Here is a 681,526-nt window from a genome sequence, read left to right as displayed (position 1 = left end):
GCCTTGCTTTCGCTGAAAATAGTTTCGTAAATTAGGGAAACCACTTTTTTATGACACCACACTATTGGTGCCATGTGGCCAAAATCAAATAAAAATTTAGCACATGAAATGGAGAAAATTCAATGGCGAGCACATACGCATCCCAATTAAGGATGAAGTGCGTGCCGCCATTATAAGAGAAACCGGCAGAGGCTTTCGATTGAAAGTTTGTGTTGGTACCGACAGCCAGGTTAAAGGAATGGAAACTGAATTTGCCACTGTTATTGTTTTTCTACGTGAAGGTCATGGTGGATTTATGTTCATCCACAACGAAAAAACAAGACAGAAGTATTCCATTAAAGAACGTATGCTTGTTGAAGTAGCTAAAAGCATCGAGATCGCTTACGAGCTTTGCGATCTTTTTACTGAGTATGATGTAGACATGGAAGTGCATGCCGACATCAACACCAACCCTCACTTCAAGAGTAACGAAGCATTGCGTGAAGCAATGGGTTACATTCTCGGTATGGGCTTTGCCTTTAAAGCCAAACCCGAAGCGTTTGCCAGCAGCAGCTGTGCTAATAAAATTGTAAACTGATCTTGCGGTTTACGGTTCTGCCTCCCAATCGTGCGAACCACGGTTCATAACTCTGTCACCTCTATTCTTACCGGATTTTTAATAATGTAGCTGCAACGATTGCAGCAGTTTCAGTGCGCAATCTCGTTTCTCCTAACATCACCGGTTTATAATCTTCTGCAATTGCAGTATTGATCTCAGTTGTAGTGAAATCTCCTTCGGGACCAATGAGGATAACGGAACTTTTAAATTTTTCAATTTGATAATTTGAAAATGGATTCTTCTCTGTTTCTTCACAGTGAGCGATAAGTTTCAAAGAATCTTCAAATTGCATCATTTTCAAATTTTCAAATTTTATCGGCTCATGCAAAAAAGGTAACCATGTTTGCTGGCTTTGCAACATTGCGCTCACCAAAATTCCTTTCATACGATCGTAACGAAAATGCTGACGTTCGGTTCGTTCACACAACAACGGAATAATTTCTGTTACGCCTATCTCTGTTGCTTTTTCCAGGAACCATTCAAACCTGCTTGCATTTTTCACTAATGAAACTGCAATGGTTGTTTTGCGTGCAGCTTGTGGTTTGTAGCTGGTTTCTTGTACTCTTACTGAACAATGTTTTTTATGCGCATCAACAATTGAAACAGTCAGTAGATTTCCTTTACCATCAGTTAAGTTCAATTGCTCATTCTCTTTCATTCGCAATACCTGCACAATATGCTTCGAAGTTTCTTCATTCAACGTAAGCAGTTGTTGCGATGCATCAAACGATTCAATATAGAAAAAAGGAAGTGCCATAAAAAAATGTCCCGCTGTTATGCAGCGGGACAAATCTATAATCATACATCTGAAATCTGAAATCTTTAAAACGGCGTTTCTTCATCGAAGTTCATATCATTCATCTTACTTCCTTTCTGCACAAACACTTTCGGGCCATCATCACTTGGTACAGGTTTCCAGTTGCCGCCACCCGGCATCATGCCAGGTCCGCCCGGTAATGGACCTTGTGAACCACCAAATCCGCCACTGCCACCCATGCTATCACCAAAATCATCTTCTACAAATTTCTGAATATGAAGTAATGCCCGCAGCTTAATTGTTTCCAGCGAACCATTCCTGTGCTTGGCAATACGCACATGTGTTTCGCCACGGTTGCTTTCTCCAAATTCATTTGAAGTAATATCGTAATACTCGGGACGGTACAGGAACATTACCATGTCGGCATCCTGTTCAATGGCACCCGATTCACGGAGATCACTCAACTGAGGCATCTTATTACCATCCTTACGTTTCTCCACTTCACGACTCAACTGAGAAAGTGCGATGATCGGAATGTTCAATTCCTTCGCCAGTTGTTTTAAACCCCTCGAGATCGTACTGATCTCCTGTTCACGGTTGGTGTTTTTATTCCCTGCACTTCCGCTCATCAACTGGAGATAGTCAATGATGATCAATCCTACTCCATGCTTATTCACCAAACGACGGGCTTTTGCACGTAATTCAAAAATATTCAGTGCCGCACTGTCATCAATAAAGATGGGCGCCTTGGCCAATGGTTCAATGCCTTTCTTGTACAATTGCTGCACTTCATGATCCTCGAGTTTACCACGTGAAATCTTTTCAAGCATGATCTCACTCTCAGCCGACAAAATACGTTGCACCAACTGTGCTGCACCCATCTCAAGCGAGAAGAATGCTACAGGCGTTGGTTTAACAGGATTAAGTGCCGCATAGCGCAACAGGTTCAAGGCAAATGCAGTTTTACCCACGGCAGGACGAGCGGCAAGAATCACAAGGTCGGAGGGTTGCCAACCGTAGATCACTTTATCCATGGTAGGAAAACCTGTTGGAACACCTGTTATGTCTTCCTGCTTATTCCGCATGTCTTCAATTCGCTGAATGGTTTTGATCAACACATTATCAAACGAATCAAAGTTTTTGCGGAGATAGTTATTAGTTATTTCAAACAGTTTACTTTCTGCATCATCCAAAAGATCGAATACATCGGTGCTTTCTTCGTATGCATCACCAATTGTTTCGCCACTTATGCGAATCAGTTCACGCTGCAAAAATTTCTGCAGAATGATACGGGCATGCGCTTCAATGTTTGCCGTTGAAACAACCGCATTGGTCAAACGGGTTACATAGTAAGCACCGCCAACCATTTCCAGTTCTTCACGCATTTTAAGTTCTTCCACCACCGTTAACAGGTCAATGGGCGAACTTTTTGCCGTAAGGCCCTGCATTGAACGGAAGATGCGCTGGTGAGCATCTACATAAAAACACTCGGGACGTAAAATTTCGCTGATGGCGTCGAAAGCACTTTTTTCGAGCATGACCGCACCTAATACTGCCTCTTCAAGTTCCTTTGCCTGTGGCGGAACTTTTCCATATACCATGGTAGAGAGGTCAAGCGGAGCCTTCCGCTTTGTTTTGCGGTCTTTATTGAGATTAGTAAGATCCATAGTTAATACAGGAAATACAATGGTTGAATTTGGGTTCTTTTCTTTCACAATCGTTAACCCAAACTTCATGTTAAGCAATTGTTACCGGAACAAGGGCGACGAATGTAAATGAGAAAATGATACAAGCAAAAACAAATCCCTTCCTTAATTTCTTCAACTCCAATTCACATTAAATTCACGGTTATCCACCGGTTTTGCTCCTTCATTAACACAAATCGGGCCCGTTATCCTCAATTTAAAATATTTTTTAGCCCAATCCTAAAGTATTTCCACACCGTTTGTGCACAAAGATTTTGGAACTATTTTTTGGTGGAATGATGCAGATTACAATATGCGATTTTACAGTTTTTTTCAGCTTTCCACTAAGTAAAATCCTTTACCAGCTTGCATTTGAAGCAGTGTAATATGTGTTGAAAACGATTGCAAAACAAATCTGCACTTGAGCATTACTGTTACTAGTATTAATGATAAAATATTTGCATCTTTTATTATCCGAATTGTCTGTTTATACTCTGAATTTTTGGTTGAATAGAGCGCCAAAACTCATTTACTCCTCAAGGCTTCAATCAATTATCTTTGCAGCTTTCCGAACAAAAGTTGAATTAGAACATGACGATCAGTTATAAATGGCTGCACGAATATTTGCCGGTGTCAGTTGAACCAGAACGTTTAAGTCGCATCCTTACCTCCATTGGCTTAGAAGTTGAAAGTATGGAGCCTTATGAAGAAGTGAAAGGCGGATTAAAAGGCCTGGTGATTGGGGAAGTACTTACTTGCGAAAAACATCCTGATGCTGATAAACTTTCGCTTACAACCGTAAATGTTGGTGCAGCTGAACCATTACAGATCGTTTGTGGTGCACCAAATGTGGCTGCGGGACAAAAAGTAGTGGTGGCAACCGTTGGCACTACTATCTTTCCTGCTGCAGGCGAATCAATGACCATGAAAAAAGCCAAGATTCGTGGTGTAGAAAGCCAGGGTATGATCTGCGCTGAAGATGAAATTGGTTTGGGTGCGAGTCATGCTGGTATCATGATCTTAAAAGATGATGCAAGAGTTGGCTCAGCAGCTGCTGATTATTTCCAGTTGTACACCGATTGGATCATTGAGATCGGGCTAACACCTAATCACATGGACGCCATGAGCCATATGGGTGTTGCAAAAGATGTGATCGCTTATCTTAACTTTCATGATAAGAAAAATTATACGCTCAAATCTCCGTTTACCAATGGATTTAAAGTTGACAATAAATCGTTGCCCATTACTGTAAAAGTGGAGAACAAAGATGCCTGTCAACGTTATGCAGGTGTTAGCATCAGTAATGTAACGGTTCAGGAAAGTCCAACATGGTTAAAGCAGCGATTGAAAGCAATTGGTGTGCGTCCGATTAATAATATAGTAGACATTACGAATTATATTTTGCATGAAACAGGTCAGCCACTTCATGCATTTGATGCCGATGCGATTACCGGGAAAGAGGTTATTGTAAAAAATCTTTCTGAAGGAACTTCGTTTGTAACGCTCGATGAAAAAGAACGCAAGTTGAGTGCAGATGATCTGATGATCTGCAATGCGGAAGAACCGATGTGTATTGCCGGTGTGTTTGGCGGTACAAAAAGTGGAGTAACAGAATCAACAAAAAATATCTTTTTAGAAAGTGCATGGTTCAATCCTGTCACTACACGTAAAACATCGTTCCGTCATAACCTGCGTACCGATGCGGCTACTCGTTTTGAAAAAGGTGTTGACATTAGCAATGCGGTGAATGTATTAAAGCGTGCTGCGCTATTAATAAAAGAATTGGGTGGCGGAGAAATTGCAAGCGACGTAGTGGATATTTATCCTACTCCAAAACAAAAAACACAGATCGCTCTTAAGTTTCATTACCTGAAAAAGATCAGTGGTAAAAATTATCATCCTGATACAGTAAAGAAAATATTTGAATCACTCGGTTTTGAATTGATAAAAGAATCAATTGATGAAATATGGGTTGCTGCTCCGTTCAGCAAACCTGATATGGAACTCCCTGCCGATCTTGCGGAAGAAGTTATGAGGATCGATGGGTTGGATAATGTGGAAATTCCTACCAGTATTACCATTTCCCCATCTACCGAAGCCGATCAAACAAGTTTTTCTTACAAAGAAAAAATCAGCAATATTCTTGCTGGGCAAGGTTTCAACGAGATATTCACTAACTCCATTGCCAACAGTGCATGGTATAGCGAAGAAGTATTGGCAACAACAGTAAAAATGTTGAACAACCTGAGTGCTGAATTGAACGTAATGCGTCCATCAATGCTTGAAACAGGATTGCAATGCGTATCGTTCAATCTCAACAGGAAAAACAGCAATCTCCGCCTGTTTGAATTCGGAAAAACCTACACAACTTCCGATATTGGCAAATACTTTGAAACAGATCATTTAGCTATTTACACAACAGGCAGCACCGAAGCATCATGGAAACAAAAGGCTTCTGCTGTTGATGTGTATTTTCTGAAATCAGTAGTAAGCGGCATTTTGAAATATGCAGGTTTAACTGCGGAAACAGACCTTGCAGATGCTGAAAAAGGTTTCAGTGCTTTGATCAGTTACAAGGTCAAAAAACAAGTGATCGCTAAAATTGGCATTGTTGATGCAGCACAATTAAAACAGTTCGACATTAAACAACCGGTTTACTTTGCTGATATCAACTGGAACATTTTGACGCAGCTCGCTTCTAAAGCAAAACTGGAATACAAAGAGATTCCACGTTTCCCTGCGGTTGAGCGTGATTTGGCAATTGTGATCGAAAAGAATGTAAGCTATGCAGAAGTGGAAAAAACCATCAACAATGCGAAAGTGGCAAGGCTGAAAGAAGTGTCGTTGTTTGATGTGTTTGAAAGTGAAAAAATTGGTGCCAATAAAAAATCAATGGCGCTGAATTTCATTTTCCAGGACGATGAAAAAACATTAGTGGATAAAGAAACAGAGAAGATGATGGATACATTGATCCAAGCATTGGAAAAACAATTATCAGCTGAGATCAGGAAATAATTTTACTAAACCATTCATGTGACAGTAATTGATCAACATATTCAATCGCTCCAGCAAAAAATGCAGCTGCTTGTTAAAAGGCATCAGCAGCTGGAAAAAGAGAATAAAAGGCTGAAGGATGAATTGAGTGGTTTAAAAGAAAAGCAGTTCAATAAGAAACAGGAGTTAGAAGTGCTGGAAATGCAGAATGCAATTCTAAAAGCATCACAACAACAGTTAGACGAAAAGGAAAAGAAGGAACTTGAAAAAAAACTCAATCTTTTTGTCAAGGAAATCGACCGCTGTATTGCTTTGCTGACGGAGTAAAATTATACACGTTTAACGATCCGCATTTTCATTTCGTCGTCACCTTGCTTTAATTCAATTGTGTAGACGCCATAAGGTAAATCATTCAATCCATCCCAGGTAAGGGAGCGGTGATTTGATACTTCTGATTCTAACCGGCGACATACAGATCCGCTCTCATCTTTCAATACTGCTTTCACTGCATTGTTATCCGTCGTCGAAAGTTCTAACGTAAGTGTGTCGATAAACACTTGTGGTTTAACTTTTGCAAACATGTTTCGAGGTTAAGTTGACTAAAAATAAACGGGAGGTATTTTCGAAGCCGGCAACGGATTGATAAGGAGCTTTTTTTTACGAGTGTCTAATATATAACAAGCTTTTTATATTTTAGTATGATGGAATCATTAATTCCCATAAATATTATCATTGGCGATCGTAGTTACAGGATCAAAGTAAGTCCCGAGCATGAGGAACATGTACGCAAAACTGTAAAAACTATCAACGAAAAGGTGTTGGAATATCGTACCAGTTTTGCAGGAAAAGACATGCAGGATTATATTTCTATGGTACTGATATGGTATGCCACAGATGTTACTGCAACAAATCCAACAGCTGCCGGCACAACGGATGAAACAGCTGCAGCAGAGTCCTTAAAAAAACTGGAGTTGCAGATCGATCAGCTTTTACAACAGAGTTAATTTCAGTTGCCTTTTTTATCAATCGTAAACCAAAAGCAAATCGGCAGCAAGCTTAAGTCTGTTAGTACTTCCCCCTTTTCCTACCTCTTTTTTCTGTATTTTCGCTCCCTATTGTCCCGCTATGAACTTTTATAACGCCATAGAAAGGAACGATTTGCATACCGAAAACAAACCAGTCAACAACAATGGAACCAGTAATATTATACGCTATAATAGGAGTACTATCATTAATCGTGGGGATAGTAGCAGGCAAAGTCATCTTCGCTAAAAACACAAAAAAACAAGTAGAGGAAGCCGAAGCGCAAGCACAGTCGATCCTCAAAGAAGCGGGATTAAGAGCAGAAACCATACGCAAGGAAAAGGAGTTGGAAGCGAAAGAGAAATTTGTTCAACTCAGGTCTGAGTACGACCGTGAAGTGACAGAACGTAACCGCAAGATTAACGAAAGTGAGAATCGTGCACGTCAGAAAGAACAATCGATCAATCAAAAGGACGCCAACCTTGACAAGCAGATTAAGGAAAACGAGGCCATTAAAGAAAACCTCAATCGTCAGATCGAAGTGGTGAACCTGAAACGGACAGAACTGGAAAAACACCAGGAAGAGCATATCCGCAGGCTTGAAAAGATCGCCGGACTTAGTGCTGAAGAAGCCAAGAATCAATTGGTGGAAAGCTTAAAGCAGGAAGCACAAACCCGTGCTTTGGTACTTCAACAGGAAATTATAGAAGATGCTAAATTAAAAGCAAACAAGGAAGCACGTAAGATTGTGATCCAGTCAATTCAGCGCACTGCGGCTGAACAAACCATTGAAAATACTGTAACCGTTTTCAACCTTGAAAGCGATGAAATAAAAGGCCAGATCATTGGTCGTGAAGGTCGCAACATCCGTGCTATTGAAGCCGCAACGGGAGTTGACCTGATCGTTGATGATACGCCCGAAGCAATTCTTCTTTCTTCTTTTGATCCGCTTCGTCGTGAAGTAGCCCGTTTGAGTTTACAACGTCTGGTGGCCGATGGTCGTATTCACCCGGCACGTGTGGAAGAAGTGGTAGAAAAAACCCGCAAACAACTGGAAGAGCAGGTGATGGAAATTGGTGAACGTACCGTAATCGAATTAGGTATTCATGGTATGCACAAAGAATTGATCAGGATGGTGGGGCGTATGCGTTTCCGTTCATCTTATGGTCAAAACCTGTTGATGCATAGCCGTGAAACCGCCAACCTCTGCTCTATCATGGCGGCAGAATTAGGAATGAATCCGAAGCTGGCTAAACGTGCCGGTCTGTTGCATGATATTGGTAAAGTGCCTGATGAAGAAACTGAATTGAGCCATGCATTGCTTGGTGCCAAGCTTGCTGAAAAATATGGTGAAAATCCAGCGGTAGTAAATGCTATCGGCGCCCACCATGATGAAATGGAAATGCAGTATGTGATCTCTCCTATTGTTCAGGCTTGTGATGCTATCAGTGGTGCAAGACCAGGTGCCCGTCGTGAAATCATGCAGCAATACTTGCAACGTATTAAGGATCTTGAAAACCTGGCGATGGCTTATCCCGGTGTCGAAAAGGCTTACGCTATCCAGGCGGGTCGTGAATTAAGGGTAATTGTAGAAGCTGAAAAAGTAACCGACGCTGAATCAGACAAATTGAGTTTTGAAATGGCTCAGAAGATACAAACCGAAATGGTGTACCCGGGCCAGATTAAAGTGACCGTTATTCGTGAAAAAAGAGCTGTAAACGTGGCGAGATAATAAATTTGAAATTTTCAATCTAAAATTTCAAATTTACCCCTACCTTTGCCGTCCTAAAAATTAAGAGTTATGAACGCCGCTGTTGCATTTGTACATGAACAATTAACTGCTAAGAAAGAACAACCAAAGTTCAAAGCAGGTGATAACGTTACTGTGAATTATAAGATCGTGGAAGGTGGTAAAGAACGTATCCAGGGTTTTCGTGGAGATGTGATCAAACGCCAGGGTCAAGGCGCAACTGCAACATTTACAGTGCGTAAGATCTCTGATGGTGTAGGTGTTGAGCGTACTTTCCCGGTAAACTCACCCAACGTTGATTCAGTTGAACTGAACAAAGTTGGTAAGGTAAGCCGTGCAAAACTCTTCTATCTCCGTGAAAGAAGCGGTAAGAGTGCCCGTATTAAAGAAAAGCGCATGAGATAATCATCGTTTTAGACATATTTGTATAAAGGGGGAAAGAAAACTTTCCCCCTTTATAATTTAAAAAAGCCAGAAAACGTTCTTATATTTAATCTCTGATCCGAAAGGATTTTTTCAATCCCATACCTTTTGAAGTAATCGTTACTCTATTTATTAACTAAATAAGTCGTCTCGATCATGAAAAAGGTATTAGTAGCTCTTGCAGTAATTACAATGTTTTTAATGTCATGCAACCGTGGTATCACTCCTTACCAGGCAGCAAACGGCAAAGCAGGTAAATGCGGCAAGAATTTTATCCGTTAATCTCTACTGAAATTAAACGCATTGAAACCTTCCCCTATGGAAGGTTTTTTATTTTTCTTTGCAAGGCTGCGTTACAAATAACTGTAACTTTGTGTTCCTTTAAAATTATTGTCATGAATTTTCAACCCATACTTCTCGGCGTTCTCGGTACCCAGGAAATCATCATCATTGCTATTATCATTTTATTGTTGTTCGGTGGTCGAAAGATTCCTGAGCTTATGAAAGGTTTGGGTAAAGGTATACGTGAGTTTAACGATGCCAAGAATACTGTTCGTAAAGAAATTGAGGAGAGCTCTACTCCTACTGATGCAAATCAGCCTAAGCAGTAATTTCTTTTTCCCTCATTTTCGTTTTTCACTTCAAATTTTTCTGAAGAAACTCTTCATTGTATCCTTTTACAACCATAAAAGTATACCAGCAGCATTTGCTTGATGGAACAAGTTCCTGTAAGCAGGCGGTTGAATTTTACCTGGCTCAAACGGAAAAGTATGCGCATCTCAATGCATTGTTGCACACGTTTCCTGAAGAAGCTTTGCAACGTGCAACTGAATTAGATGCACAACGAGCTGCAGGCAAGACACCAGGAAAATTGCACGGTGTTGTCATTAGTATTAAAGACGTAATTGCATGGCAAAATCATCCATTATCAGCATCGTCAAACATTCTCAAAAACTTTCATTCCATTTATAATTCAACAGCTGTGCAAAAGCTGTTGGCTGAAGATGCCATTATCATCGGCATTAATAATTGCGATGAGTTTGCCATGGGAAGCAGCAACGAAAATTCTGCTTTCGGGCCAGTAAAGAATATGCTTGATGAAGAACGTGTTCCCGGTGGCTCGTCTGGTGGTTCAGCAGTTGCAGTTCAGGCAAATCTTTGCATGGTGAGCCTGGGGAGTGATACTGGTGGCTCTGTTCGTCAGCCTGCAGATTTTTGTGGCATTGTTGGTGTAAAGCCTACCTACGGACGAGTGAGCAGGCATGGTTTGATCGCTTACGGTTCAAGCTTCGACCAAATTGGCGTGCTTGCTCATTCAGTTGAAGACGCTTCGCTGGTGCTTTCGGTTATCGCAGGGGCTGATGATTTTGATGCTACTGTTTCTACCCTACCTGTTCCGGATTATACTTCAGCAGTTGCACAAAAAAAATCAACCAAACCTGTTCTAGGTTATTTCAAACAAACATTGCAACATGCAGGTTTGGATAAAGAGATCAGGGATACACACATAAAGCTGATCGATCAATTAAAAGCTGATGGGTATGATGTAAACGAGCTCGACTTTGATCTGATCGATTATATCGTACCAACCTATTATGTTCTTACCACTGCTGAAGCCAGCAGTAATCTCTCCCGTTTCGATGGTGTTCGTTATGGCTACCAATCAACACCTGTAAAAGAAGAATTAACAGAATTTTACTCGGCTAATCGTTCCGAAGGTTTTGGTGAAGAAGTGCAACGTCGCATTATGCTGGGCACTTTTGTGTTGAGTGCCGGTTATTATGATGCTTATTATACCAAAGCGCAACAGGTACGTCGCAAATTATACGAACAAACAAAACTGGTTTTCAGCGATATAGACGTATTACTGATGCCCGTTTCTCCATCCACTGCATTTAAGATCGGTGAAAAAAGCAACAATCCTGTTGAGATGTACCTCGCAGATATTTATACTGTTTTTGCTAATCTTGTAGGTATCCCCGGCATTTCTATTCCACTCTTTCAGCACAGCAATGGTTTACCATTCGGACTTCAATTGATGACAAAGCATTTCGATGAAGTATCTTTGCTCCGCCTTGCTGATGTATTGCTAAAAAACTACAAGGCATCGTAAGTATTTTGTCGATGCATAAATTAATTCTTAGTTTCCTATTTATCAGTTGTTCTGTGTTAAGCTTTGCACAGAAAGATTCTTCTGTTAACGGCAATGTTGTTGATACTTCAGGTGAAAACAAACCAGGCGATGTGACAAAATATGGTTTCCAGGCGCTGTTTGTCAATAAGGAATTTAGCTCTTCCACTTCATATGATGCACAGATCCATCCTCAGGCCTGGGGATTTATCCAGGACTATCTCGACCGGTATGGGAAAAACCTACAGAAAATGAAAGGTTGGGGTATGCCTTATTTTACGTTGATCGATAATGTGCTTACACAATACGGCCTGCCACATGAATTAAAATACCTTGCTGTTATTGAAAGTGGTTTAAATACAAATGCCACAAGTTGGGTGGGCGCTCGTGGCCCCTGGCAGTTTATGCCTTACACGGCTAAGGAATATGGCTTGCATGTAAATGCTTTTATGGATGAACGTATTGATTATTTCCGCAGTACACATGCAGCAGCAAAATACCTTACCTATCTCTATAAAGATTTAAATGATTGGCTGCTCGTGATCGCAGCCTATAATGGCGGACCGGGAAGAGTTTACAGTGCAATGAAGAAAAGCGGCAGTCGTGATTTCTGGAAATTACAATACTACCTTCCAGCTGAGAGCAGGATGCATGTAAAGAAATTTATTGCCACCCATTTTATCATGGAGGGGAAAGGGGGTGTAACAACCGTGGTGAATGATGGCAAGCAGCCCATTGCCAATGAATTTGCACCGGAGAAAACTGACCCGAATATTGATGTACAGGCAATCGTAGGCAAATTCAGTTCGGTAGTAATGGCAAAGAACCTTGTGATTGATCTTCTGACGTTCAATCAACTTAATCCAAACTTTGATGCGGTGCTTGCAGGTAACAATGCATTTAATCTGCGGCTGCCAAAAGACAAGATGCTTGCATTTAACGCCAACCGCTACAATATACTCAACGAAAGCGTGCAATTGCTCATGCGCTTTTATGGCGAAGATGGTATGAAAGATATTTATCCAAAGGTTTCAGATTTACCGGAGGTGAAGAAGAAACCTGCACCTAAAAAGAAAGGTTAGCATTTTAAACAAAAGATATTTATAATTCCGTCCAATATCTCGACTTGGGATTAAATTTTACACTAATCTGTTGTTCTAATTTATTATCAAACTGAATAGCGCCATTATCTGAAAAATTATAAACTTTCTCTTCATAACATTTATGGATTGTTTTAATAAAAGCTTCTACCGAATCATACTTAGTAATTGTTATATCAAAATCAATATCCCCTATTGAATGGTATAATATCATTCCGTATTCACTGGAAGACGGGTTGCAGTCAACCAGGTAGAACTCACCTCCGCCGCTAACAAATAATGGAAATTTGTATTCATCCCACTGTATAACGTTATTCGCAGCTTCTTTGTAAGTTTCTAATGAAATATTGAATGGTAGAAAAATACCAAAATTGAAAAGCCATAATTTACCTAGCTCTAAACCCTCTCTAATTGTTGTACCGTTTCGCCACTTATAAAGTGCTTTTACTTCATTAGGCAACTTTTGAACGATGAAATCACCTTCAAATTTTTCAATCCCTGGTTGTAACAGGGAAAGAATTGGTGCATTAATTTCTTTGAGAAGGCTTTCGAATTGGTTTAATAGTTTTTCAAGATTTTGCATTGTTCTTATTTAGATGTTATTGTCGGATAATAGCGAACAAGGTATAATTCAGGAAAAATTTCAGGATCTAACATAGGTATTTGAAAATTATTAGGAATGATTCTTTCGAGGAATTTTTTCTCAGCAATGTCACTCCTTGTAGCCAAAAAATCTTTATGCACAAAAGCCCGGGGAGGACATTGCGTTTGATACCTGTTTTTATTTATGCATACGTTTACCAGAAACTACCCCAACACCTTCCTTATTGCATCAGCTTTCAACAAACATTCCTCGTATTCTTTCTCAGCATCACTATAAAACGTAATACCGCTGCCCACCATATAAGAAAGATAGTTTGTGGCAGCGTTATGAAAAATACTCCTGATCACCACGTTAAAATCAAAATCACCTGTTGGTGCAATATACCCAACAGCACCCGAGAACAATCCTCTTCTCGATTGTTCATATTGATCAATCAACTGCATCACTTTTCGTTTGGGGGCGCCTGTCATGCTGCCCATGGGAAATGTTGCACGCAGAATATCTGTAAAGCTGAATGCTTCATTCACTTCACCACTGATCGTGGAGATCATCTGGTACAACTGAGGAAAAGAATAAATGCCAAACAACTCATCAACTCTCACAGAGCCTTCTTTGCATACACGGCTCAGATCGTTACGCACCAGATCAACCACCATTACATTTTCACTCTGGTCTTTCTTACTGTTACGTAATTGTTCTTTTAATTCTTCATCTGTAACAACATCCGTTGCATTACGCTTCAATGTTCCTTTAATGGGTTGTGATATTAATTGCGAACCTTGTTTTCTTAAGAACCGTTCAGGACTTGCACAGAGCAGGTAACTGTTGTTCACTCTATAAAAAGCAGAAAACGGATTGGGTGAAATAGTTGTAAGTGCTGCATAGATCTGAAATGGATCAATGATGGCATCTTCAGCAAAAAATTCCATGCAGTAATTCAACTCATAACAATCGCCACGAAGAATATGCCTGCGTACAGCTTCAATTGTTTCAACGTAGTTTTCTTTTGAAACACGTTCTTTGATCTGCAATTCATTTGCAGCAACAGTTGAATTTATTTCTACCGTATTGATTTCATTCCATATAGATTCATGATCATCTTTCAATGATCCTATCCGCAGCTCCTGCTCATTGAATTGGAAAACATACTGCGGCACAAAAAAGAAAAGATCAGGGAAACCAATTCTGTCAATATGAGTGGAGCTAAGTTGTTCTGTTTCTTCTTTCAGATCATAATTCAAATGTCCAAAGATCCAGTTGCCTTGTTCAAGATCGAGCCATTGCTGAAGTTGTGGTAAAGCTGTGCCTGCATTTGCAGTAACGGATGATGTAACGCCGCAACCGATCAAACATTCATAACTATGACCGGGTAAACGGTAATGATGGTTATCCAGAAAAGAACAAATGTTGAACCGGTTACACCAGCTCAACATTTGACGTTTTGTTGCAGAGAAATCTGTTATTAAAAAAGATTGGAAGTTATGCTTCACAAATTGAATTAAAAATCATCATCGTCATCATCGAAGTCATCTCCGCCGCCACCCATCATATCAAACTCTTTAAAGTCATCATCCACTTTAAAGTCATCTTCTTCCTCTGCCCCTTTTTTCTTTCCGCCTGCTGCTTTGCCTTTTGATTTAGGAATATCAAACTCTTCAAAGTCGGGGTCGTAATCATCATCCTCTTCACCTTTATTCCAATCATCATCATCTTCATCATCTCCCGCATCATCATCATCATCGTCATCTTTAGCTTTCGATTTTGATGCTGACGCTTTCCCGCCTTTCTTCACTTCGGGTTCATCCTCTTCCATATCCAGATCATCATCTTCGTCTTCATCATCTTCATGATTCTTTTTTGGCTTGCTGTCAGCCTTCTTTGTGTTCTCCGGTTTTGGAGTAGATGAGTCGCCTGTTTTCTTTATTGACTTTGCCATTTGTAAGAATGATTATGCTGTAAAATTTCAACGGGTTTTTGAATTAGCCAAACTTTTTTTTAAAATTTTTTTTGTAAAGCTTTTTATTTAGACAGCCACTATCTGATCTCTTCCCGGACCGTTGGAAACATATTTCACTTCCACACCAAGATACTCATTAATAAATGCAAGATAAGTATCCATTTGCTCAGGAAAATCAGCCGACGTTTTACACTCAGCAGTCGGGTTACTCCAACCTTTAAATGCTTTATACACCGGTTCTATCTTTACCTTGCTGATCTCAAAAGGAATTTCAAGGGTTTCTTTGCCATTTACTTTATATGCTGTACAAACTTCAAGGTCAGCAAAACTATCAAGCACATCTGCCTTTGTCATCACAATTTGTGTAATACCATTGATCATGCAGGCAAATTTCAACGCCACAAGATCTATCCAGCCACAACGACGAGGCCTTCCTGTTGTTGCACCAAATTCGTTGCCAATTTTACGCAGCTCATCACCTGTAGCATCAAATAATTCCGTTGGGAAAGGACCACTACCAACCCTCGTACAGTAAGCTTTTGTGATACCTATCACTTCCCTGATTTTATTAGGTGCCACGCCCAGTCCTGTGCTTACACCAGCCGAAATAGTATTTGAAGAAGTTACAAACGGGAAAGTTCCAAAATCAACATCAAGCATGCTACCCTGCGCACCTTCGGCCAACACCCTTTTGCCTTCGTTGATTTTTTGGTTGATGAAATATTCACCGTTTACAATGTTCAATGTTTTCAGGAATTCCACTGCTTCAAAAAATTCTTTCTCCCACTCGCTGATATCTTCAGAGAAATTGTAATTGCCGAGCAATTGTAAATGTTTTGCCTTTAGCTTTTCGTACAACTTATTAAATTCAGGATCGAGCAGATCACCAACACGTAATGCATTACGACCAGTTTTATCCATGTAAGCAGGGCCGATACCTTTTAAGGTAGATCCGATCTTCTCATCACCTTTCGCCAGTTCAGCAGCTTTGTCCAAAGCTCTATGAGTTGGGATGATGATATTGGTACGTTGTGCAATAAAAAGATTCTCTTTTACATTAACACCCATGGCAGCTACTTTCTCACACTCTTTTTTTAATGTAACCGGGTCGAGCACAACACCATTACCAATAAGGTTAACGATGCCTTTGTGAAAAATTCCGCTGGGGATTTGATGAAGTACTACTTTTTCACCGTTTACGTACAGTGTATGTCCTGCATTAGGACCACCCTGGAAACGGGCTATCACATCATAATTTGGTGCAAAAAAATCAACGATCTTTCCTTTTCCTTCGTCGCCCCATTGGAGGCCCAGAATTACATCAACCATAAAATAATTTGAGTGGATAATTTGAAGCCGCAAAAATAAGTGAATCGAAAGGGGAAGAAGAAATAAAAATGCAGTTGGGGAAAGAAAATTATTGCTCGGTATCGTAACGTTCCACTTTCTGAATGCCCGTTAGTTTATACAGGCGGGAAACGAGTTCATCAAGTTCATCTTTATCGTGTACAAATATTTTGATGTTGCCTTGGAACACACCTTCTTTTGCTTCGATGGTAATAGCGCTGATGTTAAGACGCATTTCGCCACTGATCAAATTGGTGATCTTACTCACCACACCCACATCATCCACACCAATGATCTTAACACCTGTGAGGAAGGAGATCTCTTTGTTCTTGGCCCATTTTGTTTTCACCACACGATGACCAAAGTTTGCCAGCAATCTTGATGCATTCGGACAAGTAATGCGGTGAATGATCAATCCTTTACCGGTTGAAACAAATCCAAATACATCATCCCCAGGAATTGGTTTGCAACAATTGGCCAGAGTGTAAACGATCCTGTCGCTACTTTCTCCAAAAATGATCAACTCCGAATCTTTATGTGAGCCTGTTCTGTTAGGATCATATTCAGGCTTTGGTTCCATTGCAGGCTTCGCTGGTTTCGGAAGCTCCAGCTTATCGCCATGAAGATGGAGATCTTTTATTTCTTTCAGATCAATTGCCTTGGTGGCAATTTTATAAAACAGTTCAAGCTGAGAAGGTAGTTTGTAAAACAAAGTGAGTGTTTCTACATTGTTGATGTCGAAACTGGCGCCCATTTGTTCCAGTTTGCGTTGCAACACATATTTTCCTTCATCGGCCACTTTACGTTTCTCTTCTTTCAGCGCATCTTTTATCTTGCTCTTTGCTTTGGCAGTAACAACAAAGGCCAACCAGTCTTCACTTGGTTTTTGTTTGCTGCTTGTAATGATCTCGATCTGGTCGCCACTACGCAACTTATGTGCAATCGGTACAAGTTTATGATTCACTTTTGCACCAATACAACGGCTGCCAACATCGCTATGCACACTAAACGCAAAATCTAATGCGGTTGCTCCAACAGGGAGCATTTTTACATCACCTTTCGGTGTGTACACATAAATTTCTTCGGCAAGAAATGAACTTTTAAAATCCTGCAGAAAATCAAGTGAACTGCTATCCTGGTTATTCAGCGCTTCACGAATATTATGGAACCATTTGTCAAACCTGTCTTCATCACCGCTCCCCTCTTTGTATTTCCAGTGTGCGGCCAAACCTTTCTCAGCAATTTCATTCATACGCTTGGTACGTATCTGCACTTCCACCCATTTACCTTGCGGCCCCATCACAGTTGTATGCAATGCTTCGTAACCATTACTCTTGGGATTACTCAACCAGTCACGCAAACGTTCAGGCGATGGCGTGTACATATCTGTAACAATGGAATAAGCTTTCCAGCAATCTTCTTTTTCACGTTCACTTGGAGAATCAATGATGATACGGATAGCAAAGAGATCATACACTTCTTCAAAACTCACTCCTTTCTTTTTGATCTTGTTTGAAATGGAGTGTATTGATTTTGGACGACCATGCACATCATAGCTCGTAAAACCTGCACGGTCTAATTTTTCTTTGATCGGTTTGATGAACTCGTTGATGTAGCGACTGCGTTCCCTTTTTGTTTCTGCTAATTTCCTGGCAATTTCTTTATATGTATCCGACTCCAGATATTTCATGGAGAGATCTTCCATCTCGGTCTTGATATTATACAAACCAAGACGATGTGCCAACGGTGCATAAACGTACACTGTTTCGCTGGATACTTTCAACTGCTTTTCACGCTTCATACTATCCAGCGTACGCATATTGTGTAAACGATCAGCCAGTTTAATCAGGATGACACGTGGATCATCCGTAAGCGTCAATAATATCTTCTTGAAATTCTCAGCCTGCTGGGTTGAATTGGCATCAACAACAGTGGAGATTTTTGTAAGCCCATCGATGATCCGTGCAATTTCATTTCCAAATTCACGGGCCACATCCTCCAACGTAACATCAGTATCTTCCACCGTATCGTGTAACAACGCACAAATGGTAGAACGCACACCAAGACCGATCTCTTCCACACATATCTGGGCAACAGCCAGCGGATGTAAAATATAAGGCTCGCCGCTCTTCCGGCGCATAGTTTTATGCGCATCAGCCGCCATTTCAAAGGCAGTACGCACAAGTTCCTTATCGCCTTTTTTGAGTTTGGTCTTGAGCGAGCGTAACAAACTGCGGTAATGACGAAGGATTTCCTTTTTCTCCTGTTCGGGGGTAAGGGTATAGGCCGGTATGTTCGAAATTGTTTCCAGTAAAAGCGAATTTACGAAAAAGCAGTTTCTTAAAGCGTATGAATAACTGAAACCCCCTACCTTTGCAGCCCGTTTTCAAACAAAGCTCTTCCGGATGTGGTGAAATTGGTAGACACGTCAGACTTAGGATCTGATGCCGTGAGGTGTGGGGGTTCGAGTCCCTCCATCCGGACAATTCAAATTCAGTTTAAGGCTTAAGGTTGAATGTTTCAACGCTTGGCCTTCAGCCTTAAACTTTTAAACATTCAAACATTCAACGTTTTTATGGCAACAGTAACAAGAGAAAACATTGGTTTGTTAACCGACAAACTTACTGTTAAGATCACCAAGGAAGAATATTTCCCTGCATTTGAAAAAACCCTCAAAACTTATAGCAAGCAAGCAAATATCCCCGGTTTTCGTAAGGGTATGGTGCCAGCAGGTATGGTGAAGAAGATGTACGGCCCCGGCATTTTTACAGAAGAAGTGATCCGCAATATTGAAAAGGGATTGAACGATTATTTAGCCAATGAAAAGCTGGACATTTTTGCACAGCCTCTTCCGCTCAGCAATCTCGATTTCAAACCTAATATGGATCAGCCGGCCGATTACAGCTTTGATTTTGAAATTGGTTTGAAGCCTCCGTTTGAACTGGATCTGAGCAAAGTAAAAGCTCCTTACTACAAGGTGAAGGCAACCCCTGAAATGGTGAACGAAGAAATTGAGCGCCTGCAAACACGTTTTGGTAAAATGACTGAGCCTGAAACTGTGAGCAGCGATGACAATGTGCTGAATCTTACGTTTGAAGAAGTGGATGCAGAAGGTAACGTTGTTGAAGGTGGCATTAAAAAAGATAATTCTTTACTGGTTAAATATTTTACGCCTGCGTACCGCACGCAGTTGCAGGGTAAAAAGAAAGACGATACATTCGTCATCACTTTACAGGATGCGTTTGAAGAAAAAGAACGCAACTGGGTAATCAGTGATCTTGGATTAAAAGATGCTGCAGAGGCTGACGGAAAGAATTTCAAACTCACTATTACAAAAGTTGGTTTTATTGAAAAACGTGAATTGAACGAAGAGTTCTTTAATGAAGCATTGCCGGGTAAAGGTCTTACCACTGAAGCTGATTTCCGTGCGGCCATTGAAGCCGACATCCAGGCATACTGGGATAAGCAAAGCAGCAATCAGATTCAACATCATCTCTACCATGTATTGCTCGATGATACAAAAATGGAATTGCCTGAAAGCTTCCTGAAAAAATGGTTAGCTACTTCTGGTGAAAATCCAAAATCGCCTCAGCAGGTGGAAGAAGAATATCCAACATTCAACAATCAATTACGTTGGACGTTAATCACTGACAGAGTGATTACGGAAAACAAACTGGAAGTTTCTCCTGAAGAATTGAAAGAAAGCATGCGTCAGCAGGTATTAGGTTATTTCGGTAGCATGAACCTCGGCGATGGTAATCTTGAATGGTTAGATCAATATGTAGATGGTTTATTGAAAGATGAACAACAGGTTGATCAGACTTACCGCAGACTTGTAACTGAAAAAGTATTTGTATGGGCTGAAGGCCAGGTGCAAAAAGAAGAGAAAGAAGTAACAGCGGAAGAGTTTGCTAAGATGAACGAAGAGCACCAGCACCATCACCACTAAGAAGTGCGAAATACAAAGTTGAAAGTATAAAATATAAAACCCCGCTGTTAACTAACAGCGGGGTTTTACTTTACCCAAAACAATGCAAAAACTCTGCAAAAGTTCAAGCCATAATAACCGAATTACTCTCAGTTTCAACTTTCCACTTTCAACTTTCTACTCGTCCTCTGCCTTAATGTCCTGATTTTCTGCCTCGCATGGTATTTGAAAACATTTTATTCCAAACGATTTCCCTTAACTTCAAACCGGAAAAAAAACGAATATGGATTTCAATAAAGAATTTGAAAAATACGCCGTTAAACACAGAGGTATTTCCGGCGCCACACTGCATAATTATCAATCGGCAATTAATTACCCAACTAATCTTACGCCTTACATTATTGAAGAGCGTCCGTTGAACGTAGCCAGCATGGATGTGTTCTCCCGTCTCATGATGGATCGTATCATATTTCTGGGTGAGCCGATCAATGATTATGTTGCCAACATTGTAACCGCACAAATGTTGTTCCTTGAAAGTACAGATCGCACACGTGATATTCAGATGTACATTAATAGTCCGGGCGGTAGCATCTATGCAGGACTTGGCATTTATGATACGATGCAGTATATCACTCCTGATGTAAGCACGATCACAATTGGCATTGCAGCAAGTATGGGTGCGGTATTGATGTGTGCAGGCACAAAAGGAAAACGTACTGCATTAAAACATTCACGCATTATGTTACACCAGCCTTATGGTGGCGCAGGTGGACAAGCTACCGATATTCAGATCATGGTGAATGAAGTAAAGAAACTGAAAGAAGAACTTTACGAGATCATTGCTTATCATAGTGGTCAGCCAATTGCCCGAGTGAAAGAAGACAGTGATCGTGACTTCTGGATGAAAGCAAGTGAAGCAAAAGAATATGGATTAGTGGATGAAGTATTAGTGATGAACCCACGTAAATCAAAAGAAAGCTAAACCTCAAAACCAAGTAAACTATGTATCAGCATAATTTAAAATTTCCAATTCGTTTCGAAGAAGAGGAAGAAGATGAACCAAAAGAAAATCCGTTAGAGAATTTCACCGCTGCGGCGTTTGGACCTTACAACAAGAAATTTTTAGAACAACGCAAGATATTTTTCTGGGGTGTTGTGCACGATAACTCTGCAAAAGAGATCGTAAATAAATTATTGTATCTCGATGCAGTTAAACCTGGCGAAGAAATTAAATTGTATATCAACAGTCCGGGAGGGGTTGTAACAAGTGGCATGGTTATTTATGATACCATGAAGCTCATCAGTTCACCTGTAAGCACTATTTGTATGGGTATGGCCGCATCAATGGGATCGATCCTGTTGAGCGGTGGTACAAAAGGCAAGCGTTATATTTTCCCTAGTGGTGAAGTAATGATCCACCAACCAAGTATTGGCGGTGCACAAGGCACCAGTGCCGATCTGGAGATCATTGCCAATCAAATTGCAAAAACAAAGGAAATGGGCGCAAAAATACTGGCTGAAAACTGTGGCAAAACAGTGGAGCAGGTATTGAAAGATTTTGATCGTGATTACTGGATGGATGCAAATGAAGCCGTTCAGTACGGCATTGTGGATGGCGTTCTCGACAAGCTCTGATCATTCATTAACCGCATACAAAGGGATGGAATCTGTAGTATTCCATCCCTTTTTTATCATTATACTAGGGTAATTAAAAAGCATTGTTATCTTTGAGTTGGTTTTGTATAACCAAAACAACCTGAAAAAATCCATTTCAAATGGCGAAAAACAACATGTTGCACTGTTCTTTTTGTGGCAGAAGCAGAGACGAAGTAAAGATTTTAATAGCGGGGCAGGAAGGCCACATTTGCGAAAACTGTGTAGAACATGCCCAGGAAATCATTGCACAGGAATTATTACTCCGCAATGAAGCAACTACTTCCAACTTTAAGCTGAATGTAAAAAAACCGGTAGAGATCAAACGGTTTTTAGATGAATACATTATTGGCCAGGATGAAGCCAAGAAGGTATTATCTGTTGCTGTGTACAATCACTACAAACGTTTAAAGCAAAAAGCAGAAAGCGAAATAGAAATTGAAAAAAGTAACATTGTAATGGTGGGTGAAACCGGTACCGGTAAAACCTTGCTTGCTAAAACCATTGCACGTTTATTGAATGTTCCTTTCGCTATTGTGGATGCGACCGTATTTACTGAAGCCGGTTATGTAGGTGAAGACGTAGAAAGCATTCTCACCCGTTTGCTTCAGGTTTGTAATTATGATGTGGCAGCTGCTGAAAAAGGTATCGTGTACATCGATGAGATCGATAAGATTGCACGTAAAGGCGACAATCCGTCTATTACCCGTGATGTAAGTGGTGAAGGTGTTCAACAAGGTATGTTAAAGTTGCTTGAAGGAACTGAAGTATTGGTTCCACCACAAGGCGGCCGTAAACATCCTGAGCAAAAGCTTATCAAGATCAACACACAAAATATTCTTTTCATTTGCGGTGGTGCATTTGACGGTATTGATAAAGTGATTGCACGCCGTGTAAACACCAATGCCATTGGATTCAATGTTAACAAAGAAGAACAGGAAAGCATGAAGAAAAACCTGCTGCAATATGTAAATGCACAGGATCTGAAAAGCTTTGGTTTGATTCCTGAATTGCTTGGACGTTTACCGATTGTTACTTATCTCAATCCGCTTGATGCAGAAACACTCCGTGAAATTCTTGTTACTCCAAAGAATGCGCTCATTAAACAATACCACAAGTTATTTGAGCTCGAAGGCATTGAACTGATCATCGATAATGATGTGTACGATTTTATGGTGAGTAAGGCAATGGAATATAAACTCGGTGCAAGAGGATTACGCAGCATTTGCGAAAGTATCTTAACTGATGCGATGTTCGATTTGCCAGGTAGCGATGAAAAACAGTTTCATCTTACACTCGACTATGCTATGCACAAATTCGATAAGAGCAAACTTGGATTATTGAAAGTTGCATAACCAGTTACGGAAAACGAAGTAAGAAATACAAACAGAAGTATATTAACCTGCTGATAAATTTCAGCAGGTTTTTTATTTTAATTGATTCAACAGTTTAAACTTTTAACTTTCCACTTTAAACCTGACAACATGCAAGATCTCATCAACCGCTTAATGGCCGAAGGATTAACTGAAGAGCAGGCGTATAAATCAATTGAAGTGATAAAGAATTTTGCAAAAGAGAAGTTCCCGATTTTTGGTGGCGCTATTGATAAATTATTCGACAAGTATGGGCCGAAAGATGAAGATGATTTTCTTGATTAAATAATAAAGCCGCTCCTTTCGGAGCGGCCGCTTTCTCTCATGCTTAATTACTATTTTAATTGCTCCCTGGCAATGACGATCTTTTGTATTTCGCTGGTGCCTTCACCAATTGTACACAGCTTCGAATCTCGATAAAATTTTTCAACCGGAAAGTCTTTTGTGTAACCATAGCCGCCAAAAATCTGTACGGCATCATTACTCACTTTTACAGCAACCTCACTTGCATAATACTTTGCCATTGCACCGGCTTCGGTTACTTTCTCTCCCCTGTTCTTTAAGTCAGCTGCTTTCATGATCAGCAATTCGGCTGCAGCGATCTCAGTTGCCATGTCAGCTAATTTAAAAGAAATTCCCTGAAAATTAGAAATCGGCTGATCAAATTGATGACGTTCCTGCGAATATTTTAACGCTGCTTCAAATGCTCCTTTTGCTATACCCAACGAAAGTGCAGCAATAGAGATACGACCGCCATCTAAAATTTTTAATGCCTGGCGAAAGCCATCTCCCACTTCACCTATCCGGTTTGCATCCGGTATACGACAATTATCAAAAATCATTTCAGCCGTTTCACTGGCACGCATACCTAATTTATTTTCTTTCTTGCCTGCTTTAAATCCGGGCGTTCCTCGTTCAACAATAAATGCAGTTGAATTACCGCTTACTCTGGGCTCACCTGTGCGTGCAATAACTACTGCTACTTCTGCACTAATGCCGTGTGTGATCCAGCATTTCGTTCCATTCAACACCCAATCGTCACCATCCTTTACAGCAGTTGTTTGCATGTTACCTGCATCGCTACCTGTATTAGGTTCCGTTAATCCCCATGCACCGATCCATTCTCCACTTGCAAGTTTGGGCAAATACTTTTGCTTCTGCTCTTCGCTGGCACAATACAAAATATGACCAGTACAAAGCGAGTTATGCGCAGCAAGACTCAACCCGATCGATCCACAAACTTTAGCAGTTTCTACAATTGCGGCCACATATTCATAATAGCCAAAACCACTGCCTCCATATTGTTCAGGTACAAAAATGCCCATCAACCCAAGCTTGCCCATTTCCTGTAGCAGCTCTTTGGGAAAATGCTGTGTTTCATCCCATTCCATTACGAATGGCCTGATATGTTTAGTTGCAAAGTCTTTTGCCACCTGAGCTACCTGCTGCGTTACTTCGTTTTGTTTAAAATCCATCGTATTGTATTTATTCCTGACAGCTCCTAAAATAAGTTGAGCCATGAACTGTTTTAAGGCAGCACCATGACTCAACTGTTTTACATGTAGCAATCAATCGAAACGGCACTGCAAATATAGTGATCGCTAACACATGTTAGCCAAAATAAGAAGAAAAATTTTCCTCTCTATTTTACTGTAAGATAAGGACTGATTTTTCGATAAAGCGAAGCATCTATTGCCCCTATTTTCTGGAGGTCGTGTACCGCTGAAAAAAGACCATGCTCTTTACGGTATTGAACAATGGCATTTGCCACAGAATAGCCGATATAAGGGTGAGCATTTAGTTGATCAACACTTGAAGTATTGATGTCAATTTGATGGATTGATGAGTTGTTAAAACGTAACTGCTCTTTCACTTTCTGGAAAACAGAATCGGGCAGGCCGTAGGTTTCTGCAACTTGTTCAACGGAAACAAAACCACCCAGCTTGGTTCTGAAATTAACAATGCGCCTTGCATAAGCCGAGCCAATTCCTTTTAATTGTTTCCACGTTGCTGTGTCGGCATTATTAATATCAACCACAACCGCACTGTATTCTTTTCGTTCCGTTTTTATTTCTGTTGAAACAAAAGTGGGTTGAACTACAGCTTTTGTTTTTGCTTCAATTTGAATATACGGCGCCAACCTTTCATACTCATCAGTGTGCAAACCATAAATACGTTGCAAATCTTCGGGCTTATAAAATCTGCCGCCTTTGCTTCGATATTTTAGAATGGTTTGAATGGTTTTATCTCTCAAACCCAAACGCTTCCATTCTTCTGCTGTAATAGTATTTGGGTTGAATGAAAATAACTCGCCAACAATTTTCTCACGCCTGTATTTTTCAAATCTTGATTCTTTGGGTTGATAAGGATCAGCATCGGCAAACGAAGCTGATGACTGTTCCTGCTTATCGGTTAAAACTTCAAGTGAAGCCAACTCACGTTGTGCAAGGGTGTCCACAACCAATTCAATATCATTTTTAACAAGAAAAGGAAAGAGCGTGGGTAAAAGAGAGAACAGCAAGGCCAACAACCCGAGGGTGATAATGGCATTACGTTCTTTTTTTGTGAAGGAGAAATATTCCTTCACCCATTTTGTTTGGGTAAACTGCATACTCTAATATAGCAGCTGCCGAAGGAAAATGAAATACTACAAAGCGGGTAGTTGCTTATAAATTGAGTACTAATCCATCATAACCCAGATGGATACCTGATGGTAATTCTTTAGTGACTGATGCATGTAAACCTAATTGATGGCTGATATGTGTAAAATAGGCATCAGGAATTTTTAATTCCTGCACCAGCTCAATGGCTTCTTCCAGGTTGTAATGAGAAATATGTTTTTCTTTTCGAAGTACATTTAAAACCATCACCTCACTTCCCTTAATTTTTTCCTTTTCTTTTTCTTCAATAAAATTGGCATCAGTGATATAAGAAAACGGGCCAAACCTGAAACCGTACACCGGCATTTTCATATGCCACACCATGATGGGTTCAATATTAAGATCGTTGATGGTAAAAGGTTCTTCCGTGATCGTATTCAGGTTGATCTCAGGAACACCGGGGTAACGAGTATCAGAAAACGCATAATAAAAATCCCGTCGAAGAGCTTCTTCGGTGAGATAATTACAATACACTTCCATGGGTTTTTGACTGATGTAATTGAATGCACGTACATCATCTAACCCTGCAATATGATCCCTGTGCGGATGTGTAAAAATGATGGCATCTACTTTTTTAATACCAAGCCGAAGCATTTGGTAACGGAAATCGGGGGTTGTATCGACAATTATGGTTGTATTTTCTGTTTCAACCATGATACTGCTGCGGAGGCGGTTATCCCTGGGATCTTTTGAAGTACACACTTCGCAATCGCAACCGATCATAGGTACACCGCTGCTTGTGCCGGTTCCTAGAAAAGTAATTTTAATGGGGGGATAACTCACTAGCTAAAATTAAAAATGAAAAATTGAAAATAAGAAATGAAAAAGGTTGTAACGTAAACTGCATCTTCATTTTTTATTTCTCACTCTTCATTTATGATTCTTCATTGGTGGCTTTCGCTGCTGCCAATGCCATTACCTCTTCATACAATTTTTGTGAGCCGGCAGTGAGTGCATCGAAACTGATGTTTACCTGTGGAATAAGTTCAAGTAAGGTATTGATACGACTTTCCTGCATAAGGAATTTATTAAGCACCACCACTTTCTTTTGCTCAAGAATACAATAACCACTTTGGAAAGTACCACGCTCGTAACGAACAACGTAGCCGCTTTCTTCCAGAATATCTTCTAATTTATCTAATGTTGTCTGATTCAGTTTCATGCTCCTAATTCCTGAAGGGGATATTTAGTATGCTGCAAATTTATCGGTACTATAGCTCTTATCGGTTTTCAATAACTAAGACTTTTCCACAGCTTGGCCATCGTACTTCGTAGCTCCAACCTCCTGCTTCCTTACTTACTCGTCATCCTTACTACCGGAATGATCATTTCCTCAAGGCTTACGCCACCATGTTGAAAGGTGTTGCGGTAGTAATTCACATAATAGTTGTAATTATTCGGGTAACACAGATACATATCCTCCCTTGCAAAAATGAACGATGAATTTACATTCGGCATGGGCAAACCTGCTTCTGCCGGATCTCGGAAAGCCAGCACTTCTTTTGGCTCGAAATTGAGGTTGCGACCGTGCTTATAACGAATATTGGTAGTGGTTTCTTTATCACCAATTACTTTCGAGGGCTTCTGTACCCGAATGCTGCCATGGTCGGTTGCCATCACAATATTGATCTTCTTATCAGCGATCTTCTTCAATGCCTGGTTTAGCGGTGAATGCTCAAACCAACTTGCAGTGATGCTTCGGTAACTTTTCTCATCATTTGCCAGCTCTTTCAACACTTCCATTTCTGTGCGTGCGTGGCTGAGCATGTCCACAAAATTGTAAACGATCACATTAATATCGTTCTGTAACAGGTTGTGAATATTATTCACCAACTCCTGTCCCGCCTGGTGATTTAATACTTTGGTAAATGATACTTTCAAATCGCCCTTTCCAAGCCGCTGTAATTGTGCACGAAAAAATTCTTCTTCATGCAAATTCTTCCCGCCTTCGTCATTATCATTCTTCCATTGCTTTGGAAATTTCTTTTCAATCTCCACAGGCAATAAACCGCTGAAAATAGCATTACGACTATACTGCGTGGCTGTTGGCAAAATAGAATAGAATGATTCTTCTTCTGCTATGCGAAAATTCTCTGCAAAAATGGGTTGAATTGCTTTCCACTGATCAAAGCGCAAGTTATCGATGAGGATAAAGAACAAAGGTGTTCCTTTCTCCGCATGAGGTAACACTTTAAATTGGAAAAGCGTGTGACTCATGATTGGCGCCTCGGTTGATTTTGGTTTCAACCAATCAGAGTAATGCCTCGAAATGTATTTGAAGTATTCGTTATTAGCTTCGCTTTTTTGTTGCTGCAACACTTCACTCATTTCAGGGCTGTCGGCCTTGCTCATTTCCAGTTCCCAATACACCAGCTTTTTATAAATATCCATCCACTCATTATAGTTAGGATTACTATTAAGCGCCATAAACAAATTGCGGAACTGTTGCTGATAGGCCGATGTTGTTTTTTCGCTAACCAGTCGTTTATTGTCGATGATCTTTTTTAAACTCAGCAACACCTGGTTGGGGTTTACAGGTTTAATAAGATAATCGCTGATCTGGGAACCAATGGCATCATCCATCAGGTTCTCCGTTTCGTTTTTAGTGATGAGCACAACCGGTATCGATTGATTCACTTCCTTGATCTTTGTAAGCGTTTCCAAACCCGTAATGCCGGGCATGGTTTCATCCATCAACACCACATCAACAGGATTTTCTTTTACATAGTCAATAGCATCAAACCCATTTGTAAGTGTTTGCACTTCATAACCTTTATTTTCAAGAAACATTTTTTGCGACTGCAAGCTCTCTATTTCATCATCTACCCAAAGGATTTTTGCTAATGCCATGCTAATTGGTTTAAAACGAAAGATAAGTACCCAAGGTACAAGTTTCAGACCACAAGCCATTACCTTTGCACACTTGCAGTTTTTATATTTAACAGATTACAGTGAAATGAGCCTCAAATGTAAAACGGCAGCAATGTTCGTTTTTTGTGGCAAATAAATGTGGCAATAAACAGCAACTATAAATCAGCACATGAAGTTCAGGAAAATAGTTAATGATCCGGTGTATGGTTTCATCACGTTTGATGATGAGTTGATCTATCAAATACTATCGCATCCCTTTTACCAACGTTTACGTCGCATTCATCAAATGGCGCTGGCATATTTAGTTTATCCCGGTGCGGTACATACAAGGTTGCATCACAGTATGGGCGCCTACCATCTCATGTGCCAGGCGTTGCAGGAATTAAGAAATAAGGGAGTTGAAATAACAGCCGACGAAGAACAGGGCGCCAAACTGGCGATTTTACTACACGATGTGGGGCACGGGCCTTTCAGTCATGCACTGGAACATGTGTTGATCGAAGATGTGCATCATGAAGAAATTTCCTTACTCATTTTCGAACATCTCAATAAAGAGTTTAACGGTGCACTTGAACTGGCTATGTCCATTTTCAAAGGCACTTATCACAAATTATTTTTGCATCAGCTCATCAGCAGTCAACTCGACGTTGACCGTATGGATTATTTAACAAGAGACAGTTTTTACAGTGGCGTAAGTGAAGGCGTGATTGGCTACGACCGTATCATTAAAATGATGGTAGTGCATAATAACGAACTGATGGTGGAAGAGAAAGCGGTATACAGTATTGAGAAGTTTCTTGTTGCCCGAAGGTTGATGTATTGGCAGGCTTATCTCCACAAAACGGTGTTGAGTGCAGAAAATATGCTGGTAAAGATTCTTGAAAGAGCCCGGGTGCTGGCACAAGAGGAAGAAGGCTCATTTTCCTCCACTCCTGTTTTGGATGAGTTTTTACGTACAAAAGAATCAGCCAAGTTTATACGGAATAACCTGGCCAAGTTTTGCGACCTTGATGATTATGATGTAGTGGCGTCGGTGAAAAAATGGAAGCACCACCCCGATAAGGTATTAAGCACCCTCAGCAAATGGTTGTTAAACCGCAATATGCTTAAAACAAAATTGCAGATGCAGCCGTTTAATGAAAAAGAAATTGAGGCTGTGCAGCGAAAGGCAATGGAACAATTGTCGTTAACTAGCGAAGAAGTGAAGTATTTTGTTTTCAACGGTATTGCTGAAAACAGGATGTATAACCCCGGCAATGAACATATTAATATTCTTTATAAAGACGGAACGGTTAAGGATATTTCGGAAATAGAGTATGGTTTAATTCAGAAAGCTATCGATAGCCCCGTTCGTAAGTTCTATCTTTGCCGGCCTGCCCTCGCATAAAAAGTGCACAACTGGCAAAGTAAAAGATTGTTTCGAAACGTTTTTGAAAGTAACTTTAAAACATTAAGACAGGATACATGGAGTTTTCGGCCTCGCAAATTGCGCTCATCATTAAAGGTTCGGTAGAGGGTAATCCTAACGCAACAGTAAATTCTTTCAGTAAAATTGAAGAAGCCGTTGCCGGCCAACTAGCTTTTTTAGCCAATCCCAAATACGAAGATTATTTATATAGCACAGGTGCTTCTATCATTATCATTAATGAATCTTTGGAATTAAGACAGTCGATTGCTGCCACACTTATTCGTGTACCTGATGCTTACAGTGCTTTCGCCACGTTGCTCCAAGCTTATGAACAGATCATGGAACAGAAAATGGTGGGCATCCAGGAACCATCATTTGTCGCAAAATCGGCGGTCATCAGCGAAAATGTTTTTATTGGAGCTTTTACTTATATCGGTGAAAATGTAAAACTGGGGAAGAATGTAAAGATTCACCCTCATTGCTATATTGGTAATGGCGTTGTAATTGGAGATAACTCCGTTGTTAACCCGGGCGTTAAGATCTACCACAACTGTGTCATTGGCAATAAAGTCATCATACATGCAGGAACAGTCTTAGGCGGCGATGGTTTTGGTTTTGCACCGCAGGCTGATGGTACTTATCAAAAAGTACCTCAAATTGGCAATGTGGTAGTGGAAGATGAAGTGGAGATCGGCTCTAATTGCACCATTGACAGAGCTACCATGGGTTCAACCATTATTCATAAAGGTGCTAAACTGGACAACCTCATCCAGATTGCCCATAATGTTGAGATAGGTACTTACACTGTTATTGCTGCCCAAACCGGTGTAAGTGGCAGTACCAAGATTGGTAACCGGGTAATGATTGGCGGACAAGCAGGTATTGTTGGCCACATCACCATTGCTGATGGAAGCCGCATCAACGCACAAAGCGGAGTAAGCAAATCTATGAAGCAACCCAACAGCGTAGTTACAGGTTCACCCGCTTTCGATTATACCAGTACATTACGTAGCCAGGCCATTTTCCGCAACCTCCCCGACCTGGAGAAACGCATTGCCGAACTGGAATTCCTCATTAAACAATTAATGGCTGAAAAAGAAAGTATTTAGCCCTTTATACGCTTACGGTCGTTTCACCTGTTTTTTATTACTTTCGTGCCCATGAATCAGAGTAACGGCAACGGTAATTCCAATCAACATACACTGGCTGAGTCAATTACCATCTCCGGCGCAGGCATTCACACCGGAGCACCGGTAAATATGACCCTTGAACCGGCCGAGCCAAATACAGGTATTGTTTTTCAACGAATTGACCTCCCCGATCAGCCAACAGTAAAGGCTGATGTAGATTTTGTGGTGGAAACCAACCGCAGCACTACCCTTGCGAATAATGGCGCATCGGTAAGTACCGTTGAACATTTGTTGGCTGCTTTTGCCGGCTGTGAGATTGATAATGTGCTGATAAAAATAGATGGACCTGAAATTCCCATTCTTGATGGAAGTTCGCATCCTTTTGTTGAAGCTTTACAAAAAGTTGGACGCAAGAAACAGGATGCCATCAAAACCTGGTACAACATCGATCATAATATTTATTTCCTCGACGAGAACAAAAAGGTGGAAATGGTGGCAATGCCTGCTGACACTTTCCGTATCAATACACTCATCGATTTTAACTCACCTGTGCTTGGTACACAGCATGCACAAATGAGTAATCTTGCTGAGTTTAATAATGAAATCGCATCGTGCAGAACATTCTCCTTTTTTCACGAACTTGAATTTCTCTTAAAAAATAATCTCATCAAAGGCGGCGATCTCAATAATGCGATTGTTGTTGTTGATAAACCTGTAAGCGATGAACAGCTTGAAACATTGTCGAAAGCATTCGGCAAAGAAAAGTTTGCAGTAACCAGCGAAGGTTATCTTAACAATCTTCAGTTGCGTTTTCCTAACGAACCTGCCCGTCATAAACTGCTCGATCTGGTTGGTGATCTTGCATTAGTGGGCATGCCTTTCAAAGCACATATCATTGCTAACCGTCCCGGCCATGCAAGTAACGTAGAGTTTGCACGAAAGATCAAAGAACATATTAAGAAGAATCGGTTCAAAGTAAATGTTCCGGTTTATCATCCTGATAAACCACCTGTGCATGATGTGACTTCGATCGAAAAAATTCTTCCGCATCGTTATCCATTTTTATTGGTTGACAAAATCATTGAGTTGACCGACACTTATATTGTAGGTGTAAAAAATGTAACTTACAATGAGCCTTTCTTCCAGGGACATTTTCCCGGTAACTATGTAATGCCGGGTGTATTGCAGGTTGAAGCCTTGGCACAATGTGGTGGGTTGCTGGCAATACCAAAAGATACCGAAGACAAATACGATACTTATTTTCTGAAAGTAGATAATTGCAAATTCAAACAGAAAGTTGTACCCGGCGATACCTTAATTTTAAAAATGGAATTGAAAAATCCAATTCGCAGAGGTATTGTTGAAATGAGGGGAACCATTTTTGTGGGCAGCAAAGTGGTGTGCGAGGGAGATCTTACTGCTCAAATCGTAAAACGAACAAAGAATGATTAGTAATCTTGCTCATATACACCCCAACGCTCAGATTGGTGCCAATGTTACCATTGATCCGTTTTCTGTTATTCATGATGACGTGATCATTGGAGATGGAACACATGTCATGAGCAATGTCACCATTTTTTCCGCTTCCCGAATTGGAAAGAACTGTTCTATTTTTCCGGGTGCGGTTATTGGCGCTGTACCTCAGGATCTGAAATACCGTGGAGAATATACATTAGCTGAGATTGGTGATAACACCACTATTCGTGAGTGTGTAACTATCCATCGTGGCACCACCGATAAAAACACAACCAAGGTTGGCAGCAACTGTCTTATTATGGCCTATGCACATGTTGCACATGATTGCATTGTTGGCAGTAATGTTATTCTTGCAAACTCTGTGCAATTAGCCGGACATGTTACCATCGATGATTTTGCAATCATTGGCGGTATGAGTGCTGCTCACCAGTTTACACATGTAGGTAAGCATGCTTACATTGCAGGTATGAGCGCCATCCGCAAAGATGTGCCGCCTTATGTAAAAGCAGCACGTGAGCCATTAAGTTATGTTGGTATAAACAATGTTGGATTGAGCAGGCGTGGTTACAGCAAAGAAACCATTGAAGAAATTTTCAAGATCTATCACATACTTTTTGTGGAGAAACATATCGTATCAAAAGCGGTTGAGCTTATTGAACAAATGTTACCTGTTACCGATACAAGAGATGAAATTCTTGGTTTTATTAAGAAATCGGAGATCGGTGTGATCAAACGTAAATCACAAACCAGCGGCGATGAGGATATTGCTTTCTGATGCCGGTAAGCGATACAACAGGGAATGGATCTTTCGAAGCGTCACTTACGAATTTACTGATGCTGATGCGTATGCTATAACCGGCAACAACGGTTCGGGCAAATCAACTTTGCTGCAAATTATTGCAGGTGCCGTGCAACATTCAGAAGGCAGGATTGATTTTATAAGTGCTGAAAAAACGATTGCAGCAGAACATCATCATCAATACATCGGTATTGCAGCGCCTTACCTGGAACTACCTGAAGAAATGACGTTAACGGAGTTTCTTGAATTTCATCATTCGTTTAAACCTTTTCTTTCTTCATTTACTGTTAAGGGGATTATTCATTTACTTGGATTAGAGAAAGCAAGCGATAAACAACTCCGCAATTTCAGCAGTGGAATGAAGCAACGGGTAAAACTGGCGCAGGCTATTTTGAGCGATGTTCCCATTGTATTACTGGATGAACCTTGCACCAACTTAGATGCGGATGGCATTTCACTCTATCATCGTTTGATCAAAGACCACTGCAATAACAGGCTCGTGATTGTAAGCAGCAATGATGAAGTGGAATACAAGTTCTGCAATCACAAGCTTAGTATCATGGATTATAAACAATAAACTCATGTATTTCCATCATCTCAACTCGATCCACTCAAAAGAAATGTTTCCGGGCTACCATGGAAAATTTGTTCATACCGGAACATCGACTATTGCTTTCTGGCATATTGAAGCCGACTCTCCTATTCCGGAGCATTCACATGTTCATGAACAGATTATGCATTTAGTAGAAGGTGAATTTGAATTAACGGTTGATGGAAAAACAGAAATATTAACTGCAGGTGCAGTAATAACCATTCCTGGCAATGTAAAACATGGCGGCAAAGCCATCAGCACTTGTAAAGTGATTGATGTGTTTATGCCGGAAAGAGAAGAGTATAAGTAAAACTTGGTCTGCTTACAATTTTCAAATATTCAAATTACCTAATCGCATCTTATCCCCTGCTTGCAATTAATAAATTCAGATCGGTATATTTTAAATCAAAACGTTGACTGAGATAAAAATTAGTAAGCGATCCCTTGAAAAGATAAATACCGTTTCGGATATTCAGTTTGTGCCAGAGTAATTTTTCCAGCCCGCCTTCATCAGCAATTTCAATTAACAGTGGCATCAATACATTGCTGATCGCCTGCGATGCTGTGCGTGCAAAACCACTTGGAATATTTGGTACACAATAGTGAATAACACCGTGCTTGATAAAGATGGGACTTTCATGACTGGTTACTTCACTTGTTTCAAAGCAACCCCCACGATCGATACTAACATCCACTATCACACTACCGGGTCTCATCTGCGCCACCATTTCTTCAGTTGCAACAATAGGTGTTCTTGCACCACCAATGGAAGATAATGCCCCCACTGCAACATCACAGGTCTTTAACTGCTTCGCCAGAATTTTTGGTTCAACAACTGAAGTCCACATGCGGTGCCCAATAGCATTCTGCATGCGTTTGAGCTTGTATATATTATTATCGAACACCTTTACACTTCCACCCATTGCCATTGCTGTGCGTGCCGCATATTCACCCACAATACCGGCACCGATAATAATAACTTTGGTGGGCGGTATCCCACTGATACCACCAAGCAACACGCCCTTGCCATTATTGAAGTTGCTGAGATATTGCCCGGCTATGAGCATTACCGCACTACCAGCAATTTCACTCATACTTCGAACAATTGGATTATGGCCTGAATCATCTTTCAGGTTTTCAAACGACAATGCGGTGATTCGCTTCTCCATCATACCCGCCAGAATCTCAGGCTTCATCACCGCAACATGAATAGGGGAAATAATTGTTTGTCCTGGTTTTAAAAACTCAATCTCTTCTTCACAAACCGGAGCCGATTTAATCAAGATATCGCATTGATAAACTTCTTTGCGATCGTAAGCAATCTTAGCACCTGCTTCGCTGTAATCTTTATCGCTGAAATGCGAGCCTTCTCCCGCAAGGTATTCGATCATTACACGGTGGCCATTGTTCACCAAAACGCTCACCGCTTCCGGCGTTAGTCCGATCCTGTTTTCCTGGAACATTTGTTCACGTGGAATACCAATGAACAATTGAGCGCCTTTTGCTTTAATATCTAATTTTTCTTCTAAGGTCTCGTAACTGAACGAAGCACTCACTATTGGTTTTGATAACGCCATACAATCGCTGCCTGTTGATTTTTTAGAAAGAACCCAAATTACAAAACTAGTTCGGAACTTTTACAGTTATTCTCCTTGTGTTTATATCAATAATTTCAATAGAAAGATGAATGGTGTCATCAGGAAAGAGATCGGCAGCTTTTTCGGGCCATTCAACCAAACAAAGTTCGCCACTATAAAGCACGTCTTCCACTCCTGCCTGAATTGCTTCTTCCTCATCTTTTATGCGATAAAGATCGAGATGATAGATGACCTTTCCTTCATTCGACTGGTATTGATTGATGATTGAAAAAGTTGGACTGCCGACAGCATCACGCACACCCAACTCATCGCATACTGCATGGATAAATGTTGTTTTACCGTTCCCCATAGCCGCATCGAAAGCCCACACATTGAATTGGTTCAACTGCTGCAGCAATTCTTTTGCAACACGGTGTATATTATCCTTTGTTATTGTGTATTGCATGGGCAGATTTGAATATTGGTTGCAAAGATATTGATTGAAGCGCTTTAGCTCCGTCCGTAACTTTGCAATTGAAATAATCAGGCTATTATCTGGCTGAATTATTGGTTGGTTATATCAAAAGAAAGACCAATTGCAAAGACAATAAAAAAGAGCATTATGGAAAAGATGAATTGGAAAGTAGACGGTATGACTTGTGCAAATTGCGCTCTTACAATCAATAAATACCTTGAAAAAGAAGGTATGAAAAATGTAAAGGCCAACCCTGCAAGTGGCGAAGTATTGTTTGACCTTGTTGAAAATACAGATACAAATAAACTCGAAAAAGGACTTGAATCATTAGGCTACCAGGTGGCAGAAAGGAATGGAGTGTCTGCCAAACCGGAAGAGACGAAAAAAATGAACAGGTTCCTCAGATATGTTTTGATCTGTGCGCCTTTTACATTGGTGTTGATGCTGCATATGTTTGAAAAATGGATCCATATTCATTGGCTGATGAATCCATGGTTACAGCTGGCACTATGTATACCCGTGTATATTGTTGGAATGAATTTTTTTGGTCGCAGTGCATGGAAAAGCATCCGCAACGGCATGCCGAATATGAACGTATTAGTTGCCGTAGGTGCAACCGCAGCGTTTGTATATAGTTTGTATGGCACATTAACAGGCCAGGCGGAGCAGTATTTGTTTTATGAAACGGCAGCTACTATTATCACTTTAGTTTTTCTTGGCAACTATCTCGAAGATGCATCGGTGGATCAAACACAAAGAGCATTGAACAGTTTGGCGAAGAGCCAGAAAGTGATGGCCAATATGATTGCATTTGATGATCAGCACCAGGAACAAATTTTTCCAGTTGAAAATACGGTACTGCATATCGGCGATCTTATTCTTATAAAAAGTGGTGAACAGATTCCTGCTGATTCTAAGATCCTGTGGGGAGAAGCAACAGTGAATGAGGCTATCATTACAGGTGAAAGTTTACCGCTCACCAAAAAACAAAAAGATCAGCTGATTGGTGGAAGTATTTTAGTTGATGGTACAGTAAAAGCGCAGGTAACAGCAACAGCCAAAGATTCTGTTTTATCAAACATCGTAAATCTTGTAAAACAGGCGCAGGGCGAAAAGCCGCCGGTACAACAATTAGCAGATAAGATCAGTGCTATTTTTGTTCCTGTTGTATTGGGTATTGCCCTTGTAACATTTGCTGCAAACTGGATCATTTTAAAAGAGTTTACACCTGCATTAATGCGTAGCATTGCAGTACTGGTAATCGCTTGTCCTTGTGCGATGGGTTTGGCAACGCCTGCTGCCATTGCTGTTGGTCTGGGTCGTGCTGCAAAAAATGGTGTTCTGTTTCGCAATGCAAAAAGTCTTGAGTTGTTCAAGAACATTACACAAGTTGTGTTTGACAAAACAGGCACATTAACCACTGGTAATTTTGTGTTAGCAGACTGGAAAATTGTAAATGATCAATTGTCAATGGTCAACGGCCGGTCGGTAATTAACGACAAGCGACAAATTAGCAGCTATGCAGGCACGAACGAGGAACACACACCAACAGATTCTTCTTTTCGCCATTCAGCATTCAGCATTGACAACTCCGAATTTCAACGCATTGTTTATTCGCTGGAAAAATATTCAAACCATCCTATTGCAACTTGTATTTCGTCGGCATGGAAAACAAATAAAGATGAACGATGGGCTTCAATTGAAGAGATCAAAGGTTTGGGTATGAAGGCCAGAACAAAAGAAGGCGTTGAATGGATCGCAGGTTCATACAAAGCAGCAGCAACCGAAACAAAAGATGAAACACATAATGTGTATGTACTGAGAAACGGCAAGTTGGTTGGATGGGTTGATGTAAAAGACGAATTGCGGGCAGAAGCAAAACCGATTGTACAATACCTCAAAAGCAAAAGCATTAAAACTATCTTACTGAGTGGTGACAACCGATTAAAATGTGAAGCCATTGCATCACAGTTGGGCATTGATGAAGTTATTGCCGAGCAAACACCAGAACAAAAGTTACAGGTGATTGACCGATTAAATAAAGTTACACCTACTGCAATGGTGGGTGATGGTATTAACGATGCACCTGCTTTAGCGAAAGCAACAATTGGCATTTCATTAAGTGAAGCATCGCAGGTGGCCATGCAAACAGCCGATGTGGTATTAATGAATCATGGGTTAAAAAATCTGCCGCTTTCCCTGGGCTTAGGTAAACATACCTTCATCACTATTAAACAAAATTTGTTCTGGGCTTTCTGTTATAATATCGTTGCTATACCTGTTGCCGCATTTGGATTATTAACGCCAACTTTCGGTGCATTGGTGATGGGTTTAAGTGATGTTGTACTGGCAATCAACAGTGTGCGTTTGTTTGTGAAAAAGGTCGTGTAACTTCACGGCATTCATGCAGAATCTTTTTTCCATACTTCAACAATACTGGGGGTATTCATCCTTTCGTCCGCTTCAACAGGAAATAATTGAATCGGTGTTAAGCAGAAAAGATACACTTGCGTTATTACCTACCGGTGGCGGTAAAAGTATTTGCTACCAGGTACCTGCTTTGGCAAAAGACGGTATGTGCATCGTTGTGTCTCCACTAATTGCTTTAATGAAAGATCAGGTTGAAGCATTGCATCGAAAAGATATTCGTGCAGCAGCTATTTATACAGGTATGCCTTTCCCACAGGTGAAAGACATTTTGCAAATGGCCGTAAATGAGAAACTAAAATTTCTATATGTATCACCTGAACGCTTAGAAACAAATCTCTTTCTCGAATATTTGCCGGGGATGAACATTCAACTCATTGCTGTTGATGAAGCACATTGTATTTCGCAATGGGGTTACGATTTTCGTCCTTCATATTTAAAGATTGTAAATTTTCGGAAAGAATTACCTGGTGTTCCTGTACTTGCAGTAACTGCATCAGCAACGCCACAGGTGCAGGATGATATATGCAACAAATTACAATTCCGCAATCATCATATTTACAAAGGGTCGTTCCTCCGGCCGAATGTTTCTTTCAGTATATTCCGTGTTGAAAGCCGTATCAATAAAATTCTGCAAATACTTAATAATGTAAAAGGCACTGCAATTGTGTATTGCAAAAGCAGGAAAATGACACAGGAAACTGCACAACTATTACAACTCCATCATATTTCTGCGGATTATTATCATGCAGGGTTAACAAACGATGAACGTGGTAAAAGACAGGAAGCATGGTTGAAAAATGACACAAGAGTAATTGTGTGCACCAATGCGTTTGGGATGGGTATTGACAAACCAGATGTACGTGTAGTCATTCATCATGATACTCCCGACTGTTTAGAAAATTATTACCAGGAAGCTGGTCGTGCTGGACGTGATGGACAAAAATCCTATGCAGTACTATTGTATGAAGAAAAAGATCTCAGCGAATTAAAAGGTTTATCAGCTATTCGTTTTCCTCCGGTTGCAGAAGTAAAAAGAGTGTATCAATGTTTAGTGAACTATTTGCAAATCCCAAGTGGGAGCGGTGAATTGCAATGGATGGAATTTGATCTGAATGATTTCATCAAAACATTTAAGCTGAATATTTATACCGCAGTGTATGCGTTAAAAACATTGGAACAGGAAGGTTGGATCAGTTATGCCGAACAAGTTTTTCTACCTGCAAAAGTGGTGTTTACAGCAAACAAACAGCGACTGGAAGAATTTGAACAGGAGCATCAACAATTAGAGCCGGTTATGAAAGCCTTGTTACGTAACTACGGTGGCATTTTTGATATGGAAACATTCATATCAGAAAAACAATTAGTGAGTATTTTAAAAACAGATCTTGATACCGTTAAGAACGCTTTAATACAATTGCATCAGCATGGCATGATCAGGTACACCCCTCAAAAAGATAAACCCCAGTTGCAGTTTTTAGAAAATCGTCCTGCAGTTGAAGATTTGTTCATTAATCCATCAAATTTATTACAACGGAAAGAACAGTTGGAGCTGCGGGTGAACAAAATGCTGGAGTATATAACCAGCAACAACACCTGCAGAAGTAAAATGATTGGGACTTATTTTGGTGATGAAACGATTGATGATTGCGGTGTTTGTGATGTTTGTTTATGGAAAAAAGGGAACGACCTTTCACCTGGCGAGTTTACACAATTGCAGGAACAAATTCTCACTACAGCAAATGCTCAGGGAATTGTTGTAAAAGATTTTATCAGCCGATTAGGTAGTAAACAAAAAGAACGTGTGTGGAAAGTAATTGATCATTTACTGGCTGAAGAAAAAATAACCCTTACAAAAGAAGGGTTATTGAAAGTGAAATAATTCAAAGATGTATTAAAACCACCCCGTCTTCTTTCTTCTTGTGGTTCTGCCTCCCAAACCTAAAGCACCTAATAAACTTCTTGTAATTATACTTGCTGCAGTACGGCCCACCTGTTTCACTGTGGGGTTATCAAAAAAGGTTTCTTCCTTTTTTGCAGGTTTCTTCTTTTCTTCTTTTTCCTGAACCTTTTCTTCCTCGGCAGCTTTTGTTTTTTCGGCAGCTTCTTCCAGTTTAGCAGTAATGATCTCATGCGCACTTTCGTTATCGATTGTTTCTGCATATTTTTTCACCAGCTTGCTTTTTGCAACAAGCGCATCAACTTCTGCTTCTTCTAAAACATCCATCCGGCTGCGTGGTGCCACTAACATGGTATGCACTAACGGAGTGGGAATTCCTTTTTCATTCAACAGTGTAACAAAAGCCTCACCTATTCCTAGTTGTGTGAGTAATTCATCCACGTCATAGAATTCAGTTTCAGGATAATTTTCAGCTGCTTGTTTAATAATTTTTCTATCGGCTGCTGTAAAGGCTCGCAATGCATGTTGCACTTTTAAACCAAGTTGTGATAAAACACTTGCAGGCACATCCTGCGGGTTTTGTGTACAAAAGAAAATACCTACACCTTTTGAACGGATCAGTTTAATCACCGTTTCAATTTGTTGCAATAAAGCTTCGTTTGCTTCCTGGAACACAAGATGTGCTTCATCAATAAACAATACAAGCTTTGGTTTATCCATATCACCCTCTTCGGGCAATGTTGCATACAATTCTGCTAACAAACTCAACATAAAAGTTGAAAATAGCTTTGGCCTGTCCTGCAATTCCATTACACGCAATATGCTGATCATACCTCGGCCATCGTTGCTGATACGCATCAGATCATCTACTTCAAAACTTGGTTCACCAAAAAAAGCATCAGCCCCTTGCTGTTGCAGTTCTATTACTTTACGAAGGATGGTTCCGGTTGATGAAGTAGATATCTTTCCATAATCTTTTTCAATAGTTGATTTTCCTTCATCACTGATGTATTGAATGATCTTGATAAAATCCTTGAGATCGAGCAAAGGCATTTTATTATCATCGCAAAACTTAAAGATCATTGCCACTATACCCTGCTGTGTATCATTCAATCCTAAGATTTTTGATAATAGAATGGGACCGAACTCACTAACGGTAGCCCGCAGCCGCACACCTTTCTTATCATCACTCAACGTCATTAACTCAACCGGAAATGCAGATGGTTTATATTCTCCTCCCATCAGTTGTAAACGTTCTTCTATCTTGGTATTACTTGCACCTGCAGCCGCAATACCACTCAGATCTCCTTTTATGTCCATCAACACAACAGGTATACTCGCATCACTCAACCCTTCTGCAATTACCTGCAATGTTTTTGTTTTACCGGTACCGGTTGCACCAGCAATTAGTCCGTGCCTGTTCATTGTTTTCAATGGCAGCAATACAGTGGCATCTTTCACTACCTGTTTATCATACACGCCAACACCTAAGCGAAACGATTCGCCTTTGAATGTATAACCTTGTTGCATTGTAGTTGTGAACTGTTGAAGAGCGGCCATAGAAAATTAAATTAGCGTGATATAATAGGATGACAAGATAAAACTACCTGTTTGTTGTATTGACAGGAAAAGTACAACAGAATACTTTTACAACATCAAGCAATTTTCTCAGCAATCGTAGCAACGCTGCATTTTTATGCGGCGTTTTTTTTATACAACTTAACGGTATATACCGGAAAGTGGTATTGTAAAAAATAAAATATGAAAATAGCTTTGCCGCACATTAATCATTAAACCTTAAATCACAAATCATGAACAAGTTTTTTATGGCAGTAGTTCTTTGCAGTTTCGTATTTATTTCCTGCAAAAAAGATAAAGGGCCTGAAGCAGCATCTATTGTTGGATTTTGGAAAGGCAAGTGGGCATTTAGTGATGCTTACCCTACGTATGGATATGCAGCATTATTTCGTTCAAACGGAACTGTGCGCATTTTCGATGGAGCTGATACTGCAACTGCTGCCAAAGCTGAAGGTGTTTATACAGTTTCGGGAACAACAGTAACAGCAACTTATACTTACACCGGCTCATCAAGCTTAATGGCAATTTCTGCAACGGTTGATTCAAAATTCACTTTTCTTGAAGGAACATGGGGAAATAGTCCAAGCAGTACCAATGGAGGTAAATGGTTCCTTAATAAAAAATAATCTCTGGTTTCGATAGTAGTTATACGGCATCCTGTTTTTACGGGATGCCATTTTTATAATTCCTCTTCCCGTTCCAGCATAAGAATTGCACTTTGCGGAACAATAAAATAACGATCACCCTCATACATCACTTCTGTTGCACCACTCAGCAGGAAAATGGCCAAATCACCTTCTCTGGCCTGCAATGGCACATATTTCACTTGTTCATCTTCGTTTTTCCATGGCTCATCATCAACCGGCATTGGTATAGCATATCCCGGCCCGGTTTTTATTACATAACCTTGTTGTACTTTTTCTTTTTCCTGTACGCCGGGAGGTAAGTACAATCCACTGGCAGTGCGCTCTTCGGGCATTGTTGGTTTTATAAGAATACGGTCGCCAATGACAATAAGCTTTTTAAATCGGTTATCGAAAGTTATGCGCATATACTGTGTTTGAAATGCAAAAATAACAGCGAAGAACTATACGTGAACTTCTGCAAAAGGGGTTCTTTAACAAAAAATTAGACGGCTAAAGGATTTGCGCCAAAAGGTTTTATCTTTATTTGTCACTATAAATCAAGAAAAATGGAAGAAGCTAAATCAAAAATTTTATTAGTTGAAGACGATAGCAGTTTTGGAAATGTATTGAAGAATTATTTAGAGTTGAATGATTTTGATGTAACACTGGAACGTGATGGCCGTTTAGGGCTGGCTGCTTTTCAACGGGAGAAATTCGATATATGCCTGTTGGATGTGATGATGCCACATGTGGATGGTTTTACACTTGCTGAAGATATTCGTGATATAGATCCTGATGTGCCTTTATTTTTCCTGAGTGCAAAAACAATGAAGGATGATATTTTAACCGGTTATAAACTTGGTGCCGATGATTACATCACCAAACCTTTCGATAGCGAGGTATTGCTGATGAAGATCAAAGCCATTTTAAAACGTAACGAAGAAACAAAACACGAGACCGAAAATAAAGAGTTCGACCTCGGCATTTATCATTTCAATCCCAAATTGCGTGAGTTGACAGTTGAAGGAAAAACAAATACACTTTCACCGAAAGAAAGTGAATTGCTGCGCATGTTATGCGAGTACAAGAATGATCTTTTACCAAGAGAAACAGCATTGAAACGCATTTGGGGCAGCGATACTTATTTTAACGGCCGCAGTATGGATGTTTACATTGCTAAACTTCGTAAATACCTGAAAGACGATCCTAAAGTTGAGATCGTTAACATTCACGGTAATGGTTTCCGCCTTGTAGTGAGTGAATAAAAAAATTTCAGAACAGAAATAAAAAAAGGTCGTTCAGTTGGAGCGACCTTTTTTATTATCTCGTTATTTCTTTTTGTGTCACGATTTGGGCAGCTGCTTCTTTATTGCATTCTTCTATAAACTGGAGAATTTCTTTTCTGCCCCTGTATTTTACTGCTGAGCTTACAAAACTTTGTGGAAGAAATTGCCAGCTTTTGCCCAATGCTGCAAGAAACGATTTCACTTGTGCTGCTACCTCTTTCTGAGTTGTTTTATCGGCTTTGGTAAACACAATTGTGAAAGGTATTTCCCATTCGCCGAGTTGATTGATAAACTGCAGATCTATTTCCTGCGGTTTGTGCCTGCTATCGATCAACACAAATAAATTCAACAGGTTTTCACGCTTGCGGATATAATTTTCGATCATTTTGATCCACTGCTTCCGCTGGCCTTGCGCCACTTTTGCATAACCGTAACCCGGCAGATCCACCAGGTACCAATCTGTTTTTTTATTGCTCTTCTCATCAAGACTTTCAATTAAAAAATGATTGATCATCTGCGTCTTTCCCGGTGCAGCACTTGTTTTTGCCAATTTCTGGTTATTGCAGATCATATTGATGAGCGACGACTTGCCCACGTTACTTCGACCAATAAACGCATATTCCGGTTTATCAGGCTTAGGGCAATCCTCTACTTTGGGGCTGCTGATTACATATGTTGCTGAATGAATATTCACGGGTGCAAGATAGTTGAAGAAAGTGGATAGCCGATAGTTATTAGCCGAGAGCCTCGTCAAGACGACTGACCACAGTCTACAGACTATCGGCTACCGGTTGTATTCACTTCGCACTTTGTACTTCTTACTTCCCACTTGCCCATTCCCTCCTTACCTTTGCCCACCATGAGCGAACAATACGCACACGATAAGATAGTACCCGACAAAGCATCGGAACACAGCAAGAAAAAGCAGGTAGCGGAAATGTTTGATGACATTGCCCCACGCTACGATTTCCTCAACCGTTTTCTTTCGGCAGGCATTGATACAGGCTGGCGCAAAAAGGCATTGGCGAGATTAAAAGACCTTCAACCTAAACTAATGTTGGATGTGGCCACGGGCACCGGCGATGTGGCCATTATGGCTGCCAAACAGCTGCAACCGGAAAAGATCATTGGTATCGATATCAGCGAAGGGATGCTCGAAGGCGGTCGTGTAAAGGTGAAAGCCAAAGGGTTAGAACAGATTATAGAGCTCAAAAGCGGCGATAGTGAAACAATAAATTTTCCTGATAACACGTTTGATGCAGTAACTGTGGCGTTTGGGGTGCGAAATTTCGAAAACCTTGAAAAAGGCATCAGCGAAATTTACCGTGTGTTGAAGCCAGGTGGCCGGCTGGTGGTGCTGGAATTTTCGAAACCAAAACTGCCCGGTGTTTTACAGGCATACAATCTTTATATGGGATTGGTTGCTCCACAGGTGGCAGGCGCATTCAGTAAAAACAAAAAAGCCTATCAATATCTTAACAACAGCATCAAAGCATTTCCCGAAGGAAAAAATTTTGTAGCTGTTTTGAACAAAACCGGATTTAAAGACACTTCATGCAAACCTCTTACGCTCGGCATATGCAGTATTTATTGCGGCGACAAATAATCGTTACTCTTTTTCTTTTTTCATGTGCGTTTACCTCATTTGCACAACGTGAAATAAATCTGCCTAATCATGAATTGAAGTCGTACTACTTTGGCATTACACTTAGCGGTAACAGCGCTTACTTTCACATGAATCATCATCCAAAATTTTTGCAGGATGATAGTGTTGCAACTGTTGGTTCAACAAGCAGCGCAGGGTTTGGATTGGGTTTGCTGGGCACTTTGCGTTTGGTTGATCATCTGGAAGTAAGAACAAACCCGCAACTCATTTTTGCATCACGGGGTATTAATTATTATTTAAACTACCCACTTACGGGCGATAAAAACTGGCAGCAAAAAACGGTTGAGAGTATTTACATCAGTGTGCCGTTACAATTGAAATTCAGTAGCGATCGTATTGACAACTTTCGTGTTTATATGCTAGGCGGTGGCAAGTTTGATTATGATCTTGCGAGTAACAGCCAGGCACGCCGTGCAGAAGACCTGGTGAAGCTTAATAAATCAGCATTGGGTTATGAATTCGGGCTTGGTTTTCATTTCTACTTTCCCACTTTTATTATGAGTCCTGAAATAAAATTCAGCAACAGTATCAAAAGTGTGCATGCAAGAGATCAATATCTCATTTACTCAAATGTGATCGATAAAATGCAGGCGAGAATGATTGTGTTTAGTATTCATTTGGAAGGATAAGAAGATAGAAACACAGATTTCGCTGATCTAAGAGATTCTCCCTGATTTTTGAATTTGAATAAAGCAATGCTGAACCAACAAACAACTTAATTGACTAAACTGAAATTTGAATTTATATTTTTTATCTGTGTTTTCAGCGATTTAGTCATCAATAATCATAATCTCTATACCACAAATTCATCCTTACTCCCACACCAAACATGGTTGTGTTTTGGCTGGCAGCAGTTCCCTTCTTGAAACGACGAAGCAGTAAGTTGGCATCAATAAAAATATTTTCATACACTTCGTAGCTGGCAAGGAACAACGCATTTACTCCTTTACTTGAAACACCGTTTCCGGTAGTGTATCCATAGTTACTTGTGCGGCCGTCGGTATTCACACGCAAAATATCACTCCCGGCATTACGGCCACTGGCACTATCCAATCCCTGTTTCCAATAGATCAACCTGCCGGTTAAATTTAGCTTGCCGATCGGTTGATAGCGCAACACGGCAATCACTTCCTTAAAGTTTGCACCTAATGGATGCGCCAACGGTTGATTGTAATGTGTATAGCTCGATACAGAATCAAAATGCGAGTAAGTGAACGGGCGAACAGTATTCCATTCCAGCTGCAGATCAAGATTGTTGATATTGGCCACATCAATGTATTTCAACCCAAGCTGGCTACCTGTTTTATTTCCCCACCAGCTGCGATCATTTCTTAACTCACCAAAATTAAATTCATCGATCACCAATTGTCCATATAGTTGAACACGTTTAAAAAGATTTGCTTTAAAATCGGCACCTACCAATGCATTATCGCTACTGCCCAAATTTCCTTCAATCGTGCGATAGAAAATAATGGGGTTCATATAACCAAACTCAAACTTATCTTTTCTGCCAAACACTACTGCTTCAAACAAACCAACATTCAACCAGGGCAATATATTCATACTTAAATGATGCATGGCTGCATACTTCTTTGGAACCAGGTTATTATTATTGTTGCTTTTACTGGTAGTGTGCAATTCCATAAAGAGATTCTGGTAATTCAGTTTCCAGAAACGTGTATTCAACTTTACAAATAACTGGTTACCGGCAAACTCGCTCAACATTAAACTCCGATAGCCGTTGCCGATAAAATTGCGATCGTAACCAATCTGGAAATTGATATACTTTGCTGCATTGAATGTAAACGACCCTCTTGCATCAAAATAATCAACACCTGTTTGCTTAAAGGTTTTATGAAAGTTTGCACCTGGCACAGCATCGAGGCTATCGACCCAGTTCTGTACAAACAATGGCCCACGTTCCTGCACATCCATGGCCATGGCGCTGAAACCAACACGGTTACCTATATTTCCACGCACATTCAAACCACGTTGGTTGAGGAAAATATTCTGATCTGTATTATTCGCTTCTATCGATTGGCGATAACTAATCATTGGGTTAACAGCAATAAAAAAATCATCTCCGTATTTTTCAATAAGGCTGGCGGGTGTTTTATAAAAATGTTTAAGAAAAGGTTTTTTGCTGGCAAATACACTGCGATCGCCCTTTACCCATTCCTGGTTATTTAAATAAAGGCTGCGCAGGTTGTACATATCGGTCTTGCTTAAACGCAATGCCGTGTCCTGGTTATAAAAAAGCGGCGTTAAGCCAAGCATTGAATCGGCCTTTGCTCCCAGCCATTGCACAGCATAGCGCCGGTCGTAGGGTTTTGTGGAAGTGAAATTTAAATCACTGATATTACCGGTCTTTAATTCAAGCCGGTCGATAAAATGAAGGTGTTTTGATTGTTGCTGCAGGTACGTACTTTGTGCAGCGGAAAAAAAGGGTATAGCAAGAAGAGCTAACCAAAGACTGCATTTGCTAAATTGCATGCGGTTGTGTTTTGATCGTAAAAATAAGTGATACAGACGATACATCGTACCGAATTGTACAGAGTTTAAGAGCTGATACGAGCAAATTACACACCAATTATTTGAAATAACAGAACAACTCATGTCGCAACATTACCTCATTAAGAATTGCTTACTTGTAAATGAAGGAACGATCACTCCCACTGATGTGTTGATCAAAGATGGTCGCATTGAAAAAATTGCAACTTCCATCAGCAATGCAAACGGAGCAACAGAAATAAATGCAGAAGGCAAATACCTGTTGCCAGGTGCAATTGACGACCAGGTACATTTTCGTGAACCCGGTTTAACACATAAAGCCACCATTCATACCGAAGCAAGAGCCGCAGTGGCCGGTGGTGTTACCAGTTTTATGGAAATGCCGAACACTATTCCCAATGCATTGAATCTTGATTTGCTTGAAGACAAATACACCATTGCTGCAAACACATCGCTTGCTAACTATTCATTTTACATGGGCACCAGTAATACCAGTGCCGATGATACGTTGAAAGCAAATAATTTTAAGAACAGCATTTGCGGCATCAAGATATTTATGGGAGCAAGCACCGGTAATATGCTGGTTGATAATTACAATACCTTGGACAAAGTGTTTCGTGAAAGCGAAATGCTGGTTGCAACACACTGTGAAAGTGAAAGCATCATCAAAGAAAATTATGAACGTTTAAAAGCGCTGAAAGGTGAATTGTCGCCTGCGGATCATCCATTGGTACGTGATGAAAATGGTTGCTATGAATCATCACTAATGGCCATCCAGATTGCACGACAATACAACACACGCCTACATATTCTGCATATCAGCACAGCTAAAGAACTGGAGTTGTTTGGCAATATGATGCCGCTAAAAGAAAAACGAATTACCAGCGAAGTATGTGTGCATCATTTACATTACACTACCGACGACTATGCAACGCTTGGTTACCGCATTAAATGTAACCCGGCTATTAAAGCAAAAGAAAACAAAGAAGCATTATGGAAGGCATTGCTTGATGACCGTATTGATGTAATTGCAACCGATCATGCCCCGCATGCATGGGAAGAGAAACAAGGATCATACGAGCATGCACATGCAGGTTTACCCCTGGTGCAACATCCTTTGTTACTAATGCTACATTATTATAAAGAAGGTAGAATTTCTTTGGAACGTATTGTGGAGAAGATGAGTCACGCAGTGGCCGATTGCTTCCAGATCAGCGAACGTGGTTATGTGCGTGAAGGTTATTTTGCTGATCTTGTATTGGTTGATCTGAACAAACTATACACCGTATCTAAAGAAAACATACTTTACAAATGCGGATGGAGCCCCTTGGAAGGCTTTACCTTCCCGGCAACGGTTACACATACATTTGTAAATGGACATTTAGTTTATGGAAACGGCCGCATAGATGAATCACAGATGGGGCAACGATTGTTGTTCGACCGAAATTAATTTTATAGAGTCAGTACAACTTGGAAATAGACAAAGTCACATACTACGACCTTTCAATCTTCAATAGTGAAGAGGAATACTCGCTGTTGAACCGTATCAACTTCTGCAATACGTTTGGTGGTAAACAGAAACTGGAATACCTTTTAACGCATCCGCTTCACAATCTGAAAAAAATTGAGGATACGCAACAAACATTGAAACAAATCGGCGAAGTGATACCAAGTTGGCCAAAGGAAATTACTAACGGAACCATTCTCGTTTTAGAAAAATTCTATGGTTACCCGTTTGATAAAATCCCCGACAGTTATTCACCCATACCAGCTTTTTTTTATCGCTTGTTTGAAGCGCCTGATTACCGTTTGGTTCGTTACACTGTTGGTCATTTTATCGATTTCCTGAGAGGGATGAATCAATTGCAACAATTATTTAAGGAGAACAACAACCTCTCTCCTATACTTAACTTATTAGTTAATGATATAAAGAAATTGTTAGATCACTCCATGGTACAGGATATGATCAAACAACATTCATCCGCTACACTTGCTCCGCAAAAAATGTTGCGGTTCGGCAATTTTCTACGCATTGAATATAAACGACAGGCAGAACAACTGATTGATATTTATCACAGACTCGATGCGTATTACAGCATGGCGATGGCTGTACAACATTTTAATCTTCATTTTCCGCATATAAAGGAAAGTGTTGAACCGTTGATCAAAGCAAAAGGTCTTTATCATTTGTTATTACAGTCGCCGGTTGCTTATGACATTACATTGAACCCTCAAACGAATTTTCTTTTTCTCACCGGTGCTAATATGGCCGGTAAGAGCACGTTTATTAAATCAGTTGGATGTGCCGTTTACCTTGCCCATTTAGGCATGGGTGTTCCTGCTGCTTCCATGGAATTAAGTTTGTTTGATGGTTTGCTGAGTAATATACAGGTGCAGGACAATATTGTAAAAGGCGAAAGCTATTTTTATAACGAAGTGCAGCGCATCAAGAATACAGTCTTGAAAATTACCGACGGCAGAAAATGGCTAGTACTAATTGATGAATTATTTAAAGGAACCAACATACAGGATGCAATGCATTGCAGCACGGCTGTGATCAAAGGGTTACTGAAGATCAAAAATTCCCTATTTATTCTTTCAACGCACTTGTATGAAATTGGTGAAGAGTTGAAGCAATATCCCAATATCAGCTTCCGCTATTTTGAAACAACAGCAACGGATGAACAGTTGCAATTCAGCTACCAATTAAAAGAAGGTATAAGCAACGACCGTTTTGGATATTTAATTCTGAAACGGGAGAAAGTGGTGGAGATGTTGGAGAAATTATAGTAATCAAGAAATAGAATCACTGATGACACAGATGCAACTGATCTACATTAATATCTTCTTTGTGTACCTTGTGTGATCTTCGTGCCTTCGTGGTTCAAACAAATTTCAAAATGAAAAAATTCTTCATTCGTATAGCAATCATGATGGCTATTCTTCTTTCAGCCTACTTCATTTGGTCGCATACGGGTCGTGCAAAAGAAAAAGAAACAGGCTGGAGTAAACTACCCGAATTTAAAGCAAGGTTTGAATATGTAGAAGCAGGTGTCGACAGCGGCAAAGGAAATATCATCGGCATCCAACCTTTCCTAACAGCAACTAGTTATTCTACCGTTTTCAATTTTGAAATATCTCTTCGTTTTTATTTTGAGCAATTGAAGCGTGAGCAAAAGCTTACCAATAAATCAATTGTTGTATTGCCTGAATATGTTGGCACCTGGTTAGTAGCAACAAATGAAAAAGAAACGATCTACAAACAAGAGACCATTGAAAAAGCGATGACGACAATGGTTCGGTCGAACCTGTTCAGTTTCTTTTATGGTTATTTAAAGTCACCAGCAAAAGACAAATCGAAGTATGCCATTTTTCATTTGAAGGCAGAAAAGATGGCGATGCAATACCAACAGGTTTTTTCAACACTCGCTAAAGAATACAAGTGTACCATTGTTGCGGGTTCAATTGCGTTGCCCGATGCGTTCATTGATGCAGATGGCAAATTGAAAACAACGCAAGTTGCTCCTATTTATAATACCAGTGTTGTATTTGGAAATGATGGAAGAATCATCGCCCCATTGATCAAAAAAATGTTTCCTATTGATGAAGAGAATGGCTTCACTTCTCCCGGCGATACTTCGCAGCAACCTGTTATCAAAACAAAGGCGGGAAATATGGGGCTGTTGATCTGTGCAGACAGTTGGTATTCGCAGGCATTTAAAAATCTTACAAACAAAGCTGATTTTATTGTGGTTCCTTCGTTTAGCGGTACCGATAGTGTTTGGCTTGCGGCATGGAAAGGATACAATGGTTTTAAAGCTCCTGCAGATGTTGACACAACTGATTATAAAAAAATAAGCGAAGGAGATGCATGGCTGAAGTACAGCATGAACAAACGTGCTGCACAAGCAAATATTCATCAAGGTATGAATGTATTTTTCACAGGTAGGTTATGGGATATGAAACCGGAAGGCAGGGTATTGATTTTGCAAAATGATTCAACAACGGTATTACCTGCTTCTATTGGTAAAGGAAGAATTGTAAATCTTTATTTGCGTTAATCATTTATTGACAAGCTCCTTGGCTAATAGAAACAATGCGAGTGAAAGGATTGCGATCCGTCTTCGCTAAAGCTACGAACGGACAGGGCAACCCGGAATACCCAAGGGACTATAGCCGGTATTCAAATTTCTTATTAACTTGTTCTACTTCTCAAAAAACACAACTATAACTGCATGCTCGTTAAAACCTTTGGAAGCGCTGTATACGGAGTAAATGCTATTACTATTACAATAGAGGTGAATGTAAGCGGTGGACAAAAATTTTTCATGGTTGGTTTGCCCGATAGTGCAGTAAAAGAAAGTGAACAGCGAATTGAAAGTGCTTTAAAAACAACCGGACATTATTTTCCACGCACCAAAGTAATTGTAAACCTTGCGCCTGCTGATATTCGTAAAACGGGAACTGCTTTTGATTTGCCAATAGCTGTAGGCATTCTTGGTGCAACGGAACAACTTCCCAATGCTGAACGCTTGAGTGATTATGTGATCATGGGAGAGTTAAGTTTGGATGGAAGTATTCAATCCATTAAAGGCGCATTGCCAATTGCTATACAAGCCCGTAAAGAAAATTTTAAAGGATTAATCGTTCCAAAGCAAAATGCGAAGGAAGCCGGTATGGTGAACAACCTGCATGTGTATGGTGTAGAACATATCAACGATGTGATCGCATTCTTTAAAGATGAAACAAGCTTGCAACCAACTGTAGTAAACACAAGAGAAGAATTTTTTAATGCACAATACGAATTTGAATTCGATTTTAATGATGTAAAAGGTCAGCATAATATCAAGCGTGCATTAGAGATCGCAGCAGCAGGAAGTCATAATGCAATTTTAATTGGCCCGCCCGGTGCAGGAAAAACAATGCTGGCAAAACGACTACCAACTATTCTTCCACCTTTGAGTTTGCAGGAAGCATTGGAAACAACAAAGATCCATAGTGTTGCTGGTAAACTTCCGGAGAATGCAACACTCATTTCAAAAAGACCTTTTCGTTCACCACATCATACAATTAGCGATGTTGCTTTAGTTGGTGGAGGAACCAATCCGCAACCAGGTGAAATCTCATTAGCCCATAACGGTGTTTTATTTTTAGACGAATTGCCAGAATTTAAACGAACGGTATTAGAAGTGATGCGTCAACCAATGGAGGAACGACGGGTTACTATTTCAAGAGCAAAGATTGCTATTGATTTTCCTGCATCGTTTATGCTTATCTCTTCGATGAACCCCTGCCCCTGCGGTTTTTATAACCATCCCGAAAAAGAATGTACCTGCCCACCCGGTGCTGTACAGAAATATCTCAATAAAATTTCCGGTCCGTTGTTAGATCGTATCGATCTGCATGTGGAAGTAACGCCCGTTCCTTTCAGTGAATTATCAAAAGCGGAAAATAGTGAACCAAGTGCAACTATCCGTGACCGTGTGATTGCAGCAAGGGAAATTCAGGCTGAACGTTACAAAGATGTTGATGGTATCTACGCCAATGCACAAATGAGCAGCAAACAACTCAAGGAAATTTGTGTGATCTCGCAGGCAGGACAAACACTGTTAAAAGCAGCGATGGATAAACTGAACCTGAGTGCAAGGGCCTACGATCGTATTTTAAAAGTTAGTCGTACTATTGCCGATCTTGCACAAAGCCCCGATATAAAAGTTGAACACCTGGCGGAAGCCATTCAATATAGAAGTCTGGATCGGGAAGGCTGGGCAGGATGACTATGCAGCCATTTTCTTCATTCTGTAATGTTCCCTGAGGCCTTTTATCATCAATAGCCGTTCTTCCGTTAAAAGTAATTTAATAATTTGAACCACGGTTTGTTGAGCTGTTACCATGATCACTTTTATGTCTAACGCCGAACCGGCATTTCTCACATAATAAGCATCCCAGTTAAAACGCATCACAATACTTGTGGTAGTATTGGTAGGTCCTCTGAAACCACGGATCTGAGCCATGCCGGTGATTCCCGGTTTCACAAGGTTTCTTATTTTATATTCCTTTACCACTTTTGTAAAATCCTGGCAATCCTTGTGCATGTGCGGTCTGGGCCCAACAATGCTCATTTGTCCTGATAAAACGTTTAGAAACTGGGGCAGTTCATCAAGATTAGATCTCCGTAAAAAACGACCAACAACTGTAATACGGCTGTCATTTTCATCTGCCTGCTTAAAGTCGGCCTCAATATTCATTCTCATAGTTCTGAATTTCAGACATTTGAATGTTCGTCCATACCTTCCCACACGGCGTTGCACAAAAAAAACCGGGCCTCTGGAAGTCATCTTTATAGCAATAGCAAGTATGGGTAACAGCCATGACAGTACGAATAAAACAATCAAAAAAGAAATGATCTTGTCGATCAAATTTTTAAGGAAGAAGTAATTTTTACGAAGGCGCATATCTAAAAAGATAGCTGATTTCTGTTCATTACAATCAAGCAAATAGTTGCACGAATTGCTTGCTTTAGATATTGTTGTCATATGCGATTCTCTAGGTTTGGTATTTCTCAGGAAAATCAAAAAATAATTAAACTACATAGCTGACACCTAACAGAGTGTAACCGTTGCATTTAACGAGGGCGCAAGGTAAATCATTTGCAGGTTGCTATTTCTTAAAAAGAACAGATGCGCAACAAGCCCAATAAATGTGCCAATTGTTTTAATATCTGTGAGGTGATTCAATTGAAATTGACAATTAAAAAAGTTCACGGTAAAAACCCCACAGTTAATAGTAGTAATTACTTTTGCAACTGCACAATTACATGATTAAAAGATTAGCTGTTATTGGATCGCTTACTGGAATTGGACATATTTTTTCAATTTTTGCATTGAAACAAATTGCTGCAAATACCCCTGCAGAATCTTTCGCACAAATTGGCAGAGCAGATTCATTAATTTTTTTCCTGATTAACACAATAGCTTTCGGGCTACAGGCTTCAGCCATTCGGCAGATTGCAACAAAGGAAAGTTGGCAAGCGGAATACAAGCAAATTCAGTCTGCCCGGCTTACTCTTAGCTTTCTTTTATTTTTGGGAGTAGTTTTAAGCTATCGTGATACCACAAATATCGTTTTCCTTTTATCTCCTGTTTTAGCCTTAAGTGGTGATTATGCTGTGTACGCTTTAGGCACCCCAGTAATAGGTGCAATAATTGCGTTCGTAAGAGTTATTTTTCCCTATTCAGTAATTCTTATAACTAGTTTTTTTTACAAAGAGTGGGTATTTGAATCTTTTCTTGTTTCGGTGGCAATTATCTACCTCATCACAGATTTTATTATTGCCCGTGTTTTGAAAGTGCCTTTTTTTATTCAACCATCCTTCAAACAGCTACAATTGTATTTTAACAATGTTCCCTTGGGCATGGTAACAATTGCATTATACTTTATCGGGCTTGGTATAGTGTTGATAGTACCCTATTTCTATGATGCGCCCATTATTGCTGTTACCTTCCTTGGGCTCAAAATGTATATGATTTTTAAAGGTGTACTTCGCATCATACACCAGGCATTTATTAAAGAAATGACCAATCAAGCTTTTTGCATCGAGATCGATAGAATAAGCACTCAGATTGGCTTGGCTTTTTTCTTAATGCCCTTGATTTTTCCACAAGCTTTTATTTCCACGTTCATTGGTGAAGAGTACAAGAAAGAGCTCTATTTCTTTGTCATCCTTGGTGGCGCCGGGTTTGTTTATTCTTTATTCTCCAGCGTTACAACAAATGCCTTGCTTCAAAAAATTGACGTCATTTACGCACGCATTGCAATCAGTACTGCACTCTTAACCATCCTTTTGGTGATTATTTTTGCCTACATTAAACCTTCAGCAGCTTTCATTGCTATAAGTTTATTTTGTGGCGAACTCGTTTTTTCCACCCTTATGAAAAGAGCTTTAGGCAGCTATAATGACCTTAAAAACAGATTACAGGAAACAGCTCCGGCCATGGTTATCGTTTCGATTTTTATTTTCTGCAGGCTGGTAATGAAAGATAACGCACTTACACTTGTAACTGCTTTAACGATATTTGCAGGATATTTTGCCTGGTTTAATCATAAAAACTATAATCAAACTTTAATTTAAATGCTATAGAACATAACAGCTTTAAGTTTCCAAAATGATGAAGCCCCTTTTTAAATTTTATAAGAAAGAAAGCTTTCAACCCGGATTTTTGGCAGTGTTTATTAATCCATTTTTTTTTATTCGCCGCTCTTTGTACCTGGCCATAAAAAACACAGCGCCACAACTGTCGGGGAAAATGATGGATTTTGGCTGCGGACGAAAACCGTATCAGAATCTTTTTGTTGTAGAAGAATATGTTGGAGTTGATATAAAAGTATCGGGACATGATCACAATAATTCGTTAGTTGATATTTATTACGACGGAGAAACTATTCCCGTAGAAACGGAATACTTCGATTCCGTTTTTTGCAGTGAAGTGCTGGAGCATTTGTTTGAGCCAGATAAAATCCTGCGTGAAATAAACCGAACGATGAAACCAGGAGGGCGCATTTTATTAACGGCTCCCTTTTGCTGGAATGAGCATGAAATTCCCTACGACTATGCTAGGTACAGTTCATTTGGTATTCGGTATTTGTTAGAAAAAAACGGCTTTACAGTGATCAATGAACAAAAGACGGGATCCTTCATGCGGGTTATTGTACAATTAATAACACTCTATATTTATGAAGGACTGAAAAAATGGAAAGTTGCCGGTCTCCTAATTTCTCTGCTAATTATAGCACCTATTAATATCGTAAGCAGTTTTTTATTGCCACTGTTTCCCTCCAATAAAAGTTTGTATTTTAACAACGTTATAGTTGCGGCTAAAAACTAATGATAAAAAAAAATACGATAGCATTTTTTATCTTTCTGGTAGCTATTCTATACATCATCTCACCATGGTTTTTTGAAAAGAATTTTTTCTTTAATGAATTATTATCGCTTACCGGTTTATGTATTCTCATTTACAAGCGGTTTCGTATAGGTGCAGATAAAATAAGCGTCTCAATTGTTATATTGTTATTGCTGTGCCTCCTTCACGCTGTCTTTTCTATTGCGAAAGCAGATAACCTCTATTATTACCTGAGGAATCTTGTAATTTTTTATTCCATACTTAGCTATTTTGTAGGGTACTATCTCCAATCTTACTTTTTATCTGTTTTCAACAGCATTCGCAAAGTTTTTTTATTTTATACAGGAGGAGCAATGATAGCAGGCTCTGCCCGAATTTACTTTGAACGCTTTGGTGTTTCAAGCCTTTTCCCATATGCATTTAAAAATGTAAATAAATGTTCGCTATTCACACTAATACTGATAAACGTTGTTTATGGCTTTGCCCTTGACTCTGCAACAGCAATTTTCGTTTCTTTATTTTATTTATTTCTGCTAGTTTGCCCGGGCTTAAAATTTTTCCGCCAAATAATAATTCTTGCCTTTTTTGTCTTTACACTGTTTTTTATAGTCATTCAACCTGATTTAAATAAGATAGCTGATGGATTCAGCCTTTACAATAGCCTTGCCATCCATAACGTCATGAGGTCAAACTATTTGCTGAACATTGATGGAAATACAACCTGGCGCCTTGTGCTTTGGAAACAGGTGATTATTGATCAATTCCCATGGAACCTTGCGGGAATTGGGTTTGGAACTCCGATGTTTAAATATTTTCCGGTTGAAGATTACACCAAGCTGGCATCATTACCATATGTACTTGGAGCGCATAATTCGTTTGTATATCTCTTCGGCAGACTAGGAATTGTGTTTGTTATACTCATTTTATCTATATATGGAATAGTTTTCAAAGAATATTTTCTATTTAAAAGATTTCATTACCAAACGAAAGGCATCGCATTTTTTTGGAGTTTTTTTGCTGTCAGTATAATTGCACTGTTAAATCCCGTTCTCGAATCGCCCATTTTTGCCTCAGGCTTCTGGCTTATTCTTGGCTTACTTTCCCGTGTTATTGGTAACCGCTATAAAACAGAAAAACAAATTCTTTCTACGTGAAAATTCTTTTTATACATAACCGTTATCAAAATGCTGGCGGAGAAGATGTGGCCGTGCAACTGGAAATAAACATTCTAAACCAATTTGGCCACGCTACGGAGGTTCTCTATTTTGATAATACCCGCATTGCAGGTATACCTGGTAAGATAAAAAGTGGCATTAACTCCTTTTACAATTTAAGCTCAAGAAAAAAAGTAAGCGCTGCAATTGATGAATTTAAACCTGATGTCGTTCATGTTCATAATGTTTTCTTCCAGGCGTCTCCGTCAGTATTATTTGCTGCTCATCAACGTGGCATACCCGTAGTGATGACTTTGCACAACTATCGCCTGATTTGTGCAAATGCAATGTTATTAAAAGACAATAAGCCATGCATAGAATGTATTCACCAGAAAATTCCTCTTAGTGGAATAAAAAATGCATGCTACAGGGATTCAGTTATTGAATCAGTGTTAACAACAGCAGTTACATCTGTACATAAATTTACAAATTGCTGGACCGGTAAAGTCAGCAAGTACATCGCATTGACTGAGTTTGCTAAAAATATTTTCCTAAACTCTTCGCTGGAAGTTACAGACCATCAAATAACAGTGAAACCTAATTTTGTATTAGACAATGGCACAGGATTGGAAACAAGACACGACTTCTTTTTATATGTGGGCAGGTTTTCGAACGAAAAGGGAATAGTTCATTTACTGGAGGCTTTTGCTGAACTTAAAACACAAAACTTGTTTTTGGTCGGAGAAGGTCCCTTAGAATATCCATTGCGAAAGCAATATGAATCTTATAGCAACATTACATTCCTTGGAAAAAAAACAAGAAGTGAAGTTGTTGATCTGATGAAACAAACAAGGGCGCTAATGTTTCCATCCATTTGGTATGAAGGACTACCTTATACAATTATTGAAGCGTTTTCTACAGCAACTCCCGTGTTGGCAAGTAATCTTGGAGCAATGTCTCGAATGATTGTTGACGGTTATAACGGCCTTTTTTTTGAACCGGCAAATGTCGGCGACATTATTGAAACTGTTCAACGTTTCAATCGTTCAGCAAATAATTTCCTTTACATGAACGCAAGGAAAACTTACATAGAAAACTATCATCCCGATAAACATTATTCTGCAATAATAAATTTGTACGAATCACTCATAAGTAAAGAGAAGAGGAATACCGAATGAGAGAAAAATTAAAAATAATCAGTCTTAATGTTACGCATACTACATTTCACGATTGCCTTCAACAAGTATGTGAACTGGGTAAAACAAAAACTAATTCATTTGTGTGCTTTGCCAATGTACACATGACGGTGGAAGCATATAATGATAAAAGCTTCGAAGATGATTTAACCAAAGCTACCATCATTACTGCCGATGGAAAACCTTTGACTATTGCATGCAAATGGCTTTACAAAAAAGAGCAGGAGCGAATTGCGGGCATGGACTTTATGCCAGCCCTTATCAGCAGTTTAAATGATGACGGTGCAAAGATTTTTTTGTACGGTTCAACTCAAAAAGTATTAGAAACAATTGTGCAGAAAATAAAAACTGAATTTGCGGGTGTTGAGATTGCCGGATATCTCTCTCCTCCTTTCAGACCGCTTACTACAGAAGAAGAAAATAAACATATTCACCTCATTAATGAGTCGGGAGCACAATTTGTGTTGGTTGCCCTAGGATGCCCCAAACAAGAAAAATGGATGGCTAGAAATTTTACAAAGATCAATGCTGTGCTATTGGGAGTTGGGGGAGCCTTTCCTGTATATGCCAATCTGCAAAATCGAGCGCCGGTCTTAATGCAACGCTACGGACTGGAGTGGCTCTACAGGTTAATGCAGGAACCAAAGCGATTGATGCGGAGGTATTTATATACAAATTTGATGTTTATCTATTTATTAATTAAAGCTGTTTTTAAAAAGAAGAAACAGAATGCTTATGCCCGCTAATTGGCTGTCCAAATACTATAATAGTGAAAGCATTTTACTATACCTGTGTTTAGGTATTGCATTTACTGTATTCTGGTGGCCGCTGGCAAACACACTGCTAATCCTGTTATTAACTCTTTATTGGCTTTTCTTTTCGATGAAGAAAATTTCTATCAATAAAGGGAAGAAGATTATTGTTGCTTTTACGTTCACGTATGTTGTAGTGTTGTTAGGTGCATATTTTTCCGAAAACAGACACGAAACACTCTTCAGAATACAGCAAAAATCATCTTTGTTATTTTTACCTCTCATTTTTGGCACAACAGCGCTTTTAAGTGAAAATTTAATCAGACGTACTATAATCGCCTTTTCATTTTCCGCAGCCTTGATGAGCGCTTATTTTTTACTCTCTCAGGTACTTAATATGCTGTTGGGCAGGCCGGTTACATTAGTAGGGTATGATTTAATCGCATTCCCTCAAATGACTCCCAGCGCTTTTACAACTATGGCTTTGTTTGCATTCACCTCCATATTGTATTTGTGTTTTTACAGCTCTTTTCAACTCAGCGTTTCAAAAAAATATTTTTTCTGCGGGGCTGCGTTATTAATTTTAGTAACCCTGATTTTGGCAGGAAACAGATTAAGCATTATTATGGCGTTTGCAATTTTAGTTGCATTACTACTGCCGAAAATAAAAAAGAGTTTTTTTCTTATACCCCTAGTTGGCTTGCTCTTCATTTTATTGGTTGTTAAAAACAATTACCTCTCCGATCGATTTAAAAAACTATGGGTCTTTTCCAACGAATCTGTCATTCAACTGGATGTGGACAGTTCATTGGGAAAATCCTGGGATGGAAGCAGCATAAGGTTAGCTATATGGCGTTGTAGTTTTGATTTAATTAAACAACATGGGCTCATTGGATTAGGAACGGGAGACGTACAAGATGAACTTCAGAAAGCGTATGAAAAACGTAAATTCTATTTTGCCTCGAGGTATAATAACTATAATGCACACAACCAATACATTCAACAACTGTTAGCCCACGGTGTTATAGGCCTTTTTTCCCTGCTACTTTCAATGGGTATTGGATTTTACCTTGCGCTTAAACAGAAAAACGCCTTATACTTTTATTTTTTAATCATATTTGCAGTGATCTGCCTTACAGAATCATTTCTTGAAATTAACAAGGGAATTATTTGGTACTCTTTTTTTAATTCACTTTTTGCCTTTTCAAAAAAACAACTTTAAAAATGGAACCTGCACCGAAAACAAATCCTGACGAAATCGATCTCATTTCTTTATTGCGCTCTATAGCTCAGATTTTTAAAACATTTATTAAAATCATAGTCAAAAACTGGATCAGCATAGGTGCAATTATTGTGGTGTCTGTTGGTTTAGGGTATTTCTCCCGCTATATTTTGCCAAAAAAATATGATACTGATGCTATCATACTTACTCATGAAGTTCCTTCCGAGGTATGCATTATGCAATTGCAACATCTCAATAAATTAATTCATAGTAAAGAAGACTTTGCATTGGTGGCCAACCGACTTCAGATAAGTCGGCAAGATGCAGAAGAAATAGCAAATCTAACAGCCGAAAAAATTGCTGGTGAACATCAAGACAGTAGTGGCCAGTTTTTTACAATTCACTTAAGAATTACGGATAACACAGTATTAGACACTGTACAGGCGGGCATCATTCATTTTCTTGAAAACAATCAATATTCTGTAATAAGAAAAGAAACCAAAAGAGCGTCGCTAAATAAACTAAAAGTAAATCTGGAAAAAAATATATTAAGCCTTGATAGTTTAAAGACGGTTCTTAGCGCCGGCATTATTCCTAAAAATTACGGACAAGGTATTATTTTGGGCGAGCCGATTAACCCCGTAAGTATATACCAGGCAGATGTTGCATTGTTCAAGGAGCAGTTAAAGATTTACGAAAACCTGGAACGACTTGATAATATTGAAATAATTCAACCTTTTATCAAAATAGAAAAATCGAACTATTTAAATTTTAACCGCATAATAATATATTCATTTTTATGCGGACTCATTGTTGCAGGAATCGTGGTTATCGTTAAGGAAGGTTTTAAATAAACTTCGCTTTCAATTCAAATTCGACCCGGCGGGTCGCTGTTATAATGAATATTCAGTGGTGTTTACATGCGAACGAATTTAATGGCTAGGCAATGCCGTTGGAAATGCAGCCGATGTGCCGGCATTTTCACATATCTTTAACAACAAAATAGCCCAAATTAAATCGCCCTTGCCCAATATTATTGTTGATTGCGAACGCATGAAATACCCCAACACGGGGTTGTATTATTTCTGCAAGTATTTAAGCGAATCGTTGATCGAAGAAACACCTAAAGGCCTTCAATCGCCTGCATTTTATATACGTCCGAGTGAAACAGGATTTCTTCCTGAGGGCACACAATACTGTGCTCAAAAATGGTGGCACAAATACTTTCACCCATTTGCTTCAAACTTTAAGGTATGGCATGGCACCTATCAAGGCAGTAATTATTACCCGCACAGCAGGAAAGTAAAAAAACTGCTTACCATACATGATCTTAATTTCTTGTATGATAGCAGCAAGGATGTGGAAAAGAAAAAGAAATATTTAGAACGCACACAGGCAATGATCAATCGTTCTGACCAGGTTGCTGTGATCTCTGAATTTACACATCAATGTATTCGTGAGCATCTTGATCTTTCAAATGTGCAGGTGCACACAATTTATAACGGTTGCAATACACCTGTAGCCAATTCGGTTTTTCAAAAACCGGGCTTCATTAGTTTCGATTCCCCGTATATTTTTTCTATTGGTACAGTACTTCGAAAGAAAAATTTTCATGTACTGCCCTGCTTATTGGCAGGTAATAATTATAAACTTGTAATAGCAGGCATAACGCAGGATAAAGCTTATGTTGACGAAATAATGGCGGAAGCAACAAAGCATGGAGTGGCTGACAGAGTTTTATTACCAGGTTCGATTACTGAAAGTGAAAAATGGTGGTTGCTTGATAATATGTTGGCCATGGCCTTCCCATCTATTTCAGAAGGATTTGGGCTGCCCGTGGTAGAAGCTATGCATTTTGGAAAGCCGATTTTGCTTTCTACTCACACCTGTCTTCCGGAGATAGGTGGTGATGCTGCGTATTATTTCAATTCTTTCGACAGCGAAGACATGCAGCAAACGTTCAAGAATTCATTGCATCATTTTCACACTCATCCTGAAATGGCTGAGAAAGTTAAAAACCGGTCAGCATTTTTTAGTTGGGGGAAAGCGGCCAAACAATATTGGCAATTGTATCAACAATTGCTGCAAAACAAATAGTCCTATCATTAGAAAATTGATCTTATGCCTGCAAAAGGATTTAAACGATATATCCAGCTGTTCAAACATATTCAAAATCCTTTTGAGTATGTATTGAATAAGAATAAGCGATTTAAGCGCTCTCTCACCTTCACTACAAAACCAAACAATATCCGGTTTAAAGTAGCACTACCTTTATACCAGGTGTTTAAAGAAATATTTCTTGAAGACGTATACAACATTGAAGCAGTAGTAAAACAAATACCATCAAAACCTATCATCATTGACATTGGTGCAAATGCCGGCTTCTTTGACATCATGATACTTTCTAAAATAAAAGATGCACAAATATTTGCTTATGAACCAATACCACGCAACGTTCAGCATATAAATAAAGTGCTTGATGAAAACCCGTCTGTGAAGAATAATGTTATAGTTCAGCAGCTTGCTGTTACAGGAACAGGTAATGGTAAGATCGATCTATATATTGAATCAGAAGACGAGAACAGTGTTATTGCCAGTATTTTTTCAAACTTTAATAAGAATAATGCGAATAAGATTTCTGTTGATACGATCACATTAACCGATATTATTCTTAAGAATGATCTAAACGAAATCGACATTTTAAAAGTTGATTGCGAGGGAAGTGAATACGACATTTTCTACAATACCGATGCTGCCTTGATACGTCGGGCAAAAATAATTTTGCTTGAAGTACACGACCTCGACGCAGACCAGAAAAACATTAAAGCAATGAACAAATTTCTTATGGATACAGGCTATAATGTAACTCACGAGCCGATCAACAATTTTTGCCACGCCGTTGAAGCTGTACGAAAAAAATAACTGGTCAGGCTTTTATTTTTTTGTAGTTCCGGAAATCAAACAGCCGATGTCCTGTCGTTTTTTCGATCCAATACAAAATGCGGTTTTTAAAGCTGAATTTCTTTTGGTTGATATCTAATTCCACATTCCAGTTTTTTGCGGCGATACGGTTTTGCATTACTACGGGATGAGTGCCTTCAAATTTTCTCAACGAATCGAATTGATTGAAATCAAAATGATCTGATTGAACCGGGGCGACTTCAATTGATTTATCATCATGGTAAAACCGTGCGGTGATCTTTTGTTTCTGCCGCATTTGCTGCGGACTCTTCACCCAGCCGTAGTGATATACTTCAGCTGCAACAGGCACAACGTTTAATTTCACTTCACCTCTTCTGAAACCCTGTGCGTCTTTGTAAGAATTGATAGATGGATCGTTGCGAATGATACGCACTTCGTGCCGGTACCATTTTCTGCTGTCGCCAACATAATCATACGTACCATAAAAATGCAGATACTGAAATAAAAGTCCTTCCACACGTTTATCATCTTTATAAAGCTCAGCCGTTTGCCTGATGACCGCATGATATTTTTCATGTATCACTTCATCGGCCTGTATATAAAAGATCCAATCAGTATCGGGTGACACCTGACTTTTCACTTTATCAGTTTCAATAGCGTACACTCTTCCACCCTCCCGAAGCGTCATATCCCAGGTAGAGTAAATGATCTTTAATTTATCCGACTTTATGTTGCGAATAAGCCCATCTGTATTATCATCGCCTTTATCAATACTAACAATCATTTCATCAACCACCGGTAAAATGGAGCTGATGGCTTCCACAACCGGGAAGTCATTCAATACTGCATTTCGAACAATGGTTATACCTGTAATCTTCATACAAAAGAATATGTTCAAAGAACCGACTTTTTTTAATACAAAGTAAAAACGGCAGATGATCGTCTACCTGCTTGAGCGCCCGTCATGACAGGTAAAGCCTGAGTTAAGCTGAGTATGGTAAATAGCGGCGCCCTTTCCTGCAAACTTGTCTTATTTTTAAAGATGGTTCAAACTTTGACCATCATTCAGCTTTTATATAACAACAATACATGAAACTGCTTTTAAAATACTTAGCGCCGTATAAAGGCCTTATCACACTTACAATGGCACTTGCGGCCATCAATATTGGTTTTTCATTGATCGATCCTATTTTGTTTGGTAAGCTGATCAATTTAGCGAATCAGCATCAAGGCATCAATAAACCTCCCACCCACAATTTTGATTGGAACAGGTTTTTCTATTCTTTCAGTTGGAAAGAGCCCGGTGTTATTTTCGTTCTCACACTTTCTATCTCGGTTGCAATGGTGAGTCGTATAGCAAAAGCTTTCCAGGATTATTTTCAGAATCTCACTACACAAAAGTTCGGTACAAAGGTTTTTACAGATGGTTTGAAACATGCCATGAAACTGCCATACCAGGATTTTGAAGATCAACGCAGCGGTGAAACGCTTTCGATCTTAACCAAGGTAAGAACCGATACAGAAAAATTTGTCTCGGCTTTCATCAACATTCTTTTTCCTGTTATTATTGGTATCGTCATCGTATCATTATACGCATCATCTATTCACTGGACATTACCATTTATTTATTTCGGCGGCATTATTTTACTGGTTATTATTTCAAATGCTCTCAGCAAAAAAGTAAAATCAGTACAAAAAACAATTGTTGCGCAAACCACTCAACTGGCAGGTGCAACTACCGAATCGCTCCGCAATATTGAACTGGTAAAAAGTTTGGGATTAACTGACCAGGAAGTAACACGTTTAAATAAAAACACATTCAAGATACTCGGTTTAGAACTAACCAAAGTAAAACGCATACGCAGTATCAGCTTTGTGCAAGGCACGTTTGTAAATACATTGCGCCAGGTGATTTTGTTTATGCTGATGTGGACAATCTATAACGGAAGAATGGATGCGGGCCAGTTGGTAACTATGCAGATCTTCTCCTTCTTTGTGTTTGGACCTTTACAGGAGATCGGTAATATTCTTCTCTCCTACCGTGAAGCTGAAGCAAGCATCACCAACTTTCATACACTTATGGAAAAGAAACCGGAAGCCACACCGGTTAATCCACTCCATCTTGGAAGAATTGAAACCTTGTCGTTCAACAATGTTTCATTCAAACATCAAACAGCAGGACAAAATGCGATCAGCGATATAAACTTCAATGTAAAGGTGGGTGAAACAGTTGCATTTGTTGGCCCGTCGGGTTCAGGTAAAACAACATTGATGAAATTATTGGTGGGATTGTATCGTCCGCAGCAAGGCAATATTTTATACAATGGCAAAGATGAAAACTCCATCAACTTTGAAGACCTGCGAAACCAGATCGGTTTTGTAACGCAGGATACACAACTCTTCAGTGGAACCATAAAAGAGAACCTGATGTTTGTGAACCCAACTGCAACTGATGAAGAGTTGACAGACGCATTGCATAAAGCAAGTTGTCAGCGTTTACTGGCACGTGCCGAAAAAGGTTTGGATACGATGATTGGTGAAGGTGGTTTGAAATTAAGTGGTGGTGAAAAACAACGTTTGTCTATTGCACGTGCATTGCTGCGTAAACCACGCCTGCTCATTTTTGATGAAGCTACTTCAGCATTGGATTCTATTACCGAAGAAGAAATTACTTCAACCATTCGTGAAATTTCAGCTGGCGAAAACCAGATCACTATTTTAATTGCACACAGGCTCAGCACCATTATGCATGCCGACCGTATTTATGTACTGGAAGGTGGCGATGTGGTTGAAACAGGTAATCACCAGCAATTGCTGGAAGAAAAAGGTTTGTATTATGCCATGTGGCGTCAGCAAATTGGCGAACGCAAAAAAATAGTAGCAACTACTGCGTAAGAATAGCAGCTTGTCAACTTTTAATGGTAGCCTAAAAGTGACTGGATAAAGTTGGTCATCTTGTTAAAGGTGCTATTTATCACTTTCTTCTACTTCATTACAGGTTATATTTGCGCAAATTTTTCGCCCATGCCCGGCTCCCAGCTTAAGCCCAATTATTTCTGGAGTATGTTTTCGATGCACTGTCCACGTTGCAGAAGGGGCAAGCTGTTTAAAGATTACAGTGCTTACAATTTTAAACACACGTTTGACATGCATGAAGAATGTCCAGTGTGCAGGCAGAAATTTGATATGGAGCCAGGATTCTGGTATGGTACCGGTTATGTGAGTTATGCGTTAACAGTTGCAATATCAGTGGCAACATTTGTAGCATGGTGGGTATTGATTGGTGTTTCGTTCAACGATAACCGTGTGTTTTGGTGGCTGGGAATAAATTCAGTTTTCTTGCTTGTATTACAACCATGGCTCATGCGGCTGAGCCGAACGATCTATCTCTACTTTTTTGTGCGATATAATCCTGAATACGAAACTGCGGAACCGCACAGGTTTGATTATTAATGTCTGTCTGAACGTACAAGAGTGCGATGCAACTGGCGATGAAGAGAATTGCTAACGACCGTTATCAAAAAACCTCTAAATCAGTCAAAATTTCACACTCAGGTTAACGCTCAATCCAATACTTTTGCAGCCAAATTCTCCCCATGCCAAAAGATAATTCGATAACCAGTGTGCTGATTGTAGGCAGCGGCCCCATTGTGATTGGCCAGGCCTGTGAGTTTGATTATTCGGGTTCGCAAGCAGCCCGCAGTTTACGTGAAGAAGGAATTGAAGTGATCCTCATTAACAGTAACCCCGCCACCATCATGACTGACCCTATGATGGCCGACCGTGTGTACCTGTTGCCGCTTACTGTTGAAAGTATTGAACAGATCCTGGAAGAAAACCCGCAAATCAATGCGGTGTTGCCAACCATGGGCGGACAAACAGCCCTGAACCTTTGTAAAGAAGCTGATGAGTTGGGTGTTTGGGAAAAATTTAATGTGAAAATGATTGGTGTGGATGTGAAGGCCATCGATACAGCTGAAGACAGGGAGAAATTCCGCCAGTTGATGATCGATATTGGTATTGGTGTGGCACCAAGTCGTGTAGCCAATTCCCTGCTGGAAGGAAAAGAATTTGCGCAGGAAATTGGTATTCCGTTGGTGATTCGTCCATCCTTTACATTGGGTGGTACCGGTGGTGGCATCGTAATGCATAAAGACGAGCTTGATGCTGCACTCGACAGAGGTTTGAAAGCAAGCCCGATGCATGAAGTGTTGGTTGAAAAAGCATTGTTAGGCTGGAAAGAATATGAACTTGAATTATTGCGTGATAAGAATGATAACGTAGTTATTATTTGTACGGTTGAAAACTTCGACCCGATGGGTGTGCATACAGGCGACAGTATTACTGTTGCTCCTGCCATGACGTTGAGCGATACTGCTTTCCAGAATATGCGCAACATGGCCATTAAGATGATGCGGAGCCTGGGCAATTTCGCAGGAGGTTGTAACGTACAGTTCGCTTTGAATCCTGAAAACGAAGACATTATTTCGGTGGAGATCAATCCACGTGTGAGTCGTTCATCGGCTTTGGCAAGTAAAGCCACGGGTTATCCCATTGCAAAAATTGCTGCGAAACTGGCGATTGGTTACACATTGGATGAATTGAAAAATCAGATCACACAAACTACTTCTGCATACTTTGAGCCAGCACTCGATTACGTCATTGTAAAGATGCCTCGTTGGAATTTTGATAAGTTTAAAGGTGCCGATGACCGTTTAGGTTTACAGATGAAGAGTGTAGGTGAAGTAATGGCCATTGGCCGCAGCTTTACTGAAGCGGTACAAAAAGCTTGTCAGAGTTTGGAGAACAATGCTGTTGGCTTAGGTTACTACGGGCAAAGTGTAAAACATGCTGAAGAATTAATTGAATACATCAAGGTTCCGAAATGGGACCGCATTTTCCGGATTAAAGATGCGTTGATGGCCGGCGTAAGTGTGAAGACGATTGTGGAAGCAACCAAGATCGACCGTTGGTTTATTTACCAGATCCAGGATATTGTAAACATGGAAAAAGAATTGGCGAAGCACGATATGAAGACCCTGCCGAAAGAACTTCTTATAGAAGCAAAACGTATGGGTTTTGGTGATGAGCAGATCTGCAAGATCATGAAAGAAGATGCCAGCGAAGATGAACTCTACGAAAAACGTAAAGCCTGGGGTATTACCCGTGTGTACAAAATGGTAGATACCTGCAGTGCAGAATTTGAAGCCAAGACACCGTATTTCTACAGTACGTTTGAGTAACTAAGAGAGCGAAAAAGATAAAGTGAGCAGCGGAGATAATTCGCTGCTTTTTTATTGGAAGAAGAGTTATGGATAACACGGACGAAACGGATGGGCGCAAATTAAATCCGTGATCATCCGTTCAAATCAGCGTCATCCATGTTTCTATCACAAACAGTTTTTATCTTACAGCGCCATGATCAAAAACCTGAAAGCATTATTGTTTGGTTTGCTCGTTGCACTTGTGTTGTGCGAAATTGTATTGCGTATTTATAATCCCTTTACCAATTTCACAAAGCAAGGAAAATTGGTGTTACCGGCCAGTCAGCAAACTGTATTCGAGAATAAATGGATCAAACAACTGGATGCAAAAATTAGTTACAGTCGCAATGCATTAGGTTTTCGTGGACCAATGCCAACTGATAGCATTCCTAAACTCAATTCCATAATAACTGTTGGTGGCAGTACAACCGAATGTCGTTTTCTAAGCGACAGTACAACCTGGCCTTTTTTGCTGGGAGAACAACTGAAAGATTCAATACCGAACTTATGGGTGAACAATGCAGGTATTGATGGGCATTCAACCTTCGGCCATATGTTGTTGATGAAAGAATACCTCAGCAAACTAAAACCGAAATATGTTGTATTGCTTACAGGGGTAAATGATGTAGAAACAGAAAAGCCTGAACGTTTTGATGTTGCCAATGAAAATATATTACAATATGGCTCCGTCAAAAAGTTTGTAAAATCATTGCTGCAAAAAACAGAAATCGGTTCTACTTTCTACCAGTTTTACGCAATCCGTCTTGCCTATAAAAAAGGATTGATTCATAAAGAAGTTGACTTTACCTCTTTGAGAGACACAACTTACACACCTGCATACATTCAGGAAACAATTGCTAAACAAAAAAATTATCTCTTTGGCTACCAAGAAAGATTACAGGAAATCATCAGCATTTGCAAAGCAAGCAATATTCAGCCCATCTTACTCACACAACCATCATTGTATGGTTCGTTTACCGATAGCGCAACAGGAATAAAAATGGATCTGAAGTTTCATGACAGCAACCCAGGTAAAAACAATTTGTTGCAGGAACAGGTGCTGGAAGAATACAACAATGTTGTTCGTTCGTTCAGTACACAAGCAACAGTTATTGATCTGGCGAAGCTGATGCCGAAAAATACTGTTTACTATTACGACTTCATTCATTTTAATAAAGCGGGAGCAGCTAAAGTAGCGGAGATACTTGGAAAAGAAATAGAGTCACGGATAACGCTGACAAAATAGATGAACACAGGTCAATCCGTTTTTTATTCGTATAAATCAGCCTCAACCGTGTTTTTATAATCGCTTATTTTGCACACATGTACATTCTCGGCATCTCAGCTTTTTATCATGATTCCGCTGCTGCTATCCTGAAAGATGGTGAGATCATTGCCGCTGTACAGGAAGAGCGTTTCAGCCGAAAGAAACATGATGCCGGCTTTCCTTCAAAATCAGTTGATTATTGTTTAAGAGAAGCTGGTGTAACCATTGATCAGCTAGCAGCAGTTGTTTTCTATGACAAGCCGCTGTTGAAGTTTGAACGATTGCTTGAAACATACTATACTTTTGCGCCAAAAGGTTTTGCTTCTTTTTTAATGGCCATGCCTGTTTGGTTGAATGAAAAACTTTTTTTGAAAAAGAAGATTCGTGATGAGTTAAAGAAAATTCAACTCTACGATAAAAAAAAGTTGAAACTGCTATTTCCTGAGCATCATCTTAGTCATGCAGCATCTGCATTTTATCCATCAGCATTTGAAGAAGCCGCTATTTTAACTATTGATGGTGTAGGCGAATGGGCTACCACAACCATTTGCAAAGGCAATGGAAAGAATATTGAAATTCTAAAACAACTCAACTTCCCCCACTCTGTTGGTTTGTTATATTCTGCATTTACGTATTACTTGGGTTTTAAAGTAAACAGTGGTGAATATAAGTTGATGGGGCTCGCTCCTTATGGCGATCCCGATGCAGAACAAACAAAACAGTTTGCTTCCATCATTAAAGAAAAGCTGGTAAAAATTTATGATGATGGTTCGGTGTATTTAGATCAGCAGTATTTTAATTATGCTGTTGGCCTGCGTATGGTGAAGGATAAGAGGTTTGAAATACTGTTTGGTTTCAAACGGAGAGGAGAAGAAGAAAAATTAACACAGCAACATTGTAATCTTGCACTCGCTATTCAACAGGTAACAGGAGAAATTGTGGTAAAACTGGCAGCACATGCAAAAGCAATTACGGGTGCGAAGAATATTTGTTTATCGGGTGGTGTGGCGTTGAACTGTGTAGCAAATGGTAAACTTCAAAATGCTGGATTATTTGAAAACATTTTTATTCAACCTGCGAGTGGTGATGCAGGGGGCGCAGTTGGTGGGGCATTAGCAGTGCATTATATTTATTTCGAAAAAGAACGAAGCATTGCAACATCAATAGATACGATGAAAGGTTCTTATCTAGGGCCCTCTTTTTCTGCTGATGCAATTGAAACTGTTATTCATCAATATAAAGCTGTGGCAACAACATTCAGCAACAGAGATGAATTAAATAAAATTGTTGCCACACATATCCGCAATGGAAACGTCATTGGTTGGTTCCAGGGACGAATGGAGTTTGGTCCACGTGCGTTGGGCAATAGAAGTATCATTGCCGATCCTCGCAACCCGGAAATGCAGAAGAAGCTCAACCTCAAAATAAAATACAGAGAAGGTTTTCGTCCGTTCGCTCCTGCAGTGCTTGCAGAAGATGTACAGGATTATTTTGAGTTGAATACAACATCGCCTTACATGTTACTAGTGCAGCCGGTTAAAAAAGAATTACAACTAGCTGTTCCTGAAAATTATCATAAGTTAAGCTTAACAGAGAAATTGTATTTCCAACGCAGCAGTTTACCTGCCATTACACATATTGATTATTCGGCCCGTGTGCAAACGGTGCATCAGGAAACGAATCCTGCGTTTCATTCACTCATCAGTGCATTCAAACAACAAACAGGTTGTGCAGTGTTGATCAACACCAGTTTCAACGTTCGTGGCGAGCCTGTTGTTTGCACGCCGCAGGAAGCCTATCAATGTTTCATGCGCACCGAAATGGATTATCTTGTGATTGAAAACTTCCTGTTCAGCAAACAAGATCAACCGGAATGGAAAGAAAAAGATGATTGGAAGAAAACATTGACAAATGATTAAGCAAACCATTTAAATGAAAAAGAACCCGCCAATTTTTAAGAGGTTGTTGTATTATTCGGCATTGTGCCTCTTTTGTTTTCTTATAGCTGAAGCAGTTTTAAGTGTTGCATTTCATTATAAATATGGCAACAACAAACTTGCTGTTACTGATTTTGTTATAAGTGTAAAAAGCCGATTCATCAACCCCAAACTCAGCAGGCAGGAAGCTGATGTACAATACCATAATCAACAATTGGTTCGTAATGGAAATGCAGATGAATTAAGTAAACAGATTGTTCAGGAAATGGCAGCTGCCAATTCATTTGAATTTGATCCCTGGCTTCAATTCCGCAACACAGACATTATATCAAAATATGTAAATACAAAAGGTTTTGTAAGGAAAAGTATTCCGTCGTTAGTATCAAATGGAACAGATACATTTCGCATTTGGTTTTTCGGCGGTTCTACCATGTGGGGATTTAATGTTGCAGACGAGGAAACAATTCCTTCAAAATTTGCTCAGCTATACCGCAGTGCCGGCAAATACAAAAAAAGCTTAGAAGTAGTTAATTACGGAGTAAGATCATATATCAGCTTTCAGGAAATGAAACTTTTACAAGATCGGTTAATATACGGACAAGCACCAAATCTGGTTATTTTTTTTGATGGACTTAATGATGTGATTTCATCACCAACACCATTATTTCGAGAGCCCCTATACACGGGTTACATGCGGGAATACTTTAAGGGCAACTTTCCCATTGCAAGGGGAAAAAACATGAAAGACTCGATGGAAAAATACTACCAGCAATTTGGGTTGCCTTCAAAGAATGATATTGCCGATAAACTTTTTAATAATTACATTCTTACAATTAAAGGAATTGAACAAAGCGGCAAAGCGTATGGATTCAGCTCACTTTTTGTATGGCAACCTGTACCGTATTACAGTTACTCAAATCAAAAAAATGATCCAGTCTGCGATAAAGATTCATTTCCCGTTTATCAATTCCTGAATCCTGCTATTAAGTCATTATACGAAAGAATGGATAACAGTTTATACCTTGCAGATATGTTGAAGAAACCGGTGGCGTTTCCGTTTATTGACCGGGTTCATTACTCACCGGTTATGAATGAAGCGATTGCAAATAAATTGATACAAAAAGTAGATAGCCTGTTAATAAACTGATTATGATCGAATTTTTAAAAGACATGTGGGACTTTTTGAAAGAGCGTAAGAAATGGTGGTTAGCCCCAATTATTATAGTGATGCTATTACTTGGCGTGTTACTTATTTTCGGCGGCAGTTCTGCCGTTGCACCTTTTATTTATTCGTTGTTTTAATGAAGTGGAAGGCTAAACATACTTCACTGCTGGTAATAGCCATCGGCTTTGCCATTTTCTATTTGCTTTTCAAACGAGCCTGGATGCTAACACCAATAGGCGTTTGCGTTATTGGTTTCATCATTGGTCCGGTTGGCGATTTTACACATATCGTTTGGATGCAGTTAGCAAAAGTGCTCGGTTATATAAATAGCAGAGTTCTGCTTTTTATAATTTTCTTTATCATTCTTACTCCTATTGCTTTTTTGCGTAAACTCTTTGGTAAAAAAACAATACAGGATAAAAACAAGGTTAATTCGTATTTTCAAAACAGAAACCAAAATTACAGGGCAGCCGATTTGCAAAATCCTTGGTAAAGGAATAATTCCTAAAAGCTTTTAAATTGACAAACACAAATCCTCGTTCTTTTTACAGAAAATTTATTTACCTGCTAATCCTGTTTATAATTGTATTGTTCCTGATTGAATCATTTGCGAGCATTGCCTATTACCAAAAAAACGGTAAATATTTATCTGCAACAGTTGCATTGATTAAAAAAATACAAAGCAAATTTGCAACACCGGTATCTACTCCTAACATTGATTCGCATCAATTACTTATAAGGCGAGGCGCTGACACCCAGATGGTACAAACGCTTATACATGAAACAAAACAAGCATTAACCTTTGAATATGCAGCATGGGTGATGTACAAATCGGTAGATATAAAAGGCAAGTATGTGAACGTGTCTCAGTTTGTAAGAAAATCAGTTCCTGAATTTTCAAAAGCAAGCGGTGATTCTGCTATAACTATTTACTTTTTTGGAGGCTCTACCTTATTTGGAGTACATTCTGCAGATGATGAAACAATTCCATCTTACTTCGCAACTCTTTGTAAAGAAAAAGGAATTAAAAAAAACATACATGTTGTTAATTACGGAGTACCTACTTATTTCAGCTACCAGGAACTGATGCTTTTCTTACAATTGCTGCAACAAGGCAAAACACCTAAGCTTGCAGTTTTTTTTGATGGATTAAATGATTTTCTTTCCATCAATGAGGCCTCATATAATCAGCCGATGTTAAACCATTACTTTCAAACTATTTTTAATGGTTCGGCTCCCGTAAACCATGCACAAGAATTAGAACGATCTTTTCAATACAGTTTCCGTTTGCCATCTAAAGATTCGATATCTCTTTTGAGTGCAAAGCTTACGAAAAACTATTTAGAAAATCAAGGGCACATTCGCAGTATTTCAAAAGCTTACAATGTACAAACCTTGTTTTTTTTGCAACCGGTTCCTTTTTTTGAGTATGCCGGCGCTGGAAAAGATCCGGTTTGCGATAAGATTGACAGGCCACAGTTTCAACTTATTTATCCTGAACTGGAGAAAAAATCAACAAAAACTTCCGGGTTTTATTTTCTTGGACACATGTTAAAAGAAGAAACAGGTTATCCGTTTGCTGATGCATTGCATTACTCTCCCTCTTTTAGCAAAAAGATTGCTGCTGCAATGATTGAGCGAATGCTGCCTGTTCTTCAACAGCTATAATTTACTATGAAACAAAAACAACATTATGATCTATGGTTCATTGCATCAATCATCTGTTGTTTTTTATTAGTGTTGCTTCAGCTATTGTTAATTGAACAAGCTCCATGGACGGGTGATTACTGGGAACATAAAGCAGTTGTTCGTGAATTATCGCTCCATTTACAACATCCTTCCCATCCGGTATTAAAAGTTGACGCTCCACATGCTTTCTTCTCTCCTTATTTAGTTGTACTAGGAGCTGCAATTTCTGCAACCGGCATTGCAATTGGCACAGCATTGAACATTGCCATGATTGTTAATCTTATGCTGCTGCTTTTCGCACTTTACATTCTCCCCACTTTGTCTCTAGATAAAAATAGAAAACGTTCAAAAGCATTTTTCTTGTTTCTGTTGCTAATCCTTTTTTTCTGGGGACCGAAGGCACCGCTTTATAGTTCGTATCTGCATATCCGGTCTTTAGTTCTTACGTTGTCCTACCCATCCACATTTGCGTTTATCTGTTCGGTGTTTGCAGCAGCTGTTACAAAGCATTTACTTGTAAACACATCTAACATACAAAGGCAAGCAGCTTTATCTGTAACATTAATCCTGCTTCTTTCGCTCACATTACTTTGCCATCCTTTAACATTTGTATTTGCAGCATCATTGCAGCTTTACATTTACAATACTGCTCTAGCTCAAGATAAACTTACCAGCCAACAAATCTTTAGAAAAACAATATTGCTGTTTGCAGCAGTAATACTTTCCACGATGCTCGCAGGACTTTGGCCTTATTACCCCGTTTTTGCCCTGTTTAAATATGTTGAGGGGGGAAATCAATTTCATATTGATAGTGTTATTCTTTATCAATCCCTCATGAGACAAATATTCCCATTGATTTTATTACCTGTTTTGGTTTTCTTCAACGCATCCACAACTTTAAAAAAAGAATGGCCATGGCTCACCAGCGTTTCAATTTTGCTTGCTCTTTTTGCCATTGGCTATTTCACCAAAGCGTATGGGATGGGGCGTATGATTGCCTTCATTTTTATTTTCTGTCATTTATTTATCGTAAAAAATCTGATAAACATCAGACAATCAAAGGCATTTTGGTTTGCTTTAATGGTTTTTCTTGCTGGCCCTTATATCTTGCAAACCAAAGCTACTTTTAAATATCTCTTTGCATCAGAAGTTGCAGTAATTTCTGATGCCGATCAATTTCAGAAAGCCAGTCACCCCGTTAAAGCTCAACTCTTATCTTTTCTGGAACCCGTCTTTAATAAAAAAACATCTGTTGTGCTTACAGATATACCTACCAGTTTGTTTGTGCCTGCAATGGGCGGCAGAGTGGTGGCAGCAGTTTATCCTGTTTATTGGGTAGCAGATGCTGATGAACGTAAAAAACTGGTGCAACATTTCTTTTCTGTAAACGCTACAGAAACCGATCGGGCTAACCTTATTAACCGGTTTAAGCCCGATTATATCCTTCTCACTCCAGCAACAGCTTGGGTACTTCCTCATCTCACGTCATTTATTCAACCAGAGGTAGTTTCCAGCAACCACGGAATAAGCCTGTACAGAGTAAAGTGAGCATATTGACCTTTTACAACTCATAACCGTTAGCAAAATCAACCAAAATTTGGCTGAAAAAATCCCTCAAAATTTTTCCCGTACCCGTACATTTGCACCGCAATGGCAAATACGATCCTTCACAACGAATCCATTCCATCTCAGCGTAAAAAAATTATTGTTCTCGGTAGTGGCCCCAACCGGATTGGTCAAGGTATTGAATTCGACTACTGCTGTGTGCATGGTCTCCTCGCCATCAAAGAATGTGGCTACGAGGCAATCATGGTGAACTGTAACCCCGAAACCGTTAGTACCGACTTCGACATGGCCGATAAGCTGTACTTCGAACCGGTTAACTGGGAACATCTCTGGGAAATTATTGAGCTGGAACAACCTTACGGTGTCATCGTTCAGTTGGGCGGACAAACTGCCCTTAAACTTGCAAAACGCCTCCACGAAAAAGGCATCCGAATCATCGGTTCTTCATTCGACAGCATGGATATTGCCGAAGATCGTGGCCGTTTCAGCGACTTGTTGAAAGAATTGGAAATTCCTTATCCAAAATATGGCACTGCTTACACCACCGATGATGCTATAGAAGTAGCAAAAGAAGTTGGTTATCCCGTGCTCGTTCGTCCCAGCTATGTATTGGGTGGACAAAGGATGCGTATCGTCATCAACGAAACCGAACTGGAAAGTGCGGTATTGAGTCTCATCAAACATTTACCAGGCAACAAAATCCTCATCGATCATTTCCTTGATCGTTGCCAGGAAGCTGAGATTGATGCTATCTACGATGGTGAAAATTTCCACGTAATGGGTGTAATGGAGCATATTGAACCTGCAGGTATTCATAGTGGTGATAGTCATGCTGTACTTCCAGAGTTCAACCTCACTCCATTAGTTGTTGCAACCATGGAAGAATATGCAAAGAAGATTGCAAAGTCGCTGAAAATACAAGGTCTCATCAACATCCAGTTTGCCATTAAAGATGGTAAAGTGTTTGTAATTGAAGCCAACCCACGTGCGAGCCGCACCACGCCATTTATTGCAAAGGCTTACCAAATTCCTTACCTCAACATTGCAACTAAAGTAATGATGGGTGTAAATAAGCTCACCGATTTTACGTACGACAAAAAGCTCACTGGTTATGCTATTAAAGAACCCGTGTTCAGCTTCAACAAATTCCCGAATGTAAATAAAGAGCTCGGTCCTGAAATGAAGAGCACAGGTGAGGCCATCCGCTTTATTAAAAATCTGCGTGATCCTTACTTCCGTCAGTTGTACAAAGACAGAAGTATGTATCTCAGTAAATAAATTTCAAACTCCGCACATGCGGAGTTTTTTATTGGTCGGCACGGCCCTTAAGACGTCAGACCATTTGTTTGCCGGGAAGACGGAAAGAATATTTTATTGCCTTCCCGTCTTGCCGGCTATTTTTTTTTGACACCAACTTTTGTATTCTCTGGCTTCAACTGTTGTGCCTGCCCGTTCGTAGCTTTAGCAAAGACGGATCGCACACTTATACTGCATTGTATGAAGCTGCTATTCTTCTTACCTTAGAACAATGAACAATGAAGAAGTACATTCTATCATCACTAACCTTGAACAGGTATTAACCGGTGAGCCATGGTATGGGGAAGCAGTAATGCCTATGCTGCGGAAAATTCATCCTGCGGTTGTATATATTAACCCTGAAAATTCTCACGCTGCTATTGAAATACTTTATCACATGATTACATGGGCAGAGTTTAACTTAAACCGACTGCAAAAAAAGCAGGATTACGATCCTCAAACAGCTGAAGAAATGGATTGGCGCATGATCGATCCTAAAATTCATACCTGGGAAAAAGGTTTGAGCGAATTTGAACAACTGCACCAACAGATTGTTGCTGAACTGCAAACAAAAGATGATGCGTTCTTAAGCGAAAAGGTTGACCACCGTGAATACAATTTTCGTTTTATGTTGAATGGATTGATTCAGCATAATATCTACCACCTGGGTCAAATCGCTTTTCTAAAAAATCTGTTAGGAGAATAGCTCATTCACAGCTGTCGTAAAAATCAACACGGCTGTCGATTACTTTCTTCAAATTCTTCCACTGTACTTGCATTTTGCTTCAGCTGTTTTTATCTTATTGAAAACAGCTGACACCCATGATCCCCATTTGGAAAAACATCCCTTTCCTTCGCATTCTGCTTCCATTAAGTGCGGGCATTTTAACTGGTTGGTATTTTTCATTGTATTGGCATATAGCAATCATTGCAGCCGTTGTCGCTCTTCCCTTTTTTATTTATTTGCAGTTCAGCGGTGAACGCAGTCGTTATTATTCCGGTTGGCTTTACGGAATTTCTTTCAACATCATTTTCATTTCATTGGGCATTACACTGGTATGGCTGCAACAAAAACCACATCAACCTAAATGGGCCGGGCATTTTTATAAAAATGGTGATGTAGTGCAGCTACGTTTACTTGAACCATTAAGCGAAAGGGAGAAAACATATAAAGCCCTCGCCGAAATAAATATTGTTTATCATAACAGAAAAGCGAATAAAGTAACTGGCCGGGCAATGATCTATTTTCGGAAGGATAGCATCATTCCTGCCTTGCAATATGGCGATGTGATTCTTGTACGCAGTCATCTGCAGGAAATTAAAAATGCAGGCAATCCCGGCGGATTCGATTACAAACGCTATGCATTATTCAATAGCATCACGCATCAGTTATTCGTTAAATCCAATGAGTTTAAAAAGTTACCGCAACAACAAACATTGTTCTTCTGGCAAAAGATGTACGATGCAAGGAGTTATATTCTGCAAACCATCCGTAAATATGTAAAAGGTGAAATGGAAACCAGCATTGCTGAAGCATTACTCATCGGCTATCGTGATGATCTTGACCGGGATTTAGTACAAGCCTATAGCAATACCGGCGTAGTACATATCATTGCTGTAAGCGGCATGCATCTCGGTTTGATCTATGGGCTGCTAATGTTTCTATTTAAAAAGTTTAATCGCAACAGGCGTATGAAAATTGTAAGGGCCGTTCTTGTGATCGTATTGCTTTGGCTATTCAGTTTATTAACTGGCGCCAGTGCTTCTGTATTGAGAGCGGTGTTGATGTTTACCTTTATTGTGGGAGCGGAAGTACTCGATCGTAAAGGAAATGTTTACAACAGCATGGCAGCATCTGCCGTTGTGCTTTTACTCTTCAATCCGTTTTTATTGTGGGATGTGGGCTTTCAGTTATCGTATGCAGCAGTACTGAGTATTGTGTTGTTTATGAAGCCGATCTATAACTGGTTTGCTATTCAAAATAAATTACTCGATGGGTTCTGGAAATTAAATGCACTAACCTTATCAGCCCAAATACTAACGCTGCCGCTTTGCATGTATCATTTTCACCAGGCACCCACATTATTTCTTATTACGAATCTTGTTGCAGTGCCATTATCAAGCCTGGTGCTTTATGCTCTTATCTTGTTAATGATTGTTTCTCCCATTACCATACTTGCAAATGCAACCGGCTGGCTCATTACAAAAATGCTTTGGCTAATGAATCAGTTTATTCTTTGGGCCGATCATTTCACATTTGCAGTAATTGACGGCATTCAACATTCACCCATTCAAACTATTTTACTTTACCTCATTATTACTACTTCAGGTGTTTGGCTCATTCAGAAAAACAAAACCTCATTCACTTTATTATCAAGTTGCATCGCTTTCTTTTTCTTTGTTCAGTTTTATTACCGGTACACAACTTCAAAACAACAGAAACTCGTAGTTTACAATTTGTCGCAACACACAGCTATTGATTTTATGCTGGGCGATCAATATTATTTTGTGGGTGATTCGTTGCTCTTGAAAGATGGTTTCCTGCGCAACTTCCATTTGAAACCTTCCCGCATTGCTCATCGCACTTATCATCAGCCAAACATCAATGAAAACAAAACGTGGAAGATCAACAATAAAACCATCGTTCATATCAATCAATCTTACCGTTACGATTCAACAACGAAGATCAATGCCGATGTGGTCATTATCTCACAAAATCCCAAACTCTACCTCAACCAACTCCTAAAAACGATCAACTGTAAGTTGCTGGTGTTCGACAGCTCCAACCCGCAATGGAAGCTCAAATACTGGAAAGCCGACTGCGAAAAGCTGAACATCCACTATTTCTGCACAAGTGAACAGGGCGCTTTTGTGATGAACCTCTAGAAACTTACCTTTGCGGCTTCTAAAACAGCACGCCACCTCTGTGGCCCAAAAACTTTCTCCTTGTTATGAAGAAAATTCAATCGGCACTCATTTCAGTTTTTTACAAAGACGGACTCGATTCATTGGTGAAACTCCTGCACGAACAAAATGTAACTATCTATTCTACCGGTGGTACCCAACAGTTTATTGAAAAACTCGGCGTGCCTGTAGTGCCTGTTGAAAATTTAACCAGCTACCCTTCTATTTTGGGCGGACGGGTAAAAACATTACATCCTTCAGTATTTGGTGGTATTCTCGGCAAGCGTGATGATGAGCAGCATTTAGCTGAAATGAAGCAATACAATATTCCTGAAATGGATCTTGTGATCGTTGATCTTTACCCGTTTGAAGAAACCGTTGCTTCAACATCCGATGAAAAAGCGATCATTGAAAAAATTGATATCGGCGGCCCATCGATGATCCGTGCAGGCGCAAAAAATCACAAAGATGTGGTTGTGTTGGCAGCAAAGAAAGAATATGCTGTGTTGGAAAATATTTTGCGTGAACAGAATGGTGAAACAAGTTATGAGCAACGTCGTGCATTCGCCATCAAAGCATTTGATGTGTGTACTGCTTACGATACAGCTATCAGCAACTACTTCCATCAATCGGCTGTTGAAACACCTTTCAACAAAGAAGAAAAGATCATGCGTTATGGTGAGAACCCTCACCAGACTGCACGTTTCCACGGCAACCTTGATGAACTGTTTACACAACTAAACGGTAAAGAACTTTCATATAATAACCTAGTTGATGTGGATGCGGCCGTGCAACTCATCAAAGAATTTACAGATACTACGTTTGCCATCATCAAACACACCAACGTATGTGGTGTTGCACAACGTGCAACTGTGAAAGATAGCTGGGATACGGCTCTTGCAGGCGACAATGAAAGTGCATTTGGTGGTGTGCTTGTTTGCAATGGTGAAATTGATAAAGCAACTGCTGATGCTATCAGTGAAATTTTCTTTGAAGTATTGATCGCTCCTTCTTTTTCTGCAGATGCATTGGAAGTATTGAAATCAAAAAAGAACAGGATCTTATTGCAATTGAAAGCACAACCAAAAGCAAAAGAACAATACAAATCAATTCTCAACGGTGTGTTGGTGCAAGGTGTTGATGAAGGCAATTACACTGAGTGGAAAGAAGCAGGTGGTAGAGAAACAACTGCTGCAGAAAGAGAAGACCTGGTTTTTGCAAACCTCATCTGCAAACATTTAAAATCGAATGCCATTGCATTGGTGAAGAATAAACAATTGGTGGGTAAAGGTTGCGGACAAACAAGCCGTATCGATTCATTACGTCAGTCAGTTGAAAAAGCAAGACAATTCAATTTTGATTTAAGTGGCGCTGTAATGGCAAGTGATGCGTTCTTTCCGTTCAATGATTGTGTGCAGTTAGGTCATGCTGCAGGAATAGCTGCGTTTATTCAGCCCGGCGGTTCAATTCGTGATAATGATTCAATTGAATACTGCAAACAAAATAACCTGGCGATGGTGATCACAGGTATGCGTCATTTCAAACATTAATGCCAAGACTCGACATCAATAGAGCGTTTAATTACTCTGCTGATACTATAAAAAGTTTATCAGTCTTTAATCCTTTGACCATTCACAAAAAAGGAACAAAGGCAAAAGCTGTATTTGCTTTGGCGGTCGTATGTGTTCTTTGGGGCACCACATGGATCGCTTCAAAAGAAGGTGTGCGTCATATGCCCGCTATACAGTTGGCAGGTATACGTCAGTTATTAGGTGGTATTTGTTACATGATCTTTTTCCTCATCAAAGGAGCAAGCTGGCCAAAAGCAAAAGACCTGTTGCCTTTGTTCTTACTTTCTTTTTTGAATTTTGTGATGAGCAACGGACTTAGCACATGGGGATTGAAATATATTTCATCTGGTCTTGGTGCTATCATGGGTGCTATCTTCCCGTTATGGCTTGTGATCATCGGTTTGTTTTCTTCGAAAAGTAAAATACCTTCTAATGCTGTGCTTGGATTGATGGTTGGCTTTGGTGGTGTATGTATTATTTTTTATGAACACCTTGCCGACTTCTTTAATCCTGATTTTCGTTTCGGTATTTTTCTTTCGCTGATTGCTACATGGACATGGGCTTTCGGTTCGCTCTATACCAAGAAACATGCAGCACAATTTAATCCATACTTTGGTTTAGGTTTTCAAATGCTTATTGGTGGTGCTGCATTACTCGGTGTGTCAACATTCGACAAAAGCTTTTTACCCTTCACTGAAATACCTACAGCCTCATGGCTTGCAATTGGTTACCTGGTTGTGTTTGGTTCTATCATTGCTTTTGTGTGTTATTTATATTCACTGCAACGTTTACCAACTGAGCAGGCAAGTATTTATGCATATATCAATCCCATTGTAGCCGTGCTGCTGGGTGCAGTGATCTTTGATGAAAAACTCACACTCACATTAACCATCGGTGGCTTAGTAACATTGCTGGGCGTTTATCTTGTAAACAAAGCATTCAAACGCACAGCCGAAGAACAGCGGGAAGTGCTCGACAATTAAACCTGCTTACATTTGCGTTATGTCTGAAGACAAAATCAGCCTTAATAAATACATCAGTGCAACAGGTTATTGCTCACGCCGTGAAGCTGATAAACTGATCGACCAGGCACGTGTAACGGTGAATGGCAATATTGCACTCGCCGGCACAAGGGTTTCTTCAAAAGACAAAGTGTATATTGATGATGAGTTGTTGAAGGTTAAATCAACTGCCAAGCAGGATCAATTCATTATTGCGTTTAACAAACCGCTGAACATTACTTCTACAACAGATGAAAAGGATCGTACGAATATTATCCGTTTCATCAATCATCCTAAACGCATTTTTCCAATTGGAAGGTTAGATAAAGATTCTGAAGGGTTGATCTTTCTTACCAATAATGGCGATATCGTTAATAAAATTTTACGTGCCGGAAACGAACACGAAAAAGAATACATCGTTACTGTCAATAAAAAACTAACTCCTGACTTTGCTGCGAAAATGAGCAATGGTGTGCACATTCTCAACACTGTCACACTTCCCTGCAAGGTGAGAACATTAAGTGGCAAAAGTTTTTCCATCATTCTCAAACAGGGATTGAACCGCCAGATCAGGCGCATGTGTGAAGCGTTTGACTATGAGGTGGTGAGTTTACGACGTGTACGCATCATGAACATTCAACTGGGGAATATTGCAGTTGGCAAGTGGCGCTACTTAAGTGATCCAGAGATGAAAGAATTGATGCATATGCTGGAAGGTTCGAAGAATGAGCAATAGCGCTGTTATTCCGAGGCACGAGGAATCTGTTCAACATCTGCTACAGCTCAGGAGATACTTCCTTCATCGGGATGACATCAGCGATGAACTTTCCATACATCTCTCTCCAGCCTTTGAACATCGGCTCCGTTCCCAACATGTGATTATGAAAGATGGTTATAAATGTGCCGTTTGCTTTTTGTACTTCTGCACAAAGCTTTTTCATTTCTTCCAATGCTTCTTCGGGTGATTGATGCAATTCGTAAAACGAATTTGCTTCCATGTAGGCAAAGGGATGCACACGCAATGAAGTTGTTTCTTCTTTCTCCAGGTCGTACCATAAAAACGAATACGATGTAGACGCACGAAAACCATTGACCGTTCCATAGCCCATGCTATGTTCATCGGTAAAGCCATTTGCAATTAAGGTTCGGTATGAATGTGGTAAATGAAACTGAATATAGTGATTGCGGGTTTCTGTGATCGGCTTACGCACTATCCTTTGCAATAGTTCCTTTTCTTTTTTTAATGCAGTTGGATTTACTGCACTTTCTGTTGAAGGATGCAATGCTACAGTTGCCTTTGCAACAGTTGAACGGATCAATTGCTGTAATGCAGCTTTATCGGGCGAAATATTTTTATCGTACTCACTGTTACGTTCTGCCAGTAAGAAAAAATAGATCGGTTGCAATGTATATTGTTCATGCAATTGTTGCAGCCATACATATGTATCGTATGGATCTACTTCATTTCCACTCAGTACACGTATCCTCTTTGCAATTGTAGATGGATGCATAAATATTGCACCAACTGTTTTAAGCAAGCCTTTATGCTTGTAACTCCAGGCAATATCGATATCGTAAGTGGGGAGGAAGCTGAATGGTGAATGGTGAGTAGTGAGTAGTGAGTAGCGTTGCTTCAACTTCGCCTCAAACTTCATCAACCATACATCAATAATTGGCTGATGTAAGAATCCTTCTTTCCATGCCAATGAATTCCAGTGCGCATAGCGGCCGTATTCATCTGGTTCATATTCTAAATATTCTTCGTAACGGGAAATGAGATAGAAGATTGCAGAGAAAATGTCAAACCCAAAATCATCTGTTGTTTGAAAGAACGCTTTACCGTCTTCCCATTCAAAAATATTGAAGTGTTGTTTGCGGATACCGTGCTGCAAAAGTAAACCTGTTGATTGCAGAAAGAAGGATGATTCGTCTATGCATTTTTCGGCATACACAAGCTTAACATCAAAGCTTTGTTGAAAAAAGTTTATATCATCTGTTACGGCAACTTCTATTTGCCAACGTTCATTCAACAGTTGAATAATGTAATTGATGCGGGCTGTTATATGCGGAGTATAAACAAGCATGTTTGAATTTACAGCCCGTTTCGTTCACGCCAAAGTTGATTGAAACTTTTTTCAGGGAATTGCATTGGGCCATGATTACGTGTCCAGTCCTTTACGAATGTATTGATCACCCAGCTTCGCATTTTACTGCTGCCGGTATTCATAAGCTTACGACTCATCGATACTTTCTTCCAAACCTTCCATGCCATACGTTCACCAAACGAAACATATCCTTCTTCCACTGCTTCGTAACGGTTCTCTAGTAGCAATTCGTGCAGATTGATCCGTACCGGGCAAACCTCTGTACAATTGCCGCATAACGATGAAGCATAACTGAGATGCTTATATTCATCCAAACCGCTGAGATGTGGTGTAATAACTTTACCAATAGGGCCACTGTAAGTTGTTCCATAACTATGCCCGCCAATATTTTTATAAACCGGGCAAGCATTTAAACATGCGCCACAACGGATGCAATATAAACTCTCTCTTGTCTTTGGATTCTTCAGCACATTTGTTCTTCCGTTATCAAGAAGAATAACGATCATTTCTTCAGGACCATCTCTTTCGCCTTGCTGTTTCGGACCGAGAACGATGCTGTTGTATACTGTTACATTTTGTCCAGTACCAAATGTTGCAAGCAAGGGCCAGAACAAACCAAGATCGTTCATACTTGGTAATACTTTTTCAATGCCTACGATAACGATATGTGTTTTGGGAAAAGCACAACTCAACCTTGCATTGCCTTCATTTTCTGTAACTGCAATTCCGCCAACATCCGCCAAAATAAAATTAGCGCCTGTTACACCAACTTCGGCCTGTACATATTTTTCACGGAGAATTTTTCGTGCAGTTAACGTTAACTGTTCAGGTGTTGATTTTGGATCGGTACCGAGTTTTTCTGCAAAGAGTTTTGCTACGTCCTCTTTGCTTTTATGCATAGCAGGTGTAACAATATGATAAGGCGGTTCATCGTCTAGTTGCTGAATATATTCGCCCAGGTCTGTTTCAACACTTTCAATATTATGCTTGCCAAGAAAATCATTCAAATGAATTTCCTCCGTAACCATACTCTTGCTCTTCACCAACGTTTTGCAGTTGCGTGCTTCGCATATTTTCAATATTTCATCGCAGGCCTGTTGTGCATTTTCTGCCCATATCACTTTTCCCCCCCGGCGTGAAAACTGCGATTCAAATTCTTCGAGTTGCTGATCGAGTGTTTCCAATGCACGCCACTTTACATTCTTTGCACGCTCACGTGCGGTTAGCATTTGTGTAAACTGCAATTTACCTTCCGGTACTTTTGCATTGTACTTGCCTATGTTGAAGTTGATGGTACGCCTGTGATCAAGATCAGCAGCTTTCACTGTACTCTTGGCAATAAATTTATCTGCAGTCTGGCTCATTGATTAAAGTTACTTCTTTGCCTCTTTTGATGCGTAATACTGTTCTGCTATTTGCGTGAGCACTTCATAAAACTCTTCGCCGTATTTGCGAATGAGCGCTTCTTTCAAAAACACATATACCGGCACTTTCAATTTCTGACCATTTACACAACCGGGATTACACATCGGCTCTCTTGGCTCATAGTTCACATACTGCTGCTCTGTGTTTTTGCTTTTGCTGATCTTAATTGGATAAAGATGACAGGAGATTGGTTTCTTCCATTTTAATTCACCAGCATAATACTGATGTTCGAATGCACATTTTACAATACCTTTTTCATCAACCATTCCATATGCACACATACCATTGCTGATGGTGGGAGTAACCCAACCAAATTCCTGGTCGTAATGATAAAAGCCTTCTGTCTCCACTATCTTACGACCTTCTGCTGTTATCAGGTGTTTGATCTTTTCATATCCATTGATCACTTCCTGCAGTTCATCGTTTGTAAGCGGCGCACCTGCATCACCATCCACACAACAGCCGCCTTTGCACTTGTTGAGATCACATACAAACTGTTCCTCTACCACTTCGTCACTGATGTAGATATCATCGATTGCTATCATGCCGCAAAGATACGGTCGGGAAAGAGAATGAGGTTTAGTTTCTCCATTTCAGCGTTTGAATCAAATGCTGCATATCCTTATAAAGAAACTGTTCTACAGGACTAATTGAATCGTAGTTAGGAGTGGCGTCGAAGTAAAGTGCTCCACGTAAAAAATGTCTTGTACTATCCGTTACAAAAAACTGTTTGCCCGTTGCGGCATTACCACCTACATCAAAAATAAATCCGCTCACACCTGCTCCACCTTTTACGGGTATTTCATCGATTGATGTTGCCTTTAAACTGTGTTTGCTTGTCATTTTAAACGCATCCTGTACCAACGCATCAAACTTATTCGCTCCCCCTACTACTTTATAGCTGATGTGAATGCGGCCTGCCAGGTCAGGGAAATCAAGATTCACCCAATAAGGATTTTCTGCTTTTGCTTCAAAGAAGGTGCTATCCTTTAATACTTTTCCATAAGCTGGGTATTCGAATGTGTATGGATAACCAGGTTCATCAAACAAAACATATTTCTTTTCTGGAAAATCAATTTGAAAATATCCTTTTGGTCTTGGACGAGGATCAGAATTGCAGGCAATAAAAAAACTAATCAACCCAAGAATATAAAAAGTACGAAGTGCGAAGTAGGAGCTACGTAAATACATTTTTTTCATGTAGATCAATCGAGGGGTTTAATGGTCACTTTGACTTTTTCGATGCGGTTGCGGCTTACTTCCTGCACGGAAAACTGGAAATCGCCGGTTTCAATTACATCTCCCACTCTTGGCAAACGTTCGGCTAATTCCAATACAAGGCCTGCCAGTGATTCGCTTTCACCTTTCACTTTATCAAACGTATCTGTCGGGAGGTTCATTGTGCGGCACATATCATGCACCATGGTGCGTCCTTCAAAGATGTAATTATTTTCATCGAGTTTTTTGTTCACACTTTCATCATCATCAAACTCATCTTTAATATCGCCGATAATTTCTTCCACCACATCTTCCATAGTAACAATACCACTGGTGCCACCAAATTCATCAACTACCACTGCAAAGTGTATTCGCTTTTGCTGAAATTCTTTCAGAAGATCGTCGATCAGTTTTTGTTCCGGAACGAAAAAAGGTGTGCGCATAAGCTGTTGCCAATGAAAATCATCAGCATCATTAATATGTTGCAACAAATCTTTTGTTTGCAGTATGCCCACTACTTCATCAAGGTTGTTTTTATAGATGGGTATACGGCTGTAATGCAACTCCTGCACACGTTTCACAACTTCACCGAACGGGGTTTTATATTCAATACCACTAACATCAAGGCGTGAACGCATTACCTGCCGTACAGTAATATTGCTGAAATTTTGAATGCCTTTTAAAATTTGTTTCTCTTCAACAGTGGCTTCGTCTTCACTCATGAGATCAATGGCATAATCAAGTTCTTCCGATTTCAGTGAGGATGATTTCTGGTGCTTCGACATTCGCTTCTCAATTCCATCGGTATAACCAGCAAGCCAACCGCCGGTAGATTTGAAAATGGGATAAACAATTGCATCTATCCACCAACTGGCAAAGTAGGCAAAGAAAATATTGTTTTGTGATGCCCAGACTTTTGGTAACGTTTCGCAAAACAAAAGAATAAGCGCAGTAATAGCTGTTGCTTTTAAAATAAACTCAACCCACCACAAATTATGTCGAAGGTTGAGTGCTTCATCAATTAAAAAGTTTGTGAGAAAAACAATACACAAATTAAAAATAACATTCGCCGCCAATAAACTTGCCATCAATACTTTTGGCTCTTCAAGCAGGTTTACAATACGCTTTGCGGGAGCTTCGGGTTTTGTTTTTATAAGATTAAGATCTTTATAGCGTAACGAAAAGAATGCTACTTCAGCACCACTTACTACAAATGAAAAAAACAACAGTATTAAAAAAAGAATAACCAGTAATGTTAACCCCTGGCTGTTAATGGCCAGTAACACAGGTTTGATCGACAATAAAAAAGAAGTGTTGACTTGCTGATAATCCAAAGCATCAAGATTAAGTGAACAATGTACCGCTGTACCGGCAAAAATAAAGAACGCAACGGTATTTCCTAAAATGGAAGGTCAGCACTTGGTTCGCCTATTGGCGGTAAATCATCACCGTGATAACCACCTAATTGATCGTGAGTATCAGGTTTTCCTGTTCCATCAGCTCTTTTGTCAAGCATGATAAGGTTATCACCCACAACTTCAGTTGCGTATTTTTTCACACCTTCTTTGTCTTCCCAACTCCGGGTTTTCAATCGGCCTTCAATATAAACCAAGCTGCCTTTGTGCAAATATTTTTGGGCTAACTCCGCAAGTCCTCTCCAGAGAACCACAGTATGCCATTCGGTTTGGCTCACCAGTTTTCCGGTGCGGTCTTTAAATGTTTCTGTTGTAGCTAATGGGAATTTGGCGACGGCAATGTTACCTTCTAAAACCTGTACGTCAGGTTCTTTTCCAAGGTTGCCGATAAGCATCACACGGTTAACTCCTCTCATACGTATAAATTTTATTTCTGAAAGTTTAAATTACATCCTCACCCGTCTGTCACTCCTTCTAAATTACGTTTTTTGCTTTACTGTTGTATACCTCGCAGCAAATAATTCGAGAACACCAGCCTTTAAAAAATCATTCAACAATTTTGGAAAGGGCAATTGTTTTAATTCACTTAGTGTTTTCCATTCCCAATCCTTCGAAATAATTTCATTTCCTTTTAATTGAATCAGCACAGCGTTGCCGTAAATCAGTTGATGACTCAATTGCTGTTTAATGGGTTTTGTTGTTGACAGCAGAGAAAATGATTGTTTGATCTTATGATCTTTCAACCATTTTTCTGTTGATGAATTACCAGACTTTTTCCATTCTTTTTCTGTTTTAAATTCCTCCTTGGGAAACTCGTATAAATTTCCCCACACATCCTTTCCTGTTCGTTTTTGAACTGCAAATGTTCCACTCCTTTCAATGATATAGAACCTGAACCACCTGTTACGAATCTTGTTTTTTTTCTCTTTAACCGGCAGCTCGTTCACCCTGCCTGTTTCGAAAGCCACACATTTCGTTCTTAAAACGCAACTATTGCAATCAGGCAGATCAGGCTTGCAAACTGTTGCACCAAAATCCATGATGGCCTGGTTATAAGCTGCCGGCACCGTCACATCAAGGCATTGGTTAGCAAGTTGCTGAAACTGCTTTTTACCTTCTGTACTATCAATTGCGATATTGATGCCAAAAAAACGACTTAGTACCCTAAATACATTTCCATCAACCACCGCATGAGGAAGATCAAAGCCAAACGAAGCAATAGCGGCTGCAGTATACGGCCCAATTCCTTTAAATTCAATAATGGTTTCGTAAGTGTTGGGGAATTTTCCTCCCAATTCATGGGCAATGTATTGGGCTGTGCTATGAAGATTGCGGCAACGGTTATAATATCCAAGACCTTCCCACAATTTATAGACTTCCTCTAACGGAGCTTTCGCCAGCTTTTGAACAGTTGGGTATTTATTTACAAACCGTTCATAGTACTTCCAGCCTTGTTCGGCACGGGTTTGCTGCAGAATAATCTCACTCAACCAGATGCGATACACATCCTTTTCCCCTTTCCACGGAAGCTCCCTTTTATTGAGGGTGTGATGCCAATGAAGAAGTTTTTGACGAAAATATTTTGAACTGTCCATATCCTTTTTACCCCGCAAATGCGCACTGTTTCTGCAAAATAACAGCAATAACGTTTAACAATTGCACCCATTTTTTGTTCATAATCAACCAGTTCTGAAATATTTTTTGACCGATATGTTTCATTTTTTGAAATTAATTCAGGATATTAGTCCAATAATAACCAGAACCCTTAAATTTTTAAGCATGCGCAAAGCTGATCTTGTGAACCAAATCTCAGAAAAAACAGGCATTCCTAAAGTGGATGTTCTTGTTACTCTTGAAACAATGTTCAAAGAAGTGAAAGATTCCCTTTCTGCGGGTCAGAATATTTATATCCGTGGTTTCGGGAGCTTTATTACAAAGAAAAGAGCAGCCAAAATTGGCCGTAATATCAAACGAAACACGGCTGTTCATATTCCTGAACATTACATTCCGGCCTTTAAACCTGCAAAGGAATTTGTACAGGAAGTAAAAACAAGCTACAAGGGCGGTGCTGTGCAGAGCGATGAATCGGATGCTGAAGATTAATCGGCTCACAAAAGATTTTTAATACTTTCTTACTGTAGCTTTGCACTTCAATTTCTGAAGCGTGAACAGGCAACAAATAATTTCTGTAACTGCTGCAATCACAGCAGTTTTTCTTTTGTATTTTTTTGGACGAACAGTTCCTAAAAAGGTTGAAGATGATCATGCAGGTCACGATCATTCTGCAGCCACCCCTCCAGCAGGCGGAGCTAACACACAAGCAGTTACCCTCGATTTTCCGACCATGCTGGGGCTTGCCAAGAAACGTTTAAATGCCCAGCAGTTACAAAAGGTAACTGAATGGGAAAACTCGGTAGTAAGAGGCGACGTAAAAAATCAGCAAATACAAGTTTATCGTAAGCTATCAGCCTTTTGGATGGATACCATAGGTGCCTTTGTGCCTTATGCCAAATACATTGCAGAGGCTGCTAAGTTGGAAAATTCAGAGAAAAACCTCACCTTTGCAGCCCATTTGTTTTTAAGGGAGTTACAAACTGTATCGGAACAACCGTTACAGGTGTGGATGGCCAAGGAAGCAAAAGAGTTGTTTGAAAAAGCATTTGAATTAAACCCGACGAACGATTCAACAAAAGTTGGTCTCGGCAGCACTTACTTTTTTGGAGGTGCAGGTAATGAGGCTCCCATGCGTGGAATTGCATTGATTCGTGAGGTGGCGGAAAAAGATCCGCAAAATGCATTTGCTCAATATATGATGGGCGTAGGTTCAACCATCAGCGGACAATGGCCAAAAGCGATTGAACGTTTTGAAAAAGTGCTTGCACTTGAACCACAGAACCTGGAAGTGATCCTTCGATTGGCGGATGCTTATAAAACCAGCGGTGATAATGCAAATGCAAAAAAGAAGTACGAGTTGTTTTTGCAAACAGTTCGATCACTCGAAACACAGGGAAAATTCAGGAGCAGTCCTGAAATGATGAAACAGATAGAAGAACAGATAAAGTTATTATAAACATATTTTTTAACGAACGTAAAACGTATTAAACATGCCTTGCGGAAAAAAGAGAAAGCGTCATAAAATTGCGACGCACAAGCGTAAGAAACGTCTTAGAAAGAACCGTCATAAAAAGAAGAACAAATAAGATCTTCTGAATTGAATGGAGTCCCGCTTTTAAACGGGACTCTGCTTCGCTATGGCCATAGCAGAAAATTTGTTTACTTGCTTGTATACATTCTGTTGTTATGTGGCCTCCTTCCTTCTGATCAGGTGAAGTAGCATAGTTCAATTTAAAAGACTTTTGAGTGAATAAGGAACTGATCATTAATTCTGCCCCAACCGGGGTGGAAATTGCATTGTTAGAAGACAAGAAGCTGGTAGAGCTGCATCAGGAAAGTCACGATGCCAGTTTTACTGTTGGTGATTTATACCTTGGTAAAGTAAAAAAACTTGTGCCTGGTATGAATGCCGCATTTGTGGATGTTGGTTTTGAGAAAGATGGCTTTCTTCATTACACCGACCTAAGCCCTTATGTACGATCCCTTCTCAAGTTTACTGCACAATCCATTAACGACAAAGGCGAAAGCATTAGTGATTTTGGCAAGTTTCAAACAGAAGCTGAAATCATTAAAACAGGAAAAATTGGTGAAGTGCTTAACGGCAAACCAAATATTCTTGTACAAATTTTAAAAGAACCTATTGCAGCAAAAGGCCCACGCCTTAGTTGTGAAATATCGTTGCCAGGTCGCTTTGTTGTACTTACTCCATTTAATGATATTGTAGCTGTATCTCGCAAGATCCATTCAAGCGATGAGCGTAAACGTTTACAAAAAATCGTTGAATCAATTCGCACCAAAAACTTTGGTGTTATTGTACGTACTGCAGCTGAAGGAAAGAATACTGCGGAGCTTCACGAAGATCTCAACAATCTCGTAACTATGTGGCAACAGATTCAAAAGAATCTAAAGAATGCAGTTGCTCCATCTAAAATACTTGGTGAAACTGATAAAACTACCAGCATACTACGTGATCTGCTGAGTGCTGATTTTAACCGCATTGTTGTGAATGATAAAAATATTTATAACGATGCCCGTAACTATATTCAAAAAGTTGCACCAGATAAAACCGAGATAGTCAGTTTTTATCAAAACGGTTCACCCATTTTCGACAACTTTGGTGTTACTAAACAGGTAAAGGGATCATTTGGTAAAACAGTGAACCTTGCCAGTGGTGCTTATCTTATAATTGAGCATACGGAAGCGTTACACGTAATTGATGTAAACAGTGGTTACAAAAGTGTAAGTGCTAACCAGGAAGAAAATGCATTGCAAACAAACCTGGAAGCGGCCGAAGAAATTGCACGACAATTACGTTTGCGTGATATTGGCGGCATCATCGTGGTTGACTTCATTGATATGAAGTTGCCCGACAACAAACGTCGTTTAGCTGAAGCAATGGAAGAGTTTATGCGTGCGGACAGGGCTAAGCATGCTATTCTTCCTATTTCGAAATTTGGATTGATGCAGATCACCCGTCAGCGTATGAAACCTGAAGTGAACATCAACACACAGGAAGTTTGTCCAAGCTGTAACGGTACTGGTAAAGTTTCAGCTACGTTGATACTGGAAGATGAAATTGAAAAGAACATCAGCTACCTGGTGATGCAAAAGCATAAACAGTTAACCATTGCTGTGCACCCAATTATGGAAGCATACCTACGCAAAGGATTCCCTTCGAAGCGCATGAGATGGAGCTGGAAATACAAACAAAAAATTAAGGTGAAAGCAAATACTTCTTATCACCTTACTGAATATCATTTCTTCGATAATCACGAAGAAGAAATTAAGCTCTAAAAAAACGGTTGATCTTTTGATCAACCGTTTTTTTATCCTGCAGCTATCATGCTGATCTCTACATTTACATTTTTGGGCAAACCTTTTACAGCTACGGTTTCTCTCGCCGGAAAATCGCCGTCGAAATACTTACCATAAATTTCATTCACCTCACTAAACAAAGCCATGTCGGTAAGAAAGATGGTTGTCTTCACTACATTCCTGAAATCCATACCAGCTTCCTGCAAAACAGCTCTCAGATTATGCATCACCTGGTGTGTTTCTGCCTGTATATCGCTATTGTTCATTTCACCGGTATCGGGCTTAATACATATTTGTCCTGAAATAAATAAAAAACCTCCTGCAGCGACGGCCTGGTTGTATGGACCAATAGGTGCAGGTGCATGGTTGGTTTGTATAATTTTCTTTTCCATCATGCGGCAAACATAGTTTATTGGCCGAAGAAATAAGCAGGTTTACTTTCCTTAACTGTAAATTTGCCCCTATGCGTTTGACTCTCATCAGCTCTCAACCTATTACATATTTGTTTGGAAAAGAATTTCCTTTTGCAGGCATCGATTGTACAATTAGAGAAGCATTGTCGCCCAATGATCTGAAGACAAGCGATTGCATCATCGACCTTACAGTCGAAGAAAATCCTCATCTGATTGATCAATACCGGAACACTACAACACCCGTGCTCATAGGCTCAGTTGTGTTGACCTTAAAAGAATGGGGCCTTGATGCAAAACTGCCCATCGCCCGTTTCAATCACTGGCCAACTTTTGCCAACAGGAATTGTATTGAATTTGCGGTTTCTGATGACCAGATAGAAAATTTTCAATCCCTTTTCCAAGCTTTACACATTCCTTCGTTTAGAACAGCAGATCATCCCGGTTTTGTTAGTGCAAAAACAGTGAGTATGATCATTAACGAAGCATTTCTAAGCATTGAAGAAGAAGTAGCTACTGAAGCAGCTACTGACACGGCAATGAAATTAGGAACCAATTACCCAATGGGTCCGTTTGAATGGTGTAATGCAATTGGCATTGATCGTATAAAGGCACTTTTACAAAACCTGGCTAAAGAAGATAAACATTATCAACCCGCTTCACCAATTATTAAAACCATTAAGAACTGATATGGCGTTGTTGCTTTGCATTGATACCTCTACCACCCACGCATCAGTTGCTTTAGCAAAAGATGGAACTGTAATTGCTTTAAAAACCAATCAGAATCAAAAAGACCACGCTTCATTTCTGCAACCGGCCATCCACTCACTATTAAACGAAACAAACCAAACGCTTCAAGACCTTGAGGCAGTTGCTGTAACTTCTGGTCCGGGTTCTTATACCGGACTGCGGGTGGGTTTTGCATCTGCCAAAGGCCTGGCCTATGCATTGGACATTCCTTTGATTGCCATCGAAACCACGCTCGTCATGAGTGCTGCCGCCGTACCTAGCGTTCGAAACGATCCATCGGCGTTGTTATGCCCCATGATTGATGCCCGGCGCATGGAAGTATTTACCGCTCTTTATTCACCCGGTTTACAGCCCGTTTCTCCCATTTCCGCACTCATTTTATCTGCCGATTCATTCAAAAATGAACTGGCCAACACACGCATGTTCTTTTTTGGCGACGGCTCTGCCAAATGGCAAACTATTTGCTCAAGCCCTAATGGATCGTTTTTAGATATCGATTGGAATGCCGGCAACATGGCGGAATTAGCTGAGCGATGTTACCGTCAAAAGGAATTTATATCACTCGCTTATTCAATTCCTGTATACGGTAAAGAGTTCCATTCCACGCAGATATGAATTATGTCTTTTACGACTATTGAATACGTAATTTTACTGTTAGATTTACTGTATATAGATTTAGCACCCAAATTACCCAACCACAAAACTACCCTGAGATGGCAACGACTAAGAAAAAAGAGGGCTATGTTCCTATTTCTCTGGATTATCATGCTGTGAAGAAAGCCTCACTCATCCTTCGTTCTGTAAACCACAAACTGAGGCAACAAATTATTCAACTTATTAACGAGAATGGTCAAATGACCGTAACCGAGATTTATGTAAAGCTTCGGCTTGAACAATCGGTGGCATCGCAACATTTAGCAATTTTGCGACGCAGCAACATTGTAAAAACAACGAGAGAAGGCAAATTCATATGGTACACAGTTAACCACGACCGTTTGCAGGAAGTGAATGACTTTGTAACTCAACTCCTCGCCTGATCTATTCCCACACCTATTACCACTCTTGAGGCTGTTTAAGCAGACTAACGTACTTTTGCAAAAAAAGCAAAGAAGATTATGTACGTACAACAGCTGTATACAAACTGTTTGAGTGAAGCTGCCTACTATATTGAAAGTAATGGTGAATGCGCCATTATTGATCCATTACGGGATGTTGAAGTTTACCTCAACCTGGCAAAGGAAAGAAACGCTACTATCAAATATATTTTTGAAACACATTTCCACGCCGATTTTGTAAGCGGTCATCTCGATCTTGCACGCCAGTCGAACGCACCCATTGTTTATGGACCGCAAACAGAAACGTCGTTTCCGGTTTATGTTGCGAAAGATGGTGAACAGTTTAAGGTTGGCGATTTAACCATGGAAGTATTACACACTCCGGGTCATACATTGGAAAGCTCTTGTTATTTATTGAAAGATGAAAACGGTAAAGACCATTGTGTATTTACCGGCGATACATTGTTTGTGGGAGATGTTGGCCGTCCTGATCTTGCACAAGGAGGCGATATTTCCATGAGTGAGCTTGCGGGTAAATTATATGAGTCGTTACAACAAAAAATAATGCCGCTGGCGGATGATGTTATCGTTTACCCGGCGCATGGCCCCGGTAGTTCCTGTGGTAAAAGTCTTGGCCCCGAAACATCAAGCACTGTTGGTGAGCAAAAGCAAACCAATTATGCTTTGCAACAACCAGGTAAAGAAGAATTTATTAAAGCAGTAACGGATGGACTCGATGCCCCTCCAAAATATTTTCCTGTGAATGCCCGCATTAATAAAGAAGGGTATGGATCCTTAGATGCTGTGTTGAAGAAAGGCCTTACTGAACTGGATATTGCTTCGTTCAAACAAAAAGCAAACGAACCTAAAACGTTTATCCTTGATACCCGTCATGCAGATACATTTACACAAGGTTTTATTCCGGGATCGATCAGCATTGGCCTGGAAGGACGTTTTGCAGAATGGGCTGGTGCATTATTGCCGTTTGATGAAACTATTTTATTAGTGACCGATGAGGGAAAGGAAGAAGAAACCATTGTACGTTTGGCAAGAGTTGGATTTGATAAAGTGGGTGGTTATTTAAAAGGTGGGTTTGAAGCATGGAGAAATGCTGCTGAAGAAGTTGACCTGATTATTGAGGTGGAAGCAGATGAACTTGCAATGGATTTACCATTTGATGATAACCTTGTAGTAGTTGATGTGCGTAAGGAAACTGAATTTGCTGATGGTCATGTGAAAGATGCAGTATGCCTTCCGTTGGGCGATATTATGGACCCGGGATTAATGGCCAATATTGAAGAAAGGGACAACCTGTATGTACATTGCCAAAGCGGTTACAGAAGCATCATTGCTTCTTCCATACTTAAGCGCCAGGGTTTTCATAACCTACGCAATGTTGTTGGAGGTTTCAATAAAATAAAAGAACAGAAAATTGAAATAGTGAAAGAAAAAAGTGTTTTAAACTAATTGAAAATCCCGCCTGGCAGCGGGATTTTTTATACTGTTACGATACTGTTTTTTATAGCATACATCACCAGCCCTACCCTTGTTTTTACTTCAAGCTTTTCAAAAAGGATATCACGATAGCCATCAATCGTTCGTGGACTCAGATGCATTTTTTCTGCAATTTCTTTATACGTCAGCTCTGTGCAGGCATGCTTCAAAAATTCTATTTCCCGGTCGTTTAAATTGTTCAACATTTTTATTTCGCTCTTTTCATCATCCATTTTATTGATGGAATGGATCAAGCGGCCGGTTACAAGTTCAGAATAATAATATCCTTTTTTATAAACTGAATCCAATGCATTTTTTAATTCCGGTGGTTCGCTGTCTTTCAGGATATATCCTTTTGCGCCGGCTTTAAACATTCGTATAATGGCATTTTCATTATCATACATCGATAATGCAATTACATTCACTTGTGGGTGATGTTGTTTCAGCCATTTGGTTGTAGCATAACCATCCATGTCTGGCATGTTGATGTCCATCAGCACCAGATCAGGTTCGCCATATTTCTTTATCTGTTCTGTAAAATGCTGCCCGTTATCAGCTTCAAATAATACTGCATAGTCACCAAAACTATCTACCACTCCTGCAAGACCTTTCCTGAGCAAAATATGATCATCAGCCAATGCAACTTTTATTTTTTGCTCCTGCTTCATCATCTATTTAATTTAATGATACCTGAAGATAAAGTTTTGTTCCTTTGCCGGCCAAGCTGTCGATAGAAAAACGAGCACCAATTAATGTTGCTCGTTCGTGCATATTGCGTATACCTAGTCCGAACGATTTATTTCCCCGATCCTGTAGCGGTTGTAAATCAAATCCTTTACCATTATCCTCAATGCAAATTTCCATTGCATCATCACTGAATTTAACTGAAGCGTCTATTTTGCTTGCTTCAGCATGACGTATTACATTGTGAATTGCCTCTTGAACTATACGAAACAAAATGAGTTCTTTCTGCTTATCAAGTTTTATTGTAGCTCCGGTAATGTTGAAACTTGTTTGTATGCTCTCTGTTTTCTTCAATAATTCCAACTCATGTTCAATTGAACGAAGAAGCCCCATCTCTTCTACATAATCGGTATTGAGACTTCGGCTGAGATCACGAAGATCCTGTATGGCTTTACCAATCAATTGCTGACTCGTTTTTATTTTGTCCCTTGCACTTATATCTTCAACTGCAGTTGTAGCCAGATTAAGTTTTGCAAGTGTTAGCACCTGGCCAACGTTGTCATGAATTTCCTGCGATATATTCTTGAGCGTTTGTTCTTGTATCTCGAGTTGAGTTTGCAAAAGCGTTTGTTCATAAAGAAGCCTGGTTTGCTCCTTTTCTTTCAGGTAGTTATTCATACGCAAACGATAGATGATGACAAAGACAATGATAAAACATCCCAATAACAAAATAGCTATTGTGAAGGTGATCAGTAGTTGTTCGATTTCTGAATCCATTTTTTCTGCGCCAATGTTATAATGCCAATTGAAATAGTTGTATACAAGAGTACAACTAAATTATTGTTGATCTTGCTGATGATTGGTTTCCATTTTTGCCAATCACTAAAAACGATATGCGATAAAGAAACATACAAAAACTCGCCAGCATTAAATAAAAATAAACCGGAAGCGATCCAAAACATGGGTTCTTTAACAGGATTCAACGGAACTTCGGCCCGTATAAAATCTATGAAATAAAAACAGCAGAAAATGATCATGGCCAGGCTACCGATCTTAAGGAAAATGCTGTTGAACGTTGCTATTTCTCCTAGCACAGACAATTGCAAGCCTGCAAATACAAAAAAGCCGATTAAAAAAACCTGTGTGATCTTTACAAACACTTTACTTCGAAAGTATTGGCTGAGCAACCAGGCGTAGAATAAATATTCGACCGGCACTGAAAAATTATACAACCATGCATTGGGCTGGTGTAAAACCGATTTATAATACTTGCCGGTTACCTCCACGGCTACAATAAATAACAGGAAAAATGCCAGCCAGCGCAAAGGCGTATGTTTAATATATCGCCAAAATATTAAGCTGGCCAGCAAGGCTACTACTTCAAAATAATTATGTAACGCTAAAAACGAAAACATGCTGTGTTGATTAATTAAGCACCGCCAACTGTTGCACCGTCGCAATCGCTCGGACAAAGATCCCCATGGTTATAACCTTCTTTTCCATCCTCCTCCATTGCAAGCGCATCTTTTTCACTACCACCGTCGGGGTCACCTATTTCTTCTGAAAGTTTTTTTACTTCTTCTGCCGAAATATAATCATGATGGGTGCTTCCTCCATCTTTACTGTATGTTGGAACAAACAGAATGGTATTTTTATTTCCTTTCGCATTTTCAGCGGCATAATCTGGATAACGTCCATAATACAACCGAACGCCATCGCCAGTTTTACCACTTGCAGGATCGTTTAAGTTCTCAATTAGTTTAGTAATTTCCTGAATATCATTTAATGAAAACCAAACAGCTTTGGTATTGTGTTTTTCTCCGCTCTTTTTAAATTTTTTTACTAAGCGAACAACTTCTTTCTTAGAAATTTTTCCTCCTGGCATGATCAAGTAGTTTACAATTGAATAATTTGGGTTTGCGCTTAAAACTAATAAGTTTGTCAACACCAACCATATACTTGAACAGAAACCGTTAAATCATTTTTATTTACCGTTAAAACACGGTACGCTTATTTATCAATCCACATCTTGCGATACTCTTCTTTCCATTCATGCTTCCATCTTCTGTGGCTCCATAAATAATTTGCAGGGCGCTGGCGGATAGAATTTTCAATTTTGTCAACGATGAGGCGTGTAATTTGTCCTTCTTTGTATCCTGATGCATTTGCCGTCAGTAATTCAAGTTCGGCATTGTAATAGCCACGTTTTACCTTGTAAAAATTAATATAAATAACCACGTTGCTATTTCTTCTTGCACCCATCTCAGGTCCTCGTGGAAATGGCGCAGGCTTATTGAAAAAACTGGTCCAATAACCTTTCGTTGGATTTCCGGGACTTTGATCACCCACAAGAATCAATGCGTGTTGATTTTTGGTATGCTCTTTCACCTTGTTTTGGAAATCGGTAGCAGGCACTAAAATAACACCGGTCTTTCGCCTCAGGTCATACATAATTTTCTCCATGGCTTTATTGCGTATTGGCATATATACCACAACGAAAGGCAGTTTTGAAACGGCTCCTAAACCAAGATTAGCCATTTCCCAATTGAAATAATGACCCGACACAATGAGCACATTTTGCTCGTGCCCAACAAAATCGTTCATCACTTCAATATTACATGTAAACCTTTTTTTAATTTCTTCTGTACTCCACTCAAACATTTTAATCATTTCAATAAACGTATCACAGAAGTTGTGATAAAATTCTTTCATAATCTTCTTACGTTCCGTTTCGGTTTTTTCGGGGAACGCAATCAAGAGATTGTTCATCACAACTTCTTTACGATAACCAACAACATAATAGATGATGAAGTATGCAAAATCTGAAAGCAGGTACAGAACTGCCATTGGAAGAAATGAAAGCAACCGCAGGAAACCGTAAACGATATAATACATACAGCGAAGTTAGTGTTGGTGCATTCTCATCAATGCTTATAATACAATGTTCTGAAGTAACAAATCTTTTGATGGATAATCGGTGTTGAAATGCAAACCCCTGCTCTCCTTTCTAAACGACGCACCTTTTGTTATAAGATAGCCCACAGTGATCATGTTACGCAGTTCCATGATCTGCGGAGAGATCGAACTGCTTCTATATAAATTTTCTGTTTCTTCCCACAACAGATCTAAACGACGCATGGCTCTTTGCAAACGAATATCGTTACGCACAATACCAACATAATCGCTCATGACCTGTTGCAATTCTTTTAAGCTTTGCGTAATCAGGATCATCTCTTTTGGTTGACTTGTACCTTTTGCATTCCATCCCGGCAAGGCAGGCTGTTCAGCATTTAATCGTTTTATCTTTTCAACCCCGTCCATATAACTACGGTGAGCAAACACCATTGCTTCGAGCAACGAATTACTTGCTAAACGGTTGGCACCATGCAAACCTGTGCTTGCGCATTCGCCGGCTGCATATAAATTCTTTATGGATGTGCGGCCCCATTCGTCGGTTTTAATACCACCACAACTATAATGCGCCGCAGGGGCAACAGGGATCATATGTTTGGCTACATCTATCCCCAGACTTTTACATTTTTCATAAATATTGGGGAAATGATGAATGAACTTTTCAATATCCATATGCGTACAATCGAGCCACACATGTTCCGTACCGCCAATCTTCATTTCACTATCAATAGCTCTTGCCACAATATCACGTGGAGCAAGATCTTTTCGTTCATCATATTGCTCCATGAATGCAATTCCCTGGTGATTGCGAAGAATACCACCATCGCCACGAACGGCTTCAGTAATTAAAAACGCTTGTCCCTTTTGGCCTGCCTGGTATAATGCAGTTGGATGAAACTGGATGAACTCCATGTTTTCAATTCTGCCTTTTGCACGATACACCATGGCAACACCATCGCCACTGGCAATAATGGGATTAGTGGTGGTGCGATACACCTGGCCGTTACCACCGGCCGCAAGCAACGTGATTTTTGCCTGTATTACTTCAATGGCATTTGTTTGGAGGTTTAATGCATACACGCCATAACATTGCACATCGGGCGTTGCTTTGGTTACAAGAAAACCAAGGTGATGTTGTGTGATAATATCAACAACAAAATAATGATTCACAAACGTAATATTCTTGCTGCGTCTTATGGTTTCAAGCAATGCTCTTTCCATTTCAGCACCAGTAACATCTTTGTGATGAAGAATGCGGTTCTCACTATGTCCACCCTCTTTACCTAAAGAATAATCACCATCTGTTTCCTTATCGAACCTGGCGCCCCATTCAATAATTTCATTTACACGCAGCGCACCTTCCTTTACCACAATTTCTACGATCTCTTCGTCACATAATCCATCGCCAGCAATCAATGTGTCTTCAATATGTTTATCGAAACTATCATTCTCCAGGTCGTTCACCACAGCAATACCGCCTTGTGCATATTTGGTATTGGTTTCATCAGCATTTGATTTGGTAACGATCAGCACTTGCTTATCAGGACAAGCCTCCGCTACCTTAATAGCATATGTTAATCCGGCAATACCAGAACCTATAACAAGAAAATCTGTTTGCATCTGAACTTGGTTGAGGTAATAAAGATAAGAAGCAAAGGTTTCTATAAACTAGTCTCCCGATTTTTTGACCGGGTTAAAATATTATTAGAAAGCCGCCACTTTCAGGATCTTCTTTCAGTTCAGCAAAAGAAGTAGTGAAGAATACTGTTTTCTTATCGTCTTGCAGTTTTACGTTTTTTCCTTCTAATCGCTTCACAGGTCGTGGCAACTTTATAGTAGCACTCATGATCATTTGCGACATAAACATTTCAGCACCTTTCATTTGCTCACCCATGCTTTCTGTAAGATCTTCTTTTGACATCACGACACGCTGTATACTACTATCGGTAATCAAATAAGGCATTCCTTTCGATTGCATGCCCGACATCATACTCGTTATTCCTGATAAACCCGGAGCTCCACCGCCCCCGTTTGGCACTCCCTCTTCACCAGGCTCTGGTTCTTTTTTCTTCGATTTGTTTACTGAATCGACATATTGATTCACCACGAAAAATCGTTGCAAACCTTTCAGATCTTTAACCGGATATTTCATCTCCATGGTAAACTTATTGTCTACCATATTCATGACCATGTGCAGCTTACCATTCTTGAAATAAGCTTCATCTTCAGCACTAAGTGGTTTATCCAACGAATCAAGTTGAGATGCCAACGATATAACAGTGTCGATTGCTTTGTCTTTTAAACTATCAGGTATTTGACCGCCTCCCATACTTTTCATCATAGTAAGTACCTGGCTCATATCAGTATGAACAAGGTATTGACCTTTTCCTGGTGTACTCAAATCAATTTCTTCATTAAGCGTGCAACTTGCAAACGATGCAATAACTAAAATACCTGCAATGATCTTTACAATTTTCATTTTGTTGGTTATTGTTTTATGCCGGTTCAACCCAGGCATTGTTTTCTTTTAATAAATCAATAAGTTCATCTACGGCCACTTCGCTATCAACACTGCGCTTCACCACTTCTTTTCCTTTATACAATGTAATTTTCCCCGGACCGCTTCCTACATAGCCAAAATCTGCATCTGCCATTTCTCCCGGGCCGTTGACAATACATCCCATAATGGCAATCTTTACTCCTTTCAAATGATTAGTAACCGAACGAATCTTCGCCGTGGTTTCCTGCAGATCAAATAATGTTCTTCCACAACTCGGACATGAAATATACTCCGTTTTTGAAATACGAGTTCGTGTTGCCTGTAAAATACTGAACGCCGTATTATTGATGAACTGTTCAGGCGATTGGTTGCTTAGGTAATTTCTACCTGTTGTGTTTTGTGAATAGTTGGCGCTCTGCAAGGAATAACTGTTTGAACTCATGCCTAAACAAATACCATCGCCCATGCCATCAAGTAATAACGCACCGCACTCAGTAGAATAATGAATAAGATGTTCATCAGCAGTTTGCCAATTACTATCAGTGACCAATACAACCGGATTATTGATCTTACAATTCATCAATTCAATAAACATACGACGCACACTTTGCATGGCGTTTTTATTGGTGCTGCTTAAACAGATAACAACAGTTGGATCGTTTGCCAATGCATCGAGATAAGTATAATCGTTCAGTTCAATATCATCATTGTAACAATCGATCATTACAAAATTCATCAAACCATTCTTCACTTCTGCTTCTGCAAAACCACTGTCGGCAAAAATGGGAAAGTACTTCTGTTCACCCGCAACGGTTGCAGCAGCCGCTTTCCATGTTTCAGGATAAACGATCACTTTCAACGTGCCAGGTAACTCAAAGTTCAATGTTTGACTGGCGATGAAAATATAATCAGCTGCCATATCTCCAATAGTCCATTTGTCGGTTGCTTCATCATATTTATAACCTACACGTTCTAATTCTTTGGGTGTGATAGAATCAAGCTTGCTCAAATCGGCAATAACAACAGGCACTTGTTTACCGCCTACATTACCAACTGCGAAACTCTGCCTGCGTTTGTATTCAAAAGCAGAGTATGGTAAACCTGGACTGCTGATTGGAGGAACTTTACTGTAGACTGTCGACCGGCCGCTATCAACTGAATAACGTTTTACAAGGTCACGGCAAACAGGAATTTCAAATTCGGGATCTTCGGTTAAGCTTACACGTATCGTATCGCCAATTCCATCTTCGAGCAATGTACCGATGCCCGCTGCACTTTTTACACGACCATCTTCTCCGTCGCCCGCTTCTGTAACACCAAGGTGTAACGGATAACATTCATTGAACTCATCCATCATATGATTGATGAGCATACGATATGCCTGCACCATCACCTGTGGATTACTGCTTTTCATACTGAGCATGATGTTGTGAAAACTTTCTGCCCGTGCAATACGCAAAAATTCCATTGCACTTTCAACCATGCCAATGGCAGTATCGCCATAGCGACTCATGATACGATCGCTGAGGGAACCATGATTGGTGCCGATACGCATGGCAGTTCCGTATTCCTTACAAATTTTTACCAACGGAGTAAACCGTTCACGAATACGATCGATCTCTTCCAGATATTCCGCATCGGTGTATTCTATTTGTTCAAACTTTTTCTTATCTACATAGTTACCGGGATTGACACGTACTTTCTCAACAATACGTGCAGCTATTTCGGCAGCATTGGGTGTAAAGTGGATATCGGCCACTAACGGTGTGTTGTAGCCTCTTTTTCGTAGTTCGTCTTTGATGTTCTGTAAATTCTCGGCTTCTTTTTTTGACGGGGCGGTAATGCGTACCAACTCTGCTCCTGCTTCAATGCAACGAATACTCTGTTCAACTGTGCCGAGTGTATCCATTGTATCGGTCGTGGTCATCGTTTGCAAACGGATGGGATGGAAATTACCCAACAGCAAATCGCCGATCTTTACCTCTTTTGTAGCCAGTCGTTTATAATCAGTTAAGGAGGCAGTATAAAGAAACATCAATTTGAAAATTTGAAAATGGGACAATTTAAAAATCCACCATTACCTGGTTGGTGAAATTTCAGCACAAATGTAACAAAGAAAGGACTGCAAGGTTTAGATAAGATGCTACTCCCTGCATTTTCAAATTGCCGAATTTTTAAATTCATTACCAGTCTTTTTCCGGCTGGTTTGGAACGGCAGTTTTCTTGCGCACTTTTTCCTGGAGTTCACGCTCTTTTTGTTCAAGCGCTTTTAAGTATTGTTCTGCCTGCTTTTTGGTAAGCTTGCTTTTTTGCGGTTTAGGTTGTTGAGGCTTGGGCTCTTCTTTCTTTTTTTCCTCTTTCTGCTTCTTCTCTTTTTGCTCTTTCTTTTTCTGCTCCTGCTTCGGTTCCTGTTGCTTTTTTTGCTGAAGAGCCAATTGCAGATTTTTTCTTACTTCTTCATCACCAGGCGATAAACGCAATGCTTGTTTATAAGCATCAATGGCTTCCGTTAATCGATTGCCTTTATGCAATAAAACGCCTTTGTTATACAGTGCTTTTGTTTTCAGTTCAGGATCATCGGTGGCACCGATTACACCCTCAAATGATTTTACAGCATCATCAATACTTTCTTTTTTATACTGTGTATTGCCGAGGTTGTAACGTGCAATAAGATTTTCTTTTTTACTTAACGCCTTTTGGTAAGCTTCTTCGGCCTTATCATAATTACCTTCTTTGTAATAACGATTACCCTTCATTACTTCCCCTTCCTGCGCACGGGTAAGCAAAGCAATCATTAACAATCCTATGGTAAGAATGATCTTCATAATTTTTTCCGCTCCCTGATGAATAATTCAACAATCAATAACATCAAAGCAGCTGCCAGAAACCAAATGAAATAGTTAGAGTAATTAGTATTACTCACTTCTCCTTCAACCCCTTTCTTTTCAAGCTGGTTGATGATATCGGTTACTTCTTTCAGCATTTCATCTGTGTTCTCCAGGTTGCCGTATAATCCACCATTAACGGCAGCCAGTTGACGAAGCAACGGTTCATTCAATTTCGACACTACTGTTTGTCCAAGATTATCTTTCTTAAATTCTTTCGTTTCGGGGTCGGTGATGGGTGAACCTTCTGCTGTTCCTAACCCTATTGCTAATAATAAAATTCCACGGTCTTTTAACTGGCGGGCCATCGCTTCAGCAGCTTCATCATGATCTTCACCATCCGTAATCAACAGCATTACTTTGTATCGTTTGCTTTCTTGTGGAAAACTTTCAGCTGCCAATCGCATTGCTTCACCAATAACTGTTCCCTGGGTTGGCACTGCGTCGGGCCCGGCCGATTGAACATATAATTTAGCAGCACCCTGGTCGGCAGTTAAAGGCATAGGCAAATAGGCTTTACCGGCAAACCAAATAAGTCCCACACGATCATCAGGCAACTGGTCGAGAAGTTTATTGATGAATTGTTTTGCTTTATCCAAACGGGAAGGTTTTATATCATCGGCCAACATGCTTTTACTTACATCCATGGCAATGATAATATCTCTTCCCTTCCGGTTTACATTCTCTGCTTTGCCCGCAGTACGAAGATTAGCTGCACCCACTGCTGTTAATGCAATGGCAATAAGTATGAGAATAAACTTAGCGGTAAATTTTTTCGTGGAGTGATTTGCAGTTAACAGGTTCACCAACTCTAAGTCACCAATTTTCTTTTTCGTCTTTTTCTTCCACTGTTTGTTTAATACAAAAAATAAAATGACCGGTATAAGTACCACCAGTAATAGTAAATATTCGATATGTGCGAAGGAAGACAAGGATAATTGTGATTGAACTACAAGATACGGGTTTACCCTATGAAACAAAAGTTAAGCCAGATTTATTCAATTGGCAAGACATTTTTAAATTGAACAACTTGCCTATTGTTTATTGGCAGTTGCCTATTGTTTTATTTCTTCCCCTGCATAAAATCATAGTGCTTCAGGATATCTTTCAGCAATGCAAGACGATTGTTGCGCATGTCATAATTCTTATCGGGAGATTGTACAAGTAAAACAAAAAAGTAAGGATGACGATTTTCTTCTATCCATCCAACGATCCAACCTATGTTCTCTCCTTTTTCGTTGAAGCCCCATCCAGTTTTGTATGCAAGTTTATACAGTGAATTATCTTCCTGCATCATCACTTTCTTAACGATCTCTTGCGTACGTTTCTGAAAAGGAAGCTGACCAAAATACAAACGCTTCACTAAACCCAATTGCTCATCGGGAGATATTTTGATGGAATTGTTTAGCCAGAAAGAATCAACAGCGGTTCCCAGTTTCATATTACCATACTTGATCGAATCGATCCAGAACTGCATGGTGTCTCTACCAATTCGGCGGGCCACTTCCTGGTAATATGGAACCGATGAAACTTTAAATGCTTCCTCCATAGTCATATCCTTGTTCAACTCAGTGCGTTCTCTCACCACACCATCCCATTTGATCACCATTTTCTCATCAAATATTTTTCCTGTTTCTAAACCTATCAGTGAGTTTACGATTTTAAACGTGGAGGCCGGTGTAAAACGCTTCCTGAAATTGGCCGAATCATAAATGCTAAACTCTGCCTGGGCGTTATCAAACAACGCAAAAGATCCGGTTGCCTTGTACTTATCGAAATATTTTTTTAAATCATTATCAATCGAAAAATTATTGATTGAACAGGAATTGAAAAGCACAAGCAGGAGAAACAAAACAGGAACAAACCGCATGTTAAAAATTTTGCACAAAAGTAAAGTGAGAATGTGAATGGCCTCCTAAAAGTTTCGGGAAAACAATAAGCGCTTTTTCCCGGCGTTTAACAACTCAAACCAACCACTATGTACCGTACACTCCTGGCCTTGCTAAGCATTGCCCTGTTTACCAGCACAGGCTGTAAGAAAAACGAGACAGGCAACAGTTCAGCAAAACTAATCTTCAAATTTAAATTCGATTCTACGCAAACACGCTTAAATAATATTGGGCAGCCATCCACTATTCCTGCCGGTAATGCAGCCCAAAGTGGTGTGATGAATAAAATGAGTGCGCATTATATTGAGCTTGCACCCGGGGCACTTACCCTCCTCGGGAAAGGCGCAGTTATTTATCATGCTGCAGAAACAACCGCAGGCGGCAGCAATGCAATTGATTTTGAAAAAGCTCCCCAGGCCGGTAATAACGAAGTGTTTTTTGAAGTGCCCATCAACAAAATTGCTATTGGAGAATATGAATGGCTGCGTATTTCCCTGGCTTATCAAAATGGAGATGTGAAAATAAGAGTTGACACAACCATTAATGGTGTTTCGATTAACCAGGATCTAACAGCAACACTTGCATCGTTTATTGGTTTTAACAGCTATATTAAAACGTTTACAGTAAAATCGAAATCTGTAACGGTAAACGGTAACCGCTCACAAGGCTTTTGGGGTTTTGAAACAAATGTGCCGGTGCTGGGCACAAATATTCCTGTTGTAGAAAGTGGTTCGGCACCTGCGGGTGCAACTACTGTTGTCAACCCATTGTTCAATACATCACCCATACCTGCAGGAAGCTGTGTTGTAACCGCCGCTTTTGCGAATGGAAAACTGAAGATCACCGGCAATGAAACAAAAGATATTGTTGTAGAATGTAGCTTTAGTATTAATAAAAGCGTTGAATGGAGAGACTTAAATCCCAATGGAAAATGGGAACCGTTAAAAGGTGAAACATTAGTTGATATGGGCATTCGGGGTTTAATACCCACTATCAAATAATAACTAAAAGTTTTTAATTCTGCCGCTTCAGTAAACCTTGCTGCGTTCCAATTACTTTATAACTATCAACGGGTGGTATTTCGTTTGAAATACCACCCGTTGTAGTAATTGCTTTTGTTGAATAAGTGGTGAAAGAAACCAGCATTCCATCTGCAGTTAATTCATACCTGGCTACTATTGTGTTTCCTGAAACAGAAAAGACAGAAGTAAAACTCCGGCCCAGAAAATAACAATCAAGCACAATAGTATTGCGTTCATCTATTTGCCAATGACCTTTGGCAGTATCAACCGGAATTAATAAATAAGCACGATCATCAACCTTTTGAGAGGTTGAATCATCATCACTACCATAAATGATTTGCCATGTGTAACGGTTGCTGTCAACATGTTGAATATTCAGCCGCATTGCAAATTGTTGCGACACTTTTTCCGGACGGTTCCAGGTAAGTATTCCTTTCCAGTTGCCTACAAAAGATTGCGGAAAAGAAGATGGTTGTGCAGATAAACACACAACCATCACCATAAAATAAACAAAGAATATTATACGCCTCATGCTGTTACTTCTTTCAATACGCCTAACTCCTTACCCACTTTCGTAAATGCGGCAATAGCTTTATCTAAATGCTGCTGATCATGCGCTGCACTTAATTGTACACGAATGCGTGCCTGCCCTTTTGCCACCACGGGGAAAAAGAAACCGATCACATAAATACCTTCCTTCAGCAATTTGGCTGCAAAATCCTGGGCCACCACTGCATCGTATAACATGATTGGAACAATTGGATGATCACCAGGTTTAATATCAAAACCTGCAGCTGTCATTTTACTGCGGAAGTATTTTGTATTCACTTCAAGTTTATCACGCAGCTCAGTTGTTTCGCTCAACAGATCCATTACAGCAATGGATGCACCTACAATACTTGGTGCTAATGTATTACTGAAAAGATACGGGCGTGAACGCTGGCGTAACATTTCAATTACCTCCTTACGTCCGCTGGTAAAGCCGCCACTGGCGCCGCCTAAAGCTTTACCCAATGTGCCGGTGATAATATCGATCTTACCCATCACACCACGATATTCATGTGTACCACGACCGGTCTTACCAAGAAAGCCGCTGCTGTGACATTCATCCACCATAATGGCTGCATCATATTTTTCGGCTAACTCTACAATTTTATCAAGTTGGGCAATGGTACCATCCATGCTAAAACTTCCATCGGTTACAATCACACGGTTACGGGCACCTGCTGCTTCCTGCAATTTGACTTCAAGATCAGCCATATTGTTGTGTTCGTAACGGAAACGCTGTGCTTTACACAAACGCACGCCATCAATAATGCTGGCATGGTTCAATGCATCACTGATGATGGCATCCTGTTCGCCAAACAATGGTTCAAACACGCCACCATTGGCATCGAAAGCTGCTGCATATAAAATGGTATCTTCTGTACCGAGAAATTTTGAAATTTTCGCCTCGAGTTCTTTATGAATATCCTGTGTGCCGCAGATAAAGCGAACACTGCTCATACCGTAGCCACGCAGATCAACATATTTTTTTGCAGCATCAATCACCTTTGGATGCGAAGACAGGCCCAGGTAATTGTTCGCACAGAAATTCAGCACAATTTTCCCGTTCACCATGATCTCGGGACCTTGTGCACTTTCAATCACCCTTTCGGTTTTAAAAAGTCCGTTGGTCTTGATCTCATCCAGTTCATTTGCAATTCGTTGCACTAATTTCTCATTCATATAGGAGTAGTTTAAGCCTCAAAAATAAGAGGATTCGGAGGTTCTTTTATGCGTAACCGATTGCATGTTCAGGAAATTCACACAAATATGTGGTTCAAGTGTAACATTTTCCTTCTACCTTCGTCTCATCCTTTAAACAGGTGTTTATGAAAAAGCAAATCATCCTTCTTGTTGCCGTGGTCTTGGTTACCGTTTCTGCATGGGCATTGCTTAACATAACACCAACCAAGAGATCAGCTGCTACTTCTCCTAAATGCAGCAAAACATGCCAGGAAAAACCGGCGCCAAACAGCGCACCACAAACCGGCTTTTTTATTTTCGACTCGTTTTCAGGCACGCTCTAAAAATATTTTTTATTTCCTGTAACTTTTGTTTTTGCCGTCCGTAACACTGATAGTTAAACTTATCATCACGGATCACTAACTGATTTATGACCGCCAGAGAATATAATGAATGTGTGACCCGGTATGCCGACAACGTATACCGTTTTATCCTCAAAAATTTGGGGCACGAAGAAGATGCACGTGACGTTGTGCAGAGTGCTTTCGAAAAATTGTGGGTGAATAAAGACAATGTAGATAATGAACGCAGCAAATCTTACCTGTTTACCATTGCCTACAACCAGATGATCGATCACATTCGCAAACACAAACGGGTGAGCCTTCGGGAAGAATTTGCAGAAGAAGTGAGAGTACAGGACCGGCCGCAACATAATATGAAGAAAGTGCTGGAAGAAGCTTTGGCCCGTCTGAGTGAAACAGCGAGAAGTTTGGTTTTATTAAAAGATTACGAAGGATATAGCTACGACGAGATTGGTGAAATAACGGGATTAAACGAAAGCCAGGTAAAAGTTTATTTGCACAGGGCAAGATTACAGTTGAAGAATTATTTAGTGAGTATTGAAAATGTAATGTAAAAAACAAGCTATTAGCTTCAAGCTTTTAGCTACAAGCAAGAAACAATGAACATTAACCGCCATAATTACGAAGAGTTTTTCCTCCTGTATGTCGACAATGAGTTGACAGCCGGGCAGCGGAAGATTGTGGAAGCATTTGTGGCCACCAATCCAGATCTGCAGGAAGAGTTTGAATTGATACAGCAATCAACTTTTACATTTGATGCAAAGCTTGATGAAACATTTATCAGCTCTTTACTGAAACCGGTTGATGAAGAAAGTAATATCAGCGAAGAGCAATTGTTACTTTATGTGGATGGCGAATTAAAAGCTGATGAAAAAGCAGCAGTGGAAAAAGAACTTCTCTCAAACAACGCACTGCAAAAAGAATTGCAATGGCTTCGCCGCAGCCAGGTTAGCCCTGATGCTTCTATTGTATTCCCCGATAAATCTTTACTCTACAAACAAGCTGAACCTGCACGGGTATTTTCATTAAGTGTAACAGCAAGAAGATGGAGTGCAGCTGCAGCAGTAGCTTTATTGCTTGGCAGTGCTGTATGGTTTGCAATGGATGGAAATAAAACAACTGATAAGCCAGGCCAACTTGCTGAGGTTACAAAAACAACTGATACAAAACAAACTGAGCAAGTAAAGCCTTCAACCGTAAAAGATGTTGTGAATGAAACCTTGCAGGAACAGAACAATGAGTTCAACCAAACAACCGCAACAACCGTTGACGCTAAAGAAAAATCAAAAACATCAGTAACTGGTAATACATCTTTGGCAACAGTTAATGCTACAGAAACATCTTCACCTGCAACTGTTGTTGATAATTCAACCGATATTGCAAAAACAGAAGTAATTGAAACAACAACTGTAGAAAAAATTGATGCTCCGAGTAACATTTCTAAAACTTCAACCGTACAACCTATAGCAGACAACATCAGCTATGCTTCTTATAACAACGATGTTGCCGACGAAGAAGACGATGTTCTTCTTAACGAAGAAAGGCAACGCAAAAGTGGTATAGCAGGATTTCTGAAAAAAGCAAAACGGACTCTTGAACGTAAAACCGGTATTCAATCAAGCTCATCCGAAGTACGCTTTGCAGTGTTTGCGGTAAACACCCAATAACAAAAACTTTAAATGGAATTTTTTATGAAGCAGTCAATCTTATCATTGCTTGGTCTCGTTCTATGCCTCGGCCTTAATGCACAAAGCGATACCACAAAACCCCAAAGCGCCGACACAATTAAAGTGGGCAACATGATCATCATTAAAAAACATGATGGCAAAGAAAAGAAAGTTGAAAAAGACGAGAAAGATGACGACGACGACGATGATGGCGTATCAGTTGAAATTAAAAAACGCAAAGACCACAAAAAATCGAACGTAAGCACTAACTGGTTAATTCTTGATCTTGGCTTTTCCAATGTAAATGATCAAACCAATTATGCTTCGCCTGAAGCAATGGCATTTTTCCCTGGTGGCACCGGCAGCAAAGACCAAATGTCGTTACGCAACGGCCGTTCGATTAATGTAAACGTTTGGTTCTTTATGCAACGTGTAAACATTATTAAACATGTTGTAAACCTCAAGTATGGTTTAGGTGTTGAAATGAACAATTACAGCCACGAAAAAAGCGTTCGCTATAATACTGAACCAACAACAAACATCACTTTCGATAATTTCAAGTACAAGAAAAATAAACTCGCAGCCGATTATTTGACTGTACCTGTGATGCTCGATTTCAACTTCGCACCAAAACGCAAAAGAGGTTATGGCTTCAGTGCCGGTGTAAGTGCAGGTTACATGTACGCTGCACGTCAGAAAATGAAAAGTGAACAAAATGGTAAAGAAAAAGTAAGAAGTGATTTCAACCTTGAACCATGGAAGCTTTCTGCCATTGGTGAATTAAACCTGGGTGCAGTTCGTTTATACGGAAGCTATGCGCTTAATAACTTACATAAAAACGGCTTAGAGCAAATTCCTTACAATTTCGGTATAAGATTCAGCAGCTGGTAATACAGCTCACGCTGTATTCTCTGGCTAACCGCTTCTCTTAGGGGAGCGGTTTTTTTATGCTGTCGGGTAAGTGTTGGGGCAGGTATTTTCCTTTACTTTGCGAGACTAAAAAAAGAATCATGAGTTATAAAGTGATCGATATTGAAGGTATTGGAAGCAACTATGCAAAACGATTGGAAACAATGGCTATTTTCACCACTGATGATTTGTTGCTGCAAGGCGGAACAAAAAAAGGACGCATCGGCATTCATGAAGTAACCGGCATTCCTGAAAACCTGGTGCTTACATGGGTAAACCATGCGGATCTTCATCGCATAAACGGAGTTGCCGGACAGACAGCTGAATTACTGGAAGCTGCAGGTGTGGATACTGTGAAAGAACTTGCCACACGCAATGCAGAAAACCTTCACACCAAAATGCTTGAAACAAATGAGAAGTTTGGATTAACGGGAAAGGTTCCTTCAACAGAAACATTAGCTGCCATGATCGCTGAAGCAAAAACACTGGAACAAAAAGTTTTTCACTAAGCATTCCTACGCATAAGAAAGTAAAGCCGCTTCATAATCAAAGCGGCTTTATTATTTTCATGCCGAGGAGTTATCCACCACTTCTCCATAAAGGGATTGTTAATTAAATTCACGCTTATACTATAGCATAATTTTTGCCCGTTAATACCGTACTGTTTGAAAACAACGTGTAAATGAAGAGCCAGTCAACCCCACTTATTTTTTGTTGTGTATTGATGCTGACGCTGTCGGGTTTTAGTTTTTTCAGCCGCAGTAAAACAGCCTTGCACAAGCCTACTGTTAGAAAGTCAACCTATTATAAAGTAGTGATTGATAAAAGTAATTACGAATTGAAAGTATACGACCAGGAAGGTTGGCTATTCACCTATCCTGTTGTGTTTGGTTCCAGTGAACTGACGGATAAGATGATGGAAGGCGATCGTCGGACTCCTGAAGGCACCTATCATATTGTTGCTAAAAAACTCCATGCTGAGTGGGGACATTTCCTTTTACTTGATTATCCCACGCAAAGCGATATTGAAAAATTCAACGCACGCAAATCACGGGGTGTTATTCCAGCCAGTGCAAGACCCGGCGGAGGCATCGGTATTCATGCTACCCGACGAAACGAAGACCGCTTTGTTGACTATTATTACAACTGGACATTAGGATGCATTTCTACCAAGCGTGAGTATGCCAAAGAATTGTACAGCATCCTTCCTGTTGGCACTGAAGTAACCATTTTAAGGTAAAATACCGTCTCAAGGGTATAACAACAAAAAGCAAAAAATCATTCTTTTGGTTTCAAACCCCACAACATGAAACCAATCAATGTGCTGTTGCTTCTTTTTACATGCAGCAGCCTTGCAACACAAGCTCAACAACTTTCCAAAGAAGGCACCCACGAAATTTCTAAAAAAGCAAACAAAGGCTATTTATATGAGCCAACGGTTGACGAAGCAAAGAACGAGGTTACCATGACCTACGTTACAAAAGCCACGGGCCGTAAAGCCAAATTTGAAACCTACAAATTTGATATGGACTTCACCTTCAAAGGCATGGAAGAAAGTGAAGTACCGTTAGAAAAAATAAAAGGATTTAAAGCAGATAAAGGTGAAGAGTATTCTGTTGAAGCCGTTACAGTGGAACCCAATCTATTAGGTACGCTTATACTGAAGAGTAAAACCTATAAACGCAAATGGAATTGGTTTTGGGGAGGCTATGATACCAAGGTGAGTTTTGGTGAAAAAATAAAACCTAAAAGCGACGATGGCGGAAAGTTTCAATACATCGCTCACTCTGAGCAACAGGAAAGTGGTAACATTCTCATCTTCGCAGGTGATAAAGGAACAGGTCTCGGCAATGCTTTAAAGATGAACACTGAAATCCACATTCTTCGTTTTGATCATGACCTCAATAAAATAAGTGATAATCTATTGAAGTTTGATTATCCTCAAACTGTGGTGGCGGTAAATACGGATGACCAGGACGATGATAACGATACTGATAATGATGTGTTACTTCTGTTTGCACCCATGGGTGGTAAAGCTTATAAAAAGTCAGCTGATCCTGTTGCTACCAACTACACATTTGTAAGAGTTGGGAAAGATGGTACAGTGAAAGAACGTATAGCAGTTACTTCAAAGGCAGGCATTTTTAATGGTAACATGTTTGTAACCGTTGGAAATGATGTACTCATCATGGGAGCTACTGGTGAAAAGACAGATGATTATTTTGATGAAAAATTTGCTGCACCTGTTAATATGCGTGATGAGGAAGTGGAGAAATTTAAAGCGAAAGGTTTCCAGATCGTGAAAATATCAAATGGCAAAACTGAATTTGTAAGTAACAATACACTGGAAGACTTCGACAAAAAATCTCAGTCGCCACCATCACAAAAAAAGAACCCGGAATACACGGGCCGAAAATTCAAAGTTGCCGATATAAAACTTTTAAGCAACGGCGATATTTTATTGGCGGGTCAGAAATATACGAAAGCAAAAGGCGGAGGCCATGTAATGAAGTTCGGCAATCTTGGATCTGTTGGCGGAGGAAATGGCGGCGGTCCCGAATATGAAGATATCATCATGATGCATTTTGGAGGTAACGGATTGTTAAAAGCTTCTTATGGAGTACGCAGAGAAGAAAATGATAAGGAGGCAAAGACATCGCCCAACAATCAATTGATCATGGAAAGCAAAGATGGTAAATCGGTTTATTGGACCATTATGGAAATGAAAGGCTGGAGACAGGAAAAAGAATTAGGCGAAAGCAAATATAAATTTCTCATGTATCCCAATGTTGCTAAGATTGATGTAGCTAATGCAACAATTGGCGACTTCGTGCAAATGGGCCAGGGAAAATCAGACTATTATGTAAATAATAAATATCCGTCATTACCAATCGGCAAAGGGCAGGTTGTTTTCCTGGGCGAAAATAAAAGTGGAAAAACATTATGGTTTGCGAAAATGCCTTTGGATTAAAATCTTTCGGCATTAAAATACTTGCACGGATCGATACCCAAAACCCATGTAAGAAAGAGCCCCGATAGTAGGTTGTCGGGGCTTCTCTTTTTATAACTTTCCGTTTTTAATTTCATCAACAACTCCTGGATCTAAAAGCGTCGATGTATCGCCAAGATTTGCAATTTCACCCTCAGCAATTTTTCTAAGGATGCGTCGCATGATCTTACCACTTCTTGTTTTAGGCAGGCCTTTTACAAACTGAATTTTATCTGGCTTTGCAATGGGACCAATTACACGTGTTACAGTTTGCAGAATATCTTTTCGTGTGAGTTCTTCATCATCGTTATGCATGTGGCCGTAAATGACATACGCATAAATACCTTGTCCTTTTACATCATGGGGGTAACCAACTACTGCACTTTCAACCACACCTGCATGCATGTTGATGGCGTTTTCTACTTCAGCAGTTCCAATACGATGTCCACTTACATTCAGCACATCATCCACTCTTCCCGTAATGCGGTAAAAACCATTTTCATCTTTTAAAGCACCATCACCCGTGAAATATAAATTCTCATAGGTTGCAAAATAATTCTGCCTGCAACGTTCATGATCACCATAAGTGGTGCGGAGAATAGCAGGCCATGGTGCTTTAATGCAGAGATTTCCTTTGATGATGCCATGCTCATCTTTCTCTGTTACTTCTTTTCCATTTTCATCAACAAGAATTGGCTGCACACCCGGCATTGGTAATGTTGCCCAACTTGGTTTCGCTGGCGTAACCCCTGCCATATTTGAAATTAAGCAACCACCGGTTTCTGTTTGCCACCACGTATCAACAATGGGACATTTGCCTTTACCAACGTTTTCATCGTACCAATGCCATGCTTCTTCATTGATGGGTTCACCAACGGTGCCTAATATTTTCAACGATGAAAGATCTTTTCCTTTTAACGGTTCCAAACCAAAACCCATTAAACTGCGAATGGCTGTTGGGGCTGTGTAAAGAATATTCACTTTATGCTTATCAACAATATCCCAGAAGCGTCCGGCATCGGGCCATGTAGGAATACCTTCAAACATTAGTGATGTTGCTCCTGCACTTAACGGACCATATAAAATATAACTGTGCCCTGTTATCCAGCCAATATCCGCCGTGCAAAAATGGACATCGCCTTTGTTGTATTGAAACGTGTTAACGAAAGTGTAATTGGTCCACACCATATAACCGGCGCTGCTATGTACCACGCCTTTGGGTTTACCAGTTGATCCACTTGTATACAAAATGAATAATGGATCTTCTGCCTCCATTTGTTCTGCAGGAAATGATACTACTCCATTTTGTTCAACCTGCTGCTCTGCATGTTCCATTTCATCTTCCCACCACACATCTCTTCCCTTCAACATTGAAACAGGAGTGCGTGTGCGTGTATAGACGATTACTTTTTTTACAGTTCTGTTACCAATGAGCGCATCATCGATCACACTCTTGAGAGGAATATCTTTATTGCCACGGTAAGCACCATCGCAGGTAACAATAAATTCTGCCTGCGCATCATATAATCGATCAGCAATACTTTGTGCAGAGAAACCTCCAAAGATCACACTGTGTATAGCACCAATGCGTGCACAGCCTAATACTGCATACGCCAACTCAGGCACCATGCCCATGTAAATACAAACACGATCTCCTTTTTTTACACCATTGTTAATGAGCACCTGTGCAAACTGGCAAACACGTTTATGCAAGCGGTTGTAGGTTACAACACGAACACGTTCTTCAGGATTATTTGGCTCCCAGATGATGGCGGGCTTATCGCCCATTGTTTCGAGGTGACGATCTATACAATTCTCAGTGATATTTAGTTTTGCACCTTTGAACCATTCAATTTTAGGTTCTTTAAAATTCCATTCAAGAACCTTATCCCATTTTTTGTGGAAATGAAAATGTTCAGCAATTGATCCCCAAAATTCTTCGGGCTCTTCAACACTTTTTTGATAAGCTTCTTTGTACTCGTCGTAAGATTTTATCTGGTAAGGATATGACATCATTCGTTATTTGGGCCGTAAATATAAAAATATTGCCGCCGTATGCAGCGAATTTTATTCTGCAAGAGTCTTTTAATTGAAAGAAAACAGACAATACCCTATTGATCTGTTCGATGTCTGTTCATATGGTTGGTTTTTTATGAAAGCCCTTGTTGTTAAGCAAGGGCTTTTTGTTTGTACCGAATGAATGTTTACATTTAAAGCTCTTTAGCAAACGATGTATACCCCCAAGCCAGTCCCTCTTTTAATAGCAATTGTTAGTTTATGTTTATTAACTGTACAATCGTATGCGCAATGTTCAAGCAATGTTTTATTTTCTGAGAATTTTGGTGGCGATGTTAATTCTCCTTTAACAGCTTCGAGGCTTCCTGCCGGCGTAACAACCTATGCATTTGACTCCCTGGGTGCAATTGACGATGGGCAATATGGTATACGTAAAACAACAGCTGATATTGCTACCGGCCAACGCCAGTTCAGCACATGGCATATTGGTAATGACAGATCAGGTGGTAATATGATGATCGTGAATGCCGATTATACTGCCGGAAAATTTTATGAAACCCGTGTAAGCAATTTATGTTCGGGTTCTCAATTGTATTTTTCTGCCTGGCTTGCCAATCTCATTCCTTCGGGCAGCAGTAATCCACTCGATCCGATATTACGTTTTGAAATTGCAAGTGCAACATCCGGTAATGTACTTGCGAGTTTTATTACACCCACTATCCCACGCTTCAGTTCATTTACATGGACACAGTATGGATTTAATTTTTCGTTACCCGCCGGCGAAACAAATGTTATACTTCGCATTTTTAATAACCAGGCTGGTGGTATTGGAAACGATCTTGCTCTTGATGATATTGAATTTACATTGTGCGGTGCTACCATTGCTCCTGCAATTACCGGCACACAGTTGAATACAAATGATGCTTGTGTTGGAAGCAGCATCAGCATAAATGGAAATGTATCGAACATTTTTTATACAAACCCTGCTTACCAGTGGCAGTTCAACAATGGAACTGGATGGGCCAATATTCCTTCAGCTACAACTGCTAATTTAACGATCAACAATATTCAGAAAGCGGACAGTGGTAATTACCGATTGCTTGTTGCTGAGGCAGTGAACATCAATTCAAATAATTGCCGTTCTGTTTCTCAGCCAATTCCTGTTAATGTTTTTGCACCGGTTGCGCCGCTGTTGAAAAGTAATATGCCTGTTTGTGAAGCAAAAGAACTTTTGCTTACTGTTCCTGTTAATGCTATTGCCTATGTATGGACGATAAACGGAACGCCTTTGAACATGAGTAGTGATACGCTGCGGGTGAGAAATGTTACTTCAAATAACAATGGTTTATACCACGTGCGGCTGATTACCAAAGGTGGTTGTTCAAGCAGGGATTCAATTACTGTAACCATTCAATCAAATCCATTGCAAAGAACTATCCCAATTGATACATTGTTGTGTGATGCACAAACTTTGGATCTTGATGCACAGCAATCAACTGCAACATCTTATTTATGGAATGATGGAACAACATCAGCCCAACGAACATTGTCGGCTGCTGGAACTTATTCAGTAAAAACAAGTAATGGCATATGTGACCGTACGGATAGCTTTGCAATTGCAAGAAATTACACACCTACTGTTCAGCTGATCAGCGATACCACTCTTTGTATGAACGAGCCTTTGCTGTTGAATGCAACGCATCCGCTTGCTGAATTTTATTTATGGAGTACTAACGACACGGATAGCACAATCACCGTAACGTCTCCTGGAACTTATTCTGTTGCAGTAGGTAATGGTTGTGGTATTGCAGTTGATGATGTAACGATCGATTATAAAGATTGTGCCGATATGATCTTTGTACCAAATGCATTTACTCCCAACGACGATCGGTTGAATGATGTTCTATATGCAAAAGCTTATTTCACTATCGAAGCTTTTGATTTTAAAATTTATAACCGGTGGGGGCAACAGATATTTGCAACCAACTCTTTATTTACCGGTTGGGATGGACGCATGAATAACAGCAAAGCTCCTCCCGGACAATATATCTGGACGGTGAACTACAAACGCAATGGCAAAACCTACTCACAAAAAGGAACCGTGCTGATCATACCTTAACATCGGTCTCAAACCGTATATGCGTCATTTCATTTATTTTTGAGCCAAACAGAGCACATGTCAATTGAGGTCAATAACCTGGTGAAGCTTTACGGTGAGCAAAAAGCGGTGAACAATATTTCTTTTAAAGTAAATAAAGGAGAGATCGTTGGCTTTCTCGGACCCAATGGTGCAGGCAAAAGCACAACCATGAAAATGATCACCGGTTACCTGCAACCAACAAGTGGCAATACTGTAGTATGCGATGTAAAGGTGAATGAAAACCCGATGGGCAGTAAACAAAAGATCGGTTATTTACCAGAGAGCAATGCGTTGTATTATGACATGTATGTGAAAGAGTATCTTTCGTTTATTGCTGAAGTGCATGCTGTTGAAAACCCAAAAGAGAAAATTCAAAAAACAATTGAACAGGTTGGTTTAACACCTGAAGCACATAAAAAGATCGGGCAGCTATCGAAAGGTTATAAACAACGTGTTGGTTTAGCAGCAGCGCTCATTCACGATCCTGAAGTATTGATATTGGATGAACCAACAAGCGGTCTCGATCCAAACCAGATCATTGAAATAAGAGATGTGATCAAACAACTCGGACAAAATAAAACTGTTTTATTTTCTTCACACATATTACAGGAAGTGCAAGCCATTTGCGATCGTGTCATCATCATTAATAAAGGAACTATTGTTGCTGACGATCAGTTATCCAATTTATTGAAGAAAGTTCATGCAGGTGAAGTGATACTTGAACTGAAAGAAGAAGTGAATGAATCGTTGTTTGCTTCAATTCAAAATCCGATTCGCATTAATAGCACTACCTGGAAATTCAGAACAGATAATCCTGATGCAGTGAAAAAACAATTGCTTCAACTTTCAATTAAAAAAAATCTGAATGTGCTTTCATTGAAGAGTGATGAAAATTCATTGGAAGATGTGTTCAGAAGTTTGACGAATTAATTTTTCTTCATCAATCTCCCCACTCCTTTCATCAGTATCCATCCAACTAATGCGATCATCAGCACTGCAATTAAAATGGGTGCGGTAAAACTCAATGCCGTTCCACCAATGGCAGCAGCATTTTCTCCGGTTGATACAATCGCATTTCCTGTTCCCGCAGTTGTCTTTGTTGAAAACAAACGTAACAACCCTGTACCTAAGTGCACCGTTCCTGCTGCCCCGCCACCAGCGATGATGGCCAGTATCCATTTCAACATAGGACTGAATTCTGCAATGGGTAAAAAAGATGCGGCTAATACGGTTCCGGCTGCAACAGCTAAGGGTGTTGCAATTGCATCAAGCAGGTTATCAATAAAAGGAATATAATAAGCCCCAATTTCAAGAATTGCTGCTGTTCCAAAACAAATCAATGCAGGAAGGCTGCCCATCCATTGCATATCGGCAGGTAGCGCAAACCATTGCTGATGCGCTGCAAAACTTGCGCCGAGCATCGGCACAAACACACGAAAGCCACAGCAGGCACTAAGTGCAATGCCCATTGCAACAGAAGTAAGTAAAGCTGTGTCCATACAATCGTTTGTTGTAGTTAAAAATAATCATTTTCACTGCTTATAATCATTGTTCCTGCCGTTGAATGTCTTTTCTTTGCAGCGCAAACAAAAAGTCAGAAAAGAGAGAAGTTAGAAAGTCCGAAAGAACAACTCTGCTGATCTCCATCTTCGGAACGAACAGTCTTCCGGTCTTTTCTCTTCCCGACTTCCGGACTATAACATTAACTACAAACTGAATTTTATGAGTTTTATCGCAGACATTCATGCAAGACAAATTCTCGACAGCCGTGGTAACCCTACTGTAGAAGTAGATGTGATAACAGATAATGGTATTCTTGGCCGTGCCGCTGTACCAAGTGGAGCAAGTACGGGTAAACACGAGGCGGTTGAACTTCGTGATGGCGATAAAGGAAAATACCTTGGTCGTGGTGTATTAAAAGCCGTTGCAAACGTAAATGATGTTATTGCTGATCAGCTAATCGGTATTGATGTTACTCGCCAGGCTTATATAGATAATCTTTTGATTAAAATTGATGGTACTGAAAATAAAGCTTCACTTGGTGCCAATGCAACACTTGCTGTTAGTATGGCTGTTGCAAAAGCTGCTGCTGAAGAAAGTGGCTTGCCCTTGTTCCGTTACCTCGGTGGCGTAAACAGCACAGTGCTTCCTGTTCCGATGATGAATATCATGAACGGTGGTGCACATGCTGATAACAAAATCGATTTCCAGGAATTCATGGTAATACCTGTTGGTGCGCCAACTTTCAGCGAAGGTTTACGTTGGGGTGTTGAAATTTTCCATCATCTGAAATCTGTGTTGAAGAAAAAAGGCTTCAGTACAAATGTTGGTGATGAAGGTGGTTTTGCTCCTGAAATTCAAAGCAACGAAGAAGCCATTGAAACTGTACTTGAAGCAATTACCGCTGCAGGTTACAAACCAGGTGAGCAAGTAGGTATTGCAATGGATGCTGCATCAAGCGAAATGTATGATGAAGCAACAAATACTTATAAATTCTACAAGAGCAATCCTGGCAAAGTGATCAGCAGCGATGAAATGGTTGCTTACTGGACAGAATGGGTAAATAAATATCCCATCATTTCTATTGAAGATGGTATGGCTGAAGATGATTGGGCAGGTTGGAAAAAATTAACTGAAAGTCTTGGCAAAAAATGTCAGCTGGTAGGTGATGATCTCTTTGTTACAAATGTGAAGCGTTTGAAAGACGGTATTGACAAAGGCATCAGCAATAGTATTCTTATTAAAGTAAACCAGATAGGTACAGTTACTGAAACCATCAATGCCGTGCAAATGGCACAAAATGCGGGCTTCACAACTGTTATGAGTCATAGAAGTGGTGAAACAGAAGATACGACCATTGCTGATTTAGCAGTAGCCTTAAATTGCGGACAGATCAAAACCGGTTCGGCTTCACGTACTGATCGTATGGCGAAGTACAATCAGCTCATCCGCATTGAAGAAATGCTGGGCGAGAATGCAATTTATCCGGGCGGAAAGATTAAATTTGGTAAATAGCAACTAGTTAATGGTTCATAGTTCATGGGCGTTAACTGTGAACTATGAACCATTTTTATTTAGATAGCGTATGAAAATTTTGAGCAATATTCCATCGGTACTGAAAAACAAATATGTTTTAACAATTATTGGTTTTGCGGTATGGATGTTATTTGTTGACCGGAATGATTTTATTACCCAGATCAGTCGATTTAAGAAACTTTCAGATTTAAAGAACAGCAATACTTACTACGATAAGAAGATAGAATCGGCTAAAACTGAGCTGGAAAAGCGCAAAAATGACCCTTCAGCCTACGAGCGCCTCGCCCGTGAAAACTACTATATGAAGCGTGATAATGAGGACATTTTCCTCTTTAACGAATAAAAAGGCCTACCCCCGTACAATACAAGTTTACCAACAGCGTTTAATAGCAAAGCAAATCCTTTGAGAAGCCCCTACGCAACTAAAATCAGGATTGCTTATGACACATAAATTTACGCCGGAAGACTTGTTACAATATCTCTACCAAGAAACGACCCCAGCCGAGAATGCCGCCATCGAACAAGCGTTGGCCGAGGATTGGACCCTGAGAGAAAAATTTGAGGTGATCAAAAAAGCAGCTCAACGACTTACTCAGTTTAAATTTTCTCCCAGAACAGAATCTGTGTTGAATGTGCTGAAATATGCCAACAAAGATCTGGCTGCTTCTGACATTTCTTCATCAAACTGATCTTTCCCTAATTTCGCCGTCATTCCCAATTTAGAATGACTACAAAAGAGCGTTACCAATCTGTTATTGATTATTTTTCTGTGCATGCACCCGATGCAGAAACAGAATTGATCTACGATAATCCATTTCAATTACTCGTTGCAGTTATCTTAAGTGCACAATGCACCGATAAACGGGTGAACCTTACCACTCCTTCCATCTTTGAAAAATATCCTGATGCCGAAAGCATGAGCAAGGCAACTTTCGATGAATTGTTCCCTCTCATCAAAAGCATTTCTTATCCCAACAACAAAACAAAACACCTCATTGGCATGTCGCAAAAACTCGTAGCAGAGTTTAACAGCGAAGTGCCGTTGACAGTTGATGAACTGGTAAAGCTGCCAGGTGTGGGAAGAAAGACAGCAAACGTTATTACATCGGTTGTTGATGATCAACCTAACATGGCTGTTGACACGCATGTATTTCGTGTAAGCAAACGAATTGGTTTAGTGAAGCAAACGGCCACTACTCCTTTAGCTGTAGAAAAAGAATTGATCAAACATTTTCCAACGGAACTTATTCATAAAGCACATCACTGGCTCATTTTACATGGCCGTTATATTTGCGTTGCAAGAACACCAAAATGCAGAGAATGCGGATTACAACATTGCTGTAAGTACTTTGAAAAGAATAATCGATAAGAATTATTGCTTCGGAAAATGCGCAATCAACTCCACTTCCAATTTTGCCTCCGGCATGTATAAGCGAACGATCTGCACCCATGTTGCTGCAGGAAAATCGCCTTTGTAAAACTGCTTGCGTACATAGTTGAACTTCTGCATCGCTTCTATGTCGGTAGTATAAAGATTTTCTTTTACTACATGCTGAAAAGTTAAGCCGTATTGTTTGAGTGAACGCTCTAAACCTGCGTATACTTGCTTTACGCCTTTTTCGTTGAGCTCTGTTGTAACAGTTCCTGAAATGTATAACACGTCACCTACTCTCAAAGCTTGTGCATATCCTGCTGAAGTATCTTGTTTATTTGGATTACCCCAATGCCATTTTTCTTTTTCAATCGGCGTTTTTGTTTGTTGAGCAGTTGCCACTAAAGAGAAAAGCAGGGATACAACAAGGAATAAATTTCTGTTCATGATAATAAGATTTGAACGTAAGATAATTTCAACTTTATCAAATGAAAACAAAAAATCCATCAACGGGTATTGATGGATTTAGCTATGTTGAAGACTGGAAGTAATTTTACAAATACTTTCCAATCTCTTCAATCAATTCACCTTTAGTGATCGGTACACCTTTGATCTTGTTGTAGCCTTTTGCATCAACAAAATACACATCACGGATAATACGGATGAGCTGACCATTATTGATCTCGGGCACCAACACCGTATCATAACTCTTCAGGATGTCACCCAGATTTTTCGGGAAAGGACGGATGTAACGCAGATGGGCATGCGCCACAGATTTGCCCTGCGCCTGTAATTCAGCACAGGCACTTTTAATAGCACCATAAGTACTGCCCCAACCCAAAACCAACACTTTACCTGTTGCAGCTCCGCTATCTAATTTCTGTTCAGGAATATAATCAGCGATCTTATCAACCTTTGCTTGTCTAGTTTTCACCATGTGCTGGTGATTATCGGGATCGTAACTGATGTTACCAGTTACATCTTGTTTTTCAATACCACCAATGCGATGTTCTAAGCCCGGCGTACCAGGAATAGCCCAGGGACGAGCCAGTTTTTCATCACGCTTGTAAGGTTGTAATTTTTCTTCGCCTTCATCAAGTCCTTTCTTAAAGTTTACTTTTATTTCAGGCAAATCTTTTGTTTGAGGAAATCTCCATGGCTCAGCGCCGTTGGCAATATAACCATCACTGAGGAACATAACCGGTGTCATGTGTTGCACAGCAATGCGTGCTGCTTCATACACTGCATCAAAACAATCAGCTGGTGTTGAGGCAGAAATGATCGGCATCGGGCATTCGCCGTTGCGACCATAATAAGCCTGCATCAGATCGCTCTGTTCAGTTTTGGTTGGCAAACCTGTTGAGGGGCCGCCGCGTTGTATATTGATCACAAGCAAAGGAATTTCCAGCATCACTGCTAAACCCATTGCTTCACCTTTTAATGCAATACCTGGACCGCTACTTGTTGTTACAGCTAAAGCGCCGCCATAAGCAGCACCAATAGATGAGGTAATAGCAGCAATTTCATCTTCTGCCTGAAATGTTTTTACACCAAATGCCTTGTACTTACTGAGGTCGTGTAATATATCAGATGCAGGAGTAATCGGATATGAACCGAGGAACAATTGCAGTCCGCTTTTTTGCGATGCAGCGATCAAACCAAAACTCACTGCCTGGTTACCCATAATGGAACGATATAAACCTGGCTCCATTCTCGCCTTTTCAACTTTATAAGTAGTGGTGAATGTTTCTGTCGTGTCGCCATAATTGTACCCGGCTTTCATTACACGAATATTGCTTTCAAGAATATCAGGTTTCTTACCAAACTTCTCCGTAAGAAAACTAATGGTACTTTCCATATCACGGTTATACATCCAGTACAAAAAGCCGAGCACAAACATGTTCTTTGCACGGTCTTTTTCTTTCATACCCATGGTAAGATCAGTCAATGCTTCCCTCGTCATCTTGGTCACATCCATTTTGATCACTTCATAGTTCGATAAACTATCATTCTCAAGTGGATTAACGCCTTCTGGATAGTTGGCAAGACGAAGATTTTTCGCATCAAAACCATCGGTATTTACAATGATCTTTCCACCCTTTTTAATGGCTTTGAGGTTGGCTTTCAATGCCGCAGCATTCATGGCCACCAGCACATCACAATCGTCACCTGGGGTGTACACGCTATCGCTGCTGAAACGTAGTTGATACCCACTCACGCCGGCCAGTGTTCCTTGAGGAGCACGGATCTCGGCGGGGAAATCGGGGAACGTGGCAAGATCGATTCCCATGAGGGCGGTATTGTTGGTAAACTGGCTACCGGTCAATTGCATACCATCACCACTATCGCCGGCAAACTTGATGACTACATCGTTGAGTAATTCCTGAGTTCTTGTCATAGCATCGCAAAGTTAGGTATGCTCAATCTATGAAAAAATTCAATCTAAACTATTCTGTGCGTTTTTTTCAACAACAAACAAGTGGAAACTTTTATTTCCCTCGAATTCTGTCAAATGGCAGCTCAAACCCTGCTGAAAATCATTGTTAAACAAGGGAAAAAACGGGGTAACTTATTCCTATTTTATTTATTGATAGCAACCCGAATGCGAAACACTTTCATGAAATCATTATTAACCGCTGCAAGCAATATCTTTTCTCCATTTAATAGACGAATAAGCGACATGTCTTTTACATCTCCTTTTACTATAAAGCCACTTGTCGCCGGTGGAACTGGGGTAAAAGATTTATTGCCGCTTCCCCGAAGAAAACAGCCAAATGATGCATCATATCGTCCCGTCATTACTTCGGCCTGGTATTCATTTCCAGCGAGCAACAGATCTTTATAGCCGTCGTTATCCAGGTCATCGCAGATAATAGAATTCACAGGGGAGAACTGTGCTTCAACCGGCAATACATGTTTTACAAATTTGCCCTTCCCTGTGTTTTCAAAAAAGCAGGTACGGGTTTCATCGCAACGCAGCTTTAACATATTTTCCAACGCCTTGCCTTTGAAAATATCCTGGTAAGTGGCGAGTGCGTAATGTTCATTTAAAAGAAATCGTTTTTTTATTGCCGGCACACGTTCAGCAAAACGCCCCCTGCTAATTCCCGGATACGAACGCCTGACTCCATCGGCGTCTTTTATGTAATAAAAAAGAAAAGGATCTATACTGCCATTACCATCCAGGTCAGTTGCGAACAATTCCATTGGTTCCTGAAGGCTCACTTTGTATTCGCAATTCAAACCCAGGTTACCGGCTACAATATCAATATCGCCATCATTGTCCAAATCGCTGGCAGTTAAACTACGCCACATGCCATTCATTTGCGTAAGGCCCGATGCGGCCGTTGCGTCGATAAAATGGCCGCCACCGTTTCTGAAAAATTGCAAGGGCATCAAATCACCGGCAATGATAAGATCTGTTTGATGATCATTATCGAAATCTGTCCACACTGCAGCGGTAACCATTCCAGGTGTTTGCAAACCAGGGCAAATTTTTGCAGTAACATCAGTAAATATGCCTTTGTTATTATGCAATAAAAAACTCCTTGGTGATATGGGATAATTTTTTGACACTCTGCCACCAATAAACAAATCGGGATAACCATCGTTGTCAAAATCACCGGCGCTTACACAACCGGCAATCGTTCTTACTGAATCAGGAATAGCATCTGGCTTTAGTTTGAAATTGCCTTTGCCATCATTTATATATAAACAAGGCTTGTAGTAAATAGAATTTTCTTCGTACTGCATTCCGCCGTAGGTAACCAACAAATCGCTATCACCATCTTTGTCAGCGTCAAACAAAATGCAATCCTGGTCTTCCTCAAGTTTTAAACTGTCAGTAAGATTTTTTGATGTAAATAATTGTGCTGTGTTTTGTGTGAAAAATTTGCCTGAGAAATTAAATGCACCGCCGATAAAAAAATCTGTTGAACCATCATTATTAATATCGCCGGTTGTTATATAAGGCCCCAGCTGAGAATATTTGTGTGGAATTAATTGTTGACTGGCATAATCGTTATAAATGTTATCGGTGTGTTTATACAATAAACCATGAAAGCCGGATATATCTGAAAAAAGAAACGAAGGATCACCAACCTCATTAAAATTTACACCTGCGTTTTTCCATACAATTGAAAGACTGGTATCTGCTTTTACATTTTTCAACACTTGCTTCTTTCCGTCGGGCCATACAATCGCCAGCGAATCGGCATGATCATGTTGTCCTAAACCAAAAACAAGTTGCTGATCTACGGAGGAGAAATATCCCCTGACAGGATTTTGTTCCTGTAGTTGCATTTCTCCGTTATTAAACACAAATATTTTTGCACCAAATGCCTTCTTGTTAAGACTGTCTCCCGTTAACTGCACGGTTAAGAAATGAGAAGCAGGCGTTTTGTTTTTCTGATAAGTATTATTGAGAAAAACAAATGCCTTCCTGTTAATATTATTTACTACCAGGTCAAGATCACCATCATTATCCAAATCGGCATAGGCAGCACCGTTAGACATAGAGGGTTCATCAACACCTGCATTTTTTGATTCATCCGAAAACGTAAGGTCTTTATTGTTGATGTATAAATAATTGGGGAGGTTAACGTTTTTTAACGAGGCCAGTTTTTTCCGAATTGCTTTTTGCTGTTCTTCCTTTGTTAAATTATTATTGAACATATTATTACTGAACTCAACAAAATCGGCATCAATAAAATCTCTACCTATACCATTGGTCACATGTATATCTTTCCATCCATCATGATTAAAATCGGCCATCAATACACTCCAGCTCCAATCGGTGGCATGTATGCCGCTTAACCTTCCGATTTCACTGAAGAAAGGAATGCTGTTACTTGCTGATTTCAAGTTACCGTTATTCAACTGAAACATATTGCGCATAAATTCAGGTTCATAACCCATCGCTCTTTCCGATTCATACCGATCGTAATTCATAAAAGAGAGCGAAGTCTTTTTTCGCTTATTCGTTTCAGGCAGCATATCAAGTGTAATGATATCAGTTAAGGTGTCATTATTCATATCTGCCGCATCAGCACCCATGCTGGAGTAAGATTGATGCTGAATAGCTTTATCATTACAATTGGTGAACGTACCGTTGTGGTTATTCAGCCAAAGCTCATCATTGGATATAAAATCATTTGCTACATAAATATCAGCCCAGCCATCATGATTAAAATCACTTACCGATACGCCAAGCCCATAGCCATCTTCTTTAATACCGGCTGCAATAGATACATCTGTAAAAACAGGATGCCCCGCATTTCCACTAGCGCCATCATTACGGTACAGTTTATCATTAGCAGGAGAATAGCCACTTTTATCACGTGGCAAAATGTTGTTGGCATTATTAGCGGTTAGTAAATAGTTGGCCAGATACATATCGAGGTCACCATCTTTATCATAATCAAAAAACACAGCTTGAGTTGAATTACCATTGTTGGCGAGGCCGTATGATTCCGCTTCTTCTTTAAAACTAAGATTGCGTTGGTTAATGAATAAAAGATTTTTTGAACGGGTCACCAGGTCTTTACCAAACACGCAAACGTATATATCATCATAACCATCCTGGTTAATATCAACAATACTTACACCTGTGCACCAAACATTGGTAACAAGGCCAGCTTTGTCTGTAATGTCGTCAAATTGATTGTTGCCTTTATTGATATACAAACGGCTGCTTACCTGGTTGCCGCTAAAAAAAATATCTTTTTTGCCATCATTGTTAAAATCGCCAATGCCTACACCCCCACCCATATACCCAAACTCGTTGATAAATGAGTAAGAAGAATCGTTATCATGAATATCGTTGCTAAAGTGAATACCTGATGCAGTTGCTGCCAATGAGGTAAACAACGTGTTTTTTTGTTGACGGTTACACGACATCAAAAAAATAATGCCGATAAAAAAAACAAACCCTTTATTGTAAGTAAACATCTTGCTCATGCAGTTTACAAGTTATAGTTAAAAAAATAGAGGCTATAGAAATAGCCTCTATACGAATTGAACTATGCTGTTTATTTTATCATGGGGTTGGTTGACGTTTCAATTGCAGGAATAGGGAACAAGTCTACCTGGCCGGGCACAGGATCAGCTTTCAGTAAAGGGAAATAACCCTTTTTCCTCCAGCGCAAAACATCGATGCTTGCTACTTCTTCTCCACCCAATTCAACTGCCCTTTCATGCATTACTGCTTTAAGAGCATCGTTTTTTGTTGCAGGAGCCACAGGTGGCATAGCAACGCCCGGGCGGCTACGTACTTCGTTAATGTAAAGTGCCGCTTGTGCTGGTGTTCCCGCTTCCGCCTCGCATTCAGCCAACATCAACAATACATCGGCATAACGTATCACACGCTGGTTAACACCACCTGGATGAAAGCCGGAGTTTACGTATTCATAAATACTATACTTACGAAAGAACCGCTTAATTGTGACGCCGTTTTTTGTGCTTTTGGCGATATTCATTGCAGCTGCTGTGAGCTTTAGAGGCGGTGTTGCAGCAGGGTTGTTGATATTATCAACAGCACCGGGAGCTGTAAGAATATTATCACCTTCTTCGTAAATGGTGAATTTGTATCTCGGATCATTTGCTTCAAATTCATTTAAGAATTTATCGGACGGAATAACATTCCCCCAGGTGATGCCATACTCCTGGTTGCGTACTGTACTCAACGGGCTTGTTGAACCTTCACCGATATAACCCCAGTTAAAATTGTTATCGCCTTTATCAACAAACACTACTTCAAAAATAGATTCCGCATTAAACTCATGACCTGTTGTAATAGTTACACCGCCATCACTTTTAATATCGCCATCAAAATTCCACAGGTAGTTAGGAACAAGTGAATACTTCCCATACACTTTAAGCAGGGCTGTTTTGGCTGCAGCATAATCTCCTTTTTGCATGAGCACTCTGCCCAATAAAGAATTAGCGGCTCCACTTGTTGCTCTTCCATTATCTGCTGCGCCATAGCTGGAAGGTAACGCAGCTGCAGCTTCCGTAAGATCCTTAACAATAAAAGCATAAATATCTGCAACAGGCGATTTGCCTTTAAAGCCAATAGCTGAAGAAACTGTTTCAGTATATAATGGAACTTCGCCCCACTGTGATACCAATTCAAAATAAGCCCAGCCTCTTAAAAATTTCGCTTCGGCAACAACCCGATCTCTTAATACAGTATTATCATTTATCGCCGGTGCTTTTGCGAGAACAAGGTTAGCCCTGTTGATCATTTGATAGCAGCCACTCCAAACGTTTGACATTACTGCATTTGATGTGGCAGGCGATGGTTGTTTTAATAGCTCAGCTCTTGGTGCTTCTAACTGATCTCCACCCGACCAACATTCGCCACCTCTCATATCATGTGTAAAAAACCATTCCCGGCCAACCAGTTGAGCCGATCGCAAAGTTGAGTAAACAGCGTTTACACCATTCTGCAGTTCACCTGCAGTTTTAAAATAACTTTCTGTTGTTGGGTTATTTTCATCCAACACCTCCAGTTTTTTGTCGCAACCCTGCATGCTGATAATTGCAAGGGTTGCTGCTATTATTGATTTTATATTTTGTTTCATACTACTTTAATTGTTTTAGAAAATAAACGTGGATGTTATCATTAAAAGCTTGCCTGAATGCCTGCCTGGAACGATTTAGGCTGCGGATACACAGCGAAGTCGATACCGTTGGTTAATGATGAACCCGGAGTTCTGTTACCTACTTCCGGATCGTATCCAGTGTACTTTGTAAACGTGAGGATGTTTTGTGCCGATACATAAATACGCAAGGTTTTTACTGTTCCTTTTGTATGAGTTGCTAAGAAACCTACCGGTACAGTATAACCAACCATTATATTTTTCAGGCGCAAAAATGATCCATCTTCAAGAAACCTTGTTGAAGGACGTGCATTCCTGTTAGGATCAGATGAAATAGCACGAGGAATATTTGTGTTGGTGTTAGTTGGTGTCCATGCATTCAACACTTGTGTGCCCGCATTAAAGAAACGAACCATTCCCTCAGTAATAACCCTGGTAGCATTGTAAATTTTATTGCCCTGAACTCCCTGGAAGAAAAGTGATGCATCAAAATTTTTGTAGTTGCCACCGAGGTTAAATGCATAGGTAACCTTAGGAATAAAACTTCCGAGAAACTGCCGATCATCGTTGTCAATTTTTCCATCGCCGTTAAGGTCTTTAAACTTAAGATCACCTGCTGCGGTACCAGCAGTTTGTGTTGCATGCTTGGTAACCTCCTGCGCACTTTGAAAAATGCCTTCAACTACCCAGCCATAAAATCCCTGCACAGAATACCCGGGCATTGTATTGGTAATATTATCGCCACCAAAATCTGCGTCATTACCTCTCTCGATTTTTGTAACACCTTCCGCCAATTTTGTTACCTGGTTGGTAACAAAACTCATGTTTGTACTTGCGTACCATTTAAAAGCACCTTCTCTTTTATTATATCCCAATTGAAATTCAAACCCGTTATTTTTCATTGCACCAACGTTTTGCAATACGGTGCTGTTGATGTAGCCAAAAGAAGGAGGAATTGGTACTTCCAAAATCAGGTTATCAGTATTTCGCTTATAATATTCAGCAGAGAAAGTGATCTTATTTTTAAATAATCCAAGATCAAGTCCAATGTTTATTTGTTTTGTTTTTTCCCATTCCAATTCTTTGTTACCTAACCCGGGAATAGTAGAACCAGGACCTCCTGTAATTGAATTTCCAAAAGGATATGATGAGCTATTAGCAAGAACACTCACCAACCACGGCGTATTACCTAACACTAAGCCATTAAGGCCAGTAATTCCATAACCCACTCTCACTTTCAATTCGGAAACGCTTGGCATATTCTTCATAAAATCTTCCTGGTCAACTCTCCAGCCCACAGAAGCCGATGGAAATGTTGCCCATTTTTTTCCGGGAGCCCAAACTGAAAGTCCATCACGTCGCACAGCTACACTTAATATGTATTTGCTCCGGTAATCATAATTCAAACGTCCAAGGAAGGATAGCAATGTGTTTTCTCCAACCAATGTTTGAGCAGATATATTCGTTGCATTGTTTAATGTACGCAGATCATTAGATGGTTGATTGCCACTTGCGTTTTCCTGTTTTGTTTTTTGATCCTGTTGTTCATAAACGGCAATAACATTTACATGATGATCACCGAATGTTTTATCGAACGTGAGTTGCTCAGTAAACAATTTTACAGTGGAAACATTGCGGTTATTTGTGATGGTTGCCTGCGTAGCGCTTGAACCTGCAACAGCACCGTTGTCATTAAAAATTGGTGCAAAGCGATAATCCAATGCAGTTGCATAGTCAATACCAAATGTGGATTTAAATTTCAACCAGCTTGTAATATTCGCTTCCAAAAAAGCTGTTCCAAATATCTTTACTGTTGATCTTTTACCACGGTTTTTTAAAGCCGCATCTTCAACAGGGTTAGTAGGATCGCCACCGTCTTTTGTAGCATCAACTCCCCTGTAACCGCCATTAGAAGTTGGATCATACACAGGTATATGCGGCATCATTCTTATCACATTTACCAGGTTTGTTCTTGAGCCGGTTTCATTATTATCATAATCCTGCGTACCAGAAGCTATGTACAGGTTTTCACCGAAAGTGAACACCTTGCTTATGATGTGATCGGAGTTGATACGGAAATTATAACGACGATAAGCTACACTTGGTGCAATACCTTGCTGATCGGTATAACCAGCAGAAGCATGAAATCTTGATACATCGTTGCCACCACTCAAACCTACATTGTGTTGATTCATGGCACCTTTCTTAAAATAGGCGTCTTGCCAATCAGTATTTGTTTGACCATAAGTTTGCGATGCGCCAGTATAAACAGGTTGATTTATTTGAGGATCTGTAAGTCGGGGTACCTGGCTTCCTCTGTATGCAAGCGCATATTGTTTAAACTGTTCTGTATTGAGGAGTGGAAGACGTTTGGTTACTTCCTGTGTACCAAAATACGAATCAAGTGTAACACTCATTTTACCATCTCTTCTTCCTTTTTTTGTATTGATGATAATTACACCGCTTGTAGCTCTTGAGCCATAAATAGCAGCAGCAGATGCATCTTTCAATACGTCTACCGATTCAATATCTTTTACGTCAATTGCTGCAAGATTTCCTGTAGGAAAACCATCAACTACATATAATGGATCTGAAGCAAAACTGATTGAACTGATACCACGGATACGTACAATAGGTTCCGTACCAGGACTTCCGTTATTTGTTACCTGCAAACCGGCCACACGTCCTTGCAATGCCTGCGAAATAGTTAACGCCGGCAGTTCATTCAACGTTTTGCTGTTTACAGTAGAAACAGCACCGGTTACCAACGTTCTTTTTTGTGTACCATACCCAATTACCACCACCTCATTGAGTGCTTTATTTGTCAAAGACATTACTACTCTTACTGAGCTTTTGCCTTCAATACTTACTTCTTGTGTAACCATCCCAATAAAAGACAATACCAACATTTTGGCATTATCCTCAACCTCAATTGAAAATGAACCATTATTATCGGTAGTAGTTGCTTTGTCCGATCCCTTTACCTGCACAGTTACTCCGGCAAGGGGGTCTGCTGCTTCACCGGTTACGGTGCCCGTGATGGTGCGCATTATTACAGCACTTTCCTCCCCTTCTCTTTTCTCCGAGATAATGAAAACACCTGAAGTTTCATCAAACCTGTATTTTAATTTGGTTTGCTGCAATACTGCATCCATTACCTGCAACAGCGGAGTTTCTTTTGCTTTTACCGTTACGATTTTTCCCGGCGGAATAATATCGTTGGAGAATGTAAACCTGTAGTTGGTTTCTTTTTCAATTGCTTTAAAAAACGTGGTCATTTTTACCCCGTTCAGCGTAAGGGTTACTTTCACATCCTGAGAAAACCCTCCTGCATGTACCAGCAGATTACATGCAAACAGAAAAAATGCAGTCAGTTTCATAATTTTCAGCAGCTTCGTTAAAGGCGGATTTGCAATACTCCGCCTGTAGGGATGATTTTTTTTCATACCTTCAGTTTGGTTTTAATTTAAAAAATAGAAACTCTTTTATTTTAAAAGCGTTTCAAAGTTTTGGTACAGGTAGAATGCTGCAACATTCTCCTGTATTTTTTTATTTTGACAGATTTATGGTTAATGTTTCTCCTTGTTCAATTGTATAGTTAAAGTTTTTTGATTCTTTTAGGTAATCCAGTACAGTATTCAGGTCTTCCTTTTCATATGTTCCGGTAAAGCGATAGTGGCAAATTGCATTGTCCTTGAAATTAATTTTTGCACCGTACCATCTTTCTAATAAAATGGCGATGTCCTTAAACTCTTCGTCATCAAAAATCAATTTGTTTTCTTTCCATGCTATTTCTTTTATATCGCCGGTACTGGTTAGCACTAATTTTTTCGGAAGGCTGTCTGATAAATAAATTTCCTGTTTTGCCGTTTGTAAATTCTTACGTTGCTCCTTGCCAATTCCATTTTGCCATTCGATTTTTTGATTTGGATAAAGCAACATTTTGAGATTATTATTTTCTTTAAGCGTTACTTCCACCAATCCACTTATCAACGATGTTTCTGTATTCTTTTCATTCAGGTAGGCTTTTACATTAAAGGCTGTTCCCAATGCTTTTACATCCATTGCTGCTGTATGTACAATCAATGGGCGGGTGCTGTCGTGTTTCACTTCAAAAAAAGCTTCACCTTCCAGGTACACATCACGGGTTGCTAAACCGTACTTGTCATTGATCTTGATATTGCTTCCGGCGTTTAATGTAACAACTGATCCATCCGGCAATTGAATATTCTTCCTTTCGCCATAAACTGCTGCGTAAGTTTTAATGTTGCGTGATGTAACAACAAAATTGATGGCAACAAACAGGCCTGCCACAATGATAGCCGCAGCAGAAATTTTGAGCCATAGAGGAAATACCTTTCCCCGTTTTTGTTGCTCAAATTTTTCCATCTCAATAATCAATGTATCCTTTTTATGCCCAAGGCTGTTTTCTAAACGGGCGGTCTGCTCTTCCAGATCGGCCAACGCCAAAGCATTGAACAGCTGAATATATTTTTCTTTGGCCTCCTCAACCAGAAAAGCCTTATCGGGATTTTCTTGTATGTAATTTTCCCAAAAAGCAATATCAACCGCAGAAACGCCTTTACAGTAGTTTATAAACGATTCGTCGGAAAGTAGGTCTTCAATGGTTGTTTTATCAGGGGTCATAACGAAGTATTAATATCTCAGATATAAAGTAGAGTAATCTGCCCGTGTTTTTTACCCGTTATTTAAAAAAAAATTTTAGAAAAGGAAAGCCTTAATCCTATTGAGCCATAGAAATACTGGCAGCAGATGCCATAACTGTGAGGAGTGAGAGCAGCGCAGCACTCTGTGGACGATTGCTTTTTGCCATATCCAATTTGAGTTTCTTTAACCCTTCATGGATTTTATTATAAACCGTGCGATGAGATAAGCCGGTTCTTTGTACAATTTCCTGGTAACTCAGCCCTTCGTAAAATTTAAGCAGTATCAATTCCTTCTGGCGGTTGGGAAGTTCATTAATGCGCTCCATCAACAGGTGAAACAAATGGCTTTGTTCATCTTTACGAATCAGTTTTTCTTCCGGGTTAGGCTGAGGATCTTCCGGGTAGCTGCTCCACACAACTTCTAACAAACCCGATTGTTTGCTTTTTTTCCAGTCGACGGTAAGCTTTCGTAAAAATGAAGTAACCAGGTAAGATTTTACATCCTTCGCATCCTGTATTGTTTCTCTTTTTTCCCAGAGGTATAAAAATAATTGCTGGATGATGTCCTTCACCAAATGGGCATCTTTTATTTCTTTCAGACCAATAAATAAAAGTGTATGGTAATACTTTTTGTATAAAGCTAAAAACATTTCCCTATCACCTTGTCTTAGCCCTTGCCACAAGTTGTTATCATTATCCATAAGCAGTCGTTAAGAACGCCGGGACTACATTTTGGGGAAACTGTATCCGTCTATTCTTCGGGTAAATATATTTAATAGAAACATAGAAATGTCGAAAAATTACAAACATCAACGAAAGAACTGCATTAAAGTTTAGTTTTTGTATTTCTAGTTGTCCTGAATTAGATAGGACTGTTGAAAGAGAAATTGTATCGATCAACTAATCAAAATCCCTTCAAAATCAATACTAATTTGTCGATGTACAGTTTGTTGCATCTGCATTGCAATAGGGCAAAGTCAAACCGGTAAAACATTCTTTCAAGTTCATATTTTTTTCATAAGCAAGCGGTCAGAAAATTGTATATTCCGACCAACCAGATCATCGATCAAGGATCGTTTCAAATTACTGCTTTCGCAGCATATTTAGAACCTTAAAACAACAGCTAATGGAATCAGGCAGTCAGCAAACTATCACATTAAAGCAGGCATCACGGTACGAGAAAGCAAAGGCCTACAGGGAACGAAGAATTACTTTACAATCGTTAGGAAAAGATATTTTCCTGATGCTTCTGGGCATTTGCTCTGCTGCATTTGGCTTGAAAAGTTTTTTACTGCCCAGTAATTTTATTGACGGCGGAGCAACAGGTATTGCTTTGTTACTTGGAGAAACAACCAACTTAACTTTCCCCGTATTACTATTGTTAGTGAATACACCGTTTGTCATATTCGGATATACAACACTGGGCCGCAGTTTTTTTATAAAAACGTCGCTTGCTATCGTTGGTCTAGCATTGACCACAGCGTTTGTTAACTTTCCACACGTAACCAATGATAAATTGTTGGTGGCAAGTTTTGGCGGATTCTTTTTGGGTGCAGGAATTGGATTTGCCATCAGGGGCGGATCTGTCATTGACGGAACAGAAGTACTCGCTTTGTTTTTAAGTAAAAAAGTGGGTGGCTCTGTGGGTGATATTATTTTAATGATCAACGTTGTGGTGTTTTCTGCTGCCGCTTATATTCTTTCCATCGATACTGCTTTATATGCTATGATCACTTACCTGGCAGCCGCAAAAACAGTTGACTTTGTAGTAGAAGGTATTGAAGAATATACAGGTGTTACCATTGTTTCATCTCACTCAGGCGAAATCAATGAAATGATCACGCAACAACTGGGACGTGGTGTTACCAATTACAAAGGAAAAGGCGGATTTGGAACAAAAGGCCACACAACTGATAAAGATATTTTGTACACGGTAGTGACTCGTCTTGAAATAAGCCGACTGAAAACGGAAGTACAAAAGATCGATCCACACGCATTTATGGTGATGAATAGTATAAAAGATGTGAAAGGTGGATTGATAAAAAAGAGAAGATTGAAAAATAACTGATAAAAATCCCATTGGCATTAATAATTAACTGGACTGATAATTGATATAATACTTTAAAACTTACAACTATGGTCAACCCCAAACACATCGCAACTTTCCTGCTGGGCGCAGCAGCCGGCTATGCACTGTTTAAATACAACAGCATGACCGATGAAGAAAAAGAAAAAATGTATGCCGATCTGAAAGAAAAAGCCAACAAGCTAAAAGATGAGGCAGAACAATCGTTTAGTAAAGCCGGCGACTATTTTGAAGAGCTGAAAACAAAAGGCTCTGAAAATATGAAAAGCTATATGGGAGATGCCGAAAACTTTTTTAATGACGTGTTTAAGAAAAAACCGGCAGAAAGCAACGGCAATACGGGTAATGTTTAAGCCCCCAATCTCGTTGGATGCCATAAGGCTTTGTGAAGCTTTATGGCATCCCTATGTAATACCGATTTATCTGTTAACTTTAAGGCTTCAAAACCTCTAAAACATGTCAATATTTAAATCTGGTAATCCAACCCTCAACGAAAAACATTTTGATCAAACCGGCAGTGCTTACAGTGGCGATACAATGACTGTACGTGGCACCATGAATAAATTCGGTTTTTTGATACTGATGGTGATGGCCGGCGCCGCTTTTGCCTGGCAGTGGTTCGATGCAGGTAAAAGTATTTTTCCATTAATGATTGGTGGTGCACTTGGCGGTCTTGTAATTGCACTTGTTATCACATTTAAGAAAGAATGGAGTGGCTATCTCGCTCCTGCTTATGCTATAGTTGAAGGTTTGTTTGTTGGCGGCATCTCCGCTTATTTCAATTACATTTTCCAGGAAAAATATCCGGGTATCGTTACACATGCTGTGTTACTCACCTTTGCTGTAGCAGCAAGTATGTACCTGATGTATACTTTGCGCATTATAAAAGTAACTGAACGCCTGCGTTCTATTCTTTTTGTTGCCACTGCAAGTATTGCTGTTTTTTATCTGCTTACATGGATACTTGGTTTCTTCGGAATTAATTTTGGTTTCCTATCAGCCAACAACGGATCAATGTTCAGCATTATCTTTTCACTGGCAGTAATTGGCATTGCAGCATTTAACCTGTTGCTTGATTTTGATATGATCGAGAAAGGAAGTGAAATGGGTGCACCAAAGTATATGGAATGGTATGGCGCATTTGGTTTACTGGTAACCTTAGTTTGGTTGTATCTTGAAATCCTGCGTTTGTTAGCAAAACTTAACAGTCGTAAATAGAAACCATCAATGTATTTGTTAAAAGATCCCTGCGCTTAGCGTGGGGATTTTTGTTGTGTACATCATCCATCTATCTCTAATGAAGTTTTTCCTATCTTCCTTTTATTAAAAACAACTGCCGTATGTCTGAGCAAAAATTTCAACCCTTTGTTCCTGATGACAGCAAGATGCCCGAATTCACCATTAAAAGTGTATTAGTAGGCGCTGCATTCGGAATCATCTTTGGTGCATCCACAGTTTATCTTGCATTAAAAGCCGGTTTAACGGTGAGTGCCTCCATACCAATTGCAGTTATTGCAATTACACTTGGAAGATGGGCACTTAAAACGACTATTTTAGAAAACAACATCATTCAAACAACAGGAAGTGCCGGTGAAAGTATTGCAGCAGGTGTTGTGTTCACGCTACCGGGTTTTTTGTTCTTAAGTGAAAAAAACAGTGCAGAGTTTTTTAACTATTTCACCATCCTTACACTTGCCATTTTTGGTGGCATATTGGGTACATTGATGATGATACCGCTGCGGCGATCACTCATTGTAAAAGAACATGGCACACTTCCCTATCCTGAAGGTACAGCCTGCGCCAGCGTATTAAAAGCGGGTGAACGAGGCGGATCGTTTGCTAAAACAGCATTCATGGGCTTAGGGTTTGCATTTGCTTATGCTATTCTTCAAAAGATATTTCATGTAATTGCCGAAACGCCTTTCTGGATGACAAAGCAGGCAAACAAATTCTTTCCATCAGCAAAAGTGAGTGGAGAGATTACGCCTGAGTATTTAGGCGTAGGTTATATTATTGGACCAAAGATCAGTGGTGTGCTTGTTGCAGGTGGTGTTATTGCATGGTTTGCATTTACACCGTTGTTAGCCTCGCTTGTACCACCTGATACAATTGCTGCACAGTTAGCGAAGCTTGGATACTTAACAGATATAACAAAAGCTGGTGGGCCCGGAGGATGGGATCCTGTAACACATACGTTTGCCGATTATTCAACGGCGATCTATCGTGCATACATCCGTCAAATAGGTGCAGGTGCTGTGGCAGCCGGCGGTTTTATCACGCTCATCAAAACTATTCCTACGATTGTTTCATCATTCAAAAGCAGTATCGGTTCAATTAAGAAAGTAGATGGACAAGCAGTTGAAGTAAGACGTACTGAACGTGACCTCAACATCAAGATCGTTGGTATTGGAAGTTTAGTGTTGATTTTATTGATGGCTGTGTTACCACAAGTGCCCGGAGATAACATCGGCAGCAAATTATTATTAGGATTACTGGTAGTCATCTTCGGTGCATTCTTCGTTACAGTATCATCTCGCATTGTTGGCTTGATCGGTTCTTCAAACAACCCAATCAGCGGTATGACCATTGCAACATTGATGGGCACTTGTCTCATCTTTATTGCCGTTGGTTGGACAGGTAAAGTATTTGAACCAATGGCACTAGTTGTTGGTGGTATGATCTGTATTGCTGCAGCAAATGCAGGTGCAACATCACAGGATTTGAAAACGGGTTATATCGTAGGTGCCACACCTAAATATCAACAGATCGCATTGTTTGTAGGTGCAGTTGTGTCTTCAATCGCTATTGGTGCTACCATCAAAGTACTTGATACACCTACTGCTGAAATGGTTTCGCAAGGCATTACCCATGCAATTGGCACCGATAAATATCCTGCACCTCAAGGAACATTAATGGCCACATTGATAAAAGGCATTCTTTCATTTAACCTTGATTGGCAGTTTGTACTAGTGGGTGTGTTTATTGCTATTACAATGGAACTTTGCGGAATTAAATCATTGAGCTTTGCAGTGGGTTTATACCTTCCCCTATCCACTACACTACCCATTTTTGCAGGCGGTGCTATTCGGGGTATAGTTGACCGTAAGAAAAAGAAATCAGGTGAAGTATTAACTGCAGAAGAAGAAGATCTTGGTAAAGGAAATCTATTTGCAACTGGTCTTGTTGCAGGCGGAGCATTAGCCGGTGTGCTGGTTGCTATTTTATCAGTGAACGATAACGTTGCTGCTTCACTTGGAAAAATAAATGCTGAACACGGACTCGTAAACTGGTTGGGTGAAAATGGATATTATCTGTTAGGTGCTATCTTCTTTGCTGTAATGGGACTGGTGCTTTATCGCATCGGTATTCAGAAAACAGAAAAGATAGAAGAATAAATAGTAAACACCCTTAATAACAACATTCATCTTTTCGTTTGACGGAAAAAACAAAAGCCTCCTGAACGGAGGCTTTTTGTTTTAAAACTACAACTATGCGAACGGGTTGGTAAGTACAAATTTTAAATCAATCCAAGTAAAGAAGCAGCTGCTTTTGCCGGACGAAGAATAAAAAATTCCTGTGCAGGTTTTGTTGCAACTTCTTCGTACAGCTCGGTGTATTTGCTGGTAATGTTGTTGATGCTGTATTTGTAACGCATCTTCCAGCCATTGTTTACTAATTGATCACGGTATGCTTCGTTTTCAATTACATTTAAAATACCACGGCGGATATCAAGAACATTATATGGATTTACTTTACAAGCAGCATCATCTGAAATTTCATCCATTGGTGAAATGCGGCTTGTCACTAAAGGGCGACCAACTGCACATGCTTCAAGAATGGGTAAACCAAAACCTTCATAAGTTGAAGCAAACACAACCATATCACACAATTCATACTGGTGTTTCAACTGATCAAATGAAAGATTTGTATGCGTTTTAAAATCAATTTTATTTTCCTGCAAAATGAGTTGTGTTTCCACATCTAAACTTCCAATGATATGCAATTCGCAATTCACACCTTTCAATGCTTTCGCCAGGTTATGAATATTCTTATTTTCTTTTGTACCGATCTGGAGAATACGAGGCTTTTGTGCGTTAAATTGTTTTGGAGAAAACTCAAAACGTGGATCAAAAAAGTTAGGAACTACTTTCACTTTGTCTGCCTTTACCCCGGTGAGGTTAATCAGTTCACGTTTTGTTTTTTCACTGATCACCGTAATGGTGTTTGCACGCCACATCGGTAATTGATACCAGAAGAATTTGAATAACCAATATTTAAAATTGGTCTTGTTGTATTTTGTTAAGAACACACAGTCATGAATCGTCAACACGGTATTACGCTTTTTCATACCCAGCGATACATAATGAATATCACCAGTGATGTGGTTGATCTGTGATTGATTGCTGCGTGACTTAAAAATATTTGCAAAGATGTTGCGGATAGATGGCACTTCTACTTTGTTGGCTTTTATACCAGTAGTTTCTGCAACCTGGGCCTGCACATTATCGAATAATGATTCGATACTGAATGCGTGTAACCGCTTTTTACGGAAGAAGTAAGATACTTCCATAGGAATTGGACGATGTTTGGTTTCTCAAATAATTGGACAATACAAATATAAACTGGCCTTAAGCCCTACACAATAGGAGTTTTCACCTAAAAAAGAGACGGTAATTTTACTGCAACGTAGTATGTGTCACACTTACTGAATGGCTCATCACCTGTCGATTATTAAATGAAATCCAACGGTTTAATGGATTGTTTCAGAATTGCGTCTGCATCAGCTCCCATCCATTTATTGAGTACAGTTGCGTACACCTGCTTAAAATCCAGTTGGTATTTCAGATCACCATCATCAAGATTTTTCAGATCGGGCAAGGGATTATAAAGGCCGTGCTGCTTCAATCCACCGCCAACGAAAAACATATTATTGGCTTTGCCATGATCAGTTCCGTTGCTGGCATTTTGTGCTACTCTTCTTCCAAACTCAGAGAATGTAAACAGCAGCACATCATCAAAACGGTTATTTGCTTTCAGATCTTTTACAAACGCTTTTACTGCATCATTCAACTCTGTAAACAAACGTTTCTGCTGCCCATCCTGGTTGATATGTGTATCAAAACTTCCCAAAGAAATGTAATACACTTTGGTATTGATCTCACTAAAAATGAGTGAAGCAATTGTCTTCAACCCCTTGCCCAATTCTGAATTTGGATAAGCCTCTGCTGAAGGACGTTGTTTGCTTTGTTTGAAAATATAATCAGCACTTGAAATTGTTTCGGCCATTGTCTTATACAAATAATCAACCGGCCGCTCATGCTCTTGTTGATGCTGTTTCATTATTTCTTTGAAGTAACGTTCCTGGCTGGTTGTATACAATCGGCGTGGATCTTCCACAGCGATACCTTTAATATCATTGCCTTTCAATGCAAGACTTAACACATCATCAATTTCCAATGCCTGCGTTGGTTTATCACAACCTTTGCATTGATCATCTAAATATCTTCCTACCCAACCTGTATTCCAGTAATCACGGCTGTCGCTTGCAGTATGCCAGATATCCATACTGCGGAAATGACTTTTATCGGGATTAGGATAACCTACACTATTGAAAATGCCCATGCTTCCTTCATCATACAATTCTTTAAATGCCGTGAGCGATGGATGTAAACCAGCTTCATCAGTTAATGCCAATGCTGCATTGCGTTGAATACCTAAACGGGGACGGTTACTATAATACAGATCATTGCGAACAGGTATCACAGTATTCAAACCATCATTACCACCACTTAACTGTATAATGACAGTTACTTTATTTCCCGGAGGAACAAGCTTACCTGATTCAAATGCTTTTAAAAACTGTGGCATCAACATAGATGCTGTTGCAAGTGAACCGATTTGTAAAAATTCTTTACGCTGTATTAGCATGACCAATTATTTAAGTACGAAGTTTGAAGTGCGAGCTACGATCGAATTTCGTAACTCGTACTTCGTATTATAAATTTTGCTTTAGCACATTTGATATTCCGGTGTGCACATCAGCTGAATAATAGCTGTTTGAATATATCGTTCTCGTGATGATGCATCTACAAATTTTTCAACAGTGGCTCTATTCATCTTACTGCTATCAGTTTGCCAAACCAGTGATGCAATATTGCTGAGCAATTCCTCTCTCGATGTTTTTTCTAATTGTTTAATAGCTGGCTCCCACCTAATGGTTGTCTGCACTACCCTGCCTGGCATTTTTCCTGCACGGCCCATTTCCTGGTCATCATCACTTTTTGCCTTGAACTGAAATGCTTCTTTTGTTGCCATTAATTGCGGAATACGCATACGGAACATAAGCGATGAACTGTCGATCCAATTCAAACCACCGGGCCATCCTGCAACATTAGGCGGATAGAATAATATTTGTCCCAACACCTTCTGCAAAAACAATTGCGCATCTTCATTTTGTATCTCCATTGGCATTGTACGACGAATACCTACCAACAGATCAACCGGCGATTTTACTCTTGAGCCAATATTCTTCTCTTCGTAAAACCAGTCGCTGGTAAAAATATCTTTCAGTATTTCTTTAATCTCGTAGCCCGATTTATAGAACCGGTCGGCCAGCCATTTTACTTTTTCTGCATCAACTTCTTGGTTCACAAAGAACTTATACATCTTGGTACTGATGTAAGTGGCCGTTTGCTTTTGTTCAAGCAAAAGATCAAGAATATCATCGCCGCTAAAATTACCTGTGCGACCTAAAACAGTTTTAGGTCCATCGTCATGTATGTTGGGACGAAAAATAAATTCACCGTTGAGTTTAAATTGCCAACCTGTAAAGGCACGTGCCGCTTCTTTAATATCTTTCTCCGTGTAATTTCCACGACCCATCGTGAACAACTCCATCACCTCACGGGCAAAATTTTCGTTCGGTTTTTGTTTGCGGTTCTGTTGATTATTCAAAAAAGCAAGCATAGCGGCACTACGACTGACTTCTTTCAGCAATGTTCCAAAGTTGCCAAGTGCATTTGCACGGATCACCTGCAACAATTCCTGTTGATAAAGCGAATTAAGATTACGGCAGGCGAAATGTCCATGCCAGAAGTAAGCAAGTTTTTCCCGGAGTTGTTGCTCGCTGTTAACCATTTCATCGAGCCATTCAACGTTAAGATTGCGGATATCTTCTCTTGACTGCTTTTGCATTTGCTGGCGTTGTTCCTGCGTCAATTCTGTGCGCCTGATACCGTCAACTCCATTCATTAATCCATCAACAAAATTGTTGGCAACTTGTAACGGCATTGGTTCCTTGCGTGATGCTTTCTCCAATGCTTCATATAATTTAACCGGGGATGTTTTGCTGAGATCGTTCCATTGTTCAACGGCGGGGCCAAAGCCTGCACGCCACAATAAATGCTGATTTTTTAACTGAACTGATGCCGCCATAGATAAAAAGTGTTGCGTTAAGACTTGCTGAATAACAGATAGTTTAAAGGTAAACGATGAATTAGGTAAAATCTTTTAGATGGATTATGATCAAGGGTAGAGCCATTGAGAAAAAAGAGAGGCACCTTAACGGTGCCTCCGAAAAAAAATAGGTGCCCTTGTAATTTCTTTAATTGACCACAACGATAAGCATGAAACCTTCAACGGTTACTCATAAACTATTTCTTAGTATAACTTTAAGAATTAAGATTATACATACTTCTACAGGAATTCCCACACCTATTGCTCTTTTATACACGCCTATCGGTTCATTTGCAGCAATGTTTCAAAAATTAATCCAATGCCGCTAACGGTTGTAAGTGAAAAACAAATAAATTCACAAGTCTTTTTTTTACACATAAACCTAAACATGAAATACATGAAGAAAGTATCTCTACTAGCAGCGGCATCGCTGTTACTTTTTTTTGGATGTAGCAAATCTGTATCAGACAAAGAAAACATTGAGGAAGAAACAGACCAATCATTAACGCAGGGCCGTCAATGTGCCAGTTATGAAGTTTTGCAAGCGAAACTGAAGGAAGACCCTTCATTGCAAAAAAGAATGGATGAGATTGAAGCATTTACTGCACGTTATGCAGCTCAAAATGTTGCAGGTAGGTTAGAGGGGGATGTCATGGTCATTCCGGTATATGTGAATGTGCTTCACAGAACTCCTGCTGAAAATATTTCTGCTGAACAGATCCAATCGCAGATTGATGTACTAAACGAAGATTTTGCAGGCAGTAATGCTGATGTAAACAGCACCACCACTTACCAATCAGTTAAAGCCGGTTCAACTAATATCCGTTTTGAATTAGCAGGCGTTATTCGTAAACCAACTACAGTTACTTCATGGAGTACAAATGATGCAATGAAAAAAAGTTCACAAGGCGGTATTGATCCAACCAACCCAACTACTGCATTAAATATGTGGAGTTGTAACCTTGGTAGCTATTTAGGCTATGCTCAATTTCCTGGTCAATCTTCTGCAACGGATGGTGTTGTAATTCTTTACAGTGCATTTGGAAGCAGAGCTAAATATCCCCAAGGCACTTACATAAACACTTACGATTTAGGCAGAACTGCAACCCATGAAGTTGGTCACTGGTTGAACCTGCGTCATATCTGGGGCGACAGACGTTGCGGTGATGATTTTGTAGGCGATACTCCAGGCCATGATGGAGCAAACTATGGATGCCCGGCTGCAAATACAACCAGTAAGTGCAGTGGCAGACCAATTGAAATGACAATGAATTATATGGATTATTCTGATGATCGTTGTATGTACATGTTTTCTGCCGGCCAGGAAACACGCATGCGTGCAACTTTTGCAGTGGGTGGTCCTAGAGCGGGCTTACGTCCTTAATGGCTTTCGTAAATCAACATGAGAAAAATGGCCCCGTCGAACGACGGGGCTTTTTTATGAATAATTGCAAAGACGCTTTTATTGGTGCAACAAATATTGTAGCTTATACATCCGATTCATTTCATCACATGCAAATTGAATTTATATGAAAGCAAAATATGGATTACTGATAATGTTATTCATTTGGAGTTGCTCAAAACCAAATCAAGAAAGCTCAAAACTGACAGATAATGATCTTACATTATCAGCGGAAGGAAAAGGCTGCCGCACATACGAAGTATTTCAAGAACAACTAAAAGCCGATCCTTCTTTACAAAAACGAATGAACGAAATAGAGGCATTCACCAATAAATTTATGCAGAACCCTGCAGCCTTCCGCTTACTTGCAGATGGCACAATGGAAGTACCCGTTGTTGTGAATGTATTATACAGCACAGCTTCCGAAAATATTTCTGACAAACAAATCAATTCACAGGTAGATGTTTTGAACGAAGATTTTTCCGCAACGAATAAAGATTTGTTTTCAACAGCAACTTACAACAATGTAAAATCGGGTAATACAACAATAAAATTTGTTCTCGATAAGATTGTACGTAAAAACACAACCGTTACATCGTTCTCCACCAATAACGCAATGAAGTTTGCCAACCGTGGCGGCATTGATGCAACAAATCCTGAAACAACATTGAACATCTGGGTATGCAATATGGGTGGCGGCATACTCGGTTACGCACAATTTCCCGGGGGCAATAAATCAACTGATGGCGTTGTAATAGCAACACGTGCATTTGGACGGGGAAATAATTATAATTTATACGAAGACTATGACAAGGGCAGAACTGCTACGCATGAAGTAGGTCACTACTTTAACCTCTCACATATTTGGGGCGACAGGAAATGTGGCGACGACCATGTAGATGACACACCCGTTCACGCTACTTACAATTTCGGTTGCCCTGCTGCAAACAAAATAAGCAGCTGCGACGGTAGTATTGAGATGACGATGAATTATATGGATTATACCGACGATGCATGCATGTATATGTTTACAAAAGGCCAGGCGTTGCGCATGCAGGCAACCTTTGCCATTGGTGGTCCCAGGGAAACATTAAGATAACTTCCTGCAAATAAAAAACGCCCTTGTAAAATGCAGGGGCGTTTTCATTTATGAATGTCGCTATTAGCTCAAAACATTTGAACCAAAATAAGGTTGCAACACTTCAGGTATGTTGATTCCATTTTCGGTTTGATTATTCTCCAGCAATGAAGCAAGAATTCTTGGTAATGCTAAAGAACTTCCGTTCAATGAATGAACCAATTGCATTTTGCCATTTTCATCTTTAAAACGAACTTTCATACGATTGGTCTGGAAGCTTTCGAAATTACTTACACTGCTGCACTCAAGCCATTTCTTTTGTGCTGCACTCCACACTTCAAAATCATAAGTTAAGGCAGAAGTGAAACTCATGTCGCCACCACATAAACGTAGTATGCGGTATTTCAAACCCAGGTTTTGTAATAGCTTTTCAACATGCGCAACCATTTCATCTAATGCTGCATAACTTTTATCGGGATGAACAAGTTGAATGATCTCTACTTTATCAAATTGATGTACACGATTCAACCCCCGAACATCTGCTCCAAAACTTCCCGCCTCTCTTCTGAAGCAAGGCGTGTATGCAGTTAATTTTATCGGCAGTTCAGTTTCCTTTACGATCTCATCACGATAAATATTTGTAACCGGCACTTCGGCAGTTGGTATCATAAAAAAATTATCTTCCTGCATATGATACATCTGACCTTCTTTATCCGGCAGTTGACCGGTACCGTAAGCAGATGCCTCATTCACCATATAAGGCGGAATGTATTCGGTGTAACCTGCAGCGGTATTGTAGTCAAGAAAATAGCTGATGAGCGCCCGTTGCAACTTAGCACCCTTTCCTTTGTAAACAGGAAAACCTCTGCCAGTGATCTTCACACCTAACTCAAAATTTACAATATCGTACTGCTCAATTAACTCCCAATGCGGTTTTGCATTGGCAGGTAATACAGGTTCATCGCCACTTTCTTTTACATTCAAATTATCTTCGGGTGTTTTACCGGCAGGTACCAAAGTAGATGGAAGATTAGGCAAGCGCACCAGGAGATCGTTCACCTGCTTTTCCAACGCATTCAACTCGTCGGCAATTTGTTTGGATGATTCTTTATACTGGGCTACTTCAGTTTTCTTTTGTTCGGCTGCATCTTTTTGTCCTTTTCCCATGAGCATACCGATCTCTTTTGAAGCTGCATTCACTTTTGCGGCCAACTCATCATTTCCCAACTGAGCTTTCCTGCGTTGCTCATCCAGATCGATAATCTGGTCAACAAGATTTACATCAGCAAAATGCTTCACTGCCAATCTTTCTTTCACTAACTCCTTGTTCTGGCGGATAAATGCCAATTGTAACATAACTCAAAATTTGGGCAAATATAAACAGAAACTGTCCACTGGTTTTTGAAACCTGCGGACAACCCTATCCACAACATTAATTATTACCGGGGATAATTTGGATGGGCTTTTACTTTTAGTATCTGTTTTAGATGTCGGTCCGCATGACCAAACATGGTAATATACCGTTGATGAACACTGGGCCGGCCGGGATATTGAAAATAAAAACGCAGATCATCTTTTGTGGTCTTTATATAGTCAATTGATTCGTTCCGCATTTTCAAAACCCACGCCAGGTAATCCTTTCCTTCAGCTAAACCCATTGGCACTGTATAAGTAAATGGTTTTGTATACTCTTCAGCAATATGTGCTTTATCTTCTGTTATAAACGCATAATAAATAGAATCGGGTTTTGCTTTTTTGTTTAATTCAGGTTGACGTCCACCGCTTAGAGCACGGCTTATTTCATGAGTGATTAATAATTCCCAAATACCAATGTGTTCTGTAATTTGTTTGATGCTCCACCGATCAGGTGATTCTTTAAAATTCCATTGCTTATCTGTTAAGCCTTGAGTTTCTTTTATCAATGCTTCTTTAGAACGAGATAAATTTTGCAGCAAAAATGTTCTGTCAGCCTCTGTCCATATAGTTGTATCCTGTGCTTTTAGTTGAAATGAAAGTAAAAGAAAAATGATCGACAAACTGAGTATTATTCGATTCGGCATAAAACAATTTTTATTTATGTAAGAATGAAAAGTTGCTGATCCGAAAACTAAATTCAACAATTATTCAATAAAATGCAAGCTGATTTAAACAGCAGCAAACACTTATTCTACGGCTTTTTTGTAAATACCCGGCTTATGAATCTGCATCCAACGTTCCGGAAAAGTAAGTTCCGAAAATCCAGATTGCCTGTATAATCCATGTGCATCACGGGTGGCCAACATAAAGCGACGAAGACCTTGCAAATCTTCATGCGCCATAATTTCTTCCATCAACCATTTGCTCAATCCTTGTCCACGATATGCTTCATCAATAAACACATCAGCCAGGTAACCGAATGTTGCTTTGTCTGTAATAACTCTTGCAAAACCAATTTGCCTGCCCAGATGAAACACGCCAAAGCAAAGTGAATTGTCGATCGACTTTTGTACCGTTTCAATCGGGATATCTTCTGCCCAATAGGATTTCGACAAAAATTCATGAATGAATTCAACATTAAAAAAACTTGTTTCCGTTGTAATAGCGAAACCTTCACGTTGCATGCGTATGAATTTAGATAAGTAAAGCAGGTGAATTAGTGAAAAATCAACTTAAATATTTTCCAACAATTGGCACTCTCCTTCCTACACCAAAGGCTTTTGGTGAAACACGAATGATGGGACAAAACTGGTTGCGCTTATACTCATTCACGTTTACCATTTTCAATACACGATCAACAAGAGCTGCATCAAAACCCATTGCTTTGATATCATTGGGTCCTTGCCTGCACTCAATGTATTGATACAATATTTTATCAAGAATAGAATAATCCGGCAATGAATCGGAATCTTTTTGTCCCGGCCTTAATTCTGCACTTGGTGGTTTAGTGATGATATTCACCGGAATAATTTCCTCATTACGATTGATGTATTTCGCCAGTTCGTACACCTGCAGTTTATAACAGTCGCCCAGCACGCCAATACCACCAGCCATATCGCCGTATAACGTTCCATAGCCTGTTGCAAGTTCGCTTTTATTGGAAGTGTTCAATAAAATATAATTGAATTTATTAGCAATTGCCATCAGTATATTTCCACGGCTTCTACTTTGAATGTTTTCTTCAGCCACTGAAAAAGGTAAACCCTTAAAGATGGGTTTTAGTTCTGTTAAGAACGCATCGTAAATATTTTTGATCGGCACAATGTCGTAAGGATTGCCAAGATGCTTGCTCAGTTGTTCAGCATCACTTACACTATGACCTGTTGAGTATTGTGATGGCAATAAAACTGCCCTAACGTTTTGTTTTCCTAATGCTGTGCAAGCCAATGCAAGTGTAACAGCACTGTCGATACCGCCACTGCTTCCAAGAATCGCTTTTGTAAATCCCATTTTGCTGAAGTAATCACGAATACCCAGCACAATTGCATCGTGTATTTCAGCAATGCACAGGGTTTCATCCAAATCGATTGGATTAAGTTCTTCATTCGGTAATGTATCCGCAGTTGCAATGATTGGCTCTGCAAATGTGCCATCGTCATTTAACTCTACACTCACCAGCTCTTCGTTAAAGAATGATAAATGTTTCACCATGTTTGCATGCTTATCAAACACCAATGAACCGCCATCAAAAACAATTTCTGTTTGACTGCCGACACAATTGCAATACAGCATTGGCAATTTGTATTTCTGCACATTCAGTTTTACAATAGCTTTCCTGTCTTCAACATGCGTATAATCAAATGGCGAAGCAGACAAATTCAACATTACATCCGGTTGATATTTCATTAGCTCATCCATTGGGCAAGTAAGGTATAAAGGATTATCGCCCAGGTTCCAGATATCTTCACAAATAGTAATGGCTAACTTTTTGCCTTTAAACTCAACAATATTCCATTCGTAGGCTGGTTCAAAATACCGGTACTCGTCAAACACATCGTAGTTGGGCAAGCAGGTTTTATGCACAACAGCTTTTATTTCATTTTCGTATAAAAAATACGCAGCGTTATGCAAATCCTTTCCTTCAACACGTTTGTTACGATCAGGTGCACCAATCACCACCGCAATAGTATCGGCATGCTGTGTAATTTGATCGATAGCTTCTTTGCACTTATTCAGGAAATCATTGAACTCTAAAAAATCTCTTGGCGGATAGCCGCAAACGCTGAGTTCGCTGAACAGTATTAATTCAGCACCTTTTACTTTAGCCTCTTCAATTGCCTGGATTATTTTTTTCGTATTACTCTCGAAGTTGCCAATATGATAATTTTGCTGGGCAAGAAATATTTTCATTCATCAAATTTCACGAATTTCAGCCACAGAACCTCACAACATTCAAATGAAATAACCATAAAAAGGACCGAACTATAGCGAAGCCACTTTTTATGGTTGCTATGTGGCAAAAAACAAGAACAATTAACACATGAATATTCCGTTAGTGAACAGCATGAAAAATTTATTACCCCTTTTTCTACTTGTAGCCATTTTTTCTTGTAATGACAAAACGAATGCGCCTGATGTTTCGGGCATTAAGGTTGATCTTAAAGTGGAACGTTTTGAACAGGACTTTTTTGCTGTTGACAGCAACAGCACGAAACAAGGTCTGCAACAGTTACAACAAAAATATCCCACCTTCCTTGCGCTGTTTATTAATCATGTGTTGGGACTTGGACACGTAGTTGACAGTAATGCCCTGGCATTTGAAGGCAGCAAACGCTTTTTGCATCTTAATAAACCTGTCTACGATGCTTCACAAAAGCTATACAAGAATTTCAGCAATACCACAGAAGAACTCACCACCGGTTTTCGATATGTAAAACATTATTTTCCGTTGTACCAAATTCCAACCATTATTACTACCGTTGGACCGATGGATGCATTGGCACCGATGAGTAACAATGAACCCAGCCCTAATTACCTGGGTGAAAACTTCCTCGCTATTGGTCTGCAATTTTATTTAGGAAAGGAATATTCAATTTATAACGATGCGGGCTATATCAGCAGCATTGCGCCGCTATATCGTAGCCGCAGGTTTTCGAAAGAGTTTATTGCCAGCGATGTGTTTACATTAGTGATTGACGACCTTTATCCTGATAGCAGTAATCGCTATCCGCTCATTGAACGATTTGTTGAGAAAGGTAAACGCCTTTACGTTTTAAGTCACTTTCTTCCTAATACCAATGATACATTATTGATAGGCTATACAGGAAAACAACTCGATTGGTGTGAAGACAATGAACGCAGCGTTTACAATTTCTTCATCCAGCAAAACCTGCTTTATGAAATTGATCCTTCACGCATTCAGAATTTTATTACCGACGGCCCAACAACACAAGGAATGCCCGAACAAAGCCCGGGAAATATTGGCGCCTTTCTCGGCTGGAAAATTGTAAAGTCTTACATGAAAAAAAATGCTGCTGTTACGCTACCGCAATTAATGAAAACGCCGAACAAAATCATTTACAACGAATCGGGATATAAACCACATTAAGCAGTTTGCGGAGGACGGCCCATTTGTTTCATCATACGAAAATGAGAAACAATTGCAGCACGCATAGTTGAAATAGAATTGTAAGGCAACTTATACTCTTCACATTTCTGTTGCACTATTTTGCTGATTGCCGGGTAATGAATATGGCTGATTCGTGGAAAAAGATGATGCTCCACCTGGTAGTTTAAACCACCTGCCAGCCATGATACAATTTTATTGCGGGGGGCAAAATTTGAAGTTGTCTTTACCTGATGAACAGCCCATTCATTTTCGATAAGCAATGTATTATTTGGTCCTGCGTATTCAAATTCTGTTTCTTCCACCACATGCGCCAGTTGAAAAACAATGGCCAATACAAAACCAAGAACAATTTCCATTACCAGATAACCAATAAGCCACGGTGTAAACCCAAGCACCCATATCGGTAATATTGCATAGAAAAATACATACAACAACTTGCTCACCCAAAAAATGACATGATCACTCACTTTCATTTTTTGCATGGGTGTGCTATTCACTTTTCGCTTGAAGTATTTATCAAAATCAAGATAAGCTGCCCAGGCTAAAGAAGAAATTGCATAAAGAAATATAACATAAATGTGTTGATACTTGTGAGCCGGCTTCCACACCTGGGTTTGGCATTGACGCATTAAAGGGCTGCGGGCAATATCATCGTCTACACCATCAACGTTTGTATAGGTGTGATGTATAATGTTGTGTTTGAATTTCCAGATAAATGAATTTCCGCCCAAGGCATTTATAGTATAACCCAATAAATTATTCACCCACTTTTTCCTGCTGTAACTTCCGTGATTAGCATCGTGCATTACATTAAAACCAATACTTGCAAATACAACACCCAGTATTGCACACAACAACAACGATAGCCACGCAGGCATTGACACCGTTAATAAAAGAATATAGATAAGCACTGCCGCCGGTATTAAAACAATTGTTTTAATATAAAGCTTGAAATTGCCGGTTTTGCGGGTATTTGTATGCAAAAAATAATTCTCTACTGCTTGCTTGAGATCAGAAAAGAAAACCGAATTTTTATTATTGAAAGTAACTTTAGCCATTGAAACAAGCTGCAAAATGCAGTGTGTAAAGGTAGTTCAAAAAAATGATGAAATCAGTTGTGTATGGCTACTATACACAGCAATACTGTTAAAATAACAGATTAGTTATTTTTAAAAGGTGCAATCATTTCAAACATGGGTATGTTCACTTTAAATTGCTTTTTTGTGTGCAGGTTTTCCATGCTGTAGTTGCCCTCCATTTTTCCCATCTCAGTTTTAAGATTGCAGCCACTAACATATTGATATTGATCTCCCGGCAAAATAACAGGTTGCACCCCCACCACTCCTTCCCCTTCAATTTCTTTATAGGATCCGTTACTATCGAAAATATTCCACTGCCGTTGCAATAGTTTTACAGGAAACGTATTATTGTTTTCAATGGTTATACGATAGGCAAACATATATTCAGCGGCAACCGGATCGCTGTAATCTGGTTGGTAGTATGTTTCCACACTTACCTTTACGCCTTCTGAAATTTTAAATACCATATCTTAATTTACAATAAAAATAATCGATTTTTAGAGAACTGCAGCCATTGAGATGATGAATGGCTCCTAAAACAACTACCATCTGCATGCCAAAGTCAACACACAGCTATACAAACGGAGAAATAACGATTGTGTGGAAACCCGACACCTGTATTCATTCCACACTTTGCTGGAAAGGTTTAATGCAAGTGTTTAACCCCAGGAAACGGCCATGGATAGATGCAAATGCTGCATCAACGGAGCAAATTATTGATCAGGTGAACAAATGTCCAAGCGGTGCATTAAGTTATTTCCGTAATGATGAAGAGAGGAAAGAAGATTAAATGAGGATGATGAATATATCCCGCAATAGTTACTGAACCTCATCACTTATCGAACCACCACCCCATATTGGTTTTACTCAACAACCATGTTACCGACATACCAGCAACTAATAAGGAAGAAACGATCATTAAAATAATGGCCCTTTTCTTTTTACGTCGACGGGCAGATGAGCCTGAAGCATCATAAAACAGGAAGAAACTCCACACCAGGGCACCAAAGGCCAGGAAAAAGAAGAATTTAAACAGCTCAAGCCGGGCTGTGTATGCACCTAAAAGAATGATTGACATCACTGGTTAGATAGTTTGGTTCACTTATGTGTATTGTAAAAGTAATTAAAACCATGTTTGGTTCATCACTAAACGTCATCCCGACTTTTTTGTTTTACTGTAACCATTCTTAAGCAGGTATTGCACTACTTTATCCCGCTGATCGCCCTGCACAATAATTTCTCCTTCTTTTACTGAACCACCCGTGCCACAAACATTCTTGAGCTGTTTGCCCAGTTTCTCTGCGTCTTCGGCCGTGCCAACAAATCCGTCAACAAGTGTAACCATCTTTCCAGCCCGGTGCTTTGTTTCCAATTTTACACGCAGATTTTGCAAAGCCGGCGCCAGGGTTTCTATTTGTTCGTTTTCTTCTTCGAATCTGAAATTGGGGTCAGTGCTAAATACAAACCCTCTGCTGTCGGGTTTAACTTTCTTACTCATGGTTACTTTATTTACTTTCTCCAACTGCTTTTAAACTTAAATCGAGACTACGTGCCTGGTGAATAAGTGCACCTACGCTCACATAGTCAACACCTGTTTCTGCATAGGTTTGAATATTTGAAAGGTTAATGCCGCCACTTGCTTCTGTTTCTACAGTTTCACTTATTAGTGCAACTGCTTCTTTAATGAGTTCAGGTGTAAAGTTATCTAACATAATGCGATCAACTTTGCCTGTAGCCAATACTCTTTTTACGTCGTCAATATTTCTTGTTTCCACTTCTATTTTCAATCCCGGCTTCACCTGCTGAACATACGAATATGCTTTTTCAATGGCTGCTTCAATTCCGCCGCAATAATCAATGTGATTGTCCTTTAACATAATCATATCGTATAATGCAAACCTGTGGTTGTATCCTCCGCCAATTGCCACAGCTTCTTTTTCAAGCAAACGAAAATTAGGAGTTGTCTTTCTTGTGTCGAGAATGCGGGTTTTATACCCAGCTAATTTATCTGAATAAGTTTTTGTAAGCGTTGCAATTCCACTCATGCGTTGCATGCAATTTAACACCAGGCGTTCGCATTGAAGAATGGTATGTACACTTGCTTCTACTTCAAAAGCAATTTCACCAAACTCCATCAGGTCGCCATCTTTTTTGTGGGGATGAAAAACAATATCCGGCTGTTGAAAACGAAAAATGGATTCTGCTACTTTCATTCCGGCAAGCACACCTGCTTCTTTTATTTTCAAAACAGCTTTGCCTTTTGCTTCGGGAGCAATACAGCTAAGGGTTGAATGATCGCCTTCTCCAATATCTTCTTTTAAAGCTGAAGCAATAAGTTGCTGCAACAGTTCATCATAGTTTGCTACCATGCCACAAACGTACATGAAAATTTTTTCAACAAAATGCATACGAAAAAGCCCTCCGCAGAGCGAAGGGCTTATAGTACTTAACTTCCCGTTTGCTTAATTTTTTTGTTCAAACTCCACACCCTGTATCAACTGCTTGTCGCCTTTTGTGCGCATATAAACAGTTGTACGATAAGTGCCACCTGCTGTTGAAAGGTTACCAATAATAAAGTTTGATGAAGGATTACTGCCTGAGTGCTGCAATTCAAAATTCTTTACCTTATTCAGGTTAAAAAAATCTTTGATCACCAACTCTGCCTGCCCCTTGCTAAAAGCATTGCTTTTGCCCGGAACGGTTACGTCAATCGTATTGTCGAAATACTTCGACATTTTTTCGACATTACCCGTTTTTAAGGCGGCCACAATATCATCCTTCTGTGTAAACGAAACTGTAAACACAGCCAGGATAAACAAGGTGGCTATTTGTAGAAAATGGTTCTTTGTTTTCATACCGCTAGATTTACTGATTTATAACGAAAAACATGCCATAAAAACACTATTCAGACGCACAAAGTGGGCTGTTAGTTGTCAGCCCTTCTAAACAAATGATTTTAACCCAAATAAAGTAATTTTGGCCGTATGACAAAGAAAAAAGCAATTCTCGTGATAATGGACGGTTGGGGCCTGGGAAAAGTGCCTTCAGCCGATGCCATCCAAAATGCCAATGTACCGTTTGTTAGTAGTCTTTACAGCCAATATCCAAATACCACGTTGATTACCTGCGGCGAAGCAGTGGGTTTACCCGATGGTCAAATGGGCAATAGTGAAGTAGGTCATCTTAACCTTGGTGCTGGTCGTGTTGTTTACCAGGAACTCCAGCGTATTCATGTTGCCGTTGGCAGCGGTGAGCTAGCGGCAAATAAAACCCTTAACGACAGCATTGATTATGCCATTGCGAATAAAAAACCTCTACATATTATCGGGCTTGTGAGTGATGGTGGTGTGCATTCACACACAAGTCACCTGAAAGCCATTACAAGTTTATGCAAGCAAAAAGGACTCAGCAACGTGTTCGTTCATGCGTTTACCGATGGTCGTGATACCGATCCTAAAAGTGGTTTAGCTTATTTAACTGAAGTTCAAAATCATCTTGCTGCCACTACGGGAGTTATTGCATCAGTAACCGGTCGTTACTATGCAATGGACCGTGATAAACGTTGGGAACGTGTTAAGCTTGCTTATGATGCTTTGGTGAAGGGAGTTGGTGAAAAATCGACGGATGTATTAAAATCGCTTGCTGCTTCTTATGAAAGCGGCGTAACAGATGAATTCCTGAAACCAATCATTAACAGCAACACAGTTGATTCGTCGATTAAAGATGGTGACGCCGTGATCTGTTTTAATTTTCGTACCGATCGTTGTCGTGAAATAACACAGGTGTTAACACAATTTGATATGCCGGAGTTTGCGATGCACAAACTCAACCTGCACTATACCACAATGACGGAGTATGATAAAACATATAACAATGTGCATGTGATATTTGAAACTGACAACCTCAGTAAAACATTGGGCGAAGTGTTGGAAATGCATAATCGCTCACAGATTCGTATAGCTGAAACAGAAAAATATCCGCATGTAAGTTTCTTCTTTAGCGGTGGCAGAGAAAAAACATTTGAAGGCGAGAAACGCATCATGATCCCCTCTCCCAAAGTTGCTACGTACGATCTGCAACCGGAAATGAGTGCCGTTGAAGTAACCGATGCAATTGTTCCCGAGATTGAAGATGAAACAGCGGATTTTATTTGTTTGAATTATGCGAATGCGGATATGGTAGGACATACCGGTATTTTTCCAGCTGCTATTAAAGCAGTTGAAACAGTTGATGCATGCGTGAAGCGTGTTGTAACTGCAGCATTGAATCATGGTTATACTGTTTTTCTTACAGCCGATCATGGCAATGCCGATTATATGATCAACGAAGATGGTACACCTAACACAGCGCATACGCTTAACCCTGTTCCATTATTTGTGATCGACCGTTCATGGAAAGGAACCGTTAAACCGGGGAAATTGGGAGATATTGCACCATCCATTCTTACAATGATGGGGTTGCCAATCCCTAAAGAAATGACTGGCGATGTGTTGATCCAATAATGCAAATTATCAGAACGATAACTGCGATCTGTTTACTCATTGGCTTCGGTTTGCCGATGATTTCTCCTGTTTTGTTACAGCTCAATCAAATTTATGTTCAACAGGAAATGCTGGAAGAGTTAGAAAAAAAACAACTTGTCAGCATTCGTGTAAAAGCAAGTTCTGTTCAATGGGTAAAACCCAATAAAGAGTGTGTGCTTGGTACTGAAATGTTTGATGTAAAGAAAATAGTTGTTGATGGTGATGAGCTTGTTCTTACCGGTTTGTACGATGCAAAAGAGAAAGCGTTAAAGCGAATGATCCATCAACAATCGGAGCAGCAATCAAAACAGTCAAAACAAACAGTGCAATTTCTTTCTGCATTGGCATTACCATCTGAATCAGCTAACGTTTTTATTTATACAGCCGGAACAGGCATTTCAAAAAACCTGTTTCGGCAATCTTTTTATCATTCCCCTTTCCTGGGTTTTCTCACTCCTCCACCACGACCAGCGTAAATACATTTTAATCAAGTTTAAGAAATGATATCTGCAATGAGATCCTGTATGCGATCTTGTTTGCGGATACTATGTATTTATATTCTGTCAAACCAAAAGAATGAGAAAAATAATATTTGTCTTCCTGGCAAGCATTGCGGGGTTGTGTGCGCATGCGCAGGAACCAGTAAGCGATAGTACCAGAGAACTTTCAGAAGTAGTGATCAGTGCAAGCAAGTTTCCCGAAAAGAAATTAAATATTGCACAACGTATTGATGTTATTAGTTCAAAATATATCAGCAAAGTAAACGCTCAAAATACAGGCGATCTGTTGATGAATACCGGTAATGTATTCGTGCAAAAAAGTCAGCAAGGCGGGAGCAGCCCTGTTATCCGGGGGTTTGAAGCAAGTCGTGTATTGCTTGTAGTGGATGGTGTTCGTTTGAACAATCTTATCTATCGGGCGGGACATTTACAAAATGCTATAACTGTTGACCAAAATATGCTTTCAAGTATGGAGGTGTTGTATGGACCTGCATCAACTATCTATGGAAGTGATGCATTAGGTGGTGTGGTACACTTTCGTACAAAAGATCCCGTTTTATCAAACAATGGTACCACACTTGTAAAGGGTTCCGGTTTTGTACGTTACAGTTCTGCCAACAACGAAACAACAGTACACGAAGACATTAACCTCGGATGGAAAAAGTTTGCCTGGCTGCAATCATTTACCTACAGTGATTTTGGCGATATGATGATGGGTAAGAATTATAATGATGATTATCTAACATTCGGTCGCAGAGATTCTTTTATGACACGTATCAATGGAATTGATTCTGTTGTAAAAAATCCTGATCCGCAGGTGCAAAAATTTTCGGGTTACAAACAATGGGATCTATTGCAAAAACTGTTGTTCAAACAATCAGAAAAAGTTTCGCATTCGTTGAATGTTCAATACTCCACTACAACGAATGTTCCCCGTTATGATCGTTTGCAGGATAAACGTAATGGCACTTTGCGGTATGCAGAATGGTATTATGGGCCGCAGGAGCGTTTACTTGCAGCTTACGATTTAAGTATTGCAAAAGCAGGTTGGTTCGATAATATCAATCTTAATCTTAACTACCAGGCAATTGAAGAAAGCAGGTACACAAGAGATTATCGTCGGTATGATCGTTTAGATGGAAGAGTTGAAAAAGTGAACGTGGCAGGTTTTGTATTAGATACAAGAAAGATCTGGGGTAGTAACGAGTTAACACTCGGTGCCGATGGGCAATTCAATACATTGAAATCAACAGCATTAAGAGTGAATATCAATACGGGTGCATCTCAAAAATTAGATACAAGATATCCGAACGGAGATAATACCCAGCTGAATGCTGGTTTGTTTGCACAACACATCTACAAATTCAAGAACAAAAAATTGGTGCTGAATGATGGCCTGCGATTACAAACCATTCGTCTTCATTCAACCATTGCCGATAATTCATTTTTCAGCTTACCGTTTACTGAAATCAATCAAAACAATACAACTGTTACAGGAAATGTTGGATTGGTTTACTTACCAGTTTCGGGAACAAAACTGAGTGTCAATTTTGCCAGCGGTTTCCGTGCGCCTAACGTGGATGACCTGGCGAAAATCTTTGAATCAAGTACTGCGGCTCGGCAAGTAGTAGTGCCTAATGCCGAAATAAAACCGGAAAGAACATACAATATTGATCTTGGCATCAGTCAAACCATTTCTAATAGTGTTCGTATAGAAGTGAGTGCATTTTATACCTGGTTCAGGAATGCATTGGTAAAAGCTCCTTATCGGTTAAATGGTCAGGACTCCATTGATTACAACGGTGTAAGAAGCCAGGTGCTTGCTAATACCAATGCCAACAAAGCTTATTTGTATGGTGTATCAGCTGCGGTATATGCTACAGTTGCAAAGTACATCACTTTCAGTAGCCAGATCAACTTTACAAGAGGTCGCTTTGAAACAGACCAGAATAAGAACTCTTCTGTTTACGAAAAACAAAGCGATGGCAGTTATGCATTAGTGAGCAAGAAAGTTTCATCAAAACCTTTAGATCATATTCCGCCGGTGTTTGGTAAAACAAGTATCAGCTATCAAAAAAATAAGGTGATGGCTGAAGTATTTGCTTTATACAACGGATGGAAAAAACTGGATCAGTACAATGCCGATGGCGAGGACAATGCACAATATGCAACTGCAGATGGCATGCCCGGCTGGATCACATTTAACCTTCGCACATCTTACAGCTTTAAACCTGTAACCCTTCAGTTTGCCATCGAAAACATTTTCGACCGTAACTACCGCTACTTTGCTTCCGGCTTTTCAGCACCAGGCAGAAATTTTATTATAGCTGCCCGGGTTGAACTTTAAGCTCCGCTTTTGTGAAAACTACTGCTGCTTTTTTTAAAAGGAATGCAGCAGTAGTTTCAATTAATTTGTCTAAATTGAGGGTTGCAAACCCATCTGTGAATGACTGAGGAAGCACTCTTACAAGCATGTCTGAAAAATCAGCCCGCCGCACAGCAGGAACTATACAGTAAGTATAGCCCTAAAATGCTGGCAGTTTGTTACCGTTTTGCCCGTAACCGGGAAGATGCGGAAGATATGTTGCAGGAAGGCTTTATCAGGGTATTCACACAAATTCATCAGTTTCAAAACAAAGGCTCTTTTGAAGGTTGGATCAGGCGCATTATTGTTCACACATGTATTAATCACATTAAAAAGCACAAGAAGTTTAATGACAGTGTGGATATTACCCAGGCACATACGTTGCAGGTAAGAGAAGATAGTGTTCCTTCGATCATTCAGGCCAAACAGGTAATCGAGTGCATACGAATGTTGCCCATTGGTTACCGAACGGTCTTGAACCTGTTTGCAATCGACGGGTACTCACATCGTGAAATTTCAACGATGTTGGATATTGAAGAAAGTACCAGCCGATCGCAATACACAAGAGCCAAAGCAATGCTGGAACAGATTTTAGTACAGAAAAAAATCATTTTCCGGCCGCAGAAACAGGGTGAATGGGTAGCAGCAGCCCATGCTCGGTTTTAATAATCCGTACAACCAAAACAAAAACTGATTATGGAGCGCTTTATGTACCAGGACGAATCTTTTGAACAAATGCTGAAGGACAGCGCAGATGAGTATCGTATGTACCCATCCCAGCAGTCGTGGGAAAATATTCAGAAACGAATTCATCCTAAAAACAATCTTTTCAATTTCAAGTCAATTGGCTTAAGTGCTGCTCTTTTGTTGGGCTTTGCCATTTCTATTTCCGATGAGCAAACCACGAAAGATCGCAAAGCCCCCATTATTTCAAACTTTGTGGATGGCAATGAACTTCCTGTCACTACTGTTCCAGCAATAAAAAATACTGCGAAGGTTATTCCAATTACAGCGGCCATTAAAATAAATCCTGTTTCTTCTGAACTACCGGCAACAATTTCTGCTGAAGCAATCGAAACTGAAGCTGATGAAATCAACAATCAGCAAACTGAAACAGCCCCTGTGCTTCCAAACGTTGAAGAGATGCAATCTCTCACAAAGGCCACAATTGATATTGAACAAAATTCAATAGTTCCTTCTCTTGTTGTAAATACTATTGCTGAAGATAAGGTTACTGATGTTACAGTGAGTGAACCTTCGGCATTAAACGAACCAGCTCAAACTGAAGCAACTTTAACTGCCAACGTAGAACTGCCAGTAATAACGGTTCCGAAGCCAAAAAGACAATTACAATTTTACATAGCGTCTTCTGCCAGTTATCGTGTGCTCTATAGTGACAACAAACTCACCTTCGGTAATGTTTGGCAACAAGACCCCGAAAAGATCGCCAAGCATAGCCCTTCTGTTGGTGTAGAGTTTGGGGCAGCAATTCTTTTACCTTGGACTAAAAACATTAATTTCAGAACCGGCATTCAAATTAATTACACTCGTTATAATGTTGATTTGTACAGATCAAATCCACAAGTGGCAACTGTTGTCATGAACAACAACACTGGCGTAATTCAACGTGTCACCTCACTGAGTAGCCAAAATAACAACGGCCTCTATAAAAGTGATGAGGTTGCAAATGAAACTTACCAACTATCGCTTCCCGTTGGCCTTGAATTTAAGCTTGCAGGCAAAAGAAAATTGCAATGGCAGTTCGCAACCAATATTCAGCCAACCTATCTCCTTTCCGCTTCTGGCTACCTGCTAACCGGGAATTCAGAGAAATATATCAAAGCGCCTGATCTGTTAAGTAACCTTAATCTTAATACTTCACTTGAAACATTCCTCCGCTGGAATTTAAAGGATATTCAATTACAGGCGGGACCACAGCTACGTTACCAGTTATTTTCGAATTCTCAGGATGGATATCCCATCAAAGAACATTTAGTTGATTATGGTTTCCGGATCGGGATCGTTAAAACCCTCAAATGATTTGGGTTGATTAGACCACCCGCATTTTTCCGACTATAGTTTTCGATATTTTTACAGCATGATACGTTTTTTCTTTGCTGCAGTATTTGCTATTGCTTTGGTTACATTTACCAGTTGTAAAAATCAGAAAAAAGAGCCTAAGAATTTTATTGATGTCTCCTCCTATCTGAAAGGACAATTAAAATATATCGATTCTGTTCCTTTTGCTTTCCTCAAAGTAAACGTACAACAAGACAGCATTTATACCGATTCTCAATTCATCAGCAAAGAACAGGTAAGGGCAATTATTCAGCCCTTCCTTGTTAAAGAATTGGAGAAAAAGAATTTTGAAAAATACTTCAAAGAAACCTCCTTTGCTGATGCTACCATTGAAACAGTGACTATTACTTATGAGACTGAAAATGAAAAATTACCAGTATCAAGAGTTGATATTTATGTCAACCCCGAAAAGGAAATGATCAGCCAGTTATATCTTATTCGTCATGAAGAGAAAGGCGACTCACTATTTACGCAGCAATTACTTTGGAAGCATAATAAAAGTTTTGTCCTCATTACAGCACGTGCTAAGAAAAATGAACCTGAAACAATCGTTACAGAAAAAGTGATCTGGGACGATCGTGAAGACAATTGATCATGACGGAAGTTGAATTAAAAAAAGTTTTACCTGGCATTCCTGCACAACCTGGCATTTACAAATATTACGATGCAGATAAAAAGTTATTGTATGTTGGTAAAGCCAAACACCTGCGTAAACGTGTTTCATCTTACTTTAACAAAACACTTCAATCATACAAAACACAGGAACTGGTTCGTCGTATTAACAGCATTGAGTTTACTGTTGTTAATTCAGAGCAGGATGCATTCTTTTTAGAGAATTCACTCATCAAACAATTTCAACCGGTTTTTAATATTGATCTGAAAGATGACAAAAGTTATCCTTTCATTGTTATTAAACACGAAGCATACCCTCGTGTTTTTCTTACCCGGCGAAAAATAATTGACGGCTCAACATATCTCGGCCCATTTACGTCCGTTGCTAAGGTGCGTGATCTCATTGATTTTATACGACAGCATATTCCCATTCGTAATTGCAAGCTCAATCTAAGCGAAGCAAATATTAAGAAAGGGAAATTCAAAGTATGTCTTGAATACCATTTGGGCAATTGTAAAGGGCCTTGTGAAGGATTGCAATCAATGGAAGATTACAAGGAAAACCTTGAACAGGTAAAAAATATTCTGAAAGGAAATCTATCTCCTGTCATCAGGCATTTGAAAGAAGAGATGAAACAGTTTGCTGCTGATCTTAATTTTGAAAAAGCAGAGATCAACCGGAAAAAAATTGAGCACTTAGAAAGTTACCGTGCCACTTCAACTGTAGTTAATCCTAAACTTGGTGATGCTGATGTTATCTCACTTGTGATAGATGAAGAAAAAGCCTTTTTGAATTATATGATGGTGCAGAACGGCAGCATTATTCAAACTGAAAACCTGCAACTTGAAAGCAGGCTTGGGGAAAGTGAGAAAGAAATACTTGAGTTTGCTGTGAGTTATATCCGTAATAAGTTCGAAAGTTTATCGCCGGAATTAATTGTGCCTGTTGAAATTGAATTGCTCGATGAAGAACTAAAGATCACCGTGCCGAAAGCAGGGGAAAAGAAAAAGTTGCTGGAGCTATCTCAAAAAAATGCTGCTATCTTTTTTGAAGAATACAAACGCAAAAAAATATTACAGTTAACAGATAAACGAAAAGAAAGTAATCTAAAGATTATTGAGCAATTAAAAGATGATCTTCATTTACCTCAATTGCCCTTGCATATCGAATGTTTTGATAACTCAAATTTCCAGGGAGCTTACCCTGTAGCAGCAATGGTGTGTTTTAAAAACGGAGAACCAAGTAAACAGGATTATCGCAAATTCAATATTAAAACTGTGCAGGGCATTAATGACTTCGCTTCAATGAAAGAAGTAGTGATGCGCCGATACAAACGGTTAGTTGACGAAGAAAAACCTCTACCACAACTGGTGATCATTGATGGTGGCAAGGGACAGCTTTCGTCGGCCATGGAAAGTATAAAAGAATTGAACCTTGAGAATAAAATGACGGTGGTGGGGCTTGCTAAAAATGTGGAAGAAATATTTTTCCCTGGCGACAAAGAATCATTGAAGCTTGGTTACAATAGTGAGTCGTTACGATTGATCAGAATGATCAGGGATGAAGTACATCGCTTCGGTATAACTTTTCACAGAGCTCAACGAAGCAAAGGTGCTTTTAAAACGCAGCTGGATGATATTAAAGGCGTTGGTGAAGCCACGATTGAAACACTAATGAAAGAATTTAAATCGCTGAATAATATTCGTAACGCTTCTCTTAAAGATGTTGCAGCGCTGGTAGGAGAAAGTAAAGCACTGCTGGTGCAACAAGCACTGAAGGAAAAAAATGAAGAGTAAAGACAAAAAAATGGGGCCAGGATAGAAATCCAGCCCCGTCTTTAAAATCCAATATCCTATGAAAAACCGTAACGAAGATACAAACAGTTACTATAAAAGCAATACTTCAAAGCGGGTATTTTTCAAGATTGTTACGCATTTTTTCGCTGTAGTCATCAACGGAATTTATCGTGTGAACCCGGCTTAAAATACTATTCCGGAAAATGAACTAAATAAAAAAACCGCCCTGAAGGCGGTTTTAAAAATAATTTTATTTGCTTAGTACGACCACAAATCCTGCTCGTAATTGAATATCTTATCCTTGATATTTTCACCTTCAAGTAAGCGAAGGATCGGATCCTTGATATAATCTTTCAAACGGCGATCGTATGGATTGTCCATTGTTGATTTAGTAATGTAGCTACTGAACATACGGTTTTCAAACAATTCTTCCCATGTCATACGGGCGCCGAAGTTTTTACCGTTGAAAGCTTCATAGCGTGAAAGAACGCCACGTGCATCGGGATAATAAATCCAGAACATTGGAATCATACCAATAAACTGGCCTGAAGATGTGTACTGTGGTTTAATGGGAGAAATACCCAAAATACGCACAAACATTCTTGACGATTCTTTATCAAACACCCATTCTTCCTTTATACGGAACTGGTAGATGCTATCAGGATCGAATTCACGAGTTCGCACTTCATAACGCTCAATATTACCTTGCATGTCGTAAACAGGCACTGTATCTACACCACCCGCAAATGTTTCCATTACTTTAGCAGGGGTAAGAGGTGTAGTAAACCTATCATCGAGCGAAGCATCAAATGCTGTGATTTCCCTCTCACGGATCGCTTTCAGGATAATAGCAATAAAACGCTGGTTGCCATTATCCTCATCAGCTGCATAACGGAAAGGAAGGTTCATTTTTTCACGAGTATCAATTTCTCTCCAAACACGTTGGCGATAAACCGCATCGTCTTCACGAATATGTTCATAAGCCAATGGCTGACGATCTTTGATAAGGTTACGTTCAATAGATGCATCATTCCTTAAAGAAGGAATTACTGTATCCATTGAATTATTTCCAGATTTTGGAACGACAACAATTGGAATATTTGCCTGCGGCTGATTGCTTTGTTGTTGCTGGTTATTATTACCATATGCCGAGTTCTGCTGCGTAGGTTGCTGCTGGGTGGGAGTACCATAGCCCGAAGAACCATAGCCAGATGACTGCGTAGGCGTAGTTGTCTTGCGGGTGGTTTTTTTCCGCTGCTGTGCAGTGGCATCTCCTGTTGCAATCAACAGAAGAGTAGCAAGACCAAAACCCAGGTTTTTCATTTTCATTTTGCCAGTTTTATTCAGATTAAACGCAAATTTCTTTCAAATAATATATCAGAATACAATTAATAAAGGTTAAAGAAGATACCAGGAATCCTCCTGGAACCACCCGGACCTGTAACTCTTACCTCATCAAGCGTTACCGTTGTACCTGGTTTAGCTTTATTAATCAAATCTTGTACAGCATCAAACGAGTTACCACTTACCTGGCGAAACTGAGGATCAGGAAAACCAGCACCAGTTAAATAGATCACATATCCTGTAACGTTAAACTGAACACCTTCGAATACAAAATTCTCAAGATCAGCTCTAACACCACGTTGTGCTTTAAATACGTTTGATTGGATACGACCACCTTTACTTGCACCTACTACAGCAACTGGATCAGGCACTGTTTTAACCCTGAATTCAAAGCTACTTGGCTTTCCATCAGAATTAACTGTTACAATAGCTTTACCGGGTGTATTTGGCTTTGCAACGTAACGGCCAGGGCCAATTTTGCTCAAAGAACCATTATTGATGCTTACGCTTACTTTTTCATCACCCACGTTGCCACCACTCACAGCGAGTTCATTATCTAAACCAATGTATAATACTTTTACTTTTTCAGCACTTACAAAAGCACCAGTTGCAGTACCAACAGTATAAGCGATTTCTGTTTCTTTCGATTGTGGGTTACCATCCTGGTCGGTATAGTTTACAAGAACTTTTACTGAACCGCTTGTGCTACCAACTTTAATCTTTTTAACAGCCATACCTTTTTCGTTCAACTCAACCGGGGCGCCGGCGATTGAAACCGTAGGAAGTTTACTTTTACTGAAAGCACCAAGACCTGCAGTAATTTCAAGTTCCTGGCCAGGGAAAAGGTAACTTGAACTTGAACCAACAATTGGTTCAAATGCGTCAAAACGAACCACTACTTGTCCAACACGATTATGAAATTCGTTTACAAAACGGCTTTCAGTTGTTTTAACGTCGTTTTGGAATTTGCTGAGCATGGTTAATGCCGCAACAGTAGGTGTCATGTGGAAGTAAGCCGATGCCCAGGTTACTTTACCCATTTGACGGGTATTTGACTTAGGAATTTCAGTATTGATCGGCAGATTCTTTTCAAACATTTTAGCTACTTCAGGATCGATAGCCAGCATAGCTTTTTTATACTGGTCTAATTTAGCTCTGAGTTTTTCGCCTTCACCCTGCTTATCCATGATACGGGTAGCGATGTCGACATTATCTTCTTTGAATTTTGATTCAGGATCTTTTGGATCATATCCTGCTTCAACTTTCAATTTTAATTTTAATTGCTCAATATAATCGGTAACCTCTTTTGTTAACCTTACAGCAGTTTCAGCTTTTGGCATCCATACTTCAGCTTTCGCTTTTGATTCAGGTGCGGCAAGCTTCAGTTTAAACGATTCCATGATCGTTTCTGTAGAACGGTTAACAACGGAATTTGTAGTGGTAAGACTATTATCTACTACTTTGAATGCGTTGATGATCTCAGCTGATACGTTCAATGCTAACAATGCTGTTAACACGAGGTACATCAGGTTGATCATCTTCTGCCGGGGCTCTTTAGGTAGTGCCATCTTTTTCGGATTTTGGTTTTAAATCAGGAAATAGTTTTGGTTCATCTGTTGATTCATATAATTAACGTCCCTGCATTGCATTGATCATATTTCCGTAGATGTTGTTCAAGGTGCCGAGGTTTTTCGCTAAAGAACCAATTTGTTCCTGCGCTTTTTTCGCATCATCTACACTACCCAACATTGCTTCAGAAGCTTGTGTAAGGTTACCGTAGAATTTGTTCATTGCTTTCAGGTGATTATTGGTATCCTGTAATTCTAATTCGTAGATCGTATTTAAAGAACCGAGATTCTTTGTCATAACCTGTACTTGCTCATGGTATGCTTTTGTACCTTCTGCAGCAAGGTTGAATGAAGTAACTGTTGATGCAGCTTGCTGGTAAGCATCTTTCATACCATCCAATACTTTTGCAGCTTCTTTTGAAGATGCACTTAACTGACCGGTAGAAGAAACAACATCACTAACATCTTTAATACCACCAACTGTACTGTTAAGCTTTTGGAAGTTTTCACCAAGGCTGCGGAGGTTTGCAGGAGTAATATCTGCTTCAGTCATCATTTTATCTAAAGATGCTAATGCCGGAGTTCCTGCAGGACCTGCAACTTTATGGCCGTCATCATGCATACCATAGCCTTGCGTCGCCAGGTAAGCGTATACAACGAAGATACCCGCCTCGGTCAACAGACCTACGGTAAGCATCATATCTGCAAAAGAAAGGTGGAGGATCTTGGCCCACGCTCCGAAGATTACAACTGCTGCACCTGCGGAAACGATAATGTTTGTGATTTTTTCGGTTGATTTAGAAACTGCCATAAAAGTTGGTTTTAAAAAAGGTAAATCAATGATGGTTTGATTAGCACGAAAAACTTAGGTTTTTGGACTAAAAGGTAAATTATAAGGGTTTGAAATTTTGCTTTGTGATTAACGCTTACGCATCATGGGTGGCAGGTTGATCACACAACGGAAACCGATGTATGATTTTGCTGTATCCTGGTACTCATAGTTGCGGGTACTTGTTTGCAGGAAGTAACCAACACTCTGCCAGCTACCGCCACGAACCACTTTACGCTTCATGCGGGGAGGATCGCTGTCCTTCGCATTGTAGCGAATGTCTGGGTTCATATCATGTGCAAAGTTGTAAGCTCCTTCATAGTAAAGAGAACCTGTCCACTCTGCCACATTACCCGCCATGTTGTAAAGACCGAAGTCGTTAGGCCAGTAAGCATCGGCACGCACAGTATAGAAACCACCGTCTTCAGGATAGTTACCACGACCAGGTTTAAAATTGGCCATTAAACATCCTTTGCGGTTGCGGAGATAATAGTTACCCCAGGGGAACATTGATTGTGAACGTCCGCCACGGGCTGCATATTCCCACTCAGCTTCAGAAGGCAAGCGATAGCTTGATTCGGTAGCGTATCCTTTCTTATCGTTGAAATCATTGAGATGACGAGTACGCCAGTTACAAAAAGCATTTGCTTGTTTCCAGGTTGTACCAACTACAGGATAGTTAGCAAAGGCTGGGTGAGCAAAATAACGCTGGCTCATTGGTTCGTTATAGCTATAAGAGAAGTCACGAACCCACACCAATGTATCAGGATAAACTTTAATCGGGTTTTTGATAATGAATTTTGAACGTGGTTCATTTGGCTTGCGGTAAGCAGCTGCTTTATAATCCACATATTCTTCCTGGTAAATGAGTTTATCTGGATCGATTTCCATTTTACCGAAAATACGATCGTCAGGAGCCATCATCATCTGGCCAAGTTTCTCATATACATTTTTCTCTTTCCAGATACCAGCGGCCTTTTTCCAGTCGATAGCATTTGTTTTGGGATCGATGTAGTTCAACACAGTTGCTGCAATTGAATCCCTAACATAAAATACAAACTGCTTGTATTCGCTGTTGGTTACTTCTGTTGCATCCATCCAAAAACCACTGATCGATACCTGGCGGTTACGGGCAGTGTATGCATAGTTGATGTCTTCGTCACTTGGTCCCATATGAAAGGTACCTTGTGGAATCATCACCATTCCCAGATGTGTGTTGTTGTTTTGCTTAGCGCCATACGCTGCACCAACAAGTTGACCGTTGTTTGTAGACTTGGAAGAAGACTTCGATTTACCGCAGCTGACAGCCAGTACGGATAGGGCGGCGATTGTTAGGCAACTTAACAGTTGGTTCTTCATTTGTTAAGAATTTAATTTTCTTGATTAAGGTATTGGACAAATTTAAGTAGTCCTTTTCAGGATCGACCTTAAAACTTATCGCAATGCTAATACTTAATTTTTAATTTTTCAAAATGTTTTTACAGCTCGTCATCGATAACGGGGAATTGATTTTTTTATTGTTTTACCCTGTAACTGAACCCAAAACAGCCCGTATTTCCTGTGTTTCAGCAGTTGGACGAAGGCAGGCATATTCTTTACATAAGTATAAAAAGGTGTTACCATCAGGAGAGTCTCTGTTCAATAATAGCGGAAAACTACTATTGCTTTTTGTGGAAGACTGCAGGATTAAATTGGTTCGATACCAGCCCAAAATCTCGTCACGTTTCGACTCGTGACCCTCTCCTACAATGGCCAGTTCCCAAAAACCATTGATCCGGGTTTGCAAAAGGCCCGCCCAAACACCGAAAGAACCGGGGTAACGCACCATTACATCCTGCAAACCAAGCAACATTTTGGTGCTCCGCTCCATCCATTCCAGAATATTGAAATACAAGCCCAGGTGGTGAAGATTAACAGCCATTACGGCATTCCCGGAAGGCGTTGCTCCATCGTAAATTTCTTTTTTCCGTACCACAATATCCGGTTGATGGGCGGCAGTAAAAAAGAAATACCCTGTTTCTTCCTCACCAAACTGTTCTAAGGCGGTAGTCATCAACTCCTTTGCTTTGAATAGATATGCGGTGTCGGATGTTATTTCCTGTAACTGGAGCAAGGCTTTAATCAGGTAAGCATAATCATCGAGGAATGCCGGGTACTTCGCTTTGCCTTCTTTGTATACATGCCATAAACTGCCAGTATGTTCAAATGCCTGCAATAGGAACCTCATGTTGCTTGTGGCTTTTTGCCGATACTCCTCGTTTCCCAAAGCAGCGAAGGCACTGCTGTAAGCGTAGTTCATCAGGGCATTCCAGCTTAAAAGTATCTTATCATCAAGCAAGGGCTTAATGCGTTTTTCTCTCGCCTGTAGCAACAGATCAAGGCAGGCTTTCATTTTAGTTTGAAATTCTTCCAACTCCAACCCATTTTCTTTACAGAACTCAACTGAGGTTTGTTTGGTGCGGAGAATGTTAACTTCCTCCCAGTTACCTTCATCAGTTACATCATAAAACCTGCAAAACAGTTCTGCATTTTTTTTCAACAGTTCAACAACTTCCGCCTTTGTCCAGGTGTAATATTTTCCTTCCACTCCTTCACTATCGGCATCCAAAGCAGAATAAAATCCATTTTCCCTTGAAGTCATTTCCCGCTCGATAAAAACCAAGGTTTCTTCAATGGCTCGTTTGTATTGAGGTTGTTTTGTCAATTGCCATGCTTCGCTCATCACAATTACCAGCAAGGCATTGTCGTAAAGCATTTTTTCAAAGTGAGGAGCCAGCCATTCAGTATCGGTACTATAACGAGCAAACCCACCACCCGCATGATCATAAATACCACCTTCAATCATTTTATCGAGACTTAAACATGCCTGTTCAAGCGCTTCCTTATTCCCGGTGAAATGATAATACTGCAGCAAGTAACTGATGGTAAATGTTTGAGGAAATTTTGGTGCATTGCCAAAGCCGCCCCAAGTGCGGTCGGCTGTTTTCATGATGGCATCAAACATAAGATCGGCTTGTTTTTTTGGAAACAATTCTTCTGCCGGCAAATCAAACTTCAAAACGTTTTCTGTGCCAAATGAATTTGCGTTTTGTAAATGCTGCACCAGCTCATTTGCCTGGAGTTCTACCTCTTCCCGTTTCTCCTTAAACGCATTGCTAACTCCATATAAAACTTCTTTCCATGAACTACGGTTAAACGCTTTTACAGGTGGGTAATATGTTCCTCCATAAAAAGGTTTGAGATCAGGAGTGAGAAAAACATTGAGTGGCCAACCGCCACTTCCGCTCATGGCTTGCACGGCATCCATATAAATATGATCAAGGTCGGGGCGTTCTTCACGGTCAATTTTTATGTTGATGAAATGGCGGTTCATGATTTGAGCGGTAGCTTCATCTTCAAAACTTTCCCGCTCCATTACATGACACCAATGACAAGAAGAATAACCGATGCTTACCAATACTGGTTTATCTTCTTCAACAGCTTTTTTCAAGGCTTCTTCACCCCATGGAAACCAATCAACAGGATTGTGTGCATGTTGTAACAAATAAGGGCTGCTTTCCTGTGCAAGACGGTTGGTATGCGGCATAGAAACTGATTGCTGTTGATTTAACTGCAAACTACAACACAAATAATGTACTGAAAATTACTTTGAAGCCTGTCCAAGAAACTTGTCCAGGGCCGAAACCATACTTGGTGCCTGTGGATCGGGCGCTTTTATTTGCAATTGCAAACCTGCCTCTTCAACTGCTTTAAAAGTATTGGCGCCAAATGCCCCGATGAACGTGCCGTTCTGTTTGTACTTGGGCAAATTTTCCAACAAACTTTTTACGCCACTTGGGGTAAAAAAACAAATGATGTCAAAGTCACCTGTTGTGATCAGGTCCTTTACATCATTACTTACTGTTTTGTAGAGAATGGGCGTTGCAAATTCGCAGTTATGATTACGAAGCCAGCTGGTGATTTCGTTATCAATGTTTTCACTGCAGGGGTATAAAAATTTTTCGTTGCTTTTGTGTTTGTTCACTACATCAAACAAACTTTTATTTGTGCCATCTGCACCATAAAAAACTTTACGTTTTCTATAAAGAATAAATTTTTGAAGATAAAGGGCAACGGCTTCGGTAATGCAAAAGTATTTTGTCTCCTGGGAAATGGAAATTCGCATTTCTTCGCAAGTGCGGAAAAAATGATCAATTGCATTCCGGCTGGTAAAAATAACTGCGGAGTAAGCGGTAATGTCGATCTTTTGTTTTCTGAAATCTTTCGAAGGTATTCCTTCAATGCGGATAAAAGGCTGAAATGACAACTGGAGGTTGTATTTCCGGGCAAGCTCATAGTATGGCGATTTATCGGATTCAGGCCTGGGCTGCGTTATCAGGATGTTTTTGATCGCCTTCTCTTTTTGGGACTTCATACCGTGTTTTTCCATACTGGAAAAAGAAAATTTCTGCAAAGGTAAGTACAATTATTTACAAAAAGCCAAGGATGAGCTTATAGATAACCAGTAACGGAGCGATCTCAAACGCAAGGAAAAAGATGAAAAAATGGAACCGTCCAACCTTGATCTCGGCCTGTACAGGGCGGTAGGCACGCAAAAACCGGTAAAGAAACAGTCCAACAATTACCACCAGTGAAATGGTAATAGCTATGCCTGCCAGTTCCTTTTCGGCAAAAGCAATTACAAACAAGAACGGGAGCAAAATGATTCCCACAATCTTGTTGATCAGGAACACAATAAAGGAATAAGTTTCAGCCGCATTCTTCATTCCAAACAGCCAGCCACTAACCTGAAGAAAAATAAATTTGCCCAAATACATTAAGGCAATTGTGGCGGTTGTTACCAGGGGAATAAACAAATCGGGCAATTTCACCGACACGCTGAAATAACTGATGAGGAGGTAAACATAGGTGCCGGCTACTATTGCAAAAAACAGGTTGAATAATAAAGATTGTAACCCCGATTGTACCAATTGTTCCCTGATCTGGTTCACCCGCAAAGATGTACGGAAGAATACCCTGAACATGTCGCTGAAATAACGCAGGTAGGTGATACGCAACAACCCAAACAATAACGCAATGCCCAGGATATAGTAGAACAGCCAATCTTTATCTTCTGCCTGTTTTTCTTTTTCTATCTGGAACTGCGGTTTTGCAAAAAGATTCAAGCGGCTTTTTGCAAGGATGGCTTTGTAAGACGAATCAAAAGAAACCAAAGGTGCTGTGTGCATTATTGAAATGGTATCTTTTGCAACCGTTGAAGCAGCGCTATCGGGCTTCTGTTGCAGACCAGTTGTATCCTGTGCTGCAACAACAATTTGACCCAATAAAAGAAGTAAGATTAAAATTAAGCGCATGAGTTGTTTGCAAAAATAAACAAGCGATCATCAACATCAGAAAAAATTCACGTAACCAAAGTGAATTTTACTTTGGCGTAGATTTAAGGGCGAATCGTCTCTTTTGCCGGCAGCAAAAGCAATATTAAAAATGCCTGCCTTGGTTTCAAAAGCCATACCCAAACCCGAACCTATCAACGTATTACTTGTATTAGCAAACTGGCTGTTGTTACGCACCAACCCTCCATCAGCAAATGCGTAGATGTAACTGTTGAGTCCGATTAGAATACGGTACTCCAACGTTAGCACTGCGTAGGCAGATGCAAAAATGCTCTCTTCATCAAAACCACGTAATAAACGAAAGCCGCCCAACTGGTATAATTCGTTCCGGAAAATTCGTGGGCTTTGAATAAACCCTGCGTTAACTGCTGTTTTAAATGCGGAGTTTTTCCCAGCCTTTAAATAATGAGAAATATTTGTTTTAATGCGAAACGTATAGGCCTTTGTTCCAACAGAATCATAAAGCGACTGGTAATTAAAGCTAGCGTTGTTAGGATCTTTCAAAGAGGTGATATTGTTGTTGGGCCTTATGCGACGTATACCTGCTGAACCCGTGATCTTCATATCAAATCCTTTGCGTGGATTAAAACGATAATCGGTAGTGAACCATTCATACTCCAAGCCAATATTTGATGTTGATTGATCTATCTGATCAGGTAATCGTTTACTGTTGCGGATTGCATTTGTATCAACGTTCAACAAATTAGAAATCGATCGCTGGTAAAATACTTTGCCACTCCTGTTTCCACCAAACGCATACTGAACGCCTAACTGTAAATTGATGTTGAGAAAGCTGCTGTCTTTTTTAAACCCATCGAATGAAACATCCACTCCAAAAGGAGAACCAAACAAAAATGGTTGGAGGTAACCCATTTGCAAACGGGGCGATTGCACTTGTATCTGTTGAAACAAAACTGTCAATGCTTCACCTAAACCAAACCCGTTTTTCAGGTTCAGGTTAAAATCACCAGTTACTAATAATTTGTTGCCGCCGAGTTGATCATTTGAAGGAAGGAAACCAATGATACCATTTACCTGGCTGCTTTTACGTTCTTTCAAATAAAGATTAACAATTGAACCAGTTCCTAAAAAACTCATGTTCCATTTTTGTTCTTCCAGCAAGTAGGGCAACTGCAACAGGCGTGGACTGATGTTGAGCAATTTTTGTTTTTGATAAATTGAAGCATCCTGTATTTCAAGATAACGTTGCAGGAAACGGTTGCTGATCTTCACATCACCATACACACGGATACTATCAATCTTATATAAAGGACCTTTGTCAATTTTCAGTATTGCCGAAATACCTTCCTGTTGCAGATTGAAACTATCAAGATAGACATTGGCAAACGGATAGCCCGTGTTCTCCAGTTTATCAAGAAGACGTGTTTGTAATAATTGTACCGCTGCAAAATCAAGTGGCTGTTGCTTGAAATTTTTATCACGGTAGCCGGCTGCATTCAGCAACTCTTGTGGTACTGACGATGTATTGAGCAATGCCCAACGGTAAGTTTGCCCGAGGAACATTACTACTTCTGCTTTGGTTAAATCCATCTTCACGGAATCAATGGAAGCTGTGATATACCCTTTCTTCTGCAGCAGTTTAGGCAACTCAAAAATGTACTGACTGCATGCGTCTTTACCATCAAATTCATTCTGCAAACCAAGCGATGACGAAATATCAACCGTATCAGCAAACCGATACAGCAACTGATACTTTTTTTGCGCATGCGAAGGCAACACGAAAAACCAGCAACAGGCTGCAAGAAAAATAGCTTTGTAAAATGCTGAACGGATTTGAAGCACGAACGGTTAGTTTTGCAGTTTCGAAATTAAGGTTTCATTTGAGGATGGCAGGTATTTATATTCATATTCCGTTTTGCAGGCAGGCATGCAATTACTGTAATTTTCATTTCAGTACAAGCCTGCATTATAAGAACGATTTTGTTGCAGCTTTATTGAGAGAGATCGAACTGCATTCAAAAGCCAACTACCTGCAAAGCCAATCTATTGAAACAATTTATTTCGGAGGAGGCACTCCCAGCATTTTGCAGATCGAGGAACTGGAACAGATCATGCAACAACTTCACCAATATTTTTCAGTTGATGCTTCTGCTGAAATTACACTCGAAGCAAACCCCGATGATGTAACTGATGAAAAGCTTCAAGGCTGGAAACAACTTGGCATTAACCGCCTCAGCATCGGCATCCAATCGTTGTTTGAAGAAGATCTTCGCTGGATGAACCGTGCACATACTGCTGCTGAAGCAAAACAAGTGATTAGCAAAGCAAGAGTTGCTGGCTTCAATAGTTTTACTGTTGATCTTATTTATGGTACTCCCGGACTAACCGATGAAAAATGGTTGTACAATCTTAATTGGGTGTTGCAGCAAAACATCAACCACATTTCCTGTTATGCATTAACCGTAGAAGAAAAAACGCCGTTAGATAAACAGATACGACATCAGCAGAAACAGGATGTAGACCCCGAACAACAAAGCCGCCAGTTTTTATTATTGATGGATCATCTGCAACAAGCCGGTTTTGAGCATTACGAAATTTCCAATTTTGCCAAACCTGGTTACCGTAGCAAACATAACAGCAGTTATTGGAAAGGAGTGCACTATTTGGGATTAGGTCCATCGGCTCATTCCTTTAACGGCAGCAGCAGGCAATGGAATATAGCCAACAATCAACTGTATATTCAATCGCTGAAACGGGAAACGCTTGCGTTTGAGAGAGAAGAACTAACAACAACGCAACAACTCAATGAATATATCATGACGAGTTTGCGGTTGATGGAAGGAACCGACCTGGATTATATCAGCCAGCAATTTGGAAATGATAAATCTACAGAATTGAAAACTGCATCTTCCGCTTTCGAAGACAAGGGTTTGCTAACAGTAACAAATAATCATCTCATCCTCACCAAAGAAGGAAAATTATTTGCCGACGCTATTGCATCCGATTTATTTTTCTAAACCATCTCAGGCTTTACTTTTTCAAGGCTTTTTTGTAAATTAGAATGGATTGATTGCTGCCGCAAAAGTACACCTCATGCTGGAGCCGACTATTGATTTTGCGAATATGCCCTACTGGCATTTGTTTGGTATAAAGATATTAGAGCCGTTTACGGTTATTACCAATCTCTTTATTGCCCTTGCCTGCTTTTATGCTTATAGAAATCTTCAAAACAAAAAGCTAAATCAAACTTCTACTCATCGCCTGTTAAAGATGTTCTTTTTGTTGTTGGGCATTTCAACCATTATTGGAGGAGTTGTTGGTCATGCACTGTTGTATAAAACAGGCATGTACGGAAAAATTCCTGGCTGGTATATTGGCATGGCAGCAGTGGCGGTATTTGAACGTGCAACCATTCTTCACAGCCGTCCTTTGATGAATAAACAGATCGGGCAATTTTTTTCATGGTTCAACTATGCGGAGATACTTACGTTCATGCTACTTTCATTGATCACACTTCGTTTTTCTTTTGTGATCATGCATGCAATGTATGGTTTACTCATCGTTGTTTTTTCTTTTGAACTCTATGTTTATTACGTTACAAGGGATGCAGCCTTAAAACATATTTTTTATGCAACAGCCTGGGGATTTGCAGCATTGATTTGTCATACCATGCAATTAAATATCCATTACTGGTTTAATTATAATGATGTCAGTCACGTTGCAATGATTGCAGCTATACTCCACTATTACAAAGCAGCTGTTGGAATGCAGACAGAGTTACAAGAAAAAGAAATGATATCTATGCGACTGGAATAGGCGATTAAGGCGAAGGGGTTTTTGCCCGCCTGTTACTGATGATATGATTTACAACACCAACCACCAGCATCAGCAGCAGTACCCAAGGACCAAAACCTGTGAATGAAAATGGCATTGTAAATTATTTATATAAAGATACAAAGCTTACTGCTCGTATTGCAGCAAACAATCAATTTTAACAGACCACCCATCACTATTTCTGCCACACATACTCAGCGGCTGAAAGTTTCCATTGATGATCAAAGAAACCTGCCAGCTTAATGCCTTTGTCATCTCCCTTCAACATGTCGCTGTTAAAGATCATAAAATCAGGAAAGCCGCTGCCGCCTGCAAAATACTGGTTGGCATAAGCAGCTTTCATTCCTTTTACACCAGTTGCAGCCACTACCCCGATAAGCAAACGGGCATCTTTTTGTGGCCAGGTGAAATAGGCAGCTAGATCATTTCCAGACCAGCTTGCAACTACGGCTTTTATTTCGTTAGAAGTTACCTGAATGGGGCAATCATTCAGCAAAATTTTCCATGCGGAATTAGTAGTTGCGTTTCCGTACAGAATAACATTTCGCCCCGCATATTTTGCAGGATCGTATTCTTTATCTGTTATCATATCAACAGCACCATTGCCACGGTAATACCATGTTTCAGCATCATACACTGCTTTATTCATGGTTGTTTCTTTCTCTTCACTATTGCCGCCCGTGCCAACAACAAATAACATATTGTGATTAAATACTTCTTTAAATGTGCCATAGCGTTGAGGATTTTTTTCAAACGCAGCTGGCTTTTCCGTAAGCGCCCATTTATTATTTTCTTTTAGAACAAAAACCGTATCGTTGGCTGAAGTTGTTTTGTAATTAACAGCACTTGTACTGTCCAATAATATTTTCACATCTGCACCTGCACCAAAATCGTTTAAGGCCAAACGAAGCAGTAATACATTTTCGGTTAATCCGGTGATTGTATTAGCAACTCTATTTCTCTTTAATTGAATACGACTATATTGCAACGAATGCAGTTGTTGATAGACTGTTGCCCATCGATAGCTTGACGATATACCCGGGCTTGAAGTAGTAAAGTCAATATTGTTTACTGCAGTATCAAGTGCAATGCTATGCCATTTGAAAAAGTTGAAGATATGCGGCCAATCAACACTCTGGTCTCCAAACCAATGCTCACCACCGGGGTACTCATAGTAGTTATAATCGCTGTGAAAATCGGCTAATACTTTGCGCATCTGTCTTGCATACGTAACAGGCACTACCCTATCCGAATCACCATGCAAAATATATACACCAAGCGGTTTGTAGTTGAAAGCAAGCTTGGGCACATCACTTTGATTGCCTGCACGCAATAATATTTTTTCTGAAGCAGAGCGGCTGCTGTCAGGAATGCGTCCATCTGCTGAACCATAATCTTTTAAGGAAGCATAACCAGCTGCTGGTGCAATAGCAGCCCATTTATCTGGATAGGTAGCACCGAGAAACCATGTGCCATGTCCGCCCATCGAGTGACCAGTTAAATAAATATGTTGTGGATCAGGTTGAAATAATTTTTTTGCCAATCCCAATACTTCCAATGCATCAAGCCTTCCCCAATCTTCCCAATTAAAACCACGAGGTCGGCGATTGGTTGCAGCTACCAAAGTGCCCCAGTCTTTTGATTTGTATGCACGTGCTTGTCCAATTGCTTCGACACCTGCCCCATGTACTGAAAGAAATAATGCTGCATTATTTTTTGAGCCACCAACTTGAGGCGTTATAGCAAAGTATTGAAGACTTCCATCGATGCCACTGATAAATGTTTTGCTGTAATGACTGCCGTTATCAACCGCTTCAATCGTGATCGTTTTTTCATCGATCAGTTTTCCCTTTTGAAGCAACGAAATTTTGCAATCATGTTTTCCTTTTGCTTTGATTCCCGATGCATCAAACTCAAATATTATTTTACGTGTGCCAAGTGCCGGCACTGTTGCAATTGATACTATTACTTCCTTACCTGCAACGAATGTTTTCAATTGCAAATTTTTAGTTGAAGCTGATGAAGTGTTTGCAATAACAATTGCTCCTTTCAACTTTTCATTTTGATTAGTAACAACAACAGGTGCAGTAAGATCGTTGGTTAATAGCTCTACAGGCTTTACATTAAGAATAAGTACGGGTAACACATTTGCAGCACGAATAAAAAATTCATTCAATCCTTTTTTCAATCTCACAGGTACATACATGTAGGCTGAACTGTAAGGATCACCCATATGTGGCGCCCCATTCACATATACCGCACTGTTACCTGCTATATTCAACAAAGCAGTTTGAGCCGTTGCACTGTTATAGGTAATGTATAAATAATCACTTCCTCTATCGGCACTACCCGGGTTTAAGAATGGGTTGGTTGTACGTTGAAAATTTCTGCCAAATACACGAAAGCGGCCACTACTATCTGCGGCTATTTCACGCCATAAGATCTTCTCTCCTTTTTCACTTGTTGTGAACTCTGCGTTAGCTGCTGGTTTTGCCAATGTGCCATTATACATTTTCCATGCAAGCAAATCGGTATAAATTGCCTCACGACCATAGCGGCTGCCGCTGGCAACTGCAAGTCCCTTTGAAAAACGAATGGTATCCTGTGCTAAAATTTCATTACAGAAAAAAAGAATTGCAATGGCAACGAAGAACCGTAACATAATATTCAATTGAGAAATCAATATTGAGTTAGATCAATACCTGCTCCAGCTGTTCAAAAGCTTCAGCAGGTCGTACATCTTCCCATAAAATTTTGTAAATAGCTGTAGCAATGGGCATATCGGCACCAAGCTCTTTATTAATGAGGTAAAAACATTTGCTTGCATTGTAACCTTCGGCAACCATATTCATTTCAAGTTGTGCAGCTTTTACGCTAAACCCTTTGCCGATCATATTACCAAACGTACGGTTGCGGCTATACAACGAGTAACAGGTTACAAGCAAATCGCCCATGTACACACTGGCTGCATAGTTGGCTGATTTTCGTAAAGAGCTTTTCATTAACTGCACACCGGGAATGGGTTCTTTGTGCACACCCACTTCCATATTACGAATACCAACTTTACGTAAGAAGCCTGCCATTTCATCGGCAGCATTTGCAATAAGCACGCTCAGGAAATTATCACCGTACTCAAGTCCGTGAGCAATACCACTGCCTAATGCATAAATATTTTTTAAGATGGCAGCAAACTGTACACCATACACATCATCATTGGTTACAGTGTTGATATAATGATTGCGGAACTGATCAGCGATCCATTGAGTAGTTGTTTGATCAAGTCCTGTAAAAGTTAGGTATGATAATTTTTCCGAAGCCACTTCTTCTGCATGACAAGGCCCCATGATAGTATAATAATCCTGCGGATCAAAAGCAAAATCATTTTTTAAATAATCATTAAGCAGAATATTACGATTAGGCATAATGCCTTTTATGGCAGAGATGATCTGTTTCCCTTCAAAAATATCCTTGGGTAATTTATCAAGCACTTCTTCGGTATAGGCCGATGGAATAGCAAGTATCAGGTAATCCGACTGCTGAATTGTTTCTGTTAAATCGGTTGTTAACGTAAGCAACGAAGTATTAAATGTTGCCGAGCGGAGATAACTTGGATTGTGCCCGTATTTTTTTATCTGATCAATGATATTCTGGTTGCGAACACACCAATTAAGGTGCACGCCATTACCATTGAGAATTTTCGCAAGAGCCGTGGCAAAACTGCCACTCCCGATAATTGCAAACTGCTGATTAGTTCCTTCCTGTTTCAAACAATTAGTTTTCAGAACATCTAAAATAAAAGAATCCCGCCATCAGGCGGGATTTTATATTCTTTTTTTACGATTTATTTTTCGTCGTACACTTTATCCTTTGGCACTACGCTTACTTTCATGCCGTCTTTTAATGTTTTACTGATGGTGTTGTAAGGAGCACTCACCACTTCATCACCCTCTTTTAACCCGCTCATCACTTCAATGTATTCGTTATCCTGTATATTAGTGCGGATTGCTACCTTCTTAACGGTACCATCTTTCTGAACAATAAAAACCACTTCTTCCATTTCATCAGTAAGCACAGCATTGTTTGTTGCCACTTCCTGACCTTGTGCTTTCTTTTTCTCTGCGTCTTCTTTTGCTTTTACTTTCGATCCCTGTTCATTTTTATCACGTGTGGTTACAGCAAGAATAGGAACAGCTAACACATTTGCCTGTTTGGTGGTCATAATATCTGCACTTGCACTCATGCCCGGGCGGAAAGGAAGATTTTTTCCTTTTGAAGGGTCGATCAAATCAGCATAAGAAGCAGGATCGATACGGATATACACTTTATAGTTTGTAACATCACCAGATGCCGCCGATGCACCTGTTGCTTGCGCCGATGTACTGCTGCTGGAAATCTGCGTAACAACACCTTTGAACTTGCGGTCGTTATAAGCATCCACTTCAACAATGGCGCTGTCACCAATTTTTACTTTGGGTATATCATTTTCACCCACATCAACACGCACTTCAATTTTCGTCATATCGGCCACACGCATAATTTCAGTACCAAGACTAAAACTATTACCTGCCACACGTTCGCCTTTCTTTACAGCCAGTAACGAAACAATACCATCCATTGGTGAAATAACCGTTGTACGGGAAAGATTTTTATTAGCTGCCGTTAAACTTGCCTGTGCGCTTTGTACACTGGCTTTACCACTGCGAATGGTTTGTTTTGCTGCATCAAGATCTGCTCTTGCAGTTAAGTAAGCGCTTTCGGCCTGTTCAAATTCCTGGCGTGAGATTACTTTTTCATCAAACAATTTCTTTTGACGATCGTATGCAAGCTTAGCCTGGTTCAATCTTGCTTCAAACGAACGAAGCGAAGCTTCGGTATTACCAACCTGCGCCTGTTGCTGGTTTACAACAGATGCAGCACGGTCCCTGTCGGATGTTAATACATCGGCAAAAACTTTTGCAAGCAACTGTCCTTTACGTACACTGTCGCCTTCTTCAACATACATCTCCACCACTTCACCACTAACATCGGAGCTTACTTTACGCTCATCTTCAGGATATACTTTACCACTTGCATTTACAGTTTCAATAATGGTTCGCTTTATGATCTTTTCGGTAGCCACTTTGGTTGCTTCCTTTTTACCGATCACTTCTTTCTTCTTCAGAATGATAAGGATTATTGCCAGCACCAAGAGGATGCCAATGATCCACCATATTTTCTTATTCATATTGGGTTGTTGTTCCTTTGTTAATTAGATGAATATTTTATAATCTTAAACCGAGTCCTTTATAAAACTCCAACACTTTCATACGAAACACATAATCGTATTGGTTGGAAATTCTTTCAAGCCTCGCCCGGAATAAATTATTTTGATTTGTGATCAGGTCAATTGAACGTAACAAACCTGCATCGTAACGTTTTCTCGAAAGGTCGTAAGAATACTCTGCTGTTTGTACACTTTTAATAGATGCCTGGTAACGTTGAAACGCAGCCGTTGCATCGTTATATGCCTGGTAAATATTTTGTTTTAATGTTTGATTATCGTTGTTAACCTGCAGTTGTTGGTTTTGATAATTCAGTTTGCTGCGTTCCCATGCAGTACGTGCCTGTCCGCCATTGAAAATGGGAACAGTTAAACTAATACCAACAGACTGACGAAAGTTAAAATCGAGCTGGCGAAAGAAGTCAGCTTTTTGAGAACCGGATGGAATAAATGTTTGCGTAAATACATTTGGGTTTTGAGCCGAACCTGCACCCGTCCAACCAACCGGAATAGTAACAGGAATATTGGCACCTTTCGGGAGATTCTTTAGCGCACTTGAATAAGCTGAGTTCACGTTTCCAAACGCACCAATACTGGGATACATATTACCTCTTGCTGCTTTTTGAAATTTCTCCAATGCCTGCAAACGCAATTTGTTTACCCGTTGCAAAGGCATATTCGCAAGTGCTAACTGGTAAACCGGTTCAGGTTGTAGTTCTGCAAATGTTTCAACAGGTATTCTATCAACAGGAGGTGTTTCAAGTTCAATTGCGGTTGCAGGATCAAGATTCATCCAGATCTTCAGGTTCAGCAGGTTGGTTTGATAGGCCGTTACCGCAGCAATATATGAACTGCTGTCTCTTGCTAACTGTGCTTCAATTTCTGCGGCATTTAATTCCGGTAAACTTCCCGCATCGACTAATTTTCTTGTAGTGGCTAATTGCTCTCTTGTCTGGTTGATCTGAACAGTAGAAATATTAACCTGCTCTCTTGAAAGCAGGGCCTGTAGGTATGCACCTGCAACATTCAACGATATATCATTCTTCCAACGTTCAACCGTTGCTTCCTGGGCTTTTGTTTCCAGCTCATTACCCAGAATTGTGTTTTTCTGGGAGTTGAAATTGAACAGTGTTACACTGCTTGAAAGACCAAATTGCGAAAAGGTGATCTGCTGGTTAGTAAACCCGTTGGTTGCCGGATCAATAGAACGTCCGAACTGGAAACCATTGCTGTTTTGAAAATTAGCGCTGGGCCAGCGTTGCAGCTTACTTTGATTAAGCGTGAGCTGGCTGATCTTTGCCTGCACATCGGCCTGCTTAATATTGATGTTATTAGCTACCGCATACTCTACACAACGGCGGAGATCCCATTTTTCCTGGGCTTTGATAGTTATTACACTAAAGAGCAGCAGGGATGATAAGAGTGTAAGCCGGATAAGTTTCTTCATATATATAATAGTGATGACAATATAATGACTTTGGGGGCACGAATTTATTGTTTTTTGACCAGCGGACAGAAGCTATTATAAAACTTCTTTTAAGCAAGGCCGTTATTTTAGACCAGCTTTCTTGAAAGCCTGTTCTAAATCTGCCGTAAGGTAGGCGGCATCCTCCAAACCAACATACAATCTCATCATTTGATGTTCGAGATTTGAAGGGTCAAAATCAGCATCCTGCAAAGCGGCACATTTTGGCAACAGCAAACTCTCATGTCCTCCCCAACTTACAGCCATTTGTATATGTTGCAGGCTTTCGCAAAATGTTACAATCTGCTTCCTGCTTTCGGCCTTCACAAAAAAGGAAAATAAACCCGGTGCTTCTTTCATCTGTTGCCTGGCCAGCTCATATTGCGGAAAGCTTTCATCAAAAGGGTAAATAATTCGACTTACCGCCGGGTGAGCTTTTATAAACGCCACTACTTTTTGAGTTGTTTGATTGATTCGATCAAGCCGGGTGGGCAACGTACGCAAACCCCGGATCAGCAACCAGGCATTGAAGGGCTGAATACCGCTACCGATGTTGAGATACTCACTATCGAATATCTTTTTTATCATGGCATGCGATCCGCTTAACACTCCTCCCAGGGTATCGCTGTGCCCGCCGATATATTTTGTGGCCGTTTGCATAGCCAGGTCAATACCCATTTCAATTGGTTTTTGATAAAGCGGTGTGCAGTAACTATTGTCGATTAATGTTGTGATGTTTTGCTGCTTTGCATAAGCAGCAATGGCACGAATATCCTGCATGGCAAAATCCCAGCTATTGGGACTTTCGAGATAATAGAAAGTTGTGTTTGGACCCGTTGCATTGAAATAGTTATTCGCATCTCTTCCATCCACGTAAGTTGTAGTTACTCCAAAACGTGGAAGAATAATATCGAACATGCGCTGCACCCAACTATAGGGTTTGCTCACACTTACAATATGATCGCCTGCTTTAACATTAGCCAGAACGCCTGCAAAGATGGCTGCTGCTCCATTGTTGAAAATGAGACAATCTTCGGCACCATCTAAAGCTGCCAATTTTTTGCGCAGTATATCAACCGTTGGGTTTATTCCACGACTGTAGAGATAGGTACTCATCTCATCGGCAAATGCAGCACGCAGTTCATCTACTTTATTAAAACGGAAATTGCTTGTTTGTATAATGGGCGGAGCAATGGCATTAAAATAATGCTCACGGTCTTCGCCCAGTTCATTGAGGATATATGAAATGTCCATATAAAAATTTATGCGCCGGTGATAAAGCCAATATGATTACCAAATGGATCTTCTACAATTGCCACTTCTATACTGCCGCCAACATTATGTACAGGATCAATTACAACTGCACCAAGCGAAACAGCTTTTTCAACAGCTGAATTTATATCAGCAACACCCCAATAAGCAGTAGTGTGATTACCCTTTTCCGTTTGACTCATGTCGGGATCAAGTCCAAGTTCAAATCCATCAATATCAAACCCAACATAAAATACTTCAGCAAAATAAGGTTCTTTACCCGTGAGCGAACTGTACCACGATTTTGCAGCAGCAAGATCACTTGTGTGATAAATAACTGTGCGGAGTTTTTGAAGCATAGATTATTTTTTACGATGAAAAACAAAATAGATAATGATGAAACTTGCCAATACAGCAAGTCCCGTCAATGCTGCCGAAGGATCATCAATAGCAATACTTGTTCCTACAAATAAATAAGCTGCCATAAAGATTATCGGCATCAATGGAAATAATTTCATCTTATAAATACCTGTTCCTTCTAAATGTTTTGTTTTTTTCCTGAACCAGAAAATGGTGGCGCTGCTTAAGATCATACCAAAACAATCAAGAAAAATGGTGAAGGATAATATCTTCTCAAACTCCTGTGCAAAGAATAAGATCACAATACAAATAGCGGCAAACACAGTGAGTGAAAATGTAAGCACATTTGTTTTCTCGTTTTGTTTGGCAAATACTTTCGGCAAACTGCCATCGTCGCCCATGGCATACATTACACGTGGGTTACTCATGAGTAACCCATTTACATAAGCAAGCACACCTAAAAATAAAAATGCGGAAAAAACAGTGGCACCTGTTTTACCGAATATCTTATCGATCACCACATAAGCAATTTCTCTTTCGCCTTTCATTTGCTGAAAACCTACGAGGTTATAATAACTCATGTTTACCAGTAAATACAAACCAATGATAATGGCAATACCCATGAAAATACCTCTTGGAATATTCTTCGTTGGGTTTTGCACCTCGTTACCAAAATTTATGGTTTGCTGGTAACCTCCATAGGTAAACGAAACAGCAATTAAACTCACGCCTAAACTTTTTATCCAATCAATTGTACTGAATGAATTGGTAGTTGTAGATACTGTTTCCTGCACTGCATATTGATCGGGGAAAAACAATGCAGCGATCAACACCAGTATCATCCCGATCTTGATGATCATTAAAACATTCTGCGCCATCGAGCTCAGCTTCAAACCTCGCAGGTTTATAAAATAGAACACAGCAATGGCAGCACAACTCAGTAATGCTTTGTGTGTATCGTTCCAATCGCCGGGAAATAATTTCAACAAATAACCACTGCCGATCAATGCCACACCACTTAAGCTGGCAGCATTGCTCACTAATATCAAACAATTAATAGCAAATGCAATGCTTGGATGATATGCCTGTGCAAACACTTTGTAATAACCGCCCGTAACAGGAAATCGGCTGCCGATCTCGGCATACGTTAATGCTCCACACAATGCAACCAAACCACCTACCAGCCATGCACTGAAATAAACCGATGGATCAATGGCATCTTTTGCACTCGTTGCTGCGGTACGAAAAATACCCATCCCGATCACCAGCCCCACAACGATCATGGTAAAGGAAAACAGGTTGAGTTTGCTGTTTGTTGTCTTCATGCTTTTTCTTAGGCTTTGAAGATAGGAAAGGATGGCGGATATAGGATGTCTGATTTATGATTTGTTGCCGATTGCATATTAACCATTGCCTATTGTCTTTTTTTGCCCACTGATCATTGCGTTGTCTCTTGTTTCTTTCTCCTTAATTTTACCAAATGAAGAACCAATTACTAACCCTGCTTGCAGTAAGCTTACTTTCTATTTCTTCTTTTGCCCAAACCCAACCCGATTCAAGTAAAGAATTAGGTGAAGTAGTGATCACAGCGTTTGAACAGAACCGTAAGTTGATGGATGTTCCCGCTGCCATCAGTTATATCGGCAATAAACAACTCAACCGTTTTACACCCACATCCATTGTTTCGGCCATGAACACTGCTCCCGGTGTACGCATGGAAGAACGCAGCCCCGGCAGTTACCGTTTGAATATTCGTGGCAGTTCGCTTCGTTCGCCCTTTGGTGTGCGCAATGTAAAAGTGTATGTCAATGACATTCCGTTTACTGAACCCGGTGGATCAACATATTTAAATCTGCTGGGCTTTTATAATATCAACTCCGTTGAAGTATTGAAAGGACCATCAGGCAGTTTGTATGGTGCAGGCAGCGGTGGCGCCGTCTTGATCAAAACAAATACCAATAACCAAACTGCTGGAGTAGGCATTGATTATACATTCGGAAGTTTTGGTTTGCATAATGCCAATGTGTATGCACGTATTGGTGAAGGAAAAAGTCAGCAAACGATTGGCTTTAGCAAAATGCACAGTGATGGCTACCGTGAATGGACAAGACTCGACCGCAGCGTGTTTACATGGGACAGTCGTTTTACGATTGACGAAAAGCAAAGCATCCGTACTTATTTAATGTATGCCGATCTTTCTTACCAAACACCGGGCGGATTAACCCCTGCTGAATTTGCTGCAAATCCTAAATTGGCAAGACCAAAGGTTGGCGCCACACCATCAAGTGCCCAGGCCAATGCAAGTGTGAACCAGAAAAGTTTTTTAGCAGGCGTGAGTTACGATTATATCATTCTCAGCAACTTTAAAAATACCACATCCGTTTACGGTGCGTTCTCACAGTTTGCAAACCCAACTGTTCGTAACTACGAACGCCGCAGCGAACCACATACCGGCGGAAGAACAACATTTGCTTACACACCCACGGTTGGATTAGGTGAATTAAAGTTTGTTGCAGGTGCAGAGTTGCAACGTGGATGGTACAACATTCGTGTATATAAAAATATAAACGGAAAAAGCGATAGCCTGCAAACAGAAGATGAAGTGAACCCGTTTTTGTCGAGTGTGTTTGCACAGGCCGATTGGAAATTACCCAACGACTGGATTATTACTGCTGGTGCAAGCAGCAACCAAAACCGTATTGAAATTACAAGGCTGAATAAATTTCCATTGAGTCCGCAACGCCGCACTTACGCAAATGAAATTGCACCACGTTTTTCATTGTTGAAAAAATTCCGCAACAGCTTATCGTTGTATGCATCCGTGGCAAAAGGTTTTTCTGCACCAACTTCTGCTGAAGTATTACCAAGCACAGGAGTTATTTCAACAGATCTTAATGCAGAAGAAGGTTGGAATTATGAAGCAGGTGTGCGTTACAGTTACAAACAAAAATTGTTTGTAGATGTGAATGCTTTTCTCTTTAAACTTGACAATACAATTGTACAACGCAGAGATGCTGGCGGTGCTGATTATTTTGTAAATGCAGGCAGCACCAAACAACAGGGCATTGAAGCCAATGCACGTTATATTGTTGTAGATGATGCAAAGACTTTTGTTTCAAATCTTTCTGCATGGGCAAGTTATACGCTGAATGATTTTAAATATGAATCATTCAAACAAATCAGCAACGATTTTAGCGGAAAGAAATTACCAAGTGTACCGGATAATATTTTCGTGGCAGGTGTTGATTTGTTATTAAAACCCGGGATCTACGCCAATGTTACTTACACTTACAACAGCAAAACACCATTGAACGATGCAAATACATTTTACGGCAACCATTTCCATTTGCTAACTGCACGCATTGGTTTTAAACAAGTGTATGCAAAAGGTTTCCGTTTTGACCTGTTTGTAAGCGGCGATAATTTGTTGAATGAAATGTACAGCCTGGGTAATGATATTAATGCAGCTGCTAATCGCTTTTATAATGTAGCACCGGAAAGAAATTATGCGGTTGGCGTGGCGATGTTTTGGGGGACGAAGAAGTAATCTTTTAAGACCAGCAGATTCCTCCTTCGTCGGAAAGACAATTATGCTGAGCGTAGTGCCTTCACCCATCACTTCCACAAAGCCAAATAAACTTGTCATCCTGAGGCACGAAGGATTCCGCTGAAACAACTTAAACATACATCTTACCAAATATCTCCCTGATACACTTCCACTTCTTCTTTCCAGGTAGCGTAGGAGTTTTTGGTTTCGTACAACCGCAGTTCTGTTAGCTTTACATCATCAGGCAACTCATCCTGTATTGAACGTTTGATGTAGAGCAATAAATTTTCAGCTGTAGGTTCAGCTTCCCAGGCAACAAGATTTTCCTGTTCCATCACTTCGGGATGTTGTGCAATATAATTATGCGATAAAACAAGCTTATGATCAAACAGATCAACCACTGCCTTTTGTACGATCTGTTTCAGGTCTTTAAAATCGAGCAGAAAACCTGGGGCAGGTATATAAGCAAGTTCGTTTACAACAGTGCCAACCGTTACATGCAGTTCATACGAATGACCATGAATGTTTTTGCACAACCCGTTGTAGCCATCAATGGCATGTGCCGTTTCGAAATCGAAGATCTTTGTGAGTAATAACATAGTTGCCGTTTTTTAAAGCGGCACAAAATTATCAGCGTACGAGCTCTTGCATGCATTTACGAGGCTGATGTTCGTCAGCTTTTGGCAGTAAAATGATCATTCAAAAAAAACGACCAGCATAAGCCACAATTTGTTCGGGAATAATTTTCTATTGCCGTAAAGGTGGGCATTTCCATCCGGCATCTTTACCAAACTTGTAAGTAGCACCCAGTGAAATGCTTGAATAGGTATCCTTTCTTGTTGCGTTGGCGGAGCGGCTAAAGCCATCTAAATAATCGGTAAAGGTGTAGCGGTAAGTTGCTTCAAGATGCAAAAACCATTTATCACTTAATCCATATTGCAAGCCTGCACCAATGGGTATTACCGGCATAATGCGTGGTGTACGATGAGCCTGGTCGGTTGCAAGACCAGTTAAGAAATCACTGTCTTCAGCGAAGTAAGCTGCGTTCAGGTTACTCCAGTCACGCCTGATCTTTACAATTCCCACTCCCGCACCTGCAAACAAATAAGGTGAAAGACTTGCCTTGCCTTTTTTAGAAAAGTTATCAGCAAGAGGTTTCCACACAGCAAGTGCCGAAACTTCAAACAGGTTTGTATTGAAATTAAAATTGCGTTGCTGACGAAATGCAGGCGTTGAATATTTTGCATCATCGCCTTTTAACCTTGAAAAATTAAGATTGGCCCTTACACCCCACGATGCTGAAAGGTATCTTGTGCCGTATAAACCTAAACCGGGCTGCACCGTTTTAAATGATCCAAAACGGCTGGGCGCCAGGTCGCCCTGGTAAATGTAGGCGCCAATGTTAGCACCCACTTCATACTTCGATGCTTGTAACTGTGCGTTGGTTTCGGTTACTGCCAATACCATTAACACGAAAGACAATAATTGGAATGTTGCTTTCATTCAATGAATGTTTAATCTTGAAAAATGAAAGCAGAATAGTTTGGTGTGTATGCGAATGAGGTGGTTATACAGTCTGCAGCTGTAACGCCAAAAAAGAATTTTCATTTTACATGCTTTGTTAAAGCACCTCGGAATGAAAAGTATAACCGATGCAGAGTTTTAGAATTTAATCATATACAAAACGCATTGTGAGGTTAAAAACATAACAACAATTAAGCCGTACAATAAATAATGTGTAAAAGAAGGTTGAAAAACCATTGATCACCCGATTTCAACTCGCTTCTCTTCATGATATAAAAACAATTTGAGCAGATAAATGACCGGATCTTTTCTATCAACATGTGTAAAAACTTATTTTGACGAACAGGTACTGCTCCCCTACTTTTGCCCCGTAACGGTTCCCGGTGTTCATAGCCGGGATTAAAAGGGAAGTCCGGTGTAAATCCGGCGCTATCCCCGTAGCTGTAAGTTCTAATTGTGAATGGTCAATTGTCAATGGTGAGTGATCTCCGAAAGGAACCTCTACTCACCCTTCTCTAATCACCACTCACCTGCTGACTTCTACAAACCACTGTTGTTGAAAGGTGTTTGCCACATCAACGGGAAGGTGCTCAGCAGCGAACGAGCCAGAAGACCTGCCGGTATATTTTTTTAATCATTTGCTTTCGGGTGAAAGGCAGGAGGTGTAACAGCACATCGCTATTATATTTTCTAATTCTTTTTCTGAAAGCAGTCACACAAAACATTTTTATAAGAAATGAAAAAACAATTTCTTGTTGTGGCTGCCGGATTATTCATCAGCAGTCAGCTAAGTGCCCAGGACAGTACAGTTAAATCCTTAAATGAAGTCGTGATTACTGCTAACAAAGTAAATCAGAAACTTCTTGAAACGGGGAAAGTAACAACCGTTATCAATCGAAAAACCATTGAACAAAGTGCAGGTAAAGATCTTGCACAACTCTTAACCGAGCAGGCAGGCATTGTTGTAAATGGCGCTACCAGTAATCCCGGTAAAGACAAAAGTATCTTTATGCGTGGTGCTGGTAATGGTTACACTGTTATTTTGATTGATGGCATACCAGTGAACGATCCATCATTTTCGGGTGCATTTGATTTGCGCTTATTACCACTCGACCAGGTTGAACGTATTGAAATTGTAAAGGGTGCACAATCGACCAACTATGGTTCCGATGCAGTGGCTGGTGTTATTAATATTATTTCAAAACGTGGAGCGTCAAAGCCAGCACAGTTTTATGGAAATGCAGCAGCCGGTTCGTTTGATACGTATAAGTTCACGGCAGGCTTGCGTGGTACGGCTGAAAAAGTAAACTATAATTTTTCCTACTCACATAACGAATCAAAAGGTATTTCTGAAGCTGTTGATAAAACCGGTACCGGCAATTTTGATAAAGATGGTTTTCTTAATAACGCCATTAATTTAAGCGTTGATGCACCGGTAACAAAACATATCCGTGTACAGCCATTTACACGCTATAGTTATTTCAAAGGCGGTTATGATGATGGATCATTTACCGATGCTGCTAATAATTATACGTCTTCTTTGTTTACTGCAGGTTCGGCTGTTGAAGTAAAAACAGAAAAAGCCGGTGGTCGTGCTTATTTCAGTTACGATGAAATGGATCGCACATTTAACAGCGAAATGTGGGGACCTACAGCTTACAAAGGCACTAATAAAATTGTTGACCTGTTTGCATATTACCAGGTAGCTCCAAAAGTAAAATTGCTGGCAGGTGTTGATAACCGTTACCAAAAGAATCTTGATTCCAATGTTCGCATCAACAGTCCATACGCAAGTATATTCTTGCAAAACCTGGGTGGCTTTTATCTCGAAGCGGGTGCACGTTACAACAAACATTCAAAGTATGGCGACAATTTCACCTACAGCATCAATCCATCTTATGTGTTAAATGACAATGCAAAGTTGTTTGTTAACTATGCAACGGCTTTTCGTGCTCCCGGCATCAGTGCTTTGTATGGCGCATGGGGTGCTAATCCAAACCTGAAACCTGAACATTCGCAAACATTTGAAGCAGGTGTACAGGCATCATTGCTTGATGATAAAATTTCTGTTCGTGCTGTGTATTTCAACCGACATAATAAAGATGTGATCATTTACACTTCTAAATATGAGAACTATGATAAGCAGGACGATTATGGTTTTGAAGTTGAACCAACTATTCAATTCAATAAAAAATTAAAACTAGCTGCTTACTACAGTTTCCTCAATGGTGAAGTAACTACCAAAGGAGCTGGCGGAAAGGACACGAGTTATTTCAACCTCTTACGTCGCCCCAAACATTCTTTTGGTGCAACTTTAAGCTACCAGGTAACGCCTTCATTCTTTGTAAGCACGAATGTCTATAATTATGGCAAACGCACCGATATGGATTTCAGCACATGGCCGTCAACACAGGTGAACCTTGATAGTTATTTGCTTTGGGGCGTTCATGCAGAATACAGTTTTTTCAAAAACAAACTGGCTGTATTTGCTGATGGAAAAAACCTGTTGAATACAAACTATGTAGAAGTATTGGGATACAGTACACCTGGTGCAAACTTTATGGGTGGTATTCGTTTTAATCTTTAATAACAGCGAGTGGCGAGTAGTGAGTGGTCAGTTAACAACACTCGCTATTTACTACTCACCACTTACAATCTCATTTACATGTCAACACAAAGAATTAATCCACGTTTTGCAGTACTGACAATTATTATGATTGCAGTTGCAGCACTGCGTATTCCTAATGCGGCTCAGCTAGGTCCAATAAGCAACTTTACACCTATTGGTGCAATGGGTTTGTTTGGAGGCGCTTATTTCAGCAAGAACTGGAAAGCCTTTGGATTTCCTTTGCTTACCTTATTGTTGAGCGATCTTATCATTAATGTATTCGTGTACAACGGGCAGTATGGTATTATGTATGGAAGCTGGTACTGGGTGTACGGAGGCTTTGCGTTGATCGTTTTACTTGGTCGTTTGTTTTTGAAAAAAGTAAACGTACAGAATATATTACTCACAGGTGTTGCCGGTACATTAGTTTACTGGCTTGTGGTCGATTTTGGCGTTTTCGTTTTTGGTTGCACTGATATTACTACCGGCCAAACAATGGATCACAGTTTTGCAAGTCTCATCAAATGCTATGCGCAAGGTGCACCTTATATGAAAAACTTTCTGATAGGCACTTTGGTTTACAGTGGTATCATGTTTGGTGTATTTGAATGGATGAAGACTAAAAGTCCATCTTTACAAACCGCTTAACAGTTTCATGCATCCTTTTGATATGGCGAAAGAAAAAACATGCAGCAAATGTGGTATTGCTTTCGGATGCAGTACAGAAGATAAGGGCAATAGCTGCTGGTGCAATAAGTATCCGCCCTTGTTTACACCTGATCCTGTTATTAATTGCATGTGTCCTGACTGTTTGCACAATGCAACAAAAGAAAAGATCGATGCATATGTTGCAGAGATGACGATTGAAAAAGCACTACATAATAACATTGCTAAAGATTTGCCTCCTGCCAAACAACTGGTTGAAGGAATTGATTACTATTTAGAGAATACCAATTTTGTGTTCACTGCATGGCATCATTTGCGCAGGGGCTATTGCTGCAAAAGCGGATGCAGGCATTGTCCGTATGGATTTAAAAAGCAAACCACATGATCATCTTTGTAACGGGTGGCGCAAGAAGTGGCAAAAGCCAATATGCACAGGAACGGGCGTTATCTCTCAGCGATACACCTGTTTATGTAGCGACAGCAAAAGTGTGGGATGACGATTTTGAACAACGTGTAAAGCGACATCAAAATGATCGTGACCAACGCTGGACAAATTTTGAAGAGCAACGCAACGTTAGTGCCTTACCCATCGATAACCGTGTTACGATGATCGACTGTGTAACGTTATGGCTCACCAATTTTTTTGTTGATACAAAAAATGATATCGATGCATCGCTTGAATTGTTGAAGAAAGAAATTGATGCATTGAGTACTAAGACTGGCACTTATCTTATCATCAGTAACGAAATTGGTATGGGTGTACATGCAGAAACGAAAATTGGAAGAAAGTTCACCGACCTGCAAGGTTGGGCCAATCAATACATCGCTTCCAAAGCTGATGAAGTGGTATTGATGGTAAGCGGCATTGCAGTTAAGATAAAGTAGTTTTTAGTTTTTTGTTTGTAGTTTGCATGCCCTCAATTTTAGTTGACTATTGACTATTGACTATTGACTATTGACTATTGACTATTGACTATTGACTATTGACTATTGACTATTGACTATTGACTATTTACAATATGATCCCATCTATATTTTGCTGGAGCGGAGGTAAAGACAGCAGCTATGCTTTGTATAAAGTGTTGCAGGAAGGAATGTACGATGTAAAATATTTACTCAGCACGTTCAATGGCAACTACAAACGCTTATCGATGCATGGCGTGCGGGAAGAACTGATCGAAGCACAAGCAGCATCAATCGGTCTTCCGTTATTAAAAGCCTATGTGTATGAAGCAAGCAATGCCGAATACGAGCAGCAGATGAAAACTATTTTATTGCAGGCAAAAGCAGAAGGCATTAACCATGTGTTGTATGGTGACCTGTTTTTAGAAGACCTGCGTGCCTACCGTGAAAGTAAAATGAGCGAACTCGATATGCACTGTGTATTTCCCATCTGGAAAACCAATACACAATGGATGATCAACGATTTTGTTGCGAAAGGTTTTCAATCAGTGCTATGCTGTATCAACGATGGCTACCTGGATGAAAGCTGGGTTGGAAGAACTATTGATCAACAATTCATCACCAATCTTCCATCAACGGCTGATCCATGTGGCGAGAATGGCGAGTTTCATTCTTTTTGTTTTAATGGCCCCGTCTTTAAACAACCAATTCCTGTTGTTACCGGCGAAAAAACCTACAAAGCTTTGGAAATAAAAACCAGCGATCATCCAACACCCATCAAGGATGTTGGTACAAAAGGTTTTTGGTTTTGCGATCTTCTTTTACAAAAAACAACGCATGACAATCGAAGAACAACTGTTGCATAAGATCAACAATAAAACAAAACCTGTTGGTGCATTGGGTATGCTGGAAGAACTGGCGTTGAAGATAGGCAAGCTGCAAAACAGTTTATCGCCAACCATTAACAAACCGCATATTGTTGTGTTTGCGGGCGACCATGGTATTGCTGCAACTGGAAAAGTAAATCCCTATCCACAAACAGTAACAGCACAAATGCTGTTGAATTTTGTAAAGGGTGGCGCAGCCATTAATGTATTCACCAAACAACACAGCATTGGTTTAACTGTTGTTGATGCCGGTGTAAATGTTGATTTTGATAGATCGCTTCCTATTGTTCATGCAAAGATCAATCATGGTACTGCTGATTATAGTTTGTATAATGCGATGACCATTGATGAAGTGAATACAGCTATTGAAAAAGGAAGAAACATAGTGCGGGCATTGCATGATAATGGTTGTAATAGCATTGGCTTTGGTGAAATGGGTATTGGTAATACCTCATCTGCATCACTTATCATGCATCACATATTAAATCTTCAGTTGAGCGACTGTGTGGGGAGAGGAACAGGCGCAAATGATGAACAACTAAAACGCAAGCTTGCCATTTTAGAAGAAGTGAGTCGATTTCACGAACTGAATCATTACGACATCACCCCTCATCAACTACTTTGTCGCATTGGTGGTTTTGAAATTGCCATGATGGTAGGCGCTTATCACCAGGCTGCTGAACAAAAAATGATCATAGTTGTTGATGGTTTTATTGCAACTGCAGCTTTATTGGTTGCACAACAATATAGCGAGTCAATAACTGAACATTGTGTATTTGCACATTGTTCCGATGAAAACGGTCATCGTAAAATGCTTGAACATTTAAAAGTCAAACCCATATTACAATTGGGTATGCGTTTGGGCGAAGGTACCGGAGCTGCATTAGCTATACCCATCTTGCAAAGTGCTGTTGCATTTTTAAATGAAATGGCTAGTTTTGAAAGTGCCGGCGTTTCCGGTATAGAATAATTTAAACAACAACAGCAAAACAAATAGCATTGAAGAAACAGGTAGAGATATTTTTTACTTCGCTCATGTTTTATACAAGAATTCCCTGCCCGAAATGGGTTACGCATGATCCGGAATATCTCAACAAAGCAACCCGTTATTTTCCATTCATCGGTTGGATCGTTGGTGGCATTTGTGCCTTGGTTTACATGGGTACCGAATTTTTTGTTGGTGCTCCTATTGCTATTTTATTATCAATGATCGCAGGCATATTAACAACAGGTGCATTTCATGAAGATGGATTTGCTGATGTATGTGACGCATTTGGTGGAGGCTGGACCAAACAAAAGATCCTCGACATTATGAAAGATAGTCGGGTTGGAGCCTATGGGGTTATTGGCATGGTCATGATCCTGATGCTGAAGTTTACCTCATTAAGCTCAATTCCATTCAGTCAAATGTGGATGGTATTACTTGCGGCGCATAGTTTTTCCCGTTTATGTGCAGTTGTTGTTGTTGCCACAAGTAAATATGTTCGGGAAAATGACGATGCAAAAGCGAAGCCACTAGCTAAGTCGATTACCGCTGCAGAAATTATTCCGGCAATACTCTTTGGTTTAGCACCGTTGTTACTCTTTGAACGTGTAGATATTTTATACGCTCTCATTTTACCATTGATTGGCACGTTTTTTTTAAGAAGATATTTTCATAAATGGATCGGTGGATATACAGGCGATTGTTTGGGAGCAACCCAACAGGTGACAGAAGTTTTATTTTACCTGGGCCTCGTGGCTTATTGGAAAATTGAGTACATTCTTTTGTAAATACATGAACAAAGAAATCTATCTTATACGTCATACAACACCTTTGGTTGAAAAAGGAACCTGTTACGGACAAGCCGATCTTGATGTAACAGAAAGTTTCCTTGAAGAAGCCGCATTGATAAAAGAACATTTACCTGCAACAATTAAAGCTGTATATGCTAGTCCGCTGCAGCGTTGCAGCAAATTGGCCCAGCATTTATTTCCATCACACAACATTTCTTTTCATGATGACTTAAAAGAAATTCATTGCGGCGAATGGGAACTTTTAAAATGGGATGATATTCCGCAGGAACTTGTAAAGCCGTGGATGAATGATTTTGTGAATGTGCGGATACCCGGCGGTGAAAGCTATCTCGATCTGTTTGCACGTACAACGAACATTTTTCAAACTATTGCAGAAAAAAATGAAACCGCTGCCATTGTTTCGCATGGCGGTGTATTGCGTAGCATTCTTTCTCATCTCACACATACTGCATTGATCGATTCGTTCAATGTATTTAAACTGCAATATGGCTGCGTTATAAAATTATCGATGCAGGAAGATCAGTTTGTACATGAAGTGTTACATAATATTCAAAGTACATCCGAACAACATAAACCAAGTTCTAAGTAGAGGTAAGCCCCCGCATTCTTCAGGAACGGCTCACTGGCCACTTGAAAGATGATAGAAAAGTTATCTTTGCGGAAACAATCGCTATGAGCTTCGACTTCAGCCTCAGCCAACTGCTTACTGTTTCTTTTACTTTATTTGCGGTGATCGATATTATTGGCTCCATTCCTTTGCTGATTGCCATGAAGGATAAAATGGGCGCCATTCGTGAATTTAAAGCAACGCTGATTTCCGGTGCACTCATGATCCTGTTTTTATTTGTGGGCGAATCATTTTTGCAACTGCTGGGTGTCGATCGTCGTTCATTTGCCGTGGCAGGTTCCATTGTAATCTTTGTGCTGGGATTGGAAATGGTGCTGGGTCATGAGTTTTTCAAAAGCGATAAAAATGCAAAAAGCGGAACAGTAGTTCCTATCGCCTTCCCTATTATTGCCGGCAGCGGAACACTCACAACCATCATGTCGCTGGGCGCTAACTATTCCGACCTGGTGATTCTCATTGCCATACTTCTAAACCTCGTTGTTGTATTCATTGTACTGAAATCACTGCAATACATTGAAAAATTGTTGGGTCCTGCAGGTTTACTTGCTGTGCGGAAATTTTTTGGCGTAATATTGCTGGCCATTGCCGTAAAAATATTTGCAGGTAATGCCGGTGGGTTGATTAAGTAGTTTGAAAATGAACGTCTCCACACATTTTCAAATTTTCAAATTGATTCATTTTCAAAGTGACCGGCCTCGTAGTACAATGGATAGTATAAGAGTTTCCGAAGCTCCAGATTCAGGTTCGATTCCTGACGAGGCTACTAAATTTTGACTCATGTATTTTGCTTACGTTCTGAAAAGCATTAATCATGATTACTATTATAAAGGTCATTGTCAAGATCTTCAAAAGAGATTAGTGCAACATAACTCCGGAATGACCGAATCCATCAGACCATATGTTCCTTTTAGTATCGCTTATTTTGAAGAATTTGAAACTGAAAAGGAAGCAATTTCAAGAGAAAAATATTTTAAGTCTGCTGCTGGTAGAAGGTTCTTGAAAAAAAATCTTGGCTCGTAGTACAATGCCCGCCCGGCTAACGCCAGTCGGACGGGGATAGTATAAGAGTTTCCGAAGCTCCAGATTCAGGTTCGATTCCTGACGAGGCTACTAAATTGTTCAACCTTGCAGCTTACAACACTCCAAGGTTTTTTATGTTCCGGACTAATTGTTTGGTAACAAACATGCCGGTTCAGTTTTTAAATACCGTCTTTATCTGTTCCAGGAACAATTCTTTTTTCCTACGGCTGACTTCTATTTCTGCTTTATTATTCATGATCACAAAACCGCCTTCTCCCCTATGATATTCTCTTACGTGACTAAGATTGATCAGGAAAGATTTATGTATCCTGAAAAAACCTGCATCCTTCAGCATGTTATCATAATCGAGCAGCGGTTTTGACACTGTAAGCGTTTTGCCATCATCAAGATGAAATATCGTATAGCTTCGTTCTGCCTCACAATAAATAATTTCTTCCAGTTTTACAATAAGAAACCCTTTAAAGGTTGGCAGGCAGAGCCGCATTTCCATTGGCTTGCCCGCCTTTTCAATATTGTACAATAATGTGTCGGAGTGCTTTTCTTTTCTTCCTTCCTTTATCCGTTGTTCTGCTCTTTCCACAGCCTCTATCAACCTGTCTTCATCAACCGGTTTCAACAAATAATCCACTGCACTGAATTGAAGTGCCTGGAGCATATATTCATTATAAGCCGTTACAAATATTACTTCAAAATTCTTCTCCGGTAATTCAGCTAATAACTCTAAACCGGTTTTGCCGGGCATTTGTATATCCAAAAAAAGCAGGTCGGGTTGTGAAGCGGAGATTTCGTTTGCAGCAGTAAGGGCATTAGAAAAATAGTTGACCACATTTATTTGCGGGCAATGCACTGCAAGCATTTTTTGCAAAGTGCGAATGCCATTCATTTCATCATCTACAATTACTGCTTTCATGTTTTACAATTTACAGGTTAATTAAATTTAACTCCAATATCACTCTTGTGCCGCTTTGATCCAACCCACTTTCTCCTAAGTCTTTTATTTCAATAGTACATTCTGTTTTATATTTTTCATTCATGATCCTTATCCTGTTACGCAGGTTCTCCAGCCCCATGGAGCGATGCATGGGCCGGTGTTCTTTTCTCAATCTTTCCGATTGTTGTATGCCAATTCCATTATCTTCTATTACACACCTGATCCTGTTTTGATGTTGCGTAAATGATATCATTAATTTTTTTTCGCCTTGCGAATTCATTAAACCATGCCAGATCGCATTTTCCACCAACGGTTGTATCATCATGGAGGGCAGCATCGTTTCTGTAATGTCCACAAATTCATCAGTATATACCTGGTAGCTGAACCCATCATCAAAGCGTAATTTTTCCATTTCAAGATAGGCTTTCAGGTATTGTATATTATCCTGCAGGGTAACAAATGTAACTTTTGAATGTTCCAGCGTCATCCGTATCATCAATGCAAACTTGCTGAGGTATCTTGATGCTCTTTCGTTATCAGCATCGAGTATCATGAACTTGATAGAATTGAGTGCATTAAAAACAAAATGAGGATTCATTTGTGTTTGCAATGCACCCAACCGGGCTTCTGCCAGTTGTTCATTGATGCCTGCCAGTTCCTGTTTCTTTGCTTCCAGTGATTGTTCCGATTTAAGCTGCTTCAGTTTATTGCCAATGAGTGTGGCAATGGTGGTGAGAATTTTTATATCTCTCTCGTTGAAATAATTTGCCTGGCTATGTTCACTGTCAATTACACCTAGCAGTTCATCATTATCTATAATGGGTACCGCCAGTTCACTCAAACGAAATTCATCATCTATACGGTAACGTGGATCTTTCCTGGTATCATTCACCAGTAATGGTTTTTTTGTTTGAAGTACATGGCCAACAATACCTGCGCCTGGCTCCACTTCAAACGCATCAACAGAAAGTCTTTCGGGGCTCGATTTAGGGCCATAGGCGGCTTTCTGAACAAGTTTTGTTTTTTCTTTATTCCACAGGTAGATGATGCAGTCTTCATAGTTAAGTCTACCAATTAAATTAACAGCAACATCCCACAACACAGCCTCTTCTGTTTTCTTATCGGCCAATGATGATGAAAAATAATTGCTGATCTGCTCCAGTTCAAATTGCGCTTTATAATCTTCCGCCCGCAATTTTTCTATTTGTGTATTCTGCATTTCTTTTCGACGTACAACAGCAGATCGCCACCGCACATAATAATAAAGTAGTAAACCCAGCAGCAATAGCAACGCAGTTATAAACCACCTGTTTTGCCAGAAAGGAACAGACACTGATAGCTGCAACTGCTGGACCTGTTCCTGCCATCTGTTATTTGCTGCATATATTTTTACCTGCAACTGATGATTACCAGGAGCAAGTTTTGAAATACTAAAGCTGTTTTGATTACCGATATCAGTCCATAGAACACTGTCTTTGTCTGCAAGCCGGTAAGCATACCGTTGTGTTGAACCATCAAAAAAATTAATGCTGCCGATGGTAACGGTAAGCCCTTTGTTTTTCCAGGAGCTATGAATTGTTTTACCGGGCAAATAAACCAGTTCGTTACCGTTCAGCATTACACTTTCAATAAATGTGTTGGGCTGTGCATTAAATTTTAAAAGTTCCATGGGCTTAAACCTGGCGATGGCATCTTTGAAACCGATATACAGTTGTTGCCCAGCTTCATCATAAAAAAAACGTGAACCCTCACCAATAGTACCTGGAGGAAAACCATCAGCTTTATCAAAACTACTGATCTTAAAACTACGGGTATCAATGCAGGCAATACCAGAATGACAGGCAAGCCATAAAATATCATTCACTAAAATGGAAGAATGAATCAGGTCATCCGGTAAACCATCTTTTTTACTGAACTGCCGGTAGGTTTTTGTTTTTGTATCATAAACTATCAGTCCATTGTTTTTGTTGCCGAACCAAACACGGTTGTACTTATCAATGGCTAAAGATCCAACCTGCTTATCAGGCATTTTTACAAAAGGGAAAGAATCAAGATAATAATCAAACTTACCGGCACCGACATTATAACGTGTAAGACCATGGCAGGCAAACCAAATATTACCGGCGGCATCTGCTGCAGCGTTCACCGGTACATCTAATAGCTGCGAAAACTTTGGCAGCATGTGGAATTCTACTTTATCAATTTTGTACTGGTAAATATTTTTTGAGCTGATCCATATATTATTCCTGTTGTCTTTCAGTAAATCACTTGTCCAATCGTAAGGAACATCCCAGCCTTGTGGTGTTATAGCTTTTGCAGATCCTGTAACGGTATTAAAAAGAATTAACCTGCCTTGTACACCAACCAGCAACTTCTTTTCATCGATACCCGCCAACGCTCTTATATAATTGCCACCTTCATCAATACCATTGAACAATATGTTACGCTCAAAACGGAAAGTTGTTTTATCAAACACCGCAAGACCCGCTTCACGTGTAGCCGCATAAATTTTATTTCCTGCTAAATAAATATCATCAAACCTTGCGTTTGGAAATTGTTGTTGCAGCTCTATGGGAAGCATCGATGTTTCTACAAATGGCTTTTGTAATTTTTGCCGCAGCAATCCTTTATTGGTTCCAATCAATAAACGGTTATCTTTTCCTTTTACAATAGTATTACAGGAAAACATTTCCAATTGCTTTACAGGATCAAATTTTATTGAACCTGATTGACGGTTAAAACAAAAAGTATAAATACCCGATTGCTGGCTGCTGATATAATAACATGAATCGTTCATCACCAGCATTTTTGAACGCCAGCCAATTTCTGCAGCGGTATTTATCGTTAACATTGATGCAGATCTTTTCTTTTGCTGAAGATCAACATGCACCAGGAGATTGTCATTGACCCTGAAAACAAAAAACTCCCCAGGCTTTACCTGGAAAAAATAAAAAGGGGGATCAGGATAATTAATGAATTCGTCGAGCAAAGGAAAATCACCGGCCTTCATTTTATCAAGGCGTCTTTTGCTCTTATCATATACATACAAACCATTGACAGAAATAATCAGCAACCGGTTTTTATCTATCTCCAGCAACTCAGCACCAAAAACAAAATGATAAAGTGGTACTTCCTGTTCTTTATAATAATCAAACCTCGAAACAAGATTATTTTTTTTATCGAAATGATAAAAGCCCGATCGTGAAAGCACATACATACTGCCGTCATCATCGCCCAGCACAGCCATCGTCATGTTGAATTTGAACTGGTGTTTTTTCTCATGATAAGGAATGAAAACATTTTTTTGCTGGGCATTGGCTGTATTAACAATGTGAACAGCGGTGCCATAAATAGCAAAGCGTTTATCATCGAGCCACTTCATACGCCATAGATCGTTTGATGGAATGGAATTACTGTCGTTATTGCTGTAGTAATTCACAAAACGGTTTCCATCGAAGCGGTTTAATCCCCAAAGAGTAGATAACCATAAATAACCTCTGGTATCTTCAGCTATACCTGTTACTGCATTATCCGACAAACCATTTGCTGTTGTGTATTGCTCAAAATTTCCCGGTTTTAATTGCTGCGCACAGAGTTGTACTGTGCAGTAAAAAAGCAATATGAACAAAACGGAACGCAGCATTAGGTTGGTTTATTGAAAATAAAGTTAGTCAGTTCATCCTTCAAAAAATATCATTTCAATTCATCAAAAGACGGGTGCTGCCGTTGGGAGAATAGTGCCGGCCGTTCATTGCAGCCTGCTTATCGTTGGGTTACTGAGGGAGCAATAATTTTTTTCATCGGCTTTTCCGGTTGGAAGTAAAACACTGCCGATGGGCGAAAGGCAAAATAAAATGCGTGCTTACCGGTATAGGTTTGCAACCGAAACAGGAAGACGTCTTAAAAAAACTGTACAAAAAGTGAAGTTCAGCAATCACTCAAAAAAACGAGGCGAACCCGAAAAGCCATATGAGTAGGAACAAAAAAAAATGAATTATGCCAAAGTTTATCATCGAAAGAGAAATCCCGGGTTCTGGTGCATTAACCAAAAGTTCCCTGCAACAGATCGCTAAAGAATCATGTGATGCCATTACAAGCATTGGTACCGACATTCAGTGGATGCAATCTTATGTTACTGCCGACAAGTGGTATTGCGTTTATATCGCCAAAGATGAATCGCTGGTTCGTGAACACGGAAAACGTGGAGGCTTCCCTGTGAATGCAGTATTAGAAGTGATGGCCGTTGTTGACCCTGTAGATGCAGAAGACATAGCCGAACTGATCAATTAAGCGCCTATTAAACACCAACAGGCGTAACACACTTGCGCCTGTACTTTTTAAAAGCAAAAAAAATGAAAAAAACACTCTTTACAAAAAACACCTGGAAAATTACAAGTATGCTGAGCATCGCTGTTATTGCAATAACATTCGCATCTTGTAATAAAGACAACAGCGAACAACCTCAAAAAACTGCTATTGAAAAATACAGTGCTTATTTGCCAGCAGCAACCATGCAAGAGTTAAATGCAGCAAAAAACGCAACTCAAAAGTATCGTTCAATTGACTCGGCCATTGCAGATGGTTACGCAAACATCAATGTAGTGGTTGAGAACATGGGGTTTCATTACATGAGAGCATCACTGGCCGATACTGTTTTTCAACCAGAAAAACCTGAGATACTTGTTTACAACAAACAACACGACGGACGCATTGAACTGGTTGCTGTTGAGTATGCGGTTCCCATTCCGTTAATGCCCAACAAAGAACCAAGGGGTTTTACTGGTGGTGCCGATGTATGGACCTACAGTACCACTTTCAACCTTTGGTTGTTACATGCGTGGATATGGGAGTTCAATCCCTATGGCGCTTTCACACCTACCAATCCTAACGTTCACCTTCATTAATCATTAATCATTATCATCAAAAAAACAAACACATGAAACATTTATTGTTAGCAGTTATTACGCTATTTTCTTTCAGCAGCAAATCGCAGTCGCAAACCAATTATTACATGGATATTCATTACTTAGGCGCTGGCAATGTAAAATTTGAAGAGGTAGCAGCAGCACATCAGAAAGACCTTGCTGTACAAAAAACTTACGGCGTATCATTCTTAAAATTCTGGGTAGATGAAAAAAACGGGATCGTGTACTGCCTGTCCACTGCCAAAGATTCTGCAAGTGTAAAGAAAACGCATCGTCATGCACATGGTTTAATGCCAGCAGAAATTTTACAGGTGAAAGCCGGAGCAGAGTCATCAACAACCAACAACAATCCTTACTTCATGGATATACATGAAATGGGCGCTGGTTCTGTAACCGCTGAAGATGTAGCAGCAGCACATAAAAAAGATCTGGTTGTGCAGAAGGCCCATGCTGTGCATTTTATTAACTATTGGGTAAGTGAAGCAAAGGGTAAAATATTTTGCCTGTCGCAAGCACCTGCTGCATCCAATATTATAAATGCACATAAAGAAGCTCATGGACTTTTGCCTACTTATGTGGAGCTTGTTAAACAAGGCCAGTAATCACACATTTTAACGGCAACCATGAAAAAGAATAACAATGTAAAATGGATGGCAGGGTTACTCCTGCTTATCCTTGCATTTTCCTGCAAAAAGAAAGATGCATCTGTTACTACACCTGCAGATTATATAAAACAAAGTGAAAGCATCAGTATTCCTTCAGCTATTACATTACCGGTTAATGAACCAAACGGAAATACAACAGTAATCAGTTTGTTTGCAAAGGGAGTTCAGAAATATAAAACCAGGCAAAAGGCTAATGCGCAAACGGGTGTGTATGAATGGTATTTATCGGGGCCAAAAGCTGACCTATATAACGAGAGCAACAGCATCATTGGTATGCATGGCGTAGGTCCTTACTGGACTATATTTCCGGGAAGTATTGTTGAAGGAGAAGCGTTTGATCCTGTTCGTTCAGCAACAAGTAATGATGCAGGCAGTATCGACTGGTTATTGTTAAAGCGGAAACAAGGCACTACGCCATCTGGCGTTTTTCAAAACGTAGATTATATACAACGGATCGCTACCCGTGCTGGTAAAGCACCTGCTGCCGACCCGCTTTATTTAACAGACACTGTTGATATGCCTTACACCGCTGTGTACCGTTTCAGCAGAAAAAATCTTTAGCGTAGTTCCCTAATTATCCGGTGCCTGTGGCGCAGCAATGCGCCACTTTTTATTATTCATCATTTAAACATGTACAGATGGAATTGAATTTAATAAAAGCGTCAGCAGAACACCATTTTCTCCTGGATAATTTAATGCAGTTTTATATCTATGATTTTTCGGAATGGCTTAACCTGGATGTAATGAGAAATGGCTCGTTTGAAAAATATAAGGAAGCAGAAACTTATTGGCAAGAAAGAAACAAATCGATATACCTGGTAGAAAAAGAAAATCAATACGCAGGATTTGTGTTGGTAAAAACAATTGCTGAAAAGAATAAACAATACTTTTCAATCGCTGAATTTTTTATTCTTAAGAAATACAGGAAAAAGGGATTGGGCAAGCAGGTAGCATTTCAGGTGTTTGATTTATACAAAGGCAGCTGGCAGGTTTTCCAGTTAAATCAAAATGTGCCTGCCCAAATATTCTGGCACAAAGTTGTATCAGAATATACCGGGGGAAGCTTTAAGGGGTATTTTAAGGATGGCAGGTATTACCAGGAGTTTGAGAACGATTATAAATAACCCCGATGTTTACCGGGGCTATTTAAAGTGTAGCATTAAAATTGCAAAGCATTTTCATTTTATTCTGTTGCTAGATAACCGCTTACAGAAAAAGGAAGCTGGAACGAAAGTGAATCAGGTCACCCGGATATTTTTACCGACGTTGATGGAAGAACTTACTTGTTTTACCAGGCAATAACGATAAAGGCAAGACATGGTTTATTTCAAAGCGTGAAGTTGTGTGGAAGAAGGACAAACCGGTTTTACAATAGAACACAAACAAAAGAGTCGCATTGCTGCGACTCTTTTTCATTAAACCTTATCATCATCATTAACCTATTTTAACCGATGTCATCGTTAATGATCCGCCAACGGCTTTGTCATTAAAGATTGAAACATCTTCTTTGCTGTTTTGTAAACCTAACGTATACAATAATGGTAAGTAATGTTCAGGTGTTGGAATAGATAATTGTGCTTCTCTTCCAAGCAATGAATAATTGATGAGCCTATCGTGTGTTTTATTTCCAATCAATTCTTTAAATGTATTATTCATCTTCATGGCCCAATCATAACCATACTCTGGTACATCTAATTTATCCCAGGCCACCATCCTTAAATTATGTACCATGTTACCACTACCAATGATCAACACACCTTTCTTACGAAGACTGTATACCTCCTTTGCAAGATCGTAATGATATTGCGGTGCTTTTGTATAATCAATACTTAACTGCAAAACAGGAATATCTGCTTTGGGATACATGTGGCGGATGATGGTCCATGCACCATGATCCAATCCCCAATCGTGACTCAATCCCACATCAGCTGAATGAATCAATGCTTTTGTTTCCTGTGCAAATGCAGGAGAGCCAGGCGCAGGATATTGCACATCGAACAACGCCTGCGGAAAACCACCAAAGTCATGAATGGTTTCCGGAAAATCCATTGCTGTAATATGTGTTCCTTTCGTAAACCAATGTGCCGATACTACCAACACTGCTTTAGGTGTTGGAATTTCACTGGCCATCTTCGTCCATCTCCTGCTGAATTCATTGTCTTCAATACCGTTCATGGGCGAACCATGACCAATGAACAACACCGGCATCAACTGTTCTTCTTCTTTCAAATCATCTGTAAAACGATTGAACGCTGCCAAACCTGCCATACCTGCTGCTCCTGTTATTATTGTTGTTATAAATTGTTTCCGTTGCATGGAACGATCACTTAGTTAATACGCAACTGTAAAACGTTGCTGAATATGTTGCTTTTGCTCCACTTCATCAGCAATTGCAATTGCCATATCTTCCACCGATATCACACTTCTGTTGTTTGTATCAAACACAGGTGTCTCATTTCCTTTTCTATATGAACCTTTACGCTCGCCTGAAGTGCCTTGATGCATTTCCAATGCAGGACTTAAGAACGTCCACTTTAGATCCTTTTCTTCCCTTATCACATTTAAATAATCTCTTGCTGCCAATGCACCTGGTTTCCATTCTGCAGGAAACTGTGGCGAATCAACAAACTGGCTGCCATCAGCTGTATGTAAACTACCTGCACCACCAATCACAAATAAATGTTCAACACCTGCTTTCTTCACTGCTGATTGAATACGCTTTGATCCTTCAAGAAAATCAGTGTACAAATTCGGGTTAGCCCATCCTGCATTGTATGAGCTGATAACTGTATCATGTCCTTTTACTGCATTGATCAGTTCTTCTTCATTACTCACATCTGCTTTCACTGCTGTTACATTTTCTGCCGAAGGAAGTTTTTCTGTATTACGTGCTATACCTGTTATCTGATGTCCTCTTTGCTTTAATTCTTCTACGATTGCCGAGCCAACAAAACCTGTTGCGCCTATTACTGCTATTTTCATATTGCTTTGTTTAGTGTTTAGGTAATTACCTGTTTGTCCATGCAAGTGATGATTGCTTCCTGCGTTGTAATAAATAATCAAGTGAATACTTACCGCTTCCTGTAATAAACAATATCACATACAAAATGAGATATTGTAAACCGGGTTCTTGTTTTGCAAACGGATCAGCTGAATGTATATACAATACTGCTACCAACATTGTAATGATCAATGGTATTACCGCCAATCTTGTCCCAAATCCAAAAAGAATAAATACAGAACAGATCACTTCTGCAAATACGGTTAATGTTAACGAGAGTTCTCCGCTCATGCCAAGTACGGCAGGAAATTGTGCACCGTTACCTGATAAGAGCATGCCTAACTTTGGCAAACCATGCGATAACATTAATACCGCAGCAGTAATTCGTGTGAGAAGAATAGCCAGGTCAATTCCTTTTTGGCTGATGTTGATGCTTACTAATTTTTTCATGTCTGATTTTTGTTTAGTGTTTAGATCGTGTTATTGTGCAAATTCACCATCTGCTTTAATGAGTACTTCATCGCTGATCATTGGTGCAGGGAAACCATTACCCAATGCAAAGTCAGAACGCTTGATGATACCAGATATCTGAAAACCCGCTGTTGGTTTTTTGCTCATCGGATTTTCAATAATGCCCCTGTACACAAGATCTAATACAACAGGTTTTGTAATTCCCTTTAATGTAAGATCTCCTGCGAGTTTGTATTTGTCCTTACCGATTTTTTTAATACCAATACTTTTGAAAGTCAGTTCTGGATATTTTGCTGCATCAAAAAAGTCTGCACTTTTCAGGTGATTGTCTCTCATTTCAATGCGTGTATCAATAGAAGCCACTTTTGCTGAAAGTGTAAATTGAGCGTCGCTGAAATCAGGTTTTGAAGATTTTACTTCTACATCAAAATCATTGAATGTACCCGATACATCTGAAACACCTAAGTGTGTTACCGTAAATGCCAACTGAGAATGTGCTTTGTCATTTTTCCATACAGCAACGGTTGTAAATGCTGTTGCTAAAAAGAATACCGAAAGAATAATTACTACTTTTTTCATTTTGTCTTTTTTATTGGTTTATGTTGATTGATTGTTTAATTATTGTGGAGGATCTTCCAACCGGCCAGCCAGTTATAATTGTATTTCATGGTAAGTTGTATAAGCAATAACTGCATTGCTTCCAATGTGCGGCTTACGGATAGCTTACCTGCGATGATGGGATTGAAGCCCGTTGTCTTTACCAACTCTGCTGTAGTTTCCAAAGCAGCGTCATGATTACCCGCAATGAAGGCATCGGCCTGCTTGCCATCAATAACTGTTTGTGAAAAGTTTGCAGCGTAAGTTGTATTAAACGCTTTTACCACTTTTGCATGAGGCAATAACGCCTGCAATTCTTCCGCAGCACTCGTGTCAGGATTTGTAACGAGTGCATCGTATGTAGTGTTAAGCGGATTTGCAATACTGATAACGATCTTTTGATTTGCCACTTCACGAATGGACTCTGCAATTTCTGCCTGTGCTTCATAAGGTGTAGCGAGTATAATAATATCTGCTTCCCAGCTTGCATGCATCGGGCAAGCCATACCATCAATATCAGCTGAGGGATATTCTTTAGTAATAGACTGCTTCAATTCTTCAACTTTATCCTGTTCTTTACCGAACAGCAATAAACGATCGTTTCCTTTTGCAAGCGCCTTTGCAATAGCTGAGCCCATGTTACCGGATGCTCCTATTATTGCGATGGTTCTTTTTGTTTGCATATCATTGAATTTGATAATGCAAAACTACCTTCAATCACGCCCTTGCTCCCATGACATGTGATAAGAAAAAGCATTGACATCGGATAAGAAAACCCTTGACATATGTCAAGAAAAAATCAACGGGAAGCCATCTGCTTGCGTATACGACTAAGTGTTTCGGGGGTAATGCCGAGGTAAGAAGCAATTAAATGTTGAGGAGCACGATTAACAATAGTGGAGTATTGATCGACAAGTCGGACATATTTTTCTTCAGCAGTAAGACCAATGGTTCCTTCTATCCTTTGCTGCAACGCCACATAAGCATTTTGGTACAATATGCGTATATAGGTTTCGTACTGCCGTACGTTCTTCAACAGGTTTTCGTGTTGCTCATGATCGAGTAATAACAATTCGCAATCTTCCAGCGCTTCAATATTAAGTTTCGACTCTTCTCTTGTAAAAAAACTATAAAGATCCGAAATCCAGAAACCTTCAAATGCAAACTGCATTACACGTTGCCCGCCTTTTGCATCAGTAGTATAAGAATACAAAGCTCCCTTCTCTACAAACGCCATGCGGTTGCAAACATCACCTTCCTGTAATAAAAATTGTTTACGGCGTAGTTTCTTTGGTGTAAAATATGTTTTACATAAATGCAGATCCTCTTCCGTTGATGGTACTTTTTCCTGTATACTTTTAATGAGAAGTTCAAACATATTCACTCAATTGAATGTTCAAATGTACAGCAACACCTGCATTTAATTACACTAGTCGTGCTCTCTGCCAACAATCTTACCATTACGCCAGTTGTTATTTAGTTCTTCAAACTCCTTTAAATCTTCAGCTGAAAATTCTTTGTTGCTTAGTTTTTTCAAATCAGGCTGACCTGCATTCACCCATGCCGTGTACCAAAAACTGGCAACTGCAAAAATGCTTTGACGCATTCTCCGTTCAACCATTCCGTTTAACTTATTGTTGTAAGAAGTAGTGAAAGCAGTTGAATAGGTTCTTATTGTTATTCCGTTCCTGTTCTCAAATGAATATTTCTGATCGGCCGGGAAGCTTTGTGTCAGTTCTTTTTCAAAACGCAATACAGTATCAGCCGCTGCTGCACTTTCTAATACCCGTGCCCAAATAAATTGGCCGGGATTTTTGATGTGTATAGCTTTGTCCATCCAAAAGTCAAATTCTTTTTCTGCTAACAATTCAGGAATACGGCTTTCCCAAAAACCATGTATGCCGTTTTGATTGGTGAATTGACCGTTATGATTATGCGATGCATGTAAAGGCACATGTGCATCTGCAATGTAATGGCCGATCTCTGCGCTCAGCTTTAAGATTTTTGCCTGGTTTTTTTCTTTGAACGCACTTGTTAAACGCCACAACATGGTTTGCACCCACCACGGTACAATACCATACGCATTCACCGTATCGGCACTAAACCTGGCAACTGCGCTATCATAATTATGTGGTAGTTCAGTAAAAGGGAAAATACCATAATGATCAATGTCAATATAGTGGCGTGGGCCTTCTTCCGCAATTGCATAACGTCTTTTATCCGGATCAACGGAGTGCTCTGTTAAGAAATCAATATTTGTTTTGTAGAACCCGATCATATCGGGTGGCAACAGAAACACAGCCAGGTAGTTGATTTTACGATGCCCGAAAAATCCCCAGCAGAAACATTGCTGGCTAATGAGCATTAAGGTAATTACCACTATCGCTTTTTTCATGCGGCTTATTTATGATGCGTCGCCTCTTCTTTCAATATTTCCTCATTAATCTCTTCATCTAATTTGGTAACACCGCCGCTAATAGCAAATTTCATTGCTTCAGTTCCGGTCAATTGTCCTTCAAGTGATTTAATCCTGGTTGCCGGTATTAAATAAACATTACCTGCAATGGAATAACTCATGGGCACATACACCGCAACATAATCTTTCAAACCAAAATCCTGCGTGTCTTCTCTTGTGAGAAAACCTACACGCCACACATCGTTATCATCAATATTGGCGAGCACAGGCCGGTTGAATTTTTTCTTTTCACCAGCAAATGCTTCAAAAAAATCTTTTACGGTGGTGTAAATAAATTTTATGCCCGGTACTTTTTCCAGCCAATGATCGAACAAATTAAAGATGCGGCTCTGGATAAAAAAGGTGCTCAGGTATCCTACAAGACAAATGGCACCCACAATAAGAACGAATCCCAAACCAAAATTCCGAACAATTACTTTTCCTTGATCATCAGTAAAAGTAAAAATGGGGATCAGTTCGTCTATACTGGTCACGATCCAAAACAACGCATAGCCAGTTACCACAATTGGTGCTAACACTAGTAAGCCTTGCAAAAAGTATTGGAATAATCGTTTGTAATTAAAGGTTTTAAACATGTTGTTGCATTTGCCTTATCAAAAATACATCTTTCGAATGCGGTGCCACCGTATTAATTTTTTGTGACGAATGGAAAATAAATATGATGGAAACTTTGGCAACGAACAAAGTTTCCATAGTTTTGCGGTCCCGATAGCTATCGGGATGTGAATATGGAGACAAAAGAAAGAATACAAAAAAAGGCGCATGAAATGTTTTTGCGTTATGGCATCCGATCGGTATCGATGGATGACATTGCAGCACAGTTGGGCATGAGCAAAAAAACCATTTACCAGTTCTTTTCCGAGAAAGATGAGTTGGTAACGGCTGTGATGGATGAAGAAATTACTTACACCCAGCATAAGTGTGAGTTGTGCCAGGTAGATGCACGTAATGCCATTGATGAAATTTTTCTTACGCTGGAACGTGTACTTGAACAATTCTCGAACCTGAACCCGATGGTGTTATACGATGCAGAAAAATTTCACCCCAAGGCATTTGAAAAATTCAGGAAGATGAAAGAAGAGTTTATGCTGGAAGTAGTAGCGCATAACATACGCCGTGGAATTGAAGAAGAACTCTACCGTGATACGATCAATGTAGACATGATGAGTCGCTTCCGTGTTGAAACGATGATGATTCCATTTGCTATGGCCGCAGCATCGCCCAGTAAATACAATCTCGTTGATGTGGCAAGAGAAACCATGGAACATTTCCTCTTTGGACTCGCTACATTAAAAGGACACAAACTGATCATGAAATATAAAGAAGAACAACAAAAGAGAAAAAGTAAACCTTAACATCCATACTAACGCAACGATGATGAACGACCAGTTTTCATTTTTCGTGTGGATAGCGGACAATCACTAACTAAAGACAAGCGATGAAAAAAACAACAAGAAACAAGTGGCTCGTGTTTGCACTGCTGCTGCTTGCTTTTCAATCAACACAAGCGCAAACAGAATATCGACTGAGCGTTAAAGAAGCAGTAGACCTGGCATTAAAGAATGTAGCAGACATTAAAAATCTTCGCATTGACTCATTAAAGCAAGAAGCACAAAACAAAGAGATCTTAGGATCTGCTTTACCACAGGTAAGTGGAAGCGGCCAGGTGGCACATTATCTTACACTTCCAAAAATCTTATTCCCCAGTGCTGGTAAAACCGATGTATATACTGTATTGAACCAGGAAGGTGTAAAAGACGGAAGTGGTAATACTATTCAGCGAAAAAATGAATTTACTGTTCAGGAATTCAGCTTTGTACAACCGTGGAGTATTACTGCCGGTGTAAGCTTAAATCAATTATTGTTTCAACCCGATGTATTTGTGGGATTGATTGCACGCAAAACTTCTATAGAGTACGCAACAGAAAACATTAAAGTGCAGGAAGAAAAAACACGTGAACAAGTGCAAAAAGCATACTACCAGGTTTTAATTGGCGAACAACAACTGGAAGTGCTGCAAAAAACCTTACAACGTTTTCAAAAATTGCTGAGCGACCAGGAACAATTATTCAAAAATGGTTTTATTGAAAAACTGGATATTGATAAAACTACCGTAAGCTTCAACAATACAAAATCTACAGAAACACAGCTGAAGAATATGATTGAGCTGGGTTATGCTGCATTAAAGTTCAGCATGGGATTAAGCCAATCGCAAAAAGTTGTACTCACTGAAAAACTATCGGCACAAACAGTAAAAGAAAATATCCTTGATGATGGTTCTTTCAACTACAACAATCGCAGTGAAGTTCGTTTACTGAACACTGTTCAAAAATTGCAGGAACTTGACATCAAGCGTCATCGCTTAGGCTATTTGCCAACGCTGGCTTTCTTCTATCAATTTCAGCAGCAAGGTCAGTTAAATAAAAACTTTTCTGCGTTTACCGGTCAAAACTGGTTTTGGTTTAATTCCAATCTCGTTGGTTTAAACTTAACCGTTCCCATCTTCGATGGTTTTCAGCGTAAATACAAAATTCAACAGGCAAAATACACGCTAGACAAAACGGTGAATAACATCGACAATGTGAAGAAGGCGATCGATATGGAAAAAACGTCGGCACAAATCAATTTGAAGAATGCCATTTTAAATATGGATGTGCAGCAACAAAATCTTGAACTGGCAGAACGTGTATATAATACTACCAAGAAAAAATATGAACAAGGTTTAGGCAGCAGCTTCGAATTATTGCAAACCGATACTGAGTTTCAGCGTGCACAGGGCAACTACTTTGATGCTTTGTATAATGCGGTAGTAGCTCGTATCACTTATTTTAAATCCATTGGACAATTAAACTAATCATCAACCATTACTATAAATAAACAACACATGAAACGTATATTTCAATACACAATCATCGCCGGGTTTGCGGTTCTTCTTGTTGCTTGCGGACAAGGAGGAAAAGAGAAAAGGGGATCGCTTGGCGAGAAGAAAGCGGAACTCGAAAAACTAAGAACAGAACAAGTAACACTTGCAACAAAGATCAAAACACTGGAAGATGAAGTTGCAAAGCTTGACACTGCTGCCGGCAAAAGCGATAAAGCAAAACTTATTGCAGTATTGCCTGTAGGCTCTGAAGATTTTTCTCATTTCATCGATCTGCAGGGAAAAATTGATGCTGATAATATTTCTTACATCGCTCCTCCAAACGGGCAAGGCGGTCTTGTAACAAATTTATATATCAAGGAAGGTCAGCCAGTAAAGAAAGGACAATTGATCCTGAAGATGGATGATAAAGTATTACGTCAGCAGATCAAGATCTACGAAACACAATTAGCTCTTGCAAAAGAATTGTACAACCGCACAAAAAATCTTTGGGATCAAAACATTGGTACCGAAGTACAATTGCTCCAGGCAAAAGCACAGGTTGAAGGTTTAGAACGCCAGATTGCTACTACTAATGAGCAAATAAAACTTTACACTGTTTATTCGCCGGTAACAGGTATTGCTGATGCAGTAAATATAAGAGTGGGTGAATTGTTTACAGGTGCAGGTATGAATGGTGCGCAAATCAGTATCGTCAACAACAGTACATTAAAAGCGGTGGTACAGGTTCCTGAAAATTATATGAGCCGTGTACGTGTAGGTAGCCCCGTTATCGTTGCAATTCCCGACTTGAACAAAACATTTAACTCAACTATTAAACTTGCTTCTCAAACAATTGATCCTAATTCGAGAACATTTACAGTTGAAGCGGCTATTCCAGGTGGCAGTGTTCGACCTAATTCTCTGGCAGCTGTTCGTATTAAAGACTACAGTGCACCAAATGCTGTTGTTATTCCGGTGAATCTTGTACAAACTGACGACAAAGGAAAATATGTTTTCGTTGTAGAGAAAGATAGCAGGGGCCGCACTATTGCAGTGAAGAAACCTGTGGTTGTAGGGGAGTCGTATGGCGATAAGATTGAAATCAAAGCAGGTTTACAAACCGGTATGCAATTGATTTCCGAAGGTTACCAAACTGTTTACGACAAACAGGTTGTAGCAATTGGATAACTGTAATCCATTTACCAGTTACCATTAATTCTTTCGTTCCTAATTGTTGTAATGCAACACTCAGAAGAATAGATTAACCAAAGCTTGGCCTCCCACATCCTGACCATTGTCGAAGGACGTAGAGGGAATGAACAGAGGCCGTTACTATATAATATTATTATATGCAATCAAACTTAATAGAAGGGCTCAGCAAAAAGTTCAAGGAGTTTAAACCTACGAGCTGGAGTGTTGATAATCGCACGGCCATCTATATCATCACTATACTTATTACAGCGTATGGATTATTTAAATTCAATACGCTGCCCAAAGAACAGTTTCCTGATATTGTTGTGCCTACAATTTCAGTAGCTACTATTTATGTAGGTAACTCACCTGCAGATATTGAGAACCTTGTAACACGCCCCATTGAAAAACAACTGAAGAGCATCAGTGGTGCAAGGGTTATTAAAGTACAATCGTCATCACAACAGGATTTTTCGTTGATCGTGGTGGAATTTGATACTGATGTAAAAGTGGACCTGGCAAAACAAAAAGTAAAAGATGCGGTTGATAAAGCACGTACCGATCTTCCGCAGGATCTTACAGCCGAACCGGATGTACAGGAATTTGCATTTAGTGAAATGCCCATCATGTTTGTAAACATCAGTGGCGATTTTGATCCTGTTAAACTGAAACAGTATGCAGATAAAATGCAGGACCGTTTCGAAGAGCTGAAAGAAATTACAAGAGCCGATATCGTTGGTGCGCCTGAGCGTGAAATACAAGTGAATGTTGATCCTTACCGCATGGCCAGTGCAAGAATAACGTTTAGTGATATTGAAGGTGCCATTGCACGTGAGAACAATGATATTACCGGTGGCCAGGTTGAAATTGGTACCATGAAACGCACAGTGCGTGTTCGTGGACAGTTTAACAGTGCGTTCGACATCAACAACATTGTTGTAAAAGGTGTAAGCGGTGCGCCTGTTTATTTAAAAGACATTGCTACCATTAAAGACACGGTAAAAGAAAATGAAAGCTTTGCACGCCTTGATGGTAAGAATGTAATTACGCTTAACATCGTAAAACGAAGTGGTGAAAACCTGATCAATGCGGCGGATAACGTGAAAGCGGCTGTAGCCGATATGCAGGCAAATGATCTGTTACCAAAAGATCTGAAAGTAACCATCACCGGTGATCAGAGTAAGCAAACAAAAACTTCTTTCAATGAATTAGTAAATACAATTGTGATTGGTTTCATACTTGTATTGCTTATTCTCATGTTCTTCATGGGTGTTACCAATGCCTTCTTTGTGGCATTGAGTGTACCATTGAGTGTATTTGTTGCCTTCCTGTTTTTACCGGTTGCTGATTATATTGTTGGTACGGGCGTAACACTCAACTTCATTGTGTTGTTTGCATTGCTCTTTGGCTTAGGTATAATTGTGGACGATGCGATCGTGGTAATTGAAAATACGCACCGCATCTATCACAACGGTAAAGTGCCTATCATACGAAGTGCAAAAGAAGCAGCGGGTGAAGTATTTATTCCTGTGTTAGCAGGTACGGCCACAACACTTGCACCGTTCTTCCCTCTCCTCTTCTGGAAAGGAATTATTGGTAAGTTCATGATCTACTTGCCCACAATGTTGATCTTAACATTGGCAGCGTCATTAATTGTTGCGTTTATCATGAACCCTGTGTTTGCGGTAAGCTTTATGAAACCGGAAGGACGTGCCTATGATGATAAGAAAAGCAGCATCTTCCGCAAATGGTATTTCTGGGCGTTTATCATTATTGGTATCATTAACCATATGATAGGCAACCATGGCACAGGTAATTTCCTGTTCTTTATGGCACTGGCAAACATTCTTAATCGCTATGTACTTCGTGATGCGATTTATTTCTTCCAGGAAAGAGCATTGCCTAAACTCATGAACAGTTATGAAAACCTGTTGCGTTGGGTATTGAAGGGATGGAGACCTGTTTGGATGCTTGTTGCATTATTTTTATTGTTTCCTATTGCATTAGCATTATTGCTGGCACGTGGTAATTCTTCAACATTCTTCCCGAGTGGTGATCCGAACTTTATTTATGTTTATTTGAAGATGCCGGTAGGTAGCGATGTGAAGTATACTGATTCCATCACCAGCTTACTGGAGAAGAAAGTATATAAAGTACTGGAAAAAGAAAAACCAGGTGAAGAAGGTTCTATTGTTGAAAGTATTATTACCAACGTGGCCGTGAGTGCAAATAACCCTCGTGATAATAACCGTAGTACACAACCTAACCTTGGACGTATACAGGTATCGTTTGTGGAGTATGAAAAACGTCATGGCAAATCAACGAAATTTTATATTGACGAAATACGCAGAACCATCAAAGGTATTCCCGGTGCTGCTGTTAGTGTAGAACAGGAAGATGGTGGTCCTCCCACTGATCCGCCGGTGAATATTGAAGTAGTAGGTGATAACTTCAACAATATTGCGAAAGTTGCCACCGAGTTATTTAACTATCTCGATACAAACCGTGTTGATGGAATTGATAACCTGCAGTTGGATGTTGATCTCAACAATCCTGAAATTACTGTGAGTGTTGATCGTGAAAGAGCATTGATTGAAGGTGTGAGCACTGCACAGGTTGGTATGGAATTACGTACAGCATTATTTGGTAAAGAAGTGAGCAAGTTGAAAGATGGAGAAGATGAATATAAAATTCAGCTTCGCTACAGTGAATTGCAGCGTAACAACATCATCGACCTGATGAACATGAAGATCACGTTCCGTGATTTCAACACAGGACAAATAAAACAGGTTCCTATTAATGCTGTTGCAAAATTTGATTACACCAGCACAAGCGGTGGTGTTAAAAGGAAAAACCTGAAACGCACAATTCAGTTGCAGTCGAACATTGCTGATCCAACACAGGCAGCAGCCATCAATGCAGCGTTGAAAACAAAGATCGACGACTTTAAAAACAAAGTACGCATTCCTGAAGATGTAACCATTCGCCAGAGCGGGCAAAGCGAACAGGAAGCAGAAACAAATGCTTTCCTTGGTACGGCGTTGATCATTGCCATTGGTTTGATCTTCCTGATACTTGTATTACAGTTTAATAGTTTAAGTAAACCGTTCATTGTAATTACTGAAATTTTCTTCAGCATCATTGGCGTGTTATTGGGTTACGCTATTACAGGTAAAACCATTGCCACCATCATGTTGGGTGTGGGTATCATTGGCCTTGCCGGTATCGTAATTAAAAATGGTATCCTCTTAATTGAGTTTACAGATGAGTTAAGAGGGCGTGGTTATAAAACCAGAGAGGCAGCTATACAGGCGGGTAAAATCAGGATTATCCCGGTATTACTTACTGCATTAGCAACCATGCTTGGGTTGTTACCTTTGGCAATCGGCTTCAATATTGATTTCGTTTCGTTGTTCCAGCATCTTAATCCAAAGATCTTTATTGGTGGTGATAGTGTTGTATTCTGGGGACCATTAAGCTGGACGATCATTTACGGTTTGATCTTCGCATTCTTCTTAACCCTGATGATGGTACCAAGTATGTATATCATCTCTGAGCGTTTAAGAAGACCAATGGAACGTTTCTATGGCACCAAGTATATTGCATTGTTTGGTTTTCTTGGTCCTTTATTCTTCATCTTCGTTGGTATTATGTACCTGGGCCGGAGAATTCAGGGTAAGAAAGTTTGGGTAGGCCAACAACGTAAAACAGTTCCTTCGAAAATTTAAGAAACAGATTGATATCATACAAAACCCTCTCCTTTCCGGAGAGGGTTTTTCTTTTCTGTTTAACAAAATAATTATCAACTATATTTCTCTTCCTTTTAATTTCACAAAAAAAATTATCATCATGGCACAGGCACACGAAATTGATTACCGTATTGTGGGTGAAGAAATGCAATACGTAGAAGTTGAACTTGATCCCAATGAAACAGCCATTGCAGAAGCAGGGAGTTTTATGTTGATGGATGAAGGCATACAAATGCAAACCATTTTTGGCGATGGCAGTGCTAATGCACCAACAGGTGTGTTGGGAAAATTATTCAGTGCTGGTAAACGTTTACTCACTGGTGAAAGTTTGTTTATGACAGCTTATACCAATGTTGGCAATGGAAAGAAGCGGGTAAGCTTTGCATCGCCCTATCCCGGGAAAATTATTCCGCTTGATCTGTTGCGTTTGGGCGGCCCTGTTGTTTGTCAGAAAGATGCTTTTCTCTGCGCTGCAAAAGGTGTAAGCGTAGGCATTGCCTTGCAACGTAAACTTGGCACCGGTTTATTTGGTGGTGAGGGTTTTATTATGCAAAAATTAGAAGGTGATGGTTTGGCTTTTGTACATGCAGGTGGCCACGTGTTTGAACGTGAATTGCAGCCCGGTGAGTTAGTAAAGATCGATACAGGTTGTGTGGTGGCTTACACACATACCATTGATTTCGATATCCAATTTGTGGGAGGCATTAAAAATACAATTTTTGGCGGCGAAGGTTTGTTCTTTGCAACATTGCGTGGACCAGGTAAAGTGTGGATACAGACCTTACCGGTTTCAAGATTGGCCAGCCGCATTCTTTCTTATGGAACAACCAACCGCAAAGAAGAAGGAAGCTTGCTGGGTGGCATCGGCAATTTGCTTGATGGCGATGGATTCAGATAACATACCTTGACAGCGCTCCCCTCCCTGGGATGAGAATAAATTCTAAGCCGGAAAAATTTTTCCGGCTTTTTGTTTGGAAATTCAAAACGGTTAATCGTATATTTGCGATATAGAATTAAACAGACGACAAGTTCGTCTTTTTCTTTGAACATATTCATCGTAAAAAAACGATAAAACAAATGGCCATCCACAAGAAAGAAGAATTCAGTAGTAAAGAACAACACCTGGCATCATTTGCCAAAGCCCTTAGTCACCCGGCCCGTATTGCCATCTTAAGTGTATTAGCAAAACGCAATCAATGTATTTGTGGTGAGATCGTAGAGATCTTACCGCTGGCTCAAAGTACCGTAAGTCAACACCTGAAAGAATTAAAGAATGCCGGTTTGATCGATGGCGAAACCGATGGCCCCCGCAGCTGCTACTGCATCAACTGGAAAGCCTTTGAAAAATTCAATGCCGATTTTAATTCACTTTTCGAAAAGTTAAAAGAAGCAAACGCCAAATGCTGTTAATTATCATCATCAAATCATAGCAATATGAAACCATTATCATTACTCCTTATCAGTTTTATCATCACCCATTTCCTTGCTGCACAAAATTCAAAACTGAAACCAAACTACGCTCCTGCAGGTTGGGGTCATTACCAAAAACTTTCACAGTTACCAGTTACAGGAGAGCCCGGGCAACAGGCAACAGATCAACGCCTGTTTGAATTAACATCAGCTCACCGTCAAGTTACAGATCTTTCCGTAACAGAAGTATTTGGTTTGGGCCGTGTGCGAAAACCGTTTTATTTAAAAGGAACTGAAACATTTTCCATTGCTCCTCCACCGGCCAACAGTTCGGCACAAACAAAAGCAGAATTGAATTATTTATTGCAATTGCAACAACGTCGTTCTGAAGAAGATATTCGTGCATCAAAATATTATGCAACGGTTTATTACAATACGAATACAAAAAAAGGTGATGCTGACTATGAAAGAATGCAACGTAACCTGTTTCACATTGGCCGTTCTATTGGAACGTGGTTCAATGCAGATTCCTTGCCGATCACAGCAGTACTTGTAGCCAATGTTTGGAACGATGCGGGGTTTGTGATCTGGAAATACAAGAATTATTTTTTACGAATCAGACCCGGCAAACTTGAACCGGAGTTGAAATACCTCGAAGAAACACCATGGGCCGCTTACCCGAGTGGTCACGCTACCAACTCCTATGTAAATGCTTATTTGTATGCAGCATTGATCCCGGAATTTGAATCGTTCTTTTTAAAAGATGCTTTTGACATGGCACATTCAAGAGAAATTATTGGCGTGCACTACTTAAGCGATTCGGAAAGTGGTCGTTTGCTGGCCTATGAATTAATTCAACGCTTAATGCAGAACGAACAATTTCAAAAAGACTTTTCAGCTGCAAAAGCAGAGATAAAACAAGTAAAAAACACAAAAGGATTATAACCATATAAACTTACAACAATGTCAACAGAAACACAATTGAAAGAAATTGTAAAACAGAAGTACAGTGAAATTGCCTTGCAGGATAAAGAGACCAATCAATCATCTTGCTGTGGTGCAGGTGGTTGCTCCACTGAAGTATACAATATCATGAGCGATGATTATACCAATCTCAAAGGTTATAATCCTGATGCCGATCTGGGATTAGGCTGTGGCTTACCAACCCAATTTGCAAAGATCCGTCCTGGCGATACAGTTATTGATCTTGGAAGCGGTGCAGGTAATGATTGTTTTATTGCCGTTGCGGAAACAGGACCAACCGGTAAAGTAATCGGTATTGATTTTACACCGGCTATGATCGACAAAGCAAGAAGCAATGCAGAAAAAAGAGGATTGAATAATGTGGAGTTCCGTCAGGGCGATATAGAACATATGCCGGTAACTGCAGGTACTGCCGATGTAATTGTGAGCAACTGCGTATTGAATCTTGTGCCGAATAAAGATGGCGTATTCAAAGAAATGTTACGTGTGTTGAAAGCAGGTGGTCATTTCAGCATTTCTGATATCGTATTAGTTGGAAATTTACCTGAGGCGTTACGCAAAGATGCTGAGATGTATGCGGGTTGTGTTTCAGGTGCCATTCAGAAAGAAGTTTATCTCGAACTGATCAAACAAAATGGATTTGAACACATCACTATTCAAAAAGAAAAAGCAATTGTGATACCTGATGATATTCTGAAAAATTATTTGAACGAAGATGAGTTAGCTGATTTCAAACAAGGCTACACAGGCATCTTCTCCATTACTGTATTTGCACAAAAGCCTTCCTGCTGTGCACCAGGCAGCGGCTGTTGCTAATTCTTTTTTTCACTCATAAACCTTAGAATCATGAACAACAATCAAAATGATCCCGGCTGCTGCGGCGGCATCGGATGCTGTTAAAACAAAAAGGAGATACGGTTTGTATCTCCTTTTATTTTTTTATAAGAGTTGTTATAAAGTTGAACGCACCGCTCCACCATCAACCATAATCGTTTGGCCGGTTACAAATCCGCTTTGTTTGCTCAACAACCAAAGTGCCAATGCAGCAAAATCATTTGGATCGCCTAACCGACCAACAGGCATTTGGTTGATGGCTGTTGCTTTCACTTCATCAAAAGGCAAACCCGTTTGCTCACTTTTTTTATGATACAATCGATCTATTGCCGGTGTGTCATGACTACCCGGTCCAAGTATATTTAATGTAACACCACTCTTGGCAATTTCCTGGCTTAATGTTTTTACAAAACCAACAACCGCCAAACGGAGTGATGTACTCAATACTAAATTTTCAATTGGTTGTTTTACACTGCTGCTTTCAATATAAACAATGCGGCCATAACCTGCATTGATCATAGAAGGCACAAAAGTTTGTGTGAGTTCAACTTTCCAGCGAAGGATTTTCGCATAGGCATCATCCCAATCATTCAACGTTGTTTCCAAAACAGTTTTCGCTGGTGGCCCCCCCGCATTTACCAATATGCCATGTAATGGACGATCACCCACTTGTTGCTTTAATTGTGCTATCGTAAATGATTGTGTGATATCTCCCACCACCACTTCAGCTTTGCGATGCGTATCATATAATTCATGCAATTGATCCCTGCTTCTTGCCACTGCAATAACAGCAGCACCTTCATCAAGCAACTGATGTGCTATCGCTTTTCCAAAGCCACTCGTGGCTCCACCTACAACAAAAAGTTGATCGGTTAATTCAAGATTCATAAAATAGTTTTATGGGTTCATTCTGTTTGCATGGCGACTAACCAATAACCAACCATTCTGCCGCTTTGCATACACTTCAGTATATAGCAAGGAAATGTCTAACGGTTTTCCATCCATCAACACACTGAAAACGCCTTTTCCATTTACGATCACAAAACCTTTGTAAACTCTTGCATTTGCTTCAGTCACTTTCACACTCGTCATAGTGAGCTTACCACTTTTCATGTCTTCAATGATCTCTTTTTTGTTTTCCGTCCATCCGTTCGAATGAACATACTGCACACGCTCATCAAGTATTGCGTTGAGCGAATCAAATTGCTTGTTCACCATCCACCGAAATTTATTTTCATGAAGCCTCAACACAAATTTTTCAGTTGCAGATTCTTCTTTTGTTTTTTGGGCAAAAGAATTTACAGCGGAAAATAAAAACAAGAAAAGCACACATTGTTTCATGCAGTGATCATTTATCTATAACAAATGTAAACAGCTGCAAACAAAAAGCCCCGCATTTATTGCGAGGCTTAGTTTATTTTCTGACGGAAGCTTATGCTTCCATATGAACTTCAATTTCTTTTTGCAGCGATTCAAAAATATCATCGATTGTTCCTTCGCCTTCAATTTCAGCCAGTTTATCAAACTGCTTGTAATAGTCAGCAACCACAGAAGTTTTGGTGCGGTACTCTACAATTCTTGCACGAATGATCTCTTCATTTGTATCATCGCTACGGCCGCTGGTTTTACCACGGTTGAGCAAACGCTTCACCAGTTCTTCTTCACTTACCAACATGGAGATCATGGCGTGGATCTGGGTGCCTTTCAGCTTCAGCAATTTATCCAAAGCTTCCGCTTGTGCTACTGTGCGTGGGAAACCATCAAATAAAAAACCTTTGGCTTGCGGATTGGCTTCCAGTGCTGAACTGATCATGCCGATCACCACTTCATCGGGCACCAAATGTCCTTTATCCATCAACTTTTTTGCTTCAAGACCTAATGGCGTTTGTCCTGCAATTTCGCTGCGCAGCAAATCGCCTGTGCTCAGGTGCTTTAGACCATACTTTTCAATTAATTTCTCTGATTGGGTTCCTTTACCACTGCCCGGAGGGCCAAATAAGATCAAATTAAACATAGCAGAATGTAAGCTTGATGAAGTTGTAAATATAAACAGCATCGTTTAAAAATCTGCAAACTGAACCTAATTTGATTGCAATTTGTTTAACACAAGGGTTTGTTAAGATAAAAAGACTGTCATTTGGCAGACATCCGTTAGCAACCTCCCTTTCGTAACTTTATAAAACAAATCAAAAAAAGAACATGAAGCGGTTACTGGTGATTTTTGTACTTGCCCAGCTTACATTTGTTAGCTGCGAAGGGCAATCAACCCAATCAAAAGAAAAAAAGAATATTATGAGTGAAGAAAAGAAAAACCCGGTTTACTCTAAAAATGATTCAAGTAAAGTAAATCTCAGCGAAGATGAATGGAAGAAAATTCTTCCTTCCGATGTGTATTACATAGCACGACAAAAAGGAACGGAGCGTCCGTGGACAAGTAAGTTTGAAAAGTTTGATGAAGTGGGCACTTACTATTGTGCGGCTTGTGGTAACGCCTTATTCAAAAGTGATACAAAATTTGAAAGCGGTTGTGGCTGGCCGAGTTTTTACGAACCCATCAGCAAAGGTTCAATTATTTACACACCGGATAATACGCATGGTATGGCAAGGACTGAAGTACAGTGTGGCAGATGCAAAGCGCACTTAGGCCATGTATTTGAAGATGGTCCGCCACCAACAGGTTTACGTTACTGCATTAATGGCGTGATCCTTGATTTTGAAAAAGCAAAAGCAACAGAAAAAAAGTTCAACGAAAAGAAGGACTAAATTTTTAGTGTCGATAATTATCAAAGAAAACGAATCAGCAATGGTTCGTTTTTTTATTGCTCACACATAACATCGATGAACACTGATAAAAACCATTCTCAATTTAATCCTTTAAACTTTTATGGTTCAGACATCATCACTATCCATAAACGTTTTGAAAAGATTCGGGCGTTCTAATTCCATATCGCTTAATACCAGATCAATTGCTTTTGTACTAAGAATAATTTCAAATAAGGAAAAGATAAGCGACGTGAGCAGGCTTAACAGGCTTAAAGCAAAGACCCATTTTGATGCAGCATCGAAACCACGAAAGATAAGATACATGCAAATGATGCAAAGTAAAAAACTCAACACGCCCAATGCCTGCATGTTGCGAATAAGACTGATGCGTGTGCGCAGGTTGCTGATCTGTTTGTGAAGCAGATTACGATCTTCCACTTTCACATATTCATCGTGAAGTTTTCTTACCAGTGATGCAATGGCTAAAAACCGGTTGGTGTAAGCCAGCATCAATAAAGTGATGGCCGGGAATAATAATGCAGGGGTTGTAATGGACAATTCCATGCAATGAATTTACAATGGAAACCAATACTCCGCAAATGAGTTTTATTTCCAGTTAAATTCAAGTGGAACATTTAATTTGATACTGAAATTGCGACCCATATTGTACACACCTGTTTTACCAGTTGCCCGATTTTCACCTGCATACTTCAGGCGATTCAGATGATGCTGGTAAGAAACATCGGCCAGGTTTGATGCTACGAAATAAACAGCAGCAATTGTTTTGCTTTTTTTCTGAAACTCGGTACCAACCCCTGCATTCAGCAAAGTGAATGATGAAGTTGCCGTTTCTGTATTATAAGTGGTGAATGCATTCGCCTGTTTAAAATTATGATCAAGTTCCAGTTTAAAATAAGCATTGCGCAATGCTTTCTGCTGACCATGAAAAAGTTCAAACCTTAATTCACTTAATATTCTTGCTGCAGGCATGAATGGGATGTTGCGGTTACCTCCAACTTGTTCTCTTAATAATCCACGGACAAATGAAAATGAATTTTCGAAGTGCAGCCAGTCTAACGGATGCGGATGAATATCCAGTGAAAGTTCTAAACCATACAATCGTGCATCCTGCTGCACGAAACGGAAGAGATAAAAATTTTCACCATCGACTGTAACAATTGAATCAGTGCCCGCAACTGATGATTGTTTTTCGAAGAAGATGTAATTGTTGATACTGTTATGAAAAAGAGAAGTCGTGAGTGTAACGTGTTCGCTGTTTAGTTCAATGCCCGCATCGGCCTGGAAACTTATTTCTGATTTCAGATCATTATTCCCTACTTCAAAACGATTTGTTCCTTCATGTGCACCGTTGCTGCTTAACTCAGCCATGTTTGGTGCACGAAAACCTCTTGCCACATTAAAGCGAAGCAATACAGCTTTCGGAAACTCATAAGTAAAGCCTGCACTTGCAGAAAGATTGGAATAGTTGCGTTTAAACGAATTGAATTTTATCGTTGGGCCATCCAATAATTCTTTGCCATGCACAGTGCGGTTATCAAAACGAATACCCCCACTGAAATCAAAACCACCTGCTTTCTTTTGCAGGAATAGAAATGCACCGGCATCGCTCAAACTATAATCGGGTATAATAGCTTCTGCACCTTTGTTTGTATTGTGCTGGTTCATCCCACTGAGTCCAAATGAAAATTTCCAGTCATTGATCTGTTTAAGATGATATTGCGCATTATAGTTGATCGTCTTCAGATCAAAATATAATTCCTGTTCGGCCGGAACTTCTGCATTACCATATTCCCTGCGTTGATTACGCTGCACACCAACATTCAGGTTTAGTTTACCACCACGAATAAATAAACTGTTATCGCTCACTAATTTTTCGTGTGTGATATGTTGGTAAGGAATAGATGGGACAACAGATTTAAAATCATCTTCTGTTGCAACTGCCTCCAATGCAGTCCCGCCATATTTAATAAACTTTCCATCATTATCACGTTCGCCTTCTACCAAACCAAGTTTTTGATTGAATGTGCTGAACACAAGATGACTGTAGCCCCACTTTTTATTCAACCCAAGCATGGCCCCTGCATTTCGTTCATTGAACTTTGAATTGAATACATAACCATCTTCTGCATTCTTATAATCAGCCGCATCTTTCATTGATGCATATGCATTAAACAAAAATCCATTTTTATTTCCCGCAATATTTCCTGAGAAACCTCTTTGCCTGTTGTTGGTTTGATAATTACCGAACAGGCTGGCTTTTAGTTTACCTTCTGTTACAGGCACATTGCTGATAAAGTTTACAACACCTGCAATGGCATCAGACCCATACATCAGCGAAGCAGGACCTTTTAAAATTTCCGCTTTTTGCACGCTGTATTCATCCACTTCAATACCATGTTCATCGCCCCACTGTTGCCCTTCCTGACGTAAGCCATCATTGATCACCACCACCCTGTTATAACCCAAACCACGAATAACAGGTTTGCTGATTGCAGGACCAGTACTTGATTGACTGATGCCCGGCTTTCTTGTTAACGCTTCAATGATATTTGTTGATCCTGTTTGAAATAATTCCTGCTTGCGCATAACAACAACAGGTGTTGTTACTTTTCTTAATGAGGTTGCCGATGATACACCTGTTACCACCACTTCATTATGTTCTGCAACGGTAGGTTTTAACTGGTACGTTTCTTCGATATCATTTTTAAATTCAACGTTGAGAATAATGCTGGTGAAACCGCTGTAAGATATTTCAACCAAATGCCAGCCAACAGGAAGTTGCTTCATGTTGAACTTACCATTTGCATTAGCCGATGTTCCCCTGCGCAGATCAGGTATAAAAATATTAGCACCTTGCAATGCCTGTTTATCAATAGCATTCACAACAGTTCCGTTAAAATCAACTGTTTTATTTTGCGCCGACAAATGAATAATTGCCAGTAAACACACCGACAGAAGTATAATTTTCCTCATGCTCATTTTTTGAAACAACGTTGCAAATATATGCAGCGATGGTTTTCTTCCAAAAAAAATTTCTATGCCTAACGAACCTTTAACATGGGCTTCACCTGCTGAATACTACCATTTTGAAAGCGCATGTAATAAACGCCGGGGGGCAATGCATAAGCTTCAAAGGTCACCTGGTACTTGCCCGCTGCATAGTTTCTGTCGACTGGAGTTTGGATAACACGACCTAATGCATCCATCACCTGCACCAGTGTATGTCCGCCTTTTGTTGTAAAGCTGATGGTGGTTGAAGTAGTGAAAGGGTTGGGATAATTTGAAATAAGTGTGATGCCTGCATTACGAAGATCATTCACATCAGTTACGGCACTGCAATTGCCACTTGCACAAAGACCAAGTTGCTGAAAATTTTGCAGCATGATAGTGTCAAGTGTTGTACTATCAACACAAAACCAGTTTTGTAAAATAGTTGCATACACACTTCGGAAATCGAATTGCATCGGCACATTATCATTCACCGTGGCAGTGGTGGGAATAGTCGGATTAACACCAGAAATACCTGGATTTACTTTTGAACCAAACACAAACAATGGCGCTGCAGCTCCATGATCGGTTCCTGTGCTTGCATTTGATTTTATTCTTCGGCCAAATTCGCTAAAGGTCATGCCCATAACACGGTCTTCAATTCCTAAACCAACCAGGTCATCCTGGAAAGCTTTCACTGCATCGCTTAAACGTTGCATAAGTGTTGCATGATTTCCTGTTGATGTATCTGTATTTGTTTGAGCCGAGTGTGTATCAAAGCCGCCCATGCTTACCATGTACACTCTTGTTTTCAATCCGCCCTTTATTAAACGTGCAACAATCTTCAGTTGATCGGCCAACGTGTTATTGGTTGGGTATGTTCCCTGTGTTGGCACAGCTGCAGCTGCTGCAGAAATTCGTGTTGAATATTGATTTGATTGCTTGGCTACCAAACGAACATATTGCAAAGCATCACCAGCACGTGTTGGAGGAGCAGGATCTTGTATGCCGTTGATAAGATTATAAAAATTAGTAGCACTTGAAATACTAATGCCCATGTTTACACTTGGTCCCTGGAATGCAAGTGATGCGGAAGAACCAATTTGTATTCCTAACGGATCAGGTACAGTGGTATTGGGGTAACCAACAGGATAGTTTGGATATTGATCATTCAAATAACGTCCACCCCAGCCCGAAGTCAATTGCTCATCGCTATCGCTTGCACTCATCCAGATATCTGTTGCCCGGAAATGTGAAAAGTTTGGATTAGGATAACCAACAGCCTGCACCAAACGAAGCTTACCGCTATTGTACAAAGTTTGAAGACCTGTCATTGATGGATGCAATCCAACAGCATTTGTTCCAGTCAACGTTAATACTTTGTTTTGTGCAATAGCGATATTTGTTCTTGCATTGTAATAGTTGCTGTACTGATCCAATGGTATCACCATGTTCAATCCATCATTACCACCATTGAGTTGAATGATCACTAATACACGATCGGTTTCAACATAGGTATTCAGTAATGCATTCATCACCGGGTTATCGCCCAACACACGAAAAGAAAAACCATCCAGCAGCAATGGTAAGATCGCTGCCGGTATTATGTTCTGTAAAAAGTTCCTTCTTTTCATTTCGTGTTTTTGATATTACATCAACTGGTATTCAGCAAGGTTCATACAGTATTTAAATAATCCACGCAAACGTGTATTTACAATATTGTAGTTGGCTGATGTTGGTGATGAGATATAAATATTCCATGCGTTGCTCCAGTAATAATCCTGGTCCTGGCCAGTCAACAAAAAATCTTTCTTCAATTGATCTTTTGATTGTTGCGAAACAGGAATACGGAACAACATATCAAACAATTCACTGATCAATAAATTTGGATCAGCAGGATTGCCCAACATTTTTGTAAAAGCAACTGCATCGATTACAATCTTTTTTCCATTACGAGAGTAACCATTACCGATCATCAGATCACTGAATTGATTTCTTTTTGGAAGTGTATCTGTATTGATCCATAATTCATAAAACTGCGGAACCTGGTAATAAGCAGGCCAGCCTGCAACATTTGGTGGATCGCCTAAGTTCTGTTGATTGTTTGCTGCAACCGTCATCACATAATTCCACATACCGTATGCATCAGCATATTCTGTTATAGCATCAGGAAATACAACAGACCATTCCCTGCAAATAGCAGCAGCATGTTCAACGGGCGATTTTAACATCGCTCCCTGGTTCAATGTATCAAAAAAATGTTCACTCTTGAGCAATGCATTGAGTACAGGTTTTATTTCCCAGTTGTTGTTCCGAAGTATGGTCGCCAAAGGATCAATAACATTTGTTTCAGCAGCTGTATCAATTTCAGAATAAACAAAAAAGCGATAAAGTTTCTTCGCTATAAAGCGTGACACTTCAATATTCTTTGCAAAGATCATGTTGAGCAGATCGTCTAGTTCAAGATCACCTGCTGTTGTTCCTGTTCTTCCGGTAATAACTGTATTGCCGAAAAAAGAAGAAAAGATTTTATTGGTTGAATCGTGGCGTGATGATGTGAAAAAAGATGGAAATGTATTGACGTTACTATCAACACGCCAACCTGTAAGTACTTTGGCAGCAGCTTTTACATCAGCTTCGGTATAGTTGGGATTATTTTCTTTACCAAGTGTAAACAACTCCTGCAACTCACGTGAATAATTTTCATCTGCAGCAGTTGCAGTATTCAAACGTCCATTAAGATAAATGAGCATTGCCGGATCAAGCGTTATGTCCCGAACCAGCTGCCTGAAATTTCCCAATGATTTTGTTCGAAGGAGATTGACATGCTTGTAAATAAAATTCGCATTGCCTACATCAACCGTCTCCGTTGCAAAATGATTGTGCCAGAAGATGGTCATCTTTTCCCGGATGCTTCTGTCCTGTTGAATAATGCAACCCATCCACCATTTTTTTAATGCAGCTCTTCTTCGGCTTTGAATGGTACCATCATTATTTACACTGTTTATCCATGTATTGCCTGCAGCTACATCGTTATCGGGAGTAGTTGCACCGGTTACGCCATCATAATCTTTTACTGGTGGGGCTGGCAATGCTGCAGTGGGGTTCAGTAATTCATCAATTGCTTCACTCATTGTTTTGGAAGCGAAATAAGAAATGTCGGAAAGCTTTGCACCAAACATGGTGCGTTTAAGTAAATGCACCACTTCATTTTTTGTCCACGGACCGTTATAAGGATTCAGGCCAGAAAAAGTTCTTGCTTGAGTTTTTGAAATGCCCGGAGAAGCAGTTCCGGATCTTTTACCCGCAGTAAGAAACTCCCTGCGATCCATAGTTGATTTGGTTTGATGAGCGTATTGCTGAAAGCTTAGACTATGAATGTACAAAAAGTTTAACGGCGGCGGAAAGAAAGAACCGCAACAAAAAAGCCCCGTTGGAACGGGGCTATATAAAAACGAAGTGATGATTTCTTATGCAATGTTTTCAATAATACCGGCAATGCCCTGGCCGCCACCAACACAGGCAGTAACAATGCCGTATTTTTTATTGAGGCGTTTCATATCCTGTGTGATCTGTATGGTGAGTTTAGCACCAGTGCAACCTAATGGATGACCTAAAGCAATAGCGCCACCGTTAATATTCACAATATCAGGATTGAGATTGAGTGTGCGAATGACTGCTAATGCCTGCGATGCAAAAGCTTCATTCAATTCTATGAGATCGATATCATTCAGATTCATATTCGCCTGCTTCAACACTTTGGGCACTGCTTCAACAGGACCAATGCCCATGACACGTGGATGCACACCTGCCGAAACACAATTCACCAAACGTGCAATTGGTTTTAACCCAAGTTGATTCACTAAACGTTCACTCATCACCAATACAAACGCAGCGCCATCACTTGTTTGTGATGAGTTACCTGCAGTTACTGTTCCGTTAACTGCAAAAGCAGGTTTCAGTTTTGCCAATGATTCTGTATTTGTATCGGCACGCACTCCTTCATCGGTATCAATCACATAATTTTTTGTCTGCTTTTTTCCTTTTGCATCAAGCGCTACTTCTTCCACATTTATTGGAAGTATGCCGCCTTTGAAATAACCATTTTCAATAGCAGCCTTTGCTTTCATGTGAGAGTTGTAGGCAAAGAGATCCTGGTCTTCACGACTAACATTGTAATCTTTTGCCACAGCTTCAGCGGTTAAACCCATGCTTAAATAATAATCGGGTTCATCCTTGGCAATAGAATAAGCTGGCACCGTTTTCCAACCTGCTGTTGGCACCATGCTCATACTTTCCGTACCACCGGCAATAATACATTCTGCCATTCCCATCCTGATCTTGGCGCTGGCAATAGCAATTGTTTCCAAACCACTGGCGCAATAACGGTTCACCGTCATCCCGGGCGCATGAAAACCAACGGCACGTGCTGCAATAATGCGGCCCACCTGCAAGCCCTGTTCAGCTTCCGGTACTGCGTTACCTACAATCACATCATCCACCAGTTTAGGATCTAGTTGGGGCACACTCGCCAATAAACCTTTAATAACATCAATGGCGAGGTCGTCAGGACGAGTAAAACGAAACCCTCCTCTTTTTGATTTTCCAACCGCTGTGCGGTAACCGGCTACGATATATGCTTCCTGCATAGTAATATTTTTAGGTTCAATCGTTAAATAGTTGTTTATGCAACCTTCTAATTCAAAGGTAGCATTTCAAAAGAAATCTACACAAATGATTCATGTTAATTTCTGATCCGTCTTTGAACTTTATCTTCGCAGCCATGTACAAGTTGATTCGTTCGTTTTTCTTCATGTTTGATGCAGAGAAAGTGCACTATTTCGCCATGAATGCTCTGCGTTTCTTTTGTTCGATCGGCCCTCTCAGAAAAATTTTAGCCAGTAGTTTTCAACCAACTTCAAAGAACCTGTCTTATGAAAGCTGGGGACTTGAATTTAAAAACCGTGTGGGACTTGCAGCGGGGTTTGATAAAAATGCAAAGTACCTGCGTGAACTGGAAGTACTTGGTTTCGGTTTTGTGGAGATTGGTACCGTTACACCTAAGCCCCAGGATGGAAATGATAAGCCAAGACTCTTTCGTTTACCAAAAGATAAGGCCATCATCAATCGTATGGGTTTTAATAATGAAGGAGTGAAGGTGGTGGCTGAACGTTTAAAAACATGGAAAGAAAAAGCCGATAGTAATGATTCAAGACTATCAACTACCAACTACCGGCTCATTATCGGCGGCAACATTGGTAAAAACAAAGTAACGCCGAATGAAGATGCATGGAAAGACTATGAGATCTGTTTCAATGAGTTGTTTGATTACGTTGATTATTTTGTTGTGAATGTGAGCAGTCCTAACACTCCTGGTTTGCGTGAATTGCAGGAGAAAGATTCGTTACACAAAATTTTATCGCACTTGCAAACATTAAGAGCTGAGCGTTTGAAACTGAAGCCTGATGAACATATTCAAAAGCCTATTCTATTAAAAATAGCACCCGACTTAACACAATCGCAGTTGGATGATGTGATTGATCTTGCCAGAGAAATTCAACTCGATGGACTGGTGGCAAGCAATACAACTATCAGTCGTGACGGACTTTCAACAGACGCTTCCATTGTTACCGCCATTGGTGCCGGAGGCCTTAGTGGCTTGCCCGTAAAGCAACGCAGTACAGAAATTGTAGAGTACATTGCACAAAAATTAAAAGGCGAAGTGCCTGTTATGGCAAGCGGTGGCATTTTTACTGCAGCAGATGCAGAGGAAAAATTAAAAGCGGGCGCAAACCTGTTGCAAGTGTGGACTGGCTTTATTTATGAAGGACCTTCTATTGCCAAGAAAATCTGTAACAACTTAAATCAATAAGCAATTGGCAACAGACAATGGGCAATATTGTTCGCCTGTTGTTTATCGCAAATTGACAACTAAATAAAAAATGGAACATCTTTTTACATCAGAGAGTATTATCAGTTTTGTGGTTCTTGTTGTGCTGGAAATAGTGCTTGGTATCGATAATGTGATTTTCGTAAGCATTATCCTTAACCGTCTAAAAGCAGTTAAAGATCAAAAGAGGGCTCGCAGGCTGTGGATGATCACTGGTATTATTTCCCGTAGTTTATTACTGATGGGATTAGGCTGGCTGTTATCACAAAAAGGAAATTCTTTATTCACTGTGGCCGGCAAAGGATTCGATCTTGCAAGCTTAGTAATGCTTGCGGGAGGTTTGTTTCTTATTTACAAATCGGTGCACGAGATACATCAAAAGCTGGAAGGTGAAGACCCGAATCAGGATCCAAAAAATTCGAAAGGCATTTCATTGGGACAAGCCATTGGTCAAATCATTTTAATTGATGCAGTGTTCTCTTTCGATAGCATTATTACTGCCGGTGGTACAGCAAAGCATGTTGAGATCATGATTGCGGCGGTGGTGATTGCTATGACGGTTATGTTTTTATTCAGTCCGAAGATTGCGGGTTTTATTCATAAACATCCAACATTAAAAATGCTGGCGCTTTCATTCCTTGTAATGATTGGTTTGAGTTTAGTAATTGAAGGTTGGAATGCGGATGCAGCGCATGAATTACATCTCAAAAATTATATCTATTTCGGTATGGCGTTTTCATTTACAGTGGAAATGCTCAATATGGTGATGCGTAACCGTATGAAATCGAAACGTGTGGTTCAATTAAACGAACCGATGTTGCAGGAGCCAAACCAAGGCGACGAAGCCAATTGATTTGAAATTATTATTTATGAAAAAAGTCGCTGCCGAAATGCAGCGACTTTTTTTATGTAAACAAGGTGGGGTTTATTCCGCCGTATGGTTTTTTTCCTAAATGTTCATATGCTTTTGCTGTTACTTCTCGTCCTCTTGGTGTGCGTTGTAAGAAACCTTCCTGTATTAAAAATGGTTCGTATACTTCTTCAAGCGTGCCTGATTCTTCCCCCACTGCTGTTGCAATAGTGGTGATACCAACCGGGCCGCCTTTGAATTTATCAATGATAGTGGTAAGAATTTTATTATCCATATCATCTAACCCAAACTCATCTACATTTAAAGCTTTAAGCCCATGTTGTGTTACACCAAGATCAATCACTCCATTACCCAGTACCATGGCAAAATCACGCATGCGACGCAACAACCCATTTGCAATACGTGGGGTGGCACGGCTGCGGCCCGCAATTTCTTTTGAAGCATCACTGGTAATCTTCACATTTAAAATACCTGCAGCACGCTGCACAATTTTTTGCAGTGTTTCTGCATTGTAATATTCCAATCTTGATTTAATAGCAAAACGTGATAACAATGGCGCACTCAATAAACCACTGCGTGTAGTTGCACCAACCAATGTAAATGGATTAAGATTAAGTTGAATACTTCTTGCATTAGGACCGCTGTCGATCATAATATCAATGCGGTAATCTTCCATGGCTGCGTATAAATATTCTTCAACAACAGTACTAAGGCGATGGATCTCATCAATGAACAATACATCGTTTGCTTCAAGTCCGGTTAGCAAACCTGCAAGATCACCCGGCTTTTCAATTACCGGCCCGCTTGTTTCTTTTATGTTTACACCCAATTCATTTGCTACGATGCGACTCAATGTTGTTTTACCCAATCCGGGAGGACCATGAAACAATACATGATCCAATGCTTCACCACGCATCTTTGCTGCTTTGATAAATATCTTCAGATTATCAATGATCTGTTGCTGCCCGCTGAACTCTTCAATATTCGACGGACGAATATTATTTTCGAATTCTTTTTCGGCTGCACTCAGTCCTTCTTTATCACTATTTAAATTGGGATTGGTCATTGGCTGTAAAACTAAGTAAAAAGGGAATGAGGTGAGTGGTGAATGGTTAATGGTGAATAACAAGCCGCAAATCACATCGCAGCAAATCAAGAGAAGGAGTCAGAAAGATGTAAATAAACATTCCTGCCTATAGATATTTATTCATCTGCAAAATCAAATCAGGGTCAGGACAATTTTTTAAATAGAAATTCTGATCACTCATTCTGCAAACGCCGGGATAATCACCTTCGTTCAACTCAATATTTTCAATGATCTGGAAATGAAGGTGCGGTGGCCAATGTCCATTTTCATTCGGCTCACCAAAATGTGCAAACTCCTGTTCACGGTTAATGTATTGTCCTTCAACCAATGCGATGTCTCGTAAACATAAATGCCCCCATAGTGTATAAAATGCAAAGCTTTCCAATTGATGCAATAAAATAATTGTTGCCCCATAATCGCCATAACGATCATTGAATTTAAAACTATGTACCATACCACCCAATGGAGCAGTGACAGGTGTTCCTGCTTTCCCCCAAATGTCAACACCCAAATGCAACCTTCTTGGTTCGCCAGCATCTACTGCATCAAACACTTTACTCCTGCTGTACACACTACGATGTTCGGCATAACCACCAATACCGTAACGTGCGCCTGCATTCGTCAACTCGTTATCAACATAGTTACTGAATTTAGAAACATCTTCAATAACCTGTTGAGTAAGCTGTTTATTTGTTTCCGTAAAGTCCATTTTCAGCAACTGATCTTTTTCAGGATCAAAAGGCACAACGGGGTAATACTGATGTTTATTTTTTTCAAGAATATTAATGAGTGGCGTGGACATTCGTTTGAGCATTCTTTGTATCGCTAAATTACCAATCTAAAACCAAGCGAACATGATTTATATTCTCATTTAAAAAGCCCCTTGAAAGGGGCATTGCTTTTATGTATTCGCTTTTTATGAAACCAGATGAGTTTGTCGCACTTGAAATAATTCGTCGAACGATATTGATAGATTGTTTGCTAATTGCTCTTCTAACAAATCGGCATAAGTTTCAAAATACAGGATCACATCTTCCCGCACATTACGTTTCAACCAACGAAAGCCACCGGGCAATCGTTGCAATACGTTTTTGTCTTCCAGGTATTCCAGGTTGTGAATATCACTCGGTGTTAAACCAATTTCCTGCAGTTTGGTAATGAGCAAACCGGCGGGAGCATCTGTAATGGCACAATAATCTTCGGCCAGTTCTGTCCATTCACCAATACCCGTGTGCGCATAAGCCAGTATTTCTTCTTTACTTAGTTTTGTTACAACCTGTGCAAGATTACCGCAATTACAAGCGCCATGGTTGCCCCAGGCATAATGAGCGCCATTGCGCAAACGGGCTGCAGTTTCACGCAGCGCTTCAATAAGTTGACTATTTGCATGTGCCATATACTAATTTCCAACTAATACAAAAATGCTGCTGCTTTTGTTGAAACATTAACATTGTTAAAAAATATTTACATCAACATTTCGTTTAAACTCTAACGCATGAAGAAATATTACTTCTGTCTATTTGCTGTTTTCCTGCTGTTTAGCTTATTCGCACAGGCACAAATGATCACCGGAGTGTGGAAGGGTAAAGTGGGCAACGGTTTAAAGCCCAGCAAGCTTGAATTAAAACTTATCCAGCGTGGTGATAGTTTATTCGGCACGTCCTATTACTATGAAAGTACTAACAATTTTCGTCGTTATGCGGTGAAAGGATATTTCAATCAGCAAACAAATGAAGTGGTTTGGTGGGATGATGAATTGATTGAAGCTAAGACAGGTCGGATAGCTATAACATCGCCGGGGGCAGTTCCATTATTGATGGAAGCAGATTTTAATTGTCCCGGTGGTGGAGTGATGATGCTTGATGGTAAAGCCGTAACAAAAGAAGAACAAAAGAATAAAGGTGATCTTCATTTAGATAAAGTGGAACAACCCCAGTTTACAGATGAATGGAATTATGTGATCGATAATTATACTGTGGGCGCAAACGATCCGTATTTTATTGATAGCGTGGCAACAATTCATAAAGTAACCAAGCAACCTGAAATTGTTGCTGTTGCTCCGCCACCTGTTGTTATTGAACAACCACAAAGAGAAGAGACAAAACCTGAACCGGTTATCCTGCAACCACAACCCACTATTCCTAAGGAAACACAGCCCGTTACCAAAACGGAAAACAAACCACCTGTAAAAGAGCCAGCAGTTATTGTAAGTAAAGCACCACCAACCATAAAAGAAAAATTCATTGAACGGAAAAAAATATTAACGACTGAATTACCGTTGCTCGGCGATACCATTGAAATTCATTTTTATGATAATGCCGAAATAGATGGCGATTCCATTTCACTATTCATGAATAACCGTTTAGTATTTGAACACGTAAAACTCAGCGACAAACCATACGTTGTAAAATTTGCAGTAACTGAATTAACGGAAAGCAATGAACTGGTAATGGTGGCGGAAAATCTTGGCGCCATTCCACCGAATACTTCTTTCATGATCGCTTATGTAAACGGTGTGCGTTATACTGCAAATTTAGAAAGTACAGAAAACAGCAGTGCAATGATTCGGTTTGTGAGGAAGGAGTAAGCTAAGAGTTTGGAAAGAGGGAAGAAGAAAAAGGGTTATTCGCTTCGTTTATAATACTTACCACTGACAAAACATTAAGAGAAGATTTAGCAAATGAAAACGCTGTGCAGACTTGCACAGCGTTTATTTTATTGTTGAGGATTTTCCTGAAGATGACCACTCACCACTCACTGTTTTATCTGCTTCAATATTTCTTCAATGGCTTTATCCAGTTGTGGATCGTTGCCGTTGAGTTTGTCTTCAAAACTGTTGACGAGGAGAATATCAGGTTGCACACCGTTTATCTCCAGGTCTTTTCCTTCTAACGAATAACAACCCCATGCTGGCATACGCACACTTGAACCATCCACCAAACCAATACCACTGGTGAAAATGATCCAGCGATAAGTGCCGTTTCCAATGATCTTACCCAACTTCAATCCTTTAAAGCCTTGTGCAGTCATCTCCGCATCGCTCAATGATTGTTCGTTGATGAGTAAAACAATCGGCTTGTCGGAAGGCGAAAAATTTGATTGCGGCGTCATCTTCCCTTCACGGTATTTCCATTGCAGGTAACTACGCTGACTTAAAAACTTCAACACTTCATCATGTACATTACCACCTGTATTATAACGCAAATCAAAGATGAGAGCATCTTTATTTGCCAACTCTTGTGTCATGTCATTAATGAACTGTTCCAGTTCACCCGTGCCCATGTTCTTCATATAACCATAGGCAATACGACCCTTACTTTTTTCATCAACACGTTTTTGGTTGTTATCTACCCACTCATCATAGAGGTTGTTGAATAGTGTTGATTGCGGATGAATTTTTACATTCACCAATTCAGCGCCACGTTTGAATGTAAGTTTCAATTCCCTGTCACGTGATGGCAACGTGAAATAGGCATTGCGGTCTTTATTTGCATCCACTGTTTCATCATTCACTTTCACCAATACATCACCCGGTTTAATATCAATACTCTTGCGGTCAGCAGCTGAACGCTGAACAATGTATTTCACTTTTAATGGCTTATCGTTTTCGAAGATGATGCCTGTTTCCATTGTTGCACTGGTGAGTGCAATATTTTCATCATCACCAAATGTACCAAAGCCCTGGTGCGATGAGTTGAGTTCACCCAACAGATCGTTGAGCAATGTGCGCAAGTCGGCACGAGTGTTTAGATAAGGAAGAAATTGTTTGTAATAGTCTTTTGTTTTCTTCCAGTTAAGGCCATGAAAATTTTCATCATAATAACCTTCTTCCATACCCGCCCACGTTTCATAAAACATCTGGTTAAATTCTTCCTGCAGGTTACGACGGAAAGTAAAGGAGATGTTTACAGGATCAACACGATTTGCATCAAGATTTAATTTGTTGATATTACCGTTCGCCAGTGCATAATATTTATCGTTTACTTCAACTACTTCAAAACCTCCGATATTATCTGTGCCTGCAACTTTTTCGGTTTTCGGCAACTCAAACGGCTCCAGAACAGTTTTCCAGATGGAGAATCGTCCCTCGCTATGATTGCTTACATACAGAACCGTTGCTTTCTCTCCTTTCTGGTACACATTGATTAAATATTGAGCACCAAATGAAGGGCCAACCTGTTCCAGTCGCTCAGCTATACGGTCGGCATCAATTGTAATGACAAACTGTGTTGAGTCTGATTTCTTATCTGCTTTCTTTTCGTCCTTAAATAATTCATTGTACTTATCAAGACGGTAAGGCTCATCAAACTTCTCCAACGCTACACGATACACTTTCGCATTGGCCATACCAAAGGGATACGATGGTTTCAAACGCTGCGAGACAAAGTAGATGTATTTTCCATCACCCGACCATACCGGGCTGTTCTCTGTTACACCGCTGTTGGTAAGATTAATGGTTTTGTTATTCTTGATATGATGAACAAAAATATCTTCCTCAAAATTTCTGCGTGCTGTAAACACTACATACTCATCATTGGGTGAAAAGCCAGGATCACTGTTTTGGAAAGCCCAAATCTCATCTTTCACAATGGTTTTGCTTTGCAATGTTTTCAGATCGAGCAAACGCACTTCATCTCTTCCGCTGAGGTAAACTGCCATTGTACGTTTCTTGTTTACTACAATGCTGCGGTTGTTACGATTATCGTTGGTCAATTGTTTTGGTGTAGCACTGCTATCGGCACGAACGGTAAAGAGATTTGTATAACCATCATCTGTTTGAGTGAAGACGATCGTCTTGTTATCGCTCATCCATCTTGCTTCACGCACACGTTCAGCACCGCCATGTTTGATCTGCTGAATAAATTTACCGTCGACATCACTCACGAATAATTCGCCTCTTGCAACAAAGGCAAACTTTTTACCGTCGGGTGATACATCAAACCCAGAAATATTACTGCGGACTTCGAAATCTTTTTCTTTTGGCAACACATTGTTACGGGTAATAGCGATCTCGAGTTTCTTCTCGTTTCCGCTCTTCACATCATATAACCATAACTGGTAATCCTTTTCAAACACAACTTTTCCGCCATTGGCATTTACCTGTGGTGTTTTAATGGATGAAGAAAAACGGGTCAATGATTTTTTCTTTCCTGCGTCAAATGTGTAAAGATTGTATTCACCGTTTGCTTCATCTGAAATAAAGAACATGTTTCCTGTTTTATCAATAGTTGCAGCAAAATCCTTTCCTTCCCAGGTTGTGTACTTCTTATGTTGTTTGGTTTTGAGATTGTACGATTGCACATCGGGATTGAACGGACCTTTGTAACGTTTACGTTGCGATTGGCTGGCACTCTCCCATGTATCATTAAAGAATATTTCACCGGTAGTTGGATGCTCCACCAAATTATGATCGTATTGAAAAAAATTACTACCGAATACACGTTGTGGCGTTCCTCCTGTTGCAGCAACTTTGAAGCCTGCTATTTGTCCTGCCCGACCGCTATTGAAGTAAATACTTTTACTATCCCAGCTCCAGCTTGTTACTTCATCGTTGCTGCTGTGAAATGTTATTTGTTTTACTTCACCTCCATTCAATGGCATCACATACACATCGGCATTACCATATTGCCTCCCGGTGAATGCGATCCATTTACCATCGGGTGAGATACGTGGCGCTGTTTCGTAACCCTGCATAGCGGTGATGCGAGTGGCTTGCAGATCGCTAATGTTTGCTTTCCAGAGATCGCCTTCAAAAGCAAACACAAGTGTTTGTCCGTCGGGGGAAAGTGTAGGGTTCGATAAAAAGTGAGTGTTGCTTTGTGCAACCGAAAGAATACTGATAAGGCAAATGATTCCTGTTGATAACAGATACTTCATGTGTGATGATTTTGATCGCTGGAAAGTACAAAACTCTTCAGCTCAAAATGACGAAAGGTTGATGAATGGTGAAAAACCATTCATCAACCTTTCCTATTCCTGTATCAATTGTATTACTTCTTAGGATCTTCTACCTGGTACTCTTTCAAATGACGGTACACCAGCGTGCCATTTTCCACTTTCACTAAACGGAATTCCATGAAGGTACTATCAGCATCATAAAAGCCAATGATGCAGGAAAGATCATCAGCGCCTTTTTTCAATTCAGGCTTTGGCATAATGCCCATGTTAGGCAACGTAAATATTTTTTCGCCTGTTGCTTCTTTGTATGCAAACTTCACTTCGTAATTGAGCGATTCCTTTTGTTCAAACAACTGCACTTTAAACTTTGCTGTATCGGTACCAGCTGTATATTCTTTCACTGCTGCAGGATTAACTGTTGCACGTTCTTTTACAAAGGGTTCGTTGCTGTTCGATTTTTTTTCGCCGCAAGCGGCAAGTGCCAAGAATGCGATAACTGCTAATTTTTTCATTTGTTGTTTTAAGTTTATGAATTAAGCTGAGAGATGCTGTTTAAATCACCACGTTGATCATCTTATTCTTTACATAAATGATCTTCTTTGGTTGTTTACCTTCAAGCCATTTTTGTACTGTTTCATTTGCCAATACAATTGCTTCAACTTCCTGTTGTGTAATACTCAAATCAAGTGTTAACTCAGTTCTTGTTTTACCGTTAATGGCAACAGGGTAATCTTTGGTTGATTCAGTAACATACTTCGCTTCAAATTTCGGGAACGATGCATCGAGTATGGAACCACTGTTGCCCAACAAGCTCCACAACTCTTCACTCACATGCGGTGCATACGGTGTTAAGAGAATGAGCAACTGCTCCAGAATTTCTTTCTTGTGGCATTTCAGATCGCTTAATTCATTTACTGCGATCATGAATGTACTTACACCGGTATTGAAACTGAAACGTTCGGTATCGTCTTCAATTTTCTTGATGGTTTTGTGTAATACTTTCAATTCAGCATCGGTTGCTTTATCATTATTCCATACCTGGCCTTTCAGATCATCATAGAACAAGCGCCAGAGTTTTTTGAGGAAGCGATGCACACCTTCAATACCCTTTGTATCCCATGGTTTGCTGATCTCCACCGGACCGAGGAACATTTCGTACATACGGAAAGTATCTGCACCGTATTTATTCACCAGATCATCGGGGTTAACGGTGTTGAACTTGCTCTTGCTCATCTTCTCCACTTCAGAGCCGCAGATGTATTTATCGTTCTCTAAAATAAATTCTGCGCCTGCGTGTTCATTGTTGCGCCATTTCTTAAATGCTTCCACATCTAATTCATAGCCATCCACAAAATTCACATCAACATGTAACTTATCTAATTTCTTTCCTTCGTATTCTTCTTCACTCCTTAATAATCCTTTTGATACAAATGTGTTGGTTCCGTTGATGCGATATACAAAACGAGATGAGCCTTGTATCATTCCCTGATTCACCAATTTCTTAAATGGTTCATCATGACCAATATGCCCAAGATCGTACAAGGCTTTCGTCCACATGCGGCTGTACAATAAATGACCGACTGCATGTTCTGTTCCGCCAATATAAATGTCAACCTGGTTCCAGTAATCACTTACTGCACGGTCGCAAAATGCTTTGTCGTTATGCGGATCCATATAGCGTAAGAAATACCAACTGCTTCCAGCATAGCCGGGCATCGTATTCGTTTCTAATTCTTTCGCCACCCACTCTGGAATATTTGCCAACGGACCTTCACCTTCAGGACCGGGAGAATAACTATCTACCTCCGGTAACAACAACGGCAATTCTGTTTCGCTTAATGCATAAGCTGTTCCGTTCCTCCATTGAATCGGAAAAGGTTCACCCCAGTAACGCTGACGGCTGAACGCTGCATCACGCATTCTGTAATTTATTTTGCGTGTACCAATACCTAATTCCTCCAGCTTACCAATTACTATTTCAGCAGCTTCACGCATGGGTGTACCATTTAAGAACCCACTGTTTTCGAGTGTTGCATCTTTTGTTGCGTTGGCATCTTCGCCGTTAAAATGTTTGCCAATGATATTGGTGATGGGAATATTAAAGTGCTGTGCAAACTTAAAATCACGCTCATCGCCACAAGGCACTGCCATGATAGCACCTGTACCATAACCCGCCAACACATATTCAGATATCCAGATTGGAATTTCCCTTCCATCAAATGGATTTACCGCATAGGCACCGGTAAACACACCGCTGATCTTTTTCTCTGCCTGGCGCTCACGCTCACTACGGCTTTTTACATAAGCAATATATTCATCAACAGCAGTTGTTTGCTCAGCAGATTTAATTTGATCAACTAAATCCAACTCGGGAGCAATCACCATAAAGTCAACACCAAAGATGGTATCGGGTCTTGTGGTGTAAACTCTTAGTTGTTGTTCGTGACCCTTAATTGCAAAATCAATCTCAGCTCCACTACTCTTCCCTATCCAATTGGTTTGCATTTCTTTCATGCTTTCGCTGAACTCAATACGCTCCAACCCTTCCAATAACCGATCAGCATATTCTGTAATGCGCAAATACCATTGACGCAATTTCTTTTTCACTACGGGATGTCCACCACGTTCGCTCACACCATTCACCACTTCATCATTTGCTAACACAGTCCCCAATGCTTCGCACCAATTCACTTCACCATAACCACAATAAGCAAGGCGGTAATCCATGAGGATGTTTTGCTTCGTTGCATCATCATAACCTTTCCATTCATCTGCGGTAAAGCTGAAAGCAGAAGGCTTAATGCCTGGTGCTGAAGAACCATACTTTTCAAAAAGCTCAAGCAATTGCGTTATGCGTTCAGCCTTTTGCGTTTGTCGACTGTAAAAACTATTGAAGAGTTGTAAAAAGATCCACTGTGTCCACTTGTAATAACCGGGATCGCAGGTGCGCACTTCACGGTCCCAATCGTAACAGAAACCAATATTATCTAACTGGCGGCGGAAATTATTAATGTTCTGATCTGTGCTCACTGCAGGATGCACGCCATGTTCAATAGCATATTGCTCGGCTGGTAAACCAAATGCATCGTAACCCATCGGGTGCAATACATTAAATCCTTTTAATCGCTTGAAGCGGCTGTAAATATCGCTGGCAATATAACCCAGCGGATGCCCCACATGCAAACCTGCACCACTTGGGTAAGGAAACATATCCAACACATAAAATTTTGGTTTTTCACTTACGTTCGAAACCTTATAGGCATTTGTATTGATCCATTGCTGTTGCCATTTCTTCTCAATATCTCTGAACTTATATTCCATGTACCGTTTCGGTTAGTTATTATTTTGTAATCGAATATTGCTAATTCTATTTTACTGTCGTTGCCACGCTCGCTTGTGCGTTCTTATCGCTATTCATCATTCAAGGACGAAACTCAATTGCTCATTGGAAAACAGAACGCACAAGTGAGTGACATAACAGGCGACGACCATAGCTGTGAAAGAAGACTTAAAAAATCATCTTCGTGCAGCATTTCGACATCCGTTGTAAAATAAGTGCAGAACACCCTCGTTAAAGGGCAACAAAATTAAGGATTACGGGCTTTGTGCAGGAGTTTTCTGCTAAATTTGCCCACATCCTGTGTAGGGCGGGAATTTCATTTACAAGAACTTACAAAATTTTACGGCATGGCGCAACAACCGAACAAAGCATCAATGAAACGATCCAAACCATCTTACCTCTACAGTATAATTGGTGTGGCGCTGGTGCTCTTCATCCTCGGTGTTTTAGGATGGATCTTTTTAAATTTCCAGAAAGTGGGTACCACATTGCGTGAAAACATCCAGTTTCATGCATGGCTCAGCACTACCAATAAAAAGTCGATCGATAGTTTGGCATCTTATGTGGCGGCACAGCCTTACGTAAAATCTTCGGCCTATATCAATAAAGAAATGGCGAAGGAAATTTATAATAAGGACGGTAACGAGAGCTGGGATAAAATTCTTGATGAAAATCCTTTGCCGGAAAGCGTAGATTTTTATGCCAAGGCCGATTATGTGCAAAAAGACAGTCTCGACAAAATTACTGCCGACCTGATGACCCGTTATCCCGGCGTGATCAGCGAAGTGCAATACCCCAAAGCCTTGGTGAATACGCTTAACGACAGGGCGCAGAAAGTGGGCATCGTATTATTGATCGTGGCCATTTTGCTGAGTGCAATTGTTATTGTTTCAATTGATACTACCATACGTTTGGCCATGTTTAGCAACCGCTTTCTTATTAAAACCATGCAAATGGTTGGCGCCACCCGCAGCTTTATTGCCCGGCCCATGAATGTGAGGGCCATTATTAATGGACTTATCAGTTCGGGTATTGCCATTGCGGCAATTTGGGCAGTGATTACGTGGGCCGAAAGTTATATTCCGGATATGAAGGCTCTTCGTGATCCTAAAATATACATGATCCTCTTTGGTTCTATTATCGCCATTGGTGTGGGCATTTCGCTTTACAGCACCCACCGTAGCGTAATGAAGTATTTGCGCATGAAGCTGGATGAGCTGTATTAGTTCATAGTTAGTAACTCATAGAAAGACGGCTTTTGATTTTTCCATGAACTATGAACCATGAACCATCAACTACCTCAAAATCCTTATATTGCACCCCTCAAAACAAGAGTATGAGTCAGAAAAAAATAGCAACCATTTTTACTAAAGAGAATTACAAGTGGATGGCCATTGGCGCTGCGGTGATCATTCTTGGTTTCCTGTTGATGATTGGTGGTAAAAGTGCCGACCCGAATGTGTTTAATAAAGATGAAGTGTATAGCTTTCGCCGTATTACATTAGCACCTCTTCTTATAATTGGCGGTTTGATCATTGAGATCTACGCCATCATGAAAAAGCCAAAAGAGTAAAAGAAATAATTTGCAGATGAGCCAATTTGAAAATTTGAAAATTGATTTCGAATTTTTGAATTGGCTTTTTTCATTTTCAAATGCTCAAATTTTTAAATTTTCAAATTTCTCTTTGTGAATACATTTGAATCCATCATCATCGCCATTGTGGAAGGGTTAACCGAATATCTTCCCGTTTCTTCTACCGGCCACATGATCCTTGCTGAGCGATTGATGAATGTACCTGCCGATAACTTCACCAAACTGTTTACAGTTGCTATACAGCTGGGCGCTATACTAAGCGTGGTGGTGTTGTACTGGAAAAAATTTATACAGGTACAAGACTGGAAGTTTTATGCAAAGCTGGTTGTTGCAGTAATACCTGCGTTGGTGCTGGGTAAATTATTCAGCGATCAGATCGATGAGTTACTTGAAAGTCCGCTTACAGTTTCTATTACATTATTGATCGGTGGTGTTATCCTGTTGTTCATCGATAATATTTTTAAACAGCATACCATCAGCGAAGAGAAAGAAATTTCCTTTGGCAAAGCATTCATCATCGGCTTGTGGCAATGCGTAGCCATGATACCTGGTGTGAGCCGTAGTGCAGCCAGCATTATTGGCGGTATGCAACAAAAACTTACACGCTCTTTGGCAGCAGAGTTTTCTTTCTTCTTAGCAGTGCCAACTATGGCGGCTGCCACTGGTTATTCTTTATTCCTGAAAGACTGGAATGAAAATGGAGTTGAAATGAAAGGTTATGATCTCATTCTTTCTTCAAGCCAGAATACGCAGGCATTTATCATTGGCAATATCGTTGCTTTTGTAGTAGCGATGCTGGCTATTAAATTCTTCATCGGCTTTTTGCAAAAACACGGTTTTCGTTTGTTTGGCTGGTACAGAATTATTGCGGGCATTATATTGCTCATTATGATCATGACAGGCTACCTGAAATAGCATTTCGTTTAATTATCCTATTTTCATACAGGCAGTCTTTCCTGCCCCACTTAAAACCATCTGTATGCAGACTGCTTCAAAAAAAATTGTGAACGGCTGGGCCATGTACGATTGGGCCAACAGTGTTTACAACCTTGTGATCACTACTACTTTTTTTCCTGCTTATTATGCTGCTGTAACAGGTATCAAAAATTTTCCCAATGGTATTAAATTGTTCGGCAGAAATTTTGTGAACACTGAATTGAAAGATTATGTGTTGGCAACAGGTTTCTTGTTGATCGCATTACTATCTCCCATTCTTTCTTCTATTGCTGATTATAAAGGAAACAAGAAAAACTTTATGCGGTTTTTCTGTTATCTCGGTGCGCTCAGTTGTTCACTCATGTTCTTTTTCGATAAGAATAATGTAATGCTTGGACTAGTGTGTTTCATGTTTGCCGGTATTGGTTTTTATGGCTCACAGGTGTTTTATAATTCCTACCTGCCTGAAATTGCTGCTGAAGAAGATATGGACCGCATCAGTGCAAAAGGGTTCACCATGGGCTATATTGGCAGTGTGTTGTTGCAGATGGTAGGCTTTGCATTGGTTGTGTTTATGAAAGAAGATCCTGCCTTACCATTGAAAATTACTTTTCTGTTAGTAGGTATATGGTGGGTTGCCTTTGCACAAATTCCATTCAGCCGGCTGCCAAATCGCAGCGATAAAAGCGAGCGTAAACTAAAGAAACATGTATTGGTAAATGGTTTCCATGAATTGCAACTTGTATGGAAACAGGTTAGCAAAATGCCCGTATTGAAACGTTTTTTAACGGCTTTCTTTTTTTACAGCATGGGCGTGCAAACTGTTTTGCTTGTTGCCATTGATTTTGGCATTAAGATCCTGAATCTTGAAAATGTAAAACTGATCATTACAGCAGTACTGTTACAAATTGTAGCTATTGTTGGGGCTCTACTCATGTCGAGATTATCGGGAAGATTTGGAAATATACATGTATTGATCTTTACTGTTATACTTTGGGTATGTGCATGCATTGGAGGTTACTATATTCAAACAGAAATGCACTTTTACATTGTTGCCTCATTTGTTGGTTTGGTGATGGGTGGCATCCAGGCTCTCAGCCGTGCAACCTATGCTAAGCTTATGCCGGAAACAAAGGACACCGCATCGTTCTTTAGTTTTTATGATGTAACAGAAAAGTTTGCCATTGTAATTGGATTATTTTCGTTTGGAATTATTGAAGGCCTTACGCACAATATGCGCAACTCTATTTTGGTGCTCATCATTTTCTTCGCATTAGGATTGTTGTTCCTTTTGCATACCCTGCGTACACAACGAAAAGAACAAATTTCAATATCATGAAGCTTTATTCGATCAACACCGGTTATTTTAAGTTAGATGGTGGCGCTATGTTCGGCGTGGTGCCAAAAGTGATGTGGAATAAGCTGAATCCTGCTGATGAAAATAACCTCTGCAACTGGGCCATGCGATCGTTGTTGATTGAAGATGGTAACCGACTTATTTTAATTGATAACGGCATTGGCGATAAGCAGGATGAAAAATTTCTTGGACATTATTACCTCAATGGTGATGATTCACTTGATAAGTCTTTAGCCAAGCATGGTTTTAATAAAGATGATATAACAGATGTTATTCTTACTCATCTGCATTTTGATCATTGTGGTGGATCGATCAAACGTGAAGGCGATAAACTTGTTCCCGCATTTAAAAATGCAACGTTCTGGAGTAACGAACAACATTGGGGCTGGGCCACCAAACCCAACGATCGTGAAAAAGCCTCGTTTTTAAAGGAGAATATTTTACCGATTGAAGAAAGCGGTCAGTTGAAATTTATTGTCCCTGGTGAAACACAATTTCATCAGCTATCTTCTTCTTCATTTAATGAGAATATTTCTATTCGCTTTGTGAGTGGTCATACAGAAAGCATGATGTTACCTCAGATCAACTACAACGGCAAAACAATTGTGTACATGGCCGATTTGTTGCCTGCTGCTGCACACATTCCTATTCCTTATGTAATGGCGTATGACATGTTTCCTCTCACAACACTAAATGAAAAGAAATCGTTTCTTACAGAAGCTGTAGAGAACGATTATTTTTTATTCTTTGAGCATGATCCGAAGATAGAGTGTTGTAACCTGCAGCAAACGGAGAAAGGAATAAGAATGAAAGAGAGTTTCAGGATGGAAGAGGTATAAGATTACAAACGTCAATCTCGACCGGCGCCCGATTGACCGTAGCCACTCTTCGACTCCGCTCAGGAATTACTTTGTACTGATCAATCCGGTTAATTTGTGCCGGGTATTTTTGTAGCCCATCATATCAACTTTTACACTTCCAACTGAGATGGGACTTTCAATACGTACGGGAATACGATTAGCATCATCACTTACCCATACGGTCATTTTTTCACCGCCTTTAAAAATAGTTCCTTCGATCAACAGCGGTTTAAACTTAATGGCGTTGAATTTGCCATACTTGGTTTTTACTTTTTCTCTACCTAAATAACGGATATACAAACCGTAGGTTTTATCATCAATAAACATATTGAAAGGAATACGATCGCCGGGCTTGTATTTGTTGAAATCAATATTACGTGAGTAGTAAATGGCACTCAACACATCCTGCACACATTCAGGTGTTTTAAATGTTCCGCCTTGCGAAGTAGCTGTATTTGCCTGCTGATTAAATGTTACCGTTTCAAATTTCTTAAAATCCCCTTCTAAAATATTGCGTACAAATTTATAAGGCTGTAAAGTGGCAGTATCAATATAGCTTTCGTACTTATCTCTTACTTTAAAAAACCCATCAAAGAAAGAAGTTGTTTTTCCTTCGCCCAGTAGATGGTAAACTGGTTTGCCATTGTAGCGTTCAGAATTAACCGTAAAATTCGCTTCGCCTCCGTAAACATAAATACCTGCAAGCGTATAGTACACATGATAGTTGATGCTTTCGGTGCTATGCCAGGCCGTGTTACGGATACTGGAACAAAATTCAGTTGCTTCCGGTTGCGTTGTAGCCGGAGCAAATGAAAGAAGCAGTACCGTAAAAAGAATCGCAGTGATCTTCATCGTTCCTTAAATATTTTTATCGTCAATAACAACAAACTTCCAATCAATGCCGGCAATACAAGATTTAATATCCATATCCCGACCGTGCCTGCAAGAACAGCAATACTGTTTACGCTAAACACACTCACAATACTAAGCGCCACTGCTCCACGAATACCTACATCAGCAATTGCAAAACCAGGAACAATTGCCATGATCAAAAAAATCAACGCCACACTCCAAAAACCCGCCCACCAGGGTATATCAACCTCCAAGGCCTGCCATATCAACACATATTGCAAAGCAAAAACTACAAAACGTAAAAACGAATAAAATAATATTACAAGATACGTTCTGTTTTGCAAGCCATCTAACACGCTGGCAAACGATAACTTTTCTTTTAAACCGGGAATCCACTGCAGCGTTTTTGCCAGCAACTGCATTCTGAAAAAGAACAAACCCGTTAACCCGATAAAAAATAAAACCGACCAGGTAAATACTTGCAGCAAAATACCGGAAAGGTGTGTGCCACCTAACTGCATATCATGCAATTTCGGCTTTAAGATCAGCAAGGCAAAAAAACCGCATACTAAAGTGATGAACAACTGACCAACGCTGGTAACCAACGTGAGCGCCACGCCTTTTAATCTGAAATCGGGCCGCAGGTAAACTACTCTTCCACCATACTCACCTATACGATTCGGTGTATTCACTGCGAGTGATAATCCACTCAACACAGATTCAAATGCTTTTTGAAACGACAATGGTTGAAATTTGTTTACCAGTAAATGCCATTTCCGTGTTTCAAAGCCCCAGTTCACCGGCATCAGTAAAACAGCTAACCATAATTTCCAGCTTTGCTCACCAGTAAAAGCCTGTTTTATTTGTTGCCACGCTTTCGGTAAGTCGGGTTGCTGTTTCACTTGGTTGTATAAGGATATGCTAATCCATATAAAAAGCACAGGGCCCAGAAAGTAATTGATAAAGATTTTGAATTTCCTGCTCAGTTTCCGTTTATTTTGTTCAAAATTAACCTGCTCCTTGCAAAGTTTTTCGAAAATCATTTTAGGTATCGATCCGGGTACTGTTATTATGGGTTATGGCATTATTGGTATTCGCCAGCAGCAATTACATTTAATTGAAATGGATGTGCTGAAACTTACCAAACACAAAGACGTTTACATTCGGCTGCAACTGATACACGAAAAAGTAAAGGAGGTAATAGAAACTCACAAGCCAACTGATTTTGCTATTGAAGCACCGTTCTTCGGAAAAAATGTGCAAAGTATGTTGAAGCTTGGAAGGGCACAGGGTGTTGCAATTGCAACAGCAATGAGCGCAGGATTATCCGTAACTGAATATTCACCCAAAAAAGTAAAGCAGGCTGTAACAGGAAACGGTAATGCCGACAAAGAACAGGTTTGGAAAATGCTTCAGCAGCATCTTGATTTTAAAGCGAAGCCAAAATATTATGATGCCACCGATGCGTTATCCGTTGCAGTTTGTCATCACTTTCAAACAAACAAACCATTGCTTACAGGAATTACCAAAGTAAAAGGATGGGAAGATTTTATTAAACAGAACCCGGGAAGAGTAAAAAGGTAAAAGATATAAGGTTGGAGACCCAACATTAATCTGTCTTTCTCATTTTCTTCAGGCTCAATAAAAATATAGCTGCAGGAAAATAAGCAAGGATATAGGCTGCATTAAAATGTCCGAACAGGAGATCGACTCCTAATTTCAGCGTTACTACAATTACGAAACTGATTGGTCCCCATTTTTCCATACTCCACGTGCCACTGAGAGCCACAAAACCAAACACCATCATCAAGGCATTTACTGCAGGGTATAATGTATCGATACCACTTTTGTTCAGCGCTGTATTGCCGGTATAGGAATAAACAATTTCCCCAAGACCCCAGATAAACAATGCAACACAAAGAATGGTGATCAATAACGGACGTGGTGCTTTTTTGCCCTTCTTGCGTTTATATCCGTATTGATCGTATTGTACCTGGGTCATGCTCATTACTTGTTTAGTTGTTGCAGTATTTTTTGTTGAGCAGATTTCATTTGCTCTTCTGTTAATTTCAATTTTGGCCTTGTAAAATTAAGATCATCGGCACTGTTAATGGGTACCAAATGTAAATGTGCATGAGGAACTTCCAATCCCACTGTTGCAATTCCAACACGATCACATTTAAACGATGCTTCTATTGCTTTCGCTATTGGTTTGGCGAACAGCAAGAGCTCTGCGAGATCTGCATCATCCACATCAAAAATCTTATCAACTTCTTTCTTTGGAACTACAAGGGTATGTCCTTCAGCCAATGGAAAAATATCAAGAAATGCATAAAAGCGATCGCTCTCAGCAATTTTATAAGATGGAATTTCGCCTGCAATGATTTTGGAAAAAATACTCATGCCGCCAAACAATTTTGATCGAAGATAAAAGAAGACACGTTGCAATGATGATCCGTTATTCATCCCCTTAAAGATAGTAACTGTAAAATACACGTTTCCTGCTGCCCCGATCCCGCCAAAAAATTCACCTGTTATTAATACATCTTACTACAACACGCAAGCTTGCAGCTTTCTTCTACACCGTAATTTCTTCCACTTTAAATTTTACGACACCAGCCGGCACTTGCACTTCCGCTACTTCGCCCACTTCTTTGCCCAGCAGTCCTTTACCGATAGGTGATGTAACAGAAATTTTACCCGCCTTTAAATCTGCCTCCTGCTCACTCACAATCTGGTAGGTGATTTTTTTCTTAGTGGCTAAATTTGTAATCGTCACTTTGGTTAATATAGCAACACGACTTGTATCAATTGTACTTTCATCCAGCACACGTGCAGAGGCCAGCACCCCTTCAAGTTGGCTGATCTTTGCTTCCAGCAAACCCTGGGCTTCTTTAGCAGCATCATATTCCGCATTCTCTTTTAAATCGCCTTTTTCACGTGCTTCTGCAATAGCTCTTGATGCAGCAGGGCGCTCTACACCACGCATGTGCTGTAATTCGGCCTGCAATTTTTCCAGTGTTTCTTTTGTTACATATTGAACGCTCATGGTTCCTCCTTGTCTTTGCGGTTATACAAAAAAATAACAACGCCTCAATTGAGTTTGAAGCGTTGCATGTTTTATTGTGTAGCAAAAATAGAACCTTTTTTGGAAAAAGGAAGCAGTTATGTGTTTTTAAATCGTTGCCGCTGCAGGCTTTTCCAAGGCCTGATTTGTTCTTTACCTGATTGCAACAAAGCCCGTTTCCCTATTTTTGAATAAATTAATGCATGAAAAAAATCCTTTTCCTTCTCTTTGTTTGCATAGCTGCTTTGGCTGGTAAAAGCCAGGAGAAAAATATTAATTATAACCCCAACGCAAAAAAAGATACCAGTAAAAAAAGTATAAGATCCGCTGCAGTTGGTAAGATCGGTTCAGCAACTGTTCGAATCAACTATTATTCACCAGGCGTTCGTGGCCGCATTATTTGGGGAGGAGTTGTACCACTTGACGAAGTGTGGGTTACAGGAGCTCATTCCGCAACCAATATTGAAATTAGCAAAACGTTTCGCATTGGCAACAAAACCATTCCTGCAGGCACTTATGCCATTTTTACTATTCCATCAAAAACAACATGGACATTCATTCTGAATAAAAATTATAACCAGCATCTTGCTGATGATTACGATGCAAAAGATGATATCATCCGATTTCAAGTAAAGCCTGTTACGCTTGTAAAACCGCTGGAACGATTGCAATATTTTGTTGACAAGAATAAAATCAGTGTTGGTTGGGATAAAGTAAGAATAGATGTACCGGTGATGATTGTGAATTGATCACAACAATCCTAATTTATCAGCCAGAACTTTACTCATTTTATAAAATGCTTCGTGCGTGTAACCGGCAATATGCGGCGTAAGGATCACATTGGGTTGAGCTGCCAGCCAATCGAGTTGTTGTTGCTCTGCCTCACTATAAGTAGTCAGTTTTTCATTTTCCAATACATCTAATCCTGCACCGGCGATCAATCCTCTTTTAAGCGCATCGGTAATAGCTGCTGTGCCATGCACTTTGCCACGTGATGTATTTAAAAAGAAGGGACGTTGCTTAGCCGCTTCAAAAAAAGCCGTATCGGCATAATGATATGTTTCATTTGTTAAGGGCAAATGCAAGCTGATAACATCGCTGTAACGCAAAACCTGTTCAAGTGAAGCTTCTTTCACCTGCTCACCGCCAAATTCAAATTGGTATTTATCATGCGCAAGAATAGTAACATCAAATCCACGTAGCTTTTTTGCAAAAGCTCTTCCTGTATGACCAAAGCCAATAATACCAACCGTTTTGCCATCTAATTCAACACCACGATTTTCATCACGCAACCATTGATGTTGCTTTACTTCTTCGAAGCTGTGCGTAATCTTATTCATTAAATTCAGCAGCAATGCCAATGCATGCTCGCCAACTGCACCACAATTACCCTCAGGGCTGCTGAATACTTTTATGCCTTTGCTTTGTGCAAAGGGTACATCAATTAATTCAAGACCACTGCCAAGTCTTCCAATCCATATCAGCTTTTGTGCATGCTCCAATAAAGCAGCATCAATTTTTACTCTTGTAGAAACTACGAGTCCCGCAATATCTTCTATTTGTTGAGTTAACTCTTCATACGTAATTGCGGGCGCATAAATCACTTCATAGCCGCCTTCCCGCAACTTTTGTTGCAGGTAATCATGACACTTTGCTGTAATGATAACTTTCACTTTTATATTCTCCCGCTGTTGATTGTATTTTCTATAATGGCCTGTCTGTGAACTATCTCATCCTGAATGTAAGTGCTGCAAAATCTTCAACTGAAAGTTGCTCAGCCCTTTTGTTGAACAGTTCATCTTTTAACTCTTCAGCATCAAACAATCCCTTTACACCGTTACGTAACATTTTCCTACGCTGATTGAATGCAGTTTTAACAAGCAACTTGAATTTCTGTTCACTTTGCATTGTTGGAATTGTTTTCGCCGGCTTCAGTTTTACCACTCCGCTCTTCACTTTCGGTGGAGGATTAAATGCCTGTTCATCCACATCAAATAAATATTCCACATCAAAATAAGCCTGTACCAATATGCTCAATATACCATACGCTTTACTACCTGGTTTTGATGCTACCCGTTGCGCCACCTCTTTCTGAAACATGCCAACAACACAATCAACCTGTTCTTTCCAATCAAGTACTTTAAATAATATCTGCGACGAAATGTTGTAAGGGAAGTTTCCTACTATCATAAATCGTTCCGTAAAAGGACATTCAGCATCTAAAAAACTTTGATGAATCAGTTTTCCCTTAATAGCTGGAAATGTATGCTGCAGATAGTTGATCTTCTCGTCATCAAGTTCCACCGCTTTAAAATCAAGATCGGTGTATTGCAAAAAATATTTGGTGATGGCGCCGGCTCCTGGTCCAACTTCCACTAAATGCAGTGGATGTTCTTCCATTACAGCTTCAACAATTCTTTTTGAAATTGATTCGTCTTTTAAAAAATGTTGACCTAATGATTTTTTGAGCGTATACTCCACGCTGCAAAAGTAGCAGAAAAAAGCCCCCCGATTTTAACGGAGGGCTGATGAATTGATTTAATGTGCTACGACAACTCGTTTTCTGAATAGTTCATCCCCAACTTTACATTGAATGATATATTGACCCGGGCTCCATTTTGCAGCCTCAGTAATCATCCACTCATTAATACCAGTATTTACCTGCTGTGTGCTACTGTACACAACCGAGCCAATACTATTGGTAATGTTTATGTCTGCAGTTTGATTTCTGTCAGATGTAAAGTTGATGCGGAAAAGATTTGCAGTTGGGTTAGGCGATACAATTAATTCAAACCCGTTATTGCGACGAATGAATAAGCGTACTGCATTTGTATAAAATACCTGCCCGCCAGTGCTTACATATTTTAACCGGTAATACACTTCTGTTGACCGGAAGTTGACAAGATCATTTTGTTCGAGATAAGATCCTTTGCTGCTTGGAGAAATACGTCCGGTAACAGCAGAATAATCTATACCGTTTGCACTACGTTCTACCTGGAAATAGGCAATACCTTCTTCGCTATCACTATTCCAGCTTACAAACCCTGATTTATTTTGCAAACGTGCATTAAAATTATACGGCTTGCCCGAAAGCACATCACACGCAGCGTATTGTGTAATAGTAACTGTATCGGTAGCATAGGTAGTACCACAACTATCCATTAACGTTTGGCTTACGATATATTTACCAGCAGTGCTTGCTGTAATACGATCGCCGGTTGTAGGCCCAACAATATTACCACCAATGGTGGACCAGTTATAAACCGAAGTTGTGAGCGGATTCGTAACAAATACTTCAGCAACACCACTTGGACAAAGCACAGGGAAATCGGTATCGATCTCTGCTGCAGGTGCACGGAAAAAACTGAAAGGCCCCACGAAGTCTTTCAATGCCGCCGTGAATGAAGTAGATGCTCTTGATTTTACTAATATTCTTCTAAATGGTAAGCCACAGGCATCACCACTTCTTACTAAAGGATCAAGACCGAGCTTACTTAAGTTCACAGAAAATTCCATGAACTGATCTTTTATGTAGTTGTCTACTACTGTTTGGCTACCCAACACAAGTTTAAAAGGACCTGCCCAGGTATTAGCCTTACTTGTTAATCCATTATAAAATATTCCACCGGTTTTTGGTTGTATAGCAGCATAACCATACACCGCACCGGCATCTGCACCATCAAACGTATAACTTGGAGCCGTGCCCACCCAATTAAAGGCGGTTGGCGTTAAAGCAAGTGAACTTTTGTTGATCCATATCCTTGCTTCAACCATTGTAAGACCAGCAGTTCCAAACTCGGCGGTTAAAATAATATCGCCGGCACTTAATACATTACCTGCCGCATCAAACTTCCAGGTAGTATGCCCGGCATCGGGTCCATAACCTTTGAAAGCTAAATTCGGTTTGTCGTAATAGATATCTGTTTGATACATCTCAAAATCGAAATAACGGTCACCCGTAGTATTCTCAATTGACACACCACCAAACAGCCAGAGAGAATCGTTTGTTTCTGTTCCATCTCCATCCCTGCGCACATGCATAAACATATCGAGGATTTCATTTTTATCAGGTACACTTTGTGCAATAGGAGTAGACCATTGTTGCGGACTCATCCCATTCTTATTACTACCTGATGCGAAGATGGTTGAATCATCGCCATGATGGTCACGAATAAAAATACCATCGATCAGCAACATTCCATTCAGCACATGAAACTGATCGAAACGCATGTTACGGAAGAAGGGATAATTTTTTGTAGCTGGTTGCGAAATATATCTCGCCAAAATTCCAGCAGCACCGGTAGTATCGATGATAAATTCACCCACACCAATACCAGTGATATTGTTCTGGCTGAACCAGTCATCATTACCTACCTGTAAAAAGCCATTGTAAAAATTGCTTCTCAAATCACCTTCCACGCCAAATCTTGCTTTGATTTGTTGAGCAGTCAGTGTTTGGTTGGTTAGGACAACAAAGAGAAACAAACTGAGTAAAAGTTGTTTCATAAGTAACGGATTTAAATGAAATGAAGGCTGTGCACTGTAACCTGCACAGCCTTTCAAAAATTAACCTTTTTTGCTTACGATGCGGATCATTTCCACAGGAGAATTCTCTGTAGAACCATCTGCATGGCGAGCAACGATACGATAGTACAGATAACCAGGAAATGCTCCTGTGTCTCTGTATTTGTAAGAAGGCTCGGTTGCTGAAGAACCTACTTCGTCAATTTCGAAGAACCAGTAACCGTCGTATGAACGTTCAACGGTAAAACCGGTTACGGCTGATGGATTGGCTACTGTCCAGTTAAGAGAAACATCAGTTGACTGGCGGTGTACCCGGAAATATCCGAAGGCGTTGCCAGATGGCGTGTTTCCTTTGCCGTTAGATTGTGCGAAAGTCGTAGTAAAAGACAGCGCAAAGGCTGCAACAATAATAATTGTTTTCATGGGGATTACGATTTTGACACAAATTAGAAACGCATGCACTGATATCCTAAAATTCGGTCATGAATTTCCACTTAGAGATGCATCTTTTTTTCCCACGAAAACACCGTAAATACTGCAATCGATGAACGTAAAATTCTTTCAGGCACTTAACTATCCTGTTTTTCAGCTCTTTAGCAAAGGCTTCTTAAAAGAAACAATCCATTACATTTGTAAGCAATACAGTTTATTTTATGACTCAACCCGAACAAAAACCAGTTATTGGCTTCAGTTGTGGCGACCTGAACGGAATTGGCATTGAAATCATTATTAAAACCCTGAACGACAGCCGCATCACTGAACTTTGCACGCCGGTTGTTTTTGCATCCAATAAAAGCATCAACTTTTACAAAAAATCAGTGAGCGACGGGAGTTTCAATTACCAGGCAGTAAGGGATTTCCAGCGCCTGAGTCCAAAAACAGTGAATGTATTCAGTTGTTGGGAGGATGAAGTGAGTATTACCCCGGGCCAACTCACCGATGTTGCAGGACATTACGCCATCATTTCACTTACAGAAGCAGTAAAGGCATTGAAGGAAAAACAGATCGATGCATTAGTAACTGCTCCTATCCATAAAAAAAATGTACAGTCAGAGGTTTTCCCATATACAGGTCACACCCCGTACCTGAAAGCTGCTTTTGAAGCAAATGATGTGGTGATGTTTATGGTTGCGGATAATATAAAAGTGGCGTTGGTAACAGAACATGTTCCTGTTGCAGAAGTTGCTCAGCATATCACAAGAGAAGCGATCGTCAGCAAACTGAAGTTGATGAATCAATCGCTGAAGAAAGATTTTGGAGTTGATAAACCAAAGATTGCCGTGCTGGGATTGAATCCTCATGCTGGTGATGAAGGGCTAGTGGGTAAAGAAGAAGAAGAAATTATTAAACCAGCTATCAAAGAAGCAAAACAGGGTGATGTGTTTTGTTTTGGACCTTATAGTGCCGATGCTTTCTTTGCACGTGGTCAACATGAAAAATTTGATGCAGTACTAGCAATGTACCACGACCAGGGTTTGATTCCTTTTAAATCACTTGCTATTGGTGAAGGTGTAAATTATACTGCAGGTTTGCAAGGTATACGCACCAGTCCCGATCATGGAACTGCATTTGATATTGCAGGAAAAGGAAAAGCTGATGAATCTTCTATACGTGCTGCGCTGTTTATGGCCATTGATATTTTCAGAAGTCGCAACGGTTATGCCGATGCAAGAAAAAATCCTATGCGTAAAATGAGTGCAGCTATGCTTGCAAGAGCTGTTGATGAAAAAATTGAAGAAGAATAAAGCAAGACAAACAACGTTCAATCTACACAAAGCAATGCTCAACGCATTGCTTTTTTATTTTAACATTGCATCTGTAACTCCTTTGTTAATGACATACGAACTGTAAGTGATCTCCACTTTCCCTTTTTTGTTTTTTGGAAGTTCGGGCTTTTTGCTGCCATCATCATACTCCAGTGTAATGCCTTTGGGAAGTTTGTAATCCTTGGTATTAAACGAGAAAACCACTTTATCAGGCAAGCCCCAATCGGCATATTTTCCAAATTGCATTTCCATGTCAAACGTGCCATTCTCTTTTGTGGTTGTACTTGATTTACGGATAAGCAAATTCTTTTCGTCAATATACATAGTGGTTAACACTACATCACTCGTTTCGCTAAGTGGCAACAATTTAATGATGCGGACTGCAGTGCCTGCAACAGTTCCTTTGCCTGCATCAATTGCAGTATAACTATCTGTGAGCAATAAGGAACTGACGTTTACGCTTACTCCGCCTTTTGGCAATAACGAAACGCCCCCATCTCGTTTAATGGCAAAACGATTTGGTTTCTTAAAATAAGATTTGATGTTGGCAATGGGTGCTTTAATAAACACTACATCGGTTTTCATTTTACCGGTAGCAATATAATCCGTCACCTTATCCATTTTTGCTTTTACCTTACTGATCAATTCATCAGCTGCTTGCGCTTGAATGGATGATACAAATAATATGAAGCAAGCGGTAAAAACCATCTTGCTTAAAAATGACTTTATATAAAATTTATTCCTCATGACTTTCACGAAACTTTAAACTGTTTTTAACTTAACACATCTTTCCGGTTGAAAATATAAATGGCCGACCCGGTAAAGATGAAAATATGCAGCAAAAGGATGCCTGCACTTCGTAATACAGCAGGCAAATTTCTAATGGTCCCCGGAATGGCCATCCCTTCGGCATCCACTTTCATTTCAAAAAAACCTTTCCACCCTATCATGTGTGACGTAAAGAAAAAATCATTTACACTTTGGAACAAAGGAATATCCAGCGTTGTGAGAATGGTAAACACAATGATCACACTCATGGTTGCCACAATGGGTCCCAGCGAATTCTCCGCAAAAATGGAAAAGAAAAAACCAAGAGATGAAACGGTGATGAGGGCAATAGCAGCAAAGCCAAAGGCGCAGAGATAACGCCAGAAAATATCATTACCATTCAGAATAATGATTTCGTAGCTTTTTGCATTCATCAATCCATCAGTACCGAAAATAGCCATCGATAAGAACAATCCAAGTATGGCGATCCAGATAAGCAGAATGATGGCGTAAATAGCTGAAGCAAGAAATTTGCTTATGAGCAATTTTGTGCGGCTTACCGGTTTTGTAATTAGCAAACGAAGTGTTCCCATATTTGCTTCGCCTGCAATCATATCAGCACTTACCAATGCTACCAGCAGTGGCACATGTATCAACAATGTTTGTAAAATAACAAAACAAACAAAATAGCCATTGAGTGGATTACCTATTACATCAAAATTGTCTTTCACATCCTTCAACACAAAATCCATGTACTTCGGCCCATCAACATATATCGCCAGTTGTATCAACGTGACAATTGCCCACACCGCAATAAATGCAATGTAAGTGCGTGGACGTTTGAATACTTTGAACAACTCAATTTTTAAAAGGCTCCACATGTTGATTAGCTGTTGTGATCTTTAAGAAATAATCTTCCAGGGAATGTCGTGCCGTAATACCCAATACGCTGATATTATTTTCAATTAACAATTTTGCAAGATCTGGCACAGCCTCTTTCCGCAACTTTACTTCAACCCCTCTTACATCTGCGCCCATTAATTTATCAGCGTAATTAGTTTGTTTCAGCAATTGCTCACAACGGGTAAGCTCATCAGTTTCGATAAACACAACGGTGTCATCAGGATGAAATAACTCCGCTACCGTTCCTTCCACCAGCTTTTTTCCTTTATCAATAATAAGCATGCGGTTAGCGATCTGTTCCACTTCGCTCAACAAATGCGATGACACAAGAATTGTTTTATTCATTTTCTCTCTTAACATCAGAATAAGATTCCGCATATCAGCAATCCCTTGTGGATCGAGACCGTTTGTTGGTTCATCAAGTATAATAAGTTCCGGATTGTGCACCAATGCAACTGCAATGCCTAAGCGTTGCTTCATACCTTGTGAGAATGTTCGCACTTTGCTGTTGGCCCGTTGTGCAAGACCAACCAACTCCAGTTGATCCATAAAATTTGCTTTGCTGAGTTTTACCCCGCTCATTTTTGCAAAGAGTTGCAACGTTTCATAAGCCGTTAAATATTTGTAGAGATCGGGGCGTTCAATAACAGCACCTGTATTGCGCAGAATTTCTTTTCGATGTTGATTGAGATCATACCCAAAAATTTCAATGGAACCACTTGTTGGTTTTATGAGCGTAAGCAACATGCGGATAGTTGTTGATTTGCCCGCACCGTTCTGTCCGAGAAAACCATAAACATCGCCTTTCTGTACAGTGAAAGACAAATTATTTACTGCCGTTACTTCGCTGAAAACTTTGCTGAGTTGGGTGACCTTTATGACTGATTCCATAAGTTCTGTTGCCGTACAACAACAACATAGTAAAGATAAGGTTGGATCAAACGGAAAACTTATTTTGGCAGATAAGTTTGTAACGCTTTAACGTAGGTTTCAAAAGCGGCAATACCTGTGGCGGTAATTTTACAAATGGTTTGTGGATAGTTATCTTTAAACTGCTTAATCACATCCACATAACCGGCTTCCTTTAGTTTACTGATCTGCACGCTTAGGTTACCAGCTGTTGAGCCGGTTTTCTCTCTTATAAACGTAAACTCAGCCTCCTTCACTCCAATGAGCAAGCTCATAACGGCAAGGCGTAGTTGTGAATGTAATATGGGGTCGAGATCTTTAAACATGCTGCTGCTTTCCCTGCAGATATTTTGTACGTAAGATAATACCCGGCACAAGCCACGCCAGTGTTGCCGATAATGCCATCAATAAAAAATCGAATTTTACAATGGTGAAAGCGCTCACCAGTGCACTTATCCAGCAAACAATTCCACCAATTGTCATGATTCTGAATTTACGGGCAGCGCCGGTTACAATAGTGGGGAAGCCATAAACAAATAATAAGTAGGAAGAACCAAAGGTCCAGAAGTTGGGGACGTCTGCTTTTCCGGTTATTTCACGGTAATCGTTTAAGATGGGATGCAACGAATCGGCTGCAACATTGTTAATGAAGTTGACAATGAAAATACCTACGCCAAAACAAAGCCACACATAACTCAACATATCTTCATCCCAACCTTTTGCTTTACGTTCACGACGTTCACGAATTGAAATAAATATTTGCGGAACAACAGCAAATAACGCCAGCAACCAGATATCAAAAGGCAACTTCCATTGAAACTGGATAATGCAGAATTGTACAAGGCTACAGATTGTAATAACTGTTCCCCAAAGAATGGGACCAATGCCTGTATCAACAAAAACATTTTTTGCACGACTGATCATTTGCTGAATGATCATTAAACTCTCCTGTTCCGTTAATTGTTTTTCCTGCATGATCAGTTTTGTTTTTGAAAGCGTGAGCGAAGTAAATAACCCGGCACAATCCAAGTTACAATAACGGCTACTGCCAATAACAAGAATGAAAAATGGTATGGAACAAAAACCGATACCAATGCCAATACCCAGCAGCTTACAGCACCAATACGTAATGGAACAAACTTTAAAATAATGCCGCACAGAAACGTAGGCATGCCATATAACATTAATATAAGAGGATTAAACAATTGAGGTTGCCCGCTACGACCAATGATAATTCCCACTAGAAAACCCATGATCACAAATACTACCCACACATAGCTTATTATTTCATCGGCATATGTGCGAACGGTAGTGTTCTTCTTCACACGAGACAAGTAAACCATTTGATAGATCACTGTTGGAATAGTGAGCATCCACACATACATGAGCATCTTAAAATTTCCAAAGAAGTAAACAGACACAAAGCTGGTAATACTGCACAACAGAATTACCCATCCCCATAATAAATACAGGTGACCGTTTTCACTAAAACGGTTTTGTGCTTTGCTGATCATTGATTCAATGAGCTGCAGACTGTCTTTCGCTGAAAAATCCTGTTGCTCCATGTGCTATTGTTTAAACTTCAAAAATAAGCTAGTCCCGAAGTGTATACTCCGGGACTAATACACATTATTTACACGCTGTATATGCTTGTGCGTTTTGTTCTTTTCCCCAGTTAGGATGCAATGCTGATGCGGGTTTAAATGCATCGAAAAGTTTTGCTGCTTCTTCAAATACAGGTTTTGCTTTGCCACAACCACCACCAAATTGTTCAGGTGTTCTGCTGATACCTTGCGCTTCCCACATGAAAGGACGGGGATTTGTTGGATCAAGCTTTTTTGACAGCGCTGTATTTTCCTGGATAATGGCACCGTATTGCATATACCTGGTCATCGGGTCTGCACTCATTTTTACAGTAGCGATCATTGCTTTCACCAAAGCGATCTCGGAATTATTTTTTTCAAACTCTTCTGCTTTGTTGATAAATACCGTTGCCTTGTCAGCTAATGGATCGAATTGTTTAGGATCGTTTGTCATAAATGCATGCCACACCTGTGCAACTGCTGCATAATAAAAAGGAAGCCATTGATTTTTTTCTGCATTACCAATGCGTTCGAATGCATTTACCACATCAAGCATAGCATCGGCCGTTTTTGCTTCACCCATGGCTTGCATATTTTTTTGCATAGCACCGGTGTAACGTTCGCTTTGTGAAAACGCAGCTGTAAAAAGGTGAGCAAAGATGACAGCAAGAAGTACTTGTTTCATTGTTTGATAATTTATTAGATGAGAAAGGTTATTGTTTATTTTTTAGTTTTTCATATTCACGCTCCACACTGTTATTAGCAGGATCAACATAAGCGCCGAAATAATGAAATGCCAGTCCAATACCCCAGCCAAGTGTTGACCAAAGAGGCCAGGGCATTCCGCCATTATACCTGTGCGATCCGGTCATTGCCCAAATGGCCCACATAAATGCGTTTACAACCAGGTAAGTCATCAGGTGACGTTTAAACGAAGCACGCTTTTGTGCGATCTCCCAAAGTTGTTTGTCTTTTTCGTCGGCTGAATCAGGGATTCGTTGAAAATTACTCATGAGATAAAGTTGAATGGTTAATGATGATTTATAAATTATTGTTGATGGCATCTTCGCTGCGGTCAACTCCAAAGCTGATGAACGCACCAATGAAAATAAACATTCGGGATGGTGGTACTAATTCGCTTCGGCGTGCGCCATTTGTTGAATAGTTGTAACCATACACCTGTTTAATATTAAAAATGTTGCTCACACTTAACACATACACAGCAAAAGCTTTTGCATTTTGCTTGCCAATAGATGGCAGAAAATTTAATGCAAAACTTACGTTATGATAATCAGGAATACGCCCTTTGTCAGCAAAGAATGTTTTGTTTGTATTTGGATCGTACTGGATGTTGTAATAAGGGCGACCGCTTGCATAGTTGTAGGATAAATTGACGTTTGTTTTCAGCTTGGTCACAAATTTTTTCATTACTAATGATGCAGTATGTTTTGCTGCAAAGTTTGGTGTAATGGCTGTTGGGAAGTTTAAGAAATCACGTTTTGTATCAAGGAATGAATATGATATCCAGTAATCAAGATTCTTTACATTCTTTTTATCTCTCCAGAACAATTCAAATCCGCTTGCATCTCCAAAACCATTGTTGTTGCTGCCCATTTCCCTGCCACTCACATTGCTTGTCTTTACAAGATTGTCATACTTCTTATAAAACGCTTCTACACGAAAAGTGGTAAGACTAGTTGTTTTTTGGAATTGTGCGATGTAATGTTCGGCCTTCATAAACGTTAATGGATTTACAGAAGGTTGGTAACGTAATTCAGGGTTTTGATAAAAAATACCATATGCCAATGATGCCTGGCTTTCTTTACCCAGCTTATAAGCCAATGAAACACGGGGAGCAAGATTAGTTTTGTTTAGATAGGCAGAATGTTCTGCACGTGCGCCAATTTTTGCAGCAAGACTGTTGGTGAGGTACACATCCTGTTCTGCAAACAACGAATAAACATTTTCAATTAACCTGCTGTTAAACTTCATTCCATTGTAAGCGGTGAAAATACTTTGATCGTCGCTGTGATTATATTCTGTACCAACCCGAAGTGTATTCAACCCTTTAAACTTTTTTTCCAACACGATGCGACCGTTAACATAGAAACCTTTACTATCAATATCAAAGCGTTTGTATTCAAGACCAGTAAGCAATACATCTTTCTTGTCTTCATCCTGTATACCAAAACCAATATCATCTTTGTTAGTGGAGAAAGAAAAACCTGTTTGCAATTTCCATTTATTTTTCAGGTTTTCTTTCCAGGAGAAGTTGTGATACATATTGCCGTTGGCTAAGCCAAAACGATCTTTATATCCCATCGTATCTAAACTGTTTTGTGTAAATCCCAATTTGTTGCTGCTGTAAAAACCATAGTACTTCAGCATACCGTTTTTCGATGTTTTAATGCGAAAGTTTCCATCGATATAATGAGCATCGGGTGCTTTTGTATATTCCTGTTGCTGTTTAATAACTGCAAATGCAAGTTCGAGATTTGAATAATTATAATTTACACCCCATGATGCGGTTTTCTTTTTATTGAGCTTTTGAAAACCTGCTCCTAAACTCAAGACCGATAAATTTAAACTGGCCGATGATTGTTCGGGCAGATCAATTGATTCTAAAATTAATGCTGATGATAATGCTTGTCCGTACAATGCACTATAACCACCGGTGCTAAAGACCGTTCCTTTAAATATAAACGGAGAGAAACGGCCACGTTGTGCAATACCCGGCACGCTGCTGAAAAAGAAATTGTTTACAAGTGTGCCATCAATAAATGTTTTTGTTTCAGCGGCAGTTCCACCACGCACAAATAAACCTTCACTCTCACCTACCTGTTGTGCGCCGGGTAATGTTTTTAATGCTCCGGTTACATCGCCATTAGCACTGGCTGTTGTAACAATATCGATAGATGATAAAACTGCAGCAGCACGTTTGCGATCGCTTGCTTCGAAAGAGCCGGCAGTAATTACTACGGCGCTCATTTCAGTTACTTCTTCTTTTAACTGAACCGGTAATTGAAGATCGCCGGGTTTCAATTCAACCGGCAATTCCACCGTTTTGTAACCAATGGCTGTAATAATGATGATCTGATTTCCTTTATCGGTGGTTTTAAACCGGAACCGACCGACCGAATCAGCAGTGGCACCGTCGTAAGAATCTTTAATAGCAACAGACGCACCGGCAACGGGCTTCTTTTTATTGTCTAACACAGTGCCACTGATGGTGGTTTGCCCAACTGCCAGTTGGGTGATGATGATAAGGCTGATGAGTAAGGTTATTGCTTTCATTTTCTATAAATAGGACACAAACATAGACTAGTTTATTTTATAAACCAAATATTTAGCGCAAAAAAATTCCGGACCTGGAAAGGCCCGGATTGGGGTCGCTGAAAAGGACCGTACTATTTCTTTAATATCTTTTTGCTGATCTGTTCGCCATTGCAGTTTACACGCAGGTAATAATAGCCGCTGTTTAAATGAGCAACATTTAACTCCTGTGTGTTGCTGTTAACGGTACCGTTGAAGCGTTCAACAGGTTTACCGTTAAGATCCACCAACTCATAATTTATTTGTTTACCACTCCATACTGATGGCAAACCCACCACCACTTTATTCACCACAGGGTTAGGGAATGTGCTGATCGTTGCCGGACAATTCGCAGCACCGATCTTCAGGACTCTTATTTCAGAATATTCATATTTACCACGATTATCTTCTGTACGAATCCGGTAGTAAAGATTAGTACCATTTGCAGCACGTATTTGGTCTTTGAATTTATACACAACTGCATCATCTGATTTTGAAAACACAATACCCGCTTCACGGAATGTTGTACCATCGGTACTACGTTCAATAATAAACTGACTTGCACTGGAACTTTGTACTGTTGTCCATGTTAATTCCGCATGTTCATTTTTTTGCAGTGCATTAAATTCATCAAGTTTCAGCGAAAGAATTGCCATCATCATTTGTCCGGTTGCTCCACACTTTGAACCTAATCCGGCTGGCGTTAACAATGCATTCATGTACATGCGAATTCCATTAATGGAAGCAATATTTGTTTCAGAACTAAATTCATGATTGCCGATATAATAGATCAGTCCCCCTGCCTGTGTTGAGCTATTGATCTTTGATACACTCGCACCAACAGGTGTATTTGATGGACCAGTTGCGTGGTTATGTGCATTATTCTTATAAGAACTTCCGCTGCTTAATACCCAGTTACGAACACTACCAGCTTGTTGAATATCAAATACACCCTGGTATTGACTGAACGCTAAATCCGGGTTTGTATAAACTGTTTGAGCTGAAGTAATAGCAGTATTTGTTTTTGTAAGTCCGGCTGTTGACTGAAAATGTCCATTTGTTCTGTTTTCATAAGAAAGAATTGCTTCACACTGTGCCAGGAAGTTTCCACCATATGAAACGAATATTCTTACTGCATCTGCATACGCTGTATTCATCAATGAATCATCAATATGCGGCTCGCTTGCAAACGTATAACAGCGTGAAATAAGATCTAATGCAGAAGCTATGGAATAGTTTATTGTTGGTATAGCAGCTTTTGTCATATAACCAACGTGAACAGGCGTATTAGCTCCATCATTTAACACAGCAGCTTTTGGAACAAAGCCGGTAAGATCGTAACGTATATCAACATTCAATGATGCTAAAGTTAATTTATAAACTGCAGGACGATTATTACCTGTAAGTCCATTGTTGGTATAAAAAGCCTGAACAATTGCAGCTACCCCGGTGGTGTCGGCAGCTGAGATCACAAACGGACCGGCAAGAAAATTATAAATGGAAGGAATAGTTGTTGTTGAGGGCAACAGTTTAGTTGCAGTGCCTGAAAAATCGGTTCCATCTTTTGCCTTGCCCGCTGTTATGGCCCACTTCACTTTTACACCATAATTAAGCAAATGGACGATTAAGCCATATGATTTCAGATTGAAATTACCAGCTGTATTTGCCTGCAATGTATTATCCATCGGGATAACATAACTGCCGGCAGCCAGCGTTTGGAGGTTGGCAACAGGTGAAGGAAGATCTTTCGTGTTTTGACTGTTTACAGAAATAGATGTAAACAAAAACATCATCACGGGTACAATTGTTTTCATTTCGTTCTCTTTTAAGGTACGGGCAATTAAACAGATGCTATTCGTTAGAACAGACCTTAAAAAGAAGCGAATAAAACCGTGGAGATAAAATTGTACAGAGCGTACAATCTTGATTTGGCTTTTTACACGGTCGGATTAACTTGTTTTCTAAGGGTATCTACTTAACTGGCCACAAACATAATATGTAGAATTTACGTAGGCAAGCACTTAACGGATTTTTTCTATGAAAAAACCGTAATTTCTGCAAGTAAAAAACGCAAGATGTTGATTTGCAATAAAAATGCCCTCAAAAAATTGAGGGCATTTACTATGCTGATTTTGGTTTCTTACTGCTTTACTAAAACCTGGGAGGTTTTTAGTTGTCCGCTTCGTAATTCTAAAATATAATTACCTGCGGGCATTTGAGGAAGACTATTTAGTTGGAACGAATTGCTTCCTTTCATCACAGATCTGATCGTTTGATAAACAATTTTACCCTGTTGATCGAACAAGCGGATATATGCATCTCCACTATTTTCAACTGTTGCCTGAATGTTGATCACCTGGCTAAATGGATTGGGTGATGCTGTTACTTTATTTGCAATGATCGCATTGAGCCTGATGATCGCACTGTAGGTAAACTTACCATCCTGATCAACCATTTTCAAACGATAATAATTACTCAATGCAAATGGTGCAGCATCTGTAAATTGATATGCAATCTGGTTTGACGAATAGCCTGCTGCTTTTACCGAACCAATGGAAGTAAACTGTTGACCGTTACTGCTTCGCTCAATTACAAAATGACTGGTGTTACTTTCTGTTGCTGTTCTCCAGTTTAATTGCGATTGTCCATTCAACATTCGACCACTAAAGGAGATTAACTCAACGGGAAGTGTTCCGGTAACGGTAATGGTGGCGGTGGCTACTGATAAGCAACCTGCACCTGATAATTTATCGGCAACAATTTCAATATTGTAAGTTCCCGCAGAGTTAAATGTTTGGGTTGTTATACTTTCAGAGCCACCATTGCCAAATTCTGATATGGCGTAGCTTGATCCGCTGCTTGCATCTTCAACTGTGTACAATACCCCCGACTGTGTGTTCGATACGGTGTATGTTACAGTTTGCCCAGCGCCGATGGTAGATGTAAGTGGACTGATAGATGGAGTTGTTGGAACTGAACACGCAACAGTAGTTGTTGAACCGCATGCCGTATTTAGTGTGCCGCTTGTTGCTTGCGCACCAACAGTTAATACTCCACCAGCATATAGTGGGTTACTCGCTGCAACAGTTACTGTCCAGGAAGATTGAGCAGTAAGTGCCACCGAACCGATCAATCCTCCATCCTGGTACAAATAAACTGTACCTGTAAATGGCCCGGTGATCGTTCCCGTTACAGAAGTATTTCCTTCCGTGTATGATCCTGTAATAACAGGGCAAACTGTTGTAGCGGTTCTTGCAGTTGCTGACGACGAGTTTGCACTTACAGAACAAATTCCGTTTTGTGCAGTTGCATAATAAGCGGTTGCGTTCACCAATGCAGTAACTGTAACTGACCATGTGCCGTTTGCTTGTACTGTTGATGAACCTTGTAATACATTTGATCCATTGTACACACGAATGGTTGTACCTGCAGCTTCAGATGATGTGCCTGATACTGTTGTTGCACCTGCAGTTAAGTTGCCTTGAATATCTGTTGTTATAGTGGGTACTGATGTAAAGCAAGTTGTAGTTAGTGTTGCTGCTGTGCTTACACATTTTGAAGCAGCCTGAGCTCTTACCGTTACAACATCGCCTGCCTGTAAGGCAATGTTTGAAAAACTATAAGCGGCGCTTGCTGCCACGTTTGTAGATGCAACTATGTAACCATTCACCAATACTCTTATTGTTGCTGCATTTGCTTCAGCGTTAGTTCCACTAATTGTGTTTGAACCAGCATATAAAACAGTTTGCGTAATGGTTGGTTGAACAGTTGCGCTTGCTAACAAACAAGTAGTTGGCCATACAAGACCCGATTCACATTTGCCGGGTTCTGTTACTGTAAACACATAACTGTTGGTAGCAGGCATGTCGGGCGAACCGCCACCGCAAGGATCAGCTTGTCCACCATTACTTGTATGCTGGTATTCCCATGCAGTTGTACCAACAGGATTGGAAGTAGCATTATAGGTAATCTTGTTAGTTGTAGTGGCGTCATCAGCAAAAAGAACCAAGCTGCCGTTATAAGCAATTGTATAAAGCTTTACCCTGGCGCCATCTAACTTAGTGCCTCCTGCTCCTCTTGCAGAAAGACACGTTATCGTCATTGAGGAAGTAGATGTACTGTTAGCAGCCGAGCAAGATGTTACGGCAACACTGTTACTTGTTAAGCACATGCTTTCGCCGGTTGACTGTGCCTTTGCAGTGATAACGTCAGCACTTGCAACACTTGAAATGGTATATGTCCATGTTACACCTGATGTTGCAGTGGTGGTGCCTGCCAATACTCCGTTTTTATAAACAGAAATGGCAGCTGTTGATGATTTTGTTGCATCAAGTCTTGTCCATGTACCAGTGATATTTACGTTTGAGCCTGAGGTAATACCTGTATTAACAGTGGGTACCGCAGTACAAGCCTCACCAGGACCGGACCCTCCTGAAGTAACATCATTCAAAGTAAAGCTTGGAGTGTTCTTGCCAAGAAATTCCCATGCACTTGTTGTGCTTGTGAAGTTGTCATCGTTCAATCCGTATATATCAGAACGTGTTCCCTGGAATGCTGAACCAGGATTTGTATTGGTTGAAATAACCATGCGGATAGGTGTAGATGCAGTAATACCTAGCGCCGACATTGGTACAAAAAAATCATAGAAATAATCTGCATTGCCCGATTCACGACTCAATGCAACAGAGATCAGTTGATTTGTAGCAAGTGTATATGTATTGCTTGCAGTTGGGTTTAAAATACCATCAACATTGTAAATAGCAACACGGCCATTGGTACCTGTTTCAAGCGCTACTTCTAACTCAAACCCTGGATTACCATTGCCACTGTTTGTTGCAGCCACATAATTAGGATCAGCGGAAGAACCAGATGCACCTAAACGAAGATCGGTATCAATTAAAATATTATATGCTTTTGCGCCGCTGACAATACTGCCGATGCGTAAACGAAACAAAATGTTGGTACCATCATTGTAAATATAACAGCCGCTGTTATCAACCGTTTTCACTATATCAGAATAGCCCCCATCAGGTCCTGTTGCAAGATCGCCTGTTGGCTCTATCATTACAGGTTTAATGATCTTATACAAAATTTCACTTTGCGTGATATCGCTTGTTGTAAATCCGGCAGTGGTTGCAGAAGTAAAATTATTTTGGTTGGGGTTAAGCACTACTGGCCCGGGAGCACCTGCAGGACGTACAATTAATCCTGGGGATTGAGCATTAGCTGCATAGGCAGATAATAAAAACACAAAGGGCGTTATAAGCCCTTTAAAATGTTTGGATATGGATTTCATTCTAAAGGTTTTAATCAGGTAAAGGAAACATTGTAAAATTAAGTAGTAGCCTTTAGCTGCTATGTAGTAGAATCAACGATAAGCCTATAGAAGATTTAATCTGGAAATTGTCGCAGATTAATTTGAGCAAGGAACCTGCAGCCTATTTCTGGCCGATCTTTTCACGTAGTAATGTTCTGGCATTGTGCGTTCCATCGTCGCCCGTAAAAGCATCTTTGGGGATCAGAAAGAATGAACGTTCATCAATATAGAGATGAAAAAAATTAGGCGTTTCAATAAAATATTTAAATGCACTATAACTCCAGTTCTTACTTCCGCTCGGGTTTTCGATATGCATATAAGTATCTAAAAAAGTAAGATTAAATGAATCCCTGAATGTTTTAGCCCTGCTGTAAACTGTAAAGGGTAAGATATACCAAAAGGAAAGCATGAGTGAAAACCATAAAAAGGAGCTAAGTAAAAATGCAACCGGTGCAATTTTCTTCCAGAAGAACATGGCAGCAGCAAACAATGCAAACACATTTACAAGTATAATAAGGATACGTATTTCTTTTTTTGAAATAAAATGATAACGTAATGCTTGGATCACTTTTTTCCGGTCGTATCTAAAAGAAATATTCATACTTGTTTTTTTAAGTCGACTAATCCTATCGATGTTATTTCAATTCATTTTCCGTAATACTCCACTCACCTAACTTATCGCCCTTCACTCCAAAAAATTCAACGGTGAGTTTTCGTTGACCTTTTGCACCAGTAAAATTAAACTTACCGTAGTTCTGTTTTTCATCTATTCCCATAACACGATAAGAATTGTTTGCTTCTACGCCACCAAATTTATGTGTGCCTGCTGTTAAGGGTGAAACTGTAACATCGTACAACGGATAAGCAGCTTGCCTGTTTACTTTTATTACTTCTGTATGATGACGATCGCCGCTCATGAACAGTACGCCAGGAATTTTATTCTCCTGTAAAAAAACGGTCAGTTCTTCATACTCAACCGGGCAGTTTAATAATTTATCGAAAGGTGAAACAGGATTTAACACCTGGCTGCCATTTGCAATAATCTTGAATGTTGCTTTACTGTAAAGCAATGCATTTTTCAACCATTGCATTTGTTGTTTACCCCACATCAATTTGTCAGGATTCGGTTTGCCATTAATAGAATCCTTCATATTATCTGCACTTCTCCACCAGCGATCATCCATCATAAAAATATCTACATCGCCATAGCTGATCATGGAATAAATTCCTTCACCATTCATTCCATAGCTGGTATTTAACCAATAGTTGCTGAATACATCACGTGAAGTTTTTTTGAGGATAAAATTTGATCCCATATCATTCGGTCCATAATCATGATCATCCCACATTGCATAATGCGAAGTTGAACGGAGGAAGTTTTGTATTACAGGAACTGAACGATCATGACTGGCCCTGTTCCACAAACCCCATTCATCTGAATAATCTACTTCACGTGTGTACCAGTTATCGCCCATCCAAAACATAAAAGCAACTTTCTCTTTTGCCATGCTTTCAAAAATGGATGAATCACCGCCATATGGTTTCCCGGGCCGGTCAACCGGAGGCTCATTGATGTAGGCACATGATCCCGTTAAGAAAGAAAAATCGGGAGCTGGTTTGCGCCATTGCCATAATTCTTTTGTTGTGAAAGAACTCATTGCTTTTGTTGGCTTAGCAATTATTTTCTGATTGATATGAAACTGGTATTCGTATGTTGTATTCAACTCCAACCCCACCACATTAAATACCAACGGCGAAAACCAATCGTTGCGATCAGTTTTTTTCTGAATGGATTTATAGGAATTGACGTTTCCTTTTTTCCAGTATTGTAACACTACGTCGCTACCAGGCTTTACTTCAATCCACAATTTTGCGGTTCGTAATTCAACCGGTCCAAGCATAGGACCGCTTACTAATTGTGAATGCACATTTATTGAAAGAAAAAGAAATACTGGGAGCAATGCCCGGCAAAATAAATTTCTCATAATTGTAAGTGTAAGCTTCCCGTTTCCGGGTGCTGCAATGTAAATAAAGTTTACATGCCATAGCGGTACAGCGGTCTGATTCCTGTTACCGGCACATTAATTTTAGGTGAAAGAAGAATAAAAGACAAAAAAATACCCCCAATGAAGGGGGTATCATGAGTTATCTGACACGCATACATTTGCGATAGGATCCATGTGCGGCTTCATAGGGCGTCAGGGATCTGCTGCAGCTGCTCAGATAAATGATACTTAACAGCAATACGGAAAAAACGATTGCTTTCTTCATTGGTACGGATTTAATACATTTTAAAAATAAGCGCTTACTGCATCCAAAACGCACGAGGCTGTATTTCAATTGTGAAAATAAGTGTATCCCTTACTAATTATTTTCAAATAAGGGAAAACACCCCGTGCTTTTACGTACAGCCGATGCCGATAGTGCGTAGCACTACGATAAAACAAAAACGCTCCGGAGAACCGGAGCGTTTGTTATAGGAACCTCTGTTGAGATTTGTAGTTGAAAGATTGCATTAACTGCAACCCATACTGTTACCACAGTTCAAACATTTGTAACAAGTACCACTCCTGATAGTGATATGTCCGCAAGTGTTACAGGCAGGTGCATCGCTTTGCATGCTCTTCGCTGCCATGTTCACTGCATCAAGACCACTTTCCATTTTTACCGGGTTTGTAACAGCACGCTGTGCTTTTTGAACCTCAGGTTTAGGAGCTACCGAACCTACTATTCTTACATCACTTAGTTCCGGAGTTTTTTTTTCGTATTCCAATCCTGTCGGCACATCATCCCAATCGTCCATCCCTGTGTTGTTGATCTCTGGTTTGTCTAATACATGCACCAGATCAGTACGCCCTAAATACTCATACGCAAGGCAACGGAACACAAAGTCAACAATTGAAGTGGTTGTTTTAATATTCGGATGATCTACCATGCCGCTTGGTTCAAACTTAGTGAACACAAACTTCTCTGTGTATTCTTCTAATGGAACACCATATTGTAAACCAACAGAAATTGCAATAGCAAAACTATTCATCAACCCTTTCAATGTACTTCCTTCTTTTGCAAGGTCGACAAAGATCTCTCCAACAGTTCCATCGCTGTATTCGCCTGTGCGTAGGAAAATAGCCTGGCCATTGATCTTTGCTTTTTGTGTAAAGCCACGACGTTTAGCAGGTAATGTTCTGCGTTCAACAATGCGTGCAAGCTGACGCTTCAGTTTAGTATCCGGTGATGATTGTACACGTTTGTTCAATTCTTCCAGCAGTTCTTCTACTGTAAGTTTGCCCATATCAACAATATTGCTTTCTGCAATGGCTGCTATTTCTTCAGCTGCTGTTTCTGTTGATTCTTTTTTCTTCTTATCGCTTCCCTTTGTACTTAAGGGTTGAGAAAGTTTAGAACCATCACGATACAATGCACAAGCTTTCAAACCAAGCTTCCAGCTTTCGTAATAAGCATCTGCAATTTCTTCAACTGTTGCCTCGTTTGGCAGGTTGATGGTTTTTGAAATTGCACCACTGAGAAATGGTTGTGCAGCACCCATCATTTTGATGTGACCGCTATGGTGAATATAACGTACACCTTTTTTACCACACCTGTTTGCGCAATCAAACACAGGATAGTGTTCCAGTTTTAAGAATGGAGCACCTTCAACTGTCATTGTTCCGCAGATATAATCATTTGCTTCTGCTATTTGATCATCGTTAAAGCCTAATGCTTCTAACAAGCTCCACTCAAAATCGTTGTATTGATCAGGAGTAAAACCAAGACGCTGCAAACACTCTTCGCCCAATGCATATTTGTTGAACACAAATCCAATTTCAAATGCACTTGCAAGAGAAGCTTCTATCTTTTTAATTTCTTCGGCAATAAATCCTTTTTCGCTGAGCGATTGCGGATTGATGTGTGGTGCACCATTCAACGATGCAGAACCTACCGCATATTTTACAATGGCTTCACTTTCTCTTTCATTATAGCCAAGTTTTTTCAATGCAGCCGGTACAGATTGGTTGATGATTTTGAAATAACCACCACCACTTAATTTTTTAAATTTCACCAATGCAAAATCAGGTTCAACACCCGTTGTATCGCAATCCATTACCAAACCAATGGTTCCTGTTGGAGCAATTACGGTTGTTTGTGCATTGCGGTAACCGTATTTCTCTCCCATTTCCACTGCATCATCCCAGCTTTTGCAAGCGCTTGTCAGTAAATAATCAGGACAATATTTTGCTTTGATACCTTGTGGTTTAATACTCAAACCAACATATGCTTCTTCTGCATCGTAAGCAGCAGCACGGTGGTTACGCATTACACGCAACATATCGTCTGCATTCTCTTCGTAACGTGGGAACGCACCAAGGAATGAAGCCATCTCTGCAGATGTTTTGTAAGAGATACCGGTCATGATAGCTGTTAATGCACCGGCAATGCCACGTGCTTCTTCACTATCGTAAGGAATGCCCATTACCATCAGCATAGAACCGAGGTTTGCATATCCTAAACCTAATGTGCGGTAATCGTAAGAAAGTTGTGCAACATCTTTTGATGGGAACTGTGCCATCAACACAGAAATTTCCAGCACTGCAGTCCACAAACGACATACATATTCAAAGCCTTGTACATCGAATGTTTGTGTTTCTTCATCGAACAAACGACGTAGATTCACTGATGCAAGATTACATGCAGTATTATCAAGGAACATATATTCACTGCAAGGATTAGATGCATTAATGCGTCCGCCTTTTGGTGATGTATGCCATTCGTTAATTGTTGTATCATATTGTGTTCCTGGATCAGCACAACGCCATGCAGCGTAAGCGATCTGGTTCCAAACTTCCTGTGAAGGAATTTTTTTCATTGTACGACCATCGGTACGGGCTTTCAATTCCCAATCTTCACCTTTCTCTAACTTGTCGAAGAACTCATTTGGTATACGTACAGAGTTGTTTGAGTTTTGCCCGCTCACTGTGCGGTAAGCTTCACCTTCATAATCAGAAGCATAGCCGGCATTGATCAAAGCACCTACTTTCTTTTCTTCTTCAACTTTCCAGTTAATGAAGTCCATGATTTCAGGATGATCTAAATCAAGACAAACCATCTTTGCAGCCCTGCGTGTTGTACCACCACTTTTGATAGCACCTGCAGCACGGTCGCCGATTTTCAGGAAGCTCATCAAACCACTTGAAGTACCACCACCGCTGAGTTTTTCTCCTTCGCCACGAATGGTAGAAAAGTTTGTACCTACACCAGAGCCATATTTGAAGATCCTTGCTTCACGAACCCACAGATCCATCAAACCGCCTTCGTTCACTAAATCATCGCTTACACTAAGGATAAAGCAAGCGTGTGGCTGAGGACGTTCGTATGCAGAAGTTGATTTCTTTAATTCGCCATCGTTCGCATCAACAAAGTAGTGACCTTGTGGCTTTCCTTTGATGCCATAACTTTCATACAACCCCGAATTAAACCATTGCGGACTGTTAGGTACGCACACCTGGTTTAATATGCTATAAACTAACTCTTCGTAAAAAACCTGTGCATCATTCTCCGATGCAAAATAGCCGTAACGCTCACCCCACACTCTCCAGCAATTGGCCATACGATGTGCCACCTGCTTCGAAGATGTTTCACGCCCTACTGAACCATCAGGTTGTGGCACACCCGCCTTACGGAAATATTTCTGCGCCAGAATATCTGTAGCGATCTGACTCCAATGATTCGGCACCTCCACATTATTCATCTCGAACACAACTTCGCCTGATGGATTGCGAATCACAGAAGTACGGTAATCGTACTCAAACAGGTCGAAGGGAGACACTCCTTCTTTTGTGAACCGGCGACTGAACTTCAGTCCCTGATCTTGTTTCTTTTTGCTGGCCATTTTTGATCTGTAAGTTTTGTGGGTTAGTTAGTTGGGTTATGAAATCGTTAAACGACAGAGTACGAAAATATTTTTTCAAACGATACACCCAAAGTCTGAGATATACACAGACTGTGGAAATCAGGCGCAAACGCAATACCAACGTGTGTTTGCATGTGGATACTGAGTTTTCAACCAGTTGTTTTAAAAAATGAGCAAAAAAAAATTGGCTGTTTACAAATATTTCCCTTTACCCTGCTGCCATTGCATTTGCGGGCAGGAGTACACGAAAATGAAACTAACGCTGGCATCTAAACGCAGAAAAACGGCACTCTGTTCATATGATATTTTCGCCCAATATCAGGGTCATTTGATAAAAAGAAATGAAACTGAAAAAGATGGACATTTTTTTGCATTTTTGCAGGAATAGGATTCACTGAATGAAGCAACACATCTATAAAGAATTACTGGAGAGAAAACAGAAAGGACAAAAATCATTTGCTGTTTTAATTGATCCGGATAAAGTTAATCCACCCGCCATTGAACAGCTGGTAAAGCTTTCTGTTGAAGCAGGTGTTGATCATTTTCTTGTAGGTGGAAGTTTGGTGATCTCTAACCAACTGGATGAAGTTGTGCAGCAGATAAAAGCAGCCTGCGATATTCCCGTGATCCTTTTTCCTGGCAGCCCCTCACAGGTGAGCAAGTATGCCGATGGGCTCTTATATCTTTCACTGATCTCCGGCCGCAATCCTGAATTACTAATTGGTCAGCATGTGATCTCTGCTCCGTTTGTAAAACAAAGCGGGCTTGAAATAATTTCTACGGCTTATATGGTGGTTGATGGTGGTGCGCCTACAACTGTATCCTATATCAGCAATGCTGCTCCCCTGCCTTCCGATAAAAATGAAATTGCCATGTGTACCGCAATGGCTGGTGAAATGCTAGGCATGAAAGTGGTTTACATGGATGCAGGCAGCGGCGCAAAACGCCCTATCAGCGAAAGCATGATACAGGCAGTGGCACAACAAATTGAAGCCCCTCTTATTATTGGCGGTGGTATTACCGATCCGGAAAAGGCATACCGCAACTGTAAAGCAGGCGCCGATGTGATTGTAATAGGCAATGCCATTGAGAAAAACGCCACACTTATAAAGGAAATGGCAGCAGCTATACATAGTGTGCCTGTAAAAGCATAATATTCCTTCGAACGTCTTATTTTTACCGGATATTAAATCCATTGTAAGCAGGAACCATTACCCAATATGCTCTTGAAAACCCTTCTCCACACAATTTTGCTTTTGTGTTTCTGCACGTTGCTGCCAGCACAGCAAAATCCCTTTTACACTTTTCATACTGATGATACTCTTCTGACAAAGAATTGGGTACTATCTGTACGCAAGATAGAAACATCATGGCTTTCGAAAGTGAGCCCATCTCTAAAAAAAGATTATGAAGAGATCTACAAAACTCATTTCGAGCAAATCGAAAAGACAATCAATGGCAAAAGTCCCATCACCGCAAAAGTACCCCATGCCTATTTACAACAGGTAGTTACCAAGATCATAAAAGCCAATCCTGTTTTAATAGCTGATGAACTCAGAATATTTTTTACACGTGACTGGTGGCCGAATGCCTACAGTATGGGTGATGGATCAATAGCAATTAACGCAGGACTTGTAATACATATGCAGAACGAAGCGGAACTTGCCTTTGTATTGTGTCATGAACTGGCGCACTATTATAAAGCACATACGCTGCAGTCGGTTGACAATTATGTTAACATTACCAATAGCCCTGAATTTCAAAAGAGATTAAAAGAACTTTCTAAGCAACAGTACGGTGTAAATAAAGAACTTGAAAAACTCAGTCTTAATTTAATTTTCAATAGCAGGCATCACAGTCGCAGCAGGGAGACAGAAGCCGATCTGCAGGCTTTCAGTTTTTTCAAGAACACAGGTTATAATGCAAATGGCATTGTATCGCTATTGCAGCTACTCGATACGGTCGATAAAGCAACCGTCTTTCCAAAACTGAATGTGCAAACAATACTAAACTTTGAAGGCTATCCATTTAAAAAGAAATGGATACAGGAGGAATCGGCAATTTTTAGCAAAATAAACACGCAAACTTCTGAAGAGAAAGCAAAGGAAATTGATTCCTTCAAAACACATCCTGATTGTTCTGTTCGTATAGCTGCATTAAAAGATTCTGTTGCTTCACAAAACGCTAGTAAAGATTTTTTGGTTGATGAGACTTATTTCCAAAAGTTAAAAGAAGAATTGTTGCTTGAAATGATTGAACATACTTATCAAGCTGACAATTTAAGTCGCAATCTTTATTACAACTTACTATTACTGCAACAGCAAAAACATACAAACCTGGCTGCCTATTTTATTGCAAGAGATCTCAACAAGCTATACCAGCAACAAAAAAACCACAAAGCCGGTTTATTACTTGATAATGAAAACAAATTTTATGCTGATGATTACAACCAGCTTCTTCGATTGCTGAATCGTATACGTCTTGATGAATTGGCGCAATTGACCAAGGCTTTTTGCGATCGTTACTTATCGCCGTTAAAAGAATTTCAGCCTGTAGCTGAACAAATAAACATAGCCGAAAAAAACAATAATCAAAACTAAAAACAAAACCACAGAAATGAAACAACTGACAGTATTCCTCATGCTTCTGACCTTTTTCGCAAGCACGCAGGCACAAAAACTAAGCATTGCCAATATTCAGAAGTCAAGCGTAATGCGTAACTCCGATGCTATTAAAGAAGGCAGTGAAGTGAAAGGTTACTATTTCTTTTACGTGAGCGACAAGATCGATCGTAAAACCAACGAATACACGTTACAGATAATGGATCAAAGCCTGAATAAACTGAAAGAATTAAAATTCCAGGATTCAAAAAATGTAACTGTTATTGAATCATCTTTTAACGGAACGGATCTCGTGTTTTTGTTTTACAATGCCGACGATAATCTTCTTGACTACCAGGTTTACGGTGCTGATGGAACTAAAAAATTTTCTTACACGAAAATTATTTCCAAAAAAGATGAAGCTTATCTCCGCACAAACTATTTAATGGACGACGATGACAACAACTTCAAAGGTTTATACCCGGTGGAAGGAAAAGGGTTCATTTCTAATATTCCAAGCCGTGATAATAAGGATTTTACATTTCAGATCAGCTATGTGGGTACCGATGTCAAAAAACAATGGACCTATATACCAGCAATGGATGGTAAAATGTTTGTGGGTGACTACCTCGGAACTTTTAAGAATGTAGTATATGTTGAAATGCTGAAATATTCAGGCGTGCTCGATCGTAATCCTGACTCATACATTTTGGGATTATCGCTTGAAAACGGTAAACTGTTGTTTCAAAAATCTACTAACGAAGGCAAATATCATTTTTATCCTATAAGCATGTCTGTTTTAAGAGATGGCAAAGCCTACCTGTACGGCGAGTACTTCGACAAAGGCGGAAATGTAATGAAGGACAAATCAAAAGGCTTTGCATTTGTGGGCATTGACGAAACAGGAAAAACTGTTAGCGAAAAATATTCTTCCTGGGCAGTTGACCTTGGCAAACACCTTGGGGTAAGTGGCAGTGGTAAAATTGATGATTTTGGATTTATGTTTCTGCACAATATGGTACAAACTGACGATGGTAATATTTATGCAATTGGTGAAGGTTACAAAAAAGCAGCAAGCGGATTGGGCATTGCCACAAGTATATTAGCTGGTGCTGCCGGTGGCCGCTCTAACATCAGTACAGTTAAGCTGAAGGTAACAGATATGCTTATGATCAAGTTCGACCCCGAATTTACCGTTAAAGAAGCGTCTATCTATAAGAAAAGTGATAACGACATTCAACTAACAAGCGGCTCAGAATTTGTAAGTACGCAAATGCTAGGTAAACAAATTAAATATTACTACAGTGGTTTCGATTATGCTTATACACAGGTTAATAAAGACCACAGTTCGTTTTCGGTTTGTTACAGCGATTATGAACGAGGGAAGGATTACAAAGGTGCCACATTTAATTCAATTACCTTAAACGATGGTAAGCTGACACAGGATAAGATCCAGACAAAATCAGACGCTACAAAGTCGATTGTATTACCTGCCCGCCAGGGACAAGTATTGATCATGGACTACTATAAAAAAGATAAGAAACTCGATCTTCATTTTGAAAAGTTGAATTAAATCTTAAATGAGATCATCAAATAAAAAGGGAGCAATGCTCCCTTTTTATTTGATCACCTTAATAGCTTTATCTCAACTCATCCACCTTTACTCTGGTTGGCGAATCTTTTCCGCTCACAATACTTCTTGCGCTCAATGCAATCGATTTAATGATCATAGCCATATTGTTCATATCAAGCGTTTCAACATGATCTGAAACTTTGTGATAGTTTGGTTCATTATCCATTTTTGAAGTAGAGATAGTATGAGCAGGTACTCCTAAACGTGCAAGCGTTGCATTATCGGAACGATAAAATAAATTCTGATCAGTATATGGATCGGGATGAAAAGTGAAACCAGTGCCTTCAAGATTCTTTTGCATAATAGCACCCATATCTGTTTTTTCAAAACCTGTGATATAAGCTGAGTTTTTCCCCCACTTGCTTTCTGTACCGATCATTTCAATGTTGAACATAGCTGCAACTTTCGCCGGATCGAATTGCCTGGAGAAATATTGAGCACCATAACCGCCCGATTCTTCTGCTGTAAAGGCAGCAAAGATGATGGTGCGTTCATTATTGTTTAATGCTTTATAGTATTTCGCCAGCATAATAACAGCAGTAGTACCTGCCGCATCATCATTAGCACCATTGAAAATAGAATCCCCGTCAACAGGTTTACCAATTCCAATATGATCGTAGTGACCAGAAAAAATTACATATTCTTCTTTCTTACTTTTTCCCGGGATTACGCCTACAACATTCGCCAGTTTTTGTTCAGCAATTTCATGTTGCGCTTGAATGCTGTAAGTTGATGGATCAACAGTGGTGAGCACAAACACAACATTATTCTTCATTGCAAACATTCCTCGCTTGAAACCTGTCAATCGTCCAAAGTTTTTGCTGTACGATGTATCAACCAGCACCAGGTAATTTTTTCCTGAACGAATGTATCTCTGTGCTTCGGCAAACAAATTGGCACCGGCAGCAAGTTTTACTTTTTCATAACCCGATTGTTCATTGATCGTCAAGTCTGCAGTTGTCGTGATAACAACAGCATTCTTTGCATCAAGAGGTTGCTGATCGAAGGTGCCTGTTAATCCTTTGAAACGTGGTGAAAGAATAGAAAACTCCTGCCGATATGTTCCGCTGTTGTTCCAGGTTTCCAAACCTGCTGCCTTAAATTCTGCAGCAATAAAATCGGCAGCTTTATCTATTTCGGAGCTAAAAACCCGTCGGCCTTTCATTTCATCTGAAGCAAGCACTCTTTCAATACGTTCAACTTCTTTGGAATTGATGATGTTCTCAACTTTCGTTTGTGCAAATAAAAACGTGGTTACTGTACTCAATAACCACGTTGCAAAAATTTTCTTCATTCGATAAGGTATTACAATAAAAATTTACTATTTATAAACTCATCATTTCCTTAAACTTCACCGCTTGTCTCCTGCTCACTTCAATCTTATCACCTCCATGAATTTCTAAAAGCAAACCACCATTGAAATACGGTTCAACTTTTTCGATCATACGAAGATTCACAATATGCTTGCGGTTTGCACGGAAGAATATTTTTTCATCCAAACGTTCTTCCAATGCATTCAATGATTTCAAGATAAGTGGTTTGTTAGGACCGAAATATACTTTTGCATAGTTGCCTACACTTTCAAACAAACGGATATCGCTCAGTTTTACAAACCAGCAACGTTCACCATCTTTTACAAATACCTGGTCGTTCTCACTCAGTAAACTTCTGTTTACCGATATTGGTTCACCATCAACCGTTGTTTCTTTTTCATCTTCATCCAGCTTATGCAATGCATCAGCCAAACGTTTTGGTTCAATTGGTTTCAGTAAATAATCCAATGCGTTCACTTCAAAAGCACGAAGTGCGTATTCATCGTATGCTGTTGTAAAGATCACTTCAGGCGTACGATCAAGTTCGCTTAATAGATCAAAACCTGTTTTGCCCGGCATTTGTATATCGAGAAAAATAAGATCAGGATTTAATGCTTCGATCTTTTGTAAACCCTCGTCTACATTCGATGCTTCATCCACCACTTCAATATCAGGAAAATCGGTCAACAGTTTTTTGAGTTCATTCCTGGCCAAACGTTCATCATCAATAATGATAGCTCTTTTGTTCATGGATCAATTTTTTATACGTACAATTTAATCTATTGTTGTTAATTATAATCCCGCCGGCATACTCACTTTTGCTTCCACTTCGTTTCCATTTACATCGGCAATGGAAAATAAAGCGCCTTCACCAAACATTAGTTTCAAACGACTTTCTGTACTTGAAATACCAAATCCATCTGGATTGAAATCACCATTGAGGCGACCGGTATTCCTGATAACCAACTGATGATGATCGTTTACAAATTTTGAACTGATCTTTATTTCACCTCCATTAATGTTTTTGCTGATGCCGTGTTTAATGGCATTCTCCACCAGTGTCTGCAACATCATGGGTGGTATTGGTTGCTCCAGTGTATCTTCATCAATATCAAAATTCACTTTCAATCGTTCTTCAAATCGCATCTGTTCCAGTGCGAGATAATCTTTTACAATACCCAACTCTCTTTCAAACGGCACTGTTTCCATTTTCTCGGCTTGCATACTACTGCGAAGAATATTACTCAACTCGGTAATAGCTGTTCTTGCACGTGCCGGATTTTCATCAACCAATGCACGAATACCATTCAACGAATTAAAAATGAAATGTGGATTGATATGTGCCTTGATCGTTTTCAGTTCAAGCTCCTTCACCACGCTTTGCATTTTCAATGCATCGAGTTGTTGCTTACGGAAAGTTTCAACGTAATGATAAATAAAGTAGATAAGGTTCCATACCAACAATGTTACAAACGCATTGATGGCCGAACCAACCAGCAACCTTGTAAAGCTGTACACTTTTTGTTCGGGAGTAAACAGATCGAGTATATTAAAAAGAGAAAGCGAAATGAACGGATAAAGCATGGAGAAAGCGAGGGTAAGCACCAGGAAATAAACCACCTGTCGTTCAAATGTTTTATGCAGCAGGTTTGTTTGTATGATCACCCAGCGCATAAAATGGGTAATGATCAAACCCAGCAACGCAATAATGAGCGACCTCAGCACAAAAGGTGCATTTATATCCCTGTTATAAGTCCAGGCAAAGAAAAAATTCATGAGCATATTACCGCCCCAGCCCGCCACCTGGCACCACCAATAAGCCCCCATTTTACTGATTCCTATGCGCATAGTACTTACAAATCTAACCGTTAAGATATGTGTTTCGACCTCCTAAAGTTACAAAGGGCGTATTATTTGGGTAAATGGTTGAATTGAGAAGGCCGTTTTAAAGGCCTTTCAACCTTTTACGTGAACTGTTGTTACACAAACCAATCTTGTACGATTGACTGTAAGTTTTTTACCTTTACCTAATTATTCTGGAAAATATGGAAATAAAACCCGGTTCCCTGCTGAGCAAAATTGATTCTCCGGCCGATTTAAAAAAATTGCCTATGGATCAATTACCACAGGTTTGTGATGAATTACGCCAGTATATTATTGATGTGGTGAGTGTGCATGGCGGTCATTTTGGTGCAAGTCTTGGTGTGGTGGAACTTTCAACTGCCCTTCATTATGTTTATAATACACCTTACGATCAGTTAGTATGGGATGTGGGTCACCAGGCATATGGACATAAGATCCTTACCGGTCGCAGGAATAATTTTCATACCAATAGAAAGTATCATGGACTAAGTGGTTTCCCCAAACGCAGCGAAAGTGAATATGATACATTTGGTGTAGGCCATTCTTCCACATCTATTTCAGCAGCATTGGGTATGGCGATGGCTGCAAAAATGAAAGGTGAAAACCGTAAATCTATTGCAGTGATTGGCGATGGCGCCATGACGGCTGGTTTAGCTTTTGAAGCAATGAACCATGCGGGTGTCGCCGACAGCGATGTGCTGATCATTTTGAATGATAACTGCATGAGCATTGATCCGAATGTTGGTGCGTTAAAAGAATACCTGACCGACATTACCACTTCGCCAACTTATAACCGTATTAAAGATGATGTGTGGAAGGCGTTGGGTAAATTACCTGTCGGCAAAACATTTACACGTGAAATGGCGAGCAAGCTGGAGCATAGCATTAAAGGTTTTGTAAGCAAGAGCAGTAATTTATTTGAAGCGTTGCAGCTGCGTTATTTTGGTCCTATTGATGGACATAACATTACAAAGCTTGTTGATACATTAAAAGATCTGAAGAATATTCCCGGGCCAAAGCTGTTACACATAGTAACAGTAAAAGGAAAAGGATACGAACTTGCCGAAAAAGATCAAACCAAATGGCATGCGCCGGGTTTGTTTGACAAAGTAACCGGTGAAATACAAAAGAAAAAATTTGATACGCCACAAGCACCCAAATACCAGGATGTGTTTGGACATACCATGATTGAACTGGCAGAGAAAAATGAAAAGATCGTCGGCGTTACACCTGCAATGCCAAGTGGATCTTCACTTAAATTTATGATGGACAAAATGCCACACCGTGCTTTTGATGTGGGCATTTGCGAACAACATGCTGTAACACTCAGTGCAGGTATGGCAACACAGGGCATGAAAGTGTATTGCAATATCTACTCATCCTTCATGCAGCGTGCTTATGATATGGTGGTGCACGATGTAGCTATTCAAAAGTTACCTGTAATCTTTTGTTTAGATCGTGCAGGTTTGGTGGGTGAAGATGGTCCAACACATCATGGTTGTTATGATGTTGCTTATATGCGTTGTGTACCGAATATGATCGTTGCGGCTCCAATGAATGAAGCGGAATTGCGTAACATGATGTACACAGCGCAGCTTGATTCACATACATTACCAATTTCAATTCGCTACCCGAGAGGTGAGGGTGTTATGCCGGAGTGGAGAACAGAAATGAAAGAAATAGAAATTGGTAAAGGACGTAAGTTGAAAGATGGCGAAGGGATAGCTATTCTTTCGTTTGGCCACCCCGGAAATTTTGCAGCAAGTGCTATTCGTGAATTGAAGAATGATGGAATCAACCCTGCACATTACGACATGCGTTTTGCAAAACCAATTGATGAAGAAATGCTGCACGAAGTGTTTTCTAAGTTCAGTAAGGTTGTCACAATTGAAGACGGAACCGTGGTTGGTGGTTTTGGTAGTGCAGTGCTTGAGTTTATGGCTGCACATAACTATACTGCTGAAGTAAAGATCATGGGTATTCCTGATGCACTGGTAGAACATGGCACACCTAAACAGTTGTATGAAGAAATAGGCATTGATGCCAATGGCATTGCAAAAACAGTGAGAGAGATGATGGATGTGAGGGTGACGGTGAAAGCGTAACTCATTGTTTGTATAAATGAAAATCCCGGTGTTATGCACCGGGATTTTTTATGTCATGCGTTGTATGATATCGTAACACCAAAATTAATTATCCTCTGGATTCGTCGGATACACAAATGAATCTTCCGCATCTTCTTCCCTGTTCTCATTCCATTCCACAATAAAATTGTTTTTTCCTTCACCCACCAGCAAAGTCATGTAGCGTTGTTGCGAAAGTTCAAGCAATGAAAGAAACAAGAAGATAGCATGAATGCGGTTCTCTACCACATCAAATAATTTTTCAAAAGGCATGTTTTTTTCTTGCTTCACCATATCCAGCATATATTCCCGGCTTCCCTCCATTGTATAGTTGTATTGCACCACCGTATGTACCGGTTTATTAAAACGGTCGTGGTGTTTTTTCATCACCCGTTCAAACGTCTTCATGAGTTTAAACATAGTGATGGTTTGTATCTCGGTGCCTTCGCCTGTTTCTTCACCAATGCTTGATAGTTCTTTTGCAATGTTACCACGCTTCACCATCAGCATACGCATGGCTTCCATCTCCGCCATTTGCACACTTGCTTCTTTAAACCGCTTGTACTCAAGAATTTTATCAACCAGCTCTTGTCGTGGATCAATTTCATTTCCCTGCTCATCTACTTCCTTACGTGGCAGCAACATTTTTGCTTTGATGCGCATAAGTGTGGAAATGAACAAAATGAATTCACTCGACAATTCAATATTCAGCTGTTCACTCTTATGGATAAACTCCATAAAATCTTTAATAATGCGTGTGATGGGAATATTATAAATATCCAGTTCATCACGCTCAATAAAAAACAACAGGAGATCGAATGGGCCTTCAAACTGCGGCAGCTTTATCTGGTATGAGTCTGTTTGCAAAGTAGTATCTGTTTTTAACGAACAAGTCCCGGACAATTTGTACCGGGACTTGCAAATGTAGGGAACTAAACCTTACTAAAATGTAGCAGTAAAGCCTAATCCCAGCAGGCTTTTCAGCTGTGTGCCGAGCAATCCGCCGGTTTGCACATTTTTCACATCATGGTCGTAAATAAGATCGAGATTATACGTAAAGCCGATATATTTATTCACCTTGAAACCCAATGTGTTGGTCCAAAACACATCAATATTCTGCGGGTTGTTACGGTAGTTGCTGAAGAGATCGAGCCGGCTGGCTAAGTTGATATTTTTTGCCAGTTCTTTTTTAATATTAGCCGTTAAAAAAGCACCAATCTCATTGATCGTAGCCTGGGTAGTATCTTTAAAATTAAACAGCCTGCGGATGTCTTTGTTTTTATCATTTACAATTACCCAACGTGAAGTAACGGGCGACAGAAACACGTCAAACGTTGCATTAGGTTTATACATGATACCCGGGGATACCAACAGATAAGCAGGTGCAAAAAAGTCGGAGTTTTTTTGCTTGGGGTTGAGTGCATAGTTATAACCTGTTGTCATTTGGGTACGCAGGTTTACCAATGCAGATAAATACCATTTGCTTGTTGCCGTGTCGCCCAATTGGTAACCATAACGTGAAAGCAGATCAATACGATCATCATTTTTTCTTGTGCCAATGCTGGTTGCATTTACAATTCCATATTGCACATTGAGTGAATTGTCCCATACGTTTCTATTTCGTTTATAATACGCAAACGTGTTGGCCAATGCATTTACAGAGAATGAAAATTTTTCAGCACCTGCAGCCCAGTTACGACTTGCTCCCTGGCTAAGGTTTAAGTTAAACACACCGCCTTTTGTCCAACCTTCTATTTGTTTTGGTTCTTTCTTAACTGTTTTGTTTGATTCGTCTTTTAAACGTTTTACCTCCGCATCCTGTGCGGTAATGGTTATAGCGTACACAGCAACAACTGCTGTTAAGAAAAACTGTTTCATCGTAAGAGTTAATTTTAAGCGTTAGCACAGCAAATTTAACGCCATGCTTTATGAAATAAAAAAGCAGCAAAGAAGATGCTCTTTGCTGCTGAAATAATATAACCCGATTTTATTTTTTTAGAGCGTCTCTTATTTCACGCAGCAACACAATTTCTTCAGGCGTTACAGCAGGCGGTGCTTCTTCTTTCTTCTTTGAAGCATTTACTCCTTTAATGATCAGGAATAACACAAATGCAATAACGATAAATGAAATAATAGCTGCAATAAACTTACCCAACAATACTCCGCCCGGAGCCCACTTGTCAATTTCAGCAACACCTGCAGTTTCTAACGCAGGCTTTAACAACACGGGTGTAATAATATCTCCTACCAAAGAATTAATAATGGCACCGAATGCGCCACCAATAATTACACCAATGGCAAGATCAATGACGTTGCCTCTCATTGTAAACTCTTTAAATTCTTTTAGCATTCCCATAATGTTGGTTTTTTATTGTGATGAAATGAAAACGAGTCACAGTAGTATAAAAGCGGGCAGTACAAATCTGAAAAAAATATCTCCTATTTCAAAGTTTTATTTTCTATTTGAGGATATTGCATCTTTAACTCTTTCAGCGTTTCGTATACTGTTGTTGCAATAAGGTATTCTTTATACCAGTTCTGATCACTGGGTATAATATGCCAGGGAATTTTATCACAGGTATTAAAGCATTCTTCATAATAGCCCATGTATTTTTCCCACAGCTTAGCTTCAGCAAAATCTTTTTCATTGTACTTCCACATTTTACGTGGATCATGTGTGCGTTCCGCTAAACGTTCCTGTTGTTCTTTTGGCGAAATGTGTAAATAGAATTTAAGAATGTGTGTATTGTTATGTTCCGTAAGCAACTCTTCCATATCGTTAATTGCTTTCATTCTTTTTTTGGCTATCTCATCATCGCACCAACCATGCACTCTTGTCACTAATACATCTTCATACTGGCTACGGTTAAATATCTGTATCATTCCTTTTGGCGGTGCAGCTTTGTGTATGCGCCACAAAAAATCCTGGCTTAATTCTTCATCGGTTGGCGCTTTAAACGATTTTACAGAAACACCCATTGGATTCAACGACCCAAACACATCACGGATGGCGCCATCTTTTCCACTGGCATCCATTCCCTGGAATATTACCAACAGCGAATGTTTTGATTCGGCAATCAAAAGATTTTGCAATTCATCCAATTCATCCAATATCTTTTCTGTTTTTGCTTTTGTTTTTTCTTTATCGAAGCTGCCTGGTGCCCTTGTGCTGATTTCGGAGAGTTTCACTTTAGCCATACAAAATCGTTTTTACGAATATAATCTTTGTTTTGCAGGAGTAAGTCGCTGCCTTTATTCCATTCATCAACACTTATTGGCAAAATGCATCTTTTCCCGAACCTTTGCATCTCTTCCTATGCATCCAAAATTTTTTAACTGGCTTTTATTTTTGATCCTGTGCCTTGTATGGGGCAGTTCTTTTATTTTGATGAAAGAGGGATTAAAGCAATTATCTGCTTATGAAGTAGCAGCGATGCGTATGCTTAGCGCTGGCATTGTACTTCTGCCCTTTGCCACGGGTAGTTTCAAACGGATGCAGAGAAAAGATCTTGGCTTGTTAATTTTATCTGGTATGCTTGGCAGTTTTATTCCTGCCATTCTTTTTTGCGTGGCCGAAACAAAAATTGACAGTGCGTTGGCGGGAATGTTGAATGCACTAACTCCTTTGTTTGTGATCACTATTGGTGCATTGTTTTTTAAATCCGGAATTATCTGGAAAAAATTTATTGGTGTACTTGTGGGTTTTGCTGGAATGTTATTGCTTTTCCTTGCACAAAAAAAAGATAGCGGCAACAGCGATGTGTTTCTTGCATCACTCATTGTGTTGGCAACATTATGTTACGGGCTGAATGTAAACCTCACCAATCGTTTTTTGAAACATGTACCGTCACTCGACATTGCAGCTATTGCATTTGTTTCGCTTATTATTCCCTCAGCAGCAGTTTTATTTATTTCAGGTTTTGCTGAACACAGTTTTAGCGATGCTTCAGTTTTAACAGCTGTTACTGCCTCAGCCGTGTTGGGTATTTTCGGAACAGCAGTTGCAACCATTTTGTTTTACATGCTCATGAAACGGGCGGGACCATTATTTTCTTCCACAGTTACTTATGGTATTCCATTTGTGGCAATTGGATGGGGATTGCTGGCAGGTGAAACTATTGGTCAATTGGAAATTATTGGCTTAATTATTATTTTATCAGGTGTATACATCACCAACACAAATAAAAAAGGGACGCAATAGCGTCCCTTTACATTTAAGAATGATATTGATTATACTGACATGATCTCTTTGTCTTTTGCTTCGAGATGTTTATCGATCAACACACTGAATTTATCTGTCAACACCTGAATATCTTTTTCTGCATCTTTTGCCGCATCTTCACTTAATCCATCTTTTTGCAATTTCTTGATTTGCTCAATAGCATCACGACGAATATTACGCACCGCAACTTTTGTATGTTCGCCTTCGCCATTCACTCGCTTTACTAACTCCTTACGGCGTTCTTCAGTGAGAGGTGGCAAAAATAGACGAATGATATTACCATCGTTTTGCGGAGCAAGACCAATGTTAGAGTTAATGATGGCTCGCTCAATTGGCTGTAACATATTTTTTTCCCAGGGCTGAATAGTAAGTGTACGGGCATCGGTTACGCTTATGTTCCCGATTTGTCCAATGGGTGTGGGCGTACCATAATAATCAACAACAATTCCATCCAACATATTTGGGTTTGCCCTTCCTGCACGAATTTTTACTAATTCTACTTCAAGGTGCTGAATGGCTTTTTTCATGTGCTCTTCAGCATCGTCCATGATTAACGAAAGCTCTTCTGACATACAATTAAAAATTATTGAGCTGCAAACCTACTGAATTGTTATTTATTGCTACCGCAGAAATTAAGACTGCTTGTGCTTGGCAACTTCAGCTTTTTCCGGAACAACAGTGCCACCTGCCAAGGGAATAACTTTTGTTTCGCCATTCAGTGCTTCTGATGGCGCAGCTGTGGCATCTTTTGCAAATAATTTACGACGGTTGTTTCTATTTGAGTAGATAAGAAGGCTGATAACAGAAAATCCTACACTGATTAAACCCAGCAATAAAAATGTGATATTCAGTTCACGGGCCAACACAGTTACTCCTGCAATTACAAGATTGAAGGATACCGCTAAAAACGTCACCATTTTATGACTGAATCCTTTTGCTAACAACAGATGGTGCACATGGTTCCTGTCGGGACTAAAAGGTGAACGGCGGGATAAAATGCGGTAGGCAAAAATGCGCAACGTATCAAATAAAGGAACAAACAAGATGGCAAAACCAATGGCTGGTGCTGCCGGCAGGTAAACTTTTGCCGTAGGCAAAGTAGCTACCTGAATGAATTTAATAACAAGAATAGAGTTGATGATACCCAACAAAAGTGAGCCTGTATCGCCCATGAATATTTTTGCTGGAGAAATATTAAAGATGAGGAATGCTGCTAAACTTCCCGCCATGGCAAAAGACATCATGGCGTAAAAAGGCTGATCGGCCAACACAAAATAAATTCCAAAACAAACGGATGTAAACAGGCCAAGCGAGCCGGCAAGACCATCCACCCCATCAATTAAATTGAAAGAGTTAGTTATTACGATGATGGTGAGGTAGGTAAAGGCAAGGCTTAAAACAAATGGCATTTTTTCAAAGCCCATAAAACCAAACATACCGTCGATAAGAATTCCACCCTTATAAACAATGATAAATGCAGCTAATAATTGCCCCAGGAATTTTTTAAGGGGCGTCAGCACCACAATATCATCTTTCAACCCCAGGAAAAAAACTACGAGAAAAGCCGCACCGAAATATTGCACTTCCACCAAACCGGCAGGCACTGCAATTAAAAAGCCTAATATAAAGCCGGCAAAAATGCCGATTCCTCCCAACGAGGGAATTGGAGCGGCGTGCACCTTACGATCGTCATCGGGAACATCGAATAAATGCTTCGCTTCAGCTACCCTTATAATAATGGGAATAGCCGAATAAGTAATTAAAAATGAAATAACCGATCCTATTAGCAGGTGATCCATGCAGTTGACTAATTCGTGTGTTGCAAATCTATACTATCTGCGTTGAAAGAGGAAACAGATAACAATAAAATAAATGTTGCCTGGTTTTACTCCACTTCTCCACAGAACAGGTATTGACTTTTAATTCAATCAAAAGTTTAGCCAATTGCAAACATTTTTCTTTTAGCTTTGCCGCAATTCAAAAAAGACTATGCCAGAACTGAAAGAAATTGCGACGCAACTCCGTAGAGACATTGTAAGAATGGTACATGGATGTCAAAGTGGGCACCCCGGTGGCTCATTGGGCTGTACTGAATATCTTACAGCATTGTATTTTAAAGTGTTGAAGCATGATCCGGCCTTTAATATGGATGCAAAGAATGAAGATCTTTTCTTCCTTTCTAACGGTCATATTTCACCGATTTTTTATGCAACGCTGGCACGTAGCGGTTATTTCCCGGTTCAGGAGCTTGCAACTTTCAGAAAACTGAACAGTCGTTTGCAAGGTCACCCCACTACCCACGAACATTTGCCCGGTGTACGCATTGCATCTGGCTCATTGGGGCAAGGTTTAAGTGTGGCTATTGGTGCGGCTTATACGAAAAAGCTGAACAAAGAAAACACCGTAGTTTATTCTTTGCATGGCGATGGCGAATTACAGGAAGGACAAATTTGGGAAGCTGTAATGTTTGCAGCGCATCATAAAATGGATAACCTCATTTCAACAATTGATTGGAATGGACAGCAAATCGATGGACCAACCAAAAAAGTAATGAGCCTTGGCGATTTGAAAGCGAAGTTTGATGCTTTTGGCTGGGAAACATTGGTGATTGAAAATGGTAACGATATGGATGAGATGGTTGCCGGTTTAGAAAAAGCGAAATCGTTTGTTGGCAAAGGCAAACCCATTATGAATTTGATGAAGACTGAAATGGGTAAAGGCATCGACTTTATGGAAGGTAGTCATGAGTGGCACGGTATTGCTCCTAACGATGAGCAATTAGCAAAAGCTCTCACTCAACTAGGTGAAACAAGCTTAGGCGATTATTAATTTTCCAGGAAATTATATTGAAGACAGCAGGTGTATAAATCGCCTGCTTTTTTTATTGTGCCCGTAAAGAAATTTTTTGACGTGCTGCTTTTACTGATGGCACCCAAGAAGCGAGCAACCCAATGACAATTACTGTTGCTATCACAAGCAAAATATCGGTAATCAAAATCTTTACAGGATAATAATCGATCACAAAAGAACCGGTGAGTGGAATAATTTTAAATGTTACCTGCAGGTAAGAAAAAATGAGCGCCAGGATTATTCCAATGATACTTCCGGCTAACGCAAGCAATACACCTTCAGTTAAAAATATTTTTTGAATAAATATTCTGCCGCTTCCCATTGCCTGTAATATCTGGATGTCCTGTTCTTTCTCGAGCACAAGCATCGTTAATGCGCCGATCATATTAAAGGCCGCAATCACCAGTATCAATGAAAGAATTCCATAGATAGCCCATTTTTCCAATTGCATAACAGCAAAGAGCGAACGATTTTGTTGGTATCGATTCTCTACCAGGTAGCCCTTACCCAACATCTGTTGCAAAGCAGCAATTGTTTCTTTTTCTTGTTCAACATTGGCCAATTTAATTTCAACAGAGCTGTATTCATTGGGTTTTAAACCCAGCATTTCTTTGAGTATATCAATATTGGTGATGACATATTTATTATCGAAATCCTGCTGAATGGAAAACGATCCGGTGGGTTGTAAATTAACTGTACTGATAGCTTCCAGCGGATTGGAAGAAGATACCCCTCGCTTTGGTAAATAAGCAGTAACCGGATTTATTGCTCGATCACTTAAAAGATTCAATGCATTTTCAATACCTACGCCTAACACCAGTGCAGGTGTTTCAACACTACCGGTTTCAAACTGACCATTGCTGATCATGGATGAAACTCCACTCGCTTTGCCATACTGATCATCAACGCCTTTAATAACAGCATTGGTACGGTAATCACCATTCTGCAGATGCACATTTTCTTCAACAATCGTGCTTGCTGCTTTCACATTACTCAGCACACGGATCTTTGCGAGAGTAGCATCATCCAGCAACATTATTTTTTGCTGCTCAGCAGTAATACGTACATCGGGATAAAAAGAAGAGTATAACGTTTTCACCAACCCTTCAAATCCATTAAAGATACTCAGCACTACCACCAACGCAGCAGTACCAACAGCCATAGCCGTCACCGTTACCCATGCAATAATATTGATGGCATTGGTTGATTTTTTTGATTTAAAATAGCGCCAGGCGAAAAGAAAATTCAATGAATAATTGTTGTGAATGGTGAATGGTCAATTGTTAATAGTCAAAGCTTAACAACTAACGATTTTCAACTACCGGCTATTTACTCCTCTCCCTTCTTCTCCTCTTCAATTTTCTTGAAGAGTTCTTCCATTTTAAATACCTGGTCAAGTGTATCATCGAGAAAATATTTGATCTCGGGCATTCGACGCAGTTGGTGCTTTACTTTAGAAGCAAGTTCACGTTTTATTTCATAAGCCTTTTCTTCAATCTTTTTCAGCACTGCCTGGTTATCTTTTGCCTGGAACACACTCAGGTAAATACGAGCTTCCAGCAGATCAGGCGTTATTTTCACCGATGAAATAGAAACCAATCCGCCATCGAGCATGGATAAACCCAGCTTTTGGAAAATAACCGACATTTCCTCGTGAATTACACCCGCTACCTGTTTCTGTCTTTTTCCTTCTAACATATCTTCAACTTTTAAACGCTGTAAAAGTAGTTACTTTGCGGCGTTTAACGCATGAAACAGTTTCAACGCATTTTCAAATACCTGCGGGATTATAAAGGAAAGATTGTTCTTTATTTTTTATGTATCCTCCTCTCCATTGTTTTTTCAATGGTATCGCTGGCAATGCTGGCGCCTTTTCTGAAACTTCTGTTTGATGAAAAGAAAGAAGTACTTGCAGCACCCGACACAATTCGTTCGGCTACCGATGTACTTGATTTTTTGATGCACCAAATAAGTGTGCTGATCAATACAAAGGGTGCTGAAACAGCTTTGGCATTTATATGTATAATCATTATCTCAGCTATTTTGCTGAAGAACGTATTTCTTTATCTCTCCTATCGCATTTTAGCACCTATGCGTAATGGTGTACTTACACGCTTACGTGGTGATTTGTATGATAAAGTTTTGAAACTTCCTATCGGTTATTTTACCGAACAACGTAAAGGCGATCTTATTTCACGCATGAGTAACGATGCCAACGAAGTTGAATGGAGTGTGATGATGGCTCTTGAAGTATTGATCAAAGAACCATTGAATATTTTGTTTTACCTGGCTGGAATGATATTGTTAAGCCCGAAGTTATCCTTATTCCTTCTTGTGTTTTTACCGGTAATGGCATTAATCATTGGTCGTGTAAGTCGATCATTAAAAAAACAATCAACTGAAGCTGGCGAGAAGAATGGATTGGTTCTGTCTATACTTGATGAAACATTGGGAGGCATTCGTGTCATCAAAGCATTCACCGCAGAGAAATTAGTGGGCGGTCGTTTTCATAAAGTAAATGAAGAGTTCAATCATCTTCGCAACAAGATCCACTTTCGAAAAGATATGGCTTCACCTTTATCAGAAGTACTGGGAGTGCTTGTATTAAGTGCTGTTTTATGGTTTGGTGGTAAGCTTGTACTGGGTGGAAATGGAGATGTTAGTTCGGAAGGTTTTATCACTTACATTTTATTCTTTACGCAGATCATCAATCCTGCAAAATCCCTTTCAACTGCATATTATAATACTAAACGAGGGAGTGCTGCTATTGAACGTATTGAGGAAGTGATCAGCGCACCGGTGGTTGTAGAAGAAATTGCAAAACCAATTACGATTTCTTCATTCGAAAAAAGTATTGAATTTAAAAATGTATCGTTTGCATACAACGATGTACCTGTTCTTACCAACATCAATCTTAAATTAGAAAAAGGAAAAACAATTGCATTGGTGGGTTCAAGCGGTTCAGGTAAATCAACACTCGCTGATCTTGTTCCAAGATTTCATGACGTAACAAGTGGTGAAATCCTGGTTGATGGTGTAAATATTAAAAACTATTCGCTTCATAGTCTTCGTCAGTTGATGGGCATTGTTACGCAAGAGCCTATTTTGTTTAATGATACCATTTCAAACAATGTTGCGTTGAGTAAACCTGATGCAGCAAAAGAAGAAATTGAATCAGCTGCAAAAATTGCAAACGCACATCCCTTCATTGTAAAAAAAGAAAATGGTTACGATGAAAATATTGGCGACCGTGGTACCAAGCTGAGTGGTGGTGAACGCCAGCGTGTAACCATTGCAAGAGCTGTATTAAAAAATCCACCCATTCTTATTTTAGATGAAGCCACTTCTTCCCTTGATACGGAAAGTGAGCGTTTGGTGCAGGATGCAATTAACCACCTGATGCAGGACCGTACGAGCCTCGTCATCGCACACAGACTATCAACTGTTCGGCATGCGGATGAAATACTGGTGTTGCAGAAAGGGGAGATTGTTGAACGGGGTACACACGACCAATTGGTGGACTTAAACGGCTTCTACCGCAAGCTTGTAGACATGCAGGAGGTGCGTTAAGTTTTTGTTTTGGCCCACTAGCTTTTCTCAATAATTCCCCTATCTTTATAGAGTTAATGTGAATTCAGTCCATGCTTTCTGAGCTTCCAGGTGCTTTTCCTTCGATCAGTTTTCCCGGTTTCAGTTGCTAATCCTGGTTCATGATTTTTGTTTTTTAATTTTTTTCTTGTGAACATTTACGTAGGAAACCTGGCCTGGTCAATGACGAACGAAGACCTCGCTGCTCTGTTTGAGCAATTTGGCTCTGTAACATCTGCCAAAATTTTAACCGACAAATTCTCTGGCCGTAGCAAGGGTTTTGCATTTGTAGAAATGGACAATGCAGAAGAAGCCCAGGCTGCAATCAGCCAACTGAACGACACTGACGTTCAGGGACGCAAAATTGTAGTGAACGAAGCTCAGCCTAAGAAAGACGACGGTGGCTTCAAAAAGCGCAGCTTTGGCGGCGGCGGCGGTGGTGGCTTCCGTGGCGGTAGTGGCGGTGGCGGCTACAAAGGCGGCGGTGGCGGCGGCTACAAAGGTGGCGGCGGTGGCGGCTACAAAGGTGGCGGCGGCGGCGGTTATAACAGAGATTATTAATCAGCGCAACTCGGCAACATACTTAAAATCCCTTCGGTTTCGAAGGGATTTTTTTGTTGCTTTTCATTGACCATTCAAATAATAAGCAGGTTATTTAAAAATGACTTTTCTGAATAAAAAAAGTCCTCCCGTAAAACAGGAGGACTTCTATTTCAATTAGTCTTACTAACTTATTCGCCTGTTGGCTGAGGACCTTTTACGATTCCCATTTTTGCTTCAATGCTCAATGTTGCATGAGGCACGGCACGTAAACGTGCTTTATCGATCAACTTACCCGTTACACGGCAAACCCCGTAGGTTTTGTTTTCAATTCGCATCAATGCTTTTTCCAGGTGATCGATGTAAGTGATCTGGCGGCTGGCCATCTGGCTAAGTTGTTCACGTTCCATACTCACACTTCCATCTTCCATGGTCATGTAACGGCCATCATCACCATCACCACCCTGATCATCCTTGCGGGTAATCAAGCCTTGCAAATAGGTTAATTCTTTTTTGGCAGCTTCATGTTTACGTTGAATGAGTTCTTTGAACTCCACGAGGTCTGCATCACTGTAGCGGACCATTGGTCCTTGAGGTTTCTCTTCCACTGATTTATCTAATACTGATTTTGTAAAATCGGGTTGATATTTCACTGAAGTGTTTACCGATGTCTTAATAGGTTTCACTTCTTTAGGAGGCGCCGGCTTTTTTGCTTCTTTTTTCAAATCTTGAATTGCTTGTTTAACTGTTGGTTTAATTGCACTAACTGGTTTTGCAACCGGCTCGGGCTTTTTCACTTCGGGCTTTTTGGCCACGGGTTTGGGCGCCGGCTTTGCTACCGGTTTTGCCACTTTTTTCGCAACAGGCTTAGGGGCCGGTTTAGGTGCTGGTTTTTTCGCTACGGGTTTAGCAGCCGCCTTTTTAGGGGCAGGCTTAGGAGCTGGCTTTTTTGCAGCTGGTTTTGCCGCCTTTTTGGGAGCTGGTTTTGCAGCAGGCTTCTTAGGGGCCGGTTTTGCTGCTTTCTTTTTAATTGCCATTCTATCCTCCTTTTTTGTGTACGTGAACTTTAAGGTTGATTTCATTTACCTCAATCTCCGTTCCATCGGCTATTTCCGGAACTAAATCGAGGCTGTCTGCCAAAATTTCGGCGCAAATATAGGATTTAAATTGAGTGATAGATGGCCGCAGGGTTTCCTCGTCGGTAACCTGCACAGCAATCCTGTCAGTCAGTTCAAACCCGCTTTCCTTGCGGATTTTCTGGATGCGGTTCACCAGTTCCCGGGCATTGCCTTCGTTAAGCAGTTCGGGGGTTATTGTTACATCCAGTGCCACGGTAACGGAGCCTTTAGCGGCAACCATCCAACCTGGCACATCTTCGCTTAAAATTTCAACATCTGTCAAATATAAAGGAACGGTTTCATTCTCTATCAACAGATTATAAACAGTTTCACGCTCTATTTGTGCAATTTGCTCCTGTGTGAATTGAGAAAGGGCTGTTGACACGGCTTTCATCTTCGGCCCAAGCTTTTTGCCCAATGCAATAAAGTTCGGTTTGATCTTCTTTTTGATGAAGGTGTTATCCGCCGTGAGGTATTCGATCTCCTTCACGTTCACCTCGCTCTTGATGATGTCTTCCACTTTGCCGAACTGCTCCTTCATACCGTTGCTTAGCACCGGAATCAATATTTTCTGCAAAGGCTGACGAACCTTGATGTTCACTTTCTTACGGAGTGAAAGGACTAAAGATGAGGCATCCTGTGCCAGTTGCATACGTTCTTCCAAAGCTGAGTCGATCAATGCTTCATCAGCCACAGGGAAATCAACATGGTGAACAGATGCAGTTGTAAATCGACCGCTTACTTTGTTCAGCTCGGTAAAAATTGCATCGCTGAAGAATGGAGAAACAGGCGCCATTAAACGCAATACCGTTTCCAAACATTCGTACAAGGTTTGGTAAGCGCTGATCTTATCCTGTTCGTACTCGCCTTTCCAGAAACGGCGGCGGCACAAACGAACATACCAGTTGCTCAGATGCTCATCTACAAATTCTTCGATCAATCGACCTGCCTGTGTTGGTTCGTAATCATCCATTGCTTCGTTCACTTTTTTAATGAGTGTGTGAAGTGATGATAATATCCATTGATCGATCTCAGGTCGTTCTTTTACCGGAATGGCAGCTTCTTTAAACGCAAAGCCATCAACATTTGCATACAATGCGAAGAACTGGTAGGTATTATAAAGCGTACCAAAGAATTTGCGTTGCACTTCTTTGATGCCTTCAATATCAAATTTCAGATTATCCCAAGGCGATGCATTGGTGATGAGGTACCAGCGTGTGGCATCAGCACCAAATTTTTCAATGGTTTCAAATGGGTTCACCACGTTACCGAGGCGCTTGCTCATTTTGTTGCCATTCTTATCTAACACCAACCCATTACTTACAACTGTCTTGTAAGCAACACTATCATAAACGAGTGATGCGATTGCATGCAGTGTGTAAAACCAGCCACGTGTTTGATCCACACCTTCAGCAATAAAACTTGCCGGGTAGAGATCTTCAAATTTGTTTACACCTGCAGGAAGTTTAAACGGATACTTATCTCCATTCTTTACTTTCTCATGATCCAATCCCCACTGTGCGTAAGGCATTGCACCGCTATCGAACCAAACATCAATTAAGTCGGGCACACGTTTCATTGCTTTACCGTCTGGACTGATGAGGATGATCTCATCAACGTACGGTTTATGCAGATCGATATCGTTGCCTAAGTATTTTGCATTGTTGGTGCCGAGTGTTGCATCTGCTTTTGCTGCATTTTCTTTTAACTCTTCAACAGTACCAATACAAATTTCTTCTTCCCCATCTTCTGTTTTCCAGATGGGCAATGCAGTGCCCCAGAAACGTGAACGACTCAAGTTCCAGTCAACCATGTTCTCTAACCAATTACCGAAGCGACCTTCGCCTGTTGATTTTGGTTTCCAGTTGATGGTTTTATTCAATTCAACCATTTTATCCTTGATGGCTGTGGTTTTAATGAACCATGCATCAAGTGGATAGTAAAGAATTGGTTTATCAGTTCTCCAGCAATGCGGATAACTGTGCTCGTATTTCTCTACTTTAAATGCCCTGTTTTCTTTTTTCAGTTTTACACAGATGTCAACATTTACATCTACATAATCTTTATCGTCTTTGTAATTCTTTACATAACGGTTGCTGAACTCGCCCAACCCATCAAGGAACTTTCCTTCACGATCAACCATCGTTAAAATACCTATGTTGAATTTCTTACCAACACGATAATCATCTGCACCGAAAGCAGGAGCAGTATGAACGATGCCTGTACCATCTTCTGTAGTAACGAAATCACCGATCAACACACGGAATGGATCTGCATCAGGTGTAATACGTTTTATTTCTTCAATGCTGTTTGCCTCGTAAGGCAATAGTTGCTCGTAATGCAAACCTTCGAGTTGTGAGCCTTTGAATGAAGTGATGATTTTCCAAGGAAGTATTTTCTGTTCACCATTGTATCCTTCAAAATCTCCATTCTCTCCTTCTGCTTTCAGGTATTTGTGTACAAGATCTTTCGCCAATACAATGTTTACCGGTAGATGTGTGTATGGATTGAAGGTTTGAACCAAGACATACTCAATGTTTGGCCCAACCGTTAAACCGAGATTACTTGGCAAGGTCCACGGCGTGGTTGTCCATGCCATGAAGAATACTTCGGCACCATGCACTGCATCATGGAGGAACTTGCTTTTTTCATCCTGTGTTGCACGGAACATCACCGTTGCACTGGTGTCTTTTACATCTTTGTAAGTACCGGGCTGATTTAATTCATGTGAACTTAAACCCGTACCTGCCGCAGGTGAATAAGGTTGAATGCTTACACTTTCGTACAGCAATCCTTTTTTGTACAACTGCTGCAACAACCACCACAATGTTTCAATGTAATTATTTTCGAACGTGATGTAGGGATCATTTAAGTCAACCCAGTAACCCATCTTCTTCGTGATCTCATCCCACTTGTCTTTATAACGCAGTACTGCTTCACGACATTTCTTATTGTATTCTTCAACGGTGATCTTTACACCAATATCTTCTTTGGTAATACCGAGTTCTTTTTCAACGCCTAATTCAATGGGCAAACCATGGGTATCCCATCCGCCTTTACGGTTTACTTTAAAGCCTTTCATGGTTTTGTATCGACAAACCAAGTCTTTCAACGTACGTGAAATAACGTGGTGAATGCCGGGCATACCATTAGCACTGGGGGGACCTTCGTAAAACACAAACGGTGTAGCTCCATCCCTTACTTCTATACTTTTCTGAAAAGCCTGTTCAGCATCCCAACGGGCCAGTATTTCCTGTTCGATCGATGGCAGATTCAACTGCGAAAATTCCCTGTACTTAGCGCTCATAAGTCTTTCCCTGTCTGATTTTTAAAGTTGCCAAAGGTACGGAAGTTCGGGGGTGAATGAACACCTGAATCAATGCTTTTCAGAAACTGACGGCAATCATTTTTGTACCATTTTCCCGTCAGGGCGGGCCGCTGTACAATTTGTCAATTTTGCCCCATGCAACAAGAAACAATCAGGAGCCTGACCAAAAAATACAACCGCCCGGTTCCCCGCTATACGAGCTACCCAACGGTGCCGGTTTGGAAAGAAGGTATTGATGTGGATGACTGGAAATATCTCCTGGCTCAGCAATTTGAACTGCATAACAGCCGCAATGGTATCAGCCTTTACATTCATTTACCCTTCTGCGAATCGCTATGCACGTATTGTGGATGTAATAAAAAGATCACAACAAATCATAGTGTTGAAGAAGAATACCTGGCCATGATCGAACAGGAATTTGAATTATATCTTCAGCTCTTTCATCAAAAACCTGTTATTCGTGAACTGCATTTAGGTGGAGGTACGCCTACATTCTTTTCGCCGGAAAATCTTGAACGACTGATCAACTTTATTACAAGCCGTTCCATAGTTCACCCAAGTCATGAATTCAGTATTGAAGGCCATCCCAACAATACAACATTCGCTCATCTTGAAACTTTGTATAAGCTCGGCTTCCGCCGCATCAGCTATGGTGTGCAGGATAACGATCCTGAAGTGCAACGCATCATTAACCGCATTCAGCCATTAGAAAATGTGGAGCGTGCAACAACCAACGCCAGAAAGCTGGGTTTTGCTTCCGTGAATTATGATCTTATTTATGGTTTACCGAAACAAACTTTGCAAAGCATTACAAAAACCATTGAAGAAGTTATTGCACTTCGTCCCGATCGTATTGCTTTTTACAGCTATGCGCATGTGCCATGGACAAGTCGTGGACAACGCTTGTTTGATGAGAACGATCTTCCCTCGCCTGAAGATAAATTGCAGTTATATCTAAAAGGAAAAGAATTACTGACAGCAGCTGGTTATGTTGATATTGGCATGGATCATTTTGCATTAACAACAGATGATCTTTACACGGCATGGAAAACAGCAAAACTTCATCGCAATTTTATGGGTTATACCACGCAACATACATCGATGTTGTTGGGATTGGGTGTATCGAGCATCAGTGATATTGGTGCAGGCTTTGCACAAAACAAAAAATCGATCCATGAATATTACGAAGCTATCCAGCAAAAAGAATTGCCTGTGTTCAAAGGCTATTTTCTGAGTGATGAAGACAAAGCTTTCCGCAATTATATTCTCAGCATAAGTTGCAGAGATTATGCTGTGTTTCGCAAAGAAGATAAACGCCTGATCGAAAAATATGTGTTACCTCAATTGCAACAGCCTCTTGATGATGGTTTGATCAATATGAATGATGATGGTTTGGTAGTAACAGAAACAGGAAGACAATTCATTCGAAATATCTGCAGCGCATTTGATCTTTACCTGCAACGGGAAATGGTTACACCTATGTTCAGCAAGGCAATTTAATGATCAGTGATAGTAATAAATAGCAACCCCGCCAAGGCGGGGTTGCTATTTATAAACGGGTCGACTTTTGCTTATTTGGTTTCCGCCTCTACCCACTTTTTCACTACCGCAATTTCATCAGCCGAAAGTTTTGATTTTTTGAAAGGCATAAATCCTTTGTCGCCGGGATTTAATTCAATACGACGAACAATATCGGTCGCCACTACTTTCACACTATCATAGTTATCCAATGCTTTTTTCTTTCCGCCTTCTGCAGGGAAATGGCAGGGAGCACATTTTGTTGCGATGAGGGGTTTTACACTTGTTTCATATAGGCTTACATGAGCAGCTTGCTTATTGCTTGCAATAGTAGCTGCTGATTTACGGGAGCAGGAGAAAATGATCAATGCAAATGATAAACAGATAGATGATAGTAAAATAAATTTCTTCATTGTGGGTTGTTTGCCTTAAAACTAAGAAAATTATTTTCAGCGCAAAAAACAATATAGATAAGCAACAACCCCGGAAAACATCTACTTACGCAACATTTTATAGATCTTGATCGCACTCATAAGTAATATCACAAATAACAAGAGGCCTAGTACCCCCCAAAGTGCACTGAGGTTTTGTTTTACTACCACCAGCATAACAACCGCAACAAGAAAAATTGTGGCCACCTCGTTCCAGATACGAAGCTGCTGCGATGTATACCTGAATATGCCCGCTAATTGCTGATTCAATATTTTGTGCAGCGACAAGTGATAGAGATAAATAAATAACACAAAAATGAGTTTGAACAACATCCAGCGACCGCCCGGTTCAAATACAAGTTTGGCATACCCGCTTTCGAACAAAACCCAGCTGCCAAAAATCAAGGTTAATACAGCCGATGGCCAGGTAATACCATACCAAAGGCGTTTCATCATAACAGCAAATTGCTCACGCAAAACCTTCTTTGCTGTGGCTTCTTTGTTTTCGGCCTCGGTATTATAAATAAAAAGCCGGGGCATGTAAAACAAGCCGGCAAACCAGGTAACGATGAAGATGATATGGAGAGCTTTTACGTAGAGATACATTTTGTGAATGGTCAATGGTGAATGGTCAATACAGAACACAATCACCAAACATTATTACTTTAAGTTGAGATACTACTTCTGAAAATCACTATGGTTTCATTGGCTTGGCATTCACTATTCACCATTGACGCCTCATCCCAGTACCATCTCTTTCTCTCCTTTGGCTACTCCTTCTACATAGGTAGCGATAGCTTCAACCCATAATGGATGCACATTCATGCAAGGGATCATTGTGTATTCTTCCCCGCCGGCTTCCATAAACGTTTCTTTGCCACGTTCAGCAATTTCTTCCAGTGTTTCCAAACAATCACACACAAATGCCGGACAAAGAACAAGCAATTTTTTCACACCTTCTTTTGGCATATCACGCAAACGATAATCGGTGTAAGGCGTTAACCATTGCTCACCTGCCAGTCTCGATTGAAAAGATATACTGTAATTTTCTTTTTTCAATCCAAGTTTTGCAGCTATTAATTCAGTTGTTACAAAACATTGATGACGGTAGCATGTTGCATGTGCTGCTGAATCGACGCTACAACAATCACCTGTTTTTAAGCAATGATTTTTAGTGGGGTCTGACTTTTTCAAATGGCTTTCAGGAATACCATGATAACTGAATAAAATATGATCGTATCCCTGTTCAAGATAAGGACGCATATTTTCAGCCATTGCAGTTATATAATGGTCTTCATTATAATATGGCTTAATAAAACTCAGTTTGAACGGATACTTGTTCTTTGTATGAATTTCTTTTGCGCTCTCCACTGCAGTTTCATAACTGCTCATGGCATAATGCGGGTAAAGCGGCACTGCAATCACTTCATCGAGGTCAGGATGCTGTTGCAGCAAACGATCCAAAGCATATTTTACCGTTGGGTTTCCGTAACGCATCGCTATTTCAACCGGCATATCCACTTTATTATCCACTGCATCACGGAGTTGTTTTGTAAGAACGATCAGTGGCGATCCTTCTTTTGTCCAGATAGTGCTGTAAGCTTCAGCCGATTTTGGCGCACGGAAACGTGTAATAATTCCCTTCACCAATAATAAACGCAACAGGTAAGGATAATCGATCACCCGTTCATCCATTAAAAATTCATTCAAATAACGACGAACGTCTTTTACTTCAGTTGAATCAGGCGAACCTAAATTCATTAAGAGAATTCCTTTGCTTGCTGCTTTTTCCATGTGCGTTTTTAATCGTTTGCAAAAGTAACGGCATTACAAAACAAAAGTTCATTTTCAAAAGAAATCTGCATCAACTGTAGGTTTTTAAAGATGAACTGTAGTGTTTTTGCTACAAACATTTCATTGATAGCAAACAGCTGTTATCATGATAAAAATCAATGACTAATATGACATTGCAATGACAGATTTTTTAGGTTCATAGCGCTGTCTGCAACTACATTTGCGCTGTAGAAATACAGACGATCACCACATGCACAGAACAGGCGCAAAAGACATATCGAAATTTTTCATTGCAGGCATCAACTATCGTAAAACAGATGCGTTGATAAGAGGTAAGTTTGCCGTAAACCCGGAACAATACAATACCATCCTGCAACTTGCTCCGGATTTTGGCGTGCATGAATTCTTTCTTATTTCCACTTGTAACAGAACTGAGGTTTACGGTTTTGCTGATGAAGCCGATCAACTTATTCGCCTGCTTTGCACACAAACCGATGGAACTATTGAGCAATTCAGGGAGCTTTCTTACATCAAACAAGGACAGGAAGCTATCAATCACCTGTTTACCGTAGGCGGTGGATTAGACTCGCAGATATTAGGCGATTACGAAATTGTTGGCCAGATAAAGCAAGCCGCAAAACAAGCCAAACAACATGATCGCATCGATGCATTTACGGAGCGTTTGGTGAATTGCATGTTGCAATCATCAAAAGCAATTAAAAATAATACGGCGTTGAGCGATGGAACAGTATCCGTTTCATTTGCCGCTGTACAATACATACGTAAGCACGTTAAAGGAATAAAGAATAAAAAGATTTTGTTGCTGGGCACTGGTAAGTTTGGTCGCAATACCTGCAAAAACCTGGTTGATTATCTCGGCACAAAAAATATTACGCTTATTAACCGCACCGAAGAGAAAGCAACTACACTGGCTGAGGAACTGGGTTTACGTTCTGCTCCATTGGAAGACCTGGTAGAACATATTAACCAGGCCGACATTATTCTTGTAGCCACCAATGCAACCGAGCCTACCATTTTAAGATCGCATTTGGAAGGATTGAATCATAAACTCATCATCGATCTTTCAATTCCACATAATGTGCAGCAATCGGCAAAGGAATTATCCAATATCACGTTAGTAAATGTTGATGAGTTATCGAAGCTGAAAGATGAAACGCTGGCAAAACGTGAAGCTGAAGTTCCAAAAGCAAAAGCTATTATAGCCGAGCATATTGCAGAATTTATCGACTGGTATCAAATGCGTAAGCATGTACCTGTTTTAAAGGCTGTAAAAACAAAGCTCAAAGAAATACATACTTCCCCATTATACATAACTTTGCAACCGCATCATACAGCCTGCTCAAAAACCGATGAAAAAATTCAACGGGTGATCAATGGCATGGCTTCAAAAATGAAAGAGCAAAACCAGCGTGGCTGTTATTACATTGAAGCCATCAATGAGTTTATTGCTACGGGCACAGATTAAAATGGGACAAACAATCCGCATTGGAACAAGGGAAAGTCAATTAGCAGTATGGCAGGCAACACAGGTAAAAGAATTGTTGGCGCTGCATGGTTTTGCTTCCGAATTAGTTTACATCAAAAGTGAAGGCGATATCGATCTGAAAACACCCTTATATGAAATGGGGGTGCAAGGCATTTTTACAAGAAGCCTCGATACTGCTCTGTTAAATAATACCATTGACATTGCGGTGCACTCCATGAAAGATGTGCCCACGCAATTACCAAAAGGAATTATACAAGCCGCTGTATTGCCACGTGGACCTGTGAAAGATTTGTTGGTGTGGAAAGGTGAATGGTCAATGGTGAATGGTGAATGGTCAATACCGGGAAAAGCAGAACTACAAATCGCAACCAGCAGCATAAGACGTAAAGCGCAATGGTTAAATAAATTCCCATCATCAGAAATGCATAACCTACGTGGTAATGTAAATACACGCCTGCGTAAGTTAAATGAAGAGAATTGGGATGGTGCCATCTTTGCCGCAGCTGGATTGGAACGAATTGATCTTCGTCCTGAAAATTCTATTGAACTCGATTGGATGTTACCTGCACCTGCACAGGGAGCAGTTGTAGTTGTTTGTCGTGAAGACGATTCTTATGCATTAGATGCCTGTGTTCACTTTAATGACGCAGACACTGCCTATTGCACAAAGATCGAACGTGATTTTCTTCGTGCATTGATGGGTGGTTGTTCTACACCTATTAGCGCTTATGCTGAAATAAAAGACGACGAAATACATTTCTGTGGAAGTATTCTGTCACTCGACGGAAAGCAGAAAGCTGAATATGAAACAACAGTTTCCATTCCTGAAGCAGTACATCTTGGTGAAGAAGCAGCAGAAGAAATTTTAAATACAGGCGGACGAATAATTGCTGAAGAAATACGTAATGCCGGAAAATAAAATTCAAATATTATCTACACGGCCATTGAATAAATCATTGGTGCAGGAAGCAAATGCTGCAGGCATTTCCATTGATGAATTGTCTTTCATTGAAACTGAATCCATACAGGATGTTGCGACGCAACAGGAAATTGAACAGGCGTACCTGCAATCATCAACTGTTGTTTTCACGAGTATGAATGCTGTTGATGCAGTAGTTGCCTGGCAGGATGGTCAACAACCCGATTGGGTGATCTATTGCATGGGCAATACCACCAAACAAAAATTAAAAGAAAATTTTGGCGATCATAGTGTAGTGGGTACTGCTAATAATGCTGCAGAACTTGCAGAGCTTATTGCAGAAGAAAGCGATGCCGACGAAGTGATCTTTTTTTGTGGCGAACAACGCAGAGATGAATTGCCTGCTATTCTTCGTAAGAAAAGAATTGATGTGCATGAGATCATTGTGTATGAAACGATCCACACACCACACAAGATCAACAAAACATACCAGGCTATTTTATTTTATAGCCCCAGTGCAGTAAGCAGTTTTTTCAGCAACAATAAAATACCTGGGCAAACCATTTTGTTTGCTATCGGCACTACAACAGCTAATACCATTCAACAATATTGTAACAATACCATCGTCATTGGCAAAGCACCGGGCAAGGAAGAACTGGTACGCCAGGCGATGGAATATTTTTCGTGACTCGTCAATAGTGAGTCGTGAGTGTAAAAACTCATGCATCACAACTGACGACTAACGATTCACAACTCACGACTATGACTCAACTAAAGAACGACTTATTATTAAAAGCTCTGAGAGGAGAAACGGTAGAACGTCCGCCCGTGTGGATGATGCGCCAGGCAGGAAGATATTTACCCGATTACATTAAGCTGCGTGAGAAATACGATTTCTTCACCCGATGCCAAACGCCTGAGCTTGCAACGGAGATTACATTGCAACCTGTTGACCAGGTTGGAGTGGATGCAGCGATCATCTTCAGCGACATCCTGGTTATTCCGCAGGCAATGGGTGTGGAAGTGTTGATGGAAGAAGGCAAAGGACCATCGTTGCCAAAGACCATCAAAACACAACAGGATATTGATGCATTGATTACGACTGGTGCTGAAGAAAGTTTGAAATACGTGTATGATGCATTGAGTTTAACAAAGAGAGAATTAAATGGTCGTGTACCACTGATTGGTTTTGCAGGTGCACCATGGACCATTCTTTGTTATATGGTAGAAGGTAAAGGAAGCAAAACATGGGATAAAGCAAAACAGTTTGCTTACACGCAACCGGCAATGGCACATCAACTTCTGCAAAAGATCACTGATATTACCATTGTGTATTTGAAGCACCAGGTTAAAGCTGGTGCTGATACCGTGCAAGTGTTCGATAGCTGGGCAGGTTCATTAAGTCCTGCTGATTTTAAATTATTCGCACAACCATATCTATTTCAGATTGCAGAAGCGTTGAAAGATGATGCACCTGTAATTCTTTTCCCTAAGGGAACATGGCATGCGTTGAAGGATATCAGCGAAAGTGCTGCAAGTGGTGTAGGTATCGATTGGTGTATTACGCCGCAAATGGCAAGAGAGTTTACGCAGAACAAGATCACCATTCAAGGTAACTTTGATCCGGCGAAATTATTAGCACCGATTCCTGAGATCAAGAAAGCAGTAAAAGAAATGATCGATGCATTTGGTACACAGCGATACATTGCCAACTTAGGTCATGGTATTACTCCGAACGTACCTGTTGATCATGCAAAAGCATTTGTAGAGGCGGTGAAGGAATATCAAAGCCCCCTCTAACTCCCCCCTTTAGGGGAGGATTGCGTCGCACAGCCCTAACTAATTTAACCAGGCTTATAAAATAATAACGTGTATACACAATCAAATTATCAAGAGCTTTTTTCATTTCCCCCTTCGGGGATTAGGGGGCTTTGGATATCATTCATTCACGATTTACAGAACCGCATTTGTGCTGCGTTAGAGCAGTGCGATGGGAAAGCTGTTTTTGTGGAAGATGAATGGCAACGTGCTGAAGGTGGCGGTGGCAAAACACGTGTGATCGCTAACGGTAATGTGTTTGAGAAAGGTGGCGTGAACACATCGATCGTATTTGGCGATGTAACCGATGCGATGAGAAGTCAACTAAAGATCAATGGTGATAAATGGTTTGCCTGTGGTTTAAGTTTGGTGATTCATCCTATCAACCCGTTTGTACCAACAGTGCATTGCAATTACCGCATGTTTGAGTTGTACAATGAAAATGATGAAGTGATCGACAGATGGTTTGGCGGCGGTACAGATCTTACTCCCTATTATTTGTTTGAAGAAGATGCCAAACATTTTCATCAAACATACAAAGATGCATGCGATGCATTTGATGCAACCTTCTATCCAAAGTTCAAAGAAGAGTGTGATAACTATTTTGTAAACTGGCATCGCAACAAAGAGCGCAGAGGTATTGGTGGTATTTTTTATGATCATCAACGCCCCAATGAAAAGCAGGATGTCAACTTCTGGATCGGTTTTGCAGAAAAATGCGGTAATGCATTTATTGATGCATATGTTCCGATTGTAGAAAGAAGAAAGCACAACTCGTACACAGCTGAAAATAAACACTGGCAGGAAATACGCAGAGGAAGATATGTGGAGTTTAATTTAGTACACGACAGAGGAACGATCTTCGGTTTAAAAACCAACGGACGCATTGAAAGTATTTTGATGAGCTTACCTCCTACTGTGCGGTTTGAATACAACTATCAACCTGCTTTTGGAACAGAAGAATACAAATTGCAGGAAGCTTGTTTGCATCCAAAAGATTGGTTGAATGAAATAAGTGAAGAAGAAAGAATTGCGTGGGCGAAAAGATCAAACTCCTGCTAACATTTTAAACTGATTATATGTACCTGCAAAGAAGAAATAGAATCACACGTCAATCTGCCGCCATCCGTTCGATGGTAGCAGAAACAATTCTTACTCCCAACGATTTCATCGTTCCGCTTTTTATTGATGAAGGTGAGAATGTAAAAACAGAGATCGCTTCTATGCCCGGTTATTACCGCAACAGTTTAGATGTAACGGTAAAAGAAGTGAAAGAACTCTGGAGCATGGGTTTGAAAAGTGTATTGCTCTTTGTAAAATCGAAAGATGAATTAAAAGACAACACCGGCAAGGAAGCATGGAATAAAGACGGACTGATGCAACGCAGCATCAAAGAGATTAAAGATGCAGTACCGGAAATGTATGTGATGACGGATGTTGCTCTTGATCCTTATTCATCATACGGTCATGATGGTATTGTGAAAGATGGACAGATCGTAAACGATGAAACAGTGGAAGCATTGGTAAAGATGAGTATCTCTCATGCAGAAGCAGGTGCAGACATGGTTGCTCCAAGCGATATGATGGATGGCCGCATCGGTGCAATAAGAAAAGGACTGGAAGAAAATAATTTCATCAATGTGGGTATCATGAGCTACAGTGCAAAATATGCATCTTGCTTTTATGGCCCCTTCCGTGATGCACTAGATAGTGCACCCGGCTTTGGTGATAAGAAAACCTACCAGATGGATTACGCTAACCGCATTGAAGCGATTAAGGAAACACTGATGGATGTGCAGGAAGGTGCAGACATTGTAATGGTAAAACCTGCGTTGAGTTATTTAGATATTATTCGTGAAGTAAAGAATGCAGTAAATGTTCCTGTGAGTGCTTACAACATTAGCGGCGAATACGCGATGATCAAAGCAGCTGCAGAAAAAGGATGGATCAACGAAGATAAAGCGATCATGGAAGTATTGACGTCGATGAAACGTGCAGGGGCTGATTTGATCGCTACTTATTTTGCAAAAGACTTTATTAGAATAATGGGCCACTAAGACACAAAGGCACGAAGCTTCTTTCTTCGTGTTACTTTCTGCCTTCATGACTTCGTGGCAAAACAAAATACGATGTACGAAAAAAGCAAAGAACTATTTGAACGGGCACAGCAAAGTATTCCCGGCGGCGTTAACTCCCCGGTACGTGCATTTAAAAGCGTAGGCGGTACACCCCTCTTCATGCAAAAAGCAAATGGTGCTTATATGTATGATGCAGATGGCAATCAATACATCGATTTCATCGCATCATGGGGGCCGATGATTCTTGGTCATGCTTACGAACCGGTGGTGAAAGCTATCCAGGCAAAAGCACTTGATTCAACTTCGTTTGGTGCACCCACCGAACTGGAAATTGAAATGGCTGAACTTATTCTCAGCATGGTACCGAATGTTGATTTGATACGCATGGTGAGCAGCGGTACCGAAGCATGCATGAGTGCGATCCGTTTGGCAAGAGGTTACACCGGCCTCAATAAGATCATCAAATTTGAAGGACATTATCACGGTCATGCCGATTCGTTTTTGGTAAAAGCAGGAAGTGGTGTTGCAACGTTTAACATTCAAACAGTACCAGGCGTAACTGCTGGTGTTGCCAATGATACGTTGACTGCAGCGTACAATGATCTGGACGCAGTAAAAAAATTAGCAGCTGAGCACAAAGGAGAAATTGCAGCAATCATTGTTGAACCTGTTGCAGGTAACATGGGTTGCATTTTACCGGAAGCAAGTTTCCATGATGGCTTACGGAAGCTCTGCGATGAAGAAGGAATCGTTTTCATCTTTGATGAAGTGATGACGGGTTTTCGTTTAGCTGCCGGTGGTGCGCAGGAACGTCTTGGTATTAAAGCTGATCTTGTTACTTATGGTAAAGTTATTGGTGCAGGTATGCCTGTTGGTGCATTTGGTGGCAAGAAAGAAATTATGCAGCACATTGCGCCGTTAGGAAATGTGTACCAGGCAGGAACATTAAGTGGTAATCCATTGGCCATGATTGCCGGTTATACTTTATTAACAGAATTAAAAAGCCATCCTTCCATTTATAAAGAGCTGGAAGAAAAAACCATTTACTTACGTGATGGATTGAACGAAGTATTGAAAGCATGGGGGCAGCCTTATGTCATCAACCAACTTGGCTCGATGATCAGCATTCACTTCAGCGATCATGCGGTTGTTGATTTTGCAACTGCAGCATCAGCCAATAATGATCTGTTCAAAAAATATTTTCATGCGATGTTGAAGCGTGGTGTGTATTTACCTCCTTCTGCTTTTGAAAGCTGGTTCCTCAACAATGCATTAACGTACGAAGATTTAGATAAGACCATTGCTGCAACAAAAGAGAGTTTGCAGGAACTTGTCTGACAAATTACTTACTAATAAAAAAGCGATTCAACATTGAATCGCTTTTTTATTTCACTCCGGAGTTGTCCGACGGTGACGTCTGACAACTATTTCACTTCAAACAATTCTCTTAACCTGATATCCGTACTGGAACTACCAATCATAATGCGAAACATGCCCGGCTCAATTACTTCTTTCATGTTCAAATCAAACATCGTCAGCATATCGGGAGTGATTGTGAACGTTACTTCTTTTTCTTCGCCCGGATTTAAACGAATTCGTTGAAACCCTTTTAATTCTTTGATGGGTCTTGCAACAGATGCCAGTTCATCGTGCAGATATAATTGTACTACTTCATCCGCTGTATATTTTCCGGTGTTATTTAGTTTAAATGTTACCGTCAAATTTTCACCCGCAGTAATTTGCTTTTTCTGCAACTGCAAATCAGAATAATTAAATGTTGTATAACTCAACCCGAATCCAAATGGAAACAATGGCTGACCGGTAAGATTATTATAATCATCGCCACGCCCTGTTGGTTTGTGATTATATACCAATGGCAATTGAGCTTCTGATACAGGGAAGGTAATCGGCAACTTACCTGAAGGAGAACGATCACCAAACAACACATCAGTTACCGCTTCACCACCTGCATCGCCAGGATACCAAACATCCATTATCGCAGGAACTTTATCGATCCAGTTATTCATAGTGATGGCACTTCCACCAACCAGCAAAACAACAACAGGTTTGCCTGTGGCTGCAATACGTTTGATCATCTCTTCCTGCAAGCCGGGCAAATGCAATAAAGCTCTGTCGTTAAACTCACCTTCTTCAATACCGGCAACAACAACTGCCACATCACTGTTAGCAGTAAGCTGCACCGCTTCTTTTATTTTATTTTCAGCATTGTTCGTCACGCCCACATTCCAGATAAGACGGAACCATGCATTACCTGCAGGTTCAAAATACTCAATGCGCAGATCGTAAGCTTTCCCTTTTTCAAAATAGAAATCAACCAACTTTGTTGAGTACGATTGTTTCTTCCAGTTATCGATGATGAGTTTATTGTTGAGGTATAAACGATAACCATCATTGCCATCAATACCAATTTTATAGGTACCTGTAACAGGTGATTCAATTTTACCTGTCCACTTCGCAGAAAAAAAGTCGTAATTGATTTTTGATTGATCAGGAGAAAAAAGTGTCCACTGAAAATTAATACTTTCATCTGTTCTTGTAAGCGCAGGCGTTCCCTGCATGTTTACATTATTAAAATATTGGCCTTGCAAGCCTTTTACACGTTTTCCATTTTGCATAGAAAATAAATGATCGCCCGGTACAAATGCCCATGTGCGGTATTGTCTGCCCGGACCTGCAGCATAATTCACCTGCGTACTGCTGCCAACTTTTTGTTGAATACCTTGCAGGATCGAAACTTTCTGATTGCCCGGTCCGCTGTAACCGCCCAATCGTGCTTCTGTTGCATCCACACCAATAACTGCGATTTTTTTCAACGATTTATTTAACGGCAGGACTGCAGTTCCTGTTTTACCAAACACATCGTTCTTCAATAACACAAACGAACGCACAGCTGCTTCTTTGGTTAATGCACGATGTTCTGCTGCAGTCCATTTTTCTAATTTGCTTTCATCGATGTATGGATGTTCAAACAAACCCAATTCAAATTTTACACGCAATACTCTTGCAACAGCACTATCGATCACCGCAGGGTTCATACTTCCATCTAAAAAATATTTATTGAACAGTTGATGATGCTCATACGCTGTTTGAAAAATCACATCCAATCCATTCTCGATTGATTTCTTACCTGACTCTGCATAATCAGCCGCTGTAAAATGCAACACGTTGGCACCACCTGTTGCACCGGCATCAGACAATACAAAACCTTTAAAACCCCAATCGTTACGTAACTTTTTATTCAGTAACCAATCGTTGGCAGAACAGGGGGACCCATCGAGTGAGTTATACGCTGTCATAATACTTCTTGCGCCGCCCTTTTGTACCACTGCTTTAAACGGAACTAAATAAGTTTCCTCTAATAATCTTTCATTGTAGTGAATCGGGTAACTGTCTCTGCCTCCTTCACCATGATTTACTGCAAAATGTTTTGGGTTAGTAGCTACTCCACGTTGTTCAAATGCTTTTACAAATGCAACCCCCATGGCCGCACTTAAAAAAGGATCTTCACCATAGGTTTCTTCCACTCTGCCCCAACGTACATCAGTAGCAATATTTACAACAGGTGAAAGAATATGACGAATGCCTCTTGCTTTTGTTTCTTTTGCAATGGCAGCAGCAACATTATTCATCACAGCTGTATCCCATGTTGCAGCCAATGCAATGGATTGCGGAAATGCAGTTGCTTCATCACGCACCAATCCATGCAGTGCTTCATCAAATGCAATAATGGGAATGCCTAACCTTGTTTGCTCCACAAAATATTTCTGAATGGCATTGATCTTTTCCAATGTCTGTCGGGCAGTTTGTCCCGACTTGTAATTAAGCAATTGTGCAGCAGCTCCCTGTTGTTGCTGTACCGTATTCACCTGAAATCCAAAAATGCCATTTTTATAGTCAGATGGATTCTTACCCAGATCGCCAGGTATCATAAACAGTTGCCAGAATTTTTCTTCTGCTGTCATCCGTTGCAGTAAATCTTTTACACGTACATCAATGGGAAGATCAGGTCGCTTGTAAGCAGGAATTGTTTGTGCTGAAACAAAATGATAATTAATAATAAAAGCAAAGAGAATAATTACTTTTTTCATATACTGAGGAGAAAATAAATTTAAGTTAGTCGAGGTATGCCGTGATCAATTCAACAACACTTCATCCACAAATATCCATGCTTTATCACCTTTGCCGGGATGCCATGCAGGCAGTTTGCCAACAGGTGTTGCAATGAGCTTAATATATTTTACCGTTGCAGCAGAAAACTTGCATTCAAAGCCTTTCATAAAAACAGGGATTACTTTGCCTGGTTGTTCCGGTGATAAACGTCCGAGTAATTTCATGCGTTGTTCAGTATCACCGCCCCATACTTCTATTTGTTGCGGCGGCATAATGTAACTGTTCACATCGATCAATGTACTTAGAGTAATACTCTGCAATGTAACCGGTTTTGAAAAAGGCATCAAACACTCCATCCGGTTTTCACGAAAGGCAACCCAGTTGCCTAACTGAAAATTTGTTTCTGCTTTTTGGCGATCAAACAACATCTTCCCCTGTTCATCATTGTATTTACTATTGGGTGCTTTGAGATAAACAACCGTATCAGGAGTAAATGTGCTTTTGTAAAAAAATGCATCGAGGATATCGCTGCTGAACCAACCCGGCTTGTAAGCTTTTGCACGGATCATTGTATTGCTGCTCACTGTTTCATTTCCTTTAAATACAGCTGACTGTATACTGTCAGGTTCTGTTCCATCAGTTGTGTAACGAATAACGGCACCTTGTATATAATGTTTCAATTTTAAAGGAACAGCTCCATCTGTAATAAACACTTCTTCGTTTAGCAGAACAGGTGTTGTTAATTTCAGAATGGTTGTGTCATCTTTAAACCCTGTTACGAAATCAACCGCTTTCAATTTTTGTTTTAGGCGTTCGATATCATTAAGTGCAACTGAAGTATTCCATAAGTACACCGTTGTCAATTCGGGAAAACTACGTAACTGCTCAAGTTGTGCAGTTGTAACTTTTGTACCTGACAAACTAATACTGTGCAGAAATTTTAATTTCTTCAATTCGGTTAAACCACTACCAGTAATATTTGTGAATGAAAGATTGAGGCGGCGAAGATTTTCCAGTTCCGAAATAAATTTCAAATCAGCATCCTGCACAGGCATCTTTGCTAGATCAAGCGAAACAATCTGCTTTTTTATTTTCTGCAATTCTTTTAGCTGCTCACTTTTAAACAAACTGCTGTTAAAGAAATTAACCGCTAGTGCAGGTGAACCTTCTGCTTCAGCACTCACAACCCTGTTGATGCTGTTTAGCTTTGCAATAACTGATTGGTCGGCTACTGCAAAATCATAAGCTGCTGTATTTGTTAAAGAAAATTTTTCTGCTGCTATCATCTGCAACGTATCTGTAACAGCAAGATCAGCAACACGCAATTTAAAATCGCAACCTTTCTTCACCCAATAAGTGAGTATTGCAATTTCTTCATCAGTTAGTTGGGGCTTGCCCTTTGGTGGCATGTGTTCTTTCTGTTCAAGTGGCAAATGCAAACGTCGTAGCAGCAAACCAAGATCTGCCTCAGTTGTATCCCACAGCTTACCATTCTTTCCACCTTTTAATAAAAGCTCTTCTGTTTCCATCACTAATTCACCTTTTGCTTTTTGATTGCTATGGCATGAAATACATTTTGCTTCCAGTATTGGTTTCACCATATGCGTGTAAACTTCAGCATCAGCAAATAAAACAGGAGCTGCAGCCTGCGGTTTCATCACGGGTGCCAATAAAAAATCTTCCCCATGCGTAATGCCTGCTCCCATATGACCGGTAAATACAATTAAGACCAATGCAAAAATTGAACTGGCGAGTGTCAATAGCTTCTTTAACTGCACTTGTTTATGAAAAGCATACCAGCCTAGTGTAAATAAGGCGATGCTGACACCTCCCCATTTGTGCCACCACAAGGCTTGCGGATCATACCCTTCTTCTTTTGATAAAAACAAACCCATAAGCGACGTAACAACTGCTGTGAATGCAGCAATAAGCAACAGAAACGAAACAGCATTTTTATACGCTTTATCACCCTCGGATTTATGTGGAGGAAGAACGATCACTGCTAATGCATACAGCACAATTAACACCAATGGAAAATGTAATATCAACGGATGCATTCGACCGGTTACCTGTACCCATGCAGGAATTGTTAGCCTGCTTTCAAACAACAACAAAAACAGCAGCAGGCAGTTTAGTAAAAGCGAGACATTAAATAAGATGGCCTTCCAACGTTGCATGAGTTAATATACTTTTATTTCATCGACAAACAGCCAGGCATGATTTCCTTTTCCCTGGTGCCAGGCAGGAATATTTTTCAAGGGCAACAATACCAGTTTCAACTGATCGGTTTGCACCTGTTGTTGCAGATGAACGATCTTTGAAACAACAGTTTTGGTCGATTGCTTTTCAAACGTCAACAGTTCTTTTGCTGCAGGCTCAAATGATTGCTGCTTTTCATTATAATAATAAAGCAATGTTTGTTCCGGCAAAAAGATCCAGCTTGCTTCATCCTGCAGCATATCAACTAATACAGAACTCACCATTTCTTTTTGTTGTAAGCGAATAGTGATTGTAACCGTATCGGAATTATATCCAAGCCATGTGCCAGCATGAATATTTAAAAGACCGCCGCTATTGTCATGAAGGATGTTTGTTTTCGAACTGCTGTATTGTTCATTTGACTTTGAAAAATTTACTTCGACTATCTTTTTTCCATCCTTAATAAACAAAGCTTGTACAGTTTCTGATGGAAGAAAATTTTTACCGAATGCTTTTGCTTTCAACGTTGATTGCTTTGTAATACGAACGGGCTTTTCGTAAAGCTTGTCATTTACTGTTGGCACTTTTCCATTAAGTGTGTACCGTACTTCTGCACCCGGCTGATTGAACATGATCTCAACTGATGTACTCCCTTCAAAAAAAACTGTCTGGTATTTGAACAGTGGTGGTGCCAGTTGAAAAACCTGTTGACTATAAACATTCACTCCCATCAACAGAAAAAAACCAAACAGCAACTGTTTCATCATAAGGGAGAAAGTTTATAGGGGTACACTTTACCTGAGTTCCATTGCGCTACATAAATATTTTCTTCATCATCTACACATACATCATGAGGATACTTAAATACTTTAATGGTTTGATACATTTCATCAGCAACATCGTTCTTATAGGTTGGTAAGTTGCCTCCGATATTTGACACTACTTTATAATCCTTATCGAGTATCAATACAAAACCCGACTGCTCACCTTGTCGTGCATTGGTTTGCAAAACGGCTGCATATAAATAATCACCTTTTATTACGGGCCGACAAACCCATGCACCAGGTAACGAAATAGTGTTGATATATTTTCCATCAAGCGTATAACGTTTAAATGCGTTGTGCTGCCGTGAACTAACTACAAGACATGGGTTATTTTTATCCCTGTCATCAATACAAATGCCATGTGTATTCAGTAAAAATTCATCGCCTGTTCCTCTTCCACCAAAATGCCTGATATAATTTCCTTTATGATCATATTGAATAATAAAATCCTTTCCGTATCCATCAGCCACGTAAATATCGCCATTGGGAGCTATGGCTGTTTCTGTTGGAATATATTCATTTGCTTTGCTGTAGGCATTGATCTCCTTAGGGTAATCAAGCTTCATCAATATCCTCCCATCAACTGTTGTTTTGATCACCTGGTGCAAATCATTATCACAAATGAACAATACATCTTCACCATTTTCATTGAACAATGTTAATCCATGCGCACCGGGATATTCATGGCCCCAACTGCTGATCAACTTCCCGCTCTTATCATAAATGATCACATTGTTCTTTGTTTCATTTGTCAATAAAATAATGCGACCAAGTTTATCCTGCACCATTTCATGACAATCCTTCACCGGATATTGTGCAACATTCAAACGACTCCATTCTGTATTGATGCGATAACGTTTATTGTTATGCCCAAGAATGGTTTCAGGTTTTGCAGCACCTATAATAGCGGGTGCATACAACATACCTGCTGCTGCAATAGAACTATGTTTGATGAATTGTTTACGGTTCATAATATTATGCTATCAATCCTTTCACAACTTTACCAGCCACATCAGTTAACCTGAAACGACGACCGAGATATTTGAAATTAAGCTTCTCATGATCCAATCCCATCAGGTGTAAAACCGTTGCATGAAAGTCGTGCACATGCACAGGATCTTTAATGATGTTGTAACCAAACTCATCTGTTTCACCATACACACCGGGCTTTACACCACCACCTGCCATCCAGATACTGAAGCAACGTGGATGATGATCACGACCATAATTATCTTTTGTTAACGCCCCCTGGCAATAATTTGTACGACCAAACTCACCACCCCATATCACTAATGTTTCATCAAGCAATCCACGTTGTTTTAAATCAGTGATCAATGCAGCAGAAGCTTTATCAGTATCCTGGCATTGCCCTTTAATTTGCGATGGAAGATTATCATGCCCATCCCAACCCTGGTGATAAAGTTGAATGAAACGCACACCATTCTCAGATAATTTTCTTGCAAGTAAACAATTGGCGGCATAAGTACCAGGCGTTAAACAATCAGGACCATAAAGTTTAATAATATCTTCAGGTTCTTTACTAAGATCAGTAATATCAGGCACTGCAGTTTGCATGCGATAAGCCATTTCGTATTGCTGCACTTTTGCAGTGATCTCCGGATCACCAAACTCTTTGTATGATTCCGCATTGAGTTCAGCCAGTTTATCCAACATCTTTCTGCGGTCTGCTTTATCAATGCCTTCAGGATTGTTGAGATACAACACAGGGTTATCGCCACTGCTGAACTGCACACCTTGATGATACGAATCTAAAAAACCATTGCTCCATAATTTTGAATACACACCTTGACCGTTGCCTTTGCCTTTTGATAACAAGACACAAAACGCAGGCAGATTTTTATTCTCACTTCCTAAACCATAACTCAACCATGAACCCATACTCGGACGATTACCTACCTGTGCACCGGTTTGAAAAAATGTTAACGCAGGATCATGATTAATTGCTTCGGTAAACATTGAACGTACAATGCAAATATCATCCACCACTTTTGCTGTGTGCGGTAATAACTCACTGATCCATGCTCTTGCCTGGCCGTATTGATTGAATTGAAATGTTGACCCTGCTAACGGAAATTTTTCTTGTCCTGCCGTCATGCCTGTTAATCGCTGACCCATGCGCACTGAAGCAGGAAGATCCTGTCCATGCATTTGTTGCAGCATTGGTTTATAATCGAACAGATCAAGTTGCGATGGAGCACCATTCTGAAACAAATAAATGATGCGTTTTGCTTTTGGTGCAAAATGCGGCAATCCCGTCATCAGCATTTCTTCTTCGCTGTTGCCAAACAGGTCAGGTATCATTAACGAACCCAACGCTACTCCACCAACACCCATACTCAAGCGTGATAAAAACCTGCGCCGGTTCATGTTAAGCCTGTGTTCAAGAAATTCGTTTTGCATAATTATTTTTATTTAGTCGGCAATCATTTTCATTTCAGCTTTGGTTGTATCACTCACTTCATCGTTCTCTTCCTTATTTGCCTTTTTTATAAAAGGCAACATCATTTCACTATCGCTTCTTCCATATTATAAATGGTGTTGATGGTTTTCATCGTAGCTGCTACTAGTTTCACATCAACTTGTTTATTAACTGGATACTCACCAACTTTAATTGTAACAGCGGCATTCAGTTTGTTTTGTTGAAACAATTGCAGCTGTTCATCATAATACTCTTTCAATATTTTTTTCTCTGTTACTGATGGTTGGCGGCAAATGATCAAACGGAAAGCTTTGTTGATCTTCTCGTCTGCTGTTGATTGTTCACTCACCAGTTGTTGTGCAAGTACTCTTGATGCTTCAAGCACAGCCGGATCGTTCATCATGATCAATGCCTGCAACGGTGTATTTGTTTTTAATCGCTTTACTTCGCATTGGTCACGGTTGCTTGCATCGAACATCATCATGTTTGGCGGTGGTACAGTAAGCTTAATAAAATTATATAGTCCACGACGGTACAATGCATCATTATGATCTTGCCTGTACGTTGCAAGTACACCCCGGCCCGAAGATGCTGCTTCCCAAATTCCTTTCGGCTGGTATGGCTTTACACTTGCTCCACCAATTGTTTTTATTAAAAGACCACTGCTGGCCAAATACATATCCCGTACAAATTCTGCTTTCAATCGTTGACGTGGTGATCTTGCGAGGTAAATATTCTCCGGATCTTTTTTCAAATGCTTGTCAGTCACCTTTCCTGATTGCCTGTAAGTAGCTGATGTTACAATTTGCTTTATTAATCTTTTTATATCCCAACCATTTTCCATAAAATCAACAGCCAGCCAATCGAGTAATTCAGGATGCGAAGGCAGCTCTCCCTGCATGCCAAAATCTCCGCTTGTTTTCACCAAACCTTTTCCAAAAAGCTCCTGCCATATTTGGTTCACAAATACTCTTGCAGTGAGCGGATTATTTTTATCAACCGTCCATTTAGCAAGACCAATCCTGTTGCGTGAAAATTTCACCGTATCAAATTTCATCACCGCTCTTACAGCGGTAGGTTTTACTTCATCAGCAGGCTGATCATACACACCACGATTAAGTAAATAAGTTTTACGCAGCGTATCTCTTTCGCCCATCACCGATACCGTTAATGCATTTGTATCTTTTGCATTGATGTAGGAAAGCAAATGCTTCCTGTCTTCAGCAGTAATGGTGAGCACAGGATTTTTTGCTGGTTTCGATGTGCCTACATCACCTTCAAATCCTTTTTCTTTTGTATTGTTGAAAAATGCCAGCAACGAGTAATAATCTTTTTGTGAAAAGGGATCATACTTATGATCGTGGCATTGGGCGCACTCAATCGTAATTCCGAGAATACCTTTCGTAAAGGTTTTTGTTTTGTCAATTAAATATTCAATACGATATTCTTCTTCGATTACACCACCTTCTTCGGTGTATTTATGATTACGGAAAAAACCGGTGGCCAAAATATTTTCCTTTGTTGCGTTGGGTAACATATCACCAGCTAACTGCCAGCTGATAAATTGATCGTAAGGCATGTTTTTATTAAATGCATGTATCACCCAATCACGCCAGGGCCATTGTGTGCGGATATTATCATCCTGGTAGCCATAACTATCAGCATAGCGTGCAACATCCATCCAATGCACAGCCATTTTTTCGCCGTATTGCGGAAGTTGCAACAATGCATCAACCATTTTTTCATAAGCAGCATCCGATTTATCTGCAACAAAACGATCTGTCATTTCAATGGAGGGAGGCAAGCCTGTAAGGTCAAAACTCACACGTTTTAATAAACGCTCTTTATCTGCTTCTTCATTTGCATCCAATCCCTTCTCTTCAAGTTTTGATAATATGAAACGATCGATCTCGTTCTTTACCCAGTCTTTATTTTTCACTTCAGGTAACGGAACTTTTACTGGCGCAATGAATGCCCAATGCGGTTCATACTTTGCTCCTTGTTTGATCCATTTCCTAAATAATGCAACTTCATGTTCAGATAATGCACCCAAATGCGATTCGGGTGTAGGCATAACAATCGTTGAATCTGTTGATGAAATACGTTTCAGCAATTCAGACAATTCGGGTTTACCGGGAACAATAGCAAATGCTCCTTTTGTATTGCGAAGGGGGGCATAGGCACTATCGGCAATATCTAAACGCAAACCAGCTTCCCTGTGACTTGGATCAGGACCATGACATTTAAAACATTTGTCGGAGAGAATGGGTCGGATGTGAAAATTGAAAGAGACGTTCTTTGGTAATGTCTCTTCACTCCTGCCGTTATTAAAGCAGGAAACCAATGTTACAATAGATGCAACAATCAGTACAGTACAAGCAAGCAATCGTTTCATGTTACAAGCGGCAATTGTTTAGATCCGGAGATCTTTTAAAACACGTTGAACATTGTCATTCACATGGTGGGCCCATGCAAAAGACAATTAAATATACACTTGTAATCAGAGTTTCAGCTAAAACTATACAGCCGGGGCGATAGCATAAACATCAACACCTCTTCCCGTAGAAACAAAAGTATTGATTCGGCCCTAGATAACAAACAAGGGTTGAAATAAATTTCAACCCCTGCAAACTATATTTTCAAGACGATTATGCTACTTTCTCATCACCTGTTAAGGCTACAACAGGTTCTTCTCTTTTTCCTTTTGTTTTCTTTTTCATCTTATTCAGCCAGATCATTGTGCCTGTAATAGGCAAACTGGTGGCAATTAAACAGGCAAAGAAATATAGGATTTTGGTGAACGTACCATAAACATTTCCAACGTGTATGGCTTTGATCGATCCTGCAACACGTTCATTAAATGGCTTCTTTTTAAAAATATCAAGCTTTACCACTTTACCATTCGCAGGATCCATTGTGATGCGGTCGCCGGCAGCCGGTGCAAAAAAGCCTAGTTTGGTTTTAGTGATCATTGTTTTCGCTGCAGCATCGGCTGGTAAAGAAATCACATAGTTTCCTTTGTATGCTAGCAATTTATCTGCTTCTTTCACATAATCAGCAATTGATAATTGAGCAACTGCCAATGAAGTTGTATCAGCAGCCTTCAATTCATTTTCTTTCCCTTCTTTACGTTCTGCTTTTGCTTGTCCTTCTTTCTTCTCACCACTTTCTCTACGTTCGCCTCCCTTTCCTCCTTCGGCTAGCTTATATGTACCTAATGTTTTTTGTAAACCTGTACGGTACCATTCAAACGACCATTGCGGTCCGGTCAATCCCATCAATAATAAAAAAATGAGTGAGTAAAATGCAAGACTATTATGCAGATCATGATTTACACGTTTCCAACCGCCATTCCATTTTATTTTCAATCCTTGTCGCCAGTACCTTAGTTTTTGTGGAAACCAGATGATTAAACCAGTGATACAACCTAACGTAAAAATGATGGTTGCAAATCCTGTAATCATACTGCCCAATTTCTTGTTCTCCATTCCTTTAATAATGGGCTCCTTCACTTTATCAAGCAACAACCAACGATGTAAACTAAACATCGTACCCATAAATTCTTTAGTACCGTTCTTCTCTTTTGAATTGCCGATTATTTCACCCGTGTAGGGATTTACAAAATAAGTGGTGCCTCCTCGTGGTCCTTCTTCTCCCGCTTTCTTTACATTAAACTGGTAAGTGCGGTTAAGTTCAGCAGAGATTGTTACACCTGTAATGCTGCCGCCTGCTTCCTGCTTTACTTTTTCCAGCAACGAATCAACGGGAATTCGTTCCTGACCCGCCACAGCCTGCACTTTGTACAAATGCGGAGCCGCTTTCTCTGTTAACTCTGTATTGAATACATATACTGTTCCGCTGAAACACACAGCGATCACAATTAAACCGCTCGCAAGGCCCAGCCATAAATGAATGTCGTTAAAAAACTTTCTTGTTTTCTGCCAGCGTGATTTTGTTATTTCCTGTTTAGCCATTGCTGAAATTATGTGCTTTTTTACGTTTGGGTTTTATGAGAAAAAGGGATCACGCTGTTCACGTGTCCCTTTTAGACGATATCATTTAAATTTTCCTGCTTAGAATTTGTATGAAACCGTTGCTACAAAATTACGTGGAGCAATTGGGTTTACACTGTAATTCTCGTGCACGTAATAGTTCAATACATTGCCTAGGTTAGCAAGTTTTGCCATTAAGCTGAAGCGGTTAATACTGTAACCAACTGATGCATCAACAGTAGTAAAACCCTTCACAGTAATCATACGTGAATAATTTTGAGACTGACCTTTTTGATTGTTCCAGCCATTAATACGATCGCCGGTATAATATGCCCCCACGCCTATTTTTAATCTTTTTAAAGCACCTTCGCTGAACGTGTAGAATGCACTCGCATTTCCCGTATGTACAGGAATATTTACCAAACGATCTCCTTCATAATAACTTCCTGCTTTATCAGATGTTTTGGTGTAGCGCATATCATTAAAGCTGTAACCTGCCATCATGGTTAACCCTTTAACGAAATTACCTGTTACATCAACTTCAATACCTTTGCTGGTTGTTTCGCCTGTAAGTTCTTTTAAATTACTGTTGCTATTGGGCAATCCGTCTTTATTTAAGAAAGCTGTTTGCGCCAGGTTGTTATTAATGATCTGGTATGCAGTAACATTCAACGTTAATTTACCTTTCAATAAAATATTTTTTACACCCACTTCATACTGATCAATAATAGACGCAGGAAGCGCAGCGCCATATATATCTGTAGTTGCGCCACCGGCATTTGGTGTAAACGAATTAGAATAGCTTGCAAAAATTGAAATATTGGGTTTAACACGGTACACCACACCAAAACGTGGAGAAAAAGCTCTGTCGGTTTTCAATTTTGTTTTTGACTGGCCACCTGTAGCCAACGTATCAGTTGTGGAAGGGTCAGCCTCCTGCAATGACCAACGGACTCCTACCAGCACTTTAATTTTTTCTGTTATGCTGATGAGGTCCTGAACATATGCACCAACTCTTGTTACAGGTGTACAAACAAAGCTTGTTCTTTTTGCCACAGGAATATCTGTGCGACGAACAAATTTGTTGGGATCAAGAATATTGATGCTATCGTAAATCTTACCTTGAATATCGTAGTTGTAAGTTTCAGTTAAGTAACGGTCTGCATCAACCCCAGCAAGAAGTGTATGTTCAACCTTCCCGGTTTTAAATTTACCGTTAAGGTTTACTTGTCCTGTAAAATAATTTTCTTTTGTATCGATGCGTCCCAACGGACGTCCCCAGTCTCCATTAGCTTTTGCCTGTATACGTTCTACGGAATAATAATCACGATCAAAATTTTGATAAGAAAGCACGCTGCTCAACTGCCAACTGTTATTAATAGAATGCTTAATTGTTGCAGACGCTGTTGCTTGCTGTGTAATATTATATTGCCAATCAGTTCCCATAAAGCTTGAACGATGAATACCTGGGATAACAGTGTTATCTAATGAACCAACACCAAAATCAGGCGTGAAATCATGTTTCAGGTAATCAGCTTCAAGAATTATTTCTGTTTTATTGCCGAGTTTGAAAAGAAATGAGGGATTGATATAATAACGTGTAGATGAAACTTTATCACGATAGCTATCAGTAGTTTCAAATGATCCATTCAAACGGTAAGCAATGCTTTTGTTGATAGGACCATACACATCAAAAGTTGGTTTCCATAAATTGAAACTACCTGCACGTAAACTTACTTCACCACCAAAATCAAACTTTGGTTTCTTCGTTACCATGTTCAACACACCACCTGGCGCAACATTACCATATAAAATTGCAGCACCACCTTTAAGTACTTCTACACTTTCAAGCGAACTTACTTCGGGCATTGCACCAGTGTTTACTCTTGATCCGTTGCGGAACATATTGGTTGACGAGAATCCATATCCTCTTGCAGAAAAACTTTCTTGCGTGCTTGCTCTTGTTGTGCTGAGGTAAACACCGTTTACATTTTTTACTACGTCACTAAGGCGTTGTGCCTGCTGGTCTTTTATCACTACTTCACCAACTGTAACAATTGCCTGCGGCAGGTCCATTGGCTTAATTGCTGATTTTCCAAATACGGTTGCACGATCGTTTACATTGCGGAAATAAGCAATAACGATTTCCTGGAGTTCAGTTTTATTTTCTGTAAGCAGAAAATCCTGAACAAATGTTTCTCCCTTTTTTACTTCTATTATTGATTCAACTGTTTTTAAACCTGTAAACGAAACAATAATTGTATAACGGCCTTCTGCTACCGAATGAAAGAAATATTCTCCTGCTTCATTAGTGGTGGTGCCATTGTTGGTTTCTTTTATTACAACGTTTACAAAACCTGCTGGCCTTCCATCGCTGGTGCGCACAATTCCTTTTACAACCGGTGCAGGCGCTGGATTGGCAGCGACAAGCTGGGGTTTGCTATTATAACTAGTTAAATTTTGCTGAGCTGTGACTGATAAGCTAATGATTCCGAGACAAAGCGTTAGAATGGACCGATTCATACATCAAATTTTATTCGAATGCAAATGTCATTCGAACCAGCTTCTTTTACTTTCAAAATCGGGAAAAGGGTTTACGCAATACGGAAAGAGAACCCAATACTGAACAAGTGTTAGCGGAATAACAACTCACAAGGCTTCAAGCCCGTGTGCTTTTTAAACGCAGTAGAAAAATGAGAGATAGAAGAATAACCAAGCATGGCACTTACTTCGGTAACGCTTAATCCTTTTTCATACAAAAGGTATTTAGCATGTTCCATGCGCTGTGTCTGGTAAAATTCAAAGATGGTGGTACCAAACATTTCTTTAAAACCCTTCTTTAAATAACACTCATTGGTGCCAACTTTCCGGCTTAATTCTTTAATGGTGATTGGCTCCCCGATACGTTGCAACAATACTTCACGGGCCTGCAGAATGGTATCTTTTGCATTATCAGTGGCAAGAAAGCGGCATACAAAACTTTCTTCGGCTTTTTGATCGGTAAGGCATTCCAAACCATACAGCAACAAACTTTGCAACTGGCTGTTCACGTAAATATTCTCCAGCGCATTGCTGTAATTATGCTGCATCAGATTTTCCAGAACAGATTTGATCTTGCTGCAAAGATTTACCGTTGTGCTGAAAGATTGCTTTTCTTTAAATGCCAGCACCCGGTCACTTTTTGTGGTGATGGTACGGCCTTTTACAAACGGCGTTAAATAGGAAGGAGAAAAACGGAAGAAGAATACATCGATGGTTGGTTCAGCTAAACAATCAGCGGATGTTTTTTTACAAACACCGTTGCCACAACTTTTGCTGTTGCAGTACTTATTGCCGTTGATACAAAAACGCAGCTCAATATTTCTTTCCCTGGCTTGTTTCGCCTCGTAATTATAAACCAATACCGCAGTGTCTTCAGGTGTTACATGCGGCTGTAATTTGTAACGGTAAATGCCATATTGAACCGAACCAGGAATTTTTTTCTCCTGTTCATACACCAGGTCCAGCTCGTGAGTTAAGAGCGGGTTACGATTGGCGAGTGTAAGAATGTCGTTCAATTGCTGCATTGCGGAGGCAAAGATAGGTCATAAAACAGGCCTGCTATCATGGGCTATTGACAGAGTTTCGTCATGTTTTACCAGTAAAAAAGAACAACGTGGTTATGTCCTTTACTACCGGATAAATTAACTGGCTTCAAATGCTTCATTTTCAGTCGAAAAATTGTGGATTTCTTACCACAAAAACGGTGGTAAAAAACGCTTCAACCGCTTCGATTTCCGTACATTTGTCCGAATATATTTTCTCCACTTCCAATAAGTTTTTTCAGAATCAAAATATGAGCACAGAGTTACAGGAAACAGCCCTAAGCGCCGCTGCACAAAATGCAGGTTATGGTGCAGACAGTATCCAGGTTTTAGAAGGTTTAGAAGCGGTTCGAAAGCGTCCCGCAATGTATATTGGCGATATCAGTGAAAAAGGGTTACATCACCTCGTTTACGAAGTAGTCGACAACTCAATTGATGAAGCATTGGCCGGTTATTGTAAAAACATTACCGTTTCAATACATGAAGATAACAGCATTAGTGTGCAGGACGATGGTCGTGGTATTCCCACTGCTATGCATACTAAAGAAAAACGTTCTGCTCTTGAAGTTGTAATGACTGTATTGCATGCCGGTGGTAAGTTCGATAAAGGTTCTTACAAAGTATCGGGCGGTTTGCATGGTGTGGGTGTGAGTTGTGTAAACGCACTGTCAACCAAATTGCAGGTAACCGTACAACGTGAAGGAAAAATATTTGAGCAGGAATATCGTATTGGTGTTCCTCAATACCCTGTTCGTGAAATAGGCACCAGTCCTATTACAGGAACAAGAGTTCATTTCTGGCCCGATACTACCATCTTCACAGCTTCAGTTTACAAAAAAGAAATTCTTGAAGCACGTCTGCGTGAGTTATCATTTTTGAATAAAGGCATCCGCATTATTCTGAACGACCTTCGTGAAGTGGATGATAACGGCGCTACTTACAGCAATACTTTTTACAGCGAAGGTGGCATTACCGAATTTGTAGAGTTGATTGAAAAGAATGGCAAACGCAGTCCGCTATTACCACAGGTGATTTATATGGATGGTCATGAACCAGTGAGCAACGTTGCAGTGGAAGTTGCCATGATGTACAATGATTCTTACAGTGAACATATTTTCTCTTATGTTAATAACATCAACACCATTGAAGGTGGTACGCATGTAACTGGTTTCCGTCGTGCCATTACACGTGTGTTTACTTCATACGGAAAAAAAGAAGGTTTGTTTGAAAAAGCAAAGGTGGATGTGGAAGGCGATGATTTCCGTGAAGGATTGAGTGCAATTATTTCCGTAAAGGTTCCCGAGCCTCAATTTGAAGGACAGACAAAAACAAAGCTTGGTAATAGTGAAGTAAGTGGTATCGTTGAAACATCAGTAAGCCGCACACTTGAAGCTTATCTTGAAGAAAATCCGAGAGAAGCAAAAAACATTGTTCAAAAAATTATACTTGCGGCACAGGCAAGAGCTGCAGCAAAGAAAGCACGTGAACTGGTGCAACGAAAAACCGTATTAAGCGGTGGTGGCTTACCCGGTAAACTGGCTGATTGCTCTGATCGTGATCCTGAGCGTTGCGAATTGTATTTAGTCGAAGGTGATTCGGCTGGTGGTACTGCAAAGCAAGGTCGTGACCGTAGTTTCCAGGCTATTCTTCCGTTGCGTGGTAAAATTCTGAACGTAGAGAAAGCAATGGAGCATAAGATCTACGATAACGAAGAGATCCGCAACATGTTTACAGCGTTGGGCGTAAAGATGGGAACACCTGAAGATCCAAAGGCGTTAGACATCAGCAAACTTCGTTATCACAAAATCATCATAATGACCGATGCCGATGTGGATGGTAGCCATATCGCCACTCTCATCCTCACATTCTTCTTCCGTTATATGACGGCTATTGTTGAACAAGGCTATCTCTATCTTGCCCAGCCGCCTCTATACCAGGTGAAGAAAGGAAAGGAAATGGCTTATGCATGGAATGAAGAACAACGCAGGGCTTATGTAACACAATTTGGCGCAGGCAAAGAAGACAGCGTGGGTGTGCAGCGTTACAAAGGTTTGGGCGAAATGAATGCCGACCAGTTATGGGAAACAACCATGAATCCTGCAACACGTGCATTAAAGATGGTAACTATTGAAAGTGCGGCCGAAGCCGACAGGGTTTTCAGTATGTTAATGGGCGATGAAGTAGCTCCAAGGAGAGAGTTTATCGAGAGCCACGCTAAGTACGCCAATCTTGACATTTAAAACGGAATTTAAAGTTCAGCATACAAGCGACTCTTAAAAGGGTCGCTTTTTTATTGATTTTCAACCGATAGCGACTGTGGAAAGCATTTTGGGTTGTTTTTGGTGAAAATCTGTACTTTAGCCCGCATCGACAATCAATTTTTTATTAACTAACCCTTCATAAAAATTTTAAACTATGCAATTAACAGCGTATAACGTAAAGACCAAAGAAAAGAATGTTCCTATCCAGAATGCAGTAGTTGAGCGTACAGCTAAAGGTGGATACATTGCTAAAGGCGATGATGGAAAAGGTAACAAACTAACTGCCTTGTTAGGTGAAGAAAAAGCACTCGCTGCAATCGCTGCAGGCACTGCTAAAAAAGGTTGGGATTAATTTTATTCTACCCATAAAAAAAGTCGTTCTGTTTACACAGAACGACTTTTTTATTACGAATTATCTTGTCTACAACGGAAATCTTCTGGCAATAGCTCTTGTTACATTTTGAATTGATTGCTGAAAAGGATAGTTCCAATCTGTCTGATTTGTAAAGCGTGTGCTCCACACCGTATATCCCTCTCTTACCAATGCACTACTCACAAACATATCACTTGTGCGGGCCATACCTGTTGGTACACCAATACCGGGTACAGTACGATTAAGAATTCCCCCAACAACATCAACACCCAAGGCCACTTCATTACTTAAAATGTGATTTTGCGTAACCTTGGTTGATACTACGGCATCAACACCCAGAATTTTTGAAAGCTCCGCAGGATCCATTTGCCAGGATGCAGAATCGGTGATCCCTTTTTCTTCCAATAGTTTTTTTGTGCGCTCTGAACTTTGAAACTGAACCTGCGAGTATCGACGTAACCGGGTATCGACATACTGCACAAGATCAATGTATAAAGCACGGTTAAGAAACGTTGAGTTTCTGTCAACCATTTCTTTCACCTGTTCAGCCGTAAGTTTCTTGGGAATGTTTCCTGTTACTTCTAGTTGAGCAGGGAGTATGGCAATGGTGCGAATGTTGTATTGCTGCACCCTTTCCATCATTCGTTTTCTTGCACAGGAGCTGATTATTAAAGAGAGGGAAATCAAGAGTAGAACATGCTTCATAAAGTTTCGGTTTTATTGAATAATACAATGCGTCATAGATATTGGAACAATTGCAATACCAAAAATAATAAAGGCTTTCGTTTATGAAAGCCTTTATCAATGAATTAACTTAAAAAAAGTAAAACTACTTGATGAAACGAATTGTAAACGGATAACGGTACAACACATCATCGGCAGCTTTTACTGCCGCAATAATGTAAATGATAAGCGAACCTATTCCGATTGCTATGAGGAAGAATATACCGACGATAATAAATATCAATGGTATGCAGATGATGCAATAAATAAAAACGCTTATTCCAAAATTCAATGCTTCTTTCGCATGTTCGCCCACATAACGTGATTCATTCCTCTTTACCAGGTAGATAATTAAAGGGGCAATGACAGAAAAGAAAATCGATAAAACATGAGTGAGAATTGCGATAGAGCGTTCATCGCTGCTTACCTGGGCATACCTGATTTCGCCGGCATTTGCGAAGTTTTGTTCCATTGATTGAAGGTTTAATGTTTAAAATGATGGTTAAAGTGGGAACAGCAATTCGGCTGCCTTAAAATTAATGCTTTAATTCTGTTCCATCAACTTAAACTATTTGCAGAAATAAGCTGCACGTATTAAACTGTAACCGGCTTACCAATCACATCAGCATGCATGCGGGTAAGCAGACGAAGTAATGCTTCCATGCCATTCATGTCTCTTACCACCAGGAGAAAAAGTTTGCCTGTTTGTTTTAGCTGCGCTTTATTTAAAGATGTTTGCACAAACTGCATAATACCCTGGAACACGGAAGATTCGAAGTAAGGAGAATCAGGATTATTAATAAAGTAGCAACGAAGGGTTTGCTCTTTTAATGTCATTTTTTCAAAGCCAAGTTCAACAGCCAACTTACGGCAACGCACAGTAGTAAACAGATCTTCTACCTGCGGAGGTATGGGACCAAAACGATCGATAAGTTCTTTATGAAATTCAACCAGGTCTTCTTCGTTTTCACAATTATCCAAACGTGTGTACAAGCTCAAACGCTCGCCAATGCTTTCAACATACGCATCAGGAATCAAAATTTCCAGATCCGTATCAATCACGCAATCTTTTACATAGTTTTCCTGCTGCTGAATTTCTTCTTTAAAGAGTTCACGGAACTTGGTGCGTTTCAATTCTCGGATGGCTTCGTCCAATACTTTCTGGTACATTTCAAATCCAATCTCTGCCATAAAACCACTTTGCTCACCACCAAGCATATTACCTGCACCACGAATATCAAGATCACGCATGGCAATTTGGAAACCGCTGCCGAGTTCACTGTGTTGTTCTAATGTTTGCAATCGCTTGCGACTATCATTCGGCAATGTGCTCATTGGCGGCGCCAGCAAGTAGCAAAATGCTTTTTTGTTGCTGCGGCCTACACGACCACGCAACTGGTGCAGATCACTTAAACCAAACTGGTGCGCATTGTTGATCATGATGGTGTTTACGTTAGGAATGTCAACACCACTTTCAACAATGTTCGTACAAACAAGAACATCGTATTTTTTATCGATGAAGTCGAAGATGCGTTCTTCAAGTTCGTGGCCTTCCATTTGCCCATGTGCAAAACCGATGCTCAAATCGGGGCACAAACGCTGAATGATAGCAGCCATTTCAGCCAAGCCTGCAATTCGGTTATGAATAAAGAATACTTGTCCGCCACGTTCTGTTTCAAAGTAAATCGCATCACGGATAAAATCTTCCTGGAACACCTGCACTTCGGTTTGTATTGGCTGACGGTTCGGCGGTGGTGTATTCATGATGCTGAGATCTCTTGCACCCATCAAGCTAAACTGCAATGTACGTGGAATAGGTGTTGCCGTTAGTGTGAGTGAATCTACATTTGTTTTAAGCGTTTTGATCTTTTCTTTATGACCTACACCAAACTTTTGTTCTTCATCTACAACCAGCAAACCGAGATCTTTAAACTTCACATCTTTCGCAAGCAAAGCATGCGTTCCCACTATGATATCTACTTTACCTTCTTGTAATTTTTGATAGGTTTCTTTCTTTTCTTTTGTGGATTTAAAACGGTTTACGTAATCAACCGTAACGGGAAAATCTTTTAAACGATCCTGGAATGTTTTGTAATGCTGATAGGCAAGAATAGTTGTAGGCACCATAATGGCCGCCTGCTTTCCATCACAAACCGTTTTGAAAGCCGCACGCACAGCAATTTCTGTTTTTCCAAAACCCACATCACCACACACTAAACGATCCATTGGCGATGGCGCTTCCATATCTTTCTTTACATCGGCCGTTGCTTTGCTCTGATCTGGTGTGTCTTCATACATAAATGAAGCTTCCAGCTCCGTTTGCAAGTAGCTATCGGGCGTATGTTGAAAACCTTGCTGTGCTTTACGTTGTGCGTACAGCTGAATCAAATCGAAAGCAATCTCTTTAACTTTCGTTTTTGTTTTTTCTTTCAATCGCTGCCATGCATCGCTACCAAGTTTGTTGATCTTCGGCACACTTCCTTCCTTACCAGTGTACTTTGAAATTTTGTGGAGTGAATTAATGTTCACATACAAAATATCACTGTCCTTATAAATCAACCGCACAGCTTCCTGCATTACCCCATTCACTTCAATCTTCTGCAAACCACTGTATGTACCCACACCGTGATCAATATGCGTAACATAGTCGCCGGGCTGCAATTCCTTCAAGGCACGAATAGTTAGCGCCTTACTCTTATTATATGCCTGCTTGACTTTGTACTTATGATAACGTTGGAAAATTTCATGATCGGTGTAACAAACAACTTTCAAGTCTTCATCAATGAATCCTTCATGAATAGCCAATGCAATTGGCGTGAAAGGAATTTCAGCTTTGAGATCTGCAAAGATGCTGTGCAACCTTTCTAACTGTTTGGGATTTTCTGCAAAGATGAATACTTCAAATTTCTTCGCATTCCAGCTCTTGAGATCGTTGATGAGCAATTCAAACTGCCGGTTAAACGCCGGTTGATGTTTGGTATGATATTCAATTTCAAACCTGTTCTTCTCTTCTACAGTATTCAACAAGTGTGGTTCGTAACCAAACTCGATTGTATGATGTTGTTGAATCTGCTCTTCAACAATGGCTGCAGTAATAAAATCCTGTTCGTTGAGATCGATCTTTTCCAACCGCTCATCTTCATCACGCTCCTGTTTTGAAACAGGTAGCTTTAAAAACTGCTCCATGTCTTCTTCCATGGTGAGCAGTCGTTCCTTCATCACATCGAAATCCTTCACCCACACAATTGTATTCTCCGGCAAAAATTCAAACAATGAAACTTTCTCACCACTTTCAAATTGTGTTTCAACATTCGGAATAATGCTCACCTGCGCCAACCTTCTCTCACTCAACTGCGTTTCAGGATCAAAGATGCGGATGCTGTCCACATCGTTACCAAACAATTCAAGACGGTAAGGTTTTTCATTGCCGAAGGAATAAATATCGAGGATACCACCACGTACGGCAAACTGTCCGGGCTGATACACAAAGTCGGTGCGTTCAAAACCAAGATCTACCAGAAAGCCCATCATATTATCAACATCCAGGGTATCGTTGGTTTTGATGAGCAGCATATTGCCTTGTAATTTTTTGGGCAACACCACTTTTTCAAACAAAGCATCGGGATAAGTAACCATTGCCCCCACACGCTGACCCGTTGGCATGGAAAATTTCGTCAGTGCTTCCGTACGCAGCATGACATGCGAGGAATTGAGTAGTCTAAAATTTTTAGGATGCTTAAATGATGAAGGGAAATAAAACAAGTTGAGTTCTTTGGTGATACTTTCCAACGAATTGTGGAAATAAGCTGCTTCTTCAGCATCGTTTACAATAAACAAATGATTGAATTGTTCAAGCGAAGAATGGTTAAAAACAGACGCTGCCACGAACTGTGAAGAGCTTCCCAACAGGTTTTTGAGATAGATACGTTGCGTTTGGGAAAAAGAAAGCCTGTCCGCCACTTGAAAAAGGCGGGGGTCATCAATAAACTTTTGCTGCAACAACTCAAAATTCACAGTCGGCAAAGATACGGGTAGTCCGAGAATTTTACTGCATTCCACTTTATGCGAAGAGCTTCTTTTTTAGGGAAAGAATGCCTATTTTTGAGTTCAATCCAAATCTGTAAAACCAACTCATGAATTACCGCCATCCGTATGTACAGCCATACTCTCTTTCGTTCCGACGATTACCCAATTTTACTTACCTGTTCACAAATATGAAAAATGCTTTTTTGCTAATTGTTTTGCTGTGCAGTATTAACTCACTGATTGCACAAAAGAAGATCACCACCCTCCGTTTAAAGACCGGTGATATATCCGTACATGCAAATATGGATGCGGAAACTATTACAAATGAATTCCGGAAGGGTAGGTTTGGCGAATGGACCTACACTGTTCTTTCATTTGAAAAACCAGTGACAAATGCCCAACAGCTTTCGTTAAAAGGAATGGGTATAGAATTATTATCGTATCTCCCTGACCATAGTTACCAGGTGCGTATGAAAAGGATGCCGCAGTTTTCACAGCTTTTTGGCGCAGGGGTACGAGCAATAATCAACATGCCTGGTTCGGCTAAGCTTGGCCGTGAGTTGAATACCTTGTTAGCATCTCAACAACCGGAAACGATTTTATTGCTAAATATTCAACTACAGCAAGGAGTAAAGTGGAATGAGGTAAAAGAAACACTTGCAGGATACGAAGTTTCCTTAACAAAATCAGATTATCTCAACCAGGGGCTTGCACAGGTAAATATACCGGCAAGGAATATTACAGCAGTCAGCAATCTGCCGTTTATTTCTTTTTTAAATGCATCGTTTTTGCAGTCAACACCTTTAAATCAACGTGAAAGAGGTCTATTTGGGCTAACGAATCTTACAAGTTCAGAAGTTGCAGGCAGAAATTTAAGTGGCGCTGGCGTTACAGTTGGTATTGGTGATAATGCAGACCCGCTTCACTTGGATAACACTAAGAATGTATTAAACAGAAATCCCACTTATATATCAGGTAATCATGGTCGACAAGTAACAGGCGTGGTTGGAGGCGACGGAATTGTTGAAGAAAGATTTAGAGGCGTAGCGCCAAATAGTTTGCTGATAGTCGACCTCTTCGATTATATACTTTCGAAATCAGCCACCTACTTTAGTGATTTTGGAATGACAGTTACTAATAATTCCTACTATACAGGCCTTGCGGGCTGTGCCGGAAATAGTGATTACAATGAATTAAGTCTGTATGTTGATCGACAGATTTATAACAATCCATATTTACAACACGTTTTTGCAGCAGGTAACGATGGCGAACGGGTTTGTTCACCCTACTCACTTTCGTTCGGCACGATAAAAAGTGGTTACCAGGTAGGTAAGAACGTGCTTGATGTGGCCGATTACCATCTGGGAACAGATGTGTTAAATGCAAGTTCAAGCAGAGGTCCGGTTGAAGATGGTCGGATTAAACCTGAAATAACGGCACATGGCGTAGCAGTATTTTCACCCAGTGGTTTAAATAATGGATATGCTGATGGATACGGCACAAGCTTTTCCTCCCCATTTGTTGCAGGCGTTCTCGCACTTCTAACAGAAAGATTTAAGCAGTTAAATGGAAACATCCTTCCAAAATCGGCTTTGCTTAAAGCAATAGTGTGCAATAGCGCTGATGATCATGGAAACCTTGGACCTGACTATAGTTATGGATTTGGATTTATTAATCCCAGACGTTCAACCGAGGCAATAGAAAACAATCGATATTTTTCGGGGCTGTTAACTACTGGAGGAAATTTTTCGAAAATTATAAGCGTACCAGCTGGAACAAGAAAGCTCAAAGTAATGCTCTACTGGCACGACAAAGAAGGTTCACCTCTTACGTCAAAAGCATTAGTCAACGATATTGACTTAACAGTTACTGACGGTTCAACAATCTATAATCCCTGGATTTTAGATGCAACTCCAAGTAATGTAAATAATGTTGCTGTACGTGGGACCGATCGCATTAATAATATTGAGCAGGTAACTATTGACAACCCTGGAACTAATGTGACAATCGATCTCAAGGGTTTCAATATACCCAATGGACCTCAGGAATTTTTTGTTACGTATGAGTTTTTAATGGATGAAATAAAACTTGAACATCCATACGGTGGCGAACGTTTCTCTCCGGGGTTGGAAGAAATTATCAAATGGAATGCATCGGATAATAGTACAAATACTTTTAAACTGGAATATTCAATTGACGATGGCCTTACATGGATATTAATTGCCGATAATATTGCAGGTAACCAGCACAGGCTCAGATGGCTCAATTTGCCCAACACTCCTACCAACAAAGGCAAAGTAAGAGTTACCAGAAATGGCACCGGAGCTTCGGCAACATCTCCTGGCAACTTTACCATTCTGGCCCAGCCCGTATTAACAGCAACTGTTCCCTGCGAAGGTTATGTAAATCTCACCTGGCCAGCAGTAACCGGCGCTAACGATTACGAAGTCATGCAATTAAATGATGGTGCTTTCTCATCCCTCGGCACAACTAATTCGTTGAGCTATCGTGTGAGTGGTTTGAATAAAACACAAACTTATTGGTTCACCGTTCGTGCACGAATGACGGATTCATTAGGTATGCGTGCTGTTGCAAAAAGTATCATGCCATCACTCGCCACTGCGTGCACTGCTTCTGAATTTGACAATGATCTAAAAATAGATTCATTACTTTCTCCAATTCATGGTAGACAAAATACAAGCACTGGTTTGTCAGCAACTCAACCAATTACGGTGCGTATAAAAAATCTTGACGATGTTGCAACAAGCAGCACTTATACTATTTCTTACCAGGTAAATGGAAGCGCTGTTGTATCAGAAATATCAAATGTTTCTATTGCTTCCAATGCAACAGCCAATTATACGTTCGCAACAACTGCAAATTTATCTGCAACCGGCACCTACAATATTAAAGTAACAGTAAAACAAACAGGTGATGCCCAGCCAGCCAATGACGACCTCACCTATGTTGTAAAACATGTTGCAAACCCGGCCTTAAGCTTACCTTATGCAGAAACTTTCGAAACAACAGGAAATGAAGAATACAAAACAAATTTCTTTGCGTTAAATAATGCTGATCGTTTCGACTATATCAATACTTCTAATGGCCGATTGCGCACATTTGTTAATACCGGTGTTGCGGTTAACGGAAGCAAAGCCATTACACTTGATGCAATAAATTATAACGGCGTACTTGCTGGTAATAGTGTAACAGGCACCCTCAACCTTAGCAATTACACTTCAGCACAGGGTTTACGTTTCGATTTCAACTTTAAAAATCACGGGCAATTAAAACAACCAGGTACTGGTGTATGGATGCGGGGCAGCGATACTCAACCTTGGGTACTGGTATACAATCTTTCTAACAATCAAGGCAATCTTGGCGAAGTAAAACGTGTCAGCATCAACATCAATGAACTGGGACAAACGGTTAGTTCAAGTTTCCAGGTTCGTTTCGATCAGATAAGCACTACATCTGCAAATAATGCATCTTATGATATAAATGGCTATGATCAGGATGACGGATTTACGTTTGACGATATCCGCATTGTGCAGGCAAGTAATGATGTATTACTTACTCAATTGGTAGCTCCTGATACATTTAATTGTAATCCCGGCAATGCAAACATCACCGTTAAAGTAAAGAATACAACCGCAACTACTTTCACAAACATACCTGTATATTATCGTATTAATAATGGAACAGCTGTAGCGGGATCAATCTCATCGTTGGCTGGAAATACTGAACTTGATTTTACATTTCCAACCCAGGCAAACCTATCTGGCTATAAAGCTTATGAGATTGATGCATGGGTACAATTGGGTTCCGATAACTATCCATTGAATGATAGCATCAACAATCGTATTATTTACAGTAGCCCGGTTATCAATTCGTTTCCTTACCTCGAACGTTTTGATAACAATAATGGAAACTGGTTTACCGATACGCTTAGTTACAGCAGCTGGCGTTGGGGTAAGCCTTCAAAAACATTAATGAATCGTTCAGCAAGCGAAGGCAAAGGCTGGTTTACCACACTTGACAATGTGTATAAACAAAATGAAACCTCTTATCTATATTCACCTTGTTTTAACCTGGGTAGCTTAACTCAACCTGTTTTAAGCTTCAGTCATATTACGCAACAGGAAGATAATTGCAATTGCGACTATCATACATTGGAATATAGCACGGACAATGGAAATTCGTGGCAACGACTCACTGGAATCAATGGTACTAACTGGTTCGATTCGTCTTCCAATCAATCATGGAAAAAAAGCATTCAACGTTGGCATGTTTCAAGTACCGAAGTGCCTAATGTGTCAAATATTAGATTCCGTATTTCCATTTCAAGCGACGAATTGACGCAATATGAAGGCATTGGTATTGATGATATACACATCTTTGAAAAAGCAACGATCTATACTGGTGCCGATGTATTAAATATCAATCAAACAGTAAGCGGCAATAACTGGGTGCATTTCAACAGTGGTGGAACAAGAATAGCATCTATCAATCCACTGGGTCAGAATCTTGGAAACACAGAGGTAAGCGTCTACATCAATACAGGACCTGTGCGCACAATGAATAATCAATATTATCTTGATCGCAACCTTGTCATTCGATCAACCAATGCGCCAACTGATAGTGTACTTGTTCGTTTTTATTTTACAGAACAGGAAGCAAAAGCTTTGATTACAGCAACTGCCTGCAGTCTTTGCATCAAATTTACAGATGCATACCTGGCGGCCATTACGAAATACGGCAACCCTTTCTTTGAAAATGGCGTGTTAAATGATGGCGCTGATGGAATTTTCCAGTTTATTGATTCAGGAAAAGTTGATGTTGTTCCTTTCAACAATGGTTATTATGCGGAGTTTAAAGTGAAAAGTTTTTCAGAATTCTGGATCAATGCCGTTAATATGGGCCTAACCCAAACTGTAACAAATGTTAATGATGTAACCGGTTCAGGCATTTTCATTAAGAATGTTTATACTGATGACGCCGATGGGTTGTTCATAAACACAGGCAATAAAACACAAGTGCGTGAAATGAATATCCGAATTGTAAATGCAATGGGCCAGGAAGTATTTAACAAGCTAACTTCTTATTCCGATACACGACTTAATATCAATAACCTTTCGAGCGGTATTTATTTTGTAGAAATCAGAGACAGAAAAGGTAAAGAGCAGTTCGTAAAGAAGATTGTACGAACAACAAAATAAAACGCTAACACAATCGCAAATAAAAAAGTCCCTCGTTATGAACGAGGGACTTTTTTTATGACGTTGTAATTTTTATCCGATTTTGCCGAGAGGAATTTTTCTCACCTTTTCATCTTCTTCTTCATCGATATGTGAAACAGGGTAAGGAATTTTTGCCTTTTCCAATGTTTCTGCAAGTTGCTTGTTGGTTTTTGCAAAGTGAAGGATTTCTTTGTGAGCGGCCAGCATTTCATCTTCCAACTCTAAGATTCTTTTTTCTTTCGACATCACTTGTTTTTTTCCAATTCTCACACCAAGAAAACCGACAACAAGCAAAATTCCAGCGAAGAGTACTACGTGAATTTCAAGGGTCGATTGGGTAATGCCGAAAATTGCACCTAGGGTACCACCAAGGATTTCAAGGGTTAATTGAGTAAGGTTCATTTGTTCCTTTGTTTAATTCTCAAATGTATCCTCAGGGAAGGACTTACATTGATTTGGGTATACAATTAAATTATGTATAAGTAGCTTATCGACCGCAAATTAGTTCACTTTCGTCAACTATGCAACTGTATTAAGGATAAATTGTTTAACGGTAGACAACGGAATGCGTTCCTGTTGCAACGTATCTCTATACCTTATGGTTACTGTTTGGTCTTCTTTGGTTTGATGATCAACCGTTACACAAAACGGTGTTCCCACTGCATCCTGGCGGCGATACCGCTTGCCAATCGCATCTTTTTCCTCGTAAAAACAGTGGAAATGAGGCCGACACTCCTTCATTAACTCTTCTGCAATCTCCGGTAAGCCATCCCTTTTTGTAAGCGGAAAAACTGCCAGTTTTATAGGGGCAATTTTTGGAGGCAACCGGAGGACAGTGCGGGTATCAGTCTTGCCTTCTTCTGCCGTTGGAACTTCTTCTTCGTGGTACGAATTGCTCAAAACAGTAAGAAACAGGCGATCAAGACCCACCGATGTTTCAACGACATATGGTATATAATTACCAAATGGCTTGCCTTCAGCATTCAAATCATTATCGAAATACTGCATTTTCTTTTTACTGAATTCCTGGTGGCGACGGAGATCGTAATCCGTTCTTGAATGGATGCCCTCAAGTTCTTTCCAGCCAAAAGGGAATTCAAATTCAATATCAACAGCAGCATTTGCGTAATGAGCCAGCTTGATATGGTCGTGGAAACGGAGTTTTTCGGCCGGTAAGCCTAAATCTTTGTGCCATTGCAAACGGGTCTCCTTCCATTTAGCATACCAGTCCAGTTCAGTGCCAGGCCTCACAAAGAATTGCATCTCCATTTGTTCAAATTCACGCATGCGGAAGATGAACTGGCGGGCAACAATTTCGTTGCGGAAGGCCTTGCCGGTTTGAGCAATACCAAACGGTATTTTCATTCGGCCGGTCTTTTGCACATTGAGGAAATTCACAAAAATACCTTGTGCCGTTTCGGGGCGCAGGTACACAATATTATCTTCAGGATTGTCGCTGCTCACAGCACCAAACTCGGTTGAGAACATGAGATTGAACTGGCGAACATCGGTCCAGTTGGCTGTGCCGCTTACTGAACATTTGATCTTATTATCTTCAATTAGGTGTTTGATACCTGCAAAATCATCGGCTGCCAACAACTGTTCCATTTGTGCAATGAGCGCCGCAGATTCAGATTCAGAAAGAGTGTCAGCGTGTGCTTCTATCAAATGATCAACACGATAACGTTTTTTGCTATCCTTATTGTCGATCATCGGGTCGCTGAAATTATCAACGTGACCGCTCGCTTTCCAGGTAGTTGGATGCATGAAAATGGCAGCATCAATACCTACGATGTTGTCGTTAAGCTGCGTCATGCTTTTCCACCAAAAATCACGGATATTTTTTTTCAGTTGAGCGCCTACCTGACCATAATCGTACACCGCACTTAAACCATCATAAATTTCAGATGATTGAAAAATATAACCATACTCTTTTGCATGCGATATAATGTTTGCAAAAAGCTTCTCGTTCGCCATGTTTGCTGTTTTTGAAAGTGGGCAAATATAAGCCTTTGAAGGCGCAAGCCCAAGGAACAAGGAGCAAGAAGTAAAATCCAAAATCTAATCCCAAAAGTCAAAGGCTTATTTCAACTTTTCATTTTCTTTATGCCGGTTAGCATCCCGAATGTTTTTCTTTTCGAAATTCTTTTGCAAGGCATCAGTTAAATTAACACCTGTTTGATTAGCCAAACAAATAAGCACCCAAAGCACATCAGCCATTTCATCGCTTAATTCTTTTCCTTTATCGTTTTCCTTAAAAGATTGCTCTCCGTACTTGCGCACAATTAACCTTGACAACTCCCCCACTTCTTCCATTAAAATACCAAGATTAGTTAGCTCGTTAAAATAACGAACGCCCACTGTCGAGATCCATTGGTCAACATCAAGTTGGGCTTGTCTAATTGTAATGTCTGCGCTCATGTCACTTTCAAATTTTCAAATTAATCAATTCTCAAATTATTCCTTATTCTTTGTATCAATCACAATCGTCACCGGCCCATCATTCAGCAATTCCACTTTCATATCAGCCCCAAAAATGCCGGTTTCTATTTTTTTGCCGAGCTGGGTTTCGAGTTGCGTGATCATTTTTTCATACATCGGAATGGCGAAATCAGGTTTACTGGCTTTTATGTACGATGGCCTGTTTCCTTTTTTTGTAGATGCATGCAAGGTGAACTGGCTCACCAGCAAAATACCTCCATTAACATCTTTCACGCTCAAATTCATAACTCCGTTATCATCATCAAAAATGCGAAGATTTACAATTTTGCTACTGAGCCATTCAATATCTTCCGTTGTATCTGCACCTTCAATTCCCAGTAATACCAACAATCCTTTCTGGATAGAACCTGTAATATTTCCATCAACTTTTACAGAAGCAAAAGCCGTTCGTTGCAGTACCGCTCTCATAGTTCGTTCAATTGGTTGTAAATTCGATCACCGAAAATACAACGCTTCGGGTTTGATGTATGATAAAAGATGTGAGCAGTGAAATTCAGTTCCAGACTGCAAGAAGTGGTGGAGCCGGCGGTCAAAATGTAAACAAAGTGGAAACCATGGTGATGGGCTATTGGCATATTGCGACATCGGCGCTGGTAACTGAACAACAAAAAACAGTACTGCAGGAAAAACTCAGCAATCGTATTAATAAAGAGGGAATGTTGCTGGTAAAAAGCCAGGTGCATCGCACGCAGCAAAGCAATAAAGAGGAAGTGATCAAAAAGATGAACGAACTTATTTCCGTTGCATTAACGCCAAAGAAAGCACGTATTGCAAGTAAGCCATCGAAAGCAGCCAAAGAAAAACGTATTGACTTGAAGAAAAAACAAGGCGAGCAAAAACAAAGTCGGCGCAAGGTCCGTTTATCTGATTACTAACACATGCAAACATATAAAAGCATTCTTCTTATTCTCGCATTCATTGTTATTACCGCATGGGTGATAGAGAGCTGTAAGAAAAACGATCTTCAATTAACGTCCTATACTGTACAAATTCCTGCCCACTTTCCTGCAACTGATTTTTACCAACGAAATCCCATTTCAAAGGAAGGTTTTGAATTGGGCCGCAGGTTGTTTTATGATCGCCGTTTTTCTGTTGATGGAACTATCTCTTGCGGTTCATGCCACCAGCAAATTGCAGCGTTTGGCACCTACGATCATGATCTAAGTCACGGAGTAAATGGTGCACATGGCATACGCAATGCTATGAGCTTATTTAATCTTGCCTGGCAAACTTCCTATGGTTGGGATGGAAAATACAAGTTGCTTGATGAAGTATATGCAGCACATATTAATAGTCCAATTGAATTTGGTGAAACCATTGGTAATATCATTAATAAATTAAAAACCGATGGGCAATATGCACAACAGTTTAAAGCGGCTTACGGCTCAGCTTACATCAGCCAGCCACGCATCTTTAATGCATTAACGCAATTTGTAAGTGCCTTCATCAGCAGCCAAACAAAATATGATTCGGTAAAACAAAACCTCCGAAATTTTACAACAAATGAGCAAGCGGGCTATACTGTATTTCTCAACAAATGCAACAGCTGCCATTCAGAGCCGCTATTCACCGACTTTTCTTTTCGCAATAATGGACTACCGCTAAATATTTTTAACGACAAAGGAAGGATGGCCGTTACCGGCATTAAAACCGATTCTCTGAAATTTCGTGTACCATCATTACGTAACCTGTTTAAGAGTTATCCCTTTTTGCATGATGGAAGATTTATTGGATTTGAACAGGTATTTGAGCATTACAATTCAGGGGTTCAGCAAAGTGCTTCGCTTGATCCCTTACTCAGCAAAGGCATTACACTTTCTACTGCGGAGCGAACTGCATTAGTTGACTTCTTCCGCACATTAACTGACAACAGCTTTACAACCAACAACAGTTTTGCTGCACCACAATAAAAAAAGCCCCGCTTTTTAAACGGGGCCTGCACATTATGCGGTTTTACGTTTGGCTCTCAGCACATCCAATGCTTTCCGTTGGTTCTCTACTTCGCCTTTCTGCTTTTCAATATTCTTTTTGTTTTGCTCAATATCATCTTCCAGTTTCTTTTTCTTCCGTTCAAGACTTCCGCTTTCATCTTCATAATCTTTCAGTTTCTTTTCATTCGACTTTACTTTGTCTTCCTGGTCTTTTATTTCTACTTCAAGCGCCTGTGCTTCAACTAAGGGAATAAAACCGAGAACATATTGTTTGATCTTGGCGATCAACACAGCATCATCTGTACTTTTCACGTAATTCTCATAACCACGAGACACAATAAAGTAAACATTGCTTTCATCTTTTTCCTTACGGCTCTTTCGTTCTACTTTTAACAACACATCAAATATTTCCTCTTGTATTTCCGGAATGCGTACCGCCTTATAAGTATACACACCTTTACTTTCTTTGGCACTATAACCCATTTGGCTGAATTTTTGTCGTATGGCATCTTCTGTTACAGATGCCGTGTAAGGAATTTCGGTAATTATTGCAGGAATTTTTTTCTTCTGGATTTCCAGGTCGCCGAAAGTTTGGGCACTTGCGCACATTGTAACCACTAAACTTGCAAGTAACGTGTAGATTTGTTTTTTCATAAACTCAGTTTTGTACTACTAAGATAAAAAACAAGCCCTATGTGTTGCATTAACACCAAAATATGTTTACCTATTTCCAAAGAATCTTAATTTCGTTCCCTTGAGTAGTGTTAAAAAATTAGCCGGACAAACTTTATGGTATGGTTTACCCACAATCGCAAGCCGGTTCCTGGGTTATTTAATGAATATGGCATTGCCATTCATTTTTGCTCAACCTTCCGCCACTGCTGATCTTACACAGGTTTATGCCATCATTCCTTTTTTAGGTATTGTATTTACGTACGGTGTTGAAACAGCCTATTTCCGTTATTCAAACGAAAAAGATCGCACTGCACTTTATAATACCTTAAGCCTTTCCATTTTTGCAACTACCATTTTATTCGCTCTTTTGCTGTTTGTGTTCCGTGATGGTATTGCTGGTGCGGCGGGACTAAATGATCACCCGGAATATATTACATGGATGCTGGCCATTCTTTTTTTTGATACGCTGGCTACTTTACCTTTTGCCCGTTTACGCCAGGAAAACCGGCCAAAAAAATATGCGTTTGTACGGGTAGCCGGTATCGTTATAAATATCCTTATTGTATTTACCTTTCTCGGATTTCTTCCTTCTTATGCTAAAAACAATCCTGATAGTTTCATTGGCACTTTTTACAACAAGGAAATTGGCATTGGCTATTATCTCATTGGTAATTTATGCGGTAGTGTCTTCACCTTTTTATTACTATGGAAGGAATGGAAACAGATCCGCTTCAGCTTCGACAGTTCATTGTGGAAAGAAGTAATGCATTATAGTTATCCGCTCATCATTGTAGGTTTGGGTGGAATGATCAATGATATGTTAAGCCGGCTTGTTTACCAGCATGTAGTTGATTTGCCAAAACAACAAGCAAAACATGAGCTGGGTGTGTTTGCCAACATTTACAGAATTGCCGTACTTATCACGATCATGATTCAGGCTTTTCGTATGGCCGCCGAACCATTTTTCTTTAATCGCTCTAAAGATGAAGATGCCCCACGCACTTACGCAAGAGTTATGAAGTTCTTTGTAATTGCATGTTGTTTTATGTTTTTATTTATTGGATTGTATCTCGATGTGTTGAAAGCAATTCTCACCATTAAATCAAAAGCATGGGGCGAAGGTATGAACGTTGTGTTGCTGCTGGCAATGGGCAATATCTTTTTGGGTATTTATTATAACCTGAGTGTATGGTACAAGCTAACCAATAAGAATATGTATGGTGCTGTAATAACCATTGGCGGAGCTGTTGTTACAGTATTGGTGAACATTTTATTGATTCCCAAATTTCATTATTGGGGTGCAGCCATTGCAACGTTCACCTGTTACTTATTGATGATGATAAGTAGTTATTTACTGGGACAGAAATATTACCCTGTCCCCTATGCACGAAAAAAAATCATCAATTATCTTATTGCAGTAACCATCATCGTATTGTTTCATAAACTCATCCTCTTGCTTTATTCACCACTTTGGTTCAGCATACTTACCGGCACGTTATTGCTGGCTTGTTTTACCTGGCTGGTGCTGCAGGTTGAGCGAAAGGAACTTCAAAACCTACCGTATATCGGAAAATTTATTTCATCCCGCTAAAAAAGGGTTGTGCTTTTTCTCGTGGCCAATAGTGGTGGCAGGCCCGTGGCCACTGTACACAATTGTTTCGTTCGGTAACACAAACAGGTTGCTGCGAATGCTGTTAAGCAAGGTCTGGTGATGGCCTCCGGGCAGATCGGTCCGGCCAATGCTTTCACGAAACAACACATCGCCGCCAATTACAAAATTCTGCGCTTTGCAATAAAAGCAAACATGACCTGGTGCATGTCCCGGGGTGAACAGCACCGTTAGTTTGTCCTCACCCATCACTATTTCATCGCCTTCATTCAACCAATTTAATGGTCCGTTGTAATTATCAAAAGGCAAGTTCCACATTAAACCACTTGCGGGGGCATAGTCTAATACCTGTTTTTCATTGGCATGCAGGTGCAGTTCCAAACTATAGGTTTCGTAGATCCATTTATTGCCAAACACATGATCGAGATGGCAGTGAGTATTAAGCAACTGTACGGGTGTTAATTGCGTTTGTTGAAGAAAGGAGGCCAGCTCTTCCCGCTCTTCATCAAAATAACAGCCGGGGTCGATAATGAATGCCTTCTTTTGTTCGTTATAAAGAATATATGTGTTCTCCTGAACAGGGCTGAAAGTAAAAGCTTTAACAGTGAACATGGATTGATTTTTGTACTTTTAAATGTCGGTTTTCCCGAACCTGATTCTCTTAATGATATAACACAAAAATATGCGAATTCAAGCGACCGGTTTTCTAAGGCTTACAGCAACGGCATCATTTCTTTTGGTCTTATTCCTGAATCAATCTCTTGCGCAGGTGAACATGGTGGAGTTTGGGAAAAACCGGGTTCAACATACCAAATTCAAATGGAGCTTTTACCAAAGTCCCAACTTCAATGTTCATTATACTCTTAATGGTTTAGAACTGGCAAAATTTGCAACACAGGTAGCTGAAGCAGAACTTCCCCAACTTGAAGATTTTATTGAATTCGGTATTCAGCGCAGGATCAACGTTGTTCTTTACAACAACTTCAATGATTATAAGCAATCAAATATTGGTATTGGTCTCGACATTCCCAACGCTGGTGGCTTAACCAAGCTGGTGAATAATAAAATGGTGGTTTATTATAATGGTGATCATAATGATCTACGCCGCCAGATACGTGAAGGGATTGCAAAGGTGCTGGTTGAAAGTATGTTGTTTGGTGATGATCTTGGTGAGTTTGCACAAAACCAAGCCTTGCTCGATCTTCCGAAATGGATGACCGATGGTTACATTTCTTATGCTGCTGAAAACTGGAGCACTAAACTCGACAACGAATTAAAAAGCTCTATGATTGGCGCCGATTATAAAAGCTTTTACCATTTTGCCTACGAGCAGCCACGTTTGGCCGGTCATGCGTTTTGGTACTACATCGAAGAAAAATATCGCCGTGAAAATGTGACCTATCTTTTATACCTGAGTCGTATTTATAAAAATGTGAACAGGGCAACGCAAACTGTTGCCAAGAAAAAGCTGAAAGATGTATTGAAAGATTTCATGCTTTACAACCGTGACAAATATTTTAAAGATATCCGTGCAAGAAGAAATGTGCCTGCCGGCCGTTTAACTGTTCCAAAAGAAATTGGCAAAAACGATTATTTCCGTTTCCAGGCAAATCCTAATCCAAAGAGTTTCACTTATGCGGTTGTTGAATACCGCAAAGGTCAAACGAGAGTGATCCTGAACGAAAATTTCATTTCAGAAAAAGTATTGTGGAAGAGTGGTGTTCGTAACCTGGAGGAAAAACCAAATCCGAACTATCCGTTGCTGGCGTGGGATCCGAAAGGAACACGTATTGCCATGATTGTTTGGGAAAAGGGAAAAGTATTGTTGAATGTGTATGATGCATTTCGCCGTATCAAAACAGTAAAAAATGTTGAGCTTCCGTTTGAGCAGGTGAATGATATGCAATATATGCTCGATCCAAATACATTGGTGATGAGTGCAGTGAAAGGAGGACAAAGCGATGTATTTGTTTACAAGATCGATAAACAAACTGCAGAGCAGGTAACTAATGATGTGTATGATGATCTTGACGCAAGCTTTGTAGCTTTTCCAAACAAGACCGGTATCATCTTTTCCAGTAATCGTCCGTCGCCTAACGCTCCAACCGGCGATACCGTTTTACCAAAAGAACGTTACAATGTTTTCCTGATCGATAACTGGAATAAATCTGAATTCAAACAAATATCGCAGCTCAGCAATATTAAATACGGTAATGCCCGTTACCCAACGCAATACAACACGAATCACTTCACTTTTATTAGTGATGAAAATGGTATTGGCAATCGTTGGGCAGGTTTCTTCAGCACCACAGCAGCTGGCTTAGATACCATCTTCCAGGTGGGTGATGAAATTCTCCGCAACCCTGAGCCAAAGGAACTTGATTCAACGTTGCGTGCATGGAACAAACAGGAACCAGATTCAGTATTTACTTTCAGAGTAACAGATGACAGTTCTTACACTTTCCCAATGAGTAATTATCAAAGCAGTGTATTGGAAACACGCATTGCAGGTGATAACGGGCAAGTAACGGAAGTAAACCGCCAGGGCGAATTTAAATTCCTGTATAAATTAAAGGTCGACGAAAATACATTGCGTAAACGCAATGTAAATGCACGGCCCACTGAGTACATCAAGCGTATGACAAGGCTCGATAAAATAGCTGGCGAGAATACTCAGAACAGAACAGACATTGTTGATAGTACCACTACTGAAAAACCGCCAACAGATTTTTTTGAAACAGAATTCAAAAACGATTCTATTCAACCAGGCGAAAAATTGATGGGTGCTAAAAAACCGAGCCAGGAAGAGGTATTGGCCCGCATGCGCCTGTTCCCTTATGCCAAGAAATATTTTATTGATAACGTAACAACCAACTTCGCATCTAATGGGGCGTTGCTCATTAATCGTTTTCAACCATATTCTGGTGCATCTGGCCCAGTTAATCTTGGTAACAATAATCCGTTAAACGCCATGACAAGAGTTGGCGCCATGGAATTTTTGGAAGATTATAAATTCAGTGGTGCATTCCGTGTTAACTATGGATTGCAGGATAATGAAGTGTTTATGCGTTTCGATAATCTCAGACGCCGTATCGATTGGGGGCTTGCCTACTATCGTGCTTCATCTACCAATATTACTCTCCAGACTCCCCGTGGAATATTTCCTGTAAAAACTGTCAATAGTATTTACCAGGCAAGTGTTGCGTATCCTTTAAATGAAGTGCAACGCATCCAGGTAATGGGTGGCATACGCAGAGATCAATATATTATTCGGAGCAACGATGTTGTGTTCGGTTCTTTAGCAGAACCTGATCTTGATGAAAACTTTGCGATGGGCAGAGTAGAGTTTGTACACGACAACACTATCAATCCTGTTACAAATATCTGGAATGGCTTCCGTGCAAAAGGATGGGTTGAAATGTTCAATAGGCTTGGCGGTAATTATTCCGAACGTCCCGGTGATATTACTTTCAACTTTGGTTTTGATGCAAGACATTATTTACGCATCTATCGCAACTTTATCTGGGCTGTTCGTGGTGCAGCAGATGTTTCTTGGGGCGATAACAAATTTGTTTATTACCTCGGAGGCACCGATGGGTGGTTAATGTTCGGAAGTAATACCAAAACAAGAAATGGTGTAACAACAGAACGATATTTCAATACAGCAAACAAACCAGCACCTGATCAGAGTTATGTGTATGAATCATTGGCAGTAAATCTTCGTGGCTTCACACAAAATGCGGCGAACGGAAATAACGCACTTGTAATTAACAGTGAACTTCGTTTGCCGGTATTTACTACGTTCTTTAATAAACCGGTGAATAATGCATTTTTGCGCAACTTCCAGTTAACCCAGTTTATTGATCTTGGTACTGCATGGAACGGTAGGTATGATAAGATTGGAAGACCAGAAGTAACTTATACTGATGTGTCTGATCCAAATAGTCCTGTTAGTGTTACCATTAAAGCGCCAGGCATCGGGCCATTCCTCGGTAGTTATGGTTTTGGTGCAAGAAGTACATTGCTTGGTTACTTCCTTCGTTTTGATGCCGGATGGCAAATGAATGGGTTCTTTAAAGGAAAACCAATCATGCATGTATCGGTAGGACTTGATTTCTAAAATTAATTTTTGTTTGATAAGGATGCCTGCTCACTAAAATGAGCAGGCATTTTTTTGAGTGTTTCATAGATCAGCAACAGCACAACAGCAAAAAGAATAGTAACAGCCCATACACGGGGATGTGATGCCGGTGAAATAACCTTCGATAAAATTCCCTGAATAAGATCAAATGGCTGAGTAACCAGGTGCCAACTATTATAACGATCGTAACGGCCGAGATAAATTCCAAAACCGCAAAGAATAAAAAAACTAAGTATCATGGGCCGTACGTGCACGGCCGAAAAACGTTTCAGTAATAATTGTTCAATGTGGCGCAATGAAAACAAACCCATCAGTAAACCATTCCATGCTGCCATAAATAATAAAACAAGGTCGTAATACAATGGAATTCCGGGACGCTCCTGCAAATGAAAAAGATCGGTGATGAGATAAGGTGAATTAGGAAAGAATAATAACCACAAACAAAAGAGCGATATATTTCTTCCAGAAACATTAGCATCCTTTATCATGCTGCTGAACCATAATGGCAGCCACGCAAGAAAAAGGTTCCATGGTATAAACAGAAAAAGAAAACTTCCCGTGTACCAAACACGAAAAATGTAAAGCAAGAGCGAAAATCCAACCGAATAGATCAATATTTTTTTCATGGTCTAAATTATTTTAGGAAGAAAAATAACGAGTGCCGCAATCACACTTCCCATAGCGGCCAGCAATACAGCGCCTGCGGAAATATCTTTTACTTTTTTAATGACAGAGTGTTGTTCGGGGTGAATCATGTTGCACAATTCTTCAATAGCTGTGTTGATAAGCTCCAACGAAATCACCAGCACAATGCAAAGAATAATAATGTTCCATTCAACTGCTGAAAGATTTAAATAAAATCCTGCAATACATGCCATCGCAGCAGCCGCAACATGTATACGCATGTTTACTTCTGATCTGAAAGCAGCGATCACTCCGTCAATAGCATATCTAAATCGTTTCATGTTTTGAAATTATTCAAAAAAAATCGTTGCTATATATGAATTTGCTTTTGAACAGTTGCAAGTGGTAATTCCATAATACCAAACCAGTCCATGCTTTCAAGACTTTTTGCCCGCTTTCCCCTCTCCCAAGCTTTTCTAAAAGAGCTATAGTACTCGGGCATTGTTACCAACCCGTACAAAACAGTAGCTACTACCGGGAATGAAACACGACCGTTTGCCAACATAAAAAACTGCAGACTTGCTTCTCCTTCATCGGTAAAAGAATAATCAAGCACTACATGTTTAATGTCGTGCCGCTCATAGTACGGAAGCAGGCGAAGATTTTCTGCATTTAATAGTTGCCACAATTCATTACCCACTGTTTCAAATGGTAAAGCACTCAGTTGTTCCATACTGTAAGGAAACTTTTTCTTCCTCCGTACGATCTTTAAAATAGGTAGTGCAATGGTATGCGTCAACATCACCAATATATTACTGCGGAGTTTTTTTAATAATCGTTTCATGAAGCGGTAGTATTATCATTGATTGAATCTGTTGTATTAGTTTTCTTTCCCTCACCATACCAATCAATTTTGCGTGAATAATACATGACAATGGCAAGCAGAATGAATAAACCTATGCTTCCAAATAAGAGTGCTCCATCTTGTAATTGAATGAGGATGTAAATAAATCCGTAAAGCGATGAAAGAAAAATCAACAAAGCAATTGCGATAGCAGGTTGTTTAAAAATGCTGTAAGTATAAGCCGTGATTAATCCAATCGTTGCAATGGAAGCAATAAGATATGCGATATTAAAACCGGTGTATTCCGATACCGATAACAGCAATGTATAGAATATACAAAGTGCCAAGCCAACCAATACATATTGCAATGGATGAACACTTCGCTTCTTGAGTGTTTCAATAAAGAAGTACAAGAAGAAGGTGAGCGCAATAAACAACAACGCATATTTGACAGTACGCAAAGTTTTACTGTACGAATCAACTCCCTGCAATAATTCTACACCAAAAGCAAATCCATCAATATTCTGTTTTCCTTCTTTCCATAGTTGAGGAATGTCACGGGTAAAATGAAGAATATTCCAATTGGCAGTAAATCCCTTGTCAGTAACGGTATTTTGAGTTGGTAGAAATTTTCCATCAAAAGAAGGATCGGGCCAGGTTGATCTCAATTGTACATTGGTTTGTTTGCCGAGCGGTGTAAAGTAAAGGCGTTCCGATCCTTTTAATTTCAATTTAAGTTCATAGGAATGCGCTGAATCTTTTAACGCCTCAGCATTTTTCAATAAACTACTTACACCTGAACCAGCGATATCCGTTGGAGGAAAACCCGGATCCATTTCAGAGGATGTACCATTCCAGTTCAATGATAAAGCTTCTGCAATACCACGGTTATCTGAAATGCCGAGGCATAGCCGCACTTCGTTCCACAATACATCGGCTGGATCGATGCCGATTTGCGAAAGCTGAACTGGTAAAAATTTTCCACTGATGGTGAGGTCTGATTTATAAAGAATGATCTTGAAAATACTCCTGTTCCTTTCTTCTGGCGCAAGTTCACCCTTGATATTTTCTGATTCTGGTAAGTAGTGCATCATTCGTTTTATCATCATTACTTTTCCTTTGTCATCCACGAATTTTTCCTGGTATGGGATCATTAAAAACGGGCCGCTTACTGTTTGTGCTGATGCCCATTTCGAACTTACTTCGGCTATTACTTCACGTTGCCTTTCCTGTCGCTCACGAACTAACTCCATAATAAAGGCTGTGGGAATAAGTAATACCAAAACCAGAAAACCTACAAGGATGGATTTAATAAAGATGCCATACCGTTGCCAGAAAGAGAGTTGTTGAGTGTCCATTTTTATCAATTTTAAAAGTACTTTGAATTTCAAAGTTTATGTGCAAAAAAAAATTACTTCCCCATTTGCTTGATCATTTGCTCCAGTGCATCAAGATGCAACCTGAATGCTTTTTCTCCCGCTTTTGTAACTGCATACGTGGTATTTGTTTTCCTTCCCACAAAGCCTTTGTTCACTTTCACATAGCCGTTTTCTTCCAGTGCTTTCAGATGCGATGCCAGATTTCCGTCAGTTACATTGATCAATTCTTTCAACTCATTAAAGCTTACCTGCGCATTCACCATCAACGCACTCATAACGCCTAACCTTACCCGGCTATCGAATACTTTTTGTAACTGTTCTATCGGATTCTTCATACTTTCTTCTCCATTTGCATGGGCTGTCGTTCATATTTATTCCACATAACTATACCATATACTATATGTAAAACTCCAAAGCCTGTGGCCCAAAAATAAAGTCCATAGCCCGGAAACCAGCAATTAATTACTCCCAATGCTGTAATTACATACCCCAGAAAGCGGATTTCACCAAACGTATACTTGGCACCATTGATCAATGCTATGCCATAAAATATCAAACAACCAGGAGCAATTAAACCATACACACCTGCCTCTATCAGTTTCAAAAGAAATATACCACCGGCAACAAGGGGCACGGCAATATTCCAGATTAAACGTTTTGCAGTTGCACCCCAAACAGGTATGCCTTGTCGTTTACTTTTTGTGTAAGTAAAAAAAGTTGCAAGTATAATTGCAGAAATTAAAGTGAGGACGGCAATGGTAAACAACCGGCTTCCCATAAACGATTGCAGCATATCCACGCCATCACTACTATAAGCATCTCCTATTAACCCGGGTTTTCTTCCTCCGGCAGTTCCGGAATTTTCAATAACGTCATAAGCAAACCATGCTCCTATGAGAGCACACACACCGGCAGCAATACCACTAAGACCGCTGAGGCTAATGAAGCGGCTGCTGCGGTCCATCATATTCCGTATATCCTGTATAGTTTCAAGCGTTTGATTCTGGCTATTCATAAAAGCACTTTGAATTGCAAAGTAAATAGTTTTTTTCATATACTTACAACAATCATTAAGTCTTTTTAACACAAAGTTTTAGAAAACATGATGCTTTCGTAAAAACCCTGAGTCGTTGGCGAATGAGATTCGTTAATTTTAGCGTTTCAAACAATCGCATTAACCGGATGAAGTATATCGTTTTTTTTGTGTTGACTAGTTTGTGCACCTTAATTGTTACGGCACAAACAAAGATTGTTTCCGGTATTATTAAAGATTCTCATTCGGATGAGCCAATTCCGTTTGCATCTGTACAGCTGAAAAATACGAGCATTGGTAAGCTGAGTGATTCAGCAGGCTACTTTTCCTTAAGACTTGAAACAATTGCGGCCACCGATTCTCTACTCATTAGCTATGTTGGATATAATAGCCTAAGTGTTGCCATTCCATCATCAGAAAAGGACACTATTTTTTTAACTATTCAACTTGAACGTGGCAGTGCAGGCAAAGAAGTGGTAGTGAAATCTAAATACGGCAGAGGTTGGATACTTTGGCGAAAAACAGTGCGACAAAAACCAGTGAATGATCGTTACCGATTTGAGAATTTTGGTTATGAATTATATAACAAACTTGAACTTGATATTAACCGTTTCAATAAAGACAAGTTTAAGAACATCGGGCCGCTCAAACCATTTGGTTTTATACTGGACCAAACTGTTGACAGTACAAGCGAAGAAAAACCCTTCCTCCCGATCTTTCTTACAGAAACTATTTCAAATTATTACTATCAAAAATCTCCACTTCGCCGGAGAGAAGAGATCAGAGCCAGTCGCACATCGGGTGTAGATAATGAAAGTGTGCAGAAACTCTTGGGCGGCATGGATCAGAACATCAATGTATATAATAATTATATTCCCATTTTTGACAAGCGCTTCATCAGCCCTATTAGTGATAACGGTGATGCTTTTTATAATTACCGTGTGCCCGACACACAATATGTAGCAGGCAAACGATTCTTTCATTTAGTGTTTACTCCAAAACGAAAAGGAGAAAATACGTTCGAAGGCGATTGCTGGATACATGATACAACATTTGCTGTACAGAAAATGAACCTACGTTTATCAAAAGAGGCAAATGTGAATTTTGTAGAGAAGCTGAGTATTGTACAGGAGTACAAATTTGTAAATGATTCGATCTGGTTTTTGTCAAAAGATAAATTCATCATTGATGTGGCTCCAATTGGCAAACAGAAGTTTGGTGTTACCGGCCGCAAGACCACCACTTATAAAGATGTACTCATTAATTCCGGTACAGTATGGGAACAATTACAGAAAAATAAAAAACTGGAAGAGACCGTATTGCTTACAGGTTCCACTCAACAATCCGAAACCTATTGGAAAGAATCGAGGCACGAAGAGTTGGCTAAAAACGAGAAGGCTATTTACAGTATGATCGATACACTGCAGAAGATGCCGCTTTTTAAGCGTTATAGTGAAATTGCTACGTTTCTTGCAACAGGATATAAAGCATTTGGCAGTTTTGAATACGGCCCATGGTTCAATGTCATGAGTTCAAATGTGGTGGAAGGTTTTCGTACAAGATTGGACATTGGTACAAGCACCAACTTTAGTAAAACATGGTGGCTACGTGGTTACCTGGCTTACGGATTTACTGATAAAAAATTCAAAGGTCGGGCAGAGATCACTCATTTGTTTAAACGTGATCCCCGCATGCGTTTATACCTGTCCTATACCAATGATTATGATAATGGTCAACGTTATTATGATGAAGTAGGAACCGATAATGTATTTACGTTGGCAGCACGAAAATCACAAGTTCCCATCAAATTTTTAAAAGTTGAACAGCAACGCATTGAATTTTCGAAAGAAACACATGCCGGTTTTACGTTTGAAGTTTCAGCTACACGTAAAAAATTTAACCCGGTTCGTTCATTGCCTGATAAATCAATTTATCCCGATGGCGTTGGTGAAGCATTAAATAATTCCGAAGTTGGATTTCGTATCCGTTATGCTTATCTCGAGCGTTTTCTTGAAGGAACATTCCTTCGATCAAGCTTAGGTAGTCCCTATCCTATTGCTGAAATTAAATATGCAAGAGGTTTCCCTGGTTTTTTAAAAAGTAATTATCAATATCATCGTTTAACAGCGTCAGTTCATGATTATTTCAAGATCGCCAATCTTGGTGAGTTATATTATAATGTGTACGGCGGAAAGATCTATGGCACACTTCCCTTCCCGTTGTTAGAAATTCATCCTGGCAATGAAATTTTTTATTACAACAAGTATGCTTTCAACTTAATGAACCGGTTTGAATACCTGAGCGATGAGTATGCAGGTATCAATGTTGAACATAATATCGGTAATGGTATGTTCCGCTTATTGGGACCAACACGTAAGCTAAAGTTGCGCCAGTTCTGGACAGCGAAAGTATTGTGGGGAAGTTTGAGCGATGCCAACAGAAGCTTCAACCAGGTAGGTACCGTATTTGATCGGGGTCACCAGTTTCAATCTCTTAATGGAAAAACGTATATGGAAGTGGGTACAGGTGTTGATAATATTTTTCGAGTGTTGCGGTTCGATTTTATCTGGCGCTTATCGCCACAGCCATTACCGCAGGAACAATATAAACGCTTTGGAGTGTTTGGTAGTTTCAGGTTGCAGTTTTAGATATTGCCACCAAACTCAAGGCACAATAGTAAACTACAAACTGTCTAAGCATTCAACAATTACCTTACAGGCCTTTGTAATTTCTTCTTCCGTGATCGTCAGTGGCGGTGCAATCCTTAAACAATTTGATGCAAACAAAAACCAATCAGTGAGCACACCTCTGTCAATGCAGGCATCAATCACTTTTTTATTTGTTTCAAAACTATCAAATACAATAGCCATCATCAACCCACGTGAGCGCACGGCTTCAATTTTTGGATGATGTAATAATGTTCGAAACAATACTTCTTTGTTAGCAACTCCTTTTACCAACTGTTCTTCAATCAACACTTTCATTGCGGCTAAACCTGCGGCACAACAAACGGGGTGACCACCAAATGTGGTAATATGCCCCAACACCGGATTATCGGTCAGCTTCCACATCAATTCCTTTTCGGCAATAAAAGCACCTAATGGCATGCCTCCACCCAACGCTTTTCCCAATAATAAAATATCAGGCACCACATCAAATTGTTCAAAAGCCCAAAGCGATCCGTTACGACCAAAGCCGCATTGTATTTCATCAAGAATTAATAAAGTACCCGTTTCAGTACAACGCTTTCGTAATGTAGTGATCCATTCTTTCAACGGAGCATTTACTCCCGCTTCTGCCTGGATGGTCTCTGCCATTACACAAGCAGTATTACTTCCAATCAGCTCCAATGCTTCAAATGAATTATAATCTGCATGATGAACTCCCGGCAATAAAGGTCGAAATGCATTCCGCCAATATTCATCGCCCATAACACTTAATGCACCTTGTGTGCTGCCGTGATAGCTATTATTAAACGCAACGATTTCCGTGCGACCGGTAACACGTTTCGCCAATTTCATCGCTCCTTCCGTTGCTTCAGTTCCTGAGTTTGTGAAGTAAACCGAATTGAGAGATGCAGGTAAATGATCGGTAAGCAATTGGGCATATTGTACTTCTGGGCTTTCAATAAACTCGCCGTACACTAACAAGTGCATGTACTGATCAACCTGTTGTTTAATAGCCTCCACTACCTTAGGATGGCGATGCCCAATATTGCAAACACTGATACCTGCAATGAGATCTATATATTCCTTGCCATCCACATCCCACATAAGACAACCTTCAGCTTTTAATATTTCCAAAGCCAACGGAGCTGAAGATGTTTGCGCCACATGTTGTAAGAAAAGTTGTCGTTGCTGCATAAATGGAAGCAAATGTCGTGAATTAGTTGAATGACCTCAAATTGATGCTATTCAAACCGGCATCGATACCGTTACGTAGATCTACGTAACCATTTTTGTCATACAAGGTTAAAAAACGGATAATTACTTTAAAAAAAGCGGTAAACATTATGAACCCTCGGAAAACATTGCGAAATTTACAGCAGAACATTAAACCACATTCCGATGCCCGTAATACTTCCTGTAGAAGGTGTTTTTCCACAATTTGGCGACGATTGTTTTATTGCTCCTAATGCTACCATTGTAGGCGATGTAGTAATGGGCAATGAATGCAGTGTGTGGTTCAATGCGGTGGTGCGGGGCGATGTAAACAGCATCAGGTTAGGCAATAAAGTGAATGTGCAGGATGGTGCCGTGCTTCATGCTACTTATCAAAAAACGAAAACTATCGTTGGAAATAATGTAAGCATTGGCCACAATGCCATCGTTCATGGATGTACCGTTCATGATAATGTGTTGATTGGAATGGGAGCTATTGTTATGGATAATGCCGTGATTAATAGTAATTCAATTATTGCAGCGGGAGCAGTAGTACTTGAAGGAACCGTTGTTGAAGCCGGAAGCATTTATGCAGGCGTTCCTGCTAAAAAAGTAAAAGATATCAGCCAGGAGCTGATCAGCGGCGAAATTAACCGGATAGCCAATAATTATATCAAATATTCCGGTTGGTTTAAAGATGCCTTAACAGAGAATAGTTAATTACGGTACGAACATTGTCTTATCTGAATTGTATAAATTGATAATTGTATGAAAATAATCACCAAAGCAGCGGTTGCAGTAATATTACTGTCTTTTATGACAAGTTGCAATGTGTTTAAACGAACACCCAAGGAAGGATGTCCAACCAACGGGAAAAACGTGGGGGCCGAGAAGTTACTGAGCGGTGAAAAGGTGAAGAAAGCAAAACGATTTAACAGCTAAATATTCATAAGAGGACTAACCTCATTTATAACACCATAAAAATTACCGCTATGAATCCAACATTACGCAACCATGTAGGATATAACGAAGCCGTCCTTGACGACGACGCCAATTATGAAGAATTTCATCGTTGGGCAGATGTGATCTCCGACAGGTTAAAAATTTCTTTCACCAAGAAGCTTGATGATTTTGAAGCGCTGTATTGGGACTTCATTTACAAAGGCACAGCACTTACCCTCAGCTTCAATATTTTCAACGGTATTTCTGTTTTCCCATCTTTGGAAGAAAAGAGTGAACATTTTGAAAATGCCGCTATTGCTGAGCTGGTTGATGCGCTGAAGGATGCTGATCCAGGAGAAGTGTAAAGCAAATATTCACAATATTGAAAAACTGCTAAAAAGCTATAAATGCTGGTTAGTAGTTTTTTTTTGTCTCAATTGTAGCAAGTATTCCACAATAACTAATGTAACGAAGGGGATGAATTTCCTCCTTTGACACCGCAGCTTTTACCGCACAGCCCGGCTCTTCCAGATGAAGACAGTTATTAAATTGGCAATTTTGGATAAGTACACGCATTTCAGGAAAATAATGCGAAAGTTCCTGCCGGCTGATATCTACCAGGCCAAATTCCTTTACACCGGGCGTATCAATGATTTTTCCACCCAGCGGCAGGTCGAACATTTCCGCAAAAGTGGTGGTATGCATTCCCTTTCCACTCCAGCCGCTAACCTCTTCTGTTCTTAGATCGAGCTCGGGCATTAGTGCATTAATAAAAGTTGATTTGCCCACCCCTGAATGGCCACTGATCAATGTTACTTTGTCCCTCAGCAATTGCTTCAATTCATCTACACCACTTCCTGTTTCCATAGAAATCAGAAAAACCTTGTAGCCAATTGCTTCATACATCTTACGCCATTCTTCAAACTGATCGAGCTCTTTCTTACGATATACATCAGCTTTGTTAAACGCAATTATGCTGGGAATATGATAAGCTTCTGAAGCAATAAGAAAACGATCGATAAAGCCCTGCGATGTTCTGGGTTCTCTTAATGTGGCAAACAGCAAACTCTGATCGAGGTTGGCAGCAATGATGTGATGTTGATATTTGTTGTGGGGACTTTGACGATTGATATAATTATTCCGGTCGTTAATAGAAGTGATCATGACAGTTTGTTCAAGATCATTTTCCATTTCAACTTCCACTTTGTCGCCTACGGCAATTGGATTGGTTGAAGTGATGCCATCAATTTTAAATTTCCCTTTGATACGTGCCTGCACAGTTTTGCCTTCTTCTGTTTTGGCCACATACCAACTACCGGTTGATTTATAAATGAGGGCTTTCATTGTGATGCAAAGAAACAGGTTTTGCCAGTAACGACACGCAGAGACGAAATAAGATTATGGAAACTTCCGCAACACTTTATAACGTAGCCAAGCTTCTATTAGCAAAAGAACTACAACGGCTATTGCAAGCGGATAAAATTCTTCTTTATACCGGGAGAAGGTGCTGGTTTCAATTTTTGATTTTTCCAGTTGATCAATGTCTGAATAAATCTTGCTAAGACTTTCATTGTCCTTTGCCCTGAAATAATTTCCTCCTGTTTCATTGGCTATTTCACGCAAAAGCTTTTCATCAATGTTTACCTTTTCCATAGTACGCACAATGCCGCCGGTTGTTTGTTGGGGTAATGCTGCAAAACCTTCAGTACCCATACCAATAGTATACACTTTCACCTGGTATGCTTTTGCAATTTCTTTGGCCGTGCTTGGTGGAATTAAGCCACCGTTGTTTTCTCCATCAGTCAGCAATATCACCACTTTACTTTTGGATTCACTTGTTTTCAAACGCTCAACACTGGTTGATAAACCTGAACCAATTGCAGTACCATCTTGCAAAATACCACTGCGCACTGCATAGATCTGACTCTTCAATGCAGCATAATCGGTTGTTGGTGGGCATTGCGTAAATGATTCACCTGAAAATATGACAAGTCCTATACGATCTGTTTTTCGTGAATCCACAAAATCACTTGCCACTTTTTTCATTGCCTCCAGGCGGTTAGGGCTGAAATCTTCGGCCAGCATACTACCGCTCACATCCATACACAAAACAATATCGATACCCTCTCCTTCAACACGTTCTTCACTGCTTCTTGTTTGCGGCCTTGCAATAGCAACGATCAACAACGCCATTGAAAGTAAGCGCAGGGCAAACGGCAAATGACGTAATAAAGTTTTTGAACTTCCTGTTTTGCGATAGATACCTAACGTTGAAACGGTAATGGACGAAGATGATTTTTTATAGCCTATAATATACCCAACAATCAACAGTGGTAATAATAACAACAACCATAACAGGTAAGGATAAGCAAAGACGATATGTTGATACCACTCGTTAAGCATCAGGTTTCAATTCTTTTTCTGATTGTTTGATGGTTGTTTCCATGCGTTCAATTGTTTGCAAACATTCATCTTTGTCGGCGGCAAATTTTGCAAACTTCACCGCATCGCCTAAGCGAAGGGTTTGCACAGTATTGATAAGCGTTTCATTTAATACATATGGTTTTAACTGCATTGCCAGTTCATCTGTTGTTAAACGTGTGAAAGGTTGCTGAAGCTTGCGTTCAAAAAAGCGTCTTACCGCATGTGAAAGATCAGAGAAATGCTTTTTTTGCAATAGTTGTGTATCCCAATTTTCTTCTTTCAATCGTTTGGTTGTAATGAGAAAATCTTCCAGTGCCGTATTTGCAGATTCAACATCAACAGTTTTCACTTTTTTCTGCTTCCATCTCCTGAATAAAATAACAAGCCATATCAATGCAATAACCGCTGCAGCGGCAACAGCAAAACCTATCCACGCTTCACCTGCATTTACATCAATGATCGGTTTTACATCATTCAGCAACTGGTTACCAGTAGTATCATACTCAATCATGATTTCTTTTACAGGAAAAGTCACCAGTTGTTCCTTGCCATTTACATTTGATGGAATAACAGCTGTAATATTTTCAACAGCCCATAAACCACTATCAAAACTTGTGATGGTTATTTCACGTTTTAATAAATCTGTAGTGTCGAACGATATATATTCAAAATGAGGTATGCTGTCAGGAAATTTCCACCTGATGGACGCATTTTTGCTGATGGCCTTTAGCTCAAACCTGATCTTTAAGGGCTCACCAATAAATATTTTTTCTTTGGTTGCGGTTATAACAGGAGTTACCTGGGCTGTTGCTGAAAAGCCCATCACAAAAAAACAAATTGCCATTAAAAATTCCCGTCTGATCATCTGCTCCTGTTAATGAAAAATTTCTGTAGCACTTTTACATAATCATCGCCTGCCCGCATGTGTAACAGATCGGCTCCCGAACGGCGGAAAACGTCTTTCACATGATCATTATGTTTATGAAAATCCTTTTCGTATTCAAAGCGCACCAATGAACTCGATGTATCGATCCAACGTTGATCCCCTGTTTCTGCATCAACCACCTGCAATAATCCTGCATCAGACAAACGCATATCGAGTTGATCGTAAATTTTAATGCCGATCACATCATGCTTTTTACAGGCAACACGCAATGCATCTTCGTATCCCTTTCCTAAAAAATCGCTGATAAGAAAGCAAATGCTTTTACGCCTGCAAACATTGTTGAACATGCGGAATGCATCAACATAGTTGGTTTGTTTTGATGCAGCATCATTCCCCAGCATTTCACGTACAATGTAAAGTGTGTGTTGTTTTGCTTTTTTCGGTGCAATAAAACGTTGTACTTTATCACCAAATAAAATAGCACCCACCTTATCATTATTGTTAACAGCCGAGAAAGCAAGCACTGCAGCCAATTCTGTTATAAGATCTTTCTTTCGTTGAAGATGAGTACCAAAGCTTACACTTGCACTATTATCAATGAGCAGAAACACCATTTGCTCACGCTCTTCTTCAAACACTTTACTATAGGGATGTGCATAGCGTGCACTTACATTCCAGTCAATAAAGCGAATATCATCACCGGGTTGGTATTCACGCACTTCTTTATAACTCATTCCTTGTCCCTTAAACGCCGAATGATATTCTCCGGTAAACATATGATTGGTAAGACGCTTGCTTTTTATTTCAAGTGCCCGAACCTTTTTTAATATTTCTTCGGTAGTTAACAAAACTATTGTGAGTTATGGGGTTAAGAGTTATGGCACCTTCACTGCATTCAATACTTGCGTTATAATCTCTTCAACAGATACATTTTCTGCTTCTGCTTCGTACGTTAAGCCAATGCGATGACGCAAAACATCTGCAGCAATTGTGCGTACATCTTCAGGCAAAACATAACCACGTTTGTTCAGGAACGCAACTGATTTGGAAGCGAGCGCCATATTAATTGAAGCTCGTGGAGAACCACCATAAGAGATCAATGGTTTTAAGCTGCTTAACCCAACCTGTTCAGGTTTACGTGTAGCAAATACAATATCGAGAATATAGTTTTCGATCTTTTCATCCATGTAAATAGTACGTGCAAGATCACGTGCATCTGTTACTTCACGAATTGAAACAACCGGGTTAATAACGGGTGAAGCAATCTGTTGCGTATTCTGGCGAATGATCATTTGCTCTTCTTCTTTCTTCGGATAATCAATCACCACTTTCAACATAAAACGATCCTGTTGCGCTTCCGGTAATGGATAAGTTCCTTCCTGCTCCAAAGGATTTTGTGTAGCCAATACAAGGAAAGGTTCATCGAGCTTGTAGGTATGCTCTCCAATGGTTACCTGCCTTTCCTGCATCGCTTCTAGTAAGGCACTTTGTACTTTTGCAGGCGCACGGTTAATTTCATCGGCCAACACAAAATTGGCGAAGATGGGACCACGTCGTACAAAAAATTCATTCTTCTGTTGGTTATAGATCATTGTGCCAATCACATCGGCTGGCAACATATCGGGGGTAAATTGTATGCGGCTGAATTTTGAATTGATAGCCTGCGAGAGTGATTTAATAGTGAGTGTTTTTGCCAGGCCAGGCACCCCTTCTAACAAAACATGACCATTGCCCAACAGTCCCACTAATAAACGATCGACCATATATTGCTGACCCACCAATACTTTTCCTACTTCTGCACGCAGCCGGTCGAGAAAACTTCCTGCATATTGAATCTTGTCGTTCAGGATCTTGATGTCTTCTGCGGTTTTTAACATGTAATCTCGGTTTAGGTTGTGAAAATACAATGCCATTTGTTTCAACGAAAATCATTTTATAAACGGCTGTATCTTAAAATCATTTCCCAACACGCAAAAAGAAGGCCGGAAATGCAAAATCGTAGTTATACATCGTAATCATACAGATGCCTTTCAACGGCCAACATACAACCCTTAACTTTGCAGGCTATGGATGCAGCGAATGATCTTTTTGTACGTTGGATGAACCTTGAGCAAAAAATGGTGGAACGCTTTGGAAAAAAGCCTGACCTGGAAGCAATTCTTTTTCTCATAGGCATACAGGAGTTTGGGCAACTAAAAGAAAAATATACCAAAGAACAGAAGCAGGATTTAATGCATGTTGCTGTTTGTTCCCTCTTATCACAAAGTGGCTATTTTGAGTTTGATGATTTAGATAAAGACGGCTGGCCACACTTTAAACAACTAAAGGCTATGCCTACCATGAATATGCATGAACAGGAGAATTTTATTAAGGATCATGTATTGCTCTATTTTGAACAAAAAGGATTTTAAATGAGACTGTTTGTTTTATTGATTTGCTTTTTTCTTTTTGTTGCCGATGCAGGTGCCCGTAACCGTAAGGTGAAAATTATTACCAGCAAAGGAACTATTGTTGTGCAGCTGAGTAATAAAACCCCGAAGCACAGAGATAACTTTATTAAACTGGTGAAACAGAAGTATTATAATGGCATTCTGTTTCATCGTGTCATAAAACAATTTATGATACAGGCGGGTGACGATTCAACAAAACATCCTGTGCCTGGCAAACGGTACGGAAGTGGTGGTTTGCAAAATAAAATTCCTGCCGAGTTCGATACATCGCTTTTTCATAAAAGAGGTGTTCTGGCAGCAGCACGTGATAATAACCCGGAAAAAGCAAGCAGCGAAAGTCATTTTTATATCGTGCAGGGGAAAATTCATACAGATAGTTCTCTGAATGATATTGAAGAAAAAAGATTAGGTGGTCGCAAAATCCCGTTACATCATCGTGCGGTTTATAAAGAAATCGGTGGCAGCCCGCATCTCGACCAAGGCTATACTGTTTTTGGTGAAGTGATAAAGGGCATTGAAGTTGTGGATACGATTGCGCAGGCAGAGCGTGATCAATACGACCGGCCGAAAGAAGATATACGCATCATTAAAATGAAACTGAAGAGGAAATTTTTATTTTTCTGATTGCAGGAAAACAATCAATTTAGCAGCGTTTAAAAACAACTACATCATGAATTTTCCAGAGAATCTCCGCTACACAAAAGACCACGAATGGATCAGTTTAGAAGGTAATGTTGCAACAATTGGAATTACCGATTTTGCACAGCGTGAGCTAGGCGATATTGTTTATGTTGATATCAACACAGTGGGGAAAACACTGAATGCCGAAGAAGTTTTTGGTACGGTGGAAGCGGTAAAAACCGTTAGTGATTTATTTTTACCTATTGCCGGTACAATTGCTGAAGTGAACGGTGCTTTAAACGATAATCCTGAAGCGGTAAATACTGATCCGTACGGTGCAGGTTGGATGGTAAAGGTTACAGTTAGCAATCCTGCCGATGTGGAAGCGTTGATGGATGCAACTGCATACGGCGCATTGGTTGCTTAATGAAAAAACAACTCCGAAAATATCTTCATACAAAATGGCCGACCATCTTTTGGTCGGTCATTATTTTTTTATTACTGGCAATGCCTCCCCTTCGTATGAACCAGGAGAAGCCGCTTGAATTATCGGGTTTAGACAAAAACATCCATTTTCTACTTTTCGGAATTATGGTTTGGATATGGGGTTACTACCAGAAAACCGTTTCAACCGCCGAAAAATATCTTACAGTCAAATTGTTTTTTATCACACTTATAAGTACTGCTTACGGAATTGCAATGGAATATGTGCAGGATTGGGTGGGGCGTTATTTTGATGTTTGGGATATGGTGGCCGATGCGGCCGGAGCATTTACTGCATTTTTCCTATTGTTAGTGCAAAAAGAAGACCCCGGTGGAAACCGGGGTCGAAACCAAAACTAACTGCTTATGAGAAAAATTTAAATTCAGATTTGTTATACAAAGTTCGGTCAATCTCACACTCTAAACTGTCACTTACTTGTTAATGTTTCCTGAAACGTTTTAGTTTTTTAAAACGGGTCCCGGTAGAAACCGGGACCGTTAACCAAAACTAACTGCTTATGAGAAAATTGACTGCTTTAAAGATCTTGTACATTTTAGACGCTAACTGTATTCCAAAGTTTGCTTCCAGTCTGTTAAAAAAATCTAAAAGCATTTATTAACGTCGTTGTACGATATACATATTTCGAAAACCATGCCAATTGATAACAGAGCTATTTTATTAACGAATGCAGAAACTTCAGGACGTTGGCCTTAAAAACGGTAATAGCCTGTAAATCATTCATCGAATGATGATTAGCGGCCAAACAATCCCTTCACAATATCCATCATACCTCCGCCCGATTGTTGTTTTTGTTCTGTTGCTCCTCCCTTAACCATGCTGATAATATCGTTCAAATCTGTGTCACCATCTCCATCCCGGTCAAGACCGCCTTGTGTAACACGGCCTAATAAGCCTTGTAGATCAAGGCCAGCCGTTTTTCCTCCCGTTAATGAGCTGAAAATACTTTGCAGGTTGAAGCTACTATCGCCGGGATCGTTCGTTTTAGAGATAAATCGTTGTAATACGGCGGGCAATAAACTACTCACAATACCTCCCGCCTGGCCACGATTAAGATTAAATTTCTCCATTAATGATTGCTCGGCATTACCCGATAATTGATTGGCCAAAGGGTTTGTTTGCAAATCGCCACCTTTGCCACCTAATAAACTTAATACATCCTTGAACTGCCCTCCTGCAAGTGCCTGTTGTAAGCCACCGGAAATATTATCCGTTACATCAGCAATCGCTTCGTCGTTTCGTTCATTGGGGATATCAGGGTTTTGAATAATTGATTGACCGGCCTGTTCTTTTACGAGGTTGAATAGTTGTTCTAACATGGTGTAAATTTTAAAAAGTAAGACCTTTAAGCTACATGAAAAAAAATCTGAATGCAAGCAAACAGGGTAATTTCTTTACCTATTCATAAATCAGTCCAAACACAAAAAGCCCGGAGAATCTCCGGGCTTTTTTATCTCAATTTTTTTGTTGATTAACGAACTTTATTGGCAATCGTCTTTGCATCGTCCTGCATCGTATTGCATCCAGAATATGCAGTGCCTACCCACCATTTTCCAATTGGTTGATAATATGAAACGCCCATGATCGGTGCTTCACCATTACCACCAGGATTGTAATCGGCAACTAAATTACAGTTGGCATCATACACTGTTTGGTGATTTAATCCCAATGTGTGACCCGCTTCATGCGAAATAGCTTCCCAATTATTTTTTTGATTATAACCAAGAGCTTTTGAGAATACAAACGCAGGAATATCCATGCCCCAGCTTATCGTATTAAGATAAGCAACACCACCTACACCAGTGTACCATGCGTTGTTCTCAGTAACAATTACACGTTGACGTTTTGCAGCATTTGCAGAAAAGTAAACAGTGGAATCAGTAGTAACAAGAATGGTTGGGAAAATTGAATAATCAGCTTTTACTTCAGTAAGAATATTGGCTATTTCTGTACTTGAAAAACCTGATGGAGTACAATCAATAGTTCTTCCACCATTCCAGTAAGGAGTTGTAACCGTCTGGCCATCGAAATCAAGGAAAATTACCCATGAACTGGTTGAAACAGGATTTGTTACAACAGTAGTGATGATATTGTTATCACATGCATCACCTATTCCGTTTTTATCAGAATCACGTTGATCAGGATTGTAAGTTGAAGGACAGTTATCCGATGCATCTGCAATGCCATCTTTATCCCTGTCTCTGCCTTTTGCCGTAATGTTTGTTTCAGATAAGTCGCCTCTTCGTACATTGTTGTAATTGCCTTTCAGGAAATCACATGTTTCAATTTTTTTGGGAGCTGATTGCTGATTGAGTAACTCAGTTGTTTCAGTTTTGATGCTGTCTTCTTTTTGACAAGATGCCGCAGTAAATAGCAGCAAAGAATAGAAAAGTACCCTTTTCATAGAGATTGGATTTATTGGATTTTAAAAAATGATTCTGTTTTCTCAACAGGCAAGCTTTTCTTCCCTGCTTCGTATTTTTACTATAAAAGTTTAAACGTTACTGATCTAGAAAACATAAATGTCAAAAACGAAAATTTATTTCATTTAAGGCCATAATAGTGAGAATTATGACTTTAGCAGCCATAACTGCAGCTATAAGAACTAAGACGCTTACATGTTTTCTTCAAAGAGCATGTAAAGAAACTTATTCTTTTCTACCCATTTTATCGAGCAAAGGAGGAATAGCTTGTAGTGTGAAGTTGATACCCCTTTAGGGTTTCCCATTACTGCAGCGTTAGTTTTTCCGCATTTTCTGCAAACTGAAGTGCATCGATGAGTTCTTCAATTTCGCCGTTAAGGACTGCATCTAAATTATAAAGCGTAAGACCTATGCGATGATCAGTTACACGGCCCTGCGGATAATTATATGTTCTGATCTTTGCACTTCTATCACCCGTGCTTACCAAACTTTTACGTTGGCGGGCAATCTCTTCTTCATGCTTACGCACCTGTTCTTCGTACAAACGGGTACGCATCATCTGCATGGCTTTTTCCCGGTTAGCCAACTGTGTACGTTCTGTCTGACAAATTACTACTGTGCCCGTAGGAATATGGGTGAGCATTACTTTTGTTTCCACTTTGTTTACGTTTTGTCCCCCTGCACCACCACTTCGTGATGTTTCCATTTTTACATCGCTTTCACGCAATTCAAAATCTATTTCTTCTGCTTCAGGCATTACTGCAACTGTTGCGGCACTTGTATGTACACGACCGCTGGTTTCAGTTGCGGGCACACGTTGCACTCGATGAACACCACTTTCAAATTTCAAAATGCCATACACATCTTCGCCTGTTACCTCTAACTGAACTTCCTTATAACCGCCAACCGTTCCTTCACTTTCACTCAAAAGAGCAGTTTTCCATCCACGACGTTCGCAGTATTTAATATACATGCGTAACAAGTCACCTGCAAATAAACTTGCTTCATCACCTCCTGTTCCTGCACGAACTTCAAGAATGGCATTCTTATCATCCTGCGGATCTTTTGGTATCAGCAATTGCCGAATATGTTTTTCTAAATTTTCTTTTTTCTCTTCAAGCGACGGCAATTCTTCTTTTGCCATTTCACGCAATTCTTCATCATTGCCATTCAGCGCTTCTTTGTAGCTCTGCACATCATCCAACACTGCCAGGTATTCTTTGCGTGATTGCACCAGTTTTTCCAGGCTGCGGTATTCTTTACTCAACGCCGAGAATTGTTTGTTGTTTGCTACAATTTCGGGGTTGGTTAATGCCACACCAACTTCATCAAACCTTGCCTGTATTGCTTCTAATTTATCTAACATAATAACTGTGTTCCTGAAAGGAAATGGTTTCGCTTAAATTTGAGCGGCAAATTTAAATGAATTAACGCATGCAATACAGGAAATTAAAGGCGCAGCAGCTCTTTGATGGCTATCGATTCAGAAAGGAGGATGATGTGTTAGTTGTGGATGAACATGGGAAAGTAGTTGATATTGTGGCTGCTCCTGATGCTGGTGATGCTGTTGAAGAGTTGAAAGGAATTCTTTCACCCGGATTAATTAACTGCCATTGTCATTTGGAGTTGAGTCATTTGAAAAATGTAATTCCACCGCATACAGGTCTGATCGATTTCCTGTGTTCCGTTGTAACAAAACGTGGGTATGGAGCAGAAGAAATTGCTGCAGCTATTACCGCAGCTGAACAGGAAATGTACAACAATGGTATTGTTGCTGTGGGAGATATTGGTAATACCACAGATATGGCCTTTGTAAAAAGCAAAAGCAAGATCCGTTGGCAGAATTTTGTGGAAGTGTTGAATTTTTTTGATGCGAAAGCTGATGAAACAATTGCTTATTATAAATCCGTTGCTGCTAAGCTCTACAATCAGCTTACAACTGTAACCACAGTGCATAGAACGGCGTTAGTTCCACATGCGCCTTATAGTATTTCAGCAAAAACTTTTCAACGGATCAACGACGCAACAAAGGGACAGATAATCTCCATTCATAACCAGGAAAATGCTGCCGAAGATGAATTGTTTAAAACAGGTGGTGGTGATTTTTTAAAACTGTTTAGCATATTCGGTATTACTACTTCACCTTTCCCCGTAACAGGTAAAAGCAGTATTCGATCTTACTTACCTTTTTTTAATAATGGTCAGACCATCTTTTTAGTGCATAATACATTTATGCCTGAAGAAGATATTCAATGGGCAAATGAATATGCTGCAAGCAATGGGGTGAAACTTGTTTACTGCTTATGCCCGAATGCTAATTTGTATATTGAAGATAAAGTGGCACCAATTGATTTATTCCAAAAACATAATTGCGATTTAGTGTTAGGAACCGACAGCTATAGCAGTAACTGGCAATTAAGCATTGTAAAAGAAGTGCAGGCATTGCTGCAGTACACTTCTGTATCAATTGAACAGGCGTTACAAATAGCAACGATCAATGGCGCCAAAGCGTTGCAATGGGATAATGAGTTGGGTAGTTTTGAAAAAGGGAAACAGCCCGGAGTTGTATTGCTGGCTAATGATTTCAGCAGTTCGTCAAGAATTTTGTAACACAGTACCCTGGTCAATCCCTACTCACTTGATTAATACAATTACTAAGGCTCCATAATTTGTTGCAACACCTGCAAGGTTTTCAACTTCGAAAAATCGGGCATGTGAAACATATAATACACTTCAATTGCTTCAAGTAATTGTCTTCTTTGCAAGTAATTCATTGGAACTTCAGTTAACTCATTTGGCTGCATAGCTTTTAATAATTCGCTGATAAGTTTTGCAGCATCTCCTTCCAGATAGTTTACATGCTGCGGATAATGTTCTGTAAAATTACCTTCCTGTAAATCAAAAATGTGATACCGTTCTGCATCTTCAGTATTCATCTGAAAACCAAAAAAATTGGTGAGATGCAATGAAAAATACAAAGGAAAATTAGCTGTTACGGCAGGCGATGCTTTATCGAGCTGCATCAATGCTTCTTCAACAAAATAAAAAAGATCAGGATTATTTTCGGGCTGCTTTACACATTTCTGCAGAAGTTCCACCATATACAATAGCACACTGTTTTTGATCACATCCGCAAACAGTTCTTCGTACAAATAACTCCAGCGAAATTCTTTGATGCGTTGAAGATTCTTCAAATCATGATGATAAACTACAAGCTCAAGAATGGCACCAGGTTGAAAATAATTTGCTTTAGCTCCTCCTTTCTTTGAACTGGCTCTTACACCTTGCACAATATAACTCTGCAATCCATAAAGCTCCGTATAAGCAGTTACAATTAAACTTGTTTCGCCATACTTTACTGTACGGAGAATAATTGCTTTTGTTTTATGTAACACATTACTCAACCGCTACTCTATTTTATAAATACAATTTTCCCAACCTGTTTTTCTCCACCAAATTCATCTTTCGCCAATACGAGGTAAACTCCACTTGATACACGTTGATTCCTATAATCTCTGCCATTCCATACAGCTTGTCCACCCAACGATTTTGTTTGATAAACCAACCGGCCATTCAACTCAACGATTTTTACAATTGAGTTTTCAGGTAGCCCGCGAATACCAATAGTACCAGTGTAGCCTGGAGGAACAGGACTTGGAAATACAATTACTTTACCTGGGTTTTCCGTTGCTTCGGTTGCTCCTGCCCGGTAGCTGCATATACCGTTAAATGTAGAAAAATATACTTCACCTGTTTTGGGATCTATCGCAATGCGGATGATTTCATTACTTAATAGAGGACTACTTTCTGCAGTAAAACGCTCCAGTACTTTTTCTCCATCGGCACTAATAAGCCACACTCCGTTTCTTGTACCCACCCATTTACGATTGGCTGCATCAACAGCCATGGCACGCACATCTTCATTCTCAAATAAAAAGCCTGCAAAATTATCCTGTTGAACAATTGGTTGAAATGCTTCGCATCCGTTTGTTGTAAATACATCACCAGGACATTGAATAATAGCGATGCCTTTATCTGAACCAAGCCAGATAAATCCATCTTTATCTTTCACCATACAATTCACTGCATTGCTGGGTAAGTTTCCACTGCCTCTTCCTGTTTGAAACCATTTCCAACGATCATCACCTGTATTATCAATTGATGAACCATGATTATAAACGAACAATCCATTCCCCTGTGGCACCTGTATCCATTTCTGATCAGCATCATCAATCAACACTGCACCTACCATGTTATCTTGTATGAGGAACGGAACACGAAATGATCGCCAGTTACCATCGGCTTTCTTTACGACTAAATTGTTCACTGCTCCGAAGTTGCTGATCCACAAATTATTCCCTGCATCAAAAGCCATGCCTCCAATACGGTAGCTGTTCGGATCGCCGACCGTAACACCCAGTGCCGAATTTTGCTTGTATAATTTGAATTGGTTTGGAGATCTATATTCAAGCAAGCCCCACCCGAATGATCCCGCATAAATTGTTTCATCACGAGGATCAACCGCTATACTGATGATATCAAACACTGTATCCATAATGGATAAATTATTTCGGTTGTAATCCTTCCACTCTTTACCATCAAACGTAAAAAAACCGGTTGCGTTAAATTGATAATTCCACGCATCATTCACGCTTCCACCCGCTACATACAATTTGTTTTTGAAGAAATTCATTTCACCATCGAGTGGGCCATAAGGCGAATTAATAGCATAACCTGCGAACAAATTTCCTTCTGCTTTTACAACACCTTTTGCCAAATCAGCGATCCATATCTCTGCTCCGCTTTTTACTGCATGAAACGGATACTGTAACTCGTTATTATTTTGAACGATTGTGTTCACCGTTCCATTAGGGTTGATGGATACGACCCTTCTTTCACCCCATCCAAATCGTTCTTCGCTGATAAGAATTGCGCCATCACTTACATTCACCGATTCCCATCGCCAGTTATCATTGTAAATGGCCTGCCAGTTGCCTCCATTGTTTACATAAATCGTATTTATATATTGAACAACGATTGTTGAGTTAACAGCAAATACTTGTTGTGCCGCACCTGCGGGTAAACCATTTGTTCCGCTTATAGTAGTCCAGCTGCGATAATCGTTTAGGTTTGTTGCGCTTTGATTTGCAACTTTTAGACCTTCTTCAGTGGCTGCATAAAATAGTGTTGCATCAGCAGCAAAGCCATTCACTTTTACATTGGTTCCGTTATTACCGATAATATAGGTATTGCTTATTTCAAATTTCTGGAGATCAACAACGATTACACCCAGGCCTGTGCTGAGATAAGCTTTATTATTGCGAAAGCTGATGTTGTAAATCGTTTTGTCGCCTGCAACTGTACTACGAAGTATATCGGGGATATTAATAACATCATTTCGATAAACAACATCAAGATTACTGTTGTTGTACGCTATCAAAAGTTTTTCGCTACTTGCATCGTAATTGAGCGTTTGTATACCAACATCACTTAGTCCAGTCACCTTACTTAACCTGTTGATGTCTCCATCTTTCCTGTCAACACTATAAGCCCCAAAATTTGTAGCCACATACACACGGTCATTTGCAATTGCCACACGTTTGCCGGGCCGATAATCCATATGCTCACGCCAGTGGCCAATGGGCGCTGGTTGTGCGGCTATTTTTAAACAGCAAACCAAAAGAAAAACATGAACAACAACGTGTTTCATTACGTTCAAATTTAGCAGCTTTTCACACAAGCCCATCAATTACCGGTTTTTACCGTTCGCTAGCCAGCTCAAACCAATACCAGCAAGCAATCAGGTGAAATTTTATGCTTCAGTTCAGGCAGAATGGCGTTTCTTTGCGCTGCTTTATTTTAATAAAAACGTATCTGAATAGCATGTGGTATAATCTGGGTAAATGGGTGTTGCGTAACAGGCTTCCTATCATAATTATTGTTCTTCTCTCTACAGGCGTCATGACTTTTTTTGCATCGAAAGTGCAGCGTAGTTATGATTTTGCAAAAGCTATCCCACTTGATCATCCAAAATATCTGGAATACGAAGCTTTTAAGAAAAAGTTTGGTGAAGATGGAAGTTTACTGGTTGTTGGCTTTCAGAAAAACGATTTATTTCAACTCGATTTTTTTCAATCGTTCACTGCACTTCAAAAAGAAATGAAGAAAGTGACCGGTGTTGAAGATGTCTTAAGTGTTAGTGCTGCTGTTAATCTTGTAAAAGATTCAACAACTGAAAAATTAAAAACTACGCTTGTATTCCCGGAAACTATTCATACGCAACAGGAATTAGATAGTGCCAAACAAATACTTTTCAATCTCCCTTTTTACAAAGGTTTGTTTTATAATCCCGACAGTAACGTTTACATGATCGCTGTTCGACTCAACAAAGAAGTGTTGAATTCTAAGAAGCGACATGCGTCTGTAGATGGCGTTGTAAATCTTGTTACTGCGTTTGAAAAAAAGCAAAATATTACGATGCATTTGAGTGGCTTGCCACATGTACGTACGGTAATGAGTACACGAATTGCTGAAGAAATGCAGCTGTTCCTGCTTGGTTCTGTTTTGCTGTCGGCAATAATTCTTTTGGTATTTTTCCGTTCCTTCAGTGCCATGTGGCTGAGTATGGCAGTGGTAGTAATTGGTGTAATCTGGAGCCTTGCAACAATTGTATTCTTTGGATATAAAATAACTATTTTGAACGCATTGATTCCACCATTGATGGTGGTGATAGGCATTCCCAACTGTATTTATTTTCTCAATAAGTTTCACACCGAATACAAAAAGACCGGAGATAAACATCAGTCGCTAATCAATATGATTGGCCGGATGGGTATTGTTACGCTGTTTTGCAATATTGCAGCCGCTATTGGTTTTGCTGTATTTGCATTAACAAAAAGCCAGATCCTTCGTGAGTTTGGTGTGGTTGCCGGCATCAACATTATGGTGCTGTTTGGTATTTCATTTACACTCATTCCCATTGTGCTGAGTTATTTACCTGCGCCAAAACAAAGGCATGTACGCTACCTGGAAAATGAACGACTCAATCGCTGGATTATGCGCATTGAGAACTGGGTGTTTCATCATCCCAAATACATTTACACAGCAACTACAGTTTTAATTGTTGTTTCTATTCTTGGCGTTATGCGTTTGAAAAGCGTGGGGTATATTGTTGATGATCTTCCTCAAAATGATAAACTTTATGTGGATCTGAAATTTTTTGAAAAACATTTCTCCGGTGTGATGCCGTTGGAAATTGTGGTTGATACAAAACGCAAGCAAGGTGTAACACGAAACATAAAAAATCTGACCAATATTGATTCATTGGTTTATTACCTGCAAAGCAGGCCCGAGATCGGCAAAGCTTTGGCAGTAACCGAGGGATTGAAATTTGCACGACAAGCATATTACGATAACGATAGCAATATGTACACTGTGCCCAATGAGTTTGATCTTGCTTTTCTTGCGCCATACCTGCGCATGAAAGCCGACAGCAACAGCAAGAACAACAATTTTGTTAAGCTGGTAGCTAATTTCATGGACAGTACACAGCAGAAAGCACGTATTAGTGTAAACATGGCCGATGTTGGTAGTGATAGCTTACCAAAAATTCTTGCTGCAGTTCAACAAAAGGCTGAAGAATTGTTTAACAATGATAGTCTTCAATATGCCGCATCGATCAACAAGGGAGAGGTGAAGGCAAATGAAATTGATTCATCGAGACTCAAACGTTCGGCAGATATTCAACTGACCGGTACAAGTATCATTTTTGTGGAAGGAAGCCGCTTTATCATCAACGGTTTAAAAGAAAGTATTTTTTGGGCCTTCCTGTTGATCGCTATTTGCATGTTATACCTGTTCCGCTCTTTCCGCATACTTTTTTGTTCACTGATTCCAAATATAGTCCCATTAGTTATTACTGCCGGAGTAATGGGTTGGGTCGGTATTCCACTGAAGCCCAGCACTGTCCTTGTTTTTAGTGTTGCATTAGGTATAGCTATTGATGTAACCATTCGTTTTCTGATCAACTACAAACAGGAATTGCCATTACATAATAAAAATGTGCAGGAAACGGTAAAGCAAACCATCAGGCAAACCGGCATCAGTATTATTTATACTTCGTTGGTACTAGTAGCAGGATTTATCATTTTCTGTTTTTCCGGGTTTGGAGGAACACAAGCCTTGGGATGGCTTACCTCACTAACCTTGCTGGTGGCAATGATCACAAATCTTGTTTTATTACCCGTATTGTTGATTACGACAAGTAAAAATCGGACTACCGTTCATAAAAAAAACGGATAAAAAAGCAGCGCCAGCATAAATTTTCTGTCTTCCATAAACAATTGTTAACCTTAGCCGTTAAATTTGGAGCCCTCGTTGATGAGGTTCCGATTAACAATAACCGACCTGACATACACCCACAGATTTTCGGAAATAATTTTCATAAATAAACCTTCAAAGAGCATGAGAAAACTTGTAAGTATGACGTTCTTGCTAATGCTATGTGTTTTACAGGTATTGGCACAAGAAAAAACTGTTACAGGGAAAGTGACAGATCAAAAAGATGGATCCCCTTTAAGTGGAGTGTCTGTAACAGTGAAAGGCACTTCCATTGGTACAACTACAGGAGCAGACGGATCTTATAGTTTAAATGTACCCGCTTCCGCAAAAACCTTAGTTTTTTCGTTTGTAAACTACGAATCCATTGAAATGGCTCTGGCCAACCGAACTTCTTTTAGTGTAGGTCTTTCAACTACCGAAAAAAGTTTGCAGGAAGTTGTGGTGGTTGGTTATACCCGCACCACGAAGGAAGCATTTACAGGTTCAGCAAAATCTGTAACCGGTGATCAATTGAACAACAAAAGTGTTTCAAATGTCTCGCAAGCGCTGGCAGGTGAAGTTGCCGGTGTTCGTGTCATCAATCCATCGGGCCAGCCAGGAACTTCTGCTGTTATCCGCATTAGAGGCTTTGGTTCAGTGAATGGTAACCGTGCGCCATTGTACGTTGTGGATGGCGTTCCTTTTACAGGCTCTATTAATTCAATTAATCCCAATGACATTGCCAGCACAACAGTTTTGAAAGATGCAGCTGCTACAGCTATTTACGGTTCAAGAGGCGCAAACGGCGTTATCGTTATTACCACAAGAAATGGACGTGGTAAAAAATCGTTTATTGAAGCTGATGGACGTTTTGGAACCAACCAGGCAATTTTACCACGTTACGATGTATTAAGATCACCTGAGGAGTTTATCGCATTAAGCTGGGAGGCACTTTATAATGAAGGTGTAATTACTGCCAATGCCAACCCTACAAACTTTGCCAACACTCGTCTCTTTTCTGCAAATGGTATCGATCCAAGGAATAATATCTGGACATCTGCCAATGGTGCTGATTTAATTGATCCTGCAACAAGAACGTTTAAAAACGGAGTGGCACGTTTATACAATCCTGAAAACTGGGAAGATTACGCTTTCCAACCTTCAAGCAGAACTGAAACTAATTTAAGATTTGGTGGTGGCGACGCTCGCACTAACTTCTACACATCATTCGGCTATTTGAATGATGTTGGATACTCAATCAATACAGATTTCAGACGTTTAAGTGCAAGGATTAATTTAAACCACGAGGTTAAAAAATGGCTCTCGACGAACTTCAACTTAAATTACGCTAACACACGCTCAAATAATAATGGACAAGGATCAAGTTCAAACAGTGTATTCTGGTTTGCAGATAATATTCCTTCTATATACCCTTTATTTATGCGTGATGCTGCAGGAAATAAAATTCCTGATCCAATCTTTGGTGGCTTTAGGTATGATTACGGCGAGACCGGAAGAAAATTCGGATCGCTTACCAATGCTATTGCCGATGCTACCTTTAATTCAAACAGAACCTTCAATAACGAAATAACCGGTACCACCTCAGCAAACATTAAGTTTACCGACTACTTGAGCCTTGAAAACCGTCTAGGCGTTCAATATAACTCAACAGTAGGTTATTCACTTACTAATAAGTTTTATGGTTCAGCAGCTTCGCAAAATGGTTCTATTTTCCAATCCCGTAACAACTTAATGAACCTTAACTTATTGAACATGCTTCGTTTCAATAAGCGTTTTGGTAACCACAATGTTGATGCGTTAGTAGCTCATGAAGCAACAAAATATGAAGGAGAAGTATCCTCTGCTTCAGGTCAAAATCTTGTAAGCAATTACGACGTCTCATTGGCCAACGCTATTGTTAAGAACCCTACGCAAACGTCTTACAAAAACACGAACAACCTGGAAAGCTATTTTGCACAGGTAAGTTACGATTACGATGGTACTTATTATTTATCAGGAACAGTTCGTAGAGATGGTTCATCACGTTTCGTTCCTGGTAAACAGTGGGGTACGTTCGGATCAGTAGGCGCAGGCTGGGTAGTTTCAAAAATGCGTTTCATGGATAATTCCGGCATCTTGAAATACTTGAAATTAAAAGCCAGCTACGGTATTTTGGGCGATCAAAATGGCTTAGGCTTTTACCCAGGTGTATCAAGTATTGGAATCGGAAACCTGAATAACCTTCCATCGTTTGGTATTCCAACGCCAGGTAATCCTGAACTCACTTGGGAAACTTCAAAAATGTTTCAAGTTGGTGCCGATTTCCGTCTAGGAAATTTCCTCGAAGGATCTGTTGAGTATTACATAAAAAATACTGACAATTTGATATTTGACAGACGTGTTGGTATTTCGAATGGCTACGCACTTATCCAGGTAAACGATGGACAATTACGCAACGCCGGTGTAGAAGTAGAATTAACCGGTCATATTCTGAAAGGTGCTAACCATTTCCTGGATTTAAGTGTGAATGCTGAGCATTTCGATAACACAATTACAAGAATGCCTCTCGATCCTTCAATCGGTAATAAGCCAAAGATCATTGACATTCAAGGTGCTTATGGATGGGGTAAAAACCGTTCAATATTTGATTATTACATGCGCAACTTTGCTGGTGTTGATCCAACAGATGGCGCCAGTACCTGGACAGCTTATTACGACGATTTAAACAATAACGGTGTATTTGAGCCTGCCACTGAAAGAGTATCGGATTTAGAAACTTTTATTGCAAATAATCCAGCGAAGGCAAATGCATTGAAAAAAACTACAACAAAGGTTTATTCTGATGCAACCCAATATTATATTGGTAAATCTGCCGTTCCAAAAGTTAGAGGTGCATTTAATCTTGCAGGAGGATTCAAAGGTTTCGATCTTGCTGTGCAATTGCTATATAGCTTTGGTGGATATGCATACGATGGTGCTTATGCAACATTAATGGGTAATGGTTTGATTGGCGGTAACAACTGGCATACTGATATTCGTAACCGCTGGCAAAAGGCCGGCGACATCACAGATGTTCCAAGACTTTCAAATAACAGAGATGCAAACGTTACCTCAACGTCTACAAGATTTTTGGAGAAAGCAAACTACCTGGCGTTAAATAATATCCGCCTAGGTTATACTCTTCCTGCAAATCTTACTCAGCGTTTGGGGGTTATTGATGCAGCTTCTTTATTTGTATCGGGCGACAACCTTTGGTTGCATTCAGCAAGAAAAGGATTTAACCCAAGCACAGCTGAAACTGGCGGATCGGATATGTATCGCTATTCACCGCTTTCAACAATCACTTTTGGCTGTAAAATCAAATTTTAAAGAATAAAATTTAAAAGCTATGAAATTAATATATGTCTCAGTCACGGCTTTATTACTAACCACGTTAATTGGTTGTAAAAAGTCTTTCCTGGAAACCCAGCCAACCCAGTTTACTACACCTGATCGATTGGGAGCCGATGCTGCCCAGGATCCAAAACTTTTGAATGGTAACATCGCTGGCTTATACACCACAATGTTCTCAACTGCAGTGGGCGGCACAACAGGTCATGATGATTTTGGGCAAAAAGGTATCGACATCTACACCGACATGCTCCAATCCGATATGGTACTTGCTGCTTTAAACTACGGCTGGTATTCAAATGTTGCCCGTTATAATGCTTCGCCCGATTTCACAAGGAACGAGGTATACATTCCTTTCCGTTACTATTACCGCCAGATCTTTGGTGCAAATACCATAATCGACATCTTAGGAGGAAATGATGTAGTGCCAACAACTGCTGGTAACAAATACACAATGGGTCAGGCAAAAGCAATGCGAGCTTACTCTTACTTTTATCTGTCACAAATCTATGGTAAAGAATATGGTACGGGAACGGATAAATTAATTCCGATTTACACTTCCGCAACACAGGTTAATAAACCAAAGGCAACCACAAAGGAAGTATATGATTTGATGGTGAAAGATCTTACTGATGCTATCAGCTTACTTACTGGTTTTGCCAGAGCTTCAAAAGATCAGGTCGATGTAAATGTGGCCAAAGGATTATTAGCTTACGTTCTTTCTGCAAGAGGAACACAGGCCGACCTTCAACAGGTAGTTAGTCTTACACAGGAGATCATGACAGCATATCCTAAAACAACTCCTGCGCAATTGTACTTTAATGGAAGCAATGCAACAACTGCAGGTTTCAACAACGTAGCAACTGCAAGCTGGATGTGGGGTGTTGACTTAACCCTCGCTCAAGGATTAAACCTTATTTCATGGTGGGGACAAGTTGATCAGTTCACCTACAGTTATGCATGGGCCGGAGATCCAAAAACAATCGATAGAGGTTTATATGATGCAATTCGTGCTGATGATATTCGTAAAAATCAGTTCAATGCCCCAACTGCTTCAAACTTCCGCTTACAACCAGTTAATAAATTTTGGGCTCCCGCACGTATCTCAGGCGGACAGCGTTTCATTGAAACCGATAATCTTTACATGCGTGCCGACGAGTTTTATTTAATGAACGCGGAAGCGAAAGCGAGATTAACACAGGATGCAGCTGCGCAGACAGTTCTAAAATCCTTCCTGGCAGATCGTATCACCGATGTTTCATTTATTGATGCTCTTACTGGCGCAGCTTTATTGGACGAAATTTATAAGCAAACCAGAATTGAACTTTGGGGTGAAGGGAAATCCTACTTAGCTTTAAAAAGATTGAAGAAATCCGTAGTACGTGGTTCAAACCACTTGTTTGAAGCTGGTGCTACAATTCCTTACAATGATGCGAAACTTACCTTTGTAATTCCGCAAGCTGAGGTATTGAATAATCCAAATCTTAATAATTAAGTACTATCAGATTTTGCTTTAAAAAAAAAGAATCCGCTTCAAGGTTGAAGCGGATTTCTTTTTTTCCATCCCTTCACAAAGGCAATAATATTGCAATAACCAAAATGCTCTGCTTCTACAAATTATTACAGCCAAAATATACATTGAATCTTTATATAAATGCCAAGCTTTTGACCAAGGATTGATATTATCAAAACTATAGAAGCCGTAATAAATGTTTAAAAACCCGTCCCATTCCAAATAACCATTTTTTGACTTAAAACGTATGCAGCATTGTCCGATAAAAATTGTCTATTTCTTTGACGATATGTAACTGAACTGCTTATATTTGAAATACGCCTTTGAAGATTATCGTTGAACCTTATTTTCCTCTACAAACCTTATTATCTCCAGCTTATCTGTGCAGCCTATTCAGTTAGGGAATTTTTTTTATTCATAAACCTAAATTAACATGAGAAAATTTGCAATTATGATGTTGCTGTTGCTGTGCTCATACCACATCTTCGGGCAAGACAAAGCCGTTACCGGAAAGGTAACAGACGACAAAGACGGTTCTCCACTGGCGGGAGTATCAGTTACCGTAAAAGGTACAACGGTGGGGACAACAACAGGAGCTGACGGAAGTTTTCGTTTAAGCGTTCCATCTTCAGCCAGGGTTTTGGTGTTTACTTATGTGAACTTTGCTTCACAGGAAGTAAGCATTGGAAATCGGAGCGATTTTTCAGTAAAATTGATTTCTGAAGACAAAGCTTTATCTGAAGTTGTTGTTGTTGGTTACGGCACCGTTAGAAAAAAAGACCTCACCGGAAGCGTTGCCACAATTGGCGGCGATAAGGTAAGAGATTTGCCTGTACAAAGTTTTGACCAAGCACTTTCGGGGCGTGCTGCCGGCGTAAGCATCACAATTCCAAATGGGGTGGTAAATAACCCTCCCGTTATTAGAGTACGGGGTGTGAATTCAATTAGCTTAAGTTCATTTCCATTAGTTGTTGTAGATGGTATTGCATCATTCTCGGGCGACGTAGGAAACGGAAATGCTGCTAATAACCCTTTAGGAGATATTAATCCTAACGACATTGAGAGTATTGAAGTTTTGAAAGATGCTGCGGCGGCAGCCATCTATGGCTCAAGAGCATCAGCCGGTGTATTGATAATTACTACAAAAAAAGGCAAACAAGGTCGTGCACGAGTTAGCTACGATGCATGGGTGGGCTTCACAAAACCTTTTAATCTAATTCCCGTTTTAAATGCGAGGGAATATGAAACAATCAAGAATGAAGGACTGACTAACGCCGGAACTCCGCCCAATGGAACTACAAGGGGCTTTTATCCATATATCGGTCCAGATGGCAGCCCTGTTGACACTAAATGGTATGATATTATTTATAGAACGGGAACATCGCAAAACCATAACCTTAGCGTTTCAGGAGCTAATGACAAAACCAATTACTATTTCTCCGCCGGATATACAAAGCAAGAAGGTATGATCGTTGCAAATGATTTCACCCGGCTAAATGCTACCATGAACCTGGATCATAAAGTAAACAACCGCATTACATTTGGAGGTAAATTTCAGTATGCTAATTCAAAAAATACCGGCGTTAACTCCGGTTCAACACCTGGCGGAGCGTTTGCGACATCCGGTATTGCACGTTTAGGTTTTAACCTGATGCCCAATGTTCCCGTATATCTTAATAATGGTGCTTATAACATCAATACGGTTAGCAACACAATTGGGCAGGGAGGCAATATTACTGCTCTGCAATTTACAAACCCACAAGTGTTGCTTGATCTGAATACATTCGAATCTGTTAGTGACCGTATCATAGCAAATGTATACGCAAATGTGAAAATTATTGACGGATTAAGTTTCCGAACAACATATGGTATCGACAATCTCAACGTTGTAAATAAGTCTTTTCAGAATGCATTGCATGGTGATGGTGTTGCCAACGGAGGCTCCTCCTTCAACAACCTTCAAACATTTAGGAGATGGAATTGGACTAATGTACTTAACTACATGCAAAATTTTGGTAATCACAACGTAAGTGCATTAGTCGGTAATGAACAACAATATACCTTATCCGATGGCTGGGGCGCAAACCGCCAAGGTGTTACAGATCCATTTTACAATGAATTTCAAGGTGGTTTTAATACCATAGTTCCTTTTGGAAATTTCCTTAGCGAAAACTATCTCGTTTCTTTCTTTGGAAGGGTCAATTATGATTATAAGAGAAAATACCTTCTTTCAGTTAACGGACGTCGTGATGGTTATTCTGCTTTTTCGCCTGAAAACAAGTACGGAAACTTCTGGGGTGCATCTGCAGGCTGGGTTCTTAGTGAAGAAGATTTCTTTACAAATGCTGGCTTGTCAAAAATCTTCAGCAATGCCAAGATTAGAGGTAGTTATGGTGTAGTGGGAAATAACCAAGGTATTAATGATTTTGCGTTCTGGAGTTTCTTCAGCAGTGGCTTATATGCTACTAATCCGGCCTTATTTTTCTCACAGGCGGGTAACCGAAATCTGAAATGGGAAACAAGCAAAAAAACAGATATCGGTTTAGAATTAGGATTTCTCAACAACCGGATAAATGTTGAAGCGACTTATTACATCAACAACGTAGATAACCTTATTCTTGCGGAACCTCAGGCACCTTCAAGAGGTATACCTGGAAACTCAATTCTTACTAACATCGGAAGTATGAGTAATAAAGGTGTGGAGTTAACAATTGGTGCCAGTGTTATTCAAAAGAAAGCTTTTAGTTGGAATACAAATTTCAACATCACTACTCTTAAGAATGAAGTAACAGCACTTGCAGCAGGTAACGCAGATATTCAACCTGCGACCTCTGGTTTGGAACGCCCAAGTATGATTCGTGTGGGCGAATCAATCGGTAGTTTTTATGCAGTACGTACCGGTGGAGTCAATCCTGCAAATGGTCAGCGTATTTTCTATTACCGTGATGGCACTGCCGTTCAATACAACCATGCTGCACCCGTAGCATCTCGTTGGACACTTGTTTCAACCGGCGCAGTGGCTCCACGTGTAGCTGACCAGTCAAATGATGGTGTAATAGTTGGGCCAGCGCTTCCTAAATGGAGTGGCGGTTGGGATAACACATTTCGCTACAACGGGTTTGATTTAAATATGCTGTTCTTTTTCTCAGGTGGCAATTACGTGTACAATGGTACAAAAGCTGGCTTAAGAGATATGCGTAGTTGGAATAACTCAAAAGAAGCTTTAACACGTTGGACCAAAGCGGGCGATGTAACAGATATACCACGTATCGTGTTTGGCGACAATATCTCTAATGGCTCAGGTGTGGTAATGACTGAAAATATTGAGAAAGGAGATTTTCTTAAACTCCGCACCATAACGTTAGGCTATTCCGTTCCAAAAACAATTGTTGACAAAGTGGGCATTAACAGCTTCCGCTTTTACGCACAGGTATTAAATGCTTTCACTTTAACGAAATACACAGGCTATGACCCTGAGATTTCTTCAAATGGTAATGGCAACGGTAACCCTAGTGTTGATCGTAATTCGGTGCCACAAGCAAGAAGTTTTAACGTTGGTGTTAACGTAGGATTTTAATTAATTTAAAAAAGAAGATTATGAAATTTAAAATAGTTTCGTTTTTGTTGATTGCTGCAACTGTAACGGGTTGTATGAAATCAAAGCTCGATCCAATCCCTCAAACTGCATTGTCTGATGCTGTTGCTTTCAGCGACTCGTCCCGTTCAGTGCAACAGGTGAATGGATTATATTCTGCAATTAAGGCTGGTCAGATGCTTGCGGGCCGTTATCAGGTTTACCAGGATGTTCGTGGTGAAGAATTTGTAAACAGAACTAATAATGCCGTAACAGCATGGTTAACCTGGCAGTTTAACTTAACGGCAAGCGCTAACGAAGTGCAAGGTTTTTGGGCAGCAGGTTATGCAGCCATCAACCGTTGTAACGTCGTAATCGATGGTTTAGAAAAATCAACCATTAGCGAATCACTTAAAAAGAATTTAATAGCCGAAGCAAAATTTGTTCGTGCTGTTTCATACTTTATGTTGATGCAATTGTATGCCCGTCCATACACTGATGGCAATGGTAGTAAACTTGGAGTTATCCTGAAATTACAACCGGAAACTTCCAGCGGCGAGCAAAACCAGGCTCGTGCAACGGCCGCCGAGATTTATGCTCAAATTCTTAAAGATTTGAATGAAGCAGAAACAGATCTTCCATCAACTTATGCGAATGCAACATTCAACACAACACGTGCACACAAAAACACTGCAGCTGCTTTTAAATCACGTGTTTATTTAAACATGGGCCAATGGTCGAATGCTATCACAGAAGGAAATAAACTCGTACCAAACGCAGCACCATGGAATGCACCTACGGGCGTGGCAAATGGTTTACTGGCAAACGTTGCAACAGTGTACACAAATTATACTTCCGCTGAAGCAATTCTTTCAATGCCCTTCACTGCGTTGGATGTTCCCGGTACACAAAACGGCTTAGGCTGGTATTACAATCCTGGTCCTAACGGCGGTGGGGAATACGCATTGAATTTGACTGCTCCGGGAATAGCTGCTGATGCAGGTTGGAGACCGGAAGATGCCCGTAAAGGATTACTTGTTGTTTCCGGTGGTCAAACCTGGTTACGCAAGTTTCCAAACCCAAACAACGCAGCTGACTGGAGCCCGGTTATACGTTACGCTGAAGTGATGCTGAATTTAGCGGAAGCTTTAGCCAGAAACGAAGCGGGAACAGCTGTTAACGCCAGAGCTTTGGCCATTCTTAATGCAATACGTAAAAGATCTGACCCGACTATTGCAGATTTTGCACCAGCTACAAAAGATGCACTTGTGGCATTAATATTAACTGAAAGAAGAATTGAATTGTTAGGCGAGGGTTTCAGAACATCCGATATTGCTCGTATCAATGCAACCTTCCCAGCAAAAGGTGGAGTTGGTTCAGTTGCGCCATCGGCGGATCAGTATATTTGGCCCATTTCAATTGCTGAATTACTCGTAAACAAATCTTGTCAACCAAATCCTGGTTACTAATACACTTTAAAGTCTCTGAATAAAAACCTCTCCAATTGGAGAGGTTTTTTTATGATCAACTAATTTTTACTTACTTCAACACCTCTTCCAACTTCCTCTCCAAATCACTTCCTCTTAAATTATCGGCAATAATTTTTCCTGTGGGGTCGAGTAAAACATTGTAAGGGATGCCATTGAATTTATATAAACCAACTGCTTCACTATCCCAGAATTTAAGGTCACTGATATGTTTCCAGGTTAGGCCATCTTTTTGAATGGCTTCAAGCCATGCATCTTTTGTTTTGTCTAATGAAACGCCAAGGATTGTGAAGTTTTTGTTTTTGTATTTATTATATGCCGCTACAACATTTGGATTTTCTCCACGACAAGGTCCACACCAGCTGGCCCAAAAATCAACCAATACATATTTACCTTTCAAACTGCTTAAAGAGAAATTATTTCCATTTACATCAGGCATGGTGATATCAGGAGCCATTGTGCCAATAGCGGGTGTATTTTGTTTTGGTGCCTGCGGTGCATTGGCCACGCTTTCACGATACTGTTTTACTACAGTTTGAATACCGGTATGATCAGGAAAACGTTTCTGAAGATTATTATACATCGCTTCATTTTCTGTTGCATCTGATCCAGTGTTGATAGATGTAGCAAACATACTCACCATCGGACTTTTATCTTCTGCTGCAATTTTCTTCACATAGGTTTTAAAAGCAGTTACCATATTCGTCATTTCTGTTTGCTTCACATTACGAAGACTGTCGCCTTGAATAACATTCTGTAGTTCGTATTGCATAGTGCCCAGCTTTTGTTGGGTAACAGAAAGCGAATCAACAAACTCACGCAAACGTTCACTCGCTGGTGAACCTTTGTAACTTAACTTGCGGATATCAGTCCAATCAGCTGCGAGAGTGATATCAGATTTATCGTTGATCACAAAGAATAAAGGACTGTTTTCAATTTGCGGGAAACGCAACTGTAATAATGATTCTTCACCGGCTTTGCCTTTCAGCGAAAATTTACCAGCATTCAACGAAATACTATCCAACACCTGCGGCGGCATATTATCGAATGAAATCTGTTCAAGATAAACCACTGTTGCAGGTGCGTTTTTCACTTCACCACTAACTGTAAAGTTTTTGCTGCCATTACTTTCGCAAGCGGTGGCTCCAAAGGCAATTGCAGCAACGATCCATAATTTGTTCATGTGTTCTTTTTTATTGTTTTATGCCACATAGTATAAACAATAAAAATTATCATGGCTGTTGGTATAAACTAGCTCGATAATTTTTATGTTTATTTCATGTGCATTTAGTTCGTTAATTTTTCAGTTACTAATTGATTAAGCAGCTTGGGATCGGCCTTGCCTTTCGATTTCTTCATCACCTCACCAACAAACAAACCAAGCAATCCTTTCTTTCCTTTTTTGTATTCAGTTACTTTTTCCGGCATATTGCTTAGCACTTCATCAATGAGTTGTTGCAACGCATCTTCATTACGCTCCTGGATCAAGTTCAATTGTTGAGCCAGTTCCAACGCTGTTGCTCCATTCGATTGCAACATTGCAGGAAATAATTTTTGCGAGGCCATTGTGTGACTCACCTTTCCTTCTTCCACCAATTGAATGATTGATACAAGTCGTGAAGGATTTACAGAAAGTTGATTGATCTCTTTTCCTTCATCATTTAAAACTGATTTCACCGGACCGAGCAACCAGTTTGCTATTTGCTTATACGATTTTGTTTCAGCAGCTGCGGCTTCAAAATAATCGGCCAATTCTTTATCATCACTCAACAAAGCTGCATCATATTCCGGTAAAGCATATTGCTGAATGAACCGTTGCTTTTTTTGTTCTCCCAACTCAGGCAACGTTGCTTTAATTGCATTAATGAAATCTTCCGTGATTACAAATGGTGGAAGATCAGGATCGGCCATGTAACGATAATCATCTGCATCTTCTTTTGTGCGAATAGCAAATGTTGTTTCAGTATCAGGATTAAATCCTCTTGTTTGCTGAACAATAGTGTCACCTTTTTCTTTCATATCGATCATGCGCATTACTTCATGATCTATCGCTTTTTTCAGGAAACGAATCGAGTTGAGATTTTTGATCTCCACTTTTGTTCCCAACTTCTTGTCTCCTTTCAAACGAATGGAAATATTTGCATCGCAACGCAAACTTCCTTCTTCCATATTTCCATCACATACATTTAATGTGCGAACGAGTTTGCGTACTTCAGTTACATAAGCAGCAGCTTCATCGCCACTATGCAAGTCGGGTTCGGTAACAATTTCAATAAGTGGAACACCGGCACGGTTATAATCTACAACTGAATAAAATTCATCCTGGTCGTGCATACTTTTACCTGCATCTTCTTCCATGTGAATGCGGTTTAGTTGTATGTTACGCTCGCCGTCAACTGTTTTGATCTTTACAAATCCACCAATGCAAACAGGCGTCGTATGTTGCGACAGCTGATAGCCTTTCGGCAGATCGGGATAGAAATAATGTTTGCGGGCGAAATAGTTTTTGCGTTCAATTTCACAATTGCAGGCAAGCCCCATACGTACAGCCAATTCAATTGCTTCTTTGTTAAGCTTTGGTAAGGTACCGGGATGTGCCAATGTAATGGGGCTGATATGTGTGTTTGGTTCTGAACCAAAACCTGCGCTATCGCCGCAAAACAATTTGCTTTTGGTGAGCAATTGTGCATGTACTTCTAATCCAATGACTGCTTCGTATTTATCAGAATAATTTGACATAATGGTAAAAGCGATATTTCGTCTTCGCTCCGGATTTACTCAGAGTCCGCAAAAATACCCGTTTTAGCCGGAAGCATCTGTGAGTAAGCTCACAAAAAAGTCCCCCGGCTCGCCGGGGGACCATCTAAATCAGAATATTTATCGAAAACTTACAGATCTGCTTTGTTCAGTTTCTTGGGAATCTTTACTTCCATCGTTACCGGTTTGCCAGCACGTAACACCTTTACTGTCCAGAGGTTTTGTTCGTTATTTGAACGTAAAGCTTCACGGGCTTCAGCTACATTTTTCACTGCTTTGCCATTTACTTCAGTGATTACATCATCTTTTTGTAATCCACTTTTTGCTGAAGGAGAATCGGCTTCAACTTCCAACACTTTCACACCGTTGCCTTCTTCAGTATCTTGGATTGTCGCTCCAAATTTTGGACGGCCGCCTTGGTAAATCCTGATCTGATCTTGCAGGCCATGTAAACGGGGTTGCAAATGTTCAAAGTTGAACTGGTGTTCGCCAAATCCCGGCATATCGGGCATATGGAAATTGAAATTCTGCATTCCCTGAGGGCCTCCTTTGCTTTCACCCAGTTTCACTTTTGCCTTCTTTTCTTTACCATCACGCAGGTAAGTAATATCAACTTCATCGTTTGGCTTCTTCGCATGAACTGCCTCGCTTAGATCGGATGGAGATTCGATTTTTTTATCACCCACTTTGGTAATGATATCGCCTTTTTGTAAACCGGCTTTTTCAGCAGGTGTTTCTTTTTGTACTTCTTCAACCAAGGCTCCTTTGTCGTGATCTTCTGTAACCACGCCAAGGAAAGCGCCCATCTTCCAGTTCATTTTAAATTCTTTCATGAAATCATCACTATTGAATTGACCCCAGCCCTCCGGACCTGTTTTGTACATGCGTGGGGCAATTACACGCATTTTTGGTGAACGGAAAACAAACTCATCATCTCCATCAAAGCGATGAATGATGATATCCTTATCTCCTTTTTCAACAGGCTTCCCGTTAACAGTTACTTTATCACCTTCAATTACAATGGTGGTCTTTTCTGTTTTATCTCCTTTCTTGCGGATGATGATCTGCTCCTTCTTCTCTTCCTTCTCCCTTTTTTCTTTTTTTTCCTGGGCCGATGCAGTAAGGGCAAGCAACTGGGTAACGGCTACAAATGCAAAAGCATACACTGAAATACGTTTCATATAAATAAGGTTTTATTAATTGACAGGGCTAATGTACGAACATTTTCTTATTTACGAATTATTTCGGAGATTTTCTGATTTTTTAACATTTCCGGAAATGAAACGACCGTAACCAGGACGGGCTACGGTCGTTTTGAAAAATGTGTCAGACATTTTCGAGACATCAGACACTATAATAAGCTCTTCACTTTTTCTATTACTTGTTGCAGATTACTGGCATCTTGTCCACCGGCGGTAGCCAATGTTTTTTGTCCGCCTCCACCACCTTTGATCAGCGGAGCAATATGTTCTTTAATGATTTTACCTGCATCCAAACCTTTTGCAGCTGCTACAGTGTCAGATAAACCAACAGCTACAAACGGCTTACCGTCTATGTTGGCACAAAGCACCGCTATATAATCGTTAAGATTAGTTTTAAGATCGAAGCAGATCTTCTTCAATGCATCTGCATTACTTACTTCAATAATATCGCCGATGAATGTAACGTTGTTGATGATCTCATCTTTCTGCAACAATTCATTACGTAATGCAACAAGCTGACGTGCTTCCAGTTTCTCCAGCTTCTTTTTTAGTTCATTGTTTTCGCTTTGCAAGCTTTCAATAGACTTGCTGATATCTTTTGGATTCTTGAGCAGCCCACGAATTGCACGAATAGAATCAAATTCAGTTGTTACAAATTGTTCTGCAGCAAAACCTGTAACCGCTTCCACCCGACGAACACCTGCAGCGACAGCACTTTCTGACGTGATCTTGAACAATCCCAACTCACCTGTGTAACCAACATGTGTACCTCCACACAACTCAATAGAATATTTTTCATCCATGATCACCACACGCACCACATCTGCATATTTTTCACCAAACAAAGCCATAGCGCCCAACGCAATGGCATCATCCTTTGGCATTTCTTTGATAACAACCGGAATGTTTGCACGAATTTTTTCATTCACGATCGCTTCAACCTGTGCAATTTCTTCATCGGTCACTTTTGCAAAATGAGAAAAGTCGAAACGCAGGTATTCATCATTTACTAAACTTCCTTTTTGAGCAACATGTGTGCCCAATACTTTGCGCAATGCTGCATGCATTAAATGTGTAGCTGAGTGATGCACTGCAATTTTCTTGCGACGATCATCATTTACATTCGCACTAACCAACGCTGTGATATTGATCGGCAGTTGATCAACAAAATGAATGATGAGATCGTTCTCCTTCTTTGTATCTGTAACAGGAACTTCTTCACCATCAAAACTTAACACACCAGTATCGCCAACCTGTCCACCGCTCTCTGCATAAAAAGGAGTGGATTGCAATACCAATTGACAAGCAACTTTTCCTTTAATATTTACTTTACGATACTTCACAACTTTTGTTTGAGCAGTAGTGGTATCGTAACCAACAAATTCTGTTTTATCTGCAGCCGATATTTCAACCCAATCCTCGGTGTCAATGTTTGTAGCTGCACGACTGCGTTCTTTTTGTTCGTTCAAAGCAGCTTCAAATCCTTTCTCATCAATCGCCAACTTGTTTTCACCTGCAATCAATCGTGTAAGATCGATAGGGAAACCAAACGTATCAAATAATTCAAATGCTGCTTTTCCGTCAATCACTTCTTTTGTTGTGTTGATGATATCATCAATACGCTTCAATCCTTTTTCCAACGTGCGTAAAAATGCATCTTCTTCTTCCTTCACCACTTTTTGTACAAAAGCTTCTTGCGCTTTTAATTCAGGAAATACCTTTTCAAACTGTGTTGCCAACAACGGTAACAGCTGATGCAACAATGGTTGCTTATAACCGAGATAAGAATAGTAATAACGAACAGCTCTTCTTAAAATACGGCGGATAACATAACCTGCACCGGTATTGCTTGGCAGTTGCCCATCAGCAATGGTGAAACAAATAGCACGAATATGATCGGCCAGTACACGAAACGCTACACTTTCTTTGTCGTCACCTGCTGTATATTTTTTGCCAACGATCTTTTCAACTTCAGCAATGGTGCCGGTAAAAATATCTGTATCGTAATTGCTTTGCTTGTTTTGTAATACACGGGTTAAACGTTCGAAACCCATCCCGGTATCAACATGCTTTGCCGGTAGCTGTTCAAGCGAACCATCTTTCATCCGGTTAAACTGGATAAATACATTGTTCCATATCTCGATCACCTGCGGATGATCATTGTTCACCAATGTTTTTCCATCAACCAGTTTGCGCTCTTCATCAGTTCTGCAATCAACATGTATTTCTGTGCAGGGACCACATGGACCAGTATCGCCCATCTCCCAGAAATTATCTTTCTTATTTCCTAACAGAATTCTTTCTTCAGCAATATGTTTTTTCCATTCGTTCCATGCTTCTTCATCCTTTGGCAAATTTTCTTTTGCATCGCCCTCAAATACGGTTACATATAAACGATCTTTTGGAATACCGTAAACATCGGCCAATAACTCCCAACTCCATGCAATTGCATCTTTCTTAAAATAATCACCGAAGCTCCAGTTGCCCAGCATTTCAAACATGGTATGGTGATAGGTATCAACACCCACTTCTTCAAGATCGTTATGCTTACCGCTTACTCGCAAACATTTTTGCGTATCGGCCACACGTGTATACTCAGGTTTACGGTTGCCCAGGAAATAATCTTTAAACTGGTTCATACCCGCATTGGTGAACAATAAGGTAGGGTCGTTTTTAACAACTATCGGTGCCGAAGCAACGATTTGATGTTTCTTCGAAGCGAAAAAATCTAAGTATTTCTGTCTAATTTCAGCGGCAGTCATCATATTCATCCCTTGTTTGGATTGATTTTTGAGGAGTGATACACCTATCTTTGTAGACCCCCCCGTTTAATGGGAAGCAAAGGTAAGCCAAACCCGTGACCACCTGTTTGCTTATATGAAGAAAGTAAAGTATTTCTACAATACCAATACGCTCCGGTATGAGAAACTGGTGACCCCCCTGCGTGTAAAACTGCTGCGGGTTTTTAGTTTCCTTGCTTCCGTTGCCGTGGCAGGTTTCCTGTTTATGCAGATCTCGTATCGCTATTTTCCATCGGCTAATGAGCAACGTTTGCGTAATGAGAATAATCGTATAAAAGATAATTACAGTCTTTTAAGTGCAGAGATAAAACGGATGAACCAGGAACTTCGTGAAATTGAAAAACGAGACAACCAGGTTTACCGTTCAATTTTTGAAGCGAGTCCATTGCCCGATAGCGCAAGAGCCAAGCTGTTGGAACAGCAGGCCGAAGAACGCTTAATTGCCAGTCTTAGTGAAGATGAACTGAACTCCACTATTCTGCAACAGATAAATACACTCCGTAGCCGTATCTATGCCCAAAATATTTCCTTCAATGCAATTGATGGAATGATCAAAAACAAAGAAGCACTATTAGCTGCAACTCCCGCTATACAACCTGTAAGCAATAAAGAATTATCAAGACTTGCTTCAGGTTTTGGTTATCGTATCGACCCTGTTTATAAAACAACAAAATTTCATGCAGGGCTCGATTTTGCGGCACCACAAGGCACTCCTATTTACGCAACTGCTGATGGCACTGTTACGCTAGCGGGCAACACCGCCAATGGTTATGGCAATCACGTGGTCATCAATCACGGATATGGTTACGAAACTTTGTATGGTCATATGGTGCGTGTGAAAGCCAGAAGGGGACAAAAGATTCGTCGGGGTGAAGTGATCGGCTGGGTAGGCAGCACAGGAAAAAGTACCGGGCCTCATCTTCACTACGAAGTACACAAAAATGGCCGTGACCTCGACCCCATCTATTTCTTTTATAATGATCTCACTCCAGAGCAATTTGATCGTATGCTGAAAATTGCAGCTACGGGTAACCAGAGCTTTGATTAAGGACAAGTCTTTTGTGAGTAGAAGATAGTCATTAGTACTGGCTTGATTTTAGCGGTATAAAATTGTATTTGTCTATCGGCTAACACTGATTCCTTACTTTTGCTCAAACAATTTTACCACTGGCAACACCTGCACAAATAGCATTTGAATTTGATGAGCCGCCTAAGTCGGCTCCCCGTCGTGGTCGCAAGCCTTTGAACAAGCCACCAAAGCCCAAACAAAAGCGTGGCAGAAAGAGTTTGAAAGATATGGGTGATGAAGCTGAGTTTGTTGAACTGCCATCGGATGAAGTACTGAATAAAAAACTCTATTACAGCATTGGTGAAGTGTGCGATCTGTTTCATATTAATCCATCTTCTATTCGTTATTGGGAAACTGAGTTCAGTTTTCTGAAACCCAGGAAAAATAAAAAAGGTGATCGTTTCTTTAATGCAACCGAAGTAAAAAAAGTTCATCTTATCTACTACCTGCTGCGTTATAAAAAATATACCATTGAAGCAGCGAAAGATTATTTAAAACAACATAAAAATGATAACGAGGTTAGGTTTGAGCTGGTGAAAAGTTTACAGCAGATCAAACAATTTCTCTTAGCTCTTAAAGCCGACCTTTAAACTAATTCGTGCAACGAAACAATAAGTCCACAAATGAAATTCTTAGCCGCAGTCCTGTTTCTCGTTTTATCATTCAACAGTTATTCCCAGGTTCAATACGAAGTTTCAAAAGATCCGCAGAACGGATTAAAAACATTGAAGGGCATTTTAAGCCGGGAACTTTTATTGAATGACGCCGATTTTGCCTGGATGAAAAACGATATCAGTTGGTACAAACCAAATGCTGATTGTGTGGCAAATCTCACAGCAGTAAAAGATACCATTCAGTTAATCGTGTTTGTAGGAACATGGTGCGAAGACTCACATATTGTATTTCCGCAGTTGTTGAAAATGCTCGACCAGGTGGGCTTTAATGCAAAACGCTTAACAGTGATCGGCGTCGACCGCCAAAAAACAACTTTGGGTTCGCTTACACAAGCACTCAACGTTACAAAAGCTCCTACTATTATGGTGATGAAAGGCGGCAAAGAAATTGGCCGTGTTGAAGAGTTTGGAAAGTATGGCGTGTATGACCAGGAGTTGGCAGAAGTGCTGGCGAAAGCAAAATAAATTTTATTGAATCTTATTACAGATGCAATCATTGTTGATTGCATTTTTTATTTACGCTGCATCCAGTGTTCTTTTGTGAGCAGGTATTCAAAGTTTAATTTCTCCGGTTCACCATGGTACGCCACTGCTATTTCTTTTTGCTTTATAGCACCAATGCGGCCAATGGCGATTTGCGAACGGGTATTATTTGCACCAATATGAAATAAAATATTGTCGACATATTGAAACGCATGATCGATCATTAATGATTTCATCGCCGGATTAAAAGCTTTTCCCCAATACTTACGTGCAATAAAAGTATAACCGATCAGCAATGAGTTTTCTGATTCGTTATAATCATAAAAGCGGGAGCTGCCTGCCACTTCACCTGTAAGCTTATCAATTAGCAGTAACGCTCCTTTTGATTCCATTGCTCCTTCGAAATAAGTTTGAAACACTTCCTGTTTGTAGCGGTCTTTGTTTGGATGTTGTTCCCATATCAACGGATCAGATGCAACAGCATACAATCGTTCAAAATCATTTTGCTGCAATGGCTGCAGGCTAATGAGTTCATTTTCTAAAACTGGTTGTAAGTTGATCATTGGAATTAAGATTGATTGCCTGTAAGTTCAATACCAAGCCCTTCCATCATACGAAGGATATGAAGATTGATCGACTGTTTTATTTCCTGGAACACAGCAAACTCAATTGTTTGTGTGAAATAGTCAACGTTAATGATCATCGATTTTGCAGTAAGTTCATTTAACACAACGGTACTGGTTACAATTTCTTCCTGTTGTTGTAACAACATCTCAATTTTAGCAAGCAGTTCATCAATTTGCTTGGCCGTTGTTTTTGTACTTAACTCAAGTCGTATCTCCGCTTTGCGTTGAGTACGGAGTGTGAGGTTATCCAAAATACTATCCACCATTTTTTTGTTGGGCATGGTCAGGAACGTCTTTTGTTCAGTTCTTATTCGTGTGCTTCTTAATCCAATCTTTTCAACTGTTCCGGTAACGCCTTCTACTTTTACAAGATCACCCAAGGTAAATGGCTTATCAAAAAAGATGATAAAAGATGCTATAAGATTCTCAAGACTTTCTCTTGTTGCCAATGCGATGGCAGCAGTAACAATGCTCAGTCCTGTGATCAAACTTGAAATATCGAAGTTGAAAACAAACTTCGAAAACATGATAATACCAATAATGATGGCCAGCACTTTAAAAAAATCACGGAAGAAAACGACCAGTTGGTTATCGCTTTGATCAGGAGTTTGATCGGCCTTGGCTTTAAACACCAATGCAATAAAATCAATGAACCTGCGCAGCAATCGTATAAAGAATACGACCAATATTGCTTTTCCTGTTGCTTCAATAATTTCCTTTGATGTGATCTTATACAACTCAACATCGAGTACTGATGGAAAATTCAATTTATGAAAAGAAAAAATAACCACCATCCAAACAACAAACCATTCCATCGGTATTAAAACCAATTCAATAAATTGTTCACGACTCACATACTTTTTTGCTCCCGGAAAAAAACCATACAGCAGTCCACACAGGAATCTTGATACAATACCTTTCAGTAAATACATCGCCAACAAAATAGCAGCGATCCATAAATAACTGATGAGTGGATTATCAAATACAAGTGTTTGCAAAAATTCAGGCATATGCAAAAATAACGTTCAACCGATTTAATTGCAGTTAAAATGTGTAATGAAGAATGAGGCCATTCTGCAAGAGGTAAAAATGCCCGGGGCGTATCACTGCCTTTTCCCTATTCTTTAAAAAGGTAGGCAGGGTTAATTTCTTTTCCGTTAAAGATCCTGTAGTATAAGCCAGCAACTGATCGCCTTCAATACCTACAATAGTGTTCCCATACACAGCAAGGTCAGTAAGTCCTTTATATGCAATTTTGTTTTTAAACGATCCGTAAATATCAAACACATAAATTCCTTTTTCCGGATCGTAGAGATATACAAATCCATCCTGGTCGAAAATATGTGTGGGGTTGGGTACTTCATCGAATATGATGCGGAAGTCAACTGTTTCACTTAACAATTTTCCATCTTCTCCAATTTTTTTAAGCTTGCTCACTTGTTCATCATACACCCAGATGTTGTTATCATAACTCTGCGCAATTGCTTTGGCCTGAAAGATATCCTGTTTACGCAGATCGATTGTATTAACGCTGTTTAAAAAACGATCGAGCACAACGATAGTTGCAAAACTTTTATAGTACAGCAATACTTTTAATGGATTGGTTGCATCAATGGAATAAAGCTTACCATACCGGCGCACATCATTAAACACACCCATTGAATCTCCATTTGCATTCAGCTTTTTAAGTTGATTATTTTTTGAAAGCAGGTAGTAGTTGCCGAGATTGTCGATTGTGAAATCAGTATAATCGCCTCCCACAGTTTTTACTTCTGTAAACACAGCAGTTTGTGCAAAGCAAAAATTTGCACACAGGAAACATGCTATGGAAAAAATCAATTTCATATTTTATAGTAACTCAGTTCAAGTTGCTCACCATCAAACGATGCATAACTGAAATAACGTATCCAGTCGCCGAGATTAATATATCGGCTCTCATTAGTTAGACGAAAATCAATGGGCAAGTGTCTATGACCAAACACAAAAAAATCAAACTTTTTTTGCTTCAACACCTCTTTGCAATAAATGAGGAGCCATTCATTTTCTTCACCAAGAAATGTTTCTTCGGTTGTACCGGTTTGTGCCCTGCTTCTGCGACTAAGATAATTGGCCAGACCTACACCCACAAACGGTGGCAAAATGCCAAACAACCATTTACAAATGGGATTACGAAAAACCTTTTTCAACATTTTATATCCATGATCACCGGGACCTAACCCATCACCATGACCAACTAAAAATGTTTTACCTGCAAATTCAAATTCCTTTGGCTCGTAATAAACAGGAATGTTCAGTTCTTTCTGCAAATAATCATTCATCCACATATCATGATTGCCAACAAAGAAATGAACGATTATTCCTGCATCTGTAAGCTCCGCCAACTTGCCCAACAAGCGCACATAACCTTTAGGCACCACTGTGCGATATTCATACCAGAAATCAAACATATCGCCCACAATAAAAATAACTGCAGCATTATGTTTGATCTCATCTAAAAAACGGATGATCTTTTTTTCACGAACTAAACTCTGTTCATGGTTGGGTGCCCCCAAATGAAAATCGGAAAGAAAATATATTTTTTTGCCGGGCGAAAGTTGCATTAAACAAATATAAAGAAGCTATGTAACACTGCTTGCTATTTCGCTTTATGTCGCATATACTCAAGCACATCACCGGTTTCAATAACCGGTTTGCCAGTTACATCGCATTTGTACCAATAGAGCCATGCGTTGAACTCACCTTTATCAGTATAAATTGTAGTGAGTGCCCGTTCGTATAATTGCTCTTCACCTTCTTCAGGATGCACACCTTCGTAATCATCTAACTGGCCAATAGCCCAGTTAAATTCATCGGGAGAATTAGCTTCGTACAATTCACCAATGATATATGCATCTTCTGTTGTTGGTAATGCAGCGGGGTATTCGCCAAGATCGTACAACTTGCCTTTTACTTTTCCATCGGCAAGTTTCTTAAAATAAGGAGTGATGTATTGAAAAGCAGGGCTGCCGTGAAAACCACTGCGTAAACTTCCGTAAACAAATAATAATTGAATGGCATCGTTCATTCCTTAAAGATACAATGAAGAAAAACCAAAGACCGAAATCAAAAAAAATAAGTGGGAAATGAAGGCACAAGTTTAAACAGCTCCCGGTTATTGGAAGATCATCCTTCAATGAGGAACACAAATACTTCCTTCGGACCATGCACACCCACCACCAAAGTTTTTTCAATATCTGCTGTGCGGCTGGGGCCGGTTGCAAAACTGATGAGTGAAGGTAATTGTCCGTTATATTTTTCACGAAGTGCAAGCAATGCATCTTTCAGATCATACACTAACTGGCTTGTATAGGCTATGCAAACATGAATTGGCGCATACACGCTTGTTGTGCGTCCGCTTTCATTCGCTGCACTCAAGACCATGGTACCCGTGCGGCTTACCAATAATTCGCAGGTCGTAAAACTTACATCGCAATCATTAAGGCTTTCGTGAAAATTGATCGCAAGTTTTTGTTGTTTGAATATGTCGATGAGTTTTTGCTCACGGCAAACTACTTTATCCCATTTTCTTGCTGCAGCCAATTGCAGTAGCTGATCGGCCATATCCTGTTCATCGGCACAAAACACAAATTTGCCCTGCAGTTTTGTAAACTCCTGTGCAAACTGCACAGCCATATCATCAACAGGTGGTTGAAACACGCTGCTGTTTCCTTCACTATGGGGAAAAGGAACAGGCACCGGATGACTCAGTGCCTGTCTTATTTTTTTCAATATGTTTTCCTTTGCGGGAGAAATGCTCATAGTTAATTACAATGATTCGCTTAAATCACGACCTTCCTTGTCAACATTTGCAGCATGCATCACCGGAACATTATCTTCATCTAACAACTTCTTATGTTCAAACGGACGTTTACCAATCAATGCTTCCACATCGCTCTGGAACAACACTTCTTTTTCCAATAAAGCCTTTGCCAGTTTTTCTACATCGCCTTTCTTTTCAATAAGCAATGCTTTGGTGCGCATGTACGCAGAATCAATAAGCAAACGAACTTCGTTATCGATCATTTCCGCTGTCTTTTCACTGTAAGGTTTAGTGAATGTTTGATCCTGGTTTGGATCGTAGTAGCTGATGTTACCCAGCTTATCATTCATGCCATACACAGTAATCATTGAATAAGCAATACGAGTGATTTGTTGCAAATCATTACTTGCACCAGTTGAAATTTTACCGAAGAAAATATCTTCACTTGCACGACCGCCAAGCGTCATACAGATCTGGTCATTCAACTGCTCGATATTGTAGAGATATTGTTCTTTTGGCGTGTATTGCGCATATCCTAATGCCGCTGTTCCTCTTGGAACGATGGTTACTTTCAATAAAGGATATGCATGTTCTAAGTACCAACCGCAAATTGCATGACCAGCCTCGTGGTAAGCAATGATCTCTTTTTCTTCGGGGCTGATGAGTTTGTTCTTCTTTTCCAAACCACCAATTACACGATCAATTGCATCCTGAAAATCGCTCATATCAACTGCTGCTTTACCTTTACGAGCAGCGATCAAAGCCGCTTCGTTACAAACGTTGGCAATATCTGCACCGGCAAAGCCTGGTGTTTGTTCAGCCAGCTTATGAATATCAAGTGTTTCAGAAATTTTAATTGGTTTCAGATGCACCTTAAAAATCTGTTCACGACCTTTTACATCAGGACGATCAATAGAGATCTGGCGATCGAAACGACCCGGACGTAACAACGCAGGATCCAATACATCAGGACGGTTAGTTGCAGCAAGGATAATGATACCGGTATCGCCACCGAAACCATCCATTTCCACCAGCAACTGGTTCAATGTATTTTCACGCTCATCGTTACTTACAATCGCATTTCTTCCACGTGCACGGCCAATGGCATCTATTTCATCAATAAAGATGATACATGGTGCTTTTTCTCTTGCTTGTTTGAACAAATCACGCACACGACTTGCGCCCACACCCACAAACATTTCCACGAAATCGGAACCGCTGATGCTAAAGAACGGAACCTGTGCTTCACCTGCCATTGCTTTTGCCAGCAAGGTTTTACCCGTACCGGGAGGGCCTACCAGCAATGCACCTTTTGGAATTTTACCACCAAGTGCTGTATATTTTTTGGGGTTCTTTAAAAAATCAACGATCTCCATCACTTCCACCTTTGCTTCATCAAGTCCTGCCACATCCTGGAATGTTACATTCACCCTTGTTCCTTTTTCAAACAACTGGGCTTTTGATTTTCCGATGTTGAAAATGCCGCCACCACCGGGTCCGGCACCACCTCCACTGTTCATCTTTCGCATCAATAATACCCACAAACCAATCAAGACAAGTATGGGAAGTAATAAACTTATGAGGGGACTCAGCCAATTTTCATCTGTACTGTAACTAGCAATAGGTTTACCGGTTACAGCCGTATTGGTAGCGATGATTTGTTGAATGCGCTTATCAAATTCTTTATGATCGGCAACTGTAAACTCAAAGTTGAGCGGTTTTGTTTTATCGATTTTCACCTTTGCTTCCCTGGCGGTAACGATCTTCAAAATGGCGGGATCGTTGGCTGCTTCGGGTTTAAGGGTTACTCTAACAATATCTTTATTTCTTACGATGGTATATTTCTCCACGTAACCTTTCATCAACATGCTGTCTTCAAACACAACTTGTGAAGTGGGGATAGCGTCAGGTGAAATTCCACGGTAAAGGTTAAAGCCGATCAGTACGGCAGCTATTAATGCATAGAGCCAGTAAATATTAAAGCGAAACGGCTTACGTCCATCTTTCTTTTCGCCGCTGCTATTGTCTGGATTATTTCCTTGGTTCAAACTCATCTTGTTGTTTTTTTCCCTTCTGTGGGATTTCAGATAGTATTACAAATAAATGGCTAATTGTTTCGGGCACTTTGTTAATTTATTCCTGCGGCATTATTCATGGTCGGCCGCCGCTGCATCGCTCCACATTTCTTCCAACCGGTAAAACTTTCTTGTTTCAGGGTGAAAAATATGCACCACCACGTTTACATAATCTACCAACACCCATTGCAAAGCACTCATTCCTTCATGACGGTAGGGTCCTTCGCCACACTCTTCCTTTACCAAATGTTCAACATGGTCGGCAATGGCTTTTACCTGTGTAGTGCTGCCTGCTTCGCAAATGATGAAAAAATCTGAAACAGCTTCTGGTATCTTCCTTAGGTCAAGGCTGATGACATTCTCGCCTTTTTTTTCCTGGATGGCCCGAATAATTGTTTTAAATAATTTGCTGTTTCGGTTGATGCGTGCCGTAGTGCTTTTAGAATCTTTGCTCCGGTTATTTAAGAGAGATAAAGTACTCAATCGCTTGGTGGTTTAATGAATAAATCTGTTTTTTGCTAACGACGTTTTATCGCAGCCTTTTACTTTTTAATTTGTCCAAAATTAGTCAATCTTAAGGAACCATGCCTCTTAAAAAAACAGATAACTTATGGATTGAGCTCGACTCAGTAGACAGCACCAACAACTATGCCATGGGGCTGATACATGAAGGACTGGCACAGCATGGTTTAACCATACGTACTGCCCATCAAACCAACGGGAAGGGACAAAGAGGAAAGGTTTGGGAAACAGAACCGGGTGCTAACCTGAGTTTTTCCATCATTGTAAAACCAGGATTGAATCTCACCCAGCATTTTCAATTGTTGGCGGCTACGGCTTTAGCTGTAAGGGATGAATTAGAAAAACTCGTGGGTGATGAAACAAAAATAAAATGGCCCAATGATCTCTATTGGCGTGACAGAAAGACAGGGGGCATCCTCATTGAAAACGTGGTTCGTGGCAGGCAATGGCAATGGGCCGTGATAGGCATTGGTATTAATGTGAATCAAACCAATTTCAAAGGATTGAAAAATCCGGTTTCCATAAAACAGATCACTGGCAAGGATGCGGATGTGCAGCAACTTGCCCGGCATATTCAAAAAACGGTTTTGAAAAAATGTGACCAGCTTCAGCAAAAGGGTTTTGACCCGATATTCAAACACTATAATCAGCAACTCTACAAACTCCGGCAGCCTGTTCGTTTAAAGAAAGCAAGCCGCACTCTTTCTACCCAAGTAAAAGGTGTAAATACTACCGGTCAGTTAGTAACCGGGAACGATGTGGAAGAATGCTTTGATTTTGGTGAAGTGGAATGGCTGATTTAAGATTTATTCTTTTTTTAAAGAGTTCATTTTTCTAAGACCTAACGGATGTTACCTTTGCGGCTCCCGTTTAATGATTATTGCTGTAACATAATGGGATCACAAACCATAAAAATAAACACATGAAAATTGCTGTAGCTAAAGGCGATGGAATAGGACCGGAAATAATGGAAGCTGTATTATCCATTTTTAATGCCAACAACGTGCCATTGGAATATGAAATGGTAGACATGGGTAAATGGGTATTTGATAAAGGATTCAACAACGGTATGACACCGGAAGCAAAACAAACCATTGAAGCGCTTGGACTTCTTTTTAAAGGTCCCATGGAAACGCCAAAAGGTAAAGGTGTAAAAAGCATTAACGTTACTGCTCGTAAAACCTGGAATACGTATGCTAATAAACGTGACTTTCAAACCTTACATGGTGTGGATACGGTGTTTAGTAAAGCAGGCATTCCCATAGACATTACCGTTGTTCGTGAAAATATTGAAGACACTTATGGTGGCATTGAACACATGCTTACGCATGATGTGGCGTTGAGCCGCAGGTTCATTACCCGCCCCGGAAGTATGCAGGTGATTCGTTACGCATTTGAAATGGCAAAGCAGAAAAATGCACGCCGCATTACCTGTGGTCATAAAGCAAACATCATGAAGATCACCGATGGTTTGTTTCTTGAATGCTTTTATGAAGTGGCAAAAGAATATCCAGAATTGAAAGCAGATGATATTATTGTAGATGACCTCTGTATGAAGTTGGTTACACGCCCCGACCTGTTTGATGTAGTTGTGCTTACCAATTTGCAAGGTGATATCGTAAGTGATCTTTGTGCAGGTTTGGTTGGTGGTTTAGGTTTTGCACCAAGTGCAAACATTGGCGATCATATTTCCATTTTTGAAGCAGTGCATGGCACAGCACCAGACATTGCCGGAAAAAATATTGCAAATCCTACAGCTTTATTGCTGAGTGGTTTGGCCATGCTTCGTCATGTGGGCTTAACTGAAAATGCTGGGTTAATTGAAAATGCATTATTGTACACTTTAGAGAATGGAATTCATACAGGTGATTTTGGAGATAAATCTATCCCAGCTGTAAACACCACGCAATTTGCTGAAGCCATCATCAACAATTTTGGAAAGAAACCTCAAAGCGGCGGGCGTGAAATTGTTCCTAATAAACCAGGCACCCCTACTCCATTGAAGTTGCAATCAAATTCAATGATGGTATCACATGAAGCCGAAGCCGAAACTATTGTTGGCGTTGATCTGTTTATTGAAAGCGATGAACAACCCACTGCTATTGCAGAAAAATGTCAACGACATGCAGGTGTTAAGTTTAAGTTGGTAAACATCAGCAACCGTGGTACACAGGTTTGGCCAACAGGTTCTGTGTACACTAACTTAGTAAACCAATACAATGTTCGTTTTGAAAGTATAGAAGATTACCCGTTGAATCAAACGGATGTTATTGGATTGTATGTAAGCATGAGCGGCAATTTCAAAATATGTTCATTTGAATTACTGAACATGTGGGGCGATAAAAAAGCGTACAGTTTGGCGCAAGGACAGTAATAACTAAAAATAAAAAGAGCCTCTACATTCAGAGGCTCTTTTCTTTTTCTCTTGCTTCTATTTCAAAAGGATTATTGTGGTAACCATATTTCATGCTGTACCATGTATACAGAAATAGAAATTTAACAATGCCAAGCCGTTTGTATTGCTCAATATGTGCCATTTCATGTTTTACCCATCGTGCATCCAGCAAAAAATCTTCCCTTTTTGTATTATGCAGGTAAATCGTTTTCCCAATCACCATGGCCACTTTATCTGCTTTTAATTTTTTTGCAGCGATGCGGGCGAGCAATGAATTTTCTTTGATCTGTAACATAAAAAAGTGCGCCTTGGTAGACGCACTTTAACGCAAACAGGGTCTTTCTTATTTTGTTAATTATTTGCAGCACCTGCATCGATCCAGCATATGATCGAATTTTTTTGTGCACTGGTTAAGGTCCCGGTCTTAGGCATTGCCCCACTTAATACGGCTGCACGTATTTGTGCTTTTGCAGCATTTATTTCAGCATAGGTTGTTAATTGTCCCGGGCCATTTGCAGAACCGGCAGCATGACAGGTTGGTATGGCGCAAGACGATGAAATGATAGGGGCAACATTTGCACTGAATTGTATTGCAGCACCCGTGCAGTTAGGCGTGTATGTACCACCGCCACCACCAGCTCCTCCACCATTACCACCGCCACCACCAGTGCCGGTTCCACCAGATTTTTTACATGAATAGATAAAACATACTGCTAACAGCATTGTACATGAAACAAGCCATTTCATAAAGGAGAATTTAAAAGTTATAACGCCTATGAATTAACTAACGTGAAATAAACCTAAGAGGTTGCCTCAGCAATATTTTCAATGTGAACCGCTGATCACAACCGGCAAGGGCTTTAATTAAATAATTGACTATGTTGCAGCCCTTATATTTTTTGGTAACCAGTTACATAATGAAATGAATCAACAACAAACCGTTACCCCAGTTTTACATAGCAAAGAGCATTTTTTAATTCTTGACGGTTTAAGAGGAATCGCTGCCATTGCTGTTGTGGTATTTCATTTTATGGAATGGATCATCACCGACTTCACGAAGAACTTTATTGCACATGGATTTCTTGCAGTTGATTTCTTTTTCTGTTTATCTGGATTTGTTATTGCGTATGCTTACGATAGCCGCATTGAAGAGATAGGCATAAAAAAGTTTTTCAAACTCAGGTTTATCCGCCTTCATCCAATGGTTGTGTTTGGATCAGTGTTGGGCTTGCTTGGTTTTTTTCTTGACCCGTTTGCTAATGAAGCGGCAGCAACTACCAGCGGTATGATTGCCTTGGTTTTTCTTAGCTCTATATTTCTTGTTCCGTTCCCCGTAATGGCTGACAGGAGTTTTAACCTGTTTAGCTTTAACGCACCGGCATGGTCGTTGTTTTGGGAATACATTGCCAACATTCTTTATGCACTCATCTTACGCAAACTCAGCAGAACGATCTTAATGATTCTGGCATTATTTGCAGCAGCAGGTATTGTAGTTATCTTATTACGTACAGGAAACTTGTTGGGCGGCTGGTCAAAAGGAACTTTCTGGGATGGCGGTGTACGTGTTGCATATTCATTCCTTGCAGGCATGCTCGTTTACCGTTCGAACTGGATCATAAAAAACAAGCTAGGCTTTGGTGGATTAACGATCTTGTTACTGCTTGCATTCATGATGCCGTTTGGTAGATGGAACTGGCTTACAGAATCATTTGCTGTGGTCGTTTATTTTCCGTTGATCGTTTCGCTGGGCGCTGGTACGCAATTGTCGGACAAAGTAAAAAGCATCTGCAAATTTTCAGGTGATATTTCTTACCCATTATACATGACACACTATGCATTCATCTGGATATTTGGCCATTATTATTACACAGCTAAACCGGGCACAACTGAAACAGGCATCATTGTAATATGCGGCACTTTGCTACTTGTTGCATTCAGCTATCTCGTCATGAAATTTTATGATACGCCTCTTCGAAAGTACTTGCACAAGAAACAGAATATATAATGAATTTATTTAACCGATGGTTGCAAAGTATCAAGTATCTGCTGTGTATGTTTCTTTGTTAGCACCCTTGTAACAACACCGGTGATGATTCCTTTTTCATCAATCACAAAACTTGTACGCACTAATCCATCATAGATTTTTCCCATGAATTGTTTTTTGCCCCAGACATCAAAGGTATTGATGACTGCATGATCTTCATCGGCAATTAAGCGATAAGGAAGGTTATATTTTGTTTCAAATTTTTTATGTTTCTCTACCCCATCTTCACTTACACCAATTAATTCAAAACCCATTTCTTTCAACAGGCTGTAATTATCACGCAGGTTGCATGCTTCCTGTGTGCAGCTTAACGTATCGTCTTCAGGATAAAAAAAGATGATGAGTTTTTTGCCTTTATACTCAGCAGAAGAAATTTTCTTTCCATCTTGGTCAACGCCTTTAAACGCCGGCGCCTTATCACCAACTTTTAATTTCGTTACATAATTTTTAAACGGTTCTTTCTTTACAGCTTTAGCAGGAATTTTTACCGTTGATTTTTTAGCAGCTGCTTTCTTCTTTGTTGCCATCCTATTTTTTTGATTGAAACATTCAAACCATTGATTTGTTCGATTGATGAATGCTCACTTTTATTTTCTTGTAAACCTGGTCACACGTTCTGATACATTTCCTGCTTCATCTTCAACGATGATTTTTAACTCATGTTCACCGGGCGCACAGTGCTCATCAACCTTATAACGAAACACAGGCCCAAGTCCGCTGAACATTATCCATTCGCCATCGAGCTCTGCACGAAAACTATAGATCGCTTTTTTATTATCAGCCACTGTGCAGGTAATGGTTGATCCTGCTCCAATAGTACCTCCTTCGACAACACCGCCTACTGCAATAGTTGGCGGCACTTCATCTACCTCGAGCCAAAACTCACCAAAGTCACGTGACTTTGCTTCGTACCAACCTTTCACAAACGCAGCACGTTCAACTACCATTTTACCTTTCGTGTTGTGGATCATGATCACACGGTTGCGTGCACTTGCAGGAATTTCTTTGTTTGGTTTAATGCGAAACATCATCGAATCATGCACTGGCACCAATGGCGAATGCATTACATGAATATTAGAATAAGCAGTCGCACTTGTTTTATAATTATAAATAAAACGGAACGCATCATAAAAACTTCTTTCGCTGCTCACCATCTGCACATCGGCCTGCTCAAAAATATTAATCTGGTTGGGAAGCATATACCTGCTGTCTTTCTGCAGGTTTGCAGCTGTTGTAGTAGATGCAGAACGTTTCAAACCAAAACGAAGAGTCGATGCATTGTTGTTTGCATCTTTCACCACAACTCTTATGGTATGTGTTGATGTATCGGAAAGATGAATTAATCCGTCGCCTTTTTTATAATAGATCGGTAAACGATCGCCGGGCAGTGGTGAAATATGTTGATAATAAGAACCGCCATTTGCTTTAATGCGATAATCGATATGTGCATTCAGGTAACGTGTTTGCAAATAATCAATGCCATCAACCTGGAAACCACTTACTGGTTCTTCATCAACAAATACAATTGCTTCAAAAATTCCATTGGCATTGGGCACGCCTGTAATACGATCGGTTGCCACAATAGCAAACGAAACAGCTTCGCTGTTAACTGTAAGTGTACCGCCTGCAATACTATAGCCACCGGCCGCACGGGTGAGCATCATTGTTTTTGGTGTTTGCTCATAAGTACTTTTTGTACGGTCGTAAACAGCAAGCTTGGTAATATCTGGTGGCGTTACATCATGCACACGATGAAAAAGTAATGCATTTAAACAGGCATCATCATCGGTACGACGTATTTCATAGTGCACATGTGGACCTGCTGATGCTCCCGTGTTACCACTGTATGCAAGGAACTGCCCTTTCTTTACAGGAAACTGATCCTTTTCAAATTCCACATCGCCTTTCCAACTTTGTTTTGCATATTGACCTTCTTTCATGGCCTGCAACACCTGTGTAGGAAATGTATTCATGTGGCAATACAAAGTTGTATATCCATTTGGATGATTGATATAAATAGCATTGCCAAAACCATTCGGGTCAACTTTTACTTTTGCGATCCATCCATCAGCAGGCACAATTACACGATGATTTTCCCTGCGTTCGGTAAACAGATCGAGCCCCATGTGGAAATGGTTAGGGCGCATCTCTCCAAAGTTGGCATTCAACTTCAACGCTATTTCCAACGGATAGCGGAAATAATTCGTGGGATAATTCTGATCGGGAAACAGCTGAGCCTGCGTAGATTGAAAAATGAAACCTGAAAAACAAAGAATAAGAAAGTGTTTAACCATGCGGCAAAAATAAGAAAGATGAAAGATTGACCGCCGATGATTATGTTAAGATAAAAGCCCTCACCATCCATCAAATTCTTTTTAACCGTTCTGTTTTCATTTTATCTTTAAAACTCCACAATAATTCAAGTATGAAGAAAATCTTTTTGTCGGTAATGATAGCTGCATGCTTCAGCGTTACCTCTTTTGCCCAGTCACCAACCTGGTTGCGTTACCCTTCCATTTCGCCCGATGGAAAAACAATCGTGTTCACTTACAAAGGCGATCTGTACAAAGTTGCAGCCAGCGGCGGCACGGCCAGTCCTTTAACCATGCACGATGCACACGACTTTATGCCGGTGTGGAGCAAGGATAGCAAGAGCATTGCTTTTGCCAGCGATCGTTATGGTAATTTTGATGTATTTGTAATTCCTGTTGAAGGTGGCGAAGCAAAACGCCTCACTTATCATTCATCTGCTGAATATCCTTACAGTTTCACCAACGATGGTAAAGCTGTGGTATTTGGCGGCGCAAGAATGGATTTGCCTACCAACCGTCAATTTCCTGCGGGCTATATGACAGAGCTATATAGCGTTTCTATTAATGGTGGAAGAGTTGCACAACTGTTTACCACGCCTGCTGAAGATGTAAAGTTCAGCAAGGATGGCAGCAAACTCATTTATCATAACAAAGTGGGTGGTGAAAATATCTGGCGCAAACATCACACATCTGCAGTAACAAGAGATATTGTTGTTTATGATTTCAAAAACAATACGCATAAGCAGATTACTTCCTTTAACGGTGAAGACAGAAGTCCCGTGTTTACTCAAGATGAAAGTGGTTTTTATTACCTGAGTGAAGAAAGCGGATCGTTCAATATTCATAAGATGAATGTGAGCGGCGGTAAATCGGAAAAACTTTCATCGTATAAAAAACATCCTGTCCGTTTCCTCAGCAGCAGTAACGATGGTTTGCTTTGTTACAGTTATGATGGCGGCATTTATACCATGAAGCCCGGATCATCGGCACAAAAAATAAGCGTGAACATTTTAGCTGATGTACGCAATAACAGGGAGCAGGTTTATCGTGTGGCCACAGGCGGCGGTATGAGTCTTTCATCAAACGGAAAAGAAATTGCATTTGTTTATCGTGGTGAAGTGTTTGTAACAAGTGTTGAAGGTGGTATCACCAAACGTATAACTAATACACCCGAAGCTGAAACAAGTGTACAATTTGCACCCGATGGTAAAAGCATTATCTATTGCAGCGAACGTGATGGCAAGTGGAGTATTTATGAAACAAGAATGGAACGAAAAGAAGAACCGTATTTCTATGCATCAACAGTGTTGAAAGAAAAGCCTGTTCTTGAAAATAAAAATACCAACACACAACCTTCTTATTCTCCCGACGGAAAAGAAATTGCGTTCATTGAAAACCGTAATCAACTCCGCATTTACAATATTGCCTCAAAACAAAGCCGTACCATTTTAACAGGTGATCATTTGTTTGCATGGACCGAAAATGATCAGTATTTCCAATGGAGCCCCGATGGTAAATGGTTGTTGTTTGATTATGCAATGCCCGGTAGTGCTGTTGGCGAAGTGGGTATTGTAAGTGCCGATGGCAAGAAGGTTGAAAACCTTACAAAAAGCGGTTTTGGCGACTACAATGCTAAATGGATCAATGGAGGCAAAGCGATGTTATGGTTCAGCAACCGTGATGGTTTGCGTGGAGCAGCAATGGCAGGTGGTTCACAATCCGATGCATATGCAATGTTCTTTACACAAGATGCATTCGATCGTTTTAAACTGAGTAAAGAAGATGCAGCGTTGTTGAAAGAAACTGAAGAGAACAAAACAAAAGCAGATACAAGCAAAAAGAAAACGCCTGCAAAAGACAGCGTAATAATTGAATGGGATGGTTTAACTGAACGTAAAGCAAAACTCACCATTCATTCTTCGGCAATGGGCGATGCATTGGTGAGTAAGGATGGTGAAACACTTTATTACCTTGCCCGCTTTGAACGTGGTATGAATTTATGGACCACGAACCTGCGCACTCGGGAAACAAGAATGTTGTTGCCGTTGAACGCAGGTTTCGCCAACATGGTGTGGGATAAAGATCAAAAAAATATTTTCCTGAATACTGATGGTGGATTTGTAAAGATAGATCCCGTAAGTACAAAACAGGATCGTATCAGCATCAATGGCGAAATGATGGTAGATGGTTTGAAAGAACGTGCTTACCAGTTTGATCATGTTTGGCGAAGAACGAAAAATACATTCTACACGCAATCATTCCATGGTATTGATTGGGATAGCTACAGGCCTGATTACGAAAAACATTTACCTGATATTGGTAACAACTATGAAATGGCTGAGTTACTGAGCGAGTTGCTTGGTGAATTAAATGTGAGCCATAGTGGTGCTGCATATGGTGGCGCTCCTAACCCGAATGCTGATGCTACTGCTGCACTGGGCATCTTCTACGATTTTACACATAAAGGAAATGGTATTAAAATTCTTGAAGTGATTAAAGATGGTCCGCTCGATAAATCGGGCATGAACGTAAAAGCAGGAAGCATCATTGAATCAATTGATGGCGAGATCATCACACCCGATAAAGATATTGCACAATACCTCAACCGTAAAGCCGGTAAAAATACATTGGTAGTGTTAGTTGAAGGAAATACAAAACGTGAACTCATCATTAAACCTATTTCACTGGGCGAAGAAAATCGTTTGTTATATGCACGTTGGGTAAAACGCAATGTTGATGAAGTAGATAAAATGAGTAACGGCACATTGGGCTATGTACACATTCCCGGCATGAACGATGGTGCGTTCCGTACAACTTATGAAGATATCATGGGTAGACATTTCCAGAAAAAAGGAATTGTGGTTGACACCCGTAACAATGGTGGTGGTGATCTTGTTGCTGATTTGGCGATGTTCCTGAGTGGTAAAAAGTTTATGGACTATTCCACGGATACACGCAGCAATGGTTTTGAACCAAACTTCCGCTGGACCAAGCCAAGCATTTCATTGGCTAATGAAGGCAACTATAGTGATGGACATTGTTATGCTTACATGGTGAAAGAAGTGGGCGTGGGTAAACTGGTGGGTATGCCGGTGCCTGGCACCTGTTCATTTGCTGCATGGGAAGGTTTGATGGATACCGGCATCCGTTGGGGTGCGCCAACTGTTGGTTGTAAAGACAGCAATGGTAAGTATCTTGAAAATGCACAAACAGAACCCGACATTAAAGTGAAACCTGAAAATGAAAAAGTAAGTACGGGTAATGATCAGCAATTGGAAACAGCGGTGAAAGAATTGATGAAAGAAACTAAATAAGTACGAGCTAAGAAGTTAGATGTACGAAACAACGCCATTGCAATGCTTGCAGTGGCGTTGTTGTTTCTGTCAAATCAAAAACATAATATTGCGCCACAATCAAAACCATGCAACATCTCTGCCTTAACTGCAACACCCAGTACAACGGTCATTTCTGTAATAACTGTGGTCAAAAAGAAGTACATCGCTATTCCGTATCGCATGTATTTCATGAATTGGTGCATGTGTTCACTCATGCGGATAAAGGGATTTTTTCCTTCGCATGGAATATCATGAAGAAACCGGGTACTATTGCGCTTGACCTGGTAGAAGGAAGACGCAAACGCTATTTCAACTTATTTCAATACCTCCTGATTATTGTCGGTATCACTACTTTTCTTGTTTCACAAACGCACCTCATTGAAAAAACCCTTGTAACCATGAACAAGGCAAACAGTGCTGCCATACAGGGTTCAGAGCTTGTGAAGGTGCAACAATCAGTGGCAGCTTTTCTTCAGAAATACAATAACATATTTCAACTGGTATTGATACCACTCTTTGCTTTTTTCAGTTGGTTATTTATGGGCAAACGCAGAAAAAGAAACTATGCTGAGAATATTGTCCTTCATGCTGCCAGCAGTGCGCAAAGCAATACGTTTGCAGTGTTTACAACGCTGCTTATGCTCATCAGTTCAAACAACAACTATTTTATCTCCTTATCCATTCTTTCGCTCTTTGTTATCCTGTTCAGCTTTGCCATCAGTTATAAACAGTTTTATGGGCTATCCTGGATCAAATCAATATTGTTTTCGCTTGCTGTATTTATTTGCTCATACATTATACAGTCGGTGCTTTCGGCTGTGATGATATTTATCTATTTACTGTTGAGATAAAAAAACTTCAGCCTGTAATTTTCCCCGAAGCAACTTATTCTTCGTCGTTAAACATATGCTTGCGGCTCCATGCAAATGAATTAACTTGAATGATTGATTGTTCGCTCAATCAGTTAAAAGTAACAATGCCTAACGGCAATAACCAGTTACCGGAATCAAAACATTTGCTTATGACAACGAACCGTAATGCAGCCATTGAAATGAACAGGGAAGAGTTCAAACAAATGGGCTATAAATTAATTGACAGCATAGCTGAATTCATCCATAGCATTGATCAAAAACCTGTCACCACAGGTGAAACACCTCAACAGATCCAACAACTATTAGGCACTGCTTCATTACCAGAGCAAGGAACAAATGCCTCTGCTTTACTTGAAAGAGCAGCTGAACTGATGATGAATCATTCACTGCTCAATGGACATCCGAAATTCATGGGTTATATCACGGCATCTGCTGCACCCATCGGAGCACTTGCAGATTTACTTGCAGCAAGCGTTAATCCGAATGTTGGTGCAAACATCCTGAGCCCAATGGCAACTGCTATTGAAAAACAAACGGTGAAATGGTTAGCGGAGCTGATTGGCGTTTCTCCAGCGTATGGCGGTGTGTTGGTGAGTGGTGGAAACATGGCCAACTTCACGGCTTTTCTTGCCGCACGCACAGCCAAGGCTCCTAAAAATTTAAAACAAGACGGTCTTGCAAAAGCCGGTGCAGATATGGTTTTGTATTGCCCGAAGACAACACATACATGGATTGAAAAAGCAGCTGTGTTATTTGGACATGGTATGAATGCAATCCGCTGGATAGCTACCGATGAAAATAATAAAATGAATAACGGTGTGTTGATTGAAACAATAGAAGCTGATCTGAAAAATGGCAAGAAACCATTTATGGTAGTAGGTACAGCAGGTGATGTAAGCACAGGTGTGGTAGATGATCTGAAAGGCATTGCCGTTATTTGCAAAAAATATGATCTATGGTTTCATATTGATGGAGCCTATGGTATACCTGCTGCCGTTATTCCTGAACAGAAAGATTTATTTGCCGGCATTGAAGATGCCGATTCGATTGCGCTTGATCCGCATAAATGGCTATACAGTCCATTGGAAGCAGGTTGCACATTGGTGAAAGACCCCAACCATTTGATTGATACCTACAGTTCACATCCTGTATATTATAATTTTGGAAATAATGATGAAGCACTCACACAAAACTTTTATGAGTATGGGTTGCAAAACTCACGGGGTTTCCGGGCGTTGAAAGTTTGGATGATGTTACAACAGGTGGGCCGCAGTGGTTATATTAAAATGATTGCAGATGATATTAAACTATCAAAGCTGATGTTTGATTTAGCCGGCCAACATCCCGAACTGGAAGCAGTAACACAAAACTTAAGTATCACTACACTTCGTTATGTTCCTTTAAACTTCGAGAATTACAGTGAAGTAACTGCTACGTATTTAAATAAACTGAATGAAGCATTACTGAACGATCTGCAACAAGGCGGAGAAGTATTCTTATCAAACGCTGTTATTGGAACTAAATATTGTTTACGTGGTTGCATTGTTAATTTCAGAACATCGGAAAAAGACATTCATGAAATTATTGAAATCATTGTGAAAGAAGGAAGAAAGATGCAGGCACAAATGAAAAATGAAGAACCAAGTATGCAACTTTAATAGTTCTTCATTTTCAATTATTACACACAACTATCTATTCAACTTTCATCCTGAACCTTTTTACCTGTTCTTTAATAATGCGTTCCACTTCTGATTCCAGTGTTGTAACAGTTGTGCCGTTGGTTTTATTTTTTTGATCATTAATAAACTGCTGACGTTGTTTATTTAAATCAACAATTTTTGTTTGAATAGCAACTCGTTCCTTGCGCTTTTCGGCAACAATCACTTTTAGTTCGGCTGTGGTTTTATTTTTCAAATCTTCCGGCAAGGTTTTCTTGTCGATCTTTTCCAATTCTTTTTCGTTCATGTCGGCCAGATCAACCAAATCCCATGTAGCATTATTATAAACTTTTGAATTGCTTTTTGTTTCTGCACGTTTAATAGCAGCTTTTTTACTCATCCCAGAATTCGCCACATCCATCTTTTGTTGTTTTTCATACAGCTCCTGCCCTCTTGATCCATAGCTGATATAAGTGCTGTTTAATTTTTCGTTGAGTTTAAAAATCTCATCATCAAAAGGCGTAGCAATATCTTCGATCTTATGATCCTGGTTAATGTTGCTGAAACTGCCATTACCACATTCGCCAACAAGATTCCAGTATTCAAGAATCCCCTGCTGACGATCGCCGCAATAAATGGTGTTAACGATCACCCCTTTGCTTTTCGCTTCGGAACACGCTTGCGTAAAACTTACATTTCCCTGCCGGAAACTTTCGTTACCCGCAATAAATACTACTTTATAAGAATCAGGATTAGGATCCCACTTCAACTGTTGAACCGATTTAAAAATAACATGACCGCAAAATTCATCGCCGCCATTGGTAGTTAAGGCAAACAGATTTTCTGAAAGCGAATCGAGATCGGTAATAAAATTATTGATCTGTTTAATATAACCGTTGCGCACATCGTTACGTGGACTTCCATATTCATACAACGCAATTTCAATTTTTGGATTGGCCTTGTTATCGCAATGCACACGCCCAAGCGTATTCACCATGGTCCAGAGTTGTGCTTTAGCCTGGTCGATCAAACCATCCATGCTGTTACTTACATCGAGCAGGATAGCAACCTGTATTTTTTGATCAGTAGTTGGTGGTGGAAGAATTTCTTTTTGCACCGGAACTGTTTGTGTTGGCTGCGTCGGAGGCAGAGTTTCTACAGGAATTTCCCGGGTTTTGGCAGAGGTTTGAGACTGAATTCTTTTTTGAGGACCGTTAAATGCTGACACGATCAGTACAGCCGACAGTACCACTGCCGCAGCCAGTAATGGTTTACGATAAGATTGCATAATGATGATTTTCCAGTTGGATGCATGGATTTACAAAAATGCACAAATGAAAAAAAGTGTTTGCATTGTTTTAACAGGAAAACGTTTTTCACTTCCAAATAAAAGGCCGCCCTTTTCTACGGGCGGCCTCACTTTATTCCTTCTATAAAATTATCGACGTATCAATTTTATGGCCTTGCTGTTTTTTCCTTGCTGCACCATCACGAAGTAAATACTCGGGGTATATTTATCGCCGAAACGAACCGTAGTGCCAGGCATTACATTTTCTTTTTGCTCTACTACCCTGCCCAGTTCATCAATCACCCGCATTAATATGCGTTCGTTGTTATTGCTGCTCTTCACGGTTAAGGTGAAGTAACTGTCGCTTGGGTTTGGTGCGGTTGTGACTTCGAAAGTGGGAGCCATTGTTATTACCTGTGGTTCTTCATCGGTGCGGGCTTTTGCAGTACCGCCAATCACAATTGTACTTCCGGAATTCACCACTGTGGTTGGATCAGCTGCCTCGGAAGCACCAGGCTGATTGTCGAAATAAACCTCGCCTGTATTCTTATTAAAGATCTTAAGCCTGATCTTATCATTATTGGTTTTGTCAATGGCGCCATCAATGACCGTCATAATGAAGTTGACACCACTCTGACCGTTTGTTATTTTGCCGGAACCTCTGAATTGTGCTTTCGCACCTGCAACTGACAGGTATTCGAAATTTAGTGCGTTAAATTCAAAATCCCCGTTTTTAAATTCCAATTGTGTTTCACCTTTCGGGTTTGTTGCTGTTTTGAAATAATTATTCTGGAAGCCATAGCTTACTTTACCGTTCGGAATATTGAAACTTCCTCCGCCAAATGTGTAGCCTCCATTGGGATCGTAGATTACTACAATTGCATCCACATCGCCATTGGTATTTGCATAACTAATAGTTCCATTCTGATCAATTACTTCCATACGCAGTTTGTATACGCCGGCCGCATTGAATTTATAACTACCGGCCACCGTTCCATTCTTCAAACCAGTTGGTTCAGCCATTACTTTACCCGTTACGTTTGTGCCATCAATTACCCAACGGGCTGTGTGCCTGTTGCCTTGTACATCCCAGAATGTGCCTGCAAAGTTTACGGTGCTACCAATCTTATACGATGAACCACTAATTGGTGCAGTGATATTGTGTGCAACCACGACATTGGTTGTTGACTGCGTTGCATTACCCGACGCATCTTTACACTCAACTGTTATGGTGTAGATTCTTCCGTTGCCTGAGCCCGCACGCTCTGCACGAAGATTGACGCTGTTGTTACCAGTGATTTCCCAATCGGGGCCTATATCGCCATCACCGGTTCCAGTAGATGCTTCGTTACTGCTAACACTGATGATCTTACAATTGGGAGTGCCACAATTATCGGTGCTTGCCGTTGTTAGTGTAACCGGTTTCATTTTATGGTTTGGAGGCCATAAGGATGAAGGGTTTGCTACAACACTTGTGATAAAAGGTTTGATCTTATCTTCAACGATGACATCTGCGGTAGCAGTTCCTTCGTTACCGTTTACATCTTTCACCGTTAAGGTTACAGTGTTGGAGCCCACATTTTCGCAGGTGAATTCTGTTTTACTTAATCTATACGATGCAATACCACAAGCATCGGTTGAATTGTTATTGATCTGTGCAGGACTTATACTAACTTTTCCATTTGCTGCAAGCTGAACCGTGATATTGTTTACATAAACAGTGGGTGCTGTTTTATCTTCTACTATTACGGTTGCTGTTTTACTTGCTTCATTTCCGTTTAGATCTTTTACGGTTAATGTTACTGTATTAGAACCAACATTTGCACAAGTGAATTCAGTTTTGCTTAAGCTGTACGATGCAATACCACAAGCATCGGTTGAATTATTATTGATCTGTGCAGGGGTTATACTTACTTTTCCATTTGCTGCAAGCTGCACTGTGATATTGTTTACATAAACAGTGGGTGCTGTTTTATCTTCTACCGTGATGGTTTGAGTGCAACTGAAAAATATAGCATTTATGTCGGTTACAGTGAACGTACGTTTAATAACCTGTTTAAGATTTGTACTTGAAGCATCCTGAACATCCTGATACAATATGGTTGCGGCAACACAAGCTCCCGGCGTAATACTGCCATTGGCCCTTATCAATTGTTGTTCGTTAATTTGAACCCATGTTGTACTGAAAGTGAGTCCTGTTTCAATTGCTATATCTTCCAGTTTACAACTATTGATTGACGAATTGCCTTGACAATTCAATTGTAGCAGTTTATTCAACGGATCTTTATCATCACAATCATTTGCGTTTATTGCGTAGCCAGTTGGCGTGCCGTTACCATAACATAACTGCACGGGTGTGCCTGTTCCTAAACCGTCTTTGTCGGCATCCACATAGAATGTACCTAAGCGCCATTGGGTTGGGTCGGACGGAGCACAATCCATCGTTCTTCCAATGAAGAAGGAGGCCAGCTTATAACCGTCCGGTTGGGTACATTGTCTTAATGATTCATTAGTGGGGTATCCATCGTTGTCCTCATCTTTCAACCACAATGTTTGAGGGTTAATCAACCCGTCATTATCATTGCAATCCAATGCCGGACTTCTCAGTTCAAAGCTTGATTTGTAGTAGCCGAAAGGTCGCCCTGTACAATTTTCGATTTTCGTACCATCAGTGAAACCATCATTGTCAAAGTCTTTGTACCAGACCTGGGGCTTGTCAGTCGGATCGAGATCATCACAATCGGGAAGCAGACTGATCAGTTCCGACGCAAGTTTACCTGAAGAATACAGGAAGGGTAAATACATAAATGACGGCTTATTACATTGAATATAAACCGGAGCGGCACGAGGATAACCATCGCCGTCAACATCGACATACCATTTTGTTTGAGGATTAATTTCGGGGTTGCCATCATCACAATCACCCAATGGCAACACATTGCTGAAATAATTTTCGCCGGGAGATATGCATGATATTGTGGAAGATGAAGCATATCCATCTTTATCGGCATCGAGGTACCAAACTGTTGGAAGTCCTTTTTCAACATCCGCATCATCACAATCGCCGGGTTGTTGATCTGCTTTTATTTTATACCCATTTCCTGGTGAAGAACATGCATTTATCGGTTCCCCGACGTAGTACCCGTCAGTATCATTATCTAATACCCATGTTTGCGATGTAGTAATACCAGCATCGCTATCATTGCAGTCAAGATTATTTTCTACAAAGCCAGGTTCTGCAGAAGTGCAGGTAGAGTTTTGACTAATTATATTCGGGTCACCAAATCCATCGCCATCGGCATCCTTGTAATAAGTGGGTACAACACATCCAGAGCAGTCTTTACCATCCCCGTCAATGTCATCGCAATTATTATCAATACCATCGCAGTTGACATCTATAGCCCCCGGATGAAAAGATGCATTCCCATCGTTGCAATCGCCTGGTTGCTGATTTATTTTCAATTTATAGCCTTTGCCTGGTGATGTGCAGGCGTTGACAGGTTCTTCCAAATAGTAGCCATCGTCATCAGCATCCAGCACCCATGTTTGCGAGGAGGTGATTGCTGCGTTAGTATCATCACAGTCGCCGCCCTTTGTTGCATAACCTACTCCGGGGTTTGAACAAAAAATCTCGCCTTGTCCGGCGCCATAGCCATCACCATCTGTATCGGGGTAATAGATTGAAGTTGGAGTAGAGCTTGTTGTAAGGGAGATGATTCCATTATTTACGTTTGTTCCGTTCTGTGAAGAAACAAGCTCCGCAATACTATTTGTATAACTTCCTGCACCAAACCCACCGTTTGCTATAGCGCCACCGTTCCCGCCACTGTAACCACCGCCTCCGCCGCCGCCATTGATACCGCTACCTCCTGCGCCAAAGCCGGCTCCGCCTTGTTTACCACCATTACAAACAGCTGCAATACCTCCATCGGCGCCGGCATCAAGTCCTTTGCCCCCAGCGCAATCAAACATTCCATCGCCCAACATACCTCCACCACCGCCCGAATAAGTTATACGTATAACTGTACCCGGTTCTCTACCTACCTCTTCTCCACGTTGCAGATAAAATACTGACTGTCCGCCAGCCGTATTTACTCCCGTATTTGCATTATTATTCTGAGCTATACCTGGTAAGCCATTTGAAGGAGTGGCATCATTTCCCGTGAATATCGTTGCAGCCCCTCCACCGCCTCCGGCCACTACCAGCACAACCCATTCAGATATAGAGGAGGCTTTGTACAACACAGCAGATCCTCCGCCTCCACCCTGCCCAAGATTTACTGGAGGTGCACCAAGAAGTTGTTGGGTGAGTGTAATTTTAGATGGCGTTGTCCCCACTATAAAACGGAGCGTTCCACCAGGTTTCAATGCCTGTTCACAATCGGCAGACACAGTAAACCGTGCACTTATTTTTGCACCCAACCCTCCATTTCCAGCAGCAGATTCAATATTGAATTTGGGATTAAATAGTCCAAAACTTCCGCCTTTTGCTCCTTGTACATTAACACTTACAGAAGTGACGTTTGCCGGTATTAAATAATCTTTGAAGCCCGGAATAACCGTTGAAACAGAAGTTGGCAATTGTGGCAGGGACGTATTAAAATCTTCATCCACCAACTCGTCGCAGTCATTATCAAAGTTGTCAAAAAGTTCGGGTGCTCCCGGGTGTATTGCATCGTTGCTATCATCACAGTCATCGGGTTGCTGCGAAGCTTTTACAACATATCCAGTTCCCGGTGACGAACAAGCTAATGTGGGGTCACCAACGTAATAACCATCATTGTCTGCATCTAATACCCAAAAAGCCCCCACTATAGAAGCATCATCGTCATTGCAATCGCCTTCAATTTTAGTTCCCCGTTCTACATACGCACTGTTTGGCGCCGAACATTGATAATAAACATCACCTACAAAATAGCCATCGTTATCCGCATCAATTACCCAATACCTACTTGTGCAACCTCCTCCGCCACCACCATTTTCACCGTCGGTTATCACAACTTGGCCTATGGGACCCACGTTCGATAAAGGCGTTGTGAATTTGCTACGGGTCAGGCTTGAAGTATTTATCCCGTTGCTAACCTGCCATTCGTAAGTGGCGCCTGCTTCCAGATTTTTTATTTTTACATATGCTTCGTTTGTGGTGAGAGTTCTTTCTTTTACTCCATTTTTAAATAAAGTGACCGTATAGGTTTTTGCAGTTGTTGATTTGCGCCAGCTAAGCGTTACTTGTTCTTTACTGATAGCGCTAACCCTCAGATCAGTTAGTGTATCAGAGGCGCTTTTTACCGAAGCTTCTCTAAAACCCCTTAAACTGTGGCGGGTGTGCATGCCTGCAATGACAAACAGGCCATTAAAGGCTAGCAGTAAAAGAAAAAAATGGCGGCTAGCGAAATTCCGGAGATGATTTGTAACGCAGTTTTGTTTGCCAGTGTACATACATTTAGGTTTGGTGATTATGAAATGTTGAGGGGTATGTTTACGCAGGGTGAAGAAATCAGTTTATCCTATCAGGCAGAGATTCTATTCTTTTTTCGAAAATGAAATACACGAGAAGGATAAGTAGCATGACAGTAATGATCAACAGAATAATTGTCCAATCCTTTTTTCTCATACATGCAGTTTCAAATGAAAAAATTTATGGCTGTAAGGTACCCGGTACAGCAAGGGCGTTGCAAGTATTTGAAGCGACAAAAGGCTGACAGGCAGCAGTACAAATTGCTGACATGGTACCGGACAGGAACCGGACAACGCACCGAAGCGCCTTTGATTTCAATTGCTTAGGAAAGTGCATGTAGAGGCAGACAGAGTTAGCAGTGCAATACATGCGACCACTGCAACAACGGTAAAAAAAGAAAACCCATTAGATAATGGGTCTTGATTGTTGATTTAACAACATGAGGAAAAAGTAAGATGCAAGTTAGAACGGCAATGAAACGATTTAACCGTTTACTTGTTTTCAACAAAGTGGCTTACATGTGTTTTTGGGAAACCTCATGTAACTATATCAGTGAATGAATGATCAGGAATATGAAATTAAGGAAAGAAAGGTGCAATTGCTGCTTTGAAGCCGGACAAATAACTGACAATTAAAGACTTGTTCATGTTAACCTATGCCGTGCCGTTAGTTTGGTTAAACAGTCCTGATGAATTCATCGAGGTTGGTATCGTTGCCGAGTTGAAGACGCTGGCGTAAGCGTTGTCGTGTTTTATGTACACTGTCGACAGAAATACCCAGCATGGCGGCCATTTGTTTAGTGGTTAATTGAAGACGGGTGAGTGCGGCCATGCGTTGTTCGGCAACAGTAATGTCGACAGACCTTTGTTTGAGCAGCTGAAAAAAGGATGGATAAATTTTTTCGAAGAGGGATTTAAATTTGATCCAGTCCTCCTCCGTTAGTATAGTACGCTGACTGATTTCATTTATCAACAACTGCTGTTCGGCAGGAACTTCTTTGTTTTGTACTTTTTGTTCCAGTTTTTCTATAAGGCTTGTTTTCTCCACGATATTTTCCGTAAACATCGTGAGTTGCTCACGGGCCAAAATAATTTCCTGCTCCATCTGTTTTTTTTCCAATTCAACACGTTCCACCTGAAGCTTTGCTTTTAACCGCTGCCTGGTAGTTGCCAGAAAACCGACAATTCCCAAGAGGATAATAGCTGTGATGAGTATGTTACGTTGCAACAACTGTTTTTCTTTTTCTTTTTGCAACGACTGAATACTGTACCTGCTTTTTTCATCGTTGGCTCTTGCCTTAGAAACAGCGATACCACTTAATGCAACCACACGTTCCAATGAATCGTTTAAAGCACTGTACTTTTTGTTATAATAAAAAGCGCTATCGTACTCGCCCATTGCTTTAAAAATTTCTGTTGCCGTAAAGTATGCGTTTCGCAGGTAATGCATATCAGGCGTGTGTGCGAGTAAACTAAAAGCTTCCCGTACCTGTTGCAATGCCGCAGTTTTGTTACCCATCTGTAATTGTGTGCGGGCAGTCCACTGAAGAGAATTGGCTGCATTATCATACAGCTCATTTTTTTTGCTGATGGTATAATCTGTATGTAATAAAGAAAGAGCTTTGTCAAATTGTCTCTGCTCGAAATAAATCTGCCCCATATTACCACTTACAATTCCCGTCCACACGTTTAACTTTAAATCCTGAGCTAATTGCATAGCTTTCTCATACCATATAAATGCTGAATCGTATTGTTGCATACGATGATACGCTAGTGCTGTTGTATTGCTGGTCCACATCATACGTAAGCTGTCTTTTTGCTTAGTATCTTGTTCCCATATTTTAAATGCCTTCAAACTATACTTCGCACTTTCACGGTATTCCCTGATCTTATACAGTAATTCGCCAGCCACCAAATAATCGATAGGTTTATTTTCAACCCCAATTTTCTCATTTAATTCCAGGCCATTGATGGTGTACATCATTGCAAACTCAAGTTCCTTTATTGTAAAGCAGCGTTGCCCATATAACAGGCTGATATATGCTATTAGCCGATCATCTCCCGACATGTAGGCCTCCTGCATTGCTTTTGTCCATAAATTCATCATCACGGGTTTTGCATTGGCGCTGAGTCTCGGTTCCATTTTCTCCAGTTCCGGCCGAACATCTTCCAAGTAAACAACTGTGGCTTTTATTGCATACAAAAAAGCTCTCGATAAAGAATTGGTTGATTTTGCTTCAAGTTCACGGAGAATTGCTTGAGCATTTCCGCTGTTGTATATTTCCATTGTAAGGCTATCTAACCGAACCCTGTTGACTAAGGATTGGTCATTCAATATTTTTTCAATTGTTGCAATATTTATTACGGGAGCTTGCGCCTGTGAATAAGTTGCAGAATGTATAGCAACTGATAAAGTAATGCAGATGTGGAGCAATTGGGGTTTTAAGCGATTCATAAGCATCGCCAATATAAAAAATAAATGCTAACACTGAAAGCTGTGTGTAACGGAAAGATTTTTTGATAAGATGAAGCAGAGCCTTCGACAGCGTTGTAACTTTAAACAAAAAAAACTATGCTACTCACTACAACACCCACCATAGAAGGCAAACCCATTCAGCAATACATTGGCATTGTTACATCTGAAGCCATTATTGGTGCCAATATTTTTAAGGATCTGTTTGCAGGCATCCGTGATATTGTGGGCGGCCGCAGCGGCACTTATGAACGTGTGATTGAGGAGGCCCGGCAAAATGCATTGGTGGAACTTCAACAAAAAGCTCAGCAGCTTGGCGCCAACGCCGTGGTGGGTATTGATCTTGATTTTGAAACAGTGGGGAGCGGCGGTAGTATGCTCATGGTTGTAGCTACCGGAACTGCTGTGAAAATTTAAAAATCTTTAATGAAAAAAAGAGCGGCTCGGGAAGCCGCTCTTTTTATTTTATTAATGCCTTTCAGGTGCCAGCACTTCATTGGGTGAGCGCCATAATGCACTCAGCAATAACTGCCGCATGAATAAGAATTCTTTGGGAAGCCTGTCATATAATTTTTCAAATAACTCTTCATGACCTAACAATTCCTGTTTCCATAATTCAGAATCGATGTGTTGTAATTCATGGAACTGTTCACGTGCAAATTTATCAGTGCCCAGCCCATCCCATGTAAGATCACGGTAACGTGGCCTCCATCCTATCGGGCATTCAACTGCACTTGCTCCGCCTTTACAACGTTCAACGATCCATTTCAGCACACGCATATTTTCACCAAAACCCGGCCACATAAATTCGCCTTTATCATTTTTGCGGAACCAGTTCACACCAAAAATGCGTGGTGCATTTGGTAAGTCACGGCCAAACTGTAACCAATGATTAAAATAATCGCCCATGTGATAACCAAGGAATGGCAGCATCGCAAACGGATCTCTTCTTACTTTGCCTAATTCGCCAAATGCAGCAGCAGTCATTTCACTACCCATGGTTGCTGCGAGATAAACACCAAAATTCCAGTTAAACGATTGATACACTAATGGTACAGCAGTACTTCTTCTTCCACCAAAAATAAATGCAGCGACATATACACCTTCCGGATTATCCCAATGCTCATCGATAGCCGGGTTTTGATATGCAGGAGCTGTAAATCTTGCGTTAGGATGTGCAGCAGGTTTTCCACTGTTTTTATCATAAGGTTTGCCATGCCAGTCAATTAATCCTTCTGGTACTTCTTTTGTCATTCCTTCCCACCAAATATCACCATCAGGTGTAACAGCCACATTGGTGAAAATAGTGTTGGCCTTAATGCTTGCCATTGCATTCGGATTTGTTTTTTCATTCGTTCCCGGCGCTACACCAAAGTAACCTGCTTCAGGATTGATGGCATATAAACGTCCATTATCACCTTTGTGAATCCAAGCAATGTCATCGCCAACAGTTGTAACTTTCCATCCGTCCATTTCTTTTGGAGGAATCATCATGGCGAAATTTGTTTTACCGCAGGCACTTGGGAAAGCGGCAGCAACATATGTTTTTTCTTTCTGCGGATTTTCTACACCCAGCAGCAACATATGTTCGGCTAACCAACCTTGGTCACGGCCAAGCACAGACGCAATACGTAATGCAAAACATTTTTTTCCAAGTAAGGCATTGCCACCGTATCCACTTCCGTATGAAATAACCAAACGTTCTTCAGGAAAGTGTGAGATGTATTTTACAGTTGGGTTGCAAGGCCATTTCACATCCACCTCTCCTTCCTGTAACGGAGCGCCAAGTGTATGTAAACATTTTACCCATTCGCCATTGATGTGTTTTAACACATCATCGCCCATGCGTGTCATGATGCGCATGTTTACAACAACATATTCACTATCGGTGATCTGCACACCGTAACGGGAGAACTTAGAACCAACAGGTCCCATACAGAACGGAATCACATACATTGTTCTTCCATGCATACTTCCCTTCGTTAAGTCTTCAAGGATATGTTTCATTTCTGAAGGTTCCATCCAGTTATTGGTGGGGCCTGCATCTTGTTTACGGGTACTGCAAATAAACGTTCTGTCTTCTACACGTGCCACATCGCTTGGATCGCTGAAGCAGGCATAACTGTTAGGACGTTTTGTTGAATTTAAACGGATGAATGTTCCTTTATCAACAAGCTGCTGACAAAGCTGATCGTATTCTTCTTGTGATCCGTTGCACCACAGTACTTCTGCGGGTTCAAAATGCTCTTGCATTTTCTTCACCCATTCTTTTAGTTCTGTTTTGTTAGGAGCGATCATTTTTTTGCGGGGTTTTGATGCGACAAACATAATATTCGATTTAGTAACCGCAAGTAAAAAATATTAAGATTGATTGGCAATGATGCATATAAGTGTGCTGTCCAATCTGTATCATTCAGTACGCAAGAGTATAATTTTGGCTGCTTTTTAATGACCATCATCAGTAATAAACCTCATGATTGAAAATAAAGTTGATCATCAACATGAAAATTTTTTCGCCGAACTGCAGTCTGCCAAAGTTTTTTGCCGCTTCCGTTTTTCAGCCTACCTTTTCTTATCAAAATTCTGTTGTATGATTGGGTGGATCACTTCGCTTTGGTGGAAATTGAATGGCTGGAAAATAACCGGAAGGTTTCCCGATGAAGTTAAAAAAATGGTGATTGCAGTGGGACCACACACCAGTGCATGGGATATTGTTGTTGGGCTTGCTGCACGTTATGTTACACCTATTAAAGAAGCTTATTTTCTTGGTAAAAAGGAATTGTTTGATGGTGCTTTTGGTTGGTTCTTTCGTGCTGTTGGCGGCACACCTGTTGATCGTTCTTCCCCGCATGGTGTGGTGCAACAGGTAGCGGATAAGTTTAAAGATCATGATGTCTTTCGTATAGCCATGAGCCCGGAGGGAACAAGAAAAAAAGTTGAAAAACTGCGTACAGGATTTTATTATATTGCTAAAGAAGCAAAGGTTCCAATTCTATTAGTAGGTTTTGATTTTAAACATAAACAAGTGATCTATGGTCCGCTCGTTCATCCATCAAGTGATGAAGCTGCAGATTTTAAACAGATCGTTGATTTTTTTGCACCCATCGAAGGAAAAACTAAAGAGGCAGGTATGGGGCATTTGTCTTAGTTCCGTTTTTATTTACATCATCATACCAAAGCAAAAAGCATGAGAACATTTCTTACAACTTTCGTGTGTCTGTTATTTTCCTTTTCAAACAAGGCGCAGGTAAAAACAATTTCCGCAACAAAAACTGAGGCATGGAAAAAAGAAGTGATCGCTTCTGTTGATGCAAAAGCAAAAGATGCACAGGTAATGGTTGATATGGTTTTCAGTTTTGCTGAGCTTGGCTTTCATGAAACTGAAACAAGTGCTTATCTCACCGGTATCCTGGAAAAAAATGGTTTTAGCATTGAGCGAGGCGTTTCAGGAATACCCACGGCATGGATTGCCAAATGGGGCAATGGCAAACCGTTTATTGCATTAGGTAGTGATGTTGATTGTATCCCCAAAGCATCACAAAAACCCGGTGTTGCTTATAAAAGTCCCATCATTGAAGATGCTCCGGGGCATGGTGAAGGGCATAACTCTGGTTTGCCTTTAGTGATACTTGCTGCTATTGAAGCCAAGAAAATTATGGAGCGTGAAAAACTATCGGGCACATTAATGATCTGGCCCGGCGTTGCAGAAGAATTAGTAGGGAGCAAAGCATGGTATATTCGTGATGGAGTTTTTAAAGATGTAGATGCCTGCATCTTCACTCATGTTGGCAACAACTTAGGTGTGAGTTGGGGCGATGCAGGAAATAACGGACTGGTATCTGTTGAATTTTTATTTGAAGGCAGCTCTGCACATTCTGCCGGGGCGCCATGGCGTGGTAAAAGCGCACTCGATGCAGTTGAGTTAATGAATATTGGGTGGAATTATAAACGTGAACATTTAAAACCAACGCAACGTTCGCACTATGTTGTTACTGACGGTGGGGATCAGCCGAACGTGGTTCCATCAAAAGCTGCAGTGTGGTATTATTTCCGTGAACGTACTCATGAAGATATTAAAGCCATGTATGATGATGGCATCCGCATTGCCAATGGCGCAGCTATGATGACGAATACAACTGTAAAACATCGGTTGCTTGGCACTGCATGGCCCGGGCATTTCAATAAATCTATTGCTGAGGCAGTTTATAAAAATATCAAGGCTGTTGGTTTACCAACATGGAGTAACGATGATCAGGCATTGGCAAGAGCAGTGCAAAAATTAGTGAGTGCACCGAGGAAAGATCAACGTGGAAACGTAATTGATGGCCTGGCAACTAAACTCGATACATTAAATGGGCCTGTGCAATTTTCCTGGGGAGCAGGCAGTGATGATATTGCTGACATTGCATGGAATGTTCCGACTGTTGTATTGCGTTATCCATCCAACATTCCCGGCACACCGGGTCATAACTGGGCCGATGGTATTGCCATGGCCACACCTATTGCACACAAAGGTGTTGTAAGCGGAAGCAAAGTGCTTGCATCAACATTGATCGATATGCTTACCAATCCAAAGATCATTGCTGATGCATGGGATTATCATAAAAACGTGCAGACAAAAGATCAGAAATATATTCCGTTTGTTGAGAAGAATACGCCGCCTGCTATTTTTCTGAATACAAAAATTATGGAGCAGTTCAGGCCGCAGTTGAAGAAATATTATTACGATCCTTCGAAATACAATACTTATTTAGAACAGCTGGGCATTACTTACCCAACTTTGGAGAAGAAAGATTAATAGTTCGTGGAGAAATTATTTCACTTCTTCAAACATACCGGTTTGTTTGTTCTTGCGCACATTATCCCAATGGAAATAACGGCCATTCATTGCAACGTACACTCCGTGGGGTAATGTTTGGGCAAAAGCTAATGCACTGCCGAGGTTAAAGAGACCATCGCTACTACCAAATTTAATCGGGATCATAGCACCGGTGAGTACAATGGTTTTGTCTGAAATTTTTTGAGCGAGTACTTTTGCGGTATCACTCATGGTATCGGTACCATGTGTAATAATGATCCGGTCTTCATCTGCATTGGCGCATTGGTGAACGATCAGGTCACGATCTTCATCCGTCATTTCAAGACTATCGATCATCATCAGCGTACGAATTTCAACCGGCACACGGCAACGTCCCATCTCAAGCAGATCATGCATATGTGTATCATTAAAGAAAAGCTGGCCGGTAATTTCATTGTATTCTTTATCGAATGTGCCCCCGGTAATAAAAATGCGAACTGCCATGACAAGTTGTTTAATAAGTGCAAAGAAAAAGAATCTATTGGTTGCAAGGCAATAAAAAAGGGACGCCGGTAAGCGTCCCTGAGTCATAATCAATAACCATCATCAGATCACTAAACCTGAAGAGTTGATATAATTCACTAAAGCTGCGCTGTTTTTAAGATTCAATTTTTTGAGGATATTATGACGGTGAACTTCTACTGTTTTCAATGAAATATTCAACTCGCCAGAAATTTCTTTTGAAGACATCCCTTGTTTGATGTATTTAATTACATCAAGCTCACGAGTTGACAGTGTATTTGCACCTGTACTTTCTTCTTCAAAAATCTGCTCACTCAAAATTGTTTTTACTTCGGCACAGATGTAACGCTTGCCTTCATATACTGCTGCAATAGCATCAAACATTTCCTGTTGAGGTGAGTTTTTGGTTACATAACCCATTGCACCAAGCTTCAATAATTTCTTAACGTAAGCTGGTTGCGAATGCATTGATACGCCAATGATCTTTGTTGCAGGTGAAAACTTACGGATCTGCTCCGTTGCTTCAATCCCGTTCATTGGGGCCATGTTAATATCTAACAAAGCAATTTTCGGACGTAATTTCTGAGCCATTTCAATAGCTTCCTCACCGTTACTGCACTGAGCAATTACAGTAAAGCGTGGATCACTATTCAAAATAAAACTCCAGGTTTCACGGATCAACTTATGATCGTCGGCAATTAAAACTGTAATCTTTTCCATTTCATGTCGTTTTTAAAATATTAATAGGAATTTGAATAATTAATTTGCAACCGTGTCCTTGATTCGTGAGGATCTCTACTGATCCTTCCTGTAATTCAGCACGGCTTTTTATGTTTGTGAGCCCTTGGCCCTTCTTTACTGTTTGCAGATCAAAACCTTTGCCATCGTCACCAATGAACACATAGATCTTATTATCTTCCTGAAACATTTCCACCATCACATTTTTTGCTTCTGCATGACGGACAATGTTGTTTAACTGTTCCTGCAAAATTCGGTAAATGGTTAGTTTAATACTATCATCCATCCGCTCTTCAATTGTATTCGTTGCAAAAAAACGAATGTCGAAACTTCCTAAGGCCCGGAAACTTTCTATAAGATCATTTACCGAAGCAATTAATCCAAGATCATTGATACTTGAAGGTACCAAGGATCGGGAAAGATTTCTTACTTCACTAATAATCGTGTTAATATGTTTTGTGCCCCGATCGATCAGTTCAGTTGGATCAGCCTGGTTCAACTTCATCATTTCCAGGTATAGTTTTGTTGTAGTCAACAGCTGACCAATATTATCGTGCAACTCCTTACCTATTTCAGCTCTTTCCTTTTCTTGTGCAAATACTGCAGCTTGTGCTACCTGGAACTGACGACCACGTTCTTTCAACATCAACTCTTTCTCCAGCTTCTTTCGTTCAGTTATATCACGCATGGCACCAACAATACGCACTGGCTTTCCTTTGTTGTTAAAGATCATATATCCTTTGTCAAGAACATTGGCATAAGATCCATCTTTACGACGAAAGCGATATTCGCATTCCCAGTGCGGCGTTGAGTGTTGCTGCAGGAAAGAATTAAAACTCTCGATCACCATGATGCGTTCATCGTTATGAATATTAGTTTCCCAAAAATCCAAATCCTGGTCGGCATCTTCAAATCCATGGCCAAACAATATTCGGTAACCTTCGCTCCACGTCATATTGTTCAACTCAAGATCAAGATCCCAGATTGCTTCATTCGTTGCTTTTGTTACCAGTTCATAACGTTCATTACTGATCTTAAGTTTTTCAGCAAATTCTTTTTGCTCCGTAACATCCTGCATGGTACCAACTAACCTGATAGGTAAGTGATCTTTATCAGTGATGAGGTAACCTTTATCGGCAACAAAGGCATAAGAACCATCGCTTTTCTGAAAACGATATTCGCAATGCCAAAGCTTTGTATGTCCCTGGCTCAAGAATGCATGCAGTTCTTGTATCACACGTTCTTTATCTTCCGGATGAAGTTTCGATTCAAAAAAATTCAGGTTGGAATGCTCTATGTCAGTATCGTACCCGAACAACACTTTATAACCATTACTGCGGATGATTGTTTTTGTCAACAGATCATAATCCCAGATGGCTTCGTTTGCTGCGCTTTTAATAAACTCGTAGCGTTCGTTGCTGATCTTAAGGGCTTCACCTGCTTCTTTCTGTGCTGTAATATCACGATGCGATGCAATGATGATGCCTTCACTCAACAGCGGAGTTGCAGTCCACGCCACCCATTTTGTTTCACCGGCTTTGTTAACAATGCGGTTTTCAAAATAGGGAATATCGATGCCACGACTTAAATCATTTAGTTTTTCAAGCACTGCAGATTTATCATAATCGTGTACATAGCTGAGTGGATGTATTTCTTTTGCTTCGTCTGATGAGTAACCACTAAATGCTTCAAAAGCGGGGTTCACACGTTTATATCTTCCATCAAGCCCTGCAATGGTGAGAATATCTTTGCTGATGAGGAAGAACTGATCAAGCATCAAATTATTCTTGCGCTTGGTTATCTCTGCAGCAAACAACTTGCCCTGCACGCCGATAAGGTTTACATCGTTACGATTGAATTTCTTTTGTTGCCTGTTTAAAAAGAAAAGGCAACAAACAACTACGCCTTCACTAATTACTGGTATCGCCAGAGCAGAATGAAAGCCATATTTAAGAGCGGCTTCTTTACGTTTAAAATCAAAAGGACTAGTTGCAATATCTTCAATCCAAAAAGGCTTTTGCGAAACAGACACTTCACTTGAAGCGTAATCGCTCAGCAAATACACATGATCATTTGTAGTTGCAGAAAATGCTGCGAGGTCATTATCTGACTCGTCAAAATCTGATACCTGGTTACGCAGGTAAACTGCATCAAAACCGGGCACCCATATTTCAGCCAGTTCCCAACCTGTAAATGATCTTAACTTGTTTAAGGCCAGTTTCAGATTTTCATTTAATGGTTTTGGCTGAATGAGTATTTCCGAAATATCGAAACCTAATTCGTTTTCCTGGTTGGTACGATACGACTCTGTGATATCGTTGATCTGTAACAGATATCCGTTAATGTTGGAATGAATAATTTCATGGCGGGCAATAGTTACCGATAATATGTCGCCACTTTTAGTGCGGTGTTCAACAGGTTGGCCACTTTTATACAAATCATAAAGATGTTCGCACTTAACCGGCTTGTCGAATATCTTACACAAGCTGATAGCCAGAAACTCTTCTTTTGTATAACCATAATGCTCCACAGCAAAATGATTTACATCGAGGATCGTTTTATGATCGTTACTAATTACAAAAAGCGGAAGTGGTAAATGATCAAAAAATAATTTGTACCTGTTCTCACTTTCCTTCAACGTTTCTTCCCACTGCTTGCGCAGGGAAATATCATTGAGGTTAATGAGCATTGAGCGAATATGCGGATTGTGAAAAAGGCTCCTTCCCTTGGCTTCGGTCCATAACCAACTGCCGTCTTTTTTCCTGAAACGAAGATCGATTGCACGATTTTGATCAGGCTTTTCTACTTCAAGTTTAAAAGTGGCAGCTGCAAGCGCAACATCGTCGGGATGAACAAACGAAAAACCATTCAAACCAAGTAACTCTGAAGGTTCGTAACCCATCACCTTTGCCACATTGGGCGAACAATAATTAATATTGTTATTCTCGTCGGTAAGAAAAAACACATCAACCCCATTTGAAAGAAGTTGTTCCAGCATTTCTTCTTTACTTGTCATATCCATTTGAGGCGAGCCTGTTTGCGGCGCATCAAAACCTATGCATTGAATATAATTCTCTTCGCCGTTATAGGATACCTCCCATTTTGTGGAAATAAAATGGCCGTTTTGTTTTGCTTTCCGTAATTCTACTGAAACTGCAACACCCGGTTTTTGTAAAGTTGTTTTTAACGCAGCAGAATAAGCTTGCTGATCATCGGGGTGAATAGATGCAAGTGAATGAATGCTGGTGATCTTTTCTTCATCCAGTCCAAAGCGATAAAAATAGTGTGGATTTGCTCCTGCATAATACCCGTCAGGCCTTACCAGCACGTAATAGAGCTGTTGGCTGAGTTCGAAGGATTCGGGTATAAAGACGATACTATTCATTAATATTGGATACGTAACAAAAGTAATTTAAAACACTTATCGCATTTGTAGTACAAAATGTATTTAGAAAGCGGTAAACTTTAAACTACCTGTACTACTAAAACTACAATTCCAACAGTAGATTCTGGTAAAAAATACTGCAAAATTTCAAGCAGCTGAAATAATGTTTTTCCAATGGCTGCAAAACTCCGGGAGCGCCGAAAAGCTATGTTTCCACTCATACAATCCTGACATCCTGTTTTATATTTTCCCCTATCTTAAGCCCTTCATTTTAAAAAATCAACAACAGCATGAGAAGATCAGTCCTTTTCGCCTGGCTGTTACTGTTTTGCACAGTAGCCAGGGCGCAGGAAACCTTTCCTGTGAATGGCGTAGCCGACCCACGCAACGGCCTTTATGCATTTACCAACGCAACAATTGTAAAAGATGCGTCCACCACCCTCAGCAATGCCACACTAGTGATTAAAGACGGGCGCATTGTTTCTGTTGGTACGAATGTAAACGTACCAGCCGATGCGGTGGTGATCGATTGTAAGGGGAAATTCATTTACCCTTCTTTCATTGATGTGTATGCCGATTATGGCATGCCTACACCGCAGCGTACCCAAGGTGGTTTCAATTTTAACTCACCAGCACAACTTACCTCTAACCAGAAAGGAGCGTACGGTTGGAACCAGGCAATACGCACCGATGTGCAAGGGGTGCGCATTTTTACCGGCGATAATGTAAAGGGTAAGGCTTTACGTGATAATGGGTTTGGATCGGCTCTTGTTCACCAGCGTGATGGTATTGCAAGAGGCACGGGTGTATTTGTATCGTTGATTGATGCAAAAGACAATAAAGCCATCCTGAAAGAAAAAGCATCTGCTCACTATTCGTTCAACAAAGGAACTTCCACTCAATCTTATCCAGGTTCTGTAATGGGTTCTATTGCTCTTTTGCGCCAAACATATTTAGATGCACAGTGGTATAAAAACAATCCGCTGGCCGAAGGTGTGAATCTTTCGCTTCGCTTTTGGAACGAACATCAAAACCTGCCGCAAATTTTTGAAGCAAATGATAAATGGGCTGTTGTTCGTGCCGATAAAATTGGTGATGAATTTGGTGTGCAGTATATCCTGAAAGCTGGTGGTAACGAGTACCAACGTATTAATGAAATGGCGGGTACAAAGGCCACTTTCATTCTTCCGCTTAATTATCCTACGGCAATGGATATAGAAGATCCGCATGATGCACGTTTTGTTTCGTTGAGCGATATGAAGCATTGGGAAATGGCTCCGGCAAATGCTGCTATGTTTGAAAAAGCAGGCATTAATTTCTGTTTAACCACTTCCGATCTGCGTGATGCACGCCAGTTTCTGGCTAATCTCCGCAAAGCAATGGAATATGGTTTAAGCGAAAACAAAGCTTTAGAAGCACTCACAAAAACTCCTGCTACTGTTTTAGGTGTGTATGATATGGTTGGCAGTATTGATGCGGGTAAGATCGCCAACTTCCTTATTACATCAGGCCCCATCTTCTCCGAAAAAACAGTGATCTATCAAAACTGGGTGCAGGGCGAAAAGTATGCAGTGAAAGACGAATCATGGAGCGATGTGAAAGGCATTTACAATTTAACGGTTAACACAGCAGGTGGAGCAAAGAACTACACGCTCGAAGTTAAGAGCAGCACTACTGCAAATGTAATTGGAAAAGATACCATTGCAGGTCGTTTTAGTTTTGATGGAAAGCAAGTAAAACTAAATTTTCCTGAAGCAAAAGGAAGTCGCAACAACATTCGCTTAAGTGGTATTGCAAATGATACGTATTGGAGTGGGGTTGGCGATGATGCAAATGGAAATCGCTTTACCTGGACGGCTGTTTACAATAAAGAAACAATTGTAAAGGCTGATACAACACGTCCTAAAACTGCGCCTAAGCTCAACGCTGTTCCTTATCCTTTCAATGGCTATGGTTTTACAGAAATGCCAAAGCAGGAAACAATTCTTATTAAAAATGCAACTGTGTGGACCAACGAGAAAGAAGGTGTTTTACAAAATGCAGATGTATTAATTAAGAACGGAAAAATTTCTGCAGTTGGAAAAAATCTGAGCGATGCCGGCGCAAAAGTAATTGATGGAACAGGCAAACATATTACTGCAGGCATTATTGATGAACATTCACATATTGCAGCATCATCTATTAATGAAGGTGGGCAAAGCGTAACATCTGAGGTACGTATTACTGATAATCTAAATCCTGAAGACATTAATATCTATCGCCAGTTGAGCGGTGGTGTTACATCATCGCATATTTTACATGGTTCTGCAAATACCATTGGCGGACAAACACAACTCATTAAACTCCGTTGGGGTGCAAATGATGAGGGTTTAAAATTCCAGGGCTGGCCAGGGTTTATCAAGTTTGCATTAGGTGAAAACGTAAAACGTTCATCATCGCAACAAAACAATCGTTTCCCTGACAGTCGTATGGGTGTAAGCCAGGTATTAATTGATGCGTTTACTCGTGCAAAAGATTATGAAGCCGGCTGGAAAAAATATGACGAAGACAAAAAGAAAAATGCAAAAGCTGTTGCACCACGTCGTGATCTTGAGTTGGATGCATTGGTAGAAATCATGAATAAAAAACGGTTCATCACTTGTCACTCTTATGTGCAAAGTGAAATTACTGATATGATTCGTGTAGCAGATCGGTTTGGATTTACATTGAACACCTTCACGCATATTCTTGAAGGTTATAAAGTAGCTGATAAAATGAAAGCACATGGTGCCGCAGCATCAACGTTCAGTGACTGGTGGAATTACAAAATGGAAGTGCTGGATGCTATCCCCCAAAATGCTGCTATTATGCAAAAAGTTGGTTTGAATGTAGCCATCAATTCAGATGATGCAGAGATGGCCCGCCATTTAAATCATGAAGCTGCGAAGAGTGTTAAGTATGGCGGCATGAGCGAAGAAGATGCATTGAAAATGGTTACACTTAATCCTGCGAAAATGTTGCATGTTGATGATAAAGTGGGCAGCATTAAAGTGGGTAAAGACGCTGACATTGTTGTGTGGAGCGATCATCCGCTGAGCATTTATGCAAAAGCTGAAAAAACAATTGTGGATGGTATTGTTTATTACGATCGTGAAAAAGACAAACAAATCCGTTTGGATATTGCGAAAGAACGTGCAAGACTGATGGCAAAGATGATCGGTGAAAAAAGAACAGGTGCGCCAACCGTTCCGTTTGCTCCAAGCATGGAGATCATGCATACTTGTACAGATCATTATCACAATCATGGATTACTTGTACTCGATGCAGATGATGTTGATCAAAACAGCAACCAATAAAATTTACGACAATGAAGAAATTAATATTCAGTATACAACTTTTGCTCGTAAGCATTCTTGCAGTTGCGCAGGAAACTGTTTACCCTGCAAAAGCACAAACAGAAACAATCACTATTACCAATGCCACTATTCATGTGGGCAACGGAACGGTGATTAACAACGGATCAATCACATTCGAGAATGGAAAGATCAAAGCAGTTGGACAATCTGCCACCGCCGCCGGCAAAGTGATTGATGCCAAAGGGAAGCACATTTATCCAGGGCTTATTCTCTCTTCTTCAGAATTGGGATTAGCAGAAATAAGCAGCGTAAGAGCAACCATCGATCATACAGAATTCGGTTTATACAATTCAAACATCCGTTCTATTGTAGCTTACAATACCGATTCAAAGGTGATTGCCACACTTCGCAGCAATGGTATTTTATTTGCGAATGTGGTACCACAAGGCGGCACCATCAGCGGCACTTCAACAGTTGTGCAATTAGATGCATGGAACTGGGAAGAGGCCACTTATAAAGCCGATGGTCAAATGCATTTGAACATGCCCAGTTTGTTGCCACGCCCCAGTCGCTTTGCAGCATTCTTAGGTCAAACAGAAACAAGAAGCACAGCCGACCAGGTGAAAGAAGCATTAGGCAGAATTGAAGACATCAAAGCGTTTTTTCGTGAAGCAAAAGCTTATCACAAAGAGGCATCACACACAAAAACCAATTTAAAATTTGAAGCAACAAAAGCTTTGTTTGAGAAAAAACAAAAGTTATTTGTGCATTGCGATGTGGTGAAAGAAATGCTGGTTGCTATCGACTTTGCAAAAGAGTTTGGTTTTGATGTGGTGATTGTTGGCGGTAGTGAAAGCTGGCAAATTGCTGATCTGTTGAAGCAAAATAACATTGCAGTTATTCTTGCAGAACGTCATGCATTACCAACTTCACCTGATGATGATGTGGATCTTCCTTACAAATCGGCTACTTATTTACAGGATGCCGGTGTGCTGTTTGCCATCAATGATACCGATGGTTCAACACGTGGACGTAACCTACCTTTCAATGCCGGTACAGCTGCAGGTTACGGCATCACCAAAGAGCAGGCGTTGAGTTCCATCACGCTTAATGCAGCAAAGATTTTAGGTATTGATAATATTACCGGCTCGCTTGAAGTAGGTAAAGATGCCAATATCGTTGTGAGTGAAGGTGATATTTTGGATATGCGTTCAAGCATTATCACTCATGCGTTTATTCAAGGTCGCCAGGTAAGCCTGGAAGACAAGCACAAACAATTGAACGAGCGTTATAAGTACAAATACGGCATCAAATAGCCTGTTCGCTTACATTTCATGAAAAAGGTTGCCAAAAAACGGCAACCTTTTTTCTTTCGTATATATGTAAACACTTAAAAAAAACGTTTATACCTTCACGGGACCAAATCAACTAACCACACCCACTATGAAGAAGCTTGTATTTTTTTTATTTCTTGTAACGGCCGTTTTTTCGTGCCGTAAGCCCCAGGATACCCCACCATTGCAAAATATTCTTACGCAAGGCACCTGGCGCATTTCCTTACTTAAAAATAACGGCAGCAACATTACATATCTCTATACCGGCTGGAAGTTTACATTTAAGGCTGATAAAACGATGCAGGTAACTGATGGAACAAACACGTACGATGGTACGTGGAACGAAAATGCAGCCGGCGATACTTTTGAATTAGATATTACCTCACCCGAACTTGAACTTGAGTACATCAGTAAACTTTGGTACAACGAACTACTCAATCCCAAACAGGTGCTGTTTCATAACCAAAGAAACAATCCCACGCAGGAGTTACAGTTTACAAAACTTTAATTGGTCAGTGCTGCAGTTTCGGATAATCAAAAAACCAGAATTCTTTTTTTGCCTTTTTAAAATCTTTCCAATTTTCGATATCTGTTTTTACAGCAAAAACAGAACAGGTGGGCATATTGTCGATACTGGTATTGGTAAGTGTATTCGCAAATTCAGTAATGCCTTCGTTGTGTGAGAAAATAGCAGCCGAGGAAACTGAATCCGGAATATTTACAATGCTCTGCATAAATACATCAGGCACTGCAAGGTAGAGCTGCGATTGAAGATGAAGAAGATCTTCCGATGCTTTAAATTCCTGCATAAAAAATATACATGTTTGCTTTGCCCTTACTGCAGGGCTACTTAAGAATGCATCGATCTTTATTTTACGCTCGTGTAATCGCTGCGCCATCATGGGCGCATCTTTCAGTCCCCTGGTATTTAAGGGCCGGTCAAAATCATTTTGTGCCGGGTTATCCCAACTACTTTTTGCATGACGTATAAGAAGTAGTGATTTCATGTGACAACTTATTAAGGTTTCTGAACATAGTCTTCGTCATAAATTTAGCAACTCCACCAATTGCTCAATGTTATTTATGACGCAATCATATGGTTAAAATAAAAAATCCATTTGCAATAAAAAAACCACCCGACTACTCAGATGGTTCCCTTAAAAGTATTTTTCCCGGTTTAGTCTAATAGATTTTAAAGACGGGCATTTAATGATAGCAAAAATTCAGCCAAAGAGCCATTTAAAGGTTTTTTTAGTACCCCCGTACATTTTTGCCATCAAGATAGTTGAGCAATGCTTTATTACATACTCTGTTACCTCCTGGTGTCGGGTAATTTCCGGTGAAATACCAATCGCCTGTATTGGTTGGGCAGCTTGCATGCAGATCCTCGATATTTTGATAAATCACCTGTACAGGAATCGTAAATCCGGCAGGTGTGATCAGTTGTGCAATTTTATCGCTGATCTCTTCTGTTGTAAATGGTTTATAGATACGACGAACTACATTCTCCGTATGCAATTGATTTGTGCGTTGTAATTCTTTAATGGTATTATGTACTTCCTCTATCAAATCGGTCATTCCCCTTTCTTTCAACAATTCAATTGCTGCACGGAATGCAACGAAGTCACCCATCTTACTCATATCAATACCATAACAATCAGGATAACGTATCTGTGGTGCACTTGATACTACAATAATCTTTTTAGGACCAAGGCGACCGAGCATACGCACAATACTTTCTTTCAAGGTTGTACCACGCACAATAGAATCATCAATCACTACTAATGTATCAACATCCTTCTTCACAGTGCCGTACGTAATGTCGTAAACGTGTTGCACCATTTCGTTGCGGCTGCTGTCTTCAGTAATGAACGTACGCAGCTTCACATCTTTGATTGCAATTTTTTCCTGCCTGATCTTACGAGTGATCATCTCGTTCAACTTCTCTTCATCAAAATCTTTACCCCAGCTCATGATCCGCTGTACTTTGATCTGATTCAGGTATTCTTCCATGCCTTTTACCAAACCATAAAATGCAACTTCTGCTGTGTTAGGAATATAAGAGAAGATGGTATTCTTGAGATCGTAATCAATATGTTCAAGTATACGCTTGCTTAATTTATGACCGAGAGTGATACGTTCACGATAAATTTTTTCATCGCTGCCACGGCTGAAGTAGATACGTTCAAATGAACAAGCCCTGCGTTCTTTTGGCTCCAATATTTGCTCAATATGATATTGGCCATCTGCTTCAACAATCAACGCTTGCCCGGGCATTAATTCTAATACTTCATTTTCACCAACGTTAAATGTTGTGCGTATAGCTGCTCGTTCACTTGCTGCAACCATCACTTCATCATTCACATAATAATAAGCCGGACGAATACCATGTGCATCACGCATTACGAAACTTGCACCATTACCTGTCATACCACCAATGGTATAACCTCCATCAAACAATGGCGTTGCTTTTTTCAACACATTGCACAGGGAAGGATTATTAGGACTCAGTTCATCTTCCTTCACAAGAAAATGATGTACGACTTCCATCATCGCTGCCAAATCGCTCTGGCGCTGAAATTCACCCGGATCAATATTCACCAATCCAAATAACTCATCGGTATTTACAAGATTAAAATTACCAGCGAGTGCCAGGTTACGGGAAGGATGCGTGTTCCGTTTGATAAATGGATGACAAAACTCCACGTTGTTTTTGCCTTGGGTACCATAACGAAGATGACCTAACATCAACTCACCAAGAAAAGGCAGATGACCTTTCATTAAGCCGGCGTGTTGTTTTATATCCGGTTGATATTTTTCCAGCTCCTGCACTTCCTGTCCTACCTTAAAAAACAAATCGGCAATTGGCTGATTGGCGCTGCTACGCAGGCGATGGAGGAAAGGATAACCCGGTTCTACATTCAGCTTAACAGCAGCAATACCGGCACCATCCTGTCCACGGTTGTGTTGTTTTTCCATGAGCAGGTACAGCTTGTTAAGGCCGTACAGCACGGAGCCATATTGTTTCTGGTAATGAGAGAAGGGTTTTCGTAAACGAATGAAGGCCAGGCCACATTCGTGTTTTATTTCGTCGCTCATGATTGTATTGAGAGGTTGGCCTTGGTTAACCCTTGGCCAATGAAGGCGCAAAGGTAAGAATCAATGCCAACATTACTGCATTAATTAAGGACTGATTCGGGATGCAGGCTCTGCGCCAGCCACAAAAATTCCCGGATAAATACATCAATGTTTTTCTGATAAGCTTCATCAAGCAGGTTTCCGTCCTCGTCGAATTTCTTATCTACATTTCCTACTACCAGCATATGCGGGCTGGCAATACCAAATAGAGCATTGATCAGTAATTGCATTTGCTGAGTTGCCCTTATACCGCCCATAATTCCCGTGCTGGCTGTAACGATGCCGAAGGCTTTGTGACTTTGTTTCGGGTAATGATCCAATAAATTTTTCATCACCGGCGTATAGCTGCCATTATATTCCGGAGTTACCAAAATAAAAGCCTGTGCATCGAACATTCGTTGGCTTAACGGTTTAAATTCTTCCGGGGTTGCATCAACAGATACAAATACCTGTTGCAACAATGGAAGATCCCATTCTCTTGAGTCGATAATACTTACCGTGTGATTTGTGTTCGCTGTCAGCAATTTTTGGAGAAACACTGCAACACGATGTGTTACGCTGTTTTCTCTCGGACTGCCTGATATTATTTCAATGTTCATTTTAATAATTGGTTGAGGATTGACATGATGCTGCTTGCACCTTTCAACAAAATTACCTCTATTCACCCAATGCTTGCCTACAGTCAATTTAAGTGCCCAAACTTGCCAGCATTAAAATCATCAATTGCTTCTATAATTTCCTGTTGCGTATTCATCACAAACGGACCATAAGCAGCAACCGGTTCGGTAATAGGTTCGCCACTTAACAATAACACATGCGTTTCGTTATTTGTTTGAATATGTATTTGTTCACCGATGTTATCAAACATCAGCATATCACCTTCACGTGCAGTTTTGTCGTCGTTAACAAGAATAGTTCCTTTCAATACAAGTAACGTTGTATGATCACCATCCACCACATTCAAATTAAAAGAAGCATCAGCTTTTGCATGTGCATCAAAAATATTGATACGTGTAAATGTATTTGCCGGACCTTTCACACCATTCATTTCACCTGCTATGATGCGGATCTTTCCCTTATCATCGCCTATTTGTATTTCGGGGATGTTCGTTGAACGAATGTCCTGGTAAGCAGGTGGCGTTGATTTGTTTCTTGCAGGCAAATTCACCCACAATTGCGCACCATGTAATACCCCACCTTTTTTACTGAATTCTTCTTCATGAAATTCTTTGTGAAGAATACCGGCACCAGCCGTCATCCATTGCACATCACCTGCAAATAATTTCCCTTTACCACCGCTGCTATCTTCATGCGCCAACGCACCTTCCCACAAAATGCTTACCGTTTCAAAACCTTTGTGCGGATGTACATCCACACCACGTGGATGATCAGTTGGTAAATAATTCGTAGGTTCAATATAATCAAGCATCAGGAAAGGGCTCATGTCTTTCCACATTGCCGACGAAATAAATGTCCTTACTTTAAAACCATCTCCTACCATATGAGGGGGAGCCGCTCTCCTGACATACTTGATCTGTTTCATTTTTTTACGATTGCTTTGAAAAACCGGCGTTAGCCGATTTGATTATTGTTTCACGAACTGAACGTGGAATTGCAGTTTCACTTCATCACTTACAACTACACCACCAGCTTCAGTTACTGCATCCCAGCCTAATCCAAATTCTTTACGCTTAATTTTTCCTTCTGCTTCAAAACCGACTTTTGTTTGTCCCCATGGATCAACAACCACACCATTGAAATCTGCTTTCAATTCAATTGGTTTTGTTACATCACGAATAGTAAGGTCACCTTTTACGATATAGTCACCACCATTTTTGGTGAAAGAAGTTGATTTGAATTTTAAATGCGGATATTTCTCTGCTGCAAAAAAGTCATCACTTTTTAAATGCGTATCACGTTGTTCGCTGCGTGTGTCAACACTATTGATGTCGGCAGTAAATTCTACTGCTGCATCGCTGAAGTCTTCTGCATCTGCTGTTAATGTTGCATCGAATGATTTGAACTGACCTGTTACCGTTGTGATCATCAGGTGTTTTACTTTGAAGATAATGTCGCTGTGCGATGCATCAATTTTGTACGTTGCCATTTTGTTTGTGTTTAGATTATTATTGTTTAATTTTTTGTTTACTTATTAGTTTAACATAGGTACTTCCATAAGAAGCAATCTTGCATCAGTATCGGCTTTAATACTGAGTGTATCTGTTTCGCTGACACCAAGGCCATCCCGTGCGTTCAATACTTCTCCGTTAATAGTTACATCTCCTTCAAGTACAAATGCATACACTCCGCTGTTTGTTCCTTTCAGTTTGTACTCAGTATGAAATCCTTTTTCCAGGTTTCCTAAGCTAAACCAGGCATCCTGGTGAATCCATACCCCTTCATCATCTGCATTTGGGCTCAACACCTGGAGGAGATTGTTTTTCATTTTTTCTTCCTCCAGTGTGATCTGCCCGTAACGTGGCTGCACATTCTTTTTATTCGGGAATACCCATATCTGCAAAAACTTTACGTCCTGATCCTTGTTGGCATTCATTTCACTATGAGAAATACCCGTTCCCGCACTCATCACCTGAATATCGCCTTGCTTGATAATTGCTTCATTCCCCATGCTGTCCTTATGTTTCAAGTCACCGCTCAAGGGGATGGAGATGATCTCCATGTTATCATGAGGATGCGTGCCGAAACCCATGCCTGCTGCCACTGAATCATCGTTCAATACACGCAACGCACCGAAATGAATTCGTTCGGGGTTATAGTATCCCGCAAAACTGAAACTGTGGTAGCTATTAAGCCAACCGTGATTTGCATGACCTCTTGTTGTTGCTTTGTGTAAGACCGTTTTCATTAAAACTCCTTTTTGTTTTACATGTATGTACATGTATTTGAATAAAAAAAATCAACTTTCGTTTTTCCTGATTTGCTCAAGCAGTTCGTTGAGCTGTGCTGCTAATGCATTGTCCATTTGAATTGTTTGCTCAAATACGTTGTTGATACGCTGGGTGCACAATTCCAGAATATTAATACCCGCTGTTGTGAGCGCCATCACTGTATGACGTTTATCGTTCATATCAGTAGTCCTTTTCACCAGCTTTTTTAATACCAACCTGTCAATGATCCTCGGGACGTTTGAACTTTTTTCAATCATTCGCCCTGCAATATCCTTCACACACATTTCATCCGGCGATTTACCCTTTAAAATCCTCAGAACATTGTACTGTTCATGCGTTAACCCAAAATCTTTCAGCTCCCTGCTCATCAATGTCTTTAACCACCAGGCAGTGTACAGGATATTTAAACCTGCCTTGTGGGTTTCGTCTTTAAAATTCACACTTTGTATCGCTTTTTCCAGTTTCACTATGCAAATATATGTACATACATGTAATTTTCAAAACAAAAAGGCCATTGATTTTACGCAATGGCCTTTTTTCGCAATCCGTTTAGTTTTTTACCGTGTTACCAAGCAAGGTTTTGATGGCTTCACAGCTTTTATATTCGTTTTCGATCTGTACATAGAACGTATTCGAATTCCTGGTGAACCATTTCAGCAATTCCTTTTCTTTCTTTTCCTCTAACGCACGACCTGCAATTTTACTGTAATCGTTTTCAAGATTCTCACGGTGAGGTGCAGTGCGGCTCACGAGGTAAATTAAACGTACACCTTTTTTACCTTGTGCGTCGGTGAACGCAGTAGGTTGAGCATAATCACCTGGTTTCAGTTTTTCTAATAAAGGCACCATGTCTTTATCCAATTCATCGATGGCGATAATGGAAGCACCATCACGACCACGCATCATACCGGCAGTAAACTTTGAATTTTCTTCATCAGAATATTTGCTTACTGCTTCGCCAAACTTAATAGTGCCAGCGATAAGTTTTGAACGCACGGTATCAAGCTTATTAATAGCAGCGTTAATATCTGTTTCGTTGATACGAGGTATTTTCAAAATATGTCTTACAGTTACTTCTTCACCATTCTTTGAAATACATTGAATGATATGATAACCAAACTTCGATTTAATAACTCTTGATACTTGTCCTTCTTTTAAGCTCATAGCAGTATTAAAGAAGGTAGGATCCCACTGGTTGTCATTTCTGTTCAGTACATATAAACCTGCATTTTCTTTTGCAGCAGGATCTTCACTATACTGCGATGCAAGGAATTCCATTTTTTTAGTGCCTGCCTCTACCTGGCGCTTAAATTCCTTTAACTCTTCCTGTGCGTATTCTTCCATTTCACGACCAGCTTTTGGATAAACAACGATCTCTCCAATCTCTAATTCTGTTTCGTAAAATGCAAGACTGTCTTTTGGAATTTTATTGAAGAATGCTCTTACTTCTGTAGGAGTGATCTTTACATTTTCAACAATTTTGTTGCGCATGGCCGTAGCCAGTTTGCTTTCTTTGATTGGCTCACGCATTTCCTCACGAAACTGGTAAATGGTTTTACCTGTGATCTGCTCAATCACTTCTTTTGAACCATATTGCTGAACAAAATAACGGATACGATTATCAACATCAGCTTCAATTTCCTCATCACTAATAGGAAGCGAATCTTTTTCGGCTTGTATGGCTAACATCTTATTAATAATGAGCTGTTGCGCCAGGTAACAATGAGCATCGGGTGGTAATTCATAATCTTTACTCTTGGCATCGTTAATCTGGTTGTCGATATCCGACTTCAGCATAATACGATCGCCAACAACACCAATAATTTTATCAGCAACAATTTTCTTTGTTTGTGCCTGTATAAACACAACGGCCAACAATGCAATTACAGTAAATAATTTCTTCATTCTTAAAAGATGAGGATCAAAAGTAATAGAGATGGCCGTCTTTCCAGCACGGCCATCTTTGTTTTAACAGTTTCTATGCTTTGCAGCTTATAATGTACGTTTCACTTCTTCTTCTTCAAAGGCAACAATGGTGTCGCCTACGTTCAGATCTGCGAAATTCTTGATTGTTAAACCACATTCCATATTCGATGCTACTTCTTTTGCATCGTCTTTGAAACGTTTCAAGCTACCGAGTTCAGCAAAGCCACCTTCTGTACGTGGGTACACCAATACACCATCACGGAACAAACGGATCTTCGCATCACGCTTCATTTTTCCTTCAAGCACATAACAACCTGCAACAGTGGCCTTATCAAACTTGTACACTTCACGAATTTCAACTGTAGCAACTTCTTTCTCTGTGATCTTCGGTTCAAGTAGACCTTCCATCGCACTCTTCACTTCTTCAATTGCGTTATAGATGATGGAGTAGTTCTTGATCTCCACACCTTCCTGTTCAGCCAAGCGACTTGCCTGTAAAGAAGGACGAACGTTAAAGCCGATAAGAATGGCATCAGATGCGCTTGCCAATGTAACATCGGCCTCAGATATCTGACCAACTGCTTTGTGAACCACGTTCACCGCAATTTCTTCAGTAGAAAGTTTCTGCAATGAATCGGTGAGGGCTTCTACGGAACCATCCACGTCACCTTTGATGATGAGGTTAAGTTCTTTAAAGTTACCCAATGCCAAACGACGACCAATTTCATCGAGCGTGATATGTTTCTTAGTTCTTATACCTTGTTCACGCAGGATCTGTGCACGACGGTTTGCAATATCTTTTGCTTCACCTTCATCTTCATACACTTTAAATTTCTCACCCGCCTGTGGTGCACCATTCAAACCAAGAATTTGAACAGGTGTTGAAGGACCAGCTTTGTCGATACGTTGATTGCGTTCGTTAAACATCGCTTTGATACGTCCGTAATATTGACCAGATACGATGAGGTCGCCTTGCGAAAGTGTGCCATTCTGTACAAGAATAGTTGCAACGTAACCACGGCCTTTATCCAACGATGCTTCAATAATTGAACCTGTTGCTTCACGTTCAGGATTAGCTTTCAGTTCAAGCAACTCAGCTTCCAATAATATTTTTTCGAGGAGCTTATCTACATTCAATCCTTTTTTAGCAGAGAGTTCCTGGCTTTGGTATTTACCACCCCACTCTTCTACAAGAATATTCATTTGTGATAACTGCTCGTATATCTTTTGCGGATTTGCTCCGTCTTTATCGATCTTGTTTACTGCAAAGATCATAGGTACACCTGCTGCCTGCGAGTGGCTGATGGCTTCCTTTGTTTGCGGCATCACAGCATCGTCTGCTGCAACTACGATAATAGAAATATCAGTCACTTTCGCACCACGTGCACGCATCGCTGTAAACGCTTCGTGACCCGGTGTATCAAGGAAGGTGATTTTTTTACCTTCGGCATTAGTTACTTCGTAAGCACCAATGTGCTGCGTAATACCTCCGGCCTCGCCTGATACTACGTTTGCGTTACGGATATAATCAAGCAGTGAAGTTTTACCATGATCTACGTGACCCATGATGGTAACAATTGGCGCACGTGGCTGCAGGCTGTCTGTATCATCTTCATCATCTTCCTCCTCCATTTCTGCCTGCTTCTCCATATCAATGAATTCAACTTCAAAGCCAAATTCACCAGCTACCAACTCAATCAACTCTGCGTCCAGTCGCTGATTGATGGACACCATCATACCAAGGCTGAAACATTTTGCCACTACATCAGTTGCCGATACATCCATCAGGCTGGCCAATTCAGCCGCACTGATAAATTCGGTTACCTGTAGTTTATTATCTTCTCCGCCCTCCTGCATATTATCAGCCATTTCATCACGCTTGAGTTTGCGGTATTTTGCTTTTAAGCTCTTACCACGACCACCCTGGCCTGAAAGTTTGGCTTGCGTTTCACGGAGTTTTTCCTGGATTTCTTTTGCATCAATTACTTTGTCTTCACGACGGGTGATTGCAGGACGATTTCCTGTACGTTGCGGAGGACCCACTCTTCCGCCACCATCACGGCGCTGACCACCCTGCTGCTGGCCCCCTCTATTTTGGAAACCACCTTGCTGATGCCCACCCTGGCCTTGCTGCTGACCACCACCTTGCGGAGGTTGACTGCCTTTTTTATCGATGGGGATACGTTTACGCTTACGCTTTTCTTTATCCTTATCAATTACAGGTTTGGGCCTGGTATCAGGATTTACAGGAAGCTCAATTTTACCGAGAATCTTTGGACCTTCCAGTTTTTCAGCTTTGATGTTTTCAATCACTACATCTTCCTCTGCTTCCTCTTCCACTTCTTCTTTGGCAACAACCGGAGCTGCTGCAATAACTTCTTCCTTCACTTCTTTAACCGGTTCTTCTTCTTTCGGTTCTTCTTTCTTCTTCTTTTCAATCGTCTTCTTAGGCCTGGTAGAAGAATCAATTTTATCTAGATCGATCTTGGTAATAATCTTTGGACCTTCTACTTCAGGTGCTTCCACCTTTGTTACTTCAGGTTCGGGTTGCGGCTGCACTTCTTCCACTTTAGGCGGTTCAGGAACTACAACAGGAGGTTGTTCAACCACTACCGGTGGCTCTACCGGTTTTACTTCTTCAACTTTTGGTTCTTCTTTTACAACCTTCTTTATTTCCTTTCTGATGGAGATATCTTCTTCTTCCTTTTTCTTCTTCAAATCAGACATGCCGCCCTTAGGAATTTCGATCTGATCACTCTTTGCTTTCGCCAGTTTATCAGATGAAAATTCGGCCTGCAACGCACGGTACATTCCTTCCGTAAGCTTTGCAGTGGGCTTAAGATCGTCTTTGTTGAAGCCTTTGTTGGCCAAAAAATCAATAAGGGTGTCTTTACCGATATTAAATTCTTTGGCGGCGGCCATTAAACGTGGTGTATTACTTTCTGACATAATGAACTTCCCTTGCCATACCTCGGTACGAGGGAATATCTTGTTTAATTGTTTATATAAATCTTATTCTAAATAACTTTTTACAGTTACTCTTTTTCAAATTCTTCTTTCAATACACGACGTACTTCTTCAATTGTTTCTTTTTCAAGATCAGTACGGCGTTCTAATTCCTCTGCGGTTAAGTCGAGTACACTGCGGGCTGTATCGCAACCAATGCGTTTCAGCTCATCAATTACCCAACCTTCAATTTCATCTGTAAATTCATCCAGATCAATATCGAACTCATTTGTTTCTTCTTCTGTATCACGATAAACATCAATTTCGAAGCCTGTTAATTCACAAGCAAGTTTAATGTTTACACCACGCTTACCAATGGCAAGAGAAACCTGGTCGGGCTTCAGGTAAACTTCTGCATGTTTGCGATCCTGGTCAATATCCATGCTGGTTATTTTCGCAGGGGTTAATGAACGTTGAATAAGGAGGTTGATATTTGCTGTGAAGTTGATCACATCAATATTTTCATTCTTCAATTCACGAACAATGCCATGAATACGGCTACCCTTCATACCTACACAGGCGCCTACAGGATCAATACGATCATCGAAACTTTCTACTGCAACTTTCGCTCTTTCACCCGGTTCACGCACAATTTTGCGGATAACGATTAAACCATCAAAGATCTCCGGCACCTCAATTTCGAGCAATTTAGCAAGGAACAGCGGACTTGTTCTTGACAAAATAATCACAGGTGCATTATTTTTTAATTCCACCTTCTTAATTACTGCACGAATGTTCTCCCCTTTCTTGAAATAATCCTGTGGAATCTGTTCACTTTTAGGTAACAATAATTCGTTTCCTTCTTCATCCAATAACAATACTTCTTTCTTCCATACCTGGTAAACTTCAGCACTCAGGATTTCACCAATACGGTCAGAATATTTTTTTACAAGTACATTTTTCTTGAGATCACCAATGCGGCTTGCCAATGTTTGCTTGGCAGCAAGAATTGCACGGCGGCCGAAATCATGAATATCAACATCTTCATATAGTTCTTCACCCACTTCATAATCGGGTTCAATCTTCACCGCATCTTTATATGCAATTTGAGCTAAAGGATCTTCTACCTGCCCGTCTTCAACAATGGTACGACGACGCATGATCTCCAGATCACCTTTCTCGGTGTTTACGATCACATCGAAGTTGTCATCACTGCCATATTTCTTACGAAGCAATGTTTTGAACACATCTTCCAGCACTTTCATCATCGTGGGGCGGTCGATATTTTCCGCATCCTTAAACTCCTGGAAACTCTCAATAAGATTGATACTTGCCATAACTCTGTTTTTTAAAATTGCGGTTGTTTTACAATGGACCGCAACCATTATCAGTTAAATACTATTTGAATTTTAGTTGATTTTATATCTGAATAAACAACGTTGTGTTGAATTACTTCCTGCTTTTTACCTTTTCCCTTTATTTCTTCCAACATTACCTCCTGCTCATTTGCAGCCAGTAATTTGCCCTCCAATTTGCGGCCATCCTTCATGATCACTTCAACTTGCCGGCCAATGTTCTTCGTGTACTGTCTTGTAAGTTTCAACGGTTCTTCCAAACCTGGAGAAGAAACTTCCAACGCAAAATCGCCTTCATTAAAAAGAGCTGCTTCTTCAATTCGTTTGTAAAGGGCCCGGTTATACTGAATACAACGACTAATGGGTAACCCGGCATCAGCATCTAACAATACCTGGATATTATTGCCGGTTTTTAATTTTAAATCCACAAGGAAACAATCAGGATCGCTGCTGATCACTTCCTCCATCATCTTCCTGATGCTTTCTGCTTTCTGTTCTATGTTCATGTAAGGAAAATAAAGAAGGGAACGTTTTCCGTTCCCTTCCACTGTTTCTTTAATCCAGCCGCAAAAGTAAGAGAATACAGGGTAATGGAAAAATTTTTTTAGCAGTTAGTAGGGCTGCAAGCTTTAGGGGAATCTTCACAGAAAGCGTTTTACTTTAATTTATCTTTGCAGCATCATGTTACTACGTTATTTACTCTACGGATTGCTGATCTATTTTGTTTTCCGTTTTATTTTCAGGTTTGTTATTCCTGTAACCAGGGCGGCAAAGGATATGAAAAGTAAGGTGAATGAATTCCAGGCACGCATGCAGGAACAACAGCAACAGCAGCAACGGGCCGCTCAACGCCCCGAGCCAGTAAAGCAACCCCTCACTCCAAAAGAAGGTGACTATATTGAGTTTGAGGAAGTGAAATAATGAGCCCTGAGCGAAGTCGAAGGGTCGAAAAGTCAATCGAGCGATAGTCGAGATTGACGCTGAAAAGAATTACAAATTTTATATCAACCCCAAGTCTTCCACTTTCATACCCGGCAACAAATGAATTGTTTGCAGGCCCAGTTGTTGGGCAGCTTCAATATTGTTAATGCTATCGTCGATAAAAATGGTTTCAGCAGGTGCTAATTCATGCTTTTGCAATACGTATTCGAAGGCCGAAGCATTTGGTTTGCGGTGACCAATGCGGTGCGAATAATAAGCAGCATCAAACAATTCATCAAACACTTGCCCCGGACTCAATACTTCATATCTCCGTTGGAATTCCCGCAAATGAATTTCATTAGTATTACTGAGCAGGTACAACTTATATTTCTCTCTCAGTTGAGGCAATATGGCTAAGCTTTCGGTGCGATAATCGAGCAACAATGCATTCCACGCATCCCTGATCTGATCATTGGTTAACGATAAGCCGGTTGCTGTACGCAAATCATCATAAAACAATTGATCATCCATGCCGGTTTCCAATCTTTTGAACAGGTCGTTACTATGAAACTGGTTAAAGAAAACAGCAAAATTGTCTACCCCCAATTCCCGAAACGCTTTTTCTGTTAACTTAAAATCGATATTTAATAATACCCCGCCAAGATCGAAGATGATTGCTTTTGTTTGTTGCATATTGCAAAGAAACGCACTGTTGCAAATGATAATTCAAAGGCAGCAATTCTTTCTTTTCCATCGCCAAAAAATATCCCGATAAATTATAGCAGCCCGATACGTCGATTTTTCTATCTTTGCCCCCGCCTAAAAGGCCGGATCCTTAGCTCAGACGGTTAGAGCATCTGACTCATAATCAGAGGGTCGTAGGTTCAAATCCTACAGGATCCACGAATAACAAATGCCGGAAAGACGGAAGGCGGGAAGTTGTTTGAAAGATGACATCTACTTCACGCCTTACTAAACTTCCGGCACTTTTTATAAAAATGGCTTTAACCTTTGCTTAACCGATAAGCAAATACATTTGCCTCTTTACAAATTATGAAGAAACTAATACTGTTTACGCTCCTCCTTGCAACTGCTTTTTCAGTAACGGCACAGGAAACAGAGAAGAAGAAAAAGAAAGACTGGTCGAAAGTTAGCCTCGGCAACCGCCCTAAAGATCATCTCATTTTTCAAATAGGTTATCTTAACTGGCTGCAAAAGCCTGATAGCATTGCCACTAAGGGTTTTGCCAGATCAGTAAATGCTTACTTTTCATTTGATTTTCCCTTTAAGACCGATCCTCGTTTTAGCGTGGGGTTAGGTGCAGGTGTTGGTGCCGATAATATGTATTTCGATAAGAATGCAGGTCGCAACCTTAATATCATTAATAGCAATTCATTCCAGTTTGCCAAACATACCGGCAAGGATACATTGAACAAATACAAATCAATGAAACTTGCAACTGCTTACCTTGAAGCGCCGGTTGAATTGCGTTTTATGGTTGATCCTACTCAACCTAATAAGAGTTTAAAATTTGCAGTGGGTGTAAAAGTGGGTACGCTCATCAGTGCGAATGACAGAACAAGATTTACAACTGATGGCAACGGTAATACTGCATATGTGTTGAAGGAAAAAGACAAGAAGCATTTTAATTCTTTACGCCTTGCAGCAACTGCAAGAATCGGGATGGGCAACTTCGCCATTTTCGGACAATACCAGGTGAATGATTTTATTAAAGAAGGACAAGGCCCTAACCAGATCAGACCTTTGGTTGTTGGTCTTACTCTTACCGGTTTATAATCCTTTCTGTATAGAAATTTTTACAAGCGTGGCGAACATCGTCACGCTTTTTCTTTTCTCATCGGGCAAGGAAGTTCAATTACCTTTGACCCCTGAATTTTTAATAAAGTGATAGATCGTAAACAGGAAATACAACAGGAAGAACGGGCCATTATTGTGGGCGTAGTGCAAAAAGGACAAACTGAATTGCAGGTGCAGGAGTACATGGATGAATTGGCATTTCTTGCCGAAACCGCCGGTGCCATAACCATTAAAAGGTTTATGCAAAAACTACAGCGGCCCGACAGTAAAACATTTGTTGGGAAAGGTAAGCTGGAAGAGATTAAAACCTATGTGCAGAACCAGGATATCACTCTCGTGATTTTTGATGATGAGCTTACCGGTGCACAGATCATGAACATTGAAAAGGAAGTGGGCATTTATACTATCGACCGAAGTGATTTGATCCTCGATATTTTTGCCCGCCGTGCAAAAACTGCACAAGCCAAAACACAAGTGGAGCTGGCCCAATATCAATATATTTTACCCCGCTTAAAAGGTATGTGGAAACACCTTGAACGACAAGGTGGCGGTGTGGGTACAAGAGGCCCTGGTGAAACAGAAATTGAAACTGACCGTCGTATTGTGAAAGATAAGATATCGTTACTGCGTAAACGTTTGGCTGAAATTGATAAGCAGGCTTTCACTCAACGAAAAGATCGTGGTGAGTTTATTCGTGTGGCACTGGTTGGTTATACGAACGTGGGCAAGAGTACACTCATGAATATTCTCAGCAAGCGTGATGTGTTTGCAGAAAATAAATTGTTTGCCACACTTGATACTACCACAAGTAAAGTGGTGTTTGAAAACACGCCTTTTTTATTGAGTGATACAGTGGGTTTTATCCGCAAGTTGCCACACCATCTCGTTGAAAGTTTTAAAAGCACATTGGATGAGGTAAGAGAAAGTGATGTGTTGCTTCACGTGGTTGATATTTCGCATCCGCAATACGAGGAGCAGATCAACGTAGTGAACAAAACGCTTCAGGATTTAAAATGCCACGACAAGCCAGTTATCACCATCTTCAATAAAATGGATTTGTATGAAGAGCGCCATTTCGATGAATGGCTTGGCGAAGATATTAAGGCAACCATTTTACAGGAACTAAAAGAACGTTGGGAAAATGATACCCAGGGCAACTGCGTATTTATTTCAGCCATTGAAAAACGAAATATTGCTGAATTGCGTGATCGTATTTTGGAGCAGGTGCGCATCAACTACAAAATCCGTTATCCTTACAAAACTGAATTCTTGTATTAATGGCCGCTGAAAAAAAATACAATTGGGTGAAGATAGGAGAAGCAGTCAACGATTTTTTTTGGCAGGAGAATGATTTGTGTGAGATAGTTGTAAAAGGCAAAACCATTTGTATTGCTAAACATGGAGAACAGGTGCTGGCCTGCACACATAAATGTCCGCATGCGGGTGGTCACCTGGCCGGTGGTTATCTTGATCCTTTGGGAAATATTGTTTGTCCGTTGCATCGTTACAAGTTCAATTTGCAGAATGGCCGCAATTCAAGTGGCGAAGGTTATTACTTAAAAACCTATCCCATTGAAACAAGAGAAGATGGTATTTACATTGGACTGGAAGAGAATTCGTTCTTCAGTTTTTTTAAATAAAAAAAGTTATGCAGAAATAGATAGCAAAAAAGCAAAATCCCCTATTTTTGCAACCCCGAAAGGGGAAGTATTCCTCCTTAGCTCAGTTGGTTAGAGCATCTGACTGTTAATCAGAGGGTCTCAGGTTCAAGTCCTGAAGGGGGAGCTAAACAGGACTTTTCAACAAGTCTTAAAAAGTGTAAAAACGAGTCAAACCCACGTCAGCTAAGGCTTTCGTGGGTTTTTCTATTTTTCTGATACTCGTTAAAACCCGTTAATTCCCGCCATTTTTATTTCACTTTTATTACACATTTTCAGGTTCAAACTTTAGTTATTTTGAGGATGAACTTGAAATGTGTAGTAATGAAAACGAGGTTTTATGATAAGAGTCCCCACTATTTCTGTCAAATACAATTGGCGGAAATCAATCAACCTAAACGGTCTCCATGGCGTTCATTTAAGAATCTATTTATCCGGCGAACAGGCCCGACACTACCCGATTAAACTCCCTGCAAAAGTTTCCTGTGAACAATGGCAGGGAAAAGAGAACCATTGGGTAAAGAATACACATCCATTCTACTTTGAAATTAATTGCAAGATCGCCGAGACAATTACCAAACTCAATGATCTGACAAAAAGGTATTATACCCAGAACAAACCAGTTACGTTTGATGCAATAGAAAAGGAATTGATGCTTCGTGGTGAACGGAATGTTTTTAATGACTATTTCAGCAACTACATCAAGCACCCACCAGAAACCGCCAATCTGGATGAAGTAACGTGGGAAAAATACAGAGCTTGTCTTCTTCATTTGAACAACTTTCAAAAGAGAATAACTTTTTCTCAAATTGATGAATCCCTGATCGCCCGTTTCAAAAACTATTTGGCAAATCTGAAGGGACGTAAAGGAAAGATGGAACCAGCTACTATCAAATCCTATTGGGATAAATTAAAAGTAGTACTTACACACGCAGCCAAAAAAGATCATTTTCTTGATCCAGTTCAAGTTGAAAACTACTTTGAAGAAATCACTGTCAGTGTTCCCAGAAAGAAAGAGGGACAGCATTTGGAAGTTGAAGAAGTGCAACGATTGAAGAACTTAACATTCGATGAAAAAGATAAAAGCCTTCAACGTGATAGAGATTTATTTCTGTTTCAAGTTTACACCGGGTTTTATTACAATGACCTTCAAATCTTGCGGAAAGATCAACTATTCAATGATATTGAACAAGGTCATTACATTATCGGAGAAAGAGATAAGAATGACAATCCTACCATCATTCCTTTGTTTAAGTTTCCATACGCTGCCAACATCATTGAGAAATACAGAGACAACAACCCTGAGAATCCTTTATTACTTAAGAAATCAGTCTTTATAGAAATACAAGCTTATAACCGTAATCTGAAACTGTTGGCAAAAAAAGCAGGCATTGTTCGGAAACTTAGTAATAAAACAGGCAGGCATACAAATGCTCAAATGTGGATACGCTTCGGAGCTGATAGGCCGGTTCTTTCAAAAATGATGGGACATGAAAAGGAACAAACAACTCAGAACTACTATAGGGTTGGCCTGCTGGAAGTTATTGAAGGAACAAAAAGTATTGATTTTGAAAAACTAGCAATTTAATATAATGATTATGGAAATTATTCAAAGTATTCAAAACAAAATTTATGAAATCAGGGGTGAAAGAGTAATGCTAGATTACGACTTGGCTTCTCTTTATGAGGTTCCCACAAAGGCGCTAAATCAGGCTGTCAAACGGCATATTAAGAGATTTCCGTAAGATTTTATGTTTCAACTTACGGAAAGCGAATGGAACCCCATGAGGTCACAAATTGTGACCTCATCCCAACACAAACGTAAGCTCAGTACCTTACCCTACGCTTTTACAGAGCAAGGTATCGCTATGCTCAGCGGCATACTTAATAGCGAAAAAGCGATTAATATGAATATTGCGATTATGAGAGCATTTGTTGAGATAAGGCGGGTGTTTGTTTACGAAAATGATTTAAGAGAGCAATTTAAACAAATTAAGGAGCGATTAAGTGAACATGACGTTCAATTAAACCAGATCTATGACGCAATGGAAAATTTGTTGAACGAAAAAGCGGCGCAAAGAAAATGGGAGGATCGGCAAAGGATTGGCTTTCAGAAATAATTTAGTGTTCTCAAACAAGCCATTACTTCGCAATACTGGCTTTAGTAGGAGCTAGCAAAACTCCCTTTGGTAAGGAAACAATAAAAGTTCTGCGATAAAATCGTGGATCCATTAATTTATAATCAAGAGTTGTATTAAGCAGGACACAATAATCAGAATAAAATGGAGATTATTTCATCGTATTCAATGTCTTCAGGGCTTAACATTATCATTAATCTTTCTAAATCAATTCCTAAAAGCTTGCCCCCCTCGATTTTCAAACTTGACTGATGCTTCGTGAAAACATAATTTGCCGTATGCCGTGAAAGTCCATAATTCTGCAATGCAATTACAATGGGGTTCCTGGTACCGTACTCTAAAAAAGCGGCCCAGTTCTGACCTGCTTTTTCCTCACCTAATACTTCCACTAGGATAGTATAATAATTATTGAAGTACTTTTCAAAAACAAATCTGAGAACATGTTCTATATCCTCTATAATGTCTCCAATTAAAATATTGACATGTTGTTTATCGTTCTTATTAAATACTTCTTTATTTGCAAAGTCCCATCCAATTACAATTTCGCGTTTGGTATCATGATAATAGTCAATAGATCTTGAAATAATGAGATTCAAAGGCGTTCCATTTATCCATTGGTTCATGAGCGTTGCATAATAATCTAGTTGCGCCCTGTTCTTGAAATCCCGACTCTCGTAAGTTCCCCATTGAAATAAGTCGTACAGTTTATTTAGCCAAAGATGGCAAGTAGAAAAATTAATTTCCAACGGAGGTTTTATTGACGGGTCTTTTGCATTCGCTTTTGCATACAGATAAACAGAATTTTGAATTGCAACTTTTACCGATTGATTTGCATTTAAGACAGATGTTGGAATTTCAATATCCTTATTTTTTTTCTGAGCTAATTCTATTATACTCTCTTTATTATCGGCAATTAGCTTCCTTATTATTTCACTTTGATAATTTGACCGGGTTATCTCCAAGGTATCAATGGAAATAATGTTTGCGATATACTCCAAAATTTCCTGTAGCGCCTTAGTATTAAAACTGATGTTCGAAGCCTCACTTAATATCTGTTCAATTTTCTTGAGCTTCTTGTCAATATGATTTTCAATCGAAGGCTTCAATGTTATTTCTTGATTTTTCTCCAATACTTCCGTTTTCTTCCAATCCTTCAGATCTTCTCTTACGCAGAAAATATTTCCTGCCAATTCATACTTCAATCTACCAGCACGCCCAGCCAGGTTCCAAAAATCAATTGGTTTAAATTCGCTTTGCCCGTTTTTGTTATTTAGAATGAAAATATTCTTTGCTGGCAAATTCACCCCTTCTAATAGGGTAGATGTACAGAAAACGTGGTGAATTTCAGAGGCCTTAAATAAAGCTTCCACCTTGTTCCTAATTAACTGTGGCAGATTTCCAAAATGATATGCGATTCCTTTTTCCAAAAATGTAGCCAGATAATAATCCTTGTGTATATAAGACCTGATTTGCCGAATAGCCTTTTTCACATTCCCCGACACCTCAATTTGATCATACTTCGAAGCTTCATAAAACTCCAATGATTTTTCAACAGCCTTCCTTCTTGAACTACAATAAATAATGTTATTCTCAGAACCACCGATACTATTAATAACACCAGGAAGGGAATTTACTTTTTTTAGCATTGACGGCAGAAACTCATAGGTTTCAGTATCGGTATAATGAATTACCTTTTTGTTAATTAAGTCTAGAAAAAACAGATTTTGGCCCACTGGCGACTCCAACGTCCTGAATGACTTGCTCCAATCTTTTTTAAAGAGTTTAAGGAATATTTCTGGATTGGATATATTGGGGGCAGCGAAGTATAAGTTCAGTGACGGGTTAATCCTTATTGCTTTGGAAATTGAATTATATGATGTTATAGACCTAGAATCGTTCTCTGATGCAAGCTTGTGTGCTTCATCTACAAATAGATACCCAATTAGCGGATTCTGTTTATTGGACAAATAACTTATAAATCTCTCCGGAGTTAAAACAAAAAGATATCTTAACTGCTTATCAGATGGAGAATCACCAATGCTTGAATTTGTAACAATTTTGTAATGATAGTGATCCAATAATATTCTCAATTCCTTATTCAAGTCAATTGAAAACTGACTTATTAAAGCCCTGGTAGGAACCAGTATGACAATATTCTCAGGTGGAGAGTTACTGATTGCCTTTCGAATAAAGGACTTAATAATAAATGATTTCCCCATTGAAGTTGGTCCTGAAAAACTAAAAAACTTCGAGCCGCTTATTTTCTGATACAATTCATATTGAGAGTCTGTAAATACCTGGTCTGTGTCCGGAACCGCTTGAATAAATTCCTTTACTGTTTTTTCAACTTCCCTATCAAATGGGAGAACAGATGCATTGTTATTTTTGTTCTTTAAATATTCTATTCCAGGAAAATTGCCAAGCTTCGCTAATACCGAATGAGAAAATGTTCTATAGTATGGATTTTCAGCATAAGCTCCATTCAATAAAGTAATGATGGTGTACGCCTTGTTTCGTGAAAGCGAATTTTTAGAGTTGGATAGAATATCTGAGAACCTTAGTAGATCATTTAATTCTTTATTTGTAAGATATGGAGTGTTTCCATTCTCGTGAAATACAATACCTGCTAAAAGCTTGTTCGCTTTTAAATACAACTGATTAAAATATGAATCAGTCATTACTTCCTGGGATAGCCGTTCAATCATTTAACTGGATGGGTAAGGTCTTGAATTATCTTTTTACGGGTTTCTGCAATCTTCATAAATGGAAAAACATATAAATAGAAAGTATAATTATAAAGATTATACTCTTTAATCTTTTTCTGGATATGAGCTAATTTTCCCTGAACTTCTTCTTTTATTCTTTGCCTGACCATAGTTCTATATTCATCGTTTTTCATTTTTAACTCTTCCGGAGTTGACCCGATTTCAAAGCCGGCAAAGATTCCAAAAGCATTATCCTTTTCTTTACTTCCATTTCCATCTGCTGTCGGAAAAACAATAGACTTGATAAATTGGTACATTTCTTCATCTAAAGCTTCCTTGCATAATTGGGAGTCTAGGAGGGACATTTCGTGATAGATATTATCCTTATCCCTAGTAATAAAATCGTGAATTGACTTAAAAGCCTCGGAAATTGAAGTCGTCAATGAGGCGTCAAGCTTGGATTCGCCAAATATTATTTGAAACTGTTTAGGTCCCATCTGTAACATGTGAATACCATCCGACCCTTTGACATAGTCATTTCTTGCTGTCTTGATTTCAAGTTTGGTCAGGATCTTTGGAGCCTTCAAATGTGATTCCAAAAAACAGTACAATAATAATTCCCCCGCTTCGCCATCATTGATGCTATAATCTCTGAATTTGTTTAAAGCAAGTGCATTCAATTCGCCGTATCGTTTATCTTTTTCAAAATCGGAGAATTGTTTTTTTGAAATTGAATAATGGATTACAGCATTAGATAACTTCTTGACTAAAGGATCATATACAAACTGATTATTCTCAATCCGCAAAATCTGCAAATTTAGTTTAGAGTTGGTACCCTCTATTTCGCATTCTAAATCGTTGTAAAAAAGATCCAGAAAACCTTCTTCTATACTAGGAGTCAATTTCATTTTCTCAATAAGCTGATCTGAAAAATCAACTCCCAAATTACCGATTTTTTCTTGCCGAAAAAAAAAGGTTAAACACCAAATAGTTAGAAGAAATATTCGTGAGGTAAGATTTATCATAAACTCCTATTTACTAATAAATTTAGATATTTTATACTACAATTATTAGATTAAGTGGGAATTACACTTTTGAGTAATTTCTACCAATATGTCAAGAGGGCTCACATGATAAATAATCCGGTAGCCCCGGACTGGCTGACTGCCAATCGGGCCGGAATTAGACCGGTTGCTGAAGTGAACGTCAGGGTTACTTAAGGAGTTTGAAACACTTCACGAAAGTAAATGTCGGATCGAGGCTCTTTAACTCCTAGTTCTTTTCAAGCAATGAGAATTCGTCATCTTTCTTTTTACCTCTTGAAAGAGCTCACTTTTTATTTGCTTCGGTTAATAGTCTGCTGGATAAAACCTATCCTGTTCTTTTCCTAGTTTCTACACTGGGTATGGTTATCCCGCGGGTTGGACTTAATTTGTATGGAAAGCTTATCTTCCTCTTTATCAGTTTAATTTAAATCGTTATGAAGTTAGCGCCCGCTTCGATACAATGGTCAATTAACCACCTTTTCAAAGAAAGTGACAACGATCTTTTCCCAAGACCCTTCGAGCTTTCGATTGTTAAATCCTTCGAAGCAGACGTTATTGACCTCTGTAAAGAAATTGATATAACCAATTATAAGTGGAAATCATCCAGACGTTTCCTGGTACCGAAAGACAATGTATCATTCCGTAATGCAACACAACTAGACCTGATAGATAGCATCTTAATGGGTGCGATTTTTTTCGAGTACGGGAATTTTATTGAACAAAAGCGAATTCAGGAAAACCAGGATATTGTTTTTAGCTATCGCTTTAAGCCTAAGGCCGACGGTACATTATATAGTAACACGAATGCTTGGGAAGCCTTTTGGGAAGCTTGTAAGCATAAAGCAAAAGATTTCTCCCATATCGTCGTTTGTGATATTTCTGACTTTTACAATCAGATCTCGTTACATACTGTCGAGAACCAGCTGGAAACATGCGGAATTCCGGCACCCATTTGCAGAAGAATAAAAGAATTAATTGTTTCAATCACTCAGAGGAGCTCGAAAGGTATTCCCATAGGCCCGCACATTTCACACCTTATAGCTGAACTTTCCTTAATTCCATTTGATAACCAATTACAATTCAGAGATATCGAGTTCAAAAGATACGTAGATGATATTGTTGTGTTTTGCAATAGCGAGAAGGAAGCTAGGATTCGACTTAATCAAATTGCTGAGATTCTGGACAAAGAACAGAGGTTGGTACTTCAAAAATCAAAAACGCAAATACTAGAACAAGATGGGTTTGTCGATTTGTGTAAGACAAATTTACTGGATGACATCGAGTACAATGATGAAGAGGAAATCATCAGCATCATTCGGAAACACTCTGGAGGCAATGCTTACAGTAAGATAAACTTATCTGATATCAGCGACGAGGATATGGCAAAACTAACTCCTGAGAATATCATCGCACTTTTTGAAGAATATTTATTGGGATCGACGCCGAATTATGAAAAACTCAGGTGGTTGTACAGGCGCATGGCTCAAATAGGAATTCCACATGCAGTTGATTTTTCCTTAGAGCATTTTGACAAATTAATTCCAGCGTTAAATGATGTTTGTCTGTATATCAATTCATGCGCAGAAAATTATAAAAGCGATTGGAAGGACGTTGGGGAATGGGCTTTGAACATTCTTGAAGATGAGATGATAGACTCTAACGAGTTTTATAAAATAACATTATACAATCTCTTTGTATACAATAAACATCTTAATCATATTGCTACGCTAACAGACGACTTTCAAAAGGTGTCAGAAAATATTAAGCGCAAAATTCTATTGGCGAGTATGCATTACAACTCTGAAGGATGGTTACGGAGTTTAAAAGAGAATTATCCCAAATTTGAGAGTTGGACAAAAAGAGCCTATTTGATTGCCGCTTCCAAATTACCACGTGAGGAACGCGAATATTTTTATAAAGGTATAAAACCCTCTTTATCTCAGTCGGATATCCTAGAACACACCATTATCAAGTGGGGAAATTCCCAGTAGTTTTTCTGATCTTTAATATTCTTGAAAAAACTTGAATAGCTCGTTGTTCTGGTGCCTTGACTTTTGGCTGTGCAGTTGGCGCACTTTTTTTATTGAAGCACAGGATCGGCACTGAAACCCGCCTATTATTGAAGTTTAAAAAGTTCGGCCGAAAAATTGATCTGCCGGAACTTTAAAGCTCACTCCAACATTAGTCATCAAAGTAACTACAAACTTTCGGTATGTTTCGTAAACCAAATTAACGGTATTCAGGTCATCGGTTGTCACACTAATACTGGTTCGACCTTTTGGATGCATAAATTCATCGCGCTTCTCTTTAAGGGCATAAAACATTCCATAAAACCTGCTTTGATAGGCTTTCTGCACATCTTCCTTTTTGAATGTCCTTGCATGGTGACGATACGTCTTTTTGAATTTCCTTCCAAGATCATCACGCTCCTTATAATTAGGATAAGGATTGAACTGGTTGATAAGAAAAATATCTGCTTCCACTAGACTGAAAAATTCCTTTATACACGCCCTGATTAATGGTTGAATGCGTTCATTATCGCTAGCTTGCTCTTTTGCAATGGCAACAAGTGTTTCCATATCTTTTGCAAGCGTGTTATGCGTGCGCTGCATTTCACTCATCTTTTGCATATACAGCATTTGTTCTTCAAAGCCGCTTACTTCAACACATTCCATTTCAGGGGTTTCCTCTTTCATAATTTCCAATTTTTGAATGTATAGGATCAAAATTACCGAATCATTCTCTTTAAATCATTTGTAATTGCCTATAAAACATCCCTTCTTGTCATGCATCACGAGAAACAACTAATGCATTTTACTCCCTTAAATTAAAATTGGATTTATGATTTGATGCCTTTATTTCATCCAAAAGTTTAGAGTCCTATAATTGTTTTCAGACTGGCTGCATTAAATTGTCGAAACAATATTTAAATAAGTATGTTGATTTCATTGTGAAAAATTTCGACCAATTCTTCCGGGCTAACCTTATTAAATCCAAATTGCCGATTTAACTCTTTATAGATTGTTTGACCCAGCGTAGAATTAGGTCTGGCATTCTTACCTTCATCATTAGTACAAAAATAATCAAGCCCATAAGCAATATGCAAGGCCGCATAGTCGCCATCGCTCCATTCGGCAATCGCAGCACTCAGATGCTTAATATTTCCTTTAAACGACCTCAGTTTATCGTTGCTGTTAAGATGTTTATTTTCCAATGTTGTTATCAGATTCATATATTGAGTATAACCGCCGCCCATTTCTTCAATAACATCAGAAATTTCTCCAAACCGTTCAGATGTTTCAAAATAATCTTCGTCGAGATAATAATACCATTCAGTCTTGATAAGAGGATTGATTAGTTTACCAAATCTCTTACCGGGCAATATTTTAAATCCTAAATCAATTGCTCCATTTAGATAAATATCATCCTTAATGTGGTTACCAGGAAAAATATCAGGATTAGACCCTACAGTTACATACGTGCCTTCTGATTTTACTAATATTGGTCGTGCATGTGCCAGCACTACAAGGCGTTCTTTTTTCGTTACGGCTTCATAAGTAAGGCATGTTTCGGATATAAACGGAAGGATAGTTCCCTTTAATATGTGTTTGTGTATGAATCGTAAAGCAGCTCTCTGATTGTCCGGTATAGCTATTTCCTTATCGGGATCAACTACAAATTCATAAACATTTTTATCAAATGTAACTTTCAACGGATCTGTCATTATTTAGCTTTTACCTTTTAGTAAAATACTTCTTGGTTCTTATTTGAGTTGATAATTCTTTTTCTTTTTAAAATATTAAGAGTCTGACACAAATGAGCTCTTGATATATTTCTTAGACTCTTTAAAAATTGAATCTCTATGGGCATTAAAGCTCATATTTAACCTACGTCTTGTCCCATGGTATCAAAAAGGTTTTATAGGTTGCTAAATGACGAACCGATACTTTTCAAATAAATGCATCCAAAGAACTTCTTATCTGTTCTATCTGCTATATTCGATAAACAACTCACTAATCCGTGGTTGATGATTTTTAGCCAACCATTTTTTCAGATAAGCTCGGACCTTAGGAGAGGTAAATATTTTTTCATTGTAATACATCGTGCCATATTCGAGAACCCACTGAGGTTTAAATTGCCGATAATTAAACTTTTCAATATTCAACAGCCAGTCATAATAAGGTGTTAGTCCCTTATATTGTTGAAACAGCTGATCGGTCAAATCCAATTTGTATTTAAAAGCCAAGTTTAACAGTTGACTAAGCCCTGTTAGCACAACTTCACCTTGATCAAAAAATGTTCGTTGCCTATCTAATAAACGGTCAGGAGGTTTCTGAAAAGCCTGGCAGTAGATATCCCAAAATTCCCTGAAATCGATCAATTCGTAAATCGCGAAATAATAATAATTATCTTGACTGAATTCTTTCTTGAGGAGTTCCGTTATTTTTCCCTGAAGATCTTTTTTAAAAGTAGGATTAAGGAGCCTGTAGATATACAGCAATAAATCGCTGTGATGTGTTTGTTTACACTTTGGACATTGATTAACAAAATTAGTTACAATAGCTTCATATTGCTTCCGACTTTTAATAATCAACTCGGGAAAATATTTGTTCACCAGGTGTTGCAGAGGCCTTGCGATTTCGCCCTCGTGAAACTGTTCATCGTGTATGATAAGATTTATCAACTCTTTAATAGTACCGGATGATAGATATTTTCCTTTTCTCGACAGAAATTCAGAGAGGTATTTATGTTCGGTTTTGCGGAAGAGTTTTTCATGGCGGCATATACCAAGAATTGCATCCGCAATCTTTTGTACTGTGACAACATCGATTTCAGTAACTGCGACTACGACAAGAAGATTTTGAAATGTCCGTAATTTTTTTTGATGAAAGTAAAAAGCATCACCCGGTATTTTTTCCTTCGCCTTTTCATTCATCTCCCGATAATCCCTAAAAAATTGCAAGGCCAACTGACCTATACCTGTTTTCTTATTCTTATTGGCTTTATAACGGAGATAGGGGATATGCAATTGCCTGAAATATTTAAACACAGTTTCAGGTCCCGCATAACGGACAATCCTAGTCAGTAAATAGTCATCGAAATATTGCAAACGACTGGATTGTTTTTCATTAAACAACCCGGACATAAATAATCCCTCGAGCACTTCCTCAAAGAGGCTGTTAATATCATTTGGATGGTAAAAGATGAAGTTCTTTTCAAGGTATTCCTCGAACTGAGCAAACCTGCATATGAGTATTCGAAGATTTGAATTGCTGCTCCATCCAGTCCCTTGCTGGAGATGATAATGATCGCGTATTTTTCTTAATGTTTCTGTAATATCAAGATGTGCTTGGGTGTAAAAAGATTCCTGCACAAGCCATTGGATATTCTCAATCTCAAACCGTGAACGGTAATGATGCAACAACATCTCCTGCTGTACAGAAGTATTTTCGATCTCCCCTATTCGTGTAGAAAGGTCTGCATCTACAGGTATGGAATATCCGCGCATATAATTTTTTATCCGCTTCAGATTAGTCAGGCAAATAAAGTGCAGGATATACTTCTCTTTTTCCAATGCTGTTTTATACACCGAATAAAACAAACTGAAAGCTTGTGAATAATTACCACAAAGTGCGTGTGAATATGCTTCCCGCATAGTGTCGTGAAAGCTTTCGGATGGTTCTAATTTTAACTGTTGAAAACCTCCAACAAAATCAAAGCGTTGCATCCTGCACCGACTGCAATCACAAAGAGTATTGTAAGAGAACTGAATGGATATTTCGTTTCCCCTGTTGCTGTTCTGTAACGACCCAACAAGGTTTTGATTCAAATAATTATAAATGCCGCCTATTTTTTTTACGTACTGCCGAACTCCTTTAAAATGCGATTTATTCTTAAACCGTAGTTGGTTATTTTTCCCAACTTCAACGGAAGCGAGCAAGTCGATCAGCTCCTTATTATTACTGATAAGGGTATAGCAAGAATAATCTGTATAAGAATCTTTTACCTGAATCACTTTAAAGGGATAAATCCGGTGTAAGAAGTGCAGGGGAACAAATGGCATTTGATCATGATAAGCCTGTAAGGCTTTATCCAGTTCATCAATAAGATGGGCGTTGGGCTGTCTCTCGGCCAGAATAAACTGTTTAGTATAGTCTTTATCTGTACCGCCTTCAGGCTTTCTCGGGGAAGGCAAATCTTCTTGAAATTTGTGACCAGCCAGATGAAAGTTGATAAAATAGTTTATCGTAAATCCGCTTACTAGTAGTCCCGGATGTAACCGTTGCTTGTCTGACGGATCAGAAAAATCCTTAATGTTAGCAGTTATGAAGGCGAATTCGCTGATTCCTTTTTTCGCCAGATATTCGATCGTTGAAAAATAGATCAGGGCATCTGCATTGCTAGTTGCCTTATTGTGAAACGGAGGTAGTTTTTTTCGCTCTTTTTCTACGATATCGGCCATCACCTTTCGACTATACTTATAGTAGATTCCGCCAGTAACCAAAGCTTCAACCCGTTTTAACTTGTCGAGCACATCACTATCTGTCACTCTTTGTAAGAGTGCGGGTAAGACTTCGTCTCCTCCCCTCACAGCACGGGCAGTAGTTTGTTGAGCTTTACGTACCTCCTCAATATATAGCTCTTTTTTGGATGGCCATTCCTGGTCCATGATCACCTGAGGAACCATAAAGCTGACCAAGTTCTCATTCTTCCAATACTCAAGCAATTCCAGCAACTTGCCTCTTTCGTCTGAACGCAACAATTCAATCCAGCAGTTGGTATCTATCAGCAGATATTTCATTTAGATCATAGTCTGATTAATATGGTGAAATAAATAAGGATAAACCTGTTGAAAAGATATTCAGAAAAAATTAAAGCCGATCCTAATGAGAAAAGTTTTTGACCGCGCCTGTTTTGTAATAAATAATTTTATGGGCATTTGACTACCTCAAAATGGTTTCAACAATTCGAATTCAAACTCGATAGGATGGCCTGCGTCATTGTAGGCGTCACGAAAACAAATATATTCTTTTACTGCAGCTTCCTCTTTTTTCAGTTCAACAACCTTATTGAACTCTTCATCAGACCCATAAATTACTTTGTGCCAACCTCCAATATTAAATCCTCCAGATGGTCCGTTTCTAAAAATGTTCCAATTTAAGTAAATCACAAAATCTGAATCAATTAACGTCTTAAGCTTTTCAGTCATTTCAACACCTTTGCCTTCGGGCACAATAACAGATCCATTAACATCTGATTTTTGGAACAACCGTATCGCCTGGTTATAAAATCGCATAATATCATGTGTCAGCCCAGAGGGTTCAAAAAGAGAAGCCAGAAAACTATCTTTAATTAACTCTTTTAATTCTTCATGACTGACTATAAAATCATCGTCATAATCTTTGATAAGTCGAACTGCAAACTCATGAACAAAACCCCATTTCCCTATTTTGGAGTTAAAAAAATAAAGACTTTTAAACAACTCTTTGAACTTTTCTTTATCGCCTCCGTATGTTTCCTTTACTACTTTATTTTTATCATCACATTTGCCACCTAATTTTTCATAAAAGTCTTCAACATTATATGAATGTTCATGATCCGGATTTTGAGGGATAGGTAAAGTGGTAAGGTAGACTATTGCTTTTATGAGCTTTTCGAAAAATTCCTTGTCGCACGGGATTATTACATTTTCCAACTTAACAATCAAATCAGTTGAAATCGCACGGCTGGTATTCCATTCCTCTATTTTTTTCTTCAATGATTCAAAAGGTAATTTTAAAGCAGTTTCGAACTCAACTTGATCCAACCTTCCTTCTAAAGAAAAATCAAAATATCTTTCAAAAGATGATGCCTGAGTTATTGTTAAATGATGATTATAAAGTGTCCTTTTGCCATTAGCTATACCTCTTTGATAGGGAGATGCGAATATTGAATTAACTAATACCAATACATTTTTTATTTCGTCATCGCTAATAGCAAAATCTGCATAGTGAATTTGCAAGTGTTTGTAAAGCTCCGTCTTTTCCAGGTCGCTATTTCCTTTTTCCTCTAATCGAATAAAGAGTTCACCTACAAAATGGTCAAACATGTCATAATCCGTAGCCGTAGTCAGAAATTTACTTCTTGTGTAATATAAAGACTGATATACTGCTGGATATTTTAAGCGTAAAAGACAAATAGAAATATAGTCGGGTAGATAGATATTGTGCTTGATACGATCATAGTTCAGTAAAAAAACATTCATAAATCGATTCACATCTCTGAACGTGGTAATATAGTCTGAAATTTTGGGAAGAATCTCGAAACTTCCAAACAAAGTTGATGAAGGGTTTTCTATATAATCTAAAACTTGCAAATATGATTGCGGTACGTATTTCCTTAAATGGCCCAAGAGTTCGTTTCTATAAACCAATCGATTGGGCTGCAAAGGCAAATAGTATTCTAACTGAAATATCTTCTCCAAATATTTTTCACTTTTATTAATCAGGGCTTCATTTACACTCGCTGTGACATAAGCCTTGTCAAAAGCAACCACAAAAAAAACGCTTCCGAAATTAGCTGTATTTCGAACTATTCTGAGAACTTCAATTACTTCTTTCTTATCCAGCCGATCAACATCATCAATATAAACCACAATCTTCTTCTTTAAACTTTGGATACTTTGGTTTATGATTTCGTATTGCTCGTGAAATTCTTTTTTTTCTGTCGAGAATTCAAAAAGCTGCTTTATGACTCCGAGACTGTTACTGTCTGTAGATTGAAGCAGTTTCTTACTATAATCATTAATATTTGTTTTTAAGGACTCGTCAAATTCAGATAAACGTGCTGCCAAATCTGAAAAGAAAATTGCAGAAATATTTTCACTATTTCTAGTTGCCCAAGGATTAAATCTGAGTTGCACAACCTGTTGTTCTTTTTCGAAAATGTTTTCTAAAGTTGAAAGAAAAGTGGTTTTCCCTGCCCCCCATTCACCGATGATGCCAATTGCAAAAGAATGATTAGGAGAATTTGTCGCAAATATCTTATGTGCTAAGTCCTTGACGTAGCCAAACCTTCCAAGAATATCAGATGATTCCTCCAGAATCAATGGCGTGTCCGTAAAAAATCCTTCGTGTAGAGGTGGCTGATGCTTATACTGCTTAACAAATTTAATTGCATAGAACAAGTAATAACATGCAACTCCAATGATGAAAGATAAAAGGATATCCGCCAAAGAAAGAAAGCTAACTAAATTTGAACGAAACGGAACAAAATCATATCTGGAGGTATCAAAAAAACGAAAGTATAAAAAAATGAACGTGAAAGAAAAAATGTACAGTTCAAGCATTACAGATAAGCGAACAAGTCTTATCCCTTTAATAACAAAAAACAATATAACAGACAGGCTACCAAGTATGCAGATTAGGTCAATGATTATAGACGATTGGCTCAATGTTGAAAACAAAGGTTTCACCAACGCTGCTGAAATAATTTCAGAAAACTTATCCGTAAATACGAGTAGAAATAAAACAAGGAACCCAGGAACTATAATACTTTTACTTTTCCCTTTGTATCTGCTGAGTATATTGCTATAGAATGATTTGGGAGCTCCGGATGGCTTATTGTTGATTGCTTGCGTATGGTATTTACTCATTTTATGACTTACTTTCCTTTCTTATTATTCAATTTCTAATATCACTTTTAACTTATCGAGAGCCTCCGCATGCTTCTTTGCACCTAGTTTATTAAGATTTATAATTTTCCATCGTACTGATGGCAATAGTGATACTGCTTCTGGGTTTTCCAATCCAAGTAAATTCCATTCTGGTTTCATCGATTTAAATCCCAAAAGGAATTGTTTTTCGTCATCGGTTATCGTATCATGGATAAGCTTTACTAACTGCTTTCTTGTTTCCAGTAATTCTTCTAATGTAATTTCCTGCGTGGTCATTCGCACAAATTCGTTTTCATAAATTTCTTTAAGCTCTTTGAAGTTAGGTCTCAGTAATTCTGACATTGGTCGCTGGTGACTTATTAGATATACCAGAAATGTTTTGCGAAAATCATCTGTAAATCCTTCATTTTCCAATAGAAACTTGACATCATATAAATCTCTGGGATGTTGCCGGTCTAGAGCTGCTGCAATTTTACCTGCATACAAATCCGGTAATGAAACTACAGGGAATTCTGCGTACCCAAAATGCTCTGTAGCTATTTTGGAGATAGATAATATCTTTTCACCAAATACTGTTCCTCGGATGACTGGTGATAGCTCAATTTTAATTCTAATCCCATTCTGCTCAACAAGCAATCGGAGAGCTTCACTCTGTTCATGCGCATTTTGTACACGAGACTGTGGAATAGTTTTTTCGATGAGTCGGCTGATACGGGAGAGGGCTGCCCTGATTTTCTCCAGAGCAGTCTTACGATCATCCATCGGCAAATACACAAGGTCAATATCAACAGAAAGTCGAGGTACATCACGAACAAATAAGTTGATTGCTGTACCTCCTTTTAGTGCAAAACAATCCTCTGTCGCAATCAGTGGAAGGACACGAACTAATAGCTGAACTTGTTTATAATAATCAGTATCTACATTCATAACTGCTCAGGAACTGTGATGTTATATTGTTTATTAAATTTCCCGCCTTTTACGATAACACGATTACCCGATCCAAGATTAATTTTTGTTCGATCAATTTTTTTCAGCCAGGCGTAAGTAAAATGGTCAGCCAGCCAGAAAAATAGTCGTCTCATTTTGATTGAATGGCAATTTTCTAAAAGTTCCTGCATTTTATCTGGTGACAAGGTGGTAAGGCCTTGCATAAGTTGATAAGCATGTTCCACTGATATGTATTTTGGCACCCCCGAAATTACCTCCAACAAAGCTCTTTCTGGTCCTGATATTAAAAGCGGAAGGCCGTTATCTCGCCAACTATAGGAAACAGTAAATTGAGTAAGCGAAAAATTAGATGCATTCCCGTCGCCTCTGCCCAACAATTCTTTATTAGAATGTTCGATAATTTCGACTTCATTAGGCGCCTCATGAATCCATTTAGGCAGTTTTGTATAAGAATATAAATGTATCCTCACTCCTCTTTTTAAATTGGCATAATGCCCATACCCCATCAATTCAAGTGCTGTTAATCCTCCGGCGACTACGTCAATCTCAAAGTATTTTTGTAATGAATATAATACTGTTTCCCATGTAGGAGTTGTTCCTGATTTTGCATAAACTCCTTTGGTTATTATGTACAATTCATTGCTTTTAACCAAGTTATCTATTGCATGTCTGTTAAGTTTAAGCTCAGGCAATTTTTGCTGACTAAACCACTTGCGGGGAAGAATCATTCCGTCTCCTATAACATTTGAAATCAAAACACGTCTTTGCTTGTTTAGTGGCATTTTATACTATTTTTATTTTGCGGCGATGAACGCCGCAGTAATACAAATATACAAAGTATTTTTGTTTATAAAATGAGCTTTCCCCGGCGATGAACGCCGCAAAAGATCGCCTATGTAAAGACTTTGATTTAGCTATACCCGATTGGGTATAAGAGTTAAAAAAGCAAACATACTATACCCAAAAGGGTATAGTATAAGGTTGTATTGAAATTATAATTTATTGCTGTGCAAAAATTATAAAATAACGCTTTTAGTTTTTCTTCGAGACTATCCCTGTCATTGCAGGGTCGGTCATTATTTTTTCCATTTCAGCGTTAACTAAATCCTCAACTTCCTGCCGGATTTGAAGATAATTCTGCTGGATCATGGCCGAGGTTACCTCTCGGACAACCGGAATCGGTTTATAGCTATCCTGTTCTCGTTTCAGAGCTTCATGGTCGTTCAGAATTGCCGCATGGAAAGCTTTAAGTTCGATTTTCTGGCCGGGATCATCAGCAACCATTCCTACGAACTCCCCGGAACTTAAGCCGGCTATTTTGGAGGCAGGAATGGCCGAGTCGAGTTGCTTGGAGTGACTGACAGATGTATCGCTCCGGTTAATAGACAAGCTGGTTCGGTCCTGCATGATCTTTCCAAATCTATCGGAGAGCTGCTTGGCAGTTTCTCCCGTCACCTGTCCGGCAATAACATTACCGGTGATGTTCATGATCACGTCGGCTTGGTCTTTTCCATAATCTTTCTTGAGCTGGCTGAAATCCTGCACACCCAAAGTGGTCGCCACTTTATTACTCCGGGCGGTAGCTATCAGGCTGTCCATATTATTCAGATAAATCGTAGGGAACTCATCAAACACCAGACTTGATTTTTGCTTTCCTTTTTTATTGACTGTTTTGATCAGTCTTGACACATACAATGATAGCACAGCGCCATACACTTGTATCTTCTGAGGGTTGTTGCCCATACAGACAATTTTCGGAGCGTCAGGGTTATTTATATCCAGTGTAAAATCATTACCGGAAAGGACATAATAAAGTTGCGGCGAAACGAGTCTTGCCATTGAAATTTTAGCCGAAGCAATCTGTCCTTCCAACTGTTCCATTACATCATTCATGTAAGCCGACACGAAAGGATTTATCAATGCTTCTATTTCTTTTTCTGCTTTCAGGATAGTAAACAGTTTATCGTAATCAACCTGCATCAGCTCAATCACATGAGGAAGTGTACAAAATTCACCATCGTTGTATCGACGCAAGAACCAGATAATAGCTGTGAGAAAATTGATCGGTGATTCCACAAAAAAATCTCCTTGCCGTTTGATCCATTCCCTGTTTAATCCCATGAGAATTGTCCTGGCTGATTCAGAAGCATCTGTGATGTCAAGCATGTTTTCTTTATCGAGAGGATTGCAACGATGCGTGCGTGACAAATCCTCAAAGTTGATTACATAAAAATTTGGTGGGACTGGGTAACGGTGTTTGTATTTCAGATAATGGTTATAAGCAATGACGGAGAGATCATCAAACTTAAAATCATAAACAAACATGGAGAATCCTTTTTGTATATGCTGTGTGATGACATGTCGGATGACAAAGTAAGATTTACCTGACCCTGGCGAACCTAATACTAATAATGAACGAAAGGGATTGATAATATTGATCCAGCTTTTCCGAACCTTCCCTTTCAAATGATATTGTGCAGGTAAGTTGATTGAGTATTCATTTTCAAGTAACCGTTCTTCCTGCGGGAATGTTTCATTTTCTTTATTGAAAATGTCGTTACTGTTTAATTTCTGATGAATGATCCGGGATAGCAACCCACAACCCGTGAGCACCATAAGAAACCCAGTTATAGTCAGCAGCATATAAACCAATGCCACGGTAGTAACAGCATACTGAATAAACAAACTGAAATAGCTTCCGAAATAAATCAGTGAACCGGGAATGACATAAGCAAAAGCTGTATTGTAATTCAGCTTTTCATCTTTCTTTCCCCTTGCTCCCATCAGTGAAATAATCAATAGTCCTAAGGCGATCAACTTGCCAGTATTAAACTGATTGAACAATCCTGTATTACCAATATTGAGCAGCAAGCGATCAGAAAGATCCGCTGTCAGTTTCCATTCCTCGAATGCTTTATAACAATAGAAATAAAAATGCAATCCTATTACTACAATACTCATGAGCCGGGTCATGTCTAAAATTTTTCTCAGCCCCTGTTCATTCTCTCCTGTATGCATGACTTATAGGTTTAATCGTTTTTTCTTTTTACCACGTTTCTTTTTCTTCAACTGCCAGGGAACATAATCAACCATTCCTGCAGAGGATCGATCTTCCTTTGACAATGATAAATCCAGTTGCTGCGAACGGGAAACTGCTGCATTATGCGAAACCTCTTCAACCTGCCGGGTGTTTTTCTTTTCACCAGCAACAACTACAGCATCCGGCGAATTACCTACAGCAGCAACCCGTTCGAGAATGGCTTTGGCACTATATGTCTTTCCTATATCGCTTCCATTAAATACACATTTGGTTTTATGATCCACGTAAGTAATTCCGTAAATCATCCCTTCTTTATTCTGCCGCAATACAACTGAAATATTTTCCTTTGCTAGGGCATTCACTAATTGCTGCAAACCACCTGCTGATTTTTTCAGTAAAGTAAAATCTATTGTCGATTTGATTCTTCTGGCAAAGGGCTGCTTTAACTTCTCATTTTCAACAAACCGCTGTTCCAGATTTTTAAACGTAGGCTTCATATAAAATGAACTTGCTTTCAGTGGTGGGCTAATTGGTTTTCCGTTATCATCAAGTACCCGATAAACCAGTCCCCCTTTCTCATACATCACCGAATCTTTTTCACCACAATCAGCCTGCACATTATATAGTTTCAGGATGGCGTTCAGTTCAGGCAGTGAACTATACTTGTACTGGTTAATCACCAATCCTAATACATTACTGATAGCTCTCTTCGTAGATGACCTACCGTAAGCCACTTTCTGTGCGGATACCGGGATCAATTTTATTTTATCATCCAGTTTTTTTTCCTCTGCTTTCACTAACCCAAATTCAAGTTCGATTTCCTTTCTTGCTTTCTCCGATTGATTTCGTCCAATATTGTGCATGGAAATCCGGCTGCCATCACATTGAATGTTCGTGCTGACAATATGAATATGAGGATGACCGGCATCATGGTGTCTGTATACCAGGTAGGGTTGTTGACCAAACCCGATTTTATCCATGTATGATTTTGCTATATCGACCAACTGTTCATTTGATAATTGTTCAGAAGAATCAAAATTGAGCGATGCATGCAGCACGTTGGTGACAGCTCTTTCATTCAATGAAGTGAATCGTTCAAAGTACCGTGTCTTATCCGAAAAACTCAACAGTGCGGCCTCCTTTAAAAAGTTCTGCGCCAACAAAATTTCAGCTTCCTTTTCACGGACTTTGTGCTCGTTATAATTAAGCACTTTCGACAGACTTTTACTGGTATTTATTCTTGCAACCATTTGTCCGACAATTGAGCAATTTGAAAATTGATTTCAGCTACTTTATTCATAAATAATTCCTGCTGCCTTTCACTCGTCTCAGTCCATGATTTTATCTCTGGAATTCGGTCCATTGTATGGAGTTTTTTCACAGATTGATTGTAGTTATTTCCGATTGCAGAAAGCTCATTTTTGAGAGAGATAAACAATGCCAGCATGTCATCGAGAGATTGATCACGGGTGTAAACTGTTACCGGTTTTTCCAGCAACACATAACGGATATATTCACTCAGTTTTTGCTTCGTAGTTGTCCTGAAAGACCGTATGATCTTATCAAATTCCGTTTCTGAAAAACGGACAGTTACTTTCCTTGTACGGTTTATCTTTTCATTTCTCTTCATATTCATTCACACATTTAAACCATCTACCCGAAGCGATCCCGGAGCGAAAGGGCCACCGTTTGCCCGACAAACGTACATCTTTGCCATGCCCACAGACGGGCATTAAACTCCATTGAAAAAGATCTTCAAAACATTTGTCCGACAATTGCATTCGCAGTTCTTTATATTTCTTCTTTAACACATTACATAGATTTTCCAAGCCCATTCTTCATGGACTTGCCAATATGCTGTACCCATTCATTGAGATCTTTGTAGCCTTTATACAGACTACTTTCATCTTTGTATTTTACGCTCCACGACAATGCCTGTTCTATACAATTTTGTCCGGTTTTATCGCTATCCAGGAATAAGTAAATGCGGTCATGTTGTTCCATATACTCCCGGCTTTTTTCAAAAAAAGAAGTTGAGTTCAGGATCAAAAAATTGAACGCTGAAGGGTGTTGATTAAGGTTAATCGTCTGGTAAGAAAGGAAGTCAAAAAACCCTTCAAAAACAACCAGTTCTTTATTACTGTTTCGAATACTTGTAACAGCCTTGGGTGCAATACTTCCTTTGTACCATTGATTGCGCAGCTCAAACCCGCCATGATCGTTCTTAAAACCGATGGCGGTATAGACTTTTCCATTCGTTGAAAAAGTTATTTCACAACAATATTTTTTTGCAATAGATTCTGCTATCCGGCGCTGCTTGAAATACCGCAACAGTGACAGTGAAATAATCGTTCTTTCTGATAAAAGTTGAATGGAAGATTCTGCAGGTTCTGAAACTGATTCAACTTGCTTTGGCGGGTGAAAAGAAAACGTTTCATTCAGTTTGGATAATAATTCTGTAATTGAACATTTATGATACAGCAACCCGAAATCGACGAGGTTACCTCCATCCCCACGTCCGTGGTCATACCAAACATTTTTTTTACGGTTGATTTTAAACGATGCTGTGCGCTCGTTTCTTAGCGGAGAATGATACCAGTAATCATCCTTCTTTATTTTTTTGGGCGTATACCCCAGCAAAGCAAGATAATCGACCATATCAATTTGCTTTGCCTGATCAAACGTAAGACCATTTGTTCTGACACTCATACTTCACAATTTTCAATTATACAATCAGGTAATACTGCAAATTAAACATTGATCACCTGGCTTGCGATCCCCTGTAAATTTGATAGAGGAAGAAACAGAATGTGCTATCTATTTTTGAATCGTGGAAATGGTTTGTGAACAAGAAAAAGTAAAGTTATGATTGCAAAAAATGATGTAGCAAAATTATATGATACTATTCTCAGTATCCCCGGCATGAATGATGACATAAAAGTAAGTTTGAAAATCTCACGTAAGAATTTGCTGCTGCTGAATAAAGTAATTGAGAGAGGGTTGAATGGAAAAGATAGTGATGATAAGTCAGCAAGTGTTTTAGATACCGTTTCAAAAGAAACATTCCAGGAACTATCTGAAATTGCAGTAGAATTGCTTAGCAAAGCAGGCTTGACAGAAATGAATGAGAAGTTAAAATCGTTTTGATAACACTTATATGTCATCCTTTTGAAAGATCTATCCGACTGATTCAGTTCCTTTGACAGCCCATGATGACCACTCGCTGTGCGTTCGGACACTTAGCTTATAACATTTCTATTGCATAGTGGGCTTTGGCGCAAGGCCCGCAATAAGGATTACATACTTTGACTATTTTATTTCTTGCTAAGGGATTTCCCTCAGGACAATTCCTGTCCTTTAGGCTCACGTTGCAGCTTTCTTTCATGTTATTACGGACCTTTAAAAACCTTCGATCATACTTTAGTCGAACGTATCATGTGCTGTACGAATTTCAAATATTGAGTAAAAGTTCATTCCATTTATGACATCCTTTTCTTTGGATGTTTAATGTTGTCAGCAATAACTCCCCATTGCCGCTCACTAAAACAGGTGGTGAGATGTAAATCAATTTTTCCAACTTTGCATTAACAGAAAATGAATAGCTTCTTTTTAAGCCCAATTCTTCGAAATTCAGGATAAGTGACAATTGACGTATTTGAGATTCTGGAGAATTGATAGAGGGATATAACTGTAATAGGCAATCCAGGTAAGAAACACTCTTTGCTTGCCAGGGTTGACACTTATGAATAATTCCTGCTAAATAATAGCTATAAGCTAACGTTTGCAACTGAATTACTTTTTGGTCAGATAGAAGCGCTTTTTTTTCAATACTAGTTAATAAAACCTGGTCGGCAATTTTTACTAATTCATAAAGAGTATCTTCAATAGTTGTTGTATTTAATCGAATAGGCAAGATTTTACTTAGTAAGATTAGGGCGTGGCATACATTGACTATATCACCGTCTAAACGTTTATTCTTTATAAAAGAATCAAATTCCAATAGGGGGCTATCATTTTCTACAATTTTTGTCCTCAACTCGTCTGTAAGAATAACAAGACATTCCTGATGGCAAATGGTCTTAAACCTGTGAGTTCCTCGATTGATATTTTGATATCTTTTTAGAAAATAGGCAATTTTTCCTAACGTTCCATTTTGCAATGAAAAATTATTGTCCGGAGCATAGACGACAGCCTTATATAATGTATCGTCAACATCTTCCAATATTTCATCTGTATTTCCCTCAATAAATCCTTCCTGTACCAGCCATTCTATAGCAACCCCTATCCCGGCCAGCCCCTTGCCATAACCTAATTCCTGCACATTCATAATATTGTCACCAATATTATCCAGTAACGATTGAGCGCTCTCCTTATATTTTTCATCTCCGGTAAACCGGAACAATATAAAATAAAGTATTGCCCATCCAGCTTTTCCATCATTTAATCCATACGATTCAATTTTATGGTGATTTTCTTCCAGCGCCTTACCAATCATTTTATCAATTAAAAAATCCATATCGTGTTTTTATTTAAGATTTCTTGATCCAACTCCAAGTACTAATGTAACCTAACAGTTCTTCCTTTCGCATAGAAGAAACTTTGATATACTCTTCCATCAATTGCATCCGAAGGTTTAAGTCACAATATCCCGAATTTGTACTACGCGTATGAGGGAGATGAAACAACGGGCCGCTAATTTTTTTCGTTACGTGTCCTAGAATTTTCATACGTTTCAATCGTTCAACATCTTCCGGCCCCCAGCTACCGATTTTTTCATTTTCCATACCTGCAGCAACAAATGCTTTTTTATTTAAGAAAACTGCTCCGCCGCAAGATCGTTTACAAGCAGCTGAAAATTTTCCTTGGTTGTAAACCAAAACCTCGGGGTCCAGTATCTTACCGAAGATGGCCTTGAATATTCTGTCAACGCCCACGACAGTGCCATCATAGGGTGTTACAAAGTCTGCGTCACCGGATCGCAGAACGGAGACAGCTTTTTGAATCTGATCGATTTCAAATACAGCATCAGAATCATAAAGAACGATGTATGGAGTTTTGGCAATGTGAACCATTTGATTGTTATACATCGTACGCCGGAAAAGTGTCTGGTTATCTGCAACAAAGTGATGAGCGCACGTCGATGGAAGTTTCCCTATATTTACATGAGATTCGATGTCGGCTTCCAGGATGATGATATTGGTATCAAAAAACTTATCCAAATAATTAACAACTATTTGCAAATTTTCAAGTCGATCTCGTGAATCAATTCGTACCGGAATTAAAAAACTAACATCTCTAAGATCTACTCTTTCCTTTTTCTTTTCAAGAACTAATTGGCCAATTTGCTGAATAAGAGGAAGACTGCATGAGGTGTGATCGATAGTAGCAAAGTCAATATAATATGGGGGGTAGTGAACATAATTCCCCTTAAAAAAATATTTCTTCCAATCCATTTTATACACTCCTGCATAGTGAAGTATCTTCTTCTTAAACCAATCATCAATTTTATTTTTTGGCCAGCAGAAATCAAGTTCCGGATGAATTTCTACTTCATACCCAAAATGCCATGCATTCCATAGGACGGCCCACATGTCCGCACACCAAGATTGAATACCTTTATAGGTAGATTTCTTTTGTAAGGTTTTTAAGTAGTGCGCATCGCTTTCTACGTTGTTGTGAGTTTCCAATAAGCTATACAACGATATACAATCCCTTTCCACCTTATCCCAAAAATCATAAGTAGTATTTTTTAACAAGTATTGTGCACCACCACAATTTGCGTCATTTGTTTCAACCAAATTTGTTGATACTCCGACGGTTTTGCACATCGTTTCAAACAAATGATTGTTGGCGGTTTTCTTAATGTAGAAACTGTCAAGATAATTCCTGGTATCTGAAACATACCAAGTAGCCCCTCTCAACATAGAAGAGAAATCAGGCAGCATTCTAAACAAAATATCTGAATCGTGATAAAATACAGGAGTTTTTTGTAAATCTGGGTAGGTTAATATATGTTGTTTGATTAGATGCGGACGAACAGATGAAGGATAGTCCCTTATATCTCTTTCAATTGGATAAGTAAAGAAAGTTGCTCCCGTGTTTTCTGCAATTAAATTTCGAAATTCATCTGCCAATCCTTTTACAGGATTATATCCAATTAAAATATGAATACTCTCCTTAGAAATACCTACCTGGCGAAAGTTTAAGATTTGCAACTCCAGTTGCCAATAAAAATAATAATGATCAGGCTGGGCCGAAAGGAATATCATTGTAATTCAAAAAAATTATAGCTCACAAAGTTTGTTGGTATTGCTGAAGTGAATAGTTTCTTATTGGGCTTTGTATTTAATAATTATTTCAGCTCGCCTGTTTAGCTCCTCTTCATTATACTTGGTGGATATCCCCATACCTTTTGCAAATATTAAACTCGAATCTTGAACAAATTTTGAAAGGATGTAATTTTTAACAGCTTCTGCTCTGGCATGAGATAATTTCTTATTGTATTCTAACGAACCTGATTTGTCGGTGAACCCTGATATGTGAATTACCTGAATAGAAGCTATGTCGATTGCCTTAAAAATCGAATCGATCTTTGTACTATCAGTTAAAATTGACCGATCAAGATCGAAATTTTCAATACCTAGAGAAAATGTATCAGCGCTCACTCTAATTTTTTCAGGCACTTTCACTGTATTGGTTGGTGCAGACGCGGGCTTTTTTTTGATGTGTCTGGTTATATCCGAATAAAGTGAATCTTTGATTGATTTGAGGTCGCATTGGATTTTATGTTGCGATGTCAGACTAATCTGGTCAATGTAATATTCCTCAATTCTGATTTTGCCAGTATTTGCTCTGCATGTTGTTGAGGTGTCAAAATTTCCCAGTATTAAATAATTCCCATTTAAAGGGACAACGCATGAAATTTCAACCTCATACCATCCATTTTTATTTTGTTTTATCATTGCCTGAGACAAATCTGTGTGGTTACTGATAGAAAGCAATGTATCGTTCTCAGATCTTATCAGGTTATCAATAAAGGCAAAACCAAAACTGGTTCGGTTAAATGAATTATGTGGAGAATATAAATAAAATTTTAGTGACAAGGATTCGCTTTCAGAAGGTTTGCATAATACTTTTGTCTGCCAATATTTTCTTGCTTTTCCTTGACTACTTGCAATCACAAATCCAAGACTCTGTTCGCCTTTGAACGGTTTAACTATGTTCTTAAAATAACCAGAGGGCCAATTACTCACTGAAAACCAACCTGAGGGACTGCAAGGGATTTTGCCTTCACAATAATTTTCATCTTCAAATGAAGAATTGGCAATAAGGTTTTGCGCTGTTATTTTCAATGCAGGTATAAGTAGCAAAATAAAAACTGTGATGGCCTTCCGGTACGTCATTATATTTTATTAAAAGATGAACATTAAAGGAAAGAATACCACAAGTTGTGGCATTCTTTCCTGATTTCTAATTAAACACACCCTGACGCAGTGTCGCAGGTTGCAGTACACGAAGCCGCATGGCCATTAGCAACTACTTGCGCACAGTAAAAATCGGCTTCTCCTTGGGGGTCCAGGCTAGAAACTTGAACGTTGTAAAGATAAGTTGTACCTGTGGAGCTAGACTCCAATATCGGACAATCGAAATAACATGGACCACTTGTCGTTGTCTCATTACCGCCGAGGATGTTCTTCAACTGTTCCCTGGTCAGTACTTCATCCGATCTGAGATCTGAATAGCTCAATTTCAGTTTCTTCATTTTTTTGTTTTTTAAATTTTAAAATTATTGCTCTCGATTCAGCCCGTGAAGCAGTAGCGGCTAGACTTTCCATGTAGAGGCGCCTTCCACATGTACTTGACTCTCGGTACCAAGCATTTTCATTTCAAGTTGATAACAAATATTTGAGATCTTGAATCGTGTATACTTGCGGCAATTGATAACCATTTACAAAGTATGTTGGTGTAAAAGCTATTTCAGTTTGCCTGCACCATTCACTCATGTCTTCTATTTTTTTCTCTTGATTATCGATTTGATCAATACCACTAAATCTTGAGGCGAATTCCTTATAATCTTTTTTAGGGCTATTGTACCAGCCATCAAGGGCCTGATGAAGAAGGTCTTCATCTTTCTTTTCCGCTATTGCCAATAAGTGTTTTGTCGGATAGGATCTGGCATCCGCATCATTGTTTGAAGCAGTAAAAATAATCCTGACCTGTGCGTTCGGACACTTAGCTAATAACATTTCTATTGCATAGTGGGCTTTTGCACAAGGCCCGCAATAAGGATTACATACTTTGATTAATTTATTTTTTGCTAAGGGATTCCCCAGGACTATTCCCAGTCCCTCAGGCTCTCGCTGCAGCTTTCTTTCATGTAATAACAGACCTTCAAAAACCTTGCGATCATATTTTAGTCGAACGTAATCACGTTGTGCTTCTTCATTAAGTTTCGCTGCCTTTAAGAAAGATCTAGTCATAAACCATCCAATTGCCGGAAGAAGTAATGAGAAAACAATTACAACGACTTCCAATATTAAAGATGGCAATGGTACTTCTCTGAGGTAATCAGAAAAAATAAATGTTAAGAACTCCAAAATTAACAACAATTGCACTAGTAAGCATAAGACACACCACTGCCTCGCTACCTTCCATTGGTAGTAAATTGAAAAAAAAGTGTAAGGCAATGCAACCACACTCAACCATGTTAACAGATAAGGGGAAACGGATAAAAGGTTCATAATTAGCATACCAATAAATCCAGCGGAGAAATATATAAATCCTACCTCACTCCAGCTAATACCTGGTATTAATTGCGAAGCCTTGGAATTCAAAATACTTTTACAATTTGTCTTCTTTCCCGCCTGACATACTTTCGCAAGATTAGAATTAGTATTCCCCAACTGGTATGATAAGAGGAACCCGGAAATAAGTACTCCTAAAAGTTTAAGTGAGAGTAAAAACATTTCCGGCAATCCCTTTACTCCTGTTTGTAAAAATATGTTAGTCGTTGCAAAGCCCCATAACAGTATTAGCAATAAAAAGGCTGCAAACTTGGACACTGCTCCAATGAATTCTGTCTGTCGTATTTTTTCAAAATCAAATTCTCCTGCATTTATTTCTGGCTCTGCTAACATTACTATTCCCGTCCATTGTTCAACAAAATCCTTTTCATCAACTGTCCGCCATTTTGGTACTGTTAAATCAGAAACAATTATTTTTCGTTCACTTATTTTTTTTACGGTAACAAAGAAACAAGTCCCTCCATTATCTATCTGTGCGATAAATGGTAAGGGGAGTTCGTGCAACTTATTTTTCGAAGTCACATTTATTGAAAAGTTACTAATCTTCCATGTGTCTAAAACATCTCCAATACTCAATAGACTTGGATAATCAGGGTGTTCTTTTAATTGCTTGCGGATTGTGGATTTCGTTACATCTACTTTCAGTTCTTTAACCAGTCGTTCAACTGCGTTTACGCAATTCTCTTCTGGAGAATTAAAGATTAAGGGAAACAATATCATATTAGGTCAGACTGAGAATTTAAGAATACAAATTTCAATACTGTCAGTCTGAAATATCAAGACTAAGCCTAAACTTTCCAAACGATGAAACTTTATACTGAAATTCGATTCTCATTGAATTCGCTTATAAGAATTAAAGTACTAACGAAGCCTCCTTTAATTCTTAGGAGATCTTCATTTTTTAGCTTTGAGTCAAATAGCTTTTCAACCATCTGGCCTTCTTCTTGGTAATAATAAGTTTGCCGCTGCCGGCAATAACAAATAGGAAATCCGAGTTCTCGCATTTCCCTTAAATATTCATTCAATACGCTTCGACTAAGGGAAACTTTCCTGGCAAATGACTCTTGATTGCCTGTAGCTTTTCGTCTAATTAAATTATCCATCACTTGTATCCTCTTCAGATATCTAATAATTGACATAATTTTAATAATTTATATTCTGATATTGAAATCTCATTCGTTAAATTTCAACAGCATTAGTTGCTGACTTTACTTTTTTCGTCTTGGGTCGATTTAAAATTTTCCGAAATGATGATAAAAATTTATTGATCAATCTTGTTTTTCCAATGATAATTTCAGCTGTGCCGGTTAAACCGTTCCGTGACAAAATGGTTTGATTCATATCCGTGTGTAAGCCATTTTCAAATTTAATTCCGATATAGTATTGATTTTCTTTATTTGGAAAATTGGAAATAAAAGTTATCCGTCCCTTCAATTTCCCGAACTCCTGATATGGAAAACCGGTCAGACTTACCAACACAATTTGATCGAGTCGAACTTTACCGAAGTTTTCCTGCGGTACTAGTATTTCCCCATAAAAATTTTCTGTCGTGGGTATAATATAAAACAACTCACGCCCAATTGTAACTTCTTGTTTTTCCTGCAATAAAACGGGAAATGAAACTCTTCCAGCAATAGGTGAGATCAACAGGTATTTTCTTTTCCACTCATCCACCTGACTAATCAAAGTGTTTAATGCCTGTAAAAAATGACTCTTCTGGGAAGTATACTGTTCTTCCAATTCAATAATCTCATGTTGCTTTTTTGAAATTAAGGTGTTGTTATTGCTAATAGAAGAACGTATATTTTCAATTGGCAGCCGCTTACTCAACAATTTACTTTCTTCCTGTTTGTATTCCAGCAGGGGTATCACTTTATCCTCAAACAACTTTTTTCTGGCGGTAAAATCAGCTTGAGCAATTTCTAGTTCTTTTAGATTTATCGCTTCGGTTTTAAGTAAACTTTCTTTTAAAATGGAAAGGCTGCCCAGTTCGCCCAAGAGAAGATTTTTTTTCTTTGCATAAATACCTTGACTTAGATACGCATGTAATTGGAGATATGATGCAATAAATACTTGGTAAGCGGATTGTAATTCTCCCAGTTTCCTATATTTCTCTGGCTTTTCTGTGATTAATTCATCCCATTTGTCATCTTGGATTGCTTTCCAAAATTGCTGTAGCTTGTTTGTTAGTCCGATGATCTCCAAATGATCCGCATTACTTTCCAGATAACCTAATATGCTGCCTTCACTTACCCAATCATTTTCTTTTGAAAAGATTTTCACCAGTCTACCGTCAACTCGCGCAACTACAGATTTTGGAGAACTTGTTGCCGTTAATGTAAAATCGCCGACAATTACGTTGGTGTGCATTACAACAAAACTTGTTGAGATTATCAAGGTAAGGGTCAGAAGAAATACAGATGTCCCCCATCTGGTAATTCTCCTAGGTGCCTGCCCGACGATTTCTTCTACTTCTTCGCTATAGATGTTAGGCAATTGATTTTGCTGAAAGTCCGCAGGCATAATTAATTAATCTTTTTTTGAAATGAATGAAATATTCTACTTTCTGTTAAACTCCCAATTCTAATTGATTGGCGACCAATTGATAATAGTTTCCTTTTTGTTCTGTTAGTTCATCATGTGTTCCCATCTCAACGACTCTACCTTTATCAAGTACAATAATCTGGTCTGCATTCATAACGGTACTTAGTCTGTGTGCAACTACCACAACTGTTCTGCCCTCAAAAAAAGTTTCAAGATTTTCCATAATGACACTTTCATTATTAGCATCTAAGGCGTTTGTAGCCTCATCAAAAAATATGTATTGTGGATTTTTATATACCGCCCTAGCGATCAATATTCTTTGCTTTTGACCCTGACTTATACCATTACCTTCTGCTCCAATTTTTGTGTTTAGTCCCATTGGAAGAGAGTCGATAAATTCTTGAATGTTTGCTATCTGAACAGCCTCAGTCAATCTAGTCCAATCAGGATATTCATCTCCGACGGCAATATTATTTGCGATCGTGTCTGAGAAAATAAACCCTTCTTGCATTACGACACCACATTGCTTACGCCAATATGCAGGGCCTATATTTTCCAATTTTCTCCCGCCAATCTTTATTTGTCCGTCAATGGGGTTATAGAATTGTAACAGCAATTTTAATAAAGTGGTTTTACCGCTACCGCTTACGCCCACAATCGCTGTTGTTTTTCCTTGGGGAATCTTGAAATTAATATCCTGTAACACTAAATTGTTTCCGTGCCCTGGATATCCGTAACTAAGACGTTTTAATTCAATACTCTTTTCAGACGGTAAATTTTGTAGCAGATGATTATCCGCAGGTTCCTCGTCTTTCATTTCATGTATTTCGTTAACTCGCTCCATACTAATTTTTGCATCCTGTAATGATTGCATAAATTGAATGAATTGCTGCACAGGGAGATTTAGTTGCCCTATAATATATTGTATTGCCAGCATTGCTCCGAGTGAAATATTACCGTCAATCACAGCTTTTGCTGAAAAAAAACTTACAAGAATGTTTTTTGTTTGATTTATAAAGAATGCCCCACCTTGTTGTGCCTGACTGAATGTTAATGACCTCACACTTAACTTAAATAACTTTGCCTGAATGCGTTCCCATTCCCAACGTTTTATTCGCTCACAACTATTTAGCTTTATTTCCTGCATTCCATGCACCAATTGAATTGTTACATTTTGATTGCGGGCGGAAATGTCAAACCGTTCAAAGTCCAGTTCACGCCTGGTTTTCATAAAAAGCAAGACCCATAAAAAATAGAATGCACTTCCCCCTAAGAAGATTAAAAATATCCTTATATCATACAGGACGATTACAAAAGTGTATACAATGAAGTTGATGATTGAAAAAGCAATGTTTATTGTCGAACCAGTTAAAAAAGTTTCAATTCGTTTATGATCGCCGAGTCGCTGCAGTATATCGCCGGTCATTTTTGTATCAAAGTAAGATAGCGGCAGCTTCATCAATTTCATCCAGTAGTCGGACAGAAGTGACAGGTTGATGCGGGTACTGATATGAAGTAATATCCAACTACGAACAAACTCTACTACAGTAGATCCGATTGACAACATTAGTTGGCCAAGCAAAATAAGATATATAAACTGGATGTCTTTTGCAGCAATGCCTTCATCGACAACAGCCTGTGTAAAAAAAGGAAAGACAAGTTGCAGTATAGTTCCGGCAGCCAACCCAATGAGTAACTGCGCAAATAATTTTTTTTGCCGAAAGAAGTAATGAAAAATTCTACGAAAATTTACTGTTTCAACTTTTCCATCTGCCTCAGAAAGGCTAATTGTCGGTTCCAGAATTAGCACCACTCCCAATTTTTCTTCATTATTTTGGGACACTACCCATGACCGAAGAAAATCACGAACGTCATATGTAAGCAATCCCTTTGCAGGGTCTGAGACGTATACTCTCCCTCTCCTTATTTTGTAAACTACGATAAAATGATTTTGTTTCCAATGTATAATGCATGGTAGAGTTGCTTCTTTTGCAAGTTTTTCAAAATTAATTTTAACTGCGAGAGTTTTGAATCCTATTTGCTCAGCTGCTTCTGAGATGCCAAGCATAGAAACACCATCCCGGTTGATCAGGCATTTTTCTCGCAAATATTGCAGGGCAAAATTTTTGCCGTAGAATTTAGAAATGATTCTTAAACAACTCGGACCACAATCCATTGCATCCAGTTGCTTGTAAAAAGGAAACTTCATTAATAGTGTAAATTGAGTAGTGCAGTGAAAAATCTAAAGTGATAAATTGCTACTTGGATAAAAAATCGGCGTAAAACACGAACGCATAAACCATAACTGCAAAAAGTAAATTTCCAAAATACATACCATAGGTTTTATAAAGCCGAATTTACATCTAATTTAATCTCACACGAAACATACTCAGAATGAGCACAATCGTTTGCGCAATAAAAAAACTACTGACATTCTCCAATGTGTTTATCGACAAATAATCACTTATAAACTTTTAAGACACGGTTATATTTACAATCGGCTCGTCTATATAATTAAAGCAGGAGTTGCGATAATTCTTAAGAAAAACACAAAATAAAATGCTGATATTTTCAAATTCACAATAGGCAACACTGCAAATTAAAATTTGACAACCTAGCTAACAATCCACTTGTAATTTGATAGAGGATCATATAGGAAGGGCTATTCATTTTTGAAAAGTGAAAATGATCTGTAAACCAGAAAAACAAAAATCAGATTGCAAAAAATGATGTAGCGAAAGTGTACGATACTATCCTCAGTATTCCAGACTTGAACGATTAGTGAAAATGAAATTTGAAAATCTCACGTAAAAATCTATTGCTGCTCAATAAAATAATTGAAAGAGGGCTCAACGGAAAAGAAACCGATGATAAATCAGTAAGTTTATTGGACACAGTCCCGAAAGAAACATTGCAGGAACTTTCTGAGATTGCGGTACAATTGCTTAGTAAGGCAGGCTTGACAGAAATGAATGAAAAGCTGAAGGCGTTCTGACTACCAAAGTAATTGCGTGAAGAAGGATAGTTATCTTTATACTGTGGAAACCCTATCCAATACAATTGTGCTTAAACGTTTCGAAGTAAAGTTTAACGGGCAATTACTTCCCGTTGATCTCCTTCGATTGCAATCTTCATTAGCCCCGGAATATTTTTTCTACGTCACAATTGGAGAGAAGAAAATGCTGTTAAAACGAAGCTATCTGAATGGTAAGCCCATCTGGATCGGAGGAGGTGCATTAAGTCACGAAGAGACACAGTTATTGGGGCCGGAAATTGAAAAGCAACTGGGCTATCCATTACCTCCGGCGGAAAGCAATAATCCATTTGAATACAAAGGAGATATTCAGATCACGAAAAGAAAATTCCTTTTGGGAAACATACCAGCTGAAAAAGCAAAAGCTCCTTATTCAACGAACATTGTCTACAGGATATATACCTCTACCGTCATGGTTGAACTGGAGAAATCATATTACTTTTCAAAAGAGGGGCAATGGCTGTTAAACTCACCTAATCTTCAACCGGAACATTTTAAAGCACTCGCTGATTTAATCGATCTGTATGAGGGAGCACAGGACAATCAATAAATTTCAATGCAAATATTTTAATGACGTATACTCACCAATAAAATATTGAAAAAAAAAGGGGCTATAAAAGCCCCTCATCTGCGAAACTGAAATAACCTTCGCTGGAAACAATCACATGATCCAGCAAAGAGATATCAAGAAACTTTCCAGCATTCTTTATTTTCTGTGTCAGTTCCTCATCCGCTCTACTCGGTTTCAGATTGGAAGATGGATGATTGTGTGAAATAATAATTCCGACAGCATTGGCTTTTAAAGCAGCAACAAAAATCAGTCGTGGGTCTGCCACTGTTCCCGTAACGCCACCTGAAGAAATATCAACGATTCCCAGAACCCGGTTGGCACGATTCAATAGCAATACTTTGAACTGTTCAACGAAATCGATTTTGTTTTCGTTCCAAAGATGCATCAGTAAGTCCGCAGCATCTTTCGATGACTTGATCGCCGGCCTTTCTGATGCCTTTACTTTCGATCTGTAAACCAGTTCGACTTCTGCTACTTTTTGCCATGCTGTGTTTGCCATTTCCTTTTCCATAATTCAATGTTTTTAAGATTTGAAAATTGATTATGGAACCATCACCGGCTATGGGATGCATTAGCGCAAGGAGGAAGCGGAATAAATGAAGGCCTAGTGTGCAGGAAATGTGTTTATGCCGAACTCCTTGTTAGCGTATTGCAGAACAGAGCCGAACTTTGGGGATTATGATCAATACATTCTCCTCAAAGATATCTTTCTGTTTAACTGTGAATACAGTCTTCGCTGTACTCTGTCCTGTTTAGTCCTGCGAGGTATATGAAAAATTCAGTTTGTGATAACCAGCAGCATCTTTTACAATGAGATAACCGTCTGCTTTTGTTTTTATCCAATCTTCGATGAATCACAAATAGCAAAACCTGCAAAAGAGTAGATCACAACATTGTCAAACACGATTGTTTGAACATTCCAATCGTTGTAATCACTGATTACACAATTGAGAAAGCCAATTGTCAATTACGGCGGATTCACACCGGGGCCACTAATGTTCACCACTTACCCTTGCTGTTGTGGTGTAATCGGAAGTTGCAGCTTAATCTTAGCTGGGCAATTACTGTAAAATAAGTTAGCTGCTCCGGTTCAGAATCAACGGGCTTTGTAACTTCAATGTTTACGATGGTTAAACCATTATCAATTTTAGTAATCATGAAGCCACCAGGGCAGGTTGACTGTCGTTGGCATACAATTTATTTGAGCAACAAGTCATCCATGTCAACAATAATATCATTTTCGGTGATCGGAAGATTTGAATGTAGAAACAATTCCTTACTTGCAAATTGAACTACTTCAACGAGGTCAGCTTTTTTTCGATCGTTTGTTATTTCATAAACTGTCTGCTTTATCAGGTGCTCAGGAACCCACTCTCTGGAAGTAGAGGGCCTTCCTATTTCATCATTCGCACTTCGTATCCTGAATTTTTTCTGAAAAACTTTCTGATCTGCACGTACAAAGAAAACACGGGTCATTCCCGGTTTGTAAACTTGCCTGAAGTAAGATTTAAAAACAGCATATTCTTTTTGTAAAGGTTTGCGAAACTGGAAGTTGAAATTATAAAATCCGAGACCAACAACTAACAGGCATAAAAACACATAAGTAATCTCCTTGTATTTATATTTCTGTAGATAGAATTCGAGTTGGATGATCGCCATGCCAAACACGGTCAATTGAAAAGCGAACAACGTACGATAGGCCGGAAAGTTTTCTTTGGCAATTAACGAAGGGAGATAACTGCAAGCCAGCGTTACAAGCACGACAAACAGGATCTGGATGCTCTTTGCAATTCCTCTTTCTTTATTTTCATGAAACACTGAAACAACCCAACTGATCAACAAAAGAGGACCTAGTACCTGCGGAAAAATTGTTTGCGTTTCATAAACATAGTTGAATGTAAACGCCATCGGCAGAGGGCCCGAAAAAAAGAAGGATATTTTATCCAATACGTTAAATGATATTTGTGTACGATCACTGGCCTGAATATAGCCAGCAGATATGGAATATTTAAACAGCGCAAAATAGACGACATAGATCGCAACGTAAAATGCCAGGGGAATGATTTGTTTCTTGCCGATTCCTTTTTCAGGATTAGCAAAAAAATGAATAAGAAAAGGCAATAAAAAAATACCAAAGGTACTTTGATAGGTAAAAAGAGAAGCTACACCCGAACCGACGATCAGAATTGACAGCCCTGTTGGAATAGAAATATAGTCCTGTGTTTGCTTTTGAAGAAAGGTAAATAATAAATGACTGCTTAGTACAGCAAAAAATACACCGATGAACATTTCCATACAAGAGGCCCATCCTATGTAGACGGCTACCGGAATACAGCAAATGCTATACACCGTCATCAGTTTGGCAAATACTTTTGGCCAGCCTCCAATCGTTTGCCATATCTGAAAAAAATAATACAGGGCAAACGACAAAAGTATCCACCCTGCTAATGAAAATATACGCAGGAATTTCAGATCGGCAATCGAATCAATCGACTTAAAAAGTGATTCAAACAAAATACCTGTTAACCAACGTCCCTGTGTGGCAAATAACAGAAAGTTATCCTTTCCTTCTTTTAACCATAACTGATTTATCTCGTCAAGGTATGCGTACTCGCTGCTAAAAACACTGTAGAAGATAAAAATATTCAGCAGCGCAATTGCTATATAGTCAAGATACTTTCGATTGTTCATTTTCAATGTAATTAAAAGGCAAGTATAAAAAATACTTGCCTTTTAAAATTTACAATTTTACAATTTTACTGATTCGTCGTTCATTATGAAACACTAATTCAACAAAGTACACTCCTTTTTGGAATGAAGAAATATCCAGTTTCTGAGACCCGTTTAAATTTCCAAATGATTCACTTATCGTTTTCGAGTAAAGCACCCTGGAATCCTGATCAAGAATTCTAACAGATTTCAGCTTTGATTGTTGCGGAAAGGTTACATAAAAGATACCATTTGTAGGATTGGGATATACCGCATGTTTATTCTCTGTTACAATCGTACTTCTCATACGGTTTTCGATGTTTGCTTTTGAAGCATCCACCGGCATTACAGCACCTTCAACCTTTTCTTCCGGACAATCAACATTTGGCGGACATTCTATTGGAGGGTCATCTACCGGAGGAGGCGTATACTTGTAAAGATGAAGTTTATTAACATGATCAATGGGACCATGCTCTGTACCAATCACATAAAAATCGTCCTCATCAACATCTGTATTTGACCAGCCGTACTTATCCAGAAAAATCGGATAGTTTAGTTGTGAGGTTTCCCATGAGCTGCTTTGATACACAATGTATCTATCACTCCAATTCAACAAGTCATACGAAAAACGAATCGCAAGCTTATAGTTCGGATCACCCCACACATGATACTGTTCGAGTCCCATGAAGTAGTTTTTTCCTTTCACTTTTGCAACAGAGAACCGAACAATGTCTGCAGTAGCCATATCGTCATTTAAAATATCCGACGACATAGGTCCCGGCGTAGCTACATAACTCAGCATGTTGTCCTTAGTAAGTCCTGCTGGCAATGAAGGATTCCAAGACTCAATGCCACCGGGATCCTTATAATAAATTTTATAGTTTGCGGAATTCAGAGCTTCATCTTTGTGTACCCGCAGAACTTTTACACCTCCTTTCCTCCCTTCTGTTTCCACAATATTTCCTTTGTAAGAACTGCCCTGAACAACAAAAATATATAGATAGTCTCCATACTGAATGGAAGAAGGATGCCTGAAACCAGCTGTGCATTTTACACCGCTTGCAGTTATATACCCATTATTTGGCCAACAGATGGGGCCGAGTGAATTTGAAAAGTATTGTTGTCCCCAGTTAGTACTTGCATTATTATGAACCCATGACGCACTGATAATACCATTGTATGCATCCCAACCTTCTCTGCCAGGTACGGTGTAAGTTTCCGTATTGTTACAATCAATATTCACATTTGACTGAATTGTATTTTTATATTGAGTGCCCCCACTTCCACAGCCTCCACCTATTACTTCATTTTTATTTTCTCCGTGAATGAACCCTAGTGTCAATGTTCCTTCCGTAGCATGCGAAAAATACTGAGCAGCATATATACCGCTATAGTTGCGTTTCCAGTTATTAGAAAGCGGGTATGTAGAATACTGATAGTCATTTATATGAGGATACATTGCCCGGAAAGGCCCCACGGCGTCATTCTTTAAATCAATAACAGAATTATCAATCAACGATTTTGGACTTGACCAGATATGTGATTCCCTGCCATCTACAAAAAAATAAGAACGCCAGCCTCCCCCTACAATCCATGGTGGTACTTCAGTTACTCTTTTTTGTCTTTTTGATTCGCAGCTGGAGTTAAGAAAACAATCATACTTGAACGTCGTTGTGGCAATGCCACTTATAGTGTATTGCGAAAGATCAGGATATTGTGCCATCACTGACAGAAAAACGATCGCAGAGAAACAAGTGAGAACAAATTTTTTCATTGTGGTTAAACAAGTTTAATAAAGTATAAAATAAATTGAAGTATAGCCGTAAGATTAGCTGATGGCTACAGCAGGGTGTATGTAGCCATTAGCTTTTATAAAATCGATTTTAGTTTATGAACGATTTTTGAAAATGGAAATAGTAAATAATAGCGGAATATCATTTTCGTTTGAAAAATAGAATGAACATTTAAACATCAGTACTTCACAATCAGTTCTGCACTTAACGGGCTCTTGGCGCCGCCTTTAAAGATTGCCTGTACTTTATAGATATATGTATTATTGATAAAAAGTTCCTTATCCTCATATTGCTGAGGATTCCCATTTAGTGTTTCATGGATTACAAGCGGCTCTCCCTGTTTACTGCGGTATATGATCATCTTTGAAACACCGTGTTCACTGTATTTCCAGTTTAGAATAATTTTCCTGTTTTCTCTATCAGCTTTAGCTTTTATATCGACGATAGATTTACGTATACCGGTTTCAAAAAAAACTTCGCCAGAAACGACTGAGGATTTGTTGGCAGCACTATCGTAAGCCTCAAGATGATAATAATAAGTACTTCCATAAGAGAGGCCATTTCGATCAATAAATTGATTTTGCGTCTGCGTTGCCGGCCATTCAAAAAGTTTTTCTTTTTTATTGCTGGCTTTATCAATTCGATATAAAATATGTTTTCTTAAATCCTGGCTATTACTTGCTACCCAAGAAATTTTTATAGTCGTATCAACCCGGCGTATTTGAGAAAAAACTGGAGGCTTCGGAGCAATTGTATCAGGTCTCCTAAGTTCGAAAGCTGCAGAATAGTCAGATGCATTAAAGCTTTTATCAATAGCAATTACTTTATAAAATACTTTTGATGTCAGCGTATTTATCGTGACGGTGTCTCTAAAAAATGGTTTCGCCAAAACTGCCGGCGTTATCTCCACGAACTCCTCACCCAAATCATTCGACCGGAAAACCCGGTAACCATATAAATCTTCTTCTTTGCTTTGACTCCATTTTAGTTTAACCACTCCCAAAGAATCAATACTACCGGTTATACCGATCGGAGATGCGGGCGGCATACTATCCACTAATAGTGCCAGGTAGGGGTAAGAAATTGAGATGTCTTCGCCTTCAAGAATTGTTTTAATACGGTAATAATTACTCCTCTGCGGCGAAACGTCTGTAAATGTTAAGACACTGTTTGCTATCAATTTTTCATTAAGATCGTTATATGGTCCTTCTTCTTTAGATGACCGCATAACATAATAACCTTTTACTTTTTTGTTTTGCGGATTATCCAAATGCCAGGAAATGCCGACTTTTTTGTTGTTTATCACTTTCGAACTATCAATAATTGTAAGTACCGGAATCTCTTCTTTCCCCTGACCGGAAACTACATTAGAAGCTGGCCCAAGTTCACCAAATGGCGAAAGACCACGCACACGATAAAAATATTTGTTTGTATTATCCTTTAATGAATCTACGTAATAAGCATACTCTGGACTAGTCTTCTCTGATGTGTTAACTAATGGTTGATCCGAAACTTTTTGAAACGATTGACCATCTTCTGATTTTTCAATTTGGTATGCAGAATAAACGCCATTGTTTAAAAAAACGGGCCATTTCAATAGAACATTACGGTCAGAAAACTTTGCAGATAAATCGTTAATAAGATTGAGTTGAAAATTGTCACCTGCGTCCAACAGAAGTATGCCCTGCCCATATGTAAAATTGGGAACAGTCGAACCGAGTTTAATTTTATATATGTACCTGTAATTTGGTTTAACATCCCGATCTACAAAATATAAACCTGCAGCCTTAGCAGATTTGGGAGAGAGATCGCACATTAGTAATGCAAAACCAAATCGGTTATCCATTTCCATGCTTTTATTCAGAATTCCAGCCGTACCTCCAGGGCCTGCTTCCAGTTTAAATTCATCTCCATAAATGGCTTCTTTTACAATTACAGCACGTTCATCTTCAATACCCAACGAATCAAAAAGTTCTTTTGATACCGGTTTTAAAGGTAATACCGTAAGCATCTTTCCTTTCTTATTACCATCCGCAACCAATTTGCCTTCCATTTTTATTGTAAATCTCTCAATCGTATATCCATACTTATTTCCCATCTGCCACAAAAAAGGGGTGGAAGGAGCCCACCTGAGTATAATTGAATCCTTTTTCCCATCTGCAATTACCCTTATCTCCTGTTTCGATTTTTGGGCATTTGATAAACCCGTAAAAAAAAGAACCAAAACAAACACTAACACACATTTTTTCATACCTGAATAATCATTTAAAAAGAAAAAGAATTCCAATTGAGAACTAATTTATTAAATATGTTTTCTTGATTTTTTTGGTAACCGTATCTTTCGAAGCCTGACTTTTTCGCTGGTCAATATGACTGCGATATTTTATAAACTGTTCATTGGTTAATATTGATTTTATATCAGTTTCCCTTTCGAGGAAAATGGCACGCATTTTTTGCGTCCTTACAACTCCTGTCTCACCAGTAGTACGAATTTGATTCATAGTAGCATAAAATTTTTCAAGCACTACAAGCAACTTGTCATATTGAGGATTGGACATGGTTAAATCTTTTTTCATCGCTGCTGCTTCGTTCGCAGCCATTTTTTTTGCATCTGGTGAAGAAGTTTGACCGTAACCAATCGTTTGACCTAAGAACCAAAACCCGGTTATTAAAAACAGATATTTCATATTATTTTTCATCGCATAATTTTTTAGAGTTACTAACCCCTTTTTTCTAATAGTAAATTATTTCATAACCACTTCCACCTGTTAGATAATACCTGTACCTGGTGGCATAATTATAATAATAACGGCCGTCCATATAAATTGACTCACTGTAACTAATCATATTATAGTCGCTGTAACAGTTTATCGCACTGTTATACCAATTCATTGTACTGCCATAATTGTCTACATCTTCCCTGGTGTAATATACATTCAAAGGCTGGGTGGGGTAATAAGGCGTCATGGCATTTGCATCGCTGTATAGTTTCACAACTACGTCCGCATATGTATAATCATACGTGTCGTAGATATTTTCATAAACAAGTTGCGCATAAATAGTTGTCTGCGGCGGAGGGCAATTACCTGTTACTCCAATTGATACCCAACGTACCTGATTATAGGTTGAACTGTTTGAGTTCATATCCTTTTCTTCTTTCTCTTCTTCTCCGGTATTTTGACTTTGATAATCCAGCACACAACGTGTAACATTTGTTGCCTGCCAATTAGGTACCGTGCTTGGACAAACACTTGTATTTTGACCGTTGGATACCCAACGTAACTGGCCGTAAGTACTGCTGCAACCTTCCATATCTTTTTCCTCACGTTCCTGGTAACCTGTCTGATAGCCAGATCCATCTTTTGCACAACGAAGATTTCCTGTAGCCTGCCATGTTGCAAGTTTAGGACAGGCCGCACAGCTTTGCCATACATTGATCCAGCGTATTTGATTATATGAAGGACTGCTGGGATCAATATTTCTCTCTTCTCTTTCCTGATAACCGGTGTTGCTGCCGTTAACATTTTTCGCACAACGCCATGTGCCTGTAGCCTGCCAACTGCTGGTTTGACCCAGACTAAATGGAATGGTGAAATTATTTGAAGAATTAGCTGTGCTGCTACCAGGCAAGATGTAATTCAGTTTAATCTGGTACTCCCCAGATGTTAAATCTGTATATCCCGCTTCATTTATTAACCGTATGGCTCCTTCGGGCATTGGAGACGCACTTTCACTTAAATAGAGAGCAGCCGCTTCGTTTCTCAATTCCTGAAAATCTTTTGAACAGTAATAAGAGAGATAGTATGCAAACACAATATCCTCTTCTTTAGCTCGGGCCTGGCCATTATTGACAAGTTCATCCGTTAATGAATATCCATCGCCATTCATATTATTATGCACTTTGACTCCTTTCATTGGAGCCGCATTGCTGATAGAAGGTTCTCTCAAATCGCTGATGTTTCTCCAATCAATATTTACAGCACTGTTAAATCCATATAATTCGTACATCAACGGGTTCATTTTATCATTATACCAGCTATTTGTTGGTGAGGCATTTAGCTGAATCAATGGCTTGTCATTACTACCCCTGCCAAACAACTCAACTTCATCAAAACTTTCCGTAGTGAAGTATTTTTTCCCAATGGCTGTCACATTACCTGATACTGTATTCAGCACTTCTTGTTCATTGGTGAGTGCCTGCATTTTTTCGGCAACAGTACTAAACTTACTTGTACGGAAACTGATGCGGTAAACCACTATTTCCTGAGCCATATTAACCTGAGTGGTAATGTGATTGCTGTTAGTGGCTACGCTTGTTTCCGTTGCATCTACCGGATTCCATTGATTACTCGCATTTATTGAATCCATTTCCGATTGATTAGTCATGGAAAATCCGGCATTCATTTCACTTAACAATGTGGTGGTTTCATCGACATACTGCACCCTTTCTGATTGAATCGTAATGGTATCATACGCCGCCATTCTGCCAGCAACATTTTGCTGTGTAACGATGGGTTTTCGTACAATGGAAAATGTATAGGCAGTATTGTTCTGAAGCGTGGGTAATTGGAAACTTGCCCTGTTGGAATTGTATGTAACCGGTGTTTCCAGAATTGATCCGTTCGGTGCTTTAAATCGGGCTGCTATGGTCCAGTCACCATAGGTATCATGCGTTGCAAACACATCTGACTGTCCTGTTTTTAACTGAATATATCCAGTAGTCGTTTCATTTTTATAAAAATTATATTGCCTTGCAACAGGATAACTGTAATCAACGTTTTCCAGCGGAATAGTATTTGGCGCATCACCTGTAGTGAAAGTATATTCTTTAGTTTCCGTTTCACCGCTAAGGTCAGTCCACGTACCTGAAATTTTTTCCTGCCATTTAACTACTACTGTAAATTTAAAAGTAGTTTTCCCGGCAAGACTGTTTGTCGTTTTATATATGACCGCATCATTGTTAGTATTATACTCCAATTGATAGGGAGTAACAAAAGCATTTGTTTGAGTATTGATTAATGTAATGGATACCGGCACCACCTGGTAGGTATGCACAGTTCCGTTATCATCAATAATCGGCAATTCAGTATTTAGTGCGGCATTGAAACTAGCAGCAGGCTTGGCAAATACACTCACCTGGGTAGCCGAGTTATCAGGTTTCAAATTTTCAATAACCTTAATATTATCTAATTCACTGCCGCTATTGACAGGGCTGCAATCCTGACCAATGGTGAATTTAAACCTTACCGATCCTTTTACTAATCCGCCTAAAATACTGTAACGTCCCCCCACAGCTCCTTTCATGTATGTAGGGTTGGGCAGGCGTGCCTGCAAAATTGCTGCTGCTGCAACATCGATAATCTTAAACTGTTTTTTCATTACATTTATTCCTATCGCCCCTTGTAAATAAGCATACACCTGGCCTGCCGCATACCATCCTTTAATACCAGGTGTTATAACATTACCTCCACAATTCACCTGGCCATTGAATTGGGTCATCATCACATCCGCTCCCGCTCCAATTGCAAACTTTGCAAAAAACGGCCCCATTTTGAAAGTCTTGTTGGGATCATTTGGATCATAAGGGAAGCCCCCTCTGAAATGGACACCAAACCCAAATCCCTTACCCGTCGCCATCATACCAGAATAAGTGGCAGGAGCTGTCCAGTTGCCTCCAAGAATATCTGATACATAAGATGGCGGCGGTGGCATTGGTTCTACTTTGCTACCTAACATAAAATAAGCCTTCGCCTCAAAAATATTTACAAAGTTTAATCCCATCATTTGGGAGGGCCTGCCTATATATACATACCAGTCTTTAGGATCAACATGTATCACAGCTTCACCAATAAGACCATTTTGATTAGATCCGGTTACGATATTGGCAACATTTACGTACGTTTTAATGCTTGCGTGAAAGACATTGTTAGGATTATCATATAACATATCCATATAAGCATAAACAGGGGCTTTAGCATCTGCAGACAAAGCTGCCTCGTTCGGAACATATTTTCTAATACGATCAAGACCCGCAAAGAAATACGCACCGCCTTTAAAGTATGCTCTATTAATACCCCCGTAACGGTTAAATTCAACCCCGAGAGTAGCATCTCCGTTAAATGCTTCCTCCCTTGCGCAAAGAATTGTAACACCAGCCATTATTCCCAATCCTACGTCTTTATTTGGAACAAACACAAATTCCTGTGCGCTTTCCCTGTTATTTAAACCTATGCTGTCTGCGGTGGGGTAAAAAGTAGGGTTGGTTGTATTCAGTGCTGTAAACGTTGGAACAAAGGTTTGGGAAACCCTGCTCATACGATAGGAAGCGCCACCTAAAATACCATTGATATAGATAGGTGGTGCCACAGGTATTTTTACAAAAGGCAAATAAAGATTTGCCTGCCAATAGCGATAGTCTCCATCTCCATCGTCTTTACTTCCAAAATAGACATTGGCCTGCATATGCTCTTTCATCGGGGCAAACTTGAGTTTAATATTCCCTCTGAAGCCTTTGCCATAAACCGGATCAGGTGTTTCGGTACCAAAGAATTGTAATGATCCCTGCAAATCCAATGAACCTATATTTACACTTAAAGTAACAGTTGAAACAGAGATTCCGTCGTACACCCATTTATGTTTCTTATAATCAGCATTAACGTTTGTTTCTTCCATTTTGGCTTTCACCATAATGGATGTACTCGCACTAAATCCCTTATCCTCTTTATTCATGAGGTTTAGGGCGATGGTTGTTTTCAGGCAAGCCCGTCCCTCATAGATGGCAACTTCAATATTGCTTAAACTAATCGGGAATTTAGCCAATCGTGATTGTTTAGAAGCAGTGCTGCTGCTAGACAGCGCAAATGTTCCCTTGTGTATGTAGGGACTTCGGGTACTAATTTCGAGGTTTTGAAAACTCAACGAATCAATATTTGCGATATCCTGATTGACGGTCAACGATCCATGCAATAATGCACTGGCTGTCAGTTTGCCGTCGTATTTCTGAACAGAAACCATAGAACCTGCACCCAGTTTCAGTTTACCGCCCCAGGCCATGTTATATTCATGATCGTTGTTTGTTTGTACCAGGAATTTATAGTTCAGTTCCCCATTGCGCTGCTCCATTTCCGCAGCATAACCCAGCGTATCATCGGCCATGAAAGGAACGTTGATAGTACCTCCAAAACTGCCACCAACCAGCCGGTTTTGTAATATCTGTACCCCGATTGTATCGATAGAAAATGCCCAGCCATCCACTGCGCCGATTGAAATATCAAAGAGGTTTCGCACTCCCATGAATCCTGATACCCCCATTTCATCAATCACAACATTATGTGCGGTAAAAGATGCTCTTCCATTGCTTGTTGAAATCCCCTTTGGCAGTTTTACGGTAAGTGCTTTCAGATAGAAGCCCCGCCATAGACTGGCATCTCCCCCGAAATAAGAAGGATAGTCAACCGGGTAATAAAAGTCTGTGGGATTTGCAACATCGCTGAGATCAACCCAGGCTTCCTGAACAGCGAAAGACATATCAGCCAATCCTGCCACTTTGAAAGGAGAAATAGATGTAGATACTAAGAAATTAAACCCTTTTGCAGCCTGCACTTTAAATGTCGCTGCGACCTTTGATTTGGTGGGATCCATTTCCAGATCAGGCTTAATCATCGCTGTGTCAAAGATGAACTCGCCTTCAAGGCTTATACTCTGAAATCCATTACAATCCCATTGAATATAGTTTTGGCCATTTGCCGGAAGACGAAGTTTTACTTTTTCATTTATAGTGATGATTTTTTCAGAAACCAGCATCAATCTCGAATCGCTGGAAAACCCGCCTAAACCGTTTGGACGTAATGAAACATTCTTTGCAGCAAAAGCAATAACATCATCGGTATTTGGCAGTTTAACCGCAGCATAAGCACTAAAAAAACCACCCTGCGGGGTAACCCTTGCGCTATCCACGGCAATAATAAAATACTTTCCATCCACCTCTTTTACAAGGCCTACAGGCAGCGTTTGAATATCTCCTGGAATAAGGTTGCTCGTCAGACGTCCCTTATCTTTTACATAATTGACTTTCGATACAACTTCAGCTTCTTTCTCATCGCCGGGATTGGCAAACACAGAGAAAGCAGACAGCAAAAAAGCCAGTAAAATCAGGCTATGTCTTTTCATAAATACAGTTGTAATGGTTTTCTTTTTCATGAAGTGGCTTATAGCTTTGGTAATTTTCAGAACGTTGTCGATTGGGTTATATCTTAAAATTTATCTTGGAAAAAACTCCCAGAAGTCTCTATAAATAATGGTGGTGACTTGGTTCCCATTTGCAGAGTTGGAATACCCACTACCCAAATATGCTTTCCCATTTATTGGAAAGGCAACAAGGTTGTCTCTTGCACCACCAGGTAAATCTCCTTTTTCAACCCATTTATCTTCAAGCGGTCGGTATTCCCACAGATCTGCTTTGTAATTTGTATCATTAACCTTCCCCATGCCTAGATATCCATAGTTGTTCAGGGAAAAACCGATACCGTAATACCGGCCTGTTCCAGGGAAATCGGTCTTTTTGTTCCATTTATCCAACACTGGATCATATTCCCAAACTTCTTTGTTGTATTGGCTTACATTTCCACCACCGGTTACATAGCCTTTGCCGCTCACAGTAAAACTAATTGCACCCTCATCTGCTGATCGTGAAAAACTTTGTTTCTGCGTCCAACTATCGGCTAAAGGATCGTATTGCCACCAGTCGCTAAGACCTGGCCCTAATCCAAAATAACCTTTGTCGCTGATGCTGAATCCACAACCTATCCGGGCATTTCCTGGGAAGTCTGCTTTTTTCTGCCAACTGTTTTGTGAAGGATCATATTCCCATACTTCTTTGGAATAACCATTGCCACCGCCATTGAGTCCTCCAACCACGTAGGCTTTATTATTTATAACAAAACAGGCCGATCCCGCCTTACCTAATGTAGATGGCATATCTGCTTTCTGTGTCCACTTATCCGTAGCCGGATCATACTCCCAGAGATCTTTAAAAAAAAGAGCCGAATTCCTCCCGAGACCAAAATAACCTTTGCCATTAATGGAAAAACTCACTGAAGCAAAACTGCCACCCTGCATATCTGATTTCTTAGTCCATTTCCAGTTGCCAACTGTAAAATCGCTTGCAGAGTTCCAGGCATATGGCCCCACAGTGACAGAGATTTTTCCTGTAGAAGTTCCCGCCGGGACTGTTGCTTTTATTATGGAGGTAGAATATAAAGGATGTTCGATTTGGGTAGCGGCAACTCCATTGAATTTTATGGAAAACGGCACCGCATAATTTCCATAAAGGTCTTGCCATAAATCGTTACCGTTAACTGTAATGATTGAACCTTCTCCGCCCAAAGATGGAGTAACGGAAGTAATTACTGGTGGATAGATAACACAAAAGTGCTGAGCAGTTTCTGCAGTCCTGTTATTTGCTACTACAAATACTGTATAGCTCTTTGCCAGAGCAGGAACTTTTACCACTAATTGCGACTCAGACGCAGAAATTATTTCTGCCTGAAGGCTAACAGAAGCGTCATAGGAGTTGCTGGAAGCTGAGAAAAAAACTTTATTGTCGGCAATGTTTTTTCCAAAATTCTTTCCCTTGATCGTAACTAAGGCTCCCACTGTATCAGCCATGGGAGAGAAAGAAGTAATTGACGGAATGTATAAAACAGTAAACTCTGTCGGGCTTTGCAATGACTGCCCCCAGGTCTTTAATGTTATCTTGCCCGTTGATGCTCCTTGAGGAACTTTTACTAAAATAGAATCTGATGAAGCGGATAGTACGGTAGCAGCTATTCCATTAAACTTAACTTCGTTTTCACTTGCGATTGTATTAAAGTCGGCCCCCTTAATAACAACTGTTGCTCCAACAGTGTCCATGGCAGGATAAAATCTTGAAAAAGAAGGATGATGTTCAGGAGTTGCTTTATCAACTTTCTTACATGACCAATTACTCACTATCAGTAACCACACGGTAAAAGTTTTCAAAAAAATAGTTTTCATATTGTAACTGTTAAAAGAATCATATTGGTTTTTTTCAAAATAAATATGGTTTAATATTCACCCATTAATTGTGCATGCACTTGGGTTAAAAGCTCCCCTAATAACTTCCCTTCAGAATCACCATCACTCACATGGGTTGGCCGACCATTTAATCAATTCTCTATGGATACTGTTTTACCAATTCGCCTTCTTGATTGTACATTTTGTACCATACTCTTAGTCCCATATTATACTCAGCTTCAAATCGCAAAACACCATTTTCGAACCATTCTAAACTTTTCCCATGTGTTAGATTGTCCTTTTTATAGCATTCAACTTGCAATTGACCGTTCGGGAACCATATTTTTTGAATTCCTTCTTCATACCCATTAACAAGGTTGTATTCGTATGACATATTCCCATTTGGGAAAAGAGCATAGGCATAACCTGTATAAGGCTTTCTATTAAGTGCATAATACCACGCTCCAACTTCATCCTGAAGCAGTTCTAAATCTTTTACATTATATCCGTTAGTCATTTCCAATTACTTTTATTTCGTCACTCAAATACCAACAATGTGCGCAGCGTGGAGGGCAGCCTATAGGAATCCCCATGTTGTCTAACTGCCCACCCAATGCCCTATTGTGAATAATAAAGTCTTTTATATCCGCTTCTGTTGCTGTTGCTCCTCGTGCTTTAAGCGCTTTATCAATTGCAACTATTTCAGAATGAGAAGCGGGAATACCTGCCCGCTGAATATCACTTCCGACAGCATGCAATGTATTATCTGCAATATGTGTGTGATGGATTTTCAGACGTTCTTTAAGAATGGGATGCATGTCTTCTAAAAACTGCTCTATCTCTAAATCAGTTTTTAAATTTCTTCCATAAAAAACTTGCCCTGTTTTATTATCAATTAAACCCGTAAGAACAGGGTCTCCTTTAATATTTCCTCCGGTCTGAGCAATAATTTCCTTAGCGGTTGTTTCTGTTTCTGTTACAATCTGCCGTCCATTTTTACCAAATATTTGCCCGACCTCGTCAAGTGTCATTTGTAGTCCAAAAGGCTTGGATGTTGAAGAAACATATATTTTGGTGTACCGTTGTTCTGCTTTTATAAGGTCTATTATTTCTCCTCCTCCTTTATTGAGATTGATTATTTTGTTCCAAGTTCCTTTTGCCATAGCAGAAAGCCGACTGGTATTAGCTCTACAAAGATTTGTAAATCTGTTCCAGCTATTTAGAGCATTGAATGAAGCTATTTTTGGATATAAAGAAACTGCGACATTCGCACCTGCAATTCCCAAATTTGCAAAATCAACCGACAGTTTAAACTCATCCCACGCCTTATAAAAGTCACCGTTGCCCGCAATTTGTTGTTGTGTTAGCGTTGTTTTTTCTGTTTGAATAGCTGCGTCAAGAGCCGATGTAACTGCTCCTACCTTTGTGACAAAATTGGTTGCTTTTGCCATAAGTTGGGTTACTGTTGCTAATGAACCTCCGCCGGTTTCCGGAGCTAAGAAAACAGCTGCTGCAATCATAATTCCATCTCCAACCATCCTTAATTTATAATCCCTATCATTTCTTTTAATGCTCTTGTCGTATACCATAGCCATATATGCCGGCACTGTAAAAGCATCCCCCTGCTGAAAATCTAACTCGCCATAGTTATCGGCTATTATGATGCTAACAGGTTCAAATGGATCAAATGTTTCATCATAATCCACGAATTTTGAAGCATTGGGTGACGGTGTACCGGGTGCAGTAAAATAGGTCCTGGCGTCTTTTATATGATAGTTTTGGCGAAAACTGATTTTCCCTTCGGTCTTAAACGTTATATCGCTGGTTTCACTGTAATTACCTGTGCTTAATGAAAAATTTCCTACAGGATAATTCTCGTTGTTTTTCATTCCCAGGTAATACTCATTCATGCCTGCCGGGTACTCAATAAACTGTAAAGAACCCAAATCACTAACAAGTTCCTTTTTAGTGGTAACCGACACCTTTAGATCCTTGTAATGGTTCTTTACCCAAACATTTATGTTATTGAACACATCGATCACATCTGCATATTTAACCCCGTTGTCAAACCATGCATTCGCCTGTCCCCACATATTACGCAACCAGAGATAATTGTTCGCCATGAATCCTTCTGTCAATATCTTCGGCTGATCAAAAAGCGGTGTGGAAACAATCAGGGATTTTAAAATAAAGTTTCCATCATCTCCAATTATACTCGGATCAGTATACCAATGATTATTATCAAACCCGCTCCCTAAAAGTTTATTTAGAACATATTTACGTGTAGCAAAGTCAATACCTCCGAATGCGCACGGTTTATAATTATTCTTTATAATGTTGTAAATCTCACTGGCAGATTTTTGGTTGTTTACTGCTGTTCTTAATAACCCTACTACAGTTGTATCAACACTCACAAGGCCCACTAATTCCTGCAGAGTCAGTGTTTTGATACTATTCAACATTGAACTGGCTTCGTTTAATCTACCTGATTGACCAAATTGAGCTTTTGCTAAAGCTGCGTATACTGCTTGTGAAGTTTTTGCAATATCCAGTTTGAACTCAGAAGCTAAGCAGGTAGCAAATGATTGTATTTCGTTTTTCTTCAAATTAGCTAGGGTGAAATAACCCAGATAGTCCTTTAATTTACTGTTTTCAGAAAGTACATCACATAAAAACTGTTGCAAGCTTTTTTCACTAAAAAGATAATTAAACACCACATCCTGGTTACTCAGATAAATCGATACATCGCTAATAGAGTTCAGATTTGTATGTACTTTTTTGGCAGTTAAAACTTCTAAGAGAGTTTTATCCATATCCTCCAGAACCAAGTTGATAATTGCGAGGTTAGGAATTAATTGTCCAGATCCAAGCCCTTCAGCATCTTGCTTTGTTTCAAGAGCAATGCTTGCAAACCTTGAAACATAATGGACAAACTTTCCAGTTTTAACACCAGCAAACAATACGATGCCACTATTCGGAGCAGAACTATAGTATTGTGTATACTTATCCTTATAGAAGAAGTCTTTTGTATCTTTCTTCAAGTACCCTTTAAATGTAGCTCCTTCTACATAGGAGCCATAATAGTTACCGTCTTTATCCGTAAAGCCAATTAAACTGCCAATCGGTAACAAATCGTTTGTTGGCTCGTTATTCTTGACATAAACAAGCCTATCGAGGGTTGAAAAATTTACTGATTGTATATCCTTCGGAAGTGTTATATATTTTCCTGCCGGAGTGATGAATGTATAATTATCATCAGAAAGATTTTTAAAATCTGTTAAATAATCGGTAGTGAGTGTTACACTTAATGCTTCTCCATCACTAGCAAAAACTTTATCTACAATTCCAGGATCATGAATCTGATCCCATTGATATTTATATAATTCAGGAATTGGATTATGATCATTGGTATAATCCATTAGGTTCCTTGTACTCTCTTTAGGTAAACCTATTGCCTCATCAAACGTGTGCTTTAAATTGAATACTCCGTGGCCAAGTTCATGAGCAATTGTGCGGGAGATCTTTTTCTTGTCAGTTCCCAATGCTTCGGTAAAGAGATAGCCGAACTGACTGCCTCTTGGCATATCGCCACCAATACCGTTGCTCTCAGTGGATTTTTTCATCACAAAGAGATAGAGCTTATTTTTATCAACATATCTGCGTCCTTTAAATGCCCTGTTCAGCGCTTTCATTTCAGCCGTATATTGACTTAGTAAACTACTTCCGATAACATCTAATGTCCCATCCTTGTTAATATCCCAGCCATTGTCGTCAAACTTCCCTTCTTGCCGAATAACTACGTCTACATTAATTTTACTGTATATCTCTTTTAAATATTCCTGTATGTAGCTTATATCCGTGATACTGTCTTGCACTGGAACCAACACTATTTGCTTCAGTATTTTTTCATATGCTGATACTTTCAGTTTGCCTAGCGTTATTACCGTACTGTCAGCTTTTTTATATACAGCAAATAATTCCTGCGCATCACCACCGGGCCCTCCTACCAACTGCACTTCAAATTCGTTAGCAGTTGAAGTCTTATTAGATTCAAACTGTGTACCCTTCGCTGTTACAAACTTGATGCTGTCAGCGATAATACTGTTGTCGGTAATTTCAATCTTCGCTATTACCTTATCCGTTTTCGAAGCACCTATGGCTTTGTTTGGCACATAGTAAACTGTGTTGGTAGCGCTATCCGTCAGCTTTTCGTATTCATCAGCTATGATCGGTTTACCGGCAAACGCAGTTTGCCATGCATCAAATGCATATTGCTGGGATGGATGTGCCTTGAAGGTGACTTTGGCTTTATCCAGTTGTACTTTATTTAGTGTCGCAGGATTCAAGCCTGGCATAGCTCCGCTCTTACCAACTTTCGTTACTTTGCCATCTTTGCCAATGCTGTATATATCTCCGTCCTTATCCTTAATGGTATAAGGAAGCGTTACTGCTTTCAGCGTATCTGTTGTCCCATCAGGTTTGGTAATGATCAGGTCGGCAACACCATTGGTAACGGGTTGTTGTACCCCGTTTATAACAGGACCAAGAACTTTAATTTTACTCGGGTCTGTAATATCGTAGTCCACGCTCTTGTCAGTCTTATCATCACCGGTTATCACATCACCCACATCATCGCCGCCGTTCTCTGCTTTTATTTTTTTGTTTATCCAGTCCTGCAGGTCATTACTTACAAACCGCACCTCTCCCTCTGATACCACGCCGGCATCATCAATCTTAATATTATCAAACTCCACAGCAAAATTCAGCCCCAGCAAAAAGGGGATGCTCACTGTGCCGCTGCCTTTGTAAAATCCGTTACCGTTATTGATAAAATCCGTTACCGTTATTGCAAAATCCCGGTAGGTGACTGTTGTGCCTTTTAAAAGATTCAGCATGGGCCTGCCGCTGGTAGCGATAGCAGTTGATGAATCATTATCACAATCTTTCGGGATAATCTTTTTTGTACGGAAGTAGCGTACTTCAGAGTAAATGCCATAGCTGCCATTCTTCCGACCCTGTATCCGGCATTCATATTCCGTGTCAGGTTCCAGGTCAAAGACTCTCAGCGTATCAAATTCTGTTTCAGAAGTAAACCAGTTATATCCACTTCCACTTTTCTTATAATGTACTTTGTAACTGTCGTACTTTGTTAAATCCTTTGTCCACCACATCTTTCCTTTCCGTTCCGTTTCTCCGATAGCATTCAGGTTGAGTACACTGTCAATTGCTCCAAATGGATTAGCGCCGGGGCCTCCCCAGGTAAAGGTGCACACCTGACTGTAACCATTATTGCGGAACAGATCGGAGCCATTTATATCCACCGCTTGAACCCGCCAGACATATTCCATACTGTCACGGAATAAAGTAGTGGTGGGCAGCAAATCATAATAAGTCTGGTTGACATTGGTACTGTCAACATAAATAGGTGGAAGGCTGTTTACAATATCGTTGGGATTGGTGCCTCTTGGATTTACTTCATAAATAAAGAGTCTGTATATCGTACTGTTATTCGAGTTTATCGAAGCTGTGTTCCGTGGTAACCAGGAAAAGCGTATTGGTGTTGAATATTGTGGTTGTATTTTATTACCACATGCCGGGCCGTTTATCAGCGGTGGCTCATTTTTCGCAAGAAAGTAAAATCCGCAGCCGTCATTACTTACCTGCACATCCTGACGAAAATAGTCAAACGCAGCAAAACAAATTTCGTAAAAGCCTTCCGGTAAAGCACGGTTCTGTTCATACAACTCCTGGCTATACCCAACAAATTCCAGGTTTTCGGATTTGAGGTATGGTTCCAGCGTAGAACCTGCAAAAAGCTGGAGTGAATTGGGAGTAAGGGCGATTGGAGCTGGATTAAAGCTCGGGCTTGTCTGCATAATTACCCTTCCGTTCAGCTTAACAGTAAGCCGCAACCTTACCTGGTAAGTAGTGGCAGTAGCATCACGGTTTACCAACAGGCATTGTAATTTATCGTTGCCATTTACTGCATAATCTGCCAGGTATACAGAATAGGGAGGAATGATACGTGTAGTAGACTGTACCGGATAAATGGTTTGGGCCTGTGTACTCATAAAGGCAAAAACAAATCCTAATAAAAACAGGAGTCCTTTGTTCCGGTTTCTTTTCCATAAGGTTACCGTAGTGGATAGGGGTAATGATTGCTGCATAATTAGTTTTCTGTTACTTCTGGATATTATCTTCGTTTCGTTTACTGACTTCACACACAATTCCTCGCTACTGTTTATTATATTTTCTTGTTTTGTTATTTAAAGCTGAATACATAACCAATGTTTATCGTGGCTTCCCGGAAACCATTCGGTTGAACACTGTTTTTAAACCGTTGCGTATAGCCCATACTGAACGATATGCTGTGGCTCTCGGCAAATTTTTTGTCATCTTTTTTAATCGTGCCTTGTGTTGGCGAATTGCCAACCATCTCTGAACTATTTTTTTTGTCAGCAGTTTTTTTCGATGCTTCTTTCTTATTAGCAGAAGAATAACTCAGATTCCAACGCACATTCAAAACATCATTACCGACAATACCATTGCTCAGTGACTTGTTGTAAGTAAACGATGCCGAACTACGAAGGAGCTTTTTAAATAAACTGTTACCTATATTACAGGTTGGTCCCATGAATACAGCGTTACGATCTGCCGAAATATTTTTATTGTAATTAAAGCCGGTAGCCAGATTAATATTTTTTTCAGTCAGCGCCAGCGAGTAAGAAAGATTCATGGAATAAAAATCTGAAAGACTTCCTTTACCGGTTTCAGTACTTTGGTCACTTGCCCGTTGATAAGAGGCATTTGCCATAATACCATGACGGTAAAACTTATTTCCAAAGTTATACCCTGCCATTCCGTTGAAGGTTTGGTTCACCTGATAAAAATCCAATGTGTCAAGTGTATTTTGATAGAACGGGTCCGTTTGTGGACGCATATTGGTATAGGAGGAAAAATTGGAGTAGGTTCCTGCTATATTCCATTTTTCATTCAGTATAAGATTCGCATTCATATTACCAACAAAGCGTTTAGTGCTCGTGGTTTTCAGTTTATCCAGGTTATCCTTTTGCACACCTACATTGCCGGAAAAATTGAGCTTTCCCTTAAACAAACGAAAGCTGGGCATGATCGTATAATTTTCCAGATCGCTATTAAAATAATATGCACCCAGTGTCTGGTATTCCGGTGAAACACGTTCATACTTTAATTGAATCGCATAGTTATCTCCTGTGTAGCCTATTCCTATATTAGCAGCATCATAAAAACGGGTAGTATTCCTTGTCTTGATGTATCGGGATAAGAGACTAAAATTCTTTGTTTCCCTTTTAGCAGTATCCGACCGAAGATCGCCAGTCAAGCCGGAAACTGCATATTCAGCATCCATGAAAATTCTTTTTCCGATCTTCTTTTTACCGGAAAGACCCATTACAATATTCTCCTGTGGGGTAACCAACCCTCCGACTGGAATAAACGGAATGGAGTTTTTATCATCCTTGGCTTTAAAGAATATCGCCTCTATAGATTCTCCCTTTGTCTCATACCCTACTTTTAAACCATAACCTACTCTTTTAAAAGAAGCCTTTGTATTTACCGGATTTCTTACATCGGTATAGGGTATTGCCTCTCTCAGTTTGCCATACATCGCCATTACTCTCCAGTTGCGTGGAGTCAGTTCAAAACCAAATCCTTTAAACGTGTGACCAGCCAGCGTATAATTAGAAAACGTCATACTGGTTGTTCCTGTATACGTTTTTATCCATTTATATTTAGGCGCAAACCGGATCCTGTTAAATGGTTGCGAATAACGGAGCTGAGCATTTGTATAAGAAAAGGAAAAGGGAACATCGAGACCGAAAAGGTTAATGTTGATATTCCCGCCCGCAAACCAGTTGAACGGATCACGGCGTTTCAGCGAATCACTGGAAAAATAATTAATGGTGTTTATGTTTAAAGATCCGCTCATTTTTATTCCTTTCTTAAAACTGAATGCCCTGACTTTATTTTCAATAGCATCAATATCCTGAGCCAGGGTCTGTTTCCCTGCTAAGAAACCCAGGATAATTAAGAGTGCTATTTTTTTCATACGTTCATTCCTGCCCGTCCACAGTGATAATTAAAAATTTGTTTATTAAAAAAATTACTGCTTAATAATTTGCCTGTCACGTGCATCATTATCAGTTAACACTTTCAGGAAATAAGAGCCAGCCGGTAAAAACCCATTGGCATTGAGGTTGATCGTTTCCATTATTTCCTTCACGGAATTCCACCTTCGGTAATAGATCAGCATTCCGGAAACATTCCTGATATAGACTTCCAGTTTTTGATATCTGAATAATTTCACCTGCAATGAGAACTGGCCATTGTTGGGGTTTGGCAATACCAGTACTGTGTCAATTCCAGCGTAAGTGCTGTTAGTAAATACTATCGTCGAATCAAACGGTTTGATTACTACATCTTTTTCAATCGGCAAATCGCAGGCACCGAAATAGGGTATCATTTTTATTTTGTACGTACCGGGGCTATTAAATTTGAGACGTGGAGAATACTGATTATAGTCCACAACTATTGCGGCTGGATCAAATACCCATTTCACTGAATCCGGTTTTGGATTGCATACTTCCTTCACAACCACCGTGTCGTAAGCATTTTGTTTGCTTGATACGAGGAAATTGGTGTAGGTTGTTCCTAAATTTATTGGAATAATTTGTGAGGTCAGTGTATCGATACAGTTATTGTTATCCTTTACAACTACGTGATAGGACCCAGCGGCCAACCCATTGAATTCATTACTGCTTTGGAAAGATGTTCCGTTATTGACGGAGTACATATACGGAGATGTGCCACCGCTTGTGTTCAATATAATACGTCCATCTGAACTCCCAATACAAATTGGTCTGGCTGACGCGGTCGTCAGGATTTTAGATGGTTGCTTAATAATCACCGAAGAATCTGTTTTGCAACCCAAAGAATCTGTAACCCTTATTGAATATGATCCAGCTAATAAAGAATTAATTGATGCTGTCGAAGCTGAAACACCAGTCCATGAATAACTGTAAGGAGTGACATTATTGATGCCACTTGAAACGCCGATAGATATACTCCCTGTATTTGCATTAAAGCAATTGACATCTTGCTTCGTGATTATTAATGCAGGGCCTGTTGTTTTATAAGTCAGGGAACAGGTTGTTACACTTGTGCAACCATTTGCATCTCTAACCGTGACGGTATATTGTCCCCATAACAAATTATTAAAGACATTTGAACTTTGCCAATTTTCCCACCAGGCGCCAATTGAACCAGTTCTTACCAATTTGTATTGATAAGGTGCAACACCACCCGATGCAGTAATTGTTATATTTCCCGTACTATCATAAGAACAGGTTGTTCCTGTATAGGTAGTAGTTGCCGTGATAGTAGAAGCAGGTTCAGTGAGCGTTATTGTTTTACTCACAATGCAACCCCTTCCATCTTTTACATAAACAGTTTTATCCCCGGCAGTTAAACTATCAAATACATTACTGCTTCTGTAAGGCCCATTAATATTTCCAAGCGCATATTGATAACCGTTATAATTCCCGCCATTACCGCCGTTTGCGGTAATGGCTATTTTCCCATTTGTATTTCCATAACAGGAAATGCTGTATCCATTATAAATGGAAGTTGAATAAGTAAAATCCAAAGCCGTTGATGGACTTGTAATTATCACCTGTTCAGGATGGTTAATCTCACATCCCAGAGAGTCCCGCACTTTAATCGTATAGGTTCCCGGAGCAAAAGAAAATGTCTGAGGATTATATTGTGTAAGTGAGCCACCAGATGGAGTGTAGAAGTAAGTATAACTACCATATCCACCCGCCGCTATGGGGACGATCTTCGCTGTAGTTCCAATACATTTAATATCTGTTACTTCAACATTAGTTAGTATTAATTCATATACTGGCTCTGTTACATTTAAGTCTTCAGAATATTTTACACAGCCTTCCGTGTCCGTTATCTTCAGACGGAAAGTTCCAGGATACAGGTTTGTTAAAGAGGCCCCGTTACCCTGACCATTCAATGTATAATCATACCAGGATGTACCAGAAAGTTTTTGCCACTGATAAGAATAAGTTCCGCTGCCACCAGTTACGGCCGTTGCAGTCACCGAACCGTTGTTCTGGCCTTTGCATACGACATGCTGAATACTGAATTGCATAGCAATACTGCTTGGTTGAGATACGGTAATCGTGTTCTGATAGGCGATACTATCTGAACATTCACTGTTCTTATTCTTCACATAAGCTGCATATGTTCCAGCAGCCATATTTGCAAACTCACCAGTCTCAGATAAGATTTTTAAACCTGTAGAAGTATTAGCAAGATAATATTGGTAGGTGCCGGAACCACCAGTTGCAGTTAATTTGATAAAACCATTATCTGCACCATAACACTTTGAAGGATCATTGCTCACCAGTGATAATGCGAGCGGAGCAGCGTTGGCGATTGTGAAACTAGCATCATATCCAGCACAATTTGGTCGTTCGCCATCTCTTATTGACAACTGATAATTACCTGCTGCCAGACCTGTAACATTCCAAACGGTGTCTGAGGAATTATTTAGTGAGTCAATAATAGAACCACTTCTTGTAAGTAAATAATTATATGAACCGCTTCCGGCTCTTGCCAAAAGTGATATTTTTCCATTAACAGGCGAACCGCAGGTCGGCTGCGTGATCACACTTGTAACCTGGATTATTGTTGGTTGTCCAATAACCAAAATATCTTCCCTCAATTCATTACAGCCATCAACTACTTTTACTGAATAATTTCCTGCTTTCAGATTCGTAAAGTTTCCGGTGGAATTCGAAAAGGTTTCTGCTGTTGTTTCATTCTTTGCAACATAGACAATACTTGCCCGGTTGCCTCCAGTGCTTGAAAGATTAATAGAACCATCCTGTGCACCAAAGCATGTTACAGACTTACTGTAATTAGTAATCTGCAATTTCAACAAGGGGAAAGAATCTACCTGCACATTATGCCAGGCAAAGCATGTTCCATAAATGTCTCCTGGATTTGCAATCCGCAACGTATATTTTCCTGCCGGAACATTTGGAATAGTCAAGGTATTGCCGGTGAAAGAACCCGAAGCAATACTGAAGCCAACACAATTCTGTACTGTTGGATCGCAGTTAATGGAAGTGTTATCAAAACCGGCGTTAAGAATATATAAATAACTACCAACACCACTTATACCTTGTAACGAAATCGTACCAGTAGGGCTGCCAGGACATGAAGGGGTACTAAATGGTACCTCGCCCAAAGATGGCGCCGGAGGAGATACGCTTATTGATCCGGCTTCCGACCACTTCGATTCAAGATCGTTATATGCTCTTACTCTGAAATAAACAGATTTTGTCCGGTCAAGGTAGTTCCCGAAAATATCCGATAGCGGGTTAAATACAATAGAGTCAGCTGTTGGAGAATTGTATGGCAGCGTATTAGTCAATGTACGCCATGTTCTGTTTGGAATCGTGGGTGGTTCGTCACAACAATAATCAGTTACCCAATATGAATACTGCTGCCAGCCGTAATATTCATCGTAATAATCATAGTATTCCCAGTGACCACATCCATAGGTAGGGTCAGCAGGGCCACAATAAGCAGGATTTGGTACCATTACGTTATCAGTGGATACACTATATTCCCACTTGTATTTAATACCATCCTTTTTAAAATTGGGGCTATTGGTTTTTAATGTCAATAATTGGTTTACACAAATATTTGGCCCGAGCGAGTCAGTGTACTTCAATACCGGTTTATCAGGAGTCAATAAAGTATATCGTATTTCTAATTCACACCAGGCGTCTGTTCCGCCATTATAGTTGTGAACCTTCGTTCTTCTTGTAAATACACCTGCCGTTAAATCAGCAATCGTTGTAATATTCGAGGGAATATTTTGCTGCTGTTCATATAGATCAGGTTTGTTAAACGTTATTCCCGATACACCTTGAACTGTACAATCGTCACTGCCCTCTTTTCTTTCATGGTGGGTGGTAAATTGTATTGTGAATTCCCTTGCAGCGTTAGCGTTAAGATAAATAGGCTTTAATGTGAGATTTGGATAAATAGTTGTTCCTTTTGCTCCGTTTATACAACCATTGCCCGGATGCAAATTTTCCCATTGAGAACCTCTTGTATATCCCCAAAAACGATATCTCGCTCCTCTGCTGCCGTCATCCCAGTAATTATTTCCAAGGGAAACTACCCTGACATCAATCCGGTATTCGCCAACTGTTTGGGCAGTTGCTTGTTGATTAAGAAAAAGAGAAGAAAGAAAGAAGTATGAAATGAATACGACAATACATTTCAGGTAGGGCAACCTGCAATTTTTTCTCATAAGCTGGTTAAAAATGGTGGATTCAAAAAGTAAACTAGATTAAAACTGATTAATCTAACAATGCAGTAAATATAATCTCTAAACTTTAACACAAAAAATTATGTGTCTGTTTTTTCTAACTGTGCATTTAGGTCGTCAGCCGTGTAATTATAACTTATTACTGCAATACCTCTATTTAAAGCATGAAAATTTTCATATTCATAAAACTATTAGTTTAACTAAGCAATTACTCGTAATACTTAGTTAGAAGCAAATTTTTTTTGCATATAAACCTAATAACGAATGCAAGAGAAGCATCAAAAAAGTTCTTTATAGAATTTCTGTCATCTTAAAATGGTAATGTATCCAGTCTTACGGGTTTGTCCATCTTTCGGATCGATGACATAGTAGTATGTACCGGCTGGCAACGGTTTGCCATTATAAACTCCATCCCAAGCTTTAGTGTAGCCTCTTGAATAAAATAATAGTTGACCCTGCGGGTTGTATATCTCCACAATACAGTTAGGATACTTAATAAGGTTTTTTATTTCCCAAACATCATTGATTCCATCTCCATTGGGTGTAAATGTATTGGGTGCTTGAATAAGTTTCAGGACCTTGATAAATACTTCATCCGTTGCGACACATCCTCCATTTCCCGTTACAATCAATTTGTAAGAAATATTATCGGTAGCATTTGTTTTGGGATTCAGTACAGTATCATTATTCAGAAAAAGAGACGGTTCCCATTTGTATGTAAGCTGATCGCCGGAAGCGGTAGCCTTAATTGTCTGCCATACGCCTTCTGTAACAGTCAGGTCCGGGCCGGCATCAATAGCAGGCGGTGAATAAACTTTAATGTATTTTTTGACAGTATCAGAAATACATCCTTCACTATTGACGACGGAAAGTGAAGCATTATAATCACCTGATTTGTTATAAACATGCGCAGGATGTTGATCCGAAGCTTTTCTTCCATCACCAAAATTCCAGTTCCATTTGGTAATTGTTATTCCTTGACCCTCGCTCTTGTCAATAAATTCAAGCGTATTCCCAGGACAAGTTTCATACGTTGCATCAAAGTCTGCCTTTGGTCGATCAAACACATCAACCAGCATAGCACTGTCGATGGCAGCACAACCATTTACGGATGTCACTTGGAGTACCACGTTAAAAGGACCATGACCTTTATAATAATGTACCGGATTCTTATTCATAGAGAAATTTTCCGTTCCGGAATTAACATCTCCAAAATTCCAGAGATAGGTAAACCCGTCTTCGGTGCCATCAGGTATAGTTGATGCATCTTTAAATAATCCCCTCCCTTCCGGTAAACACACTTTAGGTAATTCGAACACAACCTTTGGTAATGGATTTACTTTTATTGGCAATGATTGGGGCAAACTTCTGCAGCCCTTATCAGAAGTTACCTGTAGTTGCACATTATACACACCACTTTTTGTAAACCGGTGAACGATGTTGCTGCCAGTAGTACTATCGACAGGACTGTTATCCTGAAAATTCCAATCCCACCTGTTAATGATTCCTTCATTTGTTATTGATACATCCTTAAAGAGAACAGGCTGATCTGTACACCTTACATCTGCTACTTTATAATTCGCTTCCGGTAAAGACCATACTGACTTTGTTTGTTCTGTTTCTGAGCTACACCCTTTATCCGATGTAAAAGTATATTTCAGCGTATGATTCCCTATTCCTGCAATTACGGGTGAGAAAACTCCATCAGCATTCACTCCCTTGCCGGAAAAAATACCACTTCCTGTTAGTCCGTTGATCACGTGAGCTTCAGTTACTTTTTCGGAAAGGGCATTTAAACATGCTCCGGGCATTGGCAGAAACTCTAATTGAGGGACTGCATTTATAGTTATCGTTTTTATCATTTCGCTGGTGCAGGTTTGACCAGAGAATACTTTAAATTTTATCTGCTTTCTCTCATTTGCTTTATTCTGGATAGAAGGGTACAAGTATTTATACTGTTTGTTTATGAATGGCTCTTCGTCAACTTCAAATTCTGCAGGCTTATTCTCATAATCCCAATATATTTCAACTCTGGTAATGCTGCCAAAATCAATCGTGGAACTATTTTTTATTTGAATGATCTCGTTATTACAAGTTTCGTTTCCGTTATTAATAATAAAATCTGCTTTCGGTACTGCACCATTTACGGTTAATGTTTTTGTAACGGTCCCGTTGCAACCATTCTTTGAGGTAACAGAAAGAAAGAGCGGGTAGTCTGCAGCCACATTGTACTTATGTAAACCATTTTTAGCAGTGGATGTATTAGGATTTGTATCAGTGGCGTTAGGGTCTCCAAAATTCCATAGATAGGTAAAATCATTTTCTGTATTATCAGAGATGGAGCTCAGATCAGAAAACTGCACAACAGCATCATTCAAACAAACTTCAGGCAACAGAAAATCGGGTTTTGGAACTGGATATATTTCTATTGGTTTAGTAATGATATTGCTCTTACAACCTTTATCACTTTCCACTTCAAGGGTAACATTGTAACCTCCGATCTTCGCATATATATGTTGAATTTTGTTGCTATCAATATTTAACGTTGTACCATCACCCAGATTCCATTTCCATCCGGTAATTAGCCCGCTATTTAAGATTGAAGCATCAGTAAAGATGGTCCCTTTTAATTCACACCCGGCACCCACCATATTGAAATTTGCTCTAGGTTCCGGATGAACAATGATTGTTTTTCTTATTGTATCACTAAAACATCCTTCTGCTGTAGTTACATAATGTTTCACAATGAATGTGTCAGCCACAGTGTAGTGATGAGTTGCCTCCAACCCTAGTTCTTTGGCACCATCTCCAAAATCCCAAAAAGATTCAGATAGCAACCTCCCCTTTAAATCACTTTTATCTGAAAAAACAATGTTGTTGCCCTGACATATTTCAGCTGCCGAAATATTAAAATCAGCCTTCACCGCTTCTAACACATTCATTAAATTTTTTGTGGTATCGGCAGTACAGCCATCTTTAGATGTTACAATTAATTTTATTGGATATACTTGAGCCTTGGAAAAGAAATGTGCCGGATTTTTAAGTATTGATGAATCCGGATTACTGCCGTTTGCGTTTGAATCATTAAAGTACCATTTATATGAAAACTGATTTTCTGAGTTATCGGCGATCGTTGATAAGTCTGAAAATTGAACAAGTCCATCTGGTAAACATACCTGAGAAGGAAGCGAAAAGTCTACTTTTGGCAGATCTTTGACAATTACCTCTTTCTCAAAAACTACACTTTGACATCCCTGTGCTGTCTTGACTGTTAATTTAGCCATATAGATACCGGAATTCTGATACAAATGATAAAAAGTAACTGGTGGTCTGTTTGTAATCCAGGAAGCGGATCCGTCACCAAAGTCCCATTTCCATTCAGTTATCCGCACTTGATTATAAAGCGACGAGGAATCGGAGAAAAACACTTTCCCTTTGGCACAGAAATTACCCGACACACCAAAACGAGCAACTGGAACCGGATTTATAAGTACTGCTTTTGTAATCGTATCTGAAACACACCCTGCATCGGTCATTATAGCCAGCTTCACATTGAACGAACCAGGAATGCTGTAACTGTGTGTCGGCTGGGATAATCCTGAGCTACTGTTATCACCAAAATCCCATAACCATTTTACAGATGACCGGTCTTCGATTTTTGAAGTGTCGTAAAAAGTAACTGGTGCGGGAAAACAAGAAACAGAAGTATAAAAATCAGCTGAAGGTCTCGGATAGACTCTCAGGTTAAAGATTATTTCCTGCAACCCGGAACAACCTTCCGCAGTCGGGTTATTTACTGTCACTTTCAATAAATAATTACCTTCCTGATCATACTTATAAGAATCCGGCAGTTCGTATACATATAATTGTTTGCCATTTTTTATAAAAGTTCTGGTATAAGCCGGCGCATTATCTGTTACGGACGTATGCAATGGTATATCCCAAACTAATTTAAGAGGCTGGTAAGGTAAGGTTATGGCAATTGAAAAAGGAAGGTCATCGCATGCGGAAGGAGTGTTGGTTGAAGCATTTTTATTGGTAATAGTAATATATTGGTAGAGATCAATTACATTGGCTCCGGCATTGTATCCATACGATTCTACATTCCCATAGCCGTAAGCTATAGCGTTAAACCCACTGTCTGCTTTTAAATTATGAGGACCAGGACTGACAGTAAATTTTGCGTAGGAAAATGATGGATCGACAGGATGAGGCCTAAACGCTGTAGTGTTAAGTTGTCCGTCAATTAGAAAACTACCAACAGCATCTGTTTTTAAGATGACATTGATGTAATGAGATGTTATTTGATAATTGGAAGTCGAATTCAAAGTTATATTATCGATTGTTTGTTCAATCGGACTTAAATAAATCATTTCAGGATCTCCGTTCGACCCTATCGCTGTATTACCACATTCGTTTTGAGTTGTGATATATTGCGCCACCATGATAGGTTTGTCCGATTCTATGATTTGCGGTGTGTTTGCCTTAAATTCATAAAAAAAGCCGTTAATTAGTCCCGAAAGAGGTTGGCCATTTACAACAACAGTCGTCGAAGGATCATTAACAGCTACGCGGAAAAAATTATTAGGCATCCCTTCTGTCGGGGTGGTTATATATTTCTTACCCCATGAACCTGCAGGAAAAGACTGTTGCATAATATTGTCAGATGTATTTTGGCCAGAATTACAGGAGATGTATATTTTCCCTGTACCGGCAAAAGCTGCAATTTTTTTACAGCTGGAAATTCCGTCACTTATCGATTTGATTTTTGAACCTGTCAGATCTGCCAATGACATCACATTATAAATTTCTCCTCTCTTCAAGCTTATTTGAAAAGGAACTCCTGCAGGTTTCCCGGCTTTGGTGTTTGCAGCGGGAGTTATTTCCACAAGGGTGTTATCCTCAGTCGCCACAACAAAAAAATATGAATACGAATCAGGTTCGTTTGATTTTTGCGTGTAGTTTATTGAATAATAATCTATGCCTAAAGTATTGGTAGGGAATAATACGGTTGCTCCTGAAACATTTTGATTGTAAATATGTGCATATGCAACAATTGGGTAATCACTGGTGATGTGAATCCCCCTGTTATATTTTCCTTCATCTATGAGCCTCGCATCCTGCCCGCCCGTTTTGGGTAAAGGTGGGGTAGTCACAACAGCATTTGCATTTACTACTCCGGAGTAAGACCAGCCGGTGCCCGGAATTTCTATTTTAAAATTTGAGGTTTGAGTTGAAGTGATGTAAAGCACCATTTCCTGCGCATTTGTTTGATTATTGGAAAGCATTTTTACATGATTTCCATAACCCACCCAAAAATCGGTTCCTTTATTGGAAAGATCCTGTGAAAAGACTATGTAAGGAAGTACAGTTATAAAAAAAAATACAGAAAAAAATTTAAACATAGGTCAATAGCCTATCGTTGGCTTTAACATTGAAAATAATAATAAAAATAGTCCATCTGAAATTAAAATATTGCATTGGAAATTTGTCCTCAATCGATCCAACAGATTAACCTGTTACCGGATAACCTCATTTTAACACAGTTAAAGTCTGAAATGCACAGCTATTAAAAAAAATTACGCAGGTGCTGCTTAAATATTATTAGGACATAGTTTTAAAGTTATAAATGATTATAGTTTTAGGATGTGGATTTTACGGTCTTCTTTCAGAAGAACCAAAAAAGCCGTACTTTTTGTGTACAACGCTGTTTTACGTTCTAGCAAATAATGAAAACATTCCTCCAATTAACAAAAGAAGAATGCCTGGATGTGTATTCTGAAGTTCAATCAAATGCGGAGACACTTTTCAGTTCTGCACGGATTCTTGCCAATCATGGACATTATGGAAATGCCATCGGTTTACTTGTTTTGGGTTCGGAAGAATACATCAAATCGTTTCTTCTCTTTCTGGAAGGTTATGGATTTGATCTTTTCCAACTAAAAGAAATACAAGCTGTTTTTTCAAAACATGGAACACGGCCCCAAATCCTGCGTAACTCTTATTCGATCTGGATGGTGCTGAAACATGTTCTTGATCGTCTCCTTCCTTCAAATGGCGGAAGTACTGAAACTATTCCCTCCGATGTCCGCTTAATTACTTCGGGCAATAATTTTGCCTGGTGGGAAAAAGCAGATCATCTGAAAACGAAAGGACTTTATTCCGACTACCTGGGCAGGTTGATCTGTCCCTCCAACCTGATACAAAATGACTATCAAAATGCAGCAGCAAAAACACAAAATATCCCTTTTGATGTATCAAGGTATACAAAACAGATAAGGGCGTTAAATCGACACGAATTAAATGATTTAGTTTACGAAATCGAAACCTCTAAACTGGCCGACATGATTGAACAGTCAATAAAACGAAAAACAAGAAAACCCAACACTCAACAATAACTTGCCATGAAAATCACCACTTGCACCTGGCTATTATTACTTATTGTCCTTGCTTGTACAAATACCTCAAAAAGACATCATGACGGCGTTTATGTTTATACTGATACATTGCAACAATCGCCGAATGTGCAGAAAATTAAAGTCGACGGAAAGTGGATGTATCACACTATTCAATCAACAATAGGTAATAGGAAAACAGAGGAATATAAATTCGTTTGTATTCAATATCCAGATAAGATCAGTATACCATTACCAAAGGGACATTCTGTTACAGTTGAAATTGACAAGGAAGGCAACTTGATGTATGATGGTATGTTATTTAAAAGAGAATTCATTCGCATTATTGATCCGGCTCCTATACCCGAAGCGCTTAAAGAAGCGATTAAATAAAAATTATAGGGATAGCGAACCATGTTGTTGTGCCATCCATATAAGGGGCATTTACGCCAACACTACTCCATTCTATATTTTGTAAACACTTTTACATTCTGTGGCATTCCTGTTTTTCACTCTTGATTGATTTGTAATTTTTGCGTAGCAGGCCTTACAGGTTGCCTCGAAGAAATTGTTCGTGTCGCTTTGAGAAAAAGATGTCCTCCATGTGTTCTTGTAGCTCCTAAACTTGCGATTGACGTTTCTACAGCAATATAGCCTCTTATTGTATTGGCGTCTTTCATCCCCAACGAATAAAATGTCAGCACCGGATAGTTGTTAGATGGTCTCTTAACGGTAACCAGTTCCCTTCCATTGTACAGTAATCTTAAAGTTTGACCGGTTGTATTGTTATGGTTCACATTATTGCCAGAAAGTAATTCAATATTGTAGTTGATAGTACTTCCAATTAAAGAGACTTCGAAAGGCAAATAAAAAACATTGATCTGCGGATTTTTTAACCAAGGCAGGTTGGGGCATTCATTCGAATTGTAATAATATTCCTTTCTTCCAAACCTGTCCTGGTTGTCGTGCATTGAATAAAGGTAAAATGCCGTGGTATTTGGTGTGATCTCTTCCTTATGCCACATTTGCTCAACCGGATGTATTTCAGGGTTATTCCCTTCATGGCTATTATCGTATACATATGGGCCATATACTCCAATGCCTTTGAACTCCATTTTTTGCCGCATACCATTTTGAAAATAAGTGGCCCCATCATTTGCTACAGTGTTTCCTGGCTCCATAAATGCTATCTCACAACAAATGGCGTTGTTTTCATAGTAATGACCTGTTGGTTTTTTTGAATTAAATAACAATGGCCGGAATACAGGATCGGGTATTATATAAAAGTCTATATCACCGTCACTATTTTCATCAAAGTTGGAATGCATTTTAAGATAGCCGCATAATGTTTGTTTATACCCTGTTATTGGTATCCAACCTCCTCCATCATTGTGTTTTGCTGCACAGTTCCCTATAAATTCATTCATTCCAATAAAGCCAGTTCCCGCAACTCCATACTGCAAAAGATTGATGCTATCCCAAATAAGTAAATCTTTTTTGCTGTAGGTATATCTTAATGGCCCATTAAGGTTCATGTCTTGACAATAGACATCTCTATTTGTCAAAATCAGAACAACAAAAATGAAGAATAGATACTTCGGTTTAAATGGAAGTAATACAGGTTTCATATTCGTTAAATTTTAAGTGACTCTGAACAACGTATCTCATACGATTTTCCAAAATCAATAGTGTCCGTTATTAATGTTGCTTCGTTGTTGTATCAAGATCTGACTGAACATCACTCATGACATCGGCCAGCTCATGAAGTTGTTTGGTTGGTGCTTCAAATAAAACTGAGTAACTACCAAGCATCACTGCCGCCTGAGGAACATTGTAAGGATTCATTGTTCCCGGTGGACCAAGAACTTCATTAACATCTTTGATAGCATTTGCAGCCAGATCTAAAGTTTGAGTAAAGAACTCGATCATTCTCTGGTCATCTGCATAAAAATTACTGATCGTACTATGCAGTTCGATGGTACGTTGTTGTGCCTTTGCTCCAAGCAACCCAAAGAGTGAACCCCAGGATTTATCCTTGGTGCTTGTATCAAGCTTATCCCGAAGTTCACGCACTTTTTTGCAATCTGCCCTAAGCTGGCGAATATCATTTCTGAGAGCGTTAATATCCTCCTGCTGCTTCATGACATAGTCATTAAACCGGGCAAGTTCACTATCTGCTGTCATACGATCAACAGCAGCTCTGCCGTCAGTGACAAACCGGAAACTGCTCATTAAACCAGATACTCTGGACATACCTATGATAGCCCTGTGCATTTGAGCAATAAGGTCGCTGAAATCCTTTTGTGCTTCGGGGTGTTTCAATGCAAGAAACTTTTTTCCGTCATTTACAGCATCAATAACTTCTCTTGTGCTTTTAACAACATCTCCAATTGTTATTATTATGGTTGCAACATCTTTAACTGAAGTCATAAAGAATATGTTAGAGATTAATTGAAAAAATGCAAACCGTTAAAAACGAAGAGTACTGAACCTTGTAGTAGATTCTTAAGGTAGGAGTCAATATTAACCCAAGTAACAAGTTTTTACTGAAAGATACAATACCACAAAGCGGGCATAACGGGTATTCGTATTGATGAATGCAACGATGCTCAGCATAATCACCTACATCAGATTAACTACTTTATTAACCCAATTGCTTTGGATTCAGTACCTGGTCATTTTTCATGCCAGATAGTTTGAATCTTATTATCTCCCAGAACAAAAGTAAACCTTTGGTATTGTAAACTATTGTCTTTTGTACCATCACCGAGCTTAGGGAAAAATTTTACTCCAATCGATATATTATCTAATCTAAAAATCCATTGAGATCTGATTATGAAATTTTGGGCACATAAATCCTGACTTGTGGATTTTATATGATTTACAAATTCCTTTTTCCCTTCTATTCTTAACTCTTTTTGCCAATCCAATTTATTTATGTACACTACTTTCTTGGCAAGATTTTTAATCATTCCATCAATGTCAGAACTGTTGCAGGATTTAATAAATTCCCTGATAATTTTCCTGGGAATTCTCTGTTCCTCTGCTATCTTTTTGGTTTGCTGCTTCTGATAGTTCTTAAAATCATTATTTACTATGTTCTGAAGTTTTGAAAATCCAGAATGAAAAGCGTCTATTGGTGATTTATGTAATCTATCTTTCAAGATTTCTGCGCTAACGCCATCCTCAGCTTTTTGTTTGAAATAATCTAAAAGAAGGAAACCCTTTTCGCCAGAGATTGTATTTATTCCATTCACTATATTGATATAGTAATCTTGAATACTATTTCCAAACAGCACTTTAATCCTGGGACTGAACCTTTCCTTCGTTTTGGTTCGCCTTTTTATTAAATACTTCACTTCATCTAAAGGGTTTTCAATTGGCCTTCCCCATTTATCAGTTGAACATTCAGATTGATACCTTGATATTTGCACTCTGATTTCCTCTCCGCCGTTTCCTAAGTCGGTAGTAAATTCATATTCCGGGAAACATTCTTTTATGGCAGCGTCTAACTCCCATTCTTCATAATCGCTTGAAATTTTTATCTTATAATGATTTTCATATTCAAGTATGAATACCGGCAATTGCATCTTTCTTTCACAAACTTTTTGTGTTACTATATCTATATCAGATTTTCTATAAGTTATTATGGTTATCTCGGTTTCTATCATTCAGGTAGTTTCCGGAATATAGCACACAATGCAAATATCTGCAACATTTAAAATTCAAATGTTTCTGAAATACACTTTGCCTACTGTTTGATTCTTATTAATCATCATTTTTCATTAGCTCATACAAATGGTCAGGTAAAACCGGAAATGCTAAAGATTTTGTTTTCAAATCGTCTTTAAAAATTTTAACCATGTCTTTTGCATTCTCTAAATCGCTACGTTCCGGCCGGTCAAGAGATTGTTCAAGCATCTTATAGTTGTTTAACACTTCTTCCATTAGTACATGCATCCCGTCTCCTTTGCCTTCCTTGTAGATATACTTCCAGATTGAAAGTCCAAATTCGGCAATTTTAAAATTATTGATCTTTATAAAAGCATCATATATCAAGTTAAACCCGATATTAATGCATTGTTTACCATTTGCAATTCGGGCTTTAATGTCAGTGTCATACGAGGATGGAAAAAAAGTCAAAACCAAAGAATGTAAGGAACTCGAAATCTTAGAAGGCATATTTGCTCTTCCTCTTTCAGAAATTAAATCTAAGAAGGAAAATATTGTTGTTGCAATTTTCTCATTTGAATGGTCAGAGAATCGATAAAGCTTATTGAGAGAATCATCTATATTATCCCAATCATTGTAACTAAGCTCGCTCTTTATTTTTTCAATTTCTATGAGAATAATTGCTGTTTTAGCAATGCGTAAGATGTCTTCTTCGTTAAAGAATTCTGACAACTTTTTCTTAGTGTCATCATGATTTATTCTTTCCAGATTTCCTTGCTTCCTATACTTCTCATAAGAAAGTGGAAAGTAACTCTTGAGTAATCTATCTCTTTGATTACAATTGAAAAGTTCCTTTTCAATTCTTGTGCCGTCGTAGATGGTGTATTCAAATTTATCTTTCAATGCATCCAGCCTATTGGACATAGATGATGCTGCAATTGTGGAATAAAAACCCATAAATGCCTGGCAATTATGTTGTGCTATCCTATCTTGAATACTAGGCTCGTCTTTAACATAAACCGAAGCCCCTGAATGAGCCTTGTGTTTACAACTAACCAACCACTTTATATTTGTCTCTCCACCAACACCTTTTCTCGTTTCAATTATTATCAGATCCTTTTCACCATCTGACCCACGATCAGGTCGTCTTACTATTGTAAAACCGATTGTTTCTAAAAAATCACACGCAAACTGTTCAAATCGATCCTTGTCTCCATCCCCTTTATTCGCTTTTGGAATTTCCTTGAAGTCAATAATCATTGTTGGATTTAAATTTATAGTAGCACTTGCTACATTTTAGTACATGGTTCCTGAAGCACTTTGACTTGAATTGTCCGTCCATGAAAAGCTATGTTTCCCATCATCAACATCCTTGATGTATTTTTCAAATTCCTCGTGATAATGCATTCTAAGTTCCGACAAAATAAAGCTTGTATACTCAATTACAAATTGCAATTCAATATTCCCCACATCTGTTTCGATGTAGAGTTGGCCATCCAATTGTAGAACCTGGTAAAGCCTCAATCTTTTCCTACAATATCGTAGAATAGCTTTAATCCTTTGAGCGAAATAACTATTATTGGTATACCACGTAACAAATGGTGAGTGATATTCAATATCTCTTAATCTTTCCTCAATCTTGTCTTTAAGGATATTGAATGGTAAGGGTCCTTTTTGTTCAGCATCAACAATAAAATTTTTAACCAGCACGCCATCGTATTGTTCTTTTGAATTGTAGTGGCTGAACATAGCCAGATTTGTTTTAAAAGCACCGCTTAACCACCCTGTGGTTGAACTTATCTGTTTCTGACTATATTTTGTTGACGGATAAATAATGCCATCATATTTATGCAGACGGATTGCTTCCGTTAATAATTGAGACAAGACATATTCTTCATAAAAACTGTTCAATGTTTTACCTTCCGGGGATTGAAATTTATCGGTAACAAAAGTACAAACCTGGCTCAAAGCAAATTTTCTAATCGTTATCCTTACGCTGTCCCGATTCATGAATGTATAGGTATCGATAATGTTTTCCCGAACCAAATCATCTTTTTCCAGTATAACATCCATAATAACATCGTTCAGCATATCATAGGCTAAATTGGAAATATCAAAAATATTGATGCGTTCAGGTGTTTTGAAATCAGCACCTGGATACCGACGATATGCAGGATTAAATCCCCAAAAACTGAAAGAAAGGTTTGACTTTGCAGGCTCATCTAATGTCGTTAAGCCCATTTCAAAACACGCAGTGGATAAGCTTGAACCTAAATATAATAGCGGAATACCTGAAACACTAAAACGCTGATTCCCTACTAAATATCTTTTAGAAAATGGTATATGATTATAGTAATTGCTCTGTGTTATTTCATCTTTTGTCTCATTGCCAAACCACCTGCATCGAAAAAATCCACCTAACAGTTCCCAATCTACCTTGTCCAATAAACTGTGTCTATCTAATAAGTCATGTAACCTCAGAACTGCATTGTGCTGTTTCCCACGGATGAAAACATGATAGATTTCTAATGCTTCCTCCAGAATATTTTTTATAACAGGTACTTCTTGCAGAAATAATTTTCGATATTCTTCAAGCCATTTTACAACCTCAGATCTAGTAGAAAGATGTGCATGCAAATATGTTGACTCCCCTTCACTCACTAACTTATCTGGAGTAAGCTCTTCTAAAAAAAGATCAATATAGTTCTTTAGAGCCATTTCAAGCGGAAGCCTATTAGGTCTTTGTCTTGACCTCTCCTTCAGTTCATATTGAAACTCGTCAGTAATAAAATCATAAATATGCATAGGTGGTTTTTTTATATTTCTTATACCAGGATTTCAAATCTCATTCTTATTCAACAACATGAACAATTTTGCCCGTTGTTGCAAGCAAAGTAATCATAACCTCTATTCGTGGTGGTCGCCTTTCTCCAACCTTAGGACTGTGATTGGTAATTTTTCCATCCCAGTAATTCCGGAAATTATCCAAATTGGTAGGACTGCTTTTAAAATCCAACCAATTTGAATCTAAACTCCAAAATCTCTCAGCAAATATTTCTATAATTGGAATAGGGTGAGTTGGCTTAGGAACAATTGAGTTAGCAAACATTATTGCTTCCAAGATTGAATTCGCTGCAAATATGGATTGGAATCTGGAAGCATACAATGAGTAGTGGTGTTCTCTTTTTATCATCTCCAGGCAAAATTCACTTTGCTGAGCCAAATCCATTTCATCAAACGGTTTCGTTTGAAACGCTGACCAATAAGCACTCCCAAAGTATGACAACCCATTTTTGTCTAACTCAATTATCTGGTTTTCCTTCAATGAAGCGGCTCTATCCGCATGATAAAATATGTGCTTTCGAATCATTTTTCTTCAACTATCAGATGCTAGATTGAATTTATTGTTTTTATAATTTCGTCAAGTATGTCGTAAGGGAGGCTGCACATATAAAATCCATTTATAAGCTCTGCCGACTCATTATTTCCCCCAATCAAAAGCCTAATTTCAAAATCTCTTGGATAAGCATAGAACGTACGCCCTACAACCGTTGGGAGAAGTTCATATGAAATATCAGGGAAAAACTGAATTGTTATCTTTTTTCGTGAACCACCCTCCAGTGTCCTCAAATAATCCTCAAGTTGTCCTTTAAAAATAATTTCAACATTGTACCTCAAAAAAGTAGTGGGAAAGTAATGTTGGATAGCACTAATAATATTTTCATCGATGATGTCACCTGCTTTATAGTCATATTCCGTGGGATTGAAAATTCGAGTATAAGGCAAATAACCTCTAAACTTATTCCATTCAGGCCCATCAATTTGTATCACTTTCAGAACTTTCCGACCATCTATTGGTAAAAACTCTATCGATTTCATCTTTTAAGTATTTTTTCATGAATCTTTTCCTTAAAGGCTTCATCATCTTGGCATTGGGGTCTGCAAAACTGTTATGTTAATACTTAAAACATCATCACCATTAAAATGCCATCTTTTTTTATCACTAAACCTCACAAAATTCCATTCATTAGCATCTCGATTGGCAGGATGTTCTTCATCAAAATCAAAATAGCCAAACCACGATTCGTTATTCTTAAATTTAATAATTGTTACATTATTGTCATAGGTCACTGTGTTAGCAAATACCGCTATTTCTTCTTTTGTCATATATTTTGAAATTCTTTAAAATGCTTTTGTGGTTAACACCTTATTGTTCATCACGAACCGTGATTTTAGCCAATGCCTTTGAAATCAATCTCATTCAAATACTTCTTCATTGCTTGCGCATTAGTGCTTGCAAAGCTTTTAAAAGCCCAGCGCACATCGTATTCTGTATGCCACACTTCTTCCACATAAAAAGAATGTATTTGGTAAAGTTTGTAACGGTGCACTTCATCTTCCCGTTCGGCTACAACCGCACCATATTTCCATATGGCCTTCAACTGTTCAAGCTCATCGCTGGTATTAAATTCGTAAAGCGTCATAAATGAAGGTGCGTTTGGGTAATTGCTCAAAATAAAAAGTAATTTTTGTTTATACAAGTTGTAATCAAATAAAAATTTACTTCTTTAAATCTCTCCATTCTATTTTCTTACATTTACCTTGATGAAAACATCACTATCTCATTTGCCGGAAAAGAAGCAATTCGAAATAAAACACATTGCAGAAATCATTCAGGAAGTAATTAATCCCGAAATGATCATTCTTTTTGGTAGTTACGCAAAGGGCAGACAAGTTGAGCATCGTTATACTGGAAGAGATGGTTCACTAAATGAGTATATTAGCGACTATGACTTCCTGGTGGTTACTAAAAAAGTTACTGAAGAAACGTCGGAACAGGAATGGACAATAGAGGAACGAGCGGAGATTTATGATGTGCCTGTTAATCTTGAAATTCATGAAACGGAATATATTAATGAGGGCTTAGAAAAGGGTCAATACTTTTTTTCTGATATTTTGAAAGAAGGTATTGTTCTATATAGCAACAACGATATAATATTTGCTGAGCCTAAGATTCTTACTGTCCAAGAACAGAAAGCAATTGCTTTGGAACATTATAATACGTGGTTTACCAAAGGAGCCAGAGCCCTTCGTTTAGCAAAAGAAGCTTTAAAAGATTCTCTAGTAAAGGGAGAAGATTTTAACGATGTAGTTTTTCTTTTACATCAAGCGGCAGAACGGTTGTATTATTCTACGCTTTTAGTTGAAACAGGATACAAGCCTAAGACTCACAATCTAAGAAAACTTAGGCAAAAGTCAAAACACATCTCGGAAGATTTATTTTTAATATTTAAAGCAGAAACCGATAAATCTGATAAACATTTATTTGAGTTGTTGAAAAAAGGCTACGTCGATGCACGTTACAAGAGAAACTATTCAATCAAATTGGAAGAAGTAGAAATCTTAATCCAAAGACTTGAGGTTATGTGTAGTCTTGTTGAAGAAATTTGTAGTTCAAAAATTAAATCTCTGACAAATACCAATTAAGAACTATTTTTTCTTAGTTGCTGTTTTCTTTCTAATGTCTTTGCCTTTTGGTGATGAAGTTGCCTTTTTACTTGGCTTTTTTGAAGTCTTTATATTATTAACCTTTTCTACTTTTTTATTTATCGGAAATGGTTTTGCAGGAAGAAAATCACCCGGCTTCATATCATAATAATCTGCCAATACATTAATGTGATTTAGATTATACTTTGCTCGATGATTCAAACTTTCTACATTGCTAACGAAGGACTTCCCAACTCTCAATATACTTGCTAGTCCATCTTGAGTTAACCCTTTAGCATTCCTCAGATCTCTTATAAAGTCAATTACGTATTGCTCGATAGATGTTATATTCTCTTGATCTTTCATCAAGGTTCAAGTAATGAAAGAGTAAAAAATATTTGAACACACATGTGTGTCTTTGTTGTTTTTTATTTATATTTGAATTCATAACTCATTACCGGAAGCGTGAGAAACTCCGCAATGAGTTTAAAACAAACACCATACTACCGCATTAAGTGCGGGGCATCATTTTCTCCATTCTCCTGGGGCATCATCTCACGCTTCGGTAAAATGGAAATGAGCCCTGCCTTAAGTAATTACAACGGGCGTTTGCTAACAATGCCTGCTACAACAAACCCACTTTTTTTAGGCTACCGTATTTTGTATGCTTGCAAGCCAAAGAACCCTGTGTAAATAGTACTGGTACAGCAAACTCGCAAAACGCTTTGCCGGCGGCATGCATTTTTCTCGTGTTTAGTTTCAGCCACTGCCGTCGGTGTTTTATTCACCAGTCAACCGTATAAGGCCATGAAACTCTATTCATGCTTACTGGCCTTCTTATGGCCGGTAGGCTACTCAATTGCCCAAACCCAAGCTACAACTATTCGCCCGCTTACTATAGGCGATACCATGCCCAATGTTGAGTTCGCTAGCGTTATCAATTACCCCGTTTCTAAAATCCAATTATCCAGTCTTAAAGGCAAACTAATCATTCTTGATTTTTGGGGGAGGTTCTGCTCCTCCTGCATCGTTCCGCTATCAAGGCTCGACAGTTTCCAGAATGCATATAAAGACAAAGTGCAGGTTATTACTGTTTCTGATTTCACGAAAGAAGAAGATGTTTATAAACTGCTCAAACGCTTCCCGCTAACAAGAAACTTAAAACTGCCCATTTTATTGGGAAGTGAAATACTATCATCCTACTTCCCCCACCAAATAGTTTCACATCTTGTATGGATTGGCAGCGATGGTATAGTTAAGGCTATTACCGGTTCTGATTATGTTACCAATGAAAACCTGCTCACATTACTCAAGGGTAAACCGGTTAACTGGCCGGTTAAAAATGATGCCATTGATTTTGATTACAAAAAGCCATTGCTGGATTTTGCGCAACCTGGCTTGAACAAACCCGGCCTGTTGTATTATTCTACACTTACAGGTTATATCGATGGTATAGCTCCACCCAGTGGCACATTCATCGACAGTGCAAATAATGTAGCTGTTACAGGTTTCTACAATTGTTCGCTGTTACAATTATGCGGGCTGGCAATGGATTACATAATGACCTCAAAACGTCAGCAATTTATTTTACAGGTACGTGATTCATCAAGGTATGTAAAAGAAAATTCAACCTATTATAAGGAGTGGGCAATCAACAATACTTATTGTTATTACCTGCGTTCACCAATCAATCTTCCAGCAAAGGAACGAACGGCCTTTATTCAGGCAGATATTCTGCGTTGGCTCTCGATGCTGGGTATAGAAGTAAAAAAGCAAACAGCTAACCACAACGGTAAGCAGCAACCTGTTTATATCATTACTGAAAAACAGGGCAGGTTGTAAACCACATTACTAAACTTACAATTAACTGAAATGAGAAAAATATTCATATTGCTTTGTTTGCTGTTGCCACTAACAGTGCTGAAAGCGCAAAACAATGCAATTGTTCTAAAAGGGCAGGTATTATCACAGGAAGATAAGCTACCTCTCGAAGGCGTTTCGATAGAAGTGCAAAATAAAAAAATAAGTGCCACAACAAATAACAAAGGAAACTTTATCCTTGCTGCTGTAACGGTTACGGATACGTTAATTATTACGCATGTGGGTTATGATCGTCAAATAATCAGCGTTTCAGCATTACAAACACCCATCATTATACTGCTTGTAAAGTCGGCCAGGCAACTGGAGGAAGTAATTGTGAACACCGGTTATCAAAAACTTCCAAAAGAACGGGCCACCGGATCGTTTACACAAATAGGAAACAAATTGTATAATGAACAGGTGAGCACCAATGTGCTTGATAGATTAAAATACATTTCTAACGGTGTAACTGTTTTTCCTCAGAATGTGGGCGGACTGGCAAAAGATCAACTGATCATCAGGGGTATCAGCACGCTTACGATGGCAATTCAAAAACCTTTGATCATTCTTGACAATTTTGAATACCAGGGCGATTTATCGAACATCAATCCAAACGATATTGAGAACGTTACGTTCCTGAAAGATGCTGCTGCAGGTTCTATCTGGGGAGCAAAAGCTGCTAATGGAGTGATCGTGCTCACCACAAAGAAAGGAAGGTATGATCAAAAAACAACTGTTGAGGTTAGCAGTAATTTTTCCATTACTGATAAACCCGATTTGTTTTATCAGCCATCAGTTTCATCGGCTGAGTTGATCGATGTTGAAACCTTTTTATTCAGCAAGCAATTTCGTTTTGCAGATACATTGAGCAATCAGCGCCTGCCCTTTTCACCTGTGTATGAAATTCTGTTTAAACGCAGAAGCGGGTTGATCTCTGCTGCTGATTCTGCCCTACAAATCAATGCCCTGAAAAATCATGACACCCGTAATGACTTTTTAAAATATCTGTATCGCAAAGCCATCAGCCAGCAATATGCTGCAAGTGTGCGGGGAGGTTCAGGAAATATCAGTTGGCTTTTTTCAGCAGGGTTCGATAAAAACATCAGCGAGCTGGATGCAACTTACAACCGCACCAACCTGCGGTTTGATAATACTTACAAGGTATCGAGCAAAATAGAAATCAGTTCTTCGGTTTTTTATACCAACAGTAAAACGGTAAGTGGTAAACCCGCCTATGGGTCTATTGGCACAGCGCCGGTTTACACAAAGTTGGCCGATGAAAACGGCTATGCCCTGCCGCTATATACTTATTACCGCCAGGGTTATATCGATACGATCGGTGGGGGTAAGTTGCTTGATTGGCGCTACTACCCGCTTGATAATTACAGGCACGAAAGAAGCAATGGAAACATCGAGAATATCAATGGGGCCTTTGGCATCAGCTACAAGCCCTTTGCAGTGCTCAGCGTTGATGTAAGATACCGTTATGAAAAACAACATTCCGGTCTGCAAACGCTTTATGATATACAGAGTTACTATACAAGAAATATGATCAACAGGTTTTCGCAATTAAACCGCAGCACAGGTGAGGTTACCTATAAAGTTCCACGGGGAGATATTTTTGATGAAACAAACGCTGTTACCACTGCACAAAATTTGCGTGCACAGGTTGGCTATAATGATAAATGGGAACAACAGGAAGTAAGTATTATAGCAGGTACGGAAATAAGCGAAGCGATCAGGGAATTCACAGTGCGACGCACATACGGTTATAATGCAGACATACTCACCTATTCCAATGTTGATTACACTTCGTTTTACCCATTATTCATAACAGGAAGCGATTTTATTGGTAACCCTGCACGGTTTGGCAAAACCAATAACCGCTTTGTTTCGTTCTTTGGTAATGCTGCCTACACGTACAATAATAAATACACTGTATCCGGTAGTATGCGCAGGGATGCTTCCAATATTTTTGGTGTTGCCACCAATGATAAATGGAAGCCACTATGGTCAACCGGTTTCAGCTGGAATATTGACCGTGAATCTTTTTATAACATTCAATGGCTTCCCAACCTGAAGCTTCGGGTAACCTATGGACACCAGGGAAACCTTGATCCTTCTAAAGTAAGTGCCACTACCATCAGTTACGGCGGTACAACGTTTTTTAATGCGCCCTATAGTTCCATTTCCAATTATGTAAATCCTGAATTACGTTGGGAACAGGTAGCTATGTTAAACACCGGAATTGATTTTGCATTACGCAACAAACGGATCAGCGGGAGTATTGAATGGTATTACAAACAAGTAACAGATCTGTACGGTCCATCACTCATTGATGCAACCACCGGGCTTAACGCATCGACCATAACGAAAAATATCGGCTCATTAAGAGGCAACGGAATAGATGTGCAGATCAATACCGTAAATATTGACAGGGCTGTTCGGTGGACAACTGATTTCATCTTTAACACTTACAACGATAAAATAACCAGGTACTACGATCCTTCTGCACTCAAGCCAAGTGGCCTTGTTGGAAATGGTGGTGGTATTGAAGGCTATCCTTCTTTTTACCTGTCCGTTTACCGGTGGGCCGGTCTTGATCCATCCAATGGTGACCCGATGGGTTACCTCAACGGGCAGGTAAGTAAAAACTGGGCGGCAATTACCGGCACTAGCAGTACCATGGAAGATGTGAAATTTGTTGGCCCAAGGCTCCCAACTATCTTCGGCTCCATTGGTAATTCCATCGGTTGGAAAAACATAGCAGTATCAGCAAGAATTTCTTATCGTTTGCATTACTATTTTTTACGGCCTTCCATTGATTATAACACGCTCATCAACTCGCTGCGGGGGCATAATGATTATAGTAAACGTTGGCAAAAACCGGGAGATGAACGTTTCACTAATGTTCCTTCATTTACTTATCCTGCAAATTCAGCCCGTAATACGTTTTATCAATATTCCGAAGCATTGGTCACAAAGGGAGATCATCTACGGTTTCAATATATCAATGTGAGTTATTCCGTTGACCGGAATACGGTTAAACGATTACCATTTGCCGGCATACAGTTATTCTTTGTTGTAAACAATCCGGGCATCATCTGGAAAGCAAACAAATACGGTATTGATCCGGACTATATTACCATGCCACCTGCCAAAACCTATTCATTTGGTTTTAGAGCAAATTTCTAACCTCAAAACTTTAAACTTTATGTTGAATAATAGTAACAAGGCCCGTTTTACCTTACTTGCATTTTTTTGCTTCAGTATATTGATCGGTTGCAAAAAATATCTTGATGCCAAACAGGATCAAAGTCTTGTAATACCCCAAACCGTTCGTGATCTCCAGTCAATACTCGACGATTATTTTGTAATTAACACAAACTGGCCCGCTGCCGGTGAAGTAAGTGCAGATGATTATTACCTGCTGTACAGTTCATGGCAAAGCAGAAATGAGTATATACAAAGAACTTATCTATGGGCTGCTGAAAGGTTGTTTGCACCCGGTGGAAATAATGAATGGTCAACATGCTATAAGCAGGCATATAAGGCAAATATTGTATTGTCAGAAATTGATCGCATTAAAAGGCAGCCTGGTGACGAAACTGCATGGCAAAATGCCAAAGGTTCTGCACTGTTTTTACGGGGCATCAGCTTTGCACAGGTTGCCTGGATCTGGTCGCTGGCTTATGATAAAAATACAGCCATTGTTGATAAAGGGATTCCTTTGCGTCTTGACCCTGATTTTAATATGCCTTCATCAAGAGCAAGTGTTGCTCAAACCTATGAGCAGATTATAAGCGATTTAAAACAGGCAGCCGAACTGCTGCCAGTTACTCCTGTGCATGTTTTGCGGCCATCACGCACCGCTGCATACGGATGGCTTGCCCGAGTATATCTTTCAATGGGGCAATACGATAGTGCATTCGTGTATGCCGATAAATATTTACAGCTACGCAATTCTCTCATGGATTTTAATCAACTGAATGCTTCCTCTACAAGTCCTATTGCTACTTACAACGAAGAAGTAATTTATCACAGCACTATTTTCCGTACGGTTACAATTGCCACTTCCCTGATCGATTCAGTATTGTATCAATCCTATAATGACAACGATCTCAGAAAAACAGTTTATTTCCGGAGCAATGGCAATGGCACGTACAGGTTTAAAGGAAGTTATAATGGAACCGGCAGCCCCGGCGAGTGGTTCAATGGAATTGCTACAGATGAAATGTATTTAATAAGAGCTGAATGTTATGCAAGAAAAGGGAATAAAGATGCAGCACTTGACGATCTGAACATCCTGATGATAAAGCGATGGAAAAACAACGGCACATGGACAGCCTTTACTGCTACTGATGCTGCTGATGCACTTACAAAAATTATAAATGAACGCAGAAAAGAACTAACGCAAAGAGGACTACGCTGGATGGATATTAAAAGATTGAATAAAGAAGGAGCAGGTATTGTTTTAAAACGGATAATGAATGGCGAAACCTACACGCTACAACCAAATGATCCGAAATATGCTTTACCAATTCCGGAAGATGTGATTGCCATTACAGGTATGCAACAAAACTAATGAACGGATATACAAGAAGGGGATGCACTACTATCCCCTTCTTATTAACATCAACTTTTAAAACCCAAATAAAACTTCTTATGGTGCAGGTTCTGGCTTACGATGTTTGATGTTTGCTGCATCCCTGCAATAAGTCTCTGCACCTGTTGTTGAAGGACTCAACGATGAGAGATAATTGGCAAGGTCTGTCTCTGTTGGAGTGGAACCAAAAGCAGCTTCCAACACACAAACCATTTCGTTCGCACCATCGCAAGGATCTGTTCCGGGATTTCCTGTTGAAAGAAATAACCAGTTGCTTGGGTCTTCATAACCTGCTTCGGTATCCGGTGCATCAGCCTTATACTGGAAATAATAATTGGTTAACGGTTTAGCCGGTTGCTTGGCATGGGTTTTTGTTGAATCCCTGAATGCACTTAAACCAAACGCTATTGTTATTACTGCGATAACTGCCAGCATCGGCAATACGATTTTGTTTTTCATCGTGTTTCGTTTTAGACTTTGAAAAATTGTTTGAGTAATTCTGTCAACAATGCATTATTGACAAAACAGTTATACCAATAATCTAAGAATTGTAAAACATCATCCTTTGCGTCTATGCTCCTTTTTATAGAAAGGAGGCAGTTGGGCAATTCTTTGCCAGGGATAGATTCCACAACTCGTCAGCCGGTATACACTGAATTAATAACCTTGTTATAACCGCCTTTCGGGTTGCGGTTAAAGCAGTTTTCACCCGAAATGAAAACCACATGTGTTGCAACAGTGTTTTTAAAAATGAATTATGTGTCTTTTATTTCAACTAAGAAAGCGTCCGTAATCCTGTATCAAATCTAATCATCATGTAACAGGTTGTTGTTATCAATTCGGCCTCTTTTTTAAGATTTACTTTCACGTAAATCGGAGGGAGATATACCAAAACGGTTTTTAAATGCTTTGGAGAAATTGGAAACACTGGGAAAACCGAGATCATCGGAAATTTTTGAAATAGAATCTTTTGAAGACAGGATGCGTGACCTTGCAACTTCCATTCGTTTAACGGCCCAGAAGTGATAAGGAGATTCTCCTACTTCCAGTTTAAAAAGACTTTTGAAGATCGTTTTACTCATGTGTGCTTCTTTCGCCAGCGCTGCCAGGTTTGGAATGCTGGTGAAATCTTTTTCTAACTGTAACCTGATCGCATGTATGCGGCCGATCTGTTCCAACGAAAACCGCTTTGTTTTTGGGTTTAGTTCATACTTGCATGTTAAGGCGTACGAAAGAAGTGATTGTACATTCAGCTCAAGCAAAAATACGTTGAGCGTTTTTGAGCGCAGGAGGTGAATGATATTACCTGCCAATTGCAACATAAAACCGGTGGCATATATAGGGACAGGAAAAACCAACGTGGGTTCTTTTCCTGCAACCTTACTTAAGAATGGGATGATTATATCAGGAAAATATTTTGATAAGGTATGCAGGTAATCAAAGCTGCAATGAATGTCTAGTGTGGTGGTTAACTGGCCCGCATCAAAACTCGCCCTGCTTTCCATGTACGGCAGGAAGAAGAGATTGAACTGGCTGTTCTTGATTGTTTGATGACCTAATTGTTTTGTGTTGAATGTTCCGGGTTGATCTAACTGGAGAGAGAATTCAAGCAGTGGAGTATCAGCCAATGCTTTAAATGTATTCCGTGTTCGAATATGATAACGACTATACCAAATACTAAAGCCAACAGATTCGTAAAACTGGAATATCATATTTCCCCACCCTCCATGAGCAACAAATCCGTTACACGATGGAAGACAGATGCCTTTGTTCAACTGTTCAAAATCATCACTCCAATGTACGAGATCGCCTTTCAACGATGTTATTTCAAAAGGACTATTCACAGGCTAAAAAGTTAGTGTCTGAATGGATAAATAAAATGGCTGAATTGAGAACGGGAAGGCTTCTGCCTGGTAGTAGTTTGCAACCGGGTTTTAAGAAGTATCCACTGTTCTAAATCTAATAAATTTTTAAAACATGCCTCAAACACTGTTTAAAGAGCCACATCACTTCTTCTTCAGCACACATGTTGGCAATGCATTATTCAACATCCGGCCAATGCAGCCAGGTGACCTTGCAACTATCCATTTATGGGTCAATCAACCTTATGCCCACCGGTTCTGGAATATGCAGGGAACTTTTGAAGAATTAGAAAAAGCCTACCGGAAACAAAAGGAGGAAAATATCTCCAGCAGCTTTCTGGTCTGCCATGAGATAAAACCTATCGCCTTGTTTGAAGTGTACCAGGTGATCAGCACGGAACTGGCACTTACTTATGAAGCAGGTCTCAATGATTTTGGTATCCACCTGTTGATGGCGCCTCATCCTGACCTGCTGCCTTTGAAAAAAGAAATCGATAAAATATCGGAACGAACATTACTAACGGTACTGGATATGCTCTTTACGTACAATTCTGTAAACAGGGTTATCGCTGAACCAGATGCACAAAACCATTTTGCCTGCCGTTTAGCGGTAAAAACGGGTTTTCATTTTCTTAAAGCAATTGAGCTAACCGAAAAGAAAGCCAATCTCTATTTGATCACGAAAGAACAGCATCTTCAACATCGCAGTGATCGCTGCTGATATTCTCCACTTTAATTAAAATTTATGCTCACAACAACTGAAAGCAAGGGTCTTGCCCTCGCAAGGGGATTTATTGTCCTGATCATGCCCGCTGTACATACAACATTGTTGTACAGTACACCTGAAGTAAAACAAGGGCCGCTAGGTATTTTTCTTGGATTTCTTGCCGAACAACCAGGTGCTCAATTATTCATGTTCCTGATGGGTGTATTTATTGCGTATGGCAGGAAGAAATCATTTACACAGACAATACAACGAACGATGTATTTGCTCGTCGCTGGCTACCTGTTGAATTTTATACGCCTGGTACTGCCTTATTGGTGGGGATGGTTGCCTGCAGAATTTTTAGCAGGCAATAATGTTATTATTGTTGATTCCACGAGTATTCGTCTTTTGCTGACGGGTGATATTCTGCAACTGGCGGCGATTGCTTACTTGATTTGCCAACTCCTTATGCGGGTGAAACAAAAAATAATTATTCTATCGATTGGCATTCTGTTCATCGCATTTTTGTCACCATTGCTATGGAAAGTTGAAACAAAACACTTGCTGTTACAATTACCACTTAATCTTTTTAATGGATTGCCACCTGCCACTTTCTTTCCTGTATTTCCATGGCTATGTTATCCGTTGGCAGGTGTGCTGGCAGGTCTTATTTGGCAGAAATATTGGCAAACAGCAAAGAATAAAATATGGATGATCAGTTCTATCGCCGTCATCGTAGTTGGTGTGGTATTAAGTTTATTTGAGCCAGCCGAATGGAATCATAATTTCTACCGCTTAGGCCCCGGCGGTACACTCTTTCATCTTGGGGCTGTGCTGTTGTGGATTGCATTGTTCGTATGGTTGGCCACAAAACTTGCAGACAATATCTTTTTCCGTTTCCTGCACTGGATCAGCGTGAACATCACCAGTATCTATTTTATACAATGGATTTTGATCATGTGGTTAGTGCCGGTATTTGGTTATGAGCAGTTATTGCTGACTGAAACACTATGCACCTTACTCTTAACAAGTCTTATCAGTTTTTCCATACCTGTCTTATATAATGAATTCATTCGCTCACGAAAACTACCTTCAAATGCATAACACTGTCTATGATCTCCTTGCAATCGGCATTGGACCTTTTAACCTTGGCCTTGCTGCTCTCACTCATCCCATAAAAGAACTGAAAACTGTTTTTCTTGAAAAGAATTTTTCATTTAACTGGCATCCGGGTATGCTGATCGAAGGCACGACTTTGCAAGTACCTTATCTCGCCGATCTTGTAACACTTGTTGATCCGGCTAGTCCCTTCAGCTATTTGAATTACCTGCGAAAACAAAATCGTCTATTACAATTCGGTATAAGACAAGCGCAACATATTACCAGAACGGAATACAACAGGTATTGTCAATGGGTCTGTAATCAACTTGATAATTTACGCTTTGATGTGTGTGTGGAAACGATCACATATGATCCGTCCAAAAAATATTATATAGTTCATTGCAAATATGAAGGAGGGTTGTTATGTTCTTTTCTTGCGAAGAAAATCGTGATTGGCACAGGAACCGTACCTTCGTTGCCTGCCTGTGTCGAGCCGGATCAACTTTCATCTTGTATGTTTCATTCTTCCCGATATCTCTTTCATCAAAAAGACATCGAAGATGCAGATGTGATCACTATTGTAGGCTCAGGTCAAAGTGCCGCAGAAATTTATTTTGATCTGTTGTGCAAGCGACCAGATAAACAAGTTTGCTGGTTTACACGCTCTGACAGATTGTATGCGATGGAGACAAACAAACTGATTTATGAAATGAATACACCTGACTATATTGATTACTTCTATGCACTTGAAGAAGAACATAAGAAGACATTACACCGGATGCAGCATACACTTTACAAAGGTGTAAATGAAGATTTATTAAACAGTATCTATGACCACCTATATGAACAACGAACAGAGTATGGCAACGGGTCTTCTATGATTAAGACGGATGTAAATCTCGATTGTGTAGAAAAGATAAACGATGAAATGTATCGACTTCGCTTTCATCATAATCGGATACTACAAAGCTTCTCGCATGAAACAAACTGTGTTATCCTGGCTACCGGTTATCAATACAGATTGCCTGCATTTATCGATTCCATTAGAAATCATATTGCCTGGCTTGCCAACGGACAATACAAGGTGAGCCGTGATTATTCTATTGATCAAAGTAATTCTCTCTTTGTTCAAAATGCAGAAACACACTCACATGGTTTTAACGCTGCGGATCTGAGTTTAGGCCCTTACCGGAATGCTGTTATCATCAATTCCATTATAGGCAACAACCATTATCCTACCGATCACCGTACTACATTCCAGCAATTTGGAGTGACTCATTAACCTTGGATGTCTTGTTAATTTCATTTATCGTGCGTCGACTTCTGCATGTTTTCTACATGCATGGATGATCTTTTACATAAGATCAACTATTGTATTACCCACCTCCTGAAGATGTAAAGCCTTCAATTGCTGCTTGCAAAGGCAACCCTATTCGGCAACCTTCAAAAACACGTATATGAAAATCATCATTGAGAAATGGAATGCCACTATCAATTTGCTAGAAGCCATTCAAACCGGTATTTCGGATTTGAACAAAGGTTTCCGAAATCCCCTGACTACAGCTTCTACCTTTGATCTTATACAGGTGCCATTCAGGGGATCTGAAATTTATCTTTTGCACAAGGCATTCATTGATGCAGGTGGTGCGTCCAATGAAAATTATAAAACACTTCTCGAAAAAACTGCGTCGTCCATTTCAAACAAAAATCAAAAAGGTTTCAGTGCACAAAGTCTTATCAAGTACAGCGACAAAGTTGATTATGAAGCAAAGGAAAATGTTAAACGCTTTCTTCAAAAGATGATCCGCAATATCGATAGTTATGATTAATACTTCCACATCGATTCTACTGGATTCCACCAAAACAGCGTTCCGGCAAATTATGTTTGCATACACGATTGAACATTACAATATAACATCACTCATAAAGAAAATATTATGCTGCATTCAATTTCCTGGAACCAATACTTAATCGTGTTATGTATTGCGCTTGCTATCTATTACACGTTTGTGTGGCTTGTTTATTTCAAGGGCCGTATGCATCTTATGCTGAACAGCAAAAAATTTGTGTCCTTCTATGCTAATTCTGATGATGAGGAACTGAACAATATCCTGCCGGTAACAAATGAATTATCCGCTCATTTTTTACCCAAGCGAAATAAACAGGAATTGATTATGGCTTTACAAAAAGGCCTGCAACCCTATCAACAAGCAGATGAATATTTCAAAGCAGCTATTAACCGGTTTATTATTCATGAAAGTCTGGATAAATGCTCCATCCATCTCGGTGAGGAAGATCTACGTGAGCTATGGATGAGGTAGGATGGAGCTCCTTTTATTTGTCATCAACATAAACTATAAAACAAGTGTGTATGAACATGAAGAAGCTAAACTGTTTTTTGTCCGGCAAACGCTGTTTGCAGTTTTACCTGACTGTTATCCTGATAGCTATGTTTAACAAACTCATGGCACAGGATGGCGTGGCAGGTATACAGGAAGCCAATACGAAAGTGCGAAGCTATTTTGCTTCAGGCACTAACCTGATGTATGCGGTGGGTGCAATCGTCGGGCTGATCGGTGCAATCAAAGTGTATAATAAATGGAACAGCGGTGATCCTGATACAGGTAAAGTGGCCGCCGCCTGGTTTGGCAGTTGCGTATTCCTTGTTATTGTTGCAACAGTGCTTAAATCCTTCTTTGGTTTATAACAGGCACTTATTACGACGTGTCATTACCCCTACCGATCAATTAATAAAGCCATGGCAACAAGTGTCTATTCCATCAACAAAGGAATTAATAAACCCATTGAATTTAAAGGGCTGAGAGCACAATATATCTGGTATCTAGGTGCGGGCTTGCTGTTTCTCCTTATTGGATTTGCTGTTCTTTATATCGTTGGTGTAAACACGTTCGTCTGTCTTGCAATCATTATCATCTGTGGCACTGTTTTATTCGTGCACGTGTACAAACTGAGTAATAAATATGGTGAATATGGTATGATGAAAGCCATCGCCAAACGAAGTATTCCAACTGTTGTAAAAAGTTATTCAAGAAAAGTATTTACAGAATTATGCAAAAAGAATTGAACGATATTTTTCCTCTATTCGGTGTTGAACATGACAGCATCCTTTCCAAGCAAGGTGATATCACCATTGCTTATGAAGTGACATTACCGGAATTGTTTACACTGAGCGATCAGGAATATGAAGCGTTGCATCAAACTTTAATCAAAGCCATCAGGATACTGCCCAAACATACCATTTTTCATAAACAGGATTGGTTCACTGAAGCAAAGTATCGAATAGATTTTACAAAGGATGATCAAAGCTTTTTAAGCCGCAGCAGTGAACGGTTCTTTAACGAGCGGCCTTATCTCGATCATCAATGCTACATCATGCTTACCCGCAAACCGGTTAACCGGAAAGCAGGCAGTTCTTTATTCTCCAATCTTCTGCGAAGATCGATTGTCCCTGAAGAAACATTAAAACCTCAACTTCTGCAGGATTTTCTTGATAGCGCCGGACAGTTTGAACGTATCCTGAAAGACAGCGGCTTTATTCAACTGAGACGATTAACTGATGAAGAATTATCAGGCAGCGATCTGTATTGCGGATTAATTGAGCGGTATATGAACCTGCAACCAAATGAGCATTCTTTCCTGTTACATGATATCAGCTTTAACGAAGGGATCAAAGTAGGTAACAATCATTGCCAGTTGTTTACACTTGCCGATGCAGCCGACCTGCCAGCTTATTGCGGTTCAAGGATCAACTATGATAAGTATTCAACAGACAGAACAAAATTCAGTGTCGGTTTTGCTTCGCCGTTAGGGCAACTGCTTCCTTGTAATCACATTTACAACCAGTACATCTTCATTGATGATGCACAAAAGACTTTACAAAAGCTGGAAAGTAAACGCCTGCGCCTGCAAAGTCTTTCGGCTTATTCCCGTGAAAATGCAATAAGCAGGGATGCAACGAATGATTTTTTGAATGAAGCGATTTCACAACAGCGTTTGCCGGTTAAAGCGCATTTCAATGTACTTGTCTGGACAGATAATACTAAAGAATTGAAAGACGTACGTAACCTGGTATCATCAGCCCTGACCCAGATGGATGCGACCCCGAAGCAGGAGTTGTCGGGAGCGCCGCAGATCTTCTGGGCGGGCATACCAGGGAATGAAGCAGACTTTCCTATGAATGACAGCTTCGACAGCTTTGCTGAACAGGCCTGTTGTTTTCTTAACCTGGAAACCAATTACCGTTCTTCTTTGTCTCCCGTTGGTCTCCGGTTGGGCGACCGCCTTTCTGGTAAGCCGGTTCATGTGGACCTGTCCGATGAACCAATGAAAAAAGGCGTCTGCACCAACCGCAATAAGTTTATCCTCGGACCGTCGGGAAGTGGCAAAAGTTTTTTTACCAATCACATGGTGCGTTCTTATTATGAACAGGGAACTCATATTGTACTTGTTGATGTAGGACATAGCTATAAAGGTCTATGTCAAATGGTCAAGGGTTATTACTTCACCTATGATGAAAAAAATCCTATCCGCTTCAATCCATTCTTTATTGGCGAGGGTGATTCACTTGACACTGAAAAAAAAGAAAGTATCAAAACATTATTGCTTGCACTCTGGAAAAAGGATAACGAAACATTTAACCGTTCTGAGTATGTGGCACTTTCCAACGCCTTACAACTTTACTATGAGAAGCTGGATAAATATACAAACCTGTTCCCCTGCTTCAATACATTTTATGAATTCCTGCAGGAGGATTTTGTAGCCGTGTTACAAACGGATAAGGTGAAGGAGAAAGATTTTGATGTATCTAATTTTCTCTACGTGTTACGTCCCTATTACAAAGGCGGTGAGTTTGATTACCTGCTCAATGCTACTAACAACCTTGAATTACTCAAAAAACGCTTTATTGTTTTTGAACTAGACAATATCAAAGATCACCCGATCCTGTTCCCTGTCGTGACGATCATTATCATGGAGGTGTTCATTTCAAAAATGCGGAAACTGAAAGGTATCCGCAAGATGATCCTGATTGAAGAAGCCTGGAAAGCTATTGCCAAGGAAGGGATGGCGGAATACATTAAGTACCTGTTCAAAACAGTCCGCAAATTTTTTGGCGAAGCTATTGTTGTCACACAGGAAGTGGAAGATATTATTTCTTCGCCTGTTGTCAAACAGGCGATCATTAATAACAGCGATTGCAAAATTTTACTGGATCAAAGCAAATACCAAAACAAGTTTGACCAGATACAGGAACTACTGGGATTAACAGAGAAAGAAAAAGCATTGGTCTTATCCATCAACAAGGCCAATGACCCGTCTAAAAAATACAAAGAAGTGTTTATCTCACTCGGTGGCATTCTGTCAAAAGTGTACCGGACAGAAGTATCATTGGAAGAATATCTCTCTTATACTACTGAAGAAACCGAAAAAGTAAAGTTGATGCAATATGCTGAAAAATTTGGTGGCGATATCCAAAAGGGAATCACTGTGTTTGCTGAAGAACTGAGAAGAAAAGAATAAGTTTTTTAATGTAACAAATTTAAACTATGAAGAAAATAGTTGTGTTGTCGGGCTTGCTTTTTTGCTGCCTGCTCGTCCCGGTACAAAAAGCGAAGGCGCAAGACCCAATCCTGGAAATCATCAAAGCCGCTGTTACAAAGGTGATCGTTGCTGTTGATCTTCAGTTACAGCGATTGCAGAATAAAACCATCTGGCTGCAGAATGCGCAAAAGACATTGGAAAATACATTGTCCAAACTACACCTGGATGAAATCAAAGATTGGACAGAAAAACAACGGAAGTTGTACGCCGACTATTTTGAAGAGTTGCGTAAAGTGAAGATAGCTCTTACTTATTACCAGCGAGTCAGGGATATCCTTACACAACAATCACAGATCATCACGGAGTATAAAGCAGCATGGGCTTTGTTCCGGCAGGATAAGCACTTCACAAAAGAAGAACTGGATTACATGTTAAGTGTCTATACCGGCATGATGAAAGAAAGCGCCAAAAACGTCGATCAGCTTTTTTTAGTGATCAATGCGTTTGTTACGCAGATGAGTGATGCCAAGCGCCTGGAGATCATTGATACTGTTGCGGTCAGTGTAGAACAAACGTTGATGGACTTAAAGGCATTCAATGAAGAAAGTAAACTAATCTCCCTGCAACGAGCAATTGAGCAGGGTGAAATTGAGTATGTCAAAAAATTATATGGTCTATGAAACTGAAACCTATTTTTTGTGTTTTGCTCATCAACATTGTCCTGTCCGCTTCAGCACAAACGCTGGAAGAATGGACGCAGCAAAAACAAACAAAGATCAAACGGTTACTGGAACAGATCGCTGCCAATAAAGTGTACATCGAGTATGCGAAGAAAGGTTACAGAATTGTTTCAGGCGGTTTGCACACGATTCGTGATATCAAGAAGGGAGATTTCAAATTACATCTTGGTCATTTTGATTCATTGAAAATTGTCAATCCAGAAATCAAAGGCTGGATAAAGGTTGCTGATATTATTGTATACCAGGCACGCATTATCAAAACATGTAAACAGGCCATTGATGCCGTGCGGCAGTCGGGACAATTCAGCCATGAAGAACTGGAGTATTGTAGAAAAGTGTTTGATCAATTATTCGATGAATGCCTGAAGGCCATCGATGAATTATTAACCGTCATTACGAATGGGGCAATAGAGATGACAGATGATGAACGCATTCAACGTATCGATATCATTTATCTCGATATGCAGGATAAGTTTTCCTTCGCCCGTTCTTTTGGTAGTGATATGAAGTTGCTGGCGACCCAGAGGTTAAATGAACGAATAGAATTAAAGCATTCAAATTTATTAAACGGACACCGATGAAAAAGTTGCTGATCATTCTTTCCTTCTGTTGCGTCAGCCATGTTTCCTTTTCGCAGGAACAGGAAATACAGCAGTTGCTGTTGAACTGGGAAAAGCTCACACAGTTCAAGAAAATATTACAAAATATGTATGACGGGTGGAAGATCGTGGAAAAGGGCTATACAACCATCAAGGATATTTCATCTGGAAATTTCAACCTGCACAAAACTTTCCTGGATGAACTGATGGAAGTGAGCCCGGTTGTCAAAAAATATAAGCGAGTTACCGAGATTATCAATTACCAGGCATTAATCGTGAAACGATACAAAGAAGCGTTCAACCGTTTTAAAGAGGACAAGGTATTCACCGCAAAAGAAATCGACTATATCGGTAAAGTCTATTCCAACTTATTCAAAGAAAGTGTGAAAGGTATCGATGAACTATTTATGGTGATCACTGCAGGAGAGTTACGTATGACAGATGATGAGCGATTGCAGGCCATCGATCGTATCCACGCACGGATTGAAGATCAGTTTGCTTTTCTGACAAGCTTCAACAACAGCACTTCGTATCTGGCGTTGCAACGAAAGGCGGAACAAACAGAAATCAACTTTTCGAAAAGGATTTATGGTTATTGATTGTTGCCAGTGTAATGTAAGTTCTATATAAGATGCAGAAATTAAAGTTATCGTGATGAAAGGAAAATTGTGTGTAAGAGTAGTGAGTCTATTGCTCGCTGTATTTGCAACTCCGCATTTTGCCAAAGCGCAGATGGCAGGACGTATCCGCAGCCTGAATGAAGTGCTTGATACATTGTATGCAGACATGATCCCGTTATGCAGCCAACTAATTGGGGTAGGCAGAGGGATCGCAGGCTTTGCTGCAACCTGGTATATCGCTTCACGTGTATGGGGACAAATAGCCAGAGCGGAGCCTATAGATCTCTATCCTTTGTTCCGTCCTTTTGTATTGGGGTTTGCCGTATTGATCTTTCCTTCTGTGATCGCCATGATCAACGGCGTCATGAAGCCAACTGTTACGGGTACAGCAAAGATGGTGACGGATTCTGATAAAGCTATTGCGCAGTTATTGAAGATGAAAGAAGATGCCATTAAAACGACGGCCTATTGGCAAATGTATGTAGGACCTGGTGGCAGTGGTGATCGTGACAAATGGTATAAATATCATTACGGTGATAAAAGTGAAGGAATGATGAGCAGCATTGGTAATGACATCAAGTTTGCACTTGCGAAATTCTCGTACAGTTTCCGCAATTCAGTTAAGCAATGGATGTCTGAAATATTGAAAGTGTTATTTGAAGCGGCAGCGCTATGTATCAATACCATCCGGACTTTTTATATGATCGTACTAGCAATTCTTGGCCCATTGGTTTTTGGTATTGCCGTCTTTGATGGGTTCCAACATACACTAACGGTGTGGATCGCACGCTACCTGAATATTTTCTTATGGCTGCCGGTGGCAAATATTTTCGGAGGCATACTTGGAAAGATACAGGAGAATATGTTGAAGGAAGATTTGCACCAGATCGCTACCAATGGAGATACATTTTTTTCTACAACTGATACTGCTTACCTCATCTTTATGATTATCGGTATCATCGGCTATTTTACTGTTCCCTCTGTTGCCAATTACATTGTTCATGCCGGTGGTGGTAATGCACTATTACAAAAAGTAACGGACCGTTTCAGTATGGCATCGAGCCAGGCTAAAAGTATGACGATTGCCGGTGGAGGTATGGCGGTAGATGCACTCGGTAGCGCTGCTTCGAAAGTACAGCAAAGTATGGCCGGGCATGGTGCGAGTGACAGTTATTTCAAAGACAAGATCAGCGGCAAATAAGCTTATGCGTTGATCAACAAATTAAAGATATGTTCAAAAAAATGCAAAACATTGACACGGCGTTCCGGCAAATCAGGTTATTCTCTATTGTATTTGTGATCGCCTGTATTGCTGTAACCAGTTTCATTGTTTATAAAAGCTACCAGCTAACTGAGCAGGCGCAACAGCGGATTTTTATTCTCGCCAATGGAAAAGCATTGGAAGCTTATGCTGCTGATAGAAAGGATAATATACCAGTTGAGGCAAGGGATCATGTCAAGATGTTTCACCAGTACTTTTTCAACTTAGATCCGGATGATAAAGTTATTGAAACAAATATCGGCAAAGCATTGTACCTCGCCGATGGCACTGCCAGGCAACAATACCTGACCCTTAAAGAAAATGGTTATTACTCCAATCTTATCTCTGGTAATATCAGTCAGGAAATCGAAGTGGACAGCATTATCATTAATACAGAAATGTACCCGTTCTATTTCCGTTACAAAGGCGAACAAAAAATCATCCGTCCCACTACGATTGTCAGCCGTAGCTTAATTACAGAAGGTTACCTGCGAAATGTGTCCCGCAGTGATCACAACTCACACGGTTTTTTAATTGAACGGTGGCGGACGTTAGAAAATAAAGACATCACTATTCAAAACAGGAACTGATCATGTGGGGCAGAAAAAATCAAGAACGAAACGATCATCATTGGACGGATAAAGCTGCGGAAAAAATTGCCAATGCAGGTCTGACGTTGCAAAACAATATTTCAAAGCGGATGAATAAAGAAATTTCAATGTTGTCGAACAAAAATATAAAGATAGGATTGATCCTGTTTTGTCTTGCAAGCGGAGGGTTTAGCATGTATCTGGCAATGGATGCGATTTTCGGAGATGTCAAAAAGCAAACCGTGTTTGAAGTAAAGCGTATCAAGATTCTTAAACACTTTGATAAAACAGGAGCGGAAATCAAGGAACGAAACAACTATGTAACCGAGCAACTCTACCAGGAATTACAGATCTATAAACAGTACATGGATAGTACCGAGCAAACGATCCGGAAAGGATTATCCGACAGCATCGAAGTGTTGGAACAAATTTATCATTCACAAAAAATAAAATGAAGCGTATGAACAATGTGATGCAGACGCAGGCAGAACTGCGAAAAAGAAAAATGATGTTATTCTTGCCACTCATGGTGATTCCCTTTCTTACCCTAGCTTTCTGGTCATTAGGAGGAGGTAAGGGAAACAACGAGCAGACAACAAATGTTGCCCAGGGATTAAACCCTCAGTTGCCGGATGCAAAGGAAAAAGAAGAAGCACTTTTAGACAAACTGGGATTCTACAACAAAGCAGATAAGGACTCTGCAGAACTGGAGGAATGGATGCGTAGTGATCCTTATTACACGCAACAAATGGGAAAGGAGCAACAGCCTTCTTCATTTGAACTGGAAGAAATGACGGAGGCAACCGCTTCAAAGTATAATCAGCGATTGAATCTTTCACCTTACGCACAAACAAAACAACGACCTGAGGACGAACTCGTGCAGAAGTTAGCATTGTTACAAAGACAACTGGAGGCAACTACAACCGGACCTTCGAATGATGAAGAAGGGAATCAACTTTATTCATCTTCGCCCGCATTGAACGGTGATATTGGACGGCTTGAAAACATGATGCAGCAAATGAGCACAGGAAACCAGGAAGACCCGGAAATAAAACAGCTATCCAATGTCATGGATAAGATACTAGACATTAAGCATCCGGAGAGGGTGAAAGAAAGAATGAAAGAAAAAGAAAATTCTAACCCTGTAAATATTTTTCCCGTGTTATCTGTGTCGTCAGTTGATACAACGGTCTATGGTTTTTTCGACATAGAGAAGGACATCATTAGCGTTCATTCGAATTCAATTGAAGCTGTGGTCAATGAGAACCAGGTGTTGGTGACCGGAGCAGTGATCAAGCTAAGATTACTACAGGATATTTATGTCAGCGGATCTAAAATACCTATCGGTAATTTCATCTATGGTACAGTGACTTTGAATGGTGAACGATTGGACGTTGCCATTAGTTCTATTCGTTATGGAAATTCAATTTTTCCTGTAAAAATGGAACTGCATGATCTGGATGGATTAAGCGGCATTTATATACCAGGTGCGATCACCCGTGATGTGGTAAAACAATCGACCGATAACAGTTTACAATTAATGGAGCTTTCCCGTTTTGATCCTTCACTGAAAGCACAGGCCGCAGCTACAGGTATCAATACAGTCAAATCACTTCTCGGCCGTAAAGTAAAACAAGTAAAAGTGATGGTGAAGGCAGGTTACAAAGTTTTACTAAACAATAAAGTTTAATAATTATTTCATCATCTCTAAAACAAAAACAATGAAACGATTCGTGTGTTTGATTTGCGTGTACTGGTTTATCGTTTCAGTAATGGCGCAAACTTCTTCCCTACAGATCACAACCGACAAAACAATAAGCCTTGTGTTTCCCTTTGCTGTGAAGCATGTTGACCGGGGCACAAAAGATGTGCTGGTGCAGCAGTTAAAAGAAGCAGATCATATCCTCCTGGTCAAAGCGGCCTCGCAACGTTTTCCTGAAACGAATTTAAGCGTTGTCACAAAAGATGGTTCCGTCTATACTTTTCGTGTGAACTACATCGAGCAACCGGAAAACTTTATCTATCATTTACCTGAACTGAAAACATCTTCTATTGAAACCTATGCGAATGGTATTATTGATAATCAACCAACCATTCGGGGAATTCATACCGGCAAATGGAATATGGCAACTGCTGTGACAGGCATCTATATAAAAGATGATGTGATGTACTATCAGATCATGCTGCGTAACAACAGTCCCATCGATTACGATATTGGACTGTTGAAATTTTATATCCGTGATAAAAAGAAAGGTAAACGCACTGCCGTCCAGGAAAATGAGTTAAAACCCCTTCATATCGCCGGCAACACAAGGCAGGTAAAAGCTTATAGCTTTTCCACGATAACGGTGGCACTGGATAAATTCACGATACCCGATGCAAAGTTGTTCATCATTCAACTGATGGAAAACAACGGCGGACGTCATTTGCAGCTGAAACTAAAAAACCAGCACCTTATTAAAGCCATCCCTTTACCTGACCTGAGATGAGCCGTGATCATGTAATAGCGGATGAACTGTTTCAAAGGGCGCAGATTGCACTGTTAAGATATGAGTGCTGGATCGCTTATAATACGGTTCCATATTTCCTGGAAAAGGGTGATATGTATTTCTTCCAAAAAAGCGATGAAGCTTATGAATTTGCTGACAACAATGTAAGTGAATATGACAACTACAAAGTGATCCATGCATCTTCACCGGTTGAACTGCTGAAACAAATTGTTTATGGAGAAAGACTGGAACAGCAATTAAAGAACTCAAAAAATTTATCAATCATGAATGAAAAGAATTTTGATTACCTGAGTAATCAACTAAAGTATACGGGGTTTAGTGAAGACCTTCAACAACAGCTCAAAGAAAAAATACAAAAGCAAGAACCGCAGTTCACGTTGAGCTTTCAAAAAGATTACGGTAAAGATCAGACTGCTGCTATTCTTCATTTCCGGAAATCAGAAGACAGTGACATGTATTTTTTCAATCGTTATAGTTTAATGTTGAAAAACGAACAGCATACTGATCCGATCAAACAAACTTTTTTCATCAATGCGAAGGAAGAAAATATCACACTGAAGGAAGCTTACAACCTGATGAGTGGCCGGGCCGTTCATAAGGAATTAACCACGAAGGATGGTGAAAAGTATAATGGCTGGTTACAACTCGATTTTAAAGAATCAGATGCAAATGGTAACTATAAGATGAAACAGTACCACGAAAATTACGGGTACGACTTGCAGGCAACGCTCAACAAGCACCCGATCAGGGAAATGCAAAACGAAACAGATGCGCAGCGACTCACTGAATCATTACAACGTGGTAACCGTCAATCTGTAACTCTTGAAGTTAACGGTAAGGATCAGAAAGTATTTATTGAAGCCCTTCCGCAATTTAAATCGCTGAATTTTTATGACAGTTCCAATCAACGTCTTCGCTCTGATAAACTCTATGAAAATAATTCGCAGGAGCAATCTATTAAAGAAGATAAAAAGCAAAGCATGAAACAAACCGGCAGCGATGATGAAGGACCGGGTGACGATTCAAAAAAAAAGAAACGGCGACAGCAAAAGATTAGCTGATGGAACCTTTGCATAGTTTTTTAGCAGCTGTTGAAGATGATCCAAGGATCACAACCGCACATATCAGTGTGTATGTGTCTCTTTGGAAAAAATGGAAAGATAGTGGTGGTTGTGGGCCGCTATCTTTCTTTCGTACAGAACTTGCAGCGATGTGTAAGATCTCCAGTTATAATACGTTTCATAAAGCGATCCGACAATTACACGAATACGGCTATATCAAATACATTCCATCGTACAATCACTTCCTGGGAAGCCTGGTCTATTTTATTCAAAAGGAAAACGGAACGATATGAACAGTGAGAACATGACATTCGTGGTAATACCAAAAGAGGAATGGGAGTATTTTAAGTTGACAATAAGTGAAGTATTGGAAAGATTGCAACAACCGTCGGCTCCTCTTGTTACTTCACCTGCGGTCAATTATATTACTGCGAAAGAATTTATGGATGCGGTGAAGATCAAACGAACAAAATTTGATGAGTTGGTGGCGGAGAATAAAGTAAAGATTTTAAAGAAAGGGAGGAAGATATATTTAGCTGCTAAAGAAGTTGATAATTATTTTAAAACGTCGTGACAGTTTCGAAGGATTATAAAAACAAATCGGCAACCACTCAACCAATACGATTGAACTAAGATTTGAGATCAGCACTTTCGTCCTCATGAATTTTCCGCTTTATTAGAGGTTTTACATTTTCTGTTTCAAGAAATGATTCCCTGAGGTTGACTTTCCATTTATCGGTGTAACGAGCTTTATATATTTCGTCCTGACAAATACATAAAGAAGTTCCAGGTTTTTTAACTGAATCGTAAGTAAACGGCGATATTGGTCGCAACAGGTTGAGCTTTTGAATAATATATGGTTTGTCTTTGCGTAGCTGGGCAGAATCAATTATCAGTTCTGCACCCAACATTAGTCCGGACATTGCTGATTCAAACGCCGATGGCACTTCAGCAGCCTCCTTTTGCTCACCACCGGCCAACGTCATCATGACTCCACCACACACCACTTCGGCATAGAATACTTCCAGTCTTTTGCCGATATATGTCATTAATTGATTGGCCTCAATATTCTTTGCTTGTGCAATCATATTAACTATCTGCAGATCCACCGGTTTTTCCCGTGCCATATAATCCCTTATTAACTGCAGTTGCAACGGGTGGCTTAATCCAAGGCTTTCGGCAATTTTCATAGGCAGGCTTTTAGCTTCTTTATTGGCGGGATAAAGGCAACAAAGGCAAGGTTCGTCGATAAAATCATAATGTCTGGATAGACCGCACTGTTCCTGTTGTGTCCACGCATTAATTAGTTTCTTTGGTAAACTACCTTGCACCATTCTTCGATGATGAGCTGAATCTACACATACTGCCGCTCGAAGAATATTCCAATTTCCTCTTTTCTGTAAATATTGATCGAAATGAACGGAATGTGCATGAACATCGGACCGATGAAGGAATTTAATTGCTACAGAGGTTTTTGGCTGGTCAATATCATTTTGATTCGTAAGTATATAACGCTGCAAGTTGCTACGATCAATAAGTTCCCCGTCAACTAAATGCAGGTTGCCATTAATTTCGAGGCTGGTTAATGCCCAAATTACTGCATTGCCAATGGCGCCGAGACCAACCAAAACGGTATCGTCCATTATGACCCGATCAATTTCGGGACCTTGCATCGCTTCTTCATTAATTTTTCCATTGAAGAGCGAATAAATAAAATCATTATCCAACTCGCCGTCAGAAAGTTGGTCAGAAAAGATACAACGAAAGATGTTGGCGGCTGCAAAACACGCAGCAGCACCAGGACCGAACTTGTTTGAAGAGTTTCCACATGACTGTGGTTCTGTTCGTGAAAATTTGGATATCCATTTATCTGAACCAATGTAGATTTTTATGGATGCTTTTTCAATGTCAGTATCACCAATTAGTGCAGTTATTGCCTCTTCAGAATCTGTAAGGTTGATGTTTGGATTAATAGAAAGAGCAAGGTCGTTGAGCTGATGCAATTCCGGCGTAACACCATCAACGCAATGAACAGAAAGGTTTGGATATAACCTGGCCAATAACCTCACCAGCATGTCTGCCGTCGCAAAACCTTCAGAAGATTTAATAGACGCTTTATTAAAGCAGATGCGCACGTAACGCGATAACAATAGCGTCTGAAAATTATCGAAATCGAATTTCTTTAATACCTGCGAAGCGCTTAAAGCTGATTTTCCAAGAAAATTGGCCAATGCCATAAATAAAAGTTAAGTGATTTGAAATAATGTGTCAACTTGTTCATCCGTAAGCTCCTTCCAGCCGCCCTGCCCCAGTCGATAAACCTTCCAATATTTTTTCCCTATTGGATCGAATCCAAAATTTGGAATTACTATTGACAGTCCTCCCAAAGTAGCAACAATAGGATAGGCATCATCTGTATCGGAATGGTAAGCTCTTCCGGGATGACTGTGAAGCTGTACTAATAACAACAACTTATTTTCATATGCCCACCGGTTGATTCGATGAAGTTCTTCACCACCCACTTGGTACAGTAATCCTTCTTCCGTCCTATAGGCTTTCTGTGCAGGTATCATACTAGTATAAACAGTGAAAATATGTTCCTCTTGTTTCCCGAACCATAGACCCACCCCCTCCACACCATCTTGTCCGGCATTGCGTAAGTGATCATATATATTTTCTAAAAACCTGAAAGGCACAATGATTTTTGTTATTTGCTGGAAATCACTCATACCGGAATTTTTTTACCATCCAAGCCAATGGCGGCGTTTACAATATTGATCTGTACACTGAGATGTGAAATGGCACTGATACCAAATTGGTAAAGCTTATCAATAACATAACCGAGTGTACCTTCGCCTCCTTTACCCCGATGATCTAGCCAAGGATCATTGCCGTGATCAGAATGTTCATGGTACTCACGTATTCCTGGCAAACAAATAAAAGCTGTCTGATCCGCCAGACCCAATGCCAAGGGCTGGATCTCTACCTTACCCGGTTCAGTACTAATATTTCTTCCAAACGGATTTCCTAATTCCTGTATCGTAAGTGTTTTATACGTCAGGGGATGAATAAATTTCAGCGATAAAGGTTCCAAGTCGTAATTGCTAAAATTGATATTGACAGCAAACACGATAGGAATTGGCTTTAGTTGTGGTGCACAGAATGCAAGTTTGATGTTGGGAAACTGACATTCGAGAATAATGATTCCTCGACTTCGTTGTAACGTTGCGTTCTGTATCAATTCCGAAGTCTCCTGTTCAAACTTTTGCTTGGATACCTCGAGATCCACTACCTGCAGGTTTTTATTTTGTTCCACCGGTGCCTGCTTTTAGACTTAGAAACAATGTAGTCCCATCTTTCAGGTTGTAGTCTTTAACTTTTTTGTTCATGTCAAGAACCTGATCACCTAATTTCAATTCATAATCATTTAGCAGCCGGCCGGTGGTTTGCGACTGCACAAGCGCTTTTTCAGCAGCAGCCTTCAGCGGAGCATTCTCATTAATTGTTACTTCTGTCGGCTTCGTATTTACTACGGTGGTAAGCGTGATCAATTTCTCGTTTCCTCCATTTTGACCTGGATTACCTTTCTCTGCATTGTCTTTGTTTTGTTCCATAGTATTGCTTTTTATTCTTTAATTTTTATTGATACTTGCATACCACATAGACATTAAAATCCATCACGATCTTCACGATCAATTATAAGTATAGTACAGTCGTTAAATGATGGCAATTAGTAAGTCATTTCACAATGCTGACCCTCTGTACGTTTTTTTATTCCATGAAGTGGAGAGATCAATACCTTAGGATGCGATGCCAGTGAAAGTTTATTTACGACATTCAGCTCTTCGTGCGTACAATGCATAAAATCAATTCTTGTTTCTTGTGGCTCAACAGGGCTGTCGTTACCCGGAACCAGCCGTAGACAATATTGATCAGATAATGGAAAATAAATCAGACTGTTCATTGACACATCCGTCCAATATGGATCTGGCACAATCTGGTTCATTTCTGTGACAGCATTCATATCGATGCTGAAACCAGGATTATCTGTTGTATTCCAACTGCTGCCCTGCGGACTTTTTAATACTGTCCATTGCTTTTGCGTGAGATATTGGTAATATTTCTTGCTAACGGCAAAATCAGATTTACTTTCTTTATTGTCAGATCTGCCTTTACCTTCCTTCAAGGTTAATTGCTTAGTCCTGAACTCGGGGTTGTTGTATTTTGCAATCAACATAATCTTACTGAGCATAAGCCTCATCTGTTCATTTTCTATGGGCTGTTCTTTTTCTATGCAATCGTAAATCTGCCTGTAGAGTTGTTTCACTTTAATACGCTCTTTCCGAACTCTTTTTTTGACTGCCACTGAAAAAAATCCTTTCAGCTTTTTCAAAAAGGAAATAACCTTCGGATATAACTCTCTTTGCGGAGCGAAGGCTTTGTAATAATTTTCGAAATGAATATCGTCGGTATTGGGTAAAATCTGCAGACGATCCCCACAGCCGTACAGAATATTTACAGGCCTTAGAAATTTAGGCATGACGGTTATGTAATGATTTTCCAAGAAGTGAATGCGTGCCTGTTTACTTAATTCTTCATGTAACTTCTGAACCAGAAAATCATGTGTCATAAATTCTTCGTTAAATAATGGAAGACGGTTTCTTTCTTCCGTAATGATTGCATCTGACAATTTTACCTGGTTATCAAAATACCTCAATAAATCAGTCACACTGGTAAGGTTGTTGTCTTCAGCGAGATCCTTCAGAAAATCCAACGTTTCATATATCTCCGACTTGTCTTCCATTATGGGTTCTGATACTGGCCTGGTGCAAAAGATAAAGTCATGCATTCGCTCCAGTTCTTCATCATTAACATACATGAGATTGACAAATCGTCCGAGTAGGACTTTTAGCAAATCTGTCTGGTTTAAAATGTGCTCCATATATAAAAGTTAGTAGGTAATTAAGGTTTCCCTTTTAAAAATTTATTTTTCAATCTCTGTATCTGCATAGTTACCGCAGCAGGAGAACAATTATACATTGCTGCAATTTCGTTCACCTCAAAACCATCGAGACGTTTATTTAGGATGTCCGCTTGACGGGCATTTGACAGTGTCATCAATCTTTCGAGGGTTAAAGGCACATCCTTTTCTATTTCCGGATCATCTCCCTCTGCCCATGTAAACTCAATCGGATCAAGGTTTGATTCCGGAATGGAACGCTGTATTTTTCGCCAATCATCCGCCCACACGTTTCTTGCTTTCATCTTGATCAGATCAATACAGGGTAAATGATCATACATTGGATTCACACTGTTTCGAAATGCCTGAGCTATTGTATCGTGTGCCAGATCCTTGGCATACTCCGTTCTCGCCTTTTGCACCCCCGCCAGTTTCACATATTTATGAAACTTTTTAATCAGCACAGGGAGCATTAGGGCACGTGCCTCTAAAAATTCCTTTTCTCTTAGCCGCATAAGCGATTAATTTTAACTTTATAAAATTCCATTCACTACATCCGGTTAAGCGGGAAAAGAGTTTTAATAACATCTCCGGCTGGAACGATATGGTAGCGGGCAATCCAGTTTGCCCAAATGGGTTAATATTTATTTTAAAATCGGTCATCTATATATCTTATACGATGGTTTAATCAAAAATCTAACGCCATTTGAATTTTTTGTCGACGTTTCTGAGGTTTGGACTAACCCAAGTTAAATGGTCAAAGCCCCCTCTATATATCTTATACGCTGGTTGGAATCAAAATCTAACGTTTACAAAAAAATATTTTGTTGGGAATTGGCAGCCCACTGGGTTTTATGAATTGCGGCCCGCAGTTGAGCACTGGCATATGCGGAAACTACTCAAAAACTTAATAGTAAATTTACGTAAATCTAAATGCTAAAAACAGCCTGATTCTGCACAGCTGTGGATAATGTCATGGCAGAACAAATGAAGGTTCTGCATGAATAAATGCATGGCAAATTTTCTACTCCTATATAGAATAATACTATATTTGTTTTGGGAAAGGGTTTGACTTATATCAGTTTCATTACACTTTTCGATTTTATTTCATTAGCCCTATAATTAATTGATATTCAATAACATTTCAACCCCTGAAGGGGGAGCTAAAGCCCCGCAGAAATGCGGGGCTTTTTATTTGTATGTCTTTGAATCGAATGAGGCCGTATCGGGTATCATCTTTATTCATCTCTATATTCCAATATATCTCCCGGCTGGCAATCCAATACTCTGCAGATTGTTTCCAGCGTACTGAAACGAATGGCTTTTGCTTTGCCGGTTTTAAGGATCGATAAGTTGGCAAGCGTTAATCCCACTTTATCTGAAAGTTCATTCAAACTCATTTTCCGTTTGGCCATCATCACATCAAGGTTTACAATTATTGCCATGGGTTAAACAGTTAATTCGTTTTCGTTTTGCAGGTCAATTCCTTTTTTGAATATAAAGGCAATCACTAACAATACAATGCCCATAAACCACCAAACATCTGCGCCCGCCAATCGCATGAAACGCAGGTCAGGTATGCTTACTCTTTCTTTAACCAGCCCTTCAACAACTCCTGTTCCCCACGATGAAAACAAACCAATACCCAGCGACAGGTAGCCAAGGGTCAATACAAATCGCTTTGTTGTTTCGCTAAATGGCTTCGATAAATTAAATTTCTTCTTATAAAAGAATTGGATGATCATATAGAACATGGTAGCCTTTAAGATCGTTGTAATAATGATGAGTGCGGTAAGTGTAACAAAACGGCTTTCATTGAAGTTGTACACTGCGTTAAGGTCAACCTGTCTCCAGAATTTTGCAGCCTGGGGAGGTTCAAGCATTAGGGTTGCAATTGTGGAAACGATAAAAGTACTTGCATCAATACAAAGTCCTACAAATACGATCCACGACAGTACATGCAGCGCTTGCAAGATGTAATCAGTTTTAATTGACATAAAGTTTCGTTTAAGAAGATAGAGCAAAAATAAATAAATATTTATTGATAAACAATAAATATTTATAAAATATCGAAAATTATGTTTCTGTGGTGATTCTTGATCTTTTCCCAACCTTGTACTCTTTTTCGATTTGTTTTGGCTTCTCAAATACACTGCAAAGTGGCTTTGTTCTTTTACATTATTAAAGAACAGATTATGCAAAAGCTTTCTTATCCATTCAACAATAAATGTTACTTCAGTATTTGTGAAGGTCGCCAGCATTATTCCCCCATTGAAGCAGAAGAAGCAGTAACAGTTGCGGAAATTTATCAATCGCTCAATTATCGTAACCAGTTCCAGTTTCGCAAACCTTTGGTCCTACATTTTCCAAGCGTTGATCAGCAATCGGCGGTTTGGTTTGGTTATAGTTTTGATGTGGAAGTAATATTGGTTGACGCTACGGGTAACATCAGTAAAACATTCAACATGCCAAAACGAAAGGAAGGCGATGCACTATTTGTACAATTCTTTATTGACTGTGCTTACGCCATTATTGTACCTGTTGGCTTCTGTAAAAAATGGAACATCCGTGAACACGATCATACCGTAAAACTTACTTCGTTTGCTTTTCTGCAAAAACAAAAGATCAGTTAGCACGTTAAAGCACTGATGAAAAAATATATGTTTCGCATTACGCTACTTTCTTTTTTGTTGTTGCCGTTGCTGGCCTTTACACCTACTCGTCCTGTTTATACTCTTAAAGGAAAAGCTGTAAGGATTATTGATGGCGATACATTTGACTTGCTCGTTGGTACCACAACGCATCGTATTCGTCTTGCTGGAATTGATGCACCTGAAAAGAAACAGGATTTTGCAAACGCATCAAAAGAATTATTGGGAGCGTTATGCAATAATGAGCTTCTTACTGTTGTTGTTACTGATACCGATCGTAACAAACGAAAGATTGCTGATATCTACACTCAACATAAACTATGGATCAACAAAGAACTGGTGGCGAAAGGTATGGCGTGGCATTTTGTAAAATATTCCTCTAATAAAGAATTAGCAAAAGCCGAATTACTTGCACGAAAACAAAAAGCCGGATTGTGGAGTTTGAAGAACCCTGTTGCGCCATGGGATTGGCGAAAAAAATAATACACACAGAGATCGAAAAGGATCCGTAGAAAGAATGCTAGCTATCTTATTCAGCGAACCCTGTGCTCGCTGTGTGAAAAATTATCAATAATACCCCATCGCTTTTTCCAATTCTTCTTTCATCCGTTTCTTTAATGAAGCAGGCTTCAGCACTTTCATTTCATTGCAGATAGCAAGCAATTGATGGATAAATTCTTCCGTTACTGTCACTTCTAATTCCACAGTCAACTTATCGTTCGTTTCTTTTATGATGTGTTGGGTATGATGCATGGGACTAACCTGCAACATGCGTGAAGCAGGGCCATATACTTCCAGCAACACTTTCTCTTTTGGCTTTGGGCCTTCCATTATACCTGTTGAGTATTTAAAGAAATCATCGGCATTAAAATCACGCCGGTACTTAAATGCTTTTGTACCTTTTTCTAGGCCGGTGATTCGATCGAGGGCATAAGTTGTAAAATTGTTATGCTTATTTGTCCAGCCGATGAGATACCATTTATTGCGTACTTCTTTCAGTAAATAAGGATCAAGTTCATGGGCACGTGTTTCATTTTTATAAATATTGAAATACGTAAAACTGATCGGCAGACGGTTTACGATTGCTTCGTACAATGGTTTGATCCAGTCCTTACCATTCTGCGTTACAGGTTTTTCAAACTGCACATATTGATTAATGGAAGGATCTTCAAGATTTGCAGAAAGCGATAAACGTGTATTAATCTTTTCAATCGCTTCTTTCAGGTTTTCAAACAACGGCACATCTGCAAACAAACTCAAGGTATGTGCTGCACTTCGTAATGCTTCACTCTCTTCTTCATTCAACGACATGCCATCTATGCTGTAATCTTCATCGGTATAAAAATAACCTTTATGTAAACGATGGTATTTAATGGGAGCGAAATAACCAAGCCCGGCATCTTCCCGCATGGCCACCATATCTTTTTCTATGGTTGATACAGAAATATCATCGGCCATATCGCCATACAATTCTTCCATGCATCGCTGACGTATATATTCCTTGGTTGGATATTTATGCTGACGGTTACGCAAACAACGATCGATGATACGATAACGAATAGCGGCACTTTTATTTGCAGGCATTATTCCACTCTTGTTTCATCGAAAATAAGAAGCTTTTACTCATACCGCATCATCACAAAAAAATGGCCCGGCAGATTGGAATTCTATCGGGTCACAATTATTTACAGCTATATTTTATTAAAGCGCTCTTGCTAATGCATACTCAACACCTCTCAATTCAGCTAAGCCTTTTAATCGGCCAATTGCCGAATAACCGGGATAGGTTTTCTTTTTCAGATCATCGAGCATCTGGTGACCATGATCGGGGCGCATTGGAAGAGAAATATTTCTACGGCGTTGCAGCAATACAATTTCCTTGATCACATCAAACATTTCTGTATCGCCATCTAAATGATCGGCCTCATAAAAATTACCTTCCGCATCACGCTTGGTATTACGCAAATGAAGAAAGTGAATATGATCACCAAAGCGCTTCAACATTGCCGGAATATTATTGTCTTTTCTTGCACCGAAAGAACCTGTGCAAAAACACAAACCATTTGCCGGTGATGGAACTGCAGCTAACAAATCAGCGGCATCCTGTTCAGTGCTCATGATGCGGGGTAAACCTAATACGGAGTAAGGAGGATCATCAGGATGTATCGCCATCTTTAAACCGTACTCTTCAGCAACAGGAACCACCTGCTCTAAAAAATAAAACAAATGTTCTTTGAGTTTGGCAACATCAATGCCTTCATACTTTTTTAATTCAGTTAGTACTTGTTCAGGTGTAAATGCATCATCACTACCCGGTAAACCCAGCATCATATTGCTGAAGAGTTTTGTACGTTGTTCTTTCGTCATGCCACCAAACCGTTCATTGGCGATTGCCACTTCTTCCTGCGAATAACCAATGATAGCATCGGGGCGTTGCAATAGGAACAAATCAAAAATCACATAATCGAGGCGATTAAAATAAAGTGCTGTGCTGCCATCAGCCATTGGGTAAGCGATATCAGTACGCAACCAATCGAGCACCGGCATAAAATTGTAGGTTACTACTTTTAAACCACAGGCTGCTATATTGCGCAAACTCGCTTTGTAGTTTTCAATATGATACATGTAGTTGCCCGACTGACGTTTTATATCATCACTAACCGGTAAACTTTCGATCACTGTCCAGGTCATGCCTGCTTCTTCAATCATTTGTTTGCGGATGAGTATTTCATCTGACGTCCATATATCTCCTACAGGCACATGATGAAGTGCAGTAACAACACCTGCACATCCTGCCTGGCGTATATCAGCTAAACTTACCGGATCATTTGGCCCATACCAACGCATAGTTTGATGCATCAACATATTGTAATCGTTTGTGCAAATGTACTTGCTAACATAAAAAAGCCTGCAATAAAAAGTATAAACTTTTTATTGCAGGCAACTTACAACCATTGGTTATTAAATAAACCTGTTCACTAAATTCTCCAGGTATTCCTGTTTACCGCTACGAACAACAGGCTCGCCATTATCTAATGCGAAGGCACGCAGATCTTCGAGAGAAAGTTTACCTTCTACAAATTCTTTTCCTTTACCACTATCAAATGAAGCGTAACGCTCTGCCCTTATCTTTTTGTAGTCTGATTTCTGCAGAATGTTATCTGCGATAACGAGCGAACGTGCAAACGTATCCATACCACCAATATGCGCATGGAACAGATCTTCAGCATCAGTACTGTTTCTGCGGATCTTTGCATCGAAGTTGATACCACCACCTGCAAGGCCACCAGCTTCCACAACAACCAGCATTGCTTCCACTAATTCATTTACATTATTGGGGAACTGATCAGTATCCCAGCCATTCTGGTAATCGCCACGATTTGCATCCATTGATCCAAGCATACCTGCATCAGCAGCTACCTGTAATTCATGCTGGAAGGTATGACCAGCCAATGTTGCATGGTTTACTTCAATATTAATTTTGAAATCATTCAACAAATCATACTGACGAAGAAAGCCGATCACGGTTTCGCAATCATAATCGTATTGATGTTTACTTGGCTCGCAGGGTTTTGGTTCAATAAAGAACGTTCCTTTAAAACCATTTTTGCGTGCATAATCTTTTGCTGCATGCAGGAAGCCTGCAAGATGTTCTTTCTCACGCTTCATGTTTGTATTAAGCAAACTCATATAACCTTCACGACCACCCCAGAATACATAGTTCTCACCACCTAATGCAATGGTTGAATCAAGAGCTGCTTTTACCTGTGCTGCACCATGAGTGAGTACATGAAAATCAGGGTTGGTTGCTGCACCATTCATATACCTGCGATTAGAAAACAGATTCGCAGTTGCCCAAAGAAGTTTCACACCACTTGCTTTTTGCTTTTCGGCAAAGTATTCAGTGATGGCTTGCAAACGACGATCGTTCTCTTTTACATCATTGGTATAATCAATTGCATCCACATCATGGAAGCAATAATAAGGCAAGTTCAATTTAGTGATGAATTCAAACGCTGCATCTGCTTTATCTTTTGCACGCTCTACTGCATCACTCTTCGAGTCCCATGGAAATATATGTGTGGGTTCACCAAACGGATCGGCACCGCTGCCTACAAAGCTGTGCCAATAAGCACATGCAAATCGTAACCACTCCTTCATACTCTTTCCTGCTACGATCCGGTTCTCATCGTACCAACGAAAGGCCAATGGGTTATCGCTTTCTGTTCCTTCAAATTTTATTTGAGGAATGCCTTTAAAAAATTCGGTCTGTCCTGTTACTACTGTCATTGGTTGTTTTTTTATCTGCTGTTGTCAGCTCAGTTATGAATATAGCTCTGCTTATGGTTGCAGTTGTTTTTGCAACAACTCATTCCATTTTGTATACAGAGCATCGTATTGTTTTGTTGTTTCATCTGGTTCTACTACTGCCAATGGTTTTGCATTGGTGAACGCTTCTTTTGCATTGGCATAAATTCCTGCGCCAATTCCTGCACCAAGTGCTGCCCCTACACTTCCATCGCAATTATGTAATTCCACCGGTATATTCAAAGTGTTTACAAATGCTTTGGTAAACACATCACTTAAGAACATGTTCGCTCTTCCTGCACGTATCACTGAAGGATTCATTTTGTTTTCTCGCATAATATCCAAACCATAGCGGAATGCAAATGCAATTCCTTCCTGCGAAGCACGATAAAGATGTGCGTTGGTATGAATGTTCAGATCGAGTTGCTGCACATGAGCACCTGCAATTTTATTTTCAAGCATACGTTCTGCGCCATTGCCAAAAGGAAGCAGGAACAATCCATTGCTGCCAATTGAAACAGTTGCTGCCGCATCGTTCATTTGCTGGTAAGTTGGATTACCCGTAATATTTTTTACCCAACGATTTAAAATGCCTGTACCGTTAATGCAAAGCAATACACCAATACGTTTTTGTTCTTTAGTATAGTTTACATGTGCAAAGCTGTTGATGCGTGATTGCGTATCAAACGTCAGTTGATCACTTACTGCGTAAATCACCCCACTTGTACCTGCAGTAGCTGCAACTTCACCTGCTTCAAGTACATTTAATGATAAAGCATTGTTGGGTTGATCGCCTGCTTTGTAGGTAACAGGTATGCCAGCCTTCAATCCAAGTGTTGAAGCGTTAGCTGATGACAGTTTTCCATGTTCTGCAAATACATCTTTTATTTCAGGTATCACTGTTGTTGTAAACCCATAATAGTTAAACACATCTTCTGAAAGTTCATTCTTCACAAAATCCCAAAACACACCTTCAGAGAGAGCGGAGATGCTTGTTGTTGCATCGCCTGTTAATTGCAAAGCGATATAATCGCCCGGCAACATTATTTTACTGATCTTATTGTAAACATCAGGTTCATGCTGTTTTACCCAAGCCAGTTTACTCGCAGTGAAATTTCCGGGTGAATTCAATAAATGCTGTAATGATCTTGAAGGACCTATTTCATCGAATGCCTTGTTGCCAATTTCCACTGCACGACTATCGCACCAGATTATACTATCACGTAAAACTCTGTTTTCTCTATCAACCGCAACCAATCCATGCATCTGGTAAGAAATGCCAATAGCAGCGATTGCTGATGGATCATATTTCTTTGTTGCGTTTGCTTTGAGGATGGCTTGTTGTGTATGTTCCCACCAGCTGTCGGGATTTTGTTCAGCCCAACCCGGTTGTTTTGAAATAATTTCCGTTTCAATTTCGGGCCACGATACAGAAACAATGCGTTGCTGTGTTTGTGCATCAACCACTGAAACTTTTATAGATGAAGTACCAATATCAATTCCTAATAACAACATGTTCAAATGTACATTTTTTCGATTCTTAAAAGAGGGGGAATGACGACACACTCCCCCGATTGTTGATTATGACCCTAAACAAACTAACATGAAATAGTTTTTATAATTCCTTTATTGTTTTTTCATATTCCAAGCTATATTTCGCACAGAAGAATATCGTTGACAACTCCATTTTTTTTTAGACGATTATTGCAAACGCAACGAATGGAAGAGATGAGACCATCTCTCCCATTCGAGTACTTTTAAATGAACATTTTATTTAAACACTTCATCAGTTTACATTACCACTAATTAAAAATAACCTTGGTTTTGAGGAAATTTTGGTCCTTCAGTTACCAGGTCAATCTGGCTTTGTGGAATTGGTCTGAGCATATTGTAAGCTTGCACACCTGCAGATCCTTCGGGATTGTACTGCTGCACTCTTGCAACAAGTGTTTTTGTTCTTGAAAGATCCCACCAACGGCAGTCTTCAGCAAACAGTTCACGACTTCTTTCATCCAGAATGAAATTCAATGTTACCTGGGCCGCTGTAATTTGTTGTGCAGCAACAGCAGCAGTATACTCGGCAGGTGTTTGATTTAATTTCAATGCAGCTCTTGTTCTTAATACATTGATCATATCAGCTGCCTGTTGCAACGTACCGCCGCCTTTAAATGCAGCCTCTGCAGCAATTAAATACAAATCAGAAAAACGGAATAAAATAAACGGTCTGTCTGAATAATCATTCAGATCAGCTCTTGTAGAATCATTGAACTTTCTGAGATTAGGGAAAAAGCTTGCAGTGTATTTAACAGTTGCACCGGGTAAATGCTCAGGTTCAAAAATAATTCCTTTGAAGTTTGCTCTTTCAGCAGGAGTAACAACTCTGTCAGCAAACCAGATGGCAGTATCTACCGCATTTATTAATTGTCCCCTTGGTGTTACAACACCAGCTGTTCCTGCAGCCGCCATTTGCGTGCTGTTAGAAAGAAATACTGTTTGGAACGTGCCTTCATACCTTGCGTCCGTGGCTCTGTTTGCAAAAGCAACATCCATCACATATTGTGTGTTTGGTCTGATACGTTGAAAAGGACGTCCGTTTCTGATATCCCTAACACAAACAGGTGAACCGCCACCGGCAGGATAATTGGCCAGAACAGTTGGATAGTTAGGACGCCAGAAGAAATTAGATTTATTTTCTGCCGGGCCTGATGCAAAACTGCCTGGTGCTGAGTTCTGACCAAATTTCAAATCTTTGGTATGATCGATCACCATCAGAATTTCGGAACCGTATTCATTACCTTCTTTAAAAACATCACCGAAATAAGGAAGAAGGTTTAATCCGTATGTTCCTTTATTATCGATCACATTCTTCGCAGTAGTAAACGCATTGGTAAAATCATTGGGCTGAGCTGCTGTTGACCATCCTCTCCAGAGATAGGTTTTAGCAAGTAAATACAAGGCAGTTGCTTTCGTTGCCGGTTTACCAGTACCTGCTGCTGGTGTGTTTGGCAAATCATTAGCAGCTTCAGTTAAGTCTTTTATGATTTGTGCATATACATCAGCTATAGGGGCTCTTGTATCTGCTGCAGTTGCATTGGTATTAAATGTGGTATGCAAAGGAACATCGCCAAAAGTTGTCACCAAATAAAAATAGCAGAACGCTCTCAGGAACTTTGCCTGTGCAAGCACTTGTGTTTTTGTAGCTGCAGGCATATTGGCATTTGCTCCATATTCCAACACGCCATTTGCTGTATTGATATCAATAAACAAACCATTCCAAAAACCTAAGTAATCGTTTGTGTTACTTTTTATCGCCGGGTTATTATAGGTGAACCAATGTTGCACATCTGCTGCTGCACCTTTTAGTGATTCATCAGTTCCTGCACTGAATAACTGGGTAAAAATTTGTGTTCCCCAATGTCCACGGAAAGAAGAATAAATACCTGCAATTCCACCTTGAATACCTTCAGGCGTTTTAAAATACGAGGGATCTATGGAACTTCTCGGCTGCTCGTCCAAAATTTTCTTACACCCTGAGGCAGCAAACAGCAATGCCGTACAAAAAATCAGGAATATTTTATTTTTATTTTTCATAATAACAGTCTTTAAAAATTAAAATTTCAGGTTTACACCAAAAACAAACTGGCGGGTTGGTGGCACATTCATGTTAACTGTAATAGCACGTGTTTTAACAGGAGTAGTGCTGCCGATTGAACCAACGGAATTATTAGCACCCGTAAAGTTTCCTTCAGGATCTATACCCAGGCCATCTCTTACCATTGGAGCCCAAAGGATAAAAGGATTCTGAGCAGATACATATATTCTTAAAGATTGAATCTTCAACTTATTGAGCATACCTGCAGGAACGTTGTAACCCAAATCAATTGTTCTCACTTTAATAAAAGAACCATCCTGGTAAGTAAGTGTAGATGTGTAAAGCTGTCCATCACGACTTGCATCTGGTTGAGGGAAAGCATTTGTTGGATTTGTTGGTGTCCAGTAATCAACTTTATGTTGGTTTACACGACTGTTCATAAAGAATGGATAACCACCTGCACCACCATCAGCGGATAAATAAGTTGCTACAACTGTTTGTCCGAAACGACCGAACATCACCACATTCAAATCGAAATTTTTAAACTCAAAATGATTTGTCATACCAGCTACGAGGTCAGGTTGAAAATCTCCCACAAACTGGCGGTCATCTGCGTCAATTGCATTATTCTTATTTCTGTCTTCAAGCTTTATATCACCAGGGAACTGACCATACACTGCAGCCTGTGCTGCTTCACTTGTTTGCCAAATACCAATTTTCTTCAGATCATAGATCACAGTAATCGGTTTTCCAACAAACCATCCGTTACCTATATCCTGTTGTAAGCCTTGTTGCAAAGCCACAATTTTTTCTCTGGTAAAGAATGCAGATACGTCCGTACGCCACATGAATCCACCTTCTTTTTTACTTTGTATATTCATGCTGCTAACGGTAAACTCCATTCCTTTTGTGCTTGTTTTTCCTGCATTCACCAAAATAGAATTCGCTCCATTACTTACAGGTAAGCTTTTACTTAATAAGATATCGGTGGTTTGGTTATCAAAATATTCAATTGAACCGGTGATACGGCTGTTAAGTAAGCCAAAATCTACACCGATATTTAAACCTCTTGTTTTTTCCCAAGTAAGTTCGGGGTTAGGAAGGGTATTGATGGTGTAGCCATTTACATAGTTTACGAGAGGAGTGCTACCTTGTCCGTAGTTGTAGAAGTTTGAACTAAGGCTTCCTAAAGTTTGATAAGGGCTTATTCCAGCGTTTGAACTGATACCCCAACCTGCTCTTAATTTCAATGAAGAAATAAAATCTACGTTGTTAAAGAATTCTTCTCTGTCGATATTCCAACCAACAGAAAGCGCAGGATAGGTAACCCATTTATTTCCGGGTGCCAGTACAGATGCACCATCGGCTCTTACTGTAGCAGTAAGCAGATATTTATCATCGAATGAATACGTAGCACGACCCATATATCCAATTAGGCCAGACTCACTATATCCCGAATTTTGTGGAGTAACCGTATTTACTAACTGAAAATTATAATCCTGGATATAATCGGCTGGAACACCCTGGCCATTAAATTGCTGAGACTGGAATTTATTTTTCTGAATCTCCTGTAATGCCAGCACAGTTACTTTATGTCTTCCGCCAAAGTTTCTGTTATACTCCAAAGAGTTATTGATGGTGTACTGCCATCCTTCCGCATTAGCCTGGCTAAGGTTTGCGCCTGCTGTATTGGTATTATTGTTAAACACATTGTTTGGGCCGGTGTAATTACTGTTAAATGTTTGCGACCATCCAAAACCAAATGTGGTTTTGAACTTAAGGTCTCTCAAAATTTTCAATTCTCCGTAGAAATTGTGTTGGAATTGATATCGGCGTGTATTCGCCTTAATAATATCATTGTTACCGATGGAAGTAAGCGGATTGATTGTTGTATTATCAACACCCTGTAACACGGTGGGCTGGAAATTGATACTCCCATCATCGTTATAAGGCTTATACAAAGGCCCTAAACGCAAAGCTGTACCATAGGCATTGGTACCGAGTCTTTTCTGGTAACCCATGGTATTGAATGATGTAAATCCGATCTTGATACGGTCGGTCATTTTATGATCAATGTTTACATTGAACGTATAACGATCTAACGCCTGATCGGGTATGATGCCGGTTTCTCTGAAATATCCAAGCCCGAAATAATATTGTGTTCTGTCATTTCCACCGCTAACATTCAAATCATGTCCTGTTCTGATACCTGTTGTTAACAAAAGACTTTGCCAATCGGTATTAACGCCTGCTGCGAGGTTTGCCTGCTCTGTAGCATTAAGCGCATAAGGATTTGTAACGTTTGGATTGGTCGCAAAAGCAGGCTGACCCTGTCTTGCATCTTCCTTAAACTTAGCGTACTCCTGACCGTTAAACATATCCCATGTATCAATAGCATTCACCATTGCCACATATCCATTATAGCTTGTTGTTGGCTTTCCTGACCGGCCACGTTTTGTTGTAATAATAATTACACCATTTGCACCTCTTGAACCATAGATGGCTGTTGCAGAAGCGTCTTTCAAAATGTCAACACTGGAGATATTTTCAGGATTTATATCATTGATACTTCCTCCATAAGCCATACCATCAACAATGATCAACGGGTTGTTATTGCCGGTAATAGATCGGTTACCACGAATACGAATTTCACCGCTTGCTCCAATGTTTGAACTATTGTTCACAATATCAACACCAGCTACCCGTCCCTGTATTTGATTAAAAATATTAGGCGCTTTAATTTCATTAAGCGTTTCTCCTTTTACAGATATAGTAGATCCTGTAACGTCTTTTTTGCGTTGTGTGCCATACCCTACTACCACTACTTCACCCAAAGATTTTTCAATAGACTCCAGCTTTATCGTTAACTCTGATCCTGTAACAGTTACTTCCTTTTCAGTAAAATTGATAGCAGAGATCACAAGAACAGCATTTCGTTGTGCGGAAATAGTAAACCCACCACTATTATCCGTAGTGGTTCCGTTACCTGTTCCTTTTACGACAATGGATGCTCCTTCAATTGGCACATTTTGTTCGCTTGTTACCTTACCCTTTACAGTAATACTCTGAGCATGGGCAGTTGAAAAAAATAGTAGTTGAAGCAGCATTGCAATTGCCAGCGTTACTGCATTTGTCGCCTTTCGTTCAAGAAGGCACAAATTGTTTTTTTTGTTTGGCATAGTCAATTCTAGTTTTGAGTTTTGAAACAGTTTATGATAGTCAAAAGGGGATACACATTTATTAATAAGTATCAGTCATCAGGTTGGCGGATGATAGATCCAATAAAATCTCTGGAAAGAAGAAACAATAAATGGTGAAACAGGACGCTTGCAGCATATCCATGAAGATGGATCTACATCCAGATGAAGAGTATCATCTTTTAAAGGAGTCGACAAAGCAATCAACAATCTCATTTCAGCAGTTATCTTTTATATAGTCTGCATTGCTGCAGATGTAAGCAAAATCGTATTGCAATCGGTTGCATATTTAAACCAAAAAAATAGCATTTTCCCCTCGGATGCCCGGTTAAATAATGCTATGCTCATGCGTTACATCATCGCTACTTTGCTGAAAGCAACAATGGTTATAACGTCTGTAATCATTTGCTGTAAACAATTACAGCAACCGTACTCACTCAATTTTATTCAATTGATCCAATCTGAAAGCTAATGTAGGAAATATTTTTAAAAATGCAACCGATTGCATTATTTTTTTAAAATAATTTCTACCTTAGGTGCGATAAACGATGTTTGTCTCTCCTTTATGCAGAAAGATGTAACCATTTACGACCTGGCCAAAGAGCTTAATCTATCGCCTGCCACAATTAGCAGGGGGCTGAAGAAAAGCAGTGCTCTTAATAAGGACACCGTTGCACGTATTCTTGATAAGGCTGAAGAAATGGGCTATCGTCACAACAATTTCGCAAGCAATCTCCGGAATAAACGCACACAAACTATCGGCATTATTGTTCCTCGTTTGAACAGTTATTTTATGACATCGGTTCTTGCAGGTATTGAAGACATTGCCAGCAAGGAAGGTTATAATATCATCATAAGCCAATCGCTGGAAAAAAAGGAACTCGAGAAAAGCAATGCGCATACCATGTTTAATAAAAGAGTGGATGGCCTGCTGATATCATTGGCGTATGATACAGCTGATATCACACATCTTCAACCTTTCTTCGATAAACATATACCTGTGGTATTTTTTGATCGTGCCTTTCCAACTGATCAAAGTACCAGCGTTGTGATCAATAACCAGGAAGCAGCTTACAAAGCAGTTACTCATCTTATAGAACAAGGTTGCAGACGAATTATGCATGTTGGCGGTAACCTGTTAAGAGATATTTATACCGATCGTTTAAAAGGATATAGGCAAGCACTAGAAGATAATAACATCACTTACGATGAAAAATTAGTTTACATCTGCAAGCTCGGCGAGCAGGATGGCATTAACGCTGCTGATCATATTCTTTCATTAAGATCAGAAGAAAGGCCTGATGCAGTTTTTTGTGCCAACGATATGTCAGCCGTGTACTGTATGGGTCGATTGAAAGAGAATGGAATTAAAATTCCTGAAGACATGGCCTTTGTTGGTTTTAATAATGATGCAATCAGCAGGGTAATAGAGCCGAAGCTTACTACTGTTGAATACCCAGGTTACAATATAGGTGAGGCTGCTGCTTCAGGATTGATCAACATTCTGAAGGGTGATGTTACAACAAAGAAAACAACAAAGCTTGTTTTGCAAGCTCCATTGCTGATAAGGGAGTCTTCAAAACGATCAAACTGATAAAACAGGATTTAAGAACAAAGCAAAACTATGAAGGAGAAAAAAGAAGTTACCATTTACGACATTGCACAAGTACTTGAACTTTCTACGGCTACTGTCAGCCGTGGGCTTCAGGATCATCCTGCTATCAGCAAAAATACCCGCAAGAAGATCCAGGATGCAGCTAAGGAAATGGGTTATCGTCATAACAACTTTGCCAGTAATCTTCGAAAGCAAAAGACAAACACCATTGGCATTATTGTACATGAATTGAACAGTAACTTTATTACATCTGTATTAGCCGGTATTGAAAAGATCAGCACTGAATCTGGTTACGATCTTATTATCACCCACTCATCAGAAAGTTTTCAAAAAGAAGCAGCGAACGTTATCAACTTATTTCATAAACGTGTGGATGGCATCATTGCTTCGCTTTCATTCGATACAAAAGGATTAGATCATTTTCAACCTTTCTTCGATAAACATATACCGGTTATTTTCTTCGATCGTGTGGAAGAAAATTCAGATAACGCCAAAGTGGTGATCGATAACTACAAGAATGGTTACCAGGCAACACAACATTTAATTGAACAGGGAAGCAAGCGCATTGTGATTGTTACTGCTAACCTCAGCCGTAACGTATATGCTCAACGTTTTAAAGGATATAAAGACGCTTTATTTGATAACGGAATTGAGTTTGATGAAGATCTTGTACTCATAAAAGACCTTAGTGAAAAGTGCGGTCGTGAAGCTGCACTGCAGATCCTTGATATGAAACCAATGCCAGATGCTGCTTTTATCACAAATGATTTCTCTGCAGCAGTTTGCATGCAAACATTAAAGGAGCATGGCGTGCGCATTCCGGAAGATATTGCCATTGTTGGTTTTAACAACGATGCCATCAGCAAAATTGTGGAACCACAGTTGACCACTATCAACTATCCCGGTATTGATATTGGCGAGATTGCTGCAAGAAATTTAATTGCACACCTGAAAGGTGATAGCAAGATCACCCAGACAAACACCATTATTGTAAAATCAGAATTGATCATTCGAAAATCATCTTTACGTAAAGGATGATGCTGTAACGATTACTTACATGAAGAGAATAAACGTATTGCTGCTATTATTGATATTGTGTGTGTCTGTACAGGCAGAGAATGGCTATGACCTTTGGTTACGTTATGTACCCATCAAAAACAAAAGCCTTCTTTCTGACTATAAGAAACAAGTTGGTTCGCCCGTTGTACTCGGCTCCTCTTCTACCGCTGCTATTGCAAGAAAAGAATTATCAACTGCGCTGTTAGGTTTAACAGGGAGCAGTTATTTGATCAACAGCTCGATCAATACATCGAGTCTGTTCATGGCCGGCACGGCACAATCATCAAACGTTATTTCTGCTCTTGTGACAAAAGATGAATTAAGGCAAATAGGCGAAGAAGGTTTTATCATTAAAGCAAAGCCCGGCAAAACATTCATCACCGGAAATACAGATGTGGCGGTTCTCTACGGCATCTTTCATTACTTGCGTTTGCTGCAAACAAATCAACAGGTAACAAATCTCAACATTGTTTCTACTCCTAAGTTAAAGTTGCGCATGCTCAACCATTGGGATAATCTTGACCGTACTGTTGAGCGTGGTTATGCAGGTGAATCTATTTGGGATTGGCATCGCCTGCCAGGTTATATCGATCAACGTTATATTGATTATGCAAGGGCAAATGCATCATTGGGCATTAATGCTGTTGTGTTGACGAATGTAAATGCCAATGCACTCATCCTCACACCTGCTTATTTAGAAAAAGTAAAAGCTTTGGCAGATGTGTTTCGTCCCTATGGCATCAAAATATTTCTTACAGCACGTTTCAGTGCGCCTATCGAAATCGGCAAATTAAAAACTGCTGATCCGTTAGAGAATACCGTACAACAATGGTGGAATGAAAAAGCAAAAGAGATCTACTCTTACGTTTCAGATTTTGGAGGTTTCTTAGTAAAAGCAAACAGTGAAGGACAACCCGGTCCACAGGATTATAAACGAACACATGCTGATGGTGCCAACATGATGGCCAAAGCATTGGCTCCGCATAAGGGGATTGTTATCTGGCGTGCATTTGTATACGCAGCAGAAAATCCGATCGATCGGCATAAACAAGCTTATGATGATTTTGTTCCTCTCGATGGAAAATTTGAAAACAATGTAATGGTGCAGGTGAAAAATGGTGCCATCGATTTTATGCCACGTGAACCGTTTCATCCTTTGTTTGGTGCAATGCCAAAAACACCGTTGATGATGGAGTTCCAGGTAACACAGGAATATTTAGGACAGGCAACGAATTGGGTTTTTCTTGCTCCTCTTTTTAAAGAAGTATTAGATAGCGACACTTATGCAAAGGGCAAAGGCTCTACTGTTGCAAAAGTGATCGATGGAAGTTTGGATAATCATTCACTGAATGGAATGACTGGTGTTGCCAATATTGGCAGCGATATCAATTGGTGTGGTCATCCAATGGCGCAGGCAAATTGGTATGCATTAGGAAGACTTGCATGGAATTATGATTTAAGTAGCGATGCCATTGCTGATGAATGGTTACGTATGACATTCAACAATGATGATGCATTTGTAAGATCAACAAAGCAACTCATGCTCAACAGCAGGGAGATCATGGTGAGTTATATGAATCCTGTTGGTCTGCATCATATCATGGGTACAGGCCATCATTATGGTCCTGCCCCTTGGGTAAGTAATCTTGGTAGGCCCGAATGGAATCCAGTTTACTATCACAAAGCAGATAGTGCAGGCATTGGTTTCAACCGTACATCAACTGGAAGTAAAGCCATTGAACAATATTTCCCGGAAGCAAGAAAACAATGGGAAAATCTTTCAACAGTTGACGAAAAATATTTATTGTGGTTTCATCATGTACCATGGACATATAAAATGAAAAACGGTCGAACGTTATGGAATGAATTAGCTTATAAATACAATGCCGGTGTTGACAGTGTGAAATGGATGCAGCGTGAATGGCAGAAACAACAAACGAAAGTAGATGCACAACGTTTCAAAGAAGTTAGCATGTTACTGAATGTACAATTAGAAGAAGCAAAGTGGTGGCGTGATGCATGTTTGCTCTATTTTCAGACATTTTCAAAACAACCAATTCCTTCGAATTACGAACAACCAGCTAAAACATTAGACTATTATAAAAGTTTACGTTTCCCGTTTGCACCGGGCAACTAACTTGCGGTCTAAACTAATATTTGAATTATGAGCAACGAACAAAAGTTAGCAATTGTAACAGGTGGAGGTTCCGGTCTTGGCCTTGCAATTGCAAAAGCATTTGCTGCAAACAACATCAAGACCATTATTGTTGGCCGTGATGAAGAGAAATTAAAAACAGCAAAAGCAGAGTTAGGTGAAAATGGTTTCTATAAAGTTTGCGACCTGAGTGACCTTTCAACCATCCCTGCTTTGATTGAAAATATTCTGGCAGAGTTTGGCAAGATCGATATCCTGGTAAACAATGCAGGTATCAATCAAAAGAAATTATTTGAAGAAGTAACAGATGAAGAATTTCAACGCATACTCACTACAAATGTAACGGCCGTGTTCAGCATCAGTCGTGAAGTGGTGAAAGATATGTTGAAACATAAAAGTGGTTGCATCATTAACATCAGTTCAATGGCTGCACAATATGGTTTACCAAAAGTAATTGCCTACAGTGCAAGCAAAACAGCAATTGATGGCATGACAAGAGCAATGGCAGTTGAACTTTCACCAAACGGTATTCGTGTAAACGCCATTGCACCGGGATTCATTTATAGTGCTATGACAGAGAAAGCATTGAACAGCGATCCAGAACGTAAAGCAAAAGTATTCAACCGCACACCAATGGGACATATGGGACAACCTGAAGATATTGGTGCCGCAGCGTTGTACTTAGCAAGCGATGCTGCGAAATATGTTACCGGTGTTGTGCTGCCTGTTGATGGTGGCAACAGTATTGGTTTCTAAGCTGTAAACAAATTGAAATAAAACAACCGTTGCAGTTGCAAGCTGCTACGGTCACGAACGATACATATGAAGAAAACGATCTTGCTTGCTGTATTTTTATGTGCGTACATTTTTACAAATGCACAGTTACTGGCACCGAAAGCCGGTTCAGGAATCTATGCATTGAACGAGGCATCCATTCTTGTTGATGCAAATGATTTTACTGTTGTAAATAAGGCCGCACTTTTTTTTGCTTCCGATATGCAATCGGTTACATTGAAAACAAGCACTGTTCAAAACAGCATCAGTAAGTCGGACAAAACAGCCATTATCATTGGCTCGATTGACAAATCAAGCTTTATCAAACAACTTATTCAACAAAAGAAATTATCCGTTAACGATATAAAAGGTAAATGGGAAGCATATAAAATTCTCACAATCAAAAATCCGTTCAAAGGAATTGATCAGGCACTTGTGATTGTCGGTAGTGATCGCAGAGGCACTGCATTCGGTGTATTTGAAGTGAGCAAACAAATGGGCGTATCGCCGTGGTATTGGTGGGCCGATGTACCAGTGCAGACAAAAAATGAAATACTCATCAATGCAAACACAACCATCACCGATGCACCGAAAGTAAAATACCGTGGCATTTTTATTAATGATGAAGCGCCTGCACTCAGCAACTGGAGCAAAGAAAAATTCGGCGGCTTTAATTCAAAGTTTTATGCCAAGGTGTTTGAGTTAATGCTTCGTTTAAAATCCAACTATATCTGGCCTGCCATGTGGGGCAATGCGTTTTATGATGATGATTCGCTCAACATTAAAGTAGCCGATGAATATGCGATTGTGATCGGCACATCGCATCATGAACCATTGATGCGTGCACATGATGAATGGCGTCGATATGGTAAAAAACAAAAATGGAATTACGACAGCACAGAAGCAGGGTTAAAAGAATTCTGGCGTGGCGGTATGCAGCGTGCATGGAACGAAAAAATTGTAAGTGTAGGTATGCGTGGCGATGGTGATGAACCTATGAGCAGGGAAACTGCAACATCTTTACTTGAACGCATTGTAAAAGATCAACGTGAAATTATTAAGAATGTAACGGGCAAACCTGCAGAAGAAACGCCACAACTTTGGGCATTGTACAAAGAAGTACAAGATTACTATGATAAAGGTATGCGTGTGCCCGATGATGTTACCTTGTTGTTATGCGATGATAACTGGGGCAATATCCGTAAGCTGCCAAAACCAAATGAAAAGCCACGCAAAGGTGGTTATGGTATTTACTATCATTTCGATTATGTGGGTGGTCCACGCAATTACAAATGGCTCAATACAAATCCGCTGCCACGCATTTGGGAACAGATGCACTTGGCATACGAGCATAATGTAAAAGATATCTGGATCGTAAATGTGGGTGATATCAAACCAATGGAATTGCCTATCTCCTTCTTCATCGATTATGCATGGGATCCAACAAAAATTGATGCCGCAGATATTCAATCATACACTGAAAAATGGGCGGCACAACAATTCGGAAAAAAGCATGCAACAACCATTGCTGAGTTGCTTGCTAAATATGCAAAGTATAACAGCAGAAGAAAACCTGAACTGCTTGATGACCGAACATACAGTTTTTTTTATGGAGAATGGGAACAAGTGGTGAATGACTACAATGAGTTGCTAGTAAAAGCAGAAGAGATCAACAGCGAATTGCCGGCCGAACAAAAAGATGCATTCTTTCAACTCGTGCTGCATCCAATAAAAGCATGCGCCAACTTTAACGAGATGTATTACAACGTGGCGTTGAACAAAGTTGCTTTCAAAGAAAAATATGAATCAACCGTTGAATATGCAGATCGAGTAAAACAACTTTACCTAAAAGATTCACTCATCACAATTGAATATCATCAACTCAACAAGGGCAAGTGGAATCATATGATGAGCCAGACGCATATTGGTTACACATACTGGCAGCAACCTCCGTTTAACAAAATGCCCGCTGTGCAATATTTACCCGAAGGCACAACATTTAAAGACGAGATTGTTTCGATTGGCAGAGCACCGCAAGCCGAATATCCAAAAGATGCAAAGCCCAATAGTTTCTTTGAACGCTTTGAAACAGTTTCAATTGAAGCCGCTCATTTCACCAAAGCCAACAACAGCAAAACAATATCATGGAAAGTGTTACCCGATCATGGTCGCACAGGCGATGCAGTAACTACAATTCCTGTAACTGCGCCTGAACAACAACCATCGGCAACAACGCCATATCTTGAATACGAAATTTATACCTATAGCAAAGACAGTTTCCGCATTCATACATACTTCTCTCCTACGCTCAACTTTTTCACTACAGAAAATGGTTTGCAGTATGCGGTTTCGGTTGATGATCAAGCGCCACAGATCATCAGCCTTAACAAAGAAGACAAGAACAGCATCAGTGGCATCTGGAACAAATGGGTGAGTGAAAATATTATCATCAAAACAAGCAAACACAACATTGATAAGCCCGGCAAACATGTAATTAAATACTGGATGGTGAATAGTGGCGTGGTGCTGCAAAAAATTGTAGCAGATTTTGGAGGCATGAAGCAGAGCTATCTCGGTCCGCCTGAAACAAGGATCAATAATTAATTATTCAACTACTGATTAAAACGAAGAGTATGAAAAAATTCATTTTAAAAATTACTGCGGCGGGAGCAATACTTGCCTGCTTCGCTTATTGCACAAGCACAAAAAATGCAACATCGTTTGCTGCATCATTAAAAGATGCTTACAAAAATGATTTCCTGATTGGCACTGCATTAAACACGCCGCAAATTGAAGAACGAGATCCAAAAGCTGCTGCATTAATTCCTGTGCAGTTCAACGCTATTACACCGGAGAATTGTATGAAGGCTGAAAACATTCATCCGCAATGGGATCAGTACAATTTTGATCTTTCCGATAAACTTGTTGCTTATGCTGCAAAGCATAACATCAAAGTAAACGGCCATACACTCATTTGGCATAGCCAGTTACCGCAGTTTGCAAGAAGAATAAAAGATGTTGATTCGTTTAAAACATTCTTCAGCAATCACATCAACACCGTTGCTGGTCGTTACAGTGGTAAACTGTTTTCATGGGATGTAGTAAATGAAGCATTGAATGAAGATGGCACTATGCGTAAGTCGATCTTTCTTGACAAAATGGGCGATGGATTTGTTACGGAAGCTTTTCGTTTAGCAGAAAAAGCATCACCCAACACTGAGCTTTATTACAACGATTACAATAACGAACAACCGAAAAAACGTGAAGGCTGTATTGCCTTGGTGAAAAAAGTGCAGGCTGCGGGTGTTCGAATTGATGGTGTGGGTATACAGGGTCACTGGCATTTAGGTCGTGTGCCATTCAAGGATATTGAAGAAAGTATTCTTGCCTATCATGCACTTGGTTTAAAAGTGATGATCACCGAACTGGATATTGAAATGCTCCCACGCAATTTTCAAGGTGCTGATGTAGGCCAACGCCAGGCATCGAACCCAGCATTGAATCCTTATGCAAATGGTATTCCTGATAGTTTGCTGCAACAACAGGCTAACGATTATGCCAACCTCTTCAAACTGTTTTTAAAACACAAGGATAAAATTACACGGGTTACTTTCTGGGGTGTGAACGATGGACAAAGCTGGTTGAATGGCTGGCCTGTTCCCGGTCGTACAAATTATCCATTACTCTTCGATCGTGCATTTAATCCGAAGCCTGCATACCATGCAGTAATGGCGTTAAAGAAATAAACAAACTACTTGCTCATTAAAAAACAAACATGGAAACCTCACAAAAATTATCTGTTGTTGAGAAGATCGGTTACAGCTTAGGCGATCTTGCTGCCAATTTAGTGTTTCAAACACTTGTTACCTGGATCGCATACTACTATCTGAATATTTACGGATTGAAAGCTGAGCATGCTTCCATGTTAACGCTTATTGTTGGTCTTGTTGCTGCATTTGCATTTAACCCGATCATGGGAGCCATTGCAGACAGAACTAATTCTAAGTGGGGAAAATTCCGTCCATGGATTTTATGGACAGCCATACCTCTTGGCGTTGTTTCATTGCTGGCTTTCAAAACACCGGACTTTGCTTACCAGGGAAAAGTTATTTACGCAGTCATTACCTACGCTTTATTGTTATTACTGTATGCGGCTAATAATTTGCCTTATGGTGCATTGAGCGGCGTAATAACCGGCGACATGAAAGAACGCAACAGCTTGAGCTCTTATCGTTTTGTTGCAGTGATGTTTGCCCAGTTTTTTGTGCAGGTGTTCATGTATAATTTTATTATCAAAGCAGGTGGAGGAACAGATGCAGAAGCAATGAAGATCGGTATATCAAAAGTAATGACCGTACTAGCTGTTATTGGAACGTTGATGCTCATCATCTGTTTTCTTACAACAAAAGAAAGGATCATTCCCAAGCCGGAGCAAAAATCTTCTTTAAAAGAAGACCTTGGCGATTTGTTTAAAAACAAACCGTGGGTGATCATACTAACTGTAACCACATTGATCTTTATTACACTTGCTTTAAAAGGCGGTTCTTATGTTTATTATTTTGAAAACTATGTTGACAAAGCAGAACTCACTGCTTTCTTAGAGCCATTTAAAAAATTCTTACCAACATTTGAAAATGATACATCGTTAGGCTTGGGTGTTTTTAATGGTGGAGGTATTTTGGTTGGGCTCATCGGCATTATGATATCGCCATGGTTTACGAACCGATGGGGCAAACGCAATGTGTTTATTGCATCATTACTAATCGCCACGGTGTTCATCATTCTCTTCTATTTCTTTCCGCCAAAATCAATTGCTATCATTTTTGCGGCACAAATATTACACGGATTCTTTTACGGAATTAATACGCCTATTCTCTGGACAATGATTGCTGATGTGGCTGATTACAGTGAATGGAAAAATAACCGAAGAGCAACTGCTATCATTTTTTCTGCAATGATGGTTGGATTAAAAGCCGGACTGAGCATCGGCAGTTCACTCGTATCATGGATATTAGGAAGATATGGATACATGCCACAAAGCACTACGGGGCAAACAGAAACAGCTATTAATGGAACAAAAATGCTGGTGAGTATTTATCCTGCGATCCCGTTTCTGCTAGCAGCAGCACTCCTGTTCTTCTATGAAATAAATAAAAAAATGGAAGTGCAGATTGAAGCAGACCTGAAACAAAGACGTTCTTAATTTTTTAAATACGTCAGACGTTGGCGTCAGACGATAAAACTTTTTTATGCCTGAAGACAGTATTGCACATATCGACTTCGCTGAACTGAACAGCAAAGCTATTTCACAACCATTGGTGAAACATATTTACACAGCCGATCCATCGGCACATGTGTTCAATGGAAAAGTTTATATCTATCCATCGCATGACGTGGATGCAGGTGATGCATTTGATGATCTCGGTAGCCATTTTGCCATGGAAGATTATCATATTCTTTCAATGGATTCACCAACAGGTGAAGCCATTGACAATGGATTAGCGTTGCATGTAAATGATGTGCCCTGGGCAGCGAAACAAATGTGGGCACCTGATGCAAACGAGAAGGATGGTAAATATTATTTGTTCTTTCCCGCAAAAGATGACGAAGGTATTTTCAGAATTGGTGTAGCTATAAGTGATTCGCCTGTTGGCCCTTTTACGCCAGAGCCTGAAGCCATCAAAAACAGTTTCTCTATTGATCCTGCAGTATATAAAGATGAAGATGGAAGTTATTACATGTACTTCGGTGGTATCTGGGGCGGACAGTTACAACGCTGGCGCAGCGGAACCTTCAATGCAGAGCAAGCAGAAAGTCCGTTTGCATTTTTACCACAAGAAAATGAACCTGCACTATGTCCAAAAATTGGAAAGCTCACAGATGATCTGTTAGAGTTTGCTGAAGCGCCAAAAGATGTGTTGATCACCGATGAAAACGGCGAACCTCTTTTGCAAGGCGATACCGACAGACGATTTTTTGAAGCAAGCTGGTTACACAAATACAACGGCAAATACTATTTCTCTTATTCAACAGGTGATACACACTACTTGTGTTATGCTATTGGCGATAATCCTTATGGTCCGTTCAAATATGCAGGAAGGATTTTAGAACCGGTTGTTGGATGGACATCGCATCATTCCATTTGCGCATTTGGAGATAAATGGTATTTGTTTTACCATGACAGCAGTTTAAGCAAAGGTGTAACGCATTTACGCAGTGTAAAAGTAACGGAGCTTGTACACGATGAGAATGGTTTCATCAAAACAATAAAACCTTACAACGATTAAATCATACAATCAGATGAAGAAAGTTTTTTTATCGACCACCTTTGCAATGCTGTTGTTTTTTGTAAACGCACAAACCTTCAAAAATCCGATATTGGCGGGCTTCTACCCCGATCCCAGTATTTGCAGAGTAGGGAATGATTATTATGTGACCACTTCCACATTCGCCTACTTTCCCGGTCTTCCAATCTTTCACAGTACTGATTTGGTGAACTGGAAACAGATCGGCAACGCCATGGATCGTGAAGAGCAATTGGATCAAACCAATGCAGGTGTATCGAGAGGTTTGTTTGCTCCCACCATACGCTATCACAAAGGAACATTTTACATTCTTTGTACGCTTATTGATAAGAAAGGAAATTTCATCATCACGGCAAAAGATCCGAAAGGGCCTTGGAGTAATCCGATCTGGTTACCGCAGGTACGTGGTATTGATCCATCAATTGATTTTGTTGACGATAAAGCTTATGTTGTTTACAACAATGATGCACCTGATAATAAACCATTGTACAACGGTCATCGTACCATTCGTATGTATGAGTTTGATATTGATGCGATGAAAGTAGTGGGTGAAGAAATTTTACTGGTGAATGGCGGCACTGATCTTTCAAAAAAACCGATCTGGATTGAAGCTCCGCATATTTTCAGAAAAGATGACTGGTATTATTTGATCTGTGCTGAAGGTGGTACTGGCTACAATCATACAGAAGTTGTATTCAGAAGTAAATCTGTGAAAGGTCCTTATGTTTCGTATGAGAAGAATCCGATTCTTACACAAAAACATTTGGATAAAAAACGACCCAATCCTATCACCACAACCGGTCATGCTGATTTTGTAGAAACACCTGATGGAAAATGGTGGGCTGTGTTTCTTGCCTGCCGCCCTTACGATGATGATTTTTATACAACCGGTCGTGAAACTTTTTTATTGCCTGTGGAATGGAAAGATGGTTGGCCACATATACTCGAAGGCAATGCAACAGTTCCTTATACGTTGCCTGTTCCGCTTCCGGCCATCACCAAAAAAGTAAACAATCCTTTTGGTGGTAACGTTAGCTTCAAAGATGATTTCAAGACAGATAAATTTGATTTTCGTTATCTCTTCTTGCGCAATCCGGAAAAAGATGCGTACAGCTTAACAGCCAAAAAAGGATTTCTTCAATTGGCATTACGTCCGCAAACGGCTACAGAACGTAAAAGTCCATCCTTCCTTGGTTACCGTCAGAATAACCTGAAAGGATATGCGGCAACGAGCATCAACTTTATACCTGCATCAGAAAAAGAAAAAGCAGGCATGCTTATTTTCCAGAGCGAAAACTTTTATTACTTTTTATGCAAGTCGGTTGAAAACGGAGGACCTGTTGTGCAGTTATTCAAATCACCTGCAAGAGGAAAAACAGAACCGGAATTATTAGCATCGCAAAAATTAAGTTCAACAAAAGAACTGTTCTTAAAAATTGAAGCAAGAGCCAACACTTATGCGTTCTTTTTTGCAGAGAAAAAGAACAAATGGCAACTGCTAAAAGAAGGCGTTGATGGCTCGTTCCTTACAACAAAAGTTGCAGGTGGATTTGTCGGAAGCCTGTTTGCATTATACGGTACTTCTAATGGTGCGCCAACATCAACAGTGGCTTTGTACGATTGGTTTGAGTACAAAGGAAACGATGATGCGTTTAAAAAATAAACAAACTCACTTTCAGTTAAACCCCGATCAAAACAATCAATAATGAAAATCGTTCTTGCAATCTTCAGTATAGTGCTCGCTGTAACAACATCGGCACAGGATTATAAATCATTCCCGATGTGGAATACAAAACTTTCCATTGAACAACGTGTGAATGATGTGGTCAGCCGTTTAACGCTCGAAGAAAAAGTTGCGCAGATGCTTAATGCAACACCTGCTATTCCTCGCCTGGGTATTCCTGCTTATGATTGGTGGAACGAAGTATTGCATGGTGTTGCAAGAACCCCGTTCAAAACAACAGTGTTCCCGCAGGCCATTGGTATGGCAGCAACATGGGATACAACTTCACTCCTCCGTATGGCTGATTATTCTGCATTGGAAGGAAGAGCTATTTACAACAAAGCTGTTGAACAGGGACGAACTGCAGAACGCTATCTCGGGCTTACCTATTGGACACCCAACATCAACATCTTTCGTGATCCACGTTGGGGACGAGGACAGGAAACATACGGCGAAGATCCTTTTCTAACGGCTATGCTTGGACGAGCCTTTGTTCGTGGCCTGCAAGGTGAAGATCCAAAATATTTAAAAGCTGCTGCCTGCGCCAAGCATTATGCCGTTCACAGCGGCCCTGAACCAAGCCGTCACTCCGATAATTTTAATCCTGCTGTTTACGATCTGTGGGATACGTATTTACCTGCGTTTAAAGAACTGATCGTTGATGCAAACGTTGCGGGTGTAATGTGTGCATATAATGCAGTGGATAAACAACCTTGCTGTGGCAATGATCAGTTGATGAATGATATCCTCCGCAAGCAATGGAAATTCAATGGTTATGTAACAAGCGATTGCTGGGCGGTTGATGATTTTTATAAATATCACAAAACACATAAAGATGCTACTGTATCAGCTGTTGATGCGGTAATGCATGGCACCGATATTGAATGCGGACAAACAGTTTATAAAACCTTAGTTGATGCGGTGAAGAATGGATTGATCAAAGAATCGCAACTTGATATTTCATTGAAGCGTTTGTTTACCATCCGTTATCGTTTGGGTATGTTCGATCCTGTATCGATGGTGAAGTATGCACAAACCCCTTCGTCTGTTTTGGAAAGTGCACCGCACAAAGCACATGCGTTAAAGATGGCACAGCAAAGTATTGTGTTGCTGAAAAATGAAAAGAACACGTTGCCGCTTTCAAAGTCAATTAAAAAAATTGTTGTTGTTGGCCCCAATGCCGATAATAATATTTCAGTATTAGGCAACTATAACGGTACTCCGTCTGAAATTATAACTGTATTAAAAGGCATTCAAAACAAACTTGGCAGCAAAGCTGAGGTTGTATATGAAAAGGCCATCAACTTCACCAACGATACTGTGCTGGTGTATACTGATATGCGCAACCAATATTCAGTCGACGGAAAGGCTGGTTTCAAAGCAGAATATTTCAACAACAAAGAATTACAAGGCCAGCCTGCTGTAGCACGAACAGAAGAAACAGTTGATCATTTCTGGCAGGAAGGTTCGCAGGTAGTTGGAAATATGAATGCATATAATTTCTCTGCACGCTATACAACCAACTATTCAGCAGATAAAGATGGTTTCATCACGTTTGAAATAGAAGCCGATGATGGCTACAAATTCAGCATTGATGACAAGTCTGTTCTCGATGCATGGTCAAGGAACCGTTGGGGCGCTAGAACCTACCGTTTAAAAACAGAAAAAGGAAAAACGTATAAGCTCACCCTTGAATACTGGCAAGGCGAAGGAAAGGCGAATGTAAAATTAAGAGCTGGTAATTTCGAACAAATCAACTATGCAGCATTGCTCAATAAAGTAAGCGATGCAGATGCAATTGTTTATGTAGGTGGTATTTCGCCGCAACTGGAAGGTGAAGAAATGCGTGTTGATTATCCCGGCTTTAATGGTGGCGACAGAACAACCATTCTTTTGCCAACAGTTCAAACCGAACTGATGAAGAAACTAAACAGCACAGGCAAGCCTGTTGTATTTGTAATGATGACTGGCAGTGCTATTGCAACGCCTTGGGAAAGTGAAAATATTCCGGCTATTATGAATGCATGGTACGGCGGACAAAGTGCAGGTACTGCTGTTGCTGATGTATTGTTTGGTGATTATAATCCTGCGGGACGTTTACCTGTTACATTTTATAAAAATGATAGTGATCTTCCCGGCTTTCTTGACTATAGTATGGAAGGAAGAACTTATCGTTATTTTAAAGGCGAAGCATTGTATCCATTCGGCCATGGGTTGAGCTATTCAACATTTGCATATAGTGGCTTGCAATTACCGAAGACCATTGCAGCAAACAAACCAGTTACTGTAACGGTAACAGTAAAGAACAGCAGCAAACTTGATGGTGATGAAGTGGTGCAGTTGTATGTATCACATCAAACAAAAAGCAAAGCACCTGTTCGTGCATTGAAAGGATTTAAACGTATTAGTTTAAAAGCAGGCGAAAGCAAAACCATCAGCTTTAAACTTACGCCTGAAGAGTTATCATTAGTAAATGAAGCAACAGGTAAGTATTATCAACCTAAAGGAAAGGTACAGATAAGTGTTGGTGGTGGTCAGCCGGGTGTTAAGAATAAAACAACAAGTAATGTGTTGAGCAGTTCTGTGCAGATTCTCTAAACGAATTATTGTTTCAACGATTGCCTAAATAATAAGCCATGCAAAAAAGAAAACAATCACGCAGGGAGTTTCTTTCCACTTCGCTCAAAGCATCTGCAATGCTTGCAATACCAAGCATTGTTCCTGCTAGTGTATTTGGAAAACATGCACCGAGCAACCGCATCAACATTGCGGCAATTGGCACAGGACGTATTTCCCGTGGACATGATATGCCCGGTGTTTGGAAATATGATTACGCACAGATCATGGCTGTGTGTGATGTAGATCTGCAGCGTGCAAATGAAGGCAAGCAATTAGTAAATGAATTTTATACTAAGCGGGAAAACAAACCATTCGATGGAGTAAAAGTATACACCGACTTCAGAGAGGTATTACAGAATAAAGATGTGGATGCAGTATTGATCAGCACACCTGATCATACACATGCAATGATCGGTGTGGCGGCGGCACGTGCAGGCAAACACATTTATATGCAAAAGCCTGCATCCTTAACCATTGCTGAAGGAAGGGTGATCAGCAATGTAGTGCAGAAGAGTGGCGTAAAATTTCAGATCGGTAGTCAGCAACGTAGTAGTGAACAATTTCGCTATGGAGCTGAACTCGTTCGTAACGGTCGCATTGGTGATTTAAAAACTGTTTACGTTGGTTTGCCCGGCGATCCTCCCGGTGGTAAGAAAGAAGAAATGCCATTACCAAAGGATTTCAATTACGACATGTGGCTTGCATCAACACCTGAAGTGTATTACACGGAAGATCGTGTGCATCCGCAGGTTGGTTATGGTCGGCCTGGTTGGTTGCGTTGCGAACAATTTGGTGCAGGTATGATCACGGGTTGGGGTGCGCATCATATCGACAGTGCACATTGGGGCATGGGTATGGAAGCAAGCGGCCCTGTTGAAATATGGACAGAGAATGTTGACTTTGCAACAAACGGCTTGTGGGATGTGCATGGCATTTTTAAAACGGGTGCCAAATATGCAAATGGAGTTACAATGATCGTAAGCAATGAATTTCCTAACGGGATAAAATTTGAAGGAAGCAAAGGATGGGTATTTGTGTCGAGAGGCGATTACCAGGCAACATCAAGTGATCCTAACGCAGGCACAGTACAGGCGAAGAAGATCGATGCAAGTGATCCAACTATTCTCACTTCTGTAATTGGTGAAAAAGAATTTCATTTTACGGTAAGCAAAGATCATCACGGCAACTGGCTGGAAGCAATCCGTGATAACAAAAAAACAATTGCGCCTGTAGAAGAAGCACACCGTGCCTGCTCTGCCTGTTTGCTGCATCACATTTCCATGAAGCTGAAACGAAAATTATACTGGGATCCTTCAAAAGAAAAATTCAAAAACGATGCAGAAGCAAACAGCATGCTTTCAAGACCACAACGAAAAGGATATGAAGTGAAGTAATAAACAATCAACATTATTTTATGAAACGCTTGCTTGCATCTTTATTCTTTATTCCATACCTGGCATTTGCACAAAAAGATTCTGTTATTTCAGGCGCATATAACTGGAAAGAACCATCTGCCATTAAGAATAACATCAACTCCGTTGTTCTTCTCGAAGGCAAAGTGCATGATTTCGAATGGATGCAATTATCAGCAAACAGCCTTGCAGGCAGAACAGCAATAAAACAAATAGTAACAGATGTGCAGGAACAATTGCTGATCGTTAAATCGGGAAATGTAATTATTCGTTTAGCCGACTCAAGTTTTACATTAACACCCAACAGCATTGCAGTTTTAATGCCGGGTGAACATTACTCTTTAACCAATGCCTCAGAAACACCTGCGCATTTCTATAGCATGAAATACAAAAGCAGGAACGTTTCTAATAAACAAAGTGGCAGACATTCTTTTGTAAAAGTTTGGGAAACAATCCCGTTTAAACCCAATAATAATGGTGGCGGCCGTCGTGATTTTTTTGAGCAACCAACCGCCATGCAAAAACGGTTTGAAATGCATGTGACTACTTTAAAGGAAGGATTGAAAAGTCATGAACCACATACGCACCGTGCAGAAGAGATCGTACTAATCATTAATGGTGAAACAGAAATGCAGCTGGGAAATGAAGTAGTAAAAACAAATGCAGGAGGGCTTTATTATCTCGGCAGTAACGTATCACACGCTATTAAAAATATAGGGACAAAACCTGCTACCTACTTTGCTATTCAATTTGAATAATCATTTAATTCCTTGCACTTAATAACAGTAAATGAAAAAGCTAAACATATTCATTAGTTCGTTTTTGCTGATCACCGCAACTATTCATGCACAGGTAAAACTGCCGCAGATCGTTCGTGACAGTATGATTCTTCAACGTGATGCTAAAGTAAATATCTGGGGATGGGCTGCAGTAAATGAAAAAGTAAATGTGAAATTCAACGGCAGGGTTTACAAAACAAAAGCTGATGCAAGTGGCAACTGGAAAGTTCAACTTCCCTCTACCAAAGCCGGCGGTCCTTACAGCATTGATATAACTGCAAGCAATAAGATCAGCATTAAAGAAATATTATTTGGAGATGTTTGGTTTTGCAGCGGGCAAAGTAATATGGTGCATCAACTCAACATTCACGATGTAACCTATGCAAAAGAAATTGCTGAAGCAAATGATCCGCAGATACGCCAGTTCTGGATTCCAACGCTTACGAGTTTGCAAGGGCCGCAACAGAATTTACCAGGCGGTTATTGGAAATCTGCAGTGGGTGAAGACATTCGCCCCTTCTCAGCTGTTGCCTATTTCTTTGCCAAACATTTATACGAAAAATACAAAGTACCCATCGGCATCATTAATGCAAGTGTAGGCGGCACACCCATTGAAGCATGGACAAGTGAAGAAGGGTTGAAAGATTTTGCAGTATTACAAACTACGATTACTAAAAATAAAGACACTGCTTACATCAACAGTCTCAACCGTAGACCATCAAATACGCCACGCATTGCTCCTCCTGTTGATGCAGGTTTAAGTGGAACAACAAAATGGTTTGATGTTAACTATGTTCCTAAAGGTTGGCGTAACATCAACATTCCCGGTTATTGGGAAGACCAGGGTATTAAAGATCTGAATGGCGTTGTGTGGTACCGGAAAGAAATTGAAATACCTGCATCTATGGTGGGTAAGCCGGCAAAAGTATTTTTAGGAAGAATTGTTGATGCCGATGAATTATACATCAACGGTGTGCGTGTAGGCAATACAACTTATCAATATCCGCAACGCAGATACGCTGTGCCGGCAAATGTTTTAAAAGCTGGCAAAAACATATTTGTTATTCGTGTTACAAACAATGCAGGCAAGGGTGGATTTGTTACAGACAAACCTTACTGCATTTTTTCAGGAACAGATACAGTTGATCTGAAAGGCACATGGCAGTATAAAGTTGGCTTAGTAAATCGCCCGTTTGCAGGTGGAGGTTTTGGTGGCGGCCTCAGTGCACAAAATCAACCAACAGCATTATATAATGCAATGGTGGCTCCTGAAATTAATTATACCATCAAAGGATTTTGTTGGTACCAGGGTGAAAGTAATGCAGGCAAGCCACAGGAATATGGTGCATTGCAAACTGCATTGATTAACGATTGGCGTACTAAATGGAATCAAGGTTCGTTGCCATTCTTATACGTACAGCTTCCCGGCTTTATGGATTACAATTACCTGCCTTCAGAAAGTGGTTGGGCAACTCTACGACATGAACAATTAAAAACACTTGCTATGCCAAATACAGCCATGGCCGTGACAATTGATCTTGGTGAGTGGAACGACATACATCCCGACAACAAAAAAGATGTTGGTATTCGTTTAGCATTGGCAGCACGCAAACTTGCCTACAATGAAAATATTGTTTATTCAGGTCCGCTTTATCAATCGGCACAAGTAGATGGAAACAAGATCATCATTTCATTTCAGCATATAGGAAGCGGCCTGATCAGTAACGACGGTGAAGAACTAAGTGAGTTTGCCATTGCAGGGGCAGATAAAAAATTTGTGTGGGCCAAAGCAAAAATTGAAGGCGACAAGGTAGTTGTGTGGAGTGACGAAGTGAAAGAACCCATGTTTGTACGCTTTGCATGGGCCGACAATCCTGTTAATCCAAATTTATACAACAAGGATGGATTGCCTGCATCACCTTTTACCACAGAAAAATAATTAGTCAAACAACACAGCAATAAATGCACCGCATGAAAAAGAATTTTAATTATAGCAAAATATCCTTGGTCGTTTTTGCTGTCATTCAACTGTTTGTTGCTTCCTGTAAAAAAAAGCCTGGTGAAGAAAAGGAACAAGTAATCAGTTCCTCCATACTCATCAATGCCAATGAAAGCTTTCAAACTATCCAGGGTTTTGGCGCCGCTACTGTTTTTCGGCCTTCTACTGGTTCATTAACGAATGATGAATTAGATCGTTTGTTCGGAAAGGGAAACGGGCAACTTGGTTTAAATATTTTACGCATCCGCATTGCAGCTGATGATAACTGGCGTGCACTTGAACTTGCAAATGCAAAAGGTGCTGTTCAACGTGGTGCAAAAATACTTGCATCGCCGTGGAGCCCACCTGCACGATTTAAAACAAATAATAATCTTATTGGAGGATCATTGAAAGTAGACAGCAGCGAAGCTTATGCGAAATACCTTAATGATTTTGCGAATTACATGGCAGCGAACGGTGCGGCCGTGCACGCAGTATCGGTACAAAACGAACCAGATTGGGATCCAAACTATGAAAGCTGTGTATGGACTGCAATACAAATGCGTGACTTCTTAAAAAATTACGGCCATCTAATTACCAGTACACAATTGATGGCGCCAGAACTGGTCAATTACAATCAGGCCTACATGAACACACTGTTAAGTGATAATGCCGCTACCGCAAACATTGATATCATCGGCACCCATATTTACGGTGGTGGTATTGCAGAAAATTCAATGGCAAAAGCGATGAATAAAGAAGTGTGGATGACAGAACATCTGGACACTGTTTTTAATTACACAGCGAGTTTAGCAACTGCTGTTGAAATACACAACTGTCTTACTGTGGCCAACTTCAGTGCATATATCTGGTGGTATGCCAAACGTTTTTATGGTCCTATTGGTGAAGAAGGATTTGTTACAAAGCGTGGATTCATGATGTCGCAATTTGCTAAATATATTTCGCCGGGTTCGGTACGCATTGGCACAGGACCCAACACTGCTTCTAATGTTCGCATATCTGCTTATAAAACCAATGCCGGTAAGAAAGTTGTTGTTGCTATAAACAATTACAATACTGCAGCAGAACAGACCTTTACTTTTCAAAACAGCACGGTGGGTGACTTTATTCCTTACACAACCACTGAAACTAAGAATGCAGAGCCGGGTACAAAAACAACGGCCACCAATAACAGCTTTACATACAAACTGCCTCCATATAGTGTTACCACATTTGTAGAGCAGTAAAACGAAACCAAAGTAACAGATGAAACAACAACTCTTATAAAGAACGAAATGAAAAAAGAATTGGTCTTACTCGTGTTGGTCGTTTGTATTGTTCTTCCCTCTTATGGACAGAACAGTTTGCCGCATTTACGAAAAGTTGGCACTGTTACACAACTCATCGTAAAGGATCAACCTTTTTTAATACTTGGTGGTGAACTTGGTAACTCCACTGCCACGACCATGCAGAACATGGTGCAAGTTTGGCCACGACTAAAGGCCATGCATTTAAATACAGTGCTGGTGCCTGTTTATTGGGAACTGATCGAAGCAGAAGAAGGTCGTTTCGATTTTTCGCTCTACGAATCCCTCATTACCGAAGCAAGAAAGAATGATCTCAAAATTGTGTTCCTCTGGTTTGGTGTATGGAAAAATAGTATGAGTAGTCATGCGCCTTCATGGGTGAAACGCAATCAACAAAAATATCCCCGTGTAAAAGATGAAAATGGAAAGAGCCTGGAGATACTTAGTTCGTTCAGTAAAGACGTGCTTGATGCAGACATCCATGCATTTGAACAACTGATGACATTCATTAAAAACTTCGACAGCGTTCACCAGACAGTGATCATGATACAGCCGGAAAATGAGATCGGCATGTTATCATCAGCAAGAGATTATCATCCATTGGCCGAAGAGGCATTCAAAAAAAATGTTCCTGCAGAAGTGGTCATCTATCTGCAAAAGAAAAAAGATCAGCTTGTGCCCGAATTACAACAGGCATGGAAACAAGGCGGTAATAAAACAAGAGGAAACTGGCAGGAATTGTTTGGCAAAAAATTGTATACAGATGAAATTTTCATGGCGTACTACTATTCTGCATTCATGAACAAGTTGATCGCTGCAGGTAAAAAAATATATCCACTTCCTATGTTTGTTAATGCTGCACTCAACCGTCCCGGTAAACTGCCCGGTGAGTATCCAAGTGCCGGGCCGCTTCCGCATGTAATGGATATCTGGAAAGCCGGTGGAACTGCGATTGATTTTATGAGTCCTGATTTTTACAATCCCGATTTTAAATACTGGAACGATCTGTACACAAGACAAGGTGATCCTTTGTTTATTCCTGAACATGCTTTTGATGCTACCGTTACAGCAAAAGCATTGTTCGCATTTGGGAATTATGAAGGCATTGGCTTTTCACCATTTTCTATTGAATCGAATCATAGTGAATCGCTGGCAAACATGTATGCAATGCTGCGTTCATTAACGCCACTCATTACAAGTAACCAAGGGAAAAATAAGATCAAAGCGGTGTTGCTTACAAAAGCAAACAAGGATACAAGTTTTACGTTGGGTAATTATGTGTTTAACTGCAAGCATGATTATACACTCAGCTGGACAGCTGGCAGCAAAACGGAAGACTGGCCATATGCAAGTGCCATGATCATTCAAACAGGTGAAGATGAATTTTATGTTGTTGGAACAGGAGTGGTCATTACATTTTCAAACAGCAAAAACAAAAACCAGCATGTGGGTTTATTAAAAGTAGATGAAGGCGTGTTTGAAAATAACAGTTGGAAAGTGACCCGTCATTTAAACGGTGATCAAACACACCAGGGCCGGCATGTAAATATTCCCACCAATCAAACAGCAATACAAAAAGTAACACTTTATAATTACGATTAATTGTTTCATTGCTCCCACCAATAAAAAACGAACATGAAAAAGATCATACTCTTTCTGCTCACTGCCATAACCAGTAATGCTATTGCTACTGCACAGATGAAGTTTATTGACAGCAGCAAATATCCAAAGCTCACGATGTTTACAGTGCAGCAAGACCAGGCAAACATGATGCAGCAAATGGGCATTAAAAAATTGCGCCCGGGTAAAAGTGGAAATGAGAACGATCCAAATCATGCAAACTATGATGAAGCATTGGCAAATCCTTGTTCGCAATTACCCGATGTGCTGACATTGAAAAATGGAAAGAAAATAACCACTGCTGATGAATGGTGGAAACAACGTCGTCCGGAATTAGTTGAAGAATTTGAACGTGAAGTGTATGGACGTATTCCCAACAATGTTCCAAAAGTAACATGGACAGTTAAGATACTCGATAGGGAAGTGGTGAACCGCATTCCTGTTATTGCAAAAGAGATTGTAGGACATGTAGATAACAGTGCGTATCCGTTGATCAATGTAGACATTAAGATGGTATTGGTTCTTCCCACAAATGTAAAAGGGCCAGTTCCGGTGTTGATCATGTTTGGCCGCCCGGTTTTACCTGCGCCCGCACAACCATCGCCTGATGATCTTGAAAAAATAAATGAAGCCTACAAAGAAATGATGATCAAGTCTGATCCATCAATGAAAGAAATGTTTGAAAAGTACCCGGCTTATCAACCTATCACTCGCCTTCCCGCTCCTAACTTTTTTGCGCCTGCAAAACCCGATGATGAATTAACACCGCAGGAAAGATTATTAGCAGCAGGATGGGGTTATGTTACTATCGATCCCGGTACTATACAACCGGATAATGGTGCAGGCTTAACAAGAGGCATTATTGGTTTAACAAACATGGGTCAGCCACGCAAGCCAGATCAATGGGGTGCATTGCGTGCATGGGGTTGGGGTGCAAGTCGTGCATTGGATTATTTAGAAACCGAACCTTTAGTTAATGCAAAACAAGTTGGCATTGAAGGTGTCTCACGCTATGGCAAAGCTGCATTGGTAACTATGGCATTTGATCAACGCTTTGCAATCGGATTAATTGGATCATCAGGTAAAGGTGGGGCAACATTACATCGTCGTGTTTATGGTGAAGCGGTTGAAAATTTAACTGGTGGCGGAGGTTATCATTGGATGGCAGGTAACTATTTAAAATATGGAACAGAGGAATCTTCATTCGGCAGAAAAACAGGCTGTGATCTTCCAGTTGATTCGCATGAGTTGATTGCATTATGTGCACCTCGTCTTACATTCATCAGTTATGGTATTCCGGAGAAAGGTGATGCCAACTGGCTCGATCAGAAAGGAAGTTACCAGGCGACTATTGCAGCTGGAACAGTTTTTAAATTATTAGGCGTAAAAGATCTTGGAGTGAGCAATGATTACATGAATGAAAAAATGCCACCGATGTTAACGGATATGCTCAATGGACATTTGGCATGGCGGCAACACGATGGAGGTCACACCGATGCACCGAACTATAAATATTTTATTCCCTGGGCAAGTAAATGGATGAACTATGAAAAGAAAATACAGTAACAATTGATTGACTAAAAGATAAGGGCCGCATTTAAAAATGCGGCCCTTATCTTTTAATGAAAGTGTGCTTTTACTGTATTTTTATTTTCTTTCCGGTTGCCATCGCTTCATAAACCGATGTGATCAATTTCACATCTCTTTTGCCCATTTCACCCGGTACAATTGATGGTTGATTTTTAGTCATTGAAAGCGCAATGCCATCCATTTGTTTTGCTTGTTGATTAATATTTTCAAAACTCATAGCAGCTTCAGATGTTTTGCCTCTCAAGCCACCATAGTTGAAAGCAGGCGATAATTCAAACGTTCCTTTCTCTGCTTCTGCACGTAAAAAATTCATGGGGGCGCCATAGTTTGCTTCACCTTCCGCAATTAAACCATTTGGCATTTCAAATTGCCATTTCAACGATTGTTCCACTTCTTTAAATTTATCAGCAATTGTTTTAGGCCCCTCCTGTGCAGTAACAGAAACAGGAACCATTCCACTTGTGTAACAAATACCCTGCACACAATAAATACCTAAGTCCTGCATAGGGCCACCACCAGCCAGATCTTTTTTCAATCGCCATTGGTTAGGATCGCCAATCACAAACCCAAAGCCTGCTGCTAATTTTTTAATATCGCCATATACTTTGTTTGTTCCTAATCTTGCCATTTCTCTATTGAAAGGTTCAAAGTGTAAGCGATAACCAATTGACAATTGTTTACCTGCTTTCTTTGCGGCAGCGATCATTTTATCACAATCAGCAACTGTAAGCGCCATCGGTTTTTCGCAGATCACATGTTTGCCAGCTGCAAACCCACGTATGGTATATTCTGCATGCATACTGTTAGGCAATACAACATAGATGATATCAATGTCAGGATTGTCTTTGATGGAATCGAAATTCTCGTAGTTGTAAATATTCTTATCAGGGATATTATATTTTTCTTTCCACACAGGAATTTTTGAGGGCGTTCCTGTAACAATACCTGCGAGGTAGCAATGTTCCGTTTTTTGAAGCGCCGGTGCTAATTGTCCACCTGCATAACCTCCAAGACCAACTAAGGCAATGCCGAGTTTTCCTTCTTTGTTCTGTTGCATGGTGCGTTGTTTAGATTGTTGTTCATTACAGGAATTGTTGGCTGAAATAAGTGGGATGCTTAACCCTGCAAGGCCAAGCTGCTGTAAAAACCTTCTTCGTGAATGTTGCTGACTCATACGAATTTGATTTTAGATTGTTTCGTGATTGTATCGATGTTTAAAGCTGATTTGTTTTTTTCCATTGGTTGATATGTTCTGCTACCTCCACCATCGGTGCCACATAAATTTCTTTTTCCTTTTGTTTGATGTAACGAAGGATCTCACGATGATTTTCAATGGATACATCAAGACTGTTGCCTCCGCCCACGCCATGAAACAAGATCACCAGCAGGGAATTTGTCTGGATAGCTTTATCCACCCACACTTTCATTTCTTCAAAGCTGTTATTGTTGACCATATAGCAATCCACATTGTAGAGATCCACTTCGTTAATCTTGTGCATTTCATTTCGCACAGCTCTTGCTGCAACAAAATCATTTTTCATGCCATTGATGAAAGATGAGTCTGCTATTTTCATATCGCCGCAGGTAAAAGCAAATGTGCGTTTTGTTTTACCATCAAGTGATTGCAGGAACAGATTCGTCATACGCATTTCGTTCTCCATGCGTTGAACGCTGTAATTGTTCAGGTCATTTGTTTTACTCACCCATTCACGGCCGGGCATATTGCCAACACAGGGATGAAACAAGGTATGATTGCCCAGTTCATGACCTTTTAATGGAAGCTTCTTCCAATCCTTCAATCTTGCTTGCATCGATTGTGAAAATGCTGTTACATAAAAGGTAGCTTTAAATTTCAATGAATCCAGAACAGGTGTAGCATTATCCAAATGCTGATCAATGGCATCATCGTAGGTAAGAACAACGGCGCATTTCTTTCCTTTCCATTCATTATTTTTTTGTGCAAATGCAGAAGCAATTAAACTAAACATGAAAGTGGCTGTAACAATAATTTTCTTCATTACTTAAAGATACTTTGTTGTTATTCAAAGAAAGGCACACCGGGCACTGCATATTTCTTCATTGCTGTTTCGTTAATATCCACTCCTATTCCCGGCTTTTCCGATAATGTGATATAACTATCTTTCACCCACTCTCCCTCATACGTTACAATTTCCTTGAACATGGGATTGGTATGGAAATAAGATTGCCATTCGAGAATTAAAAAGTTTGGAACAGAAGCACAAACATGCGCCGATGCCATTGCACCAAGAAACGATGCCACCATATGCGGCGCAAATGGCGTGTAATATAAATTAGCAAGGTTTGCAATACGCTGACCTTCACCAAGTCCTCCTGCTTTTTGCAGGTCGGGCATTACAATATCAACAGCACCAATTTCAAGTAAACGTCTGAACCCATATGCCAGGTAATGATTCTCGCCAGCACAAATGGGTGTGCTCGTGCTTTCAGTAATTAATTTGTAGGCTTCAACATTTTCTGCAGGAATGGGTTCTTCCAGCCACATCAGGTTCAACGGTTCTAATCGTTTAGCTACAGCCTGTGCAGTAACTGCATCATAACGGCCATGCATATCTACACAAATGTCAATATTTGGTCCAACCGCTTCTCTTGCTGCAGCTATCTGATCGTACATGCGTTGCAACTCCATCGGGCTTGCCGTCCAATTGTAAGCATCATACTTGTTAGGATCGTTCGCTTGATCAAGATCAAACTTAATGGCATTGAAGCCCATCTTTTTTGAATTCAATGCCGCTTCAGCAAAATCTTTTGCTGTTGGTAGATTGCGTTGGTATAAAGCAGTATCGCAATACACTCGTATTTTATCACGAAACTTTCCTCCGAGTAATTGATACACCGGAACGTTCAATGCTTTACCCGCAAGATCCCACAACGCTGTTTCAATTGCAGACAACACTGCAATGTACATACCTGCCTGAGCACCCTGGAAAAAACCACCTTTGCGTATATCTTCAAACAAACGGTGCACATTTAACGGACTTTTCCCTTTCAACCTCAGGCCAAAGTTTTTCACCAGGTGATAAGTTCCGGGCACAGCATCCACTCCTTCACCAACGCCATAAATATCCTGGTTGGTATAAATTTTTACAAACAAACTTCCACGTATATAACCACATTTGATATCTGTTATTTTCAAATCAGATGGAGCAGAAGTTTTAGGTGTACGATCAACCGCATTCTTGTATCCTTCACCAAAAGCTTCTATTGATGCAAGTGGCATAAGCGCCGATGCAATGGCTGCTTTTGATAAAAATGATCGGCGTGAATTATTATTTTTCATGCACAAGTAGTTTAAGTAATGACTGAATCGATTGTTGAATAATAGTTCTTACCAGGTTCTGTCTTTTAAATACTGCTGAATAAATTCTTTTGCCACGGGCAATTCATTGATATGATCATTCAGCCATTTTGAAAAATCTTTTTCAATTTCATCGCTCCATCTTGCATCAATTTGTCCTGCTGTATATTTTCCTTCACGCAAACGTTGATGCCCAAACATATCTCTTAACCGAACGATCTCCGATGTTGTAACAACACGTTCTGCAAGATGCGGTGGAATAAAAACAACAACGCCAAGCTTACCGAGTACCACATCACCCGGCATAACGGTTACCTTGCGAATACGTGTTGGCTGATTAATACCAACGATCATTGTAGTTAAATCACCTGGAGGATTATGAAACGACGGATCGTAACTGGTATAAAAAGAAGTGAAGCCAGGAATATCTTTCAATCCCTCCACATCACGCAATGCGCCATCATAAACAATTCCGTTTCCTGTTTTTGCATAGATGGCATTCCCTACATTATCGCCAATGGTTGGTCCGTTTTTATGTGCACCAAACTGGTCGGCAACATACACATCGCCTTTTACAAGAATATCAACAGGCCATGTGTTTTGCCCACGCTTGCCTTGCTTTTTTCCAAGTGAATCAATGGCTTTCCAAACATCAGGACGGCCAGGCATAAACGTTGCAGTAACTGCACGACCAACCAACACACTGTCAGGATGTATCAACTCCCATCCTTCGGCAATCTGGTAAGCATAGCCCGCATTTTTCATGACAGCCCATGCTTCCTCCACACTAACCTTTTTCATTCGTTGTATCAACTGGTCAGGAACTTTTGGTCTTCCGTCGGGGAAACGCTCTCCAGTCCATAATGGAGTTAAAGCAATCAGTTGCTCTTTGCTTATTTGTACCTGCTGTGCTTTTGCCGATTGTAGCGCTGTAAGAAACAGCAACACAAGCAATGCGTTTTTAATTTTTATCATGGCGATTATTTTATTGAGTGATGGGATGAAATTCCTTCTCATTTGTTTTTTCAACAGGTGCACGGTTGTGCCACCAGCTGGCTAAAGCAGAACCGGTGATGTTCATCAGTGGCCCAAACACAGCAGCCGCTAATCCAATGGTTGCAATCTTTCCAAGTTCTTTTGCAATGCCCGATGCAAGTCCGGCATTTTGCATTCCTACTTCTATGGCTATTGTTCTGCAATCTTTTTCACTCATGTTAAATAACCGTCCGCTCCAATAGCCAAGCAGGTATCCAAAAATGTTATGTGTTAATGCAACAACAGTTAACAGCAATCCTACTTTCAGAAGATTATCTCTGCCTGATGCAACAATAATTGTAACAATACAAGTGATAGCAAACATTGAAATGAACGGCATTGCCGCATCCAGCCATTTTAATTTGCCTTTTAATAGTTTGTTGAATAGTAAACCTGCACCAATAGGAATGATGATCATTTTAAAAATATCCCACATCATTTTCAACACATCAATTTCAATTAATGCGCCAGCAAATAATTTCATCAGCAACGGTGTAACAAAGGGAGCCAGTAATGTAGTGAGAGACGTAATGGTGATAGATAACGCCAGGTTTGCCTTCGATAAATAAGCCATTACATTTGAAGCCAATCCGCTTGGTGAACAACCGATGAGCACTATACCTGCTGCTATTTCAGGAGGAAAATTTGTAATAGTTGATAAAGTAAATCCAAGCAATGGCATGATCACAAACTGGCTGGCAACGCCTACCATTACTCCTTTGGGTGATTTTACAACAGCTGCAAAATCGTTTAAGCTCATGGAAGATCCCATGCCAAACATGAGCAATTGAATAAAGGGAATGATAGTGCTGCTCAACGAAAAATTACCCCAGGTAGTAAAATATTCCGGGTGCCACATCGCCAACGTAACAGAAGCAAATATGATAGCAGTAAACGAAAGACCTTTTAGCAACAGAATACCTCTGAATGCAAATGCAAGACACAAAAAAAACAATGCAAGCGACCAACCCGATAAATTTGTTTGACCTACAAACCACAATAATATGGTTGCTACAGCAAAAATTGCTGAAACAGAAAAAAACAGAATTGATTTTTTTGGCATTGCTGTTAGTGATTGGTTCGTTAACAAAAAATGAAAAATGAATTTGCTTGCGTCAGATGTGGCTATTCATTTTGCAATGCTGCAATGTCAGCAAACTCGCTCGCCAGCTTTGTGCTCAGACGTTCAAATATTTTGAAATATTTTAAATACACTTTGTTGTTTTGTTTGTCGGGTGTGGCGAGATCGGGCAACGCAACGGATTTTGCAGCTTCGTCAAGCGATTTATAAATACCCATTTCCGTTGCACTTAATAAGTAAGCACCATAACTCACACTATGGTATTGTTGCCTTAACCTTACAGGCTTGTTATAAATATCAGCCACCATTTGTGTAAAGAATGGCAACGTGCCAAAGCTTCCGTTGATAGAAAGACTATTGATGGCCCTGTGTTCTTCCAAAGTTTTTCCAATGCTGTAGAGCTCATATAAAATACCTTCAATGGTTGCTCTTACAAAATGTGATTTTTCATGTTTGATATTTAAACCGAAGTACACACCACGTGCATTAGCGTTCCAGATTGGCGCACGTTCGCCTAACAGGTATGGAAGGAACAACAAACCATCAGACCCTGCAGGCACTTTTGATGCTTCATTGATAAGCTCCAGCATTGTATGCTCGATATCGAATGGATTTTTAAAATCGCCGAACTGTCGTGTAAACCATTCAAAAATGACACCACCATTATTCGTGGGACCACCGGATACATATTTATTTTCAGTGAGCAGGTAATTGAAGAAACGTTGCTTATCGTCCTGCATTACTTTATCACTTACTACTCTCACTGCGCCACTATCTTCAACAGTAATAGTAGCCACACCTTCACCAGTGACGCCATCGCCAAGTACTGCCATGCAGCCATCACTTGAACCAGCCAATATGATTGTATCGGCCGACAGCCCCAATGATGCCTGGTAAGCTTTATTTAATTTTCCAACCTTTGTATCTACAGGTACTAATTCAGGTAACATTGCCGGAGTAATTCCTGCAAACTTCAGCGACTCTGCCTCCCATTTTATTTTATGAATATTCAACAATCCGGTTGCAGAAGCAATACTGTAATCAATTACATATTCGCCTGTGAGCTGTTGAAGTATATATGCTTTCAGCGATAAAAATTTACTTACCTGTTTGAATTTTTCTTTCTCATTGTTTTTGAGCCACGCAATTTTTGTTAGCGGCGACATTGGATGAAGCGGGGTACCTGTTGCGTTGTATATACTTTTTCCAAGCGTTGAGCTTTTCAGTTCAGCTGCTTCTTTGTTAGCCCTGTTATCGGCCCAGATAATTGCATGACCCATTGGATTACCACGCTTATCCACAGCCAACACACTGTGCATCGATGAACTGAAACAAATACATCTCACTTTAATTTTCTTCGGATGCAATACATCGTTCAGCAGGTTTTTTAATACATATAGCATCGTAATAAAAATCTGGTCGGCATCCTGTTCGCTGTAATCCGGTTCGCTATGAAACGTAGGACAATATCCTTTTAATGAGCCAATAATATTTCCGTTAAGATCAAATGCATAAACCCTTACTGCATTTGTGCCGAGTTCTATGGTGATGATACATTCCATGATAAATATTAGTTTGTTCCCAAATGATTTTTTCTGAATTGACTGGGTGTATAGCCGGTTAGCTTTTTAAATGTTGTTGAAAAGTGCTGCGATGAATAAAAGCCTGTGTCCAAAGCAATATCGGTTAAACTTATATCGGGCATCTTCAACAATTTGATCGCCTCTGAAATACGAATATTGATGAGATAGTTCAACGGAGAAAAGCCCGAGTAGCTTTTTACTTTTTCATTGAACAGTGTTGTGCCTAATCCAACTAATGCAGCCATTTCTTCCACCGTCCATTGATGCGACAGATTTTGACGCAGCTCCTGTTCCAGTTTCATAAATGTTTTAGGGAAATCACGACCAGGGTTTAGCATTCTTGTAAACTGCCTGCACAGTTGTATTAAAATTTCGTCGATCAAATGATTCACTCTTGTCTGAAATCCCAGTTCCTGTTTAAATAACTCGGTTTGTATTGCTTTTAAAATAGTACCTGCCTCTGTAAACTTCTGAAGCACGGGCGATTGATCTGCCTGCAGTATTTTATTTATTGCATAGCTTTCTGCCTGTGTTAAACTACTCCATGAGCCTGTTTCAAGTTCACCTCTTTCATTTTTGCTTACCTGTAAACTTATCCATGAAAAACTACCTATCTCTAGTACGCCATTTTCATTTCCAAATTCAACACCGGGCAATACCAATGCAACATCTCCCGGAAAAAGTGTGAAGCGTCGTTCATTGATATTCCATTCAAATTTTCCCTCTTGTATATAATATAGTTTTAAAGACCTATCGGTAGAACATGGAAATCCATTGAGGCGTATGGCCGTATTTTTTATTGCGCCGGTTTCTATGATATGCGGAAATAAGCGCAACTCCGAAGCAGTGGTATGGCTAAGCACAAATTGATTCATGTGTAATACTGAACAAAGCTGTACAATCTTTTCAATGCAATCGTACCTGCTACGGCAGTGTGTTATAAAGAAAATGAATTTATCTCAGCTGCATTTATAAAAATCAACGAAGTTTTTTAATGGAAGTTTTTGCCTGACACTGTAAATACTTTAGCGTACGATTATACGACCCTGTAAGTTATTTTAATTTACCAGGTTACTCATCACTTAACCAAAACGATTGCATTATGAAGGAAAATCTCCAACCCGTATTTAAGACGGGGTTGATCAGACTACTGTTTTCATTCTTCTTACTGACTCTTTTTACGGCTGCAAATGCGCAAACAGTTACAGGTACTGTGCTCGACGAGGAAAATAAACCCGTTAACGGAGCAACGGTGGCAGTAAAAGGTACAAACAAAGCAACTGTTACAAATGCTTCAGGCAATTTTAGTATTGCTGCTGCAGGAACAGATGTGCTGGTATTCAGTTCTATTGGATTTTCAAAACTGGAAGTTCCTGTAGAGGGAAGATCTACTGTTTCTGTTACGCTGGCCAAGAGCGAAACAAATATGGAAGAAGTAGTAGTGATCGCATTGGGCGAAAGAAGAGCTGCAAAAAAACTGGGCTATTCCACAACATCTGTCAATACAGATGAAATGGTTAGGCAACGCACGACCAATCTTGGCGAATCACTCGTGGGTAAAGTTGCAGGGTTAAATATTACTCCTCCTGCTGCTGGTGCAGGCGCCAGTAACCAAATCCGTTTGCGTGGACAGGTTGGGTTTGCAGGAGCCAACAACGCACCTCTTTTAGTTGTAAACGGTCTTCCTTTAGACCAGGAAGCAAGGAACAACGAAGGAAACAATCCATCACGTGACCGTGGTGATAATTTAGCGAACATCAACCCTGATGATATTGAAAGCATGACCGTGTTAAAAGGCGCTGCGGCTGCGGCAATTTATGGTTCAAGAGCCGCTGCTGGTGCCATTATAATCACAACAAAGTCCGGTTCAAAAAATCAAGGTATTGGTGTTGATTTTACGTCAAGTTATACCAGTTCCCAGGCTTTGAATTTCATGGATGAGATCGTACAGACTCAATATGGCCAGGGACAAGGTGGTGCTAAGTTTACCACCGCTGCACAAATTCAAGGTAATGGTCAGTGGGGGTGGGGTGCTAAGTTAGATGGACAGCCAACTATCAATTTTGATGGCAAAATGCGCCCCTATTCTGCTCATCCTTTCCAGTTGTTTGATTATCTAAGAACAGGAACAAATCTTACCAATACACTTGGCTTATCGGGTGGCGGACCTAATGGAAGTTTCAGAACATCGCTCTCTACAACAGGTGCAAAAGGTATTGTTCCGGGTAATGAATATAAAAGAAGGATTTTTAACATAGGCGTTAATCAAACCATTGCAAAAAAACTTCGGTTACAGGTAAACGTTAACTATGCTGATGAAGATTATATTAACCCTCCTCAAATAGGTACACAGGGTGATGGTGCTGTCAATTTCTTTAACAGGATGCCCATTTCAGTTCCTATTGAAGCCTATCGTGATAATGCAAAAGATCCTGCTACCAATGCAGAATGGAGAACAAGCGGATTCCAGGGAACAGTAAACAATCCTTACTTCGCTTTGCAATACGGGCAAAAATATAAGGAAGACAGGAACCGTCTTCTCGGAACAACTACGTTACGTTATGAAATAACTGATTGGTTGTATGCGCAGGGAAGATTTAACTACGATCGTGGTGATAACTTCATGGAATCATACACATTGAATGGTCAAGGTGCTAACACAACTATCGCCACTACTACTCCTACTGTTACATATAGAGGTGCGTATAATCTCAGCCAAACAACTACAACAAATATCAATGCCGATTTCCTGATTGGTACAAGCAACCAAATTGGAAAGTTTTCAGTTGATGCAAGCTTTGGCGGTAATACATTACGTTCTGAGTGGAAGAATATGGTGCAGAGTGCTACTAATTTTACTGTTCCTGATCTTTATTCATACAGGAATGGTACAGTGAAAGGTGCGGGTGATGGTTTTAACTACAGCCAGCAACGTGTCAATTCCCTTTACGGTGTACTCGAGTTAGGATACAACGGTTTGTTATATATCAATGGTACAGCAAGAAACGATTGGTTTTCGATCCTGAACCCTGAGAACAACAGTAAGTTCTATTCATCTGTGTCAGGAAGTTTTGTTTTCTCTCAACTGTTAAAGAATGTGAACTGGTTATCATTTGGTAAACTAAGAGCTTCGTGGGCGCAGGTGGGTAGTGTAGCTTCAGTAAATCCTTATGATGGTGTGCTCACTTACGGACTTGGTGCAAACCTGTTCAATGGACAAACTACCGCAAGCATTAACGGAACCGGCGCTCCAAATCCATTATTGCAGCCCTTCACTGTAACAGAAAAAGAAATAGGCCTTGAATTAAGATTATTTCAAAACAGGTTGAACTTAGATGTTGCAGCATTTGATAAAGTAACTACCGAACAAATCATTGATGTTAATCTTTCTACTGCATCGGGCTATAATACTTCAAAACAAAATGCAGCGTCATTAAAAAACAGCGGCCTTGAAACATTGATTGAATACAAAGCTGTACAAAGCAAAAATTTCAACTGGACAACATCATGGAATAATTCATTTCTTAAAACCAAAGTACTGAATGTGGGCAACCCAAGCGGCACAATTCTCCTGCTTTATTTTAATGGAACAGGAAATGAGTTTCTTGGAGAGATAAGATATACTGAAGGCTTAGGCATGAACCAATTGTATACAAGAACATACAGGAGAAATGCCAATGGCGATATTCTTGTTGGTAATAACGGTTTCCCTTTAGCATCAAACACAAATCCAAAAGGTATTACAGGTGGTTTTAACCCGGTAGGAAGTGCCATTCCAAAATTCACTGGTGGCTGGAATAATACATTCAGTTATAAAAACCTGAGCCTTGGCGTGCATTTCGATTACAAATTCGGCGGCACTGTGTTATCATCAACATTGTTGAACATGACAAGACAAGGACATAGCAAATTGTCTTTAACAGGTCGTGAAGGCGGATATGTATTCCCTGGTGTTAATGCAACTTCAGGCCAACCTAACACCGTTGTAGTTACAGTTGCAGGTAATGGCTTGCAAAATTTATGGACTGGTTACAGAAACGATCAGATTGGTGATCCGTTTACATTCAAATCTGATTTTGTAAAACTCAGGAACATCTCTTTAGCATATAATTTCACAAGTCTTATTGGTAAAGTAGCAGTGTTGAAATTTGTAAAAGGATTATCTCTGTCTGCTTCATGCCGCAACGTTGCAATACTGTACAAAGATCTTCCAGGTCTTGATCCCGAAGCGATCCAGTCATCTGGAGATATCAGGGCGGGTTATGAGAATTCATCATTACCTACAACACGCAATTACAATCTTACTTTAAATGTTAAATTCTAACGATATGCTGAAGATATTTAAACAACTCATTCTTATTATTTGCAGTGGCTGTTTGCTAACGGCCTGTGATAAGGATTTTGAAAAAATAAACACCAACCCTTATGCTGTAACGAACATTGATCCTGCGCTATTACTTGCAGGCGCTCAACGTACTCATATCGGCACATGGAATGCAGAGCACATCATTGTTCAACAGTTTGTAGTTCCTTACAACACCGGGGCAAACCAGGGTTTCAGTTTCAATTCTGATATTGATGGAAACAGCAATCCAAAATGGGATCAATCTTATTCCGGCGGTTCTAACGGCAATGCGCCTCCCGTAAAAAACCTTACACAAGCGTTAGAGCTTTTGGGAGCCAATACCACCCGTATCAACTTAAAAAGCATGATCCGCATCTGGAAAGCGCAGGTATTTATGGGTTTGGTTGATAACTATGGAGACGTTCCTTATTCAGAAGCCGGCAAAGCAGTGATTGATGCAAAATTCTTCCCTAAGTATGATGATGATGCTGCTATTTATGAAGACTTGTACAAGGAAATAAAAGAATCGGTTGCAGCATTAAGCACAACAGGTGAATATATTTCTGCTGATCTTTTTTATGGCGCAAATGCACAGCCTTCAACTAAAACTTCTAATGTAACAGATCAGGTAACTAAATGGAAAAAATTAGGCAATTCATTGTTGTTACGTTTAGGCATGCGTTACTCTAAACTTGATCCTGCAAAAGCTGCAACCATCGTTGCAGAAGCGTTTGCTGGTGGAGTGATGACATCGAATGCAGACAATGCATTTGTAAAAAATGATGGAACAGCCTTTTCACAAGCCGACAATGCAGTATTACGCAACTTCTCTCAGTTTAATTATGCTGCAGAGCCTTTTGTAAACCAATTAAAGTTAACCAACGATCCACGTGGTAAATTCCTGATTGCACAATATCCCGACCCGGGAGCAATTGCGAACAATCTTAGTCCTGATATGGTACTGGCAAATCAATATGGTGCACCTATCGGCGTTACAAGTGATCAGATATTGGCTGCCGGAAGTCCTTACAGAGGTGGCAGAGGATCGGGACTTAACTACTCACAGTTTAATGTAAATATTGTTGCTGCTCCTGGTGTACCTGAGTTTTGGGTAACATATGCGCAAACATCTTTATTACTTGCCGAAGCAGCAAAGAGAGGTTGGATACCTGGTGCTGATGCACAAGCCAAAATTTATTATGACAATGCAATTGCGGCTGATATGGCATCGTACGCTCTTTACACCGGCACCACGCCTATTTCAGGAGCAGATATTACTGCTTACACGAATGATCCGAACGTGGTATATGCTCCTGCTGATGCACTGAAGCTCATCAACACACAGTACTGGATCGTTAATATCAGGAATGGCACAGAAGCGTTTGCCAACTTCAGAAGAAGCGGCTTCCCTGCATTAACGCCCAATCCTGTTGCTGGTGCACTTGGCAGTGTAGGTTTTGCCAGACGACTTTCTTACCCTGACCTGGAAGCATCTTCAAATACAGCAAACTATAACGCTGCTGCTACTGCCATTGGTGGCGACAAATTATCGTCGAGGGTATTTTGGGATAAGCTGTAAGATCTTTTAAACGAATTGAAGAAAGGATAAAATTAAAGAGTGGAATAGTTTGTTGCATCTACATAAAGTAATCTCAAACTTGCATAGCAATCTATCGTTAAAGACAGACCTTTTGTATCTACAAAGGGTCTTTTCCATACTGTATAATTATAAGGAATGAAATTTTTAATATGATAAAAGAGAAACAGATCATCGGGTATCAGTTATCTGAACAGGGAAATGAAACATTCTTTTCATACAATCCTGCAACGGCTGCAAATAATGAATTCACTTTTTCTAAAGCAACAGCTGCTGAAGTTGATCTGGCTGCAGAAAAAGCAGCAAGTGCTTTTCAACTTTACTATAAAAAAACCGGTGTAGAAAAAGCAGTTTTTTTAGAAGCAATTGCTGAAGAGATCCTGAACACGGGTGATCAATTGATAACAGTTTGTGTCAGCGAAACTGGTTTACCCGCAGCACGCATTGAAGGTGAAAGAGGAAGAACAGTGAATCAATTAAAAATGTTTGCGGCGTTGTTGCGTGAAGGATCATGGGTTGATGCAAGAATTGAAACAGCCATCCCCGATCGTGTTCCCATACCAAAACCCGACATCCGTTTTATTCATATCGCTATAGGACCAGTAGTTGTATTTGGTGCAAGCAACTTTCCGCTTGCATTTTCTGTTGCCGGTGGTGATACGGCTTCTGCATTAGCAGCAGGTTGCCCGGTTATTGTAAAAGCTCATAGTGCACATCCTGCAACTTCATCCATTATTGGTAAAGCAATTCAAACTGCTGCCAGCAGAACAAATATGCCTGATGGAGTTTTTTCACTGCTGTTTGGTGATGGCCCAACAACAGGGATGCAATTAGTAAAACATCCGAACATAAAAGCAGTTGGCTTCACCGGTTCGTATAAAGGTGGAAAAGCATTGTATGATGCAGCAGTGAGCCGGCCCGAACCAATACCTGTTTATGCAGAGATGGGCAGCAGTAATCCCGTTTTTATTTTACCTAAAATCATGAAAGAAAATGCTGCCGGCATTGCTACAGCTTATGCAGGATCGGTAACACTAGGTGTCGGTCAATTTTGCACCAATCCCGGTATGTTGTTTTATAAAGACAATGAAGTTGAATTTAAAAACTTATTAAAACAGGAATTTGAAAAAACAAATGGCGGCGTAATGCTGGCTACTGCTATTTATCATTCTTACACAAAAGCTGTAGAACAACATTTGCATGTGCAAGGCGTAACACAGTTAGCAACGGGTATTCCTTCAAAAGCTGATGTCAACAATTTTGCTACGCCTGTTCTGTTTGCAACAAGCAGCGAAGCGTTTGATAAAAGCGCTGAGTTAAGTGAAGAAATATTCGGACCTGCAAGTATTGCGGTTACTACCACCGGCAAAGAAGAAATGATCAACATTGCAAAAAAACTCTCAGGTCATCTTACTGCAACAGTGCACGGAACAGAAGCTGAGTTAACAGAATACAAAGAGCTCATCGATATACTCGAGCAAAAAGTTGGACGGGTTGTCATTAATGGATTTCCTACGGGAGTTGAGGTATGCAGTGCTATGGTTCACGGTGGGCCATTTCCCGCAACTACCGATAGTAAGTCTACGTCAGTTGGAACCGCAGCCATCAATCGTTTTACAAGACCGGTTTGTTATCAAAATATGCCAGATGCTTTATTGCCGGCAGAATTAAAAAATAAAAATACGTTGAGTATTTGGCGCTTAATTAATGGCGAGAGGACAAATAAAGATTTAAATTAGCCAACAAGGCTACCCATGAAATTTATAAACAGAAAAAGATGAGTACACATTTAAGAAGCCACGATTGGTTTGGTAAGAAAAATAAAGATGGAATTATCTATCGTAGCTGGATGAAGAACCAGGGCATGCCAACAGATATGTTTGATGGTCGTCCGGTAATCGGTATTTGCAATACATTTAGTGAACTCACTCCATGCAATGCACATTTCCGTGATCATGCAGAAGCAGTTAAACGTGGTGTATTGGAAGCGGGTGGTTTCCCTGTGGAATTTCCTATTATGAGTTTGGGCGAAACATTGCTGAAACCAACAGCGATGTTATTTCGCAACCTTGCAAGCATGGATGCCGAAGAAAGTATTCGTGGTAATCCGATAGATGGCGTGGTATTATTAACTGGTTGCGATAAAACAACACCATCAACGGTAATGGGTGCAGCGAGTGTTGGTCTTCCCACAATTGTTGTTCCTGGTGGACCCATGTTGAACGGACGATATAAAGGTCAAACAATTGGTAGTGGTACGCATGTATGGAAGTTTGATGAAGACATGAAGACAGGGAAAATGACACAGGAAGACTGTGAGTATGCAGAAAGTTGCATGAGCAGAAGTATCGGTCATTGTATGACGATGGGCACGGCAAGCACAATGGCGGTAATGGTTGAATCATTAGGCTTAACATTGAGTGGTGCTGCAGCAATACCTGCTGCTGATAGTCGCAAGAAAGTTATGGCACAACTCAGCGGACGACGCATTGTTGAAATGGTGAAAGAAAATTTAACCATCGATAAAATTCTTACACGTGAAGCATTTGAAAATGCTATTAAAGTAAATGCAGCTGTTGGTGGTTCATCAAACTTCATCATTCACCTAACAGCCATTGCAGGAAGAATTGGTGTTGATCTGGATCTTGATGATTTCGATTCACTCGGCAGTAAGATTCCTCTCCTACTCAACCTTATGCCATCAGGAAAATATTTGATGGAAGATTTTTATTATGCAGGAGGCTTGCCCGTCATATTGAATGAAATGAAAGAGCACCTGCATAAAAATGTAATTACTGTAACAGGAAAAAATCATCACGAAAATATCGTTGGAACTACCGACAATTATAATGAAGATGTAATTGCTGCCTACGAAAAACCATTTATTCCGGAAGCAGGCTGTGTGGTAGTAAAAGGAAATTTAGCAACCAATGGTGCGGTTATTAAACCATCGGCTGCAACACCTGCACTCATGAAACATACAGGTCGTGCCGTGGTCTTTGAAAGCATTGAAGATTATAATGCACGCATTGATGATCCTGCATTGGATATTGATGAAACCTGCGTGATGGTGTTGAAATATGTTGGGCCTGTTGGTTACCCCGGTATGCCTGAGGTTGGTAATATGGCGTTACCGAAAAAAATATTAGAAAAAGGAATTAAAGATATGGTACGCATCAGCGATGGACGGATGAGCGGTACTGCTTATGGTACAGCTGTATTGCATGTATCGCCAGAAAGTGCCATTGGTGGTACATTAGCATTGGTGCGAAATGGCGACATGATTGAATTGAATGTAGAAAAACGTTTGTTGCATTTGCATGTAAGCGATGAAGAGTTGGCAAAGCGTAAAGAAGAATGGCTTTCGCCAAAACCGGCTGCCACACGTGGTTACGTAAGTATGTATATTAAACATGTGATGGGTGCCGATAAAGGGGCTGATCTTGACTTCTTACAAGGAAGTTCCGGAAGTGAAGTGACGAGAGATTCGCATTAGATAGAAACGCTTATGACGCTGATGCAAAAGATTTAAACGGATTTTGAAAAATAAATGATGAAACAATTTATACAGACCTTGCTTATCGCAAGCCTCTTTTCCTGTAACAACGTGCAATCACAACAACAAACCACGTACAAAACAACAGGCAGCGTTGAACGAATTGATCCTGCTTTAGATGCAATCATCAAAAAAGATGCTGCCATTGAAATTATTGCAGAAGGTTTTGAATGGTGTGAAGGACCTGTATGGATAGAAAAACATAAAATGCTTTTGTTCTCCGATGTACCAGGAGATACCATCTTTAAATGGACAGAAGCAAAAGGAAAAGAAGTTTATTTAACTCCATCCGGTTATACGGGCACAGAACCCAGAGGTGGTGAAAAAGGTTCGAATGGATTGTTGCTTGATAAAGATGGCAACCTTGTATTGTGCCAATGTGGCAACAGGCAAATGGCACGAATGAATGCAGCATTAGATAAACCATCGCCTAACTATATCTCTATTGCCGCACAATACAAGGGCAAACGTTTCAGCAGTCCTAACGATGCAGCGTATAACAAAGCAGGCGAATTATTTTTTACTGATCCGCCTTATGGATTAGAAACGCAAAGCGACAACGATCCAAAAAAAGAAATCGCTTTTAACGGCGTGTATAAAGTAAAGACAAATGGAGAAGCTGTATTGTTAGTAGATAGCATCCCCCGCCCCAACGGTATTGCATTTTTTCCAGACGAAAAACAAGTGATCATCGCTTGTTCCGATCCACGCAAACCCAACTGGTATATTTATGATGTAAACGGTGATGCACTTACCAATGGACGCATCTTTTACAGCACAGCCAATGAACGCAAAGGCTTGAAAGGATTACCCGATGGTTTAAAGATCAGCAGCAACAGAATTGTATTTGCAAGTGGCCCCGGCGGTATCTGGATTTTCAACAGCGAAGCGAAACTGCTTGGCAAAATTCGTGTTGATGAACATGCTTCGAATGTCGCATTGTCGGCCGATGAAAAAACAATGTATATCACCAACGATATGCAGGTGTTACGTGTAAAAATGAGAGATTAAATTATCTGCCTTCATGAAGAAAATACTATTCCTTGTTTTCTTAATTGTAACAGTTGCGTGTGCAGCACAGGATTCCCTATATAAACTGGGGCCGGACTCACAACGCAAAGATGGCGTACCAAGAGGAATGGTTACAAAACATGAATGGCAAAGTAAGATCTACAATAACAATTTTCGTGAGTACTACGTGTATGTACCGGCACAATATGACGCAAGCAAGCCAGCAGCATTAATGGTTTTCCAGGATGGTCATGCCTATGTGAATGATTCAGGTGATTTTCGTGTGCCGGTTGTGTATGATAATTTAATTCAGCAAAAGAAATTACCTATTACAGTCTGTTTGTTTGTGAACCCTGGTCATAATTCAAAAACTTATCCGCAAAGCAGGTTTGCAGCAAGCAACCGTGCCGATGAATACGATGTATTGGATGATCGCTATGCAACTATGCTGATGGATGAAATTATTCCTGAATTAAAAAAGAAATACAATATCAGCAATGATCCGAGCATGCATGGTATTGGTGGATTGTCGAGCGGCGCTATCTGTGCATTTACAGCCGCTTGGGAACATCCGGAGTATTTCAGCAAAGTGCTCAGTCAAATTGGAAGCTATACAAATATCCGTGGCGGAAATAATTACCCTTCTATCATTCGCAAACATAAAAGGAAGGATATTAAAATTTTTATGCAGGATGGCACAAATGATCTCAACAACGAGCACGGCAACTGGTGGCTTGCTAATTTAGAAATGGAATCAGCACTACAGTTCAAAGGCTACGAGTTGAAATTTGAAAAAGGAACGGGCACGCATAGTGGCAAACACGGGGGCAGTATATTGCCTGAATCATTGATCTGGCTATGGAGTGATATTACAAATAAATAAATCGACAATCATATAACATGAAATTATTTAAAACGAAAGCTGGTGTAGTTATAGAACATGAAGAACAATTTTTCTTAGCTGAAGGTGAACACTGGGATACATTTATAAACGATGATAATGTATTTGAGAAAACAAAAAATCTTATTGCGCAACTTACTGCAGCAGATAAAACTTTAATCAATGAAGTATTAGCTCCCATGGGCAGCAACCAGGAATTGTGGGCTTGCGGTGTTACGTATTATCGCAGCATGGTTGGCCGCCAGGAAGAAAGTAAAGCAGCAGGTGGTGCTGATTTTTATAGCAAGGTATACGAAGCAGAAAGACCTGAATGTTTTTTCAAAAGTTCTTTTCATCGTGTTGTAGGTACTAACGATTTTGTGCGCATCCGCAAAGACAGTACATGGGATGTACCAGAGCCTGAACTTACTCTGGTAGTAACATCATCAGCAAAAATTATTGGCTATACAGTTGGTAACGATATGAGCAGTCGCAGTATTGAAGGAGAAAATCCATTATATCTGCCACAAGCAAAAACATATGATGGTTGCGCAGCTGTTGGTCCTTGCGTCTATCTTACAAACGAACCACTCGATCCGAATACAACTATTCAACTGGCTATAAAACGAAATAACGCTGTTGTGTTTGAAGGAAACATTGCCATCAGCCAAATGAAACGTACACCGCAAGAACTGGTTTCATTTATTTACCGTGAAAGCAGTTTTCCGCATGGCTGTTTAATTATGACGGGTACAGGCATTGTGCCGGGCAGTGATTTCACTTTACAAAGCAATGATGAAATAAAAATATCTATTGAAGGTATTGGTGAATTAGTGAATACGGTAAAGTAAATAGTTTAGCATCATTTAAAACAATTCATTTGAAACATCTAAAATATTTTTTGTTTGCCTTACCTGTTGTACTCATCAGTTTCGCCTATATGAAAAAAGTCAATCGTATTCATGTGGCCGATAAAACATTTAAAGATGTTTATAAAGATGCATTCCTGATTGGCACTGCTGTTACCCCTGGAATTACTTCAGGTACGGACAAAGCTTCGCATGACATTGTGGTAAAACATTTCAATACTATTACGGTTGAAAACGTAATGAAGGCTGCATTGATTAATCCGCAACCAGGTGTTTTCAATTTCAAACCTGCGGATGATTTTGTGGCCTTTGGTGAAAAACATAAGATGTTTATTGTTGGTCATACATTGGTATGGCATAATCAATGCCCTGCATGGTTCTTCACAAATGCGCAGGGAAAACCAAATACAAAAGAAGAACAAATAGAACGGTTGAGAAGTCATATCGAAACCGTTGCAGGACGATATGCAGGTCGAGTACATGCATGGGATGTAGTAAATGAAGTGATTGCTGAAGATGGGAGCTACCGGCCAACAACATGGGTTAATGCTTTTGGAAATGGTGATACATTGGTGAAGTATGCGTTTAAATTCGCAGCACAATATGCACCCAGCACAGAATTGTATTACAACGATTTTAATGCATGGCGTCCTTCAAAACGTGATGGCATTGTTCGCCTGGTAAAGATGTTGCAAAAGGAAGGCATTCGTATTGATGGTGTGGGTATCCAAGGCCATTGGGGTTTGAATTATCCTAAAACAAAATACATTGAACAGGCCATTGATGCCTACGCCGCATGCAATGTAAAAGTGATGATCACAGAACTTGATGTGGATGTTCTTCCGTTAACAAAAGAAGGACAGATCATTGGACAAGGAATGGCCGACAAACAATTTCAGTTAGAAGAATTCAAAGCATATTTAGATCCTTATCAAAAAGGATTGCCCGACAGTGTGCAGAATTTATTGACGAAGCGATATAAAGAATTGTTTGGCATTTTTTACAACCGGAAAGATAAAATAGAAAGGGTAACACTTTGGGGTGTGCATGATGGTATGAACTGGAAAAACGATTATCCCATACCAGGCAGAACAAATTATCCTTTATTATGGGACAGGGAGCGAAAAGCTAAACCAGCTTTAGAAGCAGTGATGTCCGTTCCAGTTAAATAAAAATTCTGTTGCATTATTCGCAGCAGCTCAACGATTTGTTTGCATGCAGTTACTCATTATATTATTCGCCATCATTTTACAGGTATTTCTTACGGTAAAAAAAATAAATCCTTTTTTATCGTTGCTGATTGTTGCAATAACAGCAGGATTGCTATTAGGCATGCCTCCCGCACAATTAGTAAAATCAATTGAGAAAGGTGTAGGTAGTACGTTAGGTGGGCTGGCCCTCATCCTTTGCCTCGGCGCAGTACTTGGTAAAATTTTAGAAGCTTGTGGTGCAGCAGAAAAAATTGCTGTCACCCTCATCAAAAAATTCGGAGAAAAAAATATTCAGTGGGCTGTTTTGCTTACTGGTTTTTTAATTGGCATTCCACTTTACTACAATGCAGGTTTTGTCATTCTGGTTCCGTTGGTATTTATGCTGGCAAGGAAAACGGGATTACCATTATTGTATATCGCCATTCCAATGGCTGCTGCATTGAGTACTACGCATTGTTTTTTACCGCCACATCCCGGGCCGGTTGTTTTAGTAAATGCATTCAAAGCTGATATGGGAAAAGTATTGATGTATGGAATTGTAATCGCTATACCTGCGGTAATTATTGCCGGACCGTTTTTAGGCAAACTGGTGAAGGGAATTACATCTTCTAAAACCAACTCTTTTTCTACTACCGATTCAGAACTGAAGGAATTACCTGCTGCATTGCCGAGTTTTTTAATTGCGTTGCTGCCGGTGTTATTAATCTCCTTAGCAGTAGTTGCGCAAAATTTTTTACCTGAAGGATTTTTAAAGGCTACGTTCTTATTTATTGGCGACTCCACTATCGCATTATTTATTGCTGTGCTTTTAGCATTGTATGTCTTTGGCATACGCAAGAATATTCCAATGGAAAAAACGATGAAGTGGTTGAATGATGGTATTTCAGGTATTGCCATGATTTTGCTCATTATTACTGCGGGCGGTGTATTCAAACAAGTGTTGCAGGATAGTGGCACCGGTGATTACATTGCATCGTTCAGCAGCAAATGGCAAATGCCGCCATTGATCTTTGCATGGGTCATCACTGCATTACTTCGTGTAACTATTGGCTCTGCAACAGTTGCAGGTATAACCGCTGCAGGTATTGTTGCCCCGCTAGTAACAACTGGTGTTGCTTCGCCTGAATTGATGGTGCTGGCTGTAGGAAGTGGCAGTGTGTTTGGTTCACACATCAATGATTCAGGTTTCTGGATGTACAAAGAGTTTTTTCAGTTGTCACTGAAACAAACATTTTTATCCTGGACAGTAATGGAAACGCTGATTTCAATTTTAGGGTTGATGGGCGTGTTGCTACTGAACTCTTTCATTTAATCATTGAGCATTCAAATCGATTGCAGGTCTTTCACAACCTGCCTGATATTTGCTAAGCCTTCAATGATTTCTTCGTCAGTTGTAAAGCGTCCTAAACTAAAACGTATTGAACCGATGGCAAGTTCATCTTTCAAACCCATCGCTTTTAATACATGTGAAGGTTCTGCCGATGCCGATGTGCATGCTGAGCCCGATGACACAGCCATGTATTTACTAAGCTGACCGATCAGTTGTGCAGCAGCAGGAATATCAAAGGAAACATTTGCAACATGTGGAAGTAAATGAGTTTTGTCACCGTTGAGATTTGTGTGGTCAAGTTCTAACAGGCCGTCCAGCAACAGATCTCTCAGTTGCTTAATACGTATGCTGTCAGCCTTCATTTCTATTGCAGCTATTTCACAAGCTTTACCTAAACCCACAATCCCCGGCACATTCAGCGTACCACTTCGCAAACCTCTTTCATGACCACCACCATATAAAAGCGGACTAAGTTTCACACGTGGATTTTTTCTTCGTACATACAATGCGCCCACGCCTTTGGGACCATACATTTTATGTGCAGATAACGCTAACAGATCGATATCATCATTCAGCACATTAACCGGAATTTTTCCCGCTGCCTGGGTTGCATCACTGAAAAGCAGAATGCCTTTTTTCTTGGTGATCGCTGTCATTTCTTTTATTGGAAATACAACTCCCGTTTCGTTGTTCGCATACATGGCAGCAATCAAAATCGTATCATTCTTAATGCTTTCTTCAAGTACTGATAGATCGGGCATGCCATTAGAATTTACAGGAAGGTAGGTAACTGATGCACCCTGTTTTTCTAAATAAGCGCAAGTATCAAGTACAGCTTTATGCTCTGTTTGATAAGTAATAATATGTCGCCCTTTCAATTTGTAAGTGTCGTAAACACCCTGTAAAGCCAGATTTACACTTTCCGTTGCTCCCGATGTAAAGATGATTTCCATTGGGTCGGCAGCAATGAGCCTGGCGACCCTTTCCCGGCCAATAGCAACGGCCTCTTCTGCCAGCCATCCATAAGCGTGGGTTCGGCTGGCGGCATTCCCAAAATGCCGGGTAAAATAAGGGAGCATTTCATCAACTATTCTTGAATCACAAGGAGTTGTAGCATTAAAGTCAAAGTAGATGATCGGCCGCATATTTTTCATTATCCCCTGCAAATTAGAACTTTCCAGCCTTTAAATCACCGACTCATGCAGGCATATTCTGGCCTTCTGCAAAGCCTATTTTAACATCGTTACAGCAGTACATGAGCGTAACTTTGCACAGCGTTTACCAACCGACCGGCTATAATACTAAACACCTATTTTCCAAAACAACTCTGCTGCGTGAGATACTATTTTTCACCTTAAATCGTTACCGGCTATGAGTTTGGTTAAAGCGAAACTTTTATTATTTTTAAAAATCCAACATCCGTTAAACCTATTAACTATGAAATTATTCCGTACCAACCTGTTGTATGTGGCTGTTACAGCACTCATCACATTACAAATTCCTATTGCCATTGCAGGTAATAGTCCCGATGCAGGAACGCTCACACACTATTTAAATGAAACACATGAAGCGGCCAAAGTAGAAGTAAATTCTAAAGAATTTATTGCTGCCAAAGCTGATAGTATTTACGAGTCTCTTCACCTTTTACAGGCGGGATTGCAGGAAGAAGCATTTGACCTTGCATATGAGGGGTATTACAAACTTTTGGAGCAGGGTAAAATTTCGAAAAAAGAAATTCTAACTGTTGCCGACTTTTCAAAAGCCTCTACTGAAAAGCGTTTATTTGTTATTAACATGGATGAAGGAAAAATTCTTTTCCAAACATTGGTTGCACATGGCCGTAACAGCGGATTAAATTATGCAACTGAATTTTCGAATAAACCTGAATCAAATAAAAGCAGCCTTGGTTTTTACATTACAATGCAAACCTATTATGGAGGAAAAGGTTATGCGTTAAAGTTGCAAGGTTTGGAAAAAGGAATTAATGACAATGCCTACGAGCGTGCTATTGTAGTACATGGCTCCGATTATGTTACAAGCCAGTTTGCCAGCAATAATGGTCATTTAGGTCGCAGCCTCGGTTGCCCGGCTTTACCAACCAAGCAAACGAAAGCCATTATTAACAGTATAAAAAATGGAAGCTTGTTGTTTATCTACCATCCAACAAACGAATACAAAACAAAATCAACAATACTCAACAGCTAATAACTGTTCAAACATACTAACCAATTGAGATTCGAGATTCCTGATGATGAAAAATCCCTGGCATTCCTGCCGGGGTTTTTAATGAACGATCATCCAGGCAACAAGCTGAATGATGATGCCGGTAACGAGGCCAGTGTAAATTTCAAGAGGCTTATGGTCACTAACAATTAACCGGCTGCTGCAAGTAATTCCAGTGATAAGCACTGCAGCTAATAATGAGGATACATCATCAAGTTTATTGACAAAAAGTAATAACATAAAAAACGCCAGCATACCGCCTACTCCAAGCGCATGCATACTCACCTTTATATAATTGTTGATGATGAGAGAAGCACAGGCCGTAACAAATACGCTCAACAAAAATGCACGCAATTCCAAAGGATCCCCTAACTGTTTTGAAACATAGTAAGACCAAAAGAAGAATGTAATGCAGGCAACATATGGTATGATACGATCTTTCTGCGTGGGCAATTGAATGGATTTAATAAATCCAAGACCTTTCAGCAGCAACACCGTTATCGTGGGTAAAAAGATGCTGGTACCAAACACTCGCAGGAAATAAATAAACCTGTCCTCCTTATCAACGCCAACAAACACAAAGTTGTTTCTGTATAAAAGATATAACACAACCCAACCGATAATAAAAAGCGGGTGAAATAAATACGAAAAGATCAATGCTGGAATTCTCAAACCGGCCGGATGTTTTTGTGGATCTACATCGAGACTGCCTTGTTCATTTATCACCAAATGTTCCGTCATACTTATAATTGTTTACGCAAACGTGCAACAGGAATATTCAACTGCTCCCTGTATTTAGCCACCGTTCTGCGTGCAATATTATAGCCTTTTTCCTGAAGGAGTTCGGTTAAACGTTCGTCGCTGAGGGGTTTTCTCTTTTCTTCAGCATCAACCATATCAAAAAGAATTTTTTTCACTTCTCGTGTTGATACTTCTTCACCACTTTCTGTACTCAATGATTCGCTAAAGAAGAATTTCAAACGATATGTACCAAATTCAGTTTGCACAAATTTGCTGTTAGCCACACGACTAACTGTTGAAATATCCAAACCTGTTTTTTCAGCAATGTCTTTTAAGATCATTGGCTTAAGATTGGTTTCATCACCTGTGAGGAAGAAATCTTCCTGGTGACGCATGATTGCCGTCATTGTATGCAGCAATGTATTTTGCCGTTGTTTAATCGCATCTATAAACCATCTTGCTGCATCAATTTTTTGTTTGATAAAGAGTACAGCTTCTTTTTGACGCTTATCTCTTTTGCTACCTTTATCATATTCCTTCAGCATATCACGGTAGCCTTCGCTAATACGCAAATCAGGTGCGTTGCGGGAGTTTAGTGTAAGCTCCAGTTTGCCCCCGTTATTCAAGATAAAAAAGTCAGGAACAATATAGGTTTCCGCTTTATTTACTTCGCCAACGTTGCCGCCTGGCTTGGGATTTAGTTTGATGATCTGCTGAATGATGGCTCTCAATTGCTCATCATCTAACGACAGACTTCTTTGAATTTTCTCGTAGTGTTTCTTTGTAAACTCATCAAAATACTTTTCAAGGATAGTGATGGCCTGTTCAATATCAAGTGACAAATTTGTTCTTTGCTTATGCCTAAGTTGAATCAATAAACATTCCTGCAAATCCCGGGCACAAATACCAGGCGGATCAAAATGCTGGATAATTTCAATTACTTCTTCCACTTCTGCTTCCGTAGCATCTACATTTTGCCTGAACGCCAGATCATTGACGATGGCGCTGTTTTCACGGCGCAGGTAACCATCATCATCAATGCTTCCAACAACCTGTTCTGCTATGGCTTTACGTTTCTCATCCAGCTTTAGCATGCCTAACTGTTGCAGCAATACTTCGTAAAAACTTGTTTCAAGCTTTACGGGCGTGGTCTTATGTTCTTCCTGCTCGCCATAGCTATCATCACGCATCCGATAATCGGCAATATCATCATCGCCCTCATTCACATAATCATGAATGTCGATATTATCATATTCTTCCTCGCTGCCATCCATATCATAATCATCGTCATCAGCTGAATCAAATTCATCCTTCACCTCATCGGTAGGCTGATCGTCATTCTCCTCGTTCGATTGTTCTAATGCGGGGTTTTCTTCCAGCTCCTCTTTAATCCGTTCTTCCAGGTTAGCCGTAGGTACCTGTAACAACTTCATTAGCTGAATTTGCTGGGGCGATAACTTTTGCAGTAATTTTTGATGTAGTCCCTGACTCAGTGCCATTTTCTCAATACATTTAGAGGTTACAATGCAAGTACGAGCCGCTAAAATATTAAAAAATCAGACAGAAAAGAAAAATTGGAACAATTTTTGCGGATTGATGACAATACTCCTCGTAATTTCTTCCACTTCTGCAGCTCAACAAATTGATTCTGTGCAGGTTAAAAAAGAACCGGCTAAAATTAAAATTTCCACGTTTTTTAACATGTTTTCCCCGTTTGAACCACAATCAGCAAATTTTTCAAAAAAAATTTCTACAAATCTTGGAAACCGTTTCAGTCATTGGGGCATCATCTGTATTGGCGAATACAAATGGGAACAGAAGACGGGTATTCCTTTAAAAGTGCGTCTTGGGTCATTGGAATATGTAAATAAGCTAGAGGGCAAAAGATAACCCGATCACTGTGTAACACTTTCTTTGGTAAACAACAAGTGATTTTGCACAGCACGTACATCTGCAAAACTATATTGATCGCCCAACGCTATTTTGTGTGCAGTATTTGATTCGTTGGGAAACAGTTCAATCCTGTTTAAAACAGCCTGTAATTTTTCAGCAGCTAACAACTGATCTACTTTTACTGCACCTGTTTTAATGAGATCGACCAAATGACCTTCAACGGTGCCTTCAGTTAAATTTCGTAAAGCAGCAATTTCTTTTATGGTTTTGCCAGTAGTAAAATAACTGAGCGTTATTGATTTTGTATCTTCTTTTACCTCTGTTGACTTCTCCTTTCGTTCACGCTTGGGGCTATCCTTTTTTGATTCAATATTAGTCTCCAAGCCATGCTCGTCGCAATAGTTCACCACCATTTCAATTATTTCATCTCCATATTTATCAGCTTTAGCCTTGCCAAATCCTGAAAGCAACATGAGATGAGTTTTATTGAAAGGAAGGTATGTACATATTTCCTGCAGGCTGTTACTGTTTGCTAATAAATAGATAGGCATATTCTGTTCATCGCAGATACGATCACGCCATGTCTTTAAACTAAAATACAACTCGGGGTTATTTATGCCGACAGCTGTTTGCTTTTTATTGGCTGCATAACAGGTTAGTGTAGCACGAGCCGTTACAAGATTGAGTTTATGCCGTAAATGTTCTGTAATAGAAAAAGGTTGCAATCCTGATTTTAAGAAATAGATCTCGGTGTGAAGTGCCGTAAATAATGCATTCAGTTGTTCATTCACTTCATCTGCAACAGTTTTATGTTCGGTAACAAGTGGATGTTGTTTTACCTGCTGCTGTAATTCTTCAAAACGTGGAATAAAATAATTGGCTGCATCTTTTATCCGTTGCTGCAGTTGGTTGTTGGTTTCAACCACAGGTTGATCTTTTAGTAATTGATTGATCTGGAGTAAAAACTTTCTTGCAACGGATTGCTGTTGCTGAAATTGCATTTGCAAATTACTATTCCATTCTTCTGCCCCTTCGTTTAACTCATGCTTGTGTTTGGTTACAACTTGCATCAATAATTTTAAGCTAAGCGATGTTTGCTGAAATGTAAACAACTCTTCAAGTAACTGTTGAGAGAATACTTTCCGTGCTTCTTCAAATCGTTGAGGTAATGAACCTTTAGGCGACAACGCTTTTTGCCCATCAACTACCTGTTGATTGCTGAAAATAACATTGGATTGGATTTTCGACAGCAATACAATGCCTTCTAAGCTGGTACAGCGACTTAATGCTACATATACTTGTCCGCTTGTGAATGAAAGACCAGCATCGATCATTACTTTATCAAACGTTAAGCCCTGGCTTTTATGAATAGTAATAGCCCATGCCAGTCGTAAAGGGTATTGTTCAAATGTTCCTAATACATCCTGCTCAAGTTTGCCATCGGTGCGATTAAGTGTGTAGCGTGAATGATCCCATGTTTCTTTTTGCACACGAATATTTTCATTGCCACACCTCACAATTACTTCTTCATCTGTCAACGAATGAACAACGCCGATCTTTCCGTTGAAGAAACGTTTGCCAACCATATCATTTTTTAAGAACATCACCTGTGCACCTTCTCTTAAGACCAACTCAGCATCGGCAGGGTAACTGTTCTCCGGAAATTCACCGTCAATAGTTGCTTTATAAGTATAAGGCGGTGCAATTAATCTTTGTAATTGCTGGCGGTTAATTAACTCAGCCTGGTTGTTGTGCGATGTGAGTGTAATAAACGTTTCATCCCGTTCTGGCTGAAAGCCGGGCATGTAACGCTCATTCAACATTTCCAGATCGTCTGCATCAAGTTGATTATTGCGCACTTTATTGAGTAACCGCACAAATTGCTCTTCCTTTTGGCGATAAATAGTTGTTAACTCAATAAGCAAAGGCATCTGCTCGAGAATGGCTTTACTATCAAAAAAGAAAGTTGAATTATAATATTCCTGCAACACGGCCCATTCATGGTTTTGTGCAACGGGGGGCAGTTGAAACAAATCACCTATCAATAATAATTGTACACCGCCAAACGGAAGATCGTGCTGGTAACGAACGCTACGTAAAATTGTATCGATCGCATCCATCACATCGCAACGCACCATACTTACTTCATCAATTACGAGTACTTCCATTTTCCGAAGCAATTGCAATCGCTGTTTATTGTAACGGATCTTCGAAAGCAATTCCTGTTTACCAGCATTAGTTGGTAACAACGGATGTAAAGGCAATTGAAATAAACTATGCAATGTTACTCCGGCTGCATTAATAGCGGCTACGCCTGTAGGTGCATCAACGATGGTATTCTTTGAACTGTGCTCTTTTAAATACCTGAGAAAAGTTGTTTTACCCGTACCTGCTTTACCAGTGAGGAATATGCTTTCCTGTGTCTCAGTCACAAACCGATAAGCTAACTCAAACTGCTCATTGCGTTCCACAGATTGCATAAATGATGAAATTAAAAAATAAGAAACTTGACTTCAACAATGCCGCCAAAGGTAATGATGAATGCTTACTTCAAATGAAAACACGAACTACACCTTCCTCACAAGTTAACTCGTAAGAATGGTGTAATTCGTGGTAAAAGTATCATGCGGTTGCTTTTTCACCCAACATCAATATTTCATTCACCTGCACTTCCGTGATAAATTTTTTGTTTCCGTCTTTATCATTATAACTGCGGTTGATAAGTTTACCTTCAATCATCACCTCTTTTCCTTTCACCAGGTACTTTTCGGCTATCTCTGCTACTTTGCCCCAGGCCACGAGTGTGTGCCATTGCGTTTCCGTGATCTTTTCACCTTTTGCGTTACGATAGCTTTCATTTGTGGCTACATTGAAACGTGCCATTTTCTTTCCGCTTTCCAATGTTTTTACTTCAGGTGCATTACCAAGATTACCGATCAATTGCACTTTGTTTTTTAATGCGTACATAAGTTTGAAATTTGCCGCCGGTAGTTTATACAGGCGAGGTTTAAAATTTGTTATCTCAATCAGCGGTATTGGTTTTTTCCCGTTGACACACAAAGATGACCTGCTCCAAAAACGATAGTCGGTTGTTACCCGTTTCTTCCCGAAGCTAAACGTGTAAAAACGTTTGCACACGGATAAATAAATTGTATCTTATCAGCCAAAAGCTTCGCTATGACTGCATCTGACAACAAAATATGCCTTGCCTGTGGCAAACCATTAAAAGGAAGAGTTGATAAGAAATTCTGTGACGATTACTGCCGTAACAATTATAACAATCAGCAAAAATCAAAAGGTAACTATAGCAGCTATGTGAGAAACATCAACAATACATTATTAAAGAACAGGAAAATCCTGGAGAGCATTTTGCCCGATGGAGAAGAAACTGCAAAAGCAACAGCTGATAAATTGCAACGGCTGGGCTTTCATTTTAAATACATCACTCATCTGTACACCACCAAAACCAACAAGACCTACTATTACTGCTACGATTATGGTTATCTGCCATTAGAAAATGACTGGTTCCTTATCGTAAAAAAGAAAGAAGAATAAATTTATAGTTTGATGGCTGATCCTCGGATCAATAACTCAGGTGTAAGCACACGCTTTTCAAATTCCTTCACCGGACGTTTACTTTCCACCAACTGTAACAACAGTTCTGTTGCAGCCTTTCCCATTTCTTCTGCGGGTTGACGAATTACTGTCAGCGGAGGATCAACCAATTCGGCAATATCAGAATTCGAAAATCCGATTAAGGCAATATCTTTTGGAATATCGAGCCCACGGCGTTTTAATGTTTTGATGCAGCCTGTTGTCAATTTATCGCTGGTAGTAATAACGGCATCGGGTTTTTGTTTTAACGTGAGCAACTTGTTCATGGCTTCTTCCACTTCCGAGAAAACCATACCTCCATAAAAACAATGCTGCACATATTCTTTACTGTAAGAAATGTTATGGGCTTTCAATGCATCATGATAACCAGCTAACCTTTCAGCTGTGATTGATAAGAATTCAGAACCTGCCAATGCTGCAATGCGTTTGAAACCTTGCTTAATAAAATGCTCAGTAGCATCATAAGCCCCACGATAATTATCTACGATCACTTTATGCGTATCAATGTCTTCATGAATACGATCAAATAATACGATTGGCATTCCCCGTGCGTGCAAGGCCTTAATATGAGTAAGATCAGTTGTTTCAGTTGATAATGATATGATCACACCATCAACTGAACGTGAAGCAAGGAACTGGAGATCGATCACTTCCCGTTCATATGACTCACGACTTTGCGACACAATTACATTGTAACCCCGGTCGTAGGCGATGGATTCAATTCCGTTGATCACCTGTGAAAAGAAGGTATTGGCAATCTCGCAAACCACTACGCCAATAGATCGGCTTCGTTTTTCTTTCAGACTTAAGGCGATGGGATTGGGCCTGTAGTTAAGTTTTTCAGCGCATTCGAGAACCAGTTGTTTGGTTTCAGCGCTGATCTCGTGACTGTCACGCAAAGCCCTTGATACGGTTGATGTGGAAAGACCCAATGCTTTAGCAATATCCTTTATCGTTACAGCTTCAAACTTCATATAAACAATCTTGCGGCTAAAGATAGTTCATTCGTTGCTGAAATATTGGGTGCCGGGATGCCCCTCAACATAACCACTTGCAAATCATTTTTTTGATAAAACAGACAGGGCAGGATGGTTGCAAAAAAATGGCATCGTTATCGGGAACGATTGCGTAAATAAACCATTTCAAAGCATGGGCGGTTCGTTAAAATCTGCCTAGACTTGTTCTGCTAAAACAAACGGATTTGCTGTATTATTTCTGATCGACGATTGTATTCCTTTTGCCAAAACTTTTAATAACTCGACTACTATAACCATTCTTTTTTTATCATCCAATTCAGCTGTTAAAACGCAATTGGATTAATTCAATTCAAAAAAGCACAAGTATGAAACGATTGCTCTCCTTGCTTTTGCTGTTGGCATGCACAGTGGTGGCGTTTGCCCAAAACCGACAGATCAAAGGAAAAGTTTTTGATGAAGCAGGCGCACCCCTGGTAGGTGTGAGTGTGTTGATCAGCGGCGGAAAAACCGGTGTTCAAACCGATGTCAATGGCGCCTTTACCATCAGTGCTCCCGGTACAGGGAATGTAACATTACAGGTTAGTTACAGTGGTTACAAGTCTACCACAGTTGTAACCGACGGAAAGAACGAAGTATCCATCAGTCTTGAAAAAGCAGTTAGTGCGTTGGAAGATGTAGTAGTAATAGGCTACGGTTCCATTAAACGTAAAGATCTTACAGGTACTGTTTCGTCCATTGGAGCAACAGAACTTTCGAAAATACCGGTTGCCAGTGCAGCCGAAGCAATTACTGGTCGATTACCCGGAGTACAGGTAACAACTGTTGATGGAGCGCCCGGAGCGGAGATCGTTATTCGTGTTCGTGGTGGCGGTTCCGTAACACAGGACAATTCTCCATTGTACATTGTAGATGGTTTTCCTGTAAACAGCATCAATGATATTGCTCCAGCAGATATTGCCAGTATCGACATCCTGAAAGATGCCGCCACATCAGCTATCTATGGTGCAAGAGGTGCAAATGGTGTTGTAATCATCACAACTAAGTCAGCGAAAGCAGGTAAAACAACTATTTCATTTAATTCATTTGGTAGTGCCCGCACATTACCCCGCCAGCTCGATGTTCTTTCGCCTTACGAATTTGTATTGGCGAATTATGAGTATGCCAGGTTGCGTAGCCAAAGTGAAGTAGATAATTTCAGTAAATACTTTGGCGTATATGAAGATTTGGAATTGTACAAATACCAGAAAGGAACTAACTGGCAAAAAGAATTGTTTGGTAAGCCGGTTTATTCTCAACAACATAATATCAGCATCACTGGTGGTACTTCTAAAACAAAATTCAGTTTAAGTGGAACCAATAATACAGACCAGGGATTAATGAAAGGTTCTGGCTACATGCGCAACTATCTCAACTTTAAACTGAATCATGAACTTGCAAAGTCTTTGAAGTTGGATTATTCAACACGTTTCATACACACCGTTATTGACGGTGCAGGTTCGTCCGGTTCATCGAGCATACGCATTGGTGATGCCATCACTACCCGTCCTGTAAATGGCCTGGCTGATTTTATTCAGCTTGATAACACGGGTACCGATGATGATTATGAACAATTCCTGAAAAGTCTTGTAAGTCCCACCAAACTTCTTGAACAGGATTACCGCAAACGTTTAGCTCATACATTAAATATGAATGTGGCAGGAACATGGAACGTGATCCCAAGTCTCATCTTTCGTTCAGAGTTTGGTATGGATCTAACTTTCGGACAACAAAAACGTTATTATGGCCCGTTAACCAGCACTTCCCGTAACGAAGGGGGTAATCTTCCATTGGGTGAAATCACCAATTCAAATGGACGCAGTTTCCGCTGGGCCAACACGCTCACTTATAAAATGGAATTGGGAAAACATGATTTCACTATCCTCGGTGGCCAGGAGCTTAACATCCTGAACAAAGGATTTTCTGAATACAACCGTGCTAAACTATTTGTTGAAAACACAACTCCAGAGCGCATGTTTGCAAACATGACGCTTGGTACACAAGACAGGCATACAAGTACTGTGCAGGCAGGTCAAAAAATTGCTTCGTTCTTTGGACGTATCAATTACCAATATGATTCACGTTACCTGCTTACCCTGACGATTCGTTCTGATGCATCTACAAAATTTGCACCTGGCAGACAATGGGGTTACTTCCCTGCCGCATCTTTTGCATGGCGTGTGTCACAGGAAAATTTCATGAGTCGTGTGAAGTTTGTTGATGACCTGAAATTCCGTTTGAGTTACGGAGCTGTCGGTAACGATCGTATCGCTGATAATATCTGGAGAGTGTTGTTTGCGCCATCAGATAACAGAACAATTGGTTTTGCTGATGTAGCCAACCCCTACTATACGTATGCAACAAGATCGTTGCCGAATCCTTTCGTGAAATGGGAAACAAATATTACACGAAACGTAGGTCTTGATTTCGCCATGTTTAAACAACGTTTATCTGGTACGCTGGACCTTTACTGGAACAGCGCAAAAAACCTGTTAGTTGAAACAGATATTCCGCCAACAACCGGTTTTACTGTACAACAACAAAACATTGGTCAAACTTCAAATAAGGGTATTGAACTCGGTTTAACCGGTACCATTTTTCAAAAGAAAAACTTTACACTGAGTGCATCTTTCAACATAGGATTTAATAAATCAAAAGTTGATAACCTCGGTGGTCCGCTTGAAAAATCACTGCAGTCAAACTGGGGAAGTACCGATCTTAAATCGCAGGACGATTACCGTGTGTATGTGGGACAAACCATTGGTTTAATGTATGGATATGTAACAGATGGAATGTACACTGTTGACGATTTTTCTTCTTACAATCCAGTTACAAGAACGTATACTTTAAAACCAGGTGTAACAAACATTCAGACATTCCTTGGTGGTATTGGTTTGCGCCCCGGTGTAATGAAATTAAAAGACCTGGATAGCAATGGCATTATTACAGCAGCCGATCGTAGAGTTATTGGAAGTGCATTACCAAAATATTCTGGCGGTTTCGGATTGAATGCAACAGTTAAAGATTTTGACATCAGCGCCTTCTTCAATTATGTTGTTGGAAACGATGTGTACAATACCGGTAAGATATCTCTTAACCAATTCTACCGTACTACTTATGGTAACATGTTGAATACGGTTAACTCAAGCAGCCGCTTCAAATACATTGATGCTGCAGGAAATCTTGTTACCGATCTTACAGAGTTGGGTAAAATGAATGCAAACGCAACCATCTGGTCACCGTTTTCATTTGGAAACGCAACACCTGTGTTTCATTCATGGGCAGTTGAAGATGGTTCATTCCTTCGTTTAAATAACCTCACTGTTGGTTATTCTTTGCCAAAGCGAATTATTTCAACTATGCGTATGACAAAGCTGCGTGTGTATGCAACTGTATACAACGCATTCCTATGGACAAAATATTCAGGATTTGATCCCGAAGTGAGCACAACAAGAAGTGATGGCTATTCACAATTAACACCAGGTGTTGATTATTCGAGCTATCCAAAGAGCCGCAACTTCACTGTGGGTATTAACGTAACATTCTAAGGTTTCAATCATTCAAAAGCATTTGCGATGAAAAAAATAGTTTTCTTTTTATTTGTTCTTGCTGCAGTTTCACTGCAATCGTGCAAGAAGTTTTTAGTAGCCGACTCTCCTTCGCTTACCGATCTTGAGTATGTATTCAACAGCGAAGCCGATGCGAAAAAAGCAGTGAACGCCGTGTATGCATTGTTTAACCAGGATGCTTATACTTCAAGGCTGTCAAATAACTTTTCCGGTAATACCGATATTGAATGCGGTGGAGTTTCTGGTTCTCCCGATGGAGCACGCCGTGATATCTGGTCGTTTGAAGCAACTCCTGCTAATGCCGATCTGTTAACTGTTTGGAACAATGGTTACAATGCCATCAACCGTGCAAATGAATGCGAAAAAGGATTGATGGAAGTTTCATTGGCAAAAGATCCCAATAACAAAGTGTACAATAATCTTTTGGGTGAAGCTAAAACGCTTCGTGCGTTATGGTACTACTGGATCATGAATCATTGGGGCGATGTTCCGTTTAAAACCACACCTTCACGTGCAGGCGATAATTTTTATTTAGAAAGAACAGGAAGAGATACAATTCTTACTTTCCTGATTAATGATCTTATTGCAGTAGAACCAAAAATGTCATGGGCCGAAGAGCTTGATTTTGGTATTGAACGCATTAACCGTGAATTTGTAATTGGCTTGATTGCACGTTTATCATTGATGCGTGGTGGTTACTGGTTATATCCTGACCTCACAATGAAGCGTAAAGATGATTATCTCAAGTATTATGAAATAGCCAATACTTATACTAAGAAGTTGCTGGAATTAAAACCCCGCTCACTTCCTGACTATGCAACCGTTTTTACCAATGTAAACAAATACATCAAACCACTTAACAGCGATGTGCTATATGAAGTCGCATTTCATCCTGGCTTTGGTGATGTTGGTTGGAACCATGGCATAAGAGTAGATGGTGGCACTCATCCATATGGATCAGGGTCTAACTATCTTTCTCTTCCTATCACTTATTATCATTCATTCGACACATTAGACAAACGCTTGCCCGTTACTTGTTCGCTTATTTATTATGATAAAGATTTGATACAGCAACCGGCAGGTTCTACTTCAATCGCTCCCGCAAAATGGAACAGGTTATTAGTGCCTACACCGTTAGGGCCTTCTACTGCAAAAGGAACCGGCATCAACTGGCCACTTATGCGCTATTCCGATATTCTTTTAATGTTTGCAGAAAGTGAAAACGAAATTAACGGACCAACTGCTGCTGCACAAAATGCGTTACGCAAAGTTCGTCAGCGTGCTTTCCCTGATGCACTGTGGGCCGATAAAGTGGAGGCATATATCACAAGCGTAGCAGGAAGCAAACAATCTTTCTTTGACGCAATTGTTAATGAACGTGCATGGGAATTTGGTGGTGAATGTTTACGCAAATATGATCTTGCACGCTGGAACCTTTATGGTAAAAAGGTTGCTGAAACAAGAAACACCCTTTTACAGATGGGTATTGATGGCAATGCCGGAACAGGTACTTATGCAAACCTACCCGACATTATGTATTACAAACGGGATTCTTCTACTGCGAACCTGAATATTGTATGGTATAATAAATACCGCAGAGCTACAGTGATACCACCATTGAAAGATGTTCCTTCTGTTGGCAGCAATCCTAATGGTTATATGCAAGTGCCCTGGACAAAAACAATGTATACTCCTTCCACAAACACAGCAGGCAATTTTGTATTATGGACATGGCGTGGATACACAGACAACACAGGCCTTACGCCACTGAAGTATATTTTGCCCTTGCATAACGGAGTTATCACAAGCAGCCTGGGCACGTTGAAAAATCAATACGGGTATTAATAAAAACTGATTGGCCATTATTAAAATATTAGCAATGAAGAAATTATTTTTTATATCACTTGCAGCAGTATTAGTACTGGTTGCATGTAAAAAAGAAGATGACCTGGGCGAAGCTCCACGTTTATTTCGTCCCGTAATAAAAGAAGCGCTGGTATCGAATGGCAACTGGATCAAAACATCCTGGCAGGCAGTGTCTGGTTCTGCGTCATACACAGCTGAAATAAGTACGGATAGTTTTAAAACTGTTGCAGCAAGCGTTAAGACTGATACCAACGTATATCTATTTGAAAATCTCTACTGGGAAAAATTATACCAGGTGAGAGTAAAAGCAAATGCTGCTGATACTTCAAAGAGTTCAAAATTTGGAAGCTTGGGTGAAATTAAAACAGCACGCTTCCCAACAATCCTGAATATTCCTGCTTTAAGCGAAGTAAACGATGCTTCCGTAAAAGTAAGTTGGACTAATAGCGGTGCTGCCGTAACCGAAGTGAAAGTTTTGTTAGCTGCTGATAGCTCTGTTGTAAAAACAGCAGCACTCAATGCAACAGATGTTACTAATGCGTACAAATTGATTTCCGGGTTGAACGCCTCAACGCCTTATATTATTTTCCTTTACAGTGGTACTACGGTACGTGGTTGGGCCAACTTCTCTACTAAAGCTGCATTAACAGGTGCGTTGATCGATCTCCGCAATATTTCAGGTGTACCAAGTTTATTGATAGATACTATTCCTGATATTGCTTCGGGAAGTATCATTTTATTGAAACGTGGTGAAACTTATAACATCAGCACCTCGATCAATCTTAATAAAACACTTACGTTCATGGCAGGAGATGATTTACTGAACCCCGCCAAACCAATTATATCATTGCCATCAAACTTTAATATTGCATCGGGAGCAGTAATTGACTCCATTGTGTTCAACGATGTTATTTTACGTGGTACAGATTATGCTTCGAAGTATGTGTTCAACATCAATGTGGCGTGCACCATTGGCAAGATACGTTTTGAGAATTGCGTCGCTGAAATCTTCAGAGGTGTACTGCGTGCACAAAGCCAGCCCGTAATTATCGGAGCACTGGAAATGAATAACTGTATTGTAGACAGCATTTCAAATTATGGTGTTTTCAATATTGACGTAGCAACAAGCCGTGCAGACAACATAAAACTTACAAACAGTACTTTTTATAAAGCAGAAAAAATTATTACAAGTAAAAACAATTCTGTTTCTGTGCTGATTGATAATTGCACATTTAATGAAGCGCCTATGGGTAACAGCTCTTCTTACTATATTGATTATAGTACAGCCGGTACCAACAACGTTACCAATGGCATTACTGTCAATAATTGCATATTTGGCATTGGAAAAAACAGTAATGGGGCGTTTACTGTAAGAGATGTGAGAGCAAATGCAGCAACAACCATAAACACTGCGAATAATCATCGCACTTCTGATCATCTTTCAGCCGGCAACGATTTTCCAAGCATAAACCTGCTAACAATTTCAGCCGCTCAATTGTGGCAAGATCCAGCTGCCGGCAATTTTAAAATTATCAACAATACATTTTCAGCCCGAAATACTTCCGGTGATCCACGCTGGAGACCGTAAGAAAATTGATTAAAGAAAAACCAAAAAACGCCGCAACCAATGGTTGCGGCGTTTTTCCCAAAACCTGTTGTTAACGAGAAGCTGCTGCAAAAACATTGCAAAGGATTTTTATTGAAATGCTTTGCGTAATTGATTAAACAAACAGGATGAAACATAACAAGTTTATTACAGCTTTCGGAGCCGTACTGGCATGTGCTTCTTTCTATGCATGTGCACAACAAAAACAACTTACAGCTGAAACAGAAACAAGAGCCATTGCATTTCCCGGTGCAGAAGGTTTTGGTAAATACACAACAGGTGGTCGTGGTGGCAAAGTGATGATCGTTACCAATCTCAACGATAATGGTCCCGGCAGTTTGCGTGAAGCAGTGGAAGCAAAAGGCAATCGCATTGTTGTGTTTGCAGTATCAGGAACCATTCATCTTGAAAATAAACTATTTATTAAAGGCGATGTAACCATTGCAGGACAAACTGCTCCTGGTGATGGTATTTGTATTGCTGATCATCCGGTTAGTGTGGCGGGTGATAATGTCATCATCCGTTACATCCGTGTACGCATGGGTGATAAATTTCAACGGCAAAAAGGAATGGTTGATGGAAGTGGTGGTGATGATGCATTTGGTGCATCGGGTCGTAAACATCTCATCATCGATCATTGTTCGTTTAGCTGGAGTACCGATGAAGTATGTTCAGTATACAAAGGCGACAGTACAACACTGCAATGGAATATCATTACTGAACCACTCAACTACTCTTATCATTTTGAAACGGGTGATAAAGATTGGGAGCATCATGGTTATGGTGGTATTTGGGGCGGACAACATTTATCAGCGCATCATAATTTGTTTGCACATTGTGTAAGCCGTAACCCACGTTTTAATGGTGCAAGACTTGGTGCTGATGCAGAGTTTGTTGATTTCAGAAACAATGTGATCTATAACTGGCAGCACAATAATGTGTATGGTGGCGAAGGCGGAAAGTATAACATGGTGAACAATTATTACCGTTATGGCCCTGTAACAAATAAGAATGTGCGTAACCGCATTGTCAATCCTTCAAAACTCGACAAGCAACCTTACGGACAGTTTTTTGTTGAAGGCAATTTTGTTGATGGAGCACCCGATGTAACAAAAAATAACCTTGCCGGTATTCATCTTGATCCTAAAGGAACAGAAGAAGAAAAGAAAACAGCTGTACAAACTGTTGCATTCCCCACAATCGCTATTACTGCACAAACAGCAGAAGATGCATACAAGGCAGTCTTGCTGCAGGTTGGCGCTTCGTTTAAAAGAGATACGATGGATGCACGCATCATCAACAATGTTGTTAACCGTACAGGCGCAATCATTGATGTGCAGGGGCATTACCCGCATCACTCAGCCTTTGAACTAACCACTAACGCATGGCCCGTTTTGAAATCCAACCCTGCTCCTGCCGATACGGATAAAGATGGCATGCCTGATGAATGGGAAAAAAAGAATGGATTAAATGCAAACGATGCAGGTGATGCGGCAGGGCATCAGTTGCATCAACACTATACCAATATTGAAGTTTACATCAATAGTTTAATTAAGTAAGATGAAGAAAGTTGTTTTACTATTTGCATTACCGATGTTTGCGTTAATGCTGCCGCCAAAAAAGAAGATCAAAATTTTTATTGCCGGCGATTCTACTGCAAGCATTAAAGAGGTAAAAGCTTACCCTGAAAATGGATGGGGAATGCCCTTTGTGTATTTCTGGGATTCAACCGTAACGGTAGTGAATAAAGCAAAGAACGGCAGAAGCACTTCTTCGTTTCAAACAGAAGGTTTGTGGAAACAGATTTTGGATGAAGCAAGTGAAGGCGATTATGTGTTCATCCAGTTTGGACATAATGATGAAGTGCCGACCAAAAAAACAGCAACAATTCCTGAGCAATTCAAAAGCAACCTCAAAAAATTTGTAACTGAAACAAAAGAGAAGAAAGCAATTCCTGTTTTGCTTACTTCCATGGCAAGAAGAAAATTCGACAGCACAGGTAAGATCGTTGGTACCCATGATGAATACATGAAAATTACAAGGGCTGTTGCAGAAGAAGAAAAAGTTGTATTGTTTGATATGGATGTGATCACCCAACAACTCTATCAGCGGTTTGGTGCAGAAAATTCTTCGTCACTCTTCATGCAGTTAAAACCAGGTGAGCATCCCAACCATCCAAAAGGCAAAGATGATAACACACACTTCAATGAATTTGGTGCACGATTGGTTGCGCAACTGGTATTGAAAGAGATCCGTTCGCAATTACCCGAACTCGCATCAAGAATTGTTAATGCAAAAGAATAACTGATCGTCCAATAAAAATGCTTATGAACCATTGCTTACCCAAACGAATTATTGCGTTTTTTTCTCTCCTGCTTTGTGCTTCTGTAACGAACGCACAACAAATCGCTTTCCCCGGTGCCGAAGGTGCCGGTCGTTTTACTTCGGGTGGAAGAGGAACGGTAAGTGTTCCTACAGCGGTATTTGAAGTAACGCATCTCAACGACGATAACAGTGTGGGCAGCTTGCGTTATGCGTTAACACAAACAGCAACACACCGTACTATTGTATTTCGTGTATCGGGCACTATTCATCTTACATCTAAACTCAACATTCGTGCAAACACAACCATTGCAGGACAAACAGCTCCCGGTGATGGTATTTGCCTCGCCGATTTTCCAGTAGTGATCAGTGGTGATAATGTTATTCTGCGATACATCCGTTGCCGCATGGGCGATAAAAACCAATTAAAAACTTCACCTGCTAATTGCGGCGTTCCTGTTGCCCCTTTTACTGCAGCTTGTATGCCTTTAGATGGAAGTGGTGGCGATGATGCATTGGGAAATCTCGGCAATAAAAATATCATCATCGATCATTGCAGTGTAAGCTGGAGCAGCGACGAAGCCTTAACCGTTTATCGTGGTGATAGTGTTACCATGCAATGGAATATTATTTCTGAACCGCTGAACTATTCGTATCACTTTGAAACAGGTGATACAGATTTTGAAAATCATGGTTATGGTGGTATATGGGGTTCGTTGCATGGAAGTTTTCATCACAACCTCATTGCACATTGCCGAAACAGGAATCCACGTTTTGCAGGCAACAGTACTTACCCGGCAGGATCAATTGAAAGTGCTGACTTTCGTAACAACGTTCTTTACAACTGGGGCATTAATACCATTTACGGTGGTGATGGCGGTCAATACAATCTTGTAAACAATTATTACAAGTATGGTCCTAACACAAGCAGTGGTGTACGTTACAGAATTGTAGGTGTTGACAGTACTGCAGAGTTTGGCTATGCAAAATATTTTATCTCGGGCAACTATGTTGATGGTTCAACCTCCAACACAAATAACAACTGGTTAGGCGCAAGTATGAACACCGGTGTTGCGGCCGATACAGTTAAATCAAAATCAACAAGCCCTTTCTTATCTGCTTACAACCTAACTACAACACATACCGCACAGGAAGCATACGATCTGGTGTTGCAATATGCGGGCGCAAGTTTAAAACGTGATACTTTGGATGAACGAGTTGCCAATGATGTACGCAACCGCACAGGAAAAATTATTGATGTGCAGGGCGGTTACCCACACGCAACACCGTATGCAAATACAGTCAATGCATGGCCAACGTTAAGCTCAACCACTGCACCAACAGATACCGATCACGATGGTATGCCCGATGCATGGGAAACAGCAAATGGATTAAATCCAAACGCTGCAAGTGACCGTGGCATTTTTGCTGCCAATGGTTATACCAACCTGGAAAATTATCTCAACTCAATTATCACCGCTCAGCAGAATACTGCTCCTACTATTTACAGTTCATCATCGCTTACCGCATTTACGCAAACAGTTGGTACCCCTTCTGCATCGCAGTCGTTTACTGTATCTGCATTAAACCTTACAGCCGCACTGAATATTACTGCACCTGCATCGTATGAAGTTTCATTAAACAATACTGCATGGACTAATTCAGTTTCGTTAACACCTAACAGCGGCAGCATTACTTCAACAACAGTTTATGTTCGCTTGAATGCAACAACAGCCGGTGCATTTGCAGGAAATGTTGTTGGCACAAGTACTGGTGCAACCAATATGTCAATTGCAGTAACAGGAAATGCTTCGCAAAATTTACAAGATGCAGCGATTGGTTTCTTTCCCAATCTTGATGGCGGATATGAAAACCAAACAGTCGGTTCCTATTCAACAGTAACTACACATTCTTCCACAACTAATTGGGAAGTATCTGCCGGATGGGAAATAAAAGCAGGTGATGCACGTACAGGAAACAAGCTCATGTTTTACAAACAGGCAAGCTCCAGTGTAAAATATATGTTCTCACCAGTGTTGACCAATCCTGCCCTCTCGCAGAATACGGATTATGTGATTCAGTTCTGGTATAAACCTGCAGCAACATTAACTGCATCAACCGTACTCAACGGATCTGCAACAGTTGTTGGTGCAACAGGCGGCACTGGTACTTCGTTAACGGCAACGGCTGTAACATTAGATGCTTCTACTCCGCAAGACTGGCAATTATTTACCGGAACATTAAAAACGGCAACCACGACTCCTACCAGTACATATTTTGGAATGAAAATTTCAAACCCGCAGTCACCCTTTTTTTTTGTTGACGATTATGTAGCCTATCCAGGCACTGCGATAGATAATACCGCACCCGATGCAGTAACCAATCTTGCAGCGGCAGGTTCCGCCAATGCAATTGCATTAACTTGGTCGGCACCGGCAGCGGGTATTGATAATGGTGGTTATCTTGTTGTGAGAAGTACAGTAAGTACAGCACCAACTCTAAATACAAAGGGTGTGTATGCAGCTGGTAATACCATTGGCACGGACTATACTGTTTTATATACAGGAACAGGTACATCGTTTAACGATGGTACAGTTACATCAGGTGCAACGTATAACTATCATGTATTCACTGCTGATAAAGCATTCAACTATTCGCCGGTTGCAACAATATCCGGTACAGCCACTGCTTCTGCATCACCCACTATTCTTGCAACTGCAAGCTTTAGCAATTTCACACAAACAATCGGTACGCCTTCTGCTGTACAGAAAGCAACAGTAAGTGGTACAAATCTTACAGGTGATGTTACTGTTACTGCTCCAACTAACTATGAAGTTTCATTGAACGGAACAACATGGACAAGCAGTGTTATTCTTTCTCCAATATCAGGAACAATTACTTCGACAGAAGTTTCTATTCGCTTAAATGCAGCAAGTGCAGGAACTTACAATGGAAATATTTCTATTGCGGGTGGTGCTGCTACAACAAAAACGTTAGCAGTAAACGGTATTGCATCAAACCCGATTGTTGCACCTGCGTATGATGTATTGATTGCAAAAGATGGTTCAGGTAATTATACATCAGTACAAGCAGCCATTACTGCAGCACCAACAAATCGTACATCGCCATGGAGAATTTTTATTAAGAAAGGAAAATATGTGGAGACGGTTGTCATTCCATCAAACAAACCATTCATGCAATTGATTGGTGAAAACATGGCGGAGACAATTATTTCCTACGATAACTATTCGGGCAAAGCAAACCCTATAGGTGGTACATACGGTACTTCAACATGCGGTACCATGATCATTAATGCAGCCGATGTAATGCTGATGAATCTATCGGTTGAAAATGCAACAGGCTATGGCATCAATGCCAATGCACTTGTGCCTGCACCAGGCGATGGTCCGCAGGCAGTTGCTGTTTATACCACATCCGACAGAGTGGTGTTTTACAATTGTCGTATGAACAGTGGACAGGATACGTACTACGGTGGTAATAACAGAGGCACACGGGTATACATGAAGAACAGTTATATTGATGGCAATACCGATTTTATTTTCGGATCATCCACCATCATCTTTGATACCTGTATCATCTATCCACGTACAAGATTGGATAACAGCACCGGTGGTTATGTAACAGCTGCCAATACAAAAGCAGAATCAGGTTATGGCTATGTATTCCGTGATTGTAAGTTGACAAAAAATCGTGGTACTACTTTTTATACGTTAGGTCGTCCATGGCAGAATGATGCTGGCACAGCCGATGCGGCAAAGTCACGCAACAAAACAGTATTCCTTAATTCCTTCATGGGTGCATCCATTAAACCGGAAGGTTGGAGTGCATGGGATGCAGGCACAAATACATCGTACATTACTTATGCCGAATACAATACCAAAAATTATGATGGTACTGTAAAAGATATCAGTGGTCGTGTAAACTGGAGTAAACAATTAACAGCAGGCGAGGCAGCAAAGTATTATAACAACGATACGGTGTTTGTAAATGCAAACACGCCTGCTATGGCAACATGGAATCCGTATAGCACATGGCCTGAACTGAACAATACATTTGTTCCTGAATTATCAACTTCAAACCTACTTGCACGCAAACCCAATGCAACCTCCGCAACGGTAAATGTTACCTGGAATATTACCTGGCCAATGACCGGTATTAAATGCGAGTTGTACAGAAGTTCGGATAAACAAAACTTCAGTTTAATTGATACACAAACCAGCAGCGAAGATTCTGCATGTAATTTTATGTATGCTGATGTTGCACCTGCTGCAGGCACGAGCTATTATTATATTGTACGTTTATCAAAAGCAGGTTTCACAACTACAACTTCCGATACGGCGTATGTTTCAAGCAAACCACTGATCACAGTAACTGCTGCTCTATCTGACTTTTTACAAGGTCTCGGTACACCATCTACCACACAGACCTATCTGGTTTCCGGTTTAAATATTATTGACAGTATTAAGATTCTTCCGCCGGTTAATTATGAAGTATCTGCTGATGGTGGAACAACCTGGTACAACAATGCAAAGCCACTGGGCTTAAAACCTGTGAGCGGTACTGTTTCCAATACAACCGTAACACTGAGGTTGAACGGAACATCTGTTGGTACGTATAACAATAACATCATCCACAGTGCAACCATGGCCGACTCGGTAAAGACTGCAGTGAAAGGTACCATACAATCACAACCGGTACAGATTGCTGCATTATTACAGCAGTGGACGTTTGCGCAAAACAGGCAGGATAGTGCAGCTGTTCGTTCAGCAGCTGTTACTGCGAGCACATCTGCATTCAACAAATTTGTAGTAACTGACGGCGTTACAGTTGCAGGCATATTACCTTATTCGTTAACGAGAGGCCAGGTGTTTGCTGCAACAGCAGATGGTTTGTGGACAACAGCTTCCGGTGGGCCGGGTGGTAATGTTAACCGCACCAACTACCAACAATTCACTATAACCGCAAGCAGTGGTTATACCACAAGAGTTGACAGCATATTATTCAACACAACATTTTATGGATCGAACAGCAACATTAAACTTGCTGTTGTTTATTCACGCAGCGGTTTTACAACTGATTCAACTGATGTAGTGGGATATGAATTTGCAACTCAACCGGCTATCACACAAGATAACAACGGGCCTTCGGCTCTTTATCGTATGCCGTTAAATGGTTCAACCGGGGTAACCTTACTCGAAGGACAAACACTTACTATTCGTCTTTACTACAGTTGTGGAAGTACAAGCACAGGTCGTTATGCACAATTAAAAGATGTAATTGTAAAAGGTATTCCAACGCAGAATGTTCCCACATCAGTAATTGACAATGTTGCAGCAAGAGGTTTTGCTTTATATCCAAATCCTGCGGCAAATACAGTTTATATTAAACATCCACGTAGTGGCAATAACACAAGCATTGCTTTGTACTCAATGCTGGGTGTGAAAATAGCTGAGTGGAAAGCAACGCCCAATACAACGTCGACGTCTGTGGATGTACAGCAATTACCACAAGGGCAGTATTTCATTCATTATAATTCAGGAAAAGAGAGCGTTGTTTTAAAATGCATCGTAGTACATTAGTTGATATGAAGAAGAATTTATTATTGATCGCTTTGATCTTGACATGCAATTTTGTTGCTGCACAAACAGCAAACCCGCAGCAGTATAAATATGTATTTACTGTTGCCAAAGATGGCAGCGGCGAATTCAAATACATACAGGATGCTATTGATGCCATGCGTGTGTATCCATTAGCATCGATAACTCTTTATATTAAGAATGGTGTGTATAACGAAAAGATCGAGATCCCTGCCACCAATACCGATGTTACGTTTATTGGTGAAAGTGTGGATAAGACCATCATCACATTCAACGATTATTCAGGAAGAGGAAAGCACACCACGTTTACTTCTTACACCGCAAAAATTTCGGGTAATCGTTTTTTTGCCGAGAATATTACATTCGCCAATAGTGCCGGCCCGGTTGGGCAGGCATTGGCTTTGTATGTGGATGCAGACAAAGCTGTTTTCAAAAACTGTAAGTTCCTTGGTAACCAGGATACCATTTTTGCAGCTGGTGAAAATTCCCGTCAGCTGTTTCTTGATTGTTATATTGAAGGCACCACCGATTTTATTTTTGGTCCATCAACAGCAGTGTTTCAAGGCTGCACCATTCGTTCCAAAACAAATTCATACATCACTGCTGCAAGTACCACTCCGGGTAAAAAGTTTGGCTATGTATTCATCGATTGTAAAATTATTGCCGACTCAGTGGTAACAAAAACATTACTAGGCAGGCCCTGGCGTGCACATGCAAAAACAGTATTCATCCGTTGTGAAATGCCAAAACAAATTGCACCCGAAGGCTGGAGCAACTGGAGTAATCCTGCAAATGAACAGACCGTTTTTTATGCAGAATATAAATGCACGGGTGAAGGCGCTGCAACAGATAAGCGTGTTGGATGGAGCAAACAATTGAGCGATAAAGAAGCCAGAGAATATACGCTGGAGAATATTTTTTCGAACAATAGTTTGGTGAAAGATGAAAGTGGTTGGTTTATGCAATTACGAAGTAAGCCGTTTGAATGGAAGGAGAATAAAAAGCAATAAGCAAAGGGCAATTGGCAAAATGAAATTTACTATTTACATAGCATTTAGTTTATTGTCTTGTTTTGCCGGACAGGCGCAGGACTTTGTTCCGTTGTGGCCCGAGGGAAAAAAACCAAACAGCAACGGCAAAAAAATAACTGATAGTATTTATAATGAACGCATCTGGCGTGTTGCAACTCCGGGCATCTATTGTTTTGTTGTACCAAAAGCAGAGAACAACGGAACGGCAGTATTGATTGTTCCCGGTGGCGGTTACGAACGGCTCTCACATTTATATAGCGGATTCAACCTGGCGAAATGGTACAATACGATTGGTGTAAATGCTTTTGTGCTCATTCACCGGTTGCCACATCAGCAGGATCTTATCAATAAACAACTGGCTCCTGTGCAGGATGCACAACGGGCCATGCGCATCATCCGTGCAAATGCCGCACAGTGGAATATTAAACCTGATAAGATCGGTGTAATGGGCATCAGTGCAGGTGGACATGTAGCCAGCACACTCGGTACACATGCAAAAGATGAGGCCGCTATTAATGATACATTGGATCAATATAGTTATCGTCCTGATTTTATGGTACTGCTTTCTCCTGTAATAACCTTGGGCAAGTATGCTCATGGTGGCAGTAAGAAAAACTTTTTGGGTGCCGATACTACAAAAGCCAGCATCGAAAATTATTCAGGCGAATTACAGGTAACTGCATTTACGCCTCCAGCATTTTTAGTGCATGCACAAAACGACAGTACAGTAAAAGTGCAGAACAGCCTGTTGTTTTATCAATCGTTGGCAGAGAAAAAGATCAGTGCAAGTCTGCATGTGTTTCCGCAAGGTGGTCATGGAATTCGATTAGATGAGAACCCTGGGTCAACCGATCAATGGCTAAATTTATTAGAAGCCTGGTTAAAAGAAATGAAGTTTATTATTCCTGTTCCGTTTAAATAAATGTGATGAAAAAATTATTGTTACTCTGCTTACTTGGTTTTGGTTCAGCTGTTTTGTTTGCGCAAAAACCTGTGCCTGTAAAACCACGGTTGCTTATCAGTACCGATATTGGTGGTACCGATCCAGACGATAATCAATCCATCACACATTATTTAATGTACAGTCATCTTTTCGAAACAGAAGGACTTATTTCATCACCATCATATGGACAGGGAAACAAACGTGAACTGTTGCGCATGATCGATCTGTATGAAAAAGATCTGCCGCTGTTACAAAAACACCAGAGTGGTTATCCATCGCCTTCAGCATTAAAAGCTGTTTGCAAACAGGGACGTTTAGGTGCAGCACCGTACAAAGGTTATGCAACTGCAACTGAAGGATCGGATTGGATCATTAAATGTGCAAAGAAGAAAAGCAAGCAACCATTGTGGGTATTGGTGTGGGGCGGATTGGAAGATGTTGCACAGGCATTACATGATGCGCCGGAAATTCAATCGAACATAAAAGTGTATTGGATCGGCGGACCAAATAAAAAATGGAGCGCTAACAGTTACGCATATATCGTTGCCAACTTTCCTAACCTCTGGTTTATTGAAGCCAACAGTTCATACTATGGTTTCTTTTCTGACAATGGCGTGCCCGACAGTTTGAGAAATGAAAATTATTACGATCGCTTTATGAAAGCAGCGGGTTTTTTAGGAAAAGATTTTAAGCAATACTATAAAGGCAACATCAAAATGGGCGATACACCGTCATTACTTTATTTGATGGATGGAGATCCAAACGATCCGCACAAAGAAAGCTGGGGCGGCAGTTTTGAAAAGTTTACATACAGTCCAAGAATTGTGTTTAACCGTAACACGACGCTTGCAGACACAGTGACTGTTTATTCGATTGTTGAATTACATCTTAAAGGCCCTGTTGTAAATATTCATCCCGACTCTTCTTGCTTTACCATGAGTGTAAAAGCAAAGATCGATGAACAGAAATGGGCAGGTTATTATGCAGGCAAGGGTGATTATGTAGTACGTTATTGCCCAAAACAAACAGAAATCATCACCTATAAAATCACATCATCCGTTGCAGGTTTTGAAGAACAGAACGGACAATTTGTAGTGGATAATGTTTGGCCGGGCAAACAGCGCCCAACCGATTACAAGCTGGGAGCGAATTGGTTTACTGATCGTGGTAATCCGGAATTGTTTGATGAAATTTACCAGGGCGCACAAACTGTATTGAAGTGGAGAACGGATATTTTGTTAGATTGGGCAAAGCGTTGGTCTTGGTTACAGGAAAATTAAACCGATAAAAAAATAGTTCATGAAGAAGCTTATTTTATTGATTGCAGTTTTTGCAGGCATAAAAGCAAATGCACAAACAGAAATGTCCTTATATAGTGGCACTGTTCCTAATTCGAAACAGGCAACAAACAAGGAAAACGCAGTATCGAAAGATAATGTGATGCGCATTTCAAAAGTGAGCGTGCCCACACTTACCATATACAAACCGGCAAATCCAAACGGCATGTCGGTGATCATTTGTCCCGGTGGTGGTTATGGTATTCTTGCCTTTGATAAAGAAGGAACAAGGGTTGCTGAAGAAATGAACAAGTGGGGCATCACTGCCTTTGTGTTGAAATATCGTTTGCCCGATGACACAACGAATATTGATCGCAGCACTGCACCATTGATGGATGCACAACAAGCTATTCGTTTGGTGCGCAGCAAAGCAGCAGAATGGGGATTGAAAAAAGATAAGATCGGTATCATGGGTTTTTCTGCAGGCGGGCATTTAGCATCAACTGCTACAACACATTTCAGCAGTAACGTTGATGTAACAAATAAAGACACAACTTCTGTTCGTCCTGATTTTGCAATCTTAATTTATCCTGTTATCAGCTTCGACAGCACCATTACACACAAGGGATCAAGAAATAATTTAGTTGGAGCAACTGCATCGTCAGAAACAATAAAACTGTATTCAAACGAATTGCAGGTAAATGTTAAAACACCTCCGTCATTTTTAGTGCATGCGGCTGATGATGGTGCTGTGCCCGTTGAAAATAGTATTCGTTATTACCAGGCTTGTGTAAAATACAAAGTGCCTGCAGAAATGCATCTCTATCCAAAAGGTGGACATGGGTTTGGCATGTTCAATAAAACAACAACTGATAATTGGATGGAGCGATTGAAAAATTGGCTTAGCGGAATGTAAAAAGTTACGGGTTATGGGTTGAAGGTTACGAGTACCTTGCAACCTCAAACCAAAAACTTTAAACCAGAAACAAAATTCTTATGCAACCGATCAATACAGCAATCTGTTCTTTTGGTATGAGTGGCTGGGTGTTTCATGCGCCATTCATTAGCACACATCCGGGCTTTCATTTTTATGGCGTTTGGGAACGAACAAAAAACCTTGCGCAGGAAAAATATCCTTCAGTAAAAACATTCCGATCGTTTGAAGAAATATTAGCTGATGAAAACATTGAGTTGGTTGTAGTGAATACGCCCAACATTACCCATTACGAATACGCAAAGCAAGCATTGCTGGCAGGCAAACATGTAGTGTGCGAAAAACCATTTACTGTTGAAGTAAGTGAAGCGGAAGAATTGATTGCATTGGCAAAAGAAAAAAAACTCAAACTTTCTGTTTTTCAAAACCGCAGATACGATAGTGATTATAAAACGATCAAGTCGATACTTGATCAAAAACTGTTGGGCAATATTGTAGAAGCAGAATTTCATTTTGATCGGTATAAAGAAGAGATCAGTCCCAAAACACATAAAGAAGTGGCGATGAAAGGAACCGGTGCGTTGTACGATCTTGGTTCGCATCTCATCGACCAGGCATTGCAATTGTTTGGAAAACCAAGAGCCGTGTTTGCTGATATTGCTATCATGCGACCTGTATCACGGGTAGATGATTATTTTGAAGTGCTGTTGTACTATCATTACTCAAGGGTGCGCATTAAAGGAAGTTATCAGGTGCGTGAAGCCCTGCCGGGTTATGTATTGCATGGCAGCAAGGGTTCATTCATCAAACCAAAAACAGATATGCAGGAAACGCAGCTGCAGGCGCTCATGTTACCTACTGATGATGCTTATGGTATTGAACCTGAAAGCGAAAATGGTTTGTTGCACACAGAAGTGGATGGAAAAATCATCAATGAAAAAATTCCTTCGCAAAAAGGAAATTATACAGCGTATTACGAAGGAATTTACCAGGCTATTCGTAACAATGCTCCATTGCCTGTAACGGCTGAACAGGGAGCAGATGTGATACGCATTATTGAAGCCGCATTTAAGAGTAACGAAGAAAAAAGAGTAATAGAATTATGAAGAAATTATGGATGATTGGTTTGATTACAGTTTGCATGAACGTGAGTGCACAAACTATTTCAAACGTATGGGTAAGCGATCAGAAGAACGGAACTTATAAAAACCCGGTAGTAGACGCAGATTACAGCGATCCGGATGCAATTCGTGTAGGCGATGATTTTTATATGGTTTCATCATCTTTCAATCATGTTCCCGGCTTACCGATTCTTCATTCAAAAGATTTAGTGAATTGGAAACTCATCGGACATGCATTAAAACGCCAACCGCCATTCGATCATTTTTCTGCAGTGCAACATGGTGGTGGTGTGTGGGCACCGTCGATCCGTTATTTCAACAATGAATTTTATATCTATTACCCCGATCCTGATTTTGGTATTTATGTAACAAAAGCAAAAAACATTACCGGTCCCTGGACTGAACCTGTGCTTGTTGAAGCAGGAAAAGGTTTGATCGATCCTTGCCCGTTGTGGGATACGGATGCCCGCCCGGATGGCTCGGTCGGACGGGGTAAAGTTTATCTCGTACATGCTTATGCAGGAAGTCGTGCAGGTTTCAAATCTATCATCGTTGTAAAAGAACTCAACAAAGAAGGAACAAAAGTTATCGGCGATCCGGTGCTCGTGTTCGATGGTCATGCAACTGATCCAACACTTGAAGGCCCAAAATTTTATAAACGCAATGGTTACTATTACATCTTCGCTCCTGCCGGTGGTGTTGCAACCGGTTGGCAATTGGTGATGCGTTCAAAAAATGTGTATGGTCCTTATGAACGTAAAGTGGTGATGGATCAAGGTGCATCTCCGGTAAACGGTCCGCACCAGGGTGCATGGGTCAACACACAAACGGGTGAAGATTGGTTTTTGCATTTCCAGGATAAAGATGCATATGGACGGGTTGTGCACTTACAACCCATGAGTTGGAAAAATGATTGGCCGGTAATTGGTGTTGATAAAGATGGTGATGGTAAAGGCGAACCCGTGATGGTTTATAAAAAACCGAATGTTGGAAAAACATATCCTGTTACAACACCTGCTGAAAGCGATGAGTTCAACATACCTAAACTTGGTCTACAATGGCAGTGGCAGGCAAACCCGCAACAGGGTTGGGCATTTCCAACTGCTGAAGGTGTACTTCGTATGTTCTCTGCGTTATTGCCTGATAGTGTTAAATCGCCATGGGATTATCCCAACCTGCTGGCACAAAAATTCCCAACGGAAGAGTTTACTGCAACAGCTAAAATTTCTTTTCAACCCAAACATGAAAAAGAACGCTTTGCTTTGATGGTGCATGGTGCCAGTTATGCCTACATTGCCATAGAAAAAAGAGCCGATGGCAATTACATCAGCTTTGTAAAAGCGGTGGATGCAGATCGTAAAGGAAAGGAAACAGTACAGGATGGAGAAAAACTGAAGAGTAAGGATATTTATTTCCGTGTGCAGGTAAGCAAGAAAGCTGTTTGCACTTTTAGTTACAGCGAGGATGGAACAAACTTTAAAACAATTGGTGAAGCATTAACTGCAAAGCCCGGAAGATGGGTTGGAGCCAAGGTTGGTTTTTTCTTTAATCGCAGTAATAAAACAAATGATGCGGGTGTAACGGATGTTGATTGGTTCCGCATCGAAAAATAACGATTCTTAAAAACTACAATTGCCATATGGAAAGAAGATCATTTGTAAAGTACACTGCAGCAGCAGGTGCATCGCTCATGCTGCATCCGTTTTCATCAATCGCATCACATAAGCCCGGTCAAAAAATTAAACTCGCACTTGTAGGCACAGGTTCACGTGGCAGCAGTTTGTGGGGCAAAACGATTCTTACCGAGTTTAAAGATGTGTGTGAATTTGTAGGGCTCTGCGATATTAATCCCGGACGTGTGGCTTATGTAAAAGAATACATGGGTGTTACCTGTCCCACTTTTACAAATATTGATGCCATGTTGAAGGCGGTGAAAGCGGATTACATTATTGTAACAACCGTTGATGCCACACACGACGAAATGATTGTAAAATCCCTCAACGCAGGATTTAATGTTATTACTGAAAAACCAATGACAACCGACGAAGACAAGTGTCGGAAAATCTTAGAAGCAGAGAAAAAATCAGGGAAGAAAGTCACTGTTGCGTTTAACTATCGCCACAGTGTGCATGCCATGCAATTGAAAGAATTGCTGGCGGCTAAACGTGTTGGAAAAATAACTTCTGTTGATTTTAATTGGTACCTCAACGTGCATCACGGAGCCGATTATTTCCGTCGCTGGCATGGTCGTATGAACAAGGGCGGCACCCTGTGGGTGCATAAAGCAACGCATCATTTCGATTTGCTCAACTGGTGGCTTAACAGTGAGCCGGTTGAAGTAAGTGCGTACGGTTCATTGGAACATTACGGGAAGAATAATGAATTCCGTGGTACGAAATGCCGGGGTTGCGAACACAAACCCAAGTGTAAATTTTATTGGGACATTACCAGCAACAAACAAAATGTAAATCTCTATGTAAACAACGAGCAACATGATGGCTACATTCGTGATGGTTGTGTGTGGAGCAACGAGATCGATATTTTTGATAAGATGAGTGCACAGATCAGGTATGCAAACGGAGTTACCGTTAACTATTCACTCACTACTTATTCTCCATATGAAGGCTGGCAAATTGCATTCAACGGAATGAAAGGGCGTATTGAAACATGGGAAGATATTCCTTACCTGCAAAAAACAAAGGTGGATGAAGAAAAACGTCATGCAATTGAAATGAGTAATTCAGATGATGCTATTGCGGGCGAAGCAAATGAAATATTGGCCTGGGATAATTTCGGTAAAGACTTTGAAGTGTATACCACACCCAAAATCCGTGGTGGGCATGGTGGTGGCGATATCCGTATGCAAAAGCGAATGTTTGTTGATCCGAATGATAACCCACATCATGTAATGGCCGGTACACGTGATGGTGCTATGAGTATTTTAATTGGAATCGCCGCAAGAAAAAGCATCGCATTAAAAAGACCAGTAAAAATTTCTGAATTAACCGACCTTGTGCCAAAAGCAAACAGACACGAAATATGAAACAATTTTTCTTAGCAATTATACTAACATCCGTTATCAGTCTTCAAAGTTTTGGGCAATCAAAACAAGAAACAGCAGTTGCCAATGCAGTTGAAAAACTTCGTTTGGCTATGATCAGTGGAAATGAAGCTGAGTTGCGTGCTGTTACCAGCGAAAAACTTAGCTATGGTCACTCTGGTGGTTTTGTAGAGGGGCGTGAACAGTTCCTTGAAAAATTCAAAACAGGTGCGTCGGATTTTGTTACCATTGAGCTAAAGAATCAAACCATTTCTGTCAGTAAAAAAGTGGCCGTCGTTCGTCACGAGCTTCATGGCACAAATAACGATAATAACAAACCCGGCGAAGTGCATTTGCGCATTTTGCTCGTGTTTGAAAAGAGCGGAAAAGAATGGAAAATGCTGGCCAGGCAGGCGGTAAAGATCACTCCCTGATCAAATAGTTTAACGTGATTTTATCTGGTTGATTTTGAACCATTTTACGCAACAATTCCCGGTATCGTTTGCGTAAATAAACAGCCTCATTTGCTTGACCATGCTGGCAGTTAAAGGTAAAATTGTACCCCGAAAGCGGCGTCATTTCTATCTTTTAACGATTCAAGTCTGTCATGAAAAAAATTATCATATTTCTTTCTTTTATTTCCACCACTGTACTTGCATTTGCACAAACAACGCCAACGGGTTTCAATGGTAAGTTGCCTGTTATCGTTGCTCCCAAATTCAAAAAAGATACCATCAACATTAAAAAGTTTGGCGCAGCACCCGATGGTAATACACTCAATACAAAAGCAATTAACAACGCTATTGATGCCATTAACAAAAAAGGTGGTGGCGTAGTATTGATCCCTGCAGGTTTATGGTTAACAGGTCCAATTGTGTTAAAGAGTAATGTAAATCTTCATTTAGCAACAGGTGCAACATTATTATTCACTGCTGATAAATCACAATATCCATTAGTGCAGGCAAATTGGGAAGGCTTACCACAAATGCGTAATCAGTCTCCTATTTCTGCAACCAACGTAACAAACATTGCGATTACGGGTAAAGGAATTGTGGATGGTAATGGTGACGGATGGCGTTCTGTAAAAAGCGATAAGCTCACTGCAGGTCAATGGAAAAAATTAGTTGAATCAGGTGGTGTTGTGAGTGATGATAAAAAAACGTGGTACCCCTCTGAAGCTTTTATGAAAGCAAGTAAAGGACCTGCAAACCCCGGTGAAATAAAGCCAGGAAGAGATGCGGCTTATTACGAAAGCATCAAAGATTTTCTTCGTCCCAACATGGTGTTGATCACCAATTGTAAATATGTTCTACTCGAAGCTGTAACGTTTCAAAACTCTGCTGCGTGGTGTTTACATCCATTGATGAGTGAACACTTAACTGTTCGCAACATTTTTGTGAAGAACCCATGGTATGCACAAAATGGCGATGGCATAGATGTTGAAAGCTGCAGCAATGTACTTATCGAAAATTCTGTATTTGATGTGGGGGATGATGCTTTGTGTATGAAGAGTGGTCGTGATGCAGAAGGTCGTAAGCGTGGTATGCCGACACAAAATGTGATCATCCGCAACTGTACCGTATATGCTTCACATGGTGGTTTTGTTATTGGCAGTGAAATGAGTGGCGGTGCAAGAAACATGTACATCAGCAATTGTACATTTATTGGTACCGATATTGGTTTACGATTCAAAACAACACGTGGCCGTGGTGGTGTGGTTGAGAATATTTTCATCAAAGACATTTACATGAAAGATATTCCTGCTGAAGCCATCTTGTTTGATATGTATTACATGGCGAAAGATCCTGTTCCACTTTTAGGCGAAAAAAGAGAATTACCAAAAGTCGAAGTAAAGCCTGTGGATGAAACAACTCCGGTGTTCAAAAATTTTCATATTAGCAATGTGTATTGCAATGGCGCAGCCAAAGGAATTTTTGTAAGAGGTCTTCCGGAAATGCATATCAAAGACATTGTATTGGAGAACATGGTGATACAGGCCGACAAAGGAATTGACATCCAGGAAGCAAGCGGTATCAGCTTTAAAAATATCCAGATTATTTCTGCCGACACAAAACCTGTTGTTGATATTCTTAACAGTGATAACCTGTCGTTCGATAAGATCACTTACAAAGATGGTAGTGAAGTGCTGTTCCGTGTAAGTGGCGACAGGAATAAAAACATCAGCATAAAAAACACGAGTGGCACAAAAGCAAAAGAGAAAATTCTGTTTGAGTTTGGTGCCGATGCAAAAGAAATTAATTGGTTATCGAAATAAAACGATTGGCAAAGCTTTATAAAAACGGACTAATGAAGAAACTTGTTACACTAGTATTACTTGCAATTACGCTGCAATCAACAGCACAAATCAAATACAGCGAAAAAGTTGCTGCAACGGTTGATAAAATATGGCCCGATAGTTTACCCATCGGCAGCCGCACCAAGTGGAGTTACGATATGGGTGTGGTGTTGAAAGGCTTGGAAAGTCTTTGGATGCGCACAGGCAATGTAGCGTACTATAATTCCATCAAGAACCGTATGGACTATTTTGTGCAGAACGATGGCACAATAAAAGGATACGAAGCGGAAGAATATAATATCGATCATGTAAACAATGGCAAGCTGGTGTTAACGCTGTACCGCATTACCGGTGCAGATAAGTATAAGAAAGCAGCCATGCATCTTCGTGATCAGCTGCGTACACATCCACGCACAAAGGAAGGCGGCTTCTGGCATAAGAAAATTTACACAAATCAAATGTGGCTCGATGGGTTGTACATGGGTGCTCCATTCTATGCAGAATATGCTATGTTATTCAACGAAGACACAGCTTTTAATGATATTGCCAACCAGTTTATCTGGATGGAGAAACATGCACGTGATCCTAAAACAGGATTGCTCTACCACGCATGGGATGAAAGTAAAGAACAGCAATGGGCAAATAAAACAACGGGTACTTCACCGCATTTCTGGGCAAGAGCAATGGGCTGGTATGCTGATGCATTGGTTGATGCACTCGACTACTTCCCTGCTGATCATCCAAAACGCAAAGACCTTATTGCAATCTTGAATCGTTTAGTGAATGCAATCGAAAAACAACAAGACACTACAACAGGTTTGTGGTACGATGTAATGAACTATAACGGTCCTGGTAAAGAGAAAAACTATTTCGAAGCATCTGCTTCATCACAATTTGTATATGCAGTTGCAAAAGGCGTACGCAAAGGTTATTTACCGGCGGCAAAACTTTCGATTGCTAAAAAGGGATACGATGGCATTGTAAAACGTTTTATTAAAGAAGAGAACGGTCAAACAAATTTGCATGGCACCGTAAAAGTATCCGGCCTTGGCGGTAAGCCTTACCGTGATGGCAGCTTTGCTTATTATATGAGTGAAGATGTAATTGTGAATGATGCTAAAGGCGTGGGTGCATTTTTATTAGCAGCAGGTGAAATGGAACAGTTGCCAACACAATCAATTGGTGCAGGCAAAACAGTGTTGCTTGATCGTTGGTTCAATAGTGAAAAGCGTAAAGATGCAACAGGCAAAGATCAATACTGGCATTATACATGGGAGGAAAGAAGTCATGGTGGCTATTATACACTGGGAACTATTTTTGAACGCTATGGCGCAAAAATAAAATCATTGGATGTAGCACCAACAGCAAGCAATCTCAGCAAAGCATCGGTGTACATTATGGTTGATCCTGATCATGTGCGTGATAATCCAAAACCAAATTATGTTACAGCAACCGATGTAACAGCTATCAGCAATTGGGTTAATGCGGGTGGTGTATTGGTAATAATGGCAAATGACAGTAACAACTGCGATCTGCCGCATTTAAATCTTCTTGCAAATAAATTCGGAATCACTTTCACCAATAACAGTTTAAACATGGTGAAGAATGATACGTATTCGCAAGGCGAAGTATTACCCGGAACAAATAATCCCATTTTCAAAACAACAAAAAAGATGTTCCTGAAAGAACTCAGCGAGCTGAATGTAAAAGCTCCGGCAAAAGCCATTGTTACAAAAGACAATGCCGTGATCGTTGCTGTTGCGAAATATGGTAAGGGAACAGTGTTTGCAGTGGGTGATCCATGGATCTATAACGAATACATCGATAACCGAAAATTATTACCTGCCGATTTTGAAAATTATAAAGCAGCAGAAGACCTGGCGAAATGGTTACTCCAGCAGGCAGTGAAGAAATGAAACAGCGCCTGACGATAGTGTGGAGTTGTGCATTGATTTTTTTACTGATCAGTATTTCAGCAAACAGTCAACAAAAACTGGTTGTTGCACAGGACGGAAGCGGAAATTATAAAACAATTCAGGAAGCCATTAACAGTTTACCTGATTCATCGGCTGTTACAAGATCGATCTATATCAGGAAAGGCATCTATAAAGAAAAGATCTTCATCAAAAAAAATAACCTGGTACTTGAAGGTGAAGAACGTACTGCTACAATTATAACTGCTGCTATTGCAAGAGATGAGTGGCGCTGCGATCATGCTGATGATTGGGGCGTTGCCACCATGAATGTTGGAGCCAATGATATTACGTTAAAAAATATCACGGTTAGCAACAGTTATGGTTTTGATTTTTTAGAAGACCGTGTTGTTGCCTGCGCTGCAGATACAGCAAAAAAACAACGAACCATTACAAAGGGTGGCCATCAAATGGCGTTGCGTACCATGGGTTGCACAAGGTTGCAAGCCATTAACTGTTATTTCAAAGCTTATGCCGGCGATACATTTAGCCCATGGGAGGTAGAGAATGGCATGTGGTATTTCAAAGATTGTGTAATGGAAGGCGGTGTTGATTTTTATTGTCCACGTGGTTGGGCCTTTGCAGACAACTGTGAGTTTATTGCCAATACCGGCTCTGCTGCAATATGGCACGATGGATCGAGACATGAAGAATCGAAAACTGTTTTGCTGAATTGCAGGTTTAAAGGTTATGATGGGTTTCTGCTGGGTCGCTATCATCGTGATGCACAGTTTTATCTTATCAATTGCCTGTTTGCCGATAACATGAAAGATACGCCCATCTATCGTGTATCAACAAGCAATACCATTCAGTGGGGCGAGCGGATCTATTATTACAACTGTCACCGCAAAGCAGGCGATTATGCCTGGTTCAATAATAATATCAGTAAGGAATTGGTTCAAAAGATCAATGCACAATGGGTATTTGGTGACAGGTGGAAATTATAAACTATGAATAGTGATGATCATGAAAGGAATGATCATGCTGTTCAATAAATATTTAAAGAGAGTATAAGATGCAGTTATCAAAAGAAACACTATCGAAACTAAATGGCACAGTACAGTCTGTTCCTACGGATGCATTATTTGCATTGCCAGAAAAAGTTCTCCAGTTTGGCACTGGTGTATTGTTACGTGGCTTGCCCGATTATTTTATCGACAAGGCTAATAAAAAAGGAATTTTCAATGGCCGTGTTGTCATTGTAAAATCAACCGACAGTGGTGGTACCGATGCGTACGAAGTGCAGAATGGTTTGTTTACACATTGCATCAGCGGTATTCGTCAGCAAAAAATTACCGAAGAGTATATTGTCAACTCATCCATCAGTCGTGTGCTTTCTGCAAAATCACAGTGGCGGCAAATACTCGATTGTGCTTCTAATCCTGAAATGGAGATCATCATTTCCAATACAACTGAAGTTGGAATTGTGTTAGTGGAAGAAGATAAGATCAGCAACAACCCACCGGTATCGTTCCCGGGAAAGTTATTAGCGTTCCTGCATGAACGTTACAAGGCTTTCAATGGTGATGTGGCTAAAGGAATGGTGATCGTGCCAACTGAACTCATTACAGATAATGGAGCAAAACTGCAGGCCATTGTTATGGAGCTGGCACATCTCAATAAACTTGATTATGCATTCATTGATTGGTTAGAAAATGCAAATACATTCTGTAACTCATTAGTTGATCGTATTGTGCCCGGTAAACTTCCTGTTGCACAACAAAAAGCAACCGAAGCAAAACTTGGTTTCACAGACGAACTAATGATCATGAGTGAACCTTATAGTTTGTGGGCAATTGAAACATCTAATCCAAAAGTAAAAGATGTATTGAGCTTTGCGAATGCAGATGAGGGCGTTGTTATTACTAATGATATCAATAAACAACGTGAGTTAAAGTTGCGTTTGCTCAATGGTACACACACATTCTCTTGCGGTATTGCATTTCTTTCAGGTTTTGAAACAGTGAAAGAAGCAATGGAAAATAAAACGATGGGGCTGTATGTTTATGATCTCATGCATCATGAGATAGCACCATGCGTCAGCAATGAAAAAATTTCGGTATTGGAAGCACGTGAATTCTCCGGCAACGTTCTCGACCGCTTTCGCAACCCATTCATCGATCATAAATGGATCAGTATTACACTAAATTATTCGCATAAAATGCGAATGCGTAACATACCTTTACTGCTCAAACACTTTGAACAGGATCTGTATGTTCCCGGTTCGATGGCATTGGGTTTTGCAGCATATATTTTATTCATGAAGTGCGAACATAGTGAAAGCGGCAGCTACTATGGTGAAGCTAACGGTGTGGTTTACCCGATACAGGATGAACACGCCGGATATTTTCATCAACTATGGAAAAACAACAAACCTTCAGATGTTGTGAAGAAGGCATTAGCGAATGAACAGATTTTTGGACATGATCTTTCAGAATTACCAGGCTTTGCATTTGCAGTAAGTTCTTATATGGCTGCAATGATGGAAGATGGTGTTTTGGCTACCGTAAAAAATTACCAGTTAAACAGAGATAAAGTAGAGAGTAATGAAGCATAAAGTATTAAAAGTGCATCCTAAGGACAACGTGATTGTTGCGTTGACCAATTTGAAAAAAGGTGAAACCATTTCCTTCCAGGGAAATGATTATGTGTTGCAGGATGATATCAATGCAAAACATAAATTCTTTGAAAAAGAAATGCAACCCGGTGATGAAGCCATTATGTATGGTGTGTTGGTGGGCAAAGCGCAAAAGCATATTCCCAAAGGCGGATTGATGTCAACAGAAAATCTGAAGCATGCCGCTCTTCCGTTTACCTATCGTCCTTCGCATTACGAATGGCATGCACCAGATGTATCAAAATTTGAAGGAAGAACATTCAATGGTTACCTGCGCAGCGATGGTCGTGTGGGCACTGCCAATTACTGGTTGTTCATACCAACAGTTTTTTGTGAGAACAGGAATCTTGATGTAATTCGTGAAGCAATGCATAACGAATTAGGTTATGCTGTTACAGGAAAATATAAAAGTTATACGCATCAATTGCTTGATGCGTATCAGAAAGGCGAGGACATTTCAAATGTTGATCTCTCTCCTACTGCACAACATCAAAAGAACCGCCCGTTTAAAAATGTTGACGGTATTAAATTTTTAAATCACCAGGGTGGTTGCGGTGGCATTCGCCAGGATGCAGCTGTGTTGAGTAAGTTATTAGCAGCTTATGCCGATCATCCAAACGTTGGCGGTGTTACAGTATTGAGTTTAGGATGTCAGAATTTACAGGTGCAGGATTTCAGGAATGATCTGAAACAACACAATCCCAACTTCGATAAGCCGATTTATGTTTTTGAACAACAGCAATCACAAAGTGAAGAACAATTGATTGCCGAAGCTATCCGCAAAACGTTTGAAGGATTGATCGAGATCAACAAACTCGAACGGCAGCCTGCAACATTAGATAAACTTTGTATTGGTGTAAAATGTGGCGGTAGTGATGGGTTTAGCGGCATCTCTGCCAACCCTGCTGTTGGTTATGCATCTGATCTGGTTGTAGCATTGGGCGGTAAAATATTATTAGCTGAATTTCCGGAGTTATGTGGTGTTGAACAAGAACTCATCGATCGTACACAAGAAAAAGAAAGTGCGGAGAAGTTCATTCATTTAATGACAGCGTATAACGACCAGGCAGTAAAAGTTGGTTCAGGTTTTCATATGAACCCATCACCGGGTAATATTAAAGATGGATTGATCACTGATGCCATTAAGAGTGCTGGTGCTGCAAAGAAAGGCGGCACTTCTCCCGTGGTGGATGTATTAGATTATACGGAGCCTGCCACAAAACCAGGTTTGAGTTTAGTATGCACACCTGGTAACGATGTGGAAGCAACAACAGGTAAGGCTGCAAGTGGTGCTACACTGATCTTGTTTACAACTGGTCTTGGCACACCAACAGGCAATCCTGTTTGTCCAACAATAAAAGTTTCAACCAACAGTAATCTGACCAAGCGCATGAACGATATCATTGATATCGACTGCGGGCCTGTTATTGAAGGTGAAAAAACAATTGAAGAAATGGGTGAAGCCATTCTTGAGTACTGCATTAAAGCAGCAAGTGGTGAAGTAACACCAAAAGCTGTTTTATTGAACCAGGATGATTTTATTCCATGGAAACGAGGTGTGAGTCTTTAAGTAAGAACAACGATTGTAACCGATCATATATTTCTTAGCAAAACAAACAAAATGAAAAAGTTCTTAGACGACAACTTTTTATTGCAGAGCAAAACTGCTGAGCAACTCTATCATGAGTATGCCAGGCAAATGCCCATCATCGATTATCATAATCACCTCCTGCCCGACCAGGTGGCAAACAATATCAATTTCGAAAACCTTACACAGGTTTGGTTGTATGGCGATCATTACAAATGGAGAGCCATGCGTACAAATGGTGTGAATGAAAAATTCATCACCGGTAACGCAAGCGATTGGGAAAAGTTTGAACAGTGGGCAGCTACAGTTCCTTATACCCTTCGTAATCCCCTGTATCATTGGACGCATCTTGAACTGCAACGCTACTTCAACATTCATGAAGTGTTGAACGCAAACAGTGCTAAACGTATTTATGATGATGCTACAGCTCAATTGCAAAATGCATCGCATAGTGTGCAAGGATTGTTGCAACAGATGAATGTAAAACTGATCTGTACAACGGATGATCCTGTTGATGATCTGAAATTCCATCAGCAACATCGTGCACAAGGCGGCTTCACTAAAATGAATCCTGCTTTCCGTCCCGATAAAGCGATGAATGTTGATGATACCATCGGCTTCAATAATTATCTCACCTTATTAGAAAAAGCAGCAGATACTTCCATCAGCACCTTCAACGATTATTTAGCTGCATTGAAAAAGCGCCATGATTATTTCGCTGCAAATGGTTGTGCTGTTTCTGATCATGGATTGGAAGAGATCTATGCAGAAGATTATACGCAAACAGAGATCGTTGGCATTTTTGCACAGGTACGCAGCGGTGGCAACTTAACACTCGAAGAAAAGAAAAAATTCAAGAGTGCTATGCTCGTGATCTTTGCAGAGTGGGATCATGAAAAAGGCTGGGTACAGCAATACCATCTTGGTGCATTGCGTAACAACAACAGCCGCATGTTGCAACAGTTAGGTCCTGATACAGGTTGGGACAGCATTGGCGATTTCTCACAGGCAAGAGCCTTATCAAAATTCCTGAACCGTTTAGATACAAATGATAAACTGGCAAAGACAATCATCTATAACCTCAACCCTGCCGATAATGAATTGTTTGCAACAATGATCGGCAACTTCAACGATGGATCTGTTGCAGGTAAAGTGCAGTGGGGCAGCGGCTGGTGGTTCCTCGATCAGAAAGACGGCATGACCAAACAGATCAATGCACTCAGCAATATGGGCTTGCTCAGCAAGTTTGTTGGTATGTTAACTGATAGCCGTAGCTTCCTTTCCTTCCCCCGTCACGAATATTTCCGTCGCATACTTTGCAACATGTATGGCGAAGAAGTGGAGAATGGTGAATTACCAAACGATATTGAATTGATTGGTAAAACCATCCAGGACATTTGCTATAACAATGCAAAAGAATATTTCAACCTGCAACATCTTGATGCAGCACAAACTGTTAAATCAAACAATCTATAACTACTATCATGCAAACATTGGATCTTTTTAACCTTTCAGGTAAAACGGCATTAGTGACCGGTTGCGATACTGGTCTTGGTATGGGAATGGCAACAGCATTGGCAGAAGCAGGTGCTGATATTGTTGGTGCTTCTATTGTAGAAGATTATTCTGCAGTGCAGCAAGCTGTTGAAGCAACAGGCCGCAAGTTCACTTATCACCGTGTTGATATTGGCAATCGTGAACAACTCTATGCATTCATTAATAAAGTGAAAGCTGAAAATAAGATCGACATCCTTGTAAATAATGCAGGTATCATTATGCGTAAACCTGCAGCAGAGCATCCTGATGAATATTGGGATAAAGTAGTTGATATTAATCTCAACGCACAATTCATTCTTGGTCGTGAGTTTGGTAAACACATGATCGATAATGGTGGTGGCAAGATCATCTTCACCTGTTCATTATTAAGTTTCCAGGGCGGTATCAATGTACCAGGTTATACTGCAACTAAATCGGCAGTAGCAGGTTTGGTACGTGCATTTGGTAATGAGTGGGGAAGTAAAGGTGTTTGTGTAAATGGTATTGCACCAGGTTATATCGCAACAAATAATACGCAGGCTTTGCGTGAAGATGCAGACAGAAGTCAATCCATCTTGAGTCGTATTCCTGTTGGTCGTTGGGGTGTTCCTGAAGATTTCAAAGGACCGGTTACCTTCCTTGCTTCATCAGCTTCTGATTATGTGAATGGTACAGTGTTATTTGTTGATGGTGGATGGATGGCGAGATAAGACATAAGTTCTGAGTTCTAAGTTTTTAAGTTTAACGAAAGAAGTTTATAAAATGGCAACGAAGAAAGCAACAACACAGGCGCCTCAATTAAAAGATTACAACAGCAATACGTATATGGATGGCGACATGGAAGTACGTTTTGCAGTTGGACCAGAAGAAACAAAAGGATTCGATACACAACAGCTCATCGATAATTTCTTAGTGAAAGAGTTGATGGTGGCTGATAAACTGAAACTCGTGTACACACATTACGATCGTGTGATCATTGGTGGCGCTGTTCCGGTTTCAAAAGCATTAACACTTCCGAATCATCCTGAGTTAAGAGCTGAGTATTTTCTTGAAAGAAGAGAACTTGGCATCATCAACATTGGTAGTAAAGGAACAGTTACAGCAGATGGTAAAAAGTTTGAATTGGATAAACTTTCCTGTTTGTACCTCGGTAAAGGAACACAGAAAGTAAGTTTCACTTCAGCATCAAAAAAAGATCCTGCTGTATTTTATTTATTGTCCTCTCCTGCACATGCAACATATCCAAATGCCATGTTCACCAAAGAACAGGCATCACCTGTTGAGTTAGGTGCAGTTGAAACAGCCAACAAGCGTACTGTTTATAAATACATTCATCTCGATGGTTTAAGAAGCTGCCAGTTGGTAATGGGTTTAACAGTATTGGCACCCGGCAGTGTATGGAATTCTATTCCACCTCATACACATACACGCCGTATGGAAGTGTATTTGTATTTCGATTTACCGGAAGGACAACGTTTGTTCCACTTCATGGGCAACCCGATGGAAACAAGACATATGGTAATGACCAACAACGAAGCAGTGATCTCTCCACCATGGAGCACACACTTTGGTTGCGGTACTACCAACTATGGTTTCATTTGGGGAATGGCTGGTGAAAATTTAGTGTACACTGATATGGACCCGGCTCCAGTTCCAACATTGAAATAGTTTATGAGTAAAGTGCTTTGCTTTGGCGAATTATTACTTCGGTTACCTCCTGCTAACGGTGGCGAATGGTTGCGTACCAACCAGCTGCCTGTATTTGTTGGCGGTGCTGAATTAAATGTTGCCACTGCATTAGCTACCTGGCAACAACAGGTGAAGTATTGCACTGCACTTCCTGATAATATTATCACTCGTGATATTATTTCTTTCCTTCAAACAAAAAACATCGACACTTCTCCCATCATTCTTTCCGGCGAACGCATTGGTTTGTATTACCTGAAAGAAGGTGCTGATATGAAGAGTGAAGAAAACGTATTCGATCGGAAATATTCTTCTTTCTCTACACTCAATACGGGTGTAGTTAACTGGGATGAGATATTAAAAGATGTGGAGTGGTTTCACTTCAGTGCCATTGCTCCTGCTGTAAGTGAAAAAGCTGCAGCACTTTGCTTAGAAGCAGTGAAAGCTGCATCGCAACGAAACATCACTATTTCCGTTGATCTCAACTTTCGTTCATTGCTTTGGAAATATGGGAAGAAGCCCTGGGAAATAATGCCCGGTCTTGTAAAGTATTGCGATGTGATGATGGGCAACATCTGGGCAGCGAATACGTTGCTTGGAGTTTTGGTTGATGAAGCATTGATACAACCACGTACACGGGAAGTATTTTTAAAACATGCTTCCTATACTGCTCAACAGATCTTCGAACGTTTTCCGAATTGTAAATGGGTAGCCAACACCTTTCGTTTTGATGCGGAAGCTGGTGACATCAGTTATTACGCTGCACTCAATACAAAGGAGCAACAGGCAGTGAGTCCTGTATTTACAACCGATGCCGTTGCAGACAAAGTTGGCAGCGGCGATTGTTTTATGGCCGGCCTCATCTACGGCTTAAAATCAAAACATGCACTACAGGATGTTATTGGTTTTGCTGCAGCTGCTGCTTTTGCCAAGCTGCATGAAAAAGGCGATTCAACACAAAATACAATTGAACATATTCAACAGGTAAAAGCAAAATTCGAAACAACTAAACAACAATCATTTATTTCTTAGCATTTAAAACAAACTGATATGTCGAAAAAAGTAGTAACCCTCGGTGAGATTATGTTGCGTTTGTCAACTCCCGATTTTAAACGTTTTGTACAGGCTGATACATTCGATATCACTTATGGTGGTGGCGAAGCAAACGTATCTGCTGCATTATGTAACTATGGTTTAAACGGAACATTTGTATCCAAAGTGCCAAGCAACCCGATCGGTCAATCGGCCATTAATCATTTACGTCGTTACGGTGTAGATACACAGTTTGTAGCAAGAGGTGGTGATCGTTTAGGCATTTACTTCCTCGAAACAGGTGCTTCAATGCGTGCATCACAAGTGGTGTATGATCGTTCAGGTGCATCTATTGCAGATGTAGATGCAAGCGAATTCGATTGGGATAAAATTTTTGATGGTGCAGATTGGTTCCATACAACAGGTATTACTCCTGCATTAAGCGATAAAGCTGCTGCTTTAACTGAAGCTGCATTAAAAGCTGCCAAAGCAAAAGGCATTACAACAAGTATCGATTTGAACTACCGTAAGAAATTGTGGAGCAAAGAAAAAGCACAAAAGGTAATGACGCATCTCTGCCAGTGGGTAGATGTATGTATCGGTAACGAAGAAGATGCTGAAACCACACTTGGTTTTAAACCCGGTGATACAGATGTTACAAAAGGTGAACTTCACCTTGATGGTTTCCAGGATATCATGAAGCAGATGGTAGCTAAGTTTAATTTTAAATATGTTGCTTCATCATTGAGAGAAAGCTACAGTGCAAGTGATAACGGCTGGAGCGCATTGGTATATGATGGTAAAGAATTCTATCACACTAAAAAATATAACGTACGTATTGTTGACCGTGTAGGTAGTGGCGATTCATTTGCAAGTGGTTTGATTTACGGTTTAGTTACCGGTATGCCAATGGGTGAAGCTGCTGAATTTGGTGTGGCAGCAAGTGCATTGAAACACACAATCCCTGGTGATCTTAACCACGCTACATTAGGTGATGTGAAAGACCTGATGAAAGGCGATGGCAGCGGCAGGGTGCAGAGATAAAATTGTTATGAGTTATGAGTGAAGAGTTATGAGTTGTCAGAACTTATCGATCAACTCTACATTTATCACTCATAGCTCATTATTCATCATTCATAATTTATTCCAATGATCATAGATACTATTCAGAATGCACACAAATACTTCAGCGTACATCCGTTGTTCGCCAAAGCATTTGAATACATTCAGCAAACCGACCTGGCAAATGCAGCCGATGGTAAAAGTGATATTGCAGAAGGTTTAAAAGCCATCATCAGCAATGCACCCGGTAAAACAAAAGAAACCAGCCTGCAGAAATTTGAATGTCATAACAAAAACATTGACATTCAACTTTGCATTAAAGGTGTTGAAACCATTGGCTGGAAACCAAGAGAAAAATGTGTAACACCTAAGGGTGAATACAACGATGAAAAGGATGTGTTGTTTTATGACGATGCGCCTGATACTTATTTTCAACTGACCGATGGACAGTTTGCAATTTTTTATCCTGAAGATGTGCATGCACCCATGATCGGTGAAGGCGAGATCAAGAAACTGGTGATTAAAGTGAAGAAATAATGATAAGTATTAAGTAGCAGGTTATAAGCAAACCGAATTTCTACTTACAACACTTATCACTTACAACCTAAAACTTAAAACTTTTCAAATGAGCAAGACACAACAAATAACAGATGCTATTGTAGCACAAGGCATTCTTCCTTTGTATTTTAATCCAAGCGAAGAAGTAAGTCTTGATGTGTTAAAAGCAATTTACAAAGCAGGTATCAAAGCTGTTGAATACACGAACCGTGGCGATGCAGCATTGGCCAACTTTACCAAAATGGTGCAACTGCGTAATGCAGAAATGCCTGGTTTATTATTGGGCGTTGGTACCATTAAGAACATGCAACATGCAACAGAATATATGACAGCAGGCGCCGACTTTTTAGTAAGTCCGGGTTTTGTTCCTGATGTTGCTGCGTATTGTGTAGCGAATGATATTTTCTATGCTCCCGGTTGTATGACTCCCACTGAAATTATTGCAGCAGAAAATGCAGGCATTAAATTCATCAAGTTGTTCCCTGGTAATATGATGGGTACTGAGTTTTTAACCACTATTAAAGATATCTTCCCTAAATTGTTGTTTATGCCAACAGGTGGTGTGGATACAACAAAAGAAAGTATTGAAAGCTGGTATAAAGCAGGTGTATGTGCCGTGGGTATGGGCAGCAAGCTCATCAGCAAAAAATTAATGGAAGCAAAAGATTATGCGGCGATGGAAACAGCAACAAAACAGGTGCTTGAAGTAATTCAGGCCGTTAAGTCTTGATTTACTTATTCAACCTAAAGCTTGTATATGATTAATAAAATGTCGAATTACAGATGGAGCATCGTCGCACTCCTGTTTGTAGCAACTACCATTAATTACCTCGACAGACAGGTGTTGTCTTTAACCTGGGATGAATTCATCAAACCCGAATTTCACTGGGATGAAAACCACTACGGTACCATCACTTCGATATTTTCTATTGTGTATGCCATTTCTATGTTGTTCGCAGGCCGGTTTATCGATTGGATGGGAACGAAGAAAGGTTTTCTTTGGGCAATTGGTATATGGTCGGTTGGTGCTTGTATACACGCTTTGTGTGGTGTTGTAACCGAGCAATATGTGGGCCTGCATTCGGCTGCAGAATTAGCGCAGGCTGTGGGTGATACTGCAGTTGTTATTTCAACGGTAAGCATGTATGCTTTTATTGTGGCCCGTATTGTGTTGGCTATTGGTGAAGCAGGCAACTTTCCTGCAGCTATTAAAGTAACGGCTGAATATTTTCCTAAAAAAGACCGTGCCTTCGCTACCAGTATTTTTAATGCAGGTGCTTCCGTAGGAGCGTTGTTAGCCCCACTTAGTATTCCTCCGCTGGCAAAAGCTACCAGTTGGGAAATGTCGTTTATCATCATTGGTGCATTGGGTTTTATATGGATGGCTTTTTGGGTATTCATGTATAAAAAGCCTGAAGAGCATCCCAAAGTAAATGAGAAGGAACTTGAATACATTCTTTCTGACAGAGACGAAAATGGTGATGCTGAAAAAGCAGAAGATCCCAACAAAAAGAAAGTAACACTTGGAGACTGTTTTAAGTATAAGCAAACATGGTCGTTTGCTGTTGGCAAGTTCATGACCGATGGTGTATGGTGGTTCTTTCTTTTCTGGACACCTTCCTATCTCAATACACAGTTTGGTATCAAAACATCGCAGGGCCTGGGTATTGCGCTTGTCTTTACACTTTACGCCATTACGATGTTGTCGATTTTTGGTGGCAAGCTGCCTTCGATTATCATTCGCAAAACGGGACAGGATCCGTACGCTGCCCGTATGAAAGCAATGCTCATTTTTGCCTTCATTCCATTGCTTGTATTGCTGGCTCAACCGCTTGGTACCATTTCACCATGGTTGCCGGTTATCATGATCGGTTTGGGAGGTGCAGCGCACCAGTCATGGTCGGCAAATATCTTTTCTACCGTGGGTGACATGTTTCCCAAATCGGCCATTGCTACTGTTACAGGTATTGGTGGTATGGCTGGCGGACTGGGTTCCATGCTGTTGCAAAAATCGGCCGGTAAACTATTTGTTTATGCCGGAGAAACCAACATGCATTTTTTAGGATTTGAGGGTAAGCCGGCAGGATATTTTATTATTTTCTGTTTTTGCGCATTTGCTTATCTCATCGGTTGGGTAATTATGAAAAGCCTTGTACCGAAGTATAAAGTGATCAACGATTTGTAAGACTTGGACTAAAACAATTCTTAAAAAACGCCGATGTTAAAAACATCGGCGTTTTTGCTTTTCTCTATTTCCTGACAAATCATTTTTACTTGTGGTTGATCTGTGTTGTAATTGTTGAATCAGTTATTTTATCATCATCAGCTAAGAGGAATGCTTTCGATAAAATAATCGATAATCCTGTATCGCCTTCAAAGGGAATAAAGATGTTTTCGGTGTGATTTTTTTGCGTACGATCGGGATACTGATAAAACGAACCTGGTCTGTACTTACATAATTCCAAATGCCGGATGATGTTTGATTTGCTGCTCAATAGAGTTGTCATCCCGAGGATACGAGGGATCTGTAGGTTTCTTTTGTCACTTTTTGCTTGTCCAAAAAGTAACTCCCGCTGAGGCGGGACAGGCAAAAAAGACCCCGCCAACGGACACCCCACGTTGGCGGATTGTACCTTGATTAAGCATAGAGGCTACTCCCGCTTGAGGGCGGGACAGGTGTGGTGAATAACTGTTGTGCTAACACGATCATCCTATGTGATGCAGTTTGATTGGTC

The 681,526-nt window shown here is 39.9% G+C and carries 559 protein-coding genes, 4 tRNA genes, 2 pseudogenes and 1 riboswitch; of the genes and pseudogenes, 279 read left to right on the top strand and 286 right to left on the bottom strand.

Annotated features, from left to right (window positions below; translation table 11 throughout):
• Window positions 1-103: 103 nt before the first annotated feature.
• Window positions 104-577, top strand: coding sequence for a ribonuclease H-like YkuK family protein (locus tag ACO1QW_RS07710; RefSeq protein WP_486257252.1), 474 nt, complete (start codon window positions 104-106; stop codon window positions 575-577).
• Between the two features lie 67 nt (window positions 578-644).
• On the opposite strand, the gene ACO1QW_RS07705 is transcribed toward ACO1QW_RS07710, so the two are convergent.
• Together ACO1QW_RS07705 and dnaB are read right to left on the bottom strand one after the other, a co-directional pair.
• Complete coding sequence (locus ACO1QW_RS07705) at window positions 645-1,355, bottom strand: RsmE family RNA methyltransferase (RefSeq protein WP_486257250.1); 711 nt, start codon at window positions 1,353-1,355, stop codon at window positions 645-647.
• Window positions 1,356-1,420: 65 nt separating this feature from the next.
• A complete protein-coding gene (gene dnaB, locus ACO1QW_RS07700; protein ID WP_486257248.1) occupies window positions 1,421-3,091 on the bottom strand; it encodes a replicative DNA helicase in 1,671 nt (556 codons plus the stop codon).
• Window positions 3,092-3,631: 540 nt separating this feature from the next.
• Between dnaB and pheT the strand changes: the two genes are divergently transcribed.
• Both pheT and ACO1QW_RS07690 read left to right on the top strand, forming a co-directional pair.
• Window positions 3,632-6,055 (top strand): phenylalanine--tRNA ligase subunit beta, encoded by a 2,424-nt coding sequence (pheT, locus tag ACO1QW_RS07695; protein ID WP_486257246.1) that lies wholly within the window; start codon window positions 3,632-3,634, stop codon window positions 6,053-6,055.
• A gap of 18 nt (window positions 6,056-6,073) precedes the next feature.
• Window positions 6,074-6,361, top strand: a complete 288-nt coding sequence (locus tag ACO1QW_RS07690; RefSeq protein WP_486257244.1) for a hypothetical protein — start codon at window positions 6,074-6,076, stop codon at window positions 6,359-6,361.
• A 2-nt stretch (window positions 6,362-6,363) separates the two neighbouring features.
• Here the strand turns inward: ACO1QW_RS07690 and ACO1QW_RS07685 are convergent, their stop codons facing one another.
• Complete coding sequence (locus tag ACO1QW_RS07685; RefSeq protein WP_486257242.1) at window positions 6,364-6,615, bottom strand: hypothetical protein; 252 nt, start codon at window positions 6,613-6,615, stop codon at window positions 6,364-6,366.
• Between the two features lie 117 nt (window positions 6,616-6,732).
• Here ACO1QW_RS07685 and ACO1QW_RS07680 point away from each other — a divergent pair, with 117 nt between their 5' ends.
• From ACO1QW_RS07680 to ACO1QW_RS07650, 7 genes are all read left to right on the top strand, one after another.
• Entirely contained in the window at window positions 6,733-7,038 is a 306-nt protein-coding gene (locus ACO1QW_RS07680) for a cell division protein ZapA (protein WP_486257240.1), read from the top strand.
• A gap of 185 nt (window positions 7,039-7,223) precedes the next feature.
• The gene (gene rny / locus ACO1QW_RS07675) at window positions 7,224-8,789 is read left to right on the top strand and encodes a ribonuclease Y (protein ID WP_486257238.1); all 1,566 of its coding nucleotides are present in this window, start codon (window positions 7,224-7,226) and stop codon (window positions 8,787-8,789) included.
• Between the two features lie 69 nt (window positions 8,790-8,858).
• A complete protein-coding gene (gene rplS, locus ACO1QW_RS07670) occupies window positions 8,859-9,212 on the top strand; it encodes a 50S ribosomal protein L19 (RefSeq protein ID WP_486257236.1) in 354 nt (117 codons plus the stop codon).
• Window positions 9,213-9,386: 174 nt separating this feature from the next.
• On the top strand, window positions 9,387-9,512 hold the full coding sequence (locus ACO1QW_RS07665) for a hypothetical protein (protein ID WP_486257234.1): 126 nt from the start codon (window positions 9,387-9,389) through the stop codon (window positions 9,510-9,512).
• Between the two features lie 113 nt (window positions 9,513-9,625).
• Complete coding sequence (locus ACO1QW_RS07660) at window positions 9,626-9,841, top strand: Sec-independent protein translocase subunit TatA/TatB (RefSeq protein ID WP_486257232.1); 216 nt, start codon at window positions 9,626-9,628, stop codon at window positions 9,839-9,841.
• A gap of 56 nt (window positions 9,842-9,897) precedes the next feature.
• Window positions 9,898-11,343 (top strand): Asp-tRNA(Asn)/Glu-tRNA(Gln) amidotransferase subunit GatA, encoded by a 1,446-nt coding sequence (gatA, locus tag ACO1QW_RS07655; protein ID WP_486257231.1) that lies wholly within the window; start codon window positions 9,898-9,900, stop codon window positions 11,341-11,343.
• Window positions 11,344-11,354: 11 nt separating this feature from the next.
• Entirely contained in the window at window positions 11,355-12,443 is a 1,089-nt protein-coding gene (locus ACO1QW_RS07650) for a lytic transglycosylase domain-containing protein (RefSeq protein WP_486257229.1), read from the top strand.
• A gap of 19 nt (window positions 12,444-12,462) precedes the next feature.
• On the opposite strand, the gene ACO1QW_RS07645 is transcribed toward ACO1QW_RS07650, so the two are convergent.
• The 5 genes from ACO1QW_RS07645 to ACO1QW_RS07625 form a co-directional block, all read right to left on the bottom strand.
• Window positions 12,463-13,044, bottom strand: a complete 582-nt coding sequence (locus ACO1QW_RS07645; RefSeq protein WP_486257227.1) for an SMI1/KNR4 family protein — start codon at window positions 13,042-13,044, stop codon at window positions 12,463-12,465.
• 224 nt (window positions 13,045-13,268) lie between these two features.
• Complete coding sequence (locus ACO1QW_RS07640) at window positions 13,269-14,555, bottom strand: anthranilate synthase component I family protein (protein WP_486257226.1); 1,287 nt, start codon at window positions 14,553-14,555, stop codon at window positions 13,269-13,271.
• An 8-nt stretch (window positions 14,556-14,563) separates the two neighbouring features.
• A complete protein-coding gene (locus ACO1QW_RS07635; RefSeq protein ID WP_486257225.1) occupies window positions 14,564-15,001 on the bottom strand; it encodes a hypothetical protein in 438 nt (145 codons plus the stop codon).
• A gap of 87 nt (window positions 15,002-15,088) precedes the next feature.
• Entirely contained in the window at window positions 15,089-16,351 is a 1,263-nt protein-coding gene (locus tag ACO1QW_RS07630; protein ID WP_486257223.1) for an adenylosuccinate synthase, read from the bottom strand.
• An 88-nt stretch (window positions 16,352-16,439) separates the two neighbouring features.
• A complete protein-coding gene (locus ACO1QW_RS07625; protein WP_486257221.1) occupies window positions 16,440-18,599 on the bottom strand; it encodes a RelA/SpoT family protein in 2,160 nt (719 codons plus the stop codon).
• Window positions 18,600-18,770: 171 nt separating this feature from the next.
• On the opposite strand from ACO1QW_RS07625, the gene ACO1QW_RS07620 reads away from it, so the two are divergent.
• The 6 genes from ACO1QW_RS07620 (at window position 18,771) to ACO1QW_RS07595 (ending at window position 23,608) form a co-directional block, all read left to right on the top strand.
• Window positions 18,771-18,852 (top strand) — tRNA-Leu (locus tag ACO1QW_RS07620).
• Between the two features lie 92 nt (window positions 18,853-18,944).
• Window positions 18,945-20,318: a trigger factor gene (gene tig / locus ACO1QW_RS07615; RefSeq protein WP_486257219.1), complete on the top strand. Its 1,374-nt coding sequence runs from the start codon at window positions 18,945-18,947 to the stop codon at window positions 20,316-20,318.
• Between the two features lie 262 nt (window positions 20,319-20,580).
• Complete coding sequence (locus tag ACO1QW_RS07610) at window positions 20,581-21,279, top strand: ClpP family protease (protein WP_486257217.1); 699 nt, start codon at window positions 20,581-20,583, stop codon at window positions 21,277-21,279.
• Between the two features lie 20 nt (window positions 21,280-21,299).
• Window positions 21,300-21,932 carry a ClpP family protease gene (locus tag ACO1QW_RS07605; RefSeq protein WP_486257216.1) on the top strand — a complete coding sequence of 211 codons (633 nt, stop codon included), beginning with the start codon at window positions 21,300-21,302 and terminating at the stop codon, window positions 21,930-21,932.
• A gap of 140 nt (window positions 21,933-22,072) precedes the next feature.
• Window positions 22,073-23,305 carry an ATP-dependent Clp protease ATP-binding subunit ClpX gene (clpX, locus tag ACO1QW_RS07600; RefSeq protein WP_486257214.1) on the top strand — a complete coding sequence of 411 codons (1,233 nt, stop codon included), beginning with the start codon at window positions 22,073-22,075 and terminating at the stop codon, window positions 23,303-23,305.
• A 129-nt stretch (window positions 23,306-23,434) separates the two neighbouring features.
• Entirely contained in the window at window positions 23,435-23,608 is a 174-nt protein-coding gene (locus ACO1QW_RS07595) for a hypothetical protein (protein WP_486257212.1), read from the top strand.
• Between the two features lie 50 nt (window positions 23,609-23,658).
• Here ACO1QW_RS07595 and ACO1QW_RS07590 read toward each other — a convergent pair whose 3' ends face one another.
• The 5 genes from ACO1QW_RS07590 to porX all read right to left on the bottom strand — a co-directional run bounded on the left by ACO1QW_RS07590 (window position 23,659) and on the right by porX (window position 28,833).
• Window positions 23,659-24,843 carry an acyl-CoA dehydrogenase family protein gene (locus ACO1QW_RS07590; RefSeq protein ID WP_486257210.1) on the bottom strand — a complete coding sequence of 395 codons (1,185 nt, stop codon included), beginning with the start codon at window positions 24,841-24,843 and terminating at the stop codon, window positions 23,659-23,661.
• Between the two features lie 122 nt (window positions 24,844-24,965).
• Entirely contained in the window at window positions 24,966-25,934 is a 969-nt protein-coding gene (locus tag ACO1QW_RS07585) for a ComEA family DNA-binding protein (RefSeq protein ID WP_486257209.1), read from the bottom strand.
• A 55-nt stretch (window positions 25,935-25,989) separates the two neighbouring features.
• On the bottom strand, window positions 25,990-26,766 hold the full coding sequence (locus ACO1QW_RS07580; protein WP_486257207.1) for an MBL fold metallo-hydrolase: 777 nt from the start codon (window positions 26,764-26,766) through the stop codon (window positions 25,990-25,992).
• A 91-nt stretch (window positions 26,767-26,857) separates the two neighbouring features.
• Window positions 26,858-27,145, bottom strand: a complete 288-nt coding sequence (locus tag ACO1QW_RS07575) for a hypothetical protein (RefSeq protein ID WP_486257205.1) — start codon at window positions 27,143-27,145, stop codon at window positions 26,858-26,860.
• A 131-nt stretch (window positions 27,146-27,276) separates the two neighbouring features.
• On the bottom strand, window positions 27,277-28,833 hold the full coding sequence (gene porX, locus ACO1QW_RS07570; protein WP_486257203.1) for a T9SS response regulator signal transducer PorX: 1,557 nt from the start codon (window positions 28,831-28,833) through the stop codon (window positions 27,277-27,279).
• 190 nt (window positions 28,834-29,023) lie between these two features.
• Here porX and ACO1QW_RS07565 point away from each other — a divergent pair, with 190 nt between their 5' ends.
• From ACO1QW_RS07565 to ACO1QW_RS07540, 6 genes are all read left to right on the top strand, one after another.
• Entirely contained in the window at window positions 29,024-30,241 is a 1,218-nt protein-coding gene (locus tag ACO1QW_RS07565; protein ID WP_486257202.1) for an HD domain-containing protein, read from the top strand.
• 77 nt (window positions 30,242-30,318) lie between these two features.
• On the top strand, window positions 30,319-31,371 hold the full coding sequence (gene lpxD / locus ACO1QW_RS07560; protein ID WP_486257200.1) for a UDP-3-O-(3-hydroxymyristoyl)glucosamine N-acyltransferase: 1,053 nt from the start codon (window positions 30,319-30,321) through the stop codon (window positions 31,369-31,371).
• A 51-nt stretch (window positions 31,372-31,422) separates the two neighbouring features.
• Window positions 31,423-32,844, top strand: a complete 1,422-nt coding sequence (locus tag ACO1QW_RS07555; protein WP_486257198.1) for a bifunctional UDP-3-O-[3-hydroxymyristoyl] N-acetylglucosamine deacetylase/3-hydroxyacyl-ACP dehydratase — start codon at window positions 31,423-31,425, stop codon at window positions 32,842-32,844.
• The gene (lpxA, locus tag ACO1QW_RS07550; protein WP_486257197.1) at window positions 32,837-33,643 is read left to right on the top strand and encodes an acyl-ACP--UDP-N-acetylglucosamine O-acyltransferase; all 807 of its coding nucleotides are present in this window, start codon (window positions 32,837-32,839) and stop codon (window positions 33,641-33,643) included. Before ACO1QW_RS07555 ends, lpxA begins: the two co-directional genes overlap by 8 nt.
• Window positions 33,624-34,244: an ABC transporter ATP-binding protein gene (locus ACO1QW_RS07545; RefSeq protein WP_486257195.1), complete on the top strand. Its 621-nt coding sequence runs from the start codon at window positions 33,624-33,626 to the stop codon at window positions 34,242-34,244. Before lpxA ends, ACO1QW_RS07545 begins: the two co-directional genes overlap by 20 nt.
• Window positions 34,245-34,248: 4 nt before the next feature.
• Window positions 34,249-34,569: a cupin domain-containing protein gene (locus ACO1QW_RS07540; RefSeq protein WP_486257193.1), complete on the top strand. Its 321-nt coding sequence runs from the start codon at window positions 34,249-34,251 to the stop codon at window positions 34,567-34,569.
• Window positions 34,570-34,618: 49 nt separating this feature from the next.
• Here the strand turns inward: ACO1QW_RS07540 and ACO1QW_RS07535 are convergent, their stop codons facing one another.
• Both ACO1QW_RS07535 and tsaE read right to left on the bottom strand, forming a co-directional pair.
• The gene (locus ACO1QW_RS07535; protein ID WP_486257191.1) at window positions 34,619-35,836 is read right to left on the bottom strand and encodes an alanine dehydrogenase; all 1,218 of its coding nucleotides are present in this window, start codon (window positions 35,834-35,836) and stop codon (window positions 34,619-34,621) included.
• Window positions 35,837-35,882: 46 nt separating this feature from the next.
• On the bottom strand, window positions 35,883-36,302 hold the full coding sequence (gene tsaE / locus ACO1QW_RS07530; RefSeq protein WP_486257189.1) for a tRNA (adenosine(37)-N6)-threonylcarbamoyltransferase complex ATPase subunit type 1 TsaE: 420 nt from the start codon (window positions 36,300-36,302) through the stop codon (window positions 35,883-35,885).
• Between the two features lie 156 nt (window positions 36,303-36,458).
• On the opposite strand from tsaE, the gene ACO1QW_RS07525 reads away from it, so the two are divergent.
• Both ACO1QW_RS07525 and ACO1QW_RS07520 read left to right on the top strand, forming a co-directional pair.
• Entirely contained in the window at window positions 36,459-38,702 is a 2,244-nt protein-coding gene (locus ACO1QW_RS07525) for a heavy metal translocating P-type ATPase (RefSeq protein WP_486257187.1), read from the top strand.
• Window positions 38,703-38,715: 13 nt separating this feature from the next.
• The gene (locus ACO1QW_RS07520) at window positions 38,716-40,620 is read left to right on the top strand and encodes a RecQ family ATP-dependent DNA helicase (RefSeq protein WP_486257185.1); all 1,905 of its coding nucleotides are present in this window, start codon (window positions 38,716-38,718) and stop codon (window positions 40,618-40,620) included.
• A 12-nt stretch (window positions 40,621-40,632) separates the two neighbouring features.
• Here the strand turns inward: ACO1QW_RS07520 and ACO1QW_RS07515 are convergent, their stop codons facing one another.
• Complete coding sequence (locus ACO1QW_RS07515; protein ID WP_486257183.1) at window positions 40,633-42,198, bottom strand: helicase HerA-like domain-containing protein; 1,566 nt, start codon at window positions 42,196-42,198, stop codon at window positions 40,633-40,635.
• Window positions 42,199-42,449: 251 nt separating this feature from the next.
• Here ACO1QW_RS07515 and ACO1QW_RS07510 point away from each other — a divergent pair, with 251 nt between their 5' ends.
• Window positions 42,450-42,842 carry a hypothetical protein gene (locus ACO1QW_RS07510; protein ID WP_486257182.1) on the top strand — a complete coding sequence of 131 codons (393 nt, stop codon included), beginning with the start codon at window positions 42,450-42,452 and terminating at the stop codon, window positions 42,840-42,842.
• Window positions 42,843-42,895: 53 nt separating this feature from the next.
• Here ACO1QW_RS07510 and ACO1QW_RS07505 read toward each other — a convergent pair whose 3' ends face one another.
• On the bottom strand, window positions 42,896-43,267 hold the full coding sequence (locus ACO1QW_RS07505) for a co-chaperone GroES (RefSeq protein WP_486257180.1): 372 nt from the start codon (window positions 43,265-43,267) through the stop codon (window positions 42,896-42,898).
• A gap of 141 nt (window positions 43,268-43,408) precedes the next feature.
• On the opposite strand from ACO1QW_RS07505, the gene ACO1QW_RS07500 reads away from it, so the two are divergent.
• Window positions 43,409-44,107, top strand: coding sequence for a response regulator transcription factor (locus ACO1QW_RS07500; RefSeq protein ID WP_486257179.1), 699 nt, complete (start codon window positions 43,409-43,411; stop codon window positions 44,105-44,107).
• 55 nt (window positions 44,108-44,162) lie between these two features.
• Here the strand turns inward: ACO1QW_RS07500 and yihA are convergent, their stop codons facing one another.
• Window positions 44,163-44,822 carry a ribosome biogenesis GTP-binding protein YihA/YsxC gene (gene yihA, locus ACO1QW_RS07495; protein WP_486257177.1) on the bottom strand — a complete coding sequence of 220 codons (660 nt, stop codon included), beginning with the start codon at window positions 44,820-44,822 and terminating at the stop codon, window positions 44,163-44,165.
• Between the two features lie 165 nt (window positions 44,823-44,987).
• Between yihA and ubiE the strand changes: the two genes are divergently transcribed.
• Window positions 44,988-45,734, top strand: coding sequence for a bifunctional demethylmenaquinone methyltransferase/2-methoxy-6-polyprenyl-1,4-benzoquinol methylase UbiE (gene ubiE, locus ACO1QW_RS07490; protein WP_486257175.1), 747 nt, complete (start codon window positions 44,988-44,990; stop codon window positions 45,732-45,734).
• Window positions 45,707-46,423, top strand: coding sequence for a type IX secretion/gliding motility protein PorT/SprT (porT, locus tag ACO1QW_RS07485; RefSeq protein ID WP_486257173.1), 717 nt, complete (start codon window positions 45,707-45,709; stop codon window positions 46,421-46,423). Before ubiE ends, porT begins: the two co-directional genes overlap by 28 nt.
• A gap of 148 nt (window positions 46,424-46,571) precedes the next feature.
• On the opposite strand, the gene ACO1QW_RS07480 is transcribed toward porT, so the two are convergent.
• Window positions 46,572-48,287, bottom strand: coding sequence for a capsule assembly Wzi family protein (locus ACO1QW_RS07480; protein ID WP_486257171.1), 1,716 nt, complete (start codon window positions 48,285-48,287; stop codon window positions 46,572-46,574).
• 121 nt (window positions 48,288-48,408) lie between these two features.
• On the opposite strand from ACO1QW_RS07480, the gene ACO1QW_RS07475 reads away from it, so the two are divergent.
• From ACO1QW_RS07475 to ACO1QW_RS07460, 4 genes are all read left to right on the top strand, one after another.
• Complete coding sequence (locus tag ACO1QW_RS07475; protein ID WP_486257169.1) at window positions 48,409-49,755, top strand: dihydroorotase; 1,347 nt, start codon at window positions 48,409-48,411, stop codon at window positions 49,753-49,755.
• Between the two features lie 86 nt (window positions 49,756-49,841).
• Window positions 49,842-51,095 carry a MutS-related protein gene (locus ACO1QW_RS07470; RefSeq protein ID WP_486257167.1) on the top strand — a complete coding sequence of 418 codons (1,254 nt, stop codon included), beginning with the start codon at window positions 49,842-49,844 and terminating at the stop codon, window positions 51,093-51,095.
• A 110-nt stretch (window positions 51,096-51,205) separates the two neighbouring features.
• On the top strand, window positions 51,206-52,366 hold the full coding sequence (locus ACO1QW_RS07465; RefSeq protein ID WP_486257165.1) for a carbon-nitrogen hydrolase family protein: 1,161 nt from the start codon (window positions 51,206-51,208) through the stop codon (window positions 52,364-52,366).
• A gap of 174 nt (window positions 52,367-52,540) precedes the next feature.
• Entirely contained in the window at window positions 52,541-54,082 is a 1,542-nt protein-coding gene (locus ACO1QW_RS07460; RefSeq protein WP_486257163.1) for a YifB family Mg chelatase-like AAA ATPase, read from the top strand.
• Here the strand turns inward: ACO1QW_RS07460 and ACO1QW_RS07455 are convergent, their stop codons facing one another.
• Window positions 54,083-54,841 carry a sugar transferase gene (locus tag ACO1QW_RS07455; RefSeq protein ID WP_486257161.1) on the bottom strand — a complete coding sequence of 253 codons (759 nt, stop codon included), beginning with the start codon at window positions 54,839-54,841 and terminating at the stop codon, window positions 54,083-54,085. It lies immediately after the preceding gene.
• A 281-nt stretch (window positions 54,842-55,122) separates the two neighbouring features.
• Between ACO1QW_RS07455 and ACO1QW_RS07450 the strand changes: the two genes are divergently transcribed.
• The 9 genes from ACO1QW_RS07450 (at window position 55,123) to ACO1QW_RS07410 (ending at window position 64,454) form a co-directional block, all read left to right on the top strand.
• Window positions 55,123-56,436: a hypothetical protein gene (locus ACO1QW_RS07450; protein WP_486257159.1), complete on the top strand. Its 1,314-nt coding sequence runs from the start codon at window positions 55,123-55,125 to the stop codon at window positions 56,434-56,436.
• Between the two features lie 34 nt (window positions 56,437-56,470).
• Window positions 56,471-57,190, top strand: a complete 720-nt coding sequence (locus tag ACO1QW_RS07445; protein ID WP_486257157.1) for a class I SAM-dependent methyltransferase — start codon at window positions 56,471-56,473, stop codon at window positions 57,188-57,190.
• Window positions 57,190-58,362, top strand: coding sequence for a hypothetical protein (locus tag ACO1QW_RS07440; protein ID WP_486257155.1), 1,173 nt, complete (start codon window positions 57,190-57,192; stop codon window positions 58,360-58,362). The genes ACO1QW_RS07445 and ACO1QW_RS07440 overlap by 1 nt, the downstream gene beginning before the upstream one ends.
• Window positions 58,359-59,540 carry a glycosyltransferase family 4 protein gene (locus tag ACO1QW_RS07435; RefSeq protein ID WP_486257153.1) on the top strand — a complete coding sequence of 394 codons (1,182 nt, stop codon included), beginning with the start codon at window positions 58,359-58,361 and terminating at the stop codon, window positions 59,538-59,540. Before ACO1QW_RS07440 ends, ACO1QW_RS07435 begins: the two co-directional genes overlap by 4 nt.
• A complete protein-coding gene (locus ACO1QW_RS07430; protein WP_486257151.1) occupies window positions 59,537-60,304 on the top strand; it encodes a WecB/TagA/CpsF family glycosyltransferase in 768 nt (255 codons plus the stop codon). The genes ACO1QW_RS07435 and ACO1QW_RS07430 overlap by 4 nt, the downstream gene beginning before the upstream one ends.
• Complete coding sequence (locus ACO1QW_RS07425) at window positions 60,294-61,532, top strand: O-antigen ligase family protein (RefSeq protein WP_486257149.1); 1,239 nt, start codon at window positions 60,294-60,296, stop codon at window positions 61,530-61,532. Before ACO1QW_RS07430 ends, ACO1QW_RS07425 begins: the two co-directional genes overlap by 11 nt.
• A 2-nt stretch (window positions 61,533-61,534) precedes the next feature.
• Entirely contained in the window at window positions 61,535-62,386 is an 852-nt protein-coding gene (locus tag ACO1QW_RS07420; protein ID WP_486257147.1) for a hypothetical protein, read from the top strand.
• A gap of 169 nt (window positions 62,387-62,555) precedes the next feature.
• Window positions 62,556-63,629 carry a glycosyltransferase family 4 protein gene (locus ACO1QW_RS07415; RefSeq protein WP_486257145.1) on the top strand — a complete coding sequence of 358 codons (1,074 nt, stop codon included), beginning with the start codon at window positions 62,556-62,558 and terminating at the stop codon, window positions 63,627-63,629.
• A gap of 24 nt (window positions 63,630-63,653) precedes the next feature.
• Window positions 63,654-64,454: an FkbM family methyltransferase gene (locus ACO1QW_RS07410; protein WP_486257143.1), complete on the top strand. Its 801-nt coding sequence runs from the start codon at window positions 63,654-63,656 to the stop codon at window positions 64,452-64,454.
• A 4-nt stretch (window positions 64,455-64,458) separates the two neighbouring features.
• Here ACO1QW_RS07410 and ACO1QW_RS07405 read toward each other — a convergent pair whose 3' ends face one another.
• Window positions 64,459-65,334: a glycosyltransferase family protein gene (locus ACO1QW_RS07405; RefSeq protein WP_486257141.1), complete on the bottom strand. Its 876-nt coding sequence runs from the start codon at window positions 65,332-65,334 to the stop codon at window positions 64,459-64,461.
• Window positions 65,335-65,543: 209 nt separating this feature from the next.
• On the opposite strand from ACO1QW_RS07405, the gene ACO1QW_RS07400 reads away from it, so the two are divergent.
• From ACO1QW_RS07400 to ACO1QW_RS07325, 16 genes are all read left to right on the top strand, one after another.
• Window positions 65,544-67,349 (top strand): ABC transporter ATP-binding protein, encoded by a 1,806-nt coding sequence (locus ACO1QW_RS07400; RefSeq protein ID WP_486257139.1) that lies wholly within the window; start codon window positions 65,544-65,546, stop codon window positions 67,347-67,349.
• Between the two features lie 129 nt (window positions 67,350-67,478).
• Window positions 67,479-67,907 carry a DUF983 domain-containing protein gene (locus ACO1QW_RS07395; RefSeq protein ID WP_486257137.1) on the top strand — a complete coding sequence of 143 codons (429 nt, stop codon included), beginning with the start codon at window positions 67,479-67,481 and terminating at the stop codon, window positions 67,905-67,907.
• A 143-nt stretch (window positions 67,908-68,050) separates the two neighbouring features.
• Window positions 68,051-69,697, top strand: a complete 1,647-nt coding sequence (gene carB, locus ACO1QW_RS07390; protein WP_486257135.1) for a carbamoyl-phosphate synthase large subunit — start codon at window positions 68,051-68,053, stop codon at window positions 69,695-69,697.
• Window positions 69,698-69,806: 109 nt separating this feature from the next.
• The gene (locus tag ACO1QW_RS07385) at window positions 69,807-70,964 is read left to right on the top strand and encodes an SGNH/GDSL hydrolase family protein (protein ID WP_486257133.1); all 1,158 of its coding nucleotides are present in this window, start codon (window positions 69,807-69,809) and stop codon (window positions 70,962-70,964) included.
• Between the two features lie 77 nt (window positions 70,965-71,041).
• The gene (locus ACO1QW_RS07380) at window positions 71,042-72,904 is read left to right on the top strand and encodes a carbamoyltransferase family protein (protein WP_486257131.1); all 1,863 of its coding nucleotides are present in this window, start codon (window positions 71,042-71,044) and stop codon (window positions 72,902-72,904) included.
• Window positions 72,905-72,917: 13 nt separating this feature from the next.
• Window positions 72,918-74,069 carry an SGNH/GDSL hydrolase family protein gene (locus ACO1QW_RS07375; RefSeq protein WP_486257129.1) on the top strand — a complete coding sequence of 384 codons (1,152 nt, stop codon included), beginning with the start codon at window positions 72,918-72,920 and terminating at the stop codon, window positions 74,067-74,069.
• A 2-nt stretch (window positions 74,070-74,071) separates the two neighbouring features.
• Window positions 74,072-74,224, top strand: coding sequence for a DUF5989 family protein (locus tag ACO1QW_RS07370; protein ID WP_486257127.1), 153 nt, complete (start codon window positions 74,072-74,074; stop codon window positions 74,222-74,224).
• Window positions 74,224-74,580 (top strand): SxtJ family membrane protein, encoded by a 357-nt coding sequence (locus tag ACO1QW_RS07365; RefSeq protein WP_486257126.1) that lies wholly within the window; start codon window positions 74,224-74,226, stop codon window positions 74,578-74,580. Before ACO1QW_RS07370 ends, ACO1QW_RS07365 begins: the two co-directional genes overlap by 1 nt.
• Window positions 74,581-74,606: 26 nt before the next feature.
• A complete protein-coding gene (locus tag ACO1QW_RS07360) occupies window positions 74,607-75,755 on the top strand; it encodes an SGNH/GDSL hydrolase family protein (RefSeq protein ID WP_486257124.1) in 1,149 nt (382 codons plus the stop codon).
• A 6-nt stretch (window positions 75,756-75,761) separates the two neighbouring features.
• Window positions 75,762-77,324, top strand: coding sequence for a hypothetical protein (locus ACO1QW_RS07355; RefSeq protein WP_486257122.1), 1,563 nt, complete (start codon window positions 75,762-75,764; stop codon window positions 77,322-77,324).
• A 102-nt stretch (window positions 77,325-77,426) separates the two neighbouring features.
• Window positions 77,427-78,620 (top strand): carbamoyl phosphate synthase preATP-grasp domain-containing protein, encoded by a 1,194-nt coding sequence (locus tag ACO1QW_RS07350; RefSeq protein ID WP_486257120.1) that lies wholly within the window; start codon window positions 77,427-77,429, stop codon window positions 78,618-78,620.
• A 250-nt stretch (window positions 78,621-78,870) separates the two neighbouring features.
• Entirely contained in the window at window positions 78,871-79,344 is a 474-nt protein-coding gene (locus ACO1QW_RS07345) for a DinB family protein (protein ID WP_486257119.1), read from the top strand.
• A 116-nt stretch (window positions 79,345-79,460) separates the two neighbouring features.
• Window positions 79,461-81,524: a ComEC/Rec2 family competence protein gene (locus ACO1QW_RS07340; protein ID WP_486257118.1), complete on the top strand. Its 2,064-nt coding sequence runs from the start codon at window positions 79,461-79,463 to the stop codon at window positions 81,522-81,524.
• Window positions 81,525-81,589: 65 nt separating this feature from the next.
• Window positions 81,590-83,092 carry a bifunctional phosphoribosylaminoimidazolecarboxamide formyltransferase/IMP cyclohydrolase gene (gene purH / locus ACO1QW_RS07335; RefSeq protein WP_486257116.1) on the top strand — a complete coding sequence of 501 codons (1,503 nt, stop codon included), beginning with the start codon at window positions 81,590-81,592 and terminating at the stop codon, window positions 83,090-83,092.
• Window positions 83,092-84,096, top strand: coding sequence for a DMT family transporter (locus ACO1QW_RS07330; protein WP_486257115.1), 1,005 nt, complete (start codon window positions 83,092-83,094; stop codon window positions 84,094-84,096). The genes purH and ACO1QW_RS07330 overlap by 1 nt, the downstream gene beginning before the upstream one ends.
• A gap of 19 nt (window positions 84,097-84,115) precedes the next feature.
• Window positions 84,116-84,850 (top strand): pseudouridine synthase, encoded by a 735-nt coding sequence (locus ACO1QW_RS07325; protein WP_486257113.1) that lies wholly within the window; start codon window positions 84,116-84,118, stop codon window positions 84,848-84,850.
• A 40-nt stretch (window positions 84,851-84,890) separates the two neighbouring features.
• On the opposite strand, the gene ACO1QW_RS07320 is transcribed toward ACO1QW_RS07325, so the two are convergent.
• The 7 genes from ACO1QW_RS07320 to mutY all read right to left on the bottom strand — a co-directional run bounded on the left by ACO1QW_RS07320 (window position 84,891) and on the right by mutY (window position 91,872).
• Window positions 84,891-86,198, bottom strand: a complete 1,308-nt coding sequence (locus ACO1QW_RS07320) for a polysaccharide deacetylase family protein (RefSeq protein ID WP_486257111.1) — start codon at window positions 86,196-86,198, stop codon at window positions 84,891-84,893.
• Window positions 86,199-86,206: 8 nt separating this feature from the next.
• A complete protein-coding gene (locus ACO1QW_RS07315) occupies window positions 86,207-87,583 on the bottom strand; it encodes a LutB/LldF family L-lactate oxidation iron-sulfur protein (protein WP_486257109.1) in 1,377 nt (458 codons plus the stop codon).
• 9 nt (window positions 87,584-87,592) lie between these two features.
• Window positions 87,593-88,189, bottom strand: coding sequence for a DUF3109 family protein (locus ACO1QW_RS07310; RefSeq protein ID WP_486257107.1), 597 nt, complete (start codon window positions 88,187-88,189; stop codon window positions 87,593-87,595).
• A 34-nt stretch (window positions 88,190-88,223) separates the two neighbouring features.
• Window positions 88,224-88,844: a gliding motility lipoprotein GldD gene (gene gldD, locus ACO1QW_RS07305; protein WP_486257105.1), complete on the bottom strand. Its 621-nt coding sequence runs from the start codon at window positions 88,842-88,844 to the stop codon at window positions 88,224-88,226.
• A 5-nt stretch (window positions 88,845-88,849) separates the two neighbouring features.
• A complete protein-coding gene (gene gldE / locus ACO1QW_RS07300) occupies window positions 88,850-90,196 on the bottom strand; it encodes a gliding motility-associated protein GldE (protein WP_486257103.1) in 1,347 nt (448 codons plus the stop codon).
• A gap of 65 nt (window positions 90,197-90,261) precedes the next feature.
• Window positions 90,262-90,693 (bottom strand): single-stranded DNA-binding protein, encoded by a 432-nt coding sequence (locus tag ACO1QW_RS07295; protein WP_486257100.1) that lies wholly within the window; start codon window positions 90,691-90,693, stop codon window positions 90,262-90,264.
• A 63-nt stretch (window positions 90,694-90,756) separates the two neighbouring features.
• On the bottom strand, window positions 90,757-91,872 hold the full coding sequence (gene mutY / locus ACO1QW_RS07290; protein WP_486257099.1) for an A/G-specific adenine glycosylase: 1,116 nt from the start codon (window positions 91,870-91,872) through the stop codon (window positions 90,757-90,759).
• 184 nt (window positions 91,873-92,056) lie between these two features.
• On the opposite strand from mutY, the gene ACO1QW_RS07285 reads away from it, so the two are divergent.
• The 3 genes from ACO1QW_RS07285 to ACO1QW_RS07275 all read left to right on the top strand — a co-directional run bounded on the left by ACO1QW_RS07285 (window position 92,057) and on the right by ACO1QW_RS07275 (window position 95,185).
• Window positions 92,057-92,380, top strand: coding sequence for an HU family DNA-binding protein (locus ACO1QW_RS07285; protein ID WP_486257097.1), 324 nt, complete (start codon window positions 92,057-92,059; stop codon window positions 92,378-92,380).
• 61 nt (window positions 92,381-92,441) lie between these two features.
• On the top strand, window positions 92,442-93,347 hold the full coding sequence (locus tag ACO1QW_RS07280; RefSeq protein ID WP_486257096.1) for a tetratricopeptide repeat protein: 906 nt from the start codon (window positions 92,442-92,444) through the stop codon (window positions 93,345-93,347).
• A gap of 290 nt (window positions 93,348-93,637) precedes the next feature.
• Window positions 93,638-95,185: an Rne/Rng family ribonuclease gene (locus ACO1QW_RS07275; protein ID WP_486257093.1), complete on the top strand. Its 1,548-nt coding sequence runs from the start codon at window positions 93,638-93,640 to the stop codon at window positions 95,183-95,185.
• Between the two features lie 32 nt (window positions 95,186-95,217).
• Here ACO1QW_RS07275 and ACO1QW_RS07270 read toward each other — a convergent pair whose 3' ends face one another.
• Window positions 95,218-95,601 carry a RidA family protein gene (locus tag ACO1QW_RS07270; RefSeq protein ID WP_486257092.1) on the bottom strand — a complete coding sequence of 128 codons (384 nt, stop codon included), beginning with the start codon at window positions 95,599-95,601 and terminating at the stop codon, window positions 95,218-95,220.
• A gap of 68 nt (window positions 95,602-95,669) precedes the next feature.
• On the opposite strand from ACO1QW_RS07270, the gene ACO1QW_RS07265 reads away from it, so the two are divergent.
• The 4 genes from ACO1QW_RS07265 (at window position 95,670) to ACO1QW_RS07250 (ending at window position 98,888) form a co-directional block, all read left to right on the top strand.
• On the top strand, window positions 95,670-96,305 hold the full coding sequence (locus tag ACO1QW_RS07265) for a 3-hydroxyacyl-CoA dehydrogenase family protein (RefSeq protein WP_486257090.1): 636 nt from the start codon (window positions 95,670-95,672) through the stop codon (window positions 96,303-96,305).
• Between the two features lies 1 nt (window position 96,306).
• Window positions 96,307-96,981: a tRNA (adenosine(37)-N6)-threonylcarbamoyltransferase complex dimerization subunit type 1 TsaB gene (gene tsaB / locus ACO1QW_RS07260; protein WP_486257088.1), complete on the top strand. Its 675-nt coding sequence runs from the start codon at window positions 96,307-96,309 to the stop codon at window positions 96,979-96,981.
• A gap of 98 nt (window positions 96,982-97,079) precedes the next feature.
• Complete coding sequence (locus tag ACO1QW_RS07255; RefSeq protein WP_486257086.1) at window positions 97,080-97,403, top strand: ArsR/SmtB family transcription factor; 324 nt, start codon at window positions 97,080-97,082, stop codon at window positions 97,401-97,403.
• A gap of 78 nt (window positions 97,404-97,481) precedes the next feature.
• Window positions 97,482-98,888 (top strand): MBL fold metallo-hydrolase, encoded by a 1,407-nt coding sequence (locus ACO1QW_RS07250; protein ID WP_486257085.1) that lies wholly within the window; start codon window positions 97,482-97,484, stop codon window positions 98,886-98,888.
• 29 nt (window positions 98,889-98,917) lie between these two features.
• Here the strand turns inward: ACO1QW_RS07250 and ACO1QW_RS07245 are convergent, their stop codons facing one another.
• From ACO1QW_RS07245 to ACO1QW_RS07195, 11 genes are all read right to left on the bottom strand, one after another.
• Window positions 98,918-99,586: a response regulator gene (locus tag ACO1QW_RS07245; protein ID WP_486257083.1), complete on the bottom strand. Its 669-nt coding sequence runs from the start codon at window positions 99,584-99,586 to the stop codon at window positions 98,918-98,920.
• A gap of 4 nt (window positions 99,587-99,590) precedes the next feature.
• Window positions 99,591-100,376, bottom strand: coding sequence for a sensor histidine kinase (locus ACO1QW_RS07240; RefSeq protein ID WP_486257081.1), 786 nt, complete (start codon window positions 100,374-100,376; stop codon window positions 99,591-99,593).
• Entirely contained in the window at window positions 100,349-101,014 is a 666-nt protein-coding gene (locus ACO1QW_RS07235; RefSeq protein WP_486257079.1) for a hypothetical protein, read from the bottom strand. Before ACO1QW_RS07235 ends, ACO1QW_RS07240 begins: the two co-directional genes overlap by 28 nt.
• A gap of 14 nt (window positions 101,015-101,028) precedes the next feature.
• Window positions 101,029-101,484 carry a hypothetical protein gene (locus tag ACO1QW_RS07230; RefSeq protein ID WP_486257077.1) on the bottom strand — a complete coding sequence of 152 codons (456 nt, stop codon included), beginning with the start codon at window positions 101,482-101,484 and terminating at the stop codon, window positions 101,029-101,031.
• A 125-nt stretch (window positions 101,485-101,609) separates the two neighbouring features.
• The gene (locus tag ACO1QW_RS07225; protein WP_486257075.1) at window positions 101,610-102,494 is read right to left on the bottom strand and encodes a lysophospholipid acyltransferase family protein; all 885 of its coding nucleotides are present in this window, start codon (window positions 102,492-102,494) and stop codon (window positions 101,610-101,612) included.
• Window positions 102,495-102,530: 36 nt separating this feature from the next.
• Window positions 102,531-104,132 carry an L-aspartate oxidase gene (gene nadB / locus ACO1QW_RS07220; protein ID WP_486257073.1) on the bottom strand — a complete coding sequence of 534 codons (1,602 nt, stop codon included), beginning with the start codon at window positions 104,130-104,132 and terminating at the stop codon, window positions 102,531-102,533.
• Window positions 104,133-104,205: 73 nt separating this feature from the next.
• On the bottom strand, window positions 104,206-104,991 hold the full coding sequence (locus ACO1QW_RS07215) for a hypothetical protein (protein ID WP_486257071.1): 786 nt from the start codon (window positions 104,989-104,991) through the stop codon (window positions 104,206-104,208).
• A 16-nt stretch (window positions 104,992-105,007) separates the two neighbouring features.
• Entirely contained in the window at window positions 105,008-107,047 is a 2,040-nt protein-coding gene (gene ispG / locus ACO1QW_RS07210) for a (E)-4-hydroxy-3-methylbut-2-enyl-diphosphate synthase (protein WP_486257070.1), read from the bottom strand.
• Window positions 107,048-107,195: 148 nt separating this feature from the next.
• On the bottom strand, window positions 107,196-107,837 hold the full coding sequence (locus ACO1QW_RS07205) for a tetratricopeptide repeat protein (RefSeq protein ID WP_486257068.1): 642 nt from the start codon (window positions 107,835-107,837) through the stop codon (window positions 107,196-107,198).
• On the bottom strand, window positions 107,834-108,829 hold the full coding sequence (locus ACO1QW_RS07200; RefSeq protein WP_486257066.1) for a VWA domain-containing protein: 996 nt from the start codon (window positions 108,827-108,829) through the stop codon (window positions 107,834-107,836). Before ACO1QW_RS07200 ends, ACO1QW_RS07205 begins: the two co-directional genes overlap by 4 nt.
• A gap of 131 nt (window positions 108,830-108,960) precedes the next feature.
• Window positions 108,961-109,767: a penicillin-binding transpeptidase domain-containing protein gene (locus tag ACO1QW_RS07195; protein WP_486257064.1), complete on the bottom strand. Its 807-nt coding sequence runs from the start codon at window positions 109,765-109,767 to the stop codon at window positions 108,961-108,963.
• Between the two features lie 108 nt (window positions 109,768-109,875).
• Here ACO1QW_RS07195 and ACO1QW_RS07190 point away from each other — a divergent pair, with 108 nt between their 5' ends.
• Window positions 109,876-110,787, top strand: a complete 912-nt coding sequence (locus tag ACO1QW_RS07190; RefSeq protein ID WP_486257062.1) for a hypothetical protein — start codon at window positions 109,876-109,878, stop codon at window positions 110,785-110,787.
• A 13-nt stretch (window positions 110,788-110,800) separates the two neighbouring features.
• On the opposite strand, the gene ACO1QW_RS07185 is transcribed toward ACO1QW_RS07190, so the two are convergent.
• Together ACO1QW_RS07185 and kbl are read right to left on the bottom strand one after the other, a co-directional pair.
• A complete protein-coding gene (locus tag ACO1QW_RS07185) occupies window positions 110,801-111,340 on the bottom strand; it encodes a hypothetical protein (protein WP_486257060.1) in 540 nt (179 codons plus the stop codon).
• Window positions 111,337-112,536 carry a glycine C-acetyltransferase gene (kbl, locus tag ACO1QW_RS07180; protein WP_486257058.1) on the bottom strand — a complete coding sequence of 400 codons (1,200 nt, stop codon included), beginning with the start codon at window positions 112,534-112,536 and terminating at the stop codon, window positions 111,337-111,339. Before kbl ends, ACO1QW_RS07185 begins: the two co-directional genes overlap by 4 nt.
• 146 nt (window positions 112,537-112,682) lie before the next feature.
• Between kbl and ACO1QW_RS07175 the strand changes: the two genes are divergently transcribed.
• The 7 genes from ACO1QW_RS07175 (at window position 112,683) to ACO1QW_RS07145 (ending at window position 118,445) form a co-directional block, all read left to right on the top strand.
• Window positions 112,683-112,880, top strand: a complete 198-nt coding sequence (locus ACO1QW_RS07175; RefSeq protein ID WP_486257056.1) for a hypothetical protein — start codon at window positions 112,683-112,685, stop codon at window positions 112,878-112,880.
• Between the two features lie 86 nt (window positions 112,881-112,966).
• Window positions 112,967-113,452 (top strand): RNA polymerase sigma factor, encoded by a 486-nt coding sequence (locus ACO1QW_RS07170; protein ID WP_486257055.1) that lies wholly within the window; start codon window positions 112,967-112,969, stop codon window positions 113,450-113,452.
• A 45-nt stretch (window positions 113,453-113,497) separates the two neighbouring features.
• Entirely contained in the window at window positions 113,498-114,565 is a 1,068-nt protein-coding gene (locus ACO1QW_RS07165) for an anti-sigma factor family protein (protein ID WP_486257053.1), read from the top strand.
• 24 nt (window positions 114,566-114,589) lie between these two features.
• Window positions 114,590-115,456, top strand: coding sequence for an outer membrane beta-barrel protein (locus ACO1QW_RS07160; RefSeq protein WP_486257052.1), 867 nt, complete (start codon window positions 114,590-114,592; stop codon window positions 115,454-115,456).
• A 119-nt stretch (window positions 115,457-115,575) separates the two neighbouring features.
• A complete protein-coding gene (locus ACO1QW_RS07155) occupies window positions 115,576-115,983 on the top strand; it encodes a DUF4332 domain-containing protein (protein ID WP_486257050.1) in 408 nt (135 codons plus the stop codon).
• Between the two features lie 173 nt (window positions 115,984-116,156).
• On the top strand, window positions 116,157-116,714 hold the full coding sequence (locus tag ACO1QW_RS07150; protein ID WP_486257048.1) for a L,D-transpeptidase family protein: 558 nt from the start codon (window positions 116,157-116,159) through the stop codon (window positions 116,712-116,714).
• Between the two features lie 66 nt (window positions 116,715-116,780).
• Window positions 116,781-118,445 (top strand): hypothetical protein, encoded by a 1,665-nt coding sequence (locus ACO1QW_RS07145; protein WP_486257046.1) that lies wholly within the window; start codon window positions 116,781-116,783, stop codon window positions 118,443-118,445.
• A 90-nt stretch (window positions 118,446-118,535) separates the two neighbouring features.
• On the opposite strand, the gene acs is transcribed toward ACO1QW_RS07145, so the two are convergent.
• Window positions 118,536-120,476 carry an acetate--CoA ligase gene (gene acs / locus ACO1QW_RS07140; RefSeq protein ID WP_486257044.1) on the bottom strand — a complete coding sequence of 647 codons (1,941 nt, stop codon included), beginning with the start codon at window positions 120,474-120,476 and terminating at the stop codon, window positions 118,536-118,538.
• Between the two features lie 217 nt (window positions 120,477-120,693).
• On the opposite strand from acs, the gene ACO1QW_RS07135 reads away from it, so the two are divergent.
• A complete protein-coding gene (locus ACO1QW_RS07135) occupies window positions 120,694-122,598 on the top strand; it encodes a T9SS type B sorting domain-containing protein (protein WP_486257042.1) in 1,905 nt (634 codons plus the stop codon).
• A gap of 57 nt (window positions 122,599-122,655) precedes the next feature.
• Window positions 122,656-123,549, top strand: a complete 894-nt coding sequence (gene gldA, locus ACO1QW_RS07130) for a gliding motility-associated ABC transporter ATP-binding subunit GldA (protein WP_486257040.1) — start codon at window positions 122,656-122,658, stop codon at window positions 123,547-123,549.
• On the opposite strand, the gene ACO1QW_RS07125 is transcribed toward gldA, so the two are convergent.
• Window positions 123,546-124,118, bottom strand: coding sequence for a DUF4126 domain-containing protein (locus ACO1QW_RS07125; protein WP_486257039.1), 573 nt, complete (start codon window positions 124,116-124,118; stop codon window positions 123,546-123,548). The genes gldA and ACO1QW_RS07125 overlap by 4 nt on opposite strands.
• A gap of 223 nt (window positions 124,119-124,341) precedes the next feature.
• On the opposite strand from ACO1QW_RS07125, the gene eno reads away from it, so the two are divergent.
• The 4 genes from eno (at window position 124,342) to nth (ending at window position 127,024) form a co-directional block, all read left to right on the top strand.
• Complete coding sequence (eno, locus tag ACO1QW_RS07120) at window positions 124,342-125,634, top strand: phosphopyruvate hydratase (protein WP_486257037.1); 1,293 nt, start codon at window positions 124,342-124,344, stop codon at window positions 125,632-125,634.
• Between the two features lie 70 nt (window positions 125,635-125,704).
• Complete coding sequence (locus ACO1QW_RS07115) at window positions 125,705-125,998, top strand: FtsB family cell division protein (RefSeq protein ID WP_486257035.1); 294 nt, start codon at window positions 125,705-125,707, stop codon at window positions 125,996-125,998.
• A 97-nt stretch (window positions 125,999-126,095) separates the two neighbouring features.
• Window positions 126,096-126,344 (top strand): hypothetical protein, encoded by a 249-nt coding sequence (locus ACO1QW_RS07110; protein ID WP_486257034.1) that lies wholly within the window; start codon window positions 126,096-126,098, stop codon window positions 126,342-126,344.
• A gap of 35 nt (window positions 126,345-126,379) precedes the next feature.
• A complete protein-coding gene (nth, locus tag ACO1QW_RS07105) occupies window positions 126,380-127,024 on the top strand; it encodes an endonuclease III (RefSeq protein ID WP_486257033.1) in 645 nt (214 codons plus the stop codon).
• Window positions 127,025-127,027: 3 nt separating this feature from the next.
• On the opposite strand, the gene ACO1QW_RS07100 is transcribed toward nth, so the two are convergent.
• From ACO1QW_RS07100 to ACO1QW_RS07070, 7 genes are all read right to left on the bottom strand, one after another.
• Window positions 127,028-127,474, bottom strand: coding sequence for a RidA family protein (locus ACO1QW_RS07100; protein ID WP_486257032.1), 447 nt, complete (start codon window positions 127,472-127,474; stop codon window positions 127,028-127,030).
• Between the two features lie 106 nt (window positions 127,475-127,580).
• On the bottom strand, window positions 127,581-129,425 hold the full coding sequence (locus ACO1QW_RS07095) for a 2-oxoacid:acceptor oxidoreductase subunit alpha (RefSeq protein WP_486257030.1): 1,845 nt from the start codon (window positions 129,423-129,425) through the stop codon (window positions 127,581-127,583).
• A 182-nt stretch (window positions 129,426-129,607) separates the two neighbouring features.
• Complete coding sequence (locus tag ACO1QW_RS07090; RefSeq protein WP_486257027.1) at window positions 129,608-132,985, bottom strand: VCBS repeat-containing protein; 3,378 nt, start codon at window positions 132,983-132,985, stop codon at window positions 129,608-129,610.
• Window positions 132,986-133,056: 71 nt separating this feature from the next.
• Window positions 133,057-134,610: a RagB/SusD family nutrient uptake outer membrane protein gene (locus ACO1QW_RS07085; RefSeq protein ID WP_486257025.1), complete on the bottom strand. Its 1,554-nt coding sequence runs from the start codon at window positions 134,608-134,610 to the stop codon at window positions 133,057-133,059.
• Between the two features lie 41 nt (window positions 134,611-134,651).
• Entirely contained in the window at window positions 134,652-138,074 is a 3,423-nt protein-coding gene (locus ACO1QW_RS07080; protein ID WP_486257023.1) for a SusC/RagA family TonB-linked outer membrane protein, read from the bottom strand.
• A 103-nt stretch (window positions 138,075-138,177) separates the two neighbouring features.
• Window positions 138,178-139,275 (bottom strand): FecR domain-containing protein, encoded by a 1,098-nt coding sequence (locus tag ACO1QW_RS07075; RefSeq protein ID WP_486257021.1) that lies wholly within the window; start codon window positions 139,273-139,275, stop codon window positions 138,178-138,180.
• A 97-nt stretch (window positions 139,276-139,372) separates the two neighbouring features.
• Window positions 139,373-139,996 (bottom strand): RNA polymerase sigma factor, encoded by a 624-nt coding sequence (locus ACO1QW_RS07070; protein WP_486257020.1) that lies wholly within the window; start codon window positions 139,994-139,996, stop codon window positions 139,373-139,375.
• A 425-nt stretch (window positions 139,997-140,421) separates the two neighbouring features.
• Here ACO1QW_RS07070 and ACO1QW_RS07065 point away from each other — a divergent pair, with 425 nt between their 5' ends.
• The 4 genes from ACO1QW_RS07065 to ACO1QW_RS07050 all read left to right on the top strand — a co-directional run bounded on the left by ACO1QW_RS07065 (window position 140,422) and on the right by ACO1QW_RS07050 (window position 144,776).
• Window positions 140,422-141,363, top strand: coding sequence for a YitT family protein (locus tag ACO1QW_RS07065; protein WP_486257018.1), 942 nt, complete (start codon window positions 140,422-140,424; stop codon window positions 141,361-141,363).
• Between the two features lie 68 nt (window positions 141,364-141,431).
• Complete coding sequence (locus ACO1QW_RS07060) at window positions 141,432-141,734, top strand: hypothetical protein (protein ID WP_486257016.1); 303 nt, start codon at window positions 141,432-141,434, stop codon at window positions 141,732-141,734.
• A gap of 103 nt (window positions 141,735-141,837) precedes the next feature.
• A complete protein-coding gene (locus ACO1QW_RS07055) occupies window positions 141,838-142,599 on the top strand; it encodes a Bax inhibitor-1/YccA family protein (RefSeq protein ID WP_486257014.1) in 762 nt (253 codons plus the stop codon).
• A 122-nt stretch (window positions 142,600-142,721) separates the two neighbouring features.
• On the top strand, window positions 142,722-144,776 hold the full coding sequence (locus ACO1QW_RS07050; protein ID WP_486257012.1) for an OPT family oligopeptide transporter: 2,055 nt from the start codon (window positions 142,722-142,724) through the stop codon (window positions 144,774-144,776).
• 122 nt (window positions 144,777-144,898) lie between these two features.
• Here the strand turns inward: ACO1QW_RS07050 and ACO1QW_RS07045 are convergent, their stop codons facing one another.
• From ACO1QW_RS07045 to ACO1QW_RS07035, 3 genes are all read right to left on the bottom strand, one after another.
• On the bottom strand, window positions 144,899-145,951 hold the full coding sequence (locus ACO1QW_RS07045; protein ID WP_486257011.1) for a glycosyltransferase family 4 protein: 1,053 nt from the start codon (window positions 145,949-145,951) through the stop codon (window positions 144,899-144,901).
• Window positions 145,952-146,112: 161 nt separating this feature from the next.
• Window positions 146,113-147,309: a DUF1501 domain-containing protein gene (locus ACO1QW_RS07040; protein WP_486257009.1), complete on the bottom strand. Its 1,197-nt coding sequence runs from the start codon at window positions 147,307-147,309 to the stop codon at window positions 146,113-146,115.
• Window positions 147,310-147,390: 81 nt separating this feature from the next.
• Window positions 147,391-148,815 carry a DUF1800 domain-containing protein gene (locus tag ACO1QW_RS07035; RefSeq protein WP_486257007.1) on the bottom strand — a complete coding sequence of 475 codons (1,425 nt, stop codon included), beginning with the start codon at window positions 148,813-148,815 and terminating at the stop codon, window positions 147,391-147,393.
• 418 nt (window positions 148,816-149,233) lie between these two features.
• Here ACO1QW_RS07035 and ACO1QW_RS07030 point away from each other — a divergent pair, with 418 nt between their 5' ends.
• The gene (locus tag ACO1QW_RS07030; protein WP_486257005.1) at window positions 149,234-150,220 is read left to right on the top strand and encodes a zinc metalloprotease; all 987 of its coding nucleotides are present in this window, start codon (window positions 149,234-149,236) and stop codon (window positions 150,218-150,220) included.
• Window positions 150,221-150,365: 145 nt separating this feature from the next.
• Window positions 150,366-151,337, top strand: coding sequence for a zinc metalloprotease (locus tag ACO1QW_RS07025; protein ID WP_486257003.1), 972 nt, complete (start codon window positions 150,366-150,368; stop codon window positions 151,335-151,337).
• Window positions 151,338-151,400: 63 nt separating this feature from the next.
• On the opposite strand, the gene serS is transcribed toward ACO1QW_RS07025, so the two are convergent.
• From serS to ACO1QW_RS07005, 4 genes are all read right to left on the bottom strand, one after another.
• Window positions 151,401-152,672, bottom strand: a complete 1,272-nt coding sequence (serS, locus tag ACO1QW_RS07020) for a serine--tRNA ligase (RefSeq protein WP_486257001.1) — start codon at window positions 152,670-152,672, stop codon at window positions 151,401-151,403.
• Window positions 152,673-152,755: 83 nt separating this feature from the next.
• Window positions 152,756-153,376 (bottom strand): DinB family protein, encoded by a 621-nt coding sequence (locus ACO1QW_RS07015; protein WP_486257000.1) that lies wholly within the window; start codon window positions 153,374-153,376, stop codon window positions 152,756-152,758.
• A gap of 102 nt (window positions 153,377-153,478) precedes the next feature.
• Window positions 153,479-153,916, bottom strand: coding sequence for a GNAT family N-acetyltransferase (locus tag ACO1QW_RS07010; protein WP_486256998.1), 438 nt, complete (start codon window positions 153,914-153,916; stop codon window positions 153,479-153,481).
• 43 nt (window positions 153,917-153,959) lie between these two features.
• Entirely contained in the window at window positions 153,960-155,642 is a 1,683-nt protein-coding gene (locus tag ACO1QW_RS07005) for an NAD+ synthase (protein WP_486256996.1), read from the bottom strand.
• Between the two features lie 130 nt (window positions 155,643-155,772).
• Between ACO1QW_RS07005 and gldB the strand changes: the two genes are divergently transcribed.
• Window positions 155,773-156,840 (top strand): gliding motility lipoprotein GldB, encoded by a 1,068-nt coding sequence (gene gldB, locus ACO1QW_RS07000; protein ID WP_486256994.1) that lies wholly within the window; start codon window positions 155,773-155,775, stop codon window positions 156,838-156,840.
• Here the strand turns inward: gldB and ACO1QW_RS06995 are convergent.
• Window positions 156,837-157,919, bottom strand: a complete 1,083-nt coding sequence (locus ACO1QW_RS06995; RefSeq protein ID WP_486256993.1) for a fatty acid desaturase family protein — start codon at window positions 157,917-157,919, stop codon at window positions 156,837-156,839. The two genes, gldB and ACO1QW_RS06995, sit on opposite strands and share 4 nt — an antisense overlap.
• Before the next feature lie 101 nt (window positions 157,920-158,020).
• Window positions 158,021-158,407: a Co2+/Mg2+ efflux protein ApaG gene (gene apaG / locus ACO1QW_RS06990; protein ID WP_486256991.1), complete on the bottom strand. Its 387-nt coding sequence runs from the start codon at window positions 158,405-158,407 to the stop codon at window positions 158,021-158,023.
• A gap of 86 nt (window positions 158,408-158,493) precedes the next feature.
• On the opposite strand from apaG, the gene ACO1QW_RS06985 reads away from it, so the two are divergent.
• Window positions 158,494-158,730, top strand: a complete 237-nt coding sequence (locus ACO1QW_RS06985) for a (4Fe-4S)-binding protein (RefSeq protein ID WP_486256989.1) — start codon at window positions 158,494-158,496, stop codon at window positions 158,728-158,730.
• 42 nt (window positions 158,731-158,772) lie between these two features.
• Here the strand turns inward: ACO1QW_RS06985 and ACO1QW_RS06980 are convergent, their stop codons facing one another.
• The 4 genes from ACO1QW_RS06980 to ACO1QW_RS06965 all read right to left on the bottom strand — a co-directional run bounded on the left by ACO1QW_RS06980 (window position 158,773) and on the right by ACO1QW_RS06965 (window position 160,795).
• A complete protein-coding gene (locus ACO1QW_RS06980) occupies window positions 158,773-159,018 on the bottom strand; it encodes a hypothetical protein (protein ID WP_486256987.1) in 246 nt (81 codons plus the stop codon).
• 75 nt (window positions 159,019-159,093) lie between these two features.
• Window positions 159,094-159,438 (bottom strand): translation initiation factor, encoded by a 345-nt coding sequence (locus tag ACO1QW_RS06975; RefSeq protein ID WP_486256985.1) that lies wholly within the window; start codon window positions 159,436-159,438, stop codon window positions 159,094-159,096.
• Window positions 159,439-159,445: 7 nt separating this feature from the next.
• Complete coding sequence (gene nadC, locus ACO1QW_RS06970) at window positions 159,446-160,324, bottom strand: carboxylating nicotinate-nucleotide diphosphorylase (protein ID WP_486256983.1); 879 nt, start codon at window positions 160,322-160,324, stop codon at window positions 159,446-159,448.
• A 78-nt stretch (window positions 160,325-160,402) separates the two neighbouring features.
• On the bottom strand, window positions 160,403-160,795 hold the full coding sequence (locus ACO1QW_RS06965) for a DUF4783 domain-containing protein (protein WP_486256981.1): 393 nt from the start codon (window positions 160,793-160,795) through the stop codon (window positions 160,403-160,405).
• Between the two features lie 129 nt (window positions 160,796-160,924).
• On the opposite strand from ACO1QW_RS06965, the gene gpmI reads away from it, so the two are divergent.
• The 8 genes from gpmI to ACO1QW_RS06925 all read left to right on the top strand — a co-directional run bounded on the left by gpmI (window position 160,925) and on the right by ACO1QW_RS06925 (window position 170,003).
• Window positions 160,925-162,442, top strand: a complete 1,518-nt coding sequence (gene gpmI, locus ACO1QW_RS06960; protein WP_486256979.1) for a 2,3-bisphosphoglycerate-independent phosphoglycerate mutase — start codon at window positions 160,925-160,927, stop codon at window positions 162,440-162,442.
• Complete coding sequence (locus ACO1QW_RS06955) at window positions 162,442-162,939, top strand: hypothetical protein (RefSeq protein ID WP_486256978.1); 498 nt, start codon at window positions 162,442-162,444, stop codon at window positions 162,937-162,939. Before gpmI ends, ACO1QW_RS06955 begins: the two co-directional genes overlap by 1 nt.
• A gap of 100 nt (window positions 162,940-163,039) precedes the next feature.
• Window positions 163,040-165,310 carry a TonB-dependent receptor gene (locus tag ACO1QW_RS06950; protein ID WP_486256976.1) on the top strand — a complete coding sequence of 757 codons (2,271 nt, stop codon included), beginning with the start codon at window positions 163,040-163,042 and terminating at the stop codon, window positions 165,308-165,310.
• A gap of 99 nt (window positions 165,311-165,409) precedes the next feature.
• Window positions 165,410-165,994 carry an RNA polymerase sigma factor gene (locus ACO1QW_RS06945; RefSeq protein ID WP_486256974.1) on the top strand — a complete coding sequence of 195 codons (585 nt, stop codon included), beginning with the start codon at window positions 165,410-165,412 and terminating at the stop codon, window positions 165,992-165,994.
• A 30-nt stretch (window positions 165,995-166,024) separates the two neighbouring features.
• Complete coding sequence (locus ACO1QW_RS06940) at window positions 166,025-167,368, top strand: outer membrane beta-barrel protein (protein WP_486256972.1); 1,344 nt, start codon at window positions 166,025-166,027, stop codon at window positions 167,366-167,368.
• A 58-nt stretch (window positions 167,369-167,426) separates the two neighbouring features.
• Window positions 167,427-167,999: a hypothetical protein gene (locus tag ACO1QW_RS06935; RefSeq protein ID WP_486256970.1), complete on the top strand. Its 573-nt coding sequence runs from the start codon at window positions 167,427-167,429 to the stop codon at window positions 167,997-167,999.
• A gap of 2 nt (window positions 168,000-168,001) precedes the next feature.
• Window positions 168,002-169,816 carry an excinuclease ABC subunit UvrC gene (gene uvrC, locus ACO1QW_RS06930; protein WP_486256968.1) on the top strand — a complete coding sequence of 605 codons (1,815 nt, stop codon included), beginning with the start codon at window positions 168,002-168,004 and terminating at the stop codon, window positions 169,814-169,816.
• A 58-nt stretch (window positions 169,817-169,874) separates the two neighbouring features.
• Window positions 169,875-170,003, top strand: a complete 129-nt coding sequence (locus ACO1QW_RS06925; RefSeq protein ID WP_486256966.1) for a hypothetical protein — start codon at window positions 169,875-169,877, stop codon at window positions 170,001-170,003.
• A gap of 71 nt (window positions 170,004-170,074) precedes the next feature.
• Here ACO1QW_RS06925 and porN read toward each other — a convergent pair whose 3' ends face one another.
• The 8 genes from porN to ACO1QW_RS06885 all read right to left on the bottom strand — a co-directional run bounded on the left by porN (window position 170,075) and on the right by ACO1QW_RS06885 (window position 180,753).
• Complete coding sequence (gene porN / locus ACO1QW_RS06920; protein ID WP_486256964.1) at window positions 170,075-171,145, bottom strand: type IX secretion system ring subunit PorN/GldN; 1,071 nt, start codon at window positions 171,143-171,145, stop codon at window positions 170,075-170,077.
• A 59-nt stretch (window positions 171,146-171,204) separates the two neighbouring features.
• A complete protein-coding gene (gene porM, locus ACO1QW_RS06915; protein WP_486256962.1) occupies window positions 171,205-172,728 on the bottom strand; it encodes a type IX secretion system motor protein PorM/GldM in 1,524 nt (507 codons plus the stop codon).
• 61 nt (window positions 172,729-172,789) lie between these two features.
• Complete coding sequence (porL, locus tag ACO1QW_RS06910; RefSeq protein ID WP_486256960.1) at window positions 172,790-173,539, bottom strand: type IX secretion system motor protein PorL/GldL; 750 nt, start codon at window positions 173,537-173,539, stop codon at window positions 172,790-172,792.
• A 108-nt stretch (window positions 173,540-173,647) separates the two neighbouring features.
• Window positions 173,648-174,916: a T9SS ring complex lipoprotein PorK/GldK gene (porK, locus tag ACO1QW_RS06905; protein WP_486256958.1), complete on the bottom strand. Its 1,269-nt coding sequence runs from the start codon at window positions 174,914-174,916 to the stop codon at window positions 173,648-173,650.
• A gap of 163 nt (window positions 174,917-175,079) precedes the next feature.
• A complete protein-coding gene (locus ACO1QW_RS06900) occupies window positions 175,080-177,143 on the bottom strand; it encodes a thioredoxin domain-containing protein (protein WP_486256956.1) in 2,064 nt (687 codons plus the stop codon).
• Between the two features lie 57 nt (window positions 177,144-177,200).
• Entirely contained in the window at window positions 177,201-177,971 is a 771-nt protein-coding gene (locus ACO1QW_RS06895; RefSeq protein ID WP_486256955.1) for a uroporphyrinogen-III synthase, read from the bottom strand.
• Between the two features lie 55 nt (window positions 177,972-178,026).
• Window positions 178,027-178,911, bottom strand: a complete 885-nt coding sequence (locus ACO1QW_RS06890; RefSeq protein ID WP_486256953.1) for a DUF4271 domain-containing protein — start codon at window positions 178,909-178,911, stop codon at window positions 178,027-178,029.
• A 36-nt stretch (window positions 178,912-178,947) separates the two neighbouring features.
• Window positions 178,948-180,753 carry a ShlB/FhaC/HecB family hemolysin secretion/activation protein gene (locus ACO1QW_RS06885; protein ID WP_486256951.1) on the bottom strand — a complete coding sequence of 602 codons (1,806 nt, stop codon included), beginning with the start codon at window positions 180,751-180,753 and terminating at the stop codon, window positions 178,948-178,950.
• Between ACO1QW_RS06885 and hemW the strand changes: the two genes are divergently transcribed.
• Together hemW and ACO1QW_RS06875 are read left to right on the top strand one after the other, a co-directional pair.
• Window positions 180,732-181,928 (top strand): radical SAM family heme chaperone HemW, encoded by a 1,197-nt coding sequence (gene hemW / locus ACO1QW_RS06880; RefSeq protein WP_486256949.1) that lies wholly within the window; start codon window positions 180,732-180,734, stop codon window positions 181,926-181,928. The genes ACO1QW_RS06885 and hemW overlap by 22 nt on opposite strands.
• A gap of 76 nt (window positions 181,929-182,004) precedes the next feature.
• Window positions 182,005-182,727: a DUF6962 family protein gene (locus tag ACO1QW_RS06875; RefSeq protein ID WP_486256947.1), complete on the top strand. Its 723-nt coding sequence runs from the start codon at window positions 182,005-182,007 to the stop codon at window positions 182,725-182,727.
• A gap of 193 nt (window positions 182,728-182,920) precedes the next feature.
• Here the strand turns inward: ACO1QW_RS06875 and ACO1QW_RS06870 are convergent, their stop codons facing one another.
• The 7 genes from ACO1QW_RS06870 to ACO1QW_RS06840 all read right to left on the bottom strand — a co-directional run bounded on the left by ACO1QW_RS06870 (window position 182,921) and on the right by ACO1QW_RS06840 (window position 192,406).
• The gene (locus ACO1QW_RS06870) at window positions 182,921-185,407 is read right to left on the bottom strand and encodes a prolyl oligopeptidase family serine peptidase (RefSeq protein ID WP_486256945.1); all 2,487 of its coding nucleotides are present in this window, start codon (window positions 185,405-185,407) and stop codon (window positions 182,921-182,923) included.
• Window positions 185,408-185,435: 28 nt separating this feature from the next.
• Entirely contained in the window at window positions 185,436-186,512 is a 1,077-nt protein-coding gene (locus ACO1QW_RS06865; protein ID WP_486256943.1) for an NAD(P)H-dependent glycerol-3-phosphate dehydrogenase, read from the bottom strand.
• Between the two features lie 74 nt (window positions 186,513-186,586).
• Window positions 186,587-187,969 (bottom strand): efflux RND transporter periplasmic adaptor subunit, encoded by a 1,383-nt coding sequence (locus tag ACO1QW_RS06860; RefSeq protein WP_486256941.1) that lies wholly within the window; start codon window positions 187,967-187,969, stop codon window positions 186,587-186,589.
• A gap of 37 nt (window positions 187,970-188,006) precedes the next feature.
• Window positions 188,007-189,452, bottom strand: a complete 1,446-nt coding sequence (locus ACO1QW_RS06855) for a TolC family protein (protein WP_486256939.1) — start codon at window positions 189,450-189,452, stop codon at window positions 188,007-188,009.
• A gap of 102 nt (window positions 189,453-189,554) precedes the next feature.
• Window positions 189,555-190,724, bottom strand: coding sequence for a trans-sulfuration enzyme family protein (locus ACO1QW_RS06850; RefSeq protein WP_486256938.1), 1,170 nt, complete (start codon window positions 190,722-190,724; stop codon window positions 189,555-189,557).
• An 8-nt stretch (window positions 190,725-190,732) separates the two neighbouring features.
• Window positions 190,733-191,080, bottom strand: a complete 348-nt coding sequence (locus tag ACO1QW_RS06845; RefSeq protein ID WP_486256936.1) for a VOC family protein — start codon at window positions 191,078-191,080, stop codon at window positions 190,733-190,735.
• A gap of 3 nt (window positions 191,081-191,083) precedes the next feature.
• Entirely contained in the window at window positions 191,084-192,406 is a 1,323-nt protein-coding gene (locus ACO1QW_RS06840) for an APC family permease (protein WP_486256934.1), read from the bottom strand.
• 155 nt (window positions 192,407-192,561) lie between these two features.
• Here ACO1QW_RS06840 and ACO1QW_RS06835 point away from each other — a divergent pair, with 155 nt between their 5' ends.
• Window positions 192,562-194,628 carry a TonB-dependent receptor family protein gene (locus tag ACO1QW_RS06835; protein WP_486256933.1) on the top strand — a complete coding sequence of 689 codons (2,067 nt, stop codon included), beginning with the start codon at window positions 192,562-192,564 and terminating at the stop codon, window positions 194,626-194,628.
• A gap of 143 nt (window positions 194,629-194,771) precedes the next feature.
• Here ACO1QW_RS06835 and ACO1QW_RS06830 read toward each other — a convergent pair whose 3' ends face one another.
• Window positions 194,772-195,227: a 6-pyruvoyl trahydropterin synthase family protein gene (locus ACO1QW_RS06830; RefSeq protein ID WP_486256931.1), complete on the bottom strand. Its 456-nt coding sequence runs from the start codon at window positions 195,225-195,227 to the stop codon at window positions 194,772-194,774.
• A gap of 148 nt (window positions 195,228-195,375) precedes the next feature.
• Window positions 195,376-196,131 carry a DUF6089 family protein gene (locus ACO1QW_RS06825; protein WP_486256929.1) on the bottom strand — a complete coding sequence of 252 codons (756 nt, stop codon included), beginning with the start codon at window positions 196,129-196,131 and terminating at the stop codon, window positions 195,376-195,378.
• A gap of 378 nt (window positions 196,132-196,509) precedes the next feature.
• Window positions 196,510-196,788: riboswitch (cobalamin riboswitch) on the top strand.
• A 100-nt stretch (window positions 196,789-196,888) separates the two neighbouring features.
• Here ACO1QW_RS06825 and ACO1QW_RS06820 point away from each other — a divergent pair.
• The 11 genes from ACO1QW_RS06820 (at window position 196,889) to ACO1QW_RS06770 (ending at window position 204,661) form a co-directional block, all read left to right on the top strand.
• Entirely contained in the window at window positions 196,889-198,739 is a 1,851-nt protein-coding gene (locus tag ACO1QW_RS06820; protein ID WP_486256927.1) for a TonB-dependent receptor plug domain-containing protein, read from the top strand.
• Between the two features lie 78 nt (window positions 198,740-198,817).
• The gene (locus ACO1QW_RS06815; RefSeq protein ID WP_486256925.1) at window positions 198,818-199,408 is read left to right on the top strand and encodes a DUF6580 family putative transport protein; all 591 of its coding nucleotides are present in this window, start codon (window positions 198,818-198,820) and stop codon (window positions 199,406-199,408) included.
• Window positions 199,409-199,430: 22 nt separating this feature from the next.
• The gene (locus tag ACO1QW_RS06810; protein ID WP_486256923.1) at window positions 199,431-199,811 is read left to right on the top strand and encodes a C1orf53 family protein; all 381 of its coding nucleotides are present in this window, start codon (window positions 199,431-199,433) and stop codon (window positions 199,809-199,811) included.
• Entirely contained in the window at window positions 199,808-200,311 is a 504-nt protein-coding gene (locus ACO1QW_RS06805; protein WP_486256921.1) for a bifunctional adenosylcobinamide kinase/adenosylcobinamide-phosphate guanylyltransferase, read from the top strand. Before ACO1QW_RS06810 ends, ACO1QW_RS06805 begins: the two co-directional genes overlap by 4 nt.
• Before the next feature lie 134 nt (window positions 200,312-200,445).
• Window positions 200,446-201,195 (top strand): Dph6-related ATP pyrophosphatase, encoded by a 750-nt coding sequence (locus ACO1QW_RS06800; RefSeq protein ID WP_486256920.1) that lies wholly within the window; start codon window positions 200,446-200,448, stop codon window positions 201,193-201,195.
• Window positions 201,167-202,186 (top strand): nicotinate-nucleotide--dimethylbenzimidazole phosphoribosyltransferase, encoded by a 1,020-nt coding sequence (gene cobT / locus ACO1QW_RS06795; protein WP_486256918.1) that lies wholly within the window; start codon window positions 201,167-201,169, stop codon window positions 202,184-202,186. The genes ACO1QW_RS06800 and cobT overlap by 29 nt, the downstream gene beginning before the upstream one ends.
• Window positions 202,187-202,215: 29 nt before the next feature.
• On the top strand, window positions 202,216-202,989 hold the full coding sequence (locus tag ACO1QW_RS06790) for an adenosylcobinamide-GDP ribazoletransferase (RefSeq protein WP_486256916.1): 774 nt from the start codon (window positions 202,216-202,218) through the stop codon (window positions 202,987-202,989).
• 4 nt (window positions 202,990-202,993) lie between these two features.
• Entirely contained in the window at window positions 202,994-203,602 is a 609-nt protein-coding gene (cobC, locus tag ACO1QW_RS06785; protein WP_486256915.1) for an alpha-ribazole phosphatase family protein, read from the top strand.
• Window positions 203,603-203,685: 83 nt separating this feature from the next.
• A complete protein-coding gene (locus ACO1QW_RS06780) occupies window positions 203,686-204,270 on the top strand; it encodes a MarC family protein (protein ID WP_486256913.1) in 585 nt (194 codons plus the stop codon).
• Window positions 204,271-204,332: 62 nt separating this feature from the next.
• Window positions 204,333-204,404, top strand: a tRNA-Arg gene (locus tag ACO1QW_RS06775).
• A 14-nt stretch (window positions 204,405-204,418) separates the two neighbouring features.
• Window positions 204,419-204,661, top strand: a complete 243-nt coding sequence (locus tag ACO1QW_RS06770) for a GIY-YIG nuclease family protein (protein ID WP_486256912.1) — start codon at window positions 204,419-204,421, stop codon at window positions 204,659-204,661.
• A 172-nt stretch (window positions 204,662-204,833) separates the two neighbouring features.
• Here the strand turns inward: ACO1QW_RS06770 and ACO1QW_RS06765 are convergent, their stop codons facing one another.
• The gene (locus tag ACO1QW_RS06765; RefSeq protein ID WP_486256910.1) at window positions 204,834-205,592 is read right to left on the bottom strand and encodes a LytR/AlgR family response regulator transcription factor; all 759 of its coding nucleotides are present in this window, start codon (window positions 205,590-205,592) and stop codon (window positions 204,834-204,836) included.
• Between the two features lie 10 nt (window positions 205,593-205,602).
• Complete coding sequence (locus ACO1QW_RS06760) at window positions 205,603-209,256, bottom strand: sensor histidine kinase (protein WP_486256908.1); 3,654 nt, start codon at window positions 209,254-209,256, stop codon at window positions 205,603-205,605.
• Window positions 209,257-209,609: 353 nt separating this feature from the next.
• Between ACO1QW_RS06760 and ACO1QW_RS06755 the strand changes: the two genes are divergently transcribed.
• The 5 genes from ACO1QW_RS06755 (at window position 209,610) to ACO1QW_RS06735 (ending at window position 212,327) form a co-directional block, all read left to right on the top strand.
• Window positions 209,610-209,903 carry a DUF4242 domain-containing protein gene (locus ACO1QW_RS06755; protein WP_486256906.1) on the top strand — a complete coding sequence of 98 codons (294 nt, stop codon included), beginning with the start codon at window positions 209,610-209,612 and terminating at the stop codon, window positions 209,901-209,903.
• A 62-nt stretch (window positions 209,904-209,965) separates the two neighbouring features.
• Window positions 209,966-210,517, top strand: a complete 552-nt coding sequence (locus ACO1QW_RS06750) for a hypothetical protein (protein ID WP_486256904.1) — start codon at window positions 209,966-209,968, stop codon at window positions 210,515-210,517.
• 32 nt (window positions 210,518-210,549) lie between these two features.
• Window positions 210,550-211,140 (top strand): DUF4242 domain-containing protein, encoded by a 591-nt coding sequence (locus ACO1QW_RS06745; protein WP_486256902.1) that lies wholly within the window; start codon window positions 210,550-210,552, stop codon window positions 211,138-211,140.
• A 21-nt stretch (window positions 211,141-211,161) separates the two neighbouring features.
• Complete coding sequence (locus ACO1QW_RS06740) at window positions 211,162-211,764, top strand: DUF3455 domain-containing protein (RefSeq protein ID WP_486256900.1); 603 nt, start codon at window positions 211,162-211,164, stop codon at window positions 211,762-211,764.
• Between the two features lie 77 nt (window positions 211,765-211,841).
• The gene (locus ACO1QW_RS06735; protein WP_486256898.1) at window positions 211,842-212,327 is read left to right on the top strand and encodes a GNAT family N-acetyltransferase; all 486 of its coding nucleotides are present in this window, start codon (window positions 211,842-211,844) and stop codon (window positions 212,325-212,327) included.
• Window positions 212,328-212,637: 310 nt separating this feature from the next.
• Here ACO1QW_RS06735 and ygiD read toward each other — a convergent pair whose 3' ends face one another.
• The 8 genes from ygiD to ACO1QW_RS06695 form a co-directional block, all read right to left on the bottom strand.
• Window positions 212,638-213,519 carry a 4,5-DOPA-extradiol-dioxygenase gene (gene ygiD / locus ACO1QW_RS06730; protein WP_486256896.1) on the bottom strand — a complete coding sequence of 294 codons (882 nt, stop codon included), beginning with the start codon at window positions 213,517-213,519 and terminating at the stop codon, window positions 212,638-212,640.
• 15 nt (window positions 213,520-213,534) lie between these two features.
• Window positions 213,535-214,185 carry an NAD(P)-dependent oxidoreductase gene (locus tag ACO1QW_RS06725; protein WP_486256894.1) on the bottom strand — a complete coding sequence of 217 codons (651 nt, stop codon included), beginning with the start codon at window positions 214,183-214,185 and terminating at the stop codon, window positions 213,535-213,537.
• Between the two features lie 25 nt (window positions 214,186-214,210).
• A complete protein-coding gene (locus ACO1QW_RS06720) occupies window positions 214,211-214,654 on the bottom strand; it encodes a DoxX family protein (RefSeq protein WP_486256892.1) in 444 nt (147 codons plus the stop codon).
• 30 nt (window positions 214,655-214,684) lie between these two features.
• Window positions 214,685-215,254 (bottom strand): YceI family protein, encoded by a 570-nt coding sequence (locus ACO1QW_RS06715; RefSeq protein ID WP_486256890.1) that lies wholly within the window; start codon window positions 215,252-215,254, stop codon window positions 214,685-214,687.
• A 35-nt stretch (window positions 215,255-215,289) separates the two neighbouring features.
• A complete protein-coding gene (locus tag ACO1QW_RS06710; protein WP_486256889.1) occupies window positions 215,290-215,955 on the bottom strand; it encodes an NADPH-dependent F420 reductase in 666 nt (221 codons plus the stop codon).
• Window positions 215,956-216,071: 116 nt separating this feature from the next.
• The gene (locus ACO1QW_RS06705; RefSeq protein ID WP_486256887.1) at window positions 216,072-216,650 is read right to left on the bottom strand and encodes a Crp/Fnr family transcriptional regulator; all 579 of its coding nucleotides are present in this window, start codon (window positions 216,648-216,650) and stop codon (window positions 216,072-216,074) included.
• Between the two features lie 51 nt (window positions 216,651-216,701).
• Window positions 216,702-217,667 (bottom strand): zinc dependent phospholipase C family protein, encoded by a 966-nt coding sequence (locus tag ACO1QW_RS06700; protein ID WP_486256885.1) that lies wholly within the window; start codon window positions 217,665-217,667, stop codon window positions 216,702-216,704.
• A 5-nt stretch (window positions 217,668-217,672) separates the two neighbouring features.
• The gene (locus tag ACO1QW_RS06695; RefSeq protein WP_486256884.1) at window positions 217,673-218,323 is read right to left on the bottom strand and encodes a DUF502 domain-containing protein; all 651 of its coding nucleotides are present in this window, start codon (window positions 218,321-218,323) and stop codon (window positions 217,673-217,675) included.
• A gap of 153 nt (window positions 218,324-218,476) precedes the next feature.
• On the opposite strand from ACO1QW_RS06695, the gene ACO1QW_RS06690 reads away from it, so the two are divergent.
• The 8 genes from ACO1QW_RS06690 to ACO1QW_RS06655 all read left to right on the top strand — a co-directional run bounded on the left by ACO1QW_RS06690 (window position 218,477) and on the right by ACO1QW_RS06655 (window position 228,761).
• On the top strand, window positions 218,477-219,103 hold the full coding sequence (locus ACO1QW_RS06690; RefSeq protein ID WP_486256882.1) for a TetR/AcrR family transcriptional regulator: 627 nt from the start codon (window positions 218,477-218,479) through the stop codon (window positions 219,101-219,103).
• A gap of 83 nt (window positions 219,104-219,186) precedes the next feature.
• Window positions 219,187-220,602 (top strand): TolC family protein, encoded by a 1,416-nt coding sequence (locus ACO1QW_RS06685; protein ID WP_486256881.1) that lies wholly within the window; start codon window positions 219,187-219,189, stop codon window positions 220,600-220,602.
• 30 nt (window positions 220,603-220,632) lie between these two features.
• Window positions 220,633-221,799 carry an efflux RND transporter periplasmic adaptor subunit gene (locus ACO1QW_RS06680; RefSeq protein WP_486256879.1) on the top strand — a complete coding sequence of 389 codons (1,167 nt, stop codon included), beginning with the start codon at window positions 220,633-220,635 and terminating at the stop codon, window positions 221,797-221,799.
• A gap of 161 nt (window positions 221,800-221,960) precedes the next feature.
• The gene (locus ACO1QW_RS06675; RefSeq protein WP_486256877.1) at window positions 221,961-225,530 is read left to right on the top strand and encodes an efflux RND transporter permease subunit; all 3,570 of its coding nucleotides are present in this window, start codon (window positions 221,961-221,963) and stop codon (window positions 225,528-225,530) included.
• Window positions 225,531-225,651: 121 nt separating this feature from the next.
• Entirely contained in the window at window positions 225,652-226,449 is a 798-nt protein-coding gene (locus tag ACO1QW_RS06670) for a TIGR00266 family protein (RefSeq protein WP_486256875.1), read from the top strand.
• Window positions 226,450-226,628: 179 nt separating this feature from the next.
• Entirely contained in the window at window positions 226,629-226,961 is a 333-nt protein-coding gene (locus ACO1QW_RS06665; protein ID WP_486256874.1) for an ArsR/SmtB family transcription factor, read from the top strand.
• Between the two features lie 24 nt (window positions 226,962-226,985).
• On the top strand, window positions 226,986-227,906 hold the full coding sequence (locus tag ACO1QW_RS06660; RefSeq protein ID WP_486256873.1) for a phosphatase PAP2 family protein: 921 nt from the start codon (window positions 226,986-226,988) through the stop codon (window positions 227,904-227,906).
• A gap of 18 nt (window positions 227,907-227,924) precedes the next feature.
• The gene (locus tag ACO1QW_RS06655; RefSeq protein ID WP_486256871.1) at window positions 227,925-228,761 is read left to right on the top strand and encodes an arsenite methyltransferase; all 837 of its coding nucleotides are present in this window, start codon (window positions 227,925-227,927) and stop codon (window positions 228,759-228,761) included.
• Between the two features lie 135 nt (window positions 228,762-228,896).
• Here ACO1QW_RS06655 and ACO1QW_RS06650 read toward each other — a convergent pair whose 3' ends face one another.
• The 3 genes from ACO1QW_RS06650 to ACO1QW_RS06640 form a co-directional block, all read right to left on the bottom strand.
• Entirely contained in the window at window positions 228,897-229,667 is a 771-nt protein-coding gene (locus tag ACO1QW_RS06650; RefSeq protein ID WP_486256869.1) for an SDR family oxidoreductase, read from the bottom strand.
• Window positions 229,668-229,676: 9 nt separating this feature from the next.
• Complete coding sequence (locus ACO1QW_RS06645) at window positions 229,677-230,120, bottom strand: nuclear transport factor 2 family protein (protein ID WP_486256867.1); 444 nt, start codon at window positions 230,118-230,120, stop codon at window positions 229,677-229,679.
• Between the two features lie 91 nt (window positions 230,121-230,211).
• Entirely contained in the window at window positions 230,212-230,793 is a 582-nt protein-coding gene (locus tag ACO1QW_RS06640; RefSeq protein ID WP_486256865.1) for an adenylate kinase, read from the bottom strand.
• A 185-nt stretch (window positions 230,794-230,978) separates the two neighbouring features.
• Between ACO1QW_RS06640 and msrB the strand changes: the two genes are divergently transcribed.
• Window positions 230,979-231,542, top strand: a complete 564-nt coding sequence (gene msrB / locus ACO1QW_RS06635; RefSeq protein WP_486256863.1) for a peptide-methionine (R)-S-oxide reductase MsrB — start codon at window positions 230,979-230,981, stop codon at window positions 231,540-231,542.
• Between the two features lie 126 nt (window positions 231,543-231,668).
• Here msrB and ACO1QW_RS06630 read toward each other — a convergent pair whose 3' ends face one another.
• From ACO1QW_RS06630 to ACO1QW_RS06610, 5 genes are all read right to left on the bottom strand, one after another.
• Window positions 231,669-232,106 carry a DUF2721 domain-containing protein gene (locus ACO1QW_RS06630; protein WP_486256861.1) on the bottom strand — a complete coding sequence of 146 codons (438 nt, stop codon included), beginning with the start codon at window positions 232,104-232,106 and terminating at the stop codon, window positions 231,669-231,671.
• A gap of 42 nt (window positions 232,107-232,148) precedes the next feature.
• The gene (locus tag ACO1QW_RS06625) at window positions 232,149-234,536 is read right to left on the bottom strand and encodes a TonB-dependent receptor (RefSeq protein ID WP_486256859.1); all 2,388 of its coding nucleotides are present in this window, start codon (window positions 234,534-234,536) and stop codon (window positions 232,149-232,151) included.
• A gap of 68 nt (window positions 234,537-234,604) precedes the next feature.
• Window positions 234,605-236,185, bottom strand: coding sequence for a DUF1501 domain-containing protein (locus ACO1QW_RS06620; protein ID WP_486256858.1), 1,581 nt, complete (start codon window positions 236,183-236,185; stop codon window positions 234,605-234,607).
• 15 nt (window positions 236,186-236,200) lie between these two features.
• Entirely contained in the window at window positions 236,201-237,883 is a 1,683-nt protein-coding gene (locus ACO1QW_RS06615; protein WP_486256856.1) for a DUF1800 domain-containing protein, read from the bottom strand.
• A gap of 138 nt (window positions 237,884-238,021) precedes the next feature.
• Window positions 238,022-239,200 (bottom strand): acetyl-CoA C-acyltransferase, encoded by a 1,179-nt coding sequence (locus ACO1QW_RS06610; RefSeq protein ID WP_486256854.1) that lies wholly within the window; start codon window positions 239,198-239,200, stop codon window positions 238,022-238,024.
• A gap of 134 nt (window positions 239,201-239,334) precedes the next feature.
• Between ACO1QW_RS06610 and ACO1QW_RS06605 the strand changes: the two genes are divergently transcribed.
• Entirely contained in the window at window positions 239,335-240,423 is a 1,089-nt protein-coding gene (locus ACO1QW_RS06605) for a quinone-dependent dihydroorotate dehydrogenase (protein ID WP_486256852.1), read from the top strand.
• Between the two features lie 70 nt (window positions 240,424-240,493).
• Window positions 240,494-241,294, top strand: coding sequence for a TerC family protein (locus ACO1QW_RS06600; protein WP_486256850.1), 801 nt, complete (start codon window positions 240,494-240,496; stop codon window positions 241,292-241,294).
• Between the two features lie 52 nt (window positions 241,295-241,346).
• Here ACO1QW_RS06600 and ruvB read toward each other — a convergent pair whose 3' ends face one another.
• From ruvB to ACO1QW_RS06585, 3 genes are all read right to left on the bottom strand, one after another.
• Window positions 241,347-242,378, bottom strand: coding sequence for a Holliday junction branch migration DNA helicase RuvB (gene ruvB, locus ACO1QW_RS06595; protein WP_486256848.1), 1,032 nt, complete (start codon window positions 242,376-242,378; stop codon window positions 241,347-241,349).
• Between the two features lie 127 nt (window positions 242,379-242,505).
• Window positions 242,506-243,213 (bottom strand): peptidoglycan DD-metalloendopeptidase family protein, encoded by a 708-nt coding sequence (locus ACO1QW_RS06590; RefSeq protein ID WP_486256846.1) that lies wholly within the window; start codon window positions 243,211-243,213, stop codon window positions 242,506-242,508.
• Between the two features lie 102 nt (window positions 243,214-243,315).
• Window positions 243,316-243,795, bottom strand: coding sequence for a hypothetical protein (locus tag ACO1QW_RS06585; protein WP_486256844.1), 480 nt, complete (start codon window positions 243,793-243,795; stop codon window positions 243,316-243,318).
• A gap of 99 nt (window positions 243,796-243,894) precedes the next feature.
• Between ACO1QW_RS06585 and ACO1QW_RS06580 the strand changes: the two genes are divergently transcribed.
• Window positions 243,895-244,986, top strand: coding sequence for a hypothetical protein (locus tag ACO1QW_RS06580; RefSeq protein ID WP_486256843.1), 1,092 nt, complete (start codon window positions 243,895-243,897; stop codon window positions 244,984-244,986).
• A gap of 167 nt (window positions 244,987-245,153) precedes the next feature.
• On the opposite strand, the gene ACO1QW_RS06575 is transcribed toward ACO1QW_RS06580, so the two are convergent.
• The 3 genes from ACO1QW_RS06575 to leuS form a co-directional block, all read right to left on the bottom strand.
• Window positions 245,154-248,276, bottom strand: a complete 3,123-nt coding sequence (locus tag ACO1QW_RS06575) for a S41 family peptidase (RefSeq protein ID WP_486256841.1) — start codon at window positions 248,274-248,276, stop codon at window positions 245,154-245,156.
• A gap of 113 nt (window positions 248,277-248,389) precedes the next feature.
• A complete protein-coding gene (locus ACO1QW_RS06570; RefSeq protein WP_486256839.1) occupies window positions 248,390-248,809 on the bottom strand; it encodes a hypothetical protein in 420 nt (139 codons plus the stop codon).
• 40 nt (window positions 248,810-248,849) lie between these two features.
• On the bottom strand, window positions 248,850-251,618 hold the full coding sequence (leuS, locus tag ACO1QW_RS06565; RefSeq protein ID WP_486256837.1) for a leucine--tRNA ligase: 2,769 nt from the start codon (window positions 251,616-251,618) through the stop codon (window positions 248,850-248,852).
• A 366-nt stretch (window positions 251,619-251,984) separates the two neighbouring features.
• Between leuS and ACO1QW_RS06560 the strand changes: the two genes are divergently transcribed.
• From ACO1QW_RS06560 to ACO1QW_RS06540, 5 genes are all read left to right on the top strand, one after another.
• Window positions 251,985-252,863, top strand: a complete 879-nt coding sequence (locus ACO1QW_RS06560; protein WP_486256835.1) for a cell division protein FtsX — start codon at window positions 251,985-251,987, stop codon at window positions 252,861-252,863.
• A 110-nt stretch (window positions 252,864-252,973) separates the two neighbouring features.
• The gene (locus ACO1QW_RS06555) at window positions 252,974-253,210 is read left to right on the top strand and encodes a DUF3098 domain-containing protein (RefSeq protein ID WP_486256833.1); all 237 of its coding nucleotides are present in this window, start codon (window positions 252,974-252,976) and stop codon (window positions 253,208-253,210) included.
• A 114-nt stretch (window positions 253,211-253,324) separates the two neighbouring features.
• Complete coding sequence (locus ACO1QW_RS06550; RefSeq protein WP_486256831.1) at window positions 253,325-254,146, top strand: undecaprenyl-diphosphate phosphatase; 822 nt, start codon at window positions 253,325-253,327, stop codon at window positions 254,144-254,146.
• A 64-nt stretch (window positions 254,147-254,210) separates the two neighbouring features.
• Window positions 254,211-255,506, top strand: coding sequence for an MFS transporter (locus tag ACO1QW_RS06545; RefSeq protein WP_486256829.1), 1,296 nt, complete (start codon window positions 254,211-254,213; stop codon window positions 255,504-255,506).
• Window positions 255,503-256,363 carry an MBL fold metallo-hydrolase gene (locus ACO1QW_RS06540; protein ID WP_486256827.1) on the top strand — a complete coding sequence of 287 codons (861 nt, stop codon included), beginning with the start codon at window positions 255,503-255,505 and terminating at the stop codon, window positions 256,361-256,363. Before ACO1QW_RS06545 ends, ACO1QW_RS06540 begins: the two co-directional genes overlap by 4 nt.
• A 66-nt stretch (window positions 256,364-256,429) precedes the next feature.
• Here the strand turns inward: ACO1QW_RS06540 and ACO1QW_RS06535 are convergent, their stop codons facing one another.
• Both ACO1QW_RS06535 and ACO1QW_RS06530 read right to left on the bottom strand, forming a co-directional pair.
• A complete protein-coding gene (locus ACO1QW_RS06535; protein ID WP_486256825.1) occupies window positions 256,430-257,236 on the bottom strand; it encodes a DUF3108 domain-containing protein in 807 nt (268 codons plus the stop codon).
• Window positions 257,233-258,138 (bottom strand): lysylphosphatidylglycerol synthase domain-containing protein, encoded by a 906-nt coding sequence (locus ACO1QW_RS06530; protein WP_486256823.1) that lies wholly within the window; start codon window positions 258,136-258,138, stop codon window positions 257,233-257,235. The genes ACO1QW_RS06535 and ACO1QW_RS06530 overlap by 4 nt, the downstream gene beginning before the upstream one ends.
• A 118-nt stretch (window positions 258,139-258,256) precedes the next feature.
• On the opposite strand from ACO1QW_RS06530, the gene ruvC reads away from it, so the two are divergent.
• The gene (ruvC, locus tag ACO1QW_RS06525; protein ID WP_486256821.1) at window positions 258,257-258,820 is read left to right on the top strand and encodes a crossover junction endodeoxyribonuclease RuvC; all 564 of its coding nucleotides are present in this window, start codon (window positions 258,257-258,259) and stop codon (window positions 258,818-258,820) included.
• 25 nt (window positions 258,821-258,845) lie between these two features.
• On the opposite strand, the gene ACO1QW_RS06520 is transcribed toward ruvC, so the two are convergent.
• The 3 genes from ACO1QW_RS06520 to greA form a co-directional block, all read right to left on the bottom strand.
• Window positions 258,846-259,238 (bottom strand): hypothetical protein, encoded by a 393-nt coding sequence (locus tag ACO1QW_RS06520; RefSeq protein WP_486256819.1) that lies wholly within the window; start codon window positions 259,236-259,238, stop codon window positions 258,846-258,848.
• A 5-nt stretch (window positions 259,239-259,243) separates the two neighbouring features.
• Window positions 259,244-259,639 (bottom strand): HIT family protein, encoded by a 396-nt coding sequence (locus ACO1QW_RS06515; RefSeq protein ID WP_486256817.1) that lies wholly within the window; start codon window positions 259,637-259,639, stop codon window positions 259,244-259,246.
• 175 nt (window positions 259,640-259,814) lie between these two features.
• On the bottom strand, window positions 259,815-260,285 hold the full coding sequence (gene greA, locus ACO1QW_RS06510) for a transcription elongation factor GreA (RefSeq protein ID WP_486256815.1): 471 nt from the start codon (window positions 260,283-260,285) through the stop codon (window positions 259,815-259,817).
• Between the two features lie 221 nt (window positions 260,286-260,506).
• On the opposite strand from greA, the gene ACO1QW_RS06505 reads away from it, so the two are divergent.
• On the top strand, window positions 260,507-261,052 hold the full coding sequence (locus tag ACO1QW_RS06505; protein ID WP_486256813.1) for a DUF2911 domain-containing protein: 546 nt from the start codon (window positions 260,507-260,509) through the stop codon (window positions 261,050-261,052).
• On the opposite strand, the gene ACO1QW_RS06500 is transcribed toward ACO1QW_RS06505, so the two are convergent.
• The 4 genes from ACO1QW_RS06500 to ACO1QW_RS06485 are packed head-to-tail and all read right to left on the bottom strand — an operon-like array spanning window position 261,053 to window position 265,250.
• Complete coding sequence (locus ACO1QW_RS06500; RefSeq protein WP_486256811.1) at window positions 261,053-261,976, bottom strand: NAD(P)-dependent oxidoreductase; 924 nt, start codon at window positions 261,974-261,976, stop codon at window positions 261,053-261,055. It abuts the gene before it with no gap.
• Window positions 261,977-262,028: 52 nt separating this feature from the next.
• Window positions 262,029-262,784 (bottom strand): 16S rRNA (adenine(1518)-N(6)/adenine(1519)-N(6))-dimethyltransferase RsmA, encoded by a 756-nt coding sequence (rsmA, locus tag ACO1QW_RS06495; RefSeq protein WP_486256809.1) that lies wholly within the window; start codon window positions 262,782-262,784, stop codon window positions 262,029-262,031.
• A gap of 57 nt (window positions 262,785-262,841) precedes the next feature.
• The gene (locus ACO1QW_RS06490) at window positions 262,842-264,809 is read right to left on the bottom strand and encodes a T9SS type A sorting domain-containing protein (protein ID WP_486256807.1); all 1,968 of its coding nucleotides are present in this window, start codon (window positions 264,807-264,809) and stop codon (window positions 262,842-262,844) included.
• 60 nt (window positions 264,810-264,869) lie between these two features.
• The gene (locus ACO1QW_RS06485) at window positions 264,870-265,250 is read right to left on the bottom strand and encodes a hypothetical protein (RefSeq protein WP_486256805.1); all 381 of its coding nucleotides are present in this window, start codon (window positions 265,248-265,250) and stop codon (window positions 264,870-264,872) included.
• 230 nt (window positions 265,251-265,480) lie between these two features.
• On the opposite strand from ACO1QW_RS06485, the gene pdxA reads away from it, so the two are divergent.
• On the top strand, window positions 265,481-266,572 hold the full coding sequence (gene pdxA, locus ACO1QW_RS06480; protein WP_486256803.1) for a 4-hydroxythreonine-4-phosphate dehydrogenase PdxA: 1,092 nt from the start codon (window positions 265,481-265,483) through the stop codon (window positions 266,570-266,572).
• 54 nt (window positions 266,573-266,626) lie between these two features.
• On the opposite strand, the gene ACO1QW_RS06475 is transcribed toward pdxA, so the two are convergent.
• The 15 genes and pseudogenes from ACO1QW_RS06475 to ACO1QW_RS06405 form a co-directional block, all read right to left on the bottom strand.
• The gene (locus ACO1QW_RS06475; protein WP_486256801.1) at window positions 266,627-267,340 is read right to left on the bottom strand and encodes a LolA family protein; all 714 of its coding nucleotides are present in this window, start codon (window positions 267,338-267,340) and stop codon (window positions 266,627-266,629) included.
• Between the two features lie 26 nt (window positions 267,341-267,366).
• Window positions 267,367-268,242 (bottom strand): ABC transporter permease, encoded by an 876-nt coding sequence (locus ACO1QW_RS06470; protein WP_486256800.1) that lies wholly within the window; start codon window positions 268,240-268,242, stop codon window positions 267,367-267,369.
• Window positions 268,220-269,155 carry an ABC transporter ATP-binding protein gene (locus ACO1QW_RS06465; protein WP_486256798.1) on the bottom strand — a complete coding sequence of 312 codons (936 nt, stop codon included), beginning with the start codon at window positions 269,153-269,155 and terminating at the stop codon, window positions 268,220-268,222. Before ACO1QW_RS06465 ends, ACO1QW_RS06470 begins: the two co-directional genes overlap by 23 nt.
• A gap of 59 nt (window positions 269,156-269,214) precedes the next feature.
• On the bottom strand, window positions 269,215-269,499 hold the full coding sequence (locus tag ACO1QW_RS06460; protein ID WP_486256796.1) for a winged helix-turn-helix domain-containing protein: 285 nt from the start codon (window positions 269,497-269,499) through the stop codon (window positions 269,215-269,217).
• Window positions 269,492-270,148: a hypothetical protein gene (locus ACO1QW_RS06455; RefSeq protein WP_486256795.1), complete on the bottom strand. Its 657-nt coding sequence runs from the start codon at window positions 270,146-270,148 to the stop codon at window positions 269,492-269,494. The genes ACO1QW_RS06460 and ACO1QW_RS06455 overlap by 8 nt, the downstream gene beginning before the upstream one ends.
• A 2-nt stretch (window positions 270,149-270,150) precedes the next feature.
• Window positions 270,151-270,738, bottom strand: coding sequence for a hypothetical protein (locus ACO1QW_RS06450; protein WP_486256794.1), 588 nt, complete (start codon window positions 270,736-270,738; stop codon window positions 270,151-270,153).
• Window positions 270,739-270,802: 64 nt separating this feature from the next.
• Entirely contained in the window at window positions 270,803-271,441 is a 639-nt protein-coding gene (locus tag ACO1QW_RS06445; RefSeq protein ID WP_486256792.1) for a hypothetical protein, read from the bottom strand.
• A gap of 28 nt (window positions 271,442-271,469) precedes the next feature.
• A complete protein-coding gene (locus ACO1QW_RS06440; RefSeq protein WP_486256790.1) occupies window positions 271,470-271,769 on the bottom strand; it encodes a 2TM domain-containing protein in 300 nt (99 codons plus the stop codon).
• A gap of 28 nt (window positions 271,770-271,797) precedes the next feature.
• On the bottom strand, window positions 271,798-274,050 hold the full coding sequence (locus ACO1QW_RS06435; protein ID WP_486256788.1) for a TonB-dependent receptor: 2,253 nt from the start codon (window positions 274,048-274,050) through the stop codon (window positions 271,798-271,800).
• A 113-nt stretch (window positions 274,051-274,163) separates the two neighbouring features.
• Window positions 274,164-275,882 carry a T9SS type A sorting domain-containing protein gene (locus ACO1QW_RS06430; protein ID WP_486256786.1) on the bottom strand — a complete coding sequence of 573 codons (1,719 nt, stop codon included), beginning with the start codon at window positions 275,880-275,882 and terminating at the stop codon, window positions 274,164-274,166.
• A 326-nt stretch (window positions 275,883-276,208) separates the two neighbouring features.
• Window positions 276,209-279,364, bottom strand: coding sequence for a T9SS type A sorting domain-containing protein (locus ACO1QW_RS06425; RefSeq protein WP_486256784.1), 3,156 nt, complete (start codon window positions 279,362-279,364; stop codon window positions 276,209-276,211).
• Between the two features lie 142 nt (window positions 279,365-279,506).
• Window positions 279,507-279,986: a YcxB family protein gene (locus ACO1QW_RS06420; RefSeq protein WP_486256782.1), complete on the bottom strand. Its 480-nt coding sequence runs from the start codon at window positions 279,984-279,986 to the stop codon at window positions 279,507-279,509.
• A 34-nt stretch (window positions 279,987-280,020) separates the two neighbouring features.
• Complete coding sequence (locus ACO1QW_RS06415) at window positions 280,021-281,370, bottom strand: alkaline phosphatase D family protein (protein WP_486256780.1); 1,350 nt, start codon at window positions 281,368-281,370, stop codon at window positions 280,021-280,023.
• 530 nt (window positions 281,371-281,900) lie between these two features.
• Window positions 281,901-282,677 (bottom strand): TSCPD domain-containing protein, encoded by a 777-nt coding sequence (locus tag ACO1QW_RS06410; protein ID WP_486257260.1) that lies wholly within the window; start codon window positions 282,675-282,677, stop codon window positions 281,901-281,903.
• A 132-nt stretch (window positions 282,678-282,809) separates the two neighbouring features.
• Window positions 282,810-285,278 (bottom strand): annotated as a pseudogene (locus ACO1QW_RS06405) (vitamin B12-dependent ribonucleotide reductase); the annotation flags it as partial.
• 413 nt (window positions 285,279-285,691) lie between these two features.
• Here ACO1QW_RS06405 and ACO1QW_RS06400 point away from each other — a divergent pair.
• From ACO1QW_RS06400 to ACO1QW_RS06390, 3 genes are all read left to right on the top strand, one after another.
• Entirely contained in the window at window positions 285,692-286,447 is a 756-nt protein-coding gene (locus tag ACO1QW_RS06400) for a phosphoglycerol geranylgeranyltransferase (RefSeq protein WP_486256778.1), read from the top strand.
• Between the two features lie 228 nt (window positions 286,448-286,675).
• The gene (locus ACO1QW_RS06395; protein WP_486256777.1) at window positions 286,676-287,893 is read left to right on the top strand and encodes a M48 family metallopeptidase; all 1,218 of its coding nucleotides are present in this window, start codon (window positions 286,676-286,678) and stop codon (window positions 287,891-287,893) included.
• 16 nt (window positions 287,894-287,909) lie between these two features.
• Window positions 287,910-289,466: a DUF6770 family protein gene (locus ACO1QW_RS06390; RefSeq protein WP_486256775.1), complete on the top strand. Its 1,557-nt coding sequence runs from the start codon at window positions 287,910-287,912 to the stop codon at window positions 289,464-289,466.
• A gap of 67 nt (window positions 289,467-289,533) precedes the next feature.
• On the opposite strand, the gene ACO1QW_RS06385 is transcribed toward ACO1QW_RS06390, so the two are convergent.
• From ACO1QW_RS06385 to ACO1QW_RS06375, 3 genes are read right to left on the bottom strand one after another with little or no spacing between them, the layout of a single operon-like run.
• Window positions 289,534-290,820: a M28 family peptidase gene (locus ACO1QW_RS06385; protein ID WP_486256773.1), complete on the bottom strand. Its 1,287-nt coding sequence runs from the start codon at window positions 290,818-290,820 to the stop codon at window positions 289,534-289,536.
• A 31-nt stretch (window positions 290,821-290,851) separates the two neighbouring features.
• The gene (locus tag ACO1QW_RS06380) at window positions 290,852-291,589 is read right to left on the bottom strand and encodes a LytR/AlgR family response regulator transcription factor (protein WP_486256771.1); all 738 of its coding nucleotides are present in this window, start codon (window positions 291,587-291,589) and stop codon (window positions 290,852-290,854) included.
• A 42-nt stretch (window positions 291,590-291,631) separates the two neighbouring features.
• Entirely contained in the window at window positions 291,632-292,687 is a 1,056-nt protein-coding gene (locus ACO1QW_RS06375; RefSeq protein WP_486256770.1) for a sensor histidine kinase, read from the bottom strand.
• A 197-nt stretch (window positions 292,688-292,884) separates the two neighbouring features.
• Between ACO1QW_RS06375 and dxs the strand changes: the two genes are divergently transcribed.
• Complete coding sequence (dxs, locus tag ACO1QW_RS06370; RefSeq protein ID WP_486256768.1) at window positions 292,885-294,807, top strand: 1-deoxy-D-xylulose-5-phosphate synthase; 1,923 nt, start codon at window positions 292,885-292,887, stop codon at window positions 294,805-294,807.
• An 84-nt stretch (window positions 294,808-294,891) separates the two neighbouring features.
• Here dxs and ACO1QW_RS06365 read toward each other — a convergent pair whose 3' ends face one another.
• The 4 genes from ACO1QW_RS06365 to ACO1QW_RS06350 form a co-directional block, all read right to left on the bottom strand.
• Entirely contained in the window at window positions 294,892-295,692 is an 801-nt protein-coding gene (locus ACO1QW_RS06365) for a segregation and condensation protein A (RefSeq protein WP_486256766.1), read from the bottom strand.
• A gap of 75 nt (window positions 295,693-295,767) precedes the next feature.
• On the bottom strand, window positions 295,768-296,703 hold the full coding sequence (locus tag ACO1QW_RS06360) for a DUF3078 domain-containing protein (RefSeq protein ID WP_486256764.1): 936 nt from the start codon (window positions 296,701-296,703) through the stop codon (window positions 295,768-295,770).
• A gap of 109 nt (window positions 296,704-296,812) precedes the next feature.
• The gene (mscL, locus tag ACO1QW_RS06355; protein WP_486256762.1) at window positions 296,813-297,181 is read right to left on the bottom strand and encodes a large conductance mechanosensitive channel protein MscL; all 369 of its coding nucleotides are present in this window, start codon (window positions 297,179-297,181) and stop codon (window positions 296,813-296,815) included.
• 83 nt (window positions 297,182-297,264) lie between these two features.
• Window positions 297,265-298,023 carry a PPK2 family polyphosphate kinase gene (locus ACO1QW_RS06350; protein WP_486256760.1) on the bottom strand — a complete coding sequence of 253 codons (759 nt, stop codon included), beginning with the start codon at window positions 298,021-298,023 and terminating at the stop codon, window positions 297,265-297,267.
• A 118-nt stretch (window positions 298,024-298,141) separates the two neighbouring features.
• On the opposite strand from ACO1QW_RS06350, the gene ACO1QW_RS06345 reads away from it, so the two are divergent.
• A complete protein-coding gene (locus tag ACO1QW_RS06345) occupies window positions 298,142-299,026 on the top strand; it encodes a DMT family transporter (protein ID WP_486256758.1) in 885 nt (294 codons plus the stop codon).
• A gap of 29 nt (window positions 299,027-299,055) precedes the next feature.
• On the opposite strand, the gene frr is transcribed toward ACO1QW_RS06345, so the two are convergent.
• Together frr and ACO1QW_RS06335 are read right to left on the bottom strand one after the other, a co-directional pair.
• Window positions 299,056-299,619 carry a ribosome recycling factor gene (frr, locus tag ACO1QW_RS06340; protein WP_486256756.1) on the bottom strand — a complete coding sequence of 188 codons (564 nt, stop codon included), beginning with the start codon at window positions 299,617-299,619 and terminating at the stop codon, window positions 299,056-299,058.
• 60 nt (window positions 299,620-299,679) lie between these two features.
• Window positions 299,680-300,846: an MraY family glycosyltransferase gene (locus ACO1QW_RS06335; RefSeq protein ID WP_486256755.1), complete on the bottom strand. Its 1,167-nt coding sequence runs from the start codon at window positions 300,844-300,846 to the stop codon at window positions 299,680-299,682.
• A gap of 190 nt (window positions 300,847-301,036) precedes the next feature.
• Here ACO1QW_RS06335 and ACO1QW_RS06330 point away from each other — a divergent pair, with 190 nt between their 5' ends.
• Window positions 301,037-301,876: a transketolase gene (locus ACO1QW_RS06330; RefSeq protein ID WP_486256753.1), complete on the top strand. Its 840-nt coding sequence runs from the start codon at window positions 301,037-301,039 to the stop codon at window positions 301,874-301,876.
• A gap of 52 nt (window positions 301,877-301,928) precedes the next feature.
• Here ACO1QW_RS06330 and ACO1QW_RS06325 read toward each other — a convergent pair whose 3' ends face one another.
• Window positions 301,929-303,146: an FtsX-like permease family protein gene (locus ACO1QW_RS06325; RefSeq protein ID WP_486256751.1), complete on the bottom strand. Its 1,218-nt coding sequence runs from the start codon at window positions 303,144-303,146 to the stop codon at window positions 301,929-301,931.
• A gap of 80 nt (window positions 303,147-303,226) precedes the next feature.
• Window positions 303,227-303,595, bottom strand: a complete 369-nt coding sequence (gene rbfA, locus ACO1QW_RS06320) for a 30S ribosome-binding factor RbfA (RefSeq protein WP_486256749.1) — start codon at window positions 303,593-303,595, stop codon at window positions 303,227-303,229.
• A 51-nt stretch (window positions 303,596-303,646) separates the two neighbouring features.
• Here rbfA and ACO1QW_RS06315 point away from each other — a divergent pair, with 51 nt between their 5' ends.
• Together ACO1QW_RS06315 and ACO1QW_RS06310 are read left to right on the top strand one after the other, a co-directional pair.
• Window positions 303,647-305,467 (top strand): ABC transporter ATP-binding protein, encoded by a 1,821-nt coding sequence (locus ACO1QW_RS06315; RefSeq protein ID WP_486256747.1) that lies wholly within the window; start codon window positions 303,647-303,649, stop codon window positions 305,465-305,467.
• 168 nt (window positions 305,468-305,635) lie between these two features.
• Window positions 305,636-306,046: an RNA recognition motif domain-containing protein gene (locus ACO1QW_RS06310; protein WP_486256745.1), complete on the top strand. Its 411-nt coding sequence runs from the start codon at window positions 305,636-305,638 to the stop codon at window positions 306,044-306,046.
• A 170-nt stretch (window positions 306,047-306,216) separates the two neighbouring features.
• Here the strand turns inward: ACO1QW_RS06310 and ACO1QW_RS06305 are convergent, their stop codons facing one another.
• Both ACO1QW_RS06305 and ileS read right to left on the bottom strand, forming a co-directional pair.
• Complete coding sequence (locus ACO1QW_RS06305; RefSeq protein WP_486256744.1) at window positions 306,217-307,062, bottom strand: TraR/DksA family transcriptional regulator; 846 nt, start codon at window positions 307,060-307,062, stop codon at window positions 306,217-306,219.
• A gap of 1 nt (window position 307,063) precedes the next feature.
• Window positions 307,064-310,450 (bottom strand): isoleucine--tRNA ligase, encoded by a 3,387-nt coding sequence (gene ileS / locus ACO1QW_RS06300; RefSeq protein ID WP_486256742.1) that lies wholly within the window; start codon window positions 310,448-310,450, stop codon window positions 307,064-307,066.
• 156 nt (window positions 310,451-310,606) lie between these two features.
• On the opposite strand from ileS, the gene hemN reads away from it, so the two are divergent.
• Window positions 310,607-311,971: an oxygen-independent coproporphyrinogen III oxidase gene (gene hemN, locus ACO1QW_RS06295; protein ID WP_486256740.1), complete on the top strand. Its 1,365-nt coding sequence runs from the start codon at window positions 310,607-310,609 to the stop codon at window positions 311,969-311,971.
• 71 nt (window positions 311,972-312,042) lie between these two features.
• On the opposite strand, the gene ACO1QW_RS06290 is transcribed toward hemN, so the two are convergent.
• From ACO1QW_RS06290 to hemH, 3 genes are all read right to left on the bottom strand, one after another.
• Window positions 312,043-312,402: a c-type cytochrome gene (locus ACO1QW_RS06290; RefSeq protein ID WP_486256739.1), complete on the bottom strand. Its 360-nt coding sequence runs from the start codon at window positions 312,400-312,402 to the stop codon at window positions 312,043-312,045.
• A gap of 81 nt (window positions 312,403-312,483) precedes the next feature.
• On the bottom strand, window positions 312,484-313,071 hold the full coding sequence (locus ACO1QW_RS06285; RefSeq protein WP_486257258.1) for a CopD family protein: 588 nt from the start codon (window positions 313,069-313,071) through the stop codon (window positions 312,484-312,486).
• Between the two features lie 87 nt (window positions 313,072-313,158).
• A complete protein-coding gene (gene hemH / locus ACO1QW_RS06280) occupies window positions 313,159-314,214 on the bottom strand; it encodes a ferrochelatase (RefSeq protein ID WP_486256737.1) in 1,056 nt (351 codons plus the stop codon).
• Between the two features lie 250 nt (window positions 314,215-314,464).
• Here hemH and hemA point away from each other — a divergent pair, with 250 nt between their 5' ends.
• The 7 genes from hemA (at window position 314,465) to hemL (ending at window position 321,874) form a co-directional block, all read left to right on the top strand.
• Entirely contained in the window at window positions 314,465-315,700 is a 1,236-nt protein-coding gene (hemA, locus tag ACO1QW_RS06275) for a glutamyl-tRNA reductase (protein WP_486256735.1), read from the top strand.
• Window positions 315,672-316,640 carry a hydroxymethylbilane synthase gene (gene hemC / locus ACO1QW_RS06270; RefSeq protein WP_486256733.1) on the top strand — a complete coding sequence of 323 codons (969 nt, stop codon included), beginning with the start codon at window positions 315,672-315,674 and terminating at the stop codon, window positions 316,638-316,640. The genes hemA and hemC overlap by 29 nt, the downstream gene beginning before the upstream one ends.
• The gene (locus tag ACO1QW_RS06265) at window positions 316,627-317,328 is read left to right on the top strand and encodes a uroporphyrinogen-III synthase (RefSeq protein ID WP_486256731.1); all 702 of its coding nucleotides are present in this window, start codon (window positions 316,627-316,629) and stop codon (window positions 317,326-317,328) included. Before hemC ends, ACO1QW_RS06265 begins: the two co-directional genes overlap by 14 nt.
• 17 nt (window positions 317,329-317,345) lie before the next feature.
• Complete coding sequence (gene hemE, locus ACO1QW_RS06260) at window positions 317,346-318,440, top strand: uroporphyrinogen decarboxylase (RefSeq protein ID WP_486256729.1); 1,095 nt, start codon at window positions 317,346-317,348, stop codon at window positions 318,438-318,440.
• 69 nt (window positions 318,441-318,509) lie between these two features.
• Window positions 318,510-319,520 carry an oxygen-dependent coproporphyrinogen oxidase gene (hemF, locus tag ACO1QW_RS06255; RefSeq protein WP_486256727.1) on the top strand — a complete coding sequence of 337 codons (1,011 nt, stop codon included), beginning with the start codon at window positions 318,510-318,512 and terminating at the stop codon, window positions 319,518-319,520.
• Window positions 319,521-319,537: 17 nt separating this feature from the next.
• Complete coding sequence (gene hemB, locus ACO1QW_RS06250) at window positions 319,538-320,515, top strand: porphobilinogen synthase (protein WP_486256725.1); 978 nt, start codon at window positions 319,538-319,540, stop codon at window positions 320,513-320,515.
• 72 nt (window positions 320,516-320,587) lie between these two features.
• Window positions 320,588-321,874, top strand: a complete 1,287-nt coding sequence (hemL, locus tag ACO1QW_RS06245) for a glutamate-1-semialdehyde 2,1-aminomutase (RefSeq protein ID WP_486256723.1) — start codon at window positions 320,588-320,590, stop codon at window positions 321,872-321,874.
• Between the two features lie 86 nt (window positions 321,875-321,960).
• Here hemL and ACO1QW_RS06240 read toward each other — a convergent pair whose 3' ends face one another.
• The 9 genes from ACO1QW_RS06240 to ACO1QW_RS06200 form a co-directional block, all read right to left on the bottom strand.
• Window positions 321,961-324,645, bottom strand: a complete 2,685-nt coding sequence (locus tag ACO1QW_RS06240; protein ID WP_486256721.1) for a glycoside hydrolase family 3 protein — start codon at window positions 324,643-324,645, stop codon at window positions 321,961-321,963.
• Window positions 324,646-324,690: 45 nt separating this feature from the next.
• Complete coding sequence (locus ACO1QW_RS06235) at window positions 324,691-326,844, bottom strand: DUF2231 domain-containing protein (protein ID WP_486256720.1); 2,154 nt, start codon at window positions 326,842-326,844, stop codon at window positions 324,691-324,693.
• A 3-nt stretch (window positions 326,845-326,847) separates the two neighbouring features.
• Entirely contained in the window at window positions 326,848-327,633 is a 786-nt protein-coding gene (locus tag ACO1QW_RS06230) for a chitobiase/beta-hexosaminidase C-terminal domain-containing protein (protein WP_486256718.1), read from the bottom strand.
• The gene (locus ACO1QW_RS06225; protein WP_486256716.1) at window positions 327,630-328,661 is read right to left on the bottom strand and encodes a 6-bladed beta-propeller; all 1,032 of its coding nucleotides are present in this window, start codon (window positions 328,659-328,661) and stop codon (window positions 327,630-327,632) included. The genes ACO1QW_RS06230 and ACO1QW_RS06225 overlap by 4 nt, the downstream gene beginning before the upstream one ends.
• 4 nt (window positions 328,662-328,665) lie before the next feature.
• Window positions 328,666-330,111, bottom strand: a complete 1,446-nt coding sequence (locus ACO1QW_RS06220; protein WP_486256714.1) for a DUF1501 domain-containing protein — start codon at window positions 330,109-330,111, stop codon at window positions 328,666-328,668.
• 101 nt (window positions 330,112-330,212) lie between these two features.
• Complete coding sequence (locus ACO1QW_RS06215) at window positions 330,213-332,525, bottom strand: PSD1 and planctomycete cytochrome C domain-containing protein (RefSeq protein ID WP_486256713.1); 2,313 nt, start codon at window positions 332,523-332,525, stop codon at window positions 330,213-330,215.
• Between the two features lie 253 nt (window positions 332,526-332,778).
• On the bottom strand, window positions 332,779-334,104 hold the full coding sequence (locus ACO1QW_RS06210) for a PepSY-associated TM helix domain-containing protein (protein WP_486256712.1): 1,326 nt from the start codon (window positions 334,102-334,104) through the stop codon (window positions 332,779-332,781).
• Window positions 334,105-334,203: 99 nt separating this feature from the next.
• Window positions 334,204-336,645: a TonB-dependent siderophore receptor gene (locus ACO1QW_RS06205; RefSeq protein ID WP_486256710.1), complete on the bottom strand. Its 2,442-nt coding sequence runs from the start codon at window positions 336,643-336,645 to the stop codon at window positions 334,204-334,206.
• A 110-nt stretch (window positions 336,646-336,755) separates the two neighbouring features.
• Window positions 336,756-337,688, bottom strand: a complete 933-nt coding sequence (locus ACO1QW_RS06200; RefSeq protein ID WP_486256708.1) for a helix-turn-helix domain-containing protein — start codon at window positions 337,686-337,688, stop codon at window positions 336,756-336,758.
• A gap of 269 nt (window positions 337,689-337,957) precedes the next feature.
• Here ACO1QW_RS06200 and gyrB point away from each other — a divergent pair, with 269 nt between their 5' ends.
• The gene (gene gyrB / locus ACO1QW_RS06195) at window positions 337,958-339,946 is read left to right on the top strand and encodes a DNA topoisomerase (ATP-hydrolyzing) subunit B (RefSeq protein ID WP_486256706.1); all 1,989 of its coding nucleotides are present in this window, start codon (window positions 337,958-337,960) and stop codon (window positions 339,944-339,946) included.
• 175 nt (window positions 339,947-340,121) lie between these two features.
• Window positions 340,122-340,319 carry a hypothetical protein gene (locus ACO1QW_RS06190; RefSeq protein WP_486256704.1) on the top strand — a complete coding sequence of 66 codons (198 nt, stop codon included), beginning with the start codon at window positions 340,122-340,124 and terminating at the stop codon, window positions 340,317-340,319.
• 69 nt (window positions 340,320-340,388) lie between these two features.
• Here ACO1QW_RS06190 and ACO1QW_RS06185 read toward each other — a convergent pair whose 3' ends face one another.
• The 3 genes from ACO1QW_RS06185 to mfd all read right to left on the bottom strand — a co-directional run bounded on the left by ACO1QW_RS06185 (window position 340,389) and on the right by mfd (window position 345,077).
• A complete protein-coding gene (locus ACO1QW_RS06185) occupies window positions 340,389-341,045 on the bottom strand; it encodes a hypothetical protein (protein WP_486256702.1) in 657 nt (218 codons plus the stop codon).
• 124 nt (window positions 341,046-341,169) lie between these two features.
• Window positions 341,170-341,535: a DUF4870 domain-containing protein gene (locus ACO1QW_RS06180; RefSeq protein ID WP_486256700.1), complete on the bottom strand. Its 366-nt coding sequence runs from the start codon at window positions 341,533-341,535 to the stop codon at window positions 341,170-341,172.
• 122 nt (window positions 341,536-341,657) lie between these two features.
• A complete protein-coding gene (gene mfd, locus ACO1QW_RS06175; RefSeq protein WP_486256698.1) occupies window positions 341,658-345,077 on the bottom strand; it encodes a transcription-repair coupling factor in 3,420 nt (1,139 codons plus the stop codon).
• A gap of 119 nt (window positions 345,078-345,196) precedes the next feature.
• Between mfd and ACO1QW_RS06170 the strand changes: the two genes are divergently transcribed.
• A complete protein-coding gene (locus ACO1QW_RS06170; protein ID WP_486256696.1) occupies window positions 345,197-350,308 on the top strand; it encodes a S8 family serine peptidase in 5,112 nt (1,703 codons plus the stop codon).
• Window positions 350,309-350,380: 72 nt separating this feature from the next.
• On the opposite strand, the gene ACO1QW_RS06165 is transcribed toward ACO1QW_RS06170, so the two are convergent.
• The 4 genes from ACO1QW_RS06165 to dtd form a co-directional block, all read right to left on the bottom strand.
• Window positions 350,381-350,731, bottom strand: a complete 351-nt coding sequence (locus ACO1QW_RS06165; protein WP_486256694.1) for a hypothetical protein — start codon at window positions 350,729-350,731, stop codon at window positions 350,381-350,383.
• Window positions 350,732-350,848: 117 nt separating this feature from the next.
• Window positions 350,849-352,306, bottom strand: a complete 1,458-nt coding sequence (locus ACO1QW_RS06160) for a glycine--tRNA ligase (RefSeq protein WP_486256692.1) — start codon at window positions 352,304-352,306, stop codon at window positions 350,849-350,851.
• Between the two features lie 105 nt (window positions 352,307-352,411).
• Window positions 352,412-352,750 (bottom strand): nucleotide pyrophosphohydrolase, encoded by a 339-nt coding sequence (locus ACO1QW_RS06155; RefSeq protein ID WP_486256690.1) that lies wholly within the window; start codon window positions 352,748-352,750, stop codon window positions 352,412-352,414.
• A 36-nt stretch (window positions 352,751-352,786) separates the two neighbouring features.
• Window positions 352,787-353,239, bottom strand: coding sequence for a D-aminoacyl-tRNA deacylase (dtd, locus tag ACO1QW_RS06150; protein ID WP_486256688.1), 453 nt, complete (start codon window positions 353,237-353,239; stop codon window positions 352,787-352,789).
• Between the two features lie 59 nt (window positions 353,240-353,298).
• Between dtd and arfB the strand changes: the two genes are divergently transcribed.
• Together arfB and ACO1QW_RS06140 are read left to right on the top strand one after the other, a co-directional pair.
• Window positions 353,299-353,706, top strand: coding sequence for an alternative ribosome rescue aminoacyl-tRNA hydrolase ArfB (gene arfB / locus ACO1QW_RS06145; RefSeq protein WP_486256686.1), 408 nt, complete (start codon window positions 353,299-353,301; stop codon window positions 353,704-353,706).
• 3 nt (window positions 353,707-353,709) lie between these two features.
• Window positions 353,710-354,741, top strand: a complete 1,032-nt coding sequence (locus tag ACO1QW_RS06140; protein ID WP_486256684.1) for a cytochrome-c peroxidase — start codon at window positions 353,710-353,712, stop codon at window positions 354,739-354,741.
• 33 nt (window positions 354,742-354,774) lie between these two features.
• On the opposite strand, the gene ACO1QW_RS06135 is transcribed toward ACO1QW_RS06140, so the two are convergent.
• Window positions 354,775-355,416 carry a hypothetical protein gene (locus tag ACO1QW_RS06135; protein WP_486256682.1) on the bottom strand — a complete coding sequence of 214 codons (642 nt, stop codon included), beginning with the start codon at window positions 355,414-355,416 and terminating at the stop codon, window positions 354,775-354,777.
• 100 nt (window positions 355,417-355,516) lie between these two features.
• On the opposite strand from ACO1QW_RS06135, the gene ACO1QW_RS06130 reads away from it, so the two are divergent.
• Window positions 355,517-357,028 carry a lipopolysaccharide biosynthesis protein gene (locus tag ACO1QW_RS06130; protein ID WP_486256680.1) on the top strand — a complete coding sequence of 504 codons (1,512 nt, stop codon included), beginning with the start codon at window positions 355,517-355,519 and terminating at the stop codon, window positions 357,026-357,028.
• Here ACO1QW_RS06130 and ACO1QW_RS06125 read toward each other — a convergent pair.
• The gene (locus tag ACO1QW_RS06125) at window positions 357,017-357,658 is read right to left on the bottom strand and encodes an MBL fold metallo-hydrolase (RefSeq protein WP_486256678.1); all 642 of its coding nucleotides are present in this window, start codon (window positions 357,656-357,658) and stop codon (window positions 357,017-357,019) included. The two genes, ACO1QW_RS06130 and ACO1QW_RS06125, sit on opposite strands and share 12 nt — an antisense overlap.
• 70 nt (window positions 357,659-357,728) lie before the next feature.
• On the opposite strand from ACO1QW_RS06125, the gene ACO1QW_RS06120 reads away from it, so the two are divergent.
• On the top strand, window positions 357,729-361,166 hold the full coding sequence (locus ACO1QW_RS06120) for a BamA/TamA family outer membrane protein (protein WP_486256676.1): 3,438 nt from the start codon (window positions 357,729-357,731) through the stop codon (window positions 361,164-361,166).
• A gap of 2 nt (window positions 361,167-361,168) precedes the next feature.
• Here ACO1QW_RS06120 and ACO1QW_RS06115 read toward each other — a convergent pair whose 3' ends face one another.
• The 6 genes from ACO1QW_RS06115 to ACO1QW_RS06090 are packed head-to-tail and all read right to left on the bottom strand — an operon-like array spanning window position 361,169 to window position 365,049.
• The gene (locus tag ACO1QW_RS06115) at window positions 361,169-361,813 is read right to left on the bottom strand and encodes a DUF1361 domain-containing protein (protein ID WP_486256674.1); all 645 of its coding nucleotides are present in this window, start codon (window positions 361,811-361,813) and stop codon (window positions 361,169-361,171) included.
• Window positions 361,814-361,816: 3 nt separating this feature from the next.
• Window positions 361,817-362,152 (bottom strand): diacylglycerol kinase family protein, encoded by a 336-nt coding sequence (locus ACO1QW_RS06110; RefSeq protein ID WP_486256672.1) that lies wholly within the window; start codon window positions 362,150-362,152, stop codon window positions 361,817-361,819.
• Between the two features lie 29 nt (window positions 362,153-362,181).
• Window positions 362,182-362,655, bottom strand: a complete 474-nt coding sequence (locus ACO1QW_RS06105) for a hypothetical protein (RefSeq protein ID WP_486256670.1) — start codon at window positions 362,653-362,655, stop codon at window positions 362,182-362,184.
• Window positions 362,652-364,013: a cell envelope integrity protein CreD gene (creD, locus tag ACO1QW_RS06100; protein WP_486256668.1), complete on the bottom strand. Its 1,362-nt coding sequence runs from the start codon at window positions 364,011-364,013 to the stop codon at window positions 362,652-362,654. The genes ACO1QW_RS06105 and creD overlap by 4 nt, the downstream gene beginning before the upstream one ends.
• 53 nt (window positions 364,014-364,066) lie before the next feature.
• Window positions 364,067-364,369 (bottom strand): winged helix-turn-helix domain-containing protein, encoded by a 303-nt coding sequence (locus ACO1QW_RS06095; RefSeq protein WP_182802367.1) that lies wholly within the window; start codon window positions 364,367-364,369, stop codon window positions 364,067-364,069.
• Window positions 364,366-365,049 carry a hypothetical protein gene (locus tag ACO1QW_RS06090; RefSeq protein ID WP_486256666.1) on the bottom strand — a complete coding sequence of 228 codons (684 nt, stop codon included), beginning with the start codon at window positions 365,047-365,049 and terminating at the stop codon, window positions 364,366-364,368. Before ACO1QW_RS06090 ends, ACO1QW_RS06095 begins: the two co-directional genes overlap by 4 nt.
• A gap of 167 nt (window positions 365,050-365,216) precedes the next feature.
• On the opposite strand from ACO1QW_RS06090, the gene ACO1QW_RS06085 reads away from it, so the two are divergent.
• Window positions 365,217-367,715, top strand: a complete 2,499-nt coding sequence (locus ACO1QW_RS06085) for a DUF5686 and carboxypeptidase-like regulatory domain-containing protein (protein ID WP_486256664.1) — start codon at window positions 365,217-365,219, stop codon at window positions 367,713-367,715.
• Between the two features lie 33 nt (window positions 367,716-367,748).
• Here ACO1QW_RS06085 and ACO1QW_RS06080 read toward each other — a convergent pair whose 3' ends face one another.
• Window positions 367,749-368,930, bottom strand: coding sequence for an aspartate aminotransferase family protein (locus ACO1QW_RS06080; protein ID WP_486256663.1), 1,182 nt, complete (start codon window positions 368,928-368,930; stop codon window positions 367,749-367,751).
• 204 nt (window positions 368,931-369,134) lie between these two features.
• Between ACO1QW_RS06080 and ACO1QW_RS06075 the strand changes: the two genes are divergently transcribed.
• From ACO1QW_RS06075 to ACO1QW_RS06065, 3 genes are read left to right on the top strand one after another with little or no spacing between them, the layout of a single operon-like run.
• Window positions 369,135-369,668 carry a gamma carbonic anhydrase family protein gene (locus tag ACO1QW_RS06075; RefSeq protein WP_486256661.1) on the top strand — a complete coding sequence of 178 codons (534 nt, stop codon included), beginning with the start codon at window positions 369,135-369,137 and terminating at the stop codon, window positions 369,666-369,668.
• Between the two features lie 48 nt (window positions 369,669-369,716).
• Window positions 369,717-369,890, top strand: coding sequence for a hypothetical protein (locus tag ACO1QW_RS06070; RefSeq protein WP_486256659.1), 174 nt, complete (start codon window positions 369,717-369,719; stop codon window positions 369,888-369,890).
• Window positions 369,891-369,940: 50 nt separating this feature from the next.
• Window positions 369,941-370,255 carry a hypothetical protein gene (locus ACO1QW_RS06065; RefSeq protein ID WP_486256658.1) on the top strand — a complete coding sequence of 105 codons (315 nt, stop codon included), beginning with the start codon at window positions 369,941-369,943 and terminating at the stop codon, window positions 370,253-370,255.
• Between the two features lie 49 nt (window positions 370,256-370,304).
• Here the strand turns inward: ACO1QW_RS06065 and rsgA are convergent, their stop codons facing one another.
• The 5 genes from rsgA to ACO1QW_RS06040 are packed head-to-tail and all read right to left on the bottom strand — an operon-like array spanning window position 370,305 to window position 375,077.
• Window positions 370,305-371,234 carry a ribosome small subunit-dependent GTPase A gene (gene rsgA, locus ACO1QW_RS06060; RefSeq protein WP_486256656.1) on the bottom strand — a complete coding sequence of 310 codons (930 nt, stop codon included), beginning with the start codon at window positions 371,232-371,234 and terminating at the stop codon, window positions 370,305-370,307.
• 54 nt (window positions 371,235-371,288) lie between these two features.
• Window positions 371,289-372,293, bottom strand: a complete 1,005-nt coding sequence (locus tag ACO1QW_RS06055) for a vWA domain-containing protein (protein WP_486256654.1) — start codon at window positions 372,291-372,293, stop codon at window positions 371,289-371,291.
• Window positions 372,286-373,179: a hypothetical protein gene (locus ACO1QW_RS06050; RefSeq protein WP_486256653.1), complete on the bottom strand. Its 894-nt coding sequence runs from the start codon at window positions 373,177-373,179 to the stop codon at window positions 372,286-372,288. Before ACO1QW_RS06050 ends, ACO1QW_RS06055 begins: the two co-directional genes overlap by 8 nt.
• The gene (locus ACO1QW_RS06045) at window positions 373,176-374,048 is read right to left on the bottom strand and encodes a DUF58 domain-containing protein (RefSeq protein ID WP_486256652.1); all 873 of its coding nucleotides are present in this window, start codon (window positions 374,046-374,048) and stop codon (window positions 373,176-373,178) included. The genes ACO1QW_RS06050 and ACO1QW_RS06045 overlap by 4 nt, the downstream gene beginning before the upstream one ends.
• 27 nt (window positions 374,049-374,075) lie before the next feature.
• The gene (locus ACO1QW_RS06040; RefSeq protein WP_486256651.1) at window positions 374,076-375,077 is read right to left on the bottom strand and encodes an AAA family ATPase; all 1,002 of its coding nucleotides are present in this window, start codon (window positions 375,075-375,077) and stop codon (window positions 374,076-374,078) included.
• Window positions 375,078-375,266: 189 nt separating this feature from the next.
• Between ACO1QW_RS06040 and ACO1QW_RS06035 the strand changes: the two genes are divergently transcribed.
• The 4 genes from ACO1QW_RS06035 to ACO1QW_RS06020 are packed head-to-tail and all read left to right on the top strand — an operon-like array spanning window position 375,267 to window position 377,114.
• A complete protein-coding gene (locus ACO1QW_RS06035) occupies window positions 375,267-375,611 on the top strand; it encodes a hypothetical protein (protein ID WP_486256649.1) in 345 nt (114 codons plus the stop codon).
• Window positions 375,612-376,274 (top strand): peptidylprolyl isomerase, encoded by a 663-nt coding sequence (locus ACO1QW_RS06030; protein WP_486256647.1) that lies wholly within the window; start codon window positions 375,612-375,614, stop codon window positions 376,272-376,274.
• 46 nt (window positions 376,275-376,320) lie between these two features.
• Complete coding sequence (gcvH, locus tag ACO1QW_RS06025; RefSeq protein ID WP_486256646.1) at window positions 376,321-376,698, top strand: glycine cleavage system protein GcvH; 378 nt, start codon at window positions 376,321-376,323, stop codon at window positions 376,696-376,698.
• Entirely contained in the window at window positions 376,698-377,114 is a 417-nt protein-coding gene (locus ACO1QW_RS06020) for a VanZ family protein (protein ID WP_486256644.1), read from the top strand. Before gcvH ends, ACO1QW_RS06020 begins: the two co-directional genes overlap by 1 nt.
• A gap of 393 nt (window positions 377,115-377,507) precedes the next feature.
• Here ACO1QW_RS06020 and ACO1QW_RS06015 read toward each other — a convergent pair whose 3' ends face one another.
• From ACO1QW_RS06015 to prfA, 3 genes are all read right to left on the bottom strand, one after another.
• Window positions 377,508-378,092 (bottom strand): hypothetical protein, encoded by a 585-nt coding sequence (locus ACO1QW_RS06015; protein WP_486256642.1) that lies wholly within the window; start codon window positions 378,090-378,092, stop codon window positions 377,508-377,510.
• A gap of 152 nt (window positions 378,093-378,244) precedes the next feature.
• On the bottom strand, window positions 378,245-379,177 hold the full coding sequence (locus ACO1QW_RS06010) for a thrombospondin type 3 repeat-containing protein (protein WP_486256640.1): 933 nt from the start codon (window positions 379,175-379,177) through the stop codon (window positions 378,245-378,247).
• 323 nt (window positions 379,178-379,500) lie between these two features.
• Window positions 379,501-380,562, bottom strand: coding sequence for a peptide chain release factor 1 (prfA, locus tag ACO1QW_RS06005; RefSeq protein WP_486256638.1), 1,062 nt, complete (start codon window positions 380,560-380,562; stop codon window positions 379,501-379,503).
• A gap of 68 nt (window positions 380,563-380,630) precedes the next feature.
• Here prfA and ACO1QW_RS06000 point away from each other — a divergent pair, with 68 nt between their 5' ends.
• Complete coding sequence (locus ACO1QW_RS06000) at window positions 380,631-381,806, top strand: amidohydrolase family protein (RefSeq protein ID WP_486256636.1); 1,176 nt, start codon at window positions 380,631-380,633, stop codon at window positions 381,804-381,806.
• 44 nt (window positions 381,807-381,850) lie between these two features.
• Here the strand turns inward: ACO1QW_RS06000 and recO are convergent, their stop codons facing one another.
• Together recO and porZ are read right to left on the bottom strand one after the other, a co-directional pair.
• Complete coding sequence (gene recO / locus ACO1QW_RS05995) at window positions 381,851-382,591, bottom strand: DNA repair protein RecO (RefSeq protein ID WP_486257256.1); 741 nt, start codon at window positions 382,589-382,591, stop codon at window positions 381,851-381,853.
• A gap of 17 nt (window positions 382,592-382,608) precedes the next feature.
• Entirely contained in the window at window positions 382,609-384,906 is a 2,298-nt protein-coding gene (gene porZ / locus ACO1QW_RS05990; protein ID WP_486256634.1) for a type IX secretion system anionic LPS delivery protein PorZ, read from the bottom strand.
• Window positions 384,907-385,079: 173 nt separating this feature from the next.
• Between porZ and ACO1QW_RS05985 the strand changes: the two genes are divergently transcribed.
• From ACO1QW_RS05985 to ACO1QW_RS05965, 5 genes are all read left to right on the top strand, one after another.
• Window positions 385,080-387,497, top strand: coding sequence for an efflux RND transporter permease subunit (locus tag ACO1QW_RS05985; protein WP_486256633.1), 2,418 nt, complete (start codon window positions 385,080-385,082; stop codon window positions 387,495-387,497).
• 162 nt (window positions 387,498-387,659) lie between these two features.
• Window positions 387,660-390,884, top strand: a complete 3,225-nt coding sequence (locus tag ACO1QW_RS05980; protein WP_486256631.1) for a SusC/RagA family TonB-linked outer membrane protein — start codon at window positions 387,660-387,662, stop codon at window positions 390,882-390,884.
• Between the two features lie 19 nt (window positions 390,885-390,903).
• On the top strand, window positions 390,904-392,400 hold the full coding sequence (locus ACO1QW_RS05975) for a RagB/SusD family nutrient uptake outer membrane protein (protein ID WP_486256629.1): 1,497 nt from the start codon (window positions 390,904-390,906) through the stop codon (window positions 392,398-392,400).
• Between the two features lie 451 nt (window positions 392,401-392,851).
• Window positions 392,852-395,995 (top strand): SusC/RagA family TonB-linked outer membrane protein, encoded by a 3,144-nt coding sequence (locus ACO1QW_RS05970; protein ID WP_486256627.1) that lies wholly within the window; start codon window positions 392,852-392,854, stop codon window positions 395,993-395,995.
• 20 nt (window positions 395,996-396,015) lie between these two features.
• The gene (locus ACO1QW_RS05965) at window positions 396,016-397,461 is read left to right on the top strand and encodes a RagB/SusD family nutrient uptake outer membrane protein (RefSeq protein ID WP_486256626.1); all 1,446 of its coding nucleotides are present in this window, start codon (window positions 396,016-396,018) and stop codon (window positions 397,459-397,461) included.
• A gap of 70 nt (window positions 397,462-397,531) precedes the next feature.
• Here the strand turns inward: ACO1QW_RS05965 and ACO1QW_RS05960 are convergent, their stop codons facing one another.
• The 4 genes from ACO1QW_RS05960 to alaS form a co-directional block, all read right to left on the bottom strand.
• A complete protein-coding gene (locus ACO1QW_RS05960; protein WP_486256624.1) occupies window positions 397,532-398,662 on the bottom strand; it encodes a redoxin domain-containing protein in 1,131 nt (376 codons plus the stop codon).
• A gap of 104 nt (window positions 398,663-398,766) precedes the next feature.
• Window positions 398,767-400,218, bottom strand: coding sequence for an Asp-tRNA(Asn)/Glu-tRNA(Gln) amidotransferase subunit GatB (gene gatB, locus ACO1QW_RS05955; protein WP_486256622.1), 1,452 nt, complete (start codon window positions 400,216-400,218; stop codon window positions 398,767-398,769).
• Window positions 400,219-400,367: 149 nt separating this feature from the next.
• Window positions 400,368-401,417: a PDZ domain-containing protein gene (locus tag ACO1QW_RS05950; protein ID WP_486256620.1), complete on the bottom strand. Its 1,050-nt coding sequence runs from the start codon at window positions 401,415-401,417 to the stop codon at window positions 400,368-400,370.
• A gap of 170 nt (window positions 401,418-401,587) precedes the next feature.
• Window positions 401,588-404,200: an alanine--tRNA ligase gene (alaS, locus tag ACO1QW_RS05945; protein WP_486257254.1), complete on the bottom strand. Its 2,613-nt coding sequence runs from the start codon at window positions 404,198-404,200 to the stop codon at window positions 401,588-401,590.
• A 115-nt stretch (window positions 404,201-404,315) separates the two neighbouring features.
• On the opposite strand from alaS, the gene ACO1QW_RS05940 reads away from it, so the two are divergent.
• The 3 genes from ACO1QW_RS05940 (at window position 404,316) to ACO1QW_RS05930 (ending at window position 406,447) form a co-directional block, all read left to right on the top strand.
• Entirely contained in the window at window positions 404,316-405,287 is a 972-nt protein-coding gene (locus tag ACO1QW_RS05940; RefSeq protein ID WP_486256618.1) for a M23 family metallopeptidase, read from the top strand.
• A gap of 194 nt (window positions 405,288-405,481) precedes the next feature.
• A complete protein-coding gene (locus ACO1QW_RS05935) occupies window positions 405,482-405,898 on the top strand; it encodes a MerR family transcriptional regulator (protein WP_486256616.1) in 417 nt (138 codons plus the stop codon).
• A 33-nt stretch (window positions 405,899-405,931) separates the two neighbouring features.
• Window positions 405,932-406,447: a thioredoxin family protein gene (locus ACO1QW_RS05930; RefSeq protein ID WP_486256614.1), complete on the top strand. Its 516-nt coding sequence runs from the start codon at window positions 405,932-405,934 to the stop codon at window positions 406,445-406,447.
• 47 nt (window positions 406,448-406,494) lie between these two features.
• Here ACO1QW_RS05930 and ACO1QW_RS05925 read toward each other — a convergent pair whose 3' ends face one another.
• The 8 genes from ACO1QW_RS05925 to rsfS all read right to left on the bottom strand — a co-directional run bounded on the left by ACO1QW_RS05925 (window position 406,495) and on the right by rsfS (window position 413,448).
• Window positions 406,495-407,028 carry a GNAT family N-acetyltransferase gene (locus ACO1QW_RS05925; protein WP_486256612.1) on the bottom strand — a complete coding sequence of 178 codons (534 nt, stop codon included), beginning with the start codon at window positions 407,026-407,028 and terminating at the stop codon, window positions 406,495-406,497.
• A gap of 5 nt (window positions 407,029-407,033) precedes the next feature.
• Complete coding sequence (locus ACO1QW_RS05920) at window positions 407,034-408,101, bottom strand: mechanosensitive ion channel family protein (RefSeq protein WP_486256610.1); 1,068 nt, start codon at window positions 408,099-408,101, stop codon at window positions 407,034-407,036.
• Window positions 408,102-408,135: 34 nt separating this feature from the next.
• Window positions 408,136-408,936, bottom strand: coding sequence for a hypothetical protein (locus ACO1QW_RS05915; RefSeq protein ID WP_486256608.1), 801 nt, complete (start codon window positions 408,934-408,936; stop codon window positions 408,136-408,138).
• The gene (locus ACO1QW_RS05910) at window positions 408,933-409,691 is read right to left on the bottom strand and encodes a UDP-2,3-diacylglucosamine diphosphatase (protein WP_486256607.1); all 759 of its coding nucleotides are present in this window, start codon (window positions 409,689-409,691) and stop codon (window positions 408,933-408,935) included. Before ACO1QW_RS05910 ends, ACO1QW_RS05915 begins: the two co-directional genes overlap by 4 nt.
• Window positions 409,692-409,726: 35 nt before the next feature.
• Window positions 409,727-410,155, bottom strand: coding sequence for a gamma-glutamylcyclotransferase family protein (locus ACO1QW_RS05905; RefSeq protein ID WP_486256606.1), 429 nt, complete (start codon window positions 410,153-410,155; stop codon window positions 409,727-409,729).
• 98 nt (window positions 410,156-410,253) lie between these two features.
• Window positions 410,254-410,889 carry a LutC/YkgG family protein gene (locus ACO1QW_RS05900; protein ID WP_486256604.1) on the bottom strand — a complete coding sequence of 212 codons (636 nt, stop codon included), beginning with the start codon at window positions 410,887-410,889 and terminating at the stop codon, window positions 410,254-410,256.
• Window positions 410,890-410,895: 6 nt separating this feature from the next.
• Window positions 410,896-412,944: an ATP-dependent zinc metalloprotease FtsH gene (gene ftsH, locus ACO1QW_RS05895; RefSeq protein ID WP_486256602.1), complete on the bottom strand. Its 2,049-nt coding sequence runs from the start codon at window positions 412,942-412,944 to the stop codon at window positions 410,896-410,898.
• A 93-nt stretch (window positions 412,945-413,037) separates the two neighbouring features.
• Window positions 413,038-413,448 carry a ribosome silencing factor gene (gene rsfS / locus ACO1QW_RS05890; protein ID WP_486256601.1) on the bottom strand — a complete coding sequence of 137 codons (411 nt, stop codon included), beginning with the start codon at window positions 413,446-413,448 and terminating at the stop codon, window positions 413,038-413,040.
• A 101-nt stretch (window positions 413,449-413,549) separates the two neighbouring features.
• On the opposite strand from rsfS, the gene ACO1QW_RS05885 reads away from it, so the two are divergent.
• Both ACO1QW_RS05885 and ACO1QW_RS05880 read left to right on the top strand, forming a co-directional pair.
• The gene (locus ACO1QW_RS05885) at window positions 413,550-414,290 is read left to right on the top strand and encodes a biotin--[acetyl-CoA-carboxylase] ligase (protein ID WP_486256600.1); all 741 of its coding nucleotides are present in this window, start codon (window positions 413,550-413,552) and stop codon (window positions 414,288-414,290) included.
• A gap of 119 nt (window positions 414,291-414,409) precedes the next feature.
• Entirely contained in the window at window positions 414,410-415,861 is a 1,452-nt protein-coding gene (locus ACO1QW_RS05880) for an NADP-dependent isocitrate dehydrogenase (RefSeq protein WP_486256598.1), read from the top strand.
• Between the two features lie 28 nt (window positions 415,862-415,889).
• Here ACO1QW_RS05880 and ACO1QW_RS05875 read toward each other — a convergent pair whose 3' ends face one another.
• The gene (locus ACO1QW_RS05875; RefSeq protein WP_486256596.1) at window positions 415,890-416,177 is read right to left on the bottom strand and encodes a DUF4157 domain-containing protein; all 288 of its coding nucleotides are present in this window, start codon (window positions 416,175-416,177) and stop codon (window positions 415,890-415,892) included.
• 56 nt (window positions 416,178-416,233) lie between these two features.
• Window positions 416,234-416,629, bottom strand: a complete 396-nt coding sequence (locus tag ACO1QW_RS05870; RefSeq protein ID WP_486256595.1) for a hypothetical protein — start codon at window positions 416,627-416,629, stop codon at window positions 416,234-416,236.
• A 175-nt stretch (window positions 416,630-416,804) separates the two neighbouring features.
• Between ACO1QW_RS05870 and ACO1QW_RS05865 the strand changes: the two genes are divergently transcribed.
• A complete protein-coding gene (locus tag ACO1QW_RS05865; protein ID WP_486256593.1) occupies window positions 416,805-417,887 on the top strand; it encodes an acyltransferase family protein in 1,083 nt (360 codons plus the stop codon).
• Between the two features lie 5 nt (window positions 417,888-417,892).
• On the opposite strand, the gene bcp is transcribed toward ACO1QW_RS05865, so the two are convergent.
• Together bcp and ACO1QW_RS05855 are read right to left on the bottom strand one after the other, a co-directional pair.
• On the bottom strand, window positions 417,893-418,453 hold the full coding sequence (bcp, locus tag ACO1QW_RS05860; protein WP_486256591.1) for a thioredoxin-dependent thiol peroxidase: 561 nt from the start codon (window positions 418,451-418,453) through the stop codon (window positions 417,893-417,895).
• Between the two features lie 60 nt (window positions 418,454-418,513).
• The gene (locus ACO1QW_RS05855) at window positions 418,514-420,220 is read right to left on the bottom strand and encodes a M23 family metallopeptidase (protein ID WP_486256589.1); all 1,707 of its coding nucleotides are present in this window, start codon (window positions 420,218-420,220) and stop codon (window positions 418,514-418,516) included.
• Between the two features lie 131 nt (window positions 420,221-420,351).
• On the opposite strand from ACO1QW_RS05855, the gene ACO1QW_RS05850 reads away from it, so the two are divergent.
• From ACO1QW_RS05850 to ACO1QW_RS05840, 3 genes are all read left to right on the top strand, one after another.
• A complete protein-coding gene (locus ACO1QW_RS05850) occupies window positions 420,352-423,552 on the top strand; it encodes a S41 family peptidase (protein WP_486256587.1) in 3,201 nt (1,066 codons plus the stop codon).
• A gap of 107 nt (window positions 423,553-423,659) precedes the next feature.
• Entirely contained in the window at window positions 423,660-424,424 is a 765-nt protein-coding gene (locus ACO1QW_RS05845; RefSeq protein ID WP_486256585.1) for a DUF3667 domain-containing protein, read from the top strand.
• 170 nt (window positions 424,425-424,594) lie between these two features.
• A complete protein-coding gene (locus ACO1QW_RS05840) occupies window positions 424,595-426,103 on the top strand; it encodes a pyridoxal phosphate-dependent decarboxylase family protein (protein ID WP_486256583.1) in 1,509 nt (502 codons plus the stop codon).
• A 34-nt stretch (window positions 426,104-426,137) separates the two neighbouring features.
• Here ACO1QW_RS05840 and ACO1QW_RS05835 read toward each other — a convergent pair whose 3' ends face one another.
• From ACO1QW_RS05835 to ACO1QW_RS05825, 3 genes are all read right to left on the bottom strand, one after another.
• Window positions 426,138-427,391, bottom strand: coding sequence for a vWA domain-containing protein (locus tag ACO1QW_RS05835; protein ID WP_486256581.1), 1,254 nt, complete (start codon window positions 427,389-427,391; stop codon window positions 426,138-426,140).
• Window positions 427,392-427,541: 150 nt separating this feature from the next.
• Window positions 427,542-432,830 (bottom strand): MopE-related protein, encoded by a 5,289-nt coding sequence (locus ACO1QW_RS05830; RefSeq protein WP_486256580.1) that lies wholly within the window; start codon window positions 432,828-432,830, stop codon window positions 427,542-427,544.
• A 694-nt stretch (window positions 432,831-433,524) separates the two neighbouring features.
• A complete protein-coding gene (locus ACO1QW_RS05825) occupies window positions 433,525-435,303 on the bottom strand; it encodes a tetratricopeptide repeat protein (RefSeq protein WP_486256578.1) in 1,779 nt (592 codons plus the stop codon).
• A gap of 117 nt (window positions 435,304-435,420) precedes the next feature.
• On the opposite strand from ACO1QW_RS05825, the gene ACO1QW_RS05820 reads away from it, so the two are divergent.
• Window positions 435,421-435,738 (top strand): heavy metal-binding domain-containing protein, encoded by a 318-nt coding sequence (locus tag ACO1QW_RS05820; protein ID WP_486256576.1) that lies wholly within the window; start codon window positions 435,421-435,423, stop codon window positions 435,736-435,738.
• Window positions 435,739-435,789: 51 nt separating this feature from the next.
• Here ACO1QW_RS05820 and ACO1QW_RS05815 read toward each other — a convergent pair whose 3' ends face one another.
• The gene (locus ACO1QW_RS05815) at window positions 435,790-437,649 is read right to left on the bottom strand and encodes a phosphoenolpyruvate carboxykinase (GTP) (RefSeq protein ID WP_486256574.1); all 1,860 of its coding nucleotides are present in this window, start codon (window positions 437,647-437,649) and stop codon (window positions 435,790-435,792) included.
• Between the two features lie 262 nt (window positions 437,650-437,911).
• Here ACO1QW_RS05815 and ACO1QW_RS05810 point away from each other — a divergent pair, with 262 nt between their 5' ends.
• Window positions 437,912-438,469, top strand: a complete 558-nt coding sequence (locus ACO1QW_RS05810; RefSeq protein ID WP_486256573.1) for a 1-acyl-sn-glycerol-3-phosphate acyltransferase — start codon at window positions 437,912-437,914, stop codon at window positions 438,467-438,469.
• 39 nt (window positions 438,470-438,508) lie between these two features.
• Entirely contained in the window at window positions 438,509-440,119 is a 1,611-nt protein-coding gene (locus tag ACO1QW_RS05805) for an amidohydrolase (protein ID WP_486256572.1), read from the top strand.
• Window positions 440,120-440,134: 15 nt separating this feature from the next.
• On the opposite strand, the gene ACO1QW_RS05800 is transcribed toward ACO1QW_RS05805, so the two are convergent.
• The 3 genes from ACO1QW_RS05800 to ACO1QW_RS05790 form a co-directional block, all read right to left on the bottom strand.
• Window positions 440,135-440,623 (bottom strand): asparaginase domain-containing protein, encoded by a 489-nt coding sequence (locus ACO1QW_RS05800; RefSeq protein ID WP_486256570.1) that lies wholly within the window; start codon window positions 440,621-440,623, stop codon window positions 440,135-440,137.
• 102 nt (window positions 440,624-440,725) lie between these two features.
• The gene (locus ACO1QW_RS05795) at window positions 440,726-441,361 is read right to left on the bottom strand and encodes a response regulator (RefSeq protein WP_486256568.1); all 636 of its coding nucleotides are present in this window, start codon (window positions 441,359-441,361) and stop codon (window positions 440,726-440,728) included.
• A gap of 1 nt (window position 441,362) precedes the next feature.
• Window positions 441,363-444,764 (bottom strand): PAS domain S-box protein, encoded by a 3,402-nt coding sequence (locus ACO1QW_RS05790; protein WP_486256566.1) that lies wholly within the window; start codon window positions 444,762-444,764, stop codon window positions 441,363-441,365.
• Between the two features lie 290 nt (window positions 444,765-445,054).
• Between ACO1QW_RS05790 and ACO1QW_RS05785 the strand changes: the two genes are divergently transcribed.
• From ACO1QW_RS05785 to ACO1QW_RS05775, 3 genes are all read left to right on the top strand, one after another.
• Entirely contained in the window at window positions 445,055-448,099 is a 3,045-nt protein-coding gene (locus ACO1QW_RS05785; RefSeq protein WP_486256564.1) for an amidohydrolase family protein, read from the top strand.
• A gap of 11 nt (window positions 448,100-448,110) precedes the next feature.
• Window positions 448,111-449,415: an amidohydrolase family protein gene (locus ACO1QW_RS05780; RefSeq protein ID WP_486256562.1), complete on the top strand. Its 1,305-nt coding sequence runs from the start codon at window positions 448,111-448,113 to the stop codon at window positions 449,413-449,415.
• 127 nt (window positions 449,416-449,542) lie between these two features.
• The gene (locus ACO1QW_RS05775) at window positions 449,543-449,941 is read left to right on the top strand and encodes a hypothetical protein (protein ID WP_486256560.1); all 399 of its coding nucleotides are present in this window, start codon (window positions 449,543-449,545) and stop codon (window positions 449,939-449,941) included.
• Between the two features lie 4 nt (window positions 449,942-449,945).
• Here ACO1QW_RS05775 and ACO1QW_RS05770 read toward each other — a convergent pair whose 3' ends face one another.
• The 11 genes from ACO1QW_RS05770 to ACO1QW_RS05720 all read right to left on the bottom strand — a co-directional run bounded on the left by ACO1QW_RS05770 (window position 449,946) and on the right by ACO1QW_RS05720 (window position 462,213).
• Window positions 449,946-450,440, bottom strand: a complete 495-nt coding sequence (locus ACO1QW_RS05770) for a SixA phosphatase family protein (protein ID WP_486256558.1) — start codon at window positions 450,438-450,440, stop codon at window positions 449,946-449,948.
• 244 nt (window positions 450,441-450,684) lie between these two features.
• Complete coding sequence (locus ACO1QW_RS05765; RefSeq protein ID WP_486256556.1) at window positions 450,685-452,532, bottom strand: amidophosphoribosyltransferase; 1,848 nt, start codon at window positions 452,530-452,532, stop codon at window positions 450,685-450,687.
• Window positions 452,533-452,612: 80 nt separating this feature from the next.
• A complete protein-coding gene (locus ACO1QW_RS05760; protein WP_486256554.1) occupies window positions 452,613-453,170 on the bottom strand; it encodes an NADPH-dependent FMN reductase in 558 nt (185 codons plus the stop codon).
• 83 nt (window positions 453,171-453,253) lie between these two features.
• Window positions 453,254-454,114: a pirin family protein gene (locus ACO1QW_RS05755; protein WP_486256552.1), complete on the bottom strand. Its 861-nt coding sequence runs from the start codon at window positions 454,112-454,114 to the stop codon at window positions 453,254-453,256.
• Window positions 454,115-454,156: 42 nt separating this feature from the next.
• Window positions 454,157-454,678, bottom strand: coding sequence for a YceI family protein (locus tag ACO1QW_RS05750; RefSeq protein WP_486256550.1), 522 nt, complete (start codon window positions 454,676-454,678; stop codon window positions 454,157-454,159).
• 45 nt (window positions 454,679-454,723) lie between these two features.
• Window positions 454,724-455,437 carry a pirin family protein gene (locus tag ACO1QW_RS05745; protein WP_486256548.1) on the bottom strand — a complete coding sequence of 238 codons (714 nt, stop codon included), beginning with the start codon at window positions 455,435-455,437 and terminating at the stop codon, window positions 454,724-454,726.
• A 51-nt stretch (window positions 455,438-455,488) separates the two neighbouring features.
• Complete coding sequence (locus ACO1QW_RS05740; RefSeq protein WP_486256545.1) at window positions 455,489-455,947, bottom strand: MarR family winged helix-turn-helix transcriptional regulator; 459 nt, start codon at window positions 455,945-455,947, stop codon at window positions 455,489-455,491.
• Window positions 455,948-456,029: 82 nt separating this feature from the next.
• Entirely contained in the window at window positions 456,030-457,385 is a 1,356-nt protein-coding gene (locus tag ACO1QW_RS05735; protein ID WP_486256544.1) for a peptidylprolyl isomerase, read from the bottom strand.
• 87 nt (window positions 457,386-457,472) lie between these two features.
• Complete coding sequence (gene infB, locus ACO1QW_RS05730; protein ID WP_486256542.1) at window positions 457,473-460,355, bottom strand: translation initiation factor IF-2; 2,883 nt, start codon at window positions 460,353-460,355, stop codon at window positions 457,473-457,475.
• An 86-nt stretch (window positions 460,356-460,441) separates the two neighbouring features.
• Window positions 460,442-461,689: a transcription termination factor NusA gene (gene nusA, locus ACO1QW_RS05725; RefSeq protein ID WP_486256540.1), complete on the bottom strand. Its 1,248-nt coding sequence runs from the start codon at window positions 461,687-461,689 to the stop codon at window positions 460,442-460,444.
• A 50-nt stretch (window positions 461,690-461,739) separates the two neighbouring features.
• On the bottom strand, window positions 461,740-462,213 hold the full coding sequence (locus tag ACO1QW_RS05720) for an LSm family protein (RefSeq protein WP_486256538.1): 474 nt from the start codon (window positions 462,211-462,213) through the stop codon (window positions 461,740-461,742).
• 175 nt (window positions 462,214-462,388) lie between these two features.
• Here ACO1QW_RS05720 and ACO1QW_RS05715 point away from each other — a divergent pair, with 175 nt between their 5' ends.
• Complete coding sequence (locus tag ACO1QW_RS05715) at window positions 462,389-462,628, top strand: hypothetical protein (protein ID WP_486256536.1); 240 nt, start codon at window positions 462,389-462,391, stop codon at window positions 462,626-462,628.
• 78 nt (window positions 462,629-462,706) lie between these two features.
• On the opposite strand, the gene ACO1QW_RS05710 is transcribed toward ACO1QW_RS05715, so the two are convergent.
• The gene (locus ACO1QW_RS05710; RefSeq protein WP_486256534.1) at window positions 462,707-463,321 is read right to left on the bottom strand and encodes an HAD family hydrolase; all 615 of its coding nucleotides are present in this window, start codon (window positions 463,319-463,321) and stop codon (window positions 462,707-462,709) included.
• A gap of 136 nt (window positions 463,322-463,457) precedes the next feature.
• Between ACO1QW_RS05710 and ACO1QW_RS05705 the strand changes: the two genes are divergently transcribed.
• The 7 genes and pseudogenes from ACO1QW_RS05705 to ACO1QW_RS05675 all read left to right on the top strand — a co-directional run bounded on the left by ACO1QW_RS05705 (window position 463,458) and on the right by ACO1QW_RS05675 (window position 468,224).
• Window positions 463,458-463,531, top strand: a tRNA-Ile gene (locus ACO1QW_RS05705).
• A 150-nt stretch (window positions 463,532-463,681) separates the two neighbouring features.
• Window positions 463,682-464,425, top strand: coding sequence for an outer membrane beta-barrel protein (locus ACO1QW_RS05700; protein ID WP_486256532.1), 744 nt, complete (start codon window positions 463,682-463,684; stop codon window positions 464,423-464,425).
• A 108-nt stretch (window positions 464,426-464,533) separates the two neighbouring features.
• Window positions 464,534-465,724, top strand: coding sequence for a GTPase HflX (hflX, locus tag ACO1QW_RS05695; RefSeq protein WP_486256530.1), 1,191 nt, complete (start codon window positions 464,534-464,536; stop codon window positions 465,722-465,724).
• The gene (locus ACO1QW_RS05690) at window positions 465,724-466,086 is read left to right on the top strand and encodes a Rieske (2Fe-2S) protein (protein WP_486256528.1); all 363 of its coding nucleotides are present in this window, start codon (window positions 465,724-465,726) and stop codon (window positions 466,084-466,086) included. Before hflX ends, ACO1QW_RS05690 begins: the two co-directional genes overlap by 1 nt.
• Window positions 466,087-466,157: 71 nt before the next feature.
• Window positions 466,158-466,231, top strand: a tRNA-Asn gene (locus ACO1QW_RS05685).
• 213 nt (window positions 466,232-466,444) lie between these two features.
• Window positions 466,445-467,692, top strand: coding sequence for a tyrosine-type recombinase/integrase (locus tag ACO1QW_RS05680; RefSeq protein ID WP_486256527.1), 1,248 nt, complete (start codon window positions 466,445-466,447; stop codon window positions 467,690-467,692).
• Window positions 467,693-467,696: 4 nt separating this feature from the next.
• Window positions 467,697-468,224 (top strand): annotated as a pseudogene (locus ACO1QW_RS05675) (ORF6N domain-containing protein).
• Window positions 468,225-468,376: 152 nt separating this feature from the next.
• On the opposite strand, the gene ACO1QW_RS05670 reads toward ACO1QW_RS05675, so the two are convergent.
• A complete protein-coding gene (locus ACO1QW_RS05670; protein ID WP_486256525.1) occupies window positions 468,377-470,947 on the bottom strand; it encodes a DEAD/DEAH box helicase in 2,571 nt (856 codons plus the stop codon).
• Entirely contained in the window at window positions 470,944-471,972 is a 1,029-nt protein-coding gene (locus tag ACO1QW_RS05665; RefSeq protein WP_486256523.1) for a HamA C-terminal domain-containing protein, read from the bottom strand. The genes ACO1QW_RS05670 and ACO1QW_RS05665 overlap by 4 nt, the downstream gene beginning before the upstream one ends.
• 455 nt (window positions 471,973-472,427) lie before the next feature.
• Between ACO1QW_RS05665 and ACO1QW_RS05660 the strand changes: the two genes are divergently transcribed.
• Entirely contained in the window at window positions 472,428-473,984 is a 1,557-nt protein-coding gene (locus tag ACO1QW_RS05660; RefSeq protein WP_486256521.1) for an RNA-directed DNA polymerase, read from the top strand.
• Between the two features lie 135 nt (window positions 473,985-474,119).
• Here the strand turns inward: ACO1QW_RS05660 and ACO1QW_RS05655 are convergent, their stop codons facing one another.
• The 10 genes from ACO1QW_RS05655 to ACO1QW_RS05610 all read right to left on the bottom strand — a co-directional run bounded on the left by ACO1QW_RS05655 (window position 474,120) and on the right by ACO1QW_RS05610 (window position 488,345).
• Window positions 474,120-474,698 carry a hypothetical protein gene (locus tag ACO1QW_RS05655; protein ID WP_486256519.1) on the bottom strand — a complete coding sequence of 193 codons (579 nt, stop codon included), beginning with the start codon at window positions 474,696-474,698 and terminating at the stop codon, window positions 474,120-474,122.
• A gap of 221 nt (window positions 474,699-474,919) precedes the next feature.
• Window positions 474,920-475,717, bottom strand: coding sequence for a hypothetical protein (locus ACO1QW_RS05650; protein WP_486256517.1), 798 nt, complete (start codon window positions 475,715-475,717; stop codon window positions 474,920-474,922).
• Window positions 475,718-475,978: 261 nt separating this feature from the next.
• Window positions 475,979-478,795, bottom strand: a complete 2,817-nt coding sequence (locus tag ACO1QW_RS05645; RefSeq protein ID WP_486256515.1) for a PIN domain-containing protein — start codon at window positions 478,793-478,795, stop codon at window positions 475,979-475,981.
• Between the two features lie 147 nt (window positions 478,796-478,942).
• Complete coding sequence (locus ACO1QW_RS05640) at window positions 478,943-481,627, bottom strand: KAP family P-loop NTPase fold protein (RefSeq protein ID WP_486256512.1); 2,685 nt, start codon at window positions 481,625-481,627, stop codon at window positions 478,943-478,945.
• A gap of 24 nt (window positions 481,628-481,651) precedes the next feature.
• A complete protein-coding gene (locus ACO1QW_RS05635) occupies window positions 481,652-482,575 on the bottom strand; it encodes a nucleotidyl transferase AbiEii/AbiGii toxin family protein (protein WP_486256511.1) in 924 nt (307 codons plus the stop codon).
• A complete protein-coding gene (locus ACO1QW_RS05630; RefSeq protein ID WP_486256509.1) occupies window positions 482,572-483,378 on the bottom strand; it encodes a type IV toxin-antitoxin system AbiEi family antitoxin domain-containing protein in 807 nt (268 codons plus the stop codon). The genes ACO1QW_RS05635 and ACO1QW_RS05630 overlap by 4 nt, the downstream gene beginning before the upstream one ends.
• Before the next feature lie 250 nt (window positions 483,379-483,628).
• Entirely contained in the window at window positions 483,629-485,614 is a 1,986-nt protein-coding gene (gene mobC, locus ACO1QW_RS05625; protein ID WP_486256507.1) for a conjugal transfer protein MobC, read from the bottom strand.
• 3 nt (window positions 485,615-485,617) lie between these two features.
• The gene (locus ACO1QW_RS05620; protein WP_486256505.1) at window positions 485,618-486,886 is read right to left on the bottom strand and encodes a relaxase/mobilization nuclease domain-containing protein; all 1,269 of its coding nucleotides are present in this window, start codon (window positions 486,884-486,886) and stop codon (window positions 485,618-485,620) included.
• Entirely contained in the window at window positions 486,871-487,266 is a 396-nt protein-coding gene (locus tag ACO1QW_RS05615) for a plasmid mobilization protein (RefSeq protein WP_486256503.1), read from the bottom strand. The genes ACO1QW_RS05620 and ACO1QW_RS05615 overlap by 16 nt, the downstream gene beginning before the upstream one ends.
• A 182-nt stretch (window positions 487,267-487,448) precedes the next feature.
• Window positions 487,449-488,345, bottom strand: a complete 897-nt coding sequence (locus ACO1QW_RS05610) for a toprim domain-containing protein (RefSeq protein ID WP_486256502.1) — start codon at window positions 488,343-488,345, stop codon at window positions 487,449-487,451.
• Window positions 488,346-488,501: 156 nt separating this feature from the next.
• Between ACO1QW_RS05610 and ACO1QW_RS05605 the strand changes: the two genes are divergently transcribed.
• Window positions 488,502-488,783 carry a hypothetical protein gene (locus tag ACO1QW_RS05605; protein ID WP_486256501.1) on the top strand — a complete coding sequence of 94 codons (282 nt, stop codon included), beginning with the start codon at window positions 488,502-488,504 and terminating at the stop codon, window positions 488,781-488,783.
• Window positions 488,784-489,087: 304 nt separating this feature from the next.
• Here the strand turns inward: ACO1QW_RS05605 and ACO1QW_RS05600 are convergent, their stop codons facing one another.
• From ACO1QW_RS05600 to ACO1QW_RS05575, 6 genes are all read right to left on the bottom strand, one after another.
• Window positions 489,088-490,152, bottom strand: coding sequence for a lanthionine synthetase LanC family protein (locus tag ACO1QW_RS05600; RefSeq protein WP_486256499.1), 1,065 nt, complete (start codon window positions 490,150-490,152; stop codon window positions 489,088-489,090).
• A gap of 13 nt (window positions 490,153-490,165) precedes the next feature.
• Window positions 490,166-491,905: a glycosyltransferase family protein gene (locus ACO1QW_RS05595; protein ID WP_486256497.1), complete on the bottom strand. Its 1,740-nt coding sequence runs from the start codon at window positions 491,903-491,905 to the stop codon at window positions 490,166-490,168.
• A 60-nt stretch (window positions 491,906-491,965) separates the two neighbouring features.
• Window positions 491,966-493,039 carry an OmpA family protein gene (locus ACO1QW_RS05590; protein WP_486256495.1) on the bottom strand — a complete coding sequence of 358 codons (1,074 nt, stop codon included), beginning with the start codon at window positions 493,037-493,039 and terminating at the stop codon, window positions 491,966-491,968.
• A gap of 483 nt (window positions 493,040-493,522) precedes the next feature.
• Entirely contained in the window at window positions 493,523-495,160 is a 1,638-nt protein-coding gene (locus tag ACO1QW_RS05585) for a vitamin K epoxide reductase family protein (protein WP_486256494.1), read from the bottom strand.
• A 459-nt stretch (window positions 495,161-495,619) separates the two neighbouring features.
• Window positions 495,620-496,963 (bottom strand): HlyD family secretion protein, encoded by a 1,344-nt coding sequence (locus ACO1QW_RS05580; protein WP_486256492.1) that lies wholly within the window; start codon window positions 496,961-496,963, stop codon window positions 495,620-495,622.
• 46 nt (window positions 496,964-497,009) lie between these two features.
• Window positions 497,010-499,193, bottom strand: a complete 2,184-nt coding sequence (locus ACO1QW_RS05575) for a peptidase domain-containing ABC transporter (RefSeq protein ID WP_486256490.1) — start codon at window positions 499,191-499,193, stop codon at window positions 497,010-497,012.
• A gap of 585 nt (window positions 499,194-499,778) precedes the next feature.
• Between ACO1QW_RS05575 and ACO1QW_RS05570 the strand changes: the two genes are divergently transcribed.
• The gene (locus ACO1QW_RS05570) at window positions 499,779-499,979 is read left to right on the top strand and encodes a hypothetical protein (protein WP_486256488.1); all 201 of its coding nucleotides are present in this window, start codon (window positions 499,779-499,781) and stop codon (window positions 499,977-499,979) included.
• A gap of 16 nt (window positions 499,980-499,995) precedes the next feature.
• Window positions 499,996-500,568 carry a hypothetical protein gene (locus ACO1QW_RS05565; protein ID WP_486256487.1) on the top strand — a complete coding sequence of 191 codons (573 nt, stop codon included), beginning with the start codon at window positions 499,996-499,998 and terminating at the stop codon, window positions 500,566-500,568.
• 61 nt (window positions 500,569-500,629) lie between these two features.
• Here ACO1QW_RS05565 and ACO1QW_RS05560 read toward each other — a convergent pair whose 3' ends face one another.
• The 12 genes from ACO1QW_RS05560 to ACO1QW_RS05505 all read right to left on the bottom strand — a co-directional run bounded on the left by ACO1QW_RS05560 (window position 500,630) and on the right by ACO1QW_RS05505 (window position 532,928).
• Complete coding sequence (locus ACO1QW_RS05560; RefSeq protein ID WP_486256485.1) at window positions 500,630-501,100, bottom strand: JAB domain-containing protein; 471 nt, start codon at window positions 501,098-501,100, stop codon at window positions 500,630-500,632.
• Between the two features lie 686 nt (window positions 501,101-501,786).
• Complete coding sequence (locus ACO1QW_RS05555) at window positions 501,787-503,280, bottom strand: hypothetical protein (protein ID WP_486256483.1); 1,494 nt, start codon at window positions 503,278-503,280, stop codon at window positions 501,787-501,789.
• A 49-nt stretch (window positions 503,281-503,329) separates the two neighbouring features.
• The gene (locus ACO1QW_RS05550) at window positions 503,330-505,072 is read right to left on the bottom strand and encodes a T9SS type A sorting domain-containing protein (RefSeq protein WP_486256482.1); all 1,743 of its coding nucleotides are present in this window, start codon (window positions 505,070-505,072) and stop codon (window positions 503,330-503,332) included.
• Window positions 505,073-505,269: 197 nt separating this feature from the next.
• Window positions 505,270-507,378: a fibronectin type III domain-containing protein gene (locus tag ACO1QW_RS05545; protein ID WP_486256480.1), complete on the bottom strand. Its 2,109-nt coding sequence runs from the start codon at window positions 507,376-507,378 to the stop codon at window positions 505,270-505,272.
• Window positions 507,379-507,385: 7 nt separating this feature from the next.
• Window positions 507,386-507,790, bottom strand: a complete 405-nt coding sequence (locus tag ACO1QW_RS05540) for a hypothetical protein (RefSeq protein WP_486256478.1) — start codon at window positions 507,788-507,790, stop codon at window positions 507,386-507,388.
• A 34-nt stretch (window positions 507,791-507,824) separates the two neighbouring features.
• On the bottom strand, window positions 507,825-513,290 hold the full coding sequence (locus ACO1QW_RS05535) for a hypothetical protein (protein WP_486256476.1): 5,466 nt from the start codon (window positions 513,288-513,290) through the stop codon (window positions 507,825-507,827).
• A 60-nt stretch (window positions 513,291-513,350) separates the two neighbouring features.
• Complete coding sequence (locus ACO1QW_RS05530) at window positions 513,351-515,111, bottom strand: IPT/TIG domain-containing protein (RefSeq protein WP_486256473.1); 1,761 nt, start codon at window positions 515,109-515,111, stop codon at window positions 513,351-513,353.
• A gap of 175 nt (window positions 515,112-515,286) precedes the next feature.
• On the bottom strand, window positions 515,287-515,643 hold the full coding sequence (locus ACO1QW_RS05525; protein ID WP_486256471.1) for a toxin-antitoxin system YwqK family antitoxin: 357 nt from the start codon (window positions 515,641-515,643) through the stop codon (window positions 515,287-515,289).
• The gene (locus ACO1QW_RS05520) at window positions 515,636-521,002 is read right to left on the bottom strand and encodes a fibronectin type III domain-containing protein (RefSeq protein WP_486256469.1); all 5,367 of its coding nucleotides are present in this window, start codon (window positions 521,000-521,002) and stop codon (window positions 515,636-515,638) included. Before ACO1QW_RS05520 ends, ACO1QW_RS05525 begins: the two co-directional genes overlap by 8 nt.
• A gap of 386 nt (window positions 521,003-521,388) precedes the next feature.
• A complete protein-coding gene (locus tag ACO1QW_RS05515) occupies window positions 521,389-523,212 on the bottom strand; it encodes a hypothetical protein (protein WP_486256467.1) in 1,824 nt (607 codons plus the stop codon).
• Between the two features lie 54 nt (window positions 523,213-523,266).
• The gene (locus tag ACO1QW_RS05510) at window positions 523,267-527,505 is read right to left on the bottom strand and encodes a T9SS type A sorting domain-containing protein (protein WP_486256465.1); all 4,239 of its coding nucleotides are present in this window, start codon (window positions 527,503-527,505) and stop codon (window positions 523,267-523,269) included.
• 323 nt (window positions 527,506-527,828) lie between these two features.
• On the bottom strand, window positions 527,829-532,928 hold the full coding sequence (locus tag ACO1QW_RS05505) for a PKD domain-containing protein (protein ID WP_486256463.1): 5,100 nt from the start codon (window positions 532,926-532,928) through the stop codon (window positions 527,829-527,831).
• Between the two features lie 324 nt (window positions 532,929-533,252).
• Here ACO1QW_RS05505 and ACO1QW_RS05500 point away from each other — a divergent pair, with 324 nt between their 5' ends.
• The gene (locus tag ACO1QW_RS05500; protein WP_486256461.1) at window positions 533,253-533,921 is read left to right on the top strand and encodes an AbiV family abortive infection protein; all 669 of its coding nucleotides are present in this window, start codon (window positions 533,253-533,255) and stop codon (window positions 533,919-533,921) included.
• 6 nt (window positions 533,922-533,927) lie between these two features.
• Window positions 533,928-534,311 (top strand): hypothetical protein, encoded by a 384-nt coding sequence (locus tag ACO1QW_RS05495; protein WP_486256459.1) that lies wholly within the window; start codon window positions 533,928-533,930, stop codon window positions 534,309-534,311.
• Between the two features lie 116 nt (window positions 534,312-534,427).
• Here ACO1QW_RS05495 and ACO1QW_RS05490 read toward each other — a convergent pair whose 3' ends face one another.
• The 9 genes from ACO1QW_RS05490 to ACO1QW_RS05450 all read right to left on the bottom strand — a co-directional run bounded on the left by ACO1QW_RS05490 (window position 534,428) and on the right by ACO1QW_RS05450 (window position 542,074).
• On the bottom strand, window positions 534,428-535,546 hold the full coding sequence (locus tag ACO1QW_RS05490) for a hypothetical protein (RefSeq protein ID WP_486256457.1): 1,119 nt from the start codon (window positions 535,544-535,546) through the stop codon (window positions 534,428-534,430).
• 70 nt (window positions 535,547-535,616) lie between these two features.
• Window positions 535,617-536,348, bottom strand: coding sequence for a hypothetical protein (locus ACO1QW_RS05485; RefSeq protein ID WP_486256455.1), 732 nt, complete (start codon window positions 536,346-536,348; stop codon window positions 535,617-535,619).
• A 245-nt stretch (window positions 536,349-536,593) separates the two neighbouring features.
• Window positions 536,594-537,589, bottom strand: a complete 996-nt coding sequence (locus ACO1QW_RS05480) for a hypothetical protein (RefSeq protein WP_486256453.1) — start codon at window positions 537,587-537,589, stop codon at window positions 536,594-536,596.
• 97 nt (window positions 537,590-537,686) lie between these two features.
• A complete protein-coding gene (locus tag ACO1QW_RS05475) occupies window positions 537,687-538,850 on the bottom strand; it encodes a restriction endonuclease (RefSeq protein WP_486256451.1) in 1,164 nt (387 codons plus the stop codon).
• A gap of 36 nt (window positions 538,851-538,886) precedes the next feature.
• Window positions 538,887-540,395, bottom strand: a complete 1,509-nt coding sequence (locus tag ACO1QW_RS05470; protein ID WP_486256449.1) for a hypothetical protein — start codon at window positions 540,393-540,395, stop codon at window positions 538,887-538,889.
• A 46-nt stretch (window positions 540,396-540,441) separates the two neighbouring features.
• A complete protein-coding gene (locus ACO1QW_RS05465) occupies window positions 540,442-540,960 on the bottom strand; it encodes a hypothetical protein (protein ID WP_486256447.1) in 519 nt (172 codons plus the stop codon).
• Between the two features lie 20 nt (window positions 540,961-540,980).
• Window positions 540,981-541,469: a hypothetical protein gene (locus ACO1QW_RS05460; protein WP_486256445.1), complete on the bottom strand. Its 489-nt coding sequence runs from the start codon at window positions 541,467-541,469 to the stop codon at window positions 540,981-540,983.
• 42 nt (window positions 541,470-541,511) lie between these two features.
• Entirely contained in the window at window positions 541,512-541,757 is a 246-nt protein-coding gene (locus tag ACO1QW_RS05455; RefSeq protein ID WP_486256443.1) for a hypothetical protein, read from the bottom strand.
• Window positions 541,758-541,822: 65 nt separating this feature from the next.
• Window positions 541,823-542,074, bottom strand: coding sequence for a hypothetical protein (locus ACO1QW_RS05450; protein ID WP_486256441.1), 252 nt, complete (start codon window positions 542,072-542,074; stop codon window positions 541,823-541,825).
• A gap of 121 nt (window positions 542,075-542,195) precedes the next feature.
• Between ACO1QW_RS05450 and ACO1QW_RS05445 the strand changes: the two genes are divergently transcribed.
• Window positions 542,196-543,077: a HEPN domain-containing protein gene (locus ACO1QW_RS05445; protein WP_486256439.1), complete on the top strand. Its 882-nt coding sequence runs from the start codon at window positions 542,196-542,198 to the stop codon at window positions 543,075-543,077.
• A 3-nt stretch (window positions 543,078-543,080) separates the two neighbouring features.
• On the opposite strand, the gene ACO1QW_RS05440 is transcribed toward ACO1QW_RS05445, so the two are convergent.
• Window positions 543,081-543,443 carry a helix-turn-helix domain-containing protein gene (locus ACO1QW_RS05440; RefSeq protein ID WP_486256438.1) on the bottom strand — a complete coding sequence of 121 codons (363 nt, stop codon included), beginning with the start codon at window positions 543,441-543,443 and terminating at the stop codon, window positions 543,081-543,083.
• A 441-nt stretch (window positions 543,444-543,884) separates the two neighbouring features.
• Between ACO1QW_RS05440 and ACO1QW_RS05435 the strand changes: the two genes are divergently transcribed.
• Genes ACO1QW_RS05435 through ACO1QW_RS05425 form a run of 3 tightly spaced genes read left to right on the top strand, consistent with a single transcriptional unit; the run spans window position 543,885 to window position 549,522 of the window.
• The gene (locus tag ACO1QW_RS05435; RefSeq protein WP_486256436.1) at window positions 543,885-544,919 is read left to right on the top strand and encodes a TlpA family protein disulfide reductase; all 1,035 of its coding nucleotides are present in this window, start codon (window positions 543,885-543,887) and stop codon (window positions 544,917-544,919) included.
• Between the two features lie 30 nt (window positions 544,920-544,949).
• Window positions 544,950-548,132 carry a SusC/RagA family TonB-linked outer membrane protein gene (locus ACO1QW_RS05430; protein ID WP_486256434.1) on the top strand — a complete coding sequence of 1,061 codons (3,183 nt, stop codon included), beginning with the start codon at window positions 544,950-544,952 and terminating at the stop codon, window positions 548,130-548,132.
• A gap of 19 nt (window positions 548,133-548,151) precedes the next feature.
• The gene (locus tag ACO1QW_RS05425) at window positions 548,152-549,522 is read left to right on the top strand and encodes a RagB/SusD family nutrient uptake outer membrane protein (protein WP_486256433.1); all 1,371 of its coding nucleotides are present in this window, start codon (window positions 548,152-548,154) and stop codon (window positions 549,520-549,522) included.
• 78 nt (window positions 549,523-549,600) lie between these two features.
• Here ACO1QW_RS05425 and ACO1QW_RS05420 read toward each other — a convergent pair whose 3' ends face one another.
• Together ACO1QW_RS05420 and ACO1QW_RS05415 are read right to left on the bottom strand one after the other, a co-directional pair.
• Window positions 549,601-550,002, bottom strand: a complete 402-nt coding sequence (locus ACO1QW_RS05420; RefSeq protein WP_486256431.1) for a hypothetical protein — start codon at window positions 550,000-550,002, stop codon at window positions 549,601-549,603.
• A gap of 392 nt (window positions 550,003-550,394) precedes the next feature.
• Window positions 550,395-551,387 carry a helix-turn-helix transcriptional regulator gene (locus tag ACO1QW_RS05415; RefSeq protein ID WP_486256429.1) on the bottom strand — a complete coding sequence of 331 codons (993 nt, stop codon included), beginning with the start codon at window positions 551,385-551,387 and terminating at the stop codon, window positions 550,395-550,397.
• 133 nt (window positions 551,388-551,520) lie between these two features.
• On the opposite strand from ACO1QW_RS05415, the gene ACO1QW_RS05410 reads away from it, so the two are divergent.
• The 19 genes from ACO1QW_RS05410 to ACO1QW_RS05320 all read left to right on the top strand — a co-directional run bounded on the left by ACO1QW_RS05410 (window position 551,521) and on the right by ACO1QW_RS05320 (window position 566,726).
• Window positions 551,521-552,126: a GNAT family N-acetyltransferase gene (locus ACO1QW_RS05410; protein WP_486256427.1), complete on the top strand. Its 606-nt coding sequence runs from the start codon at window positions 551,521-551,523 to the stop codon at window positions 552,124-552,126.
• A gap of 24 nt (window positions 552,127-552,150) precedes the next feature.
• Complete coding sequence (locus tag ACO1QW_RS05405) at window positions 552,151-553,215, top strand: heparan-alpha-glucosaminide N-acetyltransferase domain-containing protein (protein ID WP_486256426.1); 1,065 nt, start codon at window positions 552,151-552,153, stop codon at window positions 553,213-553,215.
• The gene (locus ACO1QW_RS05400) at window positions 553,208-554,494 is read left to right on the top strand and encodes a lysine N(6)-hydroxylase/L-ornithine N(5)-oxygenase family protein (protein WP_486256424.1); all 1,287 of its coding nucleotides are present in this window, start codon (window positions 553,208-553,210) and stop codon (window positions 554,492-554,494) included. The genes ACO1QW_RS05405 and ACO1QW_RS05400 overlap by 8 nt, the downstream gene beginning before the upstream one ends.
• 175 nt (window positions 554,495-554,669) lie before the next feature.
• The gene (locus ACO1QW_RS05395) at window positions 554,670-555,041 is read left to right on the top strand and encodes a hypothetical protein (RefSeq protein WP_486256422.1); all 372 of its coding nucleotides are present in this window, start codon (window positions 554,670-554,672) and stop codon (window positions 555,039-555,041) included.
• A gap of 108 nt (window positions 555,042-555,149) precedes the next feature.
• A complete protein-coding gene (locus ACO1QW_RS05390; protein WP_486256420.1) occupies window positions 555,150-555,533 on the top strand; it encodes a hypothetical protein in 384 nt (127 codons plus the stop codon).
• Window positions 555,534-555,583: 50 nt separating this feature from the next.
• Window positions 555,584-555,919 carry a DUF4134 domain-containing protein gene (locus ACO1QW_RS05385; RefSeq protein WP_486256418.1) on the top strand — a complete coding sequence of 112 codons (336 nt, stop codon included), beginning with the start codon at window positions 555,584-555,586 and terminating at the stop codon, window positions 555,917-555,919.
• Between the two features lie 51 nt (window positions 555,920-555,970).
• Window positions 555,971-556,297 (top strand): DUF4133 domain-containing protein, encoded by a 327-nt coding sequence (locus tag ACO1QW_RS05380; RefSeq protein ID WP_486256416.1) that lies wholly within the window; start codon window positions 555,971-555,973, stop codon window positions 556,295-556,297.
• Window positions 556,282-558,750, top strand: coding sequence for a TraG family conjugative transposon ATPase (locus ACO1QW_RS05375; protein WP_486256414.1), 2,469 nt, complete (start codon window positions 556,282-556,284; stop codon window positions 558,748-558,750). The genes ACO1QW_RS05380 and ACO1QW_RS05375 overlap by 16 nt, the downstream gene beginning before the upstream one ends.
• 26 nt (window positions 558,751-558,776) lie before the next feature.
• Window positions 558,777-559,451 (top strand): conjugal transfer protein TraI, encoded by a 675-nt coding sequence (locus tag ACO1QW_RS05370; protein WP_486256412.1) that lies wholly within the window; start codon window positions 558,777-558,779, stop codon window positions 559,449-559,451.
• Window positions 559,448-560,092, top strand: a complete 645-nt coding sequence (locus ACO1QW_RS05365; RefSeq protein WP_486256410.1) for a hypothetical protein — start codon at window positions 559,448-559,450, stop codon at window positions 560,090-560,092. Before ACO1QW_RS05370 ends, ACO1QW_RS05365 begins: the two co-directional genes overlap by 4 nt.
• Window positions 560,089-560,709: a TerB family tellurite resistance protein gene (locus tag ACO1QW_RS05360; protein ID WP_486256409.1), complete on the top strand. Its 621-nt coding sequence runs from the start codon at window positions 560,089-560,091 to the stop codon at window positions 560,707-560,709. Before ACO1QW_RS05365 ends, ACO1QW_RS05360 begins: the two co-directional genes overlap by 4 nt.
• Before the next feature lie 55 nt (window positions 560,710-560,764).
• Window positions 560,765-561,931, top strand: a complete 1,167-nt coding sequence (gene traJ, locus ACO1QW_RS05355; RefSeq protein WP_486256407.1) for a conjugative transposon protein TraJ — start codon at window positions 560,765-560,767, stop codon at window positions 561,929-561,931.
• Between the two features lie 29 nt (window positions 561,932-561,960).
• Complete coding sequence (gene traK, locus ACO1QW_RS05350; protein WP_486256406.1) at window positions 561,961-562,581, top strand: conjugative transposon protein TraK; 621 nt, start codon at window positions 561,961-561,963, stop codon at window positions 562,579-562,581.
• Between the two features lie 2 nt (window positions 562,582-562,583).
• The gene (locus ACO1QW_RS05345; RefSeq protein WP_486256405.1) at window positions 562,584-563,036 is read left to right on the top strand and encodes a hypothetical protein; all 453 of its coding nucleotides are present in this window, start codon (window positions 562,584-562,586) and stop codon (window positions 563,034-563,036) included.
• Window positions 563,033-564,271, top strand: a complete 1,239-nt coding sequence (traM, locus tag ACO1QW_RS05340; RefSeq protein ID WP_486256404.1) for a conjugative transposon protein TraM — start codon at window positions 563,033-563,035, stop codon at window positions 564,269-564,271. Before ACO1QW_RS05345 ends, traM begins: the two co-directional genes overlap by 4 nt.
• Before the next feature lie 31 nt (window positions 564,272-564,302).
• Entirely contained in the window at window positions 564,303-565,070 is a 768-nt protein-coding gene (traN, locus tag ACO1QW_RS05335; protein WP_486256403.1) for a conjugative transposon protein TraN, read from the top strand.
• A complete protein-coding gene (locus ACO1QW_RS05330; protein WP_486256401.1) occupies window positions 565,067-566,152 on the top strand; it encodes a hypothetical protein in 1,086 nt (361 codons plus the stop codon). The genes traN and ACO1QW_RS05330 overlap by 4 nt, the downstream gene beginning before the upstream one ends.
• Window positions 566,152-566,445, top strand: a complete 294-nt coding sequence (locus ACO1QW_RS05325; RefSeq protein ID WP_486256398.1) for a hypothetical protein — start codon at window positions 566,152-566,154, stop codon at window positions 566,443-566,445. The genes ACO1QW_RS05330 and ACO1QW_RS05325 overlap by 1 nt, the downstream gene beginning before the upstream one ends.
• The gene (locus ACO1QW_RS05320; protein WP_486256397.1) at window positions 566,442-566,726 is read left to right on the top strand and encodes a hypothetical protein; all 285 of its coding nucleotides are present in this window, start codon (window positions 566,442-566,444) and stop codon (window positions 566,724-566,726) included. Before ACO1QW_RS05325 ends, ACO1QW_RS05320 begins: the two co-directional genes overlap by 4 nt.
• A 55-nt stretch (window positions 566,727-566,781) precedes the next feature.
• Here ACO1QW_RS05320 and ACO1QW_RS05315 read toward each other — a convergent pair whose 3' ends face one another.
• The 8 genes from ACO1QW_RS05315 to ACO1QW_RS05280 form a co-directional block, all read right to left on the bottom strand.
• Window positions 566,782-568,389 carry an E2 ligase fold family C protein gene (locus tag ACO1QW_RS05315; protein WP_486256395.1) on the bottom strand — a complete coding sequence of 536 codons (1,608 nt, stop codon included), beginning with the start codon at window positions 568,387-568,389 and terminating at the stop codon, window positions 566,782-566,784.
• A gap of 9 nt (window positions 568,390-568,398) precedes the next feature.
• Window positions 568,399-568,881: a Mov34/MPN/PAD-1 family protein gene (locus ACO1QW_RS05310; RefSeq protein ID WP_486256393.1), complete on the bottom strand. Its 483-nt coding sequence runs from the start codon at window positions 568,879-568,881 to the stop codon at window positions 568,399-568,401.
• Window positions 568,878-569,468, bottom strand: coding sequence for a putative metal-binding protein (locus ACO1QW_RS05305; protein WP_486256391.1), 591 nt, complete (start codon window positions 569,466-569,468; stop codon window positions 568,878-568,880). The genes ACO1QW_RS05310 and ACO1QW_RS05305 overlap by 4 nt, the downstream gene beginning before the upstream one ends.
• Window positions 569,455-569,766 carry a DUF2604 domain-containing protein gene (locus ACO1QW_RS05300; RefSeq protein WP_486256390.1) on the bottom strand — a complete coding sequence of 104 codons (312 nt, stop codon included), beginning with the start codon at window positions 569,764-569,766 and terminating at the stop codon, window positions 569,455-569,457. The genes ACO1QW_RS05305 and ACO1QW_RS05300 overlap by 14 nt, the downstream gene beginning before the upstream one ends.
• A 116-nt stretch (window positions 569,767-569,882) precedes the next feature.
• Entirely contained in the window at window positions 569,883-571,094 is a 1,212-nt protein-coding gene (locus ACO1QW_RS05295) for a DUF4238 domain-containing protein (protein ID WP_486256388.1), read from the bottom strand.
• A gap of 20 nt (window positions 571,095-571,114) precedes the next feature.
• Complete coding sequence (locus tag ACO1QW_RS05290; protein WP_486256387.1) at window positions 571,115-571,627, bottom strand: RNA polymerase sigma factor; 513 nt, start codon at window positions 571,625-571,627, stop codon at window positions 571,115-571,117.
• Window positions 571,628-572,350: 723 nt separating this feature from the next.
• On the bottom strand, window positions 572,351-572,557 hold the full coding sequence (locus ACO1QW_RS05285) for a helix-turn-helix domain-containing protein (RefSeq protein ID WP_486256385.1): 207 nt from the start codon (window positions 572,555-572,557) through the stop codon (window positions 572,351-572,353).
• A gap of 3 nt (window positions 572,558-572,560) precedes the next feature.
• Window positions 572,561-573,109: a DUF2975 domain-containing protein gene (locus tag ACO1QW_RS05280; RefSeq protein ID WP_486256384.1), complete on the bottom strand. Its 549-nt coding sequence runs from the start codon at window positions 573,107-573,109 to the stop codon at window positions 572,561-572,563.
• A gap of 198 nt (window positions 573,110-573,307) precedes the next feature.
• Here ACO1QW_RS05280 and ACO1QW_RS05275 point away from each other — a divergent pair, with 198 nt between their 5' ends.
• Both ACO1QW_RS05275 and ACO1QW_RS05270 read left to right on the top strand, forming a co-directional pair.
• On the top strand, window positions 573,308-573,745 hold the full coding sequence (locus ACO1QW_RS05275; RefSeq protein WP_486256383.1) for a hypothetical protein: 438 nt from the start codon (window positions 573,308-573,310) through the stop codon (window positions 573,743-573,745).
• Window positions 573,746-573,760: 15 nt separating this feature from the next.
• Entirely contained in the window at window positions 573,761-574,246 is a 486-nt protein-coding gene (locus tag ACO1QW_RS05270; RefSeq protein WP_486256382.1) for a thermonuclease family protein, read from the top strand.
• Between the two features lie 84 nt (window positions 574,247-574,330).
• Here the strand turns inward: ACO1QW_RS05270 and ACO1QW_RS05265 are convergent, their stop codons facing one another.
• The 7 genes from ACO1QW_RS05265 to ACO1QW_RS05235 all read right to left on the bottom strand — a co-directional run bounded on the left by ACO1QW_RS05265 (window position 574,331) and on the right by ACO1QW_RS05235 (window position 585,076).
• Window positions 574,331-575,347, bottom strand: a complete 1,017-nt coding sequence (locus ACO1QW_RS05265; protein WP_486256380.1) for a helix-turn-helix transcriptional regulator — start codon at window positions 575,345-575,347, stop codon at window positions 574,331-574,333.
• Between the two features lie 117 nt (window positions 575,348-575,464).
• Window positions 575,465-576,628, bottom strand: coding sequence for a mannonate dehydratase (gene uxuA, locus ACO1QW_RS05260; protein ID WP_486256378.1), 1,164 nt, complete (start codon window positions 576,626-576,628; stop codon window positions 575,465-575,467).
• Window positions 576,629-576,724: 96 nt separating this feature from the next.
• Window positions 576,725-578,053 (bottom strand): xylose isomerase, encoded by a 1,329-nt coding sequence (gene xylA, locus ACO1QW_RS05255; protein WP_486256375.1) that lies wholly within the window; start codon window positions 578,051-578,053, stop codon window positions 576,725-576,727.
• Between the two features lie 51 nt (window positions 578,054-578,104).
• The gene (locus ACO1QW_RS05250; protein ID WP_486256373.1) at window positions 578,105-579,586 is read right to left on the bottom strand and encodes a xylulokinase; all 1,482 of its coding nucleotides are present in this window, start codon (window positions 579,584-579,586) and stop codon (window positions 578,105-578,107) included.
• A 291-nt stretch (window positions 579,587-579,877) separates the two neighbouring features.
• Window positions 579,878-581,662 (bottom strand): RagB/SusD family nutrient uptake outer membrane protein, encoded by a 1,785-nt coding sequence (locus ACO1QW_RS05245; RefSeq protein ID WP_486256371.1) that lies wholly within the window; start codon window positions 581,660-581,662, stop codon window positions 579,878-579,880.
• 18 nt (window positions 581,663-581,680) lie between these two features.
• Window positions 581,681-584,842, bottom strand: a complete 3,162-nt coding sequence (locus ACO1QW_RS05240) for a SusC/RagA family TonB-linked outer membrane protein (RefSeq protein WP_486256369.1) — start codon at window positions 584,840-584,842, stop codon at window positions 581,681-581,683.
• Between the two features lie 78 nt (window positions 584,843-584,920).
• Entirely contained in the window at window positions 584,921-585,076 is a 156-nt protein-coding gene (locus ACO1QW_RS05235; protein WP_486256367.1) for a hypothetical protein, read from the bottom strand.
• 349 nt (window positions 585,077-585,425) lie between these two features.
• Between ACO1QW_RS05235 and ACO1QW_RS05230 the strand changes: the two genes are divergently transcribed.
• From ACO1QW_RS05230 to ACO1QW_RS05155, 16 genes are all read left to right on the top strand, one after another.
• Window positions 585,426-586,454: a LacI family DNA-binding transcriptional regulator gene (locus ACO1QW_RS05230; protein ID WP_486256365.1), complete on the top strand. Its 1,029-nt coding sequence runs from the start codon at window positions 585,426-585,428 to the stop codon at window positions 586,452-586,454.
• Window positions 586,455-586,484: 30 nt separating this feature from the next.
• Window positions 586,485-587,513 (top strand): LacI family DNA-binding transcriptional regulator, encoded by a 1,029-nt coding sequence (locus ACO1QW_RS05225; RefSeq protein WP_486256363.1) that lies wholly within the window; start codon window positions 586,485-586,487, stop codon window positions 587,511-587,513.
• Between the two features lie 19 nt (window positions 587,514-587,532).
• Window positions 587,533-589,671 (top strand): alpha-glucuronidase family glycosyl hydrolase, encoded by a 2,139-nt coding sequence (locus ACO1QW_RS05220; protein WP_486256361.1) that lies wholly within the window; start codon window positions 587,533-587,535, stop codon window positions 589,669-589,671.
• Window positions 589,672-589,698: 27 nt separating this feature from the next.
• Window positions 589,699-590,445 (top strand): SDR family NAD(P)-dependent oxidoreductase, encoded by a 747-nt coding sequence (locus ACO1QW_RS05215; protein ID WP_486256359.1) that lies wholly within the window; start codon window positions 589,699-589,701, stop codon window positions 590,443-590,445.
• A 66-nt stretch (window positions 590,446-590,511) separates the two neighbouring features.
• Complete coding sequence (locus tag ACO1QW_RS05210) at window positions 590,512-593,067, top strand: glycosyl hydrolase 115 family protein (RefSeq protein ID WP_486256357.1); 2,556 nt, start codon at window positions 590,512-590,514, stop codon at window positions 593,065-593,067.
• Window positions 593,068-593,096: 29 nt separating this feature from the next.
• Window positions 593,097-594,209, top strand: coding sequence for an endo-1,4-beta-xylanase (locus ACO1QW_RS05205; protein WP_486256355.1), 1,113 nt, complete (start codon window positions 593,097-593,099; stop codon window positions 594,207-594,209).
• A gap of 29 nt (window positions 594,210-594,238) precedes the next feature.
• Window positions 594,239-595,666: an MFS transporter gene (locus ACO1QW_RS05200; RefSeq protein ID WP_486256353.1), complete on the top strand. Its 1,428-nt coding sequence runs from the start codon at window positions 594,239-594,241 to the stop codon at window positions 595,664-595,666.
• A gap of 46 nt (window positions 595,667-595,712) precedes the next feature.
• Entirely contained in the window at window positions 595,713-596,750 is a 1,038-nt protein-coding gene (locus ACO1QW_RS05195; RefSeq protein WP_486256352.1) for a glycoside hydrolase family 43 protein, read from the top strand.
• A 13-nt stretch (window positions 596,751-596,763) separates the two neighbouring features.
• Window positions 596,764-598,431, top strand: a complete 1,668-nt coding sequence (locus tag ACO1QW_RS05190) for a glycoside hydrolase family 43 protein (protein ID WP_486256350.1) — start codon at window positions 596,764-596,766, stop codon at window positions 598,429-598,431.
• A gap of 42 nt (window positions 598,432-598,473) precedes the next feature.
• A complete protein-coding gene (locus ACO1QW_RS05185) occupies window positions 598,474-601,089 on the top strand; it encodes a glycoside hydrolase family 3 C-terminal domain-containing protein (RefSeq protein WP_486256348.1) in 2,616 nt (871 codons plus the stop codon).
• Between the two features lie 38 nt (window positions 601,090-601,127).
• Entirely contained in the window at window positions 601,128-602,504 is a 1,377-nt protein-coding gene (locus ACO1QW_RS05180) for a Gfo/Idh/MocA family protein (protein ID WP_486256346.1), read from the top strand.
• Window positions 602,505-602,524: 20 nt separating this feature from the next.
• The gene (locus tag ACO1QW_RS05175; protein ID WP_486256345.1) at window positions 602,525-603,280 is read left to right on the top strand and encodes a cupin domain-containing protein; all 756 of its coding nucleotides are present in this window, start codon (window positions 602,525-602,527) and stop codon (window positions 603,278-603,280) included.
• A 31-nt stretch (window positions 603,281-603,311) separates the two neighbouring features.
• Window positions 603,312-605,240: a sialate O-acetylesterase gene (locus tag ACO1QW_RS05170; protein WP_486256343.1), complete on the top strand. Its 1,929-nt coding sequence runs from the start codon at window positions 603,312-603,314 to the stop codon at window positions 605,238-605,240.
• A 32-nt stretch (window positions 605,241-605,272) separates the two neighbouring features.
• Window positions 605,273-606,526: a glycoside hydrolase family 30 protein gene (locus ACO1QW_RS05165; RefSeq protein WP_486256341.1), complete on the top strand. Its 1,254-nt coding sequence runs from the start codon at window positions 605,273-605,275 to the stop codon at window positions 606,524-606,526.
• 48 nt (window positions 606,527-606,574) lie between these two features.
• Window positions 606,575-608,188, top strand: coding sequence for a GH35 family beta-galactosidase (locus tag ACO1QW_RS05160; RefSeq protein ID WP_486256339.1), 1,614 nt, complete (start codon window positions 606,575-606,577; stop codon window positions 608,186-608,188).
• A 33-nt stretch (window positions 608,189-608,221) separates the two neighbouring features.
• Complete coding sequence (locus tag ACO1QW_RS05155; protein WP_486256337.1) at window positions 608,222-609,772, top strand: glucuronyl esterase domain-containing protein; 1,551 nt, start codon at window positions 608,222-608,224, stop codon at window positions 609,770-609,772.
• A 70-nt stretch (window positions 609,773-609,842) separates the two neighbouring features.
• Here ACO1QW_RS05155 and ACO1QW_RS05150 read toward each other — a convergent pair whose 3' ends face one another.
• From ACO1QW_RS05150 to ACO1QW_RS05120, 7 genes are all read right to left on the bottom strand, one after another.
• Window positions 609,843-610,970: a Gfo/Idh/MocA family protein gene (locus ACO1QW_RS05150; RefSeq protein WP_486256335.1), complete on the bottom strand. Its 1,128-nt coding sequence runs from the start codon at window positions 610,968-610,970 to the stop codon at window positions 609,843-609,845.
• 40 nt (window positions 610,971-611,010) lie between these two features.
• Complete coding sequence (locus tag ACO1QW_RS05145) at window positions 611,011-611,814, bottom strand: polysaccharide deacetylase family protein (protein ID WP_486256333.1); 804 nt, start codon at window positions 611,812-611,814, stop codon at window positions 611,011-611,013.
• Window positions 611,815-611,834: 20 nt separating this feature from the next.
• Window positions 611,835-613,115: a mandelate racemase/muconate lactonizing enzyme family protein gene (locus ACO1QW_RS05140; RefSeq protein ID WP_486256331.1), complete on the bottom strand. Its 1,281-nt coding sequence runs from the start codon at window positions 613,113-613,115 to the stop codon at window positions 611,835-611,837.
• 48 nt (window positions 613,116-613,163) lie between these two features.
• Window positions 613,164-614,108 carry an RraA family protein gene (locus ACO1QW_RS05135; RefSeq protein ID WP_486256330.1) on the bottom strand — a complete coding sequence of 315 codons (945 nt, stop codon included), beginning with the start codon at window positions 614,106-614,108 and terminating at the stop codon, window positions 613,164-613,166.
• A gap of 10 nt (window positions 614,109-614,118) precedes the next feature.
• On the bottom strand, window positions 614,119-615,231 hold the full coding sequence (locus tag ACO1QW_RS05130; protein WP_486256328.1) for a bile acid:sodium symporter family protein: 1,113 nt from the start codon (window positions 615,229-615,231) through the stop codon (window positions 614,119-614,121).
• 62 nt (window positions 615,232-615,293) lie between these two features.
• Complete coding sequence (locus ACO1QW_RS05125; RefSeq protein WP_486256326.1) at window positions 615,294-616,811, bottom strand: gluconokinase; 1,518 nt, start codon at window positions 616,809-616,811, stop codon at window positions 615,294-615,296.
• 8 nt (window positions 616,812-616,819) lie between these two features.
• The gene (locus ACO1QW_RS05120) at window positions 616,820-617,707 is read right to left on the bottom strand and encodes an AraC family transcriptional regulator (protein ID WP_486256324.1); all 888 of its coding nucleotides are present in this window, start codon (window positions 617,705-617,707) and stop codon (window positions 616,820-616,822) included.
• Window positions 617,708-617,934: 227 nt separating this feature from the next.
• Between ACO1QW_RS05120 and ACO1QW_RS05115 the strand changes: the two genes are divergently transcribed.
• From ACO1QW_RS05115 to ACO1QW_RS05075, 9 genes are all read left to right on the top strand, one after another.
• Window positions 617,935-621,156: a SusC/RagA family TonB-linked outer membrane protein gene (locus ACO1QW_RS05115; protein WP_486256322.1), complete on the top strand. Its 3,222-nt coding sequence runs from the start codon at window positions 617,935-617,937 to the stop codon at window positions 621,154-621,156.
• A 4-nt stretch (window positions 621,157-621,160) separates the two neighbouring features.
• Window positions 621,161-622,756 carry a SusD/RagB family nutrient-binding outer membrane lipoprotein gene (locus tag ACO1QW_RS05110; protein WP_486256320.1) on the top strand — a complete coding sequence of 532 codons (1,596 nt, stop codon included), beginning with the start codon at window positions 621,161-621,163 and terminating at the stop codon, window positions 622,754-622,756.
• A 170-nt stretch (window positions 622,757-622,926) separates the two neighbouring features.
• Window positions 622,927-624,513 (top strand): aldehyde dehydrogenase (NADP(+)), encoded by a 1,587-nt coding sequence (locus tag ACO1QW_RS05105; protein WP_486256318.1) that lies wholly within the window; start codon window positions 622,927-622,929, stop codon window positions 624,511-624,513.
• A gap of 38 nt (window positions 624,514-624,551) precedes the next feature.
• Window positions 624,552-626,270, top strand: coding sequence for an IlvD/Edd family dehydratase (locus ACO1QW_RS05100; RefSeq protein WP_486256316.1), 1,719 nt, complete (start codon window positions 624,552-624,554; stop codon window positions 626,268-626,270).
• A 57-nt stretch (window positions 626,271-626,327) separates the two neighbouring features.
• Entirely contained in the window at window positions 626,328-627,341 is a 1,014-nt protein-coding gene (locus ACO1QW_RS05095; protein ID WP_486256314.1) for an SMP-30/gluconolactonase/LRE family protein, read from the top strand.
• Between the two features lie 13 nt (window positions 627,342-627,354).
• A complete protein-coding gene (locus ACO1QW_RS05090) occupies window positions 627,355-628,224 on the top strand; it encodes an alpha/beta hydrolase (protein ID WP_486256312.1) in 870 nt (289 codons plus the stop codon).
• 17 nt (window positions 628,225-628,241) lie between these two features.
• On the top strand, window positions 628,242-629,072 hold the full coding sequence (locus ACO1QW_RS05085; protein WP_486256310.1) for a fumarylacetoacetate hydrolase family protein: 831 nt from the start codon (window positions 628,242-628,244) through the stop codon (window positions 629,070-629,072).
• Window positions 629,073-629,101: 29 nt separating this feature from the next.
• On the top strand, window positions 629,102-630,262 hold the full coding sequence (locus ACO1QW_RS05080) for an endo-1,4-beta-xylanase (protein ID WP_486256308.1): 1,161 nt from the start codon (window positions 629,102-629,104) through the stop codon (window positions 630,260-630,262).
• Window positions 630,263-630,305: 43 nt separating this feature from the next.
• The gene (locus ACO1QW_RS05075) at window positions 630,306-631,613 is read left to right on the top strand and encodes a gluconate:H+ symporter (protein WP_486256306.1); all 1,308 of its coding nucleotides are present in this window, start codon (window positions 630,306-630,308) and stop codon (window positions 631,611-631,613) included.
• Between the two features lie 11 nt (window positions 631,614-631,624).
• Here ACO1QW_RS05075 and ACO1QW_RS05070 read toward each other — a convergent pair whose 3' ends face one another.
• A complete protein-coding gene (locus tag ACO1QW_RS05070) occupies window positions 631,625-632,776 on the bottom strand; it encodes a cysteine desulfurase family protein (RefSeq protein ID WP_486256304.1) in 1,152 nt (383 codons plus the stop codon).
• 292 nt (window positions 632,777-633,068) lie between these two features.
• Here ACO1QW_RS05070 and ACO1QW_RS05065 point away from each other — a divergent pair, with 292 nt between their 5' ends.
• A complete protein-coding gene (locus ACO1QW_RS05065) occupies window positions 633,069-633,836 on the top strand; it encodes a murein L,D-transpeptidase catalytic domain family protein (RefSeq protein ID WP_486256302.1) in 768 nt (255 codons plus the stop codon).
• Between the two features lie 78 nt (window positions 633,837-633,914).
• On the opposite strand, the gene ACO1QW_RS05060 is transcribed toward ACO1QW_RS05065, so the two are convergent.
• Complete coding sequence (locus ACO1QW_RS05060; protein WP_486256300.1) at window positions 633,915-634,595, bottom strand: hypothetical protein; 681 nt, start codon at window positions 634,593-634,595, stop codon at window positions 633,915-633,917.
• A 2-nt stretch (window positions 634,596-634,597) separates the two neighbouring features.
• On the bottom strand, window positions 634,598-636,094 hold the full coding sequence (rpoN, locus tag ACO1QW_RS05055) for an RNA polymerase factor sigma-54 (RefSeq protein ID WP_486256298.1): 1,497 nt from the start codon (window positions 636,092-636,094) through the stop codon (window positions 634,598-634,600).
• A 97-nt stretch (window positions 636,095-636,191) separates the two neighbouring features.
• On the opposite strand from rpoN, the gene ACO1QW_RS05050 reads away from it, so the two are divergent.
• Window positions 636,192-636,485, top strand: coding sequence for a hypothetical protein (locus tag ACO1QW_RS05050; RefSeq protein WP_486256296.1), 294 nt, complete (start codon window positions 636,192-636,194; stop codon window positions 636,483-636,485).
• Window positions 636,486-636,490: 5 nt separating this feature from the next.
• Here ACO1QW_RS05050 and ACO1QW_RS05045 read toward each other — a convergent pair whose 3' ends face one another.
• Both ACO1QW_RS05045 and ACO1QW_RS05040 read right to left on the bottom strand, forming a co-directional pair.
• Window positions 636,491-638,968 (bottom strand): helix-turn-helix domain-containing protein, encoded by a 2,478-nt coding sequence (locus ACO1QW_RS05045; protein WP_486256294.1) that lies wholly within the window; start codon window positions 638,966-638,968, stop codon window positions 636,491-636,493.
• Window positions 638,969-639,110: 142 nt separating this feature from the next.
• Entirely contained in the window at window positions 639,111-639,455 is a 345-nt protein-coding gene (locus tag ACO1QW_RS05040) for a single-stranded DNA-binding protein (protein WP_486256292.1), read from the bottom strand.
• A gap of 210 nt (window positions 639,456-639,665) precedes the next feature.
• On the opposite strand from ACO1QW_RS05040, the gene ACO1QW_RS05035 reads away from it, so the two are divergent.
• Complete coding sequence (locus tag ACO1QW_RS05035) at window positions 639,666-640,043, top strand: hypothetical protein (protein WP_486256290.1); 378 nt, start codon at window positions 639,666-639,668, stop codon at window positions 640,041-640,043.
• A 2-nt stretch (window positions 640,044-640,045) separates the two neighbouring features.
• Here ACO1QW_RS05035 and ACO1QW_RS05030 read toward each other — a convergent pair whose 3' ends face one another.
• Window positions 640,046-641,077 carry a LacI family DNA-binding transcriptional regulator gene (locus ACO1QW_RS05030; RefSeq protein WP_486256288.1) on the bottom strand — a complete coding sequence of 344 codons (1,032 nt, stop codon included), beginning with the start codon at window positions 641,075-641,077 and terminating at the stop codon, window positions 640,046-640,048.
• A 368-nt stretch (window positions 641,078-641,445) separates the two neighbouring features.
• Here ACO1QW_RS05030 and ACO1QW_RS05025 point away from each other — a divergent pair, with 368 nt between their 5' ends.
• From ACO1QW_RS05025 to ACO1QW_RS04895, 27 genes are all read left to right on the top strand, one after another.
• Entirely contained in the window at window positions 641,446-644,664 is a 3,219-nt protein-coding gene (locus tag ACO1QW_RS05025; protein ID WP_486256286.1) for a SusC/RagA family TonB-linked outer membrane protein, read from the top strand.
• Between the two features lie 27 nt (window positions 644,665-644,691).
• A complete protein-coding gene (locus ACO1QW_RS05020; RefSeq protein ID WP_486256284.1) occupies window positions 644,692-646,530 on the top strand; it encodes a RagB/SusD family nutrient uptake outer membrane protein in 1,839 nt (612 codons plus the stop codon).
• 34 nt (window positions 646,531-646,564) lie between these two features.
• Window positions 646,565-648,139 carry a DUF5123 domain-containing protein gene (locus tag ACO1QW_RS05015; RefSeq protein WP_486256282.1) on the top strand — a complete coding sequence of 525 codons (1,575 nt, stop codon included), beginning with the start codon at window positions 646,565-646,567 and terminating at the stop codon, window positions 648,137-648,139.
• A 146-nt stretch (window positions 648,140-648,285) separates the two neighbouring features.
• The gene (locus ACO1QW_RS05010) at window positions 648,286-649,716 is read left to right on the top strand and encodes a pectate lyase family protein (protein ID WP_486256280.1); all 1,431 of its coding nucleotides are present in this window, start codon (window positions 648,286-648,288) and stop codon (window positions 649,714-649,716) included.
• A gap of 1 nt (window position 649,717) precedes the next feature.
• Complete coding sequence (locus ACO1QW_RS05005; RefSeq protein WP_486256278.1) at window positions 649,718-650,461, top strand: rhamnogalacturonan acetylesterase; 744 nt, start codon at window positions 649,718-649,720, stop codon at window positions 650,459-650,461.
• Between the two features lie 23 nt (window positions 650,462-650,484).
• Window positions 650,485-656,079 carry a pectinesterase family protein gene (locus tag ACO1QW_RS05000; protein WP_486256276.1) on the top strand — a complete coding sequence of 1,865 codons (5,595 nt, stop codon included), beginning with the start codon at window positions 650,485-650,487 and terminating at the stop codon, window positions 656,077-656,079.
• Between the two features lie 5 nt (window positions 656,080-656,084).
• Window positions 656,085-657,107, top strand: a complete 1,023-nt coding sequence (locus tag ACO1QW_RS04995) for a pectinesterase family protein (protein WP_486256274.1) — start codon at window positions 656,085-656,087, stop codon at window positions 657,105-657,107.
• A gap of 19 nt (window positions 657,108-657,126) precedes the next feature.
• Window positions 657,127-658,050, top strand: a complete 924-nt coding sequence (locus ACO1QW_RS04990; protein WP_486256273.1) for an alpha/beta hydrolase — start codon at window positions 657,127-657,129, stop codon at window positions 658,048-658,050.
• A 5-nt stretch (window positions 658,051-658,055) separates the two neighbouring features.
• Window positions 658,056-659,351, top strand: a complete 1,296-nt coding sequence (locus ACO1QW_RS04985; RefSeq protein WP_486256271.1) for a nucleoside hydrolase-like domain-containing protein — start codon at window positions 658,056-658,058, stop codon at window positions 659,349-659,351.
• Between the two features lie 19 nt (window positions 659,352-659,370).
• Window positions 659,371-660,264 carry an alpha/beta hydrolase gene (locus ACO1QW_RS04980; RefSeq protein WP_486256269.1) on the top strand — a complete coding sequence of 298 codons (894 nt, stop codon included), beginning with the start codon at window positions 659,371-659,373 and terminating at the stop codon, window positions 660,262-660,264.
• 80 nt (window positions 660,265-660,344) lie between these two features.
• Window positions 660,345-661,388, top strand: a complete 1,044-nt coding sequence (locus ACO1QW_RS04975) for a Gfo/Idh/MocA family oxidoreductase (RefSeq protein ID WP_486256268.1) — start codon at window positions 660,345-660,347, stop codon at window positions 661,386-661,388.
• Window positions 661,385-663,016 carry a glycoside hydrolase family 43 protein gene (locus ACO1QW_RS04970; protein WP_486256266.1) on the top strand — a complete coding sequence of 544 codons (1,632 nt, stop codon included), beginning with the start codon at window positions 661,385-661,387 and terminating at the stop codon, window positions 663,014-663,016. Before ACO1QW_RS04975 ends, ACO1QW_RS04970 begins: the two co-directional genes overlap by 4 nt.
• A 26-nt stretch (window positions 663,017-663,042) precedes the next feature.
• Window positions 663,043-664,446 carry a Gfo/Idh/MocA family protein gene (locus ACO1QW_RS04965; protein WP_486256264.1) on the top strand — a complete coding sequence of 468 codons (1,404 nt, stop codon included), beginning with the start codon at window positions 663,043-663,045 and terminating at the stop codon, window positions 664,444-664,446.
• A complete protein-coding gene (locus tag ACO1QW_RS04960; protein WP_486256262.1) occupies window positions 664,443-664,877 on the top strand; it encodes a nuclear transport factor 2 family protein in 435 nt (144 codons plus the stop codon). The genes ACO1QW_RS04965 and ACO1QW_RS04960 overlap by 4 nt, the downstream gene beginning before the upstream one ends.
• Before the next feature lie 173 nt (window positions 664,878-665,050).
• Window positions 665,051-666,718, top strand: coding sequence for a glycoside hydrolase family 28 protein (locus tag ACO1QW_RS04955; protein ID WP_486256260.1), 1,668 nt, complete (start codon window positions 665,051-665,053; stop codon window positions 666,716-666,718).
• A 32-nt stretch (window positions 666,719-666,750) separates the two neighbouring features.
• Window positions 666,751-668,655: a DUF4350 domain-containing protein gene (locus ACO1QW_RS04950; protein WP_486256258.1), complete on the top strand. Its 1,905-nt coding sequence runs from the start codon at window positions 666,751-666,753 to the stop codon at window positions 668,653-668,655.
• Window positions 668,625-669,659, top strand: a complete 1,035-nt coding sequence (locus ACO1QW_RS04945) for a pectinesterase family protein (RefSeq protein WP_486256257.1) — start codon at window positions 668,625-668,627, stop codon at window positions 669,657-669,659. Before ACO1QW_RS04950 ends, ACO1QW_RS04945 begins: the two co-directional genes overlap by 31 nt.
• Window positions 669,660-669,727: 68 nt before the next feature.
• Entirely contained in the window at window positions 669,728-671,269 is a 1,542-nt protein-coding gene (locus ACO1QW_RS04940) for a tagaturonate reductase (protein WP_486256255.1), read from the top strand.
• Window positions 671,259-672,899 carry a UxaA family hydrolase gene (locus ACO1QW_RS04935; RefSeq protein WP_486256253.1) on the top strand — a complete coding sequence of 547 codons (1,641 nt, stop codon included), beginning with the start codon at window positions 671,259-671,261 and terminating at the stop codon, window positions 672,897-672,899. Before ACO1QW_RS04940 ends, ACO1QW_RS04935 begins: the two co-directional genes overlap by 11 nt.
• A gap of 51 nt (window positions 672,900-672,950) precedes the next feature.
• Window positions 672,951-674,393: a glucuronate isomerase gene (gene uxaC, locus ACO1QW_RS04930; RefSeq protein WP_486256251.1), complete on the top strand. Its 1,443-nt coding sequence runs from the start codon at window positions 672,951-672,953 to the stop codon at window positions 674,391-674,393.
• Between the two features lie 8 nt (window positions 674,394-674,401).
• A complete protein-coding gene (locus ACO1QW_RS04925; protein WP_486256250.1) occupies window positions 674,402-675,163 on the top strand; it encodes an SDR family oxidoreductase in 762 nt (253 codons plus the stop codon).
• A 52-nt stretch (window positions 675,164-675,215) separates the two neighbouring features.
• Window positions 675,216-676,121 carry a 5-dehydro-4-deoxy-D-glucuronate isomerase gene (gene kduI / locus ACO1QW_RS04920; protein ID WP_486256249.1) on the top strand — a complete coding sequence of 302 codons (906 nt, stop codon included), beginning with the start codon at window positions 675,216-675,218 and terminating at the stop codon, window positions 676,119-676,121.
• A 3-nt stretch (window positions 676,122-676,124) separates the two neighbouring features.
• The gene (locus ACO1QW_RS04915; protein ID WP_486256247.1) at window positions 676,125-677,171 is read left to right on the top strand and encodes a sugar kinase; all 1,047 of its coding nucleotides are present in this window, start codon (window positions 676,125-676,127) and stop codon (window positions 677,169-677,171) included.
• Between the two features lie 18 nt (window positions 677,172-677,189).
• The gene (locus ACO1QW_RS04910) at window positions 677,190-678,215 is read left to right on the top strand and encodes a PfkB family carbohydrate kinase (RefSeq protein ID WP_486256246.1); all 1,026 of its coding nucleotides are present in this window, start codon (window positions 677,190-677,192) and stop codon (window positions 678,213-678,215) included.
• Window positions 678,216-678,320: 105 nt separating this feature from the next.
• Entirely contained in the window at window positions 678,321-678,770 is a 450-nt protein-coding gene (locus tag ACO1QW_RS04905; RefSeq protein WP_486256244.1) for a NanQ anomerase/TabA/YiaL family protein, read from the top strand.
• An 88-nt stretch (window positions 678,771-678,858) separates the two neighbouring features.
• Window positions 678,859-679,521, top strand: coding sequence for a beta/alpha barrel domain-containing protein (locus ACO1QW_RS04900; protein ID WP_486256242.1), 663 nt, complete (start codon window positions 678,859-678,861; stop codon window positions 679,519-679,521).
• A gap of 27 nt (window positions 679,522-679,548) precedes the next feature.
• Complete coding sequence (locus ACO1QW_RS04895; protein WP_486256240.1) at window positions 679,549-680,976, top strand: MFS transporter; 1,428 nt, start codon at window positions 679,549-679,551, stop codon at window positions 680,974-680,976.
• A gap of 85 nt (window positions 680,977-681,061) precedes the next feature.
• Here the strand turns inward: ACO1QW_RS04895 and ACO1QW_RS04890 are convergent, their stop codons facing one another.
• On the bottom strand, window positions 681,062-681,298 hold the full coding sequence (locus tag ACO1QW_RS04890; protein WP_486256239.1) for a DUF7737 domain-containing protein: 237 nt from the start codon (window positions 681,296-681,298) through the stop codon (window positions 681,062-681,064).
• Window positions 681,299-681,526 lie beyond the last annotated feature (228 nt).

Source organism: Lacibacter sp. (genome assembly GCF_057361365.1).
This window is presented reverse-complemented; position numbering and strand designations above follow the sequence as displayed.

Coding starts and splice junctions, on each gene's coding strand:
- ACO1QW_RS07710 (WP_486257252.1), top strand. CDS start 104: ATGAAATGGAGAAAATTCAATGGCGAGCACATACGCATCCCAATTAAG.
- ACO1QW_RS07705 (WP_486257250.1), bottom strand. CDS start 1,355: ATGGCACTTCCTTTTTTCTATATTGAATCGTTTGATGCATCGCAACAA.
- dnaB (WP_486257248.1), bottom strand. CDS start 3,091: ATGAAGTTTGGGTTAACGATTGTGAAAGAAAAGAACCCAAATTCAACC.
- pheT (WP_486257246.1), top strand. CDS start 3,632: ATGACGATCAGTTATAAATGGCTGCACGAATATTTGCCGGTGTCAGTT.
- ACO1QW_RS07685 (WP_486257242.1), bottom strand. CDS start 6,615: ATGTTTGCAAAAGTTAAACCACAAGTGTTTATCGACACACTTACGTTA.
- ACO1QW_RS07680 (WP_486257240.1), top strand. CDS start 6,733: ATGATGGAATCATTAATTCCCATAAATATTATCATTGGCGATCGTAGT.
- rny (WP_486257238.1), top strand. CDS start 7,224: ATGGAACCAGTAATATTATACGCTATAATAGGAGTACTATCATTAATC.
- rplS (WP_486257236.1), top strand. CDS start 8,859: ATGAACGCCGCTGTTGCATTTGTACATGAACAATTAACTGCTAAGAAA.
- ACO1QW_RS07665 (WP_486257234.1), top strand. CDS start 9,387: ATGAAAAAGGTATTAGTAGCTCTTGCAGTAATTACAATGTTTTTAATG.
- ACO1QW_RS07660 (WP_486257232.1), top strand. CDS start 9,626: ATGAATTTTCAACCCATACTTCTCGGCGTTCTCGGTACCCAGGAAATC.
- ACO1QW_RS07650 (WP_486257229.1), top strand. CDS start 11,355: ATGCATAAATTAATTCTTAGTTTCCTATTTATCAGTTGTTCTGTGTTA.
- ACO1QW_RS07645 (WP_486257227.1), bottom strand. CDS start 13,044: ATGCAAAATCTTGAAAAACTATTAAACCAATTCGAAAGCCTTCTCAAA.
- ACO1QW_RS07635 (WP_486257225.1), bottom strand. CDS start 15,001: ATGGCAAAGTCAATAAAGAAAACAGGCGACTCATCTACTCCAAAACCG.
- ACO1QW_RS07630 (WP_486257223.1), bottom strand. CDS start 16,351: ATGGTTGATGTAATTCTGGGCCTCCAATGGGGCGACGAAGGAAAAGGA.
- tig (WP_486257219.1), top strand. CDS start 18,945: ATGGCAACAGTAACAAGAGAAAACATTGGTTTGTTAACCGACAAACTT.
- ACO1QW_RS07610 (WP_486257217.1), top strand. CDS start 20,581: ATGGATTTCAATAAAGAATTTGAAAAATACGCCGTTAAACACAGAGGT.
- ACO1QW_RS07605 (WP_486257216.1), top strand. CDS start 21,300: ATGTATCAGCATAATTTAAAATTTCCAATTCGTTTCGAAGAAGAGGAA.
- clpX (WP_486257214.1), top strand. CDS start 22,073: ATGGCGAAAAACAACATGTTGCACTGTTCTTTTTGTGGCAGAAGCAGA.
- ACO1QW_RS07595 (WP_486257212.1), top strand. CDS start 23,435: ATGCAAGATCTCATCAACCGCTTAATGGCCGAAGGATTAACTGAAGAG.
- ACO1QW_RS07590 (WP_486257210.1), bottom strand. CDS start 24,843: ATGGCTCAACTTATTTTAGGAGCTGTCAGGAATAAATACAATACGATG.
- ACO1QW_RS07585 (WP_486257209.1), bottom strand. CDS start 25,934: ATGCAGTTTACCCAAACAAAATGGGTGAAGGAATATTTCTCCTTCACA.
- ACO1QW_RS07575 (WP_486257205.1), bottom strand. CDS start 27,145: ATGAAACTGAATCAGACAACATTAGATAAATTAGAAGATATTCTGGAA.
- porX (WP_486257203.1), bottom strand. CDS start 28,833: ATGGCATTAGCAAAAATCCTTTGGGTAGATGATGAAATAGAGAGCTTG.
- ACO1QW_RS07565 (WP_486257202.1), top strand. CDS start 29,024: ATGAAGTTCAGGAAAATAGTTAATGATCCGGTGTATGGTTTCATCACG.
- lpxD (WP_486257200.1), top strand. CDS start 30,319: ATGGAGTTTTCGGCCTCGCAAATTGCGCTCATCATTAAAGGTTCGGTA.
- ACO1QW_RS07555 (WP_486257198.1), top strand. CDS start 31,423: ATGAATCAGAGTAACGGCAACGGTAATTCCAATCAACATACACTGGCT.
- lpxA (WP_486257197.1), top strand. CDS start 32,837: ATGATTAGTAATCTTGCTCATATACACCCCAACGCTCAGATTGGTGCC.
- ACO1QW_RS07545 (WP_486257195.1), top strand. CDS start 33,624: ATGAGGATATTGCTTTCTGATGCCGGTAAGCGATACAACAGGGAATGG.
- ACO1QW_RS07540 (WP_486257193.1), top strand. CDS start 34,249: ATGTATTTCCATCATCTCAACTCGATCCACTCAAAAGAAATGTTTCCG.
- ACO1QW_RS07535 (WP_486257191.1), bottom strand. CDS start 35,836: ATGGCGTTATCAAAACCAATAGTGAGTGCTTCGTTCAGTTACGAGACC.
- tsaE (WP_486257189.1), bottom strand. CDS start 36,302: ATGCAATACACAATAACAAAGGATAATATACACCGTGTTGCAAAAGAA.
- ACO1QW_RS07525 (WP_486257187.1), top strand. CDS start 36,459: ATGGAAAAGATGAATTGGAAAGTAGACGGTATGACTTGTGCAAATTGC.
- ACO1QW_RS07520 (WP_486257185.1), top strand. CDS start 38,716: ATGCAGAATCTTTTTTCCATACTTCAACAATACTGGGGGTATTCATCC.
- ACO1QW_RS07515 (WP_486257183.1), bottom strand. CDS start 42,198: ATGGCCGCTCTTCAACAGTTCACAACTACAATGCAACAAGGTTATACA.
- ACO1QW_RS07510 (WP_486257182.1), top strand. CDS start 42,450: ATGAACAAGTTTTTTATGGCAGTAGTTCTTTGCAGTTTCGTATTTATT.
- ACO1QW_RS07505 (WP_486257180.1), bottom strand. CDS start 43,267: ATGCGCATAACTTTCGATAACCGATTTAAAAAGCTTATTGTCATTGGC.
- ACO1QW_RS07500 (WP_486257179.1), top strand. CDS start 43,409: ATGGAAGAAGCTAAATCAAAAATTTTATTAGTTGAAGACGATAGCAGT.
- ubiE (WP_486257175.1), top strand. CDS start 44,988: ATGAGCGAACAATACGCACACGATAAGATAGTACCCGACAAAGCATCG.
- porT (WP_486257173.1), top strand. CDS start 45,707: ATGCAGTATTTATTGCGGCGACAAATAATCGTTACTCTTTTTCTTTTT.
- ACO1QW_RS07480 (WP_486257171.1), bottom strand. CDS start 48,287: ATGCAATTTAGCAAATGCAGTCTTTGGTTAGCTCTTCTTGCTATACCC.
- ACO1QW_RS07475 (WP_486257169.1), top strand. CDS start 48,409: ATGTCGCAACATTACCTCATTAAGAATTGCTTACTTGTAAATGAAGGA.
- ACO1QW_RS07465 (WP_486257165.1), top strand. CDS start 51,206: ATGAAAAAATTCTTCATTCGTATAGCAATCATGATGGCTATTCTTCTT.
- ACO1QW_RS07460 (WP_486257163.1), top strand. CDS start 52,541: ATGCTCGTTAAAACCTTTGGAAGCGCTGTATACGGAGTAAATGCTATT.
- ACO1QW_RS07455 (WP_486257161.1), bottom strand. CDS start 54,841: ATGACAACAATATCTAAAGCAAGCAATTCGTGCAACTATTTGCTTGAT.
- ACO1QW_RS07450 (WP_486257159.1), top strand. CDS start 55,123: ATGATTAAAAGATTAGCTGTTATTGGATCGCTTACTGGAATTGGACAT.
- ACO1QW_RS07445 (WP_486257157.1), top strand. CDS start 56,471: ATGATGAAGCCCCTTTTTAAATTTTATAAGAAAGAAAGCTTTCAACCC.
- ACO1QW_RS07440 (WP_486257155.1), top strand. CDS start 57,190: ATGATAAAAAAAAATACGATAGCATTTTTTATCTTTCTGGTAGCTATT.
- ACO1QW_RS07430 (WP_486257151.1), top strand. CDS start 59,537: ATGAGAGAAAAATTAAAAATAATCAGTCTTAATGTTACGCATACTACA.
- ACO1QW_RS07425 (WP_486257149.1), top strand. CDS start 60,294: ATGCCCGCTAATTGGCTGTCCAAATACTATAATAGTGAAAGCATTTTA.
- ACO1QW_RS07420 (WP_486257147.1), top strand. CDS start 61,535: ATGGAACCTGCACCGAAAACAAATCCTGACGAAATCGATCTCATTTCT.
- ACO1QW_RS07410 (WP_486257143.1), top strand. CDS start 63,654: ATGCCTGCAAAAGGATTTAAACGATATATCCAGCTGTTCAAACATATT.
- ACO1QW_RS07405 (WP_486257141.1), bottom strand. CDS start 65,334: ATGAAGATTACAGGTATAACCATTGTTCGAAATGCAGTATTGAATGAC.
- ACO1QW_RS07400 (WP_486257139.1), top strand. CDS start 65,544: ATGAAACTGCTTTTAAAATACTTAGCGCCGTATAAAGGCCTTATCACA.
- ACO1QW_RS07395 (WP_486257137.1), top strand. CDS start 67,479: ATGCCCGGCTCCCAGCTTAAGCCCAATTATTTCTGGAGTATGTTTTCG.
- carB (WP_486257135.1), top strand. CDS start 68,051: ATGCCAAAAGATAATTCGATAACCAGTGTGCTGATTGTAGGCAGCGGC.
- ACO1QW_RS07380 (WP_486257131.1), top strand. CDS start 71,042: ATGTACATTCTCGGCATCTCAGCTTTTTATCATGATTCCGCTGCTGCT.
- ACO1QW_RS07375 (WP_486257129.1), top strand. CDS start 72,918: ATGAAAAAGAACCCGCCAATTTTTAAGAGGTTGTTGTATTATTCGGCA.
- ACO1QW_RS07370 (WP_486257127.1), top strand. CDS start 74,072: ATGATCGAATTTTTAAAAGACATGTGGGACTTTTTGAAAGAGCGTAAG.
- ACO1QW_RS07365 (WP_486257126.1), top strand. CDS start 74,224: ATGAAGTGGAAGGCTAAACATACTTCACTGCTGGTAATAGCCATCGGC.
- ACO1QW_RS07355 (WP_486257122.1), top strand. CDS start 75,762: ATGAAACAAAAACAACATTATGATCTATGGTTCATTGCATCAATCATC.
- ACO1QW_RS07350 (WP_486257120.1), top strand. CDS start 77,427: ATGGCAAATACGATCCTTCACAACGAATCCATTCCATCTCAGCGTAAA.
- ACO1QW_RS07345 (WP_486257119.1), top strand. CDS start 78,871: ATGAACAATGAAGAAGTACATTCTATCATCACTAACCTTGAACAGGTA.
- ACO1QW_RS07340 (WP_486257118.1), top strand. CDS start 79,461: ATGATCCCCATTTGGAAAAACATCCCTTTCCTTCGCATTCTGCTTCCA.
- purH (WP_486257116.1), top strand. CDS start 81,590: ATGAAGAAAATTCAATCGGCACTCATTTCAGTTTTTTACAAAGACGGA.
- ACO1QW_RS07330 (WP_486257115.1), top strand. CDS start 83,092: ATGCCAAGACTCGACATCAATAGAGCGTTTAATTACTCTGCTGATACT.
- ACO1QW_RS07325 (WP_486257113.1), top strand. CDS start 84,116: ATGTCTGAAGACAAAATCAGCCTTAATAAATACATCAGTGCAACAGGT.
- ACO1QW_RS07320 (WP_486257111.1), bottom strand. CDS start 86,198: ATGCTTGTTTATACTCCGCATATAACAGCCCGCATCAATTACATTATT.
- ACO1QW_RS07315 (WP_486257109.1), bottom strand. CDS start 87,583: ATGAGCCAGACTGCAGATAAATTTATTGCCAAGAGTACAGTGAAAGCT.
- ACO1QW_RS07310 (WP_486257107.1), bottom strand. CDS start 88,189: ATGATAGCAATCGATGATATCTACATCAGTGACGAAGTGGTAGAGGAA.
- gldD (WP_486257105.1), bottom strand. CDS start 88,844: ATGAAAAAAATGTATTTACGTAGCTCCTACTTCGCACTTCGTACTTTT.
- ACO1QW_RS07295 (WP_486257100.1), bottom strand. CDS start 90,693: ATGAGAGGAGTTAACCGTGTGATGCTTATCGGCAACCTTGGAAAAGAA.
- mutY (WP_486257099.1), bottom strand. CDS start 91,872: ATGGACAGTTCAAAATATTTTCGTCAAAAACTTCTTCATTGGCATCAC.
- ACO1QW_RS07285 (WP_486257097.1), top strand. CDS start 92,057: ATGCGCAAAGCTGATCTTGTGAACCAAATCTCAGAAAAAACAGGCATT.
- ACO1QW_RS07270 (WP_486257092.1), bottom strand. CDS start 95,601: ATGATGGAAAAGAAAATTATACAAACCAACCATGCACCTGCACCTATT.
- ACO1QW_RS07265 (WP_486257090.1), top strand. CDS start 95,670: ATGCGTTTGACTCTCATCAGCTCTCAACCTATTACATATTTGTTTGGA.
- tsaB (WP_486257088.1), top strand. CDS start 96,307: ATGGCGTTGTTGCTTTGCATTGATACCTCTACCACCCACGCATCAGTT.
- ACO1QW_RS07255 (WP_486257086.1), top strand. CDS start 97,080: ATGGCAACGACTAAGAAAAAAGAGGGCTATGTTCCTATTTCTCTGGAT.
- ACO1QW_RS07250 (WP_486257085.1), top strand. CDS start 97,482: ATGTACGTACAACAGCTGTATACAAACTGTTTGAGTGAAGCTGCCTAC.
- ACO1QW_RS07245 (WP_486257083.1), bottom strand. CDS start 99,586: ATGATGAAGCAGGAGCAAAAAATAAAAGTTGCATTGGCTGATGATCAT.
- ACO1QW_RS07240 (WP_486257081.1), bottom strand. CDS start 100,376: ATGGATTCAGAAATCGAACAACTACTGATCACCTTCACAATAGCTATT.
- ACO1QW_RS07235 (WP_486257079.1), bottom strand. CDS start 101,014: ATGTTTTCGTTTTTAGCGTTACATAATTATTTTGAAGTAGTAGCCTTG.
- ACO1QW_RS07230 (WP_486257077.1), bottom strand. CDS start 101,484: ATGCCAGGAGGAAAAATTTCTAAGAAAGAAGTTGTTCGCTTAGTAAAA.
- ACO1QW_RS07225 (WP_486257075.1), bottom strand. CDS start 102,494: ATGTATTATATCGTTTACGGTTTCCTGCGGTTGCTTTCATTTCTTCCA.
- nadB (WP_486257073.1), bottom strand. CDS start 104,132: ATGCAAACAGATTTTCTTGTTATAGGTTCTGGTATTGCCGGATTAACA.
- ACO1QW_RS07215 (WP_486257071.1), bottom strand. CDS start 104,991: ATGAAAATTGTAAAGATCATTGCAGGTATTTTAGTTATTGCATCGTTT.
- ispG (WP_486257070.1), bottom strand. CDS start 107,047: ATGTTTCTTTATACTGCCTCCTTAACTGATTATAAACGACTGGCTACA.
- ACO1QW_RS07205 (WP_486257068.1), bottom strand. CDS start 107,837: ATGAAGATCATTCTTACCATAGGATTGTTAATGATTGCTTTGCTTACC.
- ACO1QW_RS07195 (WP_486257064.1), bottom strand. CDS start 109,767: ATGCGGTTTGTTCCTGTTTTGTTTCTCCTGCTTGTGCTTTTCAATTCC.
- ACO1QW_RS07190 (WP_486257062.1), top strand. CDS start 109,876: ATGTACCGTACACTCCTGGCCTTGCTAAGCATTGCCCTGTTTACCAGC.
- ACO1QW_RS07185 (WP_486257060.1), bottom strand. CDS start 111,340: ATGAGGCGTATAATATTCTTTGTTTATTTTATGGTGATGGTTGTGTGT.
- kbl (WP_486257058.1), bottom strand. CDS start 112,536: ATGAATGAGAAATTAGTGCAACGAATTGCAAATGAACTGGATGAGATC.
- ACO1QW_RS07175 (WP_486257056.1), top strand. CDS start 112,683: ATGAAAAAGCAAATCATCCTTCTTGTTGCCGTGGTCTTGGTTACCGTT.
- ACO1QW_RS07170 (WP_486257055.1), top strand. CDS start 112,967: ATGACCGCCAGAGAATATAATGAATGTGTGACCCGGTATGCCGACAAC.
- ACO1QW_RS07165 (WP_486257053.1), top strand. CDS start 113,498: ATGAACATTAACCGCCATAATTACGAAGAGTTTTTCCTCCTGTATGTC.
- ACO1QW_RS07160 (WP_486257052.1), top strand. CDS start 114,590: ATGAAGCAGTCAATCTTATCATTGCTTGGTCTCGTTCTATGCCTCGGC.
- ACO1QW_RS07155 (WP_486257050.1), top strand. CDS start 115,576: ATGAGTTATAAAGTGATCGATATTGAAGGTATTGGAAGCAACTATGCA.
- ACO1QW_RS07150 (WP_486257048.1), top strand. CDS start 116,157: ATGAAGAGCCAGTCAACCCCACTTATTTTTTGTTGTGTATTGATGCTG.
- ACO1QW_RS07145 (WP_486257046.1), top strand. CDS start 116,781: ATGAAACCAATCAATGTGCTGTTGCTTCTTTTTACATGCAGCAGCCTT.
- acs (WP_486257044.1), bottom strand. CDS start 120,476: ATGTCATATCCTTACCAGATAAAATCTTACGACGAGTACAAAGAAGCT.
- ACO1QW_RS07135 (WP_486257042.1), top strand. CDS start 120,694: ATGTATACCCCCAAGCCAGTCCCTCTTTTAATAGCAATTGTTAGTTTA.
- gldA (WP_486257040.1), top strand. CDS start 122,656: ATGTCAATTGAGGTCAATAACCTGGTGAAGCTTTACGGTGAGCAAAAA.
- ACO1QW_RS07125 (WP_486257039.1), bottom strand. CDS start 124,118: ATGGACACAGCTTTACTTACTTCTGTTGCAATGGGCATTGCACTTAGT.
- eno (WP_486257037.1), top strand. CDS start 124,342: ATGAGTTTTATCGCAGACATTCATGCAAGACAAATTCTCGACAGCCGT.
- ACO1QW_RS07115 (WP_486257035.1), top strand. CDS start 125,705: ATGAAAATTTTGAGCAATATTCCATCGGTACTGAAAAACAAATATGTT.
- ACO1QW_RS07110 (WP_486257034.1), top strand. CDS start 126,096: ATGACACATAAATTTACGCCGGAAGACTTGTTACAATATCTCTACCAA.
- nth (WP_486257033.1), top strand. CDS start 126,380: ATGACTACAAAAGAGCGTTACCAATCTGTTATTGATTATTTTTCTGTG.
- ACO1QW_RS07100 (WP_486257032.1), bottom strand. CDS start 127,474: ATGAACAGAAATTTATTCCTTGTTGTATCCCTGCTTTTCTCTTTAGTG.
- ACO1QW_RS07095 (WP_486257030.1), bottom strand. CDS start 129,425: ATGACAAGAACTCAGGAATTACTCAACGATGTAGTCATCAAGTTTGCC.
- ACO1QW_RS07090 (WP_486257027.1), bottom strand. CDS start 132,985: ATGAGCAAGATGTTTACTTACAATAAAGGGTTTGTTTTTTTTATCGGC.
- ACO1QW_RS07085 (WP_486257025.1), bottom strand. CDS start 134,610: ATGAAACAAAATATAAAATCAATAATAGCAGCAACCCTTGCAATTATC.
- ACO1QW_RS07080 (WP_486257023.1), bottom strand. CDS start 138,074: ATGAAAAAAAATCATCCCTACAGGCGGAGTATTGCAAATCCGCCTTTA.
- ACO1QW_RS07075 (WP_486257021.1), bottom strand. CDS start 139,275: ATGACCCCTGATAAAACAACCATTGAAGACCTACTTTCCGACGAATCG.
- ACO1QW_RS07070 (WP_486257020.1), bottom strand. CDS start 139,996: ATGGATAATGATAACAACTTGTGGCAAGGGCTAAGACAAGGTGATAGG.
- ACO1QW_RS07065 (WP_486257018.1), top strand. CDS start 140,422: ATGGAATCAGGCAGTCAGCAAACTATCACATTAAAGCAGGCATCACGG.
- ACO1QW_RS07060 (WP_486257016.1), top strand. CDS start 141,432: ATGGTCAACCCCAAACACATCGCAACTTTCCTGCTGGGCGCAGCAGCC.
- ACO1QW_RS07055 (WP_486257014.1), top strand. CDS start 141,838: ATGTCAATATTTAAATCTGGTAATCCAACCCTCAACGAAAAACATTTT.
- ACO1QW_RS07050 (WP_486257012.1), top strand. CDS start 142,722: ATGTCTGAGCAAAAATTTCAACCCTTTGTTCCTGATGACAGCAAGATG.
- ACO1QW_RS07045 (WP_486257011.1), bottom strand. CDS start 145,951: ATGGAAGTATCTTACTTCTTCCGTAAAAAGCGGTTACACGCATTCAGT.
- ACO1QW_RS07040 (WP_486257009.1), bottom strand. CDS start 147,309: ATGCTAATACAGCGTAAAGAATTTTTACAAATCGGTTCACTTGCAACA.
- ACO1QW_RS07035 (WP_486257007.1), bottom strand. CDS start 148,815: ATGGCGGCATCAGTTCAGTTAAAAAATCAGCATTTATTGTGGCGTGCA.
- ACO1QW_RS07030 (WP_486257005.1), top strand. CDS start 149,234: ATGAAGAAAGTATCTCTACTAGCAGCGGCATCGCTGTTACTTTTTTTT.
- ACO1QW_RS07025 (WP_486257003.1), top strand. CDS start 150,366: ATGAAAGCAAAATATGGATTACTGATAATGTTATTCATTTGGAGTTGC.
- serS (WP_486257001.1), bottom strand. CDS start 152,672: ATGTTACAATTGGCATTTATCCGCCAGAACAAGGAGTTAGTGAAAGAA.
- ACO1QW_RS07015 (WP_486257000.1), bottom strand. CDS start 153,376: ATGCCGAATCGAATAATACTCAGTTTGTCGATCATTTTTCTTTTACTT.
- ACO1QW_RS07010 (WP_486256998.1), bottom strand. CDS start 153,916: ATGCAACGTGAAGGTTTCGCTATTACAACGGAAACAAGTTTTTTTAAT.
- ACO1QW_RS07005 (WP_486256996.1), bottom strand. CDS start 155,642: ATGAAAATATTTCTTGCCCAGCAAAATTATCATATTGGCAACTTCGAG.
- gldB (WP_486256994.1), top strand. CDS start 155,773: ATGAATATTCCGTTAGTGAACAGCATGAAAAATTTATTACCCCTTTTT.
- ACO1QW_RS06995 (WP_486256993.1), bottom strand. CDS start 157,919: ATGGCTAAAGTTACTTTCAATAATAAAAATTCGGTTTTCTTTTCTGAT.
- apaG (WP_486256991.1), bottom strand. CDS start 158,407: ATGGTATTTAAAATTTCAGAAGGCGTAAAGGTAAGTGTGGAAACATAC.
- ACO1QW_RS06985 (WP_486256989.1), top strand. CDS start 158,494: ATGCCAAAGTCAACACACAGCTATACAAACGGAGAAATAACGATTGTG.
- ACO1QW_RS06980 (WP_486256987.1), bottom strand. CDS start 159,018: ATGTCAATCATTCTTTTAGGTGCATACACAGCCCGGCTTGAGCTGTTT.
- ACO1QW_RS06975 (WP_486256985.1), bottom strand. CDS start 159,438: ATGAGTAAGAAAGTTAAACCCGACAGCAGAGGGTTTGTATTTAGCACT.
- nadC (WP_486256983.1), bottom strand. CDS start 160,324: ATGTACGTTTGTGGCATGGTAGCAAACTATGATGAACTGTTGCAGCAA.
- ACO1QW_RS06965 (WP_486256981.1), bottom strand. CDS start 160,795: ATGAAAACAAAGAACCATTTTCTACAAATAGCCACCTTGTTTATCCTG.
- gpmI (WP_486256979.1), top strand. CDS start 160,925: ATGACAAAGAAAAAAGCAATTCTCGTGATAATGGACGGTTGGGGCCTG.
- ACO1QW_RS06955 (WP_486256978.1), top strand. CDS start 162,442: ATGCAAATTATCAGAACGATAACTGCGATCTGTTTACTCATTGGCTTC.
- ACO1QW_RS06950 (WP_486256976.1), top strand. CDS start 163,040: ATGAGAAAAATAATATTTGTCTTCCTGGCAAGCATTGCGGGGTTGTGT.
- ACO1QW_RS06945 (WP_486256974.1), top strand. CDS start 165,410: ATGACTGAGGAAGCACTCTTACAAGCATGTCTGAAAAATCAGCCCGCC.
- ACO1QW_RS06940 (WP_486256972.1), top strand. CDS start 166,025: ATGGAGCGCTTTATGTACCAGGACGAATCTTTTGAACAAATGCTGAAG.
- ACO1QW_RS06935 (WP_486256970.1), top strand. CDS start 167,427: ATGATACGTTTTTTCTTTGCTGCAGTATTTGCTATTGCTTTGGTTACA.
- uvrC (WP_486256968.1), top strand. CDS start 168,002: ATGACGGAAGTTGAATTAAAAAAAGTTTTACCTGGCATTCCTGCACAA.
- ACO1QW_RS06925 (WP_486256966.1), top strand. CDS start 169,875: ATGAAAAACCGTAACGAAGATACAAACAGTTACTATAAAAGCAATACT.
- porN (WP_486256964.1), bottom strand. CDS start 171,145: ATGAAAATGAAAAACCTGGGTTTTGGTCTTGCTACTCTTCTGTTGATT.
- porM (WP_486256962.1), bottom strand. CDS start 172,728: ATGGCACTACCTAAAGAGCCCCGGCAGAAGATGATCAACCTGATGTAC.
- porL (WP_486256960.1), bottom strand. CDS start 173,539: ATGGCAGTTTCTAAATCAACCGAAAAAATCACAAACATTATCGTTTCC.
- porK (WP_486256958.1), bottom strand. CDS start 174,916: ATGAAGAACCAACTGTTAAGTTGCCTAACAATCGCCGCCCTATCCGTA.
- ACO1QW_RS06900 (WP_486256956.1), bottom strand. CDS start 177,143: ATGCCGCATACCAACCGTCTTGCACAGGAAAGCAGCCCTTATTTGTTA.
- ACO1QW_RS06895 (WP_486256955.1), bottom strand. CDS start 177,971: ATGAAGTCCCAAAAAGAGAAGGCGATCAAAAACATCCTGATAACGCAG.
- ACO1QW_RS06890 (WP_486256953.1), bottom strand. CDS start 178,911: ATGCGCTTAATTTTAATCTTACTTCTTTTATTGGGTCAAATTGTTGTT.
- hemW (WP_486256949.1), top strand. CDS start 180,732: ATGCTGAACGGATTTGAAGCACGAACGGTTAGTTTTGCAGTTTCGAAA.
- ACO1QW_RS06875 (WP_486256947.1), top strand. CDS start 182,005: ATGCTGGAGCCGACTATTGATTTTGCGAATATGCCCTACTGGCATTTG.
- ACO1QW_RS06870 (WP_486256945.1), bottom strand. CDS start 185,407: ATGTTACGGTTCTTCGTTGCCATTGCAATTCTTTTTTTCTGTAATGAA.
- ACO1QW_RS06860 (WP_486256941.1), bottom strand. CDS start 187,969: ATGAATAAGAAAATATGGTGGATCATTGGCATCCTCTTGGTGCTGGCA.
- ACO1QW_RS06855 (WP_486256939.1), bottom strand. CDS start 189,452: ATGAAGAAACTTATCCGGCTTACACTCTTATCATCCCTGCTGCTCTTT.
- ACO1QW_RS06850 (WP_486256938.1), bottom strand. CDS start 190,724: ATGGACATTTCATATATCCTCAATGAACTGGGCGAAGACCGTGAGCAT.
- ACO1QW_RS06845 (WP_486256936.1), bottom strand. CDS start 191,080: ATGCTTCAAAAACTCCGCACAGTTATTTATCACACAAGTGATCTTGCT.
- ACO1QW_RS06840 (WP_486256934.1), bottom strand. CDS start 192,406: ATGAAGACAACAAACAGCAAACTCAACCTGTTTTCCTTTACCATGATC.
- ACO1QW_RS06835 (WP_486256933.1), top strand. CDS start 192,562: ATGAAGAACCAATTACTAACCCTGCTTGCAGTAAGCTTACTTTCTATT.
- ACO1QW_RS06830 (WP_486256931.1), bottom strand. CDS start 195,227: ATGTTATTACTCACAAAGATCTTCGATTTCGAAACGGCACATGCCATT.
- ACO1QW_RS06825 (WP_486256929.1), bottom strand. CDS start 196,131: ATGAAAGCAACATTCCAATTATTGTCTTTCGTGTTAATGGTATTGGCA.
- ACO1QW_RS06820 (WP_486256927.1), top strand. CDS start 196,889: ATGAAAAAACAATTTCTTGTTGTGGCTGCCGGATTATTCATCAGCAGT.
- ACO1QW_RS06815 (WP_486256925.1), top strand. CDS start 198,818: ATGTCAACACAAAGAATTAATCCACGTTTTGCAGTACTGACAATTATT.
- ACO1QW_RS06810 (WP_486256923.1), top strand. CDS start 199,431: ATGGCGAAAGAAAAAACATGCAGCAAATGTGGTATTGCTTTCGGATGC.
- ACO1QW_RS06805 (WP_486256921.1), top strand. CDS start 199,808: ATGATCATCTTTGTAACGGGTGGCGCAAGAAGTGGCAAAAGCCAATAT.
- ACO1QW_RS06800 (WP_486256920.1), top strand. CDS start 200,446: ATGATCCCATCTATATTTTGCTGGAGCGGAGGTAAAGACAGCAGCTAT.
- cobT (WP_486256918.1), top strand. CDS start 201,167: ATGACAATCGAAGAACAACTGTTGCATAAGATCAACAATAAAACAAAA.
- cobC (WP_486256915.1), top strand. CDS start 202,994: ATGAACAAAGAAATCTATCTTATACGTCATACAACACCTTTGGTTGAA.
- ACO1QW_RS06780 (WP_486256913.1), top strand. CDS start 203,686: ATGAGCTTCGACTTCAGCCTCAGCCAACTGCTTACTGTTTCTTTTACT.
- ACO1QW_RS06770 (WP_486256912.1), top strand. CDS start 204,419: ATGTATTTTGCTTACGTTCTGAAAAGCATTAATCATGATTACTATTAT.
- ACO1QW_RS06765 (WP_486256910.1), bottom strand. CDS start 205,592: ATGAAAGCAGTAATTGTAGATGATGAAATGAATGGCATTCGCACTTTG.
- ACO1QW_RS06760 (WP_486256908.1), bottom strand. CDS start 209,256: ATGCTGCGTTCCGTTTTGTTCATATTGCTTTTTTACTGCACAGTACAA.
- ACO1QW_RS06755 (WP_486256906.1), top strand. CDS start 209,610: ATGCCAAAGTTTATCATCGAAAGAGAAATCCCGGGTTCTGGTGCATTA.
- ACO1QW_RS06750 (WP_486256904.1), top strand. CDS start 209,966: ATGAAAAAAACACTCTTTACAAAAAACACCTGGAAAATTACAAGTATG.
- ACO1QW_RS06745 (WP_486256902.1), top strand. CDS start 210,550: ATGAAACATTTATTGTTAGCAGTTATTACGCTATTTTCTTTCAGCAGC.
- ACO1QW_RS06740 (WP_486256900.1), top strand. CDS start 211,162: ATGAAAAAGAATAACAATGTAAAATGGATGGCAGGGTTACTCCTGCTT.
- ACO1QW_RS06735 (WP_486256898.1), top strand. CDS start 211,842: ATGGAATTGAATTTAATAAAAGCGTCAGCAGAACACCATTTTCTCCTG.
- ygiD (WP_486256896.1), bottom strand. CDS start 213,519: ATGCAACGGAAACAATTTATAACAACAATAATAACAGGAGCAGCAGGT.
- ACO1QW_RS06725 (WP_486256894.1), bottom strand. CDS start 214,185: ATGAAAATAGCAGTAATAGGCGCAACAGGTTTTGTTGGCTCGGCAATC.
- ACO1QW_RS06720 (WP_486256892.1), bottom strand. CDS start 214,654: ATGAAAAAATTAGTAAGCATCAACATCAGCCAAAAAGGAATTGACCTG.
- ACO1QW_RS06715 (WP_486256890.1), bottom strand. CDS start 215,254: ATGAAAAAAGTAGTAATTATTCTTTCGGTATTCTTTTTAGCAACAGCA.
- ACO1QW_RS06710 (WP_486256889.1), bottom strand. CDS start 215,955: ATGCAAACAAAAAGAACCATCGCAATAATAGGAGCATCCGGTAACATG.
- ACO1QW_RS06705 (WP_486256887.1), bottom strand. CDS start 216,650: ATGTTTGAACTTCTCATTAAAAGTATACAGGAAAAAGTACCATCAACG.
- ACO1QW_RS06700 (WP_486256885.1), bottom strand. CDS start 217,667: ATGAAAAAAGCGATAGTGGTAATTACCTTAATGCTCATTAGCCAGCAA.
- ACO1QW_RS06695 (WP_486256884.1), bottom strand. CDS start 218,323: ATGTTTAAAACCTTTAATTACAAACGATTATTCCAATACTTTTTGCAA.
- ACO1QW_RS06690 (WP_486256882.1), top strand. CDS start 218,477: ATGGAGACAAAAGAAAGAATACAAAAAAAGGCGCATGAAATGTTTTTG.
- ACO1QW_RS06685 (WP_486256881.1), top strand. CDS start 219,187: ATGAAAAAAACAACAAGAAACAAGTGGCTCGTGTTTGCACTGCTGCTG.
- ACO1QW_RS06680 (WP_486256879.1), top strand. CDS start 220,633: ATGAAACGTATATTTCAATACACAATCATCGCCGGGTTTGCGGTTCTT.
- ACO1QW_RS06675 (WP_486256877.1), top strand. CDS start 221,961: ATGCAATCAAACTTAATAGAAGGGCTCAGCAAAAAGTTCAAGGAGTTT.
- ACO1QW_RS06670 (WP_486256875.1), top strand. CDS start 225,652: ATGGCACAGGCACACGAAATTGATTACCGTATTGTGGGTGAAGAAATG.
- ACO1QW_RS06665 (WP_486256874.1), top strand. CDS start 226,629: ATGGCCATCCACAAGAAAGAAGAATTCAGTAGTAAAGAACAACACCTG.
- ACO1QW_RS06660 (WP_486256873.1), top strand. CDS start 226,986: ATGAAACCATTATCATTACTCCTTATCAGTTTTATCATCACCCATTTC.
- ACO1QW_RS06655 (WP_486256871.1), top strand. CDS start 227,925: ATGTCAACAGAAACACAATTGAAAGAAATTGTAAAACAGAAGTACAGT.
- ACO1QW_RS06650 (WP_486256869.1), bottom strand. CDS start 229,667: ATGAATCTTGAATTAACCGATCAACTTTTTGTTGTAGGTGGAGCCACG.
- ACO1QW_RS06645 (WP_486256867.1), bottom strand. CDS start 230,120: ATGAAACAATGTGTGCTTTTCTTGTTTTTATTTTCCGCTGTAAATTCT.
- ACO1QW_RS06640 (WP_486256865.1), bottom strand. CDS start 230,793: ATGTTTAATTTGATCTTATTTGGCCCTCCGGGCAGTGGTAAAGGAACC.
- msrB (WP_486256863.1), top strand. CDS start 230,979: ATGAAGCGGTTACTGGTGATTTTTGTACTTGCCCAGCTTACATTTGTT.
- ACO1QW_RS06630 (WP_486256861.1), bottom strand. CDS start 232,106: ATGGAATTGTCCATTACAACCCCTGCATTATTATTCCCGGCCATCACT.
- ACO1QW_RS06625 (WP_486256859.1), bottom strand. CDS start 234,536: ATGAGGAAAATTATACTTCTGTCGGTGTGTTTACTGGCAATTATTCAT.
- ACO1QW_RS06620 (WP_486256858.1), bottom strand. CDS start 236,185: ATGAAAAGAAGGAACTTTTTACAGAACATAATACCGGCAGCGATCTTA.
- ACO1QW_RS06615 (WP_486256856.1), bottom strand. CDS start 237,883: ATGGATCGCAGGGAGTTTCTTACTGCGGGTAAAAGATCCGGAACTGCT.
- ACO1QW_RS06610 (WP_486256854.1), bottom strand. CDS start 239,200: ATGCAGGAAGCATATATCGTAGCCGGTTACCGCACAGCGGTTGGAAAA.
- ACO1QW_RS06605 (WP_486256852.1), top strand. CDS start 239,335: ATGTACAAGTTGATTCGTTCGTTTTTCTTCATGTTTGATGCAGAGAAA.
- ACO1QW_RS06600 (WP_486256850.1), top strand. CDS start 240,494: ATGGAACATCTTTTTACATCAGAGAGTATTATCAGTTTTGTGGTTCTT.
- ruvB (WP_486256848.1), bottom strand. CDS start 242,378: ATGACCAATCCCAATTTAAATAGTGATAAAGAAGGACTGAGTGCAGCC.
- ACO1QW_RS06590 (WP_486256846.1), bottom strand. CDS start 243,213: ATGCTCAAACGAATGTCCACGCCACTCATTAATATTCTTGAAAAAAAT.
- ACO1QW_RS06585 (WP_486256844.1), bottom strand. CDS start 243,795: ATGGCACATGCAAATAGTCAACTTATTGAAGCGCTGCGTGAAACTGCA.
- ACO1QW_RS06580 (WP_486256843.1), top strand. CDS start 243,895: ATGAAGAAATATTACTTCTGTCTATTTGCTGTTTTCCTGCTGTTTAGC.
- ACO1QW_RS06575 (WP_486256841.1), bottom strand. CDS start 248,276: ATGAAGTATCTGTTATCAACAGGAATCATTTGCCTTATCAGTATTCTT.
- ACO1QW_RS06570 (WP_486256839.1), bottom strand. CDS start 248,809: ATGAAAAAATTAGCAGTTATCGCATTCTTGGCACTTGCCGCTTGCGGC.
- leuS (WP_486256837.1), bottom strand. CDS start 251,618: ATGGAATATAAGTTCAGAGATATTGAGAAGAAATGGCAACAGCAATGG.
- ACO1QW_RS06560 (WP_486256835.1), top strand. CDS start 251,985: ATGGCGCAACAACCGAACAAAGCATCAATGAAACGATCCAAACCATCT.
- ACO1QW_RS06555 (WP_486256833.1), top strand. CDS start 252,974: ATGAGTCAGAAAAAAATAGCAACCATTTTTACTAAAGAGAATTACAAG.
- ACO1QW_RS06545 (WP_486256829.1), top strand. CDS start 254,211: ATGCAGACTGCTTCAAAAAAAATTGTGAACGGCTGGGCCATGTACGAT.
- ACO1QW_RS06540 (WP_486256827.1), top strand. CDS start 255,503: ATGAAGCTTTATTCGATCAACACCGGTTATTTTAAGTTAGATGGTGGC.
- ACO1QW_RS06535 (WP_486256825.1), bottom strand. CDS start 257,236: ATGAAGATCACTGCGATTCTTTTTACGGTACTGCTTCTTTCATTTGCT.
- ACO1QW_RS06520 (WP_486256819.1), bottom strand. CDS start 259,238: ATGACCCAGGTACAATACGATCAATACGGATATAAACGCAAGAAGGGC.
- ACO1QW_RS06515 (WP_486256817.1), bottom strand. CDS start 259,639: ATGAGTATTTTTTCCAAAATCATTGCAGGCGAAATTCCATCTTATAAA.
- greA (WP_486256815.1), bottom strand. CDS start 260,285: ATGAGCGTTCAATATGTAACAAAAGAAACACTGGAAAAATTGCAGGCC.
- ACO1QW_RS06505 (WP_486256813.1), top strand. CDS start 260,507: ATGAAAAAAATCCTTTTCCTTCTCTTTGTTTGCATAGCTGCTTTGGCT.
- ACO1QW_RS06490 (WP_486256807.1), bottom strand. CDS start 264,809: ATGAAACAACTTTTACTCAGTTTGTTTCTCTTTGTTGTCCTAACCAAC.
- ACO1QW_RS06485 (WP_486256805.1), bottom strand. CDS start 265,250: ATGAAAACAATTATTATTGTTGCAGCCTTTGCGCTGTCTTTTACTACG.
- pdxA (WP_486256803.1), top strand. CDS start 265,481: ATGACTCAACCCGAACAAAAACCAGTTATTGGCTTCAGTTGTGGCGAC.
- ACO1QW_RS06475 (WP_486256801.1), bottom strand. CDS start 267,340: ATGAGGAATAAATTTTATATAAAGTCATTTTTAAGCAAGATGGTTTTT.
- ACO1QW_RS06470 (WP_486256800.1), bottom strand. CDS start 268,242: ATGTGGAGCCTTTTAAAAATTGAGTTGTTCAAAGTATTCAAACGTCCA.
- ACO1QW_RS06465 (WP_486256798.1), bottom strand. CDS start 269,155: ATGGAATCAGTCATAAAGGTCACCCAACTCAGCAAAGTTTTCAGCGAA.
- ACO1QW_RS06460 (WP_486256796.1), bottom strand. CDS start 269,499: ATGTTTAAAGATCTCGACCCCATATTACATTCACAACTACGCCTTGCC.
- ACO1QW_RS06455 (WP_486256795.1), bottom strand. CDS start 270,148: ATGCAGGAAAAACAATTAACGGAACAGGAGAGTTTAATGATCATTCAG.
- ACO1QW_RS06450 (WP_486256794.1), bottom strand. CDS start 270,738: ATGGAGCAACAGGATTTTTCAGCGAAAGACAGTCTGCAGCTCATTGAA.
- ACO1QW_RS06445 (WP_486256792.1), bottom strand. CDS start 271,441: ATGAAACAAGTACTTCTTGCTGTCATCTTTGCTCACCTTTTTACAGCT.
- ACO1QW_RS06440 (WP_486256790.1), bottom strand. CDS start 271,769: ATGAGTAATTTTCAACGAATCCCTGATTCAGCCGACGAAAAAGACAAA.
- ACO1QW_RS06435 (WP_486256788.1), bottom strand. CDS start 274,050: ATGAAAGCAATAACCTTACTCATCAGCCTTATCATCATCACCCAACTG.
- ACO1QW_RS06430 (WP_486256786.1), bottom strand. CDS start 275,882: ATGAAAACAATTGTACCCGTGATGATGTTTTTGTTTACATCTATTTCT.
- ACO1QW_RS06425 (WP_486256784.1), bottom strand. CDS start 279,364: ATGAAATCCATATCCAAACATTTTAAAGGGCTTATAACGCCCTTTGTG.
- ACO1QW_RS06420 (WP_486256782.1), bottom strand. CDS start 279,986: ATGAATATTTCTTTTAGATACGACCGGAAAAAAGTGATCCAAGCATTA.
- ACO1QW_RS06415 (WP_486256780.1), bottom strand. CDS start 281,370: ATGAGAAATTTATTTTGCCGGGCATTGCTCCCAGTATTTCTTTTTCTT.
- ACO1QW_RS06410 (WP_486257260.1), bottom strand. CDS start 282,677: ATGGGCAAACTTACAGTAGAAGAACTGCTGGAAGAATTGAACAAACGT.
- ACO1QW_RS06400 (WP_486256778.1), top strand. CDS start 285,692: ATGAAGCAACACATCTATAAAGAATTACTGGAGAGAAAACAGAAAGGA.
- ACO1QW_RS06390 (WP_486256775.1), top strand. CDS start 287,910: ATGAAACAACTGACAGTATTCCTCATGCTTCTGACCTTTTTCGCAAGC.
- ACO1QW_RS06385 (WP_486256773.1), bottom strand. CDS start 290,820: ATGAAGAAAATTTTTGCAACGTGGTTATTGAGTACAGTAACCACGTTT.
- ACO1QW_RS06380 (WP_486256771.1), bottom strand. CDS start 291,589: ATGAACAAAAGAGCTATCATTATTGATGATGAACGTTTGGCCAGGAAT.
- ACO1QW_RS06375 (WP_486256770.1), bottom strand. CDS start 292,687: ATGCGCATAGGAATCAGTAAAATGGGGGCTTATTGGTGGTGCCAGGTG.
- dxs (WP_486256768.1), top strand. CDS start 292,885: ATGGAAATAAAACCCGGTTCCCTGCTGAGCAAAATTGATTCTCCGGCC.
- ACO1QW_RS06360 (WP_486256764.1), bottom strand. CDS start 296,703: ATGAAACAGTTTTTCTTAACAGCAGTTGTTGCTGTGTACGCTATAACC.
- mscL (WP_486256762.1), bottom strand. CDS start 297,181: ATGGGAATGCTAAAAGAATTTAAAGAGTTTACAATGAGAGGCAACGTC.
- ACO1QW_RS06350 (WP_486256760.1), bottom strand. CDS start 298,023: ATGGCTAAAGTGAAACTCTCCGAAATCAGCACAAGGGCACCAGGCAGC.
- ACO1QW_RS06345 (WP_486256758.1), top strand. CDS start 298,142: ATGCATCCAAAATTTTTTAACTGGCTTTTATTTTTGATCCTGTGCCTT.
- frr (WP_486256756.1), bottom strand. CDS start 299,619: ATGTCAGAAGAGCTTTCGTTAATCATGGACGATGCTGAAGAGCACATG.
- ACO1QW_RS06335 (WP_486256755.1), bottom strand. CDS start 300,846: ATGGATCACCTGCTAATAGGATCGGTTATTTCATTTTTAATTACTTAT.
- ACO1QW_RS06330 (WP_486256753.1), top strand. CDS start 301,037: ATGCCAGAACTGAAAGAAATTGCGACGCAACTCCGTAGAGACATTGTA.
- rbfA (WP_486256749.1), bottom strand. CDS start 303,595: ATGTTAGAAGGAAAAAGACAGAAACAGGTAGCGGGTGTAATTCACGAG.
- ACO1QW_RS06315 (WP_486256747.1), top strand. CDS start 303,647: ATGAAACAGTTTCAACGCATTTTCAAATACCTGCGGGATTATAAAGGA.
- ACO1QW_RS06305 (WP_486256744.1), bottom strand. CDS start 307,062: ATGGCAATTAAAAAGAAAGCAGCAAAACCGGCCCCTAAGAAGCCTGCT.
- ileS (WP_486256742.1), bottom strand. CDS start 310,450: ATGAGCGCTAAGTACAGGGAATTTTCGCAGTTGAATCTGCCATCGATC.
- hemN (WP_486256740.1), top strand. CDS start 310,607: ATGCAACAAGAAACAATCAGGAGCCTGACCAAAAAATACAACCGCCCG.
- ACO1QW_RS06290 (WP_486256739.1), bottom strand. CDS start 312,402: ATGAAGAAATTTATTTTACTATCATCTATCTGTTTATCATTTGCATTG.
- hemH (WP_486256737.1), bottom strand. CDS start 314,214: ATGGAAAAAGCAGCAAGCAAAGGAATTCTCTTAATGAATTTAGGTTCG.
- hemA (WP_486256735.1), top strand. CDS start 314,465: ATGCACAGAACAGGCGCAAAAGACATATCGAAATTTTTCATTGCAGGC.
- hemC (WP_486256733.1), top strand. CDS start 315,672: ATGAGTTTATTGCTACGGGCACAGATTAAAATGGGACAAACAATCCGC.
- ACO1QW_RS06265 (WP_486256731.1), top strand. CDS start 316,627: ATGCCGGAAAATAAAATTCAAATATTATCTACACGGCCATTGAATAAA.
- hemB (WP_486256725.1), top strand. CDS start 319,538: ATGTACCTGCAAAGAAGAAATAGAATCACACGTCAATCTGCCGCCATC.
- hemL (WP_486256723.1), top strand. CDS start 320,588: ATGTACGAAAAAAGCAAAGAACTATTTGAACGGGCACAGCAAAGTATT.
- ACO1QW_RS06240 (WP_486256721.1), bottom strand. CDS start 324,645: ATGAAAAAAGTAATTATTCTCTTTGCTTTTATTATTAATTATCATTTT.
- ACO1QW_RS06235 (WP_486256720.1), bottom strand. CDS start 326,844: ATGCAACGTTGGAAGGCCATCTTATTTAATGTCTCGCTTTTACTAAAC.
- ACO1QW_RS06230 (WP_486256718.1), bottom strand. CDS start 327,633: ATGATGAAACAGTTGCTGTTTGGTTTTTTTCTGTTGATGGGAGTGAAT.
- ACO1QW_RS06225 (WP_486256716.1), bottom strand. CDS start 328,661: ATGAACCGTAAACAATTCATCAAACATAGTTCTATTGCAGCAGCAGGT.
- ACO1QW_RS06220 (WP_486256714.1), bottom strand. CDS start 330,111: ATGCAAAACGAATTTCTTGAACACAGGCTTAACATGAACCGGCGCAGG.
- ACO1QW_RS06215 (WP_486256713.1), bottom strand. CDS start 332,525: ATGAAACGATTGCTTGCTTGTACTGTACTGATTGTTGCATCTATTGTA.
- ACO1QW_RS06210 (WP_486256712.1), bottom strand. CDS start 334,104: ATGGCTAAACAGGAAATAACAAAATCACGCTGGCAGAAAACAAGAAAG.
- ACO1QW_RS06205 (WP_486256710.1), bottom strand. CDS start 336,645: ATGAATCGGTCCATTCTAACGCTTTGTCTCGGAATCATTAGCTTATCA.
- ACO1QW_RS06200 (WP_486256708.1), bottom strand. CDS start 337,688: ATGCAGCAATTGAACGACATTCTTACACTCGCCAATCGTAACCCGCTC.
- gyrB (WP_486256706.1), top strand. CDS start 337,958: ATGAGCACAGAGTTACAGGAAACAGCCCTAAGCGCCGCTGCACAAAAT.
- ACO1QW_RS06190 (WP_486256704.1), top strand. CDS start 340,122: ATGCAATTAACAGCGTATAACGTAAAGACCAAAGAAAAGAATGTTCCT.
- ACO1QW_RS06185 (WP_486256702.1), bottom strand. CDS start 341,045: ATGAAGCATGTTCTACTCTTGATTTCCCTCTCTTTAATAATCAGCTCC.
- ACO1QW_RS06180 (WP_486256700.1), bottom strand. CDS start 341,535: ATGGAACAAAACTTCGCAAATGCCGGCGAAATCAGGTATGCCCAGGTA.
- ACO1QW_RS06170 (WP_486256696.1), top strand. CDS start 345,197: ATGAATTACCGCCATCCGTATGTACAGCCATACTCTCTTTCGTTCCGA.
- ACO1QW_RS06165 (WP_486256694.1), bottom strand. CDS start 350,731: ATGAACCTTACTCAATTAACCCTTGAAATCCTTGGTGGTACCCTAGGT.
- ACO1QW_RS06160 (WP_486256692.1), bottom strand. CDS start 352,306: ATGGCGAACGAGAAGCTTTTTGCAAACATTATATCGCATGCAAAAGAG.
- ACO1QW_RS06155 (WP_486256690.1), bottom strand. CDS start 352,750: ATGAGCGCAGACATTACAATTAGACAAGCCCAACTTGATGTTGACCAA.
- dtd (WP_486256688.1), bottom strand. CDS start 353,239: ATGAGAGCGGTACTGCAACGAACGGCTTTTGCTTCTGTAAAAGTTGAT.
- arfB (WP_486256686.1), top strand. CDS start 353,299: ATGATAAAAGATGTGAGCAGTGAAATTCAGTTCCAGACTGCAAGAAGT.
- ACO1QW_RS06140 (WP_486256684.1), top strand. CDS start 353,710: ATGCAAACATATAAAAGCATTCTTCTTATTCTCGCATTCATTGTTATT.
- ACO1QW_RS06135 (WP_486256682.1), bottom strand. CDS start 355,416: ATGAAAAAACAAATCTACACGTTACTTGCAAGTTTAGTGGTTACAATG.
- ACO1QW_RS06125 (WP_486256678.1), bottom strand. CDS start 357,658: ATGTTCACTGTTAAAGCTTTTACTTTCAGCCCTGTTCAGGAGAACACA.
- ACO1QW_RS06120 (WP_486256676.1), top strand. CDS start 357,729: ATGCGAATTCAAGCGACCGGTTTTCTAAGGCTTACAGCAACGGCATCA.
- ACO1QW_RS06115 (WP_486256674.1), bottom strand. CDS start 361,813: ATGAAAAAAATATTGATCTATTCGGTTGGATTTTCGCTCTTGCTTTAC.
- ACO1QW_RS06110 (WP_486256672.1), bottom strand. CDS start 362,152: ATGAAACGATTTAGATATGCTATTGACGGAGTGATCGCTGCTTTCAGA.
- ACO1QW_RS06105 (WP_486256670.1), bottom strand. CDS start 362,655: ATGAAACGATTATTAAAAAAACTCCGCAGTAATATATTGGTGATGTTG.
- creD (WP_486256668.1), bottom strand. CDS start 364,013: ATGGACACTCAACAACTCTCTTTCTGGCAACGGTATGGCATCTTTATT.
- ACO1QW_RS06095 (WP_182802367.1), bottom strand. CDS start 364,369: ATGAAGAATCCGATAGAACAGTTACAAAAAGTATTCGATAGCCGGGTA.
- ACO1QW_RS06090 (WP_486256666.1), bottom strand. CDS start 365,049: ATGAATAGCCAGAATCAAACGCTTGAAACTATACAGGATATACGGAAT.
- ACO1QW_RS06085 (WP_486256664.1), top strand. CDS start 365,217: ATGAAGTATATCGTTTTTTTTGTGTTGACTAGTTTGTGCACCTTAATT.
- ACO1QW_RS06080 (WP_486256663.1), bottom strand. CDS start 368,930: ATGCAGCAACGACAACTTTTCTTACAACATGTGGCGCAAACATCTTCA.
- ACO1QW_RS06075 (WP_486256661.1), top strand. CDS start 369,135: ATGCCCGTAATACTTCCTGTAGAAGGTGTTTTTCCACAATTTGGCGAC.
- ACO1QW_RS06070 (WP_486256659.1), top strand. CDS start 369,717: ATGAAAATAATCACCAAAGCAGCGGTTGCAGTAATATTACTGTCTTTT.
- ACO1QW_RS06065 (WP_486256658.1), top strand. CDS start 369,941: ATGAATCCAACATTACGCAACCATGTAGGATATAACGAAGCCGTCCTT.
- rsgA (WP_486256656.1), bottom strand. CDS start 371,234: ATGAAAGCCCTCATTTATAAATCAACCGGTAGTTGGTATGTGGCCAAA.
- ACO1QW_RS06055 (WP_486256654.1), bottom strand. CDS start 372,293: ATGCTTAACGAGTGGTATCAACATATCGTCTTTGCTTATCCTTACCTG.
- ACO1QW_RS06050 (WP_486256653.1), bottom strand. CDS start 373,179: ATGATCAGACGGGAATTTTTAATGGCAATTTGTTTTTTTGTGATGGGC.
- ACO1QW_RS06040 (WP_486256651.1), bottom strand. CDS start 375,077: ATGTTAAAAACCGCAGAAGACATCAAGATCCTGAACGACAAGATTCAA.
- ACO1QW_RS06035 (WP_486256649.1), top strand. CDS start 375,267: ATGGATGCAGCGAATGATCTTTTTGTACGTTGGATGAACCTTGAGCAA.
- ACO1QW_RS06030 (WP_486256647.1), top strand. CDS start 375,612: ATGAGACTGTTTGTTTTATTGATTTGCTTTTTTCTTTTTGTTGCCGAT.
- gcvH (WP_486256646.1), top strand. CDS start 376,321: ATGAATTTTCCAGAGAATCTCCGCTACACAAAAGACCACGAATGGATC.
- ACO1QW_RS06020 (WP_486256644.1), top strand. CDS start 376,698: ATGAAAAAACAACTCCGAAAATATCTTCATACAAAATGGCCGACCATC.
- ACO1QW_RS06015 (WP_486256642.1), bottom strand. CDS start 378,092: ATGTTAGAACAACTATTCAACCTCGTAAAAGAACAGGCCGGTCAATCA.
- ACO1QW_RS06010 (WP_486256640.1), bottom strand. CDS start 379,177: ATGAAAAGGGTACTTTTCTATTCTTTGCTGCTATTTACTGCGGCATCT.
- prfA (WP_486256638.1), bottom strand. CDS start 380,562: ATGTTAGATAAATTAGAAGCAATACAGGCAAGGTTTGATGAAGTTGGT.
- ACO1QW_RS06000 (WP_486256636.1), top strand. CDS start 380,631: ATGCAATACAGGAAATTAAAGGCGCAGCAGCTCTTTGATGGCTATCGA.
- porZ (WP_486256634.1), bottom strand. CDS start 384,906: ATGAAACACGTTGTTGTTCATGTTTTTCTTTTGGTTTGCTGTTTAAAA.
- ACO1QW_RS05985 (WP_486256633.1), top strand. CDS start 385,080: ATGTGGTATAATCTGGGTAAATGGGTGTTGCGTAACAGGCTTCCTATC.
- ACO1QW_RS05980 (WP_486256631.1), top strand. CDS start 387,660: ATGAGAAAACTTGTAAGTATGACGTTCTTGCTAATGCTATGTGTTTTA.
- ACO1QW_RS05975 (WP_486256629.1), top strand. CDS start 390,904: ATGAAATTAATATATGTCTCAGTCACGGCTTTATTACTAACCACGTTA.
- ACO1QW_RS05970 (WP_486256627.1), top strand. CDS start 392,852: ATGAGAAAATTTGCAATTATGATGTTGCTGTTGCTGTGCTCATACCAC.
- ACO1QW_RS05965 (WP_486256626.1), top strand. CDS start 396,016: ATGAAATTTAAAATAGTTTCGTTTTTGTTGATTGCTGCAACTGTAACG.
- ACO1QW_RS05960 (WP_486256624.1), bottom strand. CDS start 398,662: ATGAACAAATTATGGATCGTTGCTGCAATTGCCTTTGGAGCCACCGCT.
- gatB (WP_486256622.1), bottom strand. CDS start 400,218: ATGTCAAATTATTCTGATAAATACGAAGCAGTCATTGGATTAGAAGTA.
- ACO1QW_RS05950 (WP_486256620.1), bottom strand. CDS start 401,417: ATGAAACGTATTTCAGTGTATGCTTTTGCATTTGTAGCCGTTACCCAG.
- alaS (WP_486257254.1), bottom strand. CDS start 404,200: ATGACTGCCGCTGAAATTAGACAGAAATACTTAGATTTTTTCGCTTCG.
- ACO1QW_RS05940 (WP_486256618.1), top strand. CDS start 404,316: ATGAAGAAAGTAAAGTATTTCTACAATACCAATACGCTCCGGTATGAG.
- ACO1QW_RS05930 (WP_486256614.1), top strand. CDS start 405,932: ATGAAATTCTTAGCCGCAGTCCTGTTTCTCGTTTTATCATTCAACAGT.
- ACO1QW_RS05925 (WP_486256612.1), bottom strand. CDS start 407,028: ATGATCAACTTACAACCAGTTTTAGAAAATGAACTCATTAGCCTGCAG.
- ACO1QW_RS05920 (WP_486256610.1), bottom strand. CDS start 408,101: ATGCCTGAATTTTTGCAAACACTTGTATTTGATAATCCACTCATCAGT.
- ACO1QW_RS05915 (WP_486256608.1), bottom strand. CDS start 408,936: ATGAAATTGATTTTTTCCATAGCATGTTTCCTGTGTGCAAATTTTTGC.
- ACO1QW_RS05910 (WP_486256607.1), bottom strand. CDS start 409,691: ATGCAACTTTCGCCCGGCAAAAAAATATATTTTCTTTCCGATTTTCAT.
- ACO1QW_RS05905 (WP_486256606.1), bottom strand. CDS start 410,155: ATGAACGATGCCATTCAATTATTATTTGTTTACGGAAGTTTACGCAGT.
- ACO1QW_RS05900 (WP_486256604.1), bottom strand. CDS start 410,889: ATGAGCATTTCTCCCGCAAAGGAAAACATATTGAAAAAAATAAGACAG.
- ftsH (WP_486256602.1), bottom strand. CDS start 412,944: ATGAGTTTGAACCAAGGAAATAATCCAGACAATAGCAGCGGCGAAAAG.
- ACO1QW_RS05885 (WP_486256600.1), top strand. CDS start 413,550: ATGCCTCTTAAAAAAACAGATAACTTATGGATTGAGCTCGACTCAGTA.
- ACO1QW_RS05880 (WP_486256598.1), top strand. CDS start 414,410: ATGAAAATTGCTGTAGCTAAAGGCGATGGAATAGGACCGGAAATAATG.
- ACO1QW_RS05875 (WP_486256596.1), bottom strand. CDS start 416,177: ATGTTACAGATCAAAGAAAATTCATTGCTCGCCCGCATCGCTGCAAAA.
- ACO1QW_RS05870 (WP_486256595.1), bottom strand. CDS start 416,629: ATGAAATGGCTTGTTTCATGTACAATGCTGTTAGCAGTATGTTTTATC.
- ACO1QW_RS05865 (WP_486256593.1), top strand. CDS start 416,805: ATGAATCAACAACAAACCGTTACCCCAGTTTTACATAGCAAAGAGCAT.
- bcp (WP_486256591.1), bottom strand. CDS start 418,453: ATGGCAACAAAGAAGAAAGCAGCTGCTAAAAAATCAACGGTAAAAATT.
- ACO1QW_RS05855 (WP_486256589.1), bottom strand. CDS start 420,220: ATGGTTAAACACTTTCTTATTCTTTGTTTTTCAGGTTTCATTTTTCAA.
- ACO1QW_RS05850 (WP_486256587.1), top strand. CDS start 420,352: ATGAAGAAAATCTTTTTGTCGGTAATGATAGCTGCATGCTTCAGCGTT.
- ACO1QW_RS05845 (WP_486256585.1), top strand. CDS start 423,660: ATGCAACATCTCTGCCTTAACTGCAACACCCAGTACAACGGTCATTTC.
- ACO1QW_RS05840 (WP_486256583.1), top strand. CDS start 424,595: ATGACAACGAACCGTAATGCAGCCATTGAAATGAACAGGGAAGAGTTC.
- ACO1QW_RS05835 (WP_486256581.1), bottom strand. CDS start 427,391: ATGCAATCTTATCGTAAACCATTACTGGCTGCGGCAGTGGTACTGTCG.
- ACO1QW_RS05830 (WP_486256580.1), bottom strand. CDS start 432,830: ATGTACACTGGCAAACAAAACTGCGTTACAAATCATCTCCGGAATTTC.
- ACO1QW_RS05825 (WP_486256578.1), bottom strand. CDS start 435,303: ATGAATCGCTTAAAACCCCAATTGCTCCACATCTGCATTACTTTATCA.
- ACO1QW_RS05820 (WP_486256576.1), top strand. CDS start 435,421: ATGCTACTCACTACAACACCCACCATAGAAGGCAAACCCATTCAGCAA.
- ACO1QW_RS05815 (WP_486256574.1), bottom strand. CDS start 437,649: ATGTTTGTCGCATCAAAACCCCGCAAAAAAATGATCGCTCCTAACAAA.
- ACO1QW_RS05810 (WP_486256573.1), top strand. CDS start 437,912: ATGATTGGGTGGATCACTTCGCTTTGGTGGAAATTGAATGGCTGGAAA.
- ACO1QW_RS05805 (WP_486256572.1), top strand. CDS start 438,509: ATGAGAACATTTCTTACAACTTTCGTGTGTCTGTTATTTTCCTTTTCA.
- ACO1QW_RS05800 (WP_486256570.1), bottom strand. CDS start 440,623: ATGGCAGTTCGCATTTTTATTACCGGGGGCACATTCGATAAAGAATAC.
- ACO1QW_RS05795 (WP_486256568.1), bottom strand. CDS start 441,361: ATGGAAAAGATTACAGTTTTAATTGCCGACGATCATAAGTTGATCCGT.
- ACO1QW_RS05790 (WP_486256566.1), bottom strand. CDS start 444,764: ATGAATAGTATCGTCTTTATACCCGAATCCTTCGAACTCAGCCAACAG.
- ACO1QW_RS05785 (WP_486256564.1), top strand. CDS start 445,055: ATGAGAAGATCAGTCCTTTTCGCCTGGCTGTTACTGTTTTGCACAGTA.
- ACO1QW_RS05780 (WP_486256562.1), top strand. CDS start 448,111: ATGAAGAAATTAATATTCAGTATACAACTTTTGCTCGTAAGCATTCTT.
- ACO1QW_RS05775 (WP_486256560.1), top strand. CDS start 449,543: ATGAAGAAGCTTGTATTTTTTTTATTTCTTGTAACGGCCGTTTTTTCG.
- ACO1QW_RS05770 (WP_486256558.1), bottom strand. CDS start 450,440: ATGAAATCACTACTTCTTATACGTCATGCAAAAAGTAGTTGGGATAAC.
- ACO1QW_RS05765 (WP_486256556.1), bottom strand. CDS start 452,532: ATGAGCGACGAAATAAAACACGAATGTGGCCTGGCCTTCATTCGTTTA.
- ACO1QW_RS05760 (WP_486256554.1), bottom strand. CDS start 453,170: ATGAACATTGAAATAATATCAGGCAGTCCGAGAGAAAACAGCGTAACA.
- ACO1QW_RS05755 (WP_486256552.1), bottom strand. CDS start 454,114: ATGAAACAGATCAAGTATGTCAGGAGAGCGGCTCCCCCTCATATGGTA.
- ACO1QW_RS05750 (WP_486256550.1), bottom strand. CDS start 454,678: ATGGCAACGTACAAAATTGATGCATCGCACAGCGACATTATCTTCAAA.
- ACO1QW_RS05745 (WP_486256548.1), bottom strand. CDS start 455,437: ATGAAAACGGTCTTACACAAAGCAACAACAAGAGGTCATGCAAATCAC.
- ACO1QW_RS05735 (WP_486256544.1), bottom strand. CDS start 457,385: ATGAAGAAATTATTTACTGTAATTGCATTGTTGGCCGTTGTGTTTATA.
- infB (WP_486256542.1), bottom strand. CDS start 460,355: ATGTCAGAAAGTAATACACCACGTTTAATGGCCGCCGCCAAAGAATTT.
- nusA (WP_486256540.1), bottom strand. CDS start 461,689: ATGGCAAGTATCAATCTTATTGAGAGTTTCCAGGAGTTTAAGGATGCG.
- ACO1QW_RS05720 (WP_486256538.1), bottom strand. CDS start 462,213: ATGAACATAGAACAGAAAGCAGAAAGCATCAGGAAGATGATGGAGGAA.
- ACO1QW_RS05715 (WP_486256536.1), top strand. CDS start 462,389: ATGTTACTACGTTATTTACTCTACGGATTGCTGATCTATTTTGTTTTC.
- ACO1QW_RS05710 (WP_486256534.1), bottom strand. CDS start 463,321: ATGCAACAAACAAAAGCAATCATCTTCGATCTTGGCGGGGTATTATTA.
- ACO1QW_RS05700 (WP_486256532.1), top strand. CDS start 463,682: ATGAAGAAACTAATACTGTTTACGCTCCTCCTTGCAACTGCTTTTTCA.
- ACO1QW_RS05690 (WP_486256528.1), top strand. CDS start 465,724: ATGGCCGCTGAAAAAAAATACAATTGGGTGAAGATAGGAGAAGCAGTC.
- ACO1QW_RS05680 (WP_486256527.1), top strand. CDS start 466,445: ATGATAAGAGTCCCCACTATTTCTGTCAAATACAATTGGCGGAAATCA.
- ACO1QW_RS05670 (WP_486256525.1), bottom strand. CDS start 470,947: ATGATTGAACGGCTATCCCAGGAAGTAATGACTGATTCATATTTTAAT.
- ACO1QW_RS05665 (WP_486256523.1), bottom strand. CDS start 471,972: ATGATAAATCTTACCTCACGAATATTTCTTCTAACTATTTGGTGTTTA.
- ACO1QW_RS05660 (WP_486256521.1), top strand. CDS start 472,428: ATGAAGTTAGCGCCCGCTTCGATACAATGGTCAATTAACCACCTTTTC.
- ACO1QW_RS05650 (WP_486256517.1), bottom strand. CDS start 475,717: ATGACAGATCCGTTGAAAGTTACATTTGATAAAAATGTTTATGAATTT.
- ACO1QW_RS05645 (WP_486256515.1), bottom strand. CDS start 478,795: ATGAAATATCTGCTGATAGATACCAACTGCTGGATTGAATTGTTGCGT.
- ACO1QW_RS05640 (WP_486256512.1), bottom strand. CDS start 481,627: ATGAGTAAATACCATACGCAAGCAATCAACAATAAGCCATCCGGAGCT.
- ACO1QW_RS05635 (WP_486256511.1), bottom strand. CDS start 482,575: ATGAATGTAGATACTGATTATTATAAACAAGTTCAGCTATTAGTTCGT.
- ACO1QW_RS05630 (WP_486256509.1), bottom strand. CDS start 483,378: ATGCCACTAAACAAGCAAAGACGTGTTTTGATTTCAAATGTTATAGGA.
- mobC (WP_486256507.1), bottom strand. CDS start 485,614: ATGCATACAGGAGAGAATGAACAGGGGCTGAGAAAAATTTTAGACATG.
- ACO1QW_RS05620 (WP_486256505.1), bottom strand. CDS start 486,886: ATGGTTGCAAGAATAAATACCAGTAAAAGTCTGTCGAAAGTGCTTAAT.
- ACO1QW_RS05615 (WP_486256503.1), bottom strand. CDS start 487,266: ATGAAGAGAAATGAAAAGATAAACCGTACAAGGAAAGTAACTGTCCGT.
- ACO1QW_RS05610 (WP_486256502.1), bottom strand. CDS start 488,345: ATGAGTGTCAGAACAAATGGTCTTACGTTTGATCAGGCAAAGCAAATT.
- ACO1QW_RS05605 (WP_486256501.1), top strand. CDS start 488,502: ATGATTGCAAAAAATGATGTAGCAAAATTATATGATACTATTCTCAGT.
- ACO1QW_RS05600 (WP_486256499.1), bottom strand. CDS start 490,152: ATGGATTTTTTAATTGATAAAATGATTGGTAAGGCGCTGGAAGAAAAT.
- ACO1QW_RS05595 (WP_486256497.1), bottom strand. CDS start 491,905: ATGATATTCCTTTCGGCCCAGCCTGATCATTATTATTTTTATTGGCAA.
- ACO1QW_RS05590 (WP_486256495.1), bottom strand. CDS start 493,039: ATGACGTACCGGAAGGCCATCACAGTTTTTATTTTGCTACTTATACCT.
- ACO1QW_RS05585 (WP_486256494.1), bottom strand. CDS start 495,160: ATGATATTGTTTCCCTTAATCTTTAATTCTCCAGAAGAGAATTGCGTA.
- ACO1QW_RS05580 (WP_486256492.1), bottom strand. CDS start 496,963: ATGCCTGCGGACTTTCAGCAAAATCAATTGCCTAACATCTATAGCGAA.
- ACO1QW_RS05575 (WP_486256490.1), bottom strand. CDS start 499,193: ATGAAGTTTCCTTTTTACAAGCAACTGGATGCAATGGATTGTGGTCCG.
- ACO1QW_RS05560 (WP_486256485.1), bottom strand. CDS start 501,100: ATGGAAAAGGAAATGGCAAACACAGCATGGCAAAAAGTAGCAGAAGTC.
- ACO1QW_RS05555 (WP_486256483.1), bottom strand. CDS start 503,280: ATGAACAATCGAAAGTATCTTGACTATATAGCAATTGCGCTGCTGAAT.
- ACO1QW_RS05550 (WP_486256482.1), bottom strand. CDS start 505,072: ATGAAAAAATTTGTTCTCACTTGTTTCTCTGCGATCGTTTTTCTGTCA.
- ACO1QW_RS05540 (WP_486256478.1), bottom strand. CDS start 507,790: ATGAAAAATAATATGAAATATCTGTTTTTAATAACCGGGTTTTGGTTC.
- ACO1QW_RS05535 (WP_486256476.1), bottom strand. CDS start 513,290: ATGAAAAAGAAAACCATTACAACTGTATTTATGAAAAGACATAGCCTG.
- ACO1QW_RS05525 (WP_486256471.1), bottom strand. CDS start 515,643: ATGACTAACGGATATAATGTAAAAGATTTAGAACTGCTTCAGGATGAA.
- ACO1QW_RS05520 (WP_486256469.1), bottom strand. CDS start 521,002: ATGCAGACAAGCCCGAGCTTTAATCCAGCTCCAATCGCCCTTACTCCC.
- ACO1QW_RS05515 (WP_486256467.1), bottom strand. CDS start 523,212: ATGAAAAAAATAGCACTCTTAATTATCCTGGGTTTCTTAGCAGGGAAA.
- ACO1QW_RS05510 (WP_486256465.1), bottom strand. CDS start 527,505: ATGAGAAAAAATTGCAGGTTGCCCTACCTGAAATGTATTGTCGTATTC.
- ACO1QW_RS05505 (WP_486256463.1), bottom strand. CDS start 532,928: ATGTTTAAATTTTTTTCTGTATTTTTTTTTATAACTGTACTTCCTTAC.
- ACO1QW_RS05500 (WP_486256461.1), top strand. CDS start 533,253: ATGAAAACATTCCTCCAATTAACAAAAGAAGAATGCCTGGATGTGTAT.
- ACO1QW_RS05495 (WP_486256459.1), top strand. CDS start 533,928: ATGAAAATCACCACTTGCACCTGGCTATTATTACTTATTGTCCTTGCT.
- ACO1QW_RS05490 (WP_486256457.1), bottom strand. CDS start 535,546: ATGAAACCTGTATTACTTCCATTTAAACCGAAGTATCTATTCTTCATT.
- ACO1QW_RS05485 (WP_486256455.1), bottom strand. CDS start 536,348: ATGACTTCAGTTAAAGATGTTGCAACCATAATAATAACAATTGGAGAT.
- ACO1QW_RS05480 (WP_486256453.1), bottom strand. CDS start 537,589: ATGATAGAAACCGAGATAACCATAATAACTTATAGAAAATCTGATATA.
- ACO1QW_RS05475 (WP_486256451.1), bottom strand. CDS start 538,850: ATGATTATTGACTTCAAGGAAATTCCAAAAGCGAATAAAGGGGATGGA.
- ACO1QW_RS05470 (WP_486256449.1), bottom strand. CDS start 540,395: ATGCATATTTATGATTTTATTACTGACGAGTTTCAATATGAACTGAAG.
- ACO1QW_RS05465 (WP_486256447.1), bottom strand. CDS start 540,960: ATGATTCGAAAGCACATATTTTATCATGCGGATAGAGCCGCTTCATTG.
- ACO1QW_RS05460 (WP_486256445.1), bottom strand. CDS start 541,469: ATGAAATCGATAGAGTTTTTACCAATAGATGGTCGGAAAGTTCTGAAA.
- ACO1QW_RS05455 (WP_486256443.1), bottom strand. CDS start 541,757: ATGACAAAAGAAGAAATAGCGGTATTTGCTAACACAGTGACCTATGAC.
- ACO1QW_RS05450 (WP_486256441.1), bottom strand. CDS start 542,074: ATGACGCTTTACGAATTTAATACCAGCGATGAGCTTGAACAGTTGAAG.
- ACO1QW_RS05445 (WP_486256439.1), top strand. CDS start 542,196: ATGAAAACATCACTATCTCATTTGCCGGAAAAGAAGCAATTCGAAATA.
- ACO1QW_RS05440 (WP_486256438.1), bottom strand. CDS start 543,443: ATGAAAGATCAAGAGAATATAACATCTATCGAGCAATACGTAATTGAC.
- ACO1QW_RS05435 (WP_486256436.1), top strand. CDS start 543,885: ATGAAACTCTATTCATGCTTACTGGCCTTCTTATGGCCGGTAGGCTAC.
- ACO1QW_RS05430 (WP_486256434.1), top strand. CDS start 544,950: ATGAGAAAAATATTCATATTGCTTTGTTTGCTGTTGCCACTAACAGTG.
- ACO1QW_RS05425 (WP_486256433.1), top strand. CDS start 548,152: ATGTTGAATAATAGTAACAAGGCCCGTTTTACCTTACTTGCATTTTTT.
- ACO1QW_RS05420 (WP_486256431.1), bottom strand. CDS start 550,002: ATGAAAAACAAAATCGTATTGCCGATGCTGGCAGTTATCGCAGTAATA.
- ACO1QW_RS05410 (WP_486256427.1), top strand. CDS start 551,521: ATGCCTCAAACACTGTTTAAAGAGCCACATCACTTCTTCTTCAGCACA.
- ACO1QW_RS05405 (WP_486256426.1), top strand. CDS start 552,151: ATGCTCACAACAACTGAAAGCAAGGGTCTTGCCCTCGCAAGGGGATTT.
- ACO1QW_RS05400 (WP_486256424.1), top strand. CDS start 553,208: ATGCATAACACTGTCTATGATCTCCTTGCAATCGGCATTGGACCTTTT.
- ACO1QW_RS05395 (WP_486256422.1), top strand. CDS start 554,670: ATGAAAATCATCATTGAGAAATGGAATGCCACTATCAATTTGCTAGAA.
- ACO1QW_RS05390 (WP_486256420.1), top strand. CDS start 555,150: ATGCTGCATTCAATTTCCTGGAACCAATACTTAATCGTGTTATGTATT.
- ACO1QW_RS05385 (WP_486256418.1), top strand. CDS start 555,584: ATGAACATGAAGAAGCTAAACTGTTTTTTGTCCGGCAAACGCTGTTTG.
- ACO1QW_RS05380 (WP_486256416.1), top strand. CDS start 555,971: ATGGCAACAAGTGTCTATTCCATCAACAAAGGAATTAATAAACCCATT.
- ACO1QW_RS05375 (WP_486256414.1), top strand. CDS start 556,282: ATGCAAAAAGAATTGAACGATATTTTTCCTCTATTCGGTGTTGAACAT.
- ACO1QW_RS05370 (WP_486256412.1), top strand. CDS start 558,777: ATGAAGAAAATAGTTGTGTTGTCGGGCTTGCTTTTTTGCTGCCTGCTC.
- ACO1QW_RS05365 (WP_486256410.1), top strand. CDS start 559,448: ATGAAACTGAAACCTATTTTTTGTGTTTTGCTCATCAACATTGTCCTG.
- ACO1QW_RS05360 (WP_486256409.1), top strand. CDS start 560,089: ATGAAAAAGTTGCTGATCATTCTTTCCTTCTGTTGCGTCAGCCATGTT.
- traJ (WP_486256407.1), top strand. CDS start 560,765: ATGAAAGGAAAATTGTGTGTAAGAGTAGTGAGTCTATTGCTCGCTGTA.
- traK (WP_486256406.1), top strand. CDS start 561,961: ATGTTCAAAAAAATGCAAAACATTGACACGGCGTTCCGGCAAATCAGG.
- ACO1QW_RS05345 (WP_486256405.1), top strand. CDS start 562,584: ATGTGGGGCAGAAAAAATCAAGAACGAAACGATCATCATTGGACGGAT.
- traM (WP_486256404.1), top strand. CDS start 563,033: ATGAAGCGTATGAACAATGTGATGCAGACGCAGGCAGAACTGCGAAAA.
- traN (WP_486256403.1), top strand. CDS start 564,303: ATGAAACGATTCGTGTGTTTGATTTGCGTGTACTGGTTTATCGTTTCA.
- ACO1QW_RS05330 (WP_486256401.1), top strand. CDS start 565,067: ATGAGCCGTGATCATGTAATAGCGGATGAACTGTTTCAAAGGGCGCAG.
- ACO1QW_RS05325 (WP_486256398.1), top strand. CDS start 566,152: ATGGAACCTTTGCATAGTTTTTTAGCAGCTGTTGAAGATGATCCAAGG.
- ACO1QW_RS05320 (WP_486256397.1), top strand. CDS start 566,442: ATGAACAGTGAGAACATGACATTCGTGGTAATACCAAAAGAGGAATGG.
- ACO1QW_RS05315 (WP_486256395.1), bottom strand. CDS start 568,389: ATGGCATTGGCCAATTTTCTTGGAAAATCAGCTTTAAGCGCTTCGCAG.
- ACO1QW_RS05310 (WP_486256393.1), bottom strand. CDS start 568,881: ATGAGTGATTTCCAGCAAATAACAAAAATCATTGTGCCTTTCAGGTTT.
- ACO1QW_RS05300 (WP_486256390.1), bottom strand. CDS start 569,766: ATGGAACAAAACAAAGACAATGCAGAGAAAGGTAATCCAGGTCAAAAT.
- ACO1QW_RS05295 (WP_486256388.1), bottom strand. CDS start 571,094: ATGGAGCACATTTTAAACCAGACAGATTTGCTAAAAGTCCTACTCGGA.
- ACO1QW_RS05290 (WP_486256387.1), bottom strand. CDS start 571,627: ATGCGGCTAAGAGAAAAGGAATTTTTAGAGGCACGTGCCCTAATGCTC.
- ACO1QW_RS05285 (WP_486256385.1), bottom strand. CDS start 572,557: ATGGCAATAATTGTAAACCTTGATGTGATGATGGCCAAACGGAAAATG.
- ACO1QW_RS05280 (WP_486256384.1), bottom strand. CDS start 573,109: ATGTCAATTAAAACTGATTACATCTTGCAAGCGCTGCATGTACTGTCG.
- ACO1QW_RS05275 (WP_486256383.1), top strand. CDS start 573,308: ATGCAAAAGCTTTCTTATCCATTCAACAATAAATGTTACTTCAGTATT.
- ACO1QW_RS05270 (WP_486256382.1), top strand. CDS start 573,761: ATGAAAAAATATATGTTTCGCATTACGCTACTTTCTTTTTTGTTGTTG.
- ACO1QW_RS05265 (WP_486256380.1), bottom strand. CDS start 575,347: ATGCCTGCAAATAAAAGTGCCGCTATTCGTTATCGTATCATCGATCGT.
- uxuA (WP_486256378.1), bottom strand. CDS start 576,628: ATGTTGATGCATCAAACTATGCGTTGGTATGGGCCAAATGATCCGGTA.
- xylA (WP_486256375.1), bottom strand. CDS start 578,053: ATGACAGTAGTAACAGGACAGACCGAATTTTTTAAAGGCATTCCTCAA.
- ACO1QW_RS05250 (WP_486256373.1), bottom strand. CDS start 579,586: ATGTTGTTATTAGGAATTGATATTGGTACTTCATCTATAAAAGTTTCA.
- ACO1QW_RS05245 (WP_486256371.1), bottom strand. CDS start 581,662: ATGAAAAATAAAAATAAAATATTCCTGATTTTTTGTACGGCATTGCTG.
- ACO1QW_RS05240 (WP_486256369.1), bottom strand. CDS start 584,842: ATGCCAAACAAAAAAAACAATTTGTGCCTTCTTGAACGAAAGGCGACA.
- ACO1QW_RS05235 (WP_486256367.1), bottom strand. CDS start 585,076: ATGAGATTGTTGATTGCTTTGTCGACTCCTTTAAAAGATGATACTCTT.
- ACO1QW_RS05230 (WP_486256365.1), top strand. CDS start 585,426: ATGCAGAAAGATGTAACCATTTACGACCTGGCCAAAGAGCTTAATCTA.
- ACO1QW_RS05225 (WP_486256363.1), top strand. CDS start 586,485: ATGAAGGAGAAAAAAGAAGTTACCATTTACGACATTGCACAAGTACTT.
- ACO1QW_RS05220 (WP_486256361.1), top strand. CDS start 587,533: ATGAAGAGAATAAACGTATTGCTGCTATTATTGATATTGTGTGTGTCT.
- ACO1QW_RS05215 (WP_486256359.1), top strand. CDS start 589,699: ATGAGCAACGAACAAAAGTTAGCAATTGTAACAGGTGGAGGTTCCGGT.
- ACO1QW_RS05210 (WP_486256357.1), top strand. CDS start 590,512: ATGAAGAAAACGATCTTGCTTGCTGTATTTTTATGTGCGTACATTTTT.
- ACO1QW_RS05205 (WP_486256355.1), top strand. CDS start 593,097: ATGAAAAAATTCATTTTAAAAATTACTGCGGCGGGAGCAATACTTGCC.
- ACO1QW_RS05200 (WP_486256353.1), top strand. CDS start 594,239: ATGGAAACCTCACAAAAATTATCTGTTGTTGAGAAGATCGGTTACAGC.
- ACO1QW_RS05195 (WP_486256352.1), top strand. CDS start 595,713: ATGCCTGAAGACAGTATTGCACATATCGACTTCGCTGAACTGAACAGC.
- ACO1QW_RS05190 (WP_486256350.1), top strand. CDS start 596,764: ATGAAGAAAGTTTTTTTATCGACCACCTTTGCAATGCTGTTGTTTTTT.
- ACO1QW_RS05185 (WP_486256348.1), top strand. CDS start 598,474: ATGAAAATCGTTCTTGCAATCTTCAGTATAGTGCTCGCTGTAACAACA.
- ACO1QW_RS05180 (WP_486256346.1), top strand. CDS start 601,128: ATGCAAAAAAGAAAACAATCACGCAGGGAGTTTCTTTCCACTTCGCTC.
- ACO1QW_RS05175 (WP_486256345.1), top strand. CDS start 602,525: ATGAAACGCTTGCTTGCATCTTTATTCTTTATTCCATACCTGGCATTT.
- ACO1QW_RS05170 (WP_486256343.1), top strand. CDS start 603,312: ATGAAAAAGCTAAACATATTCATTAGTTCGTTTTTGCTGATCACCGCA.
- ACO1QW_RS05165 (WP_486256341.1), top strand. CDS start 605,273: ATGAAAAAGAATTTTAATTATAGCAAAATATCCTTGGTCGTTTTTGCT.
- ACO1QW_RS05160 (WP_486256339.1), top strand. CDS start 606,575: ATGAAAAAAGAATTGGTCTTACTCGTGTTGGTCGTTTGTATTGTTCTT.
- ACO1QW_RS05155 (WP_486256337.1), top strand. CDS start 608,222: ATGAAAAAGATCATACTCTTTCTGCTCACTGCCATAACCAGTAATGCT.
- ACO1QW_RS05150 (WP_486256335.1), bottom strand. CDS start 610,970: ATGAGTCAGCAACATTCACGAAGAAGGTTTTTACAGCAGCTTGGCCTT.
- ACO1QW_RS05145 (WP_486256333.1), bottom strand. CDS start 611,814: ATGAAGAAAATTATTGTTACAGCCACTTTCATGTTTAGTTTAATTGCT.
- ACO1QW_RS05140 (WP_486256331.1), bottom strand. CDS start 613,115: ATGAAAAATAATAATTCACGCCGATCATTTTTATCAAAAGCAGCCATT.
- ACO1QW_RS05135 (WP_486256330.1), bottom strand. CDS start 614,108: ATGATAAAAATTAAAAACGCATTGCTTGTGTTGCTGTTTCTTACAGCG.
- ACO1QW_RS05130 (WP_486256328.1), bottom strand. CDS start 615,231: ATGCCAAAAAAATCAATTCTGTTTTTTTCTGTTTCAGCAATTTTTGCT.
- ACO1QW_RS05125 (WP_486256326.1), bottom strand. CDS start 616,811: ATGGAATGTATCATCACCATAGAACTCGGCACAAATGCAGTAAGGGTT.
- ACO1QW_RS05120 (WP_486256324.1), bottom strand. CDS start 617,707: ATGAATCAATTTGTGCTTAGCCATACCACTGCTTCGGAGTTGCGCTTA.
- ACO1QW_RS05115 (WP_486256322.1), top strand. CDS start 617,935: ATGAAGGAAAATCTCCAACCCGTATTTAAGACGGGGTTGATCAGACTA.
- ACO1QW_RS05110 (WP_486256320.1), top strand. CDS start 621,161: ATGCTGAAGATATTTAAACAACTCATTCTTATTATTTGCAGTGGCTGT.
- ACO1QW_RS05105 (WP_486256318.1), top strand. CDS start 622,927: ATGATAAAAGAGAAACAGATCATCGGGTATCAGTTATCTGAACAGGGA.
- ACO1QW_RS05100 (WP_486256316.1), top strand. CDS start 624,552: ATGAGTACACATTTAAGAAGCCACGATTGGTTTGGTAAGAAAAATAAA.
- ACO1QW_RS05095 (WP_486256314.1), top strand. CDS start 626,328: ATGAAACAATTTATACAGACCTTGCTTATCGCAAGCCTCTTTTCCTGT.
- ACO1QW_RS05090 (WP_486256312.1), top strand. CDS start 627,355: ATGAAGAAAATACTATTCCTTGTTTTCTTAATTGTAACAGTTGCGTGT.
- ACO1QW_RS05085 (WP_486256310.1), top strand. CDS start 628,242: ATGAAATTATTTAAAACGAAAGCTGGTGTAGTTATAGAACATGAAGAA.
- ACO1QW_RS05075 (WP_486256306.1), top strand. CDS start 630,306: ATGCAGTTACTCATTATATTATTCGCCATCATTTTACAGGTATTTCTT.
- ACO1QW_RS05070 (WP_486256304.1), bottom strand. CDS start 632,776: ATGCGGCCGATCATCTACTTTGACTTTAATGCTACAACTCCTTGTGAT.
- ACO1QW_RS05065 (WP_486256302.1), top strand. CDS start 633,069: ATGAAATTATTCCGTACCAACCTGTTGTATGTGGCTGTTACAGCACTC.
- ACO1QW_RS05060 (WP_486256300.1), bottom strand. CDS start 634,595: ATGACGGAACATTTGGTGATAAATGAACAAGGCAGTCTCGATGTAGAT.
- rpoN (WP_486256298.1), bottom strand. CDS start 636,094: ATGGCACTGAGTCAGGGACTACATCAAAAATTACTGCAAAAGTTATCG.
- ACO1QW_RS05050 (WP_486256296.1), top strand. CDS start 636,192: ATGACAATACTCCTCGTAATTTCTTCCACTTCTGCAGCTCAACAAATT.
- ACO1QW_RS05045 (WP_486256294.1), bottom strand. CDS start 638,968: ATGCAATCTGTGGAACGCAATGAGCAGTTTGAGTTAGCTTATCGGTTT.
- ACO1QW_RS05040 (WP_486256292.1), bottom strand. CDS start 639,455: ATGTACGCATTAAAAAACAAAGTGCAATTGATCGGTAATCTTGGTAAT.
- ACO1QW_RS05035 (WP_486256290.1), top strand. CDS start 639,666: ATGACTGCATCTGACAACAAAATATGCCTTGCCTGTGGCAAACCATTA.
- ACO1QW_RS05030 (WP_486256288.1), bottom strand. CDS start 641,077: ATGAAGTTTGAAGCTGTAACGATAAAGGATATTGCTAAAGCATTGGGT.
- ACO1QW_RS05025 (WP_486256286.1), top strand. CDS start 641,446: ATGAAACGATTGCTCTCCTTGCTTTTGCTGTTGGCATGCACAGTGGTG.
- ACO1QW_RS05020 (WP_486256284.1), top strand. CDS start 644,692: ATGAAAAAAATAGTTTTCTTTTTATTTGTTCTTGCTGCAGTTTCACTG.
- ACO1QW_RS05015 (WP_486256282.1), top strand. CDS start 646,565: ATGAAGAAATTATTTTTTATATCACTTGCAGCAGTATTAGTACTGGTT.
- ACO1QW_RS05010 (WP_486256280.1), top strand. CDS start 648,286: ATGAAACATAACAAGTTTATTACAGCTTTCGGAGCCGTACTGGCATGT.
- ACO1QW_RS05005 (WP_486256278.1), top strand. CDS start 649,718: ATGAAGAAAGTTGTTTTACTATTTGCATTACCGATGTTTGCGTTAATG.
- ACO1QW_RS05000 (WP_486256276.1), top strand. CDS start 650,485: ATGAACCATTGCTTACCCAAACGAATTATTGCGTTTTTTTCTCTCCTG.
- ACO1QW_RS04995 (WP_486256274.1), top strand. CDS start 656,085: ATGAAGAAGAATTTATTATTGATCGCTTTGATCTTGACATGCAATTTT.
- ACO1QW_RS04990 (WP_486256273.1), top strand. CDS start 657,127: ATGAAATTTACTATTTACATAGCATTTAGTTTATTGTCTTGTTTTGCC.
- ACO1QW_RS04985 (WP_486256271.1), top strand. CDS start 658,056: ATGAAAAAATTATTGTTACTCTGCTTACTTGGTTTTGGTTCAGCTGTT.
- ACO1QW_RS04980 (WP_486256269.1), top strand. CDS start 659,371: ATGAAGAAGCTTATTTTATTGATTGCAGTTTTTGCAGGCATAAAAGCA.
- ACO1QW_RS04975 (WP_486256268.1), top strand. CDS start 660,345: ATGCAACCGATCAATACAGCAATCTGTTCTTTTGGTATGAGTGGCTGG.
- ACO1QW_RS04970 (WP_486256266.1), top strand. CDS start 661,385: ATGAAGAAATTATGGATGATTGGTTTGATTACAGTTTGCATGAACGTG.
- ACO1QW_RS04965 (WP_486256264.1), top strand. CDS start 663,043: ATGGAAAGAAGATCATTTGTAAAGTACACTGCAGCAGCAGGTGCATCG.
- ACO1QW_RS04960 (WP_486256262.1), top strand. CDS start 664,443: ATGAAACAATTTTTCTTAGCAATTATACTAACATCCGTTATCAGTCTT.
- ACO1QW_RS04955 (WP_486256260.1), top strand. CDS start 665,051: ATGAAAAAAATTATCATATTTCTTTCTTTTATTTCCACCACTGTACTT.
- ACO1QW_RS04950 (WP_486256258.1), top strand. CDS start 666,751: ATGAAGAAACTTGTTACACTAGTATTACTTGCAATTACGCTGCAATCA.
- ACO1QW_RS04945 (WP_486256257.1), top strand. CDS start 668,625: ATGGTTACTCCAGCAGGCAGTGAAGAAATGAAACAGCGCCTGACGATA.
- ACO1QW_RS04940 (WP_486256255.1), top strand. CDS start 669,728: ATGCAGTTATCAAAAGAAACACTATCGAAACTAAATGGCACAGTACAG.
- ACO1QW_RS04935 (WP_486256253.1), top strand. CDS start 671,259: ATGAAGCATAAAGTATTAAAAGTGCATCCTAAGGACAACGTGATTGTT.
- uxaC (WP_486256251.1), top strand. CDS start 672,951: ATGAAAAAGTTCTTAGACGACAACTTTTTATTGCAGAGCAAAACTGCT.
- ACO1QW_RS04925 (WP_486256250.1), top strand. CDS start 674,402: ATGCAAACATTGGATCTTTTTAACCTTTCAGGTAAAACGGCATTAGTG.
- kduI (WP_486256249.1), top strand. CDS start 675,216: ATGGCAACGAAGAAAGCAACAACACAGGCGCCTCAATTAAAAGATTAC.
- ACO1QW_RS04915 (WP_486256247.1), top strand. CDS start 676,125: ATGAGTAAAGTGCTTTGCTTTGGCGAATTATTACTTCGGTTACCTCCT.
- ACO1QW_RS04910 (WP_486256246.1), top strand. CDS start 677,190: ATGTCGAAAAAAGTAGTAACCCTCGGTGAGATTATGTTGCGTTTGTCA.
- ACO1QW_RS04905 (WP_486256244.1), top strand. CDS start 678,321: ATGATCATAGATACTATTCAGAATGCACACAAATACTTCAGCGTACAT.
- ACO1QW_RS04900 (WP_486256242.1), top strand. CDS start 678,859: ATGAGCAAGACACAACAAATAACAGATGCTATTGTAGCACAAGGCATT.
- ACO1QW_RS04895 (WP_486256240.1), top strand. CDS start 679,549: ATGATTAATAAAATGTCGAATTACAGATGGAGCATCGTCGCACTCCTG.
- ACO1QW_RS04890 (WP_486256239.1), bottom strand. CDS start 681,298: ATGACAACTCTATTGAGCAGCAAATCAAACATCATCCGGCATTTGGAA.